Raw genomic sequence first — 682,013 nt, 5'->3', positions numbered from 1 at the left:
TTAATCGTACTGCTGATGATTTAAACTCAGCACTGTAAACTCGTTTTTTCATAATTCTAAGATATTTATTTTTATTTAAACAGTCTTAAAATTTATGTCCCAGTAAATGTAGCAACTCCAAAACATTGGGCACTAAACTTTTAGACAAGAGTAAAACGATACAAGCGTTAATGGATTTTTACATTAAAAATAGTGATGAAGTTTTTTTAAATTACACTGTAAAAAAAGAAGTAGCAGTAGAGGATGTGGAAAAAGAGGTTTTGGAAGAATTATTGAAAAGAAAATTATTTAAGAGGGTTTATCAGGTGAAAATAATTCTAACTAAGGACAACTTTGGAGACTTTGAAAAAATCAATAAAATTAAAGAAGTTATTAATGAAAAATTAAAATCTTTAGTTCCTGAAAAGATATTCGCAACTACAGATATTTATGAAAATAAAACATTTAAGGATTCGGATATAAAATATATCCTAATTGCCCAGAAAAGCAATGGAAATTATGAATTTAAAGAGACATGGGAAAACGTAAATAAAGAATTCTCGCTTATGAACATGAATGTCGTAATGGTTAGAATATTTTTGAGAAGGTCATTTACAAGTTCAAATGACTTTGAAGAGAAAAAGAAAATTATTCAGAATACGGTTTCCGCAGAAATTTCTGACTTAGAAAGATATTCAAATACCTGATTCATATTTAAGTGAAAATTTATATCATATCAGATGAACTAAATATAACGCTTTCATTTAAACAATTATTCTAGACTTTACTATTTGTATTCTATAATTTTCTTGTGGACATTTTGATACAATTTGCCATCAAAGCAACTACAATTGTTTAACGGCATTTATATAGTTTATCTATATATCAAATAAAAAAATTATTTTGTCAAAATTACTCGGAAGGACGAGTTTTTAAATTAAGATTTTCTATTTTTCTAAATCAATATTATGTAAAGAAATTGCTCCATATTCAAGGTACACTTTTTTTTTTGCCAGTAGTTAAGCAACATGTCAAACCTACCATTCACTAGATTTTTTAATAATTCAAAGCGGAACCTCTTCCTCTGCAAAGCACGTTTATAAAATGCTCTCTATTCCAACCACCGGCCCCCTCACCGGCCAAAACAAACCAAAAAAAAATCTAGCAACAGAATACAATCTAAAATCAGAAAACACTAACTAACTAACTAACTAACTAACTAACTAACTAACTAACTAACTAACTAACTAACTAACTAACTAACTAACTAACTAACTAACTAACTAAGAAAAGTAACAAAATAGACATTTAAATCAGACGCCTGAGATCTGATTTGAAATATCGGTTCGAATCCCTCTGTGGTCGCAAAATCTTACGAAATAGTAAATGCACCTAAATCTAAAAACATTAAAAAATAATCCTCTCGATATTCCAAGAAAACAAAAAATAAAAATAATCTGCAATTAATAATAAACTGACCAGTTTATTATTATATTTGCATCATTATGGCAAGAACAAAAGAATTTGATTATGAACAGAAATTGGATATTGCGCTGGAACTTTTCTGGACGCAGGGATATCATGTGACTTCTATCACTGACTTGGAGACGCACTTAGGAATTAATCGAAGCAGCATTTATCCAACTTATGGAGATAAAAAAGCGCTGCTTATTAAATGCCTGAATAAGTATATGAAATCTAAAGTATCAGAATATGAAGGTATTTTAAAACCCGGCCAGACTGATGCAGTTGAAACTTTAAGAGCATTATTAAAGCTGGCAGTAGATCAAAGCATAAAAGAAGACAGAATATGTCTGGCTGTTAAAATTGCATTTGAACTGGCATTAACTGACAAGGAGGTCAGACATCTGCTTGCAGCAAATGAGAAAAAGATAGAACACATCTATTTTGAAGCATTAAAGCTTGGGCAGCGCCAGGGGAGCATTAAAGCTGGTTTAGACACAAAACTGGCTGCTGATTTCTTTGCCAGTTCCTCTAGTGCAATGTTCAAGAATTATGCATTAAATAAAAATCGAAAATATATCTACGATATGATAGAGGCTTTAATCGCAATGGTTAAAATCTAAATAGGTCGTCTTGGAACGGAATTAATTATAATAAAATATTTTTTTAACCTTTTTTAAACCGATCAGTTTAATATGAAATAATCTATACACAAGGATTGCATACTTGGGATGCATGGACGTTATCGAAATAATAAGTACGGATTTCGCTACGCTTGTAAGCTAAACTGTACATTATATAAAAATCGAAGGTGTCGTTGTGGCATTTTAAAAACTTTAACCACTGCGATTAAAATGAACTGGAAACTTTCGAACAGAATTAATAAGTAATAAAATTTTTTAACCTTTTTTAAACCGAACAGTTTAATATGAACTCAAATTTAAATAGAAGAATAGCGTACATCGGATGTCTGGGCGTTATCGGAATTATAAGCACCGAATTTGGCGTAATTGGCATCTTGCCGCAGATAGCTGACCACTACAAAATAAATATTGGAACCGCAGGGTATCTCTTGAGCATATTTGCTTTAACTATTGCCCTTACAGGACCTTTCATGGTTTTATACGTATCAAAATTTGACAAAAAGAAAATTATGATGTATGCCTTGGGATTTTTCCTGATTTCTAATTTCTTTTCCATTTTCAGCCCTCCTTTCTGGCTTCTGATGATACTTCGAATACTGCCCACGATTTTGCATCCAGCATTTTTTTCAATGGTAATTGCCGCTGCAACAAAAGACACATCTGCTCAAATGCAGATGCGCTTAACCAGTATTATAATTGGAGGCATAGCCCTTGCACAGGTAACACTTATTCCATTCACCACATTTATTGCAAGTATTTACACCTGGCAGTTAAGTTATGTTATTCAGGGCTTGCTCATTTTGATAACATTGATCATCATTTACAAGTTTCTGCCCTCTATGCCCAACAAGGAGGTGAAGTCTTTTAAAAACCAATTGAGCATACTCAAAAGACCCAGGTTTATTGCCGGGACTGCTTTAAACCTGCTTCTTATAACTGCCTGGTTTTGTTCCTATAGTTATTTTGCCGATTATCTTTCGAAAGAAAAAGGCTTAAGTGCGCAGCAGATCAGCTATATGCTGCTTTTGTTTGGAATAATGGGTGTGATATCTAACTTTCTGGCAGGCCGTTTACTGGGAAGATATATGTTCTGGACTACCCTATTTTTCCTTGCAGGTACATTTCTGCTTCCATTTGCATTTCAATATACCGGCAGTTCACTGCTCAGCATATCAATTGTGGTGGGGTTTTGGGGAATTATGTATGGACCATGTTTCCTAATTGGCGTCGGCCATATGGTATCGGCTGCATCCGATGCAAAAGAATTCGCGAACAGTCTTCAGACTTCGTTTGGAAATCTTGGTGTTTCACTAGGCACTGCTATTGGTGGATGGTTTATTAATCATTACGGAATATCAATTACGCCATGGATTGGTGTAAGTTTCGGTGCACTGGCTGTTATTGTAATTTTTTGGAGAGCCTGGCTTGATCGAGCTGTTACAGCTGAGAATCTTTAAAGATTTGCAAAAAATATTATTTAAAATGCGGTATTTGAAGACCGCAATTTTTTTTGAAAAAAGTGTATCTAATTTGATTCCTTTGTATGGCATATGCAGTATGGAATCGATTCTATTTTCAAACAAAACGCCAAAGCGAGAATAGATGCCAATTTAGTCTAAAAGGCTGGGAAAAAACATGTTTTTTTTTTTTTCAATTTCCATCTTAATTAAATTTTGGTCACATCCCTATTGACGCGTGCCTACCGCTGGTGAACGCAGCGAAATGCTGACAAATATGGCCAAAACAAAAAAACTCCAGATTTCTGTAAGCTTTTTCTTAAAAGCGGAAACATGACTCTAACTATAGTGTCTTTTTTAAATCTAGCTAATTCTCGGAAATGAAACAGAATTTAGTGATTTCGTACAATTCAAAAAAACCTCTCTCCCCAGCCAACTTCCCCATCACCGGCCAAAATCGACATAAAAGAAATCTCCAACAATTAAATGCAGTCTAAAAAGAAACAAGAACTAACTAACTAACTAACTAACTAACTAACTAACTAACTAACTAACTAACTAACTAACTAACTAACTAACTAACTAACTAACTAACTAACTAACTAAGGAACAAAGAAAGGTAAGATCTTTTGTGCTGTAAAAGTTTTAACCGTCTCATTTAGTATGCTTCTTATTTAATAACCGCAGCATCAAATCCATCAATTGTGTGCTTAATATTTGCAAAGATTGAGATGGTCCGAATGATAGCTCTACTCTTTCAACAGTTATGCTGCAGCGCTCAATATTTTCAAAACGCCTATTTAATAAAATGACAGGGAGATCTTTTTTAAATAGATTTTTGACAGCACCCTGTATGCCAGCTGAGGAAGCAAGTATAAAACCGTCTGCCTGCCAGTGGCAAAAAAAATTAATAAGCTCCATTGCCTTATCATCGTTATTTTTGTTGCTGCAGAAAATAACTTTATACCCTTCATTATAAGCAAGACCTTCAAATGCACTCGCCAGTTTAGAAAAGCAGGCGTCGGAGATATCCTCAACCATAAAAACCAGAAGATTTGATTTTCCGGTTCGAAGACTCTGCGCAATCTTATTGGGCTGGTAATTTACCGATTTTGCGTAAGCCAGCACTTTTTGAGTGAGAGCTGCAGAGATATGCTTTTCCCTGGCTTTTCCATTCAGTACAAACGACACCGTAGAAATAGAAATCTTCAGCTGGTCAGCTATATTCTGCATGGAAACCGCTTTATTTTTCATCAGAAAATTTATTAGCTATTTTAATGAATGGCATTTAAACGCGTAATCACTGATAATTTCCTGAGTACTCAGATCAGTATTGTAAACCGAATACCATCCCTGGTATTCATGCGGAGGATCTCCAATTAAATCATCACCCAATTTCCAGATGCTCATCGGAGTTCTGGGTCTTCCCTCACCTCCCCAAGCCCAAAAATTTACTCCGGCAACCTGAGGATTTGTTTTACTTAAGGTATATATTTTATCAAAAATCATTTTATAATATTCGTCTCTAACTTTAACCGTTGAGTTGGCATCATAACTATTTTCATCTCTCGAAATTCCGAATTCTTCCAGTACAATTGGTTTATTCAATTTCTGAGCAATTTTAACATGTTCGTCAATATAACTATTGGCTTTTTGCACAGCAAAATCGTAGGTTTCTTTCGCTTTAAGCGGATCATACCAGCCCCAATTCTGAACCCAAAGATGAAAAGTACAATAATCAATATATTGGCTTTGATGGTCTTTTTCAAAATTAGTTCCGTTTGCGGGAGAAGGTGTGTTGCCTTCTGATCCAATAGAAACCAAATGATTGGAATCTAACTTCTTAATATATTGCGCCGTTTCGTGAATCCATTTTCGATAGTCTTCAACGTTATTACTTCCTTCGGGTTCATTAGCCAGCTGCCAAGCCATGATTGCAGGATCTTTTTTGTATGGAATTTTAGTAATTGAATTTACCCGGTTAACGACTTTCTCAATATGATTTTCAAACCATTTTTTAGCCGTTTTACTGCTGTAAAAACGTGCCGAATACTGCTGGTATTTTCTCCAATCGCCGTTTTCTGCCGGCGGCGGGTACGGAATCGTTTCGTTCTTATTTGCCCAGGAAATATATTGTGCAAAACCTCCGGACCAAGGCCAGAAATTATTCAAACAAACCACAGCCGTCATGCCGCGCTGCTTCATCTCTGCCAATAAAAAATCCAGTCCCGTCCAAAGTTCTTGGTTATAAACTCCAGGCTCTTTCTGCAGGGCTGGCTGAACGGACCAAGGCGTATCTAAACTTCCTTCTGAACCTGCCATAATTCTAAGGTTTTTTACGCCGAGAGTATTTAGGCGGTCTAATTCCCGTATTAATCTTTCTTTATCAGAAACGGCTAAATTCATTCCGTACCAAAAATTGGTTCCCACATAATGATAGGGTTTTCCCTCTTTTATTAAGACGCCGCTTTCTACTTTTATAAAACTCTGTGCGTTTGACATAAGCTGAAATAGTATTACAACTAAAACGTATATATTTTTTTTCATTTCCCTTTTTTATTGAACTTCAAATGATACTTTTTCGCCTTTTGCGCTGCTGCTTCCGATCCATAAATCAAATTTTCCAGCTTCGACTTTCTTTTTCATATCGATTCCGTAGAATGCTAAATCGGAAATTGGCAGTTTAAATGTAACCTTTTCCTCTTCATTAGACTGTAATTCAATTCTTTGAAAACCTTTTAGTTCTTTTACAGGAAGTGCAATCGAAGCTGCAATATCCCTGATATACAATTGAACAATTTCTGTTCCTTTATATTTTCCTGTGTTTTTTAAAGTGAATGATATTTCTAGAATATCTTCTTTCTTTAAAACATTCTTAGAGAGATTTATTCTGCCGTATTCAAAACTCGTATAAGATAAGCCGAAACCAAAAGCAAACAACGGATCAGTGCCGCTGTCGAGATAATACGATTTGTTTCCGAGTGAGGTTTGAGAAGCTTCAATTGGAATACTATTTAAATTTAATTCGCTTCCCTCTGCCGGACGGCCTGTATTTAAATGATTGTAATACATCGGAATCTGTCCTACATTTTTAGGAAAAGTGATCGGTAGTTTGGCTGACGGATTTGCTTTTCCAAACAAAATATTCGCAATGGCAGAACCTCCCATTGTTCCCGGATGCCAAGCGTATAAAACAGCATTTGAAAGCTTTACTTCTTTCTCTATAGTTAGTGGCCTTCCTGCTAAAATCACAGTTACGATTGGTGTTTTTGTTTTCACTAAAGCCGCTAAAAGTTCCGACTGAATGCCTTGCAAATTCAAATCAGAAAGACTGTGGGCTTCACCAGAAAGTATCGATTCTTCGCCTAGAAATAATAAAATGATATCTGCGTCTTTGGCAATTTGTCTGGCTTTTGAAAATGCTGTCGAATCTTTGTCTCTTGAATATTTTAAAACAGGTTCATATACAATCTTGATCTCATTTCCGTATTGCTCTTTTAAAGCGGCGAGCGGTGTTACGGTATGCTTTTTTTCTCCATCAAAAACCCAGGTTCCCATCTGATCGTGAGGCGCATCAGCAAGCGGACCTAAAATAGCAATTGTTTTTGGCTTTTTCAGCGGTAAGATCTGAGCTTCATTTTTCAATAAAACTATTGATTCTTCTGCTGCTTTTTCTGCCAGTTTTAAATGTTCTTCTTTATAAAAAACTTCTTTTAAATTGCCTTTCACATACGGATTTTCAAAAAGTCCTAATTTGAATTTTACTCTTAAAATATTGCGTACTTCCTCGTTAATGGTTTCAATTGTAATTTTCTTTTCCTTTAATAACGTTTCGATATAAGCCACATAAGTTCCGCTGACCATTTCCATGTCAACTCCGGCATTTATGGCTTTTTCTGCCGCTTCTTTATTGTCTGCGCTAAAACCGTGATCGACCATTTCGGTAATCGAAGCCCAGTCTGAAACTACAAAACCTTTAAAATTCCATTCTTTGCGAAGAATCTGCTTCAATAAAAATTCATTTCCAGAAGAAGGGATTCCGTCATTTGCATTAAAAGCCGTCATAATAGTTGCCAGATTTGCTTTTTTCACTGCTTCTTCAAACGGAACTAAATACACATTTCTAAACTGTCTTTCGGTAATAGCCGTTGTATTATAGTCTCGGCCTCCTTCTGCAGCGCCATATCCTGCAAAATGTTTGGCACAGGCCGCAATCGAACTTGGATCTGATAAATCTTTTCCTTGAAATCCGTTAATCATGGCAGCTCCCATCACAGAGGTTAAATATGGATCTTCGCCGCAGCTTTCAGCAATTCTTCCCCAGCGCGGATCTCGGGCAATATCAATCATAGGCGCAAAGGTCCAGCGAATTCCAGTTTCCGAAGCTTCAATAGCCGCAACACGGGCTGCTTTCTCGACTAAATCTGGATTAAAACTGGATGCTTGGCCTAACGGAATTGGAAATATCGTTTTGAAACCATGAATCACATCGCGTCCAAAAATAAGCGGAATACCTAATCTGGTTTGTTCTACTGCAATTTTCTGTGCTTTATTCGCAATTTCGGGATTGGTGATACTCAAAACTGAACCTGCCATTCCCTGCTGAATCACCTTAAAATTGGTTTCCATATCATCTGCAGACAACTGGTTCATCTGACCGATTTTTTCTTTTAAAGTCATTTTCTTTAAAAGAAGATCAATCTTTTTTTCGATGGAAGCATTGGAAGTCTGAGCGCTTGTTTTTAATCCTAAAATGATTAAAAACAGCGCTAAAAAGTAACCTTTTTTCATTACTTAATTTTTTAATTCAATTAGTAAAACAAAGCATACATTACAAAACAGGCAACCACAAGTAACAAGGCTTGTAAACGGAAGTTTTTATACCAAACTACATTTTGCAGCGCGATGCTTTCTTCAATCCAAATGGCTTTTGTCCAAGTGTTTTCTTTTACTTTTTCTTCTAATGGCGGATCAGTAGATAAACTTACAGCAACATTTACCAAAAGACTTAAAACCAAAATAATTGGCGCTAATAATAGAAAATGAAGCCCAATTTCAAAACCAAGAACATATTTAGCGAGCATAATAATCATGGCAATAAAAAGTCCAGACATCAGTCCGCTGAAAGCTCCGATGGCATTGGAACGTTTCCAAAATAATCCTAAGAAAAAAGTTCCCACAACCGGCGGCGCTAAATAAGAAAGTATTTCTTGGTAATAGGCAATTAAAGAATCGAATTTACCAATGTAAGGCGCCCATAAAATGGCAATAATCAAAGTAACAACGGCAGTAATTTTTCCGACTTTTACCTTTTTTTCACTTGATGCATTTTTATCAAATTTGCTGTAAAAATCCATTGTAAATAAGGTTGAAACCGAATTTAATGTCGCGCTTAAAGCGGATGTTAAAGCCGAAATCATTGCTGATAAGATAATTCCAATCAAACCAACTGGAAGTACTTTATTGATTAATCTTGGATAAACCTGATCGGTATTGATTCCGTATTTTGATTTTAGTTCGCTTCCGCTGATGATTTCATGAGGCAGATTTTCCACTCCAAACAAATTAATTCCCCTTGCAATTACACCTGGAAAAATAAAAATGAAAAGGGTAAACAAATACAGAAATCCAACCAGCAAAACGCCTTTTCGACCGTGATCTATTGATTTTGCAGACAAAACTCGCTGCACCATAACCTGATTATTTCCCCAGAAATAAAAACCAAGAATCGGGATTCCAACCCACATTCCCAACCAAGGAACTGTCGGATCATCCATAGATCGTGTGAGTTTTAGCCAAACTCCATCTTGAAACTGTGTGTAAAATGCATCCCAGCCACCAATGCTATCCATTGCAAAAAAGGCCAATAATGTTGAGCCAATTATCAAGATAAAGGCTTGAATTACTTCGGTATTAATTACAGAAGAAAGTCCTCCAATAATGGTATAACTTCCTGCTACAACAGCCATTCCGATAATTATCAGCATCATATCAACGTTTGGAAAAATCATATTAATGATTAAAGCTCCTGCGTACAAAGTGGCAGCTGCATCTAAAAAGATATTTCCAACAATGGTAATGAAAGAAAAGTAAGTTCGTGATCTCACATCGAATCGTCTTTCTAAAAACTCAGGCATGGTAAAAATTCCCGATTTAATGTAAAACGGAAGAAAAAAGATGGCGAAGAAAACCATTACGAGAATCGAAATCCAGTTGTAATTGAAAACGGCAATTCCATTAATAAACCCTTCTCCAGAATTCCCCATTAAGGTTGAACTAGAAATACTGGCGGCAAAAAGCGACAAACCCACCATTGGCCATTTTAAATCGCGTCCGGCCAGAAAATAAGCATCTGAATCGCTTGATTTACTATTTTTTAATCCCCACCAAATAATAAAGATGATGTATAATACGAGTACAACTAAGTCAATTATATTTAAATTTATCATGATTATGGCTGGTATGAAGTATAAAGAATTACGCTTTTTGCGGGAATTGAAACTTGAATCGCATTGTTTTTTATAGTAATTTTTTCTAACGGAACAGGAAATCCTTTGGCATCAACAGGTCGTTTGTTTTCGCTGTATAAATATTTATTCAACGCCGATTTTAGCTTTAGTTTTTTGGTATCAATTGTAAAATTCGCTTCATTATCGCTGTTGTTTACAATGGCAATGGTAATATCTCCACTTTTTGTTATTCCTGTTAAGGCACGAACTTTATCAATGTTTAAATTGCTGTTTTTTACAATTTTCATATCGCCTGTAAAATAACGTGTCATAATTGACCACGTATAAAACCACGGACGCAGCTCTTCATCTGCTTTATTATCTGTCAGTTCCTTTCCTAAGCTGTTGAACATTCCCCAGCGTTTCAATTTATATTTATCGCCTTTGTCATCTTTGGTGTGCATAGCATCATCCAAATCCCAAGCAATTACAGCATCAAAACCGCTGTTTATAGATTGAATTAAAGCATCGGCCATATCGACTCCGTAATCATAATCGTAAACTGAAAGCTGACTGTCGACACTTGTAAATTTATCGCCCAAATGTTCTTTTGACGAAGGATCGCCTTTAAGACCTAATTCTCCCAAAATAAAAGGCTTTTTATGAACCGAATCGGTAAAACGAACTAATTCGCTAAACGTTTTTTGAAATTCTCCCGAACGAATACTTTCTTTTGAGGGATAATCATGCACATCATAAGCAGATACTAAATCAGGAATCTGCAAGGCTGTTTGTCTTGCCCAATCTAAACCTTTGTATTTGGATTTTGGATTATTAAAAGAAGTCGCATCAGGTCCGATAATCGAAATATGTTTGTCTAATCCTGCTTTTTTGATGGCTTTATGAAGTAATTGAATTCCTTCTTTCCATTGCTCAAAATCGCCGTCGGTTGTTGCCCAGTCTCCGTTGGGTTCGTTTACGAGATTGTAATATTTGATACAGCTGTATTTTTTAACTTTGATTAAATGATTCAGATTTTTAACAATCAATTCAATCCATTTTGGGTCGTTCGCACCTGTAAAGCTATTTTGCAGTTTTAAATGGGTATCATGAACTTTATATGGCTGTCCCCATTCGCCTAAAATGACAGCAATTTTGTTTTTTTCGCAATAATCCAACAGTTTGTATAATGCTCTCATTTGATCGCTTTCAAAATCAATTATCGGATTTCCAGATGCATCAAAACCTTTCAAATACCTCCAATTGGCCTGATCCATTACTCTGGCAATTTTTGGTTTAATGAAAGAAACACGGTCAAAAACCAGCTGCCATTTTTCTTCTGTCATTAATTTTCCCCATTCAGAATCTTCAGTATCGGCATGCGGATAGGCAGAAAATTCAATTCCGCTTCCAATAAATTCATTTGAAATAACCTCATCTGGATTAATAGAAATTATAGGAATCGAATTTTGGCTTTGTGCGGAAAAACCAAGTAATACGCACAACAGTGCAATGCTATTTTGAATTTTCATTTTGGGAATCTTTTAAGGTTTTTAGTAAGTCATTAATGTCGCAGGTTGCTAAACCAACGTATTTATCAGCTGCGCCGTAATAAACATATAAAATATTATCGACAATCATATTCCCTGTAGGAAAAACACAGCCTTTGTAAAAACCTTCAATTTCGTAGTCGTGTTCGGGTTCCATTATCCAGTCTTCTAAACGCGCAGTTACTTTTGTTGGATCTTCCAAATCTAATAAAGCTACGCCTACTCTGTAATATCCGTTTCCGCCATTTTCTACTCCGTGATAAATTAACAACCAGCCATCTTCAGTGCGTAAAGGCGGTGTACTGCCTCCAATTTTTTCTTCCCAAGTTCCATTTCTTCCGCTTAAAAGTAAGGTGCTTTTTTCTTCCCAAACCATTAAATCATCAGAATAACGAATCCAAATTGCAGGATAATCACAGCCATATTCTGCTCCAACCCATTGTTTTGGACGGTGCAGCATCGCATATTTTCCGTTGATTTTTTCAGGAAATAAAATCACATCGCGATCATCCAGATTTGACGTTGTGATGCGGCCTAATCTTCTAAAATTTTTAAAATCGGTTGTAACAGCCAATCCAGAATTCGCAATATTATGTTTGTACACTGCCGGTGCATCTGGACCAGTTTCTGGAAGATTTATTACATCGTGCGCAAATGTCCAATAACGCCCTGGAGGATAAGGTCTGTAAGCGTACGTTACATAATATTCGTTTCCGAATTTGATAATTCTAGGATCTTCCACTCCGCCCATATCGGGTCCGTTACTGCTCGGTCCAAAAACAGGTTCGTCTGATTCTCTTTTAAAATTAATACCATCTGTACTCGTTGCCAAACCAACTCGGATTAAATGATCTACATCATCTCCTGCCGCTCTGTAAAGCATATAAAAAGTTCCGTTTTCATACCATACGCCCGGATTACAAACCACTAGGTTTTCCCAATAATTATTTGGGTTTGGACTTAAAACTGGATTTTGGGTGCACTTACTTAATTTCATTTTGATTATTGTGTTTTTGGTTTTTATTTTACTGTTGTGTTGGCTGCCATCGTATACATATCAGGCAGTTTTTTACTGAAGATCATATTCGGACCTGCATAAAGCAGTTTAAAATTGGCCGCAGAACTATGTCCTTCAAAAGGCGCATAAAAATGAGTTCCTTCGTGAAGCGGATCGTATTTGTTACGCCACATTACGACCATGCTTACTTTTTTTCCCGTAAGAGGAACCGAAATTTCGTTTGTCCAATAGGTGTCATACGGCGCGCCGTTTTTCACTATGCCTTCTACTCCTGTTTCTGTTACGCCGCAAGGTTTTAGTTTTTGCTGCGAAAGTGTTGCCAGATTTCGAAGATTGGTACTGAAAGCGGCTGTATTAGTTCCGTGATAACTGTCCCATCCTAAAAAGTCAACATAATTGTCTCCCGGCCATCTGAACAAAAAACTATCAACAGTTCCTTGACTATCTAATTGAGGCGAAATGGCATAAATAAAGCTGTGAACTTGTTTTTTATTTTTCAGATAATCAATGGTGTATTTCCATAAATTAATGAATTCTTCCTGAGTTGCAGCACTTGAACCCCACCAAGACCAAGCTTGTGTATGTTCGTGAAATGGACGAAAAACAATTGGAATTACTTTTCCGTTATTGTCTTTTAAATTATTGGCAAAAACAGCTAATTTATCCAGCCAAGAATTGAATTTTACATTAGTCGCACTTCCTTCCGTTAAGATTTCTTTTGCAACTGTATTTTTTGAATTATCCCAAGAGTCACCACCCGTTAACGGATTATTTAAATGACAACATGCCGTAATGACTTCGCCTCTTTCGCGAGCTTCTTTTATCACTCTCGCTCGGTCGTTATTTAATGTTGAAGTTGTGCTTCTGTCATCCATAATTTCAGCAAAATCAACGCTGAAAACGGCTGGATAATCTCCGCAGACATCTTTAATATCAGAACGTCCGGCTTGTGTCATCCAGTTTCTTCCGTACAATAAATCGTCGTGATGACCAAACATGGTTCCTTTTTCCTGAATTCTCCATAAATTGGAATACAGCGCTTTGGTTTCGGCAGTTGCATTTGGATCGCTCAGTTTCAATTCTACCGCAGTCGGCACTTCGGGTCCGTTTCCGTCTGAATCTTTTTTATCATCAGAAGAACATCCGATACAGGACAAACTCAGGGCAGCCAAAATTGTATATAATGCTTTCATCGTTTTCTTTTTTAGGTTAATAATCGAAATTGGTTAAAACCAAAAGTCCTTCGGCGGGAATTGTTTCGGTTGTTTTTTTGTTTAAATCCAAAGTAAGATTGGATTGATTTGCAAGAAGATTGTGATCGCCTTCAAATTTTAATTTGTCTTTCGCATATACAAACTTTTTAATTTGATTTAAAACAGGCAGATCTTTTGAAGTCAGGTTTATTTGTAAAGCTTTTGAAGAAACATTGACAATAGCAATCATGTTTTTTCCCTCTTTTGAAACTGAAATCGCTTTTAGGTTTGGATTTCCTTCAACTGAAACTTTATGAATTTGAGATCCCGAAGGCATATATTTCGTCAGCAAAGACCAAGAGTAAAACCAAGGGCGAACTTTCTCTTCCTCTGCTCCAAAATATTCGTCTCCTAAAATGTTCCAAAATCCCCATACTTTCAGTTTGTTTTTTTCTTCTTTGGCATGCATGGCATCATCTAACATCCAAGCGACGGAACCCGAATAACCCGCATTTATGGTTTGGATTAAAGCGTCTGCCATATCAGAACCATAGACATAATCGTAAACAAACATTTGAGAATCTTCCAGCGAAGCATACGGTTTTGCTTTTGCTCTTGCGATATTTTCATTTAGTAAAGCTTCATCTTCTTTTTCGACAAACTTGAATCCGATTTCGCCCATTACGATAGGTTTTCCTGCTGGAACGGCATCTTTATACGCTTTTAAAATGGAAGTATATTGACCAGAATTAACCGTGATTTTAGATGGATACGTATGAATATCGTAAACGCCAATGGCGTGATCCAGATCTTTAGCGGACTTGGTAATCCAATCTACTTTATCGGCTTTCCAAATGGCAATATCTGGTCCTAACAAAGACACTTTTTGATCTAGATTTAAAGCTTTTACTTCTGACCAAAAATAACCTGCCGCATTTTTCCAAAGCTCATAATTTTCATCTGTTGAAGACCAAAATCCATTCGGTTCATTGATCATATTGTAATAATGTATACACGAAAAGCCTTTTTTATTTACCAGAAAATCAAGATATTTTGCTGCTAATTTTAGATTGTTTTCGGAGATTATATTGGTTTTACTATTTACCATTCTGTCTCCCCAATCTCCCAATACAACTTTTACATTTCGGGACTGGCAGTATTCCAAAATCGGGGCAATGTTTTCGTAATTTTTCATCTCATTCAATACGCCGTTTTCTATTACAGCCGTAGTGTTAATCATGACTCTTATAAATTGGGGTTTCATAAAATCAAGACGAGAGTATAATTTCTGCCAGTCTTCCGAAGAAATTTTTAATTGCTTTTCTCCATAATCTAACTGGTAAGGATCCCACTGGACGCCGTTACCAATATAATTTGAGTTTATAATGGCTGTGCTATCAACAGCAACAGTTGCATCGGACACAGCCGAGCAACTGATTACTGTTGTCACTAACCAAAATGATACTATAATTTTAGAAACTGTTTGTCTCATAAAAGGTTTTATGACATTTATATTTTATTCTACTTTTGTTACGTCTATCCAGAAACGTCTTGGCTTTTTAACGAATTTATCATAGTCGGAATAAATTTTACTCCAATCATCTGTTCCGTTTAAATTGAAAGCAAAAGCATTGTGTGCAATAGTTTTGGTACTTCCGTTTCCAAGATTTTCCGTTCCAGCATTTTCAAAAGTTCCTACTTTCGTAGTTCCGTCAGCAAAAGTGAAAGTGATGGTTCCTGTCGCATAATTTCTCAGCCATTTCCCTTCTCCAACTGGAATTTGTCTGTAGAATTTTTTCACATCAGTTACAGGTGTTCCAACAAATACAAAGTCGGCATATTTGCCATCGGCACCGGCTGTATTTGTAATTTTTCCGTAGGTATTTCCGTCTTCGGTAATTCCCGTCATTTCAAAAACCAGCTGATTGTCTAATTCTTTATCTGGTCCTTCTGCTGCAGACCAAATCCAAGGCTTGTCTTTCATAGCTAAAACAGCTCCTCCGCCATATTCTGGACCTGTTCCTCCGTAGACAATCAGATTGTCAATATCATATGTTCCAACAAGCGTTTCTCTAAATGAGCTTGCTGTAACAATATATTTTCGTGATTTTCCTGTTGGAGAAGTTACTGTAAGCTCTGCACTGTTCTGAGCATTTTCAAAATTCAGCGCTTCGCCTTCTTTTATAGATGATTTCGCACCGTAAGACAATACGATTTCTTTAATCACAATGTTGCTCAAATTTGGAACTGCATCTACATTAATTGCTAAATTGATTGTACCCGTTTGATCGTCTACGCGAACAACCTGCGCGTTACCAACCTGATTTTCAAATTTAATTTCAAGAACATTGCGCTCATTGTTCCAGTTTCCTTTGTCAATATCTTCTAAAGGATCATTTTGACAGCTTGTCTGCATCAATGCCATAGCAGCAAACAAGACATATATAATTTTTTTCATACTACTATTTTTAAGAATTATAAACCTGTGTTTAAATCTATTTCTGTCTGCGGTATTGGGTAGAACGCGGCTTGCTCTGCGGTAATTCCAGCCGCTTCAGGAACAACTTGAGAAACTTTATTGAATCGTCGCAAATCATACAAACGGTTTCCTTCAAAAGCAAGTTCCAATGCACGTTCATTCCAAACTGCTAATCTGAAATTTTCTAGACTTAAGCCTGGAGCCAGATTTCCTAGACCCGCTCTATTTCTAATTTGATTGATTATCGCATACCCTTCTGTAGTAGGTCCTGCAGCTTCGGCGTAAGTTAAAGCCACTTCGCTAAAGCGGATTAAAAATGGTTTTGTACTTGTCTTGTCTCCAATGAAATTTGGATCGATATATTTTCGTGTAAACGGATACACAATTTTTCCTGGATACTGCGCCGAAACTACACCCGATGCATCATAGGTTGTGGCAACAAATAAGTCTGTTTTTCTTTTATCAGCATTATCAAAACTGTTGTAAAAGCCTGTCAAAGTTTGAAAAACACTCCAGCCATCGTGCGATTTCGTATAGGTGTTATCTGGATTTTTCAAATAAATTGTCGCACCATCGATATACGGAATAAACAATTTTGAAATTTTAGAATAATCACCTTCTGTCGCTCCTGTTCTGTCCATTGAAAGCAAGAAGATATTTTCTTTTCCTAAAGGTTTTTCAACATCATAAATGCTTAGAAGGTTATTTTCGAAACCATAAACGCTTTGTCCTGTAATCACGTCGTTTGAGTATTTTGCTGCCTGCTGGTACATTGCCGCAACATCTTTAGTCATTTCTGCATATTGAGGCACATTATGTTCTTTTGAAGAGGCGATGTACAAATACACTTTTGCCAATAATGCCTGCGCTGCCACTTTATCGGCACGACCTAAAGCTTGATTTATTTTTAATAATTCGATTGCTTTTTCGGAATCTGCAATAATAAAATCATACACTTCATCCAAATTTTTAGCCATTGGCGCAGCGGTCTGATTTACGGTTTCTACAACAGAAGTATGCATCGGTACACGACCAAAGTTTTTAACGAGATTGAAATAATTCCAAGCTCTTAAAAAATATGCTTCTCCAAGAAATTTATCCTTTAATTCTTGTTCAAACTTTCCTTCTGGAACATTTTTAATTACGGCATTTGCTCTATTAATAGCGATATAGGCGTATTTAAAATAATTCCCCAGCATTCTGTTGGTATTAAAAGTCCCAACCTGCCATTTATCTAAGTTCTGATTATCGGCAGTTTCATCGCCTTTTGGTCCGCATTCTTCAGTTGGAAGATCGCCTACATAAAATATCGCTCTTGAATATTCTAAGAAAGTCAAAGCATCATAAGCATAATCTACTGCGGATTCGGCATCAGAAGCGGTTTTATAGAAATTCTCTTCCGAGTAAAATCCGTAAGGTTCTTCGTTTAAGTCACAAGCAAAGGCGCTCATAATAAGAGCCATTGTTAGTATTTTATATCTTGATTTCATTTTGATACTGTTTTAAAAAGTTAAGTCTAATCCGAAAGTCCATCTGCTCAATCTAGGGTAACCGCCCCAGTAAATTCCGTCTGTTCCTACTTCAGGATCGTAACCGTCAAATTTGGTAAACGTGTACAAGTTGCTTGCATTTAGATACAATCTCACACTTTGAAAAGCACTTTTTACAGGTTTTAAAGTATATCCTAAAGTCACATTCTGGATTCTCACAAAAGAACCGTCTTTAACCCACCAGTCTGAAAATTTCAAAGTTCTTCCGTCTCTTAAACTCGGATAATCATTTGTTGGATTGTCTAATGTCCAGCGCAAAGGTGCATTGCTAGGCTGATTGAAAGCCTGTGTATCTAAAACATCCTGTCCGAAAACACCATTCAAAAACACGCTGAAATCAAGCTGTTTGTATTTTACGCTTAAATTTAAACTCGCCATAAAATCAGGATTTGGGTTTCCAATTATAGTCTGGTCTTTTGTATCTACAACACCATCTCCATTAATATCTACATATTTAAATTCTCCAGCCTGTGCCAGTTGTCCGTCTAAACCTGCGTTGATACCTTCTTGTAAATTCTGAACAATTCCGTTGGTTTTGTAACCGTAGAAAACATTTACCGGCTGTCCAATCGCTAATAAATTTGGAAATTGTCTGAACTGTTCTAAACTGTTTCCAGAATACTCATACTGCATTCCTGTATTCGGATCTACATTTAAACCCGACTGTTCTACTGATCCAAGGCTTACAATTTCATTTTTGTTTTTAGAATACACCGCTTGAGCACTAATTGTCCAATCTTGATTTTTATAAATTTCTCCGTCAAGCGAAAGTTCAAATCCTTTGTTGGTTAATTCTCCATCGTTTACCCAGATTCTGTCATAACCAGATGAAGGCGTTAGGATTCTTTCTCTCAAAAGATCTTTGGTTTGTTTGTTGTAATAATCAAAAACAATATGAAGACGATTATTCAAAATCGACATATCAACACCAAAATCACTTTGCGCTGTTGTCTCCCATTTTAAATCTGGGTTTGGAATTCCGCCCCAAAGTTTTTCGATTCCATCTTGTCCTGTTGTTCCCACAACATATCCAGGTCCGATTGCCGAAACCCAGCTTCCGTTATCGTAATACTGACTTACACCATAACGGCTTAAAGTCTGATACGGATTGATTCCTTGATTTCCTGAAATACCATAACTAGCACGGAATTTCAATTCATCAAAAACTTTTAAACTTTTAATAAATTCTTCATTGTGTGCTTTCCAGCTTAAAGCTCCCGATGGGAAATACGCCCACTGATTGTTTTTACCAAATTTGGAAGAACCATCTGCACGGGCTGTAATTGTTGCCAAATATTTATCTGCATAACCATAATTCAATCTGAAAATTCCTGATACCAATTTTGTTTCTGTTTTACCATTCGAAACGGTGTTGCGTTCTGGATTTCCAGCACCCATATTTTCGTTTCCAAGTGTTTCATTCACAAAATCAAATGCACCAAGTCCTGAACTTCTAGATACATAACTTTCGTAAGTATAACCTCCTGTAATACCTAAATCATGTTTACCGAAAGTCTTGTTATAGTTTGCAAAAGTTTCTGAAACAAAATTCTGTCCTTCCCAGTTGTTGATATATCCTGCTCCATTATTAAAATCTCCCGTTTCAGTATATTTACTTGGATAATATTGGTCATTAACCGACGATCCATATTTGTAATTTAGTCTTGAAGTCAATCTTAAAGAAGGAATGATCTGCCATTCTAAAGAAGCAGAACTGATTACATCTATCGTTTTGGTTTCATTTTGACGAAGATTCGTAATCGCAACCGGATGTGTATAATCGTTTTGGCCAATCATATAATAATCGCCATTGGCATCATAAATTGGGAAAATAGGATTTCTCCAATACGCTAAACCGCCGTTCGAATTTCTTTTTCCTTTGGTCACAATGTTTGAGAATCGAACTGTGAAATTGTCAAAAACATCATGTTTGATTCTAAGATTATAGCCTCCTTTGCTGTAACCGTCCTTTACAAAAACACCTTGTTCGCTGTAATAATTTCCGCTTAAATTGAAGCTTGTCTTATCTGTACCGCTGTTAACACTCACGATAGTATTATTGCCAAGAGGCATATTTCTAAAAGTCACATCGTCCCATTTGGTAAAATAGGGCCAAGATCCAGACTGTAATTCTTGAATAGAAGGATAATACACGCCGTTAGAATTATTCGCGCCAACATAAAGCGGTGTTTGTCCGCCATTAATTCTGCCTTCATTGCTTAACTGCGCCATTAAAACAGGATCTCTCCATAAATTCAGTTTTGAATTAAACTCAGAAACAGTAGACTGCTGCTGTACTAAAATTTGTGTTTTTCCTTTTTTAGCCGATTTAGTGGTTATAATAATAACTCCATTTGCTCCTCTAGAACCATATATTGCTGAAGCTGAAGCATCTTTTAATACATCGACTTTTTCGATATCAGCAACGTTAACTTGTTTTAAATCGCCAGCATCTCCAAGCGGAAAACCGTCTAAAACCACAAGCGGCGCATTTGAACCTCTAAGAGAACTTCCTCCTCTGATTCTAACGGTGGATGTTGAACCTGGATCTTGCGAAGTTGTTACCTGTAAACCAGCAACTCGCCCCTGTAGAACCTGCTCGACTGAGTTGGAAGGAATATCTTCTAATACTTTAGTTTTAATTGTACTTACAGAACCGGTAAGATCTGCTTTTTTAACAGAGCCGTATCCAATTACGACTACTTCTTTTAGGTTTTGCGATGATGCTCTTAAAACGACATTTAATGTATTTTTACCTGAACCGGCAATCTTTTGGGTATCAAAGCCCATAAAAGAAAAAGATAAAACTGCATTTGCAGGAGCATTGATTTCAAATTTTCCATCAAAATCTGTAGAAGCGCTTTTAGTAGAACCTTCTACTGTAATGTTTACTCCAGGTATTGTCAGACCGGTTTCGTCTGCCACGGTACCTTTTATTATATTCTGACTGTAAGCTGCAAATGTGCTAGCAAACAGAATACAAAAAAGTAAGCTTTTTGTCCATTTTTTTTTCATTTGTTGATCGGTTAAAGATTAGTTATTAGTTTCACGACAAATTAACTACTTCGTTTTCGTATCGATTTTGTAAATACGATCAAATGATAATACTTTAATGAATAACAAATAGTACTTTAATTTAAAATTATAGTCTTTATATGAATAAATTATTTTTTAAACCTTAAATAATTACGTATAACAGAAAAAAAATATCTATTTTTGGACAAGTTTATTATCTTATGATGAAATATAATAATACTATTATGAACGAAAAACGCAATATCTTAAGAGAATTAGTACCAATTTCAGACGATGACTTTTTTATCGTACTCAATCATATGCACGCTAAATTTGATTTTCCGCTGCATTTTCATCCAGAAATCGAATTGAATCTGGTTCTAAATTCATCTGGAAAAAGAATTATCGGCGATTCTGTTGTAGAATATACAGATTGTGATTTGGCGCTCATTGGTCCGAATACGCCGCATTTGTGGACTGGAATAAAAGACAATAATGACGCGCATGTGGTTACGATTCAGTTTCATGAAGATTTATTTTCTCAAAAAACTTTAAACCGAAAACTGGCGCTTCCTATTAGAGAATTATTGGAACGATCCAAAAGAGGTATTGCCTTTTCTAAAGAAACTATTGAAGCACTGAAACCAAAGATAGTACAGCTTTCAGATTCTCAAGATTTTGATTCATTATTAAACTTTCTTTCCATTTTACATGACTTGGCTATTGCAAAGAATACCAAAAATCTTGCTTCTCATTCGTATGTTGACTATTACAGTTTTCCTGAAAGCCAGAGAATAGAAAAAGTAAATGATTTTATTAAAGAAAATCTGCAGAATAAAATACAATTAAAGGAAGTCGCAGATCTAGTAAATATGTCAGAATCGGCTTTTAGCCATTATTTTAAAAAATGTACCAATAGTTCTTTTTCCGATTATATTACTGATTTGCGTCTGGGTCTTGCTGCACGATTGTTATTTGAATCGGAACAATCTATAAAAGAAATCTGCTATGACAGTGGATTTAATAATATTTCCAATTTCAATCGGACTTTTAAGCGTAAAATGGGCTTTACACCAAGCGAATTTAGGGATCAAAGCAAGTTAATTACGAAACATTAAGTTATTGATTTAAACTGCTGAACAAATTTAATTATAGAATTTTTAAGCAGTTAAGCCCGTGTCCAAAAATTAAAACACGGCAAACTAAACCATTAAAGCATTAAGTTCAATTAATATTAAAAATAATTCGCCCAATTACTTTCCCGTGTTATCCTTTTTTATCTCATTTAATTATTGCTCTCTAATATAAATTCTTTAAAAAATAAATAAAAATTCTCGGATCGAAATCAACTTCCCACCCCAACCAGCCTCCTCCTTCACTGGCCAAAATCAAATTAAAATATCTGCAAAAAATAAAAGGAAAAACCTAACTAACTAACTAACTAACTAACTAACTAACTAACTAACTAACTAACTCTTTAATAATTCCCTCATTTAAATAGATGAATTTGTGCCTAACCATCTTCATCATTACCTGCCAAAATAGAAAACAAAAAAAATCAAAAACTAACTCATAAAAGTTTAAATAAAAAAGCATTATAAAATAAAAAAACAGCCTAAAGGCTGTCTTAATTTTTATGCGATATTAATATAACATATCTGATTTTCTGTAGATGTCATATACAATAATTAACCATTAATGCACCTAGGACATTATAAAATCGAAATATACTTAAAAACTGGAGGAAGAGAATTTCTTAAAAATCTTGTTTTTAAAATTTAATTCGTCCAATTCATATCCACCACGACAAACTAAACTTTAAAATTAAGGAATTCAGCAAGTTCCTTTGTTTGCACAAGATCACTCTGCATAAAATGCTCTACAGCATCTGCTTTTTTTCTATCAGACCTTTTAAGTCGTAAACCTATAATTCTATAATTAAATTCAGCTATTTCAATCCTTATTTCTTCTGCAAGAAATTTATCATCACCAAAATCTCCAGACAAAAGACTTTCCAATTTTAATAATTTCTCTTTGCAGTAACATTTTTCTTCATCACTTAAAATAGCCTCTTTTTTAAAAATCGTCAATAATCTACCTTTAATCATGGTAACAAAACCGCTTCTGCGTCTTGGATTAAATCGTTGATTTTTATTGCAGTCTATGTTATTGCCAAGATAATTTGCAATCTTCCCGGGTTTTATACGCTCGTCATAGTAAGCAGCCAGTTTACTTAAAGGAATACTTCTATTTCTATCCAATGACAAATCAATCTGTCTTAAATAAGCATACAAGAAAACCAGAAAGTCATATTTAACCATATTTTTTTTTAATACCACCATAGGACAACAAACTTAGGTTTAGCACTTTTTAAACTATAAGGAACATGATTCGTAAACAACTCCCCATAATTACCAGGTCCTTTATATACTTCTGGATAAGAAACCGCAGATCTTGGTACCGAAAACTCAACATATGCGCCCTTACCTGCATTTCCAAAATAAGATTTATAAGGATTTGAAAACGGCGGAAATTCAAAATGAACATTACCGTCATGATGCGTCTCTATGAATTGTGCTTTTTTTATTTTTTTCAAATTTTCCACAGATGTATGATGTCTCACCCGCATCACATCCTCGGCTACTGTTGCTTCAGTCCGTGCAATAGAAAAGTCCATAGCGCCAATTCTTGACCCAATACCTTCCACTGCATAAGGAATAGCGAAGGAAGCTGCAATGTCAGGTGCACTATATCCAGCTGTATATGCCCAATCATAAACAGACATATTTGTTACATTCGTATATATCTCTTTCTGATATGCCGAACTTGCATTAAAAATTGTTCTTCCATCCATGAAATTATTTCCGAATGTCTGTAAAGTGCTGCCCCAATAATACGAGCTTCCAATTTTATTTTCGAAAAAATCAAAACTATCAGTAATCCTTTGATTTACACCATCATCAAAACGATCTCCGGCCTTTCCGATATTTGTGAACAAATTAATTATAGACTCATTTGTAATATTCTGTTTTGATCCAACAGCACTTATTCCCAATTCTGGAGGACTATTATAATTATCAAGATAATTGTTCGTAAGATTTGTCGCCACTGTACTAGCTCCCAGCGAAAACGTGCTTGTAGCAGCGCTTATAAAAGCTGCCGAATTCCATTTCGCTGGATTTAATTCCCCACCACTAGCATAAGCACCATGAACATAGGCGCTAAAAAGGTAACCAAATAAAATATTCCAAAACTCACCGCTTTGATCAGTATATTTTACAGGATTATTCATCACATATGCATATCTGTTATAGTTTTGCGTATTAAATGGATCCTGGATGTTGTTGTCAGGCTGTAAAAAACGCCTTAAATTACAGTCATATAGACGGCCATTCATATGAATCATCCCAATACTCTGTAAATGTTCATGGCCAGTATACCCCCTATCCAGCACAGTAAGTCCTGATAAAGCTGCACCGGATCCATTCTGCACAGAAATTACTCCTCCCCAAGGATCAAACAATCGTTTTTCAATAATAGCTCCTGCAGCATTGGAAATCCCTACTATAGAACCTTGATAATCACGCTGTAAGTACAAATAATCATAATTTACACCGTCACTTTTTAAGACAATAGGCGCATTATATGAATCTCCACCAATATAGGTAAGAAATTCAAAAGCTCCCGTTACGGTATTCTGTTTGACTTCCATAGTCCCGTCACTAGAATAAAATTTCCTATATGGTCTCAATAATTTATCTTGCGTTCCACCATAAAACATTGCACTTCGAGCATTATCATCATTATACTCAAAACTAATTTTTTCAATCCCTACATCTTCAACCTGATAAGGGCCTTTAAAAGTATTATAAGTTATAATCTGAGATGGTCTGCTCTGATAATATGCAAGAGCGTTTGGCGCGATATTTACCGAAGAGTTCTGATAAATTTTTCCACTGCTTGGATAATTATAGGTTCCAAGCTGATTAGACAAAATTCTTCCCTTGGCATCATATCCCTGTAAAGCCTTACTTTTCTGTCCTCCAGTAACATTGTCAAGAATAAAGACATTCATTGATGTAGTATTTACTTTTTCTATCCGTAAAATTAAATTTGGGTACTGCATTACAGTGTGACTCAAATTCATAACAGTACCTGTAGTCGAAGTAGCAAGCGTTCCTTTAAAATATTTAACGTTTGCTAATGTTACAGGATCTTGTTCTTGAATATAAACATTAAAAGTATCTGTTCCAAGAACTTTTTTAACATCGTATCGCACTGTAATTTCATCCCCTATAGATTTTCCAGTAACCAAGGTTCTTTTTACTGTACCTGTCGCATTTGGAACAGCAACACTTAGACCACCAGCTGAACTCACTATTGACGCACCATTTTCAACTTGAAAACCTTCCACACTAGATGTGTCAAAAGTACAGTTCATATACTGACCTGTACTTGTTATTTCAGTAAGTCTATCCATTGGATCATATTTAAAATCTTCGATATAATTAAAAAGACCATTAGTTTTTGAGTCCAAGGTACCTTTGGCAACATTGTAAGTATTTTCCATTTTATACATTATATTGGCACCTTGTCTGTACATTTTGTTTATAATGAAATCATTGCCATTATAGTCAACTATTACATTTGTTCCATTTGCAAAGACTCCCGAATTTAGAGCTCCATTATCACTAATAACGTCTTTTTGGCATAAAATGGTTGTGCCATCTAAAATCTGATAAGGGGCGCCGTTCTGATATGTTTTCTTAATGGTTTTACTACTTAACTTTGTACCTGATTTAGCCGCTAAAGTTTCTGTATCGATTCTTCCAAAACTATCAAATCCAATCGTTTTAGTAAAAGTTACATATGGAGTCGTCTCAATAGTCTGATATAGCCTTTTCGCACTATCATAACTATATTCATTACTTATTGTAAGACCGCCATTAAGATAATCTGTATATAAAGAACTAGAAATTTTTCCGGTGTCTGAGGCATAGCTATATGTGGTTTTAGAATTTGCAAATGAACCCACAATTGTTTTCTCTAGTAGTTTTCCTAAGGGATTATAAAAGTAAGTAGTAACACCATTACTATTTTCTTCTGTAACCAGCTCATTAAAATCATTGTAACTGTAATTAAATTCACCAGCGGAAGAATCCGTTAATCGGGTTCTGCGCCCCCACTTATCTTGAAGAACACTGCTAACGGCACCATCGCAATTGCTAGTTTTTAAATTTCCATTTGCGTAATAACCAAATGTTAATATCGCTCCAGAACCGTCATTTACTTCAATAACATTCCCTACAGCATCTTTTCTTACTGTTTTGGTTAGAGTTCCATTATTTGCACTGCTCAAAAGACCTGAATATGTTATCGTTGTTCCACTTCCTATAGCTTGAGATTCCGGCCCCATAAATTTTACGATTCGCCCGTAAGGATCATATGTAGTTAACGACCTTCGAATTTGGGCGGGATAATGAGACACACCTTCTTCAATAATCCGACCATAAATATCATAAATAAAATTTTTACTCAAATAACGACCATTCACATTGGCTTTTACTTTCTCTTGTACCTTCTGTCCAAAATGATTAAAAACATCAGATGTCGCAGTACCATCACTTGAAACCGCTTCTATAATCGAAGTATTTTCTGAAGGATTTTTAGTATAGCTAAATATTATGGTCTTCTGCAAATAGTCCGTTGTTTTTATTTTTCTAAACCATGGATCATATTCATATATCGACGTCTGTCCATATGGATTTGTTTCTGTTTTTAAAGTCCCATTAGGGAAATAGGTAAAAACAGTCTGAAACGATTCGATGTCAGACTTAGATATTAACAATCTCCCTGAAGTGTCATAGGTCCATCCAGCCTCTCTGGAATTTCCACCTGCCGTAATTTTTTTTGAGATTATATTTCCAAAAGAATCATAAGTGTTATCCTCTGTTACATAATTCACCGAAGCATCTGGTCTTTTTTTAACTTGAGATAGTAATTGTTGAGAATTATATAAATAAAGCTCTTCATTAACTGCTGTATCTCCATTATATAAGACAGATTCAGTTTTACTCTCCAGTCGTCCCACGATATGAGGAGATGCAGAGGGCGAAGCATAAACTAGATTTTTAACGCTTGTCTGTGCCAATGTTGAACCTTCTTTTATTAAAACAGTTGTCGAAATAGGATTATTATAAGGATCAAGGCTCACTGTCGTCTCTGTACTTGTATTGGTCAGTCCATCATATTGCTTAACGGAAAGATTTTTTAGTTTAAAAACTTTATTGCTTTGCAGAGCATCGGCAGCTGAATTATAATCCAAAATCGATTTTGATATAAAATTAGCAGGCGTCGCTGCTGACGGAGATGCCAGTCCATCCACGCTATAGTTCTCAGTATTTGCTCCTCTCAAAAGAAAATCAGTTTTTCTGACATTAGAAATAATTGGATAATTGCTGTCATTATGAAGATTAGTTGTTAATACAGACTGAAACCCCATAAAACCAAGCCCTTCGACATTAGTAACCGCATCAAAGTATTTAAATATTTTTTTACTTTGCCCATTACTTGGATAATCGATTTGTGAAACGACTTTAAATCCAGAATTATTCTGCATGGCCAGATAAGGATAAGGTTTTATAGCGCCTGCTTCATAAACTTCATTATTATTTTTTAAGAAACTATAGCTTATATTTTCTTTTACTCCATTGCCAGTTGTAACTGATTTTAGCAAATGCTGGTCGGAAGAAAAGCTGTTATTAGAAAAAAATACAAGTTTACCACCTAATCCAACTACTAATTCAGATTTATTCGGAGTTGTTTTGCTTTTTCTCGAAAATAGTGGATCATTAGTTGTTAAATATGGATCATCAGGATTGTAATATTGGCTCCAGTTATCAGAAAAAACAAATCTAGAAAAATATTGATGGGACCACTGATTTGAATTTTCCCTGCTCTTGTAGTAAAGATCCACTTCCAGGAGATCTTGATCATGAGTTGTAGTATTACCTACTGTATAGTTTCTCTTAACTGGCTTGATTCTTATAATATCTGATCTTCCATCATTATTAAAGTCCATAGCTACCCATCGATCCATCGCTCCATATGGATATGAAGGAGGACTGTACAGAGATGGAAGAGTTTCTTCAGAGAAATATACACCTCCCGTAGAAGTTAATAATTTACCTGTAGCGATGAAGAAAATATCGCTTTTTCCATCCCCGTTATAATCTCCCAACAAAATTGGAAAGTCGTTCGGAGTACGGTGCGTATCATCTCCAATATCTCCTGGAATATTATAATCCCAGTCAATAAATTTTTCGAAAGTATTGTTTACCAAGGTGTAACCTAAAATATCATTGTAAGGAGCCCCCCTAAAAACAATTATATCTGATTTTCCATCCCCATTTATATCTGCTATTTTAATATCATTGGTACCACTAATCATGCCAGGTCCATTGTCCACCCAAACACCAATATCTATCTGTCCAGCACTTGAAATGAAATTTGAGGTTATTCTGCGATCAAGATTAATTACTTTCAAGTTGCTAATGCCGTTAACCGGTTCTCCAAAAACTAGTAGATCTGTTAAATAATCACCATCAAAATCGCCATAGTACTTTATTGCGGGATATCCTTCACTTACTGGGCTGGTTTTTTCATAATCCAGAGTAAGACTTGATAAAGACGTGTTAAATGAGTAAATTTTGTAACGAATTAAGTTATTTTCATTTAAAGTGAGACAAAGATTCTGCTTGCTTGAAATTCCATAATTAGAATCAAGAGAGTTTACAACGTATCTATTGTCATTATTATAAACGGTGAAATAGTTGTTGAATGTAGAATAGTCATCTTTAATTTTTCCAATACTGATTCCCTGCGAAGACGATCGGCTTAAAATTTCAATTTCTCCATCACCATCGAAATCGCCTGCCAACGTATTTCCGCTATTAGAAGATGTAGGAAAAGATGGTGCTGTACGGCTCCATTCAATTTGGGAGCCTACTGCAGACTGATTCTCAACATATGTAAAAACTGTTGGATTTAAAGACTTTGAATTGTCGCCGCTTTTTTCCGTAATCGAGATTAGCCTTTCATATTTCAGAGATGATAGATCATGATTAAGAACATAATTTCTAAATCCAATCCCATTAGTTTTTACAGTGATTTCTGATAAAACTGATAAATCTCGTTTATACTCGCCTGCTATAATCTGTGTATCGTTCAATACTCTGTTTTTATAGATAAAACTAATTTCATTAGGAGGGGTATCGTCATTTTTTGAGCCATATTTTATCCCCATAAGCATTAATTTATCAAAAATTGTATAATTATAAAAATAACTTATTCTAATACCTTGAGGATTTTCCCAGTAAGTCAAAGCGAAATGAATCTGCGAGAGCGAATTAGAACTATTACCAGCTATGTATCCATAATAAGCCTTTGAACCATCTGGATATTCAACTGTAAAATAGGCCGGGCCGATGTCTCCGGTTATTCCTTGAGAGCCGTGTGAGATAATTTTAACATTAGAAAAATTTTCGGTCTCATAGACTGTCCCGTCTCCGCCATATACTCCGGTAGTGCCGTTCTTCACAAGCAGCCTCTGGCCATCTAGAGCATACCTGTCGTTCATTGAGTATTTAATGGTACTTACACCTCCATCATGGAATTTTGTTGATGGAATACGCGAAATAGTCGAAACTCCTGCAATATTCCAACCGTAACCTGCGGAGCCATTACCAGATTGGCTGTCATAAACTAAACTGATTCGGGGTTCTACTCCATTTATACCAGGTGGAACCTTAATCGGAATCGAATAGTTTGCGGCACCTGACAGAGATACTGTCAGCTGTCCTCCAGTATCACCAACTTCTGTTGAAGACCCTGTAGGTGTTGATTGGCCTAAAACACAAAAACTGAAAAATAAAAAAGTAAGAATAAAGTAAATTTTCTTCATAATTAATTATCGTTTAATGATTTTGATAGTTTTTTGTTCTCCGTTGCTGTAATTAAGCAAAACAATGTAAACGCCGACAGGATAATTTTGAAAAGGCAGATTTTGATTATCAACCCCTGAATTTAGCTGATATGAATCCAGTAAAGCACCCGTCATGTAATAGACGGCTATAGAATTTACAGCCTGACCATCAGCAACAGTCCATTTCAGATAAAGCTCTTCTTTAACGGGATTAGGATAGTAGGAAATCTGGTCCTCAGGGTAAAATTTCTCAAGATCTTCTTCCTGGACGGCTTCAATTTCTTTGACTTCTTTGGAAGGTTTTGAACTGCATCCAAAACAGTATGTCCTATTGGTCTGGTTACCGCAGCTGTCATACTGAAAAGTTATCTGATGCTGGGAAAATGAAGTGGCGCCAATAAGCAGGAACAGTAAAATAACTAATTTATTCATAAGCAAAATTTAACAAAATTAAACCTTAAAAAAATATGTTAATAAATATACAATCTTACAAAAAAAATATTAATATTTTACATTTAACATAAAAAATACCTATTTTTTTTACAAAAAAAAATAGCCATTCCAAGAAAATCAATAGCTGAGAAGAAGCAAGCACTACTTAACACATAAAATACTGGATAACAACCTGGTATGTTTCATATTGAAATAATATTGCAATTTGAAGGAGGAAGGACATTCAATAAGAATAATTTATGTAGAAAGTACTATAGCCAACTTAACTAGAATCTTAAGATGGAGGTTATGCGTGGTGCTAGTTTTTTAAATTTACTGCGAAAAGAGGAACTTCACAGCAATTTTGCCTGCATTCTTAAATGAAAGAGTTTTTTATCTTTTAAGCGAAAAATGGCCTTTATAGGTTTTACCGTTTTCTAATTTCACTAAATACCAGTAATCGTCAGCAGGCATCTGTCTTCCAGTATATGTTCCGTCCCAGCCCTGGCTTAAGGGAGCAAATTCTTTCAATAACTTTCCATACCTATCATAAATCTGAACATTCGCTTTTTGCTGTGCTGACGGCAAAAGCCCTTCAATGTTCCAGTAATCGTTGAATCCGTCTTGATTAGGCGTAAAAAAAGCAGGAATTCCAAAAACGGCCACTTCTTCTGAAGCTGTCCCGCAGCCATTTTTGTCTTTTACATAAACTGTATGGATACCCGCAGGCACATTTTCGAAAAAACTTTCTTCTTGATAATAGCCATTCTGATCATCTAAGGCATACGCATAATCTCCATTTCCAGTCACAGAAATTTTGATGGTATTCGACTGGCCAACCACCGCAATTAAATTTGAGGCAATATCTGATGCTGCGACTTTAATAGTTCTTGTTCGACTGCAGCCTGTCTGTTTATTGGTTACCTCTGCAGTAAACACCCCTTCTTTATTCACTATTAAATCATAGCCTGTTTCATCGGGGATTATAGCGCCATTGAAAGACCAGGTGTAATGGTAATCATTAATCAGATTTAAATCCAAAAGTCCGGCATCGATCTTCTTTGTAAATGTGGGCAGGTTACTGCAAACCAGCTCTTCACCTTTTAGATCAATCTTGGGAACCGGGTTTACGATAAAAGGAATTACGGTGCTGGCAGAACAAGCTGTATTATTAGGATTTATAACTTCCACTCTTACATTTTGAGAATCGGTTACAAAAGGATTGGGAAGCGGACTAGGAAGTAATTGGTTATCGCCGCCATAATATCTAACGATCATTCCGGTCTGGCCGCCCAGCAAGGCCGTCTCAAATAGAGAGGTATCAAAAGCATATCTGCCATCCTGCTGAACCGGATCGGGTTCATCATCGCAAACATTGGTAAGCGAGGGATCTATTGCAAATGCTTCAGGCAAATCGTCTACTATAAAAGAAATTGTGGCATGAAATGGGCATGCTGCGGGCGTATTATTCTTCACTGTAACCTTTACAATTTGGGAAGCTGTAACAAACGGATTGGGCAGTGGGCTTGAAAGCGGATTACCATTCTGGTCGGTGTAAGAGACCGTAACATTGGCAATGCCATTCAGCAGCTCCTGTTCAAGGTTTGCAGTATCAAATCCATATAGACCGTCCTGATCATCGTCGCAATGTTCAATTTTTAAATTTTCCACAACAAGGACAGCTTCAACTTTTAAGGTAATATATCCCCCTAGTCCCAGACAGTCATTATTAAGTCTGCTGTCTACCCTAATAAAAATTTTCTGCACATTCGGCGAGTTTGTATTGCGGTAGTTCGAGATATCTGCAATAGCATTTTTCTCCGCCAGGGCGTCTTCAACATTCTGGTAGTAGGTGATATCCAATAATTGCCCCGAAGGAAAAACATTTTCTTTTATATCGGCTGTTATGCCGCTAAAATCAAATGACGCAATTCCATCATTGTTAGTCCCGCGTTCACTATCATCGCACTGCGTAAATGATTTAGAGTAAGTTGCAGGTATCTGAGTTGTCGAAACAACCAGATCTAATTGCGCAATCCGCCAGCAATTGTTTTGATTCGATACACGGACATATACTTTATCGCTGCTGACAGTTTTATTTCGGTATGAAATAGGATTCAAAATGGGTTTGACAGCATTCTGGGCATCAGCCAGAGTTTCATGAAATGTTATTGCATCTACTGGATTTGCCGTTATTTTTTTAATTGCTTCTTCCAAATTAAACTGGCTAAATCCATCAGTATCATCATCGCACTGCTTTAAGCTTACCGTGCTGGCAATTACAGGAAGGCTAAAAACCTTAACATTAAATGATGTTGCAGCTGAGCAGTTTATATTATCCCTATTGGCTACTTTCACAAAAACAGTTTCCGAAGGCAGCATATTTGCATAGGATCCAGGCAAAACTATAGGCTGGGTGAATGCCGCATCGTTGTAATAGGAAATCAAAAATTGAACTGCGGACTGCCCGTTTAGTATTGCAGTTTCCATTTGAGTCAGGTCAAAAATTATTCTCCCGTCGCTATTCGTTCCGATACTGGAATTATCACAGCCAGTCAGGTCAGGAATATTTAAAGGTAAATTTGGTTTTGGACTGTCAAAAACATCAACGGCAAAAGTGATTCTGGCTGTACAATTTGAATTAGCGCTATTGCTGACCTCAGCCGTAATGGTTTCACTCTGATAAGCAGTTCTATTTTCATAACTGCTGGGATTGGCAATAGGAACATTATTCTGGTAATAAGTTACGGTATACAAATTTGGATCCTGTCCGTTTAAAATAACATTATTTTGCTGGGTCAAATCGAACTTGAACAAACCATCATTATTCTCGTCACAAACCAGCATATCTTGAGGCTTTGCGGCAGTCGGAATAATACTTATGACCACTTCTCTGGATTCTGTACTGGAACCAGCCGATCCCGTTGCTGTTACAGAGACATTATAAGTTCCCGATTTCAAATAGGTATGAAAGGGATTTAGATCCGTTGATGCGGTTCCATCTCCAAAATCCCAAGCGGCTGATGCAATTGTTTGAGAGGAATTCAATATAAATGAAGTTTTATCTCCAAGACACAAATTTTTAGCTTCAAAAAAAGCATCAAAATACGAGGTGATAAAGGGCGGCAGTCCCTTATTATGTGTGGTGTTCAACAATAAAGGCTGCCCTATCGGATCAAAATTGCAACCTAAACCTACTATGTTAGGATTATTAATCACCCCTAAGGAGCTTGGATAATAACTACTGTAATATATTTTATTATTGGGTGCCAGCTGCAATGCTCCAATTCCATAGGGAGCATTAAACAGATACAGCTTGGTGCTTGGAATATCATTGCTCTGCAAATCAAACTGCGCCAATCCCTGTGAGGTGTATAACGCTTCCATACTAGCGTAAAGCACATTGGAATCATTTGAAAATTCTACGCCATAGGCATGGACATCCTTTGCAATTAACCTAGGGTTGCTTACAATACCCGATACATTATCAAAATCATAGGTATAAACGCTTCCTTTATAATTATTATAAGGGGTTGTTGGAGTATCGATCTGATCATATGCCGCTGCCAATTTTTTTCCGTTTGGCGATGCCTTAAAGCATCCTATCGCATTTCTCCTATACCCGAAAGTAGGAACACTTGGCAACACAAGTGATTTGACTGGCATAGCTGTGATACCGCCGGACGTCACCCGAAAGGAATAGAAATAATCCGTAAACTGTGTTACAACCCAGAAGCCATTTCCCGAGGCATCACGTACAGCTGTTATCTTTTCAGAACATTTATATTTTATTTCTTCCCCATTTGGATCTGTATTGTATGTTATCAGATGATTATTACGGCTTACAATATCCCCGATGCTGCCATTGGTTCCTGTTTTGGTGAGATCCACTATCGAATAATTTAAGCCGTTATTCAGACCATCATCATTATCCGGAGTTTTGCCGCTATCTTCATCGATATAATTACCTGAAAAATCGCTAGGATAAACAGCCGCATTTTCGTGATGCGGCTCATCTAGGGTAAAAATATAGTATGTTTTTGAATCTCCAGGTTTGGGAACTATGATAGCTGAATTTGTACTGGAGGGATCCCCCATTAATCCGGTGCCGCTAAAGTAATCGCCATTGGGCATAATTATATGATTCTTATCCCATACCGTCCTTCCATCTGTATAAAATAGCAAATTACCTGCAGCATCTGCAATTGATGCACACCCCTCATTGGTAACTAATTTACCATCCGTTAAAGAAGTAACCGATCCATCCTGATGAAACTTCAGCCCCGCGTTCTTACCAAAATACCAGACACTTGCTTCCCTTTGAGCAAAAGAAAATAAAGAAAATAAGTAGCAAATTAAAAGTAATTTTATTTTCAAAGGCATAGTTTTAAAACTAGTTATCCAGCAACTCAACAGTCAAAACTGATGATAATCTCGATGTAAATATAAATAATTTTGATTACTTCCTCCATTGCTTTTTATATTTGACACACCGTATAACTATAACTTCCAGCCCATTACCTATTGTCACTGGCTTAAAGTTTAATTTCAAAAAAAAATGTTTCTCAAAAGCAAAAGAAATATGAAACAAACAAAAGTGATCAAAATAAATTGAATAATCCTTCCACTACATTTACCCGCCTTTCCAGCCAACTGCACTATCACCGGCCAAAATCAAACTAAAAAAATCTGCAACAATTAAAATTATTTAAAAGAAAAGAAACACCTAATCTAAAACTAACTAACTAACTAACTAACTAACTAACTAACTAACTAACTAACTAACTAACTAACTAACTGTCAAGTCTGAGTTTAAAATTCGAATCTGCAGGTAATCATTATTCTCGCACTATAAATAAAGCGGACTTTTTCTTGAGATATTTACTAAAGCTTGTAAAACTATTTAAAAGATGCTCTGGAACATACTAAGATAAAAAAGAGCCGTTAAAGATTGATATACCGAAATACCACCTGCAGTTATATCATTAATAAACATGAAGATAAAATTCCAGCCGTACCAAAAAAAGTTTTAAATTTTACCTATTTGGGAACTTGATTAATTTTTGAAAAATAGTATTTTTGAAAAATAACATATAGTCTGTTCAACGTGTCCAGACACTTAAATACAGAATTATGAGCGGTGTGACAAATTTAAAACCAAAGGCAATTATTTTTGATATGGACGGAGTACTGGTTGATTCAGAACCGCTGTGGCAGAAAGCAGAATTTGAAATTTTCTCTTCACTAGGAGTTCATGTAACTGAAGAACTAGCAATGACTACAAAAACAATGACTACAAGGGAGGTTACTGAGTTCTGGCGTAATAGATATGAATGGAAAAATATTAGTGTCCAGCAGGCAGAAGATAGGGTAATTTCGCGAGTAATTGAACTCATTGAGAATGAAAATTGTGAAATAGACGGCATAGGGAATTTTGTTAAGCTGATTAAAGATCAAGGTTACAGAATTGGACTGGCTACAAACTCCCCTTATAAAATTATACCTGTAGTACTCAAAAAATTAAAATTAACACACTACTTTGATGCAGTATCATCATCTGATTCAGAACCAAATGGCAAACCTGATCCCAGTGTATACTTAACCACATCTTGTAAACTGGAAGTAGATCCAGAGCACTGCATTGCTATTGAAGATTCCTTTAATGGAATGCTTGCCGCGAAAAGAGCCGGCATGAAAGTAGCCGCTTTTACAAACGGAAATATAGCTGCAGACCTGAGCATTGCAAATTATGTGATTAACAAATTTGAAGATATTGATCAGTGGACGGCATGCGTCATTAATTGAATTAAAATAGATATGGGCCTTCCAGCATTTCCACCACAAAAAAATTAGTGCTCTTTTTTTACAGATTCAGACAATTTCAACTCCATTACAATTCCCATTATTTGTATGCTGGGATTTCTAATTTTATACTGTGTAGCCAGCGGATAGTTCAATAATGGAAAAGCCCTAATCACAATATATTCAAAAATACTGTACCCAATGAAAATAATAAAGGCACCTGCTGCGCAGATGCCTTTATAAGTTAACTGTGATAGTATGGTTATGCTACAACTACGTTTACTGCGTTTGGACCTTTACGGCCTTCTTCTACGTCATATCTTACTTCGTCATTTTGACGAATGTTTTCTGATAGACCTGAAGCATGAACAAAAACTTCGGCTCCTCCATTATTAGGAGTTATGAATCCGAAACCTTTTTCTTCATTGAAAAATTTTACTGTACCTTCTTGCATTTTAATGTATTTAATTGCCCAAAGATAGCTTTAATTAATTAGAACTTATTGAAATTGAGATTTTTATTTTCTAAATCATTTAATCTATGATTGCATCACCTTTAGGATTTTCCAGTAAATAATAAGTTTTTAAATAATTAAAAAATTAAACTGCTGATTGGCTAAGCTGATTTAAATTATTTATATACTGCCGCTGTCACGCCTATTATAAAACTTTGTAAACATCATGTCATATACCAATATTTTCTTACTTTTATAAAAAAGTATTATGAATAAAAGCGGACCAATAATTATAATAGAAGATGATTTAGACGATCAGTCAATTCTAAATGAAGTATTCCTTTCACTAAACTATCCTAACGAAATTATTTTTTTTCAGGGGGAGAACAGGCATTAGAATATCTTATCAGCACAGAAGTTGAGCCCTTTATTATTTTTTCAGACATTAACATGCCTAAACTAAGCGGTGTAGAGTTAAGAAATAAAGTACATGAGAACGAAGATCTCAGACTTAAATCTATACCCTACCTCTTTTTTACAACAACAGCACAGCAGGAACATGTAATTGATGCCTATTCTAAGTCGATCCAAGGTTTTTTTGTTAAGCCATCAGAATATTCAGAAATTAAAGAAATTGTAAAAACTATTGTGGAATACTGGTTGAAATGTGTTTCACCAAATTACGTAAAGTAGTGGTAAAAGAAACAAAACTTCCTTCAAAAAACTATTTGAATGACACCTGTCAATACTGGATAAAACAAATTTACAGCACTTAAAAATCTAAAACAAGTATAAATACCTAATAATAAACTGATTTTTTATAATAATTATAATTTGTAAATAAATCCAAAATTAATCAGCATCATTTAACGAGCACGCTTAAGTTTTAAGTAAGGAAGATAATTATTTAAACTAAAGATTATGAGAATTGGGATCATAGGAATAGGAAGCCTTACAATGGAATTAGCCTTCAGATCTGTCCGCGCAGGATATAAGGTTAAAATTCACAATCCAAGAGGCAACAGCCTTGTTAGGGATGTCTTTGAAAAAATGGGATCAAATATTCAGCTCAGTTCTATGGAGCAGGCCTCTGATACGGAAATTGTAATATTATTTGTTCCTAAAGAAGATTTGCAGCAGGTGATCCTCAGCATGCCGGATATGTCAGGAAAATTAATAGTACATACCAGCAGTTTGATATTTAATCCAAAATTGCTGCTATCAGGCATTACTAATTCAATGACCTATAAAACTACTGCTTCAATGCTTCCTGAGGCTCACATAGTAAAACTTTTTAATCCTGTTAATCTTAAGCGGAACACCCTGATAAACCATAACAAAGATGACAAAAAAATATTCTTTACGGGAGATCATAAAGATTCCAGAAACTGTTTAAGGGCATTTTTAAAAAATATACATTTCTCACCCATTGACATATCCGGCAGACTTCATCTTCATAATAACGGAATGAATTCTAAAACTGGAGCTGCCGCCAATTTTGCCGCAAAAGCTAAAGGCAGTTTTTAACATTATTTACCAATCTATTCTTTTGCGGCAGAATCGTGGCATTTGGTATTTTTGAAAACCAGAAGTTCAGCTGTATTATACCTTAAGAAGTTTAGGTTCAATATGCAGCTAATCATGCCTCAGTATAATATACCCACAATTCTTTTACGGCATATTTCACAGAGCAATCGATATAATAAATAACAAACCTTTTAACCATCCTCCCCTTCACCGGCCAAAATCAAAATAAAAAAAAATCTGCAAAAATTAAAAACAATCTAAAAGAAAAGAAAAAAACACAAAAACTAAGTGACTAACTAAGCACTTGATCCTTTCTCACTTTTTTTATGCAGAGATTTGCCAACTCCAAATAATGGCTTAATTTAGTTCCTGACATGTCTGCTTGTAAATGCAAAGCCGCAAACCATAACCTTAACAGCAAGCAACCGCTAAAATTAATATGAAACAAAATATCAGATTCAGTACAGTAGCACTTATGTCTTTACTGATGGCAGGCTGCAGCAATTCCGCCAAAGAGAAAGAGCTCAAACTAAAGGAAAGAGAGCTGCTGCTGAAAGAGAAAGAACTTTCCCTAAAGGAAAAACAGGCAGACAGGCCCAAAATCACAACCAATGATGCCGTGCGGCTTGCAGAAAAAAAGTTCCAAAAATACCTTCCCAAAATTCTTGCTTCGCATGATGCCGTCCTTGACCTGCAGCAGTCCTACACGGGGGACTTCACCGGAGACGGCATTGAAGACGTTGCCATCTATTTTTCCCTTGCTCCAAGCGGCGGAGGAAATGCGCTTGTGGGACAGGGTCTGACACTCTACCAGAACAGCGGGTATGATGTTAAGGTTATTGCAGGATACGAACCCGAGAAGCTGTTTGAATTCGATAAGATCACAGGGGGACGCATTCATGTCCAGGAACTGGAATATACGGAAACTGATGGACGCTGCTGCCCTTCGATAAAAACCCCTCATATCATTACCATTTCCGGAAGCAGGGCATATTAAAAAATCTGAATAATAAAATTGGCGAAAAGTTGATAAATCAGCTGGAACCGCCGGCCAAAATCATAATTAAAAATCTGCTTTATAAAATCTAAGAGCAACAGCAGCTTTAAAAAAGTCTCAAAAAAAGAATGAAAGAGCAGGTAATCCGTTACCAATCCTCGCGCATAAAAACTGCAGCATGATTATTGCCGTGTATGAATAAAAGCCATCCTATCATGGAAACATCATCTATACTATCCAAAATCCTGCAGCTGCTTGCTTCCCGATACGGTACGAGCTGTTCTCTGGAGGAGCTTGCAGAGCTGGTGCACAACAGCGCCGGCAGCTTAAAACAGAGTGAAAATCTTGCGGAGCCAGAAAAGGAAATCCAGGCGCAAGTGCTGGAATCCCTGCTGCAGCTCAATGACCAGGGCCTGATCTTTCTGGATTCCGATACCGATTGGAGCGTCATCACAATAAAAGGGCTTTTGAAGGCGCATAACAGGATTTTGTGCAATTGATTACCCGCTTCTAAATCTGTGGGCTGCAGCGGCTTTTAGGAATAGCTGCTCTTATTCGCATTCCTCATAGGAGACTGGTAAATAATAGGCTGCAATCACGTGAATATACGCTTAAAGCAGTTCTTCTAGTATCTGCTTAAGCTCTTCCATATGGACCGGTTTTGAGATGTATTTGGCCCTGATATTGTTACGGTCCAGCCAGGGCACCATCACTTCCTCGGGAGGCGTGGAAAGGACAATAACCTCAATATTTTTCAGGCGTTCGATCTGGCCCATGCGTTTGAGAAATTCAAGACCGTTTACCGCCGGCATGTTATAATCCAAAAAAATGATGTCAGGCAGCTGCTCGGCATTTTCCAAATCTTCCAGCGCCTTTAACGGATTCAGGGCAGTATGGCATACCGCCTCTTTGCCGGCCTCTTGCACCGCTTCCAAAAAAAATTGCGTATCGTCGCTGTCGTCATCAATCAAAAGTATATTTTTATAGGGCATATTTCTTGCATTAAAATCAGTTAAACTGCGTTAGCTTACAAATTTAGCCATAGCATCAGAGATCAGCTTACGGGATTAAAATCCAAATTTATATTATTCCCCTTATATTCTAATCCTAATTTTTACGTTTTATTAGGCCGTGATTTTATCTGATCAGAAGTCAGCTTTAGCTATATAGGGCATACTTACTTCAAAATTGATTCAGTTCTACTTTCTTATCTTAAAAAAAAATGCAGATTGAAAAACAGCACGCTTCCGTGCCAACTTCTCTTTCAATGGTCGAAATAAAAAAACAGCTAACAGAAATCATATAATTTCAGTAAAGGCAGCAGTGCAAATCTATGTCAAAAAAAAATTATTTGTATTTAGTCTAAATAGTTATAGATTTGCACCCTAAAAATAAATAACCGCCATGAAGTCAACTTTCTCATTATTGCTGCTTGCTTTTTTAAATATTGGTCTGGCACAAAATGCTAAAATTACCGGAAAGATCGTTTCCGAAAATAATGAAGCCATCTCTTATGCTTCTATATCAATAAAAAGCCTTAAAAAAACTGCCGTTTCTGATGACAAGGGAAATTTTGAAATTACAAATCTTACTCCTGGAAACTATACGGTATATTTCACTGCAATGGGTTTTACAGCTCAAGACAAAAAAGTTGAACTGCATGAAAATGAAAACCTTGACATATCCATAACTTTACAAGAAAACGTCAATACGCTGCAAACTGTAGAAATTACCGGGCGTAAAGAGAAATCTTATCGCAATACAAAATCTTTTATTGGAGCTAAAACAGAAATTGCTTTAAAAGATTTGCCGCAGGCAGTTTCCTATGCCACCAAAGAATTAATAGCAGATCAGGGAGCTATTCGCGTTGGCGACGTGGTGAAAAATTTCAGCGGTGTAAGCCAATTTACTTTTTACGACGATATCTCTATTCGAGGTTTTAGAATAAACGGAGGAAGCAATACGCAATTGCTTAACGGTATGCGTACTTCTACAGGATTTTGGAAACAGCCTCTGGCCAATTATCTGGAGCGTGTTGAAGTTTTAAAAGGCCCTTCATCTGCTTTGTTTGGAAATGCTTCTCCTGGAGGAGTTTTAAATCGCGTAACAAAAAAACCTTTGGATCAGGCGGCAAACAGCGTAAGTTTTTCTACCGGAAGTTTCAATACTTTAAGGGCTTTAGCCGATTTTACCGGACCTTTGACAGAAGACAAATCCCTTTTGTACCGTTTGAATTTAGGTTATGAAAACGCAAACTCTTTTAGAGATTTGCAATATGATAAGAATATTGTTGTAGCCCCTTCCCTTTCTTTTCTTCCGAATGATAAAACAAGCGTAAATTTTGATTTAATCTACAGCAGCTCAAATGGAAATCTGGACCGAGGGCAATCTACTTATGAAAACAACCTGTATTCTACAAAAACTTCAAATTCGTTAAACTCAACTAACGATTATTTAAAAGAAGAAACCTACATCGTTACAACCTCTTTAAATCACCAGTTTTCAGATCGTTTATCGTTTTCAGGATCCTATATCAGAACAGGCTATAATGAGGATCTTTTAGAACACCGCGGTGCCAATAAATATGCTTCTGCCGGAGACGGATCCACAATTCCGACAGCAATTGAAATGCAGGTCTTTCAGCGTAAACGCAAGCGCTACATCGATAATCTTTCCGCTTTCTTTAAGTATAAAGCTAAAACAAGCGTTTTAGGCCATGATTTAATTGCAGGTTTTGATTATGCTCAGGAAGAGGTTCCTGCGGGCGGTTCGCAATTAACAGCAAGTGGTTACAGAAATGCAGCCAACAATGGCTTTATCGCCGCTTACAATCCTGCAAATAAAGCCAATTATCTGTTGGACTCTAAAGGAAATCCAGTGCCAAACGTAGCTCATTTTGATTTGAGCAATCCACTTGCATCGCAGCAATTAAAAGATATGAGCAAATATTTTTATGTAGCCCGCCAAGTTGATCCAACATACTATTCGCTGTATGGAATTTATATTCAGGACCATATTAAATTTGGCGCTTTTCAGGCTTTAATTGGTCTGCGCTACGATGAATATTCAGATAAAGCAAATTACAAAAAAGCCACTGAGACAAAAGTAAAGCAGCATTCGTTTTTGCCCCGTGTCGGTCTTACTTATACACTTAATCCAAACATTAACTTATACGGAACTTATGTTCAGGGTTATAATCCTCAGATGGCTTCTACTATGGCAAATCCAAATTCGGGAGGACCATTTAATCCGTTAGAAAGCAATATGGTTGAATTTGGAGGAAAATCTTCCTGGTTCAAAGAAAAGCTTTTTGTGACGGTTGCTTTATTCAAAATACAGCAGAAAAACACCTTGTATCCGGCTAATGATCCGGCAAATCCAGATTTAATGAGGTCAATTGGTGAAGAGGAATCTAAAGGCATCGAAATTGATCTGAATGGAAATATTACGCGCAACTGGAGTATTTCTGCCGCTTACAGCTATAATGAAGCTTTTATTACAGAAAGCCCGATTGAAGCTGAAGTTGGAAGACAAAAAGCAAATACTCCAAGACAGCAGGGTAATATCTGGACCCGCTATAATTTTACTGATGGCGCTTTAAAAGATTTTGGAATCGCAATGGGATCAAATTTTGCAACAACGCGCACCATGAGCCAGACCACTACAGAAACGCTTCCCGGATATACCTTATTCAATGCCGCTTTTTACTACAATATAAACAAATTTAAAATTCAGCTCAATGCCAATAATATTCTAAACAAAACCTATTGGGTTGGCGGTTACGATTATATCCGCTTGTTTCCGGGCGCGCCTTCGAACTGGCTCTTGACTCTTGGCTATTCGTTTTAAAAGAGTTTTAATTGCATCAAAAAATATTGCAATCTTTTTACATGAACAAAACATTAAAAAAAAGCATCGGTTTTTTACATTTATGGCTCGGGCTTTCGTCCGGGCTTATTGTATTTATTGTAGCACTCTCGGGAAGCATTTTAGTTTTTGAAGATGAGATTGATGCATTTGTCAATCCTGAATTTTATAAGGTTTCGACAATCGGAACAAAAAAATTGCCTGTTGATGTCCACGTTCATTTCATAAAGAAAAAATATGCAATTACTCAATTACATCGCATTCAAACGTATGAAAACCCGGCAAGAACGGTAATTATTTCTGGAATCGATGATAATAAAAAGGATCAGATTTTCTCTGTAGATCCATATACAGGAAAAATATTGGCTGCAATTCCTGAAAAAAGCAGATTCTTTTCTGTAATGCTAGATTTGCATCGTCATTTGATTATGGGCGATATTGGAAAATTTATTACAGGCTGCAGTTGTCTGATTTTTGTCTTTATGCTGATTTCCGGCATCATCTTATGGTGCCCAAAAAAGATAAAAAACCTAAAGCAAAGATTAACCGTAAAATGGAACGCATCATTTAAAAGAGCCAATTGGGATTTTCACTCTAAGTTTGGTTTTTACAGTTTTTTATTTCTTCTGATAATATCGCTAACGGGATTAACCTGGTCTTTCAAATGGTTTGAAAGCGGCATTTATTTATTGGCAGACGGAACAGCAAAAAAGCCTTCCGCCAAAGTTGAAAATCCGACAAAAGTGGATCCAAAACTGGATAAGACTTTTTTCTATCAAAACATGCTTTTAAAAACTGAGCAGATTTATAAATACAAAGGTGATACTCAAATTAGAATTCCATCTGATACCATAAACAGTATCATGGCCATCAAATTAAATATTGAAAAATCCATTCCGAATATTTCAAGCATGGCTTATTTTGATAAATATACCGGGAAGCTTTTAAAAATTAAACCTTATGAATCTTTTAGCAACGGTGATAAAGTGCGGCGCCTAATTTATCCAATTCATACGGGAAGCATCTATGGCTATCCAACAAAAATTTTGGCCTTTTTGGTTTGCCTTTTCGCTGCAACATTACCCATAACAGGATTTTTTATTTGGATGGGAAGAAAGAAAAAAAGACGTTAGTTTTTACATTTTCTTCTCAAATCATTTTTAGCTACTTAACAATAATATAGTTGTTTTAAATCTTTTTGCTAACTTCTTTTACAAGAAATTGACTCTAATTAAAACCTTAAAAAATCCTTAGGTTTGTCATAATTTATCCCATTTGTCGCAAGTTTTGTACATTGAAACCCTCGATGTGATGCCTTTTTTGCCACATAAAGCTAAAGCGGTTAAAAAAACTGAAAATCTCTAGTTCGTTTTTTCAGGTTTTTTAATCGATTTTCCTTCACGGTTATATTACAATATTCTGTCTTCATCTTTCACATCAACAACTCCTGTACTGGCAAATCTGCGCCAGTATTATCCAAAATATACCAGTTTCCATATCTTAAAGCTACTCCATAATCTTCGCTAAATGTTCCAGCAATCTATATTTTATAGGTATAACTTCCTTACCCGAATAATTAATGCAACCAAATAGATTATTTCTTTGCACAAGTGCAAAATCGTCTTCAAATGCTGCAATGGAATCGTATTTAAGCTCAAATGGTTCCTTAAAATCAAGAAAGCCTGCTCCGTATTTTTTATCTTTATTAGCAATTTTTTGAATCAAAAATAATTATATAATCCCCTGAAAAATACAGTTTTTGATCAGTTCTGCCGTATTTTTTGAATCTGATTTAGCCAGTATATTATTTCGATGTTTTTTGACGGTTAAGGGACTGATAAAAAGTCTGTCTGCAATTTCATTATTGCTTAAACCGCTTCCCATTAGCTTGATAATATCAATTTCTCTCTTTGAGAATTTTTGGTCTTGTTTGTAGGCTTTGTCAAGGCTTAAATTCATAAAAGAAGGTTCGCCATTTAAGCCTATAAGTGATATTTTATAGGTATTATTATTAGTCAAATGATCAATTCTGGTATGAATGTTTAATGATTTTCCATATCCTCCATTATCATCCATCGTAAGCATTAGAGCTTGGTGATTAAATAATGCATACTCTCCATTTTTTAATCTGCCTCTGTAGCAATAGCTTATTTTGTAGGTTAATAATTTTTCACGTCCGACATTCTGGAAAAAAAATTTCGTTAAAAAATCTTCCGCTTTTATTACGAAATCCAGATCTTCGGGATGAATTGCCCCCAAAACATCATTGAAAGTAACCGTTTTGGGATCAAAACCGTGGAGTTCATACACAGATGGGCTCACATGAGAGAGTGACATATCAAAGAAGTCAATTATGTAGAATGAAAAAGGTCCAGTACTGATAATGGAATTGGTCAGACTATCAAAAGATATCTCGGCATTTGTTTTGCTTACAGTTCGGTTAGTAAACCAAACATCATGAAGACCTTGAATTTCCGGTAACATAAAATTAAGTTCTGTTAAATAATTGTTAAAACAAAATAAAGCAAAAAAAATATGAAATTCAAATGCTTTCAAAACTTTAATTCACTGACTAGGAATAGGTTTACATAACAAAAAAAACTCTTAAGAATTTTAAGAGTTTTAGCCGGAAGAAGAAAAATAGAATTGATTTTGCTAATTCTAAAAGTATACTGCACATTTACATGGTTAATACGGTGGCTTCTCCACTTTAGTATTTTTTTATTTAAAGCATAAAAACGAAACAGCCCGAAAGGCTGTTTCATATTATTTTTGTACTATGCCTTAAGATCAGTAATAGCATTCTCAACTTTTCTAATCTATTTAAGCTCTACCATTGAATCTGCCTCAACACTGTATAATCTGCACCAGCACCGGCGACATTATTTTTATTCTTAACTGCATTGTTCAATGCTTCGCTTGCATTTGAGCCATACCCGATTGTAATTACAGTTATAAAGCAATTCCATCCCGCCATTTTGTAAACATATTGGATTACGGCAGCAAATTTCTGTTTGGTGGCATTTGAGGTGAAATCAATTGAAGCGCCGTACTTATTTCTCAAAGTCGTCTTAGCCAATTCCCTCTCCGATTTCTCATTTTTAGAATATATAACTTTTGCATAATAGCCTTTTGACATTTGAGCACAATCCTTTGCTTCTTTGCCTTGGGCGATATAAGTTAGAAGCATGTCTCCGCCAGCGGTATTGGTGGTCAATGTCACAAAGGACACCTGATTTCCATAAGTAGTGCCTGAAGCTGATACCGCATATGCTCTGACGTAATAGCGAGTGCCTGAAATCAGACCCGTAATGCTTCCATTAAAATTTCCCAAACCAGATCCGTAAGTAATTCTGGCATTTCTAGTGGTAGGATTCTGTGCTGTTGCAAAACAGAAACCTCTCTCCGTAACTTTTGAACCTCCTGAAATGCTTCCCGAAAATGCAGCACTGGATCCGGTAATTGAACTGACATTATTTGTAATTACAGTCAATGCAGGATTCGGATTTAGATTGGGGTCTTCAATTGTTCCTGGTGCTGTAGTATCAGGCTCTTCAGGAGCATCCGTTCTAAAGGAAATCTCATTGCCATAGTATACTTTTCCGCTGCTTCCAATAACATAAGACCTGAAGTAATACGTAATTCCATAAGCTATAGGTCGAGTAGTGGCTGTAATCTCTCCGCTTGAATTGCCATTTGATGTATGAGGGTCCAATATTGTAGGATCATGCGATGTTTTCCAGCATATCCCTCGAGCAATAATGGTTTCCGAGCCTATGATTGTCACATTGCTTTTTACGTTAAATTCATTGGCATTACCGCTATATGAAGTATTTTGCGTCGTAATCTCAAAACTCGGAGCTGATGGAGTAGTAAACATTACCTCATTGCCATAAATGACCTCTCCAGATTTTAAAGTTATAAAAGATCTTAAGTAATAAGTTGAAGAATAATTTACAGGCTCAGGGTACAAAACCGCTCCAATCGGAATTCGTATTGGATAAGATCTGAAATATTCTCCCATAGCATAGGTATTCATTGGAATTACCTCCTTGCTTCCAGTTGCAACAGTAGGATTGGGCAATTTGCTCCAACAATATCCATAGTTAGTCAACCCGTTTGAAAGAGGCGGGGCTGGTCCATCTAAAAATCCTCCCGAAATGACCGTTGGTATCGAAGTTTCATAAGGAACTGAAATTACTGGATCTGCTGTTTTTACTGCATATGCAGCACTCTCCTGCGATAAAGCGGTAAAAGAAAGTTCATTGCCATAGATAGGAGCCTCGTAATCATACTCGCTCCCAGGCATAACATATCCCCTAACGTAATATTTTGTTCCTGGGGTTAATCCGCTGAAAAAAGATACATAATCAAAATCACCCAATACATTTATAATTCCTGCCATTCCCTCTGCAGGAGCATTCGGTGAGGTGCTTATTGCAACACCCAATTTTGCATAAGATACACCAGTAGCCTTAACGCGCACAAAAGCTGAAGTGCCATTGATATTCTCAACAGAAATAGTTGTCACTGCAGGTATTTCTGCCACCGCTTCTTTCACTGTTGTGAATGATACCTGATTGCCATAATAAGTTGCTCCGGTCGAAGCTACCGCATATGATCTCACATAATAAGTCGTCAGCGGTTCCAAACCTGTCAAATCTCCTGATATTTTAGGCTGGGCTGTAAAAGCAAAAATTGTCTTACTGTCAGCAGTTGTCGGATTGGCTTTTTTGCTCCAGCACAAACCTCTCTGCGTTACAGCGCTTGTTCCGCTTATCTGAGCTGTGCAGTATGCAAGCCTATCGGTAATAAGCGATACATTATCTGTCAGCAGCTGGAGATCTGCCGCAGGAGGCTGAGGAGTTGTAAATGATATCTCGTTGCCATAGACAACCCCAACATTTGTAGCGCAGTAAGCGCGGACATAATAAATCTTGGTGCCGTTCAATCCTTTAATAGAACTGCTGAAAGTCCCCGCTCCTGCACCGCTCACCGCAAAACTATTGCTGCTTACAGTCGGATTTGGGAATTCGCTCCAGCATACGCCTCGTGAAGTTATTGACGTTCCTGACGCCACTATTGTTATAACGCCCCCTGAAGTCGCTGAGATTGAAGTAAGGTCCGTTATAGGTGAAGTTGTTATAATTACGGGACTTGGTGCAGTAAATGAAATCTGGTTTCCATAAACAGCATCTCCTGAATCTTTTATCGCATATGCACGCACATAATAGATGCTTCCAGGGTTTAATCCTGTTAATGTGCTGGTATATGAACCGCTTCCTGCTCCATCGCTACTTTTGTAATCAGCCACCGTAGGGTTTTGGATCAAACTCCAGCAAACACCTCGTTCCGTAACTGATCCATAGCCAGAGACAGCGATAGTCCCCCCAGAAGCGGCACCCGTAGCTGTGATATTTGAAGCGTTATAAGTTGTTATATTTACTGCCAATGGCTGAGCGGTAGTGAAACTGCTCTCATTCCCATAGACAATTTTTCCTGACGACAGCTCAGCATAGGCTCTCACGTAATAGTTTGTCATGGGATTTATCCCCGTGATTATGCTTAAAAATTTTCCTGTTCCATTTCCATCCGAAGTGTAATTTATTGCTGCAACCGGATTTGGGCTGGTACTCCAGCAGACCCCTCTTCGAATCACGGATACAGAGCCCGAAGCAAGATCCGTAACCGTTCCTCCAGACACAGCCGAAGAAGTTGTAACTGCAGTAACTGCTTCCGTATTTACCGAAATGCCTTCCAATGTTGCAAAACTCACCTGATTGCCGTAAAAGGTTTTGCCCGTAGCGGAAGTGGCATATGCTCTGATATAATAAACAGTGCCAGGAGTTAAGCCCGCAATTGAAGCCGTAAAACTTCCAGCGCCAGATCCATTTACAGTTTTACTGTTTGAAATTGTAGGCAAGGCGGCCGTGTTCCAGCAAATGCCGCGGGCAGAAACTGTGCCCGAACCCGCTATCTGAATGCTTGCTCCTGCATTCGCGCTTGAAAAAGAAACTCCTGAAACATTGCTGGTCTGGATCGTGAAGGAATAAGCCGGCAGTGTCTCAAAAGAGATCTGCTGTGAATAATATGTAAGTCCATTACTGGCCGTGACATAGGCCCTAAGATAATACACCTTCTCAGACTGCAGATTGGTTAAAGAACTGGCATATGATCCTTCTCCAGTTCCGTCTGATGTTTTATTGTTGGCAATCGTAGGGTTCTGGCTGGTGTTCCAGCATACGCCTCTGGCCGCAACCGTTTCTGTCCCATTAAGTTTAATAAGTCCTCCCGAAAAGGCTGAAACAGCCGAAATATCATATACAGGAACAAAACCGATAGAAACCAGCTCAAGGGTTCTGATGGAAATCGACGGACTGTATAATGTCATTCCCTGATCTGTAACAGCATAGGAACGCAAAAAATAGGTGGTGCTTGGCGCAAGGCCAGAAATTGCGCTTGTGAACGTACCTATATCTGAACCCTCAGATGTTTTGCTGTCATTAACCGTTGGATTGTTTAAGGTGCTCCAGCAAATTCCTCTCTCAACCACTTTAACGACTCCTCCCAGCCGCTTTATTTCTCCCTGTGCAGAAGCACCGACAGCGTTAAAGGAGCTAACCGTTGGGGCATTAACTGAAATACCAGAATCATTGCTTACCAATACAGATCTTACAGTTGTATAGATGGGATCGCAGGCCATCTCTGTAACAACGGCTCTATACTGTGTATTTAACAAAGGACTCACAATCAGATTATTGACTGTTCCTCCAGCTATATTGGACCAAGAAATTCCGTCACCAGACTCCTGCCATTGAATGTTCCCTCTGTAGCCTGCAGCCAAAGAAAGCTCTATGTTATCGCCCTTGTAGATGGTCTGTGCTTTCAGACTCTGGCACATAAAAATAATCTGAAGAAATACTGCAATCATCATGCAGTATTTTCCTTTAATGTATATTTTTTTCATAATGGATGTAAAAAGATAGCGGATTTATAGAATCATAACAGGTCTGCTGATATTTAGGCCGCTTCCTGTGAGCTTTAAATAATACACTCCAGAACTTTTATGAGGAAGTGTGATTGTTCTGTTTAATTTATCGCCGTCTGAAATCGTTTCAGAAAAAATCAACGATCCGAGAACACTAAAAATTTCTATTTGTATTGGACCGCTGCTCAGGCTTTTTTCCGATTTTACTGTAAATGACCCTGTACTTGGATTGGGATAAATTACCAGTCCGCTTTCATCCTGCATTTCATCTGTACCAAGATTAGAATTTACCGTAATGGTCACCGAAGCATTTATGCTGCACTTTTTGCCGTCATTGACAGTGAGCGTATACTGCGTTGTTTTTAAAGGGCTTGCCACCGGATTAGAAATATTAGCCTGATTTAAGCCCTCCGCGGGTGTCCATAAGTACGTGTAAGTCCCGCTGCCTCCTAAAGCCGATGGGGAACCGCCTAAAACTGTGCTTGCGCCGGGAAGAATTGTTTTGCCCGAACCTGCATCTGCTATCAGTATTGGTGGCTGGGAAATTGAAAACTGCAGTTTGGTCTGCGCTTCAATAGAAGAAATAAGAAAAAGAAAAAGAAGCGCTAAAAAGTATTTTTTTTTCATAGGCATAAAATTTTAGAGGAATTTGGTGTTTATTAAATTAATATCGGTAGAAGAAAGGCTTTATTATACAGTGAAATTGGTTTTAAAACAGTTGCAAAGTATGTGCAAGCCGTTCTTCTTACATTTTATAAAAGCTTTACAATTTCTATAGTTTGCATATTGAATGTGATATCTCTCATATATGAATAGCTTAGACTAAACAGTATAATGCATTAAAAATCAAGCGTTCCTTTCAAATTTTATCGGCAAAAGCAACCTTTTAAATTGCATCGTCTGGTTTTAAACAGGTTTTCTGTATAAAAGCCCAAAAATATTTTCCGACTTCCATCTCATTAAATTATTTTAAAAGGTAAATGCTACATTTTATTAAACGCATAAAAACCAAAAATGTATTTTGTGCAAAAAACTTAAAACTATATGGTTACGTAGCAAAGCTAAATTAACAGGAAGACAAAAAAAATACTCCTAAAGGAGTATTTTATCGAGTGGAGCTACAAGCTTTTCCTGCGATAAAAGTTAACAAAATAGCCTGTAATCAATCATTTTAAATTTTTACATGAGTTGGAACCACTTTTCCTAATATTCTTAATATTTTTTGCAATGTAAAAAAATAGCAACATTTCATATAATCCATTAGAATACAAATATTAAAAAAAGAGTAAAATTAAATTTAATTGCAGAATCGTAGCAATTTGCTCAAAGACATTTTATCAATCGTAGTAAAGACAGGATTTCAGCTATAAAGTTCGAATTCTGCTCCCAACTTAATAGTGTTTTTATAATTTATCTGTGTGAAATCTCAGATCCAGAAATTCACTTTACAGCCTTTACAAGCGATACACGAATAACAGGTACAGATAGGGTACAAACTGATAAGCCTGCAGAAAATCTGCAGGCTTATACCATCCTATCTGTTAAATCGCTGTTCCACTTCCTGTCTTATTTCCGAAACGGTTTTGATGCGCCCTGACTTTATCCACTCCAGCAGATCCGATCTTAAAAAGTAAAGCCGTTTGCCCTGCTTGCTCACCGGTATCTCATTACGGCAGACTTTAGAATAGATCGTCGGAACCGAAAGCCTGATCAGTTTTGAGGCTTCAATTATGGTCATCAGACCGGCATCTTCCGGCTCGGGAGGCTTATTTTTAATCTCTTTTAAAAGACGTTCAATATTTTCCACCCTCAGGGAAAGTGTTCCTAAGATGTTGGGAAGATCTTCAAAAGTAAATGGTTTCATATCAGTGCTGTTTTAAGTATATCTAACTAACTATAGCTATTTCTGCCAAATCTGCTTTATTATCCGCAATGTAAAACCTGCAGTGCTATTTATTATTTTTACACTCTAAAGCACTAGTGCATCATTTAATTTTAATTTAAGATGAAAAGAGCTAAAACTACTATCAGACCTTTTATTACAGTACACAATGCAGCTAGAGCAGTTGATTTTTACATCAACGCTTTTGGGGCTGTTGAATCAGAAAGATATTCACTTGAAAACAATACAATATCATCAGTGCTCACAATTGATGGCGCAGGCTTTTATGTAAGCGACGAGCAGCCCTGTGATGGCGGCCAGACCGGCACCATGCCATCCAATCCTCCGGTCAGAATAGTTTTAGAAAGTGAAAATGCAGATTCAATATTTGAAAATGCAGTCCAGTACGGTGCAGTTGCAATCTGTCCCATGGCTACAGAAGAAGACTGGAGGATCGGAAAGCTGAAAGATCCTTTTGGACATATCTGGGAAATTGGCCATCCACTGGTGAAGCAATAATAAAAGAGCAAGGGACATTATTGTACGGATCTCCAAAATGGCTTTACAGCTTTCCCATCTTATCAGCTTGTATCTGAATAACATTGCCTGCAGCATTTTGTTTTGCAATGCCGCATCTATCTGCCTGTCTGTGTGATAGCTATTTTATAAATCGAATCCATTATTCTGTAAAAAAAAAACTGCCTATCCTCTTTATTTTTGTTATAAGGAGAATAAAACGATAAAAAGCCGCGGAACAGCTGGTGAACGGTCTCTTGTTGAAAACGACAGTGAATAGTCAAATTAAAAATATAAAATTATGAAGGCAGATAAACATGAAAATTACGGTCAGGATGACAAGAATTTTCAAAATACAGACCCAGGCAAGCAGCTGCAGAAAGCTTCCCCCTCTTCAGCGAATCCCATTGCGGACGATACTGAACCGGCTCACGCAGATGATCTGAGTACCGATGATATCAGCAACCCTTATGATTCAGAGAATCTTGACAGCGAATCGGACAGCGAATCCAAAGATATTACCGAGAAGGACATTGAAGAGGATCTTATAGAAAATGATCCGTCTGAAGGTTTTGAAACTGACATTGACACTGCTGGAAACAAGGAGCTTGAAAACGGCGCCTTTCAAACAATTGAACCTGATCTTGATAATCCCATAAACAGGGAATTCGAAATCGGGCAGCTTGGAAATGAAGAGCTTAAAGAAGACGAAATCATCAGAAATGAAACAGGTAATGGCGCGCCCGGCAGGAACAAACCTTCGCAGCGAAAATTTTAAAACCTTGATAACGTTTTTTTATGCAGTCCTGGGAAGAATCCGCTTTACCGCGGTGCAATAATTCGCACAACCTGGTTAAGCCGCCGCCTCCAATGGCAGGAAAGCGCACCTGCCCCTTTTCTTGTTGAAGAAATTTAATCCTGTAATTTGAATTCAAAAGCAAATGCCTTAAAATTTTATATTACATACTAAATAAAATGCTGCATCAAAATATGCGCATTATTTAGTTGTGGCAGTCAATGACTTTTAAGCTGACCCGTAAACAAACATACATGGATAAAAGCGCCCGCTACCGCGAAAAGCATCTTTTTTAAATGCATCCCAATCAATACGCAAACTACATGAAAATAGCTACTTATAATGTAAACGGGGTTAACGGGCGGCTTAATGTCCTTCTGCGTTGGCTGGAGGAAACAGCTCCCGATGTTGTTTGCCTGCAGGAGCTCAAGGCACCGCAGGGCAAATTCCCGCTAAAAGCCATTAATGATGCAGGCTACAATGCCGTCTGGCACGGGCAGAAGCAATGGAATGGCGTGGCCATACTGGCTCGTGACATGGAAATTGAGGAAATAACACGAACGCTTCCAGGAGATGAGAACGACAGCCAGAGCCGTTATATAGAGGCGCTGATAGGCGGCATTGTAATTGCCTGTCTTTACCTGCCCAACGGCAATCCGGCGCCTGGCCCTAAACTCGAATATAAAATGCTGTGGTTTAAGAGGCTGGCCAAGCGGGCCGCTATACTGTTGGGTTTAAACACCCCGGTAATACTTGCGGGAGATTTCAATGTGATGCCCGCAGAGCTTGATGTTTATAAGCCCGAACGCTGGGTAAAAGATGCGCTTTTCCTGCCCGAGGTCCGAAAATCATTTGCTGAGCTCGCCGCACAGGGATGGACTGATGCCATCCGCAGCTTATATCCTGATGAGGTCATCTACACCTTCTGGGACTATTTCAGAAATGCCTACACCCGCAATGCAGGGCTCCGGATCGACCATTTCCTCTTGAGCCCTCAAGTAGCCAAAAAACTGAAATCAGCCTCGGTGGACCGCCACGTGCGCGGATGGGAAAAAACCAGTGACCACGCTCCGGTATGGATTGAAATTGATCCTTTGTAAGAGAGAGTACTGAAACTAAAAAGTAACCTTTTACCATAGGAAACAAATCCCATGGAAGATTTAATAAAGCAGTCGAATAAGATCTGAAAGCGCACATGGAAAGTGCATATAACGCTTCCACAGAGCCTGATGATCCAAAAGCTTGACCATATCGAAAAAACAGTTTTGGATTACGTGGATAATTATCTTTTGGAATCTCCCCTGATCGCAAGGGATGCGGAACGTCCTACCCAGGATATGCTGGATGGATTTGCCCGATCCAAAATAAAAGGCATCCACTAGCCGCTGCCGGTTATCGGCTGCTCTATTTATTGCGTGAAAAACAACTCGTGGCCCCATCCAGCCTATCCATTGAAAATGCCAATTATTGCAGGCACTGGCGTGGCGGATCCATACAGAAAATACAGAGCAGCGGCAAGATGGCATCATTTAAATTCTTAGCCATTGGATTCGCTTGGATCCCGACTGATTGGGCAACAGGCTTACCAGTCGTCATGCCAGCTAATGCCGGCAAAAATGGCAAAATTAGCGTCGCCACGGACTCCTTTTACGCAAAGGCCTAAAAAAACCTGCACCATAAGAAAACGGTACAGGTCCTGAAAAAAGCAAATCTAATCTTGGAATTGCAATTTGAAATTATTTTTGATCTTCTTCTTTAGCATCGAAGTTGATCGTATTATAAGCAGCTTCCGTCAGTGTCACATCCGCCTGTTTTTCTTCAGACAAGGTTTTCTCCAGCAGCAGCACCGCGTCATCCTCTCCCAGCGTTGCAGCAAAGGCTGCCAGCGTTCCGTAGCTCGCAATTTCGTAATGCTCAATTTTTTGTGATGCGGCAATAATTCCGGCATCTCTTACGGGTCCTTTTTCAGTTTCCTCCATAATGCTTTCCCCCTCTTTGATAAGTCCTTCCATGGCGTCGCACTTTTTAGCCGCCGCCTTCTCGCCTACCGATGTAAAAACTTTTTCAAGTCTTGCAACCTGCTCCTGAGTTACCGATAGATGCTCATTGATAGCGCTGATCAGATTTTCAGAAGTCGCATTTTTGGCCATTTTAGGAAGTGCTTTAACCAGCGCCTTTTCAGCCCAGTAAATATCTTTCAGAGAATCTACAAATAATTCTCTGAGGCCTTCTGCAGCAGAAGATTTGGCTTTTACAGTTCCTTTTGGGGACGTCTTAGAGGCGGCGGATTTAGCCGATGCGGCTCCGGTTTTGCTTTTTGAGTCAGCTGTTTTTTTTATTGCAGTTTTCATAATTATTTTTTTTAGTTAATAAGCCAAATTTACAATGGGCATGCCAACGGTGTCTTACAGCTTTTCAACCAATTCTTACAGCATTTAAATATTGAAATATAGGAAATTGCGATGATGAAGCGCATAACTTTTATGCGACACCGCATGTGAGCGCATGAAATGCTGCTCATGAATTTGTATTTCACTTCTTTGGTAAACTGTCTAGAAAAAACGACTATCATATGATTAACTTTTTCATGCAGTGCGGAAAATCTATAAAAACTTGTATAAATTATATAAGAAAAAATGGCGGCATTTTGCAGAAATTTGCTGTAAATCAATCTGATGACAAAGGAATCTTACATAAATACGGCTTATTCATTTATTTGCTTCCGCTCTGGCTGGGAAAAGCAGCAAAGAGTGCACCGCTCTTGAGCTAAAAGTCTAATCCCACACAGGCTATGGAATTGCAGTCCCATCGTCCATAAATTATCAACCGGCAGCATCACTTTTGCATAAATAAAAATGATCATAATGAATACAATTACACCTTGGAGCGCAACTGCACAGGCAGATATTGAAAATAGCGAAATACTTTTAGAAAGAAAAGTTCTTGCCTACACCTATCAATTTTACAACACGGGCGATTCGCTTTGGATTGTGGCGGTTCTTCCTGGCAGCGGGCAGATAGCCTTCCGGGCTGCGTTTGCCATGAACAGCTGTTTTGAAGTTTCCAATCTTTTTGATGATCAGGACAGCGTTATTATTTTGTTGAATTCAAGGCTTGGGAATTACGAAGTGCGTGTGGATTTTACAGCAACTCCCGTCTTACATTATACTACCTCTTTTACAGCAAACGTTCCGCTGATGATGCCGTTTTGGCCGCGTGATATAATTCCGCTGACACAGAATGGAAATATAGCCAATACTGCCGGAAAAATTCACATGGAACAATTCGGATCCCGTTCAGGACTGCTGTTTGCAAGCATAACAAAACCGCAGACAGGCTCATTTTTTTATTTTCAAAACCTTACCTCCTTATCCGACTACTGCGAATCCACGGAAACAGAATCCAAAAATACAGTCGGGGGAAACTGGCCAGAAATCGGTTTTCAGCTTCCAATAACTGATAAGCTTCCTCTGCCGCCGGACAGGGCTTTCATCATTTCAGATGCTTATATTATTTTTCATACTGAGATATTTGAAGAAGCAGCCACAATTTGTGAGTACTTTTTAAACAATCTCGTAAAAATTTATAAAGTCCTGCATCAGCCCAGAATTGAATATAATAACTGGCCTGATATTGCCCAAAAAGTTATAGCAGATCTAACCCAAAATAAAGGTGCATGGACGCAAAAAGATGGCCTTTCGTATTTAAATGCCTATTTATGCGACTATGAAACGCCGCCAGAAAGCATGGTACAGCTTGCAGTACTGGCTCCAATGAAAGAATATGAAAAATGGAGCGGGGAAAAACAGCCTGTCTGCGAAGATCTAATAAAGGGGCTTTCTGCATTCTATGATAAAAAAATAAACTGCATTAACCGCTGGCTTCCCTCAATGACCGACAAGCTGGACGAATCAGAAGAGCAGAAAAAAGAAATGGTGATGGATTCCTGGTATCTGCACCATCCTTTGATGAATCTGGCAAGACTTGCTTGCCAGGGCGACAAAACTGCAGAGAAACTGGTGCTGGATTCAATCGAATATGTTATAAAGACGGCACATCATTTTAATTATGAGTGGCCGGTATTTTATAATATGGAAACCCTTGAGGTCATCAAAAAAGAAACGGCTCCCGGAGCCGGCGGAGAAAGGGATGTTCCTGGTGCATACGCGCACCTGATGCTGCTGCTTTTTAAGATAACCAAGGAAAAACGCTACCTGAATGAAGCAGAAAAAGCAGCAAAGAAACTGGAAGACCTTGGATTGAACATTTTATATCAGGCCAATAATACCGCTTTTGCAGCAGGTGCTTTATTGGAATTGTTCAAAATCACCAATAAAAAGCTATATCTCGATTTAAGCTATATCTGTCTGGCGGGATTGTTTAAAAACATTCAGCTTTATGACTGCAGATACGGGTTTGGCAAAAATTACACCAATTTCTTCTCCATTTTTCCTTTAAATGATGCGCCATATACGGCTGCCTATGAAGAATTGGAAGTCTATGCCGCTTTATCAGAATATCTGATTCAGGCACGAGATGTGGCAATTTTACCAGCTGTAAAAACATTGATTGCCGAATTCGTCAAATACGCTATCGGCAGAATTGCCTTTTATTATCCCCCGCTGCTGCCAAAAGAAATGCTGTCGGAACAAGTCAAAACAGGAGAAATACAGGCAGATTTGTGGGTTCCTTTAGAAGATTTATATAACGGCTGGGAGAAAAGCGGCCAGGTAGGCCAGGAAGTCTATGGCGCCGGAATGGCCTTTGGTGTCGTGCCAAGGCAGTACATCAAAATTGGCGATGAGTTTTTACTTTTTGTCGATTATCCCATTATTCACCACAGTAAAAGGGGAAATGCAGTCACCATAAAATTAGATGGCGATAAAGACTTGAGCTGCAATTTGAAAATTATAAAAATTAAAAACAGCAGCATTAAAATGGAGGTCTGGCAGGATAAGCAAACCCAAGAACCTTTTGCAGCAAATGCGAATATACACGAGTATAAAATTTCAGGTCAGGGTACCGTAAAAATTCAGTGGTAATTTTTTCTCCTTCAGTTTAAAGGCTCAGAAGGTGAAAGATGAACATACAGATAAACAATAAAGAATGATCGCAATCCAGTTTCTTTTGCAAATGCGGCTGTTTATGGGATATCATACATAGAGAATACAAGATGAGCGGACCAATTTTCATCTCATCGACCGTATTCCCGGCACAAAACTTTTTGCTATGCCGGACATAATAGATAATAATCACTTTATAAAACACATAATGGAAAAATTAACAAATTACTTTGGACAGAATATTAAGGATAAAAAAATAGTCATAACCGGGGGAACAACCGGAATAGGAAAAGCAATTGCCGATGTCCTGGTTTCTCTTGGCGGGCGGGTGCTTATTTTTGGAAGGGATCAAAAAGATTTTGATAAAGCCGTTGCAGATATCAAAAAGCAGTTCCCAGACAGCAAGCTTTACGGTACTCCGGCCGATGTTACCAAAAAGGAGGATATTGACAAAATACTGGCAATAGCAGATACTGAGCTCGGCGGAATTGACATCCTTATCAATAATGCAGCCGTGGCAGCCCCGGGACTTATAGAGGAAACTTATGAAGATTACAAATATGCAATCGATACCAACATTACCGGCTATCTTGCCTTTGCACAGGCAGCTGCTGCACGAATGAAAAAGCAGAAATCAGGACATATCATCAATATTGGATCCATGAGCGCAGAGAGCCGCACGGCTGAAAGCACCATTTATGTGGCCACAAAAACAGCCATACGCGGATTCAGCACCTCATTGCGCAAGGAACTAAATCCCCTTGGAATTAAGGTTTCCCTTATTGAACCGGGCGCTGTAACTAGCGACATGCAGACCGATCCAAAGAAAGTACAGCACGAGAAAGTAGAGAAACTGGAAATGCTGGAAGCTTATGATATTGCAATGAGCACTTTGTTTTGTCTCTCGCAGCCCAAAAGATGCGATATTGTAACGATGCAGATCCGTCCGCACCTGCAGATCATTTAAATGGAAACGCATTTATCAGAGCTTTTGATAAAGATCGGGAAGAAACAATCTGCTTTGAAAATGCGAAATCAGATACAGCCCAATCAAATAAAATACGTCAATTTTATTAACACTAATTTTTAAATACCAAGTATGGAAAAATTTTTGCATGATATTGCCCTGCACATCGAAGGATACTATAAAAGTCTTGTTGATATCACTCCTAAGCTGCTTCTGGCAGTAGTGGTAGTTCTTATTTCCTGGTTCATTGCATTGCGTGTCCGCGCCTTTGCAGATTCCAGGCTGAAAAGCAGGATGCATGATCCCCTGTTGGCTACTTTTATTGCCAACCTTATCAAAGCGGCGCTTATTGTGGTCGGCTTTCTGTTTATGTTCCGAGTTATTGGTCTGACCGGTGTTGCCCAGAGTGTGCTTGCCGGAGCCGGCATATCAGCGTTTATTATCGGTTTTGCCCTGAAAGATATTGGCGAGAATTTTCTGGCCGGAATACTGCTGGCTTTTAAAAGGCCCTTTTCGGTTGGTGATATTATCGAAAGCAATGCCGTAAAAGGCAAAGTGGTGGCGCTGAATCTTCGCGATACCCAGATTAAAAGTGACAGTAAGAATATCTATATTCCAAACGCGCTGCTTATCAAAAATACCCTGATCAACTTCAACAGCGGAGGATTTCTGCTGCAGGACTTCACAATTGGAATCGAATATGGATCGGATTACCGCAAGGCTCTCAGCCTGATTACCGAAGTACTCAAAGCAGACAGTGACGTTGCCGATAAAGGTTATTCAAACTCTGCCGTGGTGTCTGGCATTACAGGCAATACGATTCAGATAATTATCAGATACTGGGTAAAAACAGACCTTACGGCCACCGACGGGAAACACCGGTCGGAAATTGTTATGAAAGTTGCCGAAACTTTGAAGGAGGCCGGCTTCACATTGAAATAAAACTAAAATTTCTAAACAAAATTAAGATGCAGAATTAGTGTTAGGTAATCACTTCGCCTTTTTTATGCCTCCTGCATGATATCCTCGCAGCAAATCCAGACAGACCGTCCAAATGAAACCGAAGGTCCGAGTGCAGTATCGAAACAGATGCTGCAGGTCGAAAGCGGCTTTTCATTTGAAGAAAAAGATTCAGAAAAACGCATGGAATTTCCGAAATTGCACTTCGTTAAAAATGCGGAACTTCGCCTGGAAAGGGCGCCGCAAACAACAAATGAACCGGATAATCCAACATATGGTTTTAAGCCGTTAAGTTTTGGATTCAAATACCACCTTGCGGATCATGATAATACCGTTCCCGATGCAGCACTGATTGGCCGGATCAGCATTCCATGGCTCGCCGATAATTTGTATCAGGAGCCAAAGTGCGGCCCTGAAGTGCGGCTTTTATTTGAAAATGAGCTTTCGAAATCATCACACATCGGATACATTCCTGGAATACGCTGGACTGCAGAATCAGTCAGACCTGAATATCTGCACACTCTCTGCAGATCATTCGCTCTCTGATAAGGTGAAAATAGTCTTGGAAACTTATGGGTTCACTCAGCCGCACCATCATGCCCCAAATATTGCCGATCCAGCTCTTCTGTTTTTGCTCAGCAAAGATTTACAGTTTGATTTTATTGCAGGAAGTGGCATAATGCACCCTTATGCTGAAAAACTTGTTGAACTGGGATCGTACCACGTTATCTGTGCAAGCGGCACTTGCACAATTGGAAAGTCCGGATAAGCTTCCGAAAAAGCTTTAATATATTTTAAATTTCTGACAAAAAATCCTGTGCTGTTCAGAAAATTCCCTGCCAGATCAGAAGCTAGAAGATTTATGACCCTGCTTCCCCATCCGTTCTGTTTTTGTCTTTCAATAATGGAAGACCCTATTTGCCATTATAACTTGAGCATTTCAGCATTGATTTTTAATGCGGTCTCGGTCGCGCATTGTTATTTTTTAATAAAATAAATGCCCATCAATCTTTGTAACGGTCACTCTGCAGAACTTCATCAGTCATATTGGAAATTATAAATTGTTACTTTACAAATGCAATAAAAAGATTATGGCCTTCAATACTGCAAAAAAATCATTCCTGCTGTAATTGATCAACCAGCCTAAAACGTGCTGGACAAAAATGAAGTGCACTAGAGAGTCTTGCACTGCTGCATAAACGATCTGCGAATAATAATGCCTAACGCATACTTGGAAAGAATTTCATTCCAAATCTATTACACTATAAACAATTAGCAATAAAGCAATTATTTCAGTTATTTAAAATAATTATAAATAACTAATGCAAAACAGCAAATATGTAAGAATAATTAACTAATTTCGCTTTCATATTATCAGTTTTGTTCTCTTATCCAATATAACAGCATTCGGCCGGCCGGCGGATTCCAGTATCGGATATTCGGATCAGGACAACTTAAATAAACAGATATTTTTATTAATCCACTTTAAACTTATGAATAATAGACTGCGAAAATCAATTTCATTTCTCGCACTGGGCGCCGCTTTACTATTTGCCTGCTGCCAGGGAGACGAAAATGGAATATCAGAACAGGAATCGGCCGTCCTGAATGCTAAAGAATGGTTTGATGCCAATAAGCCCGCTTTAGAGGCTTTAAAATTCACCCAAAGCATCAGCTGGGAAAATGCGATAGTGCTTGACAACGGCGGCGAGCAGGCTGTTGAGGTGCCGCTGCGCCTAACTGCCAATACTTCAGCCAATGTCGTGGAAGACAGGGACTACAAAACTTTTATGAGACTGCTGCTGATTAAAAATGCACAAGGCAGCTATACGGCTTTCAATATTGCATACACTACCAAAGACACCACTTTTAATAACAGTGACAAAGGATTCAGCATTCTTAATACAGGTTCATCTTTTTCAGGATATATCACAATCCAGAAAAGCGATAATACTGTTGCATACTCTGGAAAATTCAAGAGCGGTGAATTTGCAGGACCGCATAATTACAGCCCCGAGCCGAGCAAAACCAGCAGGCTGGTATGCACCTATTATGTGACGGTTGGCCCCTACACCACCTGCAGCAACTGGGTATGGTATCCGGATTACACATCGGTGCCGGGAGGCAATCTTCCACCGGGATATATGCCGGGAATCACTGGTCCGCTATGGCCTAATGGGTTTCCCCGTCCCCCTGTTGACCCCTGTGCCGCTGCAGTGACAGCGAGCGGCGTTGCCGCCAATCCTGGATTTGCCAGCGCAAGCGCAGCCGTAGCAGCCGCAGGTGCCGCCGACGGCAACGAGCACAGCATCACCCTTGGAACACCGGGCGCTTCCGGTGCCTATACCAATTCTGCGATCAGAACCAACGGGAATCCAAACGGCGTAGCGGTAACCGAAAGTCTTGCCGGGGCTTTTGCTGCTGTTCACAACCATCCCAACAATACTGCTTTATCTTCAGGAGATGTTTACGCGGCGGTTACCCTTGCCACTAAAAACAGTGCCTTCACGACTTCGTTTATACTTACCGGCGGGGAAACCTACGCTATTGTGATAACCAATCTGGCAAACGCCCAGGCTTTTGTAAAGCAGTTCCCGGCAGATCTGTCGCCGAATTACCCGCCAGAATTTCCTGATGCCATATTCAATCAGATCAACAACATAACATCTGAGATTGGAAATTCCATCGATTCGAAAACAGCTGCCATTTCTTCGGTCCTAGATAAATACGATTCAGGCATCACACTGATGAAACTGGGTCCTGACGGTAAATTCACCAGAGTTAAAATACAGAAAAACCCAAATGGCACCTACTCTTATGTCCCTTGCTAATAAAATTGAAAACATGAAAAATACAATCAGAATCATAGCCCTTTTCGTGCTTCTAACAAGCACAGGCTGCAAAGCACAGCAGCTGGTACAGACTCCTGCCGATGCTCATAAAATAAAGACTAACGAGCAGCAGTTCCTAAATAAGCCTTTAAAAGACCTGCTAAAAGAAATAAAGCCTGAGATAAAACTGGTGACTGGAAATCCGGAATATCCTTCTTATTTCTCTTTCCGTTTCATAAGCAGGGAAGAACTGAGAAAAAAAACGGACAGCGAAAACACCTTAGGACTATTTGTATACGTTAAAGAGCCTCTGGATTGGAATTTCGATAAAAGACCAAAAGGGAAAGAATATGAATGGTCCAAAGAGGACCTTCAGAAATACGGCAATCTTACGGTAACCAGAATCAAAGTCATCGGCAAGGAATAATGCCGCTTTTCAAATAAAAACCTCAATTCAAATTAATGATTGAGGTTTTTTTGAAAATGCCCCGCTGGCAGCAGCATTTGCCTGCTCTGTTTACAGACAAGATTTTTTTTTCGTATATTTAAGAAAGATTAAATCTAAAAATGATGAATACAGCAAAAATAGTTGGCATTGCGCTTATCGTGATCAGCCTGTGCGCAGGCTATGTGGGATTAAACCGGGTGGCAGACAGCACTAAGGAAATTAACTTTCTAGGCCTTAAAATTGATGCTTCGAACGAGTCGGGCCAGATGCAGGGTTTTCTGTATATTGGAGCGGCGGCCGCTCTTTTAGCGGGCGGGATTTATACTTTAAAAAAGTCAAGCTGATTAAATCCTAAAAAGTGAAGCATAAAACCTCTTCGTAAAAAATCGAGCAGCGGCAAACTTTAAAGTGAGCAGAAAATAAAAACTCAAAAAAATCTTACCCATAATGCAGGACATAGAAAACAAAACAGCTTATATCACCGGCGCCTCCAAAGGAATCGGTCTGGGCATTGCAGCAGCTTTAGTGGCAAACGGCCTAAAAGTAGCTGTATCAGGAAGGGATGCAGATGCCCTTGAAAAGGCGCAGCAGCAATTAGGAAAGCAGAACGTGCTGGTGCTTCAGTCCGATGTGAGAAATTTTAACGACGAACTTAAAGCAGTCGAGCAGATAGTATCGGAATTCGGAACACTGGATATCGTAATTGCCAATGCAGGGATTGGGAAATTTGCTCCCATAGACGAAATTTCCCTCGAAGACTGGAATGCTATGATCGGCACCAATCTCACCGGCGCATTTCATACCCTGAAAGCGGCCGCCCCGCAGCTTAAAGCCAACAAAGGCTATTACATCTCCATCGCTTCACTTGCAGGAGCTAATTTCTTTGCCGGAGGGGCTGCCTACAACGCCTCAAAATTCGGACTTGTGGGCTTTACCCAGGCCGCCATGCTGGATCTGCGGGATTACGATGTCAAATGCACCACCATCCTTCCGGGATCTACCGCTTCAAACTTTAACGGCCATTCTCCAAGCGAGGAGGATAATTGGAAAATCCAGCCCTCCGATATCGGGCAGCTGGTTGTGGATCTGCTAAAAATGAACCCTAATGTGCTGCCAAGCAAAATAGAAGTCCGTCCGACGAAAACTAAATAATTCAAAAATTAATTTTATTTAAAGAATAGAAAGCAGCCCTTTAGGCTGCTTTCTTATTTACGGCAAAATAAGCTTATTTTATTAAAAAGTGTCTGCTCTGCAGGCCAAAATCATGATTAAAATTATCGCCGCAACAATTAAGAAGAAGGAAACAAAACCTATTGTGCTTATAATTATATAAACGCGCTGGAGTATTCTGTAAACCCTATTGTCTTTTTAATTCTAATTTTAAAATAAAAATAACATCAAATTGACACTTATGGAAAACCTGCTTAATGAAGAGAATTTAGAAAATATCAGGGAATTAATTGAAAGCAGACTGGCTGATATTCCGGGAGAACTGATCCTTCTTGGAGGAGTAGGCTCCTTACTGCTGTCTTCCTATCTAACTAAAAAAGGCAATAAACAGGCTGCCGCTTTTATCGGCTCTCTGGCTGTGCCGATATTGGGCATTGGTCTGGCAAAATACAAGGATCTTTTAAAATCTGAAGCGGAAAACTTTAAGCAGTCTCTGCAGAGTGAGGAATAATTTCCGCTCCGCATTGCAGTGATGAAAAAATGCGGCTGTCTGCTGCAGGAAATATCCAAGCGCAATAATATGGAAGAAGTTTTTTTAAAGACTGCAAAAGCATCGGCCCTGTTGTGCTTTGCACCGTCATCGCTTTTATTACCCTGTTTTTCTTTCTGAGGATTTCAGGAAACGCACGCTCGCGAAACTTAATGCTTTTGATTTTGAGGTGACTGCGGCCCTGGGATCCATCTTGACTTATATGATGCTGGCAATGGCGCCTCTCGCAGAAGGGGCAATCGTGCTTTTTCTGATTATTGCCCTGCAGTATATCTTGGCCTGGATTGCGCGCTCTTCCAAGAAAATGGAAAGGCTTTAAATGCAGTGCCCCGCCTTATCTATTACAACGGAGAACATGGCAAAAGAAGCCGTGACCAGAGATGAGATATTCTCCATAAAAGAAACACTGGAATCGACCAGATCGATGACGTTAAGTCTGTTGTGGCGGAACTTAACGGACAGATTACAGTGGTCAGGAAAGCTGTCGGCGGCGGCAGAAGTTCTCTGGATGATGTAACGGTATAAACAGATCCGTGCTTCAGGATTTCTTCGCAGCACACGATGCGGGAGTCTGCATTCTCAAAGAGCAGCCCCTGATAATATTTCCTGCAGATTTCCTCTGCCGCAGGAGTGATATTTAAATTTCTAATATTATTTCTTATTCACCTGTGCCAACTTAAGTTAACTTTTTCTTTAAACCTGCAGCGCTCCATTGACTCCCGGCACACTTTGCTGAAGATAAATGCTTCATGCCTTTAAAACTGCACCGCTTTCCTTTATGTATATAAGTGAAAAAATTTTTATCATGTAAACCACCCCTTTCACAGCAAAAATACTCCGGCTGCTTGCCTCCAGATAAGCCCTGGCCTGTACTCCGGAAGAGCTTGCAGAACTTGCTGCTGCCGAGGCCTCAGGTTCTGAGTTTACGGGCCACCCGGCTGATGATCCAGAAAACCAATCGCTGCTCTTAGAGGCCTTAATTGTGCTGGATGACCAGGGTCTCATTTTTTTAGATTCAGATACCGAAAGCAGCGTCATTACCATAAAAGGGCTGCTGCTGGTTCATGGTAAAGTTCTGTGCAATTGATTTATGCAGGCACGGGAGCATCCTCCGCGATGAGTTTGCCCTCTTTAAGCGCTGCCCAGAATGCTTTGGGAATTTCAGCCTTAAAAGAAGCTGCATTGGCGGCTGCCTGCTTCGGATTCCAGGCTCCGGGTATGACTGCTGAAACTACGGCTGGCGCGGCAGAGAACTGAAGGGCAGCGGTGCGCAGATCCACACCGTGGATGCTGCAGATACCAAGCAGCCTTTTTCTTTTTTCCATAACGCCTGCAGGAAAAGTTCCCGAATAGTCGTAGCGCTCCACTCCCGCCAGAAAACCGGCATTTAAAGGTGCTCCGACCACTATGGAGATATTTCTTTTTTCACAAGCCGGAAAAAGGGTTCTCAGAGCCTCTTCGTGTTTTATGATGGAGTACTGGGTTGCAGAAAGAAAAATATCAGGATCAGCCTGCTCAATTGCCTTCAAGGCGGGCTCAAGAGTGTTCACGCCAAATCCCCATGCTTTTATAATCCCTTCTTCCCTCATTCTGGTCAATTCGGGAATTGCCCCTTTTAGGGCCTGGTCAAAATATACGGTCCAGTTTTCTTTCATATCCTGATTGTCAGGCGAGAGATCGTGTATGTACACAATATCCAGATAAGGAAGCCCAAGGCGCTGCAGACTGTCTTCAATGCTTTTTCTGGTTCCTTCTGCCGAATAATCATAGCGGTAGGAGAAATTAAGCCTGCCTTTCCACAGCCCGTTTTCGAGTTTAAAATCTTCGTCAGGCGTGAGAAGGCGTCCCACTTTGGTAGACAGGGTATACTCTTCCCGTTTCCTATTTCGCAGAAAATGGCCCAAACGGCGTTCGCTGAGCCCCAAACCATACCAGGGCGAGGTGTCAAAATAGCGGACTCCGCTGTTCCATGCCGCTTCCAAAGCCTCATTGACAGCTGTGTCGGGATTCTCGTGAAAGCCGTTTCCGGCGGCAACACCGCCTAATCCTGAGACGGTCAGGGGACGATAGCGTTTATGCTGATTCTCTTTTTCTTTCATGGCAATTTATTTAAAAGCCGCAAGGGAAGGCTGAGTCTAAATGCCCTCGCCTATGCAATAATTAATGAGTTTCAAATTTCGTTTAATTTCCAGCTATCAAGCTATAGAATTACCATTGCAGAGTTTCATTATTTACAGTTCTGAGAAATTTAAATCCTTAAAATCTGTCCGGAAAACCGTTTTAAGCCAGCGGTCACTTTTTCTTAAAAACTACCAGATGCTGCAGCGCCGGGTCATTCAGAAGCCTGTCCATCTCAGTATAGATGATTTCCTGCACGTCACGCTTGATCTGCATATAGTTCTGCTGTATCATCGTATTATCCAGCTTTCTGACAGGCGGTATTTCCTGATAGCTCTCCTCTTCTTTCCGCATTGCATCATGGTCATTTAAGATTTCTGAATGAAATGTTTTAAGCTTGATCCTGCACTGCGGGTCATCGGCAGTCATGCCCACAAATTCACCCGAACTTAAGGACGAAATCTTCGACGGCGGAACCGCGGCTTCGAGCTGTCTGGAGCGGCTTATCGAAGTATCCGAACTGCTGATGGACACGCTTTCCCTGTCCTGCATGATCTTCCCGAAACGCTCCGAAAGCTGTTTGGCGGTATCTCCGGTTACCTGTCCCGAGATGATGTTTCCGGTGATGTTCATAATCACATCGGCCTGCTCGCGCCCGTAGTCTTTACGCAGCTGGCTGAAGTCCTGAACCCCTAGACAGGTGCTGACTTTGTTGCTTCTGGCCGTGGCAATCAGGCTGTCCATATTGTTAAGATAGATGGTCGGAAACTCATCAAAAACAAGGCTGGATTTGAGTTTTCCCTTTTTGTTGACCAGCTTCACCAGACGGTTTACATACAGCGACAAAACGGCGCCGTAGATCTGTATTTTCTGCGGATTGTTTCCCATGCAGACAATCTTGGGCTCCAAAGGATTGTTGATGTCTAAAGTAAAATCATTTCCGGAGAGCACATAATAAAGCTGGGGTGAGGACAGCCTTGCCATGGCCACCTTAGCAGATGCAATCTGCCCTTCGAGCTGCTCCATGGCATCGTTGAGATAGGCAGTGATAAAGGGGTTGATCAGCACATCGATTTCCTTATCGGTGCGCAGCAGGGTAAACAGGCTGTCGTAGTCTGCCTGCATGAGCTCGATGACATGCGGCAGGGTGCAGAACTCCCCGTCATTATACCTTCTGAGATACCAGATTACGGCCGATAAAAAGTTGATCGGCGACTCCACAAAAAAGTCTCCCTGCTTTTTGATCCACTCCCTGTTAAGTCCCATAAGAATGGTGCGCGCCGATTCAGAGGCATCGGTAATATCGTCCATGCTCTGCGGATCCAGCGGATTGCAGCGGTGCATGATGCTGTCAAAATTGATGAAATAGCATTTAGGCATAACCGTATAGACATGCTTGTATTTCTCAAAGGTATTGTAGACGATTTTTGACAGGTCATCGTATTTGAAATCATAGACAAACATGCTGAATCCTTTGGCAATATGCTGGGTGATGACGTGGCGGATGACAAAATAGGATTTGCCCGAACCGGGAGTTCCTAAAACCAGCAGTCCGCGGAAAGGATTGATGATGTTGATCCAGCTGTTTCTAATTTTATCCTTCAGAAAATAACGAGCTGGAAGGTTAATCGAATATTCATTTTCCAGCAGCCGTTCTTCCTGCGGAAAGGTCTCATTTTCGGTATTGAAAATATCGGCGGCAGCCAGCCTGTTTTTAATGATCCGCGACAGCAGCGTGCCTCCTGAAAGCACCAGCAGAAATCCCAGCAGAGCAGCTCCCATATACAGAACAGCATAAACTGGACCAGCACCTCCGTAAGGCCGCAGCAGACCGCTCAGAAAATAAACCGCCAGTCCTGCGCCTGTATAATAAAGAGCTGTTTTTACCTGCAGCTTCTCATCCTTTTTTCCTTTTGCTCCCAGAAGGGAAATCACCAGCAGCCCTAAAGAAATAAATTTGGAAATATGAAAGCTTGCGAACAGTCCCGTCTTATAAACAGAATCCAGAATCTTATCCCCGAAAGCTCCGGTCAGCTCCCAGAAACGGAATGCCCCGTAGCAGTAATAATAAAAATGGAGCATTAGTACCATAATGCTCATCAGTCTAGTCATATCCAATATTTTTCTCAGCGCCTGTTCATTTTCTCCCGTCTGCATAGCTCTCAAATTTTATTGTTGATCCTTCTGATTAATTCAGATCCGAACGTCCTTTTCTATTCCTTTTTTTCCGCCTTCCCTTAAATTTTCCGCTGACATAATCCATCTGCCATTCGGACCGTATCAGCTCTTCGAGTCCTTTGGCGCTGATACCCTGCATCATGCTTTCAGGAGAATGCTTCTCACTGAAAACAGTGCTGTTTTCCAGAACCTCTCCAGCTGTCCGGAACAATTCTTGTCCACCCGCTGCAGAACACCTTTCCAGCACTGCTTTGGCGCTGTAATTTCTTCCCAGCGCGCTGCCGTTAAACACGCATCTGGTGGCATGATCCACATAGGTAAGACCATACAGAAGACCTGCATTGCTCTTTCGCAGCACCGTGCTGATTCCCTCTTTTTCGAGCAGTGAAACCAGCCTGTCCAGAGTCTGATCCTTTCCGAAAAATGCACTGTCCACAGCGCTTCGGATTCTCTTTTTTTCAAAAGCTCTTTCGGTATTGTTTAAAGTAAATTTTCTTTCCAGAAAAGCCAGTGTCGGACGCATCGAAAAATCGCTTGCCTTAATGGGAACGCCGTTTGGTTTTCCGCTCTTGTCAACTATTCTGTAAAGCAGTCCTCCCGAGGCAAAAACGCGCGAATTCTCGCTGCCTCTGTCGGCCTTAATATTGTAAAGCTGCAGCACCGCATTGAGCTCCGCCAGAGAAGTGTATTTGTAACTGGAAATTACCGAATGAAGCACCGCAGCCATGGCTTTTTTAGATTCCATTTTACCATACTGCGCCTTTGCGGCCGGAACTGGTTTCAGGGAAGAAAACACTTCCTTTTTTGCCTCTTCAGCCCGCACCAGCCCGAAATCTTTTTCAATCTCTTTTCTGGCTTTCTCCGACTGGTTTTTCCCGATTTTCTGCATATCGATTCTCGAGCCGTCCTCTCTTACTTTTATAGACACCAGATGAATGTGCGGATGCCCTGCGTCATGATGCTGGTACACCAGATAAGGCTGGTCTCCGAACCCTATTTTTTCCATATAGGTTCGGGCAATTTCCATCAGCTTTTCGGATGGATAATTCTCTGATGGGTGAAAGTTTAAAGAGATGTGCACGCTGCCCCGTTTCACATTTCCGTTAAGGGCATTCTGGTGCAGCAGCCTGCCCAGTTTCATTGCGGGTGCCATGCGCGAAACATCCATCGGATAATTGCCCTCTCCAATACAATGAGCTTCTCCCGTCTTAACCTTCTTTTCATTGTAATTGAAAATGCTCCGCACCGAATGTCCGGTCTTTATCACTGCAACCATTTCGCGGCTGTTCTGTCAATGGCTTTCTGGATTTCTTCCACCTTTTCCAGCAGGGCTTGACGCTGGGCCTCACTCTGCATAATGCAGTCCCTGAACTCCGGAATCTGCCTCAGGGTATGGAGTTTTTTAACGGTCTGGTTAAAGTTGCCGGCAAGCGCATTGAGCTCTCTGCGAAGGCGGATGAGCTCCAGCATAAACTCATCAAGTGATTCATTTCGGTAATTGGTGGCAATGGGTTGATGCAGTACGCATTTCCTGAGATATTCGCTCATCTTCCGGCAGGTGGTTGCCTTAAACCTTTTTACCAGTTTATTGTATTCCGCCGCGGTAAAGCGAACCGCGGCAATTCGGTTTCTGTTTACATTCTCTTTCTCCATCTTGTTTCCCTTTCCTTTCTTTACACTTCATTCTTCCCCAATTTATCTTCCCGAATCACTGCCGCGAGTTCCGAGCACAAGACAGCCGGATGCGTTTGTTTAACAAACGGACATCTGGCCGACTGCAGGAACGAGGCAGTCCCACAGCCCCTTTAAAACATCCAGTCTTAAAAAGTCCCTTAGAACGATTCTTCAGCGAATGTAGAAAAGCAGCATGAATACAGCCTATCCCAGCCATATTTTGAACGGGGTGTTTTCAGCGCTTCACCGTATCTTTGACAGAATCAATTATTAATTTAAAACTCGGGAATTATGCTGACAGAAAATGATGCGGTGAGGGTGTTCGATACGATTATGAGCAGCCCCGGAATGAATGAGATGGTGAGAATGGACCTGAAGATTTCAAGGAAAAATGTGCTGCTGCTCCATCATGTGATCGAGCGCGGCATTACAGAGAATGAAGGCAGCCTTTCGCTGCTGCTCCAAAGCATTCCAAAGGAGAATACTGCCGATCTCAGACAGCTCTCTGAAGAGTGTCTCCAGCGTGCAGGACTTACCGAACTGAACGGGAAACTTTCTGATTTGGGAACAGAGAAAAAAAAGTCTTCTTAAAGAATTCCGCCGGCTGAAAAAAGGCCGGCTTCTTTTGTGCAGGCTGTGTCTTTACGAGCTGTTATTCCCTATAAAAAAAGATACCTCTAAAATGCCTCTTACAATACTGCCTCTGCTATTTCAAAAGCAGTCTCTAGCCTGTTTTGAACCTGCTGTTCAAGTATAGCATCATTACGACAGTGGTTGCTATGCACGAAGCACATCCTTCAAATAAGAAACATAGAATATATAAGGGTACGGAAGGTTCTCCTCCATACATTAAAGTCTGCGGCAGCGACTTAATGTAAGCATCACCTCCTCTCGCATAACTGTAAATCATAAGGGCTGCCAGACTCAGCACCACCCCGGTAAATGAAGCAGTCATTGCTGATACCGCGTTTAAGAGAAAATTGTTCTGCCCTTGTGCAAGATTCATCCTTAATATTCTGTTCACGCCGAAGAAAATAAAAATAACGTTCAGCAAACGGGTATGCAGGATCTGGTTCAGCCCTGATGCTTCCATTAATAAAAAAAAAAGCGCGGCTCCGGCAAAAATCAGCAGCCCGCTGCTCAGTTCGCCTCCCGTCATTAAATAGTGAGTTATTTTCATACGGCTACGCATTTATTTTAAGTGTCAAAGCGATAGTGGCTTTAAACCAATCTGTTTCATATATTCACGTAAAGATACTGCAGGATTCACAGTATTAAACACCTAAAAACCTTTTATATGCTGCCTATGCTTAATCTGCCTTACCAGATGCGTAAACGGACCGCTCTGCTGCAGGCTGGCGGGGCTTAAAGCTTTCATTTTTCCACAAAAAAAATAAAAAAGGCGCTATAAAGCGCCTTCATCTGCAAAGGAATAATAGTTCTCCGAGGTCACAATCAGATGATCCAGCAGCCTGAGATCCAGCAGTTCTCCAGCCTGCGCTATCTTTCTTGTGATCTGTTTGTCCGGATCTGAAGGAATTAAAGTTCCCGAAGGATGATTGTGTGCAAGGATCAGGCCTACGGCACTGGCTTTAAGTGCTGCCGCAAACAGCAATCGAATGTCTACGACGGTTCCGGTAATACCTCCTGACGAAGCTTCATAAATGCCTAATACTCTGTTGGAGTGATTGAGCAGCAGGACTTTGAACTGCTCCAGAAATTCAATCTTGCCGGGATCCCAGCTGTCTTTCAAAAGCGTGTAGGCATATCTGGAGGATGTAACATGAGGTCGTTCAGAATTTTTAACTTTTGTTCTATAAACCAGATCAATTTCTGAAACAATTTTCCAATTGCTGTTTTCTTGTGTTTTCATGATGCTAAATATTTAAGATTAATTTTAGCACCGCCCGCGGGCAGAAGGAAGCAAGCGCAGAAAGCAACGCAATAAAGCAGGACGGCTGTCCTGCATTTATGGGGGAATTTTTTGCAGCGCCCCGCGCCGCTGTGCCCGACCTTTGTGATGGAATTAAACGGTATTTACATCCGAAGCGGTTAGCCTGCACCGTGAAAAATAAATGAGACCAGGGACATCTGAAAGCTGTGCTGCATGACGCTTTTATATTAAATTAAGGACATAAGCCAGAAGCAAACAGCTGGACTCCAGAACAGTGTTTAAGCACTACGGAAAAACAGCAGCTAAATATGCCGTAAGACCACTGCCAGATTTGCCTGAAGTGCAGTTTTGAACTACTTTTGCAGCATGAATTACGAAGATATAAAAAGACATTTTGAAGCGTTTCCTCCTCCCCTTGAGGTGGAATGGAAGCCCTGGGCAAAGATTACAGATACGCAGCTTTTTTTGAAGAGCTGCTACATCGGCATCCGCAATTTCAACGGCCCTGTAGAAAGATGCCCGGCCTGGTGGCATCTCAAGGATTTTTACCTGCACATCAAACGCACCATGCCCATTCAAGGGAACCCTGAAAAAGAAACGGCCCCTGAAGAATAAAGCCCCGTCCTGTAAGATCTTGTCTGATTAAAGATCCGCAAGCATCCAGATACCTCATCATTATTTTTATTTTTAGCAGGCGGGCAGTTTTTTTTCCATCTCTTTTCTTAAGCTCTTAAGGTCACTGTCCAAAATCTCCTTTAAAAGATCTTTCAATTCCATAAAGGTAGGCGGTTTTACGGCATAATAATCCGCCCCGAGATTATAGGCGGTCCGTATATGCATCGCACTGCTGCTGGTGGATAGCATGATAATCTTTATATTTTTGAAATCGCTGCCACCGTTTCGAATTTCTTTAAGGCATTCAAATCCGTTTTTTCGGGGCATATTGATATCCAGAAATATCGTTTCAGGAAGATGCTTCGCCTTTTCAAGGGTTTCCAGCAGTTCGCAGCCGTCTGCTGTATGCACTACCAAAATGGGCAGGTTTAATTCTTCGACTGCATCAGCAAACAGCAGTCTGTCATCTTCGTCATCTTCAGCCAGATAAATAATCTTCTCCCAATTCTGCTTTTGCGGCATAGCTTTTAAATTTATAATGCGGCAAGTAAAAATAGATCTGAAAGCCGCAGTGGTTAAAAAAACTTAGGTTTTAGACTATTGAAAATAGAATTACATTTTTTGATGGTAACTGTAAAGATAATTCTTTTTTTCTAAAAGAAAAAACTTTCAAAAAAAGATGATTTCTGTGGGCTAAAATGCCTGTTTGGAAAAATCCAAATACGCTGGCGGCGCTGGTTTAAAAAAATCCAAAATAAAGAGCTGCCGTAAATTCTGAATAAAGTCTTTCTTCTTAATTGCAGCATAATCCAGACCGCCCGTAAAATCAGTGTTTTGATTTTTTGTTATTATTTAGAACATAATATTTACAAAACTTGTTACCATCTGTACTAATTTTGAAAGATATAAATGATACAGATTATGAACCGGGCAATTGTACACATCGATATGAACACATTTTTCGTCTCCTGCGAAAGGCTTACCAATTCAGAGCTTAATGGGATTCCGCTGATTATTGGCGGCGGGGATCGGGGCGTTGTAGCCTCCTGCTCTTATGAGGCGCGACGTTTTGGGGTGCGCTCGGCCATGCCGATCCAGATGGCACTCAGGTTATGTCCGCAGGCCAAAGTGATGAAAGGCGATATGGAGCTCTATTCAAGGCTTTCCCATGAGGTTACCGAAATCATTCAGGAAAAGGCTCCCGTAGCAGAAAAGGCCTCTATCGATGAATTCTATCTGGACATTACCGGAATGGATAAATTCTACGGCAGCTACAAGTGGACTGATGAACTCTCCCGGCGCATTACAAAGGAAACGGGCCTCCCCCTCACCTTTGCCCTTTCGGTGAATAAAACCGTATCAAAAATAGGGACGGGAGAAGGAAAACAGAAACAGAACCTTGAAATCCCGGAGCATCTGGTGCAGTCTTTTTTAAACCCGCTCTCAGTGCGGAAAATACCGATGGTGGGCGATAAAACCTTCCAGCTCTTATCCCGAATCGGCATACGCACCATTAAGACACTTTCTGAAATGCCAGCCGAAGCGCTCCAGCGCATGATCGGCCAGAACGGCATTGAACTCTGGAAAAAAGCCAATGGCATTGACAATAACCCCGTGGAACCGTATACCGAAAGAAAGTCGATTTCCACCGAGCATACTTTTTCACAGGATACCATTGACATGGATAAACTGGGAAGGGTCATCCTGGGCATGGTAGAGAAACTTTCCTACCAGCTGCGCTCCGAGCAGTGGCTCACCTCAACGGTTACGGTCAAGATCAGGTACGCCAATTTTGATACCGAAACCAAGCAGTGCAGGGTGCAGTATACCTCGGCAGATCATATCCTGACCCAGGCCGCAATGGATCTTTTTGGCAGGCTCTACCAGCGCCGGATGCGCCTGCGCCTGATCGGGGTGCGGTTCAGCGGACTGGTCAGGGGAACTTATCAGATTGATCTTTTCAATGATACCGAAGAAATGCTGGCGCTATATCAGGCTATGGACCGCATGAAAAACCGCTACGGCTTTGATGCTGTGATGCGATGCGCAGGCGCCTCTTTTAAACCCAATACTAAAAATGAAATTTTAAAACGCAAAACAGATTAAATGTATCTCAACTGCCATTCCTTCCATTCCCTGCGTTATGGCACCATACCGCTTGAGGATCTGATATCCAGGGCCGCTGCCTTGGGTGTCAAGGCGATGGCATTGACTGATATTAATACCGTGACGGGGATCTATGATTTTATAAAAGGCTGCCAGGCTGCAGGCATCAAGCCTATTGTCGGAATAGAATTCCGGTCAGAGCATCAGCTGCGTTTTATCGGACTGGCAAAAAATGCGGCGGGTCTTGCTGAAATGAACCGCTTTCTGACCCGGCATAATTTTGAAAAAACGGCACTTCCCCAGTCAGCTCCCGACTTTAAAAATGTTTTTGTGATTTATCCTCTGGAGAATGTTCCTGCTGTTTTAAAAGAACATGAATTTATCGGACTTCGCCCCGAACAGACGCCCGCACTGGTAATCACAAGCTGGAAGACGAAAATTGACAGGATGGCCGTTATGCAGCCGGTTACCTTCCGTACCAAAACCGAATACAAACTGCATAAAATACTTCGGGCTGTTGACCTGAATATAATTCTTTCCCGCCTCAGCGCTGCCGATTACTGCGGGCAGTATGAAGTCATGGTTGACCTGGACAGGATCCTCAAATGTTATGAAGAATATCCCAAGATCATCTCCAACACGGAAAAAATAATCAGGGAGTGCCATTTTGAATTTGATTTCAAAACACCAAAAAACAAGAAATTTTATACCAATAACAAAAAGGACGACTTGCAGCTTCTGACCACCCTTGCCCAGCAGGGACTGGAATGGCGCTATGGGCAGCATAATGCAGAGGCAAAATCCAGGATGTTCCGAGAGCTCAAGGTAATTGACCAGCTGGAATTCAGCGGTTATTTTTTGATCACTTGGGATATTATCCGCTTCAGCAATTCTCAGGGCTTTCTGCATATCGGACGGGGCAGCGGCGCTAACAGCATCATTGCCTACTGTCTTGGGATTACCGATATATGCCCTTTGGAACTGGATCTGTACTTTGAGCGTTTTTTGAACCTGAACCGCAAAAGCCCTCCGGATTTTGACATCGACTGGAGCTGGAAAGAACGCGACGTAATACTGGAATACATCTTTTCACGTTACGGCTATGACCATGTGGCCTTCTGCGGCACAAATGTGGAATTCAAATACCGTTCGATTTTTCGTGAAGTCGGCAAGGTTTTCGGGCTTCCAAAGGAAGAACTCGATGCACTGGCCAAAAACCCGATGACCCTGCATCCGGCCAATGAAGTGGTAAGGGAAGTGCAGCGGTACGGCATGATGCTGGAAAAATATCCGAACCAGAGAAGCATGCATTCCTGCGGCATACTTATTTCTGAAGAGCCCATTACCAATTATTCGGTACTGGAAATGCCTCCTAAGGGCTTTCCCATAGTGCTTTTTGACATGCATACAGCGGAAGACATCGGGCTTGAAAAGTTTGATATACTGAGCCAGCGGGGGATTGGCCACATTGATGACAGCGTAAAGCTTATAGAAAAAAACCGCGGTGTAAGGCTGAATATCCGGGACACTGCAATTTCAAAAAACGAAGAAAGCTGCAACAGGTTTCTTTCAATGGGAAAAACCATAGGCTGTTTTTATATCGAAAGCCCTGCCATGCGCGGTCTGCTGCGCCGTCTGAAATGTGACAATTACAAGACCCTTGTGGCTGCCTCCTCCATCATACGCCCAGGGGTGGCACAGTCAGGAATGATGAAAGAGTACATCTTCAGGCACAATCATCCCGACAGATTTGAATATTTCCATCCGGTGTTTGAGCAGCAGCTTGGAGAAACCTATGGCATTATGGTCTATCAGGAAGATGTGATTAAAATTGCCCTTCATTACGGCGGACTTCCCGCAGCCGATGGGGATATTCTGCGCCGTGCCATGTCTGGAAAAGGACGTTCCAAAGCAGCCCTGCAGAAAGTAAAAGACCACTTTTTTGAATCCTGTGCGGCGCAGGGACATCCTTCAGCGCTCAGCCAGGAAATCTACCGCCAGATCGAGTCCTTTGCGGGCTATTCCTTCTGTAAGGCGCACTCTGCCTCCTATGCCGTGGAAAGCTACCAGAGCCTCTATCTGAAAGTGCATCATCCTATCGAATTTATGGTGGCGGTAATCAACAATCAGGGCGGTTTCTACCGCACGGAAGTTTATGTGCATGAAGCCAAGATGTCAGGGGCAGCAGTGCACAATCCCTGCGTGAATAAAAGCGAGTTTGAAACCGCTTTATATGGTTCTGATGTCTATCTGGGTTTCATGCATCTGCAGAGCCTTGAATCCAAAACAGCTTTTCTGATACAGCAGGAAAGGGAAAAAAACGGGCTGTACAAATCGATCGAGGATTTTATCAACCGCATACCCATAGGAATTGAAGCCATACAGATTCTGATTTTTATCGGCGCATTCCGGTTCACAGGGAAAACAAAAAACCAGCTGCTGGTCATTGCCCGTCTTATTCTGGTAAACTTCAAGCCCGAGAACCGAAATCCCATGCTGCTTGAGCAGCCGGTTAAAGAATTTGTGCTGCCTAAACTGGAACGATCCCCCTTTGAGGATGCCTTTGATGAGATTGAGCTTCTGGGTTTTCCTGTGTCCTGCTCCCCTTTTGACCTTCTTCGGACCAGTTTCAGGGGAAATGTAATGGCAAAAGACCTGCTGGCGCATCATAAAAAACAGGTGCGCATGCTTGCTTACCTGATATCACGCAAGCACGTTCCGACCAAGATGGGGGATATGTATTTCGGAACCTGGATCGACGCAGATGGAGAAATGTTTGATACGGCCCATTTTACCGACAGCCTGGCCGCATATCCTTTTCAGGGAGGAGGCTGCTACCTGCTGCTGGGCAATGTCGAAGTGGACTACCACTTTCCCACCATTACAGTCATAAAGATGACAAAGATGCCTTTTATCCCAGATCCGCGTTATGAACATGAAAATGACTGGAAATACAAAGCGCATCAGAAACTGCGCGAAGATGTGAGCATGACCCACCGCTCACCTTATCCGCAGGAACATGAAATTAATATTCCAAGGCTTAAAATGAGCAATTGACAAGATTCTTTCCTGCTGTGGGCCCGGAGCCTGATTATGAATTAAAAAAATTAAAGAAGATGATGCTTTTTGACGACACCGAAATTTTTTCATCCGGAAACGGCGGCAGAAGAATATTTGACGTCCCTGATGCCGACCTGCTGCTGATTGATAATTTTTTCAGCAAGCCCGAATCCGATCATTTTTATAACGTATTATACCACGGCACCCAGTGGCGGGAATACGAAATGCCGATGTACGACAAGGTAGTGACAGCCCCGCGTATGATTTCGTGGTACGGCGATACGAACAGACCAGAGCGCAGATCAAATCCTGACTGGCCCAAAGAACTGCTGCAGATCCGCGAGCGGGTTGAAAGCGAGACGCAGATCCGTTTTAATGCTGTGCTCCTTAACCTTTACAGGGACGGCAGTGACGGTGTCGGATGGCACAGCGATAAAACTTCTTCCAGCAACAAGAATATGAACATCGCTTCGGTGACCTTTGGTGAAACCCGTCTGTTCCGCCTTCGTCATAAAACACTGAAACATATTCCGCCTATTGAGATTCCGCTCCACCACGGCACTTTTCTTCTTATGGCAGGCAGCACCAATACCCATTGGGAACATCAGGTTCCGAAGACCGCCAGACCAGTGCTGCCAAGAATCAATCTTACCTTCCGCCAGGTCAGGGAATCCTAAAACCAGATACCTTATAAACACATGATCTGCAGCTAAATAAATCATAGCAATCCTATAATAATCCTGTTTTATAATATAACAGGGTTATTTTCGGTCATGGTAACTTTGGATTAACTATAAAAATTAAAAATCATGGAAAATATAAACAGCATAGGACAAGAAGTTAATTCGCATATCAACATCTCAGAACAGGCCGAAATCCAGCAGTGGGCTGAAAAACTAAATGTGCCCGAAGAAATATTAAAGAATGCGGTGAGAGCGGCAGGATCGACTGTCGAAGAAGTGACAGAGCATTTGGACGGGAATCCCCCTTCAAGAGAAAGCGCATCTGAAACGGTTCGGATGAAAGACGGTCCGTGGCACGATAATGAAAAAGACAGCAGCCGTCACAATGCTGAAGGAAAAAGCATCGGAGAGGCTACCGATCCTTCAAAACTGTCACAGCTGTAACTCATAATGTTGCAGTGGATTTTTTTATATGCACTGAGAATGCAGGCTGTTTAAAAAAATCAGCCGGCCTATTAATTTTAAATATGCATTTCAAGTATAATAACTAAACAATTATAATTATGTCTAGAGAAAATTTCGATAACTATGATCAGGATGATCGTACTTATCAGGCAGCAGATGATTCCATAAATTCAGAGCTTCTGGAAAAAAAGGATCCGGCCATCAACCAGCATGAAAATGACACAACCGGTATCCACAGTGATGCTTCAGACCATCCGAACCCTCGTCCTGACGAGCGTGATCCTGATGCTGACAGAAGAACACTTGACGAGGAGAAAGCCGTTGAAGACGACGAGGATGACAATTAGCTCCCGCCTCAATGGTGAAAGGCGGCAAAGCAGGAAAGACACAAAAAATCCTGAAGAGAATCAAGCGCTGATTAAACTGCCGGTTCTGTTCAGGATTTCTTTTATACTACTGTAAATCAATTAATTATAATAGCATTCCCAGTTAAAATAATTGCATAACTTTGCGGTATGGGCATTTTGATCGGCCTGCATGCTGAAAATAAATACAGATAAAAAAAAATTTACTGCATAGAAATGAATGATCCGATTCTAGAAAATCTTAATGAAAGCCAGCTTCAGGCAGTCAGAACCACAGAAGGATACGTGCGTGTCATTGCAGGAGCGGGATCAGGAAAAACAAAGGCGCTGACTTCCCGATTTGCCTATATTGTGGACAGGCTCGGCATCAATTCCTCCAATATCCTCTGCGTTACCTTTACCAATAAGGCGGCACAGGAAATGAAAAGACGCGTCAAGGCGCTTATTGGAGATCTTTTTGATGTGAGTTTCATCACCACCTACCATGGGTTCTGCGTGCGGTTTCTGCGCGAGGAAATAAACAAAATCCATTATCCGAAGAATTTTATCATATTGGATGCCGAAGACCAGAAAACCATCTTAAGGGAGGTGTTTACTGAGCTGGACATCAATTCCAAAAACCTGACTTTCAAACAGGTGCTCCGTTTTATCTCCAAGCAGAAGAGCACCTCTGATTACCTCGGCTACATGCTGGAGAATAAAAGCTTTGAACCAGATGAGAAGGACTCGCTCTCCAGCCGCGTGTACCAGAAATACCTCGACAAGCAGAAACGCAACTACGCGCTGGATTTTGATGACCTGATCCATTTTACGGCTTTCATACTCGACAGCAATCCTGATGTGCTTTTGAAATGGCAGGAAATGCTGCATTACATACAGGTCGATGAGGCGCAGGACAGCTCCGACAGCCAGTTCCATCTGGTGGAAATACTCTCCCGTGTGCACCAGAACCTCTTTCTTGTAGGAGATCCTGACCAGACCATTTATGAATGGCGCGGCGCCAAACCGGAATATCTGGTGGAATTCGACAGGATGTTCCCTGACACGAAGACCATCATCATGAACCAGAATTACCGCTCTACGCCCAACATTCTTAAAGTGGGCAACCATATCATTAAAAATAACAAAATAAGGGTAGACAAGGATATGGTGACTGACAATCCCGAGGGAGTTGAGGTGGTGCATTTCCATGGCAAAAATGACTATGAAGAAACGGTGTGGGTGGCTTCTGAAATCAAAGAAATCCTTAAAACGGAAAATGCCGCCTTTTCCGATATAACCATTTTATACCGTTCCAACCATCTTTCCAGAAATATCGAGCAGGCACTGATTAAGGAAAACATTCCGTATGCCATATTCGGGGGCGTGCGTTTTTTTGAACGAAAAGAAATCAAAGACGTGCTTTCCTTTTTAAGGCTTATTGTCCAAGGGGATAATTTTTCTTTCCTGCGACTGCACAACCATCCTTCCAGAGGACTCGGGAAAAAGTTTATGGAAAGGCTGAGCCTTTTGGCAGGAGAGCAGAACCTGCCGCTGCTTCAGGCACTGCAGCATAATATTGAAGATAAGGAACTCGGTAAAAAAGGAGCTGCCGACTTTCTGGCTCTCGTTGCGGCACTTAAAACAGATGCCGAGACAAATTCCATCTCGGATCTGGTTAAAATCATACTCGATAAAAGCGGACTGTCCGAACTCTACCGAAAAGACGGCGATGAAGACAGGCTGGAGAATATTAAAGAGCTGGTAAGCTCGATGCTGCTTCTGGAAAAAGAAAACAACGGACCTGTAAATATTGCGGAATACCTGCAGGAAATAGCGCTCTATACCGACCTTGACAAAGACACTGAAAATCAGGACAAGGTGCGTCTGATGACCATCCACATCTCCAAAGGCCTTGAATTCCCTTATGTATTCCTGTGCGGTTTTACAGAAGGGGTGCTGCCCAGCGCGCTTTCCATTAAGGAAAGGAGAAAGAGGGCGATTGAGGAGGAAAGAAGGCTGATGTACGTTGCCGTTACCAGAGCCGAGAAAAGGTTTTACATGACCGACTCGGAAGGGTTTAATTTCACCACAGGGCTGAACAAATATCCATCGAGGTTTCTCTTTGAAATTAAGGAAGAGTTTTATGTGCGTAAAGGAAAACTGTCAGCAGAGATCCTTCAGGCCGCACAGTCATCGGCAGCTGCTTCAAAAAGCAGTGAAGATACTTCTTTCAGCGAAGGAGACCTTGTACAGCATCCAGTCTGGAACAAAGGAAAAGTACTTTCTGTGGACAGCGAGAAAAACCAGTATATTGTGCATTTTTTTGAGATGGGAAAAGAAAAGCCCATTGATTTTGCTTTTCGTTTTCTTACTTCTGCACCAGATGCACAGGAAGAGATCTCTTCGCCTGCCGATCTCTTACAGCTTCACGAAAACTTAAAAAACGCTCCGGATCCATTTGAAGATGAGACTGGAAAGACTGCTATAAATCAGAACATTTTTAATGATAAAAACACGGACGAAGAGCAGCCAAAATGGTGAAAACTACCCCACAAAAAAAGGTATCAAAATAGCCTTAAATTAAAAGAATTAATCGCTTACTTTAATACAAAAGCCCATTATTCAATTGAAACAATGGGCTTTGTTTTGTATTGGCGTATAATATAGAATACCAGAAACTTTTCAGCAGAAGCATCCGCTTTATCGGACTGTAATTTATATTATAACGCCGTAAACCGGTATTTTAGTGTGCGGCATAAGAGTCTATTCTTTAGGATTCTCCATGCTGCTGATGATTTTACCCACTTCGGCTTCGGTAGCTTTCAGCCTATTCTGGCAAAATTCAATGAGCTCGGATGCTCTTTTTACCTTTGCTGCCAGCTCGTCCACCGAAATGGTTTCATTTTCAATTTCTTTCGAAATAGCGCTCAGTTCGGCAAAAGCTTTTTCATAAGTCGGGTTCTCTTCCATCGTATTGTATTTTTTCTTTAACGGTGCTTATCAGTCTGGTATCCTTCAGGATCACTTCAATATCGTCGCCTTCCTTTATCCCTTCGGCGCTGCTCGCAATGGCATCTTTTACTTTGATAATGGCATACCCTTTTCTAAGGATATTCTGCGGAGACATCATTTTCACGGTTTTCTGATGATGTTCCAGTGTCAGCTCCTGTCTGCGAAGGTAAGCATTAGTGAATGTTTTTATTGCATTTCTAAGCTGAAGCAGTTCGCCCTTTCGCTCAACCATCAGCATCTTGGGACCTTGAAGCGTATGCTGGGCGGCAACAAGCAGTGTTTTCTGGTTTTCATGCAGCACAGCTCTTGAATTTCTGATAATCTGCTCCCTGGTCTGATCCAGCTGTTTCTTATGGTTTGCAGCCAGCGCCGCTGCATTGTAAGAAACAGCATTTTTTATCCGGCTGAGCTCTTTGTAATGCCCCAGAAACAGCTGCTGTGATTTAATGACAATAGTCCGCTGCAGCGCCAGTATGCTTTGTTCAAAGCTGCGGTTATGGGCAATAATGAATTCCGCGGCCTTGGTAGGGGTTTTGGTATGGGTGTGCGCCATCATATCGGTGATGCTGACATTTTTCTGATGTCCTATTCCTGTAATTACCGGGATGGGAAACTTCGCCACTGCTCTTCCGATACTGTAATTGTCAAAAATCAGAAAATCGGACTGCGAACCTCCTCCTCTTGTAATGACAATAGCATCGTAAGGGATTCCAGTATTATAGACATCAATTAGTTTATTGAGAAACAGTTTTGCATTGTTGTCCCCCTGCACTACGGTATGGTAATCATCAATCTGGAAAACATAGCCGAAATCATTGTGCAGCATCGTATGGCGGAAATCCTCATTTCCTGCAGAACTGCTCGAAGAGATTACAGCTATCCTCTGAATTACCGCGGGAAGTTTCAGACGGCTGTTCAGCGTAGAATACTGCTCGCCTTCTTTCCATATGTAGTCATTTTCCCTTACCAGCCTTGCCAGCGTTTCATTTCGCTGCTTTTCAAGAATCCCCAGCATAAAATTACTGTCGATATCCAATAGGTTTACCGAAAGCCCGTACAGAGGATGATAATCCACGCTCACCTGCACCAGCACATGCAGATTGTTGGTAAAACGCTGTCCGGTTGTGATTTCAAAATCAAGAATCCGCAGCGCCCCTGTTCCCCAGGACTTGCCCATTATCTTTGCTGCAATAGCACTGCCGGTTTCTGATTTCTCTACAAGCTCAAAATAATGGATCTTTTTATCGGCCTTAAAGGAATGATTGGTGATATCCGCGACAACCCAGTACTTCTGTCCCTTAAAACGGGCGTTTATCGTATCCTGGATATGATCGCTGAGCTGCGAGAGTCTGATATACTGGTCGGGTCCCATAGCGGCTGAATGCGTCTTCTGCATAAGTTTTCTTTCTCAGCTAATGTACTAATTATAGCGCGGAATCTCAAAAAGCTTTAATACCCAAATCTTACAAATTGATATTTTAGAAAAACGGGCTTTTAATTCTGTAAAAAAACAAGCTGCTGTTTTTAATTTTACTTGAACTTATTCCAAATCAGGCGCTATGATCCAGCTTATACCTACATCCGGAAATGTTGCCGCTTTCAGGGCACACGGCCAAATGACGGCAAATGACTATGTAAATGTTCTTGTTCCGGCAGTTACAAGTCTAGTAAAAAGAATCAATGAAATAAACTTTCTCCTTGTAGTGGACACGGAAATAAAAAGTTTTGCGTCGGCAGACTGGATGGAAGATGCCATACTGGGGCTGAAAAACCTCGGAAGATGGAACCGCGCGGCATTGGTTAAGCAATTTCTTTTACAAATGCTCTTACCAATCTCATTCCGGGTGAATTCAAAGGTTTTAAAAAAGAAGCATTCGAAGAAGCTATGCGATGGGTACAGAGCGGCGGCGGATAATATTGGCGACGGCATACCATAACAAAGCCCGCATACCGCCCTAATACTGATCGGGAGACAGCTTCTATTCTTTCTCGGAAAGCAGTTCTTTACTTTATCGTAATGGCATCTAGAAGGTTTTCCTGATTAATGAAAGCAGTAATATACTGCTGCACTTCATTTCTTTTCTCGACAGCTGTTTCAAAAGTATTGATATGAAAGTCCTCATCCTGGTCCAGAATATGAATAATCTCGGTGTACCCTCTGGAAATCAGATTCCCTTTAAGTTTAATGACTTTGAGCTGCTGGCGCGGGTCCAAATCTTTTCTGACCTGCAGCTGTATTGCTTTTTCCATTTTGAAAGATCAGTGAATTATAAAGTAATGAATCTGTATTCAAATATAATAATTCAGAACAAAGCTTCAATTTAATGCGGTGTTAAAAAAAAACGTTTTTTAAAACATTGGAATTAACCAATAAAAACACTCAAAAACAAATCAATAGGAAAAAAAATCTCCCTTATCCCAAACATGTTAATTTGATAAAAAATGTGATTTTTTCTATAAGAAAAAAATTCAGGTCTTGCTTTAATTTTAATGCATTAAAAATCTTAAAAATACAGCAATCATGGAAAAAATGCATAATTACAGTGAAGAAGAACTTCAAAAATGCCCGTACCACCAGCAGATGAAAGCTTCAGATGATAAAAGCAAGGACCGGCATGTTAACACCGGCGACTGGGAAGATGAGCGTGATGAGGATGGAAATGCCCCAGACCATTATGAAGAGGAAGGCGGAAACAATAACTCAGGAGGAGCCGGAAGCACAGGAAGCGCGGCAACCAACAGTTAACAATTTATTTAAATTATAAAATATACAGTATGCACACTTCAGCAATATCCAATAGAAAAACCATTTCGAAAAGCAATGTCAATGTTTCGGCATTGGAACGCATCCTGATGACGGCAGCAGGTTCTTATCTGCTGTACAAGGGACTTTCACAGGAAAAGAAAAATATCAGCCAGATTACCTCAGGAGGCGCTATGCTGGCAAGAGGAATCAGCGGCTACTGCCCTGTTTACAGCGCTGTTGACCATCTAAAGAATGATAAAGGCTCCAATGTAAACATTAGAACCAATATCACCATCAACAAACCTATCAGTGAGGTCTATGCTTTCTGGCGCAATCTGGAGAACCTTCCTAAATTCATGAACCATCTGGAGTCGGTAAAAACAATCAACAGCACGCAGTCTGAATGGACTGCAAAAGGACCTGCTGGCATAGGTTCGCTGAGCTGGAAAGCCGAAATCATCAAAGACCAGAAAGAAAAGCTTCTAAGCTGGCAGTCTGCAGCTGATGCTCCGGTGAAGAACTTTGGAAAAGTGCTTTTCAAAGCCAATGGCGCTGCTACTGAGATTGACGTTACCATCTCTTACCGTGCTCCTCTGGGAATTGCGGGACAGGGAGCAGCAAAACTGCTGAACCCCATTTTTGAGAAAATAGTGCACGACGATATCAGCGGTTTGAAATCTTATCTTGAAAAATAAGCAAAGCGGGAATATTTATTTGCCTGTTTTGCTGAAACCTTTTGGGATTTGAATTCCCAAAAGGTTTTCATCTCCGTACTCACTTAAATTATAAGAGGAAATTCTGCGTTAATTACTCTATTAAACTGTATCTTTATAACATGAGAAGAAAAGGCGAAATTATTATAATTGAAGACGATGAGGACGACAGACTGTTCCTTCAGGATATTTTTGAGAGCCTGGAATATCCTTACAATTTAAGTTTATAGCAGACCCGTTGGAAGCGATACCGTATTTGTCCAATGCGTCAGTTCTCCCTTTTCTCATAATCTCAGACATCAATATGCCTAAAATCAACGGATTTGAATTAAGGGAACAGATTATGTCAATCAAGGAAATAGGGTCTAAATGTGTCCCTTACATTTTTCTTTCAACTTCAAAAAATCCTGAAAACGTACTCAAAGCGTACAGCTGCAATGTTCAGGGCTATTTCAAAAAACAGGAAGAATCAGAAACTGATTTCCATTCTGACGGCAGTGCTTTATGGAATTCCTTTCCCAGATAATCAGAATGTGCGCTGCTGTGCGCAAGAAAAGGACGGAAGGAATCATTGTAAAAAAAAGCAGCCGCTTTACCCCAGACTACAAACAGGGGAACAGGGGGAAGAAAGCATTATTCCAAGTGTGGTGCGAAAACTCTCAGGCCATTGCTCTAAAGCTCCCAAAGACGAACTGCTCCAGTCCCGATGCGATATCAGGGTTCCTGTCTCTCCTCCGTTTATTAAAAATAGATGTTCTGGTTCTGGTTCTACTACATACACTTCGAAATGATTTGGTGCATCGAAGATAAGGCAATTTTCGGACTTCTCCAATTTTAGCAACAATACAAATGCGGAGATTCAGAGTTTTTATTCAGATTTTTTTCGTTCGGAAAATGCAGATGAAAATTTTACAACAAGATAAAGAAATGTTATAAACCACATTTCAGCCCCTCCATTATTTTTGTTTTTTTTTGTAAGTAATTATCCTATGGAATGTAAATTAAAAAACAGAATAACACAATGAAAACCATGTTCCTTTTTATTTACTGCCTGTCTGCCGTGCACTGCTGCTCGCAGACACGCTATCCCTCTGAAAAAGTGCAGCTTGCCATTGAAACATACGCCTATTTAAAAGGACAGAATGCCGCCTTGAAAAAAGTGGCCGGACAGTTCCCATCATTTACAAAACAAGTCAGTGAACTGAAGAAAAATGCGCATCCTGTTTTTGGCAGGGCTGAAAGAAATATAGAAGATTTTCTGCAGCAGGAGCTCAACGATTCTCAATTTAATGCTGTGGAGAAGCATGTCGATTCTCTTATTAACGAACAGCTGAAAAGCCCCATTGAAAAGAAAGAATATGCCGGAAGTTTTCTGGAGCAGGTCAAGGACAAAATAGCATTCAGCAGTAATGCCGCTGTTCCAAAAGGCATTATCTCTTTTGCCTATCATGATGCGCCGCATGAGGAAGTTACCGATGGGCATATCATAAACTTCAGCACAGAGGACCATCCAAAAGCAGAAGACGCAGTACTAAGGCTTCCCATACCTAAAAGCTGGAGAGCGGATGAAGCGGAGATGCCTGGAACAGTGCAAGAATTCACCAGCTGCGACGGCAAAGGAAACGAAAAAATACTTATCGTAATACATGAGCTTTCTGAAGAAGATCAAAACATGATTCTTACCGAGCAGTCTGTTTCAGAAATGATACCGCCGCAAAGCAGGCTGATCCGTACTGAAAACTTCAAAATTGACGGAATGCCCGGAATACTGGTTGAAATCGAAGAGACGCTGGAAATAGCTTTAAAGAAAATGAAAGTACGCATGCTGCAGTTTATGTGGACCTATAAACAGAAACTGTACTGCCTTCAAGGCAGTATTGGCCCGGTCGCCATCAATCACAACCTTGATGTTCACATACAGAAATACGAACCGCTGTTCCGGCTTGTTGCCCACGGGACCGAGATAGAAAATTAAGTTTCGTTACGTTCAAAATAATATGCATTTGCATCCTGGCTAAGCTGTAATTTGCACGCTCAAAAAAACCGTACAGATATTGATGAAACGAATGCTGGACCGGTTCGAGACGACGAATTATTGCGTCCTCGAAAATAATCGAACATTTTGAGATTGCCGCTTATGGAATTCTTGCAGCATTTGCCAAAATACTTTTTAAAAAAGATGCTGAAAAGCTTTTAAACCATGCTCCTGCTGAGGAAAAGGAAGCAGACTGTCTGCTAAATAACGTAGCGCTGAATGCCGTAGATAACACGGCAGCAGAATAATATAATAGATAGTTCAGAAAAATTGCATAAGCTTATAAGCCCCAGCCAGCAAGTTTTTACCGTTCTGGGGCTTTTCCATTCACTTCACACAAAGCTTTATAATACTGTTACTGGCAATGATATAACGCCCTAGTGTAAAGCTATAAAATAATTTATAATCGGATGTTTAACTTTAAACAGCAATACTTCGAAAGTTAATTATAAAATATAAAAATGGAAAATCAAGATAAATTAAATGACGGCAGCATCTCTTCAGGCGAAAATGTATCATTTTGGATTGATTCTGCTCCAATTACTGAATTTGAAAAACCCAATGGCGATGTACATACGGAAGTTCTTATAATTGGCGGAGGAATAGCAGGACTCACAACTGCTTATAATTTGTTGAAAAAAGGAAAAAAAGTAGTGCTTGCAGAAGATGGTTTTATAGGCAGTGGCGAAACGGGACGTACAACGGCGCATCTTACGAGCGCATTGGATGACCGTTATTACTTTCTCGAAGATACCTTCGGAGAAGAAGGCACTAAACTGGCCGCTGAAAGCCATACTGCAGCCATTGCCGCCATTGAGAAAAATGTCAATGATTTAAATATAGACTGTTCCTTTAAAAGAGTCAACGGCTATCTGTTCCTTCATCCCAGCGACAACGAAAAAAATCTGCAGAAAGAATTTGAAGCCACACAAAATGCAGGACTTAATACCGGTCTTTTAAAAAGCACTCCTTCGATATACAATGGAGACCAGACATCCTGTTTAGCATTTTACAACCAGGCCCAATTTCATATACTGCGCTATCTTGACGGACTCGCAGCTGCTGTAGTATCTTTGGGAGGCCGCATTTATACGCAATCACGTGCAGAAGAAATTACAAAAGACGGCGCTCTTGTCAATAATTACAAATATACGGCTGACCATATCGTAGTGGCAACCAACTCCCCAATTAACGATCTGGTTACCATGCATACCAAACAGGCCGCTTACAGGACTTATGTTATAGCCGGTAAAATCCCTAAAGGAAAGCTTCCTTATGCTCTCTGGTGGGATACGGGAGATGCGGATTCCAAATGGGTTTCCCAGCCTTATCATTATGTAAGGGTGGAAAATTTTGATGAGAATTACGATCTGCTGATTTCAGGCGGTGAAGACCATAAAACCGGCCAAGCCGATCAGGAAAATATTGCTGAAGCTGAACGATATGAAAAACTGGAAGAATGGACGCGCACCTTTTTTCCTATGTTGGAAGACATAGCATATAGATGGTCTGGACAGGTAATGGAACCTGTAGATTCATTAGGCTTTATGGGAAAAAATCCAGGAGATGATAATATTTATATCATTACAGGCGATTCAGGAAACGGGATGACGCATGCCACTATCGGGGCTGCCATTATTACTGATGCCATTATGGGCATTAAAAATAAATGGGAAGATCTGTACAGCCCTTCTCGAATTACGCTGAAAACAACTCTTGACTTTGCAAAAGAAGCCGTAAATATGGCTTCCCAGTATCTGGACTGGATTTCTTCTTCTGATTTAAAAAATACGGCTGATGTTCGCGCGGGAGAAGGCGGCATCATTACGAAAGGCTTAAAAAAAATTGCTGTGTACCGTGACTATGACGACTCGCTGAAAGCTTTTTCTGCTGTCTGTCCCCATTTAGGCTGTATTGTCCATTGGAATAATGATGAAAAATCTTTTGACTGCCCGTGTCATGGTTCCCGATTTGCCTCAGACGGAACTGTTACAAACGGGCCCGCGCAGACCAATTTAAAACCAGTAGATGTCAAATAGCATTCAAATTAGATTATTGCGGCATAAAGAGGCAATTTTATAATACCAGCAGCAAAGCCATTGGCTAAATTTGAGTTATTGTCAATTTCGATAAGAAAGTTAAAAAAATAAATGATAAATCCGATTATTATGGAAAATAAAAACAACATACCCCACAACACAGAGCAGACAGGTGTAGCACCTGCACTTGGGGAAAGCGCTCTGAATACCGAAAATACTGTTAATCCAGCCGCAGAACAAAGCAGCAATAGAGCTGAAATACAAGATCCAACTGTTAAATATGCAGTTCCGCCATTCAATGAGCAGTCACAGCCATGGCCGGGACTTGTCAGTAAAATGGATCCGAGACCGGATCACGGTGAAGAAAGCTACAAAGGAACGGGACGTTTAAAAGGCCGTAAAGCACTTATTACGGGAGGCGATTCCGGTATGGGGAGAGCTGCCGCTATTGCTTATGCAAGAGAAGGCGCCGACGTTGCCATAAATTATTATCCAACTGAAGAAGAAGATGCTAAGGAAGTAATCCAGCTGATTGAAGCTGCAGGAAGAAAGGCTGTTGCCATTCCTGGAGATCTCCGTGATGAATCATTCTGCAGATCTCTTGTCAAGCAGGCAGCCGAAGCCCTTGGCGGGCTGGATATCGTGGTAAACAACGCAGCAAGACAGCAGGCACATGAGTCAATTTTAGATATTTCTTCGGAAGAATTTGACTGGACCATGAAAACCAATATTTATGCGCCTTTCTGGATCATTAAAGCCGCTCTTCCTTATCTTAAGCCAGGTTCTTCTATAATTGGCACCAGTTCGGTTCAGGCTTATGCTCCAACAGAAGATCTGTATGATTACGCTCAGACTAAAGCTGCCACAACCAATTATATCAAATCACTGGCGAAACAGCTGGGACCGAAAGGAATCAGGGTGAACGGTGTTGCTCCGGGACCAGTCTGGACCGCCCTGCAGGTGAGCGGAGGCGCCAGTATGGAAAAACTAAAAGAATTTGGATCCCGCACCCCTTTAGGAAGACCTGGACAGCCGGCCGAACTTGCCTCTATTTATGTACAGCTTGCCGCTGAAGATGCCAGCTATGCAACAGGCCAAATATACGGTTCGAGCGGCGGTGAAGGGAATCCGTAATCAAAAAACTACAGATTTTTTTACGTATAAAAAAACCTCAACAGTACAAACTGCTGAGTTTTTTTTTATTGTTAAAGAATTAACTCATTAATAATTCGGTTATTATTTATAAAAGTTTGTCAAAATGAATCGGCAGGTTATTAATACGCTTTCCTGTTGCATGAAAAATAGCATTTGTGATGGCTGGAGGCATTCCCACTACTCCAATTTCTCCTACTCCTTTAACACCTAAATCGTTGACAAAATCATCCTCTTCTTCTACAAAAACAACGTCCAGATCATGAATATCCGCATGAACAGGAATATGATATTCTGCCAGATTAGTATTCATATATTTTCCAAACTGATTATCTAATATGGTTTCTTCATGAAGGGCTTTGCTTATCCCCCAGATCATTCCCCCTAAAATCTGGCTCTCTGCTGTTTTAGGATTAATAATTTTCCCTGCTGCAACGGCTGTGACCGCTCTGGTGACTTCAATAATTCCCAGTTCCTCATCAACTTCCACCTCAACAAAAACCGCGCTATGTACGAGTTTAATCTTTTTCCCGTACGTCAGCGGGTTTGGCATTGAACTATTGGTTGTTTTAATTTCTTTTCCGCCGTTGGCAGCAAAAATTTCCTGCACGCTGTATTTCACTTCCGCACTATTTTTCAAAAATATAAAGCCGTCGCTGAAAACAGCGTCTTCAAATGCCGCATCTGCAAGACCGGAGTCTTTATCTCTTTTAGCTTTTTTAAATAATTCTTTATTTAATGCCCTGCAAGCCACCTGAACAGCCGAACCCACTGTTGCGGTAGTAAACGAACCGCCCTGTATCGGTGCAAAAGGCATGCTGCTGTCGGCAAAAGAGAAAGTAATATCTTCTAAAGGAAGTCCGAGTTCGTCCGAAGCAATCTGGGTCATGATAGTAATTGTTCCTGTTCCAATATCAGTAACAGCACTTTTAATTTCGACCTTTCCGTCACTTGTCATAATTGCCTGAGCGCGGGCTAAAATTCTGTTGGCATCCCAAATGCCAGTCGCCATTCCGTATCCGACCAGTTTATTTCCTCGCTTCATGCTTCGGGGCTCAGGACTTCTTTTCTCCCATCCAAATTTTGCTGCAGCCTGTAAATAGCATTTTCTAAGTTCTTTACTCGAATATTCTTTCCCAGAGCTTTTATCTTTTTCAGCGTAATTGATAAGACGAAATTCAACAGGATCAATGTTCAGCTTATAGGCCAAATCATCCATCGTAACCTCAACGGCATGCATGCCGGTGCTTCCCCCAGGAGCGCGCATATCCAGAGGAGAATAAACATCCAACGGAACGAGTCTATGCTCGAGTAGCGTATTTTCAGCAGGATAAAGCATGCCAGCCCAGTTTACCACAATTTCTGTATAATCTTCAAACTGCGAAGTTTCTCCTATTGCTTTGTGATATACGGCGTTTAATTTCCCTTTTTCATCAGCTCCAAACTTGGCATACTGCAGCGTAGTAGGTCTGTGCCCGAAAGTGAACATCTGCGCCCTGTCTAAAGTAACGCGGACATTTCTTTTTAAGGCCAGAGACGCCATAACGGCCATAAACAATTGGTACTGCGGACGAAGTCCAGATCCAAAAGCACCGCCGACAAAAGGTGCAATCACCTGAACGTTTTTCATTTTTAATCCAAAAACGTTTGCCACGTACATTTGAGAATTAACAGTCCCTTGGGTTTTATCATAAATTTTAAGTCTGTTTTTACCTTCATAAATCACCGTTGTGGCAAACATTTCCATCGGATTATGATGTTCCGTACCATGTTTGAATTCTCCCGAACTCTGCACAAAAGAGCTTTCGTAGGCTTTCTCGAAATCCCCTGCCGGTTTAGGCGGCGGCGGTTTCAGCATAGAAGCCATTCCTTTTTTTGGCTTTCTGGCTTTATCGATATTAGATTCTAAGTCAGTTTCGAATTTTTCTTCAACATAAGCAAGTTTAATCTGAGTGGCAGCATAACGTGCCATTTCAAAAGTGTCAGCGACCACTAGTGCAATGGGCTGCCCATTATATTTAATCTCATTATCCTTTAAGGGTTTGAAAACCGTTCCGGGAGGCGCATCCATATCAGCATACTGAAAATCGAACCACGCCGTGGAAGGCCTGTTTTCATGAGTGAAGATTTCAATGACGCCCTCCAGTGCTTTTGCATCTGCCGTGTCAATAATCTTGATTGTACCTTTTGTAATGGTGCTGTTTACCACATAACCGTAAAGAAGTCCAGGAGCTTGGTACTCACCTGCATACTTCGCAATTCCTGTAACTTTTAAACGGCCTTCCAGTCTGCTGATTGGTTTGCCTATTGAGGGTAATTTTGTCATTTTTTTCAGTTTTAATCTAGCGTAAATCAGCGTGAAGGTTTTGCGCCGGGACGCTGTGATTCTGGATATAATGCCATCAGGCAGTTTCGGATAATTGCTCTGTGTGCCAGTTCAATTTTAAAGTTATTATGTTCATAACCAAAAGCCCCGTTAAGAATAATTTTTGCAGCTTGGGAAAAATTTTCGCGAGTAGGTTCTTTTTGCTTTAAAAAATCTTCCGCCTCCAAAACTCTCCATGGTTTGTGCGCTACACCTCCCAATGCAATTCGGGCATTTTTTATAGTTCCCTGCTCCAATTCAAAAGCAGATGCTACAGAAACCAAGGCAAAAGAATACGAACTTCTGTCTCTGAGCTTTAAATAAGAATAGTTTTCCGCAAATCCTTCAGCAGGAAGATCTATGCTGGTAATTACCTCTCCATGGATGAGATTATTGTCAAGATGAGGCGTTTCGCTTGGAAGACGATGAAAATTAGCAAACGGCAATTTTCTTTCTCCATTAGGGCCGCTGATATTGACTTGCGCATTTAAAGCCGCTAAAGCCACGCACATATCGGAAGGGAAGACAGCAATACAATTTTCGCTTTGCCCCAAAATAGCATGGATCCTATTATAACCTGAAATGGCAGAACATCCAGAACCCGGATCTCTTTTATTGCAGGGGGTGCTGATATCATAAAAATAATAACATCGCGTACGCTGCATCAGATTGCCTCCATTGGTAGCCATATTTCTGATCTGGGCAGAAGCGCCTGCCAGGATAGCTTTTGACAGTAAAGGATAGCGTTCCTCAATTATGGGGTCATATGCAGTATCTGCATTGGTATGCAGGGCGCCTAGCCTTACTCCGCCGTCATCAAGCCTTATTATTGAATTGAATTCCTGAATCGGATTAATATCTACTAGTTTATCGGCTTTGGTTACGAAGTACTTCAGAAGATCATTGATATTCGTACCGCCGGCCACTGCTTTATTGCGGATATCCCCGTTCAGCTCTGCAATGGCCTGCTTGGCATCAGAAACTTTAATATAGGAGAAATTATTCATTGCTGCCTCCTTCCATCACCTGCATCACTGCATTTACAATTCCTCTGCTGGCACCGCACCTGCATAGATTGCCGCTCATGAGCTCCTTTATCTCTTCCCTGTTCCTCGCTTTTGCCTCCTGCAGCATCCCAACAGCGCTGCAGATTTGGCCTGGCGTGCAGTAGCCGCACTGAAATGCATCATGGTCTATAAATGCCTGCTGGATCGGATGGAGTTTTTCACCATTGGCAATGCCTTCTATCGTGGTAATAGCAGCACCGTCTTTCATAACTGCGAGCGTAAGGCAGCTCAATATTCTTTTTCCGTCCACCAATACCGTGCACGCTCCGCACTGACCGTGGTCACATCCTTTCTTAGTTCCAGTCAGACCGATTCTTTCCCGGAGAACGTCCAAAAGCGTTACCCATGGCAAAATTTGTAAATGGTAATCACTGCTGTTTATGCTGAGATTAATGCCGTGCGTCTGAGTTGAATCCATAGCCTTATATTTTTTAGTTCTGCCGAAGCAATATGGCTCTCTAAATTAAACTTTTTATGCCATTATCACTTACAGCATTCCTGAGTATTCTTACAAAACTTACAGCAGTCCTTCCAGCACGACAAAGTGGCAATTCAGCAAGGCCGCACACAAATTATATAACGGAACTGCAAGCAACTGCAGTAACTTTAATATCTCTATTTTCACCAAAGGACATTTTTAACACTAAACCGACAGATATGAAATTCGATCTTTACCTTGAGACAGCAGAACACGCGCCTACTTATGAAGAGCAGCTGCTTTTAAATTTTGATGAATTCTTAAAAAAGGGCTGTACGAATATTAGGAAAGCTGTCAGTGCCCATGCCTCCGGATACCGCATGCTTAAGGGTGACCTTAAAGGTTATTTCCAGCCGGAGCGGTTCAAAATCCGCTGGGATGAAGAACAGACGGAGGAATATCCGGCAGAGCCGCAGGAAAATGAAGAAGAACAAGAAACTTTTGAAATGAAAATCCAGCAATAAATCGAACTGATTTCAGTAAAGTTTTCTTTAGCTATATTTTTAATTTTGAATGGATTATAAAACTTAAAACGCGATGAAAAATGCAGCAGAAAAAAAAGAAAATCATAATTGCCCTGCCAGCAGAAGCAGGCTTTTCAGCGGAGAAAACAATGAATTGATTTACATCAAATCTTATAATGGAGACTGGGGAGACTGGGATGAAAAATCAGTTAATGAGAATATTTCAGCTGATCCGGCAGCAGAAAATTCCAGCAGCAAGGATACCGAAATTAGTGATTTAGAATAAAAATATATTACTTTGTACAGCACAAATAAAAGGAATTATACGTCGAGTACGAGGACTTCGGATAAAAAAATGCAGTCTAAAACTGCTTATGCCAGAGCTGATGAGAAAGCAGGGGCTGACATCAAGAAATTTGTTCAAACCGGCAGCAGATCTTCACTTTAAACATGCCCTTTAGTAATATAATGTACTCATAACAAAAAAACATCCCATTAAAAAATGAGATGTTTTTGTATAAGCTTAAATTGGCTGCAAACATTAATTATTCCAAAGAAATTCTGTTTGCAGCCTCTCTTTTCTTACTGTCAATTACCTTCGCATAAACCTGCGTAGTCTTAACACTCCTGTGACCGAGCATCTTTGAAACAGTAAAAATATCAGTTCCGGCCGTAATCTGGAGTGTTGCATAGGTGTGCCTGAAACAGTGAAAGGTAATATGCTTCTTAATGCCTGACAATTTTATCCAAGCTGGAACCGCTTTATCTACATCACATTTTCTTAGGCCTTTAAACACAAGCTCCTTTTCCCCTTTTCTTCTGCCGAGCAGTTCAAAGGCTTCCTCTGAAATTGGCATTGACTCCGCACCCTGTGTTTTTTTCTGCCTGAAAATAATATAGCACCCGTCATTTTCAATGTATTGGATTTCAGACCAGGTCAACTTGGCAATATCTACATACCTGATACCCGTAAGTACGGAAAACATCGAAATCTTACGCACCAAGAGATCAGGGCACGGAGTTGCAAAAAGAATTTTTATTTCCTCTAATGTCATAAAATTACGCTGGGATTCCATTTCCTTAATGCAGCTGATTTTTGAATTGATATCTGATTTTAATTTATCTTCCCTGTAAGCCCTTTTTAGGGTCGTTTTGATTTTATTGTAATAAGAAAGCGCTGTATTCCGAGACAGTTTTTTCTGGGTGTTTCTAAGGCTGCGTGCAATTAAAAGGTAATCTCTGAAATCTTCAATTAAAGTAACCGTCACATCTTGAAACAGCAGATCCTCTCCTTTTAAGAAAGCTTCAAAGTGGACAATGGCGCAGTTCCATATTGACAAGTTGTTTCCTTCCTTTTTCTGTCCAAGCCTTTTGTAGTAATCCACAAAAGATTCCCTCCCTACTTCCTGAATTTTAAGCTGCTCTCTCTCAAATGCAGAATAAATTTCCATTTTGTTTATTTCATTCTGCCTTCTGGCACGTATCAATTCTGCCGTGTGCATATTTTCAATATTGGCCATTTTCTGGTATTGGTCTGCAGGTTTCTGATATACATAAAGTTTCAGAAATTCTCTGCGGGTAAAACAGTTTGCATCCTGATCCCATATTGGAGGATAAAAATCCAGATACAATGACATTCTGCCTTTAGATATGGCTTTCTTTCTAAGTGTTGCTATACTTTTACTCATCTCCTATTCTTTTAAGATAAATATCCAGATCCTTCTTCTGCACATAGGTGAATTTTCCTGATATATATTTACGTATGTTATACTTCTTAAGTATCAGATAAAGCCCTGTCTGGCTTACACCGTAAAGCTGCTGTGCCTGCGTTATGGTACAGCACTCATTTAAATCTAAAATCTGAGGTTCAGCAGCCGGCTTGACTGCAGCTGCTTCGTTAACTGCAAAAAGAGCTTCGATGCTCTTGGTGCTGACAAACTTCCGTCTACCCAGTTTTACCGTTTCTACATCCTTTCTCTCGATCATTCTGTAGAGTGTTCTTCTGCTTATTCCAAAAAACTGGACGCAGTTATTTATACTTAAATAATCCCTTTTTTTAACAGCCTCAAAATCCAGCAGCCGTATCCTCTCCGTTTCCTGATTACTGACATCAATTGTTTTGTGCCTGGTAATTAATTTATAGTTCTTGCTCGAGCATTTTAGGGAGCAGAACTTGGTTTTAGTGGTTTTTGCCGTAAATTCTTCACTGCAGAATTGGCAGATTCTTGTAATTCGAATGTTTGAACTCATAATTTTTTAAATTTTTAGTTATGTGCCCTACAAAATCCAATAAATCCTCTCTTGAGATGTCATAATGTGCCATAAGATGCCAAAATGTGCCAAAATCTGCCCCCATCATTAATTTTTGCTTGTACCTCGAAACTCGAGGTACAAATAAGGTACAAATTTTAGCAAAATAACACCCAAATATTCCAAAAAACATTGCAACAAAAAAAGAGCTAAAATGTTAATTACCAACATTTTAGCTCTTTTATATATTTTTCTTTTGTCTTTTTTTGTGCCCTTTATTTGCCGATGCAAAAGTTGGCGAATATATTCCCCAGCAATTCGTCATTTGAAACTTGACCAGTGATAAGTCCGAATTGGTATAAAGCTTCACGAATATCAAGCGCCATTAAATCACTTGAAAGGCCAGATTCTAAACCAAATTTCACATTTTGAATTTCATCTAAAGCTTTTAATAATGAATCATAATGTCTTGTATTCGTAACAATTGTTTCATTATTTCGAAGCGCTCCTGTATTTACAAAAGATAATAATTCATTTTTTAAATCCTCTACTCCTATTTTTTCTTTTGCAGAAATTAATAGCAGTTTTGCATTTAGATTCTCCAGCTGGGTTGTAATATTTGACACTTCATCAACAGACAAAATATCTTTTTTATTCACCACAATCAACAGAGGTTTTAGCGGATATTTATTTTTGATTTGTTCAATTTCATTTACAAATTCTGAACTTGAAGCTTGAAATTTCAATCCGTCAAATAAATAAATTACGACTTGTGCTTGTTCTATTTTTTCGAAAGTTTTTTTGATTCCAATACTTTCTACAACATCTTTTGTATCACGAATTCCTGCAGTGTCAATAAATCTGAATCCGATTCCGCCAATAACCAATTCATCTTCAATTGTATCGCGTGTTGTTCCTGCAATATCAGAAACAATTGCACGTTCTTCGTTTAATAAAGCATTCAATAAAGTCGATTTTCCAACATTTGGCTCACCAACAATGGCAACCGGAATTCCGTTTTTGATCACATTTCCAACAGCAAAAGAATCGATTAAACGTTTTAAAACAAATTCGATTCGATTTAATAATTCATGAAATTGTGTTCTGTCTGCAAATTCCACATCTTCTTCTGCAAAGTCCAATTCTAATTCAATTAAAGAAGCAAAATTTAAAAGTTCTTCTCGAAGTTTCGCAATTTCATTACTAAATCCGCCACGCATTTGCTGCATGGCAATTTGATGTGAAGCTTCATTATCAGACGAAATCAAATCAGCAACCGCTTCCGCCTGCGATAAATCTAACTTTCCATTTAAAAATGCGCGAAGTGTAAACTCTCCAGCATCTGCCATTCTACAGCCTTTCCTCAATAATAACTGAATAATCTGTTGCTGAATATAAGTTGAACCGTGGCACGAAATTTCAATTGTATTTTCTCCTGTATAAGAGTTTGGACCTTTAAAAACCGAAATTAAAACTTCATCTAATGTTTTATTTCCGTCAACAATATGTCCTAAGTGTAAAGTATGGGTTTTCTGTTTCGTTAAATCTTTATCTTTAATAGATTTAAAAACCGAACTACCAATTGTAATAGCTTCAGCTCCAGAAATACGAATTATGGCGATAGCTCCAGCGCCCGAAGGTGTAGCCAAAGCAACTATAGAATCTTGATTTATCATGTTGCAAAGGTACAAAAAAAGGCTAAATTCTTTAAAACAAACAAAATTCCTAATTCTGTCCAAAATCGTAAAATTAACAAATCATTAAGTGTTAAAATACTGATAATTATCAGGTTGTTTTCTTTCTAGAATGAGTAAATTTGAGAGACAAACCTTAATTCTAAATACGATGAAAAAGATATTATTTCCTACCGATTTCTCTGATGCAGCCACAAATGCATTTATCCACGCTCTAGAATTTGCTAAAGTTGTAAAAGCCGAATTGATCTTGCTTCATACATTTGAAATACCGGTTTACGACAGCCAATTCTTTCCAGAGAATTACGCTTCTATATACAGTTCGATTGAACTGGCAAAATTTGAAATGTTTAAAGATGAAATTCCGAAACTTCGAACCATCGCTGCTGAACGGAAATTAGAAGACATTGTAATCAAGCACCGTTTAATGGATGGTGACCTGATTTACAACCTAAAAAATGCAGTTGAAGAAGACAAAGCAGATTTTGTAATTATGGGTACAAACAGCGTTTCGGATTGGACAAAATTCTTTACCGGTTCTAATACCGAATCTGTAATTGCTGGCGTTGAAGTTCCTGTATTATGCGTTCCCGTTGAGGCGAAATACAGAAAAGTAAAAACAATTGGCTTTACAACACGATACCGTGAAAAAGATAAAAAAGAACTCAAAAAAATCTTGAAAATAGCTAAAAAAACCGATGCGAAGGTTAAGAGTTTGTATGTTAAAACTTCTACTTCTGATGTGAATGATGAAACTAGAAAAGAATGGGAAAGAGAATTTGCGGGAGAAAATGTCGAGTTTTTAGTTTTACCAAGTGACGATGTTAAAGAAACTATTCTTGATTTTGTACTATACAAAGACATAGATATTCTAACAACAATTACGCACAAACGTTCTTTCTTTGAAGGCATATTTAATTCAAGTTTCAGTAAAAAAATAACAAAAGAAGTTCCGATTCCAATCTTGGTCATGCATGAAGATTAATAAGAATATTTACTGATTTTACTGCTTAAAAGCTATATTTGTATTTCAAGCAAATTTTAGAATGAAAGCATATCAAGACAAAGTCAATACCTATTCAGAACTATATCATAAAACCAACAAAAAATACAACAGCATTAGCCTTTTGAGGTTACTAAGTATCTTCCATTTATTGTTTTTCATGTTTTACTACATCAAAACAAACGAAGTGCTTTATGTCTTATTAGCTGTTTTATCTTTTGCTGGTTTTATTGTTTTAATGAGAATTCACTCCAAATTATCTTTTCAAAAACTACTGGCTGAGACGCTTTTAAAAATCAACAAGGATGAAATTCTATTTTTAAAAAGAGAAAAAACGCCTTTTGAAAACGGAATTGAATTTGTCGATTTTCATCATCCATATGCCTACGATTTGGATATTTTTGGTGAAAATTCCTTATTTCAGAATCTTAACCGAACTGCTTCGTTTATAGGTAAAAAAACACTTGCTAATTTATTACTGAATACTCTTCCTGAAAATTCTATTTTAGAAAATCAAGAAGCCGTAAATGAATTAAAAGATAAGATTGATTGGAGACAAGAATTTCAAGCTTTAGCTATTATTGGTGAAGATTCTAAACAATCTTATGAAGCCATAAAATATTGGTCTTCTTTTAAAAAAAACAATTTATCTAAAGTTTTAGTTGCATTATCTATTATTTTCCCAATAACCTTTTTTGGACTTTTAGCGACTTATTTTATCACTTCAAAAGTCATTTTGCTTTCTTATCTCACGTATGTTTTTATTGGCAATATGATTATTTTAGGATTTGCTACAAAAAGAATTCGATCTGAAATCGCAAAAGCTGATAATATTGATACCATCATTAAGCAATATGGATTATTGATTGAAAAAATTGAGAATGAATCTTTTCAATCAAAAAAGCTAATTCGCTTACAAGAGCAATTAAATTTCAAGAACGCAAAAGCAAGTGATCATTTAAAACAGCTTTCAGAATTGTTCTCGAGAATGGATACTATAAGTAATTTATTTACAGCTACTTTATTTAACGGAACATTTTTATTTAACCTTCATGTCTTGCGAGCACTTTTAAAGTGGAAAGAAAATTATGCTTCTGAAATTGATAACTGGATTTCTATTATTGGAGAAGTTGAAACTTTAAACAGTCTTGCCAATTTAGCTTACAATAATAGCGATTTTGTTTTTCCAGAAATTAACTCAGAACATATTATAGAATTTAAAAATCTAAGTCATCCGTTATTAAATCCAGCAACTAGAATTGGAAATGACACGCAATTTTATCCACAATCATTCGTAATTTTAACAGGTTCGAACATGTCGGGTAAAAGTACTTTTTTACGAAGCTTAGGAATCAACATGGTGCTTAGCGGAATTGGCTCAGTGGTTTGTGCTTCAGAAGCTAAAGTTCATCCACTTCCAGTATTAGTTTCAATGAGATTATCAGATTCGTTATCGGATTCAGAATCTTACTTTTTTGCTGAAATTAAACGTTTAAAACAGATCATGGATGCGCTTGAAAATCAGCCTGCTTTCGTTTTATTAGATGAGATTTTAAGAGGTACAAATTCTGATGATAAAAGAAACGGAACTATTGAAGTGGTAAAGAAGATTATTTCTAAAAAAGCAATCGGCGCAATCGCTACTCACGATATTGAAGTTTGTCTTACTACAAACGAATTTCCTGAAATTTTAACCAATCAATGTTTTGAAGTTGAAATTCAAAACAACGATTTACATTTCGATTACAAACTAAGAAATGGAATCTGTAGAAATAAAAGTGCAACGTTTTTAATGCAGAAAATGGGGGTGATTTAGTTATGAGTTATGAGTTTCATTCTTTGTGTATAATAGTCATTCTAAACTCTTAACTCATAAACGTTCTTTCATATTTCTAATCCCTTTTCTATAAAGGCAGTTTTATTTTGTTTTGCTTTTTCCAAAACTTTTTTTCTCTCTTCTGGGATTTCATAATATTTCTCGGCCCACAAACTGATTTCAATCAATACTGGAAACAGTTCGATTCCTTTTTCTGTCAATTGGTACAGCACTTTAGCTTTGCTATCTGGATGATCTAACTTAGTGATCAAGTTATTTTCTTCTAAAACCAAAAGTCTGCTGGCTAAAATATTAGTCGCAATCTTTTCTTCTGATTTTAAAAAATCTCCGTAAGTACACTGTTTTTTTGAACATCAAATCTCTGATAATCAATAGTGACCATTTATCTCCCCAAATTTCTAACGAAGTATTTATCGGACAATCTGACCTTTTTTTTGATGCTTTCATAAAATAATTTAAAAATTAACTTGCATTTTGCAAGTAATTAATATCTTTGCACTTGCAAAATGCAAGCAAATTTATTTAATATTCTTAAACAAAGCAAATTATACACTTTAAAATCAGAAAAAATGGACTTAAAAGGTAAAACAATATTGATCACTGGCGGTGCGTCAGGAATAGGCTTAGAATCTGCAAAACAGCTTTTAGCAGAAGGCGCCAAAGTAATTATTACAGGAAGAAATAAAGAAAAATTAGATACTGCGAAAAGGTTGTATCCACAAATAACGGCGATTCAAAATGATGTTGCAGATGCAGAGCAAGCGCAACAGCTTTATAAAGAAATAGAAGCTTTGGGTGGAATTGATATTCTTTATAACAACGCAGGTGTCGCTAACCCAACAAACAACTTAGCTAAGACCAACGATAAAATTACCGAAATGGCGGCTTACGAAATGAATATTAACTATCTGGCAATAGTAAGGTTGAATAATTTGTTTCTAAAAATGCTTCAAAGCCGATCAGAAAGCGCTATCATTAATACCACTTCCGTGTTAAGCTACGTTCCTTCTAATTTGGCTCCAACTTATTCTGCAACCAAAGCGGCACTTCGTTTTTATACCGCTTCCCTTAGAAATCATTTAGAAGCGGCTAAAACCAATGTAAAAGTTTTCGAACTATTACCTCCTTTAGTGGCAACAGAAATGGCAAAAGGAATTGACTCCAAAACAATAACACCAGAAATGCTTGTAAAAGGCTTAATACAAGGAATTCATAAAAACAATTTTACCATTCGCGTAGGCGATACAAAAGTAATTTATTTCTTGAGCCGATTTTTCCCAAAAACAGCTTATAAACTAATTAATCCATTAAAAAACAGCATCAAATTATCAGCCTAAATAATTTAAATATGAAAAATAAAAGGTTACAATTTCTTCAAAGTTTTGTTGGTAAACATTTTACTGGAAGCCCTTCACCTTTTGCACATTGGCTCAACGGAAAAGTGATTGCTGTTGAAGAAAAAGCAGTCGAATTTGAATTTGAAATTAGAAAAGAAATGACCAATCCCGTAGGAATGCTGCACGGTGGTGTCACCGCAGGAATGATTGACGATTGTATTGGTGTCAATTTTATGGTTTTAGGTCTTGAAAAATTCTACCCAACCATCAATTTGTATATTGATTATTTTAATCCCGTATTTGAAAATCAAACGGTTATCGTTAAAACTAAATTGGAAAAGTTAGGCAAAACAATTATTAATATAAAAGCAGAAGTAATTAATAAAAATACTTCTAAAATTGTTGCTCAAGCAAGTGCTAATTTAGCTTTAAGCGATGTGAAGATTCCGAATTAAAAATGTCTTTAAAATAAAAAAGCTTTGTCAAAGTTTATAACTTTGACAAAGCAATATATTCATAATCTTGTCATTTCGACGAAGGAGAAATCACACTCGGAACTCTACAAAGATTGAAGAATTACTTTCTGGAATTTCTTGTGTGATTTCTCCTTCGTCGAAATGACAAACTACACTTCAAATTTGTTTTGCCGAAATTTTATTCCTCATACATTTCCATCCACAGACGAGTTTCTTCCAAATCCAATTCTTTTTCGATTTTACGGAAGATTTCTTCGTTTACAGAACCAAACTTATGCATCGATTCTAATTTCGCTCTTTCAACATTTAAAAGATCAATCTGGATTTTAGTAAACTCATTAAAAATTTGTCCGCCTAATACTTTTCCGTTTCCAAAAAAGTTAGAAGGAAGTTCTGTTTTTTGCAGTCGATTAAATTTTACTTCGTATTTACTCTTTATATTATGGAGTAATTCATCGTCTAATAAAGAAAAATTATCCTCGATATGGGTAATAGTTTGAGAAACTATTTTATTTCGAATTTCATACTCTTCCGCCAAAATAGAATAACGTTCAATTTTCAACTTCTTAATAAGCCACGGAAGCGTAAGACCTTGAATAACCAAAGTGGAAAGAATGACGCAGAAAACCAAGTATATGATTAAATTACGAAGCGGAAATTCTTCCGTTTTATTCAACATTAAAGGAAGTGCCAAAGCTGCCGCCATAGAAACCACACCACGCATTCCAGACCAGCCAAAAATGATCATATTACGATAATCAAATTCTTCTTTTTCGCGAATTTTTTTACTCAGCATTCTTGGGATAATCGTTGCCGGAATAACCCATAAAAAACGAACTAAAATAACCACAATACTAATAACTGCTCCCCAAATAAATAACGAATTTCCAGAATAATTACTGATTCCTTCTATAATTTGTCTTAATTGAAGTCCGATTAAAATAAAAATCAATCCGTTCAGGATATTATTTAAAACATCCCAGATTGTATTGGTCATAATTCGGCTTTCATGAGAAAAAATGGTTCCTGATCTTGCCGCTAGAAAAAGACCTGTAGCGACTACAGCTAAAACTCCCGAACCTTCAAAATGTTCTGCGATTAAATATGATGCAAATGGTGTCAACAACGTAAGTGTTACTTCGATAATATCATCGCAAACAAATCTTTTATGGATATAATACATGATATAACCAACCGCCAAACCTATTGCGATACCCAAAACCGACATTAAAACAAAATTTAATCCTGCTTGCCACAAAACAAAATTCCCGGCTGTAATTGCCATAAGAGCATATTTGTACGCCACAAGACCACTAGCATCGTTTACTAAACTTTCTCCTTCAAGAATAGCTATTAATCGTGGGTTAAGCCCTAATCCTTTTGTAATGGCTGTTGCAGAAACTGCATCTGGTGGCGAAACAATTGCACCAAGTAAAAAAGCTAACGGCCAAGAAATATCATCAATAAGCCAGTGCGCTACCACTGCAACCAATCCTGTTGTAAAAAAGACCAAACCAACGGCGGCTAAAGTTATCGGTCTGACAGACTGTTTAAAGTCAGACCAGCTTGTGTGCCACGCAGCGTGGTATAAAAGAGGAGGTAGAAATACAATAAATACGACTTCTGGGCTTAATGCAATTACTGGAAGTCCTGGAAAAATACTAATAATAACACCGCACAAAACCAAAACAATCGGAATTGGAAAATTATATCTTTTACTAACAAGGCTAAGAAAAGCTACGCCGAAAAGCAGCATAATGATTACGGTAATGTTCTCCATTTATTTGGTGGTATTTATTGATTTTGGATTATAAATTGTCGGCACTAAATTACTATTTTATGACAACTTAATTTTCATAGATTAAAAAAATAATTACGGACAAGCACAGTTCTGTAGATGAAAAAATAGTATAAAAATAAAACTGCCCCTAAAAAGTTTGAAACTATTTAGGGGCAGTTGATTCAGATTCGGTTTTTTATTTTTATGATTCACAGCTGCTGCAAGAAACAAGACTTGTAACCAATTCTTTAGAAACACTTTGACTTCTTTGGTAGTACAAACTTTTAACTCCTTGCTGCCAAGCTTCGATCATTAATCGGTTTACATCTTTGATCGCCAATTCTGCTGGAATATTAAGATTTAAACTTTGACCTTGATCTACAAATTTCTGACGGATTCCTGCTTGCTGCACAATTTCTAACTGACTGATTTCTTTAAATGTTTTAAAAACATCTTTTTCTTCCTGAGTCAATTGTTCCATATGCTGAACGCTTCCTCCATTTAACATAATTCCTCTCCAAACTTCTTCGTTATCTAAACCTTTTTCTTCAAGCAGTTTTTTAAGGTATTTGTTTTTACGCATAAAATTACCTTTGCTCAATCCAGCTTTGTAATAATTACTGCTGAAAGGTTCAATTCCTGGAGAAGTCTGTCCTAAAATAGCAGAAGATGAAGTGGTTGGAGCAATTGCCATTGTGGTAGTATTACGTCTTCCGTAACCTTTTAACAATTCTGGTTCTCCGTAAATTCTAGCCAATTCCTGACTTGCTTTATCGGCTTTGTCGCTAATATGTTTGAAAATTTCAGTTGTTTTCATTTTAGCTTCCATTCCTTCAAACGGAATCATATTTTTTTGCAAATATGAGTGCCATCCTAAAACTCCTAAACCTAACGCACGGTGTCTTTTCGCAAATTTATTCGCTGCAGAAAGATAATAGTTCCCTTCCGTTTTTTCAATGAATTCCTGTAAAACAGCATCTAAGAAAAAGATCGCTAATTTTACAGCTTCAGTATCTTTCCATTCATCATATAATTCTAAATTCATAGAAGAAAGACAGCAGATAAAAGATTCGTCATGAGTTGACGGAAGCATAATCTCACTACACAAATTACTTGCGTTAATTCTAAGATTTTGATCTTTATAAACTTGCGGTTTATTTTTATTTACGTTATCACTAAAGAAAATATAAGGCAATCCTTTTTGCTGACGGCTTTCTAAAACTTTAGCCCAAATTTGTCTTTTTTCTGCATCGCCATCAATCATTTCCTGCATCCAGTAATCTGGCACACAAATTCCTGTAAACAAGTTTTGAATAGGATTTCCGATACTTTTAATTTTCAAAAACTCTTCAATATCTGGGTGATCAATATCTAAATAGGCAGCAAATGCACCACGGCGAACTCCACCTTGAGAAATCGTATCCATAGCCGTATCAAAAAGTTTCATAAAACTTACCGCTCCACTACTCTTTCCATTGTCTGTTACAGCACTCCCACGCTCACGTAATTCACCAAAATAACCAGAAGTTCCACCTCCAATTTTGGTCTGCATAATTACTTCACCTAATTTATGTGTAATTCCTTCAATCTTATCTGGAACATGTACGTTAAAACAAGAAATTGGCAATCCTCTTTCTGTTCCCATATTTGCCCAAACAGGCGAACTGATACTCATCCAGCCTCTTTCTATCATTTCCATAAAAGACTCTTTCAATTCAGGCTTGTAAAGTCTTTTTGAAGCAGCCGTACAAATTCTGTCAATTGCACCTTCAACTGTTTCGCCTTTCAAAAGATATCCGCGGTTTAAAATCTGCTCACTTTCAGAGTTTTTCCACCACATCTTTGTATTGATTTGTTCTTCAAAATTATTTGCTGGGTTTGTGTCTATCGTATTCATATGTATTGTGGGCTTGTATTAAAAAAGATCGTTTGCTGTGATACTTTTATCATGTTTTGTGTATTCTACCGGACGCTTAGCAAAGAAATCATCTAAACTGTTTGCAAAAACTTCTTCTTCAAACCAAGTCATTTTTGAATATTCGTCTGGCGAAACATTAAAAATCGTTTCGATATTGATTTGTTTCAAGCTTTCGTCAATTCTAAATTTCATGAAGTTTACTAAATCTTCTTTGTTGATTGTTTCGATTGCTCCATCTTCAAAAATCCAATCTAAAATATCTGCTTCAACTGTAATAGATTCTCTAACCGTTTCTCTGATTAATTCTAAAGTTTCGGCATCAAAATATTCTGGAAATTCTTCACGGATTTTATTAATGATATAAATTCCGCCATTTGCATGAATCTGTTCGTCAATTGAAGTCCAAGCAATTATATTGCTCACATTTTTCATATATCCTTTGAATCTTGTGAATGACAATAAAATAGCAAACTGACTGAACAATGAAACGTTTTCAATTAAAATACTGAACAGAATCAGCGAAACCATATATTTTCTGTTGTCTTGAGATTTGGTGTCTTTCAATACATTAGAAAGATAATCTACACGTCTGCGAACTACAGGAACATCTAATAGTCTTTCGAATTCGTCATTATAACCTAAAACTTCCAATAAACGAGAATATGCTTCAGAATGTCTAAATTCACATTCTGCAAAAGTAGTCCCTAATCCGTTGAATTCTGGTTTTGGAAAATGCTCATATATATTACCCCAGAAACTTTTTACAGCTACCTCGATCTGCGCAATAGCCAACAAACTGTTTTTAATCGCTGTTTTTTCAGCATTATTTAAATGTGCATGAAAATCTTGCGTGTCGGCAGTAAAATCAACTTCAGTATGTACCCAGTACGCTTTATTGATTGCTTCAGTAAATTGGAGAACCTCTGGATATTCGAAAGGTTTATAATTGATTCTTTTATCGAAAATTGACATATATATAGAATTTTAAGTGACATGATTTAAATTGAAATTCGAGCGCTCAATTGAAGGTGGTATTTGCGTGTTTTTCAATTAATACAAATTTAACCCACAGTTATTCTTTTGTCCAGTTTTAGATGTTAAAAATCCCATCAATTATCAACAGTTCGAAAACTTTAAAAAATAGTGATATTCTAAATTTTATCAACATGAAAATCATGTCTTCTAATTCGCAATGAACTAGCATTTTCACTAAAATTAATAGTAAGTTATCAACATAATAATAAGATCTTTTTTGGAAGAGAATTGAAGACAGTTATCAACAGTCAGTTTTAGAAAATTGGAATTTGAGATGCAATTTCATTCTAAAAAACGTCTTTTATTAATAATTATTCTAAATAATATTTTAATTATTTTTCACAACTTAGAAGTTTAACTTTTTAAAAAACAAATATTTACGATTTAAATAGTTTTAACTTCCTTTATAAACTTCATCAAAAACCATTTAAAAGTACTTTATTCAGCGTCATTTTTTGCCAAAATAAATTTAACATCGAAAAACGGCTGAAAAAGGAAAAACCAATGCTACACTTGACCATTTTCAAAAAATTAAATAGCAAAATTAATGTTGCTTTACAATACTGTTTCGCTTCTATTATTTCGGCAAAAAGCAAAAAAAGATGATCTAAAAAACTGGGAAATTTTAGATTCATTTTGTTATTAAATAAAGATCTTTAAAAATAGCGTAGAAATACCTGAAAAATTATTTTAGGAATAATTTAACTTGCCCGTAAAATTTTGAAACCCCAATACTAAAATTTAGCATCTAAAACATATTCGAAATGGCAGGAAAAACAAAAAATATTATTCCATATAGTGCAGTTCAGAATCAACACTTTAATTTGATTACTATCTAATACATATTTTCTTTTTACTAACTTTACTATACAACTTCATCTGCCAAAATAAATTTAATGCCTGCCAAAAAAATATTTTTCGTTGTTTTGTTCTATTATGCATTGGCCATTAATGCACAAAAACTGCAAATAAATTCCTCAAAAAATGAGCTCATGGATATTGAATCCATTCTCCTTCAAGAGAAGAATTTTGGCACAGATACAACTGCTTTAAAAAATTATCTTAGCCCTTTAAGCAAAATAACCCGATATCAGAGTATTTATGACGGTTTATTAGCAAACGGTTACAGTAACTGCTACAATGCACGCAACAAAACTTCTGAAAGGTATTATTTAACTTCCATTGAAAAAACAAAGGCTTCACATCATTTACCTTTAGAAATTTGGGCAAAACTTAACTACATTAACTATTTATATTTTTACAGAGATTATATCAAACTTACTCCTTTTCTATTAGAAATAATGGAAAATCTTGAATCTCTTGAAGCTGAAGATATTATAAATCCCGATGAAACTTACAAAAGAATTGGATGGATCCTGCACACATTTGGCGATTATAATAAATCGCTACATTATTTAAAGATTGCTGAAAAACAAGCTGTTAAAAACACTCCCGAATATGCTTCTATCATTAATTCTATAGGGTTGAACTATTTGTACATTCGCGATTATAAAATGGCTTCTTATTATTTAAATGAAACTGCAACCTTATCGAAGCAGATTCATGATGACGTTCGATACGCCAAAGCATTGGGAGATTTAGCGATGGTCAGCCAGCAAAAAGGCGATTTTGCAACAGCAATTTCTTTCTTGAAAAAAGACATTCAAATTTCTGAACAATATAAAAGTGATCAGAATACTATGTATGCTTCTATCTTACTGGCAGAACTATTTTTTAAAAATAATCGCATAAACGAAGCTTTTGATTCTTTGGACAAAGCTGAAAAAATTGCGGTTACTAAATCTTATTTTAAGAAATCTGAATTACAGATTATCAAGCTGAAACTGCAAATACTAAAACTGCAGAATTCAACAGTAAACGAATTGAATTTAAGACGCCGAATGGTTGCTATTGAAGAATCTCTTCAGAATGAAGATGGTGATACAGCCATTAACCAAGCTAACTGGATTATTGAAAAAAACAATTATCAGCAGCGTATTGAAGAGGAAAAAAACAAGTACGAAAAAACGCTGAAAAAATTCTATATCATAGTAATTACAATGCTTTCTAGCATTCTTTTATTGGTATTTGTTTATTTTATAAAAAAGTTCAAAGACAGAAAACTTCAATACGAAGAAAAAGTAAAAGATCTGGAATCTGAAAAAGTAAAGTTGGAACATAAAGTTCATGACAATCTAGAATCTCAAATAGAATATTTAAAGGAGAAAAATGTCCAAATAAAGAATCTGAAAAAAGAGATTGAAAATATTGAGAAATCGTCTTTTTATTATTTAGAAAAAAGAAAAGGAAAACTAGGTGCTTTACTGCAATCATATTTAATGACAGATAAAGAATGGATTGCTTTTGAAAAAGAATTTCAAAAAGAATGTTCAAAATTCTACCACTTGCTGAATCAGGAATTTCCAGAAATTAGCGAGTCAAATAAAAGATTATTACTGCTTCAAAAGCTTGATTTCAGTAATAATGAAATTGCTGAACTGATAGAAATTACAAATGAAGACGTAAAAGAATCCAAGGAAAAGCTAAAGGAAATACTTGGAGATAAATATAAAGTGCTTTTTGGCCGTTTCTATTAGAACTGCTTCAAATAAATAGGCTTCATAAAAGGTTTTAAATTAAAGAAAAATTAAAAGCAGCTTAAGCTATTCTTAAATTTTAGAAAATCTCTACTATAAATCTCTTTTTACCACGATTTATTATTGATTTAAAAAGATTAATTTTTACATTTGCTTTATTTTTATTTATTCTAAATAGATAAAAATAATTCTCTCAAAAATTAAGTTAATCTTGTACAATTCAATAACCATAAATTATCAAAATATGAAAAAGAATCTTTTCGTTTCTTTTGCATTTGCTGCTAGCTTATTTGTAAGCGCTCAGCAAAAAAATTCATTGTTAGATGCCACATTTTGGAAAAATTCTCCAACTGTTGAAACCGTTCAGGCAGAAATAGCAAAAGGAAATAATCCGTCAGAAGCAAACGCAAATGCCTTTGATGTTACCACTTTAGCTATTAATAATGATGCACCTTTTGCAACAATCAAATTTTTAGTTGAACAGCCAGGAAACTCCATTACAAAATTGACTCACGATAATCGTATTTATTTACACTGGGCAGCTTACAGAGGCAATACAGAGTTAGTTCAATATTTAATTGGCAAAGGTTCTGATGTAAATTTTGAAGACAGTCACGGAACAGCTCCTGCTGATTTTGCTGCTTCAAACGGACAAGCAAATCCAGCAATGTACGATGCGTTTTTTAAAGCAGGTGTAAATCCGACAAAAAAATATGCAAACGGTGCTAATCTTTTGCTTTTAGCAATTGCTTCAGATAAAGAGCTAAAAGCTGCAGAATATTTCTCAACAAAAGGAATGTCTTTAAAAGATGTTGATAATGAAGGAAACACTGCTTTTTCTTATGCGGCAAGATCAGGAAACATCGCCCTTTTAAAGAAACTTTTAGAAAAAGGAATTAAGCCAACAGACAATGCGCTTTTAATTGCTGCACAGGGAAGCCGCAGAGAAACAAATACGCTCGAAACTTATAAATATTTGGTTGAAGAGGTAAAAATTAAAGCCACAGCTCAAAACAAAGCAGGACAAAATGTATTGCATATTTTAGCTGGAAAACCAAATCAGAAAGAAATTATTGAATATTTCTTAGCTAAAGGAGTTGATGTAAATAAAGCGGATAAAGAAGGAAATACGCCTGTAATGGCAGCTGCATCGGCGAGAGAAACTGCTGCATTAGAATTATTCCTTCCGAAAGTAAAAAATGTTAACGCACAAAATTTAAAAGGAGAATCTGCTTTAACGAATGCCGTTAGATACGGAATTCCAGAAGCGGTAAGTTTACTTTTGGCTAAAGGTGCTGACGTTAATGTAAAAGATAAAGACGGAAATAATTTAGGAGTATATCTGGTACAATCTTATCGTCCTGCAGGAAGAGAAAAAGTAGCCGTAGATCCATTTGATGCTAAAGCAAAATTACTTCAAGATAAAGGATTGAACTTAGCTGCACCACAAAAAGACGGAAATACTTTGTATCATTTAGCTATTACAAAAAGTGATGTTTCTCTTCTTAAAAAAATCTCAGACTTAAAAGTGGATCCCAATGCTAAAAATAAAGATGGATTAACTGCTTTGCACAGAGCAGCAATGACTTCTAAAGATGATGCAATCTTAAAATATCTTATTTCAGTTGGAGCAAAGAAAGAAATAAGCACTGAATTTGATGAAACCGCTTATGCTTTGGCTAAAGAAAATGAACTGCTGAACAAAAACAACGTTTCTGTTGAATTTTTAAAATAAAAACAATTAAATCAATATTTGAAATTCCAAATTCCAAACTTACATTTGGTCTTTGGGATTTCATGTTACAAATCCACACAAACAAATAATTTTTATGAAATCAATATTAAAAATTGCTTTTACAGGCGCTTTTATTTTTTTACTTTCTTTTCAGGCTCAAGCACAATCAAGCAAATACAAATGCATGCTTCAAATGAACAATTATATGGGAGAAGGTGCCTATATCGTTGTTTCTTTAGTGAATGCTAATGGTGAGTATGAAAAAACGCTTTACGTAATGGGCGATGATAAAAAATGGTACAAATCATTAAAGGAATGGAACAAATTTCACACGGCAAAATCAGATGATATTAGTGCAAAGACAGGTGCTTCTGTAACTGGTGGAGATCGCAGTGTTACTACAATTGAAATTGAAAATTCTAAAATTAATAAAGGATACAAATTACGTTTTGAATCGGCTGTAGAAGATCAAAAGTATTATGTAAGCGATCTTGAAATCCCGCTTACAACTGAAGGTCTTGCAGAAAAAACAGATGGTAAAGGGTATATTAAATATGTAAGGCTAAACAAAATATAATATTTAGTACATTATTTATTAACTTTCATAAGCATAGATTCTTTTTATTTATGCTTAAAATTGAAATCTGAGCTTTGTCAAAGTTATAGCTTTGACAAAGCTTTAAATATTTTAATACATTTCTAGAATAAATTCAATGACTCTTTCTTTTTGGCGTTACGCACACTTGGCTCTGGCCTTATTTTCTTCTATTTTTTTGCTTTTGGCTTCGGTAACCGGAATTATTCTGGCAGTCGATGCGGTTCAGGAAAAAACACTTCCATATAAAGCAGAAAACTTCAGTAAAATAACTTTAGGCGAAACACTTCCTATTTTAAAGAAAGCGTATCCTGAAATTACCGAATTGGCTGTCGACTACAACCAATTTGTAACACTTCAGGCAATTGATGCTGACGGAAATGATGTGAATGCTTACATCGACCCGAAAACAGGAAAAGCATTAGGAACTCCAGTAAAAAAATCTGAATTCATTAAATGGGTTACTGGCTTTCATCGATCATTATTTCTTCATGAAGCTGGACGTTTTTTCGTGGGCGTAATCTCTTTTTGTCTGTTATTAATATCTATTTCGGGTTTTGTTCTTGTTTTAAAAAGACAGCGTGGTATCCGAAATTTCTTTTCTAAAATAATTAAAGAATATTTTGCACAATATTACCACGTGCTTCTTGGAAGACTAGCGCTAATTCCAATTTTGATTATTGCGTTGACAGGAACGTATTTATCGTTAGAAAGATTCAACTTTTTTATGGGTGAAGAAAATGCAAAACCTATAAAAACAGAACTTTCGGCCAAAACCAAAACCACTTCTATTTTTAAAACGACTTTATTATCTGATGTAAAGAAAATCGAATTTCCTTTTACAGATGATCCAGAAGAGTATTATATCATTGAATTGAAAGACAAAGAAATTGAAGTTAATCAGGTAACTGGAACTGTTATTTCTGAGAAACTTTCTCCAATGACTGCTCAATTTTCGGCTTTAAGTCTTGATCTACATACTGGAAGAATCAATGGTATTTGGGCTGTAATTTTAGCTATTGCTTGTCTTAACATCTTGTTCTTTATTTATTCTGGATTTGCCATTACTTTGAAAAGAAGAGCGAGCCGAATTAAAAATAAATTCAAAGCAAGCGAAAGTACTTTTATTCTTTTGGTTGGTTCCGAAAACGGGAGTTCTTTTCGATTTGCAAATGCGATTCAGAAACAATTGATTACGCACGGACATAAAGTTTTTATCAGTGAATTAAACAAACTAACTGCTTATCCTAAAGCTGAACATATTATTGTTTTAACTTCAACTCATGGTTTAGGTGATGCGCCTTCTAACGGAACGCAATTTAAAACTTTACTAGAAAGACAAAATCAAAAACAAAAAATCAATTTTTCTGTAGTTGGTTTTGGCTCTAAATCGTATCCAGATTTTTGCGGATTTGCCATTGAAATTGATCAGCTTTTAGAAAATCAAAGTTGGACAGAACGTTATTTAGATTTACAGACCGTCAATGATAAATCGGCGGTGGAATTTGTAGAATGGGTAAAATTATGGAGTGCCAAAACCGGAATTCCATTATCGACAACACCTTCATTATACAATCATGTTCCAAAAGGACTTCAAAAATTAATGGTTTTAGACAAAACGCCGATTTCTGAAACAGAACATACTTTTATTCTGACTTTGAGAGCCAATTCGAGAGCTAAATTTAGTTCTGGCGATTTATTAGCAATTTATCCAGCAAACGATTCGAGAGAACGCCTCTACTCTATTGGAAATCATTCTGGGAATATTCAATTGGTTGTTAAACTTCATCCTGATGGTTTAGGCTCTGGATATTTAAACAATCTGGAACCAGGAAATACTATTAAAGCAAGAATTATTAAAAATCCAGCTTTCCATCTTCCTAAGAAGGCTTCAAAAGTTGCTTTCATTTCTAACGGAACAGGAATTGCACCTTTCCTTGGAATGATTGAACAGAATAAAATCAAACAGGAACTGCATTTGTACAGCGGATTTAGAATGGAAACTCCAACTTTAATGGCTTATAAAAAATTTGCGGGCATTATGATTCAAAAAGAACATTTGGATAATTTTCATGTCGCTTTATCTCGTGAAGCAGAACATATTTATGTAATGGATTTGATCAAAAGAGATGCCTTGTTCTTTGCTAATTTATTAAAGAGAGGCGGCGTAATTATGATTTGCGGTTCGCTTGCTATGCAGCAAGATGTTGAAGCAATTTTAAGTGAATTATTGGCTGAGAAAGGATTGAAAACACTTTTAGAATATAAAGCCGACAAACAATTTTTAACGGATTGTTATTAATTGTTAATTGATAATTGTTAATTGTTAATTGATAATTGTTAATTGTTAATTGATAATTGTTAATTGTTAATTGATAATTGTTAATTGATAATTGTTAATTGATAATTGTTAATTGATAATTGATAATTGTTAATTGATATTATTTTGCTTCGCTGGTGCCTATCAAAACTATAAACTATTTTTATGTATAAATCGATTTTATATAAAATTTTATTCTTTATTGTGATGACTTGCTGTTTCACAATGAATTCGCAAGTTCTACGAAAAAGAACAACACTTTTAATGGGCGGAAGATTTGACATTAGCATTGTAGATAAAGACTCACTTTCTGCAGAAAAAAATATTAATGTTGTTATTGAAGAAATTAGCCGAATTGAACGTATAATTTCAGATTGGAAATCCGATTCTCAAGTTTCTGAAGTCAATCAAAATGCTGGTATAAAACCCATAAAAGTAGACCGTGAAGTTTTTGAATTAGCCCAAAGAGCAATTAAACTTTCTGAAATAACGAATGGTGCTTTTGACGTAAGTTTCGCTGCTTTAGACCGTGTTTGGAAATTTGACGGCTCTATGACCGAAATGCCTTCGGCGGAAGCCATAAAAAAATCAGTTGAAAAAGTAGGTTACAAAAATATCATTCTGGATAGTGTCAATTCTACCATTTTTCTAAAATTAAAAGGCATGAAAATTGGTTTTGGTGCTTTAGGCGAAGGTTACGCGACCGATAAATGCCGAAAAATGATGCTCGAAAAAGGAATTCAAGCAGGTATTATAAACGGTTCTGGCGACATGAGCACTTGGGGAAAACAACCCAACGGAAACGATTGGAAAATCGGAATTACAAATCCGTTTCATCCTGAAAAATTAATTGGAACAGTTCCGTCAAAAGAAGGTGCTGTCACAACTTCTGGTAATTACGAAAAGTTTGTTGTTTTTAATGGAAAACGTTATTCGCACATTATAAATCCTGCAACCGGATATCCTGCAACTGGTTTATGCAGTGTAACCGTTTTCGGGCCAAACGCAGAAACCGCCAATGGATTAAGCACTTCAATGATGGTTTTAGGTCAAAAAGAAGGTCTGCTTTTACTTCAAAAATTTCCTGAATATAGTTGTCTAATGATTACAGATAAAGGCAAAGTTATTAAATCGAAAAACTTCTCTTATAAATTGTAAATTATCAATTATCAATTGTGAGTTGTGAATTGATAATTCACCATTAAAAACTACATTAAAAAAACATTAAAATAGAAGATGCAATTCTAATAATCTTCTAATAGCTTTATTTAGATTAAATATAAACAATGATATAAGTTTGCAGTCCAATAAACAGCAAACTAATATATGAGAATTCTCTACTCTCTTTCTCTCTTTTTAATAATGACCATTTCTAGTTGGTCTCAAACTGGAAAAATTACAGGAAAAGTAACCCTTGGAAATACAGAAAATGCTTTTGGAGCAGCAGTTCAAATTAAAGGAACAAAAATATATGTTGTTGTAGATGCAGACGGACAATTTGAGATTAAGGGATTAGCATACGGCAGTTATAAGTTAGAAACGTCTTCAATGGAAGCGAAACCTAAAATGATTGACGTTGTTGTAAATCGACCGACACAGCAAATCAACATCGATTTAGAAAAAGTAACAGATGCAAAGACACTTAAAGAAGTCAAAATTGAGCGAAAAAGTTTCAAAAAAGACATCATAGAAAAAGGATTTGCCGTAAATGTGATTGAAACACAAGAAGCCGCTAAAAGAAACCTTCAAACTAACGATTTATTAGACCGTTCTGGAGGTGTTCGCATTAGACAAAATGGTGGATTGGGTTCTGCTGTTACTTACAACATTAACGGAATGTCTGGAAATGCCATTCGAATTTTTATTGATGGCGTTCCAATTCAAACATACGGTGCTTCTTTCAGTTTAAATAGTATTCCACCCGCTCTAATTGAAAGAATTGAAGTATTTAAAGGAGTTGTTCCCGCGTATCTAGCAGATGATTCACTTGGAGGCGCAATTAATGTTGTTTTGAAAAAAGGAGCAAAAAACAGCTTAAACGCATCGGTTTCTTATGGCTCATTCAACACAGTACAATCTAATATAAATGCTTCTTATAGACATAAAAACGGGTTTACAATTAAAGCCAACGCTTTTCAAAACTACTCTGATAATGATTATGAAGTTTGGGGAAGATTTGTTTACAACATTGCTCCAAACGGACGTTACGAATATATTAGAGCCAAAAGATTTGAAAGTATGTACCGTTCTTTTGGTGGAAGATTGGAAGCTGGTTTTACCAATGTTGATTGGGCAGATAACTTTTCTATAAGTTACAATGGCTCTCAAGATTACAATCAGATTCAGCACGGACAGTACATGACGAAACCTTATAAAGGTCGTTTTAGTGAAGCTGCAGCCAATGTTATTTCATTAAATTATAATAAAAAAGACTTTCTAATTAAAAATCTAGACTTTTCTGCTGTTTCGGTTTACAGTCATAGAAATGATGTAATTAATGATACTGTAAAATGGAACTATAATTGGAATGGAGAAAAAGCGCTTGGCTTATATGGCACACCCATTTTAACCAATACTGGTGCACAGCAGGGCGCCCCGACGATTAATCACATGAAATCGGATATTTTCAATACTCGTGCTGGTTTAACTTACAACATTACAGAAAATCAAAGAGTAATGGTCAATGTTATGACGTATATTTTAGATCGAAATGATCTGGATGAAATGTTGCCAGAAATTACTAGAAATTTCATTGTTACAAGAGATTTAGCCAAAACAGTCTCTTCTTTTTCTTACGAAATATCTGCTTTTAAATCTCGTTTGAGAGCCAATCCTTTTGTTAAAAATTATAGCATGAAAACAGAACAAACTACTCCAACTGTTTTAACAGAGAATGGTCAGAGTGTTGTTAAAGAAAATGTTCTGTCAAAAAGAATTAATTATACCGGTTATGGTTTCGCTGGTTCCTATGCACTTTTTCGTGATGTAATGTTTATGTTTTCTGCTGAAAAAGCAATCAGATTGCCAAATGAAAATGAAATTTTCGGAAGTCCTGGCGAAAACATTATAAGCAATCCTAATTTAGGTCCTGAACAAAGCAATAATTTCAATGCCGGTTTCAGATTTGGACCTTACAACCTTAACAATCATAAAATTACTGTTTCAGGAAATGGATTTTGGAGAAATACAAAAGGTAAAATTGTACGTCAGATTAGTGATCGTTTAAATGAAGCTATTCAGGCTTCTCCTTTTGTCAATTTAGGCGAAGCACAATCGGTTGGTTTTGAAACTTCTCTTCAATACTCGTATAATAATCGTTTTTTTGCAGGTATGAATCTTTCTAAGTTTAATTCTCTTTATAAGGATAAATACGATTCAAACGGAAATATTTTGGTTCATTACAACAAACAATTGCCAAACGAACCTTATTTCACTATTAACGGAAATCTTCAATACAACTTTAGAAATGTAATTCAAAGCAAATCAGAACTTAATCTGTATTACTACTGCGGTTATGTCGCTCCATTTTATACTTCTTGGTTAGAAGTTGATAGAACAACAGCGCAATTTCCACAAGATTTAGGTTTGAGTTATGTTTTTCCAAATAAACAGTTTACGGTAAGTTTTGATGCCCGAAACATTCTAGACGAACAGGTTTACGACAACTTTGCCGCACAAAAACCTGGAAGAGCTTTTTATCTGAAAGTTAACTATAACCTTAATAAATTTTAAAATCATTCAATAAATAACTAATTTTTAAATGCAATAAAAATGAAAAAGAATACATTTAAATTATTTACCTCAAGCTTATTATTTGGCGCATTAGCACTAAGTACTGCTTGCAGCAGCGACGACAATAAAAATGCAGAACCAGTAAATCCGGTAACAGATGGCCGTTGGATTACAGTTGCAGGAGCTTTAATGCAAACAGATCCAGGTGATGGAAATGGTGGAACAAGAGTTTACGCTATTAGCAAAGAAAATGCTATTGACCCCAACTTTTCTGTAGATGTTTATGCAAATGGTAAAGCTGTACAATCAAGCAGAACTGCTCGTTTGCAATCTTCTGTTGACGGGAGTACACTATTTAACATCACGTATACAGGTGCAAATGGCGGTGAATTTATGACTTACAAAGTAACTGGAGGAAACAATTTTACTGAATCTACTGCAAAAGTTAACATTTCTCAATACGCTGGAACTTCTCCAAGATGGGTAAAACTTTTTGACGGTGATAAAACTGGTGTTGCTGTAAACGTTGCCACTCCAATTGTAACGACAAATGAAGATAAATCATATAAAAACACAAGAGGAATTGCTACTGTTCTATCTTTAGATATGCAGCAAACTTTAATCGCAGGTTACAAACAATATCAAATTCCGTTGACAGCTGAAGAAGAAGCACTTGGACACCACATTTTCCGTTTAGATGCTCCAACATTAAATAAAGCTGGAAACAAATTAATTATCGGAACTTGGATGCGTAAATCAAATCCAGCTAATCCTGCAACAAACGAAAGTTCATTTACACGTTTAGGTTCTAAATCTGTTGTGGTTGATTATCCTTCATTAGAAAATCCTAAAGTAATTACTTCAACTGTAGGTTTTGGTGATACTAGCGGATACAGAAGTTTTAACAGCTTTGTAGCTACAGATGGAAATATCTATCAAGCGACACAAAGAGATACTCAAAAAGGTTCTTATATCTTAAAAATCAACCAAAGCAACGAATATGACAATTCTTATGTATTCAGTTTAGATTCAGCTTTAGGAATTAAAGGTTCTTATATTGATGCTTGGAGATATGTTGGAAACGGAATTGCTTACGCTGTTTACACTTACGAAGGAACAAGCCAAGGTTTCTTAGCTAGATTAGACTTAAACGCTAGAACAGCTACAAAAGTTGAAGATATTGCTTACGATGCAGACTTAGATTTCGGTCAATACCAAGGGTTTGTTGTTGATGGAAACAATTTCTACATCGCTGTTACTCCAGTTGGAAAAGATGGTAACATTTATGTAATTGATATTCCAACAGGAAAAGTTACTAAAGGTGCAAAATTAATCAATAAACCAGGAAACCACTATATCGGTGTATTCTAAAAATTATACAGTTATGATTACAGACTGTATGTAATTCATCACTTGAGTTTTTTTTTAATTGGACATTCCGCTTCTATTTATAGTAGCGGAATGTTTTTTTTTATAATTAGAATTTTGACGCAAATTCTTTTGCGAAGTCTTCTAATTTGATTTCACCATCAACTTTTCCATCATTATTTAGAAAATCTGCAGCGATTGTTTCGTTTCTTAATCCAGTTCCCATTTCGGTATACAAACCAGCCATTTCTTCTGGAACTCCAGCCTGTGTCATTCCGCCTAAATATTGTTCGTCTGTAAATTCAACCCAAGGAAGTTCTGGTTTTCCAATAGCGTTACCAAATGCTTTTACAATTTCTGACGGAGTTTTGATATCACTTATAATATATCGAACATTTTTACCTTCTTGTGCTTTTTGTAATTCTTCGGCGGCAGCCCTAGCAATATCTTCCGGATGCACTAATGGAATACGGTTTGATGCTGGAAAATTAGCTCCCATAATTCCCGCCCCTTTTATCATCGGAATATCATTAAAGAAATTAAAGTAGAAATAACCCGCTCTTAAAAACGTAATTGAAGTATCTAATTTTTCGTAAATCTTCTCGATGTTATACAAACCTGCAATCGGTCCGTTTCCTGTTGGCAAATCAGCTCCTATGCTGCTTAACATTACTACTCTTTTAATGTTTGCAGACTGAATAGCTTTCGCCAAAGCGTTTCCTGCATCGGTAGTATTTTGAATGATATTTACACCGCCCATATTTGGAGGTGTCATAGCAAAAAGAGCATCTGCACCCGCAAAGGTAGCAGAAAGAAAATCAGCATCGCTAACTGAACCTATTGCAGCTTTTGCACCTAATTTTTCGATTGTCTCTTTGCGATCTGCATTACTGCTAATTACCGTTACATCATGTCCCGATTTTACTAATTGAGCCGTCAAAGGCTTTCCTATATTTCCTAACGAACCTGAAATTATAATTTTCATCTTTAAATGTTTTTTTATTTAACATTACAAAGGTATCTTTGTACTTACTTTTATACAAGTACTTACCCTAAAGTATGTATCATGACAGCAATTAAAGAATCGTCTACAATTCAGGAAAACAAGCAATATGCTTTAGAAAAATGCCCTGTAACTTTTGTTATGGAAAAAATTGGAGGTTATTGGAAACCTATCATTTTGTATCATTTATCGACTGGAGATAAGCGTTACAGCGAATTGAAAAGAGCCATTCCGGCAGTGACAGAAAAAATGCTCATTCAGCATTTAAAACAATTAGAAGGAGATGGTTTGATTATACGAGAAGCAAAACCTGTAGTTCCGCCATTTGTAACTTATAAATTAAGTAGTGCTGGAACAGGATTATTACCCGTAATTGATGCAATGGCTGCATGGGCTTTTAAAGTAAAAGACGGCGTTTATACTGTTAAATAGGCATCTCACTTTCAAATAGCAAAACTCAACTAACTTTTTTACAATTTCCTATTTAATTAACAAACCTACCCAGTTATCTTCCTTCTCACATGACGAAATGGTACTGGAAACATTTTAAGAAAACTTACTGTCTAATTTCTAAGATACCAAACTAAATTTCTAATCTCTGTATAGTTTTACTATCTTGTTACAAAGAGTAGGCCTGCAATGTTTTTCGTGCCCATTTTCCCCAATCTTTTAAAGCTTCTAAAAGTGTTTTGTTCAATTCTTTATTGTCAGTAGGCTTACCTTTTACGGGAGGAGCTAAATCTTTGTCAGAAACTGGAATTTCACTAACTTTTGTGGCAAACCATGTCATATTTTCATGTGGCAAGGCCAAGCCTAAAATTGCTCCGGGCAAGCCTGTAAAAGATTCAGGACCGCCTGAGAATGGAATTTGAATGGTGTAATAGGCAACAACATAAACAGAATCCAGAATTACAGCATTTGCTCTGCGGCATTCATAACCCGCAATTTCTCTGGTTTCATCTGTAATTTTCCAGTCAATTTTGCGTAAGCTGTCTTTAACTAAATATAAATTATCGTAAACATTTTTTTGTGTAGTACTAGTTTGCGTATCAAGATCTGTAGCAATAATATTTTTTAAATTGGCCATTGCATCATCGGCAATCCAACTATGGTTGCTTGTAGATTCATTGGTTTCATCCCATTTATATAAACTTTTATTTTTTGAAAAACTGAGTCTACTTTTTGCCGTTTTAAACTGTGGATTGTTTTTTTTATAACTTTCAAAAGCAGCTTGATAATAACTATCAGTTTCTCCTTTTATTTTTTTTGTAATCAAAGCATAAATATTCGATTTTTTCTCATATTCGATTACGCCATTTTGTATAAAGTGGTCATGTTGTGCAAAAGTATTGCAGCTTGTCAATATAATTATTAAAATAAAGATGCGATTTATTATTGTTTTCATGGTTTTAGTTTTGTTTAGTTTCTCCTCCACCCATTTTACTGAAATCCCAGCTTACAGAGAACATGAAGTATCTTTGGATAGTCGTATAAGTACTTTGGCTGATATTCCCATTGAATGCAGAACGATTAAATCCTACATTTTGGTTCAAAAGATCTCTTCCCGTTATAGAAACTCTTAAATTATCTGACTTTAAGAATTTTTTGGTGATAGATGCATTCCAAATAAAACGTTCAAAAGTTTCCTGAATCACTTGTGTTTTTCCATTATATTGATAATTACCATCTGTGCTAATTTCTAATTTGAAAGGTAATTCTATATTGGTCCAGAAATTTCCATTAAAACCCCAACCATTACTGTCGCTATTTTCGTTGATGCTTGCATCAGCAACATTATAAGTAGGTCCGAAATTAGCATTAAAATTATATTTTTTTTCTTTATACTTTGACAAGTTTAAATTAAAGGAATAACTTGAATTTTTAGTTTGATTCAGTTTCGCATTGATGTAATTATAGTTTACATTCTTATTAGCGCTTAAGCCAATTCCTGCTGTCATGTCTATCGCTTTGATTGTTTTGCCAAAATTACTATTCAAATAATAACTTGTTGTGGCTTTGTTTTCTAGGTTTACAAATTGAGAAATACTTTCTCCCCTATCATTTGTAACCACATTACTTATTATTGGATTTAGTGTAAAATTGTACGATCCATTAACCGAAAAATATTGATTGCTAAGTACTTTATACGAATAATAACTTCCTCTAAAATCATTTCTAAAAGAAGGATCTAAATTTGGATTACCCAAAATCGTATTCAATTGGTTTTGATTATTTCGTATCGGTTGTATTTGTTCTAATGTTGGCTGATCGGTGTTTCCGTTATACGACAAATAAAGTGCTTCTCTTTGCTTAAAATTATATTGAAAGTTTATCTGAGGCATGTAGTTGACAAATTTTCGCTTAAAAGAACTATCTGTGTAAACATCATATTGTTTAAAGTTTACACCGCTAAATTTAGAACCAAAAGAAAAAACAGTTTTATTTTTTTTGTAACTAAAAATCCCTCCAAGTTGGTTTATAGTTTGGTCTAATTCATAATTATTGCTAAAGATGGAATCCAAAACATTATAATCGCCATTTGCAGATTGATTAAAAGATTTACGATCTGCTTTTCCGTTACTGATGTTGAATCCATAATTAAGAATTAAAGATAGACTCTTGGATAACGGTTCGGTGTAGATTAAATTTGATTTAAAAGCTATATTATTAATATTATTAACTTTATTCTGATCGACTACTTTTGTACTATCTGGACTAATTACGGATGGCGTAAAAAATTCAGCTCTAGAATTTAAATAACCATCACTTTTGCTATTTGTACTAGATTGGCTTAGATTAAGAGATAATGTTCGGCCCTTTTTTTTAAGTCTTTTGGTTAATAAAGTATTTATATTAAATGTTTTATCATCAACATCGTTTGTAGTTGTCTGTTTCAAATTATTCAGTTGGTTACCTTGTTCGTCAGTACCTTTTCGCATTTCTGCTTCACTTGAATTGCTATTTTTAAATAAACCGTCTACATTTAATTTTAAAGTTAAAGTAGTATCAATTTTAATTTCATAAGCTAGATCCAGTTTATTTTTAGTCATGTTTTTCTCAAAACTCTTGTCTGAAGTATTATAAATGCTGCTAGAGCTTAAATTTTGTTGGTTAATATCATTGCGATTTCCTGAAAGTTTGATATCGCCAATTTTATAATTTGCATTGATAGATTCTTTATCGTTGTTCCATTTATTGTCAAAATGTATTCCTCCCGTTTGAGCTACCGGAATTCCTTCACCATTAAATTGTCCATCCCAACTATCAAATTCATCATTTCCATTGTTTGAAAAATTGATACCACCATCATCAGTTACTTGATAACCGCTTTGTCCATATTTATCTTTATCTCCCCATCCTAATCCTACTTGTCCGGTGTTGCCAAAAATACCATAAGCTGCTAATTTTTTCTTGTCCCAAAACTTATTAAACATGGCTTGCCCTTTGTAAAAATTGTCAGTTCCTCCTCCGAGTTCTACTTTCCCGAAATAGCCATTTTTTTTATCTTCTTTAAGTTTAACATTCAGCGTTTTGGTTTTCTGACCATCATCAATTCCTGTAAAAGCGGCTTGATCACTTTTTTTGTCGTACAATTGTACTTTATCAACCATGTCCGCACGTAGATTTTTTGTAACTAAAGTGGGATCATCACCAAAAAATTCTTCACCATCTACTAAAACTTTGGTTACAGTTTCGCCTTGAGCAGTAATTTTTCCATCCTTATCGATTTGTATTCCTGGGAATTGTTTGATCAGATCTTCTACTTTTGCATTAGGCTCTATTTTAAATGCTTTTGGATCAAATTCTAACGTATCTCCTTTGATTTTCATGGCAGCCCTATTTCCTTTTATAATTATTTCGGATAGTATTCTCCCTTTATCAGCCAAATTTATTTTGCCATAATCTTTGATTAACTTTGTGGAATCAACAGAAAATTGATCTACAAAATCAGCATATTTGGGATAAGAAACCAGCAAAATAAATTTACCCGCTTTAATATTATCCAACTCAAAATAACCATCTTCTTTGGCTCGGGTAAATTTCACTAAAATAGAATCTTGTGCTCTTAACAAAGAGACTGATGCTTGTGTTAAAGTAGAATTGTTTATGGTATCTGATACATATCCTTTAACTGTGCCTGATTTTTGTGCCTGTAAAGTATTTGATAAAAAAAGAAAACAGCATAATACTAGAATTGTTTGTCTCATTAATGGGTTGTGGTTTTTTGAAAAAGAGCATTATAGTCTTATTCTATTTTTAGAGAAATAAAAATAAAATGCATTTGTAGTGAGATTTTTTTAAGCAAGTAAAATTGTAGATTACAGATTTTAAAATAGAAATTGAAATAGCATCTTTTGGTACAGACTTACTGAATAATAATGGCTTAATTTTATGAAAGTCATATTTTTTTGCGTGGTTTTGGTTGTTAGCAGTTTAAATTTTAGTGACTTTAACTAGTAATTATTACTATAACAGTTAAATATCAATATGGCTCAAAAATAAGTAAAAATACTACAATATCTAAAAAAAAGAATTTACTTATATTGTTATGATTATATTTTATTAAAACAGTAATTTACTTGTTCGGTAATAAAAAAAGACAGCATTTTTTTGCTGTCTTTTTTTTATGAATACCTTTTATTAAGTAACTAACTTATTTTTAGCTAAAAATTACTTTGTTTCTAATTTTGTTTGATAAAAAACAAAGCATCTTCGTAATTGGCAATTTGAGTGAGGGCATTATAAATGTATTTTGAAACTAATGCGCCTCCATCTGAATTGATCAGATTTATATCATCATCAGGAGTATGATATTGCGAATGTCCGCCTGTATGAAAACCAACTGCTGAAATTGATTCTTTATAAAAAGAAACATGATCAGAACCTCCGACATCACCAGCGTGAATTACAGGATTTAATCCGCTCTTTTCTTTGAGTTTTTGCATCAGCTCAACACCTTTCGGAAAAGTTCCTGCGCCTCCCATATACAATTCTTTTTTGTCGTTCAGTCTTCCTACCATATCCATATTGAGCATTACTTTTATGGCTTCTTTTGGAACTGGAAGATGATTTACAAAATATTTAGAGCCTAATAATCCTTCTTCTTCTCCACTGAAAGAAATAAAAATGATGCTTCTTTTAGGTTTTTCTTTTTGTTTGGAGATTTCTTCTAAAATGCACAACAATGCCGCGACACCCGAAGCATTATCATCCGCGCCATTATGAATAGCAAAAGCATCTTTCTTTTTACTTCCAGAACCTTGTCCGCCCCAACCCCAATGATCATAATGAGCACCGATCACAATGTATTCATTTTTCAGTTTTGGATCTGAACCTTCTACAAAACCTAAAACATTTTGAGTCGAAACACTGTCCGATTTCATTTTATTAATTCCTTCTTTTACAAAAAGTCGGAAAGGTTGATAATAGGAATTATTGAATTCTTTTAAACCGTATTTTTTAAAGTACTTCTGAATATAAGCCGCCGCTTCATTATTCCCTTTTGTTCCAGGAAAACGACCTTCTAATTTATCCGAAGACAAAAATTTATCGTGTTTATAAAAGGTTTTGGCCATTTGTGCATTCATGAAAGTGCAACAAAAAAATATCCCAATAAAAATATGCTTTAGAAATTTCATACTATAATTAAAGGCTAATTTCAAAAGAGGTATGTTTAATATATTTTCTATCGTAAGTATATAAAACATGTATTCTTTTATCAGTTGTTTGGATAATGGCTGGATAGCTAAACTCCCCTTTTTCTTCTTTTTCTAAATCAAATAATTTAGACCAGTTTATACCATCTTTGGAATATTCAACATCCAAAATATTTCGTCCGTTAAACCAATCTTTTCCAATCGGCAGCGGATTGTTAACTAATAGAAAAAGGTTTTTATTGATAGTTAAAGCATCGATTCCTGAATTGGAATTGACAACGTTTATTTTGCTGGTTCTAATCCAACTTTTTCCGTTATCGCCAGACCAGCTAGAAACCACTCTATTGTGTTTGCTGCGAGATAACATTTGAATATCGCTGGTACCGTGTATCAAGAAAGTAGGCTGAATAATATCAAAATTTTGATTGTTCTCTACTTTTATTTTTTTCCAAGAATCTGTTGCTTCGGTATACTCTTCAACATGAACGCGCCATTCGTCTGTATTGACACTTTCTGTACTGCTGCCACACAAAATTACCCCAGAAGTAGTTTCAATTGGTTTGTTTCGAATTGGACCTAAAATTCCGTCCGGAAGATATTTTGGTTCTCCCCAGGTTGTTCCATTATCTTTTGAAACAATCATAGCGCCAAACCATTCTCTCGGATTTTTTCCAATTTTATAAAACAAATACAAATTCTGACTTTTACTTTTGAATAATACTGGATTCCAGCAAGGTAAAGTATCTCCGTTTTTAATTAAAGGCTGAATCAATTCTTTAGGCGCAGACCATTTTTTGTCTTTATAAGCCGAAATGTAAATTCCGACATCTTTTGCACCTTCATGTTTTCCTCCAAACCAAGCTGCTAAAATTTCGTTTGGTTTGTATTCCACTAAAGTTGAAGCATGGCTGTTAGTAGTTACAGGCGGATCTGCGATATAACCGCTTTCTATATTAACCGCTTTTTGAGCCTTAGTTGCATTCGAAAAAAGAAAAACAACTAGTAAAACTGCTTTAGTATATTTCGTTTTTAAAATCATTTTATTGTAATCAAAATTAATATTGTTTACCTATTGCAAGAAATTATTAAACACATAGAAACATAGTTCCAAACCTAAAAAAAGGCGTTTCATTAATTTAATACACATAGCAAACTATGTGAAAGAAAATATTTTCTCTACATTTTCTTATATAGACATAGAATCTATGTCACCATGTGTTTAAAATTAAACTTTGTTAAATCTCACAAAAAGACTAATTGTAAATAATGAATTAAAGTTGGGGCAAAAATTCACTGACCTTTATATAAAACAAAAGGAGAGTTAACTCTCCTTCTGCTCAAGTAACAAATCTTTTGATTTTTTACTTTACCAAATTAATTATTTTGTGTCCCACCAAAGTCTAGTTCCACCAGAATCAGGACCGCCTAATTTTACGACACCGTCTTCAACAGCAGCTTTGTTTGATGAGTACTCATTTGTTGTGTAAATGATTCTCTTCAATAGAGACTTACCAACACCTGCATCAGTATTATCTGTATTTAAAACTGGATAGATTACTTTAGCATCGCTTCTACGTAAATCTGACCAAGCTTCCCAAGATTCTGGGAAAATTGCTAAATACTTTTGAACCGCAATCTGCGTACGTTGATTAGCAACTGTTGCAGACCAAGCAACTGGCAATTTAACTGGAATATCTCTTAAATCTAATGTTGGATAAACAGTTAAAATGTTTGGTAATGTTGGTAATGTAGAACCATTAATGTATGCGTTAACCTGAGCAACATCAGTAATACCCCATTGTGCAAGAGACATTCTAATACCTGTTTCATACAAAGTCTTAGCATCTCCACCCATGTTCCATCCATTTAAAGCTCCTTCTGCTCTACTCAAGTAGTTTTCAGAAGCCATAAAGATTTCGATATTTTTAGTTTCACTAACTGTATTAGCAGAACCATTACCCATAATTTCATTATTGAATTTAGAGAATTCAGTAGTTCCAAACTGATCTTCTAAACCTCCAACTGGGTTACCTCTATATACTCCTGTAGCGATTGGGGCAAACCATTTTGCTAAACGTGGATCTTGGTATCCTACTAAGATACTTTCCATAGAAGCAGTCATTACATAACCCCAGCTATTTACAATCATGTTTAGATTGTTTGGAGTAATATTACTAGCTTTAAAGAATGCACTTTGATCGTTTGTCTGCATCACTCCTGCAGCTACAGCAGCTTCTGCTTGAGTTTTTGCTTTTCCTGGATCTTTATCAGAAATTCTCAAAGCCAAACGTAATCTTAAACTGTTTCCAAAAACTCTCCATTTGTCAACACTACCAGCATAAACTCTATCGTTTGGAGAAAGAGATGCAACTGTAGCTGTTGAAGAAGCAGACAATGTTGCGTTTGCTTCGTCTAACAATTTGAAGAAATCTTCGTAAATAAATTCTACGCTATCATAAGGAACTTTTTCTTTTCCATTTCCAGCTTCAGTGTAAGGAATTGGTCCGTAAGCATCAACCATTTGGTTGTACATAAAAACTTTCCAGATTTTAAGAACTGCCGTAGCTTCAGCATTTCCTTCAGATGCTTTTAAAGCATTTGTTAAAGCTGGTGCAGCAACCGTATAAAATCTTAACCATCCTCTTCCTTCGTATCCGTTAACAAAAGCATTTCTTTCTGTACCATATCCACAGTTTAAGTAGTGGATAAACGTTGAAGATAAAATACCTGTTGCAATACCCCAAGTACCTTGATCATCTACACCTGGAGAAGAATAAGATCCGTTGTGGATACCTGCGTACAATGCAGATGCAAATGCAGGACCTGCTAAAGTAGCATCTAACTGATCTTCAGTCAATGAATTAGGATCTTTGTTTATTTCATCAAAATCGCCAGTACAGCTTGATAAAATCGAAACTGCCATTAATGCAACTCCTAATGTTTTTATTTTAAAACTATATTTCATGATGTCTCTTTTTTAATTAAAATCCAAATTTAACATTAACTCCATAATCTCTTGTTGAAGGAATGTTGAAAGATTCTATCCCCTGTAAGTTACCTGTACCTGCTCCAGCTTCTGGATCAAAGTGTTCTGCTTTGTTTAAGAAGAAGAATAAGTTTCTACCCACTAAAGAGAAGTCGATACTTGTAAAACCTGAATTATTTAACATACGTTTTGGTAATGAATAACCAAAAACAAGCTCTCTTAATCTGATGTTTGTAGCATCATAGATAAATGGCTCTGCAATTGGAGTTCTTTGTCCGATAGCTGTCCAATATTGCTCTGCATTGATACTTGTAGTATTTGGAGAGTAAGTACCATTTCCGTTAGAAACAACACCATCAACAATTATTCCACCTTGTCTTCCTGCTAAAGTAATATCGCTTACCCCTAAACCTGCTTGTCTTGCTTGAGTATATGAAATAACTTCACCACCAATTCTGAAATCAACTAAGAAGCTTAAAGAGAAATCTTTGTATTTGAAATTATTTTTGAAACCTGCTGTCCAATCTGGGTTAAAGTTACCAGCACGAACATCAAAACCGTTTGTAGCTAATGGAATACCAGCGCTGCTTACGATAATATTTCCTTGTGGATCTCTTTGGAAACCTTTAATATATAAGTCACCATATTCACCACCTTGAACAACTTTACTTCTAACTAAACGTCCTTCACCTAAAACTAACTCATCTCTTCCATCATAAATAGATTTTACTTTAGATTTATAAGAAGCATAGTTTGCTGTAATATCCCAGGTAAAGTTTTCTGTTTGAATTGGAGTTGCAGTTAAAGTAAGCTCGATACCTTTATTCTCAATATCACCACCATTTACAACAGCTCTAGAAAATCCAGAAGACTCAGGAGTGTTGATATAGAAAATCTGATTGTCTGTTAAAGTATTGAAATAAGTAAAATCTAGACCTAAACGATTGTTGAAGAATCTAACATCAACACCAAACTCTGTAGAAGAAGAAATCTCTGGTTTTAAGTTTGGATTAGCTTTTGTGCTTTGTCCGTACAACATACCACCGTTTCCTCCGATGTAAGAGAATCTTTGTTGTGTTTGGTAAGGATCAGTATCGTTACCAACTTGTGCATAAGAACCTCTAATTTTTGCAAAACTGATAACTTCTGGTAATGTAAACATATCAGAAAGAACAGCTGAAAGACCGAAAGATGGGTAGAAATAATCTGTTGGTAAAGTAGAAGACCAATCATTTCTAGCTGTTACGTCTAAGAATAAATAGTTTCTGAAACCAAGCTGACCAAATGCATAAACTGAGTTGATTCTTTTTTCTGAAGCTGTAGAAGATGCAGTAATAGTCTGAACATTTGATAATGCAAAGTAGTTTCTTTTACTTAAAACACCACCAGAACCTAAAGCTGAACTGTTTTGTTGTAATGCGTTTGCACCAGCATTAAGTCCAACATTAAAATCTCCAAATTTCTCGTTGTAAGAAAGTAAAGCATCAACGTTCAATTCGCTAACAGTTTCATAAGATTCACTGTATGACCCCATGTTGCTGTTAAATGCATTTGTAGCGTATCTGTTTCTTACATTTCTATTGGTCATTTGGTCTAAACCAGCTCTACCTTGTAAGCTTAATGTTTTTGTAAACTCATATTTAAGAGACGCTAAACCAATAAATCTATTTCTTTTGTCTGTACGAGCATCATCTCTTAAAGCAGACCAGAATGGGTTTCCTCCAGGAGCTCCAGTTTCGTCAAGGAAATAGTTTACTTGTCTTTGTCCTGCTGCATCAATGTATTCGAAGTTTTTGTAATCATTGTATGCAATACTACGAGGCAATAAATAAGCAGATGTACCAATAGACTCTTCTCCAGTTCTTAATAAATTGTCAATATCCTGAACGATGTAGTTTGTTTTTACATCTAAAGTTAATTTATCAGAGATTTTGCTTGTCAATCTTAAGTTAAGATTATGTCTGTCCATTTTGTTTCCTCCAACAATACCTTCGGCACGAGTGTTAGTATAAGAGAAATAACCTTGCGCTTTTTCGTTACCAGCTGTAACTGTTAAAGTATTTGCTAAGTTATAACCTGTTTTATAGAAATCAATAACGTTGTTTGGCTGTGCAGAATAGCTTTGTGTAGCTGGTCCAGCATAATTTGGATTACGAACTAATTGCCAGTTAGAAACTTGGCTTCCGTCTAATCTACCTCCCCAACTTGAAGAAGAGTTTGGAACGTAAGTACCGTTTGTTCCTTGTCCGTATTCATTTTGTAAATTCATCAAGTTATAAGCTGAAGAAGCCATAAAGTTAGATGATAACGAAACTGAAGTTTTTCCAGCTTTTCCTGATTTCGTAGTAATTACGATTACACCATTTGATGCTCTAGATCCGTAAAGAGCTGCAGCAGATGGTCCTTTAAGAACTGTCATCGAAGCAATATCTTCAGGGTTAATGTTAGAAATACCATCCGGCTGTGTAGTACCTCCTGTATCAATATCAGGATTAGTTGTAGTTGTTCCGTTACTAATTGGCACACCATCTACTACATATAAAGGTTGGTTGTTTCCGTTAAGAGATCTGTTACCTCTTAAAGTAATTCTAGAAGAAGAACCAACACCGTTAGAAGTAGTAGAGAAGTTAAGACCTGCAACTTTTCCTGAAAGTGAGTTGGCAACGTTTAATGATCTAGCTTCTGATAATTCGTCTACTGAAACGTTTTGTGCAGAATAAGTAATTGCTTTTTTCTCTCTTTTAATACCAAGAGCAGTAACTACTACTTCTCCTAATTGCTGTGTGTCTGCACCTAAAGACACATTGATTGTTGTTTGAGATCCAACTGCAACTTCTTTTGTAGCAGATCCTACGTAAGTAAATACTAAAACTGAAGATTGATTTGGAACACTGATGCTGTATTTTCCATCAAAATCTGACGAAGCACTTGTTTTAGTTCCTTTAACAATAATATTTGCTCCAGGAATCGGAATTCCACTTTGAGCATCTGTTATCGTTCCTTTTACTATTGTCTGCGCTTCCAGGCTTTGGAACCCGAAAAGGCAAATGACAAACAGTAACTTTAGTACGTTTTTAATCATATTAGTTGTTTTTTTAGAGTTAATAACATGTTAAATTTAAGAATACGTTTTGTTAACAATACATTATTTCGACAAATGACAATTTTGAAAAGGTGTTGGTGAAAGTTTGGTCGAAAAATGAAAGAAAACGTTTTCATTTGTAATCCAACTCTTCCTTATTTTAAAGGCCAAAACTCTATTTATCTGATAGATTTTGGCCTTTTTTAATTGTATTCATTTTTTTAGTCAAAAAATGCCTAAAAATATTCTGTGTTTTATAGATTTTAGTTCAAAACCTTGAATTTAGTTTTAAGTAAATCTGTCGAATTTCCGCCTACCATTACTTCAAAATCTCCAGGCTCTACAACGCGCTTCATTTCTCTGTTCCAAAGAGATAGCTCATCTGGTGTAAGTGTAAATTCAACATTTTTGATTTCTCCTTTTTTGATATTTACTCTTTTAAATCCCTTTAACGTTTTTTCAGGAGTTGTTACCGAACTGTAAACATCATTAATATACAACTGAACCACTTCATCTCCGTCTCTATCTCCAACATTTTTAACATCGACAGAAACTTTTACTTCACCATTTGGTTTAATTTCAGTAGTATTCAGCTTTAAATTAGAATATTCAAACTTCGTATAACTTAATCCGTAACCAAACGAATATAATGGATGTTCGCTTTCTGCTACATACTTATGGATTGCAGATGGTTTTTGGTTATAATATATAGGTAACTGCCCTACTGATTTTGGAACTGTAATTGGTAATCTTCCACCTGGATTGTAATCACCAAATAAAACATCGGCTACTGCTCTTCCTCCAAATTCCCCTGGAAACCATCCTTCTAGAACCGCAGGAATATTTTCAGCAATCCAGTTTGTTGAAATAGGACGACCGTTTAATAACACACAAACTACTGGAGTTCCTGTTTTTTGAATCTCTTCAATCAATTGCTGTTGGATTCCAAATAAGTCTAAAGAAGCAACATCTCTGTTTTCTTCTACCAATTCGTTAGATTCTCCTAAAACTACAATCGCAACATCGGCTTTTTTAGCAGCGTCGATTGCTGGCTGTAAGTTTACTTTTTCTAAATTCCAACGGAAATGCGCTCTGGCACCCCAGCCTCCTTCCCACATTTCAATGCGGACTTTGTATTTCTTCCCTTTTTCGATATTTTTTGGAACTGTGACCATACTAGTCGCTCCTTTTGTCCAGTTGTCAATTACCAATTGATCATCGATATACATTCTGATTCCGTCATCCGAACTTAAACCTAACCACCCATCAAGTGCTTGGTCTGATTTTAAAAACCCTGTCCATCTGATAGAAAAATCATCTACATTCACACCATCTCCAGGCGCCCAAGGCCAGTCAAACTCTAACTGACTGTCGATACGAGTCAATGCTGGCGTACCTTCTAATTCTCTATTATTGAAATATTCTCCTTTTAATCCGTTTTGAGATTCGTCTGGCGTAAATAAATATTTTGATGGAATAATTTGTCCTTTTACAATTAACGGAACACCTTCCTCATAAACTACATTAGCCGTTTTTCCCATTATTTGCTGAATACCTTCAAAAACAGTTACCCCAACACTATTTTTAGGAGCATAACCTCCCATTCTTGAAGCATTTGCATTTGGTCCGATAACAGCAATATTTTTTAAAGATTTACTTAAAGGCAAAATGTTGTTCTCATTTTTCAATAAAACCATTGATTTCTGAGCAGCCTCTAAAGCAACAGCTTGATTTTCTTTCGTATGAAAACGTTCTTTAATTAGATTTTTATCTGTGTACGGATTTTCAAATAATCCTAATAAGAATTTCAAACGTAAAACTGCTCCCGCCGCACGGTCGATATTTTCCGTTGTCAATTTCTTTTCATTTACCAATTCAATAACTGTACTTTGCCAGAATTCGTTTGAAAAATCATAAAACTGCATATCAACACCAGCAGAAACTGCTTCTCTAATAGCATCTTTTGGAGAATCAGCCACTTTATGAGTTGTTTGAATGTATTTAATTGCTCCCAAATCTGAAACTACCAATCCTTTAAAACCCCATTCATTTCTCAAAACATCCGTCAATAACCAATGATTTGCTGCACAAGGAATTCCATCTAACTCAGAATAAGCACACATGGTTCCTAAAGCACCACCTTTTGTAAATGCTTTTTCGAAAGATGGCAAATGATCTTCTCTTGCAGAACGTTCTCCAACCAAAATTGGCGACGAATTTCCTCCTGCTTGTGGAATCCCATGAACGGCAAAGTGTTTCGGCTCAGCAATAATAGAACGATCAGATTTTAAGTCATCTCCTTGTAATCCTTTAATGAAAGCCAAACCAATTTCGCTGTTTAAGAAAGCATCTTCACCAAAAGTTTCAGCAACACGTCCCCATCTTGGCTCGCGACCTAAATCTAAGTTTGGGCCAAAGCCAAAATGCACTCCATGCGCTCTGGCTTCCATACCAATTACTTTTCCAACTTTGTCTAATACGCTAGTATCCCAAGTTGATCCAAGTCCAATGTTCATAGGGAAAGCGGTACTTCCTTCGTCTAAATATCCGTGAAGCATTTCACACATAATCAGCGCCGGAATTCCCCAACGGTTTCCTTTGATTACGCTTGTTTGCAAATCATTGATCATTTTCGCTGAACGCGGATAAAGATCATGAATAGCTCCAATTCCTAATTTACCGATTTTTTCTGCCGATTTACCTTTAGCAAAATCTTCTTTATCTTTAAAAAAATCTCCTCTATACATATCCATCTGACGCACTTTTTCTTCAAGTGTCATACGGCTTAGCAAGTCTTTTACTCTATCTTCAACAGGCGCTTTGGCATCTTGATACAGATACTTTTTCTGGGCATGGGTTTGGTTAAAAAAACCAACAGCCATTACAAAAATAATGGCCGTTTTCCTCATTCTTAATTGTAACATAGTTGTGTGTGTTTAGTTTTGAATCACTTTAAGCTTGGTTCCATTCACAAAATCATCGTGCGAAATAAAAAAGCTATTAAGTGTTTTTCCGTTTAGCTCAATCGAATTGATTTTTCCACCATTATTTTCTTGTCTTTCAATTACGATGTTTTCTTTTTTATAATATCTTGGATCTAATTTAATCGTCACTCTATGAAACATTGGCGTTGTAATAGTGTAAATTGGATCTCCTGGAGAAATTGGATAAATTCCCATCATCGAATACACCAACCAAGCTGACATAGTTCCGGTATCGTCATTTCCTGGTAATCCTTTTGGTTCATTTTTAAAATATTCGCGAACCAATTTCTTTACCATGTCCTGAGATTTATACTCTTCGCCTTTCACATAATTAAATAAATATGGATTAGCAATGTCTGGTTCGTTTGCCATATCAAATTGTTTGATATCAAAGATTTTCTGCAATTGCGCCGAAAATGGTATATCGCCGCCCATTAACTTCTTCAATCCGATAATGTCGTGTGGCACCATAAAAGCATACTGCCAAGCATTTCCTTCGATAAAACCAACATTTTCTTCAAAATTAGCTCCAGAAGCAGGATCAAATGGCTCGTACCATTTTCCGTCAGCCGTTCTTGGTCGAAGCAGATTTAAGTTTTTATCGAATAATTTTCTGTAGGATAATGAACGTTCTTTAAAACGTTTTACATTGTCTTTGTCCCCGAATTCGTTGGCCATAAGCGAAATAGAATAATCTGAAATATTGTATTCCTGAGTTGTAGAAACTGGGCCTTTATTGTCGGTTGTTAAATATCCTTTTTTGATATAATCTTTCAATCCAGGACGAAGCGGATTATTTTCAATATTATCTGCGCCTTTCAACATCGCATAATAGGCTTTATTAACGTCATAATCACGAATTCCTCTCATATAAGTATCTGTAATTACAATACTTGCTGGGTCTCCAACCATTGTAAAAGTCTCTGTCGAATTCAGTTCCCATTTGGGTAACCAGCCGTTTTCATCAAACATATTCAACATGCTTTTTACCATATCAGATTGCTGTTTTGGATAAACCAAAGACATCAATGGATGGACATTTCGGTACGTATCCCATAAAGAAAATACGGTATATCGGGTGTCATCGGTTTTAGCAATTTTAGTTCTTTTGATTACGGGATATTGTCCGTTAATATCATTTAAAGTATTTGGGTGAATTAAAGTGTGATACAAAGCTGTGTAGAAAATTATATTGTCATCTTTTGAGCCACCTTCAACCAAAATTTTAGACAATTCTTCGTTCCATTCGTTGTAGGTTTCTTTGTAAATTGCATCAAAAGATCTGTTACCAACTTCTTTTGCTAAGTTTTCACGGGCATTTTCGATACTTACGTACGAAATTCCAATCTTCACTTCAACCGTTTCTTGTTTATCGAATTTATACGTAAAATAACTTCCAATACTATCACCTACTACGGTTTTAATGGTATTTTCCATTATTCTCGCTTTTCCGTTGTACCCCATCCATTGCGCTTCAACGCCGTCGTATTTTGCAGGTTTTTTCCAAACTCCAAATTTGTAGGCAGGTTTAGAAAATTGAGCCACGAAATAAACCGGATAAGAATCTTCTGGACTATTGTAACAAAACGAACCAACCGAACGCATTCCTTCAATTTCTGTTGAAGAAACGACTTTTATCATTGCGCCTTCTTCGTTTGTTAATCCTAAACCAAGATTTAATAAAATATTAGATTGCCCTTTCGGGAAAGTGAATCTGCTCACTCCTACTCGTTTTGAAGTAGTGAATTCGCCTTTTACTTTGTATTTGTCGATGTTTACGCTGTAATACGCTGCTTTGGCAACTTCATTAGAGTAAGTTGAACCGTATTTTAAATGATCGATTTCTACATTTCCAGTTGTTGGCATCAATAAAATAACACCCAAATCTGGACAGCCAACTCCACTTAAATTCACTTGACTAAATCCTGTCAAAAAGGTATTTTCATTCACATACGGATTCGAAAGCCATTGACTGTCTTTTTCCATCGGTGTATTTTTTACTCCCGCCACATTAAACGGGCTAATACTTGCCATTCCGCGTGGGGCAATTGGTCCCGGAAAAGCCGCACCATAATTGGAAGTCCCAATAAACGGATTGACAAAATCGGCAGGCCCCTGCGCAAAAATAGTAATGCTAAAAAACAGCATGTATAAAATACATGCTGTCTTAAATTTATTTTTAATATTTAAAACCATAGGTTTCCTTCTTATCTGTTGATCGCTTCAATTTTTAAAGTCCAAGCTTCTTTTGCAGGAAGATTGTTTCTTAAACTTTCTGGAATAATTACTTTAAATCCGTTTCCTTCTTTTGTCCATTTTAAAGAAGTTTTAGATCCTAACATCGTAATCTTAGTTCCTTTTTTAGGGCTAATCGATTTTACAGTAACTTCAGCAGGAATTTTATCTTCTCCTTCTTTAGCTAAATAAAATGCAAATACATTTCCAGCTTTATTTTGTGTAAAACAAATGTTTTCTTCTTTGTAAGGTTCGATTGGTTTTGTGTTGTAAATCGCTGTGCTGTTTACTTTCATCCAATCACCGTAAGCTTGCAACAAATCGTAAGCACCTTTATCCCATTCTCCTTCTGGACTTGGAGCAATGTTCAATAATAAGTTTCCACCTTTTGCCACAATATCCACTAACATATGAATACCTTGTCTTCCAGTCATGTATTCAGCACCTGGAGAATAAGACCATCCGCCACCAGCAGGAATACAAGATTCCCAAGGATAAGGCAACGTTTTGGCAGGAACACGTCCTTCTGGCGTTAAATAGTTTTGGTTTTTACCGTGAACCGCTCTATCTACAACAATTAAACCTGGTTGTTTCTGACGCGCTTTGATAACCAAATCATCCATTTTAGGATCTTGATCTACCACTCTGTGTTTGATGAAACCGTTTTTAGATTCGTTTTCAGTAAATTTCTCGTCGTAGTTTTCTTTGATGTTTACTTGGTCTCTTTTTCTAACCCATCCTCCATCTAACCATAAAATATCAACTTTACCGTAGTTCGTTAAGATTTCTAAGATTTGGTTGTGCGTGAAATCAACATATTTTTGCCATTTTTCTGGGTATAAGGACGGATCGTAGTTTACGTTTCTATCGAATGGAGGAAAATAAGGATCCCAGTAATTTTCGTTATGCCAGTCAGGTTTAGAGAAATAAGCTCCAGTTGAAATACCTTCGCCTCTAAAAGAGTTGAAAATTTCTTTTAAAACATCAGCTTTAGGATTAGTATGAAAAGGAACATCTTTACTAGTAATCTTGTAATCAGAATATTTAGTATCATACATGTTGAATCCGTCATGGTGTTTTGTAGTGAAAACCATGTATTTCATTCCTGCATATTTAGCAGCTTTAGCCCATTTTGCAGGATCAAATTTCACAGGATTAAATGTTTTTCTTAATCCTTCGTAATCTTTAATATAATCATTATAATTAGATGGATTACTTCCTTTTTTACGTTCACACCATCCGTAATCTTCAGGGCAGATAGACCAAGATTCTACAATTCCCCATTGGCTGTAAGTTCCCCAGTGCATTAGCAAACCAAATTTTTTGCCTTGCCACTCGTCTAAGTTTTTCAAAACCAACGGATCAGTTTCTGGTACGTATCTTTCATCTTCATAAATCGCCTGAGCGAATATCTGAGCTGAAAATAAAAGGGCGATTATGAATATTCCTTTTTTCATCTTTAATCTAATTTATAATTTATTATTCTTTGTTTTTTAGTTTAGTTTATCAAGTATCGGTTGATCTGTAAAAGTTAATTCTTTTTGGGTGTTTTCATTAAGCTGCTCCAATACAACAAACTTATTTTCTCCCGCTTTCAACCAGCATCCTGGTACATAAAGCGTTTGCTGCGGGCCTACTTTCCAGTAGCGGCCAAGATTGTGGCCGTTAACAAATACGATTCCTTTTCCCCAAGCAGACATATCGAGAAAAGTATCTGCTGGTTTATTGATGTTCACAACAGATTCATATAAAACTGGGCGTCCTGGTTTTATCGTTTCATTTTTAATAGCTGGCACTTCACTCATTGGCATTTTATACATTTCCCATCCACCACTAATTTCATATTCATTAATGAATACTGGAGAAATAATTCCTTTTGTGTTATGCACTATTTCTGCTCCGTAATTAATACGTCCCATATTTTCAACTAGAATTTCTAAAATACCGTTAAAAGGAATAGAAAGTGTCAACTCGTAATTTTTGAAAACTCTATTCAATTCACCAACCTTAACTCCATTTACATAAACTGTAGCAAAGTCTCTTAATCCCTCAATCTTTAATTTTCCAGAAGAAATTGGTTGCGTAAATCTTTTTCGATACAAAACATATCCATTTCCCTGACCTAACTTTTCAAATGTCAAAGGTTGATCATTTACAACCGGTTTTTCTTTTTTGATCCAACTTAAAACATCCATACTCGATTTGATAAGCTGATTAGGATATTTTGTAACTGGTATTTTCTCTGGAATCGATGCTAATTTTGTTTTAGAATACTTTTGCATGACATCACGTATAGCCATGAATTTTGGTGTTGCCCAACCTGCTTCACTGATAGGAGCATCATAATCATAGCTTGTAATATCCGGCTGAATATCACTTTCTTCATTATAATTTGCTCCAGAGGTAAATCCAAAATTAGTACCACCGTGTACCATATAATAATTAAAAGAAACACCTGCATCAAGGTACTTTTTAGTTTGACTTGCAATCTCTTCAGATCCAATTTTAATAAATGGCTCTGCCCAATGGTCCAACCAGCCAGAATAGAACTCAGCTACCATATAAGGCCCTTGTCCTTTATGGTATTTATCAACCTGTTTTTTTAAGTTTTCTATATTTGATTCCCCATTTGCAGTTGGTAAAACTCCTTCAACAGCACCCCCTTCAAACAACCAAGTACCGTCAGAAGTAAAAAAAGGCTCAGGAAACCCAGTTTCTTTAAGCATATTGTAAATGGCAGTTTTGTAAGCTTTATGATCCTCAGCACTAATATCGCTTCTTTGAGAAACATAAGAACCAAATTCATTTTCAGCCTGAACCATAATAATTGGCCCTCCCTGGTTAGCAAAATTTCCTTTTACCACTGCATATAAATTTTGCAGATACGTTTTGCAAGCATCTAAAAATGCTTTGTTATTGGTACGAATTACTAAATCTGGATTATTTTGCAACCACCAAGGATATCCTCCAAATTCCCATTCGCCGCAAGCATACGGACCTGGTCTAAGAATCACATACAATCCTTCACTTTTAGCAATACGTAAAAACTCTGCTAAATCTCTATTTCCTGTTTTAAAATCCCATACACCTGGCTCTATTTCGTGATAATTCCAAAACACGTAGGTTGCTACGGTATTCAATCCCATCGCTTTAAGCATTTGCAATCTATGTCTCCAATATTCTTTAGGAATACGCTCATAGTGCATTTCTCCTGAATGTATTTTTACAATTTTCCCATCTTTTTGAAATTCTCCATTAGATATAGAAAATCCTTTTGTTTGTGCCGTACTAAAAAAGGGAATCAAGCAAATCAATAATACACCGAGCTTAAATAATATCTTATTCATTTTTTTTTCAGATTATACATTTATAAACTTAACAAGCATTACACGTTAAGCTATGTGTTAGAAACTAATTTCTTTCTAAACTCTTTTATCCAAGTTTCAAAAGAAAAAAAACTATGTTTCTATGTGTTTAAAAATATTTAATTCACCAAAATCTCATCCACAAACAACCAAGAGCTTTCTCCTTTTGGACTTTTCTTTAAGTTGCCTCCAATTACTTTTACAAAACGCGCATTTTGTTTTTGGAAATTGATTTTGAAATCTTTCAATTCTGGAACTGGATTTGCTGCATACGGGCGTGTTATTTTTCCAACTTGCGTATACTTAATTCCATCAGTAGAAATCAATACTTTCAATTGAATTGGGAAATTAACTCCTGCGCCTTGGCTTTCTAAAGCTCCAACTGTAACTTGTTCAATGCTTTCTACTTTTTCAAGATCAATTACCAATTCCATGTCATTAACTAGCCAAGCTTGCCATTGTCCGTCGTGGAAATTTTTGCTTCCTCTAATACTGTTTACCATAGTATTAGCATCTCCTTTATAATTATCATTAAAAGGCGTTAAGTATTTCACTTTTTTCGCAAATCCCTTATGGAAAACAATAGTATCTGTAAATGTTTTTCCAACTGGTTTTTCGTCTTGAAATAAAGAAGCTTTTAAAACTGTAGTTTCTTTGATTTCAATTGGACTTGTATATTTTACCGCATGATGATCAATACTTTGGTTTCCTAAAACATAGCGGATATCTGGATTTGGAAACTCGTTTTTCAACTCTACTTTGATTTGTTTATTCGCCAAATCAGCTGTAGAAGAAGCCGTAACCAAATAAGCACTTTTCGCATAATTTAATCCCTGATAATCGTAACGTTTGAACATTGAGAATAATCTTGATGTAAAATCATTCCAATTACGTTTCTCTTTCGGACTCCATAAGGTTTCAGATAAAGCCGCTAATCTTGGAAAAATCATATATTCAGAATCTTTTGGACCAGCGATATGTTCTGCCCATAAATTGGCTTGTCCACCTAATACGTGAGCAGCTTCCTGCGGTGTCATTGTTGCAACTACAGGATCAAATTTGTACACTTCGCTTAACGGATTATAAGCATCAAAAGCTAAAGGTTCTTCGTTTTGAGGTCCTTGGTAAAAGTTGAAATAACAAGGCGTTTCTGGTGTCATAATTACGTCATGACCTTGATCTGCTGCTTCAATTCCGCCTTTCATTCCTCTCCAACTCATTACAGTTGCATCTGGAGCTAAACCGCCTTCTAAAATTTCATCCCAACCGATAACTCTTTTACCTTTTGAATTGATGTATTTTTCCATACGTTTTACAAAGTAGCTTTGTAATTCGTCAACACTTTTCAAACGCTCATCTTTGATTCTTTTTTGGCAGTGCGGACATTTTGCCCAGTTGGTTTTAGTCGCTTCGTCTCCACCAATATGAATGTATTTTGAAGGGAAAATAGTAATTACTTCATCAATTACATTTTGCAAAAATTCGAACGTAGTTTCTTTTCCAGCACAATAAATATCTGTCAGAGGCCAAACACCACCTGACGGAACTCCAATTCTCTGATTGAAACAAGCCAATTCAGGATAAGATGCAATTGCACTACTTACATGAGCCGGCATCTCGATTTCTGGAATTACTTCAATTCCTTTTGTCGCTGCATATTTAACGATTTCTTTTAATTCTTCCTGAGTGAAAAATCCGCCGTAAGTTCCTTTTTCGTCAGGATTTGTAGTTAATCTAGCATTCCAGCTTCTATTTTCCTGATCTACTCTCCAAGCACCAACTTCTGTTAACTTTGGATATTTTTTAATTTCAATTCTCCAGCCTTGATCGTCAACTAAATGCATGTGCAAAACGTTCATTTTATGCGCAGCCAAACGATCAATTGTTGCTAAAACGTAATTTTTATCAAAGAAATGACGTGAAAAATCCAACATTAAACCTCTCCATTTAAAACGAGGCTCATCATTAATGGTCAAGCTTGGAATCTGCCATTTTGCAGAAGTAATCGCAAATTTGCTTTCGATGGCTTCAGGAAGTAATTGTCTGATACTCTCCAAAGCATATAAAAAACCATTATTCCCTTTTGCAGTAATAACTATATTTGTCGGATTAACATCTAAAACGTAAGCTTCGTTTTTTAAGTTTGAATCTGTTTTCAATAAAACATAATTGCTTGCGGGAGCTTTTGTCGTAACTTCTGGTTTCCATCCTGCCGCAGTTTCAAATTTAGATGCCAAAGCATTTGCAGCGTCTTTTTGGAAATCCCCGTTTACTACAAACTTTGTATCTTTTGTAAATTCAAAAACACCTGTTTTAACAAGAGTCTGACTGGGTTTTGGAATAATATGTATATCACTTTCGGTGTAAACTTTCTGCGCGTTAGCCGAGAAAATTGAAGCGATTACGGTTAATAGAAATAGTAATTTTTTCATTCTTTGTTTTTTGGTTTCTCTATCTGCTTAATTAATTTAAACACATAGAGACATAGTTTTTTAAAGCTTAAAAAAAGGCGTTTCACTTTGCATGAATGCACATAGAAACTGGTTACCTTTTTTATGTTTTATTTTCTCATATTTTTGTCATTTCGACTGAAAGGAGACCCGAGCGATAGCGAATCGGCGAAGCAAATCACACTAGAGACTCCTCACAGAATGTCGCCAATCTTTGTCGAATCCCGAGTGTGATTTCTCATTCCTCAAAATGACAAACTGTATCACAAAACTTTGCCAAAGTTTGAAACTTTGACAAAGTTCTAAACATGATAATTATTTATCCCAAGACATTTTAAACTTCGCGTCTTCCATTCTGTGACCTTTTACGTCATCAGAAACGGCGTAATTAAATCCTGATCTTAAGCTGTAACCTGCGTATTCACCGTTTTTATTCAAAGCAATAAAACCAACTTGCAGGTATTCCATGTCTTTGTGGTTTTTATGTTTATTGTAAATGCGCTCTGTAATTTCTTTACAAGCATCGTAAGGCGATTTTCCCTGACGCATTAATTCGACAACCATAGCGCTTCCAGCAGTTCTAATAACCGCTTCTCCTAAACCAGTTGCTGCGGCAGCTCCTACTTCGTTATCCAAGAAAAGACCCGCGCCGATTATGGGGGAATCACCGACGCGTCCGTGCATTTTCCAAGCCGCACCGCTCGTGGTACATCCGCCCGAAAGATTGCCATCTTGGTCTAACATTAGCATGCTTATGGTATCGTGATTTTCTATATTAATAACTGGTTTGTATTTTGAATCTTCCAGCCATTTTTTCCAGTCTTTTTCAGATTCTGGAGTCAATAAATTTTCTTCTTTAAAACCTTCTGACAAAGCAAACTGCAATGCTCCTTGTCCTGCTAACATAACGTGAGGTGTATTTTGTAACACTCTTTTTGCAACAGAAATGGGATGCATAATGCCTTGTAAAAAACATACAGAACCACAATTGCTGTTATGATCCATAATACAGGCATCAAGAGTCACTTTTCCTTCGCGATCTGGATAACCTCCATAACCAACACTGCGAACAGTAGGATCTGCTTCAGGTATTTTCATTCCAGCTTCGATGGCATCTAATGCTGATTTTCCTTCTTTTAAATTCTTCCAAGATTCTTTATTAGCAGGCAGGCCGTGATTCCATGTCGAAATAATAATTGGTTTCTGCTGCTTTTTTTCTTTTGGTTCTGCTGTTATTTCTTCATTTTCATGATTGGCAGCAAATCCGCTTACGCCCAAAACAGAACTTATTGCTAAGGTGCCTAAAGTGGTTTTCTTGATAAAATCTCTTCTATTTGACATGTCTTTTGGTTTTAATTCAACTTTCAGAAACAGAATGTTCTTAATGTTGCTAAATTAATCAGTAATCTTTTTTAATCCCAGTAAAATCGACTACAAAGCCGATTTTACGGCCGCAATTGTTTTTAAATTACTATCTGATAAGGCATTTCCGTCAAAAAATGAAACTCCTGTTGCGCCATTTTTCTTGGCTTGCAAAATCGCTTCTTTTAATTCTGCATCTGATTTTAATCCCGGAATATAAATTCCTGTATTTACTTTCGTTGGCTTTCCTTCTAAATCGGCTACACCTTGTTTGGTTGCGTAACCTACCCAGTCAATTTCTTCATCATAAAAACTATGATAAATCATTGGATATACTTCGTCAATATTCCATTTATCCCAACGCTGACGCACCATATGATCTGCCATTTCTGGATAAGGGAATACTGCTGCGGTTAATTTTTTATTGTGTTTGTGAGCAATTTTATAGGCATCATCAACAACTGATTTTACAGCGTTTAACCTAAAATTTTTCCATTCCATATCAATGGAAGTATTGTGGCTTTTCTTTGGATTTTTTTGATGTTCTTTTTCGAATTTAGAAACACAGGCATCACAATAACAGAAATCGAATTGAGGCAATTCTACATCCTGAACCAAATTATATTTTGGCAATAAACTGATTGGCAGGAAAATATCTGGGAAACGAATGTAATCTAAATGTACGCTTTCGATTCCTTCCACTTTTGCTAAACCTTCCACTAAACCTAAAACGTGGTTTCTAGATTCTTCTTTAGTTGGGCAAAGCCATTGGTAATAATCTACATACGGACGGTTATCAAAACAAGATTTTCCTTCTTTACTTACTTGATACCAATCTGGATGCTGTAAAGCAACTGAATCGTTTGGACGGTTCATTGCCATAATCCAAGCGTGAACTTTTAGACCTTCTTTTGTTGCAAGCGGAACTAATCTTGCTAAAAGTTTTGGATCGGTTTGAGTATTTATTAAAACTTCATCGATTCCGCCGTCTTTGTATTTTTTGAATTCTTTCGAATAATCTGCATCCGATTTTTTAGCGTCGGCAGTGGTCCAAACTCCAAAAGTGAATTTTCCGTTTTCTTGATCTTTATTTTCTTTTTGTCCGCAAGAGAATAAACTCAGCGAAAGCACCAGAACTAAAATCTTTGAAAAGTGCTGTAACTTATTCGTTCGTAATAATTTTACCATCTTCTTTAATTATTAAGGTTTTGTTTGAAAAAGGACTTTTTACCAAGATATTAAATCCTGATGAATGATTTTCTAAAACTGGTTTTAAAGTCTTTCCGTCAACAACTATATTTTTTTTACTGATACTTTGCAGTGATTTTGCCCAAGATTTATTTTTATCGAAATATCTCTTTTGAGCACGGTACAACGTATACAGTTCCCATTTTACTTTTTCTTCCTGCGGAATTGTAAATTTATCATTGCTTTCTTTTGAAGAAAAGTATACATAAGCCCATTTTTCGGGCTCATGCATATTGATGACTCCCATAGGCGACCAAACCCAATTGTATTCTGGGAGAAACTTTCCTTCTGAATCTTTTTTTCGTTCGTATTTTCCGTCAACGATAGAATGCTGCCAATTTACACGAGAGAAATTAACTCTCCAAAATTTATCTTTCGGAACAATATTATCGAAATATGATGTTTTATAAACCGACCACGGAATAGCAATTTCTAATGTCCAGCCTTTATCTGTATCTGAAGCATTATTCAAAGTTCCATCCACTTTTACAGCCGATTTTAATCCGTCGATATTCCAGTCGTTTAGAACGGTATTTTTTTCGCGGTAGGGTTTATTGATAAATAAATCCCAAGCCGTGTTTAAGGCATTTATTTCTAATTCATAATAATTGTGTGTATCATTATCTGGATCGATAAAAACTTCAAAATCATTATTGTAGAAAATAATAGTATCGCGCTGTCTTAGATTTGCCCAAACATGAGGCTCCTCCAATTTTGCCAGAATATAGTAGTATTTATCGTCCCAAAGCATTTTGACCTGAGTCTTATATTTTGGAGTTTCAACACCTTCTATGTCGACAAAAGGTGTTGTCCAAGATGCTTTTTCCCAGTCTTTATCTGCTCCGTCTCCGTCAATAACAATTTCTTTCGAAGTTTTATATGCAATATAACTTTTCGGTGTAACCTCCTTTTCAGATTGCGCATAACTCATCAATACAACAAAAAAAACGGCAAGGGACAATAAATTACTTCTACTATGCATCTTTATATTATAAACTATTATCTTTTGTAAATTGAATTACCTCACTTAATTTTCCGAAGGCGATAGCAACATGCGTATCTGCAGCACCGTAATAAACTGCCAATTTATCTTCTTCAAAATCATGTAAAGCTGCACAAGGGAAAACGACGTTTGGTACATCTCCAACCATTTCATACGTTTCTGCAGGTCCTAATAAATAAGGCTGTGTTCTGTATTTTACTTGATCTGGAGAATCAGTATCTAAAAGTGCTGAACCCATTGCATAACGAAAACCGTTGCAAGTATTGATCACTCCATGGTAAATCATTAACCAACCTTCGTCTGTTAAAATCGGAATTGGTCCTGCACCTACTTTTGTACATTGCCAAGCACTTTTTTCAAACTGGCTTGGTTTCATAACCAATCGGTGTTCTCCCCAATATTTCATGTCTGGGCTGTAACTGATCCAGATATCTCCAAAAGGTGTGTGTCCGTTATCACTTGGACGGCTTAACATTGCATATTTTCCGTTGATTTTCTGAGGGAATAAAACTCCATTTCTGTTGAATGGTAAAAAGGCATTTTCGCATTGGAAAAATTCTTTAAAATCGAAAGTATAACCAATACCAATTGTTGGTCCGTTATAACCGTTACACCAAGTAATCCAGTAACGATCTTCAATCCAAACCACACGAGGATCGTATTTATAAGAAGATTCGATCATTTCTGTATTTCCAGATTTCATCTCAATTGGTTCGTGGTTGATGTCCCAATTAATACCATCTTTACTGAAACCAGCAAAAATATTCATCTGAACTGCTTTATTATCACATCTGAAAACCCCAGCATATCCGTCTCCAAAAGGTACAACTGCACTATTGAATATACTGTTTGATGAAGGAATCGAATATCTGTCGATAATTGGATTCTCAGAATATCTCCACATTACATCTTTACTGTTTTCGGGTCTGTCTTGCCAAGGAATAGTACTCATTTTTTGTTTTTTTTATTTATTAGTTTTTATTCTTTTATTCTTTTTAAACACATAGGGACATAGTTTGCTTTGTCTACAAAAGGCGTTTCACTTGTTTAAATAAACATAGCTTTACTGCCAATCTTTCGTTCCTGTAGTTGAAACTACGGGCTATGTTCAAAGCAATGTGTGAGAAACTAGTTTCCTTCTACACTCTTTTCAAAGTCAAAAAAATTATATTACTATGTGTTTAAATTTTTATCAAATCAAAATAATTTCCTCTAAAATCTTGATTCTATTTTCTTTATTCTATTTTCTTTTAATCTTCAATCTTACGAACTCGGTCTAACCAAGTAAACTTCAATACTGTAGTTGTCACTAAGAAAACTACCAGCGCCACTGCCGCTTTTGGATAATCTCTGATGATGAAATAAATTGGAAGCAGAATCATGCTTGACTGCCATACAATTCCAATTACACAATTCATCATATCTAGATAGAAATCATTATTTTTTTGGAAAGATTGATCTTCCGCTTTTAATTGTTTGTAAACCGGCCCCCAGAATCCCCAAGGCCTTACGTTTGAATAGAAAGATTTTAAAACTTCCATATCAGTTGGTTTGCTTAAGTAAGTTCCTAAAAGACAACCTAAAATTGACATTCCAAAAATTAATGGAAATAAGTAAATCGATGGCACTTGCGAAAGATCATGCAAAAATGTTCCTGCGGCTAAATTTCCTTTGTTTTGATCTAAAACGAATTGAAGAGAAGCAGCAATTAATCCGCCGACCATTCCCCAGAAATAACCCCATCCGTTGAAACGCCACCAAATCCATTTTAAGAAGTTCGCTGCCACGTAACCGCCATATAAAGCACTTGTAATCCAAAGTGTGAGTGAGTTAATCGAATCTGCGAAGAATCCCATGAAAACTCCAAGTCCAACAACTAAGAAAGAAGAAATCTGACTTACTTTAATATAATGTGCATTTGAAGCAACTGGTTTAAAGTATTTTTTATAAATATCATTTACAATATAAGCTGGTCCCGCGTTTACGAAAGCTGAGAATCCAGACATGAAAGCGGCTAATAAACCTGCAAGAAGAATTCCTTTAATTCCAACTGGAATATAAAGATTCACCACTTTTGGCATTAATAATTCTAAATCTGCTCCAGTAAGATTAACGTTTGCATTTAATTCTGGCGCAAGATTTACTAATGCAATAACCACAATTCCTGTGATTAATAAATATCTCGGAATAAATAAAATCAAGTTGGTAAAACCACTCATATAAGCCGCCTCTTTTACTGACTTTGTAGAAAGAACACGCTGTAAATCATAACTTGGAGTTGGTCCTGCAACACTCGCAAAGAAACCTTTGAAAAGTGTCATTCCGATAAAAGCACCAAACATTTTGTAACCTTCTGTATCAATTAATTTATTGAAAGTATCGAATTTATCGCTCCATTGTGTTTCAAATTCCCATCCGAAGAAAACATTTTTCCACTCTGGCGTAATAACCGAATTGATTTGAATATCTGTATAATTAATGAATGCGTAACCAGCAATTAAAACTCCGGCAATAATCATAATTACATACTGCACCACTTCTGTTGCAACAACAGAAAACATTCCGCCTTTAACCGTATAAATGGTTGTTAAGAAAATGATTAATAATGCATAAGCTTGTTCTGATGTTAAGAAAACACCACCGTTCATGTGAACTGTTAAATCCCAAGGAAGAATAATCGTTACGAATTTCCCAATTCCAACGAAGAAATACGCGATGAAACCAATGGTAGAAATAATAGCAAAAATAGCAACAATAATATGTGATGCTTTTCCTGCTTTGTCACTTCCAAAACGAGTTAAAATCCATTCGGAACCTGTCATTACTTTCGATCTTCTAATCCAGACTGCGAGGAACATCATGACGAAAATCTGATTCCAAATCGGCCAAAGCCACATAAACATGAAGCTTTTTACTCCATATAAAAATAAAACTCCAATCATCCAGGAAGTTCCTGAAACATCAAACATTCCTGAGCCATTGCTCAATCCTAAAAAATACCATTTGATTGATTTCCCGCCAAGGAAATAATCGTCAAGTCCTTTTGATGCTTTTCTTGAAATCCAGATTCCTATACCGACCGACATTACGATATAGATTAAAATGATTGATACGTCTATAATGTTCATTAAATATTTATTTTGAATTAGTTAGTTCAGACCCCAGTTTTTGTTTGGTTGTGCTCCCATTACAAAATGAAGTACACCACCTTTTTGCATTTCTTGGTGAGAAATGGCTGTTTTTTCAAATGCTTTTCCGTTTAAAGTAGCCGATTGGATGTAGAAATTTTGCTTCGAAACATTTTCTGCTTCAATTACAAAAGTTTTTCCGTTTGGAAGATTTAAAGTCGATTTCTCAAAAATTGGACTTCCTATTTCGTATTCTCCAGAAGCTGGATTCATTGGGTATAATCCCATTGAGCTGAATACATACCAAGCCGACATTTGTCCGCAATCTTCGTTTCCGCTTAGACCGTTTGCAGTCGTATTGTATTGAGTATCTAAAATGTGACGCACCCAATATTGCGTTCTCCAAGGTTGTTTCGCATGATTAAACATATAAGCAATATGGTGGCTTGGCTCGTTTCCGTGCGCATATTGTCCGATCAAACCAGAAATATCTGCAGAAACGTTGTTTCCTGTAATTTCAGAACTCTCAGTAAATAATTGCTCTAAACGTTTGGTGAAAATGTCATTTCCTCCGTGAAGCTTAATAAAATTATCTACATTATGAGGTACAAACCAGCTGTGTTGCCAAGCATTTCCTTCCGTATAATCAGTGTGTTCTCTGTGGTTAGAGTGTTTTGGGTCGAAAGGTTCATTCCAAGATTTTCCGTCTTCAGACTTTCCTCTCATGAAACCTGATTTGGCATCAAATAAATATTCGTAAGCTTTTGCTCGTTTTGAGAAAAACTCATAATCTGCTGTTTTTCCTAAAGCTTTCGCCATTTGCGCTACACACCAATCGTCGTAAGCATATTCTAAAGTAATCGTAACAGATTCGTCTAATAAGTTATACGGAATGTAACCGTATTTTTTGTAGAAATTTAATCCGCGTTCGTCTTGCATCATGGTTGCTTTCATGGCTTCAAAAGCTTTTTCGGCATCAAAACCTTTAATGCCTTTCATGTAAGCATCAACAATAACTGGAATCGAATGATATCCTGTCATGGTATTAGTTTCATTAGCATATAAAGTCCAAACCGGAAGTATCTTTTTGGTTTCGTAATACGCTAACATGGAGTTCACCATATCTGAAACTCGATTTGGATCTAAAATGGTAAGCAATGGATTTTCTGCTCTAAACGTATCCCAAAGTGATAAAGTTGAATACGCTGTATAATTTTTTGAAGTAACGATTTTGTCATCTTCGGTTCTAAACTGTCCGTTTTTGTCGCTGTACGTTACTGGCGCAACTTGAGCGTGATATAAAGCGGTGTAGAAAATTGTTTTTAGAGAATCTACTGGAGTTTCAACTGTAATTTTACTTAAAGCTTCGTTCCAATCAACAGAAGCTGCTGTTTTTACTTTTTCAAATTCCTGATCTTTATCTAAATTGTCTTTTGCATTTTCAACACTTACCGAAGAAAGTGCCACTTTTACACCTAGTTCTTTTGAATTTTTAGCATCAAAGAACAATTGTAGTGCTGTATTTTCGCCTTCCCCATTTTTAGCTGAAACAACTTTTTTATCAGCCGTAATAACTGATTCTATAATAGGTTTAGAAAACTTAGCTACAAAAAATACTTTCTGATTTTTTGCCCATCCCGTACTGTAACGGTAACCGCTAATGGTGTTTGCATCTTCAATTTTAATAGATGTTTTTACCGCTTTGTCCCAATTGATAGCAAAACCAAGATCTACAACTACAGATTGTGTATTGGTATCATTAAAAGTATATTTATGGTATGCGGTTCTTTGCGTAGATGTTAATTCTACATTGATTTTAGGATCTTCAAGAAAAACTTGGTAATAACCCGGTACTGCTTTTTCGTTAACATGACTATATTTTGATTTATACGGAAGGAAATCGCGTGAAGCGGCTTTGGCGGTTAAGTCTAATTTTTTGTTTGTCGGCATAAATAAAATATCTGCCAAATCACCGATTCCTGTCCCGCTTAAGTGTAAGTGACTAAATCCAGAAACTATGGAGTCAGAATAATGATAGCCGGAACACCAGTCCCAATGCGAAATTCCATTATCTGGACTCACTTGCAGCATTCCGAATGGAACTGTTGCGCCTGGATACGTATGTCCGTGACCACCAGTACCAATAAACGGATCTACATAATTTGTTGCAAAACTTTCTGGATGTTGATTTTTATCAACTTTTATTTTGCAACTTGCAATAAAAATTACCGTAAGAGATAGCAGAGTAATTTTCTTCATATCAAAACAATATTAATTTAACTTTAAATTTAGATAAATTCAACTTTTACCAAAATAATTTTAGACGGACGACATTTAAACAGCTCTAAACATCAAAAAATAGTAACAAACGACATTCTAAAATATTCATATGATTTTCAACTCAAGCAAGCTTTACAGATTACCAATCCGCTATCATGTTTACTTCTGGCTGACGTATTTTGTATTCAATACGTTCCGCTGGGGAAGCTATTTTAACGATTACGTTTACTCCCTAAAAACAACTTTACTTGGTTTCCCAATTCACATGGCTTTATGTTACCTTAATATTTTGGTATTAATGCCACATTTGGTTTATCGTAAAAAATACTTCCTATATATTATAAGTGTACTTTCTGCCATTTTTGTCATGGTCGTCATCAAATTTAATCTGACTTATTTGTTGATTACACACAATGTTTGGCCAGAAGGACCGCAAACCATCAATGCGCTTACGCTAAATTATACAATTGATATGATGATGGGAGAATTATATGTAATGACTTTTGTTACGGCCATTAAAATTACGCTCGATTTATTGCAAGAGCAAAAACGTGTAACCGATCTTGAAAAATCACAATTAGAAACCGAATTATTGTTTTTAAAATCTCAAATTTCGCCTCACTTTTTCTTTAATACCTTAAATAATATCTATTCTCTTTCTGTAGAAAAATCAAATAAAACTCCGAAAATAGTTTTAAAGCTTTCCGAATTGATGCGATACATGCTTTATGAAACAAAAGAAAAAAAACAGTCTTTAGAAAATGAAATTCTCTGCATTCAGAATTATCTTGATTTGGAAAGAATTAGAAATGGAGAACGCCTAGAAGTTAATATGTATATTTCTGGTGATATACATGACAAAGAAATCTCACCTGTTTTACTTTTGACTTTCGTCGAAAATGCCTTTAAACATGGAGTAAACAAGAATACCGGAAATGTTGTGATTGATATTAATTTCAAAGTAAAAGGAGATTATCTGTATTTCATCATTTCAAACCCAATGCCTGAAATTACCGTACATAAAGATAATTTTAACAAGTCAAGTGGTATAGGAATTGAGAACGTAAAAAAAAGACTTGAATTAGGATATAATAAAAGCGACTATAAGCTTTCATTTAAAAATAAAAAGAATATTTTTGTCGTTAAACTAGTTATAAAAGTCACGTAGCCCCTCTTTTACAAGTTTAGAAAACTATACCTACAAAAAACCACATATCGGCCTAAATAATATTTTGCAAATGAAAATAAAGTGTTTAATTATCGATGATGAGCCATTAGCAATAAACGTTATTAAAAATTATATTGAACAGATTGAAGATTTAGAATTAATAAACACCTTCAGCAATTCTATTGAAGGGCTAAATTTCTTGAAAAACAATACGATTGATGTAATTTTTCTAGACATAAATATGCCTGTTTTAGATGGTATTAATTTTATTAAAAGTTTAGAAAATCCGCCTTTGCTTATTATTACAAGCGCTTACGATCAATTTGCAATTGAAACGTACGAACTTGATGTTTTAGATTATCTGGTAAAACCAATTGAGTTTCCGAGATTAATGAAAGCGGTAAATAAAATCAACAAACGTCTTAATAATACCAGTAAACTTCCTGCAGAAAACAGTAAAGAAAACGCTTTTATTTTTGTAAAAATCGACAAGAAAAAAATGAAGAAAATTTTCTTGAACGAAATTTTAGTTATCGAAAGTTTAAAAGATTATCTAAAAATAAGCACCACTTCTGGAAAGTTTATCATTCATAGCACTTTATCTGATTTTACAAGTTTATTACCAGAAAGAGATTTTATCAGAATCCACAGATCTTATACGATTGCAATAGATAAAATTGACGCTGTAGAAGGAAATAGCATTGAAATTGAAGGACTTCGATACGTTATAGGAAGATCTTATATTGATGAAGTAAAACAGAAAATTTTGAATTCTTCTATCTAATGATTTAACCGCAAAGACGCTAAGATTTACGCAAAGTTCACAAAGATTTTATTTCTATATTGTGTAAAAAATGAGAATAAAAAAGTTCGCAAAGCTTACCTACTAAGCTTTGCGAACTTTTTTATTCTTCTTTAAGATTAAGCAAAAAAAACTTTGCGAACTTTGCGTAAAATCTTTGCGTCTTTGCGGTAAAAAAAACTTTGCGGTTTAAAAACACAAAACATTTAAAAAACGAAAATGCAGCCAACCACGACTGCATTTTCTCTCAATTATAGGTAACTAACCAAAATAAACCATGAAATAGTCTATTATCTTTATTGCTGCAAAACCACTAAAAGTGATATCTTTTAAACGCTTCTATAGCCGAATAATCTGCTAAACCTAAGCTATGATATTTTTCTGCAGTCAATCTATTTCTGTCTTCAACTCGAACCCAAAACTCTCTGCTGTCATCACCTTGAAACATAACCCCGTCTTTTTGAGACTGGTGATAAAAAATAGCATGTCGTTTCTTTAAAACCTGGTCAGGACTCATTGGTACTGCCATGTCGATCTGGTACGATTCCCATTCATGCCAAGCGCCTCTGTAAAGCCAAACCCAGCAATCATCCATAAAGCTTTCGTTTTTTAGTCTTTTTAAAGACTCAAACAAACTGTCTAAACATACTTTATGAGTTCCGTGCGGATCTGCTAAATCTCCGGCGGCATAAATTTGATGCGGTTTTATTCTTTCTATAATGTCACACATAATGTCGACATCTGCATCTGAAAGATTATTTTTCTTAACCGTTCCTGTTTCGTAAAACGGAAGATCTAAAAAGTGTACATTAGCATCAGGCAAACCTATGTAACGTGTTGCTCCAAAAGATTCGCTTCTTCTAATTAATCCTTTTAATTTTCTAACTTCAGGCGAATCTATTTCAGTTCCTGTTCTGTTTTTAAGAAAATCAACAATCTCCTGAGAAAGTTTAGAATCTGGACTTACCGCTTTAGAAATCTCTGCAAATTTCAAAGCTTCTTCATTAGAAACTGCAATATTTCCAGAAGTCTGATAGGCCACATGAACTTCATGTCCTTGTTCAACCAAACGATCAAAAGTTCCTCCCATCGAAATCACATCATCATCTGGATGCGGACTGAAAATAATGATTCTTTTCTTTTCCGGCGTGGAACGCTCCGGTCTATAAGTATCATCTGCGTTAGGTTTTCCGCCCGGCCATCCGGTGATGGTTTGCTGCATTTTATTAAACATCTTAATGTTCAAATCGTATGCAGTTCCCTCTTCCGTCAAAAGACTCGACATTCCGTTGTCGTTATAATCTTTATCGGTCAGTTTCAGGAAAGGTTTCTTCGTCAATTCACTCAACCAAGCTACCGCTTTTAATTTTAATTCGTCTGTCCAAACGCAAGACTTTACCAGCCAAGGCGTTTTTACACGTGTTAATTCAGACGAAGCTTCAGTATCTAGAACAAATGTTGTGTTGTGATGCTCTTGCAAATACGTAGCCGGAACTTGCGAAGAAACCTGCCCTTCGATTGTCTTTTTTATAATTCCTGCTTTACTGATTCCCCAACCGAGTAAAACAATTCTTTTTGCATTTCTAACAGTTCCAATTCCCATAGTAATCGCTTTTCTAGGAACATTATCAATTCCTAAAAAAGAAGAAGCCGCATCGACACGTGTCAAATGATCCAAAGTAATACTTCTGGTTCCAGAATTCACATGAGAACCTGGTTCATTAAATCCGATGTGTCCAGTTCTACCGATTCCTAAAAGCTGAAAATCCAATCCGCCGTACGACTTAATTTTCATTTCGTAATCGATACAATATTGCTGCAATTCCTCTGCACTTACGTGTCCATCTGGAATATTTATATTTTCTGGATGAATGTTGACATGATGGAACAAATGCTCGTGCATAAAATGATAATAACTCTGAATATCATTTTTATCCATCGGATAATATTCATCCAAATTAAAAGTTACTACGTTTGCAAAACTTAGTCCCTCTTCTTTATGCTTTCTTACTAATTCTTCGTAAATTTTGATTGGAGAAGATCCTGTAGCCAAACCTAAAACACATGGTTCGTTAAGCTCGTTTTTTCTCTGAATCAAATTAGCGATTTCCTGCGCCACTAATAAAGAAGCTTCTTGCGAAGATTCGAAAATAACATTATGAATTTTCTCGAAACGAGTTTCTTCAAATTTCCCAGCTTCTCTAAAACCAATATCTTCTTTAATCATTTGCTGCGTGTCATTTAATTAGTAAGATAAAAGTAGAATTAAATTACTCTTTCCTATTAAAATTTCGACTAATAACGATTGCGCTTCGGCAAAAGACAAAATAATAAATATCAAACTATTTTTAACGTGTCTAAAAAACCATTTATTCGATTACTCCAATTTCAGCAATCGAAACAGTTTGGCTATTTCCTACTGCTCCTGTAGCCACAAATCTTAAAAATCTTGCTTTTACAGCAGTAAAACTCTTAAATTGTTCAATTGGATTATGTTTGATATTCGAAAATTCTCCCTCGGATTGTTTTGTCCAAGTAATATTATCTTCACTTGTATAAAACTCATAATTTGAAATCAGACTCAAATTACTTCCAACTTGCTGTGGCGTATAGGTGAAACCTTTTATAGTGCTTAAATCGCCCATATCAATAATAATGGTTTGAGGCAATTTATTTTCATTATTTCCAAATCCCCAAGCTGTATTAGCATCTCCATCTATGATTTTTTCAACCGATTTATTATCTCCGCTCGAAATAGAAATCACTCTCCATTTTTCTTTAGAAACACCGTATTTTGCCATTTTTACTGCACTGTTGATTTTCTCTTTCGTATTTCTCGAAATTGCTTTGATTTCTACCGCTTTATTATATGCAAAAGGAGCCTTATATAAAATGCTTTTTTCTGAAGGATTTTTTCCATCTAAAGTATAATAGATCGCATTTCCATCTTCCGATTTAATCGTAACCAAACCATTTTTATCGCGAAGAATTTGTGGTTCTTTCACAAAAGTCGGTGCATTAAATGCTTCAATTGTACTGATTACAAATCCTGCTTTGGCATCTAAAATATTCACTCTGATTGCCGAAGCCATAACTCGGTCTAAACGCAGAATTCTTTTGTAACCAATTGTTGTTTCATTGGCAATTATTTTCCATTGTCCATCTACTTTTGCTTCGACAGAAAATGCTTTTACACGCTGCCCAAGTTTAATATATTCTTGAAGTAAAAGTCTATTAATCGCCGTTGGTTTTTTAAACGTAAATTCGATTGAAGCTTGTTTTACTTTATCATCTGTTGCCCAATAGGTATTTTTATTACCGTCAATTGTATTTTGAGGTCCAAAATTAGAATCGTTTGTACGAATATTTGAAGCTTGAACTTTAGTTCCTGCTAATACTTCTTTTTTGAAATCGGCTTTTATAGTGGCAACCAATTCTTTCAATCTTGCTTCGTCATTTTCATGAACAAGACCACGTTTATCAACTGGAAGATTCAATAATAAAGTCGCATTTCGCCCAATCGATTCGTAATAAATATCGACCATTTCGTCAAGCGAACGCACTTTATCATCTTCAACAGAATGATAAAACCATCCTGGTCTTATGGAAACGTCTGCTTCTCCAGGAACCCATTTTTCTCCATCTTCGTGTCCAGACATAAATTCGCTGTAATGTACTTTTCCAGCCAATTCATCTTTTTGTCGCAATAACGACCAATTGGTTTTCCCTGCACGTCCTTCTTCATTTCCAATCCATCTTGCTTCAGATGGCCCAACGCCCCAAACTAAGGTTTTTGGTGCGATATCGTAAATTAATTTATAGGTTTCATCCCAATTATAATAAGTAAGCGAATTGATTTTTCTGGTCTCATTTGCCCCGCCATAATAGCCGTCACCACCGTTTGCACCATCAAACCACATTTCGAAAACATCGCCGTAATTGGTCAATAATTCTTTTAATTGATTTCTGAAATACGTCACATATTCAGGTTTTCCATATTGCGGATGATTTCTGTCCCAAGGCGAGAGGTATAATCCTAATTTTAAATCGTATTCTTTACAAGCCGCAGCCAGTTCTTTTACCAAATCTCCTTTTCCGTTTTCCCAAGGTGAATTTTTAACTGAACGTTCCGTATAAGCTGATGGCCAAAGGCAAAAACCATCGTGATGTTTAGCAACCAAAATAATTCCTTTCATTCCGGCTTCTTTTGCCACGCGTGCCCATTGACGAACGTCTAATTGCGACGGATTGAAAAGTTCTGGCGATTCGTCTCCGAAACCCCATTCTTTATTGGTAAAAGTGTTTAATGAAAAATGCACAAAAGCATAGAATTCCATTTCCTGCCAATCGATTTGTTTTTGAGTCGGAACTGGCCCAAAAGGCTTTGGCGAATTGGCAAATTCCTGTCCCGAACTGCTAAAAATGACACCAAAAAGACATAAAGAAAGGTAAATTTTTTTCATTGCTGATCTGCTTTAAAATAGTCTATAAGGTATAAATGTAGTATAAATTGAATTTCTGATGTGTAAAATTTCGACCAACAGCAAATTTAATAGCATTTTGGTTTAAAATTGTTTTTTGTTCCGTAGGAACATTTCATCGGTAGAAAATTTTGATGTTACCGTCATTTTACGTTCCGTAGGAACGTTTGTTTTGACGTTCCTATTTTAAACAATTAGAAAATCAGACGTTCCTACGGAACGTAAAATGAATGGGATGAACTATTTTTTCTACCGACCAGACATTCCTACGGAATGATAAAATGATCCGAAAAGTGAAAACTATTACTTCGGTTAACAAAAAAACAAAAAAAAGAGCTGTTCCTAAAAACAGCTCTCTATAGGTTTTTCAAGTTAGTTGTATATATGCTTACTAATTCAAAATACTCCTTAAAAAATGAAAAACCAATGTATGCTAATATTGTGTTGCTTTACTATCCGTTTTCGATTTCATAATGACTTCAACCGTGCTCGGTTTTGCAAAGAATTCCTTAGCGAAAGCTTTTAAATCGGCTGTAGTTATTTCGTTTAAGGTTTTCTTGTAAACAGCATCATCTTTGAACGTTTCGTTGTTCATAATCATATTATTTAAACTGCTCATCCAGAATCCGTTATTTAAGACTTTTTCTGCTCTGCCTTTTAAAACAGTATTTTTTATCGATTGAATATCATCTTCGTTTACTTCTTTTTGCTGCATTAAAGCGATTTGTTCGTAAACAATTTTAGTCAGTTTTTCTTCCTTTTCTGGATCACTGTCAAAATTGATTGTCATTGAATATTCGTCTGATGGTAAACGATTTACCGAATTCGATACATGAACGCCATAACTTCCGCCCTCTTCTTCACGAATTAAATCCAAATACTTTTTAGACAGCAATTCTGATAAAATATGCATTGTAAATACATTTTTATAGTTGTATGGAAATTGTTTTACAAATCGAATATAAACACTTGCTTTTGGTACATTCATTTCGCGAACCAATAACTGCTTTGCGATTCCAGACGCCGGATCTAAATGATTGTCTACAAAATTTTCTTTTTTATCTGCATCTGATTTTATACTTCCAATATATTTTTCAAGAAGTGAAATTGCATTTTCAGGAAGATTTCCAGTAAATACAAAAGTAAAATCTGCTGCGTTCTGAATTCTTTCTTTGTACAATTCTGAAGCTTTTTCGAAACTTAATCTTTTCAAGAATTCCTCATTAAATAAAGGCACACGTTTATTATGATTGTAGTTTAATTGCGAAATTGTGTCCTGAAAAACTTTCGGATTGGTATTGGCTGTGTTTTCCAATGAATTTTCAAAACCTGTCAACATTCTTCCGTAAGAATCTTTATCAAACCTTGGCTGTTCAAAATACAAATACACCAGCTGTAATAAAGTTTCAAAATCTTTTTGGTTACTTGAACCCTGAAAACCTTCTGTCAACTCTGAGATGTATGGTTTTACATTCGCAATTTTACCGTTCAATTTATCTTTTAAATCAGTGCTTTTAAAATTACCTAAACCTGAATTTTCAACTAAACTAACAGCGATTTGCGATGACGGAATATCTGCTGTTTTAACTAATGAACTTCCGCCAAAACTAAAAGCAGAAAACAAAATTTCGTCTTTTGCTAAAGTTGTTGGATATAAAACAATCTTGGCACCATTTCCTAAAACATAACTTTTGGCACCTTTAATTCCTTCAATCGGATCTTCTTTTATAACCTTAGAACCGTTTAAATCTGCTGCAATTAAAGGCTGGTCTGTATCTGTTTCTTTATACTTTTCGAGTGGCATTTTCTTAACTTCTGCCATGATTTTCAGATAATCTTCTTTCGTCGGATAAACAACATCGCTTTTATCAGGACCCGTAACCGTCATTACAATATTATCTGCAGTCTGCAATTTTTTAACCGCTTGATTAATTTCTGAAAGTGTAATTGAGGCTAATCTCTTTTTGACGTTTTCGTATTGTGTTTCGATACTTTCAAACGGAATCGCTTTCAAGAAATATTCGACTAATTCTTCTGATAATTCATCGCTCTCAAATTTGTCTTTATTTTTCAAAAGGTTTTCATAAGAACTCAAAACAGCTTCTTTATTACGATCTAATTCTTTCTGTGTGAATCCGTAACGAACAGCTTTTTCTGTTTCAATCATCATTTCTTTGAAACCTTCAAGTGTTTTATTATTTTTTGGAGTTACATATAAATAGTAGGAATTTGTCAATCTTGAAACTTCTGAAATCCCTGTTCCTATTCCTAAAACAGCCGTTTCATTATTCTGAATAAATTCCTGATAACGTCTGTTCATCATATCTGTACAAAGATTATTCACCAAATCTCTTCTAATAGTTTCGTTATTCTTTACTTTATCATATTCCTTCTTATAATAAACTACAATTGATGTTTCCTGCGCTTCTTTGTCTTTTGCCAAAACATATTCCATTCCTTTATTTTTCGGAACTGAAACGTAATAACGTTCTGCGGGATTTTTCGGCATTTCTATTGAAGAAAAAGTTTCAATAATCTTCTTTTCAATTTCTTTTGCATCAATATCGCCAACTACAATAACAGCTTGTAAATCTGGACGGTACCATTTTTTATAGTAATCTCTAAGAACTTGATAGTCAAAATTATTAATGATATTTAAATCACCAATTACATCGCGTTTGGCATATTTTGAACCTTTATAAAGCGTTTTATCGGTTTCTAATCTAAGTCTGAAATCTGAGTTACGTCTTGTGCGCCATTCTTCTCGAATTACACCGCGTTCTGCATCTATTTCTGCTTCTTTTAAAGAAAGAAAACCAGACCAATCGTGCAATGCCAAAAGACAAGAATCAATTAGTTTTGAATCGTTTGCTGGTACATTACTTAAGTTGTAAACGGTTTGATCCTGTGCCGTGTAGGCATTTATATCTTTACCAAAACTTACACCTTTTTTTTCCAGCATATCGATAATACCTTTTCCTTCAAAGTTTTTAGTTCCGTTAAAAGCCATATGTTCTAAGAAATGCGCTAAACCGTTTTGATCGTCGTTTTCTAAAATTGCTCCAACATTTTGGGCAAAATAGAAACAAACACGATCTTTTGGAAATTCGTTATGAAGCACATAATATTTCATTCCGTTTTTCAATTGTCCCGAAACAACATCTTTACTCAGCGGAATGGTGCTTGTAAACTGAGCCGCGCTTTTAAACCCTATAAATAGAGCTAAAAGCCAATATTTTGAGTGAAAAATTTTCATTTAGATAGTTATTTTTATTGTTGAGTTTATTTTTCTAAACAAATAGAATCATAGAACTTTGATTGTCTTTTAAAGGTATTTCATTTGTTTAAATAAACATAGCGTAGGATGTTTCAACTTACCCAAAGCTATGTGTTGAGAAACTAGTTTCTCTTTTATAATCTTTTCAAAAGAATTAAAATCTATGATTCTATGTGTTAAAAAAACTACCTCAACGTTTCATATTATTTTTTAAAATTCAGAATTCCTTCTTGAAGCCATTCGTAATATGCATTAATATCTGGATTATAAGCCGATGGTTTATTTAAATCCTTTTCGTTATGATCCATTAAAACGTAATACGGCTGCGCGTTGGTTTTGTATTTTAAAATTTGAAGTTCACTCCATTTTTGTCCTGTATATTTCAAAACTTTACCCGTAATCTTAGAAACAGCCTGCTCCTCTTTTGGCAAAGGTCTTTTATCATCAACATACAACGAAATCAGCACGACATCATTATTTAAAACATTTAAAACTTTGGGATCTGGCCAAACGCGTTCTTCCATTTTTCGACAATTTACACAGGCATAACCTGTAAAATCAATCATTACGGGTTTGTTTACTTTTTTCGCGTAAGCTAAACCTTTGTCATAATCATGAAAAGTTTGAATTCCGTTTGGACCGCTTTCTGCACCTTCTGGAAGAGAAGATTGTTCTGCATTTTGAACTACTGCATTTCCAAAGCCATTTGGCGATTCACTATATTGTTTTGCTGGCGGAAAACCGCTGATGTATTGCAACGGAGCGCCCCAAAGTCCTGGAATCATATATACTACAAATGATAAAACGATAATTCCTAAACTCAGTCTTCCAACAGAAATATGAGTTACTGGCGAATCATGCGACAATTGGATTTTTCCAAATAAATAAAATGCTAATACAGTGAAAATCGCTATCCAAATTGCTAGAAACACTTCTCGTTCTAATAGATGTAATTGTAAAACTAAGTCGGCATTACTTAAGAATTTAAAGGCTAAAGCCAATTCTAAAAAGCCCAAAACGACTTTAACTGAGTTTAACCATCCTCCCGATTTTGGAAGCGAATTCATCCAACCCGGAAATGCCGCAAACAAAGTAAACGGCAATGCAATTGCTAAAGAAAATCCTAGCATTCCAATAATTGGTGCAATTCCCGCCTGACTTGCCGCTTGAACTAATAAGGTTCCTACAATTGGACCTGTACAAGAAAATGAAACTACGGCTAATGCCAATGCCATAAAGAAAATGCCAAAAGCACCTCCAATTTCTGATTTCTGATCAATTTTAGTCAGCCATGAACTTGGTAAAACAATTTCGAAAGCACCTAAAAAAGACAATGCAAAAACCAATAAAAGCAAGAAGAAAACAATATTAAAAATAACATTTGTAGCCAAAGCATTTAAAGCATCTGCTCCAAAAATCGCCGTAACTAAACTTCCTAGAATTACATAAATTACAATGATAAAAATACCGTACATCATCGCATTTCTAATTCCAGCTGCCTTATTTTTACTTTGTTTGGTAAAAAAACTAACCGTCATTGGAATCATTGGGAAAACGCAAGGCGTAAATAAAGCCGCAAGACCTCCTAAAAAACTAAAGAAAAATAGTTTCAAAAGACTTTCTTCTGCTTTCACAGGAGAGGAAACCGATGAAACGGTGCTAACCGAATTATTTAAAATTTCTGGAGTGTCTTTGCTGGCTATTGTAACAGAATCTGTTGTGTTGTTTGTGGTATCCTGTCTAGTAATTGATTCGTCTTTTGAAGACAAATCTGTATTTTTTTGTTCTGTTAATGCGCTTGCAGTTTCTGCATTTTGAATTGGCGTGTCCGATTTTTTGAACGTGAATTTTACTTCCTTTTCTCCTGGTGGCAGACAGCTGTTATCATTACAAACCATAAAAAACACAGCTGCATCTATTGTAAAAGCGTCGTTTGTTTTTCGTTCGATATTTTGTGTAAAAATAGCTTTGTCTTCAAAAAATTTAATACGCATCTGAAAAACAGGATCATCTACTTCATGTCCTTTTGGTTCAATTACAGCACCAGTTTTTTTATAATTTTTTGAAGGCTGAAAAGTAAAACTTGTTGGCGCTGGTCCGCCTTGTGGTACATTTTGTGAATATATGTGCCAGCCCTTGTCTATCTTGGCAATTATCGACAACGTATATTTGTTTTCCCCTAATTCTTTTACTGAAGTAGTAAACGAAACTGGATCGTAAATTTGGGCAGTAAGATTGCTTACCGCAAAGAATGTTGCGATAAAAAAGAATAATTTTTTCATGATGAAAATATTGAATTTAGATCTTAGAATTTGGATTTTAGATTTCCCAATCTTTGAGCCCTTCGACTTCGCTTAGGGTGACAAGACTATGCTTACTTAAAAAAATATCGATTGTCAGGCTGAGCGGAGTCGAAGCCCACGTTTCAATTGGATCGCCCTTCGACTTCGCTCAGGGTGACAAACTAGGATTTTTTATATCGAGCCAAAATCCATTTTGAAATATCGTCTAAAACTTCTTCGGCAAAAACTTCATCGAGTTCTGAAACTTCTTTCTGCGTACAAGTCTTACAATGCTGATACATATGGTTTAATCCTGGATAAATCTTGGTTGTCAAATCTTTTGTTCCCAGATATTTTTTGAATGAATTAATATTTTCAAGAGCTGGAACCTGAATATCTTTATCTCCATTTGCTACAAATACCGGAACTGTAATTTTCGGAAGATAATTTTCTGGTTTATAATGAATCGTGTAGCGATACCATTTTCTATCAGCGTCTTTTCCATAACGATATAAAAAAGTCTGATCGCGTCCGTCCCACATTTGAACTTCTTTTAAAGTTGTGGTATCTTGTTTCTGCATCCATTCTTTTAACTTTACTTCCATTGCAGGTTGTGCAGATTCATTGTCTTTGGAATCATAAACAACCTTGAACATGATATTGTACATTTCCATCTGTTTGGCAACCACTTTATCCGAAAAATTATAACTTTTTAGAATTGCTGTATTTTGAAGATTAAGCATTTCTAAACCGCTTACGCCAACGCCAGAAAGACTAATCATAAATTTTACGTCTTTGTTTCTTGAACTTACAATTGAGGCAATCATACCGCCTTCGCTGTGGCCAATAACTCCAATAAACGATGGATCTATGTTTTTATCACTTTTTAAGTAAGCAATTTGTTCCTCAACATCATTAGCAAAATCGCCAGTTGTTGCGGTTTCAAAATCGCCAGTTGTTTTGCCTTTTCCTCTATCGTCTACGCGTAAAGAAGCAATTCCGTTTCGAGCAAGATAATCGGCAAGAACTGTAAAAGATTCTCTTCCCATATAAGTGTAATTACGATCGTGCTGTCCTGTTCCGGAAATTAAAATCGCTAAAGGATATTTCTTTGTATTGTTCGGAATTGTTAATGTCGCTCCGTAAGTGAGTTTGGTGTTTTTTCCAAGAAATGTCATATCAATTACCTGATACGGATAGGGCTTTTTAGGATGCTGTGAAAAAAACAAAGGCTGAATTTCTTTTTCTTTCTTTAAAACAATTGAGGCATTTGGAATAGAATAATAATTAAAAATACCTGAAATAGCACTTTTATCGTCATTATATTTTCCTTTGAAATTGAAACCATACATCTCATTTTTAAAAGATATACTATCTCCTTTTACAGTTGTGACTACTTTTTTATTGATATCTAATTCGGGGATATTTACACTTAGCGAATCTGTTTTGTATTTTGCCAAATCGCCCGATAGAATAATACGATACGAATGATGCTGGCCCTGCCAGATAGTTTGTGCAAAACTATACTGGCTGGTCATCATTAAGAAACTTAAAAAAGTTAAGTTTCTTTTTATATATTTTTTTATTGAAGCTTTCATTATTTTTTATTCTCCGACTTTAAATACTCAATTATAATTGAAATTTCGTCTACTAATTCGCTTGGACTTCCAAAATAACCATTTGACATCCAACGTAATTTTCCCTTTTCATCGATAATCATTTTCTCCGGGATTCCAGAAAATTGAAATGCTTTTGAGTACTGCTCGTAAGCCACATCCATTTTTCCGGTTTTAGGATTTTTTCCATCGTAAAGCACATTAAAATCAAATCCTTTTTCTTTGATGAATGCCTGAGTTTGTGCTTTATAATCTTTGATATATTCCTGTGTATCTACAAAATAGAACTTTACATTCGGATCTTTTTTGTATTTTTCAACCGCCATCTGCATTCCTGGCATAGCATTTTTACATGGTCCGCACCACATAGCCCAGAAATCTAATACTACAATTTTTCCTTTTTGATCGGCCAGTTTAACTGTTCCGCCTTTGCTGCTTTCTAATTCAAAACCAGCAATTGGAAGATTTATTAATTCTGAAATTACTTTCTTTTTATGCTCTTCTATATTACTGATAGATTTTAAAGATTGTAAGTAGGCATCAAAACCAGCTTCTGCTCCACCTTCTTTTAAATAAATTGCTTTTATTGAAGCTAACATTTCAGGTGTTACCTGATTTTGTTTTACCGCAAGTGCCATATAATTTTTAGCATCTGCTGTTTGCCCTTTTCTTAACAACATTCTACTGTAAACTTCATTGTATGTAGCATCATTATAACCGTAAAGTGGTTTTATTTTTGCCAAATATTTTTCTTCTACATCATAGTTTTTTGTCACTTCTGCCAATTTAGCGTAAGTAAAATATTCTCTTGCCATCATTTGCAAAGCCTGCTCCTGCCATTCTTTTAATGATAATTTTCCAACGTACATTTTTGGAACAGATGTTAGCCTTTTTTCCATTTCGCCCATAAAAATATCTGCATATTTCTTCAATGTTTCTATAGACGCTTTTTCAGTTCCTTCTCTGTCTCTGTCAAAAGGAATAGAAACTAAATGCCAGTGGTAATCTAATAAGTTCCCAAAAGAAACCGTTTTTACACTATTAAGTGCATAATTGTAATCTTTGTTATTTACAATATATCCGTATACAATCGATTTAACCATTTTATCATAGAATAAACTTTCTAAATCTGTATACACATCTTCAAATTTGTTTTGAGGAAAGTTCTTTTCAAAATCAGCATATAATTTTACTTTTTTTGCAAAATCAACTTCTCTAACTATCTCCTGAATTTGTTTGTCTCTTGCTAAAACACCTAAAGGATATTTGGTAACTAACACCTTTTGAACAGAATCTGTAAAAACTTTGTCCGATGGATTTTGCAATAAAGACAAAGTCTTCTGAATATCATATTGCGTTGTGTGATCCAGATTGCCATCTGCTAATAAACCTCGTAATTCTTTCTTAATTGCTACAGATTGATCCTGACCAGATGAAAGTTGCTTTAGTTTTAATCCGTAATAAAAAATCTTTTTACGAGATTCCGGATGATATTGCAATTCGTAATTTATCCACATCAATCCGACCTGATCGGCGATGTAGGCACTATCATGAACTACATTTGGAACTTCATTCTCAAAAGCTCTGCTTCGCAAAATTCCCCAGCCTGTATAAGCTCCAGGAACTTGTGCAAACATATAAGCATGAGGCATTTTTTCTCCTTTGTCTACAATGGTATCCGATTTAAAAACACAGTTAATAAAAGAGGCATGATCAGAAAGCTTCATTTTGGTTTCCCATTTTTTATCTCCAGCAGCTTTTAAGGTGATATCAGTTGCAAGCCATTTAAAATTATCAAAAGTATAGACCACTCCATTAACATACATAGCATTCGCTAATGGTCCGTTAGCTGCATTATAGGTTATAGTAATCTCATCTCCTGGATTTGGATGTTCCGGAGAAAGCACAATTTTCTGAAATGGCGCCGCATCTTGTGCCAATAAACTCGTTGTTATACTTAAAAGGAAGAGTACCAGTTTTAATTTTTTCATTTTTTTTTGAATTTAGTGCACTCAAAGTGATTTTGAGTGCACTTTATTAATTAATCTAATTATGGATTTTGTTGTAAGTTTGGTGCGTAATCATAATAAATTGGAGCATACGGCATTTGGTAACGATCGCTGTTTGGCGCTAGTGTAAATGTTTGTCCAGCAAAAGCATGCGTAATCGTTTTAGCAAATTCAGGTTCTTTGTTTAATCGTTTTAAATCAAACCATCTAAAACCACCTTGTCCCATTAATTCTCTTCTTCTTTCTGCTAAAACTTTGATTAAAGCATCTTTGCTGTCTGTTGCAGTCAGGGCAACATATTGTGATGCTCTAAATCTTTTTTGCCTTAATTTATTGATTTCAGCGATTGCTAAATTGCCAGAACCAGCTCTTGCCAAACACTCTGCTTTAATTAGCATCATTTCTGCAACTGTTGGACCGCCGTTTCGGCTTTCTCCTGTCAATCCTTCCTTAGCATAAGTTCTTCCGATGGTATAATTAGAATTAAAACTGCTTGTTGGTTGTGTAAGCAATACATAACGCAAATCGTTTGTGTCAAATGAACTTATTAATTCATTACTTAATGATAGAATTTGTGGTGCATAACTTAAAGAGGTGTATCCGTTCCATTTTGATAAAATTAGTTCCTTATCAAATCTTCTGGTTGGAAAAGCATTAAATTCATAATCTTCATAATTGTTTAATGTACTTTGAATAGCCAATGCTTTTTCTGCATTTTCTAAAGCCATTGGATAGTTACGCATATACAAATAAGTCCTTGCTAAAAGCGCATATGCCGAAGCTCTAGAAGGAAATGCAACATTGGTGCCCGAATTAATTGGTTTTAATCCTGAATTTACAGCATCATTCAAATCACTTAAAATAATATCATAAGCGTTTTGAACTGAAGTTCTTCTGATATCATCAGATACTGTTGGAGTTGTAAAAAGTACAATTCCTAAATCTGTTGATGCAGTTGCTGGATCATAAGCTTTTCCAAAAGTATTCACTAAGGTTAAAAAGATATACGCACGGTGTACTTGTGCTTCCCCTTTTATGGCTAATTTTTCAGCTTCCGTTCCTTTTTTGCTTTGCATTACTTCATTAATCACAATATTACTATTGTACAATGCACTGTACATACCATTCATATTATAATCTACTTCACCATCAAAATAAATTTGATCCGCCCACTTATACAAATTAACAAATGGACGATAATAATCTGAAGCTGCTAGTTCTGTTGTTTGGGTACCATTTTGAAAACTGATATCATCCGATGCTACATCTACAGCACCATAGGTGAGATCAAATTGATATGAATTCTGCAAAAGATATCTGTAATTTTCAGTTTCTTCAGGTATTAACCTCCCTTCAGTCTTGATGTCCACATAATTGTCACAACTTAAAACGATTGCTCCGAAAGTTGCTAAAGCGATGTATTTTAAATATTTTTTCATCTTTAAAAATTAAAAATTAACATTAAAACCAATTGAATACATTGCCATTGCAGGTAATTTCATATTAGTTCCGGTATATGGTAAAAAGTCAGGATCTAAACCGTCTTTGTTTTTTCTCCAGAAGAAACCAAGATTTCTAGCAGTAAAAGTTACCGAAGCACCATTTACAGCTCCCGAATTGATTAAATCTCGTAAATCATATTTAAGTGAAAGTTCACGAAAACGAATATGATCTCCTTCTATAACTCTATTATCTGAATTTAAATATCTTATATAACTCATACCGCTTGAACCCACAATTCCAGGTACCGATGTTGTAGCCTCATCTCCTGGATTTCTCCATCTTTGATCGATATCTGTATTTAAATCGTATTGATTAAATCTACCTGTTCTACTTACATAACCACCATAAGTTGGTTTAAACAACACATAATCAAACTTATAGGTTGCCAAAATAAACAATGACAATTTTTTATAAGTGAAGGTATGATTCAAACTTCCGTAGTATGCTGGAATGTTGGTTCCCATATATTTCATATCATCAATTTCTTTTAATGAAGTAAAAGAGTTAACAATATTACCTGATTTATCATACACCTGAGTTCTGCCCGTTGCATCCAATCCCGCTGATCTAAACGCGAATACACTGCCTAAAGGATAGCCTTCAACCGGAGGTGTTCCTCCTGAACCATTTAAATACTGACTAAAATTTGTAAAACGAGAATCGGTTACTTCTGTTTTATTATAAGTCACGACAAGAGCCGAACTCCAAGAAAAATTGTTAGTCTTAAGAATAATACCGTTTAAACTTACATCTACTCCTTTTCCTGCTAAAGTTGCCGCATTTTGTCTTAAATTGTTATTCTGAATACCATAAAATGGTGAAATTGGGAAATCAACAATCAAGTCTTTACTGTTCTTTTTATAATATTCTACCGATCCGCTTAATCTACTGTTTAAGATGGAAAAATCTACTCCCAAGTTAAGGATTGCTGTTTTCTCCCAACGTAAATTAGGATTTGCAGGTTGCGAGATAAAAGCGTATGGTAGTTGCGAAAATGTATCTGCATTACTTAAGCTTATATTGGTAAAAGGAAAAACTTCTAAATTGATGTTTCCATTATAACCATAACTGCTTCTTAAACTTAAACTGTTAATTAACTCAACGTTTTTAAGAAAAGATTCGTCTTTAATATTCCATTTTGCTCCTGTTGACCATAGTGGCGTTCTTCTTAATCTTTTATCTACACCAAAATTGTTGTAGTCGTCTAAGCGCGCACTTCCAGTAATTGTATATCTATTCTTAAAGGTATAACCAGCATTTGTATAGTACGATAAAAATCTTCTGCGTACATCTTTATGCTCGTTACCATAAGTCATGGTTCGATTAAATCCGTTTACATCAATATAATTTTGTGATGGCAAATCTATAGAAGTTTGAGTCTTTGGATTATAACCGAATAATGTTCTGAGGTCTTGGCTTTCTCTTGTTTGTCTCGCCTCAATACCTCCCATTACATTAATCAAATGATCCTGACCAATAATGCCATCATAATTTAATTGTCCCCTTACAGTATAACTGCTTGTTCCAAATTCGTTGTTCTGATAAATTCCTCCTTTCGGAATTCCATAAACTAAATCACCATTACTATTTATAGATGTCGCCGAGTTGATTCTATCACGTGTAGAATAGGTATCCTGATTAAACATATTATCGTTTGAAGAACGTCCATTTTCTATAGAATAAGTTCCAACCGCATCTAATCCTTTCAACAAAGGAACAGTAGCCGAAATAGTGGCTCCAAAATTTAGTTCCTCTGCTGTTCTATCAGAATTATTTAATTCATCTATATAATTGTAAGTCCATGGTAAATACCCCGCTTGCTCCAACGGAATAGTTTGTCCGCTGTAATAACGATGGTAGTAATCTACCGAATTCCCGTCATCTCCAACAATCTGATCGTAAGGCAACAACGTATTTAATGATATCCCTAATGGAGAAAGTCCTAAACTATTTTTATTGTATTTAAAAATCGAACCTCTTAAGCTTGTTGTCATTTTTACATAATTGAAAAGCTTAAAATCCTGATTTGATAATAAAGTTAAACGCTGTCCATCACTTCCTTTTGACTGAGTTTCTTCTTTAGAATAAGACCCCGACATAAAATATGAATAATCGTTTTCTGCCCCGCTAAATGACAAATCATAGTTTTGAGTAGATGAAGCTTGAAGCAAATATTGCTCTGCTTGTCCGTAAGTATTACGATTACGTAAAACATCTAAACCAGCATTTCTTTGCGCTTGGGATATTTCACCACGTTTGTACTTAAACATTAAATCCATTCCCTGACTTACTGGAGTAGTTAACATATATGTTACACTTGCTGGATCAGTAACTAGATTTTTATCTACAAACTCCTGCTCTAAATTCAATACCTGAGAGGAATTCATCAATGGTAATTTTGATAAAGAAGGTTTGTTTGAAAAACCATAATTTTGAGAAAAATTAATTCTTGTTTTCCCTTGTTTTCCTTTTTTAGTATCAATTACTATTACTCCGTTTGCCGCTCTCGCACCATAGATAGAAGCTGATGCTGCATCTTTTAAAAAGGTGATTTTCTCAATATCATTTGGATTTATAGTTCTAATGTCTAGTTCTGTAGGCGTACCATCAAGTACTATTAATGGCATAGTATTAGAATCTGCAGAAGCAAAAGTAGATGTTCCTCTAATGGCAACGTTATAGCTAAATTTTCCCTCGTTTTTTCCAAAGGTATTACTGTAAACAAAAGAGTTATCAGAGTCTTGAACGTCCAATTGCAAACCAGCAACCTGACCTTCTAATCTATGAAGCACGTTATTTATGGGAACTTTTTCTAAATCTTTAGCCGTAATGGTTACAAAAGATCCTGTAGAGCGCTCTTTATCAATTTTTTGATATCCTGTAGAAACAATTTTTACTTCATCTAATTTACTAACATCTTCCAATAAAATCGGATTAATGATTAGGCTATCGGTAACGGTAACTTCTGTTTTTTTGTATCCTAAATATTCAATAACAAGAACATCTCCTTTTTTGGCCATAATTTCGTAAGAACCATCAAAATTGGTAATCGCTGCATCTTTAGTGCCTTTTACCCAAATAGTTGCCCCAATTAAGAATTCTTTTTTGGCATTGGTCACAACTCCTTTAATTTTTACTTTTTCTTCTAATATAGAAGTTTGGTTTGTTTTTACTTTTGGATTTAATGCAATAACAATCAACTTATTATTTACAAATTCTGCTTTATAATTATCCCCAATTAGTTCTTTAATAACAGCCATAACATCGGCTTTATTTACAGAAATATCTACTCTTCTCTGTGCGTCAAAAACATCATCGCTATAGAAAAATTCAACATTGGTTTTTCTTGTAATAGTTTTTAAAACGGCAGATACAGATTGGTTTCTTGCATTTATAGTTACTTTTTGCGCATAAGCAAAAGCGACTATATTAAAAAGAAATATCGATAATATTAGGGATTTCTTCATTAGGTCAAGAAATTTATCCCAAAGCGCGGATTTTACCCCACAATCTTTTGCGGATAGGTTTTTTTTCATACTTTTAAAATGTTTTGGTTGGTTAATTGATTTCGAACTCTTTTTTTCGACTGAACAAATACTCGCCGGGAAATACTGCAATATTTTCCGGTTTTTTTGTTTTTACTTACTTACGGTTACTTCATACGTTTGGTTTACTTTGGTTATTTTATATTTAACATTGGATGATTTACTAATAATATCGAGAAAACGATCAATTGGTTCGTCTTTTAAAACGATTCCAGTAAACTTAATCTGCTCTAATGCTTTTTGTTCGAACTTCACATTAAAGTTGTACCATCGCGCCATTTTTGTCAAAATGTTTTTCAAATTTTCATTTTCAAAATAAAACTTACCATCTTTCCAAGCTGTATAAACTAAAGGATCAACTTCTGCAACAGTTAAAGTTTCATTTTTAACACGTGCCTGTTGTCCAGGTTTCAAAATCACAGATTGGCTTTCTTTACCTATTTCAGAAACTTTTACTTTTCCTTCGGCAAGTGTTGCTTCAAAATTTCGATCTTCTTGATAAGCGCTTACATTAAAATGTGTTCCTAAAACAGTTACGTTTCCAGATTTTGTTTTCACTGTAAATGGACTATGCGGGTTTTTAGTTACTTCAAAATACGCTTCACCTTCCAAGGTTACCGTTCTTTTGTCTCCACTAAATTCTACAGGATATTTTAAAGATGATTTGGAGTTTAACCAAACTTTTGTTCCGTCTGAAAGACTGACAGCATAAATTCCGCCAACAGGAACAATCAGAGTATTGTCGCCAACTGAAGTAGTTCCTTTCAAATCTTTGGCATCATAAACCAAAACTTTATTTACATTAGAAATAACTCCATTTTTAGAAACTATTCTTTCCTTTTTTGGCTCTAAAGAAACCACTGTACCATCAGCCAGAACTAAAGTCGGATTGTTGTACTTTGGCTCAATACTTTTTACAACAACGTCTTGATTTTTAGAATCTGAGCTATTATTCAAATAAAAGAAAACTGATGTGATTCCTGCAAGAAACACTAAAACAGCGGCATATTTCAATATTCTTCTATAATTGAAAAGAGAAATTACGGGAGTATCTTCCGAAATCATTTTTCTTTTAATTCTTTCGAAAGCTAAGTCTGTATTGACCGTTTTATAAAACGTTTCTTTTGATTTTAAAGTTTCTAAATCAACAACTTTCTGATAATATTCTTGATTTTCGGGTACAGAAAGCCATTCCTGCAAAAGAGCATTTTCTTCAATCGATAATTCTCCTGTAAGCAGTTCTTTTCTTATAAGAGCAGCGATTTTGATTTCTTTCTTTCCTGAATACATATTTTTTGACATTAAGTATCGGTTATTAACACTTTAAGTAAATGTTATATAACTAAGAGTACGAAACATTAAAAATGGGTGGAAAGATTTTTGATTTTTTTTAAAGAAATAATAAAATAAATAAAAGTTCAGAATGATTTTTAAGTTTTTCCTTTAATAATTCGATAGCGCGGGAGCGCTGCGACTTCACAGTATTAACAGAAATATTAAGCTGTTCAGCAATATCTTTGTATTTCATTCCTTCTAAACAAGAAAGTTCAAAAACCTCTTTACATTTTTCTGGCAATGAATTTAAAGCATCAATTAAAGTCGAATATAACTCTTCTTCCAGAATATTAAAATCAAAATCTACCGTTTCATCTGAAAGTTTATAGTCAAGTTCTGCAACCTTTTGTTTTTTCTTTAAAGCTAATAAAGAACCATTTCGAACCATCGTGTACAAATACGATTTTACATCATCTATTTTTTCAAATTTGACACGGTTCTCCCATAGCTGCAACATGACATTTTCGACCACTTCTTCAGCCAGAAAATTATCTTTTACGTAAGTATAACTATAACTCACAAGACGTGGATACAAAGAATAAAATAGTTCTTTGTAATACGCTTCATCAATTCTAATATTTTCTTGTTCTAAGCTAATTTTTGGTCTTCTTTACTTGCGCAAATATAAATTTAATATCAACAAAACATCATTTTTACAAAATAATTATCATCAAATCCCTTAAAGCATTGCAAAAAAGTAAGAATTGAATGCTTTTTTAGCTTCAAGTTATTTTAATTACTCAGCGCTAAAAATCAATTCGAAGTCTTTATTCTTATTTTAGAAGTAAAAATCAAAATAATAGATAAAACTACGAAAGCAATTAAGACAAATAAAACGTTTACAATCGCAGTTTTAAAACCTAGTTTAGTTGCATCAATAAACGGATAAGGATAAAAACTGGTAACAATTCCGTGAATTAAGGTATAAATGATATAAATGACCGGATATACTAGCCAAAACAGAATGACCTTGAAAGAGATTCTCTCTGGACTCACAAAAGCAATCCAATAAAAGAAAAATAAAACTGGAACTACCGAATGAAAAATTTCACTAACAATAAGATGATGTCCTTTTAAATCAACAATTTGACGAAGAAGCAAATTAAAAACAATTCCAACAATCAAAATATAAACTGTAATTGCTGTAATTGTAGTCCATTTTCTAAAAAAGGCATTCATTGCACATTTTCCAGCAAATAACAGCGTCGCTGTACAAATGAAAACAATAGAATTTGTTGTAATGGTAAAGAAACTAAAAAATCGGACCGCGGCACTGAAAAAAGTAAATTCAGGACTTTTTAATAATAAATAAAACTGTACGGGTAAGGCGTATAATTCGAGAGCAAAAATAATACCCAGCAAAATTTCCCCTTTAATTTTTGTGGTATTTTCTTTTTCCATATAAGTCTATAAATCAATACTCTAAAATAGTAAATTTTATTATATTCTTTTACAATACTCTTTTCTGTTTTTCGCTTTCGGCAATTGTTTTTTCCAATCTTGACAGTTGTGTTTTTTCTTGCTTAGCACTCATAATCCAATGAATCATCACTTTTTTGTATGAGGGCGCTTGTTTTTCAAAAAAATTCCAAGCGGTTTTATTGTTTTTGAACTGCTTTTCATAAGCATCTAATAATGGAACAGGTTCTTTTTCATGCGAATAAATCTTAGACTTATTTTCGGTTCTAAAACTAAAAGCCTTTAATCCTGCATCTGTCATTAAACCCGCTTTTGTCAAATCATCCATTTTTTGAATATTAATGGCACTCCAAATACTAGAAGTTTTTCTAGGCGTAAAACGAATCTTATAACTGTCTTTATCTATCGATTTTCGAACGCCGTCAATCCAGCCAAAACAAAGCGCCTGATCGACAGATTCCGACCAGCTCATAGAAGGCTTTTTACTTGTAACTTTATAAAAACCAACTAGAAGTTCTTTTTCTTTTTGATGGTTTTTCTCAAGCCATTTTCTAAATTCTAATTGATCTGCGAAGAAAGTTGGAGTCATTTTATTTTTTTTATAAATGTATAAAGAATCTCGCAAAGGCGTAGAGGTGCAAAGTTTAATGAAAAAAAAATAAACCATATAAGTTATATAAGTTCAATTAAGCAGAAAACTTAAAATCACTTCTATAACTTATATGGTTTAAAGATCTCTAGGCCTTTGCGAGATTAATTTACTTTGACTTCAATTGTTGAAGCTTGTAAACCAGTAGTCATTGCTTTCAACTTAATATTTTCTTTCTTGCCATTCGATTGAATAATTACAACACATTTTCCATTAAACAACTTACAAGAATTCGCTTTAAACGAATCCAAATTGGCTTGGTAACCATTATCAACTCCCACTAACTTTCCTCCCCCAGTAACTTCAAAATTGATTAAATCCATTGCTTTTGGAAGTAAATTTCCGTCTTTATCTGTCATAGAAACTGTAACATAAACCAAATCGTAAGTATCATTTTTAATTGCAGTTTTGCCTGCTTTTAAATCAATTTTAGAAGCTTCGCCAGCGGTGCGAATTTCCCTTTCTAAAACCACTTTTCCGTTCTTTCTTGAAATTGCCTTTAATGTTCCCGGTTCAAATTTCACTCTCCATGAAATATGCAAATCATCATTTTGTTTTGATTTCTTCCCTAGCGATTTTCCGTTTAAGAATAATTCTACTTCATCGGCATTATTGTAATAGGCCCAAACTTCTACTTCCTGCTCTTTTTTCCAGTTCCAATGCGGTAAAATATGCAGAACCGTTTTATTCGACCATTCGCTTTGGTACATATAATACACATCTTTTGGAAGTCCGGCCAAATCAACAATTCCGAAATAAGAACTTCTTGCGGGATATGGGTACGGATCAGGTTCTCCGATATAATCAAAACCTGTCCAGATAAAAGTTCCCGCCATGAAATCCTGACTTTTAATTGTTTTCCAGTTTTCTTCGTGCGTTGCACCCCAATACGATTTCACTTGATCGTAAGCCGAAACGGTCCAATCAGCATTTCCATCAAACGGAGCGCCGTGTTTGGTTGGCCAAGCTTTAATTCCATCAGGAAAATCATAATGTCCGCGCGTTTCTAAAGCCGAAACACTTTCTGATGCCAATATTTTTTGTCCTTTAAATTTCGTTGGAAAATCTTTATAATCTTCATGTTTGTAATTGAATCCCAAAAGATCCAAAGCTCCAGATTGATAAATGAAGTTTTTTTCAATTACATTTTCGGTCAAAGCCGAAGTTACGGGACGAGTTGTATCCAAAGATTTTACAATTTTAGCTAATTCTCTTGTAATGGCAATTCCAGTCGAATCAAACTGCTCTCTAATTTCGTTACCAATACTCCACATTATAACCGACGGATGATTTCGGTCTCTTTTGATAAAATCTTCTAAATCTTGTTTGTGCCAAGCATCCCAGTCTTTATGGTAATCGTTGGTTACTTTTTTCTTTTTCCAAACGTCAAAAGCTTCATCCTGAACAATGAATCCCATTTCATCACACAATTGCATCATTTCCAACGAATGCGGGTTATGCGACATTCTTATTGCGTTTGCCCCCATTTCTTTCATCAACGTTAGTTTTCTTCTAACGGCATGAATATTTTCTACGGCCCCCAAAGCACCATTATCATGATGCAGACAAACGCCGTAAATTTTAGTTGGAACTCCGTTTAATGAAAAACCTTTTTCAGCATCGAAATTAAAAAATCTAAATCCAAGAGGAGTTTCATAATTGTCAACTAGTACCGATTTTTCGTAGATTTTCGTAATTATTTTATACAAATATGGATTTTCAGTATTCCATAATTGCGTCTTTAAAACATCTAGATTATGCACTTTCGTTTCAAATGTTTTAGCCCCAATTTTCTCTACAGAAATCTTATTCGCCACTTCTTTATTCTTTGCATCTAAAATAGAAGTAACCAAGGTAAATTCTCTAGTGGTATCATTATCATTATCGATTGTAACTTCTAAATGCACTTTTGATTTCTTTGTTGAAACTTCAGGTGTACTCACAAAAGTTCCCCACTTTCTAACATGTAATTTTTCACTTGTCACCAATCTCACATTTCTGTAAATTCCAGAACCTGTATACCATCTTGAATTTGGCTGAGCATCATTATCAACTTTGACAGCTATCGTATTTGCTTGTCCATAATTTAAATACGGAGACAAATCATAACTAAAAGAAATATAACCATTCGGGCGAATTCCCAATGATTTCCCATTTATAAAAACTTCGCTATTCTTAAAAACACCATCAAATTCAATTGAAATGGTTTTGTTTTTCGAGCTCGCCGGAATAGTAAACACTTTACGGTACCAACCTTTTCCAGCAGGTAAAAATCCTTGTGCTTGTTTGGTTTTGCTGTCTTTGTCAAAAGCGCCTTCAATACTCCAATCGTGTGGCAATTGAAGCGTTCTCCAATCTGATGTGTTGAAACTGGCATTAGTCGCTTCGGGATAATCTCCCAGTTTGAAGTTCCAGTTTTTATTGAAGTCTTCGATAATTCTTGCTTGCTTTTGCGCAAAAATAGATACCGAAAACAATAAGGCAATTGTAATTTTTTTTAAAATCATATTCTTTAGTTTTCTCTCGCAAAGTCGCAGAGACGCAAAGTTTTTTTTCTTAACCATATAAGTAATATAAGTTCAATTAAGACAAAACTTAAATTATCTTATATTACTTATATGGTTTAATTTTCTTTGTGCCTCTGCGACTTTGCGAGATTAATTTTTTATTTACTGAAATTCAAAATTGTCCAACATTAATCCCTTCAAATCATCACCTTCCAACGTAATTTTATACGTTCCTGCATTAATATATCCTCCAGAAGTCGTATTTAAAACCTTCCATTTTTCTGGCGATGGGAAAAACTCAATCGTGTCATTTCGCATTAAAATTCCGTAAGCATCTTCCATTTTGAATTTCACTTTCATCGGGGTTTCATTTCGATTCATAAAACGGAAACGCATTAAATAAATTCCAGCAACACCAGGTTTTACTTCAAATTCGATACTGTTATTGGTCTTTTTAGTGAATTCAATATAATCCGCTTTTTTGAAATTTCCTTTTTCGATTCCTGTTCCTGTTGTTTTTGTCTTTTCTGCTTCGATAATTACAACTGGTCTCGAATCGTCTTTTTCGCCCATATCGTAAGTTGGAACGACAACAATAGAAGATATTGTTTCTGAATTATCAAAAAGAATTTTCTCGTCTTTCTTTACTTTTTTAGTGAAAACATCAAATGAAATTCCGTTGCTGTTTTTTGCTTTTTCTTCTATTTTTTTATAATCTGAAAGCCCTTTTAAAGTCTTTATTTTAGCATCAACTAAAATATAAACAGTCGATTCTTCTTTAGCTGTAAACGAACCTTTATTTTTAGAATGAGATGAAAACTGTAAATAATCTGCTCCAAAAACTTCCGAAGGTAATTCGGTAAAGACAATATCAGAATCTGAATATTGTTTTGAATTAATATCTAGCCATGAAGCTACTTTGTTGGTTTTATCATAAGAATCTAAAACCAGATTTTGAATGTTTTTTGAAGATTCGGATGCTGGTCTTGCGTGAATGTCTTTTGTCGCAATGGCAATGGCAGAAATAATCGCCTGAGAAGCCTTTACATTTGGAAACGAAATCACAATTTTTCCGTTCTTACTTTTTACTTTGAAAGTTTTCTTCAGCGCGTTATCGTGTCCTGATTCTGCCCAAATGTCGAAATCTTTTAAAACAACATTTTCATTGATGGCAACATCGAACAAACGCCAACCTTTGCAGTCTAAGCCTCCGCCAGTTCCGTACCAAGGTTCTGTGAAATATAATTCAATTAAATATTCGCCGTCTGATGCAGGAAATTCGTAACATAATTTGTCAACTCCGTATCTAAAACTTTGAAATAACTCTGGATCTTTTGTTCCGCTAATTGGATCAAAAGTTGTTCTTTGACTGGCGAAAAAATCAGGAAGCTTTTCAAAATTATCAGTCCACGATAATGAACCCCAAGTATTTTGTCCGTTTTTGTGAGTGTCGGTAAACCAAGTATTTCCGGCAGAATCTGTCAATTCAGAACCTCCGCAATTTACTCTGTAAATATAATTGTAACCGTTTTTAGCTTTTGTAATATCAGATTTATCAGTTATTAAAGCATCTAAATTTGGTGCTTTTGGCAGATTATTTAAAACAATATAATCTTTCGCAACGGCTTTTCCGTTTACATATCCAACCGCGAATAAAACATTATATTGAATATTTACATTATTAAACTGAAAATGCTGTCCGATTCCTGGATTTTTTAGTTTTCCTAAAGAAGATTTATTCACATCGTTGAACAATTCTACTTCATCACAATTGGAATAAATATCTATTCCGTTCTTGATTCCCGGTTTTTCCCAACGGCTTGGCCAAGTATGCGAAACGATATACACCATCGGATTGGTTTTGTTCAAAACATAATTTGCACGATACATATAAAATGCATCTAGAGGTTCTCCCCAAATCGTAAAAAGTCCTTTGTAATTTACTGGACCAACTTTATCAATATCTCTAAAACCTTCTCCGTTTTGGACACGTCCCGGATTTTCGTGCGAAGCAAAAAGCCAGTTGAATTGTCCCGCAATTTTATCTTTTACTGATTCAGCTTCACGAACTTTAATTTCCATTAATTGAGAAAAACGGTTTTCGCTTAAAATTCCTTTTTGGTCAAATTCACCTTCGGTATGTAAATCGGCTGAACGCCAAGCGCCATATTCTCCGTTTAATAACTGAGTGGTCATTTCCAAATGGTATTTCAACGGATCTCCACCATAGGTTCCAGACCAGTTTTGAACGACATTCCAATCTGTTCCTTCTCCTCCGTTACAAGTCGTTACAATTCTTTGTGAAGCTGATAACGGATCCATTTCACGGATAATCTGCGTACATTCTTCTGCAAATTCCTTCGGAATGGTACTTTCATTCTGCAATCCCCACATCACAACCGATGCACTGTTTCTGCGTTCTTTAATCCATTCTCGCAATAAGGTTTTAAAATTTTCCTTAAACTCAGGCGTATCGTACCAAATATGAGCTGAAAACTGACTCCAAAACAAGATTCCGTTTTCGTCTAATTCTTTTTGATATAATAAATTGTGTGGCTGATGCGCTTCTCTAAAAGCATTGAATCCGCCTGCTTTAATCTGTTCGATTCTGGAATGAATAATTTCGTCTGAAAACGAATGACTTTTTCCAATTAAATGTTCGTACTCGCATATTCCATTTATAAAAACAGGTTCGTCATTAATGAAAAAACGATTGTCTTTTCCGTCACGGCTAATAGGCCAGCTTACCCAGCGAATTCCGTAAGGCGTTGTTAACTGATCGATTATTTTTCCGTTGTCGTAAATTGAAGTTACCAGTTTATACAGATACGGATTGGATGGCGACCATAATTTCGGATTCTGAATCTCAGGAAGTGTCTGTGCTATTTCTTTTGTATCTCCTGAAATGTTTTTGATATCACTTTTCGCGATAACAACTTTCTTTCCCGAAGCATCAAAAAGAATATTTTCTATAGTTAGATTTTTGTCTGAAGTACCGTAATTCTTGATTTCTGTAGTCGTATGAAGAATCGCTTTTTGTTTAGAAACCGATTTATCATTCCAAATATGAACACCGAAAGGCTCGATTCTAACATCGTTTGTAATAACCAAAGAAACTGGTCTAAAAATACCCATCGGCTGCGAACCTTCTGAAAATCCCCATTCACCAGAACAACCGCCGCAAACCCAAGGTAAATCGGCAATAAACGATGGATGTGCTGCTTTTACTAAAATTAGATTCTCCTTATTTAAAGAAACAGCCTTAGTAATATCAAGCGTAAAAGTGGTTCGTCCACCTTTGTGTTCGCCCACTTTTTTTCCGTTTACCCAAACTGTTGCGTAAGAACTTACTCCTTCAAAATAAAGAAAAAGTCTTTTGCCAACAGTGCTTTTATCAAGTTTTAATGCTTTTTTGTACCACGCAGTACCGTGTAAATTTCCATGTTTTGTTCTTCTAAAACCATAATACTGATCCCAATTGTGAGGCACACTAACCTGCTGCCAATTGGAATCAGTTTTTGGAAGGTCTACAAACCTGTCTTCCTGCACCGGAAGATTGTCCAACATTATGGTTTCCCAAGACGAATTCAGTGAAATTTCTTTACGAAACTTCCCCGAATCTTTGCTTTGACTCCAAACAAAGCAAAGACTTGAAAAAAAACAAAAAATAAAAAAAACTATTCTATTCATATTTTTAAAACCATATAAGTGATTATAAGGTTGTTTTAAGTTATTCTACGAATCTTACCTCGCTTTTTTGTCATTTCGACGGAGGAGAAATCACACTAGAAACTCCTCATAGTTATTCCCAATCTTTGTCGAATCCCGCGTGAGATTTCTCGTTCCTCGAAATGACAAACTGTACGGAGCTTCATTCGCGTGAGGGATGGCAGTGGAGCTCTTTTTTGAGGCGATTTTTCTTCGCCTCAAAAAAAGCGGGAACGTACAGCCCGACCCGGAGGGACACGCCCAAATTATTTTTTTTATTCTAAACTTTATTATACCTACAAGGTTTCGAAAACCTTGCAGGAACGCAGACTAATAAAACAACCAATCAATAGCTGCTTTTTCTCCTGCGTCAATATATCCAACATCACGTGGTGTTACGGTTTGATCTGCGTCGATGAAACCTAAAATCAATACTTTTCCTTTTCCTAAATCTAATTTATTCTCGCCCGGTTGAAAAGTATAGGTATGAATGTTTACACGTGGCAACTCTTTTAAGTTCATCGCACTTGCCAAAATCACTTCGGCTTGACCATGTGCATTTCCTGCTGCGTCTGTTTCTAAACTTGGCGGCAACAAAAATCTCTTTTGATCTGAATTGAAATAACCAACTACTAATTTAACTGCTTTTGTGTTTCTAAACTTCAAATGGGTTCCCTTTTCGTTTTGATCGTTTTCTACGAAAGTAAAACCTTTTAGATTTTGAAGTTCTGGAGCAATTTTAGTTAATTCTGAAATATCCGTTCCGTAAACTTTTGTTCCCGATTTTACTAAATACGTTCCCGGTTTTTCGTCGATAAAAGTTACTTCTGCTGTTTTCCAAGGTTTTCCTTCTTTGGTTTCAATTTTACCGTCCTTAGAAGATTTTAGCTTATCCAAATTTCTTTTGAAATTAGCCAATTCACGCTCGTAATGAGGCAATAATTCTGCCCAAGTTTTATTATTTCCATCGTCTCCTCCAATCGGAATTCTACGTTGAGCGGTCTGCATACTGTTGGCATAATAGTATGTGTCTTTTGTCAAATTCACCAATAACTCGTAATGCTCGATGCTTTTCTCTAAATGAGGCATTGCTTTGTCTAAATCGGTAATATCGTTGGAATAACTGTATCTTAAAACCAATAAAGCTGCTTTTACTTTTTCTGAGAAGAAATCGGCGAAAGCTTTGTACGCATGCATATCATTTTTAAGACGTGCAAATTCTTCTTTGTCTTTGGTTACACTCGCCTCAGCTTTATCAATTGCTTCAACTGCCAATCTTCCGTGTTCCGTGATTTCGGCAATAATCTGAGTTGGAAGTTCGCCAGAATGCGGTTCTTTATTCCATTCTTTTTTAGCATATTCTAAAAGCAATTCGCCCGCTGGTCCGCAAGATTCATGGAATCCTGGATAAACTCGCCATTTCGACGGATTCACCAATTGGCTTTCGAACATTCCCAACAATAACGTTTGACGGTTTCCTTCTGTAATTCCGAAACGTCTTAATGTTTTTGGAGCGATTTCTCCTGTTTCTTCGTAAGCTTTTAAAATATCATTAGCCGCTTCCTGAGTTGTTCCGAATTTCGTTGCTAAATCTTTATCCCAATATTTAACCTCTTCATTACGATCTCTTTTGCTGTCCCAAGCATATCTTGCCCAAGCTTTGTACCAAATCCAGTCACGATCCATTTCTAATAAACGCTCTCCTGTTTTGGTTTTATCTGCCGAATATGGCCAATCCCAATACGACGCCTGCGGATATAAATGCAATGCATTTGCTCCGTGAACGCTGTGCATCGCTTTTACTGTTTTCTGAATAAAATCTGGAGAACCGTATCTGAAAGGTTCCAAGTTGGCCAAAATGTGAACATTCTCAATATGAATTGATTTTAAAGCGCTCAACTGCTTGTGTGTTTCTCCCCAAGGTCCACCTGGCGTATAAGTTGTTAAAGATTCTCCTGTGTATTTACTTTCTGTATAGAGGTTTTTATATAACGGAAGCGATTTTTCCATTACCAAAGGTCCGTCTGTATCATGAGAACGTAAAATAATTGGCGGTTCTTCTGTTTTTCCTAATGCTTGCAAACCATCGCGAACTCCCGGAATAATCGTTTTGGTAAACCATTCCACATCGTCGTCAACGGTATTGATGGCTTCTCCCAAACAAACCATTAATCCAACATTTGGATATTTTTCGATAAAAGCGGCAATAGATTTTCTGGTGTAATCTGAAAGTAATGGCGTAATCGGTCTTGAACGATCTTGTGTTTTAATATTGAAATGTTCTGCAAAAGGCTTAGAAACAATAATATTATAAAACATCTGGATGACCCAGATTCCACGTTTGTTAGCTTCAACTGTTAAGAATTTATAGATTTCTTCATTTTTTTTAAAATCCTCATCGCTCACTTCAACCGCAAACGGATATTCTTTTAATTTTACTAAAGAAGCAAATGGATGTCCGTTCCATAAATAAAGCGAGTTCATGCGGTTTTCTACCAGCATGTCCAAATACTTTACCCATAATTTTTTATCGTAAAACCAAGGAAAAGTTTCTGGCGTATACGGATATTCGTAAACGTCACGACCCGGAAGATAAACTGGTTTCTGCATTCCGATACAAGCGCCTCTTAAAACCATTTCTGGACTATCGTCAATATTCAACTCTGAAGGCAGCTGACCCGAATTTTTAATACGATCTGCCAATTCTAATGCACCGTATAAAGCACCTGAAGCATCTGTTCCAACAATATAAATAATATTTTTTTGAGTACGGATTTGAAAACCTTCTTTCTTCGTTAATTTGCTATCATCAATTTTAGCGCTTTTAGCATTTTGTTTCCAAAAATCGGTTCCTTTTTCTCCAATTACAATTATTTTATCTTTTGAATTTTTGAATTTATCGGCAGCAGTTACTTTGAAACCTTTTGAGGAAAGTGTTTCTGATAATTTGGCTGCTCCAAATTTTGCTCTCGGCGAACTTAGATCACTAACAACAGTGATGTTCTGCGCTGTAGCGAAAGAGACATAAAGACATAAAAAAAGTAATTGTAAATATTTCATTGTAATTTTATTTTATCTTTGGGAATGCTAAAAAATAATCTGCTAAATCTGCTTAAATCTGTATAAATCTGCGTGCAATTTTTCACGCAGATTAGGCAGATTTAAGCAGATTTCATTTTGATTCTTTTGCCACAGATTAAAAGATTTCCACAGATTAAAAAAAATCATTATAATCCATTTAATCTGTGGCTATAAATTAATTCTGGAAAATTCGTTTTAAATAAGCCACGTTTGCGCCGTAATTGGCTTTTACATTATGCACTTGCGTTACGTCACGAGAACGCTCTACAATAAGCCATCCACTCCATTTCATTTCATCCAGCGTTTGTTTAATCTTTGGCATATCAATCGCTTTGTCATTTTCTAACCAAAACTGATCGGTGTTTGAAGCATGAATTTGTGCTAAATATTTCTTTCCTAATATTTTCAATTCTGATGAAATATCTCTTTTATTATCTAAAGCATTCGCAAAATTGAAAGAGCTTTTAATGTATTTTGAACCGACTTCGTCTAAAAGTTTTTTCTCTTCTGTAGCACTCAAAGAAGTTTCAATCGCAATTACTCCTCCAATCTTCCCTACTTCTTTTCCTGCCCATTGCAGTCTTTTAATTACTTCTGGACGTAATTCCGGATTCTTAACCAAATCGGTTTGTGTTCCTAAAGGAAGATAAGCTACTTTTACATTCATATCTTTCATGGCTTTGATACAATCAGCAATCATAGGTGTGATTTCTCTGGTTGCAAAAGACTGCGCATAAAATCCAGACATCGCAATCGAACTGATTCCAACTCCGGTTTCTTTCGATTTATCTAAGAATTTTTGTCTTTCAACTGGATCGCCTAGTTTGCTGTCGAAAGTGGGTCTATTTCCTAAACCTCCCATATCCAGTTCGATTCCGTCCGCTTTTAATTCAGCAGCTAAACCAAAAGCGCCTAATTTTTGTCTTTTTAAAATCATCCAGTCGCAAACTGCCACTTTGTATTTTTGCCTTTTGGAAGACTGAGCCGTTGCACAACTGTTGAATGTTGTCGAAATAACAACAAGCATTGCAATTAATAAATTTCTTTTAGATTTCATGCTTATATTTTTTTTGCCACAGATTATAAAGATTAAATAGATTAAAAAAAAATCTGCTCGATCTGCTATCCCGATAGCTATCGGGAACGTGAAAAAAATTTACTCTCGCAGATTTTGGAGATTTTGGAGATTAACTACAATAAAAAATCATTTTAATCCTTTTAATCTGTGGCTATATTTTTATGCCACGAATTGCCCGAATTTTCACGAATTATTATTTTAAAAAATTTGTGGAAATTAGTGAAATTCGTGGCGAACTTTATTTTACTCTTCTTCAGCTTTTACCGCTGTTACTACTTTTCCTTCTTCACCTGGCCATATTCCGTTTTTGATTGGAAGTGCAACCAGTTTACTCGGATCAACTTTTACGTATTTCAGTTTTTCTCTTCTCCAAGTATAAACGATATGCACCATTCCATCAGAACTCTGAATCATTGAAGGATAAGAATATTGGCTGATTTTTGAATCTTCTAAAACCAAAGCCGCGTTCCAGTGAATTCCGTCTTTAGAAACCGAAACATTCAAAGGTGTTCTTGGTCCTTTTGCTTCTTTTCCTGGAGGAAGAACGTGATTATAAACTAACAAATGTCTTCCGTCTTTTAAAGTTACAGCATCAGTTCCTGAGTTGTTATTTGGTAGTCCGATTAATTCTAAATCCGACCACGTTTTTCCGTTATCTTTTGAGAATGTGCTGAAAATAGCTCTATTTCTAGTTCTTCCAATGGCTTGAATGCTTCCGTCTTTATGAAATAAAATACTCGGCTGAATCGCATTGATTTTTTGTTTTCCTCTTGGAAGCGTATCGCCCATTACCCAAGTTTTCCCGAAATCTGGAGTAGATTCCATACGAAGTCTCCAACCGTCGCCTTCGATACTTGACGGACATAATAATGTTCCGTTGCTTAATAAAACTGGTTTATTTTTGATTGGCCCTAAGAAACCATCAGGCATTTTTTTTGCTTCAGACCATGTTTTTCCGCCATCAGATGAAGTTCTGATTACACCCCACCATTCAGATGGTTTTGGTCCGATTTTGTAGAATAACATTAAATCGCCTCCTGGAATTTGATATAAAACCGGATTCCAAGTTGGCAATCTCGGTCCTTCTTTCATGACACCGTCGGCAACTTTTATTCCTTCGTTCCAAGTATCGCTTCCTTTAGGTTTAATGGCTACGTAAATGCAAACATCAGGATGTCTTTCGTGTGTTCCTCCAAACCATGAGGCAACTAAATCACCATTTGTAGCTTCGACAATCGTAACGGCATGGCAAGACGGATAAGGTGCTTTATCGTAAATAAATTGATCTACTAAAATTCCTTCTTTCCAAGTCTTTTTCTCTAAAGCCGATTTACAACTTCCTAAAAGGAAAAGTCCAAACAAGACAAATGCTAATTTTGTTATCTTCATTCTTAATTAAATTATGAATTATTTTTTCTGACTATAAATACATACCTAACATTTTTTTAGGTAAAAATATTTAATAAGTGTAAAAATAACACGAAAAAATTAACAATGTATCCTGTACTGTCCCGAATTAGCAAAAATGCAGATTATTTAACGTTTATTGTAAAATTTCCTGACGAAAGTGTCACAACTATTTGATTTTTCTCTGTTGAATGAGCATAAGAAGTCTTATCCAACTTTTGTTTATTAATCGAGATTGCTGAATCAGCACTTGCAGGAAGATATACTACAGCTGTTGTGTTTGCAGGCACAGTAATATTCCAAACCAATCCTTTTTTATCTTTTTTCCAATCACTTTTAATCGTTCCGTAAATTGATTCGAAAGAAGCATTTACATAGGTCAATCCAGCGTTGAAATCGGGTTTCATAAGAATTTGTTTGAAGCCCGGAGTTTCAGGATTGCTCTTGATTCCTGCCATATTTTCGTAATACCAAATCAATAAATCGCCTAAAAGCATGACGTGGTTTTGCGAGTTCATTGCGGGATCAGCAGTATTCCCGTTCCAAAGTTCCCAAATGGTTGTTGCGCCGTTTTCTACCATATAACCCCAACTTGGATAGGTTTTGTTTGAGGCCAATTTGAAAGCCAAATCGCCACGACCAAAGTTAGTTAAGGTTCGCATTAAAAACTGAGTTCCGATAACTCCCGTGCTTACATGACCGTTTTTAGTCACATCCACTTCATGAACCAGATTTTCGAAAACTTTTTGTTGCAATTCTTCTGAAACCATTCCGAAAGTTAATGGCAGTAAATTGGCTGTTACGGTATTATTGGCGTAATTGTTTTTGGCTGCATTAAAATATTTAGCGTTGAATGCTTTTTTGATTCTTGAAGCTAATTCGTCGTAATGTTTAATATCATTTTGTGCATTGGCGATTACTGCAAATTTCTTCATGATGTTTAACAGCTGATAATAAAACGCACTCGAAATCAATTCACCATCAGTTAATCGAGAAGGATCTTTCGAACGAATTAATTCTAACGATTCTGGCGGAACACACCAGTCACCGTATTTATCTTTGGTCATAATATCATCAACCAAATAGTTTTCTTCCATATAATCCATCCATTTTTTCATCGACGGATATTGTTTTTCCACTACTTTTTTGTCTCCAAATTGCTGATATAACATATCCGCAACTGTAATATAAGTTCCCGGCCAAGTTACATTATCACCATAATAACGCCAGAAAGCTGGTGCTACATCTGGAATTCCACCATCGATAGTTTGTGAGTTCTTAATATCATCTAACCACTTGGCATATAACGTCTGATTATCAAATAAAAAACTTTCGCCGTAAGCTCCCGTTGTTCTATCTCCCAACCAAGGCTGACGCTCATTCCTCTGCGGGCAATCGATTGGCATTCCTTTATAATTTCCGCTGATTCCCCACCACGCATTCTTAAAAATCTGATTCATTATTGGGTTAGAAGAATCAAAAGTTCCCGTTGTGGCAATGTCATCGTAAACCACTTTTCCAACAAAATTTTCTAAAGTGGGTTTTGTTTTAAAACCTGAAATCTCCACAAATCGAAATCCGTGAAAAATAAAACGAGGTTCCCAAACTTCTTCGCCTTCACCTTTTAACGTATAAATATCAGTTGTTTTAGCATCACGTAAATTGGCAATATATAATGAACCATCTGATTGTAAAGATTCTGCAAATTTCATCGTGATTTTATCGCCCGCATTTCCTTTTACTTTCAATTGTAACCAACCTACCATATTTTGCCCCATATCTAAGATAAAAGTTCCTTTTGGAGTCTGTTTGATTGAAATAGGTTTTACTTCGCGTTTTATCTTCATATTCGCCGACATCTGTCCTTCATAGAATCCGCCCGGTTCTTGCACATATTCAGCTGAAAGCCATTTTTTATCATTAAAATTGATGATATTCCAGCCTTTCATTTCTTTACGGGCATCATATTCTTCACCATCGTATTCGTTGTTCGATAAAATCGGTCCGTCGGTCGTAATTTTCCAAGTATCGTCAGTTCTAATAACATCTTTACTTCCATCCGTATATTCTACAAACAACTGCAAAGCCATTTTCGGGTAACCAAAAGTTTTGATTTTATAGGGTTTATAGTCTTGACGCATCGTAAAAAAACGTCCGTTTCCTAGAATCGTTCCCAATGTGTTTTTGCCTTCCTTCAATTGTGAAGTCACATCAAAAACATTGTATTTTAAATTCTTCGTATAATCTGTAGGAACGGGAGCTAAAACCTGATCGCCAATTTTATTTCCGTTAATGTATAGCTCGTACAAGCCCATTCCCATGATATAAACTTTGGCACTTTTTACTTTCTTTTTCAGATCAATTTCTTTTCTTAAATATCTCGCTGATAATCTGGAATATTGTGAAATACTGTCTCCTGGAGAAGTTTTTTCATAACCAATCCAACGCGTCGATTTCCAATCAGCATAAGTCAAAATTCCAATACTGAAGTGCGCTGTTTCTTTTGATTGAACTTCGCCTTTATTCGTAAAAACCGTTACTTTCCAGTAAACATCTTGTCGGTCTTTTAGCTTTTTTCCGTTGTAAATTACATTTACAGATTCGTCGCTTTGCACTTTTCCGCTATCCCATAAATCTGCGTTTCCGGCATTTAGTTTTTCTAAAGATGAAGAAGCTAAAATTTGATAATGAGTTTGTTTTACATCATTTACGCTTGCTTTAATTTTCCAGCTCAATCTTGGCTGTAAAACGTCAATTCCTTCAGGATTAGTCAGCATTTCACATTTTAAATCACTTACAATGATTTTATTTTGGGCTTTCGCCGAAAGAGTGAAAAGTGAAATGATTATTGTAAGATGTAAAAAAAACTTTTTCATGATTTTATTTTATTGCCTTTGCGATAATTTTTGTTTCACGCAGATTTGGCAGATTTAGGCAGATGTTCACAGATTTTTATTATCATTTTACAGATTAGATTATACATCAAAAAATCTATTCTAATCTGCTAAAATCTGTTTAAAATCTGCTTGAAAAATTCTGCGTAACAATTTTTAATTTTATTCAGAAACTAACTTCTCCAATCTTTCAGAAACCGCAATTTCCTTCCCGTTTCTAAAGATTCTAAAACCTTTACCTTTTTTATATTTTTCTCCCGTTTTATCCCAAAGAATCGTAATGATATTTCCGTGATATAAAACATTGTCTAAACAAAACCAATCCCATTTTTCTTGTGGAATCAACGGATTTACTTCAATCTTTTCATCTGCTCTCGGACGTAAACCAACCAAACCTGTAATCACTAAATCATTGAAAGTCGAATGATTGTAATAACGGCTTCTTTCTCTGTCGCCCATTAACCAATAACCCGTTGTTTCGTCCAAATATTCGCCAAGATAAGGTTTCCCTCTGTAATATTGCGATTGAACATATAATTCCATTTGCTTGAAATAATCAGGTTTGGCTACAAAATTCTGATTGTAATTATTCAAAACATTCGCCAAAGCGGTTAACGTCTGCGAACTTGCAAATGGCCAAATAGCGCCGTCCCATTCGCAGGTTCCTGTTCCGTGAGTTCTAAAACGCGGACTTCTACGTTCTGCCGTTGTTAAACCAAACGGAGCCGAAAATCCTTTTCCATCTTTAATTTGTTCCCAGGCTTTCTCAAAACCTTTTCCTTTTTCAGGAAGATTAAAATACCACGGAATAAATCCGATTGCTTCTCTAACTTGCGCTAATGTATCTTTTTCTGTGAAAGTTTCAAAAAACTCGCTTTTCTTATTCCATAATTTCGTTTCTACTAATTGTTGTAAAATGTCAGCTTTTGCCTTGAATTTTACTTCAATTTCCTTATCGCCTTTCAATTCAGCCATTTTAGAAATCGCTATAGCATTCCCGTACATATAACTGTTAATCGTTGGTCTTGCATTTTGTACTTTACGCCCGCCACTTAAGGATTCTTCCATTCCATCTTTTACATCATGTTGCCAAAACAAACCATCTTTACGCTGACGGTCTTTTTCCCATACCGCATAATCTGTAACCATGTCTGGGTATAAATCCAATAAGAATTTTTGATCTTTATTTACCAAATAACGATTATATAAAGCATCGGCTGTCCAACTGCTGAATTTATACAATTTGTTCATCGGTTTTCCATCATTTCCTCTATACCAAAGTTTTACATCTTGCTCAATGTATTTCGGATCATGAACCCATCTAAATTCGTTAATATGATGTCCCAAAGCACAACTGATCATATTGTATTTATCTGCATATGAACGGTCTACCAAAAATTCTGTAATCGCAAATCCTTGTGGTGTATTTTTTATATGCTTACGAACACTCCACCAACGGAAATAATAGATTTCCTCAAAATTTTGCTGCGGACATTCAAACAACGGAATATTCTTTTCCATCCAGGTCCAAGCTGAATCATTCGGAATCGCAAACTTCAAATTTTCATCTTCCATCGTGTTGAAATAATCCACATAATGTTTGAAGTTCTTTTCTTTTAAAATAAACGATTTCCCTTTTTGGGATTCTACTGCACCAGATTTACAACCGCTGTTTATACAAGCGATTACAATTGAAAGTGTTATTATTTTATGTTTGAAATTTGTCAACATTTAAAATTCAATCTTTTTAAAGTTAAACCATATAAGTAATATAAGTTCAATTAAGCTTTACTTTATATTTTCTTATATTACTTATATGGTTTTAAAATATTTTTAATTTCCAGTAAAAGTATACGTCTGCCCCGCTTTCATATTTACATCATAAATATTATAATTTGGCAATTGTACTTTAGGCAATTTTGCTTCATTAGAAATAATTGGTTTCTTCACTTCCACATCATAAAACAACGGATTAGTATTTTTGCCTTTTGCTTTTTTTAGTGACGAACCTTTCAGCATATTCTCTACTTTCAATCGGCAGTTTCCTCCAATTTTTGAATAGATTTTCAATTCCGAAACTTTATTGTTTTTCCACGTCATATCAATTACAAATCCGCCTCGGGCAACCAAACCTTTTATGCTTCCATCTTTCCAGACACTTGGTAAAGCAGGCAGTAAATGAATCCCATCTTCCTGACTCTGCATTAACATTTCGGCAAAACCAGCTGTGCATCCAAAATTCCCATCAATTTGGAAGGGCTGATGTGCATCTAGCATATTCGGATACGTTCCGCCGCCTTTTCTTTGGTCTGCTGTTACCAAATGCAATTGATCCTGAATCAATTTATAAGCATGATTTCCGTCTAATAATCTTGCCCATAGATTCACTTTCCATCCCATCGACCAGCCTGTAGATTCGTCTGTTCTGTAAATTAAAGATTGTTTAGCGGCTTCAAATAATTCAGGCGTTTTTACTGCCGAAATCTGATTACTTGGATACAAGCCATACAAATGCGAAACGTGTCTGTGATTGTCTTTCGGATTGTCCCAATCGTCCTGCCATTCTTGTAACTGATTGTGTTTACCTACTTTCATTGGAGGCATTTTTGCCAAAGCATCACTCACCTTTTTCGCATAAGCAGCATCTGGAGCGACCAAAGCCGAAGCTTCCATAACATGTGTAAACAAATCAAAAACCAGCTGATTGTCCATTGTCGTTCCTGATGCAATCGTAGATTTTCCTGTTCCGCCTGCATGTGTGTTTTCAGGTGAACTTGACGGAACAACCACTAAATATTTTGTATTAGGATCAATAACCATAAAATCCAAAAAGAAATCGGCCGCACCTTTCATGATTGGGTAAATTTCTAACAGAAACTTTTTATCTCCTGTATATAAATATCTTTCCCATAAATCCTGACAAACCCAAGCACCACCCGTCGGCCACATTCCCGAAGCAGCTGAATCTACTGGAGCAGTTACGCGCCAAATATCAGTGTTGTGATGTAGAACCCAACCGCTGGCATTATACATCGTTTTAGCTGTTTCTGCACCAGTTACTGCCAACTCTTTTGCCATTTGCACAAAAGGTTCGTGCATTTCCTGTAAATTGGTTACTTGTGCCGGCCAATAATTCATTTCGGCATTGATGTTGGTCGTGTATTTACTGTCCCAAGGCGGAGCGACCATATCGTTCCAAATACCTTGTAAATTGGCTGGCTGTCCTCCTGGTTGTGAACTTGAAATTAAAAGATAACGTCCAAATTGGAAATATAAAGCAGCCAATTGCGGATCAAACTGTTTCGAAAAATCTCTAATTCTTTGGTTTGTTGGTTGCTGAACTAAATCATTCGAACCTAAATCTAAAGATACTCTGTTGAAGAATTTTTGATAATAATCAACGTGGGCTTCCTTAATCGTTTCAAAATCTTTTGTTTCAGCTTTCGCCAAGTAGCCTTTGCTTTTCGCAATTTCATCACCTGAAATATCCTGATAGTTTTTGAAGTTGGTAGCAATAGAAATGTATAAAGTCACTTCATCGGCTTTGTTGATGCTTAAAACCCCGTTGCTGGCATCGATTTCACCGCCTTTGTTTTTAGCAGTTAGTCTTCCCTGAAATTTTACTTTCCCTTTTACGCCTTCAAAGTTAGTTCCAACTCCCGAAAGGATAATCTGGTTTCCTTCTGTCGAAGCGACTGTTTTATCGATGGGACTGTTCATGAAAACGTTACAAGTAATCTGTCCTGGCTGACTAGCAGAAAGTTTCACCACAATAACCTGATCTGAAAATGCGGTTAGAATTTCTCTTGTAAATTCAACGCCGTTTACTTTGTATTTTACTTTTGCTGTAGCATTGCTGATGTCTAAATCACGGTAATAATTCGTATATTTTTGATGTCCTGCGAAGGAAATATAAACGCTTCCAAAAGTCTGATACGGCATTCCGTCATTGGTTTGCGACATAATATCTTGTGTAGCCAAATCCTGTGCTTCATCAAATTTTCCATCAAAAATTAACTGACGAACAATTGGAAGTGCTTTTATCGATTTTGAATGTGCATTACTGTTTGGAGAACCCGCCCAAATCGTTTCCTCGTTCAATTGCAAACGTTCTACTGCCGGATCACCAAAAACCATTGCGCCCAAACGTCCGTTGCCTAATGGCAAGGCTTCGTTCCAGATTGCTGCTGGTTTATCGTACCATAATTTCAGGTCATTTTGTGCTGTTGCAGTCAAGGAAAAAATCCCGATACAGATTGCCGTTATTTTAATTTTTAACTTCATAAATATTTTTTTTCTTGCCACGAATTACACGAATTGCACTAATTTCTTTTTTAATTTTTATTTCAATTTCTCTAATTTTTTTTTGCCACAGATTAAAGGATTTCCACTGATTAAAAATCTGCCAGATCTGCTAAATCTGCGTGAAAAAAAATACTCTTACAGATTTGCTTCGTATGTTCGCTGTCGCTCGGGGTGCAGATTAGGGAAATAAAAAATCCTTTTAATCTTTTAATCTGTGGCAGAAAAAAAAATTCGTGCCAATTCGTGAAATTAGTGGCAACTTTTTTATTTTTTTACCTCGTAAACTTTCAGATTTTTTTCTCCGAACATTTCATATAATTTGTTGATGTCTTTCAGTGCGTTTTTTGGCAGATTTTCAGCTTTGTTTCCAAAAACATATAATTTATCATAAGGTTCAATCACACAAGTCGATTCATCGATTTCGCCTTTATCATTCTTCACTTTATTCAAATCAAGATTTAAATATTTCGCCATAAACGGATACAAAGCCATACGTTTTGAAACTCCGAAATCATGCCCTTCTTTTGGAAAATGAGCATTTTCGACTAAATCTTTCTTCCCATATAATTCATAGGTTCTTTGGATAAAAGGAAATTCCAATTCTGGAACTGCTAATGTCCAGTCTTTTCCATCAGAAACAATTAGTTGTGGCTTTGGAGCCATCATTGCTGAGATTTCGGCATTGTTTGTTCCGTTTCCGCATAAGTGAATACCACGACCGCTTTCGCATGGACAACCGCCTGAAAAGTGAGACGAAACCATTACAACAGGAGCTGAAACTTTCACTCGATCATCAATTGCTGCTAAAAACATGGTATGCGAACCTCCGCCAGAACCACCTGTAACACCAACTCTCGACATATCAGCATTTTTTACGGTTGCTAAATAATCCAATAAACGAATTCCTGTAAGCAATTGAACGGTTGATGCAATACTATTTCTATGCGTTTCTTCTGGAAACTGCAATAAAGATTCTCCCCAAGCAAATAAATCATAGCCTACAACAATTGCGCCCATTTTAGCCATCATTGCACAACGATACTGTTCGTCTTTTCTATATCTTCCATCTCCGAAATGTCCATCAGGAGTAATAATAACAGCTGCTTTTTTATTTAGCGGATACGGTTTGTAAATCGATCCTGTTGCATAAACACCAGGGAGAATTTCCAAAGCAATATTTTCGACACTGTAGTCTTTGTAAATTCTTTTTGGAGTTAAAAGTGGTTTAGATTTTGGCATTGGGGGAGCCTTTTCTAATCCAAATGAGGTTATCATACAAGCTTTTAACTCCTTTTTACGTTTTTCCCATTCTTCTTTAGTTGAATAAAGGCTTTCTAAATAGAACAAACGTTCTTTTCCTTTATCTACCGAAACTTTATGGTTTTCATACTTGCGTATGATGTAGGTTCCATCGGGTTGTTTGAAATACATCAATTCAAACGGTGCCAAAATATTGGTCAGCGAAAGCGCTAAATTTCCAGGTTCAATTCTCCAATCTGCATAGTCAAGTTCTTTTCCTTTTAATAAACCTCTATCATCGTTGATTGTGACTTTAAAAGTAGTTTCGATTTTTTTTAAAGTTTCCGAAACTGGTTTTCTAAAATTAGTATCAGAAGTACTTTGCGCATTGGCAAATGTCAAAGCAAAAATGGAAACTAAGAAGATGTATTTTATTTTTTTCATTATTACATTTTTTTGATTTGCCTCCTGCTTTAGCTGGAGGAAAACAAATTGATTTCTAAAATTGGCTCTAGTCGAACTTTTTCATTTGGCTAAATACCTGTGACTTGTCTTATTTCAAACCTCCAGCTAAAGCTGTAGGCAATTAATTTTTATTTTTTAATTTATGGAAAAAGTGATTAAACATTTTTACAAATCACATTTCACATTTTACAACTGACATTCTATTGTATAAATTCCAGATCCTAATTCCAAAACAGGTTTTTGCGCTTTTTCATCAAAACCTGCTCTAACTTTTTTATTATCAATTTTTATTTCTGAATTTTTAGCAACTGGCAATTTTATTGTCGCTGTTGTATTTACCGGAATTTGAACCGTCAAAATAAATTTACCGTCTTTCTTTTCCCAAGAAGAAGCAATTTTCCCGTAAACCGATTGATAGTCCGCTTTCGCGAAAGTCATATCGCCAACTACTTCCGGCTGAATAAAGAAATGTTTGAAACCCGGTTTTTCAGGATCGGACATAATTCCGGCTAAACTTTGGTAAAACCATTCCTCAATCTGCCCTAACATAAAGTGATTCCACGAATTTCCTTTTCTCGGATCCCATTGTTCGGTTAAAGTGGTCAAGCCAAATTTAATCTGAAAACCATAACCCGGCGCATCATAATGATTGTGCATTCTGTACATGGTTTCGTTTTCGCCATTTCTTGCTAAAGTCTGGAATAAGTAACGATTTCCAACATCTCCCGTTGTTAAACGATCTCCTTTTTCTTTGATATCGGCTAATAAATTCTTCATTACTGCCTCTTTATACTGTGGTTCTACGATATCCATAAATATAGGAACGGCATTGCTAAACTGACTGCTTGTTCCGTATTGTTTGGTCTCTTCGTTGAAAAATTCCTTGTTGAAAGCGGTCTTAATCTCTGAAGCCAATGCATTGTATTTTTCAAAATCTTCCGTTTTACCCAATAATTTTGATGCTTTTGCCACTAAATAAGCTCCGTAATAATAGTGCGAAGTCGCCGAAAGCGCAATCGGACTATTTTTAGAATATCCTGCCGGATGCGTTCCGTAATCGTACCAATCGCCTAATCCGTGCGAAACGATATGGTTTGTTGCTTTCGTTCCTAAATAATCCACGTAATTCTTCATTATCGGAAAATATTTCTCTAATAATGAAGCATCTCCGTAATATTCATAATACATCCAAGGCAGAATTACACCTGTGACTCCCCATTCTGGAGAATCGGTAAAATCACCTCCAAAAATGACATATTCAGGAACAATTGTCGGAATTAAACCATTTTCTCTTTGGGAATCAGAAATATTCTGCATGGTTGCAGGAAGGAAAGTCTGCAAGTTATAATTGAACATTAAACCCGGACCATTCAACTGAATTTCTTCTAGCCATCCTAACTTTTCACGTTGCGGACAATCGGTAAAAACACTTTGAAAATTACTTTTAATTGAATTGTTTATCAGCTCGTGCGTTTTGTTAAAAATCTCATTCGAACAGGCAAAACTTCCTGCTTCTCCAGCCGAATTGTAAATGAAATTTGACTTTAAATCAACCAAAGTTGGAAGCTCTTTGTTTTTAGCTTGTTTATAATTGATGTTTTCAATCTGAACATATTGATAGCCGTAGAAACTGAATTTTGGCGTCCATTCTTCTGTTCCATCTCCTTTTAAAGTATAATCATAATAATACGGTTTTCCAGATCTTCCCTGCGCAATTGTGCCTTCTTCATTTAATCCTTCAGCAACCCAAACACGAATCGTCTGACCTTTTTTTCCTTTTACTTTGATTGTTGGAAATCCCGAAAGATTCTGTCCCATATCAAAAACATAAAAATTCGGTTTCAGTTCTTTTGCGGTTTTAACTTCGTATCTTTTCTGAATAGTGACTGGCGGAGCAGTCTGCGGTCTTAAAACTCCTTTTGGCGCTTCCTGAACGACTACTTTTTTCCAATCTCTATCTTTGAAACCTTTTCGATTCCAACCTTTTTGTTCTAAATTGGCATTGTAATCTTCTCCTCCAAAAATACTGTTATAGGTAATTGGACTTTTACTGTATTTCCAAGATCCATCTGACTTTATAATTTCTTCTGAACCATCATTATATTTGATTTTCATTTTAAAGAACAAAGTTGACGGACCAAAACTCACAAAGAATTTGGTATATCTTTCGGCAAGCGTGTTGTACATTCCGTTTCCTAACAAAACACCAATTACGTTGTCACCTTTCTGAAATTCTTTTGCACTTAATTCGTAAACATTGTAATTAACCGTTTTGTCATAATCTGTCCACAATGGCGCAAATTGACTGTTACCCACTTTTTTTCCGTTGATCGTCAATTCGTAATGTCCTAAACCTGAAATGTAAACTACAGCTTCTTTGATTTCTTTTTTTACTTCGAAAGGTTTACGAAGCATAATACTTCTGCGTGCTAAAGAATCGGAAGCATTGATAAATGAGTTCTTTTTTTCTCTGTTGAAAGTGGCTGTATGGTAGTTTCTTCCTTCCGGTAAATGGCTGTCGGCTTTGGTAATGGCACCAATCCAAGTAGGATTTAAATCGGATTCTAATGAAGCTGTTCTGAACGAAGCTGTTCTACTCCATTTTGAAACTTTCCCTGATTGATTCCAAACTTTTACTTTCCAGAAATATTTGGTTTCATTTTTTAATGGATTTCCGTTGTAAACGATATGGAGATTTTTATCTGTATTTACTCTTCCACTGTTCCATATATCGCCATCGTCATTATTTAATTTTTCTTCTGATGAAGCTACTAAAATCAAATAAGCGACCTGTGATGCATTGGATTCTTTTGAAACCAATTGCCAGCTTAATCTCGGCTGATTCTGAACCACTGCTAATGGATTTTCAGCCATTTCTGTTGTTAAACTTACAGGCAGAACTTGCGCATTAGAAACTAAAGTTCCTAGAAGACAAACGGCTAATAATATGCTTTTAAAAAACTTCACTTTTATATTTTTTTGTCGCCACGAATTCACGAATTTTCTCTAATTATTCTTTGCGTTTTTATTTCTCCAATTTTTACCGAAAGTATAATTCGATTAATTTATGAGAAAAACTACGAATCGATTATAAAAATAATTTGTGAATTGCTTTGATTTTTCGCTATCGCTCGGGTCGTGGCTATTTTTTCTTTATAATTTTTTAGTAATCAAAGATTCGATATTGAATACTGCTTCTGGAATTAATTTTCCAGTTTGAGGCAGATCATCGTAATCGTCTATATCTGGCTCGGTGTCAGGATTTGGCGTATGTCTTTGCTCTCCTGTGCGGAACATAATTCGATCAAAACCATCTGTTGGCGCATAAAATATCTTTGTTGATTCTTTTTCGTCGTTTACTTTTACGGTGTACGAACGATTTTTAGCATCCAACTTTACAACTACTTTATATGTTTTATTCGCTTCGTATTTGGCGATTGTATTAAAACGTGCTCCTGTTTTTACTTTTAATTGTCCATCACTATCAAAAACCAATCTTACTGAAGGCAAGCCTTGTTTGTTTTGAAATTCAATCTGCAGTAAACCATGATTATTCTGTTCTGGTTTTACTATAAAAACAGCTTCTAATTTTGCTGTAAATGGAATTACTCTTTCGGCACGTGAATAATCAAAATAATCCTGATCTCTTAACGTCAGCCATTTTTTACCATCGGCTTTCTTTTCGATTTTTGTTGATGCCCAAGAAAGATCGTACGTATTCCATAATTTCAATTCTTCTCCATCTGGAAGCGCATTGAAAACTTCATTTGCTTGTTCTTTAACTTCTGAAGTTACAGGAACAGGAATCGAAGCTACCCAAATATCTTCTTTATTTACACTATATCCAACCCAAATTTTTCCGTCTGGGGGAGTTCCATTCTTTTCTGTAATTCCACGAACGTATTGAGGGCCTGCTGATTTGTAGTTTCCGCCGTAGCGCATCGGACTTACTTCTCCGTGAACCAATAATAAATCTCTATAATTCATTCCATCATCGCTTGTTGAAATTGCCAAAGGCCAACGATATTCTGACGGATTATACAGTGTCGCATAACGATTGTCTGACGTTTTTTGTCCCCAGATTTTGGCGTTGCTGTTTACAAATCCAGGAGCGCGCAATGGCATATAATCCCAAGATTTTCCTCCGTCTCTACTGATTGAAGTTAAAGCATGTTTCCATAAACCCACTACATTTCCGTTTGGCAAATGGTAATAACTAAATGCTTTATATGGTTTCTGCAACGGAATCAATTCATCGTCACGATCAGCCTCTTCCACCCATTGCTGTAAAACCAATGGTTCTGATAAAATTTCTTCGCAGGCTTTTTTCAAACCTTTGTCTTTTGATGTTGTATAAAATGGGAATTTCGATTTCGATTTATCCCAAGTTTTGTTGTATCTAATGAAATAAATTTCGCCAAAACTTCCGTCTTTCTTGATTTCACGAATAACACGACCAATTCCTTTTCCGTCATTTGGATCGTCTTTTTCATCCATTGCGATTCCGTAATACGCTAAAGCAAAAAGTCTTTTGTCTTTTGAAGTATAAAATCCCATTCTTTGGTGCATAATCGCATCTAAGTTTTTTGAAACGCCTTCAACGCCTTCTTTTTTCCATCCGTCTGGAATTCGATAAATTGGAAAAATCACTTCTGGTTTTGTCCACGTTACACCGTCTTTTGAAGTCATTAATAAAGTCTGACTTGGTGGAATATGTTCGCCAGAAGGATCACTCAAATAATGCAGATAAAAAGTATTATTCCAATACGCCATCATCGGCTGGTGATTGTATGTCCATCCAAAACCATCTGCTTTTTCAGGATGTTCACGGCTTGCACGCATAATTTGTGTAGCGTGAACTCCAATCGCTGGACTTAATTGTCCGTGATGATAATCGATGTTGGAAAGTGTTTTGCCAACATAACGCACAGTATCGTTTTGTGCATTTACAGCCGTGCAAGCCAATACGATTGTGGCTGTGGTTATGATGTTGGTTTTTATTTTTTGGAAAGTAATCATTTTATATTTTTTTGTTTCACGCAGATTTAGCAGATTTTAGCTGATGTAAGCAGATTTTTTGATCTGCTTTTGATTAAAATAAAATCTGCCTCATCTGCTTTAATCATTTTAAATCTGCGTGAAATTTTTCTATCTATTTCTTTTCAATTAATCCCTTTAAAACGTCCGCAGAGATTGTTGTGATCGTTCCGTGTTTGTGTCCTTCGGGAAGACTTATTTTGGAAGATACATCTTCAAAACGAACAAAATCTCTTGTGCTTAACGCTTTATAATTTTTTGAACCGTAATTATCATAATACAACAACCAGTTTTTACCGACTTTTACTACTGTAGGGCCTTCTGATAAATATTCGGTTAAAGGCTCAGAACTTTTTTGAAACGGTCCTAAAGGCGATTTCCCGAAAGCTACTTTTATGTTTCGCATTGGTCTTGTATTGTCTTTCAAAACCAAAACATAATCTTTCTTTCCTTTTTTGACAATCACACAATCAATTACACTGAAACCTGGATCGTAATATAATTTTGTATCCGAAAAAGTTTTAAAATCTTTTGTCGTTACGTAATACATTCTGTGGTTATTTTTCTCTTCTTCCACTCCTTTTGGAAATCTAAACGGAATGGTCGATGCCCAGATAATAATGTATTCTTTTTTAACATCATCATAAAAAATTTCAGGCGCCCAAACGTTTACTACTTCAGGTTCGTTTTTCATTACTGGAATATACTGCTGTTCAGACCAATGAATCAAATCTTTTGAACTTGCGTAACCAAAACCATTTCCACCTTTCCAATCGGTTGTCCAAACCATGTGATACGTACCATCACCTCCTTTTGTTATTGACGGGTCACGCATGATTTTGCTCGCTCCGATTTCTGGCTTTAAAAATGAGCCTTCTAATCCTTTCCAATTATAACCATCTTCGCTGTACGCCAAATATAAACCTTCTGTTGCGGGTTCTCTAAACGACGTAAAAAGATACAAATCTTTCTTTTTCTGAGAATAACTAATCGCGAAAAGTGAAAGGGTTACTATAATGAATATTTTTTTCATGATATAAAATTAAACACTGATTTCACGAATTATCACGAATTAAATTGGTTCAAATTCGTGAAATCAGTGTTATTATAATCTATTCTGTAATTGCTTTTTTATCTAAAGAAGCTCCTTTTTTTATTTTCGTTGTTACGTTGTTTAAAACATTATTTTTTAAGAAAATGTTTTTAGTGTCTTTTCCATCCGCTTCGATAAAAATATCCGTTGGGTTGAATGGAAAATTATTGTTGATTAACGCATTCGAAACATTCTCTAATTTGATAACTGGAACTCCTTTTATCGCTGTTGAAGATCCGACGTTGTCTAAAATAATATTTTTTGAATCTGAAATTTTGAAAGAAGAACCTACTGTTGCATTTACTTTTACATCGTGAAATTCAACATCTGTGGCCGTACTTACTGTAAAACCTTCTTTTCCATCCATATTAATGTTCGAGAAAGTGATGTTTTGAATAGGCATTTCGGTAATTCCCAAAATCTGTCCAGCTTTGTTTACGTTTGAAGCTGTAATGTTACTCATGTGAATGTTTCTGAAAATCGGAGTTTTCTCCGTTACTGGTTCAACTTGCGTTCCCTTATCGTAAAAAAGGCTCAAAACGATTGCTTCTTCTTTGATATTTTTCATGACGATATTATCGACACGAATATCTTCTACAACTCCGCCTCTTCCACGAGCCGATTTGATACGGATTCCGCGATCTGTTCCGTCGAAAACACAGTTGGATATTGTGATTTTTTTGATTCCGCCTGACATTTCACTTCCAATTACAACACCGCCGTGACCGCTTAACATCGTGCAATTTGTGATTGTTACGTTTTCTGTTGCTTTTCCGTATTTACGTCCGTCTCCGTCTCTACCTGATTTGATCGTGATACAATCGTCTCCAACGCTGATATGGCAGTTTGAAATATGTACATTGGTACACGAAGAAGGATTGATTCCGTCTGTATTTGGCGAATGCGGATTAAAAATCGAAATTCCCGTAACGGTTACATTATCACAGAATTCTGGATTGATGGTCCAAAAAGGTGAATTTTGAAAGGTTACGCCTTCTATTAAAATGTTTTTACAATTATAAGCCTGAAAAAAAGAAGGTCTAAAGAATTTCTTGTCAACTGTCCTCTTGTAATAGGGTTCTGTATAAAGGCCTTTGTTTTGCTCCTCCCACATGGTTTGGTATTTGGTAGGAGGAAGTGGTTCTTTAGCCGTTTCGATTCGGTACACTTCATTCCACCATGCTTTACCTTGTCCGTCGATTACGCCTCTTCCTGTAATGGTGATATTTTGAACATCTTTTGCGTAAAATAAAGGCTGGAAACTTTTCATTACGATTCCTTCGTAACGCATTTCTACATAAGGAAGGAAATCATCGAAGTTCTCTGAGAACTTTAAAAGTGCTCCAGAATCTAAATGAATCGTAATGTTGCTTCTTAATGTTAAGGCTCCTGTTAAATATTCTCCTGCTGGAAAAAAGATTGTTCCTCCGCCATTTTTAGATGCTTTTTCAATTGCATTCTGAATGGCTTGAGTACATTTTATTCCTTTGTTGTTTCCGCCTTCTTTTAAGATATTCAACCAGCCGTCGTTTGCGAAAGTGGTGTTTAATCCGGTGATGAAGCAGAGTATTATTAGTATATTTTTCATAGTTGTGTTTTTGGTTTCACGCTCCCGATAGCTATCGGGATGGCAGATCAACGCAGATTTATATTTTAAAATATCTGCAGAATCTGCTTAAATCATTTTAAATCTGCGTGAAATATTTTATTCTCATTTTTGTCACCCTGAGCGAAGTCGAAGAGCGCATGCAATATCAATTACAGTGTCCAATCTTTGCGGTCCTTCGACTTCGCTCAGGACGACATACTAGACTTTTTTTACTTTGACTTCAAAATCAAAACCCAATCATTGCCATCTTCTTTTTTACCTACTGGTTGAAAATTTTGAGTTCCTTTATTATCAAATGTTCCTATTTTAGTTTTCTTTCCATTTCTAGGATTGTACCAAGTTGCTTCGAATTTATCTCCAGCTATTTTTCCAAGTTTTACTTCTATTATTCTTCCATTGTAGGTGTATAATAAAGCATATCTTTCTCCTCTTATAGCCGGAATATAATCGTATTTCTCTCCTTGATTCACTACTAAAGAAACATCTGGAACTCCTTCTAAAAATGGTACTTCTTCCATTAATTTCTTAATGTAAACCATTTGCTTTGCTCCAGGTGCGTTGATCGCTGATGTCCATAATTCTTTGTTTCCGTACGCTGGTTTATCGCCTTTTCTAAACATTTGCATTACGGCGTTGTGTCCATATGTGTAACCTGCACCTCCTGATAAAACCGACCAGTATCCGTAACGACGAACATCGCTTGCGGTCCATTTTGGTTGTAAAGTATCGTGCAAACCGTGTGGAATTCCTTCGTAAGATGGTTCTCCGTCAAGTGCTGGTTTTGTTGGTTTTAATTCGAAATCTCTTACGACAAATTTGTAATTGTCTTCTTTGAAATTCGTTTTTGATGAATCCTGATCGTATCTTCTGTGTCCTGATTGGAACATATTGAAATCCAGCCATTTTTCATTGTGAAAATTCTCTGAAGAATCAGTTCTTCCAAACGGATGGAAAGTCACTAATTGGTTTGGATTATTTGTTTTTAAAGTATTTCCGATGGCATTCCAGATGTCCTGAAATTCGTTCCCGTGTGTATCTCCTCCGTTTAACCAAATTACGTTGGTTCTGTTTTTATATCGGTTAGCTAAAAACTTCGCATATTCAGTTGCCTGTTCCTTACTTACTTTATTTCCTTTTGAAACGTTGGTTCCCCAAACTGGAACCATTGCTAGATAAATTCCATTTTTCTGAGCTACATCTAAAGTGTAATCTACATGATCCCAGTAATCGTATTGCTTCGCATCTTCGAAATCATTTCCCGCTGTAAGCAAAGGTTTTGAAACGTCTTCGTTGATTAAAGCTGCGTCACCATAAACGTTAACGGCATTGATGTTATGCAAAACCATTACCTGAATGACATTAAATCCTTTTTCTTTTCTGTCTTTGAAATATTTCTCTACTCCCGCTCTATCTAGTTTTCCGAATGCCAGCCAGCCTGTGTCGCCCAGCCAGAAAAATGGTTTTTCGTTTTCGGTAACAAAATAATGCTGATTTTTAGATACTTTGATTTCAGGCAGAGATGCTTTTGTTTTGGCAGATTGCGAAAATCCGCTTTGTGCTGTAAACATAAAGCTTATACAAAGAGCGTATAAAGATTTAATTTTCAGATTCATTTTGGTTTGTTTTTGAATTTATGTTTTGTAGGTTTGTTTGCCACGTATTGCACGAATTTTCACTAATTTTTATTCTGCTTGTGTTTATTGTTTCACGCAGATTTCTCAGATTTTGGCAGATCTACGCAGATCAAAATTTAAAAATCTGTTGAATCTGCTTTTATCTTTTTTATCCCGATAAATATCGGGAGCGTGAAAAATTTACTCTCGCAGATCTTTCAGATTGAGCAGATTTAATTCAAAATTAAATTCGTGCTAATTCGTGGCAAACCCTTCTTTTATTTCTTCACTACAAAAAGCACTTTTTCTTTTATTTCAGCTTGTGGAATTGTCACTTGTTTTCCTCCGCTGATATTTGCTTTTTTCGTTATATTTCCTGTTATCCCATTGATTGCAAATACTTCAAATGTTCCTTTTTCGTTTGCTAAATCGATTGTGATATCCTGATCATTTTTCAAATAGAAAAGGTAACTTTTTCCTTTGTTTTCTAACTTCCAAAGATTGTCTGAAAACGTATTTCCGTCAACTAATTTCATTTCGCTTAAAGCGGCATAAAACTGTGGTAATTCGATTTTTGGAATGTTTGGCAATGAAGCTCCCGCCATTAAAGCAGGCCATCCAAATCTTGAAGAACCATCTGTTGAATATAAAATGACTTTTTCAGGATATTTTTCTCGGTATTCTCTAACTGCACGATACACTTGATTATCGGTTTCTTTTCCGGTTTTTAGCTTTCTAGCGTGCTGTCTTGGTGCTAAATTTACGCCTCCTTGTGGAGCGTAAGCTGAACCGTCTTCTTTGTAATACCAGTAACGAATGTCGATTACATCAACGGTTTTTACTCTTTTAGCATCATTTAAAATAGCATCCTGAACGTCTTTTGTAGCACTTAATCCAATTAAGCCTTTTTTTCCTGTTTCGTCTTTCCATTTTTGGGCTTGGTCTAACCAGAATTCCATAAAATGTAACGGACCAGTATATTCAGCACTTGTTAACTGAATTACATTGCTGTTTTCCTGAAAGTTCTCGAATGATTTTCTGATGAAACCTTCATGTAATTTTCTTCTTTGTGCATTGGTAATATCATAAAACTGCTCCGCCATAAAAATACGTTTGTCTCCTGCGTAAGGCGGCGGCTCTGGAAATCCTGTGCTGTTGATATTGTTTGCTGAACGCCAAGGCGAACTTGCCCAATGCGCTCCAGCTTCTAAAATATTGTGCTGAAAATATTGCTGATTGATTAACAATTGTCCGTTTGGCTCTGAAAGCGTTGCAAACTGAGCTAAACGACTCCAATACCAATCATTGAATTTTGTTAAATCGTATTTGCTTAAATGATCCCAAGCGAAATCTTTTCCGCTTCTAGCGAAAGGCTGTTCGTAAAATGGAGGCCAAACATCGTCATCAACTCGGCGTACACGTTCGTGATCATCCATTCTTCTGTCGTACCATAAACCGTAATTGTGTTCTAAGGCAACGATATTGTTTTTAGTTAAATAATCAACCGTTTCTTGCACTTTATCAGTCAATCCGTTTCCTGTTCTTCCAGGTACAAAACGCGTAATGTGTGGTGTTGATTTATTTACGAAATCATCCGTTAAATCGCCTCTCCACCAAGCTACGTTGGTTTGTTTTCCTGCAATTACTTTTCCTTCAAAAGTTAACCAACCGTTTTCTATCGTAACTTTAGAAGTTGATTTTTCAGTTTTATTTGAAGCAACTTTTAAATCGTTTGCATTTTTTAAACCTTTACTGTCTGTTTTAATCGGATTTGCTTTTGAAGCTTCTGCAATCAATTCTTGTAAACTTTTTGCCGTTGTTGCTGAATTTTTAGTCAATTCTGCAGCAACTTCTACACTCGGACTTGAAGAAGCTTCTGAACCTAAATCATAGATAAAAGGCTGAACTGGAAGTTTTCCTAATCTGGCTTCTAGTTGTGCGTAGAATAAACTTCTTGGACTGATATGTTCGTTTACGTTTTTCCAGTGTCCGTTTCCTCCAAATTGTCCCCAAACTCCAAAAGCCCAGTTCTTTGCTGTTGGCGGACTGTAACATTCTACTTTTGAAGCCGATGATTCCCAGATTACAGAATTAGCTGCTGTCCATCCTGCTCCTCTTCCGCCTTGTTCTCTATTGTTATAACTTAATGCTTTTCCATCGATATTGGCAATATCAAATAAAACTCCAGTTGCCCAGCTTCCAATTGCACCGCTGTTTTGGAATGGCAAATGTGATTCGCATTGTACGAACGCATTTGGACCCGTTGTTCCAAATCCGCCTACAGCGAAATCATGATATCCAAATTCGGAGTAACAACGTTGGAAAAGTGTTTGCTGACCTTCTGTATAAAAAGTATGTCTTCTGAATGAAGCAATTTCAGAAATTGGTTCTGTTGCAATACAATCTTCAACCGTAATTTGCTGACTTGTTTTTAAAACCGTAACGGCTCCGCCTGCAAAATGCTTGAAATTAACTTGTTTTACCCAAGCATTTCTGGTATTTTCGATGCTGATGGCCTGCCATCTATGCTCTTCGTCTTTTAAATTTGAAGAATTGTAAGTTGATTTTATTAAGATATTTTCAATTCCGTTATTTTCAATTCTTCCTTGCCAAGAGTAAACACTTACTTTTGAAGTTCCGAAAACATCATGCAAAGACATAGTGATTGGTGCATTTACAGTTACTTCGTTTCCGTTGATTTTGGTTACAACACGATTCCAAGTTGTCGTCCAATCGCCTTTTTTCCAGCCAATCCAAGAAGTTTCTCCGCCGAAATCCTGCATGTTTACTTCTTTAATAAAATTATCCGTTAAAGGTTTACTGATTTCAATTTCGTCTCCAACTTTTAATTTTGAAGTGTTTTTTAATTGGATTTTCTGAGTTCCAAGTGGTGTGTATGCGTTAGCGAATTCAAATGAATCTTTATACGCTTTATCGTTTAAACCTAAAATTCTAATTAAAGCTTCTCTTTCTAATCCGGTTCCTAAAAGTACAGTTCCATTTTCAGTATTTCCGCTTCCTCTTAAAACAACTCCTGATTTTCTAATGTATAATGTTCCGCTGATTTTGAAAGTTCCTTTGTCTAACAAAACTGCTCCACGAAATCCTGATTTGTCCGGTTTTAATGCACTTACATAATCAATCGCGTTTTGGATTTTCTGCGTTGCATCTTCTTCTTGCTGCGAAACAAAAATTTTGTTATCCAAATTCGGAATGGCAACTTCAGAGTTTCTATATCCTGCAAAAGAAAAATCAGGAATTTGATTTCCTTGATTGTCAGTTGTAAAAGAAAGTTTTCCTTCTTTGGTTTTGATGATATCTGGGAAATTGTTTTGGGCTGTGATGTTTATACTGAAAAGCATCGCCAAACCAGACAAAACTATTTTATCTTTTTGAAGGGAGATTGTATTTTTAAATTGGATAAAATTCACCTTATTATTTATTTAGACTTTAAAATTAAACCATATAAGTAATATAAGCTCATATAATTTTTAGGTTTGTCTTTTTCCACAATTTTGTCATTTCGAGGAACGAGAAATCTCACGCGGGATTTACGCACTGTTGTGGAGTTTCTAGTGTGATTCCTCCTTCGTCGGAATGACAAACTTTGGGTGTACGCTCTTTATGTTGAATTACTGTAATAAAGACTTTAACTTAGCCAAAGTATCCGTATTATTTTCAATTTTTGTCCAATCTGTTTTACTGTTTGGATCGATTCCGTTAAAATATTTCTCGATGTTGGTATATCCGTCTCCGTTTGCATCTTTATTGGCATCTGCAGCATCATTTGGATTTAAACCAAATTTCTTTTCCCAAGCATCTGGAATTCCATCATTATCTGAATCTTTGTATGCTTTCCCTTTGTAAGTCGGATATCCGCCAACTTGATCAGGATGTGTTATAATTCCTTTTTTATATGAATCTGCTGGCAATCTTCTTTTGATGAATTCTTTTCCGATATTATTTTCTAAGCCGTCTTTTACTTCGATTTTTCCAGTTTTAACTTGTTTGATAATTCTTTCATCGACAGCATCTCTTTTTGGGATTGTGGCTCCGACATTCGTTAAAACAAAATCATAAGCTTCTTCTGCCGACATGATATTGAATTTTGGCATTGAAAAAGGTTTTGGCTGTTTAATAGCTGCTAAAAATGCTGCCGTTTCTGCTTCTGGAAGGTTTTCCAATTGTACTCCACCATTCCAGTTGTCTGCTGTAACTTCAGGAGAACCTACGATAAAGTTTCCTGAAACATACGCTCTTCCATATTGTTTCGGTTCAATATAACCTGATTCTGGTTTCACAATTCTATGTGAAATAGGTTCGTTTTGTGGCGTTATAGGACCTGGTTTGAAATAGTTATTGATGATGTTTAACATCGAACGATAATCACCGCCGTCAAGCGTACGATTCCACCAATTGAATACTACGTTATTCACAAAATTAAAGTCACCATACATTCCGATAGAAGCATTTCTAGAAATGTTATCCGCCCATAAGTTGCGCATAAAAGTACTATTTAATCCGCCGATTGTACTTCCGAAAGCATGGTTATAGGTATCTAAACCTTCTGATGAAATCGTGTTTTGAATGGTGATATTACAGGCTGGTAATTTTTCCAGTTTAGATTTTGCATTAGCTGCAAATTGATGTCTGTATAGAGAAATATTTTCGTCTAATCCCCAACTTACAGAGCAGTGATCTACAATAATATTTCCCATTGGATTTCCGCCCAAAGCATCGTCTCTTCTTGTTACCTCAGTTGCACCACGTCTAAAACGCATGTGTCTGATAATAACGTCATGTGTGTCGATTTCTAAAGTTTCTCCTGCAATACAAATTCCGTCACCCGGAGCCGTTTGCCCAGCAATGGTGACGTAAGGAGCACGCATGCTGATTCTTTTTTTCAATTGAATAATTCCCGAAACGTTGAAAACAATTGTTCTTGCCCCAACCGCTTCGCAGGCTTCACGAAAAGTTCCTTTTCCGCTGTCTTCTAAACTCGTAACCACAAATATTTTTCCGCCACGACCACCTTGTGTGTATGCTCCACCGCCTTCAGCACCTGGGAAAGCAGGAATATCTGCCAAAACAAAATCTTTTGGATATGAAGCCCAAGGTAAATAGGGTTTTCCTTGTTTTGCTTCTTCTTTGATAATATGAAGATTAGCATTCCATATTTCACTTAGTCTTTTTTCTTCGTCAGCTAAAATAGCATCCGCTTTTTCCTGAACAGGCTTTGGAATTACAGGATATTGCGCATATGCCGAGGATACAAGTGAACAAAATGACAACGCCATAAATGTTCTCTTTAAAGTATGTTTTGGGAAAATATTTTGCATTTTTTAGTTCTTAGTGATTAGTTACTAGTCCTTAGTTTTTAGTGATTAGCTCTTAGTAATTAGTGATTAGTTTAAAAAACATCCACTAATGAATTTTAAAAAAACTAATTACTAATTACTAGACACTAAGGACTAATTCTTAGCTTTTTCTCTTTGCTCAACACGTTCGTGCCAATCTTTACTTTCTTTGTTTAGATCATAACCTTGTTTTGATAAATAGTTATTAATTCTTCCTTTGTATTTACCAAACCAGCCGTGTTTTTCTTTAGATGAACCTGCGTCCATTGCATGTTCTCTCGCTTCAACTAAAGCTTTGTAGATGTAGTCTTTTTGTTCTGCTGTTAAATTTGGAAGCATGTCGTTGTAACCTGCAACTGTGATAGGAAGCACTCCATAAGTCATTCCATCTTTAACTTCAGTGATTTTGTCTTCTGATAATTCTTTACCTAATTTTTTGAGGTAAGATTTATGCAGCTTTGCTATTGATTCGTCTGCTTTTGATTTCAGTTTATCAATTTTCTCGTTTTGTTTTTCTTTTGCTAAAGAAGCATCTTCTTTTACTTTTTTGATTTCAGCGTCTCTTCCGTCCTGAATTTCAGATAAATCCCTGAATTGCTGCGCTATAATATTCGAAACTGCTTTTTCTTTTGCTTCGTTTTTCAAATCTAATTTAGTAACGATTTTTGCAGCTCTTTCGTTAGTAACTTTAACATATTCAGGATCTAAATGCTGTTGAGCATTTAAAGTTGAAAATGCGAAAACCAGCGATAATAAACCAGCATTTAATTTATTTAGTGCCATGATTTTTATTTTTTGATTTGATTTTTAAACCATACTTGATTTAAAAAAGTCAAATAGATTTTTATTTACTTTTTAATCTTGAAAAGTCGCTAAGACGCAAAGTTTTTTATGCTTACTTTAATAATCTTTGCGTCTTAACAACTTTGCGAGCAATTTTATGGTTTCAAAAATTGTTCCTATTTTAAATCTAATAAAGGTCTAACTAAAGTTTCTTTATTATTAGCTAAATCTTTCCAGTCTACTTTTATCGCAGGATTTACACCGTTAATGTAATCTTCAATATTAGTGTATCCGTCTCCATTTAAATCTCCTTGCGCATCAGATGGATCATTCGGGTTTAAACCGTATTTTTTCTCCCATGCATCTGGCAAACCGTCTTTGTCAGTATCTACATAAGGTTTTCCTTTGTATTCTGGATATCCTCCAACTTGAGAAATATCTGTAATGATTCCTTTTTTATAAGAATCCATCGGTAAACGTCTGTGTTCAAATTGATAAAATTCTTTTTTCTCTAATCCTTTTGCATATTCTGGAACTCCAGTTTTTACAGTTCTAACGATTCTTTCATCTACTTTATCTCTTATTGGTAAAGTTGCTCCAACATTTTTAAGAACAAATTCATATGCTTCGTCTGCTTTCATGAATGGACGGAACCATGGCATTGGAAAAGGTTTGTCCGTTTTCATTTTAGCAAAGTATTCTTTTGCTTCATCATATGTCATTAACTCACCTTTTTTATTTTCTAACTGAATACCTCCGTCCCAGTTGTCTTTAGTAACTTTTTCGTTTCCATTAACTATGTTTCCGTTTACATAAGCTCTTCCGAAAACCATATAAGGTAATTTACTTCTTCCAGATTCTGGTTTTAAAATTCTATAGCTGATTGGCTGTGTTAAATCGGTTACCGGACCTGGTTTGTAGAAGTTATTAATGATATTGTAATTAGCAGTATAATCTCCACCATCAGTAGATCTATTGTACCAGTTGAAAACTACGTTGTTTACAAAATTGAAAATTCCGTTCCATCCAATAGAAGGGTTTCTTCCTGCATTATTAGCCCACATATTTCTCATGAAAGAGCAGTTTTCTCCTCCTAAAGTACTTCCAAAAGCGTGATTGTAAGTATCAAGAGCCTCTCCAAATAAACTGTTTTGGATGGTAATATTTACAGTTCCGACTTTAATATCTGGATATCCTGCCCCTGGATTGTACATATGTCTATAGATTGACATGTTTTCATCTAATCCCCAAGTTGCAGAAACGTGATCAATCATGATATTTCCAACAGGATTACCTCCAATAGCGTCATCACGACGGCCTACGAAAGTTTCTCCACGACGGAAACGTACGTGTCTGATAATTACGTCATGCGTATCAATCCAAGTAGATTCTCCAGCAATACAAATACCATCACCAGGAGCTGTTTGTCCTGCAATTGTAATGTAAGGTGCACGAATAATCAACGGACTTTTTAATCTGATAATTCCAGCAACATTAAATACCACTATTCTCGCTCCTCCTTGTTCGCAAGCTTCACGTAAAGTTCCTGGTCCGCGATCTTCTAGACTCGTTACAGTGTAAACTTTTCCACCACGTCCTCCGAAAGTATACATTCCTCCTCCTTCAGCACCTGGAAAAGCTGGAATTTCAGCCTGAGGTAAATCGGTTGGTCTTGCTGCCCACGGAATATAAGGTTTTCCATGTTTTGCTTCTTCTTCAATAACTACTAAAGCTTTTGTCCAGGCTTCATCAGAAAGTCTTTGAGCTTCTTCTTTGATAGCTTTTTCCTGAGCTTGAACTTCTGGGCTAATCTTCGGATATTGAGCAAAACATTTTGCACTTCCTAAAAAAAGCAGAGATGATGCGATAAATAATGCGGAATTTTTCATGTTAATTTCTAGTTGTGGTAATTCTTTTTAAACAAATCACCTGTATCTTTTGAAGAATACAGGTGAAAAGCTTATTATATTATTTTTTAATCTTAAAATTTATTCTTGGTAATTAAACGTTCCTAGTCCACCAAAGTTATCATTCCATCCAATTGTTTGCAACAACCATGGATTTGAAGTTAAAGCTGTAGTGTTAAGACCATTAATATAATAGTTAGGATTGAACTTAATATTAACAGCAGCTCCGTTAAAATTATCCATAGGCGTAACTAAATTTGTACGAATAAAGTTTGTGTTGTAAAATGTAGCCAAAGTTGTTAACTGAGCGTTGAAATTTGCAGCATCTGGATCAGCAACTATACTTGCACGAGCAGCCGTTAAAGGATCTGTTGTTGCAGATGTCGTAGCAACTCTATATTGTAAAAAGTTACCAGTACGTTTTGTTCCGTTAATTGGCGTTAAACCTAATTTACTTACTGTACCACCTACAACTCCAGGTAACACCTCATTATCATATAGCATCCATCTTTGTACATCCCAGAAACGTTTTCCTTCATAAGCTAATTCTACTCTTCTTTCATATAAAACAGCTTCAATAGCTTGATATTTTGTTGTTAATGTACCAATTCCGTAGTTATTTGCAGCAGGAATACCAACACGATTTCTAATTCTTCCTAAATAAGTCAAAGTATTGTTAGTCTGTCCTAAAGCAGCATAACATTCTGCAATATTCAATAGTAACTCAGCATAACGATATTCAAAAATATCTGTTCCTGAATACTGGAAGTTAGTTTCTTTACTAGCATTGATATTAGTCATTTTTCTAACGAAAGCAGGACTTGAAATTGCAGTATTTCCATCTGAGAAACCTGCTTTATTTGCTCCATCTACCCAACGATAAGCCCAAAGAACACTGTTAGGAGTTTCTTTACTTCCCCATTTAGAACCAGAGAAAGCAAAAGTTCTGTAGAATCTAGGATCTCTGTTAAGGAAGAAAGTAAAATCGTTGTAACCATTTGCAGTAGTTGGTCTTCTACCATCTGCCATTGGGAACAAATCAATCATTTCTTTAGGAGCAGCTACTCCACCACCAGTTCCACCTAAACTTAATAAACGAATTCCTTTTTCCCAAGAATTGTTATTTGATTGAGTTGGACCAAATCCAAGAAGTTGTACAGTTATTGCTTCTGAACAAAATGCATTATCAATTAAAAACATTTGCTCCCATTGTTTTGCTGTGCTTCCATATAATCCGTAACCATCAGCAGACAATTGAGCTTCTGCTTCTAATCCCGCTTTCAAAGCAGCTTCCCAACGCTCGTTTGAACCATCCCAATTTTTATTGAACAATGGACTAGCAAATGTTAAAAGTACTCTAGATTTTTGTGCCATAGCAGCGCCTTTTGTAAAACGTCCGTAAGCTCCAGAAGCCCAGTTTCCTGGCAATAAACTTGCTGCCATGTCTAAATCTTTTACGATTTGAGCTACTACCTCAGAAGGTTTTGCTCTTGGAAGCTGAATTGAAGGATCATTAGCTGATGCATTTTGAACTGTAGTTACAATAGGAACTCCTCCATAAACACGCAGTAAATCAAAATACTGCACTGCACGCAAGTAATACATCTGGCCTTTTGCCTGATCACGAAATGTTTTATCAAGATTTGCACCTTTTACATCTACATCTTCTAAAAAGGCATTACACTCTCTAATTCTATTATAAGGATGGTTATTAATACTAGTTGCTAATTTTGCTCCATAGTAACCACTTGCATCAGCAGAGTTTATTAAGGTTTTATTAGGATTAATAAAATCTTGTGTACCACCTATCTCCTCAGTCAATCTAGTATTTGTATCTGTGTAAGAACCAATAACAGTAGATGTTGGTGACTTATAAGCACTATAAAAATCATAATATTGATTATCTACATATGCTTGCACACGCTCCTGAGTCTGGTAAAACGTGTCGTCGTAAAAACCATAACCTTTCTTATCTTTTAGAAAATCATCACTACAAGAAGCAGCACCTACAGCAAGTAATAGTGATAGTGTTATATATTTAAATGGTGTTTTCATAATTTCTTTTAAATTTTGATTAGAATGATACGTTAAAATTAAGCGACCAAGTTCTAAGTGTAGGATAATTTACTGAAGAATTATCGTACATGTTTCTATAATGATCAGGATAAGGATTGTATAAATCCCAAAGGTTGTTACCTGTTACACCTAATGTGATAGCAGAAATTTTTGTATCTGCAAAAACCTTTTTAGGGATATCATAATTAAGACTTAAGTTTCTCACAAAACAACGGAAAGTATTCAATTGCCAGAAATCTGATGGACTCGACATATATGCCCATTGTGCTACGTTTGGATATTTACCATTTGGATTATCATCACTGTACATATCTTTCCAGAAACTTTCACGAGACCACATATTGTGAGCAGATGACGTACCTTGATTTACTAAGTCTACAAAAGTTGCTCCTCCCCATGAAGTTGCGATTTGAGTTCTTAAAGAGACACCCTCATATTTAAAACTCAAGTTTGTTGTAAAACCGTAAGTTCTGTTACTATTAGCTAATTTCACATAATCATTATCTTTCATAATTTGTCCGTCTGCTGGTGCTAACGTTCCATCTGGATTAAGTTGTCCTGCAACATCCTGATACGCTAAAGATCCTTTTCTCATACCTGCTGCAGAATTGATATCTAAATATCTTGGCACACCTCCAACTGCTGTAGCACGCTCTGTTAAATATGCCCAGTAATTTGCAATATCCTCATCTGTACGTAAAATACCGTCTCCTGTAGATGTTCCTTTCCAAACTGCATATCCCCATACTGGATTAAAAGATGAATATCCTACTCTTGTAGTATTATTAGATGGAACTAAATTTCCTTGATCTGGATATTTTTTAACTTCATTGTTGTTATAACTAAAGTTGATTCCAACATTATAACTCATGTTGCTTTTTATTTTATCACTCCAAGTAATGCTAAATTCGTGACCCCAAGCATCAATTTGACCATAATTTTGTTCAGCGTAAGCTCCTCCTACTGAGATTGGCACCCCAACAGCACTACTCATATCTGTCAACATATCTTTATTTTTGTCGTAGTAGTAGTCATACGTTAAGCTTAATCTATTTTTCAATAAATTTATATCAACTCCGAAGTTATTTTTTATAGTAGTATCCCATGTTACACTTCTATTTGGATTCACTCTAGGTGTTAAACCATTTCCATTAAATCCACCACCACTAGTTGCTGTACCAGGACCAAACTGAAACCCTTTATCAACAATAAGATCGTAATATTGTTCCCATCTCCAAGGACTGATATTATCTTTACCAGTTTTACCAATAGAATAACGAAGTTTGAAGAAATCAACCCATGGCAAACCTTTTTCAAACCAGCTTTCTTTAGACATTACCCAACCTAACTGAACTGCTGGAAAAGTTCCCCAGTAATTTTCTGGAGCAAATTTTGTCGAAGCATCACTACGAAGAATAAATTGGAACAAATATTTTTGTTTATAACTATAATTAAAACGTCCAAAGTAAGATAATGTACCACCTTCTACTTTTGTAGCCTGGCTATTAGAAAGACTTAATGTACCAGCTGTACGATAATCACCTAAGTAATCTTTTCCAGTGTTCTCATAAGCTAAACGTGTAAAAGTATTATACGTTTCTGAAGCCTCTCCACCTACCATAGCTCCAATTTGGTGATCTCCAAAAGTTCTATCGTAGTTAATCAAGAAATCTCCTTGACTACTTTTACTATCTGTATTATTGTAATAAACTCTTGAGTTTCTAACGTTTGTTTCTATAACATAACTTCCTGTTGGATTAGTTGTACTATTAAAGATGCTAGGATTAGCAGAACTCGCTAAGTGTCTGTCCTGAAGTTGATAATCTCTAATTCTAGCCAAATCATATGGCAATTGAATTTGCTCATTATAAGCTGAACTTTGGTTTCTCGAAAAACTTACTTTGAAAGACAATCCTTTAACTGCAGCTATCTTATAATTTAATGACGCATTAACGTTGAATGTGTTATCATCTGTAGTTTGATGAGAACCATTATTTAAGTTTGCAAAATAGTTCCATCCAGCAATATTATTATTTGCATTTGCACTTCCAAAGTTTTTGTTTGAGTTAGGAAATGGAGACACATAGTATTGTTTTCCACCTAAAATTGTTTCCCAAGGCACATGTTGTGGCATGTGTAACAAGAATCCGTAATCTGCTTGTTCTCCACCTGCTGCAGAGGCATAACTACCATCACTAATGTTAGATGATGCTTTAGTAAATGATTTATCGATAAATCCAATATTTCCAGAAATAGATGCAGAAAAATCTAAATTCTTAGCGATTTTTGCATTAATACCTGTACGGAAATTCCATTTATCATATTTTTGATATCCTAAATTAGCATCCTGCGTAAGATATGTAGCACCTGCGAAATAAGTAATATCTTCAGTACCTCCACTCACGTTGAACGAGTGCTTTTGCTGAATAGCTGGTCTCCAAGCTTCATCTAACCAATTATAATTTAAACCTTTCATTTGCTCCAATTCAGCATCTGAATATATTGTAGCTGGATCAATTACAGCTGGAGCTGCAACTCTAGATTTGAAAAATCTATTACTGAAAACCCCAAATTCATAAGCATTCAATACTTTACTATGGCTAACCGCATCATTAATAGCAAATTGACTATTGTAAGAGAATTTTGCTTTACCTGCTTTACCTCGTTTAGTTTTTACTACAATTGCTCCTTGAGAAGCACGAGAACCATAAATTGCAGCAGAACCATCTTTTAATACAGTGATACTTTCGATCTCAGAAGGATCTAATCTATTAAACTGTTCTAATGTAGGTTTACCATTAGTAGGATCTACCTGAATCATATCATCAATGATAATTAAAGGAGTATTAAAACCACCATCTTTAGATAAACTAAATGACTGACGAATCGAAACGCTTCCTGCTTCACCTGGACGACCAGTTCCACTAGTAACGTTAACACCAGGAACTAATCCTTTTAATGCGTCAGATAAATTTGTTACCGGCAAATCCATTAAGTCATCTGCCTTGATAGTAGCAATTGCTCCTGTAAGTTCTTTTTTCTTTTGACTACCGTAACCAACTACAACGATGTTTTCTAATTGATTAAAATCGTCTTCCATTTTTGCATTAACGATTGTACGATTGTTAAGTGGTAATTCAATTTTTTTCATTCCGATGAAAGAAAAAACTAATGTTGCTCCACTCTTAACTTTAATTTGGTATTTACCATTGTAATCTGTTGTCACCGAATTCTTGCTAGATTTCTCTGTGACGTTAACCCCAGGAAGAAGTCCTCCTAAATTATCTGTAACAGTTCCTGTTACTGTAACTTGATTACTTTGAGCATAACTCAGCACACTCATCAATGTAAACAAAAGAAAACTACATCTTTTTATAAGTGCTTGTTTCATAAATGTTTTTTTGGTTAGGTTATTAATTGTTAGTTAGTCATGTTAAATATGTCTTAAGTCTAATAAAATTTTACTTAAAGAAATCTTAAAGCATTTATTAAATGTTTAAAACACATTTATTTTTAGTATTCCAAAAATATAACGATGATATATGAGAACCGTCCTGCTGTATCCTGTTTTAATAACATAATTTCAAAAAAAAAGACATAAAAAAAACAATATTGATAAAAAACGGATGAAAAAAATAAACGATACAAAATATTCAAGATAAATGATTGCTTATAATAAAATTTATAAACCCGTTTTAATCAAAAAACAATAATATTTTTATCAAAATTATGCATATACTATTTATTCTGCAAAACTTACTACTAGCATGACTGATGCATAGAAGCTTAGAAATAGTTGTATTTTACGAAAACGTTAGAGATAATTTTTAAAATAACATTTAATTTACATTAAAAAACCTACAAAACAAATACAGGATACTATTAAAATTGTTTTAAAAAAAAATCTAAATAAAAAATATTTTTAAAAGTAAATTCTGACCAATGAAATGTAAACGATTACATTTTTACTTTTTGAACTTAAAAAATGAATAAAAAAACCGCTAACCTTCAATGGCAGCGGGCGTTATATTAAAAAACTTTTGTTTAATTTCTATTTAGAAAATCACGAGTTTATTATGGGTCTATTTATTTGGATTCCATCCTTTAAAAACGGAGTCTCTATCGTATCTTGTAATCTCAGTTTTATTCAATTGATGCGACCAAGAAACACGTTGAGACAACTCTTTGGCACTCGAAACTTTACTTCCAAATTCTGCATAATAAGCAGTTTTATCTTTATCAGGAAATCGAGTATCAATCCAAGCATTCCAACCTTCTGGAATAATGTGCGAACCTAAATCAGTATTAATGAAAACAGTTTGTGCATAAGGTCTCCATGGTCTTCCCAAAAACACTTTATCTACAGATTTGTCTTTTGCAGTAAGCTTACAATCAACAAAAACAAAACCGTAAGCTTGCCCCTGCGGAGTTGAAGCCGCTGTAATATAGGAATTCACTAAACTTTCGATGGTACATTTATAAAAATAAGCTGTTGCCGCTCCGAAGATAAAATCGGTTGTTCCGTTTATGAAACAGTTTTCAAAATAAGTACGGGTATTTCCTTCTGATAAATAAAGCGTGTCCTGATTTCCTAAAAGATTACAGTTTTTCACAACAACTCTGTCACTTTTAATATGCAATGCTACCGCCTGTCCTACTCTTCCTGCCGTATTTTCGACAGTTAGATTTTCAAGTATACAATCGTTTCCCTTAATTAAAAAAGAATAAGATGTAGAAGTTCCAAATTCTTTTTTACCAGATGCATCCACTTCTCTTAATGGTTTTCCCGAATAATCATCAAATGAAATAATGGTTTTATTTCGGTCAAGACCTTTTAAAGTAATGAATGGTTTTGAAGCTGGAATTTCCAATTTTTCAACATATTTTCCAGGCTTAATCGTAATTACAACACGTTTTTCTGAATTGTCTTTGACATTATTTACTGCTTCCTGAATGGTTTTAAAATCTCCAGAACCATCTTGAGCAACGGTTAATGTCAATTTATTATCTAGTGTTTGGGCTGATATTGAAAGTGTTATTAGAAATAAAAACAGAATATGTTTCATAGTATTTAATGTTAGGATTTTTAGACAAAGTTTATCTGTAGAGACGCACCACAGTTCGTCTACGCCATGTATATCAAACATTGTGGCTACGTTACGTTAGACGCACTGCGGTGCGTCTCTACGAAAAAATAGGAATCTATATATAATTTTAATGCGACATCCAAACCGTCATTTCTCCTTTTCCTTTATTTCCCCATGCAAAATACGGAATCAATTTTACTTGTACAGCCGTTGCATCTTTAGAAGAAAGTGGTTTGTACAACGTTTTATTCCAAGAATTATTCGAATTTATAACGGCTTCCGCATCAATGCTTACTAAGTTTCTATTGTTCAATGTGAAATTGTTGGTCGCAAAATTTGATTTCAAATTCAAAGCCACATCATTTACGCTTATTTTCGCAGGAAGTTGGTCTGATTCTAAGCAATATACCAAAGGTCCTCTTTTTACAGCAACCTGATTTTTAACTTCTTCCACCAACGGATTAGCTTCCATTAATTCAACTGGCATCGGGAGATTCAATTCAATTACATCTCCTTTTTTCCATTTTTGGTTTAATTTCAGATAAGCTCCAGAAACGATTTTATCAGTAATTTTTGAATTATTAACTGAAATCGAAGCATTCTGACTCCAACCTGGAATTCTTAAAAAGAAATTTTGTAAATCTTTTGGGGCTTTTACAATTTTCAAGGTTATTTTTCCGTCCCAAGGATAATTGGTTTGCTGTTCGATTTCGATTTCTTCTCCATTTAAATATTTTGTTTTCAATTGATTACTTCCGTATAAATTGACATACAAGCCTTCTTTCGAAATATTGTACGCATAATTTCCAACTTCGGCAATTGTTCTCGTTACGTTTGGAGCGCAGCAATTTGATAAGGCGATATAACCTTCACGCTCATTTCCCCAACGCTGATGAAATGGTAAATCATTAGAAACATTCAGCGGATTATTATACAGGAATTTTTCTCCTTCTAAATCCATTCCCGAAAGCACACTATTATACAATGCCAATTCCACAATATCAGCATATTTGGCATCTCCAGTAATTTGAAGCATTCTCCAGTTCCATAACACATTTCCAATATTAGCGCAGGTTTCAGTATGAGCCGTTGCATTCGGTAATTGAAAAGGTCTTCCATAAGCCTGATGAATTTTCTGAACTACAGTTGGATCATACGAAGTTCCGTCTGGAGAAACGCCGTCATATAAAGAACCGCAACCTCCAGTAATGTACATTTTACGATACGTTACATCATCCCAAATCGATTCTAAATTATCCAATAATTTCTTTTCTCCAGTTTCGGCATACAAATCGGCTACTCCAGCGTAAAGATAATTTGCTCTTACGGCGTGACCCATTGCGGTTGTCTGCTGTCTAAACGGAATTCTGTCCTGATTATCATCAGTTCCGTCATTTGTGGTTCCGCGAATATCTATAAGATTATTGGCTAATTCCAGATATTTCGGATTTTTAGTCGTTCTGTACATTTCGACAATTCCCATATAATGAGACGGACAAATCGCATTTCGAGCCAACTCTGGCGAAGCTTTTTTATAGAAATCATACAAGAAATCGGCAACACCTTTGGCTATATTTAGGAAATTTGTTTTTCCTGTCGCACGATAATGAATACAGGCTGCAGTCATTAAATGTCCCATATTGTATTTCTCAAAACCCAATTGTTTTTTTACTTCTTCCGGGCCTAAGGTTCCCCAGCGTTCGTCTATTAAAACAGGCGTGTGAATATAACCGTCTTTACGCTGTACTTTCGCGAAAAGCGCAATGGCTTTATCCATTTCTGCATCTAGTTTTTTATCTTTTGTTACGGCATAAGTCGCAGCCATTCCTTCAAAAATCTTGTAGAAATCGCCATCATGAAACGACGGTCCTTTGAAAGTTCCTTTGCTTAAACCTGCAGCAATTTCGAAATTTTTATAGGCATGCGAAGTTTCATTATGATACAAATCCCACATGTAAGGCAAAGTATTTTTGGTTTCTACATCAAATTGTTCTTTCCAGAAACCTTTTGTCCATTTTACATCTTGCAAGCCAACACTCTGCAGTTTTGAATATGGACTTTCTGAATTCGCAACCAAACCTTTGTTCTGCGCAAACACTCCAGTGCTAACAAAAAACAAGCTTAAGGAAACATTTAATATTTTTTTCATTCTTTTATCATTTTGAACCATATAAGAAATATAAGTTCATTTAAACTAAACTTTCTTGAACTTGAACCATACAAGTATTAAGTCAATCTTATAATTTTCTTATATCACTTATATGGTTTAATAATTTACTTAACAAAGAAATTAATCGTTCTGCTCATTGAATCTCCGTCTGCATCTTTTACCGTTAGGACGAAAGAAGCAAATCCTTTTTCAACAGTTGTAAACTGAATTTCTTTTCCTTTTAAAACCACTTTTCCATTTTTAAGCTCTGAGAAAGTATACACAGGTTTCTTTTCATAACCTTTGAAATAATCTGCAGCACTTAAAATCTTTTTCTCCCCAGAATTTACAAAATAATGAGGCTGAGCCAACCAGTCTAAATAATTATCCAACTGTGTAAATCCATCTTTATCAGTATCTTGATTTGCATCTGAGAAATCTCCAACAGGTGAGTTTTCGTTTAAACCAAATGCTTTTTCCCACCAGTTTGGTAATCCGTCATGATCTGTATCCCAGTCTGCTGGACGAGTTTCTGATACAAAGTTTGGCCATCCACCCGCATCTTGTTCGTTATCAATCATACCGCCCAAACCGCTTTTACTTCCTTTGTAAGTGAAAGTTCCTTTTAGAGTTTCACCAATAATTCGGTTATCGTGCTTATCAAAAAACGGTTGATTAGCGCCAACATCGGAAAGTACATTTTTATAAGCCGCTTTCGCTGATTGCGTTTCTACATAAGAAGGAAAAAATGGTTTGTCAACAAAAGTTTCATACTCTACCTTCTCTTTATTTGTGGTAGTAAATTTTCTTCCTTTATCCTGAGATTTTTCATCAAAATAACCTGGCATAACATTTCCATCAAAATAATAGCGCTGCATACCTTTTCCAACGCCTTCATGCTGTGCATTCAGCGCTACAAAAATTGCAGTTGAAGCACCTGGTTTATAGTAATTATTTACAAAATTGACTTCGTTTGCACCGCCGTCTGTTGCTCTTTTCCCCCAATTGTACACCACATTATTTGTAATATCCAATCTTCCAGTGTAGAATCCGTCACCGCTTAAACCACCGCCAATACTCCAGTTACGTCCGTAATTGTGAGCTAATAAGTTATGATGAAAACTTCCAATATCACCGCCAATTGTAGCTGCATAGCCGTGCATTTTACCAGCTTCATATTTACCATGTCCCGCAACATTTAAAGCTTCAGAAATTAAAGTTCGCTGTAATGTAATATGATGCGCTCCTCGTGAACTAAACGACTCATCAATTGTCCAGCTTATAGAGCAGTGATCGATAATACTATAATCTGCACCCGTTAATCCCATTCCGTCGAATGTTCTGCCTCCACCGATACGCACTTTTAAAAATCTCATAACACCATCATTTCCAGTCAAGCCTATTGGAGCTCTGCTAATGGTAATTCCTTCACCAGGAGCAGTTTGTCCTGCAATAGTGATATAGGGCTGATTTGCCACTAATCTAGATTCCAGTTTTATATTTCCAGAAACAGTAAAAACAATCGTTCTCGGTCCAATTTCCTGATTAATCGCATCACGGAAACTTCCAGGTCCATCGTCATTTAAGTTCGTTACTTCAATTACTTTACCGCCACGACCTCCAACTGCATAACGTCCATAGCCTTCTGCTCCCAGAAACGCCAATTGTGCAGGTTTAAAAGACCACACATTCCCTTGAGTTGCTTCACCTTTATTATCCAATTCATCTACTCTCCAATAATAAGTGGTACCGCTGTATAAATCTGAAACTGTAAAATTTTTATCAATCAATTTTCCTTTGAATTCTTTTGAAGATTCTGTTGCATTTTCTACAGCATTTTTGTCTTCACCAAAATACAAATTATGCGCTGCAACACTATTTGGAGCATCCCATTTTAAAATTAAAGTTTTAGTTACTTCAACATGTTCGTCTCTGTTTTTTGGTTCTGGAGTACGGGCCTGATTCATCAAGTTTGGCGTATCAATTTCAAAACCATTAATAACAATTTGTTTTACAATATCAGGATTATTTGTTGAGTCAATTTCAAAACGAACAATTACATCTTTGCCTTTTTCGGCAGTAAAAGTAATATACGCCATTGCTGCATCTACTTTTGCATTTGCTCTCTGACTCGCATTTACCGTTTCCTGAAGTTTTCCATTTACATAGATTTTTATCGGAGAAAAAGTTTTCCCTGTAATCACATCAAAGGCATTATGAAAAGTCAAAAGAGTATGCTTTCCTGCTTTTAATCCGCTAATTTTCAATTCTAAATTTTCAGCTGTAACCAGACCGTCACTCCCCAATTTGTTATAATGTGGAGCACTCATTCCTACTTTATACCATTTTGATGTAAAGTTTCCTTTTAATTTAAATGACACATTATTAAATGATTTTTCGGCTTCTTTTCCTTCATTAATTACCCACGAATCATAACTTGGGTCATGAACTTCTTCTAGTCTTCTTTGAAAAAAGTCAAAGTCCACTTTTACGACTTGTTTATCAGTATTTGCAACTGATTGTGCTTGTCCATTTGTGGTCAAAAGCATGGACAAAACAACACCACATAATAATTTCTTTATCATTTTAATTAGCAATAGTTAGTTTAATTTCGTTTTCTCTGCTTCAGATTTTCCTAACAGATTTATAATGTCTTTTTTTCTTTCTTCTGGAATTACTTTTAAAACCTTCAATTCTCCATTCAGAAGTTCGGCTTCAATTGTAGTATTTTGTTTGGCGTGTAATTTAAAATGAACATTCCATTCTTTTGGCCAAGCTGGAAAAAGATAAATTTTCCCCTCTGCTTCCTGTAAAAGCATTTCTTGCATTCCAATCATTCCCGATCCGCCCCAATTATGATCTGGAACCCAGTCAAATCCTGGTCCCCAAAAAGCTGGAAAACGTCTTTCTGAATTCGCCATTTTTAACGTATTATATTTCATCGCTTCTTCGGTTAAGCCCAAACGAGCAGAGAAAATATTATCCTGTTTCCATCCAATATGACTTCTAAATTTTAAAGCATCAGGATCGTATTTCCAGGTATTTAAAGCCGATTCTAAATCTGGTTTTCCAACGCCGTAAATTCCCCACGGATAAACGGGATACAATTGCGGAACTTCAGAATTATTAATTCTTTCCCATGTTTTGGCAGGAAGCAAAACTTTATGATTTTCAATCTGTCCAAAGTTTAAAGGCGGAATTCTCGTTTGAAATGCTTTTAAATATTCAACGTCTTCTTTTGACAACTGATTTCCTGAAAGGTTTAAAAGGTTTTCTGTAATAACTTGCAAAGCCGAAATTGTACTGCTGGCATTATTTGCCATTTTATAAGTTTCCGCTCCTGAACCTGGAAAAAGAATTAATTTTCCGTTTCCATCTAAAGCTTTTCTTCCTCGTTGTTTTGCTAAGTATTGATAATGTTCATCGAAAAAACGAAGACAGCTGATGATGAATTGATTGTATTTTTGAATGTCTTCTCCAGCATATTCTTTCTGCTGCAGCATCATTTGGCAAAATTCCAAAACCGTATCCCATTCGTATTCCAGCCAAGCATTGTATTCCATTCCTGGATCGTAATCTGCAGGACGTTTCCATTCGTATTCAGCTGGATTTGGGAGTCCAAAATTTTCTAATTGTTCTGTAAATGATGCACCATTATGATTCCAATATACTTTGCTTCTTAATTCAGCATTTTTTTGAAGACTTACGTAATAATCTAATTGCGATTTCATCATATCAAAATCACCGCTTTTTACCATCGGAAAATAAACCAATCGTTGGTTTTGAGCCGTCATGGTTCCGCCTCCCCAATTTCTGAAATCGGGCGTAAAATTCAGATCTTTATTGGTGTAAACAGGATCAACTGTAAAAAGTCCGCCGTTAAATTTTGTTGGATATTTTCCGTACGCATTGCATCCCAGCATGTATCGAAACAATTGATAATTCTGCCCGATTTGATACACCGAATCTTTCTCAATCGATTGATTTTTTTGAGTGAAAATAAAACTGCGATTCCAGAAATTATTCCACCATTTTTGAGTGTTTTTTTCGGCTTGTTTTGAAGTGTTTTTATTGGATGAAATAAAACTTTTTAATCCATAATCCCAAGTAGAAAAATCGGATTGACTGTTGTTTAAAAAAATTTCTAATGAATGCTTTTTTAAAGGTTTTACACTTGATAAACTAAAACCTTTAAAATCTGTCGACTGATATTTTCCTAAATATGTTCCATCAGGTTTTAAATTATCGCCTTTCATGAATCCACCAAAAGTTAAATTCGCAATTGGATTCAGCATTTGGTCTTTAACCGATTCCATTTTCTGCTGTTTTACGGCTACATCAAAAACGGTATTTTCTCTATTTCTGTGATAAAATTTGACACCATTATTTTCAAATGAAATAGAATCTTTATATGTAATAAGTTCTCCCTGAGGTGCCCATTTATAAGAATTAGCGTTGTTTTCTTTTCCTTTTGGATAACGGTTTTGATAACGCCAACTTTCATAAGAAGCTGTCATTTTCAACGGATTTTTACTTTCTAAATCAACATGAATAATTGGTTTAAAAACATCCACCCAAAGTTTAATCTTAGTATCATTTTGGCCAACTAAAACATATCCGTCTTTCAGTTTTAACTCCTGACGAAAACCTGTTGTCCCTTCAAACGGATTTGGTGTTAAAGTCACCTTTACACGTCCTAATTTCAATAAAGTATTATGTTCATCGAAAGTGCCGCTTCGTGAAAAATAGAAATACAAATCTCCTTTCTCTACCCAGACATTCATACCAATATCACCGCCACCCAAAGGCATGGATTCTGATGAATTGTTGCTTTGCGCTGTCCAGATTTGATTGTAATTATCGAGCGCAGGAATTTGCGCTTTGAGGCAAAGCGTCGTGAAGAGAAGTATTACTAGTATGATATTTTTCATCGTTTTCTTTCCTGCAAGGTTTAAACCTTGTACGTATATTTTTTGCTCTCTTGCAGATTTAGCTGATTAAGCAGATTTATTCTCATTTTTTGTCATTTCGACTGAAAGGAGAAATCACACGAGAAACTCCGCACAGAATGTCTTCAATCTTTGTCGATTTACGCGTGTGATCCCTCGTCCCTCGGGATGACAAACTAGACGTCAAACTCATAACTCATAACTCATAATTAACAATTAACAATTACCACTCATCCGTCCTAAACGAAGAAACTGGCAATCCGCCCGCACTAAACAATTCCGCTTTTGCGAAATCTTTCCATAAATAGCGAACTGCAACTGGATTTTTTACTTTATCCGAAGTCAGAACTACTGATTTTCTTCTTACAACCGTTTTTGCTGGATAAAAAACTTTGTCTGCTCCTGCAATTTCAAAACCTAAAACTTCTTTATCATAAGACGTAATTCCGTTGGCAACATCATCAAAAGAAACGGTTACTGAACCTTCTTTTATTTCCATCGATTTATATTTCGGACTTTCGAATTCAAAACCTTCAATTCCGTACGTTCTTGCCAAAGCTTGAAAAGCCAATCGGTTTCCTCCTTTTTCTTTGTCCATTGGATGAATGTTGTTTTCTTCTCCAACATCCATTAAAACCGCCATTGCTGAGTTTGGAATTTCCTTTGAAGCCTTAAACTGCGCTTCTCTCAAATAAGCTGAATTGTATTTTTCCTGATAATCTTTTGGATGAAATGAGGCGTAATTAAATGGTGCGATCTGAGCAAAATAAAAAGGAAAATCTCCCTGATTCCACAACATTCTCCAACTGCTTACCATTTTCTTCATTAAAGCATTATATTCAGAAGCTCTTTCATAATTCGATTCTCCCTGATACCAGATACATCCCTTAATTCCGTAACCAATTACAGGCGAAAGCATTCCGTTAAATAAAGTCGTCGGAACACGGTTTGGATCTTTTGCCAATTCTTCTTTTGTGGTCGGGATTTTAGCACTTGCAAAATCTTTCAGCATTTCCTTGTTCATCCACGCTTCCATGCTAGAACCTCCGTATGAAACATGAATCAATCCAACAGGAACATTTAAAACTTCCTGCAATATCGAACCAAAATACCAAGCCGTTGCACTAAAATTGGATGTTGATTTTGGAGATGCTTCTTCCCATTTTCCTTCAAAATCCTGCAAAGGTTCTAAAACCGTAGCACGCGGAATGGTGATTAATCGAATGTTTTTATTAGTTGATCTTACGATGATTTCGTTTCCGTTTTTAACAGGTTGTCCTTGAAATCCTTTCAAAGGCATTTCCATATTGGATTGTCCTGAACAGAGCCAAACTTCTCCCAACAAAACATTTTTGATGGTTACTTTTTCGTTTCCTTCTGAAACTTCAATCGTGTATGGGCCACCAAATGAAACCGTTTTTAATTCTGTTTTCCATTTACCTGAAGCGTCTGCTTTTACCTTGTAAATTTTAGAATCCCAAGAAGTTTTGATTACAATGTTGGCGTTCTTTTCTGCCCAGCCCCAAATGGGTGCATTGGATTTTTGCTGCAACATCATATTGTCGGTAAACAATGCTGGTAATTTGATTTTTGCATTGATTTGAAGACTCGCTAAAATCGTTAATAATGCAATAATTGTTTTTTTCATTTTTTTATTTTTTTTTTGCCACAGATTAGAGGATTAAAAAGGATTATTAATTTTAGTTATGTCAGGCTGAGCGAAGTCGAAGCCCGATTCCAATTGAAGCGCCCTTCGACTTCGCTCAGGGTGACAATCCAAATAATCATTTTAATCTGTGGCTAAATTTTTATTTATTTTTCTCTTTCAAAATCATAACCGGCCCAAATAATCCCGCTTTCAACAAAGGTTCTCCTTCTAAACGAAACGGCGCTGTTGTCCACGTTAATCTTTCTTCTTTTGGCAATTTTTGATCGCCAATTAATCTATTTGCCCACGTATTTGTAACTTTTATTTCTATCGTGTTTTTCCCTTTTTGTAAAGCTTTTGAAATATCAGTTTTGAAAGGGAAAGTCCAAAGCGTTCCGCAATCTTTTCCGTTGATTTTGATTTCGGCGATATTGGCGATTTCACCTAAATCCAACCAGATTTTCTCTGAAGTTTTTCCTTTCCAAATAAACTCTTTTTTATAGCTGATAGTTCCTGAATAATACTTAATCTGATCATTTTCAGAAGTACTCCAGTCAAAAAGTTTATTTGTTTTTACCACTTCTTTTGGACCTTTAAAAGCAGGATCAAATTGTAATTCCCAGTTTTCATCTAAAGTCTGCACTTTTTCAAATTCAGATGATTTTCCTTTTGCTAAAACTTCATTGGTTTCCTCTTTAAAAATCACAAAACCAGATTCGTTTGCATCTAAAGTTATTGATACAATTGTTCTTCCGTTTTCTATTTTCCAATTGGCTAAAGCCGAAGTTTTATCATTTACGGGATTGTACCAAACTGGAATTTTTCCAGCTATTCTGAAAGAAGCATCGAAAGTTCTTCTTTCTCCTTTTTGATTGGAAATGAAATAAATATCTTCCGTATCCGATTTACGATGTGCCCAAGCCAATGTTTGTGAATCAGCTCGGTTTAAATTTGGAAAATAAACGTCTTGTGTGATTCCGATGGAAGTAAAATCATTTCCTAAATATGGCAGTTTTACAACCGTACCTTTTCCGATTTTCCATGAAGACGAGTTGGCGCTATTCCAAATTTCATCAATTACATTCTGCCATTTCTTTTGATCTACTTCTGAATTAATTCCTGGCTGAAGGTTCGGTTTTTCATCCACAAAAATCGTTGCGCCGTCGTTTAGTAATTGCAATATTTTTTCGGCGGAAGCCAAAGATAAAATCTTATTCGGTGCCATTTTGTGACTTCCTGGGAAGAATAAAGCACCGTATTCAATTCCGCCATCAAACGAAATTTTTCCGTTTACTACTTTCGCTCTATTAATTAAAACATCTGCATTGAAAGAATCGTATTGATACCCATTTAGCGGATTAATCCATTGCGATAAATCGGTAATATTTTTAGAATAGGTCACTTCTTTTGGCATTTTTGCCGTTGACTGACCTTCATTTTCTAAACGGATTTTCTCGCTTTGCAATCTTGCTGCACCAAACACATTCGGAATAAAAGGTACTAATCGATCTGGAACAAAAGAACGGGAAGGAAAATCTTCGCCAATAAAAACCGCCAAGTCAATTACTGGTTTTCCTTTTTGCAACTGAAACTGTACTCTTTGACAATAATCAAACCACGCTTTTCCGGATTTCCACCAAGTTTGGTCTCGTTGGAAAAAAGTTCCGATATCGTCTAAAGTCATTCCCGGTTTTCTATCTGTCCAAGGATTATGGACAAAAACGTGATAGAATAAACGGTTGATTCCTAAAGCGTAATTGCGATCTGCCGTTGTTTTTAAGTTTCCGGGATGCTCGTCCCAATCCATTCGTAAAGCGGTGAAAGATTCTGCTTGAATAATATCTTTTCCGTAAATATGACCACCCGAAATGGCATCGACCATATCAAAAGGTTTGTCGTGTGTTGGGCTTTTTAGCCAAAATTCACCACCTGGATAATCGACATATTTATAATGCAGCAAAGCATCACTCATCATGGTTGGCGCGACATTTTCTGAACTTAACTTAACGTTATATTCTTTTGCAATTTGAGCGACAGTTCCGTAGAAATTATCGGCTACTAAATCGGCAATTGTTTTTCTAACATCGTATAAAACTTTCTCTGAAAAATCGGCATTTTCTATCGGAATTCCCGCCATAACTGGAAGATAATCTACAAGATCGTAGCCACGTCTCTTTTTAAATTCCGCTTGAAAAACCGAAGACCAGTTTTGGCTTCCGCATTCCCAACTGTCAAAATGCAGAATTTCCAGAACTTTTGAAGCCAATTCAGGGCCAGCAGAACGAACAGCTTCTCCAAACCAATGATCCAACTGAAAACGAATTAATTCTGGATTAAATTTATCAACTTCCAATCCTTTTCCTGCTCCTCCAGTGGCATTTTCATGTCCTGTCGAAGTATGCCCCATTCGGATTATTTTCCATTTCCCTTTTGGTGCTTTCCAATTCAAGTTTCCATCAGCATTAACAAAACTCGAAATATTGATAATTTCTGATTTTTTAAATGCATCAGAATTTGGAATTTCTTTGTCGGTAGTCTGCGGAGTCAAACGCCAGATTGCTCCAGATTTTCCCTCGTAATTATTTATTAATGACTGATTCGAAAGGGTTATTTTACTCACTTTCAGATTCTGTTTCCACTTCGCAAAATCCAAATCTTCTGCTCCGGGTTCTGTACCTTTTGGGTCATACACAAATCTGAAATATTTTGCTGTAACTGGCGTAATGGTATGTGTATTGGGAAAATCCATATCCTGCCAGCCGTGACGTGGCGCGATCATTCTTTCGTGGAATCTAAAATTGATTCCGTCATCACTCACTTCTACAATCAGACGCTGTGCCTGAAAATCTCTTCCTTTGGTTTCAATTACGATGGATCTGCAGGTAAAAGGCTGTGCAAATTCATACTGAATCCAGCCTGCATCGGCAAACTTGAAGTTTTCGTCTTTTTTAGGATTAGCCAAAAAAGATGCATCTGTGTTGTTTGATGTCGTTACTTTTGGCAGTTGCATTTGCGAAGTAATTTGATATTCTTTTATCGGAATAGCAAAAGTTGCAATTTCTTTATAATAATCTTTATAATGTTCTGGAACTGGCAATTTTAGCGCTATTTTCTTTCCTCCTAAAATTTCAGTCGTAGACCAGACTATTTTCTGCATCGACATTTCTGGGGTAATCCAAGGCCCACCTGCAACGGCAAATCCGTCAGCTCCATGAAAAGCCAGTTTCAAACCTAAACGATCTGCTTCCTTAAAAGCCCAATGAATCATATCCCAAAATTCAGGAGTCAACTGTAAAACTGGCGGATCTAGCAACGGCGGATTTGCTGGTCCTTTTATGGTCATTAAATAAGCTCCCTCAATTCCAGCTTGTTTCATCGCTTCTAAATCTGCTGTAATTCCGGGTTTAGAATACGCCGATTTCATCCAATACCAATACACCCAAGGTCTTGAGGATTCTGGTGTTGGCTGAAAAGATTCTTTTTTATGGATTTCCTGTGCAGAGACGAAGCTCGCCAAAAGGAGGATAAAAAAGAGGTGTTTTTTTTGAAACATTATTATTATTTTTTTTACCATATAAGTGATATAAGATAATTTAAGTTTGCTTAAATAGCTTTTGTTTTGTTATTCTTACATGTACTATTTTTTAAAATAAAACTTACGAATTCATGTTGAAGCTAACACTTGAATTATCTTATATCACTTATATGGTTAATTTTTTAAAATTTAATATTTAAATTTCTTCAAACTACTTTCTAATTCATTCTTCGAACCACTAAAAGGCGTCAAATAAAAACTGTACTCATAATCTCCAGATTTAATCTGATATTGTTCCAATGGCTGTGCAACAATCGTCCAGCTGTCATTTCCTCCCACTCCCATTTGGATTAAATCGATGTTTACAGTTAAGAATCCAGGATCTTTCAAATCATACGTGTGTCCTGCAGCACTCAGATTTTCCTGTGTATACGGCCATGCACTCATACTTAAAAGTTTGGTATCGTTTACAACTAAAAATCCGTTGTTTTTCTGTGGAGTACTTAATGCCATCCATCTCACATCACATCTGTTTCCGTTTTCTTGCGGTTTTGGATAATGTTCGATAAAATCATTAATTGGAAGTGAATATTTCCCAACAAACGAACCAAAACTTCTGTCGCTGTAATTTTCTAACTCTCCTTTTCCATACCATGAAATCTGGTCGAATTTTCTTTGAACACCCATCTGCATTCCGATTTTTGGAATGTTCGGTAATTTATTTGATGCTTTTAAACTGTAATCTACTTTTATTAATCCGTTTGGTAAAATATTATAGATTACTTTTACGCTCGCACTATCTTTTATAACTTCATAATCACTTGTTATTTTAATTTCCGAAGCTGATTTGTCAATTGAAATGTTAACCAATTTTGGTTTTGCTTTGTACCATTGTTTCAACAGCTTTTGCGATTTCCAACCACGTTTATCATTGTCTGTAAGCGGTCTTACAAAGTTTGGTAATAGCGGTGCAAAAACTTGTTCTTCTCCGTTAAAAATATAAGAACTCAAAGCTCCGTTTGCTTTTCCAATCGTAATATCAAAAGTTTTTCCTTTGATTTTGAAATCTGAATCTGATTCAGAAACGTTTAAATTTTCTTTCTTAGATTCTGGAGAAATCACTTCTTTCTTTTTCAATACAAACTGATCTTCCGCGACAGCGTAACCTTTTGAAGCCCATAATTCATCCTTTGAAAGCTGGAATTCTATATTTAAAATATATTCGGCATCAGCTTTCATTTTTGGAAGATAAGAACTGATATCTAAGGTTGTTGATTGTCCTGCTTCTACTTTTAATGGTTTTAAAATCTGAGTTTTGATTACGTTTCCGTTTTCCAACACTTTTAAAACCGGAATATAACCTTCTAATGATTTAACCGACTGACGATTTTTAATTTCTAATTGACTTCCGTTTAAAGTCGAAATCGCTGGCTGATATACCCATTTGTTTTCAAAAATCGAACCTTTTGGTTTTCCGTTAGAATCTACAATTCCTTTTGTATTGAAATTTCCATCATGGTATTTCTCGCCAAAATCTCCTCCGTGCGCAAAATAATTCTGACCAGACCTGGAATCAAATTTCACGATTCCCTGATCTTTAAATTCCCAGATACAACCTCCGATAACTCTTGGAAGCGAACGGAATTCATCCCATAATTCTTTTAAATTTCCAACTGAATTCCCCATTGCATGAGAATATTCAACAAAAATAATCGGGCGAGTATCTTTCTTTTGATCGACTAAAAATTTCGGTGTGAAAACACCCGGATAAAAACGGCTAACCATATCAACATACGAATCATCCTGCGGATTTTCGAATCGATAAGCGTGATCAATTGTTTTTGGATATCCAGGATCAAGCGGATCGATATATCCGTCTAATTTTGCATTTCCCTGTGCTGGTTCGTAATGGACTGGACGTGTAATATCGAAATCGTGAACCCAACCAGACATTGCCGAATGATTTGGCCCTTTTCCTCCTTCGTTTCCTAAACTCCACATGACAACCGATGGATGGTTTTTATCTCTTTCGACCATTCTGATCATTCGTTCCATATAAGCATTTGTCCAAAGTGGATCGTTACTTAATTTCCCGCCAATTCCATGTGTTTCCTGATTCGCTTCGTCCATAACCATAATTCCGTATTGATCGCACAATTCGTAGAAATAAGGATCGTTTGGATAATGGCTTGTACGTATAAAATTGAAATTGAACTTTTTAATCGTGGTAATATCTTGTTTGATATCTTCTCTCGTAACCGCTTTTCCTCTTGTTGGATGATGATCGTGACGGTTTACGCCATATACATAAGTTTCTTTTCCGTTAATGAGCATTTTTCCATTTTCTTTCGAAAATTCGATCGAACGGAAACCTACTTTGCAACTTTTTGCTTCTGTAACATTGCCGTTTTTATCTTTTATAGAAATGACCATCGTATATAAATTCGGTTCTTCTGAACTCCATTTCTTAGGATTTTTGATATTTTCCTGAAAGAATCCGAAACGAACATTATCCAATCGAGGATAACTTTCATTGATTAAATCGATCACAGGTCTTTGAAGCGGTTCTTTGAAAATCGCCGTATTATTGGCATCGTACAATTGAACATTCATTGTGTAATCTTTGACTTTTTCACCTGTCAGATTTTCAACTTTTGGACGCAATTTGAAAATCGCATCTGTATATTGTTTGTCTAATTTCGTTTGAACAAAGAAATCCTGAATACGCAATTTTGGCTCAGCCATAATGAAAACTTCACGTTGGATTCCGCTCATACGCCAATGATCCTGATCTTCTAAATAAGAACCATCCGTCCAACGAATTACACGAACAGAAACTACATTTTCTCCCGCTTTTAAATAAGGTGTAATATCAAATTCTGATGGCAGAAAACTGTCTTCTCCATAACCTAAAAATTCTCCGTTTAACCAAACCTCAAAACCTGAACTTACAGCTCCAAAATGTAAAGTCACGGTCATATTTTTCCAGTTTTCAGGAACAGTGAAACTTCTCTGGTAAGAACCAACTCCGTTATAATCTTTAGGAATATAAGGTGGATTTATTGGTCTAAACGGATAAACAGCACTTTTGTAAATTGGATTGTCATAACCTTTCATTTCCCAATTTGATGGTACTTCGATTTTATCCCAGCCTGAAACGGTATTTTTATAAAAATCTTTCGAAGCTTCTTTCTGATTTACAGCATATTTAAAATCCCAATCGCCATTTAACATTTGGATTCTGCTTTTGGTTCTGTCGCCTTTTAAAGCGTCTTCTACACTTGCGTAAGAATAAGCTGTTGCTCTTGATGGTTGTCTGTTGATGCTTGTAACTGTTGGATCTTCCCACGGAGCGAATTCGTACTTTTTATGCAATTCTGGAATTCCTGCTGGCTCTCCTGTTACGGATTGGGCGTGCGTATAAGATGTAAATAGTAAAATTACAGTCAAAAAGTCGAAAGCTGAAAGTCGAAAGTTGAAAAATTGCTGAATATGATTGGTTTTAAACATTATTTTATTTTTAGTTTTTTTGTCATTTCGAGGAACGAGAAATCTTCGCGCGATATTCTACAAAGATTGGTAACCATCCTGTGCGGAGCTACTTGTGGAGATTTCTCCTTCGTCGAAATGACAAAACTGGGTCTTTATTTATTTTGTGTAATTAAACCTGACAGATTTTAAAAACCTATCAGGTTTAAAACGTACTGTATCTTAATTCTTTGTACTTTGTACTTTGTACTTAATTCTTCTTCTTTTTCTCAGGCGGTGCCACAAAATTCAATTTGCTTTTTCCCAAATCTTTAGAAGTTGCAATGGCAATTCCTCTTTGTTCTGCTTTGTTAACGGCACAATAAAAATGATAGACTACACCATCATGCTTTACCACAAATGATTTATGCGCAAACATATCATCGTAAGGTTCAGAGGATTTAACTAAATCTTCGCCTTTCCAGTCGGTCCAGTTTACTAAATCATTGGAAACTGCAAAACGGTTAAATGCACCCTGATTCCAACCCGTCCAAAAAGCTCCAAAATAGAACATTACCCAAGTATCATTAATTCGCTGAATATAAGCATCTCCCGAGATTCCTTTATGATGATTGATTAATGGTTTATCGCCATAACGCTTCCATGTTTTCATATCGTTTGATACTGCCATCGCAATGCGTTCTGCACCTTTAGCCGGATTTATACTATCGCCACGGGCGTTATAATACATGATGAAATTATGTCCTGTCAATTTATCTTTATCCCGAATCACACTGTTTTTGTACATCGTACTATTGTCCCACCATTTGGCGTCTTTATCTTTTGGTGTTAAAACTGGATTCTCTAATCTTTGGAATTCGTGTGGTTTTGTTGGCGCTTCTTTGGTGTATGCCATTCCGATTGACAAAACTCCAGCTTCATAACCTTTACTGTCTCCGCCAAAATAACTCATCCAGTATTTGTCATCGTATTTCTCCCATTCGTAGCTTCCGCCCCAAGTTGGATCTTGTAACGAAATATATCCAGCTTTTTGGTTCACATCCCAATGTTTTTCATTTTCTGAGAAAGACATTACTTTTCCTAGATATTTCCAATCTAAAAGGTTGTCACTTTCTGCTAACCAGGTTTCATATCCTCTTCCGTCATAAATTAAATACGTCATGTACCATTTGCCGTCTTTTCTAAATACACTCGGGCAATCCATTTTGTATGAGTTGTCGGTAGGAACCATTACCAAACCGTATTTATAAGGCGTTTTGATTTCTTCGTAAATCTCCTGCATTACGCTGTCGGTGATTTCTCTTTTCTTGTATTTGGTAGCACAGCTTGTTATGGCAAGTGCTGAAATGGTTAGGATTAGGTATTTAATTTTCATTTTTATGTTTTTTTTTGCCACTAAGGCGCTAAGGCACTAAGTTTTTTTTTCACGCAGATTTTAGCAGATTTAAGCAGATTATTAAGTGATTTTTATCTGCGTCAATCAGCTAAAATCTGTAAAATCTGCGTGAAATTATTTTTTCAATTCTTTTAAACGAGAACCCATAACGTCTCTGTTCAATTTTACTCTTACCATTCCTGTTGGATGAAATCTTCTTTTCAAATCGATAGCATTATACACGATTGTGTAAACGTCATTTCCTTCTGGGATTAAACACAAAGGCGTTCTCATAATGTCCCACCATTTATCAACTTTAGTTTCTATTGGTAAATAATGTGCTTCTGCCCAATTAACTCCGTCTGCTGATAACGAATACGCAATCATATTTGGTAAATGATGCCCCCAGCCATCTGGACCTCCATCGAAAATAGCGATATACATTCCGTTTGGTAGTTGACTTACAATTGGATTTTCTACAAATAACGGATGCATGGTTTTAATTGGCTCCAGACCTTTGTTCATTCTTAACCAAGGACCTTCTAAACTTTTGGATTCGGCTAAAGCTACAAACCAGCCTTTTCCTGATTTCTTCGGATAATCTGCCCATGAATTAAACGGATACGCACCACTGTAAAATCCGAAGTATTTATCGCCTACTTGATACGGAAAAAACGAAGCTACTCCCTGACGTCCTTCCCAAGGTTGAGAATCTAATCCAGGTTCCATGATGATTCCCATATCTTTATAAGGCCCACCAATTCCGTTGATTCCTTCAACAGTCGACTCGCAACGCCAGATTCTTCCAAAAGAGTGATTCGGTTCTATTTCTTTACTTACGGTATAAGCCAAATAATAGCCGTACCATTTGTTTGCCTTTTCATTAAAAACAGGCATATACGACCAAATGGCAGCACGACGATCATTCATTGGATTATCATCTTCGGTTACTGCGTAAGTTCCGCTAGCTTGATAGATTGTAGATTCTCTTTTCCAATGAATGGCATCTTTACTTGTCCAATGTCCAATTTTTGTTTTTACACGATCGTAATAGTAATCAACACCTTTTTCTCCTGCTCTTTCTGTTGGAAACATATGATAGATATCGCCGACTTTTACCACACGTCCGCCTTCAAAACCGCCTTGAATTCCTTCTGTTCCAGACATTCCTTCATCTATAACGGGTTTACTTTCTCCTCCGATAACTTCGAAAAGCGGTTTTTCATCTGAAAATCCTTCAACAATAAAGGTTGGATTCCAAAGTTTTCCGTCTGGTAATTTAACATCTCTTGCATTCAATTGCTGGTCGCTTTTCAAAACTCCCAAAACAGCAAATAATCCTTTTTGATTTGGTAAAATAGTGTGAGTTCCTTTTCCGTAAGGAATTGCATAAACACTTACTGGCGGTAAACCTGTAATCGTAACTCCATTTACAAGAATCTCATTACTATTGCCAACTTGATTGGGTTGAAGATATTCAGCATTTTTATCCTGAAAAACACCAACCATAACAGTTACTGGTTCCTTAAATTTTAACTGTAATGGAGCATTAGTTCCGTTTTTATATTTATCTAAAGGAAGTTCAATTCCAGTTAAATCTTGCAATTCTGGAGCTAAACGAACAATATTGTGTTTGCTTCCTGAGAATATATGAGCGTATTGGGTGGTTTTGAAAGTTTTGTAATTGGATTTTACGATTTCAAATGATGCTGGTTTCCATGTCGTTTGTGCTGTGGCTTGGATGCAGGTTACAAACAGCATTAGGAAAGCGGTTTTTAATTTGAAGTTGTGTATTTTATTTTTTGAAAACATTGTTTTTTTATTTTTATTGACTCTGAATTTCTTCAATCTTGTCATTTCGAGGAACGAGAAATCTTCGCGAGAAACTCTACAAAGATTGGCGACATTCGGTGCGGAGCTACTTACGAAGATTTCTCCTTACGTCGAAATGACAAACTGTACGTGATAATTTTTGTGGTTACGAGTGGGATTTGCTTCGCCTATTCGCTATCGCTCGGGTCTCCTTCGTCGGAATGACAAACTAGACGTTATAAACTAGCAGCTAATTACTAATCACTAATCACTAATCACTAATTACTCATAACTCATAAAGCCTTATAACTCACTTTATACTCCACATTCGGTTTTACAATCAATTGATATTTATTCTTTGCTAATTCTGTAATCGTTCCCGAACTTGTTTTTGGTCTAGATGAACTTTCAAAAATCAATTTTCCTTCTCCTTCGCCTGCTTTTACTTTGATTTCTTTGGTATTGCAATACACAGCAACTTCTCCGTTTGGTGTGGGCACTTTTCCTTCCATCCATTTTAAGCCTCCTAAATTGGGTTTGATTTCGTATTCTGAATACCCCGGAGCAGTTGGTTTTACACCCAAATAATATTTTCCTAATAAATAAATCGGACTTGCACCCCAAGCGTGGCAAAGGCTTTTTCCGTAAGGACGACCGTACATCGTTAAATGTTCTGTTCCTTTTTTGGTTGGATTATATTCTTCCCAGAAAGATGTTGCGCCTTCATTCAGCATTCCGCCCCAATAATCTTTCATTTCTTTTAAAACATAATCCTGTTCGCCCATTGCGCACAATGCTTCTAACTCATAAAAACGCATATATGGCGTTGTGATTTGAAGCACATCTTTATTAAGCAACACTTTATTTTTTACACTTTGTTTCTGTTCTTCAGTAAAATAATTGAAGAATATACCGAACATATTAGCGTATCTCGTTACAATATTTTGCATTTTACCGTCGATGCGCTGGTGTTTCATAACGTTTTCTTTTTTATCCCAAAACACATCGAATAATTTGGTTTTTAAATCATCTCCTAATTTTTGATATTGTTTTTGGTCTTCAGTTTTACCCGCAATTTCAGCACTTACAGCCATAGCTTCTAAACTTCTTGCTAACAGCATTTGTTCAAAACTGACTTCGCCTGTTTTTGGAAGTCCGTCTGCCCAGTCAATAAAAACCCAATCGCCTTCTAATGGTTCCAGGAATCCGTTTTTGTTTCTTCTTTCTAAACAGAAATCCATAAGCGATTTCATTCTTGGATAAAAAGTCTTGATGAATTTTGTATCGCCCGTATGCAAGTAGTAATCGTAAACACCTACAAACCAATACAAAGAATAATCCATGATGATATTTACGTGAGCTGTAACAGGATCTTTTCCACGAAGAGCCAACAGCGTTCTTTCCACTGAAGCCGAATCAAAGAATAAATAATAATTCATTAAATAACTTTGATAAGCATCGCCAGACCAAACCCAGCGGTCACGTTTAATTCCGTCTATAAAAAATTCACGAGAGGTTAAATGCATCGTGTAAGCCGACACATCCCAAATTTTATTCAATTGTTCATCCGAAGATTTGAATGCACCACGATAATCTAATGGTAAATATTCATACAACATCGAAATAGAATCATATTTTACACCTGCATCTGCTTGAACTTGAACATAACGAAATGCTTTCGATCCATCATGTGTGTAGGTTTCAGATTGTTTTCCATCAAAAGATAAATGATCTAAGGTTTCGCATTTGGCAGAATCCAACGCTTCTTCACGAGATTCACCGTAATAAAGTGCTAGTTTGCCTTTTCCTTTTAAACCATGAATTTTAATGTAACCGAAAGTTTCTTTACCAAAATCTACTAACTGACCAGTCCCTATTTTTTCAGTTTTCTTTGCGCTTAAAGGTTTCGTTGTCAATTTAAATTCTGAAGGCTTATTTTCCGGCGAATTAAAATTCCAAGAACCAACAGGAACCCAAGGCGTACCGGATTGCTGTGCTTTTCCAGTTTCATCGATCCAAAGTTTATCTTCATTAGTTACTTTCCAAGAAGCATCAGATTTAACATAATTACCAGCAATATAAATAGCTGGCAATACTTCCTGATTATAAACTTTAAAGGAAATTTTGTGTTTTCCAGAAGGAATTTTTATTGATTTTGGCTGTCCGTAAATTTGAACGCCATCTAAAAGTAATTGAAAAGGTCCTTCTGAGAAGATTTTAACTTCATCTGGCTTTGGAATATCTACTTCGGTTTGAAAAGTGACCAAAGCATAAGGACTGTAATATTGCCAAAGTGGCGGAAATACTGCTTCACGTTCTGTACGTCTTACTTGCATTTTATTGCTTAACCAAACTTCAAAATCGCCTGGATACCAGATCCATGTCGCTTCTTTTGGTTTTTCCTGTGCTGATGACAGCGAACAAGAAAAAAGAGCAACAAAAAGAAGTAAAATTTTAAAAATGGAAAATCGGTTTAGCATAGTAAGTTTATTTTGGGACTAAAGATAAGTGTTATCTTTACATTTCACAACCTGCACTATCCTGCTATTTCATAAAAAATAATACTTTTTGATAATTTTTTAAGGTAAAAATTATCAGGTATCACTTTTTTAGTACTAAAAAAAATGATGTTATAATTTTATGGGACGCTGATGAGATGGACTCTAAATATTTAAGTATTTTTTGTCATTTCGACTGAAAGGAGAAATAACACGCGGGATTCCGCCACGTTGTCGCCAATCTTTGTAGAATTACTAGTGTGATTTCTCCTTTCAGTCGAAATGACAATGATTGTGGTTATTTTTGTGTAAATTATAATCTAAGCAATCATCCTTTCAGATTCATTTTCATCTTCTAAAATATAATTAGAAGGCGTTTTTCCCAAATGCTTTTTAAACATATAAATGAAAGCGCTTGTAGTTTCATAACCTAAATTAAAAGCAATTTCTTTAATGGATTGCTTTTCTCCTAAACGTTTTATTGCTTCTAACAGTTTTAATCTTGTACGCCAGTCGCTGAAATTCATTCCCAATTCTTTAATAAATAACCGGGATAAAGTTCTGGTACTCATAAAAGAAAGCTCAGCGTAATATTCTATTGTGTTTTTGCTTGAAACGTCATTCATTAAAAGCTCAACAACTTTTTGAAGTCTTTCGTGATTGGTTGTTGGTAAGAAAGTGGCACTTGGCTCGATTAAAGCTAATTCATCCAAAAAAACGTCACTAATTCTTTTTTGCGATGGCGTAAGATTTCCTTCAACTCCAAAAGAAATGATTTTAAAAACCAACTGTTTTAAAAACATCGGTATATCAAATGAAAAACTGCTTGTTGGTAAACCTTCCATTGCAGAAGGATCGATAAAAACACTATAGTAATTAACGTCTTTTTGAAAAGTAACCTGATGCTCTACTCCGCCCGGAAGCCACAAGCCCTGCAACGGATTCACGACCCAAATGTGATTACCAACCACAACATTCATAACGCCACGAGTTGCATAGATTAGCTGACCTCTTGGATGCGAGTGCGAAATACACATTTCGTTGGTTACCATTTCGGTATAACCAATAACTGGGATTGAGGAATCTACTTGGTATCCAAAATCCGTAGCCATTCTATATGTCCGATATTGACTATTCATTGTCCAAATATAGCAATTCTGACATTGGTATTCTTTTAATCTTTGCAAAAAATAATACAGCTGTTGTTTTTTAACCTAATTTAAAAATCAAAAAATATATCATGGACACTATTAAAGCAAATCCTGAAATAGTAAAGAAAACCACTTATTCGATCTTATTTATTATTAGTTTTTCTCATTTAATTAATGATCTTTTACAGGCGATTGTTCCTTCAATTTACCCACTTATAAAAGATAACTTCGGATTAAGCTTTACACAAATCGGAATCATAACTTTTACTTATCAAATCGTCGCTTCAATTCTGCAGCCATTTGTAGGAATGTATACAGATAAAAACTCTAAACCGTATTCGTTAATTATCGGAATGTGTTTTACAATGGTTGGATTATTTCTTGTATCTATCGCGTCTAGCTTTGCTTTCCTATTAATGTCGGTAAGTTTAATAGGAATTGGTTCTTCCATTTTCCATCCAGAATCTTCACGTGTAGCACATTTAGCTTCGGGCGGAAAAAAAGGTTTGGCACAGTCTATTTTTCAATTGGGAGGAAATGCTGGAAGTGCTATCGGACCATTATTAGCAGCGTTTATTATCATTCCGCATGGACAAAGTTATGTAGCTTGGTTTTGCATTATTGCATTAGTTGGAATTTTCGCTTTGTATAAAATTGCAATTTGGTACACCGCTCATATGTCTGAAAGAAACGCTAATAAATCGGCGTATAAAATTGAAACGCATCATTTATCTAAAAACAGAGTAATCGTTTCTTTAGTTGTTTTATTGATTCTGATTTTTTCTAAATTCTTTTATATGAGCAGTATTACGAGTTATTATACTTTCTTTTTAATTGATAAATTCCATATTTCAGTTCAACAATCACAAATTTATTTATTCTTGTTCTCTGGTGCTGTTGCGGCTGGAACCTTAATCGGAGGTCCAATTGGCGATTATTTTGGAAGAAAATATGTAATCTGGATATCTATTTTAGGCGTTGCTCCATTTACCTTATTGTTGCCTTATGTTTCTTTATTTTGGGTTGGAACTTTATCTGTAATTATCGGATTGATTATTTCTTCGGCTTTTTCTGCAATTTTAGTTTATGCAACCGAATTAATGCCTGGAAAGGTTGGTTTAGTAGCAGGTCTTTTCTTCGGATTTGCTTTTGGAATGGGCGGGCTTGGTTCTGCTGTTCTAGGAAAAATTGCCGACGCTACAAGTATAGAATATGTATTCAAAATTTGTGCTTTTTTACCTTTAATTGGGGTTATTACTGGATTTTTGCCTAATATCGAAGGGAGAAAAAAGAGTTAATTTTTAATCTCGTAATCCCGATAGTCATCGGGAGCTAAGGCGCAAAGTTTTATTTTAAAAATTAAGTTTTAATTGAATCCCCATAAATCGGGATGAGAAAAAATATAAAGCCTTTTCCTATTCTTTTTAAATATACCTCCAGTTAAAACTGGAGGCAACTTATAAAATAGCTTTGCTTTATTTATAATCTTTTTCAGAACATAGCCCATGGTTTCAACAACGGAAAACGTATTTTGGTAAACGTAATGTTATACATAGCGTCCCAGTGGATGAAGCCACGTGTTATGTTTGAAATTCTTTTAATTTATTAATTCCCATTAAAAACCAAATACAAAGCCAAAATCGTCAATCCCAACAAACCAAACAAAAGCTTCACCTTTTTACTAGTTTTAGGAATATCCGTTTCATCTGAAACATTAACTTCAGGATTTTTATCGGTTAAAGAAATAATCACAGCAGATATTAAAAGCGTAGCAAAAATGTAAAACGAAATCAATAAAAAGTGAGGCCAAACTGGATACTTATCGGCAGGGAAAATCCATAAATACAGAACTCCTACAAACAAACTAAAGGCAGAACCCCAAGAAAGTGTTGCATTTACGGCTTTTTTCGTAGTGCGCTTCCAGAAAACACTCAAAAGGAAAACAACAGATAACGAAGGCGCCAAGAAACCTAAAACCGCTTGAAAAATATTGAATAGATTCTGTCCCTTAATATTATCAATCGCAACAGCAATTAGAATTGCAAATACACATCCCACAGCAATTGTTAAACGGCCAATTTTAATTTGATCCTGAATTGTCGCCTTCGGGTTGATTTTCTTTACATAAATATCATTCGTAAAAACGGTACTCAAAGCGTTAAGAGAAGAACCTATTGTTCCCACCAAAACCGCAATCATTACACAGATTACTAAACCGTTCATTCCGCTTGGGAAAAGATTCGTAACCATTGTCATATAGGCCAAATCAGAATTGCTTCCTAATTCGGGATATAAGGCATAACATAAAATTCCAGGAAGAATAAACAACGGCAAAGCCATAACTTTTAACCAACCAATAAAGTTAACGCCCAATTGTCCTTGTTCCAGATTTTTAGCCCCCAAAACACTCTGCACCATCGATTGATCGGTACAGAAAAAAGCAACGGCAGCAACAGGATATCCCAATAAAATAGCAGGCCACGGATAATGTGCATCATCTGAAGGACGAACTAAATTCCAAAAATTAGAAGGAGTTTTGGCAATTAAAACGTCAATTCCGCCCAATTTTTGTAAACCTAAATAAGACAAAGTCAATGAAACTACAATCAGCAGAATCATCTGAAAAACATTCACTTTAGCAATTGCTTTTAATCCTCCTGCAAACGTAAATATTCCAGAGAAAATCACTAAAACCGTAACACTCTGCCACATCGGAATTCCCAGAATCTGACGCACTAAAACGCCTCCACTGAATAATCCCAAAGAAAGCCAGCTTACTAATATTTTTACTAAAGCGTACCACGCTAAAATATTCTGCGTACTATCACCGTAGCGTTTTCCCATATATTCGGGCATGGTGCTTACTTTACTGGCAATATATCTTGGTGCAAAAACCATCGCCAAAAGCAGTAAAAATACAAAAGCGTACCATTCGAAATTTCCGGCTACAATTCCCGTAGCGTAACCAATACTTGCAAAAGCTAATAATGACGAAGGTCCAACATTTGTCCCCCACATATTAAACCCGATGCTATACCAGTTTAATGAATTTCCGGCCAGAAAAAGCGTTTCGTTTTTCTTTCTCTGCTTCATACTTACCACATATCCAATGACTAATAAAGCCACTAAATAACCCGCAACGATTACAAAATCGAGGGTGGTTAATTTATCGTAGATACTGTTCATAGCCCGTATTCGTTAAGAATATCGGCAATTTTAACCGGCATTCCTGTTTGCAAAGATTTATCCATTGCTTGTAATAAAGCTACAGTTCCAATTCCTTCTTCCATGTTTGGATAAGCTTCAAAACCTTGCTCGATACTATCTGTAAAATATTCTAAATAATTCTGATATTCCCCGCCGTGATGACTTTGTCCTTCAAAACGGAAATAATATTTTATTGTACTATCGCCCCAAGTAATTACTTTTTCTTCGCCAGTTCTATCTGTAACTGCATAACGTAATTCGTGATAATCCGCCTGACTTGCTCCTTCTGTTGCTCTTAAAATCGTGCTCATTCCGCTGTCACGTTGTGCGGGTTGAGTCGGCGAAGTATAGACACCGCTTACACGTGCAATTCTTCCATCAGTTGCTTTGAAGATAAAATGCATCGTATCTTCATTTTTCAATCCTGCATTTTGTCCGTTACTGCTGATCATTCCGTAACCCATCACTTCCTGAATATTCGGCAAATACCATCTGATGAAATCTACAGGATGACTCAAACCTCCGTACAGCCATTTAAACGATTGCAAAAGCGACCATTCTTTCTTTAAAAACCATCTGTGATCGGCATGATATTGGGCTTCAATTGTGATTAAATCTCCAATTAAGCCTGCTTCATAATCGGCTCTTTGTCTTTTAGCTGGTTCAAAGAAACGTGAACTTTGCCCGATAAAAACTTTCTTTCCTGTTGATTTGCTTAATTCTAAGAGTTCTTTTGCATCAGAAAGATCATCGATAAACGGTTTGGTACAAACGACATGTTTTCCACTTAATAAAGCTTGTTTTACATGTTGTGCGTGCAGATGATCTGGCGTATAAATTGCGATAATATCAATTGATGAATCATTTAATAAATCTTCGTAATTGGTAGTGTACGAATAAAAATCGAATTCTTTTGCGCGCTGTTTGCACAATTCTTCGTTTCGGTCGCATATTTTAACGAGTTCTAGTTTTGAACTTTCTATAGCTGCAGACATTGTGCTTCGTCCTTCTCCAAGTCCCAGAATGGCTATTTTTAACATGAGGTGTGGTTATTTTAGATTGTTGATTTTAGATTTTAGATTATCTCCGAAATCTTCTTTGAGATTAGTTTTTGTTTTTTCACGCAGATTAGGCAGATCGAGCAAATTTTCTTTCTTCTTGACTCTTTCTTCTATTTTTTCTCCTCTACACTCACTTTATTCAAGAAAATCCAAGTTTCGTCTGGTTTTGCGCCTTCAATTCCCGATTGATATTTTTTCATTAAGGCGTTCCAATCGTCTACACGAGGATTGTTTTGTGTTGTTTTTGGATTTAGTTTATCCAGATTTTCTCCTTTCGGAATACTGATTACCAAGATTAATTGTCTGTCTTTTTTGAAGACTTGTAATTGCTGAAAATCGGCGTTACAGAAACCTTTGGCTACTTCTGGCCATTTTTCGAATTGCGTTTTATGATACTCTACATATTCTTTTTGCAACTTTTCATCGGCAGGAAGATTGGCTGTTAAAACAATATTTTCCCAATCTGATGCTGGTTTGGAATCTTTACATCTTTCGAAGTTTTGGAAATCGTAAACCAAATCTTCATAGATTTTAATTTCTAAAGAAGGAAAAGCCCCTGCCAATTTGCGTTTTGTTCTTTCTGGCTGATTCATTTTTCCGTAAATCACCAAATGATTTTTCCATTGATACAACTCCTGACCTACAATTCTAAAACCAACCAAAGTCGATTTGATTTTTTCGATATCAAAATCAGAACCTATCAATTCGATTGCATACGGTTTTGGCATTTCCTGCAATCCCCATTTTTCATCGATTACAACTTCTTTTTCTAAATCTTTGTAAGGCGCTCTGATTCCTGCATTTTCTTTAATTTTAGAACTTACATACGGATCATTGTGTTCCCAAATATTCCCTTTTGGACCGTTATGGTTTTTAAGGATTTTCTTTTCTGCAATCCAATTGTTTTTTATCGTAAAACCTTCACTTCCTTCATCGGTATATAAATACAGCCATAGAAACGGATCATGCGCATACGGACTATTGTAAACCTTGTCAATATAATTTTCCTCGATTCGGCTTCCTGGCTGAGCCGAAAGCGTGTAAATTCCAGCAACATCGTGTAAATGTTTCGCATAATGATGGATTTTATTTGCCAAAATTTTATTGTTCTGCATCACGTTTGGCGTGTGTGTCCAACCCCATCCCATCGCCATTCCAGAATACGATACATCCGAAATTTCGTTGTGTTCAATCGTAATATTTCGAACAAAACCTGCACTGATTCCTAAAGTTCCCCAATCTTCATTGGTTACATTGGTGATTAAATTATCAGAAATCACTTCATCCGAACACATTTCTCTTTCATCTTTTATAATTAAAGGCAAATGCGCTTCAAAAGCTTCTTCGGAGAAAATCCCAACATTGATGGCACTTCCACCAATATCTTTAAATAAATTTCCTTTTACAGTATTGTGATTCGTTCCTTTATTTAAATCCAAACCAGTCGAAGCCAAATGCTCAAAACGGCAGGATTCAAACTGAATATTATTGGCATAATTTACTTCAACCGCTGCACGAGGTCTTCCAACCCAAGCCTGATTTTCTAAATTGGCCTGATTTGGCGTTCCTGGCTGTTTCAATTTATAAGCATCTAACAAATACAATCCAGACTGCAACGGCACATGACCTTGCTGTGAAGGGCGAAGCCAATTGCTGTACTGAAATGAAATTCCTTTAAATCTAAAATGACTTACAGGAGAATCGATTGTTCCTTTTACTTCAACTAGATTTTCTAAAACAGGAGCGGTTACAACTGCCGAATTAATCTCTTCTCCAGCTCTCGGAATATAATATATCTTAGCATTTTTCTTGTCCAAATACCATTCTCCAGGTTCATTTAAAAGTGAAAAAGCATTGTTTAAGAAATAAGCTGAATTCCCATTGTTTTTAGAAATCCACGGTGCTGGCCAAGGATGTTCGCTTTGAATACGGCTTTCTGGTTCTTCAAACGAAAGTTTGGCACTGTCTTTTTGAACTTCGATATTTTTGATTCGAAGATTAGCGTTTGACCACCATTGTACGATAAACATTTCCATTCCTGGTTCGTACTTCACTGATTTATCTTTAAACGGAATCCAACAAGTTTGTTCTTCGTGATTCCAAGATAAAATACGTTCCATTGTAGTTCCGGCAGTATTTTTGGCTCTTACGGCTTTTTTACCGTTTACCCATAATTGTCTGTAATCAATCAAATTTCCTGCTTTTTTAGGAGCATTTGCCACCCAAACAGAGCCTTTTTTCAGTCCGTTGATAACCGTTGTTGATTTTGTCCAGTTTTTAATTTCGATTCCACCATTTATAATTGGTTTTGCTTTTACATCGGCTTCAATTGTTGTCGGACTTTCTGCTGTTCCTGAATCTTCTGGGCGCACAAATAATGGTTCTTTTAAATAATACGTTCCGTTCATTACAATGATTCGAATTCCGTCTTTTATCGATGGATCTTTTAAACGACGAAGTTCTCTCGCTTTTCGCATGGCCATATGAACTGTTGCCAGCGGACTTGATTTTGTTCCGAGATTCGAATCTTTTCCTGATGGTGCAACCCAGATTTCAGCTCCACTTACAGAAACTGTGAATACCATTAAAAAAACAATTAGTAATTTGTTGAAAGGAATTAAACGCATTATTTATAGTATTGATTTTTTTATTGAGCTAAAATTACGAGGCATTTATTTAAAGCGCTATAATTTTTACAAATAATTGTATTTTTAACACTTTTACCAAATAACAGGGACAATTTAAAAGAATATAAAATCACAAGCATCCTGTACCCTCCTGTAATATTGACTTCAAGACATTCACTTTGAAAATTCAGCTTTTAATTATCTTCTGATTTCCCAATCAAAAAAAGTTAAATTCATAAAAAATCTGTGATAAACCGTCAAAAACTGTTATTTCATAATATATTTTTAATAGATTTGTGTAATCGATTACATTAAATATTTCAAATTAAAAATGCATAATTTTATTCATTGAATAAAAATTTACAGCATAAAAAATTGAATTACCAGTAAATCAAAAAAAAAGTTCCTAAGCACTAAATCACTAAGATGCTATGTTTCTCACTTGAATCTTAGCATCTTAGCCACTTAGAACCTCAGAACCTTAAAATACTAACTATAATATAATAAGAATGAAAACTAACCGAAAAACCCTTTTATGTGTTGCTCTCGCCTCTTTTGCTTTGAGTTTCAATCCAGTTTCTGCACAAAAATCTGCTGATACTTATAAAAATATTGAATTTAAAATGGCTGAAGTCCAAGAACCTGTAATTCCAAATTACAGTGTGAATTTAAAAGACTTTGGAGCAGTAAATGGTGGTTATGTTTTAAACACAAAAGCTTTCTCCGATGCCATAGATGCGCTTTCTAAAAAGGGCGGTGGAAAACTAATTATTCCGCCCGGAATTTGGCTTACAGGACCGATTATATTAAAAAGTAATATTGAGCTTCATGCTGAAAGAGGTGCTCTGATAAAATTTTCTCCAGACAAAACTTTGTATCCTTTAGTGGAAACCAATTTTGAAGGCTTGAATACTTGGCGCTGCATCTCTCCTATTTATGGTAAAAATCTTGAAAACATTGCTTTTACTGGAACTGGAGTTTGGGATGGTTCTGGAGAAGTATGGAGACAGGTTAAGAAAAGTAAAGTAACAGACAGCCAGTGGAAAGAAATTATTGCAAGAGGAGGCGTTTTAAATAAAGACAAAACAAGCTGGTATCCTTCAGAAGTTTTTATGAATGCTTCTAAAGGCGCTGATCAAAATGTGCGTCCAGATTTAAAAACAAAAGAAGAATTTGAAACGATTCACGATTTTCTTCGTCCGGTAATGGTAAGCATTCAAAACAGCAAAAGAGTTTTATTTGACGGACCTGTTTTTCAAAATTCACCAGCTTGGAATATCCATCCTTTTATGGTTGAAGATTTGATTGTTCGAAATGTAAGTGTCCGTAATCCTTGGTATTCTCAAAATGGAGATGGTCTTGATGTTGAATGCTGTAAAAATGTATTGGTTGAAAATTCAAGTTTTGATGTCGGGGATGATGCAATCTGCATTAAATCAGGGAAAGATAAAGACGGACGCGAAAGAGGTGTTCCTTGCGAAAATATAATTGTAAGAAACAATATTGTGTATCATGGTCACGGCGGTGTTACGGTTGGAAGTGAAATGTCCGGTGGTGTCAAAAACCTGCACGTATCAAACTGTACTTTTATGGGAACCGATGTAGGGCTGCGTTTTAAAAGTGCCAGAGGAAGAGGCGGTGTTGTAGAAAACATTTTTATTTCGGATGTGTTTATGACTGATATTCCATCGCAGGCTATCTCTTTTAATTTATATTACGGAGGCAAATCGATTGCCGAAACATTAGAAGAAGGCGGAGACAAAGTTGTCAACAAGGCAATGCCTGTAACAGTTGAAACTCCTCAGTTTAAAAACATTTCGATTAAAAACATCACTATTAAAGGCGCTCAACAAGCGGTATTTTTACAAGGTCTTCCTGAAATGAATTTAGAAAATATTGAAATCACAAACCTAATTGCTAAAGCACAAAAAGGATTTTCTATAATTGATGCTAACGGAATTAAAATCAGCAACGCACAATTGGATATTGAAGCTAAAAATGCCTTCGAAATTTACAATACTAAAAACCTCTCGCTTAAAAATATCGAATTTAACCCTTCTTCATCAAATGCAATTACGATTAATGGTGAAGCGAGTAAGAATATTGACTTAAGCGGTTCTTCAGCTAATTTTTCTAAGACGACTACTATTGATAAAAACGTTCCTAAAAAAGCGGTGAAATTTTAATTTTTTTTGAACCATATAAGTGATATAAGTTCAATTTAGCTGGTTCTTAAATAGTTCTCGCAAAGACGCCAAGTCGCAAAGTTTTATTTTCTTAGCAACTTGGCGTCTTTGCGAGTTTTTTTATCGCATTTTTATTAAATGAACTTATATCACTTATATGGTTTAGAAAAAAAACTAGCTATTTAGTTTATAAAACTCATTCGCATTCTCAAACCAAATCTTATTCTGGTCTTCAATAGAATACTTCGAAATATAATCTTCTAAAGTTTTTACAACCTCGTTATAATCTGAAGCAACATTAAGAACTGGCCAGTCTGAACCGAACATTAATTTGTCAACTGAAAAATTTTCAAAAATCACATCTAAATATGGTTTTAAATCTTCTGGCTTCCAGTTTTTCCAATCGGCTTCTGTGACCATTCCCGAGATTTTACACCAAACATTATCATGTTTTGCAATTTCTTCAATGCCACTTTTCCAAGTATAAATAGTTTCTGATTTGATATCTGGTTTGGCAATATGATCGATTACAAACTTTTGATTTGGAAAATCTTTTACCAAACTTATTGCTGCTGGTAATTGATGTTCGAAAATCAGAATATCATAAGTATAATTAAATGGCTTTAAAGCTTGAATTCCATTTCTGAATTCTGTTCCATACATAAAATCATCTGCTTCGCCTTGCACAACATGTCTAAAACCTTTCAGTTTTTTTTGATCTGAAAAGAATTGCAAACGTTCTTCAATATTCTCATTTCGCAAATCTACCCAGCCCACAACTCCTTTTATGAAATCATTTTTAGAAGCCAAATCCAATAAAAAATGGGTTTCTTCTTCCGATTGGCTTGCTTGAACCGCAACACAACCTTCAAACTCGTTAGCATTTAATAATGGCTGTAAATCTTCAGGAAGAAAATCTCTTTGGATATTCTGCATGGTTTCGTCGATCCAGCTGTCTCGAACGGGATCAAACTTCCAAAAATGCTGATGGGAATCTATTCTTTTACTCATAATTTCTTAGTTAACATCGCTGATTAAAGCGCGGTCTAAATGTACGTAACCTCCATCCACAAAAACAAATTGTCCTGTAGTATGCGATGATTTTTCTGAAATGACGAAAAGCGCTGTATCTGCAATTTCTTCTGTTTTCGTCATTCTACTTTCTAGCGGAATGCTTTTATTAATTTTATTCAAAACAGTTTCACCATCTGGCAATGTTTTAATCCAATCTTCATACGCAGGTGTATAACTTTCTGCAATAATAATCGCATTAGAACGGATTCCGTATTGAATCAAATCTACCGCCCATTCTCTTGTTAAGCCTAAAACGCCTCCTTTCGCAGCAGCGTAACCTGAAGTTCCGCCCTGTCCAGTTAAAGCCACTTTTGAACCAATATTCAAAATATTTCCTTTTGATTCTTTTAAGTACGGAAGTGAATATTTAGCTAAAAGAAAATAACTCACTACATTCAATTTCAAAGAGTTCATAAAATCTTCGTAGCTAGAATCTAATCCTGCACCGTCGTTCACGCCAACATTATTAATGATGGCATCAATTCGTCCGTACTTAGCTCCGATTACTTTTACAGCATTTTCTATTGCAACAGGATCGGTTACATCAGTCTGAACAAATAAGGAATTAACGCCTCTTTTTTGAAGTCTTTCTGCGTATTCGAAACCTCTTGCGTTTCTGTCAACTAAAACCGGGATTGCGCCTTCATCTGCCAATCTATTTACGATTGTTTCTCCAATACTGCCTTCTTTTCCAGCAGAGCCAGAAACGACAACTATTTTATTTTTTAAGTTTAAATCCATTTTTGTGGGTATTTGAGATTTATTTTTAAACACATAGAAACATAGATTTTTAAAACTTAATAAAAGGCGTTTCACTTACATTAACACACATAGCTATGTGTTAAGAAACTAGTTTCTTTTTTATTCTCTTTTACAAACAATAAAAATCTATGTTTTTATGTGTTCAATATTTTTGCAGCATTTTTGTCATTTCGACGAAGGAGAAATCTCCACGAGTAGCTCCATCAAGAAATTCGCCAATCTTTGTTGAGTTTCTTGCGGAGATTTGCTTCGCCTGTTCGCTATCGCTCGGGTCTCGTTCCTCGGAATGACAAACTGTTACGTAAAACTTCTTTTAAATATACTTTTAGTCTATTTCAATCAACGCCTTAATCACATTATTCTTCGGATCAATTAAGTTACCAAAATCAGTAATCATTTCAGAAAAACTTGTTCTATGTGTGATGTATTTTTTCGGATCGATTTTTCCTTCTTTCAAACATTTCATTACATATTCGAAATCTTCAATTGTTGCATTTCTACTGCTCATTAAAGTCGATTCTCTTTTGTGGAAATCTGGGTGACTGAAACTTAATTCCCCTTTTTGAAGTCCAACCAAAACAAATCTTCCACCATGCGAAATATAATTAAAAGCGCTGTTCATCACTTTCTGATTCCCAGTTGCATCAATAACCACGTTTGCCATGTCACCGTTTGTCAATTCAGCTAACTTTTGCGCAACATCATCGTTTAACGGATTAATTGTTTCGTCTGCGTTTAGTTCTGTTTTACAGAAGTTTAATCTGTAATCGTTGATATCCATTACAATTACTTTTGCTCCTGCAATTTTAGCAAACTGAATCAAACCAATTCCGATTGGTCCTGCTCCCATTACCAAAACGGTGTCCGTTGGTTTTACTGCTGCTCTTCTAACTCCGTGCGCTGCAATTGCCAACGGTTCAACCAAGGCCAATTCATCATAATCTAAACCTTGACCGTGAAGTAAATATTGTTCTGGAATCGAAACATATTCAGCCATTCCGCCATCAATATGAACTCCGAAAACTTTGATATTTACACAGCAGTTTGTCAATCCGTTTCGACACGCAACACATTTTCCACAATTGAAATACGGAATAAACGTTACTTTATCTCCCGGCTTGAAACCTAGAGCATTTCCTTTTACATATTCTGCAGCCAATTCGTGGCCTAAAATTCTTGGATATTCAAAATATGGTTGAGTTCCGCCAAAAGCGTGAATATCAGTTCCGCAGATTCCGATTCTTTTAATTTTCAATAAAACTTCCCCCTCTTTTGGTTCTGGAATACTGGTTTCTTTTAGTAGAAATTCCTGCGGTTTTTCGCAAACAATATATTTCATTTTATACTTTCTTAATTTTTATTTTTGATATGCTACAGCCTTCTGTTTGCTTGTTCCTAAACCTTCAATTCCTAATTCAACAACATCGCCCGCTTTAATGTAAATCGGATCTGGTTTGATTCCTAAACCAACTCCCGGAGGCGTTCCCGTACTGATAATATCGCCTGGAAGCAAAGTCATAAACTGACTTAAATAATGAACCAAATAAGGAATTTTGAAAACTAGATTTAAGGTGTTGCTATCTTGGTACTTTTTACCATTTACCGTCAGCCACATCTTTAAATTATCAACATCTTCGATTTCATCTTTTGTAGCCAAAAATGGTCCAAGAGGTGCAAAAGTATCGCTTCCTTTTCCTTTCGCCCATTGTCCTCCACGTTCCAATTGAAAAGCTCTTTCACTGTAATCATTCAATAAAGCATAACCAGCAACGTAATCTAAAGCTTCAGCTTCTTCAACATAACTTGCTTTTTTTCCAACAACGAAAGCCAATTCTACTTCCCAGTCTGTTTTTTCGCTATTCTTTGGAATAATCAAATCGTCGTTTGGTCCGCACAAAGAAGTTGTTGATTTAAAGAAAATAATAGGTTCTGTCGGAATCGGAGCATTTGTTTCTTTACAGTGATCAATATAATTCAATCCAATGCAGATAATTTTTGAAGGTCTTGCCACTGGCGAACCCAAACGAACTGAAGCATCAACTTCTGGCAAAGACGGATTACTTTCTAATGCTTTTTCTAATTTTTCTAATCCGTTTTCTTCAAAGAAACTTTCGTTAAAATCGGTTACAATCGAAGAAACATCATATCTCTTTTCTCCAATCAAAACTCCAGGTTTCTCTTTTCCGATTTCTCCAAAACGTATTAATTTCATAATCGTATATTTTTAGTTGTTAGTTTATTTTTTCAGATGAAATGAGTTCACCAATTGTATATTATCGCGATAATTCTGCTTTTTTCAATTTCGAAATTCATCAAAAAAACAAAGCAAAATTAATAAATGTAAAAAATACAATTACAAAAATACTTTTTAAAAATTAATATCCGAGATATATTTCGTTTTCCTCTTCTTAAAATGACTAAACTTTAAATTTTTATAACAATTTTTAGACGCTTTGTAAAAATTATATCACTAATTATCGATTTATGTAAAAAAGATTTCTTAAAAAGAAAGGATTTCTTGCGCATTTAAATCTTATTCCTACTTTTGTAATTGTATTTTTTACATTTATTATTTCAATCGATTTCACTACTCAAAAATTCCTATACAAAAATGATAAAATTAAAGGGCATAACTTGGAATCATACAAGAGGTTTGCTTCCAATGGTTGCTACATCGCAGCGTTTTACTGAACTACATCCTGATGTTGAAATTTCTTGGGAGAAAAGAAGTTTACAAGAATTTGCCGATGCTTCTATCGAAGACCTAGCCAAAAGATTTGATTTATTGGTAATTGATCATCCTTGGACAGGTTTTGGAGCGCAAACCAAAGCGATTCTTCCCTTATCTGATTATTTATCAAACGAATATATTAAAGATCAAGAAAGTAATACCGTTGGAAAGTCATACGGAAGTTATGTTTTTCACGACAAATTATGGGCACTTCCAATCGATGCCGCAACTCCGGTAGCTTCTGCCCGCTTGGATATTTTAGAAAAAAATAATTTAGAAGTTCCCAAAACCTACGAGGATTTATTGGCTTTAGCGAAAAAAGGTTTAGTCGCTTTTGCTGGAATTCCGGTAGATGTTTTAATGAGTTTTTATATGTTTTGCTGCAGTTTAGGCGAAGCTCCTTTTCTTTCGGAAGAAAAAGTGATTTCTGAAACTACAGGAATCAAAGCGCTTCAAATGTTTAGAGAACTAGCGCAGTTGATTGATCCAGCAAACTTTAACCGTAATCCAATTCAAGTTTACGAAGCAATGGTCAATTCAGACGAGATCGCGTATTGCCCTTTTGCTTACGGTTATTCTAATTATTCTCGCATTGGCTACAGCAAAAACCTTTTACATTTTTATGATTTAGTAAAACTGAATGAGAATCCAATGATTTCTTCTTTGGGAGGAACTGGGTTGGCTGTTTCTTCATTCAGCGAACATATTGAAACTGCCATAAAATACGCTGAATTTACTTGTTCATCACAAGTTCAGCAGAATATCTATACCGATAACGGCGGTCAGCCAGGACATTTACAAGCTTGGAAAAGCGAAAGAATAAATGGTGTAACGCACGATTATTTTAAAAATACGTTGCCAGCTTTAGAGCGTGCTTTCCTTCGTCCAAGATATTACGGTCACATGTATTTCCAAGATCATGCTGGAGATGTGGTTAGTAATTATTTGATGAATGGTGGAGACGAATTAAAAGTATTGGAAGAAATGAATTCGCTTTACGCGGAATCTCTAAAAATCCAGACCGTATGAGACCTTTAGAAGGATTAGTTGTTCTGGAATTCTGCCAGTTTTTAGCAGGACCTTCAGCTGGATTAAAACTAGCCGATTTGGGCGCACGCGTTATCAAAATCGAACGTCCTGTAAAAGGGGAAGCTTGCAGACAATTGAGCATCAAAGATTTATTTGTAGACGATAGCAGTTTGCTTTTTCATACCATAAACCGAAATAAAGAATCTTTTGCAGCCGATTTAAAAAATCCAGACGATTTGGTTTTAATCAAAAAACTAATCGAAAAGGCGGATATTATGACGCATAATTTCAGACCTGGAGTGATGGAAAAAATCGGATTAGATTTTGAAAATGCGCTTTCTATAAATCCGCAGATTATTTACGGAACGATTACAGGTTACGGAAATGAAGGTCCATGGGCAAAAAAACCGGGACAAGATTTATTGTTACAATCGCTTTCTGGATTAAGCTGGTTAAGCGGACGCAAAAGTCAAGGTCCAGTTCCTTTTGGTTTGGCTGTAGCCGATTTAATGTGCGGAAATCATTTTGTACAAGGAATTTTGGCCGCGCTTTTAAAAAGAGCTAAAACTAAAAAAGGCGTTTTAGTTGAAGTTAGTTTGTTAGAATCTATACTAGATGTACAATTTGAAGCGATTACTTCTTTCCTAAATGATGGCGGTCAATTGCCTGAACGTGGCGATATTAAAGGAAGTGCACATGCTTTTCTGAGTGCTCCTTATGGAGTTTATCAAACGCAAGACGGCTTTTTATCTCTTGCAATGGGTGATTTACTTTTCATTGGAAAAACGTTAGGTTTGGATTTAAACGCTTTCGCTGACAAACATCTTTGGTTTGAAAAACGGGACGAAATCAGAACGATTTTGAGTGAAAGAATTCAAACCCAAACATCTGATTATTGGATTGAAATATTGCAAAAAGAAGGCATTTGGTGCGGAAAAGTTTTCAATTACGAAGAACTGGATAATCAGCCTTTTGTAAATGAATTACAACTGAAACAAACCGTAAAAAATACTGAAGGCGAAACTTTGGTAACCACCAGAAGCCCCATTCAGCTGGACGGTGAGATTTTATTAAGTGAAAAAGCAGCACCAAAAGTAGGTCAGGATAATTTAAGTATACACGCAGAGTTTATTCAAGCTAAATAATACTCAACAGTTTAAATTAAAATCTGTTTAAATCTGCTTTAATCTGCAAAATCTGCGTGAAATAATTTTTGCGCAAAGATTTTTTTACGCAGATTCAAAAAGATTTTAGCAGATCAAATTAGATTTTTAATTGTTGAATAAAAACGATTAAACACATAACCGATTAAACGGTTAAACATAAAAAAAATGAAACCATTAGAAGATTATTTAATTGTAGATTTCAGTCAGTTTCTTTCGGGTCCGTCGGCGAGTTTGCGTTTGGCCGATTTGGGAGCGCGTGTCATAAAAATTGAAAAACCGGGAACGGGAGATATCTGCCGTACTTTATATACTTCTGATTTGATTATGAACGGCGAATCGTCAGTTTTTCATACCATCAACAGAAATAAAGAATCTTTTGCGATTGATTTTAAACAGCCAGAAGAGCTTCAAAAATTAAAAAAATTATTAGCCAAAGCTGATGTTGTCATGCATAATTTCAGACCTGGAGTTATGGAACGCATTGGTTTGAGTTATGATGACGTAAAAAGCATCAATCCAAATGTTATTTATGGATCGATTTCAGGTTTTGGAGAACATCCCGATTTGAAAGATTTACCGGGTCAAGATTTGCTTTTACAATCGTTAACCGCTTTAACGTGGTTAAGTGGCAATCAAGAAGACGGGCCAGTTCCAATGGGATTGTCGATTGTAGATATGCTTGCGGGCGCACATTTGGCACAAGGAATTTTAGCCGCTTTATATAGAAAAGCAACTCATAATATTGGCGCACAAGTACAAGTAAGTATGCTTGAATCGGCATTTGATTTTCAGTTTGAAACAATTACCACTTATTTTAATGACGGAGGCGAATTGCCTGTTCGAACCAAAACCAATAACGCACACGCCTATTTGGGCGCACCATACGGAATTTACAAAACCAAAAACGGTTATTTAGCATTGGCAATGGGATCGATTCCTGTTTTGGCTTCTTTGCTAAAATGTGACGCTTTATTGGCTTTCCCAGAAAATAAATTTACGCTTAGAGACGACATCAAAAATATCCTTGCTAATCATCTGCAAACGCAGGAAACACAATTTTGGCTAGACATTTTAGAACCTGCAGACATTTGGTGCGCAGGAGTTTTAAACTATCAGCAACTATTTGTAGAAGACGGATTTAAGGTTTTAAATTTTACCCAGCAAGTCGAAATGTTGGATGGATATAAGTATAAGACAACACGCTGTCCCATAAAAATTGACGGCGAATACCTGACTTCAGAAAAAGGTTCGCCGAAACTGGGTCAAGACAACGAGAAAATTATTAAAGAATTTATAGACTGTTAATGGAAAAAATTAGAATCGCCGTTCGTAAATTCGATCCTTTCGAAAGTACACTTCGAAAATTATGGGATGCATTTTCACTTCAAAACAATATAAAAATGGAAGCGGAAATGGTTGCATTGGAACTTCATGATTTATATGAAACCACAATTTCAGATAAAGGCCTAAAGGAAGGAAAATGGGATATTGCTCATATCAATACCGATTGGATTTTTGATGCTGCAAACGAAAATGCGGTTCTTAATTTATTTTCATTAATTGGAGAAAATCCGCCCGAAAATTATCCTTTCGGATGGCATAAATCGCTTTTACATTTACAAAAGCTGAGTAACGGCATTTTTGGACTTCCTTTTCACGATGGCCCGGAATGTCTGATTTACCGCAAAGATTTATTCGAAGACGAAACAGAAAAAGAGAATTTTAAAAAACAGTTTGGTTACGAACTTTCTACTCCAAAAACGTGGCAGGAATTTTCAGAAATTGCGACATTCTTTAATCGTCCCGAACAAAATTTATACGGTGCTGTTTTTGCCAATTATCCAGACGGACATAATATGGTTTTTGACTTCTGTCTGCAATTATGGACACGCGGCGGTTCATTATTAAACAAAAAAAATCAGATTGACATTCATAACGAAGCGGCGATAAAAGCATTGGATTTTTATCGAAAAATGGTCAATGACAAAAATGCCGTTCACCCAAAATCGAGAGAATTTGGTTCGGTTGAAGCAGGTTTGGCTTTCGCCGAAGGACAAGCCGCAATGGCAATCAACTGGTTCGGATTTGCTTCTATGGCAGAAGTGATTGAAGAATCAAAAGTAAAAGGAAAAATCGATATTACTTCCCTCCCATCTGATCCTGGTCATAAAACGGCTTCTTTGAATGTATATTGGTTGTATACCATTGGTTCTGGAAGCAAACACAAAAAACTAGCTTATGATTTTTTACGTTTTGCCACAACTCCAGAAAGTGACAAATTATTGACTACAGAAGGCGGTATCGGATGCAGAAAATCGACTTGGAAAGATGCAGAAATCAATACTTTAATTCCGTTTTATCATAAACTGGAAATGCTTCATGAAAATGCATTGACACTGCCTCAAACGCCAATTTGGCCAAAAGTCGCAGAACTAATTGATGGTGTGGTTTTAAAAGCTATTGAAACTGATATTTCTTCGGCAATACTTTTAGAAGAAACTCAAAAGAAAATTAGAGAATTAAGTCAAGGAACAACATTACACGGCTCTGTCAAGAATTAAAATTGGCAGACTTAATTTCAAAATATAGAACAAATGAATATTCCCTATAAACCTTTACTTCCCCAAACAGAACAGCCCATTGTAATTATTGGAGCGAGCGGTATTGTAAAAGATGCTCATCTTCCTGCTTACGAAATGGCTGGTTTTAAAGTTTTTGGTATTACCAACAGAACCATCTCAAAAGCGTACGATTTACAGAAACAATTCAAAATCGATCATGTTTTTGAAAGTGTTGCAGATGCGGTAAAAAATGCACCTTCAAATGCTGTTTATGATATTACGGTTTTGCCTGATCAATACATTGAAATTTTAGAACAATTGCCAGACGGAGCTGCGGTTTTGATTCAGAAACCAATGGGAAATGATTTGGCTCAGGCACGCGAGATTGTAGAAGTCTGTGAAAGAAAAAATCTGGTTGCTGCCATCAACTTCCAACTGCGTTTTGCTTCTTTTGTAAGCGCTGCTCGTTATTTAATTAACGAAGGAATTATTGGTCAATTATACGATTTAGAATTCAAAGTTACTGTAAATACGCCATGGGAATTATTTCCTTTAATCAAAGAACATCCTAGATTGGAAATTCTTTTCCATAGTGTACATTATATCGATTGTATTCGTTCTTTCTTGGGAAATCCAAAAGGTGTTATGGCAAAAACAGCCAAACATCCGCTTAAAAAATTATCTTCAAGCAGATCGACGATTATCTTAGATTATGATGAAGATATGCATGTGGTAATTAATACAAATCACGATCACCATTTTGGACCAAAACATGAAGAAAGTTACATCAAATGGGAAGGGACAAAAGGTGCTGTTAGAGCAAAAATGGGCTTGTTAATGAATTATCCTGACGGTCTTCCTGACGTTTTTGAATATGCTTTAGCAAAAAAAGATAACGAAAAGGAATACGAATGGACAGAAGTTAAACTGGAAGGTTCTTGGTTTCCGGAAGCATTTATTGGTGCAATGTCTAATCTGATGCGCTACAAAGAAGGTTCTGACTCAACATTGTCTGCCAGCGTGCAAGATGTTTTAGGTACAATGAAAGTGGTAGAAGCCTGTTACATCAGCAGTAAAAATGGAGGTATTTCTTTTGATGAAGTGTAATTAAAACACTATATTTCAAAACCAAAAAAAAAACAAATTTAAGCCTGCTTTAAAACGAACGTAATTTTGACATTTATTTTAAGTAAGGCCGATAAAAAATATCAAGAATATGTATTTTAAATCGACTTTTTTCGAAGATTATAAAATCGACGATAAACGAGTAACATTAGGCAGAACAATCACAGAAACTGACTTCGTAGTTCACGCCGGACACACGGGAGATTTCTTCCCTCACCACATGGACGAAGAATGGTGCAAAACACAACCATTCGGACAAAGAATTGCACATGGAACTATGGTTTTCAGCATCGGAATCGGATTAACTGCTTCGGAAATAAATCCAGAGGCTTTTTCTAGAGGTTATGACAAAATGCGTTTTGTAAAACCTGTTCATATTGGTGACACTATTCATTCTGAAATCACTATTTCTGAAAAAGGAGAAGCCAAAAATCCAGAAATGGGAACTGTAACCGAACATGTAGAAATCATCAACCAGCGCGGTGAAGTCGTTTTGGTATGTGATCACTTACTTTTAGTGAAGAAAAAATGATTTTTCTTCAAGTGACAAAGATACAAAGTTGCAAAGAGACAGAGGTTTCTAAACTTTGAACCTATGAATCTTTTGCCACTTCAAATTCGATAAAAACAAAGAAGATTGTGACAAATCGACAAAATTTTAAAAAACTTTGAACCTTTGTCTCTTTGTCACTTTGAACCTAAAAAATAACAAAAAACTATCTAAACAATGCAAATTACAAACCAAGCTGGCGATCTACATGAAGTGCCAATGGAAGGCGGAAATCAAAAACAATATCTGCTTCCTTTTATTTTAGTTACCTGCCTATTTTTTCTATGGGGAATGGCCCATAACTTGGATTCAGTTTTGATTCCGCACTTGAAGAAAGCGTGTGAATTAAACAATCGCCAATCTACTTTAATTGATACTTCTGTATTCTTCGCTTATTTTATCATGGCAATTCCTGCAGGAATGCTAATTAAAAGATTTGGTTATAAAAACAGTATTATAACTGGTTTATTAGTTTTTGCCGTTGGAGCATTTTTATTTGTACCTGCAGCAAATACTAGAACTTATGAATTATTTTTATTCGCTTTATTTGTAATTGGTTGCGGTTTAACCATTTTAGAAACAAGCGCAAATCCGTATGCGGCAATTTTAGGACCTGCTGAATCTTCTTCAAAACGATTAAATTTAGCTGCATCTTTTAATGGCTTAGCAGCAATGGTTGCTCCGATTGTAGGTTCATTATTTATCTTATCTGGAACTAATCATACACCAGAACAAATGGCAGCAATGCCTGAGGCAGAAAAAGCAGCTTATTTATTAGGCGAAGCAGCTTCTGTAAAAATGCCTTATATCGTACTGGGAAGTATTTTAGTTTTGGTTGCAATTGTTTTCTACTTCGTACAATTGCCTTCTATGAAAGTAACTCATACAGAAGCTGAAATTAAACCAGGTTTTTTCTCTGTTTTAAAATTCAGACATTTAAGTTGGGGAGTTGCTGCTCAATTTTTCTATGTGGGTGCACAAGTTTGTATTACAAGTTTCTTTATCAGAATTGCACAACAGGGTGCAGGATTAGATGAAAAAACAGCTGGATATTACTTAGGAATCTATGGTTTCCTTTTTATGGCGGGACGTTTTATTGGAACATTCTTTTTACGCTTTGTAAAAGATTATGTTTTATTGTCAATCTACTGCGTCATGAGCGTTTTACTATGTTTAGTAGCTATTTACGGTTCTGGAATCGTAGTGATTTATGCTCTTGGAGGAATCGGTTTTTTTATGTCGATTATGTTTCCAACTATTTTCTCTTTAGGAATTAAAGGTTTAAAATCGAATACAGAAACGGGTTCTTCTTGGTTGGTAATGTCGATTGTTGGTGGCGCCATTATTCCTTACGGAATGGGAACTTTAATCGATATGAATCATGATGATATTCAGTCTGGATATATTATTCCATTGGTTTGTTTCTTGATCATTCTTTCTTTCGGAGTTTTTGGTCATAAAGTAAAGACTGTTTCGGAATAATTTTAAATATTCTATAAAATCAAAAACGTCCCGAAATTCGGGACGTTTTCTTTTAGTCATGTTTAAGAACTAACGACGGTTGCCGTTAGAATGATCGTGGTTTTTGTCTGACTGCTTTTTAGAGTTATTCTTGTTTTTATTATCCTTTTTTTGACCTTTTCCGTTGTTATTTTTTACTGGTTTTTCTCCTCTATTTTTTTGAGGTTTTCCATGATAACCTTTTGGATAACTAGCTCTATGTTTTGTATGATAACTATATGGAGAATCTCCTCTATAATCTGTCAAAACAACTTTATAACCTGAATACAAATCGTAATTTCTATATCTTGAAGGAAGTCTTTTTTCACGCATCCATTTACCTCCATTATCATAGATAAATACGCTTTGGTTTACATCATAATATACATCGATATCTGGCAGGTAATAATATCTGCTGTCATCGTAACCTTGTGGTCCCCAATTTGGCGGAGTTCCAACATTTACATTGATTGATACTTGCGCTTGGGCGAAAAAAACACTCATAAAGAGTACTGAAGCGAATATTAATTTTTTCATGATCTTTAGTTTTATATATTTATTTTAGTAAATATAAATCTAAATTAATGCCAATATTTAAATTTATGGCATTCATTATACAGAACCATGAAACCAATCGACGAATAGTACTTTTCAGCCGATATACATTTAATAAAAAAACGCCTCAGAATCTGAGACGTTTTTAGCATTATTAATAACAATTATTTCCAACCACCACCCAATGCGCGGTATAAATTAATAACAGCTTGCAATTTTTGCAGATTATCATTAACTCCGCTTAATTGTGCTGACAAAAGGTTTTGTTCAGATGTTAATACATCTGTATAATTGGTTGCAGAACTATATTCTAAAAGCTGCTGTGTAAAGTCTACTGCCTTTTCTAAAGCCGCAATTTGTTTGGTTCTTGATTCTTCTTTCTCAACAGCCATTTGATAAGAATACAAAGCATTAGAAACTTCCTGACCCGCAACTAAAAGACTTTGTTGAAAATTGTTATAGGCTTGCAATTGTTGTGATTGCGCCGTTGTTAATCTCATTTTATTCAATCCTTGATTAAAAATCGGCTGAGTTAAACCTCCAATGATTGAATAAAAAATAGAATGGCTAAAGAAATCGTTTAATTCTAAATTTGAAAATCCAGTACTTGCTGTAAGAGTCAAACTTGGATAAAAGTAAGTTTTAGCCAAATTGGTCGATTCAAAAGCAACTCTAAAATTAAATTCCGCTTGACGGACATCTGGACGATTATTTAAAAGTTGAGCAGGCAAACCAATTTCAATTTTTTCAGGAATGACCTGCGTTCCCAGTTCTCCTCTATCAATAGGTCCAGGCGCTTGTCCTAACAAAATATTCAATGCATTTTCGGTCTCACGGATATTTTGTTTTAAATCTGGAATTAAAACTTCCGCTGCGTGCTGATTGGCCTCACTTTGAACAACAGCTGCACCTGTAACAATTGCACCTTCTTTTAAAGCTTTAATTGTTTCTACATTTTCAATACGGCTTTTTAATGTTTCTTCAGTAATTTTTAATGATTTATCATAAGCCAGCAGCATGAAATAATTATTAGCGATATCTGCTATCAATTGTGTTTGAACGGCTTGTTTTGCAGCATCTGTTGCTAAATAAGTCGCCAAAGCTGCTCTCTTGGAACTGCTCAGTTTTCCCCAAACATCAATTTCCCAAGACGTGCTAGCACCTAATTTGTAAGTCGTTGTCAAAGTATTGATGTTAATTCCTGCTGGAAAGTTAAGCCCTGCCTGAGATTGCTTATTATGTGTAGCACTTGCATCTAATTGCAAAGTCGGATAATAAGCCAATTTAGTCTGACGCAAAGATGCTCTTGCTTGTACAATATTTTCAATTGCATTTTTCAGATTTAGATTTTGGTCCAATCCTTTTTGAATTAAAGCATTCAATTTTTCGTCTTTAAAAACAGTATTCCAAGGCATATCTGCAATTGTAGTCGAATCTGAAGAAGACTGATCACGATACAATTGATCTGTTTTTAATGTTGTGGGACGTTCGTATTTTTTGGTAACAGAGCACGCACTAATAAGTGCGGCTGTTATTACCAGTAAAATATATTTATTTGAACTATTCGTCATTTTTGTTGTAATTAAATTTTACTCTTTGTGAGCTTCTATTAAATGAATATCGTCGTCATCGTCGTCATCATCATAACCATCTTTGGCAGGTCCGCTGATTTTTTCCTGTAAATTTTGGAAAATAATAAACAACACAGGAATCACAAACACTCCTAAGATAGTACCAATCAACATACCTCCAACGGCTCCAGTACCAATCGATTTATTACCGACAGCTCCTGCACCAGAAGCAAACATCAACGGAACTAATCCTAAAATAAAGGCGAATGAAGTCATCAAAATCGGACGTAAACGTGCTACGGCTCCTTCGATTGCTGCTTGTACGACTGGCAAACCTTTACGTCTTCTATCTAAAGCAAATTCGACAATCAAAATACCGTTCTTCGCCAGAAGTCCAATCAACATAATTAAGGAAATTTGTAAATAGATATTACTATTCAATTTAAATATAATTGAGAACAAATAAGCTCCTGCCAATCCAAACGGAATTGATAATAATACTGCAAATGGTAAAATGTAACTTTCGTACTGCGCACTTAATAAGAAATAAACGAAAACCAAACATAATACGAAAATGAATATAGTTTCACTTCCAGAAGCTAATTCCTCACGTGTTAATCCAGAAAACTCATAACCATAGCCTGCTGGAAGATTTTCTGCTGCCACTTCCTGAATTGCCTTAATAGCATCTCCAGAACTATAACCAGGTTTTGGTGCTCCTGTAATCGAAATTGACGTAAACAAGTTAAATCTTGAAATTGATTCTGGTCCAAATACTCTGGTCATTTTCACAAACTCGGTAATTGGCGCCATATTCCCTGCACTATTTCTAACGAAAATTTTATTCAGCCCTTCAGTATTAGCTCTAAATTCTGGAGCTGCCTGAACCATTACACGGTATTGTTTTCCGAATTTATTGAAATTAGAAGCATACAATCCACCATAATATCCTTGCATAGTCGATAGAATCGTGTTTACAGAAACTCCAGCATCTTTCGCTTTTGCTAAATTGATATCCATCATATACTGTGGGAATCCTGGATTAAAAGGAGTTGTTGCATATTGTATTTCTGGACGTTCAGATAATTTAGCTAAGAATTCGTTGTTTACTTTAAAGAATTCGGCAGTCGTATGTCCTCCTTTATCTTGTAACTGAAATTCGAATCCACCACTTTGCCCAAAACCTTGAATAGTTGGTGGCGAAATAAAGAAGATACTAGCCTCACGAATTCCGCTTGTTTTAGCAAAAAGCTGTCCGATTACATCATCAACACTAAGATCACGTTCGTCCCATGGTTTCAATTTTACAATAACCATACTATAAGCACTACCAGCACCAGCGGTAAAGTTTTGTCCAACGATACGAAGTGTATTTTTAACTCCTGGAATAGTCTTAGCAATACTGTCTACTCTTTTTGCAATAATATCAGAACGTTCCATAGAAGCTGATGGCGGCAAACTAATATTCGCAAAAACAGTTCCCTGATCTTCTGATGGAACGAAAGCAGATGGCGTAGTTTTCATCATATAAAATAATGCCAAACCTGCAAATAAAATAGAACCCAAAGCAATCCATTTTTTCACAGAAAGGAAACTTACCGAACGCTTGTATCTTTGCGTTACATTATCAAAAGCAACGTTGAAAGAAGTATAAAAACGCTGTAAATAACTTTTATGTTTATGATCGTCAGCATGTGGTTTCAGTAAAAGTGCACATAACGCTGGACTCAAGGTCAAGGCATTTACCGCAGAAAGAATAATTGCAACGGCCAGCGTAATACCAAATTGTTTGTAGAAAACCCCTGTTGATCCTGTAATAAATGTTACTGGAATAAATACCGCAGCCATTACCAATGTAATCGAGATAATCGCTCCAGAAATTTCGTCCATTGCATGAATAGTCGCTTTCTTAGCCGATTTATATCCGTCATCTAGTTTGGCATGCACCGCCTCGACGACCACAATCGCATCATCGACGACAATACCAATGGCCAATACCATCGCAAAAAGCGTTAACAAGTTAATCGTAAATCCGAATAAATTTAGGAAGAAGAACGTACCCACAATCGCAACCGGAACTGCAATCGCTGGAATTAAAGTTGATCTAAAATCTTGAAGGAAAATAAATACTACGATGAAAACTAATATAAAAGCTTCAATCAAAGTATGAATTACTTTCTCAATAGAAGCATCTAAATTTTCGTTAACATCCACCATAATGGTGTATTTCATTCCTTTTGGAAAACTCTTCGCTGCTTCTTCAATCAATTTTTTAGAATTGATAATTACATCACGTGCGTTTGATCCAGGAGTCTGGCTAATTGCCATCGCCGCCGACTCTACACCGTTTGTTTTAATTGTTGAGGAATAACTTAAAGAACCTAACTCTACTTTAGCCACATCTTTAAGTCTTAACATCTGTCCATTTCCAACAGATTTTATAACAATATTCTCAAATTCCTGAGCGCTTGTTAAACGTCCTTTGTATTTGATTACATATTGAAAAGCCTGATTTCCATTCTCACCAAATTTACCTGGTGCAGCTTCTATATTCTGTTCTGCCAATGCAGCCGAAATATCACTCGGAATCAGTTTGTATTGCTGCATTACATCTGGTTTCAGCCAGATTCTCATTGAGTAGTCTTTTGCACCAAAAACGGTTACATCACCTACTCCAACAACACGCTGAATTTGTGGCACAAGATTGATCTTCGCGTAATTCTGAAGAAACGTCTGGTCGTAAGCTTTATCATCACTATATAAAGAGAAAATCAATAAGTTACTACTTTGGCTTTTCGTAACCGTTACACCGGCTTGAGTTACCTCAACAGGTAATAAACTAGTTGCTCTAGAAACCCTGTTTTGAACGTTTACCGCTGCTAAATCAGGATTAGTTCCTACTTTAAAGAAAATTTTGATTGAAGCATTTCCGTCATTAGTTGCAGTAGAAGTCATGTAAGTCATGTTTTCTACACCATTAATCTGCTCTTCCAACGGAATTACGATACTTTTCAAAACTACATCGGCGTTAGCTCCTGTATAACTTGCCGCCACGTTTACGGTTGGAGGAGCAATATCTGGATATTGAGAAATCGGTAGCTCAATTAGGCCTAAAACACCTAAAATAACGATAATAACAGATATTACCGTCGAGAGTACGGGTCTTTGTATAAATTTTTTAAACATTTGTCTTATTTTAAGTCAGCGTAAACCGTTTCTGGTTTTTGATTTTGAGCTTTAATTTCAGTTCCTTCTTTTAGAGAAGCTACTCCTTCTAAAACTATTTCGTCACCTGGATTTAAACCGCTTGTTACTACATAATAGTTTCCTGCTGTATTTTCAAGCACGGTGATGTTTGCATTTCTTGTCTTCTTGTCTTTTCCTAAAACTACTGCAAACATTTTATCTTGAAGTTCAAAAGTGGCACTTTGAGGAATAATAATCCCGTCTTTTACTTCTTTTGGAATTCGAACTGTAGTACTGCTTCCGCTTCTGATAATTCCTTTTGAATTTGGGAAACGCGCTCTAACATTTACCGTACCCGTTTCTGTATTGATTAATCCGTTTACGGTTTCGATATGACCTTTTTCTTCGTAAGCAGAACCATCTGAAAGCAATAGAGAAACTGCTGGCATGCTTTTTAGTTTTTGGTTTAATGAAGACCCTGAATCTTTAGTAAAATTCAATAAGGTTTTTTCATTCATTGCAAAATAAGCGTAAACATTTCCAATACTTGAAACTGTAGTTAAAGGTTCTGTTGTGTTAGAACTTACCAAACTTCCTAAACGAAATGGAATTGAACCTACAACACCGTTTACAGGGCTTGTAACTGTTGTATATCCTAAATTGGTTTTAGCATTTACTAAAGCAGCATTTGCCTGTGCTAAATTGGCCATTGCAGATTCATAAGTATATTGTGCAGATTCTAAATCATATTTACTGATGATTCCTTTTTCAACCAAAGGTTTTACTTTATTGACAGCCAATTTAGCTGAACTAACTTCAGCTTGAGCACTTTTAATACTCGCAGTTGCAGTACGAACTTGCTGCTCATACTCTGGAGCACTAATTTTAAATAAAGGCTGTCCAGCTTTTACAACTGCTCCTTCATCTACAAAAATTTTATCGATATAACCTTCAACTCTTGGTCGAATTTCTATGTTTTGTTGTCCCTGAATACTAGCTGGAAAGTCGCTGTTTAATATAGCAGATTCCTGTTGTAACGTCACAGTTTTATACTCTTTTATCTGTGGCGCTCCACCAGCCTGAGCCGATTTATCATTTTTACCGCAAGATGCGATAATAAGTGATGCTGCTAGAATACTTAAAAATGATTGCTTCTTCATTGTGAAAAATGTGTGATTTATCTATTATATGACAACAAAATAAATAAATTATAACAAACGAAAATTTTCAAATAGACGAAGAGCGAATGAGAATCGACAAAGATTAGTTAAGAACCGATGGTTTTTTTATTAATATTAAACAAGCGTTTAATTTTTATCCCGTCGGCTCTAAAACGCTTTTTAGAGGCTCTAAATTCGGATTGGGCGATTGCTTAAAAATCCTATTCAAATAAAATGTAATATTGCCTTTAAAATCATAAATTACAATGTCACCAAACTTTTTTAGACCCTACTTATTCACTGGATTACATATTCTTGGGTGGTTTTTACTGGGCTATCTTATGTTGTTTTATATTCCATTAACTTGGAATGTTGTGCTTCCGTCAGCATTTTGGCTTTGGCAGAGTATTATCTTGTTTTTATTGATTGTTGTTTTTTATTCTACAGCAAAAATCATTGTTCCTAGAACAATTATTAAAGACAATACTTCGCTATTTTTATTTTGGGCATTTCTGGCAATTTTTACCATGCAGCTGATTGCCTATTTTTATACTTCTCAAACAGATTTACATAATCAAATCAGTAAGGCAATTGGTTTTACAAAGTACAAGAATCCTTATTTTGATAATTACGTTTTTACCTTGACACTTTTAGTTTTAGGAATAAGTACAAGCTGGGCAATGTTACAGTATTGGCAAAAAGCGGCACAGCACAAACAAAAATTGGAACAAGATAAAACTGTAGCCGAATTGGCTATGTTGAAGGCTCAGATTAATCCGCATTTTTTCTTTAATTCCTTAAATAGCATTTATTCGCTTACTTACACCGATATTGAAGATTCTCGAAATGCCTTGCACACATTAAGTCGAATGATGCGTTACCTGCTTTACAGCACCGAAGAAAAAACGACATTGCTTAAAGAAGCAGAATTTATGAGAGATTTTATTGCTTTGATGAAACTTAGAGCCAATAGCAAATTGACCATTACAACAGACATTCCTGAAAAAATACATGATTATCCGATTGTTCCGATGTTATTATTACCTTTAGTAGAAAATGCTTTTAAACATGGCGTTCATGCTACAGATAAGAGCGAAATTCACATTAAGCTTACTCAAGACGTAAGCAATCTGGAATTTGAAGTAGAAAATACTTTCTTCGAAAAAACGGCTGTTTCAGATGTAGGCGGAATTGGTTTAACAAACACCAAACGAAGATTGCAATTGATTTATCCCAATCAGCATTTCATCACTTTTGGAGTTACCGATCACGGAACATATAAAATTAAATTGAAAATAAATTTAGAGCAATGACAGTATTAAAATGCATAGCAGTAGATGATGAACCATTGGCTTTAAAACTGGTAGAAACCTTTATAGAACAAACTCCTTTTTTAGAACTCATTACCACTTGCGACAATGCCGTCGAAGCGATGGGCATTATCAGAGAAGAAAAACCAGATGTTGTTTTCTTAGATATCAATATGCCAAATCTAACCGGAATGGAATTGGCACGACTTATTCAAGACCAAGCTGGACCTTTACCAAAAATCATTTTTACGACAGCATACAATCATTATGCAATTGAAGGATATAGAGTAAACGCTGTTGATTATCTTTTAAAACCTTTTAGCTACGAAGAATTTCTACGTGCTTCCAGCAAAGTCTTGCAATTGCATGAAGAATCGAACAATCAATTTCAAACCGTTACTTTAGACGACGAATTTATCTTTTTAAAAGTAGAATATCAATGGGTTAGAATCTCACTCAAAGACATTTGCTACATAGAAAGTTTAAAAGATTATGTAAAAGTACATTTGGAAGATTCTCAAAAAGCTTTATTGTCGTTGATTTCATTAAAAGCTTTAGAAGAAAAACTTCCTTCTTCAAAATTCATGCGAGTTCATCGCTCTTTCATCGTTTCACTTGACAAAATAAGCGCTATTAGTAAAAACTCCATTTTTATCGATAAAATCGAAATTACAGTTGGCGAACAATACAAAGAAGCCTTTAAAATCGTAGTCGATAAATGGCTGAAATAAAATTAGAATTACAAATATCATGGAAAAAAGATCAAACAAATATTATCTGACTTTAAGTCTAAAACAATATGCAAATGGCGAAACTGAGCCAGCAAAAGAAATAGGAATTGAATTTGACAATCACGACGAGATTTTCAGCATTATAGAAAGAATCAAAGACAAAAACATTTTTGCGAATGAATCAGAAGCCATTCAATTTGCTTTGGGACTAAAATTATTTAGTGAAATCAAAATAAAGAATCGAAAAAATCCACTTTTTGACGAGTTAAATGAAGTTTTTCCTGTTTTTATGAAGAAGCTTAAAAGTCTATAAAAATTCCTTTAAAAATAAGTGTTCAGCACTATTTTTACTTCCAATTTCAATATTAAATTTACTTAAAAAAAGAAGTTATCTTATTTTGTCTGGCAATATTTTGTAACAATTTTCCGTTAAAATTAAGCATGTCCCACTAAATGCTTTCCAAAAGAAGTTTAATTTCTTTTTTGAAATTGAATTATTTCTTATAAAAAATGGCATAAGCATTTAGGCAATCTTAATTGAAAATTAAAGAGCATTTTGTTTGAAGCTGACCATTTCATTTTAATGAATCTCTAAAATATATTTTTCACTTTCGATTTGTTCGATATTGCAAAAATTATTTTTTAACCATTAAAAATGAAAAAATTATGATAATTCAAAAAAATATTTTTCTACTTGTTGGATTGCTTGTCTTAAGCAGCTGTTCCAACAATGATAACGATGACAGCGCCAATACTGGACCAACTGGACCTCCTGTAGAAACAGGCACTGCAAACACTACATACCAGCCTGCATTTGCTGGACAAACTCGTGCTGGAAGCATTCAAACTACTACAGAAATTGAATCTAAAGTTATCACCAACGGTTTAAGTGCTCCTTGGGGAGTTGCATATCTTCCAGACGGACGTCTTTTAGTAACTGAAAAAGCAGGTAAAATAAGAATTGTTACACAAGCGGGTGTCATTGGTAATGCGCTTACAGGTGTTCCAGCTGTTAATCCTGCAGATCAGGGAGGTTTATTAGGAATTTGTCTAGATCCTTCATACGCAACAAATAGAATGATTTATTGGGCTTTTTCTGAAGCTGTAGCTGGCGGAAATATTACCGCTGTTGCGAAAGGCAGAATATCTGACAACGAAACGGCGCTGGAAAATGTAACTGTTATTTATCGTTCTAATACACCAAATGCGAGTACGCTACATTATGGAGGCCGCGTTTTATTTGACAAAACTGGAAATTTATTTGTAAGTATCGGAGAAAGATCTGTTTTACAAACACGTCCGTTGGCGCAAGCTGTAAATAGCAGTTTGGGTAAAGTTGTCCGAATTACTACTAGTGGCCAAGCAGCAGCCGGAAATCCAATTATTACTGGAACTGGTGCTTTACCAGAACTTTACTCGATCGGGCATAGAAATCCGCAAGGATTGGCACTTCATCCTACTAGCGGTGAATTATGGCAAAGCGAACATGGTCCAAGAGGTGGCGATGAAATTAACAGAATAACTGCTGGAGCCAATTACGGCTGGCCAACAATTACATACGGAATTGAGTATGGCGGAGCAAAAATTGGAGATGGAATAACACAAAAAGAAGGATTGGAACAACCCGTTTATTATTGGGATCCTGTTGTTTCTCCAAGTGGTATGACTTTTTACGCAGGAAAACGTGTTCCAGAGTGGCAGAATAACCTTTTTATCGGTGCTTTAAGCGGTCAACATATTGTTCGTTTAGCATTTAAAGATAACAAAGTGGCCGGAGAAGAAAGATTATTGGCCAGCGAAGGGCAAAGATTTAGAGATATTACACAAGGAAAAGATGAAGCATTATACGCCGTTACCGATCAAGGAAGACTTTATAAAATTGATAAAAAATAGAAATAAGTAAAACTTGTTCATTATACTAGCCAAAAACGCCCCAGTAAAATGGGGCGTTTCGTATTTTATGAATTGTTTTGTCTCAAGTTTTAGGTTTAATGTTAGATGTTAAGTGAGCAACTTGAAACCTGAAACAAAAAAACATTTTTTTTTAAGCTTTCGCTTTTCTTTTAACCGTACAGCCAATTTCTTTTGTTTGCGTTACAGCTGGTTTTTGACCACTTTTTAAAGACGCAATTACATCTTCTGCATATTTTACTTTTTCAGGTTTGTTTCCTTCTGGATCATTGTCTATTGCTCCAACATATTCTAATACATTTCCTTTTGAAGTTTTTGAAACTATGAAAATATGAGGCGTACGTTTTGCACCATATTCATCAGTAATTTTTTGTCCGGGATCAAATAAATAAGGAAAAGGATATTTTTTGTCTTTTGCTAAATCTTGCATTTTTGCAAAAGTATCTGCTTTAGAAGCTTCTGGATCATTTGGATTAATGGCAATTACAGGATATCCTTGAGGTCTGAATTTTTTATCTAAATCGATAATTCTTTGCTCATACCCTATTGCGTATGGACAAGTGTTACAAGTAAAAACAACAATATATCCTTTGGCATCTTTAAAAGTTCCGAAAGAAACTTCTTTATTGTCTACGTTTTTCAACTTAAAATCTGGTGCTTTGTCACCCGCTTTAAGCGTTACAGCATTTTGTGCTTGCGAAAGAAAAGCAGAAAAAGCTAATGCTAATAATAAGATTATTTTCTTCATGGGATATTTACAGTTTTTTATATTCAGTTAATAATTGTTCGTAGGTAAATTCGCTTTCAACAAATTTTCTTTTATCATTTTTTATAAAAAGAGTTGCCGGAATACTTCCTGACCAAGATGGATCAATTCGGTCAATAAATTGTTGTGGGTCGCTTTCGTTTAAGAGAAAAACTTGATTCTTTAAATTCTTCTTTTTTACAAACGGAATAACATTCGATTCTAATTTTGATTTAAAGTCTAAGCTTACTAATAAAACAGCCAGTTTTTCTGACTTGTGTTCAGCGCTTAGTTTTTCAAAATGTGGCAATTCTTTGATGCAAGGCGCACACCAAGTTGCCCAAAAATTGACAACATACGTACTATCTTTCCCGTTTTTGATTCTTTCATTTAATTGATCAATATTCAAAAGTTTTACGTTCTGATTATATCCTTTAATTGAAAATAACAGGAAAAGGAAAAAAGAAATCTTTAAAAGTTTATTTTTAGTAGACTTTAGCATCTAAATTTAATTTGTGTCTTACAAATGTAAACTAATGCCAAATTAGATTTTGTTAATGAAAATTTAATGTGTTTTTTTTTAAAGATGGTAAGAAACTAAGATACTAAGTCGCTAAGATTTATGAATCGTAAGTTGTCAATAAACTATTAGATTTCTCGCACTATTATTTTTTCATTAGTTGTTACTTATAGTATTTTTCTTTTATTTCGTTTAATGCTATTTCCCAACTCATTTACCTGACTATAGTTTTGTTCTTTTTCCCATATAATAACTGTACTCATTGTCAAAAGCATAACCTTTTTCATTAATAACTTTAAAGTGAAAATCTTTCAGACTTTTTGATTTTATAACTTTTACTTCATCACTGATTGTTCTTATGAAATAGGCATATTTATCATCTTTCGCATAAAATGCATTATCACATTCCAAATAATAAGTTCCATCTAAACAGCCTTCTAGAATTTTAAAAGTCTGCGCATTTGCTTCAGGAATTATCTTTCCTTTAAAAAAAACATGCTTCTTATCAATCGCTAGGTTTTGAATCAAATCTGGATACGGAATCTTAAATGATTTTAAATCTACGTTTTCAATTAAAATTACATCGCCAAAATACAATTGATCATCAACTTGAATATGATAATCATTGAGGTGTTTTGCTTTACTTAAATCAAAAGGCATTTTATCATTGTGACGGTAATAGTTTCTGTTTGAAAAAGTATATCCTTTCTTAATATCTACTACTTTAAAATCATCAGGTTTAGCATCTTCTAAAATACAAAAACTAGTAAAAGCACTTTCTAAATAAATATGCTTTTTATCTTCAAAATAAACTGTCGAAGCAAATCCGTCATTATCGAACTCAGCATTTGTTGCCGTGATTTTGAATGTTTCGAAGTCTATAATCTTATAAAACTTTTTAAAAACTTCACTATCATAACGAAGAATAAATTTGTTGTCTATAATTTTATAACCGTGTCCTAAATCTTTAACCATTTTTTCTTTTTTTATGATTGTCCCCAGTAAAATTCACAATTATCAAAATTCAAATCCTTCAAATCATTTTTATCAATTAAAACACTAAACACTCCTTCATCATTAAATCCGTTCTCTCCTATTTGCAAAAGCACTATTTTATCTGAATTTACAACATCTAATATTTCTTGTTCTTGCGCTTGGCAATGCGTAAAGATTCCGAAGATTTTAGAAGTTTCACTTCCTTCAAAATAATCCCATAAAACACCGTCTTCATTTGTATCTTCTTCTTCGTCTTCATCTTCAGGCTGACGATAACGGCTAGATAATTTCTCGGTCGAAGAAAATGCTGATTTTATTAAAACTCCTTCAAAGAAATTATCCTCATGATCTTTGACTACTCTTTCTAATTCAGCATTAGCAATATCGCTGTAAACTACTAAACCTTTATCTTCCATAATATCTGCGAAGAAAAATAAATGTCCTGTTTTTGGTAAGAGTCCAGATTTGTCATGCACTGCAATTTGTTTTAGATCTAATTGAGCGGCAAATCGCAAATCTTTTGGATATTCAAAATTTTTAGGAAGATCGGCAATTGGTCCGCCATAACGAGAATGTCCTAGTGGAATATCCAAAGTTCCTGCTTTTACTAACAAACCGTCTTGTAAAAGTATTTCTGGCATTTTTAAACTATCTCCATAATAGTGTTTCGTAGCTGGTCGTAATTCAATGATATCAAAAATTTCGTTTTTCATTTTCTTCAAAAATTATAATGTTGATTTTGGCTTTTAAATTATTAAACGTGAAAATAAACAATTACTTGTAAGATTGCAATTACTTTATTGTTCATAATCTATTTTTTAGAGAAAAATGACAATTTGTTAAAATTGCCTAGTCATGTTTTTTTGACTAATTGATTTTCGTTTAAATTCAGCGGAAATTTGCTAAAATAAAAAACAAGCGTATGAAAATACTCTCGCTGTTATTAATCTTGATTTACAGTGCGAGCTGCCAATCACAAACTAGTTCAAAAATGAGTGAAGAAAAGACAAATCCTTTATTATGTGATTCTGTTAGTGGAATGTGTGAAATGCCTATCAGCGAAAAATCAAATGAAACTACAAATATTTCAACAGAAAATAAACCTATAAAAATTGTTTATTACACAGATCCAATTTGTTCTTCTTGCTGGGGAATTGAACCTCAGCTTAGAAAATTAAAATTGGAATATGGAGATTATTTTGAAATTGATTACAGAATGGGCGGATTACTTCCTGATTGGAGTTACAACAGCGGAGGTATCAGCAAACCTTCAGATGTTGCTCATCATTGGGATGAAGCTAGTTTACATTACGAAATGCCAATTGATGGCGGTGTTTGGCTGGAAGACCCTCTAAATTCTTCTTATCCGTCTTGCATTGCTATGAAAGCAGCTCAGATTCAGAGTAAACACAAAGCTGTTTATTTTATGAGAATTCTTCGTGAAAAATTATATCTCGATAAAAAGAATATCGCTAAATGGGATGTTATTGCTGAAGCTGCAAAAAATGCTGGTCTAGATGTGCAAAAGTTAAAAACAGATTATGATGGTGATGCAAAAATACATTTTGAAGAAGATCTAAATCTAGGAAAAACACTTGGTGTAAGAGGTTTTCCTACTTTGTTTTTTTCTGATGGAAATCAAAGTCAACTTACCGTTTATGGTTCTAAACCTTATGCGTCTTATGAAAATGCTTTGCTTGCTTTGTTTCCAGAAGCTAAAAAGAAGAGTTTTAAGAATGAAAATCCGTTGGCTATTTTTGATGTTTTTCCGACGTTAGCTCCAAAAGAATATGCTGTAATTTTAGATAAAACGTATTCTGATGCTCAAATTATTTTAGAGAAATTATACCAACAAGGTTTTTTAAATAAAAAGACCATAAAGAATGGTTCGCTTTACAGTAGAAAGTAACTAAAAAGAAGCCATAAATAAATCAAAATTTTATGGCTTTTTAAATCTCTTTCAAAATCAAATCTGCTACAACATCAATTGCTTGATCAATAATGCTTTTTGGATTTCCTTTAAATTCATAACGTTTGGCGATATGTTTTTCTTTAAAAATGATATGCAAAAAAATAGTTCCAACTGGCTTCGATTCACTTTCACTTCCTCCAGGCGTTGTTAATCCAGTTAAGGCAACACAGATATCTGAATTCGCATAACGATAAAAATGCTGTGCCATCAATTTTGTAACCTCAGCCGATTCGGCACTATATTTTTCGATTGTTCCCCATGGAATTAGTAGTAAATCTTCTTTCATAGAGGTATGATAACACACAATTCCTCCTATCAAAATTCTGCCTGAATTAATCACCGTCGAAAATTCATAACACATTTTTCCAGCAGAGGCACTTTCTACAAAAGAGATTGTCAAGTTTTTCTCTATTAAGGCTTGGCAGCAGGCAGTTACTTTATCAGAAGCCATATCTTTTATTTTTAATTCAACTTTTTTTTCTAATCAAATGTAAAATCTTTTAAAGTGAGAAATTTTATACAATTACTCTCTGTTCTTATATTATAAGTAACTGTTAATTATACAACTATATTTAAAATTCCTGTAAGAACTTCGTTGTGTTCGATTGTTAATTTTGTATATACAGTAAATTTTCAATTAGGAAAGATTTGCTACCGTACAAATAGTAATCTAAAAATTTAGCATTATGGAAAAAGAACATAACCACGAATATGGTCAGTACGATCCTGATTATATCGATCAAAATACGCTTGTTGATGGAACTCTTTCTAATGAAGATCAATACAAACAAGACTTGAAAAAACACGATAACAGAGAATTTGGAGAAAGCGATCCTGATTATTATGAACAAAATACATTAGTTGATAATGATAATTATGCGCGAGATGAAGATCCGTTTCAATATCAGGAAGAATTTATTGAAGATCCGAAACATCCTCTAGGCGATTTTGAACCTAATACAACTATTCGATCTGAAAATATTCCGAATGAAGAGAGAATTATCAACGAAGATGATGCCATTACAAATGATGACACAGAAAGCGATTTAAATGAAGACTATGATCCTGATTTAGATCCTGAAAATGATGTCGAAAAAGACAGAGATTTGGATGATGATGAAGAGCTTGACGATTTTGATGCAGAGCATTATCCAGAAAATCATCCTAGAGAATAACCTGAATTTGTAAATTATAAAACATCCGCTCATGGCTTTAGGAGTTCAACTTTTCTGGCTTTTTGTATTGGCAATTCCAATTGCCTGTATCAGCTGGACTGTAACACATGAAGAGATTTTTAGGGAACCGCATGAATGGTGTGTCAGGCATTCAAAAAATGACAAATATATGATGTCGAGAAAGTTCTTTTATCTCTTTACGTGCGAATACTGCTTTAGCCATTATGTCACAATTGCGTTTTTGGTACTTTGCGATTATAAACTTTTGTTAAATGATTGGAGAGGCTATATTTTGGCAGGGTTTTCTCTAGTCTTTATGGCAAATATTTACATGAGTCTTTTTGCGTTATTACGTCAGGCAATTAAAAAAGAAAAGGTAGAAATCGAAAAAATCGAGAGCGAAACTGATAATGAAATCAGGAAAAATTAAAATTTAAGTATAACTAAATAAATTAAACTATCATGGAGAATTTAAATTTCATAGATCCATTATTACACGGAATAACACCTCAAAACAAACCAATCAATCTTTCAGTTAAACAAATGGTATGCGCAGGAGTTGGTGCTCTAATTGTATCGGCTGTTTTGAAAAAAACTGGACATACAAAAGCTAGCGCAGTTGTAGGAAGCATCGCTTTACCGATTTTAGCATCTGCTTGCTATAAAAAATATGCTCAGGTTACGAAAGAAAAAAGTGATGCAAAATCTAGCAGTGGAATTGAATACAATCATTAAACCTTATCCCATAAAAAAAGAGCACTATTAAAGTGCTCTTTTTTTTATCTGTTTTAAGAAATATTTCCTTCAACCCAATTTAAAGCTTTATTAAAATCTACTTTTTTATAACCTCTAAATTCGCCTGGAACAATAAAACTGAAACCATTTGTAAAAGAAATAATTTCATCGGTATCGGTAATAATTGCGGCTCTATTCCATTTTCCTAAATGTTTTAATCCTAAAAGAGCATCTTGCAACCAAGCTCCTGCCGTGAAATTTTTAATATCGGTATCTAAAACCAATAGAAAATTAATTTCGTTTGTTTGTTTTACCAAATGCTCAACTGCTGGCACAACTGCTGTCAAAAAATCTTCTTTTGTTACTTCTGCTAACGCTCTAAAGGCAACAATATTATCCGTAGTATCTATTTGATGTATCATAATGCGTAATACTTATTTGAGTTATTGTAATGAGTTTAGTTTAATCATTTCTAGGATGTTCAAAACCATATCAAATATACTCATTATCAAAGAGATGTTATTTATATTTAACTGTTCGTTTATTATATTTTTTTAAGGTTCTGAGGTTCTAAGTCTCTAAGTTTCTAAGTTTTTAGTATAGTGAGTTAGATGCACTGCAGTGCATCTCTACAGTGTAAAATGCTAATAATTAAAATCAAATAAAGTCGGAAGCAAAAACCTTAGCACCTCAGAACCTTAGAGACTTAGAACCTCCAAAAAAAGAAAAGCCTGTCTCTTCCGAAACAGGCTTTTGAAAAAATAAAAAAAAACTAACACACAAACTTAATTGTATCCTTGGTTTTGTTTGAATTCTTTAGTCACATCGATTGTTGACTGCGGAATTGGAAATACTCTTCTGTATGGCTGCGAAGCTGGTTTTGCAGTTCCTGGAAGATCAAACTTTCCAAAACGGATCATTTGTGGTCTTCTGTACAATTCCCAGTATAATTCGAAACCAATTTCATTATATAAAACGGTTTGATCTATTGCTGTAAGCGCTTTACCAGGAACACTTCCAAATAATGCTTCTCTTTTTCTGCTGGTGCGCAATTTGTTTAAATCTTCCATCGCTAATGCTGAATTTCCTTTTCTGAAATATGCTTCAGCTCTCATGGTATAAATTCCTCCTAGACGGAATAAAGGAATATCAACATTACTGTTTCCGTTTCCTCCTTCTGGATCAAATTCATATTTAAAAATACGCGCTCCTTGATTGATTTCATTTTGAGCAAAAACCGCTTGAGCAGGATTTTTGAAAGTTAAAGATGGTGTAAAGTCCATTCTTGTTGTGGTACTTTTTTCCATATATAATGGAGAAACTTTAATACGTCCACCAACCATTTCTAGAGAACCTGATTGTAATAAGATTGGTCCGTATTGTGGTCCAAATTCGATTCCTCTATTAAAGTGAAACCAAGGTAAATTAGCGCTTTTAGGAACGATATCTGTTGCTGGAACACTTACATCTGTACCGTCATTTTTAAACCAAGTTCCATCTGCGTATTGGTATTTTTGCTGGAATCTCGGATCATCATGATTACCATTCCAAGTGGCAAAAAACTCTGGAGTTGTACAAGCAGCATTGGTTCCTCTGTTGGCGGCAGAAGTTCTTTGGTTACGCTCCATACATACATACGCAAAACTATTTGAACCGTTTCTGATGTAATCAATCTTTTGAGAAATGGCAAAAATCAATTCTTTTCCTTTGTCATTATCTCTTGCAAAATTTTTGAAATAATCACTTTCTAAAGTATATTTTCCAGAATTAATCAATAATGAAGTATAATAAATTACACGATCCATATCGGTTCCCGTTCCAGTTGCTGCTGCTTCATTAAAATTGAAAGCTGAAGAAGCATTTAAACGATCTTTAAAAACAGCACGATTTAAATACATATTACTCAGGAAAGCATAAGCGGCTTCTTTTGTAAATCTTCCGTGGTGCGTTTGCTGTGTTCCCATTTCAGCCAAATCTGGAATTAAAGCTTCAACATCAGCAATTAAAACATCGATTTGTGTATCTGCTTTTAAAATTTGCAATGGCGCATTCGGGTTCATCGGATCTCTGTATGGCGCTTGTCCGTACAAATCTAATGTCGTATACAAATAATACGCTAAAAGTCCTTTTGCTTCGGCTAAAAATAATTTTTTCTGCGGAATTGTACTTTCTTCAATTGACTGGATCGCTGTTAGAGAACGCGTAATTCCGTTTGTCAATTTATTCCAGTTATCCACTACAACGGCATTATCCGATTTCCATGTAAATTCGTGCATGTCTCTCCATTTTCCACCATCTCCCCAGTCACTTCCACGTGTTGGCAAGATTGCCTCATCTGTAGAATATTCCTGTAAAGAAAAAACACCGCCATGATCTACAAAAGTCCCGTCTCCTAGACGATCGTAAGCTGCTGCTAAAGCTCCTGCAGGATTTGAAGTATCATCTCCTAAAACCTCATCTAAAACTACCTCGTCAAGGTTGGTGCAACTTGCAAAAAGCCAGATAAAAGAAAATATCGCTAAGGTTTTTATATTAAAAATAGTATTTGTCTTCATAATAAATTATAGTTTTAAAGTTGCTCCAAAACTGAATGTTCTAGAAGTTGGATAACTTGCATAATCGATACCAATTGATTGATTTCCACCGTTTGATTTCGGACTGTTGATTAACGGATCGTAACCGGTGTAATTTGTAATCGTAAGTAAATTTTGTCCCGTAATGTAAAGTGTTAATCCGTTGATCCAGTTCAATCCTTTTAAGTCGAAATTATAACCAATACGAGCTGTATTTAAACGAATGAAATCTGATTTTTCTAAGAAAAGAGTGGATAAAATTGGTGAGTTCGTCGGATTTGCGCCAGACTCATAATAACCTGTTGCAACGTTACGATCTGAAGCTAAATTGTTAATATTCAAAGCATTCAAACCTGTATTATTCAACAAATAACCACCAGTTTGTCCTATGATAGAAAATGAGAATGTAAAGTTTTTGTATCTCATATCACTATTCAATCCGTAATAGAAAGTTGGAAGAGCGCCTTCAATAATAATTCTATCACTATTATCAATTTTACCATCTCCGTTTTGATCTTTAAAAACGTTTGCTCCGTTGGCATCAAAACCTGTGTGCTCTAATAGATAGAAAGATCCCGCAGAATATCCGCTTTTGTAAATATTTGCATTTACGCCAGATTGTCCAGGTCCTGAAATGGTTCCTGTCAAAATTTCTGAAACCGGAAGATCTTCAATTTTGTTATTTAAAGTCGCACCATTTACGTCTACATTCCAAGTAAAATCTTTCGTGTTTACGATTTTTGATCCCAACATAAACTCAAAACCTTTATTGATGATTTTACCATCGATATTAGTCCAGATTGTAGTTGTCGGACTTAAAGCTTGTGAAGGAACATTCAAAATGGCATCTGTAGTTGTTTTATTGAAATAATCTAATGTTCCGTACAATGCATCATTCCATAAATTGAAATCTAAACCTAAATTATATTGCGTTACGACTTCCCATTTTAAATCAGGATTTGGAGTTCTATTTACAGATACACCATTTACCAAATTCAAATCATCGTACAAATAATATCCGTCAGCTCCTGATAAAGAATAACTTGCTTGCGTAATTTTATTTTCAACTTCCTGATTTCCTGTTTGTCCCCAGCTCGCTCTCAATTTTAAATTTTGCAATGTAGCTGACTCTTTCAAGAAACTTTCATTAGCGATATTCCATCCTAAAGCAAATGATGGAAAATAACCGTATTTATTGTTTTTACCAAAACGAGTCGATCCATCACCTCTCATAGAAGCTGTCACAAGATATCTGTTGTCGAAGCTATAATTCAATCTTCCGAAATAAGATTGCAACTCATTTTCCTGAGCGTAACCAGTTGTTCCAGATTGAGTTCCTGCAAATCCAGGATTGATTGAAGGTGGCACGCCAACTCCTTGCTGCGAAATTCCGTCGATACTAAAAGCTGTTCCGGATCTTTCAAATTTTTGATATGAAAAACCACCTAGAGCTTCAATTTTATGTTTATCTAAATTTAAATTGTAAGTCAAATAATGTTCAACTAAAGAGTTTTTAGAATCCAAATTGTTTTGAACATATTTCCCTTTAGGATTCAAGTCAGTTAAGTTTGGAAAAATGGTAGTATTTCTTTCTGACATTGAACGGTCAATACCCAAATTCAATTTATACTCCAATCCTTTTACAATTCTCAAAGAAGCTTCAAAATTTCCTAAAACTCTTAAAGTACGAGTTTGATCGGTATAAATGCTTAACAAATACGCTGGATTGTAGTGCGCATTCATATTAAAATTGGTATAATTTCCATTGGCATCAAAAACAGATCTTGTTGGATTTGCCATTAAAGTGTGAACCAATAATTGTCCGTTAGAACCTCCATCATCACTCGTTGGAACTCCGTCATCTTTAGTTTCGCTGGCAGTAAGATTAAATTTCAATTTCAAACGTTTATCATCCAAAAATGATTCAGCAGCGTTAATTCTTCCAGTCAAACGCTTAAAGTTGCTGTTTCTAATAATACCTTCCTGATCTAATTGTGAAACAGATGCATAGTAACTTCCTGATTGCGTTTGTTTAGAAAAAGCCAAAGCATTGCTTTTTGTAACGGCTTGTCTAAAAATTACATCTTGCCAATCTGTATTTCCACCATGATCAAAAGCTTTATCTTTAATTGCATTTCTGTATTCTCCAGCGCTTAAAACATCTAATTTGTTTGCTACCGTAGAAATTCCTAAAGAAGAATCAAAAGTCAAAGTTCCATCTCCTTTTGCTCCCTTTTTAGTTGTAACTAAAACTACTCCGTTAGAACCTCTAGCTCCGTATATTGCAGAAGCAGATGCATCTTTTAAAACGGTAATAGATTCGATATCACTATTATTCAAAAAGTTTAAAGGGTTTTTAGCTTGAGAACTTCCGAAACCAACATTTGTTCCAGAAGGACTTACATCGTCATTAGACAACGGAATTCCATCGACAACAAACAAAGGCGTACTTCCGCTTCTGATAGAACCAACTCCTCTAATTGTTACATTTACTCCAGCTCCCGGCTCACCGCTTGTACTTACAACGCGAACACCCGCCACTTTTCCTTGAATTAAATTATCTGGAGAAATACTTACACCTTGTTTAAAGCTTCCAGCTTCTAATTGCGTAACGGCTCCAGTAACATCTTTTTTAGATTGTTTTCCGTAACCAACAACCAAAACTTCATTAAGTTCAGATGTGTTTGGCTCTAACTGAATGGTCATAAAAGTAGTTACAGCAGGAAGTGTTTTTGTTTTATACCCCATATAAGCAACCTCAATTGTTTTTCCTTCGCCAACTGTTAGTTCAAATTCACCATCAAAATTAGTAACAGCAGAATTTGAAGTACTGGTTTCTTTGATAGTCGCACCTGGAATTGGAACATTATTTTCGTCAACAATTTTTCCTTTTACTTTAATTCTGTCAACTGCTTTATTATTGGTTGCTTTTGGTGCAGCTGTTTTCTGAATTAAAACTAACTTTCCATTAATATTATAATTGAAATTGGCTTTTTTAGAAAGATCATTTAAAATTTCTGTAACAGATTCACCATTATAATTTACTGTATAAACCGTATTGTCAGCAATTATGGCTTGACCGTAACTAAATTTATAATTGGTTTGCTGTGTTAATTTTGAAAAAATAGAAACAAGGGTAGCTTTTTCTATTTTATTTTTTATTTTTGACTCTTTTAATACATTAGTTTTACTGTAACCGCTCTGAAAAGCCAGTAAAGCCATAAATAAAAAGACAAAACTTTTTAGATTTAAATAAGAAGGTTTAAAATACATGATTTAAGTAATTGTTTTTTTTTACGATGCTTAATTATTAATGGCAGTTGTTCCCGCAACTGCTTTTTTTATGTTTAATCTACTTTTACTATTTCGCCATAGACTTTGAATTTTAAGTTTGTGATATAATTGATTTGCTCCAAAACATTTTCTAATGTTGCGTCCTTCTTAATGAATACCGTTAACGGCGTTGCTAATACGTGTTCATTATTGTATTGAAATGATACTCCGTATTTATATTGTAAAATGGTAATTACCTGTCTTAATGTGGTTTGATCGAGCGTTACATCTTCATTATACCAATTCACCAAAAAAGCTTTCTCGGCCATTTGTTTAGTTAGTTTTTGAGATTCAAACAACGCTTCTTGATTTGGAACTAAATCGACACTTTGCCCTTTTCCTGAAACATTTACTTTTCCGGTAACCACAATTACTTTACAGTTTAATTTGGATAATTGAATGTGGAATGAAGTTCCGACAACTCTAGTTTGTATTTCGCCAGAATGAATAATAAACGGATGCTGTTTGTCTTTTGCTACTTCAAAAAATGCATTTCCTTTTACTAAAGAAACTGTTCTTTGATCGCCGTCAAATTTTTCAGGATACTGAAATGATGAGTTTGCTGCCAGATAAATTTTCGAACCATCACTTAATTGGATAGATTTGGGAATCGATGAAGTATTAAATGTGATTTGTTTTTGGTTTAAAACATTTGGTCTCAAGAAAAATCCTAAACCAAGCAGAAAAAGAATGCTGGCAGCTGCCATATATTTTAAATAAGGATTGAAAGTTTTCTTTTTCCCTATTCTAAGTTGAATTTGGTCATAAATATTCTGAGATGCGTCTTCTGGATTTCCCAATATACTTTCATCCCATTTTGAATTTTGATATTCGCTAAAAGCAAAATCATTTAATAAAGTTTCTTCTGCTCTTGAAGTTTTTTCTCGCGAACTTTTATCAAGCAAATATTCTAAACTATGTTTAATTCTTTTTATCATAATACTTATTGTTATAGATAAGTACTAGAAACTTGAAATCGTACTATCGCCAAATATTATGAAAACATCAAGCGAAAGTTATCTTAAAATTTTTGATTAAAAATAATAAATGGAGCTAGCCAAGCCAAGTCTTTTAAGCCTTCTCGAAGTTGTTTTACTGCCGATGAAATCTGATTTTTTACGGTTTGTTTCGAAATTCCAAGTTCTTCTGCAATCTGATCGATTGTCATGTCTTGAAATTTATACATTAATAAAACTTCTTTTCTTTTTTCTGGAAGTTTATCTAATGCAGCATAAAGCAGATCCATAACTTCTGGATCAATCGTAGAAAAATTATCTATAATGTAGTCTTCAAATTTTTCTTCTAAAATAGTCTTATCAAAACGGTTATTTTGATAATGTTTGAAAACCTGATTTTTGACTGCACGAAACAAAAAAGGTTCGATCGCATTAATATTCAGTTCTTCTTTTCTTTCCCATAAATCGACAAAAACATCTTGAACAATGTTTTGTGCCAAGTCTTTATCCTGAGTCATCGTATAAGAAAAGGCATTGAGCTTCTTCCAATATTCGTTATACGTTTTTTCAAAAATTTCAGGATTATTCATAAAGTAAATACAGGCTTTTTAATACGGTAAAATAATAAAATGAAAAGCCAATATTTTTTGTGGCAATGTTATCTTTAAATTAATAAATAAACACGTTTGATGCAGAAATACTACTTTTTTGGGATGGTCTCGGCAATCAGTTTGCGATTTCTTTTTTTTTATCTAACATAAAAACCAAAGACTAGATTTAACTTAGTAACTTTCAAAATGCAATTTCTATTGATGCGTCCCTGTCAAATAGTATCAATTACATTTTAAAATCATGAAACATTTTTTGTTCACTTTAATTCTTGCCGGAGCGGCACATTTAGGAGCTCAGGCTCAAAACGACAATCTTAAAATCAATCAGATTCAGGTTATCGGATCGCATAATAGTTACCGTCATGCTATTGAAACCGATCTGTACAATTTAATTCAAGCCAGAGATACTTCTCGTTCTCTTAAAGGTTTGCAATACACACATATTAGTATTACCGATCAATTAAACAAAGGTTTACGCAATCTTGAAATTGACATTTTTGCAGATGCAAAAGGCGGAAAATATGCGCATCCAAAAGGTTTAGACATTGCCAAATCTGAAGAAGTTTACGACCCAAATGGTTTAATGAAAAAAACAGGTTTTAAAGTATTTCATATGCCAGATATCGATTTTAGAACTTCTGCCTACACTTTCGAAATCTGTCTTCAGGAATTGAAAAAATGGTCAGATGCCAATCCAGGACATGTTCCAGTTTTTATCACTTTAGAACCAAAAGATGGCGATGCCAATTTCTTCGGAACAAAACCAGAAGATTTTACAGTTGCAGTTTTTGACGAAATGGATAAAGTCATTCGAAAAGAATTGGGAAAAAACAAACTGATTACGCCAGATATGGTTCGCGGAAAATATAAAACATTGGAAGAAGCCGTTTTAAATAATAATTGGCCAACCTTAAAAGAAGCCAAAGGAAAATTTTTGTTTCTTTTAGATAACAATGGCGCAAAAAGAGATTTGTACGCATTAAATCATCCGTCGCTTAAAGGGCGCGCCGTTTTTATTAATGCAGAACCAGGAAAAGCAGAAGCTGCAGCTTTATTTAGAAATAATTCCGAGGATCCAACAATTACTGATTTAGTTAAAAAAGGATACATTATAAGAACCCGTGCCGATTCTGATACCAAAGAAGCTCGTGCCAACGATTATTCTCATTTTGAAGCGGCTAAAAAATCAGGTGCACAAATCATCACGACAGATTATTATTTACCTAGTACCTTCTTCAATTCTTCGTACCAAATTAAATATGATGATGGAAGTTATGTGAGAAATAATCCTGTGAATGGAAAATAGTTTTTTTGTTTCAGTTTTAAGTTTCAGGTTATTGCCGATAAGTAAAACAATAATAATTTTTAACGCAAGAGCGCAAAGAATTTACGCAAAGTTCTCGAAGGTTTTAAGTGATATTTTATAAAATAAAAAAGTTCGCAAAGCTAAATGATAAAGCTTTGCGAACCTTGCTTTTGAGTATTATCTTAAATTAAAAAATCTTAGCGAACTTTGCGTTAATTCTTTGTGCTCTTTGCGTTACTTTTATAATGGCGTGGTTTGCGGTAAAAAAATTAGCGCTCTTTGCGATTAATTTCTCCACTTTTCAAATCAACCGTAAAATGATCTGCAGGAACTTCATGCATGAATTTATTCAAGATTGTAAAGAATAATTTCATTTGTTTCTGCAAAGGTTTCGAAGGTTCATCTTTAGATTCTAAAAACAACTTTGATAAAACTTTGTAAGTTGCAGCTCTTTTTTCTGTAACATCTGCAAATGCCAATTCATCTGCACTTCTAAAACGATAAAAATCGATCAAAAGATCATTTCCCGTATAATTGAAATCTTCTTTCTTCAGTTTATTTTTAATTAAAATTTGCTCTGATTTAGCTTCGCCTTCCTTCCATTCTTTTTGAAACTGTTCTTTGTTTTTCAAAATAAAATCAAAATCTTTATCCGAATTCATATTTGCCAATACCAATAAATCTTTTGCAGAAATATTCAATAAAAAAGTGGCAAAATCAGAAGGCCAATCGTCTTTTAGAAAACGAAGACGCACTAATTCCTTCAAATGAAAATCGGTAAAATCGTGATAGTTTTTGGTTTTCAAAATATCAACATTCCAAATATCTTTCGAATTCTGGCTTTCTAAAAACTGATATTCCATTTTATACAAATCAAAAAGTTCATCGAATCTCGGAACTTTATCAATTGTAATAGTCTGAATATCTACAACATTATTTTTCTTCAATGTCAATAATTTATACGCCGGAATATAAGCCGCAAGCGATGGCGTCTGAATATTAACCAAAGTATTTCCTTTCGGTGAAGTTCTAACTCCCGTATCGTTAATATGCATGTGTCCGCCAAAATGAATCTGCAAACCTGCATCTGCAAAAACTTGCGCAACTTCTTCGACAGGAACTCTATTTAACTGCCATTTGTTTGGGCCAAGCAATTCTTTTATTTCTGTAGAAGCGTCATCATTAAAATCAATCATCGGAAAATGGCTAAAAGCCACTAAAGTTTTTCCCTGTTTTTTGACTTCAGCCGAAATATCCTGTACCCATTTAATCAAATGTTTTTTGTTCGAAAGCACATTATTGTAACCTGTGCTCGCTTCCGAATAACTTTTAGAGTCTTTAGGATCGCTATCGGTTTTCTTCGGAATATAAACATTGCCATCAATTGCCATCAACCAAAGTCCGTCAATAGGTTCTACAACATAACTAACGTCTGGAACTTCGTAACCTGGCGCTACTTGATAAACTCGATTAGCTAATTTTGCGCTTTCTAAAGCTCTCTCAAATGTGTAATTTTCACTTGAATAATTGGAAAAAGGAGTCGCCCAAAATTTGTTTTTTTTGTTTGGATGAAAACCAAAATTATTGAGCTGATCTGTAATTCCTAAATAACCCATTTTAGCAATATCGGCCGTCACAACAACAGGCTGTTCGATAGTTAAGTTTGGCTTATACATACCGTCTTTGCTATAAATGGGCTGACTTTTACCATCTTTTCCTAAAAAATCTTCCTTTCCAGATTCTTGTGCAAAAGGACCAACGGGATCGTGGTTTCCTGTAGTAATAAAAAATTCTATTCCGTATTTTTGAGTGTATTGTTCTAAAATCTTTGCTAATCCTCGTACGTGAATGGGCTGTCCATCATCTGTATAATCTCCTGGAAGTGCTACGTATTTGATTTTTCGTTTAGCGATATCTTCTAAAGCCGCTAAAAAAGCAAAATAGTTTTCGTTGAAAATTCGAGTAGAATGCAGCTGCGAAGACATGGTTCGCACCAAAGCATATTGCCCCGTTTTTGGATTCAGAACGCCTTTGTAATCGGAATCTGAAAATCCGCCAAACAAATCCTGTAAATGAACATCAGATAAAAATGCAATTTGTGTTCCGTTTAGGTCTTTTGTTTTTTGAGCCGAAATACTGCAATTGAAAACAATAAAAAAGAATATTATAAAAAGTGAAGTAATTTTTGAATTCATAGGTTTTAACTTTAATAAATTGGGGACTTATTAGAAGTTTTGGAACTTTTAATTGACCGCAATTTTATCAATTTAAAACCGAAACGAGTTTACGATATTGTTATTGAATGATAATGTTTATGAGATTTACAAAATCTACATGCACCTATAAACATTTTAAAACCACTTTTAAAAAACAAACTAAAAACCAAGAATAGCAGTTAATTCCTTATACGAGCTAAAAAGAACAGCGCCTTCATCTTTTAAATCTTCATCGTTATATCCGTTTGCGAAACCGTATACTTGAAATCCACCACTTATTCCGGCTTTTACGCCAGCTTTACTATCTTCTAAAACAATACAATCTTTTACATCAAAACCCATTTCTTTAGCAGCATGCAAAAATATTCCCGGTTCTGGTTTCCAGCTATTTATTTGGTAAGAACTAAATAGTTTGTTTTCGAATTTATCCAACAAACCTGCAATTCCTAGATTTAAACGTATTTTTTCGACTGGTCCGCTCGAAGCCACACAATACGGAATTTCCAATTTTTCTATATTTTCAATAAAATCAAGTACACCTTCCATTGGTTTTACTTGCGTTTTAAAAGCTTCAAAACTTTTCTCTCTGTATTCGGATTCAAAATTTTCAGGAAGTTTTTGATCGATTGCTTCTTCAATATGACGGAAACAATCATTCAAATTACGACCATTAAAATGGCGATATGCATCTTCCAATTCCATTTCAAAACCATGTTCTTGTGCCATTGCAAGTAAGATCCCGTTACCAATTTTTTCTGTATCGACTAAAACTCCGTCGCAATCGAAAATAATACATTTCACCATTTTTCTGATTTTCATTTAATTAGAAGTAACTTTTTCCATAAAAGATAAGAAATGAAATTTACAAAAAAATAACCGATTCAAAAATCTAAAGTTTACATTTTGATTTTCAACAATCTGTACAGAATTATACCTATTCTGTATTTTCATTTCCTTTTTGATTTGTACTTTTATCCGATACTATTTAACTGATTTTATAAAATCTAAACCACACGTTTTGAAAAAATATTTTTTATTTATCATTATTTTGACTGGTACATCTGTTGCCATTTCACAAAATAAAATCATAACAATTTCAAATAATCTGCCAGTTGACAGAGAATATGAAACGATAGAATTGACTAAAAATTCTCTTGGATTAGGTTCTACTGCTAAACTAGAAATTTATGCTGTAAAGGAAATCGGCAGTGCTAGTTTTTTAGAAACACAAACGGTAGATAATGATGGTGATGGTACAGCCGATTTGCTCTTGTTTCAGCCCAAAATAAAAGCTTCATCAAAACAAGATTTTGAAGTTTTTGTTGGAACAAATCCCTCAGCTTCAAAAATTATAAACTGCTATTCTCGTTTTGTTCCCGAACGCACAGATGATTATGCTTGGGAAAACAACAAAGTCGCTTTTAGAACGTATGGTCCTGTGGCACAAAAAATGGTCGAAGACAATATTGCTGGCGGGACTTTGACCAGCGGAATAGATGCCTGGCTGAAAAGAGTCGATTATCCAGTTATCAATAAATGGTATGAAAAAGCAACAAACGGAACTGGAACTTATCATAAAGATACAGGCGAAGGTTTAGATAATTTTCACGTTGGAGACAGCCGAGGCGTTGGCGGAATTGCAGTAAATATCGATGGAAAATACTATTTTTCGAAGAATTTTATCAGCTGGAAAACCATTACAACTGGACCAATTCGAACTAGTTTTATTTTGACTTATGCTGATTGGGATGCAAAAGGCAATAAAATAACCGAATCTAAATTGATTAGTTTAGATTATGGAAGTCAGCTTTCTCGTTTCGAAATTAATATTACAGGAACAAAAACGATTGCTGCTGGACTAACACTTCACGATAAAAAAGGAACAATCGGAACAAATATAAAAGAAGGCTGGTTGAGTTATTGGGAACCAATCGATGATTCTGAAATTGGAACAGGTTTAGTTGCTGCAAAAAATACTTTGATAAGCTTTGATAATCATGTTACCGAAGAAAAAGATTTGAGTAATCTTTATGGAAACATTTCAGTAAAAAACAATAAAGCAATTTATTATGTTGGTTTTGGATGGAAAAAAGGAAGTCCGTTTCAAACTAAACAAGAATGGGAAAAATATTTGAGTTCTTTTGCTGAGAAAATAAATAATCCTTTGGTTGTGAAGGTTAAGAAATAAGTTTTTTTTGCCACGAAGGCGCTAAGAAAGAAAGTTTTTTAACATAGCCCGTGGTTTCAACCACGGGAAACGTATCGTGATTATTCTTTGCGTTCCCGTGGTTGAAACCACGGGCTATGTTTGTTTTGTCATTTCGACTGAAAGGAGAAATCACACTAGAAACTCGATAACGATTGGCAATTTTCTTTGCGGAATATCTTGTGAGATTTCTCCTTTCAGTCGAAATGACAAACTAAACTTTAGAAGTAAGGAGAATATTATTTCGCAGGAAAATAATTCTCCTTCAAAATAATCTCTAACGGAATATAATGGATCTTTTCTGTTTCTTCTTGAAGAACCAGTTTTTTATATAAATAATTGATTCCCAAATAACCTTGATCTTCGGGTCTTTGGTTGATTAGAAAATCAATTACACCTTTATTTAAGTACTCGATATTTTCTTTTAGTAAATCAAAACCAATAATTCTAACACCTTTTATTTTGTTTTTTTCTAGAAATTCAGCCACAATATAAGCTCGGGAATTTGGGACAAAAACACTGTTCACACCCAAAAACATTTCCATACTCAATTGATCAATTCCAGAGTCTTTTAAAGTAACCTCTGAAAACTTAAAATTGGTCAATTCATCATGATCTTTGAAATATGAATAAAATCCTTTGATACGCTGCAAGTAAACAGAAGTACTTTCAATTTCGCGTGTAATTTTAAAAATCAAAATCTGTCTTTCATTTTTAACCGCAAAACTGATTAGTCTTCCAGCCAAATAACCGCTCTGAAAAGCATTTTGTCCCACATAAGCGTACTCATTTTTTTCAGAAATATTCGAATCGATCATGACAACCGGAATATTCTTCTTTTTGTATTCGTCTAAAAACTGAACAGATTCTTCGTAAAAAATAGGTGCAAACAACAATCCATCACATTCAAACTGCATTATTTTTTTTGCAGATTCTTTAAAAGACGCCAGATTATAATCATAGAAAAAATAATCTAAAACAATTCCGAATTTACTGAATTCTAAAGCCGCTTTTTCAATTCCGTCAATCTGACTTTTCCAATATTCTAATGTTTCTGATTTTGGAAGAAAAATGGCAAAATGAAATTTCTTGTTTAATGCCAGATTACTGGCCATTATATTTCGCTTATAACCAAATTCTTCTATAATCGCATTGACTTTATCAACCGTTTCCTGAGCCACTTGTCCGCGCTTGTGTATAATTCGATCCACAGTTCCTGGCGAAATATTTGCTAATTCGGCAATTTTCTTAATCGTTATGATATTGATTCTTTTTAAGTTAAAAAAATAAAAGCAGTGCGGTAAAATTAATTTATTTTAGTAAAAATAAGTTGTTTTACAGTACAATTTACATACATTTGTAAAAACACCGTGTACGCACACGCAAATATACACATAACACTATAAATCCAAAATAATAGCAATAGAAAATGATACTAGATTCATTACAAAATGCAGCAAAATACTACGGTTTGCATCCTAATTTCAAAAAAGCTTTTGATTATGTAAGCAATAATGATATTGCCAATCTTGCCGAAGGTGCTTTTGAAATCGGTGAAGGTTTAAAATTGATTGTAATTGTTGGAGAAGGAAATACAAAAGAAGAAGCCGTTAAAGGATTTGAATGTCATGATAAAAATATCGACATACAGATTTCGATTAAAGGTCCTGAAACTTTTGCATGGAAACCAAGAGAGAAATGCGTGAATCCGAATGGAGAATACAGTGACGAAAGAGATGTTCGTTTTTTTCATGATGCACCAGACACATTTTTTCAATTGCAAGAAAAACAATTCGCAATATTATTTCCAGAAGACGTGCATACCGCAATGATCGGAGAAGGTCTTTTGAAGAAAATTGTAATTAAAGTAAAAATATAATTTATGAGTACCATTCAGAACTCCATTGACGTTATTGTAAAACAAGGAATGCTTCCTTTATATTTTAATGCCGATGAAAACAAAAGTATTGCTGTTTTAAAAACTCTTTATAATGCTGGAATTAGAGCTGTAGAATATACAAGCCGTGGTCCAGAAGCTATTTCGAATTTCAAAAAAATGATTGAATTACGAAATGCTGAAATGCCAGGAATGCTTTTAGGAATCGGAACTATCAAAAATTTAGCGCAGGCTGAAACTTATTATTTAGCTGGAGCTGATTTTTTTATCAGTCCAGGATTTGTTCCTGAAATAGCTTCTTTTTTAATAGGAAAAGAAGTTTTGTACGCACCAGGATGCATGACGCCAACAGAAATTATTGCTGCTGAAAATGCTGGAGTAAAATTCATTAAACTTTTTCCAGGAAACATTTTAGGACCCGATTTTATGAGCGGAATAAAAGATGTTTTTCCAAATTTAACTTTCATGCCAACCGGTGGTGTAGATACTACCCGACAAAGTATTGAAACTTGGTTTAATGCAGGAGTTTCTGCTGTTGGAATGGGAAGTAAATTAATTAGCAAAGAAGTAATGAATTACGAAGCTTACGATACAATTGAAAAAGAGACTAAAAGAGTTTTGGATTTGATTGAAACAATAAGAGGTTAATCTTGAAATTTCAAATTTCAATTAAAATTAAAATTTAAAAATATATTACTAAATCAAAACCATACTTTATCTTCCAAATTGGAATTTGGAATTTTAAAGTATTGAATTTTAAATATTAAATAATGGATTCAATATTCAATCTAAAAGGAAAAATTGCACTGATTACTGGCGGTGCTGGAGTATTAGGAAGCAATTTTGCCAATGTTTTAGCCAAACAAGGCGTTATTGTCGGAATCGTTTCGCAATCTCTTGAAAAAGCTGAAAACACTGTAAAAGCAATCGAAGCAAATGGCGGACAAGGCTTTGCGGTTCAGGCAAATGTTTTAAACAAAGAAGAAATAGAAAAAGTTAGAGATTTTATCGTTGAAAAATACGGCCGTTTGGATATTCTGATAAATGGCGCGGGCGGAAATATGCCTGGAGCAACCATTCAGCCAGATCAAGCCGTTTATGATATGAAAAGTGATGATTTGCAAAAAGTTATCGACTTGAATATTATTGGAACAATGCTTCCTTCTCAGGTTTTTGCTGAACTTTTTGCAAAGCAGAAATCGGGAAATATCATCAACATTTCATCGGCTTCTGCTCAAAGACCTTTAACAAGAGTGGTTGGATATTCGGCTTCAAAAGCAGCAATTGACAATTTCACACAATGGATGGCGGTTGAATTGGCTTCTAAATATGGCGAAGGAATTCGTGTAAATGCCATTTCTCCAGGATTTTTTATTGGAGAACAAAATCGTGCTTTGCTACTAACTCCAGAAGGAAAATTAACTCCCAGAGGAGAAAAAATTATCGACCACACGCCAATGGGACGATTTGGTTCGCCAGAAGATATTGACGGTGCGCTTTTATTTTTATGTAGCGATATGTCAAAATTCGTAACTGGAATTACGTTAAAAGTTGACGGTGGTTTTGCCGCTACAAGTATTTAAGATTCCTCACGTCCTGCAAGGTTTTTAAAACCTTGCAGGTCTAAATAATTTAGAATAAAAACTTTAAAACAAACCTACAAGGTTTTAAAAACCTTGCAGGAACTAAAATCATAAAAAATGGAACAAACATTAAGATGGTTCGGACCAAATGATCCTGTTTCTTTACAAGATATTGCACAAACTGGAGCAACCGGAATTGTAACCGCTTTACACCATATTCCAAACGGACAAGTTTGGAGTATTGATGAAATTATTAAAAGAAAAGTTGAAATTGAACACCAAGACGGCGATCCTAAAAAAGGCGCTTCAGGTTTAACTTGGTCGGTTGTAGAAAGTATTCCAGTTCATGAAGACATTAAAAAACAAACTGGAAATTATCTTCAATACATTGAAAATTATAAAGAAAGCATTCGCAATCTGGCTTTATGCGGTATTAAATGCGTTTGTTACAATTTTATGCCGGTTTTAGACTGGTCAAGAACTGATTTATCATACACAGTTGAAGATGGTTCGAAAGCTTTACGTTTTGACATTAATGCTTTTGCTGCTTTTGAATTGTATATTTTAAAAAGACCTGGAGCAGAAAAAGAATATTCTGCAGAACAGACTCAAAAAGCAAAAAGCTATTTTGAAGCAATGACTGCTGAAGATAAAGTAAAATTGCAACAAAACATTTTGGCTGGACTTCCAGGAGCTGAAGAAGCCTATTCAGTTGAGGATTTCTTAGTTACATTAAGTGCTTACAATCATATTGACAGACAAGCTTTAAAGGACAATCTTTTTCACTTTTTAAAAGAAATTATTCCAGTTGCAGAAAGTAAAGGCGTTTTGATGGCTATTCACCCAGACGATCCGCCCTATCCTATTCTAGGTTTGCCAAGAGTGGTTAGTACTGAGGAAGATTTAGTAGAATTAATGAATGCTGCGCCTTCTCCATCAAACGGATTTACAATGTGTACAGGTTCTTATGGTGTAAGAGCTGATAATGATTTACCTGGAATTGTGAGACGTCACGGCGATAAAATGAATTTTATTCACTTAAGAAGCACGCAACGCGATGAAGAAGGAAGTTTCTACGAAGCCAACCATCTTGAAGGTGATGTTGATATGTACGAAGTCGTAAAAGCGATTTTGGAAGTTGAAAAAAGAAATAACAACAAGTTACCAATGCGACCAGATCACGGACACCAAATGTTGGATGATTTGAAGAAAAAAACAAATCCAGGTTATTCTGCAATTGGCCGTTTAAGAGGTCTTGCAGAATTACGCGGACTAGAATTAGGGATTAAACGATCTTTATAATTTTTTGCTGTAAAGACGTTCAGACTCGAGTATTTTTTCACGCAGATTAGGCAGATTTTAGCAGATTTTAAATGAATAAATTATCTGCATGAATCTGCTTAAATCTTTTTAAATCTGCGTGAAATAAAAAAATTGCGCCTTAGCGCCTTAGAGGCAAATCAAAAAAACTCACTAACCACAAACAACCACAAAACCATGATTCGCCAAACCATTATCCTCTCCTGTGGCTTTTTTATGAATACCATATTGGCGCAGGAATTACCTAAAATTATTACTTCAAAAACAAATTATCTTCCAGATTTCAGTTACGCTGGCTATCATTTCGGCGAAAGCCAGATTTTAGAATCAAATGGAAAAATTATTAATGCCGTAGATTATGGCGTTAAAGCAAATGACAATCTTGACGACTCAAAAGCTTTATTAAAAGCATTAAAAGCTGCCAATGCTGTTGAAGGAAATGTGATTTTGCAATTACCCGCAGGAAAAATCATTCTGAGTGATATTCTATATATCGAAAGAAGCAATTTTGTTCTTCGCGGTGCAGGTTCTGGTGAAAACGGAACTGAAATCTATTGTCCGAGACCAATGATGTATCTTAAAGATTCTGAAGTTCTGGCAGAACTACGCGAATATTTAAACACATTTGACAAAAGACAACGCGAAACTGAAAACAATATTGATCTTCCTTTCTCGCAATATGCATGGTCGGGAGGTTTTATCTGGACACAGGTTCCCGGTGAGCGTGTAAAATCGTATTTGGATAAATATGAACCAGAATCTAATCCGTTAGCAAAAGTCACTTCTGGAAAAATGGGCGAACATATCATCAATGTTTCAGACGTAAAAGGCTTGAAAGTTGGCGATGTTGTCGAATTGCAGTTGTTTAATAAAGAGGGCGAAAATGGCGAAATCATCAAAGATTTATATCAAGGCGCCAACGTTAAACCTGGTTCTCATCATTGGAAATTTCCAAAATTACCGATTGTGAGGCAGCAAGTAGAAATTGTTAAAATTTCAGGGTCAAAAATCACTTTAAAAACACCTTTAACCATTTCGATCAAACCTAGTTATCAGGCACAATTAGTACAATGGAAACACTTAAATGAAGTGGGAATCGAACATCTTCGTTTTACCTTTCCTGATATTCCAAGAGTTGCACATCATGTCGAACCTGGAAATAATGGAATTTTCTTAACTCGTTTGTTTAACAGCTGGGTCAAAGATGTAAAAATTACCAACGCCGACAGCGGAATTCTAGCGGAAGAAGTTTCAAATGTTACTATTCAAGATATTACAACCGATGGACCACATTTGTCACATTATACCGTAACTTTGGGAGGCGTTCATAATGTTTTAGTTAAGAATTTAAAAATCTACAACAAGGCGGTTCATCCTTTGAGTTTCAATACATTTTCTACTAAAAATGTATATCAAAATTGTGAAATTTTTGACGATGCACTTTTAGATCAGCATTCGGGAGCAAATCATCAAAATTTATTTGATAATATTATCGTTCATATTACACCTGACAAAAATAATAGCTACCTATTATTTGGCGGCGGCGGCGCAGATTATTGGAAACCATCGCACGGACCTTTCAGCACTTTTTGGAATTTAAATGTTCAAGTTAAAAATCCAGATGCCTCAAAACCAATTTCATTGTACGGAATGAAAGACGGTGCTTTGGCACGGATTATTGGTGTTCATGGAAATGCAAAATTTGAAATCAAATACGACATCGATCCTTATATTGAATTTTTGAATACGCCAATAGAAAGAATTCAGTCTTTGTACGATTATCAATTGAAAAAACGATTGAAGTAAGTTTTTTTCTCATCATAAAGTTATAATCTCGCAAAGTCGCAGAGTCGCAAAGTTTTGTTTTTTTTAAGTTAATTGCTTTGCGTCTTCGCGACTTTGCGAGAGAATAAATTCACAATATAAACCCGTGCGCTATGAAATTTAAAATAGCTCTTTTATTTTTAGTATTTATAAGTGGAAATCTATTTTCCCAAAATAAATACCGTCTTAAAAATTTTTCTACCACCGACGGGCTTTCGCAAAGCTCTGTTATTGCCATACATCAGGATAAATTTGGGCAGATGTGGTTTGGTACGCGTGACGGTTTAAACAAATATGATGGCAGTCGGTTTACTGTTTTTAGAAATGATGCCAACGATAAATTTTCTATCAGTAACAATGATATTTTGGCTATTGAAGAAGACAATTCGGGAAAAATATGGGTTGGAACTTACAACGGACTGAATTGCTATGACCCAATTTCAAATCGTTTTACAAGATATCTTCATACCAAAGCCAATCACACCATAAGTAATAACGCTGTTTGGAGTATTCGAGAAATTGATGGCGAAATGTGGTTTGGAACTTCAAAAGGATTAACCATTTTAAATAAAAAATCAGGATTATTTACTTCCGTATTCCATTCAGATAATGATGCTTCAACTCTTCCAAGCAATAATATTCTTAGTATTTTAAAGACCCAAAAAGGAGAAATATGGATTGGAACTACGAAAGGTTTATGTCAATTAACGAATAGAAAAAATGGAAAATTATCCTTTAAAAATTATCCTTTAAATGCAACAGATTTATTAAATGTTCAATCGGTTATTGAAGATAAAGATGGTAGTTTATGGGTAGGAACAAAAAATAAAGGACTTCTTAAATTCAATCAAAAAGAAAAAGCTTTTGTTTCTTTTTTAACCGCTGAAAAATACCGCGAAATCAATACTGATATTCGATCATTAGTAATTGACAATCAAGGCTCTTTATGGGTTGGCGCTTATGACGGAATTTATATTTTAGGAAAAGATCAAAGTATTCAAAAAATCAATAATAGCAATAACGCGAACGGAATCGACAAAGTAAAGTCGGTTTTTATGGATAAAAAAGGATCTATATGGATTGGCTGTTATTACAAAGGCGTGAATCTTTGGGATGTTTCTAATGTTAATTTCTCAAATTACAACCAAACATCAAAAAAGATTCCGATGAGTTTTGATGTGGTTAGTTCGATAATTGCTGATAAAAACCAAAATATTTATTTTGGGACTGAAGGTGGAGGAATTACGATTTACAACAGAAATAATGAATCTGTAAGCTACATCAACAGCAAAACAGGACAAGCCAATAAAAATGACATCAAAGCTATGTGCCTTTCTGACAATCATATTTTATGGATTGGCACATTTTCTAAAGGATTATCGGCTTACAATACGGTTTCAAAAAGAATTGAAGACAACCGAATTGCAGCTGATTTAACTGAATTATTAAAAGAAAGCGGTGTTTATTCACTTAAAGCTGAAAACAAAATTTTATGGATTGGAACTTTTGGCAAAGGCTTAATTCGTTATAACACATTAGATAAAACCTTCCAAATTATTGGAAATGATACTTCTAAACCAGTTTTCTTAACCAATAATATGGTTCGCAGTATTTTGATCGACAAACAAAATTCAATATGGCTTGGAACACAAAATGGGTTAAATCGTATTTCGCTTCGAAATTTTAATCCGAAGAACTATCAAATACAGCATTTCTTTTACGATCATTCAGCTTTGTCTGGTGATGATATTTTAACATTATTTGAAGATTCTCAGAATAAAATTTGGGTAGGAACAAAAGCAAAAGGACTTCATGTTTTTGATGGAAAAAAATTCAATAGAATTAATCTAAAAGTCGGAAATACCGTTATTACTTCTATTCATTCTATTTTAGAAGACGATGCTAAAAACTTATGGATCAGTACCAATCAGGGAATTATAAAATACAATCAATCTAAAAAATCAGTCGTTATTTATGATCAGAAAGATGGTTTGGCAAGTAATGAATTCAATGATAATTCTGCTTTAAAAGTAAGTTCCAATCAGTTTTATTTTGGAAGTCCTTCTGGCGCTACCTTTTTTGATGCTTCAAAAATTTCCTTAAATAATTATGCTCCACAGGTTTTAATTACTGATTTAAAAATTAAAAACGAAATCATTAATGCGCATGATAAAGATGAAATTTTGGAAAAAAGTATCGGTTTTACCAACACCATTACTTTAGATTACGACAAAGCAAATTTCTCGATAAACTTTGCAATTCCCAATTACATTCGTTCGAAAAATAATCAATACAGTTATCGTTTGGTTGGTTTAGAAAACAACTGGACGACGACCAAAAATAGCGAAGCCAATTTTGCGATTCAAAACCCTGGAACGTATACTTTTGAAGTTCGCGGTGCTAATAATGATGGCGTTTGGAATCAGACTCCCACAACATTAACCGTAATTGTAAATCCAGCTCCATGGCGCAGTATTTGGGCATTTTTATTGTACGGAATTGTAATTGGTTTAGGTTTATACGGCTTAATTTGGATTATGAAATCGAAAGCCAGATTGAAGCAAAAACTGGAACTGGAATATTTGGAAACGCAACGAATTGAAGAAAATAACAAATTAAAATTAGATTTCTTTACCAATATTTCACATGAATTCAGAACGCCGTTGACTTTGATTTTAGGTCCGTTACAGCAAATTTTAGCTGATTATAATGGTACAAACGAAATGTATAAAAAGCTTTTGGTTATTGAAGGAAGTGCCAATCATCTTCTAAGTTTGATTAATCGTTTAATGGATTTCAGAAAACTAGAAAATCATCAGGTTGCCCTGGAATCGGCAAACGGAAACATTGTCAAATTTACCAAAGAAATCTTTTTATCATTTATCGAATATGCAAAAGACGGCGGTTACGATTATACTTTTGAAACTCAAAACGAAGAAATTCTGGTTTATTTTGACCGTTACAAACTCGAACGCGTATTTTATAATCTGATTTCTAATGCTTTTAGATACACTCCAAAAGGAGGTTCTATTCATATTAAAATAAATCACGATCAGCAGCATCTTTTTATTGCTGTTGAAGATTCAGGAGTTGGTATTTCTGAAGAACATATCGATAAGATCTTTGATTTGTTTTTTGAAGTTCCGACACACAATCAAGTTCAGAAAAATTACAATAAAGGAACTGGAATCGGGCTTTCGATAGTAAAAAACATTGTCGAGCTTCATAAAGGAAAAATCGATGTGACCAATAAACCAACTGGCGGTGTGATTTTTAAAGTGACTTTACCGCTTGGTCGCGAACATCTTTTGGATAGTGAAATTATTACTGACTTTAAAATCAGTGACGATATTGAGCAATATTCTGCTCAATTGGAAACTTCTGAAATTGTTGAAAATGATGACATTGAAGATTTAATTGTAAATGAAGAAAAACAGACCATTTTACTTGTTGAGGATCATAAGGTTTTGAGAAAATTCATGAAAAACCTTCTCAAAAAAGACTATAACATTATTGAAGCCGAAAATGGAAAAATTGCTTTAGAAAAAGCATTAAAATTTGTTCCCAACCTAATTATCAGCGACGTGATTATGCCCGAAATGGTTGGAACTGAGCTCTGTTCTAAAATTAAAGAAAACATCAAAACCAGTCATATTCCAGTTATTTTACTGACTTCCAGATCTTCATTAGTTTATAAATTTGAAGGTCTTGAAAGCGGCGCCGATGATTATATCAGTAAACCATTCAATTTAATGGAATTCAGGCTTCGAGTTAAAAATCTTTTGAACACTACAGAACGTTTAAAAATCAAGTTTTCAAGCGAAGACAGTTTTATTCCTTCAGAAATTACCGTTTCTTCTTTAGATGAAGAGTTACTAAAAAAAGCTTTCAAAATTGTAGAAGAAAACATTTCCAACGAACAATTTGATATTCCGTTCTTCTGTTCCGAATTAGGTGTCAGCCGAACAATGCTATTTTTAAAAATCAAAGCTTGGACCAATTGCACGCCAAATGAATTTATTCATGAAATAAGATTAAAACGCGCCGCTCAACTATTAGAACAAAACAAATTGAACGTTTCAGAAATTAGTTATAAAGTTGGTTTTAACAATCCGAAATACTTTAGCAAATGCTTTCAGAAAAAGTATGGCGAAACTCCTTCTCAATACGCCGACAAATTTTATAAATCTTCGGCAACATTTTAAACATTCCTTATTTTTAAAGGCTTAAAAAAGGGTATCTGTATTTTTAGATACCCTTTTTTGTATTTCTGTTTCTTTTTTGGCTTCTACATTTGCGATATGAAAATCAAAAAAACAAACTTCCTACTGCTGCAAATTCTATTTGTCATCATCATCATCGGAATGAGTTTATTGCTTTTCTACTTTATCTAACTTATTAACCTTAAAACCAAAAAATGAATGTTTACAGACCAAAAAAACAAATCGTTTAAATGGTGTTTGCTAGTCTCTTTTTTACTGGTAAACATTATGATGAATGCACAGGAACGAAAAGTTACTGGAAAAGTAACTTCCAGCGAAGATTTACTCGGACTTCCTGGTGCTAATGTTTATATCAAAAACTCTTCTGTCGGAGCTTCTGCCGATATGGACGGAAATTACACGGTCATTGTAGGAGAAAAAAATGCTGTTTTAGTTTTCAATTTTGTCGGATTTCAAACCGTTGAAATTCCGGTTGGAAACAAAACTGTAATCAATGTAAGTTTAAAACCGGACACCAAAGCACTTGATGAAGTAATCGTAGTTGGTTACGGGACGCGTAAAAAAAGTGACATTACAGGTTCTGTTTCTTCTGTAACGGCAAAAGAATTGACTGCTTATCCACTTTTAAATGCAGAACAAGCTCTACAAGGCCGTGCAGCGGGGGTTTCGGTAATGACAAATAATGGTGGAGAACCAGGCGCTCCTGTAAAGATCAGAGTTCGTGGAGGAACTTCTATCAATGCCAGCGGTGATGCTCTTATTGTTGTTGATGGTTTTGCAGGAGTTGCAATGCCAGCGCCGCAAGATATCGCTTCTATTGAGGTTTTAAAAGATGCTTCGGCAACTGCAATTTACGGATCTCGAGGTTCAAACGGAGTTATCATGGTTACGACTAAAAAAGGAAAACCAGGAAAACCAGTAATTGAGTTCAGTAATTCAACTTCTGTACAATCTGTAAATAACAAACTGCATTTATTAAATGCTGATCAGTTTGCTGCTTACCGCAAAAGTTTTACCACGCATACACAAGGTCCGGCAAACTCAGACTGGCAAGATATTATTTATCGTGATGGAATGATTTCGAATACGCAATTATCATTTTCTGGCGGTTCAGAAGATATTAAGTATTATGTTTCGGGAACGTATTTTAACCAAGATGGAGTTGTGATCAATTCTGGAATCGATAAATATACCATTGTTGCTAATCTTGAAGCGAATCTGTCTCCTAAATTAAAAGTTGGTTTGAACAATTTTACAAGCAAACAAAACAAAGAAGGAATTATTAGCCAGACTGGAGCTGGAGGAACTGGTGCTGCAGGTGTAATTGCCGCTGCCTACCGTTTTATGCCTGATAAAGGAATTTATAATGCCGACGGAACGTACACTACAACCGCTCCAATTGGAGATGATATTGATAATCCGTACGCAACGGCAATGGAGAATATTTTAGAAACAGTTTCTATCGTAAACCGAAATAATTTCTTTGCGCAATATCAAATTACAAAAGATTTAGATTTTAAAACAACTTTAGGCTTGACCGATAATAATTCGCAAACGGGTAGATTTATTCCTTCGACTTTGATTGCTGGAAAAAACATTAAAGGTGAAGCTTCTGTAAACAATACGAGATTTTCTTCTTTCTTGACAGAGAATTATCTGACTTTCAAACGTGAAATTATCTCAAAAGGAATTTTGACTGTTCTTGGAGGATATTCATACCAAAAAAATAAAAACGAAAGTTCGTATGCTGCTTCAAGAGGATTTTTAACGAACACCAATTCGTATAGAAATTTAGGAGCTGGAACGGTATTCTTAAAACCAGATTCTAACTTGTCTGAAACTGAATTAATTTCTGCATTCGGAAGATTGAATTTTGATTATGATGACAAATATTTGCTAACATTTACGGCGAGAAGAGACGGTTCTTCGAGCTTTAGTAAAAATTACAAATATGGAACTTTCCCTTCAGGAGCAATTGGATGGAATATTAGTAAAGAAAACTTTTTAAAAGACAGCAAAACGGTTTCAAACCTAAAATTAAGAGCCAGTTACGGAGCAACAGGAAATCCATCAATCGGCGCTTACTCTACACTTTCTAGATTCTCTGAAATTTATGATGTCAGCGGTGACGTGATTGTAAATGCGGTTCAATTGACTTCTTTAGATAATCCGAATTTGAAATGGGAAACTTCATATCAACAGGATTACGGAATTGATTTAGGTTTATTTGATAATAGAATCAGCATTACAGCAGACTATTACAAAACTATTACCAAAGATTTATTGTTTAACAGACCCCTTCCTGGAGTTTCTGGAATTGCTTCTCAGCTTCAAAATGTGGGTGAATTAGAAAATAAAGGTTGGGAATTAGGTATTAATACTAAGAACTTTATCGGTGCCGATTTTACTTGGTCAACAAGTTTTAATATTTCATCAAACAAAAACAAAGTATTAAAGTTAGCAGATAACAAAGACCTTTTGATCAACTCTGCTCCTGGCCACTTTTTGGCAACTGAATCTCAGATTTTGAGAGTTGGACAACCAGTTGGTTCTTTTTTCGGATTTATTTATGATGGCGTAATTCAACAAGGAGAAGCTGTTTTACCTGGAAATTTTGAAACTATTGCTGGAGGTGAAAAATTCAGAGATGTAAATGGAGACGGTAAATTAGATTCGCAAGATAAAACGATTATCGGAAACCCAAATCCAGATTTCATTTTCGGGTTTAATAATGATTTCACTTATAAAAATCTGGATTTAAATATCTTTTTTCAAGGTTCTCAAGGAGGTCAAATCTTAAACTATACTTTAATGGAACTGGCTTCTGGAAATAACAATGCTACAACAGAAGTTTTAGATGCCTGGACTCCAACAAATACCGATACTAATGTTCCTATAAATGCTGCTAGGACGAAAAGAATTACTTCTAGGTTTGTTTATGATGGAAGTTATATTCGTCTAAAAAACATCTCCTTAGGATACAGCTTGGATGAAAAAATTGTTTCAAAAATGGGATTAAGTAAAGTTCGTTTTTACATCAGTGCTCAAAACCTTTGGACCATTACCGATTATCCAGGAACAGATCCTGAAACAAACTACTTAAACGATACTAACTCAAGAAGTAACACCAATTTAGGATTAGATTATGGCGGATATCCAAACGTAAGAACATTTACATTCGGATTTAACCTTAAATTTTAATCTAGTAAAAAATATTCAATATGAAAAAATATATCGCTTTTCTAATATTTGGAACACTCGCTTTTTTTAGCTGTTCCGATCTGGAAGAACATCCAGTTGGAGTTATACGTCCAGATAACTTTTTCAATAATACAGACGATTTGCAGGCAGCAGTAAATGGTGCTTTTGCCAATATCGCACATAATAATTATTGGGGGAGAGAATTTACAATTGCTTTGATGCTTCGCGACGATATGTCTGATATCGGAGATAGAACTACACAAGCAGCACGTATTGATGTGAATGATATGAGCATGAATGATACCAATGCACTTGTAGCAAACTTTTGGCCACAATCTTACGTAATTATAACGGCAGCAAATCAAGCGATTGAAGGTGCAAAAAAAACACCTGGAGATCCAGCAAAAGTTAACGCTATTGTGGCTCAAGCCTATTTTGCCAGAGCATTTACTTATTATCATTTGGTGCGTCTTTTTGGAGATATTCCGTACATCGATTTTGTTGTGAATGATGTAAAACAAGTTAGTTCGATAACTAAAACAAAAGAAGCAGATGTTTACCCTAAAATTATTGCCGATTTAGAATTTGCAAAACAATGGTTAGAAGATAAACCAAAAGTAAAAGCCGTTCCAGGAAAAGGTACAGCGGCAGGATATTTGGCTTCCGTATATCTTACTTTAGGAAATTTCCAAAAAGCTTATGACGAAGCAAAATATGTAATTACAAATGAAGCCAAATTTGGTTTAGGATTAGATGCTGATTTTCAGGATTTATTCAATGCAACCAAAACAGCTTCTCTAAAAGAGCCTTTGTTTACAGTAGATTTTAATAACTTGACTTCAGGAAATTACGGTCAAGACTATACAGCGTTTTTTACAGGTTCTTTAAAAGATGACAGCTACAGTTATGGACAGGGATTTTCGGTTGCCGTTCCTTCTTTAAAAGTATTTTCTACTTGGGATCAGAGAGATTATAGAAGAGCAGTAAGTTTTGATACTATTATTAGAAAGAAAACAGGTCCTGGAGGCTCTTTGCAAGTTTTTCCATCAAGTGATAACGAAAAAGCACCGCGTCCGCATATTGCGAAATATTTCCGTTTTCCTGGAAAAGCAGGTGCCAACGGAAGAACATCTCAGCACAATTATATCACAATGCGTTTTGCAGAAGTTTTACTGACTGCCGCAGAAGCTTTAAACGAAATCAATCCAGGAACAACAGAAGCTGATGGTTATGTAAACCGTGTTCGTGCAAGAGCTAGAAATAAAGCAGGAAAACTGGTTTCTTTCCCAGCAAATGTTACCCCAGGTTTATCTAAAGATGCTTTTAGAAAAATGGTTGTTGATGAAAGAAGATTAGAACTAGCCTTTGAGTACATTAGATGGTATGACATTAAACGATTAAAAATGGGACCTGAAGTATTTGGAGCAAGTGGTTTAGAGCCTCACGCTAATTTTAATCCTGAAAAAGATTACTTATGGCCGTTGCCAGGAACCGAATTGGCAATTAATCCGAATTTAAAACCAAATAATCCTGGTTATTAATTGAACGCGGATGCCACTGATTTGTTATTGCAATGATTATCATGTTTTAGTTTCACGCAGATTAAAAAAGGATTTTAGTAGAGAACGCAGATTTTTAAAGGTATTTTAAAATTTCAATAATCTTATAAACATAGATTATTCAAAAAAATCTATTTTAAATCTGCTTCAATCTGTACAAATCTGCGTGAAATAAAAAAATCCGCACAATACGCATCTTCGCGATAGCGAATCAGTCAAATCCCCGTCTAAAATTTCGTTACCAAAATATATTTTAATATGAAGAATGTCAGTTTCATTTCTTTAATTCTTGGGTTTGCATCGCTGGTAACATCGTGCAAATCCGGAATTAATTCTCAAACAAAAAATGCATCTGTATCGACAGAAAAATTACTGGAAACGCGTTACAAAATGTTACTCGATTATCCTGTTGATTCTATGTCAATGCCAAGAAGCATGAATACCAAAACGCTAGAAATTCGCAAAGTGCCATCCAAAGATTGGACAAGCGGTTTTTTTGCTGGAAATCTTTGGCAATTGTACCGATTAACAGGCGATTCAAAATACAAAGAACAAGCTCAAAAATGGACTCCATTCAGCAAAAAAGAAAGTGTCAATAGTAATTCGCATGATGTAGGTTTTAAAGTGTTTTGCAGTTTTGGAGAAGCCCTAAAAGTGGAAAACAAGAAAGAATACGAAGCGGTAATCATTAAAGGCGCTGAAACTTTATGCACAAGGTTTAGTCCAAAAGTAGGTTCTATTCGTTCTTGGGATTTCAATAAGGAAATTTGGGATTACCCGGTTATCATTGATAATATGATGAATTTAGAACTGCTTTTTGAGGCTTCCAAATTATCTGGAAATCCGAAATATCGTAACGTAGCGATTCAACACGCTAATACCACTTTAAAAAATCAATTTAGGGAAGACAACAGTTGTTATCACGTCATCGACTACAATCCGAATACGGGTGCAGTTAGAAAGAAAACTACTCTTCAGGGTTACAACGATGATTCGGTTTGGGCTCGCGGCCAAGCTTGGGCGGTTTATGGTTTTACAATGTCATATCGTTATACAAAAGACGAAGCATATAAAAAACAGGCAGAAGCTACTGCTCTCTTTTTTATGACAAATAAAAACCTGCCAGAAGACGGAATCCCATATTGGGATTTTAAAGATCCTAGCATTCCAAATTCGCCACGCGATGTATCGGCAGCAATGGTTATGGCTTCGGCTTTATACGAATTATACAGTTATACCAAAAAAGAAAGTTATTTAGCTTTCGCCGACAAATTAATTGCTTCTGTACAAACTGATAAATACATTTTAGATTCTGAAATCAAAGCTCCTTTTCTATTTGATCACAGTACTGGAAACTGGCCAAAGCACGACGAAATAGACGAACCTATAATTTATGCCGATTATTATTTTTTGGAAGCTCTTCTTAGAAAAAGGGACAAAGGTTCAAAGTAACAGAGTAACAAAGGTTTCCAGCCTTTGTTACTCTAAGCCTTTGTCACTTTGTCACTAAAAAAATAACCTATGAAAAAAAAACATAACCATACATTTTCAATTTTTGCGCTTTTTGTTTTGTTTCAAATTTGTCTGAGCAGTTTTGCTCAGACAAAAAGAAACATCAATGAGAATTGGCTTTATTTAGAAAATCATACTTCAAACCTCAACGAGGCACAAAAAGCGTCTAACTGGGTTTCATTAAATTTACCTCATACTTGGAATGCCGAAGATGCAACTGATTTAAATCCAGGTTATAGACGAGATGCCAGCTGGTATCAGAAGAAATTAAATATCTCTCAAATCGATAAAAACAGCGTTTATTCTTTATATTTTGAAGGATCAAATGTTACTACAAAAGTATATGTAAACGGAAAAGAAGCTGGAAGTCATATTGGCGGTTACATTGGCTTTTCAATTGACATTACAAACTTCATCAAAGAAGGAAATAACGACATTTTTGTTCGTGTTGATAATAGTTACGATATCGAAATTATTCCATCTCAAAAAAGTGATTTCTTTATTTACGGAGGAATTACACGCGATGTTTGGTTAATTTCGAAGTACAAAAATCATATTGAAAATTTGAGGATTACAACACCTGAAGTTTCGGCTAAAAAAGCCTCGGTTCAGATTGTTTCTTCTTTTATAAATCCAGAAAACTCAAAAGATTTATCGTTAACGGTAACACTTAAAAATCCGAAAGGCAAAAAAGTGGCAAGTAAAACGATTCCAGTTTCAAATAAAACTTCGACAATCACTTTCGAAAACATCAAAAACCCAGAACTTTGGGATACCGAAAAACCAAATTTATATTCCCTAACGGCTGTTTTATCAGAGAAAAATCAAATAAAAGACAGTATTTCTGAAAAAGTAGGTTTTAGATGGTTTGAGTTTAAAGATCACGGCCCGTTTTACCTTAACGGAAAACGATTATTAATTCGAGGAACACATCGTCATGAAGAACAAGCTGGAGTTGGCGCCGCTATGAGCAACGAACAACATTGGGCTGATATGAAATCAATCAAAGAAATGGGTGCCAATTTTGTTCGTTTAGCCCATTATCCGCAAGATCCTGAAATTTATAAAGCTTGTGATGAATTAGGACTTTTAGTTTGGGATGAATTGCCGTGGTGTCGAGGTGGAATTGGTGATGCACTTTGGCAGACGAATACCAAAAATATGTTGGCAGAAATCATCAATCAAAATTACAATCATCCGAGTATTATTATTTGGTCTTTAGGAAATGAAATGAACTGGCTTCCTGACTTTCCTGACGGAGATAACACCGAAAAAACAAATGTCTTTTTAACCGAATTAAACGACATAGCGCATAAACTCGACCCTACTCGAAAAACGGCAATCAGAAAATATTATGAAGGTTCTCATATTGTAGATGTATTTTCTCCTTCTATCTGGTCTGGCTGGTATTCTGGAAGTTACAAAAGCTACCAAAAAGCAATTGATGTTTACAAAAAAGAATATAAGCATTTCATTCACGCCGAATATGGCGGCGACAGCCATGTTGGCCGTCACAGCGAAAATCCTATAACTGGTGAAAATGTCATAAAAGCAGAAGGTTGGGAAGAAGCAATTGTACAGACAAAAGTCGCCAACATCGCCCAAATTGGCGATTGGAGCGAAAACTATATAGTTGATTTGTTTGACTGGCATTTGCATATATCCGAAAATGATCCTGATTTTGTGGGCAATATTCAATGGGCATTTAAGGATTTTGCAACGCCTTTACGTCCGGAAGATGATATTCCGTATATGAATCAAAAAGGATTGACAGATCGAAACGGAAATCCGAAAGATGCGTATTATGTTTTTAAAAGCTATTGGGCAAAACAACCTTTCGCTTACATAGAATCGCACACTTGGACAGAACGTCAAGGTCCTGAAAACACGCCGAGAATTATTAGCGTATTCAGTAATTGCGAAAAAGTGACTTTACTTCATGATGGAAAATCATTAGGAGAAAAACAACGCAATCTCTCTCTATATCCTGCAAATGGTTTAACTTGGGATGTCAATTTTAAAAAAGGAGAAAACATTCTGATTGCCATCGGTAAAAATAAAGATGGTAAAACGGTTTCTGACACGATTAAAGTCAATTATCGTTTCAATAAAAATGATACGGCTTCATCTTTGCAATTGTCTTCGGAAAAATTAAAAAATGGTAATTATCTGATTACGGCAATTGCGATTGACAACAACAATTTACGCTGTTTGGATTATGAGGAAAGTGTTTATTTTCAATGTTTAAAAGGCGGTAAAACGTTGAAAAATCAAGGCACGCCAACAGGAAGTGAATCGATTAGAATGGCGAATGGAAAAGCTTCTATAGAGGTTATCCCTGACGGTTCTGGCAATCCGATTGAAATGACGGCGTTGAACCAGAGTTTTAAAGGGGAATATTTAAAGATTCCTGTTGAATAAAAAGGTTCTAAGTTGCTAAGAGGCTAAGGTACTAAGTGTTTTTGTCATCCTGACGAAGGAAGGATCACACTAGAAGTTCCGCAATCTTTGTAGAGTTTCTCGCGAAGATTCCTCGTTCCTCGGAATGACAAAAAATACGGTAACACTTTGCACTTTAACAACTTTTAAAGAACAAAAACTTTGCGCTCTTTGCGGTTAGAAAAACTTTACAATCCAGCACAAAAATTAAAATGAAATATTAAAATGAAAAAATTCCTAACACTATTATTACTAACATCATTTGTAATTGGGCACTCACAAGGTTTAATATCAAACGTACCAAACCGAAACACTACTTCGCTAAACGGTGTCTGGAATTACATAATAGATCCGTATCAAACAGGCTTTTACAGTTTTCACCTTGATCAATATGACAAACAGGAAAAACCGGCAAAAGGAGCATTTTTCAACAATTATCATGCTCAAAACAAGCAGGAATTAGTAGAATATGATTTTGATAAATCACCGACTATTACTATTCCGGGTGATTGGAATTCGCAAGTTCCAGAACTGAAATATTACGAAGGAAATGTATGGTTTAAAAAGTCTTTCGATTATAATTTAAAAGATAAAAAACGTCTATTTCTATATTTGGGAGCCATTAATTACAAAGCTGATGTTTATTTAAACGGAAAAAAACTGGGAGCACACGAAGGCGGTTTTACTCCATTCAATTACGAAGTCACTTCGATTGTAAAACCAACAGGAAATTATCTAGTTATTAAAGTTGATAATACACTTCATAAAGAAGATATTCCGACAATAAATACCGATTGGTGGAATTATGGCGGAATCACGCGCGATGTGACTTTAATTGAAGAGGAATCTTCATTTGTGGAAGATTACAACATTCAGCTAAAAAAAGGGAATGCAAATGTGATTTCAGGTTTTATCAAAATCAATAATTTGGATGCATCAAAAAATCAGATTTCAATTTCTATTCCTAAATTGAAAATCAATTTCAAAGGAAAAGCCGATAGTAATGGAATTTTAAACTTCGAAATTCCAGCGAAAAAGATCTCTTACTGGTCGCCAGAAAGTCCAAAGTTATATGATGTTACTGTAGACTTTAACGGAAAAAAACTAAACGATAAAATTGGTTTTAGAACTATTGAAACGCAAGGTGACAAAATTTTATTAAACGGAAAACCTATCTTTTTAAGAGGAATTTCTATTCACGAAGAAAATGCAAAAGGCGGACGTGCTAATTCTGAAGAAGATGCGCTACGTTTACTAAATTGGGCAAAAGAATTAGGCTGCAATTATGTTCGTCTGGCACATTATCCGCATAACGAAAATATTATTCGACAAGCTGATAAAATGGGATTAATGGTTTGGGAAGAAATTCCAGTTTACTGGACGGTTGAATTTACCAATAAAAATACGTATCAAAATGCACAAGATCAATTAACCGCTGCTATTACAAGAGATAAAAATAGAGCCAGTATAATTATTTGGTCAATGGCAAATGAAACTCCAGTTTCTGATGCGAGAAATAATTTTATAACGAATTTGGCAACTCATACAAAATCATTAGACAATACAAGATTAATCAGTGCCGCTTTATTAACGCATAACGGAAAGATTGACGATGAAATTGGTAAATCGCTTGACATTATTGCTTTTAATCAATATTTAGGCTGGTACGGCGGTAACTTGGAAGATGCTGAAAAAATATTCTGGACTACGCCATACAACAAACCTGTTATTGTCTCTGAATTTGGAGGTGATGCTAAGGCGGGTTTTCACGGAGAAAAAAATGAAAGATGGACAGAAGAATATCAGGAATATTTATACATTCAGAATTTGAAAATGATTGAAAAAATTCCACATTTAAGCGGAACGAGTCCTTGGATTCTGTTGATTTCAGATCGCCAAAAAGACTGTTGCCAGGTATTCAGGACGGTTACAATCGTAAAGGATTAATCTCAAATGATGGAGAAAAGAAGAGAGCATTTTACATTATGCAGAATTGGTACGCGAAAAAGAGTAAAGAGTAAAAAACTATTATCAATTCATTAACAAAAAACAGGCTATAAATTATATGATTTTTCTTCATTATTAACTTACTTTGTAGTTATTCTAAAAATTGTAATCCTATGAAAAAAATTTATTTACTGGCAGTTACATTGTTTGCTGCCTTTACAATTCAGGCACAAGATGTAGTAAAATTTGCTCCACTTGATGCAAGTCCTGTTGATATTTCTTATTTCCCAAACAAAGCGGTTAAATTCAAAAAAACAGATAATCCAAACCCAGTTATCAAAGTTCTTTACGCAAGACCTTCTGCAAAAGGAAGAACTATTTTTGGTGATGTAGTGAAATTTGGAGAAGTTTGGAGAGTTGGTGCTAACGAAAACACAGAAATCAAATTTTACAAAGATGTAACAATCGGTGGTAAAAAAGTTCCTGCTGGATACTATAGTTTATTTGCTATTCCAGAAAAAGACAAATGGACTATCATTATCAACAAAGAGTTAGATTTATGGGGTGGTTATGCTTATGACGAAAGCAAAGACGTTGTGAGAGTTTCTGTTCCTGTTAAACAAGTTTCTACTCCAATTGAAGCTTTGTCAATTGCATTTACAACTCAAGGTAATGTAGCAAATCTTGTTATTGGCTGGGATAAAACAACTGCTGAATTGCCAATTACAGTTAAATAACTAATCATTTTTTGATATATAAAAGAGGCATTGAAAAATTTCTCTTTTTTTATGAAGGTAATTTTCTTCGCATATGATAACACAATCCTAGGCAAATATAACCCGTGGTTTCAATCACGGGTACGCAAAGTGTATAACATTACGTTTATAAAAATACGTTTCCCGTGGTTGAAACCACGTGCTATGTTGATTATAGTTTAAATAAAAAAGAGGCACTTTAAAATGCCTCTTTTTTCGTTTAAACCTTAACAGTTTCTATAATTTTATCCAACGTAATTGGCAAATCTCGTACACGTTTTCCAGTTGCATTAAAAACAGCATTTGCAATTGCTGGTGCCATTCCGACCAAAGCAGTTTCTCCCAGACCTTTTGTTCCCATCGGATTACTAATTGGGTCTTTTTTATTGACGAAAAATACTTCTTGCTTTTCAATATCAGCATTTACGGGAACATGATAATCCGCGAAATTGTTATTGATCGGACGTCCAAAACGATGATCAATTTCTAAGGCTTCCATTAATCCCATTCCGATTCCGCCAACTGCTCCGCCAAACATTTGTCCCGCAGATGTTTTCTGATTGATAACGGTTCCAATATCAGCACAAGAAACCACATGAGCCAATCTAATTTTACCCAAATTCGGATTTACAAGTACTTTTACAAAGTGAACTGAAAACGAATAAATAGAATATTTCTTAGCTTCTTCTGCTGCTTTAGAAAGGTTTTCCACTTCAAAATCTTCTAATTTATTACTACTCAAAAGTGAAGCAAATGTTATCGATTTAGATTTATCCTTTTTAGAAAAAATCACTCCATTTTCAAAAGTCAAATCTGTGATTGGAATTCCTTTTAAGGCAACATTTTTACTTGCCAATTCGATTACTTTGCTCAATAATAAATTACAAGAATCATGCACCGCAGAACCAACAGATGAAGTCGTTGCAGAACCACCTTGGGTTGGACCTTTTGGCAATCCGCTTTTACCCATTTCTATAATGACATTTTCTGATGGCAAACCAATTACCTCAGCTCCAATAGCCGTCATCATGGTTGCCGTTCCTGGTCCCATGTCATTTACGCTGCATTGCAGTACTAAATCTCCATTGGCTAAAAATTTTGCTTTTACAGAAGTGGGACTTCTATAACAGCCAAAAGTTCCAGTTCCCATTCCGTAACCTACTAGCCAGTTTCCTTCTTTGAGTAAACCTGGTTCATTTTTACGATTTTTCCATCCAATACGTTCCATTCCAGCCTCGTAACATTCTAAAAGAAATTTACTGCTCCACGGTTTATTTTGTTCCAAATCTTTCTCGGCATAATTGCGTTTTCGAAATTCAATTGGATCTAAGTTTAACTTATACGCCATTTCATCCATTGCCGATTCTAGGGCAAAAGAACCCGTTGCTTCTCCTGGACCTCGCATCCAGATTGGTGTACAAGTATCCAGAGGCACAATTCTGTAACGTGTCGAAACATTCGAACAATTATAGATAAATCGGGACATATTTACGGTACCTTCCATGAAATCTTCGTAGCTCGAAGTCATCGCAACAGCTTCATGTGTCAATCCCGTAAGTTTTCCTTCTTTGGTTGCACCCAATCCCATTTTTTGAATCGTGTAAGGTCTGAAACCTACATTGGTAAACATCTGTTCACGATGCAAAACCAATTTTACTGGGCGGTTTAATTTTTTCGATCCTATCAAAGCCGCAATTTCATACGGCCAAGTGTGCAATCCCATTCCGAATGCGCCACCAATATATTCTGAATGAACCTCAACATTTTCTACTGGAACATCAAAAACTCCGGCAACACTTTTTCGAGTTCCTTCAACACCTTGACTTTTCGTATATAAAATTGGTTTATTTCCATCCCATTTCGCAATAATATTGGCTAATTCCATCGGATTGTGAACCTCAGTTGGAATTGTATATTCTGTTTCAAGAATGACTTCAGCATTTTTATAACCATCGTGTTCGCCGCGATGATAATCATTTCCTTTATCAGTATCTATTTTTCTTTCTTTATCAGCGGCTTTGTGAAGTTCTGTCGAATGTTCTTCTTTTAAATAATCTGCTTTAATTAAACTTGCCGCATATTGCATACGTTCAAAAGTATCGGCAATTACCAAAGCAATCGGCTGATCGTAATATAATACCGAATCATCTTTAAAAATTTGTAAAGACTGACCAAAGTTTCTTTTATCTTTTGGTTTTTGATACCCCGATGGTTTATCAACATTCAAATGCGTAATTACGGCCAGAACTCCTGGCGCCCATTCTGCTTTTTTGGTATCAATTGACTTAATTCTTCCTTTTGCAATTGTACTTCCAACCAAACAGGCATATACAACTCCATCCGCTTTATACTCAGCCGAATAAGTTGCAGAACCTGTTACTTTAGCAAATCCGTCTACTCTATTTATATTACTTGTCTTGCTCATAATCTAATTATTTTGATGCTGCTATTGTAAGTGCTTCCGTTATCGCATTGGCTCCAAGAGTCAGTTTAAAATCGTTTTCTCCGTATCCTCTTGCTCCCTTCATAGACAAATTTGCTGCCTGTCTAAATAGTTCTTCTGAAACTGTTTTTCCTTTAAGAAATTCTTCTGTTTCAGTTAATCTCCAAGGTTTGTGTGCTACACCACCCATTGCCAATCTAGCATTCTCAATTACATTGTTTTTAAGATCTAAAGCCACAGCAACCGAAACTAAGGCAAAGGCATAGCTAGTTCTGTCACGAACTTTTAGATAATGTACATTTTTAGTAAAATTATGATCTGGAATTTCAACTGAAGTAATCAATTCTCTACTATCTAGTGTGTTGTCTTTTTCAGGTGTATTTCCCGGTAAGCGATGAAAGTCTGTAAAATTAATTTGGCGTTTCCCTTTTGGACCTTCCACTAAAACCGTTGCATCTAATGCAGCCAAAGCAACGCACATATCGCTTGGATGAACAGCAATACAACTGTCTGAAGCTCCAAAAATTGCCGACATTCTGTTTGAACCGCCAATAGCACCGCAACCGCTTTTTGGAACACGTTTGTTGCAAGGCATATCGGTATTATAAAAATAAGAACAGCGTGTTCTTTGCAACATATTTCCTCCAACGGTTGCCATATGTCTAATCTGTTGAGATGCACCAGCAGCTAAAGCCAAGGCAAGCAAAGGATGTTTTTCTTTGATGGAGGAATCTTCTGCGACCTGACTATTTTTAGCCAAGGCACCAATTGAAACTTTACCTTTTAAGAATTCAATTTTCTTTAAATCCAATCCGTTGATGTCAACCAGTTTGTCTGGAGCCACGACGTTTTTTTTCATTAAATCAACCAAATTAGTTCCTCCTGCAATAAACATCGAAGAATTATCTTTAGCTTTTCCTGTCACTGCCGATGAAGCCGACAATGCTTTTATAATTTGAAAGTTTTTCATAACTCCTTCCCTCCTTCCTTCACTTCTGTTATGGCATCAACGATATTATGATACGCTCCACAACGGCAGATATTTCCGCTCATATATTCGCTTATTTCCTCTCTGCTATTGGCATGACCTTCTTTTATACAGGCAATTCCAGACATAATTTGTCCCGGTGTACAATAACCGCATTGAAAACCATCATGTTTGATAAATGCTTCCTGCATGGGATGCAATTTTTTACCATTTGAAAGTCCCTCGATTGTGGTAACCTGAGCATTCTGTTGCATTGATGCTAATGTGAGACACGATAAAATTCTAGTTCCATTTACGTGAACTGTACAAGCACCGCATTGCCCGTGATCACAACCTTTTTTGGTTCCTGTAAGATGCAGTTGTTCTCTCAACAAATCAAGTAAAGTAGTTCTTGGTTCGATATTGAGATTGTGTTTCTGACCATTTACTTCAATAGAAAGCGATACGGTTTCTAAATACTCCGCAATTTTTTCATCCCATTTCTTGTCTGATGCCATTACCAATGTTGGCGGCGTAAAAGCAAGAGCAGTAAAAAGTCCTGATTTCTTTATAAAGTCACGACGGGAATTGGAGTCTTCCGGAGTTACTTTATTCTGGTTTGTTTTTTTAGAAGCCATTCAGTCTATTTGTTAAATTAGCAAATTCACTTTTTGTCATTCTAACAAATTTAAGCATCTTAAATCACAAAAAGTTATGAAATTCAAACATTACTCTTATTTAGAATAATTACAACTTTGTGCTTTTTTTAACGCAAAGCGCGCAAAGTTTTTTTGTTTTAGAGTATTTTATAAAATTGTAAAGTTCGCAAAGGTGGAAATTAATAAAGCTTTGCGAACTTTGCTTTCACTAAAGATAAAAGTGATACAAAAAACTTTACGCGCTTTGCGTTAAAAACAGATCCCAAACTGGTTAATTCTTTATTTTGAAAATTGTATTTTTACAAGAATTAAGTTTCTATTATGCAGAATCAACAACCTATTTATCTCGATAATAATGCCACAACTCGTGTTGATGATAGAGTTTTGAATGCAATGCTTCCTTATTTTACTGATTTTTATGCCAATTCTACAAGTCAGCATATTGCAGGATTAACAGTAAAAGAAGCCGTTGAAAATGCCGCATGGCAGACTGCCGATTTAATCAATGCTGAAGCCGAAGAAATCATTTTTACCTCTGGCGCCACTGAAGCAATCAATCTGGCGATAAAAGGTTTGGCTGACCAAGATCGAAAACACATCGTAACCATTCAAACAGAACATAAAGCGGTATTAGAAACTTGTTGTTTTATGGAAAATAACGGTTTTGAAGTAACCTATTTGCCAACCGCTTCAGACGGTATTTTAGACATTAAACTTTTAAGCGAAATAACAACAGATAAAACACTGGTTTTTATAGGAATGCTTTCTAACAATGAAACGGGTGTCATACAAAATGTTAGCGAAATTTCTAAAGTTTTAAAAGCAAAAAACATTCTTTTTTTATGTGATGCAACTCAGTCCACTGGAAAAATCCAAATTGACGTTAAAACTTTAGGAATTGATCTCTTAGCCCTTTCTGCACACAAATTTTATGGTCCTAAAGGAATTGGCGCTTTGTATATTTCGGCAAGAGCAAAACTTAAATTACTACCTCAAATTATTGGCGGTGGACAACAAAAAAAATTGCGAAGCGGCACCCTAAATGTTACTGGTATCATTGGTTTAGGCAAAGCTGCAGAAATTGCTGTAAATGAATTAGAAAAAGACAGCAACAGAATTAAAATTTTAAGAGATAAACTTGAAAAAGGTTTATTACAATTTGAAGGTTCTTTTGTGAATGGAAATATAGAAAACCGAATTTATAACACTTCTAATATTTGTTTTCCTGGAGTAAATTCAGAACAATTGATTTTGGGTTTAGGAAATATTTCAGTTTCAAATGGAGCTTCTTGTTCGGCAGTAACATCTAAGCCTTCTCATGTTTTGAAAGCGATGGGATTGTCTGATGAAGAAGCTTTGAGTTCAATAAGGTTTAGTTTGGGAAGATTTACAACTTCTGATGAAATTGAGATTGCTATTGAGCAGGTTTTTAAGATTGCAATAGAATTAAAAGTCTAGTTTGTCAAATGACAAAAAATACGTAATACTTTCTACAGATTGAAAAAAAACTCTGAACCTTTGCAACTTTGTCCCTTTGCACCTAAAACCTAAGAAATCAAATTCTTATAATCTTCTTCGGTATCAATATCGATATTACCGTTTTCAAAAACTACAGAAACAACATCTTCAGCATATTTATTAATTAGTTTTTTTGCGCCTTCTTGCCCTTTCAATCGCAGTAATTTTTCGAAATATTTTTTATGAAATAAAACAGGCGTCCCAAAAGTTTCAGAATAAGCAGAAGCAGCAATTCCTTTTTTAGTTCTTTCAGATTCTTTTCGTAAATTTTCAAAAACAGAGCTTGTTATAAATGGCTGGTCACAAACTGCTAAAATGCAGTTTTCACAATTGGGATTTAAAAGTAATAATTGTTCAACGCCTTTTATTATTGAAGAAGACATTCCTGTTTGCCATTCAGAGTTGAAAGTAAGTACAACATTATCAAAATTAAGTTCTTTTTCGATCAAATTATTGTTTGAACCAGTCACAACTATTGTAAAAGCATTTTCAACCTTTAAAGCTTCCAAAAATGTATTTTTAAGCAGCGTTGATTCTTTATATTTCAGCAATTGCTTAGGTCTTCCCAATCTAGAAGAATTACCCGCTGCGAGTATAATTATGGCAGTTTTATTTCGAAATTTCTTGTCCATATTCAATTTCATCGTGTATCTTGCCTTCTTTATATTTTAATGAACTTCCTATTCTTCCTGTCGCAAAAGCCTTAATTTCTGAGACTATAGATAATGCAATTTCTTCAGCAGTTTCAGATCCAATATCTAAACCAATAGGACTATGAACTCTTTTCAATTGTTCTTCACTTAAAATAGTTCCAACGCTATAAAGATCATCCAACATTCGGTTAAACTTTGATTTTGGACCCAGAATTCCAATATACTGACAATCAATTTCAAATAATGATTTTAAAACCGCTAAATCATATTTATAGTTGTGTGTCATTAAAACAAAAAACGTTTGATCATCAGGAACAATATGATCTAAAAATTGATCCGGTTTAACGACACTTACACGATCAGCTTTTGGAAAACGTTTTGTAGTAGCATGTGTAGCACGACCTTCCTGAACAGTGATTTTCCACCCTAAAATAGCTGCCATTTTTACCAATGGTTGCACATCGTTTCCTGCTCCAGCAATTACAAGAGAAATTGGTGGTTTTACATATTCAATTAGAGCCTCGTCATCATTTACTTCCATTAATTTCTTAACAATGGACTTTTTACTTTTTAAAACCTCATTTACGTCCGCAATCAAATTTAAAACATCAATATCATGATGCAAAACTGGATTGTCTTTCCTAAAAAAAAGTGATGTCCCGATTTGCTTTGCTCCTCTTTTTAAAGAAAAAACAGTCACAACAACTGCTTCTTTTCTTTCTGCCTCTAATTGACGCAAAAGTTCAATCGGATTACACAAAATCTCTTCATCTATATATTCAAATAAAATATGAACAATTCCATTGCATCCTAATTGCAGGCCAATTTCTGCATCGTCTTCATTACTGGTGTTATAGGTAATTAGTTTACTTTGTTTTTGATGAATAGAAAGAAGCGCTTTTCTTAATGCATCTCCTTCCAAACAACCACCGCTAATAGCTCCAGTAAGAATTCCATCATCTGTTACCAGCATGCGTGCGCCAGGTTGTCTATAAGAAGAACCTTCCACTTTTACCACTGTAGCCAAAGCGCATTTTTTACCTGCTTTTCGTGCTTCAGAATAAGATTTTAGTATATCACTTATTTCCTTCATATAAATTTCCTCTTAAACAAAAATAAGCAAATCTTTTAAAGCGAGATAATTCCCATTACAAAAGCTGTCTGAACCGCTTCTGCCGTATTGGTTACTTTTAATTTTTCTATGATGTTTTGTCTATGTCGTCGAACAGTATAAACCGAAATGTGCATTTCTGCCGCAATTTGTTCACTTTTATTTCCTTTTGCAACGCTGTTTAAGACTTCTATTTCTCTTTTAGAAAGAATAGTTTCTGCATTGTTTTTATATTTTTCAGCTTCAATAACTTCTCCGGTTTGAATATTGAAAATCTTTCCATCAATACCGTTTCTTGTCTGTAAATCTGCGGAAGGCATATACAAACATAAAGCAAGAGAAATACTTCCGTTACTGAAGGTTTTAAGATAAATAGTACGATGATTGATATAAGAGCATTTTTCAACAAAATCTTTCATTCTCAATCTGCTCAATGTGCTAAAATTAGAATATTCTTCTTTCGGAATTCCTTTTAAAAATTCATAAAAATTAAGTTCTAAAATATGGCGTTCAACCAAATCGTCTGAATTAATTTTAGTAAAAATACATTCTTCAAAAGCAGAATCAATTACAGAATTTTCATTTGGAAGTCCGAATACGGAGCCAAAATTTCCCGCAAAAATATAACTGCAATCTGCCTGATAATCTGATAAAACTGCCACACATTGTTCAATCTTAACATAATTTGCAACAAATTCTTTGTACATTTCTATGTCATTAGATTCTTCAATGTCAAACTTTTGTTCTAAAAATGTATGCATTAATTGATTTTCGACAGAAGGATTTTGTGGCATTTAAAAAGAGTGGAATTGGTTAATTTTACGTATTGCGGTTCTTATTTGGCAATTTTATTTTTGGAAAATTAAAAATATCACTTTCTATCCCAAAAAAATAATTTATGAAAACATTTTTTTACAACGTTATTATTCTAAGTCTTTTTATAGCAAGCTGCAATAATAAAAAGGAAACATCGAAAACTGCTATTACAGAAGAAATAAAAAAAGATTCGGCAATTGTCAACGGTTCACCTTGCGACATCAAACTGTCAAGTATTCATTTTACTAAAGCTGTAAATGGTGCCGACAGTTTAATTAAAAAAGAAGCAAATGAAAAAATAATTTTTAAAGCAGGCGAAAAATCGGATTATTTTTCTGATCCTGACGGAAAATTATCGAATACAACAGCACCAATGCTTTTATCAAAAGTAGACAATACCAAACCTTTTACGCTTACCGCGAAAGTTACGCCTGAATTTACAGCTAAAGGTTTGTATAATGCTGGGGTTTTATACATTTATGTGAACGATAGTTTTTATCAAAAATTTTGTTTTGAACAAGACGAAAGAGGCAACCACAGAATTGTAACCGTTCGTACTATGGGAACTTCTGACGACAATAATCATGATGTGGTGAAACAGCCTTCAGTTTACATGAAGATCTCTTCTGATACCAAAACAGTTGCTAGTTATTATTCTATTGATAAAAAGAACTGGCAGATGGTTCGTTTGTACAAAAACAATTATCCAAAAGAAATCTGGATGGGAATTAGCACGCAATGTCCTATAGACAAAGGAACTCAAAGCAATTTTGAAGAAATTGCTTTGGAAGAAAAAAGTGTTTCTGATTTTCGTTTAGGAATTTAATACAGCATCTAAATCTTTGACCTAAAATGTTTTGTTGTTGTTTGCTTAATTATTTTTTCAAATTAACGTATGATTTATATTACTAAGTTTTGTATTTTTATCTTAATCAAAAATGAATTATTACCTAACTTTAATAAAAAACTACATGGGAAAATTTGTAATTACTAAAAGAACCAATGGCGAATTTCAATTTAATCTGAAAGCTGGAAACGGACAAACTATTCTAAGCAGTGAAGGTTATGCTTCAAAATCTGGTGCCGAAAACGGAATAGAATCTGTAAAAAAGAACTCGCAGGACGATTCTAATTACAGCAAAGAAGAATCAAAAAGCGGTAAACCTTATTTTAATTTGAAAGCTGGAAACGGACAAATTATTGGTTCAAGCGAAATGTATGAAAGCACTTCTGCAAGAGATAACGGAATAGCATCGGTAAAATCAAACGCTCCAGAAGCAACTATTGATGATCAAACAGTATAATTAAAACTGTTTTAAACATAAAAAAAGCGAGGTAAAATGCCTCGCTTTTTTATTGTCTAAATATTTATTTCTTAATCTAATAAAAACACAATCAATCCTCTTGCGCCGTGAGCACCAAGAACTAAAGATTGTTCAATATCTGCTGTTTTTGACGGACCAGCTATAAAAGTTCCAAAACCATATTCCATGTTTCCAATTCTATTGTAAGCCTGCTGCATCGTTGGAAGAATATCTTTTTTATAAACTACAATGGCTAAATATTGTGCGATAAAAGGCGCTACACGTTGTCCTAAAATATCATCTGTTACCCAAAGTCCGCTGTTTTCTGCTACTCCAAAATGTGCTTTTACAACTGTTAATTCAACATCTTGTAATGAATGCGGATCGACCTCTTTCCAATCTAAAGAAGCAATTTCTGAAAGTTCTGGAAGTGTTGTAATTAATCGTTTTTCAAGATTATAATTGGATTTGATGTAATTGATAATTTCGCCATAATTCGCAACTTCAACAGGATCTCCTCCAATTCCTTTCAAAACCGTTTTGTACGTTTCTATAACATCAAATTGTTCTGAACCTAAAAGATTTAAATCTGGCAGTTCTGAAACCAATTCCGGCTGATTCGCTTTTATTCTTTTTAAAATATCGCCTTTACTACTCATTCTTTTTATCTTTAGATTCTCTCGAATTTTTCTTGTACCATTCTCTAAAAGATTCTTCAGGAACGTCTGGCATTTCGCGCTGATCGTACCATTTATTCATCTTATTATTGACCATTCCTGGAATATTCTTCATTACAAATCGTCCTGATTTCCCAGCAATATTAAAAACTGTTGGATTTGCCAATACTGTTGCCATCGTTTTCATCGCTACTGTTTTGGCAGTTGGTGTATGCCCTTCCTTTACCAAAACCTGACGCCATTTGTACAATTGATCGTGAATATCAATTTTTACAGGACAAACATTGGTACAAGAACCACAAAGCGTACTGGCGAAAGGCAGATCGGCATTTTTGCTCATATCTAAGTTTGGCGCTAAAATAGAACCAATTGGTCCCGCAACCGCATTATGATAACTGTGTCCGCCGCTTCGTCTGTACACTGGGCAAGTGTTCATACACGCGCCGCAGCGAATACATTTTAGCGAATTTCTAAAATCTTCTCTTCCTAATTGTGTACTTCTTCCGTTGTCTACAATTACGATATGCATTTCTTTTCCGTCTCTTGGTTTTTTGAAATGACTTGAAAAAGTAGTAATTGGCTGACCCGTTGCACTTCTTGCTAACAATCGCAGGAAAACACCTAAATGTTCTCTTTTCGGAATCAATTTCTCGAATCCCATACAAGCGATGTGGACGTCTGCTAAATGCGCGCCCATATCGGCATTTCCTTCGTTCGTACAAACCACAAATTCTCCTGTTTCTGCAACAGCAAAATTGACTCCGGTTAAAGCGACTTTTCTAGTCAAAAAAGTATTTCTCAAACTATGACGAGCCGATTCCGTTAAATATTGTGGATTAAAATTTCCTTTTTCTGTTCCTAAATGTTCGTGAAAAGTTTCACTTACATCTTCTTTCTTCAAGTGAATCGCTGGAAGTACAATATGACTTGGCGGTTCTTTTCTAAGCTGTACAATATATTCACCTAAATCAGAATCGATTACCTCTATTCCTTTTTCAGCTAAATAATCATTTAGATGACATTCTTCTGTAAGCATCGATTTGGATTTCACCATTTGCTTTACATCATGTTTTGCCATGATTGAATGTACAATTTCGTTGTGTTCTTTGGCATCGGCTGCCCAATGCACGATGATACCGTTTCGTTGTGCATTCGCTTCAAATTCGACTAAATAATCATGAATATTAGAAAGTACGTTTAATTTGATTTGAGAAGCTGTTTCGCGCAGCAATTCCCAATCTGCTATTTGGTGCGCTGATTTATCTCTTTTAGCACGAACAAACCAAAGTGTTTCATCATGCCAATTGACACGCTCTACATCTTTATTAAACTTTGTTGCGGCTTCGCTGTGCTGTATTATTTTTTCTGATGACATTTTCTATTATTTAAAAGTCAATTTTGAAATGTTTATTTAACCGCAAAGTTCGCAAAGGAAAAAGCGCAAGGTTCGCAAAGATTAAAATTAACTTTGTGAACCTTGCGTAAAACTTTGCGCACTTTGCGGTTAAATTTTATACTCAACATCTATATTAGTTTTCGAGTGAATTTAATATTTCGGCAATATGAATGGTTTTGATTCTGCTTTTTTGTCTTTTTAGAATTCCATCCAAATGCATTAAGCAAGACATATCACCTCCTGTAATATAATCCACATCATGACTTTCGTGATCTTTAATACGATCTTGTCCCATTTTTACAGAAACCGCTTCTTCGGTTACACAGAAAGTTCCACCGAAACCACAGCATTCGTCTTTTCTTGTTAAAGCAACCAAATCAAGACCTTCTATATTGTGCAATAATTGTTCAGGTTTCGAGAAAAATGGCGCGTTCAATTCAGACATCTGCGAAAGTTTTAATCCACGCTGACCGTGACAGCTTACGTGCATTCCGACTTTAAAAGGAAATTTTCCGTCGATATGATCGATTTTTAAAACGTCGGTTATAAACTCTGTCAGTTCGTAAACCGTATTTCGAATTGCTGTTGCTTTCTCTTCTTGTTTTTCGTCATGCAAATGGTCTTTCACATGCAAAACGCAACTTCCAGAAGGGCAAACGATATAATCAAATCCAGAGAAATTGGCAATAAAATTAGCATCGCAACCTTTTGTCAAATGTGCATAACCGCTGTTTGCCATAGGTTGTCCGCAACAGGTTTGTCCCATTGGAAAATGTACATCACAGCCTAATTTCTGAAGTAATTCGTAGGTTGCAATTCCTACTTTTGGGTAAAATTGGTCGACATAACAAGGTATAAAAAGTCCAATTTTCATATTGTAATATTTAGTGTGTTGTTCATTAGGCGTATACTGTAAAAATGTAAAAATTACGTTTCTCAGCAAATTTACAACATACAGAACGTTTTTACCTAATGTTTATAGAATTTCAAGTCAATTAAATCGTTCTGAATTGGTTTCGGATTCCAGTTTTGATGAATTGCTAATGCCGCACCCAATGCACTCGCTTGAGCCATCGAAGCCGCGTAAACTTCTACATCTGGAAAAGCTTCCGCTAATAAATTCATGTAAATGGAATTTTTACTGAAACCTCCATCTACAAAAATCTTTTTAACCGGACTGTTGTGAATCACCAAATTGGTAGAAAAAACCTGCTGTTCTACCAAATCCAACATTAATTGATGATAAGCTGTTTCGTAATCCTTAAAGTTTGAAAGATCTCTTTTTTGAAAAGGACATTCTTTCAGAATATCAAAATTGTATTTTTTCGGATAAATAATCTGGAAATTAAGTGCTCTTAAATTGGCTACTATTTTCTTATCAAAATATACTTCTTTATAAGTGTCAACTGGAACATTAAAATGCTCTGCCAAACGTTTGGTCTGAACTTCATGTTCATTTCCTGCAAATAAACGCGCTGCTTTTACTGGTTTTTCGGTGTATTGCATGTAACAAAGACAATCATTTTGCGATTCGTCAAAAGTTAAAGGTTTATTGTTAAAAGGATTTAAAGAAATGCTCCAAGTTCCTGTTGATAATAAAACAAAAGGCTCTGTAAAATTGATCGTGTATGGAATAATTGCCGATGAACTATCATGAAGACCAACTCCAATCGCTAGATTTTCGCGGGTCATGATGACATCTTTTCCAAAATGTATTGGCGGTATTTTCTCAGAGATATTTTCTTCTTTCAGCCATTTATGGTATTTCATTTTTTTGAAATTCCACATATTCGTATGACAGCCAATACTCGTAATATCTGCGTAAGCTTCATTCGTTAAAAGAAAACTTAAAAACTGAGGCAAGTGCAGACAGTATTTTACCTTTTCGAATAATTCGGGCTTTTCTTCTTTCAATCGGTAAATCTGCATTCCCGAATTTAAACTGCCTAAAACTGGAGAAGCTGTTTTTACAGCAAATTTCTTTTCTCCTTTGTATTTTTCATAGAAATTAGATTTTAATTCCTCTGGATAATCTTTAAGATAATTATACAGAGGAGTTAAAACTTTTCCATTTTCGTCTATGTAAACAAAACTGGCGCCGTAAGTGCTAAAATTGATGGCTTTTAAAACATAATCTTTAAGCTCTTTTATTTCAGATAATCGATCTAAAATCCAGTTTTTCAGTACTTCGATATCTTCACACGGAAATCCATCTTCGTCTGTCGTTTCATTCAGATTAACTGATTTTTCCCAGACAATTTTATAATTTTCGTTAAATAAAAAAACCTTTTTGTTTGTTTTACCAATATCAAAAATCGCAACTACATTCATTTTTCTAAATTGTAAAATGTTAATTATCAATCGCTAATTATAACTCACAATTTATAATTAGCAATTCATAATCTATAATTATAATCCCGTTGCCATTGTTTTTAAACCTCTTTCTTCGATAAGATTTTGTCTTACTTGAAGCGAACGATATAATGCTACTGGATTTAAAGCCGAACCAGAACGAAGACGAGCTTCTGCAACTAATGCGCGAACATCTGTACGGAAAGCATTCTGCAAAATTTCTTGTGCTTTTACTACATCATTTTCTTCTTGCGCTTGTTCTAAAGCTTTTCTGTCTACAGAAAGTGCTTGTGCGTAAGCAATCATAATTGCTTCAACAGATTGCAATAAATCTTCTAACGGATCTTTGATATTGTGAGAAGCATCGATCATCCAACCTAAATCTTTGGCATGATTCATTCCTCTGGCGTCCATCCCTTCTACTAATTCATTGAAAATCAAGAATAATTGATATGGTTTTAATGCACCAGCTGTTAAATCGTCATCACCGTATTTTGAATCGTTGAAGTGAAAACCTCCTAATTTATTGTCCATCAATAAAATAGAAACAATTTGTTCAATGTTTGCATTTGGTAAATGATGTCCTAAATCAACAAGCGTTTTTGCTTTGTCTCCTAATTTTTGAACATAAGAATAAGACTGTCCCCAATCTGCTACAGTTGTAGAATAAAAGTTAGGTTCAGCACATTTGTATTCTAAAAATAACTTCCAGTTTGAAGGCAATGCATCGTAGATTTCCTCTAAACTTTCTAATGTATTTTGGTATGCTTTTCTGAAATTTAACTGTCCTGGAAAGTTAGAACCATCTGCCAACCAAATAGTTAATGACTCAGACCCTAATTCGATTCCGTGTTTGATAACTTCAATATTGTGAGCAATTGCTTGTTTACGAACCGCTTTGTTTACGTTTTGTAAAGAACCATAACGGTAAGTATGCTCCGCGCTTGCTTGATCTTGAAAAGTATTCGAGTTCATAGCATCAAACTTCAATCCGTGCTGTCCTGCTAATGTTTTGATAGCATTATAATCTGTTGGAATATCCCACGGAATATGAAGTGAAATAGCTCCTGAAGCATTATTTAATTTGTGAAGCAAACCAACATCTTCTATTTTTTCTTCAATAGAACGAGGTTCTCCTCCTCCAGCAAAACGTCCAAATCTTGTTCCTCCTGTTCCTAAAGCCCAAGATGGAATTGCAATTTGAAAATCGATTAATTTCTGAATAATCGCTTCTGTATCATTAATTTCTGAAGCTGTAAAAACTAATTTATTCTGGTGTTTTTTGATTAAATCTTCGTTATGAGATTCGATGTGGTTTGATCCGATTAACATAGTTATTGATATTTTAATAGAGTTTACAAGATATAAATTTTATACGTTTAGTATATTTTTTTAACAACATAGTACCAAAATTTTTGACGCTGATTTTACGGATTCGCTATCGCGAAGACGCTGATTGACGCACTTTTTATTTCTGGTTTCACGCAGATTTAAAAAGGATTTTAGCAGAAAATGCAGATTTAATCTTGAGATTTAATCTATTAAATCTGCTTCAATCTGTCTAAATCTGCGTGAAACAAAAATCCGTTTTATCCGCGTTCTATAATTTCTATGTTTTTAAATATTATTTGAACTTAAAAATTTTATAGCAGCTAAACTCTGGTTGTACTTCACTTTTTTGTTATGTTTTCTATATTTAAAACAAACTGTTATAGGCTAAAAAAATCTAACGTTCGAAATAATTCGAACGCTAGACCACAAAAAACCACTTTTGCTTAAACAAACTTATATAAAAAACCTAAACAATCTTTATCTATAAAAGCCCATTGCTACGCCACCGTCAACGTTTAATGCGTTTCCTGTAGATTTACCAAGTAAACCTCCAACAAAAGCATAACAAGCGTTAGCGATATCATCAGGTAATATGATTTCATTTAATAACGTACGTTTTGCATAGTAAGCCGGAAGTTCTTCAACTGTAACTCCATATGCTTTTGCACGACCTTCTGCCCATCCTCCAGACCAAATGTTTGAATCTGAAATTACAGCGTCAGGATTTACTGTGTTTACACGAATTTTATCAGCTCCAAGTTCAGCAGCCATTAAACGTGTCAAATGCGCTTGAGCCGCTTTTGCCGAACCATAACCTGGGTTATTTGGACCAGCAACAACTGCGTTTTTAGAAACGATATTTACAATATCTCCTCCAAAACCTTGTTTGCGCATTACTTCGATTCCGGCTTTAGAAACAATAAATTGTCCTTTTACCAAGATATCGTATAATCTATCCCATTCTTCTAAAGTATGTTCTGCGATAGATTTTGAAATACTGATTCCAGCGTTGTTTACTACAATATCAACACCACCAAAAGCTAAAGAAGCTTCGTCTAATGCTTTCTCTGTACTCACTTCGTCCGTAACATTCAATAAAGTACTAGAAACTGCATCTTTACCAAAAGCTTTAATAAATTCAGCAGTTGCTCCTTCTAAACGCTCTTCGTTAATATCATTAATTACAACGCAAGCACCTTCTTGAGCGAATTTTTTAGCGATAGCTTTTCCAATTCCACCCGCAGAACCTGTGATAAGAGCGACTCTTCCAGATAATGCTTTTGGTTTTGGCATACGCTGTAATTTAGCTTCTTCTAATAACCAATATTCAATATCAAAAGCTTCTTGGTGTGGCAAAGAAGTATATTCTGAAACTGCTTCAGCACCTTTCATTACGTTAACAGCATTGATATAATACTCAGATGCTAAACGTGCCATTGTTTTATCTTTAGCAAAAGTGAACATTCCAACTCCAGGATATAAAATCACAACCGGATTTGGGTCACGCATTGCTGGCGAATTTGATTTTTTACAAGCATTGTAATAGTCTTTATACATTGCACGGTATGCTTCAAAAGCAGGAGTTAATTTTGCTTTGATAGCATCAACGTCTGATAAATCTTCGTTTGGATCTAATTCTAAAACCAAAGGACTAATCTTCGTTCTTAAGAAGTGATCCGGACAAGAAGTTCCTAATGGAGCTAATTTTGAAAGATCATTAGAATTAATGAATTCCAAAACTCTTGCATCGTCTGTATAATGTCCGATCATTTGACGTTCTGAAGAACAGAAACCTCTTAAGATTGGTGCTACTTTAGCAGCTTTCAATTTACGATCTGCTTCTGGAAGACTGTCAATTTTCTTTCCTCCAAAAACTGGACGTTTTTTTCCGTAATTATCTTCTAAGTAAGTCGCACATTTCTCGATTACTTCCAGCGTATTAATATAACTTTCAAACGCAGTATCTCCCCATGTAAACAAACCATGAGAACCTAACATGATACCACGTAATTGTTTTCCGTTTTGAGCAGCTTCTTCTAAACAAGCTCTTAACTGAAGACCAAGATCAAATCCTGGACGCTGCCAGCCCACCCAACCGATTTCTCCGTTGAATAATTCTTCTGTAATTTTCTTTCCATCTTTCGCTGCAGCGATAGCAATAGCAGCATCCGGATGTAAGTGATCGATATGTTTGAATGGAAGAAAACCATGTAAAGGCGTATCGATAGAAGGCGCTTTTGACGCTAAATCGAAAATACAGTGGTTGAATAATTCTACCATTTCATCTTCAAATTCAATTCCTCTATAAACATTTTCAAGATTACGAAGTCTGTCCAAATACAAAGCCGCACAACCTGATTTTGTCAATGTTCCGATATCTCCACCAGAACCTTTAATCCACATTACTTCAGAAGATTCTCCCGTCAACGGATCTTTATCCGTAATTTTTACAGAAGTATTTCCTCCTCCGTAATTCGTTAATCTTAAATCAGCTCCTAACAAGTTAGAACGATAAATAAAAAGCGCTACTTCATCACCCGCCAATGCAGCGGCTTTAGCATCATCCCAAAGGTAGCTTACATGCTTAAAATTTGTATTAATTGTGTTTGTATTCGACATATACGTTTATATTAATTCTTGTATTATTTATAATGAGTTACCAATTCCTACCAAAACAATCGCTAGCATAATAAGCCCGATTCCCCAGAAAAAAGTTCTTAATGTTTTTTTAGAAACTCCTTTCCATTCTTTCAAATAAAATCCCCAAAAATTTGCTGTCAAAATGATAGTTGCCATATGCAAGATCCATGAACTAGCACCATTTCCTAGTTTGCTTTCTCCCATTCCGTAAAAGAAAAACTGTAAAAACCACATGGTTCCAGCAAGTGCAGAAAACAAAACGTTTTTTGTTATCGGAGTAGATTTATCTGTATAATTTTTAATTGATCTATTCTTAAAATTCAAATAAAGACACCAAATAAAATTGGTTGTAAGTCCACCCCAAAGCAACACAACATAAGTCACGTTGTTTTGAAATAAAGGATTAGCCCCATTTATTACAGCTTGTTCTGCCATTGGCTTTCCAGCTTCGATTCCGTAATTAAAAAAAGAACTTAAAATTCCAGAAATTACAGCTACAATTAGACCTTTTACTAAATTGAAATCTTTGTCTTTATCTTCATGACCTGCTGCAAAATCTTTCTCTTTTAGCATACCTGCTTTTCCAGAAATAGCAATTCCGATAAGATATACAACCACACCCAACAAAACGACCTGGCCACCAGTATTAGTAAGCATGTGAGAAAATGAAATTTTTCCTTCTGTTGGAACAAAATCATAATATATTGAAGGAACTAAAGCTCCAAAAGCAGAGCAGAATCCCAACGTAATCGAATTTCCTAACGACATTCCTAAATAACGAACGCCTAAACCGTAAGTTAGTCCTCCAACTCCCCAAATTAATCCCATTGAATAAGTAAAGGTTTTAATTGATGGAGAAGACGCTGCTATAATTTCACCAAAATGAGGAATTGTCAAGTAAGCTGCAAGTGGAGGAACAATAAGCCAAGAGAAAAAACCTCCTACTAGCCAATAGCTTTCCCAAGCCCAGTCTTTTACTTTTTTAAAAGGCATGTAAAAACTACCAGAAGAAAATCCTCCGATAGAATGAAAAATGATTCCTAATAATGATTCCATTTAATAGTTTTTGGTTTAAGGTTAGTTTGATAGTAATTTGGTTTTGTAAAATAATAGAATGTAAAAAACAAAACTGTCCTGTACTATCCTTTACGGATTTCGTATTTTTTGTTAAATCTAAAGATTATTAGAAATAACGACTTGTAATTATTGGGTAAATAAATTTAAAATGGCTATTTTAGCAATCGATTTCGCAATTATTAATTCTTCATTTTGATTAAAATTTAGAAATTATAAAAAAAAGATTACAAGCCTTGTCAGATTCTCTTTTTAAAATGTCGAAAAACAAAACAGAAAAAATGTTTTAGGCAAGAGATTTTTTGATAAAAGCTACAATTAAAAATGAGTTTCGTTGAAATGCGAGACAAATTTCCTCAAATGAACATGATCAAACTTATTAAAATAGATGAAGATTCAAGAGTTCCCAAATACAAACAGATTGTTGACTCTATTCTTCAGAACATCGCCAACGGAAATTTGAAAATCAATCAAAAAATTCCTTCTATAAATAGTTTTAGTGAAGAATTTTATATGTCTCGCGATACAGTCGAAAAGGCATATAATATTTTAAAGGAAAGAAAAATCATTTCTTCTATTAGAGGAAAAGGTTATTACATTACCCGTACAAAATTAGAGTCTAAGGTTAATATTTTATTTCTTACCAATAAACTGAGTTCGTATAAAATGAAGACTTACAGTTCTTTCATTAATACGCTTGGAGCCAATGCACATGTAGATCTTCAAATCTATCATTGCGACGAGACTTTGTTTTTAAACATTTTAGATAAATTTGAAGGTGCCTATGATTACTATGTAATTACTACTCATTTTAAAACGGATGAATTAAAACATTTGAGTTTTACAGATGAAGTGGTTAACGCAATTAAAAATATTCCACAGGAAAAACTAGTTGTTTTAGATAATATTAAATTAGGAACTGGTGATGATGTAATTAAGATTTACCAAGATTTTGAAAATGATATTTACAATGCCCTAAAAGAAGGACTTTCTAAAATAACAAAATACAAACGACTAATTTTAGTTTATCCAGACAAGGCCGTTTATCCTTATCCAAGAAGAATTTTACATGGATTTAGAAAATTCTGCGTTGAACATGAAATCAACTTTGAAATTCTGAGTGAAGTCTATGATGATATGATTCTTAAAAAAGGAGATTTGTTTATTACAATTGAAGAATCTGATTTGGTAAATTTAGTAAAACAAATTAGGGATGAAGAATATGTTCTAGGAAAAGAGATTGGTGTTATATCTTATAATGATACTCCTTTAAAAGAATTATTAGGCATCACGGTAATGTCGACTGATTTTAATATAATGGGAGAAACGGCAGCCAGAATGATCTTGAATAAAGAAAAAGGTCAGGTAAAAGTTCCTTTTAATTTTATTGATAGAAATTCGATCTAGGTTCTGAGTTTCTGAGATTCTAAGATTTTTTTAATTTTTAATTTTTAATTTTTAATTTTTAATTTTTAATTTTTAATTTTTAAATAAATAAAAGCAAAAAAAACCTCGTCTAAAGACGAGGTTTTTTGTGGTATTATTTTTTTGATTCTTCGATAGAAACTTTTCTGAACTCTTTTAAAAGTTTTTCAATTTCTAAAGTAGCTTTACGTGCTCTTGGACCTGCAGCTTTAATTCCTTTTTCAGTTAAAGATTCAGCTTCTGCTTTGAATGTGTCAATTTCGGCGTTGATTTTTACTAATAAATCTTTCATGCTTATATATTGTTAAATTAAGCCACAAAAATAGAAGTTTGTGTGATAGTTACAACAAATTTGTTGTTAAATTTAATGCACTTTTTCATTCATTTTCTTTACAATAAATTGACTTCTCCATTTTACAAAACACCAACAAACACAAACAACTATAATTCAAATACTTACTTAAAAAACATAAAAATCTTTTTTTCCTTTTACACTTTGTACAAAGTGCCTGGCTTAATCAAAATATATCCTAAAATCAGTTTAGAGCACCTTTTTTTCTTACTTTTTATGAGAAAAAAATCGTCTTAAAGCTCAAAAATATGTCAAGAGCTGCTGAAATATTTAGAAATCTTTTAATAAAAAAACAATTTGCAGACGATTAGAACAAAACTTTGGTCATCCTTGTTTTTAACTATATTTCTAAACTATTTAATTTTAACTGTAATTTTAACTGAAAGTTGCTTTGCCAAAGTGATTACGTAATTAGTAAAAAATACCGTATTATCGAATCCTTTATCTGCACTTAATTCCCAAGCCGCAACCGCATAGTAGTCGATTTCCTTATTGTTTTGGATACTCAATTTTGCTAAATAGGAATCTGTTAATTGACCCGTTTTTGGAGCTTCCATATACCCTTGATAAATGTTTTTTGGAACTAAAATAGCTGTTCCTAAAATCCATTGCCTTTCATAAGTTAGATAATCATGCTGAATTAAACATACCCAATCTCCTGCTTCTACTACCTGCAACGGATTTTTATTATTTAAGTTTGAAATTGCCGCCAGAAAGGTTTCTTTTCCTTTTATACCTTCAATCGAAACTGTATTTTTATACGCATACATTCCCGGCCAAATAGAAGTTTTTTCCTGAACTTGATATACATGATCCGAAGCTTTCCAATTCTGATAATGGTAGCTCAAAACAGAATTAACAGGACCTTCCGCTACAATTTTAAATGTCGTTTTTTCAACATTATTAATTGTATCATTTCCTAATATTCCCAGTCTGTTAATTTTATTATCAACCAATAAGGCATAACCGCCTAAACCGACAGAACTTCCTACTGGAAAAATATCTCTTCCCCAATCGTACATTACGTGGTAATTGTCTTCAACAGCACCTTTATCATTTATTCCTACATTCTCTGGAGTTATTCCAGGCGTTTTTTTACCAAAAACATCTTTAGAATTTCTTCCGTCCAGATAATGTCTAAAACCTACTTTATCATTTTCCCAAGTTGGTCCGTCTGTCTGGTATTTTTGATAACCTAGTTTTTTAAGAACCTGATTTGCCATTAAAACTTCTTGCGTGTCAGGGTGAACTGGCAGATTCTCACCTTCTCTTTTTCCAAATCTAACACTAGTTTTCACAGTAAACTTAGGATCAATTTCTGACCAATGCAGACTGATACTTTTCTCTTCATTTGGCAAAAAATCAGCAGTAAAAAATAACTCATCCCATTTTCCATCTCCATTAAGATCATTTGTTTGCGCTGGAATTGTATCTTTCTTAAACAGTAGAATCGGAAAAGTTCCTTTATTGTTATTCTTGAGACTTTCTCTTTTTATTGAAATTGCTTTCTGAGTTAAAACTAAAGTACTTTCATTTTTTAAAATTATAGCACTTTGAGAAGCGCTTTGAGAAACTTTGCAACTACTAAAAGATATTGTAATTAAAGTAATGGGAAGATAAAATAAGACCGTTTTTTTCATTTTTTTGACTCTTTATTTTTTTTCAGAACAATTTAAGAGAATTAATTGTTATTTCAACACTTAAAAGTAAAATGTTGTAAAAAAAATAAGAGCAAAATAAAAAAGCAGGACAATAAAAAATCATTATCCTGCAATTTAAAGCACATAATTAATATAAATATGTGCACGAAAAAATATAAAAAGTGAACTAACTTAAATTAGAAAATACATTGCTTGATAATAATTCTGATGTTTTATGGGTGAATAATCTTGGTTTGATAAACCAGCTATTTCATTTTTGGAATCTACTCTTCTTTTAAAAAATTTCTTTAGCTCTTTAAGAACTTCTCTACTAGTTTTTAATTCGTCGAACAAAATCAAATTATTCATTACTTCAAGAAAAACTAAACTCCTATAAAACTGTTTATCAAACAAACAGACCAAGGCATTTGAATTTTTATTTTCTTGCAAAAAACTTAATAGTTCTTGCCTATTATGAATCACATAAACTATTCTGCTGTATTGATTTGAACTATCTTTATTATTTTCAAAAAAAGATTCTTCAGAAAATTCAATTTCGTTTTTAAATTTTCTCCTGAACATTTTTAAGAAGACACCTTTGCTATCTTTAACTAAAACTTTCTCTTTCATCTTCCTTTTTGTTTTAAACTTTAATAATTGTAATGACATTTTTTTCTACAAACGAAAGGAGTTCTTCTATCTTTCTGCAGTCATAATCTTTTTTAGAAATAGAAATAATATATCCGTTGCGTTCTTTTATGTAGAGAAATAAAAAGTTCTTTGTAGAAATCACTTTTTCAATCTTTGACCATTTATGCGTTAATTCACCCAATGGTGACCTGATACAGATATTATAGTAGTTAAACGTAAGTTTATATCTGTTTATAAACTTTTCTTTCTTCATCAGTCTTTTTGTCAATTTAAAAACACCTTTAGAAATGGCATCTACAAACGAAAACTGTATGATTACAAAAAAAACAATTAGGAGACAGCTTTGTATTAACCATTGAAACAAATCGATTTCAAGGGTATAATCAGCAAGAATTAGCATCACTAATAGAACAAACAAACAAAAAGACAATACGTTCTTTAAACAAATGTCTAAAGTACATTTTGTTCAGTTTTCTAATTTCAGGAATACTCAATTGAAACTCTAATGAAAAATTAGCAGCTGTCATATTTTTTGTTTCGGATTTCTTACCCAAAAATATTTTAAATCAGCAGCAGAAGATAGACGCTTAAGCTTTTAAACTATTAAAATAAGACTTTGTTTCAAAACAATCAGAGTCACTAAAATTGGCTTACAAAAAACTTATTTCTTAGTTTTCAAATACATAGAGCACAAGTCAAAAATTTTATACACAAAATCTTAATTAAACCTGACTTTAAAAGACAAAAAAATAATAAAATAAGACGTAAACAAAGACTGTATTTAGCTTATTTGCAAATATTTAAGTTTTAACTTTCTTTTGATTTTATGTCTAAAATAATTCTTTACTTTTGCATACCTACAAAACAAAAACAAATATTTTCTTACATAAAACAAAGTGTTAAGGAATTAAAATCTTTGGGAAATTACCACCTTCAAAGATTATTTTCTGCATCCTTTTCTATTCATATTCATCTTCTAAAAAAATTGCAAGCAAAAGATATTTGATGCCATAATTGAAGTGAAACAATAGAAATGATAATCGATTATGATTTTATCATATCAAGCAAATAGTATGAGAAACATATCAAACGAGTGATATCAAATTGGATTAATGCAGCTGCCCCATCTTGAAGTAGATTAATCTTTTTCAAAATATTTTTTACAAGATTTTCCTAGATATGAACAGAATTATTTGCGTTTTTAGACAAAAAAAAAGATTAAAAACCTACAAACCAATAATTTACAAAATAAAAAACATAAGTATTTTCATAAAAATACTTTAACTTTATAAAACAAATCCCTATTTACATGAAAATAATTGAACATTATTATGGCGCAGATTTAAATTGGGTTGAACATTATGCCAAACAAATTGAAGGGAAAATTAAAGGAAATTTCATTATTCTTCCCGAAGATTCACAATCTGGAACTAGATACTTTTTAGACTGCGGAGATGGCATTATTGCCTATTACATCAATGTTGAATATCATAGAAATTTTGAACTCATACAAAAAAATCCAAATCCAGACTTTGTTGGTTTCTATTATAACCTGACAGAAGGAGAGGCAACGGTGAGTAGTGGTCACTTCATGTACAATGTCGGGAGATGGCAATATAATTTATCCGTAATAGATGGATCTCTAGAATCTAGATACAATGTTGGCAAAGGAAGCAAAACTTTTTGCCTGTGTATTTTTATTAAAAAAAGCATGATAAAAGCTTATGCTAAAAAAAATAATATCGTCATACAAAACATCGATACTCTTGTCAATTCGCAAGAAAATACTATCGTTCGTTTTGACAGAATGAGTAGTGAAAGCTTCCATCTATTAAACGACTTGAGAAAATTGGAAGTTGGAGGATCTATTTTCGATTTAAATTTAAGAGGAACTGTTCATCTGCTGATTTCAAATTATCTAAAAAAAATTGCTACTAAAAGAATTATCATCCAAACCGTAAATGAAACAGATCTTGATAATATCATTACTATTCAAATGTATCTCATTAATCATTTAGATCATCCTTTTCCAAGCATCACTTTCATGGCCAACATGGCTAATATGTCTGAATCTAAATTTAAAAGTTTATTCAAAAAGATAACTGGCAATACTGCAAATGTTTTCTTTATGGAAAACAAAATGTTATTAGCAAAAGAGCTTCTTGAAAAAAAACAGCTAACAATTTCGCAAATATCAGATCAACTCCATTTTACTAATAATTCTTATTTCGCTTCAAAATTCAAAGAACATTTCGGATTGTCTCCTAAAGCATTTAATAAACAATTGTAACGATAGAATCTGTAAAAAATGAAGAGCCTATGAGAAAAGTTACACATACTTATAGTTTAACACCAGAATGGCAGTTAGATTTAGCAGAACAGCTCAACACCAAATTGATTGATAATAAACTTATTAATATTCCAAATGATTTGGGAGAGGGATTTTTTTACTTTTCTCAAATCATGAATGGTATTTCAGTTGTCTATGCCGACTTTACGTTGAAAGAACCTTTGAAAATTACGAGATTAAAATCGCAAAACGAATTATTTATATTTCATTTTGATTTGAGTGAACATGTTAATCTCATTAAAATCAATCATATCGACTACGAAATAGGATCTTTTAATCAATTAGACTTAGCTATTCTTGACAATGAAATAGAAAGTTCTTTTAAAGCAGCTGTAAATGAGAGAACAATTGCTTTACGCCTTTTAATTGATAAAAAACTACTACATGATTTTGTTCAAAAGTTCAAGCAAAAGGAAAACCATTTTTCAAAGAATAAAACAAATAAAAAGGCCTTTTATCACTACGGCAATATTGACAGTAATAGTATTTTACTTATTCAATCAATTAAAAACAAATCGGTTAAAGATTTGTCTTTTGATTCTTTTATAAAGGGAATTTCCTTAAAAGTATTGGGTAATTTTTTTAATAAATTTTACGAATCCAAAGACACTACTACCCAACTTACTGAAATAGAAAATGATGCTATAGAAAAAACAAAAAACTACTTATTAAATAATCTATATGGACCGTTTCCCTCTCTCACTTTTTTAGCAGGAATGGCTGGTATGTCTGCCTCGAAGTATAAAAGTTTGTTTAAAAAGCATTTTAATAATACTCCTAAAAACCTGTTTATTGAAGAAAAAATTAATCTTGCTCAAAAACTTCTGAAAAGTGGAGAATACAGCACTTTAACCGCTGTGATGTATGAACTTAACTATTCTAAATTAAGTTACTTCTGAATTTCCTTCTTAATCTTCAATAAAGAAGGGCTTTCAAGTAATTTAATTTGATCAACCACAATTTGTGCAATTGTAGTTGCTCCTAATAATGAGAGATGTGTATCATCTGCTTTTTCTTTATCGTAATAAGCATTTTCACCTGCTTTATAATGTAAATGAAGTAGTTTTGATTTCTCTGGCCCATAAGACTGCTCCAACAATTCGGTGTAATATTCCAAATCTATAAATGGCACATTGTATTCCTTTGCTACTAATCGAGTTTCTAAAGGATAATCTCCATGTGTAGGAACCAATACTCCTTTCTCATTAAAATTACGTCTTGATATAGAAGTTAACAAAATTGGTATAGCGCCTTTCTCTCTACTTTCTTTTACAAACTTTATTAAATTATATCGGTATGCTGTATGAGGATTTGTATAACGACTTGGATCTTCTATTTTTTGATCATTATGTCCAAATTCAATAAAAACATAATCTCCTTTTTTTAACTGTTTATAAATAGAATCCCAACGTTTTTCATTTATAAAACTTTTAGTGCTTCTGCCGTTTACGGCTTTGTTAATAATCAAGACATTATCGTTAAAAAAAGGCTGTAGAACCTGTGCCCATCCATGTTCTGGATTTTTTTCAGGATCTTTTTTATTCGCCATCGTGGAGTCTCCAATGCAATACACTGACGTTCTTTGTGCAAAACTTACTGTAGTGATTAGGAGTGTTAGGAAGATGTATTTTTTCATTTTGTTTACTGATTGTTATTTTTTGTTTGATTGCTTATAATACATATGTCAGTCTGAGCGATCCCGAAGCTTCGGGAGAAGACCTTTTCGTCACGAATATCCTTCGACTTCGCTCACGAGGACAAATCTATATGGATATACTTTGTGTAGACGCACTGCGGTGCGTCTCTACATAAAAATACCTTTGCCACTTTGTATCTTTGTATCTTTGAACCTAAAAAATCTAATGTTTCGAAACCGCCGTTGGCACTGTTGCTCGTTGTCCTATAAAAACATCCGTCATCGTAACATTTTCTGCATTTTCATTCGACAAGGCATTTTTAGCCGACTTAATCTCAATATTTTTTAAGGAAATATTTCTAATTTTCTTATCTGAAAATCCCTGTATAACAATTCCTGATTCTGAAGCTTTGTTGCATGTAATATTAGAAAAATAAACATTGGATATATCTGATTGATAACCTTTGCCTTCACCGTGATAATTTGCCGTAATATACAAGCAGTCTTCCACTTCATCTAATTGTATATTTCGAACAAATATATTTTTAATATAGCCACCTCGGTCTGCATTGGTTTTTAGATAAATTCCTCTTTTTAAATAACCTGATGTTTTACAATTTTCTACAAAAACATTCTGAACTCCTGCTGACATTTCACTGCCAATTACTACACCGTGAAGACCTTTAAAATTACAATTTCTAATAACTATATTTTCACTCGGAGTTGCTGTATTCGCTCTTCCTTCATGATCTCGTCCAGCTTTAATGGCCACATTATCATCACCATTATCAAAATTGACATTTTCGATTAATACGTCCTTTGCATATTCTGGATCAATTCCGTCGTTATTATGATTCAATGATTTATAACTGATTCCGCGAATGGTTATGCTTTGGGATTTTAGTAAATGAAGACACCAAAATGGCGAATTTTCGATTCGGACATTTTCAACCAAAATATTTTTGCAATTTAGAAATTGAATCATCTGTGGTCTTAGAAAATAACTTTCTCCAAATTTTCTATTTTCAATTGGTACATTAGTATGATTCATTTCTCGGCTCAGATTTTTACCCTCGACTTCTTTTGCCTTAAATGTCTTCCAAACCTTTCCTCCTTCTCCGTCAATTGTTCCTTCTCCAGAAATAGCAATATTATTACAATTGTTGGCATAAATTAATGGACTGTAATTGTAAAGCATCGTTCCCTCCCAACTTGTCAAAACCAGTGGCAAATAGTCTTTTGGATTGTCGCTGAATTTGATTTTTGCTCCTTTTTCTATTTTCAAATTTACATTGCTGACAAAATGAATCGGACCATTAATTTTATAAATCCCCTTTGGAACAATTATCGTTCCCCCATTATTCTTTTTACATAATGCCATTGCTTTATCAAAAGCCTTTTTATTATCCGTAATAGAATCACCTTTTGCGCCAAGTTTTAAAACGTTTACTTGATACGAAGGAAATACTGGAAGCTGAATTCTTTTAACTATCGAATCTACTTTAGCAGAGGGAAAATCGCTATTCTGTGAAAACGCAACTGAGCAAAGCAGTAAAAGGAATAAATACTTAAAATTCATGTTTTTATTTTTTTAGTTTTCAATTTAAGTTTACATTTTCAATTTATACTGATAACTGTAACTAAAAACTAATTAGAGTACCAATTAACATTCTTATCCTTTAGAATATTTTCTATAGAATATTCTCCTACCTCTTTTTTAGAAAGCTGATGTGACCAGCTTACTCTTTTAGATGGCTGAAAACCTTCACCTGTACAATTGTATTCTGCGTAAAAAGCTTTCTTTTCTGCTTCAGGCTTTGACCAATTTTCCCAACCCTCTGGTTTAATTTGTTTGCCCATTTCACAATTTATAAAAACTGTCTTTGCATAAACTCTCCATGGTCTTCCTAAATACACATCTTTTGCTTCTGGATTTGCAGTCAGCTTGCAATTTTTGAAAACAAAACCGAAAAAAGTTCCTTCTGGTGTTGAAGCTGCTGTGATATAAGAACTTTTAATACTGTGAATGATGCAATTCTCAAATAAAGCTGTTGCACCTCCAAAAATAAAATCAGTTGTTCCTTCTATGTAGCAGTCTTTAAAATATTGTTTTGTCTCTTTTCCAGATAAATATAAAGTATCTTGATTTCCTAATAAATTACAGTTTGTTATTTTTACACGATTGCCCACAACCGACAATGCTATCGCTTGTCCGCGCTCTCCAGAAGAGTTTTTAACTGTCAAATTAGAAACTGTACAATCATCTCCTTCAACCAAAAGCGTGTAAGTATAAAAAGTGCTATTTCTTCCTAAAGCTATTTTTGAGAAATTATCATCAAAAGTAATGATGGTATTTTCTTTGCTTTCACCTTTCAGAATTACATTATTATTCCATTCTGGAATTCTCACTTTTTCATTATAAATTCCATTTTTAATGAAAATTGTCACCTTTTGATAAGGAAATGCAGGTGTTGCATAAACAGCATCTTGAATTTTAGCAAAATCTCCCGAGCCGTCCTGAGCTACAGTAATATAATTAACTATTTTCTTTTCAGCAGCTCCGCCTTTAGTGCCATTTTTAACTGCCCAATCTGGAAATCTTTTTAGAACTTCCTGTGGTGCTTCTGAATACCAAGAATAACCGTTTCTTCTTTCAGCACCAATTTGGTCAATCGATTTCTTTTTTATTCCATCTCGATCACAAAAGAAAGGTTCATTGGTTTCCAAATCCATAAATCTTGCCCAGATTGGTTTGGCATTTGTTGCTGGAATCATTTTTTTATCTACAATTTTTCCAGCGTCGTTTAAGATTCTTTTTTCTTCTAAGTTGGTGATTTTTGTCTTTTCAAACCATTCAACAGCACTTTTAACAGCAGTTACAATTTCTCTTGACGGTTTCTCAATCGACATTAAAAGCAATACTATTTTTGCTGATTCATAACCGCTTAAAGAAACCAATTCAAAAGCTCTTGCATTTGCAGGTGCCAAAGTAACTTCATCATGCTGAGCACACCATGCAGTTAAAACACCATTTTGTTTGTATTGGGTTTTTAGAATGCAATCAATTCCTTTATCAAAAGCTTTTTGGCATTTTTCAACAATATCTTTTGAAGGTTTAACACTGTAATACTCTGTTTCGTCTGCAACGGCTTTTATTACATTCATAATATTAACCATCGAATCGTCATTGTAGGTAATATGAGTATAATATCCTTTTTTTAACGGATAAAACTGTGGCCATCCGCCGTTTGGATATTGCGCTTCAAGCAGATAATTTAATCCTTTTATAAATGATTCCTTATAACGTTCATCTTTTATTTGAGCGTACATTCTTGACATAAAAAGCATTTCCTGACAAGTTGCTCCATTATCTGTTGTAGTTTCAGCAGACGTTTTTTTGATCGCAATTAAATCATTTTGTTGTTTTTCAGTCAATTCATCTTGCATCTGAATATTCTTTGGCCAACCTCCAATATTTCTTTGGTAAAGCAAAACATTCTCTGCTATTTTTTTAGCTTCAGCTGAACCAAACCAAGCTGCATCATTTTTACTAATAATGTCTGGCCATCTTTTGTAAGTATTTTGGGCGTTTATTGAAATTCCTAAAAATAACAAAAGAACTAAAGCTATTTTTTTAAATTGAATCATTTTATGTTTGTTTTTAGTCGACAATTAATTTTGAATTTAAGAATGGGCTTTTTTCTAAAATTCATTTCAAAAAAACTAATTTGTAAGAAAAATCATTTAAATATACTTTTTAAAGCTTATCCTATAACCGAAGATATCTGAATATCAATTTTTAATTTTTGTTGAAAATATCGAATCTATGAAAGCTGTTTTTTTTCTTAAATAAAGAAAATTTTAGTTTTTAGGAATAATTACTTCACTATTCTAAACCAATCTACTTCGACATTTCCTGAATCATTTTTTACGATTTCTCCCAAAGCAAAAAGTCCGACTTTAGCACCAATCCATCTTCCTTCTCTAGCCTTAAAATCTTTTCCAATTGTTTGGTAATTTTTATCATCTAAGCTATATGAGAAATTGCAAATGCCTCCTTTAGTGATATTAACTCGCAAATAAATAGTGTTTTGATCTATCAATACAGGTTTGGTTTCTGTTTCTAAAACTGTTTGATCAAAAGTTCCTGTTTTCTGGTTTAGATATAATTTTCCATTCTCATTTTTTAAATTCAGATAACTGTAATCTAAGCCCATTATTATTAAACCTGTACTTTCTCCATTTAATCTTGCATTAAAAGTGAGTTTTGTAGTTGCTGTAAATTCTTCTGCTGGAAATTTTTGCAATAGTAAATTAGGAGCATTAAAAATGTTTTTTGTTGTTGTATTACAAAACAAATTCAAATAGCCTAAACTAGTCGGAAATCCAAAATTGGTTTGTTTATTGGCTTGCCATTGCCATTGCAATCCTAATTTTGGTTCGCTAAACTCATCTGAAGTCGCAGGAACTTCAATCGGATATTTTTTTCCAACATTAGGTTTCTTATAAGTGGTAACTGGCTCTCCTATTCCATTTTTATCAAAATCTTCTCCCATAACCGGCCAGTCGTTTACCCATTTCATCGGCTGTAAATGAACAATTCGTCCATAAGCTCCTCTATCCTGAAAATGAAAAAACCAGTCTTCTCCAGTTTGAGTAGTAACCCAAGCACCTTGATGCGGACCATTTATTTTTGTTGAACCTTGTTCGAGAACTTTTTTAGTTTCATAAGGACCAAATACATTTTTTGATCTTAAAATAGTTTGCCATCCTGTTGGAACTCCTCCTGCAGGAGCAAATATGTAATAATATCCGTTTCGTTTGTAAAACTTTGGTCCTTCAATTGTTTCTTCTCCTTTATGTCCGTCAATAACCATTACTTCATCGTTGTTTACAACTGTTCCTTCTGGGTTCATGGTGCAGACTACCAACAAACTTTTAATCTGTGCACGACTTCCTGCAAAGGCATGGGCCAAATAAGCTTTACCATCTGTATCCCAAAGCGGACTAGGATCAATCAAACCTTTTCCTGCTTTTACTAAAATAGGATCTGACCAAGGTCCTTCTGCCTTTTTAGCTTTAATCATATAAATCCCAAAATCAGGATCTGGATAGTAGATATAGAATTCATTTTTATGATAAGTAATGCTTGGTGCCCAAACGCCATTTCCGTGCTGTACTTTGTCATAATTTTCGAACGGTGGCTGTTTTATTAAAGCATGCCCTATAATTTTCCAGTTTACCAAATCTTTTGAATGCAAAATAGGTAAGCCTGGAATGCAATTAAATGAAGAAGCAGTCATATAATAATCATCGCCTACGCGAACAACATCTGGATCTGAATAATCGGCATGAATAATCGGATTGGTATACGTTCCATCTCCATTATCAGGCACCCAAACTTGTGCATCATTCTTCTGAAAAGAAAAAATACAAAGAAGAAAAAGGATGATTTTTATTTTTTTCATTTTTATTTTTATTTAAAACGCAACGTTTTTGTCTTTTCGACCGAAGGGAGAAATCACACTAGAAACTCTGTAAAGAATGTCACCAATCTTTGTCGAATTACCAGTGTGATTTCTCCTTCGTCGAAATGACAAGATTGTATTTAATTTTCTCAATCAACAATTAACCATTAACAATTAACCATTAACAATCAACCATTAACAATCAACCATTAACAATTAAAAACTATCTATTTAACTCAATAGCAGCCAAAATAAAAGGTCCTGTTGCTTTAGGATCGTTGTCTTTTTTTCTTTCGTTTACATAATATTCATAAGATCCATCACGATAAGGAGTTCCGCCCAAACCAGCAACTTGACAGCAATTGGTTAAAGTGATACCGCCATCTTCATCAACTTTTTTGATTAAAACTGTAGTTAATCCATCAAAAGCTTTATTTGCTGCTTTTTTAAATTTAGCTGGTAAATATCCTTTGTTTGCTCCTTTTGCATAAGCATACGCAAACATAGCCGAACCTGAAGCTTCTAAATAATTATCTTTTTCACCTGCTTTATCAGTAACTTGATACCATAATCCAGATTTATCCTGAAATTTAAGTAAAGCTTCTGAAGCGTTATTTAAATATTTAATCAAGTCTTTTCTTTTTGGATGATCTTTTGGCATGTAATCTAAAACATCAACCAAAGCCATTACATACCAGCCTAAAGATCTTGACCAGAAGTTTGGTGAATTTCCTGTTTCTTTATTTGCCCACGGCATTTGTTTACTTTCATCCCATCCATGGTACAATAATCCTGTTTTTGGATCAGTTGCTTTTTCCTGAATCAACTCAAATTGTTTAGCAATATCATCGAAGCTTTTTCCATTTTCAAACTTAGCCGTATATTCAGCATAGAAAGGTTCTCCCATATATAAACCATCCAACCACATTTGATTTGGATAAATTTGTTTGTGCCAAAATCCTCCGCTTTGTGTTCTTGGTTGCTCTGATAGCTGTTTTCTAATTAATTGCAATGCTTTTAAATATTTTTCTTCTTTAGAATAAGCATAAACATCAAAAAGCAAACGTCCAGGTAAAACCAAATCAATATTATACTTTTCAAACTCATACGTAGTGATGCTTCCGTCTGGCTGTACAAATTGATCTACATAACTTCTTACATAGGCTTTGTATCTAGGATCTGGATTTTTTTTGTATAATTCTTCAATTGAATGCAATACTAAAGCGTGAACATAATCCCACTTTGGTTTTTTCGCATCATCGATCATATAGGATTCTGGATGACGTTTCATTAATGTCAAAGCCATTTTATCAGACCATTTTGCATTTTTTGCAATTACAATATCTTTTTTTGCTGGTTCCTGAGAAGTTACTTTACAACTTGTAATCGTCATAACACAGATCATCAAAACTGACATCAAATAACTTTGCTTTCTACTGTTTTTCATTTCAAAATATATTTAAATTCTTTTATTTTTCTAATTCTATTGCTGCTAAAATAAAAGGTCCTAATCCATGCGAATTATCTACTTTTATTTTCTCGCTTATATAATATTCAAACGAACCGTCTCTGTAAGGATTTCCCCCTAATCCAGCACTGGCGCAGACTTGAGTAATGTGTATTTCTCCATCGTCATCAACGGTTACCAAATCTTTAATTACACCTTCAAAACCTTTAATGGCAAGTTTTTTATAACTAGCTGGTAAATATCCATTTTTTGCCCCTTTTGCAAAAGCATAAATAAACATCTCAGAACCCGAAGCTTCCAAATAATTACCTTGTTTTTTACCTGCATCTGTAACTTGATACCATAATCCTGATTGATCTTGATATTTTGCTACAGCTTTTGAAATATCATTTAGATATCCTATTAATTCTTTTCTTTTAGGATGTTCCTTTGGCATATAATCCAGAACATCAACTAAAGCCATCATATACCATCCTATAGATCGCGACCAAAAGTTAGGAGAAGTTCCGGTTTTTTTATCTGCCCAGTCCATCTTTTTACTTTCGTCCCAAGCATGAAATAAAAGTCCCGTTTTTTTATCTAATGTATGAAGATGTATTTGTTCAAACTGTTTAGCAATATCGTCAAAATCTTTTCCACCGTCAAACTCAGCTGTGTATCTTGCGTAAAAGGGAGTTCCCATGTACAATCCGTCAAGCCACATTTGGTTTGGATAAATCTTTTTATGCCAAAATCCACCAGAATTTGTTCTTGGATGTGTTTCTAATTGCTTTCTTAATTGCTGAATTGCATTTAAATATCTTTCGTCTTTTGTTTGTTTGTAAAGATCAAAAAGTGTTTTTCCAGCATTAATATAATCGATATTATAATCTTCTAGTTTGTAATTTGTAATTACTCCTGAACTGCTGATTACCGAATCGTAATAATCTTTAACATAACTTCCGTAAATTGGATTGTTTGTTTTTTGATACAGATTTTCAAAAGCAGTCATAATCAAACCCAATTTATAATCCCATTTTGGTTTGTCATTATGATCGATCTGCCATGCTTTGGGAGCACGTTTCATTATCGAAAGTGCCATTCTTTCTGACCATTTTAAATCTTTTGAAATAATTAGGTTTTTCGAAGTTTCCTGCGCTGTTATCTTCAAACATGAAAAAAACATACAGCCAATAAAAATGGCAGAAATAAAATATTTTTTCTTTTTATTCATATTCAAAAATTCAACTGGTTATTTATTCAATTCGATTGCACTTAATAAAAACGATCCAAGTCCAATTGCACCATTTTCTTTTGTCTTTGCTGTAAGATAATATTCGTTTGTTCCGTCACGAAAAGGTTTTCCTCCTAAACCAACATTAGAAGAAACATTCAAAACATTTATTTCTCCTTTTTTATCCACTTTTACAAACTCTTTTATAAAACTGTCAAAAGATTTTTTAGCCACTGACTTATAACTCGCTGGCAAATACCCCTTGTTTGCACCTTTTGCAAAAGCATAAATAATCATACCAGAAGCAGACGGTTCTACATAATTTCCAAACTTTTCTGGTTTATCTGCAACTTGATACCACAATCCAGATTCACTTTTATACTGATTTACATTCTTTGCTATCTGTTTTAAATACCCTGCCAAAACTTTATATTTTGGATGTGATTTCGGAAAATAATCTAATGTTTCTACCAAAGCCACCATGTACCATCCAATGCCGCGTCCCCAAACTGTAGGGGAAGTTCCTGTTTGTTTATCTGCCCAGGCAATTTCTTTACTTTCGTCCCAAGCATGATAAACCAAACCTGTTTTTTTATCTACAATATGATTTTGAACCAATTCAAACTGTTTTGCAATATCGTCTAGACTTTTTCCTTTTTCATATTTAACAGTAAACTGCGTGTAAAAAGGTTCTGCCATATACAAACCGTCAATCCACATTTGATTTGGATAAATCTCTTTGTGCCAAAATCCGCCGCTTGCTGTTCTCGGCTGAGTTTCTAATTGTGTTCTTAACTTTCCTATTATCTGTAAATAGCGTGAATCTTTTGTGATTTCGTATAAATTAAAAAGCAGTTTTCCTGGATTTAGATAATCGATATTGTATTCTTTAATATCGTACTTTTTTATATTTCCAGTACTGTCAATCATTCCGTCAACGTAATCTTTAATATAATTCAGGTATTTTTTATTGTTTGTTTTTTGATATAATTTTTCAAAACAAGACAATACAAATCCCATTTTATAATCCCATTTTGGCTTGTCATTTCCGTCGAGTTGCCAAGCTTGAGGATATTTATTTAAGATCGAAAGCGCTGTTCTCTCCGACCATTTTAAATCGTACGGGATCACATTATTTTCTTCACTGGCTTGATTTTGCGCTATCGCTTTAAAACCACAAAACAACAGCAGGAAAATTACAATTTTCAGATTAATGTTTATACAAAAGGATTTACGCATAAGTCTAATTCGTTTTTAATATTTTTTCAAGCAGTTGTATCATTTCTGCCTTCATCTTTAATCTAAATTACTTAAAAATTCTATCTAAAAATCTTACAGTATATGAAATTGTCCGTCCAAACCAAGGTTCATAAAACCAGAATGAGTGCGGTGAATCTGAGATTGTTTGTACTTCATTGTAGATTTTATGTTCATTTAAAATTTTAATCATATCATCTCGTCCTGCGTGAAATCTCGGAATACTGCTGCAGATAAATAACGTTGGAGGTGTATTTTTATCGGTATGGCTTAAAGCCGAAGCCAGTTTCCAATTTTCTGGAATTTCATCTGATTTTCCTCCCAGCCAAAATGCTGCCATGTCGCCTTCTGAAGATTCAGGATGTTTGAATGCTAAAACGCCGTCAACATCAATTATCGCATTTACTTTTGATGAAGATTTACTTTTAAAAGTTGGATCTTCAAAAATCGGGTTATTGTTTGTTGTTCCAATTAAAGCTGCCATCTGTCCTCCCGAAGAACAGCCTAGAATAGCAATTTTATTCGGGTCGATATTAAATTTTGAAGCATTATCTTTTATAAATTTAATGGCATTTTTAACGTCAATAACACCTGTTGGATATTTTGATTCTAATGATAATCTGTATTCTATTGCAAAAGCCGAATATCCTTTTGAAGCAATTTCTTTGCCTAAAAACTGCATCTGATTTTTATTTCCAGATCTCCATCCTCCGCCATGAATCATAAAAACAGCTGGATTCTTTTTCTTTTTTGTATTAATAAATGCATCGAAATGCAAAATTCTTTCTTTTTCCTGATGATAAACCAAGTCGAACTTTTCGTGAACATCTGAATTTGGTTTAATTTCTGGAAGTGTAATAAATGGATATTTCTTAATTAATTTAGCGTAAGTGCTTTTTATTGTATAAGATGAGTCTATTTGATATTGCTGGCTTTGGACAGTAATACCATAAAAAAACACAATTAAAATTAATCTCACTTTATACATTCACTTTTCTTTTTTAGTTAAGAAAAGAGTTTGACGAATTATCAAACTCTTTCTCAACTACTTCAAAAAACAATAGTCTCAAAAAACTACCAAATTACTAATAACCAGGATTTTGAGGAAAATCTTTGTTTTGGTTCAAATCCAAAACAGTTTGCGGTATTGGTCTTAATATTTTAAGTTTCCCATCAATACCAACAAAATTTGCTGCCTTAATTCTATAATTGTGAGCAGATGCTCTTTCAACCAAAGTTCCAGTACGTTTTAAGTCAAACCATCTTTTATATTCTCCCAAAAGTTCTCTTCCTCTTTCGTCTAGAATATAACTGATATTCAACTGACCAATTGTTGCATTTGCTACACCAGCTCTTCTTCTCACTTCATTCAGACGATCCAAACTTGTTGAAGGTACGCCTGCTTTTAAATAAGCTTCGGCTGCAATTAAATAAGTTTCACCTAGTCTCGATACAATAATATCTCTAGTACTTACAGGACCTGTACTTGAAGGTGTAGTTGGATCTGGATCATCAAATTTCTTAACTGGAATTGTGTAACAATCTAAATTCTTAATCAAAGTATGAGCTGCAGAATATTCCCCCCAAGGATGATAAACAAACGTAGCCGATTTTCTTGCGGCATTTGCTGTATTCCACGCTGTTCTGTCTGCTGGAGTAAACCATTTTGGTTCGTAAAAATGTCTCACTTTTAATGACGCAGGATTTGAACTTCTGTAGTATGGATAATACAAAATTGTTTTTGTAACCCCGTTTGTTGTTTCTGGTCCTTCTAAAATTTCTGTCATAAAAGTCGCTTCCCATCTTTTATCTCCTTTTTCATATAAGCCTAAAGCATAATCTGTAGGACATAAATTGTAACTTCTTAATGGCGCTCCAGTTTCTGCTCCTCCTAAATAAGAGCTGAAATAATAAAATTGGTTGTTTCCAAGTTTAGTTGGATCTGTACTTGCCGAAGCTTTATCGTACTGAACAGAGAAAATAGTTTCTGCATTTAGATCATTTCCAGGTTTAAATAATTGATCCCAAGCTACATTTAATGCTTGTCCAGCAATTGCTGCATCGGCATACGAAGCGGCTTTTGAAAAATCATCGGCTTTACCAAAAGTTTCATATCCTCTGGTTAAATATACTTTAGCCAACAAATCATTCACTGCTCTTTTGTTAACTTTTCCTGCAGTGCTGTAAGTAGAAGTTCCAACATTAGCTAGAGCGAAATCTAAATCTGTAATAATCTGTGTATAAACCTCTTCGGCTGTATTTCTAGTAAAAGATAAAACTGGTGTTGTAATATGTTCGTTAACAACAGGAACTCCTCCATAAGTTTGCACTAATAAAAAGTAAGCCTGCGCTCTTAAAAATCTTGCTTCTCCTACTAAAGTATTTAGATTTGATGTCTGCTCTGTTACTGTCGAATAAAAAATAGTTTTATTTACTGACTGAATTAACTGGTAACAAGGAGTATACAAATCTGCAACATTGTCTGAAGACGGAATTAAAAGTGTATACTGGCTTAAACCTGCTGGTTCTGGTGTTCTTCCTTCTGCATACATATCGGTTCCTGCTTCAAAAAGCCAAGGATTTCCGCCGTAGATACTTTTTAGCCAAGCGTAGTTAGTATTTACCAATAATTGAAATCCAGATGCTGTTTTATAAGTTGCATCTGCAGGTACATAAGAACGGCTGTCTTCTTCAATATAATCGCTGCATGAACTTACAGATACAGCGAATATTCCTAACATTATTATTATTTTTTTCATTTGATATCTTTATTAAAATTTAACACTTAATCCCAATTGTGTAGTTATTGCTGCTGGACGGTTTACCCCAAACGGAGAACCAGCCCATTCTGGATCATATCCATCAAATTTTGTAAATACAAATGGATCTAAAACATTTACATAAACTCTTAGATTTGAGATTTTTAGTTTTTTCAATAAATCTGAATCTAGTGTATAACCTAAAGATATATTTTTAATTTTCACATAAGAAGCATCTCTGTAATATCCAAATAAAGATGTCCAATAAGCACCTGCTCCTGTTGCAACTGGCCCAGGTCTTGGGTTTGTATTGTTAGCATTTGCTTCAATTCCTGTACCATTAGTAGGAATAAAATAATCCAATGCTAATTTCTGACGTCCTCTATCGCTCATGTCGGCAAAGTTTTGGTGAAAAGTACTCAAAACTGTCTGGCCCTGACTAGTGATAACTGAGAAATTAAAATCGAATTGACCAACGTTTAATTTAGAATAAAAACTTCCCTGCCATTCTGGATTTGGGTTTCCAATTACTGTTCTATCATCTTGATTAAATTTACCATCACCATTTAAGTCTTTTGGTCTCGCCTGTCCTGGAGCCATTCCGTAAGACGCTGCAGCTGCGGCTTCACTTTCCTGCCAAACACCATCATAAACATAATTGTAATTTGGGTTTAATGGTGCACCTAGTATTAATTTATTACCAATATCACTTACTTTATCTTGATTGTAAATGGATTCTAATTTATTTACGTTTTTACTAAAAGTAAAAGTGGTTTCCCAAGTTACATTTTTAGATTTGATATTTTTTGTAGTTAATAAAACCTCAATACCTTTATTGCTTACAGAACCAACGTTGGCAAATGTATTTTTCCATCCTGATTCTGCCGGTAATTGCTGTTTGTATATTAAATCATCTGATAATCTATCGTAAACATCTACACTACCAGAAATTCTGTTTTTTAAGAATCCAAAATCAAGACCTAAATTATATTCTCTTGTTTTTTCCCAAGTTAAATCTGGATTCGCTAAATTTTCTGACTGCCATCCAGAAACCACATTTGCTCCTGTAGCATAAAACGTCTGCTGATTTAATAATGCCTGAGAAGTGTAAGGAGCAACATTATCATTTCCTGTATAACCTAAACTCGCGCGTAATTTTAAATCTGAAACTACTGAACTGTTTTCTAAGAAAGATTCTTTGCTAATTTTCCATCCTAATGCTACAGAAGGGAAACTCTGCCATTTATTACCTTGAGATAAAACAGAAGAACCATCCCATCTCGTTGAAGCTGTAATTAGATATTTATCTTTAAATGCATAGTTTAAACGAACAGCATAAGAATTTAAAGTATTTTTAGCATAAGATGATTTTACTACATAACTGGTTTGCACGCCAGATCCCATGTTATCTGTACCTACATCAAAAGGCTGATTATTAGAATACAAAGAAGAAAACTCATCCACATTTGAATACAAACTTTGCAGCAATAACAAACTAAAATCGTGTACTTCATTAAAAGTATGTTTTAAATCAATTTGATTGTCCCAAGTATAATTGAAGTTATTAAAATTTTCAAGAGTTGCAGAATTTTTCCCGTTTAATGTAACACCAGCGTTTGTTTGTGCTGTATAAGCTTTTGAGTTTTGAGTATCCATAACTCCTGCTGCAAAAGTTGTTTTAAACGAAAGCCATTTTAGAGCCTGATATTGGAAATAAACATTACCAACTGTCTGCCATGTTTTTTCTGTTTGAGAAGAGTTCGCAATCTCCATTAACGGATTTACAGTCGATGTTTTATTAATTGCCCAAGAACCATCAGGATACGTTAGTTTTCCTGGCAAGAAAAATAAAGTTCCTACTTTTTCATTTCCTGCGGCATCAACTGCCCAAGGAGACATTAAAGGACTTAACCTAAAAGCATCCTGCATCGCTAAATCACTTCCTAATTGGTTATCTAATCTAGCAATTGTAACATTTACTCCTGTAGAAAATTTATCGTTAATCTTGTGATTTAATCCTAATTTAAAAGAATATTTGTCTGTTGAATCATTATCAATAAGTCCTCTATCACTTTGAATACCAAATCCTAAGTTATAACTCATACCTGATTCTGAACGTCCTGAAATGTTTAAATAGTTATTTTCAGTCATTCCTGATTTCAGTACTGCATCATACCAGTCAAAATTATACCCGTTGTTTGCACGAGATACTAATAATGGACTTTGGTTTCCTGCTAACGCTGCTAATTGAGCTGGCGTTTGAGTTGAAGGCGTAGCACTCATATAAGCTACTTGGTGAAATTTCCACCATTCTTCTCCTGACATCATTTTTGGTAATCTAGCCGCCGTTTTGTTTCCGTAAGATGTATCAAAAGTTACATTGATACCTGCTTTTGCGCTTGTACCGCTTTTTGTAGTAACAATAATAACTCCATTTGATCCTCTAGAACCATAAATTGCGGCAGAAGAAGCATCCTTTAAAACGTCCATTCTGGCAATATCCTGCGGATTTAAGAAATCAATTCCATCCATTGGTACACCGTCTACAACATATAAAGGAGAAGATCCTACCACGCTTGGATTATTTGAATCTGCAATTAGCGAATTGTTTCCTCTAATTACAACTTTAAATCCATCTCCCGCACGACCAGAAGAAGATGAAATCTGTACTCCCGGCGTACTACCCTGAATAGCTTCTAAAGCATTAGTTGTGTTTCTTTCTGTAATTGTGGCAGCACTAATTGTACTTACAGACCCTGTAAGATCTGTTTTCTTTACAGAACCGTATCCTACAACTACTACTTCATTTAGTGAATTAGACTGTTCTGCTAAACTCACATTAATTTTAGATTTTCCTGCAACAGCTACTTCTTGCGTTTGAAAACCTAAATAACTGATTACTAAAACAGCTTTTGAATTCGTTACATTTATTTTAAAACTTCCTTCAAAATCCGTTGAAGTTCCATTCTTTGATCCTTTTTCCTGAATATTTACACCAGGAAGTGATAATCCGGCAGCATCTGTTATTTTTCCTTCTATTGTAGTAGATTGGGCGCTCATGGTAGAGCATAGCAGAAAATTCAGAAAAAATAGAAATACAAGATTGCATTTTATTTTTTTCTTTAGTGGTTGTTTAATTTTCATAAGTTTTTTAAGTGGTTTTGGTTAATAGTTACTAGTTATTAGTTAATTGATTTTACTTTCTGATCATTTATGTAGGTATTTATAAAGTTTATATTTTTTACGTTTTTTAATCGATAAATAGAATCTACCTTTTGAATTTTTACATTTTTAAGTGTAATATTTTCTACTGGCGATGCTGCATATCCTTCTGCCCAAACGCTGTATTTTCCACCGTTTTTTACATTGATATTTTCTAAACTAACATTTCGGATTGTCGGAATAAAATTTCCTGTTTGAGATCCGTAAACATTGTAAAACATATTTAATTTTAAAACACATTCTTTTACTGTTCCTACTTCCAGATTTCGAACAAAAATATTTTCGATAATTCCACCTCTTTTTGAATTGGTTTTAATACGAATCGCACGATCTAAATTTGGACTGTCCATAACACAATTTTCAACAAAAACATTATTTACACCAGCAGAAATTTCACTGCCAATAACCACACCGCCATGTCCATCAACCATTTTACAATTCTGCACGATAATATTTTTACTTGGAATAGCCACTCGTCGTCCGTCTGCATCTCGTCCAGATTTAATGGCAATACAGTCGTCTCCAGTATTGAAAATGCAGTTTTTAATTAGAATATTTTGAGAATATTCGGGATCGCAACCGTCATTATTTGGACCATGACTGTTAATCGTTACACCGTCAATAATCATATTATTGGTTTTTATTGGATGCAAAATCCAAAAAGGAGCATTGATGATTTTGACATCTTTTATCAAAGCCTTATTACATTCGAAGAATTCAATAAAATTAGGTCTTAGATAACGTCCTTCACCAAAAACGCGCTCTGCAACTGGAACTCCTTTTTCAGCCATATCAACTAAAACCTCACGATTTGTCGGATCATTTTGAGACGGAATTCCTTTCTTCCATCCGTAATTCTTACCTCCTGACCAAATCCACCAATTAGTACTGTCTGCCTGACCATTTAATGTCCCTTTTCCAGTAATTGCAATATTGGTTTTATTCTTAGCATAAATAAGTGGCGAATAATTCATTACTTCTGTTCCTTCCCAAGAGGTATGAACAATGGGATAATCTTTTGGATTAAAGCTAAAAAGAATTTCAGCATTATCTTCCAGATGCAAGTTTACATTACTTTCTAAGTGAATTGCGCCAGTCAAATATTTTCCATTTGGAACCAAAACCTGCCCGCCTCCATTTACTGCACATTTTTGTATCGCTTTTTGAAATGCAACTGTATTTAGCGTTTTCCCATCAGCGACTGCGCCAAAATCGTTTATGTTATAAATCGTATTTGAAAACTTTGTTTCAGGAATGCTTTTAATAACTACATCCATTTTTTTCCATGAACTAAACTCCTCACTATTAGAATTTGCCATCTTTTTTTCTGCACAAGAAACAAATAGCAAACTAGCAGTAGCGGTAAAAGCAATTTTTTTTAATGTTATAATCTTATTTGCAATCATTTGCGCAGTATTTTCTTGTTTACAATATAAAACAGTCGGAAATCATGTAATCGATTACACGAAAATAGAAAATTTGTTCTAGTACAGCAAATTAATTTAGAAAAAAATTATATATTTAATTTTTATTACAAATTTTAATTACATTTAACGCAAAAATTTATATAAATTATTATCATAATAATTCCTAAATCGTTTGATTTTTAAAATCTGGTAATCGATAACAATTTATATTACATAATAAAAAAAAATGTACTTTTGTCTAATACATAATCCGAAAAACTTTTTTTGAATGAGTGAAAAAGTAACTATTTACGATATTGCTGAAAAATTAAATATCACGGCTGCAACTGTCTCAAGAGCTTTAAATAATAATCCGAAGATTAAGGAAGCTACAAGAGAGTTAGTTATTAAAACTGCTGCTGCCATGAATTACAAGCAAAATAAATTGGCACTAGCTCTAAAGAGCGGTCGAAGCAATAATATCGGAGTTATTGTACCTCGTATCGACAGCAATTTTTTCGCCTCTGTTATTAGAGGAATCGAAGAAGAGCTTTATCCTCATGGCTATCAAGTTATCATCTGTCAAACACACGAAAGCATCAAAAGAGAAAACGAAAATCTTCATACGCTAGTAGATGCGCAGGTAGACGGAATTATGATGTCTGTTACGGGTATTTCAAATGAAAATGACAGTGCTTTTAGAAATGTATTAGAAAAAAATGTTCCTCTGATATTTTTTGACAGGAGTAAACATATTGACGGCGTAAGTTCTGTAACTATAAATGACTTTAAAGGAGGTTATTTAGCAACTAAACATTTAATTGATGAAGGTTGCAGACATATTGCTCATTTATCTGGAGATCAATCTTTAGATATATTCAAAAACAGGTTTTTAGGCTATAAACAAGCTTTATTAGACAATGGACTGACATTTAATGAAGAACATGTCATTCATGTAAAAAGTAGTGTGGAAGCTGGAAAAGAAGCTACTACAGCTTTATTAGCATTAAAAACACAACCAGATGCCATATTTTCTTCAAGTGATTTTGCCGCTTTAGGAGCAATTCAAGAGTTGCAGGCTAGAAATTACAGCATTCCAAATGATTTTTGCGTAGCAGGTTTTAGTAATGAGCCATTTACCAAATTCATGGAATTATCTATTACTTCTGTAGATCAATCGCCACTTGAAATGGGGAAAATGTCTGCTCGTGTTTTCTTAGAACAAGTAGACAAAACAGACACTATTAAAATAGAGAAAAAGGTAGTTCTTGCGCCAGAATTACACATTCGTAAATCTTCTACAAAAACCACTTTTTAAAATTATTTTTACCATATAAGTTATATAAGCTCATTTTAGAATGGGCTTTTTTTATCTATAATGATAAACAGAATATCATTCTGCTGGAGCTTTATGTTGTAACCCCTAATGTTTTACTATAAATATTTGGCTTCTCTGAAGCTTTCTCAAAAAAAAAAAAAAAGACGCACAAAAACTGTACGTCTTCTATATAATTTTTTATCACTTTGCCCCTTAGAACCTTAGCATCTTAGTAGCTTAGCCTCTAAAAAAATTAAAGCGAAACTCCTCTTTTCCAAGGAATAAAATCGTTCTGATTTAGAACTGCAGCTTTTGTTTTGATAGTACCACTAGCAATATCAATAATAAATTCAAGCATTTCATCAGACATTTCTTCGATAGATTTTTCTCCTTTGATAATTCCACCGGTGTCAATATCAATAATATCAGACATCTTTGCAGCCAACTCAGAGTTTGAAGATATTTTTACAACCGGCGCAATTGGATTTCCTGTAGGAGTTCCTAAACCTGTTGTAAATAATACCATATTAGCTCCTGAGCCCACCATTGCAGTTGTACACTCAACATCATTTCCTGGTGTGCACAGCAATGTTAGTCCTGGTTCGTTAATATACTCTCCGTAATCATAAACACCTGCAATTGGAGATGTTCCTCCTTTTTTAGCTGCACCAGCAGATTTCATAGCATCAGTAATCAAACCGTCTTTAATGTTTCCTGGAGAAGGATTCATATCAAATCCAGAACCTGCATCAACAACTGTTTTTTCGTACCATTGCATCAAATCCAAGAAACGTTTTCCGTCTTCGTCATCAACACAACGGTTTACTAATTCCTGCTCTACTCCACATAATTCTGGGAACTCAGAAAGGATTGTTGTTCCTCCTAAAGCAGCCAATTTATCAGACAATACTCCTAAAGTTGGGTTTGCAGAAATTCCAGAGAATCCGTCAGATCCACCACATTCTAAACCAATTCTTAGTTTAGATAATGGCGCTGGTTCTCTCTTAATATCGTTTGCTTTTTTGATCGCCTCAAAAGTATCTTTTACTACACTGCTCAACATCGTTTCGATTGTTCCGATAGATTGCTGATCGTAGATTAAAACTGGCTTTTTACTGTTTGGATTAATTGCATCTAAAGCTTCTTTGAAAATTGAAATCTGAAGATTCTGGCATCCTAAACTCAAAACAGTTGCTCCAGCTACGTTTGGATTGTTTACATAACCAGCCAAAAGTTTTGCTAAACTATGTGAATCCTGACGAATTCCGCCACAACCACCTTGATGTGTGATAAACTTTACTTGAATATTATTAAACAAGTTAGCATCGTTTGAAGCTTCCTGATTTCCTGCACCTCCAGTTTCTGATTTTACCAAAGAACGTAACAATAACTGGTAATCGTTCTCTTTCGGCTTCATCAATTCTTTCTCAAAAATATCTTTTAAAATTTCGATATTTCTGTTTTCACAGAAAACTAATGGAAAAAATAACCAAACATTTTCTGTTCCAACCTGTCCATCTTCTCTATGATAGCCCTGCCACGTTCTGTCTTTCCATTTATCAACATTTGGAGCATTCCAGCCAATAGTTTCAGTTTTACCTGTAACTTTATCACTTTCATGTTTTACATTTGCTGTAGAAAGTAATCCGCCTTTTTCAATTCTTGCGCTTGCTTTCCCAACCAAAACACCATACATAATAATTCTGTCTCCTACATTAAAAGGAACCATTGCAATCTTATGTTTCATTTTCACATCAGACTCAACGGTAATTGATTGTCCTTCAAAATCAATTACTTCGCCTGCTGTAAGATTTACCAAAGCTACCGCTACATTATCAGTAGGATGAACTTTTATTAATTTTTTTTGCGTTGCCATAATTAACCTTTGTTCTTTGTTCTTTTTGTGTTTTCTTTTATTTTATCTGTTATGTGAAATTATTTTTTTCAATAATATTCACCAACTTAAATTTAAATCTGTGTAAATCTGCTTTAATCTGTATAAATCCTGCGTGAAAAAATCGATGCGTAACTAATATTTCACGCAGATTTAAAAAGATTTTAGCAGATCAAATTAGATTTTTATCTAACGGATTTATTTTATTCTTTCTTGGAATTTTGCAAAACCAGCTTCAATTCCATTTGAATCAATTTCTTCTAATGCAATTGTAATTGCTCTTGTAAGTCCTGGAATTTCAGTTAAATCTTGGTCCCAGAATGATTTGTTTTGTAATGTTAAACGAGCAATTTTCTCATAGTCATCCGATTTCCAAAGTCCGTTAAAGAATGCTGTAATATCTTCACCATCTTTAACTGGTAAGCTTTCACCATTCCAAGTTCCTTTGTAGAAACGAATTAAACTCGCTAATGAAAAAGTCAAATTAACAGGTAATTGTTTGTTAGCCTTATAATATCCTAATAAACTAGGTAAAACTCTTACTTTGAATTTCGATACAGAATTTAGTGCAATATCAGCAAGTGCATGTTTGATAAATGGATTTTTAAATCGGTCCATTACTTCCTCAGAATAGGCCGTAATTTCATTTTTGTCCATATCAAGAGTTTCACTAATTTCACTAATAACGTTATTTACAAATTTTCCAGTAAAATCTCCGTTAACAGTTTCCATTACTAATTTATTACCATGTAAAAGTGAAAAAGGAACCATTGCCGTATGCGCACCATTTAAAATACGCACTTTAATCATTTTAAAAGGACGTATATCATCAACGATTTTTACATTCAAATCTGTTTTGTGAAAAGGCAATTTTGCTTTTAGATCGTCTCCACCTTCAATAGCCCAAAGGAAAAAAGGTTCAGCCGCAACAATTAAATTGTCCTCGTAATCTAATTTATTATTGTATTCTTCAATTTCAGCTCTTGGATATCCAGGAACAATTCGGTCAACCAAAGTACTATGATACGTACAAGCATCTGATACCCAAGTTTTAAACGCATCTTCTAATTTCCATAAATCAACATATTGTAAAATATATTTTTTAAGCGTCTCAGAGTTATAATCAATTAATTCACAAGGAATTATTGTAACTCCTTTAGAAGCATCTCCATTAAAATGTTTAAATCTTTCATATAATAAAACCGTCAATTTTGCAGGAAATGAAACTGGTGGCTGCATCTCTGGAGTATCACTTTCAATAAATTCAATTCCAGCTTCTGTAGTATTAGAAACGATAAACTGAAGTTCTTCTTCTTTAGCTAAAGCCAAATAATTTGTAAATTCAGTATATGGATTTACAGTTTTTACGATATTGGTAATTAATTCAATGTCTTGTATCTTTTCACCTTTTTTAATTCCATTCATAAACAAGGTATAAAGACCGTCCTGATCATTAATCATATTTACCATACCGTCTTTCAAAGGTTGAACTATTGCAATACCGGCATTAAAATCAACTTCTTTATTTAGTTTGTAAAAAGCATAATCAACAAAGGCTCTTAAAAAATTACCTTCACCAAACTGAACTACCTTAATTGGCTGTAACTTTTCTAATCCTGTATTTTTTCTATTTAATTTTTTCATTTTAAATTTTCTTTAATGCGTTATAAATAACCATCTATAAACCTTATTTCTTCATTTCTGCCTTTTAAACTGTAAATGAAACATTACACCCGATTGAGTAAAACAAAGCCTGCTGTGAGGAATGGCGGGCTAAATTTTTCAAGCGTAATGTTCAATTACAATCTCTAAAAATCTAAAAAAAACTTATAAAATAAGGAGTTTGGCATGATTACCCCTTAATTTATTTTCTAATATCTTTTATAATATCAAGAACCTGTTTCACTTTTGCACTTAAGCCATCGAAGTCTTTATTATCCAGTATATCTTTTGAAATCAACTGTGAACCTAGACCCACACACGTTGCTCCAGCATTCAGCCATGAACTCAAACTTTCAACCGTTGGAAAAACACCTCCTGTTGGCATAATGTTCGTCCACGGGCATGGTCCTTTTATTGCTTTAATAAATTCTGGCCCGTAAGTATCAGCTGGGAATAATTTTACGATTTCGCAACCTAATTCTTCTGCTCTTGCAATTTCTGTCAATGTACCGCAACCTGGCGACCAAAGTACTTTTCTTCGATTACAAGCAATAGCTATATCTTCTCTAAAAACTGGTGTTACAATAAAATTTGCTCCTAAACTCATATATAATGAAGCCGAAGCCGCATCTGTAATTGAACCAACTCCCAAAATCATTCCTGGAAGTTCTGCCAATGCATACTTGTTTAAAGCTCCGAAAACTTCATGTGCAAAGTCACCTCTGCTTGTAAATTCCATTAATCTGGAACCTCCGTCATAACATGCTTTTAAAACTTTTTTACTCAATTCGATATCAGAATGAAAAAACAACGGAACCATACCGTTTTCTTTCATTGTCTGCGCAACCTCTATTCTTGAATATTTTGCCATCTTTTATTTAAAATTATCTTGATACTAATGCAGAACCATCACCATCAATCATATTCTCAACTTCTTTTAAAGTAACTAAGTTGTAATCTCCTGCAATTGTATGTTTTAAACAACAAGATGCAACTGCAAAATCTAATGCTCTTTGGTTATTGTTTTGATATTCCAATAATCCATAAATCAATCCGCCCATAAAAGCATCTCCACTTCCTACGCGATCCACAACTGGTGTAACTTCTTTTACTTTTGCACTATAAATTGCTTTTCCATCAAACAAAATTCCGCCAATTCTTTGGTGCGAAGCACTTACAGAATAACGTAGTGTTGTTGCTGCAATTTGTAGATTCGGAATCAATTCAAACAATTTCGTATAAACAGCTGGAAGCGATTTTTCATCCTGATAATTCGGATTTACTTTCGGAATTCCCAACATGAAATAAGCGGTGTCAATATCTCCTAAAATTACATTACTGTATTTCAGCATTTCAGGCATAACTTCGCTTGGCGTTTTACCATATTGCCAAAGTTTTGATCTATAATTTAAATCACAAGAAATTTTAATTCCTTTTTTATGAGCCACTTTAATAGCTTCTAAACAAGCTTCTGCAGCGCTTTGAGAAATAGCCGGTGTAATACCGCTCCAATGAAACCATTCAGCTCCTTCTAAAACTTTCTCCCAATCAACTTGTCCTTTTTCTATAGTTGACATTGCGCTGTGTGCACGATCGTAAACTACATTACTTCCTCGAGTTCCAGCTCCAGTTTCTAGAAAATAGATTCCTAAACGTTCTCCTCCGTAAACCATGTTTTTAGATTCGACATTCATTTTTCTGATTTCCTTTAAAGCAGAAAAACCAATTTCATTTTCAGGTAATCTTGAAACAAATTCAGCATTTACACCATAATTTGCTAAAGAAACGCACACGTTAAATTCTCCGCCGCCATACGTAGCACCAAATGCTGTAGATTGCGAAAAACGTAAATGTCTTTCTGTCGATAAACGCAGCATGATTTCTCCAAATGCAACTACTCTACTCATATTTTTATTTTTTTGCCACTCCCGATAGCTATAGGGATTGTGGTTAGACTTTATTTAAAACTTAAAATATTCTTTAGCGTTGTTATATGAAATATCAGAAACTAATTTTCCGATCCATTCCATGTCATTTGGAAGTTCACCACGCTTGATTTCATCTCCTAAAAGATTACATAAAATACGTCTGAAATATTCGTGTCTTGGGAATGATAAGAAACTTCTAGAATCCGTTAACATTCCAACAAAACAACTAATTAAACCCATATTTGAAAGCGCATTCAATTGTTTAGTCATTCCGTCTTTTTGATCTAAGAACCACCATCCAGAACCAAATTGTACTTTTCCGCGAACGCTTCCGTCGTTGAAATTTCCAATCATCGTTGCCATAACTTCGTTATCTGCTGGATTTAAGTTGTAGATAATAGTTTTAGTCAATTTATCTTTGCTATCTAAGGCATTTAAAAAGCCAGATAATTTTTGTGCTTGTGGATAATCTCCGATAGAATCCCAACCAGTATCTGGTCCTAAAATTCTGTGCATACGAGCGTTATTATTACGCAATGCACCTAAGTGAAACTGTTGTACCCATCCAAATTCATGATACGTTTCAGTTAAAAACAATAAAACAGCACTTTGGAATTTTAAAGCTTCTTCTGGCGTTATGATTCTATTTTCTCTTTTCTTTTTGAAAATTGCAGCAACTTCAGATTCTGTAAATTCTTCAAAATAAATCTGATCCAAACCGTGATCACTTAATTTACATCCGTTTGCATTAAAGAATTCAATTCTGTTTCTTAATGCCGTTTGTAAATCAACATAAGTATTAATTGCAACTCCGGACACATCCCCTAATGTGTCCAGATATGCATTATAGCCATCGTTAGAAATTAAGATCGCTTTATCAGGTCTGAAAGCTGTACTCATTTTTATTCCAGTTGAGTTGTTTGCGAATTTTTGGTGAAATTCTAAACTATCAATTGGATCTTCTGTAGTACAAACTAATTCAGCGTTTACTTTTTTAAGAAGGTTTTGCGTACTGTACGCTTGAGAATTAATTTTCTCCGTAGTTTCGATATAGATTTTCTCAGCTGATTTTTCATTCAACAAATCATAAATATCAAAATAACGAGCTAATTCTAAATGTGTCCAGTGGTACAAAGGATTACGCATAGTGTACGGAACTGTTTTTGCCCAGTTTAAGAACTTATCTTTATCTGATCCATTTCCTGTTACAAACTGCTCGTTAATTCCTAATGTACGCATTGCACGCCATTTGTAGTGGTCACCGTTAATCCACACATTTGTAATGTTGTCGAAGATTTTATCTTCAGCAATAAATTGTGGATTTAAGTGATTATGGTAATCAATAATAGGCTGATTTTTAGAGTAATTATGGTATAACTCTTCAGCATATTTATTTTCAAGTAAAAAATTATCGTTTATGAATGTCTGGCTCATGTCTTTTAAAATATAATTTGAAAATTATTCTTCGTTTGAAGGCTTTCCGATTGTAGCAAGGATTCCTCCGTCAACATATAAAATGTGACCGTTTACAAAATCACTTGCTTTTGAAGATAAAAATATCGCTGCTCCTGCCAAGTCGCTTGGATCTCCCCATTTAGCTGCTGGCGTTCTGCTAATGATAAAATCATTAAAAGGGTGTCCGTCAACTCTAATCGGTTTTGTTTGTTCTGTAGCAAAATATCCAGGACCAATTCCGTTGATTTGAACATTGTACTTAGCCCATTCTGTTGCCATGTTTTTAGTAAGCATTTTCAAGCCTCCTTTTGCAGCAGCGTAAGCAGAAACTGTACTACGACCTAATTCGCTCATCATAGAACAGATATTAATGATTTTTCCTTGACGTCTTTCAATCATTCCTTTAGCCACATGCTTAGAAACAATAAACGGACTAACTAAATCGATATCCACTACTTCTCTGAAATCAGCAACTTCCATATCTAAAAGCGGAATTCTTTTAATAATTCCAGCATTATTAATCAAGATATCGATTGGTCCAACTTCAGTTTCAATTTTCGCAACAGCTGCTTTTACTTCTTGCTCTTCTGTTACATTAAATTTATAACCAACAGCATTAATCCCTTCGCTTTTTAATTCGTTAACTGCATGATCAATTTTTTCTTGAGAAGAATTTCCATTCACCACAATTGTAGCGCCTGCCTGACCTAATCCTTTTGCCATTGCCATTCCCAGTCCGTGTGTACTTCCTGTGATTAATGCAACTTTTCCTTTTATATCAAATAAGTTTGTCATTTTCTTATCTTAAATCTGTGATTTTACAAACATCCATATCTCCGTAATCTAAGTTTTCACCGGCCATTCCCCAGATAAAAGTATAATTACTAGTTCCAGAACCAGAGTGAATAGACCAAGGCGGAGAAATAACTGCCTGATGATTGTTCATCCAGATATGTCTAGTTTCTTGCGGCTGTCCCATAAAGTGGCAAACTGCTTGATTTTCTGGAATATCTAAATAGAAATAAACCTCCATTCTACGATCGTGAACGTGTGCCGGCATAGTATTCCAAACACTTCCAGGTTTTAATTCTGTCATTCCCATTTGCAATTGGCAAGTGGTAACTACACTTCCAATAATCATTTGGTTTACGGTACGGTGGTTTGCCGTTTCCATTGTTCCCAATTGCAATTTATTAGCTTCAGCTAAACTTACTTTCTTGGTAGGATAAGTTGTGTGCGCTGGTGCAGAGTTTAAATAGAATTTAGCAGGATTGCTTTTGTCATCACTTTTAAAAACCACCTCTTTATTTCCTGCTCCGATATACAAAGCATCTTTGAAACCTAATTCATAAGCTGTTCCTTCTACTACCACAGAACCACTTCCTCCTACATTAATAATTCCAAGTTCTCTTCTTTCTAAGAAATAAGGCGCTTTTAACGGATCTATTGTTTCAAGTGGCAAATCTCCTTTTACAGGCACTGCAGAACCAGCAATATATCTATCGTAATGAGAATAAACCAACACTACTTCATCCTCCTGCATTAAGTCATCAATTAAGAATTCTTCTCTCAATTGCTGCGTATCATATTTTTTAACTGCTTCTGGACTTGACGCGTATCTTGAACTATATTTTGTCATAATTTTAAATTAATGTAATCGATTGCACAAAATTATATTTTTATATTTAAATAGCATAATTGAAACGAAAAAAATATTTCAATTCTGTCTATTTTTCTTTATAAATCAGTAATTGGAGCGTATTTAGGAACCAGCGATTTCATTACAATCCAACCAGTTAAGTAGCAAACAGCACAAATTGAAAAGATAATAAAATATCCAGCTTCTATTCCTTTGAATCCCATGAAGACCATTTCAGTCTCTTTCGCATAATCAAACAAAACACCTGAACCTTTATTAATTAAAGTAGATCCTAATCCGCCTGCTAAACCACCAATTCCTGTAATGGTTGCAATTGCTTTTTTAGGAAACATATCTCCAACAGTTGTAAAAATATTAGCTGACCAAGATTGATGTGCCGCACCTGCAATTCCGATAATAATTACTGGAATCCAATAACTAATATATCCTAATGGTTGTGCGATCAAAGCTAAAAGTGGAAAGAAGGCAAAAATCAACATCGATCTCATTCTACCCTCGTACGGATTCATACCTTTTTTTTCAACAAAGTAAGTTGGAAGCCATCCTCCGATAATTGACAACAATGTAATCATGTAAAGTACAAATAAAGGCAATGCAGCTTGTGTAGAGTCCATTCCGTAAACAGAACTTAAGTAAGCCGGTGTCCAGAATAAGAAAAACCACCAAACACCGTCAGTCATAAATTTACCAAATGCAAATGCCCAAGTTTGTTTGTATTTAAAACAATCTACTAAAGACACTTTTGAAGTCGTTTCAGGAATATACCCAACCAATTTGCTGTCTGCAATATCATCTTGTTGGATATAAGCTAATTCATCTGCCGAAACTTTTGAATGTCTTTCTGGTTTATCATACATAAACATCCAGAATCCCATCCAAACAAATCCTAATGCACCGATGATAATGAATGACATTTCCCAGCCAAAAGATTTTGCAATAAAAGGAATTGTAATGGGCGCCGCTAAAGCTCCAACTGTTGCTCCTGCATTGAAAATACTCGTTGCAAAAGCCCTGTCTTTCTTAGGAAAATATTCTGCTGTAGTTTTGATTGCCGCTGGAAAGTTTCCTGCTTCTCCTACTGCCAAAACAAAACGAGCAAAAATAAATAAAGCCACACTTACATTGATTACCAACGCAGTATCGCTTATTGTACTGATAATTTCTTTTGACCCGTGAAACCCTACAAACCATTCTCCTGTAATAATTCCTGAAGTTGCAATTCCGCAAAATGCGTGAAGACAAGCTCCAACAGACCAAATTCCGATTGCCCAAAGAAACCCTTTTTTAGTATCCAACCAATCTACAAAACGTCCAGCAAACAATAATGAAACGGCATAAAAAATTGAAAATAACGCCGTAATATTTCCGTAATCGTTGTTGGTCCAATGAAATTCTGGCGCAATAAAATCACTCCAAGTTAAAGAAAGTACTTGTCTGTCAAGATAATTGATGGTAGTTGCAAAAAACAATAAGGCGCAAATACTCCAACGGTATTTTCCTGTAGTCTTAACGTTCTCATTTACTGCAACTGTTTCGGTTTGATTCATAGTTAGTGGGTATTATAGTTTTGTAATTTTTGGAAATCTTAATAAAACAATTGACTTCTGTTTAAAAATATTAAAATCAACAAATTAACACCTTCAAACAGAAACAATGTAATCGATTGCACAAATATAGTTTTTAATCTCTACAATCCAAATAAATTATATAAAAAATTATTTTAAGTATTTAAATTAATAGATTACATAAAAAAAAGAATACAAAATTACACATTAAACAATATATTTGTTAAAAGCTAACAGGTGAAATTCATCCTTTTTATGGGGTAAAATTGTACCAAAAATGGTGTTTTTTACATCCTATTTATAGTAATTACAACAACCAATATCAACTGTTACATTTTCTAAGTTAAAGACAATAAATCATTGTAAAACAACTAATTAAATATCAAATTGAAAAATAAAAAGATCCAATTTTACAGAAGAATAACATTGAGTTTCCTCCTTTTCTCAGGAATATTTTCTTCAAATGCTCAAAATCAAGTAATTCCGTTATGGAATAAAATTCCAGACGAAATTAAAGCCGCAGATTATAAAGAAAAACCTGAACTCAAAGAAGGAAAAATACAAAGCACAAGTCAAGTTTCTATACCTACATTAAGTATTTTTATTCCCAAAGAAAGTAAACCAAATCAGTCTGCAGTCATTATTTGCCCTGGAGGAGGCTATTCGCATTTAGCTTTTGACAAGGAAGGAAAAAAAGTGGCAGAATGGTTTAATAGTCAAGGCATTGCAGCTTTTGTCTTAAAATATAGACTCCCAACAGATTTAACTATGAAAAATAAAAATGTTGGTCCATTGCAAGATGCACAAGAAGCCATTCGGTATGTAAGACAAAATGCCTCTAAATGGAATATTGATCCGAAAAAAATTGGGATTTTAGGCTTTTCTGCTGGAGGGCATTTAGCTGCCACTGCATCTACGCATTATGATGATAAAGTTTATGAATCAGCATATAAAGTAAGTGCAAGACCCGATTTTTCTCTTTTGATTTACCCTGTTATTTCAATGGAAAATGACATAACGCATAAAGGCTCACAAACTAATTTATTAGGAAATAATCCTTCGCAAGATGTAATAGATTCCTTTTCGAATGAAAAAAAGGTTACTTCTCAAACACCGCCTGCATTTTTAATTCATAGCACAGATGATACCGTTGTAATACCTGAAAACAGTATTAATTATTATTTGTCTTTAAAGAAAAATGGAGTTACAGCGGAGTTACATTTATATGAAAAAGGCGGTCACGGATTTGGATTAGGTGTAAACGACACAAGCAAATTTTGGACAAGAGATTGCATCGAATGGCTTAAAGCTAATGGTTATAATTAAAACGATCAAAGCATTGATAAAGCATGAAGATGTAAAACAATTTTACAGTACAAAAAAAATCCCATTTCAAATAAAAAATGGGATTTTAAAATTGTAATTAACCTTTGCATTATTGTTTAGGATCAACGCTTAAAGGTGGAAGCGTCAATTCTTTAGAATTTAGTAACTGTTTAGCCTGCTCAATAGTTCTATATTTTCCAATTTCCATTGGTCCTGCATACGAACCACTTTGCTGTGGTCTTGGCGGAGTTGCCGCATAGGTTTTCATTAATTCCAAAATAACTTGGTCAAAAACTACCATTGTCCATGTTTTCTCTGTAAAACTGTTCATAAATAGATCGTAACGTTCCTGAGGATCCTGCCATAAATCATATACCGCTGGAACAGTTGCAATGTAAGTCTGATCACCTCTCCAGCCCAATTGCTGTCCTGGCGTATCGCTTCCTGCTTGTGCTCCGTTATCTCCTCTTGTATTAAATACTGCTTTCCATTTTCCTATACGCACTGCTCCTGGCGACAATTCGTTTTCTGTAAAATAAAACCATCTGTCGCGAAGTGGTTTTCCCTTTTTAAATAAAACATTCGACATATCATAGCTGTCAAAAACCATTGGTTTTCCTTCTTTATCATTTTTTGGCAATTCAACTCCCGCAAGAGCTGCAAAAGTAGCCATCAAATCTAAGCCACCAACAATATCATGACTTACGCTTCCTGCCTCAATTTGTCCCGGCCACCATGCAATAGCTGGTACGCGACTTCCTCCTTCTCTATCAGTACCTTTTGAACCTCTGAAAGGTGTATATCCTGCATCTGGATGAACGTCCTGCCAAGCTCCATTGTCAACTGTATAAATGACAATAGTGTTATCTGCAATGCCAAGCTGTCGAATTTTATCCATAATACGGCCTACATTATAATCCATTTCTACAACAGCATCACCATATTTGCTTTTTGCTGGAGATTTCCCCACAAATTGTTTGGATGGCAAATTAGGCTGATGGTTTTTAGCAAAATTGATACACATAAAAAACGGATCTTTAGACTTTCCATATTCATCAAGCTGTTTCAAATTATTGTCCACCATATTTATATCCAATTCTGCAATATTCTCTTCAGTAACAGGGCCTGTATCACGTGCTGGTTTTCCCGCTTCTCCTTCCAAAATACCTTTTGTAGATTTCTTAATAAAATCACTTATCTCTGGCGCCATATCAGGATTCCATGATGGGAAACAATACGTGTAAGCATTTAAGTGATACAATACCACATTCTGCATTTTATCAAAACCATGCGCGATTGGCATAGCGTAATCTGCTTCTCCTAAATGCCATTTTCCAGAGAAATAAGTTTTGTAATTCGCTTTCTTTAATACTGATGCCAAAGTCCATTCTGCTGCTGGAAGTCCGCCCCCTTGCCCTTGAAAAGCCACTGTAGTCATACCGCTTCGGTTAGGAATACGGCCTGTAATCATAGCTGCTCTTCCGGGCGTACAGCTTGGCTGTCCATAAAAAGACCAGAACTGCATTCCTTCCTTAGCCATTTTATCTAAGTTTGGAGTTGGCATTCCACGTCCGATCCCTCCTCCATAAACACCTAAATCTCCCCAGCCCGTATCATCAGAAATTACCATAATGATGTTAGGCTTCTTTTTAGTTTGTCCATTTATAATTCCAATAAATGAAAAACAGAGTAAAGCCGTAAAAATAAACTGTAAGTTACTTTTTTTCATGATTTTAAGATTTAATGATTATATATTTGCATTGTGGGTATTCATTATCAATTTATCAATCTGCACCTCCATCAACACTATCAAAAGTTTCTCGTTCTTTAGGTCTGATACTGTATTTTAGAGACAACATTGGACCATAGTAAACATCAAACTGATTGCCATTGTTTCTTAGCTGCATCTGCCCAATTATACCTGCCAAAAAATGAAGATTTGGCGTTATTCCTGCACTGTAATACACCGAAAGTCTGAAAATATCAAAATGTTCTTCCGCATAATCTTTGGAAGCGAACTTTAGCATGAGTTCTGTATAATAGCCCAAATTTGGCGCTAGAAATAGTGGTTTTTCTTTAGTCTGTCTAAGAAAATGATTGACGCCAAATCTTGCTCTTAATCGCGGAATTGTCTGTGGAACGCCATTCCTATCATCAAAAAACTTAGTTTCAAATCGCACTTGTTCAAAAATGGATCCCTTCGGCATCTCCTGCGTATAGGTTCCCATGACAATTAATCTGTTTTCAAGTGTTTTATAATTTCCCATTTCTTCGACGGCATATTTTTGATTATGCGCATATCCAAGCCACAATTTCATATTCTTTAATCCAGAAAACACAATCCAAGGTCTTACCACAACACGCTGCGTATACTCAAACGGATTTGTGGTATTATAAGCTCCTTGTGTAACTAACTGAAAATCTACCTGACCGCTTAAATGCCATTTGTCATAGATTGGAAAAGCAAGATCACCTTCTGCAATAGAAGCTGGAATAAAACCCATAGTGTAAGGCGCATCTAATTGTGCATATACAAAAGACTGACAAATAATGCAGAACAAAATAGTAATCGCTTTATTCATTTTATTCATACCTTTTCCAATTAAAGTCTCTTAACCCACTCAATCAAATACCATTCTTAACTGATTATCAACTTACTACAATTTAACAACACTAAATTAGATCTAATCTTAAGATGAAAATCTTTAAACATGTTGCAACTTATAATTTGAAACAAAGTTTTAGGATTTAAATCTTATAAACAATCAAATGATCCGCTTGAGATTTAAATCCAACTCTTCTTTTGCAAATACCAGTAATTGGCTTACAATATTCCGTAATATGCAAACTGCTAAAAGTGCACTTCCTATCGAACTTTGTATTCAAATAAAACTTAAAAAAATGAAAAAGATTAAATTAGGAAGTCAAGGATTAATTATTCCTCCAATAGGTTTGGGATGTATGGGAATGACAGGTTTTGAAGAGGCAAATATATATGGTGCAGCAGATGAAATAGAAGCCTTAAAAACAATCCATCGTTCGCTTGAAATGGGAGGCAATTTTCTAGATACAGCAGATCTGTACGGTCCTTTAAAAAATGAACAGCTAATAGCAAAAGCTATTGGAAAAGAACGTGATAAATATACAATAGCTACAAAATTTGGTTGGGAAATTGATGATGCGGGAAAAGTAACTTGGGCGATAAACGGAAGCAAAAAGTATATCAAAAAAGCAGTGGAACGTTCTCTCAAAAATTTGAATACCGATTATATTGATCTTTATTATATGCACCGCCTTGACAAAAATACGCCCATAGAAGAAACGGTTGACGCGATGAGTGATCTTGTTAAGGAAGGTAAAGTGAAATATTTGGGACTTTCTGAAGTATCTTCTGAAACAATTAAAAGAGCACATCAAATTCATTCTATTACAGCTGTTCAAAGTGAATATTCTTTATTTGAAAGAACTGCAGAAGAAAGAGGCGTACTAAAAACTCTGAAAGAACTAGAAATCGGTTTTGTTGCGTATTCTCCTTTAGGAAGAGGCTTTTTGTCTGGGCAAATTCGTTCTATAGATGATCTTCCAGAAAATGACTTCCGTAGAGGTATACCCCGCTTTCAGGAAAATTATTTTCATAAAAATATCGAATTAGTAAAAGCGATTGAAAAAATGGCAGAAGAAAAAAACATCAATTCGTCTCAGCTTGCTCTTGCATGGATAATCAGTAAGGGAATTGTGCCTATTCCTGGAACCAAACGCAGAACCTATCTCGAGCAGAATATACAGGCTACTACCGTAGAATTAAGTCCTCAAGATCTGCAAAAACTGGAAAGTATTGTACCTTTGGGAACTGATACCGGAGCTCCGTATGATGAATTCAGCATGGGACTTCTAGACTAACTTAAAAGAAGCGTTATGAACACTATAGCATCTGTGTCTGCCTTTCATCGCCTACTTTCTCTTCAGGAACCTAAACATCCAATGGTAAGCGTAATCAATTTATCTGAAAGCATTTTTTTGGAGGATGAAATCTGGAAAGGATTTGTAAATAAATTCTACTGTGTCGCTCTAAAAAGAGACGCAAAAGGAAAAGTTAGATATGGTCAAGGACATTACGATTATGATAAAGGAGTACTAAGCTTTACTGCACCGAATCAGGTGCAGTATTTAGATTTTCATAATATGGAATGTGGAGCTGGTTATTTGTTGGTATTTCACGAAGATTTTATTTTAAAACATCCGTTAGCTCAGAAAATATTTGATTTTGGATTTTTTTCCTATGCCGTAAATGAAGCATTACATTTATCTGAACAAGAAGAAAAATATCTCATAGAAATATTGGACCGAATTGACAAAGAATGCCAGCATATTGATCGTCATACTCAGGAAATTATCTTATCGCAGATTGATCTACTCCTAAACTATTCAAGTCGATTTTATGAAAGGCAATTTATAACCCGAAAGAACAATAGTCATACCTTACTTCCTAAATTTGAAAGGTTTATAAATGATTATTATAATGATGATACTAAAGAAAAAGGTCTTTTAAGTGTAAGTTTAGCTGCCGAAGCGATGAATCTTTCTCCCAATTACCTCAGCGATTTTTTGAAGATACACACCGGTCGTAATGCAAGTGAACATATTTATGAAAAACTGATCAATAAGGCCAAAGAAAAACTATCAGTAACTGAATTGTCTGTAAGTGAAATAGCTTATACTCTTGGTTTTGAACATCCACAGTCATTTAGTACACTTTTTAAAAAAAGAACACAAATGGCTCCTTTGGAATTTCGAGAAAAAATCAGGAATAATTAGTCCTTCAGCTCAATAGAATTTCTAGTCACTTAACTAATTTTATACAGCATTTTCTACTTAGAATCTATTTTTTTATATTTTTGTACCAATCATTACAAAATAAAATTAAATGAGAGGAAGACCAACTATATACGAAGATTCTAATATTATAAAAAAAGCTCAAGAGCTATTTTGGAAAAAAGGTTATACCGCAACCTCTTTAAGCGATTTGCAGAAAGCTACTGGTGCAGGTGCCGGAAGTTTTTATAATACTTTTAATGGAGGTAAAAAAGAAGTTTTTCAAAAAGCTATTCAGGAACGAAGACTGGCATTTGACGCTTTTAAAAAAGAATTAAGCACAAGCAAATATCCGTTGGAGCTAATTAAAGATTTTTTTAGAAGCATAGCAGACTCAGATAAAAACGAACATCTGAAAGGTTGTATTATTGCGAATACAGTGGTTGAAATGACTTATATTGATGACGATCTTGAGTCAATTTCTGTACAAATCTTAAAAGAAGTTGAAGAAATGTTTACAGAAGTTATTTCTGCAGAACAAAAAAAAGGAAATATAAAAACAATGACTTCTCCCGAAATTTTAGGAAAATATCTTATAACATTTTGGTGCGGACTCAATACACTCCGCCGAATGTATCCGAACAAAGAAGTATTAAAACAACAAATCGAAATGCAATTAGCTGTTATCAGCTAATTTTTTTGATTATTTATGTATCAATCATTACAAAAATTAAATAAAAAATGAATTTACAATTAGAAGAAAAAAAAGCTTTCATTAGCGGGTCAACACAAGGAATTGGCTTTGCAATTGCACAGCAGTTATTAGCTGAAAATGCCGAAGTCATTATTAATGGAAGAAACAAAGAAAAAACCGAACTCGCTGTTGAAAAATTAGCAGCTGAATTTCCAAATGCAAAAGTTTCTGGAATCGCCGCTGACTTTGGAAAAAAAGAGGAAGTGGAGAAATTAATCCAAAAATTAAATGATATTGAAATTCTAATTAATAATGTTGGCATTTTCGAGCTAAAAAACTTTGAAGATCTTGAAGACGAAGATTGGTATACTTTTTTTGAAATCAATGTTATGAGTTCGATTCGACTTTCAAAGAAACTTTTACCCTCAATGCTAAACAAAAAATCTGGAAGAATTCTTTTTATCAGCAGTGAATCTGGTGTAAACATTCCTGGAAACATGATTCACTACGGAATGACAAAAGCGGCTATGATGGCGTTTAGCAATGGTCTATCAAAACTAACAATAGGAACTGAAGTTACTGTAAATACGATTCTTGGTGGTCCAACGTACTCAGACGGAGTCGCTGCAACTATAGAACAAATTGCTGCAATGCAGAACATCGAAACAGAACAGATGAAAAGCATTATCGTACAGCAAACCAATCCTCATTCATTATTACAACGATTTATAAATCCTTCTGAGATTGCTTCATTAGCCGTTTATCTTTCAAGTCCGCTTTCAATAGCAACAAATGGAGCTTCGTTACGAGCAGATGGAGGAGTTTTAAAAACTATTTAAAAATTTTAATTTTATCATCATTGAAATCAAGAAAGCCAGAAAATATTTTTTTTCTGGCTTTCTTGATTTTTAATTAGAAGTTTCTTTTAAAAACTTAATCAATCCTTTCATGTATGTTTCCTGATCATCATACATACTCATATGACTGCCTTTTTCACAATACAAATAAGTACCATTTTTAACCTGTGTTGCAATCCATTTCATATGTTCGGGATCCATGGTATCGTATTGTGCTCCAATTGATAATGTGGGTACTGTAATCTTCGGAAGTTCTTTTGTAATATCCCATTTTTCTAGTTTACCAGAAAGCCCGAATTCGCTTGGCCCTTGCATTGTAACATACAGCGACTGATTGATTTTAGCAAATGATCGATTAACTGGTTCAGGCCATAAATTTGGATCTAAGCGCAAAATGTGTTTAGAATAAAAATTAGGAACCAACAACTTCATATATTCTGGATTCTCAAAATCTTTGTTTTTTTCTATTTCTCGTATTCTGGCTAAAACTTTTGGATCCATCTGTTTCGCTAATACATCGTCTGCATATTTATCATAAGCTATCGCACTCATCATCATATTGGAAATGATAAGTCCTTTCAAATTCTTCTGGTATTTAAGTGCATATTGTGCAGCTAAAATTCCACCCCAAGAATGACCTAATAGATAAAAATTATCTTTATCCAGTTTTAAGGCTTGACGAACCTGCTCTACTTCTTCAACATATCTAGATAGATCCCAAAATGCTGGATCATTCGGATTATCAGAATTACCCGTTCCCAACTGATCATAGTAAATAAATTCAATTCCTTCTGATGGCAAAAAACTTTCCATACATTCAAAATACTCGTGTGTAGCTCCAGGCCCGCCGTTAAGAAGTAATAGTTTTATTTTAGGATTATTTCCAATTCTCTTCGTCCAAACATTAAATTTTCCTTTTGGAGTATTGATTTGTACAATTTTAATCCCTCCAATTTTTATGCCCGAAGCGTTATCCGTTAAGTAGTTTTTTAAATCAACACTTTTGTTATCAGAAGAATTCTCTTTTTTGCAACCAGTTAGAAAAAAAGCAACTATCACTATTAAAAAAGCATTTCGAAATAAGGTCATAAACTATACTTTTAAGTTATTTGAAATTCTAATTTAAGTATTTATTTGACATTATATAGATTTCATTATAAGATATTTAAAATAATTCTCTTTGCATTTTTTAATTTATAAAAAACTTTCTTCGTTTGCTATGAGTTCTAATTTTGCTAAAATAATTGCCAGTTTGTTTTCTAATAAATCTTTTCCGTCGCGCCATTCTTTTTTTATCGATTCTCTTTTAGCTCGAAGTATAAATTCTCCGGTAAAAACGTATTCTGACGTTTCTCTTTTCCCTTCAATAGTAATTCTTTTTAATGCTTCTCTCAAATCAATTTCAATCTCTATTCCATTAGTAAAAAGAATGCTGTCAGACCCGTTATTGTTTTTTCGCATTTGGTGACCGCGGAATTCCAAAATTTTTATAAAAGCGTCCATAAATAGTAAAGCTCTGTTTACACTTTTGTTTGATACATTTAAATTTAAAATCTCAAGAAAATCATTATCGTTTTTCTTTAAATTTTTATAATAATCTTCTGTAGCATAAACGATTTTAGAAGGATTTTCAAGCTTTTGTTTAACGATCAACAAATCACTTACCTCTTTCTTTATTTGATGAACGGAATCAAGCAACGGGGTAGATTTTGAAGTGTATCGAAATTGCATTTCATACCTTTTCTTTAGAATGTAAATCTGGTTGATCGTATTATATTCTGTTGATAGTTTTGGTCTTTCCGATCTTTTGTATTCCAGTTTATTCCAATGACGGTTATTGGGTAAAGGAATCTGCATTTTATCACAAGCGTTCTTTATTCCCATAGTCGAAATTTCGTAGTGCTTTGCTATTTGAATAAGTGGAAATTTCCAAACCAAGTTATAAAGTTCTAAGCGTGTAAAACTAACTTTATCCATATTTAAATAATAATCTGCTGAAATATAAAAACACCATTTCTGTAATTTTTTCCAGAAATGGTGTTTATAAAAAAAACTATTCTACTCCTCCTCCTAAAGCGCGATAGAGGTTAATGGCTGCATTTAGCTTTTCTAATTTTATAGTTACAACATCTAAATCATTTTGAAGTGAACTGTTTTGAGCAGTTATAACTTCTAGGTAATTTGCCATTCCGCTTTTATACAGCAAAGAAGCGTCAGAAGTCGCTTTGTCTAAAGACTGGGCTTTTTCTTTTGCGAGTAAAATACGTTCATCGGCATATTTCAATCTTGACATGGCATCATTAACTTCTCCTACAGCAGTAATAAAAGACTGTTTAAATTGTACAACTGCTTTTTCTTGTTCTAATACAGCGACTTCATACGACGTTCTTAACGCTTTTTTTCTGAAAATCGGCTGTGCTAAATTGGCCGCAATAGTCTTAGTAACAGAACCTGGAAAATTAAACCAGTTATCAAACTCAAATGAATTTACACCAATTGACGGACTTAAACTTAAAGTGGGATACATGGTTGCTTTTGCTAAACTCGTTTTGGCGTTTGCTGACATCACTGCATATTCACTAGCTTTTACGTCTGGTCTTCTGCTCAAAAGTGAAACAGGAACTCCGTCAGGAAATAGTACCGCAACTTCTGCTGCGTCAATATTACCCGCTCTTTCAATTTTATCTGGATATTCTCCGCATAAAATCTGTAAAGCATTTTCTTGAACAGCAATATTCGCTTTTGCTAAAGGCACTAATAATTCAGCTGTTTTTTTCTGAGCTTCAGTTTGATTTACGGCTAATGAACTAACAGAACCAGAATTGTACTGCAAACGCATCATACTTAAGGTATTGTTACTTAACTCAATATTTTTCTCTGCAATTTTAAGCTGTTCATCTAAACCAAGAAGATTGTAATAAGCTTGCGCAACCTGAACAATTATACGAGTTTTTAAAGCCGAAAGGTTTTCTTTTTGAGCAAAATATGCTGCTTTGGCATCTCGTTTCTGCATCGCAGCTTTTCCCCAAATATCAACTTCCCAAGCCAAACGAAGATTGGCATTGTAATCGTCCATATAATCTTTACCAATAAACTGAGCACTTAATGATCCGTTTAAAGAGTTTTTAGATTGATAAGAACGACTAGCACCTGCATCAAAATCTAGTGTTGGAAGTAAGGACAGCTTGGCTTGTTTATAAGAAAGATCAAGCTGTTCCATACTTTTCATTGCAATAAGCACCTCGTTATTTTTAACGAGGGCTTTTTCAATCAAATTAACCAACAAAGGATCTTTATAATAGTTTTTCCATGGAAGCAAAATCGTATCTCCAGTTACCACAATCTCTTCGCGGTATTTTTCTGGAACATTTAAATCTGTACGCGTATATTTTTTTCCTACCACACAAGAAGTCATGATTGTTCCGGTAAGTAAAACAATTCCGATTTTATATAGTGTTTTCATTATTATTCTTTTATGGTTTGAACTTGTACTGCAATCTTTTTCCCTGACACTTTTTCTTGTAAATATTGAAATACAATGAAAAGCAACGGAATCACAAAAATTCCCAGTACAACACCGCTAAACATTCCGACTGCGGCACTCACACTAATTGATCGGTTTCCAACTGCAGTTCCTCCAGAGGCAAACATCAATGGAATCATCCCTACAATAAAAGCTAGCGAAGTCATGATAATCGGACGTAATCTTGATCTTGCTCCTTCAATTGCGGCCTCGATTATGCTTAATCCGGCAAGACGTCTCTGTAAAGCAAACTCAACAATCAAAATGGCATTTTTAGCCAAAAGTCCAACGAGCATAATTAACCCCACTTGAACGTAAATATTATTGTCTAAGCCAACTGCTTTAATCCCTGCAAAAGCTCCTAAAATTCCTGTAGGGATAGAAAGCAATACAGCAAGTGGCAGTAAATAACTTTCGTATTGAGCAGCAAGCAGGAAGAATACAAACAAAAGACACAACCCAAAAATGGCAATTGTCTGGCTTCCTCCTGCTTTTTCCTCAAGACTTAAACCTGTCCATTCGTAACTGTAATCAGATGGAAGTTGATCTAAAACCTTTTCTAAATTCCCCATAATCTGACCGTTACTATAACCTGGCAATGCCATTGCTGTAATATTTACAGAATTATACAAATTATAGCGGTTTACCGATTCCGGCCCGTACACTTTATGAAATTTTACAATCGATTTTACAGGAACCATCTGCATATCTGCGTTTCTAACAAAAATTTCATTAAAAGCATCTTCATCCATTCTAAAAATACCATCGGCTTTTACATTCACTCTGTAGAATTTACCAAATCGGGTAAAATCCGATGATTGATCTCCTGCAAAATAAGTCTGAATGTTTCCTAATAGTTCTTTGATATTTACGCCCATCTGTCGGGCTTTATCTTCATCAACTTCCAATTCCAATTGCGGATAATCGGCTCTAAAAGTCGTATATGCATATTGAACTCCAGGCTGCTGCATAATCTGTCCGATTACTTTATCAGACATAGCTTTTAAAGCTTCTGGGCTTCTAGCCATTCTGTCCTGTAAAACAATTTCGGCACCGCTAGTTACACCAAATCCTTCAACAGGTGGCATTCTGAATACCATAATCGAACCTTCTTTAATTTTAGATAATTTAGCTGTAACGCTATTCAAAATTTCGTCAATATCTTTAACAGCACCTCTTTCTTTTTTAGGTTTTAATTTGATAAATCCTAAACCGTACGCTGTACTAGCACTGTTACTCAAAATATTAAATCCCGTAATACTGGTGTTAACATCAATAGCTTCTTCTGTTTCTAAGATTTTCTCCATTCTCTGCACTACTTCAGTCGTACGATCAAGCGCTGTTCCTGGCGGCATAGACAAACTGTAGACCATGAAACCGTCATCTTCAAGCGGTACAAAACTTTTTGGTGTAGACATCATCATATAAACCGCAATTGCAGTAATTCCTGTCACTAAACCAGCAGCGATCCATTTTCTTCCGATAAGGAAACGAACCCCTTTAATATATCTGCCCGTAAGATTATTGAAACTAGTATTAAATCCGACGAAAAATCGATCTTTAAAACTTGTTTTGTGATTGTGATTATCATGTTTGTCTCCATGATTCTTTAATAAAAGTGCACATAAAGCTGGAGTTAACGTAAGTGCATTTACTGCCGAGATAATAATCGCAATCGCTAAAGTATAAGCAAATTGTTTATAGAAAATCCCTGAAGATCCCGTCATAAAACCAATCGGAATAAATACAGCCGACATTACCAAAGTAATCGAAATTACAGCTCCTGTAATTTCTGCCATCGCACTATGTGTTGCTTCTTTAGCCGAAATACCTGCATCTTCTTCCATTTTACTGTGAACTGCTTCCACAACGACAATTGCGTCATCGACCACAATTCCAATTGCTAGTACCAAAGCAAAAAGAGTTAGAATATTGACGGTAAATCCGAAAACCAGCAGAAAGAAAAACGTTCCTACAATTGCCACTGGAACTGCAATTGCCGGAATAATCGTTGATCGAATATCCTGAAGGAAAATAAATACTACGATAAACACCAATATAAAGGCTTCGAATAAAGTCGATTTTACTTGTCCCGTTGCTTCATCCAAACGCTCTTTGGTGCTCATTACGTTCACATACTTAATTCCAGGAGGAAAAGATTTTGACAATCTTTCGACTTCTTTATTAATCCCGATTTCAATATCGTTTGCATTAGAACCCGAAGTTTGTAAAATTGCCATCGTAACCGCATTTTTACTATTCGATTTGTTATCCCCGCTGTATGAAATAGAACCGAACTCAACTCGTGCAACATCTTTCAATCTTAAAACGTTACTTCCGTTATTTTTAACTACAATATTTTCATACTGTTCCGGCTTGTTCTTTTTTCCTTTGTAACGAATTACATATTCTAAAGCCGCTTTTGATTCTTCTCCCAATTTTCCTGGAGCTGATTCTAAACTCTGTTCCGCAATTGCCTGCGTAACATCTGAAGGTACTAAACCAGCATTTGCCATTTTACGCGGATCCAACCAAATTCGCATGGAATAATCTTTCTGTCCAAAAATCTGAACTTGTCCAACTCCTGGAACACGTTTCATTTGAGGTACAAGATTTATATTTGCATAATTCTGCAGAAACAATTCATCATATTTGTTATTGTCATCTGTATACAAGTTGAAAATAACAATCATACTGTTTTGTTGCTTCGAAGTTGTAAGTCCCATGCGGACTACTTCTTGCGGTAATTTTGGAGTTGCCTGCTGTACTCTGTTCTGCACGTTTACAGCGGCCTGATCTGGATCTACCCCTTGTTTAAAAATGACACTAATCGAAAAAGATCCGTCATTACTTGCAGTAGATTTAATGTACTGCATATTTTCAACTCCGTTAATCTGCTCTTCTAAAGGCGTTACTACCGAACGAATAACGGTTTCACTATTTCCTCCCGGATAAGAACCGCTTACCATAACAGTTGGAGGAGAAATATCTGGGAATCTTGTTACAGATAATCGGGTAAGTCCAATGATACCCAATATACCCAATACAATGGAAATGACTGTGGCCAATACTGGCCTGTCTATTATTTTCTTTAACATGGAAAATGTTATTTTTTATATTAAATCAAAAGAATTATTTGCTGCTTAGATTTTTAGCAGCAGTTTTTGGAACAACTTCCATACTATCATAAAGTACATCGATAGAATTAAGCGCTACTTTGTCACCCGATTTCAAACCAGATTTTACAAAATAATTGGTTCCTGCATTTCCAGCAATTTCAATTGGAACCATCCCTACTTTGTTGCCTTCTTTTAAAACAAAAACAAAAAATTTATCTTGAATGTCTTTTACACTTGCCATCGGAATTGTAATAACAGAAGACAAATTCTTGTTTAAGACAATTCGAGCAGAACCTCCAGAACGTAATTCTTTTTTCGGATTTGGAAAAATGGCTTTTAAAGCAATTGTACCCGTTGCTCGATCTATATTTCCGCTGGCAACTTCCAATTTTCCATTCTGATCGTATTCGCTGTCATCTGCCATAATTAAACTAACAGACTTATCTGATTTTGAATCTTTTGAGAAAGCAAGATAATCAGCTTCTGTAAGAGAGAAATAAACAAAGACATTATTAATCTCAGAAAGTGTAGTTAATGGAACAGCATCGGTTGGTGTAACTAAATTTCCGATACGATTCGGAATACGGCTAATATAGCCGCTTACAGGAGCTTTAATCAAAGAGAAATCGGCATTTAACTGAGATGATCCTAAAGCGGCTTTAGCCTGTGCTACTTGTGCGGTTGCAGCTTCATAATTAGCTTGTGCGGTTTTTAACTGCATATCTGAAAAGACTTTTCCATCAACTAAAGGTTTGATTTTTTCTACCTCCAATTTAGCATTTGCCTGATTGGCCAAAGCGCTTTTGTAGGCCGCACGACTGTTGTTTACTTGTTCAGCATAAACATCGCCTTTAATTTTAAAAAGAGATTGTCCTTTGTTTACATAATCTCCTTCTTTTACATAAATAGCTTCAAGATAACCTGATACTTGAGCTTTTATATCAACGTTTACGGTACCTTCAACAGTACCTGGATATTTTTTTTCTATATCTCCTGATGTCGAACTTGTCTGAAGAAAGTCAACTTCTGGTTTAGGAGGCGCCATTTGTGCATCTCCACTCTTTCCGCATGAAGAAAGTGATATGATTATTAATAAAACTGCAATCCTATCAATTGCTTTATTATTTTTAAAAAACTGTTTTGTCATTTTATTTTTCATTTTAAATGAATTACCTCAAATTTGGCAGCAAAATAACAGCTGAAAACAGCATTTTCAAGGAAGAAAGTTACCCAAACGGCATTTTTTGACACCGAAACGGAGGGTTTTCTTTTTAAGGTTCTAAGGTTCTGAGATGCTGAGGTTCTAAGTTTTTTTTCGCCACGATACGAGCAATAGCGAACAGGCGAAGCAATTCATGAATCTTAGATAATTAAAATTCTTGTATAAAACTGGCGATATGATTTCTCGAATTTTTATGATCAAGAATGATATAAGACAAAAATGAGAGTAAAACATCGTAACTTCAAAAAGGAAATTAGCGAAATTAGTGCAATTCGTGGCAAAAAAACTTAGAACCTCAGCATCTCAGAACCTTAGTTCCTTCCTAGCTAGCGATCCATCCACTGTTTAAACAATGGCGTTTTCTCTCTGCTGATAATCACTTCGCGTTCGGGATCGAGTTTTAATTGGATTTTCAATTTTGCGTTAAAGTAGTTCGCAATTGATTTGATACTTTCCGCGCGAATAAAAAACTGACGGTTGGCGCGAAAAAAGATATTTGGATCTAATTCTTGTTCCAACTCTTCCATTGTTTGCGGAATCGAAATAATTACACCAGATTTGAGAAACAAATTACTAGTTTTAAACTCCGAATAAATAAAATCAATATCTGAAACATCTACACTTTTGTAACCGTCACGATAGGTCACTAAAAAGCGCATTCTAAATACTGGTTTTTGAATAAGTTCTTTTAGAATTCCAGTAATATTAGAATAATTAGTTTCGTTTTTATTTAATGATTTGAATTTTGTTAAGGCATGTTCTAATTCGTTTTTTTCGATTGGTTTCATCAAGTAATCGATACTGTTTACCTTAAAAGCTCTAATGGCGTATTCATCGTAAGCCGTTGTAAAAATAACAGGACAAGTGATTTCCATTTCATCAAAAATAGCAAAACTTAATCCGTCTGCTAAACGAATATCCATGGTAATTAAATCTGGAGCAGAATTAGATTTTAACCACGCCACTGTATCTACAACGGTATCTATAATACCTAAAATTTCACAATTAGGCTCTAGTTCTTCCAACAGTCTTTTTAATCGGCTGGCATTAATACTTTCATCTTCTACAATTAAAATTTTCATAACTTCTAAATTAATGGCAGACGCACCTCATAATAGCCGTTTGATTCACTAAAAACCGGCATTTTTTCAGATAAAATTTTATAACGGAATTCAATATTTTTATTTCCGATTCCTGTTGAAACCAAACTCTTTCCAGCGGTTTGCTGCAGTTTATTACGAACGATAATATCTCCAGAATCAGAAAAAATAGTAATTGTAAGCGGATTGGTCAAAGTTGCTGTATTGTGTTTTACAGCATTTTCTACCAATAATTGCAAAGTAAGTGGCGGTAAATGAAGTGCAAATAAAGCAGAATCAATCTCAATTTGTAAGTCGATTTTTTCGCCAAGACGTTTCTTCAATAAATAGAAATAAGCATTTAGAAACTCTATTTCTTCTTTTACAGTAATGGTATCTTTATTCGAATTTGAAATCATATAACGATAGACTCTCGTTATATTTTCTAAAAATGAAGCTGCTTCTTTTTGGTCTTCATAAATCAGTTCCGTTAGGGTACTGAAATTATTAAATACAAAATGCGGATCTAATTGCATTTTTAAAGATTCCAGTTTAGAGCGCATTACGGCTTCTTGAAGTTCAGAGGCTTTAATTTTTAATTCTGCCGTTTCAATAGCATTTAAGCGCCATCTGTTTAATAGAAATATTCCGGTATGAATGGCACTTATAAAAAGCGAAATAATGGCAGCCATAATTTTTGACTGCCAAATCGTAACCAGATCATTTTCTTCTAATGCCGTACACGGATACAAATAATCCCAGAGACACGAAAAAAAGTAGTTTAGAAGCATATTACCGGCTATTAGGCAAATAAACTGTGCTATCGCCCTAAAAACCGGATTTTGTTCCCAACTAATGTAGTAGTTTAATTTCCTTCCAACAAAAAGTGTTAGCTCTGTAAGTATGGCACAATACAGCAGGATAATAAAGATGTCAAAACTCTGATCTAAATCGAGCAGACTTTCTTCTTTAAAATTTCTATAGGGATTCAGAAAATAATAAGAAGACAGGTACACCAAAAAAACAGCCGGAATTACGATAACTCTGTAATATTTATAGAAAAAATTCTTCCCCGACTTCTTATTTTGGTTTCCTAACCTCATTTATTTTTTTTAAATAGAATAAATTTGGCAATGCTTAATGCGCTACCAAAACATCCTCTTTTTCAATATTAGTTATTTTTTGCTTCAACGTTTTTCTTTCACGCATTACACCCCATTTCAAACAAGTTGCACCCCAAGAAAATCCTGCACCAAAAGTGGTGATCAATAAATTTTGACCTTCTTTAAAATCTTCTTTAAAGTCCCATAAACATAAAGGAACTGTTGCAGAAGTTGTATTTCCGTAACGGTCAATATTTACTTTAACTTTATCAAAATCAATATTTAAACTTTCGCTGACAGCCGTGATAATTCTCAAATTAGCTTGATGCGGAATTACCCAGTCAATTTTATCTGCTTCTAAATCATTTTTCACCAAAGCATCTTGCGAAACCTGGCTCATTGCAGATACAGCTCTTTTAAAAACAAAAGCACCGTCTTGCTTTAAATAATGTGTTCTGTGTAAAAGACTTTGCATAGAAGTTGGATTTCTAGAACCTCCAGCTGGTACAGCTAAAGAAGAAACTCCGCTTCCATCTGTTTTTAGGATTGTTTTCATTAATCCGTAATCAGATTCTGTTTTTTCTAACAAAACAGCTCCTGCCCCATCTCCAAAAAGGATACAAGTATTACGATCTTCATAATCTACGATAGAACTCATTTTATCTGCCCCAACGATTATTAGCTTTTTATAGCGTCCGCTTTCGATCATATTTGCTCCCATTTCCAGAGCGTATAAGAATCCGCTGCAGGCAGCATTCATGTCAATACCAAAAGCATTTGTCAGTCTGCTTTTTTCACAAACAATACTTGCTGTTGGCGCTAAAATGTGATCTGGAGTAGCTGTTGCAACGAGCAAAGCTTCAATTTCGTTACGATCTACATTATAATTTTCGATTAGATTTTCAATCGCAGCCGCAGCAAGGTCAGATGTTGCGGTTTCGTCGTCTGCGATTCTTCGTTCTCTAATTCCAGTTCTTTTAATGATCCATTCCTCCGATGTATCAACAGTTTCTGAAATCTTTTTATTAGTTAGGATTGATGGCGGTACAAAGCCACCTATAGCTGTTATTACTGCGCTCATTTGTTTTTGTTTTTTTTAAGCTTTGTACTCTTATAACCCAATGCTTAATACTTTCATTATTCTTTGAAAGGTCTTCGGAATAATATTCAAAAAATCCCTTAGAACAGACGTAAGAAACAATAATAATTGTCTTAAAAGTCAATTTAATCTAATGACATTCAACTTTTTAAAAGAATTTAAAACCTGAACAAACTAAAAAAATTATAAAAAATTATTTTCAAAATGAATTAAAAATCTACACAAAGTGTTTTCTCGGTATTCCTTGGTATAAACCTTTAATTGATTTTATGTTTAAAATCCTATAATGCTGTTTTAGTTTGTAGATAATTCCCAATTACAGCTGCTGTCATTTTAATAAAAAAACTATCTGCATTAAGTTTTAGAGCGCTACAAAATTAATTTAAAAAAATCTGAAACAAGCAGGTAATTAAAAATAATTAACAAAACTGCTCGAAATGTTAAAATATAATTTTTATATCTGTCAACAAGCATAAAAAAATTATAGAATTCTTAAAATCAAAAATATTTTCTTTATGATTTCTTTTAATAGAACTTCTTCAAAAAAACCTTGTAATTTTTATACGTTTTTTTCTAAATCATATTAATTTTTAATAATTCGGAAATGATAACAAAGGGATATCCAGACCTGCAGCCAAAATTCTGGTCTTACTTCTATGTACTAAAGAATCCCAAAAACCATATTTTTGAGGTACCATAATTAAAAGATCTGCCTCATAATTTTTAATTTCTTTTCTAATTTCTTCAATAACGGCATTAGATCTTACAGTTTTATAAAGATATTTTACATCTTCAAATTCTTTTTCAATATTCGAATTCATCAAAATTCTATGCTGTTCTTCTTTTAGATCATCCAGCTTTTCGTCAACACTAAAAAATTCAATTTCAGCACCAAAATCTCCAAGTGCACTTTTAATCCAGCTGAATTTTTTTATTGCCGAAAAACTTAAACTATCACAAGCATAAAGCACCTTTTTTATATTTAGAAAACGTGCATTTTCAGGAACAGCCAACACTGGAACATGAAGATTTTTTATTGCTGTTGTTGTAGAATTTCCTAGTAATTCCTGCTCAAAAGAGCGTTCTGCCATTCCCATTACCACAACATCTGCTTTTGTATGTTCAATAATTTTAGGAAGTTCATCTTCTAAAAAAGAATACGTACAAATCGATTCTGTTTCAATTTTAAACATTTCTGCTGTTTGTTGGGCTAAATTTTCTAATCTCGAAATCGCTTTTTCAATCTGTTTCTGCATTGCATCTGCAGTTATGTGCGAATTTGCGCTGTGAACGCTCAAGGAAAATGAATTAAATAAAATAAGTTTTGCTCCTGTAGCTTTTGCGAGTCCTGCAGCATAGGTAACTGCATTGTTTGCTATAGCTGAAAAATTGGTAGCAGCAATTATAGTAAGTGGTGACGTCATAAAAATTGTCATTAAGCATTAATCCAGCAAAATTGCTTAATTAATCACCAATTGCTTTATTTTAATCCCCGAAGTAACAATATTTACTTCTCAACCGTAAATTATAATTTCTGAAAAAAAGCCGGTTGTTTTCTTTTCAAAGTAAAACGACCGGCTTTAGTATGATTTTTTAAAAAAATTACGATCTAAATTTTTGAAATTCTCATCCCAAAGAACGGTTTCCACCACAACAACTCCATTCAAAAATAAGAGTCAGAAAAGAACCTTCTTTATTTTCGAACGAGAAATCTATAAATCGTTTGAGAAGTAAAAATTTCATTAGGACGCAAAACTGTATTTGGAAAAGAAGGCGTATTGATCGAGTTCGGATAATGCATTGTTTCTAGGCAAAATGCACCATTTTTTGTGTAAGGAACGTTGTTGCGTCCTTTTACTTTTTCGCTCAACCAGTTTCCAGAATAAAATACAACACCAGGCTCAGTTGTATACACTTCTAATTCACGTCCGCTTATGGGCTCGAAAGCTTTTGCGGCTAAAGCTAATTTGCCTGTTTGGTTTCTCAGAACAAAAGTTACGTCATATCCATTAGTATATTGCTGTACTTTTTCAATATCTTTTCCGATTGTTTTAGGCGAAGTAAAATCAAAAGGAGTTTCTTTTACATTCAGGATTTTTCCCGTAGGCATACTGCCATCTTTAAACTCCAAAAACTGATCGGCAAAAACGGTCAATTCTGTGTTTAATGCTTTCGTTTCTTTTCCGCCCGAAAGATTAAAATACGTATGATTAGTCAGAACTAATGGAGTCGCTTTGTCTGTAGTTGCTCTATAATCAATAACCAAATCATTATTGTTTTTGAGCGTAAAAGTTACGGAAACAGATAAATTACCAGGAAAACCTTCTTCTCCATCTTTGCTTAAATACGTCATTTCGACTCCTAATTCATTCTTTTTTGCTAGTTCCTTGGCTTTCCAAATGTGTTTATCAAAACCATTTACACCGCCATGAATATCTGAAGAAAGCGTGTATTCTTTTCCTTCAAGTGTAAATTTCTTGTTTGAAATACGATTGGCAACGCGACCAACTGTAGAACCCATTAAAGAGTTTTCGTTACTTGCATATTGATTAAGAGAATCGAAACCCAGAACAATACTATTCATTTTGCCATCCTTATCTGGTGTTACAATATTGGTGATTGCCGCTCCATAAGTAATTAACTGGACTTGCATTCCCATTTTATTTTGCAACGTATATTGAAAAACATCTTCTCCGCTAACTTGTCCTATTATTTCTTTATTGATGGACATTTTTTTAGCCGAATTTTTATTTTGAGCCAATATATTTTCAGTTAAGCCGAATAACATTAAAAATGACAAGCTTATACTTAATTGGAATTTGTTCATGATTTTAAATTTTGTTTTGTACTTCTAACATTATTTCAATTTTGACAAATCGTACTTTTCTTCGAGATGTGCGAAGCGAGCCAGAATTTCAAGCATTCCTCCATGTTCTACTAAATTATAAACCCCGTTATCTGCTTCAAATAATCCCTTTGCATTTTTATTTTCTTTAATCGCATTATCCAAACATTTTTTAAATCCTGAAATGTATTTTAGATCTTTATTGTGTTTTAAAAGATGCATATAACCACGAAGTAAAACAGCATTAAACCAATATCCGTCTCTAAATTTTCCGCTTTTATAAAAATAGTCTAAAGAACTCTCTGCCATTTTATTTGCTTTTTCAAGATACATTTTGTCTCCCGTCAATTCGTATAAATAGACACTCGACTGCAGCATAGTTCCTGTATTGTAAGAAAATATAGCTTCGCCAATACTTCCATCTTTTACTTTAATATTATCATAAAATAAACCTGTAGCAGTTTGCAGTTTTTTAGTTGTCCAATCGTAAATCTTTATCGCATTTTCAAGGTATTTTTTGTCCTTTGTGGCTTTGTACATTTTTAAGGCAACAATAATTCCAGGTCCGTTTGAGCAGGTGTTTTTCGTTTCAAAATCATTTTCTCTCCAGTATAATCCGCCTCCAAGCGCATTGTCTGATGCCATCATCATGAAATCATACATTGACTTTCCTAAATCGAAATAAGATTTCTTGCCAGTTCTTTCGTAAATATCCAAAGCTGTTATTCCAATCCATTGGTTGTCATCATAATATCGCTGACCTTTGCTCAATTTTACAATATATTCACCATAACCTGGTTTAGGTGGCGAAGGATCATAATAAGGCTGCATGCTATTGAAAATTCCATCAACTAAGTTCGCCTTTTTGTCTACTTTTTCAATTTCGTTAGAAGCTTCAAACATAGCACAAAGTGCCCACAACCAACTGTATTCTCTTTTATGTCCAAATTTTGTTTCTCTTTTAGCTGGATCTAAATCCACGAAATAATAACCCGAAGCGCTATCATGAAAATTACTTTCAATTGCTGCATTTAGTTTTTCCATTTCGGTTTTATAAAAACTACTTTTTGAATTTTCATTTGTCTTTATAAGAGCAAAACTTGACAATACTACTACTGCTGCAAAAAGCAATAAACTTCCTTTTCTTTTATTCATAATCTCAAAATATTTGTAATTCTTCTTTTATTTTTTAATGTTTCTAATCTTGCTTGAATATCGTGCTCTGAAGTTCTTCTAATGATTTTCCTTTTGTTTCTGGCATCATAAAAATCACAAAAAGTAATTGAAAAACCATCATTATAGTGAATATTAAAAATACAACTCCGGCTCCGATTGTGGAAAATAAAAACGGAATCATAGATGGAATAATTGCCGCCAAAACCCAATGCGTGGACGAGCCAAATGCTTGACCGCTAGCTCTTAAGTGATTCGGGAAAATTTCTGAAATAAAAACCCAAATTACAGCGCCTTGCCCAATCGCATGTGAAGCAATAAACAGAAATAAGAAAAGTGGCACTTGTATGCCTTGCCATTTTAAGAAAAAAGCAATCGATACTAATCCTAACGAAATGATATAACCAATTGATCCGATGTACATCAAGACTTTTCTGCCTAATACATCAATTAAAAAAACACCAATAAGCGTGAATACTAAATTAGTAATCCCGATTCCGACACTGCTCATTAATGCGGCGCTTTCTTCTAATCCTGCTTCGGAAAAAATTCTTGGAGCGTAATATAAAAAGGCATTTATTCCTGAAAATTGATTGAATAAAGCGATTAAAAAAGCTAGCATTAATGGAAATCTATATTTCTTTAAAAATATGGTTTCTTTTTTTTCGTCTGTGTTTTCGTTTCCCAAAAATTGCATTTCGTGAATTAAGTCTTCCATTTTTGCATCATGATCTATTTTCTTCAAAACCGTTTCTGCTTCTGAAATCTTTCCTTGAGAAAGCAACCATCTTGGACTTTCTGGAATTGTAAAAACGATTATGGTATAAAAAAATGCAGGAAAAGCCATGATACCAATCATCCATCGCCAAGCATTTTCTCCAGCATCTCTCAATAAATAATTAGAAAGAAAAGCCATTAAAATTCCTAACACAATATTAAACTGATATAAAGAAACCAATCTTCCACGATCTTTTGCTGGTGCAATTTCTGAAACGTATGCGGGCGCGGCAATGGTTGAAGCACCAATTCCTAATCCGCCGAGAAAACGGAAAAATGCAAAAGTCAACGCATCATTAGCCAATGCAGAACCTACGGCCGATAATAGAAACAAAATACCGATTCCGATCAGGGTTTTCTTTCTTCCTAACTTATTGGTTGGAATACCTCCAAAAATAGCTCCTGCAACAGTTCCCCATAACGCCATTGCCATTACTACCGCGCCATGAAAAGCATCTGAAGTGTGCCATAATTCCTGAAGTTTAGTATCGGCTCCAGAAATAACGACGGTATCAAAACCAAATAAAAATCCAGCCAAAGCGGCTGTAATTGCCCACAAAAATATTTTATTCATAATATGATTATTTAGTTTTAATTGTAAAGGAATATTTCCCTGCTTTCAATTGAATCACTTTATAAAGTCCCTCATTACTAATTTGAATGTCTTTTGAACTACATGAAAAAATGCTGTTTTTTTCTAAATAGAAACTCGCATTTGAGTTTGGCGGCACAATTACTTTGTACACTATCCTTTTCTTTTTTCGTTTCCAATTCGAGACAATTTTACCGTAAGGAGATTCATGTTCAGATTCAAAATAATCAAGTCCGTTTACAAAATTTGGTTTTAAAATAATGTGCTTAAAACCTGGTAAGTTTTCATCTGGAAAAATTCCGCCCAAACCTTTGTACATCCATGCTCCTATTTCTCCAAACATAATATGATTCAAAGAAGCATCATTTTTCTCCACATGTAGCGGCCAGTTTTCATACAAAGTTGTAGCTCCATTTTTGATCCAATAACCCCAAGACGGAAAATCTTCCTGCGAAGCGATTTTATATGCGGCATCTGCGTAACCGTTTTCGCTTAATGCATTGAGTAAAGTCTTTGTTCCAAGTAAACCAACATCCAAATGAAAATTAGTTTCCTGAAATTTTTTATATAAATTATCGGCTACTTTTTGTTTGAATTCGTCAGGAACTAATCCCCAATACAATGAGCCAGATAATTCGGTTTGTGTTCCGCTCGCATATAAATTTGTTGACGGATTAAAAAATTGCTGGTTAAATGCCGTTTTAATTTTTGTAGCTAACTTAAAATAGTGTTCAGCATCATTTGTTTTGCCTAATAATTTGGCTGTTTTGGCTAAAATCAATGCATCTGCATAATAATACATTGTTGAAGTGAGTGGTTTTGAACTTTGAGTTTTAACAGGAACCCAATCCCCTAATCCCCAATCTGTAATACCGGTTGGATATTTCTGATCGATCAAATCCACATACTTTTTTATGTTTGGATACATTTTATGCAGTAAACTGCTATCTCCATAAAACTCATATATTTTCCACGGAATAATAGCAATCGAACTCGTCCAGTCAGGACCTGTTGCAAATTCATATCCAAAAGCTCCAGGATTTGGAACAATATTAGAAATTCCGCCATCTGGCTGCTGCTCGTCTTGATGATCTGCAAGCCATTTTTCGTAAATTGTAATTCCGTCAAAATTGTATAATCCCGTTTCAACATTGATTTGTGCATCTCCTGTCCATCCATTTTTTTCGCGTTGCGGACAATCAGTCGGATAACCAAATAAATTCGCCAGATAGCTGCTGTTTGTCGCTTCCCAAATTTTATTAAAAACTGGATTCGAAGTTTTAATTTTTCCGACAACAGGAACGTCGCTATGCATTTCGAGAGCCAAGAGGCAATCTTTATTTAATTTAAACTGACGGCTTGAAGTTACCTCAACAAATTGAAATCCTTTGTAATTAAACTTTGGCGAAAAGTTTTCCTTACCATTTCCTTTCGCAATAAAAATATCCGTCTGAAAAGGATCTGAATTATCCGTTGGACGATAATGCAAGTCAATATTAGAAAGATCAACCATTCCATTTGCATACAAACGTTCCGCATGTTTAATTCTAAAAATGGTTCCAGGAATTGCATTTTTTATTGAAAAACCAACCGTTCCCGCTATATTTTTAGGAAATGTAAAAACCGTTAAAGTATCATTTATTCGATTAATCTTAGTTGGTTTTAATTGAGCAGTTACGCGAATAGGATGCAATTGCTGCGAAACCAAATTGGACGATGGCGCTTTTATAACTGTAGATTTATCCCAATTGCTGTCATCAAAATCAGGTTTGTTCCAATTGCTGATTTCTTTGCGGGCATCATAATGTTCGCCCGTATAAATGCTGTTAAAAATTACAGGACTATCTGTTGTTTTCCAAGTTTCATCTGTCGTTATGGTTTCGGTTGTGTTGTCAGAATAAGTAATCCTAATGTTTACCAAACAACGCGGTCTATTTCTCCAAATTGCTTTATCAAATTTCCAAACGGCCGTCGATTGATGGTTGTACCAGCCATTTCCTAATAAAATTCCGAAAGCGTTTTTTCCCTTTTGTAAGTGCGATGTAATGTCTAAAGTGGCGTACAAATTTCGACTGTCAAATTTTGTAATCATCGGATCAAGTAATCTATTTCCAACTTTTTCTCCATTCACATAAAACTCATACAATCCCGCTGCTGCAACATACGCACGAGCCGATTTTATCGTTTTTGCTGTGGAAATTTCTTTTCTGAAATATGGAGCGGGTTTATAATTCATATCATGTGAATCTGAAATCCAGCTGCCTTTCCAATCTTTAGACTGAAGCATAGCAGTTTCAAAACGTTGAATTTTTGAAATTGTCACTTTTTGATTTTGATCCCAAACTTTTACTCTCCAAAAATAAGTAGTGAAAGATTGAAGAGATTCTCCTTTATATGAAACTAAAATATCTGATGAAATTACTTTTCCTGTATTCCAAACCGTAGCTTTTTCTTTGCTTAAAGCAATTGAATCTGTAGCAATTTCTATTTGATATGCAGTTTGATCACTATTCTTTTTATTGCCATTTAATTGCCAAGAAAGTCTCGGTTCTCGAACATCAATTCCTAATGGATTTAGCAAATGTTCGCACTTGAGGTTTACCGGAATTTGCGCATAAACTGCTACATTCATTAACAGAAAAAGTAAAAACAGCTGGTTTGTTCTAGTATTTTTTTGATTCTGTATGATCATTAGATTTTCTATTTATTTTAGAATTATCTTTAGTTTTTAAATCTCTTCTAAAACGGCAGCCCAACCGCCATTTCTAAGCATTTTTATCTCAATTCTTTCACCCGATTTTATCTCGAAATTCTTTTTTCTATAATCCATTGCCTGATATCCTGCATTGATTCCGTCTTCGAATGAAGTTACTTTATACGACTTTCCATTCTTTAAAAAATTAAGATTCAGTTTGAATGTTCGTTCTTTTTCGGCATTATTTGTAATTCCTCCAATAAACCATTTTGAACCTTTTCTTTTGGCTACGATTGCATATTGTCCCGTTTTGGCTTCTAAAGAAATTGTTTCATCCCAAGTTGTGGGAATAGAAGTAATGAATTCTGTACATTCTTTTTCACGATAATACAGCGTTGGATTGTCGGCTAACATTTGTAGACCACTTTCAAAAACAACAAAAAGTGCCATTTGATAGGCTCTAGTTCCGATACTTGCAGAATTAGGACGTTCTGAACGATACACTTCTGGCTGCATGCTAATCATCGCCCCTGGCGTATAATCCATTGGTCCAACGGCATTTCGCATAAAAGGAAAATACACGCTATTATCTGGTTTACAGCCGTCCATTTGTTCCATTCCTCGTACACCTTCGTACGAAATTAAATTGGGGTATTTGTATTCTAAACCAGAAGGTTTAAAAGCACCATGAAAATCTACAAATATTTGATTTTTAGCCGCTTCCTTAACCACTTTTTCATAATAATTAACCATAACTTGATCGCTGCGATCCATGAAATCAATTTTTACACCGGCAATTCCCCAATCTTTGAAAGTTTTAAAAAGTTCCATGTTTTTGTCGACCGTTAACCAAGTTAGCCACAAAACAATACCAACATTTTTTTCTTTTCCGTAACGAATGAGTTCATGCACATCTACATCTGGATTAGGCGAATACGGATCTGTTGTACTTTTTGCCCAGCCTTCATCCATAATAATATATTTGATGCCAAATTTTGAAGCAAAATCGATGTAATATTTATAGGTATTTAAATTATAACCTGAAACAAAATTGACGTCTGGACCATAAGGAGTTGCGCCGTTCCACCATTCCCAACTTGCTTGTCCCGGCTTGATCCATGAAGTATCCTTTATTTCACTTTTTGGAGCCAATTTCAATGTCATTGTATTCTGAATAAGCTCTTTGTCGTTTTTGGTAATCACAAAATAACGCCAAGGAAAATTTCGAGTTCCAGAAGTTTTTGCAATATAATCGGCTTCTTTTAAAACCTTTAAACTTCTGTCTCCATCGGGTCCAAAATCCAAAGGTGTTTTAGGAAATGTAGATTCAGCGCCTTTTCCAGTTCCTTTTAAAAACATTCCTGGATAATCAGACAAATCAGATTCGCTGATTAATATTTTATATTGTTTTTTCGAATCAACTAAAATAGGAAGTGTAGACATTTTAGCAGATGAAGTCCAGTCGCTTGCATTTATATGTGAATATTCTTCTTCGCTTGAGGTTTTAAAATTTCCTGTTTGCTGTAAATGAACGAAATAATCTGTTGGAAAATTGATCGAGAAATCTTCATTCAACACTTCAATTTCTCCTTTTTTGGAAGTTATAAATCGATACGCAATTCCTTCATCAAAAGCTCTGAATTCAACAGAATAATTTCCTTTAAAATTTAAAAGCAAATAATTATATGAATTGGAAACGGTTGAAAATTTAAGCGGAATTGCAGGTTTTATCACTTCATTTATTTTTCCTGTTTTGCTGTTTATTAGCTTCGGCTTTGAACCTAAAGTTTCATTTTTAAGAATTAAACCTAAATGATTTTTTTCTGCTAAGGTTTCATTTCGAGCCGAAATAGCATAATAGATTTTATCTCCTAACTGGATTGAAACTTTTAATTCGCCATTGGGAGAACTAACTTCAAAATTTGTTTTTTGTGAATGAACATTATAACCTCCAAATAAAAAAAACAGGAAAACCAATACTTTTATATTTTTCATGTAAAATCGTTTTTATAAAAATAACGCCCCACGAAAATGGGACGTTATTTTACAGATTTAATTATTTTGTTTCAACTTGTATTTCGCCACCATTTTTAAATAAATCGTGAGAAATAAAATAACTATTGATTTTAGAACCATTTACTTTAATAGCTTCTAAATCTCTTTTCCCGTTTGGATTTTTTAGGATTACTTTTTTTCCTTGCGGAGTTGTCCAAGAAACTTCTTTAAAAAGAGGAACTGTCACAATATATTCAGGATCTGCTGGCGATAACGGATATAATCCTAAAGCTCCAAAAACATACCAAGATGACATTTCTCCCGCATCATCCATGCCGCTCATTGCCAGTTTTTCTGGACCGATTCCGTACATCGTATCTAAAATTTCGTCAATTACTTTTTGCGATTTTTCAGGTTTATTGATAAAATAATACGAAAACGGCGCTTCATGATCCGGCTGATTTCCATGACAATATTGACCGATAAAACCAGAAATATTCCAAGCAATATACTTCGGATTCCAAGGTTTAGTGAAAAACTCATCTAGTTTAGCCTCAAAAGGTTTATCACCTCCATACAATTTCACTAATCCTGGCATATCATGTGGTACAAAAAACGAAAGCTGCCAAGCGTTTGCTTCTCTATACATATATTCATAATAAGGAAACTCAGGATTAAAAGGTGTAATCCATTTGCCATTTGCCAATCTTCCTCGCATAAAAGTCGATTCTTTATCAAAAACATTGGCGTAATTTTTAGCACGTTTCGTCAAATCATTATAATGTTCGGTGTCGTTTAATTCTTTGGCTAACAATGCAAGCGCATGATCGTCATAAGCATATTCTAAAGTTTTAGTAACCGCTGCATTTGCTACCGTTTCTACCACAGGATTTTTAATATCTTGTTCTGGCACATATCCCTTTGCAATGTATTCGGCGATGTGCGGTCTAGTTCCGCCTTCTTTGTAAGCGTTATTTAATAATAATTCGTACGCTTTTTTAACATCGTAATTTCGAATTCCACGCATATACGAACCAGCGATAAAAGATGCCGCATGATCGCCGTGAAAAAATGTCGGAATAAAACCTTTAATTTCTCCCTCATTAATAATCGAACTGATGACATCGCTTGTAACTTCTGGAGAAAAAATACTCAATAAAACCAATTTATTTCTGTAATCATCCCATAATGAAGGAAGTGTGTAATAACGGTAATTTTCTTTACGCACTTTTCCAGCTTCGTCTGTAAATTGTCCGTTTACGTCGCTTCTTAAAGCTGGCCATAAAAACGATCTGTATAACATGCTGTAAAACATAACGTTTTGCTGTTCTGTTCCGCCTTTTACCTGAATTTTAGAAAGGAGCTTTTCCCATTCTGAACTTCCCTCTTCAAAAACTTTAGCAAAGGTTTTATCTCCAGTTTCTGCTTTTAAATTTTCAGCTGCATTTTCAACACTTACAAACGATAAAGCAATTTTTACTGTAACTGGTTTGTTATCGCCATCTTTGATATTGACCAAAGTATAACCGCCGCTTTTTGTGATATCTTTAGTATCTAATTTATCAATCGGACTGCTAAAAGTTGCATAAAAATATATTTTCTCACCGCCAGTTCTTTGAAATCCGCTTACGGAATTTGAACCTTCTTGTTTAATCTGCCAATCGTCTACGCGATTGTTGGCTTTTCCTAAATCAAAAAGTACTTTTCTTCCTTTATTATTTTTGAAAGTATATTCGTGAATTCCGCAACGCAAAGTTGAAGTCAGTTTTACCTGAACATTATAATCTTTTAAAAACACTTCATAATACGCTGGACTTGCTTTTTCCTGATTGTGGCTGAATGACGATTTATAGGGAAATGAAGCGCCTTCTGAAACTGGCAATAACGGAATATGACATAAATTCCAATGTCCTTTATTGGTATGCGTGAAACCTAAAATTTCGGTATCTTCATATTCATAACCTGCTCCAGATCTGTACTTTGTCATCGGACTTAACTGTACCATTGCATTTGGAATCGAAGAACCCGGAAAAACCAAACCTGCCCAAACGCGCATATCTTTTGGAGGTGTGTAACCAATGATTTTGGTGTCCAACAAAGGCGCTGTTCCAATAAACGGATTTACCAAAGCAGTATATTTCCCTTTTGCTAGGCCACCTCCTGATTTTTGAGCAATAGTTGTCAGGCTCGCCATAGACATTGTTAATGTCGCGAGTAATATTTTCTTTCTTAATTTCATAATTTAAAAAATTAAAATCGGTTACAAGTTATAACTCAAGCAGCTTGGGATTGGTTTTATAAGTATCCCACAAAAGCTCTCCAAATAAGGTGTTTGTCCAAGCAAACCAAGATCTGGTAAAATTCTTAGCATCGTCTTTGTGGAAAGATTCGTGCATAAATCCTGTATCTCCGTGAGAAGCTTTTAACATTCTAATACAATCTTTAATTTCGTTTGCATCTGAAGTAGTGTATGCTCTCATAACCAATGACATTGGCCAAATCATATCCATACCAACGTGCGGACCGCCAACTCCTTCCGCCACTTTTCCTTTAAAGAAAAAAGGATTATCTTCTGAAAGCACAAATTTTCTTGTATTTTGATAAATTGGATCTTTAACATCTATTGCATCTAAATACGGAAGGCTCAACAAACTTGGAACATTCGAATCATCCATTAATAAATGACCGCCAAATCCGTCTACTTCAAAAGCGTATATGTCACCGTGTTTTGGATGTTTTACAATTGCATGTTCTTTAATTGCTTTTGAAACTTCATCTGCTAAAGCTCTTAATTCTTTTGCCGTTGCAGTATCTTTTTTAATGGCTTCTAACATTTCTGCCGCCTGATTCATACTCGCAACAATGAAAAAATTGGAAGGAATTAGGAAAGAAAAAACTGTTGCATCATCACTTGGTCTAAAAGCCGAACAAACTAAACCAACTGGTTTTACAGGATATCCGTAGCCTTTTAAAGGTCTTGTATCGGTTGCAAATTGCGTTGTTCTTTGGAAAGTGTATGGATTTTTACCATCTTTTTGCTGCTGATCTCTAAAAACCTTTAAAGTTGTTTTGATCGCTTTTACCCAATTTTCATCAAATGGAGAAACGTCTTTGGTGTTTTTCCAGTAATTGTAAGCTAATCTAATTGGATAGCAAAGTGAATCGATTTCATATTTTCTTTCGTGAACGCCTGGTTTCATATCGGTATGATCGGTTGTCCACTCGCCTTTTTTGTTCGGATCGTTGTAAAATGCATTCGCATACGGATCTTTCAAAATGTATTCTGTCTGTCTGTTTATAACACCAGCAATCAGATTTTTTAATTTTTCATCTTTTCCTGCAAAAGCTATATACGGCCAAACTTGTGCAGAACTGTCACGTAGCCACATCGCGTCAATATCACCTGTGATTACATAAGTATCCGGACGTCCATTTTTTTGAGAATACGTTACCGTTGTATCCAAAGTATTTGGAAAACAGTTATTAAACAGCCATCCTAATTCTTTATCTTTTACATTTTTTTGAAATTCAGCAATTGTTTTTTCAATAAACTCACTTTCAAAATTTCTTTTATTTTTAGCAACTCTAACAATTGGAAAATCTTTAACAGTGGCTTTTGTTCCAGCAATTATTTCTAGAGGATCAATAAGTGCTAAACTGCTAAATAAAACAGTGTTTTGGATAAATTTTCTTCTTTGCATAATAATATATTTTTAATTTTGAAGGCAAGACCTCCGTTTATTCTTTTTTCATTTATTCGTTTGATAAAGAGTATGGAAAATCTTCTTTATTGATTCCTCTTTTAGTATTTGATGTCGATGACATATCAAAATCTAATGTCGCGCCTTTCATTAATTCTGAATGGCTCAGCCAGTTTTTATTGTACGCTTTACCATTGAATTTCAATCCTCTAATATATCGATTTTGATCACTATTTTGTGAAGCATTGATGGTTATGTTTTTACCATTTTCCAATTCAATTGTCACTTTTTTAAATAATGGCGCACCAATTACATATTGATCTGAAGCGGGAGTTACAGGGTAAAATCCTAAAGAAGAAAAAACATACCAAGCCGAAGTTTGTCCGTTGTCTTCGTCTCCGCAATAACCGTCTGGCGTGGCGTGATACATTCTGTTCATGGTTTCTCTTACCCAATATTGAGCTTTCCAAGGTTCTCCAGCATAATTATACAAATAAATCATGTGTTGAATCGGCTGATTTCCATGTGCATATTGTCCCATATTGGCAATCTGCATTTCTCTCATTTCATGAATTACGCCGCCTTTAAAATCTTTTGTGGCAAAAACTGGAGGTGAAGAAAAAACTTTATCCAATTGAGAAATAAATACATTTTTTCCGCCCATTAAGTCAACCAAACCTTGCACATCATGAAAAACAGACCACGAATAATGCCAACTGTTTCCTTCTGTAAATCCGTTAAACCATTGAAAAGGATCAAACGGTTCCATAAATTTTCCATCTTTATTTTTAGGATGCATCAAATTGTATTTTGGATCGAAAAGGTTTTTATAATTTAAACTTCTCTTTTTGTACAAATCAATTTCTGATTGCGGTTTCTTTAATGCTTTCGCTAATTGATAAATCGCAAAATCGTCATACGCGTATTCTAAAGTTCTGGCAGCACTTTCATTCACTTCATCATTTGGAACATATCCTAAAGCATTATAAGAATCAGCCGCCGCACGACCAACTGCTTTCATCGGACCTGCATTATTAGCGCCGTGAATCAAGGCTTTGTATAAATTTTCTATATCGTAGCTTTTTACTTTTCCGCTTTTTAAATACGCTTCCGAAACGATTGATGCCGAATTATTTCCAACCATAATATCTCGTAATCCTGGACTTGACCATTCTGGAAGCCAGCCACTTTCGTTAAAAGCATTCGATAAAGCTTCTTGCATTTGCGTATTCAATTCTGGATACATTAAATTTAAAAAAGGATACAATGCTCTAAAAGTGTCCCAAAAACCAGTATCTACAAACATATATCCTGACAAAAGTTTTCCGTTATAAGGACTGTAATGCACTACTTTATTGTTTTTATCATACTCATAAAATTTTCTCGGGAAAAGTAACGATCTATACAAACAAGAATAAAAAGTTCCTATTTGATCTGGTGTTCCTCCGTCTACTTTTATTCTTCCTAATTCTTTGTTCCAAATGTTTTTTCCTTTTTCCTTAAGCTGATCGAAATTATTGGTTCCAATTTCTTTTAAGTTTAATTCTGCCTGTTTATAACTGATAAAAGAAGATGCCACTTGAGCATTTACTTTTTCGCCAGTTTTTGTTTTAAAACCAATAACAGCCCCTGCATGATCTGCTTTCATTTCTAAAGCATTTCCTAAAACAGCTCCATTAAAAGTAGAATTCAGCTGAAAATCTTTATCGAAAATGATGACGAAATAGTTTTTAAAATTCTCTGGAACGCCACCACTATTTTTAGTTGTATAGCCGATAATTTTTCTTTCAGATGGAATAATTTTCACATAAGAACCTTTATCAAAAGCATCAATTACAATGTAGGCTCTGTCTGTTTCTGGAAATGTAAATCGAAATCTTGCGGCTCTTTCTGTCGGGGTAATTTCGGTTGTAACATTATGATCTGCCAAGTAAACACTATAATAATAAGGTGTCACGGTTTCGGCTTTATGAGAAAACCAGCTTTGTCTTTCTTCTTCTTTAAATTTTAATTCACCCGTAACTGGCATAATCGAAAACTGACCGTAATCGTTCATCCAAGGAGATGGCTGATGGGTTTGTTTAAAGCCTTTTATTCGGTTTGATTTATAGGTGTAAGCCCAGCCGTCGCCCATATTTCCAGTTTGAGGCGTCCAGAAATTCATTCCCCACGGCATTGCGATTGCTGGATACGTATTTCCGTTTGAAATTCCGTAATCTGAATCTGAGCCAATTAAAGGATTTACCCAATCGATAGGTTGTTGCGGTGTTATGACCTGCGTATTTTGCGCACTTACAAAAGCAAAAGTGAAAAGCGCAAAGACAATGGAGTTTTTAATATTCATCAAAACTTTAATTATTAATCGAATTAATTACTTCTTTGTTGATTTTATTTACTTCAGAAAAATTCATTTTATCCACTTTTCGATCGTACGTCATAAAACCATTTACTTCACCTTCTACGTCGGTTGTTTGTGTATAAACTGCTGCAGAAAAACCAACTTTAGCTTGTTTTATCAATTGGTCTGCATATTCTCTGTATTTAGCAGTTGTTTCATCTGTATTTTTAAATTGTGTATACCCCCAATTTTTGTCGGCTTGCCAAAGATGTCCGGCAACAGGAAAACCAATTCCGCCGTATTCGCCTAAAACTGTAATTCTACGGGCATCGTACAATTTCAATTCTGGACCAGGATAATGGTGAATGTCTAACATATCTCCCGTTTGAAAATGATTTCCTCCGCTTGACGAATTGACCAATCGGCTTGGATCGTGATTTTTTGTCCATTCTGTAATTTCAACTGTTTTAAATTGTCCCCAAGCTTCGTTGAACGGAACCCAAACCACAATACTCGGATAAGAATACAAATGATCCATAATTTCTCTCCATTCTTTTTTGTAGGTTTCCTCAGACTGAGCTGTTCTTTTTAATTCTGTTCCTTCAAAATATTTGTGCATTTGCCAAATCGGACCTTCATCTCCGCTCGGCATATCTTGCCAAACCATAATTCCCATTTTATCACAATGCGTGTACCATCTTTCTGGTTCTACTTTTACGTGTTTGCGAATCATATTAAAACCCAATTCTTTTGTTCTAACCAAATCATATTTTAAAGCTTCGTCGGTTGGCGCTGTATACAATCCGTCAGGCCACCAGCCTTGATCTAAAGGTCCAAATTGAAAACAATCTTTATTATTTAATTGAATTCTAACAATACCATTTTGATCCCTTTTTGAAGAAATTTTACGCATGGCGAAATAACTTTTTACTTCATCAGCCACTTTTCCTCTGCTGATTAATTTTACTTTCACATCATATAAAAACGGAGAATCTGGCGACCATAATTTTGGATTATTTACCACAATATCCAAAGATTGTCCTGCCACAGCTTTTTCTACTGCAATAGTATTTGAACCGTCTAAAACTGTAATTTCTACAAGATCTCCTTCGTTAGCACCTTCTGCTTCTGCTTTTATGCTTATCGTATTACGGTCAATATCTGGTGTTGTTCTTAAATTAGTGAAATGTTTTTTACTTACTGGTTCTAACCAAACCGTTTGCCAAATACCTGTTACAGGCGTATACCAAATACTTTCTGGATTTTTGACTTGTTTGCCTCTTGGTTGCGTTCCATCATTTGTTGGATCCCAAACTTTAACGACTAATTTTTGAGATTTGCCATTTAAATAAGGAGTGATATTAAACGTAAAAGGAACAAAACCTCCTGTATGTGTCCCGATTTTTATATCATTAATATAAACTTCCGTTTTCCAATCTACGGCACCAAAATGCAATAGAATGTCTTTGTTTTTCCATGAATTGTCTACGGTAAAAGTCGTTTCATACCAAAGTTCATTTTCTGAGCCAACTGTTTTCATTACACCCGAAAGACTAGATTCTACAGCAAAAGGAACAAGTATTTTTCCGTCATATCCTTTTGGCGCAGTCTGTCCTGCAGGTTGTATTTTGTAATTCCATAAACCATTTAGATTTTTCCATTGGTTTCTTTCCATTATTGGTCTTGGATATTCTGGAAGTGTATTTTTAGGATCTACTTGTTCTGCCCATTTTGTTTTGATTTTATCTCCTTGCGGTTTCCATTGTGCAAAACAATTTAATGCCAAAAAGAGGAAAAATATTATGGTGATTTTATTCTTCATTATGATTTTTCTTGAGGTTGGATAGCATATTATAAAACCTGAAGGCATTTTATAACCTTCAGGTGTTACAAAAATTACTAACAAATACTACTTAAACTAATTACTTAAAATAACCATCTTTATCCAGCTTGGCTGCTGCCTCTATTAACATAACCCCGCTCAATTGGGTTGTAAGATCTGTGTTTGCTCCTGCAGCAGGCGCGACTTTCCAGTTACTTCCAGAAAACATTGCTGGTCTTAAGATTCCTTTTTTGTAAAATGTCTGAGCATTGAACTTTAAGAATGCTGCAAATTTTTCTTTATCCGTCGAATTGATTGTTGGATGCTCTGTAAGTTCTACAAAATAACGTATCAAGATACCTTTAAATAATCCGCCGTCTCCTTGTCCTTCATCTCTCAGAAGTCCTTCAGAAAGTAATTTTGGACTTGTTAAAACGGTTCTACCCGATTTTACAGCATCATCAAGATACGTTTGCTCGTTTGTTGCTTTGTATAATCTTAAACCAGCACCAATCCAAGTTCCCATGTTGTATGTAAAAACCCAGTCTTTGTTGGTTGTGATTACACCGTTTGTTTCTGAAATATTATCCCAAACGGCTCCAGAAACTGGATCAACCAAATTGCTTTTTTGCCATGCATAGATTTTTTTTGCCCAATCTAAATCATCGGCTTTTTTATCAATTTCATACAATCTCATCGCCAAAATTACCGCTGGACCATTTGAAACTGCATTTTTTTGTCTCGGCGTATCTTGCTTCCAAGTGATACCTCCTCCAAAAACATCACTCCAGCTTAATTTTATTCTTCCCCATAAATAATCAGCAACATCCTTGTATTCTTGATCTTTTGTTGCGTCATAAGCACGAAGGCAAGAATTTGCCAGCCAAAGCATATCATCATTAAAAACATTATTATAAGTATTGTTTCCGTTTTTAACTTTGATTCCTTGTACCAAAGCTTTCATTCTGGTTTTGTAATTTTCGTTTCCGGTTCTTAAAAAACCATCCACAAGAACATCCAAAACGTGTGCATTAGGCCAATAATTGAAAGTACTTTTCCCTGTATTGTTTTCTATAAAAGTTCCGTTTGAACCTAAATAATTATTATAAGTCGACGTTTGCAAAGAATCGGCTGTCTGAGACCAAGTGTATTTAAATTCTGTTCCGACATTACCGTTTGGGTCACGCAACGGAATCGGATCATCATCACAAGAAACAGTCAATAAACCCAATCCTATTACGCTTAGCAACATAAGACTATAGCGCTTTGAAAATAATTTTTTCATAATATATTCATTTAATAAAACGTCTCTCAAAAATCTCTTTTCAAGAGACGTTATGGGTTATTTTATAAAACTGTAAAACTGTGAGTGTAAGCTGGTGCAGTTGCACTGAAATTGATTTCTGCATTTACATTCTTGTTGTCAACTGCCGAAGCAAATTTGAAACAGTTGTTCCAGAAATCGCTCGTTACAGGAACCATGTACCAGTATGAAGCGGCAACATTTGCACCATCAGGTCTGCTGTTATCTCCGTTGATACTTCCGTACCATTCTTCTGTTGTAGTTGCGCCATTTGCTACTGTAAATTTAAATTTGTAACGCTCATCTCTACCCCAAGATTCTTGTTTGAAACTGATTGCTTTGTTAGCTGCTTTCCAAACACCTCCACCTGAATAAGTATATTCGAATAAATATTGGCTAAGCGGCGGGAACCATAATTCGATTTTTTTGATTTCTGTGAAAGTTGTTCCTCCGTTACTAAAGTCTACTACGATTTTGTATACTTTGCTTGCTCCTGCAACAGTTGTTTCTCCATCTTGTTTCAATTTACCATCACCCACAGAGAAAACTTCTGGAGTACCATTTTTTCTAGTAATAAACTTGTAAGTACCTGCACTTAGTTTTGTATAAATTTCAAATTTTGTTGTTCCTAACTTTTTGAAAGCTTGAGCATTTGCAATAGTTTCTCCAGTTTCTGAAGCTGTTCCTGTAATAAACAACTGATCTGGTGTTGGGAAACCACTTGCAGTTAGAATTTCAATCGTACCCGAAACTGTTGCTTTTTGTACATTTATTCCTTTAGAAGAATAAACAGTCCATTTTAATTTTCCAACCGTTTCTGAAGGAATTCCTGCTAATCCTGCAATTTTATTTAATTCTGAAAAAGAAAGATTAAGTGTTTTTTGAAATCCGTTGCCATCAGATGGAATGGTATAAATTGGTTTAGAAAAATCTCCGCCTTCCTTATCAAAAACAACATCATAAAGTACGACACCGTTGTCTTCTGCTTTAGCGCCTTCCCATTCGAAAACGGCAGCACTTTGCGCATTCAAATCAAAAAATTTATTATTTGCAGGTGAGTAAAGAGCATTTACTGTACTTACATTGGTATGACTCATTTCGTCATTATCGCAGCTTACAAGAAATATTGCGCATAGTATTAATACTAGTTTTGAATATATATTTTTCATGATTTTATTTATTAGGTTAGTTAGTTTTACCAGTTAGGATTTTGAGATAAATTAGTGTTAATCAAACGCTCATCTCTTGGTATTGGCCATAAATAATGTTTACCTGGATCAAAAGTCCTTAAATTGACTCTTAAATAACCGTTGTCTACAGAAGACACTCCGAATTTTGCTCCGTGTGCATAACCGTTTAAAACATTTTCAGCTATTTTCCATCTTCTGATATCGAAGATTCTTAAGCCTTCCATTCCAAATTCTGTACGACGCTCATTTCTAATTACTTCTCTAAGTCCTGCTTGTCCTAATGCACTATTAAATCCTAAAGCAGCTCCATCTGTAAAACCTGCACGAGTTCTGACAGCTCTAACAGTTTGGTCCCAAACTGCACTTGTCATTTGGTTCAACTCATTTTTAGCTTCTGCGTTCATTAACAATATATCGGCGTAGCGGAATAACATTAAATTCAAACCTGAATTTAAAGATGTTGTATGTTGTGGATCGTAATATTTACGTGTGTAATAACCTGTTGGTGTTGCAGATGAACCTTGTACAAATTCGTCTGTAGCATTTCCTGGTGAAGAACCTGGTTTAATGTAAATTACGTGAGAAGAACCGTCTGCTTCTTTCCAAACATATTGATCGTAAACCACAGTTCCTGTTAATCTTGGATCTCTGTTTACATACGGATTGTTTTCGTTGTAGCCAGAACCAGCTTCGTTGATTTTCTTTCCGTTCAACATTAAATAACTATCTACCAATTCCTGAGTTGGAGCCAAAGCATTTAATCTTGCTCCTGCTGAAAGTGGCGCCATATCAAAAAATTCGCCCCACATTCTAAATTGAGGAACATATTGAATGCTTAAAATATCCTCGCTATTGTACTCGTTTTGTGGCAGAAATAATCCTTCATAAGATGCAAAAAGACTGTACTGACCGTAAGTCCCTGCTATAATTTGGTCGGTTACTTCCGCAACTCCAGCCCAATCTCCTTCGTACAAAAGAACTCTCGCTTTTAATGCAGCTGCAGCACCAACAGTAATTTTGCCTCTATCTGCGGCAGTCAATTGTGTGTTTTTTGGTAAAGCCGGAATAATCGCATCTAGTTCGCTTAAAATAAATTTAACCACTTCTGCGTGCGAAGTTCTACTTAAAGTTGAAGCTTCTGCTAAAGAAGGATCTTTCTGGATAAGTGGAATATCGCCAAACCAAGTTGTCAATTGAAAATGCTGAAATGCTCTCAAAAAACGTGTTTCAGCTTTCATTCTTGCGATAACGGTTGCATCTGCGTTGGGTACACGATCGATATTTTCCAAAATCAGATTGCACGTTTTAATTCCTGCATATCTGTTTTTCCATTCGTCTTTAATTCTTCCCAATGAAGGATCGTATAATCCTGCACCGATTGAAGCCGCGCCGGCGTTGTCTCCTCTACCGTTGTAAGCGTTATCTGAAAGTCCTTCGTTGTAAAAGAAATACTGGCTGTTCTGCATTTGTGAATAAGCTGTATTTAGAAAAGTCTGCGCTTTTTCTACACTTGTCCAATATGTTGTATCTGTAAATTGATTTTCAGGTACTTGATCAAGATCTTCACAACTCGTCAATAGTAAAAGTGCTACTACTGGTATGAATTTTATTTGTTTAAGTATATTTTTCATTTTATTTCTTTTTTAAAAGCTAACATCAATACCCATTCCGTAATATACTTGCGATGGATAAGCTCTACCGCTGTTTGCTCCATTGGTTGACATACTATTATTGAACTCAGAAAGCTCTGGATCAACAAATTTAACTTTAGATAATGTCAGCAAGTTTTGTCCTGAAACATACATTCTTAATCTACTCATACCTAATTTCTTAGCAACATCATCTGATAAAGAGTAACCAATTTGTACGTTTTTAAGTCTTGCGTAAGCGCCATCGTATAAATACATATCTGAACCTCTTCTGAAGTTATTTGTATTGGATTGTGTTCCGTTATTAGCTAGACGAGGATATCTTGCATCTGGATTTTGAGGCGTCCAATAATCCAATTGGTGCGTGTACATTGTCATACCGTAGTTGTAATGAAAAGGTTCTACTAATTCACCTCTAATCATCATCGTTCTTTTTCCAACTCCTTGTATGAAAAGACTTAAATCAAAATTTTTGTAATCAATGTTGTAAGTCGCTCCGAAAGTGTAACGTGGAAATGGATTTCCGAAAACAAACTTATCATTGTCATCAATTTTACCATCTTTATTCACGTCAACATATCTGTTATCACCAGGCTGAACTGTAATTCCTTCTGGAACTGCTGCTCCTTGAATTTGTTCAACATTTTGGAAATAACCGTCTCTTTTTAAACCAACATAAGAATTAAAAGGTAATCCTTCGCGAAGAATAACTTGAAGTTCTTCTACTCCTGTCAGTCTTTCTTGTCCGTTAAATTCAAGTACTTTGTTTTTTGAATCTCCGAAATTAACGGTCAAACTTTGATTTACCGCTTTACCTTTATGACGGTATGTTGCACTTAATTCCCAACCTCTATTTCCAACTTTTCCAGAATTAAAATCAGGAAGATCTGTTCCGTAAACTCCTGGAACTTGCGGTGGAACTAAGATGTCTGAAGTTACTTTATCGAAGAAATCAAATGAGAAACTCAAAGCACCTTTGAAGAAATCGGCATCAACACCTACGTTAAAAGTTGCTGCTTTTTCCCACTGAATATCTGGATTGGCAAAGTTATAACCTGTTCCACTTTGCTCATTATTATTAAATCCGTACGCATTTTGGAAAGTAAAATAAGTGGTTTGATATTGGTAGTTTCCAACATTTTGATTTCCTAGAATTCCGTATGAAGATCTCAATTTAATATTTCCTACATTGTCTCTGTAGCTTTCCATGAAATCCTCTTTTGTTAATCCGTAACCAACAGTTACCGACGGAAAGAATCCCCATCTTACTTCATCTCTAAATTTTGACGAACCATCATATCTAAAACTGAATTCAGCAAAATATTTATCTTTATAATCATAACCTGCACGACCAAACAGCGAATTTAAACTGCTTGTTGAAGAAGCAGGATTACCATTCGGATCTGTTCCGTTAGAAGTAAATGAGTTTTTACCGATTACGGTTTCACTTGTTGGCGTTCCTAAATCTGGATCATTAAATTTGGTGTATAATGCAGATCTTCTTTCTGAACGACTTTCGTTACTAACCCCCAATAAAGCACTTACGTTATGATTTCCGAAAGATTTAGTGTATTCTAACATGAACTGCATATTCAAGTCAAGGCTTTTTTGGTTTTCTTCGTTCGTGTCGCGATCTGCGCCATAAACACCTTGCGGAGAGAAATTAACCTGCATGGTTCTGCCATACATGTTTCCTGACCACAAACGTCCTCCAAAAACTCCTTTTGCTTTAAAGTTGCTTGTTAATTTGTATTCTGCATTAAAAGCTCCAAAAATATCATCGTTGTCGTATTTTCTAAAACCTCCTTTTTCTAAAATACCTAATGAGTTAAATTGCTGCAAAACATCATTAGTAAGGAAATTACCATCTTCATCTTTTTGCGTATAATATAATGGAACCCTGAAAGCATCAACCATTAAAGTACTTGTGCTAGAAGAATGATCTGTAATTTTTTGTTTTGAATACGCTAATGTAGAAGTCAATTTAAATTTACCATATTCGTTGGTAAGGTTGATTCTAAAATTGTAACGTTCCATTCCTTTTTGAGGTCCAACGAAATTACTTTCTTGATCTAAATAGCCTAAAGAAACCAAGTAAGTCGAATTTTCGCTACCACCAGAAAATGAAAGATTTTGATTTAATTGCAAGGCAGGTTTTACAATTTCTTCTGCAAACCATTCTGTGTCTCCTTTTGCTTTCAATTCTGCAATTTTAGCTGCGGTAAAAACTGCAGTTGATTCTCCAGAATTAAAAGCCGCTTCGTTTCTCAACATCGCGTTTTCGTAACCATGAACAGGTTTTGTAAAGAATTTTGGCGTATTAAATCCGACAAGACTACTATACTGAATAGTCATAGGATTTCCTTTGCTTCCTTTTTTTGTAGTAATCAAAACAACACCATTACTCGCTCTCGATCCGTAGATAGCAGCACTTCCGGCATCTTTTAAAACCGAAACACTTTCTATATCTGCTGGATTTAAAGCATTTATATCTCCTCCAACAATACCATCAATAACAATCAGCGGACTGTTATTTCCTAATGTACTGACACCTCTAATATTAAGATTAAGTCCAGCACCAGGCTCAGAATTTGTTTGTTGAATAGTTAAACTCGGCGCTTTTCCTTGTAATGCCAAAGTTGCATTTACATTTGGTCGTCCATTAAAAGCTTCATTATTAACTTGATCAATAGCTCCAACTACTTTTTTTCTTTTTTGTGTACCGTAACCTACTACGACAACTTCATCTAAAGCTGAAACGTCTAAGTCCATAGCCACATTAATAACACTTTTATTATTAACCTTTATGTCGACTGGTTTGTATCCAATCATTGTAAATCGTAAAGTCGTACTACCATTTTTTAGTGCAATGGTGTAGTGTCCGTCAAAATCTGCGTTTACCGCATTCCTAGGATCACTTACGTCGATCACAGTTGCACCTGGGAGAGACAGGTTGTCTGAAAGAGAAGTTATAACCCCGGAAACTTGAGTTTTCTGGTTCTGCGCGGCAACGTGGTTATACCCGCAGAAAAGCAAAGCAATTGTGAGAAAAAAATGCACACGGAGCATCCTTTTCATTCTGCAATTCGAATGTTTCATCATGAAATATTTTGGTTAGTTAGCAATAATTGAATCAATAATAAAAATGAAAGAAGGTTTGGAGAGGAACCCACTTAAATAGTAAAATAGCGTAACAGTTTTTTTGATTGATTAAATGGTTCCGGAATTCTTAATCGTTAAAAAAACTAAAATGACTATAATAACTTATTAACTCATAACAAACATACTAAAACGTTTTAGTAAAAAAAAATATTTTTTACTAAATATAATTTTAATGTTAATTTTTAAAGAAATTCGTTTATTTAAGATAATATTATAAATATAATTCAAATAAACGGTACGAAAACGTTGTAAAACAAGAATAAAATCAAAGACTTAAATTGAAGTTAAAATGAAAGTTGCAAGTATTTTACCGATTTTAACACCTAAAAAAGACAAAAGACAGCAGATAAAAGATGAGAGACAATAATTAACAGACGAATGACAAATTTTCGAAAGATTTCTACAGAGAATTTAAGAGATAAGAAGCCAAATCAATTTGAGGAAATTTTAAGATTAAAGAAACAAGATTTGCCAAAAAAAAATTTCGAATTCATGAATTTATTTTTAAAATTTAAAACAAAAAAACCTGAAAATCGATCTTGCGAATGATATTCAGGTCAGTTGAAAATAGTAAATCTTAAAATTATTTCTTCTTAGCTAATGAAGATTCTCTAATAATTAATTCTGTTTTTAAAACAATTTTTTGATGGGTTTCAGAAACATCTTTTTTCTTTAAAAGCGGAAGCATTACGTCCATCAATTTAGTACTGATTTCTACTAAAGGCTGAGCGACAGATGTGATGGTTGGATCGTAAATTTTGAACATATCATTATCATCAAAAGCAATCAACCCTAAATCTTTAATTAAATTTTGATTGGTTTCTTTTAAAACTTCTAATCCGCTTTGTGCAAGATAGTTGGTAGAAAAGAAAACAGAATCTAAATCTTTATTTTGTTCGAAGAATTTTTTGATGTACTCCTTCCCTTTTCCTTTGATAATTTCATTGAAAGGAATTTGAAGAACATGAGGCTCTAAGCCATTTGCTTTAACAGCTTTTTCATATCCGTGCAGACGCCCATACATCTGACTTTGATCTGAAGCTGTACTGATAAAACAGATATTTTTAAACTTATTATCTATAAGATGTTGCGTGGCATCAAAAGAAGCCTGTTCATTATCGATAACAACGCTATTACACTCTAATCCTTCATAGAATCTATCCAATAAAATAACCGGAATATTGTCTTTTATTAAATTTTCGATGGTATCTTTTATTCCTGGAGACGGTACAATAATAAATCCGTCAACTTGGCGGAAATTAAATAATGTAATTAGCTCATTGGCTTTTTCATCATCATTTTCGTTGCTGCAAAAAATAACTTTATATCCTTTTTCGTATGCAATATCCTCAAAAATGCGGGCAAGCTGAGAGAAGAAATTATTTGAAATATCCTCCACCATAAAAACCAATAATTTTGATTTTCCCGTTCTTAGACTTTGTGCAATTTGATTCGGTCTATAGTTAATTAGCTTTGCGTAATCTAAAACCTTTTTCGTAAGTTCCTTAGAAATGTGCTTTTCTTTTGCCTTTCCGTTCAATACAAAAGACACTGTTGTTACAGATATCTTCAATTCGTCGGCAATATTTCTAATCGAAACAGGTTTTTTCTTCATTTTTAGATTCTTTTTGTTTTAAATCCATATTTTTTTCAAATATAGTAAAGTATTACTTATTAGAAATACGGAAGCTCGGCCTTAATTCGTTCCCAAAAAACTTCGTTATACAAATAGCTCGAGCCTAAAATACTTGTTTGCTCGGTATTTTCTACAATAGAAATAGCTAGATCAATATTCTGCTTTTTTAGATTTTCTTGCACTTTAGATAAAAACAATCGATGCGATTTTGCAATATTTCCTCCTAAAATAAGCAGATCAGCATCAAACTTAATGATGAACGGCGCTAAGAATTCGGTTAAATTATTGGCGAAATCATCAAAAATTTTGGCTGTAGAAAAATCTTCAATCGACGCAATTTCTTTTACGCCGTCTGTCAGTTTCTTGCCTGTACTTTTTTCATATTCATTTAAAAACCATCTGGTAGAAAAATAATTATCTGCAATACTATTATGAAAAGGTTTATCCCACAAACATCCATTGTGAGGAACGTCTTCTCCTTGAGTAATGGGCAATTTATGATCTAAAAAAGCGGCTCCAAAACCTGTACCTAAAGTAATCGCAATTACTTTTTCGGCATCGGTGGCACTTTCTTTAAGACAGCCTCCAACGCCAAAACAGCTGGCATCATTAAGAAATCTGAAACTCACATTTTTAGTATTCAAATATCCTATAAGCTCTTGGGAAATAGAGACATTATACAATGCTTCGTATTTATCATTCCCTTCAAACATTGCAATTCCAGATTCGTATTGAAAGGGACCTGGCATAGAAAAAGCGATTCCAATTTTATCTTTTTCAACAAAATCTGAAGTGTGCTGAACTGCTTGAATCGTTTGGTTAATTATTTCTGCCCATTTTTGGATAATCACTTCTTTAGAAGCTTTACTGTCTACTGGTCCGCTAAAATATGTTTGAGGAATTATTACAAAGTCATTACCGTTTATGGCTGCGCTGCTTATGTGGCTTCCGCCTATATCTACACCTATTGTTATTGACATTTTTATTCGTTTTAATTGTTTTTGATAATCATTCCGCTCTTATTTAATTGCTGATTATCACTCTATAAATAACATTTCAAACCTAAAAAGAAAGTTTTTTGGCATTTGATACTTTATTGTCAAAAAACAATACTATTTACATGAAATCATTCTCGAGAATTAAAAAATCTCTCCATATAATTTAAAACTAAAGAATGAAGTCTGTTTTACTTTTTAAGCGCTTTTGCAATTGTTTTTTCTAAAATTGGTTCCATCACAGCGTATCCAGCCTCATTCGGATGAACGCCATCTGTACACAATTCTGCTTTTAAACCCATTTCATCATTGACCATAGCCGAATAATAATCTACATAAAAGAGTTTATTTTTTTCTGCGTATGATTTAATGATTTTGTTTAATGCGATTACTTTTGGAGCAGGCTGCATTCCTTTTCGCCATTGAAAATCTAATGCTGGCAAAACCGAACAAACAATTACTTTTATTCCATTTTGTTTCGCCAGTTCGCACATCGAAAATATATTTCCCGATGTAGCTTCGGCAGAATACGGTCCAGTATTTTCGGCTATATCATTTATTCCTGCAAGAATTACCACTAATGATGGTTTTAAAGCGATTACATCTTGTCTAAAACGCAATAACATTTGCGGCGTCGTTTGTCCGCTAATTCCTCTGTTGATGTATTTTTTGGAATGGAAGAAATCTGGTCTTTTATTTAACCAGCCTTCGGTAATGGAATTTCCCATGAAAACGACACGACTATGATCTTTAGCGCTTAAAACAGGAACTTTTGCATTTTCTTCTTTGTAGCGATTTAGGTTTGCCCAATCTTGACTATAGGCAATATTCAAAGTAAAAAATAGTAAAAAGTGATAAAGTAAAGTTTTGGTCATCATGTGCAATTATAGCTTAATAGGTCGAAACTCATCATTTTCTTATTATCCTATTTTATCTTAATTAAATCCGAATATCACTAAATATTTAATTATTAATTTTTCGATTAACAATTATGTATTTAAATTTATTTGATTTATTCAAAACAACAAGAAAGATTGACAAATATACTAAAACGTTTTAGTATACCAAATAAAGTATATTTTTTTTTCATTTTTAAATTTGAGACGAAGTAAAAAACCAAAAAGCCTTAAACAATATACTGTTTAAGGCTTTCCACAAAAGAAACTGAAGCTTTTACACTTCTATTTCAACATCAAACTTTCTATTTTAGAATTAGAAATATCCGGATTTGCACCAGGCGCTTCAGCAACCAAAGCACCTATAGCACAGGCAAAATCAATCGCCATCTGAGGCTTTTGATCGTTTAATAATGAAGTAATTAAAGCCGCTAGAAAAGAATCTCCCGCCCCCACGGTATCTGCGACTTTAATTGGATAACCTTCATTTTCATAAATTTTACCTTCCCAAAGCAATAATGCTCCATGTTTTCCTTTAGTAACACACATGGCTTCTGCATTTGTCTGTTTTAGAATAAAATACATATTTTCCTCTAGACTTTCAAACGGTGAATTTAGAGCAGATGCAATTTCTAATAACTCTTCATCATTAAATTTGATAAAATTAGCTGACTTCATTAACTGATTCAGAATTTCAAAAGAATAATGAGGTTTTCTTAAATTGACATCAAAAACTTTATAGACATTAGTTTGAAGCAGTTCTTCCAAGGCATTTCTCGAGATAGCATCACGGCAAACTAAGCTTCCATAAATTAAAACATCTGCTTCTTCTACTGTTTTTCTAGCCGAATTATTCAGTACTATTTTATCCCATGCCGATGGATAATTAATTTCATAACTTGCAGATCCGCGATCATTTAAGGTAACATTGACCAATCCAGTCGGAAAATCTTCAGCAATAACAATATTATCCGTTTTAAGCCCTAAACCTTTTATCTGATTAATAATTGCCTGACCATCTTCATCATTTCCTACACAACTAATCATGACAACTTCGCATCCTAATGTTTTCATTCGCAGCGCCACATTTAACGGGGCGCCGCCAATTTTTTTTTCATTTTCAAAAACATCCCAAAGCACCTCTCCATATGCTGCCACCTTAAGGCTTTTTCCGTTATTCATTCTAAAATTATTTAATATATTGTTTTTATTTTACTCCTTTAATAACCAGGATTTTGTTTGTAAAGTCCTTGGCTGAAATTAATTTGTTTCAAAGGAATTGGGCAATATTCCTCTTTCTGTGCATCAAAATTAGCATCTTGATAATAGGTGCGTTTTGTTTTTTCTCCTGCATAAAAAGTATTCAAAACTTGATCTGTAACACCCCATCTCACAAGATCAAAGAATCGACTGCCTTCCATTGCCAATTCTAATCTTCGTTCCCAGCGCATCGCTTTGCGGGCAAAATCTTGTGTCCAATTGCAATTAACTCCGTCAACATAAGTATTGATTTTAAAGTTATTTGCGTAAGGCAATCTTCCTGTACTTTGCGAAGCTCTTTGTCGAATTTCATTAATTAATGGTAAAGCTTCTGCTTGTCTTCCTGATTCTATCAAAGCTTCGGCACGCATTAAAATTACGTCGGCATAGCGAATTTGAATTCTGTTTTTTGAATTCCCATAAAATGGATCAATATTGACAAAACAGCTGCAGCTTGGTGCCACATTTTCTTTTAAAGAAGCAAAATAACCATATGTTCCTGGCGAGCGAACCCAAGACTCTACATATACATATTCTGGGTCATATTTATAAGGCAAACCAGGCATGGCGACCGTATGATACAATCTTGGATCTACCGTGTTTGCATTTCTGTTTTTATAATCAAAATCTTGATTGTTGTAAGTGTCAAATTGAGGCAGACCGTCGGATCCAGTTTTAAAAGCATTTACTAAATTCTGACTTGGTTTATGAAAATCGCAACATCCTAAACCTTGAGGAGTTGAAAGCACATCTGAAAAATTCAATCTTCCGTATAAAGTTCCATCATTATCAGAAAACTGAATAGAGAAAATCGATTCTGGTCCATTTTCATAAGTTCCAGGCAAAAAGTTATTAGCAAAATCTGGCTCTAAAGTTGCTTTTCCGATTACTTTTTCTGTAGCCGCAATTACTTCCTGCAAATGCTGCTGATTGATTCCTGTTACTTTAAAATTATCATCTTGTGTATATGCCTGATACAAACGTGTTTTGGCTAGATAAGCATAAGCCGCTTTTTGTGTAGCGCGCCCAACTTGTGTTTGAGTTTCTGGCAAAACATCGGCTGCAGCTTGAAAATCTTCTGCAATTCTATTCCAAAGTTCTTCGTTTGTAAGTGCAACATTCGAAATAGTTTTATATTCTTCAACTGGAATATCTTCTGTAATGTAAGGTACATTTCTGAACATGATTTTCAGCATAAAATAGAAATGTCCTCTTAAAAAACGCATTTCGGCAATACGTGTTTTCTTCAATGGAAAATCGGCTTCAGAAATTTGCTCTAATGCTTTCAACGCTTTATTTGCTCTTCCAACTCCAACATAACTGTTGTACCAAAAAGTGTCTAGTTCTCCAAAATCAGGCCTGATGTTATTTGAAACTTCAAAAAAGTGAAAAACCTGAATATCATTTGTACCGCTTCCGCCTTTGTAAGCATCATCGGAACGAACGTTTCCAAAAGGCCATAAACTGTATGGCGAATCGTAATGATCATTTCCTAATTGCGCATAAGCTGCATTCATAAAACCATCAATAGTTTCTGGTGTCACAATATCGTCTTCTGACAAAACCCCTCGCGGATTATTTTCTAAAAAATCGGAACAGGAAGCGAATAAAACCATCACTAAAAATCCTGATATATATAGTATTTTTTTCATTTTCAATATTTTATTATAAAGTAAAATTAAGACCAGCAGTAAAAGTGGTAGGCTGCGGATATCCAAATCCTGCATTTTCTGGATCGACTCCAGTGAAATTTTTAGCATCTAAAATCAGTAAATTTTGACCGCTGATGTACACTCTAAAGCTTTCCATATTGATTTTCTTCAGAAAATCTTTTGGCAGATTGTAACCTAATTGCAGAACTCTTAGTTTTAGATAACTTCCGTTTTCTACATAATAAGTTGAAAATCTGTTTTCTGCATTTCTATCAACAGTTGTCAAAGCTGGAATTGTAGAATTTGGATTGTCTACAGACCAAGCATTCAATAATCGAGTTCCTTTATTCGATCCGACATCATCAACACTCCAAAAATCTGTTTGATATTTGGTATTGTTGATTACATCTACATTTCCTGTTCCTTCCCAAAAAGTGGTGAAATCGAAGTTTTTATAAGACAAGTTTAAGTTAATTCCATATTGAAACCCAGGATTCGGATTCCCGATCCAAGTACGATCTTTATCTGTTATTTGCCCGTCTCCGTTAAGATCTACATAACGAATTCTTCCTAACCCTTTTCCTTCCTGAATTGGAGAATTAGTAACCTGATCTTGCGTTGTAAACAAACCATCTGTTACATAACCGTACATCGAATTAATTGGTCTTCCTAAAATATTATCATTTAATCCATCCCCGCCGTAGTTATTTTTAACCTCATCTGGCAATTGCGTAATCTTGTTTTTGTTTGCCGAAATATTTGCCGAAACATCATATTTCAATCCAAAAGAAGTTTCATCTTGATAACCTAGAGAAAATTCCCAACCTTTATTTTCCATTGACGCACCGTTTACCCAGCGGTTTCCTCCTTCTCCAATAACTCCTAAATAAGCTGGAAGAACCAAAATATCTTCTGTTTTTTTGATGTAATAATCAATCGATCCTGATAATTTTTGTTTGAAGAATCCGAAGTCTAAACCAACGTTGGTCTGCGTTGTTGTTTCCCATTTTAAATCATCATTTCCTGACTGCGTCGCGATAAAACCAGATGGAAGTAAACCGTTTCCATTTCCTGCAATATCATAAGCCGTTCCGTAAGAAGTTGCCCAAGTAGGACTTCCGCCTGCGTAAGTTGCCAGATAAAGAGAATAAACTGCCGTATTACTGATTTCCTGATTTCCAGTTTGTCCCCAGCCCGCTCTTAATTTTAAATCGGAAATGGCTGTGATTTTATCTTTTATAAAATTCTCGTTGCTGATTCTCCATCCTCCAGAAACGGCTGGAAAAGTACCAAACTGATTATTTTTACCAAATCGAGAAGAACCATCACGACGAATTGTAGCCGAAAGTAAATAGCGATTATCAAATTCGTAATCTGCTTTTCCAAAATAAGAAAGCAAAGAATAAACGGTTGAAGTTCCGCTTGTGAAAGATTCTCCAGTTCCTGCATCAGGATACATATAATCTGGCGTTTCGATCAAAAAGTCGTTTTTACGCAAAGTTGTTGTATCATAAGTATCTTTATACATTTCGGTTCCTGCCATCAAATTCAAATTGCTTTTGCCAAAATTCAAACTATAAATTGCTGTGTTTGTCCAAGTCCATTTATCGCTTACAGATTGATCAATTGTTACAGAAGTCTGGTCGTTTTGCAAATAACCTGACTTGTAGCTTCTTTGTAACGTACGTTTTTTATAATAGCCATAATCAATTCCGAAACTACTCTTAAGATGAAGATTTTTAACGATTTCTAAATCGGCGTACACATTTCCAAAAAGACGTAAATAATCATATTTGTTGTCTTTATTGTATTCTAAAAGACGTACCGGATTCTGTCTGTCATTCATTCCGCCAACTGGTCCTCCCCATCCTATTCCATCTACTGTTCTTACTGGAATAATTGGTAATGCACGCAACGCAGGATCTAAAACTCCTGGATCCGTAACTTCATTAGTTCTGTTTAAAGTAAAGTTCTCTCCAATCACTAATTTCCCATCAAAGTATTTGTATGAACCATTCATTCTTGCTGAAATTCTCTCAAAATCAGTTGTTTTTACGACACCTTCATTTCCATAATAGCCCAAAGAAAAAACGTAACTTCCTTTGTCTGAAGCATTCGAAACCGATAAATCATAAGAATTCGCAACCCCTGTCTGAGAAACAGCATCGTACCAATTGGTATCAGCCGACTTTAAAGTTTTTTCTGCATCAAGATATTCAGGAATTATAACTCTGTTTAATTGCGCTTTACCATTTACATTCGCCCAATCAAACTGATAGCGAACATTATTATTATTTGGATCTAAACCGTCATTTATATTAGCCTGCCATAATGCTTGCCCAAATTGATTGGCATTCATTACACTTAATTTATTAGAATAGCTTGAAAGCGAAGTGTAAGTGCTGAAATTGATTCGCATTTTACCTTCTTTCCCTTTTTTTGTAGTCACAATAATAACTCCGTTTGAAGCTCTAGAACCGTAAATACTCGCAGACGAAGCGTCTTTTAAAACCTGAATCGATTCAATATCATTCGGGTTTAATTCGTGTAATCCTGATTTCGTCGGCATTCCATCAATTACATAAAGCGGATCTGTATTGTTTAATGTTCCAACTCCACGAATTACAACTTTTGTATTTGCACCACTTGGAGAACCATCAGAAGAAACTTTTACGCCGGCAATTCTTCCCTGCAAAGCTTTAATCGGATTCGGCTCCGGTTGTTTCATAAGCTCTTTTACACTCACAACTGCAACTGCCCCTGTAATGTCAGTTTTCTTTTGTTTGGAATAACCCGTAACAACCACTTCATTCAATTGATTATTGTCGAGTTTTAAAGTAACACTGATTGTTTTTTGTCCGTTTACAGCGATTGATTGTGGAGCATATCCTATAAAAGAAACTACAATTGTAGCATTTGAGGCAATGTTTTGGAAAGAAAAATTTCCATCAAAATCGGTAGCGGTACTTATATTTGTTCCCGAAATAGTTACAGTCGCGCCAGGCAAAGGCATTCCGTCATCTGACGCAATTACCGTTCCTTTAACTTGATTTTCCTGAGCTGAAAGAAGCAACACTGGAAAAAAGAAAAATAGAAAATAAATGATTTTACTTTTCATAAATTACTGGTTTTGGTTTATATTTAATTGGTTAATTACGAGGTTAGAAATTTCAATTCCTTGGTTTGAAGAAGCTGAAATAGAGTTAAATGGCTGGTTTAAGAAAAAGATTTCAGTCATTACTTTTTCGCCATTGTTGTAAAATATTTCTATTGAAGTTTTGTCGAGAACAACTTTAAAAGTCGCCTCTTTTTGATTCTTGTCTAATTTTGCTTTATGCACAATCGATGCAAATTTTTCTGAAAAGTCAATTTTTCCAGCTTTTGAACGATCTGCAAATAAGTAGTTTTCTGTATTATCTAATCCGAAAGTTAAAGACTCTCCAATTGCATTTGAAAGCGTAAAAGTGTAGGTATCTTGCTTTAAGTTTTTTAAATCGAAAGTGATAATGGACTGTCTTAAATCTATTTTTCCAGATTCGACAAGTTCCAGTTTGCCTTTTCCTTTTAAAGTTTTCGTTGGAATAGATTTAGAAATGTATTTATTAATTTCCTTAACTGGATTACTAATTAAACTGTATTCATTTCCTTTTTTGATTAATTGCATTTCACGCGGCGTTGTCATACTGCTTCTCCATGCGTTTGTTGGAACACTTCCGCCATAATCCAAACTTACCATCCAGCCAATAAACAATCTTCGCCCGTCAGAAGTTGGAATATTATTCCACGTTACTCCCGCATAATTATCTTTTCCGTAATCGATCCAAACGGCTTTTTCTCTTTTAATTCTTTGTTCAAAATTGGTGTCTACAGTAAACTGTTTCCCGTCAAAATCTCCCACATAATATTGTGTTCCAGAACCTCCGTTTGCTGCACCCTGACCTAAACTTTGCAATAAAACCCATTTTTTCTCATTGGTTCCTTCTACTTTGATTTGAAAAAAATCTGGACATTCCCAAACACTTTCATGTGCTCCTAAATCTTTTCCAAATTCCGATAAAAACTGCCAGTTTTTTAAATCTTTAGAACCATAAAAATGATCTCGGTCTGAAGCTGCGACAACCATTACCCATTGTTTTCTAGCTTCGTCCCAAGAAACTTTTGGATCGCGAAAATCTCGAATTCCGGGATTTTTTACTACTGGATTTCCCTCATCAAATTTTTTAAATGTAAATCCGCCATCGGTAGAATACGCAATATCTTGACGTTCTGTGTCCAATTTTCCGTCTTTACCTTTTTCCATATCATGCAAAGTGTAAATTGCCACAATTGGTGCTTTCCCATCTTTTCCAAAACCTGAAGTGTTTTGCGTGTCGACAACAGCGCTTCCAGAGAATATATATTTTTCTTTGTCAGGATAAATCGCAATTGGCTGTTCTTCCCATTTAATCATGTCTTTACTAATTGCGTGTCCCCAATGCATAGGTCCCCAAACATTTTTTTCAGGATAATGCTGAAAGTACAAATGGTAATAACCGTCCGCATAAAACATTCCGTTAGGATCATTCATCCAGCCTTTTTTGGGCGTAAAATGAAAATTAGGGCGGTACATTTCTGCTTCTGAAATAGTTGTAGATGCAACCGATTTAGTTTGTGCCCTTAATGCAGAAAACTCGAAACTTGCTACAAAAAACAATACCGCAGCATAAACAGTAAGCGACTGTAATTGAGTTACTTTCATTTGATTTTTTATTGGTTGATAATTAGAAGTTATATTGAAATTACCTTCTTTTACTTTTCAGAAAAGAGCATAAAAGGTCGGAAAGCATTACACTTTCAAGTGGTTATTGCGACTGAATTATGATTTTCTAACGAAAAGAAATTAATTTAATCCTGTAGGTGTAATATTTGAACACATAGAAACATAGATTTATTTTTACATCTTTTAAAAAGATTCTATAAAGAAACTAGTTTCTAACACATGGTCCCGAAGTTTCGGGATTTCTTAATGCAAGTGAAACGTCTTTTTTAAGATTTAAAAACTATGTTTCTATGTGTTTAAAATTCACCCAATTAATTTAATTTAGATGTTTGTTTTAATTCCTTTTCAAAACATCTAATTTTTGAATTACTACATTATTTATTTCGATTTTTTCTTTAGAAGAAACTGAAAGTGATGTAAATGGTTTTTCTAAGAAAAAGATTTCCGTCATTACTTTTTCGCCGTTATTGTAAAATATCTCAATTGAGGTTTTATCCAAAATAATTTTGAAAGTGGCTCCTTTTTGATTTCCATTTAAAAAAGCTTTACTGATTGTAGCCGCAAATTTATCCGAGAAATCATTTTTTCCAGCTTTTGAACGATCAACAAATAGATAATTGTTTTTATTGTTTAAACCGAATTTTAAAGATTCTCCATCAGAATTGGAAAGCTCAAAAGTGTAATTTTCAGGTTTTAAATTTTTCAACTCTAAATTTACAATGGCTTGCGATAAATCTGCTTTTCCATCTTCGAATAAAGTATAATTCTCTTTTCCTTTTAAAGCTTTTGTTCTGATAGTTTCCGTAATATAATAATCTAGTTCTCTAACTGGGTTACTTATTAAATTGTAATAATTTCCCTTTTTTACCAACTTTAGTTCTCGTGCAACTGTGGTGCTGCTTCGCCAAGCTGTTGTTGGAACTTGTTGCGCATATTCCCAATTAGACATCCATCCGATAAACAATCGTCGACCGTCTGTACTTGGAACATTATTCCAGGTTACTCCAGCATAATTGTCTTTTCCATAATCTGCCCAAACTGCTTTTTCTTCATTCACTCTTTTAGCGAAATTCGGATCAAGTTTAAACATTTTTCCATCAAAATCACCTACGAAATATTGTACTCCCGAACCTCCGTTTGGTCCACCAGGATTTAAGTTTTGAATTAAAACCCATTTCGTTTCTTTAGTTCCTTCCACTTTGATTGGAAAGAAATCCGGACATTCCCAAACACCGCCGTGTGCTCCTATCTCTTTTCCAAATTCAGATAAAAATTCCCAGTTTTTTAGATTCGATGATTTGTAAAACTGCGCTCGGTCCTGCGCTGCCAAAACCATAATCCACTGTTTGTGTGTTTCATCCCAAGTTACTTTTGGATCACGAAAATCACGAATACCAGGGTTTTTCACGACAGGATTTCCTTCCTCAAATTTCTGCCATGTAAAACCGTTATCGTTAGAATAAGCAATATCTTGCTGCTCCACATCTATTTTGCCCTCTTTTTCTTTTGTCATATCGTGCAAAGTATAAATCGCGATAATTGGTGCATTGTTACCAATTTTTAAACCCGAAGTATTATTTACATCGACAACAGCACTTCCAGAAAAAATATATTTGTCTTTATCCGGATAAATAGCAATTGGCTGTTCTTCCCATTTCACCAAATCTCTACTCGTTGCATGTCCCCAATGCATTGGTCCCCACACGCTTTTATCTGGATAATATTGATAAAACAAATGATAATATCCGTTGGCATAAAACATTCCGTTTGGATCATTCATCCAGCCTTTTTTTGGTGTAAAATGAAAATTAGGACGGTACATTTTTTCTTCAATTGCATTCGATGGCAAAACCTTAGTCTGCGCCGATGCTGAAAATGGTTTGCAGCCAGCAATTGATAATACTAAAGCACTATAAAGAGCGAGCGGCAGCTGTTTCGTTGATTTCATTTTTTTTGATATTTTTTTTAGTTAATGTTTCACTCAATACTTCCAGAGCAATTCCTTTGGTTTCTGGCATTAGAAAAATTACGAATAATAATTGCAATACCATCATCAAAGTAAAAATCAAGAATACCACTTCTGGACCAATTTCTGAAAATAACATTGGAATTAATGACGGAATTATCGCTGCTAAAACCCAATGTACAGAACTTCCAAATGCTTGTCCTGATGCACGAATGTGATTTGGGAAAATTTCTGAAATGAAAACCCAAATTACAGCTCCTTGGCCAATGGCATGAGAAGCAATAAACAAGAAAAGGAAAATAGGAACCGCTAATCCTCCCCAATTGTAATAAAAAGCAGCCGATACCAAACCTAGCGAAATAATATATCCAACAGAACCAATGTACATTAACAACTTTCTTCCTAATTTGTCAATTAATGTTACTCCGATTAAGGTGAAAATAAGATTTGTAACTCCAATTCCGATACTGCTTAATAAGGCTGTATTTTGTCCTAAACCTGCTTCTTCAAAAATTCTTGGTGCGTAATAAAGGAACGCATTAATTCCTGAAAATTGGTTAAAAAAGGCAATTAAAAAGGCTAAGATTAAAGGAAAACGGTATTTTTTCATGAAGATATTTTCATGCTTTACCACGCCATTTTCACGAGAGTCATCCATAAGATCATCGATGTTTGAAGAAGGATCAATTTTATATAAAACTTTACGGGCTTCTTCATCTCGGTTTTTAGACAACAACCATCTTGGACTTTCTGGAATGCTAAGAATAAAAAGTATATATATAAAAGACGGAATTGCCTGAACACCAATCATCCATCTCCAAGCGTTATCTCCAATATCTTTTAAAAAGAAGTTAGAAATAAACGCCATTAAAATTCCTAATACAATATTAAACTGATACAAAGCCACTAACCTTCCGCGCTTATCTGCAGGAGCAATTTCTGAAACATAAGCTGGCGCAGCAATTGTGGAAGCTCCAACTCCTAAGCCTCCAATAAAACGGAAAGCGGCAAACACAAAAGGATCATTTGCAAAAGCGGCTCCTATTGCTGAAACAAAATATAAAATACCAATCCAGAATAAGGTTTTTTTACGTCCTATCTTATTAGTGGGAATTCCGCCAAAAATGGCACCAACAACTGTTCCCCATAATGCCATCGCCATAACGACTGAACCATGAAAAGCATCTGAGGAATGCCAAAGAAGCTGTAATTGTTTATCAGCTCCAGAAATAACTACGGTATCAAAACCGAAAAGAAAACCTGCCAGTGCAGCAGTAATAGACCAAATCAATATCTTATTCATTGTACATGTATTAAAACTTGTTGCTAAGATATCTGCAAAAAAAACAACTTATTTTTAATGATGTTACAATTTATTTCTATAAATATTGATGGATTACCATTTTAATCTCAAAACCCTTATTCACAAGCCTTTACGAACATCAAAAAATATTTACGAAAACCTTGTAGTTTCGATTCTGTTACATAAAGTTCAAAATTGATACCTAAAATGTAACCATTTCGTAGTCTTCTTAATTCAATGTTTTGTATTCTTTTGGTGAAACTCCAAATTTATTCTTAAAAGCTGTCGAAAAATAGTTCGGAGTTGAGAATCCGAGTGAGTACGCAATCTCTGAAATATTCATATCATTTGACTTCAAAAGTTCTGCTGCCTTTTCTAATTTGACATTATTAATATGGTCACTAATATTGATCCCGATAATTGCCTTTACTTTTCTATACAATTGTACTCTAGAAACACCTAATTTGTCTGCCAATTCTTCAACAGAAAACTTTGGATTTTCAACATTACTCATAATGATATTATTCATTTTGGTAATAAAAGTCTGCTCTTGGTTTCCAAATTTGGATTCTGGTTCTATACGATAAATATTGTTGGTGTAATAATAGCGTAGTTTTTCACGATTAAAAAGTAAACTTAAGATAGATTGCTTTAAAATCGAAAGGCTGAACGGTTTGGTTAGATATTGATCTACACCGCTTTGCAACCCTTTTAAAACAGATTCTTTGTTGCTTTGAGCTGTTAGAATAATAATAGGAATATGTGAAGAACGAAGGTCTTTTTTCAACTCTTTAGTAATTTCGTAACCGTCTTTATCTACCAGATTGATATCACAGATAATAATATCTGGAATAATTTCTAGCGCTTTCTCTACAGCATCACTTCCATCAGAAATATTGACAATGTATTCGTTAGATAATTTTGCTTTTAAAAATGCAACTAAATCAATATTATCTTCTATAATTAAAAGCGAATGTTTTTCTGAATCTGAAATTGAATTTAAATCTTTTAATTCCGTTTCTAAATCTAAGTTATCTGTAATCAAGCTTGGAATAGTGCTTTGATTTTCTACTTTTTGAACAATTTCTGAGGGCTGTAAATGTTCCTTGCCTTTCCATAAAGTAATTACAAATTCACTTCCTTGTTTTGATTTTAGTTCGATACTTCCTTTATGCAAAAGCACAAATTCTTTGGATAAATGCAAACCAATTCCTGAACTGTTTTTATTGTTGTTTGAAGCTCTAAAAAACGGATTAAAAACATTCGATTGTTCCTCTTCAGGAATTCCGATTCCAGAATCTTTGAAATGAATTTTTACCGAATTGTCTGAAGATTCCACTATTGAAATTGTAATTTTACCATTATCCGGCGTAAATTTAAAAGCATTAGACAGCAGATTGAAATACACTTTATCCATCAATCCGTTATCCATAAAAAGTTCAAGATTCTTATTCTTGCTGATTAATTGAAAATCGATATTTCTACGTATCGCTTCACCTCTAAAATTAGCCATGACTTCGTTGGTAAAATCGTAGATTTTAATATTAGAAGCTCTTAAAGTAAATTTCTGTTCTTCAATTTTTCTAAAATCTAACAACTGATTAATTAATCTGAGTAAACGGTTCGAGTTTTTATGAATTAATTTAACTTCATCAATCAAGGCAGTTCCTTTTATTTTATCATTTTCAATCAAAGATTCCACATAACTCATAATCAAAGTTATAGGAGTTTTAAATTCATGTGAAAGCCCTGTAAAAAAACTCAGTTTTGCTTCATTGCTTTTGGATGCAATTGCTGCCATTTCCTGAATTTCACTGTTTTGATCAATCACAGTTTGATTGATTCTTTCTAATTGTTTTTTCTTTCTAGAAATAGAAATGGTAGAATAAATACTGTAAACTGTTAAGCTTAAAATAATGACCAGAAAGAAACTCAGCAAACGAACCAAATTATTCTGAGAAGCATATTCTTTTTCCTGCACTTTTATAGCACCTTGCTGCGATTCGATTACCAATTGCTGCTGGTCTACTTTATCCATTTGATTTTCGATAATCTCAGCATTATTTTTATCTATTACAATGGTATTCAGAATGTTATTTTTAGAAACCGATTCTTTATTATAAATTTTTAAGGCTAATTTTAATGCTTCATTTCCTCCTGTTGGATACAAAATAGTTCCATCGAGAACACCGCTTTTAACCAATTCGATTCCGCCATTAACACTATTTAAAGCATCAACACCTATAAACTTTATTTTGTTTTCTAAACCAAGTGTTTTTGCTGTTTCCCAAGCACTTAGAGCCATTCTATCATTGTGTGCAAAAACATATTCTATATCAGGATTTTGCTGTAGAACTGCTTTCATGGGTGCTTTTACAGATTCTTTTTCCCAATCTCCTTGAATGGTTTTAACAATAGTAAAACGCTTATTTTCATTGATAATTTGACTAAAACCTAGCGTTCTTTCGTAAGCTGGAGAAGATCCCGCAGCACCAGTAATTTCTACAATCTTTCCAGAACCTTTACTATGCGAAATAATATAACGCGCACCAATTCGGCCGATTTCTATATTATCTGCACCTAGATAGGCGGTATAATTTTCACCTTCAATTTTTCGGTCTACGACTAAAACCGGAATTCCCGCTTTTATCGATTTTTCTACAACCGCCGTTAAAGGTTTTGATTGAATGGGAGATACAATAATAACATCAACTTTGTTAGAAATAAAACGCTCTATGTCTTCTATTTGCCTGTTGACATTATTATGAGCGTCTTTAATTGTCAAATCGACTTCTGGTCTTAAGGAAGCTTCAATTTTAATAGAGCTGTTCATTTGTTTTCGCCAGTCGTCAGTGGTCATGGCTTGCGAAAAACCAACTTTAATTTTGTTTCCCTGATTTTGTTTACAAGAAATTAAACTTAATGATACTGCAAGAAACAGTACAATATATTTTATAAATTGATACATGGAGTAATGAGGTTTGGTCAATAGTATAAGTTATGAAAATAGCCTTCTGAACCAACAGTTTGTCTATATAATTAGGAAGGGATTATATTGGGTTTGACAAACAAGAAGGATATTATAAAAAGTAAAATTAAACTTTTATTTCATTCACAGAGAAGTGAACTTAAATTAAATTTAAAATTAAAAAACATTCTATTGCTGAAAAATGATGTTTTATTAACGCAACAATGTTTCGTTAATTGTAATTTTTAAGTTAAATTGCCTGAAATTTAAATATTAGCAAAAATGAATAGACGTAGATTTCTTAAGGGCTCAACTTTATTAAGCGGACTGGCAGTAATGAGCCCTACAGTCATTTTTTCAAATGATTTGGAATCCATTTCAAAGAAGGCAAAAAAAACCAAAAATATAATCTTTCTTATCAGCGATGGTATGAGTACCGGAACATTGCAAATGGCCAACTTATACTCTCAAAATATATTGAACAAAAATGGCAATTGGATGAATTTGTACGCTCAAAATAAAGTTTCAAGAGCGCTTATGGATACGGCATCGGCAAGTTCTGCTGTTACAGATTCTGCCGCAGCAAGTTCATCTTTTGGAGGCGGATATCGTGTTAGAAACGGTGTTTTAAATGTTGGTCCTAATGGAGAAAAATATCTTCCGATTTGGCAGAAATTTAAAAATGCAGGAAAAAAAGCGGGCTGTGTTACAACTGTTACCATTACACATGCAACTCCTGCGGGATTCTGTGTTAATTCGGACAGTAGAAATGCAGAAAGTGAAATTGCAGAAATGTATGCTCAATTAGGATTGGATGTTTTGATGGGTGGTGGAGATGAATTTTTCAATCCCACAAAAAGAAAAGATAAAAAAGATGTTTATAAAATCTATCACGAAAAAGGATATCAGATTCTAAAGGATAAATCGGGACTTGAAAACTTAAAAAAAGATACTAAAACTCTTGGTATATTTTCTACTGGAGCTTTACCCTATTCTATTGACAGAGCTAATATTGCAGAATTACAGCAAACTCCAACTCTTGCCGAAATGAGCAAAGCCGCGATCAATCAGATGAAAGATCATAAAGATGGTTTTGTTCTTTTAATTGAAGGCGGAAAAGTAGATTGGGCCGCGCACGCTAATGATATTGCCGCTTTAATTCACGATCAGCTGGCATTTGATGAAGCAGTAAAAACAGCGATTGATTTTGCAGAAAATGACAAAGAAACTCTAGTTATTATTACAACAGATCACGGAAATGCAAATCCGGGACTTATATATGGTTCAGAAGCGACACAAAAATTTAATAGCATTGCAGATTACAAATACACAAATGAATATATTTTAAACTCGATTCACAGTAATTTCAATCTGCAACAGATTAAAGATTGGATTTATCAAACCAACAAAATAAGTTTGAGCGATCAAGAAGCGCAGCATTTATTAGATTTTTATTCTGGTTTAGAAAAATTGGAAGATGGTTTGTATAATTATAAAAAACTACCTTTTAAAGCCTATTCTGAAATACAGAAAAAACACAATAATGTTGGATGGATCAGCATGGATCATTCTGGAGATTATGTGGAATTGGCCGCTTTTGGTCCTGGAAGCGAACTTTTAAAGCCGTTTGTAAAAAATACAGATATGCATTATTTAATGCTTGAAGCTGCAATGGCAGTTTAAATTTTCATTTAAAAAAAAGCGTTTAAAAAATTAATTTTAAACGCTTTTTCTTCTATAGATTTTCAGATTAAATTATTGTATTATTTTCATCAGGATTAAAACTTCCGTCATCTGGATATTTGATACTGTTCTTTAGTTCTTCTACACGTTTCGGATCAAATTTAGGAAGCTGTAATTCATTGTTTTCTTTCCATTTTTTAACTGTTTCTGAAACCTCAGCAGCTTTTTCGCTTGACGGAGGAATATTTCTTGCCACATAAAGTGTCTGAGATGGATAAGCTAAAGAGGTTCCGCTTTTTTCTATGATATCCATCATCCTTAAAAGAAGATCTTCTTGAACTTCTTGAGAAACCTCAAAACTTGAAGCTTCTATATAAGCCGTAATTTCTACTTTTAAAGCATCATTTGTAATTCCTGTAAAACGGACAATAGGAGTTAAATTTAGTATAGAAGGATGTGCATACAATAGCGATCTAAGTTCTACCAAAAGATAACGCATCTGATCTGGAGTGGTTTCCATTCTAAAATTAAAAATTGGATTAAAGATAAAACGATCACGATGGGCAAAATTTTCTATTTTACTCGCAGACAATTGTCCATTTGGGATGGTTACGATAGTACGTGCCGAAGTACGAAGCATCGTAGAACGCATTCCGATAGATTCCACAGTTCCTTTTATATCATCAACTCGGCAATAATCTCCCACTCGCAATGGCTGGTCTGCAATAAGACTTACACTTCCAACAAAATTTTCTATTGTTTTTTGTGCTCCCAATGCTAATGCGATACCTCCGATTCCAAGTGCTGCAAGTCCAGCCGTAACATCTACTCCAATAATTCCGAGTATAGCAATAATTCCAATAAAAACGATAGCGACTTTTGTTGTACGACTCAAAAACAATATTGCAGAAACCGCCGAAATACGTCCGCGTCTGTTCATTCTGCTGCGCGTAAACATACTAACAAAATCGGTCATTCGCCAAAGCAGAATTAAAAATGCGACAATACTAATAGTAATGATGATAATGCTAAAACGCTGGCGCACTACGATTGAAATACCCATTCGCTGCGTAAATGCTACAAATAAAAGAACCGTCAGATACATTTGAACGGGTAATGAAAATGCTTCTATTACTGCTTCTCCTTTTTCGGTTGCCGCTTTCTTCCATATTTTTTGGATCAGAAAAGCAAGTACAAAAATGAGTAATCTTGATAGTAAATAAGATGCCACAGTCATAATTACCACTACCAGCCAATGTCCTATTGGAACATTCCCTAATTTTTTTTGTATTAGAACATTGGGCAGTACTCGATCTAGAAATGTTTTTTCTCCTTTAATATCGGCATCCATAATTGATTCTACTGTTTCAGAAGAAAAAAGCCATAAAGCGGGCTGGCTATCATCAGACTGATTTTCTACATAAAGCTGAATAGCGGCTTTATTAGTAGAAATATTTCCAACATGATCAACTCCCGTTCCCAGATCATCATCTGTTCGTCCAGTTTCTTTATTGCTAATGATAGAAGATGGCGATAAATTGCCACCTTGATCTAATAACTGCTGAAAGGTTTTTACGATTCGAACTCTTTCGGCATTCTTACGGTACGAACGTTTACTTAATACTAAATACTGACTAGCTCTAAGGTAGTTTTGATCTCCAATTGCCTTAATAAATCCGTTGACAGTTCCTTGAGGCGTTCTTCTTCCTAGAGAATCTTCTGGAGTTTTGGCGGGTTCTTCTGCTGGAGTTTTTGCTGAACCTAATAATTGGGCTTTTGCTGTATTTGAATTCATTATTAAAATCAGCAACAGCAATAAAAAAGATGAAAAACGTTTAATACCTAAAATCATGGTTTTGTTTATTTTAGTAATTAAACTACTAAAAATAAGAAATCTAATAGAGAAATAAAATCTTTCAAAAACAAAAAGAGCTATTATTCTTTTAATTGTCATAACTGATCATTTTTGAATTCTATTAAATTAATAAAATAGCAACAGAATTTAGTTTTCATCTAATTTACTTTTTAAAGCTTCGGAGAAGCTAAATATTTATAGTGTAGAATAATATTTGCTCAATATAAAGCTCCAGCGGAGTGAAATACACACTTTGTTAAACTCCATATTTCACTCCGCTGGAGCTCTTTTGTGCTTGATCATAGAATTTCTATAAATATTCCGCCCCGTTGGGGCTTCTTGAAAATAGATATTATTTTAAATTAGAAGCCCGTCATTACCTAAGTAAATAACGGGCTTCATAAACAGATGGGGGCTGTTTTTAAATTTGATTTACTTCAGTAATGAAAGTATTTTTGTAAAGACTTCATTATTCTCGTAAACACCTTGAAAATCTTGCGAATGTGGTCCGTAAGAAAAAACAGGAACCATGGTTGCCGTATGATCATTGGTAATAAAATCGCCTTCTATTTTATGCTTTTTCACATTTCCCTGCGGAATTGCAAATCCAGAAGTTTCATGGTCTGCGGTAACGATTACTAAAGTTCCTTCATTTTTATCTGCAAACATAAGCGCTTGAGTGATCGCGGTATCAAAATCAATAGTTTCAGCGACTATTCCGCCAACGTTGTTAACATGTCCAAAACTATCAATCTGTGCGCCTTCGACCATTAAGAAAAAAGGCTTTTTCTTTTTACTTAAAAATTCAAGACTGTATTTTGTAGCATCTGCTAATACTTCTCCTCTTCCTTCCAAAACAGACGGCACTCTTCCTTCAGAAATAAAAACACCAGCTGTATCGCTGCTTACTGTTTCTAGCTCTTTAACTGAATTTAATAATTTAAATTTAGAACTTTGTGCAGAATTTTTAAAAGTAGAACCACCACCTCCAACAAATAGATTCAATTTGCTTTTCAATAAATCCTTTGCAATTATTTCTGTATTAGATCTTTCTTCAGTGTGTGCATAAAAAGCGGCTGGAGTTGCACCTGTCACCTCATCTGTTGTAATAATGCCAGTAGCGTACTTTCTTTTTTGCAAGACTTCCATAATATTGGCAATTGGTTGTCGCAAAGTATCGGTTCCAATTGCTCTATTGTTTGTTTTCTGACCTGTTGCCAAAGCCGTACCTGCAGCTGCAGAATCGGTTGTAAAATCGTCAGCAGATTGTGTTTTTATAAAACCTATACTTTTTAATTGTGTTAGAGATAAAGCTCCATTGTTAGCCAAAACTGCAGAAGATATTTGCGATAAACCATTTCCATCTCCAATTAAAAGAATAACATTTTTAACAGGAACCTCTTTCTGATCTGTTTTATAAGTAGGTTTATAGACTTTAGAAGAATTACTCGCCGTTATTAATCTTTTTGGCAAAGCTTGAATATATTGCACGCAATTATAAGGAGAATCTGTATTGATGATGTCTACTCCTAATTCTAAAAATGCTTTCCACGCACTTTTTGTATCTGGAGCTCCCCAAAAACGAAACGGTTTATTCGTTTCTTTTGCTTTAGAAATAACAGCGCTTACTTTATTGTAATCTTCATGAGTTAATCTTCCTAATCCGTTCCAAACAGAATATTTTTTAAAATCTGCACTAACCATTGCTACTTTAGACCAATTTTCTTTTGAGATTGATTTACCTAATTCTTGAAAATCAAAAGAGATAAAATCTGGATATTTTACGTAGGTTTCTGGATCAGGTCTATTTCCTGATACAATAATTTTAATATCCTTGTTTTTTGTAATGGATTCGTATTTACTTAAAACAGCAACCAATTTAGTAAGAGTTGATACTGCTTCGGTTTTAATATCAATCAATAAAAACAATTGGTGTTCTTTTTTGAAGTTCATTTTTAAAGCCGTTTCTAAAGGCTTTAAATACAAATCTTCTAGAGTTCTTGAAGCTGAAATGCTATGAGGATCATGAGAAACGTATAAATTATTATCTTTTAGAAAAATATCTGCTTCAATAGAATTCGCGCCATTTGCGTAAGCATTCCAAAAAGGAATAGTTTGATTGTAATCGTTATGAGAATGTATTTTAACCTGTTCTTGAGAAAATAAGCGTGTAACTGCGCCAAATAAGGACAGGAACAGACTAATGAACAAAACTGATGTTTTCATTTTGAAATAAATTAATGACTATTTGGGTACTAAAAAGCAGTAGGTTTGGGGGCAAAAAAGGGTGAATGACTTAAAAACAATCATTTTTTCTGATGGGCAATCAGACTAGAAATGAAATACTTTTTAAGCGAACTTGAGTTTTTGAAGAAAAAAAATTAAAAAACAGGGGGTTTTACAAGCTCTAAAACCTCCCTGTTTTTAACTAAGCATAAGAAAACTGCTTAAGCAATAGCAGTTTTCAAACTAACACAATAAAACAACTTACTAATATCCTTTATTCTGAACTAAATATCCTGGTGTGTTAGATGCTCCATCAATTGCAACTTGAGGAATTGGGAACAATCTTTTGTTAACATCAGTATCTGATTTTTCAGTCCATTTATCTTCGAAATGGCTAAAACGAATTTGAGTATTTCTTCTTAAACCTTCCCAGTAAAACTCAAAACCATATTCTCTATACAAAATATTTAAATTGATTGCTGGAAGCGCCGCTGGAATTGGAGCACGAGCTGTTCTCGAAGTTCTAACTGTATTCATATCTGCCAATGCTCCTGCAGTATCTCCTTTTCTTAATTTAGCTTCGGCACGCATCATGAAAATTTCAGCATATCGCAACAAAACCATATCTACACTACTATAGTAATTTCCGTCAGGAGAAGTGTGGCTAAATTGGTATTTAGAAACTCTGTAGCCAGAATAGTGCATACTTCCTTCTTTTGTAAAATCAACTTTAAGCGTCAAGTTAACGTAACCAACATTTTTATCAGGACCATTTCCTTTGATTTGTTTTACTGGATAAATTCTATATCCTGTATCACATTTGTAAAATGCTCCATTTGCATCTTTTCTTGCGGCCCATGGAATACCTCTCATAATTCCTCTGTCAATTTCAAACTCTTCTGCTTTTACACAGTAGTAGTGATTCTCATCATTCAATGGTGAAAGTCCAGTAAGATCTTTCAAATTATCTGGTACTTTTGCATTGTTTTTATAGAATCTTGAATCGGCATTAGCAGGATCTACAGATCCGTAAGCATCAACCCAAGTCTGATAAAAATCTGAAGTAATTGCTGGACCATCTGTTCCATCTGCGTTAATAGATTCAGGTCTTGGAAACATTGATCCAGGAATTGACCAATACGCCCAACGATTGTTTTCATCTTTTAAGACTCCACGCTGATCTAAAGCAAAAATTACTTCTTTATTAGAATTGTTATTATCATCAAACAAATCAAAATACTCAGGAGATAAAGTGAATTTTCCAGAGTTAATAATGTTATCTGTGTATTTGATTACTTTATCCAAATCTGCAGTTGTAAATGAAGGCGTTCCGTAAGGATCACGGTATACAGCAGCATTCATATTTAATCTTGCTAAAAGTCCCCAAACGGCAGCTTGTGTCATTCTACCTGGTCCTTTATCTTTATTGATTACATCAGCAACAGACAAAAGTTCGTTTTCGATATAAGTAACAGCATCTTGACCTCTAAGGATTTCAGAAGTTGCAGCCGATGCTTCTTTTTTGAATACAAGTCCCCAGCTGTCTAATGTCATCATGTTCAAATAAGCTCTAAGGGCTTTCATTTCGTAAAGCGCTCCTTGTGCTTCTGTGTTTCCAGCTTCTGCAAGCGGCGTTAAAACCTCAATAGCAGATAATGTTCTTGAGATATTTTTAGTCAATTCGTTCCAAGTACTTGTAACCAAATCATTCGTTGGGGTAGTCGTGTGTGCGTGTACTGCTAAATATTTACCTCCATCATACCAATCTGTTCCTCCACGGTAAGGTAAAATACCTTCGTCACTTGCAATTAATTGTAATCCAAAATTATTAGTATGTATCCAAGTCGATTTTAATTGTCCATACGCTGGAGCAATTGCTCCGCTGATTGCGTCTGCTTGCCCGCCTCCGTTTAAGGATTCGTCCAGCACTTTTTCTTCTAAGTCTGTACAGCTCCAGTTCAAGAACAAACCTAATCCAAGAGCGGCTATTATTATTTTATTTTTCATGTTATGTTTTTTTTTTTTTTAAAATGCTACGTTTAAGCCAAATACAATTGTTCTGCTTCTTGGGTAACTGAAGTAGTCAATTCCAAAAGACTGAATATCTCCAACTGAAGTTCCAGTGTTTATCTCAGGATCATAACCACTATATTTTGTGATTACAAATAAGTTTTGTCCTGTTATTGAAAGACGGATATTGTCCATAACATCTGTAAGTCCGATTAATTTTGGATCTAAATTATATCCTAGAGTAGCATTGTTTAATCTTAAGAAACTTCCATCTTCTAAATATCTTGTAGAAACGGTGTTAGAGTTTGTTGAAGCTTCGTTTAAATATTGAGAAGCTCTGTCAGTTGTATTGAAAGAATTCGCTAAACTTCCTCTGTTGAATGAAGACATTGCCACGTGATTGTAGATTTTGTTTCCGCCAGCACCATTAAAATTAGCTCCAAAATCAAAATTCTTATATCTTAAATTCAAGTAAAAAGCATAGATATAATCTGGTAAAGCGCTTCCGGCAACGATACGGTCATCATCTAAAATTTGTCCGTCTCCATTTGTATCCGCAAATTGGTTTAAACCATTAGCACCGATTCCTGTAAAGTTAAGCATGTAGAAAGAACCAATTGGCTGTCCGTTTAGTACACCGTTAATTGTTGCTCCAGATTGACCACCACCTTGTGCTCCACCAGTAGTTAAAATTTTATAAGGTGAATTTTCTACTTTATTGTTTGTGAAAGAAACGTTTCCTCCAATACTGTATGAGAAATCTTTGCTTTTGTCGCTGCTGTAATCTAAAGCAACCTCGATACCATTATTTTTAATCTCCATATTCGGAATGTTTGTCCAATATTTTGATGTTGGTTGAATAGGATCTGTTGGAGCAACTTCTAATAAAATATTATCCGAAACCTTATTAAAATAATCAACAGTACCTGATAATCTATTATTGAATAAACTAAAATCTAAACCAATATTGGCCTGTGTCGAAACTTCCCATTGAATATTCGGATTAGCCAAACGAGTGTAAATCGAACCATAAGGATAACCGCTTAAATCTGTAGCAGAAGGATCTAACGGATAAGTATCGTTTCCTGTATTACTTTCTGTATAACTTGCTTTTGTAATTTTTGAAGGAATCTCTTGAGAACCTGTTTGTCCCCAACTTGCTCTTAGTTTAAGATTATTTACCGTTTCAGAATCTTGTAAAAAATCTTCTTTTGTAATATTCCATCCTAAAGCCACAGATGGAAAATATCCGTATCTATTGTTTTTACCAAATTTAGAAGAACCGTCAGCACGCATTGTTGCAGTTATAAGATATTTATTATCATATCCATAGTTTAATCTTCCAAAGAAAGACTGCAATTCATTTTCGATAGCAGATGAAGATTGTGTTGTACGCTCACTTGCTGTTTCAATCTGATTTTTTGGTTCTACACCATTATCAGGAAATCCAGACAAATTGTAGCTCTTTTGATTCAATTGAATTTTTTGGTACGATTGACCCGCTAAAACTGTAAAACTATGTTCTTTTACATTGAAATTATACGTTAAAGTGTTTTCGTATAAAATATTATTATTTGTAGAAACAATATTATTTAAAGAACCTAAAGTTGTATTAGTAGCCGACGAATAAGGCAAAACCTGAATATCTCTCTCAGACATAGAATAATCAACTCCAAGATTAAATTTATAAGTTAATCCTTTAATGAATTCGTAAGATGGAGCGATGTTAGCCAAAATACGATTGTTGTTTGTAAAATCAGAATAGATTCTTTCACTAATCAATGGATTTAAAACATCATTACTTAAATTAGTATTAGGTTGACCGTTCACATAAACAGCATCAGTTGGATTCATTGTCAGCATATTTCCGACAATACTTCTAGCATCTGGTCTAGAATTTTCAAGTTTCGTTCCCGTCATACTGAAGGTAACATTAAACTTATCATCTAATGCTTTTTGGCTTAAATTTACACGTCCAGAATAACGTTTTAAATCACTATTTCTTAAAACACCTTCTTGATTATCCATACCAACAGAAGCCGAATAAGTAGATTTCTCAGTTCCACCACTCATCGATAAATTAACGTTTTGAGAAACCCCAGTTCTAGTCAATTCATCTTGCCAATCTGTATTTGCACCTCCATCTTGAAGAGTTCCGTTTACAGCAGCAACTTGTTTTCTAAATTCGTTTGCGCTAAAAACATCTACTTTATTTGCCAATGAAGAAAAACCTGTCGTCATAGAAAGATTAATCTGAGTTCTTCCTTTTGATCCTTTTTTAGTTGTAATTACTACTACTCCATTTGCGGCTCTAGAACCATAAATTGCAGAAGCAGATGCATCTTTAAGCACATCAATACTTTCAATATCCTGCGGATTGATAAAGTTTAGAGGATTTGAGGCAACACCATTACCACTATTATCCAAAGCAAAACCATCTACTACATAAAGTGGTGTTGTTCCAGAACGCAAACTTCCAACCCCACGAATGATGATGTCTTGATTAGCACCCGGCTCACCACTTGCAGCTACGACATTAACTCCGGCAACTTTCCCTTGAATCAATTGTCCTGCATTGGCTACTACTCCTTTATTAAAATTTTCACTTTTCACAGAAGAAATAGCTCCAGTTACATCTGATCTTTTTTGAGAACCGTAACCTACTACTACAACTTCGTTCAAGGTACTAACTTCTTCAACTAGCGAAACGTTTAATTTCTGATTTCCAGAAAAAGGAACTTCTTTAGTTTGAAATCCTACGTAAGAAAAAACTAAAACACCTTGATTGATTTGTGCTTTAATTTTAAAATTCCCATCAAAATCTGTAGTTACAGCTCCTTTAGGTTCTCCTTTTACATATACAGAGACCCCTGGTACGGGTATTTTTTCTGCGTCAGAAAGCACAGCTCCTGATACTGATGCCTGCGAATAGGAATACGACATACATCCTAAAGCAAGAATTAATAATGCATAAATTTTTTTCATTTAAATTACTTTTTTTGTTTTGCCAAAAGTATCTTAACGGCTCCTCCAAAGGGAGGATTTTTGTTTTTCAAAAGAGGACTTTTAATTCAATTTGGAACAGAATTCATTCTAAAAAAGAGGAATATTGCACATTAACATTGTCCTAACTTTATACAAATACAGGGCTAACAGAAACCTTAAACTGTATACTCTTTAAATTCTTTGAATTCCTTAGGAGTTTTCCCAAAGTACTTTTTAAACGAGCGCCCAAAGTATTTTGGATCATTGTACCCGCACTCAAAACTAATCTCTGATATGTTTAATCGTTTTGTTTTTAATAAAACTTCTGCCTTTTGTAAGCGAAGAGACATGAGTATGTCTGAAGGAGATTGGTTTAAAGTTTCTTTAAAAATGCGATAACATTTTACTCGCGAAATGCCTAACTCTTCTACCAGCATTTCGACATTAAAAGAAGGATTTTGAAGTTGTTCTTTTATAATTTCTAAAGCTCTTCTTAAAAGCCTTTCATTTGCCGTGACGTGTTCGCTGTTTTCCGTTAGAATCTCAAATATTTTCTCCTGAATTTTATGTTCTCTCAGCGGTTCAATATTTTGATTTATTAAACTGTCTATTTTTTTTCTAACGAATGATGCACTCGCAGGAAGCTGTATATGGGTTTGAATACCAATTTCTAATAATTGTTCATTCAATTCGTAATTAATATCCTCCGAGATATAAATCATCGGTATTCTGATATTCGAATTTTCTTTGTTTACTTTTAAAAAGTCAATTAGTTTTTTGGAAAACTCTGTCTGATATAAAATCAAGGCCGAAATATCGATTTGTTTCATCACAGCATTTAAATTAGAAATAGAACTTTCGAAAATCAAATTGAAATTTTCACTTTCTAAAACTTGGCTTGCAGCCGGATTATTATAGGAATCTCCAAAAACCAAAAGACTTTTTTTATCTGCAGCAAACTCATCCAGATAATTGAAATTTTTCCAAGATATAGTTTCCTTAAAATGAATATCTGGATTAACAACTTCTATCGGAATACGCAAAGCTATCTGAAAATCTTCTTCTGAAAACGGAAGCAATTCTCCTTCCAAATCCCGCAACAAAACTTGCATCGCTTTAAAATATGGACTGTAATGCGAAATGTTATACCAATTATCTTTTAAAATTATACTATCTGAAACGGCTTTAATTTCAATACAATTATCTTGGTAAGTAATTGCGATATTTATAGTACTGTCTCTGTCGGAATATTTGCTTAAATCATTGAAAAAATACTGCATTGCCAATTTTAAACGCAATACATCTACTGATACAAAACAGTCTGAATTATCAATTTCACAATTAAAATTCACCTCATTCGCCTGTAGTTCTTTCTTCAATTTTTCGACATTATTTCTAAAAACAGGCAACAGGCTTGTTACTGATTTTTTTACAGGTCCAAGATCTTTAACATGTTCTAAGTAATTCCATTCTGATATAAGTTTTACCAATTTACCAGATTGCACAATTAAATCGCGATGCGTTTCTGAGTCTTTTTTAAATGAACTAGAAATTTTGATTATTCTAGAAATGGGTTCTTGAAACTCAGCAAGCATGAAAGTTTTAAATTTTTCGATTTCAAAATTTTCCTTTTTCAAATTGCTGTGAAGAATCAGTAATTTTTCTTTTTGCTCTAGAATTTTTTTATTCTTTTCATCCAATTCTTCATTTACCGCTTCCATTTCCTTTTTCTGATTTTCGATAACGGCAGTTCGCACGGCAACCAACTCTTCAAGATATTTTTGCTGTGCAAGGGCGGCTTTATTTTTAACGTAAACCACTGCAATACAAACCAGAAGAATAAAACCCGATAATAGTATATAAAACAATATCGATTCGTAAAATGCTTTTCCAATATGAAGATCAAAAAATGTCGGTTCAGGTTTTCCGTCTTTACCTTGTTTAATCATAAAACTGTAATCGCCTGAAGACAGGTTAGAATATTCTATTTTATTATTGGCAGGCAAAAGAACCCACTTGTCCTCTCTTCCTTCTAATTTATAATAAATAGAGGCTTTTTTATTTCTAGGAAAAAGAATCGGAATTACTTCAATTTCTAATGAGTTCTTGCTGAAGCTTCTTTCAATCGATGCTTGAGAACTTTCAATACCATCAATTTTCAATTTTATTTTTGCTTTAGAATGTATGCTATGAATGGTTTCTGGATTAAAATAATTAACACCTTCAACACCTCCAAAAAACAAATTTCCTTTCAAATCTTGATAGTACGCACCTTCTGAAAATTCTGGCGCTTGCCATCCATAATCTGGATTATAAGAAGTGACGGTATAATTTTTCTTGTCAATAGAAGCAATTCCTTTTGTGGTGCTAATCCAAACTTTATTACCCGTATCAATCAATCCGTAAACCATATGACTTGGCAATCCTTCTACTTCTGTGATATTCTTAACAACGCCATTTTTTTTATTAAAAACCGTGACACCGCCAAGAGATGCAATCCAATAATTATCCGATTCATTATCAACAAAAACAGAATAAATGCTATTGCCTAAAATTCCGTCTTTAGTACTTATTTTTTTTAAAGTATTTGTTTTTAAATTGAAGACAATTACCCCACTATTTTCAGTAGAAAGTATCAGGTTTTGATTGTTTTTTTTGACATTTCTAATATGGAATTTACTCAGCAATTCCTGACCTTGAAATTTTTCAAATTTTCCTGTTTCCAGATTAAACTTAGCCAGACCTCCCCAACATCCCATCCATAATTGCTTATTTTGATCTTCAATTATAGAATAACATCTTTTAATAGAAACCCCGTCGCTATCTGCCGTTTCATAACTAGTGCATTTATTACCAGAAATTCTAAGAATTCCGTTGTAAGTTCCTGCCCATACATTTCCGTCACTCGATGCAAATAAACTTCTCACGCGTTCCCAATCAGGATGCGAACTTGCTTTGCCAATTTTAAACTTTTCAAAAACATGACTATTATTGTTGTAACAGTAAAGTCCTCTTGTATAATATCCTAACCAGATTTTTCCGTTATTATCTTTTGTAATGGCTCTAATTGTTTCATCTGGCAGATTTGGTTCTTTTAAAGGATGCGGCACTATGGCATTTATTTTTTCAGAACCTGTAAATGCCATACTTAAACCACCATCTTTTTGTCCTAGCCAAATATTGCCGAAGTCATCAAGATGAAGTGCTTCTATTTCATTATTTTTAAAAGAATACGGCGCATACAAATCGGCTGTAAGATGTTCGATTTTGTTTTCATTCGTAATAATATACAATCCATTTTCGCGGGTTGCGAACCATATATTTCCAGATTTATCTTTTAGGATATCATTAATTTTAAGCAGAGAATATTCCTTTAATAAAATATTCTTTAATTTACTAAAGTCTGTTTTTTTTACATTCCTTACACTCGTCTCTACAAAAGAATTGTTTTTGTACTCGTAATACTTTTTTTGGGCTTCAACGACAATGTTTCCTTTCTGAGATAAATAAAGATTCTCTGGAGTTGTTTTGAACTTAAATTCGTCAAATTCGTCATTACCTAGATAGCAATTTATATGACCTTCTTTTGTCATAATCCAGATTTTTCCAGATGTATCTTTTTTTAGCTTCGTAATATAATTGCTAGAAATGGTTTTAGGACGATTGAAACTGTTTTTAAAAATCTTAAAATTATAACCATCAAAATAATTCAGTCCGTCCCAGGTTGCAATCCATAAGCCTCCATCAGTATCACTTTCGATATCTACGACAGAGTTATTGGATAATCCTTGATTGGTGGTAAAGTTTTCAAATTTTATTTGTTGTCCAAATGAATACAGTGTAAAAAGAAAAAATAATAGTAGTGCCCTAGTCATTGCTTGTAATTTAACTCGCAAGTATACAATCGCAAGTTAACTTAAACATAAAATGTATGTTAAGTTAAAAACTGAGGTAAAAGTAAACTCGAGAGCTTATAGAGCTAATTCAATCAAAAAAGCAAATCAGTTTTAAAGATTTAAAAATTAATTAAACAAAAGAAAGTACATCGTAATCTTATCTTAATGCCTGTAATACTGGCATTTCTTGTGTTATTTCGTATATTTGCGAATTAGATTAAAAAAGCAAAAACCAATAATGTTCCAACTTTTTCCTGTAGACCCCAAAACTATTTTTCTACTTTATTTCTGGGGCAATTTTTTTACTTGTATTCTAATTTTTAGTTATTCGTTTTCTTACGCTACAAGCGATAACAAAAAAATATTAAAACTTTTCGGTCTAGGAAAACTAATATTGACCGTAGCTTGGATATTGGCACTTTTACGAAATATTATCAGCGATTTTACTTCAATTAACATTGCCAATTCTATGATTCTTGCTGCCTGTTGTTTTGAAACAATTGCCATGTTGGCACTGATCAAAACAAAGGCAAAGAAATATTTTAGATTACAAATAGCCATTACCGTCGTTACTATTTTAGTTTTCAATCTCATAACTTTACTAGAAGCAACCATGAATACACGTGTTGTAATTGCCGGTTTTGGGGTTTTTGCTATCTATTTAATGCCGACCGTTCTTTATTTTACAGAGAAGAAAAAAAGCTTTTTTAAGACCTTTTACGTGCTTTGTTACGTAGGTTTTGAAGTTTTGATTTTTGTACGATCCATTTACAGATACCTCTATCCGCAAGATCAAATTATTTCTTACGGTACTCTTGATAGTTTGTATAGTATTTGCTTATTCCTGCTTTCTCTTATTGGGATCGTTGGTTTTTTGCTGTTGGTCAAAGAAAAACAAGATGATAAAATTCAGAAACTTCTGGATGATAAGAATCAGTTTTTTTCAATAATAGCACATGATTTAAGAGGACCGTTAGGATCATCCGTTTCGCTCTCGGAACTTTTTCTTGAAAATATAGAGGATTACTCTCGCGAAGAAATTAGAGAAATCTCAGAAATGCAGCATGAGTCTAATAAAAACATTTACAAGTTGTTAGAAAACCTGCTAGAATGGTCGCGAGTACAAACAGGAATGATTACTTTTTCTCCAAAAAAAGTGGTATTAAACACATTGATTAAAGAAAATCTACAATTAAGCAAAAATGCAGCCTTACATAAAAACATAAAGCTTGTCTTTGAATCGACCGATGTAATTGAAGCCGAAGTCGATAAAAATATGATTGGAACTATTTTACGCAATTTGCTTAGCAATGCCATTAAATTCACAGAAAAATATGGCGAAATTAAAATCAAACTTTCTCAAAATGAACAGCTAGCCAAAATTTCTATTACAGATAACGGAATTGGAGTTCCAGATTCTATAAAAGAAAATTTATTTAGAATTAATGAAAAAGTGACACAAAAAGGAACTGAAAACGAAACAGGAAGCGGATTAGGATTATTGCTTTGCAGTGAATTCATAAAAATACATAATGGTAAAATCTGGGTAGAAAGCGAAGCAGGAGAAGGAAGTTCTTTTAAGTTTACTTTGCCTTTACAAAATATTTAAAAAACAAATTCCAAATCCCAATTTAAATTTGGAAAATGGAATTTAAATTTTGAGCTTTATTTTACCACCGTTGCTTCCAGTTCTACTGTTAAAGTTTCAAAAAGACTTTTTACTTCCAAAACCGTACTTGACTGTTTAATTTCATTCTTTTGAATCCAATTTTGAAAGACATCAAAGTTTTCAAATAATGAAGCCGAATCTGTTGTATATACATTTAATCGCACAATATTTTTTAACTCATAATTAGAATCCTGAATTACTTTTTCAAGATTTTCAAATGTTTTCAATAATTGAGTTCTCATATCGGCGGTACTCGAAATACCTTCATCATCAATAGCAGTTTGTCCAGAAATATATAAAGTTCCTGTAACATTACTAACATCAACTGCTTGTACATAGTTTCTTGCGTCTTGCCATTTCCAAGGATTGATTATTTGTTTTTCCATCTTTTTATATTTTAAAATTAAGTTAATGCAAAAATGATAAGACTTGTAATTTTGATGGCGTGACAAATATCACTATTTGAAAAGACGGCTCAATGTTTCGCGCGAAACTCCTAAATAAGACGCTAAAGAACTTTTAGGAACCCTTTGCAGCAAGGAAGAATTTTTAAGAAGTAACTGCTCGTATCGCTCACGTGCATTGGAAGTCAAAAATGACAATATTCGAGTCTGCGATCCGATATGTCCTGCAATAGATTTTCGAAGAAAAAAACGCTCCATTTTTCTCCATTCAAAACATAATTTTTCAAAATTTTCTAAAGAAAGACTGTAAACAACTGTATCCTCAATACATTCTAAAGTCAACAATGCTTTAGTTTGAGTGTAAAAAGCTTGAAAATCAGTTTCCCACCAATCTTCCATTGCGAAAGAAACAATATGTTTTCTAGCATCTTGATCTTCATAAATGAGTTTAACCAATCCTGAAAGCACAAAATACACATCTTTAACATCATTTCCAGCTTCAATGATAAATTGCCCTTTTTTAAAACTTTTTAATTCAAAATGAGATACAATAGCAGCAGCTTCATCTTCTGTCAATGAAACTATTTTCTCAATATGTTTTATTAAAAATTGCTCGGAAAGATTCATAGTAGTTTTTCAAGTAAATTTAAAATATTGCTTTTAAAATAAAAAAATCCAAACTCCAGTTTAAATTGGAATTTGGATTTTTAATATTGGAATGTATGTCGCTTAGTCTAAAACAAAACTTACGCTAACATTTGCTGTAATTTCAATTTCTCCAATTGCTAAAGTTTCATTAGAAGAACCCATTGCATCAGCTTCTTTCATTCTCATAGCGGCATACATCGGCTGTGGATGATATACCTGAGAATTATCAGAAATTGTAAAAGCCTTACCAACTTTTTGTCCTAAAACAGACACATACTCTTCCGCTTTTACTTTTGCATCTTTCATAGCTAATTTTCTAGCTTCAGATTGATATTGTGCCAATTTAGACGACTCAAAAGAAACTCTATCAATTCGATTGATTCCTTGCTGAACTAAACCCTCCATCAATTCATCATACTTAGACAAGTCTTTAACTACGATTTCTACCGTTTGAGTAGCATTGTAAGAAGTTTTCTTTTTCTCATAATCGTACTGCGGATTTAAAGCAACTTGTTTTGTTTTGAAATCTGCTGTTGGCACATTCATTTTTTTTATGAATTTTAAAACAGCATCCATTTTTTCGTCGTTTTGTTTTTTAACATCTTTAGCATTATTCCCTTTTGTTTCAACCGTAGCTGAAATACAAACTTGATCAGGTGCTACTTTTACTTTTCCTTCTCCATTTACATTAATTAGAGGTATTTGTTTGATTTCCTGGCCGTAAGACATAGTCATAAACATTATTGTTAAAAATAATACTAGTTTCTTCATTTTTGTTAAATTTTAATATTTAATAAAAGCTTTTCAAAAGTTATGCCAGCATTATAATTTTCCCAATTTTGCCATTCCAAAAAGTATCATAATCGGAATAGCCAGCAAAATAACCATTAAAGTATTATCTGTAATTAGTGAAGGCTGTTTTATTAAAGTAATCAAATAACCGCCTATAGCGCCGCCAAAATGAGCTGTATGACCAATATTATCATTTTTGGCACGCATTCCATAAATAGAGTATAATAAATACACAATACCAAAAATATAAGCCGGCATCGGAATGACAAAAAATACACCAAGCATCATATTGGGCTGTAATAATATCGCAGAATACAAAACTCCTGTCACAGCGCCAGATGCACCAACGGCACGATAGCTGTAATCGTTTTTATGAAACATCATTGTTAGAAGATTTCCAAAAATTAAACTTCCAAAATAAATCAAAAGGAAAGAAAATGTTCCGAGCCAGGATAAAACAACTGGAGCAAAGAAATAAAGTGTCAGCATATTAAATATTAAATGCATCATGTCTACATGCAAAAAACCAGAAGACAACATTCTAATCTGCTCTCCCGAACGAATGCTTCCTACGTGAAATTCGTACTTTCTAAAAAAAGAAAGATCATTAAAACCTTTGTAACTAATAACAGCGTTGGCAACTATAATCCCTACTAAAAAAACATTCATAAATAATATTTATTGTGAATGGTAAATATAATCATTCTTAAAGATAAGTTAGCAACAAACCAAAATATCGAAGGTTAATCATTTTTAATTTATCTTTGTAAAAAAAAGCTGCATGCAATTTCTCGTTTATATTTTAGCCTATCCTTTACTTTGGCTTATCTCCATATTACCTTTTCCTATTTTTTACTTATTCTCAGATTTTGTTTATTTTTTAATTTACAGAGTGATCGGGTACCGTAAAAAAGTAGTTCGCGAAAACTTAGCACTTGCTTTGCCTCATTTAAGCGATGCTGAAAGAAAAAACATAGAAAAGAAATTCTACAAACATATGTGTGATATGTTTTTAGAAATGGTAAAAACGATGAGCATTTCGCATGAAGAAATGGACCGACGATTCCAGATAACCAATCTTGATCTTGTATTGGATTATGCCAAAAAAGGAAAAAGTGTAATTCTTGTAGCGTCACATTACGCTAGTTATGAATGGCTCTTGACTATTAACCCAAAAATTGGTTTTAAAGGAATTGCAGTTTATAAAAAACTAGCCAATCCGTATTTTGATAAATTGGTTCGAAAAATTCGCTCTAAATACAATACCGAGATGATAGAAACCAGAAAAGCAATACCGACAATGGCTCAAAATCAGCGTAATGATGTTTTGGCGATGTATGGTTTAGCAAGCGATCAATCACCGAAATTGGATAGGATTTTCCATTCTATGAAATTTATGGGCGTTGAAGTTCCTGTACATACAGGAGCCGAAATGCTGGCAAAAAAATACGATTTAGCCGTTATCATGGTAAAAGTAAAAAAAGTAAAGAGAGGATTTTATGAAGCTACATTTCTTTCACTTGCTGATGATCCAAAAGAATATGCAGATTTTGAAATTACCGAAAAGTATTTAAAAGAAGTAGAAAAACAAATTCTTGAGGTTCCGGAATTTTATTTATGGACACATAAAAGATGGAAACACCGCGTTAACTAACAATCACAAATACAATATATAAAATCCGAAAAACTGACTTGTGTTTTTCGGATTTTTATTTTGAATGCGGTATAATTAATCCATTTGCGCCATATAAACTAGATTTGATGTGTTTTTGTAATGATTTTTTTGAATGGATAAAAAAAGGAAACAATTTAAATTTGATATTCTCTAAGTATCTAAAAAAAACCAAAAAAATCATTAACCATGATCAAAAAATTACTTTTTACAGTTTTGCTATTATTTCTGTTTTCTGCGATTTCCGCTCAAAGTCCGAAAAGAGGTATTGCTTATGGAGCACATTCTAAAGCAGATATTTTGGCTTTAAAACCAGGACTTTCTTGGTGGTACAATTGGTCGCCAGAACCAGAAGCCGCTGTCAATGCAGACTACGAATCTCTGGGTGTTGAATTTGTTCCTATGGCATGGGGAAAAATCAATGATTCAGAAGTTCAAGCATTCATTAATAAAATTAAACCTGGAGCAAAATATTTACTTGCTTTTAACGAACCTAATTTTAACGATGGCGCAAGATTAACACCGCAGGAAGCTGTCAATGCTTGGGCAAATATCGAAAAAATCGCTGCCGCAAAAAATCTGGAAATAATCAGTGCATCTCCCGCTTACAATGGTCCAAGTAATTATGGAGGAATTTCGGATCCGATAGTTTGGCATACACAGTTTTTTCAGTTGTGCCCGAACTGTAAGGTTGATTACATTGCTTTTCATACTTATGATGCTACGGCAGGTTCTGTAATTGGCGTTACCAGCCTTCTGAAAAAATTCAATAGACCACTTTGGATTACGGAATTTGCCAATAGAGTTATTCAAAGTGCTGCAGACAAAACTGCTTTTATGAAAGATATTCTAACCAATTTTGAAAACGATCCTGATATCTTTCGCTATTCTTGGTTTTCTGGAAGAGTAAATCCGACTTGGACCGATATGTTAGAAGGACAATTATTAAGTTCTACAAGCGGTGTTTTAAGACCAATCGGAACGGAATATATTAATGTTCCTTACACAACAAAAAAAATAAGTGTTCCCGGCCGCGTTGTTGCCAATAAACATTATAGACGAAAAGGAACTGGCTTACAAGCAACTACAGACTCTAATACAGGCCAGAATGTTTGTTATATAAACGAAGGCGATTGGAATGAATTTATGCTAAATGTGGCCGATGCTGGAACTTACAACTTAACGTTCAGAGTTGCCTCTCCAGTTCTTGAAGGAAAATTTGATGTTCTCGTAAACGATGTTGTGGTAAAAACAGACGAAGTATTTCCTGCAACGGGAGATTGGCAGACATATGCTAATAAAGTTGTAAATGGAGTTACCTTGCCAAAAGGCGAAGTTTATCTTAAGATTAAATTCAAATCAAACGATTTCAATTTTAATTACATTGATGTTGCTGCCGCTAATCTTGGTGTGAAAGATGATGTTTTAGAAAAAGACAGTTTTACTATTTATCCAAATCCTGTAAAAAATCAATCGACCTTACATGTAAAATCAAGTATAACAGAACCTTTAACCATTAAAATCATCGATATGAAAGGAGCTATTTGTTTCTCATCTTCTGATTTTTCTACAAATGAAGATATTAAAATTGGAGAAAAATTGGCAAAAGGAGTTTATATCGTAAATGCTTCTTACGGCAATATCAAAAAGTCAATTAAGATCATTAAAAATTAAAGATATTGTCTTGTTTTAAATATTCCGTAGGAATATCTCGTCGGTAAAAAGCATCTTGCGTTCTTTTCATCGTGTCCCGTAGGGACACTTGTTTGTTTGTTTGTTTGTTTTTGTTTGGAAATATTATAGCAACATGTTACTCAAACGTTCCTACGGAACGTAATGCCATGTAACTCACTTTTTTTTCCACCGACGAGACATTCCTACGGAATGAATTATCTTTAATAGAAAAAGCCTCTTTCGAAAATTTCAAAAGAGGCTTTCTTTATTTAAGAACAGCAACTATTAGATTCCTGCAATTACTTTAATTTCATCAATAATTCTAAGTGCTAATTTATCAGCTGCATCTTGTGAAGGCGCTTCTGTATAAATACGAATAATTGGTTCTGTATTTGATTTTCTTAAATGAACCCATTCTGTAGCAAAATCAATTTTCACACCGTCGATTGTCGTAATGTCTTCATTTTTATATTTCTCAGTCATTTGAGTTAAAATTGCATCAACATCAATTTGTGGTGTTAATTCAATTTTATTTTTACTCATGTAATATTCTGGGTAAGAAGCTCTCAAAGCAGAAACCGACATTTTTTTATTCGCTAAATGCGTTAAAAATAAAGCAACTCCAACCAAGCTGTCTCTTCCGTAATGCAATTCAGGGTAGATAATTCCTCCGTTACCTTCACCACCGATAATGGCATTATTCTTTTTCATTAATTCTACCACATTCACCTCTCCTACTGCGCTAGCTTCATAGCTGCCACCGTGAGTTTTAGTAACATCTCTTAAAGCACGAGAAGATGACATATTAGAAACCGTATTTCCAGGCGTTTTACTCAAAACATAATCTGCGCAAGCCACCAAAGTATATTCTTCACCAAACATTTCGCCATCTTCGCTAATAAAAGCCAAACGGTCAACGTCTGGATCAACTACGATACCTAAATGCGCTTTTTCTTTTACAACCAATTCAGAAATATCAGTTAAATGCTCTTTTAAAGGTTCTGGATTGTGAGGAAAATGTCCGTTTGGTTCGCAATATAATTTTACTACTTCTACTCCCATTATTTCAAGTAATTTTGGAATAATGATACCGCCTGACGAATTTACTCCATCAACAACAACCTTAAATTTAGCGTCTTTTACAGCCTGAACATCAACCAATGGAAGACATAAAACTTCATCGATATGAATATCCATGTAAGCGTCGTTTACCGTAACTTTTCCTAAACTGTCAACATCCGAAAAATCGAAAGCTTCAGCTTCGGCAATTTCAAGAATTTTAGTTCCATCAGCACCGCTCAAAAATTCTCCTTTTTCATTTAATAATTTTAAAGCATTCCATTGTTTTGGATTATGAGATGCTGTTAAAATAATTCCGCCGTCTGCTTGTTCCAAAGGAACGGCAACCTCAACAGTTGGTGTTGTAGAAAGTCCAAGATCGATAACATCAATTCCTAATCCGACCAAAGTGTTTACAACCAAGTTATGAATCATCGGTCCTGAAATTCTGGCATCACGACCAATTACAACCTTTAATTTATCTTTATTAGCATTATTTTTCAAGAAAGTTCCATACGCTGATGCAAATTTCACCGCATCAACAGGAGTCAGATTATCTCCTACTTTTCCTCCGATCGTTCCACGGATTCCAGAAATAGATTTTATTAGCGTCATTTTTGTGAGTTAGGGTTATTTTTTTACAAATATAAAAAAGTTACCGAGTAACTAAGGTGCTAAGTTTCTAAGATTTTAAATTTAACTTATAAGAAACCACTTTCAAGGAGTTGTTTTTATAACAAAACGATTTAAAAAAGTTTTTATACATTTACTAAATAACTCCGAAACTTAGCCACTAAGTCTCTCAGAAACTTTAATAAAAATGAATTTCTTAGCCCATATATACCTTTCTGGAGAAAATGATTTGATCAAAATCGGGAATTTTATGGCAGATGGAATTCGCGGAAAACAATTTGATCATTTTCCACTCGATGTGCAAAAAGGAATCTTGCTGCACCGCTTTATTGATACTTACACTGATTCTCACGATATTTTTAGAAAAAGCACAAAACGTCTTCATGATAGATATCATCACTATGCTGGCGTGATTGTGGATATTGTATACGATCATTTTTTAGCTAAAAACTGGAGTAATTATTCTGATGAACAATTAGAAAGTTTCATCAGCCGATTTTACCATTCTTTACATGACAATTACGATATTCTAACAGAAAAAACGCAAGGTTTAATGCCTTATATGATTGAAAGAAACTGGCTTTTAAGTTACCGAACGGTTGATGGAATTCATCAAATTCTGACTCAAATGGATCGAAGGTCAAAAAATATTTCTCAAATGCAGTATGCAGTAGAAGAATTAAAGGAGTTTTATGACGAATTTGAAGAAGAATTTACCTCCTTCTTTGAAGAAATGAAGAGACACGCTAAAGTAAAATTACTCTCACTTTAATCGCTGTTTTCTCTATTAAACCTTATTTACTTATGAAAAAAATTACGCTTTTAGTAGCACTTTTATATCTGACACATAGTACTGCACAGCAAAAAAATCCAACAGGATTGGTTGTCACAAAAGCAATGGTGGTTTCTGCACGCGAGGAAGCATCAAAAATTGGAGCCGATATTATGAAAAAAGGCGGAAATGCTTTTGATGCCATGGTAGGAACTGAATTGGCATTGGCAGTTGCTTTTCCGTTTGCTGGAAACATTGGCGGAGGAGGATTTATGGTGTATAGAAAAGCAAACGGCGAAGTCGGATCTTTAGATTATAGAGAAAAAGCGCCTTTAGCCGCTACAAAAGATATGTTTTTGGACAGCGAGGGAAATGTTATAAAAGGCAAAAGTACTGAAACTGCACTTGCAATTGGTGTTCCTGGAACTATTGCTGGCGTTTTTGCTGTTCATAAAAAGTACGGAACAATGCCAATCGCGAAAATTCTTGAGCCCGTAATTGCTTTAGCTGAAAGAGGTGTTGTCGTAACCAAAAAGCAAGAAAAAAGCTTAAACGATTATCATGATAAAATTGTAAAAATAAACGGAGAAAATTCTCCCGCATCAAAAATTTTCAAAGAAAATGACACTATAAAATATCCTGCTCTTGCTAAAACTTTAAAAAGAATTCAGAAAAAAGGAAGAAATGAATTCTACAAAGGTGAAACTGCTAAGATTCTAGTCAACTATCTTAGATCAAAGGGTGGAATTATTACGCTGCAAGATTTAGCCAAATATGAGGCAAAATGGAGAAAACCGCTTCAATTTACTTATAAAGATTTAAAAATCACTTCGATGTCGCCCCCAAGCAGTGGCGGAATCTGTTTAGCTCAAATTCTAAAAATGCTAGAACCTTATGATTTAGCAAAAATGGGACACAATTCAGACGAAGCCATTCAAGTTATTGTTGAGGCAGAACGAAGAGCCTATGCCGATAGAAGTTATTTTTTAGGAGATCCTGATTTTGTAAAAATTCCGTTGAAAGAATTAATGGATGAAAAATATTTACGTGATCGAATGGCAAGTTTCAATCCTGAAAAAGCAACTTTATCTTCTGAAATTAAAGAAGGAAAAGTTAATTATGCAGAAAGTACAGAAACGACCCATTATTCTATTGTAGATCAATTTGGAAATGCGATTGCGGCAACTACAACTTTAAATGACGGTTATGGTTCTAAATATTATTGCGATGAATTAGGTTTCTTTTTAAATAACGAAATGGACGATTTTAGCGCTAAACCAGGTTCTCCAAATATGTTTGGTTTAGTAGGAAATGAAGCCAATAGCATTGCACCGCAAAAACGTATGTTAAGTTCCATGACACCTACAATTGTAGAGAAAAACGGAAAACTATTTATGGTAGTTGGGACTCCGGGCGGATCAACTATTATAACTTCGGTTTTGCAGACAATCTTAAATGTTTACGAATACAATTTGAGCATGCAGGAAGCTGTAAATGCACCGCGTTTTCATCATCAATGGCTGCCAGATTTAATTACTTTCGAACCAAATACTTTTGAAACTAAAACCATCAACAAGCTTAAAGCCAAAAATTATTTAATTAATGAAAAACCAACTCCAATTATTGGAAAAGTAGATGCCATTTTGGTTTTACCTGACAATAAATTAGAAGGCGGAGCCGATTTTAGAGGTGATGACGCTGCTATTGGTTTTTAATAAATCCTTATCTGTTTTTATTTTTTTATCTAAGATTATAGCTTAATTTTGTAAGACCTATAATTTTAAAACCGAATGCTAAAAAAATATTTCAGAAGACTAGAAAGCATCATTGCTTTGGCTCAATCCTTAATGACTCCAAAGCAGTTCCTTTTTCTGTCAAGCGTTTTAATTGGAATATCGTGTTCGTTTGCCGTAATCATTCTTAAAACGTTCGCACACAGCGTTTTTTCTTTTGCTACTTACATTAACGGAATTCTAAAATTGAGTTTCATTAACAGTATACTTCCAATAATTGGTATTTTACTGACGGTTTTTGTAGTTAAAAAAGTCCTTAACGGAAGCATTCAAAAAGGAACTTCACAAATACTTTATGCTGTAGCCAAAAAAGCAAGTATTATTCCGCGAAAGCAAATGTATGCGCAAATTGTTACGAGCTCGTTAACGGTTGGTTTAGGTGGTTCTGCTGGTTTAGAAAGCCCCATCGTAATTACAGGAGCTGCATTTGGTTCCAATTATGCTCAGAATTATAAAATGCAGTATAAAGACCGTACTTTACTAATTGGATGCGGTGTTGCAGCTGGAATTGCGGCAGCTTTTAACGCTCCTATTGCCGGAGTTCTTTTTGCTATCGAAGTATTATTGGTAGATGTCAGTATTGCTGCTTTTACACCCATTATGATTTCTGCAGCAACCGGTGCATTAGTCTCTGCCATTGTTTTAGATGAAAGTATTCTTTTGAGTTTTAAAAAACAAGAAACTTTCGATTATCATAATATTCCGTTTTATGTAATATTAGGCGTTCTTACTGGACTTACAGCCATTTATTATTCTAGAAATTTCCAGAGAGTTGAACATTATTTCAGTAAACAGCAGATCAATCCGTACAAAAAAGCATTAATTGGTTCGTCGCTTTTAGCATTGTTAATTTTTATTTTCCCAACCTTATTTGGTGAAGGTTATGAGAGCATTCGAACTTTGTCTGAAACCGATCCTGGAAAATTACTAGATAATACTTTATTTGCCGATTTTAGAAATAACCAATGGGTTTTACTGCTTTTTGTTGGCGCTACAATGATGGTTAAAGTTTTTGCCTCAGGTTTAACAATAGGAAGCGGCGGAAATGGAGGAAACTTTGCTCCTTCTCTATTCCTAGGATCGTATTTAGGATATTTCTTTTCTAAACTTGTAACATTAATTGGTTTATCCAAACTTCCTATCACCAATTTTACAATGGTAGGAATGGCAGGGATTCTAAGTGGTTTATTTCATGCACCATTAACTGCAATATTCTTAATCGCAGAAATTACAGGTGGTTACGGACTAATGATTCCGCTTATGATTGTTTCTTCAATCAGTTTTGCGATTTCAAAACGTTACGAAAAATATTCGCTTGACGTAAAAGGATTAGCTAAAAAAGGACACGCCTTTACTAGCAATAAAGATTCTAATATTCTATCGACTCTGGACATAGATAGTATTATTCAGTGCGATTATTTAACTGTCCATCCTGAGGAAAATTTGAGCAAATTGGTAGATCTGATTTCTCACTCCAATCAAGTAGTTTTTGCAGTTGTTAACAACGATAAAGATTTAGTCGGTGTTGTTCATTTTAACGATATCCGCGAAATCATTTTTAATTCTTATCGTGTAAAATATACTCATATTAAAGATGTGATGAAAGCACCATTGGCAACAATTTCTTCTCTAGACAGTATGGAAATTGTGATGAAGAAATTTGAAATGTCAAAATCGGCCTTTCTTCCTGTATTGAGAGATGGTAAATATCACGGCTTTATTTCTAAGTCAATTGCGCTTGAAGCTTATCGAACAAAACTTCGTTCGATGACGATTGAATAATTTTTTCAACCTTGTATGATTAATAGATATATTCATACAAAAAATACTATATTTGGTTTACTATTATCATCCCAAAAACGATAAACCAAAAACCAATTTTATAGATGAAAAACTATTTAATCCTTGTTTTCCTAATTGCTGGATTTCAAAATGCTAAATCTCAAGAAACAGCAAAAGTTAATGCTGAAGAATTACTAAAAGAAATCTCAGACGGTGCTTGTAAATGTATAGATTCTATACCTACTCTAGATAGAGTTAAAGATTCTATAACTGCCGATATTCATTCGTGTATTAGCGAAAAAGTTGGCGCCTACCAAATAGGCGAAAAATTAGCCAATCTTGATATGTCTAAAGCAACGACTGATGCTCAAGGAAAAAAGAATATCGATGTTACGATGAATTTTAATCCAGATTCTAAAGATTTTAAAGATTCTTATTATAAAATTGAGCGTTATTTAATGGCCAATTGCAGTTCCTTGAAAAGAAAAATTGCAACAAACGATAAAGTGAATAAAAATTCTGTTTCACAAAATGAAAAAGCTTTAGAAAATTATCAGCGGGGAATTGATGAATCAGAAAAACAAAACTATAAAGGTGCTATTGAATATTATAAAAAAGCTGTAAAAATTGACCCTAATTTCGCCTTTGCTTATGATAATATGGGAATCTGCTACAGAAGATTAGAAAAATACGAAGAAGCAATTGAAGCTTACGAAAAATCCTTAAAAATTGATCCAAACGGATTAATGCCACTACAAAATATCGCTGTTGTATACTCTTATAAAAAAGAATATAATAAAGCTGTAAAAACATACGAAAAACTGGCTGAAATTGAACCAAACAATCCTGAAGTTTATTATGGAATTGGTCAAATGTATGCTCTACATTTAAACAACCAAGAAAAAGGTTTAGACAATATGTGTAAGGCGTACAACATGTATATTGCACAAAAATCTCCTTATAGAACAGATGCCGAAAAAATAATTAGAATGATTTATGCCGAAATGAAGAAAAACGGCAAAGAAGCCGATTTTGAAAAAATATTAGCAGAGAATAATATTAGTTCCAAATAGTTTGAAAAAATTTAAAATTGAAAAACACCGATTCTGATCGGTGTTTTTTGTTACTATTTGTAACATAAAGTTTTGCTATCGAGCACAAAAAGAACAAATCAAAGTGGTAACTTTGCGTTTTGCTCAAAATTATGTTAGAAAAAGACAATACTATTGAAGTTCTTGGTGCAAGAGTTCATAACCTTAAAAATATAGACATTTCTATTCCGCGTGAAAAATTGGTAGTTATTACCGGTTTATCAGGTTCGGGGAAATCTTCTTTGGCATTTGACACTATTTATGCTGAAGGCCAGCGTCGTTATGTTGAAACTTTTTCGGCTTATGCCAGACAATTTTTAGGCGGATTAGAACGTCCTGATGTAGATAAAATTGACGGATTATCGCCAGTTATTGCAATTGAACAAAAAACAACCAGTAAAAGTCCACGTTCAACTGTAGGAACTATAACTGAGATTTATGACTTCTTAAGACTTTTGTATGCTCGTGGTGCAGACGCTTACAGTTATAATACCGGCGAAAAAATGGTTTCTTATTCTGATGAACAAATTAAAGATTTGATTATTCAGGATTATAACGGAAAGCGAATCAATATTCTGGCTCCCGTTATTAAAGCTAGAAAAGGACATTATGCTGAACTTTTTCAACAAATTACCAAACAGGGATTTCTAAAAGTACGTGTAAATGGAGAAGTTCAGGATTTAGTTTCTGGAATGAAATTAGACCGTTATAAAACACACGATATTGAAATTGTTGTTGACAGAATGGTTATTGAAGACAATCCTGATACACAAAAAAGATTATCAGAAAGCATTAATACAGCGATGCATCATGGTGAAGATGTTTTAATGATTTTAGATCAGGATTCGAATGAAGTACGTTATTTCAGTAGAAATTTAATGTGCCCAACAACTGGAATTTCATACCAAAATCCAGAGCCGAATTTATTCTCTTTTAACTCTCCAAAAGGTGCCTGCCCGCATTGCAATGGATTGGGAACTGTGCATGAAATAAACACAAAGAAAATTATTCCAAATCCGAAATTATCGATTAAAAGCGGTGGATTTGCTCCGCTTGGCGAATATAAATCATCTTGGATTTTTAAACAATTGGAAACAATTGGAGAAAAGTTTGGTTTTAAAATAACCGATCCGATTGAGAAAATTCCAGAAGAAGCCATGACCATGATTTTATATGGCGGAAAAGATAAATTTTCTATCAATTCTAAAGATCTTGGTGTAACCAGAGAATATAAAATTGATTTTGAGGGAATTTCTAATTTCATCAAAAACCAATACGACGAAAGTGCTACAACAAGTATAAAACGTTGGGCAAAAGATTTCATGGATGAAATTGACTGTCCTGTTTGCGAAGGCTCTCGTTTGAAAAAAGAAGCACAGTTTTTTAGAGTAAATGGAAAAAATATCACCGAATTGTGTGATATGGATATTTCCGATTTAACAGCTTGGTTTCAAGATTTAAATAGTCATTTGACTGACAAACAGCTTTTAATTGCTTCTGAAGTTGTAAAAGAAATCAAAGACCGTTTGAACTTTTTAATGAATGTTGGTTTGAATTATTTGGCTTTAAGCCGAAGTTCAAAATCGCTTTCTGGTGGAGAAGCGCAACGTATTCGTTTAGCAACACAAATTGGTTCTCAACTAGTTGGAGTTTTATATATTTTGGATGAGCCAAGTATTGGTTTGCACCAAAGAGATAACGAAAAATTAATTAAATCTCTGGAACAATTACGTGATATTGGAAACTCGGTAATTGTGGTTGAACATGACAAAGACATGATCGAAACTGCTGATTATGTGATTGATATTGGTCCAAAAGCTGGAAAATATGGTGGCGAAATTATCAGTATTGGAACCCCTGCAGAAACCTTAAAATCGGATACAATTACCGCTCAATATTTGAATGGTAAAATGAAGTTGGAGATTCCGAAAAAACGTAGAAAAGGAAACGGCAAATTCTTAAAACTGAGTGGCGCAACGGGAAATAACTTAAAAAATGTTTCTATTGAAGTTCCGTTAGGACAGTTAACTTGCGTTACGGGAGTTTCAGGAAGTGGAAAATCAACATTAATTAACGAAACGCTTTACCCAATATTAAATGCCTATTATTTTAACGGTGTCAAAAAACCACAGCCTTATAAAAAAATTGAAGGTTTAGAACATATTGACAAAGTAATCGATATTGACCAAAGTCCGATTGGAAGAACACCTCGCTCAAATCCAGCGACTTATACAGAAGTTTTTACAGAAATTAGAAATCTGTTTACAATGACTTCCGAAAGTATGATTCGTGGTTATAAAGCAGGTCGTTTTAGTTTTAACGTAAAAGGCGGAAGATGCGAAACTTGTGAAGGTTCTGGTGTTAGAACAATCGAAATGAACTTTTTACCTGATGTTTATGTTGAATGCGAAACTTGTCAAGGAAAACGTTTCAACAGAGAAACTTTAGAAATTAGATACAAAGGAAAATCAATTTCGGATGTTTTGGATATGACGGTTGATGAAGCGGTACCTTTCTTTGAAAATATTCCGAAGATTTACAGAAAAATCAAAACAATTCAAGATGTTGGTTTAGGATATATCACACTTGGTCAGCAAAGCACAACGCTTTCTGGTGGTGAAGCACAGCGTATTAAACTAGCGGGAGAATTATCTAAAAAAGATACTGGAAATACTTTTTATATACTAGACGAACCAACAACAGGATTGCATTTTGAAGACATTCGCGTTTTGATGGAAGTAATTAACAAATTGGTTGATAAAGGAAATACAATTCTGGTAATTGAACATAATATGGACGTCATCAAACTTGCCGATTATATTATTGATATTGGCCCAGAAGGCGGTAAAGGCGGCGGGCAATTAATCGCAAAAGGAACTCCTGAGCAAGTAGCCGAAAATAAAAAAAGTTATACGGCTAAGTTTTTGAAAAAAGAACTAAATTAGTATCTAATTTTTTATAAATATTATTTTATGAACAGTTTAAGTTTGAAAGTAGATTTAGATTTTAAAGAATTGATGAAAGTTGTAAAACAATTATCACCTGCCGAAAAATTGAAACTAAATGAAGAGATTTGGAAAGATGATAATATTGAAATTCCTGAGGAACATCAAAAAATAGTTTTAAATAGAATTGAAAAAAGCAAAAATTCTCCTGAAAGAATGCTTGATTGGGATGATGTTTCTGATTTACCAATTCAATAGTTGTTTGGATGTACAATATCAAAATAGATCAGGACGCTTTAAATGATCTGACACAAATAGTTAAATGGTATAATTACCAATTAGAAAATTTAGGACTTCGTTTTCATAAACAGGTAAAAACTCAAATTAATTCATTAAAAAATCATCCGCATATTTGCAATATTCGTTATGAAAATATCCGTTGCATGATTGTCAAAAAATTTCCATTTATGATTCATTATTCAGTTAATGAAGAATTAAATTTGGTAGAAATTTTCTCAATCTTTCATACAAGTAGAACTCCTGAAATTTGGAACTCAAGGACTAAAAGATAACGAACATTTTATTAAAAATTCAAAAACATAATCATCTGATAATGAACCAAACTCAAACTATGTTCATTTATCCAAACATTACTTTTAGATTATAATTCCCCTTTTCTGTAACAATTCTAGAAAAAAGTGTTAATTTAGTGTCCGCTTTTTCTGAAAAATTCAAAGTTTTAAAAGAGAAATCTTTCAATTAAACCAATTGTTTATTTGAAACCAACTGCCCTAGCCCTGATGGGAGCGGCATCTCCCGATTTAGAAAAACAAGGCTTTTTAGCCGTAGTTTTTGTTTATCGGGAATATAGCGGACAGCAGGAAATAGCTCCAAATCCTTCGACTACGCTCAGGATGACAATTACAGGGACAAAAACATAAATAAAATAATAAATTAAAATACCTAAAATGAGATTAGAAGATTTTGATAATGATGAAGATAAAGTAATTCAGGACCGTTTGAAACAAAAAACGTGGAATGAAATTAGAACCAATGACAGCTGGGCAATTTTTAAAATTATGTCTGAGTTTGTAAACGGTTACGAAGCAATGGGACGTATTGGTCCGTGTGTTTCTATTTTTGGTTCTGCAAGAACAAAACCTGAAGACAAATATTATCAATTGGCTGAAAAAATTGCTTATAAAATCAGTAAAGCAGGTTACGGAGTGATTACAGGAGGTGGTCCCGGAATTATGGAAGCTGGAAATAAAGGCGCGCATTTAGGAGGCGGAACTTCGGTTGGTTTAAATATCGAATTGCCTTTTGAACAGCATTTTAACCCTTATATTGATCACGATAAAAACCTGAATTTCGATTATTTCTTTGTGAGAAAAGTAATGTTCGTAAAATATTCGCAAGGTTTTGTGGTAATGCCAGGTGGTTTTGGAACTTTGGACGAAATGTTTGAAGCAATAACTTTGATTCAAACTAAGAAAATTGGAAAATTTCCAATTATCCTAGTTGGAGTTGAATTCTGGTCTGGTCTGATCGAATGGGTTAAAACAGTTTTGGTAGAAAAAATGCACACTGTTAGTCCAGAAGATTTGAACTTATTTAAAATTGTAGACACCGAAGATGAAGTTGTAGACGTTTTGGATAAATTCTATAAAAAATACGATTTAAGTCCGAATTTCTAATTTTTAAAACATGTAAGTGATATAAATTCATTTAAAATGATCGCTTTATGCCCTGCGCTTAAATACACTTATATCACTTATATGGTTAAATTATATTGCAAATACGCAAAAATTGAAAGCTGTTTTTTTAAACAGCTTTTTTTATCTTATTTTTACAAAAATCCGAAGTCACAATATGTTCGTAACTTAAGTATATCTGATTATTTTTAAGCCCGTATTTGAAAGCACTTTATAAAATTATTTACGCCATTTTAGTTTTATTCTTCTCAATAAAACTTTCAGCACAACATCAATCTAAGATGGAAGTGGCGGTAAATCTTGAGCTTAAAACTCTGAATATAAAACAGGATCTTACTTTCTACAATACTTCAAATGATTCTCTCGATTCAATTGTTCTTAATGATTGGAATAATGCGTTTGTGGACAAAAACACACCTTTAGCAAGACGTTTTTCAGATGAATTCTATAGAGGATTTCATTTAGCAAAAGCTGCAGACAGAGGAAAAACTACCATCTTAAGTCTTACAGATGACAATGCTACCGCTTTGGAATGGGAAAGAACAGAGAAAAATCCAGATTTTATCATTGTTCGGTTGAACCGAAAAATTGCTCCAAACGAAAAAGTCGATTTGCATCTTACGTATATCGCTAAAATTCCAAACGATAAATTTACTCATTTCGGTTTTGATCAAAATGGCGGAATGGCCTTAAAGAATTGGTTTGTAAGTCCTGCGCGTTATGAAAATCATGATTTTATTAAATACAACAATTTCAATTTAGATGATATTGCAAATGCAGTAACCGATTATGAAGTTGCTATTAAAATTCCAAATCAATATTTTATTGCGACAGATTTAAATTCGATTTCTAAAGATGTAAGTAATCCCGATTATACTGTCTATTCATTTTCAGGCAAAAATCGCTCAGATTTTAGTCTTTACATTCAAAGACAAAATAGCTTTAGAACTTACGATAATGGTCTAATTGAAGTTTCAACAGATTTAAAAAGTAAAAAAATAAACGAAATTCAAAAGGCTGTTATTGTCGATAGGGTTGTTTCGTTTATGGAAGGTTTTATTGGCGAATATCCTAATGATAAAATCACGGTTTCACAGGCGGATTATGAACGAAATCCATTTTACGGATTGAATCAACTGCCTTCCTTTATTAGTCCGTTTTCAGATGATTTTATATTTGAAATTCAGTTTTTAAAAACGTTTTTAAATAATTATCTAAAGAATAGTCTCCGATTGGACCCAAGAAAAGACAACTGGGTTTATGATGCAATCCAGATTTATGCCATGATGCAATATATGGAAGAACATCACCAAGATCAAAAAATGCTTGGAAGACTTTCTAACATGAAATTATTCAGTAGCTATAATATCACTAATCTGACTTTTAATGAGCAGTATAGCTATTATTATATGTTAATGGCACGTAAAAATCTAGATCAGCCATTGGGAGATCCTAAAAATACGCTGATTAAATTTAACGAACAGATTGCGAGCAAATACCGAGCGGGTTTAAGTTTGAGTTATTTAGATGATTATCTGAATCACAACATTGTTCCAGAAAGTATAAAAGAGTTTTATAACCTCAACAAAATTGCACAATCTAATCGATATGACTTTGAAAAAATTCTAACTAAAAAAAGTCAAAAAGATATCGATTGGTTTTTTAAAACAGTCATAGATTCGAGAGATATAATTGATTATAAATTTAATCATGTTTCTAGATCTGCAGATAGTGTGTCGTTTTCAATCAAAAATAAAACTGGTAACTACGCACCTATTCCGGTATACGGAACTAAAAAAAATCAGGTTGTATTTAAAGAATGGATAGAACCAAAAAATAAAGATTCGGTTTATGAATTCGCAAGAAAAAACGCCGACAAAATTGTCATAAATTTGGATAATGAAGTTCCAGAATACAATCAAAGAAATAACTGGAAATCTTTGAAACATCTTACTTTGAATCGTCCAATTAAATTTAATTTTGCTAAAGATTTAGAAGATCCAAATTACAATCAGATTTTGTATATACCAACTATCTATTATAATTATTATGATGGACTAACTCCAGGAATACGATTTCATAATAAAACCATTTTAGACAAACCATTTAATTTTGATATTAATCCTGCTTTTTCTTCTAAAACAGGAAGTCTATCGGGATCATCAGCATTTTCTTGGAATCAGTATTACCGAAACAGCACTTTGTTTAATGTGCGTTATTCTTTAAGTCAAAACTACTTTCACTATGCTCCAGATGCAACTTATTTAAGATTGAATCCGATGGTGCAATTCCGCATTCGCGAAAAAGATTTTAGAGACAACAGAAAACAGCTTATAATGGCGCGTCAGATAATTGTAAATCGTGAAGCGAGCGATTACATAACAGATAATTCAAAACCAAATTATTCTATTTTTAATGCTCGATATTCCAATACAAAAACAGAATTGATTAATCATTTTAGTTTTATGACCGATGTGCAATTTGCTGGAGATTTTGGAAAAGTATCTGGGGAAATAGAATACAGAAGATTATTTCAGAATAACAAAAAACTAAATTTGAGATTGTTTGCAGGAACTTTCATGTATAATACAACAAACTCAGATTATTTTAGTTTTGGATTAGACCGTCCTACAGATTATTTATTTGATTATAATCTCTTCGGAAGATCCGAAAGCACTGGTTTTTTTAGCCAACAGTATGTCATTGCAGAAGGCGGTTTTAAATCGCAATTGCAGCCCTCTTACGCAAATCAATGGATGACAACTTTGAATGCAAGCTACGCTGTTTGGAACTGGGTAGAGCTTTACGGTGATATTGGTTTTATGAAAAATAAACATCAAAGTGAGTTTTTTGCTTACGATACTGGAGTACGTTTAAACTTGGTTCCTGACTACTTTGAACTTTATTTTCCTGTTTATTCTAATAATGGATGGGAAATAACGCAAACGAAATACAATGAAAAAATACGATTTATAATCACTTTCTCACCAAAAACATTAGTTACTCTTTTTACCCGAAAATGGTTTTAATCAAATAAAAATTAAACAAAAACTTGCGAAATTATCAACAAAATAAAATTTTACATGAAAATAACATAAATAAAATACGTAGTTTTTTGATTTTGAATACAAATAATTAAATTATATTTAGTTCAAAGAATTATGATTATTGATTGTTTTTAAGTAATTTCGCGACATAATAACATGACCCTACAAGATTATGATAAAAGAAAAAAACAATACTACACTGACATTTGAAGATTTCAAAACTGAGGTATTGAATGACTATAGAATAGCTGTAACCAGCCGTGAATGTAGTCTTTTAGGTCGAAAAGAAGTATTAACAGGAAAAGCTAAATTTGGAATTTTTGGTGACGGAAAAGAAGTTCCGCAATTGGCAATGGCCAAAGCTTTTAAAAATGGGGATTTCCGTTCTGGATACTATCGCGATCAAACTTTTATGATGGCTATTGGCGAGTTAAATGCAAAACAATTTTTTGCAGGTTTATATGGTCATACCGATTTAGCTTTCGATCCGATGTCTGCGGGAAGACAAATGGGCGGACACTTTGTAACCCACAGTTTAAATGAAGACGGTTCTTGGAAAGACTTAACAAAACAAAAAAATTCAAGTTCAGATATATCTCCAACTGCAGGACAAATGCCAAGATTATTGGGATTAGCTCAAGCTTCTAAAATTTATAGAAACGTTGACGGAATTACAATCAAAGATAAATTTTCTGTTGATGGAAATGAAGTAGCTTGGGGAACAATTGGTAACGCAAGTACTTCTGAAGGTTTGTTTTTTGAAACTATAAACGCTGCAGGAGTTTTACAAGTGCCAATGGTTATGAGTGTTTGGGATGATGAGTACGGAATTTCTGTTCACGCTAAACATCAGACTACTAAAGAAAATATTTCTGAAATTTTAAAAGGATATCAACGTGACGAAGATGCTAAAGGTTATGAAATCTTTAGAGTAAAAGGCTGGGATTATGCCGAATTGGTTTCGACTTACGAAAGAGCCGGAGCAATTGCACGTACAGAACACATACCCGTTTTAATTCACGTAAACGAATTAACACAACCTCAAGGCCACTCTACTTCTGGTTCTCACGAACGTTACAAAAGTGCAGAAAGACTGGCTTGGGAAAAAGATTTCGATTGTATTCGTCAAATGCGTCTATGGATGATTGCAATTAATATTGCTTCTCCAGAAGAATTAGCAGAACTAGATTTTCAATTAAAGAAAGAAGTTTTAGAAGCTAAAAAAGAGGCTTGGAATTCATTCATCAATCCAATTATTGAGGAGCAAAAAAATCTTCTAGCTTTATTAGAACAAATTGCTGAAGCAAGTATCAATCATAAAGATAGAATCAAAAAATTAATTACTGAATTAGCATCGATTAAAGCGCCTTTAAAAAAGGAATTATTAGTTTATGCTAGAAAGATTCTTCGTTTTATTGAAGTTCCAAACAGTAAAGTTCTTTTATCAAACTGGATTACAAAATTCTTAGCAGACACTCAGGAAAAGTTTAGCAGTAATCTTCATTCTGAATCTGTTCAAAACATTTTTTCTGTAGAAAAAGTACTTCCTAAATATGCTGAAAACGCAAAACCAGATTTAGACGGAAGAATGATTCTTAGAGATAATTTTGATGCTTTGTTTGCAAAATATCCAGAAACTTTAATTTTCGGTGAAGATGTTGGAAACATTGGAGACGTAAATCAAGGTTTGGAAGGTATGCAGGAAAAATATGGTGAACTTCGTGTTGCCGATGTCGGAATTCGTGAAGCGACTATTATTGGTCAAGGAATCGGAATGGCATTGAGAGGTTTACGCCCAATTGCCGAGATTCAGTATTTAGATTATTTATTGTACGCAATTCAGATCATGAGTGATGATTTAGCGACATTACAATATAGAACGGTTGGAAAACAAAAAGCACCATTAATCATTAGAACCCGCGGACACCGTTTAGAAGGTATCTGGCATTCTGGTTCTCCAATGGGAATGATTATCAATGCAATTCGCGGAATTCACGTTTTGGTTCCTAGAGATATGACACAAGCAGCCGGTTTTTATAACACTTTGTTAGAATGTGATGAACCTGCTTTAGTTATCGAATGTTTGAACGGATACCGTTTAAAAGAAAAAACTCCTTTGAATTTTGGTGAATTCAAAACACCAATTGGAGTTGTTGAAACCTTAAAAGAAGGAAAAGATATTACATTGGTTTCTTACGGATCTACTTTGAGATTGGTTCAGCAGGCAGCAAATGAATTATTAGATTTAGGAATTGATTGTGAAGTTATTGACATTCAATCTTTACTTCCGTTTGACATTAATAAAGATATTGTAAAAAGTATTGCCAAAACCAACCGTCTTTTAGTAATCGACGAAGATGTTCCAGGCGGGGCTTCTGCTTTCATTTTACAGCAAATTTTAGAAGAACAAGACGCTTATAAATATTTAGACAGCAAACCGCAGACTTTGGCAGCAAAAGCACACAGACCTGCCTACGGAACTGATGGTGACTATTTCTCTAAACCTTCAGCAGAAGATATTTACGAGAAAGTGTACGATATAATGCATGAAGTTAACCCTTCTAAGTATCCGGCTTTATATCAGTAATTTATATCTTATAGATAAAGAAAAACGCTCCAAGAATTTGGAGCGTTTTTTGTTTTTACCCAAAGTAACCAATCAGTTTTGTCATTTCGACGAAGGAGAAATCTCCGCGAGAAACTCCGCAATGCCAATCAATCTTTGTCGAGCTATTTACGGAGATTTATCCTTCGTCGAAATGACAAGATTATGGATAATAATTATTCAATTAACAATTAACAATTAACAATTAACAATTAATTAAATATCCTTCAACATTGCTCTAGCTCTTTCCAAATCTTCAGCCGTATCGATTCCAATTCCGACATGCGTTGTTTCGACCATTTTAATGCGTTTTCCGAACTCTAAATAACGTAACTGCTCCAGTTTCTCAGAAGCTTCTAATGTCTTCATAGGAAGGCTGTGAAAATCTAATAAGGCTTGTTTTCTAAAAGCGTAAATTCCGATGTGCTGAAAATATCTTACACCGACGTTTTTTTCTCTTGGATACGGAATTACAGAACGAGAAAAATACAACGCAAACTGTGATTGATCTACCACCACTTTTACATGATTCGGATTATTGATTTCTTCTTCATCTGTAATTTCACGCATTAACGAAGCTAAATCAATTTTTTTATCTGCATCATTTTTAAAAACAGATAAAACATCCGCTAAAGGTCCTGCTTCTGTAAAAGGTTCATCTCCTTGCACATTTACTACAATATCAACATCTAGGTCTGCAATTGCCTCGGCGATTCGGTCGCTTCCAGATTCATGTTCTTTGATGCTCATAATGGCTTTTCCTCCATTAGAAACGATTTCATCAAAAATCAAATCTGAATCGGTTACTACAAAAACATCGTCAAATAAATTTGTAGATACTGCCGCTTCGTAAGTTCTTAAAATTACTGTTTTTCCTCCTAGATCCTGCATTAGCTTTGCAGGAAAACGTGTTGATGCGTATCGCGCTGGAATTACCGCTATTATTTTCATTCTTTATGTCATTGCGAGGAACGAAGCAATCTCATCCTCATTATTAATTTATTCTTTTGTGAATCTCCGTGAAAGCTATAACGCAAAGATGCACAAAGATTTCGCAGAGATTCGCAAAGTTTTTACATTATTTTTACCGAAGTCATACTCAAAGAACCCGCTAATAATTTATCATTAAAAAGTTCAATTTCATCCGTTTTATCTTTTAAGCCTAAAGTATATAATAACGGAAGATAATGTTCTGGCGTTGGAACCGCCAATTGAATCGCTTTGTTCAATTTTTCAAAATCAATCAAAGGCTGGAAATTTCCATCTAACAAATAATTATTTACCGTTTCACGTGCTTCAATTGCCCAATCGTAACCGTAATTATCTTTGTCAAAATTTCTAAAATCAACCATTCTAAGATTATGAACAATATTACCGCTCCCGATAATTAAAACACCTTTATAACGAAGTGCCTGAAGTTTCTGAGCCAATTCAAAATGGTATTGTCCCGATTTTGTATAATCGATGCTCAGTTGAATTACAGGAACATCTGCATTTGGATATAAATGTTTAATGACACTCCAAGCACCATGATCTAATCCCCAATGCTCATCTAATTCGACCATTACAGGATCTAAAATTTTCTGAGTTTCTAGAGCTAATTCAGGACTTCCTTTTGCTGGATATTGCACATCAAAAAGTGCTTGCGGAAAACCTCCAAAATCATGAATCGTTCTTGGCATTTCCATCGAAGTGACTTTTGTTCCTTTTGTAAACCAATGTGCAGATACACACAAAATAGCGTTTGGCTGTGGCAAGGTTTTAGCCAAAGTACGAAAACCAGCTACAAACTGATTTTCTTCAATGGCATTCATAGGACTGCCGTGTCCTAAAAAAAGAACTGGCATTTTATCAGTATTCGAAAACATTGACGAAATCGAATGTAAATCGTTTAGTGTTGTCATTGTAAAAATATTTAAACACGGATTACACAGATTCGCACTAATCTAAATCAAAAAAATTCGTGCTAATTCGTGAAATTAGTGTTTTATTCCTCAAAACTCTCGTCTTTAAATCCTATCAAATATAACTTATTTTTTGCACGTGTCATTGCGGTATAAAGCCATCTTATGTAATCGCGGTCAATTCCGTTTGGCAGGTACGGCTGTTCGATAAAAACAGTATTCCACTGCCCTCCCTGAGATTTATGACACGTAATCGCATAAGAAAATTTAACCTGTAGTCCGTTAAAATATTCGTTCTCTTTTACCTTTTGGAATCTCTTATATTTAGTTGGTTCGTCTTCATAGTCCTTCATTACTTCTTCGTATAAACGATTCGATTCTTCATAAGTCAAAGAAGGTGATTCGCTTTTTAAAGTATCTAAAATTAAAACTGTTTCAAAAGGTTTTTGTTCTGGATAATCAACCATTCTGATCTTTACTTTTGCAAAAGTATAACCGTACAATTCTTTGATTCCAAAAAGTTCTAGAACTTCAATAATGTCACCGTTGGCAATAAATCCTGCTTCGTCGGTTTCTTTTAGCCAGAAATAATTGTTTTTTACAACCATTAAGAAATCACCAACCGAAAGTTCGCTTTCTTTAAATAATATACGGCTACGAATCTGTTCGTTGTATTGGTTTGCTCTTTTATTAGAACGTACAATAAAAGCGGTATCTTCAATACTATAATTGCTGTAAGCCATATTTATAGCATCCTGGATATCATAACCATCGGTTAATCTGACAATATCTTTGAATTTTTTTACATTGAATTTAAATTCAGTAATAAAACTCTCTTTTAGCAATTCTCTTAATTCTGTGGCATTGTACAAAATACCTGAATTTTCTTCTTGACGCATTACTTCGTCAAGTTCAATATGTTCAATTTCTTTATTGTAATGAATGCCTAAAGTCTGAATATCTAATGCTGGACTTATATCTAAATTTACTGGAGGAAGCTGCGCTGTATCTCCTAAAAGAATCATTTTACAATTGTTTCCAGAATATACATAATTAATTAAATCGTCTAGAAGTGAATCACTATCCAGCGTACTATCTGAAATCATAGATGCCTCGTCTACAATGAAAATGGTATTTTTATGTTTGTTGACTTGTTTCGTAAAAGCTACTCCTCCACCAGAAGATTTTTTTGGAAAATAGATTTTTTTATGAATGGTAAATGCTGGATTATTAGAATAATTAGCAATTACTTTTGCCGCGCGTCCTGTTGGTGCCAGCAAAACATACTTTTTATTGATATCACCCAAATTATTTACGATAGTAGAGATAACAGTTGTTTTTCCTGTTCCTGCGTATCCTTTCAGAACGAAAATCGTATCATTTTGAGGTTCCGTTAAAAAAATCGCAATTTTTTGAAAAAAAATATCCTGTTTGTAAGTTGGTGCAAAAGGAAATCGTTTTTGTAAAATACCGTAAAACAGTGCAGAATTCATAAAATAGTATTGAAATACAAAGGTCGCTTTTTTTAATGGCAATGGCAATATCAAATTCAGTGGCAATTACAATATCAAATTCAAACTCAAATTCAAACTCAAATTCAAATTCAATAACAATATCAATTGCTCGCTAAATGATAATATTTGGGATAATGAAATATTCAGAAAACAATCAAATGTCAACTGATAAAATCACAACTTATTAAAATTCAAATAAATATACTTTTTCTTAACCTTACTTTAAAGTTAAATCCAAATTGTTTTTTGAAATTGCAATTATAATTGTTCCTTTTTAATTTGTAAGTTTGTGGTCGCTTAAATTCTTTCTTGATTTAAAACAGGTAACGAATTGTAAATCAACTATGTCATTACAAAACACTAACATTACTTCTAAAAATTACAAAAAACTTTCTATTCAGGTTTCTCTAACGGGATTCTCATATTGCTGTTTTGATACTTTAAATAATGTCATTACTTCGTTTAAAGAAATTCAATTTGACACCTCAAACAAATCAACAAAAATTGAAGATTTGTTTGCTAATGCTTTTAAGAATAATCCTGAATTAAAAGGAATTTATGATGAAATAATGGTTATTCACACCAACAATCTTTCGACTTTTGTACCTTCAGCTTTGTTCGATGAGAATTACTTAGGAAGCTATCTGCAATATACCACAAAGGTTTTCGAAACAGATTTTTTTACTTTTGATGAAATATCAAATTATCAGATGAATTCAGTTTATATTCCGTATGTGAACATCAATAATTTTTTAATTGATAATGTTGGTTCTTTTGACTACAAACATGCAAACAGCATTTTGGTTGAAAAAATATTAGACCATTCTCGCAATGATGATGATAAAAAAATGGTTGTGAATTTTAATCCTGGTAATTTCGAAATTATCGTGGTTCAGAATCAGAAGTTATTGTTATTTAACTCGTTTGAATATAACACTCCAGAAGATTTTATCTACTATATTTTATTTACAGCGGAGCAATTAAGCATGAATCCGGAGAGTTTCAAACTAGAATTATTAGGAACTATTAAGGAAAATGATCCATTTTATGCTATTGCATACAAATATGTTCGTCATATTTCTTTTATGGATGTAACGAAATTACAAGAGAAAAATAGCTTTTCAATAGCTGAAAATCAAAAACATTATATTTTATTTCAATCATGAGAATCATTTCAGGAAAATACAAAGGACGCAGAATTTTTCCGCCGAAAAATCTACCTGTAAGACCCACAACTGATATGAGCAAAGAAGCATTATTCAATGTTTTGAACAATCATTTTAGTTTTGACAGCTTAAAGGTTTTAGATCTTTTTTCAGGAACTGGCAATATTAGTTACGAATTTGCTTCACGCGGAAGCGCACCAATTACCTCTGTCGACGGTGATTTTGGATGCGTTAAATTTATCAAACAAGTTTCGTCAGAATATGATTTTGATATTGCGGCAACTAAAAGCGATGTTTTCAAATTCTTAGAAAACTCGAAAACAACTTACGACATTATTTTCGCCGATCCTCCTTATGGATTGGATCAGGCAACTTTTGAAAAAATTGTTCTGACCGTTTTTGAAAGAGATTTACTTGAAGATGACGGAATGATGATTATCGAACATTCTAAATATACTAAATTAGATCATATGAGTAATTTTTCGTTTCAGAAAAGTTATGGCGGTTCTTTTTTTAGTTTCTTCGAACTAAATTCAACCGACGACGATGAAGAATTACCACACGATAGTTCTAAAAAAGAATCTGAAGAAGACGAAGGTTAATTTAATTCCATTTTATAATAGTAAAAATCCAAATTCCATTTTAACAGTTAGAATTTGGATTTTTTATTTTTTTGAAATTTCATTTCTTTATCGAATTCGGCTTTCATTCTCATTGACACTTTTTTCTTTAAACTCACTTTCTTTGATTTTCCCAAAAGAATAACGAAGCGTTATAGAAACTTCATTTGCATCGACAAAATATCTGGCTCTCGAACTTATGTTATTGATTGTAAATCTTTCCGTGTAAATTGTATTTTTAAAAACATCATTATAGTTTAAAGTACAATTCCAATTTTTACCGAAAGATTTTGCCAGCGACATATCAAAAATCAGTTTTGCATTTCGCTCAAAAACGCCTTCTTTTTGTTTGGTTGCGCCCCAAAAAGACAAAACAAATGTAAACTCTTTTGGAAGCTTAAATGTGTTATTTGAATAGTAATACAAATAGGTTTTGGAAGAATTAAACAATGCTGATTCATCTTCAATTTTGTTGGTTGCAAAAATTAAAGAATTGGTATTCGTCCAAAATTTATAAGTAAAAGGCAATGTAAATTCAACATTATAACCCGATTCTTTTTGGAAATTTTTCTCCGTAAAAGTCAATACATTCGTTTGATTATCAAAAACAAAATCTTGGTAAATTGGATTTTTATTTTGGTATAAAGTCAGCTTTACAGATTTGTCATGATATTGAAAAGTAGCAGAAACGACATCTGCAAAAGTTGGCCCTAGATTGATATTACTTCCATAAATAAAATACGGATTGATATAGGTTGCAATCATACTCAAAGCAGAATAATTAGGTCTTGAAATACTTTTAGAATAATCTACACTAAAACTTTTTGTGCTATCTATTGAAAAAGAAAATTGCGCTTTTGGAAAAAGATTGGTGTAGTTTTTATCAACCAAGGCAACATTTTCTGTACTGTATTTTCCGGTTACATTTGTGTTTTCAACTCTCAACCCGACCGAAAAATCTACTTTTTTGATTTTTCCTGAAAACTGCGAATAAACAGCGGCATTGGCTTCTTTAAAATAATAATCAAAAGCTGTATTTTGATTCTTTTCATAATCAAAAACATCATAATCAGATTTGGATTTTGCGGCAGAATAAAGTCCGCCATATTCCCAATTCAATTCATTTTTAAACTTTTTTTCGAGATCAATTCTTCCCGAAAAAACATCCACATTAAATCTTTGGTCTCGATTCTGTGATAGTTGCAGTTCTGTTTCATTATAATTGTTTTGCACCAAACTCCATAAATGCTGATTAAAATTTGAACCTTGAAAACCGACAAATAATTTTGTATCTATAGCTTTTATCTTTCTTGAGTAATTTACAAATGAATTGATAAAATTTTTAGAACTTGAATTATCACTCATAGTAAAAACGTGATTTTCATCATTCTGATTTTGATTAAAAGTAAAAGTATTGATATCAAAAACATCACTTTTCAAATTGCCATTTATCGTAACAGATAAGTAATCTTCATCGTTTATCTTATAAAATAAACCTCCGCCAAAAATATACTGCTTTACATTAGAAACAGCCGTCACATTGTAATCAGAAACAATACTTTCCTGCGGAATCTGATATGCAATACTGTGATTTTCCCAAGGATTTCGACGGTTGTAATTGAAATTCGCTTTCCATTCTATTTTCCCTTTTTTAAAATTCGAATTGAAACCTAAATAATTATTGTAATTCTTTTTAAAAGAAGCCGTTTCAGAAATGTCCGTTTTAAAACTATCTTTTTTACTTAATTTTCTAGTGATCAAAATTACAGCTCGGCCTTCGGCTTCATATTTTGACGATGGATTCTGGATAATTTCGATAGTCTTGATATCTGCAACCGACAATGCATTCAAATCATTCATTCCTACTGTCTGGTTATCGATATAAATGAGCGGATTTCCTTTGCCGACAATCGAAATACTTTCACGATCAGCACTTATTTCAACCAAAGGAAGTTTAGAAAGCAACTCAACCGGATTAGGAACTGAGCTGTAAACAGAATTTGCAACATCAACTTTAATATTTCCGTTCGAATTAGTAAAAGTTTTCTTGTTCTGAGTAACAACAACCTCCTTTAATTCTTTGGAAATAGAATCTTTAGGTATTTCATTTTGAGCATTTGCTATCAGAGAAAGGAAAAACAACAGCAACGCGATAAGAACCTTTAAAGGCAGATACAAATTCATTTTGATAAATACATTTTGATTAGTGATGCAAAAATGACTTGAAAAAATAGTTCTGAAAGTTAATTGGAGGTTAATGCAAGGTTAATCTGCGCTTTGTCTTATAAAAGCATTATTTTTGATGTGTATTTTAAACTGGCATGAAACAAAGAATTAATTTACTAATAGCCTTTTCTGTGGTCGCGCTTATAGTGCTGATGACCGTACAATGCTATTTGGTAAAAACAACTTACGAATATAAAGTAGCGCAGTTTCATACGCAGATTAAAAACGAAATCGGACTGATTACCAACAATTACAGTGATATCGATTCAACTCTGATTTCTAAAAAAGAGGCGCTTTATAAAAGTCTTTCCGAAAATTACATTAAAGGCAAAAACACCAAATTAGACGTAAAAAGCAGTGTTCTACAGGCACAATATCAAAATGCGATTACACAAAAATTACAGCACAAGTTTGAAAGAGATTTGCCTAATTTTAAGATTGATTTTGCTATTGTATTGAATAAATTTATTCTTTACAAAAACACTCAAAAAGCAGATACAATTTTCTCTGAAAAGCCTTTTATCCAAAATAAATTATATGGAAATCTGGCGTCTTTAAATCATGCGTTTTTAGTTCGAAGTTATGTCAGAACGACCAATGGAACTTTTGAAAATCAAGATTATAAGCTATTGACAGAAGATTCCATGTATGTTTCGGTAATAGATTGGGAAATGATTATTCTGAAACGAATGACGTTTATTCTCGTTTTGTCTTTATTCTCCATTATAACGCTAATCAGTCTTTTTGTTATTGCGATTAAAGCTTTAATCAAACAAAAAAAAGTAAGCGATGTAAAGACCGATTTTATCAATAATATTACGCATGAACTTAAAACTCCTTTGGCTACTTTAGGTATTTCTACAAAGATTTTAGAGCAGAAAAATATTCGTGACAACGATGAAAATTTTAATTCGATTGTAAATACGATCTCACGTCAGAACAATCGTTTGCAGAATTTGATTGACCAAGTTATGGCAAACTCTTTGGCGGAAAATGAAATTGAACTAAAAAAGGAAAAAATTGAAACCGAAGATTTTCTGCTTTCTATTGTAAATGATTTTAAAATTACTTTTCCAAAAATTAATCTTAAAACCGATTTTCAGACTCAGAAAACGATTTTAGTTTTGGATAAATTTCATTTAACAACCGCTTTTTTAAATGTTTTGGAAAATGCGGTAAAATATGGTTCAAATAGCATTACAGTTAAAACAAAAATAATTGAAAACCAATTCTCTATCACTTTTGAAGATGATGGAATTGGAATTGCAAAAAATAAACAATCCTTTCTTTTTGAAAAGTTTTATCGCGTAGAACAAGGTAACTTGCACAACACAAAAGGCTTAGGTTTAGGATTGTATTATGTTAATCAAATCGTAAAAGCGCATCAGGGCTCTGTTAGCGTTATTAGTGATTTGGGAAAAGGAACTCAGTTTACTATTTTATTAAAAGTTTAATTACCTTATTTTGAAAAAATTACTTTTAGCCGAAGACGATTTTGATTTTGCAGCTATTTTAAAACAATACTTAGAATTGCATCAATTTGAAGTAATCTGGGCAGAAAACGGCGAAATAGCTTTAGACTATTTTAAAAATCAGACTTTCGATATTTGTATTTTGGACGTAATGATGCCTAAATTGGACGGTTTTTCTTTGGCAGAAAAAATGATTACAATCAATCCTGAAATTCCTTTCATTTTTCTGACCGCAAGAAAGCTAAAAGAAGATAAAATCATTGGATTGAAATTGGGCGCAGACGATTATATTGTCAAACCTTTTGAAGTTGATGAACTGGTTTTACGTTTACAAAATATCTTAAAAAGAATCGAACAAAAAAGAAGTTTAGAAGGCAATAATATAATTGAAATTGGTTCTTATATTTTTGATAATGAACGCTTAACTCTCAACAATAAGAATCACGTACAACAGCTTACAGAGATGGAAGCTTCTCTAATTGAGTATTTGTATTTAAATCACAATCAATTACTAAAAAGAGATCAAATTTTAATGTCTATCTGGAAAAAAGACGATTATTTTTCAGGAAGAAGCATGGATGTTTTTATCAGCAGGCTTAGAAAATATTTCAATTCTGATCCGAAAATTAAAATTGAAAGTGTTCGAAATATTGGCTTAGAATTTAAAATAGAAAAACCTTGACGTATCAAGTTTTTTCTATTTTTACACGAGTTTTATTTTCCTATAACCCAGCCTAAAGTAAAATTGATAATTGGAACAAATTCGCTATCATATTCATCAAAATTTACTCCTGGTCCAGCATTAAATTCTAGATTAAACCTTCCTTTGTAAGTACGCTGTAAACCCCAAAGTGCACCAAGTGTAAAGGAAGAAGAAGCTTCTCTGTAATTATCATTTGTAGAAATAGAACCGAAACTATAAACTGCGTTTGCTGCTACATAATTTCCTGAATTTCTTGCTGTTCTTTTTCCTTTTTCTGCTCTTTTTTCTAAGTTATAATAATAACGAAACTGTTCATTAATATTAGGAAAAATTGCAAAATTAGAATTGTTTGAATTGGCTTGAAAACCAAAACCTAAACTTGCTTCAGAATACAAAGTGTTTTTAGCATTAAAACCATGCTCATAGACAAATCCTGGCAATAATAAGTTTATTTTAAATTGATGTTTTACAACCGAAGTCGGAGCTTCGTCTTGAGCTTGAAGTGAGCTAAAAGAAATAATAAATAAGAATAGTAAAATGTAGTTTTTGTTCATTGTTTTTCAATTGGTTAGTTGCAAACAAAAATAACAATTAAACAATACGAAACTCTTAATATTTAAATTATTTTCTTACAAATACTATACTTGTAATCATGTAATTTCCGTAAACAATTGTATAACAACATTTAAGGAGTATGGATATAAATTTGTTAGAGAACTTTTAAATCTAATCATCATGAACCTAAAAAGATTTTTCGGAGGATTACTAACCATTCTCGGAATTGTAGGACTTATTTATACTGCGGTAATTTTTGCCGGCACGTCGGGTGAAACTAGAGATGTTAAATCTCTTATTATATATGGTATTCTAGGAATTGTCTTTTTTACATCGGGCATAAGTTTAGTACGTGCAACGAAAGACGAGTCATAGTTTTTTTATCACAAAGACTACTAAGTCGTAATTGCTTTTTTTGAGCTAAAATTGCTCGCAAAGGCGTAGATTCGCAAAGCTTTATAAATTTTTAAAAATTTGCGAATCTGCGCCTTTGTGAGATAAAAACACGTTGATACTTATTGCCTTTGTGTCAAAACTACTCCGAGACAGGCTCTAGATTCAGTTCTGTAAAATCTCTTTCTGTTTTTGAAATAATAATCGTTGCAACTGTATTTCCAATCAAATTGGTAATGGCTCTGGCTTCACTCATAAATTTATCAACTCCAAGTAAAAAAGCCAAACCCTCAACAGGAATTTTATGAAGAGCTGTTAATGTTGATGCTAAAACTATAAAACCGCTTCCGGTAACGCCCGCTGCTCCTTTCGAAGTTATCATTAAAATTCCGATCACGGTCAGTATTTCGAAGAAACTTAAATGAACATCATACAATTGTGCGATAAACAGCACGGACATTGAAAGATAAATCGAAGTTCCATCGAGATTAAAAGAATAACCCGTCGGAATTACCAATCCAACAACGGATTTACTGCAACCCATTCTTTCTAGTTTTACCATAATACTCGGTAAAGCTGCTTCTGAAGATGAAGTTCCTAAAACCAGTAAAAGTTCTTCTTTGATATATTTTAAAATCGAAAAAATACTGATTTTATAATATCTTAGAATACTTCCTAAAATTAAAAACACAAATAAAGCCATTGTCAAATACACACACAGCATTAATTTTCCAAGGGGAATCAAAGTTGCCAAACCAAATTTACCAATAGTGTATGCCATTCCGCCAAAAGCACCAATTGGAGCGAGATACATTACATATTTCAAACCAAAGAAAACCACTTTAGAAACGCGTTCTAAAACCAAAATAGTCTGTTCTCTTTTTTTGTAAAAGTTTAATGCAATGCCGCAGACAATTGCCGCCAATAAAACCTGTAACGTAAAATTGGATAAGAAAAACTGCAACCACGAAAAATGTTCAGCCGCGCCTTGCGTATATTGACTGGCATCTCCAAAAGTTAGTCCCGATTTATCTATTTTTCCAGGTTTAAACAAATAAGCAACCGTAACACCAATAGCTAGTGCAACGGTCGAAACGACTTCAAAATAAGCTAAAGCTTTCACACCAATTCGCCCAACTTTCTTTAGATTTCCCATTCCAGAAATACCTAAAACAATTGTTAGAAAAATAATAGGTCCAATAAAAACGGAAATAAGCTGAATAAATTTCTTGCCTAAAAATTCCATTTTCACACCATTTTGTGGCGAAAAATGTCCTAGTAAAACGCCAGAAATAATCGCAATTAAAACCCAAAAGGTAAGATTGGTTACAACTGTTTTAAAAAGGCTTTTTTTTGTATTTGTAGAAGGATTTGGAGTGATATTCATGAAATTAGGTTAGATAGTTTCACAAATATATAAAAAATGCAGACCTGTAAGCCGGATTCTGTTCTTGTCTCATTTTGCAATAAGACAATACCTTATCATTTATCTAGATCCATCATTGCTAATGGACTCAATCTACCTACCCTTCGACAACGAACGAGAAGCTCTTAAATGTCGATATACTTGGTATTTCACCGCATAGAGTTTACCTGGTTTCACTACAGCATTACCTGTACATACTTTCTGCTGCACTTGTCCTAATTCCGTCTCGTTTCAAGAACGAGACGAGACCGACGGGCGTTACCCGCTATGCTTCTCTGTGGTGTCCGGACTTTCCTCCCCTCCGATAAAATCGGAGCGACGATAAGGCGGTCTGCGCTGCAAAAGTAGCGATTTAAGAACTAACAATAATCATTTTAAATTTCAGTTTTTATGATTTCCATTCTAACTTTTTAATTTTAAAATAGTTATCTTTAAAATTGTATAATTATTAAATTCAGTTTATCATGAAAAGAATGTATCATTACGCAACTGTTTCAAAGGCTTTAGATCAATTGAATGAAAAAGGATTTACGTGCGATTTTAATCGAAATGCAGAAATGATTAAAAGAAATCCTGACAAATTTGAAATTGTTCATGTGTATCGATACGAGGGTAATTCAGACCCAGCGGATGAGGCAGTTGTATACGGAATTAAATCAACTTCAGGCAAAAAAGGAGTTTATGTGGCTGGTTTCTCGGCCGATTCAGATCAGGAAACAGCAAAATTTTTATTTGATTTAAGTATTAGAGGAAGGTAGTATTTAGATAATTCTTCGAAAATCAAAAAAAAAGAGAACAAAAAAAGGATTGAATAATCTATGCCATTCCGAGAAACGGAAATCAGCCTTTCTCGGAATGACATAAAATTAAAATAAATTTGCAACAAAAAAGCCCATCTTAAAAGAGGGCTTTCGAAACAGTAAAACTACAATACTGTTGGTATTTTTAATTTCCAGCCTGGCTGAATTAAGTCGGGGTTTGAAATAACATCTTTATTAGCTTCAAAGATTGTTTGCCAAGAAACACCAAATTCTTTTCCGATTTTCGAAAGCGAATCACCACTTTTAACCGTATATTCTTTTGAAGCATTTTCTGTAACTTTAATATTCATTACAACATCTGCCGATCTATAATCCGGATCGATTGCTCCATAAGCATTCCAAAGTTTCTCTTTATATTCTGCTGATTTTACTATTCCGTCTATATACAATACATTATCTTGCTCTCTTACTTCCAAATTTGTTGTTCCCAATTGAGAAGCCAGATCTGTCAATTCCTTATATTTATCTTGTAAACTCATAACACTCTTATTTAATAATCAATTTATTGTCGACTTTTTTAGGTTGCAATTCCTGGATACTTTGCATTAAAGGTTGCAGTTTATCCCTTTTAATTTCCCCCGAAAGTGTCACTACACCTCCAACAACAGTTGCGCTAACGCCATCATAAGCATCTACGACTTTGTGTATAGATTTATCTAATTCAGTATCTGGATTAATAACAACAGCCGCAGCCGCAGGTTCCTGATTTGCTCTAGCGATTTCACAAGTATTTACAACTGATTTGACACCTTTGGTTGCTCTAACGCTCTTTTCAATATTCTTTTTGAAAACTTCGTCATCACATGTTCCGGTAATTGTAGCTACACCATCATGGACAGTTACCTGTATATTTGGTGTATCGCTTAGTTTTTCACTAATTGCTTTTTCTATGTCTGCATCTTTGGGAGCGCAGGCGATTAAAGAAACAGCAAGTGCCATTCCTAATAAAATTGACCTCATTTTCATAATACTTTCTTTTAATAATTAACTATTCTAAAATTAAACAGATTAAGTATCAAAAGATTATAAGATGTTGTGATGAGATTTATATGTTTTCCAGTAAAGCCAAAGCTTTGAGGATATAAAAAATTTAATTATTCATGTTTTGACACATCATTATATTGCCAAAGAACATTTATAATCTTCCATTCTCCGTTTGTTTTGACAATATGCATATAATCAATCCATTCATCTGCATATAATTTTATAGAAGCTGTTTTTGCAGACACATCTAATAATTTTACTTCTTTTCGCGGATTCTTAGGAAATTTATCTCCTTTTACATTATAAGTTTCAGCGAGTATGACCATATTTTCTGCAAAGAATTCTGAGATAAAATCTTTTTGTGCAGTTTTATTTCTAAAAACTGATCTTTTAACCATTCTAGGATGAAGTGCTCCTTCCATAAGTTTAGGATTTGGAGTATGTTGCGACTCTATATAAGCCAAAGCAACGCGTTTAATATCTAATGTATCTTGCGCAGTTTGTGCTTGAATTTTAAACGAATAAAATATAATTGTAATGACTAATAAATATTTTTTCATACCAAATGGATTTAGATTTTATTATTTAAAACTTTTATTAATTCTTCTATTTTTCTAAAACAGAAATAATATCACCAATTTCTTTTTTAAAATTATAATTTTTATTCTTCTTAAAATGATATAATTTGTCACATACAAAAATCCATTTGCCCAATGTTGATTCTTTTGAAGGCGACCAGATTTTTCCTGTTTTATTATTCCCATCCTTATTTGTAGTTATAAAATAATAACTCACACCATCGGTTACAAAGTTTAGTTCTTCATATTCTTTTGTTTGTTCTTCTAAAAGTTTAAATATCTTACCAATTTGCTCATAAAGTTCTTTATCAATTTTATTTTTCTGAGTAGAAAATTTGACCTTTTTTTTGTTCTTTGAATACCAATAACTTTCAGACAATGAAGTTGAAATTATAAAATATTTCTCTTTTTTACTTTCAACAGAAAAACCGTATTCTGGGTAAAATGAAGGAACAACAGCGTATCTAAAAGAATTGTCTTTACTCAAATCCTCATAAAGCTTATCGAATAAACTTATATAATACAAATCCGATTTAGTATTCTGATCTAGAGATACAGGCTCTAAATGTTGTTTTTGAGCAATACCTGAAAAAATATAGAAATATAAAATTGTAAAAAATATTATTCGCTTCATTGGTTTCATCTTATTTCGAATTAAAAATAGCACATTTTTTATTACAAAATATGTTCTTGAAATTTTTCAATTCAAATGAAAAACAAACTTGAAAATAATACTGTTTAAAAAATATTTTAAACAAAAAAGATATTTTATTCTATAATTCAACCACTTAAAAATCTTTCAATTTTAAAATTTTTAAATCATTAAATTATACTCTATATTTGCTATCGAATAAAAAAGAATATGGAACAATTTGTAGTATCGGCACGTAAATATCGCCCGCAGACCTTTAAGGATGTTGTGGGGCAAAAAGCCATTACCAACACTTTGTTGAATGCTATAGAAACCAATCACTTGGCTTCTGCTCTTTTATTTACAGGACCGCGTGGAGTTGGTAAAACGACCTGTGCGCGTATCTTGGCTAGAAAAATTAATCAGCCTGGATATGATGATCCTAATGAAGATTTTGCTTTTAACGTTTTTGAGTTAGATGCTGCTTCTAATAACTCCGTTGACGATATTCGAAGCTTGATTGATCAAGTTAGAATTCCGCCGCAAACTGGTCAATATAAAGTTTATATTATTGACGAGGTCCACATGTTGTCTTCGGCTGCTTTTAATGCTTTTCTTAAAACATTAGAAGAACCGCCAAAACATGCTATTTTCATTTTAGCAACAACAGAAAAACACAAAATTCTACCAACGATTTTATCTCGTTGCCAGATATTCGATTTTAAGCGAATTACGGTAAAAGATGCTAAAGAACATTTAGCTGATGTTGCTGAAAGTCAGGGAATCAATTTTGAAGACGATGCACTGCACATTATTGCTCAAAAAGCAGATGGTGCTATGCGTGATGCTTTGTCTATTTTTGACCGTGTAGTTTCATATTGCGGAACAAATTTGACGCGTCAAGCTGTAACTGAAAACCTAAACGTTTTAGATTACGAAACTTATATTTCGATTACCGACTTACTTTTAGAAAATGAAATTCCGAAGCTTTTATTAGCTTACAACGATATTCTTGCAAAAGGTTTTGACGGACATCATTTTATTGCAGGTTTAGCGTCTCATTTTAGAGATTTGTTGGTAAGCAAAACGCCTTCTACGATTGCTTTATTAGAAGTTGGAGAACAAGCACAGCAAATGTATGCCGTTCAATCTCAAAAATGTTCTCAGGAATTTTTATTAAAAGGAATTGATATTGCAAACGATTGTGATTTAAAATACAAATTGAGTCAAAATCAACGTCTTTTAGTTGAATTATGTTTGATGCAATTAGCCTCTATCAACTTTGATGGAGAAAAAAAAAAGCTGAGCAATTCATAATTCCTCCCGTTTACTTTAAAAATGGTGGCTATTCGATAGTTGAAGTTACTAATCCAAAGTCTGATAATTCTAAAGTTGAAAACCAAGCAATTCAAACGGCAACAGAAACAAAGACTGTAAGTTCTCAGCCAGAACAAATTTCAGAAACTCCGAAAGTTCAAACTCCAGAGCCTCCAAAAACGGAAACAGATGGCACGCCAAAAGTTTCTGCTTTTTCGCTTGCCAGTATCCGCAAGAAAAAAGAATTGGAAGCAAGCAGTAAATCTTATGTTAAACCTACTTCTGTTTTACTTACTGAGGAATTTAACGAAACTGATATGCGTCTTCACTGGAACAAATATGCGGAACGCTTAGGCCAAAAAGGGCTTAAGATCATGGAATCAATTCTATTGATCAGCGATCCAACATTAAATGGGACAACAATTACTTACGAACTTCCAAATGAAGGTTCCAAATTGGATTTTGAAGGTCAGATGAATGGTTTATTAGGATATTTAAAAGGTCACTTGCATAATCATGACATTACAATTGAAGTAATTGTAAACGAAGAGATTAAAGCAGTAAGAGCCTTTAACGATCAAGATCGATACAATCGTTTCTTAGAAATCAATCCAAGCATTGAACTTTTACGTACTACATTTGGACTGGATATAAATCTTTAATCTCTTGTTTTTGCCACAATCCGAATTCTGGTAATTTGTAACAAGCTTTTATTTATTTTGAAGTCCAAAACGGTAGACTTTTTCAAGCCATTTTTTTCTTTGTTCTTCATTAGAACCTTTAACAATTCCTATATAACTGACTTTTACAGGTTTTACACCACAGAATTCTAAAGTTGATTTCTTCAATTGATTAACGCTTGGTCTTCCATAAAAAAATCTGTAATACCAACTCGGCTGATCTAGAGTAGTGATAATATGTGCCGTTTTACCTTTTAGTAATTTATCCCACCAAACCGAATTTTCGCGGTATTGAAACGCCATTCCTGGCAAAAATAATCGATCTATAAAACCTTTTGTAATTGCAGGAAGTCCACCCCACCAAACAGGATGAATCCAAACTAAATGTTCTGCATTTTGTATTTTTTGCCAAGCCTTCAGAAGATCAGGTTCTAGTTCTGTTCGTTTTTGATAACCGAATTGAAGATTTGGATTGAATTTTAAATCGGTAATTACGATAGTTTCTACTTGAGCATTAGAAGCTAAAGCGCCATTTTTATACGATTGTGCAATTCCGAAATTGAAACTTTCAGCGTTTGGATGTCCGTTTATAATCAGTATTTTTTTCATATCAATATTTTTTCAAAAATACTTTTAGTACATTTTATTTTACTAGACAAATGTCCTGAAAAACTTTTCTTAACTGTATGATTTTTCATGCAGATTTCGCAGATAAAAATGAACATATGAATATTTCGATTAAGCAGATTTTACATAAAACTAAAGCAAATAATCTGCGCAAATCAGCTTAAATCTTTTAAAATCTGCGTGAAATAAAACTAATCTAAGCTATGGCTTTTCGAATTCTGCTTAAATGTCTTGGTGTAATTCCTAAATAAGAAGCTAAATATTGCAGCGGAATTAACTGCAAATATTTTTGATGGTTTTTGTAAAGTTCTTCGTACCGTTGCGAACCTGACAACTTTTGAAAAGAAACCATTCTTTTGTGCAGGTTTACAAATTCTAATTCGGTTAATTTTCTACCCGTTTCTTGCCAGTTTGAACCCGATTGATATAGTTTTTCTAAACCATTACGATTTAGAATCTGCAATTCTGTATCGGCAAGAGCCTGAATATTTTCTTCTGCTTTTTCTTGGGTAATAAAACTGGCAAAAGAGGCCATAAATTCATTTTCAAAAGCAAAGCAATTGGTGATTTCGTCACCTTTATGATTAACAAAAAAGGAACGAAGAATTCCTTTTTTTATAAAAACAACTTCATTGCAAACCTGATTTTCCGTCAATAACAATTCTCCTTTTTTCAAAGTTCGATACGTAATTAAATCATCTAAAAGATTTAATTCGTCAGCAGAAAAATCTTGAATGGATTGAAAAATTGATTTCATAAAAAAATGTTTGCCACCAATTACACGAATTTACACTAATTTTTTATCTGTAAAACTTAAAAAATAATTCGTGGAAATTCGTGTAATTAGTGGCAGAAAAAAGTTTTAAATACTAAATTTTACCATAATACATCGCTTTTACGATACCATCAGAAAGTCCGATTTTTGGAACATAAATCTGGCGCGCACCACTCCATTTCATCGCATTCAGATAAATACGTGTTGCATGGATGATTACGTCGGCACGGTCAGAGTTCAAACCTAATTCGGCAATTCTTTGCTCGTAAGTCAATGAATTTAAAAATGCATATTGTGAATTGACATAAATGTATGAAAGCGGTTTTTCCTGCTGTTTTCCAGACATTTTAAACAATTTATTGATATTTCCACCAGATCCGATTAAAGTAACTTCATCGTAATCTGCTGTGTTTGTTTTAATCCATTTTTCTATTTCATCCCAAACAACATCATGAACCATATTGTTCAATAAACGTACAGTTCCTGCTTTGAAAGATCTTGAATTGATTAGTTTTCCATCAGAGAATAAGGTAAACTCTGTGCTTCCACCTCCAACATCCACAAAAAGGTAAGTTTCGTCAGATTTAATTAAGTGATGTAGATCTGTAGAAGCAATAATTGCCGCTTCTTTTTTACCATCAATAATTTCGATTTTAATGTCGGCTTTTTTCTTAATTAAAGCCACCACTTCTTTTGCATTATACGCTTCACGCATTGCAGAAGTTGCAAACGCCATGTAACGTTCTACTTTATGTACTTTCATCAAAAGATTAAATGCTTTCATAGCATCAATCATTCGATCTATATTTTCTGGTGAAATTTCTCCAACTGTAAAAGCGTCCTGCCCTAAACGAATTGGCACACGAACAAGGGAACTTTTATTAAACTGCGGTTCTTTCCCTTCTTGTTCTACAACATTCGAAATCAGTAGCCTCATGGCATTTGAACCGATATCTATTGCTGCAAATTTCCTAATGTTAATCATGCTCACTTTATGATTTGAAATTGGTTTTTATTATTAACTTATTTTTTGAGGAACCTCTTCTAGTATCGCTACTTTATTTTGATAATACTTATAGGTTTCAAATTGTGCTCTAAATGGGGCATGATGGTTTTTCGGCTTATATTTATTATCTAATTTATAAGAATGATATCTCACTTTCACATTTCCTTTCCAAGCAATATTGAAGTTATCTATCAATTCTTTTTTGATTTCAAGATCATAAATTGGGCAAGTTACCTCGACTCTTCCGTCAAGATTTCTGGTCATAAAATCGGCAGACGAAATATAAACTTCTGTCAAACCTGCGTTTCCAAAAATATAAACTCTTGTATGCTCTAAATAATTATCTACAATACTTATCGCTTCGATGTTTTCGCTCATTCCTGGAATTCCTGGAATTAAAGAGCAAATTCCTCTTACCTGAAGTTGAATTTTAACTCCTGCGTTACTTGCTTCATAAAGTTTATCAATCATTTTAAAATCTGATAAACTATTCATTTTAAGCTTTATGTGTGTTTTTCTTCCTGCCAAAGCATGAAGAATTTCGCGATCTATCAGTTTTATAAATTTAGTTCTTGTATAATGTGGCGATACAATTAAGTGCTTGTATCTGTGCACTCTATAATTGATATCAAAAAACTCAAATATTTTTGAAGTGTCTTTTAAGATTCCCTGATGGCAAGTTAATAGCGTTACATCGGTATAAATTTTTGCCGTTGATTCGTTAAAATTTCCGGTAGAAATAAATCCATAACGGCGATTTTTACCTTCTTCCATTCTTTCAATAACACAAATTTTACTGTGCACTTTAAGACCTTTAATTCCAAAAATAAGTTCGATTCCTTCTGTTTGCATTTGTTCTGCATACGAAATATTCGAAGCTTCATCAAAACGCGCTTGAAGTTCGATTTGAACTACAACCCTTTTACCGTTTTTAGCAGCATTGATCAACGAACTAATTACTTGCGAATTCTTAGCTAAACGATACAATGTAATTTTGATACTTGTAACTTTTGGATCTAAAGCCGCTTCGCGCAAGAACTTCGTTAAATACGAAAAAGACTGATAAGGGGCGTGCACTAAATAGTCTTTTTTGCTTATTTTTTCTAAAATGCTTCCCTCCAAACTTAAACCTGGAACTGGCAAAGGCTCATTGGGTTTATACAATAAATCGTAACGACCTAAATTAGGAAAACTCATATAATCACGACGATTGTGATATCTACCGCCCGGAATTATACTATCTGTTTCTACGATTTTCATTTTATCTAAAAAGAAATGCAACGTATCATCTTCAATTAAACTATCATAGATAAAACGAACAGGTTCACCAATTCGGCGATCTTTTACAGATGTAGCGATTTTTTCAAGCATACTTTTACTCAAATCACTATCGATATCCAATTGCGCATCTCGCGTAATTTTGATCATGTGTGCAGATACACTCTTATAATCAAATATATTGAAGATGTTTTTCAGTTTAAAACGAATCACATCATCAATTAAAATTACATATTGTTTCTCGTCATCAGAAGGAAGAACAACAAAGCGATTTATGTTTTTAGGAATTTCGATTAAAGCATAACGAACCTCATCATTTTTTAATTCTAAACGAACTGCTAAATATCCTAAAGTATCTTTTAGAATCGGAAAAACCGCCAAATCATTCAAAATGATGGTCACTAATTCCGGACTAAGCTTTTGATTATAAAAATCTTTTAAAAAACACTCTTGTTTAGGTGTAATCTGTGTTTCGTTAATAATAAAAATATTTTCGGCTTCTAGTTCAGTTTCAATATTTCCGAGAATACGCAAACTTTCAGATTGCTGCTGAATTACAATATCTGTAATATCTTTAATTAATTGATGAGCAGAAATTCCGCCTAAATATTTTTCACCAGAAATACCAGAAAGGCTCAATCTTCTAATAGCGGCATATCGAACCCTAAAAAATTCGTCTAAATTGTTTGAAAAAATTCCAACAAAACGCAATCTGTCTAAAAGTGGAACCGTATTATCTCCGGCTTCCTGAAGAACTCTTGCATTAAACGCTAACCAGCTTTTTTCTCTATCGATATATTTCTGTTCGTACACTGTTATGATTTTAAATCTTTGGGGAAAATAGTTTTATGTGTTTTGCCTTTATTTATTGTATCCCAGCTTTCGGCATCAAATTGTAAGGATACAAATCCCGAAGTTGGAACATTATCAATAAAAACATCTCCAAATTTATTAACAAAATTTGTAATAGCCTCGTTATGTCCAAAAAGAATAACGCTTTCTAAACTATTATCACACGATTTGATAACTTTTTCTAGTTGTTTCTCATCAAAAGTATACAAATCGTCTTTGTAAACGATGCTTTCTATGGGATAAGAAATATTCTGAGCAAAGATTAAAGCAGTTTCTGAAGCTCTTGCAGCTGTACTGCTCCAAATGATATACGTTTTTGGGAGATATTTAGAAATATGTAATGAAACGTCATGTGCATCTAAAATTCCTCTTTTCATTAATGGGCGATCGAAATCTTTCAATGGTGCTTCCCAACTTGATTTTGCATGACGTATTAAAATGAGATTTTTCATAAGCAGTAAAATTTAAAACCCAGATTTGGAGATTAATAATTTTAATCAAGTTCTAATTTACAAAAGAAATTTTAAACCTTTTCCTTTTTTTATTTCCCTTAACATTTAAATGAAATTTTAACAAGAATCCATTCTTTATAATATGTTAATATCGAAAAAATTGAATTTGTAAAAAAAATACATTTAGTGTACTTCATCTAGGAAATTAGTATTTGGTCGACATTATACAAGTTAGTAAAAATTTAACTAAATAACTGATTATTAATTACTTATAATATTTAAAAACTTCAAAATTTAACTAAAAAAGCAAAAAAAACGTGTTACATTTTTAGCATTTTTATGTTAAAAAACATTCTTTTTAACGCTTTTTTTTATAGAAAAAATACATTTCAACGAGTTTTTAGGTTAGTTACAGATAAAAAAATCTAAATAGAAAAACTCTCATATAACTTTGAATCTGTTAAAATTTCATAAATACTTTTAAACAAAATCATAAGTTATGAAAACTAAATCTACTCTTGAAAAAGCAGTAAAATTTGTTACCGATTGTAAGTTTATTTTTTTCTCGAAGAGGAACATTTTTCAAAAAAATATTTTTTTCATACTGTTTTCTTTGACAACAACTTTTTCATTTGCTCAAAGTGAAAATGTCGATTCGTACTTAACATCCTTAAAAAAATCAGGACAAGATTCTAAGCTTAGCCATCTCAAACATCTTTTGTATGATCTACAATCGGCTGTTTATTCTAATTCTGGAGGAACAAAAGTTTACGGAGACCATCCGACTGCTTTATTCGCTGACATTAATTCTCTAAATAGTATCAACAGTACTGTTTCGTTAAAAAATGATATCGAAATTGTAACGATTAAAATTAAAAAATCTAGCGATTTAAGCCAATCCATCAATCTGAATTCTTTTTCTGGTTTTGAAAAATTGAAATACATTTTCATTACTACAGAAATCGAAACAACTCCTTCTCTGATCAACAATCTCATTAAAAATGATGATTCAAAATATGTTATTCTTTATAAAATTTCTATAGGTGGATAATTAAAAAGCTATGACTATGAAAAAATACTACTCTCAATATTTAGCGGTTTTTTATTTCTTTTTAATGCTTTTTGCAGGCATTAATGAAATAAATTCTCAGGTAATTGTACCGTTTAAAGAACGAACTTCTTCTTATTCTCCTACCAAAACAATTTATAAAATTAAGGGAGATTTTACTATGATTGGAAACACCAATCTGACTTTACAAGATTATGATGTTACCTACACCAATGGTACTAACCCGACAATTTATGTTGACACGGATAATGATGCTCAAACACTTAATTCTTCTTCGGCAACCTTGAATTTGTTAGATGATAATGGAACAAAATTAACCAATTGCGCCAATATTATATATGCAGGATTGTACTGGTCAGGACGAATTTCTGATGCGCCAGTTAATCCAAACTCTTTTGTTGTGAATCACAATGGTGTAGACAAAACTTTGGACAAAAGAAAAATTTTGTTTAAAGGTCCAAATGACAGCACTTATGATGAGTTTACTGCAACTGACATCTATTTTCCAACAGATAAAGATCAAAATATGTTTAGCGCTTACGCGGAAGTTACCGATTACGTAAGAGCAAACGGAATTGGAGAATATTTTGCTGCAAATATTGCTGCAGCGGAAGGTACTGATGGTGGGGCAATTGGAAAATATGCTGGATGGGGTCTCGTGGTTATTTACGAAAATTCTTCAATGAAAAACAGAGATATTACCGTTTTTGACGGACATGCCTTTGTACAAAATAATATCACTGCAGATTTTACATTTCCAGTTTCCGGATTTAATTCTGTTGTTTCTGGTCCAGTAGATGTTAAACTTGGGGTAATGGCTGGTGAAGGAGATATTAATTATGATGGTGATTATTTTTCGATACAAAAATTAAACACCAACGACTATTTGAAGTTAAGCCGACCTGGAAATTCTCCAAACAACTTCTTTAACTCCTCAATTAACACAGGCGGAAACGACCGAAACCCTAATTTAGTTAATAATTCAGGGATTGATATTGGTATGTTTAAGCTTCCGAATGAGAATAAAGATATTATTGGAAATAACCAGACTTCTACCACTTTTAAATATGGTTCTACCGTTGATAGCTACACCATTTTTTCTATTGTGATGGCCGTAGATGCCTATGTTCCAGAAATTGAAGGTGTGCTTACCGCAACTACAATTAATGGAAGCCCCGCAGGCGCAGGTCCGTATACTGTTTTGCCTGGTCAGGAACTTGGTTATAAAGTTCAGATAAAAAATAGAGGAACGGAAGCTGTCCAAAACAGCAAACTTGTTATTCCAATTCCTTACAATGCAACATTTGCACTTGGAAGTTTAAATAAAACTATAAATTTTACTCCTGATCCTAGTCCAAATGCATTGACTTACGAGCCAACACTTGGTGCAAACGGATCAATTGTTTGGGATTTAGGAACTTTACCATTACCTGCTGATCCTAATACTGTTTTAGGAGAGTTGACATTCTCATTGAAATCTACAGAAAATTGTGCTTTATTAAAAAATTCTAACTGTAGTAATGTTATTCAAGTAAATGGGTATTTAAGCGGAAAAGGAGCCAATTCTACCGTAACGGTAGCTGACCAATCTTTGATATTAGGCTATACAACATCTGGAAGCTGTATGGGAGCTTCGATAGCTGGCCCGCTTCAAACAACAATAGATTCAGCAAATTACACTAATACAAACTGTCAGGCAACACCGCCAATAATTACGTTTACTTTTTGTAACGGATCATCATCAATTCCTGTCACAGATGTGACGGGTTCATTTCCTACTGGATCAACATTTTACAATGCTTATCCAGTAGTTGCTGGAACAACAGCTCAGTATACCATTAACAATCCGTTCCCTGCAACTGTTGGAACATCGACTTATTATGCAATTCCACCAGGAGCTGCTGCGGGATGTTATTTTCAATTTACAATTACCATTGAAAGCATTACAACAACGCCAACCATTACAAGTCCGTTAAATTATTGTATTGGTGATACTGCTACTGTTTTAACTGCTGTACCAACGAAACCTGAGTACACATTATACTATTATGAGACTTTAACCTCAACAGCTCAGCAATCCATTACTCCTTCTACAGCTGTGGCTGGACAATTTACTTATTACGTTGCTGAAGGAAAAACTAATGCTTGCATTGGTCCTAAAAAAGCAATTGTAGTTAATATAAATGACAAACCAACAATTACTATAACTAATCCACTTCCGATTTGTTCACCTGCTGCTTCATTAGATTTAAGTGTTGCAAGTATTACAGCTGGAAGCACATCAGGATTAACATATACCTATTGGACTGATGCAACAGCAACAGTTCCATACGCAAACTTTGCTGAAGCTGTTCCTGGAACTTATTACATCAAAGGAACTAATGCTTCTAATTGTTTCGATATAAAACCAGTTATCGTTACAAAAAGTACTGTAACTGTAACAGAACTTGTTGCGTCACATGTGGATGTGAAGTGTTTCAATCAATCTACAGGTTCTATTACTGTAGAAAATACTTCTGGAGGAGTGGCACCTTATACTTATTCATGGAAAAAAAATGGTACTGCTTATACTGGAACTTCTCAAAGTTTAACTAATCTGGAAGCAGGAAGTTATGAAGTTACAGCAACAGATAGTAATGGCTGTACTGGAACTTTAACCATTTCTATTTCTCAGCCATCTGCAGGTTTAACTTTAGCTATATCTTCTAAAACAGATGCATTGTGTTTTGGTACAAGTACTGGAACTTTAACTGCAGGCGCAGTAACAAATGCAGTTGGAACAGTAACTTATTCTTGGAAAAACAGTTTAAATGCTGAGATTTCAACTTCTGCTAATGCTTCAGGTTTACCTGCGGGAACTTACACTTTAACCGTAACTGATGATTGTTCTTCTCAGTCTAATTCAGTTATAATCGGCGAGCCTGCTGAAGCTTTAACTGCTGCAAAATCACAAGTAGATGTTTCTTGCGGAGGAGCCAGCACAGGATCTGCAACCGTAACTGTTTCTGGAGGAACGGCTGCTTACACTTACCTATGGAATACAACTCCCGTACAAACAACTGCAACTGCAAATAATCTTGCAGCTGGTAGTTATAGTGTTAAAATAACAGATGCAAACGGATGTGAAATTAATGAGTCTTTTACAATTTTAGATGGAGATTCTATCAAACCAATCATCGATCAATTACCGCAGACAACAACAATTAATTGTCCAGCAGAACCAGTTTTTGCTCAAGCAACTGCAACTGATAATAGTGGAACCGTTTCTTCATTAACTTATGTAGATGACATTGTTGCTGGAAATTGCGCAGGTTCTTATACTAAAACAAGAACTTGGACAGCACAAGATGCTTGCGGTAACATTTCGCTTCCTGTTTCACAAACCATTATTGTACAAGACAATACAGCTCCAACTTGGACGACTTTAGCAGGATCTTTAGACAAAACTATAGAATGCAGCGATGCCAATGCTTTAGCGAATGCTCAAACATTATTTCCAACTGCCACAGATTCTTGCGATGCTGATGTAACGAATATTGTAAAAGTAAGCGGTGCATTTACGGCTTCTGCTGGATGCGGAAATGCAGGAACTTACACCAATACTTGGACTGTTAAAGACGACTGTGGAAATACTTCTAGCACTTTCACGCAGATAATTACAATTCAAGACACTACTCCTCCAACTTGGACAACTTTAGCTGAATCTTTAGACAAAACTATAGAATGCAGCGATGCCAATGCTTTAGCGAATGCTCAAACATTATTTCCAACTGCCACAGATTCTTGCGATGCTGATGTAACGAATATTGTAAAAGTAAGCGGTCAGTTTACAGCTTCTGCTGGATGCGGAAATGCAGGAACTTATACCAATACTTGGACTGTTAAAGACGACTGCGGAAATACTTCTGCCACTTTCACGCAGATAATTACAATTCAAGACACTACTGCTCCAACTTGGACAACTTTAGCTGGATCTTTAGACAAAACTATAGAATGTAGCGATGCCAATGCTTTAGCGAATGCTCAAACATTATTTCCAACTGCTACAGATTCTTGCGATACAGACGTAACAAATATTGTAAAAGTAAGTGGTGCATTTACGGCTTCGGCAACATGTGCGAATGCAGGAACTTACACCAACACTTGGACTGTTAAAGATGACTGCGGAAATACTTCTAGCACTTTCACTCAAATAATTACAATTCAAGATACTACAGCTCCAACGTTTACAGGAAATCTTCCAAAGAATATTACTGTTTCATGTGATGCTGTTCCAGAAGCCGCAGAAATGATAGCTTCAGATAATTGTAATGGAAACTTACCAATAGTATTTTCTGAAATAAAATCGGATATCCAAAATGGCTGTTCTTCTAATTATACTTTAACACGTACTTGGAAAACTAGTGATTGCGGAGGAAATACAGTTTCTTACACACAAATCATCACAGTGAGAGACACAACTGCTCCAACTGGGACAGCTCCTTCGAATGTAACTAATTTAGCAAGCATTGATTTAATTCCTGCTGGAAGTGCAACGGATATTAAAGATGCGGCGGATAATTGTAGTTCGACTGTTAACATCACCGTAAAAGATACAAATAACGGATGTGATGGAAACGTAAACATCGTAACGAGAACATATACATTAACAGATTGTGCTGGAAACAAGACTGAATTAGTTCAGACATTTACCATAAACTGCAAAAAAGTTATTATAGCAAATGATGATACTGCTGGACCAATTACTGGTGTTAATCATTCTACAACAAATGTTTTGAATGTATTTTCAAATGATACTCTGGATGGTGCAGCGGCCACTCCATCAAATGTTATTTTGACAACAGTAACACCAAATCCATTTTTGCAACTAAATCCAAATGGTTCTGTAGATGTATTACCAAATGCACCAGAAGGAACATTAACTTTGGTATATCAAATTTGTGAAGCCAATCAAACTAATAATTGCGATACGGCAACAGTTACTATTACTATTGTGGCTCCAAAAATTACAGTTTCTGCAACTCCAATATGCGTAAACGATGTTCCGTATATTGATTATGTGGTAACAGCTTTAAACTTTACTCCTACAAACGGTGTAAGCATTGTATGGTCTGATAGCAGCAATAATGCTATTACAACAATGAATAATCAACCATTAAGTGGACGTATTTTATGGCCTGGAGCTGTTGTAGATGGTAATGGAAAAGGAATTGATTGGCCAGGATGGGTTTACGAAAATAATAAATGGGTTCAAGGTGCGGATGGTTTTGAAAAATTGCGTCCGACGGCTAATTTGACATTTTCTCTGAATCCAAGTGAAACCATTACTGTAAATTATCCTCCTTCTGATCCTTATTGTACAGCTCGCCCAACATTTGCAATTATTGCTAATGATGATACTGCCGGTCCTATAAATGGAGTAACTGGAGCTAATAATATCGTAAATGTTTTAACCAACGATACATTAAATGGCACTGTAGTAAATATAAACGACGTTACATTAACAACAACTATTCCTGATCCAAAAGGAGCATTAACGTTAAATCCTGACGGTTCAGTTAATGTTGCTCCAAATACACCTGCAGGAACCTATACATTGACTTACCAAATTTGCGAAAAAGCTGATTTTGGAAATTGTGATACTGCCGTAGTTACAGTAACAGTCACTACTCCAGCAGCACCTCCAACTCCTGTTGTTGCCAATGACGACACTTACAGCAATATTGGTTGCAACACTTTTGGAATAGTGGGGAATGTTTTAAGTAATGATTTAAAAGGCATAACTCCTGTTACTTTAGAAATAGTAAACTTTACACTTCTTAGCGATAACAATAGCAAAACAGATCCAAATATTACGATTAGCAATTCTGGAAATGTTACGGTATCAAGTTTAACGCCAGCAGGAACTTATACTTACAGCTATAGAATCTGCGACAAACTAAGTTCTGAAAACTGCGACAGCGCTATCGTTACAATTGTTGTAGTTCCTAATGGTACAACTCAATTTAGCAGTACAGCTTGTACAGACGATTCATCGCTTCTTAATTTGACTAGTTTGCTTCCAGAAGGAAGTCCAACAACCGGAACATGGGTAGACAGAAGTAATTCAAATGCACTTCAAGGAAATATATTTAACCCATTTGGATTGGCTTTAGGAAATTATACTTTAGAATACCTAATTGCCGACGAAAGATGTCCTAGAAGCATCATTCTAAATATGGAAGTAAATGACGATTGCAAAGTTTTGGCTTGTGAAAATGTATATCCTCACAATGCTTTCTCTCCGAATGGTGACACAGTAAATGACACATTCAAAATTGATAACATTGATAATTTAACTTGTTATCCTGAAAACACTGTCGAAATCTATAACCGCTGGGGTATTTTAGTTTTTGAAACTAAAAATTACAACAATGCAACAAATGCTTTTGATGGAATTTCAAGAGGAAGAACAACTGTTCAACAAGCTGACGGATTACCTACTGGAACTTATTTCTATATTATACATTATAAGTCTCTAGACGGCAATAATAACCTTCAAAACAACCAATTAAGCGGTTATTTATATCTATCCAAATAACAACCAACCAAAATACACTGCAAATAAACTTTGCAGTGTATTATCAAATTTCATGTAAAAAAAGAAAACAAGCATACATGAAATACTACATTGATTTTTAACACTTTAAAAGCCAATAGTAATAATAAAAATAATCCATTTACTATGAGAACAAAATTATTTTTTTTCGTCATTCTGTTAGTTACCTATAGCGGTTATGCACAGCAAGATGCGCAGTTTACGCAATATATGTACAATACAATTAACATAAATCCTGCTTATGCTGGTTCTCGTGGTGCATTAAGCGTTTTTGCATTACACCGTGATCAATGGGTAGGATTAGATGGAGCACCTAAAACCAATGCAATATCTGTTAATACGCCAATTAATAATAGTAATGTTGGACTTGGTGTATCTTTAGTTAATGATAAAATTGGACCTACAACCGAAAATCAATTTTCTGTAGATCTTTCTTATACTGTTCCAACATCAGAATCATGGAAACTTTCGTTTGGAGTAAAAGGTACTGCAGACATTTTCAATCTTGACATCAACAAACTTGATCCTGAAACAGCTGGAGATAAACAATTTCAAAACTTAAATAACGACTTTTCTCCAAATATAGGAGCTGGAATTTACTGGCATTCTAGTAAAGCATACATCGGATTATCTGTGCCAAATTTCATTCAGACCAATCGTTATGATGATAATGATGTAGCAATTTATAAGGATCAAATCAATTATTATTTAATGGGAGGTTATGTTTTTGATCTTTCTCAGGAAATAAAATTCAAACCAGCAGTTTTAGCTAAAATGGTTGAAGGAGCTCCTCTTCAGGTTGATGCATCGGCAAACTTTTTATTCTTCGAAAAACTAACTCTTGGTGTTGCCTACAGATGGGATGCAGCAGTAAGTGCCATGGCTGGATTTCAACTTACTGAAGGCTTATATCTTGGATACGGGTATGACAATGAAACAACCAGACTGAGAAAGTATAATTCTGGTTCGCATGAAATCTTCCTTCGTTTCGAACTTTTCAAATACAATAGTAAAATGACAACTCCTCGTTTCTTCTAAAAAACATCGCATCATGAAAAACTATACACTACTTCTCTTAACCATTATCAGTGCTTTTTCATTTGGCAGTTATGCGCAAAAAGCGAAAATAGCTTCTGGAGATAAGAAATATGACAGTTATGCTTATGTAGACGCTATTAAAACATATGAAAAAGTAGCCAATAAAGGATACAAATCTGAGGATATGTTTAAAAAGCTAGGAAACTCTTACTATTTTAATTCTGATTTTGCCAATGCCGCAAAATGGTATGGTGAATTGTTTAGTATGAATACTTCTGTAGAACCTGAATATTATTACAGATATGCTCAATCTCTAAAATCAATTGGTGAAAACAATAAAGCTAATTCGCTTTTAGATCAATTTTATACGAAATCAAAAGATGATGTTAGAGGTAAACTTTATAAAGACAATGTAAATTATCTGGATGAAATTAAAGCTAATTCAGGAAGATATAAAATTGAAGATGCTGGTATAAATAGTAAATACTCAGATTACGGATCTTTTGTTTATAACAACAAAATATATTTTGCATCGGCAAGAGATACTGGAAATTTTTCGAAACGCAAACACCAATGGACAGGCGAATATTTTACTAATATCTACAATGCTGACGTAAATCCTGAAAATGGAAATCCAGGCAAAGTCAAAAAGTTAAAATCGGCTATCAACACCAAATTTCACGAAGCTTCTCCAGTTTTTACTCAAGATGGTAAAACCGTTTATTTTACTAGAAACAATTACATCAATGGTAAAAAAGGAAAAGATGACAATAGAATTACTTTGATAAAGATTTATAAAGCAACTTTAGGTGCTGATAATAAATGGGGTAATATAATTGAACTGCCTTTTAATAGCGATAATTACAGTACAGCGCATCCTGCATTAAGTCCTGATGAAAAAACATTGTATTTTTCTTCAGACATGCCAGGTTCTATCGGTCAGTCTGATTTATACAAAGTTAGCATTAATCCGAATAACGGATTTGGAACTCCTGAAAATCTTGGAAAGGATATTAATACCGAAGGAAAAGAAACCTTTCCTTTTGTGACTAAAGAAAATGAAATCTATTTTTCATCAGACGGATATCCTGGACTTGGAGGTTTAGATGTTTTTGTTGCTAATATTGATAAAGACGGAAAAATCAGTAATGTTCAAAATGTTGGAGCAGATGTAAATTCTCCTAAAGATGATTTTGCCTACCTTATTGATCCAACTTCAAGAAGAGGTTATTTTACTTCAAATAAAGATGGTGGTCAAGGTTCTGATGATATTTACAAATTCTTAGAAACAAGAAAACTAAAATGTGAGCAAAAGCTTGAAGGCGTAATCACAGATGCTCAAACAGGAACCATTTTGCTAGGCACAAAAGTGACTTTATATGATGATCAAATGAACATCAAAAATGAAACTTTTAGTGATGGATCAGGAAAATATACTTTCCCTGTAGAATGCGGAAAAATCTATTTTGTTAGAGCTGAAAAACCAGAATATACGACAAAAGAAGTAACTGTAACCATTTCAAAAACAACTGGTACAACAAGTCTTCCAATTGCTTTAGAAAAATCAAGCTGTAAAGTTACTATTGGTGATGATTTAGGAGTATGTTTTGGCATTAAAATGATCTATTTTGATTTAGACAAATCGAATATTAGAACAGAAGCTGCTTTAGATTTAGAAAAAATATTAGTGGTTTTAAATGAAAATCCAACAATGAAATTAGATATTCGTTCGCATACAGACAGTAGAGCAACACATCAATACAATGCCGCTTTGTCTGACAGAAGAGCAAAATCTACCATCAAATGGCTTATTAAAAATGGTATATCGCCAAATCGATTAACCGGAAAAGGCTATGGCGAAACACAACTGGTAAATAAATGTTCTGATGGCGTTAATTGCACCGAAGAAGAACATCAAGCGAATAGACGAAGTGAGTTTATTATAACTGCTTTGTAATTTTTAATTACTAACATAACCATCTGAAAAAGCTGTCCGTAAAGACAGCTTTTTTTATACAAAAAAATCGTTGTAACTCTACAAATTACAACGATCTCTAAAAAACCAACCAGTTCAATTTTTTGTTACAGCTTAGCAAAAATGTTAGTGTAATATTTTTTACCAGTAGCTGCATCTGTTGTTACAGCTATACCGAAATGTGTATAATCACCTTCGATATTTGCTTTGTGGCCTGGACTCTCCAACCAAGCTCTCAAAGCCGCTTCGGGAGTTTTATAGTTGTAGGCAACGTTTTCACCAACTTTTTTGGCTCCTAAAACACTAGTAATATTTTCAGATCTTTTGACAAAATCATTGTGGTCTACAACATTATTTTCAATCATATAAACATTATGCTCTTCACATTTAGAAGATATATGATTCACTCTTTCTAAAGTATTTAAACCAACACTAACACGGTATTCGTTTATCAGCTTTATTATTGAAAGTTCTGAGTCGTTGTAAGAATAATTAGTAACGAGCGCTTCGATTGGATTATTATCCACGCTTCCTTCGGCGGTATCTGCAGAACATGAGTTCATTGCGATTAGAATCGCAATGAACAACATGATGCGCTTAATCTTTTTCATAATCAACAGCATTTTAGCAGTTTAAAGTAAATGTGGGGCAAATCCTTTAAATTTATGTTTGAATAAATATCCTTTGTTTTTCTTTACCAAACATATTCAATCTATCGCTAAACTACAAAATTAATCGATGAAATACATCTCTTTTTTTTAATGAAATATAATTTTCCTACAAATCAAGAAGAAAGCCTATCAATCTTCCATGTAAAGTCTGATTGGCTGGTATAACGAATCCTGTCGTGCAGTCTGTTAGCTCTTCCCTGCCAAAATTCTACTTGTAACGGTGTGACAATATATCCTCCCCAATTTTCAGGTCTTGGGATTGGTTTTCCTTCAAACTCCGCTTCAATTTTCTTTAAATTTTCTTCTAAAAAATCCCTTGACGGAATTACTTCACTTTGATTAGAAACAATAGCGCCGAGCTTGCTTCCGTCGGGACGTGAATCAAAATAATTGTCTGAAATAATTTCGGAAGTTTTTTGCGCGATTCCTTTAATAATTACCTGACGTTCCATTTCCTGCCAGAAAAAAGACAAACAAACATTTGGATTGTTTTCAATTGCCTTTCCTTTTTCAGAATGATAATTAGTGTAAAATATAAATCCTTCTTCAGAAAATTTCTTTAGTAACACCACACGAGACTTCGGAAAACCATCTAAACCAATTGTAGAAACAGTCATAGCATTTACCTCACCGCTTCCACCGAAATCTTCTACTTCGTGAAACCATTTATTAAAAAGATTAATAGGATCTTCTGGAATATTAGTTTCTAATAATTCGCTCTTCTCGTATGATTTTCTATAATTACTTAAATCGCTCATGACTTATTATTTTAGATTGTTGATTTTAGATTTTTTTGTTTCAAGTTTCAAGTTTGTCAGGCTGAGCGTTCCGAGACTTCGGGAGAAGCCCCTTATATTCAAGACGCCTCTCTACAATAGCCCTTCGACTTCGCTCAAGGTGACATCAGTATATTAAAGTTCCAAAACTTAGAATCTTAGCACTTCAGAACCTTAGATTAAAATTCAAAAGAAACTCCATCATCTCCCAAGAGAACATTCGGAAAAACCTCTTCTGCTTCTGCTTTAAAACGTTCTAAACCATCATATCGTGTAGAGTAATGCCCAAGTATCAATTGTTTTACATTTGCCTTTAAAGCGATTCTGGCAGCTTCTTTTGCTGTAGAATGCAAAGTTTTTTCTGCTAATCTTGCTTCCGATTCTAAAAAGGTAGATTCGTGGTATAAAATATCCGTATTTTCAATGATTGGAATTATCTCTTCATTATAAACGGTATCCGAGCAAAAAGCATAACTTTTTGTGGGCGGCGGATCAAAAGTCAATTTTTCGTTTTCAACTACAGATCCATCATCCAACGTAATATCGCCTCCATTTTTTATTTTCTGATAATAAGCAACATGAACATCATACTGCTGAACTGCTTCTACATTCAGCTTTCTTTCATCTGGTTTTTCCTGAAAATGATAACCATTGGTATAAACCCTATGTTTTAATGGAATTGTTTTTACAATTACTTTTTTATCTTCAAAAATAACTTCACTTTCTTTTGATTCTAATTCGTGAAAAAATAAAGAATAAGTCGTCCAAGATTCCGTCAATTTCAATTGAAGCAAAATTAATTCTTTAATTCCTTTTGGACCATAAATATGTAAATCGGTTGTTCTTCCTAAAAGAGAAAATGTAGAGATAGTCCCAATTAACCCAAACAAATGATCTCCATGAAGATGGGAAATAAAGATGTGATTAATTTTTGAGAATTTAATTTTATTCTTTCGGAGCTGCACCTGAGTTCCTTCACCACAGTCAATTAAAAACAATCTGTTTTTAATATCTAAAACCTGCGAAGTCGGATTAGTAAGTGTTCTGGGAGTTGCTGCATAACAGCCAAGTATAGTAAGCTTCATTTTAGATTGTTGATTTTAGATTTTAGATTGAGGAAAATATTTTAGAATTGAGAAACCATTTTAGATTCAGGTATAATCTAAAATCTAAAGTCTAAAATCTGAAATCTAAAATCCTAAGTCTCTTTCGATTTCTTCCATTTCGATAATATCGTGCGCTTCTAAAAGAGAAGGTACAACTGCCAATTTATCCGAAATGGCATTAAAATCAAGATCTGTAGCGACAATTACAAACGATTTTTTTGCTTTTTTATGCTGCTTAGAAAGCGGTAAAAAAGCTTTCAAATCTTTTTCTGTAATCGCTTTATCCGCTGACAAATCGATGATAATATTTTGTTTTTCAAAGGTTTTAAACTGTTGCGTTACTTTTTCCAAGAAAGCATTTACATCTCCTTGTGTATCTTTAATAGTAACGGTATGTCCTTTTTGATCTACTTTCATTTTTTAATTGGTGGGGCTTATATAAAAATTGATTTTCTAAGAGCTAAGGTACGAAGTTTTTTTTTAGAGTTTTCAGTCTCTGTTTTCAGTTTTCAGTTTTTTAACGAGTGTCACACTGAGCGAAGTCGAAGTGCTTTTTAAAATCGAAATGTAATTTGCAAGCGTGGGCTTCGACTTCGCTCAGCCTGACAAACGTAAAAGTTATTTGCACTGAAAACTGTCACTGCGACTGAATACTAAAATCTACTGTATTTTAGAAGCCAGCAAATAAATAACCGCCATTCTAATTGCAACACCATTTTCCACCTGATTTAAGATTACAGAATGATCAGAATCTGCCACTTCAGAAGTAATCTCTACTCCTCTATTAATTGGTCCTGGGTGCATGATTACGATTTCTTTTCCAAGTGAATCCAAAAGCGGTTTGTCTACTCCGTATTGTTGTGCATACTCACGTGTAGATGGAAAGAAATTCACATCCATACGCTCGTTTTGAACTCTAAGCATATTGGCAACATCGCTCCATTCTAATGCTTTTCGCAAATTCGGTTCAACCGTTACACCAAGCGATTCGATATATCTCGGAATCAATGTTTTTGGTCCGCAAACTTTTACTTCTGCGCCTTGCATCTGCAAAGCATATATGTTTGAAAGCGCTACACGCGAATGCAGAATATCGCCTACAATAACTACTTTTTTTCCGGCAACATCTCCCAGTTTTTCTCTTATAGAATAACTGTCTAACAAAGCCTGAGTTGGGTGTTCGTGTGCTCCGTCTCCGGCGTTTACGATACTGGCTTTGACATTTTTAGATAAAAAATAAGCCGCTCCGGGATTGGAGTGGCGCATTACAACCATATCTACTTTCATCGAAAGGATATTGTTTACAGTATCAATCAAAGTTTCTCCTTTTTTAACCGAAGACTGAGCTGCAGAAAAACTGATGACATCTGCAGATAAACGTTTCTGCGCTAATTCGAAAGAGAGTTTGGTTCTGGTACTGTTTTCAAAGAAAATATTGGCAATGGTAATATCTCGTAATGAAGGAACTTTTTTAATCGGTCGGTTAATGACTTCTTTAAAATGATCTGCCGTTTCAAAAATCAGGTTAATATCATTCTCGTTGATATATTTTATTCCTAACAAATGATTTACGCTTAATTCTTTCATCTTTATTGTTTAATTGTTTTTTATTGTTTAATCGCTTTTTGTTGTTTAATCGTTTATTTGTTTAATCGTTTAATCGTCCTCTTTTGGACTTTAAATCTATAAACAATTTCACGCTCCAACTTTTTTAATTGAGTAATCGAAATGAATCGATTAAACAATTAACCGATTAAACGATTAACCAAATTTAATTTGTCACTAAGTGAACCACATCTTCACCATCATTTTCTTTCCAGCTCACTATAACTTTTTCGCCATTAATAGCATCTACCTGACGGCCTCTATAATCGGGTTGAATTGGCAAATGACGGCTGAAACGTCTGTCAATCAAAACCAATAATTCAATTTCTGAAGGTCTTCCAAAAGATTGAATGGCAGTTAAGGCAGAACGAATGCTTCTTCCTGTAAACAAAACGTCATCGATAAAAATGACTTTTTTGTCTTCGACTATAAAATTGATTTGAGTTTTATTGGCTTCAAGCGGTTTATCAGTACGACGGAAATCATCTCTAAAAAAAGTGATATCCAGATATCCTAAAGAAATTTCAGGAACTTTGTATTCGCTTTCTAATAATTGTTTTAAACGTTCCGCTAAATAAACACCTCTTGGCTGAATTCCGACTAAAATAGTATTAGAGAAATCAAGATGTTTTTCGATTAACTGACAAGCCAAACGATGGAGTATGATAGTAACTTCTTTAGAATTAAGTAATACTTTTTGACTCATAAGTGATTGTAATGTTTGGTTGCGCAAATATACGGAATCTGATTTTATTTGTTGGGGTGTTGAAAGCGGAATTATTTCATTCACATTTGAGTTTAAACTAATCATTTTTTTATCAAGAATTTTACAAAATAAAATCCTACTTTTTCTATTTAAATAATATTAAAACTATATTTTAGCGTGCAAAAACAAATTTATAAGAAAAATTATGATATACGAAAAAAGTCTCGAAGATGAAATTGATTGGAAAGTAATCGATCAGCTTCATACTGCAACAAATTTCTTTGCTTCTACTAGTACAGAATTAAAAAAATTGTATTTCACATTGATAGCAATCGCAATTCCAACACTTATTAAATTATCTCAAGACAGTCTTGATAAATCATTATTTATCAGCATTTTCACACTAACTATTTTGTTTTGGCTTTTAGACAGTTATACCTATTTTTATCAAGATAAATTACGCGAAAAAATGAATATTCTTTTTAATCAAATAAAAAAAAGAAATACCGTTATTAACGAGAAAGACGAAAGTAACAATAAAGAAATTATAATTGAAACTAATAGAACAAGTAAAGGTAGAATTTGGAGATCTTTATTTAATAATTCCATGCTTCTATATTTATTTATGTTTACTATTACAATAATTGGATCGATACTGTTTTGGAAAGATTTTATATAATAGAGTAATGAAATATTTTGTAAGTTATACAACAATTGACAAAGAGATAACAGCATCTCTTCTTGCTAATTATTCAAATTTCCTAAAATCTAAAGGTGATGTATATATAGACTTGTTAGATAATGATTCATTAGATAAACAAAGACGAGTATTTGAAGAATTGAATAAATGTGATACCTTAATTATTATTGAAAGTAAAAACGTATACAATTCTAAATGGGTAGAATTAGAAATTAAGCAAGCAATTAAGCTAAGAAAAAAAATAGAAACAATTTCCCTAAAAACTATCAAAAAAATTATTGTTGATTTATAACTAAAATTTTAGAATATAGATTTAATCAAAGACTAAAAGAATAAACATTTTATCGTAAATAGTATTTAACATTATTTTTAAAAAGATGACAGAAAAAATTAAGGAATGTTTCATAATAATGCCAATAAGTAATAATGATAAATATTCTGATGGACACTTCAAAAGAGTTTATCAACACTTAATAGTTCCAGCATGTGAAATTGCAGGCTTTAAGCCTGTGAGAGCTGATGACATAATTAATACAAACTACATTGCAATTGACATAATCAAAAGAATAATCGAATCTGATATGGCAATTTGCGATTTGAGCTCACAAAATCCTAATGTTCTATATGAGCTAGGTATTCGTCAAGCTTTTAATAAACCCGTTACGTTGATCAAAGACAAGTCCACTAAACGAATTTTTGATATTCAAGGATTCAGGGATTTTGAATATGATGAAAATCTAAGAATTGACAATGTAGAAAGTGAAGTTGAAAATTTGGCTGAATTAATTCAAAATACATATAAAAGCCAAGGTAATGAAATAAATTCATTAGTTTCATTATTAAGTTTGAGCCCGGCAAAACTTAAAGAAAATAATAAATCTTTATCAATAGATACTGAATTGATATTAAATACACTTTTAGTTTTAGAAAAGAAAATCTCAAATTTAGAAAATAGAAATGGCAATATCAAAAGCGGTGAATTAGTAGCTAGTCCACAACATTATTATGGAGGAGGAGAAATAAAGGAAATTGAAAAACTTCCAGATGGTGTAGGAGATCGATTAACTAGAACAGATATTAATCGTCTCAAAATAGGTGATAAGATATACCAACCTAGATTTGGAATTGGTGAAATATTAAATATTGAAGAATCAGGTACGGCTATCTTAAGACGGAAAGCCGATGTAAAGTTTGACGTAGGAATAAAAAGACTTGCATTAGAGTTAGCTAGTCTCAGAAAAGTTGAATAAATATGGAGAATTTATAACTACTTTAAAATCATCAAATCAAAATCCTAAAACATTTCCAAAAAATTCTATAACACATTTCCACGATTGTTGAAGTAATTTTAATATTGAATTTAAAAACTCAACATCATGCAAAATAAAATATTAAGATTGTTAATGGTATTCGTAATACTATTTTCATTTACAAGCTGTGAACTAGTAGGAGACATTTTTAAAGCCGGAATGGGATTCGGAATTTTTATCGTAATCTTTATTGTTGCGATTATTATTTGGATTTTCGCCAAAATGTTCGGCAGGAAATAAGACATAAAAAATCCCCGTTATGAGAATAACGGGAATTTTTTTTATTGCCACTAATTACACAAATTAGCACAAATTTAATTCGTGGAAATTGGTGCAATTGCTTCGCCTATTCGCTATCGCTCGGGTAGTGGCTATATTTTTTAAATTAAAAAATCCCAAACTCCAAGTTTAATTTGGAATTTGGGATTTTCATATTGTAATTTATTTTGAGATTAAAGATTGTACATCTTCTTTCTTTGTTCTTGAATTTTTTCATCATCAAGATATTCGTCAAATGTCATGTAACGGTCGATAACTCCGTTTGGTGTCAATTCTACGATTCTGTTACCAACAGTTTGTGCAAACTCGTGGTCATGCGTTGTGAAGATCACAGAACCTTTAAAGTTTTTCAAAGAGTTGTTGAAAGCTGTAATAGACTCCAAATCTAAGTGATTTGTTGGTTCGTCTAACATTAAAACGTTGGCACGCTCCATCATCATTCTAGAAAGCATACAACGTACTTTTTCTCCTCCTGATAAAACTCTAGACGTTTTAAGAGCTTCTTCTCCAGAGAAAATCATTTTCCCTAAGAAACCTCTAATGAATACCTCATCACGCTCTTCTTCTGTTTTAGCGTACTGACGTAACCAGTCAACTAAACTCAAATCGTTTTCAAAGTAATCGTGGTTTTCAGCTGGTAAATACGCTTGGTTTGTTGTAATTCCCCAATCGAAGTTTCCAGAATCTGCTTTTTGTTCGTTGTTTAAGATTTCGTAGAAAGCAGTTGTTGCACGTGAATCTTTAGAGAAAAGAACGATTTTATCGCCTTTTGCCATATTCAGGTTAATATCTTTAAACAAAACTTCTCCATCTACAGAAGCGGATAAGTTTTCTACATTCAAAATTTGATCTCCAGCTTCACGATCCTGATCGAAAATAATCGCAGGATAACGACGGCTTGAAGGTTTGATTTCAGAAATATTCAATTTCGAAATCATTTTTTTACGAGAAGTAGCTTGTTTCGATTTCGCAACGTTTGCACTAAAACGACGAATAAACTCTTCCAATTCTTGTTTCTTCTCTTCTGCTTTTTTGTTTTGTTGTGCACGTTGTTTTGCTGCTAATTGGCTAGACTCGTACCAGAACGTATAGTTTCCTGAATAGTGATTGATTTTTCCGAAATCAATATCAGAAATATGTGTACAAACCGCATCTAAAAAGTGACGGTCGTGAGATACCACAATTACAGTATTTTCGTAGTTTGCCAAGAAGTTTTCTAACCAAGCGATTGTCTCGAAATCCAAGTCGTTGGTAGGCTCATCCATAATCAATACATCAGGATTTCCGAAAAGTGCTTGCGCCAAAAGCACACGTACTTTCATCTTTCCTTCCATATCTGCCATTAAAGTATAATGGTCTGCTTCTGAAATTCCTAAGTTAGATAACATTGATGCAGCATCAGAATCAGCATTCCATCCGTTCATTTCTTCAAACTGAACTTGAAGCTCCCCTATTCTATCCGCATTTGCATCGTTATAATCTAAATAAAGTTCATCCATTTCTTTTTTAACAGCGTACAGAACTTTATTTCCCATTAAAACGGTTTCTAAAACAGTATGCTCGTCGAACATGTTGTGGTTCTGGTTTAAAACCGACATACGTTTTCCTGGCTCTAAATGAATGTGCCCAGAAGTTGGGTCCATATCGCCTGAAATGATTTTTAGGAATGTAGATTTTCCAGCACCATTGGCTCCAATAACGCCGTAAATATTTCCGTGAGTAAACGTAGTATTTACTTCGTCAAATAAAATTCTTTTACCAAACTGAACTGATAAATTATTGACTGTTAACATGAATGTCTTTTTAATTAATTTGGTGCAAAAGTAGTGAAAAAGGTTCTAAGTTGCAAAGATACTAAGGTGCTAAGGTTTTATATGAACAAGCATTTCTCAGAGAAGCGCAGAGAAAGAACTTTGCACAGGTGATAAAACCATATAAGTGATATAAGTTCATTTAAACTAAACTTATAATTTCCTACAATTAGCAATAACACTTATAATCTCTTACATGAACTTATATGGTTAAAAAACTACAACTGACTTTCCTTAGCCAGCGCCCCTTCTAAACTTTCAAAATTAGGCAAGACTTTAGCAATTATTCCTACTTTATTTAAAATAAAATGAGTTGGGAATGAATTTAACTGTAAAGCTTCATTCATATAATCTTTCATATCTGGAATTACAGCATACGAAAGTGGTTTTCTTGCTAAAAATGCGTTTAACTGTTCGGTTGAATCTTCTGCTAAACTTAAAAACATAATATCTTTTCGGTCTTTATATTCTTCAACCAATTTATTTACTTGCGGAAATTCTCTAATGCAAGGTGCGCAGTGAATGTACCAGCATTTTATAACTATGATTTTTCCTTTCATAGATTCATTTGTAACCAAATTTCCGTTTAAATCTTTAAATGAAAACAGAGGAAAAGCCGTTCCTTCCATTTTGTAGTTTTTATAAGCGTCAAAACCTATTTGATTGATTGTCGCTTTAATACTGCTATCTGTTTTGGGCTGAATTTTAAATAATTTATAATAATAAATCGAGCCTTCTGATTTTAATCGGATTGGAATAAAATTTCCGTTTGCCAATTGATCTAGAAATGATTCTTTAGTAATTTCTTTCGAAGAAGAATCCAACGCCGTAAAATCTCTTGAAAGCATGATTTTTTTATTATAAAGCGACCAAGATTCGTACGTTTTCTGAATTTGAATTGGATCAACTTCGGGATTTCCAAATTTATTTTGGGCTGAGCTTACTGAGAAGATAAAAAGAGAAAAAATTAAAATAAATAATTTATGCATGGATTCTGAAACATTGTATTTGATTTCAAAAGTACTTAAAAGTTTTTATTCCTTTATGAATGAAATATCCATATAATATCTATTCGGATCTTTTGGATCAATCAAAACCATAATTTCATCTATTATTTCAAACTCTCTAGGATCTAGCCAAATATTTTCGCTTTCAAATAAATAAGTTTTGTTCGTTTCTGAATCTGACCATTTACTGCATATAAGATAGGGATGACTACCGTTTACTGTAACATTTACATTAAGCATTATTTGACTAAACCTAGTTGTAATACGTCTGCCTTTTTCCTTCAAAAATCGTATCTCTTTTTGTTTCAAATAATCAGCTCTAAAAAATGAAAAACCTGTCAGAAAGAAAACACTTCCTGCAATCCCTAAGATCGAGACTCCGAGATATAAAGTACTAAAACTATTTATCTTGGCCTTGTATGGATTTTTAGGATCATACAAAACTTCTACATTTTCTCCCTCGTTATATTCTATTAGATTATTGCTGGTATTTAAAAAAAGCTTGTATGTTTTCCCCTCTTTTGTTACAAAAGACACTTTAGTGCTATAATTCGAGCTAGATAGCACCAGACCCTTTACAAGATCTGCCTTATCTATAAAAGGCTTTTTTTCTTGATAAATAAAAAAGGCTTGTATTAGAATCCATAATCCAATTATGCAGAAAATATATTTCACGATAGAAATACTATTTTTCATTTTTCTCTATTTAAATTTTAGTGCAAAACATTCCTTAAATAAATTAGCTGCATTTCTAGTTTTTAAGTTTGGGTAAAAAAGAAGTATCCATAGTATATTTCGCAGGATTTTCAGGGTCAATAAAAACTCTTACGGTATCTGTTTTTACAAATTCTGTAGGATCAAACCAGATGCTTTCGCTTTTAAAAACATATAGTTCATCGGTTTTCGGATCCTGCCATTGACTCAAAATCTGAAAAGGATTTCTTCCGTTTAATGTCTGATTGGTGTTTAACTGAACTTGTGTAAATTTTGCAGCAATTGGCTTACCTGTTTCAAGTAAATTTTGCACTTTTTTCTTTTTAAGATAACGAAATAAAACGCCCAAAGAACCAATTAAAAAGAAAACGATTCCGATAAAACCTAAAATTATAACGCCTAACCATAACGAGAAAAAACCATTAATCTCAGCATCATGCGGGTTTGCGGGATCATAAAAAATTTCGACATTTTCTCCTACGTCATAACTTGGCGGATTACTGCTAGTAGATGATGTGTAGGTAATTTCCTGACCCGCTTTTGTTGTAAATGAAACAACAGGGCTATAAGTAGTAGAGTCTTTCGATCTTTTAGAAACCATTTCGATAACTGTTCCTTGTGTCGTTTCTGCTTTTTCGAGAAATGCCTGTTTGTCTACATAAAGATAAATAGCTCCTGCTAATAGACCTGCTCCGATAATGGAGAATACATAATTAAAAATTGAGAATGCTTTCATTATTTTGGGTTTGATTAGTTGCTGTAAAAATAATTCTAAAACCGATATTTCCTACTAAATAGATTTTTTTTTAAATAAAAAAAGCCTGACAACGAATTGCCAGGCTCTATAAATGTTCTTGCTTAGATAAAAACCAAATAACAAATTATCTAAACTCGACACATTCTTTTGAAATAAAATTAGATTAAAAAATAAATAACCAAACTCAATTTTAACCCACCAAACATTTTATTTCACATAATTTTCAGGATTTTTGTTATTAACTCTTGAAAATATATTTTTTGCTCTTTCTATAGAAGAGCAGAAAAATCACTTTTGTAAATATCTCTGCCAAAAACGTTCTAGCAGAGATATAGAATTCAAATTAATAAAGGCAACATTTTACTAAACACTAATTCAAATTATATTACAATAATTTTTTCAAGCTTGTATAAACAGCTAATTCTACATCTGCGTGGTCTTTTGTATTACAATCTTCTATTAATTTTTTCAAATTATCAGATTTTAAAGTTGACTTATTATCCAAAACCAATAATAATTCCTGCGATGCATCATTTAATTTTTTAGACAAAGGCAATAGTGGCTGCACCAAAGGAGCATTTGCACTTAGCGACGTCAGATCTTTGTGTACAACAATCCATTTGTTTAAAAAACCTGCCACTTTTGCTTTATTATCTGCTGATTTATTCGCTAAATATTGAGCAACTGCAGCATCAAATGCCAAAGCGTCTTTTGCATCTGGACCACATGCGTCTGCAAAAAGTGTCAACGGAGAATACATTTGATATTCTGTTCCACCTTTATTACGGGTATAGCCTTTTAATGGTTCGCTTACTTTTAGCAATTCTTCCAATGGCTTGATATCCTGATTGTTTGCAATATTTCTTAAAATCACGTCTTTATTACGAAGATGCGTAATTCCTAATTCTTCTAATCTAAAAGAAACTGTTTCCAATCGCTTGCGCATATTTTCAACATCTACCACATCTTCTGCAGACCAAAGTCTTTCTGCTATTGCAGCTGTTCTTGGCCAAAGTCTTGAATCTATTGTAAGTGGGGACACTAATTCTGTCCACATTGTAGCTTCTCCACCTAAAATTCTTGCTTTTTCTTCTGCAGTTAAATTTGCTCCTTTTGGCATTGGATCATTCAAATAATGGCTTGCAATCGGGTACATTAAATCGATATAATAGCCATTTGATAAAACGGTTTTATATCCTTTTTTAACAGCATCTACTAAAGACTGGCCAGCAGCCATTCCCTCATTTGGACCTCTCCAGGAATGTACAATCGCTTCTTTCGAAAGATTTTTCGTCAGAATCTCCTCCCAACCCATCAATTGTTTTCCATGTTTCTTTAACATTGGGGCCAATTGCATCGTAAAATAGGTTTGTAATTCGTGATTTGTTTTTAAGTTATGTTTCTTTTTAAATTCTTGAATTTTAGGGTTTGCATCCCAGTCTTTTCCTTCATTTTCATCTCCTCCAATGTGGAAATAAGCTCCCGGAAACAGCGGACAAACCTCATCAAAAACTTCACTTAAAATCTGATATGTTTTAGGGTTTGAAGGATCTAATGTTGGCGAAAAAATACCAGCATTTCTCTCAACTCCATAGGTAGCGATTGCTGTACCTTGAATATTTTTTTCGGACGTTCCTCCTGTCAGCGTGATAGCTTTACTGCCAATTTCTGGGTAAGCCGTTAAAATGGCTGATCCGTGACCTGGAACATCTATTTCTGGAACAATTAAAATACCGCGTTCATCAGCATATTTTACGATATTTTTAATTTCCTCTTGTGTATAATACATTCCATCCGAAGCTAATTCTATAAACTTTGGATGTTTTTTCATTTCAATTCTCCAACCTTGGTCATCAACTAAGTGCCAGTGAAAAACATTCATTTTCATAGCTGCCAATGCATCAATATTTCTTTTGATTACATCAATTGGTTGAAAATGTCTTGAAACATCAATCATTAAACCTCTCCAAGTAAATCTTGGAAAATCTGAGATTTTTGACGTTGGAAAATAAAAAGAATGTGAATTGTTTTGAAGCAACTGCAATAAAGTCTCTAAGCCATGCAAAGCACCTAAATCGCTTGATGCATTTAAAGTAATTTTGTTTGAAGTGATATCTAAATGATAACTTTCGTCTTCGTATATACCAATTTTACCGCTTTTAGTACAATTGATTTGCAATTCTGCGTTTGGAACTTCGTTTAATTTGGTAACAAAACCTTGCTCAAAAAATATACCTGCCCTACCATCTAAACGGCGCAAAAAGCGAGTTACTCCTCCAAAAATTCTTGGATTCGGATTTCCTGTAATATTGACTTTAAAATTTTTAGTTAAAGCAAAATTACCTTCATTAACAACCACACTCTGAGGCCAAGGCATAAGATTTAGTTGCTCTTTCTGGACTTGAGCACCCGCAGTTATACCTGCAAATAATAGTACAAATAAATATTTCATTTTTCTTTTTTTTGGTTGGATAGTTTTAATAAGCATCCTAAATTTATATAAAAAAAAGACAAAACTCAGAATGACTTCTGCATTACCTCACTTTTACAAGTAATCCTCTGAATTTTGTCAATTGATTCGTTCAAAATCGAATCTTAAAACTTTAATAATCAAAACGTTTAAAAGCTTCAATTGCTTCATATTCAGCTAAACCTAATTCATCATATAAAATCGCAGTATTTTTATTTCGATCTTCTGCTCGAACCCAAAATTCTCGAGAATCATTTCCTTGAAACATTACTCGATCTTTTTGAGATTGATGATACAAAATGGCATGGCGTTTTAATAAAACTTCAGACGGACTTAGGGGAACTGCCATATCGATTTCATGAATATCCCATTCGTGCCAAGCACCTCTGTAAAGCCATAACCAGCAATCTTTCATATAAGGTTCTGGTTTAAGTTCTTTTAAAGCTGCAAATATGGCATTGAGACAAACTTCATGCGTTCCATGCGGATCTGCGAGATCTCCAGCTGCAAAAACTTGATGTGGTTTTATTTGAGCAATAATATCTTTTACAATAGCAATATCTTCTGTCCCTAACGGATTCTTTTTAACTTGCCCCGTTTCATAAAAAGGAAGATCTAAAAAGTGCGTATTAGCATCTTTCAAACCAATATACCTGGTTGCAGCATAAGATTCTCTTCTTCTAATAAGTCCTTTTAATTTTCGAACTTCTAAAGAATCAATTTGATTTTCAGATTTTTTGTTTAAAAATTCTATTACTTCTTTAAAATTGATGCCAGAATCGTTTTTACCAATAAAATCACTTGCAACTTCAGCAAATTTTAAGGCTTCATCATCAGTAACGGCAATATTTCCAGAGGTTTGATAAACGACATGTACATCGTGACCTTGTTTAATTAATTTAGAGAAAGTTCCTCCCATAGAAATCACATCATCATCTGGATGCGGGCTAAAAAGAATCACTCTTTTTTTTGCCGGATTTGCTCTTTCTGGACGATGAGAATCATCTGTATTTGGTTTTCCTCCAGGCCATCCGGTAATAGTATGTTGCAAGATATTAAACATATTAATGTTCATATCGTAAGCAGAACCTTCTTGTGCCAAAAGATCAGACATTCCGTTATTGTTGTAATCTCGATCTGTTAATTTTAAAATGGATTGTTTTGTTTTTTGACATAGCCAAACAATCGCTTTACTTTTCAGCTCATGCGTCCAAAGACATTCTCCAACCAACCAAGGCGTTTTAAAACGAGTTAATTCAGTAGCCGCTGATTGATCTAAAACAAAAGTAGCGTTGGGATGGTTCTGCAAAAAAGTAGCTGGAATTTCAGAACTTATGTCACCTTGAATAGTCCTTTTGATAATATCTGCCTTGTTTTGCCCCCACGCCATTAAAACAATACGTTTAGATCTCATAATGGTCGAAACTCCCATAGTAATAGCGCGTTTCGGGACATTATCAATTCCATTAAAAGCAGATGAAGCATCAACTCTAGTGATATGATCTAATGTAATAATTCTTGTACCGGAATTAATGTGTGAGCCAGGTTCGTTAAAACCAACGTGTCCCGTACGACCAATTCCAAGAAGCTGAAAATCTAGACCTCCAGCGTTTTTAATATTCATTTCGTAATCAATACAATATTGATTGATTTCATCAATCGCTACAGTACCATCTGGAATATTAATATTTTCAGGTTTGATATCAATATGATTAAAAAGATGCTGATGCATGAAATAATGATAGCTCTGATTGTTCTCTTTCGTCATCGGATAATATTCATCCAAATTAAAAGTGATTACATTGCTAAAACTCAGTCCTTCTTCTTTGTGCATTCTCACCAATTCCTCATACACTTTTATCGGAGAAGAACCTGTTGCTAAACCTAGAACGCAAGATTTATTCTTCTCTTGTTTTGATCTGATTAGCTGCGCAATTTCCTGAGCTACAATCACAGAAGCTTCTATAGAACTTTTGAAGATTTCGTTATGGATTTTCTCAAATCGAGTTTCTTCAAATTTTCCCGCGCTTTTGTAACTGATATCAGGTTTTATTTCTAAAGCACTTTTCATTTCTTTTCTTTTTTTGTAGTAATTACCATTTTCGGCTTTAAGAATGGTATAGACCGCTTTCGCAGTCTATACCATTACTACTAACCAAACTCAATACTATTGTTTTCTTAGAAGTTTGCTTTATTAACATCCCACCAAAGTCTAGTAGCTCCATTATCTGCTCCACCAAGTGCAGTTACTCCTGAAGCCACACCTTCTGGATTACTTGCTGTCTCAGACTGAGCAAAAGGAAGTCTTCTAACACCAAATTCTGTGCTAATTACACCACCACTTTTATTATTTGCAATTCTAAATAATTTTGGATAACCTGTTCTTCTATACTCAGACCATGCTTCTTGTCCATCAGGATAAGTAGCTATCCATTTTTGAGTGATGATTTTTTCTAGGTTTTCTTCATTAGTTACTCCCCAAGCTACGGTAACTTTAGAAACTGCCGGAGTATTATTTGCTGGGAATAATGGATCTACATAATTAAGAGGCAACTTTGTATTGTCTGCCGCATAAGCCGCTGCACCTTCTACACCATTTTGCTCAAAAGATGCCTTAATACCAGCTTCGTATAATTCTTTACCAGTTCCTCCCATGTTCCATCCTCGTAAAGCCCCCTCTGCTCTAAGGAAATATACTTCAGCCGTAGACATCCAAGTAACTTCACCAGTTTTTGTTCTTGGTCCAGTTTGTGAAAATTTAGCATAAGTAGTTCCTGAAGGATAAGTAACTCCATTTCTTACCGAAGCATATTGACCAGGAAGAATGTCAGAGGTATTCCAGTATTTAGCAATACGCGGATCTTGATAACCTCCTAAGATAGATTGCATATCAGCTCCCATAAATAAACCAACCCAAGAGTGGCTCATTACATCAATTACATTAAGATCTACAGGAGATTTAATTTTCATTACGTCAGCGTTCAGTTTAAGAACACCGATTGAATTATTAACTGCTTTTTCAGCTTCTGTTTTTGCCAAAGCTGGATCTACTTTAACAATACGCATAGCCATTCTCAAACGAAGTGAGTTTGCATATTTAACCCATTGTGTATAATCTCCATCATAAGCAGATAAATCTGTTCCTTTAAAAGTAGAAGATTCGTTAGCCGCAATTCTTTTCGTTAACTCAGCAACTGCAAAATCTAAATCTTTGAACATTTGAGTGTAAATGTCCTTTTGAGAATCATAAAGAACTGCACCGTCAGCACCGTATTTAGAATATACAGCTGGACCGTACATATCAGTAATACGCTGCATTTGCACCGCTTTTATTATTAATGACCAAGCATAAAATTGATCGTATTTACCTTTAGCTCTTTGTTCAACTTTATAAAGATTTGCAATAATATCAACATAAGCTCTTTCCCAAGCATAACCATTCCAACCAGGATTTAATGCATAGTCGTAATTATTAGTATCTCCAAAAGGAACTGGCGTAATCATATATCCAGACCATCCATCTGCTTGCAAACTTTGCTGAATCTGATATTGCCAAGTAATATCAGAAATATATATTCTGCTAAAAGCTGGCTTAAACAAACTTTTAATATTGTTATAATCCTGTTCTAATTGTCCTGTGGTTGCACCTTCAGGATTTGTATTGATTTCTTCAAAATTATCTGTACAACTAAAAGCTGCAAGTAATGAGAAGCATATCGCCGTTCTTTTTAATTTATTTAGTGTCATGATTGTTAGATTAGAATGTTAAGTTTAAATTAAGACCAATACTTCTTGTTGAAGGCAAACCAAACACATCAACACCTTGTAAACCTTCGCCTGTACTTAAAGCAATGTTTGGGTCAAATGGTGCATCTTTGTAAATAAAGAATAAGTTTCTAGCAATTAAAGAGATACTTGCAGATTGTACAAATGGTAACTTGTCTTTTTTGAAAGTATATCCAACAGAAATCTCTCTTACACTTACGTTTGTAGCATCGTAAACATATTCTCCAGAAGCTCCGTTTCTACCTGCAGTACCGTTGTAATAATCAAATGCATCCATTGTTGTTACAGGAGTTCCGTCGCTCGCTCTTACACCATTAATTTTAACTCCGCCAGCATTTCTTGCATCACCTGTAGCTTGAGAAACTCCATTGTAATCATTGATTGCTTGAGTTAAACTTAAAACTTCACCTCCAAAACGTCCGTCAATTAAAATATTTGCGGTAAATGCTCCAATTTTGAAAGTATTAGACCAGCCTAACATAAAATCAGGATTTGCATTACCAACTTCTTCCCAATCTGTTCTTTGAATTGTATTATCGTCATTAATTAAGATTCTACCTTGAGCATCTCTTTTAAGGTTTTTACCTTCAATTACACCAAATGGTCTTCCTTCGATTAATGAGTATCTGTAGCTGTTAGATCCTGGGTCTGTAATAAGAATTCTTCCATTTGCACCGTCTGCTGCAGGAATATCATTTACTCTACTCTTATTTTGTGAATAGTTAACTCTAGTATCCCAATTGAATTTTTCCCCTCTAATGATGTCGCCGTATAAAACAACCTCAAAACCTTTATTAGTAATACTACCAGCGTTGATTGCATAATTAGTGTAACCATCAGGATTTGTAGCTGGAGCAGCAACTTGAATAAATTGATTTTTAGTTTTAGAATCGTAGTAAGAAAGTTCAAAACCTAATCTATTGTTAAACATTCTCCATTCTGTACCTAACTCAACCTCAGATTTCAATTCAGGTTTTAATGTTGTACCTGGCATTGGACCCACTGGCGGATTTACAATACTTCCTGCAACAATTGTTGAAGTAGGACTAGTAATGCTGCCCGCAATATCATTACCAACTTGTGCGTAAGTAGCACGAACTTTACCAAAGTTAATAACTTCTGGCATTGCAAACATATCACTAAGAATACCTGTAAGACCTACAGATGGATAAAAGAAACTTGGATCGTTAGTATTTACTAATGTAGATGACCAGTCATTTCTAGCGGCAAGATCTAAGAATAAATAATCTTTGTATCCGAAAGTTGTAGCGGCAAATACAGATTGAACTTCTCTTTCTGCACCAGTTTGAACGTTACCATTATTGTTTACAAAGTTTCCTAGAGTAAAAATATTAGCATAGTTTAAACCTCCTCCAATTCCTGAATCTACAGTCAAACCTGTGGTTTTAGAATTATTTATACTTGCTCCAACTGTACCGTTGAATGAAAAGTCTTCGCTAATTTTTGTATTAAATAAACCTAAGATATCAGCATAATTTTGAGTTCCAATTAAATTTGCATTAAGATATCTTCCTGTAGAATGAACTAATGAAGTTGCAGAAGTAGCATACATTTCTTTTTGGAAATTGCTTTCGCTTCTATTATAGCTATATCTTGATTGTAAGTGAAACCATTCGGCAACTTTATAATCTAAAGCAATTGCTCCATTAAAGAAATTATTAGTATCAAGAGATTTTTGTCTGTTAATCTGCCAGTATGGGTTCTCATTACTTTCGTTTACAGCTGCAAAACCAGGATAGTTTTGAACCATCATATTTCTTACTGGATCAAAAACTTCATATGTCTTTAAATCATTTAAAGTAAAAGCTCTAGGATGAGAATAAACACCACTAATTGGGTTGAAATATAAACCATTTGTTGGTCTATTGTTAATTGTTTGCGCTACATAATTCCCTGTTACTGCAACACTTAATCTGTCGTTGAAAAATTTACTTGTCTGACGAATACCAAAGTTATTTTTCTTCAAATGATTTCCTGGCATAATTCCAGAAGCATCTGTATTAGCATACGTTAAACTAGTTGAATTTCCATCAGTTGCTTTAGAGAAAGCCATAGAAGTTATTTGTGTAACTCCCGTTTCAAAGAAATCTTTTACATCTCCCTCTACTTTTTTCTTATCTCCCCAACTTCTTGGATCTCCATCATTTGAAGTATAATCTGATTGGAATTTTGGCAAGTAAGCAGCACTATCAAATGTTGTAACAGAATTTACATTAAATGACTCAACTCCAGCTTTTCCTTTTTTAGAAGTAAGCAAAATTACACCATTAGCACCTTGGCTACCGTATAATACAGAAGCTGCAGCACCTTTAAGTACCGTCATTCCATCATAGTCATCTGGATTTATTAATGACACAACATCACCACCGTCACGGTTACCCCCCGCTAAATCACCAAAAGTACCATTTGGCTGTCCAGTACCTTGATTATACAAAGGAATACCATCAATTACGTATAAAGGCTGGTTATTTACGAAAGATGAATTACCACGTATTACAACTTTTGTAGAACCACCAGTTCCAGATGAACTTTTTGTTACTGCAACACCGGCAATTTTACCAGCAACAGTATTAATAAGGTTTGGATCTTTAACACGAGTCAGCTCCTCTCCTTTAAGCTCTTGAGCAGCATAAGTTAAAGATTTTCTTGTCTTTTTAATACCTAGAGAAGTAACTACAACTTCATTTAAAGCATTGGAAGATCCTTGAACCAACTTCACATTAATTGTAGCCGCATCTCCAACAACAATTGTCTGAGTTTCTAGCCCTACATAAGTAAAAACTAAAGTCTGACCTTTTTGAGCCTCAATTGTATACAATCCGTCAAAATCGGTAGTTGTACCTTTTTGACCTCCTTGTACAGCAACAGATGCACCTGGTAATGGCATACCGTCAGAATCTGTAATCACACCTTTGACACTTTTTACTTGTGCAAGCGAAACCTGCGCCGTAAAAACAATCATAAAGATTAAGAAAATTTTTTTCATGTTTATTTTATTTTGTTAGTTATGAAGTAAAATTATTCTTAAGGTATTGTTAAAAAAAATAAATTAAACCAACGACAATAAAATTTAAACCAACGACATAAATCATTCAATAATGCGTTTTACGAAAACGTTCTATTTAAAAAAATAAACACGAATTACTAATTATAGGGAAATTTTATTCAAAAAAATTGGCACTTTGCCTTTAATTGTTTAAAGTTGCACAATAATAATTCATGTTAAGAAAAACTAAAATCCTAAAACTCTTAAAACCAATTGAAAGAAATCAAAAAAGTTAAATTTGATATCAAACTGCAAAATCATCTCTGGTTTTGGGGCGTATATTTTACTTTAAATTTTTTAAGGTGGGGTGCATACTTCAATGATTATCCTTACGCATTCAAATCAAACTTAATTGAATTCTCTTTGGTCATTCCTCTAGTTTATCTGAATTTATTTGTTTTGGTTCCGAGGTATGTTTTAAAGCAGAAATATATCTTATATACCTTTTTGCTTCTTGTAAGTTTGTTTGTGATCTATTTATTAAAAACAGCACTTACCTATTATATAATAAGTGAAAATATTTGGCCCGAAGCGAATCGAGAATATCATCCCTTTGAGATTAATCATATTGTGGCTGTTTGCATTGGAGAATTATACGTTTTGGCAATGGCTTCTTCTGTTTATTTAACTTTAACTTGGCTTCGAGAAAGAGAAAGAAACCGTTCTTTAAGAGAAAATCAGTTTAAGATTAAACTAAAATATCTTGAAAACCAGATTCAGCCTCACTTTTTCTTTAATACATTAAACAATTTATACGCTCTATCACTCGAATCTTCTAAGAAAGTTCCAGATGTAATTATCAAACTTTCAAACTTAATGGAATATGTCTTGTATGATGTAAAAGGAACTAAGTTTGTGCCCTTATTGAAAGAAATCGATTATATTCAAAATTACATTGAGATCGAAAAACTTCGTTTTGAAAATGTAGAAGTAACGATCAATTTAGAGTCAACGATTGAAGATGTGGTTGTGCCTCCGCTAATTTTCATCTCATTGGTAGAAAATGCATTTAAACATGGAGGTTTGAACAATAAAAATCTTAAAATTAAAATCAATTGTAGGGTGCTTGACAACAAAACGCTTGATTTTGAAATCTTAAATAATTTCGTAATTTCACAAAATGATAATTCTAAAAAAGGAATTGGTTTAGTAAATACAAAAAAGAGATTAAAGTTGATTTACAAAAACAATTTCAGCCTCAAACAAAAAACCAAACTAAATTTCTACATAATCAGATTACAAATACCTACTCATAATGAAGATTAAATGCGTGTTAATTGATGATGAGCCATTAGCGATTAAAGTCTTGCAAAATTATTTTACGAATTTTACAGATTTTGAAGTGATAGCAACATTCAATAACTCTTTAGAGGCGCTGGATTTTATCAACAGCACTGCTGTCGACGCTGTCTTTTTAGATATCAACATGCCCATGATGACTGGTTTTGAACTTATCAGTCTGATTGAAAGTAAAACCAAAGTAATAATTACCACTGCTTTTAGAGAGTTTGCTGCTGAAAGTTATGATCTTGATGTTTTGGATTATTTGGTAAAACCAATTCCATTGCCAAGATTTATAAAATGCATCAACAAAATCACTACCGAATACAATCTTAAAAACAATATCAAAGTCGAAACCACAAAAGGCGATTCGCACATTTTCATCAAAGTCGACAAAAAGATGATGAAAATTAATATTGAAGAAATTTTATTTGTCGAAGGAATGAAAGAATATATAAAAGTTGTCACTCCAGATAAAACCTATATTACCCATAAATCTCTTACATCTTTATCCGAAGAACTACCAGCAGATAAATTCCTCAGAATACACAAATCCTATGTAATTGCGCTAAACAAGGTGAAATCTATAGAAGGAAACCGCGTTCAAATTCAATCTTACAACATTCCGATAGGCAGAAATTACAGTAAAGATGTTAAAAATAAAATATTAGAATAAATATAATTGCGAATTACATTTTCTAAGTAGGTTAAAATTAACACTTTGTTGAAAAAATATAGTCGTTGGTATAAATTTAACATTATTTATACCTTTTTATTTTTTTTTGATAATCCTAACAAATATATTTACGGTCTTCAAAAAACAATAAATAAAAAATTAACCTTATTATTATGAGTTCAGAAAATGTGCAAACCAAATGGGGGCAATTTATCTCGTTGATAATCGTCTTTTTCTTTTGGGGTTTTGTTGGTTCTGCCAACGACATCCTGATTCCAGTATTCAAAAAAGTTTTTACTCTATCGCAAGTACAATCACAATTAGTAGCATGGGCATTTTATGCGGCGTACTTTGTAGGATCGATAATCTTCTTTTTAGTTTCTTTAAAGCTTGACGTACTCCAAAAGTTCGGCTATAAAAGAACACTTTCAGCTGGTTTACTTCTTTCTGCTGTTGGATCGTTTTTATTCATTCCGGCTGCAACTATGGAAAGCTTCCCTTTCTTTTTAACCGCTTTGTTTACTGTAGGTTTAGGTTTCTCTATTCAGCAAATCGTAGCAAATCCATTAGCAATTAAAATGGGAAGTCCGAACACTGGGGCGCACCGTTTAACACTTGCTGGAGGTATCAACTCTTTCGGAACAACAATTGGAGCTATCTTATTAGGTATCGCTTTATTCGGAATGGGTGACAATAAAAAAACAGCTCTTTCTTTAGAAGACATCAAATTACCATTTATCATTCTTGGTCTTGCTTTTATCATTGTAGCAGTTTTTATGAATTTTTCTAAAATCGAAGATCCTGAAAAAGAGGAAGAAGCAATTATTAAAGAGAAACACACTAAATTCAACATTTTAGATTATCCACAGTTATATCTAGGAATGTTAGGGATTTTCATTTACGTAGGAACAGAAGTAACAATCATTAGTAATTTACCCGCTTTATTACATACTGCTGAATTCGGAAATGTATTGGAAGACGCCATTGCACCATTTATCGCCCTTTATTGGGGAAGTTTAATGATTGGACGTTGGAATGGTGGTGTTAACGTATTTGACACTTCAAACTTAGTAAATACAGCTTTAAAATTCATTGTACCTGCTATCGCATTTGGAGTAATCATCGGAGCTAACATTTTTGCTGCTCACGACGTTTCTGCATTCTATATTTACCCAATCTGGATCTTATTATTTATTGGTGTAAGTTTCATTGGAGGTAAAAATGCTGGAAAGACTTTAATGCTTTTTGGAGCTTCAGGATTACTAATGATGGTATTTGGTTTAGTTTGGCCAAATCCAGAAATTGCTAAATTCTTCTTCATCTCTGGAGGTTTATTCTTATCGATCATGTGGCCTTCTATCTTCGATTTAGCAATTGCAGGTTTAGGAAAAAACACAGGAAAAGCATCTTCTTTCTTAATTATGATGATTCTTGGAGGTGGAGTTATTCCATTAATCCAAGGAAGTATCTGTGATTTTGACATTTCTCATCCAGGTGGAATCTTCGGAATTACTTGGACACACTTCTCTTACATCGTTCCTCTTTTAGGTTTTGCTTATTTAGGATTCTACGGATTCTATTGCCCAAAAATCCTTAAAAAACAAGGAATCAACCACGTTGAAGGCGGCGGTGGCGGACACTAAAAATTTTAAAAATACCAATATAAAAAAAATCCAAATTCCAATTTTATAAAACGGAATTTGGATTTTTTTTTATTCAAAAATAAAAAATCTCAGAACCTTAGCATCTTAGCACCTCAGAACCTTTACTTAGCATTTATAATATTTTCTAGATTCTTTTTAAAAACAGCCTTGCTCTGACTCGAAATTGTATAAACAACATCTTTATCTGCCTTAACAATTACTTTATCGATATTCGCTTTTAAAAGAGCTTGTGGATCTTTAATTTTCAAAGTACAAGCACCATCAAAAAAACCATCATCCTCAATAATCTTTCTGGCTTCCAAAACTGTCCCATCATTTAGAACTGCCGAAATAGTCATTTCTTTATTTAAAGTTTTAGAATAAAACCCATCCATAACCAAAAGAAGACGGTAACTATTCTTCATCTCTGCTCCTTTAAATTCATGTCGCGTTATATTATACCGAAGACCTTTAGCGAGCGTTTGAAATTTAACCGAACAATCCAGTTCGTACGTTGCAACATCGCGAGCATCATTTACAGAAGTAATAACTTTCGCTTGGGCATTTATTGAAAAACTAACTAAAAAACACAATACAATCAATACTACTTTCATAATCAACTGTTTAAGATTTCATATAAAAGTAAAAAAAATCGCCTTTTCTCGTTAGAAAAAAGACGATTTTAATTTTATAAGTATCTAAGGATTACTTGTTTCCTTTTTCAAAGTCAGCAACAAACTGAGCTAAACCGATATCTGTTAATGGGTGTTTCAACAATCCGTAAATTGCAGAAAGAGGTCCAGTCATAACATCAGCACCAATTTTAGCACAATTTACAATGTGCATAGTGTGACGCACAGAAGCAGCTAAAATTTGAGTTTCGTAACCGTAGTTATCATAAACTTCTCTAATTTCTTGAATCAAATTTAATCCATCAGTAGAAACATCATCTAAACGTCCCACAAACGGAGAAACGTAAGTAGCTCCAGCTTTAGCAGCTAAAAGTGCTTGTCCTACAGAGAAAACAAGTGTAACGTTTGTTTTAATTCCTTTGTCAGAAAAATATTTTGCAGCCATAACACCTTCCTTAGTCATAGGAAGTTTTACAACGATTTGGTCATGTAATTCAGCTAACTCCTCACCTTCTTTTACCATTCCATCAAAATCAAGCGCATTAACTTCAGCACTTACGTCACCTTCAACAAGATTGCAAATGTCAACATAATGCTTTAAAATGTTGTTTTTTCCAGTGATTCCTTCTTTTGCCATCAAAGATGGGTTAGTTGTTACACCATCCAAAACACCTAAAGCTTGTGCCTCTTTAATTTGAGCTAAATTAGCTGTGTCAATAAAAAATTTCATAATTTATACTATTTAAATTGTGTTGATTATTAGGGCGTGACCATATTTACAAAAGGCGCACTCATCAAACCGCTTACGAGCGCCTTTTCCAAATCTGGTCGGGCTATACGCACTACTTCGGTAGTTTGCTTCTATCCCTCACGCAAAATTCAGCTGCAAAATTACGAAATCAATACCAATAACAATTTCAAAAACTGAATCAATTTGTGATTTATATTAAATTTTAGAAAATATTCACCCATAACAACGCTTTCGTTATAAAAAACTAAAAATATTAAAAACAGAATTATTTTGTAATTTTAAAAAAAATAACAATTTATCGCAAAGTGCTAGAAGAAAATTTTAAACAAGACATTCTTAATATTCAGAATATCCCCATGATTCCAAAATTACTTAGTGTAATTTGCCAAACCACAGGAATGGGATTTGCCGCAGTTGCCAGAGTTACAGAAGACCGATGGATTACTTGCGCATCTGAAGATCATTTGGAATTTGGACTAAAACCTGGAGACGAATTACAAGTTAAAACTACAATTTGCGACAGCATACGAGACGATAGAAAACCGGTGGTAATTGACAATGTAAGTGAAGATCCCGATTATCGCGATCATCATACGCCAGCAATGTACAAATTGCAAAGCTATATTTCTATGCCGATTATTCGTAAAGATGGTAGTTTCTTTGGAACTTTATGCGCAATAGATCCAAAACCAAATAGCTTAAAAACATTTAAAGTCACTGAAATGTTTACTCTTTTTGCTGATTTAATATCATTTCACATCGAAGCTATTGAAGCAGTTGTAGAAAGCGAAACAATGTTACAAGAAAAAAATACACTTTTAGAAAAAACAAGAAATCAAAAAAACGAAGCTGAAAAATCGAAATCAGATGTTGAACAAAAGCTGATTGAAAAAAATATTTCTCTTGAAAAAATGAATAGTGAACTCGAAGCTTTCAATTACATTTCGAGTCACGATTTGCAAGAACCGCTTAGAAAAATTCAGCTTTTTACGGGTTTAATAGAAAATGGAGAATCTGAAAATCTATCTGAAAAAGGAAAACATGCATTTGATAAAATTCGTATTTCTGCATACAGAATGCAAAATCTAATCAACGATTTACTTACTTATTCTAAAACCAAATTTGACGAACGAAAGTTTGAAACAAAAGACCTAAATATTATTTTAAAAGATGTAATTGATGATCTTACAGAAGAAATACAAGAAAAGAAAGTAAAATTTGCAATCGAAAATCTAGGAAAGCTTTCTATTATCGAATTTCAATTCAGGCAATTATTATATAATTTGATCAGCAATTCAATAAAATTCTCGAAACCGGAGAAAGAACTTACCATTACAATTTCTTCAAAAATAATAAACAGTTTAGAATCTGATTTCGCTAAACTTACTCCAAACACAGAATACTACAGGATTAGTGTTGCCGACGACGGCATCGGATTCGATCAGGTTTATAACGAAAGAATATTTGGTCTTTTCCAAGCGTTGCATACAAAAACAACAAAAAGCACAGGTATCGGACTTACGATTGTAAAACGTATTGTAGAAAACCACAAAGGCTTTATAAAAGCGAAAGGAATTTTAAATGAAGGAGCAACTTTTGAAATTTTTCTTCCTGTAAATATGAGCTAAAAAAAAGGCTTTGGTTAAAATTGATTTAACCAAAGCCTTTTTTTTATTTTTAAATCATAATTGTTTTACAACTTATAATGATTCATCAACATCTTTTCGTAAACTTTATCTGGAAGCGCACGCTTTAAAACAATTGAAAACTTCTGCATAAAAGCTCCTACTTTATAATGTACGTTAGGCTTTTTAGTTTCAATAATTTTATAAACTGCTTCAGCCATTTCATTTGGATTACTTCCTGCGTCAACATGATCATTCATTGTCGCTAAAACATCTCCATACACCTTTTCGTAAGCTGAATCTTTTATAACTGGCGCATGATAACGACCTGCAGCAATATTCGTTGCAAAATCTCCAGGTGCCACATTGGTAATTTCAACACCAAAAGATTTTACTTCCATTCTTAAAGCTTCCGTAATCAATTCTAACGCTCCTTTTGATGCCGAATAAACACTTCTGTAAGGAAGTCCCATATAACCTGCAATAGAAGTAATATTTATAATTAATCCTGAATTCTGTTTACGCATTTGTGGTAAAACCGCTTTCATCACTTCAATCGGACCAAAAAAGTTGGTTTCAAAATTATTACGGATTTCTTCTGTCGGAATTTCTTCCAAAGGCCCCGTAATTCCAACTCCAGCATTATTAATTACAATATCTAATCTTCCAGAAGTTTCGATAATTTTGTTTACCGCTGTTTTAATAGAATCAGAATTTCGAACATCTAAAGCAACTAATGGAAAAACTGAATTTAAAACTTTCTCAGGATTTCTACTTGTTCCGTAAACAACAAAACCTTTATGATGCAAAAATTCACCAATAGATTTTCCAATTCCTGATGATCCTCCGGTAATTAAAACGACTTTATTCATTTTTTTTCGAGTTATGAGTTTTGGGCTATAAGTTATGAGTTTTACGCAGAGACAAAACTTTTTACCTCTAACATTTAACTTTATTACTTCCCTCCATGGTAAAAATAAAAAAATCTTCCAGAAGGAAGATTACAAATTAAGTTTTTCTAAAAAATAAAAAATGGCAAGCGACCTACATCGCACCGCTCAACCACGTACCCTTGCTATGTTCCCATCCTGGGGGAGTCTGCAGGAGCTGGTCGTGTAGGACTTGCCGGTGCAAATATACAACCTTTTTATATTTTTGCAAGACCTTTGTTGCTATAAAAATATCGTCGTATATTGGCTTATTCAAATTTTAAACTATGAAAAATTATAACTTCCTAACTCTCATTTTATTAGGAATCACATTAATTGGATGTGGAGATACAAAAAAAGGTGAAAATTCTTTATTTACTATCGATGAATCTGCTTTTCCTGCTCATTTTACGCAAAAAGAAGCGCTTACAATTGGAATTTTAAACCCAAAATCGAAAGAAATTGACAGTGTTGCTTACTTTATAAACGACCAAAGAGTGGGAAGCACAAAAGGTGCTAAAGATTTTAGATTTGAATTACTAGACCAAAAATTAGGTTATCAATACTTAAAAGCTACTGTTTATTTTGGCGGAGATTCATCTGATGCCACTAAAAGAATTGAAGTTGTTTCGGATGTTGAACCAAAAGCTTTAAAATTCAAAATTGTAAATACATTTCCACACGATACTAAATCTTTTACCGAAGGATTAGAATTTCATGATGGCTCTTTATACGAAAGTACTGGACAAAAAGGCGATTCTTATATTAGAGAAATCGATTATAAAACTGGAAAAGTAATCAGACAAGTAGATTTAGACTCAACATACTTTGGAGAAGGAATCACTTTTATTAATGGAAAATTATTTCAATTGTCTTGGCAAGAAAAAACAGGTTTTATCTATGATGCCAAAACTTTGAAACTTGAAAAAACTTTCACATACGATAAAGAAATTGAAGGTTGGGGAATGACAAATGATGGAAAATACATCTATCAATCTGACGGAACAGAGAAAATATGGAAAGTTGATCCCGCTAATCAAAAACATATTGATTATATTAACGTATATTCTGGAACATCAAAAATTAAAGCTCTTAATGAATTAGAACTTATTAATGGTAAATTCTTCGCAAATGTTTTTCAAAAAGATGCAATAGCGATTATAAATCCAACTTCTGGCGCTGTTGAAGGAATTTTGAATATGGCAGAATTACGCAAACAACTAAAATTTAATTCACCAGATGTACTTAACGGAATAGCATATAACCCACAAACAAAAACTATTTTCGTAACAGGTAAATATTGGGATAAAATGTTTGAAATTACCGTTTCGGAATAAATTTAAAAAATAATTTATAACACGAATTTCACAGATTTCACGGATTAGTTCGTGATAATTTGTGAAATTTGTGTTTTATAACAATTCATAATAATGATCACATTAATCACAAACATAAAAGAATTACTTCAAGTTCGCGAAACTACAATAGAGAAAGTTTCAGGAGCAGAAATGGCAACACTTCCAACCATTAAAAATGCTTTTTTAGTTTTAGAAGACAATCTTATTGCTGACTTTGGTTCAATGGAAAATCTTCCAGAAATTAATCCTGATAAAGTTATTGATGCCACAGGAAAAGTAATTCTTCCTTCTTGGTGCGACAGTCACACACATATTGTTTATGCAGGAAATCGCGAACAGGAATTTGTTGACAGAATCAATGGATTGACTTATGAAGAAATTGCTAATCGCGGTGGCGGTATTTTAAATTCGGCAAAAAAACTCAATGAAACTTCGGAAGATGAGATTTACGAACAATCTAAACTTCGTTTAGAAGAAGTAATGCATTTAGGAACTGGCGCCGTTGAAATAAAATCTGGATACGGATTAACCATTGAAGGCGAATTAAAAATGCTCCGCGTAATTAAAAAATTGGCAGAAAATTATCCTATTTCAATCAAAGCAACATTTTTGGGCGCACACGCATTTCCAACTCATTATAAAGAAAATACAGATGGCTATATAGATGAAATCATTTCAAAAATGATTCCAGAGATTGCTAAAAATAAACTGGCAGATTATGTCGATGTTTTCTGCGAAAGTGGTTATTTTTCTGTGGAGGAAACTGAAAAAATCATGCAGGCAGGAATCGACTATGGTTTAAAACCAAAAATTCACGTCAATCAATTTAATTCTATCGGCGGTATACAAGCCGGAGTTAAATTTAAAGCGCGTTCTGTCGATCATTTAGAAATTATGAATCCTGAAGACATTGAAGCTTTAAAAGACTCAGAAACGATGCCTGTTGCTTTACCATCTTGCTCCTATTTTTTAAGCATTCCATACACGCCTGCGAGAGAAATGATAAAAGCCGGTTTACCTTTGGCATTGGCTACAGATTTTAATCCAGGTTCTACTCCGTCAGGAAACATGAATTTTGTTGTTGCTACGGCTTGTATTAAAATGAAAATGACACCAGAAGAAGCCATAAATGCTGCAACCATAAATGGCGCTTACGCAATGGGACTTTCAGAAACGCACGGAAGTATTACAAAAGGCAAAAAAGCCAATTTAATTGTAACAAAACCTATTTCTTCTTATTATCAGATTCCTTATGCTTTTGCCAGCAACTTAATCGAATCCGTTTTTCTTGAAGGTAAAATTCTAGAGTAGTTTTTTATTCCATTATTACAATAAAAAAAGGTCTGTGAAAATGCACAGACCTTTAATATCAAAGTGGTATTTATCCCTTTTGGCTAGATTATCTTAAACTGAAGCTAGTTTTAGAAACCAACTCATCATTATCAAAAACATTGATGAAGTAAGTTCCTTTTGCGAAATCTTTTCCAGGAAGATCCTCACTTACATTTACGCTTTTGTTTTCATACTTTACAGTAGTTTTAAAGCTGTAAGTTAGAGAATTATCTCCAAAACTTTCTGTTTTCTTTTCACCTAAAACATTGTTTTTAGCATCAATTACTTGAACATAATATGTTTTATCACCAGATTTTGCAATTTGGTTTTCAGCAATTGTAAAACTAACTTTTAAAATATCTGCACGGCTTGCTTTATCAGTTTCAATTTGTTTTCCTGAGCTTCTCAATTTGTAAGCTGCCGTTTTTGTATTTAAAACAGATAATTTAGAACCTCTTTCTACAGTTTTAGAAAGTTCTTCGTTTTGACCAACTAAAACTTCATTAAACTTTTTAGATTCTCCTAAAACTACGATTGTACTATCTCTCTGAGTTGTTAAAACACCATTTTGTTTTTTCAACTCATCGTTTTCAGCAACCAAAGTTTTCATTTTACTTTGCATAGCTTGAACTTGAGATCTGTATTTAGAAACATCTCCTTTAGATTTATTTAAATCATCCATTAAAGCAACTACTTTATCCCTCTCTTGGATCAACTCATCAGACATTGAAGTATTTTCAGCAATTGCAGCATCGTACGTTGCTTTTAATTCCTGTAAATCTTTCATAACAGATTCTTTTTCTGTCATTGATGTTGTAAGTTCTGTTTTAACTACTTCTGAATCAGAAGATAATTTAAAAATATACACTAAGCTACCAATCAGTAGGACTGCTAAAACTGCGATTATCGCTTTTAGACTTGAATTGTTGTTCTTTGGGTTTTCCATATTTAAAAAATTTTCTTTAATAACAAATTTAAGAATTAATATAAGGTAATAACGTAAGTTAGTACAATTATATTATTTTTGGAAAATAAATTTTTTTAATGGAGAAATTAATCCCTTTCACTATAAATGATTTAGCAAAAGTCACAAATCATCGAAGCGGTGAAATAAAGTTCGGAGAAAAAATGATTGTCATTCCACCAGGAGCTGACAAAGTTGATTTTCTAAAACAAAGTGAAGCTAAATATGTTCTTTTAGGAATTCCTGAAGATATTGGTGTGCGAGCCAATTACGGAAGGCCTGGAGCCGCTTCTGCATGGCAATGTGCCATAAAAAGCATCGCAAACATTCAACACAATAGATTTTCTAAAGGAAGCAATATCATTATTTTAGGACATATTAATGTTGCGGATGAAATGCGCGAAGTTGAAAACTTAGATTTTAACGACATTGACGATCGTTCTAAACTAAGTCAACTGGTAGAAAAAATAGACAAAGAAGTATCTCATATTATATTTACCATTATCAAGGCCGGAAAAACACCTATTATTATTGGTGGCGGACATAATAATGCCTACGGAAATATTAAAGGTGCCGCTTTAGCGAAAGGAAAACCAATAAATGCAATTAATTTTGATGCACATTCTGATTTTAGAATTTTAGAAGGCCGTCACAGCGGAAATGGATTTTCTTACGCTTATGAAGAAGGTTTTCTAAAAAGATATTTCATTTTTGGCCTTCATGAAAATTACACTTCAAAAAGCGTTTTAGATATTATCAAAAAACTAGAAGATCGAGTTCGATATAACACTTACGACAGCGTTAATATTAGAAAAGAAAAAGATTTTAATCGTGAAATGATTACAGCTTTGGATTTTGTAAAAAATGATGCTTTCGGAATTGAAATTGATTTAGATGCCATTCCAAATATTGCCAGCAGCGCTATGACTATAAGCGGTTTTTCTGTTGAAGAATTAAGACAATTTGTTTCTTTCTTTGCTGAACACAAAAACGCAGCATATCTGCACATTTGCGAAGGCGCACCTGATTTAGACAACGCTCCAAATAATAATTTAATTGGAAAATTGATTGGCTATCTTGTTACCGATTTTATAAAAGCAAACTTGGAGCAGGATTGATTTTCAGTACCAATTTCAATCATAAATGAGATTGGTTTTGCCAAATAATCGCCAATTCAAACAAACGATTGACTGAATAAACCTATCTTTGCACAGCATTTTAGTACATTAAACTAAAATACTTAACAATTAAGATATGTTATTCGAAGATTTATCACTTTCAAAAAGTATACAAAAAGCCGTATTTGAGGAAGGCTATTTAAATCCTACTCCTATTCAGGAACAATCTATTCCGATTGTTTTATCAGGAAGGGATTTAATTGGCTGCGCGCAGACTGGAACAGGAAAAACAGCGGCATTTGCCATTCCAATTATACACCAATTACACCGAATTGTAGGTTCATCAAAAAAAGCAAAACAAATTCGTGCGCTTATAGTTACACCAACTCGCGAACTTGCCGTGCAAATTGGAGAAAGTTTTGACACTTACGGAAAATACACCAACTTAACACAATTAACGATTTTTGGTGGCGTTTCTCAAAATCCACAAGTTGAAACCTTAAAAAAAGGAGTAGACATTCTAGTGGCAACTCCAGGAAGATTGCTTGATTTGCATAAGCAAGGATTTCTAGATTTTGACCATTTACATACTTTGGTTTTAGACGAAGCTGACCAAATGCTGGATATGGGTTTTATAAACGATGTCAAAAAAATCGTAAAACTAACTCCAAAAAACAGACAAACTTTACTTTTCTCTGCCACGATGCCAATTGCTATTCGTGAGCTTGCAGAAATGTTTCTTCAAGATCCTGAAAAAGTAGAAGTTTCTCCTGTTTCATCTACAGCAGAAAATGTAGAACAACGCGTTTATTTTGTTGATAAAACAGAAAAAAGAAACTTACTTTATAGTTTGATTAAAGACGAAAATTTGTCGAACGTACTTGTTTTTTCGAGAACAAAACATGGTGCTGACAATGTTGTAAAAGCACTACGCAAAAAAGATATTCCAGCAGAAGCTATTCACGGAGACAAATCTCAAAATGCGAGACAACGTGTTTTAGATGCTTTTAAAAACAAAGAAGTTGGCGTTTTGGTTGCGACTGATATTGCAGCAAGAGGAATTGACATTGAACAACTTCCTTATGTAATCAATTTTGATTTACCGAATATTCCTGAAACATACGTTCACCGTATTGGTCGTACAGGACGTGCAGGAAATGGCGGAATTGCAATTTCTTTCTGTGGAAAAGATGAAGAGCCATATTGGAAAGATATTAAGAAGCTGATCAAAGTAGATGTAAAAATCATTACAGATCATCCGTATCCTTGGCATTCTGGAAGTCCTGAAGCTGGAGAAAAGCCTAAAAACTCTTCTAATCGAAGTGGTGGAGCTCACAAATCAAGAAAATCGAATTCTTCTAAGAAAAACAAAAAGCGCTGGTATTAAACAGTGCTTTTTTCGTTTATAAGGAAATTAATTATCTTAAATAATTTAACAGGCTCAAAAGGTTTAATAATTATATCATTCATGCCAGACGAAATGGCTTCGTCGGTAATTTCATCTTTATCAAAAGCAGTTAAGGCTACAATTGGCGTATCTATTCCTAAGAGACGAATTCGTTTTGTAGTTTCAAATCCGTTCATTAAAGGCATATTAATGTCCATTAAAATCAAATCAAAAACTTCATTTTCTAAAATCTTTAACGCGGCAAAACCATCATCAACAACCTTACACGCATAATTGTTTTTTTCGATAATCTTTTTAGTTACGAGTTGATTGATCAAATTATCTTCAACAACCAAAATTTTATAGATTTCATTTGAAGTTAAATCCACTTCTATTTCATCTATGATTCGTTTAGTTTTGGCTAAATCGTGCTCAAAAGCAATTGTAAATGAAAATGAAGTTCCTTTTCCGAGATCACTATCCAAAGTAATCGAACTTCCAAAAAGGCCTAATAACCTTTTTACAATACTAAGTCCCAAACCTGTTCCTTGATAATCTTCATCTTTACGCCCTACCTGAACAAATTTTTCAAAAATTTTACTTTGATCTACTGCAGCGATACCAATACCATTATCTTTAATTATAAAATTCAAGTAATTTAGTTTTCCTTCTACGTTCACTAAATCCACTTTTATTTCTACTTCTCCGTCTTTAGTAAATTTCAATGCATTACTTACTAAATTCATCAGAATTTGAGCTAATCGCAGCTTATCTCCTATTAAATACTCTGGAATTTCAGGATCAACATCGATGGAGATTTTATTATTATTTTTCTGGGAAAGAAAAGATAATGAATTTTTAATAACGGTAATTTCGTCAAGAATATTAAACGTTAAACTCTCGAGTACAATTTTATTTTCTTCTATTTTATTAATTTGAAGAATATCATTTACCAGAGAAAGTAAATATCTTGCTGAGAATTTTAGAGAACTTAAATGCTGGCTTTTTGAAATTTCTTTATGCTCTTCTAAAAGCATATTGGTAATACCCACAACACCGTAAAGCGGAGTACGTAATTCGTGGCTTATAGTTGAAATAAACTGAGTTTTTAATAAGGAAGCCTCTTCTGCAATTTCTTTCGCTTTTAAGAGCTCTAAATTATGTTTTTTCTTAAATCGGATATTCTTTATTAAAGTGATAATTAAAATGAGAAGAATTAAAGAAATCAGAATAAATAAAATTACAATAATTCTTGATTTTTTTAGACTTTGGGATTGTTCTACCTTTTCATTTTCGATCTTATCAATTTCTCTTTTGTATTCATCCAATTCTAAACTGATTCCAGCACTCGAAGCTTTTTTTAATTTCCCTTCATTGTAGACTTCCTCAGAAATCTTATTGTAATTCACCAAAGCTTCATAAGCTTCTTTATGCCTATTAATTTTATTCAAAAACGTAGCATACTCTAGATACGCATTTGATAAATCTGTTTTTTCTTCGCATTTATTCCCCGCTTCGATTGCTCTTAAAAAATAGGCATTGGCCTCATCATTCTGTTTTTTATAACTTAGATAAACACCATTCAGCATATTAACAATAACATCGGTAGATTCATCTCCATATTTCATGTTATTATTTACATATTTTAAGAAAAGATATCCTTCTTCGTAATTCTTAATATCAAAATAAGCCCAAGCTATATTAACATTAGTAAAAAATACTTCTTTTAGATTATTTGTTTTTAAACAGTAAGCAATAGCTTTCTTGTAATAACGTATTCCCTGATCAAATTCTCCTCGATCAAAGCAATGCATATTACCTAAATTATTGTAAATATTAGCTTTAAGAGAATCGTTACTAGTTTTATTTGCATAACCTAAGCTTTTTTTATAAAAAAAGATAGACTTATCGAACTCTGACACTGCATTATAATTAGCGGCGATGATATTGTAAGACCTTGCAATAAGACAATTATCTTTTTGCAGTGTCGCCGCATTTAAAGCGGTTCGCGAAAGTATTAGTGATTTTTCAAAATTAGACTCCCTGAAGTATGCAAGTGCCTGTTTGACCAGTTTGTCGGTTTTAGGATCATTACTGCAGTCAGATTGAGACATAGCCGAACCAACGCCGAAATTCAGGCAAAAAAGTAGAAATAAATAAATCCGTTTTCGGGGCATCAATCGGGCTAATTTAATCAAATATACACTTTAAAATAAAAAAAAGCTGTATTTCAAATAAAAATACAGCTTTTCAATTGTTATTTAGACAACTAAGATTAAAATTGTAATCTCAGCGCTACTTTTTCTTATTCTTTACCATCTTCCCACTGCCCTACAACAGACGTAGCCAAGGCATTTCCTAAAACATTAGTTGCACTTCTGAACATATCACAAAAGTGATCAATAGGCAAAATCAAGGCAATACCTTCAATCGGAATATCGAACATTCCGCAAGTTGCCGCTACAACTACTAAACTAGCTCTTGGAACACCTGCGATACCTTTACTGGTTAGCATTAATACCAAAAGCATTGCCATTTGTGTTCCTAAATCCAAATGCACGTTATAGAACTGTGCGATAAAAATACTTGCAAAAGTCATGTACATCATACTTCCGTCAAGATTAAAAGAATAACCAAGAGGCAGCATAAACGAAACAATTTTATCTTTTACTCCAAAACCTTCTAATTCTTCTGTTAACTTAGGAAATACAGCTTCACTGCTTGTTGTTCCGAAAGCAATTGCCAAAGGCCCTGTAATACGTCTTAATAATTCGGTCATTCTTCCTTTAAGGAAAATATATCCGACAGCAATTAAAATAACCCACAAAGTACTTATTCCAATTAAAAACGAACCGAAAAATTTAAAGTAAGTAATGACCAATTCTTCTGCATCACGTATAGCAAATACACCAGCAATAGCGCCAAACACTCCAATTGGCGCAAATTTCATTACGTAGTTTACCATTTTTAAAACGATATGAGACAACTTATCAAACGCACCAATAATCGGTTTTACCTTTTCTCCTAAAGAAGCAGCTGCTAGTCCGAAGAAAATCGAGAAAACTACAATTTGCAAAATTTCATTAGTTGCCATTGCTTCTACGATACTTTTTGGCACAATATGCTCAACAAAATTGTCAAAAGACAGGTTTTGAGTTTTACCAGTAACTTCAGAAGCTGCCGCCATATCCACATGATCCAATTTTAGACCAACACCTGGCTGTAAAATATTAACATAAAACAATCCAATTAAAAGAGAAATAAAAGAAGCTGTAAAAAACCATCCAATCGCTTTTCCTCCAATTCTTCCAACAGTTTTAATATCTCCCAATTTGGCAATTCCTACTACCAAAGTGGTAAAAACTAGAGGAGAAATAATCATCTGCACCAAACGAATAAAAACCGTTGCCAGCATTTTTATTTTACTGCTAAATGCTTGTGCAGCTTCGGGTGAAATACTATTGTGCAATATAATTCCTAATATGGCTCCAAGAACCATCGCAATTATAATTTGCCCTGTTAATCCCGAAAGAAATGATTGTTTTTTAGTTTCTGTAACTTCTTGCATTAATTTATTTTTTGATTATTAAAATATAAGACCCTCACTGTCTTACCTTTTATTAATAGGTTTTGTTGATTAAATAAAAATCAGCTAAAACAATGGCTGCCATTGCTTCTACAATTGGCACTGCGCGAGGCACTACACACGGATCATGACGTCCTTTTCCTGTCATTGGTGTAATGTTACCTTTATTATCTAGTGAATCCTGCGTTTGCATGATAGTTGCAACAGGTTTAAAAGCTACTCTGAAATAAATATCCATTCCGTTACTGATTCCACCTTGGATTCCGCCAGAAAGATTTGTTTTTGTAGTTCCGTCATTATTGTACAAGTCATTATGTTCGCTTCCTTTCATTTCAGAACCTGAAAAACCGCTTCCGTATTCAAAACCTTTTACAGCATTAATAGAAAGCATTGCTTTTCCTAATTCTGCATGAAGTTTATCAAAAACTGGCTCTCCTAAACCAACTGGAACATTCTGAATCACACAAGTTACAACACCTCCAACAGTGTCTCCTTGTTTACGAATATCGCGAATATATTCTTCCATAATTGCTGCCGATTTTTCATCAGGACAGCGAACCGGATTGCTTTCTATTTTAGAAAAATCCAATTCCTGGTAAGGAGTTTCTAAATGAATCGGACCAACAGACGAAACATAAGCATTAATTTTAATCTCTGAAAGCATTTGTTTGGCAATTGCACCAGCTACTACTCTACTTGCAGTTTCTCTGGCAGAACTTCTTCCGCCACCACGATAATCACGAAAACCATATTTCTGATCATAAACATAATCAGCGTGACTTGGTCTGTAGTTATCTTTTATATGTGAATAATCATCAGATTTTTGATTGGTATTTGGAATAATAAAACCAATTGGAGTTCCAGTCGTTTTCCCTTCAAAAATTCCAGACAAAAACTGAACTGCGTCTGGTTCTTTTCTTTGGGTAACAATTGCTGACTGTCCAGGCTTTCTGCGAGCCATATCCAATTCAATTGCTTCAAAATCTAGTTGAATTCCTGGAGGGCATCCATCGATAATTCCGCCTAAAGCTTCACCGTGAGATTCTCCAAATGTTGTTACTTTATATAGTTTGCCGAAGCTGTTTCCTGCCATTGTATTTTGTTTTGAGCAAATGTAAGTTTTATGAATTAAATTAAAAAATTTAAAACTGGTATTATTAACGAAACATTAAATGGTTTAAAAATCACAATTTGGTAAAATTATCCTCTTTTTGATAACCTTTTCATAAAATAAATCTGTTCGGATTTTTATTAATTTGTAAAACTTCAAATCAAGAAAAATTGAAAAAGAGAAATGTCGAATTGGTCATTCTTTCTGATGTCCATTTAGGAACTTATGGAAGTCACGCTAAAGAGCTAAACAACTATTTATCAAGTATTAAACCAAAAACATTAGTCTTAAACGGTGATATAATTGATGCTTGGCAATTCCGTAAATCTTACTTTCCAAAAGCTCATTTACGAGTAATTCAGCGTATTATAGGAATGGCTTCTAAAGGCACAAAAGTGTATTATATTACTGGAAACCATGATGAAATACTTCGAAAATTCAGTGATATGAATATGGGAAATTTTGCCTTGGTTGATAAATTAGTTTTAGAATTAGACGATAAAAAAGCCTGGATTTTTCACGGAGATGTATTTGATGCATCTGTACAGCATTCTAAATGGATTGCAAAACTAGGCGGATTAGGCTACGATTATCTAATCTTAATCAATCGTTTTGCCAATTGGTGTTTGGCAAAACTAGGTCGCGAGCCTTATTCTTTTTCAAAAAAGATTAAAGCAAGCGTAAAAAAAGCTGTCAAATTTATTTCTGATTTTGAAACGACTGCAACCGACTTAGCAATCGAAAAAAATTACGATTATGTAATCTGCGGTCATATTCACGAACCAAAAATCATCACCAAAGAAAATAAATACGGATCAACCTTATATCTAAATTCTGGAGATTGGGTAGAAAACCTAACTGCTTTAGAATATCATAAAAAACGCTGGAAATTATTTTCTTATAAAGCCAGTAATTTTGTAGAAGAAGAAAATCTTTTTGAAATGGAGGATATACTGACTTCACAGCTAATTTCTTCTATAATTTCAAAGTAACATTTTAACATTTAGATTGCAAAAATTAAAAAAATGTAAATTATATAACAATTTTCAAAAATTTTATACGTTTTCATCCTGACTGTAATTATACATTTGAAAAAAAATAATTTAACCATTTTATGAAAAAGATAATTTTATCTGCCCTTATGCTTCTAGGTTTAGCATTTACGGCTCAATCACAAGAAATTTCGAAACACGCTTTAGGATTACGTCTAGGAGACAACAACGGATTCGGAGGAGAGGTATCTTACCAATTAGGATTAAACCAAAAAAACAGACTTGAATTTGATTTAGGCTGGAGAACCAGTAGAGATGTTGATGCCATTAAAGGAGTTGCACTTTACCAATGGGTATGGAACATTGATGGAGGTTTTAACTGGTACGCTGGTGTCGGTGGAGGTTTAGCTGCTTGGGATTACGATTACCGTTTCAACGATAATAGATTTAAAGATAGCGGAACTTATGTTTTTGCTGCAGGAGATATTGGTATCGAATATAGATTTAAAGAAGTACCATTAACATTATCACTAGATGCTAGACCAGAAATTGGTTCAGGATACTATGATGATGACAACTTTGGATTTGACGTTGGTTTAGGCGTTAAATTCAGATTCTAAATAAAAATAAAAAATAATTGTAAAAAGAAACCTGTTGTTTAAAAGCAACAGGTTTCTTTTTATGTTTTATTATTAAATAAGGTCGCCCTGAGCGAAGTCGAAGGACTGGAGATATTAAGGGCTTCGACTTCGCTCAGCCTGACATTTAAATAAATTAAATCTAACTAATCACTAATAACTAATCACTTAATTATAATTTCTTTCTTAGAGTGAATCTTCACCACAGTATACGGATATGAAATTACCTGCATTGTCATAGCGTCTTTAGAAGGACTATTTTCTTTAACCGTTATGATAATATTCTTATCTGTTTCTTCAACCTTTTCAACGTCGATAGAATAACCACTAGTGTTTTTTTCTCCCATATTCAAGATTACGTAATTGTAATCATGAACATTTGGACTCTTCATTTTATCAGCCAAAAGAGGATCATTTTGAAGCATTTTAATTTCGTTAGGCTCTGTTAAGATCTCAAAAAACTTAATATTTCCTCCGCCGTCAGATTGCTTAGTCAAAACCTCATACAATGCGTTTGAACTTTCAACTTTCTTGACACCGCACGAAATCATAACAAAAATTGCTAAAATAGAAATTATTTTTTTCATCTATTGCTTTTTAAAATTAGTGCTTTTCATATTTATAATCATCAACCGCTTTCTGATACAATGCTTCATACTTTGGAAGAATATTTCTAATATCAAACTTTCTAGCCACTTCTAAAGCATTTGCCTTAAACTGACTTAAAACAGCATCATCTCTTAAAATTTTTAATGCGTTTTCAGCCATTTCCTCAACATTTCCAACATTACTTAAGTAACCCGAAAAACCGTCAAAATTAACCTCAGGCAAACCACCTGAATTACTAGAAATTACAGGAACACCGCACGCCATTGCTTCCAACGCCGCCAAACCAAAACTTTCAGTTTCTGAAGGCAATAAAAACAAATCTGTCATGCATAAGATTTTGTCAATTTCATGACTATTTCCAAAGAAAATCACTTTATCTAAAATTCCTAATTCCTGACATAAGATTTCTGCCTTCTCTTTTTCTGGTCCATCTCCAACCATCATTAACTTCGCAGGAATCTCTTTCTGAACATTATAGAAAATCTTAATGATATCCGGAATTCGTTTTACTTTTCTAAAATTACTAATATGCGTTATAATACGCTCATTTTCATTCGCCATCACATATCTGTGACATGGCGCCAAAGGATCTTTTTTAACTTTATCCAATTCAATAAAGTTCGGTATAACTTTTATTTTATTCTTGATTTTGAACAACTTCAAAGTATCATCTTTCAAACTCTGAGAAACCGAAGTCACATAATCTGATTTATTGATACTAAAAGTTACAGCTGGTTTGTAAAACGGATGATTTCCAACCAATGTAATATCTGTACCGTGAAGTGTTGTAATCATCGGAAGATTAATTCCTTCATTTTTCAGCATTTGTTTTGCCATGTAACCTGCGTACGCATGCGGAATTGCATAATGCACGTGAAGAAGCTCTATTTTATACAATTTTACCATATCGACCAATTTGCTCGATAAGGCTAATTCATAAGGCTGATAATGAAACAATGGATATTCCGGAACATTTACTTCATGATAATGTACATTCGGATTTAAAAGCGCCAACCTTACCGGCTGACTGTATGTAATAAAATGTATTTCGTGTCCTCTTCTGGCCAATTCAAGACCTAACTCTGTGGCAACCACACCACTACCACCAAAAGTAGGATAACAGACTATTGCTATTTTCATGTATTAAATTTAATTCTACGAAAATACTCAAAAATCACATTTAATTAAGCTTTAAAAGTGTTAGATTTTTGTGAATCTTAGATTACCCAGATTATTAGAGCATTAGAATTGAATCCAAAATCTTTATATTTATTTTTAAGTAGCAGAAGATCTGTTTTTCATAAGAAGTTCTGTCCCGCTGTCCGCTATATCTTTTTCTGTTCTCGTTAAAGAAACGAGAACAGAAAAAGTATACCGCTCCCATCGGGGCTAGATTTGAGGTTTTTGTTTTTATAAGTCACAAGCAAGAACAACTTTCTCGAAAGCTAAGTAACCATCTCGTTTGTCATTTCGAGGAAAAAGACCGCAAATAGGCGAAGCAAATCACCACAATTAGTTCAACAAAAATTGGAGATAACCGCTACGGAGTTCCTGGTGGAGATTCCTCGTTCCTCGGAATGACAAACTTTGGCGAAACCTGAAACCTGAAACTTAAAAACAATTAAAACCAAAAAAGGCATAAAATCTAAATTTTATGCCTTTCAAATATATTGTAAATTCCTCTTAGAAAAATCTGCTGTGCCAGCTATCGGCAGCAGGAACTTCCCAAGACTCATTAAATTCTTCGATGTTGTTGACCAAATTATTAAAAACAATCGTGTTCTCGGAAACCGATTTATCTTTAACCATCTTTTTAAAATCGATTAATGGTTTGTGTGCAATATGTTCTCCATTTTTAAAAGTAACATTCATTTTGTCAAGCAAATCAACATTATATTTCTTTTCCAAACTTTGAATAAATTCAACAGAACTATCAATAGAACAACCTGTTGCAGCCTGCACATCTTGATTTACAGCCAATATTATAAATCTATTGTATTTCAACAAAAAAGAAGCCTCAAGACTTGTTCCATGAGCTGCCCATTGTTCTACAAAAGCTTTTAAATCAGTTTCAATTTCAGAAAACTCTTCCTCAGAAAACTTTCTGTTCGATTGGTAAATCCAAACTCTTGATTCACCTGGTAAATTTTCAAAAGGTATATACATTTTTAATTTTAGATTTTAGATTGTTGATTTTAGATTTTAAGGATTAATCTTAGAACCTTAGCATCTTAGTAACTCAGAATCTTTTTTACAAATCCTGTGCATTTGCAATTAACTCTGCAACGTCCATTACTTTTACCTCGCCTTCTTTGTGAGCATGTTTAATTCCATCTGTCAACATGGTATTACAAAATGGGCAACCTGCAGCAATAATATCTGGCTGTACTTCTAAAGCATCTTCTGTACGAAGAACATTTACTTCTTTGTTTCCAGGTTCAGCATCTTTAAACATTTGCGCACCACCCGCACCACAGCACAAACCGTTTGATTTAGAGCGTTTCATTTCGACTAATTCAACGTCTAACTTTTCAATTAAATCTCTTGGTGCTTCGTAAACTTTATTTGCTCGTCCTAAATAACAAGGATCGTGAAAAGTAATTTTTTTACCTTTAAATTGTCCGCCTTCAACAGTCAATCTTCCATCATCAATTAATGATTTTAAAAATTCTGTATGATGAATAACTTCGTAATTCCCTCCTAATTCAGGATATTCGTTTTTTAAAGTATTAAAACAATGCGGACAAGCCGTCACAATTTTCTTTGCTTCGTATGCATTCAAAACTTCAATGTTCATCATGGCCTGCATTTGAAACAAAAATTCGTTTCCAGCTCTTTTCGCAGAATCTCCAGTACAACTCTCTTCTGTACCTAAAACTGCAAAAGAAACATTCGTACGATTTAAAATTCGCACAAATGCTTTAGTAATTTTTTTTGCTCTATCATCAAAACTTCCTGCGCAACCTACCCAAAACAAAACTTCTGGCTGTTTTCCTTCGGCAAGCATTTCTGCCATTGTTGGCACTACTAAACTTTCTGACATCTTGATTTTTGTTTAATCGGTTAATCGCTAATTTGGTAATCGCTTTAAAACGAAACTTACTCGAACTTCACTTAAAACCGAAAAATTATTTTATTATATCAATTAAACGCATTAACGATTAACCGATTAAACCATATTTAATTTTCGTTTTTCCAATTTAAACGGTCTTGCTGGCTGTATTGCCAAGGCGCACCATTATTTTCAATATTGGTCATCATCGCATTTAGTGACATTGGCGCAGCACTTTGTTCCATTACCAAATAACGACGCATATCCATAATAATAGATAACGGACTAATATTCACAGGGCATTCTTCGACACAAGCATTACAAGACGTACAAGCCCACAACTCTTCTGGCGTAATATAATCGTTTAAAAGTGATTTATTATCTGGGACAAAAACACCTTTATTAGCGTCAATATTTTTTCCAACTTCAGTTAAACGATCTCTTGTATCCATCATAATTTTACGAGGAGACAATTTTTTACCCGTTTGATTTGCTGGACAAGAAGAAGTACAACGACCACATTCTGTACAAGTATAAGCGTTTAATAACTGAACCCAGTTTAAATCTTGTACATCACTTGCTCCAAATTTAGATGGTGCAGCGTTTTCATCTGCAGGTGGTGCCGCTGCAAACGGATCTGCATTTGGATCCATCATTAATTTTACTTCATTAGTAACCGAAGCTAAATTATCAAACTGCCCTTCTGGCTTTAAATTTGCAAAATAAGTATTGGGGAAAGCCAAAAGAATATGCAAGTGTTTTGAGAAGTACAAATAGTTCATAAAAACTAAAATACCTGCTATATGCAACCACCAAAAAACTTCAAATAAAAGTACTACCAATTCGTTCGACATTCCGTTAAAAATTGGTGCAATAAATTGACTGATTGGAAAACTTCCTGCTTTATGAAAAATTCCTTCTGGAACATTTTGCAAATGATAATCTGCAGCATTCATCAACAAAAACAAGATCATCAAAACAGTTTCGAAGTACAAAATGTAATTTGCATCGCTTTTTGGAAATCCAGTTAAATCAGAGTGAATAAAACGTTTCAATCTAATAAAGTTTCTTCTGATCCAAAAAACGGTAACAGCAAATATTACAAGAATTGCTAATATTTCAAATGAAGCAATTAATACATCATAAACCACTCCTAAATAGGGAGCAAAAATTCGATGCGTTCCAAAAAGCCCATCAATAATAATTTCCAGTAATTCAATATTAATAATTATGAATCCCACATAAACAAAAATATGCAGTATTCCAGCAACAGGGCGTCTCACCATTTTTGATTGCCCAAGAGCAATCAAAGCCATGTTTTTCCATCGAGCTTTAGGATTATCTTTTCGATCTACATCTACTCCTAAATTAATGTTTCGGATGATTTTTTTTACGCTCGCTGCAAAAAAACCGAAACCAACTATAAGAAGTATGGCAAATAAAATATTATCTAAATAACTCATTTACAATTATTTTTTATCAGTTGAATTTGTATCTTCTGTTGGTGCTACGTAAGGTTTGTTTTTCTTTCCAAAAAGAGAAACATTTACATAACGTGTAGGATATAAACGAACATCCTGCAACAGTAATTCAAGTTCTTTCGAAGTTTTTGCTAAGTTATTATAAAGAGCATCGTCATTTAATAATTTACCTGCAGTACCTTTTCCAGAATTTAAATTAGCCATCAAACCGTCCACTTTTGCTAAAGTCTGATTCAAGCTGCGAACTGTTTTTCCTAAATCCGCTTTGTTTAAAGAGTCAGAAATTTTATTAAAATTGTTTGATGCTTTATTAAAGTTAGAAACCATTCCGTTAATCTGCCCTTTGTTGGTATCTAAAATATTATTTAGACTACCAGAAGCCTTATGAAATTGTTGCATGGTCTGACTTAACTCAGCAATTGTTTTCTTTAGATTTTCTTGAGTTGTTTTATCTAATGTATTGTTTAGACCTGTAACCAAAACATCAATATTTACCAGCATTTTATCTAGTTTTTGCTGAATTGGCTCAATTTTTCCTCCTAAAGATTCTGTCAATCCAAGTTCAACTGCAGAAGCCAAAGTCTGGCCGTCTTCTGCCAATTCTTTATCTGCCATATTTGGCACAATCTTAATTTGTTTTCCTCCAATTAAACTTGGAGAATACAAAGATGCTGTACTTGTTTTCGAAATTGGAAAATCAGTTTTTAATTGAAGTTCAACCAATAATTTACCAGTTACTTCGTCTATAGTGATTTTATTTACTTTACCAATAGCAAGCCCATTAAGAGTAACAGGTGCCGATGCTGATAAATCTTCAACATTGTCATATTGAACATATAAAGTTTTATAATTTGTAAAAAGGTCTCTGCCTTTTAGAAAACTATAACCCCAAATAAATAGTAAAATCGATGCGATGACTAATATAGCCGTTTTAATTTCTCTTGTTAGTTTCAAAATTCTAAGTGTTTGTACAAAATTAATATAAATATTCGAACTTAGGCTTATTATTTAATTGCGTCCTGAATACTGATTTTTTCTCCATCTTTAGTTGCAACTAAAAATGCCGCGCCATACCCTTTACTTTTAGCTTCTTGCAAATATTTTTGTGCTGTTTCGTAACTTGAAGTTTCTTCGTAGAAATACTTATATATATTGTTTTCAAATAACATCGTTACATTTTTTAGTCCTTTAAAGTTTTTAGGTTCTAATGGCGTTTTCTTAATACTTGCAATAAGCTGTACTTTAAAGAATGTTCCTTTTGGTGCATTTTTAACTACTGTAACAGGAGTAGTTGTTTTTGGTTTTACTGGTTTTGACGTATCTCTTATGGGCCGACTGTCGTCTGATTCACCACCAGATCCGAAATATTCTCTTTTATAACTTAAGATTGCCTCTGCGATTGCTTTTGCAATATCATCCTGACCTTCTTCTGAATTTAGAATATTACCTTCGGTTGGATTAGAAACAAATCCAGTTTCAACCAAAACTCTTGGCATGTAGGCTTTATGAAGTACCATAAAAGGCGCTTGTTTTACTCCGCCTTGACGAAGTTTTTTACCTAGTTTCTCAAAATTATCTTCGATTTTAGTTGCTAAAGAAATACTGTTATCTAAATATTCCTCCTGCATTAGAGTCATTCCAATCATTGATTCTGGAGAATTCGGATCGTAACCTTCATATTTACGTTTATAATCTTTCTCCAAAGTAATTACAGAGTTCTCTTTTTTCGCCGCTTCAAGATTCGATGCAACTTTACTTAAACCCATTACATACGTTTCAGTTCCGTCGGCAGCTGTATTTTTATTAGCATTACAGTGAATAGAAACAAAAATATTTGAATTGGCTCTATTTGCAATATTGGCTCTCTCGACCAAATCGATAAAAACGTCCGTTTTACGAGTATAAATGACATTAACATTCGGATTTAGTTCTAAAATCTTTCCCACTTTTAAAACAATCGCTAAAGCAATATTTTTTTCAATTCTGCCGCTGTAAACCGCTCCAAAATCATGATCACCATGTCCAGCATCAAGTGTGACCTTAAATACATTGGACTGACTATGAGCACAAAAAGACAGGATTGTTAGAAATAAAGTAAATATTACCTTAAATTTGTTAATTCTATTCATAAATCTAAAAGTTAATTTTAATAAAATGCAGCTGTTATAATTTTCAGAATTGATTATTTTTGCCAAAAAATTATATGTAAGTTTGACATGTCAAAAAACAAGCCATAATTTTACAAAAATAGCATTTAAACCTTTGCATACAAACTTATTTAATATCGTTTTAATATCATTTTTCCTAACTATAGGTTGTGGTAATTTATATTCGCAAGAAATAAAAAATAAAAAAAAGCCTTTACCTGCTGTAAAACAAACAGATAAAGAAGCCAGTAAGATTACTGACACTATAAAACTGGACACTGTTAGACCTAAAAAGACTTTTCTAGACGGAAAAGTAAAGTATAAGGCAAAAGATTATGCAAAAATCGATCAAAAAAACAAGCTTATTACCTTGTATAATGAAGCTGAATTATACTATAAAGATGTTGAATTAAAATCGGGTATCATCATTCTTAATTACGAAAAGGATGAAGTGTATGCTGGAAGAATAAAAGACTCTGCTGGCGTTTTGACTCAATATCCTAATTTCAAACAAGGTTCTAGCGAAGTTCAGCCTGACTCTATTCGATTTAATTTCAAAACCAAAAAAGCTTTAATTTACAATTCTAGAACCGAACAAGGTGAATTTAAAATTAAAGCAGCCGTTACTAAAAAAGAAAATGACTCTGTTTATTTCTTACGAGGTGCTCGTTTCACAACATCAACAGATGTAGATCATCCTGAATACTACTTTCAAACTAGTAAAGTAAAGTTTATTCCTGGAAAAAAAGTAATTACCGGTTTAACCAATATGGTAATTGCTGATGTACCGACACCTTTAGCACTTCCATTTGCCTATTTCCCAATGAGCCAGGAAAAAAGCGTTTCTGGTATTATTATTCCGAGTTATAACGATTCTAACACTAGAGGTTTTTCTCTTCAAAATGGTGGATATTATTTTGCTTTAAGTGATCATTATGATCTAACGGTGCTTGGAGATTATTATACTAATGGAAGTTACGCCATGCGATTTGAATCTTCCTATGCAACAAGATACAAGTATCGAGGAAACGTAAATGTTCGATTTGAAAATTTAATCAGCAGTGAGCGAGGATATCCTGATTATTCTAAACAAGGTATTTACAATATTCAGTGGTCACATTCTAAAGACACAAAATCAAACCCAAATTCAACCTTCTCTGCATCGGTAAATATGGGTAGTAGTAAATATTTTAAACAATCGATCAACCAAGCGAATATTGGGTCGAACCTAAACAACACTTTAAGTTCTTCTATTTCATATAATAAAACTTTTAATACTATTCCAGGATCACGTATTTCGTTATCTGCAACACATCAGCAAAATACACAAACAGAAGACATCATCATGACACTTCCAGCCTTACAAGGAAGTATTGATCGTATTTATCCTTTTGCAGGAAAAGATGGCGTAAAGAAAGGAATCATCAAAAACATCAACTTACAATATAATGTAAGCGGAAAAAACTATTTCCAAACCAAAGATTCATTGTTCTTTAAGCCACAGATGTTCCAATCTGCTCAGTTAGGAATGCAACATACCATTCCGCTTAGCACTAACTTCAAAGTATTTAAGTATTTTAGTGCAAGTGCTTCAACTACTTACCAGGAAACATGGGTAAATAAAACAATCAAAAAAAGCTATGATTCTTCGACAGGACAAGCAGAGCCTACAACTGTAAATGGTTTTGATTCTTTTAGAACATACAATTTCAGCACCAATTTAGGAACGACAATTTACGGAACTTTTAATTTTGGAGAAGACAAGAGAATTCAATCTATAAGACACGTTATGCGTCCAAGTGTAACTTATGCCTATACACCAAGTTTTGAGCGTTATTACGATACTTATGCAGTCGATGCAAGCGGAAGAATCACATCTGAGTATACAAGATTTGAAAATGGCCTATTTGGCCAGCCTGGAAAAGATAATTCTAACGTTGTTGGTTTTGCGTTAAGCAATACTTTTGAAGCAAAAGTAAGAGACAAAGACAGCACCAAAACAGAACCTAAAAAGATAATGCTGTTAAACAACTTAAACTTCAGTACAAGTTATAACTTTAATGCTGATGGAAAAACAACATTTGGATGGCAGCCAGTATTAGTTAGTGGTGGAACTCAGTTTTTTGATAACAAAATGAACATGAACTTTGGCGCAACCTTAGATCCGTATGCGATCGATAATGGTGGTAACAAATTAGATAAGTTCAACATAGATAACGGCGGAAGTTTATTCAGAATGACTAGTGCAAACGTGACTGTTAACTACTCTTTTTCTAATAAAGGAACTGGCGACAAAGAAAAAAACAATCAAAGTCAGCGGAATGGAGGACGAAGTGATGACTTATTTGGTACCAATACCGACTTAAATGACAGCCGAAATAGTCAATTTGCCAATGAACCTGAAAAAGAAGATGTCATTACGGAGTTCTTCAACTCAAAAATCCCATGGGATATGACGCTTGCCTATTCATTAACTTATAGCAATATAAATCGTGAGAATAAGATATCTAACAATTCTTTGATGATTTCTATTAATACGGATATTACTCCAAAATGGAAAGGCGGAGTTTCTACAGGTTACGATTTTGTGCAAAAAGGGGTTACCTTTACCCAATTCCGTTTTGAAAGAGATTTGTTAAGCTGGAGAATGGCCTTCAACTGGCAGCCATTAGGAACAAATTCTAACTGGAACTTCTTCATCGGAATTAAATCTGGTATGCTTAGTGACATTAAATGGAACAAACGAAGCGTTTCTAATCGATAAACTTTCCAATCAAAATACTTTATTATGAAAAAAATAATTTTTACCGAGAAAGCTCCGGCTCCTATCGGGCCTTACAACCAAGCTGTATTATCTGGAAATACACTTTATGCTTCTGGACAAATCGCTATTAATCCAGAATCAGGAGAATTGATTACAGAGAATATTAATGACGAAACAAACCAAGTTATGAAAAACATTGCTGCAATTCTAGAAGCTGCAGGAATGACATTTGAAAACGTAGTGAAGTCTACCATCTTCATTATGGACATGAATAACTTTGGAGCAATAAACACGGTTTACGGTTCTTATTTTAACGAAAAAACCGCTCCAGCTCGTGAAACGGTTCAAGTGGCTTGTCTGCCAAAAAATGTTAATGTAGAAATTTCTATAATTGCTGTGCAATAGCATCTAATAATAATTGTGCCGTTGCTTCATTGGTTGCCAGCGGCACATTATGCACATCGCAAACACGAATCAGCATATTAATATCTGCCTCATGCGGATGACTTGACAAAGGATCTTTAAAAAAGAAAACCATTTTTGTTATTCCTTCCGCTACCCTGCCAGCAATCTGTGCATCACCACCTAAAGGCCCCGAAAGCATTCTTTGAGTTTTAAAACCCGCTGCTTCGGCTTTTCCTCCAGTAGTTCCTGTACCAATTAATCTTATTTTCTCATTGTGTAAAACAGCTTCATTTTTAACTAAAAAATCAATTAAATCAGCTTTCTTTCCATCATGAGCAATAATGGCAATCTCCATAAAACCAGAACTATTGATTAGCAACATGGTATGCAATTAATCCGTCAATAGGTCTTCTTAAAACATTTCCTAATTGAAGTTCATACTTATCAAAAGTCTCTTGTAATTCATCTTTTAAATAAAATGCAATAGAACCAACAAAGTGAACAGGAACTTCTTTACAATTATCGAATTGTTTAATGTAATTCTTAACGAAAGATTTCATCCCTTTGAAAATAATTTTTCTACAGAATTCTGTGTCTTTATGCTTAATTAAGAACTTAGCATATGTTGCCAAATAAGCATTTGGATTTGGTTCTTTATATAATTTATTTTTAATAAAATCTGGATCAACGTCGTACTCTTTTTCAAGTTCAACAGCCAATTCTTTAGGCATTTTATTAAAATAGTATTTTCTAATTAATTCTTTTCCAAAAACGTTACCGCTGCAGTCATCCATAACAATGTATCCTAACGACTGAACTTTTTGATGCAACACTTTTCCATCAAAATAACTACAGTTAGAACCTGTTCCTAAAATAGAAACAATCGCTTCTTCACCTTTTGGAGTTGTAGCATAAACTGCTGCATAAGTATCTTCCTGAACATCTACAATTGCGTTAGTAAAATACTCTTGAAAAATTTGAGATAATGCAGTTTTCATTCTATCTGTACCACATCCGGCACCGTAAAAGAATAAATGAGTAGCATTTTTTTTGTTTTGTAAGATATCAAAACGATCGTTTAATCTTTCGATAATTTCTGGACCGTCAAGAATTTCAGGATTTAATCCTAAAGTTTGTGTTGTGAATAATACTTTTCCATTATCATCTATCGCAATCCAATCGGCTTTAGTAGATCCACTATCAACTATTAATTTCATTTGTTTAGTTTTTGGAATTAGGTTTTTCTATTTTTAATTTAAAAGTGTATTTTTTACATTAATCATAGAGGTAACAAAATAAGAAAATCCCGTTATTGTAGTAACGGGATTTTGCAAAAATATATATTATTATTTTAAACCTGCAATATGTACAGATAAATCGATTAATTTGCTTGAGTATCCGTACTCATTATCATACCAAGATACTAATTTGAAGAAAGTTGAATTTAAACCAATTCCTGCAGTAGCATCAACGATTGAAGTTCTTTTATCAGAAATGAAATCTTGAGAAACAACTGCATCTTCAGTATATCCTAAGATACCTTTTAATTCATTTTCTGAAGCTTTTTTCAATACAGCCATAATCTCTTCGTAAGAAGTTTCTTTAGCTACTTTTACAGTTAAATCTACTGTAGAAACGTCAGCAGTAGGAACACGGAAAGCCATACCTGTTAATTTTCCATTTAATTCTGGAATAACTTTTCCAACCGCTTTAGCAGCTCCTGTTGAAGAAGGAATGATATTGATTGCAGCAGCACGTCCACCTCTCCAGTCTTTTCTAGAAGGTCCGTCAGCTGTCATTTGAGTTGAAGTTGTAGCGTGAACAGTAGTCATTAAAGCTTCAACGATTCCGAAGTTATCGTGAATTACTTTAGCTAAAGGCGCTAAACAGTTTGTAGTACAAGAAGCGTTAGAAACAACTAAATCAGAAGCTTTTGCAGTTTCGTGGTTAACTCCCATTACAAACATTGGAGCATCTGCAGATGGAGCAGAAATGATAACTTTTTTAGCACCACCTTTGATGTGCTCATTTGCAGTTTCGATAGTTGTGAAGATACCAGTACATTCTGCTACTACATCAACATCAACTTCGTTCCATTTTAAGTCAGCTGGATTTCTTTCAGCAGTAATACGGATATTTCTTCCGTTTACGTAAAGTTTTCCTTCTTTAACTTCTACAGTTCCATCGAAACGACCGTGAACTGAATCATATTTTAATAAATAAGCTAAGTGATCAACATCTAATAAATCGTTGATTGCAACAACTTCTACATTATCTCTATTGAAAGACTCTCTAAAAACGATTCTTCCGATACGTCCAAATCCGTTTATTCCTAATTTTACTTTTGACATTTTACTAAATTTTTGCTTTTGTTTTTATTACACTATTTTCAAAGTCTAATTTCCTCACAATAAACTTCTCTTCTTTTTAAACTTTTATGTTTGGTTATGTCGACATGATGTCAGACACTCTTAATAATTCTCTATCAATTTCTGATTTTCCTTTTATAGCTTGCTCTAATGGAGTTAAAACTACTTTATCTTCTTTCAATCCAACCATGTAGTTTGATTTTCCTTCCAATAAAGATTCTACTGCTTTCATTCCTAGACGACTTGCTAAAACACGGTCAAAACAAGATGGAGATCCACCACGCTGCATGTGTCCTAAAACAGACACTCTTACATCATACTCAGGTAAATTAGCTTCTACATAATCTTTTAATTCGAATACGTTTTTACCAATTTTATCTCCTTCAGCAATCACCACAATACTTGATGATTTTCCTGATGCTTTACTTTTTTGAAGTGAATCTAATAATCGATCTAAACCTAAATCTTCTTCAGGAATTAGAATCTCTTCTGCTCCTGCACCAATACCAGCATTTAGAGCAATATGACCTGCATCTCTACCCATTACCTCTACAAAAAACAGACGGTTATGCGAACTTGCAGTATCTCTAATTTTATCGATACAATCTACTACAGTATTTAAAGCCGTGTCATACCCTAAAGTAAAACTTGTACCATAAATATCATTATCGATTGTTCCTGGAATTCCCATTACTGGAAAATTGTATTCTGAATTAAATATTAAACCTCCTGTAAAACTACCGTCTCCACCAATTACAACAAGAGCATCTATACCTGCCTTTAAAAGGTTTTCATGTGCTTTTTTTCTACCTTCAGGGGTTCTAAACTCAACTGAACGAGCCGATTTTAAGATCGTTCCACCTTTGTTTACAATATTATTTACACTACGAGGTCCCATTTCTTTGAAGTCACCTTCAATCATTCCTTGATACCCTCTATAAATTCCGATGCATTCTATATTATGATATGCACAAGTACGAACAACCGCTCGAATTGCAGCATTCATTCCAGGTGAGTCTCCTCCTGAGGTAAGAACACCTACTTTTTTTATTGTTTTTGGCATTATTTAAGTATTAAAGTGTAAAATTAGCAAACATTCAGCACTTTTCGGGTTATGATTATTATAAATTAATAAATTCTGTTAAATTCAAACGTTTTCGTTAATAAGTTTTTTCTATGAAAAAATTTCATTAAAAATAAAAAATTGCTATTTTTTTATTAAATCGTCAAAAATTAACAATACCCAAATGAAGTGTTATAAAATTAGAATTTTCCTCTCACATGAAAAATCCTTAAAGCGGGCCTAAATTTAGCACAAAAAAAACCATTATGAGAATAATGGTTTTATAAATGTCTATTTTTAACAAAGTGTTAATAATCGTTATCAGGAATTAAGCCTTGATTATTGCTTGGTTCTTCTTTTTTCTTCTTCTCCTCCTCTTTTTTCTTTTTCTCTTCCTCTTTCTCGGCTTTCTTTTTGTTTTTGTCCGATTCTTTCTTGCTTGTAAAATTCACATAATCGGGATTCAGATACGAATCTTGCAAATCATCTGAGGTTTTAGAAGCTCTTTCAATTTTATTCTTTTTAAACAGCTTATTTACAAGCTCGCTAAAAGTATCAAAATCTACTTCATAAGAAATACCAACACCTTGAGTGTAACCAATTCCCTGTCCTATATAATTAATATCATTTTCTTTATTGAACAATCTCAGATTCATTGTTCCATCTTCATTGACACGATATAAAATTTCGATATCTCCCACAATTGCCGATTCATTTACACCACCCACCGGAACTCCAAGTTTACCATTAATTGTAATTCGTTCATTAACCTGAGAAGAAATATTAGCCACAAATTGCCCATCAACCTCTTGTCCCATTCTTCTGTCGGCTGCAATATAATTTAAATCAATATTTACTTTATCATTATCTGATTTTATAATGCCTCCTAGCAAACTTGACGCTGTCTCCGTTAATGTTCCCGAAAAGTCACCCTGACTAAATCCGTCTGTACTCATAAACGAACCTGTTGACAACAAATACAATGCTTGTGTTTGACGAATATCTTTATCGTCTAACTTATACTGTATTTCTGATTTTAAAACATTACTAACCGATGGAAACTGAATATCAAAATTAGGCTCTGGACTTGCTAAATCTCCCCTTAATCCAATAACAACTTCCACAGGAACTTTTTTATTGAATGAAGAAGTATTATCTAAAAGCACTGCCGGATTGGCTTGGGTTTTATAAACTGCTTCTAAATTTAACTGAGCACGCATTGGGTTTCCTTCCCAGATGATTGAACCTCCTTTTTTAACCGCAAACTTTTTATCGATAAGTCCACCGTATTTGAAATTATAAGTTCCTTCGTATGCCTGGAAATCTCCCCACATATTAAACTTACCTAAAGTATTGATTTTAAACAAAAGAGATCCGTATCCTTTTCCTTTCATGCCGTGTCCAGAATTTCGATCCAGAATAACTTCTACTTCGGCGTCTGGCGTAATATCAAAATCAAATTCCAGTTCAAGTCCGTTATAGTTTTTTGTTTTTTCTTCAATTCCATTCGCTAGATTATATTTTTCCTGTGGCGTAACAAAATGAATCCAACTGCTTTCTCCAACACTTTGTACATTATTAATAGGTATCTTGACTTCAGTACCTTTTTCAGATTTAGCATCTACTTTTATAAATAAACCTTCAACAGGACCTCTAATGCTAGCCGATCCGTTTATGAATGCCGTTCCAAAATAAGCCGCATCATCGCTATCTTTAGTATCAAGAGCCAATAATCGTTTAGAAGTTATATTCAGATCCAGTTTCCAATCTCCAAAGTTTTTATGCTCAATACTACCATTCAGCAAACCTTTTGTACCGTATTTCGTATCGGTTAATTGATTATTTCTAAATAAAAACTTTTCATTCGTTAAATCAATTACGGTTCGGTCACTTAATTCATAATCTGTATTTAGATACGGAACTGTCATTCCGGCCTTTTCTACATACAAACGCCCATTGATTTCTGGTTTTTTCAAATTACCTACAACTGCTGCATTTCCAGAAACTGTACCTCTAATATTAGATAGCACATCTCCTCCAATCGTTCCTAAAGTTGCCAGATTGAATCCTTCTAATTTCAGACTCATATCCATGATTGTTTCTTTATTTTCTACAGCAAAAGTTCCGTTGGCTCTAAAAGATTCTGTAAAACCATTCTGTATAGACGAATTGACGGTAAACTTCCTGAAATTCTCATCTCCAGAAATATCAAAATTAAGCGTACCCAATTCTGTTTTATTCAGTACGAGATGATCAATTTTTATAGATGCGGTCGGCTGATAAACATTTTTATTCTGCTTATAATTGACGGTTCCATTTAAATTACCATTAAATACAAATTTGGAATTTAAAGGCGTAATCTTATTAATATCAACATCTTCAAAATTCAGCTCGAGATCCTTATAATCACTTCCTTTAATAACTCCATTCAAATCAATTTTCTGATTTTCATGCGACAAAACAATGTTGTCAAACGTAAAATTCTTAAAAAATTGATCAAAAACAATCTGGTTGTCTGGTCCGGCTTCTTCATTTAAATACCATATATAGTCTTTAAACTTCATTTCCGATTTTTTGATACCAACAATGTTATTTTTATTCTTATCAATGGTATGATATAAATCTAAATTGAAATAATCCTCACCTTTATTTCCTCCTTTAAATTCAGAACGAACGAAAAGTGTATCTTTTGAAGTAACATTAATTAAGTTAAAATCACGAATCTTATAATACGGCGTCTTAATACTATCCAATTCGACATAAGCATTATAAAGCGGATTTTTATTGTCTACGTTTACACGAATATTATCGAAGGTATTTTTAGCTGCCGTAATTTTTTTAGATCTAAATCTAAACTTGAATTCTTGAAGATCAGAATCAATTTTTCCTCTTACCACTGTAGAAGAATCAATATTAATTTCCGGATACAGCATCTCGACAACCTTATCATAAACACGGAAATTAAATCGTAAAAACTGTCCTTTTCTAACTTTATAGGGTTTATAATTGGTATACAAACTACCAACGGAATTCATTACCAGTTTATCTAATTGGTCAAATCTAAATTTACCAACTATTTTTCCATCCACAACATCATTAGAACTAATTGTAATAGTTCGTATTCTATCAGCATCAAAATTTGAATTAATATTTACTTCATCAAAAACGTATGTTGCTTTAGGGTTTTGATATTCTGTGTCTTTAATATAAATATTTCCTTGAAGATTTTCTATTGAATTTCCAGTCAATTGAACGTCAACATCTCCTTTAAAATTAGAAATAGAATCGCCTACAAACTTAAGTTTCCTTAAATCTGAATTTTCAACATTAATATGAAAATCATAACGATTCTCTTTTTTACTCAAATCAAGCAATCCATCAAAAGTTAAATTAAGATTCGGATCGTTTACGGCAATTTGCCCTTTATAATATGGAAGTTTAAAATTTCCGTTTACAACAATATTATTATAAGTATACTTATTGTAATCCAACTTAGAAATATCTCCTTTTATAATTGTATTTAAATATTTCTCTGTAAAACCGACACCCTCAACATCAAGATTCAAGCTTGTTTTGCCTACGTCTTTTCTAGCTAAAAGGGCTCCTACATTAAAATTATCCAAAACAATGTTTCCAGAATACGAAGCCTTATCAATAAAGTCCATATTATTCAGGTGAAGATCTACTTTTCCGTTTCCTAAATCGGTTGCCATTTTGAAATCAGTTTCCAAGGCAGTTGTAGAAACTTTAGCTTTTCCAACAATATTAAACTTCCCAATTCTTTTAAGTTCTTTTGGAAGTTTTTTGCCTAAAACTTCAGGAAGCAAAATCACTAAATCATCATAACTAGAAAGCAATTTATCAAACTTTCCGTCCATAAAAAATTTCTGAGTCTTACTGCCTAAAAGATTCTTGAAGTTTATAGTTCCATTAATTTTAGAACCGTTGGTGTCACTTAATCTTAATTTAGAAAGCGTTAAATCATTAAGTGGACCATTTAATTTAGTTTTTATTTTAAAGTGCTGATTTTTTCCTAATCCATCATAGAAATGACGAATATCGTTTGTAGCGATTGATGCTGAATCCAACACCACATTAAATCTCACTTTATCGGTAAAATTAAGAAAATCTTCTGGCTTATAATTTAAAACAGCGATACCGTAAATAGAAGATCTTTTTGTTTTAACAGCCAGATTTTCTACCTTAATTTGTTTTTTTGTATAACTAAATTTACCCGCAAAATTAGATACATACAAACCGCGATGATCCATAAAAGAAAATCTATGAATTGTCGTATTGACGTCTGGACCATAGAGCTTAAATTCGCTTATGTAAGCATTCAACTTGGTAAAATCTAAAAACTTAGGTGTTGCTTTATTTTCGTCAACAACCGAAAACCTTCCTTTTTCGATGTAGGCATTTTTAGCCGTTAACAGAAAATGTTTGGTCGATTTTTTCTTAGGCGTATTTTTAACTTCAAATGCTTTGATAAATTTATTGATGTTATTCTCATTTTCGCCTTTGTAAGTTTTCAGATTAAAGATTAAACCCGTCAGTCGCAAATCTCCAAAAATCAAATCACCATCAATTAATCGGCTGAGACTAGCTATATCGGTTGTAATGATATCAGAATAAATCAGAGTATTTTTATGATGATCTAAAATCATCACATTTTTTAACTTAACCCCTCCAAAAATATTAATCGCAGTTTTCTCTACACTAATATTAACTTTGAAATCCTCGTTTAAAGAATTGGTTATATAATTGGCAATCTGAGTCTGAACAACAGGTAAAGAAAGAGTGATAGCGAGTGCTAACAAAAGTAAAATCAACCCAATTAGGGTTCTAGATATTATTTTTTTTACTGTTTTGATAGCTCTTTTAATTTTAGTTTTCTTTTAAATTTATTTTGAACAGACAAAGAACGGCTGTTTTTGATAAAAATTCTTTAATTTTGGACACTGCTTAAATCAAAGAGATAATCATTTGATTTGTCAAATATAATTCAAAATTTGTGCCTTTATATGCAAAATCCAGAGGTTTTTATTCTAGCCATCGAAAGTTCATGCGATGATACTGCTGCCGCGGTTTTACATAACGACAAAGTATTGTCAAATGTTGTAGCCAATCAATTAATTCATAATCAATACGGCGGTGTGGTTCCTGAATTGGCTTCAAGAGCACACCAGCAGAATATTGTACCAGTTATAGATGCTGCACTTCGTAAAGCAAATGTACAAAAAGAACAGTTAAGCGCAATCGCATTTACACAAGGTCCTGGATTAATGGGCTCTTTATTGGTGGGAACTTCTTTCAGCAAATCATTATCATTAGCTTTAAAAATACCGTTAATTGCTGTAAATCACATGCATGCACATATTTTGGCTCATTTTATTGATGAAGAAGGTTATGATAAACCAGAATTCCCTTTTTTAGCTTTAACTATCAGCGGAGGACATACTCAAATTGTAAAAGTGAATAGTTTTTTTGATATGGAAATCATCGGAGAAACAACTGATGATGCTGTAGGTGAAGCATTTGACAAAAGCGCTAAAATTCTTGGACTGCCTTATCCAGGCGGACCTTTGATTGATAAATATGCGAAAGAAGGAAACCCAAAAGCCTTTACCTTTACTAAACCAAAAGTTCCTGGACTTGATTTCAGTTTTTCTGGATTAAAGACTGCTATTTTATATTTCATTCAAAAAAACAAACAAGCAAATCCAAATTTTATAGAGGAAAATTTAAATGATATTTGTGCATCCATTCAGCATACTATTATTGAAATTTTGATGGATAAAATTAAAATGGCTGTAAAAGAAACCGGAATCACGCAAATTGCAATTGGTGGCGGAGTTTCGGCAAATTCAGGAATTCGAAATACATTGAAAGAAACCGAAAGCAAATATGGCTGGAAAACTTTTATTCCGAAATTTGAATACACAACCGATAACGCCGCAATGATTGGAATTGTCGGTTATCAAAAATACTTATCAAATCGTTTTGAAACTTCGGCTGTCGTTTCTAAAGCAAGAATTCAATTTTAAATCATGCAGTTATTTTTTAATCCGGATATAGACGAAACAACTGAACGTTTTTCTTTTGATAAAGAGGAAAGCCGTCATATTATAAAGGTTTTACGCAAAAAAGATTCTGATATCTTACACGTAACAAATGGTTTTGGACTATTATTTGAAACCCAGATTACTTTAGCTTCTGATAACAAATGTATCGTTGAAGTACTATCGATTACCCACGCAGAAAAACCAAAATTTCATTTGCATTTGGCCGTTGCGCCAACCAAAATGAATGACCGTTTTGAATGGTTTCTTGAAAAAGCAACCGAAATTGGAATTCAGGAAATCACACCGATTTTCTGCGATCGTTCTGAACGCAAAGTAATTAACCGAGATCGTTTCGAGAAAATTATTTTGTCGGCAATGAAACAATGCAACGAGACTTTTCTTCCGAAATTAAATGAAGCTGTATCTTTTAAAGATTTTATTAAACAGCAGCAAAATGGCTTGCAGCTAATTGCACATTGCGAAGAAACAGATAAAAAATCTTTAAAAGAGGTTTTAAAACCAAATGAAGATGTTACCATTTTAATTGGTCCAGAAGGAGATTTTTCTGAAAAAGAAATCGTCTTGGCATTAGAAAATAATTACAAGCCCGTAACTTTAGGAAATACTCGTTTAAGAACAGAAACAGCTGCTGTTGTGGCTTGTCACAGTGTTGTTTTTTTTAATGAGGTTTAATTATCCCCTCAATCTTGTCATTTCGACGAAGGAGAAATCTTCGTTAGAAGCTCGACAAAGATTGGCAACTTACTTTACGGAGTTACTTGCGAAGATTTCTCCTTCGTCCAAATGACAAAAAATGCGAAAACAAGATATTTAAAACTTACATGAAAAAAATATTTTATCTATTATTACTAGTTTCTGTTTCTTCGTTTTCACAAGAAATTGCTTTACTAAAGTACAGCGGCGGCGGTGACTGGTATGCAAATCCGACTTCTTTACCGAATTTGATTGCTTTTTGTAATGCCAACATCAATACACGAATTAAAAGTAAACCTTCAACTGTAGAACCAAGTAATCCCGATTTATTTTCATATCCTTTTGTTCACATGACCGGACATGGAAATGTTGTCTTTAGTGATGCAGATATTACCAATTTAAGAAATTACTTAACAGGAGGCGGTTTTCTTCACATCGATGATAATTACGGAATGGATCAATTTATTAGAAAAGAAATCAAAAAGATCTTTCCAAATAATAATTTGGTTGAAATTGCGGCAAATCATCCTATTTTTCAAAAACCTTTTCCTTTTCCAAACGGATTGCCTAAAATTCACGAACATGACGGAACCCGTCCGCAGGCATTTGGCATTTTCATCGACAATAAACTGGTTTTACTTTATACTTATGAATGCGATTTAGGTGACGGCTGGGAAGATGCAGAAGTTCATAACGATCCTGCAAACGTAAGAGACAAAGCGCTTAAAATGGGCGCAAATATCATCAATTATATATTTACTAATTAGTGACTAGTTATTAGTGACTAGTTATTAGTGACTAGTTATTAGTGACTAGTTATTAGTGACTAGTTATTAGTGATTAATAACTAGTAATTCATGAAATTAAAAAAGAAAAATTATTTAGATTCTGACTCACCACTATTTAGTAATAACTAATAACTAATTACTAATAACTAATTACTTTTCACCAACAAAAAATGCAGCTTACTCACGAAGAAAATCAATTTGAAAGAAAAACGTTTCCTATTACTTTAGTATGCGATCATATTTACTTTCAGCAGAACATTGGTTCTTTATTTAGAATTTCTGAAGCTTTTGGAGTTGAAAATATTATATTTTTTGGAAAAGACATTCCGCTAACACCTCGTAAAATCAATAAAACTTCTCGAAGCACGCATCTTCATGTTGCTCATTCTGTTATTGAAGAATTTGCCGAACTTCAATCTTTTCTTTTAACTAATGATTTTGAAATTATTTCGTTAGAAATAGCGTCGAACAGCAAACCTTTGAAAGAAGTTACTGTTCCAAAAGATAAAAAAATCGCTCTTTTAATTGGAAGTGAAATTAGTGGAATTTCAGACGATCTTCTACAACTTTCTCATCAAATTGTCCATATCAATATGTTTGGAAAAAACAGCAGTATGAATGTTGTACAAGCTGCCAGTATTGCTCTCTACGAAATTACTTCTTTATAAAAACGGAGCTTTAAAGGCTTTCTTTTGAGGATTACCTTTAGATCTTCTATTTTTTTTTACTTCAAATTACCGTCAAAATACAAATAAGTACGACGAAATACACAAATAAAATAAAAAACAAAGTAAAATCTTATTAATATTTTTATTCGTGATTTTGTAAGAACCAGTATTTGTAAGGGATTGTAAAAATTCTCACAAAATTTGTGTTATAAAATTTTTCTGTAATTCTATTTTGTTATAAAATTGTGTAAATATTTAACCAAACAATGTTTTTATAACAAAAAATCCAAATTATTATGAAAAAAGTTATTATTACAACATTTGCAGCTCTAATGCTGTTTGCTTGTCAAAACGAGCAATCTGAATCAACTAATTCAGAATCTATGGCAGCTTCTCGACGCGGATGTGCGACTCAAGAAGTTTTAGAAGCACAACTTAAAGCTGATCCAATGTTGGCGATTAAAATGAACGAAATTGAAGCCTTTACAGCTAAACATTCAGTTGGTAATTTTACAGGCCGTTTAGTAAATGGTAAAATTGAAATTCCTGTTGTGGTCAACGTTCTTTACAGAACATCGGCTCAAAACATTTCAGATGCACAAATCCAATCACAAATTGATGTCTTAAACAAAGATTTTAATGCCCTTAATTCTGATTATAATAATGTTCCAGCATTATTTTCTGGAGTTAAGGCTAATGTCGGAATCACTTTTGTGCTTGATCAGATTATTAGAAAATCGACTACCAAATCTTCTTGGGGAACAAATGACGCCATGAAAAAAACAGCTCAAGGCGGAATTGCTCCTACTTCTCCGACAACTAAATTAAACATTTGGACGTGTACTATTGGTGGCGGAATTTTAGGTTATGCTCAATTTCCTGGTGGTGCTTCTTCTACTGATGGAGTAGTTATTGATCCTCGTTATTTTGGATTATCCGGCACAGCAAATGCTCCATTCAATTTAGGAAGAACAGCAACTCACGAGGTAGGTCACTGGATGAATTTACGACATATTTGGGGAGATGCAACTTGCGGAAGCGATCTTGTAGCAGACACACCAACTCATAACGAAGAAAATTATGGAGTTCCTGCTTATCCACATTACAGCACGTGTTCTGGAACACCAGTAGAAATGACAATGAACTACATGGATTATGTTGATGATAAAGCGATGTACATGTTTTCAACAGGACAAAAAAACAGAATTGCAGCAATATTTACTTCTGGAGGAGCAAGAGCTTCATTTGCACAGTAATTGCTAACAAAATAAAGCTTAAAGCGAGATGTAATACGTCTCGCTTTTTTTATTTACACCCTATTTTTAAAATGCTTTTTCCTATATTTATAGTCTAAATTTTAAACATGATTACATCAAAAACTATTTCGAACGGAATTTTAAGGGCTTTAGCAACTATCTTAATAATTGGGATCGTTTTATATTTTTTATATGAAATTCAAACCGTAATCGTTTATCTCTGCATTTCTTTACTATTGTGTTTGATTGCAAATCCGTTGATTTTGTTCTTAAAAAACAAATTGAAATTTGGTAATTCGATGGCTGCCACAACCACAATTATTCTATTTATTTTTCTAATTGTTGGTTTTATTTTACTTTTTGTTCCTTTAATCATTTCTCAGGCAAACAATTTAGCATTATTGGACACAGCTCATCTTCAGACTAAATTTATGGAAACAGAAAAACATCTTGAAGAATATTTTAATATTCAGCATATTGATCTAAATAAAGTAATTAAAGATTCTAAACTTACTTCAGTATTAGATTTTAGTTATTTTACAGGATTTATAAATTCGATAATCAATTTTATGGCTGATATGGGAATGGGATTAGTATCGGTATTTTTTATTACTTTTTTCTTTATCAAAGATCAGGATATATTTAAAGATCAAGCCAGAAGAATACTTCCAGACTCAAACGAAGACAAAATCATAAATTCAATTACCAAAATAAATCATCTCCTAACTCGATATTTTATCGGCTTGCTATTGCAGCTGATTGTCGTTTTTATTCTCTATCTAATTGTATTATTAATTTTTGGAAATAAAAACGCGTTTGTTATCGCTTTTTTATGTGCAATCTTAAATATCATACCCTATTTGGGTCCAATTATCGGAACAACTTTGGCCGGAATTCTGACCATGATAAGCATGATTGGACAAGATTTTCAATCCGAAATTCTTCCAACAACCATTTATGTGATTATTGGATTTTTAGTAGTTCAGGCAATTGACAATAACGTAAGTCAGCCGATAATTTCGTCAAAAAGTGTAAATTCGCACCCGTTAGAAATATTCTTGATTATCTTAATTAGTGGTATTACGTTTGGAATTGTTGGAATGATTATCGCGGTTCCAGCTTTTACAATGATCAAAGTAATTTTGAAAGAGTTTTTTCCTAACAATAAAATTGTCTCTGTATTAACCGAAAGAATTTAGTTTTGAATAACTCCATTTTGCATCCAGCCATTCAGGAATTTATAATCCAAAATACTGGTGCAGATCTTACGAAATTAGCGCTCCAAAAAAATCCTTTTCCAGAAGTGGAATGGATATCGATATTAAACCAAATTGAAGCTAGGGCAAAAGCCAAAGAAAAACTTCCAACTTGGTTTGCGGCTTCAGATATTATTTATCCCAGTAAAGTTTCGGTAGAGCAAACCTCTTCAGAGAAAACAGCTTTCTATAAAGCCTCTTTGATTTCTGGTGACAATTTAATTGATCTTACAGGAGGTTTTGGTGTAGATGATTATTATTTTTCTAAGAAATTTAAATCGGTTATACATTGCGAAATAAACGAAGAATTATCTCCGATTGTCGCACATAATTTTGAACAATTAAAAGTAGAGAATTGTACTTTTTTTCAAGGTGATTCTATTCATTTATTAGAAAAAGAAAATAAAAAGTTTGATTGGATTTATATTGATCCATCTAGAAGAAATGATGCCAAGGGAAAAGTTTTTATGCTGAAAGACTGCCTTCCAAATGTACCTGAACTTCTTGATTTTTATTTTGAAAAGTCAGATTCTATTTTAATTAAAACAGCTCCATTGCTAGACATTTCTGCTGGATTATCAGAATTAAAAAATGTCAAAAACATTCATATTATCGCACTTGAAAATGAAGTAAAAGAGCTTCTTTTCGAAATTCATAAAAATTATTCTGGCGAAATCACTTTAAAAACAGCAAATATTTTAAAAGACAGAACAGAGGTTTTTGAATTTATTTTAGGCGAAGAAACATTTCCAATCTACGACCTTCCTCAGAAATATCTCTACGAGCCAAATGCTGCAATCATGAAATCTGGAGGTTTTGATGAAGTGAGCGCTTTTTTTAAAATTGACAAACTGCACAAACATTCGCATTTGTATACTTCTGATAATTTAATCGATTTTCCAGGAAGAAAATTCGAAATTCAAAAAGTCATTTCATACAATAAAAATGAGATGAAAAATGAGATCTTAAATAAACAGGCTAATATTACGACTCGCAATTTTCCAGAAACGGTAGAAAACATTCGAAAAAAGTGGAAAATAAAAAATGGAGGGAATTTGTATTGTTTTTTTACAACAGATGTAAAAGATAACAAAATAGTTTTAATTTGCACCAAAATAATCTAAACAATGAAACAACTAATTACGCTAACATTTTTTTTATTAACCTTTACCGCATTTTCCCAAAAACAAAAACCATGTGAATACAGTGTAAATGTAAATGACTCGATTGGATCTTATAAAGTGACAAACGAATACTTAATGAGCGAAAAATATTTTGGAGGAAACTTTGATTACATTTTCTTTTCGCTGGCACAAACAGATGGTCTGCCAACATTAAATTTACAGCTTATTCAGAAAAGTAAAGATTTTATCAAAGCCAATTGTTTTGATAAAAATTCGAAAATCTTTCTTCAATTAGAAAACGGAAAAATTGTTACGTTAATGCACATCAATCAAGAAAGCTGTGGTACATTAGTACGTGACGATAAAGGTTTTGACAATCGAGTAAATACAGGAATTTTTATGTTTATGAAAGATAACTTCGAAGAGCTTAAAAAATCTCCAATTTCAATTATGCGAATAAAATATCTTACGAACGTAGAAGATTACATTGTGAAACGTGAGCTTACTTCTGAATTAACAGGCAAAGTCACCAATCCGAATACTTATTTTATGGAAAACATAAGATGTGTTGAAAATTAATCGCATTTCCATTTTTCATTGGCAACTTTATCCTTTAAACCTGTTTTTAAATTATAATGCCACCATTCAGAATCAAATGAATTAAAACCATTTTTGATCATTGTATCTTTTAGGTAAGCTCTTTTAGAAAGAATTTTTTTAGAAAGCTGCTTGAAATTATGACTTGCCTGAATTCCGAAAAAATCAAAAGAAGTTCCCATATCTACTTCTTTTCCAGTTATATCAACTAAAGAAATATCAACGGCTCCTCCTCTATTGTGGATGGAGCCTTTTTTAGGATCTGCCACATATTCTGGGTTTGATACAATTTCCCACATCTTTTTCTGAATATCTAAAGGTCTGTAACAATCATATAACTTAATTCTGTATCCTTTTTTCAGAAAATCATTATTAGCTGAAATTAATGCTTTTACTGTCTTTAAACGCAGCATACATTCCGCACAATCGTAAACTTTTGCTTTAAGAAAATTATCTTCTGTTGCGTATTTCATATCATAAATAAAATCATTGCTGTAGTCTCTTAAATTTACAAAAGTTGTATCAGAAATCTGTTCAGAAGATTCGCTTGTGTATGCTTCATTCTGAGCGTTTAATGAAGAAACAAAAAAAAGAGAGAGCACCAGAAATTTTGAAAAACAGTTCATTGTAATTTAATTTTAGAAAAATTGAAGTTAATCAAAAAAACTTAAAACTTCTATTTTATATTTTCTTCTTTATTCTGAAATTTGAGAGTATTAATGCCAAAACGTCTTATAATCCTTTCAAAACAAACAATATTTTAATATCTTTATAAAGATTAGAGTATTAAGATTTTATAATTTAATTTATTAATTCTAAAAATCAGTTGGTATGAATTTCAAAATCAAAATTATCACTGTAGTTCTATTTAGCAGTTTTATGTTCTTTTCATGCAAAAAAAAAATTATAAAAAGTGTTCCCACTACCGATTCTACTTCTATAAAAACCGAAGCTTTAAAAGCAGACAGCTCTGTTATAAATCCTGCCGATTCCTTATATACTTTAGTTGATAAAAGCGTCATTGGAACGCAATTTTTAACCAAAAGCAGCTTAGCTCCGCGATTAAAAAAATTATTGGGTGCAGAATATGATGAAATGGTAAAAAACTGGAATACAGAAACGCCTTTTGCTAAACAAGAAAATATATTACACGCCTGGGGCTGCAAACAGCACGACTGCAACACCTATTCTTACGATCTTTTTATTGACGTTAAAAACAATAAAATCAATGTCTACAAATTTGCCGAATCTAAACTAACTGTCTTTAAAGAAGATAATTTTGAAATTGAAATTAAAGATGGATTTTTAAAAGATTTGAATATTAAGAAAGACGATATTAAAAAGTAATTGATAATTGATAATTGTTAATTGTTAATTGTTAATTGTTAATTGATAATTGATAATTGTTAATTGATAATTGTTAATTGTTTAAATCTCTCCTGTCATTAGAATGTTTTCTTTTACGCCTTTGTTTTTCAGCATTCTAAAATGAGATCGAACGGCATGATAAAATGGATATGACGTATAAGGCAAATTATATTCTTTGGCATAACGTCTAATTATAGGCGTAATATAAGGGTAATACGTATGCCCAACTCCTGGAAAAAGATGGTGTGCGACATGATGTGTAAATCCGCCGTATAAAAAATTAGCCAATTTACTTTCTGTACTAAAATCCTTTGTCACAATCATTTGATGCATTGCCCAAGTTGCAGAAAGATTTCCTTCTTCGTCTGTATTAGGGAAATTTGCATCTTCGTCTACATGAGTCGAAACAAGCGCCACGACCCCAATTGCACTGCCAAACATATGCAGACTAAGCCAAGCCAAAAGAACGTTATACCAAGGCTGATTTAAATATAGCATTGGGACAAAAAGCAGATAAACCAGATTTATAATCTTTGCAGCAAATAAGCGATACACTTCCTTTCGTGGAATTTGATCTACCACCTTTTTCACATAATTGTCTTTCTTTCCGAAAAAGTCTTTAAAATCGCGAATGTAAATCCAATTTAGACTATAAAATGGATAAATAAACCACATGTAAATATGCTGGTATTTATGATAATCAAATAAAGGACTATTTGGAAAAATTCTAATAATATTACTTTGTTTAATGTCAATATCCCAATCTGGTACATTTGGATAAGCATGATGCAGACCAATATGTCTTCTCATCCAAAGCCAATGATTGCTGCCAAAGAGTTCCAAAACATATAAAAACCATTGATTATGTTTTGGTTTCTTAAAAAGAGCTCCATGGGCGGCATCATGAAATGCATTTATAAAAAGTACAATCATAGTCGCTCCAGACAAAATGTAAAAAAGAAAAAGTAAGAAAGTCTGGTTGCCAAAAATTAAAATACAGGCATAAAACAAAAAGAAAGCCACAAGAAGTCCTAAAGACTTTACAACATTCAAGACGTACAAAGATGATTTTTTTAAGATCGTTTCATTAACTTCTAAACGCATCTTTTTAAAAAAATCATCGTTTCCGGCTTTAAGGTAAACCGGTCGTTTTAATTTTTCCATAGGGTTAGAGATAGAAATTATTTAACCCAAATTTAATAAAAAAAAGCTTAAAATATTAACGTTCACAGATTTAACAAAACATGAATTAAGCAAAAAGCCACTCTTAGAGCAGCTTTTGTGAATCATTAATTGGTAAGTTTGTTTGATGTTTTTGGAAAACTGATTAATTATTCCCCAAATTTCTGTTCTTCCAAGCGCAATCGAATACTGTGAATACGACCTTCAATTTCTTCTAAATCATTCAGAATGTTTCTTTTTTCATATACTGCGCCAGCTTCATTAACCATATTTTGCCCTTTTTCTGGAGCAAAAAGATCATTTAAATCTACATCGGGAAAATTTTTACTTAAACTAATAATAAATTCTGAACCAATATTAGCTGTACCGTGTAAATATCTTCCAATCATTGCTGGGCTAAATCCTAAAATTGCCCCTACCTCTTTTTGCTTTAATCCTTTAGCTTTAAAGAATTTGCTTAGTTTTTCGTTGTACATCATCATTTAAATTCAATAAAAAATGTATTGATAATATATTTTTTAACATAATAAAGCACATGATAATATAATATTATTCCTACATTTACATTGAATATGGAAATATTAAGTTATAAAATGCAAATATATGTCAAAATTAATCAATAACCGTAATTTTAAAGAAGATAATTCTCACAATCAAAAAGCTTATGAATTTATTAACAAGCATTTACCTGCTACGTATGTAGACCTAACTTTAAACCGTATTGTTGAAAAAGGACACATTGCTCCCTCTAAAGCACTCATTAGAAATGTGAGAAATAGAACCATTCTTAGAAATGATATTTTACTTGCTTTAGTTGAAGTTGCAAATGAAAACAAACAAGCTATCGAGAAAATCAATCTTTTGATTTCTTAGTTTACTTTTCATCATTATAATTAATTTCAAATAACATGACCAATCAAATCACTACAGAGTTGAAAGAAAAATTTCCTGATAAAGAAAAGGATCTACATTTTAAGAAACCAACTGCAACGACTATTTCAGATTCTATTTATTTGTACGGAATGACCATTGAACAATATCGAGAAGGAAAAGAAATTCATTCGAAATTTATTGACCAGCTTCAGCAATTGATAAATTAAAGGAGTTTAGAAAATCCCCATACCTTCCGGTTTAATTGTAAATCCGAGACGAATCATACTTTTATGTTCCTGATAATCAATCAAACTTTCTGTATATCCTACAAACCATTGTAAGGTTACATAATAATTTTCGCTTTTGTAAGGTCTCCAGTTTAATTGTGTCTGAAGTGATCCATAATTAATTAGTCCGCTTCCTTTTCTAAAAAGAAGATCCGCACTCCATCTTCCTGGCTGTATTTGATAGGTTGCACTTGCTTCACCATAACCAACATATTTGGTTAATCCAGGATTATCTTCTTTATCTACTAAAGGAATCCAACCTCTGATTCCAACTGTCCATCTTGGAGAAACTTGCGATTTTAATGAAAATGCAAGCATATTCCAAGTTCTGGAATAAATGGAGTCTCTTCCGTTTGATTCGTGTTCAAAAGAAATTGCTCCATAAGTAAGTCTTCCGCCTTTGAGATAAAACGGACGCACCATTGCAACCCCTGGATTAAAATTGATTTCTGAAAAAGGTTTAGAACTCGCATAAATATCCCAGAAAGCTTTCTGTGTATACATTAAATAAGGAAAAAAGCCACCCAAAATTGGCTTTGAGTTCAATCGAAGCTTAAAACTAACTTGGTATTTAACATCGGCAGAATTGCGGGTAATGGGTTCATTTATGGGTACACCTGTCAAAAAATAATTATCTCGGTGAACAGAAAAACTATTTTCTTTTAGCAATGAATCTGCGGCTCTAAAGTTTTTTTTCTCTTCTACAATTTGTGAATTGGATTGTATTGAATATAAAATAAGGAAAATTAATATCGATTTAAAATGCATTCTTACTTGTGATTTAGGGTTTTATTTTAAGCCTTTTACACTAAGTTACGGTATTTAGTAGTTAATAAAAAATATACTTTAAAAAAAAAGACCACTCAATCGAGTGGTCTTTTCTACTTTATACAAGAAGTTTTCTTTATTAAATTATTTACATCATAAAAAATAATGCTCTTTGCAAAACTTCGAGTTGTTTTTGCTGCATCTGTGATTTTCCAAAAGTTTTATTGGAAATTTTCGGAATTAAACTAGAAGATTTGAAATAGGTTCTTAAATCCTGAAAAATTTCTGTTTTACTCTTTGAAGCATCAATCAAAATTAAATCTTTGATTTCTTCAATCATAGACAAGCTATTATACAAATGTTTACTAAATAAACAAACCATGAAATTGTTATTTATTCCTTCTAATTCAAAGAAATCCAATAGTTCAGAATATTCATAAACTACAAACACAGAATGATCATAAGAATTTGACTTTTTTTCATTTTCTAACAAAAACGAATCCTCAGAAAATTCAAATTCATCTTTAAATTTTCTTTTGAACATTTTTAAAAAAATCCCCTTATTATCTCGAACCAGAACTCTCTCTTTATTGACCATCTCTTAAAACAAATTATATTTTAATGACATACATACCCCGTTTTATGTTCCGTTATAGTATTTATACCGAAACTTTTATTATACATAAAGCAAAGCTTTCGCTCTTGAAAAAAAGCGAAGGCTATAGTAATCTTAGTCTGAAATTTTACTAGAATACTGTAAAAAATCAAACGAATAGATTTCTATTAAAAATACCAAACACAAAAGGGGCTATTATTTATCGCAAAAAAGGGACTCTTATTAAATATTATCATATAAGAGTGATTTGGCAACGTATAACAAGGAAAGAGTCTACAAAAAGAATTGCTAAGCAATTAATAAGAGACTAAAAATGGAAGATTTAGGAGAGCATTTTAACATATGGCGACAACTTTGTACTACGACTAAATCTAAAAGGGATAAGCCCGATATTTTTCGAGCTAATTCCTTTTAGATTTAATCATAAAATCGTCTAAACTTTTGCCAGCATTTTATTTTTACCCGATATCAAAAACAAGTAAAAAATTCAAAAAGTAAATATTTTTTATTTCACTTCACTAAAAAGCACACTTAATTGATTTAACGTAATCTATAAGAGTACAAAGGAAAAATCTAAATATAAACAGTCTTAAACGCCAACGTTGTAATTTTGAGTTTCAGATGGACTCAAAGTTTTAATTTTTTTGATTTTGTCATTCAATTTTAAAATTCGATCCAATTGTTTTTGTTGGATAGTGTACTTAGTATAATATTTATACCATTCTTTTCCGATAAAAAAGGTTGTAACAGAAACTCCTGTAAGTAAACCGATTAAGTAATTAGTTATGTCCATGATTCTATTAGTTTTATTAGTTTATTTTTAAATTATTTTGAGTCTATTTTTAAGTTCATTTTTTATTAAAAGGCATTTTTATCTCCTTTTAAGGTTACAATTACAGTCAAAAAGCAAATTTTAATATCCTTTATTAAGCTCCAGCGCTGTACGTATTCAATGTCTGTAGTTACGCGTCGTTTCATATCAGACACCTTCTTTGTTTCTCCACGCAGGCCAGAAACCTGAGCCAAACCAGTAATTCCCGGTTTTACAAAATGACGAACCATAAAATTATTGATGTGATCGTTATAGTCTGACGTATGTTTAATCATGTGAGGACGAGGCCCTACAACACTCATATTTCCGATCAAAACATTAAAGAACTGGGGCATTTCATCTAAACTAGTACGGCGGATAAATTTTCCAATCGGCGTTATCCTGCTATCGCCTTTCTGCGCTTGTTGAGCTTCATTGGCATTATTAACGTACATACTTCTGAATTTATAACACCAAAAGCTCTGGTTCTTTTTCCCTGTTCTCATTTGTTTAAACAGAACTGGTCCTGGACTTTGTTTTTTTATAATTATAGCCAACAAAGGATATAACCAAGACAGGATGAAAACAATAACTAGTATGCTAAAAACAAGATCGAATATTCTTTTTGCTAATCTGTTATACGCATTCTGTAATGGTTCAAAACGAGGCTTTATAACATGAAAATTATTTAAATGGCTTGAATTAAAATGCTTTTTTGAAATGGACGAAAAATCCGGAACAAATTTCAAACGCATGCAATGTTTATCGCCAAGCTCAAAAAAATCATTCAAATCTGAAATAAAATCAGGTTTAGAAACAATGTACAATTCATTAATATTATCTCTTGAAGCTTTATCAATACCGGCACAAAGCGCTAAAGAAAAATCTTCATTATTGGTGTATTCATCTGATGAATTTTCATTTAGAATACCTACAAAGTTTATAAAGAACGAATTGCTTTCTAGGTGAGAAGCCAATTCGATACTTGTTTTATTAAATCCCCAAATTGCAACTGTGTACTGTTTAAAAACCCATCCCTTAATTTTTCCTATCACTAGCGTAAAAAGGATTCTGGATAATAAAAAGTAAGACAGTAAGAAACTTAGCTGAATTAAATTTGCCTTTGTTCCAAAGAAATACAAGACATCATCTTGAAAAATGAAAATGTATCCGTGCCACAAAACTCTTTGTGTAAAAAAAGCTCTCCAGCTGTTACGAAAAAATTCATCTAAACTAAAAAGAACGTCTACTCTATATAATTGAAAATAAGTAACTGAAAACAACCAGCTAAGAATTGTAATAGGAATCATCTTATTTACAAATAGGGTATTCCAGCCTACTTTTTCTTCAATCGCAAAATTCAAAAATATTATTGTTCCAAACACCATTGCAATCATATCAGCAATAGCACAACACATTATGAAAGTAAATTTATGTCTGTTTCGCATTTCTTAATTTTTTCAATAAATTATAACTTACTGCTCCTATAATACTTCCGGCAATTCCGTAGAAAACATCCATTAGATCAGGGTTTCTTCTTTGAATTATAAACTGCCCTCCCTCCGCTACACAAACAATAATTGCAGCAAAAACTATATTTTGTTTAAAATTCAATTTTTTATTGTTGTTAAAGCCGTTATATTCCGTGTAGATTTCTAATAAGAAACCTAAAGCTAAAAAAGGAATAGCTGTGCGTAAATTGTAATATTTATTACTCCAATTTAATAACCACACTGGCAAATAACTTTCTTCCATAAAACTAGGATCTGATAGCCACGAAAAATAAAAAACTGCAGCAATGACAAAGAACAACAACACTAGAACAACTATTTTGTAAACCATTTTATTTTGTTTAGTTTTGAGAGGTACACATTCTTTTGTTCATGCTTCTTTTATCGCAACGCCTCTTTTATACCAAGGTTTTTTTTCTTTTGCTTCTTTATATTGATAACCGTAGTTTACACCATATCCGTAACCATAGGCTGTTTTCATCACAACACCGTTAATAAGGATTCCAACATTTTTTAGCTGTTGTTTTTTGATAAGACTGCTTGCTTGAACCAAATTGCTCTTATCTGTAAAATCATATTTGACTACAAACACAGTAACATCTGCTAAGTAACTGAAGTTAAGTGTATCTGAAACTATTTGTACTGGAGCCGTATCTAAGATGATAAAATCGTAAACAAGTTTGGCTTCTTCAATTAATGCTTCAAAATTAGAATTGGTTATTAACTGTGAAGGATTTGGAGGTGTCTCTCCTGCAAAAAGCACATCAAGATTTTTAGAATAACTATTGTCTTTTTGCAAAAATTCTTTCCAATCAACACTTTTGTTAGCTAAAAAATTCGAAAGGCCAGCTTCTTTTCTATCAATATTAAAATAATCATGCAATTGTGGGTTTCTTAAATCAATACCGATCAATAAAACTTTTTTATTCAGATTACTAAGTGTAACTGCATTATGAAAAGCACAAAACGATTTTCCTTCTCCTTGAATAGATGATGTAAATAATATTACATTTCCTTTATTTTCAATCCTTTTAGGCAACAGATAAGATATGTTGGATACGAGAGCACGTGATGCTTCTGCAATCATAGATCTTGAGGTTGCTGTGTTATTCAGCCTTTCATTACGACTTATTTTAGGAATATGACCTAAAATAGGAACATCTGCAATTACTTTCTGAATATCTTCTTCGTTATGAAGCTTAGTGTCTAAGAACAAACGAAGATATACTATTCCAAAAGGAAGCAATAAACCAAACAAAAAGGCACCAATCATAAACGCTTTAGGCTGAGGAAAAATCGCTGAATAATTTGTTTCAGGAGCATTTAGAGTTTTTAAATTTGATTCTAGTATTGCACCATTTAAAACAGCCTCTTCTCTTTTTTGCAATAGAGCAACATAGGTTTCTTCTTTTAAGGAAAGACTGCTGTTGATGTTACCTAGAACCTTATCCTGTGTTGGAATGCTTTTTAATTTTGCATCTGCAATATTTTGCTCAGCTCTATTCGCTTTGCTATTTTGGTTTAGAAAATTTAAATATCCTTGAAGAGTATTTAATAATTCCTGTTTTTGAACCCTTAATTGCGTCATTAAACTTATATACGCAGGATTATTTGGTTGTGCTCTTTCCAAAATCATTTGGCTATCTAAAATCTTTGCATTATAATTTATAAGCATTTGATTTACAGAAGGAGAATCTAAATTATATCCTGTTCCTAATGTTTGTGTTGGACCAGCTTGTCTGATATCGTTAAGTGCAAAATTTGCAAGAGAAATTTGTTTTTCGTTAAGTGACGAATTTTCAATTTTATGACTTCTATCTGCTGTTTTTTCTACTACATAATTATCCATTACTGCAATCTCATTGTTTTGTAGATATTTTTCTTTTATGCTTTCGATAGAATCTTTCTCTTTAGAGAAATTTTTAATTCTTTGGTTTAAATAAGAAACTGTGTTTTTAAAGACTTTCTGCTTGTTTAAAACAATATGCTGATCTAGTAAAACAATAATTTCACTTAAAATATCTCTTGAGCGAACTGGGCTCGATCCGACATGGCTAAGCTCTATAACTCCTTTAGCTTTTTCGTCTGTAGTAACTGAAAGAGCTAATTTCAGATTTTTCACAGCCAAAGCAGTAGGTTCAACACTTACTTTGTATTCGCTTTCAAAATACTTGGCTGGATCTTTTTTCCCTTTTGCAGAAAGCTGAATTTTAAATGGTAAACCATCAATAACTTCATTGCTAGCATATCCTTTCACATTAAAGACTTCTTCTGTTTCTAAGTCTGTTACAACAAAACCTTCTTTAATTATTTTAATTTCATATGATGCTTCTGGTAAAGAATCTTTTGAAACAGTAGGTATTAAAGCAAAGGGAACCTCTTTAACTCTATTATTTTGAACAGTGTATACTTTTTCAAAAAAGCTGAAATTTAAATTTAATTTCTTTACTACATCCAACAGAAATTCATTTGAAGTCATTAATCTAATCTCATCTTCTAGATTATCTTCGTTATTCTTTTCAGCTGTATTAATTGTAATTACTTTTGTTTGGTCTTCTTGTTTTTTGTCAATTAATACGGTAGCTGAAGTTTCGTATGTAGAAGGTGTTATTTTTATAAAGATAAATGCCGCACCCACGAATACAATCAAACTAAGTAAAAACCAAGGCCAATACTGATAATACTTTAAAAATTCTTTTTTGAAATCCATATTTATTTAATTAATTTGATACAGTTGCTTAAATAACAATAGCTCATTTTTTATTTAATAATGAATGTTTGAACACTCTTTAAATTCTGTCTCTTTTTACTGGGCAATCACTATAATCAAAGCAGAAAGCGATGCCACTATACCTAGTAATTGAATTGGGTCTTTGATAAGTCCTCCACTATTCGCTTTCAGTTTATTTGGTGCTACGACAATTACATCATTTTGTCTTATTCTAAAATTTGGGTTAGACATCCAAGAAGCAGTAGTCATGTCAACATGAAAAACCAAGCGTTTTCCATCTACTTCTCTAATCAATTTTACATCTTTTCGAATGGCTGAGTAAGTTAAATCTCGTGCTAGACCTATTGCTTCTAACAGACTGATTGTTTCTTCATTAAAAGGTATTACGCCTGGAGCATTTACCTCTCCTAAAATGGTGAATTTATTGTTCAGCACTCGAACTTGTACTGTAGGACTTACTAAATAATTCTCATTTATTAAGCGTTCTTTTATTTTAATTTCAGCATTTGCAGGTGTCAATCCAGCAACTTTTACTTCATTTAGAATAGGCATCATGATAGTTCCTTGGGGATTAACTAAGTAACCCGACAATTTTACCATTTCTACTGAGTTTTGATTGTTTGTAGTAGCCGTTGTCATATTAAAGGGAGCGGCCACAACCGGATTAATATCTCCAATATCAACTTTTAAGATATCATTAGGCTGAATTTTTGGAGAAGCATAAGTTACTGTTGAATTAGAATAACTGTCTAAATCTTGTAGGTACAACATTTGTTTCTTGGTAGTGCAAGACTCCAACATTATTAAAAGCAATAAAATTATCGTAAGGAAAATTCTCTTCATGTTGATTATAATATATATTTAATATTAGTTACTTCTAAACTTCGTAAATCCAAATTTTGCAATTGACTTATACCCTTTAAAAATTGATTACAAACGAATCAAAATTTATCCTTTTTAATGAACGATGTACTGCTTTAAAGCAAGAGTTTTTTTAAGAAAAACAGTTCCTGTTGCAGCTAAACCGTGAAACTTATAAATCTTGTAATCTTCTTGCAGCACTTCAAAAGCACGTTTAAAACTTGTACTCATTCCGCCCATTCTCATTTTAACCAGATAAGAATCGATATAACTCATCTTTATCTCATATTTGTACAGATAACGAAGTAAAAATTCTGTATCTGATGCAATTTTAAAATCAAGATTATACAAGCCATGTTTATCAATTATATCTTTCTTTAGATAAACCGTAGGGTGCAATGGCAACCATCCTTTTTTTAATCTTTTTATACTAAAAACACCTCCTATTCTATTTCGAATTAGGCGTTCTTTTTGATCGTTAGAAACATAAACTCCATCACCATAAATTCCATCAATATGTTTTTCATTTTCAAAACGTGATGCAATTCTAGCAATAACATCTTTATCGTAAAATTCATCATCAGAATGCATTAAACCGATAACATCGCCCGTAGCTAATTTTAGTCCTTTGTTGATTGCATCATACATTCCTTTATCTGGCTCAGAAATATATTTACTAACTTGATCTTTATAAGTATCAATAATTTCTTTTGTACCGTCGGTCGAATTTCCGTCTATAATAATGTACTCGACATCATTATAATTTTGTGCCAATACACTTTGAATTGCTTTTTCGATAGTGTTTTTTCTATTATAACACACTGTGATGATTGTAACTCTCATAATATTTATTTTTAATTATAAATAGTTGTTATAGTTTACTGTTTTTTTGCAATTCCATGTTAAAATTATAATAAAGGTCTGCTACTAAAAAAAGTTCTCGACGAAGCACCACAATACTCGTTAAAAGCACAAAAAATTAAACTTTAAACTTTCGCTTGCTTAAATCGACTTCCTAAATAAGGAAATTGAGGAAAAAACAGTTAACTAAATAATGGTGGTTTTTGTAAAATAATTCTTCTATTTGTAGGTGAATAGAATTCTAGAATATCTAATTGTAGAAACTAAAATCTTATCTAATATTTAGTTTTCTAACAATTATGTTTATTTTTTGCCAAAGAAAATAGATAGGAGGCTAATTGTATTTATTTAATATATGCGCGCACAAATGCGACTTTAAAATCTATTTAGATTCTAAACTTTAATTAAATATGTTTTTAGTAGTAAAGAAAAATATTAATATCTTTCTCTTATCAGAACAGCAGGATTACCCTGGTAAATACCGAAAGGTTTTAAGTTTTTAGTTGCGATTGAACCTACGGTTAAAATTGATTCCTCTCCGCATACAACTCCAGGACAAACAACTGATTTTGCTCCAATCCAAACTCCATTTTCAATAGTGATTAATTCGTTTCTATAATCAAAAGATGAAGATCTGTAATCATGATTTCCTGTTAAAAGTAAAGCACCTTGGGATATACACACATCATTGCCTATAGTTACTTTATCTAAATTATCGATCCAAACTCCTTCTCCAAGCCAAACGTCATTTCCTAAAACGAGTTTCCATGGAAATTTGATATTTACATTATTTTTAATGACAGTGCCTTGTCCTATTTCAGCACCAAAAGATCGCAACAAAAAAATTTTGAATCGCATAAAAACAAACCAAGAGTTTTTTAAAAAAAGAGCATTAACGAAAATCCAAATAAACTGAACTAATCTTCCTCTTCCTTTGTCAAAATTATTTGTTCTAAATGTTTTAAGTGATACTGGCATAATAATCTTAATTATTTAAAATCTTCTCGTATAAACTTTTAATATCAATTCCGATCTGCTTTATATTGTATTTATTTTCAATCAAATTTATTCCATTTTCTCCCAACTCTTTTAATTCGGGAGATTTTTTTGAAATTACGGCAGTCAAAGTTTGGCTTAAATTTTCTACAGACAGGTCGATCCACCAGCCACAGTTATGCGAATTTAAATCGTCCCAAGGTGTGCCTTTAGTCGTAATTACTGGTAGACCTACCGCAAGAGCTTCGGCCACCACTATACCAAAATTTTCGCTATGCGTTGGCAATACCATTACATCAGCAGATCGTAAAAAATTCCACTTTTCATCGCCATATTTTGCACCTACAAAATGTACATTGCTAATATCGCTGGCACTTTCTTTCAATCTTTGTATATAATTTTCATCGCCATTGCCCGCAATTTCTAAAGACCAACTTTGGGTATTCGTTACACGCCAAGCTTCTAATAATAATTCAATTCCTTTTTTAGGATGAATTCTCGATAAGAATATTACCTTTTTACTTCCGTAAGATTCCTTTTTCTTTTTAGCTTCACTTATGTCTATTCCGTTAGGTATAATGGTAAGATTATTTTTGTAACCTAAATTTCTAATGCTTTCTTGCTCCATCACAGCAGTAGCGTGCAAATGTTCAGCATTTTTAATCGCTTTGTTTTGATATAAAAAAAGGCCTATTTTTTTCTTCCATGGATTATTGGCTAAAATCCAAGGTTCCAACATTCCGTGCGGAGACAAAACTACTGGAATACCCAATTCTTGCGCGGCTTTTTGAAAACCCCAGTTTTGTGGACTCCAAATACCATTTATATGTACAATTTCAGGATTTTCCTTTTTAAGAAAATATCTAAATTCATTCAAAAGACTAAACCAACGTAAAACCTTAGTATCAAAAAACTTGACCTTAACACCATCAATAACTATCGGCGAGTTTGAAATCCCAGTTGCAATTAATAATTCAGTAGTAGATTTTAGTTCATTACTCAATAATCGCATGTATTCTGTTGTACCACCAGCCGTCTTATCTATACTATCTATAAAATGAATTACTTTCATTTGCTTATTAAAATTTGTTGGTATACTTTTTCGATCGAATCGACGAAACTTTGAGCTGAAAATTCTTTTGATCGAGAAATTGATTTTTCTACAGCTTCTTTATACTCTTGAGGAGTTAGTTTTAATATTCTTTCCAATTCTTTTGCAGCTACAGTTTTCCATTTTATTAATTCTTGCGAATCAAAATTTTTCTTTGGAATATAAAAACCAGCATTGCCTGCTACTTCTTTCATTGGATTTTCTCCAGTAGTAATTACTAAACTTCCAGATGCCATTGCTTCTACAATCGGCCATCCGAAACCTTCATATAAAGAAGGAAATAACATAACCGTTGCGCCTTGATAAAACTGACGTAATTGTAAATCGTCTGTATCTGTTATAAAATATATTGATTTTGAAGCTTTAGACTTCTCTTTAAAAATAATCAATTGATCAGAAGGAAATTCCCCAACTAAAATTAAAGGAATATTTCCTGTAAAATCGGTTTTCCATTGGTCATAAATTTCAAGCACTCCTAATTTATTTTTATAAAATGCATTTCCTCCTACATGAAGAATATATCCATTAGATAAATCAATCTTATACTTTTTAGAAAGTGTTTGACGTAATTCGTTTTTATCTTCTATCGATTCAAAATTTTGATTTAACCCATTATAAACAACTTGTGAAATTTTTGGTGTTTTATCTAAAAAAGAATGTAAATCATTTTGAGTCTTATAAGAAATGCTGACAAAATTTTCGCCTTTTTTATATCCCCAACGAATAAATTTTTGATAGTATTTTCCAGTCACACCAATCTTATTTTCTGTTAAAATACCAGATGCTGATTGCTGTGCTAAAAAATCATGACAGTGCACAACGTGATATCTTTTTTTAACTAACGGAACCCAAGGTCCTAAAGCATTGTCTGCAAATACAAATAAAGTATCTTTATTAGAACTAAGCAATTTTGCTTTTACTGTAATTGGAAAAATTATATATTGATCTAAGTAACCAAACCATTTTTGCAAAAATGATCTATTAAAAGAAAGTTTGAAGAAAAAAGGTTGAGGAGTCCATATTGTCAATTCATGTCCTTTCTCCAACATTCCATCCTTAATCATTTTAGCAAAACGCGGCATGCTTTGATGCGGTAAAAAAGAAGGATGTGTAAAAAGTACGATTTTCATTTATTCTATTTTCTTGTTCATATTCATACTGGCTATCAAAAGCCCTGATACTATTACAGCAGATCCTAAAATACTAGGTTGCGCCCATTGTCCTTGAGCAATTGCCAAGACAGCAGTACCACAAAAAATTACTGGTAGAAGTTTATCCTGACTAGGAAGTTTTACAGAACTAATCAGTAATTTGATAGACAAAACCATTCGTAATCCGATAAGTAATGCTCCTAAAATTAAACCTTGTTCTCCAGCCAAACGACCTAACTCTCCTTCTGATATTAAAAAGTTTCTATTACCTGCAAGCATTTGAGCTCCTGCATTTGTACCCATTCCTAAATTGCCTAAGAATAGCGGTTTCTTTAATAAGTCGACAATAGGATCTTTAAAATTGTCGTACATCCTCATAAATATAGAATCCTTAATAGTTCCGCCTTCATTTGCATTATCTACACGTGTTAAAAAAACTTCTGTACCTACACTAAAAATAGATGTTGTAGCATTAAGAATTAAGACCAAACCGACAAAAAGTAAAACAATTAAAAGAATTTTCAGAACTTGCTTAATACCTGTACTTGCTCCAATTATCGCAAAAAAACCAACAACTAAAACTCCCATTACTGTACCACGGCTAATTGTAAGAGGCAATGCAAAAATTAAAGCTGCTGTACTTGCAATTAATAAAATCTTAGAACATTTTTCTTTTGATAGCCAGAAATAGAAAATGTAAACAGACACTGCGACATAAAAAAATGTCAAACCAGTAATAAACGAGTAAGTTCCTGATGGGCGGCTATATCCTAAAGCACCCGAAAAACCCGCACTTCCTTCACCTCCAAGTCCTACATTGATATAAGCGGTCTGTGGACTAATAAATTGAAAATAAACAATTAGAGACATCAAGATATTAATCCACAAGAAAGCTTTTCCCATTTTTAGAATATCTTCTTTATTAAATACCTCTCCAATTATAAAAATTAATGGAAAATGAAGCAACATTATTCTAGCACCGTACAAGCCCACAAATAAATTTGCATGGCCAAAAGTAAGTGTAATTATAAATGATAACATCGTAATGATAAAACCTAAAACGACATATCCGTTTAAGAACTTAACTTTTAAGCTGATAGCTTTATATATTAAATAAATAGCAATTGGATCTCTTACAATTAACAAGGGTGTAGCTAAGCTAGGGAGAATCCATTTACGCAAAGCTCCTTCAAAAATCCAAAGGAAAAAATAGAGCCAAATAGCCGTTTTAATTGGATTATAATTTGGAATTAATTCTTCTTCTACTACTGCTGCTGTATTCATTAATTTTATTTATTTTTTAATCCCTAAATGAAGAAAGTGCATCGGCCATTTCTTGACCATAAACCGACCATGGTCTACGACGGGCTTTGTTTTGAGCTGCAAGCCCAAATTGCTCTAATATTTCTGGTGTTTCCAATATTTTATCTAAAACCTCTTTAATCGCTATTGAAGATCCTGCAGGAACAATCCAACCATCAACTCCATCTTCTATCAAATCTGGTCCTGCCGTACGATCTGTTGTAATAACTGGAACTCCTTGCGACATTGCTTCTGTAATTACCAATCCAAAGCCTTCAAAAAGAGAAGGAAACACAAATACATCATGCTCCTGCATACAAGCCAAAACCTCATCATGTGACAATGATGGAATCCAGTTATGCTGTTCTAAAGCCAAATTTAGCTCTTCACAATCTGCAACCGATTTATGTCCAACAATTGTTAATTCTACTGTGTCACCTAATTCTTTTACAGCTTCAAATAGATAAGAAAGTCCTTTTCTTTGCGATAAACTGCCAATAAATAAAATTTTAAGTTTACGATTAGAAAGTTTCTGGTATTTCTTTTCAATTTGAACTTCTGGAAAACCGTATGGAACTACTTTTATTTCGGGTAATTCTCCAGGATATTCTTCCAATGACTTTTTTGTAAAACTGCTAGCAACAAAAATAATATCTGCCAAAGCCAATTCTTCATCTTTCTTACTTAATTTATCTATCGAATCGTTAAAACCCGTCAGCGTACTTGACCATTGAGGATTGATATCAAACTCTTTTTGCATTAATACGCGAGCACTTTTCCAGTAACCAATAGGCAAATCGTAAATGCAATAAAGCCCTAATTGTTTTGCTTTTTTAAAAGTGCTTAAAGCTCCATCTTCATAGGCATAAACAGCCGATATACCATTTTTTTTTGCTTTAACTAAATTATTAGCTACCCAATTATCATGTTTTTCATAGACTCTATCAATGCAAAAAAAGCCTTTTTCGTGTCTCGTTAAATTACGTAATTTTAATTTTGAAGATAGCAAGCGTCCAAATTCAAAAAATGATTTTGATTCCGTGTAAGATTGCCATGAGCTATTTAAACTTCTTCTTTTTAAATCTTTCAATTTTGAATTATCACCTAATTTGTACAATAACTGACCTGGAAATATTGCAATTGCAGTAAATAATTTAAAAAGCTGTTTGTTTTTCAATAATCCATTTACCAAATTTTTTGAATTGGCATTTAAAGTTGGATGTGATACTATTAATTTCATGATATGGAAATTGAATTTATAAACTGCATTGCTATATTATTAACATTAACTTCTTGAACAGGCGTTGCATTTATTTCTAAATTATTCTTTTCAAACTTAATGATTTGCGGTATTGTATAATGTCCTTTTGTTGGAGTCCAATTTCTTGACACAGAGATTGTATTGAGTTGATGCTCTTTGTAAGCTGCATAAACTCCACTTTTTTCAGTCTGAAAATAAGGTGTTGTGGATATTCCGTAATCACTATCTAGTAATACTTGAGATATTACACTTTCAGATTGTATGCCCAAAATTTCATAATCAACATTTTTACTTTCAAGTATAGTAGTATAACTATCGAGCTCTGGGCCGTTTTTACCTATAAAAACAAATTTTATGGGTTTATCAAATTGCTTTGAAATCTTAAGTAAATCGTCAATAAAATCTTCAAAAGGAGCTCCATGATGAATTGTACCGAACAACACAAATTGAGTAAATGCCGAAATATTCTTTTCTAAAGCCGTTAGAGGTATATTGCCGCAAATTGGTAAAACTTCCGCTTTTATTTTATGCGATTGTAAATAGTATTGGTATAATTTATTTTGTGTAGTAACATTTTTTGCATCAACACTTTTAGCTACTTTTCGTATTATAAACTGCTGTAATTTTCCAATACATTTGTGTCTAAATGAAGACTCTGCATCTATTGCCAGCCATAATTCGTGGAACATGATATGCCAGTTATAATTTCCTTTTATTTTTTTTAAAAAAGAAGGCATCCAAAAAGGTAATCCTTTTGGATTAAAACTATAAGGCACAAATTGTAAAGAAATCCAATCAGGCTGAAATTTATTTAACGTTTCCTGTGTAAACAACAAACGTTGACTTTCTGATTCTTGAATGGGAATTCTATTTGCCAAAATAGTTGTATTTTCTATCACTTGTTTTTCACGAATACATTGATTAGCTTGATGATCGCATAATGACAAGATCTGAACTTCGTGTCCAATTCGTATTAATTCTCCACTTAATCGGCGTGTATAATCTCCAACTCCGTCTTTACCTGGTTCTGCAGAGCCGCAAATAAATAATATCTTCATTCTTTACTTCTATTTCCTTTCTCCAATTTTTTTTGCTGGAATACCTGCCCAGATTTCAAATGGCGGTATTGATTTATTAACAAGTGACTTAGCTCCAACTACAGCTCCTTTACCGATAGTTACGCCTTTTAAAATGGTGGCGTTACAACCTATCCAAACATCATCTTCAATATCAATTGGCTTTTCCGAACAAAGCTGCGAATTAATTAATTCATTGTAATTAAATCCGTGATTGTGATCAATAAACTTACACCCAGAAGCGATTAGACAATTATCTCCAACGTTAATTTTTGCTGTAATATTAAATTCTGTATGGTTTCCGACAAATACATTGTTACCTATAACTATTGAAGATCCTTCAGAATATATTCCATCATAATGAAAATAAACACCATGCTCTATTAAACACTTATTTCCTAATTGAACCTGATGCGGCCAAGTTAAATGACAATGGGATAAAACTGTATTTTTTCCTATTTTCATACCAACAAGTCTTAATTTACTGCAGCGTAGGTAGCTTGCTAATTTTTTAATGTAACGAAAACGGATAACAAAAAGAGATTGACTAACTAAGTATTTAATTTTCATTATGGCGTTTATTGAAATTAAGGTATCGATATCTCGATCAGTACTTTAAAAATTTTCTGTCCTAATTTTATCTTTTTGCAGAAATAACTGCAACTGTAATCAAATCTTCAAAACTCATAAAATTATGACATTCTTTTTTAAAACTTCAATTTACTCCGCTTGTTTATTTCTCAAAAGATTTATTCTATAAAAACCATAACCTACATGTACAATCATTTCGGTTATAGCAACAAAAATATTAAAATATAGTACTCCAACTAAATCTGATATATCAAAAATCAAACAGCCAACAATTAATGGTAAGATGCTGAATCCTACTGAAATGTAGTGTTTCATTACCCAGCCTTTGCTCATATAAAGAGATAGTCCCGAAGCCATAATCATGTTTATACATCCTCCTATCATTACTAGAATTAATTCTTTATCAAGCCCTAAATATTTATGCCCTAATATGTATAAAAAATATTCAGACAAAAAGCACAGTGTAATGATTACCAAAATAGAAATAAAAACAATTAGGATAATCATTTTTGTATAAAAAGCTATCAGAATCGAATAATCATTTTTTAGACGTGCAAACCTTGGTACAATTAAAACACTAAAAACGACCGATATTAAGCTTAATAACATCACAACTCTACTTAGAGCTCCCAGTTGAGCTAGTGAAGTTGTATTTCCGAAATAAGAAATGATCCAGATGTTTATCTGTCCCGAGAAGCAATAATAAATAACTGATGGTAAAGTTCTTTTTGAAATGTCAATTATTTTTCTTCTAATTTCTGGATCTGATTCTTTCTCTTCGCCAGTTATACCATAAACAATTTTACGCAATCGGACGTTTCCAATAATTCTTGGTATTCCTCCCGCTAAAATGGCAACAAAAGCCAATGGAAAAAAAAATACTGTAATAGCCGACAGAAACAATCTGACGATACCAACTTCTATCTGGTTTCTTTGCAACGGATAGATTTTCTGATGCAATTTAGGAACAATTTCTAATAATGAATCAGATAAAGCGGCATAAAAAGCCGGAATCATTGCAAGCGTTATAAGAAATGCTACCAACCAACTTGCGCCATTATGCAGTAATAAATAAAATAAAATTGGAATTGTTACAAGTAAGCTTAACAAAGCATATTTGCGCCTTAATTCTAAACCTGTGGCTAAAACTGTTCCTAACTTTTCTTTATCTTGCCATGATTCGCCTCCTAACGACATAACTCCTGTTGAGATACCACTGTCAGACAAAACTATCATTGCTCCGAGCATGGTATTACATAAAGTGTAAAAAGCATATTCTTTAACCGAAAGCAAGTGGATAATTAAAATACCCGAGGCAAAAGTTACAGCCTGTATAATAATTTGAGCACTTCCAGTAATAGATATTAATTTCCCCCAACTAACGATCGTATCGTATTTAGGATGTTGTTTGAGTTTTATCAAAATATTTTTTTAAGTTAAATCAATTATACAGTACAATCGTCTTTGTTCGATTTTCAAATTGAAAATAACATTTTTTTAATTCATCAATTATAAAAAATAATGATTTTTTTGTTAATCATTATTCGGCTAAAATTACATTAATTACTATTAATAAATGAATTAGCTTTTAATGGCTTGATAAAATTTACAAACAAAATACTATAGCACTTTTAAGTCCATAGTATTTTGTAATGATATTTTATTCGAAGTAATTCAGAATTTGATAACCTGACTCTTTTAAATATTGATCTTTTCTCATTAATTTCAAATCAGATTCCATCATTTCTTTTACCAAATCAGATAATTCATATTGACATTCCCAACCTAATTTTGTTCTAGCTTTTGTAGGATCACCAATTAACAAATCTACTTCTGTAGGTCTAAAATATTTTGGATCTACTGCTAAAACTTCTTTACCAATTTCAAGTTGATAATCAGGATTACTACAATATTTCACAATACCTTTTTCATCAACACCGGTTCCAGTAAATTCTATTTCGATACCTACTTCAGCAAAACTCATACGCACAAATTCACGTACTGGAGTAGTTTTTCCTGTTGCAATTACCCAGTCTTCAGGTTCATCAGCCTGAAGAATCATCCACATCATACGCACATAATCTTTGGCATGTCCCCAATCGCGTTGCGCATCTAAATTTCCTAAATATAATTTGTCTTGCAATCCTAAAGCTATTCTTGAAGTCGCTCTGGTAATTTTACGAGTTACGAAAGTTTCTCCACGAATAGGCGACTCATGATTAAATAGAATACCATTACAAGCATATATTCCATAAGCTTCTCTGTAATTTACAGTAATCCAAAAAGCGTACATTTTAGCAACTGCGTAAGGAGAACGCGGATAAAATGGCGTATTTTCTGTTTGTGGTACTTCTTGTACTTTTCCATACAATTCTGAAGTTGATGCCTGATAAATTCTGGTCTTTTTTTCTAATCCAAGAAAACGAACAGCATCTAAAATTCTTAACGTTCCTAATCCATCAGCATTTCCTGTATATTCTGGAGTTTCAAAAGATACCGCAACGTGACTCATTGCCGCTAGATTGTAGATTTCATCTGGTTGAATTTCCTGAATCAAACGAATTAAATTCGTACTATCAGTCATATCACCATAATGCAAAATAAAATCTCTTTGCTCCTCATGTGGATCTTGATATAAGTGATCAATTCTATCTGTATTAAATAAAGAAGTACGTCTTTTAAGTCCGTGTACAATATAGCCTTTTGATAATAAGAATTCACTTAAATAGGCCCCGTCTTGTCCTGTTACTCCAGTAATAAACGCTGTTTTTCTTGATGTCGTCATAATATAATTATAAGTCGCTAAGGCATTCTATGCCTTGGTTGCAAAGTTTATAAATTCTTAATTGTCTTTTTTTAGTTCTAGTTTAATGAAAGAAACCGTTAATAAACTTTCTCTTTTAAATTTTCAACATTTTCTAAAAACCAACTATAAGTTGTTTGTATTCCCTGTTCTAAATTTACCTGATGTTTCCAGCCGATGTTATGCATTTTAGAAACATCCATTAATTTTCTTGGCGTTCCGTCTGGCTTGCTGTCATCCCAAATAATTTCTCCTGTATGGCCTACAATTTTTTGTATTGTTTGTGCAAGCTCCTTAATGGTAAGATCTTCTCCCGTTCCTACATTGTATAAATATTCAGGAAGTTTATTCTCCAAAGCAAAGACAACTGCTTCAGCCATATCTTCTACAAATAAAAACTCGCGCATCGGACTACCTGTTCCCCATAATTTTACGGAAGCATTATTGTTTTCTTTCGCTTCATGAAATTTGCGAATCATAGCTGGCAGAACATGAGAACTTTTTAAATCAAAATTATCGTAACTACCATATAGATTAGTAGGCATTAAACTCACATAATCTCTATCAAATTGATTTCGTATTGCCTGGCATAATTTTACACCGGTAATCTTTGCCAAAGCATACCATTCGTTTGTACTTTCTAAAGGAGCTGTCAATAAATATGCTTCTTTTAATGGCTGCGCAGCTAATTTTGGATAAATACAAGAACTGCCTAGAAAAATAAATTTATTTACGCCTAAATAATGAGCTTCACTGATAAGATTATTTTGAATCTGCATGTTCTCCATTAAAAATTGATAAGGAAAATCATTGTTAGCTAAAATACCTCCCACCTTTGCGGCGGCATCTATAATAACATCTGGTTTTGTTTCTTGGAGAAAATCGCGGACAGCTTCTTGCTCTCTTAAATCTAAATCTTTGCTCGAAACTCCAATAAGATTTTTATAACCTTTTGCTTCCAATGTTCTCCAAATAGCACTTCCGACCATTCCTTTGTGACCAGCAATGTATATTACAGAATTTTTATTAATCATAGTATGCGTTTTTTATTTATAACAATGGCGAAGCAATAGATTCTAATTGCTGATAAACTTGCTTAACTTCTTGCGAATTTTCTTTTTGCAATACCATTAAAGCATCTGAAGTGTAGATCAGTATACAATTTTTTACCCCAATAAAAGTGGTATGCATTGATGTGCCTATCACAATATTTCTATTATCATCAATCGGATGATCTTTTTGAACTAAGTAATCGTAAACCGACTCAAAAGAACCTAAATCTGACCACTCAAAATCTGCTGGAACTACTTTTATGTCATTACTTCTTTCCATAACAGCATAATCTATACTAATAGATGGTATTTCTAATGACAAATCATAATCTAGAAAACCATCTTGATTGGCTTCCCAAGCTCTTTTTGAAGCCCAAAAAACCTCTGGTTCCTGATTTTCAAGTTCACTTAAAAACTTTCCCGCTTTGAAACAAAAAAGACCGCTATTCCAAAAATAATTTCCATTTTCTAGATAAGTATTGGCGGTTTTAGAATCTGGTTTCTCGTGAAAAGCAATTACATTTTCACCTTCAAATTCAATATATCCGTAACCTGTTTCTGGCTTCGTTGGCTTTATTCCAAAAGTTACCAAATAATCTTGATTTGCTAATTCAATTGCCTTACGTAAAGCATTATTATATAATTCACTGCCTTCAATAATATGATCTGATGGTGTAACCAACAAAATATCTTCAGGCTCAGATGCGAATGCAGCAAACGCAATAGCGGCAGCTGTATTACGAGGAACTGCTTCTACAATATGCGTAAAAGGTTTCTCGAATTTCGACATAATAACATTACTCATTTTGTAGTTCTCAATATTTCCAACTACAATTGTTTTATTAGACATATCAAGACTGCGGATCACGGTCTTTTCAAAAAGTGATTCGCCTTCAAAAAGCTCAAGATATTGCTTCGGTAATGTTTTTCTTGAAAGAGGCCATAATCTACTGCCTACTCCTCCTGTTAAAATGACGTGGGTGATTTTGTTAATTTCCATTTGAATGAACTAAAACTTCTCGTTGATAAACTTCATGACGTAGATTAGTACTAGAAAAACGGTGATCTCTAGTATTGAAATGTAATTCGATTCCTTTTTCTTCGCAATAAGTTCTGCCTGTAAAATCTCTCTCCTTATATTCATCTCCTAAAATACGAACATCAATAGCAAAAGCTTTTAAAATATCTTCTAGATCTTGCTCTGTAGCATAAGGAACTATTTCATCAACAAATTTACAAGCCTTTAACTGTATGTAGCGCTCTACTACAGTTTGAGTTGGTTTATTTTTTGTTGGGCGATCTAATGTTGGGTCTGTTTGTAAACCAACAATTAAATAATCACAATGTTGTTTTGCTTCTTCCAGCATTTTAACGTGCCCTGCATGTAACAAATCAAAAGCACTAAAGGTTATTCCAATTTTCATCTGCTTAATGTTTTAAATTAAATTTATAGTTTGTTAATGTAGATTATCTGTCTAAAATGTTTTCAGCCATTTTACTGGGGTTTTCAAAGCTTTTTCAAAATTTTAAAAAAGGGTTCCCCGTGAATAGTTACATTTTAACTACTCAAAAAATCAGATTACAATGGTAAAAAACTTTAAAAAATTATAGTTTATGACTTGTTCAATAGGACTAAAAATTCTAAAAAAGTAAAACTTTTGAAGTCATTTTTATCGGTCAATCCCTAATAATAATTTAAGATAAAATTATAATAATACCCGTAATCCGAAATTGCTTTTTTGTTGCTAAATGTCCTTAATAAGGAAATTTTAAGATAAAATACATTGCTAATTTTAAATGCTTGGAATTAAATTTACACCCCAGTTTACTTATCAATCGGGTTACATCGTAATGAATACAACAAAAAATTACTAGCGTAAAAAATGTGTATTATTTTTTTAATAATGCGATTAATTTAAAGAAAAATTTCTGTTAAAAAATAATCACAAAACAATTTACAAGTAAGAAGCTTTAACTATTTAAAAACTAATTTACAAATACGACAAATAATTTAAAATTATGAAATGGTATGTAGTGTACACTAAACCTAAATGGGAAAAAAGAGCAGCAGAACAATTAAGCAAATTCAACATTAATTCGTATTGTCCTGTAATTAAAAAAGTGCAACAAAGATCTGACAGGAAAGTAAAGGTAGAAGTTCCTTTATTCAATCACTACATATTTGTACAATTAGCAGAAAAAGATAGAAATTTAGTTTTTCACTCTCCAGGAGTAATACGTTTTTTATTCTGGCTGGGAAGACATGCCATTGTAAAAGATCAAGAAATTGAAACCATCAAAGAATGGCTTAACAGTAGCGACACTTCTTCAGACATATCGGTAATGCAATATCAAATCGGAGATCAGATACATTTAAATTCTGGTCCTTTCTGTGACCAAAATGCAGTTGTAAAAGATATTACAAAAACGCATTATGTATTAATTTTAGAATCTTTAGGATATGTCTTAAAGGTAAAACATAAATAATAAAAAGAGTTTGATAAATAAAGAAACATCTTTCAAATACAAACTCTGCTTTTGATTAAGAAATTAGATAAATTAATTATCAAGTTGAAAAATTTGACTTTTTTTGATTCCAAGAATCTTAACTAATTGATCTAGTTTTGACAATTTAAGATCAATCATTCCTAGTTCGATTTTTTCATACTTTTTTACGCTCATCTCCATTTGAATAGCGACATATTCAGGTGTATGATTATTTTGCAAACGGTACTCTTTAATTTTTAAATAGTAATTTTCCATGATCCTATTTTTTATAATTAGCTAGGGTTATTCGTTTTATATTATAATATTCAATAAATTTTGAAAAGAGATTTATCATCTAGTTTCACTAAAAAAAATGGAAACATCAAATTTAAATATGAACTCAATTGAGACCTCTAAAACTTTCGAGATTTCAATTAGTTTAGAAACAGTTAAATCGACATCACCTCGTTCAATTTTACCATAACCACTGGTGCTCATTTTTAATTCAGCAGCCACATATTCTCTGGTGAAATTTTTTAATTCTCTTATCTTTCTGATATTTTCGTATACACTATATTTCATAAAAAGTAAAAAATATAAATAATTCTTATTTCAAGTTAATCTTATCACTATTAATAAAATTCATACAAGAAGACATCTTACAATTTTTATCTTATTTGTAAAAAAAACACATTTTCACAACAACTATTCAATTATTAATAAGGTTTAAAGCTAAATGACGGTTTTTCTTTATCATTCATTTTAAATTCTGATCAAAAATATATAATGTTTCGAGTTTATAATAATAAATCTGTTCAACGGATTTTAAAATCCGATAAAATACAACTTGTGATGTTTTTCAACTAGAATATCCGTTTAAAAACGTTCAAAAAACCCTTATTTTATAGGATAATAACCACGTATTTTCACCTGTTGTCGAACATACACGATACAACTGAAAACAGTAAAAGAGAAAAATTAGGACAAAATTTTATCCGATAAAAAATTATCGACGAAACACTACAGTTAAAACATCCTGTCCAAGTAATTTTTAAAAAGATTTTTCAAATTCTCTGCTTGTCTATTTTACGACTAAAAAAAAATAGTTTTAAACTACATAAAAAATACAAAATGACAAGTGCTCAATATATGTTACAAAAAAAAGAGGCTCAAATAAATGAACCTCTTTGTACTATATGATTGTATGGTATCTTTATTGTGTTACTAAAAGCTGCGGATAAGGATTAGGTGCTGCCTCTATAATAGTAGTTGGTTTTGCAGCATTAATGTTAACCAAAAGCTTGTTGAATGTTGGACTAGCGGGTATACTGCTATTCACAATCATTCCAGAGGTTAAACTACCTACATTACCTGTTATTGTAGAATTTGTTATGAATCCTGCAGGAGTATAATTTTTAAACAAACTTACATTGTCTAAAATTGTACAGCCTTCCAAATATGCTCCATATAATTTAAAGGTAGCAGCGGCAGTGTTTTTTTCAAATAAGCAGGAATAAAATTCTACTGTATTTTCTCCCCCTATAACATAATCTCCTTTATTATTAGTAAATGTACAATTAGCAAAAAACGGAGAGTTATAATATTTAATATCGGCAACTGTACCATTATTATCAAAATTACAATCAATCCAAGCATTTAAGTTCGATGCTCTAGCAGAAATTAAACTTAAAGCTTTGGTATTATTAAGCCATTGGCATTTATAAAAAACCACTTTATCAATATACATCATTGTTGGAGTTTCTCCTCCACTATAAGCAGGATCGGTTTCTTGATAAACACCTGTAGTAGTATTTACAAAGCTTATATGTTCAATAAAGTTGTTATCAAAACCATAACCTTTATCAAAATGAATTCCATACTTTTGATTTCTAAAGACTAAATATTTAAAAATACAAGCACTCCATTGCACAGTTCCTCCACTTGTATAACTCATTCTAAGTCCAGAAAGACCTCCTTGCAGTGTCATGTTAGACAAATAACATTTTACCTCTGATGGTCCAACGTCCACAGCTGTTATTAAAGGAAAATCGTCTTTTAAACCTACTATAATAGTTTTTCCAGTTCCTTTTCCGATAATTCCCTGATTATTTTTAATAGTTAAAGTAGAACCTATATAATACGTCCCTTCAGTTAATTCTGCAATACCATTTTTATTTATTAAATCTTGGATGTAATTTTTCTGATCTGTTTTACCTGCTCTTTCTGTAGCCCAATTATCTCCAGTTGGATTAGGAATTGGATCGAAAACAGGTCTTTCCCAAGGTGTTTTTTTCGCTCCTAAAATTGTATTGGTTAATTTAGAAATTGTCGGAGTATCTGTAAGAGCTGCAGTTAAATTTACACCACCTAAAGCTACATTTGAACCATTAAATCGTCCTTTAAAGTCGAATCCTGTACTTGCTTTATCGATATTATAACCTTCTGAATTGCTATCTAAAATAAACATGTTGGTATTTGCTCTCAAAGTACTATTACCAGCAGCAGCGGCACTTATAAACTTTCTTGACATCAAGAGATTATTTGCCGCGATATCAAATACAGGTGTTGGAGTCGAGATTAGGTTTCCACCAGATATTGCAGCAATTCTAACATCGCCCATATTTTTCATCTCTATAAGCGCTTTACTGCTGTAATTATTAAAATTCCAGCTTTCAGAATCCACACCAACCCAAGTTAATGTTTTAACGTTATCTATTTCAGCACCATTTCCACCAGGAGTTAGCATGTTTATCCATAATTGCACATTTCCATAACTTGGAGTTGTGCTATTACCTTTCATAACTATCTGCGGGTAATAAGCATGAATTCTATGTTTGATTATTTTATTATTTCTAAAATATCCAGAACTGCTCATGTCCCACTTTAAAACACATCTTGACAGATTTATAAAGCTATTGTTTTCAATCATCCCTCCTGTAGAAGTAATCGGAGTAGACTCAATATTTTTAAATTCAGAATTTGTGATTGGAGCACCAGCTTCAAAATAAATACCACTTGGAGCAGTTGCAGTTATATTTTGCACTTTTACATTAGTACTCCCTGAAGCAATTCTTATACCCGTCACTGTATTTAATGTTGGATGCCCGAATAATCTCTGATTACTTTTTAAAACAATACTAATACCTGAATAATTTCCTTTTTCAAGTCGCACAGAACCATATTGATCTAAAGCAGATTGAATACTAGCTTTTTGCGATATTGGCAACAAATAAGCATTAAAATATTCTATTTCTTCCGGCTGATTATCGGCTACAGGAGAAACAGGACTTTTAACCGGCGCCTCATCAATCGCATAATGATAATTTTGTGAAAAACCTGAAACCGAAAGGAGTAAAAAGTAAATTAGATGTTTCATTGTCCAGAAATAATATAAGAGTTTGTTCCTGTTTTTCTAAGGAATCCGAATCTAACGTTTCCTGCCGTACTAGTAAACTTTCCACTACCTGCAGCAGTGTAGTTAATTGTCACGCCAGAAGCCGCCTGTACTGTTAATATAGCACCATTGTGCGCCTCTAAATTAACCGTTTCACCTACCGCCATACTTCCAAAATCTGAAGTCAATGTCAATGTAGCAGATGTTGTGCATTCTATTGTATTATTTACATCGGCGGCAGCAATATTTCTCGAAGCAGTAAATGCAATTATCGCAGATCTAAAAGGAGTGTTTGATGTTCCGCCAGCTGTTTTTGCATATAAAGCGTAAGGAACACTTAAAAGCTGCGTAACACCAGTGATATTGTAATTAGTACCTCCTTTAACATCAACTTGTGTTTCGATATAATAAGGGCCTTTATCCCAAGCGATTTTACTAAAATCTCCCGTTACAATTGCTCCTGTACCGATTTCAAGAGAAACTAATCCATTACTATTTGTTGTAGGAGAATGCGTTTCCTGATAAACAGTAGTTCCAGTTGCGGTACTTTGATGCACTACAACTTTAAGACTTATCTTCGAATTAGCTACCAAGCTATTATCTTGTGCACGAATGATGGCCTGATAACTCATTTTTTCAGGTGATTGTGCAAATACCTTAAGCGATAAAGTTACAAATAAGAATAAGAGGGTATGTGCCAGTTTCATTAGATCTTCCGTTTTTAATTTTTAATAATTTTAAATGATTTCAAAATCTTATTGTCTACATATACTACCAGTATATAAATAGAAGGGCTAAGATTATTTAAACTGACTTGGGTATCAGTTTGATAAATTGTATTTTGCTTTAAAAGCCTTGCTTGAATATCGTAAAGTCTATATGATCGCTGTCCTTCTAATTCTATTCCATTTAAACTGATATTAACAAAATCAGAAGTTGGATTTGGATAAACAAACATTTCTGCTTTAGCAGGCTCTTCTACATCTGGAATATCTAGCGATTCGTCTTTTACTTGCTGTTGAATTCCTTGTGCTACACTATAAACAGCATCAACTCCCATATATGTGTAAAATACCTGTCCAATTGAATAAGCAACAGTACCTGAAGTTCCCGTCGCATTGTTACCTGATGTAATTATAGTTTCCATTAAATTATCGTTACTCTGACAAATTCCTACAAAAGGAACAAAAAAAATCATCGTAAAAAGTATATATATATGTCTCAGGCGCGAATGCTTCACAGTTTATTATTCTTAGATTATTTTAATAGTGCAAAAATATTTAAATTCAAAAAATAATCGATATAATAAACCTTATTTCCGATAATCTGCATATAATGTAGTATTTTAGTGACTATTTACTTACATTGGAAAAGTTAAAAAAACGCTTAAAATTTTGATTAGCCATTTTGAAAAATTACAATCCGATTTAGACCGGTTGCAATACTAAAAATTCTTGGGCTTTTAATCTTAGTAGGAAGATTTACAAAATAACGACGATTAATCTATTTAATTATACAGAGAAGTGCTTTTTATTTAATTTTTAATACACCTATCCATATAATTTGATATTCATAATTATTACATGCATAAACAGCAAAATATTCATTCAACCTTAATTTACACAGTTGATTTACAAATATTTAAACTTCCTTAATAAGGCTGTTACGTCCTGATTTGTTCAATTGAGCAATTTTGCTAGTTTTTAGCGAAAGAAAGAAGGTTGGAAACACAATAAAAACTCCTTCAGAAAAGATAAAATAAAGATGTAAAATTCAAATTGAAACAAAATTGATTTCAAAATAACTCTGAATATTTTTTAATAAAACTTGTCTTATTCAATTGAAAATATGCCATTCATCGAGAATAATAGCTTTATATAGAAAATGCGAGTTTTAATGAAATATTTTTTCTTTTTTTGATCATCTTATTGAAGAATAAGTGATAAATTCTATTTATACATAGAAATAAAATAAAGGCCAAAACTAATTAAATTCTTACATCCATTAGTTACACGCAAATAAAGCCATAATGAAAAATGTAATCCTATTCCGCTAATTAATTAAAAAAAACATGAATTTAAATCCTGTTTCTTTTTTTAGTCCAACGCCAATAATACCATTTTATTTTACTCAACTTTAATTTTAATACAATTAAAATGAAAAGATCTAACAATAACAACTCAGACAAAGAAATAAATGGAGCAAAGATGGTGTATCCAAAAAATGCTCTTCACGAACTTTTTGCTACACAAGCGGAAACATCACCAGATGCGATAGCTCTAGAATTTGATGATGAAAAGATTACTTATAAATCGTTAGCAGAAAAGGCAAATCAGATAGCTAATTATTTTTTAGCTCAAGGCTTGTCTCCTGGGCAATTTGTTGCGGTATCTATGGATCGAAGCACAAATTTAATTGCTTCTCTTTTTGCAATTTTACAATGCGGAGCAGCTTATCTACCATTGGATCCAAAATTTCCAACAGAAAGATTAGAATTTATGCTTGAAGATTCTGAAGCAGCTTTTTTACTAACCACAGAATCTCTTTCTTCTTCATTGCCGAATAGTTCAAAAACCATATTAGTAGAAGATGTATTATCTTCATTAGACCAATATCCTTCTACACCACTTTCACATATTACTGTGTTACCAGAAAAAGTAGCCTATATAATGTATACTTCTGGATCTACTGGAAAACCAAAAGGAGTAACTGTAACGCATAAAAATTTAGTAAACTTCCTATATAGTATGGTGCTTGAGCCAGGTATTGAGGCAACAGATAAATTATTATCAATTACCACTATTTCATTTGATATTGCGGGACTAGAATTATTTCTACCATTAATTAAAGGAGCTTCGGTAGTTTTTGCTGATTACGAAACTACGCGAGATGGACAGCTTTTATTTAATCTTCTTCAGAAAAAAGAAATTACAATATTGCAAGCTACACCAACGACATGGCAATTACTATTGGATTCTGGCTGGAACACTCCTCTTCCTCTAAAAGCGCTTTGCGGAGGAGAAGCTATGCCTCTTAATCTTGCACGTTCCTTAACTACAAGATGTAATTCGCTATGGAATATGTATGGTCCGACAGAAACTACCATTTGGTCTGCCGTAAAACAAATAAAAGATGAAGATGAATTAATAACGATTGGTTTTCCTATTGCAAACACACAAATTTATCTATTAGACGAAAATCGTAAAGTTGTCGAATCTGGAGAAATTGGAGAAATTGTAATTGGCGGAGACGGAGTCGCAGAAGGTTATTGGAAACGTCCAGAACTTACTGCTGAAAAATTCATATCAAATCCGTTTTCAGAAGAAACTGATTCTATACTTTATCGTACTGGAGATTTAGGAAAATTACTTCCGAATGGAGAATTACAATGTTTAGGACGTATTGACCATCAAGTTAAACTTAGAGGCCACCGTATTGAATTAGGCGAAATTGAAGCTACACTAAATACAATATCTGGCATTAAACAATCTGCTGTAATCGTAAGCAGACATTTTGGTAATGAAGATAAACTGGTAGCTTACTTAAAAACCAGCGGAGAATCAGGAGATGAGAAATTAATTCAAGAAGCACTTTCTAAAGTTTTACCAGAAATTTTAATTCCATCAAAATTTATTTGGGTAGAAGAATTTCCGATAACTCCAAATGGAAAAATTGATAAAAAAAACCTTCCTCTTCCAGAAAATACCAGACCTGACTCTGCTCCTCTTTACAAAAAACCAACAACGAAATTAGAAAAAGAGATTGCAAAAATCTGGAGCGACGAATTAAAAATAGCAGAAATAGGTATAGACGATGACTTTTTTGATATTGGAGGAAGCTCTATATTAGCGCAAAAAGTTACAACCTCAATGAAACAGCTTCTATCTGTAGATGTTCCTGTTTCAAAAATCTATATTCACCCAACAATTAAAGAACTTTCTTCTATTTTAGAAGAACAAAATAACGAAGAAGAATCATTCGAATTTAAAGCACCTAATCAATACGGCGGTTCTGTAGATATTGCCGTAATTGGTATGGCAGGAAGATTTCCTGGCTCTGATACCATAGAAGAATTATGGGAAAATCTTAGAGAGGGTAAAGAAACCATTTCACTATTTACAAAAGAAGAACTAGACAGCAGTTTGCCTGAAAGTCTTCGAAATGATCCGCTTTACATTGGCGCAAGAGGAGTTTTACCTTCTGCAAAAACATTTGATCCAAGTTTCTTCGGATTAAATCCGCAGCTTGCAGCCGCAATGGATCCGCAGATTAGAGTATTTTTAGAAATTTCTTTTGAAGCATTAGAACAAGCTGGACATCTTCCTAAACATTACAAAGGAAGCATTGGCGTTTATTCTGGAAGTGAAATCAATACTTATTATGAAAATAATATTTTTTCTAACAAAGAACTTAAAAGTTCGATTGGAGAATTACAGATTTATACTGTCAACGGAAAAGACTTTATTGCTCCGCGTACTTCTTATCATTTAAATTTAAAAGGACCTTCAGTTAGTGTGCATTCTGCTTGCTCTACATCTTTGTTAGCAGTTGCCGAAGCTGTAAAAGCTATCAGAACCGGAATGTGTGATGTAGCTCTTGCTGGCGGATCGAGTGTAACTTGTCCTATAAATAGCGGACACCTTTACGATGAAGGATTTATTAAAAGTCCTGATGGTTCTACCCGTTCTTTTGATGCCTCTGGAAAAGGAACCGTTTTTAGTGACGGTGCTGGTGTTGTTTTACTAAAAAGATTAGAAGAAGCAGAAAAAGACGGCAATATAATATACGGTGTAATTAAAGGTGTTGGTGTAAATAATGATGGAGGAGATAAAGGAAGCTTCATGGCTCCTAGTCCAAAAGGTCAGGCTGGCGCCATAATTAATGCATTTAATGATGCGCAAGTATCGCCTTCGACCATTTCTTATATGGAGGCACACGGAACAGCAACTCCAATTGGAGACCCTATCGAAATTGAAGGACTTAAGATTGCTTATGGCAAACAAGAAAAGAACAACTATTGTGCTTTAGGATCTATAAAAAGCAATATGGGACACACTACAGCTGCGGCTGGTGTGGCTGGATTAATAAAAGTATTGCTATCCATGCGCCATAAGCAAATACCGCCAATGGTTAATTTTGAAAAACCAAATCCAAATATTGATTTTGAGAACAGTCCTTTTTATGTTAATAATAAACTGATCGAATGGAAATCTGATAGTATTAGAAGAGCTGGAATTAGTTCTTTCGGAATCGGAAGCACAAATGTTCATGTCATTGTTGAAGAATATGACAAGAAACCTGTACCATCTTCAACTGGAAGACCAATGGATATATTAATGTGGTCTGCAAAAAGTCAAAACAGTTTGTTGGGTTACGAAAATACATTGGGGCATTTTATTGATAAAGTTAAAGAAACGCCTTTATCAGATATTGCTTATTCGTTAAATATAACAAGAGACGATTTTAATCATAGAAGCTTTTTAATAGCAGATTCGACGACTGATGCGGCTGAAAAACTAATTTCATTAAAAACCAAAAACACTAAATCTTCGGTATTAAAAAGTGTACCAAGCGAATTAGGTTTTCTTTTCCCTGGGCAAGGATCACAATATTTGCAAATGGGTAAAGCACTTTACGACAACGAAAAAGTATATCGTGAAGCTGTAGACAAATGTGCTGGTATGTTAATGGAAGAGCTAGGATTAGATATTCGTGAAATTCTTTATCCAAAAGACCATTTTACTGATGCCGAAGAACTTCTTAGAAATACACGTTTAACGCAACCTTCTTTATTTGTTACAGAATATGCTTTAGCCCAATTGTGGATGAGCTGGGGAATAAAACCAACTTTTCTTTGCGGTCATAGTATTGGAGAATTTGCTGCTGCACATTTAGCAGGTATTTTGAGTTTAAAAGATGCTTTGCATATTGTTGCCGTACGAGGACGCTTAATTAGTCAATTGCCAGGCGGATCAATGCTAATTGTTCGCGTGCCAGTAGAAAAATTGAATGAATTAAAACCAGATACACTTTCTATCGCAGCTATAAATTCTAAACAATTCTGTGTTGTTTCTGGAGAAAAAGAAGATATCGTACTTTTTAATCAAGAACTTGACAATAAAGAGATTCCAAATAGGTTGCTTAACACAAGTCATGCATTCCATTCTTTTATGATGGAACCAATTTTAGATGATTTTAGAAATGAGTTAGAAAAAATAAAACTGAATATACCTCGACTGCCAATTATTTCAACTGCAACTGGAACTTGGCTTACTGATACAGAAGCTACAGATCCTACTTATTGGGTAAACCAATTAAAAAATACCGTTCACTTTGCAGATGCAATGGATACAGCATTCGAACTAGAAGACTTTGTTTTATTAGAAGTCGGTCCTGGGCAAACCTTAATTACTTTGGCACGTCAGCAGGCTGCTGGTAAAATTATACCTGCATTTCCAAGTATAAATTTCCCTAAAGAAGAAAGTGATAATGAATATACTACTTTATTAACTGCATTAGGCGAATTATGGTTAAGAGGCATTAGTCCAGATTGGAAAGCATTCTACAGCGAACAGCAAAGACAGAAAATAGATTTGCCAAATTATGTTTTTGACCGCAAGCTATGCTGGATTGAACCTTTAAATGTTCTAGAAACGATAGTTCCTCAAAAAGCAACCGTTTCTGAAAAACCAGTTGTTCCTTCAAATGAAACTGAAAGTAAAACCGCTGAAGCTAAACATTCTAGAAAAGACGAAATTCTTTTCAAAATTTCAGATATTATAAAAAATGCATCTGGAATAGTGTATGAATCAGAAGCTTCTTCAAATACTTTCTTGGAGCTAGGTTTAGATTCCTTATCGCTTACTCAATTATCAGGAAAACTAAAAAAGGAGTTTGATTTACCGATTACTTTTAGACAATTGAACGAAGCTTATTCAACACCTTCCCTTCTAGCTGATTATATTGATAGTAATCTTCCTGAGGAAGTGGTTACTGTAGAAAAAGAAGCAGAAATAGTTGCAGAACATGCGGCTGCTCCTACTTCTTCGCAAAATGGAACTCAATTATCGTCTAATGAAAAACAGATTTCACTAGAACAAATTGTGCAGCAGATTCAGCTTTTAAGTCAGAAAGTAGATCAATTGCAGAATTTTCAAAGTACTTCTGTAAATGGAAATGCATCATTTGTAAACTTAAAAGCCGAGAACTTTGATGTTACTAAATTTAATAATGAACTCAAAGCTGAAACCAATGGTGCTATAAAAACTAATGGAAATACTGTAAAAGAAAAGATGTTTGACATTTCGGAAATTCATGATCAAGAACAATCGGAAAAGAAATACACCATTAATTCAAATGAGCCGCCTGTACAAGGAAGCAAACTTGGAAGAGATGAAAATGGAAACCCAGGATGGTTCATAGAAGATCCTAATCAGAACGGAAGTTTTGTCAAGATTAAGCTATAAGAATCAGACTAAAAAACAGATAATAAATATTTTAAATTGTCAATTTAAAAGTTGCAATTACATTTAAAATAGGAGCAAAATGAAAAATCAACCGCAAATACAAATAGAAATGGAAGCTGAAACTGAAATTCAATTTAATCCATTTTCGCCTGAAATCGAAAGAGTAATTCATACCACAAATTCGCAGCAGGAAATATGGACTGATTGCCTTTTTGGTGGAAGCGATGCTAACAAAGCGTACAACTTATCTGTATCAATCAATTTGAAAGGGAATTTAAAAGTTGAAATCTTTGAGCGAGCTGTTAAGACATTAATCGATCGCCATGAAGCTCTTAGAGCCTCATTTAGTCCAGATGGTCATTTTATGTGTATTTACAGCGATTACAACATCAAAGTTTCACAAAATGATCTTTCTGAAATATCTCCTATTGAAAAAGAATCAGCTATAGACAAACATATCAGAGAACAAGTCAGTGATCTTTTTGATCTGGTAAATGGTCCTTTATTTAGAGTTAATTTGCTTAAAATTGAGGAGTTCGAGACGATAGCAACATTAACAATTCATCATATTGTGGGCGATGGATTAAGTATTGACATCATTCTAGAAGAACTTGGCGTACTGTATTCTGCTTATCTTGAAAACAAAGAGTTTGAGCTTCATGCCCCAGAAAAATTTAGTGAATTTGCTGAAAGGTTAAATTCATTTATGGAAAGCAGCGATTACAAACCTTTAGAAGACTTTTGGATTGATATTTATAAAGAATCTGTTCCAACTATAGAATTACCTATCGATTTTGTAAGACCTTCATTAAGAACATACAATAGTAGCCGTCTTGATTTTGCTTTTGATGATGCTATTATTAGTGAATTAAAAAATATAGGAATAAAAACAAGCAGCAGTTTAGTAACCACTTTACTTGCCTCGTTTGAAATTTTTCTATGTAAACTAACGGGACAAAATGATTTAGTAGTAGGATTTCCTTCATCTGGAAATACCTTATACGGCATGAGACAGCTGATTGGAGATTGTGTAAATTTACTTCCGCTTCGCAGTAAAATTAATTCTGACATCAGTTTTCTAGACTATTTAAAACAAAGAAATACCCAATTATTTGATGCTTACGAGCATCAGCAAGTTACTTTCGGACATCTTTTAAAAAGCTTTGCAATTGCAAGAGATCCTTCGAGAATTCCTTTAGTTCCGGTCATCTTAACAGTAGATTTGAGCAGAACAATCGAAGAGGATTTCGCATACACGGGTCTTACTCATAGCTTTAAACCAAATCCGAGAGAATACGGAACGTTCGAAATTCAGCTTCATATTTTTAGAGCTAAAAGCGGACCTTCATTTCAATGGACTTACAATACTACTTTATTCAAACCGGAAACCATAAGCAAAATGATGGCTTCTTTTGAAGAAATTATCAGAGAAGTTATAGCCAATCCAACAAGTCCATTATCCGATATCGTAGGCGGTAATTATTTAGCAGATTATACCGCATTAAATAGTACTGAAATGGCTTATCCTGATGTAACTTTAACAGAGTTACTTAGAAAACAAGCAGAAATTACACCAAATAAAACAGCAGTAGAATTTCATGAATTAAAAACTACTTATAAAGAATTGCACGAAAAGGTAAACCAAATGGCGCATTACCTGAAGGACCAAGGGGTTCAGTCTGGCGATTTTATTGCCGTATCTTTTCCTAGAAGTCCAGAATTGCTTTATTCGTTACTAGCAATTATGCAGTGTGGCGCAGCCTATTTACCATTAGATCCAGAATACCCAAAAGAGCGTTTAGAATTTATGCTTACAGATTCTAACGCCAGAGTCCTATTAACTACTAAAACATTGTTTGCATCTTTACCATCATGGCCGCAAACACTTTTTATAGAAGATGCTATAGAAACATTAGATCAGTATTCTGCATTACCTCTTCCTTTTATGGTTAATTCAGAAAATAATGCATACATCCTTTACACATCTGGATCAACTGGTAATCCGAAAGGGGTGCCAATTACCCATAAAAATTTAGTAAACTTTCTTTGCAGTATGGCATTGGAGCCTGGTATTACTGAAAATGACCGATTACTTTCTATCACAACTATTTCTTTTGATATAGCTGGGTTAGAATTGTATTTACCTCTTATGAAAGGGGCTACACTAATCTTAGCCGATCATGAAACGGCACGAGACGGAAGACTTTTGCTTGAATTAGTTAAAAAAGAAAAAATTAATTTCTTGCAAGCAACTCCAACAACTTGGTCGATGCTTTTAGACTCTGGATGGTCAGAAAAGCTACCGCTTAAAGCATTATGCGGAGGTGAAGCAATGCCTGTAGATCTTGCCAACGAACTTTTGTCTAAATGTGATACCCTTTGGAATGTTTACGGTCCGACTGAAACCACCATTTGGTCGTCTGTAAAACAAATAAAAGCCGAGGATAAATTAATTACTATTGGAAAACCAATTGGAAATACTCAAATTTATTTGATCGATGCTCATGGTCAGCTTGTTGCTCCTGGAAACATTGGAGAGATTGTAATTGGTGGCGATGGTGTTGCAAAAGGCTATTGGAACAGACCTGAACTTTCTGCTGAAAAATTTATTGCAAATAAATTTTCTGCCGGCAAAGAAGATATAATGTATCGTACAGGTGATTTAGGAAAATTGCTTCCAAACAATGAAGTAGAATGTTTAGGACGTCTAGATCAGCAAGTTAAAATTAGAGGACATCGTATAGAACCAGGAGAGGTTGAACAAGTATTACTGCTGCTAGACGGCATCAAATCTGCTGTAGTATTAGCCGATGAAAATTTCTTAATAGCTCACATTGTTCCAGAAGCAAGCATCGAAGAAGCTGAAAATCAAATCACTGCATGGCGTGAAGCTTTAAGCACTCGTTTGCCAGCTCAATTAATTCCTCACGATTTTAATATAATCGAAAAAATACCAACAACCTTAAACGGGAAAATTGATCGTAAAGAATTAGCAAAATACAAATCCAATAAAAAAATCACTTACACGGCACCTCGCACAGAAGAAGAAAACATAGTGGCAACTATTTGGAAAGAAAGCTTAAATCTAGAGAATATTGATATTTTCAGCGATTTCTTTGAAATGGGCGGGCATTCCATAAAAGGGGTGAAAGTGATGATTGAAATTGAAAAACACACTGGAATCCGAATTCCTTTGTCTTCTTTATTCAAATATTCAACAGTAGAAAAATTTGCTAAACTATTAAATACGGGAACTGAAATTTATTCAGACTGTTTGGTGCCAATAAAACCTGAAGGAAATAAAGTACCTCTTTTCATTATTCATGGAGCAGGATTGAACGTTCTAAATTTTATGAATCTTAGTAAGCATTTTGATGCTGATCAGCCTATTTATGGAATTCAAGGTACAAAACCAAAAGGTTTTGACGGTTGGTATGAATCAATTGAAGCTATGGCAGCTCATTATATCGAAGCTATTATCAAAGTAAATCCGAAAGGTCCTTATGCTTTGGCTGGTTTTTCTTTTGGAGGTATTGTTGCCTTTGAAATAACTCGTCAATTGAAAGAAAAAGGAAAAGAAGTTAGTTTGACTGGCCTTCTAGATTCTTATGTGGATTCTTCTTACTATTATGGAAATTACAGAAGAAAACAACTTGTCAGATATTTCGATATAACTCACAGAAGATTAGACTTTTTAAAAGAAATGTTATTGAGTTGGAAAGCTTTTAAAATGCGTATTAATGGAAAAAAAGAATATATACTGCAAAGACATTTTGGTAAAAAAGTCCAAATGACAGAACAAGAAGAACTAGCATTGCAGCAATTTATTGAAGCCGATCGTATGGTGAAAAAAATTGTCGACCTCTATCATCTTAAACCGCAAAACTTTAGAGTGGATTTATTCCGATCAAAAGATGATGATAATTACAAATTAGATCCAACGCATTTGGGATGGAAAAAAGCAGCTTTAGGTGGTGTTACAATTCATAATATTTCTGGAAATCACCTAAACATTGTTGCTCCACCAAATGATAAAGTTTTAGCGCGACTACTTCAAGATATATTAGATGAAAACCATGAAAACCTCTAAGCTCTCTATTTCATCTTTAGAGATAAAAGGTGTTGATTTTATTCCCGAAAAAGGGTATTCTTTAGATAGTGATGATATTGTGATTTACAGTATTTACCTACCCGATTTCAGTGAGATGAAATCTGATTTATCTCAATTCTTAAATTCCGTAGAACTCAAAAGAGTCAAAAGGTTTTTTAAAGAAATTGACAAAGATAGATTCATCATCTACCGATCCATTTTAAAGCTCATTTTAGCAGCTTACACAAAACTAAACATCAAAAACATCTATTTGGACTATGATTTTAATAAAAAACCTTATTTAGCTTCTCATCCATGGTTGCACTTTAATATTTCGCACTCAGAAGACTTTGCTGTAATCGCAGTTTCTAGAAAAAAAGTTGGATTAGATATCGAATATATGAGCAAAGATTTCAACTTTACAAGTATGTTGCCAGATGTTTATAATGATAATGAAACGCAAATAATTCAAAATGCCAGTGATAAAAAAAATACTTTCTATACTTTATGGACCCGAAAAGAAGCTTTTGTGAAAGCATTAGGAAAAGGTATCGATGAAGATTTTAAATACATACCCTGCTTAGATGGCGAGCATAATTTAGATTTTTCTTTAATAAAAAACTCTCAAAACTGGCAAGTACGAAGTTTTGATCTTGAAGATGATTATTTAGGAGCAATAGCTTATGAAGGTCTTGCAACAGCCGCTGTGACTATTAATTTATATAATGTTTCGCAAAATATATTTGCATTATTAGAAATGGTAAAATAGAATTATTTATAAATACAGTGAACTAAAAATAAAAAACACGTTAATTTTTCGATTCAAAAAGCCACTTTTATTAAAGGTGGCTTTTTTTGATTTTTTTATAATTGTAGCTATTTTTTTTCAGAAGTTTTATAATTCTTATTCAGCTTTTCTGTTAAATAACCACTATATCGATTTTTCTATTTCTTTTTGATGAATGTTATCTATATGTAAAGCAATCTAAAAACCGATTTTAACAAAATTATCGCCATTATTTTGACCATATCTTTCAAAATCATGCGAAATAATTGAAAAAATATTCCTTTTGCTGATAAAAGTTATAGATTTGTTTCAAAAAACAACAGCAATTTTATTCCTTAAATGGAGAATACCACAACAGATATTTTATTATGGGAGCAGATTAAAAAAGGTGATATTACCGCCTTTGAAAAGCTCTATGATATCTATGCTGATGTTTTACTTACTTTTGCTTTACAATATACTAACGAACCATCTATTGCTAAAGATGCAATTCATGATGTTTTTCTTGACATTTATAAGTATCGAACTGGTCTTGCTGAAAGTGTAAATGTAAAATCATATTTATTTAAAATTACACAGAGAAATGTTTTAAAAAAGAATAAAGCTTCTCAAAAAATTTTTCATTTAAATACTGATTACAGTACACTTACGCCCAAGGAAGCTTCTTTCGAAGAAACTTTAATTGAAGAAGAAAACAATTTAGAATTAAATGCAAAATTAGCTTTTGCCATGCAAGAACTTACCGAAAAGCAGCGCAAAGCATTGTTCTACAGATTCAACGAAGATAAACCTTACGAAGAAATTGCCTCTATTTTAGGCATCTCTATCGAGTCTTGCAGAACACTGATATACAGATGTTTGAAAGAACTTCGAAAAAAACTTTAAAAAAAGGTTATTTTTTTGTCTATGTTTCTAAAGAGTTGTTCTCTATAGAAATATATACCCCATAAAAAACATCACCTTGCAAATTAATTTTAACAACATATCAAATGATGAAAAAGATTCTCTAAAGAATCAAATTCGTCTTGGACTAATCGAACTGGAACAAAAAGAATCCAGACGTAGGAAAAAGAAAAGACTTCTCGCCTATGCTGCTGCTGCGAGTGTCGCTTTATTAGTCGCTTTATCTATGAATCAGAATTCATCAGAAAGCGCGAAACCTCTAACAGCATTAGAGCAATTTGCCCAAAACTCTAAATCAACAGAATCAAATGTAGATTTAGAGAATATTTCTCTTGTCTTGCAAGATCAGAAAACTATTTCGGTTCAAGATAGCACCGTAATTAGCTATGGAAAAAACGGTAAAAAAGTTACTGTAGGTCAGCAAGCTATAAATACAAATTCTACTAGCGTTTCTGCCTTTAATACCGTTAGAGTTCCTTACGGAAAGAGAACCCAAATCGTTTTGACTGACGGCACAACCGTTTGGCTTAATTCTGGTTCTTCTTTAATTTATCCTACTCAGTTTGACGGATCAATACGGGAAGTTTACTTAACTGGTGAAGCTGCTTTTGATGTAGCCCATAATAAAGCCAAACCGTTTTTCGTAAAAACAAAAGAGTGCAATGTGCGAGTACTTGGAACCGTTTTTAATGTAAGCTCTTATCCTGAAGACGAAACGGTACAAACTGCTTTATTGCAAGGAAAAGTTAGAATTACCTACAATAAAAAAGGAATTTTAAACAATCAGGAACTTCAAGAGGATTTAACTCCTGGCATGATTGCTACCATCAATAAAGATAAAAAACAGCTAAAAGTAGAACGAAAAGATGTTGCTTCTATCTTGTCTTGGCGTGAAGGTTATTTTACTTTCAAAAGCCAGTCATTAAATAGCATTCTAAGCAAACTTTCAAAATATTATAAAATAGAATTCATAAAAGGTGCAGATTTGAATCTGGATGCTAATTATTCTGGCTCTTTTGCTTTAAATGAAAACCTTAATTCACTTGCAAATACATTATCGAGTATAACTAATAACAGCTGCACTGTTAACGCAAACCAAAGAACTATTACAATTAAATAAATAAAAAAATCAATTCAAAAACCAAAAATGCCTATGATATAAAACCAAAAATAAACATATCAACCTTATTTGTAAAAACTAACCAAAAAAAAACCAAAAGATGTTGGAACCATCTTTTGGCATTGTAGAACTGTAGTCAACGCTAATTGACTATCTCTTAAATTCAAAACAAAATTATGAATAAAAAACATAATTCAGAAAAGTATTTTTCTGGACGATACCACTATTACCTATATCTGCTGCTTATGAGATCTGTTACTGCATTTATTTGGATAAGTATGTGTAGTTTATATGCGAACCCTTCTTTAGGACAAAATAAAATACATGTTCGTTTCAAGAACACTCCGCTAACTGAAGTTTTTTCTACTTTAGAAAAACAGACTAATTATGTCTTCTTCTATAATGATGATGTACTAAAATCTGCCAATACCATTACTTTGGATAAAGATGCTACTATAGAAGAAATCTTGAATAATGCTTTAAAAAGTAACAATCTTACTTTTGATATCATAGATAAGCAAGTTGTTGTAAAAAGAAACAAAAAAAGAGCTGAACAATTAGAATATGATTTAACTGGTAAGGTTACCGATAAAAAAGGTGCACCGCTTATTGGTGTAAATGTTATTTTAAAAGGCAAACAATCTTGGGATATTACTAGAAAAGAAGGAGACTATCGAATGAGAGTTTCTCCATATGATACTATTGTTTTCAGTTCTTTAGGATATAAAACTGTAACCGTTGCTGTTAACAATAAAAGGGTTATCGATGCAACACTTGTACCAGATGTTATGGAACTTCATTCTGTAGAAATTCCTGTTTCTAACGGTTATACAGAAATTCCAAAAGAAAGAGTTACTGGAGCTATTGGCGTAATAAGCGCAAAAGAGCTTGCAGAAGTTCCAACGGTTGACATTCAGTCAAGACTGGAAGGAAAAATTGCCGGTGTAAATGTTGATCCAAGAACTGGTTCTATCAGTGTTCGAGGAACTAATAATTTTAGCGGAACAGGATCGCCTTTGATAGTTATTGATGGTTTTCCGCAATCTAGAGAAGATTTTGCTTTCTCTAAAAGAGGTGTTCCGGGATCTTCTATTTTAAGTTTTCTTAATCCAGACGATGTAGAAAGCATTACTGTTTTAAAAGATGCTGCTGCAAGTTCAATATGGGGATCAATGGCTGCCAATGGTGTAATTGTAATTACAACCAAAAAAGGTAAAAAAGGCGAGCCTACTATCAGCTTTAACACTACTACAAGTATCGGAGAGAAAATAGATTTGGGCAAACTTCGTGTTATGAATACTGCTCAATATATTGATTACGAAAAAGACCTTGTAAATGGCGGATTCGTCGTTGATAATATCTCAAACTGGCAAGCGCTTAATCCAAGTGCAGCACAGGAAATTATGTTTAGACAAAAAAGAGGTGAAATTTCTATATCGCAAAGAGATCAACTGTTAGCACAACTTGGACAAAATGATAATTTAGGACAGATAAACAGGTATTTACTTAGAAATTCGGTTACCACTCAATATGATTTATCCATAGATGGCGGAAACGAAAAAAGCACTTACTATTTGGCTTTAGGATACAACAAGGATCAAGCTGCTATGCAAGGAAATGATTCTCAATCTTATAACATTACATTAAACAACTCTTTTCAGCTTAAAAGCTTCTTAAAGTTAAATACTGGAATCAACTATGTTCCAACTACGTATCAAACTAATACAGTTGCAAATGAAGCTTTATCAAATGTATCTGCAACCGCTTTGCGTCCGTATGATATGATAGCAGATGCAGACGGAAATGGAATTGACCGCTATTTTCTTTTCAGACCAGAAGTTTCAAAAGGATTCGAAGCAAAAGGATACTTGCCTTGGTCTTACAATTATTTAGATGAACTAAATTATTCTAATGTAATAACTAAAGGAGCCAACATCAGATTAAATGCAAGCTTAACGGCAACAGTTACAAATTGGTTAAATTTTGAAGCATCTGGTATGTATACTTCGATTACAAACAAAACCAAATCGTTGAGCGAATTAGACAGTTACTATAGTCGAAATATGATCAATCAGGCAACATCTGTCAATACTGCTGGAAAACTAGTTTATGGTATACCGGTAGGATCTTATCTATACAACACGAATATTAACAACGATAATCAGAGCATGCGTTTTCAAATGAATATCAATAAGAATTTTAACGAAAACAACAGTTTGCACTTTTTAGCGGGTACAGAACTTAGAGAAGAACGCAGAGAAGGTTCAAGCCAAAGATTCTATGGATATAATACTGATACCAACTCAGGACAATCTGTAAACCCAACAGTTTATTACAACACGGTGTATGGCTGGCAAAGTATTATTGGAACTTCTGATAATAGCATCAGTAAATCAAGAAGCCGTTATTTATCATACTACGGATTGGGTTCTTATGATTTTATGAACCGTTACCATGTTTCAGGAAGTGTTCGTTTTGATGATGCAAACATAATAGGTGCTTCAAGAAAAAATAGAGCAATACCGTTATGGTCTGCAGGAGGTAAATGGGACATCAATAAAGAATTTTTCTTAAGAGATGTAAACTGGTTGAGTAATTTAGCTTTTAGAATTACTTATGGTAAAGGAGGAAGTTCTCCATCAGGCGGATTTGGAAGCCAAAGTCCTGTAATTAGTATTGGATCAGTAGATTTTAACACACAGTTACCAACAGCGTCTATCTCTATACCTGAAAATCCTGAAATTAAATGGGAAACAACAACAACGCTCAATTATGGTTTAGATTATGGATTCTTCAACGGTCGTTTACGAGGAAGTGTTGATTTGTACTATAAAAAAAGTTACGATATTTTAGCAAATCTTCCATTTAATCCAACTTACGGATGGTCTTATGTAAATTATAATACTGCGACCTTAAAAGGACATGGTGTAGATTTATCTATTTCAGGAACTATTATAAACGCTCAATTTAAATGGAATAGCAGTTTAAATTTCTCTTATAATACCAATGAAGTTACAGACTCTCGTTATGTACTAAACAGCACTAATCAGTATTTTGGTTCATCTCCGATGGTTGGAACTAGTATCGGAACAGTATACGCGTACAACTGGGCTGGTCTAGACGCAACAGGGCAATCTCAAGTTTATAAAAATGACGGCACAATTGTTAACTCTACTCAAGGTATTGCTTCAATCACTAAAGAAGACTTGAAAAAAATGGGAACTACCTTTGCTCCTTATTTTGGAGGATTCATGAATGATTTCTCTTTTAAAAACTTCAGATTAGGAGTACAGATTACGTATTATGCAGGGCACGTATTCAGAAATACGGTATTACAAAATTACCCTTCTTATTCAGGAGTACAATATGGAGCTGTAGCTAAAGACGAATTAGTGGCAGAGCGCTGGAGACAAGCGGGAGATGAAGCTAATACAAATGTACCTGGTCTTACAAATATTAGTTTCAATAGCTTAAACCGTTATCAATTTGCTGATATAAATGTACTTCCAGCAGATAATGTGAGATTGCAACAGGTTTCATTAGGATATAATGTACCGTCTGAATGGTTACAAAAAACATTTATTAAGTCATTAAGTTTCAATTTTGCGGCTAGGAATTTAGGTTTATTATGGGTTAAGAATGATTTAGGAATCGATCCGCAATACCTTTCAAACGGTAACTATAATACGCTTGCTCCACAACGTAGCTATACCTTACAGTTTAATTTAAGTTTTTAATTTTAAAAAACAGACTTATGAAATTTCTAAAATCCACATTATATATATTACTTCCTTTGCTTTTACTAAACTCTTGTCGAGATTATGTTGAAGTAGAACAGGTTGGAAACAACAGAATTTTAAAATATACCTCTGACTACAGAGCTTTAGCCAACAATTATAACGATATGACTTCCTCTGGCGGAATTTATCTTATTGCTAACGCTGATGTCGAATTTCCAACAACTTATCAAAATGGAGTTACTACTATTTGGGGTAACAGTTATACTTGGCAGGATAGAATATACGATCCTTCACAAGGTGATTCAGATTGGATAGGATTATACAAAGCTGTTTATTACAGTAATGTAATTCTAGATGGCGTGATGGGAAGTGAAAAAGGAACAGATGCAGAGAAAAAAGAAATCTCTGCCGAAGCCTATGTACACAGAGCATTTGCTTATTTACAGCTCGTAAACACATATGCTCCTCAATTTGACCCTACTTCTGCTAATTCAGAAAAAGCAGTTCCGCTTTTATTAAAACCAGAACTATTTTCTTCTCTAGAAAGAAATACAGTTGGGCAAGTTTATGATCAAATTATAGCAGATTTGAAAAGCGCTTTAGATAATGGAATTCAGAATGATCCACAGTTTAATGTACTTCCTTCAAAAAGAGCCGTTTATGCATTGCTTGCTAGAACGTATTTATTAATGGGACAATATCAGCTAAGCCTTGAAAATGCAGAGAAAGCTTTACAGATGCAAAATGGTTTAATAGACCTTAAATCATTAGCTTCTGGTTATAGCTACCCAGTCTTAATTCAGAATCCTGAAGTTATATTTTCTAAAACTTTGCTTTTAACTTATAACAGAGCTCCTTTGTCAAATGACTTATTAAATAGTTTTGGCGCAAGTGATTTGCGTTATGATTATTATACAATTGCTGGTAACATTGCAATCTCTCCAACTTATACAGGAAGAGGATTTGGAATTGCCACTTACAGTTACACAAACGGAATTAACGTCGGAGTTTCTGTTCCTGAGATGTATTTAATTGCTGCCGAATGTTATGCACGAGGCGGACAGCCACAAAAAGCAGTCGAATATTTAAATATTCTGAGAGCAAAACGTTACAAAACTGGAACAACATATCAGGTAAGTGCGACAACCAATGCAGAAGCATTAAATCTTGTTTTAACAGAAAGACAAAAAGAATTCATCGGAAGAGGATTTCGTTGGTTTGATCAGCGACGTTTAAACATAGATCCAGCTTTTCAGAAAACCTACACCAGAGTTTTTAAAGGTCAGACTTACACTCTTGCACCAAACAGCGATGGATATGTATTCCCAATCAATCAAAATTATATCGATCTAAGCCCTGAATTAGGGAAATAAAAAAACTTACAATGTTTAAAAAAATAAAGAATATCAAATTATTGGTATTGGCGTTCTGCGCCTTTACCCTACAGGTTACAAGTCAAGAAGTTAAATCCAGATTACAAGGAATGATCGACATTCCGATTCCTGGAGCTTCTTTCAGCATGACTTATGATCCAAAAGGCGGACCATTAGAAAATGTGAAAAATATTAGTGGTTATGCTTATGTTTTCAATGATTACAGATGGGAAATTGAAGATCTTAAAATGAAAAAAAATGGCGCTGTTTACAGCGCCGATTTTACAGTTCCAAAAAACTGTGCTTTTATGGCTTTCAAATTTTACGGAAATACCGAAAATGGCTTGGTAACAGACACCAATCAAGACACCGGATATATGCTGGTTGCTTTTAAAGAACCAAAAGTAAAAATGCCAGGAGCCGATTTAGCTTGGGCGACTTTTAGAAACAAAGATTTCAATGGTCAGTTTGGCAGTTACTTCAAAGATTTTACAATCGATGGCGACGCTACTGAATATTGGTTAAAAAAAGAAGTTGCAGCTAACGGAAATAGATTTCCAGAATTTTTTGATACTTATTTTAAAGTATTGAAAGTGCAAAAACCTGAAAAGTTTCAAGAATTAGGGACTCGTTTTCTAGCAGATTTTACAAAGAAAATGAATGGAATGCCAGAAGAAGTTTATCTTAAAGTTCATAACATTTATTTATATGAATTAAAAAACAAAGCCAAATCAGATTCTGTTGAAAATGTAATAGTAAAACAATTTCCAAAAGGCGCATTTTTAAGACAAAAAGCGTATCAAAAAATTATGCCGATTGCAGATGCAGCGGAAAGAAACAAAGTTATCAACCAATTTTTAGTTGATTTTCCATACACTTCAGATGTACCAGATTCTCAAAAGTATTTCTACGATAATATTGTAAAAATGCAGTTTGGTTATTATTTTGAAACTAAAGATTACAAAAGTATTTTAGCTATGATTCCAAACATGAATTTTGCTAATCTAAATGATGCTTACCACCAGAATATTTCGAAAGCGCTGTATCTGAAAGTTGTTGATCCTGCTGTTATCGAAACTATGGCGGTGCCAATAATCAAGCAGATGCAGCAAAAAGTAAATGATATGTCTTACATGCAAGGACTTTACTGGTCACCGAACCAAGCGACAGAAAATGCAAAAAATCAGCTTAATAATGAGTTGGTTATTCAGATTCGTATGTACGACATTTTGAAAAAGTACAAAGAAGTTTTAGAAACTTTTGAATTGTTGCCTTTCGAAAAACGTTACGAAAAAGCAAGCATCAATGATATTCATATTAAAGCTTTAGAAGCATTCAACAAACCAATTTTAGAGGTTTTAAAAAATGCAGCAAGAGCTAATACTTTATCTGAAAGTGCCACAGCGAAACTGAAAGAGTTATATCTGAAAGAAGGCAAAAAAGAAGCTGATTTTCCTGCGTATTTAGAACAGTTGAAAAAAGAAAATAAACCTGAAGAAAAAATCGCTTTAATGGATCCAGTTCCTGCACCGGCAATTAAAGTGCAATCTGCAGACGGAAAGACAAAGGATTTAGCTTTAAACAGCGGTAAAATTATCGTAATCGATTTTTGGGCAACTTGGTGCGGACCTTGTAAAAAGGCTTTCCCAGCAATGCAGCAGTTGGTAAACAACTTTAAAGAAGACAAAGAAGTTGATGTCTATTTTATCAGTACTCAGGAAACCAAAGAAGGCTACAAAAAAGAAGCTCTGGCATATCTAAAAGAAAAAGGTTTAAAAATCAACACTTATTTTGATTTAGTTAAAAAGGGAGGCGGAACAAATAACGCTTCTTTCACGAACTATGCTAAGATTTTTAAATCAAGCGGTATTCCTAGAAAAGTAGTGATTAAAAACGGGCAGATTCGTTTTACATCCGAAGGGTATTCTGGAAATCCAGGTCAGTTAGTCGATGAGCTTACTAACGTGATTAATGCTTTAAAAAACGAATAATTGCTTTTTGAAAATCAAAAAAATATGAAAAAAATAGTTTTACTATGTGCACTCGCTTTGAGTGTGTATAGTTTATCTGCACAGAAAAAAGCAGTAGACGAATCGGCATACCAATCATGGAAGAGAATCAACAGTAAAGCTTTGTCTTACAATGGTAAATGGATGTCTTACAGTACTGTTTTTCAGGATGAAGAAAAAGAAAATAAAAAACAGATCGTCATTCAGGAATCTCCAAAAGGAAAGCGTTTGGTGTTGGATAATATCAGTGATTTAAAATTCATCGGAAAAAAAGACTGGATTCAGTACAGTAAAAACGACAGTACGCTTTTAGAAAATTTAAAAACTGGAGTAAAAAAACTTTGGAAAAGCAAACATTACACCAATGCTCTTGAAGGAACCGATTTCTTGTATTATACGCGTCCTGAAACTCCAAAAGGACAATTCTTTTTGCAGCGTTTAGTTTGTTATAATCTTGAAACTAATGATAGTTTATTTGTGAACAACATTAAATCATCCCGTTTTCTAAAGAACAAATCGATTGTATATGTACAGATTGAAAAAGACCAAGTTTTTCTGAAACATGGAACAATCGGAGGAAAACAAGAAACCGTTTTCAGCGGAAAAACATCCGATTTTGGCGATTTTCAATTAAATGATAAAGAAAACGGCGGAACTTTTACTTTAAAAGGTAATAACAGCTCCGATTTCAATATGGTTTATTATTTTAATTTGAATACAAATGCGACTCGTCCTGTATTCAATTATGATGAAATTGCTTTAAACAATCCTAATTTTTCTATCTCTAAAGTGGCTTACGGATTAAATGAAAATAGCAATTTAATAAACTTACTAGTAAATTCTAATAAACGTCCTGAAAACACGCAGATTGCAAAATCTAATATTGAAATCTGGAGATCAAATCAAGGAACTATGGAGCGTAGGCAAGAACTATTGAGAAGTTCTAAAACACTTCCTAGCGAACCAAAATTCCTTTATAATATTGCAAATAAAAAAGTAATCCAAGTAGCTTCAACAGGCGAATTTGATCAAGTTTTAATTCCAGAATCCGGCAATTTTAAAGGTGTTTTTGCAATTGATAAAAAACCGTATACAGTAGAAACTGACTGGACTTTTAACGAACGTAACGATATTTACTGGATTGATGCTTTAACCGGAAAATCTACCAAAGTACTTACAGGCGTTTTTGGAAATCCAAATTGGAATCCGCAGGGAAGTTTTGCTGTATATTATGACGGAAAAGCAAAAATATGGACCGTTTTTGATAGTGCTTCTTTAGAGTTTAAAAACATCAGCACACAGATTCCTTATCCTGTTTCAGATGATAATGTAGACATGAAATCGGCTAACACTGCTTTTGGAATTGCAGGTTGGTTAAACAATGGAAACACGGTAGTTCTATACGATCAATTTGATTTGTGGGCTATTGATCTTACGAATCAAAAAGCAGCTTATTCAATAACTCAAGGTTACGGAAGAAAAAACAAAATTGAACTTCGATATGGAGAAGAAGGTTTTATTGGCAATTTGGATCAGAAGAAAAAAGTTACTTTAAATGGTTTTGATTTTGATCATAAATCTAATGGAGTTTACACCTTAAACAACAATAATTCGATAACAAAAGTATTTGCCAATTCGGATTACAATGTGCGAATAGAAGCCGTTTCCGGAGATAATTCTAGTGTTTTATTTTCTAAATCAAGTTATACCATTTTCCCAGATTTATGGTGGGCAACGTCTAATTTTGGCTCACAGTCTAAAATTACAGATGTCAATCCGCAACAAAAAGACTACGCATGGGGAACTGCAAAAGTATTGACTTGGAAAACTTTTAACGGAAAAGAAAACCAAGGAAATCTATATTTGCCAGATAATTACGATAGCAAAAAAACATATCCGGTAATTGTTCATTTCTACGAAAAACATACGGCAGAATTTAATAGCTATCAACTACCAGAAATAAGTTCTTCAAACATTAATATTCCAAGTTATTTAAGTAGAGGTTACATCGTTTTTCAGCCAGACGTACATTATGTTTATGGCGATGTTGGAAACAGTGTTTACAATGACGTAATGAGCGGTGTAGATTATTTAATTGCAAACGGTATTACGGAAAAGGGTAAAATCGGAATTCAAGGACACAGTTTTGGAGGTTATGAAACTTCTTTCTTAACTACTAAAACGGACATTTTCAGTTGTGCTATTGTAGGTTCTGGAGTAAGTAATTTTACTGCCAATTATCCTGTTATGAGATCAAATGGTATTTCGACCATGTTTAAATACGAAGCCGATCAATATCGTATGGGAAGTTCTATGCATGATAATCTTGACGGTTACATTAAAAACTCGCCTTTATTTGCAGCAAAAAACATCAAAACACCAATCCTGATTTTCCATAATGATAATGACCGCGCAGTTCCTTATCAAGAAGGACAATCTTTATTCTTTGCACTTCGTCGTTTAGGAAAACCTGCTTTGCTGATCAACTACAAAAAAGAAGGGCACACTTTAGACGATGCTGCCAACAGAAAAGACTGGACACTCAAAATGCAGCAATATTTTGATTATTACCTAAAAGGTGCAGCAAAACCAGACTGGATGTAAAATATACAATCCTATAACTTTATTATAAACCTAAGCCTGTTGTTTGAAGGTTTCTCACGAAACCTTCAAATACACAGTAGGGACTTCTTATACCCTTTTCAAACTAAAATTCAATCAAAAAAAGAACAATAACGATCAACAATGAAAGCAAAATTAATTTTAGCGCATTTCTTAATCTTGGGTTTAACTCAGGTTTCGGCGCAGTTTAAAACCACTTTTCCTCTTCCTAAAGAAGTCGTACATGGAACGCTTCCGAACGGAATGCAGTACTTTATCATGCACAACGAATGGCCAAAAGACAGAGCCGATTTCTATTTTGTACAAAACGTTGGAGCAATTTTAGAAAACGACGATCAAGACGGATTAGCGCATTTTCTGGAGCACATGGCTTTTAACGGGACAGAACATTTTAAAGGAAAAGGAATCATCAACATGCTCGAAAAGCAAGGTGTTTCTTTTGGAAAAGATATTAATGCCTATACAGCATATGATGAAACGGTTTACAACATCAGCAATGTTCCCGCAGATAACAAAACTTTACTGGATTCTTGCATGTATGTTTTACATGACTGGTCAGGTTCTTTGCTTTTGGCTAATAACGAAATTGATGCCGAAAGAGGCGTAATTCGTGAGGAATGGCGTACGAGAAGAAATGCAGATTACAGAGCGGGCGAAAAAATTGACAAAGTAGTATTTGCAGGTTCTAAATATGCGAAACGAAATGTAATTGGAGATTTGAATGTCATCAATAATTTCAAATATCAGGTTTTAAGAGATTATTATAAAAAGTGGTATCAACCGCAAAATCAGGCTGTCGTGATCGTAGGGGACATCGACGTCAATTTAATCGAAAAACGGGTTAAAGAGATTTTCGGTTCAATACCAACTCCAAAGAAAATCAACAAAAGAGAATACGAAAAAATTCCGTTGCAAAAGGAAAATCGTTATGTGCTGGCAACCGACAAAGAATTACAGCGTTCTGGAATTTCTCTTTCGTATACACAGCTCAAACCTTTAGTTCAAGATCAGGCAGAAATGACCAAAAGTATGCAAGAAAGCTTGGCGATGCAATTGATGAACATTCGTTTTGGAGAATATATTATCAATAATGAAACAGCTGGTTTATCTTTTGGAGTTTCTAACAATAATCTATCTAGGTTAGCAAGTAAATTTTCGCTAAACATTACACCAAAAAAAGGGAAGTTTTTAGAAGCGTTTTCAGAAGCCTACAGAGAATTTGAAAGAGCTATTCAAAACGGATTTACACAACAGGAGTTAGATCGTTTAAAAACAAAAATGCGTAGCAGTTATGACAATCGTCTAACGAATAAAGACAAAATCAGTAACGGATCTTGGGCAGAGCAATTACAGCTTTATTTCTTAGAGTCTAATCCAGTAATGACAATGGATGAAGAATATAAGTGGATGAATGACTTCTTGGATAAAGTAACACTGCAGCAAATTAATACCGTTTTTAGAGCTTTAGAACCTAAACAAAACTTAATCTTATCGGTTTCTGCTCCAGAAGATGGGGTCACTAAATTTCCTGAAGCAAATGACTATTGGAATGCAATGAAAACCATTTCAAACAGCAAACTAGAACCGTATAAAGAAGAAGAATTAACGGCTTCATTAGTAAAAGAGCAATTAACAGAAAAAGTGATTGAAAAAACCAGCGAGATTAAACCATTTGCGAATGCAAAACAATATACTTTGGCAAATGGAGCTAAAGTGATTATTTATCCTACTGTATGGAGTAAAGACCAAATTCTATTTTCTGCTTACAGTGCAGGAGGAAGTTCTTTGGCAGATTGGCAGGATCTTCCATCGACTCAAATTGCATCGGCTGTGGCTGCTTACTCTGGTTTAGGCGATTATAAGTTTACCGATTTAAAAAAGAAACTTACTGGCAAAACAGCGAGTGTGAGTCCGTATATTGGCGGGTTATACGAAGGTTTTAACGGAAACAGTAATAAAGAATCTTTAACGACTTTATTGCAGCTTACATACCTTTATTTCCAGCACCCAAGATTTGACACCACTACTTTCGATAAAATTAAGGAGCAATATCAAAACAAATTAACAAATGCTTCAAATAGCAACGAGAAAGCACTAAGCGATACAATTTCAGTTTTAAACACCAATTACAGCAAACGCAATTGGTTATTGTCACAAGATTTTATCAATGCTTTTGATTTGAATAAAGCAAAGAAATTCTACACCGAACGTTTTTCGAATGCAGCAGATTTTACTTTCTTATTTGTCGGAAATATTTCTGAAAAAGATATTGCACAAATCAATACTTATTTGGGTAATCTTCCATCAACTGCGAAAACAGAAAAATACGTTGATCACAAAATCTACATGAAAGACGGAAAGACCGAGAAAACGATCTTCAGAACAATGGATACACCAAAAACGACAGTTTATCTTCATTTAGAAAACAAAGACGTTTTGTATTCAAAAAAGAACAAAATCTTAAGTTATGTGGTTTCTGAGTGGCTGACTAAACGTTATTTGGAAACCATTCGCGAAGAAGAAGGCGGAAGCTACGGCGTTCAGGTTGGAGCCGATCTATCACATTCTCCTACCCCATTATTTTCATTAGAAATCAATTTTGACTGTAATCCAGACAAGGCAGATGCATTGGTAAAAATTGTTCATGCTGAACTTGCTAGAGTCCAAACAGAAAACATTCCTGCCAATATGTTGGAAGACATCAAACAATCTATAATTAAGAATTATCAAGAACAGATAAAAGAGAACAGTTATTGGCTCAATGCCTTAACCTCTTATGTTCGTAATGAGGAAACACCTCTTGATATAGAACTTCTTAAAACTACTTTAAGTACTATAACGGCTAAAGATTTAAAAGAATTTACTGTAAATGCTTTGAAAAAATCGAACAGCGTACAAGTAGTGATGAAAGCAAAATAAGAATCTCTTATAAACCAAGTTTCCAGGTGGTTTATAATATTCTTATCGATTTTTTTATTTTTTATTTTAATTAGTTTTTAAGGGCTGTCTACAATGTAGGCAGCCTTTATTGGTTATTAAAGATAATGTTCGATTAAAAAAATTATAAAAAACAAAAAAGCCACTCAAATTGAGTGGCTTGTTGTGAACGTCATCGGAGAAAATTCGAACCTTTTATTGGAACATCTTAAACTTTTAGCCGACTCCGTTGAGGATTTTTTGTGATTCAAGGCTAATAAATTAAAACAATTTTAGTAAGTAAAGTTTTTAACAAGTAAAAAATGCTTTTGTTAGTTAATGAAATAAAAATCCTATTTTTGAGAACAAAAGACACTTATATTTGTTAGACATAGCGCCCCAATTCAGATCAGATAAATCGGATATTCTCATACGCATATACAAGCTGGCAGTAATTTTACCTCAAAAAGATAAATTTGATGATAAATTTTAATAATATCTGGATAGATTTTGCATGTCCAAACTGTAATTATGAAAGTGGCATTCAGCTTATAGATGTTAAGTCTGAAAAGACAATTTTTTGTCATAATTGCAAATCAAAAATAGAATTAAAAGACAGTGACGGCTCAGTTCATAATAGTATAGAAACGATGAATGCATCAATAAAAAAACTTAATAACATATTTAAAAAATTTGGACAGTAATGTATTATAATCATAATTTAAGAACAAACATCCAAGAATGGAAAAATAGACTTTATCGTTCAACTGAAGATAATTTCGGAAATCAGGTTAAATTTTGTTTAAATAATATTGAAAATAATAAAATACTAAAAGGAATATTAAATAAATCTGTAAACAAATACAGTTATGATAATGCTTATCTGGAAAATATATCCAAACAAATGGAATATGGAAGAGCTGAATTTGATTTTAACAATGAATCTCAACATGCAAGTTTTTGCTATCAAATATTAAACTTTATTATAGAACTTGACAAAACATATAATTTACATTATTTGACTTTTTTTCAAAAAAGTGATTTCGAAGATATTAAGAAAGGTATAATTGAAGATTTTATTTCACCTATACTTTATTATTTTCATGACCAATTAGAAAAGTCAAGTTCTGTAATTTATCTTCTTGAAAAATATAAGAGGAGAACTGAATGGTTTACAGGAAATGTGTTAATTGAAAAATATAAAATAGCAACTAAAAATTATGAACAAATCTTAGAAGATGATTTAAGACTTTTCATATTTGACCAAGGAATTGATTTTCCTTTTTCAACACCAAAATCAACTTCTGGTAGAGCTGATATAATTGGAGCAATTGACACTTCAGACCCACTAGTTATTGAAATTAAGATATTTGATAGAAATAAAAATTATGGGAAAAATAGAATTATAGAAGGTTTTTCTCAAATTGTTAAGTATACAAATGATTACAATAAAGACATAGGCTATTTAGTAATTTTTAATATTGACAAAGCAGAAATAAACTTTCAGTTAAATGAAAATAATAAAGTTTTCCCGCCAATTGTGAGTCTAAATAACAAAACATATTGCTTAATAGTTATAAACTTAAACAATGAGAACTCAGCAAGTAAAATCGGAACTACAGAGTTAATAACAATTAAAGAAGATGAGTTAACTAAATAAAAAAAGCTATTGCCTACAGCTGTTACAAGAGATTTGGGCATTTGGCTAAATTTAATATGGTTTTGTATTTGTAAAATTTACGCATAATAGAAAAATCTCGCATCTTTATTCCCAAACTACATGTAATGTCATGACTTTATATATTATTTAAAGAATGCCTACGCTAAAAAAAATATGATGTATACTGTAAAGAACTTTAATACTGCTCGGGAATTTGTTGATTACAATGAAGAATTCATATATTCTAATCCATTGCAAAACGTTCTGCTAATAAATGTTATTGAAGAAGTTGCAAAAAATAATTTACGAGTTTTCCAAGCTTTTAATGTTATTGGTAATAGCAGTGTTAAACTTCTTGTACTTGTTACAGATGGTTACTGTCTAATTTACTGTGATCATTATGATGCTGGTTATCTCGAAATTATTCGTAAAGAATTACCTTTTGAGCGTCTAAAATATTTCATTTTTTCTGGCGATAAGCAAACCATCGAAAGACTTTTGGAATTACAAGATTTACAATTTACAGTTGAAAAACATTTGACAATTTATAAATGTGCCAAATTAAATTCTCAATTTAAATTAGCATCAGGGAAAATGAGATTAGCCATTATCAGCGAGTTAGATTATTTAACGAAATTAAGTGTTGAATTTACTGAAGAATATGATGGAAATAGAGAGAACGCAGCAGAAATGCGAATGGCTGTTTATTCCGAAATTTTAGATAATTCGTTGTATCTTTGGGAAGATGGCAAAATTTGTGCAATTGCCTTGGAAATGAATAGAATGGATTTTCCTGAAATTGGTAAGCTGTATACGGTCCAAGATGAACGTCAAAAGAGATACTCTTCATCTCTACTCTATAAAATAACCGAAAAAATTCTTTCGAAGAAGCCATTTTGCATGCTTTATACACATGGTGAAAATCCTGCCTCAAACGCCACAGTATTGAAAGTTGGTTATGAAAAAACCGGAGACTATGCGAGAATAACACTAAAAAACTGAACGACGTATAATATAGCTACTCTACGAGATTGTTTTTTTTCTGTATTTGTAAAAACAATTCTTATCCAAAGAATATATATTAATTTAGTGCAACCTCTTAAATTATCAGAACGGTAACAGATATTGTACCAAAAAATCAAAGAATATGAATCAACACTATGTTCCCAGAGTATATTTAAAGAATTTTGGAAAGCAAAAAGGACGAGAATTTTATGTTAATACTTTTGATAAAATCGAAAACAGAAATTTCTATACTAATATCAAAAATATTTGTTCTGAAAATGATTTATACACTTTAGAACATCCATATAAATATGCCAAGCATAATCTTGTTGTTGAAAAAATATATTCTGATTTTATAGAACCTTTATATGCTAAAACATACAAGATTTTAACTAATGATAATATTTTCGAAATCAGTGATATAGAAAGAGCTGAAATATTAATTAGTATATTTCAATTCTACTTTAGAAACCCAATAATTTTTAGAAAAAGTATTGATTTACATACAGAAAAAATTAAAAACCTTTTTGAAACTGCGACATTAAAAAAAGAAAAAGGCTTAACTTATCTAGATGAAGATTTTAGCTTTCGAGAGTGGAATCTAGAACAAATCATTGAATTTTATGTAGAGAAACTTGTTAGACTTTTTAAAGAAAAACATATTATTGGAACAGCACAGATTGGCAATATTCACGAATTCACAATAATAGAAGTTCAAAAAATAGAATGTGAATCAAATTTCTTAACAAATGATAATCCACTTTTTTTAGAAGATATTTTATCTACCGACGAAAACCCATCTTTAAAATCAAACGAATTTTCAATTCCTATCAACAAAAAATATTTGGTTCGAATTTATCATGACAATACAAAACGTGTAAACTTAATTTATAGACGCACAATACCAAATGGAAGTGTAAATCTAATTAACGATGATATTTTCAAACAAAGTTCAAGATTTGTTATTGGAGAACAAGTAGATTTAGAAGAACTTAAAAAATATAAAAAAATGTTTGACAGTACTTCTCTTGATTTAAAAATTGATTTTATTAAGCAAATTTTATCTAATGAAAATCTGTTAAAAGAAAGTGATGAAGGGGCTAAAGTTTTAATTTTTTATTACAAAAAGTATCTAAAAAACAAAACTTTAACAAAGTTAGAAGAACATGAAATGATAATGAAATTTAAAGATTTGAATCAAAAATTGAAAATAAAGAAAATTAAATAAAGCTGGTACAAGAGATTTATGCATCTGGCAGAATTTAAAGATGATTTTGTACTTGGAAGAAACTCGCCTTTTTAGTCCCAAACTTCGTGTCGCGCAAGAACTTTATCCATCATTGTAGGCGACCGTAACCCAAAACAAACCAAGAATTAATGATAAATAAATTTCCGACAAAAAACAGTACACTTTCACTAAAAGAAACTTAGTAAGCTTATTCAACAAAAATATAATCTAACTTACAAAATTGGATGTAACATCTTTCGTCATACAATGAACCATGTATACCGTCGTCTATTTTAACTGGTTAAATATTTTTCCTATAATTTCTTTCTGGACATAAGGCAGATATTCTTCATGCAGTGTGCCTGCTCGTACATGGGTAAGCTTACCAGTGTCTGGGGGAATGCTTATTTTAAATTCGGACTTCACAATCCATTTAACTGGCAATTCAAAATTCTTTTTCCTCAAGGATAAATTTTCCTCCTTATCAAAAAGAACTCCAATGAAGGAATCTTTTACAATGCCTATGCCTTTAATCCTTAAGTTTAAGTTTCCGGGCTTATTTGCTTTGAGGAAAATTATATCGCCAATTTTTATTGTGCTAATTTGACTATACAGGTCCTGGGCATTTTTAATATTCCATCCTATTACAAAATTTTCATTTTTAAAAAAATCATTTTTCATTTCATTTTTTTCCCATTTAGAACCTGCTCCAAATATTGCCATTGTAATTTGCTTTTAAATTATAGTATTCGTTAGTTTTTCCTGAATAGTTCACAGCATAGTTTTCCTTTGCTTTCCATTCAAATCTTTTTATCTATAGCCAATAAATTAGGTATAGAGATTATTTTCTTATTTTATCAATATTAATAAAAGTGAATATGTAAACAAAAACTAGAATAAAAGTTAAGACATTTTTTTCCCTTTCTAGGTCAATGGCCTTTGTTTGAAATATCCATCCAACTAACAGAAGAATAAAATTTTACTATGGTAAATAATGATTAAGTAAATCTTTAACTTCAAATAAATTTAAATTTGCTTTATCAACATCCCCAGGATGAATTACAATTATCAACTTATTTGAAAAAATATTTTCTTCGGATGCATTTAGAAATGATTGTGCAATAATCGCTATCAATTTTTTACGTCCTATTGAAAGTCTTCCAAGTCCTGAACCAATCAAGGGAATTACAATATCCTGTTTTTCACCTTTAGTCTCTATAAATTCCCAAAGACCCTCTAATGCCAGATGAACATTTTTTAGAGTTGTTTTAGCATTATTGTTATAATTCAAATCAGACATGGCAAACCAATAAAAAAACTGATCAGCAAGCCTTAATTTAACAGTGGTTCCAAAATCATACCGTTTTGTCTTACCCGCCTCTTTCTGTATCTCCGTAAATGAATACCCCGCTAAACCATCTCCAATTTCTTTATCCAATTTAGGAACATCTCCAGGGTAGTATTTATTTGTAAATTGTCCCTGAAGACTTTTTTCTGAGATAATTCCGCTTGCAATATCTGTATCAAATGTAGTATTTGTACTAATGACTTTCTGTCCATTCACAGTAAACAAATCATCTATACATACTTCTATAGTAAGATCTTGTCCCGGATATTTATATTTTATTTTTTTTACCGGTCTTCTTGTAAAAATAACAACTAATAACCCTGATAAAAAAAGACATATCAAAAACCAAAATGGTAATTTTTCTTTATTGACAAAATGCCAAGAGCTTAAGATATCAACTAATGACCAAGCGCCGCCCACTACAGCAATAAAAGTTGTCATTGAATCAATACTCAAAAGTGCGTAAATCCAATAAGATTTAGTTCGAAGTGATTTTAAATAATAATTCATAATTAATATCCAAGCTGTGAGTAAACTGAGTCATTATAACGATAACTGCCTGAAATACGCTGGGATTTGTAATCTCTATGGGAATACGGCCAGTTAGTAATTGCATAATTTACTATATCCGGGCTGAATGGAACATGAACTGCTAAGGCATCTCTTAAAATCGGAGGACATAAATCATTATTTATTGTTCTCCTACCATCTAAATTTATTGCAATTATTGGCAAATTCATTTCCATTGCAACTTCAATTTCCCATCGTACAAATTTGTAAAGGTATTTGGTACTTTTCCCAATTAGAACAACAAAAACATCACTTGCGTTTAACCGTCTTCGTAAGCTGCGCTTAATTGTCTCTTCAGCACTGGTATCGCGCACCTGTTCTAAATCATGAACATTGTCGAATGTAAAATTGAATTTTCCATTTTTATGCCATGCTTTCATTAAATTATAGCAATTCATATCAGTATCACCATCAAAACAGGTGTAACAAGCAGTGTAGGCCATTTTTTTATTTTTTTAAGGTTAATTTATCGTTATAAAATAATATTCAATTCTAATTATTCATCTGAATATCAACCAACTAAGAACAATTCTTGTCTACTACTTTTTTAGTTGCATGCTTCCTTAACAACATTTCCAAATAACTTATCCAGGCTTTGAAATGCATTTTCGGAAAGCTCTTGAGTAAAAAGCAGACACAGCCTCTTTTGGGGCCTTGAGCAGGCGACATAAAATAGATTTCTGTTTCTTTCAAATGAATCCTCCCTACCCGCAGGAATTCCATTATTCATCCATTCTAAAAATTGATTCCAATTATACTGGTTCCATCCTCTGCCTAAAACTATAATTACATTTTCAAATTCAGCACCTTTGACACCGTGTTTAGTCGAATACAACGTTTTATCATCAATGTAGCTTGATACATTTGCAATTTCAGAGTACGGAATTGATCTGATCGATTTAATTTTTGAAACAAAACTCTTATCCTCTTCTTCCCAATCTTTTTCCTCAACAGCTGTAATTTGTTTAAAACGCTGTTCTTTCTCTTCAATTTTCTTTGGTAATTTTGGTTTATTTGTCACTTTTAATAAATCTAATACCTCCCCAATAGTTCCGACTTGACAGAGCGCATGAAGTTTGGTCATATCTTCAAACCAAACCTTTTTATCTGCATGTTTTCGGATCTTCGGTGTTCCCGCATTAAATGCCTGAATCATTTCTCCGTACTTTTTATTTAGGAATGCTTCAGAGCCTATTTCTACGGTATCAATAAGGAAGGCCATATAATCGTTATTCTTTTTAAGATAATCATCGTTATCAGTAAATGCATTTGCAACATTCTGATAGCCTTGTTCGGACGCCAGTACATTATTTGTAAGCATTAGAATCTTTGTATTTTCTGAACTAATATTCCAATTTCCTTTATTTAATTCATGCTTAGTCCATTCTAAATATTCGTGTGCCACATTTTCTGGAAGGTCACCGCTCCAATGCGCCCCTTCTCTTCGTTCCCCTTTCCAGTTGTTACTATGAAAAACAATTATTTCACCCTCAGATTCAGGATCGTACTCAAACTGCTTAAGTTCGGGCCTCATTTTATTTAAAACTGAGACAATATTTTTATCTGAACGAAAATTCGCCTGTTTGCCGATAATTTCCATTTTTCCATCCGTTGTCTCAATAAAACCGCATGACTCCGTTCCATAAATTTTCTGCCAGTGGTCCCCAAAAAAACCTAAAATTATGTTCGATTTTTCTTCAATAAAATTATTGACTAATGCATCCGCTAAGCCTTTATTTGTATCTTGATATTCATCAATCAGAATTATCGGGTATCTGCTTGTAAATATCTTTTTAAACTTATTATCATACAAAAGAGAAGTAAAAAGCTTTATGACATCATTGTGATGCAAAAAAATTTCTTCAGCTGTTATTTTCGGATATCCTAAACTATAAATGACTCTTTGTGATTTAATACCTCCTGCCTCTGCGATTCTTTCCTGCCACTTATCACCCAACTCTACCATCCTGTCACGAAGTCCATTTTGAAAATTTTTAATGGCTTCCCATGCAAAAGCATGTATTGTGTCTGCTAAAACAATAGGATGATTGTCCGTTCTGGAACGAATTTCGTCTTTTGCGACGTTTGTATACGTGATACAGGCAATTTTTCGGCTAGTTTTTAAAAACTCAGCATCATATTTACTTATAAGATGCTTTAAAGCTTTAATTAACGTATAGGTTTTCCCTGCACCTGCACCTGCTTCAACGAGAAAATGCTTTTTTTCATCAATAGACTTAAAAACTCTGGCTAAACATTCAACAGACGCATTTTCAGCAGGACTTATTTCTAAATTTTCTGGCATAATCTTATCCTATTGGTTCATTAACATTTTCAGCAGGAATTACTTCTGGCCCGGCAGGCTTAACCGCTAGCCAGTCAAGACCCTCAAGAATATATTTTGGCGCATTCCATGTAGTATGTTCCAGGGAATATTTTAAAGCAAATTCTGTTTTCTTCTTATTTTCGGGAGCAAACATTTCTGCGTTGGCTTCAACATCATTTTCGTCAATTTCCGAAATTCCAAAATGTTCTCTATTTGCCAAAATAAACGCTTCCTCAAAGCTTCTTCCAATAGCTTTCTTTCCTTCCTCAGCAATTTGGAAAGCAATTCTTCTTGACCCGGAAACTTTAGTGTCTCCTGTTTGAGCAAGACAATCTTCTAGCAGATAATATCCCTCTGTACCTTTAGCAAACCAATTTTTTATTCCCGCATTCGAAGTGTGGGAACCATTTTTGACAAATGAACCTGGATAGGTAATTTTCTCTCCCTTTGTCATCAGCACTGAATCTAAATCTGTGATAACCAAACATTGCAGTTCAAGAAAATCTAAAAATTTATAAAAGTGATGTGCAAAAGCTCCGCCTACCTCAATAGTTGTCACATATTGCAAACCAAGCTGTGGCTTATCTAAATTCAACTCATCTCTTTTAGCTATAAGCAGAGGCATCATTAACCTTTCTGCCGGACCTTCAAAAAGAATAGCTTTGTCTGCAAAATATAAGTCACATTTGGTGAGAGTCAAATATTTATGCAAAAATTCTTTATCTTCCTTAAGATCATCAGTCCTAAATTCCTTTCTTAAATCTTTTACTATCGTCTGTCTTTCCGCTCCGCTTGAAGTTAAAAAATATCTAATTGCTTCGAATTCAGCTTCGTTGGCCATATGAGTAGAATGCGTTGTGACAACAAATTGGACCGGCCAAGGCTTCCCATCGTTTAAAGTCTTTGCAAACTCATTTGCTATCTCATACAGTTTTCTAATAAAAATCTGCTGCATCTGCGGATGCAGATGCGCTTCGGGCTCTTCGATAAAGATAATGTCCAAACTATTCGAAATCTGCCTGCTTTGATATCTTCGAAAAAATTCAAATAGCTGAAACAAAATATAAATTAAATTTCTAGACCCCAAACCATTATATGTTTCCGGCAGAAAAAGATTATTTCCCTGCCCATATCGAATTTTTGTATGACTTTCTAAAATATTAGAGATGTCTATTGTTGTCTCAGTACTCAAGTTAGGATCAGAAAGCCCTGGATAACCAAACAGCCCAAGTGCAGGCAACAGCTTATTTAATTGCGTGTTAAAGTCCGTATCCACCTTATTTTGAATGTCGTCAACAATAACCTTTAACTCCGCTGAGTTATTTTTCATATCATCAGGAGCCGCAGTTGATTGTGACGTTTTAAAAAGCTGTGCCAATACTTTTCCCAATACATCTTTTTCAGAATGCGTGACATCATCAAGACCTCTCTGTGCATTTATAAAGCTCGCGCCCAGTACTGCTCTGAACTTGGAATACTCGATAGGAGCAATGTTTTCAGGGTCTATTGGATCAACAGCTGTTATATGAGTTTCAAAAAGACTTGGAATTCTTTCCTTGAGTGACTTCGTAAAATTCTTTAGGCTTTCTTCATCCATGTCTTCTACACCTTCAAAAAGAGATTCAATTTTACCATTTTTAAGAGCGTATTTAACGGCTATGATGACAATATTACTGCCAGGATCCAAATCAATAATAAAATCTCCCAGTATCCCCAAATCCTCAAGTTCTACAGGATATTCAATAGTAATTCTAATTTCAATATATGGAATTTCTGCCCTTATTTCATTATCATCTCTACCTTTCAGTTTATAATGTAATGCCTTTATAAATCCCTCCATTGCAGAGAGACTGAAATCATAAATTGAAAATGTTGGATTCTTATCTCCGATCAGCCTGCGAAAAATTTCAGTCAAAGAGGTTTTACCTGAGTTATTTCGTCCAACAATCACCGTGGTGTGGTCTTCCAAAGAGAGAGTTATGTTTTTTAATAATCTAAAATTTTTAATTTCAAGAGTTTTAATTTTCATTTTAGTTCAATATTATTTATTATCGTTGAAAATATTAATGCAGCTAAGTCAAGCAGTTATGCTTCAGAAGATAAATCGAAAGTCCTAAATCTGTTTTTTATCCTAAAGATTTAACTCCATTATAAAACTATTCACTTTCATCAATTGAATTATCTTTCGCTTCTTCTAAAATATCTTCAATATCCAATTTTAGGGCATCCCCAATTAATTCAACTGCTTCGTTCTGCGGCAGTAATTCTACTTTTCTCAAATGTCTTTCTATAGCTCTAGATCTGGTTCCTGCTGAATCTATTGTATTTGTTGCTTCCTGTAATTTCTTTTTAGTCTTATCGAGCATGGTTCCAAATTTTCCAAATTCAGTTTTTACTGCCCCTAAGATCTGCCAGACTTCGCTAGATCTTTTTTGAATGGCTAATGTTCTGAAACCCATATTCAAACTGCTTAAAAAAGCAACTAAATTAGTGGGACCAACAACAATAATTTTAAATTCTCTCTGCAGTCTTTCAAATAAACCGGTTCGTCTTAGCACTTCTGCGTACAGCCCTTCTGTCGGAACAAACATGATAGCAAAATCAGTTGTAACTGGCGGATTAATATATTTATCGCTTATATCTTTAGCGTTCTTTCTGATGGCATTTTCGAACTGTCTGTTTATTGCTTCAAGATCTTTTGCTTCAATTGCCCCAACATTATCATAAGCTTCTAATAACCTTTGATAGTCTTCATTTGGAAATTTTGAATCAATCGGTAAATATAAAGGTGTGTTGTCCTCATTTTGTCCAGGTAGTTTAACAACATATTCAACTCTTTCTTGAGTGCCATTCTTCACAATTCTGTTATATTCAAATTGCTCTGGTGATAAAATCTGTTCCAATATCGCTCCCAACTGAATCTCACCAAAATTCCCCCTTGTCTTCACATTGGTGAGCACTTTTTTAAGGTCTCCCACACCAACTGCGAGTGTCTGCATTTCCCCTAAACCTTTGTGTACTAATTCTAACCTGTCACTGATAATTTTAAATGATGCATCAAATCTTTTTTCAACTGTGGCTTGTAATTTTTCATCAACAGTATTACGCATTTCTTCAAGTTTTTTTCCATTCTCCTCTTGAAGTATTTGAAGTTTTTGCTCAACAGTTTCTCTTATCTTTTCTAACTTCAATTCTGTTTCTGATTTTAACTGTTCCTGTTTTAGAATTAACTCATCAAACTTCTGCTTTTGTAGTTCATTAAAACCTTTTACGTTTTGTGTGAATTGTTCCTCGAAAGACTTCAGTGATTTTACCTGTTCATCTCTATTTTCCTTTGCTGAAGTATTAAGTTGATCGTTTAGTTCTTTGGTTTTTTGGTCAAATAACAGAAGAAGTTTATCTGTTTTTTCTTCATTGGTTTTTAATGACGCTACTAATTCTTCTTTTGTTGTTTTTGAAGACTTTAAAAATTGTTCCGTAAATTCAGTCTGTTTTTTCTCATTTGATAAAATCAGTTTTTCGATTCTATCTTCGTTATTTTTTGTTAAAGCTTGAAGCTGTTCTGAGAAGTTTCCAAACTGATCCTTCTGTAGAGTAGAGAGATCTGTAATGTTTTTTGTTAAAGTTTCACCGAATATTTTAAATGAGTTTGCCAACTCTTCCCTAGTTTCTCTAGAATTTTTCTGTGCTTCATCTCGGTTAGTTGAAAATTCAGAACGAATAAGCTGATCAATTTTACCAAATTCTAAAACATATTTTGCTAATTCATCTTTCAAGTCTTTATTTTGATTGGGTTTCTTATATATTATCAAAAAAATATTAATGATCAGTAAGACTATAATAATTATTAGGAGTGGTAAATTCATTTTTATATTGTTTTAAATTATTTGTTGTGTCGATATATTTTATTAGCAACAAATAACATTAATAATTTCAGATTTTCATTACGGAAAACCGTAACAAATAAATCATTTTCAAATTTATAAACAACACGTATTTATACTCCTTTTTAGATTTTAGAAGCTTTTTCGTTTTAATAAAAAAATATAACACAGGAATTTAAAATCTAATCTGTAAAACTATCAGCTAAGAAACTTAATGAGTAAATTTACAACTCTATAATTCTCATCAAAATATTGCGTTCATAAGCCATCAAAACTCACATAACAATCTAATACACTATTAAGAATTATATAAAATCCCGTTTTAGTATATTGATCTAAGCAATTGTGATATCTACGTATATTTTATACTAAAAGGCAATCATTATATTTTTTATATGGAAACTGCTTATTTATATGTCAGAGTAAGTACTGACGAACAAAAAAGAAAAGGCTACTCACTGCCCGAACAAGAGGAAAGATTATTGAAGTATTGCAAATTTTACAATATCGAAGTGAAAGGAATTTATCGAGAAGATTTCTCTGCTAAGAATTTCAACAGACCAGAATGGAACCAATTATTTTCAGAAATTAAAAAGAAATCATCAGGACAAAATAAAAATATACTATTTATCAAATGGGATCGATTCAGCCGTAATATTGAATATGCTTACGAAATGATTGGAAAGCTTCGGAAATATAAAACAACAGCAAAGGCTATTGACCAGCCAATTGATTTCTCTGTTCCAGAAAGTACAGTTATGCTGGCTGTATATTTAGCAGTCCCAGAAGCAGAAAATACCCGGAGAGCTCAAAACACGGCAAATGGCATGCAACGAGCTAAGTTAACGGGGAGATATCTTGGTAAAGCTCCATTAGGATTTATCAATTTAACATTAATGAATGGCAAAAAAGCTATCGCTCCTAAAGAGCCTGAAGCCGAAATTATAAAATGGGCTTTTTATCATGTTGCACAGAACGATCATAAAATATCCGAAATCAGGAAGATAGCTAATGATAAAGGATTACTATGTTCAAGATCACACTTTTTCAGGATTTTGCATAATCCAGTTTATTGTGGGCTTGTACCAGTCAAACTAAATTCTAGTGAAAAGCAAATGATAAAAGGATTACACGAGCCATTGATATCTGAGTCGTTGTTTTATCAGGTTCAATCCGTTATTAATACAAAAAGAAAAACTACTGCTAAAAGAGATGATTTACAATCATTATTTTTCCTTAGAGGTTTTCTAACATGTCCTATTTGTAATCGAAAACTTGTCGGAAGTATTTCAAAAGGAAGATCAAAAAAATACCCATATTATCATTGCCGTGATGGCTGCAAAACAAGAATAGATGCAATTTTCCTTAATAATTGTTATCAAAAGAAACTTCAACAGTTTATACTCTCAAATAATACAATTGAATTATTTAAGAATATTTTGGAAGACCAGAATATAAAGACACAGAAAGCAAGTTATCTATACGCTCAAAAAGGATTAGAGAGAAAAATAAATGAGGAGAAGTTAATCCTTTCTCAAGGCAGAAAATTATTTATAACCGGAATATTGAAAATTGATGACTATAATGAATTAAAAAAAGAGAATCAAATCAGCACCCAAAATCTTAAAAAGGAAGCAAATGATATTACAGCTAAATTAAAAGCTATTGATAAAAAAAATCAAATGGAAGATAATGCTTTAGTGAAAATCTTTGAAAGATTTTCTGAATTTGAAACCTCAGATAAAAGACATCTTGTAAATCTTATTCCACCGACTGATATTGATTTTAAAACAGGGGCTCTTTCTTTAGATTTAAATCAAGCATTTTCAAAAATTTTATCAAAAAAAAATAACCGAAAAACTAAAAAAAATGAATTTCATTGAAAAGAATATTTCAGTAGAAAAAGCCGTTATTATTCTTTTCAAGAACGGCATTCAGGTAGATGAGAAGGAAGCTAAAATTATTTTGGAATTACTTTATTTAGTATCAAAAAATTACGACAAACCAAAAGAGAAAAAAATATCATATCCTTAATGAGACTTCGAACCACCCTTAGTCCCTGTTAAATCACGAATAATCTGCTTTTAGACTGTTATTTCAAAACAGACTAGGGATTCCCCATGAAAAAAATCGAACCGTAAAACACTAGACGGTAAAAGCCTGACAAACAAACATTTATAGACATAAAAAAAGAGACAACTACAAAGTAGTTGTCTCCTCAAGTGATCCCAGAAGGATTCGAACCTTCGACCTACGCATTAGAAGTGCGTTGCTCTATCCAGCTGAGCTATGGAACCATTTCTTTTTAAACTTATGGTAAAGTTTGTCGGGGTGGCAGGATTCGAACCTGCGGCCTCCTGCTCCCAAAGCAGGCGCGATAACCGGGCTACGCTACACCCCGAAGGCAAATTAAGCGGAGAGACAGGGACTCGAACCCTGGCGACGGTTACCCGTCGACAGATTAGCAATCTGCTCCATTACCGCTCTGGCACCTCTCCTTGCTCAAGGAATTGCTTCCGTTTTGCGAGTGCAAATGTATAACAACATTCCTTTTCTCACAAGCTTTTTTTTGAGTTTTTTTAGTTTTTTTTCATCTTTTTTCAAAACCACTTCACAATCAAACGAATAGAATTAACAAAAATTTCATCTTAATTTTAAAACAACCCCTATTTGATACAAAATTTGAAATTATTCAAATAAACTGTAAATTTGCTTTATTAACTAATATTAAACAGAACATGAACAAAAGAGTTGTTATCGTTTCTGCCGTTAGAACACCTATCGGAAGTTTCATGGGAGGGTTATCTACCGTACCTGCACCAAAATTAGGCGCTGCCGCTATAAAGGGAGCCCTTCAAAAAATTAACCTAGACCCAAAATTAGTTGATGAAGTTTTCATGGGGAATGTAATTCAGGCAGGTGTTGGACAAGCTCCAGCTCGCCAGGCAGCACTTTTTGCTGGTTTGTCTGAAGAAGTTGCTGCTACAACAGTAAATAAAGTTTGCGCCTCTGGCATGAAAGCGGTTATGTTTGCAGCTCAAGCAATTGCATGCGGTGACGCCGAAGTTGTTGTAGCTGGAGGAATGGAAAGCATGAGTTTGATTCCGCATTACGTTCAAATGCGTGCCGGAAACAAATTTGGTCCAGCAACCCTATTGGACGGAATGCAAAAAGATGGTTTAACAGATGCTTATGATAACAACGCAATGGGAGTTTGCGCTGATTTATGTGCAACTGAATATAACATCAGCCGTGAAGAACAGGATGCTTTCGCAATTCAGTCTTACGAAAGAAGCGCAAAAGCATGGGATGCCGGAAAATTTGATAATGAGGTCGTTCCTGTAGAAGTACCACAAAGACGCGGCGAACCAATTATATTTTCAAAAGACGAAGAATATACTAATGTTAAATTAGATAAAATTCCATCATTAGGTGCCGTTTTTACCAAAGACGGAACTGTTACTGCAGCAAATGCCTCAACAATTAATGATGGAGCTGCCGCTTTAATTTTAATGTCTGAAGAAAAAGCAAATGCATTAGGTCTAAAACCTCTTGCTTACATCAAAGGCTACGCAGATGCAGCACAAGAACCAAAATGGTTTACAACAAGTCCTGCAAAAGCACTTCCAAAAGCTTTAGCCAAAGCTGGAATTTCAATTTCAGATGTAGATTATTTCGAATTCAACGAAGCTTTTTCTGTAGTTGGATTAGCCAATTCAAAAATCTTAAATCTTGACAACAATAAAGTTAACGTTAATGGTGGAGCTGTTTCATTAGGACATCCACTAGGTTGTTCAGGAGCTAGAATTATTGTAACTTTAATCAATGTCTTAGAACAAAACAATGCAAAAACTGGAGCTGCTGCAATTTGCAACGGTGGCGGTGGCGCATCTGCAATTGTGATTGAAAGAGCTTAAATAATATCATAAAAAATTAGGAGCTGTAAAATTATACAGCTCTTAATTTTAACTAATAAATTTCCTTAAATGTTCGGAATTTGCAATTTAGCCATAGTACCTGTTCGGTCTGAACCAAGTGACAGAAGTGAAATCGTTACACAACTTTTGTTTGGCGAACATATCGAAATTTTAGAACGCCAAAATCAATGGGCTAAAATCAGAATTCAATTTGACGACTATATTGGCTGGGTTGACTCTAAACAATATCAGTTAATTTCTGAACAGCAATTTAATCAGCTGAGCAAAGAAGCTATTATTTTAAATGCTGATTTAATAGATTACATTACTGCACCAGATAATTTATTACTTCCTATTCCGCTTGGAGCTTCTTTATCTTTTTTAAACAATAACGAAATCAATATTTCAAATTTTGATTTTGAAGGAACAAAAACCAGCGGCATAAAACCTAAAAGCGCATTGATTAAAACAGCTTTTATGTATTTAAATGCGCCTTATTTGTGGGGAGGAAAAACACCTTTTGGTATTGACTGTTCCGGTTTTACTCAAATGGTTTACAAATTAAACGGTTACAAAATTCATCGTGACGCTTCTCAGCAAGCTCTTGAAGGAGATCCTTTAAGTTTTATTGAAGAATGTGAGCCGGGTGACTTAGCTTTTTTTGATAATGACGAAGGAAATATTACCCATGTCGGAATCATAATGGACAATAACTACATCATTCACGCAAGTGGAAAAGTTCGCATTGATCGTTTAGACCACACTGGAATTTATAATCCTGAATTAAATAAGCACACGCATAAACTTCGTGTAATTAAGAAGATTATTTAAAAACACAAATTTCACAAATTACCACAGATTAAAAAATCCTTTAATCCGTGAAATCTGTGGTAAAAAAATTCGTGCCAATTAGTGACCCGAGCGATAGCGAACAGGCGAAGCAAATCCGTGTTTTTAAGCACTCAATCGAATCGTCTTTCTAAACTCAGACGGACTATACCCTTTTTGTTTTCTAAAGAACTTATTAAAATGGCTTTCATCCGTAAATCCAAATTCATAAGCAATTTCATTGATACGCTTATCGCTGAATTGCAAACGGTGTTCAATCAGTTTAGTTTTATAATTACTGATATACTGTTGCATCGTCTCACTAGCATGTTTCTTAAAATAACGTCCTAAATAGGTATTCGAAATCCCAAAATAATCACTAATCGATTCTGCTTTAATCTTTTCCGGATAATAAATATTGTTTTGAATATATTGTAAAATATCCATTGCTTTAGCTTCAGTATTTATAGTTATCTGTTCTGGAAGGTATTTTGCAATATTTCTTGCCACAATAATAATAAGTGTATTTACCAATTGCTGAATCAATTCCTGATTGTAAACATCTTTATCTTGGTGTTCTCGACAAATAGCTTCAATCATCACTTTTACCAAACATTTGTCAGGATCATTTTTCAAAATACAGCCCGGCTGATGATTGGCATTTTGCAGAATATATTCCAATCGCTGAATGTTTTCATTCTGTAAACTAGAATTCTTCAAATAAATATCATTAAACCTCAAAAAGAAAAATTTAGTCTGAGTTTCAATGGTAAAATTATGACAATCTTCTGGCGTTAACAGGAACAAATGTCCAGGATCATATTCAAATATATTTTTATTAATACACTGTCTTCCTGTTCCTTCCAAAATATAAACCAATTCAAAAAAATTATGACGATCTCCAACATCTGGATATTCATTCAGCGTTTCGAAAGAAACTGTGAAAGGTTCGTATAAGTTTTCTTTTTTCATAATTCTATTTTTTTTGAAGATGCAAATATACCTAAAAAAGACAAATATATACCAAATAATAATCATAAAAACAGTATAATTTTGCCTAATCAAATTTTAACAGAAAAAATCATAATCATGGAATATAGAAAATTAGGCAATTCAGAACTAGAATTATCAACCATTACTTACGGAGCATTTGCTATTGGAGGAACTATGTGGGGCGGAACTGAAAAGAAAGATTCAATCGACTCTATTCACGCTTCAATAGATCATGGTGTTACTACAATCGATACTGCTCCATTTTATGGCTTTGGTTTAAGCGAAGAAATGATTGGAGAAGCCATTAAAAGCCAAGATCGTTCTAAAGTTCAATTGCTTACTAAATTTGGTTTGGTTTGGGACGGAAGCAATAACGGAAAAGGTGATTTCTTTTTCGACGCTGATGACAATGGTAAAAAAGTTCCAATTTACAAATATTCATCAAAAGCAAACGTAATTAAAGAAGTTGAAGAAAGCTTAAAACGCCTTCAAACCGATTATATCGATTTACTGCAAATTCACTGGCCAGACATTACAACACCAATTTCTGAAACAATGGAAGCTGTTGAAACACTAATTCAACAAGGAAAAATTAGAGCATTTGGAGTAAGCAATTACAACATTTCACAAATTCAAGAAGCACAAAAAACGGTTCAGGTTGCTTCAAACCAAGTAGCATACAGCATGCTGAACCGTACAATTGAAACTGATTTAATCCCATTCACCGTAGCAGAAAATATTGGAATCATCGCTTACAGTCCGATGGAAAGAGGTTTATTGACTGGAAAATATTTTACCGATAGCAAGCTAAAAGAAAACGACCATAGAAATGGCTATTTTGGAAAGTTTGATTTGCAGCAAGTAAAAACCTTAATCGAAGAATTGAGTTCATTAGCACATTCAAAACACATTTCAATTTCACAATTGGTTTTACGCTGGACAACTTTACAAAAAGGAATTTCAATAGTTTTAGCAGGAGCTAGAAATGCAGACCAAGCCATTTCAAATGCCAAAACAATGGATTTCGATCTTTCAGCTTCAGAACTAGAGTTTATCAATCAGGCAATTGCTAAAATAAAATAATTCTCTTTTAAACATATAGAAACATAGTTTTGCCTTGTCTATAAAGGCGTTTCACTTACATTAACAAACATAGTCAACGTAATTTGTCATTTCGAGGAACGAGAAATCACACTAGAAACTCCGCAAACTAAGTCGCCAATCTTTGGCGAGCAACGAGTGTGATTTCTCGTTCCTCGAAATGACAAACTTTACTATGTGTTAGAAACTAGTTTCTTTCCATTCTCTTTTCAAAGAAAGAAAAACCTATGTTTCTATGTGTTTAAAAAAATCTCAAAATTTTAAATAATTAGAATTTGGGCGTGTCCCTCCGGGTCGGGCTTTCGGCTAAATTCCCGATTAACAAAAACTACGGCTAAAAAGCCTTGTTTTTCTAAATCGGGAGATACCGCCTCTATCCCTCACGTATCCATTTTCATAAGAAACGACAGTAAAAATGAAAAAGATTTTTATAATAAACGGCGGGCAAAAATTTGCTCATTCAGGAGGAAAATTCAATCAAACCGTTCAGGAATGGACTGTTGAATTTCTTTCTAAAAACAATGATTACGAAATCAAAACAACGCATATCGAAAGCGAAATTGATCTTCAGAAAGAAGTAGAAAAATTCGTTTGGGCAGATTTAATCATCTATCACACACCTATTTGGTGGTTTCAGATTCCGAATCTTTTTAAAAAATACATCGATGATGTTTTTACTCAAGGACACAACAATGGAATTTACAAAAGTGACGGAAGAAGCCGTGTAAATCCAGATGTTAATTACGGAACAGGTGGACTTCTTCACGGACGTAAATACATGCTAACCACAAGCTGGAATGCACCGGCAACTGCATTTACACTTCCTGGCGAATTCTTCGACGAAACTTCTGTTGATGAAGGCGTAATGTTTGGTTTTCATAAAATGAATAAATTTACTGGGATGGAACGCGTAAACGGATTTCATTTCCATGATGTTGAAAAAGGCGCAACACCAGAAAATATCATTATCTTTAAAGAGAATTACACGAAGCACTTAGAAGAAACTTTTAAAAACTTACAATCATGATTTCAATTACCGCAATTTTAAAAAGTAAACCTGAGAACTTAATCGAAGTTCAAAATCTACTGACACATCTAGTAAATGAAACTAGAAAAGAAGCTGCTTGTATTCGTTATGATTTGCATACTTCTGAAAATATTTTTATTCTTTGGGAAGAGTGGAAAGATCAGCCTGGTTTAGATTTACACAACAGCCAGTCTTATCTTCAGGAATTTATTAAAAAAACCGAAACACTGGTTTCAAGCCCAATTCAAGTTTACAAAACTGCACAGATTTTATAAACGTTTTCCGCCACGAATTCACGAATTAATCTTAAATCCCTGTATATGGATTTTAAAACTAATTCGTGAATTCTTGGCTATAAAAAACTTTACTTAATTCCGCCAAAAGCTCCGAAGCACATATTTTTATGTAAAATTTCGACTTTAGAAAAACCCACTTTTTTCATTAAATCCAATTGATAATTCATAGATCTCGGAGAATCTTCTTTTTCTATGTAATCCAAAACCTTCTGACGGTATTGCTCCCCTCCGATTCCCTCCAAATAATCACCGTAACGCTGCCAAGTATATTCATTTAATAAATCCGTGTCTTGTGTAATTAAGTCTGAAATCATCAAACAGCCACCTTGTTTTAATAATTTAAATAATTTAGCAAAAGTTGTTTCCCAATCCTGATCGTCTCGCAAATGATGCAAAACTGCACCAGCCAAAATAATATCAAAACTGTTTTCCTGTAAATCTACTTCCCGAATATCACCTTGTTTGATTTCCACTTTTCCGTTTGTAACTCCAGAAACCCTTTCAAAAGCGCGATCCAACATTGGTAAACTCAAGTCGACCAAAGTACAATTCAAGTTTGGCATTTTAGACAACATCATTAAAGTATAATTTCCAGCGCCACAGCCAACATCTAATACACTTTTTGCATTTGGAACTATACGTTTGGAAGCTTCGGTAATTAATTCTAAAGAAATCGTGGCATCAATTGTAGCAACTTGTCCTGTTTCTAGATTTGAAAATCGTTCGACATCATTATCAAACCGTTCTTTAATTTCTGTAATAGTTGATTTTTTCATAGCTTTCTGTTTTTAAACTCCCAAAGATTGAGCAGATTGAGCGAATCTTTTTGCTATTATATGATTGGAATATTTTGGTTAAGATGATTTATCTAAAACTAATAATATGCTACATCTGCTCTACCTGTGAGAGGCTTATTTATTTTAAAAAGTTATAAGTTTTTTGCTATGAGTTATTCGCTCCAGCTCTTTCACTTTTACGTTTCACTTCTAACATTTAACTTAAAACCAAAACTATACCTTTCATAAATACTTTAAAAATACTATTTTTATCAATCAACAATACTTTAAAAGTATCATGGAATTACGTCATTTAAAATATTTTTTGGCTGTAGCCGAAGAACTGAACTTTACAAAAGCTTCAGAAAAATTATATATTTCTCAGCCTCCATTGAGCCGACAAATAGCAGAATTAGAAGAAGAACTTCACGCAAAGCTTTTTATTAGAAATAATAAAAAAGTAGAATTGACCGAAGCTGGAAAATACTTTAAAAAAGAAGTAATCGCACTTTTGGAAAATTTGGAACATATTAGCGTGAAAACAAAAAAGATCGCAGAGAACGTTTCGGGCGAATTTAGAATTGCATATATCAGTTCAATTTATTCTTCTATTATTTCAGATTTAATAAAACATTTAAAAACTCAATTTCCTTATGTGAATTTCAAGCTTTTTGAAGTTTCCACAAGCAAACAGATCGATGCTTTAGAAAAAGGTAAAATTGAAATGGGAATTATCAGATCACCTATACATTCCCCAAAAATAAAATCTCATTTGTGGTTTAAAGATGGATTTTCTTTGGCTTACAGTAAAAATTTCTTCCAGATTAAATCTGAAAATGAGATTTTAAAGCTAAAAGACGAAACATTTGTTTTCTTCAACAAAGATTATGCACCGCATTATCATGAAGTCTTATTGGAGCTTTGTGCTTTTTATGGCTTCACACCAAAAATTATTCACGAAGCGAATAACATCAACTCAATTGTACAATTAGTCAAAAATGGATTGGGAATTTCAATCGTTCCTTCTAATATTGCAAAAAACAATCAGGATTCGGACATCGGTTTTATTGAACTGAAAAAAGTAAATCTTTTTACTGATGTTTCTATTATTACGTCAAAAGAAGACGATTCTGAAATTACAAAAGCGGCTGTTGAGTTTTTATTGCCACAAATACGCTAAGACGCAAAGTTTTTTTGCTACAGATTAAAAAGATTAAGAGGATTTTTTTCTGATTTTTATCATTTTGACGAAGGAGACCCGAGCGATAGCGAACAGGCGAAGCAAATCTTTGCGTGGAGATTTCTCCTTCGTCGAAATGACATACGATATGGATAACGTAGAAAAAGAAAAAAACTTTGCGTCTTAGCACCTTCGTGGCCATAACAAAAAATCGTTACAATTTAGTACAGAAATCCACATCATATAAAGATAACTTTTAAATATCTTAGCAAACTATAATTCTACAAATAAAATCAATACAAAATGGCTGAGCAATCTTCAATTCAGTGTCCTAACTGCGGAACCCCTATCGATGTCAATGATGTTTTAAAACATCAATTGGAGGATAGCATACGAAAAGAATTTCAACAAAAAGCTACCATTCAAAATAAAGAATTAGAACTTAAAAACGAACAATTCGAAAAAGCTAAAGCCGACTTTGAGGCGAAGAAAAAACAGGAAAATGAACTTTTTGCCGAGCGTTTGGAGCGTGAGAAAAAAACGGCTGAAAAAGAAATTTCTGAAAAACTAAAAGCCAAATTAGAAGAAGAAAATAAAGATCGTTTGCTTTTGATGGAAAAAGAGCTTTCTGAAAAATCTGAAAAAATCAGGGAATTAAATAAAATGGAAGGTGAAATTGCCAAATTACAGCGCGAAAAACTGGAAATGAAAGATGCCATTCAAGCTGAAGCTGAAAAGCAATTAAATACACAATTGGCTTTGGAACGTGAAAAAATCAGAAAGCAAGAAGACGATAAAAACGAACTGAAATTCAAAGAACTTCAAAAACAGCTTGAAGAACAAAAGAAGCTGACCGAAGAAATGAAACGCAAGCAGGAACAAGGCTCAATGCAACTGCAAGGCGAAGTAATGGAATTAGCAATTGAAGAATGGCTTGCAAACAATTTTCCGCTAGACAGCATTGATGAAATTAAAAAAGGGGCCAACGGAGCCGACTGTCTTCAGATAGTAAATACACGCGAAGTGCAAAATTGTGGTTCAATTTATTATGAAAGTAAAAGAACTAAAGCCTTTCAACCATCTTGGATAGAAAAATTCAAAAATGATATTAGAACCAAAAGAGCAAATATCGGCGTTTTAGTAACCGAAGTTATGCCTTCTGGAATGGAAAGAATGGGAATGCGAGATGGAATTTGGATTTGTACTTATGAGGAATTTAAAGGCTTAAGTGCTGTCTTGCGTCAATCTTTAATTCAGGTAAGTCAAGCCGTTCAAGCACAGGAAAACAAAGGCGATAAAATGTCGATGCTGTATGATTTTTTAACGAGCAATGAATTCCGCTTACAAGTAGAAGGAATAGTAGAAGGTTTTACACAAATGCAAAGCGATCTAGAATCAGAAAAAAGAGCGATGCAAAGAATCTGGAAACAGCGCGAAAAACAGATTGAAAAAGTAGTTCACAACACTTTAGGAATGTACGGCTCAATTCGTGGTATTGCTGGAAATGCCGTGCAAACAGTCAAAGCTTTAGAATTGGATTTTATTGAAGAAGAGCCAGAAGATGAACAACCTAAGGAATTGTTGGAATAATTGTGTAATAAATTAAAATAAGGAATTCAACACAATATTCTCATTTCGACGAAGGAGAAATCTCCACGAGAAGCTCCTCAAAGATTGGCTTTTCTTTACGGAGCTACTTACGAAGATTTCTCCTTCGTCGAAATGACAAAAATTCGGTAAAAACAAATAGTAATTAATCTACCTTCTTAAAAACAATCAATTTGCCAGAAGGATTCGAAAGTGTTAATCTGTTATTTTCAATAGAATAACTGGTTGTGCTTTGAAGTGCTTTTAAAAAATCTCCTTCTTTATTTCCGGTTGGACAGGCCATTAAAGTCGAAACTACTTTGGTAAAACGCAAAACATCTTTCTCATAAAAAATCTGTCCCGTAATTGAATTACAGCCACCAAATCCTGAAAATCTATTTTCTGTCGAATTAATTTCAAGTCTTGGAAATTCTTTCTGAAAATCAGTTGCAAAAACTTTGTAACCATTTAATTCTTCCAATACCCAAATATCATGAAGACGATAGTCTGTAATAAACTTTCCGCATCCGCTTAACTTTTTAGCTTCTAATTCCGAATTGTTTTTAATCTCAACCTTAACACTGTACGGAGAAATCGCGCCAGACATTGAGTCTTGGCAATCCAATTGCTGGAGAGTTATAGTAGCCGATGTTGTTTCGTTACTTACTTTATACATTCTCACATTCGCGTCCATTGCACGAATAGGCTCAACAGACGGAAATGCAATGCTTTCTTTTCCTATAATTAAAGACGTAAAAACAATTTGGTCATTTCCTATTTTAATTCCCCAAAACGGTTCGTTTCCAGTTGCTTTAAAATAAAAATTCAAATCTTCTTGAGAATTTCCTGAAGATGCTTTCGCTTGTGATTCTTTGCTTGTTGCCGTTTTACAGCTTATCATCAAAATGGATGACAACAATATTAAAAGTATTCTTTTCATAGGATTTCCGTTTAAAAAAGTTCTTCTGAAGAAAAACAACCATAAAATTCCTATGAATTTACGACATTTTTTTGAAAAGCTTATTTAGAATCTTTTCAAATTTATAAATTATCAAATCATCAACTTTGTCAAAAACCCTTACTACGTATACGATTTCATAAAATACTTAGTTATTCAAAACTAACCTCTAGATAAAAAATAAATATTTTACGTATTTAAATAAGTATAAATACTTATATTTGCGTAGTAATACTTAATTAAAGAAATCATGATTAGAGTAATAGTAGTTGGAAACGGCATGGTTGGTTATAAATTTTGCGAAAAATTCGTTGCAAAATCAGGACAAGAAAAGTATCAGATTACCGTTTTTGGTGAAGAATCAAGGCGAGCTTATGACCGTGTTCACTTAAGTGAATATTTTGGAGGAAAAACGGCAGATGATTTATCATTGTCAACAACAGAATGGTACTTACAAAACAATATTATTCTAAACACATCTGAATTAATTACAGATATTAATCGTGATGTAAAAACAATTCACACGCACTTAGGCAAAACACATACGTACGACTACTTAGTTTTAGCAACGGGTTCTTCTGCTTTTGTTCCACCAATTGAAGGTGTAGAAAAAGAAGGTGTTTTTGTATACAGAACTATCGAAGATCTGGATGCTATAATGGCTTATGCTAGAAAAATAAAACAAAAAGGCGCTACAGAAGCTGCTGTTTTAGGTGGTGGTTTGCTTGGTCTTGAAGCAGCAAAAGCAGTTAGAGATTTAGGCCTGAATCCGCATGTTGTTGAATTTGCTCCGCGTTTGATGCCAAGACAATTGGATCAAGGCGCAAGCGATATGCTGCAATCTAAAATTGAAGAATTAAATATCGGAATTCATCTTAACAAAGCAACTCAATATATTGACGGAAAAGAAAGTATAACAGGAATGATGTTTGCTAATGACGAATTGCTAAAAGTCGACATGTTGGTTATTTCTGCCGGAATTAAACCTCGTGATGAACTGGCAAGAGTTTCAGGACTTGAAGTTGGCGTTAGAGGCGGAATTGTCGTAAATAATAAAATGCAGACTTCAGATTCTTCGATTTTTGCAATTGGCGAGGCGGCACTTTATAATCAAAACATTTACGGACTTGTTGCTCCAGGTTACGAAATGGCCGATGTTGCCGCTGAGCAGATTTTAAAAGGTGATAAAACCATGAGAGAAACCATCGATATGTCGACTCAACTAAAGTTAATTGGCGTTGAAGTGGCAAGTTTTGGTGATCCTTTTATAGAAAATGAACATGTTACCGCTATTGTTTATGAGAATAAATTAAGCGGAATATACAAAAGAATAAATGTAACAAAAGATTCTAAAACACTTTTAGGCGGAATTTTAGTTGGAGATTCTAGCGATTACAATTCACTCTTTCAGATTTACAATAACGGAATGGCATTGCCAAAAAATCCTGAAGATTTAATTTTAGGTTCTCGTGACGGTTCTGAAGGCTCTTCTATGGGAAGTGTAATGGATTTGCCAGACACCGCCGTAATTTGTTCTTGCGAAAACGTAACGAAAGGTGCTATTTGCTGTAAAATCTTAGACGAATCTTGTGCCACTTTTTCGGATGTTGTTAAAGAAACTAAAGCAACTTCAGGTTGTGGAGGCTGTAAACCAATGGTTTCAGATTTGGTAAAAGCAGCTCAAAAATCTTTAGGAAAAGAAGTAAAAGAAGTAATCTGTGAGCATTTTAGCTACACACGTCAGGAACTATTTGATTTGGTAAAAATCAATAAATATGAAAACTTTTATGATGTTTTAGATCATCATGGAAAAGGAGATGGTTGCGAAGTTTGTAAACCAGTTGTAGCTTCTATTTTCTCTAGTATTTACAATGACACAGCAAACAAACATGTTACAACTCAAGATACAAATGACAGATTTTTGGCCAACATTCAACGAAACGGAACTTATTCTGTAGTTCCAAGAGTTGCGGGAGGCGAAATTACAGCCGAAAAATTAATCGTAATTGGTGAAGTTGCTAAGCAATTTGATTTATACACTAAAATCACTGGAGCTCAAAGAGTCGATTTATTTGGAGCACATTTAAGCGATTTGCCAAAAATATGGAAAATCTTAATTGATAATGGTTTTGAAAGCGGTCATGCATACGGAAAATCACTTCGTGCCGTAAAAAGCTGTGTTGGAAATGCTTGGTGCCGTTACGGAATGGACGACAGTGCAGGATTTGCCATCGAACTCGAAAACAGATACAAAGGAATCCGTTCTCCTCATAAACTAAAAGGCGGTGTTTCGGCCTGCATTCGCGAATGTGCCGAAGCTCGTGGAAAAGATTTTGGACTAATTGCCGTTGAAGGCGGATGGAATTTATACATCGCAGGAAATGGCGGTGCAAATCCAAAACACGCTGTTTTATTAGCCGAAAAAATTGATAAAGAAACTGTTATCAAATATATGGACCGATTCTTAATGTATTACATCCGCACTGCTGGCCCCCTGATCAGAACTTCTACTTGGTTAGAAAAGCTAGACGGAGGTTTAGACTACTTAAAGCAAGTAATTATTGAAGATAGTTTGGGAATTTGCGAAACACTTGAAGCCGAAATGCAGACTTTGGTAAACACTTTCGAGTGCGAATGGAAACAAGTATTAGAAAAACCAAGATTATTAAAACGTTTCAATCACTTTATAAACTCAGACGAAAAAGATGAGAATGCAGTTTTTGTTCCGTTAAGAGATCAAAAAATGCCAAAAGCTTGGACTTAAAAAAATATCTTGCCACAAAGACTCAAAGTCACGAAGTCAAATTATAAAAACTTAAAGAAAAAACTTTGCGCCTTTGCGACTTCGCGGCAAAACACCAAAAGCTCCAAAAAAAGAAAAAAAAATCAATAAACGTTTGCTGTCCTTCTTACCCTCTTTTTTACTGCGCCATCATAACTCTCATGATTGTAAAAAGAGGGCTAAGAAACAGGAAATCAAAACAAAATCAAAATGGAAGAAATCTTAAATCAATACGAAACGGTTCATGCTAGCGATGCAACAATTTGGTTCAAAGCAGGTAAAGTAGAAGATTTTCCAACCAATCGCGGTGGCTGCATTAAATACAAAAATAAGCAGATTGCTATTTTTAATTTTACTCGTCGCAACGAATGGTACGCTTGCCAAAATGCTTGTCCGCACAAAATGGAAATGGTACTTTCAAGAGGAATGACAGGATCAACAGACGATATTCCGAAAATTGCTTGTCCGATGCATAAAAAAACTTTTTCTCTTGTAGACGGTTCTAACCTAAACGGAGACGATTTTAAAATTGCGACTTATCCGATTAAAGTAGTTGAGGACGAAGTATTTGTTGGATTTATAGATTAGAATTTTAAGAGGCAAGAAACAAGAAGCAAGATTTAAAAAACTTTAATCATCTTGCTTCTTGCTTCTTTTATCTCATTTACGACTTTCGACTTTTCTACTTAATTCCGTATCTTTGAAATTCTATTATCAAACCAAAAAATGACTACACCTTTTCAAAAAGCAAGCGAATGGATTGATGCTGAAAATGCACAGGATCCAAACATCGAAACCGATCAAGACAAAGAATATCCAAAAGAATTATTGTATTCCAACAGGATGTACGAAAGACTGATGCAATTTGAACCCAATGCATCCGAAGAAATACAGATTGCCTCAAAAGCACAACATATTTGCAGATGGAAAGTTGCACGCGAATCGTATCCGATGGATCGTGTAGGTTATTTAAAATGGAGAGAAGAACTCAAAAAATTCCACGCAAAAACTACAGCCGAAATTTTGGATAAAGCCGGTTACGATCAGAATTTTATAGACCGCGTTTCTTTCTTAATTGAGAAAAAATTACTTAAAAAAGACCACGAAACACAACTTTTAGAAGACGTTATTTGTCTTGTTTTCCTTGAATATTATTTAGAGCCTTTCGTTCAAAAACATGACGAAGAAAAACTGAAAAACATTATCAAAAAAACTTGGGATAAAATGTCTGACAAAGGACATCAAGAAGCGCTAAAAATCAATTATTCTGAAGAAAATTTAAACCTAATAAAAGCTTCTTTAGGATTGTAAAAGAATATGAAATGAGCCTAAAGCGAATTCCATTTTCCTACAGAAAGACAAATATTATCGTCGAATGAAAAAAAGCAATCAGGAAGCTGCAGAAAAAATCACTTTCAAAAATTTACGCCGTCTGTATTTTTTTGCGCTTCTTACTATTGCCTTAACCATAATTATTAGTCAATTTTTAGTACAATACAATCTGAATCAGCAGTTAAGTGATTCTAAAATCATTAATTTTTCTGGTAAACAAAGAATGCTGAGCCAGAAAATTGTAAAAGAAGTACTCATTTTACATTACGTTTCTGATTCGGCTACAGCCAAAAAAACTTCACATTTAAAAGAGATTTTACAACTTTGGAAAAAAAACCAAAATGCATTAGAAAACGGCAGTGATAGCCTAGCTTTTCCAAAAGAAAAAAGCGAAACGCTGAATAAACTCTATTTAGAAATCAATCCGATTTTTAATAAAATAGCGCAAACAACCGATTCTTTTCTTCTAAATTTAAAACAGAAAAAGCAATCATCTGAAAATCAAAAACTAGTTCAGATAATTTTAGAAAACGAAGGTATTTTCCTTTCTAAAATGAATCAGATTGTAACGCAATACGATCTTGAAGCACACGAAAAAGTAACAGAACAACGCCGAATCGAATATTGGATTTTTGGTTTTACTCTTTTAGTGCTGCTTTTAGAATTCTTCTTTATTTTCAAACCAACCAATAAGAAAATCGAGAAATTAATTGCTAAACTTTTATCGTCTGAAAAGAAAGCTTTAAAATTAGCATACGACACTGAAATCATCAGTGAAATTAAAGAAAACTCCGTAAAAGAATTAAAATCGCTCAATTATGCAATGGAAAATACTTTACTCTATTGCCGAATTGCGCCTGACGGTTCCATCATTCATATTGGAGAAAAATTTGCTAAACTTTTAAATTACACCAAGTTTTCATCTAACAAAAAATTCTCTGAAGTTCTAACTACAGACGAAAAAGAACAAATCAATTTTGATCGTTTGATTTTCGAAAAGCAGCGCAGTGGCTGGCAGGGCGAAATGAAAATTTTGTCTAAAGAAAATCATGAAATCTGGCTAGATCTTTCGATGGTTCCGGTAATGATCAAAAAAGACGAACTCGAACTTTTAATCGTTTGTTTTAATATAACCGAAAGAAAAAGAGCCCAGCGCGAAGTAGAACGCTTAAATCTCGAAAACACAACGGAAAAAATCAATCAGCAAAAGATTATTTCCAGCAAAATTGTTGAAAATCAGGAAAACGAGCAAAACCGAATTGCCAAAGAAATCCATGACGGAATCGGGCAAATGCTTACTGGTTTAAAGTTCAGTCTAGAAAGCATCAATCTGGATGATCGAGAAAAATCAGAACAAAAAATTGAATATTTAAAAAAACTTTCTCTAGATATTATCAAAGGGGTTCGTACCGCAACTTTCAACTTAATGCCACCAGAATTAAGTGATCACGGAATCGTTTCGTCCTTGGCAAAACTAACTCAAGAACTTTCAAAACTAACCGGAAAAGAAATCCTGTTTTACAATAAAACCGACTTTGCCCAACGTTTAGATTCTTTAATAGAAATCAATATTTACCGTCTTACTCAAGAAGCCATAAATAATGCCATAAAATACGCCGAATCTTCACATATAATTGTTGGGCTTTCTCATAGCGAAACACTTTTGAGCATCATTGTAGACGACAACGGAAAAGGTTTTGACATAAATTCTGTCGACAAAAAACGCAACAGCGAATCTGGCATGGGACTTCTATTCATGAAAGAGCGTATCCAGTACATCAACGGCCGCGTTTTCATCAATTCGATTCCAGGCGAAGGCACTAGGATTACTTTTAATATTCCCATTCTAAAATGAGAGAATTAGTCAATTAGATAATTTGATAATTACTTAAAGTGCATAAAAAATTATCTAATTATCTAATTGGCACATTCCCTAATTTTCTAATTGCCACATTAACTAATTATCTAATTATCATGGCGAGCCACCATCCCGATAAGAGGGCAAATTCACTTTGTCTATATTCGCCCTCTTATCGGGATGATGTCGGGCTATCCGCGCTACTTCGGTAGCTTGCTCCTATCCCTCTCGCGGGCAAATGTTTTCAGATGAAAATCGATATTAAACAAGAAGTAAGAGATTCAATTTGTCATTTAGACGAAGGAAAGATTGCATTAAAGCTCGACAATCTAATTGTCAATCTTTATGGAATACCGAGTGAGATTTCTCGTTCCTCGAAATGACAAACTTTATACTTAAAAACTTTTTCAAAGTTAACCTTAATCTTGTCAGGCTGAGCGAAGTCGAAGCCCAAGTAAGTAGCTCTACAAAGATTGGCTATTTAAATTTTGGAGTTACTTTGCGAGTGCTTCGACTTCGCACAGCCTGACAATTTTGTATAATTCTAAATTTTCAACATTAGAAATTTTAATATTGGAATTTATTTTTAAAAAAAGTACGTATATTAGCATCTTCTTTTTAGATGAATATACGTAAAAATCCAGAATCAAAATTAAGTAAACTATGAGTAATATCATTCGTGTAGTGCTGGCAGATGATCATGTTTTTGTTAGAGACGGAATCAAATCTTTATTAGAGAACGAAGCAAACATCGAGGTTGCAGGCGAAGCAATTGATGGTGCAGATGCATTGGAAGTTGTGGCAGAGACTAAACCAGATTTACTTATAGTAGATATTCGTATGCCAAACTTAACTGGTATTGAGGTAGTAGAAAAACTTAGAAGTGAAAATAACAACGTAAAAATCATCATGCTTTCGATGCACGAATCGGAAGAGTATGTTTTAAAATCCATAAAAGCGGGTGCAGACGGCTATTTATTAAAAGGTTCAAGCAAAGAAGAATTCTTAAAAGCCCTTCATAGTGTTGCAGCTGGAGGAAAATATTTTAGCGGTGATATTTCTTCAATCCTTATTGGCCAATTAACCAATTCATCACCATCACAAGAACCTAAACAAAATTTAGGCGAAGAAATGATGATTACTAAAAGAGAAAAAGAAATCTTGACCCTTTTATTATCTGGAAAAGGAAATAAAGAAATCGCCGAAGCCTTAGATATCAGTAAACGTACCGCAGAAGTACACCGTTTTAATCTGATGAAAAAATTGAAAGTAAAAAACTTAATGGAACTTTCTAATAAGGCTACTGAATATTCATTAATATAAAAATACGTATAAATACGTAATTATTTTTCAAAAACTGCGTTTTAGCAGGTTTTAACTAAGTTACAGTACTTATTTTTACATAAAAATATAAGTGCTATGAAAAATACAAACTCATTATCGCAATCACACAAAATTTTATTTTTAAACACATTAGCGTTTACAGTGTGTTTTGCTTGTTGGACCTTAAATGGGGTTTTAGTTACCTTTTTAGTCGATAACGGAATTTTCCATTGGGATGTAATTCAAGTCGGATGGCTTTTGGGTATTCCAATCTTAACAGGTTCCGTAATGCGTCTTCCTATCGGAATCTTAACTGATAAATTTGGCGGAAAATATGTTTTTTCTCTTTTATTGCTTCTCAGTTCAATTCCATTATTCCTCCTTCCCTATGCAGACAGCTTCTTTATGTTTGCCGTACTTAGTTTCTTCTTCGGAATGGTCGGAACAAGTTTTGCAGTCGGAATTGGCTACACTTCAATCTGGTACCCAAAAGAATGGCAAGGACGCGCTCTAGGAATTTTCGGAATGGGAAATGCAGGAGCTGCAATTACTACTTTTTTAGCTCCTTCTATATTAAATCATTTTTCAATTGAAGATCCGCAAAATGGATGGAAAATCCTTCCGGTTATATATGCCATTTCTTTAGTGATAATTGGAATTGCTTTTTTGATTTTTACTCAAAATAAAAAACCCGAAAACAATACCAAAACCGTTTCTCAAATGCTTACACCTTTAAAATCAGCGAGAGTTTGGCGTTTTGGAGCTTATTATTTCTTAGTCTTCGGCTGTTTCGTTGCCTATTCTCAATGGCTTTTGCCAAACTTTATGAATGTTTACCAAACTAGTTTAGTTATGGGAGGTTTATTTGCAACCATGTTCAGTTTACCTTCTGGCGTAATTAGAGCTTTTGGAGGTTATTTATCTGATAAATTTGGCGCTAGAAAAGTGATGTACTGGGTTTTGGGTTCTTCTGTAATTTTAAGTGCATTACTCTCGATTCCGAAAATGGAAATCACAACTTCTGGTCCAGGAATATTGGCTGCTAAAAAAGGTGTTGTAAACGAAATCAATGACAAGACCGTAAAAGTCGGAGATAAAGAATATCCAATCGCTCAAAAAACAGCGAGCTTGACTGAAAATGCTATTTTTCCGACTACTTCAAGTTGGCAAGATGTAGTTGTTGCTAACAATCAAAGTGTTGCTAAAAAAGAACTAATCGCAAAAGGTGTAACCGTTATTAAATTTGATGCCAATATGTGGGTATTTTTAGTATTGGTAATTTTGATCGGAATTTCTTGGGGAATCGGAAAAGCTGCAGTTTACAAACACATTCCGGAATATTTTCCAAATGAAGTTGGCGTTGTGGGCGGAATGGTAGGAATGATAGGGGGATTAGGAGGATTCTTCGGTCCGATTATTTTCGGATATTTATTAACTGCAACTGGAATCTGGTCAAGTTCATGGATATTTATTTTAATCTTTTCAATTGGCTGTTTAGTTTGGATGCATTATACTATAAAACAGCTTTCTAAAGAAAAAAAGATTAAAATAAAACAAGCTGAATTAGAGCCAGCCTATTAAGATAAGATTAAAAAAATATTAGAAATTATGATATAAATCATAATTAACTACGGCTTTTTCTTATAAATTTACCCTCGATAAAAACATACCAATTTTATGAAAAAATTTAAACTAATTTTAATACTTATCGTAGGACTAAGCTTTGAAATTCAGGCTCAGGAATTAGATGTAAATCTACAAATAAGGCCACGTTTTGAATACCGTAATGGTTATAAAACACTTCTTCCGGAAGGACAAAAAGGTACTTCTCAAATTTCGCAGCGTTCTCGTTTAAATATCAATTTCAAACAAGAAGATTTAATTGTAAAATTAACGCTCCAAAATACTCGAACATGGGGAGATGTTGCTCCGACTGCTGTTGCCGACAAAAATGGAGTTGCTGTTTTCGAAGCTTGGGCGCAATATAATTTCACCGAAAAATGGAGTGCCAGAATGGGGCGCCAAGTACTTTCTTATGATAATCAGCGTATTTTTGGAGAGCAAGATTGGGCGGCACAAGCACAAAGCCATGATGCATTAACAGTCTCTTTTCATACTGAAAAACAAAAGTTAGATTTTGGAGGAGCGTATAATTCTAATGCCGAAAACACATTTCAAACTCCTTATACCGTTGCCAATTATAAAGCGTTACAATACGCTTGGTATCATAACCAATTTAACGAAGCTTTTGGTTTGAGTTTCTTATTATTAAATACAGGTTACGAATATGCTCCAAATCCTAATCCTGAAAACAAATTATTAGTAGATTACACGCAGACTTTCGGTCCCTATTTAACTTATAAAAAAGGTAAAATCGATACTAATTTCTGGGCATACGGACAAACTGGAAAAAGCACTAATTTACAAGTAAGCGCGTGGAATGCTGCCGCTAATTTTGGATACCAATTAACAGAATCTTTTAAAGCTGGTTTAGGATATGAATTCCTTTCTGGAAAAGATTCAAATGACGGAAGTACAGTCATCAAATCTTTCAATCCAATTTTTGGAACTAACCACGGTTTTAATGGCTATATGGATTATTTTTATGTTGGCAATCACTTAAAGAATGTCGGTTTGCAAGATGCTTTCATAAAATTAAATTACAATGTAAACAAATGGCAATTCGCTTTGATTCCGCATCTGTTTTTATCTGCTGCTGATGTTGTAACTCCTTTAAACGAAAAACTAGATTCTTATTTGGGAACTGAAATTGATGCGACTTTTGGTTATAACTTCAAAAAAGACATTATAGTTACAGGCGGTTATTCTCAAATGTTTGGTTCTAAAACTTTAGAATTTATTAAAAATGGAGATGCAAACCATACCAATAATTGGGCTTGGTTAATGATTTCTGTTAATCCAAAAATTTTTAGCTGGAAAAAATAGATTTTCTTCAAAATTACTATTCATATTTTACCCTTTTCTAATTTCAGAAAAGGGTATTTTTTTTTAACATAAAAAACTTATTATATGATTTAATTAATTATATTTGAGCCGATTACGAACCCCAAATTCTATCCTAATGAAGCCATTTCTAAAATTATCTATGTTGACCTTTATGGTCACGCAAACTGGTATCGCCCAAAAATACAATGATGCCTTAATTTCTCAAAACTCAGAAATCAATTTTGCTAAAACGCAAAAAAGAGGAATTAAAAAAAACAACATTATTTATTATGTTGAAAATGATTTACAAACCATTTCTGCCTACAAAAGAAGCAAATTGAAATGGCAGACCAATGTAGTTTCTGTTTGCGGAAAACCAAAAAAAGGAGAACCTGAAATTAGATATGTTGGTTATAACTCAAATAAATTACTTATCGTTATCGGAAAACATAGTTTTGCAGAAATTGATATCAATAGCGGTGAAACAAAATTTGTTGGATAAGATTAAAAATATATAGATTTAATAAATCTTCATTTTATAAAATACCCTTTTTCTATTTTGAGAAGGGGTATTTTTTTGTTTTAAATAAGTATATTTGATTAAGAATTTTCATTATCTGTTATATGAAACCGATTATCAAATACTTAATTCTAACATTATTTTCAACTCAAATAAACTTCGCTCAAACATTTGATCCAAAACTTATTTCTAAAGATTCAGAAATATATTTAACAGAAACAAAGAAAAGAGGAATTGAAAAAAATGGCGTTATTTATTTAGTGGAAGAGAATCTGAAAACCATTTCAGCCTATAAAAACAAAAAAACGATATGGCAAACAAATGTAATTTCGATTTGTGGAAAACCACAAGTTGGAGAAACTAAAATAAGATCTCTAAAATACGACAATACAAAACTTCACATAGTTTTCGGAAAACATTCTTTTGCTGAAGTTGATATTAAAAATGGGTTAACAAAATTTATTGGCGAAGATTAATCATGAATAATTGGACTAAAAGATGGGATGATCGCTATAAAAGCGAAGAATTTGCATACGGCGAAAAACCCAACAATTTCTTAAAAGAACAAATTGAAAAACTAAATCCAACTTCAATTCTTTTTCCTGCCGAAGGAGAAGGAAGAAACGCTATTTTTGCTGCAAAATTAGGATGGAAAGTTACTGCTTTTGATATTAGTGAAGAAGGAAAAAACAAAGCTTTAAATCTTGCAGAATCTAACCATGTTTCGCTGGATTATCAAATTGGTGAATTAGAAACACTGGATTTTCAGGAAGAGCAATTTGACGCAATTGCTTTAATTTACGCACATTTTCCAGCAGCAATTAAATCTAAAATTCACAAACAGCTTGACAAACTTTTACGAAAAAACGGGATTATTATTTTTGAAGCTTTCAGTAAAAAACATTTAGAATTTGTAACCAAAAACGAAAAAGTCGGCGGGCCAAAAGATATTGAATCACTATTTTCAATCGAAGAAATTAAAGCTGATTTCCCTAATTATGAAATTATCGAATTAGAAGAAAAAGAAATCGAACTCAATGAAGGTTTATTTCATAACGGAACGGGTTCTGTAATTCGATTTGTAGGCAGAAAAAAAAACTTAGTATCTTAGCATCTAAGCAACTTAGAACCTTAAATTAAAAATACTTATGCTCCATAATTTCAGATCTCAATTCTGAAAGTCCCAAAATTCCAACACGTTTTCCTTCGGTTTTGATCAATGCTCCTTTTTTAAGACTTGAAAGAACACGAATAGCCTGTTCTTCTGTAGTTCCAGCGAAATCTGCGATTTCTTTTCGCGAAAGCTCAATATCAATCAAACCATTAACTTGTCCAAATTTACGATGAATATAAAGCAGTAAATCAATCACACGTTCGCGGACATTCATATGTGCAATTTTGCGAATGTTATTTTCACTTTTATTAAGTTCATCAGCATAAAACAACATCAAAGCGTAGGTAAACTCAGGAATATGCTGTAAAATCTCCATCATGGTTTCATTGCTGAAATTACACAAAACCGTATCTTCTAAAGCATAAGCGCCAATCAAATAACGTTTACTTGTTCCAAAACCACGAAAACCAATTGTATCCCCGTTTTTCGTCAATCGCACAATTTGCTCGCGTCCGTTAATTCCCGTTTTTACGGTTTTAACTTTTCCTGAACAAATAAAATAAAGTCCCTGCAACGGTGCACCTTCCGTAATAAATTGCTGTGATTTTTTGCAGACAAAACTATGTTTCTTAGCAACATATTGCTTCATTTGTTCCAAATGCAGATGTTTTTTAATGAAACAATTTTCATTGACACAGCTATAGCAAATTAAATGGTCTTCTTTCATGAGTTCAATTTTTCAGCATGAAACATATTTTTTGGTACTCATTTCTTTTCTTCAAAAATAATAAAAATAAATTTAAAAATTACGTATTAATACGTAAATAATACTTATTTTTGTTTTAAAGTAAATAAGTGATTTATCTAAAATCAAAAACTAATTAGTTAAGTAGTATTCAAAACCGAATTGTAATGCAAAGTACTAAGATCAAAACTACCTGTTCCTATTGCGGCGTTGGCTGCGGAATAATCGTGACCAACGATGCTAAAAATGGTGTAATGGTTGAAGGCGACAAAGATCATCCTGTTAACAAAGGAATGTTATGTTCTAAAGGAATGAATCTGCATTACGTAGCCAATGACATTTCAGATAGAATTTTATATCCCGAAATGCGCGGGAGCAAAAATTATCCTCTAGAGCGCGTGAGTTGGGATACGGCTCTCGATCGCGCTGCAGCTGTTTTTTCTTCCATTATAAAAAAACACGGACCAGATAGCGTTGGATTTTATATTTCGGGACAATGCTTAACCGAAGAATATTATTTGGTTAATAAACTTGTAAAAGGTTTTCTAAAAACCAATAATATTGACACCAATTCAAGACTATGCATGAGTTCTGCCGTTGTGGGTTATAAAAAGACCTTTGGCGAAGATTCTGTTCCAATTGCTTACGATGATATTGAATTGGCAGATACCTTTTTAATTACGGGTGCAAATCCGGCTTGGTGCCACCCTATTCTTTTCAGACGACTAGAGAAACACAAAGAGAAAAATCCAAAAATTAAAGTAATTGTAATTGATCCAAGACGAACAGATACCGCTGCTTTTGCCGATTTGCATTTGCAGATTATTCCTGGTTCTGATATTATTTTGTACCATGCCATTGCCAGACGAATTATCGAAAAAGGTTATGTAGATCATGATTTTGTAAAGAATAATGCTGAAAATTTCAAACAATATAAAGACTTAGTTTTAAATACGTCCTTAGAAAAAGCTTCAAAACTTTGCGGCATTCCTGTAAACGAGATCAAATTGGCTGCCGATATTATCGGAAAAGCCAAAGGATTTATCTCGCTTTGGGCAATGGGACTGAATCAAAGTGCTGTTGGAGTGGATAAAAATACGGCTTTATTAAATTTATCTCTATTAACGGGAAAAGTTGGAAAACCGGGTTCTGGACCATTTTCATTAACGGGTCAGCCTAACGCTATGGGCGGACGAGAGGTAGGCGGAATGGCGACACTTTTAGCTGCACATAAAGACATTGCAAATCCAACACATCGCAAAGAAGTGGCAGATTTTTGGGGTGTTGACGAGATTTCAGACAAACCAGGTTTAACCGCGACAGAAATGTTTGAAGCATTAGAATCAGGCAAAATGAAAGCAGTCTGGATTATCTGTACCAATCCATTGGTGAGTTTACCCGATTCACGCAGAGCCGAAAAAGCGCTTCAAAATGCAAAATTTGTCGTAGTTCAGGATATTTCCCATAATGCAGATACAGCCAAATTTGCTGATTTATTATTACCAGCTGCTGGATGGTTGGAAAAAGAAGGAACTATGACCAATTCGGAACGTCGTATTTCTTATCTACCAAAAGGAATCAATGCGCCAGGCGAAGCGCTTCCAGACATCGAAATCCTCATTCGCTTTGCTAAAAAAATGAATTTCAACGGATTTAATTTTAACAGCGCTGAAGAGATTTACAAAGAACATTGTGCGCTGACCAAAAATACCAATATCGATATTTCATTTTTAAATTACCATCGTCTCAAAACCGAAGGCACTTTTCAATGGCCAGTTCCAGATTATGGACATCCGGGAACTCCTAGATTATTTACCGATAAAAAATTCTACACACCTTCTGGAAAAGCCATTTTTAACTTGCCTGTTTCAATTGAAAATACATCGGTACAGCCAAATGCCGAATTTCCTTTTATTTTAACAACAGGAAGAATTCGTGATCAATGGCACACGATGACGAAAACTGGAAAAGTGTCAAGATTATTAACACATATTCCAAGTCCAGTTTTAGAAATCAATCCGATTGATGCTTTTAAAAATGATATAAAAAATGGCGATATTGTTGTTGTAACCAGCAAAAACGGAGAAGTTCGAGTAAAAGCAAAAGTTACCGATTCAATTAAAGAGAAAGTAGTTTTCCTGCCAATGCACTGGGGAAAACAACTTGAAAATGATTTAAATAGAACAAATAATTTAACGAATACCGTTGTTGATCCCATCTCAAAAGAACCCGATTTTAAGTTCACAACCGTTTCGATAAATAAGTATGTAAAACCGTTTCAGAAAATTGCAATTGTCGGAGCTGGAGCAGCTTCTTTCCGATTCATTCAAAATTATCGTGAATTCAATACCACCGATGAAATTATCGTTTTTTCGAATGAAGCAAATCCGTTTTACAATCGCGTTTTGCTCCCAGAATACATGACGGGAGAATTCACTTGGGAGCAACTTTTGAAAGTTAAAGATGGTGAAGCTTTTAGTAAATTAAAAATTACGATGAAAGCCGGAGTTGCAATCGAAAAATTAGATGCGAATAATAAAACAATTCTAGACAGTCAAGGCGAAATTCACACTTTTGATTCTTTAATTTTAGCCACAGGAAGCCGTCCTTTTGTTCCCGAAAATGCACAGCTTCATCTTCCAGGACGTTTTACCGTTCGAAGAAAAGAAGATGCCGATCGTTTGAAAAAACATTTAGACAGTACGAATCTTCCGCCAGAAGAACAGCATGTTGTGATTATTGGCGGTGGTTTATTAGGTTTAGAATTAGCCGCAGCTTTAAAACATAAAAAAGTAAAAACTACTATTATCCAAAGAGCTTCGCGATTGATGGAGCGTCAGTTGGATCGAATTTCGAGTAAACTTTTGGCTGAAGAAGTACAGCTTCGTGATATTCAGATTTATTTTGATAATGAAGTCAGTACGGTTTTTGAAACTGATAATCCGAATGAAATTGAAATTGCTTTAAAAAGCGGTAAAATTATTACGGCAAATGCAATTGTGTATACGATTGGAACGATTCCGAATATTGAGATTGCACGCGAAAGCGGACTTTCATGCGGACGTGGCGTAAAAGTAAATCAGTATTTACAAACTTCAAATCCTGATATTTTTGCCATTGGTGAGATAGCCGAGTTCAATAATAAGCTATTCGGAATTACGTCGGCAGCAGAAGAACAGGCCGATATTTTGGCAAATTTCCTTGCAGGAGATATCAGCAGTTATTATAAAGGTTCGATTTTAATGAATATTCTAAAATTAGAAGATATCAACCTTTGCAGTATTGGCGATCTTACGATTCCAGAAAATGATGATTCTTACGAAGAAATTGTTTTTACCGATTTGAAAAAACGTTATTACAAAAAATGCATCGTAAAAGACGATCTTTTAGTGGGCGCTATTTTAATGGGAGATAAAAACGAATTTGCCGAATTTAAAACCATGATTGAAAGTAAAATCGAATTGTCTGACAAACGCAATACGCTTTTACGAGGAAGTTCAAATGCAAAACCTGTTTTAGGAAAATTGGTTTGTTCCTGCAGTCAAGTCGGAGCTGGAAATATAGAAGAAACTATTAAAAGCGGCGTAAATGATTTTACGGATTTATGCAAAAATACAGGCGCAGGTTTAGGCTGCGGAAGTTGTAAAACGGAGGTTAAGGAGATATTGGCGAAGTGTAAATAATTTATTTTGTTTCAGGTTTAATGTTTCAAGTTATTTTACTTTGAACATAAACTTTAACGGAAAGCACAAAGTTTCGCAAAGTTTATTCTGTTTACTTTAATGAGTATGCAAAGTTCACCAAGCTTTGGATATAATTTTTAAAGTATTGCTTTGCGAACTTTTTTTCGATAGAAAACAATTTTTCACACAAAATATAAATCTTCAAAACTTTGCGAAAAACCTTTGTGAACTCTGTGTTAAAAAATCAACACAATCCCAACAAACTGAAACAAAGAAACCTGAAAATTGAAACAAGAAAACAAAATGGAACTAACAAGATTAATAGTAAAAGGAGGCGTTATTTCGCCGGGAGAACTTCGAGAAGTAGTAAATATTGCTTTAGAAAAAGGACTTGAATCCATTTCGTTTGGTTCAAGACAGGATATTATTTTCCCTCAAGGCTTTAAAACATTGGACAAAACTACTTTAGGAAAACACCATTTTGTATATCCTGATCAAAAAAGTGGCAATAATATAGTTTCTTCGTATGTTTCGACTGATATTTTCAGAAATACAAATTGGCTCACAGGAAACCGTTTTTTATATGTTTTGGAAGAATTTAAAGAACAGCCGAAACTAAAAGTCAATATAACCGATCCAAAACAACAATTAGTTCCTTTGTTTACTGGTCATTTAAACTTTATCGCTTCAGAACATGAAGATTATTGGTACTTGTATGTTCGTCTTCCAAAATGGGAAAAGATGGCAGTTTATCCTGTTTTAATTTACAGCTGGGATTTGGCTAAGATTTATTATGAAATCGAAAAAATTTCAGAAGAAGATAATATCGACATTGAACTGCTGTTCACTTTAGTTAGCGAAGCGCTAGACACCAATAATAGAACAATAGATAAACCTTTAAATGTTCCTTTTTATCCATTTCCGTATTACGAAGGAATGAACAGAATGGGAATTGATCAATATTGGTTGGGATTATACTGGAGAAATAATCAATATAATTTAGATTTTCTAAAAGAAATGTGTGATTTGTGTTTTGAGTGTAAAATAGGAAAAATCTGCATCACTCCTTGGAAATCATTTATTGTAAAAGGAATTCCAAAAGATCGAAAACTGGAATGGGAAAAATTTCTTGGAAAACGAGGAATCAATGTCCGACATTCCCTTTTAGAACTAAACTGGCATTTGCCTGTTGCAATGGAATGGGCTTTAAACCTAAAAACATTCTTAGTTCGTACACTCGATCAATTTGACATTAGTACTTACGGATTAAACTTCGGAATTTCAGAATACAATCGTGACGGGCATTATTTCACTTCGATTGTCATCGAAAAAAACGAACTTCCAGCTGCTTTAGAATCTATCAAAATCAGAGATACTTATAACGTTTTATTTGCTAAAAATTTTGATCCAAATACACGCGAATACATTGTGCATTCCCAAGATATCGACAAACTGGAATTGCCAACAATTTTAATTGAATTAAGTAGAAAATATTTTGAAGAACTGGGCAATACAGCTTCCGAAGTAGCTGAAAATCTGCAGAAAAAAGAAAAACCTCAATTAGATATTTATCAATGCCAAGAGTGTTTAACGCTTTACAATTCAGAATATGGCGATCAAACACAAGGAATTCCAAAAGGCATTTTGTTTGAGAATCTTCCAGAAACGTTCTGTTGTTCTTTATGCGAAGCGCCAAAAAGCAATTTTGTGATTTTAGAACTGGTTAAACAATAGCAGCATTTAGTAAAAGCTTAATAATCATGTATTAAAAAAATGTGTATATTTAGCTTAGCTAAGAATTAGTATTAAAGCATTACACCTCAGATGCTACTTTATTTTCTTAGTACCAAGCTATTTCACTCAACAAAAAAATACAGTTATGATAAAACGAAATTCAAGTACTCCTGCTGTAACTAATACCGATATTCCAGCAGAAACGGCCGTAGAAACCACTACAGAAGTGCAACCAGAAGCAAAAGCAACGGTTAAAAGAACCACAAGAACTGCAACAAAAGCACCAGCTGCAAAAACGCCAGCTACAAAAACGACTGCAGCTAGAACAACAGCAGCAAAAGCTCCTGCCGCAACTGTTAAAACTGCCGCAAAAACACCAGTAAGAGCCGCTTCAAAAGGTGCTCCCAAAGCTACTGTAAAAAAAGCAACCGCCACACCGGCAAAAAAAGAACCAATAGTTTCTGAAATTATAGAAATTCAAACTAATGATATTCCAGTTCCTTTTGAAGAAAACAAACCTGTTTTGACTATCGAAAAAATTGGCAAAAAAAACGATATAAAATCAAAACTGAAAGCGAAACTAAAAGCTAAAAAAGAGAAAGAAAAGAAAAGAGAAAAAGCGATAAAAGCTGTTATTAAAAAATTAGAGAAAGCAAAAAAAGCCAAACTAAAAGCAGCAGAAAAGAAAAAAGATAAAGCAAAAAAGGCTAAAGAAAAAGCCAAAGCGAAAAAAGCAGCTGAAAAGAAAGCAAAAGCTTCGAAAAAAGCGAAAGCAAAAAAGAAAAAATAATATCTAAGAAAGGTTTAACGAAAGTTGAGCCTTTTTTTACGTCTCAAAAAGAACGTTGTTCCTAATAGTGAGATTGCTTCGTTCCTCGCAAGGACATGCTGTACGAAGAGCTTCAACTTCGCTCAGCTTGACAATCGTAATCGTTATGACACCTGAAGTCGAATGGCGTCTAGTAATGTTTTACAATTAACAATTAATAAACTAGCCCCCAATTGCAATCATACTGCGATTATCAAAGTGTTTTTTAGGATCATCCATTTCATCAATTGTAACCATTCCCGCTCTGACTTTCTTTTTATTCTGAATCGATTCTGAAATCAAATTCGTAATGGATTCTCCGTTTCTTAAAGCCTTCAATAAATCGGTTTCAGAATTAGAAAAAAGGCAATTTTTAATTTTTCCATCAGCCGTCAAGCGGATGCGGTTGCAACTATCGCAAAACGGATTGGTAATAGAACTGATAATTCCGAAATTACCTTGAAAATTCTTTATTTTATAAACTCTGGCAGTGAAGTTTTTTTCGTCTTCTAGTTTTTTAATTTCATCTTCGGCAAAACTATTTTCAACAAGAGATAATATCTCATTTTGCGAAACCATTTTGCTTCTGTCCCACTCGTTTCCTGCAAAAGGCATAAATTCAATAAAGCGAACTGAAATAGGAAGAAACTGGGTCAGTTTTATAAAATCTATAATTTCATTATCATTAAAACCTTTCATTAAAACTACATTTACCTTTACTTCAAAATCATTATTCAAGAGCAAATGCAGATTATCAATGACTTTTTCAAACTGATTTCGAAGCGTTATAGAATGAAATTTTGACGAAATCAAAGTATCTAAACTCAAATTGATTTTTTTGACTTTAAACTGCTTTAAAACTTCGATATGACGATCAATTAAAATTCCGTTTGTTGTAATAGAAAGTGAAATTTCCAGTTCTGCTAATTTGGAAACAATCTCAGGAAAATCCTTTCTCAGGAGCGGTTCTCCTCCTGTCAATCTAATTTTGTCAACACCATTTTTCACGAAAGTCTGGGCAATGGCAAAAATCTCATCTGCTGTCATTAAGCTAGTTTTTGGAGAAAGCGCAATTCCGTCGGCTGGCATGCAGTACGTACAACGCAGGTTGCATTTTTCCAGCAGTGAAATGCGCAAATAATTATGCTTGCGCCCAAAACCATCCGTCAAAATAGTATTAGAGGCTGTCATGATTTTTTCCTTTTAAAATATGAAAAACGTGCAGCAAATGCGGAAAAACAGCATCCATAGATTCTCTTGCTCCGTTTGTTGAACCTGGCAATGCCAAAACTACAGTTTTACCCAAAGTTCCTGCAACTGTTCTTGACAGCATCGCATAAGGCATTCTCTGCTGTCCGTAATTACGAATGGCTTCTTCAATTCCCGGAATTCTGCTTTCTAACAATGGTGTTAAAGCTTCTGGAGTAACATCTCTTGGAGATAAACCTGTTCCGCCAGTAAAAATAACCAGCTGGTTTTCTTTAGCGAAAGCTTTTGTTTTTTCTTGAATAATAGCTAGCTCATCTGGAATAATCTCGTAATGCGAAGTTTCCACTCCATGCGATTCTAATTTCTCCACAATAAGTTTTCCCGAGCGATCTTCTTTATCTCCTGCAAAAATCGAATCGGAACAAACGAAAACTGCCGCTTTAATTGCGTTTGGGAATTTATTTTTGAAAGACGATTTTCCGCCTTCTTTATTTATTAATTTAATCGTTGAAATTTCGATTTCTTTATCAATCGGTTTTAGCATATCGTACATTGTCAATGCCACTATTGATGCGCCATGCATGGCTTCAACCTCAACTCCAGTTTTGTAAACAGTTTTTACTTTGAAAATAATATGAATTTGTAAATCTTGAATCTCATATTCAACAGCAGTAAATTCAATAGGAAGCGGATGACAATCCGGAATTGATAAATGCGTGTTTTTTACGGCAAACAATCCGGCAGTTTTTGCCATTTCCAATACATTCCCTTTTGGCACTAAATTATTGACAACGGCATCAATAGTCTCTTGTCTGCTGACTTTTACGATTGCGGTTGCGGTTGCGACTCTTAAAGTGCTTATTTTATGCGTAATATCTACCATTTTTATTTTTTAGGTATTTTGTTTCCAAGTGAATGTATCGTTTTCAAAGATTTCTTTTCCAAAAATCGGTACATCGGTCTTAATCCAGTTTACGATGGCTTCTGTTGCTTCGTAAACTTGTTTGCGACGCGTTGCTGAAACAAAAACGAATAAACAGATTTCGCCCGCTTTTACAACACCTAAACTGTGGTAAATGTGCATACAGGTTAAATCGAATTTCGCGAAAGCCTTTTCGCGAATCGTATGCAAAGCTTCATTTGCCATATCCATATAAGCCGAATAATCAATCGCCACGACTGTATTGTCGTGAATAACATCGGCACGAACTTGTCCTAAAAAAATATTATGCGCTCCGATTGTGTGTTTAGATTGATGTTTGGCAATCGATTCTGCTATAAATTCAGGAGCAATTGGCCCTTCTACAAATACATTTTTACTCATTTTTTTATGTTATTTTTTGCCACAGATTATATAGATTAGAAAGGATTTTTCTTTTTCTTTTGTCAGGCTGAACAAAGTCGAAGCTCTCGTCCAATTGGAGCGCCCTTCGACTTCGATCAGGGCGACAAACTAAACGAACATCTTTAATTTGTGTTTAATTCGTGGCTACAAATCTATCGCTAATTATTATTAAGAACTTTAAAAACCTTTCAATAAATTTTTCAATTCTTTTGTTCTAGTTATAGTGAGCTGCATTCTACAATCTGCGTACATTTTATTTGCAATAACACCACCGTAACCTTCTGGATAGCTTTTAAATTTACAATTTGAATCTCTAAACTTTATCCAGTCTTTTTGAGCAACAACTAAAGCTGTCTGATCTTTTGTTCCTAATTTCTTTTTCAGCTGATTATAAACTTTATTCAATTCTTTATCTGCTTTATCATAAGCTTCATAAAGTTCTGTTTCGCCAGTAGCATCAACCTGAGTTTGTGAAGAAACAAATTGAGAAAAACAAAAGGACAAAAACAATCCGAAGATAACTTTTTTCATAGTAGTTGTTATTTATTAATTGGAATGGATTTTTTCTTGCAACGATTGTTTCATTGCTAAAGCTCCGCCTGCAATACTTTTTATATTCTTAAACTTATTTTTCTGAAGCACTTCTATCGCAATTTTACTTCTTATTCCAGATTGACAGAAAATATAAATGGTCTGGTTTTTATCCAGTTTTTCAATTTCCTTTTCTAAATTCATTAACGGAATCTGGATTTGATTTTTTAAAGTAATTTTAGGTGATTCGTCAATATTTCTAACATCCAAGAAAAGAACCTCATCATTGTCAATTTCATCTAAAACCGACTCAAAATGTATTTCCTGAATCTGATTTTCATTTGAATTGTACTTCAGTTCATAATCTTCTTTTGTTATTGCAAAATCTGAACTTTTCTCGAAATCATATTTCTGCTGTTCGTTGTTTAGAATATTGTAAACCAATATTTTTCCACTTAAAACTTCTCCAATTCCGAGAATTATTTTTAGAACTTCATTCGCTTGAAACAGACCAATAGTTCCAACCGTAATACCAATTACACCAGCGTCTTCACAATTTAGAGTGTTCGAATTTTCATCTGGATACAGACATCTGTAAGTTGGTCCGTTTTGATAATTGAACACCGAAACCTGTCCTTGAAATCTAAAAACAGATCCATAAACCATAGGTTTATTGGTTAACAGACAAGTGTCATTTATTACATATTTTATCGAAATACTATCTGTTGCATCAACAATAATATCATGTTTTTCGAATAGTGAAAGAGCATTTTTACCAGACAATTTTTCAGAAAAGGCATTTATTTTTATTTCTGGATTCAATTCTGAAATCATCAATTTAGCTTCTTCAGCTTTTGATTTTCCAACTCCTGAATTTTTGTAAATAACCTGACGATGAAGATTTGAAATTTCTACAGTATCATCATCAACAATCCCAATTTCACCTACTCCAGCCGCAGCCAAATAAGGTAAAACTGCCGCGCCTAAACCACCTGCACCAATGACCAAAACTTTCGATTTTGATAATTTAAGCTGGCCTTCCTCTCCTATTTCGGGAAGAATAATTTGTCGGTTATATCTCGTCGATTCTTTCATTCTTTTTTTAATTAACCTCCAGCAAATGGCGGCAACAAAGCTACAATATCACTTGTTTGCAAAGTGTAATCAGCAACTTTTGAAACTATTTTTTGATTTACTGCAACGCTGAAAGTCAATGATTCGAATTCATATTTTTCGTTTAAATTCTGCAATAATTTTTGCAAGGATATTTCTTCGGAAAAAGATAATTTTTCGAATTCACATTTTGTTTTTTCAGCGACAGCTCCAAAATATTTAACTTCAATCATTCTTATAAATTTAAATTTTGAAAAATGAATTCATCATCAAAATGTTCTTGAAAATACTCCGTTAATTTGGAAGTGTTTTTTACTACTTCGCCAATTACGATAATGGCTGGTGATGAAATATTCTTTTCGGATACCAATTTAGTAATTGTGTTTACAGTTCCAATTACTTTTTGTTCAGAATTTTTCGTTCCATTTTGAATAATTGCAATTGGAAGATCATCATTTCTGTTTTCCTGATAAATCGAGATGATTTCATCTAATTTATGCATTCCCATTAAAATAACTACAGTCGCAGCCGATTTTGATGCTAAATGAACATCTTTAGACAATTCATGATTAGAAGTTGTTCCTGTAATTACCCAAAAACTTTCTGCTATATTACGCTGTGTCAAACTGATTCCTGCCGAAGCCGGAACGCCCAAAGCAGAAGAAATCCCTGGAACAACAGCTGTTTCTAAACCAAATTTTACAGCATAATCAATTTCTTCACTTCCTCGCCCAAAAACAAAAGAATCACCACCTTTCAAGCGAACTACGTGCCCGTGAATATTGGCCATAGAAACAATCAAATCGTTAATCTGATCTTGTGTGTAAGCGTGACAGCCTAAACGTTTTCCAACAAAAACAATCTCGGCATTTGATGCATATTCTAGTAATTCTTCGTTTACTAATGCATCGTACAAAACTACATCGGCACTTTCTAAAGCTTTAATTGCTTTTATCGTAATCAATTCAACATCGCCTGGACCTGCGCCAACAATCGTCAATTTTGGGGTTTTTAAATTTCGCATAGTCTTTAAATTAAATTGATATTCAGATCGTTTAATTCGTCAGCCGAATTAATATTGGTTAAATGAAAGTTTTCGCTTTCTTCTATATTGATGATTTGATGCGGTAACTTCTGCAGCAAATCCATCATTTTTAATTTGTTCGCCTCGATTGCTTCTTTAATAGTCGGAACAATACTTTTAGAATAAATCCCGATTAAAGGATGTGTTTTACTTTCGGAAGCAAAAACCGTTATTTTGGCTTCTTGGGTATGTTTGGAAATTAATTCTTGCAATAACTCTGTTGAAATTAACGGAATATCACAACTTAATATCAGATTGAATTCGGTTTCAGAATGTGATAAAGCCGTGTAAATTCCGCCCAACGGACCTTTGTCTAAAACTAAATCTGGAATTTTTTCATACTGCAGATAATCATATTCTTTTGAACCCGTAATTAATTTTATTTTATCTGTAATAGGCAAAATTGCCTGAATAATATGTTCTATAAATGGCTTTTCCTGAAACAAAACCAATCCTTTTTCTGATTGCATTCTGGAGCTTTTTCCTCCACAAAGAATAAATACTGTTAGTGTTTCCATAACTTTTTTGTTTCAGGTTTTATTTTGTTTCAAGTTGTTATGCTATGTGTTTTTATTTATATAGCGCCTTTTGCAAACTATCTTAAAATCTTTACTCTATAATTCTAATCAATCGGCAGTAATGTTACTAATTGACCTTTTTTATATTCCTGAATATCTTCCGGAACAATAAGTAAACTGTTTGCTACAGCAAATGTGTTAAGCATTGCAGAACTTTGTCCGTCGAGAACTGTAACATTTGTTTCGTCGTATTTTGCTTTTAAGAATAATGTTTTTCCTGTAGCATTCTTAATATCCGAATTTAATTTACGAACTACTTTTGTTTTATGAATTTCTGAAAACCCCAATCTGTTTTTAATTGCGGGCGAAACATAAATATAAAAGTTAGTCAGCGATGAAGCTGGGTTTCCTGGCAATGCAAAAACCAGCGTTTCATTTTTTGAACCAAAAAACATTGGTTTTCCAGGTTTCTGATTGATTTTATAAAACAATTCCTGAACGCCGTTTTGCAACAAAGCTTCTTTTACAAAATCATAATCTCCTACTGAAATTCCGCCGGAAATTAAAACAACATCATATTTTTTCAGAATACTTTTAAGCGCATTTTTTGTCGCTTTTAAATTATCTTTTACTCTATAAACTTTTGTTTTTTTGATTCCTATAGTTTCGAGTGCTGCTTCAAGCATAACTGAATTACTTTCGAATATCTTTCCTTTTTTAAGCTTTTTTCCTGGTTCAACTAACTCGTTTCCTGTAACTAAAATGGCCACTTTC

General features: G+C 34.4%; 494 protein-coding genes, 3 tRNA genes and 2 other RNA genes (1 of these 499 cut by a window edge). 188 read left to right on the top strand and 311 right to left on the bottom strand.

The window, feature by feature from the left end:
- Window positions 1-125: 125 nt before the first annotated feature.
- From LL966_RS05160 to LL966_RS05150, 3 genes are all read left to right on the top strand, one after another.
- Complete coding sequence (locus LL966_RS05160; protein WP_229350859.1) at window positions 126-686, top strand: hypothetical protein; 561 nt, start codon at window positions 126-128, stop codon at window positions 684-686.
- A 798-nt stretch (window positions 687-1,484) separates the two neighbouring features.
- Window positions 1,485-2,066 (top strand): TetR/AcrR family transcriptional regulator, encoded by a 582-nt coding sequence (locus LL966_RS05155; protein WP_229350857.1) that lies wholly within the window; start codon window positions 1,485-1,487, stop codon window positions 2,064-2,066.
- A 305-nt stretch (window positions 2,067-2,371) separates the two neighbouring features.
- Complete coding sequence (locus tag LL966_RS05150; RefSeq protein WP_229350855.1) at window positions 2,372-3,544, top strand: MFS transporter; 1,173 nt, start codon at window positions 2,372-2,374, stop codon at window positions 3,542-3,544.
- Window positions 3,545-4,198: 654 nt separating this feature from the next.
- Here the strand turns inward: LL966_RS05150 and LL966_RS05145 are convergent.
- The 11 genes from LL966_RS05145 to LL966_RS05095 are packed head-to-tail and all read right to left on the bottom strand — an operon-like array spanning window position 4,199 to window position 20,798.
- Window positions 4,199-4,798 carry a LacI family DNA-binding transcriptional regulator gene (locus LL966_RS05145; RefSeq protein ID WP_229350853.1) on the bottom strand — a complete coding sequence of 200 codons (600 nt, stop codon included), beginning with the start codon at window positions 4,796-4,798 and terminating at the stop codon, window positions 4,199-4,201.
- A gap of 15 nt (window positions 4,799-4,813) precedes the next feature.
- Window positions 4,814-6,091 carry a glycoside hydrolase 5 family protein gene (locus LL966_RS05140; RefSeq protein WP_229350851.1) on the bottom strand — a complete coding sequence of 426 codons (1,278 nt, stop codon included), beginning with the start codon at window positions 6,089-6,091 and terminating at the stop codon, window positions 4,814-4,816.
- A gap of 9 nt (window positions 6,092-6,100) precedes the next feature.
- Window positions 6,101-8,335: a beta-glucosidase BglX gene (bglX, locus tag LL966_RS05135; protein ID WP_229350849.1), complete on the bottom strand. Its 2,235-nt coding sequence runs from the start codon at window positions 8,333-8,335 to the stop codon at window positions 6,101-6,103.
- A 20-nt stretch (window positions 8,336-8,355) separates the two neighbouring features.
- On the bottom strand, window positions 8,356-9,993 hold the full coding sequence (locus LL966_RS05130) for a sodium:solute symporter (protein ID WP_229350847.1): 1,638 nt from the start codon (window positions 9,991-9,993) through the stop codon (window positions 8,356-8,358).
- A gap of 2 nt (window positions 9,994-9,995) precedes the next feature.
- Window positions 9,996-11,525 (bottom strand): cellulase family glycosylhydrolase, encoded by a 1,530-nt coding sequence (locus tag LL966_RS05125; protein WP_229350845.1) that lies wholly within the window; start codon window positions 11,523-11,525, stop codon window positions 9,996-9,998.
- Window positions 11,509-12,540, bottom strand: coding sequence for a glycoside hydrolase family 130 protein (locus LL966_RS05120; RefSeq protein ID WP_229350843.1), 1,032 nt, complete (start codon window positions 12,538-12,540; stop codon window positions 11,509-11,511). The genes LL966_RS05125 and LL966_RS05120 overlap by 17 nt, the downstream gene beginning before the upstream one ends.
- 23 nt (window positions 12,541-12,563) lie before the next feature.
- On the bottom strand, window positions 12,564-13,754 hold the full coding sequence (locus LL966_RS05115) for a glycoside hydrolase family 26 protein (RefSeq protein ID WP_229350841.1): 1,191 nt from the start codon (window positions 13,752-13,754) through the stop codon (window positions 12,564-12,566).
- A 16-nt stretch (window positions 13,755-13,770) separates the two neighbouring features.
- Entirely contained in the window at window positions 13,771-15,246 is a 1,476-nt protein-coding gene (locus tag LL966_RS05110; protein WP_229350838.1) for a hypothetical protein, read from the bottom strand.
- Between the two features lie 24 nt (window positions 15,247-15,270).
- The gene (locus tag LL966_RS05105) at window positions 15,271-16,212 is read right to left on the bottom strand and encodes a hypothetical protein (protein WP_229350836.1); all 942 of its coding nucleotides are present in this window, start codon (window positions 16,210-16,212) and stop codon (window positions 15,271-15,273) included.
- A gap of 17 nt (window positions 16,213-16,229) precedes the next feature.
- Window positions 16,230-17,723 carry a RagB/SusD family nutrient uptake outer membrane protein gene (locus LL966_RS05100; protein WP_229350835.1) on the bottom strand — a complete coding sequence of 498 codons (1,494 nt, stop codon included), beginning with the start codon at window positions 17,721-17,723 and terminating at the stop codon, window positions 16,230-16,232.
- 12 nt (window positions 17,724-17,735) lie between these two features.
- Window positions 17,736-20,798 carry a SusC/RagA family TonB-linked outer membrane protein gene (locus LL966_RS05095; protein WP_229350832.1) on the bottom strand — a complete coding sequence of 1,021 codons (3,063 nt, stop codon included), beginning with the start codon at window positions 20,796-20,798 and terminating at the stop codon, window positions 17,736-17,738.
- A 245-nt stretch (window positions 20,799-21,043) separates the two neighbouring features.
- Between LL966_RS05095 and LL966_RS05090 the strand changes: the two genes are divergently transcribed.
- Entirely contained in the window at window positions 21,044-21,916 is an 873-nt protein-coding gene (locus LL966_RS05090; protein WP_229350831.1) for an AraC family transcriptional regulator, read from the top strand.
- 693 nt (window positions 21,917-22,609) lie between these two features.
- On the opposite strand, the gene LL966_RS05085 is transcribed toward LL966_RS05090, so the two are convergent.
- From LL966_RS05085 to LL966_RS05070, 4 genes are all read right to left on the bottom strand, one after another.
- Complete coding sequence (locus LL966_RS05085) at window positions 22,610-23,140, bottom strand: hypothetical protein (RefSeq protein WP_229350829.1); 531 nt, start codon at window positions 23,138-23,140, stop codon at window positions 22,610-22,612.
- The gene (locus LL966_RS05080; protein WP_229350827.1) at window positions 23,128-29,760 is read right to left on the bottom strand and encodes an RHS repeat-associated core domain-containing protein; all 6,633 of its coding nucleotides are present in this window, start codon (window positions 29,758-29,760) and stop codon (window positions 23,128-23,130) included. Before LL966_RS05080 ends, LL966_RS05085 begins: the two co-directional genes overlap by 13 nt.
- A gap of 6 nt (window positions 29,761-29,766) precedes the next feature.
- Window positions 29,767-30,213 carry a T9SS type A sorting domain-containing protein gene (locus LL966_RS05075; protein ID WP_229350825.1) on the bottom strand — a complete coding sequence of 149 codons (447 nt, stop codon included), beginning with the start codon at window positions 30,211-30,213 and terminating at the stop codon, window positions 29,767-29,769.
- Window positions 30,214-30,606: 393 nt separating this feature from the next.
- Entirely contained in the window at window positions 30,607-34,590 is a 3,984-nt protein-coding gene (locus tag LL966_RS05070) for a T9SS type B sorting domain-containing protein (protein ID WP_229350823.1), read from the bottom strand.
- 756 nt (window positions 34,591-35,346) lie between these two features.
- Here LL966_RS05070 and hxpB point away from each other — a divergent pair.
- Entirely contained in the window at window positions 35,347-36,018 is a 672-nt protein-coding gene (hxpB, locus tag LL966_RS05065; protein WP_229350821.1) for a hexitol phosphatase HxpB, read from the top strand.
- 259 nt (window positions 36,019-36,277) lie between these two features.
- Here hxpB and LL966_RS05060 read toward each other — a convergent pair whose 3' ends face one another.
- Window positions 36,278-36,469, bottom strand: coding sequence for a cold-shock protein (locus LL966_RS05060; protein ID WP_229350820.1), 192 nt, complete (start codon window positions 36,467-36,469; stop codon window positions 36,278-36,280).
- A 405-nt stretch (window positions 36,470-36,874) separates the two neighbouring features.
- Between LL966_RS05060 and LL966_RS05055 the strand changes: the two genes are divergently transcribed.
- From LL966_RS05055 to LL966_RS05040, 4 genes are all read left to right on the top strand, one after another.
- Complete coding sequence (locus LL966_RS05055) at window positions 36,875-37,162, top strand: response regulator (RefSeq protein WP_317207124.1); 288 nt, start codon at window positions 36,875-36,877, stop codon at window positions 37,160-37,162.
- A 228-nt stretch (window positions 37,163-37,390) separates the two neighbouring features.
- Complete coding sequence (locus LL966_RS05050) at window positions 37,391-37,996, top strand: NAD(P)-binding domain-containing protein (RefSeq protein ID WP_229350818.1); 606 nt, start codon at window positions 37,391-37,393, stop codon at window positions 37,994-37,996.
- A 439-nt stretch (window positions 37,997-38,435) separates the two neighbouring features.
- The gene (locus LL966_RS05045) at window positions 38,436-38,993 is read left to right on the top strand and encodes a hypothetical protein (protein ID WP_229350816.1); all 558 of its coding nucleotides are present in this window, start codon (window positions 38,436-38,438) and stop codon (window positions 38,991-38,993) included.
- A gap of 215 nt (window positions 38,994-39,208) precedes the next feature.
- Window positions 39,209-39,493: a hypothetical protein gene (locus LL966_RS05040; RefSeq protein WP_229350814.1), complete on the top strand. Its 285-nt coding sequence runs from the start codon at window positions 39,209-39,211 to the stop codon at window positions 39,491-39,493.
- 111 nt (window positions 39,494-39,604) lie between these two features.
- On the opposite strand, the gene LL966_RS05035 is transcribed toward LL966_RS05040, so the two are convergent.
- A complete protein-coding gene (locus LL966_RS05035; RefSeq protein WP_229350812.1) occupies window positions 39,605-39,985 on the bottom strand; it encodes a response regulator in 381 nt (126 codons plus the stop codon).
- A 412-nt stretch (window positions 39,986-40,397) separates the two neighbouring features.
- Here LL966_RS05035 and LL966_RS05030 point away from each other — a divergent pair, with 412 nt between their 5' ends.
- Both LL966_RS05030 and LL966_RS05025 read left to right on the top strand, forming a co-directional pair.
- The gene (locus LL966_RS05030; RefSeq protein ID WP_229350810.1) at window positions 40,398-42,842 is read left to right on the top strand and encodes a TonB-dependent receptor; all 2,445 of its coding nucleotides are present in this window, start codon (window positions 40,398-40,400) and stop codon (window positions 42,840-42,842) included.
- A gap of 41 nt (window positions 42,843-42,883) precedes the next feature.
- The gene (locus tag LL966_RS05025) at window positions 42,884-43,993 is read left to right on the top strand and encodes a PepSY-associated TM helix domain-containing protein (protein ID WP_229350808.1); all 1,110 of its coding nucleotides are present in this window, start codon (window positions 42,884-42,886) and stop codon (window positions 43,991-43,993) included.
- Between the two features lie 373 nt (window positions 43,994-44,366).
- On the opposite strand, the gene LL966_RS05020 is transcribed toward LL966_RS05025, so the two are convergent.
- The 5 genes from LL966_RS05020 to LL966_RS05000 all read right to left on the bottom strand — a co-directional run bounded on the left by LL966_RS05020 (window position 44,367) and on the right by LL966_RS05000 (window position 51,712).
- Window positions 44,367-44,585: a WG repeat-containing protein gene (locus LL966_RS05020; RefSeq protein ID WP_229350806.1), complete on the bottom strand. Its 219-nt coding sequence runs from the start codon at window positions 44,583-44,585 to the stop codon at window positions 44,367-44,369.
- 6 nt (window positions 44,586-44,591) lie between these two features.
- Window positions 44,592-45,344: a LuxR C-terminal-related transcriptional regulator gene (locus LL966_RS05015; protein WP_229350804.1), complete on the bottom strand. Its 753-nt coding sequence runs from the start codon at window positions 45,342-45,344 to the stop codon at window positions 44,592-44,594.
- Window positions 45,345-45,690: 346 nt separating this feature from the next.
- Window positions 45,691-49,827: a hypothetical protein gene (locus tag LL966_RS05010; protein WP_229350802.1), complete on the bottom strand. Its 4,137-nt coding sequence runs from the start codon at window positions 49,825-49,827 to the stop codon at window positions 45,691-45,693.
- A gap of 24 nt (window positions 49,828-49,851) precedes the next feature.
- Window positions 49,852-50,475 (bottom strand): T9SS type A sorting domain-containing protein, encoded by a 624-nt coding sequence (locus LL966_RS05005; protein ID WP_229350800.1) that lies wholly within the window; start codon window positions 50,473-50,475, stop codon window positions 49,852-49,854.
- 907 nt (window positions 50,476-51,382) lie between these two features.
- A complete protein-coding gene (locus LL966_RS05000) occupies window positions 51,383-51,712 on the bottom strand; it encodes a helix-turn-helix domain-containing protein (protein WP_229350798.1) in 330 nt (109 codons plus the stop codon).
- A gap of 141 nt (window positions 51,713-51,853) precedes the next feature.
- On the opposite strand from LL966_RS05000, the gene LL966_RS04995 reads away from it, so the two are divergent.
- From LL966_RS04995 to xth, 3 genes are all read left to right on the top strand, one after another.
- A complete protein-coding gene (locus tag LL966_RS04995) occupies window positions 51,854-52,249 on the top strand; it encodes a VOC family protein (protein ID WP_229350796.1) in 396 nt (131 codons plus the stop codon).
- A 298-nt stretch (window positions 52,250-52,547) separates the two neighbouring features.
- Window positions 52,548-53,024, top strand: a complete 477-nt coding sequence (locus tag LL966_RS04990; protein ID WP_229350794.1) for a hypothetical protein — start codon at window positions 52,548-52,550, stop codon at window positions 53,022-53,024.
- A 341-nt stretch (window positions 53,025-53,365) separates the two neighbouring features.
- A complete protein-coding gene (gene xth / locus LL966_RS04985) occupies window positions 53,366-54,142 on the top strand; it encodes an exodeoxyribonuclease III (RefSeq protein ID WP_229350792.1) in 777 nt (258 codons plus the stop codon).
- Window positions 54,143-54,778: 636 nt separating this feature from the next.
- Here the strand turns inward: xth and LL966_RS04980 are convergent.
- The gene (locus LL966_RS04980) at window positions 54,779-55,393 is read right to left on the bottom strand and encodes a YciE/YciF ferroxidase family protein (RefSeq protein WP_229350790.1); all 615 of its coding nucleotides are present in this window, start codon (window positions 55,391-55,393) and stop codon (window positions 54,779-54,781) included.
- Window positions 55,394-55,906: 513 nt separating this feature from the next.
- On the opposite strand from LL966_RS04980, the gene LL966_RS04975 reads away from it, so the two are divergent.
- The 4 genes from LL966_RS04975 (at window position 55,907) to LL966_RS04960 (ending at window position 60,578) form a co-directional block, all read left to right on the top strand.
- Window positions 55,907-58,084: a hypothetical protein gene (locus tag LL966_RS04975; RefSeq protein ID WP_229350788.1), complete on the top strand. Its 2,178-nt coding sequence runs from the start codon at window positions 55,907-55,909 to the stop codon at window positions 58,082-58,084.
- Between the two features lie 187 nt (window positions 58,085-58,271).
- Window positions 58,272-59,072 carry an SDR family oxidoreductase gene (locus LL966_RS04970; protein WP_229350787.1) on the top strand — a complete coding sequence of 267 codons (801 nt, stop codon included), beginning with the start codon at window positions 58,272-58,274 and terminating at the stop codon, window positions 59,070-59,072.
- 132 nt (window positions 59,073-59,204) lie between these two features.
- Window positions 59,205-60,014 (top strand): mechanosensitive ion channel family protein, encoded by an 810-nt coding sequence (locus tag LL966_RS04965; RefSeq protein ID WP_229350785.1) that lies wholly within the window; start codon window positions 59,205-59,207, stop codon window positions 60,012-60,014.
- Window positions 60,015-60,089: 75 nt separating this feature from the next.
- Window positions 60,090-60,578 (top strand): transporter, encoded by a 489-nt coding sequence (locus LL966_RS04960; RefSeq protein WP_229350783.1) that lies wholly within the window; start codon window positions 60,090-60,092, stop codon window positions 60,576-60,578.
- Window positions 60,579-60,719: 141 nt separating this feature from the next.
- Here the strand turns inward: LL966_RS04960 and LL966_RS22860 are convergent, their stop codons facing one another.
- Window positions 60,720-60,950, bottom strand: coding sequence for a DUF1016 N-terminal domain-containing protein (locus tag LL966_RS22860; RefSeq protein ID WP_394799453.1), 231 nt, complete (start codon window positions 60,948-60,950; stop codon window positions 60,720-60,722).
- Window positions 60,951-61,525: 575 nt separating this feature from the next.
- Between LL966_RS22860 and LL966_RS04955 the strand changes: the two genes are divergently transcribed.
- From LL966_RS04955 to LL966_RS22855, 6 genes are all read left to right on the top strand, one after another.
- Window positions 61,526-62,863 carry a hypothetical protein gene (locus tag LL966_RS04955; RefSeq protein ID WP_229350782.1) on the top strand — a complete coding sequence of 446 codons (1,338 nt, stop codon included), beginning with the start codon at window positions 61,526-61,528 and terminating at the stop codon, window positions 62,861-62,863.
- Window positions 62,864-62,876: 13 nt separating this feature from the next.
- A complete protein-coding gene (locus tag LL966_RS04950; RefSeq protein WP_229350780.1) occupies window positions 62,877-63,290 on the top strand; it encodes a hypothetical protein in 414 nt (137 codons plus the stop codon).
- Window positions 63,291-63,430: 140 nt separating this feature from the next.
- Window positions 63,431-63,655, top strand: a complete 225-nt coding sequence (locus tag LL966_RS04945) for a hypothetical protein (RefSeq protein WP_229350778.1) — start codon at window positions 63,431-63,433, stop codon at window positions 63,653-63,655.
- 103 nt (window positions 63,656-63,758) lie between these two features.
- A complete protein-coding gene (locus tag LL966_RS04940) occupies window positions 63,759-64,463 on the top strand; it encodes an SDR family oxidoreductase (protein WP_229350776.1) in 705 nt (234 codons plus the stop codon).
- A gap of 259 nt (window positions 64,464-64,722) precedes the next feature.
- Window positions 64,723-64,992 (top strand): hypothetical protein, encoded by a 270-nt coding sequence (locus LL966_RS04935; RefSeq protein WP_229350774.1) that lies wholly within the window; start codon window positions 64,723-64,725, stop codon window positions 64,990-64,992.
- Between the two features lie 426 nt (window positions 64,993-65,418).
- A complete protein-coding gene (locus LL966_RS22855; protein WP_394799452.1) occupies window positions 65,419-65,556 on the top strand; it encodes a YetF domain-containing protein in 138 nt (45 codons plus the stop codon).
- 222 nt (window positions 65,557-65,778) lie between these two features.
- On the opposite strand, the gene LL966_RS04930 is transcribed toward LL966_RS22855, so the two are convergent.
- The 5 genes from LL966_RS04930 to LL966_RS04910 form a co-directional block, all read right to left on the bottom strand.
- Complete coding sequence (locus LL966_RS04930; RefSeq protein WP_229350772.1) at window positions 65,779-66,036, bottom strand: hypothetical protein; 258 nt, start codon at window positions 66,034-66,036, stop codon at window positions 65,779-65,781.
- 83 nt (window positions 66,037-66,119) lie between these two features.
- Window positions 66,120-67,130, bottom strand: a complete 1,011-nt coding sequence (locus LL966_RS04925; protein ID WP_229350770.1) for an aldo/keto reductase — start codon at window positions 67,128-67,130, stop codon at window positions 66,120-66,122.
- 193 nt (window positions 67,131-67,323) lie between these two features.
- Entirely contained in the window at window positions 67,324-69,306 is a 1,983-nt protein-coding gene (mobC, locus tag LL966_RS04920; protein ID WP_229350768.1) for a conjugal transfer protein MobC, read from the bottom strand.
- A gap of 31 nt (window positions 69,307-69,337) precedes the next feature.
- Window positions 69,338-70,603, bottom strand: coding sequence for a relaxase/mobilization nuclease domain-containing protein (locus LL966_RS04915; RefSeq protein ID WP_229350766.1), 1,266 nt, complete (start codon window positions 70,601-70,603; stop codon window positions 69,338-69,340).
- Entirely contained in the window at window positions 70,591-70,980 is a 390-nt protein-coding gene (locus LL966_RS04910; RefSeq protein ID WP_229350764.1) for a plasmid mobilization protein, read from the bottom strand. The genes LL966_RS04915 and LL966_RS04910 overlap by 13 nt, the downstream gene beginning before the upstream one ends.
- 312 nt (window positions 70,981-71,292) lie before the next feature.
- Here LL966_RS04910 and LL966_RS04905 point away from each other — a divergent pair, with 312 nt between their 5' ends.
- Window positions 71,293-71,592 (top strand): hypothetical protein, encoded by a 300-nt coding sequence (locus tag LL966_RS04905; protein WP_229350762.1) that lies wholly within the window; start codon window positions 71,293-71,295, stop codon window positions 71,590-71,592.
- 133 nt (window positions 71,593-71,725) lie between these two features.
- Here LL966_RS04905 and LL966_RS04900 read toward each other — a convergent pair whose 3' ends face one another.
- Both LL966_RS04900 and LL966_RS04895 read right to left on the bottom strand, forming a co-directional pair.
- Entirely contained in the window at window positions 71,726-72,181 is a 456-nt protein-coding gene (locus LL966_RS04900; RefSeq protein WP_229350760.1) for a hypothetical protein, read from the bottom strand.
- Window positions 72,182-72,406: 225 nt separating this feature from the next.
- On the bottom strand, window positions 72,407-72,874 hold the full coding sequence (locus LL966_RS04895) for a JAB domain-containing protein (protein WP_229350758.1): 468 nt from the start codon (window positions 72,872-72,874) through the stop codon (window positions 72,407-72,409).
- Between the two features lie 387 nt (window positions 72,875-73,261).
- Here LL966_RS04895 and LL966_RS04890 point away from each other — a divergent pair, with 387 nt between their 5' ends.
- Entirely contained in the window at window positions 73,262-73,510 is a 249-nt protein-coding gene (locus LL966_RS04890; protein WP_229350756.1) for a DUF6965 family protein, read from the top strand.
- 72 nt (window positions 73,511-73,582) lie between these two features.
- Here LL966_RS04890 and LL966_RS04885 read toward each other — a convergent pair whose 3' ends face one another.
- On the bottom strand, window positions 73,583-74,032 hold the full coding sequence (locus LL966_RS04885; RefSeq protein WP_229350754.1) for a response regulator: 450 nt from the start codon (window positions 74,030-74,032) through the stop codon (window positions 73,583-73,585).
- A gap of 399 nt (window positions 74,033-74,431) precedes the next feature.
- On the opposite strand from LL966_RS04885, the gene dinB reads away from it, so the two are divergent.
- From dinB to LL966_RS04855, 6 genes are all read left to right on the top strand, one after another.
- The gene (gene dinB, locus LL966_RS04880; protein ID WP_229350899.1) at window positions 74,432-75,616 is read left to right on the top strand and encodes a DNA polymerase IV; all 1,185 of its coding nucleotides are present in this window, start codon (window positions 74,432-74,434) and stop codon (window positions 75,614-75,616) included.
- Entirely contained in the window at window positions 75,617-78,673 is a 3,057-nt protein-coding gene (locus tag LL966_RS04875; RefSeq protein ID WP_229350752.1) for a DNA polymerase III subunit alpha, read from the top strand.
- Window positions 78,670-79,353: an alpha-ketoglutarate-dependent dioxygenase AlkB family protein gene (locus tag LL966_RS04870; protein WP_317207118.1), complete on the top strand. Its 684-nt coding sequence runs from the start codon at window positions 78,670-78,672 to the stop codon at window positions 79,351-79,353. The genes LL966_RS04875 and LL966_RS04870 overlap by 4 nt, the downstream gene beginning before the upstream one ends.
- A 132-nt stretch (window positions 79,354-79,485) precedes the next feature.
- A complete protein-coding gene (locus LL966_RS04865) occupies window positions 79,486-79,803 on the top strand; it encodes a DUF3606 domain-containing protein (protein WP_229350750.1) in 318 nt (105 codons plus the stop codon).
- A gap of 119 nt (window positions 79,804-79,922) precedes the next feature.
- The gene (locus tag LL966_RS04860) at window positions 79,923-80,171 is read left to right on the top strand and encodes a hypothetical protein (RefSeq protein ID WP_229350748.1); all 249 of its coding nucleotides are present in this window, start codon (window positions 79,923-79,925) and stop codon (window positions 80,169-80,171) included.
- Window positions 80,172-80,405: 234 nt separating this feature from the next.
- Window positions 80,406-82,712: an ATP-dependent helicase gene (locus LL966_RS04855; RefSeq protein WP_229350746.1), complete on the top strand. Its 2,307-nt coding sequence runs from the start codon at window positions 80,406-80,408 to the stop codon at window positions 82,710-82,712.
- Between the two features lie 222 nt (window positions 82,713-82,934).
- On the opposite strand, the gene xseB is transcribed toward LL966_RS04855, so the two are convergent.
- Together xseB and xseA are read right to left on the bottom strand one after the other, a co-directional pair.
- Window positions 82,935-83,141: an exodeoxyribonuclease VII small subunit gene (gene xseB, locus LL966_RS04850; protein WP_229350745.1), complete on the bottom strand. Its 207-nt coding sequence runs from the start codon at window positions 83,139-83,141 to the stop codon at window positions 82,935-82,937.
- Window positions 83,119-84,579, bottom strand: a complete 1,461-nt coding sequence (xseA, locus tag LL966_RS04845; protein ID WP_229350743.1) for an exodeoxyribonuclease VII large subunit — start codon at window positions 84,577-84,579, stop codon at window positions 83,119-83,121. Before xseA ends, xseB begins: the two co-directional genes overlap by 23 nt.
- Before the next feature lie 163 nt (window positions 84,580-84,742).
- Between xseA and LL966_RS04840 the strand changes: the two genes are divergently transcribed.
- Window positions 84,743-85,120, top strand: a complete 378-nt coding sequence (locus LL966_RS04840) for a SpoIIAA family protein (protein ID WP_229350741.1) — start codon at window positions 84,743-84,745, stop codon at window positions 85,118-85,120.
- A 67-nt stretch (window positions 85,121-85,187) separates the two neighbouring features.
- Here the strand turns inward: LL966_RS04840 and LL966_RS04835 are convergent, their stop codons facing one another.
- Entirely contained in the window at window positions 85,188-85,433 is a 246-nt protein-coding gene (locus LL966_RS04835; RefSeq protein ID WP_229350740.1) for a hypothetical protein, read from the bottom strand.
- Between the two features lie 271 nt (window positions 85,434-85,704).
- Between LL966_RS04835 and LL966_RS04830 the strand changes: the two genes are divergently transcribed.
- Both LL966_RS04830 and LL966_RS04825 read left to right on the top strand, forming a co-directional pair.
- Window positions 85,705-85,929: a hypothetical protein gene (locus LL966_RS04830; RefSeq protein WP_229350738.1), complete on the top strand. Its 225-nt coding sequence runs from the start codon at window positions 85,705-85,707 to the stop codon at window positions 85,927-85,929.
- Window positions 85,930-85,958: 29 nt separating this feature from the next.
- The gene (locus tag LL966_RS04825; protein WP_229350736.1) at window positions 85,959-86,624 is read left to right on the top strand and encodes an SRPBCC family protein; all 666 of its coding nucleotides are present in this window, start codon (window positions 85,959-85,961) and stop codon (window positions 86,622-86,624) included.
- Window positions 86,625-86,786: 162 nt separating this feature from the next.
- Here the strand turns inward: LL966_RS04825 and LL966_RS04820 are convergent, their stop codons facing one another.
- Window positions 86,787-86,996, bottom strand: a complete 210-nt coding sequence (locus LL966_RS04820; RefSeq protein WP_229350734.1) for a hypothetical protein — start codon at window positions 86,994-86,996, stop codon at window positions 86,787-86,789.
- Here LL966_RS04820 and LL966_RS22850 point away from each other — a divergent pair.
- From LL966_RS22850 to LL966_RS04805, 5 genes are all read left to right on the top strand, one after another.
- On the top strand, window positions 86,899-87,168 hold the full coding sequence (locus LL966_RS22850; protein WP_394799451.1) for a response regulator: 270 nt from the start codon (window positions 86,899-86,901) through the stop codon (window positions 87,166-87,168). The genes LL966_RS04820 and LL966_RS22850 overlap by 98 nt on opposite strands.
- 495 nt (window positions 87,169-87,663) lie before the next feature.
- Window positions 87,664-88,617 carry a hypothetical protein gene (locus LL966_RS04815; protein ID WP_229350731.1) on the top strand — a complete coding sequence of 318 codons (954 nt, stop codon included), beginning with the start codon at window positions 87,664-87,666 and terminating at the stop codon, window positions 88,615-88,617.
- Between the two features lie 116 nt (window positions 88,618-88,733).
- Window positions 88,734-88,925, top strand: a complete 192-nt coding sequence (locus tag LL966_RS22845; protein ID WP_394799450.1) for a DUF892 family protein — start codon at window positions 88,734-88,736, stop codon at window positions 88,923-88,925.
- 213 nt (window positions 88,926-89,138) lie between these two features.
- Window positions 89,139-90,716 carry an FAD-dependent oxidoreductase gene (locus LL966_RS04810; protein ID WP_229350728.1) on the top strand — a complete coding sequence of 526 codons (1,578 nt, stop codon included), beginning with the start codon at window positions 89,139-89,141 and terminating at the stop codon, window positions 90,714-90,716.
- 111 nt (window positions 90,717-90,827) lie between these two features.
- The gene (locus LL966_RS04805; protein ID WP_229350726.1) at window positions 90,828-91,850 is read left to right on the top strand and encodes an SDR family oxidoreductase; all 1,023 of its coding nucleotides are present in this window, start codon (window positions 90,828-90,830) and stop codon (window positions 91,848-91,850) included.
- A gap of 106 nt (window positions 91,851-91,956) precedes the next feature.
- Here LL966_RS04805 and LL966_RS04800 read toward each other — a convergent pair whose 3' ends face one another.
- The 3 genes from LL966_RS04800 to LL966_RS04790 are packed head-to-tail and all read right to left on the bottom strand — an operon-like array spanning window position 91,957 to window position 95,718.
- Complete coding sequence (locus tag LL966_RS04800) at window positions 91,957-94,194, bottom strand: xanthine dehydrogenase family protein molybdopterin-binding subunit (RefSeq protein ID WP_229350723.1); 2,238 nt, start codon at window positions 94,192-94,194, stop codon at window positions 91,957-91,959.
- A gap of 26 nt (window positions 94,195-94,220) precedes the next feature.
- Window positions 94,221-95,240: an FAD binding domain-containing protein gene (locus LL966_RS04795; protein WP_229350721.1), complete on the bottom strand. Its 1,020-nt coding sequence runs from the start codon at window positions 95,238-95,240 to the stop codon at window positions 94,221-94,223.
- Complete coding sequence (locus tag LL966_RS04790; RefSeq protein WP_229350719.1) at window positions 95,233-95,718, bottom strand: (2Fe-2S)-binding protein; 486 nt, start codon at window positions 95,716-95,718, stop codon at window positions 95,233-95,235. Before LL966_RS04790 ends, LL966_RS04795 begins: the two co-directional genes overlap by 8 nt.
- Before the next feature lie 56 nt (window positions 95,719-95,774).
- On the opposite strand from LL966_RS04790, the gene LL966_RS04785 reads away from it, so the two are divergent.
- The gene (locus LL966_RS04785; protein ID WP_229350717.1) at window positions 95,775-96,242 is read left to right on the top strand and encodes a hypothetical protein; all 468 of its coding nucleotides are present in this window, start codon (window positions 95,775-95,777) and stop codon (window positions 96,240-96,242) included.
- A gap of 73 nt (window positions 96,243-96,315) precedes the next feature.
- The gene (locus tag LL966_RS04780) at window positions 96,316-96,528 is read left to right on the top strand and encodes a hypothetical protein (RefSeq protein ID WP_229350715.1); all 213 of its coding nucleotides are present in this window, start codon (window positions 96,316-96,318) and stop codon (window positions 96,526-96,528) included.
- Between the two features lie 259 nt (window positions 96,529-96,787).
- Here LL966_RS04780 and LL966_RS04775 read toward each other — a convergent pair whose 3' ends face one another.
- From LL966_RS04775 to mnmE, 3 genes are all read right to left on the bottom strand, one after another.
- On the bottom strand, window positions 96,788-97,930 hold the full coding sequence (locus tag LL966_RS04775; protein WP_229350713.1) for a tyrosine-type recombinase/integrase: 1,143 nt from the start codon (window positions 97,928-97,930) through the stop codon (window positions 96,788-96,790).
- Window positions 97,923-98,492 (bottom strand): helix-turn-helix domain-containing protein, encoded by a 570-nt coding sequence (locus LL966_RS04770; RefSeq protein ID WP_229350712.1) that lies wholly within the window; start codon window positions 98,490-98,492, stop codon window positions 97,923-97,925. The genes LL966_RS04775 and LL966_RS04770 overlap by 8 nt, the downstream gene beginning before the upstream one ends.
- Before the next feature lie 275 nt (window positions 98,493-98,767).
- Window positions 98,768-100,168, bottom strand: coding sequence for a tRNA uridine-5-carboxymethylaminomethyl(34) synthesis GTPase MnmE (gene mnmE, locus LL966_RS04765; protein ID WP_229350710.1), 1,401 nt, complete (start codon window positions 100,166-100,168; stop codon window positions 98,768-98,770).
- A 169-nt stretch (window positions 100,169-100,337) separates the two neighbouring features.
- Here mnmE and LL966_RS04760 point away from each other — a divergent pair, with 169 nt between their 5' ends.
- Both LL966_RS04760 and LL966_RS04755 read left to right on the top strand, forming a co-directional pair.
- Window positions 100,338-101,171 carry a universal stress protein gene (locus LL966_RS04760; RefSeq protein ID WP_229350708.1) on the top strand — a complete coding sequence of 278 codons (834 nt, stop codon included), beginning with the start codon at window positions 100,338-100,340 and terminating at the stop codon, window positions 101,169-101,171.
- 61 nt (window positions 101,172-101,232) lie between these two features.
- Complete coding sequence (locus tag LL966_RS04755; RefSeq protein ID WP_229350706.1) at window positions 101,233-103,005, top strand: MutS-related protein; 1,773 nt, start codon at window positions 101,233-101,235, stop codon at window positions 103,003-103,005.
- A 68-nt stretch (window positions 103,006-103,073) separates the two neighbouring features.
- Here the strand turns inward: LL966_RS04755 and LL966_RS04750 are convergent, their stop codons facing one another.
- Window positions 103,074-103,298, bottom strand: a complete 225-nt coding sequence (locus tag LL966_RS04750) for a winged helix-turn-helix transcriptional regulator (protein WP_229350704.1) — start codon at window positions 103,296-103,298, stop codon at window positions 103,074-103,076.
- Window positions 103,299-103,595: 297 nt separating this feature from the next.
- Here LL966_RS04750 and LL966_RS04745 point away from each other — a divergent pair, with 297 nt between their 5' ends.
- Window positions 103,596-104,363 carry an SDR family oxidoreductase gene (locus tag LL966_RS04745; protein ID WP_229350702.1) on the top strand — a complete coding sequence of 256 codons (768 nt, stop codon included), beginning with the start codon at window positions 103,596-103,598 and terminating at the stop codon, window positions 104,361-104,363.
- Between the two features lie 11 nt (window positions 104,364-104,374).
- Window positions 104,375-104,818 (top strand): PaaI family thioesterase, encoded by a 444-nt coding sequence (locus tag LL966_RS04740; protein ID WP_229350700.1) that lies wholly within the window; start codon window positions 104,375-104,377, stop codon window positions 104,816-104,818.
- 199 nt (window positions 104,819-105,017) lie between these two features.
- Here the strand turns inward: LL966_RS04740 and LL966_RS04735 are convergent, their stop codons facing one another.
- The 3 genes from LL966_RS04735 to LL966_RS04725 form a co-directional block, all read right to left on the bottom strand.
- The gene (locus LL966_RS04735; RefSeq protein ID WP_229350698.1) at window positions 105,018-106,619 is read right to left on the bottom strand and encodes a Na+/H+ antiporter; all 1,602 of its coding nucleotides are present in this window, start codon (window positions 106,617-106,619) and stop codon (window positions 105,018-105,020) included.
- Window positions 106,620-106,821: 202 nt separating this feature from the next.
- Window positions 106,822-108,516, bottom strand: coding sequence for a ribonucleoside-diphosphate reductase subunit alpha (locus LL966_RS04730; RefSeq protein ID WP_229350697.1), 1,695 nt, complete (start codon window positions 108,514-108,516; stop codon window positions 106,822-106,824).
- Between the two features lie 18 nt (window positions 108,517-108,534).
- On the bottom strand, window positions 108,535-109,509 hold the full coding sequence (locus LL966_RS04725) for a ribonucleotide-diphosphate reductase subunit beta (RefSeq protein ID WP_229350695.1): 975 nt from the start codon (window positions 109,507-109,509) through the stop codon (window positions 108,535-108,537).
- Between the two features lie 1,055 nt (window positions 109,510-110,564).
- Between LL966_RS04725 and LL966_RS04720 the strand changes: the two genes are divergently transcribed.
- The 7 genes from LL966_RS04720 to LL966_RS04690 all read left to right on the top strand — a co-directional run bounded on the left by LL966_RS04720 (window position 110,565) and on the right by LL966_RS04690 (window position 121,922).
- Window positions 110,565-112,169, top strand: coding sequence for a hypothetical protein (locus LL966_RS04720; protein WP_229350693.1), 1,605 nt, complete (start codon window positions 110,565-110,567; stop codon window positions 112,167-112,169).
- 244 nt (window positions 112,170-112,413) lie between these two features.
- On the top strand, window positions 112,414-113,904 hold the full coding sequence (locus LL966_RS04715; RefSeq protein ID WP_229350691.1) for an ankyrin repeat domain-containing protein: 1,491 nt from the start codon (window positions 112,414-112,416) through the stop codon (window positions 113,902-113,904).
- Window positions 113,905-113,998: 94 nt separating this feature from the next.
- Window positions 113,999-114,481 carry a DUF2271 domain-containing protein gene (locus tag LL966_RS04710; RefSeq protein WP_229350690.1) on the top strand — a complete coding sequence of 161 codons (483 nt, stop codon included), beginning with the start codon at window positions 113,999-114,001 and terminating at the stop codon, window positions 114,479-114,481.
- Window positions 114,482-114,617: 136 nt separating this feature from the next.
- A complete protein-coding gene (locus LL966_RS04705; RefSeq protein WP_229350688.1) occupies window positions 114,618-116,801 on the top strand; it encodes a PepSY domain-containing protein in 2,184 nt (727 codons plus the stop codon).
- 243 nt (window positions 116,802-117,044) lie between these two features.
- Window positions 117,045-117,977: an FAD:protein FMN transferase gene (locus tag LL966_RS04700; RefSeq protein WP_317207117.1), complete on the top strand. Its 933-nt coding sequence runs from the start codon at window positions 117,045-117,047 to the stop codon at window positions 117,975-117,977.
- Between the two features lie 204 nt (window positions 117,978-118,181).
- A complete protein-coding gene (locus LL966_RS04695) occupies window positions 118,182-120,551 on the top strand; it encodes a TonB-dependent receptor (protein ID WP_229350686.1) in 2,370 nt (789 codons plus the stop codon).
- Between the two features lie 39 nt (window positions 120,552-120,590).
- On the top strand, window positions 120,591-121,922 hold the full coding sequence (locus LL966_RS04690) for a hypothetical protein (RefSeq protein ID WP_229350684.1): 1,332 nt from the start codon (window positions 120,591-120,593) through the stop codon (window positions 121,920-121,922).
- A gap of 106 nt (window positions 121,923-122,028) precedes the next feature.
- Here LL966_RS04690 and LL966_RS04685 read toward each other — a convergent pair whose 3' ends face one another.
- Window positions 122,029-122,904: an NmrA family NAD(P)-binding protein gene (locus LL966_RS04685; RefSeq protein WP_229350682.1), complete on the bottom strand. Its 876-nt coding sequence runs from the start codon at window positions 122,902-122,904 to the stop codon at window positions 122,029-122,031.
- 81 nt (window positions 122,905-122,985) lie between these two features.
- On the opposite strand from LL966_RS04685, the gene LL966_RS04680 reads away from it, so the two are divergent.
- Window positions 122,986-123,354, top strand: coding sequence for a winged helix-turn-helix transcriptional regulator (locus LL966_RS04680; protein ID WP_229350680.1), 369 nt, complete (start codon window positions 122,986-122,988; stop codon window positions 123,352-123,354).
- A 187-nt stretch (window positions 123,355-123,541) separates the two neighbouring features.
- On the opposite strand, the gene LL966_RS04675 is transcribed toward LL966_RS04680, so the two are convergent.
- The 17 genes from LL966_RS04675 to LL966_RS04595 all read right to left on the bottom strand — a co-directional run bounded on the left by LL966_RS04675 (window position 123,542) and on the right by LL966_RS04595 (window position 154,681).
- A complete protein-coding gene (locus LL966_RS04675; RefSeq protein ID WP_229350678.1) occupies window positions 123,542-124,327 on the bottom strand; it encodes a GLPGLI family protein in 786 nt (261 codons plus the stop codon).
- Between the two features lie 4 nt (window positions 124,328-124,331).
- Complete coding sequence (locus tag LL966_RS04670) at window positions 124,332-127,130, bottom strand: outer membrane beta-barrel family protein (protein WP_229350676.1); 2,799 nt, start codon at window positions 127,128-127,130, stop codon at window positions 124,332-124,334.
- Window positions 127,131-127,604: 474 nt separating this feature from the next.
- Complete coding sequence (locus tag LL966_RS04665; RefSeq protein WP_229350675.1) at window positions 127,605-128,498, bottom strand: M20/M25/M40 family metallo-hydrolase; 894 nt, start codon at window positions 128,496-128,498, stop codon at window positions 127,605-127,607.
- A 70-nt stretch (window positions 128,499-128,568) separates the two neighbouring features.
- Window positions 128,569-129,618, bottom strand: a complete 1,050-nt coding sequence (locus LL966_RS04660; RefSeq protein WP_229350672.1) for a sialidase family protein — start codon at window positions 129,616-129,618, stop codon at window positions 128,569-128,571.
- Between the two features lie 339 nt (window positions 129,619-129,957).
- The gene (locus tag LL966_RS04655; protein WP_229350671.1) at window positions 129,958-131,544 is read right to left on the bottom strand and encodes a SusD/RagB family nutrient-binding outer membrane lipoprotein; all 1,587 of its coding nucleotides are present in this window, start codon (window positions 131,542-131,544) and stop codon (window positions 129,958-129,960) included.
- 16 nt (window positions 131,545-131,560) lie between these two features.
- Window positions 131,561-134,647, bottom strand: a complete 3,087-nt coding sequence (locus tag LL966_RS04650; protein ID WP_229350669.1) for a SusC/RagA family TonB-linked outer membrane protein — start codon at window positions 134,645-134,647, stop codon at window positions 131,561-131,563.
- A 263-nt stretch (window positions 134,648-134,910) separates the two neighbouring features.
- Window positions 134,911-137,571, bottom strand: a complete 2,661-nt coding sequence (locus LL966_RS04645) for a glycoside hydrolase family 3 protein (protein ID WP_229350667.1) — start codon at window positions 137,569-137,571, stop codon at window positions 134,911-134,913.
- Window positions 137,572-137,583: 12 nt separating this feature from the next.
- Window positions 137,584-139,827: a GH92 family glycosyl hydrolase gene (locus LL966_RS04640; protein ID WP_229350666.1), complete on the bottom strand. Its 2,244-nt coding sequence runs from the start codon at window positions 139,825-139,827 to the stop codon at window positions 137,584-137,586.
- An 11-nt stretch (window positions 139,828-139,838) separates the two neighbouring features.
- On the bottom strand, window positions 139,839-141,323 hold the full coding sequence (locus LL966_RS04635) for an alpha-L-fucosidase (RefSeq protein ID WP_229350664.1): 1,485 nt from the start codon (window positions 141,321-141,323) through the stop codon (window positions 139,839-139,841).
- 36 nt (window positions 141,324-141,359) lie between these two features.
- On the bottom strand, window positions 141,360-143,213 hold the full coding sequence (locus LL966_RS04630; RefSeq protein ID WP_229350663.1) for a beta-galactosidase: 1,854 nt from the start codon (window positions 143,211-143,213) through the stop codon (window positions 141,360-141,362).
- Between the two features lie 137 nt (window positions 143,214-143,350).
- The gene (locus tag LL966_RS04625) at window positions 143,351-145,663 is read right to left on the bottom strand and encodes a beta-N-acetylhexosaminidase (protein ID WP_229350661.1); all 2,313 of its coding nucleotides are present in this window, start codon (window positions 145,661-145,663) and stop codon (window positions 143,351-143,353) included.
- A 333-nt stretch (window positions 145,664-145,996) separates the two neighbouring features.
- Complete coding sequence (locus LL966_RS04620) at window positions 145,997-147,022, bottom strand: isoaspartyl peptidase/L-asparaginase family protein (protein WP_229350659.1); 1,026 nt, start codon at window positions 147,020-147,022, stop codon at window positions 145,997-145,999.
- Between the two features lie 90 nt (window positions 147,023-147,112).
- A complete protein-coding gene (locus tag LL966_RS04615) occupies window positions 147,113-148,231 on the bottom strand; it encodes a putative glycoside hydrolase (protein ID WP_229350657.1) in 1,119 nt (372 codons plus the stop codon).
- Complete coding sequence (locus LL966_RS04610) at window positions 148,206-149,273, bottom strand: carbohydrate-binding family 9-like protein (protein ID WP_229350655.1); 1,068 nt, start codon at window positions 149,271-149,273, stop codon at window positions 148,206-148,208. Before LL966_RS04610 ends, LL966_RS04615 begins: the two co-directional genes overlap by 26 nt.
- A gap of 7 nt (window positions 149,274-149,280) precedes the next feature.
- Window positions 149,281-150,246, bottom strand: coding sequence for a glycoside hydrolase family 130 protein (locus LL966_RS04605; protein ID WP_229350653.1), 966 nt, complete (start codon window positions 150,244-150,246; stop codon window positions 149,281-149,283).
- Between the two features lie 298 nt (window positions 150,247-150,544).
- Window positions 150,545-152,422 carry a sodium:solute symporter family protein gene (locus LL966_RS04600; protein WP_229350651.1) on the bottom strand — a complete coding sequence of 626 codons (1,878 nt, stop codon included), beginning with the start codon at window positions 152,420-152,422 and terminating at the stop codon, window positions 150,545-150,547.
- Between the two features lie 21 nt (window positions 152,423-152,443).
- The gene (locus LL966_RS04595) at window positions 152,444-154,681 is read right to left on the bottom strand and encodes a GH92 family glycosyl hydrolase (protein ID WP_229350650.1); all 2,238 of its coding nucleotides are present in this window, start codon (window positions 154,679-154,681) and stop codon (window positions 152,444-152,446) included.
- A gap of 130 nt (window positions 154,682-154,811) precedes the next feature.
- Here LL966_RS04595 and LL966_RS04590 point away from each other — a divergent pair, with 130 nt between their 5' ends.
- Together LL966_RS04590 and LL966_RS04585 are read left to right on the top strand one after the other, a co-directional pair.
- The gene (locus LL966_RS04590; protein WP_229350648.1) at window positions 154,812-155,870 is read left to right on the top strand and encodes a sensor histidine kinase; all 1,059 of its coding nucleotides are present in this window, start codon (window positions 154,812-154,814) and stop codon (window positions 155,868-155,870) included.
- A gap of 70 nt (window positions 155,871-155,940) precedes the next feature.
- Window positions 155,941-156,654 carry a LytR/AlgR family response regulator transcription factor gene (locus tag LL966_RS04585; protein ID WP_229350646.1) on the top strand — a complete coding sequence of 238 codons (714 nt, stop codon included), beginning with the start codon at window positions 155,941-155,943 and terminating at the stop codon, window positions 156,652-156,654.
- A gap of 331 nt (window positions 156,655-156,985) precedes the next feature.
- Here the strand turns inward: LL966_RS04585 and nagB (LL966_RS04580) are convergent, their stop codons facing one another.
- The 43 genes from nagB (LL966_RS04580) to LL966_RS04370 form a co-directional block, all read right to left on the bottom strand.
- Window positions 156,986-158,899, bottom strand: a complete 1,914-nt coding sequence (nagB, locus tag LL966_RS04580) for a glucosamine-6-phosphate deaminase (protein WP_229350645.1) — start codon at window positions 158,897-158,899, stop codon at window positions 156,986-156,988.
- 142 nt (window positions 158,900-159,041) lie between these two features.
- Window positions 159,042-161,135 carry an alpha-L-fucosidase gene (locus LL966_RS04575; RefSeq protein ID WP_229350643.1) on the bottom strand — a complete coding sequence of 698 codons (2,094 nt, stop codon included), beginning with the start codon at window positions 161,133-161,135 and terminating at the stop codon, window positions 159,042-159,044.
- Between the two features lie 451 nt (window positions 161,136-161,586).
- Window positions 161,587-164,409: a M16 family metallopeptidase gene (locus LL966_RS04570; protein WP_229350641.1), complete on the bottom strand. Its 2,823-nt coding sequence runs from the start codon at window positions 164,407-164,409 to the stop codon at window positions 161,587-161,589.
- Window positions 164,410-164,633: 224 nt separating this feature from the next.
- Window positions 164,634-166,712: a protein-disulfide reductase DsbD family protein gene (locus LL966_RS04565; protein ID WP_229350639.1), complete on the bottom strand. Its 2,079-nt coding sequence runs from the start codon at window positions 166,710-166,712 to the stop codon at window positions 164,634-164,636.
- A 182-nt stretch (window positions 166,713-166,894) separates the two neighbouring features.
- Complete coding sequence (locus LL966_RS04560; RefSeq protein ID WP_229350637.1) at window positions 166,895-168,310, bottom strand: alpha/beta hydrolase family protein; 1,416 nt, start codon at window positions 168,308-168,310, stop codon at window positions 166,895-166,897.
- Window positions 168,310-170,319, bottom strand: coding sequence for a TlpA family protein disulfide reductase (locus tag LL966_RS04555; RefSeq protein WP_229350635.1), 2,010 nt, complete (start codon window positions 170,317-170,319; stop codon window positions 168,310-168,312). The genes LL966_RS04560 and LL966_RS04555 overlap by 1 nt, the downstream gene beginning before the upstream one ends.
- A 59-nt stretch (window positions 170,320-170,378) precedes the next feature.
- Complete coding sequence (locus LL966_RS04550) at window positions 170,379-171,776, bottom strand: RagB/SusD family nutrient uptake outer membrane protein (RefSeq protein ID WP_229350632.1); 1,398 nt, start codon at window positions 171,774-171,776, stop codon at window positions 170,379-170,381.
- A gap of 9 nt (window positions 171,777-171,785) precedes the next feature.
- Complete coding sequence (locus LL966_RS04545; RefSeq protein WP_229350629.1) at window positions 171,786-175,307, bottom strand: SusC/RagA family TonB-linked outer membrane protein; 3,522 nt, start codon at window positions 175,305-175,307, stop codon at window positions 171,786-171,788.
- A 171-nt stretch (window positions 175,308-175,478) separates the two neighbouring features.
- Window positions 175,479-176,687 carry a FecR family protein gene (locus LL966_RS04540; RefSeq protein WP_229350627.1) on the bottom strand — a complete coding sequence of 403 codons (1,209 nt, stop codon included), beginning with the start codon at window positions 176,685-176,687 and terminating at the stop codon, window positions 175,479-175,481.
- Between the two features lie 88 nt (window positions 176,688-176,775).
- Entirely contained in the window at window positions 176,776-177,291 is a 516-nt protein-coding gene (locus LL966_RS04535) for an RNA polymerase sigma factor (protein ID WP_317207123.1), read from the bottom strand.
- A 182-nt stretch (window positions 177,292-177,473) separates the two neighbouring features.
- Entirely contained in the window at window positions 177,474-178,121 is a 648-nt protein-coding gene (locus LL966_RS04530) for a Pr6Pr family membrane protein (RefSeq protein WP_229350623.1), read from the bottom strand.
- A gap of 49 nt (window positions 178,122-178,170) precedes the next feature.
- Window positions 178,171-178,728: a YdeI/OmpD-associated family protein gene (locus LL966_RS04525; protein ID WP_229350621.1), complete on the bottom strand. Its 558-nt coding sequence runs from the start codon at window positions 178,726-178,728 to the stop codon at window positions 178,171-178,173.
- A 164-nt stretch (window positions 178,729-178,892) separates the two neighbouring features.
- The gene (locus LL966_RS04520) at window positions 178,893-181,295 is read right to left on the bottom strand and encodes a sugar-binding domain-containing protein (RefSeq protein ID WP_229350619.1); all 2,403 of its coding nucleotides are present in this window, start codon (window positions 181,293-181,295) and stop codon (window positions 178,893-178,895) included.
- Between the two features lie 162 nt (window positions 181,296-181,457).
- Entirely contained in the window at window positions 181,458-184,985 is a 3,528-nt protein-coding gene (locus tag LL966_RS04515) for a malectin domain-containing carbohydrate-binding protein (protein WP_229350617.1), read from the bottom strand.
- 348 nt (window positions 184,986-185,333) lie between these two features.
- A complete protein-coding gene (locus tag LL966_RS04510; protein WP_229350615.1) occupies window positions 185,334-188,063 on the bottom strand; it encodes an alpha-d-galacturonidase in 2,730 nt (909 codons plus the stop codon).
- Window positions 188,064-188,259: 196 nt separating this feature from the next.
- Complete coding sequence (locus LL966_RS04505) at window positions 188,260-189,141, bottom strand: sugar phosphate isomerase/epimerase family protein (RefSeq protein WP_229350613.1); 882 nt, start codon at window positions 189,139-189,141, stop codon at window positions 188,260-188,262.
- Between the two features lie 264 nt (window positions 189,142-189,405).
- Window positions 189,406-190,551: a sialidase family protein gene (locus LL966_RS04500; protein ID WP_229350611.1), complete on the bottom strand. Its 1,146-nt coding sequence runs from the start codon at window positions 190,549-190,551 to the stop codon at window positions 189,406-189,408.
- Between the two features lie 143 nt (window positions 190,552-190,694).
- On the bottom strand, window positions 190,695-193,445 hold the full coding sequence (locus LL966_RS04495) for a glycoside hydrolase family 78 protein (RefSeq protein ID WP_229350609.1): 2,751 nt from the start codon (window positions 193,443-193,445) through the stop codon (window positions 190,695-190,697).
- A gap of 180 nt (window positions 193,446-193,625) precedes the next feature.
- Entirely contained in the window at window positions 193,626-195,194 is a 1,569-nt protein-coding gene (locus LL966_RS04490) for an MGH1-like glycoside hydrolase domain-containing protein (RefSeq protein ID WP_229350607.1), read from the bottom strand.
- A 102-nt stretch (window positions 195,195-195,296) separates the two neighbouring features.
- Window positions 195,297-197,747: a glycoside hydrolase family 95 protein gene (locus tag LL966_RS04485; RefSeq protein WP_229350605.1), complete on the bottom strand. Its 2,451-nt coding sequence runs from the start codon at window positions 197,745-197,747 to the stop codon at window positions 195,297-195,299.
- A 285-nt stretch (window positions 197,748-198,032) separates the two neighbouring features.
- The gene (locus LL966_RS04480; protein WP_229350603.1) at window positions 198,033-199,451 is read right to left on the bottom strand and encodes an alpha/beta hydrolase; all 1,419 of its coding nucleotides are present in this window, start codon (window positions 199,449-199,451) and stop codon (window positions 198,033-198,035) included.
- 207 nt (window positions 199,452-199,658) lie between these two features.
- Window positions 199,659-202,439, bottom strand: a complete 2,781-nt coding sequence (locus LL966_RS04475; RefSeq protein WP_229350601.1) for a glycoside hydrolase family 78 protein — start codon at window positions 202,437-202,439, stop codon at window positions 199,659-199,661.
- Window positions 202,440-202,625: 186 nt separating this feature from the next.
- Window positions 202,626-204,491, bottom strand: a complete 1,866-nt coding sequence (locus LL966_RS22920; protein WP_229350599.1) for an exo-alpha-sialidase — start codon at window positions 204,489-204,491, stop codon at window positions 202,626-202,628.
- 133 nt (window positions 204,492-204,624) lie between these two features.
- Window positions 204,625-205,542, bottom strand: coding sequence for a glycoside hydrolase family 43 protein (locus LL966_RS04465; protein ID WP_229350597.1), 918 nt, complete (start codon window positions 205,540-205,542; stop codon window positions 204,625-204,627).
- 79 nt (window positions 205,543-205,621) lie between these two features.
- Complete coding sequence (locus LL966_RS04460) at window positions 205,622-207,190, bottom strand: glycoside hydrolase family 28 protein (protein ID WP_229350595.1); 1,569 nt, start codon at window positions 207,188-207,190, stop codon at window positions 205,622-205,624.
- 230 nt (window positions 207,191-207,420) lie between these two features.
- On the bottom strand, window positions 207,421-208,824 hold the full coding sequence (locus LL966_RS04455) for a glycoside hydrolase family 140 protein (RefSeq protein WP_229350593.1): 1,404 nt from the start codon (window positions 208,822-208,824) through the stop codon (window positions 207,421-207,423).
- Window positions 208,825-209,102: 278 nt separating this feature from the next.
- Window positions 209,103-212,255 (bottom strand): DUF6298 domain-containing protein, encoded by a 3,153-nt coding sequence (locus tag LL966_RS04450; protein ID WP_229350591.1) that lies wholly within the window; start codon window positions 212,253-212,255, stop codon window positions 209,103-209,105.
- A 201-nt stretch (window positions 212,256-212,456) separates the two neighbouring features.
- Window positions 212,457-214,163 (bottom strand): polysaccharide lyase, encoded by a 1,707-nt coding sequence (locus tag LL966_RS04445; RefSeq protein ID WP_229350589.1) that lies wholly within the window; start codon window positions 214,161-214,163, stop codon window positions 212,457-212,459.
- 132 nt (window positions 214,164-214,295) lie between these two features.
- Complete coding sequence (locus tag LL966_RS04440) at window positions 214,296-214,964, bottom strand: DUF3826 domain-containing protein (RefSeq protein ID WP_229350587.1); 669 nt, start codon at window positions 214,962-214,964, stop codon at window positions 214,296-214,298.
- Between the two features lie 176 nt (window positions 214,965-215,140).
- Window positions 215,141-216,853 (bottom strand): polysaccharide lyase, encoded by a 1,713-nt coding sequence (locus LL966_RS04435; RefSeq protein ID WP_229350586.1) that lies wholly within the window; start codon window positions 216,851-216,853, stop codon window positions 215,141-215,143.
- Between the two features lie 99 nt (window positions 216,854-216,952).
- Window positions 216,953-218,926 (bottom strand): RagB/SusD family nutrient uptake outer membrane protein, encoded by a 1,974-nt coding sequence (locus LL966_RS04430; protein WP_229350584.1) that lies wholly within the window; start codon window positions 218,924-218,926, stop codon window positions 216,953-216,955.
- A gap of 19 nt (window positions 218,927-218,945) precedes the next feature.
- Window positions 218,946-222,338: a SusC/RagA family TonB-linked outer membrane protein gene (locus LL966_RS04425; protein WP_229350582.1), complete on the bottom strand. Its 3,393-nt coding sequence runs from the start codon at window positions 222,336-222,338 to the stop codon at window positions 218,946-218,948.
- A 691-nt stretch (window positions 222,339-223,029) separates the two neighbouring features.
- Entirely contained in the window at window positions 223,030-224,013 is a 984-nt protein-coding gene (locus tag LL966_RS04420; RefSeq protein WP_229350580.1) for a pectinesterase family protein, read from the bottom strand.
- A 148-nt stretch (window positions 224,014-224,161) separates the two neighbouring features.
- Window positions 224,162-226,183: an aceric acid hydrolase gene (locus LL966_RS04415; protein WP_229350578.1), complete on the bottom strand. Its 2,022-nt coding sequence runs from the start codon at window positions 226,181-226,183 to the stop codon at window positions 224,162-224,164.
- A 125-nt stretch (window positions 226,184-226,308) separates the two neighbouring features.
- Complete coding sequence (locus LL966_RS04410; protein WP_229350576.1) at window positions 226,309-228,768, bottom strand: pectate lyase family protein; 2,460 nt, start codon at window positions 228,766-228,768, stop codon at window positions 226,309-226,311.
- Window positions 228,769-228,783: 15 nt separating this feature from the next.
- On the bottom strand, window positions 228,784-231,114 hold the full coding sequence (locus tag LL966_RS04405) for a DUF5703 domain-containing protein (RefSeq protein WP_229350575.1): 2,331 nt from the start codon (window positions 231,112-231,114) through the stop codon (window positions 228,784-228,786).
- Window positions 231,115-231,355: 241 nt separating this feature from the next.
- Complete coding sequence (locus LL966_RS04400) at window positions 231,356-232,780, bottom strand: sialate O-acetylesterase (RefSeq protein WP_229350573.1); 1,425 nt, start codon at window positions 232,778-232,780, stop codon at window positions 231,356-231,358.
- A 160-nt stretch (window positions 232,781-232,940) separates the two neighbouring features.
- A complete protein-coding gene (locus LL966_RS04395) occupies window positions 232,941-236,333 on the bottom strand; it encodes a glycosyl hydrolase (protein WP_229350570.1) in 3,393 nt (1,130 codons plus the stop codon).
- Between the two features lie 171 nt (window positions 236,334-236,504).
- Window positions 236,505-239,825: a glycoside hydrolase family 2 TIM barrel-domain containing protein gene (locus LL966_RS04390; protein WP_229350568.1), complete on the bottom strand. Its 3,321-nt coding sequence runs from the start codon at window positions 239,823-239,825 to the stop codon at window positions 236,505-236,507.
- Between the two features lie 229 nt (window positions 239,826-240,054).
- On the bottom strand, window positions 240,055-241,179 hold the full coding sequence (locus tag LL966_RS04385) for a glycoside hydrolase family protein (RefSeq protein ID WP_229350566.1): 1,125 nt from the start codon (window positions 241,177-241,179) through the stop codon (window positions 240,055-240,057).
- A 135-nt stretch (window positions 241,180-241,314) separates the two neighbouring features.
- On the bottom strand, window positions 241,315-242,991 hold the full coding sequence (locus tag LL966_RS04380) for a glycoside hydrolase family protein (protein WP_229350564.1): 1,677 nt from the start codon (window positions 242,989-242,991) through the stop codon (window positions 241,315-241,317).
- 293 nt (window positions 242,992-243,284) lie between these two features.
- Window positions 243,285-245,471, bottom strand: coding sequence for an alpha-L-rhamnosidase-related protein (locus LL966_RS04375; protein WP_229350562.1), 2,187 nt, complete (start codon window positions 245,469-245,471; stop codon window positions 243,285-243,287).
- A 338-nt stretch (window positions 245,472-245,809) separates the two neighbouring features.
- Window positions 245,810-246,601, bottom strand: a complete 792-nt coding sequence (locus LL966_RS04370) for an AraC family transcriptional regulator (protein WP_229350560.1) — start codon at window positions 246,599-246,601, stop codon at window positions 245,810-245,812.
- A gap of 128 nt (window positions 246,602-246,729) precedes the next feature.
- Here LL966_RS04370 and LL966_RS04365 point away from each other — a divergent pair, with 128 nt between their 5' ends.
- Entirely contained in the window at window positions 246,730-247,938 is a 1,209-nt protein-coding gene (locus LL966_RS04365; RefSeq protein ID WP_229350557.1) for an MFS transporter, read from the top strand.
- A 307-nt stretch (window positions 247,939-248,245) separates the two neighbouring features.
- On the opposite strand, the gene LL966_RS04360 is transcribed toward LL966_RS04365, so the two are convergent.
- From LL966_RS04360 to LL966_RS04350, 3 genes are all read right to left on the bottom strand, one after another.
- Window positions 248,246-249,826, bottom strand: coding sequence for a sodium:solute symporter (locus LL966_RS04360; RefSeq protein WP_229350555.1), 1,581 nt, complete (start codon window positions 249,824-249,826; stop codon window positions 248,246-248,248).
- A complete protein-coding gene (locus LL966_RS04355; RefSeq protein WP_229350553.1) occupies window positions 249,823-250,887 on the bottom strand; it encodes a Gfo/Idh/MocA family protein in 1,065 nt (354 codons plus the stop codon). Before LL966_RS04355 ends, LL966_RS04360 begins: the two co-directional genes overlap by 4 nt.
- Window positions 250,888-251,018: 131 nt before the next feature.
- Window positions 251,019-253,493, bottom strand: coding sequence for an L-rhamnose mutarotase (locus LL966_RS04350; RefSeq protein ID WP_229350551.1), 2,475 nt, complete (start codon window positions 253,491-253,493; stop codon window positions 251,019-251,021).
- A gap of 551 nt (window positions 253,494-254,044) precedes the next feature.
- Between LL966_RS04350 and LL966_RS04345 the strand changes: the two genes are divergently transcribed.
- Entirely contained in the window at window positions 254,045-255,721 is a 1,677-nt protein-coding gene (locus tag LL966_RS04345) for a glycoside hydrolase family 28 protein (protein ID WP_229350548.1), read from the top strand.
- Window positions 255,722-255,895: 174 nt separating this feature from the next.
- Here LL966_RS04345 and LL966_RS04340 read toward each other — a convergent pair whose 3' ends face one another.
- The 4 genes from LL966_RS04340 to LL966_RS04325 form a co-directional block, all read right to left on the bottom strand.
- Window positions 255,896-256,732, bottom strand: a complete 837-nt coding sequence (locus tag LL966_RS04340) for an amidohydrolase family protein (protein ID WP_229350547.1) — start codon at window positions 256,730-256,732, stop codon at window positions 255,896-255,898.
- Window positions 256,733-256,738: 6 nt separating this feature from the next.
- A complete protein-coding gene (locus tag LL966_RS04335; protein ID WP_229350545.1) occupies window positions 256,739-257,536 on the bottom strand; it encodes an SDR family oxidoreductase in 798 nt (265 codons plus the stop codon).
- Window positions 257,537-257,882: 346 nt separating this feature from the next.
- Window positions 257,883-258,896: a zinc-binding alcohol dehydrogenase family protein gene (locus tag LL966_RS04330; protein WP_229350543.1), complete on the bottom strand. Its 1,014-nt coding sequence runs from the start codon at window positions 258,894-258,896 to the stop codon at window positions 257,883-257,885.
- An 18-nt stretch (window positions 258,897-258,914) separates the two neighbouring features.
- Window positions 258,915-259,769: a fumarylacetoacetate hydrolase family protein gene (locus tag LL966_RS04325; protein ID WP_229350541.1), complete on the bottom strand. Its 855-nt coding sequence runs from the start codon at window positions 259,767-259,769 to the stop codon at window positions 258,915-258,917.
- A 399-nt stretch (window positions 259,770-260,168) separates the two neighbouring features.
- On the opposite strand from LL966_RS04325, the gene LL966_RS04320 reads away from it, so the two are divergent.
- The 7 genes from LL966_RS04320 to fucP all read left to right on the top strand — a co-directional run bounded on the left by LL966_RS04320 (window position 260,169) and on the right by fucP (window position 268,201).
- On the top strand, window positions 260,169-261,317 hold the full coding sequence (locus LL966_RS04320; protein ID WP_229350538.1) for an ABC transporter substrate-binding protein: 1,149 nt from the start codon (window positions 260,169-260,171) through the stop codon (window positions 261,315-261,317).
- A complete protein-coding gene (locus LL966_RS04315) occupies window positions 261,314-262,462 on the top strand; it encodes a CaiB/BaiF CoA transferase family protein (protein ID WP_229350536.1) in 1,149 nt (382 codons plus the stop codon). The genes LL966_RS04320 and LL966_RS04315 overlap by 4 nt, the downstream gene beginning before the upstream one ends.
- Window positions 262,463-262,648: 186 nt before the next feature.
- On the top strand, window positions 262,649-263,788 hold the full coding sequence (locus LL966_RS04310; protein WP_229350534.1) for a CaiB/BaiF CoA transferase family protein: 1,140 nt from the start codon (window positions 262,649-262,651) through the stop codon (window positions 263,786-263,788).
- Window positions 263,788-265,044: an extracellular solute-binding protein gene (locus LL966_RS04305; protein WP_229350532.1), complete on the top strand. Its 1,257-nt coding sequence runs from the start codon at window positions 263,788-263,790 to the stop codon at window positions 265,042-265,044. The genes LL966_RS04310 and LL966_RS04305 overlap by 1 nt, the downstream gene beginning before the upstream one ends.
- A 33-nt stretch (window positions 265,045-265,077) precedes the next feature.
- A complete protein-coding gene (locus tag LL966_RS04300; protein ID WP_229350530.1) occupies window positions 265,078-266,151 on the top strand; it encodes a Gfo/Idh/MocA family oxidoreductase in 1,074 nt (357 codons plus the stop codon).
- Between the two features lie 109 nt (window positions 266,152-266,260).
- Complete coding sequence (locus LL966_RS04295; protein WP_229350528.1) at window positions 266,261-266,701, top strand: MaoC/PaaZ C-terminal domain-containing protein; 441 nt, start codon at window positions 266,261-266,263, stop codon at window positions 266,699-266,701.
- 195 nt (window positions 266,702-266,896) lie between these two features.
- The gene (fucP, locus tag LL966_RS04290; RefSeq protein WP_229350526.1) at window positions 266,897-268,201 is read left to right on the top strand and encodes an L-fucose:H+ symporter permease; all 1,305 of its coding nucleotides are present in this window, start codon (window positions 266,897-266,899) and stop codon (window positions 268,199-268,201) included.
- 69 nt (window positions 268,202-268,270) lie between these two features.
- On the opposite strand, the gene LL966_RS04285 is transcribed toward fucP, so the two are convergent.
- The 4 genes from LL966_RS04285 to LL966_RS04270 form a co-directional block, all read right to left on the bottom strand.
- Window positions 268,271-268,756, bottom strand: coding sequence for a hypothetical protein (locus LL966_RS04285; RefSeq protein ID WP_229350524.1), 486 nt, complete (start codon window positions 268,754-268,756; stop codon window positions 268,271-268,273).
- A gap of 182 nt (window positions 268,757-268,938) precedes the next feature.
- Entirely contained in the window at window positions 268,939-270,345 is a 1,407-nt protein-coding gene (locus LL966_RS04280; protein WP_229350522.1) for an efflux transporter outer membrane subunit, read from the bottom strand.
- An 18-nt stretch (window positions 270,346-270,363) separates the two neighbouring features.
- Window positions 270,364-273,531 carry an efflux RND transporter permease subunit gene (locus LL966_RS04275; RefSeq protein WP_229350520.1) on the bottom strand — a complete coding sequence of 1,056 codons (3,168 nt, stop codon included), beginning with the start codon at window positions 273,529-273,531 and terminating at the stop codon, window positions 270,364-270,366.
- A gap of 5 nt (window positions 273,532-273,536) precedes the next feature.
- Window positions 273,537-274,691, bottom strand: coding sequence for an efflux RND transporter periplasmic adaptor subunit (locus LL966_RS04270; protein WP_229350518.1), 1,155 nt, complete (start codon window positions 274,689-274,691; stop codon window positions 273,537-273,539).
- Window positions 274,692-274,957: 266 nt separating this feature from the next.
- Here LL966_RS04270 and LL966_RS04265 point away from each other — a divergent pair, with 266 nt between their 5' ends.
- The 4 genes from LL966_RS04265 (at window position 274,958) to LL966_RS04250 (ending at window position 278,625) form a co-directional block, all read left to right on the top strand.
- Window positions 274,958-276,004 (top strand): sensor histidine kinase, encoded by a 1,047-nt coding sequence (locus tag LL966_RS04265; protein ID WP_229350516.1) that lies wholly within the window; start codon window positions 274,958-274,960, stop codon window positions 276,002-276,004.
- On the top strand, window positions 276,001-276,732 hold the full coding sequence (locus LL966_RS04260) for a LytR/AlgR family response regulator transcription factor (RefSeq protein ID WP_229350514.1): 732 nt from the start codon (window positions 276,001-276,003) through the stop codon (window positions 276,730-276,732). Before LL966_RS04265 ends, LL966_RS04260 begins: the two co-directional genes overlap by 4 nt.
- Before the next feature lie 19 nt (window positions 276,733-276,751).
- Window positions 276,752-277,045 (top strand): DUF3861 domain-containing protein, encoded by a 294-nt coding sequence (locus tag LL966_RS04255; protein ID WP_229350512.1) that lies wholly within the window; start codon window positions 276,752-276,754, stop codon window positions 277,043-277,045.
- A gap of 353 nt (window positions 277,046-277,398) precedes the next feature.
- Window positions 277,399-278,625, top strand: a complete 1,227-nt coding sequence (locus LL966_RS04250; RefSeq protein WP_229350510.1) for a PQQ-dependent sugar dehydrogenase — start codon at window positions 277,399-277,401, stop codon at window positions 278,623-278,625.
- A gap of 151 nt (window positions 278,626-278,776) precedes the next feature.
- Here the strand turns inward: LL966_RS04250 and LL966_RS04245 are convergent, their stop codons facing one another.
- The 4 genes from LL966_RS04245 to LL966_RS04230 form a co-directional block, all read right to left on the bottom strand.
- A complete protein-coding gene (locus LL966_RS04245) occupies window positions 278,777-279,391 on the bottom strand; it encodes a thioredoxin family protein (RefSeq protein WP_229350508.1) in 615 nt (204 codons plus the stop codon).
- Window positions 279,392-279,398: 7 nt separating this feature from the next.
- Window positions 279,399-279,797, bottom strand: a complete 399-nt coding sequence (locus LL966_RS04240) for a TlpA disulfide reductase family protein (protein ID WP_229350506.1) — start codon at window positions 279,795-279,797, stop codon at window positions 279,399-279,401.
- 333 nt (window positions 279,798-280,130) lie between these two features.
- Window positions 280,131-280,883 carry a DKNYY domain-containing protein gene (locus LL966_RS04235; protein ID WP_229350505.1) on the bottom strand — a complete coding sequence of 251 codons (753 nt, stop codon included), beginning with the start codon at window positions 280,881-280,883 and terminating at the stop codon, window positions 280,131-280,133.
- Window positions 280,884-280,894: 11 nt separating this feature from the next.
- Window positions 280,895-281,617 carry a DUF1963 domain-containing protein gene (locus tag LL966_RS04230; protein ID WP_229350503.1) on the bottom strand — a complete coding sequence of 241 codons (723 nt, stop codon included), beginning with the start codon at window positions 281,615-281,617 and terminating at the stop codon, window positions 280,895-280,897.
- Window positions 281,618-281,895: 278 nt separating this feature from the next.
- Between LL966_RS04230 and LL966_RS04225 the strand changes: the two genes are divergently transcribed.
- Window positions 281,896-282,813: a DsbA family protein gene (locus LL966_RS04225; RefSeq protein WP_229350501.1), complete on the top strand. Its 918-nt coding sequence runs from the start codon at window positions 281,896-281,898 to the stop codon at window positions 282,811-282,813.
- 40 nt (window positions 282,814-282,853) lie between these two features.
- Here LL966_RS04225 and LL966_RS04220 read toward each other — a convergent pair whose 3' ends face one another.
- A complete protein-coding gene (locus LL966_RS04220) occupies window positions 282,854-283,327 on the bottom strand; it encodes a CinA family protein (protein WP_229350499.1) in 474 nt (157 codons plus the stop codon).
- Between the two features lie 235 nt (window positions 283,328-283,562).
- On the opposite strand from LL966_RS04220, the gene LL966_RS04215 reads away from it, so the two are divergent.
- Genes LL966_RS04215 through LL966_RS04205 form a run of 3 tightly spaced genes read left to right on the top strand, consistent with a single transcriptional unit; the run spans window position 283,563 to window position 284,786 of the window.
- Window positions 283,563-284,051, top strand: coding sequence for a hypothetical protein (locus LL966_RS04215; RefSeq protein WP_229350497.1), 489 nt, complete (start codon window positions 283,563-283,565; stop codon window positions 284,049-284,051).
- Between the two features lie 31 nt (window positions 284,052-284,082).
- Entirely contained in the window at window positions 284,083-284,481 is a 399-nt protein-coding gene (locus tag LL966_RS04210; RefSeq protein WP_229350495.1) for a hypothetical protein, read from the top strand.
- Window positions 284,482-284,513: 32 nt separating this feature from the next.
- Entirely contained in the window at window positions 284,514-284,786 is a 273-nt protein-coding gene (locus tag LL966_RS04205; protein WP_229350493.1) for a PrgI family protein, read from the top strand.
- A 53-nt stretch (window positions 284,787-284,839) separates the two neighbouring features.
- Here the strand turns inward: LL966_RS04205 and LL966_RS04200 are convergent, their stop codons facing one another.
- The 5 genes from LL966_RS04200 to LL966_RS04180 all read right to left on the bottom strand — a co-directional run bounded on the left by LL966_RS04200 (window position 284,840) and on the right by LL966_RS04180 (window position 292,238).
- Window positions 284,840-285,208, bottom strand: a complete 369-nt coding sequence (locus LL966_RS04200) for a SpoIIAA family protein (protein ID WP_184161783.1) — start codon at window positions 285,206-285,208, stop codon at window positions 284,840-284,842.
- A 363-nt stretch (window positions 285,209-285,571) separates the two neighbouring features.
- Window positions 285,572-287,341 carry a RagB/SusD family nutrient uptake outer membrane protein gene (locus LL966_RS04195; protein WP_229350491.1) on the bottom strand — a complete coding sequence of 590 codons (1,770 nt, stop codon included), beginning with the start codon at window positions 287,339-287,341 and terminating at the stop codon, window positions 285,572-285,574.
- Window positions 287,342-287,347: 6 nt separating this feature from the next.
- Complete coding sequence (locus LL966_RS04190) at window positions 287,348-290,632, bottom strand: SusC/RagA family TonB-linked outer membrane protein (RefSeq protein ID WP_229350489.1); 3,285 nt, start codon at window positions 290,630-290,632, stop codon at window positions 287,348-287,350.
- Between the two features lie 74 nt (window positions 290,633-290,706).
- Window positions 290,707-291,630, bottom strand: a complete 924-nt coding sequence (locus tag LL966_RS04185; RefSeq protein ID WP_229350487.1) for a FecR family protein — start codon at window positions 291,628-291,630, stop codon at window positions 290,707-290,709.
- A gap of 83 nt (window positions 291,631-291,713) precedes the next feature.
- A complete protein-coding gene (locus LL966_RS04180; protein WP_229350485.1) occupies window positions 291,714-292,238 on the bottom strand; it encodes an RNA polymerase sigma-70 factor in 525 nt (174 codons plus the stop codon).
- Window positions 292,239-292,500: 262 nt separating this feature from the next.
- Between LL966_RS04180 and LL966_RS04175 the strand changes: the two genes are divergently transcribed.
- Window positions 292,501-293,565, top strand: a complete 1,065-nt coding sequence (locus tag LL966_RS04175; RefSeq protein WP_229350483.1) for a phosphatidylinositol-specific phospholipase C1-like protein — start codon at window positions 292,501-292,503, stop codon at window positions 293,563-293,565.
- A 269-nt stretch (window positions 293,566-293,834) separates the two neighbouring features.
- Here LL966_RS04175 and LL966_RS04170 read toward each other — a convergent pair whose 3' ends face one another.
- Window positions 293,835-295,760, bottom strand: a complete 1,926-nt coding sequence (locus LL966_RS04170; protein ID WP_229350481.1) for a metallophosphoesterase family protein — start codon at window positions 295,758-295,760, stop codon at window positions 293,835-293,837.
- A 180-nt stretch (window positions 295,761-295,940) separates the two neighbouring features.
- The gene (locus tag LL966_RS04165; RefSeq protein WP_229350479.1) at window positions 295,941-296,600 is read right to left on the bottom strand and encodes an HAD family hydrolase; all 660 of its coding nucleotides are present in this window, start codon (window positions 296,598-296,600) and stop codon (window positions 295,941-295,943) included.
- Window positions 296,601-296,799: 199 nt separating this feature from the next.
- On the opposite strand from LL966_RS04165, the gene LL966_RS04160 reads away from it, so the two are divergent.
- A complete protein-coding gene (locus LL966_RS04160) occupies window positions 296,800-297,969 on the top strand; it encodes a DUF4861 family protein (RefSeq protein WP_229350477.1) in 1,170 nt (389 codons plus the stop codon).
- A 257-nt stretch (window positions 297,970-298,226) separates the two neighbouring features.
- Here LL966_RS04160 and LL966_RS04155 read toward each other — a convergent pair whose 3' ends face one another.
- Window positions 298,227-299,231, bottom strand: coding sequence for a substrate-binding domain-containing protein (locus LL966_RS04155; protein ID WP_317207122.1), 1,005 nt, complete (start codon window positions 299,229-299,231; stop codon window positions 298,227-298,229).
- A 185-nt stretch (window positions 299,232-299,416) separates the two neighbouring features.
- Between LL966_RS04155 and LL966_RS04150 the strand changes: the two genes are divergently transcribed.
- The 12 genes from LL966_RS04150 (at window position 299,417) to LL966_RS04095 (ending at window position 320,229) form a co-directional block, all read left to right on the top strand.
- Window positions 299,417-299,866 (top strand): YhcH/YjgK/YiaL family protein, encoded by a 450-nt coding sequence (locus LL966_RS04150; RefSeq protein WP_229350473.1) that lies wholly within the window; start codon window positions 299,417-299,419, stop codon window positions 299,864-299,866.
- Between the two features lie 3 nt (window positions 299,867-299,869).
- The gene (locus LL966_RS04145) at window positions 299,870-300,532 is read left to right on the top strand and encodes a bifunctional 4-hydroxy-2-oxoglutarate aldolase/2-dehydro-3-deoxy-phosphogluconate aldolase (protein ID WP_229350471.1); all 663 of its coding nucleotides are present in this window, start codon (window positions 299,870-299,872) and stop codon (window positions 300,530-300,532) included.
- A 122-nt stretch (window positions 300,533-300,654) separates the two neighbouring features.
- Entirely contained in the window at window positions 300,655-301,467 is an 813-nt protein-coding gene (locus LL966_RS04140) for an SDR family oxidoreductase (RefSeq protein ID WP_229350469.1), read from the top strand.
- Between the two features lie 117 nt (window positions 301,468-301,584).
- Window positions 301,585-302,769: a mannonate dehydratase gene (gene uxuA / locus LL966_RS04135; protein ID WP_229350467.1), complete on the top strand. Its 1,185-nt coding sequence runs from the start codon at window positions 301,585-301,587 to the stop codon at window positions 302,767-302,769.
- 234 nt (window positions 302,770-303,003) lie between these two features.
- Window positions 303,004-304,593, top strand: coding sequence for a DUF4955 domain-containing protein (locus LL966_RS04130; protein WP_229350465.1), 1,590 nt, complete (start codon window positions 303,004-303,006; stop codon window positions 304,591-304,593).
- A 131-nt stretch (window positions 304,594-304,724) separates the two neighbouring features.
- Window positions 304,725-308,816 (top strand): two-component regulator propeller domain-containing protein, encoded by a 4,092-nt coding sequence (locus LL966_RS04125; protein ID WP_229350463.1) that lies wholly within the window; start codon window positions 304,725-304,727, stop codon window positions 308,814-308,816.
- 216 nt (window positions 308,817-309,032) lie between these two features.
- On the top strand, window positions 309,033-312,035 hold the full coding sequence (locus tag LL966_RS04120; RefSeq protein WP_229350461.1) for a SusC/RagA family TonB-linked outer membrane protein: 3,003 nt from the start codon (window positions 309,033-309,035) through the stop codon (window positions 312,033-312,035).
- A 20-nt stretch (window positions 312,036-312,055) separates the two neighbouring features.
- Window positions 312,056-313,576 (top strand): RagB/SusD family nutrient uptake outer membrane protein, encoded by a 1,521-nt coding sequence (locus tag LL966_RS04115; protein WP_229350459.1) that lies wholly within the window; start codon window positions 312,056-312,058, stop codon window positions 313,574-313,576.
- 276 nt (window positions 313,577-313,852) lie between these two features.
- Window positions 313,853-315,046, top strand: a complete 1,194-nt coding sequence (locus LL966_RS04110) for a glycoside hydrolase family 88 protein (RefSeq protein ID WP_229350457.1) — start codon at window positions 313,853-313,855, stop codon at window positions 315,044-315,046.
- Window positions 315,047-315,115: 69 nt separating this feature from the next.
- The gene (locus LL966_RS04105; RefSeq protein WP_229350455.1) at window positions 315,116-317,527 is read left to right on the top strand and encodes a glycoside hydrolase family 2 protein; all 2,412 of its coding nucleotides are present in this window, start codon (window positions 315,116-315,118) and stop codon (window positions 317,525-317,527) included.
- Between the two features lie 243 nt (window positions 317,528-317,770).
- Complete coding sequence (locus LL966_RS04100; RefSeq protein WP_229350454.1) at window positions 317,771-319,492, top strand: glycoside hydrolase family 2 protein; 1,722 nt, start codon at window positions 317,771-317,773, stop codon at window positions 319,490-319,492.
- Window positions 319,493-319,665: 173 nt separating this feature from the next.
- Window positions 319,666-320,229, top strand: a complete 564-nt coding sequence (locus LL966_RS04095; RefSeq protein WP_229350452.1) for a DUF2911 domain-containing protein — start codon at window positions 319,666-319,668, stop codon at window positions 320,227-320,229.
- 238 nt (window positions 320,230-320,467) lie between these two features.
- Here the strand turns inward: LL966_RS04095 and LL966_RS04090 are convergent, their stop codons facing one another.
- The 3 genes from LL966_RS04090 to LL966_RS04080 are packed head-to-tail and all read right to left on the bottom strand — an operon-like array spanning window position 320,468 to window position 324,295.
- The gene (locus tag LL966_RS04090; RefSeq protein ID WP_229350450.1) at window positions 320,468-322,672 is read right to left on the bottom strand and encodes a xanthine dehydrogenase family protein molybdopterin-binding subunit; all 2,205 of its coding nucleotides are present in this window, start codon (window positions 322,670-322,672) and stop codon (window positions 320,468-320,470) included.
- A 7-nt stretch (window positions 322,673-322,679) separates the two neighbouring features.
- Window positions 322,680-323,660: an FAD binding domain-containing protein gene (locus LL966_RS04085; protein WP_229350448.1), complete on the bottom strand. Its 981-nt coding sequence runs from the start codon at window positions 323,658-323,660 to the stop codon at window positions 322,680-322,682.
- Window positions 323,657-324,295 carry a (2Fe-2S)-binding protein gene (locus tag LL966_RS04080; RefSeq protein ID WP_229350446.1) on the bottom strand — a complete coding sequence of 213 codons (639 nt, stop codon included), beginning with the start codon at window positions 324,293-324,295 and terminating at the stop codon, window positions 323,657-323,659. Before LL966_RS04080 ends, LL966_RS04085 begins: the two co-directional genes overlap by 4 nt.
- 342 nt (window positions 324,296-324,637) lie before the next feature.
- On the opposite strand from LL966_RS04080, the gene LL966_RS04075 reads away from it, so the two are divergent.
- Complete coding sequence (locus LL966_RS04075) at window positions 324,638-325,774, top strand: cysteine desulfurase family protein (RefSeq protein WP_229350444.1); 1,137 nt, start codon at window positions 324,638-324,640, stop codon at window positions 325,772-325,774.
- 89 nt (window positions 325,775-325,863) lie between these two features.
- On the opposite strand, the gene LL966_RS04070 is transcribed toward LL966_RS04075, so the two are convergent.
- From LL966_RS04070 to LL966_RS04060, 3 genes are read right to left on the bottom strand one after another with little or no spacing between them, the layout of a single operon-like run.
- The gene (locus LL966_RS04070) at window positions 325,864-326,466 is read right to left on the bottom strand and encodes a nucleotidyltransferase family protein (RefSeq protein WP_229350442.1); all 603 of its coding nucleotides are present in this window, start codon (window positions 326,464-326,466) and stop codon (window positions 325,864-325,866) included.
- Window positions 326,444-327,580, bottom strand: a complete 1,137-nt coding sequence (locus LL966_RS04065; RefSeq protein ID WP_229350440.1) for an XdhC family protein — start codon at window positions 327,578-327,580, stop codon at window positions 326,444-326,446. The genes LL966_RS04070 and LL966_RS04065 overlap by 23 nt, the downstream gene beginning before the upstream one ends.
- A 35-nt stretch (window positions 327,581-327,615) precedes the next feature.
- Window positions 327,616-328,359 (bottom strand): response regulator transcription factor, encoded by a 744-nt coding sequence (locus LL966_RS04060; protein WP_229350438.1) that lies wholly within the window; start codon window positions 328,357-328,359, stop codon window positions 327,616-327,618.
- Window positions 328,360-328,496: 137 nt separating this feature from the next.
- Between LL966_RS04060 and LL966_RS04055 the strand changes: the two genes are divergently transcribed.
- Together LL966_RS04055 and LL966_RS04050 are read left to right on the top strand one after the other, a co-directional pair.
- A complete protein-coding gene (locus LL966_RS04055; RefSeq protein ID WP_229350437.1) occupies window positions 328,497-329,240 on the top strand; it encodes a DUF1349 domain-containing protein in 744 nt (247 codons plus the stop codon).
- 145 nt (window positions 329,241-329,385) lie between these two features.
- Window positions 329,386-329,718, top strand: a complete 333-nt coding sequence (locus LL966_RS04050; protein WP_229350894.1) for a YegP family protein — start codon at window positions 329,386-329,388, stop codon at window positions 329,716-329,718.
- A gap of 71 nt (window positions 329,719-329,789) precedes the next feature.
- Here the strand turns inward: LL966_RS04050 and LL966_RS04045 are convergent, their stop codons facing one another.
- From LL966_RS04045 to rhaT, 7 genes are all read right to left on the bottom strand, one after another.
- Complete coding sequence (locus tag LL966_RS04045) at window positions 329,790-330,377, bottom strand: LutC/YkgG family protein (protein ID WP_229350434.1); 588 nt, start codon at window positions 330,375-330,377, stop codon at window positions 329,790-329,792.
- A complete protein-coding gene (locus LL966_RS04040) occupies window positions 330,370-331,770 on the bottom strand; it encodes a lactate utilization protein B (RefSeq protein ID WP_229350432.1) in 1,401 nt (466 codons plus the stop codon). Before LL966_RS04040 ends, LL966_RS04045 begins: the two co-directional genes overlap by 8 nt.
- Before the next feature lie 154 nt (window positions 331,771-331,924).
- A complete protein-coding gene (locus LL966_RS04035) occupies window positions 331,925-332,665 on the bottom strand; it encodes a (Fe-S)-binding protein (RefSeq protein ID WP_229350430.1) in 741 nt (246 codons plus the stop codon).
- Between the two features lie 95 nt (window positions 332,666-332,760).
- Window positions 332,761-334,122: an FGGY-family carbohydrate kinase gene (locus LL966_RS04030; RefSeq protein WP_229350428.1), complete on the bottom strand. Its 1,362-nt coding sequence runs from the start codon at window positions 334,120-334,122 to the stop codon at window positions 332,761-332,763.
- Between the two features lie 78 nt (window positions 334,123-334,200).
- Window positions 334,201-335,475, bottom strand: coding sequence for a TIM barrel protein (locus LL966_RS04025; RefSeq protein ID WP_229350426.1), 1,275 nt, complete (start codon window positions 335,473-335,475; stop codon window positions 334,201-334,203).
- A gap of 477 nt (window positions 335,476-335,952) precedes the next feature.
- On the bottom strand, window positions 335,953-338,094 hold the full coding sequence (locus LL966_RS04020) for a bifunctional aldolase/short-chain dehydrogenase (RefSeq protein ID WP_229350424.1): 2,142 nt from the start codon (window positions 338,092-338,094) through the stop codon (window positions 335,953-335,955).
- A gap of 27 nt (window positions 338,095-338,121) precedes the next feature.
- The gene (gene rhaT, locus LL966_RS04015) at window positions 338,122-339,171 is read right to left on the bottom strand and encodes an L-rhamnose/proton symporter RhaT (protein ID WP_229350422.1); all 1,050 of its coding nucleotides are present in this window, start codon (window positions 339,169-339,171) and stop codon (window positions 338,122-338,124) included.
- Between the two features lie 384 nt (window positions 339,172-339,555).
- On the opposite strand from rhaT, the gene LL966_RS04010 reads away from it, so the two are divergent.
- The gene (locus LL966_RS04010) at window positions 339,556-340,596 is read left to right on the top strand and encodes a GntR family transcriptional regulator (protein WP_229350892.1); all 1,041 of its coding nucleotides are present in this window, start codon (window positions 339,556-339,558) and stop codon (window positions 340,594-340,596) included.
- Window positions 340,597-340,729: 133 nt separating this feature from the next.
- Here LL966_RS04010 and LL966_RS04005 read toward each other — a convergent pair whose 3' ends face one another.
- The 4 genes from LL966_RS04005 to LL966_RS22830 form a co-directional block, all read right to left on the bottom strand.
- A complete protein-coding gene (locus tag LL966_RS04005) occupies window positions 340,730-340,906 on the bottom strand; it encodes a histone H1 (protein ID WP_026729959.1) in 177 nt (58 codons plus the stop codon).
- Window positions 340,907-341,319: 413 nt separating this feature from the next.
- The gene (locus tag LL966_RS04000; protein ID WP_229350420.1) at window positions 341,320-342,606 is read right to left on the bottom strand and encodes a DUF4861 family protein; all 1,287 of its coding nucleotides are present in this window, start codon (window positions 342,604-342,606) and stop codon (window positions 341,320-341,322) included.
- 192 nt (window positions 342,607-342,798) lie between these two features.
- Window positions 342,799-343,236, bottom strand: a complete 438-nt coding sequence (locus tag LL966_RS03995; protein WP_229350418.1) for a hypothetical protein — start codon at window positions 343,234-343,236, stop codon at window positions 342,799-342,801.
- A gap of 13 nt (window positions 343,237-343,249) precedes the next feature.
- Window positions 343,250-343,510, bottom strand: a complete 261-nt coding sequence (locus LL966_RS22830) for a YcxB family protein (protein ID WP_394799446.1) — start codon at window positions 343,508-343,510, stop codon at window positions 343,250-343,252.
- A 1,056-nt stretch (window positions 343,511-344,566) separates the two neighbouring features.
- Here LL966_RS22830 and LL966_RS03990 point away from each other — a divergent pair.
- Window positions 344,567-345,547, top strand: a complete 981-nt coding sequence (locus LL966_RS03990; RefSeq protein ID WP_229350416.1) for a helix-turn-helix domain-containing protein — start codon at window positions 344,567-344,569, stop codon at window positions 345,545-345,547.
- Window positions 345,548-345,576: 29 nt separating this feature from the next.
- Entirely contained in the window at window positions 345,577-346,506 is a 930-nt protein-coding gene (locus tag LL966_RS03985) for a helix-turn-helix transcriptional regulator (RefSeq protein ID WP_229350414.1), read from the top strand.
- Here LL966_RS03985 and LL966_RS03980 read toward each other — a convergent pair.
- The 11 genes from LL966_RS03980 to LL966_RS03930 form a co-directional block, all read right to left on the bottom strand.
- On the bottom strand, window positions 346,497-347,243 hold the full coding sequence (locus LL966_RS03980) for a rhamnogalacturonan acetylesterase (RefSeq protein ID WP_229350412.1): 747 nt from the start codon (window positions 347,241-347,243) through the stop codon (window positions 346,497-346,499). The genes LL966_RS03985 and LL966_RS03980 overlap by 10 nt on opposite strands.
- Before the next feature lie 223 nt (window positions 347,244-347,466).
- On the bottom strand, window positions 347,467-348,822 hold the full coding sequence (locus LL966_RS03975) for a glycoside hydrolase family 28 protein (protein WP_229350410.1): 1,356 nt from the start codon (window positions 348,820-348,822) through the stop codon (window positions 347,467-347,469).
- A gap of 68 nt (window positions 348,823-348,890) precedes the next feature.
- Window positions 348,891-350,891 carry a pectate lyase gene (gene pelA / locus LL966_RS03970; RefSeq protein ID WP_229350408.1) on the bottom strand — a complete coding sequence of 667 codons (2,001 nt, stop codon included), beginning with the start codon at window positions 350,889-350,891 and terminating at the stop codon, window positions 348,891-348,893.
- 230 nt (window positions 350,892-351,121) lie between these two features.
- Window positions 351,122-352,711: a glycoside hydrolase family 43 protein gene (locus LL966_RS03965; protein ID WP_229350407.1), complete on the bottom strand. Its 1,590-nt coding sequence runs from the start codon at window positions 352,709-352,711 to the stop codon at window positions 351,122-351,124.
- A 223-nt stretch (window positions 352,712-352,934) separates the two neighbouring features.
- Complete coding sequence (locus tag LL966_RS03960) at window positions 352,935-354,158, bottom strand: glycoside hydrolase family 88/105 protein (protein ID WP_229350405.1); 1,224 nt, start codon at window positions 354,156-354,158, stop codon at window positions 352,935-352,937.
- 22 nt (window positions 354,159-354,180) lie between these two features.
- Entirely contained in the window at window positions 354,181-355,392 is a 1,212-nt protein-coding gene (locus LL966_RS03955; RefSeq protein WP_394799445.1) for a glycoside hydrolase family 88/105 protein, read from the bottom strand.
- A gap of 18 nt (window positions 355,393-355,410) precedes the next feature.
- Window positions 355,411-356,631, bottom strand: a complete 1,221-nt coding sequence (locus tag LL966_RS03950; RefSeq protein ID WP_229350403.1) for a glycoside hydrolase family 88/105 protein — start codon at window positions 356,629-356,631, stop codon at window positions 355,411-355,413.
- Window positions 356,632-356,698: 67 nt separating this feature from the next.
- Entirely contained in the window at window positions 356,699-357,637 is a 939-nt protein-coding gene (locus LL966_RS03945; RefSeq protein WP_229350401.1) for an alpha/beta hydrolase, read from the bottom strand.
- A 97-nt stretch (window positions 357,638-357,734) separates the two neighbouring features.
- Window positions 357,735-359,408, bottom strand: coding sequence for a RagB/SusD family nutrient uptake outer membrane protein (locus LL966_RS03940; protein WP_229350399.1), 1,674 nt, complete (start codon window positions 359,406-359,408; stop codon window positions 357,735-357,737).
- A gap of 12 nt (window positions 359,409-359,420) precedes the next feature.
- Complete coding sequence (locus LL966_RS03935) at window positions 359,421-362,468, bottom strand: SusC/RagA family TonB-linked outer membrane protein (RefSeq protein WP_229350397.1); 3,048 nt, start codon at window positions 362,466-362,468, stop codon at window positions 359,421-359,423.
- A 122-nt stretch (window positions 362,469-362,590) separates the two neighbouring features.
- The gene (locus tag LL966_RS03930) at window positions 362,591-364,036 is read right to left on the bottom strand and encodes a glycoside hydrolase family 28 protein (protein WP_229350395.1); all 1,446 of its coding nucleotides are present in this window, start codon (window positions 364,034-364,036) and stop codon (window positions 362,591-362,593) included.
- A gap of 289 nt (window positions 364,037-364,325) precedes the next feature.
- Here LL966_RS03930 and LL966_RS03925 point away from each other — a divergent pair, with 289 nt between their 5' ends.
- The gene (locus tag LL966_RS03925) at window positions 364,326-365,354 is read left to right on the top strand and encodes a LacI family DNA-binding transcriptional regulator (RefSeq protein WP_229350394.1); all 1,029 of its coding nucleotides are present in this window, start codon (window positions 364,326-364,328) and stop codon (window positions 365,352-365,354) included.
- A gap of 253 nt (window positions 365,355-365,607) precedes the next feature.
- Here the strand turns inward: LL966_RS03925 and LL966_RS03920 are convergent, their stop codons facing one another.
- The 8 genes from LL966_RS03920 to LL966_RS03885 form a co-directional block, all read right to left on the bottom strand.
- Window positions 365,608-367,230: a UxaA family hydrolase gene (locus LL966_RS03920; protein ID WP_229350392.1), complete on the bottom strand. Its 1,623-nt coding sequence runs from the start codon at window positions 367,228-367,230 to the stop codon at window positions 365,608-365,610.
- Window positions 367,231-367,446: 216 nt separating this feature from the next.
- On the bottom strand, window positions 367,447-368,892 hold the full coding sequence (locus tag LL966_RS03915; protein ID WP_229350390.1) for a tagaturonate reductase: 1,446 nt from the start codon (window positions 368,890-368,892) through the stop codon (window positions 367,447-367,449).
- 220 nt (window positions 368,893-369,112) lie between these two features.
- Window positions 369,113-369,781 carry a bifunctional 4-hydroxy-2-oxoglutarate aldolase/2-dehydro-3-deoxy-phosphogluconate aldolase gene (locus LL966_RS03910; RefSeq protein WP_229350388.1) on the bottom strand — a complete coding sequence of 223 codons (669 nt, stop codon included), beginning with the start codon at window positions 369,779-369,781 and terminating at the stop codon, window positions 369,113-369,115.
- A 13-nt stretch (window positions 369,782-369,794) separates the two neighbouring features.
- Window positions 369,795-370,817 (bottom strand): sugar kinase, encoded by a 1,023-nt coding sequence (locus LL966_RS03905; protein WP_229350386.1) that lies wholly within the window; start codon window positions 370,815-370,817, stop codon window positions 369,795-369,797.
- Between the two features lie 54 nt (window positions 370,818-370,871).
- Complete coding sequence (gene uxaC / locus LL966_RS03900) at window positions 370,872-372,272, bottom strand: glucuronate isomerase (protein ID WP_229350384.1); 1,401 nt, start codon at window positions 372,270-372,272, stop codon at window positions 370,872-370,874.
- Between the two features lie 24 nt (window positions 372,273-372,296).
- Window positions 372,297-373,088: a gluconate 5-dehydrogenase gene (locus LL966_RS03895; RefSeq protein ID WP_229350382.1), complete on the bottom strand. Its 792-nt coding sequence runs from the start codon at window positions 373,086-373,088 to the stop codon at window positions 372,297-372,299.
- A 4-nt stretch (window positions 373,089-373,092) separates the two neighbouring features.
- Window positions 373,093-373,932, bottom strand: coding sequence for a 5-dehydro-4-deoxy-D-glucuronate isomerase (gene kduI / locus LL966_RS03890; RefSeq protein WP_229350381.1), 840 nt, complete (start codon window positions 373,930-373,932; stop codon window positions 373,093-373,095).
- Between the two features lie 98 nt (window positions 373,933-374,030).
- On the bottom strand, window positions 374,031-375,500 hold the full coding sequence (locus LL966_RS03885) for an MFS transporter (protein ID WP_229350379.1): 1,470 nt from the start codon (window positions 375,498-375,500) through the stop codon (window positions 374,031-374,033).
- 405 nt (window positions 375,501-375,905) lie between these two features.
- Between LL966_RS03885 and LL966_RS03880 the strand changes: the two genes are divergently transcribed.
- The gene (locus LL966_RS03880; protein ID WP_229350377.1) at window positions 375,906-376,844 is read left to right on the top strand and encodes an alpha/beta hydrolase; all 939 of its coding nucleotides are present in this window, start codon (window positions 375,906-375,908) and stop codon (window positions 376,842-376,844) included.
- A 109-nt stretch (window positions 376,845-376,953) separates the two neighbouring features.
- On the opposite strand, the gene LL966_RS03875 is transcribed toward LL966_RS03880, so the two are convergent.
- Together LL966_RS03875 and LL966_RS03870 are read right to left on the bottom strand one after the other, a co-directional pair.
- The gene (locus LL966_RS03875) at window positions 376,954-378,573 is read right to left on the bottom strand and encodes an arylsulfatase (protein WP_229350375.1); all 1,620 of its coding nucleotides are present in this window, start codon (window positions 378,571-378,573) and stop codon (window positions 376,954-376,956) included.
- A gap of 55 nt (window positions 378,574-378,628) precedes the next feature.
- Complete coding sequence (locus LL966_RS03870) at window positions 378,629-379,435, bottom strand: DUF2490 domain-containing protein (RefSeq protein WP_229350374.1); 807 nt, start codon at window positions 379,433-379,435, stop codon at window positions 378,629-378,631.
- Window positions 379,436-379,745: 310 nt separating this feature from the next.
- Here LL966_RS03870 and LL966_RS03865 point away from each other — a divergent pair, with 310 nt between their 5' ends.
- The 4 genes from LL966_RS03865 to LL966_RS03850 all read left to right on the top strand — a co-directional run bounded on the left by LL966_RS03865 (window position 379,746) and on the right by LL966_RS03850 (window position 383,189).
- Entirely contained in the window at window positions 379,746-380,744 is a 999-nt protein-coding gene (locus LL966_RS03865; protein WP_229350372.1) for an aldo/keto reductase, read from the top strand.
- A 15-nt stretch (window positions 380,745-380,759) separates the two neighbouring features.
- Window positions 380,760-381,659, top strand: a complete 900-nt coding sequence (locus LL966_RS03860; RefSeq protein WP_229350370.1) for a helix-turn-helix domain-containing protein — start codon at window positions 380,760-380,762, stop codon at window positions 381,657-381,659.
- Window positions 381,660-381,768: 109 nt separating this feature from the next.
- Window positions 381,769-382,350 carry a TetR/AcrR family transcriptional regulator gene (locus tag LL966_RS03855; RefSeq protein ID WP_229350368.1) on the top strand — a complete coding sequence of 194 codons (582 nt, stop codon included), beginning with the start codon at window positions 381,769-381,771 and terminating at the stop codon, window positions 382,348-382,350.
- A 47-nt stretch (window positions 382,351-382,397) separates the two neighbouring features.
- Window positions 382,398-383,189 carry an SDR family NAD(P)-dependent oxidoreductase gene (locus LL966_RS03850; RefSeq protein WP_229350367.1) on the top strand — a complete coding sequence of 264 codons (792 nt, stop codon included), beginning with the start codon at window positions 382,398-382,400 and terminating at the stop codon, window positions 383,187-383,189.
- 69 nt (window positions 383,190-383,258) lie between these two features.
- On the opposite strand, the gene LL966_RS03845 is transcribed toward LL966_RS03850, so the two are convergent.
- From LL966_RS03845 to LL966_RS03690, 32 genes are all read right to left on the bottom strand, one after another.
- Window positions 383,259-384,296, bottom strand: coding sequence for a proline iminopeptidase-family hydrolase (locus LL966_RS03845; RefSeq protein ID WP_229350365.1), 1,038 nt, complete (start codon window positions 384,294-384,296; stop codon window positions 383,259-383,261).
- Between the two features lie 105 nt (window positions 384,297-384,401).
- Window positions 384,402-385,184, bottom strand: coding sequence for a hypothetical protein (locus LL966_RS03840; RefSeq protein ID WP_229350363.1), 783 nt, complete (start codon window positions 385,182-385,184; stop codon window positions 384,402-384,404).
- Window positions 385,185-385,260: 76 nt separating this feature from the next.
- A complete protein-coding gene (locus tag LL966_RS03835) occupies window positions 385,261-386,670 on the bottom strand; it encodes an efflux transporter outer membrane subunit (protein WP_229350361.1) in 1,410 nt (469 codons plus the stop codon).
- A 2-nt stretch (window positions 386,671-386,672) separates the two neighbouring features.
- The gene (locus LL966_RS03830) at window positions 386,673-389,828 is read right to left on the bottom strand and encodes an efflux RND transporter permease subunit (protein ID WP_229350360.1); all 3,156 of its coding nucleotides are present in this window, start codon (window positions 389,826-389,828) and stop codon (window positions 386,673-386,675) included.
- Between the two features lie 34 nt (window positions 389,829-389,862).
- Complete coding sequence (locus LL966_RS03825) at window positions 389,863-390,996, bottom strand: efflux RND transporter periplasmic adaptor subunit (protein WP_229350358.1); 1,134 nt, start codon at window positions 390,994-390,996, stop codon at window positions 389,863-389,865.
- Window positions 390,997-391,397: 401 nt separating this feature from the next.
- The gene (locus LL966_RS03820; RefSeq protein ID WP_229350356.1) at window positions 391,398-392,153 is read right to left on the bottom strand and encodes a LytR/AlgR family response regulator transcription factor; all 756 of its coding nucleotides are present in this window, start codon (window positions 392,151-392,153) and stop codon (window positions 391,398-391,400) included.
- 5 nt (window positions 392,154-392,158) lie between these two features.
- The gene (locus LL966_RS03815) at window positions 392,159-393,253 is read right to left on the bottom strand and encodes a sensor histidine kinase (protein ID WP_229350354.1); all 1,095 of its coding nucleotides are present in this window, start codon (window positions 393,251-393,253) and stop codon (window positions 392,159-392,161) included.
- Between the two features lie 34 nt (window positions 393,254-393,287).
- A complete protein-coding gene (locus LL966_RS03810) occupies window positions 393,288-394,334 on the bottom strand; it encodes a beta-ketoacyl-ACP synthase III (RefSeq protein WP_229350352.1) in 1,047 nt (348 codons plus the stop codon).
- 608 nt (window positions 394,335-394,942) lie between these two features.
- Window positions 394,943-395,776, bottom strand: coding sequence for a universal stress protein (locus LL966_RS03805; RefSeq protein WP_229350350.1), 834 nt, complete (start codon window positions 395,774-395,776; stop codon window positions 394,943-394,945).
- Between the two features lie 269 nt (window positions 395,777-396,045).
- A complete protein-coding gene (locus LL966_RS03800; RefSeq protein ID WP_229350348.1) occupies window positions 396,046-397,179 on the bottom strand; it encodes an aldose epimerase family protein in 1,134 nt (377 codons plus the stop codon).
- Window positions 397,180-397,209: 30 nt separating this feature from the next.
- Window positions 397,210-398,352 carry a glycoside hydrolase family 76 protein gene (locus LL966_RS03795; RefSeq protein ID WP_229350345.1) on the bottom strand — a complete coding sequence of 381 codons (1,143 nt, stop codon included), beginning with the start codon at window positions 398,350-398,352 and terminating at the stop codon, window positions 397,210-397,212.
- 43 nt (window positions 398,353-398,395) lie between these two features.
- Window positions 398,396-399,721, bottom strand: a complete 1,326-nt coding sequence (locus LL966_RS03790; RefSeq protein WP_229350343.1) for a sugar porter family MFS transporter — start codon at window positions 399,719-399,721, stop codon at window positions 398,396-398,398.
- Between the two features lie 7 nt (window positions 399,722-399,728).
- Complete coding sequence (locus LL966_RS03785) at window positions 399,729-402,431, bottom strand: family 78 glycoside hydrolase catalytic domain (RefSeq protein WP_229350341.1); 2,703 nt, start codon at window positions 402,429-402,431, stop codon at window positions 399,729-399,731.
- 36 nt (window positions 402,432-402,467) lie between these two features.
- Window positions 402,468-404,429: a glycoside hydrolase family 97 protein gene (locus LL966_RS03780; RefSeq protein WP_229350339.1), complete on the bottom strand. Its 1,962-nt coding sequence runs from the start codon at window positions 404,427-404,429 to the stop codon at window positions 402,468-402,470.
- A 61-nt stretch (window positions 404,430-404,490) separates the two neighbouring features.
- Entirely contained in the window at window positions 404,491-406,668 is a 2,178-nt protein-coding gene (locus LL966_RS03775) for a GH92 family glycosyl hydrolase (protein WP_229350337.1), read from the bottom strand.
- A 28-nt stretch (window positions 406,669-406,696) separates the two neighbouring features.
- A complete protein-coding gene (locus LL966_RS03770) occupies window positions 406,697-408,130 on the bottom strand; it encodes a glycoside hydrolase family 125 protein (protein ID WP_229350335.1) in 1,434 nt (477 codons plus the stop codon).
- 52 nt (window positions 408,131-408,182) lie between these two features.
- Window positions 408,183-410,474: a GH92 family glycosyl hydrolase gene (locus tag LL966_RS03765; RefSeq protein ID WP_229350334.1), complete on the bottom strand. Its 2,292-nt coding sequence runs from the start codon at window positions 410,472-410,474 to the stop codon at window positions 408,183-408,185.
- A 7-nt stretch (window positions 410,475-410,481) separates the two neighbouring features.
- Window positions 410,482-412,290, bottom strand: coding sequence for a glycoside hydrolase family 2 protein (locus tag LL966_RS03760; RefSeq protein WP_229350333.1), 1,809 nt, complete (start codon window positions 412,288-412,290; stop codon window positions 410,482-410,484).
- 100 nt (window positions 412,291-412,390) lie between these two features.
- Window positions 412,391-413,575, bottom strand: a complete 1,185-nt coding sequence (locus tag LL966_RS03755; RefSeq protein WP_229350331.1) for a glycoside hydrolase family 76 protein — start codon at window positions 413,573-413,575, stop codon at window positions 412,391-412,393.
- A gap of 62 nt (window positions 413,576-413,637) precedes the next feature.
- On the bottom strand, window positions 413,638-414,762 hold the full coding sequence (locus LL966_RS03750; protein ID WP_229350329.1) for a SusE domain-containing protein: 1,125 nt from the start codon (window positions 414,760-414,762) through the stop codon (window positions 413,638-413,640).
- 26 nt (window positions 414,763-414,788) lie between these two features.
- Window positions 414,789-416,414 carry a RagB/SusD family nutrient uptake outer membrane protein gene (locus LL966_RS03745; protein ID WP_229350326.1) on the bottom strand — a complete coding sequence of 542 codons (1,626 nt, stop codon included), beginning with the start codon at window positions 416,412-416,414 and terminating at the stop codon, window positions 414,789-414,791.
- A gap of 12 nt (window positions 416,415-416,426) precedes the next feature.
- Entirely contained in the window at window positions 416,427-419,510 is a 3,084-nt protein-coding gene (locus LL966_RS03740) for a SusC/RagA family TonB-linked outer membrane protein (protein WP_229350324.1), read from the bottom strand.
- Between the two features lie 667 nt (window positions 419,511-420,177).
- Window positions 420,178-421,209, bottom strand: a complete 1,032-nt coding sequence (locus LL966_RS03735) for a LacI family DNA-binding transcriptional regulator (RefSeq protein ID WP_229350322.1) — start codon at window positions 421,207-421,209, stop codon at window positions 420,178-420,180.
- Window positions 421,210-421,268: 59 nt separating this feature from the next.
- On the bottom strand, window positions 421,269-422,210 hold the full coding sequence (locus tag LL966_RS03730) for an ROK family protein (RefSeq protein WP_229350320.1): 942 nt from the start codon (window positions 422,208-422,210) through the stop codon (window positions 421,269-421,271).
- Between the two features lie 206 nt (window positions 422,211-422,416).
- The gene (locus tag LL966_RS03725; protein ID WP_229350318.1) at window positions 422,417-423,100 is read right to left on the bottom strand and encodes an SGNH/GDSL hydrolase family protein; all 684 of its coding nucleotides are present in this window, start codon (window positions 423,098-423,100) and stop codon (window positions 422,417-422,419) included.
- Window positions 423,101-423,406: 306 nt separating this feature from the next.
- Complete coding sequence (locus tag LL966_RS03720; RefSeq protein WP_229350316.1) at window positions 423,407-424,303, bottom strand: carbohydrate kinase family protein; 897 nt, start codon at window positions 424,301-424,303, stop codon at window positions 423,407-423,409.
- Between the two features lie 38 nt (window positions 424,304-424,341).
- Window positions 424,342-426,033 carry a RagB/SusD family nutrient uptake outer membrane protein gene (locus LL966_RS03715; RefSeq protein WP_229350314.1) on the bottom strand — a complete coding sequence of 564 codons (1,692 nt, stop codon included), beginning with the start codon at window positions 426,031-426,033 and terminating at the stop codon, window positions 424,342-424,344.
- Between the two features lie 13 nt (window positions 426,034-426,046).
- Entirely contained in the window at window positions 426,047-429,151 is a 3,105-nt protein-coding gene (locus LL966_RS03710; RefSeq protein ID WP_229350312.1) for a SusC/RagA family TonB-linked outer membrane protein, read from the bottom strand.
- A gap of 3 nt (window positions 429,152-429,154) precedes the next feature.
- Entirely contained in the window at window positions 429,155-430,771 is a 1,617-nt protein-coding gene (locus LL966_RS03705) for a glycoside hydrolase family 32 protein (RefSeq protein ID WP_229350311.1), read from the bottom strand.
- Between the two features lie 355 nt (window positions 430,772-431,126).
- Window positions 431,127-432,740 (bottom strand): glycoside hydrolase family 32 protein, encoded by a 1,614-nt coding sequence (locus LL966_RS03700; RefSeq protein ID WP_229350309.1) that lies wholly within the window; start codon window positions 432,738-432,740, stop codon window positions 431,127-431,129.
- Complete coding sequence (locus LL966_RS03695; protein WP_229350307.1) at window positions 432,703-434,061, bottom strand: sugar porter family MFS transporter; 1,359 nt, start codon at window positions 434,059-434,061, stop codon at window positions 432,703-432,705. Before LL966_RS03695 ends, LL966_RS03700 begins: the two co-directional genes overlap by 38 nt.
- Window positions 434,062-434,290: 229 nt before the next feature.
- On the bottom strand, window positions 434,291-437,029 hold the full coding sequence (locus LL966_RS03690) for a substrate-binding domain-containing protein (RefSeq protein WP_229350305.1): 2,739 nt from the start codon (window positions 437,027-437,029) through the stop codon (window positions 434,291-434,293).
- Window positions 437,030-437,311: 282 nt separating this feature from the next.
- On the opposite strand from LL966_RS03690, the gene LL966_RS03685 reads away from it, so the two are divergent.
- On the top strand, window positions 437,312-438,712 hold the full coding sequence (locus LL966_RS03685) for an alkaline phosphatase (protein WP_229350303.1): 1,401 nt from the start codon (window positions 437,312-437,314) through the stop codon (window positions 438,710-438,712).
- A gap of 67 nt (window positions 438,713-438,779) precedes the next feature.
- Here LL966_RS03685 and LL966_RS03680 read toward each other — a convergent pair whose 3' ends face one another.
- From LL966_RS03680 to LL966_RS03660, 5 genes are all read right to left on the bottom strand, one after another.
- Window positions 438,780-440,564: a mechanosensitive ion channel family protein gene (locus LL966_RS03680; RefSeq protein ID WP_229350301.1), complete on the bottom strand. Its 1,785-nt coding sequence runs from the start codon at window positions 440,562-440,564 to the stop codon at window positions 438,780-438,782.
- 435 nt (window positions 440,565-440,999) lie between these two features.
- On the bottom strand, window positions 441,000-442,793 hold the full coding sequence (locus tag LL966_RS03675) for an alkaline phosphatase (protein WP_229350299.1): 1,794 nt from the start codon (window positions 442,791-442,793) through the stop codon (window positions 441,000-441,002).
- 264 nt (window positions 442,794-443,057) lie between these two features.
- Window positions 443,058-444,800 carry a RagB/SusD family nutrient uptake outer membrane protein gene (locus LL966_RS03670; protein ID WP_229350297.1) on the bottom strand — a complete coding sequence of 581 codons (1,743 nt, stop codon included), beginning with the start codon at window positions 444,798-444,800 and terminating at the stop codon, window positions 443,058-443,060.
- Window positions 444,801-444,818: 18 nt separating this feature from the next.
- Window positions 444,819-447,788, bottom strand: coding sequence for a SusC/RagA family TonB-linked outer membrane protein (locus tag LL966_RS03665; RefSeq protein WP_229350295.1), 2,970 nt, complete (start codon window positions 447,786-447,788; stop codon window positions 444,819-444,821).
- 176 nt (window positions 447,789-447,964) lie between these two features.
- On the bottom strand, window positions 447,965-451,663 hold the full coding sequence (locus tag LL966_RS03660) for a two-component regulator propeller domain-containing protein (protein WP_229350293.1): 3,699 nt from the start codon (window positions 451,661-451,663) through the stop codon (window positions 447,965-447,967).
- A 259-nt stretch (window positions 451,664-451,922) separates the two neighbouring features.
- Between LL966_RS03660 and LL966_RS03655 the strand changes: the two genes are divergently transcribed.
- On the top strand, window positions 451,923-453,293 hold the full coding sequence (locus LL966_RS03655; RefSeq protein ID WP_229350291.1) for a sensor histidine kinase: 1,371 nt from the start codon (window positions 451,923-451,925) through the stop codon (window positions 453,291-453,293).
- Window positions 453,294-453,349: 56 nt separating this feature from the next.
- Here LL966_RS03655 and LL966_RS03650 read toward each other — a convergent pair whose 3' ends face one another.
- The 4 genes from LL966_RS03650 to LL966_RS03635 all read right to left on the bottom strand — a co-directional run bounded on the left by LL966_RS03650 (window position 453,350) and on the right by LL966_RS03635 (window position 455,866).
- The gene (locus LL966_RS03650) at window positions 453,350-453,739 is read right to left on the bottom strand and encodes a RidA family protein (protein WP_229350289.1); all 390 of its coding nucleotides are present in this window, start codon (window positions 453,737-453,739) and stop codon (window positions 453,350-453,352) included.
- A gap of 72 nt (window positions 453,740-453,811) precedes the next feature.
- Window positions 453,812-454,384: a Crp/Fnr family transcriptional regulator gene (locus LL966_RS03645; RefSeq protein WP_229350288.1), complete on the bottom strand. Its 573-nt coding sequence runs from the start codon at window positions 454,382-454,384 to the stop codon at window positions 453,812-453,814.
- 102 nt (window positions 454,385-454,486) lie between these two features.
- The gene (locus LL966_RS03640) at window positions 454,487-455,176 is read right to left on the bottom strand and encodes an SIMPL domain-containing protein (protein ID WP_229350286.1); all 690 of its coding nucleotides are present in this window, start codon (window positions 455,174-455,176) and stop codon (window positions 454,487-454,489) included.
- A 51-nt stretch (window positions 455,177-455,227) separates the two neighbouring features.
- Window positions 455,228-455,866, bottom strand: a complete 639-nt coding sequence (locus tag LL966_RS03635) for a rhomboid family intramembrane serine protease (RefSeq protein ID WP_229350284.1) — start codon at window positions 455,864-455,866, stop codon at window positions 455,228-455,230.
- A gap of 112 nt (window positions 455,867-455,978) precedes the next feature.
- On the opposite strand from LL966_RS03635, the gene LL966_RS03630 reads away from it, so the two are divergent.
- Together LL966_RS03630 and LL966_RS03625 are read left to right on the top strand one after the other, a co-directional pair.
- The gene (locus LL966_RS03630; protein ID WP_229350282.1) at window positions 455,979-456,851 is read left to right on the top strand and encodes a lysophospholipid acyltransferase family protein; all 873 of its coding nucleotides are present in this window, start codon (window positions 455,979-455,981) and stop codon (window positions 456,849-456,851) included.
- 207 nt (window positions 456,852-457,058) lie between these two features.
- Entirely contained in the window at window positions 457,059-458,543 is a 1,485-nt protein-coding gene (locus LL966_RS03625) for a glycosyl hydrolase (protein ID WP_229350280.1), read from the top strand.
- A 285-nt stretch (window positions 458,544-458,828) separates the two neighbouring features.
- Here LL966_RS03625 and glmM read toward each other — a convergent pair whose 3' ends face one another.
- Window positions 458,829-460,217 (bottom strand): phosphoglucosamine mutase, encoded by a 1,389-nt coding sequence (glmM, locus tag LL966_RS03620; protein WP_229350278.1) that lies wholly within the window; start codon window positions 460,215-460,217, stop codon window positions 458,829-458,831.
- Between the two features lie 205 nt (window positions 460,218-460,422).
- Here glmM and LL966_RS03615 point away from each other — a divergent pair, with 205 nt between their 5' ends.
- The 11 genes from LL966_RS03615 to LL966_RS03570 all read left to right on the top strand — a co-directional run bounded on the left by LL966_RS03615 (window position 460,423) and on the right by LL966_RS03570 (window position 475,967).
- Entirely contained in the window at window positions 460,423-461,007 is a 585-nt protein-coding gene (locus LL966_RS03615; protein ID WP_229350276.1) for an acyl carrier protein phosphodiesterase, read from the top strand.
- A 32-nt stretch (window positions 461,008-461,039) separates the two neighbouring features.
- On the top strand, window positions 461,040-462,722 hold the full coding sequence (gene ggt, locus LL966_RS03610; protein WP_229350274.1) for a gamma-glutamyltransferase: 1,683 nt from the start codon (window positions 461,040-461,042) through the stop codon (window positions 462,720-462,722).
- A 75-nt stretch (window positions 462,723-462,797) separates the two neighbouring features.
- Window positions 462,798-464,582, top strand: coding sequence for a chloride channel protein (locus LL966_RS03605; protein ID WP_229350272.1), 1,785 nt, complete (start codon window positions 462,798-462,800; stop codon window positions 464,580-464,582).
- A 104-nt stretch (window positions 464,583-464,686) separates the two neighbouring features.
- The gene (locus LL966_RS03600) at window positions 464,687-465,655 is read left to right on the top strand and encodes a tetratricopeptide repeat protein (protein ID WP_229350270.1); all 969 of its coding nucleotides are present in this window, start codon (window positions 464,687-464,689) and stop codon (window positions 465,653-465,655) included.
- 131 nt (window positions 465,656-465,786) lie between these two features.
- Window positions 465,787-468,618: an excinuclease ABC subunit UvrA gene (uvrA, locus tag LL966_RS03595; RefSeq protein ID WP_229350268.1), complete on the top strand. Its 2,832-nt coding sequence runs from the start codon at window positions 465,787-465,789 to the stop codon at window positions 468,616-468,618.
- A gap of 27 nt (window positions 468,619-468,645) precedes the next feature.
- Window positions 468,646-468,876: an addiction module protein gene (locus LL966_RS03590; RefSeq protein WP_229350266.1), complete on the top strand. Its 231-nt coding sequence runs from the start codon at window positions 468,646-468,648 to the stop codon at window positions 468,874-468,876.
- 8 nt (window positions 468,877-468,884) lie between these two features.
- Window positions 468,885-469,190 (top strand): type II toxin-antitoxin system RelE/ParE family toxin, encoded by a 306-nt coding sequence (locus LL966_RS22825; protein WP_344757935.1) that lies wholly within the window; start codon window positions 468,885-468,887, stop codon window positions 469,188-469,190.
- A 204-nt stretch (window positions 469,191-469,394) separates the two neighbouring features.
- Window positions 469,395-469,559: a hypothetical protein gene (locus tag LL966_RS03585; protein WP_229350265.1), complete on the top strand. Its 165-nt coding sequence runs from the start codon at window positions 469,395-469,397 to the stop codon at window positions 469,557-469,559.
- Between the two features lie 27 nt (window positions 469,560-469,586).
- Window positions 469,587-470,315, top strand: coding sequence for an LOG family protein (locus LL966_RS03580; protein WP_229350263.1), 729 nt, complete (start codon window positions 469,587-469,589; stop codon window positions 470,313-470,315).
- Window positions 470,316-470,614: 299 nt separating this feature from the next.
- A complete protein-coding gene (locus tag LL966_RS03575) occupies window positions 470,615-473,362 on the top strand; it encodes a gluzincin family metallopeptidase (protein WP_229350887.1) in 2,748 nt (915 codons plus the stop codon).
- 190 nt (window positions 473,363-473,552) lie between these two features.
- Window positions 473,553-475,967: an alpha-ketoacid dehydrogenase subunit alpha/beta gene (locus tag LL966_RS03570; RefSeq protein WP_229350262.1), complete on the top strand. Its 2,415-nt coding sequence runs from the start codon at window positions 473,553-473,555 to the stop codon at window positions 475,965-475,967.
- A gap of 234 nt (window positions 475,968-476,201) precedes the next feature.
- Here LL966_RS03570 and kdsB read toward each other — a convergent pair whose 3' ends face one another.
- From kdsB to LL966_RS03555, 3 genes are all read right to left on the bottom strand, one after another.
- Window positions 476,202-476,936, bottom strand: coding sequence for a 3-deoxy-manno-octulosonate cytidylyltransferase (gene kdsB, locus LL966_RS03565; RefSeq protein ID WP_229350260.1), 735 nt, complete (start codon window positions 476,934-476,936; stop codon window positions 476,202-476,204).
- A 122-nt stretch (window positions 476,937-477,058) separates the two neighbouring features.
- Window positions 477,059-477,889, bottom strand: coding sequence for a 4,5-DOPA-extradiol-dioxygenase (ygiD, locus tag LL966_RS03560; RefSeq protein ID WP_229350258.1), 831 nt, complete (start codon window positions 477,887-477,889; stop codon window positions 477,059-477,061).
- An 83-nt stretch (window positions 477,890-477,972) separates the two neighbouring features.
- Window positions 477,973-479,382: an ATP-dependent DNA helicase gene (locus LL966_RS03555; RefSeq protein ID WP_229350256.1), complete on the bottom strand. Its 1,410-nt coding sequence runs from the start codon at window positions 479,380-479,382 to the stop codon at window positions 477,973-477,975.
- A gap of 365 nt (window positions 479,383-479,747) precedes the next feature.
- On the opposite strand from LL966_RS03555, the gene LL966_RS03550 reads away from it, so the two are divergent.
- The gene (locus tag LL966_RS03550; RefSeq protein ID WP_229350254.1) at window positions 479,748-480,569 is read left to right on the top strand and encodes a DUF3822 family protein; all 822 of its coding nucleotides are present in this window, start codon (window positions 479,748-479,750) and stop codon (window positions 480,567-480,569) included.
- Window positions 480,566-481,171, top strand: a complete 606-nt coding sequence (locus LL966_RS03545; protein ID WP_229350252.1) for an RsmD family RNA methyltransferase — start codon at window positions 480,566-480,568, stop codon at window positions 481,169-481,171. The genes LL966_RS03550 and LL966_RS03545 overlap by 4 nt, the downstream gene beginning before the upstream one ends.
- Before the next feature lie 87 nt (window positions 481,172-481,258).
- Here the strand turns inward: LL966_RS03545 and LL966_RS03540 are convergent, their stop codons facing one another.
- On the bottom strand, window positions 481,259-483,373 hold the full coding sequence (locus LL966_RS03540) for a TonB-dependent receptor domain-containing protein (protein ID WP_229350250.1): 2,115 nt from the start codon (window positions 483,371-483,373) through the stop codon (window positions 481,259-481,261).
- A 137-nt stretch (window positions 483,374-483,510) separates the two neighbouring features.
- Between LL966_RS03540 and LL966_RS03535 the strand changes: the two genes are divergently transcribed.
- Both LL966_RS03535 and LL966_RS03530 read left to right on the top strand, forming a co-directional pair.
- The gene (locus LL966_RS03535) at window positions 483,511-484,869 is read left to right on the top strand and encodes a sensor histidine kinase (protein ID WP_229350248.1); all 1,359 of its coding nucleotides are present in this window, start codon (window positions 483,511-483,513) and stop codon (window positions 484,867-484,869) included.
- 10 nt (window positions 484,870-484,879) lie between these two features.
- Window positions 484,880-485,569: a response regulator transcription factor gene (locus LL966_RS03530; protein WP_229350246.1), complete on the top strand. Its 690-nt coding sequence runs from the start codon at window positions 484,880-484,882 to the stop codon at window positions 485,567-485,569.
- A gap of 32 nt (window positions 485,570-485,601) precedes the next feature.
- Here the strand turns inward: LL966_RS03530 and LL966_RS03525 are convergent, their stop codons facing one another.
- From LL966_RS03525 to rnpB, 3 genes are all read right to left on the bottom strand, one after another.
- Window positions 485,602-486,144 (bottom strand): DUF3575 domain-containing protein, encoded by a 543-nt coding sequence (locus tag LL966_RS03525; RefSeq protein WP_229350244.1) that lies wholly within the window; start codon window positions 486,142-486,144, stop codon window positions 485,602-485,604.
- Between the two features lie 536 nt (window positions 486,145-486,680).
- Window positions 486,681-487,925 (bottom strand): cation:dicarboxylate symporter family transporter, encoded by a 1,245-nt coding sequence (locus LL966_RS03520; protein ID WP_229350242.1) that lies wholly within the window; start codon window positions 487,923-487,925, stop codon window positions 486,681-486,683.
- Window positions 487,926-487,956: 31 nt separating this feature from the next.
- Window positions 487,957-488,302, bottom strand: an RNA gene (gene rnpB, locus LL966_RS03515) — RNase P RNA component class A.
- 126 nt (window positions 488,303-488,428) lie between these two features.
- Between rnpB and LL966_RS03510 the strand changes: the two genes are divergently transcribed.
- Window positions 488,429-488,722, top strand: coding sequence for an SH3 domain-containing protein (locus LL966_RS03510; protein ID WP_184162184.1), 294 nt, complete (start codon window positions 488,429-488,431; stop codon window positions 488,720-488,722).
- Between the two features lie 167 nt (window positions 488,723-488,889).
- Here the strand turns inward: LL966_RS03510 and LL966_RS03505 are convergent, their stop codons facing one another.
- The 4 genes from LL966_RS03505 to LL966_RS03490 all read right to left on the bottom strand — a co-directional run bounded on the left by LL966_RS03505 (window position 488,890) and on the right by LL966_RS03490 (window position 490,981).
- Window positions 488,890-489,264: a LysM peptidoglycan-binding domain-containing protein gene (locus tag LL966_RS03505; RefSeq protein ID WP_229350240.1), complete on the bottom strand. Its 375-nt coding sequence runs from the start codon at window positions 489,262-489,264 to the stop codon at window positions 488,890-488,892.
- 7 nt (window positions 489,265-489,271) lie between these two features.
- Window positions 489,272-489,751 carry a BON domain-containing protein gene (locus tag LL966_RS03500; protein WP_229350238.1) on the bottom strand — a complete coding sequence of 160 codons (480 nt, stop codon included), beginning with the start codon at window positions 489,749-489,751 and terminating at the stop codon, window positions 489,272-489,274.
- Between the two features lie 128 nt (window positions 489,752-489,879).
- The gene (locus LL966_RS03495; RefSeq protein ID WP_229350236.1) at window positions 489,880-490,329 is read right to left on the bottom strand and encodes a nuclear transport factor 2 family protein; all 450 of its coding nucleotides are present in this window, start codon (window positions 490,327-490,329) and stop codon (window positions 489,880-489,882) included.
- Window positions 490,330-490,375: 46 nt separating this feature from the next.
- The gene (locus LL966_RS03490) at window positions 490,376-490,981 is read right to left on the bottom strand and encodes a hypothetical protein (protein ID WP_229350234.1); all 606 of its coding nucleotides are present in this window, start codon (window positions 490,979-490,981) and stop codon (window positions 490,376-490,378) included.
- Window positions 490,982-491,209: 228 nt separating this feature from the next.
- Between LL966_RS03490 and dnaX the strand changes: the two genes are divergently transcribed.
- Together dnaX and LL966_RS03480 are read left to right on the top strand one after the other, a co-directional pair.
- Complete coding sequence (gene dnaX / locus LL966_RS03485) at window positions 491,210-492,295, top strand: DNA polymerase III subunit gamma/tau (RefSeq protein ID WP_229350232.1); 1,086 nt, start codon at window positions 491,210-491,212, stop codon at window positions 492,293-492,295.
- 374 nt (window positions 492,296-492,669) lie between these two features.
- Window positions 492,670-492,957: a DNA polymerase III gene (locus tag LL966_RS03480; RefSeq protein ID WP_229350230.1), complete on the top strand. Its 288-nt coding sequence runs from the start codon at window positions 492,670-492,672 to the stop codon at window positions 492,955-492,957.
- 48 nt (window positions 492,958-493,005) lie between these two features.
- Here LL966_RS03480 and LL966_RS03475 read toward each other — a convergent pair whose 3' ends face one another.
- The 5 genes from LL966_RS03475 to LL966_RS03455 all read right to left on the bottom strand — a co-directional run bounded on the left by LL966_RS03475 (window position 493,006) and on the right by LL966_RS03455 (window position 497,965).
- Window positions 493,006-493,584 carry an NAD(P)H-dependent oxidoreductase gene (locus tag LL966_RS03475; protein WP_229350228.1) on the bottom strand — a complete coding sequence of 193 codons (579 nt, stop codon included), beginning with the start codon at window positions 493,582-493,584 and terminating at the stop codon, window positions 493,006-493,008.
- Between the two features lie 214 nt (window positions 493,585-493,798).
- Window positions 493,799-494,359: a Crp/Fnr family transcriptional regulator gene (locus LL966_RS03470; protein ID WP_229350226.1), complete on the bottom strand. Its 561-nt coding sequence runs from the start codon at window positions 494,357-494,359 to the stop codon at window positions 493,799-493,801.
- Window positions 494,360-494,471: 112 nt separating this feature from the next.
- Window positions 494,472-495,362 (bottom strand): Ppx/GppA phosphatase family protein, encoded by an 891-nt coding sequence (locus LL966_RS03465; protein WP_229350224.1) that lies wholly within the window; start codon window positions 495,360-495,362, stop codon window positions 494,472-494,474.
- A 33-nt stretch (window positions 495,363-495,395) separates the two neighbouring features.
- On the bottom strand, window positions 495,396-497,474 hold the full coding sequence (ppk1, locus tag LL966_RS03460) for a polyphosphate kinase 1 (protein WP_229350222.1): 2,079 nt from the start codon (window positions 497,472-497,474) through the stop codon (window positions 495,396-495,398).
- A gap of 2 nt (window positions 497,475-497,476) precedes the next feature.
- Complete coding sequence (locus tag LL966_RS03455; RefSeq protein WP_229350220.1) at window positions 497,477-497,965, bottom strand: SixA phosphatase family protein; 489 nt, start codon at window positions 497,963-497,965, stop codon at window positions 497,477-497,479.
- A 613-nt stretch (window positions 497,966-498,578) separates the two neighbouring features.
- Here LL966_RS03455 and LL966_RS03450 point away from each other — a divergent pair.
- The 4 genes from LL966_RS03450 (at window position 498,579) to LL966_RS03435 (ending at window position 508,627) form a co-directional block, all read left to right on the top strand.
- Window positions 498,579-499,016, top strand: a complete 438-nt coding sequence (locus LL966_RS03450) for a hypothetical protein (RefSeq protein ID WP_229350218.1) — start codon at window positions 498,579-498,581, stop codon at window positions 499,014-499,016.
- 16 nt (window positions 499,017-499,032) lie between these two features.
- The gene (locus LL966_RS03445) at window positions 499,033-505,614 is read left to right on the top strand and encodes an HYR-like domain-containing protein (RefSeq protein WP_229350216.1); all 6,582 of its coding nucleotides are present in this window, start codon (window positions 499,033-499,035) and stop codon (window positions 505,612-505,614) included.
- Between the two features lie 144 nt (window positions 505,615-505,758).
- Window positions 505,759-506,670 carry a PorP/SprF family type IX secretion system membrane protein gene (locus LL966_RS03440; RefSeq protein WP_229350214.1) on the top strand — a complete coding sequence of 304 codons (912 nt, stop codon included), beginning with the start codon at window positions 505,759-505,761 and terminating at the stop codon, window positions 506,668-506,670.
- A gap of 13 nt (window positions 506,671-506,683) precedes the next feature.
- Window positions 506,684-508,627 (top strand): OmpA family protein, encoded by a 1,944-nt coding sequence (locus tag LL966_RS03435; RefSeq protein WP_229350212.1) that lies wholly within the window; start codon window positions 506,684-506,686, stop codon window positions 508,625-508,627.
- A 125-nt stretch (window positions 508,628-508,752) separates the two neighbouring features.
- On the opposite strand, the gene LL966_RS03430 is transcribed toward LL966_RS03435, so the two are convergent.
- The 6 genes from LL966_RS03430 to pyrR all read right to left on the bottom strand — a co-directional run bounded on the left by LL966_RS03430 (window position 508,753) and on the right by pyrR (window position 513,509).
- Window positions 508,753-509,256 (bottom strand): CAP domain-containing protein, encoded by a 504-nt coding sequence (locus LL966_RS03430; protein WP_229350210.1) that lies wholly within the window; start codon window positions 509,254-509,256, stop codon window positions 508,753-508,755.
- 173 nt (window positions 509,257-509,429) lie between these two features.
- On the bottom strand, window positions 509,430-510,074 hold the full coding sequence (pdxH, locus tag LL966_RS03425; RefSeq protein ID WP_229350208.1) for a pyridoxamine 5'-phosphate oxidase: 645 nt from the start codon (window positions 510,072-510,074) through the stop codon (window positions 509,430-509,432).
- 197 nt (window positions 510,075-510,271) lie between these two features.
- Complete coding sequence (locus LL966_RS03420; RefSeq protein ID WP_229350206.1) at window positions 510,272-511,177, bottom strand: ribonuclease Z; 906 nt, start codon at window positions 511,175-511,177, stop codon at window positions 510,272-510,274.
- 105 nt (window positions 511,178-511,282) lie between these two features.
- On the bottom strand, window positions 511,283-511,615 hold the full coding sequence (locus LL966_RS03415; protein WP_229350204.1) for a ribonuclease Z: 333 nt from the start codon (window positions 511,613-511,615) through the stop codon (window positions 511,283-511,285).
- Window positions 511,616-511,858: 243 nt separating this feature from the next.
- Window positions 511,859-512,785 carry an aspartate carbamoyltransferase catalytic subunit gene (locus tag LL966_RS03410; RefSeq protein ID WP_229350202.1) on the bottom strand — a complete coding sequence of 309 codons (927 nt, stop codon included), beginning with the start codon at window positions 512,783-512,785 and terminating at the stop codon, window positions 511,859-511,861.
- 184 nt (window positions 512,786-512,969) lie between these two features.
- Window positions 512,970-513,509 carry a bifunctional pyr operon transcriptional regulator/uracil phosphoribosyltransferase PyrR gene (pyrR, locus tag LL966_RS03405; RefSeq protein WP_229350200.1) on the bottom strand — a complete coding sequence of 180 codons (540 nt, stop codon included), beginning with the start codon at window positions 513,507-513,509 and terminating at the stop codon, window positions 512,970-512,972.
- Between the two features lie 205 nt (window positions 513,510-513,714).
- Between pyrR and LL966_RS03400 the strand changes: the two genes are divergently transcribed.
- The 4 genes from LL966_RS03400 to LL966_RS03385 all read left to right on the top strand — a co-directional run bounded on the left by LL966_RS03400 (window position 513,715) and on the right by LL966_RS03385 (window position 515,759).
- Entirely contained in the window at window positions 513,715-514,188 is a 474-nt protein-coding gene (locus LL966_RS03400) for a hypothetical protein (RefSeq protein ID WP_229350198.1), read from the top strand.
- Window positions 514,189-514,195: 7 nt separating this feature from the next.
- Entirely contained in the window at window positions 514,196-514,501 is a 306-nt protein-coding gene (locus LL966_RS03395) for a TIR domain-containing protein (RefSeq protein WP_229350196.1), read from the top strand.
- A gap of 85 nt (window positions 514,502-514,586) precedes the next feature.
- Window positions 514,587-515,459 (top strand): hypothetical protein, encoded by an 873-nt coding sequence (locus tag LL966_RS03390; protein WP_229350194.1) that lies wholly within the window; start codon window positions 514,587-514,589, stop codon window positions 515,457-515,459.
- Window positions 515,460-515,585: 126 nt separating this feature from the next.
- Window positions 515,586-515,759: a hypothetical protein gene (locus LL966_RS03385; RefSeq protein ID WP_166669280.1), complete on the top strand. Its 174-nt coding sequence runs from the start codon at window positions 515,586-515,588 to the stop codon at window positions 515,757-515,759.
- A 212-nt stretch (window positions 515,760-515,971) separates the two neighbouring features.
- Here LL966_RS03385 and LL966_RS03380 read toward each other — a convergent pair whose 3' ends face one another.
- The 8 genes from LL966_RS03380 to LL966_RS03345 form a co-directional block, all read right to left on the bottom strand.
- A complete protein-coding gene (locus tag LL966_RS03380) occupies window positions 515,972-517,591 on the bottom strand; it encodes an ABC-F family ATP-binding cassette domain-containing protein (protein WP_229350192.1) in 1,620 nt (539 codons plus the stop codon).
- 236 nt (window positions 517,592-517,827) lie between these two features.
- Complete coding sequence (locus LL966_RS03375; protein ID WP_229350190.1) at window positions 517,828-518,598, bottom strand: TlpA family protein disulfide reductase; 771 nt, start codon at window positions 518,596-518,598, stop codon at window positions 517,828-517,830.
- 45 nt (window positions 518,599-518,643) lie between these two features.
- Window positions 518,644-519,312: a DUF3592 domain-containing protein gene (locus tag LL966_RS03370; RefSeq protein ID WP_229350188.1), complete on the bottom strand. Its 669-nt coding sequence runs from the start codon at window positions 519,310-519,312 to the stop codon at window positions 518,644-518,646.
- Window positions 519,313-519,367: 55 nt separating this feature from the next.
- On the bottom strand, window positions 519,368-520,066 hold the full coding sequence (locus tag LL966_RS03365; protein ID WP_229350186.1) for a DUF3592 domain-containing protein: 699 nt from the start codon (window positions 520,064-520,066) through the stop codon (window positions 519,368-519,370).
- Window positions 520,067-520,472: 406 nt separating this feature from the next.
- Window positions 520,473-522,539, bottom strand: a complete 2,067-nt coding sequence (locus LL966_RS03360; RefSeq protein WP_229350184.1) for a beta-N-acetylhexosaminidase — start codon at window positions 522,537-522,539, stop codon at window positions 520,473-520,475.
- 151 nt (window positions 522,540-522,690) lie between these two features.
- Window positions 522,691-524,628: a glucosamine-6-phosphate deaminase gene (gene nagB, locus LL966_RS03355; RefSeq protein WP_229350182.1), complete on the bottom strand. Its 1,938-nt coding sequence runs from the start codon at window positions 524,626-524,628 to the stop codon at window positions 522,691-522,693.
- 107 nt (window positions 524,629-524,735) lie between these two features.
- Window positions 524,736-526,304, bottom strand: coding sequence for a RagB/SusD family nutrient uptake outer membrane protein (locus LL966_RS03350; RefSeq protein WP_229350180.1), 1,569 nt, complete (start codon window positions 526,302-526,304; stop codon window positions 524,736-524,738).
- A 10-nt stretch (window positions 526,305-526,314) separates the two neighbouring features.
- Complete coding sequence (locus LL966_RS03345) at window positions 526,315-529,350, bottom strand: SusC/RagA family TonB-linked outer membrane protein (protein WP_229350178.1); 3,036 nt, start codon at window positions 529,348-529,350, stop codon at window positions 526,315-526,317.
- A gap of 273 nt (window positions 529,351-529,623) precedes the next feature.
- Here LL966_RS03345 and LL966_RS03340 point away from each other — a divergent pair, with 273 nt between their 5' ends.
- The 3 genes from LL966_RS03340 to LL966_RS03330 all read left to right on the top strand — a co-directional run bounded on the left by LL966_RS03340 (window position 529,624) and on the right by LL966_RS03330 (window position 533,010).
- Window positions 529,624-530,676, top strand: coding sequence for a sensor histidine kinase (locus LL966_RS03340; RefSeq protein WP_229350176.1), 1,053 nt, complete (start codon window positions 529,624-529,626; stop codon window positions 530,674-530,676).
- Window positions 530,666-531,367, top strand: coding sequence for a LytR/AlgR family response regulator transcription factor (locus LL966_RS03335; protein ID WP_229350174.1), 702 nt, complete (start codon window positions 530,666-530,668; stop codon window positions 531,365-531,367). The genes LL966_RS03340 and LL966_RS03335 overlap by 11 nt, the downstream gene beginning before the upstream one ends.
- 173 nt (window positions 531,368-531,540) lie before the next feature.
- Entirely contained in the window at window positions 531,541-533,010 is a 1,470-nt protein-coding gene (locus LL966_RS03330) for an MFS transporter (protein ID WP_229350172.1), read from the top strand.
- Window positions 533,011-533,132: 122 nt separating this feature from the next.
- On the opposite strand, the gene LL966_RS03325 is transcribed toward LL966_RS03330, so the two are convergent.
- Together LL966_RS03325 and fsa are read right to left on the bottom strand one after the other, a co-directional pair.
- Window positions 533,133-533,624: a hypothetical protein gene (locus LL966_RS03325; RefSeq protein WP_229350170.1), complete on the bottom strand. Its 492-nt coding sequence runs from the start codon at window positions 533,622-533,624 to the stop codon at window positions 533,133-533,135.
- A gap of 91 nt (window positions 533,625-533,715) precedes the next feature.
- The gene (fsa, locus tag LL966_RS03320; protein ID WP_229350168.1) at window positions 533,716-534,372 is read right to left on the bottom strand and encodes a fructose-6-phosphate aldolase; all 657 of its coding nucleotides are present in this window, start codon (window positions 534,370-534,372) and stop codon (window positions 533,716-533,718) included.
- Between the two features lie 377 nt (window positions 534,373-534,749).
- Here fsa and LL966_RS03315 point away from each other — a divergent pair, with 377 nt between their 5' ends.
- Window positions 534,750-536,021 (top strand): GAF domain-containing sensor histidine kinase, encoded by a 1,272-nt coding sequence (locus LL966_RS03315; protein ID WP_229350166.1) that lies wholly within the window; start codon window positions 534,750-534,752, stop codon window positions 536,019-536,021.
- Window positions 536,022-536,086: 65 nt separating this feature from the next.
- Here LL966_RS03315 and LL966_RS03310 read toward each other — a convergent pair whose 3' ends face one another.
- Window positions 536,087-536,890, bottom strand: coding sequence for an SDR family oxidoreductase (locus LL966_RS03310; protein WP_229350164.1), 804 nt, complete (start codon window positions 536,888-536,890; stop codon window positions 536,087-536,089).
- A 158-nt stretch (window positions 536,891-537,048) separates the two neighbouring features.
- Window positions 537,049-537,146: signal recognition particle sRNA small type (ffs, locus tag LL966_RS03305), an RNA gene on the bottom strand.
- A gap of 88 nt (window positions 537,147-537,234) precedes the next feature.
- Between ffs and LL966_RS03300 the strand changes: the two genes are divergently transcribed.
- Both LL966_RS03300 and hutI read left to right on the top strand, forming a co-directional pair.
- The gene (locus tag LL966_RS03300; RefSeq protein ID WP_229350162.1) at window positions 537,235-538,284 is read left to right on the top strand and encodes a glutaminyl-peptide cyclotransferase; all 1,050 of its coding nucleotides are present in this window, start codon (window positions 537,235-537,237) and stop codon (window positions 538,282-538,284) included.
- A gap of 93 nt (window positions 538,285-538,377) precedes the next feature.
- Window positions 538,378-539,616, top strand: coding sequence for an imidazolonepropionase (gene hutI / locus LL966_RS03295; protein WP_229350160.1), 1,239 nt, complete (start codon window positions 538,378-538,380; stop codon window positions 539,614-539,616).
- 88 nt (window positions 539,617-539,704) lie between these two features.
- On the opposite strand, the gene LL966_RS03290 is transcribed toward hutI, so the two are convergent.
- On the bottom strand, window positions 539,705-540,583 hold the full coding sequence (locus LL966_RS03290; RefSeq protein ID WP_229350158.1) for a hypothetical protein: 879 nt from the start codon (window positions 540,581-540,583) through the stop codon (window positions 539,705-539,707).
- Between the two features lie 98 nt (window positions 540,584-540,681).
- Between LL966_RS03290 and LL966_RS03285 the strand changes: the two genes are divergently transcribed.
- Window positions 540,682-541,719, top strand: a complete 1,038-nt coding sequence (locus LL966_RS03285) for a formimidoylglutamase (RefSeq protein ID WP_229350156.1) — start codon at window positions 540,682-540,684, stop codon at window positions 541,717-541,719.
- Between the two features lie 136 nt (window positions 541,720-541,855).
- Window positions 541,856-543,106 (top strand): DEAD/DEAH box helicase, encoded by a 1,251-nt coding sequence (locus LL966_RS03280; RefSeq protein ID WP_229350154.1) that lies wholly within the window; start codon window positions 541,856-541,858, stop codon window positions 543,104-543,106.
- On the opposite strand, the gene LL966_RS03275 is transcribed toward LL966_RS03280, so the two are convergent.
- The 3 genes from LL966_RS03275 to aroC form a co-directional block, all read right to left on the bottom strand.
- Entirely contained in the window at window positions 543,103-545,304 is a 2,202-nt protein-coding gene (locus tag LL966_RS03275) for a response regulator (protein ID WP_229350152.1), read from the bottom strand. The genes LL966_RS03280 and LL966_RS03275 overlap by 4 nt on opposite strands.
- A 107-nt stretch (window positions 545,305-545,411) precedes the next feature.
- Window positions 545,412-546,674, bottom strand: coding sequence for a dicarboxylate/amino acid:cation symporter (locus LL966_RS03270; RefSeq protein ID WP_229350150.1), 1,263 nt, complete (start codon window positions 546,672-546,674; stop codon window positions 545,412-545,414).
- A gap of 52 nt (window positions 546,675-546,726) precedes the next feature.
- Window positions 546,727-547,785, bottom strand: a complete 1,059-nt coding sequence (aroC, locus tag LL966_RS03265; protein WP_229350148.1) for a chorismate synthase — start codon at window positions 547,783-547,785, stop codon at window positions 546,727-546,729.
- 188 nt (window positions 547,786-547,973) lie between these two features.
- Between aroC and LL966_RS03260 the strand changes: the two genes are divergently transcribed.
- Both LL966_RS03260 and LL966_RS03255 read left to right on the top strand, forming a co-directional pair.
- Entirely contained in the window at window positions 547,974-548,795 is an 822-nt protein-coding gene (locus tag LL966_RS03260; RefSeq protein WP_229350146.1) for a UDP-2,3-diacylglucosamine diphosphatase, read from the top strand.
- 122 nt (window positions 548,796-548,917) lie between these two features.
- Entirely contained in the window at window positions 548,918-549,415 is a 498-nt protein-coding gene (locus LL966_RS03255; RefSeq protein ID WP_229350144.1) for a porin family protein, read from the top strand.
- A gap of 182 nt (window positions 549,416-549,597) precedes the next feature.
- Here the strand turns inward: LL966_RS03255 and LL966_RS03250 are convergent, their stop codons facing one another.
- The 7 genes from LL966_RS03250 to LL966_RS03220 all read right to left on the bottom strand — a co-directional run bounded on the left by LL966_RS03250 (window position 549,598) and on the right by LL966_RS03220 (window position 556,704).
- Complete coding sequence (locus LL966_RS03250) at window positions 549,598-550,020, bottom strand: protease complex subunit PrcB family protein (protein ID WP_229350142.1); 423 nt, start codon at window positions 550,018-550,020, stop codon at window positions 549,598-549,600.
- A gap of 16 nt (window positions 550,021-550,036) precedes the next feature.
- The gene (gene bshA, locus LL966_RS03245) at window positions 550,037-551,182 is read right to left on the bottom strand and encodes an N-acetyl-alpha-D-glucosaminyl L-malate synthase BshA (RefSeq protein ID WP_229350141.1); all 1,146 of its coding nucleotides are present in this window, start codon (window positions 551,180-551,182) and stop codon (window positions 550,037-550,039) included.
- Between the two features lie 543 nt (window positions 551,183-551,725).
- Entirely contained in the window at window positions 551,726-552,208 is a 483-nt protein-coding gene (locus LL966_RS03240) for an ABC transporter ATPase (protein ID WP_229350139.1), read from the bottom strand.
- 85 nt (window positions 552,209-552,293) lie between these two features.
- Window positions 552,294-553,085 (bottom strand): (Fe-S)-binding protein, encoded by a 792-nt coding sequence (locus tag LL966_RS03235; protein WP_229350137.1) that lies wholly within the window; start codon window positions 553,083-553,085, stop codon window positions 552,294-552,296.
- A gap of 137 nt (window positions 553,086-553,222) precedes the next feature.
- On the bottom strand, window positions 553,223-554,557 hold the full coding sequence (locus LL966_RS03230; RefSeq protein WP_229350135.1) for a (Fe-S)-binding protein: 1,335 nt from the start codon (window positions 554,555-554,557) through the stop codon (window positions 553,223-553,225).
- 6 nt (window positions 554,558-554,563) lie between these two features.
- On the bottom strand, window positions 554,564-555,529 hold the full coding sequence (locus LL966_RS03225) for an MlaD family protein (RefSeq protein ID WP_229350133.1): 966 nt from the start codon (window positions 555,527-555,529) through the stop codon (window positions 554,564-554,566).
- 50 nt (window positions 555,530-555,579) lie between these two features.
- A complete protein-coding gene (locus LL966_RS03220) occupies window positions 555,580-556,704 on the bottom strand; it encodes an N-acetylmuramoyl-L-alanine amidase family protein (RefSeq protein ID WP_229350131.1) in 1,125 nt (374 codons plus the stop codon).
- An 82-nt stretch (window positions 556,705-556,786) separates the two neighbouring features.
- Here LL966_RS03220 and LL966_RS03215 point away from each other — a divergent pair, with 82 nt between their 5' ends.
- Window positions 556,787-559,486 (top strand): putative LPS assembly protein LptD, encoded by a 2,700-nt coding sequence (locus tag LL966_RS03215; RefSeq protein ID WP_229350129.1) that lies wholly within the window; start codon window positions 556,787-556,789, stop codon window positions 559,484-559,486.
- A gap of 24 nt (window positions 559,487-559,510) precedes the next feature.
- Window positions 559,511-559,891 (top strand): RidA family protein, encoded by a 381-nt coding sequence (locus LL966_RS03210; protein ID WP_109194182.1) that lies wholly within the window; start codon window positions 559,511-559,513, stop codon window positions 559,889-559,891.
- Here the strand turns inward: LL966_RS03210 and LL966_RS03205 are convergent.
- From LL966_RS03205 to LL966_RS03185, 5 genes are all read right to left on the bottom strand, one after another.
- Window positions 559,872-560,246, bottom strand: a complete 375-nt coding sequence (locus tag LL966_RS03205; RefSeq protein ID WP_229350885.1) for a methylglyoxal synthase — start codon at window positions 560,244-560,246, stop codon at window positions 559,872-559,874. The two genes, LL966_RS03210 and LL966_RS03205, sit on opposite strands and share 20 nt — an antisense overlap.
- A gap of 10 nt (window positions 560,247-560,256) precedes the next feature.
- Window positions 560,257-561,108 (bottom strand): N-acetylglucosamine kinase, encoded by an 852-nt coding sequence (locus LL966_RS03200; RefSeq protein ID WP_229350126.1) that lies wholly within the window; start codon window positions 561,106-561,108, stop codon window positions 560,257-560,259.
- A 129-nt stretch (window positions 561,109-561,237) separates the two neighbouring features.
- The gene (gap, locus tag LL966_RS03195; protein WP_229350124.1) at window positions 561,238-562,242 is read right to left on the bottom strand and encodes a type I glyceraldehyde-3-phosphate dehydrogenase; all 1,005 of its coding nucleotides are present in this window, start codon (window positions 562,240-562,242) and stop codon (window positions 561,238-561,240) included.
- Window positions 562,243-562,336: 94 nt separating this feature from the next.
- Entirely contained in the window at window positions 562,337-563,323 is a 987-nt protein-coding gene (gene pfkA, locus LL966_RS03190; protein WP_229350122.1) for a 6-phosphofructokinase, read from the bottom strand.
- Window positions 563,324-563,631: 308 nt separating this feature from the next.
- Window positions 563,632-568,155, bottom strand: a complete 4,524-nt coding sequence (locus LL966_RS03185; protein ID WP_229350120.1) for a translocation/assembly module TamB domain-containing protein — start codon at window positions 568,153-568,155, stop codon at window positions 563,632-563,634.
- A 192-nt stretch (window positions 568,156-568,347) separates the two neighbouring features.
- Here LL966_RS03185 and tsaD point away from each other — a divergent pair, with 192 nt between their 5' ends.
- The 8 genes from tsaD (at window position 568,348) to LL966_RS03145 (ending at window position 575,773) form a co-directional block, all read left to right on the top strand.
- Window positions 568,348-569,370 carry a tRNA (adenosine(37)-N6)-threonylcarbamoyltransferase complex transferase subunit TsaD gene (gene tsaD / locus LL966_RS03180; protein ID WP_229350118.1) on the top strand — a complete coding sequence of 341 codons (1,023 nt, stop codon included), beginning with the start codon at window positions 568,348-568,350 and terminating at the stop codon, window positions 569,368-569,370.
- Between the two features lie 3 nt (window positions 569,371-569,373).
- Window positions 569,374-570,081: a 16S rRNA (uracil(1498)-N(3))-methyltransferase gene (locus tag LL966_RS03175; RefSeq protein WP_229350116.1), complete on the top strand. Its 708-nt coding sequence runs from the start codon at window positions 569,374-569,376 to the stop codon at window positions 570,079-570,081.
- A gap of 149 nt (window positions 570,082-570,230) precedes the next feature.
- On the top strand, window positions 570,231-570,869 hold the full coding sequence (locus LL966_RS03170) for a DUF4159 domain-containing protein (protein ID WP_229350114.1): 639 nt from the start codon (window positions 570,231-570,233) through the stop codon (window positions 570,867-570,869).
- Between the two features lie 191 nt (window positions 570,870-571,060).
- Window positions 571,061-571,558 (top strand): TrmH family RNA methyltransferase, encoded by a 498-nt coding sequence (locus LL966_RS03165; protein ID WP_229350112.1) that lies wholly within the window; start codon window positions 571,061-571,063, stop codon window positions 571,556-571,558.
- A gap of 296 nt (window positions 571,559-571,854) precedes the next feature.
- Entirely contained in the window at window positions 571,855-572,814 is a 960-nt protein-coding gene (locus LL966_RS03160) for a zinc metalloprotease (RefSeq protein WP_229350110.1), read from the top strand.
- A gap of 107 nt (window positions 572,815-572,921) precedes the next feature.
- Complete coding sequence (locus LL966_RS03155; protein WP_229350108.1) at window positions 572,922-574,013, top strand: AI-2E family transporter; 1,092 nt, start codon at window positions 572,922-572,924, stop codon at window positions 574,011-574,013.
- Between the two features lie 2 nt (window positions 574,014-574,015).
- Window positions 574,016-575,194 carry a class I SAM-dependent methyltransferase gene (locus LL966_RS03150; protein ID WP_229350106.1) on the top strand — a complete coding sequence of 393 codons (1,179 nt, stop codon included), beginning with the start codon at window positions 574,016-574,018 and terminating at the stop codon, window positions 575,192-575,194.
- 3 nt (window positions 575,195-575,197) lie between these two features.
- The gene (locus LL966_RS03145) at window positions 575,198-575,773 is read left to right on the top strand and encodes a hypothetical protein (protein WP_229350104.1); all 576 of its coding nucleotides are present in this window, start codon (window positions 575,198-575,200) and stop codon (window positions 575,771-575,773) included.
- On the opposite strand, the gene LL966_RS03140 is transcribed toward LL966_RS03145, so the two are convergent.
- Window positions 575,770-576,417 (bottom strand): M15 family metallopeptidase, encoded by a 648-nt coding sequence (locus tag LL966_RS03140; protein WP_229350102.1) that lies wholly within the window; start codon window positions 576,415-576,417, stop codon window positions 575,770-575,772. The genes LL966_RS03145 and LL966_RS03140 overlap by 4 nt on opposite strands.
- Window positions 576,418-576,622: 205 nt before the next feature.
- Between LL966_RS03140 and LL966_RS03135 the strand changes: the two genes are divergently transcribed.
- On the top strand, window positions 576,623-577,138 hold the full coding sequence (locus LL966_RS03135) for a hypothetical protein (RefSeq protein WP_229350101.1): 516 nt from the start codon (window positions 576,623-576,625) through the stop codon (window positions 577,136-577,138).
- A gap of 81 nt (window positions 577,139-577,219) precedes the next feature.
- Here the strand turns inward: LL966_RS03135 and LL966_RS03130 are convergent, their stop codons facing one another.
- Both LL966_RS03130 and LL966_RS03125 read right to left on the bottom strand, forming a co-directional pair.
- Window positions 577,220-578,323, bottom strand: a complete 1,104-nt coding sequence (locus LL966_RS03130) for a fatty acid desaturase family protein (protein ID WP_229350099.1) — start codon at window positions 578,321-578,323, stop codon at window positions 577,220-577,222.
- 167 nt (window positions 578,324-578,490) lie between these two features.
- Window positions 578,491-578,820, bottom strand: coding sequence for a helix-turn-helix domain-containing protein (locus tag LL966_RS03125; protein WP_229350097.1), 330 nt, complete (start codon window positions 578,818-578,820; stop codon window positions 578,491-578,493).
- Window positions 578,821-578,944: 124 nt separating this feature from the next.
- Here LL966_RS03125 and LL966_RS03120 point away from each other — a divergent pair, with 124 nt between their 5' ends.
- Both LL966_RS03120 and LL966_RS03115 read left to right on the top strand, forming a co-directional pair.
- The gene (locus LL966_RS03120; protein ID WP_229350095.1) at window positions 578,945-579,214 is read left to right on the top strand and encodes a hypothetical protein; all 270 of its coding nucleotides are present in this window, start codon (window positions 578,945-578,947) and stop codon (window positions 579,212-579,214) included.
- 35 nt (window positions 579,215-579,249) lie between these two features.
- On the top strand, window positions 579,250-579,441 hold the full coding sequence (locus LL966_RS03115; RefSeq protein ID WP_229350093.1) for a hypothetical protein: 192 nt from the start codon (window positions 579,250-579,252) through the stop codon (window positions 579,439-579,441).
- A gap of 6 nt (window positions 579,442-579,447) precedes the next feature.
- Here LL966_RS03115 and LL966_RS03110 read toward each other — a convergent pair whose 3' ends face one another.
- The 20 genes from LL966_RS03110 to LL966_RS03015 all read right to left on the bottom strand — a co-directional run bounded on the left by LL966_RS03110 (window position 579,448) and on the right by LL966_RS03015 (window position 600,427).
- Complete coding sequence (locus tag LL966_RS03110) at window positions 579,448-580,269, bottom strand: phospholipase A (protein ID WP_229350091.1); 822 nt, start codon at window positions 580,267-580,269, stop codon at window positions 579,448-579,450.
- Window positions 580,270-580,417: 148 nt separating this feature from the next.
- Entirely contained in the window at window positions 580,418-580,813 is a 396-nt protein-coding gene (locus LL966_RS03105; protein WP_229350089.1) for a hypothetical protein, read from the bottom strand.
- A gap of 661 nt (window positions 580,814-581,474) precedes the next feature.
- Window positions 581,475-581,678, bottom strand: a complete 204-nt coding sequence (locus LL966_RS03100; RefSeq protein ID WP_223704429.1) for a hypothetical protein — start codon at window positions 581,676-581,678, stop codon at window positions 581,475-581,477.
- A 65-nt stretch (window positions 581,679-581,743) separates the two neighbouring features.
- Window positions 581,744-583,144, bottom strand: coding sequence for an exopolysaccharide biosynthesis polyprenyl glycosylphosphotransferase (locus LL966_RS03095; protein WP_229350087.1), 1,401 nt, complete (start codon window positions 583,142-583,144; stop codon window positions 581,744-581,746).
- Window positions 583,128-583,538 (bottom strand): VanZ family protein, encoded by a 411-nt coding sequence (locus tag LL966_RS03090; protein WP_229350086.1) that lies wholly within the window; start codon window positions 583,536-583,538, stop codon window positions 583,128-583,130. Before LL966_RS03090 ends, LL966_RS03095 begins: the two co-directional genes overlap by 17 nt.
- A 39-nt stretch (window positions 583,539-583,577) precedes the next feature.
- Window positions 583,578-585,917, bottom strand: a complete 2,340-nt coding sequence (locus LL966_RS03085) for a polysaccharide biosynthesis tyrosine autokinase (protein ID WP_229350085.1) — start codon at window positions 585,915-585,917, stop codon at window positions 583,578-583,580.
- Between the two features lie 96 nt (window positions 585,918-586,013).
- Window positions 586,014-586,709, bottom strand: a complete 696-nt coding sequence (locus LL966_RS03080) for a polysaccharide biosynthesis/export family protein (protein WP_229350084.1) — start codon at window positions 586,707-586,709, stop codon at window positions 586,014-586,016.
- Between the two features lie 186 nt (window positions 586,710-586,895).
- Window positions 586,896-587,642 carry a glycosyltransferase family 2 protein gene (locus LL966_RS03075; RefSeq protein WP_229350083.1) on the bottom strand — a complete coding sequence of 249 codons (747 nt, stop codon included), beginning with the start codon at window positions 587,640-587,642 and terminating at the stop codon, window positions 586,896-586,898.
- A gap of 453 nt (window positions 587,643-588,095) precedes the next feature.
- Window positions 588,096-588,638, bottom strand: coding sequence for a WcaF family extracellular polysaccharide biosynthesis acetyltransferase (locus tag LL966_RS03070; RefSeq protein ID WP_229350082.1), 543 nt, complete (start codon window positions 588,636-588,638; stop codon window positions 588,096-588,098).
- A 7-nt stretch (window positions 588,639-588,645) separates the two neighbouring features.
- Window positions 588,646-589,728 carry a glycosyltransferase gene (locus tag LL966_RS03065; protein ID WP_229350081.1) on the bottom strand — a complete coding sequence of 361 codons (1,083 nt, stop codon included), beginning with the start codon at window positions 589,726-589,728 and terminating at the stop codon, window positions 588,646-588,648.
- Complete coding sequence (locus LL966_RS03060; protein WP_229350080.1) at window positions 589,725-590,897, bottom strand: glycosyltransferase; 1,173 nt, start codon at window positions 590,895-590,897, stop codon at window positions 589,725-589,727. The genes LL966_RS03065 and LL966_RS03060 overlap by 4 nt, the downstream gene beginning before the upstream one ends.
- Window positions 590,898-592,202, bottom strand: a complete 1,305-nt coding sequence (locus LL966_RS03055) for a hypothetical protein (protein ID WP_229350078.1) — start codon at window positions 592,200-592,202, stop codon at window positions 590,898-590,900.
- A gap of 16 nt (window positions 592,203-592,218) precedes the next feature.
- Window positions 592,219-593,460 (bottom strand): glycosyltransferase family 4 protein, encoded by a 1,242-nt coding sequence (locus LL966_RS03050; protein ID WP_229350075.1) that lies wholly within the window; start codon window positions 593,458-593,460, stop codon window positions 592,219-592,221.
- The gene (locus LL966_RS03045) at window positions 593,457-594,539 is read right to left on the bottom strand and encodes a glycosyltransferase family protein (protein WP_229350074.1); all 1,083 of its coding nucleotides are present in this window, start codon (window positions 594,537-594,539) and stop codon (window positions 593,457-593,459) included. The genes LL966_RS03050 and LL966_RS03045 overlap by 4 nt, the downstream gene beginning before the upstream one ends.
- A 9-nt stretch (window positions 594,540-594,548) precedes the next feature.
- Window positions 594,549-595,127 carry an acyltransferase gene (locus LL966_RS03040; protein ID WP_229350072.1) on the bottom strand — a complete coding sequence of 193 codons (579 nt, stop codon included), beginning with the start codon at window positions 595,125-595,127 and terminating at the stop codon, window positions 594,549-594,551.
- 150 nt (window positions 595,128-595,277) lie between these two features.
- A complete protein-coding gene (locus LL966_RS03035) occupies window positions 595,278-596,570 on the bottom strand; it encodes a lipopolysaccharide biosynthesis protein (protein WP_229350070.1) in 1,293 nt (430 codons plus the stop codon).
- A gap of 238 nt (window positions 596,571-596,808) precedes the next feature.
- Window positions 596,809-597,933: a GDP-mannose 4,6-dehydratase gene (gene gmd, locus LL966_RS03030; RefSeq protein WP_229350068.1), complete on the bottom strand. Its 1,125-nt coding sequence runs from the start codon at window positions 597,931-597,933 to the stop codon at window positions 596,809-596,811.
- A 98-nt stretch (window positions 597,934-598,031) separates the two neighbouring features.
- Window positions 598,032-598,985 carry a GDP-L-fucose synthase family protein gene (locus LL966_RS03025; protein WP_262909442.1) on the bottom strand — a complete coding sequence of 318 codons (954 nt, stop codon included), beginning with the start codon at window positions 598,983-598,985 and terminating at the stop codon, window positions 598,032-598,034.
- A gap of 16 nt (window positions 598,986-599,001) precedes the next feature.
- Entirely contained in the window at window positions 599,002-600,003 is a 1,002-nt protein-coding gene (locus LL966_RS03020; protein ID WP_229350066.1) for a mannose-1-phosphate guanylyltransferase, read from the bottom strand.
- Window positions 599,993-600,427 carry an adenylyltransferase/cytidyltransferase family protein gene (locus LL966_RS03015; RefSeq protein WP_229350064.1) on the bottom strand — a complete coding sequence of 145 codons (435 nt, stop codon included), beginning with the start codon at window positions 600,425-600,427 and terminating at the stop codon, window positions 599,993-599,995. The genes LL966_RS03020 and LL966_RS03015 overlap by 11 nt, the downstream gene beginning before the upstream one ends.
- 595 nt (window positions 600,428-601,022) lie before the next feature.
- Between LL966_RS03015 and LL966_RS03010 the strand changes: the two genes are divergently transcribed.
- Entirely contained in the window at window positions 601,023-601,490 is a 468-nt protein-coding gene (locus tag LL966_RS03010) for a UpxY family transcription antiterminator (protein ID WP_229350062.1), read from the top strand.
- A gap of 72 nt (window positions 601,491-601,562) precedes the next feature.
- Here LL966_RS03010 and LL966_RS03005 read toward each other — a convergent pair whose 3' ends face one another.
- The 5 genes from LL966_RS03005 to LL966_RS02985 all read right to left on the bottom strand — a co-directional run bounded on the left by LL966_RS03005 (window position 601,563) and on the right by LL966_RS02985 (window position 606,031).
- A complete protein-coding gene (locus tag LL966_RS03005; protein WP_229350060.1) occupies window positions 601,563-601,766 on the bottom strand; it encodes a helix-turn-helix domain-containing protein in 204 nt (67 codons plus the stop codon).
- A gap of 75 nt (window positions 601,767-601,841) precedes the next feature.
- Window positions 601,842-602,072, bottom strand: coding sequence for a helix-turn-helix transcriptional regulator (locus tag LL966_RS03000; protein WP_144219045.1), 231 nt, complete (start codon window positions 602,070-602,072; stop codon window positions 601,842-601,844).
- Window positions 602,073-602,703: 631 nt separating this feature from the next.
- The gene (locus LL966_RS02995; protein ID WP_229350058.1) at window positions 602,704-604,866 is read right to left on the bottom strand and encodes a hypothetical protein; all 2,163 of its coding nucleotides are present in this window, start codon (window positions 604,864-604,866) and stop codon (window positions 602,704-602,706) included.
- On the bottom strand, window positions 604,863-605,591 hold the full coding sequence (locus LL966_RS02990; RefSeq protein ID WP_229350056.1) for a hypothetical protein: 729 nt from the start codon (window positions 605,589-605,591) through the stop codon (window positions 604,863-604,865). Before LL966_RS02990 ends, LL966_RS02995 begins: the two co-directional genes overlap by 4 nt.
- 14 nt (window positions 605,592-605,605) lie before the next feature.
- Window positions 605,606-606,031, bottom strand: coding sequence for a T9SS type A sorting domain-containing protein (locus tag LL966_RS02985; protein WP_229350054.1), 426 nt, complete (start codon window positions 606,029-606,031; stop codon window positions 605,606-605,608).
- A 1,009-nt stretch (window positions 606,032-607,040) separates the two neighbouring features.
- On the opposite strand from LL966_RS02985, the gene LL966_RS02980 reads away from it, so the two are divergent.
- The 13 genes from LL966_RS02980 to LL966_RS02920 all read left to right on the top strand — a co-directional run bounded on the left by LL966_RS02980 (window position 607,041) and on the right by LL966_RS02920 (window position 635,803).
- Window positions 607,041-612,350, top strand: coding sequence for a polyketide synthase (locus LL966_RS02980; RefSeq protein WP_229350052.1), 5,310 nt, complete (start codon window positions 607,041-607,043; stop codon window positions 612,348-612,350).
- A gap of 79 nt (window positions 612,351-612,429) precedes the next feature.
- The gene (locus LL966_RS02975) at window positions 612,430-616,440 is read left to right on the top strand and encodes a non-ribosomal peptide synthetase (protein WP_229350050.1); all 4,011 of its coding nucleotides are present in this window, start codon (window positions 612,430-612,432) and stop codon (window positions 616,438-616,440) included.
- Window positions 616,427-617,209 (top strand): 4'-phosphopantetheinyl transferase family protein, encoded by a 783-nt coding sequence (locus tag LL966_RS02970; RefSeq protein ID WP_229350048.1) that lies wholly within the window; start codon window positions 616,427-616,429, stop codon window positions 617,207-617,209. Before LL966_RS02975 ends, LL966_RS02970 begins: the two co-directional genes overlap by 14 nt.
- Window positions 617,210-617,566: 357 nt before the next feature.
- A complete protein-coding gene (locus LL966_RS02965; RefSeq protein WP_229350046.1) occupies window positions 617,567-618,112 on the top strand; it encodes an RNA polymerase sigma factor in 546 nt (181 codons plus the stop codon).
- 76 nt (window positions 618,113-618,188) lie between these two features.
- Window positions 618,189-619,250 (top strand): FecR family protein, encoded by a 1,062-nt coding sequence (locus LL966_RS02960; RefSeq protein WP_229350044.1) that lies wholly within the window; start codon window positions 618,189-618,191, stop codon window positions 619,248-619,250.
- A gap of 176 nt (window positions 619,251-619,426) precedes the next feature.
- A complete protein-coding gene (locus tag LL966_RS02955; protein WP_229350042.1) occupies window positions 619,427-622,987 on the top strand; it encodes a SusC/RagA family TonB-linked outer membrane protein in 3,561 nt (1,186 codons plus the stop codon).
- A 17-nt stretch (window positions 622,988-623,004) separates the two neighbouring features.
- On the top strand, window positions 623,005-624,363 hold the full coding sequence (locus tag LL966_RS02950; protein WP_229350040.1) for a RagB/SusD family nutrient uptake outer membrane protein: 1,359 nt from the start codon (window positions 623,005-623,007) through the stop codon (window positions 624,361-624,363).
- An 11-nt stretch (window positions 624,364-624,374) separates the two neighbouring features.
- Window positions 624,375-626,354 carry a TlpA family protein disulfide reductase gene (locus tag LL966_RS02945; protein WP_229350038.1) on the top strand — a complete coding sequence of 660 codons (1,980 nt, stop codon included), beginning with the start codon at window positions 624,375-624,377 and terminating at the stop codon, window positions 626,352-626,354.
- Window positions 626,355-626,378: 24 nt separating this feature from the next.
- On the top strand, window positions 626,379-628,976 hold the full coding sequence (locus LL966_RS02940) for an alpha/beta hydrolase family protein (protein WP_229350036.1): 2,598 nt from the start codon (window positions 626,379-626,381) through the stop codon (window positions 628,974-628,976).
- A gap of 141 nt (window positions 628,977-629,117) precedes the next feature.
- Window positions 629,118-631,913, top strand: a complete 2,796-nt coding sequence (locus LL966_RS02935) for a M16 family metallopeptidase (protein WP_229350034.1) — start codon at window positions 629,118-629,120, stop codon at window positions 631,911-631,913.
- Window positions 631,914-632,613: 700 nt separating this feature from the next.
- Window positions 632,614-633,570, top strand: coding sequence for a hypothetical protein (locus LL966_RS02930; RefSeq protein ID WP_229350032.1), 957 nt, complete (start codon window positions 632,614-632,616; stop codon window positions 633,568-633,570).
- A gap of 174 nt (window positions 633,571-633,744) precedes the next feature.
- Complete coding sequence (locus LL966_RS02925) at window positions 633,745-634,572, top strand: GNAT family N-acetyltransferase (protein WP_229350030.1); 828 nt, start codon at window positions 633,745-633,747, stop codon at window positions 634,570-634,572.
- 145 nt (window positions 634,573-634,717) lie between these two features.
- Window positions 634,718-635,803 carry a DUF4238 domain-containing protein gene (locus LL966_RS02920; protein WP_229350028.1) on the top strand — a complete coding sequence of 362 codons (1,086 nt, stop codon included), beginning with the start codon at window positions 634,718-634,720 and terminating at the stop codon, window positions 635,801-635,803.
- A gap of 288 nt (window positions 635,804-636,091) precedes the next feature.
- On the opposite strand, the gene LL966_RS02915 is transcribed toward LL966_RS02920, so the two are convergent.
- The 6 genes from LL966_RS02915 to LL966_RS02890 all read right to left on the bottom strand — a co-directional run bounded on the left by LL966_RS02915 (window position 636,092) and on the right by LL966_RS02890 (window position 643,913).
- Window positions 636,092-636,526, bottom strand: a complete 435-nt coding sequence (locus tag LL966_RS02915) for a hypothetical protein (RefSeq protein ID WP_229350026.1) — start codon at window positions 636,524-636,526, stop codon at window positions 636,092-636,094.
- Between the two features lie 259 nt (window positions 636,527-636,785).
- The gene (locus tag LL966_RS02910; RefSeq protein WP_229350024.1) at window positions 636,786-637,661 is read right to left on the bottom strand and encodes a macro domain-containing protein; all 876 of its coding nucleotides are present in this window, start codon (window positions 637,659-637,661) and stop codon (window positions 636,786-636,788) included.
- Between the two features lie 2 nt (window positions 637,662-637,663).
- A complete protein-coding gene (locus LL966_RS02905; protein WP_229350022.1) occupies window positions 637,664-638,164 on the bottom strand; it encodes a TIR domain-containing protein in 501 nt (166 codons plus the stop codon).
- A gap of 104 nt (window positions 638,165-638,268) precedes the next feature.
- Window positions 638,269-640,026, bottom strand: a complete 1,758-nt coding sequence (locus LL966_RS02900) for a UvrD-helicase domain-containing protein (protein ID WP_229350020.1) — start codon at window positions 640,024-640,026, stop codon at window positions 638,269-638,271.
- A 4-nt stretch (window positions 640,027-640,030) separates the two neighbouring features.
- A complete protein-coding gene (locus tag LL966_RS02895; RefSeq protein ID WP_229350018.1) occupies window positions 640,031-642,076 on the bottom strand; it encodes an ATP-dependent nuclease in 2,046 nt (681 codons plus the stop codon).
- 127 nt (window positions 642,077-642,203) lie between these two features.
- Entirely contained in the window at window positions 642,204-643,913 is a 1,710-nt protein-coding gene (locus LL966_RS02890) for a DNA recombination protein RmuC (RefSeq protein WP_229350016.1), read from the bottom strand.
- A gap of 413 nt (window positions 643,914-644,326) precedes the next feature.
- On the opposite strand from LL966_RS02890, the gene LL966_RS02885 reads away from it, so the two are divergent.
- Together LL966_RS02885 and LL966_RS02880 are read left to right on the top strand one after the other, a co-directional pair.
- Complete coding sequence (locus LL966_RS02885) at window positions 644,327-645,814, top strand: recombinase family protein (RefSeq protein ID WP_229350014.1); 1,488 nt, start codon at window positions 644,327-644,329, stop codon at window positions 645,812-645,814.
- Window positions 645,801-645,965: a PTS sugar transporter subunit IIBC gene (locus LL966_RS02880; protein ID WP_229350012.1), complete on the top strand. Its 165-nt coding sequence runs from the start codon at window positions 645,801-645,803 to the stop codon at window positions 645,963-645,965. The genes LL966_RS02885 and LL966_RS02880 overlap by 14 nt, the downstream gene beginning before the upstream one ends.
- Before the next feature lie 189 nt (window positions 645,966-646,154).
- On the opposite strand, the gene LL966_RS02875 is transcribed toward LL966_RS02880, so the two are convergent.
- From LL966_RS02875 to LL966_RS02865, 3 genes are all read right to left on the bottom strand, one after another.
- A tRNA-Arg gene (locus LL966_RS02875) sits at window positions 646,155-646,228 on the bottom strand.
- Window positions 646,229-646,257: 29 nt separating this feature from the next.
- Window positions 646,258-646,332, bottom strand: a tRNA-Pro gene (locus LL966_RS02870).
- 13 nt (window positions 646,333-646,345) lie between these two features.
- Window positions 646,346-646,429, bottom strand: a tRNA-Ser gene (locus LL966_RS02865).
- Window positions 646,430-646,669: 240 nt separating this feature from the next.
- On the opposite strand from LL966_RS02865, the gene LL966_RS02860 reads away from it, so the two are divergent.
- Together LL966_RS02860 and LL966_RS02855 are read left to right on the top strand one after the other, a co-directional pair.
- A complete protein-coding gene (locus LL966_RS02860) occupies window positions 646,670-647,848 on the top strand; it encodes an acetyl-CoA C-acyltransferase (protein WP_229350010.1) in 1,179 nt (392 codons plus the stop codon).
- Window positions 647,849-647,917: 69 nt separating this feature from the next.
- Complete coding sequence (locus LL966_RS02855; protein ID WP_229350008.1) at window positions 647,918-648,679, top strand: C40 family peptidase; 762 nt, start codon at window positions 647,918-647,920, stop codon at window positions 648,677-648,679.
- A 123-nt stretch (window positions 648,680-648,802) separates the two neighbouring features.
- Here the strand turns inward: LL966_RS02855 and LL966_RS02850 are convergent, their stop codons facing one another.
- Window positions 648,803-649,648: an AraC family transcriptional regulator gene (locus LL966_RS02850; protein ID WP_229350006.1), complete on the bottom strand. Its 846-nt coding sequence runs from the start codon at window positions 649,646-649,648 to the stop codon at window positions 648,803-648,805.
- Between the two features lie 117 nt (window positions 649,649-649,765).
- Here LL966_RS02850 and LL966_RS02845 point away from each other — a divergent pair, with 117 nt between their 5' ends.
- The 3 genes from LL966_RS02845 to LL966_RS02835 all read left to right on the top strand — a co-directional run bounded on the left by LL966_RS02845 (window position 649,766) and on the right by LL966_RS02835 (window position 652,072).
- Complete coding sequence (locus tag LL966_RS02845) at window positions 649,766-650,752, top strand: aldo/keto reductase (protein ID WP_229350004.1); 987 nt, start codon at window positions 649,766-649,768, stop codon at window positions 650,750-650,752.
- 433 nt (window positions 650,753-651,185) lie between these two features.
- On the top strand, window positions 651,186-651,797 hold the full coding sequence (locus LL966_RS02840) for an NAD(P)H-dependent oxidoreductase (protein ID WP_229350002.1): 612 nt from the start codon (window positions 651,186-651,188) through the stop codon (window positions 651,795-651,797).
- On the top strand, window positions 651,794-652,072 hold the full coding sequence (locus LL966_RS02835) for a putative quinol monooxygenase (RefSeq protein ID WP_229350000.1): 279 nt from the start codon (window positions 651,794-651,796) through the stop codon (window positions 652,070-652,072). The genes LL966_RS02840 and LL966_RS02835 overlap by 4 nt, the downstream gene beginning before the upstream one ends.
- A gap of 89 nt (window positions 652,073-652,161) precedes the next feature.
- Here the strand turns inward: LL966_RS02835 and LL966_RS02830 are convergent, their stop codons facing one another.
- Complete coding sequence (locus LL966_RS02830) at window positions 652,162-652,869, bottom strand: class I SAM-dependent methyltransferase (protein WP_229349999.1); 708 nt, start codon at window positions 652,867-652,869, stop codon at window positions 652,162-652,164.
- A gap of 298 nt (window positions 652,870-653,167) precedes the next feature.
- On the opposite strand from LL966_RS02830, the gene LL966_RS02825 reads away from it, so the two are divergent.
- Together LL966_RS02825 and LL966_RS02820 are read left to right on the top strand one after the other, a co-directional pair.
- The gene (locus LL966_RS02825; protein ID WP_229349997.1) at window positions 653,168-654,049 is read left to right on the top strand and encodes a LysR family transcriptional regulator; all 882 of its coding nucleotides are present in this window, start codon (window positions 653,168-653,170) and stop codon (window positions 654,047-654,049) included.
- 303 nt (window positions 654,050-654,352) lie between these two features.
- Window positions 654,353-655,639, top strand: a complete 1,287-nt coding sequence (locus LL966_RS02820; RefSeq protein WP_229349994.1) for a DUF2130 domain-containing protein — start codon at window positions 654,353-654,355, stop codon at window positions 655,637-655,639.
- A gap of 163 nt (window positions 655,640-655,802) precedes the next feature.
- Here the strand turns inward: LL966_RS02820 and LL966_RS02815 are convergent, their stop codons facing one another.
- Window positions 655,803-656,576, bottom strand: a complete 774-nt coding sequence (locus LL966_RS02815; RefSeq protein ID WP_229349992.1) for an META domain-containing protein — start codon at window positions 656,574-656,576, stop codon at window positions 655,803-655,805.
- 268 nt (window positions 656,577-656,844) lie between these two features.
- Here LL966_RS02815 and nirB point away from each other — a divergent pair, with 268 nt between their 5' ends.
- The 10 genes from nirB to LL966_RS02765 all read left to right on the top strand — a co-directional run bounded on the left by nirB (window position 656,845) and on the right by LL966_RS02765 (window position 668,466).
- Window positions 656,845-659,358, top strand: a complete 2,514-nt coding sequence (gene nirB, locus LL966_RS02810; protein WP_229349990.1) for a nitrite reductase large subunit NirB — start codon at window positions 656,845-656,847, stop codon at window positions 659,356-659,358.
- Window positions 659,359-659,586: 228 nt separating this feature from the next.
- Window positions 659,587-659,964 carry a nitrite reductase small subunit NirD gene (nirD, locus tag LL966_RS02805; RefSeq protein ID WP_229349988.1) on the top strand — a complete coding sequence of 126 codons (378 nt, stop codon included), beginning with the start codon at window positions 659,587-659,589 and terminating at the stop codon, window positions 659,962-659,964.
- Window positions 659,965-660,102: 138 nt separating this feature from the next.
- Window positions 660,103-660,687 carry a DUF4202 domain-containing protein gene (locus tag LL966_RS02800; protein WP_229349986.1) on the top strand — a complete coding sequence of 195 codons (585 nt, stop codon included), beginning with the start codon at window positions 660,103-660,105 and terminating at the stop codon, window positions 660,685-660,687.
- 64 nt (window positions 660,688-660,751) lie between these two features.
- On the top strand, window positions 660,752-662,563 hold the full coding sequence (locus tag LL966_RS02795; RefSeq protein ID WP_229349984.1) for a PAS domain-containing sensor histidine kinase: 1,812 nt from the start codon (window positions 660,752-660,754) through the stop codon (window positions 662,561-662,563).
- A 666-nt stretch (window positions 662,564-663,229) separates the two neighbouring features.
- Complete coding sequence (locus LL966_RS02790; protein ID WP_229349982.1) at window positions 663,230-663,889, top strand: response regulator transcription factor; 660 nt, start codon at window positions 663,230-663,232, stop codon at window positions 663,887-663,889.
- Between the two features lie 96 nt (window positions 663,890-663,985).
- Window positions 663,986-665,470 carry an MFS transporter gene (locus LL966_RS02785; RefSeq protein WP_229349980.1) on the top strand — a complete coding sequence of 495 codons (1,485 nt, stop codon included), beginning with the start codon at window positions 663,986-663,988 and terminating at the stop codon, window positions 665,468-665,470.
- A 96-nt stretch (window positions 665,471-665,566) separates the two neighbouring features.
- Window positions 665,567-666,835 carry an alginate export family protein gene (locus LL966_RS02780; RefSeq protein WP_229349978.1) on the top strand — a complete coding sequence of 423 codons (1,269 nt, stop codon included), beginning with the start codon at window positions 665,567-665,569 and terminating at the stop codon, window positions 666,833-666,835.
- 136 nt (window positions 666,836-666,971) lie between these two features.
- Window positions 666,972-667,337, top strand: a complete 366-nt coding sequence (locus LL966_RS02775) for a hypothetical protein (RefSeq protein ID WP_229349976.1) — start codon at window positions 666,972-666,974, stop codon at window positions 667,335-667,337.
- A 122-nt stretch (window positions 667,338-667,459) separates the two neighbouring features.
- The gene (locus tag LL966_RS02770) at window positions 667,460-667,831 is read left to right on the top strand and encodes a hypothetical protein (protein WP_229349974.1); all 372 of its coding nucleotides are present in this window, start codon (window positions 667,460-667,462) and stop codon (window positions 667,829-667,831) included.
- Window positions 667,832-667,833: 2 nt separating this feature from the next.
- Window positions 667,834-668,466, top strand: a complete 633-nt coding sequence (locus tag LL966_RS02765; RefSeq protein ID WP_229349972.1) for a class I SAM-dependent methyltransferase — start codon at window positions 667,834-667,836, stop codon at window positions 668,464-668,466.
- 25 nt (window positions 668,467-668,491) lie between these two features.
- On the opposite strand, the gene LL966_RS02760 is transcribed toward LL966_RS02765, so the two are convergent.
- Window positions 668,492-669,196 carry a Crp/Fnr family transcriptional regulator gene (locus LL966_RS02760; protein WP_229349969.1) on the bottom strand — a complete coding sequence of 235 codons (705 nt, stop codon included), beginning with the start codon at window positions 669,194-669,196 and terminating at the stop codon, window positions 668,492-668,494.
- 185 nt (window positions 669,197-669,381) lie between these two features.
- Here LL966_RS02760 and LL966_RS02755 point away from each other — a divergent pair, with 185 nt between their 5' ends.
- The 3 genes from LL966_RS02755 (at window position 669,382) to LL966_RS02745 (ending at window position 675,421) form a co-directional block, all read left to right on the top strand.
- Complete coding sequence (locus tag LL966_RS02755) at window positions 669,382-672,897, top strand: nitrate reductase (RefSeq protein WP_229349966.1); 3,516 nt, start codon at window positions 669,382-669,384, stop codon at window positions 672,895-672,897.
- Window positions 672,898-673,200: 303 nt separating this feature from the next.
- Window positions 673,201-674,631 (top strand): rubredoxin, encoded by a 1,431-nt coding sequence (locus LL966_RS02750; protein ID WP_229349964.1) that lies wholly within the window; start codon window positions 673,201-673,203, stop codon window positions 674,629-674,631.
- Between the two features lie 145 nt (window positions 674,632-674,776).
- Entirely contained in the window at window positions 674,777-675,421 is a 645-nt protein-coding gene (locus LL966_RS02745; protein ID WP_229349962.1) for a hypothetical protein, read from the top strand.
- Window positions 675,422-675,622: 201 nt separating this feature from the next.
- Here LL966_RS02745 and moaA read toward each other — a convergent pair whose 3' ends face one another.
- The 9 genes from moaA to LL966_RS02700 form a co-directional block, all read right to left on the bottom strand.
- Window positions 675,623-676,630 carry a GTP 3',8-cyclase MoaA gene (gene moaA / locus LL966_RS02740; RefSeq protein WP_229349960.1) on the bottom strand — a complete coding sequence of 336 codons (1,008 nt, stop codon included), beginning with the start codon at window positions 676,628-676,630 and terminating at the stop codon, window positions 675,623-675,625.
- Entirely contained in the window at window positions 676,617-677,531 is a 915-nt protein-coding gene (gene moaCB, locus LL966_RS02735) for a bifunctional molybdenum cofactor biosynthesis protein MoaC/MoaB (protein WP_229349958.1), read from the bottom strand. Before moaCB ends, moaA begins: the two co-directional genes overlap by 14 nt.
- 9 nt (window positions 677,532-677,540) lie before the next feature.
- Entirely contained in the window at window positions 677,541-677,972 is a 432-nt protein-coding gene (locus LL966_RS02730; RefSeq protein WP_229349956.1) for a molybdenum cofactor biosynthesis protein MoaE, read from the bottom strand.
- A 198-nt stretch (window positions 677,973-678,170) separates the two neighbouring features.
- On the bottom strand, window positions 678,171-678,524 hold the full coding sequence (locus LL966_RS02725) for a lysozyme inhibitor LprI family protein (protein WP_229349954.1): 354 nt from the start codon (window positions 678,522-678,524) through the stop codon (window positions 678,171-678,173).
- A gap of 15 nt (window positions 678,525-678,539) precedes the next feature.
- Entirely contained in the window at window positions 678,540-679,619 is a 1,080-nt protein-coding gene (gene moeB / locus LL966_RS02720; protein WP_229349952.1) for a HesA/MoeB/ThiF family protein, read from the bottom strand.
- An 11-nt stretch (window positions 679,620-679,630) separates the two neighbouring features.
- Window positions 679,631-679,870 carry a MoaD/ThiS family protein gene (locus tag LL966_RS02715; RefSeq protein WP_229349950.1) on the bottom strand — a complete coding sequence of 80 codons (240 nt, stop codon included), beginning with the start codon at window positions 679,868-679,870 and terminating at the stop codon, window positions 679,631-679,633.
- Window positions 679,871-679,872: 2 nt separating this feature from the next.
- The gene (gene cobA / locus LL966_RS02710) at window positions 679,873-680,661 is read right to left on the bottom strand and encodes a uroporphyrinogen-III C-methyltransferase (RefSeq protein ID WP_229349948.1); all 789 of its coding nucleotides are present in this window, start codon (window positions 680,659-680,661) and stop codon (window positions 679,873-679,875) included.
- 5 nt (window positions 680,662-680,666) lie between these two features.
- The gene (locus LL966_RS02705) at window positions 680,667-681,239 is read right to left on the bottom strand and encodes a molybdenum cofactor guanylyltransferase (protein ID WP_229349947.1); all 573 of its coding nucleotides are present in this window, start codon (window positions 681,237-681,239) and stop codon (window positions 680,667-680,669) included.
- 104 nt (window positions 681,240-681,343) lie between these two features.
- Window positions 681,344-682,013, bottom strand: partial view of a molybdopterin molybdotransferase MoeA gene (locus LL966_RS02700; protein WP_229349945.1) — the 3' portion only. 503 nt of this gene lie beyond the right edge of the window; the window shows 670 of its 1,173 coding nt (coding positions 504-1,173); its start codon lies off the right edge, out of view — the gene reads right to left on this strand; its stop codon occupies window positions 681,344-681,346.

The organism is Flavobacterium chungbukense (assembly GCF_020805785.1).
In the GTDB taxonomy this organism is placed as follows: Bacteria; Bacteroidota; Bacteroidia; order Flavobacteriales; family Flavobacteriaceae; genus Flavobacterium; species Flavobacterium chungbukense.
This window is presented reverse-complemented; position numbering and strand designations above follow the sequence as displayed.

Coding starts and splice junctions, on each gene's coding strand:
- LL966_RS05155 (WP_229350857.1), top strand. CDS start 1,485: ATGGCAAGAACAAAAGAATTTGATTATGAACAGAAATTGGATATTGCG.
- LL966_RS05150 (WP_229350855.1), top strand. CDS start 2,372: ATGAACTCAAATTTAAATAGAAGAATAGCGTACATCGGATGTCTGGGC.
- LL966_RS05145 (WP_229350853.1), bottom strand. CDS start 4,798: ATGAAAAATAAAGCGGTTTCCATGCAGAATATAGCTGACCAGCTGAAG.
- LL966_RS05140 (WP_229350851.1), bottom strand. CDS start 6,091: ATGAAAAAAAATATATACGTTTTAGTTGTAATACTATTTCAGCTTATG.
- bglX (WP_229350849.1), bottom strand. CDS start 8,335: ATGAAAAAAGGTTACTTTTTAGCGCTGTTTTTAATCATTTTAGGATTA.
- LL966_RS05130 (WP_229350847.1), bottom strand. CDS start 9,993: ATGATAAATTTAAATATAATTGACTTAGTTGTACTCGTATTATACATC.
- LL966_RS05125 (WP_229350845.1), bottom strand. CDS start 11,525: ATGAAAATTCAAAATAGCATTGCACTGTTGTGCGTATTACTTGGTTTT.
- LL966_RS05120 (WP_229350843.1), bottom strand. CDS start 12,540: ATGAAATTAAGTAAGTGCACCCAAAATCCAGTTTTAAGTCCAAACCCA.
- LL966_RS05115 (WP_229350841.1), bottom strand. CDS start 13,754: ATGAAAGCATTATATACAATTTTGGCTGCCCTGAGTTTGTCCTGTATC.
- LL966_RS05110 (WP_229350838.1), bottom strand. CDS start 15,246: ATGAGACAAACAGTTTCTAAAATTATAGTATCATTTTGGTTAGTGACA.
- LL966_RS05105 (WP_229350836.1), bottom strand. CDS start 16,212: ATGAAAAAAATTATATATGTCTTGTTTGCTGCTATGGCATTGATGCAG.
- LL966_RS05100 (WP_229350835.1), bottom strand. CDS start 17,723: ATGAAATCAAGATATAAAATACTAACAATGGCTCTTATTATGAGCGCC.
- LL966_RS05095 (WP_229350832.1), bottom strand. CDS start 20,798: ATGAAAAAAAAATGGACAAAAAGCTTACTTTTTTGTATTCTGTTTGCT.
- LL966_RS05090 (WP_229350831.1), top strand. CDS start 21,044: ATGAACGAAAAACGCAATATCTTAAGAGAATTAGTACCAATTTCAGAC.
- LL966_RS05085 (WP_229350829.1), bottom strand. CDS start 23,140: ATGGTGGTATTAAAAAAAAATATGGTTAAATATGACTTTCTGGTTTTC.
- LL966_RS05080 (WP_229350827.1), bottom strand. CDS start 29,760: ATGAAGAAAATTTACTTTATTCTTACTTTTTTATTTTTCAGTTTTTGT.
- LL966_RS05075 (WP_229350825.1), bottom strand. CDS start 30,213: ATGAATAAATTAGTTATTTTACTGTTCCTGCTTATTGGCGCCACTTCA.
- hxpB (WP_229350821.1), top strand. CDS start 35,347: ATGAGCGGTGTGACAAATTTAAAACCAAAGGCAATTATTTTTGATATG.
- LL966_RS05060 (WP_229350820.1), bottom strand. CDS start 36,469: ATGCAAGAAGGTACAGTAAAATTTTTCAATGAAGAAAAAGGTTTCGGA.
- LL966_RS05050 (WP_229350818.1), top strand. CDS start 37,391: ATGAGAATTGGGATCATAGGAATAGGAAGCCTTACAATGGAATTAGCC.
- LL966_RS05045 (WP_229350816.1), top strand. CDS start 38,436: ATGAAACAAAATATCAGATTCAGTACAGTAGCACTTATGTCTTTACTG.
- LL966_RS05040 (WP_229350814.1), top strand. CDS start 39,209: ATGGAAACATCATCTATACTATCCAAAATCCTGCAGCTGCTTGCTTCC.
- LL966_RS05035 (WP_229350812.1), bottom strand. CDS start 39,985: ATGCCCTATAAAAATATACTTTTGATTGATGACGACAGCGACGATACG.
- LL966_RS05030 (WP_229350810.1), top strand. CDS start 40,398: ATGAAGTCAACTTTCTCATTATTGCTGCTTGCTTTTTTAAATATTGGT.
- LL966_RS05025 (WP_229350808.1), top strand. CDS start 42,884: ATGAACAAAACATTAAAAAAAAGCATCGGTTTTTTACATTTATGGCTC.
- LL966_RS05015 (WP_229350804.1), bottom strand. CDS start 45,344: ATGTTACCGGAAATTCAAGGTCTTCATGATGTTTGGTTTACTAACCGA.
- LL966_RS05010 (WP_229350802.1), bottom strand. CDS start 49,827: ATGAAAAAAATATACATTAAAGGAAAATACTGCATGATGATTGCAGTA.
- LL966_RS05005 (WP_229350800.1), bottom strand. CDS start 50,475: ATGAAAAAAAAATACTTTTTAGCGCTTCTTTTTCTTTTTCTTATTTCT.
- LL966_RS05000 (WP_229350798.1), bottom strand. CDS start 51,712: ATGAAACCATTTACTTTTGAAGATCTTCCCAACATCTTAGGAACACTT.
- LL966_RS04995 (WP_229350796.1), top strand. CDS start 51,854: ATGAAAAGAGCTAAAACTACTATCAGACCTTTTATTACAGTACACAAT.
- LL966_RS04990 (WP_229350794.1), top strand. CDS start 52,548: ATGAAGGCAGATAAACATGAAAATTACGGTCAGGATGACAAGAATTTT.
- xth (WP_229350792.1), top strand. CDS start 53,366: ATGAAAATAGCTACTTATAATGTAAACGGGGTTAACGGGCGGCTTAAT.
- LL966_RS04980 (WP_229350790.1), bottom strand. CDS start 55,393: ATGAAAACTGCAATAAAAAAAACAGCTGACTCAAAAAGCAAAACCGGA.
- LL966_RS04975 (WP_229350788.1), top strand. CDS start 55,907: ATGAATACAATTACACCTTGGAGCGCAACTGCACAGGCAGATATTGAA.
- LL966_RS04970 (WP_229350787.1), top strand. CDS start 58,272: ATGCCGGACATAATAGATAATAATCACTTTATAAAACACATAATGGAA.
- LL966_RS04965 (WP_229350785.1), top strand. CDS start 59,205: ATGGAAAAATTTTTGCATGATATTGCCCTGCACATCGAAGGATACTAT.
- LL966_RS04960 (WP_229350783.1), top strand. CDS start 60,090: ATGATATCCTCGCAGCAAATCCAGACAGACCGTCCAAATGAAACCGAA.
- LL966_RS04955 (WP_229350782.1), top strand. CDS start 61,526: ATGAATAATAGACTGCGAAAATCAATTTCATTTCTCGCACTGGGCGCC.
- LL966_RS04950 (WP_229350780.1), top strand. CDS start 62,877: ATGAAAAATACAATCAGAATCATAGCCCTTTTCGTGCTTCTAACAAGC.
- LL966_RS04945 (WP_229350778.1), top strand. CDS start 63,431: ATGATGAATACAGCAAAAATAGTTGGCATTGCGCTTATCGTGATCAGC.
- LL966_RS04940 (WP_229350776.1), top strand. CDS start 63,759: ATGCAGGACATAGAAAACAAAACAGCTTATATCACCGGCGCCTCCAAA.
- LL966_RS04935 (WP_229350774.1), top strand. CDS start 64,723: ATGGAAAACCTGCTTAATGAAGAGAATTTAGAAAATATCAGGGAATTA.
- LL966_RS04930 (WP_229350772.1), bottom strand. CDS start 66,036: ATGAGACCCTGGTCATCCAGCACAATTAAGGCCTCTAAGAGCAGCGAT.
- LL966_RS04925 (WP_229350770.1), bottom strand. CDS start 67,130: ATGAAAGAAAAAGAGAATCAGCATAAACGCTATCGTCCCCTGACCGTC.
- mobC (WP_229350768.1), bottom strand. CDS start 69,306: ATGCAGACGGGAGAAAATGAACAGGCGCTGAGAAAAATATTGGATATG.
- LL966_RS04915 (WP_229350766.1), bottom strand. CDS start 70,603: ATGGTTGCAGTGATAAAGACCGGACATTCGGTGCGGAGCATTTTCAAT.
- LL966_RS04910 (WP_229350764.1), bottom strand. CDS start 70,980: ATGGAGAAAGAGAATGTAAACAGAAACCGAATTGCCGCGGTTCGCTTT.
- LL966_RS04905 (WP_229350762.1), top strand. CDS start 71,293: ATGCTGACAGAAAATGATGCGGTGAGGGTGTTCGATACGATTATGAGC.
- LL966_RS04900 (WP_229350760.1), bottom strand. CDS start 72,181: ATGAAAATAACTCACTATTTAATGACGGGAGGCGAACTGAGCAGCGGG.
- LL966_RS04895 (WP_229350758.1), bottom strand. CDS start 72,874: ATGAAAACACAAGAAAACAGCAATTGGAAAATTGTTTCAGAAATTGAT.
- LL966_RS04890 (WP_229350756.1), top strand. CDS start 73,262: ATGAATTACGAAGATATAAAAAGACATTTTGAAGCGTTTCCTCCTCCC.
- LL966_RS04885 (WP_229350754.1), bottom strand. CDS start 74,032: ATGCCGCAAAAGCAGAATTGGGAGAAGATTATTTATCTGGCTGAAGAT.
- dinB (WP_229350899.1), top strand. CDS start 74,432: ATGAACCGGGCAATTGTACACATCGATATGAACACATTTTTCGTCTCC.
- LL966_RS04875 (WP_229350752.1), top strand. CDS start 75,617: ATGTATCTCAACTGCCATTCCTTCCATTCCCTGCGTTATGGCACCATA.
- LL966_RS04865 (WP_229350750.1), top strand. CDS start 79,486: ATGGAAAATATAAACAGCATAGGACAAGAAGTTAATTCGCATATCAAC.
- LL966_RS04860 (WP_229350748.1), top strand. CDS start 79,923: ATGTCTAGAGAAAATTTCGATAACTATGATCAGGATGATCGTACTTAT.
- LL966_RS04855 (WP_229350746.1), top strand. CDS start 80,406: ATGAATGATCCGATTCTAGAAAATCTTAATGAAAGCCAGCTTCAGGCA.
- xseB (WP_229350745.1), bottom strand. CDS start 83,141: ATGGAAGAGAACCCGACTTATGAAAAAGCTTTTGCCGAACTGAGCGCT.
- xseA (WP_229350743.1), bottom strand. CDS start 84,579: ATGCAGAAGACGCATTCAGCCGCTATGGGACCCGACCAGTATATCAGA.
- LL966_RS04840 (WP_229350741.1), top strand. CDS start 84,743: ATGATCCAGCTTATACCTACATCCGGAAATGTTGCCGCTTTCAGGGCA.
- LL966_RS04835 (WP_229350740.1), bottom strand. CDS start 85,433: ATGGAAAAAGCAATACAGCTGCAGGTCAGAAAAGATTTGGACCCGCGC.
- LL966_RS04830 (WP_229350738.1), top strand. CDS start 85,705: ATGGAAAAAATGCATAATTACAGTGAAGAAGAACTTCAAAAATGCCCG.
- LL966_RS04825 (WP_229350736.1), top strand. CDS start 85,959: ATGCACACTTCAGCAATATCCAATAGAAAAACCATTTCGAAAAGCAAT.
- LL966_RS04815 (WP_229350731.1), top strand. CDS start 87,664: ATGAAAACCATGTTCCTTTTTATTTACTGCCTGTCTGCCGTGCACTGC.
- LL966_RS04810 (WP_229350728.1), top strand. CDS start 89,139: ATGGAAAATCAAGATAAATTAAATGACGGCAGCATCTCTTCAGGCGAA.
- LL966_RS04805 (WP_229350726.1), top strand. CDS start 90,828: ATGATAAATCCGATTATTATGGAAAATAAAAACAACATACCCCACAAC.
- LL966_RS04800 (WP_229350723.1), bottom strand. CDS start 94,194: ATGACAAAATTACCCTCAATAGGCAAACCAATCAGCAGACTGGAAGGC.
- LL966_RS04795 (WP_229350721.1), bottom strand. CDS start 95,240: ATGAATAATTTCTCCTATATTAAAGTTTCTGATGCCAAGCAGGCCATT.
- LL966_RS04790 (WP_229350719.1), bottom strand. CDS start 95,718: ATGGATTCAACTCAGACGCACGGCATTAATCTCAGCATAAACAGCAGT.
- LL966_RS04785 (WP_229350717.1), top strand. CDS start 95,775: ATGCCATTATCACTTACAGCATTCCTGAGTATTCTTACAAAACTTACA.
- LL966_RS04780 (WP_229350715.1), top strand. CDS start 96,316: ATGAAAAATGCAGCAGAAAAAAAAGAAAATCATAATTGCCCTGCCAGC.
- LL966_RS04775 (WP_229350713.1), bottom strand. CDS start 97,930: ATGAGTAAAAGTATAGCAACACTTAGAAAGAAAGCCATATCTAAAGGC.
- LL966_RS04770 (WP_229350712.1), bottom strand. CDS start 98,492: ATGAGTTCAAACATTCGAATTACAAGAATCTGCCAATTCTGCAGTGAA.
- mnmE (WP_229350710.1), bottom strand. CDS start 100,168: ATGATAAATCAAGATTCTATAGTTGCTTTGGCTACACCTTCGGGCGCT.
- LL966_RS04760 (WP_229350708.1), top strand. CDS start 100,338: ATGAAAAAGATATTATTTCCTACCGATTTCTCTGATGCAGCCACAAAT.
- LL966_RS04755 (WP_229350706.1), top strand. CDS start 101,233: ATGAAAGCATATCAAGACAAAGTCAATACCTATTCAGAACTATATCAT.
- LL966_RS04745 (WP_229350702.1), top strand. CDS start 103,596: ATGGACTTAAAAGGTAAAACAATATTGATCACTGGCGGTGCGTCAGGA.
- LL966_RS04740 (WP_229350700.1), top strand. CDS start 104,375: ATGAAAAATAAAAGGTTACAATTTCTTCAAAGTTTTGTTGGTAAACAT.
- LL966_RS04735 (WP_229350698.1), bottom strand. CDS start 106,619: ATGGAGAACATTACCGTAATCATTATGCTGCTTTTCGGCGTAGCTTTT.
- LL966_RS04730 (WP_229350697.1), bottom strand. CDS start 108,516: ATGAATACGATAGACACAAACCCAGCAAATAATTTTGAAGAACAAATC.
- LL966_RS04725 (WP_229350695.1), bottom strand. CDS start 109,509: ATGTCAATTTTCGATAAAAGAATCAATTATAAACCTTTCGAATATCCA.
- LL966_RS04720 (WP_229350693.1), top strand. CDS start 110,565: ATGGATATTGAATCCATTCTCCTTCAAGAGAAGAATTTTGGCACAGAT.
- LL966_RS04715 (WP_229350691.1), top strand. CDS start 112,414: ATGAAAAAGAATCTTTTCGTTTCTTTTGCATTTGCTGCTAGCTTATTT.
- LL966_RS04710 (WP_229350690.1), top strand. CDS start 113,999: ATGAAATCAATATTAAAAATTGCTTTTACAGGCGCTTTTATTTTTTTA.
- LL966_RS04705 (WP_229350688.1), top strand. CDS start 114,618: ATGACTCTTTCTTTTTGGCGTTACGCACACTTGGCTCTGGCCTTATTT.
- LL966_RS04700 (WP_317207117.1), top strand. CDS start 117,045: ATGAATTCGCAAGTTCTACGAAAAAGAACAACACTTTTAATGGGCGGA.
- LL966_RS04695 (WP_229350686.1), top strand. CDS start 118,182: ATGACCATTTCTAGTTGGTCTCAAACTGGAAAAATTACAGGAAAAGTA.
- LL966_RS04690 (WP_229350684.1), top strand. CDS start 120,591: ATGAAAAAGAATACATTTAAATTATTTACCTCAAGCTTATTATTTGGC.
- LL966_RS04685 (WP_229350682.1), bottom strand. CDS start 122,904: ATGAAAATTATAATTTCAGGTTCGTTAGGAAATATAGGAAAGCCTTTG.
- LL966_RS04680 (WP_229350680.1), top strand. CDS start 122,986: ATGACAGCAATTAAAGAATCGTCTACAATTCAGGAAAACAAGCAATAT.
- LL966_RS04675 (WP_229350678.1), bottom strand. CDS start 124,327: ATGAAAACAATAATAAATCGCATCTTTATTTTAATAATTATATTGACA.
- LL966_RS04670 (WP_229350676.1), bottom strand. CDS start 127,130: ATGAGACAAACAATTCTAGTATTATGCTGTTTTCTTTTTTTATCAAAT.
- LL966_RS04665 (WP_229350675.1), bottom strand. CDS start 128,498: ATGGCCAAAACCTTTTATAAACACGATAAATTTTTGTCTTCGGATAAA.
- LL966_RS04660 (WP_229350672.1), bottom strand. CDS start 129,618: ATGATTTTAAAAACGAAATATACTAAAGCAGTTTTACTAGTTGTTTTT.
- LL966_RS04655 (WP_229350671.1), bottom strand. CDS start 131,544: ATGAAATATAGTTTTAAAATAAAAACATTAGGAGTTGCATTAATGGCA.
- LL966_RS04650 (WP_229350669.1), bottom strand. CDS start 134,647: ATGATTAAAAACGTACTAAAGTTACTGTTTGTCATTTGCCTTTTCGGG.
- LL966_RS04645 (WP_229350667.1), bottom strand. CDS start 137,571: ATGTTACAATTAAGAATGAGGAAAACGGCCATTATTTTTGTAATGGCT.
- LL966_RS04640 (WP_229350666.1), bottom strand. CDS start 139,827: ATGGTTTTAAATATTAAAAATAAATTTAAGACAGCATGTATTTTATAC.
- LL966_RS04635 (WP_229350664.1), bottom strand. CDS start 141,323: ATGAAAAAAGGAATATTCATAATCGCCCTTTTATTTTCAGCTCAGATA.
- LL966_RS04630 (WP_229350663.1), bottom strand. CDS start 143,213: ATGAATAAGATATTATTTAAGCTCGGTGTATTATTGATTTGCTTGATT.
- LL966_RS04625 (WP_229350661.1), bottom strand. CDS start 145,663: ATGAAAAAATTACTATTTCTATTAACCGTAATCGCTTCAATTTTCTCG.
- LL966_RS04620 (WP_229350659.1), bottom strand. CDS start 147,022: ATGTCAAATAGAAGAGATTTTATCAAGAAAACCACTTTAGGCACCTTA.
- LL966_RS04615 (WP_229350657.1), bottom strand. CDS start 148,231: ATGGTAAAATTATTACGAACGAATAAGTTACAGCACTTTTCAAAGATT.
- LL966_RS04610 (WP_229350655.1), bottom strand. CDS start 149,273: ATGCATAGTAGAAGTAATTTATTGTCCCTTGCCGTTTTTTTTGTTGTA.
- LL966_RS04605 (WP_229350653.1), bottom strand. CDS start 150,246: ATGAGTACTATTCCTTGGCAAGACAGACCCGAAAACAGTAAAGATGTA.
- LL966_RS04600 (WP_229350651.1), bottom strand. CDS start 152,422: ATGAACATTATAGACGTATCAATCATTTTAATCTATATCGTAATGTCG.
- LL966_RS04595 (WP_229350650.1), bottom strand. CDS start 154,681: ATGAAGAAAATTACTCTGCTATCTCTTACGGTAATTTTTATTGCAAGT.
- LL966_RS04590 (WP_229350648.1), top strand. CDS start 154,812: ATGATTTTCAACTCAAGCAAGCTTTACAGATTACCAATCCGCTATCAT.
- LL966_RS04585 (WP_229350646.1), top strand. CDS start 155,941: ATGAAAATAAAGTGTTTAATTATCGATGATGAGCCATTAGCAATAAAC.
- nagB (WP_229350645.1), bottom strand. CDS start 158,899: ATGATTAAAGAAGATATTGGTTTTAGAGAAGCTGGGAAATTTGAAGAA.
- LL966_RS04575 (WP_229350643.1), bottom strand. CDS start 161,135: ATGAAAAAAATTTACCTTTCTTTATGTCTTTTTGGTGTCATTTTTAGC.
- LL966_RS04570 (WP_229350641.1), bottom strand. CDS start 164,409: ATGAAAATTTTTCACTCAAAATATTGGCTTTTAGCTCTATTTATAGGG.
- LL966_RS04565 (WP_229350639.1), bottom strand. CDS start 166,712: ATGAAAAAATTATTCTTTTTTATCGCAACATTCTTTGCGGTAAGCAAT.
- LL966_RS04560 (WP_229350637.1), bottom strand. CDS start 168,310: ATGAAAGCTTCAATAAAAAAATATATAAAAAGAAACTTAACTTTTTTA.
- LL966_RS04555 (WP_229350635.1), bottom strand. CDS start 170,319: ATGAAAAAATTAAAACTGGTACTCTTCCTTTTAAGTATAACAACGAGT.
- LL966_RS04550 (WP_229350632.1), bottom strand. CDS start 171,776: ATGAAAAAATATTTAAAATACATCGCTTTAGCAACTTTCGGAGCAATC.
- LL966_RS04545 (WP_229350629.1), bottom strand. CDS start 175,307: ATGAAGAAATCCCTAATATTATCGATATTTCTTTTTAATATAGTCGCT.
- LL966_RS04540 (WP_229350627.1), bottom strand. CDS start 176,687: ATGTCAAAAAATATGTATTCAGGAAAGAAAGAAATCAAAATCGCTGCT.
- LL966_RS04530 (WP_229350623.1), bottom strand. CDS start 178,121: ATGGAAAAAGAAAATACCACAAAAATTAAAGGGGAAATTTTGCTGGGT.
- LL966_RS04525 (WP_229350621.1), bottom strand. CDS start 178,728: ATGACTCCAACTTTCTTCGCAGATCAATTAGAATTTAGAAAATGGCTT.
- LL966_RS04520 (WP_229350619.1), bottom strand. CDS start 181,295: ATGATTTTAAAAAAAATTACAATTGCCTTATTGTTTTCGGTATCTATT.
- LL966_RS04515 (WP_229350617.1), bottom strand. CDS start 184,985: ATGAATAGAATAGTTTTTTTTATTTTTTGTTTTTTTTCAAGTCTTTGC.
- LL966_RS04510 (WP_229350615.1), bottom strand. CDS start 188,063: ATGAAATATTTACAATTACTTTTTTTATGTCTTTATGTCTCTTTCGCT.
- LL966_RS04505 (WP_229350613.1), bottom strand. CDS start 189,141: ATGAAATCTAAAAGAAATTTATTAATTGCAATGCTTGTTGTTATTTCG.
- LL966_RS04500 (WP_229350611.1), bottom strand. CDS start 190,551: ATGAAGATAACAAAATTAGCATTTGTCTTGTTTGGACTTTTCCTTTTA.
- LL966_RS04495 (WP_229350609.1), bottom strand. CDS start 193,445: ATGAAAAAGTTTTTTTTACATCTTACAATAATCATTTCACTTTTCACT.
- LL966_RS04490 (WP_229350607.1), bottom strand. CDS start 195,194: ATGTTGACAAATTTCAAACATAAAATAATAACACTTTCAATTGTAATC.
- LL966_RS04485 (WP_229350605.1), bottom strand. CDS start 197,747: ATGAAGTTAAAAATTAAAATAACGGCAATCTGTATCGGGATTTTTTCC.
- LL966_RS04480 (WP_229350603.1), bottom strand. CDS start 199,451: ATGAAAAAAATAAAATACATCTTCTTAGTTTCCATTTTTGCTTTGACA.
- LL966_RS22920 (WP_229350599.1), bottom strand. CDS start 204,491: ATGATTACTTTCCAAAAAATAAAAACCAACATCATAACCACAGCCACA.
- LL966_RS04465 (WP_229350597.1), bottom strand. CDS start 205,542: ATGAAAAAAATATTCATTATAGTAACCCTTTCACTTTTCGCGATTAGT.
- LL966_RS04460 (WP_229350595.1), bottom strand. CDS start 207,190: ATGAAAAATATACTAATAATACTCTGCTTCATCACCGGATTAAACACC.
- LL966_RS04455 (WP_229350593.1), bottom strand. CDS start 208,824: ATGAATCTGAAAATTAAATCTTTATACGCTCTTTGTATAAGCTTTATG.
- LL966_RS04445 (WP_229350589.1), bottom strand. CDS start 214,163: ATGCAAAATATTTTCCCAAAACATACTTTAAAGAGAACATTTATGGCG.
- LL966_RS04440 (WP_229350587.1), bottom strand. CDS start 214,964: ATGGCACTAAATAAATTAAATGCTGGTTTATTATCGCTGGTTTTCGCA.
- LL966_RS04435 (WP_229350586.1), bottom strand. CDS start 216,853: ATGAAAAATTCCGCATTATTTATCGCATCATCTCTGCTTTTTTTAGGA.
- LL966_RS04430 (WP_229350584.1), bottom strand. CDS start 218,926: ATGAAAACACCATTTAAATATATAACACTATCACTATTACTTGCTGTA.
- LL966_RS04425 (WP_229350582.1), bottom strand. CDS start 222,338: ATGAAACAAGCACTTATAAAAAGATGTAGTTTTCTTTTGTTTACATTG.
- LL966_RS04420 (WP_229350580.1), bottom strand. CDS start 224,013: ATGAAACATATTCTGTTTTTATTTCTAATAACACTTTCAATATCAGCC.
- LL966_RS04415 (WP_229350578.1), bottom strand. CDS start 226,183: ATGAAAAAAATATTAAATGTTTCCTTAAGCTTGTTTTTTGTTAGCACT.
- LL966_RS04410 (WP_229350576.1), bottom strand. CDS start 228,768: ATGATAAAGAAATTATTATGTGGTGTTGTTTTGTCCATGCTTTTGACC.
- LL966_RS04405 (WP_229350575.1), bottom strand. CDS start 231,114: ATGAAAAATATCATACTAGTAATACTTCTCTTCACGACGCTTTGCCTC.
- LL966_RS04400 (WP_229350573.1), bottom strand. CDS start 232,780: ATGAAAAAAACAATTATTGCATTATTAACGATTTTAGCGAGTCTTCAA.
- LL966_RS04395 (WP_229350570.1), bottom strand. CDS start 236,333: ATGTTTCAAAAAAAACACCTCTTTTTTATCCTCCTTTTGGCGAGCTTC.
- LL966_RS04390 (WP_229350568.1), bottom strand. CDS start 239,825: ATGTTTAAAACCAATCATATTCAGCAATTTTTCAACTTTCGACTTTCA.
- LL966_RS04385 (WP_229350566.1), bottom strand. CDS start 241,179: ATGAAAATTAAATACCTAATCCTAACCATTTCAGCACTTGCCATAACA.
- LL966_RS04380 (WP_229350564.1), bottom strand. CDS start 242,991: ATGTTTTCAAAAAATAAAATACACAACTTCAAATTAAAAACCGCTTTC.
- LL966_RS04375 (WP_229350562.1), bottom strand. CDS start 245,471: ATGCTAAACCGATTTTCCATTTTTAAAATTTTACTTCTTTTTGTTGCT.
- LL966_RS04370 (WP_229350560.1), bottom strand. CDS start 246,601: ATGGCTACGGATTTTGGATACCAAGTAGATTCCTCAATCCCAGTTATT.
- LL966_RS04365 (WP_229350557.1), top strand. CDS start 246,730: ATGGACACTATTAAAGCAAATCCTGAAATAGTAAAGAAAACCACTTAT.
- LL966_RS04360 (WP_229350555.1), bottom strand. CDS start 249,826: ATGAACAGTATCTACGATAAATTAACCACCCTCGATTTTGTAATCGTT.
- LL966_RS04355 (WP_229350553.1), bottom strand. CDS start 250,887: ATGTTAAAAATAGCCATTCTGGGACTTGGAGAAGGACGAAGCACAATG.
- LL966_RS04350 (WP_229350551.1), bottom strand. CDS start 253,493: ATGGTATTCACAGTTTCTGTAAGTGGAGCTGAAATCTGGGTTGCACCA.
- LL966_RS04345 (WP_229350548.1), top strand. CDS start 254,045: ATGAAAACTAACCGAAAAACCCTTTTATGTGTTGCTCTCGCCTCTTTT.
- LL966_RS04340 (WP_229350547.1), bottom strand. CDS start 256,732: ATGAGTAAAAGAATAGATTCCCATCAGCATTTTTGGAAGTTTGATCCC.
- LL966_RS04335 (WP_229350545.1), bottom strand. CDS start 257,536: ATGGATTTAAACTTAAAAAATAAAATAGTTGTCGTTTCTGGCTCTGCT.
- LL966_RS04330 (WP_229350543.1), bottom strand. CDS start 258,896: ATGAAATATATTGTTTGCGAAAAACCGCAGGAATTTCTACTAAAAGAA.
- LL966_RS04325 (WP_229350541.1), bottom strand. CDS start 259,769: ATGAAATTAATACGTTTTGGAGAAATCGGAAAAGAGAAACCTGGAGTT.
- LL966_RS04320 (WP_229350538.1), top strand. CDS start 260,169: ATGATAAAATTAAAGGGCATAACTTGGAATCATACAAGAGGTTTGCTT.
- LL966_RS04315 (WP_229350536.1), top strand. CDS start 261,314: ATGAGACCTTTAGAAGGATTAGTTGTTCTGGAATTCTGCCAGTTTTTA.
- LL966_RS04310 (WP_229350534.1), top strand. CDS start 262,649: ATGAAACCATTAGAAGATTATTTAATTGTAGATTTCAGTCAGTTTCTT.
- LL966_RS04305 (WP_229350532.1), top strand. CDS start 263,788: ATGGAAAAAATTAGAATCGCCGTTCGTAAATTCGATCCTTTCGAAAGT.
- LL966_RS04300 (WP_229350530.1), top strand. CDS start 265,078: ATGAATATTCCCTATAAACCTTTACTTCCCCAAACAGAACAGCCCATT.
- LL966_RS04295 (WP_229350528.1), top strand. CDS start 266,261: ATGTATTTTAAATCGACTTTTTTCGAAGATTATAAAATCGACGATAAA.
- fucP (WP_229350526.1), top strand. CDS start 266,897: ATGCAAATTACAAACCAAGCTGGCGATCTACATGAAGTGCCAATGGAA.
- LL966_RS04285 (WP_229350524.1), bottom strand. CDS start 268,756: ATGAAAAAATTAATATTCGCTTCAGTACTCTTTATGAGTGTTTTTTTC.
- LL966_RS04280 (WP_229350522.1), bottom strand. CDS start 270,345: ATGACGAATAGTTCAAATAAATATATTTTACTGGTAATAACAGCCGCA.
- LL966_RS04275 (WP_229350520.1), bottom strand. CDS start 273,531: ATGTTTAAAAAATTTATACAAAGACCCGTACTCTCGACGGTAATATCT.
- LL966_RS04270 (WP_229350518.1), bottom strand. CDS start 274,691: ATGAAGAAGCAATCATTTTTAAGTATTCTAGCAGCATCACTTATTATC.
- LL966_RS04265 (WP_229350516.1), top strand. CDS start 274,958: ATGTCACCAAACTTTTTTAGACCCTACTTATTCACTGGATTACATATT.
- LL966_RS04260 (WP_229350514.1), top strand. CDS start 276,001: ATGACAGTATTAAAATGCATAGCAGTAGATGATGAACCATTGGCTTTA.
- LL966_RS04255 (WP_229350512.1), top strand. CDS start 276,752: ATGGAAAAAAGATCAAACAAATATTATCTGACTTTAAGTCTAAAACAA.
- LL966_RS04250 (WP_229350510.1), top strand. CDS start 277,399: ATGATAATTCAAAAAAATATTTTTCTACTTGTTGGATTGCTTGTCTTA.
- LL966_RS04245 (WP_229350508.1), bottom strand. CDS start 279,391: ATGAAGAAAATAATCTTATTATTAGCATTAGCTTTTTCTGCTTTTCTT.
- LL966_RS04235 (WP_229350505.1), bottom strand. CDS start 280,883: ATGGTTAAAGATTTAGGACACGGTTATAAAATTATAGACAACAAATTT.
- LL966_RS04230 (WP_229350503.1), bottom strand. CDS start 281,617: ATGAAAAACGAAATTTTTGATATCATTGAATTACGACCAGCTACGAAA.
- LL966_RS04225 (WP_229350501.1), top strand. CDS start 281,896: ATGAGTGAAGAAAAGACAAATCCTTTATTATGTGATTCTGTTAGTGGA.
- LL966_RS04220 (WP_229350499.1), bottom strand. CDS start 283,327: ATGGCTTCTGATAAAGTAACTGCCTGCTGCCAAGCCTTAATAGAGAAA.
- LL966_RS04215 (WP_229350497.1), top strand. CDS start 283,563: ATGGAAAAAGAACATAACCACGAATATGGTCAGTACGATCCTGATTAT.
- LL966_RS04210 (WP_229350495.1), top strand. CDS start 284,083: ATGGCTTTAGGAGTTCAACTTTTCTGGCTTTTTGTATTGGCAATTCCA.
- LL966_RS04205 (WP_229350493.1), top strand. CDS start 284,514: ATGGAGAATTTAAATTTCATAGATCCATTATTACACGGAATAACACCT.
- LL966_RS04200 (WP_184161783.1), bottom strand. CDS start 285,208: ATGATACATCAAATAGATACTACGGATAATATTGTTGCCTTTAGAGCG.
- LL966_RS04195 (WP_229350491.1), bottom strand. CDS start 287,341: ATGAAGACAAATACTATTTTTAATATAAAAACCTTAGCGATATTTTCT.
- LL966_RS04190 (WP_229350489.1), bottom strand. CDS start 290,632: ATGTATTTTAAACCTTCTTATTTAAATCTAAAAAGTTTTGTCTTTTTA.
- LL966_RS04185 (WP_229350487.1), bottom strand. CDS start 291,630: ATGATAAAAAGAATTAAACATAGTTTAGAATATTTGCTTGATAAAAGT.
- LL966_RS04180 (WP_229350485.1), bottom strand. CDS start 292,238: ATGAATAATCCTGAAATTTTTGAAAAAACGTATAACGAATATTGGAAG.
- LL966_RS04175 (WP_229350483.1), top strand. CDS start 292,501: ATGAAACATTTTTTGTTCACTTTAATTCTTGCCGGAGCGGCACATTTA.
- LL966_RS04170 (WP_229350481.1), bottom strand. CDS start 295,760: ATGAATTCAAAAATTACTTCACTTTTTATAATATTCTTTTTTATTGTT.
- LL966_RS04165 (WP_229350479.1), bottom strand. CDS start 296,600: ATGAAAATCAGAAAAATGGTGAAATGTATTATTTTCGATTGCGACGGA.
- LL966_RS04150 (WP_229350473.1), top strand. CDS start 299,417: ATGATACTAGATTCATTACAAAATGCAGCAAAATACTACGGTTTGCAT.
- LL966_RS04145 (WP_229350471.1), top strand. CDS start 299,870: ATGAGTACCATTCAGAACTCCATTGACGTTATTGTAAAACAAGGAATG.
- LL966_RS04140 (WP_229350469.1), top strand. CDS start 300,655: ATGGATTCAATATTCAATCTAAAAGGAAAAATTGCACTGATTACTGGC.
- uxuA (WP_229350467.1), top strand. CDS start 301,585: ATGGAACAAACATTAAGATGGTTCGGACCAAATGATCCTGTTTCTTTA.
- LL966_RS04130 (WP_229350465.1), top strand. CDS start 303,004: ATGAATACCATATTGGCGCAGGAATTACCTAAAATTATTACTTCAAAA.
- LL966_RS04125 (WP_229350463.1), top strand. CDS start 304,725: ATGAAATTTAAAATAGCTCTTTTATTTTTAGTATTTATAAGTGGAAAT.
- LL966_RS04120 (WP_229350461.1), top strand. CDS start 309,033: ATGTTTACAGACCAAAAAAACAAATCGTTTAAATGGTGTTTGCTAGTC.
- LL966_RS04115 (WP_229350459.1), top strand. CDS start 312,056: ATGAAAAAATATATCGCTTTTCTAATATTTGGAACACTCGCTTTTTTT.
- LL966_RS04110 (WP_229350457.1), top strand. CDS start 313,853: ATGAAGAATGTCAGTTTCATTTCTTTAATTCTTGGGTTTGCATCGCTG.
- LL966_RS04105 (WP_229350455.1), top strand. CDS start 315,116: ATGAAAAAAAAACATAACCATACATTTTCAATTTTTGCGCTTTTTGTT.
- LL966_RS04100 (WP_229350454.1), top strand. CDS start 317,771: ATGAAAAAATTCCTAACACTATTATTACTAACATCATTTGTAATTGGG.
- LL966_RS04095 (WP_229350452.1), top strand. CDS start 319,666: ATGAAAAAAATTTATTTACTGGCAGTTACATTGTTTGCTGCCTTTACA.
- LL966_RS04090 (WP_229350450.1), bottom strand. CDS start 322,672: ATGAGCAAGACAAGTAATATAAATAGAGTAGACGGATTTGCTAAAGTA.
- LL966_RS04085 (WP_229350448.1), bottom strand. CDS start 323,660: ATGAAAAACTTTCAAATTATAAAAGCATTGTCGGCTTCATCGGCAGTG.
- LL966_RS04080 (WP_229350446.1), bottom strand. CDS start 324,295: ATGGCTTCTAAAAAAACAAACCAGAATAAAGTAACTCCGGAAGACTCC.
- LL966_RS04075 (WP_229350444.1), top strand. CDS start 324,638: ATGCAGAATCAACAACCTATTTATCTCGATAATAATGCCACAACTCGT.
- LL966_RS04070 (WP_229350442.1), bottom strand. CDS start 326,466: ATGGACAAGAAATTTCGAAATAAAACTGCCATAATTATACTCGCAGCG.
- LL966_RS04065 (WP_229350440.1), bottom strand. CDS start 327,580: ATGAAGGAAATAAGTGATATACTAAAATCTTATTCTGAAGCACGAAAA.
- LL966_RS04060 (WP_229350438.1), bottom strand. CDS start 328,359: ATGCATACATTTTTAGAACAAAAGTTTGACATTGAAGAATCTAATGAC.
- LL966_RS04055 (WP_229350437.1), top strand. CDS start 328,497: ATGAAAACATTTTTTTACAACGTTATTATTCTAAGTCTTTTTATAGCA.
- LL966_RS04050 (WP_229350894.1), top strand. CDS start 329,386: ATGGGAAAATTTGTAATTACTAAAAGAACCAATGGCGAATTTCAATTT.
- LL966_RS04045 (WP_229350434.1), bottom strand. CDS start 330,377: ATGAGTAGTAAAGGCGATATTTTAAAAAGAATAAAAGCGAATCAGCCG.
- LL966_RS04040 (WP_229350432.1), bottom strand. CDS start 331,770: ATGTCATCAGAAAAAATAATACAGCACAGCGAAGCCGCAACAAAGTTT.
- LL966_RS04035 (WP_229350430.1), bottom strand. CDS start 332,665: ATGAAAATTGGACTTTTTATACCTTGTTATGTCGACCAATTTTACCCA.
- LL966_RS04030 (WP_229350428.1), bottom strand. CDS start 334,122: ATGAATGTAGTTGCGATTTTTGATATTGGTAAAACAAACAAAAAGGTT.
- LL966_RS04025 (WP_229350426.1), bottom strand. CDS start 335,475: ATGTTAATCGGATCAAACCACATCGAATCTCATAACGAAGATTTAATC.
- LL966_RS04020 (WP_229350424.1), bottom strand. CDS start 338,094: ATGTCGAATACAAACACAATTAATACAAATTTTAAGCATGTAAGCTAC.
- rhaT (WP_229350422.1), bottom strand. CDS start 339,171: ATGGAATCATTATTAGGAATCATTTTTCATTCTATCGGAGGATTTTCT.
- LL966_RS04010 (WP_229350892.1), top strand. CDS start 339,556: ATGATCAAACTTATTAAAATAGATGAAGATTCAAGAGTTCCCAAATAC.
- LL966_RS04005 (WP_026729959.1), bottom strand. CDS start 340,906: ATGAAAGATTTATTAGTAAAAATCAACGCCGAAATTGACACATTCAAA.
- LL966_RS04000 (WP_229350420.1), bottom strand. CDS start 342,606: ATGAAAAAAACGGTCTTATTTTATCTTCCCATTACTTTAATTACAATA.
- LL966_RS03995 (WP_229350418.1), bottom strand. CDS start 343,236: ATGAAAGAGAAAGTTTTAGTTAAAGATAGCAAAGGTGTCTTCTTAAAA.
- LL966_RS22830 (WP_394799446.1), bottom strand. CDS start 343,510: ATGAAGAAAGAAAAGTTTATAAACAGATATAAACTTACGTTTAACTAC.
- LL966_RS03990 (WP_229350416.1), top strand. CDS start 344,567: ATGAAAATAATTGAACATTATTATGGCGCAGATTTAAATTGGGTTGAA.
- LL966_RS03985 (WP_229350414.1), top strand. CDS start 345,577: ATGAGAAAAGTTACACATACTTATAGTTTAACACCAGAATGGCAGTTA.
- LL966_RS03980 (WP_229350412.1), bottom strand. CDS start 347,243: ATGAAAAAATACATCTTCCTAACACTCCTAATCACTACAGTAAGTTTT.
- LL966_RS03975 (WP_229350410.1), bottom strand. CDS start 348,822: ATGAATTTTAAGTATTTATTCCTTTTACTGCTTTGCTCAGTTGCGTTT.
- pelA (WP_229350408.1), bottom strand. CDS start 350,891: ATGATTCAATTTAAAAAAATAGCTTTAGTTCTTTTGTTATTTTTAGGA.
- LL966_RS03965 (WP_229350407.1), bottom strand. CDS start 352,711: ATGAAAAAAATAAAAATCATCCTTTTTCTTCTTTGTATTTTTTCTTTT.
- LL966_RS03960 (WP_229350405.1), bottom strand. CDS start 354,158: ATGAAAAACAGTAGAAAGCAAAGTTATTTGATGTCAGTTTTGATGATC.
- LL966_RS03955 (WP_394799445.1), bottom strand. CDS start 355,392: ATGAATAAAAAGAAAAAATATTTTATTTCTGCCATTTTTATTGGCTGT.
- LL966_RS03950 (WP_229350403.1), bottom strand. CDS start 356,631: ATGCGTAAATCCTTTTGTATAAACATTAATCTGAAAATTGTAATTTTC.
- LL966_RS03945 (WP_229350401.1), bottom strand. CDS start 357,637: ATGTATAAAGTGAGATTAATTTTAATTGTGTTTTTTTATGGTATTACT.
- LL966_RS03940 (WP_229350399.1), bottom strand. CDS start 359,408: ATGAAAAAAATAATAATAATGTTAGGAATATTCGCTGTATCTGTAAGT.
- LL966_RS03935 (WP_229350397.1), bottom strand. CDS start 362,468: ATGAGCGCCCAATCTACTACAATAGAAGGAAAAATAACAGATGCTGCC.
- LL966_RS03930 (WP_229350395.1), bottom strand. CDS start 364,036: ATGATTGCAAATAAGATTATAACATTAAAAAAAATTGCTTTTACCGCT.
- LL966_RS03925 (WP_229350394.1), top strand. CDS start 364,326: ATGAGTGAAAAAGTAACTATTTACGATATTGCTGAAAAATTAAATATC.
- LL966_RS03920 (WP_229350392.1), bottom strand. CDS start 367,230: ATGGCAACGCAAAAAAAATTAATAAAAGTTCATCCTACTGATAATGTA.
- LL966_RS03915 (WP_229350390.1), bottom strand. CDS start 368,892: ATGAAAAAATTAAATAGAAAAAATACAGGATTAGAAAAGTTACAGCCA.
- LL966_RS03910 (WP_229350388.1), bottom strand. CDS start 369,781: ATGGCAAAATATTCAAGAATAGAGGTTGCGCAGACAATGAAAGAAAAC.
- LL966_RS03905 (WP_229350386.1), bottom strand. CDS start 370,817: ATGAGTAGAGTAGTTGCATTTGGAGAAATCATGCTGCGTTTATCGACA.
- uxaC (WP_229350384.1), bottom strand. CDS start 372,272: ATGAGCCAGACATTCATAAACGATAATTTTTTACTTGAAAATAAATAT.
- LL966_RS03895 (WP_229350382.1), bottom strand. CDS start 373,088: ATGACAAACTTATTTGATATAAAAGGAAAAGTTGCATTAATCACAGGA.
- kduI (WP_229350381.1), bottom strand. CDS start 373,932: ATGACAAAATATAGTTCAAGATACGCGTCAAGTCCAGAAGCAGTTAAA.
- LL966_RS03885 (WP_229350379.1), bottom strand. CDS start 375,500: ATGAATCAAACCGAAACAGTTGCAGTAAATGAGAACGTTAAGACTACA.
- LL966_RS03875 (WP_229350375.1), bottom strand. CDS start 378,573: ATGAAAAAAAGTAACTTACAGTTTATTTTTACGGCTTTACTCTGTTTT.
- LL966_RS03870 (WP_229350374.1), bottom strand. CDS start 379,435: ATGAATAAAATGAATAAAGCGATTACTATTTTGTTCTGCATTATTTGT.
- LL966_RS03865 (WP_229350372.1), top strand. CDS start 379,746: ATGAAAAAGATTAAATTAGGAAGTCAAGGATTAATTATTCCTCCAATA.
- LL966_RS03860 (WP_229350370.1), top strand. CDS start 380,760: ATGAACACTATAGCATCTGTGTCTGCCTTTCATCGCCTACTTTCTCTT.
- LL966_RS03855 (WP_229350368.1), top strand. CDS start 381,769: ATGAGAGGAAGACCAACTATATACGAAGATTCTAATATTATAAAAAAA.
- LL966_RS03850 (WP_229350367.1), top strand. CDS start 382,398: ATGAATTTACAATTAGAAGAAAAAAAAGCTTTCATTAGCGGGTCAACA.
- LL966_RS03845 (WP_229350365.1), bottom strand. CDS start 384,296: ATGACCTTATTTCGAAATGCTTTTTTAATAGTGATAGTTGCTTTTTTT.
- LL966_RS03840 (WP_229350363.1), bottom strand. CDS start 385,184: ATGGATAAAGTTAGTTTTACACGCTTAGAACTTTATAACTTGGTTTGG.
- LL966_RS03835 (WP_229350361.1), bottom strand. CDS start 386,670: ATGAAAACACTATATAAAATCGGAATTGTTTTACTTACCGGAACAATC.
- LL966_RS03830 (WP_229350360.1), bottom strand. CDS start 389,828: ATGTTAAAGAAAATAATAGACAGGCCAGTATTGGCCACAGTCATTTCC.
- LL966_RS03825 (WP_229350358.1), bottom strand. CDS start 390,996: ATGACAAAACAGTTTTTTAAAAATAATAAAGCAATTGATAGGATTGCA.
- LL966_RS03820 (WP_229350356.1), bottom strand. CDS start 392,153: ATGAAAATTTTAATTGTAGAAGATGAAAGTATTAATGCCAGCCGATTA.
- LL966_RS03815 (WP_229350354.1), bottom strand. CDS start 393,253: ATGAGGTTAGGAAACCAAAATAAGAAGTCGGGGAAGAATTTTTTCTAT.
- LL966_RS03810 (WP_229350352.1), bottom strand. CDS start 394,334: ATGAGCGCAGTAATAACAGCTATAGGTGGCTTTGTACCGCCATCAATC.
- LL966_RS03805 (WP_229350350.1), bottom strand. CDS start 395,776: ATGACGTCACCACTTACTATAATTGCTGCTACCAATTTTTCAGCTATA.
- LL966_RS03800 (WP_229350348.1), bottom strand. CDS start 397,179: ATGAACAAATTCCAATTAAGTATAAGCTTGTCATTTTTAATGTTATTC.
- LL966_RS03795 (WP_229350345.1), bottom strand. CDS start 398,352: ATGAATAAAAGAAAAGGAAGTTTATTGCTTTTTGCAGCAGTAGTAGTA.
- LL966_RS03790 (WP_229350343.1), bottom strand. CDS start 399,721: ATGAATAAAATATTTTTGTGGGCAATTACAGCCGCTTTGGCTGGATTT.
- LL966_RS03785 (WP_229350341.1), bottom strand. CDS start 402,431: ATGATCATACAGAATCAAAAAAATACTAGAACAAACCAGCTGTTTTTA.
- LL966_RS03780 (WP_229350339.1), bottom strand. CDS start 404,429: ATGAAAAATATAAAAGTATTGGTTTTCCTGTTTTTTTTATTTGGAGGT.
- LL966_RS03775 (WP_229350337.1), bottom strand. CDS start 406,668: ATGAAATTAAGAAAGAAAATATTACTCGCGACATTAACAATGTCTATG.
- LL966_RS03770 (WP_229350335.1), bottom strand. CDS start 408,130: ATGCAAAGAAGAAAATTTATCCAAAACACTGTTTTATTTAGCAGTTTA.
- LL966_RS03765 (WP_229350334.1), bottom strand. CDS start 410,474: ATGAATATTAAAAACTCCATTGTCTTTGCGCTTTTCACTTTTGCTTTT.
- LL966_RS03760 (WP_229350333.1), bottom strand. CDS start 412,290: ATGAAGAATAAAATCACCATAATATTTTTCCTCTTTTTGGCATTAAAT.
- LL966_RS03755 (WP_229350331.1), bottom strand. CDS start 413,575: ATGAAAAAATTATTTTCAAAGCGCTATAGTCTTATGTTGCTAAGCGTA.
- LL966_RS03750 (WP_229350329.1), bottom strand. CDS start 414,762: ATGAAAAATATATATTCAAAACTAGTATTAATACTATGCGCAATATTT.
- LL966_RS03745 (WP_229350326.1), bottom strand. CDS start 416,414: ATGAAAAATATACTTAAACAAATAAAATTCATACCAGTAGTAGCACTT.
- LL966_RS03740 (WP_229350324.1), bottom strand. CDS start 419,510: ATGAAAAGGATGCTCCGTGTGCATTTTTTTCTCACAATTGCTTTGCTT.
- LL966_RS03735 (WP_229350322.1), bottom strand. CDS start 421,209: ATGAAGAAAAAACCTGTTTCGATTAGAAATATTGCCGACGAATTGAAG.
- LL966_RS03730 (WP_229350320.1), bottom strand. CDS start 422,210: ATGTCAATAACAATAGGTGTAGATATAGGCGGAAGCCACATAAGCAGC.
- LL966_RS03725 (WP_229350318.1), bottom strand. CDS start 423,100: ATGACCAAAACTTTACTTTATCACTTTTTACTATTTTTTACTTTGAAT.
- LL966_RS03720 (WP_229350316.1), bottom strand. CDS start 424,303: ATGAATAACGGAAAAAGCCTTAAGGTGGCAGCATATGGAGAGGTGCTT.
- LL966_RS03715 (WP_229350314.1), bottom strand. CDS start 426,033: ATGAAAAAAATACTATATATATCAGGATTTTTAGTGATGGTTTTATTC.
- LL966_RS03710 (WP_229350312.1), bottom strand. CDS start 429,151: ATGAAAAGTAAAATCATTTATTTTCTATTTTTCTTTTTTCCAGTGTTG.
- LL966_RS03705 (WP_229350311.1), bottom strand. CDS start 430,771: ATGAAAGTAACTCAATTACAGTCGCTTACTGTTTATGCTGCGGTATTG.
- LL966_RS03700 (WP_229350309.1), bottom strand. CDS start 432,740: ATGAAATCAACGAAACAGCTGCCGCTCGCTCTTTATAGTGCTTTAGTA.
- LL966_RS03695 (WP_229350307.1), bottom strand. CDS start 434,061: ATGAATAAGATATTGATTTGGTCTATTACTGCTGCACTGGCAGGTTTT.
- LL966_RS03690 (WP_229350305.1), bottom strand. CDS start 437,029: ATGTATCAATTTATAAAATATATTGTACTGTTTCTTGCAGTATCATTA.
- LL966_RS03685 (WP_229350303.1), top strand. CDS start 437,312: ATGAATAGACGTAGATTTCTTAAGGGCTCAACTTTATTAAGCGGACTG.
- LL966_RS03680 (WP_229350301.1), bottom strand. CDS start 440,564: ATGATTTTAGGTATTAAACGTTTTTCATCTTTTTTATTGCTGTTGCTG.
- LL966_RS03675 (WP_229350299.1), bottom strand. CDS start 442,793: ATGAAAACATCAGTTTTGTTCATTAGTCTGTTCCTGTCCTTATTTGGC.
- LL966_RS03670 (WP_229350297.1), bottom strand. CDS start 444,800: ATGAAAAATAAAATAATAATAGCCGCTCTTGGATTAGGTTTGTTCTTG.
- LL966_RS03665 (WP_229350295.1), bottom strand. CDS start 447,788: ATGAAAAAAATTTATGCATTATTAATTCTTGCTTTAGGATGTATGTCG.
- LL966_RS03660 (WP_229350293.1), bottom strand. CDS start 451,663: ATGACTAGGGCACTACTATTATTTTTTCTTTTTACACTGTATTCATTT.
- LL966_RS03655 (WP_229350291.1), top strand. CDS start 451,923: ATGTTCCAACTTTTTCCTGTAGACCCCAAAACTATTTTTCTACTTTAT.
- LL966_RS03650 (WP_229350289.1), bottom strand. CDS start 453,739: ATGGAAAAACAAATAATCAATCCTTGGAAATGGCAAGACGCAAGAAAC.
- LL966_RS03645 (WP_229350288.1), bottom strand. CDS start 454,384: ATGAATCTTTCCGAGCAATTTTTAATAAAACATATTGAGAAAATAGTT.
- LL966_RS03640 (WP_229350286.1), bottom strand. CDS start 455,176: ATGAAGAAACTAGTATTATTTTTAACAATAATGTTTATGACTATGTCT.
- LL966_RS03635 (WP_229350284.1), bottom strand. CDS start 455,866: ATGAATGTTTTTTTAGTAGGGATTATAGTTGCCAACGCTGTTATTAGT.
- LL966_RS03630 (WP_229350282.1), top strand. CDS start 455,979: ATGCAATTTCTCGTTTATATTTTAGCCTATCCTTTACTTTGGCTTATC.
- LL966_RS03625 (WP_229350280.1), top strand. CDS start 457,059: ATGATCAAAAAATTACTTTTTACAGTTTTGCTATTATTTCTGTTTTCT.
- glmM (WP_229350278.1), bottom strand. CDS start 460,217: ATGACGCTAATAAAATCTATTTCTGGAATCCGTGGAACGATCGGAGGA.
- LL966_RS03615 (WP_229350276.1), top strand. CDS start 460,423: ATGAATTTCTTAGCCCATATATACCTTTCTGGAGAAAATGATTTGATC.
- ggt (WP_229350274.1), top strand. CDS start 461,040: ATGAAAAAAATTACGCTTTTAGTAGCACTTTTATATCTGACACATAGT.
- LL966_RS03605 (WP_229350272.1), top strand. CDS start 462,798: ATGCTAAAAAAATATTTCAGAAGACTAGAAAGCATCATTGCTTTGGCT.
- LL966_RS03600 (WP_229350270.1), top strand. CDS start 464,687: ATGAAAAACTATTTAATCCTTGTTTTCCTAATTGCTGGATTTCAAAAT.
- uvrA (WP_229350268.1), top strand. CDS start 465,787: ATGTTAGAAAAAGACAATACTATTGAAGTTCTTGGTGCAAGAGTTCAT.
- LL966_RS03590 (WP_229350266.1), top strand. CDS start 468,646: ATGAACAGTTTAAGTTTGAAAGTAGATTTAGATTTTAAAGAATTGATG.
- LL966_RS22825 (WP_344757935.1), top strand. CDS start 468,885: ATGTACAATATCAAAATAGATCAGGACGCTTTAAATGATCTGACACAA.
- LL966_RS03580 (WP_229350263.1), top strand. CDS start 469,587: ATGAGATTAGAAGATTTTGATAATGATGAAGATAAAGTAATTCAGGAC.
- LL966_RS03575 (WP_229350887.1), top strand. CDS start 470,615: ATGGAAGTGGCGGTAAATCTTGAGCTTAAAACTCTGAATATAAAACAG.
- LL966_RS03570 (WP_229350262.1), top strand. CDS start 473,553: ATGATAAAAGAAAAAAACAATACTACACTGACATTTGAAGATTTCAAA.
- kdsB (WP_229350260.1), bottom strand. CDS start 476,936: ATGAAAATAATAGCGGTAATTCCAGCGCGATACGCATCAACACGTTTT.
- ygiD (WP_229350258.1), bottom strand. CDS start 477,889: ATGACAACACTAAACGATTTACATTCGATTTCGTCAATGTTTTCGAAT.
- LL966_RS03555 (WP_229350256.1), bottom strand. CDS start 479,382: ATGAATTCTGCACTGTTTTACGGTATTTTACAAAAACGATTTCCTTTT.
- LL966_RS03550 (WP_229350254.1), top strand. CDS start 479,748: ATGTCATTACAAAACACTAACATTACTTCTAAAAATTACAAAAAACTT.
- LL966_RS03545 (WP_229350252.1), top strand. CDS start 480,566: ATGAGAATCATTTCAGGAAAATACAAAGGACGCAGAATTTTTCCGCCG.
- LL966_RS03540 (WP_229350250.1), bottom strand. CDS start 483,373: ATGAATTTGTATCTGCCTTTAAAGGTTCTTATCGCGTTGCTGTTGTTT.
- LL966_RS03535 (WP_229350248.1), top strand. CDS start 483,511: ATGAAACAAAGAATTAATTTACTAATAGCCTTTTCTGTGGTCGCGCTT.
- LL966_RS03525 (WP_229350244.1), bottom strand. CDS start 486,144: ATGAACAAAAACTACATTTTACTATTCTTATTTATTATTTCTTTTAGC.
- LL966_RS03520 (WP_229350242.1), bottom strand. CDS start 487,925: ATGAATATCACTCCAAATCCTTCTACAAATACAAAAAAAAGCCTTTTT.
- LL966_RS03510 (WP_184162184.1), top strand. CDS start 488,429: ATGAAAAGAATGTATCATTACGCAACTGTTTCAAAGGCTTTAGATCAA.
- LL966_RS03505 (WP_229350240.1), bottom strand. CDS start 489,264: ATGAGTTTACAAGATAAATATAAGGAATTGACAGATCTGGCTTCTCAA.
- LL966_RS03500 (WP_229350238.1), bottom strand. CDS start 489,751: ATGAAAATGAGGTCAATTTTATTAGGAATGGCACTTGCTGTTTCTTTA.
- LL966_RS03495 (WP_229350236.1), bottom strand. CDS start 490,329: ATGAAAAAATATTTATTAGTCATTACAATTATATTTTATTCGTTTAAA.
- LL966_RS03490 (WP_229350234.1), bottom strand. CDS start 490,981: ATGAAGCGAATAATATTTTTTACAATTTTATATTTCTATATTTTTTCA.
- dnaX (WP_229350232.1), top strand. CDS start 491,210: ATGGAACAATTTGTAGTATCGGCACGTAAATATCGCCCGCAGACCTTT.
- LL966_RS03480 (WP_229350230.1), top strand. CDS start 492,670: ATGGAATCAATTCTATTGATCAGCGATCCAACATTAAATGGGACAACA.
- LL966_RS03475 (WP_229350228.1), bottom strand. CDS start 493,584: ATGAAAAAAATACTGATTATAAACGGACATCCAAACGCTGAAAGTTTC.
- LL966_RS03470 (WP_229350226.1), bottom strand. CDS start 494,359: ATGAAATCAATTTTTCAATCCATTCAAGATTTTTCTGCTGACGAATTA.
- LL966_RS03465 (WP_229350224.1), bottom strand. CDS start 495,362: ATGATTAACATTAGGAAATTTGCAGCAATAGATATCGGTTCAAATGCC.
- LL966_RS03455 (WP_229350220.1), bottom strand. CDS start 497,965: ATGAAAAATCTCATTTTAATACGTCATGCAAAATCAAGTTGGGAAGCA.
- LL966_RS03445 (WP_229350216.1), top strand. CDS start 499,033: ATGAAAAAATACTACTCTCAATATTTAGCGGTTTTTTATTTCTTTTTA.
- LL966_RS03440 (WP_229350214.1), top strand. CDS start 505,759: ATGAGAACAAAATTATTTTTTTTCGTCATTCTGTTAGTTACCTATAGC.
- LL966_RS03435 (WP_229350212.1), top strand. CDS start 506,684: ATGAAAAACTATACACTACTTCTCTTAACCATTATCAGTGCTTTTTCA.
- LL966_RS03430 (WP_229350210.1), bottom strand. CDS start 509,256: ATGAAAAAGATTAAGCGCATCATGTTGTTCATTGCGATTCTAATCGCA.
- pdxH (WP_229350208.1), bottom strand. CDS start 510,074: ATGAGCGATTTAAGTAATTATAGAAAATCATACGAGAAGAGCGAATTA.
- LL966_RS03420 (WP_229350206.1), bottom strand. CDS start 511,177: ATGAAGCTTACTATACTTGGCTGTTATGCAGCAACTCCCAGAACACTT.
- LL966_RS03415 (WP_229350204.1), bottom strand. CDS start 511,615: ATGAAAGTAGATCAAAAAGGACATACCGTTACTATTAAAGATACACAA.
- LL966_RS03410 (WP_229350202.1), bottom strand. CDS start 512,785: ATGAAAGAATTAAGCGTAAATCATTTGTTAGGAATAAAATATATCAAC.
- pyrR (WP_229350200.1), bottom strand. CDS start 513,509: ATGAGTCAAAAAGTATTACTTAATTCTAAAGAAGTTACTATCATACTC.
- LL966_RS03400 (WP_229350198.1), top strand. CDS start 513,715: ATGATATACGAAAAAAGTCTCGAAGATGAAATTGATTGGAAAGTAATC.
- LL966_RS03395 (WP_229350196.1), top strand. CDS start 514,196: ATGAAATATTTTGTAAGTTATACAACAATTGACAAAGAGATAACAGCA.
- LL966_RS03390 (WP_229350194.1), top strand. CDS start 514,587: ATGACAGAAAAAATTAAGGAATGTTTCATAATAATGCCAATAAGTAAT.
- LL966_RS03385 (WP_166669280.1), top strand. CDS start 515,586: ATGCAAAATAAAATATTAAGATTGTTAATGGTATTCGTAATACTATTT.
- LL966_RS03380 (WP_229350192.1), bottom strand. CDS start 517,591: ATGTTAACAGTCAATAATTTATCAGTTCAGTTTGGTAAAAGAATTTTA.
- LL966_RS03375 (WP_229350190.1), bottom strand. CDS start 518,598: ATGCATAAATTATTTATTTTAATTTTTTCTCTTTTTATCTTCTCAGTA.
- LL966_RS03370 (WP_229350188.1), bottom strand. CDS start 519,312: ATGAAAAATAGTATTTCTATCGTGAAATATATTTTCTGCATAATTGGA.
- LL966_RS03365 (WP_229350186.1), bottom strand. CDS start 520,066: ATGAAAGCATTCTCAATTTTTAATTATGTATTCTCCATTATCGGAGCA.
- LL966_RS03360 (WP_229350184.1), bottom strand. CDS start 522,539: ATGAAATATTTATTTGTACTATTATTTGCAGGTATAACTGCGGGTGCT.
- nagB (WP_229350182.1), bottom strand. CDS start 524,628: ATGAAAAGTGCTTTAGAAATAAAACCTGATATCAGTTACAAAAGCGCG.
- LL966_RS03350 (WP_229350180.1), bottom strand. CDS start 526,304: ATGACACTAAATAAATTAAAAAGAACGGCGATATGCTTCTCATTACTT.
- LL966_RS03345 (WP_229350178.1), bottom strand. CDS start 529,350: ATGAAAAAAATTTTCTTAATCTTTATGATTGTTTTTACGGCGCAGGTT.
- LL966_RS03335 (WP_229350174.1), top strand. CDS start 530,666: ATGAAGATTAAATGCGTGTTAATTGATGATGAGCCATTAGCGATTAAA.
- LL966_RS03330 (WP_229350172.1), top strand. CDS start 531,541: ATGAGTTCAGAAAATGTGCAAACCAAATGGGGGCAATTTATCTCGTTG.
- LL966_RS03325 (WP_229350170.1), bottom strand. CDS start 533,624: ATGAAAGTAGTATTGATTGTATTGTGTTTTTTAGTTAGTTTTTCAATA.
- fsa (WP_229350168.1), bottom strand. CDS start 534,372: ATGAAATTTTTTATTGACACAGCTAATTTAGCTCAAATTAAAGAGGCA.
- LL966_RS03315 (WP_229350166.1), top strand. CDS start 534,750: ATGATTCCAAAATTACTTAGTGTAATTTGCCAAACCACAGGAATGGGA.
- LL966_RS03310 (WP_229350164.1), bottom strand. CDS start 536,890: ATGAATAAAGTCGTTTTAATTACCGGAGGATCATCAGGAATTGGAAAA.
- LL966_RS03300 (WP_229350162.1), top strand. CDS start 537,235: ATGAAAAATTATAACTTCCTAACTCTCATTTTATTAGGAATCACATTA.
- hutI (WP_229350160.1), top strand. CDS start 538,378: ATGATCACATTAATCACAAACATAAAAGAATTACTTCAAGTTCGCGAA.
- LL966_RS03290 (WP_229350158.1), bottom strand. CDS start 540,583: ATGGAAAACCCAAAGAACAACAATTCAAGTCTAAAAGCGATAATCGCA.
- LL966_RS03285 (WP_229350156.1), top strand. CDS start 540,682: ATGGAGAAATTAATCCCTTTCACTATAAATGATTTAGCAAAAGTCACA.
- LL966_RS03280 (WP_229350154.1), top strand. CDS start 541,856: ATGTTATTCGAAGATTTATCACTTTCAAAAAGTATACAAAAAGCCGTA.
- LL966_RS03270 (WP_229350150.1), bottom strand. CDS start 546,674: ATGCAAGAAGTTACAGAAACTAAAAAACAATCATTTCTTTCGGGATTA.
- aroC (WP_229350148.1), bottom strand. CDS start 547,785: ATGGCAGGAAACAGCTTCGGCAAACTATATAAAGTAACAACATTTGGA.
- LL966_RS03255 (WP_229350144.1), top strand. CDS start 548,918: ATGAAAAAGATAATTTTATCTGCCCTTATGCTTCTAGGTTTAGCATTT.
- LL966_RS03250 (WP_229350142.1), bottom strand. CDS start 550,020: ATGAAAAAAATAATTTCTATTTTAGCAATTTTTGTTATGATTTCGTGC.
- bshA (WP_229350141.1), bottom strand. CDS start 551,182: ATGAAAATAGCAATAGTCTGTTATCCTACTTTTGGTGGTAGTGGTGTG.
- LL966_RS03240 (WP_229350139.1), bottom strand. CDS start 552,208: ATGTATATACCTTTTGAAAATTTACCAGGTGAATCAAGAGTTTGGATT.
- LL966_RS03235 (WP_229350137.1), bottom strand. CDS start 553,085: ATGTCAGAAAGTTTAGTAGTGCCAACAATGGCAGAAATGCTTGCCGAA.
- LL966_RS03230 (WP_229350135.1), bottom strand. CDS start 554,557: ATGAGTTATTTAGATAATATTTTATTTGCCATACTTCTTATAGTTGGT.
- LL966_RS03220 (WP_229350131.1), bottom strand. CDS start 556,704: ATGAATAGAATTAACAAATTTAAGGTAATATTTACTTTATTTCTAACA.
- LL966_RS03210 (WP_109194182.1), top strand. CDS start 559,511: ATGAAAAAAATAATTTTTACCGAGAAAGCTCCGGCTCCTATCGGGCCT.
- LL966_RS03205 (WP_229350885.1), bottom strand. CDS start 560,246: ATGGAGATTGCCATTATTGCTCATGATGGAAAGAAAGCTGATTTAATT.
- LL966_RS03200 (WP_229350126.1), bottom strand. CDS start 561,108: ATGAAATTAATAGTTGATAGTGGATCTACTAAAGCCGATTGGATTGCG.
- gap (WP_229350124.1), bottom strand. CDS start 562,242: ATGTCAAAAGTAAAATTAGGAATAAACGGATTTGGACGTATCGGAAGA.
- pfkA (WP_229350122.1), bottom strand. CDS start 563,323: ATGCCAAAAACAATAAAAAAAGTAGGTGTTCTTACCTCAGGAGGAGAC.
- tsaD (WP_229350118.1), top strand. CDS start 568,348: ATGCAAAATCCAGAGGTTTTTATTCTAGCCATCGAAAGTTCATGCGAT.
- LL966_RS03175 (WP_229350116.1), top strand. CDS start 569,374: ATGCAGTTATTTTTTAATCCGGATATAGACGAAACAACTGAACGTTTT.
- LL966_RS03170 (WP_229350114.1), top strand. CDS start 570,231: ATGAAAAAAATATTTTATCTATTATTACTAGTTTCTGTTTCTTCGTTT.
- LL966_RS03165 (WP_229350112.1), top strand. CDS start 571,061: ATGCAGCTTACTCACGAAGAAAATCAATTTGAAAGAAAAACGTTTCCT.
- LL966_RS03160 (WP_229350110.1), top strand. CDS start 571,855: ATGAAAAAAGTTATTATTACAACATTTGCAGCTCTAATGCTGTTTGCT.
- LL966_RS03155 (WP_229350108.1), top strand. CDS start 572,922: ATGATTACATCAAAAACTATTTCGAACGGAATTTTAAGGGCTTTAGCA.
- LL966_RS03145 (WP_229350104.1), top strand. CDS start 575,198: ATGAAACAACTAATTACGCTAACATTTTTTTTATTAACCTTTACCGCA.
- LL966_RS03140 (WP_229350102.1), bottom strand. CDS start 576,417: ATGAACTGTTTTTCAAAATTTCTGGTGCTCTCTCTTTTTTTTGTTTCT.
- LL966_RS03135 (WP_229350101.1), top strand. CDS start 576,623: ATGAATTTCAAAATCAAAATTATCACTGTAGTTCTATTTAGCAGTTTT.
- LL966_RS03130 (WP_229350099.1), bottom strand. CDS start 578,323: ATGGAAAAATTAAAACGACCGGTTTACCTTAAAGCCGGAAACGATGAT.
- LL966_RS03125 (WP_229350097.1), bottom strand. CDS start 578,820: ATGATGTACAACGAAAAACTAAGCAAATTCTTTAAAGCTAAAGGATTA.
- LL966_RS03120 (WP_229350095.1), top strand. CDS start 578,945: ATGTCAAAATTAATCAATAACCGTAATTTTAAAGAAGATAATTCTCAC.
- LL966_RS03115 (WP_229350093.1), top strand. CDS start 579,250: ATGACCAATCAAATCACTACAGAGTTGAAAGAAAAATTTCCTGATAAA.
- LL966_RS03110 (WP_229350091.1), bottom strand. CDS start 580,269: ATGCATTTTAAATCGATATTAATTTTCCTTATTTTATATTCAATACAA.
- LL966_RS03105 (WP_229350089.1), bottom strand. CDS start 580,813: ATGTTCAAAAGAAAATTTAAAGATGAATTTGAATTTTCTGAGGATTCG.
- LL966_RS03100 (WP_223704429.1), bottom strand. CDS start 581,678: ATGGACATAACTAATTACTTAATCGGTTTACTTACAGGAGTTTCTGTT.
- LL966_RS03095 (WP_229350087.1), bottom strand. CDS start 583,144: ATGCGAAACAGACATAAATTTACTTTCATAATGTGTTGTGCTATTGCT.
- LL966_RS03090 (WP_229350086.1), bottom strand. CDS start 583,538: ATGGTTTACAAAATAGTTGTTCTAGTGTTGTTGTTCTTTGTCATTGCT.
- LL966_RS03085 (WP_229350085.1), bottom strand. CDS start 585,917: ATGGATTTCAAAAAAGAATTTTTAAAGTATTATCAGTATTGGCCTTGG.
- LL966_RS03080 (WP_229350084.1), bottom strand. CDS start 586,709: ATGTTGTACCTACAAGATTTAGACAGTTATTCTAATTCAACAGTAACT.
- LL966_RS03075 (WP_229350083.1), bottom strand. CDS start 587,642: ATGAGAGTTACAATCATCACAGTGTGTTATAATAGAAAAAACACTATC.
- LL966_RS03070 (WP_229350082.1), bottom strand. CDS start 588,638: ATGCCAGTATCACTTAAAACATTTAGAACAAATAATTTTGACAAAGGA.
- LL966_RS03065 (WP_229350081.1), bottom strand. CDS start 589,728: ATGAAAGTAATTCATTTTATAGATAGTATAGATAAGACGGCTGGTGGT.
- LL966_RS03060 (WP_229350080.1), bottom strand. CDS start 590,897: ATGAAAATCGTACTTTTTACACATCCTTCTTTTTTACCGCATCAAAGC.
- LL966_RS03055 (WP_229350078.1), bottom strand. CDS start 592,202: ATGAATACAGCAGCAGTAGTAGAAGAAGAATTAATTCCAAATTATAAT.
- LL966_RS03050 (WP_229350075.1), bottom strand. CDS start 593,460: ATGAAATTAATAGTATCACATCCAACTTTAAATGCCAATTCAAAAAAT.
- LL966_RS03045 (WP_229350074.1), bottom strand. CDS start 594,539: ATGAAGATATTATTTATTTGCGGCTCTGCAGAACCAGGTAAAGACGGA.
- LL966_RS03040 (WP_229350072.1), bottom strand. CDS start 595,127: ATGAAAATTAAATACTTAGTTAGTCAATCTCTTTTTGTTATCCGTTTT.
- gmd (WP_229350068.1), bottom strand. CDS start 597,933: ATGACGACATCAAGAAAAACAGCGTTTATTACTGGAGTAACAGGACAA.
- LL966_RS03025 (WP_262909442.1), bottom strand. CDS start 598,985: ATGATTAATAAAAATTCTGTAATATACATTGCTGGTCACAAAGGAATG.
- LL966_RS03020 (WP_229350066.1), bottom strand. CDS start 600,003: ATGGAAATTAACAAAATCACCCACGTCATTTTAACAGGAGGAGTAGGC.
- LL966_RS03015 (WP_229350064.1), bottom strand. CDS start 600,427: ATGAAAATTGGAATAACCTTTAGTGCTTTTGATTTGTTACATGCAGGG.
- LL966_RS03010 (WP_229350062.1), top strand. CDS start 601,023: ATGAAATGGTATGTAGTGTACACTAAACCTAAATGGGAAAAAAGAGCA.
- LL966_RS03005 (WP_229350060.1), bottom strand. CDS start 601,766: ATGGAAAATTACTATTTAAAAATTAAAGAGTACCGTTTGCAAAATAAT.
- LL966_RS03000 (WP_144219045.1), bottom strand. CDS start 602,072: ATGAAATATAGTGTATACGAAAATATCAGAAAGATAAGAGAATTAAAA.
- LL966_RS02995 (WP_229350058.1), bottom strand. CDS start 604,866: ATGAAACATCTAATTTACTTTTTACTCCTTTCGGTTTCAGGTTTTTCA.
- LL966_RS02990 (WP_229350056.1), bottom strand. CDS start 605,591: ATGAAACTGGCACATACCCTCTTATTCTTATTTGTAACTTTATCGCTT.
- LL966_RS02985 (WP_229350054.1), bottom strand. CDS start 606,031: ATGGAAACTATAATTACATCAGGTAACAATGCGACGGGAACTTCAGGT.
- LL966_RS02980 (WP_229350052.1), top strand. CDS start 607,041: ATGAAAAGATCTAACAATAACAACTCAGACAAAGAAATAAATGGAGCA.
- LL966_RS02975 (WP_229350050.1), top strand. CDS start 612,430: ATGAAAAATCAACCGCAAATACAAATAGAAATGGAAGCTGAAACTGAA.
- LL966_RS02970 (WP_229350048.1), top strand. CDS start 616,427: ATGAAAACCTCTAAGCTCTCTATTTCATCTTTAGAGATAAAAGGTGTT.
- LL966_RS02965 (WP_229350046.1), top strand. CDS start 617,567: ATGGAGAATACCACAACAGATATTTTATTATGGGAGCAGATTAAAAAA.
- LL966_RS02955 (WP_229350042.1), top strand. CDS start 619,427: ATGAATAAAAAACATAATTCAGAAAAGTATTTTTCTGGACGATACCAC.
- LL966_RS02950 (WP_229350040.1), top strand. CDS start 623,005: ATGAAATTTCTAAAATCCACATTATATATATTACTTCCTTTGCTTTTA.
- LL966_RS02945 (WP_229350038.1), top strand. CDS start 624,375: ATGTTTAAAAAAATAAAGAATATCAAATTATTGGTATTGGCGTTCTGC.
- LL966_RS02940 (WP_229350036.1), top strand. CDS start 626,379: ATGAAAAAAATAGTTTTACTATGTGCACTCGCTTTGAGTGTGTATAGT.
- LL966_RS02935 (WP_229350034.1), top strand. CDS start 629,118: ATGAAAGCAAAATTAATTTTAGCGCATTTCTTAATCTTGGGTTTAACT.
- LL966_RS02930 (WP_229350032.1), top strand. CDS start 632,614: ATGTATTATAATCATAATTTAAGAACAAACATCCAAGAATGGAAAAAT.
- LL966_RS02925 (WP_229350030.1), top strand. CDS start 633,745: ATGATGTATACTGTAAAGAACTTTAATACTGCTCGGGAATTTGTTGAT.
- LL966_RS02920 (WP_229350028.1), top strand. CDS start 634,718: ATGAATCAACACTATGTTCCCAGAGTATATTTAAAGAATTTTGGAAAG.
- LL966_RS02915 (WP_229350026.1), bottom strand. CDS start 636,526: ATGGCAATATTTGGAGCAGGTTCTAAATGGGAAAAAAATGAAATGAAA.
- LL966_RS02910 (WP_229350024.1), bottom strand. CDS start 637,661: ATGAATTATTATTTAAAATCACTTCGAACTAAATCTTATTGGATTTAC.
- LL966_RS02905 (WP_229350022.1), bottom strand. CDS start 638,164: ATGGCCTACACTGCTTGTTACACCTGTTTTGATGGTGATACTGATATG.
- LL966_RS02900 (WP_229350020.1), bottom strand. CDS start 640,026: ATGCCAGAAAATTTAGAAATAAGTCCTGCTGAAAATGCGTCTGTTGAA.
- LL966_RS02895 (WP_229350018.1), bottom strand. CDS start 642,076: ATGAAAATTAAAACTCTTGAAATTAAAAATTTTAGATTATTAAAAAAC.
- LL966_RS02890 (WP_229350016.1), bottom strand. CDS start 643,913: ATGAATTTACCACTCCTAATAATTATTATAGTCTTACTGATCATTAAT.
- LL966_RS02885 (WP_229350014.1), top strand. CDS start 644,327: ATGGAAACTGCTTATTTATATGTCAGAGTAAGTACTGACGAACAAAAA.
- LL966_RS02880 (WP_229350012.1), top strand. CDS start 645,801: ATGAATTTCATTGAAAAGAATATTTCAGTAGAAAAAGCCGTTATTATT.
- LL966_RS02860 (WP_229350010.1), top strand. CDS start 646,670: ATGAACAAAAGAGTTGTTATCGTTTCTGCCGTTAGAACACCTATCGGA.
- LL966_RS02855 (WP_229350008.1), top strand. CDS start 647,918: ATGTTCGGAATTTGCAATTTAGCCATAGTACCTGTTCGGTCTGAACCA.
- LL966_RS02850 (WP_229350006.1), bottom strand. CDS start 649,648: ATGAAAAAAGAAAACTTATACGAACCTTTCACAGTTTCTTTCGAAACG.
- LL966_RS02845 (WP_229350004.1), top strand. CDS start 649,766: ATGGAATATAGAAAATTAGGCAATTCAGAACTAGAATTATCAACCATT.
- LL966_RS02840 (WP_229350002.1), top strand. CDS start 651,186: ATGAAAAAGATTTTTATAATAAACGGCGGGCAAAAATTTGCTCATTCA.
- LL966_RS02835 (WP_229350000.1), top strand. CDS start 651,794: ATGATTTCAATTACCGCAATTTTAAAAAGTAAACCTGAGAACTTAATC.
- LL966_RS02830 (WP_229349999.1), bottom strand. CDS start 652,869: ATGAAAAAATCAACTATTACAGAAATTAAAGAACGGTTTGATAATGAT.
- LL966_RS02825 (WP_229349997.1), top strand. CDS start 653,168: ATGGAATTACGTCATTTAAAATATTTTTTGGCTGTAGCCGAAGAACTG.
- LL966_RS02820 (WP_229349994.1), top strand. CDS start 654,353: ATGGCTGAGCAATCTTCAATTCAGTGTCCTAACTGCGGAACCCCTATC.
- LL966_RS02815 (WP_229349992.1), bottom strand. CDS start 656,576: ATGAAAAGAATACTTTTAATATTGTTGTCATCCATTTTGATGATAAGC.
- nirB (WP_229349990.1), top strand. CDS start 656,845: ATGATTAGAGTAATAGTAGTTGGAAACGGCATGGTTGGTTATAAATTT.
- nirD (WP_229349988.1), top strand. CDS start 659,587: ATGGAAGAAATCTTAAATCAATACGAAACGGTTCATGCTAGCGATGCA.
- LL966_RS02800 (WP_229349986.1), top strand. CDS start 660,103: ATGACTACACCTTTTCAAAAAGCAAGCGAATGGATTGATGCTGAAAAT.
- LL966_RS02795 (WP_229349984.1), top strand. CDS start 660,752: ATGAAAAAAAGCAATCAGGAAGCTGCAGAAAAAATCACTTTCAAAAAT.
- LL966_RS02790 (WP_229349982.1), top strand. CDS start 663,230: ATGAGTAATATCATTCGTGTAGTGCTGGCAGATGATCATGTTTTTGTT.
- LL966_RS02785 (WP_229349980.1), top strand. CDS start 663,986: ATGAAAAATACAAACTCATTATCGCAATCACACAAAATTTTATTTTTA.
- LL966_RS02780 (WP_229349978.1), top strand. CDS start 665,567: ATGAAAAAATTTAAACTAATTTTAATACTTATCGTAGGACTAAGCTTT.
- LL966_RS02775 (WP_229349976.1), top strand. CDS start 666,972: ATGAAGCCATTTCTAAAATTATCTATGTTGACCTTTATGGTCACGCAA.
- LL966_RS02770 (WP_229349974.1), top strand. CDS start 667,460: ATGAAACCGATTATCAAATACTTAATTCTAACATTATTTTCAACTCAA.
- LL966_RS02765 (WP_229349972.1), top strand. CDS start 667,834: ATGAATAATTGGACTAAAAGATGGGATGATCGCTATAAAAGCGAAGAA.
- LL966_RS02760 (WP_229349969.1), bottom strand. CDS start 669,196: ATGAAAGAAGACCATTTAATTTGCTATAGCTGTGTCAATGAAAATTGT.
- LL966_RS02755 (WP_229349966.1), top strand. CDS start 669,382: ATGCAAAGTACTAAGATCAAAACTACCTGTTCCTATTGCGGCGTTGGC.
- LL966_RS02750 (WP_229349964.1), top strand. CDS start 673,201: ATGGAACTAACAAGATTAATAGTAAAAGGAGGCGTTATTTCGCCGGGA.
- LL966_RS02745 (WP_229349962.1), top strand. CDS start 674,777: ATGATAAAACGAAATTCAAGTACTCCTGCTGTAACTAATACCGATATT.
- moaA (WP_229349960.1), bottom strand. CDS start 676,630: ATGACAGCCTCTAATACTATTTTGACGGATGGTTTTGGGCGCAAGCAT.
- moaCB (WP_229349958.1), bottom strand. CDS start 677,531: ATGGTAGATATTACGCATAAAATAAGCACTTTAAGAGTCGCAACCGCA.
- LL966_RS02730 (WP_229349956.1), bottom strand. CDS start 677,972: ATGAGTAAAAATGTATTTGTAGAAGGGCCAATTGCTCCTGAATTTATA.
- LL966_RS02725 (WP_229349954.1), bottom strand. CDS start 678,524: ATGAAAAAAGTTATCTTCGGATTGTTTTTGTCCTTTTGTTTTTCTCAA.
- moeB (WP_229349952.1), bottom strand. CDS start 679,619: ATGAAAGAATCGACGAGATATAACCGACAAATTATTCTTCCCGAAATA.
- LL966_RS02715 (WP_229349950.1), bottom strand. CDS start 679,870: ATGATTGAAGTTAAATATTTTGGAGCTGTCGCTGAAAAAACAAAATGT.
- cobA (WP_229349948.1), bottom strand. CDS start 680,661: ATGCGAAATTTAAAAACCCCAAAATTGACGATTGTTGGCGCAGGTCCA.
- LL966_RS02705 (WP_229349947.1), bottom strand. CDS start 681,239: ATGGAAACACTAACAGTATTTATTCTTTGTGGAGGAAAAAGCTCCAGA.